Below are 922746 nucleotides of genomic sequence, written 5' to 3' on the forward strand. Positions count from 1 at the left end.
TCCATCGCCAGCAGCGGGCCTTGGCTGCACTTGCCCGATCATAAAGTGCAATTGAGCGAAGCCGACAGTGAGTTGTGGGCGCGCCTGGAGCCGAGGTTGTTGGCGGGGCAATACGACCCGCCCTGGGTCAGGACGCTGGCAAGTGAAGAGAACTGCGCCGAAGCCGATGTGCGCCTGTTGTTGCGCAAGCTTGCACGGCTGGGCCTGGTGCACCAGGTGGTGCGTGACCTGTTCTACCCGGAGTCGACACTACAGCGCATGGCAGTGTTGCTGCTGGGGCAGGGCAGTGAGACGCCGATAGTGCAGGTTGCCGCGTTTCGCGATATGTTGGGGATCGGTCGCAAGCGCAGTGTGCAGATTCTGGAATACTTCGACCGCATCGGCCTGACCCGGAGGGTGGCCGACCAGCGTCACATCCGCGCCGACAGCGCCCTGGCCCAGCAGCAGGCCAGGCACTGAGTTCAAGGAAGGCAATCGCGCCCGGTGGCGCGGCCGGGCTTCAAACCCGGTTGGGGACGGCAGCCGTTCCCGGGCAGGTTCGACTCCCGCTGCCTTCCGCCATTTTCTTTCGCCTGTTCAGGCCCGTTCGCCGCACAGGTCCAGAGCAAACCACTGCTCTGCTGCATCCAGATTCAAGCCCGCCCCCAACAGCGCAACCATCTTGCCCAGCGCTGCCTCACGGGTCATGCCGCCACCACTGACCAATCCGGCCCCGCGCAAGCGGTTGCCCGCCGCATAGGTGTCGAACACCACCGAGCCTTCAGGACACTGGCTGATAGCCGCCAGCATCACACCGCGCTGGCGCGCCGCACTCAGTACATTCAGCAATGCCTGGTCATCCGATGGCCCGGTACCGCTGCCGTAGCATTCCAGCAGCAACCCCTGCACACCACTGTCGATCAAGCCTTGCAAGTGCCCGGCCTGCAGCCCCGGGAACACCGGCACGACCGCCAGGTTGACCGGCTTGCGCGGCTGCTTGTAGCCCAGCTCGGCAGGGATCATGTCGGCATGCTCACCATCACGATGGCGCGGCAGCGCCGCAAAGGCATCGAACGCCTCGCTGCGCAGCTTCGAGGCCCGGCAGCCATGCAGCAGTTGGCCATGGAAGTAGAGCTGTACGCCATCTTCCAGGCCATGTTCGAACTGGCGCAGCGCACCACACAGGTTGGCCCATGCATCGCTGTCAGCGGCACCCGCCGGCAGCATCGAGCCGGTCAGCAGCACCGGAACCGGCAGCCCCAGCAGCAGGAACGACAATGCCGCAGCGCTGTACGCCATGCTGTCGGTGCCGTGCAGCACCAGCACGCCGTCATGGCCCGCCACATCCACCGCATCGACAATGGCATCGCGCATCGCCAGCCAGTTGTGCTGTTGCATGTTGGCGCTGTCGAGCAGCGGGTTCAGTTCCTGCAGGGTCCATTGCAGCTGGGGCGCATCGGCCATGTGCGCGAAGTGCTCGCGCATCCGTGCTTCAAAACCACCGGCTGGCGCCAGGCCTTCCGGGGTTTCGAGCATACCGATGGTGCCACCGGTATAGAGAACGAGAAGATTCTTTACGGCACGCATGGAGAACATCCGTAGCGGTGAGCGGAGAAAGAAAAGCCGCCCGCAGAAGGGGCGGCTGGGCAGGGCAGCGTATCAGCGCTGAGGCTGCGCTTGGCCGACTGTTTTGTCAGTGGCTGTTTCCGCCTGCGGATTGGCAGGCCAGGCATTGCGGTCCAGATCCAGGTCGGCGAACTTGGTCGAATCGAACACCGGCTGCTGGATACCCGCCTTGCGCTGCTCGTCGTAGTCGCGCATCACACGCAGGCCGACTTTGAACAGCAGGGCCAGGGCCACCAGGTTGACGAAGGCCAGGCAGGTCATGGTGATGTCGGCGAAGGCGAACACGGTCGACAGGTCTTGCATCGAGCCCCAGACCACCAGTGCCAGCACCAAGCCACGGAACACCATCAGTACCACGCGGTTACGGGTAAGGAACTGCAGGCTGTTCTCGCCCAGGTAGTAGTTGTAGAGGATGCAGGTGAACACGAACAGCGACAGTGCAACGCTGACGAACACACGGCCCCAGTCACCGACCACGGCGGCCAGCGAGTTCTGGGTCAGGACAATGCCGTCACCCTCGAAGCCCGGGGTATAGAAGCCCGACAGCAGGATCAGCAGCGCGGTGCAGGTGCAGATCACGAAGGTGTCGAGGAACACGCTGAAGGCCTGGACCACGCCCTGGGCGCCCGGGTGTTTCACCGCAGCCACGGCGGCGACGTTCGGCGCACTGCCAAGGCCCGCTTCGTTGGCGAACACGCCACGCTTCACGCCCATGACGATGGCGCTGCCGAGCAGGCCGCCGAAGGCTGGATCGAGGCCGAAGGCGCTCTTGAAGATGGTTTCCAGCATGGCCGGCACGTGTTCGATCTGGGTGCCGATCACGTACAGGGTCACGCCGATGTAGGCCAGGGTCTTGACCGGTACCAGCAGGTCCGACACCGCAGCGATACGCTTGATGCCGCCGATGAAGGTGATGGCCAGCAGCAGGGCCAGGACAATACCGGTTTGGCTCGGGGCAAAGTTGAAGGCGTTCTGCAGCGAGTGGGTCACGGTGTACGACTGCAGGCCGATGAAGGCGAAGCCGTAGGTGACCAGCAGCAGGATCGAGAACACGATGGCCATGCCTTTGCGCTTCAGGCCATGCTGAATGTAGTAGGCCGGGCCGCCACGGTACAGGCCGTCACCATCGGCGCGCTTGTACACCTGGGCCAGGGTACATTCGAAGAAGCTGCTGGACATGCCCACCAATGCGGTGACCCACATCCAGAACACGGCACCTGGGCCACCCAGGGTCACGGCAATACCGACACCGGCAATGTTACCGGCGCCAACGCGGCCGGCGAGGCTCAGCATCAGGGCCTGGAAGGAGCTCAGCTGGCCTGCCTGGCCACGCAGCGATTCCTTGAACACGGCGAACATGTGGCCGAAATGGCGGAACTGAACGAATCGGGAGCGGATGGTGAAGTAGCTACCCAGCCCTACGATCAGCACGATGAGGAGTTTCCCCGAGAGGAAATCGTTGAGTACTTCGAGCATTGGAGAATGACCTCGATTCTTATTCTTCGTGTGGAAAGACCAGCGGACGGCAGGCGCACCGCTATTCGTTGGGGCGCATGGTTGGCCATGACAAGAGTGGTTACAATTTCGCGGGTTGCTCTCAGTTGGCGCGACTTGATGCTACAATAGCGTCATTCGCGTCACCTGGGTCCCGCACATGAGCGATCATTTCGCTACCAACCTCAAGCTGGCTTGCAGCCACTACCGCTCTATTTCCGAAGTTTGCCGGCAGCTGTCGATCAACCGGGCACAGTTCAACAAGTACCTGAGCGGGCAGAGCCGTCCGACGGCTTACAACCTCAAGCGCATCGGCGACTTCTTCGGCGTCGAGGATTACGAGCTGAATTTGCCGGCCGAGCAGTTCGCCAGGCTTATCGGCGCACGGGTGTCGACGCTGGCCGACCAGCCCAGCGACCCGATCAGCGAACTGTTCCGTCCGCTGCACGACCACGCTGGCAACCTGTCGCGCTATTGCGGTTACTACTTCGAGTATTCCAACTGCATGTCGGTGCCGGGCACCATCCTGGTGTCGCTGGTGCACCTGTGGGAGGAGCGTGGCCGCTTCCTGTTCGAGCGCCAGGAACGCCAGGAACGCTCCAGCGCCACCGATCAGCACGCCGAGGTACGCTGCCGCTACCTGGGGGCTGCGTTCCAGTTGCAGGACCGGCTGTTCCTGATCGACTACGAGTCGCTCACGTACAACGAAATGAGCCAGACCATCCTCATCCCCAGCTTCAAAAGCCGCATCACCCGCCTGAATGGCCTGAAGGCTGGAGTGTCCAGCGGCGACCGACGCAACCCGGCCTGTACCCGGGTGGTGTGGGAGTACCTGGGGGAAGAGATCAATCGCATCAATGCCTATCGGCAGGTAAAACTGTACCGGCCGGATGATCCACGTATAGATGACGATGTACGTGAACGCTTGAGTGTGGGGCCATTGCGCAACAGTTTGTTTGAGATTGAGTAAAGTGGTGCCTGTACTGGCCTCTTCGCGGGTAAACCCGCTCCCGTTGAGGTTGTACAGGAAACTCAATAAGGCCTGCGGTTGGACTTCCCGCAGAGGAAACCGCAAAATGACCCCTTTCCTTCATCAACCTCTCCGGATCTGCTGACTCTATGCGTATGCGCCTAATGCTGTTGGGTGGTGGCAATGCCCTCGGGCAAGCGCTGATTCGTCTTGGGGCCGAGGAGGACATCGCATTCCTGGCGCCGCGCCCGCCCGAAAACGGCTGGACGCCGGCCAGCCTCACCCAGTTGCTCGACGATCACCGTCCCGACGCCGTGGTCAACCTGGCCTATTACTTCGACTGGTTCCAGGCCGAATCGGTCAGCGAACAGCGTCTGGCTCAACAGGAGCGTGCGGTAGAGCGGCTCGCAGAGCTGTGCCAGCACCACCAGATCACCCTGGTGCAGCCTTCCAGCTACCGCGTGTTCGACGGTTCGCGGGCTACGGCCTACAGCGAAAAGGACGAGCCAGTGCCGCTGGGCTTGCGTGGCCAGGCGTTGTGGCGCATCGAACAGAGTGTGCGTGCGGCCTGCCCGCAGCATGTGCTACTGCGCTTTGGCTGGTTGCTCGACGAAAGCATCGACGGGTCGCTGGGCCGCTTCCTGACCCGTGCCGAGCAACCGCAAGAGCTGCTGCTGGCCGATGACCGGCGTGGTAACCCGACACCGGTCGACGATGCTGCGCGGGTGATCCTGTCGGTGCTCAAGCAGCTCGATTGCAGTGCGCCGCTGTGGGGCACCTACCATTACGCCGGCAACGAGGCGACCACGCCGCTGGCGCTGGGCCAGGCGATCCTTGCCGAAGCAGGCCAGTACCGCCAGCTCGCGGTTCAGGCGCCAACGCCGCAGGCTCATGCCGCACGGCCTGATGCCAGCGAAGAGCCGCAGCACGCGGTACTGGCCTGCAAGAAAATCCTTCATACCTTCGGCATCAAGCCCCGCGCCTGGCGCGCCGGCCTGCCGCCTCTACTGGACCGGTTCTACCGCCATGGCTGACGCCCCCATCCTGATCACCGGCGGTGCCGGCTTCATTGGCTCCCACCTGTGCGATGCGTTGTTGGACAAAGGCTACGCTGTACGCATTCTCGATGACTTTTCCACTGGCCGACGCAGTAACCTGCAGGTCGACCACCCACGGCTGGAGCTGATCGAAGGCGATGTCGCCGATGCCGGGCTGGTCACGCAGGCCGCAGCCGGCTGCAGTGCCGTGGTGCACCTGGCGGCAGTGGCCTCGGTGCAGGCCTCGGTCGAAGACCCGGTGCGCACACACCAGAGCAACTTCATCGGCACCCTTAACGTGTGCGAAGCGATGCGCGTGCATGGTCTGCGCCGGGTGCTGTTTGCTTCCAGTGCGGCGGTGTACGGCAACAATGGCGAGGGCGAGTCGATTGCCGAAGACACGCCCAAGGCGCCGCTGACCCCCTACGCCGTGGACAAACTGGCCAGTGAGCAATACCTGGACTTCTACCGTCGTCAGCATGGCCTGGAGCCGGTGGTGTTCCGCTTCTTCAATATCTTCGGGCCACGCCAGGACCCGTCTTCGCCGTATTCCGGGGTCATCAGCATCTTCTGCGAGCGCGCGGTGCAGGGCTTGCCGATCACCATCTTCGGTGATGGCGAGCAGACCCGCGACTTCCTGTACGTGGGTGACCTGGTGCAGGTGATGGTGCAGGCGCTGGAACAGCCGCAGGTGGAGGAGGGGGCGGTGAATATCGGCCTCAACCAGGCCACTTCGCTGAACCAGTTGCTGGCGGCGCTGGAGAAGGTGGTGGGGAGCTTGCCGGCGATTAGCTATGTGGCGGCGCGTTCGGGTGACATTCGCCATTCCCGGGCGGATAACCAGCGCTTGCTAGCGCGGTTCGATTTCCCGCAGGCGACGCCGATGGTCGAAGGCCTGGCGCGGCTTCTGGGTAAAAGCTGAAAACGCTGGGGCCGCTAAGCGGCCCCAGATCACCCATGCCGCACCACTCGGCGCAGGCAATCTTCAGCCTTCAGAACTCGCCCATCCAAAGCCCTTACCTGCAATGTCTCAAGCACTTGCCCGGTAATACCCTCCACCAGCTCCGAACGTACCTCACCCGCTTCAAACAAAAACCGCTCCCCCCACTGCCTCAGGCCCACCACCACGGGAAACACCGACCGCCCCTTCTCGGTCAGCACATATTCCTTGTAGGCACTGCCATCCGAAGCTGGCTGCGTCATCAGCAACCCACTTTCCACCAGCAGCTTGAGCCGTGAGGCGAGGATGTTCTTCGCCAGCCCCAGGTTCTTCTGAAATTCGCTGAAACGCCGCAGGCCATCGAAGGCATCGCGCAGGATCATCAGCGCCCAGCGGTCACCCAATACCTCCAAGGCACGGGCTACCGGGCATTGCGCATTATTTTCATCGAGCATGTGGCAGGCCTGTCCTGATTGTCTGGTTGCAGATTAAAACTACTTTTGCTAAATAACCATAAGTGGTTTCAATTCGAAACTACATTGTCGAGGCCATCCCGATGACACGCTGGATAACCCTGCTGCTTGCCATTACCAGCGCCATGGCGGTAGCGACGGTGTACTTCGCCCAACCTTTGCTCGAGTCGATGGCCGCCGAACTGGGTGTGGCACAGCAGCAGATTGGCTGGGTAGTGGGTGCAACCCAGGCGGGCTATGCCCTCGGGCTGCTGCTGATTGTGCCGCTTGGGGACCTGATCGACCGCAAACGCCTGTTGCTCGGCCAGTTGCTGTTCTCGGCCTTGGCGCTGGTCGGCGTCGGCATGGCGCCAAACTGGGTGATGCTGCTGCTGGCACTGGCCATCACCGGGCTGATGGCCGTGATGGTGCAGGTGATGGTGGCGCATGCCGCCAGCCTGGCCTCGCCTGGTGAGCAGGGGCAAGCGGTAGGCACCGTCACGAGCGGCGTGGTGCTGGGCATTCTGTTGGCGCGCCTGGTGGCGGGTGGGGTGGCTGACCTGGCCGGCTGGCGCAGTGTTTATCTGGTGGCCGCAGTGCTGTTGCTGGCGCTGGCGATGGTGCTGTGGTGCTGTTTGCCAAGTGGACAGCCGTTGGTGCAGCGTCCCGGTTACCGAGAGCTGATCGTGTCCCAATTCCGCTTGTTTCGACACGACAGGCTGTTGCGCCAGCGCGGCGTGTTCGGCGTATTGATCTTCGCCGCGTTCAGCGTGCTGTGGAGCGCCATGGTCATGCCTCTCAGCGCTGCGCCATTGGCGTTGAGCCATACCGAAATTGGCCTGTTCGGTCTGGCAGGTGTGGCGGGCACGTTGGCGGCAGCGCGCGCTGGTCGCTTGGCCGACCTGGGGCTGGGAGAGCGCACCACCGGGCTGGCGCTGGCGTTGCTGACGCTGTCGTGGTTGCCCACGGCGTTTGTCGGGCAGTCGTTGATCGTCTTCGTGGTAGGTGTGTTGATGCTGGACTTCGCCGTGCAGGCAGTGCATGTCACCAACCAGAGCGTGTTGCTGGCAGGGCGTGGCGCGATGGCTAGCCGATTGATTGGTGCTTATATGTGCTGCTATTCGGTCGGTAGCGGCTTGGGGGCGGTGCTGGCGAGCGGGGTGTATGCCCGATGGGGGTGGCCTGCGGTGTGTGGGCTTGGCATGGCCATCAGTGCGGTCGCGCTGGGGTACTGGCTGTGGCTGCAACGAGAAAGGGCGGCCGAAGCCGCCCTGCCGTGTTCCGGTCAGAACTTGTATCCAAGGCCGACCATGTACACCCACGGGTCGACGTCTACGTCGACCTTGGTCTTGCTGTAGCCCAGTGCGGTCGGGCCGTTGACGCTGGCCTTGGTGTCGATGTCGACATACCAGACCGAGGCGTTGACCAGCAGGTTGTCGGTGAGCATGTAGTCCATGCCCAGCTGGCCGGCAATCCCTACCGAATCTTGCAGCTTGAGGTTGCTGAAGCCTTGTTGCTTACGTGCGCTGCTCAAGTCTTCGTCAAAGAACAGGGTGTAGTTGATGCCCACGCCGGCGTAAGGCTGGAAGCGCGAATTCGGCTCCATCGGGTAGTACTGCAGCGACAGGGTCGGTGGCAGTTGTTTGATGTCTGCCAGCTTGCCGTCCAGCCCGCCGCCCAGGCCTTTTACGCCCACGGTGTGCTTGAACGGGGTGGCTGCCAGGAGCTCCAGGCCGATGTGGTCGGTGAGCATGTAGGCAAAGGTCAGGCCCAGCTGGGTATCGCTGTCCAGGGTCGCCTTGGTGCCCGACACCTTGTTGCCGTCGAACTTCAGGTCGCCGCTGCTCTCGTTCGGGGCAGTGGTAATGGCACCTGCGCGCAGGATCATGTCCCCTGCCTGGTAGGCGTGGGCGGCAGGGGCGGCGAGCGCAAGGGCCACAAGCGAGGCGCCGAGCAAGGACTTGTTCATGGAAGCTCCCAAAGGACGTTATTAATCGAGTAGTCCAATGGTACGGAGCTGGTTAAACACAAAGTTTGACCCAGCTCAAAGAAGCGTCTTCATGAATTCGAAACAGTTCTCATCTCAGCTCATACGCGTAGATTTTCTCGGCCTCCATCTGGTAACCGGCATCGGCCAGTTCGCTGCTGGAGGCTTTAACCTGCATCTTTCCCTCGATCCAGTAGGGTTGGTAGAGGTCTTCGACGCGTACGCCCATTTCGCTGAAAATATGCACGATCTGGTTTGAGGGTGGCGGGGGCACGTGGATGCACGCGCCGTAGTACGGCACCAGCAGGAACTCGGTGGTGCGGCCTTCCTCGCTGACCTCAAGCGGCACGATGTAGCCGGGTAACTTGATCTGCTGGCCGTCGAGGCTTTTTACCACGGGGGCGTCGGGAGCCTGCTGGCGCGCGGGAGGGGCGGACTCGGCAGACAGGGCGTTGCTGAGCTGTGACATGTCGTGCAGCGGCGCCAGCTGCGGGGGGATGACCGGGGCGCCTTCGGGGATCAGGGCAGGCCAGTCCAGCTCTTTGGGTTCGGCGGCCCACAGAGGCATCGCTATCAGCAATAGCAGGGCCAGCAACATGAGCATTGCCGGCCTCTTCGCGGGCAAGCCCGCTCCCGCAGGTCCTATACAAGGCCTGAGGTTTGTAGAGAACCCTGTGGGAGCGGGCTTGCCCGCGAAGAAGGCAGTGAGGTTTCTGATCATTGCAGGCTCTTAAAGATGAATGGACAGGCCATCAGCCAACGACTGTCGGTAGGCCCGCCAAGCCGGCACGCTACCCATCAGCAACGCGGCCCCAAGGATGATAGCCAGCAAGGTCCATTCATGAGCACTCGGCAGGGCCAGCGGCAAGTACAAGCCATAGTTTGCCTGCACATACCCCTGCGCCAAGGCGATACCCGCATACAGCAACCCCAGCCCGGCCACGATTCCGACTGCTGCCAGTGAGAGCGCCTCCAGCACCAGCAACCCCGCGATATGCCACGGCCTGGCCCCGACCGACCGCAAGATTGCCATTTCTCGCCGGCGCTCGTTGAGGCTGGTGAGAATGGCCGTGAGCATGCCGATCAAGCCAGTCAGCACCACGAACAGCGACACCACGAACAACGCCTGTTCCGCCGTGCCCATCAGGCTCCACAACTCTTGCAGGGCCACCCCAGGCAGGATCGCCAGCAGCGGCTCGCTGCGATATTCGTTGATTTCCCGCTGTAGGCTGAACGTCGCGATCTTGTTGTTCAGGCCTAGCATGAACGCAGTGATGGCGGCAGGTTGCAGGTCCATCGTACGTGCCTGATCGGCGCTGATGCGCCCGGCGCCACGGGCCGGTACGCCGTTGTGCCAGTCGATATGGATGGCTTCCATGCCGCCCAGGCTGATGTGCAAGGTGCGGTCGACCGGTGTGCCGGTGCGCTTGAGCACGCCAACCACGGTGAACGGCTTGTCGTCATGCTTGACCAGGCTGATCGCTGCCACGCCATGGGCCAGCACCAGCTTATCACCCAGCTTGTAGTGCAACGCCTCGGCGACTTCGGCACCGAGTACCACCTCGAACGGGTCGCTGGCGAACTCACGCCCTTGGCTCAATTCCAGGTGCTGGCGGCGGCCGTACTGGTAATGATCAAAGTAATCCGTCGTGGTGCCCATCACCCTGTAGCCGCGATGCGAGTCGCCCAGCGAGATAGGGATCGCCCACTTCACCCGCGGGTCCTGCGCATAGTGCTGGAAGCTGTCCCAGCGGATGTTGTTGGTCGCGTTGCCAATGCGGAATACCGAATACAGCAGCAGGTTCACCGAGCCGGAGCGGGCGCCGACAATCAGGTCGGTACCGCTGATGGTGCTGGCGAAGCTGGCGCGGGCCTCGGTGCGAACGCGCTCCACGGCCAGCAGCAGGCACACCGACAGGGCGATGGCAAACGCGGTGAGGAAGGCGGTGAAACGGCGGTTGGCCAGGCTGGCCAGGGCAAGGCGGAGCAGGTACATCAGGCCTCCCGGGGCTTGGCGGCGCGGTTGAGGTCGGCCAGGGAAAGGTGGCGGTCGAACAGTGGCGCCAGGCTTTGGTCGTGGCTGACGAACAGCAGGCTGGCACCGGCGGCGCGGCATTCGTCGAACAGCAGGCGGATGAACGCTTCACGGGTATCGGCGTCCAGCGCCGAGGTCGGTTCGTCGGCAATCACCAACTCGGGCTGGCCGATCAGTGCGCGGGCGGCGGCCACTCGTTGCTGCTGGCCGATCGACAGGCTGTCGGCGCGGCGGGCGAGCAGGGCGGAGTCATCCAGCCCAAGGTGGGCCAGCAGCGTGCTGGCTGCCTGGTCGACACTGCCATGGCGCTGCTCGGCGCGGGCCTTGCGGCTGCGCGAAAAGCGGCAGGGCAGTTCGACGTTTTCGCGTACCGACAGGAACGGCAGCAGGTTGAACTGCTGGAAGATATAACCTGTGTGGTCGACGCGGAAGCGGTCACGCGCCCCCTGGCCCAGGCTGCCAAGGTCCTGGCCAAGCAACTGGATGCGGCCCTGAGCCGGTACGTTCACGCCGCCCAGCAGGCCCAGCAAGGTGGTCTTGCCACTGCCGCTGGGGCCCTTGAGGAACAGGGCCTCACCCGTGTCCAGGTGGAAGGCTGGAATATCCAGCAGCGGCGGCTGACCTGGCCAGGCGTATACCAGGTCGTGCAGTTCGATCAGCGACTGGCTCATTCAGAAAGCGACCGCTGCCTTGGCCGGCGTGGCTTCCACACCTTTCTGGCCATTCGGGCCGATCAGTTGCACGTTGATCTTCTGGGTGGCCGGGAAGGCCTTGAACAGCGGGGTGAGGTCCACCTGCGCCAGTTTTTCGGGGGTGGCGCAGGTCAGTTGGTAGTGGGCGCCGATGTCGCTGTGCTGGTGGCCGTGTTCATGTTCGTCGCCATCGTCGTCGGCTTTCGGGGCGTCACCGAACAGCGGGCTTTCCAGCTCTTGCTGGTCTTCTTTGCAGCCTGCGGCAGCAGAGAGGCCGAACAGCTTCAGGGGTTGTTCAAGCTGCTGGCGCACGGCGGCGACCTTGGCCTTGTCGGCATCGCTGCTGGCGGCATGTTCGAAGCCGACCAGGTTCATTGCCGGGCTGTCCAGTTCCAGCTCCAGGGTGTTGCCATCGAGCACGGCGTTGAGCTTGGCGACGCCATGCTCGTGGGCGCCGAGGGTGCCATGGGCGTGGTCGTGATCATGGTCATCGTGGGCATGGGCCACGGCCAGTGGCAGCAAGGCGAAGGGCAGGGCAAGCAGCAGGCGACGCATGGACGGCTCCGGGGCGGGCTGAATGATTGAGTTATGTTATAACAACTTTTCTGCGCGCCGCCAGCCTGCGTGGCGAAGGTTTCATGTTGCGGTAGCATGGGTGCATTGACCTGGGTTTAAGGAATGCATCATGAGAATTCGTGGACAGATTGGAGAGTGGCCAGTGGACCTGACCATCGAGCTGGCGCCTGAAGAGTGGGCGCAGCTGGGGCGGCAGGTTGAGGTGCCGGTAGCGGCGCAGGTTGCAGCAGCGGAAACCGTGGCGGCACCGCGACAGGATGACGGGCAGTGGACTGCGGCGCGTGAGGTGTTGCGCCTGGCGGGGCAGATGAGCGGGCCGGAATTGCTGGACAGGCTGGAGGGGTTGGCGGGCAGTACGGCGGGGGGCAAGCGGCTGCTGGTGCGGCTGCGACATAGCAGTGAAGTGAAAGTGGAAAGTGGCGTGGATGCGCCGGTTTATCACTGGGTGGGGTAAAAGTTTCAGAATTTTGGGGCTGCTTTGCAGCCCATCGCGACACAAGGCCGCTCCTACAAGGACCGCGTAGACATGAGCCTTGCGCGGCTCCTGTAGGCGCGGCCTTGTGTCGCGATGGGCCGCAAAGCGGCCCCCGGCATTCTCAGAACATCGCCGCCGACAGCTTGCGGCGATATACGCTAACCAGCGGGTGATCGCCACCCAGCAACTCGAACACTTGTAGCAGCGCTTTCTGCGGCAGCCCGTTCTCGTAGCCACGGTTACGCTGGAACAGCTTCAGCAACCCGTCCAGCGCCGCTTCATACTGCTGGCGCGCCAGTTGCTGGATGCTCAGCTGGTAAGCCGCTTCATCATCCTGTGGGTTCTGCGCCAAACGGCTTTTCAGGTCCGCCACTTCCGGCAGGCTGGCGGCCTGGCGCAGGAAGGTCAGCTGTGCCTTGGCACCGGCCAGCGCAGCCTTGTGCTCATCGGTCTTGACCGCATCCAGCACCACCTGGGCCTCGCCCAGCTCACCACGCTCGGCCAGGCAGCGGGCATACAGGATCAGCGCCTCGGCATTGCTGTTGTCCTCACCCAGCAGCGCCTGCAACAGCGCCTCGGCTTCGGCAAAGCGGCTTTCGGCGAACAGCGCCTTGGCCTGTTCCAGTGGCGAAGCTGCAGGTGCGGCAGGCATCTGCACATGCGGTTCGAGCATGGCGCGAATCGCCGATTCCGGCTGTGCACCGGCAAAGCCGTCCACCGGTTGGCCATCCTTGAACAGCACCACGGTCGGCAGGCTGCGGATGCCGAACTGGGCAACCACCTGTTGCTCCACGTCGCAGTTGATCTTGGCCAGCAGCAACTCGCCCTGGTAACCCTCGGCGATCTTGGCCAGCAATGGCATCAGCGCCTTGCACGGCGCACACCACTCGGCCCAGAAGTCCACCAGCACCGGCTTGTGGAAGGAGTTCTCGATCACCAGTTGCTGGAAGGTGGCATCTGTAGCGTCGAAAATGTAAGGCGTGTCTTGGGTCATCGCGACTCTCGCAAACTCGTGTATGGCACCACTATAAGGTGTCGCGGCTGGCGTGGTACAGGCTGACCCGGCGGAATTCGTGTGGCTCGGCCAGGTCTGGCAGGGTCAGCGCTTCGAGCACGCCCAACTGCTGGTACAGCGGGTGGCTGAAGTCGCGAACCCGCGAGTCGGCCACCAACGCCTGGCGGCCGCGACCGAGGAAGGCATCCAGCAGCGGCAGGTTGGCGCGGTCGTACAGCACATCGGCAACCAGGATCAGGTCGAAACGGTCTTCTTCGGCAAAGAAGTCGCTGCTGTAGTTCAGCTCAACCCCATTCAGCGCGGCGTTGGCGCGGCAGGCATCGAGGGCCAGCGGGTCGAGGTCGCAGGCCACCACTTCCCGCGCACCCGCGCGCGCGGCGGCAATGCCGGCGATTCCGGAGCCGGCGCCAAAGTCCAGCACGCGCTTGCCTGCCACCCATTCAGGGCGTTCGGCCAGGTAGCGGGCCATGGCCAGGCCGCTGGCCCAGCAAAAGCTCCAGTAGGGCGGCTCTTCAAGAATGCGCCGGGTTTCTTCGCTGCTGAAGGCGCGGTCCATGTTCTGGTCGTCGATCAGCCACAGCTTCAGGTCGCAGCCGGGCAGCTCGCTGACCACCAGGCGCGCTTCGCCGATCAGGCCACTGAGGGCCTGTTGCAGGGCCAGTGGAGCCACTTACGGCGCCTTCTCGAAACGCAGCGGGCCGGTGGCCTGGGTCTGGGCTTGGGTAATGCGCACCGGTGGCAGGTGCATGATCAGCTGGCCGGAGCTGCTGGCCCGGCCACGCAGCTCGACCCGCGCACCGGCCGGGAAGGCCTCGGGGTTGAAACGCAGGTGGTAAGGCAGGGCCTGGCCGGTACCGGTCAGGTTGCTGCTGGCCAGCAGGCGTTGCGGGCGGTCGCGTTCGTCGATGACCAGCAAGGCCAGCTCCACGTCGGCACCGGCCGGGATTTCCAGCAAGGTGCCACTCAGTTCGCGCTGGTAGGCCGGCAACGGGCCGAGTACTTCGGCCTGTTTGGCCGCGCGGGCTGGTGTGGTCGCCGCAGGCGTATCGGTTTTGGGCCTGTCGCTGCCGCAAGCGGCGAGCAGGGCGGCGCAGCACAGCACGACGAGCGCTCGGTAGTGCATGGGGTAGTCCTTCGCGGGCAGAATTCCCATGGATGTTAACCCCTTTGGCTTGTCTTGCCAGTGCAATGCGCTACCATGGCCCTCCCTTTTTTTGTTGCCTGCCACCATGCACTGTCCCTTTTGCGGTGCCAACGACACCAAGGTCATCGACTCTCGCCTCGTCGCCGAGGGCGAGCAGGTGCGCCGCCGCCGCGAATGCGTGGCCTGTGGCGAGCGTTTCACCACCTTCGAAACCGCCGAGCTGGTGCTGCCCCGGCTGATCAAGCAGGACGGCACACGCCAGCCCTTCGACGAAGACAAGCTGCGTGCCGGCATGCAACGGGCCCTGGAGAAGCGCCCGGTCAGCGTCGAGCGCCTGGAAGCGGCGCTCGCGCACATCAAGAGCCGGCTGCGCGCGACCGGCGAGCGTGAAGTGAAATCGCTGGTGGTGGGTGAAATGGTCATGGCCGAGCTGCGCAAGCTCGACGAAGTGGCCTACATCCGCTTTGCCTCGGTGTACCGGCGCTTCCAGGACCTGGACGAGTTCCGCGAAGAAATCGACCGCCTGGCCCGTGAGCCAGCTAAAGAGTGAACATGCCCAGCCAAGCCGCCATCCTTGACGCCCACTACATGGCCCGCGCGCTGGAGCTGGCGCGCAAAGGCCTGTACACCACCCACCCGAACCCGCGTGTAGGCTGCGTGATCGTGCGCGACGGCGAAGTGGTCGGCGAAGGCTGGCACGTACGCGCCGGCGAGCCGCATGCCGAAGTGCATGCCCTGCGCCAGGCCGGTGAGCGTGCCCGCGGTGCCTGCGCCTACGTCACCCTGGAGCCGTGCAGCCACCATGGCCGCACGCCGCCATGTGCCGAAGCGCTGGTCAAGGCCGGTGTGGCACGGGTGGTGGCCGCCATGCAGGACCCTAACCCGCAAGTGGCGGGGCAAGGCCTGCGGCGTCTGGCCGAGGCTGGTATCGAAGTGGCCAGCGGCGTGCTCGAAGCCGAGGCCCGCGCACTCAACCCGGGCTTTCTCAAGCGCATGGAACATGGCCTGCCGTTCGTGCGCGCCAAGCTGGCCATGAGCCTGGATGGCCGCACCGCCATGGCCAGTGGCGAAAGCCAGTGGATCACCGGCCCGGCGGCCCGCTCCGCAGTGCAGCGCCTGCGCGCCCGTTCCAGCGTAGTGCTCACCAGCGCTGCCAGCGTGCTGGCCGATAACGCCCGCATGACCGTGCGCGGTGACGAGTTGGGCCTGGACCCCGAAAGCACTGCCCTGGCGCTCAGCCGCACACCGCTGCGGGTGCTGGTCGATGGCCGCCTGCGCCTGCCACTGGATGCACCGTTCTTCCAGGCCGGCCCGGCGCTGGTGGTGACGGCTGTCGCAGATGACCCGCGCTATGCCGCTGCCGGCCACGAGTTGCTCAGCCTGCCGGGTGACAATGGCCAGGTCGATCTGCCTGCGCTGCTGCAAGCCCTGGCGGCCCGTGGCGTCAACGAAATCCTGCTGGAAGCCGGTGCGGGCCTGGTGGGTGCTTTTGCCCGGCAAGGCCTGGTCGACGAGTTCCAGCTGTTCGTCGCCGGCACTTTCCTCGGCTCCAACGCCCGCCCGTTGCTGGACTGGCCGCTGGACAAGATGAGCGAAGCACCGCGGCTGAAAATTACCGAAATGCGCGCAGTGGGCGATGACTGGCGGGTCACGGCCATCCCCCTGCCGGCAGCCGGCGTATAATGCCGGGCTTGCCCCGTGCAAACCGTTTTTGAGGAAGACCCCATGTTCACCGGCATCATCGAATCCATCGGCACCATCCGCAGCCTCACCCCCAAGGGTGGCGACGTGCGCGTCTACGTCGAAACCGGCAAGCTCGACCTGGGTGACGTCAAGCTCGGCGACAGCATCGCCGTCAACGGTGTGTGCCTGACCGCTGTCGAACTGCCGGGTGACGGCTTCTGGGCCGACGTCAGCGTCGAAACCCTCAAGCGCACCGCATTCATCGACCTCAAGAGTGGCAGCAAGGTCAACCTGGAAAAGGCCCTGACCCCCACCACCCGCCTGGGCGGGCACCTGGTCAGCGGCCACGTCGACGGGGTTGGTGAAATCATCTCGCGCAGCGATAACGCCCGCGCCATCCAGTTCCGTGTGCGTGCACCCAAGGAGCTGGCCAAGTACATCGCCCACAAGGGTTCGATCACCGTCGACGGCACCAGCCTGACGGTCAATGAGGTCAATGGCGCCGAGTTCGAGCTGACCATTGTCCCGCACACCCTGTCCGAAACCATCATGGCCGACTACCGCGCAGGGCGTCGGGTAAACCTTGAGGTCGACTTGCTGGCCCGTTACCTGGAGCGCTTGCTGCTGGGTGACAAGGCCGCTGAACCGAGCAAGGGCAGTGGCATTACCGAAAGCTTCCTGGCCGCCAACGGCTTCTTGAAATCCTGATTGAGAAGGGGGTGCCGCGTGGCGCTCAACAGCATCGAAGAACTGGTAGAAGACATCCGCCAGGGCAAAATGGTCATCCTCATGGATGACGAAGACCGCGAAAACGAAGGCGACATCATCATGGCAGCCGAGTGCTGCCTGCCCGAGCACATCAACTTCATGGCCAAGCACGCCCGTGGCCTGATCTGCATGCCGATGACCCGCGAGCGTTGCGAAACGCTGAAGCTGCCGCTGATGGCGCCGCGCAACGGCTCGGGCTTCGGCACCAAGTTCACCGTGTCGATCGAAGCCGCCGAAGGCGTCACCACCGGCATTTCCGCCGCTGACCGCGCCCGCACCGTGCAGGCTGCCGCCGCCAAGGATGCCAAGGCCGAAGACATTGTCAGCCCAGGCCACATCTTCCCGCTGATGGCCCAGCCTGGCGGTACCCTGGCCCGCGCCGGCCACACCGAAGCCGCCTGCGACCTGGCGCGCATGGCCGGTTTCGAGCCAAGCGGCGTCATCTGCGAAGTGATGAACGACGACGGCACCATGTCGCGCCGCGCGGAGCTGGAAGTGTTCGCCGCCGAGCACGGCCTGAAGATCGGCACCATCGCCGACCTCATTCACTACCGCATGATCCACGAACGCACTGTGCAGCGCGTTTCCGAGCAGCCGGTGGAAAGCGAACTGGGTGAGTTCAACCTGGTCACCTACCGCGATGCCGTGGAAGGCGACGTGCACATGGCCCTGACCCTGGGCAAGATCTGCGCTGAAGAGCCGACCCTGGTGCGCGTGCACAACATGGACCCGCTGCGCGACCTGCTGCTGGTCAAGCAGCCGGGCCGCTGGAGCCTGCGTGCGGCCATGGCTGCCGTGGCCGAGGCCGGCAGCGGCGTGGTGCTGCTGCTGGGCCACCCGCTGGACGGCGACGTGCTGCTGGCGCACATCCGCGAAAGCGCGGGCGATGCACCGGCCAAGGCACCGACCACCTACAGCACCGTGGGTGCCGGTTCGCAGATCCTGCGGGACCTCGGTGTGCGCAAGATGCGCCTGATGAGTTCGCCGATGAAGTTCAATGCGATATCCGGATTCGATCTGGAAGTTGTAGAATACGTGCCCTCCGAGTGACTTGAGGCGGCAGTGACGCCCTCCAGCTCGAGTCCATACCCCTGTCGAGGCCGCCAGCATGCGGCCTCGCTCTTGAAGATGAGAATATCGGAATGACCCTGAAGACCATCGAAGGTACCTTCATCGCCCCCAAAGGTCGCTATGCTTTGGTGGTTGGCCGCTTCAACAGCTTCGTCGTCGAAAGCCTGGTAAGCGGTGCCGTTGATGCCCTGGTACGCCACGGTGTCAGCGAAAGCGACATCACCATCATCCGTGCCCCGGGTGCATTCGAAATCCCGCTGGTGGCACAGAAGGTCGCCCAGCAAGGCGCCTACGACGCGATCATCGCCCTGGGCGCCGTGATCCGTGGTGGTACCCCGCACTTTGAATACGTGGCGGGCGAATGCACCAAGGGCCTGGCCCAGGTGTCCATGGAGTTCGGTGTTCCGGTGGCCTTCGGCGTACTGACCGTCGACTCCATCGAGCAAGCCATCGAGCGTTCCGGCACCAAGGCCGGCAACAAAGGTGCTGAAGCTGCCCTGTCCGCTCTGGAAATGGTCAGCCTGCTGGCGCAGTTGGAGGCCAAGTGATTAGCGACGAAAGCGATCGTTTCAACCCGCGCGATCCAAAACCTGCGGATGCCGGCAAGCCCTCGAAGAGCGCCAAGCGCCGCGAAGCCCGCAAGCTCGCGACCCAGGCCCTCTACCAGTGGCACATGGCCCAGCATTCGCTGAACGAGATCGAAGCGCAGTTCCGGGTGGATAACGATTTCACCGATGTCGACGGTGCCTATTTCCGCGAGATCCTGCATGGGGTCCCGGCAATCAAGGGCGAAATCGACAAAGCGCTGGTGCCTTGCATGACCATCGCACTGGAAGAGCTCGACCCGGTCGAACTGGCCGTGCTGCGTCTGTCCACCTGGGAACTGATCAAGCGCGTCGATGTGCCTTACCGCGTCGTGATCAACGAAGGTGTCGAGCTGGCGAAGGTCTTCGGTGCCACCGATGGCCACAAGTTCGTCAACGGCGTGCTGGACAAGCTCGCTCCGGCCCTGCGTGAAGCAGAAGTCAAGGCGAACAAGCGCTGATTCCGGCGCTGCCTGCCCATGGGTGAGTTCGAGCTGATCAACCATTACTTCGCCGCCGCGCCCTGTGCGCAGGGCGGCGAGGGCGTGGCACTGGGGATCGGTGACGACTGCGCCCTGCTGCAGCTTCCCCCGGGTGAGCAACTGGCGGTGTCGACCGATACCCTGGTCGCCGGGGTGCATTTTCCTGCGGTCTGCGATCCGCTTCTGCTGGGCCAGCGCTCGTTGGCCGTGGCGGCCAGTGACCTGGCGGCCATGGGCGCGACCGCAATCGGCTTCACCCTCGCCCTGACCCTGCCGGATGTTGGCCCAGACTGGCTGGCCGCCTATGCGGACGGCCTAAGCCGCATGGCCCATCGTTGCCGCATGAGCCTGATCGGGGGGGATACCACCCGGGGGCCGCTGAGCATCACCGTTACCGTGTTCGGCCGCGTGCCGGCTGGCCAGGCGTTGCGCCGCAGCGGTGCACGGCCAGGCGACTTGCTGTGCGTCGGCGGTGTGCTGGGCAAGGCCGCCGGTGCATTGCCGCTGGTACTGGGCGAGCGCGAGGCACCCGCCGAGCTGGCTGAGCCGCTGCTTGCCCATTACTGGTCGCCGATGCCGCAGCTCACCCTGGGTGCGCTGCTGCGCGGCCAGGCTACCGCTGCGCTGGACATCTCCGATGGCCTGCTCGCAGATTGTGGGCATATCGCCAAGGCGTCCGGCGTGGCGCTGGAGGTGAACCTGGATCAGGTGCCAGTGTCTCCTGCTGTAGAGGCGCTCCTCGGCCGCGAGGCGGCCGTGCAGGCTGCGCTTGCGGGTGGCGACGATTACGTGCTGGCCTTCACGCTGCCGCCTGAGGCGCTGGCGCCCTTGGCCAACCTCGGTTTCGTCGAGGTGCATACCATTGGCCGTGTGCTCGAAGGGCAGGGCGTGACCTTGCGCGACGCGCAGGGCCAGGACATCACTCCCGTTCAGCGGGGCTATCAACACTTTAGGGAGACACCGTGACCGATCACCCCAACCAGGTGCCTGCGGAGTTCGTTCCGCCTTCGGTCTGGCGCAACCCGTGGCACTTCATCGCTTTCGGCTTCGGTTCCGGCACCTTGCCCAAGGCCCCGGGCACCTGGGGCTCGCTGGTGGCCATACCGTTCATCCCGTTGTGGCAGATGCTGCCCGACTGGGGGTACTGGCTGCTGCTCGGCGTGAGCATGCTGTTTGGCTTCTGGTTGTGCGGCAAAGTCGCCAATGACTTGCGCGTACACGACCATGAAGGCATTGTCTGGGATGAGATTGTCGGCATGTGGATCACCCTCTGGCTGGTGCCGGAAGGCTGGCAGTGGCTGCTGGCAGGGTTCCTGATGTTCCGCTTCTTCGACATCCTCAAGCCGTGGCCGATCCGCTGGATCGACCGTCATGTGCACGGGGGCGTCGGCATCATGCTCGACGATATCCTGGCCGGCGTGTTCGCCTGGCTGGGCATGCAGGTTCTGGTGTGGGCGGTTGCCTGAAACAGGGAGCGCGTGAATGGCCATAAGGACTGTGCTGCTGGCAATGCTGCTGAGTGTTGCCCCGTGGGTGAACGCTGCTGACGGTGTGCCGAAGCAGATCCACCTGGTCAGCGAGGAGTGGCTTGATTACACCAACGCCGACGGTAGCGGGGTCGCCTGGGACGTGCTGCGCAAGGTGTTCGAGCCGGCCGGGGTCAAGGTGGTGACCCAGAGCGCGCCCTACAGTCGGGCGGTCGGCCTGGTCAAACGCGGCGAAGCCGATGCCTGGGTCGGCTCGTACAAGGACGAGAACGACGACAACCTGTACCCGCGCTGGCACTTCGACATGGACCATATCTACGCCCTGGGGCTGGCCAGCAAGCCTGTGCCGACTCCAGAGAACGTTGGCAAATACCGCCTGGCCTGGGTGCGAGGCTATGACTACGGCAGCTACCTGCCGGATGTGCATGAGTTTCGTGAGATTCAGCGCCGCGAAGGCATCTTGCCGATGCTCGAGCATGACCGTGTGGACTTCTACATCGATGCACAGACCGAAGTCGATTATGTGCTGAGCCAGTCTTCGCAGCCCGAGCGCTTCCGTCGTACCCATGTGGCCGAACTTCCGCTGTACCTGGCTTTTTCCCGAAGCGAGCAGGCCAAGGCCCTGCGCGACCTGTTCGACAAGCGCATGGCCGAATTGGTGCGCAGTGGTGAGCTGAAGCCGATTTTCGAACATTGGAAGCAGCCCTATCCGTTCACTACGGACAGTCGCCCGCATTGAGAGGGGGCGTTTTTCGTCCCATCATCTCTGCTAAGCATCGAACTTTTCGATCTTAACCCACCGTATTCAGCCCGCCCACAGCCTGCAACTGGCTGATACAATCGGCCCACGAGAAATTTTCAACTTATTCCAGGAGCACAACGTGCCCGTCGTCTTTGTTGCCGCCTCTAAACTCCCGACTCCCTTCGCGACCTTCACCATGCATGGCTTCCTCGACGAAGCCACTGGCCGTGAGCATGTAGTGCTCAGCCTGGGTGACATCGCGGACGGCCAGCCGGTGCTGGGGCGCCTGCACTCCGAGTGCCTGACCGGCGATGCCCTGTTCAGCCAGCGTTGCGACTGTGGTGCGCAGCTGGAAGCCGCACTGCAGGCCATCGCCCGTGAAGGCCGTGGCGTGCTGCTGTACCTGCGCCAGGAAGGCCGTGGCATTGGCCTGCTGAACAAGATCCGCGCCTACGAGCTGCAAGATGGCGGCGCCGACACCGTCGAAGCCAACGAGCGCCTGGGCTTTGCCGCCGACCAGCGCGACTACGCCATGTGCCTGCCGATGCTGGAGCACCTGGGTGTGAAGTCGCTGCGCCTGATGACCAATAACCCGCGCAAGGTCAAAGCCCTGACCGACATGAACATCGTGGTTGCCGAGCGTGTGCCGTTGCACACCGGCCACAACCCGCACAACCGCTACTACCTGGCGACCAAGGCCGGCAAGCTGGGCCACATGCTGGGCAACGAACACCAGGGCGAGGCGCCCCAGGCGTGACCCGCGCCGAGGTCAAGCGGCGCCTGGCGCTGGCCTGGTGGCAGTACCTGGCGATGGGCCTGGTGCCGCTGCCGGTGATGGCCTGGGCCTTTGGTGGCGGTGACGCACTGATTCCGGTGCTGGCCATGCCACTGTTCATTGCCGGCGCGGCGACCATGTTCCTCAGCCTGCCGCGTTTCGGGGCTTACAAGCGGGCCCTGATCGCCACCTCCAAGGCACTTGGCACCGGCGAAGAGCCCGCCGCCTGGATCGAACTGGCGCGGGTTCGGCGCATGGCCATGCTGTATGCCTGCTTCCCGGCCTGGGTTGCCGCGCTGTCGGTGCTGGTCGGTCTGGAAGCGGTGCCGCAGATCCTGCTGGCGCTGTCCACCGTGGTGGTGCTGTACCTCTATCGCATTCCGCGTCAGCTCGGTTAATGCGTCTTCTGGCTGGTCTTCTGGTGCTGGTAGCCTGCACCGCACTGGCCGCTGAACCCATGCGGGTCGTCAGTCTGGCGCCGTCGATGACCGAAATCATGCTCGAGCTGCAGGCCGATGACCTGCTGGTGGGTGTGCTCGACGGTGGCGAACGGCCGGCGGCGCTGCGCGACCTGCCCTCGGTCGGACGCCAAGGGCAACTGGACATGGAGCGCCTGCTCAGCCTGCGCCCTGACCTGTTACTGCTGTGGCCTGGCAGCGTGCCGCCCGCCCAGCGCGACCAGCTCAAGCGCCTGGGCATTGCCACTTTCAGTGCCGAACCCCATGACATCGAGCAACTGATTGAGCAGATCGAGGCCATTGCAGGGCGCGTCGGGCGTGCCGAGCAAGGCCATGCGTACGCCCAGGCCCTGCGCAAGCGGCTGCAGCAGTTGCGCCAGCAGTACCGGCGAGACGAACCCTTGCAGGTGTTCTATCAAGTGTGGGATCGGCCGTTGTACACGCTCGGTGGCCGCCAGGTGGTGAGCGACGCCCTGGCCGTGTGCGGGGCGCGCAATGTGTTCGCCGACCTCAGTCAGCCAGCGCCACAGGTGAACGTGGAGTCTGTATTGCTGCGTAATCCGCAGGTCATCCTGGCCGGCGATCAAGTACAGCTGGCGAGCTGGAAGGCCTGGCCGCAACTGCGTGCGGTTGCCGATGGCCGCTTGCTGGTGGTGCCCGACAAGGGTCTAGAGCGCCCCAGCGGGCAGATGATCGAAGCCACCGCCCGCTTGTGCGCGTTGCTCGCGGCTAAAGCGCCGGCGTCCAGGTAACGCTGAACAGCAGCGTGCGGCCTTGGTACCGCGGATGAAGATGCCTGGCAGGCTGCCACGGCCACCTGTTAGATTTTGTGCAAGACAGTTGCTCCCACAGGCGCTCCACAGACCTTGAACACTGTGTAGTCCCTGTAGGAGCGGGTTTATCGGGGCGCCGAACCGCCACGAAAGGGCCCTAGAGGCCGAGCTTGGCCATGCGGGCTTTCACCGAGGCCTCGATCCCGGCCGCATCCAGCCCACACTCAGCCAGCATTTGCGCAGGCTTGGCATGCTCGACATAGATGTCCGGCAGCCCCAGGTGCAGCAACGGCTTGACCACGCCTTCGTTGGCAAGGAACTCACCCACCGCAGCGCCCGCGCCACCCATGATGGCGTTTTCTTCGATGGTCACCAGCAATTCATGGCTGCCAGCCAGCTCCAGCACCAAGGCTTCGTCCAGCGGCTTGACGAAACGCATGTCGACCACAGTCGCGTTGATCTGCTCGGCCACTTGCATGGCCTCGGCCAGCTGAACGCCAAACACCAGCAGGGCGACTTTCTCGCCTTGGCGGCGAACCACGCCCTTGCCGATTTCCAGCGGTTCGAGGTCGCCGCTGATCAGCGCATTCGGGCCGGTGCCACGCGGGTAGCGAACAGCCGCCGGGCCGTTGTACAGGTGGCCGGTGCTGAGCATCTTGCGCAGCTCGTTCTCGTCACTCGGGGTCATCACCAGCATGCCCGGGATGCAGCGCAGGTACGACAAGTCGTAGCTGCCCGCGTGAGTCGGGCCGTCTTCGCCAACCAGGCCGGCGCGGTCGATGGCGAACAGTACGTCGAGGTTTTGCACCGCCACGTCGTGGATCAGCTGGTCGTAGGCGCGCTGCAGGAAGGTGGAGTAGATCGCCACCACCGGCTTGCTGCCCTCGCAGGCCATCCCGGCTGCCAGGGTGACGGCGTGCTGCTCGGCAATCGCTACGTCGAAGTAACGCTCCGGGTAGCGCTCGCTGAAGGCGACAAGATCCGAACCTTCCTTCATCGCCGGGGTAATGCCCACCAGGCGGTTGTCGGCGGCGGCCATGTCGCACAGCCACTGGCCGAACACGGCGGAATATTTCGGCCCGCTGGCTTTTTTCGGCGCGGCAGGCTTGTCGGCCGGCTCCAGCTTGGTGATCGCGTGGTAGCCGATCGGGTCGACCTCGGCCGGGGCGAAGCCCTTGCCCTTCTTGGTCACCACATGCAGGAACTGCGGGCCTTTCAGGTCTCGCATGTTGCGCAGGGTGGCGATCATGGTCGGCAGGTCGTGGCCGTCGATCGGGCCGATGTAGTTCCAGCCCAGCTCTTCGAACAGGGTGCCGGGGGCCAGCATGCCCTTGGCATATTCCTCGGTGCGACGGGCAATTTCCCAGGCGCCGGGCAGGCGCGACAGCACTTTCTTGCTGCCTTCGCGCATGCTCGAGTAAGTGCGGCTTGAGAGAATCTTGGCCAGGTAGTTGGACAGGCCACCGACATTGCGCGAAATCGACATGTCGTTGTCGTTGAGGATCACCAGCATGTCGGCATTGACTTCCTGGGCGTGGTTCAACGCCTCGAAGGCCATACCGGCGGTCAGCGCGCCATCACCGATTACCGCAATCGACTTGCGTGCGCTATTTTGCAGGCGGGCGGCAATGGCCATGCCCAGTGCGGCGCTGATCGAGGTGCTGGAGTGGCCGACGCCAAAGGTGTCGTACTCGCTTTCGCTGCGGCGCGGGAAGGCGGCGATACCGTCCTTCTGGCGCAGGCTGAGCATGCGGTTACGGCGCCCGGTGAGGATCTTGTGCGGGTAGGCCTGGTGGCCCACGTCCCACACCAGTCGGTCGTCCGGGGTGTCGAATACGTAGTGCAGGGCGATAGTCAGCTCGATCACGCCCAGACCGGCACCAAAATGCCCACCGGTCTGACCCACGGTGTAGAGCAGTTCCTGGCGCAGTTCGTCGGCCAGGGTCTCCAGGTCGGCTTCGGCCAGCCGGCGCAGGCCGGCAGGCGTGTCAGCGCGGTCGAGCAACGGCGTGACCGGGCGTTCGCGGGGGATCTCTTGAAACGTCGTGGGCATCAGGCGAGTCGTTATAGGTGTGTGAAGACGCGGCAGTTTACCCCATTGTAGGAAAAGCTGCCCATTCAGACGGGTGTCGCATGGGCCGCACAGCGGCCCCGAAAATCAGTTGCGGCGTTCGACGATGTAGCGCGCCAACGCCCGCAGTGGCTCGGCCTTTTCGCCGAACCCATCCAGTGCGACCAGCGCCTGGTCGCGCAGTTCGATTGCATAGGCCTTGGCCGCTTCCAGCCCCAGCAGCGCCGGGTAGGTCGGTTTGTCACGGGCTATGTCAGCGCCCTGGCGTTTGCCCAGGGTGGCGGTGTCGCTTTCCACGTCGAGGATGTCATCCTGTACCTGGAACGCCAGGCCGATGGCCTGTGCATAAGTCTGCAGGGCCTCTAGCTGCGCCTGTTCGGCACGGGCACTGGCCAATGCGCCAAGGCGCACGCTGGCTTCGATCAGTGCGCCGGTCTTGTGCCGGTGCATGAACTCCAGCGCTTGCTGGTCCAGCTTCAGGCCTACGGAACCGAGGTCGATGGCCTGGCCGCCGACCATGCCGGCTGGCCCGGCGGCCTTGGCCAGGGCCTGCACCATGGCCAGGCGAATGCTGTCGGCCTGCGGGCTCAGGCCTGGGTCGAGCAGGGCGCTGAACGCCAGGCTCTGCAAGCCGTCGCCAGCCAGGATGGCGCAGGCTTCATCGAAGGCTTTGTGAGTGGTCGGCTGGCCGCGACGCAGGTCGTCGTCGTCCATGGCCGGCAGGTCGTCATGCACCAGCGAATAAGCGTGAATCAGTTCGACCGCGCAGGCTGCGCCGTTGGCTTGTTCGGCCGGGGCACCCAGGGCTTCGCAGGCGGCGTAGGCCAGCAATGGGCGTACACGCTTGCCGCCGTTCATCACGCTGTAGCGCATGGCGGCATAAAGGCGTTCCAGCTCTTTGGTCGGGGCGACGAACAGGGGTTCGAGGGCTGCGTCGACGCGCGCCTGGCAACTGGCCTGGTAGGTGCCGATCATGCTTCTGGCTCCGCGTCGAAGGGCTGGGCAGCCAGCTCGCCATCGCGCTCCAGCAGAATTTGCACCTTCTGTTCGGCCTGGGCCAGGGCACCCTGGCAATCGCGGGTCAGGGCGATGCCTTGCTCGAAGGCGGCCAGCGACTCTTCCAGCGACAACTCGCCGTTCTCCAGGCGCTCGACCAGTGCTTGCAGGTCTGCGAGGGATTGCTCGAAATCGAGGGAGGCTTTTTTGCGGGCCATGGCGACTGTCTCGGTGGCATATCAGAACGGCGCGACACTAGCAGAGCGGGGCGGGGGGAGCAAACATGTGTGGGGAGGGTTTTAGGGAACGACGTAATTTTTGTTGCGCTCTTGAGATCGAGCGCCGCCCGCGCGGCGCATCGCGAGCAAGCTCGCTCCTACATCTGTTTCGGGCCAGTTATTCCTGTGGGGTTTGCGCGCGTACGCTTTTGCTCATGGCTCGATACCGCGTCGAACAAACAAGGCGGTCGCGTACATTGGCACAGGCGATACTGGCCCGAAACAGATGTAGGAGCGAGCTTGCTCGCGATGCGCCGCGCGGGCGGCGCTCGATCTAAGCACCGCCACCTTCCTCAAGTCAAACGCCTGGAAACCATCAGGCCGTAGCGGCTTCCCGCTCCAGCATCTCCTCCCGGTACCGCGCCAGCTCCTCGATGGTCAGCACCGGCAAGTTGTACTGCCGCGCGTACACCGCCACCTGCTCGCCACGGGCCATGCTGCCATCGGGGTTCATCAGCTCGCACAGCACGGCTGCCGGGCGCAGGCCGGCCAGGCGTGCCAGGTCCACCGAGCCTTCGGTGTGTCCACGGCGGGTCAGCACCCCGCCATTGCGGGCGCGCAGCGGGAACACATGCCCTGGGCTGACGATATGGCGCTGCTCGGCACTGGAGCGCAACGCCGCGCCAATGGTGGTGATGCGGTCCTGGGCAGAAACCCCGGTGGTGATGCCTTCTGCCGCTTCGATGGTGACGGTGAAACCGGTGCCGTGGCGGGCCTGGTTGTTCTGCACCATCGGCGCCAGTTGCAGCGCATCGACGGTGGCTTCGTCCAGGCACAGGCAGACAATGCCGCTGCAGTCGCGGATCATCATGGCCATGGTTTGCAGCGTGATGTTTTCGGCAGCCGCAATGATGTCCGCTTCGTCTTCGCGGTCGTCATCATCAAGCAGCAATACAGGGCGCCCGGCCTGGAAGGCGGCGATGGCGGCAGAAACATTGGGGAATTGCGGGTGGTGAAGGGTGGACATGAAACGCTCCTCGTGAATGATCGATGAACGTCTCGGGGCGAACAAAATGCGCGCGCAGGGGCGCCCGGATAGGCCCCTGCCTGACGCCTTCTTTCATCCGGACTATGACCGTCGGCTCTGGAGTCGCACCAGATCTGCTGACCCCCGGCATGGCCGGGGCGCTCGCGGGCTCATCTTTCGATTTACCGCCGGTGGGGACTTTCACCCCGCCCTGAAGACCGGCCAAGCATAACGCACATGGCCACCCAACTGGCAACCCAAGGCTCTACGACCTTTGGCGGAATCATGCTGTCTTCACCCGTGTTTGCGGGCAGGTTTACTGCGACATTTCCTCTATCAGCAGCTTCAGTGAAGCGGGCAGCATCGGCCCGTGCCCCATTCCCTCGAACCGCTCGAACCGTACCTGCAACCCCGGCACCTTGGCCAGCTGGGCCACCAGCGCTCGTGCGGGCTGTTCCACATCCCCTTGCACCGGCATGCGCGGGTTTGCTGGCTCCTCACTGCCGCGCATCAGCAACAATCGCGCTCGGCCGCTACCCAGGCGCTGGCCAAGCCCCTGCGCCTCGCGCAAGATCGCCCCGTCATGCCACCACAGCGATGGGCTGGCCGCCGCATAGTCACTGAACGCCCCGGGCCGGGTGAACAACGCGTGCAGCACGGCCAGGCCGCCATAGGAATGGCCCCACAACGTCTGCTGTTGCGCGTCGATGGGGGCCAGCCCGGCCACCATTGGCCGCATGCGTTCGGTCAGCAGATCAAGAAACGCATCCACGCCGCCACTGGGCTCGCCGGTCAGCGGGTCACGCTGCTCAGCCTGGCCAGGCAGCGCCGGGGTGTAGTCATACGTACGCCCGGTCCGCTCGATACGTTGTTCGGTCTGGTAACCCACGGCCACCAGCAAAGGCGCCTGGCCGGCGGCGAGCTTGTCCAGTTGCTGGCTTTGCAGCGCGCCGATCGCTGCATTGCCATCGAGCATCCACAGCACCGGGTACCCCGAGGGGGGCGCCGGGCGGTTTGGCTTGCCGACCCACAAGCGGTAATGGCGTTGGCCATCGGCCGAGTCCAGGTCGAGCTGGGTGAAGCGATAGGCCAGGTCCTGGCGCTGCAGCAGCGAGGTGTCCATCTTCTGGTTACGCTCGGGCTGCGCCAGGGCAACAGGCGCAGCAAGGGCCAGTGCCAAAGCCAGTGTCAGGGTCATCTTGCTCATCAGGCGTCTCGTCAGGGCCTGGCGAGGAACGCGAGGCTGGAGCGCCCAGATGATAATCAGTCCTGATTGAGCGTAAAGCGCATTAACTTTCTAAACAGTCGCTGGCGGCCGGCAAGGTCAAATGCAGGCACAGGCCCGGGTGGCCATTGCTGGCCCACAACCGGCCGCCTTGCAGCTCGATCGCGCGTCGGGCAATGGCCAGGCCCAGGCCGAAGCCAGCGCCACTGTCGGCAAGACGTTGGTAAGGTTTGAAGATGCGTTCGAGGTCCGCGTGCGGCACGCCGGGGCCCTGATCGCTCAGGCGCAGGTGCCAAACCTCGCCTTCGCGCCAGCCATCCAGGCTGACCCGGCCTTCGGGTGGCGAATGGCGAATGGCATTGCGCAGCAGGTTTTCCAGGGCTTGTGCAAGGCTGTCCAGATGGGCTTGTACCTGGCAGTCGATACCAAGCGAACATGGCAGGCGCGCAGGGGCCCAGCCGCTTTCGAAGCAGACGTCCTGGCACAGGGCCTCCCACACCGACACCATCAATACCGGCTCGGTCGGCAAGCTGGGTTGCTCGGTGTCCATCCAGGCCAGGTCCAGGGTGTCTTCCAGCAGCTTCTGCATGTCGGCGACTTCGCGGTCCAGACGCTCGCGCAACTGGGGCGGCGGCAAGTCGCTGTCATGGGCGATGCGTAGCCGCGCCAGCGGCGTGCGCAGTTCGTGCGACAACGTGCGCAACAGCAGGCGCTGTTGCTCCAGGCTCTGGCGCAAGCGCCCGGCCATGTGCTCGAAGGCCTGTGCCAGTTCCCCCAGCTCATCGCGACGCTCTTGCAGGGGCAGGGCGGGGCTGTCCAGGTCATCGGCACGCAGGGCGTCGGCGCGGTCGCGCAGGCGGTTCAGCGGCACTACCAAATGCCGGTACAGCGCCAGGCCCAGCAGCAGGGCGAGCAGTGCGGGGGCTACGCCGTGGGTGACCACGTGGGTCCACGGCGTAAGGCCGGTGGGTAGCAGTCGCTCAGGCAGTTGCAGCACCAGGCGGCCGTGCTCGGGGTGTCGCGGGAATTCGATGCTGACGTAGGGCAGTTCATCTTGCAGGCGACGGCTCATCGGCCAATCGAGTTTGCGCATGAAGGTCAGGTGGCTGGCCTGCTCGGCACTTAGCGGGGTGGTGCCGAGGCTTTGCAGGTGCGGCCCGATCACTGCCACCCAGGTGTCCTCGGCGTGTTCCAGTTGCCTGCGCCAGGTCTCGACGCCCACCGCACCGCCTTGGTCCCAGGCGTCTTCAGCTTGTTGCGCATAGCGCGCCAGGTAGTCCTGGTTGGCCGGGGACAGGAAATAGGTGCTGCGCTCCACCGACAGGCCCCAGGTCCAGATCAGCCAGACCAACAACAGGCAGAAGCTGACTTGCAGCACGGCCAGTTTCCACAGCAACGGATGGCGGCGCATCAGGGCTGTTCCGTGTCGACCAGGATGTAACCCTGGCCGCGCACGGCCTGGATCTGCAGGTGCTGGGCGTTGATGTCGGCCAGTTTGCGGCGCAGGTTACACACATGCACATCCAGGCCCCGGTCCAGGCGGGTATAGGCCCGGTGAAGCACGGTCTGGTACAGGAACGGCTTGCTCAGGGCTTCGCCGGGGTGGGCACGCAGCGTCACCAGCAAGCGGAATTCGGAAGCCGTGAGGCCTGCAGCGTTACCGTTGTGGATAACGTCCTGGCGGTCGTGGTCCAGCATTACCTCGCCCACGTCGGCCCGCAGCGCCGTGCCGCGATCGAACGCCACGCGCCGCAGCAGGGCATCGACCCGTGCGTCCAGCTCCGCCAGGCTGAAGGGCTTGGGCAGGTAGTCGTCCGCACCTCGGGTGAAGCCACTGATGCGGTCCTGTTCCGCCCCCAGCGCCGACATCAGCATGACCGGCACCGCCTGCTGGCGGCGCAATGCGTCGAGCAGGCTGAGGCCGTCGATGCCCGGCAGCATGATGTCCAGCAAAACCAGCTCGAATTGCGATTGCTGTATGGCATTCAGGGCCTGAGTGCCGCTGGCGCAGGCATGCACCTGGAAACCACGGTTGAGGAAATGGCGTTCCAAGTCCTGACGCAGGCGTGGGTCGTCTTCGACGAGGAGAAGTGAGGTGGGCACGGCGAGCCTTTAATGAGAACTTCTATCAGTTACGAATCATCCCATTGCTGGCAGGGGAAGGGCAACGCCCGGGAGTGTTAAGAAGGTTAATGATGCTGCACCCCCGTTTTCGCTCCGGTATCGTTCGCAAAAAGCAACTTGTTTCGTTTGCGAATTAATGTCATTTGGGTGAAGGGTGTGTCATGAACGGTTTCAAACGTGTGGGGAACTCGCGACAGGTGCGGGGCTTGTTGGTGCTGGGCTTGCTGGCGCCATTTTCGTTGTCGGCACTGGCGGAGACGGTCGCGACCCAGGCGGCGGTAGAGGACAACGCGCTCGACCTGCCGGCACTGACCATCGAAGGCAACCGCCTGTACGACATGCTGCCCTCGGAAGCAACCGGCGGCTACAGCGTCGATGCCGCGACTGTGGGCACCAAGACCCCTGCGGCGCTCAAGGACATCCCGCAATCGATCACCGTCTACACCCAGGATTACGTCAAAGACCGCCAGTTCGTGCACCTGGATGACCTGGCCAAGTACACCGCCGGCCTGCGCACCCTGACCAACGACAGCGGCCGGTCTTCGATCTACGCCCGTGGTTACGAATACAGCGAGTTCAACATCGACGGCCTGCCGGCCCCCATGGCCAGCATCTTCGGCACCGTGCCGTCGCTGGCGGCGTTCGACCGTGTCGAAATCATGCGTGGCCCGGCCGGGCTGTTCAGCAGCACCAGCGAGCTGGGCGGCATCGTCAACATGGTGCGCAAGCGCCCGACCGCCGAATTCCAGGGCCACGTCGAAGGCAGCTACGGCACCTGGGACACCAACCACGAAGAAATCGACCTGAGCGGGCCGCTGGATGATGCCGGTCGCGTGCGCGGGCGTTTCATCGCATCCCGCGACGACACCAATGGCGAAGTCGATTACAACGCCAACACCAGCAACAGCTACTACGGCGCGCTGGATGTCGACCTGGACGACGCCACCACGCTGTCGTTCGGCCTGATGCACGAAGTGAAGAACATCAGCCCGCACAACGGCTACCCGGCAACCTTGTCTGGCGATGTGCCGGACTTCAGCCACTCCCGTTTCCTGGGTGCCGACTGGAACTACTTTGACGGCAAGACCACCGACCTGGTCGCCGAGCTGACCCACCGCTTCGACAACGGCGGCTATGGCCGTGTCGCCGCCCGTGGCTCGCACCGCGACACCAACTACCTGTACGCCTTCACCGCGACCAACGCCACCACCGGTGCCAACTCCGAGCGCGCCAGCGCCCGTGACTTCACCCAGGACACCTACTCGCTGGACGCCAGCTACAGCCAGCCGTTCGAAACCCTCGGCCAGGTCAGCGAATTCGTGGTCGGTACCGACTACAAGAACTACGACACCGAGTACCTCAACGGCACCACCAACCTGGGCGCCATCAACGTCAACACTTACTCGCCGAAGCAGTTCGCCAAACCGTCGCCCAACTACAGCACCGAGACCGGCATGCAGGAAGAGGAATACGGCCTGTACTCCAAGGTCACCTTCCGCCCGATCGAGCGCCTGGCGTTGATCGCCGGTGGCCGCTTCAGCTGGTATCGCGGTGATTTCTACACCACCACCCTGAGCAGCGGTGCCACCACCAACGACAGCAAGCGCGTGGATGGCCACTTCACCCCGTATGGCGGCCTGGTCTATGACCTGACCGAAAACCACGCCCTGTACGCCAGCTACTCGCAGGTGTTCAAGCCGCAGTCCGACACCGACAGCAACGGCCGGGTGCTGAAACCGCGTGAAGGTGAGCAGTACGAGTTCGGCCTGAAGAGCAGCTACTTCGGTGGAGACCTGAACACCCGCTTCTCGGTGTTCCGCCTGACCGACAAGAACCGCGCCACCACCGAATACGACGAGGACGGCGTAGACACCAACTTCTCGGTCGCTTCCGGCAAAACCCGCGTCAAAGGCGCCGAAGTGGAAGTAAGCGGCAAGCTGACGCCAAACTGGGAGCTGCTGGCCGGCTACACCTGGATGGAAACCGAAACCCTCAAGGGCGATGCAGAAACCACCTTCTTCATCATGCCGCGCAACCAGGCTTCGCTGTGGAGCAAGTACACCATCAGCCAAGGCCCGCTGAACGGCCTGGCCATTGGTGGCGGCATTTCGGCGATGAGCAACTTCTATTCCGAGAATGGCGGCGTGCGCATCGATGCACCAGGCTATGCCACGGTGGATGCGATGCTGTCGTACCCGGTGACCTCGAAACTGACCGCCACCTTCAACGTCAACAACCTGTTCGACCGGGATTACCTGTCGCGGGTGGGGTCGACGTCGACATTCAACTTCTATGGGCCGTCGCGCAGCATGATGGTTGGGGCGCGGTATGACTTTTGATTGGTGTTGTGGCGTATAGGTGGACGCCTACGGTTTTGCAGCGTTTATGAAATCGAGCGCCGCCCGCGCGGCGCATCGCGAGCAAGCTCGCTCCTACATTTGTTTTTGGCCAGTAACGCCTGTGCCTGCGCACGCGACCGCCTGGTTTGTACGGCACGATATCGTGTCGTGCGCAGAAGGTTCGCGGGCAAATCTCCCAGGATAAATTGGCCCGAAACAGATGTAGGAGCGAGCTTGCTCGCGATGCGCCGCGCGGGCGGCGCTCGATCTACCAGGCGCTGAAACCCTGTCGGCATGTACCTGTCGGCCCAGTGCAGCATTCAAGGTGAACATTTCAAGGGCCGATTTTTCCTGACCCAATACCTGAGTGCGATGGCCAATGCGCTGATGAATGAGCCCGAGTTGGGGATGAAACAGTTAGGGCAGGGCTGCGTGAGGATTATCAAAAAAAGCCGGCTTGTGGATAAACGCAATCAGCCTCCATGACCATGCTCCTTCCCATCACGATGAACATGCGTCTTCGAATCCGGCTTCGAGTGGTGATCACTGCCGGCTTCGTCTTGCCCATGCTGGCCTTCATGGTTGTGCATGTCACTTTCACCACCGCCATGCTGGTGGCCGCCACTGCTTGCGACCATCGCCTGGTACTGCTGAGCATTCATCTGCGGTAGTTGGTCCAGAAAAGCCACCATGCCCCAGATATACGAATCATCCATGCTCTTGCCCCAAGCCGGCATTCCCGTAGCCTTGATGCCGTGCTTGATGGTCCAGAACGCAACAGCGGGGTCACCGCTGGCGCCGAGCTTGCTCAGGTCAGGGGGCGACGGGTACAGCGCTTGGCTCAGCTCGGTCTTTTCGACGCCAGGGGCCAGATGGCAACCAACGCACATGGCGTTGTAGTTACCGGCGCCGATGCGAATAAGGTTTTCATTCTTGAGGTCCGGTACCTCGATATCCCTGGCCCGTACTTCGATAGACCGATCCCGGGCCATGGCCAGAAAGGCATGCACGGCCGGGAAATGAGGGTCATCAGCCCCGACGTTCACCAGGCCAAAGTAAGCGGCGCCCAATACGCCCGCACCGGCGACGGCGCCTGCTGCAACAAGCGTTGTAATTGTTTTTTTCATGTCGGGCTCTCAAAACCACATGCGGATGCCGGCAACGAAACGCGCTTCATCCACATCACCACCCTCGTCGCGGACGAAATCAGCCGTTTTGCCGTAGGAGCGGCTCCAGGTGATGCCTATGTAAGGTGCGAACTGGCGAACGATTTCATACCGTAGCCGCAGCCCGACCTCGGTATTCGCCAGGCCAGAACCCACGCCTCGCTCAGGGTCGTTCTTGCCATAGAAATTGGCTTCGGCGGTGGGCTGAAGGATCAGGCGATTGGTCAGCAGAATGTCGTAGTCGCCTTCCAGGCGGGCGGCGGTTTGACCGTTCTCACCCAGGAACGCGGTGGCTTCGGCCTCGAAGCCGTAAAGCGCCATGCCCTGGATGCCGAACGCCGCCCAGGTCTGCGGGGATTGCGGTTTGAAATCCTGGCGCACCCCGGCAACCACATCCCACCAGGGGCTGACAGCGCGGCCATAGAGCAACTGCAACTCGGCATCTTCGGTGACGCCGTTGGTGCGTTCGCCTTCGGAGCGAATCCACAACCGGTTGATATCGCCGCCGACCCACCCGGTAGCATCCCAGGCCAGGGTGCTGCCCTCGTCTGCATCCTGATATTCAAGCTGGTCCAGCAAGAAGAAGCTATTGAGCGCGCTGTCGTGCACCTGATGCCCGCCCAGCGGGGGGAATGCGGCCTGCCGGTCTGCATCCGTCAGTTCGGGAATCGGGGTTCGGCTGGTCGTCGCAGGGGTGGCAGCACCATGGTTCATCTTCGAGTGATCCATGCCCCCATGATCCATGCCCTGCATGCTGCCATGATCCATCTGGCTAGGGTTCATGCCCGACATGGAGCCGTGCCCCATCGCCGAATGGTCCATTTCGCCAGCGGCGAAGCTGGGTGCAGTACCCAGCATGCCGAGTGAAACGGCCAGGGTCAGCAGCGAGGGTCGCGCCGGGCTATTGGCCATCTTTCCCTGCCTTGGCGTTGTCGCTGCCCTGCGATTTCATCATCTTGCTGTGATCCATACCTTCCATCGAGCCATGGTCCATGCCCTTCATGGCGCTGTGATCCATGCCCTTCATGGAACCGTGGTCCATGCCTTGAGCGCCCTTGGCTTTTGCTGCATCTGCAGCCTTCCGGGTGTGTTGCTCATGGTTGTCGCCGGCCCACGACGACGGGGCATAGACAGCCAGCAGGCCAGCCATCGCAGCAGAGAGGAAAAACGCGCTTCGTTTCATAGGTTTGTTCATCTCGGATCTCCAGTTCATTCGTCCACGCGGACTTCTCGGAACATGCCCATTTCCATGTGGAACAGCAGGTGGCAGTGATAGGCCCAGCGCCCCAAAGCATCCGCAGTCACGCGGTAACTTCGTTTCGAGCCAGGCGGCATGTCGATGGTGTGCTTGCGCACCATGAAGTTGCCGTTCTCATCCTCCAGGTCGCTCCACATGCCATGCAGGTGGATGGGGTGAGTCATCATGGTGTCGTTGACCAAGGTGATACGAAGGCGCTCCCCGTATTTGAGACGCAGCGGCTCGGCATCGGAAAACTTGACCCCGTCGAACGACCAGGCGAATTTCTCCATGTGGCCTGTGAGGTGCAACTCGATGGTGCGGCCAGGTTCTCGGCCGTCGGGATCAATGAAGGTGCTGCGCAAATCCGCATAGGTCAGCACACGGCGGCCGTTGTTACGCAGCCCGATGCCCGGGTCGCTCAGTTTCGGCGTGGGGCTCATCGTCTGCATGTCGACCAAGGGGTTGTTGGTCTCTGAGTCAGGATGGCGCTGCATGGCTCCACTCATGCCGGCCATGCTGCCGTGATCCATGCCGGCCATCTGGCTGTGGTCCATGCCGGCCATGCTGCTATGGTCCATCCCCGCCATGCCGCCGTGATCCATACCCATGTCACTCATGGAAATCAGCGGGCGTGGATCAACAGCTGGAACAGCCGCTTGCAAGCCTTCGCGGATAGCCAAGGTGCCCCTGGCATAGCCGGTGCGGTCCATGGATTGAGCAAAGAGGGTGTATGCCTGCCCATCTTCGGGCTCAACGATGACATCGTAGGTTTCAGCAACCGCGATACGGAACTCGTCGACCGCAACCGGCTTCACATACTGCCCATCCGCCGCAACCACGGTCATCTTCAGGCCGGGAATACGCACGTCGAAATACGTCATGGCAGAGCCGTTGATGAAGCGCAGGCGGATTTTTTCGCCAGGCTTGAATACCCCCGTCCAGTTGCCGCCCGGCGCCTGGCCATTCATGAGGTAGGTGTAGGTGTATCCGCTCACGTCCGCGAGATCGGTGGGGCTCATGTTCATTTCGGCCCACATCGTGCGATCAGCCACCGCAGCGGACCAGCCCATTTCGCTCACGTCGTTGACGAAATCGCCCACCGTCCGTTTGTGGAAGTTGTAGTAGTCAGACTGTTTCTTGAGCTTGGACAGTACCCGGGCAGGGTCTTCATCCGTCCAGTCGCTGAGCATCACCACGTAATCCCGGTCATAGGTGAACGGCTCGGGTTCTTTCGCATCGATGACCAGCGCGCCGTACACCCCTACCTGTTCCTGGAAGCCTGAGTGGCTGTGGTACCAGTAGGTGCCGTTCTGATGGACTTTAAACCTGTACTCATACAGGCCATCCGGGGCGATGCCATGGAAGCTCAGGCCAGGCACACCATCCATGTTGGCCGGCAGGATGATGCCGTGCCAGTGGATGGAGGTGTCCTGCTTCAAACGGTTGCGCACGCGAAGCGTAACGGTATCGCCTTCGCGCCAGCGAAGCGTTGGGCCAGGTATAGAGCCGTTGATTGCCATCGCTGTGCGCGCTGTGCCGGTGATATTGACCGGCAGTTCACCGATGTACAGGTCGAAGTCGCTGCCTGTCAGCACGTTTGGCTGGCCAGGGCTGGTCAAGGCCCACACCGGCGTGCGCCACATGCCCAACCCGCCGAGCAGTCCGGTAGCGGCCAGGCCTTTGACGAAGGTGCGTCTTGTGGTTTTGCTTTGCATGCCGTTGCGTCCAGTCGTGTGGAGTGCGGATATCCCGGCTGCTGGATGTCGCAGCCCACGACCAAACTAGCGAGTTGCCGCTGTCAGAAAACTGAGTCCGACATTACTTTTCCGTCAGCTTCTTGAAGGGGGGAGGCAGGCTGCAGAGGGCTTGGGATGGCTTTCGGTTAGGCATTAAAAAGCCGGCTTGTGGCCGGGTTTTTATTCACCTAAGGTGCTGTATTTAAAAAGTTTCAACCGTTTCTTTACAGCTGTACCCCTATTTGTTCCCCAGATGAGCGAGGCGTGGGGGATTCAAGGGAGCAAAGACTGACAGGCGTGATCAATTGTACTGGAAAGCTGGATTACGGGATTGTCTGCGATCGGCCCTCTGGTCGGGGTCGTTGTAGGTGGTTCCTGGCTGCATAAAAGGGGCAAGCGAACTTGCCCCTGTTCTTGCGCTTACCTCCGGACGATTGGGATCACGCTTCTCACGACGGTTAGTCTCTCTGTGAAGATCCTCTATGCGTAGCCCATTCGTGCTAGCAAGGGGGCTGTCATCTTTTGGGCAGGTTGAGGCGGTGGCCGCAAAGGGAGCAAACATTGTGTGCCAGGACGTGGCGATCAAGAGACTCGCCCAACCTGGCACCCAATGCACAGTCCCCAATCCCTCCAACCAGGCCACCGAGGATTGCGCCTGCCAGCGAGCCGAGGATTATCCCAATCGGACCTCCGACCATGCCAATAACGGAGCCAGCGTGCCGACTAGCAAGAGCTGTGCTGATACCGCGCGTGGCTCCTCCGAGAGTACCTATAGCTGCTCCAGCTTTCATGGCGTTATAGAAGCGATCTACTTTAGGGGAGGCACAGCGAGGGCACTGAATAGACATAAAGTGAAGCTCCAGAGTGATGGTGTCCCTTCCGTTATGTAGGGCTGAGTTTTTTTCGACCGAACCGGAGAGGGGAGCTCATGCGGGTTTCAGAGCCATTTCGTACGGCGTCTAGTCGAAAGTGACGTCGCGGTCGATGATGTCTATGCGCTATATTCTCTGCATTCGTCTGTTATGCGGGCTCACATGGGAGCGAAGGGGTAAGGGATGAGCGACGGTAGTCAGATAGATATGTTAGGGGCCGTTGGGGTCGAGAAAAGCGAAGAAGACCTAGCCCGGTTAGATCGGGAGATTTCTGAAACTGCCGAGCATCATGATTTGCAGCTACGGGAGTACCCGGTCGAGGTTTTGGTTCAGAAATACTCGGATGGGTTGGAAACAGATAGTGCTGAGATATTCATACCGGACTATCAGCGCGAATTCATTTGGCTCCCAAAGCAGCAAAGCAGATTTATCGAGTCATTGTTCATGAACCTTCCTGTGACTCCTCTGTATATGGGCGAGACAGAGGATGAAATGCACCCCGGTGCATGGGAGGTTATTGATGGTAGTCAGCGTTTGAGAACGCTTTACTACTTCATGACAGATCGGTTGGTCCTTTGTGATTTGAAAAAAATCAAGTCGTTAAATGGATTCAGATATAGCCAGCTTCCCGTCAAGTGGCAGCGTCGAATTAAAGGTAAGGTTGTCCGGATAGCTGTGCTTACAGTGCGGCTGGATGAAGGGTCGCGTCGCGAGATGTTCGATCGACTTAACTCTGGCGGCACTAAACTTCAACCAATGGAGCAGCGGCGTGGGCATAGCGATGGTCCATTCCTAACTTTGATTGAGGAGTTGGCAAAAGATCCGGTATTCAGAAGTATTTGCCCGCTTTCGGAAAAAAGGGCGAAACTTAGGGAGTATGAGGAAATGCTTCTGCGGTTCTTCGCTTATCTCGACAATGCGGAAGGTTTTGTACATGAGGTTACACCGTTCCTCACTGATTATTTGACGGAAATGAACAAAAGAGCGGAAGAGGACGGAGGCCTCATTGATCGTTGCAGGGATGAGTTTAATCGCATGATTGCATTCGTCGAACAAAACTTCCCTTATGGTTTCCGTAAAGAACCTAATCATAAGACTGTCCCACGGGTCCGCTTTGAGGCTATCGCTGTCGGCGTTGCTAGAGCTATCCGTGAAGAGCCGAAGCTTACATCATCTTCTGACGTCGCCAAATGGCTGGAGAGTAACGAGTTCAAGTTGCATACCAGGTCGGATGCCACGAACTCAAGGCCAAAGCTCCTTGATCGGCTCTATTATGTTCGCGACATGTTGCTTGGGCGGGAGCCTGAAACCATGCGGAAAAGGCCGGTTGATGATGATTGGAAAAACTTGGAGCTTTTCTGAGTATGCTAAAGGCCAGGGAAGTCTATGAAACCCGCGTCGAAGAAATCGATATATACTTCGATTTCCTCTTCAAAGTTGTAGATAGAAATGCGCAGTTGTCGCTGGCGCTACCGTTCGGTGAAGGTGCTCCTGGTGAACGTGAACTGGTGCATATAAAGTCAAGTCTCATCGATACTCTCAAGGCCAATGGTTTTTTATTGCTCTACAATATCGTAGAGGCCTCGGTGAGACAGGTTTTGCAAGCGATCAGAAATGACATGCAAAAATATGGTCATCATTTTGACGACTTGCATGATGACTTACAACATCATTTCGCTACTCTAATGAAAGATGACGATATTCGTGGGCGTATAAAGAAGCAGCGAATGGACGGGCGTCCTCCGCTAGCCGTGGCGATCATCAATGCAGGCTTCGAAGCCAACAAAATAGGTGGGAATGTTCACTACGGGGAGCTCGAAAAACTGGCAAAGAAATTCGGCTTCAACCCAGGGAAAGATCCTTACTTGAAGGAGTACAATCTGGCGCCTCTATTGGAGGTTAAGAATCGGCGAAATGATCTGGCGCATGGCAGCTTAGCATTTTTGGCGTGTGGTTCTAATGTCACGATCGATCAGATAATGGCAATAAAGGTGTCCGTGGTCGATTACCTTGGTATGCTCCTCAATAATATTGAAGTTTATCTTTCCAAAAAAGGTTATCTAGCTACGCCTCCCGGTGCAGCTTGATATTGAATTTTTCAGGAGGTGTGGTGACTGAGATTGAGTACGAGGTAAGAAGTCGTATCATGCGCTCTGTGAAAAGAGCGCATACCAAGCCGGAAATTTTTGTACGAAAGCTGATACATTCTTTGGGGCTTCGCTTTCGTGTAAATCGTCGTGATCTGCCAGGAAGCCCTGATGTCGTTCTACCTAAATACAAAACAGTTATATTAGTGCATGGTTGTTTCTGGCATAGGCACGATGGGTGTCGTTTTTCAACTACGCCTAAAACGAGAGTGGAATACTGGCTTCCTAAGTTTTCTTCGAATGTGGAGCGAGACGCCAGGAAGGAAAGAGAGCTGAGAGAGTTGGGATGGCGGGTCATGATAGTCTGGGAGTGTGAAACTCGCGACGAAATATCATTGCGGGCCCGCCTGAGACAGGAATTTAGGCTTCCTTGAATTTCTCTACATGTGCTCTGAGGCTCAAGCCGATAACTTCTCCCAGTCGCACAGGAACCGCATTTCCTATCATTCTTCCTACAGCTTTGAACGTGATGTTGTTCGCCGGCATGAACTGATAATCAAGGGGGAAAGATTGTAGCAACGCGGCCTCACGAAGTGAGATGCCTCGATTTTGCTCGGGATGTCCGAACCGACCATTTCCGAAACCATAGCAAAGCGTTGTCATAGTTGGACTCGGTTGGTCCCAGCGCATCCGGCCATAAACGCTCGGATAGCTCTTTCCACTTTCTCTCTGATGGCATTCTGCTCGGAGTTTGACCGGCCAATCTTTCCAGCTACCCCCTGGACGAGAATGGATGATCCTTTTGAGATTCAGAGGCGTCAGACGAGAGGCGCGATGCAATGGATCATTTGGATCGCACTCGCCTGAGGCGATAGGCGGAAGGTGTGCGATAGTTTCTGCAACGGTAATTGGGTGATCGTTGTGAGTCGGGCTGATCAAGGAGATAGGGCCTAGTTTCGACGCAAGCAGTACGTGGCGACGACGCTGCTGCGGAAGACCATATTCCGTGCAAGAGACACGTTCCGCCCATACGAAGTACTCCATCTTCTCCAAAGCCTTAACGAAGTCATGATAGACCTCATGCTTGGTGACGTCCGGCACGTTCTCCATGGTGACAAGCTCAGGCCGTACCTCTTCGATCAGTCGTTTGAAAGCGTACAACAATGGCCACTTTCGATCCGACTTGGTATCGCGACCCTGATTGTAGCTGGAGAACGGTTGGCAAGGAGCGCAGCCCGCTAGCAGCTTGATTGCGCCTGGACGATACCAGCCAGAAATCTCGCTTCCTGAAACGTCCTCTACGCTTTTCGTGACGAAGGTCGCTCCATTGTTCTCTTCGTAGGCGAATTTGCAGTTAGAGTCGATGTCGTAGCCTGCGCGAACGTCTACGCCCACACGACGCAAACCAGCAGTCAGGCCGCCAGCGCCACAGAACAGGTCAACAGTGTCAATCATTGCCATCAAAAAATGCCCCCAAGGAGAGAGTATTCTACATTGATGCAATCAAAAGATCGAGGTCGCCGATCGTCAGGTGTGGTCAGACCCTTCTGCCCTGGGCCTTGCGCCACTCCGTCATCTGAGGGCAGGCGGCTGAAGCTAGCAGACTGCCAGAACAACAGCAGTCATTCCTGTCGCTGCAATGGGAATGCTCAAATCGGCCTTGAGGCTTGACGTGCTCAGTCCCGTCTGCGCTGGTTCGGTGCCGCTGTCGTTTTGCTTAGTGAAACCGGCGATGGGAGCCAGGGGCGATTTCACGGCCAGCAAGCTGGAATCTGAGAGCCCAAGATTTTCACCCAGTGCTTTTCACGACGAGTCGCAGGCCTAAGTCGTCCTCATACGTATCGGGCTCTACCAGGTTCTCGACCTGCTTAGATTTTTTAGCTCTCCCATTCTGTCCTCCGAGGGATGCATATCTGTCCCCCCAGTCGTCCCCCCGCATTTGCGTCGGATGGTGCAAAACAGAGTTGGATCCCATAAGACGCATGATAGGCTGAGAGGCCCGTAGATCTTAGGGCCTGACAAAGTGGTTTGTACTGGTGGGGATTTCTTCGGACAATTAAAAAGCCGGCTTGTGGCCGGCTTCTCGGGGACGCTTCCGACTAATTTATGGTAAGCCGCAATCGCCTTAACTGAGTGGCCATCAAGGGCCTGAAAGAAATGGCAGATGCCCGTGTGGGATATCGCCAGAGCCCTCTGGACCGCGGCTTGCGCCGGTCGGGGCTGAATGTGCCGCGTAGCATACAAGGGCACGCGCAGGATGCCCAGCAAAAAATGGCACAGGGTGTTTCAGCCAGGCCGCTGTTGGCGGAAATGCGACCAGTGAAACACCCAGCCAAGAATTTCCAGGCCCTGCGCCTGGCACTGTGCGGGGGTGTAGCGTTCGACTGCGTAGTTGCGCCGGTCATGGCTGTGCAGGTACAGCGTACCGTGCTGGCCAAGGCTGAGGTTGTTCACCCTGAGCATGCCGTTGTGCAGCAGGGCATAGGTTTCGCCCTCGACCACTCGGGTCATGCCCAGGTCGATGGCCAGGCTGGCATTCAGCGGAATCAGGGGCAGCATGTTGCTGGCCGGCATCGCCAGGCAGATCGCATTGGCGGCATGCACACCCAGCCCCCTCAAGGCTTTTGCCGGCAAGCGCAGGTGTTTGCTGGCCACCGGCGACAGCTGGCCTTGTTGCAACTGGTAGTAAGGCACCTTCACTGCCCGGCCATGTTCCACCGACAGCGGAGAGGGCGGGTTGACGGGCGTCGGCCGGGGCGCGCCGCTGCGCAGGATCGGGTTGGGATGTTTGGGCCCTTCTCCGGTGCGTAGCCAACGGCGGTGCACACAGAACAAGTCGGCCAGTTCGTCCAGCCGGGCCAAAGGCACACCCCGTTTGAACCAGTTGTTGACGTGCTGCGGTGTGACGCTGCGTTGGGCGGCAAAATCGGAAGGGGTCAGGCCACATTCGTGGAGCAGGGCTTTGAGGCGGTCGCCGGAAGTGTTCATGGTGGCGAGTGTAGCGGCGGGGGTGTCAGCAAGGATATGAACCGGGTGTTGACAAGGGTTGTACGAAAAGAGGTGGTTTGTAGGGAGTTGATGTAGGACTGCGTAGGATTTATTACCAGCAACCTGAGCATCGCCCATTCAGGCATAAAAAAACCCCGCCATGGCGGGGTTCTTTCAGCAACCGGTATCAGCCCTTGTAGGCAGCAACCGATTTGGTGATCGCGGCACGGGCGGCGTCGGCGCCTTCCCAACCTTCGATCTTGACCCACTTGCCCTTCTCGAGATCTTTGTAGTTGGCAAAGAAGTGCTCGATCTGCTGGATCAGCAGGGCTGGCAGGTCGGTGTATTCCTTCACGTCAACGTACAGCTGCGACAGCTTGTCGTGAGGAACAGCGATGACCTTGGCGTCGCCGCCGCCGTCGTCGGTCATGTTCAGCACGCCAACCGGACGGGCGCGGATAACCGAGCCTGGCGCTACCGGGTAAGGGGTAACAACCAGCACGTCCAGCGGGTCACCGTCGTCAGCCAGGGTGTTCGGGATGAAGCCGTAGTTGGCTGGGTAGAACATTGGGGTAGCCATGAAACGGTCGACGAACAGGGTGTCGCTGTCCTTGTCGATCTCGTATTTGATCGGCGCGTGGTTGGCCGGGATCTCGATGGCGACGTAGATGTCGTTCGGCAGGTCTTTGCCCGCCGGAATCTTGCTGTAGCTCATTGGGCAGTGCCCCCGTGTTTGACCAAAAAAGTGGCGGCGATTATAGGCACATTCTGCCGGGGCATGCCACGCCTGGCCTGATGTGCGGCCCCGTCAGGCGTGGCTTTCGCGGTATTCGGGGTGTTCGGCCTGTAGCTGGCGCAGGCGCGCCAGCGGGTCTTGCCGGTAGAACAGCGACAACTGGCGGTAGACCAATGGATAAGCCTGCTGCAGCAGGTCGGGGGCACTAAAGAAGTATTCGCTGGTGACAGCAAAGAATTCCGCCGGGTTTTCCGCGGCATAGGGGTCGATGGCGGTTTCGGCGTCGGGGTTGGCGTCCAGCTGGCGGTTGAGGTCGTCGTAGGCCTGTTGCATGGCCGTTGCCCACTCATCCACCGGCATACCGCTGTGCAGCGGGGGCAGGCCGTTGGCATCGCCATTGAGCATGTCGAGCTTGTGCGCCAGCTCATGGATGACGAGGTTGTAGGCCTCCCAGCCGCCACTGGCCAGCACGCCGTTCCAGGCCAGGATGATCGGCCCCTGCTGCCAGGCTTCGCCGCTGTGCTCGCCGTCCCAGACGTGCTCCACGCCACTGGCATCGCGGTGGCGCTGGGGGCTTTTGAAGTCGTCGGGGTACAGGATGATTTCGTGGAAGCCCTGGTACCAGTTCAGCTCGCCCAGGTGCAGCAGTGGCAGTTGCGCCTGGGCGGCCAGCAACAGGCGCTGCTCGTCGTCCAGTTCGACGCCGGGCAGGCAGGTGAGGTGCTTGTCGAGCAGGAACAGGATGCAGGCTTCGCGCAGCCAGTGGTCTTCGGCGTCACTGATGCCATCCAGCATCGGCAGGCGCTCGCGTACGGCCTGCCATTGCTGGGCTGAGATGGGGTAGCGCGCCAGGGTGCGCTTGCGCCGCCAGGCGCTGAACGACCACATGAGTGGCGGTCAGTGAGCCTTGGCGGCCCGGCCCAGGCGGCCGCGCAGCAGGCCGAGGATCATCGGCACCAGCGACAGGATGATGATGCCCACCACCATCAGCGACAGGTGTTGCTTGATGAACGGCACGTTACCGAAGAAGTAACCCAGGGTAACCAGGCCTCCCACCCACAGCAGCGAACCGGCGATGCTGAAACCGAGGAAGCGTGGGTAATGCATGTGCGCGATGCCGGCGACGAACGGTGCAAAGGTACGCAGGATGGGCAGGAAGCGCGCCATGGTCACGGTCTTGCCGCCGTGGCGTTCGTAGAAATCGTGGGTACGCTGCAGGTAATCGCGGCGGAAGATTTTCGAGTTGGGGTTGTTGAACAACCGCTCGCCGGCCGTTCGCCCTATCACGTAGTTGGTACTGTCCCCCAGGATGGCGGCAGCCATCAGCAGGCCGGCCAGCAGCACCGGGTCCATGCCACCACCAGCGGCCACGGCGCCAGCGATGAACAGCAGCGAATCGCCTGGCAGGAAAGGCATTACCACCAGCCCTGTTTCACAGAAAATGACGGTGAACAGGATGGCGTAGATCCAGGGACCGTAATTGGTGACCAGCAGATCGAGGTAGGCATCGAGATGCAGGATAAGGTCCAGCGGGTTGAAATCCATGTACAGCACCTGTGTTCTGGGGCGTAGGCTCGGTTACCTGGGGATGGGTAAATTTTCACACATGACAGGTGGGGCATTATACGGCTAAGTCAGGATCATGCCCGGGGAGTTTGTAGCGGGGGGTTACGGCAGGGGTATTCCTGTACCGGCCTCTTCGCGGGTAAACCCGCGAAGAGGCCGGTACAGTCAATCCTGGGAGATCGGCAGGATGTAGCTCTTGAACTCCGTATCTTCACGAAACCCGATGGATTCGTAAGTCTTGTGCGCTACCTCATTGTCCGCGCTGGTCGAAACCCGCATGCGCACGGCGTTGGTCTCTTTCGCCATTTTCTTCGCCTCACGCATCAGGTGGTCAGCCACCAGCATGCGCCGCGAGTCTTCGGCCACGTAGATGTCGTTGAGTATCCATACCCGCTTCAGCGATAGCGACGAGTAGCTGGGGTACAACTGGCAGAAGCCCATCAGCTTGCTGTCGTCATCATCCGGTAGCGCCAGGTAGATCACCGATTCATCCCGTTTCAGGCGCTTTTCCAGAAAGCTGCGCGAGCTGTCGGGGTAGGGCAGCTGCCCATAGAACTCACGGTATTTGACGAACATCGGCGTGAGCAGGTCGAGGTGTTCCAGGGTTGCCTTGATGATGCGCATGTGCGGCCCTCAGAGTCCATTTAGGGAAACAGCGGAATGCCTGCAGCGTTCAAGGGCATGCTGCCCAATGCGCGTCACAAGTGCAATCCGCCTTCCGTGACATGTTTTTTACCCTTTGCCGAGCAGGAAGTTGCCTTTCTGGTTGGCGCTGTCCTCACTCTCCAGGCTATGGACCTCGGCTTCGTCCTTCAGATTCACCCCGGAAAGCTGGCGTTTGCAGGCTTCGCGCATCAAGTACAGCAAGCGGTGCGCCGCCATGCCATAGCTCAGGCCCTCCAGGCGGATGTTGGAAATGCAGTTGCGGTAGGCATCGGTCAGGCCGACCTTCGGCGCGTAGGTGAAATACAGGCCCAGGCTGTCCGGCGAGCTGAGCCCTGGGCGTTCGCCGATCAGCATCACGGTCATCCGTGCGCCCAGCAGCTCGCCGACCTCGTCTGCCACTGCCACGCGGCCCTGCTGCACCAGCACCACAGGGGCGCTGGTCCAGCCATCAGCGGCCGCTTGCTCCTCGAAACGGCTCAGGAACGGCAAGGTGTGGCGATGAACAGCCAGCGCCGACAGGCCGTCGGCAACCACGATGGCCAGGTCGACGCCGCCGGGGTTGGCCTGTGCGTGCTGGCGCAGGGTGGCAATCGAGTCTTCGTTGAGCCGCCGGCCCAGGTCCGGGCGCTGCAGGTACTGGTGGCGGTCGCTGGCGGCACTGTGCAGCACCAGGCTGTCACGGCCACGGTCACTCAGTTGGGTCGCCATGCCGGCGTGGTCGAAGGCCAGGTGCACGGCATCGCGGGCCTGGGCATGGGCGAACTGGAAGTCCAGCTGCGCCCCGGTCGGCAGGCTGGTCCCGGTGCGGCCCAGGGCGATGCGTGCCGGGGTCAGGTTGCGCAGGGCCAGCCAAGGGTTGTCGGGGGTAGGTGTGCGAGGGTCCATGGTCATCCCTATGCAAGCTGTGCCAAGGCCTGGCGGAAGGCCGGCGGCAGGTTGTCACCAAAGCGCACCCGGCCATTGGCCTGGGTGAAGATGCCGGTGCGGGCCAGCCACGCTTCGAATTCCGGCCCGGGCTTCAGGCCCAGGGTCTGGCGTGCGTACAGCGCGTCGTGGAACGAGGTGGTCTGGTAGTTGAGCATGATGTCGTCGGAACCGGGGATGCCCATGATGAAGTTGATCCCGGCCACCCCTAGCAGGGTCAGCAGGGTGTCCATGTCGTCCTGGTCGGCTTCGGCGTGGTTGGTGTAGCAGATATCGCAGCCCATCGGCACGCCCAGCAGCTTGCCGCAGAAGTGGTCTTCCAGGCCGGCGCGGATGATCTGCTTGCCGTTGTACAGGTACTCCGGGCCGATGAAACCGACCACGGTGTTGACCAGAAACGGCTTGAAGTGGCGGGCCACGGCATAGGCGCGGGTTTCGCAGGTTTGCTGGTCGACGCCGTGGTGGGCGTTGGCCGACAGCGCGCTGCCCTGGCCGGTTTCGAAGTACATCAGGTTTTGCCCGAGGGTGCCGCGCTTCAACGACAGGCCCGCTTCGTAACCTTCCTGCAACACGTTGAGGTTGATACCGAACCCGGCATTGGCCGCCTCGGTGCCGGCAATGGACTGAAATACCAGGTCCAGCGGTACGCCACGGTTGATCGCCTCGATCGACGTGGTGACGTGTGTCAGCACACAAGCCTGGGTGGGGATGTCGTAGCGCTGGATGATGGCGTCGAGCATTTCCAGCAAGGTGCAAATGGAGGCGATGCTGTCGGTGGCCGGGTTGATGCCGATCATGGCGTCGCCGTTGCCGTACAGCAGGCCGTCGAGAATACTGGCGGCGATGCCGGCCGGCTCGTCGGTCGGGTGGTTGGGTTGCAACCGGGTAGACAAGCGCCCGCGCAGGCCCATGGTGCCTCGGAACTGGGTGACTACGCGGATTTTCTGCGCCACCAGCACCAGGTCCTGCACGCGCATGATCTTCGAAACGGCTGCCGCCATTTCCGGTGTCAGCCCAGGCGCCAAGGCACGCAGGCTGTCCTCATTGGCCTCTTCGCTCAGCAGCCAGTCGCGCAGGCCGCCCACGGTCAGGTGGCTGACCGGGGCAAAGGCCTGGGCATCGTGGGTGTCGATGATCAGGCGGGTGACTTCATCCGCTTCGTAAGGGATCAGCGCTTCATTGAGAAAGTGCGTCAGCGGGATATTGGCCAACGCCATCTGCGCAGCGACACGCTCGCCGTCATTGCTGGCCGCGACGCCCGCGAGGTAGTCGCCTGAGCGTGCGGGGCTGGCTTTCGCCATCACGTCCTTGAGGCTGTCGAAGCGGTAGACCAGGTGGCCAACCGTGTGTACGAAACTTGCCATACAGAATCTCCAGAGCCGCGGGTTGCCCCGCGGCGGGTGGCGGCGATCAGTGCAGGGCCTCTTCGGCCTTCTGGATCGCGGCGAATTCCTCTTCCGGTGTGCCCGCAACCAGGTGGTGGCGGCTGTAGAAAGCAAAGTAGGCAATTAATACCGCATAGATCACTGCGGCGCCAATTACCACCCGTGGGTCGACGAGGAAGCCGGCAACCACGGCAATGCACGCCAGCACCAGGGCAACGCCCGAGGTGAAGATGCCACCGGGGGTGCGGTACGGGCGCTCCATCTTCGGCCGGCGGATGCGCAGGGTGATGTGCGCGGCCATCATCAGCACATAAGACAGGGTAGCGCCGAATACGGCCACCAGAATCAGCAGGTCACCCTGCCCGGTCAGCGACAGGGCAAAGCCGATGATGCCGGGGATGATCAAGGCCATGACCGGCGCCTTGCTTTTGTTGGTTTCCGACAGTTTGCGTGGCAGGTAGCCGGCGCGGGACAGGGCGAAAATCTGCCGGGAATAGGCGTAGATGATCGAGAAGAAGCTGGCGATCAGCCCGGCCAGGCCGACCAGGTTGACGAAGCCGCCCATCCAGGTGCTGCCGCCATAGGCTTTGGACAGTGCCTCGACCAGCGGGTTACCGGACGCTTTCAGTGCTTCGGAGCCTGCACCGCCGGGGCCGACGACCAGAATCAGCAGGGCGAAGGCCAGCAGTACCAGCATGGCACCGATCAGGCCGCGTGGCAGGTCACGCTTGGGGTTCTTGGTTTCTTCGGCGGCCAGTGGCACACCTTCGACAGCCAGGAAGAACCAGATGGCATAAGGAATGGCCGCCCACACGCCCACATAACCGAACGGCAGGAAGCTGCTGGCGCCCACCGCGTCCGTTTTGGCGATGTCGAACAGGTTGGCTGCATCAAAATGGGGCACCATGCTCACCAGGAACACCGCCAGGGCGATGGCGGCGATGGCGGTGATGATGAACATCAGCTTCAACGCTTCCCCCACACCGAAGATGTGGATGCCGATGAACACGATGTAGAACGCCAGGTAGATCATCCAGCCGCCGATGCCGAACAGTGACTGGCAGTAGGCGCCGATGAACACGGCAATGGCGGCAGGGGCGATGGCGTATTCGATGAGGATCGCCGTACCGGTCAGAAAGCCGCCCCACGGGCCGAAGGCGCTGCGGGCAAAGCCGTAGCCGCCGCCTGCGGTAGGGATCATCGACGACAGTTCGGCCAGCGAGAAGCACATGCACAGGTACATGGTGGCCATCAGCAAGGTGGCGAGGAACATGCCGCCCCAGCCGCCCTGGGCCAGGCCGAAGTTCCAGCCGGCATAGTCGCCGGAAATGACGTAGGCCACACCCAGGCCGACCAGCAGTACCCAGCCGGCGGCGCCTTTTTTCAGTTCACGTTGCTGGAAGTAGTCCGAGCCGACTTTTTCGAAGTCGACAGAAGAGCCTGCCGGCGAGCCGGCGGAATGATCGCTTGGCATAGTTTCACCTGTTCTTTTTCTTGGTGGCCGGAAGGGTTCCGGGCCGATGGTGATGGGTACTGCAGGAAGCGAGCCATGGAGCTACAAGCCGCAAGCTACAAGCCTCAAGAAAAAGCAGTTGGGTGCTGTGCCCGCTGTTTCTTGCAGCTTGCAGCTTGCAACTTGAAGCTTTTTTCTAGAAGAAGCCCAGCGGGTTAATGTCGTAGCTCACCAGCAAGTTCTTGGTTTGCTGATAGTGGTCCAGCATCATCTTGTGGGTCTCACGGCCAACACCGGACTTCTTGTAGCCGCCGAACGCCGCATGCGCCGGATACAGGTGGTAGCAGTTGGTCCACACGCGGCCAGCCTTGATCCCTCGGCCCATGCGGTAGGCACGGTTGATGTCGCGGGTCCACACGCCGGCACCCAGGCCGAACTCGGTGTCGTTGGCAATCGCCAGGGCTTCGGCTTCGTCCTTGAAGGTGGTGACGCTGACCACCGGGCCGAAGATTTCTTCCTGGAACACGCGCATCTTGTTGTTGCCCTTGAGCAGGGTCGGCTGGATGTAGTAACCGGTGGCCAGCGAGCCTTCCAGTTTTTCCACTTTGCCGCCGGTCAGCAGCTCGGCACCTTCGTCCTGGGCGATCTGCAGGTACGAGAGGATCTTCTCGAACTGCTGTTGCGAAGCCTGGGCGCCGACCATGGTGTCGGTGTCCAGCGGGTCGCCGCGTTTGATCTGCAGCACCTTCTTCATCACCACTTCCATGAACTGCGGGTAGATCGACTCCTGTACCAGTGCCCGGGATGGGCAGGTGCACACTTCGCCCTGGTTGAAGAACGCCAGCACCATGCCTTCGGCCGCCTTCTCGATGAAGCTCGGCTCGGCTTGCATGATGTCTTCGAAGTATACGTTCGGCGACTTGCCGCCCAGTTCCACGGTGGACGGAATGATGTTTTCGGCTGCGCATTTCATGATGTGCGAGCCCACCGGGGTGGAGCCGGTGAAGGCGATCTTGGCGATGCGCTTGCTGGTGGCCAGGGCTTCACCGGCTTCGCGGCCAAAGCCTTGCACCACGTTGAGTACGCCTTTGGGCAGCAGGTCGCCAATCAGTTCGACCAGCACGGTGATGCCCAGCGGGGTCTGTTCGGCAGGCTTGAGCACCACGCAGTTGCCGGCGGCCAGTGCCGGGGCAAGTTTCCAGGCGGCCATCAGGATCGGGAAGTTCCACGGGATGATCTGCCCGACCACTCCCAGCGGTTCGTGAATGTGGTAGGCCACGGTGCCTTCGTTGATTTCTGCAGCACCGCCTTCCTGGGCGCGGATGCAGCCGGCGAAGTAGCGGAAGTGGTCGACCGCCAGCGGGATGTCGGCGTTGAGGGTTTCGCGGACCGGCTTGCCGTTGTCCCAGGTTTCGGTAATCGCCAGCAGTTCGAGGTTTTGCTCGATGCGGTCGGCGATCTTCAACAGCACGTTGGAGCGGTCCTGCACGGAAGTGCGGCCCCAGGCGTCGGCAGCGGCGTGGGCGGCGTCGAGCGCCTTATCGATGTCTTCGGCAGTGGAACGGGGGAATTCGGCGATCAGCTTGCCATTCACCGGGGACGTGTTTTCAAAGTACTGCCCCTTGACCGGAGCTACGAACTCGCCACCGATGTAGTTGCCGTAGCGGCTCTTGAAGGAAACCTTCGCGCCCTCGGTACCGGGATGTGCGTAACGCATGGTGTGTCTCCTGGCTGTTATGTTTGTTGAGGAGTTGGAAAGCGTAGAGCAAAGGTTGGGCCAGCGTTTCGCACGCCAGTCAAATCAATGACTTGGGTCAGTTACCAAGGCCCTGTGATCGGCCGCTGTACCGGCCCCGGTACGCGCGGGGTGACACTTTGTGCCATTTGCGACACGTCACAGGCGGGTGCATTGCAAAGGCTTCCCGGGTGGAGGATGCTGGCGGAACGCTCTATCTGCGGAGAACTACAACAAATGCAGAGCAATCCTTTCATTCGCCATGCCCGGCAAGTGCATACCGTTGCCCATGGTGGGGCCGGGGAGGGGGGCAGTGACCCGTCCATCGCCCGTTCCTGGCTGCGCTGCCTGGAGGACTACCACCTCGACCCGTCGGTGATCGAGGCGCCCGTGGTGCTTGAGCATGGGCGTTTGCTGGAAAGCCGCGAGCGCCTGCGCCAGGTGCTGCAAATTGCCGATCATGAAATGAACAGCCTGCACCAGCAGCTTTCCGGCGCCGGCCATGCGGTACTGCTGACCGACGCCCGCGGGGTGATCCTCAACTGCGTCAGCGCGGCCACCGAGCGGCGCAGCTTCGAGCGTGCCGGGCTGTGGTTGGGCGCCGACTGGAGCGAGGCGCGCGAGGGCACCAACGGCATCGGCACCTGCCTGGTCGAGCGCCAGGCGTTGACCATTCACCAGAACGAGCACTTTCGCGGCCGCCACACTGGCCTGACCTGCTCGGCCAGCCCAGTGTTCGACCCGCATGGCGAACTGCTGGCGGTGCTGGATGTGTCATCGGCACGGCCTGACGTGTCGCGCCAGAGCCAGTTCCACACCATGGCGCTGGTGAACCTGTCGGCGAAGATGATTGAAAGCTGCTATTTCCTGCGCCACTTCGAGCAGCAGTGGCTGCTGCGTTTTCACCTGCAGGCCGAGTCGGTCGGCCTGTTCAGCGAAGGCCTGCTGGCGTTCGACGGCGATGGGCGGATTTGTGCTGCCAACCAGAGCGCGTTGAACCTGCTGGGCAGCGTGCGCGGTGGCGTGCTGGGCAAACCCGTGGAGCGCTTTTTTGCCTGCAGCCACGACGACCTGTTCAGCCGCGCCACCCCCGCTGGCAGCACGGTCTGGCCGCTGCATACGCTGGACGGTCGCCAGGTGTTTGCCAGCCTGCGCGGCAAGGCCCGTGCGCCGGTGTGGTCGGTGCCTGTTGCGCAACCCTTGCCCATGCACCCGATGGAGCCGGCCATCTGCCTGCTCGACCCGGCTCTGCAGAACGAATTCCGCCGCAGCGTACGGGTGTTCGAGCGTGACGTGCCGCTGTTGCTGCGTGGTGAAACCGGTTGTGGCAAAGAAGCGTTTGCCCAGGCCGTGCACCAGGCCAGTGGGCGACGCGGCAAGCCGTTCATCGCCATCAACTGTGCCTCGATCCCGGAGAGCCTGATCGAGAGCGAGTTGTTCGGTTACCGAGGCGGCAGTTTTACCGGCGCACGCAAAGAAGGCATGCGCGGCAAGCTGCTGCAGGCCGACGGCGGTACCTTGCTGCTGGACGAGATCGGCGACATGCCACTGGCCTTGCAAACCCGCCTGCTGCGGGTACTGGAAGAGCGCCAGGTGGTGCCCATCGGTGGCGAGCCGCAAGCGGTGGATGTACGTATTGTCAGCGCCACCCACCGCGACTTGCTGGAGCGGGTGGAGCAGGGCAGTTTCCGCGAGGACCTGTATTACCGCCTGAATGGTCTGGAGGTGGCGTTGCCGGCGGTGCGTGAGCGCAGTGACAAAACGCAGCTGCTGGACTTTTTGCTGCATCAGGAGGCGCAGGGGCAACGGGTCGACCTCGAACCCCGCGCACGGCAGGCACTGCTCGACTTTGCCTGGCCGGGAAACGTGCGGCAGATGCGCAACGTGCTGCGTACCTTGGTGGCGCTTTGCGAGGATGCCCGAATCGAGTTCTCGGATCTCCCCGCCATTGTTCGCAACAACCCCGTCCCTGTAGGAGCGGCCTTGTGTCGCGATCGGGCCGCAGAGCGGCCCCAAGGTTTCAGTGTCGGTACAAAGGCCGCTGGGGCTGCTTTGCAGCCCGATCGCGACACAAGGCCGCTCCTACAGGACGCCGAGCGGCAGGCGCTCATGGAGATGCTAGAGGCAAAACACTGGCACTTGACCCGTGTCGCCGAGCACTTGGGCATCAGCCGCAATACCTTGTATCGAAAACTGCGCAAACACGGCATCACCAGGGCCGACTGAGCGAAACAGCGGGTGCGATTTGTCGCGCCCTGGGCTACCCTGCCTCGATGTTTTGCGAGGTCGACCATGCATATTCACATTCTCGGTATTTGCGGCACTTTCATGGGCTCGCTGGCGGTGCTGGCCAAGGAACTTGGCCATCGCGTCACCGGCTCGGACGCCAACGTCTATCCCCCGATGAGCACCCAGCTCGAAGCTCAGGGCATCGAACTGACCCAAGGCTATGACCCGGCCCAGCTGGACCCGGCACCCGACCTGGTGGTCATCGGCAACGCCATGTCACGCGGCAACCCGGCAGTGGAATACGTGCTGAACAAGGGCCTGCCCTATGTTTCCGGCCCGCAGTGGCTGGCTGACCATGTGCTGCAAGGCCGCTGGGTGCTGGCCGTTGCCGGTACCCACGGCAAGACCACCACCAGCAGCATGCTGGCCTGGGTGCTGGAGCACGCCGGCATGAGCCCGGGCTTCCTGATTGGCGGTGTGCCGCAGAATTTCTCGGTATCGGCCCGCCTGGGCGACACGCCGTTCTTCGTCGTCGAAGCCGACGAGTACGACAGCGCCTTCTTCGACAAGCGCTCGAAGTTCGTGCATTACCACCCGCGTACCGCGATCCTCAATAACCTTGAGTTCGACCACGCGGACATCTTCCCGGACCTGGCCTCGATCGAGCGGCAGTTCCACCACCTGGTACGCACCATCCCGAGCGAAGGCCTGGTGATTCACCCTACCACCGAGCAAGCGCTGGAGCGGGTGATCGGCATGGGCTGCTGGACCCCGGTGCAGACCACAGGCGTTGGTGGCCAGTGGCAGGCGCGCCTGCTCAGCCCAGACGGCTCGCGTTTCGAAGTGTTGTTCGAAGGCGAAGCGCAAGGCGTGGTGGACTGGGCACTGACGGGCCAGCACAACGTTGCCAACGCGCTGGCCACCCTGGCCGCGGCCCGCCATGTTGGCGTGGTCCCGGCCATGGGCATCGAAGGCCTCAGCGCGTTCAAGAGCGTAAAACGGCGCATGGAAAAGGTGGCCGAAGTGCAGGGCGTGACCATCTACGATGATTTCGCCCACCACCCGACCGCCATCGCCACCACCCTCGATGGTCTGCGCAAGCGTGTTGGCGAGGCCCCGGTGATTGCCGTGATCGAACCACGCTCCAACTCGATGAAGCTGGGCGCCCACCGTGACGGTTTGCCAGAGAGCGTCAACGACGCCGATCAGGTTATCTGGTACGCCCCGGCCAACCTCGGCTGGGACCTGGCGGCCACCGCCGCGCAGTGCAAGGTCCCAAGCGTAGTAGCCGACAGCCTTGACGCGATCATCGAGCGGGTCAAAGGCCAGGCCCGCCCGGGTACTCATGTGGTGATCATGAGCAACGGCGGCTTCGGCGGCCTGCACGGCAAACTGGCCGAGGCGCTGAAGTGAGCGGGCCGGAACGCATCACCCTGGCCATGACGGGCGCCTCGGGCGCCCAGTATGGCCTGCGCCTGCTCGATTGCCTGGTGCGCGAAGACCGCGAAGTGCACTTCCTGATCTCCAAGGCCGCGCAACTGGTGATGGCCACCGAGACCGACGTGGTGCTGCCGGCCAAGCCCCAGGCGATGCAGGCCTTCCTTACCGAATACACCGGCGCCGCCGATGGGCAGATCCGTGTGTACGGCAAGGAAGACTGGATGTCGCCGGTGGCCTCCGGCTCCGGTGCCCCGGCGGCGATGGTGGTGGTGCCTTGTTCCACCGGCACCTTGTCGGCTATTGCCACCGGTGCCTGCAACAACCTGATCGAGCGCGCTGCCGACGTTACCCTCAAGGAACGTCGGCAACTGATCCTGGTGCCACGCGAAGCGCCGTTTTCCACCATCCACCTGGAAAACATGCTCAAGCTGTCGCAAATGGGTGCAGTCATCCTGCCGGCGGCACCCGGCTTCTACCATCAGCCGCAGACCATCGACGACCTGGTCGACTTTGTCGTCGCGCGTATTCTCAACCTGCTGAACATTCCCCAGGACATGTTGCCGCGTTGGGGTGAGCACCACTTTGGGGTGGATGATTGAAGCGAGCGTTGGTGGGGGTGCTGGCGCTGGTGATGCTAGGGGGCTGCGCCACGGTGCGCACGCTGGATGCCGCCAAGCCCGGGGCGCCGGTGGTGTATGCCGGTACCCGGCTGGATTTGTATGTGATTAACGGCGGCTGTTGCCCGCGTGATCATTACGGGGCGGATGCACCGGCATACCCTGGGCTTGACCTGCCGGGGAGCATGTTGCTCGATACCCTGTTGCTACCGTTGTCTTTGCTGACAGCGGCCGGTGTAGGCTTCCAGGCCACCGGTGGCCTGTGATGGCCCTATCGCCGGCAAGCCAGCTCCCACAGGATATGCACTGCCCTCAAGCTTAGCGCAGTACCTGTGGGAGCTGGCTTGCCGGCGATAGGGCCATCACAGGTAACGCCTATTTTTTACCCAACCTGCGCAACTCATCCGACTCCACAACCCGTATCCCGTCCTCTTCCTCTAACGCCAGCCGCCAAAGTGCCCGCGCCAGGGTGCAAGCCTCGATCCCCCGGTATTTACCCGGTATCAGCCTGGAAAACGGCGAAACCAACTGCTCACTGAGGCGTGGCTGAATGCGTTCGCCCAGCAGCAACGACGGCCGCACGATCGTCAACTGCGGCCAGTCCTGAGCCTTCAGCGCCTCTTCCATCTCACCTTTGACCCGGTTGTAGAAAATCGACGATTTCGGGTCGGCACCCAGCGCGCTGACCACCAACAGATGCCGCGCACCCATTTCCCGGGCACGTTTGCTGAACGCCACCACCATGTCCAGGTCCACCGCACGGAACGCCGATTCGGAGCCGGCCTGCTTCAGCGTGGTGCCCAGGCAGCAATAGGCGATATCGACCCGCCCGGCCAACTGAGGAAGGAATACCGCCGGGTCGCCCACCGGGTTTTCCAGGTGCGGATGCTCGGCCAGCGGCCGGCGAGTGGGCGCCAGTACGCGGGTGATGGTGGGCTCGTTGAGCAGGCGGTCGAGCAGGTGTTCACCTGTCAGACCCGTGGCACCGGCAAGCAGGACATGCTGAGGCGTCAAATACATGATGTCTCTCCCTTGTTACACACAAGTCTAGTGGTTGCCGGGCGTTTCTGCTTGTCGCCCCGCGCTGGCCTGTGTGGCGTTACGCAACGCTTCTTCGGCTTGTTGCCGGCGCAGCTGCTGCCAGTGCTCGAGCACGGCGGGCGGCGCCCACAGCTGCGGCTCGGAGGCCTCGAAGCCTTCCCTTTGTTCTCTTTCGGCAACGCTGGTACGTGCCAGTTCAAATGCCTGTTTGAGGTCGTCGGTCTGGTTCAGCGCTTCGGCGAACAGGGCATCGCCAAAGTAGGTGAAGTCGGCTTCTTCCGAGCAACCGAAAGACACGCGGTCGGCCCGGGCCGCCGTCATGATCAGCGTGCGCTCATCCTTGAGCGGGGCGATGTAGCCCCCTGAATAGCAGGCCGAGATGACGATTACCTTGTCTCGATCCTTGAGCGGCGCCAGGGCAGTGGCCAGTTCGTCGGCGGAAAGGTCAGCCAACTGCAGGCGCGGCTGGTCGAGCACCAGTTGATGGTCCTGGCTGCCATGGCTGGTAAGGTAGATGAACACCAGGTCTTCAGGGCCGCTGCGCTCGGCCAGGGTGCGGGCGGCACGGGTAAGGTTTTCGCGAGTGGCCATGGGACGGGTGGCCATGTGGTCGCGGTGGTTGACCAAGGTCACCTGGCCACGGGCGCCAAAGCGTACCTTGAGCATGTTGCTGACATAGTCGGCTTCGCGCAGGAACACGCTCTGCTGGCCATCGCCGGCCACCACCAGGCTGTACAGCTGGATCGATGGGGCTGAGCGCGGGACACGGGCCAGCGCCTCGTCCAGCAGGCGGCCCTGATTGAGCAGGGCCAGGTCCAGTGGATCGGGCAGCAACTGGCCTTTCTGGTCGCGTACCCGCACGCCATTGACCCAGACGCCGCTTTCGACCTTGCCGCTGGCCAGGATCAATCGCCCATGCCCGTGGTAGGCATCGTTCAGGAAGCCGCCGATGTACTTGCTGCCGTCGGCCAGTTGCAGGCTGCCCTGGCCCGACAGGCGCCAGTCGGCGAACTCGCCTTTGTAATGGCTGCCATCGCTGCCCAGCAGTTCGCCTTCGCCGATCAATGAGCCATCCTTGAATTCGCCAATCCACACATCGCCATCGGCGTTTTCGTAACGGCCGCGACCTTCCAGGCGATTGTCCTTGAACTCGCCGATGTACTGCTCACCGTCAACGCTGTCATAGGTGCCGCTGCCTTGCAGCTCGCCGTTGACGAAGCGGCCACTGAACTGGTTGCCGCTGGCATCGCTGCGTACGCCGGCGCCGTTGGGTTTGCCCTTGGCGAACAGGCCCTGGTAGCGGCTGCCGTCGGCCAGTTCCAGTTCGCCCGCGCCTTCGTAGAGGTCGTCCTTGAACTGGCCACGGTAGGTCTGGTCGGCTTGCTTGAGCGTGCCTTCGCCATCGCGGCGGCCATGCTTGAAGGTGCCGGCATAGTGGCTGCCCGGCGTGGTCAGGTCGCCCAGTCCCTCGAACAGCCCCCCGGCGAACTGGCCACGGTACACCTCGCCGTTCTGGCCGTGCCATTCTCCCTGGCCGTGCCACTGGCCGTCCTTGAAGCCGCCGGCGTACCAGCTGCCGTTGGGGTAGTCGATACGGCCCTCGCCCTGCAGCAGGCCATCGACCACCTGACCCCGGTAACGCCCCCCGTCAGGCAGGCGCGCGTCCGGCGGAAGCAGCGATTCGCCATCGCCACAGGCGGCGAGCAGCAAGACCAAGGTAATGGGGAGCAGTGGACGCATGGCGAGGACCGGGCAATAGGTCTGCCGAGTATGACGCAGAATGGGATCCTGAGACAGCGAGGGCAGATGCTGGCGCATCACCTGGTGTAGGAGCGGCCTTGTGTCGCGAAAGGGCCGCAACGCGGCCCCGGCAATATTACCTGTGATGCACAGATCCTGGGGGCGCTTCGCACCCCTTTCGCGACACAAGGCCGCTCCTACAGGATCTGCGCAGCCTTTGAGGGTTTAATCAGCGCACGCCAGGCGAAACGATGATCTTCACGTTCTCCTCTTTGTTGTTCACCAGCTCCTCGAAGCCCAGTTCGACAATCTGCTCCAACCCGATCCGGCCGGTCACCAGCGGGCGAATATCCAGCCTGCCATCCGCAATGAAGGCAATCACATCGGCAAACTCGCCGTTGTACGCCAACGCTCCCAGTACCTGCTTCTCGGTGGATACCAATTCGAAGAAGTTGAACTCGCTAGGCTCTTCAAAAATGCCCACCAGCACGCACTTACCCGCCTTGCGGATGGTGTCGATGGCCAGCTTGGCCGTGTGCTTGTTGCCGATGCATTCAAAGCTCACATCGGCCCCCAGCCCGGCGGTCAGTGCGCGGATTTCCGCCAGCGCGTCGCACTGGCTGGGGTCCAGCACCACGTTGGCGCCAACCTCTTTGGCCTTGGCCTTGCGCGCCGAGGACATTTCCAGCGCAATCACTTGTGCCGCGCCCGCAGCCTTGGCGCACATGATGGTGCACAGGCCGATGGTGCCGGCACCCACCACCACGACGGTTTGCCCAAGCAGGCTGCCGGCCTTTTTCACCGCGTGCATCCCCACCGCCAGCGGTTCGATCAGTGCCCCGGCCTCTGGCGGGAAGCCTTGCGGCAAGCGGTACAGCAGGTTGGCGGGTACGTTGACCAACTCGGCAAAGGCGCCATTGTTCATCAGGCCGGTGAACGCCAGGCGTTCGCAGATGTTGTACAGGCCGTGGGTGCAGTAATAGCAAGTACCACAATGCTGGCAGGCGTCCGCTGCCACCGGGTCACCTACCGCAAAACCCTCCACGCCTTCGCCAAGCTTGGCGATCTGGCCGCAGAATTCGTGGCCGAGGATGCACTGGCCCTGGATGCCGGTCAGCGGGTGCGGTGCCTCCACCGGGATGAACACCGGGCCGGCGACGTATTCGTGCAGGTCGGAGCCGCAGATACCGCACCAGTCCACCTTGATCTGCACCCAGCCGGGTGCAGGGTCGGCTGGCAGGGGTACCTGTTCGACGCGAATATCATTACGGCCATGCCAGACGGCAGCGCGCATGTGGGTGTGGCTCAGGTCATTCATTGTTGTTCTCCAGGCTCACGGGAAAGGGCTTAGTGCTTGCGCAGGAATGCGAGCACCTGCTGGTTGACCTGCTCGGCCGCCTCCATCTGCACCATATGCCCGGCCTCTGGCAGCACCAGCACTTCGGCCTCCAGGCCCTCTGCGTGGCTGGCCGGGATAATCGCGTCCTTGCCACCCCACACCACCAGTGCCGGATGCTGCCCCAGCACGCCGCGCAGGTCGTGGCGCTGCCTGTCACCGTCGGCAATGGCGATTGCCAGCTGGCGCAAGGCGTCATCGACACCTTCCAGGCGCTTGAACTTGAGCATGTCTTCCAGCATCTGCCGGGTGACCAGTGCCGGGTCGGCGAACAGCTGCACCATCTGCGGTTTGAGGGCGTTGCGGTTCGCGGCGGCAACAAAGCCTTGCAGGTACTGCCCATTGATTGCCTCACCCAGGCCGGCACTGGCGATCAGGCTCAGGCTGGCCACCCGCTGCGGCGCCAGGCGCGCCACGTTCAGGCTGACCGCGCCACCCATGGAGTGTCCGGCCAGGTGGGCCTTGGCGATGTCCAGGTGGTCGAGCAGGGCCAGCACGGTTTCGCTCAGTTCATCCAGGTCGCCTCGTTGCAGGGCCTTGGCCGACTCGCCGTGGCCCGGCAGGTCGAGGGCGATCACGCGGCGCTCGGCGGCCAGCGCCGGGTGGTTGAACAGCCAGTTGTTGAGGTCGCCGCCAAAGCCGTGCACCAGTACCAGCGGCTTACCGCCTTCGCCCAGTTCGAACCAGCGCAACAGGCGGCCGCCCACTTCAGCCTTCTGCGGGGCTGGCCCTTGGGCCTGATCGGCGCCCCCTTCGGCGACGAACTCGGCCTGGAAGCGCTGTACCACCGCATCAATTTCGGATTCCTCGGCTTCGCCTTCCACCACCACTGCCAGCAGTGCGCCGACCGGCAGGGTTTCATCCGGTTTGGCCACCTGGCGGCGCAGTACACCACTGAACGGGGCTTCGACGCTGCTGCTGATCTTGTCGGTCTCGACGTCCAGCACCTCGTCGCCCTTGTTGATTTCGTCGCCTTCCTGCTTGAGCCAGGCGTCCACCCGGCCCTCGGTCATCGAAAGGCCCCACTTGGGCATGGTCAGGGTATGGATCTGGCTCATGCGGCACTCCTTGCAGCTTCGATCACCTTGCGCACGGCAGCCTCGATCTTCGCCGCGTCAGGGATGTACAGGTCTTCCAGGGCATCGGAGAACGGCACCGGCGTGTGCGGTGCGGTGACCATTTCGATCGGGCCCTTGAGCGCGCCGAAGGCCTTCTGCGCCACCAGCGCGCTGATGTCGGTGGCCATGGAGCAACGTGGGTTGGCTTCGTCGATCACTACCAGGCGGCCGGTTTTTTCCACGCTTTCCAGAATGCTGTCTTCGTCCAGCGGGCTGGTGGTACGCAGGTCCAGCACTTCGCAGTCGATGCCCTGGCGGGCCAGGTTGTTGGCAGCCTCCAGCGCCACATGCACCATGCGCCCGTAAGTGACCAGGGTCACATCGTCACCATCGCGCAGGAAGTTGGCCTCGCCGAACGGCACGGTGTACACCTCTTCCGGCACCTCGCCCTGCATGCTGTACAGCAGCTTGTGCTCGCAGAAGATCACCGGGTCGTTGTCGCGGATCGCCTGGATCAACAGGCCTTTGGCATCGTAAGGCGAGGATGGGCACACCACTTTCAGGCCCGGGATGTGCGTCCACAGCGAGGTGAGCATCTGCGAGTGCTGGGCCGCCGCACGCAGGCCGGCGCCATACATGGTGCGCATCACCAGCGGGGTGACTGCCTTGCCGCCGAACATGTAGCGGAACTTGGCGGCCTGGTTGAGGATCTGGTCCAGGCAGCAGCCGGCGAAGTCGACGAACATCAGCTCGCACACCGGGCGCAGGCCCTGGGTGGCGGCACCGACGGCGGCGCCGACATAGCCGATTTCCGACAGCGGCGCGTCCAGCACGCGGCCGGGAAACTGGTGGTACAGGCCTTTGGTCACGCCCAGCACGCCACCCCAGGCGTCATCCTCGCCGGGGGCGCCGGCACCGCCGGCCACGTCTTCGCCAATGATGAACACGGTGTTGTCGCGGCGCATTTCCTGGGCCAGGGCTTCGTTGATGGCCTGCTGGTAGCTGATCTTTCTTGCCATGGTGGTTCTCCTGTTGTTCTTGTAATCCGCGGCTCAGGGGTAGGCGACGTAGACGTCGGTGAGCAGATCGGCGGGCTGCGGCTTGGGATCGGACTTGGCGCGGCGTACGGCGTCCTCGATCAGGTCTTCGATGCGGGCGTCGATGGCGTCCAGTTGCTCGGCAGTGAGCAGGCCGGCACGGGTGGTCTTGTTGCGGAACTGCATCAGGCAATCGCGGGATTCGCGCAGGTTCTTCACTTCATCCGGGGCGCGGTAGGTTTGTGCATCGCCTTCGAAGTGGCCGTAGTAGCGGCTGAGCTTGACCTCGATCAGCGACGGGCCTTGCCCGGAGCGTGCGCGTTCGATGGCTGCGCCAGCGGCCTCGTACACCGCAAAGAAGTCGAAGCCGTCGATGGTGACACCCGGCATGCCGAAACCGGCGGCGCGGTCGGCAATATGGTCACAGGCAACGGACCAATTGGAGGCGGTGGCTTCGGCGTAGCCGTTGTTCTCGGCCACGAAGATGCAGGGCAGGTTCATGATCGACGCCATGTTCATGGCCTCGAACACCGCACCTTCGTTGGAGGCGCCATCGCCGAAGAAGGCCACCGATACATCGTCACGGCCTTTGATCTTGGCGGCCAGCGCTGCCCCGGCTACCAGCGGGGCGCCAGCGCCGACGATGCCGTTGGCGCCGAGCATGCCTTTCTCCAGGTCGGCAATGTGCATCGAGCCGCCCTTGCCGCCACATACGCCGGTCTTCTTGCCGTAGATCTCGGCCATCATGCCGTACACGTCCACGCCCTTGGCGATGCAGTGGCCATGACCACGGTGGGTCGAGGCAATGCAGTCACTGTCGCGCAAGTGGGCCATGACCCCGGCGGCCGAGGCCTCTTCGCCAGCGTACAGGTGGACGAAGCCTGGGATCTCGCCGGTGGCGAATTCCACATGCAGGCGCTCTTCGAAGGCACGGATGGTGCGCATCACTTCATAGGCATGCAGCAGTTGTTCGGTACTCAGTTGATTGGACATCTTGTTGTTCTCCAGGGTTGTCTCAACGCGGGGATGCAGGGTGCAGCCGGTGGCCGCGCGGGACGGCCAGCAGGTGGTGGCGGGCGGCATGCGCCAGTACGGCCTCGACATCCACGCTTAGCGGGCCTTGGTGGTCGAGGGTGATGGTGGGGGTGTCGTGCTCGGCGAATTCGATCTCGCGTTCGCCGTCCAGGGCCAGGGTACCGCTGGTCAGGCTCAGGTGATGGGCAACGCCAGGTGTCAGCGGGCCGCTGGCGGTGATGCCGCAGGCTTGCAGCAGGCCGGGGGCCAGCGGCGCGAGCAATGCTTGTTCGGCGCCGGGGTTCAGGCGCACCCAGGCGCCGTGTGGGTCTTGGCGTGACACTGGGCACCACAGGCCGCACAGGGCCGACAGGCCGATGGCATGGGGTTCGGCAAAGCAGGCGAAGACTTCGCACAGGTCCTCGCTGCGGCTGAGCGCACGGGCGCCGATGAAGCGCTGTGGCGACACGGCCACTTCGACCAAGGCCCATTCGGCCAGCTGTTGCTCGGGCACTTTTACCAGCAGGCGCTTGTTACGGCGCAGGCCGATGCTGGCGGGCACCAGGCCGCTGGCGAACAGGCCACCGGCAAGGCCAGCGCTGGTGGCTTCGCGCAGTTCGGGGAACGCATTGTTGGTGCCGGTGGACAACGTCAGCAGCGGTACGTCACCGGCCTCGGCAGCGACCGCCTTGTGGGTGCCATCGCCACCGAGTACGGCGATCATCGCCACGCCGCGCTCGACCATGCACCGGGTGGCCAGGCGGGTGTCGGCAACGGTCTGGGTCAGCGGCAGGTCGAGTATTTCGAGGGCAGGCCAGTGCTGGTCACGGGCGCCCGGGCCCTGGCTGGCCTTGAGCACGGCAGCGGCGATGCCGGTCATGTCGCTGGGCAGCAGCACTTGGCCGATGCCGGTGGCACCGAAGGCCGCCAGCAGGCGCTGGATGGCCGAGGCCTTGTCGGTGCTGGAATAGAGCCCGGCGTTGGCGGTCAGGCGGCGCAGGTCGCGGCCAGAGGCAGGGTTGGCAATGATCCCGACAATCGGGGCGGGTCGCGGCATGGCGCACCTCGTATTTTTGTTTGCCAAGGCAGGAGCAAGCGCGGTGCCAGCTTTCTTTTATTTGGCTGAAGTGGCCGGGATAGAGGGCTTTGATTGCGTTCTGGCATGCCTGTGCCACGGGGCTGGCGAGACGCCGGGTGCCAGCGCCAGGCCGGCATTGCCGAGACGCTGAGACGCGGCGTCTCAAGCCAGCCGGTAATCACACAGTGCTTGTCGGGGCATGCCCAGAGGCGCTTAATGGCCGGACAACGATAAAAACAGCAACGAGAACCGGAGGGCCTGAATGCTTGCCGCGAACTCCCGAGCCCATGTCGACTGCGTCAGCAGGGTGTTGAAGAATGCCGACCGCCTGCCACAGGCGCCGGTGCCACCGCTGATCCTCGACTCCTGGCGCCGTTCCATGGAGCTGCACCGCCTCGACCCCGGGTCCCAGCAGGGGCCGCGTATCCTTTCTCAAAGCCTGCTCAACGAGTGCCGCGAACGCGCCGAGCTGTTCCTGCGCATCGCCAGCGATGCTGTGGCACGCCTGCACGAGCGGGTACGCGGTGCTGACTACTGCGTACTGCTGACCGATGCCCAGGGGCGCACCATCGATTACCGGGTCGAGTCGGCCATCCGCAACGACTGCCGCAAGGCCGGGCTGTACCTGGGCACCTGCTGGTCGGAAGGTGAGGAGGGTACCTGCGGCGTGGCGGCGGTGTTGACCGCCAAGGCCCCGGTCACCGTGCACAAGCGGGACCACTTTCGCGCAGCGTTCATCGGCCTGACTTGCACGGCGGCGCCGGTATTCGACCCGCTGGGCGAATTGTTGGGCGTGGTGGATGTGTCAGCCTTGCAGTCGCCAGATGACCGCCGTAGCCAGCATCTGATCCGCCAACTGGTGGAGCAGACCGCCCGCGAGATCGAAAACGCCTTTTTCATGCACAGTGCCCAGGGCCACTGGGTGATGCGCGCCCACGGCACGCCAGGTTATGTGGAAAGCCAGCCGGACTACCTGCTGGCCTGGGATGCCGATGGCCGCCTGCAGGCGATCAACAGCCTGGCGCGGCAACGGCTGGTGGAGCGCCTGGGGCGCTTGCCCGAGCATATCGGTGAGCTGTTCGACATCGACCAGCTACGCCGGGTGAGCGCGTCGTCGGCCCAGCGCCTGCCGGGTCTGGGGGGGCTGTATGGTCGGGTCAGCGCACCACGGCAACGCCAGCGCGCGCAGCCGTTGCGCCAGGCCCAGGACGCACGCATCGAACAGCACCTGCGCTTGGCCACGCGGGTCAAGGACTGCAATCTGGCGGTACTGGTGCAAGGGGAGACCGGGGCTGGCAAAGAAGTGTTCGCCCGCCAACTGCACCAGCAAAGCCAGCGCCGGGATGGCCCGTTCGTCACGCTGAACTGTGCGGCCATTCCGGAAAGCCTGATCGAGAGCGAGCTGTTCGGTTACGTGGCCGGGGCCTTTACTGGGGCTTCCAGCAAAGGCATGCAAGGGCTGTTGCAGCAGGCCGATGGCGGCACGCTGTTCCTCGATGAAATCGGCGACATGCCGCTGAACCTGCAAACGCGCTTGTTACGGGTGCTGGCCGAGGGTGAAGTGGCGCCGTTGGGCGCCGCGCGGCGTGAGCGTGTGGACATCCAGGTGATCTGCGCCACCCATCGCGACCTGGCCACGATGGTTGAGGACGGGCGTTTTCGTGAAGACCTGTACTTCCGCCTGGCCAATGCCCGCTTCGAGCTGCCGCCGCTGCGGGAGCGTGAGGATCGGTTGGGGTTGATTCATCAACTGCTGGCCGAGGAGGCCGATGCATGTGCTGTCGAGGTGGTGTTGGCAGATGATGCGCTGCAAGCATTGCTGGTTTACCGTTGGCCGGGAAACTTGCGCCAGCTGCGGCAGGTGTTGCGCTATGCCTGCGCGGTGAGTGAAGGCGGGCAGGTGCAATTGCAGGACTTGCCGCAAGAGGTGCGCGGTGAAGCGGTGTCTTCGCCTGAAAGCAGCGTGTCTTGCCCGGCCCGGCAGTTGTTGCTGGATGCACTGATTCGCCATCGCTGGAAACCGGCCGATGCGGCGCGGGCATTGGGGATATCGCGGGCGACGCTGTATCGGCGGGTGCATGAGCACCGCATCGAAATGCCACGCATGAAGGGGTAAGCCTTCAGGCCCTGGCAGGCATAAAAAACCCCGGCGCAAGGCCGGGGTTTTTGTACATCACACTACTCGATCACTGCTCGTTGGCCAGCTTGTGTTCGAGGTAATGAATGTTGACGCCGCCTTTGCAGAAACCTTCATCACGCACCAGGTCGCGGTGCAGCGGGATGTTGGTCTTGATGCCGTCGACGACGATCTCGTCCAGGGCATTGCGCATGCGCGCCATGGCTTCGTCGCGGTCCTTGCCGTAGGTGATCAGCTTGCCGATCAGCGAGTCGTAGTTCGGCGGAACCGAATAACCGCTGTACAGGTGCGAATCGACGCGTACGCCGTTGCCGCCTGGTGCGTGGAAGTGCTTCACCTTGCCTGGGCTCGGGATGAACTTCTTCGGGTCTTCGGCGTTGATACGGCATTCCAGCGAGTGGCCACGAATCACCACGTCTTCCTGGCGGAACGACAGCTTGTTGCCAGCGGCGATGCTCAGCATCTCCTTGACGATGTCGATACCGGTCACCATCTCGGACACCGGGTGCTCAACCTGCACGCGGGTGTTCATCTCGATGAAGTAGAAGCGGCCGTTTTCGTACAGGAACTCGAACGTACCTGCACCACGGTAGCCGATCTCGATGCACGCATCGACGCAGCGCTTGAACACTTCCTGACGGGCTTTCTCGTCGATGCCCGGGGCTGGTGCTTCTTCCAGTACCTTCTGGTGACGGCGCTGCAGCGAGCAGTCACGGTCGCCCAGGTGAATGGCGTTGCCCTGGCCGTCGGACAGTACCTGCACTTCCACGTGGCGTGGGTTGGTCAGGAACTTCTCCAGGTACACCATCGGGTTGCCGAAGGCTGCACCGGCTTCGGTACGGGTGAGCTTGGCCGAGGCAATCAGGTCCTCTTCCTTGTGCACCACGCGCATGCCGCGACCACCACCACCACCGGCGGCCTTGATGATCACCGGGTAGCCGACGTCACGGGCAATCGCCAGGGCGACTTCTTCGTCTTCCGGCAGCGGGCCATCGGAGCCCGGTACGGTCGGTACGCCCGACTTGATCATCGCGTCCTTGGCCGAAACCTTGTCGCCCATCAGGCGAATGGTGTCGGCTTTCGGGCCGATGAAGGCGAAACCGGATTTTTCAACCTGCTCGGCGAAGTCGGCGTTTTCTGCCAGGAAGCCGTAGCCCGGGTGAATCGCGGTGGCGCCGGTGACTTCGGCGGCAGCGATGATTGCCGGGATATGCAGGTAGGAATCCTTGGACGATGCAGGACCGATGCAGACCGACTCGTCTGCCAGGCCCAGGTGCATCAGTTCACGGTCGGCGGTGGAGTGCACAGCGACGGTTTTGATGCCCAGCTCTTTGCAGGCACGCAGGATCCGCAGGGCAATTTCCCCGCGGTTGGCGATCAGGACTTTTTCGAGCTTCCCAGACATCGTTGGCTCTCCGCGATTCAAACGACGGTGAACAGCGGCTGGTCGAACTCAACCGGCTGGCCGTCTTCTACCAGGATGGCGTCGATGACACCGCCAACATCGGCTTCGATGTGGTTCATCATCTTCATGGCTTCGACGATGCACAGGGTGTCGCCTTTCTTCACGGTCTGGCCCACTTCAGCGAAGTTTGGCGAGGTTGGCGAAGGCTTGCGGTAGAAGGTACCGACCATTGGCGAGCGGATTACGGTGCCTTTCAGGGCTGGTGCAGCAGCGCCAGCTTCGGCAGCCGGGGCAGCGGCAGCGGCAGCGGCGACCGGAGCAGCAACAGGTGCGGCAGCCATCGGTGCTGGTGCGTAGAACTGTTGGGCAGCCGGGGTTTTGCTGTGACGGCTGATACGGACCGACTCTTCGCCTTCCTTGATCTCCAGTTCGTCGATGCCAGACTCTTCCAGCAGCTCGATCAGTTTCTTGACTTTACGGATATCCATTAATCATCAACTCCCAAAGGTTCGGTCAGGGGGCGAAATACAAAAAAACGTAACTGAACGTTTCTCTAGAACCCTGGCCCACTGAGGCCAGGGTTTTCATCATTTGGGCTGTGCGTTGGCAGCCAGTTGTTCCAGCGCGGACTCCAGGGCCAGGCGATAACCGCTGGCGCCCAGGCCGCAGATCACTCCTACGGCAACATCGGAAAAGTAGGAGTGGTGGCGGAACGGTTCGCGTTTGTGCACGTTGGACAGGTGCACTTCGATGAATGGGATGCTCACTGCAAGCAATGCGTCACGTAATGCGACGCTTGTGTGGGTGAAAGCAGCCGGATTGATCAGGATGAAGTCCACACCCTCGTTGCGTGCGGCGTGAATACGATCGATCAGTTCGTACTCGGCATTGCTCTGCAGGTATTGCAAATGGTGGCCTGCGGCGCGGGCACGTTGCTCCAGGTCCTGGTTGATCTGGGCCAGGGTCACGGCGCCGTAGTGGCCTGGCTCGCGGGTGCCGAGCAGGTTGAGGTTGGGGCCGTGGAGCACCAGTAGCGTTGCCATCTGCGGATTCCTTGGATTTGTAGGGCAATTCGACACAGCGCGGCGAGTGTGCCGCAAAGCGACGGCAGGTGTCCAGTTCCCGGCAGTAGCCAGCACGATGTCCGAGATTCGCGCGAAGTATGTGACCAAATAATTAAATCTGGTCACCTATTTCAGGATTTTTCCCGGCACGGGGGAAGTTATAGACCGACTTTGCCGCGCACGCGTGTCAGAATTTGCGCAAATTCACCGGCGTTTATCTCGCCAATCACCCGATCGGCGGTCATTTCGCTGCCGTTCGCGGCAAAGAAGAGCAAGGCGGGGGGGCCGAACAGCTGATAGCGGTCGAGCAGCGTGCGTTGCTCGGCATTGCTCTCGGTGATGTCGAAACGCAGCAACTTGAAGCCGGTCAGCTGCGTTTGCACCTGAGGCGCGTTCAGCACTTCATGCTCGATCACCTTGCAGCTGATGCACCAGTCGGCGTACCAGTCCAGCAGCACGGGCTGGCCGGCCGCCTTGGCCTGGGCCAGAGCCGCGTCCAGTGCAGCGGGGGTGGTGATGGTTTGCCAGGCATCCGCCTTTGCCGCCGTGCTGTTGCTGCTGGCCGCCAGTGTTGCAACCGGCAGCGGGCGCAGCGGGTCGCCTTGGCCACTCAGCGCGCCATACCAGCACGCCAGGGCGTAGACCAGCAAGCCCAGGCCCAGCAGTTGGGCCAGGCGCTGGCGTGCGCTTTTTACGACGAACTCCAGGGCGCCGAGGAACAGCGCCACGCCAGCGGCGAGGAAACCGACCAGCAGCAAGGTTACCGGGCCCGGCAGCACGCGGCTGAGCAAGCCGATGGCCAGCCCCAGCAGCAGGACACCGATGGCGTTTTTCACGGTATTCATCCAAGGGCCGCTTTTTGGCAGCCAGGCTGCGCCACCGGTGGCTACCAACAGCAATGGCGCGCCCATGCCGAGGCCCAGGGCAAACAGCTTGAGCGCGCCGCCCACGGCATCCCCGCTGGCGCTGATGTACAGCAGGGCACCGGCCAAGGGGGCGGACACGCACGGCGAAACCAGCAGGCTGGAAAGCACGCCGAGCACGGCCGCGCCGAGCAGCGAGCCACCCCGGGTGTGGTTGGCGACGTTGTTCAGGCGGTTGCTCAGGGCCTGCGGCAGCTTGAGTTCGAACAGGCCGAACATGGCCAGGGCGAACACCACGAAGAACAGCGCGAACGGCACCAGCACCCAGGCCGATTGCAGACGGGCCTGCAGGTTAAGGCCGGCACCGAACAGGCCCATCAGCGCGCCGAGTACGGCGAAGCTGGCCGCCATCGGCAGCACGTAGGCCAGCGATAGTGCCAGCCCCCGCAGGCCGCCGACCTGGCCACGCAGCACCACGCCAGACAGGATCGGCAGCATCGGCAGCACGCACGGGGTGAAGGTCAGGCCGACCCCGGCAAGGAAGAACAGCAGCAGTGATTTCCAGTTCCAGGCATGTTCGGCAGCACCCGGCGTATTTGCGCCGCTTTCGCCATCGATGCTCAGGCGCTCGGTTTCCGGTGGGTAGCACAGGCCCTTGTCGGCGCAGCCTTGGTAGCCCACAAGCAGGGTGAAGGCGCGCGGGTCGGTGCGCGGCAGTTCGATGTCGACCACGCCGTGGTACACCTCGACGTCGCCGAAGAATTCATCGTGCTTGGCCTCGCCCTTGGGGATGTTGGGCGTACCCAGGGCAATGTCGGCCGGCTCGGTGCGGAACTGGAAGCGGTGGCGGTAAAGGTAGTAGCCCTCGGTGGCGACGAAGCGCAGCTTGAGGGTGTGCGCATCGGCCTGGATCAGGCTGAGCTTGAAGGCTTCATGCACCGGCAGGAAGTCGGCGTTATTGGACAGCGAAGCGGCCCCGAGGGTGGCGCTGGGGCGGTTGTCGAGCAGGCCCGTGGCGAAGGCAGGGCTGGCCAGCAGCAGGAACAGCAGGAAAAACAGGCGGCGCATGGCGGACTCGCGAGGTGGAACGTGCCGGGCATGATAGCGGAGTTGGTGGGGGATGGGGCCAGCAGTGCTAGCCATGACATTTTCAGCGCCTTTGAGACCGAGCGCCGCCCGCGCGGCGCATCGCGAGCAAGCTCGCTCCTACATTTGTTTCGGGCCAGTATCGCCTGCCCCAACGCGCGCGACCGCCTTGTTTGTACGCCGCGATATCGAGACATGCGTAAGGCGTTCGCGCGCAAATCTCACAGGAATAATTGGCCCGAAACAAATGTAGGAGCGAGCTTGCTCGCGATGCGCCGCGCGGGCGGAGCTCGATCCCACAGGCGCTGAAAGGCTCAGATCAAACCCTGAAAGCCCCCACCGCCCGGTTCAGCTCACCGCCCAGGCTCAGCAACTGCTCCCCTTGCTCACGCCCCTCGCCAATGCGCTGAAGGTTGTCCTCACCCAACTCATGAATCCGTTCGCTGTGGTCGCGAATCTCACTCACCGCGCCGCTCTGCTGCGCCGTGACATCGGCAATCCGCACGGCGGTATCCGAGATGGTGCGAATGGCACAGACAATCTCGTCCAGCGCGCCATCCGCCGCTTGGGCCTGGTTGGCTGTGGCCTCGGCATGCTCAAGCTGCGCACGCATGCCCGCCACCGAACTTCTCGCGGCTTGCTGCAGGCGGTCGATCAGGGCCTGAATCTCGCCGGTAGCCCCCGTGGTGCGTTGCGCCAGCGAGCGCACTTCGTCGGCTACCACGGCAAAACCACGGCCCATCTCACCCGCACGCGCCGCTTCGATGGCGGCGTTCAGCGCCAGCAGGTTGGTTTGCTCGGCAATCGAGCGGATCACCGTCAGCACCCCGCCGATGGTGGCCGACTCTTCCGCCAGTTGTTCGATCATGCGGGCGTTGCCTTGCACTTCATCAACCAGCTCACGCAAGCCCGACAAGCTTTGGCCAATCACCGCCTGGCCCTGTTCCACTGCACGCCCGGCATCGCGGCTGGCATCGGCGGCAGCGCTGGCATCACCTGCTACTTGCTGGATGGTCGCCTCCAGTTCGCCCAAGGCATCGCGGATCTGTCCGGTGTCGCCGGCCTGGCGTTCGGCACCGTCGTGCAGGGCAGCGCTCATGCCGGCCAGCGCGTGGCTGCTGCCCGCCACTTGCTCGGCGTTGTGGCGGATGGTGCCGACCAGTTCCACCAGGTACTGGCGCAGGCGGTTGAGCGACTCCTGGATATCGTGCAGTTCGCGGTTGGTCTTGCCCAGGCCGATTGGCTGCGCGAAGTCGCCCTCGGCCCACCGCGACAGGGCGGGTGCCAGGCCGGTGAGGGTGCGCGTCAGCCGGCGCTGCAGGGTGTCGATCAACAAGGCGATCAGCAGGATCAAGCCAATCATCAAACCCTGGATGATGCGCACCTCGGCGGCAATTTTCGCATGCTGGCCACGCACTTCGGGTTCCAATACTGCGATGGCTAGCTGCACGGCCTCCAGGCGTTGATTAGTGCTGGCGGCCAGGGCGCCGCGGCGTTCGATCTGTTCGCGGGTACGCTGCAATTCAGCCGGGTAGCGGCTCAGCAGGCTTTGCAGTTCACGCTTCAGGCCAACCGCGATGTCTTCCTGCTGGGCATTGGCCTGGGTCTCAAGGCCCATCATCGCGGCGAAGTCGTCGGCACCGGACTCGGCGGCGCGGGTTACGCCAAGCAAGGGCAAGGCATCGATGGCTTGAGCCTGGGCGCGGATCAGTTGCAGCTCGCGTTCCACCTCGTCGGCAAGCTCCGGGCGGCCGCTGTTGACCAGTTTGTCCCGGGCCAGCGAAAGGCGGCTCAGGTGCACAGTGGCATCGAGCAATGGCAACAGGTAGCGGTTGGCATCGGCGTTGCCGCTGTCGCGAGCGTAGCCGGCCAGTTGTTCGACGTTGGCTCCCAGCTCCCGCTCGGCCTGCAGCAGCAGGGCTTGTGGGTCGCCGGCCAGTTTGCCAGCGGCCAGCAGCTCATTGGCGGTGAAGGCCTGCAGGCTGTCCAGGCTTGGGCGTAATGTGTCGGCCAGCTCAACGGGCCAGTCGGCCAGGGCGGCCTGCAGCTGCTGGTTGGCCTCCATGGCGGCGGCATGGCGCAGGGCGTCGCCGTTGGCCAGGTACGCCTGGATGTTGCGTGCCGCCAGGTTCTGAAACTGCTGGGACAGGCCCAGGTAGCGCTCCATCATCTGGTAGGGGCGCTCGAGGGCGCGCTGCGACCACCACAAGGTGGCGCCCAAGGCGAGGCACACGGTCACCAGCAACAGGGTGTTGAAATTGGTCAGCCACTTCAGGCGCATAGCCGCGAACTTCCTGCGCAGGGGGGGTAGAGGTAGGCGCCTGAAGTTATTGCGATTTTGTGACCGGGTGATGACGACAAGGGGCTGGCGTCAGAAAAAAGTGGCACAGTGCCTGTACTGGTGAAACTGCTCAGGGTTCTACACGCACTACACAGTTGCGCCCGGCATGCTTGGCCCGGTACAGCGCCTCGTCCGCCGCACTGGCCATGGTCAGCGCATCGAGCCCGTCATCCAGCTGCACCACCCCTGCACTGAACGTGCACTGCAAATCCCGGGGTTGCGCCGGGTAGAGAATCTCGGCAAAGCGCCGGCGGATTTCGTCCAGCACCTTGTGTGCTGCGTCCAACGCGGTGTTGGGCATGACAATGGCGAACTCCTCGCCGCCGTAGCGACCGATGAAGTCGGTCTTGCGCAAACGCTGCTTGAGAAACAGGGCCAGGCTCTTGATCACCCGGTCGCCCATGGGGTGGCCATGGCGGTCGTTGATCTTCTTGAAATGGTCGATGTCGAGCATGGCAAAGCTCAACGGTTGCTGTTCACGGCGGGCGCGGAAGCTGCAGTCTTCCAGCAGTTGCAGGATGTGGGTGTGGTTGTACAGCCCGGTCAGGCTGTCGCGCACCATGCGCGCCTTCAGGTGCCGGGCACGGGCGGCGCGGTTGCGCACGGTGGTGATCAGGTGGCGTGAGCGAAACGGTTTGGTCAGGAAGTCATCACCGCCTTCGCTCATGGCGTCCAGCTGTTTGTCCAGGTCGTCTTCGGCAGACAGGTAGATGATCGGCACGCTCACGTAGCGGTCGCTGTGGCGAATCACCTTGGCCAGCTCCGGGCCGGTACAGGCTGGCATGTACAGGTCGAGAATGATCAGGTCGGGCTGGAAGTCGGCAAGCTCCGCCATGGTACGGATCGGGTCGGTCAGGCTGCGGGTTACCATACCGGCACCGGCCAGCACGCGCTCGGTGTACAGGGCCTGGGTGCGTGAGTCGTCGATGATCAGCACGCGCAGCGGGTCTTGCTGGGTGATGTGGGTCAGCAGTTCGACTTTTTCCAGCAGGCTGGAAGCCTCCAGGCTGCCGGTGAGAAAATCCTGGCCACCCGCGCGCACGGCGGCCAGGCGGGTCGGGGTGTCGGCTTCGTGGTGGCTGAAGAACAGCAGCGGAACAGGTTGCGCCAGCGCCTGCTGCACCTGGGCGGCCAGCAGCAAGCCTTGGCCGGCGCCGGTGAAGTCGACGTCCATGATGATGGCCGAGGGTGAGTATTCGCTGATCGAGGCGCAGAGCGCCACAGCGCTGGGCAGCGCTTGCACCACCAGGCCGAAGAATTCCAGCTGCTGGGCCAGGCGCTGGGCACGCTCGTGGTCCTGCAGCAGGATGTACACCGGCTTGCGCAGGGGCGGCAGCAGCACCTGGTCGAGCGGATCATCCTTGCGCAGGCCGCTACGCGTCAGCTGTTGGGCGGGGCACTGCGGGCTCGGCTCGACTGCTTTGCTCATGTCCTGGCTACTTATAGGTTGGGGTGTGCAGGGGCAATGATGGCTCTATGCTAGCAGCTCTTTCCGAATACGTGAGTGCCCTGCATCAACAAAGCGGCCAGAACGAATATTCAGTTGCTGACCGATTGGTCGCTTATGCGTACGGTGGTGTCTGCTTTATAGTGCTGCCACACGGGCTTGCCGTGGCACCCTGGCGCAGGCCTGTGGTCCAAGCCCCTGAACCGTCGTGACTGATTAAGGACAAAGCCATGCTGGACTGGAAAAACCGCGAGGCCAAAGCCGAGCCCCGCGAGCGTGTCGATGGCCGCGGCGCTGCTGCCCGTAGCTACCTTGGCGGCCTTTGGAGCCGTGCCCTGGGGACCCTGATCGGGTTGTACCTGCTGGTGTGTATCGGCCTGGGCTGGTACTGGAGCCAGGAGCCTGCGCTGTTCCCGGTGCAGCAGAATGCCCAGGCCGCTGCCGAGCGCACCGGCCAGCAGATGGTGGTGGGTTATACCACCCTCGAAACCCTCAAGACCGTGGCCGGCACCCTGCTGAACAAGCCGGGCGGCTACATTTCCAACGACCGCTTCCCGCCCGGGCTGTGGATGGACAACATGCCGAGCTGGGAATACGGCGTGCTGGTCCAGGTACGCGACCTGTCCCGCGCCCTGCGCAAGGACTTTGCCCGTTCGCAGTCGCAGTCCACCGAGGACGCCGACCTGGCCAAGGCCGAGCCGCGCTTCAACTTTGACAACAAGAGCTGGATCCTGCCATCGAGCGAGTCGGAGTTCGAAGAGGGCATCAAGTCGCTGGCCCGCTACCAGACCCGTCTGGCTGCCGGCGACAAGGGCGCGATCTTCTACACCCGTGCCGACAACCTGAACAACTGGCTGGGTGACGTGGCTACCCGCCTGGGCTCGCTGTCGCAGCGCCTGTCGGCCAGCGTTGGCCGGGTGAAGCTGAACACCACGCTGAAGACCGAGTCGGTGGTTGCCGGCCAGGCGCCGCAGGTGGACGAAGAGCTGGTGGAAACCCCATGGCTGCAGATCGACAACGTGTTCTACGAAGCCCGTGGCCAGGCCTGGGCGCTGTCGCACCTGCTGCGCGCCATCGAGGTGGACTTTGCCGACGTGCTGGCGAAGAAGAACGCCACGGTCAGCGTGCGTCAGATCATTCGTGAGCTGGAAGCCTCGCAAGAGCCGCTGTGGAGCCCGATGGTGCTCAACGGCAGTGGCTTCGGCATGTGGGCCAACCACTCGCTGGTCATGGCCAACTACATTTCCCGGGCTAACGCTGCGGTCATCGACCTGCGTCAGCTGCTGTCGCAGGGTTGATAATGGCCATCAGCCCAAACGAGGCCGCCCACCGGGCGGCTTCCGACCGCGAACAGGTCACCTGGGTGGACGAAGCCGACCAGGTGCTGGGGGCGTTGCCGCGTGCTGAACTGCGCGAGCGGGGTTTGATCGGGCGTTGCACGTTCATTCTGCTGTTCAACAGCGCCGGTGAGTTGTGCGTGCACCGGCGGACCTTGAGCAAAGCGCTGTACCCGGGGTACTGGGATGTGGCGGCGGGCGGCATGGTGACAGCCGGTGAGGGTTATGCCGAATCGGCGGCGCGTGAGCTGGCCGAGGAGTTGGGGATTGAAGGGGTGGAACTGCGGTTTCACGAGCGGTTCTATTTTGACCAGCCCGACAACCGGTTGTGGTGTGCGGTGTATTCAGCGGTGTCGGATGCGCCGTTGCGCTTGCAGCCGGAAGAGGTGATCGAGGCGCGCTTTGTCAGCCTTGAGTTGGCTGAAGAGGAAAGCCTGACGAAGCCTTACTGCCCGGACTCCTTGGCGGCGCTACAGCGCTACAAGGCCAGCCTGAAGTAAAGTTGGGGCTGAAAAGCAGCCCCATTGGCCGGATGGTCGCAAAACATTCGCAAAATGCCGCAATCCAGTACTTAGCAACCGCCCCATTTATCGTTAAACTGCGCGCCCTTTTCGGGCTGTCGCAGGATCTTGCGGCAGTAGCGCCGCCCCTGCCAGAGTGGGGCTTCGCGGTCGGCCTCTACCCCAAGGCACGACCAGTTTTTGTCCTCAGCACAGAGGAACAAAAGTGGCCAAGAAAGCTTCTTCCTTTTCCGCCCTTGGCGGTCTCGTGTACTCCACCGATGCCGGTCGACACTGCCCCGACTGTGGCCAGCCGGTGGACGCCTGCATCTGCAAGCAACAAATCATCCCCGAAGGCGACGGCATTGCCCGTGTGCGCCGTGAGAGCAAAGGCCGTGGCGGCAAGACCGTGACCACCGTCACCGGCGTGCCGCTGCCGCTCGACCAGCTCAAGGAGCTGGCGACCACGCTCAAGCGCCGCTGTGGTACCGGTGGCGCCCTGAAGGACGGGGTGATCGAGATCCAGGGCGACCATGTCGAGCTGTTGATCGGCGAGCTGACCAAACAGGGTTTCAAGGCGAAAAAGTCCGGCGGCTGAGGCCATCGCGCGATTTTTTGCCCAGCGCTTTCTAAACTCGTTCCCGTGGTCAAGGTCTATGCCTGAGCACGGATGAATCGTCATTTTCAGCTTTTACACTCGCTCCGCTGCCTGCGGGGCAGTGTCTTCGACTTATCTATAGGGGACTTGAATGTCCGTACGACGCACACGCAAAGACGATGGTAGCCAATGGACCGTGGCCGACAGCCGCAGTGTTTATGGCATCCGCCATTGGGGCGCTGGTTATTTCGCCATCAATGAAGCCGGGCGCGTCGAAGTGCGCCCCAACGGTCCCAAGAGCGCGCCGATCGACCTGTTCGAGCAGGTCGACGAACTGCGCCAGAGCGGCCTGTCGCTGCCACTGTTGGTACGCTTCCCCGACATTCTGCAGGACCGCGTTCGCCAGCTGACCGGCGCGTTCGACGCCAACATCGCGCGCCTGGAATACCAGAGCAAGTACACCGCGCTGTACCCGATCAAGGTCAACCAGCAAGAAGCCGTGGTGGAAAACATCATCGCCACGCAGAACGTGTCGATTGGCCTGGAAGCCGGCTCCAAGCCCGAGCTGCTGGCCGTGCTGGCGCTGGCGCCAAAGGGCGGCACCATCGTCTGCAACGGCTACAAGGACCGCGAGTTCATCCGCTTGGCACTGATGGGCCAGAAGCTGGGCCACAACGTGTTCATCGTCATCGAGAAAGAGTCGGAAGTGGCTCTGGTGATCGAAGAAGCCGCCGAGCTCAAGGTGAAACCCCAGGTCGGCCTGCGCGTGCGCCTGTCGTCGCTGGCTTCGAGCAAGTGGGCCGACACCGGTGGTGAAAAGTCCAAGTTCGGTTTGTCTGCCGCCCAGTTGCTCTCCGTGGTACAGCGCTTCCGCGATGCGGGCCTGGACCAGGGCATCCGCCTGCTGCACTTCCACATGGGCTCGCAGATCGCCAACCTGGCCGACTACCAGCACGGCTTCAAGGAAGCCATCCGTTACTACGGCGAGCTGCGTGCGCTGGGCCTGCCGGTTGACCACATCGACGTGGGCGGTGGCCTGGGCGTGGACTACGACGGTACCCACTCGCGCAATGCCAGCTCCATCAACTACGACATGGACGACTATGCCGGCGTGGTAGTGGGCATGCTCAAGGAGTTCTGCGACGCGCAGGGCCTGCCGCACCCGCACATCTTCTCCGAGAGTGGCCGTTCGTTGACTGCGCATCACGCCATGTTGGTGATTCAGGTCACCGACGTCGAGAAACACAACGACGACGTGCCGACCATCGAGAACAAGGAAGCCCTGCCCGAGACCGTGCAGTGGCTGGTCGACCTGCTGGGCCCGACCGACATCGAGATGGTGACCGAGACATACTGGCGCGCCACCCACTACATGGGTGACGTGGCGGCGCAGTATGCCGATGGCAAGATCACCCTGGGCGAGAAAGCGCTGGCCGAGCAGTGCTACTTTGCCGTGTGCCGCCGCCTGCACAACTCGCTCAAGGCCCGCCAGCGCTCGCACCGCCAGGTACTGGACGAGCTGAACGACAAGCTCGCCGACAAGTACATCTGCAACTTCTCGGTGTTCCAGAGCCTGCCGGACACTTGGGCCATCGGCCAGGTGCTGCCGATCATCCCGCTGCACCGCCTGGACGAAGAGCCGATGCGTCGCGCGGTGCTGCAGGACCTGACCTGCGACTCCGACGGCAAGATCAACCAGTACGTCGACGAGCAGAGCATCGAGACCAGCATGCCGGTGCATGCGGTGAAAGAGGGCGAGGACTACCTGCTGGGCGTGTTCCTGGTGGGTGCCTACCAGGAAATCCTGGGAGACATGCACAACCTGTTCGGTGATACCGACTCGGTGAACATCTACCAGAATGCCGACGGCAGCGTGTATCACGCCGGTATTGAAACCCACGACACCATCGAGGACATGCTGCGTTACGTGCACCTGTCGCCGGAGGAGTTGATGACCCACTACCGCGACAAGGTGGCCAGTGCCAAGATCACTGCGCGGGAGCGGACGCAGTTCCTGGATGCGTTGCGTCTTGGGCTGACCCGGTCTTCGTACTTGTCGTCCTGAGTATGTTTTGAGTGTTGTAGCGCCTGCGAGATCGAGCGCCGCCCGCGCGGCGCATCGCGAGCAAGCTCGCTCCTACATTTGTTTCGGGCCAATTTTTCCTGAGGGTTTGCGCGCGAACGCTCTAGTGCATGGCTCGATATCGCGCCGTACAAACAAGGCGGTCGCGCGCGTTGGTGCAGGCGTTACTGGCCCGAAACAGATGTAGGAGCGAGCTTGCTCGCGATGCGCCGCGCGGGCGGCGCTCGATCTCAAAGGCGCTGCAACACCCACGGCATACACTTTCAGCATCACCGAATCCACTCACCGCTCTGCTGCAGTCGCCACCCCACCCACCCCAGCGTCACCGCCCGCAACCCCATGAACCCGAGAAACGCCAACCACAACCCATGGTTGCCGAATCCGCTCATGCCTACCGCCACCGGCAGTGCAATCGCTACTGACACCAACATCGCATTACGCATCTCCCGCGCCCGGGTCGCGCCGATGAACAAACCGTCCAGCAAATAACTCCACACCGCAATCAACGGTAGTAGCGCCAGGTACGGCAGGTACGGATAAGCCGCCGCCCGCACACTGTCGATGTCGGTCTGCAAATCGATGAACAGGTGCCCACCCAGCAAGAACAGTGCGGCAAATCCCAGGCTGGTAATCAGCGACCAGCCACACGCGACAACCAGCGAGCGGCGCAGGGTATCCCGGTCGCGGGCGCCGATGGCGTGGCCGCACAAGGCTTCGACCGCATGCGCCAGGCCGTCGAGTGCATAGGCGGTCAACAGCAGGCCGTTGAGCAGCAGGGCGTTGGCCGCCACGGTGGCCTCGCCCAGGCGTGCGCCTTGTACGGTAATCAGCAGGAACACCAGTTGCAGCGCCAGGCTGCGCAGGAAGATGTCGCGGTTGACCGACAGCAGCGGTCGCCAGGCCTGCCAGCGTTTGAGCGCTGCCCACGCGATGTGCCCCGGGTAGGCCCGCAGGGCCGGACGGGTCAGGGCCAGGCCGAGCAGGGCGGCACTCCACTCGGCGATCACCGACGCCCGCGCCGAACCCAGCACCCCCCAGTCCAGCCCCAGGACGAACCACAGGTTCAGGATGATGTTCAGCAGGTTGGTGGTCAGCAGGATGGCCAGCGGTGCCCGGGCGTTCTGGGTGCCGAGGAACCAGCCGACCAGCGCGTAGCTGGCCAGTGCCGCAGGCAGGCCCAGCAGTCGGGTGTGGAAGAAGTCTTCGGTGGATTGCTGAAGGGCTGCGCTGGGTTGCATCGCATGAAGTGCAAGCTGGCTGAACGGCACGGCCAGCAAGCCGATCAGCAGAGCAAAACCGACTGCCAGTAGCAACCCTTGCACCAGCACCTGGCGCAATGCCGCGCCGTCACCACGGCCGGCGGCCTGGGCTGCGAAGCCGGTGGAGCCCATGCGCAGGAAGCCCATCAGGCCGACCATGAAGGTGAACAGCGTGGCGCCCACAGCCACGGCGCCCAACTGGTGGGCGTGGGGAAGGTGGCCGATGACTGTGCTGTCGACCAGAGCAACCAGCGGCACGGAGATGTTGGACAGTATCATCGGCGCGGCCAGCGCCCAGACCTTGCGGTGGGTGGGGCGGTGGCGCCAGTCGGTGGTTAGTGAGGTCATTCGGGGGCCTGGGTCAAATGGCCACAGTGTAACGACCAGGCAACCATTTAGCGCGACGATGGTCTCACCTGGCGCGCAACGCCGGGTGCTGCCCCCGACCTTGCGCTATAGTTGCTGCCCTCACGTACACGCTGCCAAAGAGTTCCTACTCCATGTTCAACAAAGGATTGTTGCTGGCCTGCGCGCTGGCTTTGCTCAGTGCCTGTGACTCTTCCACGCCGGACAAACCGGCGCCGGCCGAGAAACCCGTTGCCACCACGCCCGCTGAAGCCCCCGCGCCCAAGCGCGAGGACCCGGCCGTGCTCGCCAAGCGCTACGAGGGCCGCGAACTCACAGTGCTGGACGTATCCGAAGTGCAGCTCGATGGTGCGGCCACGCTGTCGATCAGCTTCTCCGCACCGCTGGATGCCAAGCAGGACTTTGCCACCAAGGTGCACCTGGTCGACACCGTCAAAGGCAAGCTCGACGGCGCCTGGGAACTCTCTGACAACCAGATGGAACTGCGCCTGCGCCACCTGGAACCACAGCGCAAGCTGGTGCTGACCGTGGATAAGGGCCTGCTCGCGGTCAACGGCAAGCAACTGGACAGCGAGTCGATCACCCAGCTGGAAACCCGCGACATGCAGCCGACCATCGGCTTTGCCAGTCGTGGTTCGCTGCTGCCCACACGCCTGGCCGAAGGGCTGCCGGTGATTGCCCTCAACGTCGACAAGGTCGATGTCGAGTTCTTCCGGGTGAAGCCGGAAATGCTCTCGACATTCCTGGCGAGCTGGGGGCGCAACAGCAGCCTGTACTACTACCAGTCCAAGGAAACCCTGGACATGGCCGAGCTGGTCTACAGCGGCCGCTTCGACCTCAACCCTGCCCGTAACACCCGCGAAACCGTGCTGCTGCCTATCGCCGGCATCAAGCCACTGCAGGACCCGGGCGTGTACCTGGCAGTGATGCGCGCCTCGGGCACCTATGACTACTCGCAGCCGGCGACTTTGTTCACCCTCAGCGACATCGGCGTGTCGGCACACCGTTACCGCGACCGCCTGGACGTGTTCGCGCAGGCGCTGGAAGGCGGCAAGGCGTTGAGCGGCGTCAATCTCGAAATCCATGACGAGAAGGGCAAGTTGCTGGCCCAGGCCAGCACCGATGGCAAAGGCCACGCCCAGCTGCCGATCACCCCCAAGGCCGATACCCTGATCGCCACCCAAGGTGTGCACACCACCCTGCTGCGCCTGAACACCGCCGCGCTGGACCTGGCCGAATTCGACATCACCGGCCCCCAGGCCAACCCGCTGCAGTTTTTCATCTTCGGCCCGCGTGATTTGTATCGCCCAGGCGAAACCGTGCTGCTCAACGGCCTGCTGCGCGACCAGGACGGCAAACCCGTCAAAGCCCAACCCGTCAGCGTGGAAGTGCGCCGCCCGGATGAGCAGGTCAGCCGCAAGTTCGTCTGGGAAGCCGACAGTAATGGCTTGTACCAATACCAGCTGCAACTGGCCACCGAAGCCCCGACCGGGCGCTGGCAGTTGCTGCTCGACCTGGGCGGCGGGCGCAAGCAGGTGTATGAGTTCCTCGTCGAAGACTTCCTGCCTGAGCGCCTGGCGCTGGAGCTGAAGGGCAGCAGCACGCCACTGTCGCCGGATGAGGATGCGCGCATCCAGGTCAATGGCCGTTACCTCTATGGCGCCCCGGCTGCCGGTAATCGCCTGAGTGGCCAGGCCTATGTGCGCCCCCTGCGCGAGGCGGTGCCCGCTCTGCCGGGCTACCAGTTCGGCTCGGTCACCGAAACCGAGCTGAACCAGGATCTGGAACTGGACGAAGTCACCCTCGACCAGGCGGGCAAGGCGGTGGTCGATATCGAAAGCCGCTGGGCCGAAGCCCGCTCGCCGCTGCAACTGACCATGCAAGCCAGCTTGCAGGAGTCGGGTGGCCGTCCGATCACCCGGCGCCTGGAGCAGCCGATCTGGCCAGCCGAGCGCTTGCCGGGCCTGCGTGGCCTGTTCGATGGCGAGGAAACCGACAGTGACGGGCCGGTGGAATTCGAGTTCCTGGTGGCCGACCGCGATGGCAACAAGCTGGCGGCCGATGACCTCAAGGTGCGGCTGATTCGTGAGCGGCGCGACTACTACTGGAACTACTCGCAGAGCGACGGCTGGAGCTACGCCTACAACGAAAAATTCCTCACTCAGAGCGAAGAGACGGTCAGCGTCAAGGCCGGCTCCACTGCCAAGCTGAGCTTCCAGGTTGAATGGGGCCCTTACCGCGTCGAGGTGGAAGACCCGCAAACTGGCTTGGTATCCAGCGAACGCTTCTGGGCCGGCTACCGCGCCCAGGACAACGCCGAAGGCGGTGCCGTACGCCCCGACCAGGTCAAGCTGGCGCTGGACAAACCGTCCTACGCCGACGGTGCCACGGCCAAGGTCACCGTCACCCCGCCTGCCGCAGGTAGCGGCTACCTGATGATCGAGTCCAGCGATGGCCCGCTGTGGTGGCAGGAAATCGACGTGCCCGCCGAGGGCAAGACGTTCGATGTGCAACTGGACAAAGCCTGGGCCCGCCACGACCTGTACATCAGCGCGCTGGTGATCCGCCCGGGTGAGCGCAAGGCCAACGCCACGCCCAAGCGTTCGGTGGGTGTACTGCACCTGCCGCTGGACCGCGCCGAGCGCAAGTTGGCGGTGAGCCTGCAGGCACCGGAGAAAATGCGCCCGAAACAGCCGCTGACCGTGAAGGTAAAGGCCGCCAATGCAGATGGCAGCGTGCCCAAGCAGGTGCATGTGCTGCTGTCGGCGGTGGACGTGGGCATCCTCAACATCACCGACTTCAAAACCCCCGACCCGTTCGCCAGCCTGTTCGGTCGCAAGGCCTACGGTGCCGACCAACTGGACATCTACGGCCAGCTGATCGAAGCCGGGCAGGGCCGCCTGGCCAGCCTGGCGTTCGGTGGTGACGCGGCCATGGCCAAAGGGGGCAAGCGCCCCAATACCACGGTGACCATCGTCGCCCGGCAGAGCCTGCCGGTGACTCTGGATGACAAGGGTGAGGGCGAGGCCACGGTCGATATCCCTGACTTCAACGGTGAGCTGCGGCTGATGGCCCAGGCCTGGACCGAAGAACACTTCGGCATGGCCGAAGGCAAGACCGTGGTTGCCGCACCGCTGATTGCCGAACTGTCGGCGCCGCGCTTCCTGGCCGGAGGCGACCGCACCAGTCTGGCGCTGGATTTGGCCAACCTGTCGGGCCGCGCTCAGCAGCTGAACGTTGAAATCACCACCGAAGGGCAACTGAACCTGGCGGCCAACGCTGTGCAAAGCGTTGCCCTGGCCGAAGGCCAGCGTTCGACACTGATGATCCCGGTGCAGGCCCAGGGCGGCCTGGGGCAAGGCAAGGTGCATGTGCGGGTCACAGGCCTGCAACTACCAAACGAGCCGACCACCGCGTTCGAACGGGAGTGGACGTTGGGCGTGCGTCCGGCCTACCCGGCGATGCTCAAGCACTACCGCGTGGCCCTGAAAGACCAGCCATGGACACTGCCCGAAGCAGACCTGGCGGCCTTCGAGCCTGCCGGCCTGGAAGCCAGCCTGGCCTTGTCGAGCCGGCCGCCGCTGAACCTGGCCGAGCAGATTCGCGCTCTGGAAGCCTACCCCTACGGTTGCCTTGAGCAGACCACCAGCGGCCTTTACCCGTCGTTGTACGCCGATGCCGAGAGCCTCAAGCGCCTGGGCATCAAGGGCGAGCCGGCGGACGTGCGCAAGCGCAAGATCGAGATGGGCATCGAGCACCTGTTGGGCATGCAGCGCTACAACGGCAGCTTTGGCCTGTGGAGTTCGGACAGCGAAGAAGAGTACTGGCTGACTGCCTACGTCACCGACTTCCTGCTGCGTGCCCGTGACCAGGGTTACGGCGTGCCGGCCGAGGCGCTGAAGAAGGCCAGCGAGCGCCTGCTGCGCTACCTGCAAGAGCGCAACCTGATCGAAGTGGACTACAGCGAAAACGCCGACCACACCCGCTTCGCCGTGCAGGCCTATGCAGCGCTGGTGCTGTCGCGCAGTCAGCAGGCGCCGTTGGGGGCCTTGCGTGGCCTGTTCGAGCGCCGTGCCGATGCGCGTTCCGGCCTGCCGCTGGTACAACTGGCAGTGGCACTGGACAAGATGGGCGACAAGCCGCGAGCCGAGCAGGCTTTGCAGGCGGGCCTGGGCATCAGCCGTGGCAAAGGCTGGATGGCGGACTACGGCAGCGCACTGCGTGATCAGGCGTTGATCCTGGCCTTGTTGCAGGAGAGCAATCTGGCCAGCAGCCAGGTCGACCAGCGGCTGTTCGCCTTGTCGGACGAACTGGCGGCCAACCGCTGGTTGTCGACCCAGGAGCGCAATGCACTGTTCCTTGCCGGCCGAGGCCTGTTGGGCAAGCCGGAAGGCAAGTGGCAGGCCCGCCTGGACAGCGCTGGCGAGGTGCGCGAGTTCAACAATGCCGAAGCCGGTATGAAGCTGGAAGGCCCGTTGCTGGCTTCGCCGCTGAGCGTGCAGAACGAAGGCAGCGAGACGCTGTACCAGCAGCTGACCTTGTCCGGTTACCCCCGTCAGGCGCCTGCGGCCGGTGGCAATGGTATGCAGATTCGCCGTGAGTACCTGGGCATGAATGGCCAGCCATTGGACCTGCATAACCTGCGCAGCGGCGACCTGGTGCTGGTGCACCTGGCGCTCAAGGCCGACGACCGAGTGCCGGATGCCTTGGTGGTGGACTTGCTGCCTGCAGGCCTGGAGCTGGAAAACCAGAACCTGGCGCAGAGTGCTGCCAGCCTGGACAACGCCAGTACCGCGGTGAAGGAATGGCGCGAGTCGATGCAGAACGCCAGTGTGGTGCACCAGGAGTACCGTGATGACCGTTATGTTGCTGCGCTCAAGCTCGACGGCTACGGCACCACCCACCTGTTGTACCTGGCGCGGGCGGTGACCCCGGGCACCTACCGCGTGCCGCCGCCGCAGGTTGAGTCGATGTACCGGCCGAACCTGCAGGCCGTGGGAGATGGGCAAGGGGAGATGACCGTAAAAGCCCGGTAATTTGGGAGCTACAAGCTACAAGCTACAAGCCGAGTGGCATACACATGCCTTCTTGCAGCTTGCAGCTTGCAGCTTGTAGCTTGCAGCTGCTCAGTGAATCACCCAGCTCATCACCCACAACCCCAGCACCAGCCAGATGATCCCGAGGATGATCGAGGCGCGCATGAACGCGCGGATGGCCGAGTACAGCAGCATCAGGCCGACGATCAGGGCCAGGATGCTGAGCAGCGAGGTGTCCATGCCCAGTGTGCGCGCCAGGCCGTCGATGAAATTGCCGCCAGCATTGGCCAGCAGGTTGAACAGCCCGCTCAATGCGTCGACGATGAAGCGGATCAACGACCCCAGTGCCTGGCCCAGCCACTCGAAAAAACCTTCTACATGCATAGTTGTTTCCTGATGAACGATTCGGCGAGGTTGCCGTTCCCAAGCCTTTGGCCATCACCTGGCCAGGTCGGTTCCCGATGCCAAGCTTAGCGCGGCCATGCACGCGTGCGGGCAAGTGGTTGCGTGCCACGGTAATCGGCTTGCTCGTGCTGTGTGGCCTGGTGTGGCTGGCTGACCGCATCTGGCCGCTGCCCATGCCGGGCGACGACCTGGCCCGGGTGGTGGTGGCCGAAGACGGCACACCGTTGTGGCGCTTTGCCGATGCCGAGGGTGTCTGGCGCTACCCGGTCAGCCCTGACGAAGTCTCTCCGTTGTACCTGCAGGCCTTGCTGACTTACGAGGACCGTTGGTTCTACCGCCATCCAGGGGTCAACCCGCTGGCCCTGGCCCGAGCCGCCTGGCTGAACCTGCGCGGCGGACGCGTGGTGTCGGGCGGCAGCACGCTGTCGATGCAGGTGGCACGGCTGCTCGACCCGCATGACCGTACCCTGGCCGGTAAACTGCGCCAACTGTGGCGTACGGCGCAGCTGGAGTGGCATCTGTCCAAGCGCGAAATCCTGCAGATCTACCTTGACCGCGCACCCTTTGGCGGCACCTTGCAGGGCGTTGCCGCAGCCAGCTGGGCGTACCTGGGCAAATCACCCATGCACCTGACCCCGGCCGAAGCAGCGCTGCTGGCAGTACTGCCACAGGCGCCCAGCCGGCTGCGGCCGGACCGCCACCCTGCGCGTGCCCAGCGTGCCCGCGACAAGGTGCTGCAGCGCCTGGCCGAATACCAGGTATGGCCTGCGCAGCAGATCCGCGAGGCAGCCGAGGAGCCGCTGGTGCTGGCGCCACGTCAGGAGCCCGCCTTGGCGCCCTTGCTGGCTCGCCGGCTGAACAGTGCCGACAGCCCACCGCTGATCCGCACCACCCTCGATGCGGCACTGCAGCGGCGCCTGGAGGACCTGCTGTTGGGCTGGCGTGCGCGCCTGCCGGAGCGCACCTCGGCAGCCATCCTGGTAGTCGAGGCGCAGACCATGGCGGTGCGTGCCTACCTGGGCTCGATCGATCTGGCCGATGAGCGCCGCTTCGGGCATGTCGACATGGTGCGTTCGCTACGTTCACCCGGTTCTACGCTCAAGCCGTTCCTGTACGGCATGGCGCTGGATGATGGCCTGATCCATTCCGAATCGCTGCTGCAGGACGTGCCACGCCGCTATGGCGACTACCGGCCCGGCAACTTCTCCATGGGCTTCAGCGGGCCGGTGTCGGCCAGTTCGGCGCTGGCCCTGTCGCTCAACTTGCCGGCAGTGCAATTACTGGAGGCCTACGGCCCGAAACGCTTTGCCGCGCAACTGCGAATGGCGGGTATGCCGCTGATACTACCGCCGCTGGCCGAGCCCAACCTGTCGTTGATCCTCGGTGGTGCCGGTAGCCGGCTGGAAGATTTGGTGGGTGGTTACGCAGCCTTCGCGCGCGGTGGCAACAGCGCGAGGGTGCGCTTGCAACCGCAGGACCCGCTGGTAGAGCGGCGTCTGCTGTCGCCGGGGGCGGCGTGGATCATCCGGCGCATTCTCAGTGGCCAGGCACGCCCCGACCGCGACCCGCATGCCGAGCTGGTGCAGCGCCCGCAACTGGCCTGGAAAACAGGCACCAGCTATGGCTTTCGCGATGCCTGGTCGATTGGCGTGGGCCCGCGCTACCTGATCGGCGTGTGGATCGGCCGCCCGGACGGCACACCGGTACCCGGCCAGTTCGGGCTGGCCTCGGCGGCGCCACTGATGCTGCAGGTGCATGACCTGTTGAGCAACCGCGACAGCCAGCGCGGCATCAGCGTGCCGGTGGAGCGGGTGCCGGCGAATATCGGGGTGGCGGCGATCTGTTGGCCGCTGGGCCAGCCGATGAGCAAACAGGACGCCAACTGCCGGCGTCAGCGTTTTGCCTGGACCCTGGATGGCACCACGCCGCCAACCCTGCAAGCTGCCGATCAGCCGCTGGGCCTGGGCCTGCGTGAGCGCGTGTGGGTCAACGAGCAGGGGCTGCGCGTGGATGGTAGCTGCCCAAGCGCCAAGGCCCGCGATATCGCGTTGTGGCCGGCCCCGCTGGAGCCCTGGCTACTCCGTGTCGAGCGGCGCGCGGCGCGCCTGCCGGCCATCGACCCGGCCTGCCCGCCGCAGGTGCCGGCCAGCGCACCGCCGCTGTCGATCGTCGGCGTGCGCCCCGGCGACAACCTGCGCCGCCCGGCCACCAGCAGCGAGCCGTTGCAACTCTATGTATCGGCCTTGGGTGGCGGCGGGCGGCGCTGGTGGTTCCTCAATGGCCAGCCCTTGGGCGAAACCCAGGGGCAGGACAGCCTGCTGGTTCGCTTGCCGCAGGCCGGACAGGCCGAGCTCAGCGCGCTGGATGAAAGCGGCGAGACGGCGCGGGTGGCGTTCCAGGTCAGCGAGTAGGCGTTCGACGGCATTCGGGCCAGCACCTACGCTTGCAGATAACGGGTGTGACCGGCTGGCGCCCCGCAAACCAAGGGAACATGGAGCGCCCTATGCGTCCTCTGGCCGTGCCCCTGCTGTTGTTGCCTTGGGCGCTTGCTGCCCACGCAGAACCGTTGCCGGGTTTTCTCGACAGCCATGAATACGAACGGCGCCTGCCTGCTGCCAACCTGCCGATAGAGGCCTACCGTCCCATCAGCCCCAACCTGAGGTTGGCCGGGCCGGTTGGCGAAAGACTTGACTGGGCACCTGCGGACACGCCCGTCGTTGTGCATAGAGTGCGCTTCGAGGGTGGCACGGTGTTCCCCTTGAGTGATCTGCGCGAGCACTACCAGCCGCTGGTCGGGCGCCAGACCACGTTGGGCGAGTTGCAGCAGTACACCCAGCAGCTAACCCAGCGCTATCGGCAGGAGGGTTACCTGCTTTCCTATGCCTACCTGCCACCGCAGGATGTGGCCGAAGGCCGGGTGAATGTGGTGCTGGTCGAGGGTTACATCCGCGATTACCACGTCGACGGTGATATCGGCCCGGCCAGCGACTATCTCCGGCAGCTATTGGCACGCCTTGAGGTTGAGCGCCCGCTGACCCGCGAAACGCTAGAGCGCTACCTGGGGCTGGCAGGGCGCCTGCCCGGCGTGTCGATAGAGGCTGAGCTGGCGATGGCCCGAACCGGTGACGGTGCGGCCCTTTTGACCGTACATGCGTGGCACAAGCCGTTCAGCGCCGCTGTTACGTTGGCAGACGCCAGTCGCGATGATGTACAGGCGCTGCTGACGGCCACCAGCAATGCCCAGACCCGCTTTGCCGAACAGTTCCAGGCCAGCCTGCTACTGCCCCCGGGCGATGACCAGGTGCATTACCAACGGCTGGATTACAACCAGTACCTGGACGAGGCCGGCAGCCAACTGTTGTTGTCGGCTTCGCGCTACCGCAGTGAGCCGGGCACGCGAATCCGCCTGGACGATGGCCACGACATCACCCGTGAGCGCGACAGCCAACGCTATGCGATAGGCCTGCGCCAACCTGTGATTGTCAGGCCGAATGAATGGCTGGCCGTGCAGGGGCACTTGTATGCGGTCAGCGAACATGTCGAAGAGCGGCAGTCTTCGTCACGGGACTACGACACTTCTGTGCGCGCGCTGTCATTCGAGGGCGACTGGCGCAAAGTGGAAGGTAGTCGCCTGCGCATTGTCAGTGCCGGGGTCTACCAAGGCCTCGACTACCTGGGCGCCCGCAGCGATGCCGACTACGACATGGACTTTTTGCGGTTCAGGTTGTCGGGGTTACAAAGTGACCCGCTGTCAGCGAGTTGGCGGGGTGTAGTGTCCGGCGCGTTGTACTGGAGTGATGACCGGCTGCCCGATAGCGAACGGGTGGGGTTTGGTGGGCAGAGCTTCGGGGGTGGCTATCCCCGTGATCAGGCCGACGGAGACAAGGGGTGGGGTGTGGCTTACGAGGTGAGCTACAGCATGCGGGGTAGCAGGTTGGCGCTGGTACAGCCCTATTTGGCAGTGGATGCGGCGCAGACCTGGCATAACCGGGGATCGGTGGAGGATGCACATCTGGCGTCGGCAGCGCTTGGAGTACGGTTGGGGGATGGGCGGCTTTTCAATGTTGCGTTGGAGGTGGCAAAACCGCTGGCGGATGTGGCCTTGGACAGTCTGGACCGTGCCCCCCGCTTGACCTTGAGTGTTGGCCTTCAACTGTAGGGGGGCGCTTTGCGCCCCTTTCGCGACACAAGGCCGCTCCTACAAGAGATCACGTCCCCGGCCTTGCGCGGTCCCCTGTAGGAGCGGCCTTGTGTCGCGATGGGCTGCAGAGCAGCCCCAAAATATCGAAACCACCCCTTCAATGGGTAGTAAACCGCTGGTGAACCGGTGACGAACTGGGCGTCAGCGCCAGTGCCAGCTGGGTGCGGTTGTGCATGTGGGTCAGGCGCAGTACCTGCGACACATACAGCTTCACCGTGTTTTCGGTAATGCCCAGCTCACAGGCAATCTGGTAGTTGGTCTTGCCCTTGCTCACCAGTCGCGCCACTTCCAGCTGGCGTGGCGACAGCTTTTCGAACGCCGCCGGTAGCTCGCTCTCACTGTCTTCCGCATCGCTGGCGCGTCGGTGGGTGCCTTGGCCGCGGGCCTTTTCCAGGTCCTGGTACAATTCGTCCACCGAGTCGGCCAGATCCTGCAACCGCTGGTTCAACCCGCCCAAGGCGCGGACGTTGCGCTGGCGCTCTTGCAGGGCCTCTTCCTGGCGGCGCACGCCTTCGAGCAGTTCATCGAGGTCCATGGGCTTCTGGTAGTAATCGGCAAAGCCTTCACGCAGGGCACGGATCACATCCTGTTTATCCGCGCGCCCAGTCAGCATGATGGCTTCGAACATGCGCTGCCCGGCGATTTCCTTGAGCGCGCGAACCAGTTCGATACCATCTCGGTCCGGCATGTGCAGGTCGCAGATGATCAGGCCAATGGCCTCGTCGGCCAGGTAGCGCTCGAGGGCTTCGTCGGTGGAATGGGCCGGCAGGCAGTGGTAACCCTGGGTTTCAAGAAACTCACACAGCTGTTCGACGATGACTGGCTGGTCATCGACCACTAAAATCTTCACATCACTGAAAGGTCTGGACACGATCAACTCCCTGTTCGTATGCGGCCCTGCTCCCGGGCCAGACGCTCTGGCAGCTTAAAAATAGCCCTACGTTGCGATTTTGTACAAGGCATGTACAAGGTATCGGACCATAGGTTGGCTTATTGGATCCATACCGCCGTTAGAAGAAAACCTGCTAGCACATAGGGTACGAAGGCCTGTTTGTCGCCCATTTCTTCAGTCAGGGTTTGCAAGCGCTTCTTCACTTTCGGGTTGAGCAGGGTCCACAGGCGCCGGCGGGTGAGCAGCCATACCAGCACACTGACGCCGGCGCCGATGAAGGTGCCGAGCACGTATTGCGGGCTGGTGGCGAGGGCCAGTGCGCCCATCAGCTTGACGTCGTCGGCACCGAAGCGGCCGAGCATATAGCCAGGCAAGGTCAGCAGCATGACGATGGCCAGCGCCCAGCCGGCATCGGTGGCCTCGGCGCCGATCCAGCTGCGGCCGGTGGCGAACAGCCAGACCAGAGCGCCCGTTGCCACGCCCAGGGTCAGCAGGTTGGAGATCTGGCGTTGACGCACATCCTGTTCGGAGCACAAGGCAAGCCACAGCAGGAGAACAATGCTTTGCATTGGCAGGTCGCCTTTCCCAAAAGTTGAACACTTCTACCCGGTCAGTCAGGTTTCCTTAAGTGAAGATAGACGGGAACCTGCGGACAAGTGGTCGGGAAGGGGAAAAAGGCGTGGTCGAAATGGATTTTGTCGTTCTTGACACCGTTCAAGTGTGGGAGCGGCCTTGTGTCGCGAAAAGGCGCTCCCACCCTTACAGGCTGAGGCTTATTTCTTGCTGCCCGGCGGGTAGTTACCCAGTACCTTGGCCACGGTGTTGTGGATGGCGCTGTTGCGTTCTTCCGGGCTTGGCGGGTAGTTGTTCATGATTTGCTCGGCACTGCCGCGCCACACCAGCTTGCCGTCACGCCCGTCGAACATGTCCACCTGAATGGTCGCGACCTTGTAGTCGACACTGCGGGTTTCGTTGTACATCGGGCCACCCCAGTAACCGCCCCAATAGCCACCCCAGCCACCGCCATAGTTGGTGGTGATCTGCTGCTGGCGCTGCTCGACGATCAGGTAGGTGCGGACCGTCAGGTCAGGCCGTGCTCCACCCTGGACGGGGCGCAGCCCACGCTGGTCGAGCTGGTCGGCCACCGCCTGGCGGATGCGCTGCTCGGTAAGGTCGCTCTTGATGCGGGGGTCGTCCGGGCGGTACTGCAGGCCCGGTTCCTGCCATGCCCAGCTTCGGTAGGCGGCAAAGTCACGGCTGGCATCGAAATCCTGCTGGACGTTGTTGCTGGAGCAGGCTGCAAGCAGTAACACGAATGACAGTAGAACGAGACGGCGCAACATGATGGTTCTCCGTTAGCGATTAACTGGGAGGATAGCCGCTGAGCGCCTTGTGCACAGAGTCGCGCAGGGCGCTTTCGCGTTCACGCGGCGAGTCCTTGTCGCTGCCGCTTTCGGCGCTGGCGCTCCATACCGGCTGACCGCTGTGGGCGTCGTACAGGTCGATGCGCACTACCATCACCTCCACTTCGTAGGTGCGCACGATGGGCACGCTGGCATAACCCCCGTAGCCATGGCGATAGCCACCATAGCCCACGCCACCGTAGGGGTAGGGGCCGTAGTACGGGTCGTAGGTGTCGTAGTCACGCACCTGGCGCAAGCGTTTTTCCAGGCGCATGTCGGCGCTTACCAGCAGATCGCCGGTGGCACCTCGGGCGGGGCGCAGGCCATGCTGGTCGAGTGCCCCGCTGACAGCATCGGCCAGTTGCGCCGGGTCGGCATTGGCCGAGCCACTGGGCAACTGGCCGTTGCGCCAGCTCCAGCTGCGGTAGTGCCCGTAATCGCGGGCAGGTGCCGGGTACGCACTGGCGTCGAAGGTGGTGGCCGCCTGGGCGGGGGCCGGAGGCAGCGGGCGGCTGCTGGCCACATACGGGTTGCTGCCCTGGCAGCCAGCCAGGGCGAATGGCAGCAGGGCCAGGCACAACAGACGGTACGGCATGAATTCCTCCGGCAGGGTGGGTTAGCGGGGGCGGCACACCCAGTGCAGGTAGCGACCAAGCCCGGCGAAGGCGGGGTGGCGGCGGTGGGCCAGTTCCATTTCCAGCAGGTCGAGCAGCTCGGCCTTGCCCTGGAACTCCTTGGGCATGTAGTCGTGGAACACCCGCACACCGCTTTCGCTTTCAACTTGCCACATAGGATCAAGTTGCGCCTTGAGCTCGCGTGGATCAAGCGGTTTCTGTGGGGTCAGGCTCTGCTTTTCACCTTCCAGCCGGTTGCTGCGCAACTTGCGGAAATGGCCCTTGAGCAGGTTGCGATAGACCAGCGCGTCGCGGTTGTAGAAGGCCAGTGACAGCCACCCGGAAGGGGCTGTGAGCTGGTGCAGCACGGGCAGGATGCTTTCCGGCTCTGCCAGCCATTCGAGCACGGCATGGCACAGCACCAGGTCGTAAGGTTCGGTGAGCTGGCCGAGCAGATCTTGCCAGGGGGCCTGGATGAACGTGGCAGTCTGGCCTGCCTCGGCAAAGCGCGCACGGGCCCCATCGAGCATGGGGGCGGCAGGCTCGGCCAGGGTCAGGTGATGACCACGCTGGGCCAGCCACAAGGCCATGTGGCCCAGCCCGGCACCGATGTCCAGAATGCGCAGCGGCCGATCGGGCAGTGCCTCGGCCAGGTCGGCTTGCAGCACGGCCAGGCGGATCGCACCCTTGGCACCGCCGTAGATCTTCTCGGCAAAGCGAGTGGCCAGCTCATCGAAGTGACGGTCATTCATCGGGCGAAGCGCCTTTCGCTGTCGGCCAGCTTGGCCCGCACCACCTGGTCCATGTCCAGGCCCAGCTCGCTGCACAGCAGCAACAGATAGAGCACCACATCACCGACCTCCTGGCCGGCATGGGCCAGTTTGTCGGCAGGCAGCTGGCGCGATTCGTCTTCGCTCAGCCACTGGAAAATTTCTACCAGCTCGGCCATTTCGACGCTGGCGGCCATGGCCAGGTTTTTCGGGCTGTGGAAGCCGCGCCAGTCGTTGTTGTCGCGGATCTGATGCAGGCGTTGGGTGAGTTCTTGCAGATTCATCGGGGTCTCCTAATGCTGCATAGCTTCTGCCCAGGCCCGATGCAAAGCAAGTGGCCTACACCCGATCCCACCGCCCGACCATATGCAGTACCTCCCCATGCCCATCCAGCCGTAGCTGACCTGCAGGGCCCGCCTCACTGGCACTGAGCACCACCTCCGACGGCAACCTTACCGGTTTGCGGAAGTCCACCTCAAAGGCATATCCACTGTGTGGCAGGTGCCCACGCAATGCCGCCAGGGCCATGGCCTTGCTCCACATGCCATGGGCAATGGCTGTAGGAAAGCCGAACAACCGGGCACTTACCGCACTGAGGTGGATAGGGTTGTAGTCCCCGCAGACCTTGGCATACCGCCGGCCGATGTCACTGTCGGCGTACCAGCGGGTGGCCTCGGGCAACGCATCAGGCTCAACGTCGGCAAGCGCGCTTGCCTCGCCTTCTAGCTTCAACCCACGTACCAGCATGCGGCTGGTCTCACGCCAGAGCAGGCCAATGCCGTCTTCGGCCTCGGTGACCAGCTCGAAGGTGCCGCCCTTTGCATGCGGTTGCAGGTTGTGCGCATACACCGCGAAGCGCAGCCCTTCGATACCGCCAAGCGGGCGCAGCACTTCGATGCGGTTGTACAGATGCACCAGGCCGAGCAGTGGGAAGGGGAAGTCTGGAGCGGTCATCAACTGCAACTGCAGGTTGAACGCCATGACATGTGGATACGTCGCCGGCAGGCGGCCATCGTCGGGAAAGTGGCAGAGCTTCCGGTAGGCGCTCAGGTTGCCCGGCTGAACCGGGATGAAGCAGCGTAGGCCATCGTCCGGCAGGTGGTCGCCGCTGATGGTGCGCTTGCTGGCTGCGCGCAGGTACAGGCTGGCGCGCGAAGCCGGGCTGTGCAGGTCATGCCAGTGTCGGCTCATGCTCAGGCCCCCATCAATGCCTGGCCGCACACCCGCAGCACCTGGCCGTTGACTGCCCCGGAGCCCGGTTGGCTGAGCCAGGCAATGGCTTCGGCGACGTCCTGCGGGCGCCCGCCCTGGCCCAACGAGCTCAGGCGCCGGCCGGCCTCGCGCAGGCCCATGGGCATGGCTGCGGTCATGTGGGTTTCGATAAAGCCGGGCGCCACGGCATTGATGCTGCTGCCACGTTCGGCGAGCCGGGGCGCCCAGGCCTGGGCCAGACCGATCAGCCCGGCCTTGCTGGCGGCGTAGTTGGCTTGCCCACGGTTGCCGGCAATGCCGCTGACCGAGGCCAGCAGGGTGATACGTGCGTTTGCCCCCAGCGCGCCACTGTCATACAGCGCCTGGGTCAGCACCTGTGGGGCCTTGAGGTTGACGGCCAGCACCGCGTCCCAGTAGTCCGGGGTCATGTTGGCCAAGGTCTTGTCACGCGTGATGCCGGCGTTGTGCACCACGATGTCGATGCCGTCGGGCAAGGCTGCCAGCAGTTGCGTTGCCGCGTCTCTGGTGCAGATGTCCAGCGCCAGCGCCTTGCCACCCAGGCGTGCAGCGAGGGCGTCGAGGTCCTGGCTGGCCTGTGGTACATCCAGCAGCAGCACGTCGGCGCCGTCCCGTGCCAGGGTTTCGGCAATGGCAGCGCCGATGCCGCGCGCTGCACCAGTGACCAGGGCACGACGGCCGGCCAGTGGGCGGGTCCAGTCCTCCACCTGGCTGATACAGGCTTCCAGGCGCAGCACCTGGCCAGAGATGAAGGCGCTCTTGGGCGAGAGGAAAAAGCGCAGGGCGCCTTCCAGCTGGTCATCGGCACCGGGGGCGACATACAGCAGCTGGGCAGTCGCGCCGTTGCGCAGCTCCTTGGCCAGCGAACGGCTGAAGCCTTCAAGTGCCCGTTGGGCAACGCTGGCCAACAGGTTGTCGAGGCTTTCCGGTGCGCGCCCCAGCACCACGATATGCGCGCAAGGCGCCAGGCTACGCAGCAGGGGCTGGAAAAATTCGCGCAACTGCTTCAAGGCATCGCTGTCGGACAGATGACGGGCATCGAATACCACGGCCTTGATTTTCGGCCCCAGGCCGGCCACCCAGGCTTCAGCCTGCAAATCGTCGGCATTGAAGCTGTAAACCTCGTCAGTCAGGCGTGGGGCGATGGCTTCGACCTGTTTCGCCATTGGCCCGCCGCCCAGCACCAGCGCCCCTTCCACCGGGCGTAGGCGGCCGGCCTGCCAGCGCTCCAGCGGGGCCGGACGTGGCAGGCCAAGGGCATCCACGAGGCGGCGGCCGAGGTTGGAGTTGGCAAAGCCGAGGTAGCGATCGCTCATGACTGGGTCTCCGCAAAGGCAAGCTTGAAAGTGTGGACCAACTTTGTGGCAAGGTCGTTCGCCCACGGTAAAAACACCTAGGCTGTACGGATCAAATTGTTTCAGGAGGAAAAAGCGCATGCGTTCACCTCGCCGGGTCGCGATCCTGGGCGGCAACCGAATTCCCTTCGCCCGCTCCAACGGCGCTTACGCCACGGCCAGCAACCAGGCGATGCTCACTGCTGCCCTTGAAGGATTGATCGAACGCTATCGCCTGCATGGGCTGCGGCTGGGGGAGGTAGTGGCTGGCGCGGTGCTCAAGCACTCGCGCGACATGAACCTGACCCGCGAATGTGTGCTGGGTTCGCGCCTTTCACCGCAGACCCCGGCCTATGACCTCCAGCAAGCGTGCGGCACCGGGCTAGAAGCGGCGTTGCTGGTGGCCAACAAGATAGCCCTGGGGCAGATCGACAGTGGTATCGCCGGCGGCGTGGATACCACCTCCGACGCACCGATTGCCGTCAACGAAGGCCTGCGCCACATCCTCCTGCAAGCCAACCGTGGAAAAAGCCTGAGCGAGCGGCTCAAGCCCTTTCTCAAGCTAAGGCCTCACCACCTGAAACCCGAACTACCACGCAATGGCGAACCACGCACCGGGCTGTCGATGGGCGAGCATTGCGAGCGTATGGCCCAGGCCTGGCGCATTGGCCGCGCTGAACAGGACGCGTTGGCGCTGCTCAGCCACCAGAAGCTGGCTGCCGCGTATGCCGAGGGTTGGCAGGATGATTTGCTGACGCCGTTTCTTACGTTGACCCGCGACAATAACCTGCGCCCCGACCTGACCCTTGAGCAGTTGGCCAAGCTGCAACCCGCCTTTGACCGCAGCGGGCAGGGCACGCTGACGGCCGGTAATGCCACACCGCTGACGGACGGCGCCTCTATGGTGTTGCTGGGCAGCGAGGAATGGGCCGCGCAGCAGGGGCTGGAGGTGCTGGCTTATCTGGTGGATGGCGAAACCGCTGCGGTGGATTTTGTGACCGGTCGCGAAGGGCTCTTGATGGCGCCGGTGTATGCCGTGCCACGCTTGCTGGCGCGCAATGGCCTGACCTTGCAAGACTTTGACTACTACGAAATCCACGAAGCCTTCGCTGCCCAGGTGCTGTGTACGCTCAAGGCCTGGGAAGATGCCGATTATTGCCGTGAGCGGTTGGGGCTGGAGGCGCCGCTTGGGGCGATTGACCGCAGCAAGCTCAATGTAAAAGGCAGTTCGCTGGCAGCGGGGCACCCGTTTGCGGCCACCGGAGGGCGCATATTGGCCAACCTGGCCAAGCTGTTGGCCACGGCAGGGAAGGGGCGGGGGTTGATATCGATTTGTGCGGCAGGTGGGCAGGGGGTGACGGTGATTGTCGAGCGCACCTGACGTGCTCTTGCGTCAGCTGTTAGGCTTGTCCCATCAGAACTACAAGAAGCCGCCATGCCGATCATCGGACACCCCCGCGCCATCCCGGCGCTGGACCACCTGCCCAGGCCCCTCTATGCCCGTGCCGAAAGCCTCGGCGCCGGCTCCTGGACCACCCGCCACCAGCACGACTGGGTGCAGTTTTCCTACGCCATCAGCGGCGTACTTGGCGTGTACACCCGCGACGGCAGTTACTTCGCGCCGCCCCAGTGGGGGGTGTGGATTCCTGCTGATGCCGAGCACGAAGTAGTGACCTCGATGCAGGCCGAAATGCGCAGCCTGTATGTACGGCGTGATGCCTGCCCGTGGGCACCGGAGCAATGCCGGGTGCTGGAAGTAACCCCGCTGGCACGCGAGCTGATCAAGCAGTTTTGCCTGTTCCCGGCGGATTACCCCGAAGATGACAGCGCCGAAGCACGCCTGGTGGCGGTGCTGCTCGACCAGTTGCGCACGTTGCCCGAGGTCGGGTTTTCGCTGCCGTTGCCACGGCACCCTGGGTTGCTGGCGCTGTGCAACGGTTTGATTGCTGCACCGGACCAGCCGCAGACATTGCAGCAGTGGGCGCGGGAGCTGGGTTGCTCGGAGAAGACGCTGATGCGGCTGTTCCAGCGGGAGACCGGGTTGAGCTTTCGCAACTGGCGGCAGCGCATGCGGCTGTTGTCGTCGCTGGCATTGCTGGAGGCGGGGGAGAATGTGACCGAGGCGGCGCTGGGGTGTGGGTATGACTCGACTTCGGCTTACATTGCGGCGTTCAAGCAGCTGTTTGGGGCGACGCCCGGAGAGCTCAAACTCTAGTGTTGCCTGACCCGGCCTCATCGCGGGCAAGCCCGCTCCTACAGGTACCGCGCTGCCTGTAGGAGCGGGCTTGCCCGCGATGAGGCCGGGTCAGGAGAACTCAGGTGCGGAACCTGCGCACCAGCGCATCCAGCTCATTGGACAACCCGGCCAGGCTCTCGGAGTCCACCCGCGCCGCCTGGGCCAGTTCCGCCACCAGCTGGGCATCACCGTGAATCTGGCTGATGTGCCGGTTGATGTCCTCGGCCACCTGGTGCTGTTCCTCGGCGGCGGTGGCGATCTGCGTGTTCATGTCGCGGATCACATCCACCGATTCCCGGATTTGCCCGAAGCTGTCGCGTGCCAGGCCAATGCGGCTCACCGATTGCTGCGATACCTCCAGGCTGGCATGCATCTGCGCGGCCACTTCGGCAGTGCGGTTGGCCAGGTTGCCCAGCAGGCCATCGATTTCGGCAGTGGAGTCGGCAGTGCGCTTGGCCAGGGCCCGTACTTCATCGGCCACCACGGCAAAGCCACGGCCTTGCTCACCGGCGCGGGCGGCTTCGATGGCGGCGTTGAGGGCTAGCAGGTTGGTCTGCTCGGCGATCGAGCGGATGGTGCCGAGGATCGACTGGATGGCATTGCTGTCTCGCTCCAGTTGCTGGATCGACTGCGCCGACTGCTCGATTTCCTGGCTCAGGCGGTCAACGCTGTGTACCGCTGCATCGATCTGCTGCTGGCCTTCGCGGGCCTGCTGCTGACCGCTGTCGGCCGACTGCGCTGCCTGGCTGCAGGAGCGCGCCACTTCGTTGGCGGTGGCGACCATTTCGTGGAACGCGGTGGAAACCATGTCCACGGCTTCGCGCTGGCGGCCTGCGGCCTCGGCCATGTCGCTGGAGACGCGGGTCGAGCTGCTGGAGGTGCTGAGGATTTTACCGGCGGCAGCGCCAATGTGCTGGATCAGGCTGCGGATGGCGCCCAGGAACTGGTTGAACCAGCTGGCCAGTTGCGCGGTTTCGTCGCGGCCACGGATTTCCAGGTTACGGGTCAGGTCACCTTCACCTTGGGCAATGTCTTCCAGGCCGTTGGTAACGCTGTTGATCGGGCGCACGATCAGCTTGGCGAAGGCCGCACCGACCACGGCGAACAGCGCGGCCAGCACCACGGCGATGGCGCCAATCAGCCAGGTCAGCCGGGTAGTGGTCTGCATCACTTCACCTTGTTCGATCAGGCCGATGAAGGTCCAGCCCAGTTGCTCGTCGGGGTAGACGTTGGCCATGTAGCGCACGCCATTGAGCTCGACTTCGACCAGGCCTTTGCCCGCCTTGGCCAGCTCGGCATAACCACCGCCAAAGCTCGCCAGTTGCTTGAAGTTGTGCCCGGCGTCGCGTGGGTCGACCATCACGTTGCCGTTGCTTTCCACCAGCATCAGGTAGCCGCTTTCGCCCAGCTTGATCTGCTTGACGATCTCGGTCAGGCCCTTGAGCGACACGTCGATGTTGACCACGCCACCGGGGTTGCCCAGCTGGTTGGCCACGGCGCGCACGGTGCTGACCAGTACCGCGTCGTCTGCAGCCCAGTAGTAGGCGCCGGTACGTACGGTTTTGCCCGGATTGGCCATGGCCAGTTGGTACCAGGGGCGAGTGCGCGGGTCGTAATTGACGAACTTCTGCCCTGCCGGCCAGCCTGTGTAGCCACCGTCGTTCACCCCGTAGGACAAGTAGGCATATGCAGGGTGTGAGTTGGCCAGGCGGGTCATGAAGTCAAGGAGCTTGCTGGCCTGCTCGCCCAGTTCGTAGGACGGCGAGGCACTCATGTACTTGTTCAGCTCGCTGCCCGTGGCAGCAACCATTGGCTGTGAAGCCATGTACTCGACGTTCTGGTTGATGCCCTGGAAGAAGATGTTCATCGCGTTGCTGACCTGGCGGATTTCCCGGCTGCTGCTGTCGAGGAATCCGTCGCGGGCTTCGCCACGCAGGTTGAGGACCACCAAGGTGGCCACGAGGACGATGGGCAAGCCGGCGATGACCGCGAATGCCCAGGTCAGTTTCTGTTTGATGCTCATCGACGCTCCCGGAATTTTTATTGTCGACACACGAGGCAGGTAGCCAGTACATCGGCAGCATCCGGGTTTTATGTAGCCAGAACGCCCGTATTTATTGGATAAAGTCGTAGTTGGTGACTATTCGGTCGCGTTTGGACGCTTTTGGCATACCAAACGCGTGTGACCGTTCAGTGGCAGCAGTTTCCGGCGGCGCCGTTGGCCAGGTCCTTGAGGATCGGGCAGTCCGGGCGGTCGTCCCCTTGGCAGTGCGAAACCAGCTCGCCAAGGGTGTCGCGCAGGCTCACCAGCTCCTCGATGCGCCGGTTAAGCTCGTCGATGTGCTGCATGGCCAGCGCTTTCACATCGGCGCTGGCACGTTGGCGGTCCTGCCACAAGGTCAGCAGCTTGCCGACCTCCTCCAGGGAAAACCCCAGGTCGCGGGAGCGCTTGATGAAGGCCAGGCTGTGCAAGTCTTCCGCCTGGTAAAGGCGGTAGCCGCTGTCGCTGCGTGTGGCTGGTTTGAGCAGGCCGATGGATTCGTAATAACGGATCATCTTGGTGCTGAGCCCGCTGCGGCGGGCGGCCTGGCCGATATTCATGGCGCCTCCTGGGTGGTGCTGGTGGGTTTCCACGCCTTGAGCCACAGTGCGTTGCTGACCACGCTCACGCTGGACAGGGCCATGGCGGCGCCGGCCAGTACCGGGTTGAGGTAACCCAGCGCGGCCAGCGGGATGCCGATCAGGTTGTAGATGAATGCCCAGAACAGGTTCTGGCGAATCTTCGCATAGGTCTTGCGGCTGATCTCCAGCGCTGCAGGCACCAGGCGAGGGTCGCCGCGCATCAGGGTGATGCCTGCGGCCTGCATGGCCACGTCGGTACCGCCACCCATGGCAATGCCGATGTCGGCGGCGGCCAGTGCCGGGGCATCGTTGATGCCATCGCCCACCATCGCGACCACCCCGTCCTGCTTCAGCGCGGCCACGGTCGCAGCCTTGTCGGCTGGCAGCACTTCGGCATGTACATCGTCGATGCCCAGGGCGTCTGCAACCACTTTGGCGCTGCCGCGGTTGTCGCCGGTCAGCAGGTGGCTGCTGATGTGTTGGGCATGCAGGGTGTCGATGGCCTGCGCGGCGCCGGGCTTGAGGCTGTCACCAAAGGCGAACAGGCCCAGCACGCGGGGTTGCGCGCCCCGTTCGATCAGCCACGACAAGGTGCGCCCCTCGGCTTCCCAGGCCTGGGCCTTCGCAGCCAGGTCGCCGGGTTGCAGCCCGCTTTCGTCCAGCAGGCGGCGGTTACCCAGGGCCAGCTCACGGCCTTCCACACTTCCTGCGATACCGCGCCCGGTCAGCGACTGGCTGTCGGTCACCACCGGCACGTCCAGCCCCTGTTCGGCACAGGCATCCAGCACTGCCTTGGCCAGTGGGTGTTCGCTGCCACGTTGCAGGGCGCCGGCCAGGCGGTGGAGGTCGGCACTGCTGCCAGCCTGCGCCTGGCTGTGGACCACCCGAGGGCTGCCGGAGGTGAGGGTGCCGGTTTTGTCGAAGACCACGCGGTTGACCGCATGGGCACGCTCCAGGGCTTCGGCGTCCTTGATCAGGATACCGTGGCGGGCAGCGACCCCGGTGCCGGCCATGATTGCCGCAGGCGTTGCCAGGCCGAGGGCGCAGGGGCAGGCGATGACCAGCACGGCGACGGCGTTGATCAGCGCGGTTTCCAGCGGTGCGCCGGCCAGCCACCAGCCGACCAGGGTGATCAGGGCCAGCACCAGCACGGCGGGGACGAACACCTGGCTGACCCGATCGACCAGCTTCTGGATCGGCGCCTTGGCGGCCTGGGCGTCTTCGACCAGGCGGATGATACGCGCCAGCACGGTTTCGGTCCCCAGCGCCTGGGTGCGCACCAGCAACCGGCCTTCGCCATTGATGGCACCGCCCGTGACGCTGTCGCCCGGCTGCTTGGGTACTGGCAGGCTCTCGCCGCTGATCAGGGCTTCGTCGGCATGGCTGCTGCCGTCCTCGACTACACCATCGACCGGGAAGCGCTCGCCGGGTTTGACCAGTACCAGGTCGCCCAGGCGCAGCTGGGCAATGGGCACGTCTTCTTCCTGGCCCTCGACGACACGCACGGCACGTTCCGGACGCAGTGCCTCAAGGGCGCGGATGGCGCTGGCGGTCTGGCGCTTGGCACGGCTTTCCAGGTACTTGCCCAGCAATACCAGGGCAATGACCACGGCCGAGGCTTCGAAGTACAAATGCGGGGCCATGCCGGCGGGGGCTTGTGCCCACTGGTAAAGGCTCAGGCCATAGCCGGCGCTGGTGCCCAGGGCCACCAGCAGGTCCATGTTGCCGGCACCGGCGCGCACGGCCTTCCAGGCGGCTACGTAGAAGCGTGCGCCGAGAATGAACTGCACCGGCGTGGCCAGCAGGAACTGTGCCCATGCTGGCAGCATCCAGTGCAGGCCGAATGGCTGCACCAGCATTGGCAGTACCAGCGGCAGGGCCAACAGCAAAGCTGCGCCGACCGCCAGGCGCTCATTGCGCAGGCGGCGCTGGGCAGCGCTTTGGTCGTCCTTGGCCGATTGCGGCAGGCCGGCGCTGTAGCCGGCCTTGTGCACAGCGTCGATCAGCAGATTGTCATCGAGGGCTGCGAGCACTTCGAGGTGAGCGCGTTCGCTGGCCAGGTTGACGCTGACGTGCTCGACCCCAGGCAGCTTGCCAAGGGCACGCTCAACGCGGCCGGCGCAACTGGCGCAGGTCATGCCGCCAATCTGCAGTTCGACAGTGCGGGTGGGTACGCCGTAGCCGGCTTCGCGCACGGCGTCGACCAGGGCGGGCAGGCTGTTGGCCGGGGCCTGGACCCGGGCCTGTTCGGTGGCGAGGTTGACGCTGACCTGTTCAGCGCCGGTGACCTTGCGCAGGGCGCGCTCGACCCTGCCGGCACAGCTGGCGCAGGTCATGCCGGAGATCGGCAGGTCGTAAGTGGTGGATGCGGGCATGGCTCTCCTCCTTGGACAGGCCTCCAGCATCAACCTTGCCATGCAGGTAAGGTCAATAGCCCAGGCCGGCTCGCTTCAACTCCAGGCCATATTGCCCCATGGCGATGCGGTATTTGTTGATCTGGCCCGCCTGCAAGTTCAAACGTGTGCTGCGCTGGTCTTCGATGCCCGGCGCGCAGCCTTGCACCTGCCCTGGCAGCAGGCGCAGGCGTACGTCCACCGGACCGGGTGGAAGGTTGAACGAGGTGGACTGTTCCTGGAACACGCGCCCGGAGAGCTGGTCGTTGAGGTAAACGCCAATTTCGCAACCGGTGGCCACTTCCAGGCGTTCCCGGGAGATGATCAGTACGCTGTAGTCCGAGTTGCCCTCGGCGCTGGCCGGTGGCACCGCAGCCAGCGCGCTCAATAGCCCGACGACGCCCAATGCTGCCCTGAACATGAATAATCTCCTGCTTGCCTGATCGTCAAAGGCGCAGCTTGGCCGACACGGGCGTAGATTTCCACCCCGGGTGTTGACCTTGCCCCGATGGCAAGCTTGAGACTCGTTGAAAACCTGAAGGAGAGACCCCCATGCAAGTGTTCAATGTACAAGGCATGACCTGTGGCCATTGTGTGAAAGCGGTGACCCGGGCCGTGCAGGAGCAGGATGCTGCGGCCAAAGTCGAGATCGACCTGGCGGCCAGACAGGTGCGGGTGCAGAGTGAGCTGGCGCCAGAGCAAATTCTCACCGCCATTCGGGACGAGGGGTATCAGGCCGAGGTGGCGTGATACGTCAGGGCTGCCTGGCGGCCTATGTGTTGCAAATGTTTTCATGCTGAAGGGGTCCACAGCAGGTAGAATCATCCACTTGCTTAGCCTGCTATGGATTCCTGATGAACCTGCGAATGGTGCTCATCCTGGGCGCACTCAGTGCGTTCGGGCCCTTGGCGATCGACTTCTACCTGCCCGCCTTCCCGGCCATGGCGCAGGCGTTCGCCACCGACGAAAAACACGTCCAGGCCACCTTGGCCGCCTACTTCCTTGGCCTGTCCATCGGCCAGCTGGCTTACGGGCCGGTTGCCGACCGCTTCGGTCGACGCATACCGCTGATGTTCGGCGTGACCCTGTTCACCCTGGCGTCACTGGCCTGTGCCTATGCCCCCAACCTCGACACCCTGGTGGTTGCGCGCTTTGTCCAGGCGCTGGGCGGTTGTGCAGGCATGGTGCTGTCGCGGGCCATCGTCAGCGACAAGTGCGACCCGGTGGCCTCGGCCAAGGTGTTCTCGCAACTGATGCTGGTCATGGGCCTTGCGCCAATCCTGGCACCGATGCTGGGCGGGGTGTTGGTGAACCTGGCGGGCTGGCAGTCGATCTTCCTGGCGTTGAGCCTGTTCAGCGCCGGTTGCCTGCTGGCGGTCAGCCTGGGCCTGCCGGAAAGCCTGCCTGCGCATATACCGCGCCAGCCGCTGTCTGGCGCATTGCGCCAATATTTGCGCCTGCTGGGTGACCGGGTGTTCCTTGGCCATGCCTTGACGGGGGGCATCGCCATTGCCGGCATGTTTGCCTACATTGCCGGTTCGCCATTCGTGTTCATCAAGCTCTATGGCGTACCGGCCGAACATTACGGCTGGCTATTCGGCACCAACGCTGCCGGCTTCATACTCGTGGCGCAGGTGAATGCCCGATTGCTGGCCAAGCGCGGGCCTGCTTTCCTGCTGGCGCGCGCCGTGTGGCTGTACCTGGTTGCGGGCCTGGTGCTGTTGGGCGTGGCGGCTTTGCGCCCCGCGCAGCTGTGGCCGCTGCTGGTGCCGTTGTTCATCTGCATTGCCAGCCTGGGCTGCATCATCCCCAATGCATCGGCGTGTGCCATGAGCGGGCAGGGCGCGCGGGCCGGAAGTGCTTCGGCATTGATGGGGTGCGTGCAGTTCAGCGTTGCTGCGGGTGCCGCTGCGCTGGTCGGGCTACTGCACGATGGCAGCGCCGTACCTATGGCGCTGGTGATCAGCTTGTGCGGGGCATTGGCGGTCAGTGTCGCGCTGCTGACCCGGCGCTTGCAGGCCAAGCCTCCCGCATGAGCGGGTGAGGTGCCTGCAGGCGGGTTTCCAGCGTTGCCACGAAGGCCCGCGCCTCGGCCTCACTGCGGAAACTGACCACGTGTTGATCGAGCTGGACCTGCCAAGGGCAGGCGGGGTTTCGGCTCGATGCACTGACGATAATTTTCATCGCGGCATACCTCCAGAATGGGGAGAGCCGCTCAAGTGTAGCGCTGGCCCTCCTGCCTGCCATGCGCTGCGTCAGTGTCCTGACTGACGGTCGAAGGGCGCAATGCCTGCAAACCTGCGAAACCTTCGCCAGCTCGCGCGTTATTTGTGGAATGTCGCTGTGGGCCGTATCTGAAATTGCTGCAAGCCTTTTTCTATCAAGATATTTCGGTGCTTCTGTCTGTGGGTATCGGCGCTTTGGCTGACCGGCTTGCGGGTCACTTTCTGGCGCCGGTTCACTGTTTGCCATGGGTAGGCATACCCAGTGGTTTTTCGTCGCCGATGTGTCTGCGCAAGGCCGTCTGAATGCGATTTTCTGCGGCTTATACTGGCGAGCCAGGCCAGTGCCAGCGAGAGGTGCTTCCCTGCCAGGGTTGGCCATCGCATCCACTCAGTGAACTTGCAGGGAGTTACAGGGACATGAACGCAGCCAGCAGCATCAGCCAGATTGCCAGCTTGATGGCCGACCCCAAACGCAGTGCCATGTTGTGGGCATTGATCGACGGTACGCCACGGCTAGCCAATGAACTTGCGATAATGACCGGCTTGACGTCCTCGTCGGCTTGCGCGCACCTTTCGTTGCTGTCATCGGCCGGTTTGCTCCGGCATGAAGCCAGGGGGCGCAAACGCTACTTCCGCCTGGCAACCCCACAGGTCGGGGCGGCGGTCGAGGCCCTGGCCAGCGTACAGCTGGAAAGCACCAGGGGAGAGCGGGCCAAGGCACCGGTATCACCGCTGCCCATGTCAATGCGCCGGGCACGCCGTTGTGGCGATCACCTGGGCGGGGAGTTGGCCAGTGAGCTGTATCACCGCCTGGTGGTGGCCGGCTGGCTGGAAGGCAGCGGAAGGCAGTTGATGGTCAGTGATGAGGGGAGGGCGCAGTTGGCCTTGGTCGGGGTGTACATCGATGCCCTGGCACCACACGAGCAACGCGGTTGCGTGATTTGCCGCTGCACCGAGTGGAATGACCAGGCCCCGCATCTGGGTGGCGTGCTGGGCCAGGCTTTGTTCAGGCTATTCCTGCAGTCTGGCTGGATGCGTGAGGCCGAAGACACGCGGGCGTTGCATATCTCTGCGCTGGGTATCCAGCAGATCAATCGCATCGCCCGCGTGGAGACATTGCAGGTCGGTTGAACGCAACGTCGTCGTTCAATCAGACCAGCCGGGCATCCAGGCTGTTCTGTGCCAGGCGACGGGCCTGGTCTTCGGTCATGCCCAGGTGGGTGTGCAGGGCGTGGAAGTTTTCCGTGACGTAGCCGCCGAAGTAGGCCGGGTCGTCCGAGTTGACCGTCACTTTCACGCCACGCTCGAGCATGTCGAGGATGTTGTGCTGGCTCATGTGGTCGAACACGCACAGTTTGGTGTTGGACAGCGGGCACACCGTGAGCGGGATCTGCTCATCGATGATGCGCTGCATCAGGCGCTCGTCCTCGATGGCGCGCACGCCATGGTCGATACGCTTGATTTGCAGCAGGTCCAGCGCTTCCCAGATGTACTCGGGCGGGCCTTCTTCGCCGGCATGGGCGACGGCGACGAAGCCTTCGCTGCGGGCGCGGTCGAACACACGCTGGAACTTGCTCGGCGGGTGGCCCATTTCCGAGCTGTCCAGGCCAACGGCGATGAATGCATCGCGGAACGGCAGGGCCTGGTCGAGGGTTTTTTGCGCTTCCTCTTCGCTCAGGTGGCGCAGGAAGCTGAGGATCAGGCCACTGCTGATGCCCAGTTGCTGGCGGCCGTCCTTCAGTGCCTGGTTGATACCGTTGAGCACCACTTCAAAGGGGATGCCACGGTCGGTGTGGGTTTGCGGGTCGAAGAACGGTTCGGTGTGAATCACGTTCTGCGCCTTGCAGCGTTGCAGGTAGGCCCAGGTCAGGTCGTAGAAGTCCTGTTCGGTACGCAGCACATCGGCGCCCTGGTAATACAGGTCGAGGAACTCCTGCAGGTTGTTGAAGGCGTAGGCGCCCCGCAAGGTCTCTACATCGGCCCAGGGCAGGGCGATCTTGTTGCGCTCGGCCAGGGCGAACAGCAGCTCGGGCTCCAGCGAGCCTTCCAGGTGCAAGTGCAGCTCGGCCTTGGGCAGGGCGTTCAACCAGTCATACATATAGGGGGATCTCGATCAGGTACGGTTGCCGCCATTCTACAGGGGCTGGCCGGGCATTGCGCCCGGCCACGCTGCGACCCGGTGAATCACCAGACCAAGGGTTCGCCCTTGTAGTTGATGAAACGCAGGCCACCCTTGCCGCTTTGCGCCTTGATCTGGTCGAGCATGCCGCGGGTGCTGGTGAATACGTCGATCTCGGCGTTTTCGCCGCCCATGTCGGTTTTTACCCAGCCTGGGTGCATGGCCAGCACGCACAGGTCGGGGCGCTGCTGCTCGATGACAAAGCTGTTGATCATCGAGTTCAACGCCGCCTTGCTGGCCTTGTAAAGGCAGATCTCACCGCCGTCGGGGATGGTCACGCTGCCCAGGATCGAGCTCATGAAGGCCAGTACGCCACTGCCCTCGCGTACCTGGCCGACGAGGCGCCGGGCCACGCGGATCGGTGCAACGGCGTTGGTCATGAACAGGTCGCCGATGTCTTTGTTGTGTACGGTCTCCAGGTCTTGTGGCAGGGGGCCCATGACACCGGCGTTGACGAATACCAGGTCGAACACCTGGCCCTGCAGGCGCTGCTTCAGGCCGTCGAGCTGGGCGGTGTCGTTCATCTCCAGCTGCTCGATGTGCACGCCGGGCACGTCCGCCAGGGCGCCAGGCTGCTGCGGGTTGCGGACTGTAGCAGTGATGTTCCAGCCATCTTCGTGCAGGCGTTGCACCAGGCCCAGGCCAAGCCCGCGCGAGGCGCCGATGATGAGGGCAGTTCTTGAATTAGCCATAGGAACATTCCTTTATCGGTGTAGGAAAAAGGAATTGAGCATACGTTACGGAAGGCGTGTGCGCTCACCGGATAAGCGGCTAAAAATTGATCAAGGTTGCCAGAGCGCTTGTAGCCGGGCGCTTCGCCTGTTGGCGCACGGGTTATCCACAGGCTGTTCCACAGTTATTGTGTGCAAGCTCTGGTGGGGGGGGTAGGTTCGTCGAGCCCTGTACTGGGGATAACTTTCACGCTTTCAGCAGTTTGCGACTGTCATCAAGCTGTGATCAAAATATGATCAAAGCCCTGCGAGCCTTGAAAACAGTAGCCTGCAAGCGACTGCCCCAAGCTTATCCACAGGCGGGCCCACAGTTGTTGTGGGCAATGTCAGCGTGCTTCCAGCAGGATGCGCCCACGGCTCAGGTCGGCCAGTTGCTGCTGCAGGGGTGCCAGGTGGGCATCACCCAGCGCAATTAGCAGGTCCACGCCGTTGGCGGTGAATTGCTCATTCAGGACGAGGCCATCAACCTCTGCCAGGCGCAGTTTCACCAGTGCCAGTTCGCTGAAACTGCAGCTGCAAGCGAATTCGCTGCGCTGCACCAGCAGCCGTTTGGGCGCCTGTTGCAGGCATTTGTTGGCGCCACCGCCATAGGCCCTGGCCAGGCCACCGGTACCCAGTTGTATGCCGCCATACCAGCGGATCACCAGCACCACGACCTGGTCGCAGTCTTGTGCTTCGATGGCTGCCAGGATCGGCCGCCCGGCAGTGCCGCCGGGTTCACCGTCATCGCTGCTGCGGTACTGGGCGCCAAGCTTCCAGGCCCAGCAGTTGTGGGTGGCGGCCAGGTCGCTGTGGCGTTCGATGAAACTCATCGCGTCCGCAGCACTGCTGATCGGCCCGGCCAGGGTGATGAAGCGGCTTTTGCGGATTTCCTCGCGGTACTCGCAGAGGTCGAGCAGGGTAGAAGGCATAAATGACGTTCAGACAGCCGGCTTGATGCCGCAGCCCTTCAGAATGATGTGGATAAGGTTGTTGCTCGCGTCTTCCATGTCCTGCTTGGTCAGGCGGCTGCGGCCGGTAACCTGGCAGATCTGGGTGGCGAAGTCGGCGTAGTGCTGGGTGCTGCCCCACAGCAGGAAGATCAAGTGCACCGGGTCGACCGGGTCCATCTTGCCGGCTGCGATCCAGGCCTGGAACACGGCGGCTCGGCCGCGGAACCACTCACGGTAGTCGGCACTGAAATATTCGGTCAGGCAGGTGCCGCCGCTGATCACTTCCATGGCGAAAATCCGCGAAGCTTGCGGGTTGCGCCTGGAAAACTCCATCTTGGTACGGATGTACTGGCTCAGGGCCTCGCCGGGGTCGTCATCGACGCTCAAGGCGTTGAAGGTGCTGTCCCACAACTCGATGATGTTGCTGAGCACGGCAATATACAGGCCCAGCTTGTTGGTGAAGTAGTAATGCAGGTTGGCCTTGGGCAAGCCCGCCTTGAGGGCGATGGTGTTCATGCTGGTGCCCTTGAAACCATGGCGGGCGAACTCGTCTTCGGCGGCCTGGATAATGGCCTGTTCGTTCTTCTGGCGGATGCGGCCCGCGGGCTTGCCCGAGGCAGAGAGGCGATGCGCAGGGACTTCTAGGGTCATGGACGATTCCGTACGGGTCAGTGGCTGCGGCTGTCGGACAAGATTACCTGCCTATGCCGAAGTGACAAGCGTTTGCGGTAGAGACTGGCATCAACGTGTCGCAGCCAGGCTGTCGAGAAAGCTTTCCAGCACCAGGTTCGGCCGCCGGCCCTTGCGCGTTACCCAGCTCAGGCTCAGGTCATAGAAGCGCTGTTGAGGCTTGAGGGCACGCAAGCGGCCCTGCTGCACCCAGAAGGTGGCGTAGTGATCGGGCAGGTAGCCGATGTAGCGCCCGGTGAGGATAAGGAACGCCATCCCTTCGCGGTCCGAAGCACTGGCCGTGCAGTTCAGCGCCTGGTAGTGCGCCTGGATGTCGGCCGGCAGGCGGAACGTCGGGGTAATGGCTTCCTGGCTGTTCAGGCGTTCGTCGTCGATCTGCTGGTCATCGGCATAGAACAGCGGGTGGCCAACGGCGCAGTAAAGCAGCGAACGTTCGCTGTACAACGGCTGGTACTCAAGGCCCGACAGTGGGCTGGTCTGGGGGACTACGCCCACATGCAGGCTGCCGTCGAGCACGCCGTGTTCAACCTGGCTGGGGGCAATCATGCGGATCTGGATGCGCACATCGGGGCCTCGGTCCTTGAGTTCGGCCAGGGCGTGGGTGATGCGCATGTGCGGCAGGGTGACCAGGTTGTCGGTCAGGCCAATGTTCAGCTCGCCACGCAAATGCTGGTGCAGGCCATTGACCTCGGTGCGAAAGCTCTCCAGCGCACTGAGCAGTTGCAGGGCCGAATGGTAGACCTCGCGGCCTTCCTCGGTCAGCGAAAAACCGGCGCGGCCACGTTGGCACAGGCGCAGGCCAAGGCGTTGCTCCAGGTCGTTCATCTGCTGGCTGATGGCCGAGCGGCCAATGCCCAGCACGTTTTCGGCGGCCGAGAAGCCGCCGCACTCGACTACGCTGCGGTAGATCTTCAGCAAGCGGATGTCGAAGTCGCTGACCTGGGCGAGTGGATCGGGGCGTCGGCTCATTAGTTTAGTCTTGGCCTGTCTGAAGATTAGAAATGTAGGCTTTTTCAGACTTTATCCGCGTGCCAATTTAGCTGCAACAACATCCATCGTTGCCTAATCGTCTTCCGAGGAACCGCCGATGAACATGCCCGAAACCGCTACCGCCGGTATCGCCAGCCAGCTCAAGCTGGATGCCCACTGGATGCCCTACACCGCCAACCGTAACTTCCAGCGCGACCCACGGCTGATCGTGGCGGCCGAAGGCAACTACCTGGTCGATGACCAAGGGCGCAAGATTTTCGATGCCTTGTCTGGCCTGTGGACCTGCGGTGCCGGGCACACCCGCAAGGAAATCACCGAGGCAGTGGCCCGCCAGATCGGTACCCTCGATTACTCACCGGCCTTCCAGTTCGGCCACCCGCTGTCGTTCCAGCTGGCCGAGAAGATCACCGAGCTGACCCCGGGTGACCTGAATCACGTCTTCTATACCAACTCCGGTTCCGAGTGCGCCGACACCGCGCTGAAAATGGTGCGTGCCTACTGGCGCCTGAAAGGCCAGGCCACCAAGACCAAGATCATCGGCCGTGCCCGTGGCTACCACGGCGTGAACATTGCCGGTACCAGCCTGGGTGGCGTCAACGGCAACCGCAAGCTGTTCGGTCAGCTGCTGGATGTCGACCACCTGCCTCACACCGTGCTGCCAGTGAACGCCTTCTCCAAGGGCATGCCGGAAGAGGGCGGTATTGCCCTGGCTGACGAAATGCTCAAGCTGATCGAGCTGCACGATGCGTCCAACATCGCTGCGGTGATCGTCGAGCCGCTGGCCGGTTCGGCTGGCGTACTGCCGCCGCCGAAGGGTTACCTGAAGCGCCTGCGTGAAATCTGCACCCAGCACAACATCCTGCTGATCTTCGACGAAGTGATCACCGGCTTCGGCCGCATGGGGGCGATGACCGGCGCTGAAGCCTTCGGCGTGACCCCGGACCTGATGTGCATCGCCAAGCAGGTCACCAACGGCGCCATCCCGATGGGTGCGGTGATTGCCAGCAGCGAGATCTACCAGACCTTCATGAACCAGCCGACCCCGGAATACGCCGTGGAATTCCCGCACGGCTACACCTACTCGGCCCACCCGGTAGCCTGTGCCGCCGGTATCGCCGCGCTGGACTTGCTGCAGAAGGAGAACCTGGTGCAGTCCGCCGCCGAGCTGGCGCCGCATTTCGAGAAGCTGCTGCACGGCGTGAAGGGCACCAAGAACGTCGTCGATATCCGTAACTACGGCCTGGCCGGCGCCATCCAGATCGCCGCCCGTGACGGTGACGCCATCGTCCGCCCTTACGAAGTGGCGATGAAGTTGTGGAAGGCAGGCTTCTATGTACGCTTCGGTGGCGACACCCTGCAGTTCGGCCCAACGTTCAACACCACGCCGCAGGAACTGGATCGCCTGTTCGACGCTGTCGGCGAAAACCTGAACCTGATCGACTGATCTATCCGATTTTGATGCCCGGCGCGTGAACGCATCACGCGCCTGCTTCTACCTTCTTTATCTGGAGTTTTGCATGAGCATTGTTCAGCACCTGATCCACGGCGAGCTGGTTACCAAGGGTGAGCGCACCGCCGATGTCTTCAACCCGTCCACTGGCCAGGCTGTACGCAAGGTCGAGCTGGCCAGCCGCGCGACCGTGCAGGAAGCGATCGACTCCGCCAAGGCAGCCTTCCCGGCCTGGCGCAACACCCCGCCGGCCAAGCGCGCCCAGGTGATGTTCCGCTTCAAGCAACTGCTGGAGCAGAACGAAGCCAAAATCTCGCAGATGATCAGCGAAGAGCACGGCAAGACCCTGGAAGACGCAGCCGGTGAACTGAAGCGCGGCATCGAGAACGTCGAGTTCGCCTGCGCGGCGCCAGAAGTGCTGAAAGGCGAGTACAGCCGCAACGTCGGCCCGAACATCGACGCCTGGTCCGACTTCCAGCCACTGGGCGTGGTCGCGGGCATTACCCCGTTCAACTTCCCGGCCATGGTGCCGCTGTGGATGTACCCGCTGGCCATCGCCTGCGGTAACGCCTTCATCCTCAAACCTTCCGAGCGTGACCCGAGCTCCACGCTGTTCATTGCCCAGCTGCTGCTGGAAGCCGGCCTGCCGAAGGGCATCCTGAACGTGGTACACGGTGACAAGGAAGCAGTGGATGCGCTGATCGAAGCGCCAGAAGTGAAAGCACTGAGCTTTGTAGGTTCGACCCCGATCGCCGAGTACATCTATGCAGAAGGCACCAAGCGCGGTAAGCGTGTGCAGGCCCTGGGTGGTGCCAAGAACCACGCGGTGCTGATGCCGGATGCCGACCTCGACAACGCCGTCAGCGCACTGATGGGCGCGGCCTACGGTTCGTGCGGCGAGCGTTGCATGGCCATTTCGGTGGCTGTGTGCGTGGGCGACCAAGTGGCCGATGCACTGATTGCCAAGCTGGAACCACAGATCAAGGCGCTGAAGATTGGTGCAGGCACCTCGTGCGGTCTGGACATGGGCCCTCTGGTGACTGCGGCTGCTCGTGACAAGGTAGTGGGTTACATCGATGACGGTGTTGCTGCTGGCGCCAAACTGGTGGTGGACGGGCGCGGCTTCCGTGTGGCCGGTAATGAAGACGGTTACTTCGTGGGCGGCACCCTGTTCGACAAGGTGACCCCGGAGATGCGCATCTATAAAGAAGAGATCTTCGGCCCGGTGTTGTGCGTGGTGCGCGTGAACAGCCTGGAGCAGGCCATGCAGCTGATCAACGATCACGAGTATGGCAACGGTACCTGCATCTTCACCCGTGACGGTGAAGCGGCGCGCCTGTTCTGCGACGAGATCGAAGTGGGCATGGTGGGGGTGAACGTACCGCTGCCGGTGCCGGTGGCTTACCACAGCTTTGGTGGCTGGAAGCGTTCGCTGTTCGGTGACCTGCATGCCTATGGCCCGGACGGGGTGCGCTTCTATACCCGTCGCAAGGCAATTACCCAGCGTTGGCCGCAGCGTGCCAGCCATGAGGCATCGCAATTCGCATTCCCTAGCCTTTAAGGCAGGTAACTGAAGCGGGGAGGCCGGTAGGCCTCCCCGCTTTGTTTTTCAGCGATATTAAAGTTTCTTGAAATTAAGGGTTGACGCGCTTTCGAATCCCCTTATAATGCGCCCCACTTCCAGCGACATCGGAACGAAAAACTCCTTGGTATTCAACGGGTTAACTAGTTAAGGTGGAGTTGAAAGGGCTACGATCGAATGATCGCAAGCGGTTGAAATGGTGGTTGACAGCGGTTTTAAACGCTGTATGATTCGCCTCCCGCTACGAGAGATCGCAGCGAGCCAAGTGTTTGAAGCTAAACGAGTTTCTCGCAAAAAAACTTCAAAATAAACGCTTGACAGGCTCTGAGGAAGGCGTAGAATGCGCGCCTCGGTTGAGACGAAAAGCTCTTAACCAAACGCTCTTTAACAAATCGAATCAAGCAATTCGTGTGGGTGCTTGTGAGTACGGACTGGTAGTCAAAAAGATTATCAGCATCACAAGTGACCATGCGAGAAATCACATAGTCATTTGAGATTGCTGAGCCAAGTTTAGGGTTTCTTAAAAACCCAAGCAGTATTGAACTGAAGAGTTTGATCATGGCTCAGATTGAACGCTGGCGGCAGGCCTAACACATGCAAGTCGAGCGGATGACGGGAGCTTGCTCCTTGATTCAGCGGCGGACGGGTGAGTAATGCCTAGGAATCTGCCTGGTAGTGGGGGACAACGTTTCGAAAGGAACGCTAATACCGCATACGTCCTACGGGAGAAAGCAGGGGACCTTCGGGCCTTGCGCTATCAGATGAGCCTAGGTCGGATTAGCTAGTTGGTGGGGTAATGGCTCACCAAGGCGACGATCCGTAACTGGTCTGAGAGGATGATCAGTCACACTGGAACTGAGACACGGTCCAGACTCCTACGGGAGGCAGCAGTGGGGAATATTGGACAATGGGCGAAAGCCTGATCCAGCCATGCCGCGTGTGTGAAGAAGGTCTTCGGATTGTAAAGCACTTTAAGTTGGGAGGAAGGGCAGTAAGCTAATACCTTGCTGTTTTGACGTTACCGACAGAATAAGCACCGGCTAACTCTGTGCCAGCAGCCGCGGTAATACAGAGGGTGCAAGCGTTAATCGGAATTACTGGGCGTAAAGCGCGCGTAGGTGGTTTGTTAAGTTGGATGTGAAAGCCCCGGGCTCAACCTGGGAACTGCATCCAAAACTGGCAAGCTAGAGTACGGTAGAGGGTGGTGGAATTTCCTGTGTAGCGGTGAAATGCGTAGATATAGGAAGGAACACCAGTGGCGAAGGCGACCACCTGGACTGATACTGACACTGAGGTGCGAAAGCGTGGGGAGCAAACAGGATTAGATACCCTGGTAGTCCACGCCGTAAACGATGTCAACTAGCCGTTGGAATCCTTGAGATTTTAGTGGCGCAGCTAACGCATTAAGTTGACCGCCTGGGGAGTACGGCCGCAAGGTTAAAACTCAAATGAATTGACGGGGGCCCGCACAAGCGGTGGAGCATGTGGTTTAATTCGAAGCAACGCGAAGAACCTTACCAGGCCTTGACATGCAGAGAACTTTCCAGAGATGGATTGGTGCCTTCGGGAACTCTGACACAGGTGCTGCATGGCTGTCGTCAGCTCGTGTCGTGAGATGTTGGGTTAAGTCCCGTAACGAGCGCAACCCTTGTCCTTAGTTACCAGCACGTTATGGTGGGCACTCTAAGGAGACTGCCGGTGACAAACCGGAGGAAGGTGGGGATGACGTCAAGTCATCATGGCCCTTACGGCCTGGGCTACACACGTGCTACAATGGTCGGTACAGAGGGTTGCCAAGCCGCGAGGTGGAGCTAATCTCACAAAACCGATCGTAGTCCGGATCGCAGTCTGCAACTCGACTGCGTGAAGTCGGAATCGCTAGTAATCGCGAATCAGAATGTCGCGGTGAATACGTTCCCGGGCCTTGTACACACCGCCCGTCACACCATGGGAGTGGGTTGCACCAGAAGTAGCTAGTCTAACCTTCGGGAGGACGGTTACCACGGTGTGATTCATGACTGGGGTGAAGTCGTAACAAGGTAGCCGTAGGGGAACCTGCGGCTGGATCACCTCCTTAATCGACGACATCAGCCTGCTGATGAGCTCCCACACGAATTGCTTGATTCATTGTAAAAGACGATGCTGTAACGCAACCCTGTTATAGGTCTGTAGCTCAGTTGGTTAGAGCGCACCCCTGATAAGGGTGAGGTCGGCAGTTCAAATCTGCCCAGACCTACCATTACATGGTAAAGCCGTAGAATACGGGGCCATAGCTCAGCTGGGAGAGCGCCTGCCTTGCACGCAGGAGGTCAGCGGTTCGATCCCGCTTGGCTCCACCACTTACGCAGTAACAGTAGCTTGTCAGAACTTAGAAATGAGCATTCAGTTTGAATGTTGATTTCTGACTTTTGTCAGATCGTTCTTTAAAAATTCGGATATGTGATAGATATAGACTGATGACCAGTTTCACTGCTGGAAATCAGGCTAAGGTAAAATTTGTGAGTTCTGCTCAGTAATGAGCGAAATGCGAATTTTCGGCGAATGTCGTCTTCACAGTATAACCAGATTGCTTGGGGTTATATGGTCAAGTGAAGAAGCGCATACGGTGGATGCCTTGGCAGTCAGAGGCGATGAAAGACGTGGTAGCCTGCGATAAGCTTTGGGGAGTCGGCAAACAGACTGTGATCCAGAGATCTCTGAATGGGGGAACCCACTCAGCATAAGCTGAGTATCTTGTACTGAATACATAGGTGCAAGAGGCGAACCAGGGGAACTGAAACATCTAAGTACCCTGAGGAAAAGAAATCAACCGAGATTCCCTTAGTAGTGGCGAGCGAACGGGGACCAGCCCTTAAGTTGATTTGAGATTAGTGGAACGCTCTGGAAAGTGCGGCCATAGTGGGTGATAGCCCCGTACACGAAAATCTCTTGTCAATGAAATCGAGTAGGACGGAGCACGAGAAACTTTGTCTGAATATGGGGGGACCATCCTCCAAGGCTAAATACTACTGACTGACCGATAGTGAACCAGTACCGTGAGGGAAAGGCGAAAAGAACCCCGGAGAGGGGAGTGAAATAGAACCTGAAACCGTATGCGTACAAGCAGTGGGAGCCTACTTGTTAGGTGACTGCGTACCTTTTGTATAATGGGTCAGCGACTTATATTCAGTGGCGAGCTTAACCGAATAGGGGAGGCGTAGCGAAAGCGAGTCTTAATAGGGCGTTTAGTCGCTGGGTATAGACCCGAAACCGGGCGATCTATCCATGGGCAGGTTGAAGGTTAGGTAACACTGACTGGAGGACCGAACCGACTACCGTTGAAAAGTTAGCGGATGACCTGTGGATCGGAGTGAAAGGCTAATCAAGCTCGGAGATAGCTGGTTCTCCTCGAAAGCTATTTAGGTAGCGCCTCATGTATCACTGTAGGGGGTAGAGCACTGTTTCGGCTAGGGGGTCATCCCGACTTACCAAACCGATGCAAACTCCGAATACCTACAAGTGCCGAGCATGGGAGACACACGGCGGGTGCTAACGTCCGTCGTGAAAAGGGAAACAACCCAGACCGTCAGCTAAGGTCCCAAAGTCATGGTTAAGTGGGAAACGATGTGGGAAGGCTTAGACAGCTAGGAGGTTGGCTTAGAAGCAGCCACCCTTTAAAGAAAGCGTAATAGCTCACTAGTCGAGTCGGCCTGCGCGGAAGATGTAACGGGGCTCAAACCATGCACCGAAGCTACGGGTATCATCTTATGATGATGCGGTAGAGGAGCGTTCTGTAAGCCTGTGAAGGTGAGTTGAGAAGCTTGCTGGAGGTATCAGAAGTGCGAATGCTGACATGAGTAACGACAATGCGAGTGAAAAACTCGCACGCCGAAAGACCAAGGTTTCCTGCGCAACGTTAATCGACGCAGGGTTAGTCGGTCCCTAAGGCGAGGCTGAAAAGCGTAGTCGATGGAAAACAGGTTAATATTCCTGTACTTCCAGTTATTGCGATGGAGGGACGGAGAAGGTTAGGCCAGCCTGGCGTTGGTTGTCCAGGTTTAAGGTGGTAGGCTGAAATCTTAGGCAAATCCGGGATTTCAAGGCCGAGAGCTGATGACGAGTTGCCTTTAGGCGACGAAGTGGTTGATACCATGCTTCCAAGAAAAGCTCCTAAGCTTCAGATAACTGGGAACCGTACCCCAAACCGACACAGGTGGTTAGGTAGAGAATACCAAGGCGCTTGAGAGAACTCGGGTGAAGGAACTAGGCAAAATGGCACCGTAACTTCGGGAGAAGGTGCGCCGGCGAGGGTGAAGGACTTGCTCCGTAAGCCCATGCCGGTCGAAGATACCAGGCCGCTGCGACTGTTTATTAAAAACACAGCACTCTGCAAACACGAAAGTGGACGTATAGGGTGTGACGCCTGCCCGGTGCCGGAAGGTTAATTGATGGGGTTAGCGCAAGCGAAGCTCTTGATCGAAGCCCCGGTAAACGGCGGCCGTAACTATAACGGTCCTAAGGTAGCGAAATTCCTTGTCGGGTAAGTTCCGACCTGCACGAATGGCGTAACGATGGCGGCGCTGTCTCCACCCGAGACTCAGTGAAATTGAAATCGCTGTGAAGATGCAGTGTATCCGCGGCTAGACGGAAAGACCCCGTGAACCTTTACTATAGCTTTGCACTGGACTTTGAATTTGCTTGTGTAGGATAGGTGGGAGGCTTTGAAGTGGGGACGCCAGTTCTCATGGAGCCATCCTTGAAATACCACCCTGGCAACTTTGAGGTTCTAACTCAGGTCCGTTATCCGGATCGAGGACAGTGTATGGTGGGTAGTTTGACTGGGGCGGTCTCCTCCCAAAGAGTAACGGAGGAGTACGAAGGTGCGCTCAGACCGGTCGGAAATCGGTCGTAGAGTATAAAGGCAAAAGCGCGCTTGACTGCGAGACAAACACGTCGAGCAGGTACGAAAGTAGGTCTTAGTGATCCGGTGGTTCTGTATGGAAGGGCCATCGCTCAACGGATAAAAGGTACTCCGGGGATAACAGGCTGATACCGCCCAAGAGTTCATATCGACGGCGGTGTTTGGCACCTCGATGTCGGCTCATCACATCCTGGGGCTGAAGCCGGTCCCAAGGGTATGGCTGTTCGCCATTTAAAGTGGTACGCGAGCTGGGTTTAGAACGTCGTGAGACAGTTCGGTCCCTATCTGCCGTGGACGTTTGAGATTTGAGAGGGGCTGCTCCTAGTACGAGAGGACCGGAGTGGACGAACCTCTGGTGTTCCGGTTGTCACGCCAGTGGCATTGCCGGGTAGCTATGTTCGGAAGAGATAACCGCTGAAAGCATCTAAGCGGGAAACTTGCCTCAAGATGAGATCTCACTGGGATCTTGAATCCCCTAAAGGGCCGTCGAAGACTACGACGTTGATAGGTTGGGTGTGTAAGCGCTGTGAGGCGTTGAGCTAACCAATACTAATTGCCCGTGAGGCTTGACCATATAACACCCAAGCAATTTGCGCGTCAGAGCCGAATTGTGGTGGTGAAGATGATACGAACCGAAAGTTCGCAACCACAAATTCACATATCCGAATTCGCTAGAGTATCCATCTGGATCTTCTGGCAACAGAATTTCTTGACGACCATAGAGCATTGGAACCACCTGATCCCATCCCGAACTCAGCAGTGAAACGATGCATCGCCGATGGTAGTGTGGGGTTTCCCCATGTGAGAGTAGGTCATCGTCAAGATTCATTTCGCAAAACCCCTATCTGCACATGCAGGTAGGGGTTTTGTCTTTATGGCCCGAAAAAGCCAAGCTCTCACGCAAGTCTCGGCCTTGCCCAGATCCCTGTAGGAGCGGCTTTAGCCGCGAACACCGGCAAAGCCGGTGCCATCCTCCGCGTCGCTTGCTTCGCGGCTAAAGCCGCTCCCACAGGTCTCCCTCCCACAATTCGAGCCAGAACACTAGAATAGGCCCACGCACCTATTCAGAAGCGCTATATGCCAAACCCTGTCGAACCTGAAACCCTGGCCCAGTTGCCGCTGGACGAGCTTGTCGCCTGTCACGAATGCGACCTGCTGCTGCGCAAGCCCGTGCTCCAGCACGACGAAAAAGCCCAATGCCCGCGCTGCGGCTACGAGCTCTACGCTCACCGGCACAATGTGGTCAACCGCAGCCTGGCCTTGGTGCTGACCGCCCTGTTGCTTTTCGTGCCAGCCAATTTCCTGCCAATCATGCAGCTGCATCTGCTTGGCCAGACTTCGGACGACACCGTCTGGAGTGGTGTGCTGGGCCTGTACAACTCAGGAATGCGCGGCGTAGCCGTGGTGGTTTTCCTGTGTAGCATGGCCATCCCCCTGGCAAAACTGCTTTGCCAGTTGGCAGTGCTGCTGAGCATTCGCCTGAATATGGGGCGTAACTTCGGCCTGCTGTTCTACCGCATCTATCACCACCTGCGTGACTGGGGCATGCTCGAGGTCTATTTCATGGGTGTGCTGGTGGCCATCGTCAAGTTGGTGGACCTGGCCGAATTGACGGTGGGCCTGGGCCTGTTCTGCTTCATCAGCCTGCTATTGATCCAGGTGTGGCTCGAAGTGGTGATGTCACCTCACCAGATCTGGAGTGCGCTATCGGGGGAGGACCTGCATGCGGGCGATTGATGCGGGCATTCTTGTCTGCAATGAATGTCACGAGCTGAACCGGCAAGCGCCCGACAGTACTTCACAGACCTGTACGCGTTGCGGCGCCATCGTGCATGCGCGCCGGCCGAACAGCATCGTGCGCACCTGGGCGCTACTGATTGCTGCATCGATCCTGTACATCCCGGCCAACATGCTGCCGATCATGACCGTGAGTACGCTCGGTCAGGGCAGCCCTGACACGATCATGTCCGGCGTCATCACGCTGCTCAAGCACGGTATGGTGCCCATCGCGGCTGTGGTGTTCATTGCCAGTATCCTGGTGCCCACATTCAAGCTGGTGGGTATTGGCTTGCTGCTGTACTCCGTTCAGCGCCGGCAACCGCTGTCTGCCCGACAACGGATTTTGATGTACCGCTTTATCGAATTCATTGGGCGCTGGTCCATGCTGGATATCTTTGTCATTGCCATTTTGGTGGCGGTGGTGAATTTCGGCCGAATAGCCAGTGTCGAAGCCAACCTGGGCGCTGTCGCCTTCGCAACTGTGGTGATCCTGACAATGCTTGCCGCTTTAACTTTCGATCCCCGACTGATTTGGGATAACACGGAGTCGGATGACGACCATGAGTGACCTGCCAACGGCTAAAACCCGCCCAGCCTCGAACTGGTCGGCCATCTGGATCCTGCCTTTGATCGCCTTGATGATCGGTGGCTGGCTCGCGTGGCAAGCCTACCGTGATGCCGGTGTGCAAATTGAAGTCCGTTTCGAGTCAGGCGAGGGCATCGTCGCCAACAAGACTGAGGTGATCTACAAGGGCATGCCGGTTGGCAAGGTGGTGAGCCTGGTGCTCGACGCCAAGGGCGACAACCAGGGCGTGATCGCTACCATCGAGATGAACAAGGCCGCCGAGCCTCACCTGACCAAAGGCACGCGCTTCTGGCTGGTGAAGCCGAGTGTCAGCCTGGCGGGTATTTCCGGTCTTGAAACATTGGTATCGGGTAACTACATCGCCGTTAGCCCGGGGGAGGGGGAGCGCACCAAGCGCTTCACCGCATTGAAGGTGGCACCACCGCTCTCGGACACGGAGCCGGGCCTGCATCTGACGCTCAAGGCCGACAGGCTGGGCTCGCTCAACCGTGACAGCCCGGTGTTCTACAAGCAGATCCAGGTTGGCCGCGTAAAAAGCTACCGCTTGTCCGAGGACCAGAGCACTGTAGAGGTCAAAGTCTTCATCGAGCCAGCCTACGCCAGCCTGGTGCGCAAGCACACGCGTTTCTGGAACGCCAGTGGCGTCAGCATCGATGCTTCGCTTTCGGGTGTTAAGGTGCGCAGCGAGTCGCTGTCGAGCATCGTGGCCGGTGGTATCGCTTTTGCCACGCCGGAGTACCGCAAGGACAGCCCGCCCACCGACCCGAGCCTGCCGTTCCGTCTGTATGAAGACTTCGATGCAGCCCAGGCCGGTATCCGCGTCAAAGTGAAGCTGAGCGACTATGAAGGCCTGCAGGCAGGTCGCACGCCGGTCATGTACAAGGGCATCCAGGTGGGCTCGCTGAAAGCCCTGAAGATGGAGGACAACCTGGCCAGTGCATCAGCGGAGCTGACGCTGGACCCGCTGACCGAGGACTACCTGGTCGAAGGCACGCAGTTCTGGGTGGTCAAACCGTCGATTTCCCTGGCGGGTATCACCGGCCTTGAGGCGTTGGTCAAAGGTAACTACATCGCCATTCGCCCGGGCGAGAAGGGCGCACGGCCCGAGCGTGAGTTCGAGGCCCGCGCCAAGGCGCCGCCGCTCGACCTCAAGGCGCCGGGCCTGCACATGGTCTTGTTCGCCGACACCCTGGGTTCGCTGGAAATCGGCAGCCCGGTAATGTACCGCCAGGTGAAGGTGGGCAGCGTGCAGAGCTACCAGTTCGCCCGTAACAGCAACCGCATCCTCATCGGGGTACACATCGAGAAGGAGTACGAGAAGCTGGTCAACGGTTCGTCGCGCTTCTGGAACGTCAGTGGTATCACCCTGACGGGCGGCCTGTCGGGCATCAAGATCAAGAGTGAGTCGCTGCAAACGCTGATGGCCGGTGGTATCGCCTTCGACACGCCGCGGCCCGATGTGGCGCTCAAGCGCCATATTCCACGTTTCCGCCTGCATGATAGCCAAGAGGCGGTAAACCGCGCGGGTACCTTGATTACCATCCGCGTTGACCGGGCAGATGGCCTGAAGCCGGGCACGGCGATCCGCTTCCGTGGCCTGGATGTGGGCAGTATCGAAAGCGTCGACCTCACCGATGACCTGCAGGCGGTGCTTCTGCGCGCTCGCATTACCGAGTCGGCCGACCGTATCGCCCGTGTCGGGACGCAGTTCTGGGTGGTCAAGCCGGCTTTGGGCCTGGTACGCACCGAAAACCTCGACACCCTCGTGGGCGGCCAGTACCTGGAAGTGCAGCCGGCGGCCAAGGACCGTGGCCCGCAGCGCGATTTCATCGCCTTGGCTGATGCGCCGCAGGTGGCGGGGCCAGAGGTCGGTTTGCCATTGACGCTCAGTGCGCCACGCCGCGGCTCGATCAAGCCCGGTGTGCCGGTGACCTACCGTGAGGTGGCGGTGGGGAAGGTGACGGGCTTTGAGCTGGGCCAGAATGCCGACCGCGTGCTGATCCATATCCTTATCGAGCCACGCTATGCGGCTTTGGTGCGCAGTGGTAGCCGCTTCTGGAACAGCAGTGGCTTCGGTTTCGACTGGGGGCTGTTCAAGGGGGCTACGGTGCGTACCGAGTCGGTGGAAACCCTGATCGACGGTGGTATCGCGTTCGCTACGCCAGATGGCGAGCAAATGGGTAACCCGGCTCGGCCACAGCAGACCTTCGCCTTGTTCGACAAGGCCGAGGATGAATGGCTGCAGTGGGCGCCGAAGATTCAGATCGCCAAGTAACCCGAGGGCAACGCCGCCCTGCTTTGTGTAGAAGCGGCCTTGTGTCGCGATCGGGCTGCGCAGCGGCCCCTCGGTATTAGCCTCTACGCTGATATTGCTGGGGCTGCTGTGCAGCCCGATCGCGACACAAGGCCGCTCCTACACAAGGCGGGTCGGCGCTGGTATACAAATCACAGGCAACAAAAAGCCGACCCTAGGGTCGGCTTTTCGACTAGCACGTCGCTTAGGCAGCTGCAGCTTCTTTCAGCGCCTTGATGTGGCCATTCAGACGGCCTTTGTGACGAGCAGCCTTGTTCTTGTGGATGATACCTTTGTCGGCCATACGGTCGATTACAGGTACAGCCAGAACGTAAGCGGCTTGCGCTTTTTCGGCGTCTTTTGCGTCGATGGCTTTAACTACATTCTTGATGTAGGTGCGGACCATGGAACGCAGGCTGGCGTTGTGGCTGCGACGCTTCTCAGCCTGTTTTGCACGTTTCTTGGCGGAAGGTGTGTTGGCCACCGTCGAGCTCCTCGAAAGACTTTAGGTAAATAGCAAACAAAATAGGCCGCGAATCATGCCGATCAGTCGACCGGATGTCAAGGCCACCTGCAAGGTTCCGCCGAGCGGTGCGCCAACAAGCGGGAAAGATTCCTTTCTGCTGCGCGACCTGTACACTCGGGAATTTTTGGCTCCCCTGCGAAGGCGCGGGAGTATCGCACATTCGGACGCTGTCTGGCAGCGTCCTCTGTCATTGGCGTGAATCTTTTCGATGAACCTGCTCAAATCCCTGGCTGCAGTAAGCTCGATCACCATGATTTCGCGGGTGCTGGGCTTTGTTCGCGACACCATCCTGGCCCGCATCTTTGGTGCTGGCGTTGCCACTGATGCCTTCTTTATCGCGTTCAAGCTGCCCAACCTGCTGCGACGCATCTTTGCCGAAGGTGCGTTCTCCCAAGCGTTCGTGCCGATTCTGGCTGAATACAAGACCCAGCAAGGCGAGGAAGCGACGCGCACCTTTATCGCTTATGTCAGCGGTCTTTTGACCTTGGTCCTGGCCTTGGTGACTGCCATCGGCATCCTCGCGGCGCCGTGGGTGGTGTGGGCGACAGCCCCGGGCTTTGTCGACAGCGCGGAAAAATACGAGCTGACCACTGCGCTGTTGCGGGTGACTTTTCCTTATATATTGCTGATCTCGCTGTCTTCACTGGCCGGGGCGATCCTCAATACCTGGAACCGTTTTTCGGTACCCGCCTTCACCCCAACCCTGCTGAACGTGGCGATGATCGCCTTCGCCGTGCTGCTGACGCCGTACTTCGACCCGCCGATCATGGCTTTGGCCTGGGGTGTGCTGGCCGGTGGCCTGGCGCAGTTGCTGTACCAGCTGCCAGCGCTGAGAAAGATCGGCATGCTCGTGCTGCCGCGCCTGAACCTCAAGGACGCGGGTGTATGGCGGGTGCTGAAGCAGATGCTGCCGGCGATTCTCGGGGTTTCGGTAAGCCAGATTTCGCTGATCATCAACACCATCTTCGCCTCCTTCCTGGTGGCCGGCTCGGTGTCGTGGATGTACTACGCCGACCGCCTCATGGAGCTGCCCTCGGGCGTGTTGGGCGTGGCCCTGGGCACCATCTTGCTGCCGACCCTGGCCAAGACCTACGCCAACAAGGACCGCGAGGAATACTCGCGGATTCTCGACTGGGGCCTTCGCCTGTGCTTCCTCCTGGTGCTGCCGTGCACCCTGGCATTGGCCATTCTTGCCGAGCCACTGACCGTTGCGCTCTTTCAATATGGCAAGTTCAGTGCGTTTGATGCGGCCATGACGCAGCGGGCGCTGATGGCGTATTCCGTAGGCTTGCTGGCGATCATTCTGGTCAAGGTACTGGCACCCGGCTTCTATGCGCAGCAGAATATCCGCACGCCAGTGAAAATCGCGATATTCACCCTGGTCTGTACCCAGTTGTTCAACCTTGCCTTGGTCGGCCCGCTTGCGCATGCCGGCCTGGCATTGGCGATCAGCCTGGGTGCCTGCCTGAATGCCGGCTTGCTGTTCTGGAAGCTGCGCAGTCAGCAGTTGTTCCAGCCGCAGCCAGGCTGGGCAGTGTTCCTGCTCAAGCTGGTTTTGGCGGTGACGCTGATGTCGGCTGTACTGCTGGCAGGCATGCACTATATGCCGGCCTGGGAGCAGGGCATCATGTTGGAGCGCTTCCTGCGGCTTGGGGCGTTGATCCTGGCAGGTGTCGTGACGTATTTCGGCTGCCTGTACCTGTGCGGCTTCCGGCCCCGGCATTTCGCCCGCAAGGCCCTGCACTGAGGCTTCGGACGGGTCAGGCGTCGGTTTTTCACATTCCACGCCGCCCTTGGGCGCTGCTGCCTGTCACCAGCGCCCGGGTGTGGTTATAATCGGCCACTTTATGAGCAAGAAGCGCGTTATGCAGCTGGTTCGAGGTCTTCACAACCTGCGCCCCGAGCACCGGGGCTGTGTCGCCACCATTGGCAACTTCGACGGGGTTCACCGCGGCCACCAGGCAATCCTGGCGCGCCTGCGCGAGCGCGGCCAGGCGTTGGGCCTGCCGACCTGTGTGGTGATCTTCGAACCGCAACCGCGCGAGTATTTTGCCCCCGATACCGCACCGGCGCGTCTGGCACGCCTGCGCGACAAGGTCGAGCTACTGGCCGCCGAGGGTATCGACCGGGTGCTGTGCCTGGCGTTCAACCAGCGGCTGAGCAAGCTCAGCGCCGATGCCTTCGTCAAGGCCATCCTGGTTGACGGCCTGGGTGTGCGTCACCTTGAAGTGGGTGACGACTTCCGCTTTGGCTGTGACCGCGCCGGTGACTTCGCCTTCCTGGTCGAGGCCGGCAAGCAGTACGGCTTCACCGTCGAGGCCGCCAATACGGTGATCCAGGACGGCCTGCGGGTCAGCAGCACCGAAGTGCGCAAAGCGCTGTCCGAGGGCAACTTCGAGCTGGCCGAGCACCTGCTGGGCCGCCCGTACAGCATCACCGGCCGCGTGCTGCATGGCCAGAAGCTGGCCCGCCAGCTTGGCACACCTACCGCCAACATCCAGCTCAAGCGCCGCCGCGTGCCGCTGTCCGGGGTCTACCTGGCCAGCATCGAGATCGACGGCAAGGCCTGGCCGGGTGTCGGCAATATCGGCGTGCGCCCAACCGTTGCCGGTGATGGGCGCCCGCACCTGGAGATTCATCTGCTGGATTATGCCGGCGACCTTTACGGCCGGCGCCTGACGGTGGAGTTCCACCACAAGCTGCGTGAAGAGCAGCGATTCGCCTCCCTGGAGGCGCTGAAGTCGGCGATCGATGCGGATATCGCCGCCGCACGTGCACATTGGCACGCTCAACCGCTAACGAAGAGCCTGAAATGACCGACTACAAAGCCACGCTTAACCTTCCGGACACCGCCTTCCCCATGAAGGCCGGCCTGCCTCAGCGCGAACCGCAGATCCTGCAGCGCTGGGACAGCATTGGCCTGTACCAGAAGCTGCGCGAAATTGGCAAGGATCGTCCCAAGTTCGTCCTGCACGACGGCCCGCCCTATGCCAACGGCAAGATTCACATCGGTCATGCGCTGAACAAGATCCTCAAGGACATGATCGTCCGTTCCAAGACCCTGGCCGGCTTCGATGCGCCGTACGTGCCGGGCTGGGACTGCCATGGTCTGCCGATCGAGCACAAGGTCGAGGTAACCCACGGCAAGCACCTGTCCGCCGACCGCACCCGCGAGCTGTGCCGCGAGTATGCTGCCGAGCAGATCGAAGGGCAGAAGACCGAGTTCATCCGCCTGGGTGTGCTGGGTGACTGGGACAACCCTTACAAGACCATGAACTTCGCCAACGAGGCCGGCGAAATCCGCGCTCTGGCCGAAATGGTCAAGCAAGGCTTCGTGTTCAAGGGCCTCAAGCCTGTGAACTGGTGCTTCGATTGCGGTTCGGCGCTGGCCGAGGCCGAGGTCGAGTACGCCGACAAGAAATCCCAGACCATCGACGTGGCCTTCCCGGTTGCCGACGAGGCCAAGCTGGCCGCTGCTTTCGGCCTGGATGCGCTGGCCAAGCCAGCCGCCATCGTGATCTGGACCACCACCCCGTGGACCATCCCGGCCAACCAGGCGCTGAACATCCACCCGGAGTTCAAATACGCCTTGGTCGATACCGGTGAGCGCCTGCTGGTGCTGGCAGAAGAGCTGGTCGAGTCGTGCCTCAAGCGCTACAACCTGGAAGGCTCGGTTATCGCTACCGCGCAAGGTTCGGCCCTGGAGCTGATCAATTTCCGCCACCCGTTCTACGACCGCCTGTCGCCGATCTACCTGGCTGACTACGTCGAGCTGGGCGCCGGTACCGGCGTGGTGCACTCGGCGCCAGCCTACGGTGAAGACGACTTCGTCACCTGCAAGCGCTACGGCATGGTCAATGACGACATCCTCACCCCGGTGCAGAGCAACGGTGTGTACGTGGACTCGCTGCCATTCTTCGGCGGCCAGTTCATCTGGAAGGCCAACCCGGCCATCGTCGAGAAGCTGAGCGAAGTCGGTGCGTTGATGCACACCGAAACCATCAGCCACAGCTACATGCACTGCTGGCGCCACAAGACCCCGCTGATCTACCGCGCCACCGCGCAGTGGTTCGTGGGCATGGACAAGCAGCCTTCCACTGGCGAGCCGCTGCGTGAGCGCGCGCTGAAGGCCATCGAAGAGACCAAGTTCGTACCGGCCTGGGGCCAGGCGCGTCTGCATTCGATGATCGCCAACCGCCCGGACTGGTGCATCTCGCGTCAGCGCAACTGGGGTGTACCGATCCCGTTCTTCCTGCACAAGCAAACCGGCGAGCTGCACCCGCGCACCGTCGAGCTGATGGAAGCGGTGGCCAAGCGCGTCGAACAGGAAGGCATCGAAGCCTGGTTCAAGCTGGACGCTGCCGAGCTGCTGGGCGCTGAAGCCGACCAGTACGACAAGATCGCCGACACCCTCGACGTGTGGTTCGACTCGGGCACCACCCACTGGCACGTACTGCGTGGCTCGCACGACATCGGCCATGCCACCGGCCCGCGCGCCGACCTGTACCTGGAAGGTTCCGACCAGCACCGTGGCTGGTTCCACTCTTCCTTGCTGACCGGTTGCGCCATCGACAACCATGCGCCTTACCGCGAGCTGCTGACCCACGGCTTCACCGTGGACGAGAACGGTCGCAAGATGTCCAAGTCGCTGGGTAACACCATCGAGCCGGAGAAGGTCAACAACACCCTGGGTGCCGACATCCTGCGTCTGTGGGTTTCCGCTACCGACTACTCCGGTGAAATGGCGGTTTCCGAGCAGATCCTGCAGCGCAGCGCCGACGCCTACCGCCGTATCCGCAATACCGCACGCTTCCTGCTGTCCAACCTGTCCGGCTTCGACCCGGCCCGCGACCTGCTGGCCCCGGAAGACATGCTGGCACTGGACCGCTGGGCCGTGGACCGCACCCTGTTGCTGCAACGCGAGCTGGAAGAACACTACAGCGAGTACCGTTTCTGGAACGTCTACTCCAAGGTGCACAACTTCTGCGTGCAGGAGCTGGGCGGCTTCTACCTCGACATCATCAAGGACCGCCAGTACACCACCGGCGCCAACAGTGTCGCCCGCCGTTCCTGCCAGACCGCGCTGTACCACATCAGCGAAGCGCTGGTGCGCTGGATCGCGCCGATCCTGGCCTTCACCGCCGATGAAATCTGGCAGTACCTGCCGGGCGAGCGCAACGAGTCGGTGATGCTCAACGGCTGGTACCAGGGCCTGAGCGAACTGCCGGAAGGCACCGAGCTGGACCGCGCCTACTGGGACCGCGTGATGGCAGTGAAGGCCTCGGTCAACAAGGAGCTGGAAAACCAGCGTACCGCCAAGGTCATCGGCGGCAACCTGCAGGCCGAAGTCACCCTGTACGCCGACGAAGGCCTGAGCGCCGACCTGGGCAAGCTGGGCGACGAACTGCGCTTCGTGCTGATCACGTCGGCCGCCAGCGTGGTGCCGTTCGTGCAGGCGCCAGCGGATGCTGTGGCCACCGAAGTCGAAGGCCTCAAGCTGAAAGTGGTCAAGTCCGGTCACGCCAAGTGCGGCCGTTGCTGGCACTTCCGCGCCGACGTCGGCAGCCACCCGGAGCACCCGGAAATCTGCAGCCGTTGCGTCGACAACCTGAGCGGTTCGGGCGAGGTGCGTCACTATGCCTAACCCGGCAGTGGGGCGCTTCGGGCGCCTTGCATGGCTTTGGCTGAGCTTGCTGGTCCTGGTCCTCGACCAGGCCACCAAGCTGTATTTCAACAATGCCTTGACCATGTACCAGCAGATTGTCGTCATCCCGGACTACTTCAGCTGGACCTTGGCCTACAACACTGGCGCCGCCTTCAGCTTCCTGGCGGAAAGCTCGGGCTGGCAGCGCTGGCTGTTCGCCCTGATCGCCGTGGTGGTCAGTGCGGTGCTGGTGGTGTGGCTCAAGCGCCTGGGGCGCAACGAGACCTGGCTGGCTGTGGCGCTGTCGCTGGTGCTAGGTGGCGCGATCGGCAACCTGTACGACCGCGTCGTGCTGGGCCATGTGGTCGACTTCATCCTGGTGCACTGGCAGAACCGCCATTACTTCCCGGCCTTCAACCTGGCCGACAGTGCCATTACCGTTGGTGCGGTGATGCTGGCGCTGGATATGTTCAAGAGCAAGAAGTCCGAGGATCCGGTCCATGACTGACACCCGTATCGGCCAGAACACCGAAGTCACCCTGCACTTCGCGCTGCACCTGGAAAACGGCGACACCGTCGACAGCACGTTCGACAAGGCCCCGGCCACCTTCAAGGTGGGCGACGGCAACCTGCTGCCAGGTTTCGAAAATGCGCTGTTCGGCTTCAAGGCCGGTGACAAGCGTACTGTGGTGGTGGCCCCGGAGAACGCCTTCGGCCAGCCCAACCCGCAAAACGTGCAAGTCATGCCGCGGTCCAACTTCGAAGGCATGGAGCTGTCCGAAGGGCTGCTGATCATCTTCAACGACGCCGCCAACACCGAGCTGCCGGGTGTGGTCAAAGCGTTCGATGACGACCAGGTGACCATCGACTTCAATCACCCACTGGCTGGCAAGACCCTGACCTTCGAGGTGGAGATCCTCGGGGTGAAGGCCCTGTAAGCCTGGAGCCGAGCATGCAAATCAAACTCGCCAACCCTCGCGGCTTCTGCGCGGGGGTCGACCGGGCGATCGAGATCGTCAACCGCGCGCTGGAAGTTTTCGGCCCGCCGATCTATGTGCGACACGAAGTGGTGCACAACAAGTTCGTGGTGGAAGACCTGCGCAACCGCGGTGCCATCTTCGTCGAAGAGCTGGACCAGGTGCCGGACGATGTCATCGTCATCTTCAGTGCCCACGGTGTTTCCCAGGCTGTGCGCCAGGAAGCGGCAGGCCGTGGCCTGAAAGTGTTCGATGCCACCTGCCCGCTGGTGACCAAGGTGCATATCGAGGTGGCCAAGTACAGCCGCGACGGCCGTGAGTGCATTCTCATCGGCCACGAAGGGCACCCGGAAGTCGAAGGCACCATGGGCCAGTACGACGCCAGCAACGGTGGCTCCATCTACCTCGTCGAAGACGAAGAGGATGTGGCCAAGTTGCAGGTGCGCGACCCGGACCACCTGGCCTTCGTGACCCAGACCACGTTGTCGATGGACGACACCAGCCGCGTCATCGACGCCCTGCGTGCACGCTTCCCGAACATCGGTGGCCCGCGCAAGGACGACATCTGCTACGCCACCCAGAACCGCCAGGATGCCGTGAAGCAACTGGCCGGTGAATGCGACGTGGTGCTGGTGGTGGGCAGCCCGAACAGCTCCAACTCCAACCGCTTGCGCGAGCTGGCCGAGCGTATGGGCACCCCGGCTTACCTGATCGACGGTGCTGAAGACCTGCAACAAGGTTGGTTCGACCAGGCCGCTCGAATCGGCATCACCGCCGGTGCTTCTGCCCCAGAAGTGCTGGTGCGTGGCGTGATCGAGCAGCTCAAGGCCTGGGGCGCTACTGGTGCTGAAGAGCTGGATGGGCGGGAAGAGAACATCACGTTCTCGATGCCAAAAGAACTGCGGGTTCGTTCGCTGATCTGATCAATGGCCTGCGCACAGGGAAACCTTTTCCGGTTCACCTGTGCGCAGTCTGATTCGCCCGGTGGAAGCCATTACCACCTGAGTTAAGCTGGTTGCGGCGCTTTTCTCGCAGAGCTCCAGCGTGCCTCCTGTCTTGCCCAGTGGGACACCCAGTGCGCCGAACCTGATCTGATCGCCTGTATTGGCCATGATCCTTATGGGCCTTGAAAGACGTTGTTCGCGCAATACCTGCTTATTGTGCTCCAGCAACACACGCCATCCTTTTCCCCAATCGCTCTCAACGCTCTGGACCAGCACGTTCTGGCCCTGCAGCAGCGCATGGCTGCGAGCACTGCGCAGTGCCTGCGCCAAATCTCGGGCAGCTGCTGCCCTGTGTAGGTCATCAGTCATTCTGGCGTAAGCCGGCATACCGAGCTGTGTCATCAAGACGGCCACGGCCAAGGCCGACAACATTTGAATCAGTGTTACGCCACGTTGCTTCACCGTGCATTCCTCCCTGGAAGTGCTTGGCTATAGCTTCAGGTTCATCGGCCAAGCCGTCTAGTCGGCCCGGTTCAGGGCTATTGCGGGAAAAGTCGCGGGAGGTGCAGGGATGCACGCAAGGCAACGGGGCATGACGCTCCTGGAAGTGTTGTTGGCAGTCGTGGTTGTGGCCGTGGGCATGTTCGCAACGGCAGCGATGCAGTTGCAGGCATTGCAGGCTGCGGACGGCGCACGTCGTGATGGGCAGGCCGCGATGGCGGTGCACAGCGAGCATGAGCGGAGGCGGCGATGAGGCGCCGCCAGATTGGGTTCGGTCTGCTTGAGATGGTGATGGCGCTGGCCATCGGATTGATGCTACTGGCAGCGGCCAGCCAGCTCTTTACCTCTGCACACCAGACCTGGCGTCTGCAAAGTACGGCAGTGCGCATGCAGGATGAGGCACGACTTGCTTTGCTGCGCATGGCGCAGGATATCCGCATGGCAGGGATGTTCGGTTGCCTGCGGATTAAACCTGACGACTTTGAGGACCCGGCTGCGCGGCAGGCTTTCGCCCGCCCCCTGGAGGTTGAAGCCACTACCCTCAGCCTGGTTGTGGCGGAGTTGTCAGGAAAAACTGGCAACGGTGACTGGGTTTTGCAGACGGACTGCATCGAAAAAGTGCGCGTGGATGAAAAAACAGTAGAGGGTTACCCACTGACGTTCCCCATCAGCCAGTACGTCTATCAGTTCCATGACAATAAGCTGAGGTTCAAGCGAAAAGGCAACTTCCAACCGCTGGTCGAGAATGTGCGAGAGGCGCGCTTCGAACGTGTGCAAACGCCGCAGGGGGAGAGGGTAGACATCACGCTGATGTTGTACGACCCCACGCTCAAATTGGAACAGCGCCATGAACTGAGCGTGGCGCTGCGCAATCGGGTGCCGGGGCCATGAAGCGTCAACGCGGTGTCGTGCTGCTGTTGGCGTTGGTACTGAGCCTGCTGCTCGGCTTGCTGACAGCCTCTGCCTTGCGTGATGCCTTGGTGGAGACGCGAATGGCCGGCTACCTGCGCGATGGCCTGCTGGCGTTCGAAGAGGCAGAGGCCACGTTGCAGGCCGGGGCAGATGAACTGCTGCGGGCATCTCCAGGCAAATGCCAGATGTGCCTGCCCCCGCCACACCCGCACGATTTGACTGGGCAGTGGCAGCGCAGCAAAAGCGGCTACTTCCAGGTCCAGCATCTAGGCATGAGCAAGCGCGTTGCGTACATGCCGGAAGGGCAGCCAGTTGCGTTGTACCGGGTAACCGCCGTCAGCCAGCAAGCACAAGCCCGGCAGGTGCTGGAAGCCGTCTACGCCGTGGCCGGCGACACAATCCAACGCATCACCTGGCGCCAAAGACTGAGAGGAGACTGACATGCAGCAAGGCTTGAGCCTGATCGAGTTGTTGATTGTGCTGGCCGTGACCGGCATTCTGGCAGCCATTGCCTACCCCAGTTACAGCGACCAGCTTCGGCGAGCCGCGCGCAGCGAAGTGGTTGGCCTGCTGCACGATGCCGCCCTGCGCCTGGAGCGTCACCGCGTGCGCACCGGCCAATACGCCGAAGGCGACCCGGCCTTGCCCGACGGCACCCGCTATTACAGCCTGCAGGCCCAGCGCGACAGCGACACCTTCACGCTGCGCGCCCGGCGGCTGCCGCATGGGCTGATGGCGCAGGATGGCTGTGGCGACTTCCAGCTTGACCAGGCCGGTGTGCAGCGCAATCCGGGTGCTGTTGAACACGGCGCGCATTGCTGGGGAAGCTGAAGATTGAATGATGCCCCGTGCATCGCGGTTTTACTTCAGGTGTTGGATCGACAGATGAGCAAGCAAGTAGTGGTGGTCGGCGGCGGGGTCATCGGCCTGCTGACGGCGTTCAACCTGGCGGCGAAGGTCGGGCAGGTGGTGGTGTGTGACCAGGGCGAGGTCGGCCGTGAGTCATCGTGGGCCGGTGGCGGCATTGTTTCGCCGCTGTACCCGTGGCGCTACAGCCCGGCGGTGACCGCCCTGGCGCACTGGTCGCAGGACTTTTATCCACAGCTGGGCGAGCGTTTGTTCGCCAGCACCGGCGTCGACCCCGAAGTGCACACCACCGGCCTGTACTGGTTGGACCTGGACGACGAGGCCGAAGCGCTGGCCTGGGCCAAGCGCGAACAGCGGCCGCTAAGTGCCGTGGATATCTCGGCGGCCTATGATGCGGTGCCGGTGCTGGGCCCGGGCTTCAAGCGCGCCATCTACATGGCGGGTGTGGCCAATGTGCGCAACCCGCGCTTGGTCAAGTCGCTGAAGGCGGCGTTGCTGGCGCTGCCGAACGTAACCCTGCGCGAACACTGTCAGATCACCGGCTTCGTTCAGCAAGACGGGCGTGTGACCGGTGTGCAGACGGCTGATGGCGTGCTGGCGGCGGATGAGGTGGTGCTCAGTGCGGGCGCCTGGAGTGGCGACCTCTTGCGTACCCTTGGCCTTGAGCTGCCGGTGGAACCGGTGAAGGGTCAGATGATTTTGTTCAAGTGTGCCGAAGACTTCCTGCCGAGCATGGTGCTGGCCAAAGGGCGCTATGCGATCCCGCGGCGGGATGGACACATTCTGGTGGGCAGTACGCTGGAACATGCCGGGTATGACAAAACCCCGACCGGGGATGCGCTGGAAAGCCTGAAGGCGTCGGCGGTGGAGTTGTTGCCAGAGCTTGAGGGGGCCACCGTGGTTGGGCATTGGGCGGGGCTGCGGCCGGGGTCGCCGGAAGGCATTCCGTATATCGGGCCGGTGCCAGGGCATGCGGGGTTGTGGCTGAACTGCGGCCATTACCGCAACGGGCTGGTGCTGGCGCCGGCTTCGTGCCAGTTGTTCACCGACCTGTTGACCGGGGCCGAGCCTATCATCGACCCGGCGCCGTATGCGCCAGAAGGGCGCTTGGGCTGCAAAGCAGCCCCAGAATGTCAACGCGGTGCCTGCAAGTGCCGGCTCGGGTAATGCTGCTCATACACCTTGCACACCCGCAGCACCTGCTCATCGGCAAAGCGCCCGGCCACCACCTGCAGCCCCACCGGCAATCCTTCGCGGGTAAACCCACAAGGCACCGAAGCCGCTGGCTGCTGGGTCAGGTTGAAGGGATAGCTGAACGGCGTCCACTCCATCCACTGCGCCATCCCCGACCCAGGCGGCACGTTGTGCCCGGCTTCGAATGCCACCAGCGGCAGCATCGGCGATACCAGCACGTCATAGCGCTGGTGGAAGGCATTCATCTGCGCAATCAGCGCCGCCCGTGCCTCCAGCGCCTGGGTGTATTCGGCAAGGCCGATCTTGGCGCCTTGCTCGGCAATCCAGCGTAGCCCGGGGTCAAGCAACGCTCGCTGTTCATCGCTCAAGGCACTGGCCAACCGCGCCGCGCCGGCAAACCACAGGGTATTGAAGGTTTCCAGCGGGGCGTTGAACCCTGGGTCCACCTCTTCCACCTGCGCGCCCAGCCGTGCCAGGCGCTGCACTGCTTGCGCCACCAGTGCCTGGATTTGCGGGTCGACCTGCACGTAACCGAAGTTGGCACTGTAAGCGATGCGCAGGCCGCTCAGGTCTTGCTGCTGGCCCATCCACGGCGCCTGCCGTGGTGCACCGGCCAGCCCGTCACGGGCATCGGGGCGGGCGACGCAGTCGAGCATCAGTACCGCGTCGTCTACGGTGCGCGTCATCGGCCCCAGGTGCGACAGCACGGTCATGGCGCTGGCCGGCCATTGCGGCACATAGCCGAAAGTCGGTTTGATGCCGAAGGTGCCGGTAAACGCGCACGGGATACGAATCGAGCCGCCGGCATCGCTACCCTGGTGCAGCACCCCGAGGTTCAGTGCAGCGGCGGCCGCAGCTCCCCCCGACGAGCCTCCGGCAGTCAGCCTTGTATCCCAGGGATTGCGGGTGATGCCGTACAGCGGGTTGTCTGTCACCCCCTTCCAGCCGAACTCTGGCGTGGTGGTCTTGCCCACCAGCACTGCACCGGCTTCACGCATGAACGCGGTGAAGGGGGCATCGACGTCCCACGGCCCTGCGCCGGAGGTGGTGCGTGACCCCTTGCGGGTGGGCATGCCACGGGTCAGGGTCAGGTCCTTGATCGAGGCGGGTACGCCATCCAGCCGGCCACAGGGCTCGCCCCGTTGCCAGCGCTGCTCGCTGGCGCGGGCGGCGGCGCGAGCACCTTCACCGTCGACATGGCAGAAGGCGTTGACCGCCGGGTTGTGCAGGTCGATGCGCGCTAACACGTCGTCGACCACCTCGACCGGCGACAGCTGACGGCGCTGGTACAGTTCGAGCAATTCGACGGCGGTGAACTCACCCAACGCGGTTTTCTGGGTCATCTCAACGGGCTCCCGGGTTGGCGGCCTGGAACATGGCACGCAGCAGGACGTCACAGCCGTCGGCCAGGTCTTGCGGCGCGGCATTTTCGATTTCGTTGTGGCTGATGCCACCCTCGCATGGCACGAAGATCATCCCGGCCGGGCCCAGCTCGGCGAGGAAGATGGCATCGTGACCGGCACCACTGACGATATCCATATGGCTCAGGCCCAGCGTGCGTGCGCCCTGGCGCACGGCGTCCACGCACTGCTCGGCGAAATACAGTGGCGGGAAGTCAGCGGTCGGGGTCAGCTGATAGCTCAGCCCGTGCCTGGCCGTGCTGCTTTCGATGGCCGTGCGTACTTCGTTCACCATGGCAGCGAGGTGCCCAGGGTCGAGGTGGCGCAAGTCGATGGTCATGTGCACCTGGCCGGGGATGACGTTGCGCGAGCCCGGGTGCAGGGTCAGGCAGCCGACTGTGCCGCAGGCATGCGGCTGGTGGGCGTGGGCCACGCGGTTGACCGCAGCCACCACCTCGGCCGCACCAACCAGGGCGTCCTTGCGCAGGTGCATCGGGGTGGGGCCGGCATGGGCCTCGACACCGGTCAGCACCAGATCGAACCATTTCTGGCCCAGGCAGCCCTGGACAACACCGATGGTGGTGCGCTGGTCCTCCAGCACCGGGCCCTGCTCGATATGTGCTTCGAAGTAGGCACCGACGGCATGTCCGGTGGGCACACGCGGGCCGGCGTAACCAATGCGCTGCAGCTCGGCGCCGACCGACAGGCCCTGGTCGTCGACCTTTTCGAGGGTTTCCTGCAGGCCGAACTTACCGGCGAACACACCCGAGCCCATCATGCAGGGCGGGAAGCGCGAGCCTTCTTCGTTGGTCCACACCACCACTTCCAAGGGCGCCTCGGTGGTCAGGTCGAGATCGTTCAGGGTGCGGATCACTTCGAGGCCAGCCATGACGCCATAGCAGCCATCGAACTTGCCGCCGGTGGGTTGGGTGTCGATGTGGCTGCCGGTCATCACGGGGGGCAGGGCAGGGTTGCGGCCGGGGCGGCGGGCGAAGATGTTGCCGATGGCGTCGATGCTGACGGTGCAGCCGGCTTCTTCGCACCAGCGCACGAACAGGTCGCGGGCCTGGCGGTCGAGGTCGGTCAGCGCCAGGCGGCATACGCCGCCCTTGGCGGTGGCGCCGAGCAGGGCCAGGTCCATCAGCGATTGCCACAGGCGCTCGCGGTTGACCTGCGAACCTTGGCCGAGCAGGTGCTGTGAGGGATCGATACGGGTGTTCATGGGCGTTCTCCTTTCAGGCGCTCAGGGCCAGGTAACGGTTCTTGATGCTCGGGTCCTCACGGAACTGCGCCGCGCTGCCCTGGTAAGCGACCCGGCCCTGCTCCAGCACGTAATGGCGGTCGGCAAGGGCATCGCAGACCATCAGGTTCTGTTCCACCAGCAGGATCGACAGGCCCTCGTCCTTGATGCGCCGCAGGATCTTCACCAGCTCGTCGACGATCACCGGGGCCAGGCCTTCGGTGGGTTCATCGAGGATCAGCAGCTTGGGGCCGTTGAGCAGGGCGCGGGCGATGGCCAGCATCTGCTGCTCGCCACCGGACAGCGCGAAACCACCATTGCGGCGCCGCTCCTTGAGCCGTGGGAACATGCTGTAGACGTCTTCCAGCTGCCAGCGGCTGGTTTTGCGCACGGCAATTTTCAGGTTCTCCTCGACGCTGAGCTGGCGGAAGATGCCGCGGTGTTCGGGCACCAGGGCAATGCCGAGCCGGGCGATATCGAAAATTTCGCGGCCCACCAGCGGCTGGCCGTTGAAGCTGATCTGCCCTTGCCGTGGGCGGACGATGCCGAGGATGCTGCGCAAGGTGGTGGTCTTACCCGCACCGTTGCGCCCAAGCAGGGTTACCAGCTCGCCGGCCTCGACCTTGAGCGAAACCCCTTCGAGCACATGGCTCTTGTCGTAGTAAGCGTGGATCGAATCGACGTTGAGCATCAGGCGGCCTCTCCAAGGTAAGCGGTGCGTACGCGCTCGTCGTTGCGCACTTGTTCAGGGGTACCCTCGACCAGAATCTGGCCGTGGCTCATCACCGTGATGCGCTGGCTGATCGACATGACGATGCTCATGTTGTGCTCGATCAGCAGCACGGTATGGTCGCGGCCAAGGTCGCTGATCAGGTCGGTCATTACCGGGATGTCGTCGATACCCATGCCCGAGGTGGGCTCGTCGAGCATCAGCAGGGTCGGCTTGGCGCAGATCGACATGCCCACTTCCAGTACCCGTTGCTGGCCGTGCGACAGCTCACCGGCCAGGGTTTCGGCGCGGGCGCTCAGTTTCAGGCGCTCCAGCACCTGGTCGGCGGTGTTCCAGTGGCTGCGCTTGTGCTCGACACTGCGCCAGAAGTTGAGCGCGCCCAGGCCATCACGGCCTTGGGCGGCCAGGCGCAGGTTTTCGCGCACGGACAGGTTCTGGAACAGGCTGGTGAGCTGGAACGAACGGGCCATGCCCAGCGCCACCCGCCCGTGGGATGGCTTGCGGATGATGTCCTGGCCGTTGAACAGGATCTTGCCAGCGGTGGCCTGGCGCTCGCCGGTCAGGCAGTGGAACAGGCTGGTCTTGCCGGCGCCGTTGGGGCCGATGATGGTGTGGATGGTGCCGGCGCGCACTTTCAGGTCAACGCCCGCAACCGCCTTGAACGGCCCGTAGGCCAGCTCTAGCTGGCGGGTTTCCAGGAGGTAGTCGCTCATCACAGGGTCTCCTTGGTCTTGGCCTGGGGTTTGTCGTTGGCGTTGCGGGTGGCCAGCAGGCGTTTGCCCAGTTCGGCCAGGCCACCCCACAGGCCGCCACGCATGAACACCACCACCAGAATCAGGATCACGCCCAGCAGCATCAGCCAGCGTGGCCACAGTTCCGACAGCACGTCGCCCAGCAGCACGATGGCGCCGGCCCCCAGCAGCGAGCCGAACAGCGAGCCGGTGCCGCCGACGATGGTCATGATCAGGATGTTCTCGCTCATCATCAGGTCGATGTTCGACAGCGGTGCAAAGTGCAGCAGCATGGCGTACAGCGCCCCGGCGATACCGGTGATGGCGCCCGACAGCATGAACACCAGAATCTTGAAGTGGCGGGTGTCGTAGCCGATGGCGGCGGCGCGGGTTTCGTTCTCGCGGATGGCCAGCAGGGTGCTGCCGAACGGCGAGCGGATGACCCGCAGGGCTGCGGCGAAGATCAACAGGAACAGCACCGCGACAAACACATAGAAGTGCCGCGGGTCGGCCAGGTCGACCAGCACATGGCCGGCGATTTCGATGTTCGGCCGGGGCACATCGAGCAGGCCGTTGTCACCGCCGGTCCAGCCACTGAGGGTGTAGGCCAGGAAGTAGGCCATCTGGCTGAAGGCCAGGGTCAGCATGACGAAGTAGATGCCGGTGCGGCGAATCGCCAGTGCGCCCACCAGCAATGCCAGAAAGGCGCCGAACACGGCAGCCCCCAGCAGTGCGGCGAACATGCCCCACTGCAGGTGGATCATCAGCAGCGCCGCGCCATAGGCACCCACGCCAAAGAAGATGCCCTGGCCGAACGACAACAGGCCGGTGTAGCCGAGCAGCAGGTTGCAGGCCAGCGCGGCCAGGGCAAAGATCAGGATCTCGGTGGCCAGGGTGGCCGACGGCAGCAACAGTGGCAGTGCCACCAGGCTCGCAACCACCAGCAACAGCAGCGCCGGGGCGCGGCCCTTGGCGACTGGCAATGGATTTTTCTCGCTCATCTCAGGCTCTCCCGAACAGGCCATAGGGACGGACCAGAATCACGGCGGCCATGGCGCCGTAGATCATCAGGCTGGCGCCTTGCGGCCAGAGGCTGGTCATCATGCTTTGCACCACACCTACCAGCAGGCCGCCAACCAGCGCACCGCCGAACGAGCCCATGCCGCCGATCACCACCACCACGAAGGCAATGCCGAGGATTTCCGGGCCGACGAAGGGTTGCGCACCCCGTAGCGGGGCGAACAGCACACCCGCCACGCCGGCCAGGCCCACGCCCAGGGCGAAGGTCAGGGAAAACAGGCGGAAAATATTGGTGCCCAGCAGCGACACGGTCTCGGTGCTTTCGCTACCGGCCCGCACCAGTGCGCCGAAGCGGGTGCGCTCCAGCAGCAGCCACAGGCCAAGGCCGATCAGCGCGGCGAAACCGATCAGGAACAGGCGGTAGTAGGGGTAGATGAAATCACCGAGGATCAGCACCCCGCGCAGCTCGGGCGGTACCGCAATGTTCTTGCCCACCGGGCCCCAGATCAGCACCGAGGCTTCCTGGATGATCAGCGCGATGCCGAGGGTGACGAGGATCTGGAAGGTGTGCGGCAGGTGGTAGATGCGCTTGATCAACAGGCGCTCGACCGCCCAGGCCAGGGCGGCTACCACCAGCGGTGCAATCAGCAGTGCCAGCCAGAAGTTGCCGGTGATGGCCACGGCGGTGTAGCACAGGTAGGCGCCCAGCAAGAAGAACGCGCCGTGGGCGAAGTTGACGAAGTTGAGCAGGCCGAAAATGATCGTCAGGCCCACGGCGATGAGGAAGTAGATCATCCCCAGGCCCAGGCCGTTGAGCAGTTGGAACAGGTACAAATCGAGCATGAGCGTGCCCTCGACAGCGCGCGGTGCGGCTGCCTGTACGAGTGTGTGTGACTAACGCCGCGGCTTCAGGCCAGGGCGCAACCGGTGTGGTCGACCTCGACGAACGAACGGCCCGAGCTGATGACTTCGGCCAGGTCGTCCTCGTCGCGCATCTGCCCTTGGGACTTGCCGCGCAGCAGGTAGTAATCCTTGAGTACCTGATGGTCGCCAGGGCGGATCAGTTCTTCGCCGGTCGGGCCCTGGAAGCGCATGCCCTGCAATGCCGCAGACACGGCGGCGCCCTCTAGGCTGCCGGCCTTGACGATGGCTTCGAGCATGACCTTGGTGCCGATATAGTCGGCAGCCAGCGGGTAGTTGGGGTTGATGCCATAGGCCTTGCGGGTGGCGGCAACCAGTTGCTTGTTCAGCGGGGTATCGACCTGGTGCCAGTACTGGGCACCCAGGTACACGCCTTCGAGCACGTCGCTGCCCAGCTCCTGGAACTGGTCGAGGCCGGCAGACCACACCATCAGCACTTTCATGCGGTCCTTGATGCCGAAGTTGACGGCCTGGCGCAGGGCATTGGAGGCCTGGCTGCCGAAGTTGAGCAGCACCAGCACATCGGGTTTGGCGGCGATGGCGTTGGTCAGGTAGCCGGAGAACTCCTGTTCCTGCAGCGAGTGGTAGCTGTTGCCGATGTGTTCCACGCCAAGCTCGGCAAACACCTTGCGGGCGTTGTCCAGCAGGGCGTCGCCGAACACGTATTGCGGGGTGATGGTATACCAGCGCTTGGCCTGGGGCAGCTGGCGGATCATGGGCACCAGGGTTTCGCGGATGGCGCCGTAGGTGGGCACCGACCAGCGAAAGGTCGAGGCGTTGCAGTCTTTACCGGTGATTTCATCGGCGCCCACAGGCGTCATGAACACGCCGCCGGCCTTGTGGATTTCCTTCGATACCGCCAGTGCCGAAGACGACAGGGTGCAGCCCTGGAAGAAGCGTGCGCCATCCTGGCCGATGGCTTCCTGTACCTTGCGCACCGCCTTGCCGGCGTTGCCTTCGGTGTCGATGACCTTGTACTTGAGCGGGTGGCCGAGCAGCTGCGGGTACTCGGCGATGGCCAGGCGCGACCCCATGTCGGCGTACTTGCCGTAGCTGGCGAAGGCGCCCGACATGGACTTGAGCCCATAGAAGGTCAGCGGTTGGTCGGCGAATGCCCGGTGCGCTCCCAAGGGGAGGCTACCTAAGGCACCCAGGGCAAGGCCTGCCTTGAGCAGGGTACGTCTTTGCATGAGTAACTCCTTGGTTGTGGTTATTAGGCAGGAGTGGCAATGACAAAGCGGGTACGGCCGGGCCTGTGTGCAGGCCTCTTACCAGGCGCATCAGTGGTGGTGGTCGAACTCCAGCAGGAAGTTGCGGGCAACCTCGCCTTCCAGCGCGGTCATGTGGTGCTCGGCGTCGCACATGTGTTCATGCATCAGCCGGCGTACAGCAGGTTCGTCGCTGGCGCGCAGGGCGGTCAGCAGTTGCTTGTGGTAGTCGATGTTGGCGGCGGCGAACTGCTGGCGCTTGGGCAGGTAGGCCTTTTTCAGCACCACCAGGTCGCGCAGCAGGTCGTTGAGGAACACCGCCATGAACCGCAGCAACGGGTTCGGGCAACGGTCGGCCAGCAGCGTGTGGAATTCCAGCTCTGCCAGGCGTTGCTCGCGCTGGCCTTCCTCGCTGTCTTCCGGTGCGCTGCAGAAGTCGATGTTGGCCTGCAACGCGGCGTAGTCGGCTTCGCTCAGCTTGCCCATCACCGACACCGCCAGCTCTACCTCGATGACTTTGCGCAGCTGGTAAACCTGCTCGCCGTCCAGGTGCTGGAAGTGCAGGTAATTGCGCAGCGCGCGGCTGGCCGGCTCGGTACCTACTTCATTGAGGTAGGCGCCGCCGGTCGGGCCGGTACGGGTACTGACCAGGCCTTCGACTTCCAGCGCCTTGAGTGCTTCGCGGGCGGTGCCCTTGGAACACTCGAAATGCTCCATCAGCTCACGCTCGGTGGGCAGGCGGTCACCGGGGTGCAGCGCTTCGGTGACGATCGAGCGCTTGACCGATTCGACGATCACATCGGACAGCTTCTGGCGCTTGCGTTTGGGTTTGAGCATTTCGCTATTTTTCATATTTATGCGGATAAATAGGATTTAGCGAGTTTTGGCGGGGTGGGTCAATGCTGGCGGCGGGGGAGGGGTCGTAATTGGTGCGAAAGGGTCGGGGAGGGATAAGTGGCAACAGGATTACACGTATCGAGTGTAGGAGCGGCCTTGTGTCGCGAAAGGGTCGCAAGGCGGCCCCGGCGATATCAGCTTTTACGCAGAATTTCTGGGGCCGCGTTGCGACCCTTTCGCGACACAAGGCCGCTCCTACAGAGGGAGCTGTGTTCAGCCTTGGCGGCCAGGGCCTTGTTGCAGGTGTGCCTGGCTGCAATACCACTCATTGCCCTGCTGCAGCGCCCGGTCGTTGGGCAAATGCACGCCACAATGGGCGCAGCGCACCATCTTCAGTGGCGCATCCAGCTTCGCCTCGGGGTGCGACTGCTGGCTGACTTTGAACTTGCGCCACAGCCAGAACGCGGCGGCGATCAGGGCGATCCAGAAAAGTAGGCGAACCATGGTGTCCAGCTTGTCGGTTGAAGAAGCCGACAGTCTAGGACGCGGCCAATAAAAAAGGGAGGCCCAAGGCCTCCCTTTCATTTACCGCTGTGTGTCAGTCAAACAGACCAAAGGTCATGTAGCTGAACCAGGAGCGGTCTTTCTCGGCTTCTTTCGGGCCTTCCGGCACGATCGGGTCGCCGTTCTCGTCCTTCGGCAGCAGCTCTTGCGGCATCTCGTCGCGCGCGTCCTGGAACTGCTTGACCACGTCCTGGTTGGCGCGGGTTTCGCCCGGCGGCAGCGGGGTGTCGGTTTCGATCAGGCCCAGGGTAGCCTTGGACAGCCAGCCACGGCCGTCAGACTCGGTCTGCTTGGGCTGGAACTCGCCATCGACCAGGCTCGGGTGGTCCGGGTAGTTGAGCTTGAGGGTTTCCAGGCTGCTGGCGGCCAGTTCGTCCAGGTGCATCTTCTGGTACGACTCGACCATCACCGCCAGGCCGTCACCGACCGAGGGGGTTTCCTGGAAGTTTTCGACCACGTAGCGGCCACGGTTAGCGGCGGCCACATAAGCCTGGCGGCTCAGGTAGTAATCGGCCACGTGGATTTCATACGAGGCCAGCAGGTTGCGCAGGTAGATCATGCGCTGCTTGGCGTCTGGCGCGTAGCGGCTGTTGGGGAAGCGGCTGGTCAGCTGGGCGAACTCGTTGTACGAGTCGCGGGCGGCACCCGGGTCACGCTTGGTCATGTCCAGCGGCAGGAAACGCGCCAGCAGGCCACGGTCCTGGTCGAACGAGGTCAGGCCCTTGAGGTAGTAGGCGTAGTCGACGTTCGGGTGCTGCGGGTGCAGGCGGATGAAGCGCTCTGCAGCCGACTTGGCAGCCTCGGGCTCGGAGTTCTTGTAGTTGGCGTAGATCAGCTCGAGCTGCGCCTGGTCGGCGTAGCGGCCGAACGGGTAGCGCGATTCCAGGGCCTTGAGCTTGTTCACGGCGCTGGTGTAGCTGGAGTTGTCCAGGTCAGCTTGCGCCTGCTGGTACAGCTCGGCTTCGCTGAGGTTCTCGTCAATGACCTCTTTATTAGAGGAACAGGCCGCGGTAAGCCCGAGGATGGCGATCAGCAGCAGGTGTTTCACTTGCATGGCGGCTTGCGTCCCTTTGACGGCCGCTGTCTTGGGCGGTGCCGTCCTGTTATGATGAGCGCCCCGGCCAACCCCGGGACAAAAGAAGCCGTATTTAACCACAAGCTCGCAGCCGAAACCAAAGGCTGTGCGCCCGCCGAATCGAGCATGTCCGAGATCATTCAACTTAGCGCAGAGGTACCGTCCGATCTGGGCGGTCAACGCCTCGACCAGGTCGCCGCCCAATTGTTCGCCGAGTACTCGCGTTCGCGGCTTACTACGTGGATCAAAGAAGGCCGCCTGACGGTCGATGGCGCCGTCGTGCGTCCTCGCGATACCGTTTATGGTGGCTCTGTGCTTGCTCTGGAGGCCGAGCAAGAGGCCCAGGGCGAGTGGATCGCAGAAGACATCGAGCTGGATATCGTCTACGAAGACGACCACATCCTGGTGATCAACAAGCCTGCGGGCCTGGTTGTACACCCGGCCGCAGGCCATGCCAGCGGTACCCTGCTCAATGCGCTGCTGCACCACGTGCCAGACATCATCAACGTGCCGCGTGCCGGTATCGTTCACCGTCTGGATAAAGACACCACGGGCCTGATGGTGGTGGCCAAGACCTTGCAGGCGCAGACCAAGCTGGTTGAGCAGATGCAAGCCCGCAAAGTCAGCCGCATCTATGAGTGCATCGTGATTGGCGTGGTGACGTCCGGTGGCAAGATCGATGCCCCGATCGGCCGCCACGGCGGTATGCGCCAGCGCATGGCCGTCACCGACGGCGGCAAGCCGGCGGTCAGCCACTACCGTGTGCTCAAGCGCTTCCGCTCGCACACCCATGTGCGGGTCAAGCTGGAAACCGGCCGTACTCACCAGATTCGCGTGCACATGGCCCATGTCGGCTTCCCGCTGGTGGGTGATCAGACGTACGGTGGGCGCTTCCGCATTCCGCCGGCTGCCAGCCCAACCATGGTCGAGGCGGTGAAAACCTTCCCGCGCCAGGCACTGCATGCGCGTTTCCTCGCCTTGGCCCACCCGATTACCGGTGAAGTCATGAAGTGGGAATCGCCACTGCCGGATGACTTCCTCTGGTTGCTGACGCTGCTGAACGAAGACCGCGAGAGCTTTATCGGATGAGTGGCCTGACGCAGTCGCTGTTGTTTCCCGACTGGCCGGCCCCGGCCTCGGTTCGCGCCTGTGTCACCACCCGTCAGGGCGGCGTCAGCCTGCCGCCCTACGAAACCTTCAACCTTGGCGACCACGTAGGGGATGACCCTGCGGCGGTCGCCGAGAACCGCCGCCGGCTGAGCGACGCGTTCGCCATCCAGCCAGCCTGGCTCAAGCAGGTGCATGGCCTGGTGGTGGCGGATGCCGACCCGGCTGTGGTGGCCGAAGCCGACGCCAGCTGGACCGACCAGCCAGGCATTGCCTGCACCGTGATGACTGCCGATTGCCTGCCTGCGCTGTTCTGCGACCGGGCGGGGACGCGCGTGGCAGCAGCGCATGCGGGCTGGCGCGGGTTGGCCGGTGGCGTGCTGGAAGCCACGCTGGACCGCCTGGCGCTGCCGCCAGAAGAGGTGCTGGTGTGGTTGGGGCCGGCCATTGGCCCGCAGGCCTTCGAAGTAGGGCTGGAAGTGCGTGATGCCTTTACGGCGGTGCATCCGGAAGCGGCCCGCGCTTTTGTCGAAGGTGAGCGGCCGGGCAAGTTGATGGCTGATATCTACGAGCTGGCGCGTATTCGCCTGGCTGCCCGTGGGGTGACCGCTGTGTATGGTGGCGGCTTGTGCACGGTCAGCGATGAGCGGTTCTTCTCCTATCGCCGTACCCCGCAGGGTGGGCGGTTTGCTTCTTTGGTGTGGTTGCAAACCCGCTGAACTCAAGAAGCTGGGGCGCACAGCGCCCCCAGCATTCCAAACGCTGACCCCGGTCAACCCCGCTACGCTTGAATCTTCCAGAATCAGCCCTATCTATAAGGTCATCTCAGGCAGGTTTCTTCATAAACAGGCGCTGTCCATCGCTCCGACCTGCCCTTTAAAGGAAGGTACACCATGCGAATAGACCGTTTGACCAGCAAGCTGCAACTTGCAATATCCGATGCCCAATCCCTGGCCGTTGGCATGGACCACCCCGCCATCGAGCCCGTGCACCTGTTGCAGGCACTGCTCGAGCAGCAGGGCGGCTCCATCAAGCCCCTGCTGATGCAGGTTGGCTTCGACATCAACAGCCTGCGCCAGGGGCTTGTGAAAGAGCTCGACCAGCTGCCGAAAATCCAGAACCCCACCGGTGACGTGAACATGTCGCAGGACCTGGCGCGCCTGCTCAACCAGGCCGACCGCCTGGCCCAGCAGAAAGGCGACCAGTTCATTTCCAGCGAGCTGGTGCTGTTGGCCGCCATGGACGAGAACAGCAAACTTGGCAAACTGCTGCTGAGTCAGGGCGTGACCAAGAAGGCCCTGGAAAATGCCATCAACAACCTGCGCGGCGGCGCGGCAGTGAACGATGCCAACGCCGAAGAGTCGCGTCAGGCGCTGGACAAGTACACCGTCGACCTGACCAAGCGTGCCGAAGAAGGCAAGCTGGACCCGGTGATTGGTCGTGACGATGAAATCCGCCGTACCGTGCAGGTGCTGCAACGCCGCACCAAGAACAACCCGGTGCTGATCGGTGAGCCTGGCGTGGGTAAAACCGCCATCGCCGAAGGCCTGGCCCAGCGCATCATCAACGGTGAAGTGCCCGACGGCCTCAAAGGCAAGCGCCTGCTGGCGCTGGACATGGGCGCGCTGATTGCCGGTGCCAAGTACCGTGGCGAGTTCGAAGAGCGTTTGAAAGGCCTGCTGAACGAGCTGTCCAAGCAGGAAGGCCAGATCATCCTGTTCATCGACGAACTGCACACCATGGTCGGCGCCGGCAAAGGCGAGGGCGCCATGGACGCCGGCAACATGCTCAAGCCAGCCTTGGCCCGTGGCGAACTGCACTGCGTTGGCGCCACCACGCTGAACGAGTACCGCCAGTTCATCGAGAAGGACGCTGCGCTGGAGCGCCGCTTCCAGAAGGTGCTGGTAGAAGAGCCGAGCGAAGAAGACACCATCGCCATTCTGCGTGGCCTGAAAGAGCGCTATGAAGTGCACCACAAGGTGGCCATCACTGACGGCGCCATTATCGCTGCGGCCAAGCTCAGCCACCGCTACATCACTGATCGCCAGCTGCCCGACAAGGCCATCGACCTGATCGACGAAGCCGCCAGCCGCATCCGCATGGAGATCGACTCCAAGCCGGAAGTGCTCGACCGCCTTGATCGCCGCCTGATCCAGTTGAAGGTGGAGTCGCAGGCACTGAAGAAAGAAGAAGACGAAGCGGCGAAAAAACGCCTGGAGAAGCTGACCGAGGAAATCGAGCGGCTGGAGCGTGAGTATTCCGACCTGGAAGAAATCTGGGCTTCGGAAAAGGCCGAAGTGCAGGGCTCGGCGCAGATCCAGCAAAAGATCGAGCAGGCCCGCCAAGAGCTGGAAACCGCCCGTCGCAAAGGTGACCTGAGCCGCATGGCCGAACTGCAGTACGGGGTAATCCCGGACTTGGAACGCAGTCTGCAAATGGTCGACCAGCACGGCAAGACCGAGAACCAGTTGCTGCGCAACAAGGTGACCGAGGAAGAAATTGCCGAAGTGGTATCGAAGTGGACCGGTATTCCGGTGGCCAAGATGCTCGAAGGCGAGCGTGAAAAGCTGCTGAAAATGGAAGAACTGCTGCACCAGCGCGTGATTGGCCAGGGCGAGGCGGTAACTGCTGTGGCCAACGCCGTGCGCCGCTCGCGTGCCGGGCTGTCCGACCCTAACCGGCCAAGTGGCTCGTTCCTGTTCCTCGGCCCGACCGGTGTGGGCAAGACCGAGCTGTGCAAGGCGCTGGCCGAGTTCCTGTTCGACACCGAAGAGGCCATGGTGCGTATCGACATGTCCGAGTTCATGGAGAAACACTCCGTGGCTCGCCTGATCGGTGCACCACCAGGCTACGTCGGCTACGAAGAGGGCGGTTACCTGACCGAAGCGGTACGGCGCAAGCCTTACGCGGTGGTGCTGCTGGATGAGGTGGAGAAAGCCCACCCGGATGTGTTCAACGTGCTGTTGCAGGTGCTGGAAGACGGCCGCCTGACCGACAGCCACGGGCGCACCGTGGACTTCCGCAACACCGTGATCGTGATGACCTCCAACCTGGGCTCGGCGCAGATCCAGGAACTGGTGGGCGACCGCGAAGCACAGCGTGCAGCGGTGATGGATGCGGTGGGTTCGCACTTCCGCCCAGAGTTCATCAACCGTATCGACGAAGTGGTGGTGTTCGAACCACTGGGCCGCGAGCAGATTGCCGGCATTACCGAAATCCAGCTGGGCCGCCTGCGCAGCCGCTTGCTGGAACGCGAACTGTCGCTGAGCCTGAGCCCGGAGGCGTTGGACAAGCTGATTGCCGTGGGTTACGACCCGGTGTACGGCGCACGGCCGCTGAAGCGTGCCATCCAGCGCTGGATCGAAAACCCGCTGGCGCAGCTGATTCTGGCGGGCAAGTTCTTGCCAGGTACGGCGATCACCGCCAAGGTGGAAGGCGACGAAATCGTCTTTGGCTGATTCTGTTGCACCATGAGCCCCGCATTTGCGGGGCTTTTTTTGGCCGTTAACCTATACCGGCCCCAGTAAAATCGGGGTTTCGCGGATATTTTGGATAACCTGCTGAAATTTTTGAAATTTTTGCTTGCATCAATTTTCGAGTGCCCCTAATATACGCCGCGTTGTCAGGCACTAAGCGAATCACCAGCAACATCGGTGACCGCAAAACAACTTACAAATCAGTAAGTTGAATGAAAAAAAGTGGTTGACAAGCAAAACGAAGAATGTAGAATAGCCGGCCTCAGCAGCGACAACGCGAAAGCGAAGAAGCCAAAGAGTCCGAAGCGAACACGGTCTTCGGAGTAGCAAATCGGTAAGTTGTACCGAAGTTCAGTTCCGCGATAGCTCAGTCGGTAGAGCAAATGACTGTTAATCATTGGGTCCCTGGTTCGAGTCCAGGTCGCGGAGCCAATCTCGGGGTGTAGCGCAGTCCGGTAGCGCGCCTGCTTTGGGAGCAGGATGTCAGGAGTTCGAATCCCCTCACCCCGACCATTTTCCGGGTCGTTAGCTCAGTTGGTAGAGCAGTTGGCTTTTAACCAATTGGTCGTAGGTTCGAATCCTACACGACCCACCATGTAAAGAAGGGCATCTCAAAGAGATGCCCTTTTTTTTGAAAGACCCGGGGTGTAGCGCAGTCCGGTAGCGCGCCTGCTTTGGGAGCAGGATGTCAGGAGTTCGAATCCCCTCACCCCGACCATTTTTGGGTCGTTAGCTCAGTTGGTAGAGCAGTTGGCTTTTAACCAATTGGTCGTAGGTTCGAATCCTACACGACCCACCATGAACAAAGGGCATCTCGAAAGAGATGCCCTTTTTCTTTGCCTTGCAAAAAGTGCTGAACCCACAGCCGGTAGAAGCGCAAAAAGAAGGGCCGCATCAGCGACCCTTGGCTTTCAATCAGTGCAGCTTCAGCCGCGGCTCGGTACCCCGGCCAATCTTGCTCCCCAGCATCATCAACGCCGTACGGAAGAACCCGTACAACGCCATCTGGTGCATGCGGTACAGCGACACGTAGAACATCCGCGCCAGCCAGCCTTCCAGCTTCACGCTGCCCATCAGGTTACCCATCAGGTTGCCTACCGCCGAGAAGCGCGACAGCGACACCAGCGAGCCGTAGTCCTTGTACTCGTAGGTCGGCAGCGGCTTGTTCTCCAGACGCGCCTTAAGGCTTTGCGCCAGCATCGAAGCCTGCTGGTGCGCCGCCTGGGCCCGTGGCGGCACATTGCGGTCGCTGCCCGGTTGCGGGCAAGCGGCACAGTCGCCGAAGGCGAAGATGTTGTCGTCGCGGGTGGTTTGCAGGGTAGGGCGCACGACCAGCTGGTTGATGCGGTTGGTTTCCAGGCCATCGATGTCTTTCAGGAAGCCCGGCGCACGGATACCTGCCGCCCACACCTTCAAGCTGGCCTGGATCACTTCGCCGTCCTTGGTCTTCAACCCGTCCTCGGTCACTTCACTGACCGCAGCGTTGGTCATCACCTTCACGCCGAGTTTTTCCAGGGTCTTGTGTACCGGCACGCTGATGCGCTCTGGCAGCGCTGGCAGTACGCGAGGGCCTGCCTCGATGATGGTGATGTGCATGTCTTTGGGCTGGATGCGGTCCAGGCCATAGGCCGCCAGTTCGTGGGCGGCGTGGTGCAGTTCGGCCGCCAGCTCCACACCGGTGGCACCCGCGCCGACGATGGCGACGCTGATTTTCTCACTGGCCACATCGCCGGCATGGGCGCGCAGGTAGTGGTTCAGCAGTTGCTGGTGGAAGCGCTCGGCCTGCTTGCGGGTGTCCAGGAACAGGCAGTGCTGCGCCGCGCCCAGGGTGCCGAAGTCGTTGGTGTTGGAACCCACAGCAATGACCAGGGTGTCGTAGCCCAGGGTACGCGCAGGCAGCAGCTCGCGGCCCTCTTCGTCGAGGGTGGCGGCCAGTTGAATCTGTTTGCCTTCACGGTCCAGGCCGCTCATGCGCCCCAGCTGGAAGTTGAAGTGGTTCCACTTGGCCTGGGCCACGTAGTTCAGTTCGTCTTCCGAGGAGTTCAGCGAGCCGGCAGCCACTTCGTGCAGCAGTGGTTTCCAGATGTGCGTGAGGTTGGCGTCGACCAAGGTAATCTCGGCCTGCTTGCGCTTGCCCAGGCTTTTACCCAGGCGGGTCGCCAGTTCCAGGCCGCCGGCGCCGCCGCCGACAATCACGATGCGATGAGTCATGGGGATATCTCATAAGGTTTACGGAATTCGTGGCCCAGAGGGCCGGCCGCAAACTGCACGAGGGGAGGGCGAGCGCGAAGCAGCTCATAGCACCAGTCCACTCAGCAGGCGGCTGATGAGACCCAACCCGATGGTCACGGCCACCACCAGCACAAGGAGCAGCCACGGCCGGAAGGGCCTGCGCTCGACTTGGTGCTGGGGGGCTCGCAGATACTCATCGACACGACGCTGATCTTCCGGATTCAGGCGGCTGGTCATGGTGGGCCTCGTCAGGTAGACGTTTGTGACTGCGCAAACGCTACAGCGTTCGCGCAAGCGCTTGAAACAAATGATAATGCTTTCTATCCCTGGCGCCGAGTGTACGCCATCGCAAACATTCGCTGCACTGGATCAAAGACTGATGCCCACGTCGAAGACGATGCTGCGGCCCAGGTTACCGCGCAGAAAGTCTGGCGCGTCTGGGTGGGCGAACAGCACCCGGGCAAAGGTCGGCCCCACCAGCGACAGTGAGCGCCAGCCCTGGCGCAGGTACTCGGTAGGCGGCGGGAAGTGGGTGTTGAGGTCGAGCACTTCGCGCTTGAGGCTGGCGAAGGCGATGATGTCCAGCTCGTTCAGCTCCAGCCCGCGCTCCCGATAGTTGTGCGCCTTTTTACGCAAGGTCGGCGCCAGGCGCCCCAGCAGCTCGGTGGCACTGATGCGCCGAGGGCGGGCTTCGCGGCGCACCAGTTGCGCCAGAGAAAATGCACTGCGCCGCCGTTGCAGCTCTTCGCGCCATTCATCGTTCAGCCGGCGGCCTTCGTCCAGCACGAAAAATACCTCGAACGCGGCATCGCGGAACAGCACGTCTGGCGGTTCCTGGCCGGCCGGGGTGAAGTCTTCGCTGCGGTAGGGAATGTTCAGCCCCTGCAACAGTCGCTGGCACACCCAACGCTCCCGCTCCCACTTGCGGGCGTTGGAGAGAAAGGCATTGGCTTGTTCGGCCTGGATGGTAAGCAGGCGCAGGTAGTCTGAGTCATCCATGCAGACAAGCTTAGCCGTTAATCGATGACGGTAAGATGCTGTTTAAGCGCGGGAATCAGCCCAGCACTGGCCACTGTTGCACCAGCCCGACCAGGTGCACCAGGCCGAAGCCCAGGCAGATCAGTGAACTGACCACGATAAAACGCTGCGAACGCCCGGTGCCCGCCAGCAATCTGGGCCCCAGCAGGCCGCGCAGCAGGTACACCAGGGTGATGAGGCAGATGGCTGGCAGCAGCAACGGCAGCCGCCCGATTGCCCCGGCAGCCGACAGCGCATAGGCCGACCAGGCCAGCAGCACGCAGGCGATGGCGGCAGTGACAAGTGCCGGGTACCAGCGGCCCTTTTCGGCGGCCACCGCCATGCGTTCACCAGCCCCGAACAAACGGTACCAGCGTGGCCCAACGGCGATCACTGCCAGGTGAAGTACGCCAATGATGGCGTTGAGTGCTGCTGCCAGCAGCAGGGTGGGGTTGATTCCTTCCGGCATGGCCAATGCTTCCTGCATCGAATGAGGGCGCCAGCCTACCGCAGCCGAAGGAAACGGAGAATGGGTGTAGACTCGGGTTTATCCACATGGCTGCAAAGGGTATTGCTCAGGTGATCAGCGCGCAGGTGTTGTCCGGTACCACCCTTACTCTTGGCTGGCTGGGTTACGTACCCTTGCTGGTGTGGGCGGTCAGCCGGGTGCGCTGGGTTGAGCTGTTCACCGACCGGCGCCGCCAGCATCTGTTGTTTGGCACCGTGTTTTGCCTGTTTGCGTTGTGGCTGGTGAGGCGTGATTTCGATACCGGGGTGTCGTACCACTTCATCGGCATGACGGCCGTTACCCTGTTGCTGGACTGGCCGCTGGCGGTGCTGGGTGGGTTCATGGCTCAGCTCGGTTTGCTGGCGCTGGGGCGTCAGGACCTGGCGGCGCTGGGGGTGAACGGCTTGTTGCTGATTGGCTTGCCGGTGCTGATTACCGAGGTGTGCGCGATCGTGGTCGAGCGCGCTCAACCGCGAAACCTGTTCGTTTATATTTTTTGTTCGGGGTTCTTTCCTGCGGCGCTCGCCGTGCTTGTTTGCGTGCCGGCGGCGCTAGGGGTGTTGTGGCTGGATGGGCGCTTTGCCATGCCGGAATGGCTTAGCGACTTTGTGGGCTACCTGTGGCTGATGATGTTCCCCGAGGCGTTCATCAACGGCATGGTGATCAGTGCGCTGGTAGTGTTTTGCCCGGAGTGGCTGGAAACCTTTAACCGCACAAGGTATTTGCAGGCGCCCTGGAAGGAGGATGAGCGGTGAGTTTGTGGTGGCCGTGCCGCCTCTTCGCGGGCACAGCCACCTTGAAATCCGCTTAGTGCCGCGGCTCCAGGTCCCCCGAATACAGCTCATCCTCAGACTCTTCAGCCCCCGGAATTTTGTGTTCCTCAGCCGCCCAGGCCCCGAGGTCGATCAGCTTGCAACGGTCCGAGCAAAACGGCCGGAACGCGCTTTTCTCGTTCCATTCCACAGGTGCGCCACAGGTCGGGCAGTCGACGGTCAATGGCTGGCTCATGGCTGGCCTCCTTTCAAAGTCAGGTAAAAGTGGTGCAGGCGGTCAATCTGCTGATGCAGCGCGGCCAGGTCGCCGTCATTGACCACAACGTCATCGGCATGGCGCAGGCGATCCTCACGGGCCAGTTGGGCCTGCAAAATGGCCTGCACCTGCTCGGCACTGGTGTTGTCCCGCGCCAGGGTGCGCGACACTTGCAGCGCCTGCGGCGCATCGATCACCAGCACGCGCTGGGTCTTATGGTATTGCCCCGACTCGATCAGCAGCGGCGACACATATACCGCATACGGCGACTGCGCCTTGGCCAGGTAGCTGAAAATCTCCTGTCCGATCAACGGGTGCAGCAGTTGCTCTAGCCATTTGCGCTGCGCCGGGTCGGCGAAGATCAGCTGGCGCAGGGCGGCGCGATCCAGCTGGCCGTCGGCCTGCAGCACACCCGGGCCGAAGCGCTCGACAATGCTGGCCAGGGCCGGGCGGCCGGGTTCGACCACCCAGCGCGCCGCCTGATCGGCATCGACCAGGTGCACGCCAAGCTCGACGAAGCGCTCGGCAGCGGCGCTCTTGCCGCTACCAATGCCGCCGGTAAGGCCGAGAATCCAGGGGGTAAAGGCTGCAGTGGCCATCAGTATCCAAGCAGTTGCATGTAAGAGGCGACTATTTCATCACCCCAGAGCACGGCAATCCACCCCGCAATCGCCAGATAAGGCCCGAACGGCATCGCCGTGCCCATGGCATGCCGGCGCAAACGCAGCAGGCACAGGCCAACCAGCGCCCCCACCACCGACGACAGCAGCAGCGTCAGCGGCAACACCTGCCAGCCACCCCAGGCCCCGATCAGCGCCATCAGCTTGAAGTCGCCATAGCCCATGCCTTCCTTTCCGGTGACCAGCTTGAACACCCAGTACACCGTCCACAGGCTGAGGTACCCGGCCACCGCGCCCCACAGCGCGTCGGTCAACGGCACATAAAGGCCGAAGGCGTTCACGATCAGCCCCAGCCACAGCATTGGCAGCACCAGCACATCCGGCAACAGCTGATGCTCGGCATCGATCAGGCTCAGCGCCAGCAGGCACCAGGTGAGCGGCAGTGCCAGCAAGGTTTCGCCAGAAGCGCCAAAGCGCCACGCCACCACCAGCGACAGCAGCGCGCTGGCGATTTCCACCACCGGGTAGCGCGGGCTGATGCGGGTTTTGCAGGATGAACAGCGCCCGCGCAATGCCAGGTAACTGATGACCGGAATGTTCTCCCACGCGCGAATCTGATGCGCGCAATGTGGGCAGCGGGAGGCGGGCAGGCACAGGTCGAACCGTTCGTGTTGCGTAACCGGCAGCCCCAACACTTCTTGTGCCTCACGCTGCCATTGCCGCTCCAGCATGATCGGTAGCCGATACACCAGCACATTGAGAAAACTGCCCACCAACAGACCGAGCAGCGTGGCCAGGGTGAGGAAGTACGCCGGCTGCTCAGCCAGCAAAGTCCATAAAGTCATGTTCAGATCAAGCTACCCAACTGGAAGATCGGCAGGTACATCGCCACCACCAGGCCACCGACCAGCAGGCCCAGGATCAGCACGATGGCCGGCTCCAGCAGGCTGGTCAACTGGTCCAGCGCCTGGCTGACCTGTTCCTCGTAATGGCTCGCGGCCTTTTCCAGCATCTGGTCCAGCGTGCCGCTGGATTCACCGATGGCCGTAAGCTGCACCAGCAACGGTGGAAACAGCGGTTCACCTGCCATCGCCTGGTTCAGCCCCTGCCCATTGGCCATGCCCTGGCGCAGCCGCAACACCGCCTGCTCGTGCAGATCGCCACCGGTTACCCGGGCCACCGTACCCAACGCGTCCAGCAACGGCACCCCGGCGCTGTAGGACGTTGCCAGGCTACGCGCAAACCGCGCCAGCGCCGCCTGCCCCAGCAATTTGCCGAACACCGGCAAACCCAGCACCTGCCGAGATATCCACAGGCGTGCTGGCGCGTGCTGCCGGTAAAGCTGACGCCCGGCAAAACCTAACACCGCAGCCATCACCAGCAACAGCGGCGCAAACCGACTCAGCCCTGTGGACAAGTCGATCACCCACTGGGTAAATGCCGGCAAAGCTGCGCCCACACCGGCAAACAGGCTCTCGAATTTCGGAATAACCTCCAGCAACAAAATCGCCGACACCCCCAGCCCGGTCAGCAACAGCAGCAGCGGGTAGATCATCGCCTTGCGCACCTTCTTGTGCAGCGCCCGCCGCTGTTCCAGCATGCCCGCCAGCTGCTCCAGCTGGCGATCGAGCGTGCCAGACTGCTCACCCACCCGCACCAGGTTGCAGTACAGCGCATCAAACCATACCGGGTGACGCTGCAACGCATCCGCCAACCCCAGGCCCGAGGCCACATCCTGTTTCAATCGCTCCAGCAACGCCGCCTGCGCCGAATTGCAGCCACTGCGCCCCATCACCTCGAACGCCTGCAACAGCGGCACGCCGGCCTTGAGCAAGGTCGCCAACTGCCGGCTGAAACCCGCCGGGTCGGCCTTCTCGCGCGGCTTCGGCAAACTGAACGTCAGCCCGCTGGCCGGCCGTAAACTGGCCACCGTGATGCCCTGGCGAATCAGCCCGGCGCGCACATAAGCCGGGCTGCGCCCGGGTGTTTGGCCACTGACCGGCGTGCCGTTGGCGTCGGTGCCATGCCAGCTGTAGAGCGGGGAAGATGAAGTCATGCAAAGGTCCTTTTTGTGCCCGTGCGACAAGCCTGGAAACAGCTTGCCGCGTCCATGCAAGGGCGCGCGTCCGTGATGCTCACTAGAGTAGTTCAGCGAAGATGACGCCCAAGCGGGCAGGGGTGACAAAAGGTGTCTGTTCAGGCCTACTGCGCCGCTGCCGGTTGGGGCGCAACCGACCTCAACGTGTAAGCGAATGAAAAAGGAAATACGTTCATGAAAGGGCAACGCGGTATCACCCTGATCGAACTGATGATCGTTGTCGCGATCATCGGCATTCTGGCGACCATCGCCTTACCGATGTACACCAACCACCAGGCACGCTCCAAGGCGGCCGCCGGGTTGCTGGAAATCAGCGCGCTGAAGACGGCGATGGACCTGCGCCTGAATGACGGGAAAGACGTGGGAGGCGTGGCCGAGCTGGGTGGTCAATCTGCCACGACACATTGTGCGATCACCGCCGGAGGCAAGGCGGCGGATGGCAGCGGGAAGATTGAATGTACGCTGGTGGATGCGCCGGCCAATGTGATGGGTAAGGCACTGACCTTGACGCGCTCGGCCAGTGGGTGGGCGTGCACTACCGACATCGAGGAAGACCTGGCGCCCAAGGGTTGCAAGGGGGCTTGAGGGTAGGGGATTAAACTAGCGGAAACAGGGGTTTGCGTTGCGGGTGTGAGCAGTGGTACGTTGCGCTACACGCCGGTGTAGCTCAGTCGGTAGAGCAGCGCACTCGTAACGCGAAGGTCGCAGGTTCGATTCCTGTCTCCGGCACCAGTTCAGCAAGTTTGATGCAGCTTTGCTTGCATGTACCCTTCCCAAAAATGCCCGCCTCGTGCGGGCACTTTTGTTTCTGTTTCATTCGCAGTGACGCCTTCCAGCCAAACCCTTTCCGTGGCCTTTTTCGACTTGGTCGTGAGCGAATTTCCACTTAGGGTTGCACGATTTTTGAGATAGTGCTTAGCTGCTAAATGCCTTTCGCCCAATAATTACGGGGTGTTTTGCAGAATTTTTAGAGATAGTGCGTTTGTCGATTAGAGATAATTTTTAGATGGCCACATTTTCTCATCACGACCTTCGACTGCTGAACCCGTCTTTCGACTCGCCTTTGGTCGATGTACTGAGCGAGCTTGAGTTCCTGCGCAGGTTGAGGCTGGAGGGTGACACGCCAGCGCCGGTTTTCTTCCAGCTCAAGGGTTTGTTCCATACCCTGGAGAGCTTGGGGTCTGCGCGAATCGAGGGTAACCACACCACCCTGGCGGACTACATCGATAGCAAGGTCGAAGGGAAGGCTGAAAGCACAGACCAGTTGCTTGAGGTGGCCAACATCGAGAAGGCGATGGACTACATCGAAGAGGTGATACAGCCAGGTGTAGATCTGACAGAGCATACGATTAGAGAGCTGCATGCCTTGACCGTACTCGGTTTGCGCCGCGAAGGGGACAAGACTCCTGGAGCCTACCGCGAAGGGCCCGTGAGGATTTCCCAATCCGATCATTCCCCACCAGACGCCCTGCTTGTGCCTCAGTACATGCAGGAGCTGGTCAGCTTCATCAACCGCGACGATTCGCCCAAGTACGCGTTGATGAAAGTCGCCTTGGCTCACCATCGTTTCGGCTGGATACACCCATTCGGGAATGGCAATGGGCGGGTGGTGAGGCTGCTCACCTATGCGCTGCTGATGAAGTACGGCTTCAACGTGAATGTGGGCGGAAGGGTACTGAACCCTACGGCGGTATTCTGTAATGATCGAGAGAATTACTACGCCATGCTCGGGGTGGCTGATACCGGCACCACAGCAGGGTTGGAAGCGTGGTGCGTGTACGTGCTGGAGGGCATTCGAGACGAGCTTGAGAAGGTGGACAAGCTCACCAACTACGCCTATCTCACGGAAAGCATTCTGTCGCCTGCGGTTGGCTTTGCGCGCAGCCGGGAATGGATTACAGAGGCTGAAGAGCAGATTTTGGCGTTGGTGATCAAATTGAAGGTTGTGAAGTCTGCCGACATTGCTGTGGCGCTGCCCAAGCTGACGGCTGGTCAGCGGACCTATCAGATCAAGAAACTGGTGGAGCAAGGCATGCTTTTGCCGGTTAGCACGGGTTCAAGGCAGTACACGATCGGCTTCTCCAGCAACTACCTGATACGCGGTGTGATCAAGGCGTTGAGAGAGCAGGGCTTCATTCCTGAGCCGCTTGATAAGCCGTAACCAGGTAAGGTCAGTCAAAGCTGTACTTGGCAAAAGTTACCGCCAAGCCTAGCCATACGTTGCCGAGCAGCGGCCGCGTTTCCTCGCTTCAACACATACCCTGTGGGAGCGGGTTCACCCGCGAAGAATATTACGCGGTACACGACACCGGCTTCGCCGGTGAACCCTGCTGCCAGTCAGTTAAGCCATTGAGACTTTGCTGCCCCTTGCCGGCAAAAAGTATGGGCTGTGCAGATCTTCAGCATTGCGCGGCCCCTGTGGGTCCGGCGATGGGCTGCGCAGCAGCCCCAAATGGCTTGATTGGCCGCCATTGAGCTTGACCCCTAACGGCCGAGGCCCGTGCCATTTCATTAGCATGCTGTTTCGCCGTGACTATGAGCGCATCTTGCATAGCCAAAATCTCAAAGCAAGGCGACGCCTATTCGGCATCACCCTGATACCTCAGCCCTTGTTCGCGTTGAGTTTGCGCAGTTCTTCATAGGTGGCCGACTGGACAAACCAGAAGCCCGAAACGATGCACCAACTCAAGCTACCTACTACGAAAATTCCCAGGGCTGGCAGGAAGCCGCTGGTGAACATGGCGATGAAAGCGAAAAGCCAGATCACGGCCAGGGAAACGTAGAGGACGGTGTTGTTGACGCTGATGACGAAGTCTTTCACAGGGCTTGTTCCTTGCTCGTGTGGGTGATTACCCCTCCTGGGGCGCTGGGAATGCTATCACATGGCCTTCATCGAGAGGCGGAGGAAGCCACCGCGCCATCAGTGGATAACTGATCCGTAAGTCTTATGAATCGTGAATTGTTGTCCCTTATCGGGGTTATCCACAGGGGCGAGTTGGCTGTGCAAGTGCTATCGGATAGAGCGCCCCAGGTGGCTCGTACCTAATAAGGATACGACGATCCCGCGGTGGTTCTCCCCAATGGCGATTCGCATCCGGCAGCTCGCCCGGTCACTACCCATGTGATGGATGCTCTTACACACATAGCGCTCGTGCGCCAGATACACCGTACTTCGCTGCCCTGCAGCAACCCATCCGCTTGGCCGACTATTGCGCCAACCTGTGCCCGTCTCTTTCTGTGGAAAGAGACGGGCACTTCTACCACTGCTGCAGCCCTGATCGCACATGGCTTTGCGGCATTCCCCTCGTGACAATCGGCGTGACAAACGCCGATGTCACCAGCAACAGGCATGTAGATGATGGTGCTGCAGACCAAGGAATGGACTGCACCTGACTGACAGTCAGGCATGCCCCGGTCATCGCATTGCTGCTTGCACATGGCTCAGGATCTTCAGGCGCTGGTCTCGTCAGCCAGTGCTGCCTCCACCCGCCCACCGGCAACGGTGCTCAGGAGGCCAGATCATGAGATGACCTTGCTCCCGGTTGTAAGGAGCCGCCAGTCCCGCGTAGTGGACATTCCCCACAGGTCGCAGGGACCTTGATCCCTGATAACACTCAGCATTCTTGGCGGGATGACGTGGGGCGAGGACTGGAGAGCTGAAGATGAGGTGGCTCATATGGCATTGGTGGGTAGACGCGATGGCCGTAATTTTGGCTACGGCAGGCAATTGAGCTATGCAGGACGGCAGGAGCTGAACGATATGTTCGGCGGTGGTCATTACGGCACGGTCAAAGCGCACTGCGATCGATGGCAGGCATTCGTGAAGTGGTGCCGCTCTATACAGGGACCTGGTATCAATGATGCGCGGCAGATTGATTACTGCGTATCTGCGCGGCGAGGTTGGGTGCGGTGACTTGGCCGTCAGCACCGCACAAAACCGGCTATCCAGCGTTAACAGGACCCTGGCGGCGTTTCGCGGATGATGTGGGGAATCTTTTGAGGGTTAGAACAGATGATATTTTTTGGCCGATGTTATTAACGTAATATAACTTGCTACGAAATGGCTAAGCTGAAACCATTTCGATGAAATCTCGTATCCGTAGCCGCCCTCAAAGGACTCCCAAGCTAGATCATGGACTGCCCAATTCCCCATAAACCTACATTCAGAGCGGCGTCAGCACCAGCGTGCCCGCCTGAACCAGAAAGCCACTCGCAAAATGTAAGTGATGATCGCAGTATTAGTATCAATATAGGTCAACTGCTTCCTGCAACTGCTAAGGCCGACGCGGCCATGCAAGCTACACTGGAAATTTCTGATAAAAAGGTCTACACCGTAAAAGTAGAGAATGATACTGATTGGCCGGCAGTAACCGCATCTCTTGTAGTAGGGCTTGCCATTGCCTGGTTTGCCAAGCAGTCGCAGCAAAGTCAGATTAAGTCTTCGGCCGCAAACTTTAGGCACGAATGGCAAAGTAGCCTCAGGGCAAAAATCGCGGAATTTTCTTCTAAAATCGTTTTGATTCACTACAAGCTTGAGAGCGATGAGGACTACTTGCTGAAAGACATTTCAGACGAAATTTTCAGCGAGTTGATCTACATTCAAAGCGTTATCGAGCTCATGTTGGATAGCAGGAAAGAGTCCTCAAAACAGCTGACGCGCACGATGGAAGAAATCGTGCGAGAACTAAAGTCCGGGCGAACTGAGCTAGGTGCTCTTATTAATAAGTTAAACTCGCAAGCTGGTGAAGTGCTTGAGTTGGCCTGGCAAGACATTCGCCGAGACTTAGGGATGAAAAAATCAAGTAATAGAAGGCGCTTCCTGTTTTGGAGGAATTGGTGATTGGCACTGAGAGATTGGCTCTGGATTTTTCAGGAATCTTACGGCTCCAGGGGATACATTCTTTTTTTTGATGTATGCCTATGAAAAATAAGTCAGTCCTCTTTTTCTCCCAAGTTAGCCTTGCGCGCAGCATCTTTGCTTCTAGAGAAGTGGGTTTTTCAGTTGGGCAATCTATCCTCTGAAATTCTCTGACATCTACACTGAGCAGCTATACTCGTAAGTATTACAAGGCCCGATAAGTAATTTGTAATCTCGCATATACAAGGAGTTCAACATGGAAAATGCCAGCGGCGACGCAAAACAAAAATTCTCAGCAAGATGCAAAGAAATACACATTGAAGGCAACGAGTGGCCCTGCAGTGAAGACAAGCTTTCAAGGCGGACGGAGATCGAGAACTTAACTCCGCTGCTAATTAATGCGCAAGCACCGCTTGTAATTTGTTTGGATGCGCCGTGGGGCGCAGGAAAAACAACGTTCCTCAAGTTGTGGTCGCAGTATTTGCGAACACTTGAAATCAAAAGCCTATACTTGAACGCTTGGGAAAATGATTTTGCAGACGATCCACTGCTTCCGCTGATATCGACATTTGATAAGTGGATAGCTGTTGAGAACGAAGAGTCTAAAGCGCAAGCAGCTTGGAAAAAGGCAAAAAAATTTGTTCCTGGTATACTTAAATCTTCTGCGGTCGCTGCTGCCAAAGCGGCATCGTTTGGCATGTTAGACATAGACAAAGAGCTAGAGAAGCTGGCCAGTGATGTAGTCGGAGGTGCGGTCGGCGATATCGTAGAAAGCTTCAATGTGAAGCAGAAGTCGTTAGAGCAATTCAAAAACCAATTGTCCTTAGCACTAGAAGCTCTGCCAGGAGACCAAAATAATCTAGTGATATTTATTGATGAGCTAGATAGGTGTCGGCCTACTTATGCAATTGAGATGCTGGAGCGAGTTAAGCACCTTTTTGATCTTGAGCGGATAATTTTTATACTTGCGATGAATAGAGATCAACTGGGTAAAAGCATCCAGGGTGTCTACGGCACATCGTTCAATGGCACTCAGTACCTTAAAAGATTCATTGACATAGATTATTTACTTCGTACGCCATCTATCAAGGAATACATTTCCGCAAGGCTGGCCGAGCCAGAGATTTCAGACTATTTTAAAGCGCGAAAAGAAGGTCGTTATGGTCTTGAACACATAACTGAACTTATGGCATATCTCGCGCTTCGATTTGACTACACTCCGCGCGACATCAACCAGCTGATTGGCAGGCTGAAGCTTATTTTTCGCAGTATTCCTCATAATCATTATCTTGACGAATCAATTATTGTGCCTTTGTTGGTGTTGAGGCAAGAGAACCCGCAGCTTTACACTCGGTATTCAAAAGATGCACTTTACGCTAATGATGTAATTGAGTTTTTGTCAGGGAACCGTATTGGTGAGGGCGAGTTGGAGCATCGCATCGCTGTAATGTTTGGTTGTCTAATAGGTGCTGCTAGAGACCCTTATTCTGAAAATAACATGGAACGGGTCCTCGCGCCATGGATGAAATGGTCAAAGCTGCTGTCGGAAACGGCTGGCGTCTCCCAACTTCGATCAGGGTTGCAAAGAGCGGTCACAGTGGTGATAGAGGTCGCTACTGAAGATCGTGAGTTTAGAAGTAGAAGAGGCCTTAATGAGCTGGCTTTTAAGCGCATTGAGCTAGCAGGAGAAATTAATTTTTCATAATTATTTCATGTGGGCAACAAGGGCGCGCCCAATCCTTAGCAACTGAGCTCTATGTGTGGTTTGTTTTAGAATTGAAGCTTGCTAAGGATGTTATTTGTACCCTAGAAGCTGCAAGTAGTACTCAGCTCCAAATATTTTATGAGTTTCCTTGAGCTCTGTACGAAACTCCAGGAAACTCAATCAGTGCCTTCGTAAGCTAAATTTTTGTAGGTTTTTTAGCCATTTATGGAAAAACTATGATGGAAAAGTGTTCCGACCTCTCGGAGGAGGCCTGGACTGTGGCCGATCTCTTCACTAAAACCATGGCCGGAGCACCCCGCCTGAGCCTCCACAATCCCCGATTCGATTCCACCGAAAGCCACAACTAGCTGATTTGTTTATAGATACCCTATGAGGTAAATCAAAAAATCTACCAAATTCCAGACCCGCGAAAACCGGCCCCTCACGCCCAAGAACCGTCTGTCTGTCTCCGCACCACACATAAAGGCTTGCAGCGATGCAAGCTTTTTTGTTGTGCGCCAGGCATGGCGCGTTGCGCTAGCGCAACCAGCTTGGCTGTGGTGGCCTCGCTGGTGACTTGGAGGTAAGAGTCCTCTACCCACGGCGTCTGCTTTACTGAATGGTGCGTTTTCAAGGTAGTTATCAAGGTTATCAATTCCAGGCTTCGTCCTCTGTGTGAGCCTAAATTGCTGTGAATGCATAATCGGCAGCGTAGTGCTGGTTTTTCCCTTGTTGACGATCTTAATCAGCATAATATTGCCGGTTTCTGCCGTGTGCACTATGCTAATCAGCATTAAACTGCTGATTAGTGGTGTGGCGATGCCGCTCAGACTCACGATCCAAGCTTTCTCAGAGGGTGCATGGCGCGATGCAGCGACGCTCACGGTTGAGAACCCCGAGCGTGTTGCTGATGGGCGGTGCCTTGTCGCATACGACAACGACTACATCATCGCGAACTTTGATCGTATGGAAGATCGATGCGAACAAGCCCTAAGCGTTAACCTTCCGTTGAACTGGGACCACCATGACGTCAAAGGGTATCCAGCATTCCTCTACGACATCATTCCCTCTGGTGCTGCCAGGGACTCTCTTGAATCCCGCTACGGGCGTCTCAAGCCCGAAGGCGTGGAAATGGAGCTGTACCTGCTAGAACGCTTCACGCCGGCCCCTATTGGGCATCTGCGTATCAAAGAGTCGGTGGAAGGCCTTCAACCGGACCGGAGTGAGGCTTTCGCGCATGCTGAGGTCGTGAACAGGACGAACGAGTTTCTTGAGTACGCCTACGAAACCGGCGCGGCATTGGGCGGCGCTACCGGTGCCAACGGGCAAGCCCCCAAGCTGGTCATGACCGAGGCCCACGACGGTGCTCTTTACGCTGATGCGATGCTTCCCGATGACCAGGCGTGCCGTCACTGGCTGATCAAGTTCGCGCGTAATCGAGGCAGCGAGCGCGACAAAGACATCCTGCGAACAGAGTTTCATTACTACAAGGCGGTTGCTGCCCTCGGCCTTGATACGGTTCCCACTGATGGTCTGGCGCTTGAAGAGGCAGTGAAGCCAAGCCTCTGGATGCCACGATTTGATCGCCAAGTAGCAGATGGCGTGGTGGAGCGGATACCGCTGGAGTCGGTGTACTCGATCTGCGGCATTACCGGCTACGCGCACCCGATGGCGCACGTCGAAGTGGTTCACCGACTGGTAAGTCTATGGGTCGATAACGGCCAGCAGGATGAGGTGGACGACCTGGTGTTCGAGTACGTGCGACGCGATCTGCTGAACCGCATTCTAGGGAACACCGATAACCACGGTCGCAACACCTCCATCATTCGTGTGGGTGGGAGGTTTCGTTTGGCCCCAATCTATGACCTCGCGCCAATGATCCTGGATGAAGAGGGTATTACGCGGACGACGAAGTGGGCTGCGGAGCGCAAGGGGTCTTCTAATTGGCGCGACAACTGTGCTGAGCTTATTGGTTACACGGATCCCGATGTTCTGCTGCAACGGTTGATGAATGCGGCTGAGGAATTCAGGGCGTTGCCCGATCTGCTGATCGATGTTCCTGAATCGATGCGCAATGCAGCCTCTCTACCCGTGAATAACCTGGACAAGCGACTCGTGGAGTGGGGACTGCGATGAAAAAACTACAGCCTGAAGAGCGCGCTCAGCTCGTAGAGGAAATCGTCAAGCGCAACGCGGCGGGGCTCGATCCAATTGGGGCATCCATTCGCCGTCTGCGGCTCGAAGTGACCGGGCTTGACCAAGAGACCTTCGCGGCCATGTGCAAGATCTCTACGAAAAGCCTGTACGAACTGGAGAGCGGGAAGTCGAATCCGAAGCTCAGCACTTTGGAGGCCGTGCTGCGTCTCTTTGGCATTCGGATGGGTATGGTGATGACTGCCAAAGATAATCCCACTGCAACGGTCGCTGGCAACAATGTCGGCCAGTTGAAGGCGGGTGGGCCAATCGCTGTGGCCGCGCGGCCGGTGGCGAATCTTTTGCAGCCGGCCAGCTCTTACGTGGTGGCCGGACCGAAACGAGGGAAAAGCCCTGCGGCAGCCAAAGCGAAGAAGGAAGTGTCGAGGCCGGCATCGCCACGCGCACGGAAAAGCACTCAGGAACAGTGAGATTGATGCTCGCACTTCACGGCATGTGATCAAGCAGCATCACCTGGCCAAGCCCGGCATTTAAGCTTCCGCCCCAACGGATATTTCTCAGCAGGAGGCCACGCATGTTCAACCACCCCGTCAAACCGGAAATCGCCGAGTGGTTCGCCACATTCGGGATCGACGCGGTATCCCACAGCGTCTGCTCCATCGACGTCACCACCGAGCCTCCCGAGCACTGGTTTTACAAGCGCAACCAGTTACGGCCGGACAGCTTGAAACTCGACCTGTCCTTGACTGCCAGCGGTAACTGGTGGGTCCACCTGTCGCGCCACGACAAGCTGTTCGACATCCAGTGGCGCGCCAACGACGACCTGCGGGTCGTATCCCAGCAACTGCGGTATCGCAAGCTGATCAAGTGGCCACGGTTGCACAGCCTCATGGATTTCCCGCTGCTGGCCGGGCAACTGGAGCAATGCCTGGATGTGCGCTTTCTGCGCCATGCCAATTTCGGCGCACGCCTGCTGGACCCCGAGGTGCTGGCGCAGAATGCCAACCTCCGCCAGTGGTTGGCGCCTTGTGCCGATACCTTCGGTAGCTACCGGAAGATGCCGCCGCAGTAACACGGCGGCCAAGCTTTTTGAGTCCGGCTCAGCTCACTGTAATCGCCGCATTCAACACCAACACCACCATCAACCCGACCAAAGCCACGATGGACTGCACCACCGAGATGGTCTTGGTAGCCTCACCCATGGTCATGCCGAACGATTCCTTCACCATCCAGAACCCTGCATGGTTGGCATAGTTGAAGAACAGCGATCCGCAGCCGATGGACAAGGCCAGCAACGGCAGGTTGAGGCTAGGGTCTGCCCCCGCAAGCGGTGCCAGCAAGCCGGCAGCCCCGACGATACCCACCGTGGCGGAACCGGTAGACACCGAGAGCAACATCGCGATCAGCCAGCCCAGGATCAAGGGCGGGAACGCCGATTGCTGGGTCAGGTGCACAATGGCATCGCCCACCTTGGCACTGGTCAGCATCTCCTGGAAGGCGCCGCCGCCGGCGATGATCATGATGATGGAGGCGATGGGCTTGAGGCTTTTGCCCAACGCATCACGCAGCTGTTCGGCGTCGCCGCCACGCGCCAGTACCAGGCTGGCGCCGGCGAACAGTACGCCCAGCAGCATGGCGATCAGCGGGTTGCCCAGGAAACTGGCCATTTCCAGCAGCGCATTGCCCTTGGGCAGCAGCATTTCGGCAACGGCATGCACCAGCATCAGGATTGCCGGCAGCAGCGCGGCCAGCATGCCGATGAATACGCCGGGGCGGGGCTGGTTGTCGGCTTTTTCCGTCAGGGTGAACTGGTCCAGCAATGCCTGATCAGGCCGCGTGCTCATACGCTTCGAGATGAACATGCCATACAGCGGGCCGCCCAGAATCATGGCCGGGATAGCCGCCAGGAAGCCATAGAGCATGGTGGGGCCAACCGAGGTCTTGAGCACGGCGATGGCGGTCAAGGGGCCAGGGTGTGGAGGTACCATGCCGTGCATGGCGGCCAACGCCGAAATCACCGGCACACCGACGTACACATACGCCGAGCCTTTGAAGCGCGCCTTGCCTTCCAGCTTGCGTGCCACGCTGAAAATCAGCGGCAGCATGATCACCAGGCCCACTTCGAAAAACATCGGGATGCCGATGACAAAGGCAACCAGCATCATGGCCCACGGAATCATGCGGTCCGGTGTGCGTTTGAGGATCACATCAGCGACCTGCTCGGTGACGCCTGCGTCAGCCAGGATTTTGCCAAGCATCGCACCAAGTGCGATCACTACGCCGACTGCGCCCAGGGTTTTTCCGGCGCCTGTGAGCAGGTGGGAGACGATGCTGCCGGGCTCCATGTGGGTAGCGAAACCCACGCCGATGGACACCACCAGCAAGGCCAGGAGGGGGTGCATCTTCAGGCGCGACACGATGAGTGCCACCAGCACCAGGACACTGACCAAGGCAGTCAGCAATAGCTGTATATCTAAAGGAGTCATGCAAGGAATCTCGGTTGGGCAGGTGCTCTGGCGGCACTCAGGATTTGAAGGCGGATGATGCGAAGTAGAGGGGGCTGGAACTTAGGCCGGCTGACGGCGGTACCGCGCAGGGCAAGTGAGCTTCGTTGGAGAGGGCATTCATGAAGTGATTCACCTTGTTATTTGGTCATCTATATGAATCTCTTCAAAGTATTCGTGCCGCAACCGGACGCTGTCAAGAGCACGCTGTCACGTTTAATTTAGTGGGTGAGTCTCTGTCAGGCCTATGCCCCATCGACACGCAGCATCACCAAGTCCCGGTGCACATCCTCGCCGCACTGGAACGTCGTTTCCCCCATCACTTCAAACCCGTTGCGGGTATAGAAGGCGATGGCCCGGCTATTGCCGTCGTTCACAGTCAAGCGCAGTGGGCCAGTGACGTTGGCAAAAATGTCAGCCACCAGGCGCTGGGACACCCCCTTGCCGTGATACTCAGGCAGCACATAGCACTTGCTCAACTCCGCGATGCCGTCGGCAGCCGCAATACCCAACGCTTCAGGCTCATGGCTGACCAGGCTGTAGCCAATCACCCGCCCGCTCAGCAAGGCGACTGTCAGCCGCTTGTTCGGCGCCAGGCTCATTCGTTCAAAGTTGGCAGGCATCAGTTGCCCGGCTATGTAGGCGTCAATTTCTGACGCGGGGGTGTCCACCGGGCAAGCCAGTGCAAAGGTGCGTGCCGCTACCTGGCTGATTGCCGTGCTGTCGTCGGGTTTTGCCCGCCGGATCGAGAGCTGCATGTGGGAAGTCCTTGTGCCAAGTCGATTCGCCCGCGATGACAGGCGTCCATCCATCGTTATGTTTTTTACTATATAACGACTGGCGCCATACAAATCGCAATCGCCCCGATTCGAACAATAAAAGGACTACCAAACGATGCTCTTGCGCCAACTCACCTACCTGGTAACGCTATCGCAACAGCGGCATTTCGGCCGTGCCGCAGAAAAATGCAACGTGTCCCAGCCCGCATTTTCCGAGGCGATCCGTACGCTGGAGCTGGACCTGGGCATCAGCGTGGTGCAGCGCAGCCGCCGGTTCGAAGGGTTTACCGCAGAGGGGGAGAGGGTGCTGTTATGGGCCCGTCGTATCCTGGCCGACTGCGGAGCTTTGCGCCAGGAGGCCGGCCATCAAGAGCTGAACCCGGCCGGTGTGTTGCGTTTGGGGGCGATTCCCACGGTGCTGTCGATGGTCCCGCTGATGACCGACTCGTGCCTGGCGACTTACCCGCGTATCACCCATGAAGTCTACACACTGGCCACATCGGACATTTTGAAAGGCATCACCCACTTCGAGCTTGATCTGGGCATGACGTATCTGGGCGACGACAGGCTGAAGGCCTTTCTCACCTACCCGTTGTTCACCGAGCGTTATGTACTGATTACCCGGGATGATGCGGGCATCCGTAACAAAACCACACTCACCTGGCAAGAAGTGTCGGCCCTGCCGCTGTGCCTGCTGACGCGCAACATGCAATGCCGCCAAGGTATCGATGAGGCCTTCGCCAAGGCTGGTGCCCAAGTGACGCCGCGGGTAGAGACAGACTCGATGATGGTGCTGTACGGCCATGTGCGCTGTTCCGGGCTTTACAGCGTCGTGCCCCACAGTGCCCTGGCACTGGCGGAAATGCGCGGGGAAATTGTGGCAATCCCTATCGTTCCGCAACTGCAGCGGGAGATCGGCTTGGTGCTGCTGCGCCGCGATCCGCAGCCATTGCTGCTGGAGTCGGTGGTGGCGCTGTTCACCTCGCTGAGCTTGCAACGCCGGGTAGACGGTTTGCTGCACTGCTGATCGGTTTGACCGATTTATAGATCGGAACAAGCGATTGGCTTGCCCACCTCAGTCTCACCGAGGATGCCTGCCAGGCAGACGACCTGCCCGGGGGCGCGACCGCCAGCGGCGCGTGCCCATTCCAATCATCAGGAGGCTCCAATGGCGAAGATTGTTTGCGTACTGTACGACGACCCTGTCACCGGCCAACCTCACACCTATGCTCGCGATGGCCTGCCCCATCTGGAAAGTTACCCGGATGGCCAGACCCTGCCTACTCCGAAAGCCATCGACTTCCAGCCAGGTACCTTGCTGGGCAGCGTTTCCGGTGAACTCGGCCTGCGCAAATACCTTGAAGCCAACGGCCACGAATTGGTGGTTACCTCCAGCAAGGACGGTGCAGGCAGCGTGCTGGACCGTGAGCTGCACGACGCCGAAATCGTTATTTCCCAGCCGTTCTGGCCGGCGTACATGACCGCCGAACGGATGGACAAGGCGCCGAAGCTTAAAATGATCGTCACTGCCGGTATCGGCTCGGACCACACCGACCTGCAAGCTGCGATGGAGCGCAACATTACCGTGGCCGAAGTCACGTACTGCAACAGTAACAGCGTGGCCGAACACGTTGTGATGACCACCCTGGCCCTGGTGCGCAACTACTTGCCTTCGCACCAGTGGGTGCTGAAAGGCGGCTGGAATATCGCTGACTGCGTGGCACGCTCCTACGATGTGGAAGGCATGCACATTGGTACGGTCGCTGCCGGGCGCATCGGCCTGCGCGTACTGCGCCTGCTGAAACCCTTCGATGTGCACCTGCATTACATGGACCGCCATCGCTTGCCGGAGGCGGTGGAGAAGGAACTCAACCTGACCTACCACAGCAGCCTTGAAAGCCTGGCCAAGGTCTGCGATGTGGTCACCCTGAACTGCCCGCTGCACCCGGAAACGGAACACATGATCAACCAGGACTCGCTCAAGCACTTCAAGCGCGGGGCGTACCTGATCAACACGGCGCGTGGCAAGTTGTGCGACCGTGATGCCATCGCCGCCGCGCTGGAAAGCGGGCAGCTGGCAGGCTATGGCGGTGATGTGTGGTTCCCTCAACCGGCGCCGGCCGATCACCCGTGGCGGCACATGCCTCACCACGGTATGACCCCTCATATCTCCGGTACCAGCCTGTCGGCTCAGGCGCGTTATGCCGCTGGTACCCGCGAGATCCTGGAGTGCTACTTCGAGAAGCGGCCGATCCGCAACGAGTACCTGATTGTGCAGGGCGGTGAGCTGGCGGGTGTGGGCGCCCATTCGTACAGTGCGGGCAACGCCACCCAAGGCTCCGAAGAAGCGGCACGCTTCAAGAAATGACGCCTCCGAGCGCAAAAACGGGCCAGGTACCTGGCCCAGTCCAGCGCATCCGTGCCCTGTCCCTGTTGTGGACCGGGCTGGGTGCCTTCGTCGGGCTCGCCACGCTGGGCGCTCTCACGATCGAGTCCGGCCAGCCCTGGCTGATCGGCTCCTTCGGGGCCAGTGGGGTGCTGCTGTTCGCTTTCCCGGACGGGCCGTTTTCGCGTGTACGCAATGTAATCGGCGGGCACTTGCTGACTTCGTTGGTGGCGCTGGCATCCTTGCAGGTGTTTGGGCCTGGCCTGTTGGCCATGGCCTTTGCTGGCGCGCTGGCGACTGTGCTCATGGTGATCACGCGCACCGTTCACCCGCCAGCCGGGGGCAACCCGGTCATCGTGTTCATGACCCAGCCTGGGTGGTCATTCTTGTTGGTGCCGATCTTGGGTGGGGCATGCCTGTTAGTAGTGGTTGCCTTGCTGTACTGGCGCATCGTGGGTTGGCTGGCGTCACGCCGTGACGAGCAGCCGGAGCGTGCAAAGGGGGCCATTTCCAGGGACTGAGTACCCTGGATGTGGCCTTTTTGCCCGAGCAGGCAATACTTTCCTCTATACGCAGGCGTGTTCCTGGTGGCGCGCGCCGCTGGGAGGTGTCTGGTGAACAAACTTTCAATCATAGGTGCCGGCCTGGTCGGCGAGGCGGCGGCGCAGATCATTGCCCGGGATGAGTTGTGCCGTGAGCTGGTGTTGATGGACGTGCAGGGTGAGCTGGCGCAGGGCAAGGCGCTGGATGTGTGGCAGGCCGCTGTGGAGTCCGGCTCCGACACCCGTGTGTACGGCGGGGCCAAGGCCGACATGCTGGAGGGCTCCGAGCTGGTGGTCATCACCGCAGGCGTGCCGCGCAAGCCCGGCCAGTCGCGCCAGGATGTGCTGAGCATCAACCTGCCGATACTGGATGGCATCATGGCGGACATCAAACAGCATGCGCCGATGGCAACGGTGCTGGTGGTGTCCAACCCGGTCGATGTGCTCACCTATCGTGCCTGGAGCCTCAGCGGCCTGGGACGCGACAAGGTGTTCGGGCAGGCGGGGGTGCTGGATACCGCGCGCATGAAGTGCTTCATTGCCGAGGCAACCGGGTTCTCTGCACGGGATATCACGGCGCTGGTGCTGGGCGGGCATGGCGACAGCATGGTGCCGCTGATGCGCTATTGCCAGATAGGCTCGGTGCCGCTGTCGCACTTCTTGTCCAATGACCAGATCGAGCAAATTGTGGAGCGCACGCGCAAAGGTGGCGGCGAGATTCTGGGCTTGAAAAAGATGGGCAGCGCCTGTGATGCACCAGGCGTGGCCATTGCGCAGATGGTGGATGCCATCGCCAATGGGCGAAACCGCATTTTGCCAGCGGTGGCGATTCTGGAAGGGGAGTACGGGCGCAAGGACATTGCCATGGGTGTGCCTTGTGTACTGGCGGACGCGGGGCTTACGCGGGTGATCGAGTTGCCGCTGGATGCGCAGGAGCAGGCGATGTTTGACCATTCTGCCGATCAGGTGGCGCGGGATATTGCTGAGATGAAGGTGTTGTGAACGAGGGTGCCTGCTGGATCATGCGCCGTGTGAACGGCGCTTGATCTCGAAACCCTCAGCGCTCCAACCACGGCAATTGCCCACCCCCATTCATCCAAGCTACCATTGCTAATAATTCCTATTAGCACAACGGCGTCCCCCATGAATGCCCCTCCCAGTGCTCCTGCCCCGGGCCTCGAACTGGAGACCCTCTACCGTGCCCACCACGGCTGGATCCGCCAGTGGCTGCAGCGCAAGCTCGGCAATGCCCATGATGCGGCAGAGCTGGCGCAGGATGTGTTCGTGCGGCTGCTCACCAAACCCCGCGCCTTCAATGACCAGGAGCACGCGCGCGCCTACCTCGGGCGTATGTCGCGCAATGCCTGTGTGGACTTCTGGCGGCGGCGGCGGGTAGAGCAGGCCTATCTGGAAGTGTTGGCCGCCCAGCCCGAGCACCTGGTGCCGTCGCTTGAGCACCAGGCGGTGATCCTCGAAACACTGGAGCAATTGCAGGCGATGTTCGAGCGCATGCCCAAGCGGGTGGCCGAAGCGTTCTTCATGGCGCAGCTACAGGGCATGAAGCAACGCGAGATCGCCGAGCAACTGGGTGTAAGCGAACGCAGCGTGAACACTTACCTGGCCCAGGCGATGTACCAGTGCCTGCTGCTGGAAGTGGACCTGGACGACGCGCTGACATGAGCCGGGCGCCACTCGACCATGCCGTGCTGCAAGCGGCTGCCGGCTGGTTCGCGCGGTTGCACGCAGCGCAGAACGACCCCGCCGCCAACGCACAATGGCATGCCTGGTTGAACGAAGATGCGCGCCATCGCCTGGCCTGGTCCTATGTGGAAAACATCAACCAGCGTTTTGGCAACCTCGACGGCCAGGCAGAGCAGGCCCGGCAGGTGTTCGACAGCGTTCGCCGTGGCCAGCAATCGCGCCGTGCCGTGCTTGGCAGCCTGTGTGTGGCGGGTGCGTCGGGGTTGTTGGGGTTGTTGGGGTGGGGCGGCTGGCAGCGGGGTTGGGTGGACTCGCCGCGCGCCTGGTTTGCTACCTACCGCACCGGCCTGGGCGAGGTGCGGCCGCTCACGTTGGCCGATGGCAGCCAGCTGTGGCTGAACGGCGGCACGGCGCTGGATGTGCAGTTCGATGAAAACGTACGGCAACTGCGCCTGTATCGCGGCGAAATCCTGATTGAAACCGGCAAAGACCCTCGTCCCCTGGCCGTCGTGACGCGGGCAGGGCGCATGCAACCGCTCGGCACGCGGTTCAGCGTTCGGGACCAAGGGCTGACAACCACCTTGAGTGTGTTCGAAGGCGCCGTGCAGGCCACCTGTTCCGACAGTGGTGTGCAAACCACGCTGGGTGCCGGGCACATGCTGGTGTTCGACGCGCAGCAGGCCGGCGCGTCGACGGCTGCACAAGCCCTGCGCCAGGACTGGAGCCGTGGCGTGCTGGTGGCGGAAGACATGCCGCTGGGCCAGGTGGTCGATGTGCTGCGCGACTACCGCCGTGGCCACCTGGGCATCGACCCTGCGCTGAACAGCTTGCGCGCCGTGGGTACCTTCCCGTTGCTGGACACCGACCGCACCCTGGCCATGCTCGAACGTGCGTTGCCCATTCGGGTAGTGCGCACCTTGCCTTGGTGGGTCTCGATCGAAGCACGCTGAAAAATTTTCAAAATTCTTTTTCTGGTTTTGAGGTGCTCATGCGCTTGGTGGGATGACGCTACTTCATCCTGCTTCCGGAAGGACCCCTTTCATGCTGCTTCGCGACTCTGCTTCCCTGCGCCGTCATCCACTGGCCCTTGCCATTTTCCTTGCCCTTGGCGGCCATGTTGCCGCTGCCCAGGCCGACAACACCGGCGCAGCGGCGCAAGGCGTGGTGTTCGACATCCCGGCCGGGCCACTGGCGCGGCAACTGAACCTGCTGGCCAGCCAGGCCGGGTTGTTGATTGGCGGTGATGCCACGCTCACGGCCAACAAGCAGAGCCAGGTGGTGCACGCCACCAGTGTGGAGCAGGCGCTGGCGCAAATGTTGGCCGGCAGCGGTGTGGAAGCCGTGCGCACGGGCGAGCGGGAGTTCCAGCTGGTGCGCCAGGCCGAAGCGGCGGCAGGCGCCGTGACCTTGGGTAGCACCACCATCTCCGGTCAGGGCCTTGGCGATGTGACGGAGGGCACGGGGGCTTACGCCACGGGCCGTTCGTCCACCGCCACCAAGCTGCCGATGAGCCTGCGCGAAACGCCGCAGTCGGTCACCGTGGTCACCCGCCAGCGCATGGATGACCAGAACATGAAAAACCTCGATGACGTGATGCGCAATGCTACCGGCATCACCATCGTCAAGAACGGTGGCGAGCGCTCGCTCTACCAGGCTCGCGGGCAGTCGGTCGACAATTTGCAGATTGACGGTGTGCCGACCAACATCGGCAATGCTTACTCGATGGACGCCATGTCCAAGCCCAACACCGACATCTACGACCGGGTGGAAGTGGTACGCGGCGCCACTGGCCTGATGGAGGGCGCGGGCAACCCTTCGGCGTCTATCAACCTGATCCGCAAGCGGCCCACTGCCGAGCGCCAGGCGCTGATTGAAACGTCGGTCGGCTCCTGGGACGATTACAAGACAATGGTCGACCTGTCTGCGCCGTTGAATGAGGCGGGTACTCTACGCGGTCGCTCGGTCATCTCATACAACAACGCCAACAGCTACCTGGATACAGCCCAGAAAGAAAACCAGCTGTTCTACGGCATCCTTGAAGCCGACCTGAACGAGTCGACCTTAGCCACCTTCGGTTTTACCTACCAGAAGGAACGCAACTCCGGTTATGACTGGTCGGGCCTGCCCAGCCAGGAGAGCGGCGCGTTTTACCCGATTTCGCGCTCCACTTCGCTGACCGGCGACTGGAACCACCTGGACAAGCGTAATACCACCCTGTTCGCCGATGTTCAGCACACCTTCGCCAACGGCTGGAAAGGCGTGGTGGCCGTGAACCAGATGTGGGCGAAGTCGGACTTTCTGGGCAACTACACTTTCCCGGGCGGCGGCACTGACCTGTTCACCCTCAACCCGCGTCACTTTCGCTACGATGACACCCAGACCAGCATCGATGGCTACTTCACCGGTCCGTTCCAGCTGCTGGGCCGCCAGCATGAGCTGATCGTGGGCGGCAACTGGAACAAGGACGACTTCGACTATCACGGCGGGCGCGATGCCACCTACCGCTACATCGTCGACATGAACAACCTAGCGGCGTTCGACCCGCCCAGGCCGACCGGTCTTAACGTCAACCAGTGGCAATACAACCGCACCCAGGAGCAGAAGGGCGTGTATGCGGCCAGCCGGTTCAGCCTCACCGACTCCACCACGTTCATCCTCGGCAGCCGCTGGAGCTGGTACAGCCACGACTCGCTGGACGACACCAACGGCGTGCGTGAACCAACAGATTATGGCCACTTTTCCAAAAGTGGCGAGGTCATCCCTTATGCGGGCCTGGTGCAGGACCTGAACGAAAACTGGTCGGCCTATGCCAGTTACACCGAAATCTTCAAGCCGCAGAGTGCGCAGGACGTGGATGGCAGAACGCTCCAGCCAATGACTGGCAGCAACTACGAAATCGGCTTGAAAGGTGAGTTCCTGGATAAGCGTCTGCAAACCTCCATCGCGCTGTTCCAGGCCGATCAGACTGGCCGTGCCGAGGAAGTGTTTTGTGAAAAGGATTGGGCCTGCTACCGCGCATCCGACAAGGTACGCAACAAAGGCATCGAGCTTGAGCTGACCGGTGAGGTACTGCCGAACTGGAACGTGTCGGCGGGGTACACCTATACCCAGTCCAAGTACATCGGCGGTGAGCAGAAAGGCGAAGACTTCAACGGTGCCTCGCCACGCCACCTGTTCAAGGTCGCGACCGATTACCGTCTGCCAGGTGCACTCAACCAGCTGCGTGTAGGCGGCAGCTTCTACGCCCAGAGCAAGATGACCCAGACCGAAGTGGACAGTGACTACAAGATTCAGCAGGACGCCTACCACCTGACCAACCTGCATGCGATCTACGAGATCAACAAGAACCTTGAAGTGCAGTACAACCTGGATAACGTGTTCGACAAGAAGTACTACCAGACCCTGGGCAACCCCAACTACTGGAACTTCTACGGCGAGCCGCGCAATTTCAACCTGGCGCTGCGGGCCAGGTTCTAAGCGGCTGACGCGGTCGGTGCAGGAGCGGCCGCGTCGCTGTTTTACACTTGCGATCAATTCTCAACAACGCTAGCATCGCCGCTCCAGCCACCCCAGCATACGCGCCAGTCCATGTCCGACGAGCAGGAAGCCCGCAGCCTGTCGCTGCTCTACCAACGGCACCGCAACGAATTGCTGGCCTTCCTCACCCGTAAGGTGCGCTGCCGCGAAACGGCCCGGGACTTGCTGCAGGACGCCTTCGTGCGCCTGCTGCACAGCGAGCACGGCCAGGTTGGCAACCTGCGCGCGTTCCTTTACCGCATCGCCACCAACCTGAGCATCGACCACGCCCGCCGTACCCAGGTGCGTGGGGTGAACGACGAGCAAGCGCTGGACCAGTTACTGACCGATACCACGCCCGAGCGCAGTGCGATGGCGGGCAACACGCTGGCGCACCTGGAGCGGTTGATCGATGGCTTGCCATCGCCCACCCGTGAGGTGTTTCTGCTGGCCCGGGTGGAGCAAATGAGCTACAAGGACATCGCCACGCGGCTTGGCGTCAATGAGCGCGCCGTCGAGCGGCATTTGAACAAAGCCCTCAGCCACTGCGCCGCCGCCGTGCTGGATGCCCGCATCAAGACTGAATCGCCATGACCGCCTCTCCCGACCACGACCCTATCGCGCACCAGCAAGCCCTGGATTGGTTTACCCGCCTGCGCGCCGAAAACCCTGGCAGCGAAGAGCATGCGGCGTTCGAGGCCTGGCGGCTGCAACCACAAAACGCACGGGCATATGCCGAGGTGGAGCAACTGTGGCAAACCCTTGAACTGCCCGCACACCGGGTGCGCAAGGCCGACCGTGCCAAGGCCAGGCGTTGGCCGCGTTACGCTGCCGCTGCCTGCCTGCTAGTGGCCGCTGGTGCGGTCTGGCTGTCGGTGCCGGCGTTGCAGGGCTTGGGCAGCGATTACGCCACGCTGGCGGGCGAGCGCCGCGAGGTGCTGCTGAACGATGGCTCCCGCCTGTGGCTGGACAGCGCCAGCGAGGTGGATGTGGACATGCAGGGCGCTACGCGCACCGTGCGGCTGCGCCAAGGGCGGTTGTTTGCCGACGTGGTGCACGACGGTCGGCCATTCGTGGTGCACGTCGACGAGGCCAAGGTCGAAGTGCTGGGCACGCGTTTTTCGGTCAGCCGCGCAGCGGCGGGTGATGAGGTGGTGTTGCTCAGCGGCCGGGTGCACGTCAGCACGCCGGCACAACAGCGATTGCTCGCTCCGGGGCAACGCCTGGAAGTTCAGGGCGAGCGGGTAAGCGCGCCGGAAACGGTTGATGCCGAGCGCCTGCTGGCCTGGCGCACCGGGCAGTTGCGGGTGCGTGAGGTGCCATTGCAACAGGTGCTGCAGCAACTGGCCGGTTACCAAGGCAAGCGCCTGGTGTTGCTGAACGAACAGGCCGGGCAGCGGCGGGTAAGCGGCAGCTTCAACCTGGACAAAGCCGACAGCGCCCTGGATGCCTTGGTCAGCAGCCAACAGCTGCAAGTCCACCCGTTGCTGGGGCACTGGTTGATCATTCGATAATTTTTTTTTACCCGCGCGGGGATTACCGATTCTGCTGCGTCACACCCCACACATAAGAAATATTTGCATTCGCATTTTTCCGGGGAGTACACATGCAGCACCCACGCGATTCTGTTTTCAGCCACCGCCCATTGGCCAGTGCCGTGCTGGCGGCCAGCTTTTTCTCTGTATTACCCGGGCTGCCAGTGCAGGCTGCCGAGGCAAACGCTGCGCAGGCGCAGAACCAGCGTTTCAGTTTCGACATTCCCGCTCAGGCACTGGCCGATGCGCTCGATGCGTTCAGCGCGCAAAGCGGCTATCAGGTGATTTACAGCGCCAGCGAAGTCACGGGCCAGTCATCCTCTGCGGTGCTGGGCCAGTTCAGCGCGGGCGATGCCATTCGCACCCTGGTGGCCGGCAGCAATGCGCAGCTCAGCCAGCCCAATGCCAGCAGCTTCGTCATCACCTTGCCAGCCCGCGCGGGTAACAGTGTGCAGCTGGAGACCTTGAGCATTTCCGGCAAGGCGCCGGGGTCGACTACCGAAGGCACCGGGCTGTACACCACGTATTCCTCCAGCAGCTCCACGCGCCTGAACCTGACGCCGAAGGAAACCCCGCAATCGCTGACGGTCATGACCCGCCAGCGCCTGGATGACCAGAAGCTCACCACCCTCAACGAGGTGCTGGAGCAGACGCCAGGCATCACCGCGTCGCATACCAGCATCGGCGCCGAGAACAACACCTACTGGTCGCGTGGCTTCCAGATCAACAACTTCGAAATCGACGGTGTGCCGACTTCGTCGCGCATCGACAACTCCACCCAGTACACCGCCATGTACGACCGGGTCGAGATCGTACGGGGCGCCACCGGGTTGATCAGCGGCACCGGCACGCCTTCGGCGACCATCAACCTGATCCGCAAACGGCCCACCTTCGAGCCGCAGTTCAGCGTCACCGCCGAGGCCGGTAGCAGGGACCGCTACGGCCTGGGCTTCGATGCTTCGGGGCCATTGACCGAAACGGGCAATGTGCGCGGGCGCCTGGTGGTGGACTACAAGGACCAGAACTACTGGGTTGACCGCATGTCGTCGGATGCCGCGCTGGTGTATGGCATTACCGAGTTCGACCTGACGGAGTCGACCTTGCTCACCCTGGGGTTCAGCTACGCCAACACCCACACCAACTCGCCGCTACGTGCGGGCTTCCCGGTGTATTTCAGCAATGGCCAGAAAACCGACTTCCCGCGCTCGACCAACAGCTCGCCTGACTGGGCCTATTACGACCGCAAGGTGACCAACCTTTTCGGCTCCATCGAGCACACGTTCGACAATGGCTGGAGCGCCAAGGTCGAGCTCAGCCACACGCAAAACTCCTTCGACCAACTGACCAACTACCTCAACGGCAGCATCGACCAGCAGACCGGCGCCGGTGCCTACATGTACCCCAACCGCTGGTCCGGCACCCCACGTCAGAACACACTGGACGCCTACGTCACCGGCCCCTTCAGCCTGTTCGGCCGCGAGCATGAGCTGATCGTTGGCACCACCCTGTCTCGTTACCGGGAGCACACCCCGGAGCGGGGCGGCTGGTACGGGCCATGGACCGGCTATGACGGCACCATCGACAACTTCTTCACCTGGGATGGCAGCGGCCCACGCCCGGATACCACCCCGGTGGGCAAAAGCCTGATCGACGAAAACCAGTACGCGGCCTACCTGACGTCGCGCTTTCATATCACCGACAACACTCACCTGATCCTCGGCAGCCGGGTGACCGACTGGAAGCGCGAGAACGAGAACATCAGCTACAGCGGCACCAGTACCAAGGACAGCCAGAACCGGCATGGCATCTTCCTGCCCTACGCCGGGCTGGTCTACGACCTGAACGACACCTGGTCGCTGTACGGCAGCTACACCAAAATCTTCAATCCGCAGCAATACGGCATGAAGGACATCAACAACAAGGCGCTGGACCCGCAGGAAGGGGTGGGCTACGAGGTAGGCGTGAAGGGCAGCTTCAACGACGACAAGCTCAACGCCAGCCTGGCGCTGTTCAAGATCGAGCAGGACAACCTGGCCGTGTACCTGCGTGACCCGGACATCTACACCCTTGAACAGGGCACTACCACCGAAGGCGTCGAGCTGTCGCTGGATGGCGAACTGGCAGAGGGTTGGCAGGCCATGGCCGGTTATGCCTACAGTGTCAGCACCGACCAGGACGACCAGCGCATCGTCACCAATATCCCGCGCCACAGCGTGAAAACCTTCACCACCTACCGCCTGCCGGGCGCCTTGGACAAGCTGACCGTGGGCGGTGGCGTGAACTGGCAGAGCAAGTATGGCCAGGACCTGCACACCTTCACCCAAGGCAGTTTCGCGGTGGTGAACCTGATGACGCGGTATGACGTTACCCGCGACCTGAGTGTGAAGCTCAACCTCAACAACGTGTTCGACAAGACGTACTACGGCTACGCCGACAGCTGGGTGGTGTATGGCGAACCGCGCAACTTCATGACCAGTGTGGAATACCGGTTCTGACAGGGGAAACGATGGGGTGCATCACGCCCCATCGCTGGCCGTGTGCCTGTCGGCTACCGCTGATAGGCCTTGCCAAAATGCCGCTCCAGCCGCGCCTGCACCAGCTCCAGCAGGATCGACAGCACCCAGTAGATAACTGCCGCCGTCGTCAGCATCTCCAGGTAGCGATAGCTCGATCGCCCATACGATTGCGCAAGGAACATCACCTCCCACACCCCCATGACCGAAATCAGCGATGAATCCTTCAACATCGAGATGAACTGGTTGGCGGTAGGCGGAATGATCACCCGCATGGCCTGGGGCAAGGTGATGTGCCAGAAGATCTGTGGCGTGCGCATGCCCAGGGCCAGTGCCGCTTCACGTTGGCCCCGCGCCACGCCCAGGATGCCGGCGCGGAAGATCTCGCTCAGGTAGGCGCCATAGTTCAGCGACAGCGCGATGATGCCGGCACTGATGGCGCCGGGTACCAGGCCAAGTTGGGGTAGCCCCAGGTAGATCAGCAAAATCTGGATAAGCAGCGGGGTGCCGCGGAAGAACGAGGTGTAGAAGCTGGCGATGCCCACCAGCACCGCGCTGTTCGACAACCGCGCCAGTGCAGCGGCAAAGCCGAACAGCACCGATACCACCATCGAGCACAGGCACAGAAACAGGGTCAGCGCTGCGCCTTGCAGAAAGCCGTTAGGCCCCAGCCGGAAGCCGGCAAGGTTCGGAAACTTCTCCAGAATGATCGAAAACTTGAGATCGAAGCTGAGGAAAAACGCAACGAACAGGCCGAACAATGCCAGCCAGGTCAGCAGTAACCGGGTGCGAAAGCCGAACAGGCCAGCGCCCGTGGGCTTGACCACGGGCTTGGGGGAGGGGGGGAAGGTGCTCATTTGCTGATATCGGCGCCAATCCATTTCTGCGAGAGCTTGGCCAGGGTGCCATCAGCCTTCAGCTCGGCAAACACCTGGCGCACTTTGGCATCCCACTCGGCGTCGCCCTTTTCGATGGCCACCGAGTTCGGCTCTTCATACAGCGGGGCGCCGGCCAGCTTGAAGCGCTTGTCCTGGTCCAGGCGCGGTTGCGCGGTTACCAGGTTGGTGAGAATGGCGTCCAGGCGCACGCCGGCGCCCAGGCCCAGGTCCTGGAAGGCGACGTTGTCGGTGTCGTATGGCGCAATCTGCACGAAGTCGAAGGGGTATTCGATCTTCTTGTCTTCGTCGCCTTCGATGACCAGGTTCTTGTTCAGGTAGCTTTCGTAGCTCGATGCGCTGGTCAGGCCCACCTTGAGGCCATCCAGGTCTTTGGCGGTGTGGATACGTTCGTCCTTGGCATTGACCACGATCACCGCAGGTGAGGCGTAGTACTCCACCGGGAAGTCGAACACTTCGCTGCGTGCCTTGCTCGGGGTCATCGAGCAGATGCAGATGTCGTAGCGCCCACTCCAGCGGCCCGCCGCGATCACGTCCCAGGAAGGGGTTTCGAGGCGCAGCTTGACGCCGAGTTTGTCTGCCACGGCCTTGGCGACGTCCACGTCAAAACCGTCCAGCTGGTTCTGGTCGTTGAGGAAGGAAAACGGCGGGTAGCTTTCCATCAGCACGTTGACCAGTTCCTTGCGCGATTCAACCCGCTCGAGCGTGGCGCCGGCAAAGGCCTGGGAAGCAGTGGCGAGCAGCACGAGGCCTGCACCGAGCACGGTAGAAAATCGCATGTACATACCTGATATGTTGGGCAAAGGAGTGATAGGGTATTTAATAGTTATAAACGTCCATGAACTAATGAATTTAATTCATAAGAACCTTCAGAGAAGTTATATGAAACAGCGAGCGATGGTGATTCTCGACGGCGGCATGGGCCGTGAGCTGCAGCGCAGTGGGGCGCCGTTTCGCCAGCCCGAATGGTCGGCACTGGCGCTGAGCGAAGCGCCCGAGGCGGTGGTTGGGGTGCACGCAGCGTTCATCGCCGCCGGTGCGCAAGTCATCACCAGCAACAGCTATGCGGTGGTGCCGTTCCACATCGGCGAAGAGCGCTTTGCCAAAGAAGGGCGGCAACTGGCCAATACCGCAGGCCAACTCGCGCGCCACGCGGCAGATGCCGGCCCGCACCCGGTCCGGGTGGCGGGGTCGCTGCCGCCGCTGTTCGGCTCCTATCGCCCAGACCTGTTCCAGCCCGAGCGCGTGGCAGAAGTGCTGTCGCCGCTGCTGCAGGGCCTGGCGCCACATGTCGACCTGTGGCTGGCAGAAACCCAGAGTTCGGTGGCCGAGGTGCAGGCCATTCACGCCCACTTGCCGGCAGACGGCAAGCCGTTCTGGGTGTCGTTCACCCTGCAGGACGAAGAGGTTGATGAAGTCCCGCGTCTGCGTTCCGGTGAGCCGGTGGCAGATGCCATTGCCGCCGTGGTTGATCTGGGCGCCGCCGCGGTGCTGTTCAACTGCAGCCAGCCCGAGGTCATTGGCGCTGCGGTCGATGTGGCGCACGCGTTGATCGAGCAACGCAACGCCGACATCGCGATCGGCGCCTATGCCAACGCCTTCCCGCCGCAGCCGAAGGAGGCCACCGCCAACGACGGCCTGGATGAGCTGCGCGAAGACCTTGACCCGCCGGGCTATCTGGCCTGGGCCAATGACTGGCGTGAACGGGGCGCCAGCATGATCGGTGGCTGCTGTGGTATCGGCCCGGAGCATATCGCCGAGCTGAAACGCAATTTGCGGTAAAGCCTGCTTAGCCACGGGTCAGCGTATGGCCCGTGGCACCGCTCTTACATAGACAAGCTCGCTCACCAACTCCATCAGTGTCTGCGTGATCACCGCCGCAGCCGCCAACCCGCGTATCGTTTCGGGCAATGCCAATGCCAGCGGCAGCACCACCAGCGAGTTTCGCGTGGCGGCGCTGAAGGTGACCGAGCGTGCTTCAGCAGCAGGCAGGCGCAGCAGCCGCGCCGAAATGAACCCGAGCACGGGCGCCAGCAACATGAAGCCGATGTACACCGGAATGACCGGTAGCAAACGGTCGAAATCTCGCAGCACCACAGCAATCTGCGAGGCGATCACAACCACCAGCACCAGGGCCATCGCCGGTACGGGCAACCAGGCCCAGGCGTTGTTCCAGGCGGAAACCGCGCCTGAGCGACGAGCGCCGGCACTGGTGAGCACGGCCAGGATCATTGGCAGCACAATCAACAGTACAAAGGCTTCCACGAACGGGGCGATGGAGATTGCCACGTTGCTGCTGTCTCCCAGCATCCAGGCCAGATACACCGGCAGTAGCACCAGTTGCAGCAACAGCAGCACAGGTGTAGCGGCCAGGGTAAGGCGCGAGTCGCCTTTGCCGATGTGGGTGAACACCACCACATAGTCGATGCACGGCGTAAGCAGCACCAGCAAGGCGCCGACGAGGATCGCCGGGTGTTCCACCAGCCCACGGGTAATGGCCCAGACCAGTAACGGCACAAGGATGAAGTTGGCGAGCAGTAGCGCGGTGATGAAGCGGCGGTTGCCCAAACCCTGACGCAGGTCGAGGAAAGGGATCTGCAGGAACATCGCATACATCAGCACGGCGATGGCGGGGGTGACCAAGGCTTCCAGCTGGCTGGCGCTGTCGCTGGCCATCAAGCCGAAGGCAACGGCCGCAAGCACGGCGGCGAAGTAGATCGGGATCTGGTGGGTTTCGAGTTGTTCCCTGGTCAAGGTGCGGCCTGTGCTCAATGAGTGAATGGGGGCACAGGGTAATACGTGATTGCAGTGGCGCAAACGAAAAAGCCCGGCACTAGGCCGGGCTTCTTCACATCAGGCAATCGCCAATCAGTTGCCGTAAACCGGCAGCTTCTTGCAGATGGCCTTGACCTTCTCACGTACAGCGTCGATGACCGCTTCGTTGTTCAGGTCAGCCAGGATGTCGCAGATCCAGCCGGCCAGCTCGCGGCACTCGGCTTCCTTGAAACCACGGGTGGTAACGGCTGGGGTGCCGAAACGCAGGCCCGAAGTGACGAACGGCGAACGTGGGTCGTTCGGTACCGAGTTCTTGTTGACGGTGATGAAGGCTTTGCCCAGGGCGGCGTCAGCGTCCTTACCGGAGATTTCCTGCTTGATCAGCGACAGCAGGAACAGGTGGTTCTGAGTACCGCCGGAAACCACGTCGAAACCACGCTCGATGAACACGCTGGCCATGGCCTGGGCGTTCTTCACCACTTGCTGCTGGTAAGCCTTGAACTCAGGCTGCAGGGCTTCCTTGAAGCAGATGGCCTTGGCGGCGATGACGTGCTCCAGCGGGCCGCCTTGGGCGCCCGGGAAGACAGCGGAGTTCAGCTTCTTCTCGATGTCGGCGTTGGCACGGGCCAGGATCAGGCCGCCGCGCGGGCCGCGCAGGGTCTTGTGCGTGGTGGTGGTGACCACGTCGGCGAACGGAACAGGGTTCGGGTACACGCCAGCGGCAACCAGGCCGGCAACGTGGGCCATGTCGACGAACAGGTAGGCACCGACCTTGTCGGCGATGGCGCGGAAGCGGGCGAAGTCCAGAACCTGCGAGTAGGCCGAGAAGCCGGCAACGATCATCTTCGGCTTGTGCTCGACAGCCAGGCGCTCGACTTCGTCGTAGTCGATCAGGCCGTTGCCGTCGATGCCGTACTGGATGGCGTTGTACAGCTTGCCCGAGGAGCTTACCGAAGCACCGTGGGTCAGGTGGCCACCGTGGGCCAGGCTCATGCCCAGGATGGTGTCACCGGCCGACAGCAGGGCCAAGTAGACGGCAGCGTTGGCCTGGGAGCCGGCGTGCGGCTGGACGTTGGCGTAGTCGGCGCCGAACAGCTCCTTGGCACGGTCGATGGCCAGTTGCTCGACGACGTCGACGTACTCGCAACCACCGTAGTAGCGCTTGCCTGGGTAGCCTTCGGCGTACTTGTTGGTCAGGACCGAGCCCTGAGCTTCCATGACGGCCGGGCTGGTGTAGTTTTCCGAAGCGATCAGCTCGATATGCTCTTCCTGGCGCAGAGCTTCTTGCTGCATGGCTTCGAAGAGCTCGGCGTCGTACTTGGCAATGGTCAAATCACGGCTGAACATGGCGGTCCTCAAGGATCGGGGTAGTTTGGGGGGGCATTCTAACCGATTGATTCGCGGCTGGCATATGAAGTGGCATCAAGTCGCGGACCAATGGGCTTCATGTTGCATCCCGCGCCGTGTCTGGGCTGCGCGGGCGCGGTAGTTGACCCGAAAGTCCGCTTTTGAGGGGGCTTTGCACCCCCTCAATGGAACATGAACAGGGTCTCGTTGGAGAACTGCGCCTCGAACTGATGCGCCGGCATTGGCCGCCCGAACAGGTAGCCCTGTACCTCGTCGCAACCATGTTCGCGCAGGAACTCCAGCTGTTCGTGGGTTTCCACACCCTCGGCGATGACCGCCAGGTTGAGGCTGTGGGCCATGGCGATGATCGCCCGGGCAATTTGCGCATCCTGCTCGCCTTCGGGCAGGCCGTCGACGAAGGTGCGGTCGATCTTCAGCACGTCGATGGGGAACTGCTTGAGGTAGTTGAGCGACGAGTAGCCGGTGCCGAAGTCGTCGACCGCAATGCTCAGGCCGAGGTTCTTCAGGCTGGCAAGAATCTGCAGCGCCTCGTTCACTTCGCGCATCAGGATACTTTCGGTCAGTTCCAGCTCCAGACACGCAGGCGGCAGGCCGCTTTCTTCAAGAATGTTGGCAATGCGCGTGCCCAACTGGCCGTCGGAGAACTGCCGCGCGGAAATGTTCACCGACACCTTGGGTACTCGCACCTTGGCCTTGTGCCAGGCCTTGAGCTGCCGGCTGGCCTCGCGCAGCACCCAGTCGCCCACGTCCACCACCAGGCCCAGCTCCTCAATCACCGGGATGAAGTCGCCCGGTGGCACCAGGCCACGGGTCGGATGGCGCCAGCGCAGCAGCGCTTCGGCACCGGTCAGGCGCTTGCCGTCGCCGCTGAACTGCGGCTGGTAGTAGAGGATGAACTCGTTCTGCTCCATGGCATGGCGCAGGTCGCTTTCCAGTTCCAGCCGTTCCAGGGCGCTGGCGTTCATTTCGGCCTGGTAGAACTGGAAGTTGTTCTTGCCGCGTTCCTTGGCGTGGTACATCGCGGTATCGGCGTTTTTCATCAACTGGCTCAGCTCGCCGCCATCCTGCGGGCTGAGGGCGATGCCGATACTGGCGGTGACGAAGAACTCGCGGTTTTCCAGCACGAATGGGCGCACCAGGCTGCCGAGGATGTTCTCGGCCACGTGGATGGCGCGGTTAAGGGCCATTTCGCGGGTGGGGCGCGGTTGCAGCAGCAGGGTGAACTCGTCGCCACCCATGCGCGCCACGGTGTCGTCGTCATCCACGCAGGCCAGCAGGCGCAGGGCCATGTCCTTGAGCATGCGGTCGCCGGCGGCATGGCCGAGGGAGTCGTTGATCGGCTTGAAACGGTCCAGGTCGAGGAACATCAGCACCACCCAGGCCTTCTGCCGCTCGGCCTGCTGCAGGGCGTTGTACAGGCGGTCCTGGAACAGTGTGCGGTTGGGCAGGTGGGTGAGGGCGTCGTAGTAGGCCAGGCGGTGGATACGCTGTTCGCTGGCCTTGCGCTCGCTGATGTCGGTGAAGAAGCACACGTAGCTGGCCAGGTCGCCCTCGTCATCGAGTACGGCGGTAATGCCGACCCACGCCGGGTAATGGTCGCCGTCGCGGCGCTTGAGCCACACCTCGCCTTCCCAGCTGCCGCGCTGGTGCAGTTGCTTGACCACATAGCGCAGGTGGCCTTCCTGCTGCTCATCGACGGTAAGCATGCCCGGCAGCTGGTCGAGCACTTCACTGACGGCATAACCGCTGACACGGCTGAACGCTTCGTTGGCCTGGACGATATAGCCGGCCGGGTCGGTGATGAGGATCGCCGACGTGGAGTGCTCGAATACCGTCGCGGCCATGCGCAGGTCTTTTTCGGCGCGGCGTTGCTGGCTGATGTCGCGGCCCACGCCAAGCACGCCTTCAAAGCGTTGGTCATCGTCCCACACCAGCACCAGGCGCAGCTCGATCGGGATCTTGCGGCCATCGGCGCGCAGGCAGTCGAACAGGAACAGCTGGGTTGGCAGCTGGCTGCGCAGCTGGGCCAGTTGTGCCGGGTCGCCCATGGCGTTGCTGACGCGCTCCATCAGGCTGTAGATGCCGGTGAGCTGGGCCGGGTTGGCGATGATCGACTGCCAGCCGTTGGCGAAAATCCAGTCTGCCTGGTAGCCCAGCACGCTCTGCACCGAGGGGCTGACATAGTTGAGCTGCAGCAGGCTGTCGGTGGAGAAGATCACGTCGCTGATGCTTTCGGCGAGCATGCGGTAGCGCTGTTCACTGTCGCGCAGCGACTGGCTGGCCTCGATCTGCACCGTCACGTCCTTGCCCACGCCGATGATGCGCGTTACCAGGCCATCGGCGTCACGGGTCAGCACCTGTTCGCGGATGTCGTAGCAGCGCCAGCCTCCATCACGGTGGCGGAAGCGCAGCTGGCAGTGCAGCGGTTGATCATGGCCGTTGTCACGCTGTTGCTGGCGCAATGCCTGGTAGTGCGCGGCATCTTCGGGGTGCAGCAGCAGCTCCCAGAAGCGGTCGCCCATCTGCGCAAGCTCGGTACGGTCATAGCCCAGGGTCTGCCCCAGGTGGCGGTTGCTGAAGATCATCCGCTGGCTGACTACGTCTTGCACGTACAGCTGATCGGGCACGGTGCGCACCACGTCCGACCAGAAACTTTCGCGCTCCAGCAACGACAGCTCGACCTGTTTGCGGCTGGTGATGTCGCTGATGCTGAGGATCACGGCCTGGTAGTCGCGGCGCTGCTGCGGCAGGCGCGCCATCAGCCACAGGTGCAACTCGCCACCCAGCGGAGCCGGCAGGCGCACTTCAAGCTCCAGCACCTGGCGTTGTTCGATCAGCGCGTCGATCAGTTGCATGCCGACGCTGTCGCGGCCATCGCCGCTGCCATCGATCAGCCGCTGCCAGGCCCCTTCGTGGCATTCGATGTTCAACAGCTGGCGCGCTACCTGGTTGACCTCGGTAATCTTCAGCTCCAGCAACAGCGAGCGGCGCAGGTTCGGGTCCAGCGCCAGGCTGTGCCTGAGTGCGGCGTGGTTGCGCAGGTGGTAGCGGTCGAGCTGACCGGGCAGGCTGGACAGGTCGAGCACGCACAGGGCCACGCCGGTGCCTTCGAAGATTTCCTGGTAGCGCCGGCGGTCTTCCTGCAGCGCGCGCTGGCGGCGGCGCATGTTGATCAGCGCCAACACCGGCAGCAGGGCACAGAACAGCACCAGCAAGCATTTGCCGATCAGCGCGGGCAGCAATTTTTGCTGGGTCAGCTTGGCGTCGAACAGGCCGCGCAGTTGCCAGGTGCTGTTGTCGATGAAGGCCAGCATCACGCTTTGCAACGGCTCATGGCTGGTGTCGGTTGGGGCGTGCTGCTGCAGCACTTCGCCGCTGCGGCTGTTTTCCAGCAGCCACAGCGGGTGGCCGCCGCCATCGAGGTGAATGGTGAGCTCGCGGTAGTAGTCCGGTGACAGGCGCAGCAGCCAGTAGCCGCGGTCCTGTTCGGCGGCCTGGCGCAGCAGCAGGTACAAGGTTCGATTGTCGGCCGAATTGGTAAAGAAGTACGGGCGCCCCTGGTTCAGCGTGAGCAACTCGTCAAGCAACTGGCGGTCTGGGCTGCCTGGCAGGCTGTCGCTGCGCAGCTGCCCGGCGCTGTCCAGCCAGGCCATGCTCTGCAGGGCGGGCAGGCGTTGGCGCAGGGTATCCAGCAGGCTGGGCAGGGCGGCAGGCGTCGGCGCATTGACGTAGGGCTGTACCACGTTCACGGCCTGCTGTGCCTTGAACGCCATGTTCAGGCTCAGGTGGTCGGCCAGCTCTGCGGTGGCGTCCAGGCTTTGTTTGCGCAGGTCGGCCTGGGTGTGGTTGAACTGGGCGAACAGCTGCCACAGCAGCAGGCCCAGCAGGATCAGGGCCAGCAGCGCCAGCGCACCCTTGATCGACCCGCGCAGGGTAGCGGCGGGCGCTTGTGGCGCGGAACGCAATGACGACGGATGAGTTAGGTTGGTCAAGCGTTGATCCTGCGATTGGGCTGGCGATGGCAGGGAAGGATCATGCACGGTGTGTGCCGGTACCTGGCTGCCGCAACGCGGTGGCGCACTATAAGGCCGGACACCTGAAACCGGCTAGCATGCCTAGGATTATGGCAAAGTGCCAGCCATGTTGACCGATGGTGCCTGCCGGGTGGTTCGGCAAGCCCCTGCAACCTGTGCGAGAATAGCGCCCGCTTCACATGACAACGCATCGGAGATGTTCGGTTTTGGTTACTCACTTTTCCTCCAATGGCCTCGATTCCGCCTGTGGGCGCAGCAGTCAGACCCTTGTCAGCACTGCCGTGACCGAGGACGTATCCTGCAAGTCTTGCCAGCGTTCGCTGAGCAAACCCGAGGCGGCCAACGCCGCCAAAAGCAAGGCCCCATCGCTGGCTGAACTGCGCAAGACCGCCAAGGCGGCAGCAGAGCCGGCAGTTGCAGTTGCTGCGGCCAACAAGCCGGCAGCCAAGGTGGTCAGCACGGCGCCTGCGGTCGCCAAACCCGCCAAGGTTGCCGAGCAGCAGCCTGCCCGCAGCGGTGGCTTCAGCGTGAAGTCTGCCTGGGCTGCGCGCCTGGCCGAGCAGGGTGACCGTTGCCGGTTGCCGCGTGGCAAGGCCAGGCAGCGTCACGTCTGAGCCATCTCGGGTGCTGTACCGGCCTCTTCGCGGGCAAGCCCGCGAAGAGGCCGGTACAGGCAATGAATTTCTCCCCGGGATCACCCTGATCCCAGCCCACCATCGCCCCCTCCTATGCAACGCCGTGCGTTGGCGTAGAATGGTCGACTTTGTTCAACGACACCCAAACACACATCTCCCTGGCCAGCGCGCCGGGGCGATCGTCGATGTCTTTACCTATCTGATTAGAGGGCTTGGTTTTGGCTCAATACGTCTACACCATGCATCGGCTGAGCAAGGTCGTGCCGCCGAAGCGGGAAATTCTCAAGAACATTTCCCTGTCGTTCTTCCCGGGCGCCAAGATTGGCGTGCTCGGCCTGAACGGCGCCGGTAAATCGACCCTGCTGCGGATCATGGCGGGCGTCGACAAGGAATTCGACGGCGAAGCCCGTCCGATGCCCGACATCAACGTAGGCTACCTGCCGCAGGAACCGCAACTGGACCCTAACAAGTCCGTTCGCGAAGTGGTCGAGGAAGCCGTCAGCGTGATCAAGGACGCCCAGGCGCGCCTGGACGAGGTTTACGCCGCCTACGCCGAACCGGATGCCGACTTCGACAAGCTGGCTGCCGAACAGGCCAAGCTGGAAGCCATTCTGCAAGCCGCCGATGGCCACAACCTGGAGCGCCAGCTGGACGTCGCCGCCGATGCCCTGCGCCTGCCAGCCTGGGATGCCCGCATCGAGCACCTGTCCGGTGGTGAGAAGCGCCGTGTGGCCCTGTGCCGCCTGCTGCTGTCGGCCCCCGACATGCTGCTGCTCGACGAACCCACCAACCACCTGGATGCCGACTCGGTCGCCTGGCTGGAGCGCTTCCTGCACGACTTCCCGGGCACCGTGGTTGCGATTACCCACGACCGTTACTTCCTCGACAACGTCGCCGGCTGGATCCTGGAACTGGACCGCGGCGCCGGTATCCCGTACGAAGGCAACTACTCGGGCTGGCTGGAAGCCAAGTCGGACCGTCTGGCGCAGGAATCCAAGCAGCAGAGCGCCCACGAGAAGGCCATGAAAGAGGAACTGGAGTGGGTGCGCAAAGGCGCCAAGGCTCGCCAGTCCAAATCCAAGGCCCGTCTGCAGCGCTTTGAAGAAATGCAGTCGCAGGAATTCCAGAAGCGCAGCGAAACCAACGAGATCTACATCCCGGCTGGCCCGCGCCTGGGCGACAAGGTCATCGAGTTCAAGAACGTCACCAAAGGCTACGGCGACCGCGTGCTGATCGACAACCTGTCGTTCGCCATGCCAAAAGGCGCCATCGTCGGCGTTATCGGTGGTAACGGTGCCGGTAAGTCGACCCTGTTCCGCATGCTGATGGGCAAGGAACAGCCGGACTCGGGCAGCATCGAGATCGGCGAAACCGTGCAACTGGCCTGCGTGGACCAGAGCCGCGAAGACCTGGACGGCGCCAAGACCGTGTTCCAGCAGATTTCCGACGGTTCCGACATGATCCGCATCGGCAACTACGAGATCCCGTCGCGTACCTACGTTGGCCGCTTCAACTTCAAGGGTGGCGACCAGCAGAAGTTCGTCAAGGACCTGTCCGGTGGTGAGCGTGGCCGCCTGCACCTGGCCCTGACCCTGAAGGAGGGCGGCAACGTCCTGCTGCTCGACGAACCGTCCAACGACCTGGACGTTGAAACCCTGCGTTCGCTGGAAGAAGCCCTGCTGGACTTCCCGGGCGCCGCGATCGTGATTTCCCACGACCGTTGGTTCCTGGACCGTGTGGCTACCCACATCCTGGCGTACGAAGACGACTCGAACGTGGTGTTCTTCGAGGGTAACTACACCGAGTACGAAGCCGACCGCAAAAAGCGCCTGGGCGATGCTGCTGCCCAGCCGCACCGTGTACGGCACAAAAAACTGGCCCAGTAAGCCGGTTTGAGTTGCACAAGAATGGGGCTCTTCGGAGCCCCATTTTTGTGCCTTGGTGAACCTTGGAAACGGCTGTTTCGGCAGGCATTTTGTATACACTTACATAAAACGCACCAAATAATTTCAAAAAAACGACATCACGCCCTATTCCAGTGCGATTGCTTCTTGGTACATTCCTGAAAAAACCAATAAGTCCAAAACCTTCGGTGAGATGTCTACCATGATCGAATCTGTCGACAATTTCCTTGCACGCCTGCAACAGCGTGACCCAGGCCAACCCGAGTTCCACCAGGCGGTGGAAGAGGTGCTGCGCACCCTGTGGCCATTCCTTGAAGCCAACCCGCATTACCTGCAATCCGGCATCCTTGAGCGTATGGTCGAGCCGGAGCGTGCTGTGCTGTTCCGCGTTTCCTGGGTCGATGACCAGGGCAAGGTGCAGGTCAACCGCGGCTACCGCATCCAGATGAGCAGCGCCATCGGCCCGTACAAGGGCGGCCTGCGCTTCCACCCGTCGGTGAACCTCAGCGTGCTGAAGTTCCTGGCCTTCGAGCAGGTGTTCAAGAACTCGCTGACCTCGCTGCCCATGGGTGGCGGCAAAGGTGGCTCGGACTTCGACCCGAAAGGCAAGAGCGACGCTGAAGTGATGCGTTTCTGCCAGGCGTTCATGAGCGAGCTGTACCGCCACATCGGTGCTGACTGCGATGTACCTGCTGGTGACATCGGCGTGGGTGCCCGCGAAATCGGCTTCATGTTTGGCCAGTACAAGCGCCTGGCCAACCAGTTCACCTCGGTGCTGACCGGCAAGGGCATGACCTACGGCGGCAGCCTGATCCGCCCTGAAGCCACCGGTTATGGCTGCGTGTACTTCGCTGAAGAAATGCTCAAGCGCCAGGACAAGCGTATCGATGGTTGCCGTGTGGCGATTTCCGGCTCGGGCAACGTGGCCCAGTATGCGGCGCGCAAAGTCATGGACCTGGGCGGCAAGGTGATCTCGCTGTCCGACTCCGAAGGCACCCTGTACGCCGAAGCTGGCCTGACCGACGCCCAGTGGGATGCGGTGATGGAACTGAAGAACGTCAAGCGTGGCCGTATCAGCGAGCTGGCCGGGCAGTTCGGCCTGGAGTTCCGCAAGGGCCAGACCCCGTGGAGCCTGCCGTGCGACATCGCCCTGCCGTGCGCCACGCAGAACGAACTGGGCGCCGAAGACGCCCGCACCCTGCTGCGCAACGGCTGCATCTGCGTGGCCGAAGGCGCCAACATGCCGACCACCCTCGAGGCTGTGGATATCTTCCTGGATGCTGGCATTCTGTACGCCCCGGGCAAGGCCTCCAACGCCGGCGGCGTGGCCGTGTCGGGCCTGGAAATGTCGCAGAACGCCATGCGCCTGCTGTGGACTGCCGGTGAAGTGGACAGCAAGCTGCACAACATCATGCAGTCGATTCACCATGCGTGTGTGCATTACGGTGAAGAGGCGGATGGCCGTATCAACTATGTCAAAGGTGCGAACATCGCGGGCTTTGTGAAAGTGGCCGATGCGATGCTGGCTCAAGGCGTGGTCTGATCTGAGATCGCCGGGGCCGCTTTGCGGCCCATTCGCGGCACAAGGCCGCTCCCACAGGGACAGCACACGCCTCGGGCCCTGTGATATCTCTGTGGGAGCGGCCTTGTGCCGCGAATGGGCTGCAAAGCAGCCCCAGGTTTCTCAACCACCAATCTCGAGAATCTCGATCATCTGGTCCCCCACCGGCCGTCGCCAGACCACCTCATCCCCAGGCCCTGCGCCCAGCAATGCCCGCCCCAACGGCGAACCCCAGTTGATCAACCCGCGCCCCGCATCGGCTTCATCCTCGCCCACTAGCTGCACCACCTGTTCCTGATCCTGCGCATCCACAAACCGCACCCGGCTACCAATCTGCACCTTGCTGCGTGAAGTCGCTGTCGGCACCACCTGGGCACTCTGCACCCGCGCACTGAAGTAACGCAGATCCCGCTCGGTCTCGGCCAGCCGCTGTTTGTCGCCACGCTCACCCTGCGCCTGCAGTTCGCTGCGCAAGGCATTCAGTTCGGCCACGCGGGCCTGCAGCTGGCACAGGCCGTTGGCAGTGACGTAGTTGGGTTGTTCGCTGACGCGCCGTTCTACCGGCTGGTCGGCCTGGGCGGCCGCCTGGTCTTCGTTGACGAATGCTCGGCTCATGCTGGGCCTCCTTGTGCTGAAGACCAGCATGGCAGGCCGACGGTTTCAAGGGATGTCCGTTTGCGACTGACTTAGTTGTGGCGATAGGCTTTTGCGGCGCCGCGATCCTTTTCCTGTTGCCACTCCCGGTCGCGCTCGTCCCAGAAGCGCTCATGGTACTCGCGCTGTTCTTCGCTGTTCTGCATGGCGTGGCACTGGCGAAAGCCGTCGTCCCAGCCGGTTTCATACTGACGCTCGTGCAGGTAGCGCGGCACGTCCTTGCGGAAGTTGCCCACCATCAGCCCGGCGGCCTGGCGGCCGCTGCTGCAGCCGTCCTGGAAGCCATCGGCATAGGCAGGCGGATAACCACGGTTGACCATCTGCTCGTGGGTGGTTTCGCAACCTGACAGCAACAACGCCATGCACACGCCGAACCAGTACCGCGACATAACCACCCAGCCCTCCAGTTGATTATGGAAAGTCTAGGTGGCGATTTGTCGGGGAGCTGTCAAAACGGTGTCAAAGAGTCGATTGGGTCACTAGTAGTGATACCACTTCAGCTCCAGCATCACCTCATTCTGCGCCGTCGCCAGGTGGCTGAACTCGCGCGATGCACTTAACCGCACGCCCAGGTTCTGGCTGATCTCCCACTGCTGGTTCAGGCTCACACTGCGCCGTACTTCACCATTGGTGAAGTAGTCGCCCTTGGCCTCCAGTGTCAGGTTGCCCAGCCCGTTGCGCCACAGCAGGCCGCCATTGAACCCAGCCGCTGGGGCAATGAATTCAGCGAAGTCGTTGTGATGCTCGACTCGCACCGTGCCCAAGGCAAAGCCCAGCAAGCCATCGGCCAACTGCCAGGTGCCACCGGCGCCACCATTCACATGACCGACCAGCACTTCGTCATCGTGCTTGCCGGGCACTCGCTCCAGACCGCCAGCCACTTGCCATGACCAGGGCTTGAGCAGCTCGTTACGCGGTGTCAACGAACGGATGGTGGCCAGGTCCAGGCGCTGCACTTGCCAGTCGTTGCCTTCGTATTGGCGCACCTTCAGTTGCAGGATCTCGATCTGCGCACCCAATGGGAAACCGTAGGCGTTGTCGTTGAGGTCGTGATAGGCCATGCGCAGGCCATACTCGGCGTAGGCGCGGTCTTCACGGGTGCCCACGCCCAGCTGCCAGGTGCGTGAATCGTGGCCATCTTCGGGCAGGCCGGGGCGCTCGATTTGCAGGGGCGGCGGCGGGTTGCCGTTGATTGCCCGCAGCAGCTCGAAGCTGCGCTTCGCCTGCCCAGGGTCGCGTTCCTGGCCGTTGGCCCGGTAACGCTCCAGGCGGTACGCGGCATCTTGCACGAGCGCTTGCCGTTCGCGGGGCAGGGCTTTGAAATCGGGGCTTTGCAATTGTGCGGTGTCGGCACTCACGGCCAGCACCTGCTGCTTTTCGCCGTGGTCCAGTGGCTCGGCGCGGGCCAGCAATTCACGTTCGCGAGAAGGGCGGTATGTCTCGCTGGCGACCAGGCCGGACTGCTTCACGGCCTTCACGGTATCGGTCGGGATGGCTGTCAGCGGGAACTGCGAGGTCAGGTCCAGGCTCGGCCGGGCCACTTGCAGCAGCTCCAGCAAGCGGTACGAGCAGTTTTCGTCGAAGAAGAAGTAGTCGAACTGGATCTGCTTCAACTCCCACACATGTTCGACCATGCGCCCGGTTTCTTCGGGGGTGAGGTCCAGCTGGTACTCCCACAGGTCGCGGTTTTCCAGGCTGCGGTATTCGGACAGTTTTTCCTGGTAGGGCATCAGCGCGAACAGCCCGGGGTAACCGCCCATCAGGCCCTTCCAGGCGTACAGGATGCTGTTGTCGCTGCCTTCGATGTAGGCACCGAAGTTGATCGCGTAGCTCAGCAGCGTGGTGTCGTCGCTGCGGGTGTTGGACTGGTCGATGCGCAGCAGGGTGTGGCCGAACATGGACGATGGGCTGTTCAGGTAGGCCGCCGGGAAAATCAACGCGGCGCTGTGCGGGTCGATCGACTGGTACCAGGTCTTGAATTCCTGGCAATCCGGTTGCGGCAGGCCTTGCAGGCCAAGCTGTTCACGTAGCCAGCGGGTGCGTGCAGGGAATACACACTGGGCATGCTTGTCGCCGAGGCTGGCCGGGGCATACAGCGCGTCGACCGTGGCTTGCAGCTCTTGGTCGGGGTGGTGCGCACCGTCCTTGGCGAGGAAGAACGCATCGTCGTCCACATAGCTGCGCCAGCCGCCGAGCTTGGCGGTTTCGTAATGGCCCAGGGCAATCCAGTAAGGGGTGTTGGCCAGTTGCTGGAGACGGCCTTGGTCCAGCACGGGCGCAGCATGAACAGGGGCGCAGGCACACAGCGCCAGGGCAGCGAGGCGTTTGAGCATATCGGGCAACTACTTCTTGACGATGCCGAAAAAGGCGAAACCCGCCCCGGGTGGGGCGGGAGCAGCAGGGCTTAGGCCTCGGTAGCGTATTTGGCCAGGCGTGGGTCGTTCTTCAGAACGGCCAGGGTGTTGCTGTGGACAGTTTCAGCAGTGACGTCGGCGCTGGTGAAAATCTGGTTGAAGTGCTGGTGGGCGACCGACTGGAAGTAGCTACGGTCTTCAGGGGCCACACCGAGGACCACGGCATAAGTGGTCAGCGCTTCACCCTGGCCCATGGCCATGTCTTCGGACAGCTCGTTCATCATGCCGTTCATGGCGAACCACGACTTGCCGCCGTAGGTCAGCGAGGCTTTGGTGGAGCAGCCGTTGGTGCCGGAGGTCATGCCGAAGGTGGCGTTACCGGAGGTGCCGTTGGTGGTGGAGGCCAGGAAGTGTGCCGGCGTGCCGCGCTGGCCTTCGAACAGCATGTTGCCCCAGCCGCAGTTCGGGCCGCCTGGCGCTTCAGCCATGGCGTTCAGCGAGACCACGGTGAACAGAGTACCCAGAAGAATCCGTTTCATAGCATTTGTTCTCTTTGTCTTAACCAAGGGTCAGGGTTTCTGGCAACTCGGTTGCCAGGTCGGGAAAGCATTTCACCCACCCGCGCAGCTTGGAGTTTAGGCACGATCTAAAGGTTGCGTTGTTGATTGCGAAAAATTTGCTGTTACATGACTTGCATGGGCTGCGACATAAAGTCCCGCAGAGCCTTGCAAGGCGCGCGCGGGCAGCGCCAGAATGCTGCGTATCTGCCCCGCCGAAGTAAGGAAACCCAATGCCCGATCCTGTCGCTGCGCGCCTGCGTCTCGCGCCTGAAGCCCTGACCCGGCGTTTCTCACCCGAGCAGTTTGCCTTTACCAATACCGACGATCTGGAGCCGTTTCGCGGAGTCCTGGGCCAGGAGCGTGCTGTCGAGGCCCTGCAGTTTGGTGTGGCCATGCCACGCCCCGGTTACAACGTGTACGTGATGGGCGAGCCGGGTACCGGCCGCTTCTCGTTCGTCAAGCGCTACCTCAAGGCCGAGGGCAAGCGCCAGCAGACCCCGGCTGACTGGGTCTACGTCAACCACTTCGACGACACCCGTGAACCGCGTGCGCTGGAATTGCCTTCCGGCAGCGCCGGGGCGTTCATCGCCGACATGGGCGGGCTGATCGACAACCTGCTGGCCACCTTCCCGGCCGTGTTCGAACACCCGTCGTACCAGCAGAAGAAGGGCGCCATCGACCGTGCCTTCAACCAGCGTTATGACCGCGCCCTGGATGTGATCGAGCGCGCCTCGCTGGAAAAGGACGTGGCCTTGTACCGCGACGCCAGCAACGTTGCCTTCACCCCGATGGCAGACGGCAAGGCGCTGGATGAAGCCGAGTTCGCCCAGTTGCCGGAAGACGTGCGTGAACAGTTCCACGAGGACATTGCCCAGCTCGAAGAGCAGTTGAACGAAGAGCTGGCCAGCCTGCCGCAATGGAAGCGTGAGTCGAACAACCAGCTGCGCCAGCTGAATGAAGAAACCATTACCCTGGCCTTGCAACCGTTGCTGGCGCCGTTGTCGGAAAAGTATGCCGAGAACGCCGCAGTGTGCGCCTACCTGCAGTCGGTGCAACTGAACCTGCTGCGCACCGTGGTCGAGCAATTGGTCGACGACAGCAAGACCGACGCTGCCGCGCGCAAGCTGCTCGAAGAGCAGTACGCGCCCAACCTGGTGGTCGGCCACCATGCCGCCGGTGGTGCGCCGGTCGTGTTCGAGCCGCACCCGACCTACGACAACCTGTTTGGCCGTATCGAATACAGCACCGACCAGGGCGCGCTGTACACCTCGTATCGCCAGCTGCGCCCGGGCGCGTTGCACCGTGCCAACGGCGGTTTCCTGATTCTCGAAGCCGAGAAGATGCTGGGCGAGCCATTCGTGTGGGATGCGCTCAAGCGTTCCCTGCAGTCGCGCAAGCTGAAGATGGAGTCACCGATCGGTGAACTGGGCCGTGTCGCCACCGTCAGCCTGCAGCCGCAGATGATTCCGCTCAACGTCAAGCTGGTGATCATCGGCTCGCGCCAGCTGTACTACGCCTTGCAGGACCACGACTCGGACTTCCAGGAGATGTTCCGGGTGTTGGTGGACTTCGACGAAGACATGCCCATGGTCGACGAGAACCTGGAGCAGTTCGCCCAGCTGTTGCGTACCCGCACCAACGAAGAGGGCATGGCGCCGTTGACCAGTGACGCGGTGGCGCGCCTGGCGACCTACAGCGCCCGCCTGGCAGAGAACCAGTCGCGCCTGTCGGCGCGCATCGGTGACCTGTTCCAGCTGGTCAGCGAAGCCGATTTCATCCGCCAGTTGGCCAGTGACGAAATGACCGACGCCGGGCACATCGAACGTGCGCTCAAGGCCAAGGCCACCCGCACCGGGCGTGTGTCGCAGCGGGTGCTGGACGACATGCTTGCCGGCATCATCCTGATCGACACCGAAGGCGCGGCCATTGGCAAGTGCAACGGCCTGACCGTGCTGGAAGTGGGCGACTCGGCGTTCGGTATGCCGGCGCGCATCTCGGCCACCGTGTACCCGGGCGGCAGCGGCATCGTCGACATCGAGCGCGAGGTCAACCTGGGCCAGCCGATTCACTCCAAGGGTGTGATGATCCTGACCGGTTACCTGGGTAGCCGCTATGCCCAGGAGTTCCCGCTGGCGATTTCCGCGAGCATCGCGCTGGAGCAGTCGTACGGCTATGTGGACGGTGACAGCGCCTCGCTGGGCGAAGCCTGTACGCTGATTTCGGCCTTGTCGCGCACGCCGCTCAAGCAGTGCTTTGCCATCACCGGTTCGATCAACCAGTTTGGTGAAGTGCAGGCAGTGGGTGGGGTGAACGAGAAGATCGAGGGCTTCTTCCGCCTGTGCGAGGCCCGTGGCCTGACCGGTGAGCAGGGGGTGATCATTCCGCGTGCCAACGTCGCCACCCTGATGCTCGACGAACGCGTGCTTCAGGCGGTGGAGAACGGTATGTTCCACGTCTACGCGGTCAGCCAGGCCGATGAGGCGCTGAGCCTGCTGGTAGGCGAGGAGGCCGGAGTGCTCGATGACAACGGCCAGTTCACCGAGGGCAGCGTCAATGCCCGGGTGGTGGAACGCCTGCGCGAAATCGCCGAAATGATCAGCGAGGAAGAAATCGAGAAGGCAGAAAAGGAACGCCTCGAAGAGGTGATTGCCCAGGCCAAACCGGCCTGAGTCAATAAACCGGCGCTAGCGGCGATGTGCTACCGTTCAGCGCCGGTTTTCCATCTTTCTGTACGGTTCTTCTATGCTGGAACTTAAGGACGGTACAGCGTTCAGGATGGAAACAGCCTGAGGTACAGGCTGAACAAGGCTCTTTGGAGGGGACGCGGCCATGCGCAACCTCAGCCTCACACGCCAGTGCCTGGGCCTGGTGACCCGCATCGAATGCAGCATCCGCCCACTGGCTGGGGACAACGGCATGTGGACGCTGCTGTTTGCCGCCGGCATGGCCGGTGAACAACCCTCTGCGATCAAGGCTCAAGGGCCTTTCCATGGGCCGCTGGTGGCCGAATCGGTGCTCAATGCCATTGTCGACAGCCTGACCTTGCACGGGTACCAGGTGGCCGAGGACCCGCAGATCTGGTGCCTGCACCTGCAGGCGCAGTTGCGCAAGATCAATGGCGAGCGGTGTCGGAACCTGGGGGATTACCAGTTTCATCCTGAAACCTGACGGATTGCCTTGGGCTTTTGCTGTAACAGGTGGCTGGCTATACTCGCGGTCGTTTTTCCAGTCACCTGACGAGTCCCAAACTTTCCATGGAACGTATTCTCGAAAATGCGATGTATGCCTCGCGCTGGCTGCTCGCACCCATCTACTTCGGCCTGTCCCTCGGCCTGCTGGCCCTGGCGCTGAAATTTTTCCAGGAAGTGGTCCACGTCCTGCCTAACGTCTTCGCCCTGAGCGAGGCCGACCTGATTCTGGTGATCCTGTCGCTGATCGACATGTCGCTGGTGGGCGGCCTGCTGGTGATGGTGATGATTTCCGGCTACGAGAACTTCGTTTCGCAACTGGATATCGACGAGAGCAAAGAGAAGCTCAACTGGCTGGGCAAGATGGACTCCTCGTCGTTGAAGATGAAGGTTGCTGCGTCGATCGTGGCGATTTCGTCCATTCACCTGCTGCGGGTGTTCATGGATGCGCAGAACATCTCCACCGATTACCTGATGTGGTACGTGATTATCCACATGACCTTCGTGGTGTCGGCGTTCTGCATGGGCTACCTGGACAAGCTGACCAAGCACTGAGCCAGATCGCTGTTGGCGCCGCCCGTCCGTTGCAAAACGGACGGGCGGTGTTGTTTCTGGCTTGTGCTTTCAGCCGGCCTGTACAAAAAATGAGCTCTCATGCGTGGTTCCCGTCGCGAGGTGCTCTCATGAACCTGCATCAGCTCAATACCGAGGCAAGGGCTGGCCATGTCGATGAACTGAACCTGATCGCCATCGAAGGCGGTGACTACCTGCTCGAGGCCCGGGTCAAAGGCCGTGCCCACCCCTTGTCCGACACCCGTGGTGAGCGCTTACGTGTGCACTCGGTGGAGGATGCGCGCAAGTTGCTGCAAACCATCCCCATGGTTTCGATGAACCTGGTGCACTGGTCGGTGCAAGATGAAATGTGCGGCATGGGCACGCACCCGGAAGAAGACCTGAAGGTGCCGATTTCCCAGCGTTCGGCCTGGTAGCTGCTCGCAGCGCCCCAGTGTGCTAGGCTGCTCGCCCTTTTCATCAAGGGCGCGGCTGCACTGCGCCCTGCAGTGGAGCACGACAATGTCCGAACTCAACCTGTCCACCGACGAAACCCGCGTCAGCTACGGCATCGGCCGTCAGCTGGGCGGCCAGCTGCGCGACAACCCGCCACCGGGTGTTAGCCTGGAAGCCATCCTGGCCGGCCTGACCGATGCCTTCAACGGCGCCGACAGCCGCGTCAGCGAAGCCGACCTGTCGGCCAGCTTCAAGGTCATCCGTGACGTGATGCAAGCCGAAGCCGCAGCCAAGGCCGAAGCCGCTGCTGCTGCTGGCAAAGAATTCCTGGTCGAGAACGCCAAGCGCGAAGGCATCACCACCCTGGCGTCGGGCCTGCAGTTCGAAGTGCTGACCGCCGGTGAAGGCGCCAAGCCGACCCGCGAAGACAACGTGCGCACGCACTACCACGGCACCCTGATCGACGGCACTGTGTTCGACAGCTCCTACGACCGTGGTCAGCCGGCTGAATTCCCGGTAGGCGGCGTGATCGCGGGCTGGACCGAAGCCCTGCAGCTGATGAACGCAGGCAGCAAATGGCGCCTGTACGTGCCGAGCGAGCTGGCTTACGGCGCCCAAGGCGTTGGCAGCATCCCGCCGCACAGCGTACTGGTGTTCGACGTCGAGCTGCTCGACGTTCTGTAATACCGCTGGGGCCGCTTTGCGGCCCATTCGCGGGCAAGCCCGCTCCCACAGGATTATCGCAGGCTCAAAGCGAGCGCTTTACTTGTGGGAGCGGGCTTGCCCGCGAATGGGCCGGCCCTGCTGGCCTCAATTCCAATCCGTTCCCGCCGGGCGCAACGCCCGCGCATAGCAGAACAGAAACAGATTCCGCACCAGCTCCTTGAGCACCCCCGGTTCACTCGAATTCAGCCCGCTCATGTCCAGGTCTCCCTGGTCACGCAGCTCGTCGAGTGCTTCTTCTTCAAGCACCGCGCACACTTCGCCGGTTTCCCGATGAAGAATGCGCAGGTAGGGGTGAGGGCGGTCCAGCCAAGCGTCGATCAGATAAGTCATGGCTATTCTCCTTGGATAGCAGCTTCAATGAGAATAATTCTTATTATCAAAATAGCAAGCGCCAATTGGCAGATTTTTGTGTAATCAGACTTTGCGCACGAACTCGGACTTCAGCTTCATGGCGCCGATGCCGTCGATTTTGCAGTCGATGTCGTGGTCGCCGTCGCACAGGCGGATGTTCTTGACCTTGGTGCCGACCTTGACCACCAGGGACGAGCCCTTGACCTTGAGGTCCTTGATCACGGTGACGGTGTCGCCGTCCTGCAGGATGTTGCCGACCGAATCCTTTTTCACCACCTCGTCGCTGGCCGCCTCGGCATCGCCGTTGGCCGACCATTCGTGGGCGCATTCAGGGCAGATCAGCTGAGCGCCATCCTCATAGGTGTATTCGGAGTTGCATTTAGGGCAGGGTGGCAGAGTGCTCACTTCGGTTCCTCAAACAAACAGACGGGCGGTTAAAGGCCTGCATTGTAAAAGGTATTTTTCCAGAAGGGATTATGTCCGGACAAAAGCATCGCGGGCAAACCCGCTCTCACAGGATCTGCGCCACCTTTGAGGCTTGCGCTATTCCTGTGGGAGCGGGCTTGCCCGCGAAGAAGGCGACTCGGTCTGTCAGTGAGTACGTGCGACCGCAAACTCGCTCAATTCAACCAGCGCATCCCGATACTCGCTGGCTGGCAGCACTTCGAGGCACTCGATGGCACGCTTCACGTAATCACGGGCCAGCTCTGCGGTGTACTTCAGCGCACCCGATTCCTCGACGGCCACGCGAATCTGCTCAAGGTCCTCCAGGCCACCCTTCTGGATCGCCTGGCGCACCAGTGCAGCCTGTTCGGCAGTGCCTTCACGCATGGTGTAGATCAGTGGCAGGGTAGGCTTGCCTTCAGCCAGGTCGTCACCCACGTTCTTGCCCAGGGTTTGCGAGTCGCCTTTATAGTCCAGCAGGTCGTCGACCAGCTGGAAGGCCACACCCAGGTGGTCGCCGAAGGTGCGCAGGGCTTCGCGTTGTTCGTCTGTCGCTTCGGCCAGCGCGGCAGCGCTGTGGGTCGAGGCTTCGAAGAGCATCGCGGTCTTGCCGCGGATGACTTCCATGTAGACTTCTTCGGTGGTGCTGGCATCGCGTACTCGCGACAGCTGCAGCACTTCACCCTCGGCAATCACGCGGGTGGCCTTGGACAGGATCTGCATGACCGGCATCGAGCCCAGCTCGACCATCATTTCGAACGAGCGCGAATAAAGGAAGTCGCCCACCAGCACGCTTGGCGCGTTACCCCACAGGGCATTGGCGGTGGAGCGGCCACGGCGCATGCCGGACATGTCGACCACGTCGTCGTGCAGCAGGGTGGCGGTGTGCAGGAATTCGATGGTGGCGGCCAGCAGGCGCAGGTCGTCGCCTTCGCGGCCCAGGGCTTTGCCGCACAGCAGCACCAGCAGGGGGCGCAGGCGCTTGCCACCGGCGGACGTGATATAGTCGCCGATCTTCGATACCAGCGGCACGCGCGAGGTCAGCTGCTTCTTGATGATCTCGTCGACGGCGCTGAAATCATCAGCCACCGCACGGTAGAAGGTTTGGGGTTGCATCGGCTGCTCCAGTGAGGTTGCGCGGCATGCTAGGTCGCAGGTCCCGGTGTGTCAAGGCGCGGTGCCCGCTGGCCGGGGGCGGCACTTGCAAGCAAAACCCGGGTTGCGTACAATCGCGCACCCTAACTTCCTGGGCAGCACCTGCCTTACGCAATTGCACCGGGCCGTTCCAGCCCCATGCAGCCATGCCAGCCAATACTCATCATATAAAGCGCTGGGTGAGCAGGATTATCGGAGAAATACCATGTCTTACGCAGTAATCGTTACCGGCGGCAAGCAGTACAAAGTCGCTGAAGGTGAATTCCTCAAGATCGAAAAACTGGAAGTCGCCACTGGCGAATCCGTGACCTTCGATCGCGTTCTGCTGGTCGCCAACGGTGAAGAAGTCACCATCGGCGCTCCAGTTGTTGCTGGCGCTAAAGTAGTGGCCGAAGTTGTTTCGCAAGGCCGCCACGACAAGGTTCGCATCATCAAGTTCCGTCGTCGTAAGCACCACATGAAGCGTATGGGCCACCGCCAGTGGTTCACCGAGATCAAAATCACCGGCATCCAGGCTTAATCCCCTAGATCCCCTGAATTTATTTGGAGAATTGAACCATGGCTCACAAGAAGGCTGGTGGTAGTACTCGTAACGGTCGCGACTCAGAATCTAAACGCCTTGGCGTGAAGATGTATGGCGGCCAGGTTATCAAGCCAGGCAACATCATCGTCCGTCAGCGCGGCACTGAATTCCACGCTGGCTACGGCGTTGGCATGGGCAAGGACCACACCTTGTTCGCCAAGATCGAAGGCGTGATCAAGTTCGAGAAAAAAGGCGAGTTCATGCGCCGTTACGTGAGCATCGTCGCCGCTTAATCGCGACGTCGCTCCAGAAGCCCCGTCATGCGACGGGGCTTTTTCGTTTGTGGTGAGCCTCTTGCAAAGCTGTTTGTCTGGGTTGCCGGCGTTGGTTTCTACGGTCGTACGGGGCCGCCGCGCTCATTTTTGCAAGAGCCTCATGTTTTTGAGTCATTCAGCTCGTCTGCCGACGAGAGGCGGTTTTAATGAAGTTTGTTGACGAAGTATCCATTCGGGTCAAGGCCGGTGACGGCGGCAACGGTTGCATGAGCTTCCGTCGCGAAAAATTCATCGAGAACGGTGGCCCCAACGGCGGTGACGGTGGCGACGGCGGCTCGGTGTACATGGTCGCCGACGAAAACCTCAACACCCTGGTCGACTATCGCTACACCCGTCACCACGAGGCCCAGCGCGGCGCCAACGGCGGCAGCACCGACTGCACCGGCAAGAAAGGCGACGACCTGTTCCTGCGTGTGCCGGTCGGCACCACCGTGATCGACGCTTCCACCCAGGAAGTGATCGGTGACCTGGTGACCCCGGGCCAGAAGCTGATGGTCGCCCAAGGCGGCTGGCACGGCCTGGGCAACACCCGCTTCAAGTCCAGCACCAACCGTGCACCGCGCCAGACCACCCCGGGTAAACCAGGTGACCAGCGCGACCTGAAGATGGAAATGAAAGTGCTGGCCGACGTGGGCCTGCTGGGCCTGCCGAACGCCGGCAAGAGCACCTTCATTCGCTCGGTTTCCGCAGCCAAGCCGAAAGTGGCCGACTACCCGTTCACCACCCTGGTACCGAACCTGGGCGTGGTCAGCGTCGACCGCTGGAAGAGCTTCGTCATCGCCGACATCCCCGGCCTGATCGAAGGTGCTTCCGACGGTGCCGGCCTGGGTATCCGCTTCCTCAAGCACCTGGCGCGTACCCGCGTGCTGCTGCACCTGGTCGACATGGCGCCGCTGGACGAAAGCAGCCCGGCCGATGCCGCCGAAGTGATCGTCAACGAGCTGACCCGCTTCAGCCCGTCGCTGGCCGAGCGTGAGCGCTGGCTGGTGCTGAACAAGGCCGACATGGTCATGGAAGACGAGCGCGACGCGCGCGTCCAGGAAGTGGTCGAGCGCCTGCAATGGGAAGGCCCGGTCTATGTGATTTCGGCTATCTCCAAGCAGGGCACCGAAAAGCTCAGCCACGACCTGATGCGCTACCTCGAAGACCGCGCCGACCGCCTGGCCAACGACCCGGCCTACGCCGAAGAACTGGCCGACCTCGACCAGCGCATCGAAGACGAAGCCCGTGCCCAGCTGCAGGCCCTGGACGACGCGCGTACCCTGCGCCGTACCGGCGTCAAGAGCGTGCACGACATCGGCGACGATGACGGTTGGGACGATGATTTCGAGGACGACGAAGACGGCCCGGAAATCATTTACGTGCGCGACTGATTGGTTGCAGTACACTAAACGCCGCTCTCTGGAGCGGCGTTTTTGTATCCACGGTATCTACAGATTCGACATAGGTTGGAAGAAGATGCGAAGCAAGGTGACGGGCGCCAAGCGCTGGGTCGTGAAGATTGGCAGTGCTCTGCTGACCGCCGATGGCAAAGGCCTCGACCGCGGTGCCATGGCCGTTTGGGTCGAGCAGATGGTCGCGCTGCGTGAGGCGGGCGTGGAGTTGGTACTGGTGTCCTCCGGGGCCGTGGCTGCCGGCATGAGCCAGCTGGGCTGGACCACGCGACCGAGCGCGATGAACGAGCTGCAGGCGGCTGCCTCGCTCGGCCAGATGCGCCTGGTGCAGGCGTGGGAGTCGAGCTTCGGCGAGCACGGCAAGCACACCGCGCAGATCCTGCTGACCCATGACGACCTGTCCGACCGCAAGCGTTACCTGAACGCCCGCAGCACCCTGCGCACGCTGGTCGACCTGGGCGTGGTGCCGGTGATCAACGAAAACGACACCGTGGTCACCGACGAGATCCGTTTCGGCGACAACGATACCCTGGCGGCGCTGGTGGCCAACCTGGTCGAGGCCGACCTGCTGGTGATCCTCACCGACCGCGATGGCATGTTCGACGCCGACCCGCGCAACAACCCCGAAGCCCAGCTGATTTACGAAGCCCGTGCCGACGACCCGTCGCTGGACGCCGTGGCTGGTGGCACCGGTGGTGCCCTGGGCCGTGGCGGCATGCAGACCAAGCTGCGCGCTGCGCGCCTGGCTGCCCGTTCCGGTGCCCACACCATCATCATCGGGGGCCGCATCGAGCGCGTGCTGGACCGCCTCAAGGCGGGCGAGCGCCTGGGGACTCTGCTGTCGCCCGAGCGCGGCATGCTCGCTGCACGCAAGCAGTGGTTGGCCGGTCACCTGCAAACCCGTGGCACCCTGGTGCTGGACGCCGGTGCCGTGCAGGCGCTGCGCCAGGCCAACAAGAGCTTGCTGCCGGTCGGCGTGAAGACCGTGCAGGGCAGTTTCCGCCGTGGCGAGATGGTGGTGTGCGTCGGCCCGGACGGTCTGGAAGTGGCGCGCGGGTTGGCCAACTACAGTGCCCTGGAAGCGCAGAAGATCATTGGCCAGCCGTCCGATGCCATCGAAAGCCTGCTGGGCTACAGCGCCGAGCCGGAGCTGGTGCACCGCGACAACCTGGTGCTGGTATGAGCCTGTTCAAGCGGGTGATCGGCGTGGCAGCGCTGGTGCTGCCCATGCTGGCCGGTGCCGAGGAAATCGGCCAGGTGTCCACCGTGTTCAAGTTCCTCGGGCCGAATGACCGCATCGTGGTCGAGGCGTTCGACGACCCCAAGGTCGAGGGCGTGACCTGCTACCTGTCGCGGGCCAAGACGGGTGGCGTGAAGGGTGGGTTGGGGCTGGCTGAGGACCGTGCGGAGGCATCGATTGCCTGCCGTCAGGTCGGGCCGATCAACTTCAAGGGTGAGTTGAAAGACGGCGAGGAGGTGTTCAAGGAGCGCACCTCGCTGGTGTTCAAGACCATGCAGGTGGTGCGCTTCCTGGACAAGAAGCGCAATACGCTGGTGTACCTGGTGTACAGCGACCGCATGATCGAAGGCAGCCCGCAGAATGCGGTGACCGCGATACCGATCTTGCCTTGGGCGCATTGATAGCCCGGTAGATCCTGGGAGGCCTTTGGCCTCCATCGCGACACAAGGCCGCTCCTACAGGGATATGCGTTCTCCTGTAGGAGCGGCCTTGTGTCGCGAAAGGGCCGCAAAGCGGCCCCGGATTCCTCAGGCCAACTCTTCGGCCTGATCCTCACGCACAACCGCCTTCACCTCATCCAGCCGGCTGATGAACTTCCAGTCCGCCTCGTCGATGTAGATGCCATTCGGCCCGCTACCGCCTTCCAGGTCGATCGCCACACGCGCCGATACCTGCGGCTTCACACTCGCCAGAATCGGCACAAAGCCCAGCTGCAGGCTGGTCTCCAGCAGTGCTGCCTGGTTGCGTTCGTCGATGTCTGCTGCCTCATCCAGGTAGTACGGCAGGCGAATGCGCCCGGCGAGGTCACGGTCCATCAAGTGCAGCAACAGGTACATGTTGGTCAGCGCCTTGATGGTCATGGTGGTGCCGTTGGACGCCGCGCCGTCGATGTCGGCGTGGATGATCGGCTGGCCGTTGACCTTGGTGATCTCGAACGCCAGCTCGAACAGGTCCTTCAGGCCCAGCTGGTTGTGGTTGGCCGCCACCAGCCGTGCCAGGTACTCCTTGGCCTCTTCGTTCTTGTTGTCCTGCTCGGCGCTTTGGGTCAGGTCGAACACCGACAGCGTTTCGCCTTCTTCGTACTGGCCGGCACTGTGGATGATCTGGTCGATGTGCTTGAGCGCTTCCTTGTTCGGTGCCAGCACCACGCGGAAGCTTTCCAGGTTGGACACCTGGCGCTTGTTGATCTCGCGGTTGAACAGGGCCAGTTGGTGCTCGAGGCTGTCGTAGTCGCTGCGGATGTTGCGCAGGGTACGGGCAATGTCGGTGACCGCAGCGCGGCGTGCCTTGGCCAGGGTCAGGGCTTCGTCGGTGCGGTGCGCGTAGGCGTTCACCAGCAGTTGCAGGCGGCGTTCCATATCGTCTTCGCTGTCAAACTTGGCCACGCCTTTCAGGCGCACCTGGGCGTACAGCGCCTCGATCTGGTTATCCACGCGCTGCAGGCCTTGCCAGCTGTCCTGGTAGTCATTGAGCAGCGGCAGCAGGTTGTCCATCGAGTCGTCGATGGCTTCCATGAACGGCGTGCCGTAGGGCAGGTCGGCCGGCAGCAGTTGACGACGGCGCAGGGCGTCTTCCAGGGTGCGTTGCTTGGACTCGAGGTCGCCGATCTGGCGGCCGACCAGCTGCAGCTTGGCCGACAGCTGCTGGACGCGCTCGGTGAAGGCGTCGCTGGAACGCTTCAATTCGTCCTGGGCAGCTTCCAGCTGCGACAGTTGCTCCAGCTTTTCCGGCTCTTCGGCGGTCAGGGTTTCGCTGCGGCGGAAGTCTTCAAGCGCCTTTTGCGCATCCAGCACTTCCTGGTACAGGGTCTCGGTTTGCGCCTTGGAGGCGGAGCGGTCGGCGGCTACGGCTTGCTGGGTCTTGAGCTGTTTCAGCTCTTTTTCCAGGCGCTCTTTCTGGTCGCGCAGGGCGGCACGGTCGGCCAAGGCCTGCAGTGCCGGCGGGTCGATGTGGGTCAGGTCGATGGCCAGGCCCGGGGCTTCGAAGCGCTCGCCCTTGAAACCGTCGAGCACCGCTTCCAGCGATTTTACCCACAGGTCGCTGTCGTCCAGCTCGATGCCACGGTCGCCCAGCGGCAGGCTGAACAGCGCGCCGTTGAACAGGCGCATCAGGCGGTCGACGTCGGCTTGCGAGAACTCTTCGCGCAGGCGGGCGTAGCTGTTGTTGTCGGCGTGGTCGAGCTGCTGCTTGACCTGCTTCAGGCGTTTTTCCAGGTCGCGTACGCGTTCGTCGAGGTCTTCGGCGCTGAACTGCCGCGACTGGGCCAGGGCGCCGGCCAGTTCGTCGTGGGCGTCCTTGGCTGCCAACAGTTGCTGTTCCAGGACCTTGACGTCATCGACCAGGGCAAAGCGGTGCTTGAGCACCGACAGCTCGCCCAGCCAGCGCTGGATGCCGGTGATTTCACGCTCCAGGCGCATCAGCTCCTGAGTGCCGCCGCGTTGGTCGTTCTGCAGGCGGTCCTGCTCGCCACGGTAGTGCTCGGACTGGATGACCAGCTCTTCCTTGCGCGCCATGGCGTATTCCTGCCAGGTGCCCAGCAGGGTGTCGAGTACGGGCGAAATGCGGTGCAGTTTGCCGCGCAGGATATCGCGCTGGGCTACACCACCGGCCAGGGCCTCGACCAGCGGGCCGGCAGCGACCAGGGCGTTGTAGTCCTGCTCCATGCGGCGCACGTCGCGGAACGCTTCTTCGCACGCGGCGATGTAGTCGACGCTGCCCGAACGCAGGCTGTGCTCGAACGCGTCGAGGAACAGTTGCTTGAGCTTGGCGGCGGTGATTTCGCGCATGTGCAGCAGGTTGATGAACAGCGCGCGGAAGGTTTTCAGGCTTTGCTCGCTGGTGGAGCGCAGCGGGATCATGGTCAGGTCCAGCGGCACCGAGGTGTGGCCGCCAACCAGCAGGCGGCGCAGTTCGTCCGGCTTCAGCTCGTAAGCCTTGATGCCTAAGCGTTCAAGGTTGGTGAACAGCTCTTTCTGGCGCAGGCAGGTGTCGTTCTTCTGGTAGTGGGCCAGGTCCAGTTCGCCCTTGTAGGCAAAGAACTGGTGGCCGAAACCGCCACCCGGGCCGCGGCCGACCACGCCGATCACGTGCGGGCCGTGCGGCAGGCTCAGTTCGCAGAGAATGTACGAGGTGTCGCTGGCGAAGTAGAAGCGGCGCGACTGCTCCAGGCTGTACTTGCCGAAGCTCATGTCCGACATGCGTGCCAGGATCGGGAACTGCAGGGCGTTGATCGACGCCGATTTACCCAGGTTGTTGGCGCCGTACACCGACAGCGGGTGCTCCAGCGGGAACAGGCCAAGGCTGTAGCCGGCGGTGTTGAGCAGTGCGAAGCGGCGGATGCCGTAGCGTTCCTGGCTCATGCGTCAATCTCCTGTTGCTCTTCGCGGATGGCCCGGGCCAGGGCTTCTTCTTCGCTTTCCTCGCCGTCGAACGGGCTGAGGTCCAGCGGGTCGTCGGTGCGGTTGAGTTCTTCGGGGCTTTCTTCCTCGACCAGTACCGGGGTCGGCAGCGGCAGGTCGCTGTGCAGGGTGGCGGCCAGGTCGCGGTCCTGCTGCACCGACAGGCACACATCGAGGAAGCGGTGCATCGGCGGCAAGAAGCGGTAGATGCCGCCTTCCTCAAAGGCGAAACCAAGCTGGGTCATGCGGCGCAGGATTTTTTCTTCCAGCTCGTCCACGGTCTGCACTTCGGCCTGCAGGAACAGGTCGCGGTACTTGTCCAGCAGCGAGGGCAGCTCGTCACGGCCAATACTGCCGCCATCGAGCACGGCCATCGGGTCGCGGCCCTGGTCGGCCAGATGCTCGACCAGGATGAAGGTGAACAGCGACAGGCGCTGCGCGGTCTTGTTCACCTGTGCGGCGGTCATGTCCGGCACGAAGTAGTAGAAACCACGGGTGTCGCACACCAGCTCGAAGCCCAGGGCCTTGAACAGGGTGCGGTACTGGTCCTGGAAGTTCGACAGCTGGGCGTACAGCTCCGGGTCGCGGCGGCTGACGTGGAAGCCTTTGAACAGCTCGCGGAAGATCGGTGCGAGCTGGGACAGTTCGGAAAGATCAAGATGCATGGGCTGGGCTCGCGTTGGGTTCGGTAGGCGCGCTGGTGGCGTCTTCGCGGCTGGAGGTCAGGGCGAACGAGCGCAGGCTGACCAAGTGTTCCTGGGTGGTGTATTCGCGGCGGTCGAGGCGTTCGCGCTTGAAGCGCTTTTCCCGCGACAGGCGCGAGAACCAGTACAGCAGCTCGTCGGTGGCGCCCTCGGGTTCCTGCTCCAGCAGCCAGACCATCAGGTCGGGCAGCGGCAGGGCCTGTTCGCAGCGTTCGGCCATCTCTTTGACCGTGCGCGGTGCACGGGGCAGGGCGCCGGACTGGGTCTTGTGGGCCTTGGGGAAGCGCGCCGGCTTGGGCTCGAAGCGGGCCAGGGCGTACACATAGGCCTCGACCTGGCTGGCGCTGCCCAGGAAGGTGCTTTGCGGGCGGGTGAACATCGGCATGGCCGCTTGCGGCACGGCATCGATGCCCTTGCGCCGGATCACCGACAGGGCCAGCGCAGCGCCACGGGTCACGGCGTTGTGCCGGCGGGCTTCTTCACGCAGCGGCAGCAGCAGTTCACGGGCATGGCGCAGGGTGAGCTGGGCGCTGGTCTGCATTTCCAGGATGCGCGCGTGGGTACGCAGCAGCATGTCGTCGTCGACCAGGTGGCCCAGGCGGGCCTGTTCGCCCAGCAGCTTCAGCAGCACGGTCTCGACCTTGCGCACGCCTTGTTCGAAGGCGCCGTCGGCATTCACCAGCTGGATCATCGGCTCGACGTATTCATCCCAGGTGGCCAGGACTTCAGCGTAACGCTGGCGCAGCGGGATCTGGCGGTTGCTGGTCTTGGCCCGTTCGGCCACGGCCACCAGCGCCTGCTCGTCGTTATCGAGCTTTTTCAGCACATCGCGCACACGCATGTCGAGCAGGCGCAGCTGGCGCGCCAGGTCGTCGCTGTCGCGGTTGTCGAAGGCGTCCTGGATGTGGCCGGCCAGGCGTTCCAGGTGGCGCAGGTAGGCTTCGATCTCCAGGCACAGGCCCAGCCGGTGTTCGCGGCGCAGGTAGGCGAGGAAGTCGTGGATCTGCGCGTTGAGCTCGAAACGGTTCGGGCTTTTGGCCACCGGGACCAGGATATCCAGGCGGATCCATACGTCGAGCAGCTGGGTGATGTCCTGCGGGGTGCTCTCGACCTGTTGACGGGCCACGTGCTGGCGCAGCTCGACCAGGCTCAGGGTGCCCTGGTCGAAACGCTCGCACAGCGGCTCGATCAGGGCCCAGTGTTCGGCTAGGGCGCGCAGGACGCGCTTGGGTTCGATCATTGGCTTCGACTCGTTGCCAAGAAAAAGGGGGCGATTGTACTGCATCCGGGGGGGAGGTTTTCACCCCTTGGTCTGTAATGAGAGATAACCTTATGGCTAATAAGTGTATGGCGTTGTTTTTGGGGTGGTTTTGAGATCGAGCGCCGCCCGCGCGGCGCATCGCGAGCAAGCTCGCTCCTACATTTGTTTCGGGCCAGTAACGCCTGTGCCAGCGCGCGCGACCGCCTTGATTGCCCGACTCGATATCGAGGTGTACATCAAAAGGCCGTGCGCCTGTGCCTCAGGAATAATTGGCCCGAAACAGATGTAGGAGCGAGCTTGCTCGCGATGCGCCGCGCGGGCGGCGCTCGGTCTGATAGGCGCTGCAAAAACCAAGGCGTACGCGTTAGAATGCCCCCCTATTTCCGCCCCTCGGACACCCGCTCTTGCTCACCGAACCCCGTCGCCGCGCCTACCTTTCCGCCATGCAAGTGGTGCACTGGCTGCCGCGCGCCGAACTGCCGTTCGCCGCACCGTCGCGGCCCGAGCTGCTGCTGCCGGTCGCACCGGTCGAGGACATCGATTTCGAGGTCAGGCCGGCACCGGCTGCAAACAATGCGCCCGCCGCCCCTCAGGCTCGCTCCGGCGAGCGGCCAAAAATCGAAATCCCGCGCCCGGGCAGTGCGCCCAAACCGGCTGCCAAGCCTGTCGAGGCCGAGGAACAGCCCGCACCGCCGCGACCGGCCCCCGTGCCGCCCCCGCGTTTCTCGCTGCAACTGCTGCGCGCCGGCAGTTGCCTGCTGCTGGTCGAACTGGCCACCGGCCAGCCGTTCCAGAGCCGCGACCCGTCCTACCTGCTGCTCAAGGACATGCTGCGCGCCGCCGGCCTGCCTGACGCCCCGCAGATCATCGGTGAACCGGTGCGCTGGCCGTTGCTGGTGCGAGGCAACATGGACCAGGGGCCGGAAGCCGCGCGTGATTTTGTCCGGGGCTTTGTCCAGGCGCGCCTCGAAGATGCCCCGAGCACTTGCCTGTGGCTGATCGGCCTGCCGGCGCTGCGCTTTGCCGCCAATGCCGACGCCGAAGCCTATTACCAAACCCTGACGCTCGACGGCCTGGGCGACGCCTGGGCACTGCCGGGCCTTGAACTGTTGATGGACGAGCCGCAGCGCAAGGCGGACGTCTGGAAAGCCATGCGCCAGCTGATGGCGCGCTGGAAGAGCGTTGAATGAGTGAATCGATCAGTTTCCGCCCGATGACCGAGGCGGATCTGGATGCCGTACTTAAGATCGAATATGCCGCGTTCAGTCATCCCTGGACCCGCGGGATCTTTCAGGATGCGCTCAAGTCGTACGAAATCTGGCTGATGTTCGACGGCCAGCAGCAGGTAGGCCATGGCGTGATCAACGTGATCATCGACGAGGCGCACCTGCTCAACATCACCGTCAAGCCGGAAAACCAGGGCCGTGGCCTGGGCCTGCGCCTGCTGGAGCACCTGATGGCCCGGGCCTACCAGCTCAATGGTCGCGAGTGCTTCCTGGAGGTGCGTGCCAGCAACCAGTCGGCCTATCGTTTGTATGAGCGCTACGGCTTCAACGAAATCGGCCGCCGCCGCGACTATTATCCGGTTGCCGGGGGGCGCGAAGACGCGCTGGTGATGGCGTGCACCCTGCTTGAGGACTGACCGAGCATAGCCGCTACCACCTTTGGCCTGGTTTTCTTTGTTCTCTATGCACGGATGGATAAAGGATGAAAAAACGGCTTCTGGTGGCGGGCCTGCTGATTGTTGGTGCAGCACACGCCGACGAACGCGACCTGTGGATGTTCGCCCAATGGGCTGGCGACCATCAAACCCGGCCTTTTCGTGAAATGCTGGTGGATGCCCGCCTTTACGGCGTAGTACCTATCCACCAGTTGCTGCGCTCGGCCTCGGACTGGAAGCTATGCCAGGCGTCTCCCTTTGCCGTGCCGCCTGCCAGCAACTGGTCGGCTGTACGTTCGACCCTCTCGCTGATCAAGACGCTTGATGATCAAGGCATCCTGCGCCAGTTTGAAGTGGTCTCTGCCTACCGTAACCCACGCCTGAATACCTGCGCGGGTGGTGCTGCCAACAGTGCCCATACCCGCGCCTTCGCCGTCGATATCCTGTTGCCGGCCTGGGCCGATCCCAACCCGCTGTGCCGCTTCTGGCAGCAGTATGGCCAGGCCTGGAACATGGGCCTGGGGCGCTACCCGTCCGGGCGTATCCATGTGGATACCGCCGGCTATCGCACCTGGGGCGTCGATGGCAGCGCCGGCTCGTCGTTCTGCATCAAGCCCAAGTGAGCCAGGCAGCGCTGGCATTCGCTTGTGACCCATTCAGCAAAACGCTGACGCTTGCCGCCGTCTTCGACCGGTTGTGGGCTGAGCAGGTGGTAGGCCGAGCCATCGCGCACAAAACCGAAGGGCGCCAGCAACTGCCCGCTGTCGAGTTCGTTGCGCACCATCAGGGCTGAGGCCATGGCCACGCCCAAGCCGGCGCTGGCGGCCTGGATCGACAGGTAGAAGTGCTCGTAGTCGCTGCGTTCGTTATGCCGCGCCTGCTGGCCGCTGAGGCGTAACCAGGTGGGCCAGGCGCCGGGGCGGGTGGTGCTGTGCAGCAAGCGCTGGCCGTTCAGCTGGTTAGGGGCGGTGGGGTGGCACACCGGGCCGATCCATTCGTCGCAGATTTTCTGGTTGTACAGCTGGTTATCCCAGTGAAAGTCGTCGCGGCGGATTGCCAGGTCGACACCGCTACGGGCGAAGTCCAGCGGCCCGCCTGCGGCTACCAGGTGCAACTGCAGGTCGGGGTGGTCGGCATGGAAGCGAGGCAGGCGCGGGATCAGCCAGCGCATGGCGATGGTCGGCTCGCAGGACAGCACCAGCACATTGTCGCGGGCCTGTTGTTGCAAGCGCTGCACGGCGCCTTCGAGCTGTTCGAAGATCGCCTGGGTAGTGCCTTGCAGGGCGCGGCCGGCTGGGGTGAGGAAAATGGCCCGGTTACGGCGTTCGAACAGGTCCACGCCGAGGTGTTCTTCAAGCAGGCGTACCTGGCGGCTGACGGCGCCGTGGGTGACGTGCAGGTGCTCGGCGGCGCGCACGAAGCTTTCGGTCTGGGCGGCGACATCGAAGTAGCGGAAGGCGTTGAGTGGCGGCAGTTTCATGGTTTTATGTTTTTAGGCCCGGCCTCTTCGTGGGCACTACACCTCTGTGAAAAAAACTATCAGATTTCCCTTACTATAAATCGATTTTTCCTCGCCATTAAGCGCTCGATAATTGCGCGGTCTGTGCATTTCCATCGCCTATCGAGAGCCACCCGCATGACCGAACTCATCGCCGTCGCCCTGTTCACCTTGCTCGCCGTCATCAGCCCTGGCGCCGATTTCGCCATGGTCACCCGCAGCAGTTATGCACAGGGTCGAAGGGCCGGGCTGGCCGCTGCGGTGGGCATTGCGCTGGGCGTGCAGGTGCATGTGCTGTACACGGTGTTGGGCATTGCAGTGCTCATCAGCCAGAGCCCGGCTTTGTTCTTCACCATGAAAGTGCTGGGTGCGGGCTACCTGATCTATCTGGGCTACCAGTCATTGACCAATACCCGGCGCATCAGCCTGGAGGGTGTAGGGCAAACCGCTGGTGGCGCGCTGCAAGCCCTGCGGACGGGCTTTCTGACCAATGCCCTCAACCCCAAGACCATGTTGTTTGTCATCAGTGCGTTCACCCAGGTCGTCCAGCCCGGCAGCCCGTTGGGGCTGGATTTCGCCTACGGCGCGTTCATGTCCTTTGCCCATTGGCTGTGGTTCAGCCTGGTGGCGGTGTTCTTCTCCAGCACGGCATTGCGCAAGGCGATGATCGATCGGCAAGTGCTGGTGGACCGAGTGATCGGGCTGGCGTTGATCGGGCTTGGTTTGGCAGTGGCGGTGACGGGTATACGTTGAGGCGGCGATTGCAAGTTGGGGTGATGGCCACTTAGAATAGAATCATTCCCATTTGCGAAGCTTCGCGATGAAACCAACCCCTCCCGCCGCCGTAGACAGCCTGGATGCCTTGTACAAGGGTTATCACAGTTGGTTGCTGGTGTGGTTGCGCCAGCGCCTGAACTGCCCGCAGCATGCCGCAGACATGGCCCAGGACACGTTCGTTCGTTTGCTCAGTGCTGGCAGTTACGTCGCCCCTCGCGAGCCCCGGGCCTTGCTGGCGACGGTGGCGCGGCGCCTGCTGATCGACCGTGGCCGTCGGCACAAGCTTGAGCAAGCCTATCGCGAAGCGTTGGCGCTGCATGTGGAACAGATGGAGCAAGCGCCTTCTCCCGAGCAGATTCACGCGGCAATACAAGCCCTGGAGCAGATCGATCGGGCCTTGTCGCGCATGCAGCCGCGGGCACGCCAGGCGTTTGTGCTGCGCCATCTCGAAGGCCTGAGCCACAGTGAAATCGCCGAGCATTTGCAGGTGTCCACCAAGAGTGTGCAAGGCTACCTGGTGCAAGCGCTGCTGGCCTGTCACGCCGCCGCAGAGGCCTGCCTGTGAGCCCGGAAGTTCTTCATGAGGCCGCCGAGTGGTTCGTGCGCCTGGACGACCAGCCCAGCGGCCGCGACCGTGAGGCATTTCGTGCCTGGCTGGAGCAGGACAGCGAGCACCTCGAAGCCTTCCAGCGCATGCAGGAAACCTTGGCCCCCTTGCAGGTGCTCAAGCAGGCGCCAGCCCGCAGCGCACTGCAGGCGTTCAAGCAACAACGGCGTTCGGCCAACGCCATGAAGGCGCTCGCGCTGGCTGTGGTGCTGGCCTTGCCGTTGGTGCTGTTCGTGCAGCAGGGGCCGGCCTACCTGCTGGCCGATATTCGCACCGGCAGCGGCGAATGGGCCACGCGGCAGTTGCCTGATGGCAGCGTGCTTCGGCTGGATGGTGGGTCTGCCGTCGACCTGGACTTCGATGACCGGACGCGGACGGTTCGCCTGCTGCGCGGGGAAATCCTGGTGGATGTGGCCAAGGATGCCGGGCGTCCGTTCAAGGTGGTGACCGAACATGGCAGTGTGCGGGCGTTGGGCACGCGTTTTGTCGTGGAGCAGTTGGCCGAAGGCTCGCGCCTGGCAATGATCGAGTCCACGACCGAAGTCGACAGCCATGGCCAGCGCCGGGTGGTATCGGCAGGCCAGGAACTGCATTTCGACGCGACGGGGCCAGGTGAAGTACAGCCTGTCGACGGCAGGAGCGTGGAGCAGGCCTGGGCCCGGCACCAGCTGGTGGTGCGCGAGCGGCCGCTGGTCGAGGTGCTCGAACAACTGAGCCGTAACCATTCGGGTTACCTGCTGTTCGATCGCAAGGCCTTGGCGAACATTCGCGTGACCGCTGTCTTGCCGGCCGACGACAGTGAGCGTGCATTGCGCCTGTTGGCACGTAGTCTGCCGCTGGGCATCGATCACTACACGCCCTGGATCACGCGGGTGCGCTACCTGCCTGAATCCGAGTTCAGATAAAAAACATTCCTGCCTGCTTCCAGTTCTCGATTTCCGTGCGTCCTTGTCGTAAGCCAACATAACGGAGTATCGGGAACATGCTTTCGAATTTGCGCGCGCGCATCCCTTTCACGCCTCGCAATGCGCTGGCCCTGGGGCTTCACCTGGGGCTGGGCAGCCTGCCGCTGCTGCTGGCGCCTGTGGCCGCAGCCCAACAGCAGGTGCAGCGCTATGACATCCCGGCAGGGCAGTTGGGGGATGTGCTCAGCAGCTTCGCTCGCCAGGCCGGCGTGGCAATTTCGTTCGACGCCAGCCAGGTGGCAGGGCGGCGTAGCACCGGCTTGCAGGGCAGTTACGGCGTGAATGAAGGGTTTGCCGTGCTGCTGGGCGGGCAGGGGCTGCAGGCGCAAGGGAGTGCCGATGGCTTTGTGCTGGTCAGCGTGCCGGGCAATGACGGGGCGCTGGAGTTGGGCGCCACCACCATCAATAGTCAGTTGCTGGGTAGCACCACCGAGGGCACGGGTTCGTACACCACGGGTATCACGAACGCCGCCACCAAGCTCAACCTCAGCCTGCGCGAGACGCCGCAGTCGGTCAGCGTGATGACCCGCCAGCGGATGGAAGACCAGAACCTGCGCAGCATCGGGCAAGTGCTTGAGCAAACGCCAGGGGTCAACGTGCAGAGCCCTGGCAGTGACCGCCTGTATGTGTTCTCTCGTGGGTTGGCGATCGACAGCTACCAATATGACGGCATGCCCACCACCACGTTCGCCTTCAGCCAGGCGCTGCCCCAGGCGCTGTCGGACATGGCCATCTACGACCGGGTCGAAGTGGTGCGGGGCGCTACCGGGTTGTTGACCGGGGCGGGCGACCCGTCCGGTACGGTAAACCTGGTGCGCAAGAAGCCAACGGACCACTTCAAGGGCTACATCAGTGGCGGCCTCGGTTCCTGGGACCTGTACCGCACCGAATTGGATGTGTCCGGCCCGCTGACCGACAACGGCGCGGTGCGCGGCCGTGCCGTGGCGGCGTACCAGCAGGCCAACCGCTTCACCGACCACCTGCAGCAGCAGAAGACCATCGTGTATGGCGTCAGCGAGATGGACCTGACGCCGGATACCCTGTTCACCCTGGGCGTGGAGTACCTGGACAGCGACCCGCGTGGCTTCTCCACCACCGGCTTGCCGGTAGTGGCCACCGACGGTTCGGGGCGTGGCTTCCAGTACCGCATGCCACGCTCATACAACGGTGCCAGCCGCGATAGCAGCAACCATCAGGAGTCGGTGAACACCTTCACCTCGCTTGAGCAGCGTTTGGGCGAGGGCTGGTCGCTCAAGCTCGCCGCCAACTATCTGTACGGCACCCGCGATTACGACTCGGTCATCGTCGGCACCACCACGGGCGTGGTCAACCCGACCACCGGCGACGGTTTGCGTTACACCGCCACCAAGGGTGACAACACGCAGAAGCAACGCGGTATCGATGTGATGCTCAGTGGCCCGTTCCAGTTGCTGGGGCGTGAACACGAGCTGGTGATGGGCTTCAATTACCAAAGCTATGAGAACCGCCGCAACGGCTTTGGCAACCTGCTGGCGAACGGCAGCAGCAACAATGGCGTCAGCAGTGTGCCGGTGAACATCTGGACCTGGGACAACCAAGGCCCGACACCGTCCTACAACTTCAACCGTGAAGACGATGATATCGACCAGCGCCAGACCGGGGCCTACCTGGCGACGCGCCTGAAGCCGACGGATGATCTGTCGGTGATCCTGGGTGCGCGGGTCAGCAATTACCAGTACGACGCCCTGTTCCATTACCACGTTGCCAGCCTGCAGCCCTATGACACCGATGACTCGGTCAAGGCCACGGGGGAGGTGACTCCCTATGCAGGCGTGGTTTACGACCTGAACGATGTGCACTCGGTCTACGCCAGCTACACCAGCATCTTCAAGCCGCAGCCGTACCGTAACCAGGCAGGAAAGCTGCTGGAGCCGCGTGAAGGGGACAACTACGAACTTGGCCTGAAGAGCGAGTATTTCGGTGGCCGCCTGAACACCGCCTTTGCGCTGTATGAAGTCAAGCTGGACAACGATGCCGTGGCCGACGGGACCGTGGCCGGCAGTGATGGCCTGATCACCGCGTATCGCGCAGAAAAGACCACCACCCGCGGTATCGACATGGAGGTCAGCGGGGAGCTGGCGCCGGGCTGGAACCTGGCAGCCAGCTATACCCATTCCAGGGTGAAGGACAATGACGGCGAGCGGGTCAAGACCACCATCCCGATGGACATGTTCAAGCTGTGGAGCACTTACCAGCTGCCTGGTGAACTGGAGCGTCTGACCGTTGGTGGTGGTGTGAACTGGCAGAGCGGCATGCACTTTACCGCCACGCCGTGGCAGGTCGGTAACCCGGTGAAGATCAAGCAGGGGGACTATGCCACGGTTGGCCTGATGGCCCGCTACCAGTTCACCCGGCAGTGGTCGGCGACTGCGACCGTGAACAACCTGTTCGATAAGCAGTACTTCAGCTCGTTCGATGACAACTTCAACAGTGCGTCGTACGGCGAGCCTCGCAACTTCATGCTGAGTTCCAAGCTGGAATTCTGAAGTTCTGGATGTCACGCGCTCCTACAGGGAGCGCGAAACGTCTGGAGTTTTTTCGCAGGCAAAGAAAAAGGGCTTACCTTGCGGTAAGCCCTTCGTCTTGTTTGGTGGCTACACAGGGACTTGAACCCCGGACCCCAGCATTATGAATGCTATGCTCTAACCAACTGAGCTATGTAGCCGATGGCGCGCATTATTCTCTTGAACGGCCCCCCTGTCAACACTCATTTCAAAAAAAATTTGCACGCTTTCAAAAACTTAGCGGCCGGGCGCGGTTTCAGCGCACCACAAGCCAGTGCCCGAGCACGCCCTGAAGCTGCAAATGCTGGGCCGCAGCCAAGGATTGCAGGCTTTCCTGTGGCCGGTCGAGGTTGAAATCACCGCTTACGCGCCGATGGGCCATTTGTTCATCCGTCATCCACAGGCGTTGCCCCTGGTACCCGGCCAAGCGCTCCAGCACCTGCCCCAAAGGCATGTCGGTGGCTTTCAGGCGGCCGTTGCGCCAGCTGTCGGCGGTTTTCAGGTCGGCTTTCTGCACCGGGTCGATACGCATGTCATCAAAGGTAACCCGCTCACCCGCCGAGACCATGCGTTGATCCCCCCCTTGGGTGACCATGGCCTTGCCACTGAGTACCACGAGTTCATCATGATCTGCATGACGGGCGACCTGCAGGCGGGTGCCGAACACCTGGATGCGTGCGCTGCCCACTTCCACTTCCATCGCCCGCCCATCGAGCACAACCTCCAGGTACACCTGGCCCTGCACCAGGTGCAGTTGACGCGTGCGGCCGCGCAGGTCGACGTTCATGGCGCTGGCGCTGTCCATGTTAAGCGTGGTGCCATCTGCCAGGCGCGTGCTGCGGCGTTCGCCCACGTCGGTGTGCAGCTCGCTGGCAAGGCGCTGCATCAGCGGCCAGTAGAGGTAGGCTGCGGCGCTTAATACGAGCAGGAACACAAGTGCCAGCCATTTACCCAGGTGACTGCGGCGCACGCTGACCTGCCGTGGGCGGGGGCGGGCGGGTGGTGGCTGCAACTGCTGCCAGAACGTTTCCAGCTCGGCATAGGCGCGAGCGTTTTCGGGTGCCTGGCACCAGGCCGCGAACGCCTGGCGCTGGGCTTCGTCACAGCCGGGTTGGCGCAATAGCGAAAACCACTCCAGCGCTTCCTGCTGTGGGTCGGGCTGCAGTTGCATGGCGGGCATCGGGCTCATGGGTAGGTCTGCTCACGATAGGGGCCGTTTCGCCCAACGATGACAGGGGTATGGGTCAAGGATGCTAATTATATTGAGAACCATTTTCAAGTACGTCGCGACAGAGGGATAAAAAAGGTAGCTATGTATCTATTTGTTTCCTGATAATCGGATCCCAAACCTGAGGACGGAGATTTAGGCAAATGGCCATCAGTAGTGCCTCCACCGCGTCCACCCACGCAACGGCAAACCAAGCCACGCCGCTGGTGATGCGCATCATTGGTTTCTGCGCCCTGGCGCACCTGATCAACGACCTGATCCAGTCGGTGCTGCCGGCGATCTACCCGATGCTCAAGGCCAACTACGACCTGAGCTTTGCCCAGATCGGCCTGATCACGCTGACGTTCCAGATCACCGCGTCGTTGCTGCAACCCTGGGTCGGCTTTTTCACCGACCGCCGGCCGACACCGAACCTGTTGCCGATGGGCACCTTGTGCACGCTGGTGGGCATCGTGATGCTTGCTTTTGTGGGCAGCTTCCCGATGATCTTGCTGGCCTCGGCGCTGGTCGGTATCGGCTCATCGACGTTCCACCCGGAAACCTCGCGTATTGCACGCTTGGCCTCTGGCGGGCGCTTCGGCCTGGCCCAATCGACCTTCCAGGTGGGCGGCAACACCGGTTCGGCCCTGGGCCCGCTGCTGGCGGCGGCCATCGTCATTCCATTCGGTCAGACCCACGTCGCCTGGTTCGGCCTGGCCGCGCTGTTCTTCTTTGGCGTCACCTTGATGCTGCGTGGCTGGTACAAGGAGCACCTCAACCAGGCCAAGGCGCGCAAGGCGGTGCAAGCCACCCACGGCATCTCGCGCAACCGGGTGATCGCGGCGCTGATCGTGCTGGGCTTGCTGGTGTTCTCCAAGTACTTCTACATGGCCAGCTTCACCAGCTACTTCACCTTCTACCTGATCGAGAAGTTCGATGTGTCGGTGGCCAGCTCGCAGCTGCACCTGTTCCTGTTCCTCGGCGCGGTGGCGGCCGGCACGTTCTTTGGCGGGCCGATCGGTGACCGCATCGGGCGCAAGGCGGTGATCTGGTTCTCGATTTTGGGCGTGACGCCGTTCACCTTGGCACTGCCGTATGCCGACCTGTTCTGGACCACGGTGTTGAGCGTGGTGATCGGCTTTATCCTGGCGTCGGCGTTTTCCGCGATCGTGGTGTATGCGCAGGAGCTGGTACCGGGCAGCGTGGGCATGATCGCCGGTATCTTCTTCGGGCTGATGTTCGGCTTTGGCGGCATCGGCGCGGCGCTGCTAGGTTATGTGGCGGACCTGCGCGGTATCGAATATGTGTACGGGGTGTGCTCGTTCCTGCCGCTGTTCGGGTTGTTGGCGGTGTTCTTGCCGAGTACCGGTAAGCGCTAACATTGCCGGGGCTGCTTTGCAGCCCATCGCCGGCAAGCCAGCTCCCACCCCGGCTGCACAGACCTTGAGCCATGTGCAAAACCTGTGGGAGCTGGCTTGCCGGCGATGGGGCGCGCAGCGGCCCTGACGATTGACGACCTGACACCCTTGGCCTAGAGTGCCGCCTCTTTTTCCAACCACCTGCGTAGTAGTCAAAGCAATGCGCCGTACCCAGTCCCTGCCACACGCCCGTCAGCCTGCCTTCCAGGCCTTGCGTCGTGCGTGGCCGAGCGACACGGTGCTCAAGCGCCGCCGCAGCGTGCTGTTTGCCTTCACCTTCTCGCCACACCTCGCCTGAACTGATCTGCGCTTTTGCGTCGCTCGCCACCCTGGCGTGCGCGCCTGTGTCTGCACGTCTTTTCGGTTTGCAAGGAGTGGTACATGAACATGCGTTTGCTGGCGGGCCTGTTGTTCGCCGTTTCGGTCGTGGGTTTCAGTTTGGGGGCCAGCTTGCCGTTGGTGTCGTTGCGCCTGCATGAAGCGGGGGCGAGCACCCTGGAAATCGGCATCATCTCGGCCATCCCTGCTGCGGGCATGATGCTCTCGGCGTTTCTGGTCGATGCCTGCTGCCGTCACCTCACCCGGCGCACCATCTACTTGCTGTGTTTCAGCCTGTGCACGGTCAGCATTGCCTTGCTCGAGTCGGCATTCGGTTCGCTGTGGCTGCTGGCGCTGCTGCGCCTGGGCCTCGGGCTGGGCATGGGGATCGCCATCATCCTCGGCGAGTCGTGGGTCAACGAGCTGTGCCCGGAGCACAACCGCGGCAAGATCATGGCCCTGTATGCCACCAGCTTCACTGGCTTTCAGGTGCTCGGCCCGGCCATGCTGGCGGTGCTGGGTGCCGATAGCCCGTGGATCACCGGGGTGGTCACTGCCTGCTATGGCCTGGCGCTGCTGTGCATCGTGCTAACCGTGCCCAATGACCATGTCGAACATGAAGAGGGCGAAAAGAGCTTTGGCCTGGCCGGGTTCTTCCGTGTGGCGCCGGCGCTGTGCGTGGCGGTGCTGTTCTTCTCGTTCTTCGATGCCGTGGTGCTGTCGCTGTTGCCGGTGTATGCCACCAGCCATGGGTTTGCCGTGGGCGTCGCAGCACTGATGGTGACCGTGGTGTTTGCTGGCGACATGCTGTTCCAGCTGCCGCTGGGCTGGCTGGCGGACCGGGTGGAGCGCACCGGGCTGCACCTGGTGTGCGGGCTGGTGGCGATGGCGATCGGCATCGGCCTGCCTTGGCTGTTGAACCTCACCTGGCTGCTGTGGCCGCTGTTGGTGGTACTGGGCGCGGTGGCAGGGGGTATCTACACCTTGGCGCTGGTGTTGATCGGGCAGCGCTTCAAAGGCCAGGACCTGGTCACTGCCAACGCCAGCGTAGGGTTGCTGTGGGGCGTGGGGAGCCTGATCGGGCCGCTGCTCAGTGGCGCGGCAATGAATGTGGCGCCACATGGCTTGCCCATGGCGCTGGCGCTGATGGCCGGGTTGTTCGTGTGTTTTGCCAGGCAGTCGTACCGGCGTGCGGGGCGCATACGCGCTGTGGCGCAGTGATGACCGTTCAGGCTGCGCCGACGTTTACCCAGAAGCGCGTCCTGTAGTCGACCCGCACAGGCAGGCTGCGAGTGAGCAGTTGCAGGACCTGCTCGGTGTCAGCCAACTGGAAGGTGCCAGACACTTTCAAGCTTGCCACTTCAGGCGCGCAGCGCAACAGGCCTGGACGGTACCGGTCGAGTTCGGCGACAAACTCGGCCAATGGCATCTGCTGCACACTGAGCACTCCGTCGGTCCAGCCCCACGGGTCGCTGTGCAGCGTCACTGCGTGGATGCTGCCATTTGCCCCGACCTGCAAGGTTTCGCCCTGCTCGATTTGCCGCGCAGAGGCGGAGGAGGGGAACAGCGTAACTTCACCACGACGCACCGACAGCAGCAGGCCCTGGCTGTTTTCGCGCAGCAACAGCTGGCTGCCGAGTGTGGTCAGCGGGCCGACACGGGTGTCGATACGGAACGGTCGGTTGTCATTCGGGTTGCTGTCCAGGCTGACCTCGCCGTGGATCAGTTCCAGCCGGCGTTGCGCTGCGCTGTAGCGCACGTCGATGGCGCTGGCGGTGTTGAGCTGGATGCGGCTGCCGTCGCTGCCTTGCCATTGGCGCCGTTCACCTGTGGCGGTGCTGCTGTCGGCCAGCAGTTGTGGCAGGCCCAACGGTTCGCGTGCGGCCCAGCCCAGGCTGCCGCCCACGGCCAGGAGCCCCAGCAACTTGAGGTGGTTCCGGCGGCTGACGCGTTGGCGCTGGCCGCCGTCCAGGGTGCGCCGGCTCAGGTCCTTGGGCAACGCGGCCATCTCGTCACTGAGGTGGCTGACACGTTGCCAGGCCAGCGGGTTATGCGGGTGGCTGGCCAGCCATTGCCGGAACTGTTGCTCGGTGCGTGGGCTGGGGCGGTCGAAGCGCAGTTTCACCAGCCAGTCGATCGCCTGGTCGACCTGTGCCTGCGCGGGTGTGCTGTCAGGTGTCGGCATAGCGCAACCGGTAGCAGACGCCCAGGGCCTTGGCCAGGTCGCGCTCGATGGTGGCGCGGGATACGTCCAGCTGCTGGGCGATCTGCACGATGCTCAAACCGTCCAGTTGGGCCAGCAGAAACGCCTGGCGTACACGCGGTTTCAACTGGTGCAGGGCACGGTCCAGGCGCTCCAGGGCATCGAGGATGACCAACCGGTCTTCCTCGCTGGGCACTTCAGCCTCGGGCAAGTGTGCGAGACTTTCCTGGTAGGCCCGCTCCAGTGCGCGGCGGCGGAACTGGTCGATCATCAAGCCACGGGCGATGCTGCTGAGGTAGGCGCGTGGCTCTTTCAGCGGCGATACCTGGCGGGCGCGCAGCAAGCGCACGAAGGTATCCTGAGCCAGGTCGGCGGCATGCTCGCCGCAACCGACCCGGCTACGCAACCAGCCGCGCAGCCAGGCATGGTGGGACTGGTACAGCAGAGCGACCTCGGCCGGTTTGAGCGTGTCGTTGATCTGCATCGTAGCGAAGGCCCGGTCCCTTGATGTGTGCGATTGTGAATTGTTCTCAATTCTATGCGGGGATGATGGCGTGGAGCAATGGTATGCCAGGAATTAGCCGCGCAAGAACCGGCGTTTGCCCGATGAACGGCTGCGCTAAGCTGGACCTGCAATCGACTTGATGGAGGTGCCATGATTCTGGCCGACCTTTCGCCGCAGGCCTTGCGCGAGGCCACCGATTACCTTGCCGCGCTCGATCCGGACTGGTCGCGGCACGTCGCGGCGACCGGGCCGTGCCTGCACCAGGCCACGCCGGGGCGCGAGCCTTATGAGGCACTGGTGCGGGCGATTGCCTACCAGCAGCTGCATGCCCGCGCCGCAGAGGCGATCCTTGGCCGGTTGCTGGCGCTGTTCCCGCAGGACGCGTTCCCGTCGCCGGAGCAGTTGTTAGCGCTTACCCCGGAAACACTGCGTGCCTGTGGTTTTTCGGCGAGCAAGATGGCCACTGTGCAGGGCATTGCTCAGGCCCGCCTGGACGGCCTGGTGCCGACCCAGGAGGAGGCATTGGCCATGGCTGATGAAGCCCTGATCGAACGCTTGGTGGCATTGCGTGGGGTAGGGCGGTGGACAGTGGAGATGCTGCTGATCTACAGCCTGGAGCGGTCGGACATTCTGCCAGTGGACGATTTTGGTGTGCGTGAGGGCTATCGACGGCTCAAGGGGCTGGAGAAGGCGCCAACGCCTGCGCAGATGCGCTCGCTGGGTGGCGGCTGGCGGCCGTACCGCACGGTGGCCGCCTGGTACCTGTGGCGGGCCTGAGGCTTTCGCACCGCCTGTGCCGGCCCTTTCGCGGGTACAAGCAACAACATACTCGGAAATCAAAGATGAACGCCTACACCACCTCTGACCAACGCTGGCAAGCCGTAGCGTCCCGCGACACCGCCGGCACCGGCCACTTCGTCTACGCCGTGCGCACCACCGGCGTCTACTGCCACCCCGGTTGCAAGTCTCGCATGGCCAAGCGCAGCAACGTCGAGTTCTACGACACCCCCGTTGCCGCCGAAGCGGCCGGTTACCGCGCCTGCAAACGCTGTATCAGCAAGGCCAGCACCTCCCGCCACAGCCTACTGGTCACCCGTGCCTGCCGCCTGATCGAAGCCAGCGACCCTGCACCCAGCCTCAACCAGCTCAGTGCGCAACTGGCCGTCAGCCCCTTCCACCTGCACCGATTGTTCAAGGCTGAAACCGGCGTCACCCCCAAGGCCTATGCCACCGCCTTTCGCGCGCGGCGTGTGCGTGCGCACCTGGAAGACGGAGAGCGTTCAGTCACTGACGCCATCTACGATGCGGGCTACAACTCCAACAGCCGCTTCTACGAAAGCGCCGGTCAGCGCCTGGGCATGCGCCCCCGGCAATTCCGCGCTGGCGGCACAGGGGCAACGATCCATTTCGCCATCGGTCAGTGTTCACTGGGCGCGATCCTGGTGGCTCAAAGCGAGAAGGGGATTTGCGCGATTCTGCTGGGCGACGATCCCGAGGCCCTGTTGCAAGACTTGCAGGACCAGTTCCCCAAAGCCCGTCTGATGGGCGGCGACAGCGCCTACGAACAGCTGGTTGCCGAAGTGGTGGGCTTCGTCGAAGCCCCGGCGCTGGGCCTGACCTTGCCGCTGGATGTGCAGGGCACGGCGTTTCAGGAGCGGGTGTGGCAGGCCCTGCGCGAGGTGCCGGCCGGCAGCCGGGTCAGCTACACTGACATCGCCGAGCGCATCGGTGCGCCCAAAGCGGTGCGTGCAGTCGCCATGGCCTGCGCGGCCAACCACATTGCCGTGGCCATCCCGTGCCACCGGGTAGTGCGTCGGGACGGTGACATCAGCGGCTACCGTTGGGGCGTCGAGCGCAAACAGCAGCTACTCAAACGAGAGACGGCACTCTCCTGATGGCTTGAAGCCGCGTAGAATCCCCCGCCAAATCGAGTTGTAAAGAGGAATATTCGATGAGGCGTGTCAGCCTTGCCCGTTATTGCGCAGGCCTTATGGTCCTGCTGTTGGCGCTTGCCAGCCCGGCGTGGTCGGCCCCGGCCACGCCATTGTCCAACCTGGCGGCAGCCGAAGCGCCAGCGCTGGATGAAAACGCCAGCATCGAGCAACTGAGCGACCGGTTGGATCAGGTCCGTCAGGGCGTCACCAGTGAGGCCAACGACGACCTGCTGTCGCAATTGCGCCTGGCCGCGATGCAGGTGCAGCGCCAGGCGGACGCCTTGAGTGCGCAGCGCACCACCGATGTGGAAAAGCTCGACGACAAGCTGAAGGTGATTGGCCCGGTCCAGCCGGACGAGGCCGTCACCCTGACTCAGCAGCGCAAAGCCCTGGAGGCCGAAAAAAAGGCGCTGGTGGCTCAGCAGGATCAGGCCACCAAGCTGACCCAGTCAGCACGTGACCTGTCCACGCAAATCGTCAACCTGCGCCGCAGTCAGTTCAACTCGCAGATCACCAGCCGTGCGGCCTCACCACTGAGCCCGGCGTTCTGGCAGAGCATCATCCGCCCCACCCAGGACGACGTGGCGCGCCTGCGTGACCTGCGCGGCGAGGCAGCCGATGCCATCAGCAGTGCCTTCAGCGCCGAAAACCGCTGGCTGTTCATTACCAGCCTGGTGGCGGCGATTCTGGTCTGGACCCTGGTGCGGCGCGTGCTTGAGCGGTTGCTGGCCAGCGCCATGGTGGGCTGGTTACCTGAGGGCCGTCTTCGCCGCAGCGCCTTGGCCCTGGGCGTCAGCCTGGCAACCCTGGGCACCATCGCCGGTTCTGTTTCGCTGCTGCGCTGGGGGCTGGAGAGCAGCGCCGAGCTGGGCAGCGATATTGCCAGCCTGACCAACCACATTCTCGCCCTGGTGGTGTTCAGTGCCTTCATCACTGGCCTGGGCCGCGCCATGCTGATGCTGCAGCGCCCGTCCTGGCGGCTGCCGCCGATCCACGACGAAGTGGCCAGTGCACTGGGCTGGTTCCCCAAGGTGCTGGCATTGGCACTGATGGTCATGATGACCATGGAGCGCATGAACAGCGTGATCGGCGCCAGCCTGGCGCTGACGGTGGCCGTCAACGGGCTGACCGCGCTGGTGGTGGCGTTCATCTTTGCCGGCGCGTTGCTGCGTTACCGCCGCACCCTGCGCAAGCATGACCTGGAGCGCCCCACGGGCCTGGCCGGGCTGATCCCGTTCGTGATGGTCATCTGGCTGTCGTTGATTCTGCTGGCGCTGCTCGCCGGTTACCTGACGCTTGCCTACTTCCTCACCGCCAAGTTGCTGTGGGTCAGCCTGGTCGTCACCTGTGCCTACTTGCTGACCACGTTCTTTGGCGACCTGTGCGAAACCCTGTTGTCGCCGCGTCAGCCCGGTGGCCTGGCGCTGGCGTCTACCCTGGGCCTGGCGCCGCGCCATCAGGCTCAGGCCAGCACCATCCTGGCCGGCATCGGCCGCACCATCGTGCTGTTCCTGGCGCTGTTGCTGGTATTGATGCCATCGGGCACCAGCCCCAGCGAACTTTTGCTGAGCCTGGGCGACTGGGACGGCACCGGCGGCAAGCTGCTCGGCAACCTGAACATCGTGCCGCAGGACATTCTGCTGGCCCTGGCGATTTTCTTCGGTGGGCTGTTCGCCATTCGCGTGGTCAAGCGCTGGCTGAGTGATCGCCTGCTGCCGGAAACCGACATGGACGCCGGCATGCGCGCCTCGCTGGTGACCCTGGTGGGTTACCTGGGCTTCCTGTTCCTGGCCATGCTGGTGATGTCGACCTTGCGCATCAACCTCACCAGCCTGACCTGGGTCGTCAGTGCCCTGTCGGTCGGTATCGGTTTCGGTTTGCAGCAAATCGTGCAGAACTTCATCTCCGGCCTGATCCTGCTGACCGAGCGCCCGGTAAAGGTGGGCGACTGGGTGAGCCTGGCAGGTGTCGAGGGTGATATCCGCCGCATCAACGTGCGCGCCACCGAGATCCAGATGTCAGACCGTTCGACGGTGATCGTGCCCAACTCGCAGTTCATTTCGCAGAACGTGCGCAACGTGACCATGGGCAATGCGCTGGGCGTGGTCGGTATTACCCTGACCTTGCCCCTGGAGACCGATGCCAACCACGTGCGTGAACTGCTGTTGGCGGCGTACCACGAGCATGAGGCGATTCTGGATGCACCGGCTACGTCGGTGTCGTTCAAGGACCTGACCAGCAGCGGAATGGTGATTGGCGTCAGTGGTTATGTAGGGAGCCCGCGACAGGTATCGGGTACCCGCAGTGACCTGCTGTTCACCATTCTCGGGCGGTTGCGCGACGAAGGCATTCCCCTGTCATCGCCACAGAGCATGGTGCTGGTGCAAGAGGGCGCTCGCCCCGCTGACGAGTCGGTGTAAAGAGCGGGGGCGCCAAGCGCCCCCGACCTCAATGCTGCTTGGCCTGCCTGATCCGCAGCAAAATCACCAGCAACACCAACAACACTGGCGGCGCCATGGCCAATAGCCCATCCCGCGCCGTCAGCCCCAACCCCAGCACATTCAGCCCGCCATACAGCAGCTTGAACAGGTTCAGCAGGTAGTAGGTGATGGCGATGATCGACAGCCCCTCCACCGCCCGCTGGATCTTTACCTGGGCATCAGCGCGGGCATTGAGGCTGTGCAGAATGCCGGCGTTCTGTTCTTCCATCTCCACTTGCACCCGCGCCTGCAGCAAGTCGCCCAGGTTCGCCACGTTCTTCGCCAATTGTTCCAGCCGCTGCTCGGTGGCCGCGCAGTAGCGCACGGTCGGTTTGAACCGACGTTCGATGAACACCCCCAAACGCTGGCAGTCACCCACATGGCTCTCCCGCAGTTCGCCCAGGCGTTCGAACACCAGTTGTGCATAGGCTTGGGTGGCGCCGAAGCGGTGGCGGGTTTTTACCGTGCGGCTTACAACCTGGCGTGACAGGTGGGCAATGGCTTCCAGCAGTCCTTTGGAGTCATGCCCTTCACCCCCGGCACTGCGCTCGGAAAGGGTGACCAGGGTTTTGTCGAAGGCATCCAGTTCCTGGCTCAGGGCCTTGGCCGTGGTCAGGGTGAGCGAGGCCATCATCCGGTACGTTTCGATCTCCAGCAGGCGGCGGATCATGCGGCCTTGGCGGTAGGCATTGAGGCGGCGGTTGATGAACAGGAAGCGGTTGGTGCCGTCCTCGGTCAGGCGGAAATCACTCCATACCACCGCATCGCCACCACCGACGCACGAGCCGCAGGGGTCTTTGAAACCGTATTGGGGCAGGTCCAGGTCTTGCTCGTCGCGTACCAGCACCTGCACGGCGTTGATCACCTGTGCCGCCTGCGGGGCGATGGCCTCGGCCAGCACGGGTGGCAGGGCTTGCCACTCGGTATCGGCAGCCGTGCAGGGCACTACCAGTGTCAGGGTGAAGAACTCGGTGTGCCGTTCCCACTTGAACGGGTGGCCGTCCAGTCGGGTGATGCCTTGGGCTGCCGTTGTGTCCAGGGCATCCGGGCAGCAGCGTTGCAGCAGGGCCGCACAGGCAGCATCACCGCCGAGCAGGGCCTGGTGGAAGACATGCGCCGGGCCGTCGAAATACAGCGACGGGCGGGCGTGCAGTTCGTTGTGCAAGGCGGTGCGTTGAGGGTGCATGGGTGGTCCGGCCTGGTGTTGTGATTGTGGGGGTACCAGGAAGTGGGACTTTGCGGGGGGAGGGGAAAGTCACGCGGGGGAGGGTTTGTATCGCGAAAAGGGCCGCAGCGCGGCCCCTGCAGTATCAGCCGAGGCACCGCGTCACATGCTTGACCGACTGGTAGGCCGACAACCCCCAAGGCCCCAACTCACGGCCGATCCCGCTGCCTTTGGTGCCGCCCCACGAGGTTTCGACGAACACGGCCTGCACCGAGTTGATCCACACATGGCCAACTTCCAGCGCATCGGCCACGCGCTCGGCACGTTCCAGGTCAGCGGAGCAGACGGTGGCTACCAGCCCGAAGCGGCTGTCGTTGGCCTCGGCAATCGCCTGTTCCTCGCTGGCAAACCGCCGTGCACACAGCACCGGCCCAAAGATCTCCTCGCTCCACAGGCGGCTGTCTTTTGGCACATCGGCATACAGCGTCGGGCTGACGAACCAGCCGTCCCGGTCCAGCGCCTTGCCACCGGCCAGGCATTGCAAACCTTCCTCGCGTGCGGTGGCAAAGTAGCTGGCCACCTTCAGCCATTGTGCCTGGCTGGTCAGCGGGCCCATGTCGACTTCTTCGGTCAACGGGTTACCCACCCGCAAGTTTTCCAGTGCCGCCTGCAGGCGCGGCAGCAGCGCATCGGCAATACCGTCCTGCACCAGCAGGCGCGAAGTAGCCGAGCACATTTGCCCGGCGTTCCAGGTGATGCCGGCGACGATCCATTCCACTGTCTGGTCCACATCGCAATCATCGAACACCACGATGGCCGACTTGCCGCCCAGCTCCAGCGTTACCGGCCGGCACTGCGCCGAAGCGCTGCGCATCACCTGGCTACCGACGCTGTTGCTGCCAGTGAACGACAGCTTGTCCAGGCCGTTGTGGTTGCTCAACGCAGCGCCAGTCTCGGCCTTGCCATTGACGATGTTCAGCACGCCAGCCGGCAGGCCCAGGGCATCGGCGATCTGGCCGTAGGCCTGCTCGATAAGAGGGGTGACTTCCGACGGCTTGAGCACGACGGTGCAGCCAGCGGCCAAGGCCGGGGCGAGCTTCCAGGCGCTGGTCACCAGCGGGAAGTTCCACGGCACGATCAGGCCGACTACACCCACCGGCTCCAGGCGGGTACGGGCAGTGAAGCCGGGTACGGCCAGTGGCACATCGCGATTTTTCGAGGGCAGCTGTTCTGCCAGTTCGGCGTAGTAGGTGAAGGTGGCGATGGCGTCGTCCAGGTCGATTTCGGCCTCATGGCGCGGCTTGCCGTTGTTGCGCATCTGCAAGGTGATCAGCGCTTCACGGCGCTGCCCGAGCTGTTCGGCAAAACCGCGCAGGAAGGCTGCACGCTCGCTGGCGCCGGTGCTTCTCCAGGCGGGCAGGGCGCTACGGGCGGCGGCCACGGCCTGGTCGACCTGGGCAACGCTGGCAGCCATGAATTCAGCGAACGGTTGCCCCAGCGCAGGGTCGTTGACGCTGATGCAGTCGCTGCCCTGGCCTTCGACCCAGCGGCCGGCGATATAGTGGGAAGTGGTCATGGTCGGTTTCCAGTCAGGCCATTTCGGCAGTGGTCACGGGCGTGTGCGTGGTGCTTTTGCAACGCACCCAACGCGGGCCTTGAGGGCCATACACGCCAGCAGGTTCAGGGAAAAGGTTGAGCAGCAGCAGGTACAGCACGCCAGCCAGGCCCAGGGTGACCGGCAGGCTCAGGTCGATGCCGCCGGCCAGGTCGCCCAGTGGGCCGACGAACTGCCCCGGCAGGTTGACGAAGCACAGGCCGACCGCCGCGCTGGGGATCCACGCCCCCATGCCGCGCCAGTTCCAGCCGTGCAGGAACCAGTAGTGGCCACCACGCTGGCCGCGGGTGAACACCTGCAGGTCATCGGCGTGGTAGAAGCCGCGGCGGGTAATCAGGCCGAGGATCATGATCACCATCCACGGGCTGGTGCAGGTGATGATGAGTACCGCAAAGGTCGACACGCTCTGCACCAGGTTGAAGGTGAAACGGCCGACGAAAATGAAGCCGATCGCCAGTACACCGATCAGCAACGTGGCGCCGGCGCGGCTGAGCAAGCGTGGGAACACGCTGGACATGTCCAGACCAGTGCCATACAGCGCCGTGGTGCCGGTGGACATGCCGCCGATCACCGCAATCAGGCACACCGGCAAGAAGAACCAGGTCGGTGCCACGGCCAGCAGGCCACCTACATAGTTGTTGGCGGCGATGTAGTCCGGTGCCTGGGTTGCAACCAGGGTGGCCGTGCACAGGCCGAACAGGAACGGAATCAGCGTGGCGCCCTGGGCGGCAATCACGGCCAGCATGATGCGCGCCTTGGGCGTCTCACGCGGGATGTAGCGTGACCAGTCGCCCAGGAAGGCGCCGAACGACACCGGGTTGCTCATGGCCAGGATCGCTGCACCGACGAAGGCTGCCCAGAAGCCCGCCTGGCCCAGGTTGACGCTGCCGGCGTAACCGGCATCGAACGGCCCGGCAAAGGCGACGATACCCAGCAGGAACAGCAGGCTCGAAGCCCACACGGCAATCTTGTTGACCCACAGCATGAAGCGGAAGCCGAAGATGCACACCACCAGCACCAGCACCGCGAACAGGCCGTAGGCCAGGCCCAGGGTAAGGTCGGTTTCCGGCAGGCCGGCCAGGCGCTTGGCCCCGCCGATCAAAGCATCGCCCGAGCTCCACACCGACAGCGAGAAGAACGCCACCGCCGTCAGCAGCGACAGGAACGAGCCGACGATACGCCCATGCACGCCAAAGTGTGCGCCAGAGGACACTGCATTATTGGTGCCGTTCAGTGCCCCGAACAGGCCCATTGGTGCAAGGATCAGCGCGCCGACGGCAACGCCGAGCAGAATCGCCCACACACCCGCCTGGAACGACAGCCCGAACAGCACCGGGAAGCTGCCCAGCACGGCGGTAGCAAAGGTATTGGCACCGCCGAAGATCAGGCGGAACAGGTCCAGCGGGGAGGCGTCGCGTTGATCGTCGGGGATCTGTTCGACGCCGTTGGTCTCGATACCGGTCGAGTGGCTCATGGTGATGCTCCAGCGCGGTTGTTGTAGCCTGCGCAGTGCGCGGGCCTTCTTGTGGGTGCGATGGCAGGGCGGCAGGGCCGCGTAAAAAGATGATCAGGCCGGCGATACGACCGACAGGTGTTCGTGGCAAGCCAGCCACTGTTCGCCGTGGCGGCGGAACACGATAGTTTCGCGCTCGCTCAACTGGTGTTCTTCACCGGCGATGCGGATATGGGTGGCCACATCGTGCATGAAGATCGCCACATCGCCTTGCAGGCTCACCTGGGCATTGCCCGACTCGCAGGCGAGCACGGCAAAACCCTCGGCCTGCCACTGGGCCCAGAGGTCTTCGTAGGCACGGCGCGACAGCAGCGGTTGCGGCAAGGTATGGAAGAGGAAGGTGGCGTCTTCGCTGAAGCAGGCGAAATAGCGGGCGGTATCGTTGCTGGCAAACGCGGCGACGAGGTCGGCGGCCGCCTGCCGTACCTGGAGAGTCTGGTCCACGGGAGTGGCCTCACGGTTTTTGTGATTATGGTGAAGCGATTCTGGTGGCGGTTGGCGAGGGGAAAAATCGCTGGCGGCAAATAATCAGTTCAGGAATTTGTGAAGTGATGGCAAAGCTTCCTTTGCCCCCGCTTAATGCGTGGATTAAGGTGTCCTCAGCCGTGGCATTCAGCAGTCGGAATGCATCCTTCCAAGGCCGGCATCGTTCTCCACTCCCTCAGGTTGCAGGCAATGAGCAATTACCAACCACCGCTAACGGTGACACCCCGCATTCTGGCCCTGGTTGCCGAAATCAGTGAGCAAGTGGGGTTATTGACTGCCTACCGCAACGCAACGCTGACGCCGCAACTGCGGCGAGGCAACCGTATTCGTACCATTCAGGCATCGCTTGCCATTGAGAACAACACCCTGAGCGTGGAGCAGGTAACCGCGTTGCTGGATGGCAAGCGGGTATTGGGGCTACCGCGTGAAATTCAGGAGGTCCGCAATGCATTCGTTACCTATGACGCGATGCCTGGCTGGAGCGCTGAGTCCCAGCGTGACCTGCTTGCCGCACACGGCATGCTGATGCATGGCCTCATAGATGACGCTGGCCGTTACAGGCGAGGTGGTGTAGGCATCTATCGAGGTGCTCGCCTGCTGCATATGGCGCCGCCTGCCAGTCGTGTGGCTACGCTGGTGGAGGACCTGCAGCATTGGCTTGTGAATAACAACTGGCACCCACTGATTACCAGTTGCGTATTCCACTACGAGTTTGAATTCATTCACCCGTTCGCCGACGGCAATGGCCGGATGGGGCGGCTGTGGCAGACGCTGCTGCTCAGTCAGTGGCGGCCGGTGCTGGCGTACTTGCCGGTCGAAACGGTTATTCGTGAGCAACAGGACGCGTACTACGCTGCGCTGGCTGCTGCCGACCAAGCTGCTGAAGCAACCCCGTTTGTCGAATACATGCTTGAAGCGCTGCTGCAGGCGCTTATTGAAGCGGAAGGGAGCGATCAGTCGACCGACCAAGTAACCGACCAAGTAACCGATCAAGTAGCTAGCCTGCTGAGCGTGCTACCTGCTGGAGTTGCCTTGAAAAGCAGTGAACTGATGCAGCGACTTGGCCTATCGCACCGGGACACGTTCCGCAAAAGCTATTTGTACCCGGCTTTGGCGGCTGGATTGATTGAAATGACAGATCCTGAATCACCTCGTAGTCCTAAGCAGCAATATCGACGAGCTCCAAAGTAGGCTGGCGCCTGCCCGTGGCAGGGCGCAACTGTCATCTGGCTGCAACGATTATTCAGCAACATTTCTGCCATCTCCCCGTGCCTCATGGCGAGTTCGAATGGGCCATCCCGCGCTGCACCTGCCACAGGACCACGACCTGTTCGGCCTGCTCTACGCCTTCGCCTTCCGCCCCGGCCAGCCCGGGCGTGAAATCGATTCGGCGCAGTTGTTGCGCACGCTCGGTCAGCCACTGGAGCCCGGCGAGTTTCTGTGGGTACACCTGAACCTGGCCCACGCCGCCTGTGAGCGCTGGTTGCGCACCCATTTGCAGTTGCCCGATGCGTTCTTTGAAACCCTGCGCGAAGGCTCCCGCTCGACCCGCATCGAACACGCCGACTCGGCACTGCTGGCCGTGGTGAACGATGTGGTGTTCAACTTCGGCCTGGTGTCGTCGGACATTTCCACCTTGTGGGCCTGCGCCAGCAGCCAACTGCTGGTGAGTGCGCGCTTGCAGCCCTTGCATTCGGTGGACAAGCTGCGCTCGTCGGTCAAGCAGGGCGAGCGTTTCCGTTCGTCCATCGAGCTGCTGGTGCACCTGCTGCGCGACCAGGGTGATGTACTGACCCAGATCGTGCGCGAAACCACCACCAGCGTCGACCGCATCGAAGACCAGTTGCTGTCCCAGCGCCTGAGCGACAACCGCGCCGAGCTGGGTAGCATGCGCCGGGTGCTGGTGCGCCTGCAGCGCCTGCTGGCGCTGGAGCCGGGGGCGCTGCTGCGCCTGCTCAACCGCCCGCCCGAGTGGTTGCAGGAACAGGACATACGCCAGCTGCGTGCGGCCACGGAAGAGTTCACCCTGGTGATCAGTGACCTCACTGCCCTGGGCGAGCGGATCAAGCTGTTGCAGGAAGAAATCGCCGCCAAGCTCAACGAACAGACCAACCGAACCCTGTTCACCCTGACCGTGGTCACCGTGCTCGCGCTGCCAATCAACATCATCGCCGGCTTCTTCGGCATGAACGTCGGCGGGGTGCCCCTGGCGGAAAACCCCCATGGCTTCTGGGTGCTGGTGGCCCTGGTGGCGACCTTTACCGTGCTGGTGGGGCGTTGGGCGTTTCGCAAGCGCCGTGAATACTAAGCCGAGCCGACTGACGGTCCCTTTCGCCCTGCATCCTTGCCTACGCTGATACTCCCAACCCGCTGAAGCAAGGAGATCCGCCATGGCCTTCCAATACAAGCGTCTGGACAAGAACAACGCTGCGGTGCTGCTGGTCGACCACCAGACCGGCCTGCTCTCGCTGGTAAGGGACATCGACCCCGACCGCTTCAAGAACAACGTGCTGGCCCTGTCCGACCTGGCCAAATACTTCAAGCTGCCGACCATTCTCACCACCAGCTTCGAGACTGGCCCCAACGGCCCGCTGGTGCCGGAGCTGAAAGAGCAGTTCCCCGACGCCCCCTACATTGCACGCCCCGGCAACATCAACGCCTGGGACAACGAAGATTTCGTCAAGGCGGTAAAAGCCACTGGCAAGAAGCAGCTGCTGATTGCCGGTGTGGTCACTGAAGTGTGCGTGGCCTTCCCGGCACTGTCGGCGCTGGAGGAGGGCTTCGAGGTGTTCGTCGTCACTGACGCCTCCGGCACCTTCAACGAACTCACCCGCGACTCCGCCTGGCGGCGCATGGAGGCTGCCGGTGCACAGTTGATGACCTGGTTCGGCGTGGCCTGTGAGCTGCATCGTGACTGGCGCAATGACATTGAAGGGCTGGGCACCCTGTTCTCCAACCATATTCCGGATTACCGCAACCTGATGACCAGCTACAACAAGTTGGCCAAGTAGGTTTTTTGGGGGCTGCACCGCAGCCCCCTCTCAACCGGCAAGCGAAGCGGCAAACCGTCATGAATCGACCATACTGACTCTTCATTCCCCTTCAGGAGAGTGTCATGTCGAAGCCGTCCAGGAAGAAACCCACCCAGGAAATGCCAGAAAAACTGGGCGGCAAGGCCTACGAAAAAGCGCTCAAACACCTGCATGTAGAGCTGGTGAAGCTACAGGAGTGGGTGGTCGCCAAGGGCCTGAAGGTGTGTATCGTCTTCGAAGGCCGTGACGGTGCCGGCAAGGGTGGCACCATCAAGGCCATCACCGAGCGCGTCAGCCCACGGGTGTTCCGCGTGGTGGCACTGCCCGCACCAACCGAGCGAGAGAAGACCCAGATGTACCTGCAGCGTTACCTGGGCCACCTGCCCGCTGCGGGCGAAGTGGTGATCTTCGACCGCAGCTGGTACAACCGCGCCGGGGTCGAGCGGGTCATGGGCTTCTGCTCTGACGAGCAAGTGGACAAGTTTCTGACCGGTGTACCCGTGTTCGAAAAGGTCATGGTCGAGTCGGGGATCATCCTCATCAAGTACTGGCTTGAAGTCAGCGCCGAAGAGCAGACCCGGCGCCTGCAGGACCGCATCAATGACGGCCGCAAGCTGTGGAAGCTGTCGCCGATGGACCTCAAGTCGTACACCCGCTGGGATGATTACACCCAGGCGCGTGACGACATGTTCCAGGCATCGGATACCGCCTGGGCACCGTGGTTCATGGCCCATTCCAACGACAAGCGGCGCGCCCGGCTGAACATCATCAGCCATCTGCTTGGCCGCATTCCCTACAAGGACATCACCCGCGACCAGCTGGTGAAGCTGCCCAAACGCGGCAAGATCGGCAAGTACAAGGCTGTGGCCTATCCGTTCAAGGTCGTCGAAGAACGCTTCTGACCCCCTCCCTGCGGGGAGCTGCGAAGGTACGAGCTCATGCCACATGACGGCAGCCTGTTGCAGGCGACGGTGGTGTTCCTGTTGGCCGTGGTGCTTCTGGTACCGCTGGCACAGCGCCTGAAAATGGGGGCGGTACCGGGTTACCTGCTGGCGGGTATCCTGATTGGTCCTTCGGTGTTCGGCCTGCTCGACAACCCGGACAACGTGGCGCGGCTGTCGGAAATGGGCGTGGTCATGCTGCTGTTCGTGATTGGCCTTGAGCTCTCACCCCGGCGTCTGTGGACCATGCGCCGGGCGCTGTTTGGCGTCGGCAGCTTGCAGGTGGGGCTGACTGCGGTGCTGCTTGGGCTGCTGGCGTACTGGCTGTTCGACCAATCGAAACCCGCTGCCATCGTGCTGGGCCTGGGCCTGGCGCTGTCGTCCACCGCCTTTGGCTTGCAGGTACTGGCCGAGCGCAAGGACCTGGGCAAGCCGCACGGTCGCCTGGCGGTGGCCATCCTGCTGTTTCAGGACATTGCCGCCATTCCCTTGATTGCCGTGGTGCCGCTGCTCGGGGGTGATGTCAGCACCGCCGACGAAGGGGCCTGGCCAGTGCTGGCCGTGGCTGTCGGCATTGGTGTGCTGATTGTCTTTGGTCGCTATCTGTTGACCCCGGTGTTCAAGTGGACGGTGGGTTCGGGCTTGCCCGAGCTGTCGACGGCCACGGCCTTGCTGGTAGTGCTGGGCACCGCCTGGCTGATGGAGCACGTGGGCGTGTCGATGGCATTGGGGGCATTTCTGGCCGGCGTGCTGATGGCCGAGTCGCCATTTCGCCACGAACTGGAAACCCAGATCGAGCCGCTCAAAGGCCTGCTGCTGGGGCTGTTCTTCGTTGGCGTGGGCATGAGTGCCGACCTGCGCCTGCTGTTTGGCATGCCACTGATGGTGTTGGGCCTGACCGTGTTGCTGGTCGCCATCAAGCTGCCCTTGCTGTATGGCCTCGGGCGTACGGTTGGCGGGCTCAACAAGGCCCAGGCGTTGTGCCTGGGCGTGGTGCTGGCCTCGGGTGGCGAGTTTGCCTTCGTGGTGTTCAAGCTGGCGCTGGAACATCAAGTGCTGACTCGGCAGGTGCACGACGTGCTGGTGCTGGCCATTACCTTGTCGATGGCGGTGGTACCGCTGGTGATGATGGCCTTGGCGCGGCAGTTACGGGACGACAGCCCCGTGCAGGCAAACCCGGAAACGAGCGACTGAACCGTGGCACATGACGAACTGAATGTTCGGAGGTGAAGCATGCAACCGGGTATCAAGCTGGACAGCGCCCTGTCGCGGGGCTTGCTCGATGTGCTGATCAAAGCCGGCCTGGTGGCTGCCTTGGTGATCTTTGCCTTTCAGGTGTTCCAGCCATTTCTGGAACTGATGCTGTGGGCGGTTATCCTCGCGGTCACCCTGTACCCGTTGCATTGTCGCCTCCAGCGCCGTACCGGCCTCAAGCAGGGGTATGCGGCGACGCTGGTGGTGGTGCTGGTACTGGTGGTGCTGCTAGTGCCGATCTACCTGGTGGTGATGTCCATCGGCGAATCGGTGGACAGCCTGGTGACGTTGCTCAAAAGCGGAGCCTGGAGCGTGCCGACCCCACCTGACGCCGTGGCGGCGTGGCCACTGATCGGGCCGAAGGTGCATGCCCTTTGGTTGGCGGCCTCCGAAAACATGGCCAGTGTGCTGAACCAGTGGATGCCCCAGCTCAAGGGCGCCGGACGCACGGTGCTGGGGGCTGCGGCCAGTGCCGGGGGGGCCTTTTTGCTGTTCATCGGTGCGATCATCATCTCCGGGGTGATCATGGCTTTTGGTGACCGTGGTGAAATCGCGGCACAGCGCATCGCCATGCGGGTGTCGGGTGAGGAGCGGGGCAAGCCATTGGCCAAGTTATGCACCGCGACCATTCGTGCGGTGGCCCAGGGTGTGATCGGCATTGCGTTCATCCAGATGCTGCTGATCGGCGTCGGCTTCGTGGTCAAAGGGGTGCCAGGGGCCGGCATGCTGGCCATCGTCATCCTCATGCTGGGGATTGCCCAGGCGCCCGCTACCCTTGTCACGGTGCCGGTGATCATCTATGTGTTCAACGTCGAAGGCTTTACTGCCGCGACCATCGTGTTTGCCATCTACACCTTCGTTGCCGGGTTGGCCGACAACGTGCTCAAGCCGCTGCTGCTGGGGCGAGGGGTGGACGTGCCGATGCCGGTGGTGCTGATCGGCGCGCTGGGCGGCATGGTGGTCAAAGGGATCATCGGCTTGTTCATCGGCCCGGTGATCCTTGGCGTCACCTACGTGTTGTTCTGGCAATGGGTTGCACTGCAGGTGCCGGAGCAACCGGCACCACCTGCTGCCTGAGCCAGGGGCTGCCATGCCCACGCACGGCTATGGTCTGGGGCTGCTGGTAGTGCTGGCCGGCTGCACCCAGGTTGGCCCGGATTTCGAAAAGCCCCAGCCCCCTTGGCTGGCCGGCTGGAGCACGCCTTTGCTGGAGCAGGCAGGGCGCAGCGCTGCGGCGCCCGACCTGCGCCGCTGGTGGACGGTGTTCGCCGACCCAATGCTGGACGCGCTGATTGCCGAGGCCGATGCCAACAACACCAACCTTCGCGTGGCGGGCCTGCGCATCGCCGAAGCCCGTGCCCAGCTGGCCATCGTGCAGACCGGGCGTTATCCACAGTTGCAACAGTTGAGCGCGCAGAGCCTGTACCTGAAGCAAGACCAGTCCGGCGCTGCAGCAGCGCGCGACTCGGTGTTCTGGCAATCCAGCGTGGGCTTCGACATCGGTTGGGAAATTGACTTCTGGGGGCGCTTCAGCCGCGCCATCGAAAGCGCAGATGCGGCCTACTTCGTTTCCCAGGCCAATTACGCCGATGCCATGCTGCTGTTGCGTGCACAAGTGGCCGACACCTACTTCGCCCTGCGTACCGCCGAGGCACGGCTGGATATCGCGCGCGAGAACGCCGAGCGCCAGGCGCGTAGCCTGGAGATCACCGAGCGGTTGTTCCGCCATGGCGAAAATGACGAACTCGACTGGCAGCAGGCGCGCACCCAATACCTGGCGACCCTGGCCACCATCCCCGAATTCGAAAACCAGCTCAACGCCCTGCGCAACGTGCTGTGCTCGCTGCTGGGCCGCCCGCCCGGGCCGCTGCCGCAGCTGGAGGCCGGCCATGGCCTGCTGCCATTGCCAGACCGCGCCGTGCTTCAGGATGTACCGGCCAACCTCTTGCAGCGCCGCCCGGACATCCGCGCCGCCGAGCAGGCGGTGGCGGCGCAGTCGGCGCTGGTCGGGGTTGCCGAGGCCGATCTTTATCCACAGCTGAGCCTGCTGGGCAGCATTGGCTGGACCTTTTTATCCGCCAGTCACCTGCCCGACACCTTCGACCTGGCTGCTGGCCCGAGCCTGATCTGGAACCCGTTCGACTATGGCCGGCGCAAGAATGCCGTGCGCGTAGAGGATGCCCGCTTGCAGCAACTGATCGAGCTGTACCAGCAAAACGTGCGCGAAGCGGCCCGCGAAGCCGACGATGCCGCCAGCGGGCTTGTCCGCTCGCTGCAGAGCGCAACCATTCGCGAGCAGGCCTCGCAGGCTGCGCAGCGTTCGCTGAACCTGGCCAGCTCGCAGTACCGCGAAGGCTTTGCCGACTTCCAGCGCGTGCTCGATGCCCAGCAACTGCTGTTGCAGCAACAGGACGGTTACCTGGTCAGCCGTGGCAACGCAGTCAGCAGCCTGGTGACCTTGTACAAGGCCTTGGGCGGTGGCTGGGATGCCCGCCGCGCACCGATCGACCCGGCCACCCGCCAGCACATGCAGCACCGCACCGACTGGGGCGAGCTGCTCGACGAGCCAGCCCCCACGGCACATGCACAAGGTGAAAACCAATGAGCGACAGCACGCCTACGCCACCTCCGTCGGCCCCTGATCGCGGCATGCGCTGGGTGCTGCTGCTGATTGCCGTGAGCCTGCTCTGGTACCTGCTGGCCGACCGCTTCACGCCGTACACCCAGCAGGCCCGCCTGCAGGCGTACGTGGTCCCGGTGGCCGCCGAAGTGGCCGGGCAGATCAAGCGTGTCGCAGTCGGCAACAACCAGGAGGTGCGCCAGGGCGATGTGCTGTTCGAGCTCGATCAGGAGCAGTACCGCATTGCCTTGGCCCGCGCCGAAGCCGACCTCGAAACCGTGCGCCGTCAGATCGGCGCCAGTACCGCCGGCATTGACTCGGCCCAGGCCGCGCTGGTGGCGGCCCAGGCCAATGCGCGCAAGGCGCAGCAGGACGCCGAACGGCTCAAGCGCCTGATCGATGAGGACCCGGGCACGGTTTCGGTGCGCCGGCTCGAAGGCGCCCAGGCTACCCGCGACCAGGCCATCAGCCAGGTGGCGGCGGCCCGTGCGGAGGTGGAACGGGCCCGTGAGCAGCAGGGCGGGGCGCAGGAGGACAACGCCCAGCTGCGCAGTGCTGCGGCCAATGTCGAAAAGGCACGGCTTGACCTGGCGCGCACGGTGGTGCGCGCTGATGCGAATGGCCTGATCACCGACCTGCGCACTGACGTTGGGCATTATGTCGGGGCTGGCAGCCCGATGATGACGCTGATCAGTATCCACGATGTGTGGATAAGTGCCGACATGACCGAGAACAACCTCGGCCGCCTGCGCCCCGACACCCCGGTGCTGGTGGTGCTCGATGCGCTGCCCGGTACCGTGTTGAAGGGGCGTGTTCGCAGCATTGGCTACGGCGTGAGCGTGGGCCAGGGCACCCCGCCGGGTACATTGCCGACCGTTCAGAACAGCCGCGAGTGGCTGCGTTCGGCACAGCGCTTCCCGGTGATTGTCGAGCTTGAGCGCGACCAGCTTCAGGACAAGACCGTGCTGCGGGTCGGCGGCCAGGCCGAGGTCATGGCCTTGCCCGGCGAAGGCAACCCGCTGAACCTGCTGGGCCGGTTGTTCATGTGGCTGATGAGCTGGCTGTCGTATGCCTATTGAGTTGCGCCGCCTGCGGGCCCTGCGCCTGGCCTGGGGCGTGGCGCTGTGCCTGGTGGTCAGCTTCGGCATCGGCCTGCCCGTGCCGATCCTGGCACCGGTGTTCGCCGTGCTGTTGCTGGCCATGCGCAGCCAGCCATTGCCGTTGCGAGCGGCACCCGCCTTGGCGGTACTGGTGCTGCTCGCGTGTGGCAGCGGGTTGTTGCTGATTCCACTGTTGCGTCACGCCCCGGTCAGCGGAGTGTTGCTGGTGGGCGTGGGCGTTTTCCTCACGTTGCGCTATGCCCTGATGGGCGGCAACGGCCTGCTGGCCAACTTGCTGATAGTCGGCCTGACGATGATTGCTGCTGCGGGTACCAGCGACTTCACCTTGGCCCTCTCGGTGGTCGACGCGCTGGCCAAAGGCATGTTGCTTGCGGTGCTGGGCACGGCCTTGGCGCATGTGCTGTTTCCCGAACCTGCCAATGCGCCGGCACAGCCGGTACCGCCGCTGCTGGGGCGCGCGCATGTCAGCTGGGTAGCGTTGCGCGCCACGTTGATTGTGATGCCGGCCTTCCTGCTGGCGCTGATTGCCCCGGACCAGTACATGCCGCTGATCATGAAGGCCGTGAGTGTGGGGCAACAGGCCGGCGAAACCCGCGCGCGGCACGCCAGCCGTGAGCTGGTTGGCTCAACATTGCTCGCCGGGTTGCTGGCGATACTGATGTGGGGAGCGTTGAGCCTGTTCGTGCACCTGTGGATGTTTTTTCTGTGGGTGCTGCTGTTCGCGCTCTGGCAGGCGCGGCGGCTGTACCAGGTGGTGCAGAACCGGCAGAGCCCGGCGTACTGGGTGAGTTGCCTGACGACCCTGTTGATCCTGCTGGGGCAGTCGGTGCAGGACAGTGCTGGCGGGCAGGATGTGTACAAGGCGTTTGCGGTGCGCATGGCACTGTTTCTGGCGGTGTCGGTGTATGCCAGTGCCATGCTGATCTGGATTGATCGGCGCCGGGTTCGGGCTGCCTAGGGTTGCCAGTCAACCCCGCTCTCATCCAGATAGGCATCCACTGCCGCGCCCACCGTTGGATGAAAGGCTTTCTCCCCCATATGCTGGAACAACCCGAACCGCCGCATCTTGTCCTTCACCGGGTCTTTCATCTCGGCAAACTGCAACTCCACCCCCCGTGCCTCCAGCGCCCGGTCCAGCTCGGCCAGCATGTCGGCCGAAGTGATGTCGACACTGGTCACTGGCTCCGCCGCGATGATCAACCGCTGCACCGGTGTAGGCGATGCGTCCATTGCCGCCATCACTGTGCTCTGGAACTGCTCGGCGTTGGCGAAGAACAGCGGCGCGTCCCAACGCAGCAGCACCAACCCTGGAATGCGTCGGGCCTGCGGATAACGCTGCACATCATGGTAGCCCCGCGTGCCATCCACCCGGCCCAGTACCGCATGGTGCGGCCGCCAACCGTCCCACAGAAACTCGACCACTGCGATGGCCACGGCGATGCAGATACCGGGAATAGCGCCAAATACGGCTACGCCGACAAAGCAGGTGAACGACAGCCAGAACTCCCACTGCTGCATGTGGAATATACGTTTGAGGTCGGTGAACTCGAACAGGCCCAGTGCGGCAGCAATCACCACGGCGGCCAAGGCACTGTTGGGCAGGTGCTGCATCAGATTGGGCGCCACCAGCAGCAACAGGGTGACCGCCAGCGCGCCGATAATGCCGGTGAGCTGGGTTTGTGAGCCGGCCGCTTCGGCCACTGGCGTGCGCGATGAACTGCTGCTGATGGGTATGCCCTGGAACAGCCCCGAGGCCAGGTTGGCCGCGCCCAGGCCGAACATTTCCTGGTTCGGGTTGACCGGCATTTTCAGGCGTGCGGCATAGGAGCGCGACAGCACACTGGTGTCGGCGAACGACACCAGCGCTACCGCGATGCCACCGAGCAGCACCTCCACCAGGTCGATGTCGCTGACCCAGGGCAAGACAAAACCGGGCAGCCCTTGGGGCAACTCGCCGAGCACCTTCACGCCTTGCTGGTCGAGCCCCAGCAGGCTCACCGCCAGCGTGGCCAGCACCACGGCAATGAGGATGCCCGGTACCCGCTTGAAGGGCTTGAGCAAAAGGATCAGCACCAGGCTGCCACCACCGACCATGAAGCTTGGCCAATGCCCTTGGCCGGCAAGCAGGGCCTGAATCAGGTTCCAGATATCTCGCAGCGGTCCTTGGCTGTCCACCGACAGGCCGAACAGCTTGGGCAGTTGGCTGATCAACACCGTGAGGGCGATACCGTTCATGTACCCATAGCGGATCGGCTTGGACAGCAACTCGGTGATGAAGCCCAGGCGCAGCAGCCCGGCAATCACACAGAACGCCCCGGCGACCAGCGCCATCATGCTGGCGATGGCGATTGCCCGCTGCGGGTCGCTGGCGGCGTACTGCACCACCACCGCCAGGATCGGCGCGGCCAGTGCCGAGTCCGGGCCCAGCACGAGGATGCGGCTGGGGCCGAACAGGGCATAGGCCAGCAGGGGAATGATGGTGGCATACAGGCCATAGATGCCGGGTACGCCGGACGCTTCGGCGTAGGCAATGCCCACGGGTACCAGCATGGTGGTGAGCACCAGGCCGGCGGCGATGTCCTTGGCCAGCCAGGCTGGCTTGTAGTGGAGCAGGGTGACCAGGCCGGGTAACCAGCGTTGCCAGTCGAAGCGAGTGGGTTCGGGCATGGTGCGGGCTCTGGGGGAGGGTGCTGATTGACAGAATAGGTGTTGGAGCCGGGTAGCGCTTCCGGCGCCCTATCTATAAGATGCGATAAATTCTCATTAACTTCTGGTCCCGCCCGTGCCCGCATCCCACACCAGCAAGCTGGGTCTGTTTTTCAGCGATCACCACCGCTGGTTACTGCGGCATGTGCATCGGCAACTGAGCAACCGCCCGGACGCCGAGGACACGGCTGCCGAAACCTTCTGCCAGCTACTTGCTGCCCGGGTCGACCCCGCGTCCATCGAGCAGCCGCGAGCCTACCTCTCGACCATTGCCCGACGGCTGATCTCCGACCGTCTCCGCCGCCGACGCCTGGAGCAGGCCTATCTGGAGCGGCTGATGCTGCTGCCGGAGGCGCTGGCGCCCTCGCCAGAGGAAACGCACCTGCTGCTGGAGGCCCTGCACGCCATCGACCGTAGCCTGGCCGGGCTACCACTGGTGGTGAAGAGGGCCTTTCTCATGAGTCAGCTCGATGGCCTGATCTACGCGGAAATCGGCCGACGTCTGGATGTATCCGAACGAACGGTCGGCCGCTACATGACACAGGCCTTGCGCCAGTGCTACCTGAGTGGGGCGCAATCATGAGCCGCCATGCACTGAGCCCGGCTGCCGAGCAGGCCATTGCCTGGATGGTGCGCCTGCGCTCCGGCCGTGACGACGCCCGGCAACAGGCACTGTTCCAGCAGTGGCTGGGGCACGACCCGGCCAACGCCCAAGCCTGGGAGCAGTTGCAACGCGGCCTGGGTGGGCACTTCGAGGTGGTGCGTCGGGCTCCCGGTACCTTGCGCGATACCTTGCTGGAACCTGAAGCAGGCCGACGCGATGTGCTACGGGCATTGGCCGGGTTTTCTCTGCTGGGTAGCAGCCTGTGGTTTGCAGTCCGTAGCGATACCGGCCAGGCATTGACTGCCGATATCCGTACCGGCACTGGCGAGCGTCGTAGCCTTACGTTGGCTGATGGCAGCCGGCTGACCCTGAATGCCGGCACGGCGGTCGACCTGGCCTTTTCCGACGGCCGTCGCCTGCTACGCCTGCACAGAGGAGGGCTGGTGGTGCAGGTTGCGGCAGACCCTGCCCGGCCGTTCATCGTGCGCAGCGACCAAGGTGATGTACGCGCTTTGGGCACGCGTTTTCTGGTCGAGCAACTGGCCGATGCCACACGTGTAGTGGTGCTGGAGCATGCCGTGCGCGCATCGCTGCCCAGTGGTACCGAACGGGATCTGCAGGAGGGCCAAGCGGCGTTGTTGCATGCTCAACGCATCGAGCCGTTGCTTACCGGCCAGGCCTACCGCGCCGATTGGGTACAGGGCCACCTCAGCGTGCTGGACGAACCCTTGGCGGCAGTGATCGACGCACTGCGCCCGTATCGCCCCGGGTTTATCCGCGTCAGCCCACAGGTGCGCAACTTGCGCGTGCAGGGCGTGTTCCCGCTGGATGACAGCGAGCGCACCTTGGCTGCCCTTGAAGAGACCATGCCGATACGGGTGGAGCGCTATGGCCCCTGGATGACCCTGATCGAAGCGCGCTGATCAGGTGTTGATGAGCGCGGAATTTGTCGCGGGGGCTGTTATTGAATGAAAATTTTTATCATTCGTGTCCGGTTTTTCTCGCTCGTCCCACCTCTCTCCTGACAACAGCAAAAATTCAGGAGTATCCACGTGTTCAAACCTTGGCCCCTAGCCCTTGCCATCACCCTGGCCGCCGTGCCAACGGCCTTCGTCTGGGCAGAAGGTTCCGCGCAGCAACAGCTGCTGCGTTTCGACTTGCCCGCCGCCAGCCTGGCGCACACCCTAAACGCCATTGCCCGCCAAGGCGGGCAGGTGATGTCGCTGGACCCCGCGTTGGTCGTCGGCAAACAGGCACCCGCCATCCAGGGTGAGATGAGTGCCCTGCAAGCCGTGCAACAGGCGCTGGCGGGCAGTGGCCTGCAACTGATCGTCACCGGCAGTGGCACCTTCAGTGTGGTGCCGGCAGTCGATGCCAAAGGTGCGCTGGAACTGGGGGCCACCAATATCAATAGCGTGGGCCTGGGCGAAACCACCGAGGGTTCAGGCTCGTACACCACGGGTGCCGTGACCATCGGCAAAACCCCTCAGTCGCTGCGGCGCACCCCCCAGTCGGTGACTGTGGTCACGCGCAAGCTGATGGACGACAAGAACCTGGTGTCACTTGACCAGGTGATGGCCCAGACCACCGGTATCACCCGCGCCAACCGTGGTTATGGTAACCACCACTTCAGTTCCCGTGGCTTCGACATCACCGACGACAGTTACATGGTCGACGGCGTGGCCGGGCAGGCCTATGCCTACACCGGCTGGATGATCCCCGACATGGCGGTGTTCGACCGTGTCGAGGTATTGCGCGGTGCTTCAGGCCTGCTGGTAGGGGCAGGTAACCCCGGGGGCGCGGTGAACCTGGTGCGCAAGCGCCCGACTGCTGAACCGCGTTTGTCCGTGACCACCCGCGCGGGCTCCTGGGACTACTACCGCCTCGACCTGGACGCCAGCGGCAGGCTGAACCCGGAAGGCTCCTTGCGTGGCCGCGTGGTGGCGTCCTACGAGGACCGTGGCTACTTCACCGATGTCAGCAAGGCCAAGCGGCCGTTGCTGTACGGCATTGTCGAAGGTGACCTGAGCGACGCCACTACCGTGGCCCTGGGCTTGCGCCGGCAAACCTCGCGCATCGATGGTTACAGTGTGCTGGGCCTGCCGAACAACCCCGACGGCAGCAACCCGCACCTCAAGCGTTCCACCTTCCTGGGCCAGGACTGGGCTACGCTGCAAACCCGTACCGATGAAGTATTTGCCGACCTGAACCACCGCTTCAACGACAACTGGACGGGCAAGCTGGCGCTGTCGCATTCCGAAAGCCGCTACAACCGCAGTGCCATCGAGTGGAGCGCAGAAGATACGCTGGAGTACGGCAGCCCCACGGGGCCGATGATCAACGACACCAGTTTTCACAAGTTCGATGTCACCGCCAACGCGGTGGACGGCCACCTGGACGGCGAATTCGAAGCCTTTGGCCTGAGCCATCAGCTGTCGCTGGGGGCCAACTGGTCCAGGCGCAAGATGAATGACAAGGACGCCACGGTAAAGCTGGACAGCCCCATCCCGCTCAATGTGTTCGACCCGGACCACAGCATTGTCCCCGAGCCTTCGCGGCAGGGCTGGGACTACAAGGAAGATACCTTCGATACCCGTTACGGCACCTATCTCAATGCCCGCCTGCACATGACCGAGGACCTGAGCCTGGTGCTGGGTGGTCGCCTGAGCTGGTACAAGACCGAGGCCTGGAGCGGCGGGCTGAAAAGCACCAACGAACAGACGCATGAGTTCACGCCTTTTGTCGGTGCCCTATACGACCTGGACAACAACTGGTCGCTGTACGCCAGTTACGCCGATATCTTCATGCCACAGGCCAGCTACCGCAGTGCCGGCGGCAAGATGCTCGACCCCGCCATCGGTTCCAACTACGAAACCGGCATCAAAGGCGAATTGTTCGACAAGCGCCTGAACCTGTCCTTTGCGTTGTTCTACATCGAGCAGAAAGACGTTGCCGCTCGTGACTACGAGAACGACGGCAACTGCCCGACCGACGTTGCCGGCCGTTGCTACGTGAACAGCGATGGCATCAGCCGCAGCAAGGGCTTCGAAGCGGAGGCCAGCGGTGAGTTGCTGCCAGGCCTGCAAGTGGCAGCTGGCTACACCTTCAACACCACGCAGTCGGAGACGGGTGGGCCGATCTCGGCGCAAACGCCCAAGCACCTGTTGCGGGTGAATACCAACTACACCCTGCCGGGTGAGTGGAACCGCCTCAGTGTCGGGGGCGGCGTGTCGGCCCAGTCCCATTACTACGATGCCTACAACGGAGTGAGCAACAGCGGCCGGGCAGTGTTCGATGCACGGGCGGCGTACAAGCTCGATAAGCACTGGACGGTGGGCGTGGACGTGGAGAACCTGTTGGACCGCAAGTACTTCGACTCGACCGGCTACTGGACGCGCGGTACCACCTACGGTATGCCGCGCAGCTACATGCTGAGCTTGCGCGGGGACTTCTAAGGCCTGGCCCCACAGTCATTCGTTGCTCTTGTGGGCACCGTCTGTCTGTGGGGGCCTCTGCCGCGTAGCGTCAAAACAGCCCTTGTTTGGACACCATCAGCCACACGATCACGAACATTCCGGCAAAACCTGCCACCCCCATCCACAGCCAGGGGCGGTAAAACCTGTGCCAGTTCGCAGGTAATGCCGTGTTGTTGGCGGCGGCGTGTTCCGCAAGGTGTTGCATGCGTTTTTGCAGGACCAGCACCGGTAGCCATAACAGGCCGACAGCGACAAAAATGATCAGTGCATCACGTAGCCAGGGCAGGGTAGGTGGCATACCCGTCAGGTGCAGCATGCCCAGGCCGCTGGCCAGCTGCAGCACACCGGCCGGGGTGGTGATCCAGGTGTCGAAACGTACCACCTGCCTGGCCACTTGGGCGATCACGGCCGGGTGGCGGGTACGTTGGGCTGCGATCAGGTACAGGTACGAGCCCATGCCGAAGCCGAACAGGAACACCGCCGCGATGATGTGCAGGTACTTGAGGTAGAAATAGCTCACGGCTGGCCCTGATGACGTATGTCCAGCTGTATGTCCTGTGGCGCGTCAATCGCGGCCAGGTACTCGTCCACGCTGATCTCGCCAACACAAGGGCGAGCCCCGGCAGCCGGGCGGTAGCCGTTCATCATCTTCAGGGCCAGGGCTACCGAGGCACAGCTGGGGATCTCCGGGCCTTTGTTGCGTCGAGCGGTAAGCTGGATGTTCAAGTGCCGGGGCTGGTCGTTGTGGTCGATACCGCTCGCCTCGATATACAGCGCGCTGAGGCCGTCACCAAAGCGCTCGCAGGCGCTGCCCAGGCGGTGCAAGCGCTTGGCCCAAGGCGTTGGGTTGCCGATCAGGCCGACGCGGCGCGCCAAGGCCAAGGCTGCATTCGCCAGTGCGCCGGGCATCAGGCCGGGGCCTGCCTTGAACACCAGGTCGGTGGCGCCGTAGCGCTCGCCGAACAGGTCCATGTCCGGTACATCGACATTGGCCAGCCAGCGCCAGCCCAGGCCCGGCAGGTTGCGCCGTTGCAGGCCGAGCCAGCCCGGCACTGCGTATGGATTGCCATTGCGCCGTTGCAGGATCGGTTTGCCGGCATAGGCCAACACGCCTTCCACCGTCGCCAGACCCGGCATTTTCGCGGAAGACGAAATGCCGTGTTCAATACGGTCAATGCGTTTGAAGGGGGCGCGGTTTTCATCGAGTAACGCTGCCGCAAGGCTGGGCACCGAGCTGCAACCGCTGAGCACCGCCACACCGGCCGCTTTGGCGGCTTGGTCGAGCACATCAATGCCGTTGACGAAGGTACGGCAGTCGGCAAGGTCGCAGTAATGCACACCCGCTGCGATGCAGTGTTCGGCAACCCGGTAAGGCTGGCCCTGGAAAGGCCCGCCCGTGTGTATCAGCAAGTCCACCTGCAGTTCTCGCAAGGTGTTGGCAAAGCCCGCACCTTGCGCATCTGTGCATACGGTTTGCAGTGGCAGATGCTCGGCTAGGGCATCAAGACGCGTGCGATCACGACCTGTAGCGATCACTTCGATACCGGCGGCCCCGGCGAGGTGCCGGCAGATGATCGAGCCAAAATTGCCGTAGCCACCGACTACCAGAACCCTGAATGACATTGCTCGTCCCTTTTCAATGAAGGGGGATTCTAGGGAGGGGCGGGCGAGCGGGGCAAGTACATACGAGGGGCGGCCGTGTTCTTGAGCGAGAGAATGCCTTAAATGACAAGATTTATTATCATTTGAGATTAGTTTTCATGTAGATTCCCGCACCAGGATTTCTACATGAGCAAGGAGCCAGCCCGCAATGCCCCCGTATATCAACCATTCCATGACCCTGACGCTTGGCCTGTGTGCCTCTGTGTTCTGCCCACTGTCACTGGCGGAAGAGGTGGAAGGCAAATCCGAAGACAGGGTACTGGAACTTGGTTCCACTGATGTGGTGGCCACAAGCTTGGGTAGTACCACTGAAAACAGTGGTTCCTACACCACCGGTAGCATGAGCGCAGCAACGCGCCTGAACCTCTCGATCAAGGAAACACCCCAATCGGTTTCGGTGCTATCCCGGCAGCAGTTGGATGACTTCCAGCTCAACACCCTGTCCGAGGCCATGGCTCATGTGACGGGCGTGACCGTCCAGCGTAACGACTCGGAGCGACCTGCCTACTATTCGCGTGGCTATGCGATCAACAACTTCCAGATCGACGGGATGCTCAATACGTTCTCGGGGCTGAAATCCGACTCAGACACCATCATCTACGATCGAATCGAGGTGGTACGTGGCGCCACGGGGCTGACCACGGGGGCAGGTGACCCATCCGGTACCATCGCGATGGTGCGCAAACGCCCTACGCATGAGTTAGCGGTTAAAAGTGGTGTAAGTGGGGGCAGCTACGACAACTATTACAGCTACCTGGATGTCGGCGGGCCATTGGGCTGGGAGGGGCGGCTGCGCGGTCGCACCGTATTGGCATATCGCGACAGTAAGTCGTTCATGAACAAATACGCCACCCAGCGAGAGGTGGCATATGGTGTTCTCGAAGCCGACCTGACCGACACCACGGTATTGGCGGTGGGATATGACTATCAGAACAAGCATGTCCAAGGTTCCTCCTGGGGCACTGTGCCTTTCTGGAATGCCGATGGCAGCAAAGCCAATCTCCCAAGGTCGACCAACCTCAGTGCCCCTTGGTCTTCCTGGCCGTTGAAAGACCAGACAGTGTTCGCCACCCTGGATCAACGGCTGGGCAATGACTGGCTGATGAAGGTGGCCTACACGCATCGGCAAACCGACAGCGACGGCAAGGTGTATTACGGGGGCAACGGCTTCCCCGAAGCCGACCGCAGCGGCATGCGCGCCTGGTACTCGCATTTCGGTGGGGAGGAGAAGATGGATGCCATCGACTTCAACCTCGCTGGCCCTTTCCAATTGCTGGGGCGCAGCCATGACTTCATGATCGGCTATGGCGAGTCCGAGCGGCGTAATAGCGAGCCTTATCGTATCGGTCTACCGGTACCCAAAGACTACGACAAGATTCCCGATTGGAAGTACATGGGCTCTACCCCCAAATTCTATGATATCGATACCGGGTTGGATGGAGGGCGTTCCTACACCCGGCAAAAAGCCGGATACATTGCCACACGCCTGAACCCGACAGACCGCCTGCACTTTGTTCTCGGCAGTCGCTATGGCAGTTGGGAAACGGAGCGTCGGGATTGGGATTATGACGACGCCCTTAATGTCATCGGGCAGTCAACGAGTAAACAGACGCAGAACGATCAATGGACGCCCTATGCCGGTGTGCTTTATGACCTCACGGAGCAGTTCACCGTGTATGTCAGCTATACAGACATTTTCAATCCGCAGACGGTGAGAGATGTCAACAAGCAGTACATTGAGCCTATCGTTGGAAAAGTCTATGAAATCGGCCTGAAGGGCAGTTTGCTGGAAGAGCGACTGAACCTGAGCACCGCAGTGTTTCGCAGTAAACAGGACAACGTGGCAGAGCAGGATGATTCCGTGCCTCCCAATGGCAACGAGATTTTCTACACAAGCGGTGGTAAAGGCATCGTCGTTGAAGGGTTCGAGGCGGAGATTGCCGGCGAGGTCATGACCGATTGGCAGATGAGCCTGGGCTACAGCTATACCCATGCCGCCACTGCTGAGAAAAAACGGAAGAACACCGAACAGCCATTGAACCTGGTTCGTTTCTCCAGCACGTATAAAATGACCCCGGCATTGACCGTGGGTGCAAGCCTGGACTGGCAGAGCGACAACTTTAGACTAGGCAACCGCCCCATTGGCCGTGAGGGTGACAGGATTCTCACCACGAAAGACAAGATCGGCCAAAAGGCGTTCTCGGTGGTTGGGTTGATGGCACGTTATCAAATAGATGAACACCTGACGGCATCCCTCAACGTGAAAAACCTCTTCGATGAGCACTATTACAACAACGTCGGGTTCTACAACGGGGTCTACCAGGGTGAGCCTCGGACAATGGCGGTAGGCCTGGAGTGGAAATTGTAAGGGTATTGTGAAAAGTCGATGTAGCCGTTATGCAGTTGCTGCATCGTATTCACAAAGCGCGCATTGCCCAAAAAACAAAACCCCTTGAGTCGCGAGCCTCAAGGGGTTTGTGGTTACAGCAGGCTAGCGCTTAGACGTTAAAGCGGAAGTGCATCACGTCGCCGTCTTTGACGATGTAATCCTTGCCTTCCAAACGCCATTTACCGGCTTCCTTGGCACCGCTCTCACCCTTGAACTGGATGAAGTCGTCATAGGCCACCACTTCAGCGCGGATGAAGCCTTTTTCGAAGTCGGTGTGGATCACGCCAGCGGCTTGTGGTGCGGTAGCACCCACGCGTACGGTCCAGGCACGTACTTCCTGCACGCCGGCAGTGAAGTAGGTTTGCAGGTTCAGCAGTTCGTAGCCGGCGCGGATCACGCGGTTCAGGCCAGGCTCTTCAAGGCCCAGGGCCTCGAGGAACATGTCCTTCTCTTCACCGTCGTCCAGCTCGGCGATTTCTGCTTCGATCTTGTTGCACACCGGCACCACCACCGCGCCTTCTTCCTCGGCAATGGCCTTGACCACGTCCAGGTGCGGGTTGTTGTCGAAGCCGTCTTCCGCCACGTTGGCGATGTACATCACCGGCTTGCTGGTCAGCAGGTGGAAGCCGCGGATGACCGCCTTGTCTTCGGCGCTCATGTTCTTCATCAGGCTGCGCGCTGGCTTGCCTTCGGTGAAGTGCGGGATCAGCTGCTCCAGGATAGCCTTCTGCGCCAGGGCTTCCTTGTCGCCGCCTTTGGCGTTGCGGGCAACCTTCTGCAGTTGCTTCTCGCAGCTGTCGAGGTCGGCGAAGATCAGTTCGAGGTCGATGATCTCGATGTCACGCTTGGGGTCGACGCTGTTGGAAACGTGGATCACGTTTTCGTCTTCGAAGCAGCGCACCACGTGGGCAATGGCGTCGGTCTCGCGGATGTTGGCGAGGAACTTGTTGCCCAGGCCTTCGCCTTTCGAAGCACCGGCAACCAGGCCGGCGATATCGACGAATTCCATGGTGGTCGGCAGGATGCGGTTTGGCTTGACGATTTCAGCCAGCGCAGCCAGACGAGCGTCGGGCATCGGCACGATGCCGCTGTTTGGCTCGATGGTACAGAAAGGGAAGTTCTCCGCCGCGATGCCAGACTTGGTCAGGGCGTTGAACAGGGTGGACTTGCCGACGTTGGGCAGGCCGACGATGCCGCAATTGAAACCCATGGGTATTCCCCTCTCTAAAGGAAATCAGGCCTTCTGGCTGTGCAGCTCGCGCATCGCCTTGGCGAAGTCGCCGGCAAGCACGTCCGGCAGCACGCCGAGGGCAAAATCGATGCTGGCGTCGAGCTTCTCCTGCTCGGCGCGCGGCGCGCGGCCCAGGACGAAGTTGGAGACCAGTTTGGCGTCGCCCGGGTGGCCGATGCCAAGCCGCAGGCGGTGGAAGTCGTTCTGGTTGCCGAGCTGCGCGATGATGTCGCGCAGGCCGTTATGCCCACCATGGCCGCCGCCGCGCTTGAGCTTGGCAACGCCCGGAGGCAGGTCGAGTTCGTCGTGCGCCACCAGGATCGCTTCCGGCTTGATGCGGAAGAAATTGGCCAAGGCCGCCACGGACTGGCCGCTACGGTTCATGTAGGTGGTGGGGATCAACAAACGAACGTCGTTGCCCTGATGGCTGAACTTAGCCGTCAGGCCGAAATATTTCTTGTCAGCGGTCAGCGAAACACGCTGTGCGCTGGCAATGCGTTCAACGAAAAGAGCCCCTGCGTTATGCCGGGTCTGTTCGTATTCGGGGCCGGGGTTACCCAGGCCGACGATCAACTGGATGGCGGTCACGTCAGGGGCTCTTCCTTGGAGTTGGTGGGTTACAGGGCGCGCGGCACTGTAACCCGATCAACGCCGGCGTGCGAGTAGATTACTCGGCAGCGCCTTCTGCTTCTGGAGCAACGCGTGGAGCGTGAACGTTGGCAACAGCTTTGTCATCACCGTGGGCCAGAGCTACGAACTCTACGCCTTTCGGAGCTTTCAGGTCCGACAGGTGGATGATGGTGCCGACTTCGGCGTTGGCCAGGTCAACTTCGATGAACTCAGGCAGGTCTTTGGCTTCGCAGGAAACTTCGATCTCGGAAACAACGTGGGAGATCTCGCCGCCTTTCTTGACCGGTGCTTCTTCGTTGATGAAGTGCACTGGAACAACAGCGGTCAGTTTCTGGCCAGCAACAACGCGAACGAAGTCGGCGTGCATGATGAACTGCTTGGCTGGGTGGCGCTGCATGGCCTTGATGATGACGTTTTGTTTAACGCCGTCAACGTTCAGCTCGATAACGTGGCTGAAGGCAGCTTCGTTTTCGAACAGCTTGGTGATTTCCTTGGCCAGGATGGTCAGGGATTGAGCTTCTTTATCGCCACCGTAGACAACGGCTGGGATGCTCAGCGAGTGACGCAGGCGGCGGCTCGCACCTTTCCCCAGGTCAGTACGCGCTTGGGCGTTCAGGATGAAATCAGTCATTTTGCTTCTCCAAAATAGCCCCCCGAGGGCGTTTGCGACCAGCGCCAACGGGGATGGCAAAAAAGCCCCGCCCCAACACATGTTGGGGCGGGGCGCTTCATATCAACACGCGTTCCGCTTAGCGGAACATCGCGCTGATCGATTCTTCGTTGCTGATGCGGCGTACCGCTTCAGCGACAACCGGTGCGATATCCAGCTGGCGGATACGGTCACAGGCTTGAGCAGCGGCGGACAGCGGAACGGTGTTGGTCACCACCAGCTCGTCCAGTACCGACTTCTCGATGTTCTCGATCGCGCGGCCCGACAGGACAGGGTGCGTGCAGTAGGCGTAAACCTTGGCAGCGCCGTGTTCTTTCAGGGCTTTGGCCGCGTGGCACAGGGTGCCGGCGGTGTCGACCATGTCGTCTACCAGGATGCAGGTGCGCCCTTCGACGTCGCCGATGATGTGCATAACCTCGGAGTGGTTAGCCTTTTCGCGGCGTTTGTCGATGATACCCAGGTCGACACCCAGGGACTTGGCGACTGCACGTGCACGCACGACACCACCGATGTCCGGGGAGACGATCATCAGGTTCTCGAAACGCTGGTCTTCGATGTCGTCGACCAGTACGGGCGAGCCGTAGATGTTGTCGACCGGGATATCGAAGAAGCCTTGGATCTGGTCAGCGTGCAGGTCGACGGTGAGAACACGGTCGATACCCACGACAGTGAGCATGTCAGCGACGACTTTGGCGCTGATGGCTACACGTGCCGAACGCGGACGGCGGTCCTGGCGGGCATATCCGAAGTAAGGAATCACGGCGGTGATTCGGGATGCTGAGGAGCGGCGGAAGGCGTCGGCCATCACTACCAGTTCCATCAGGTTATCGTTGGTCGGGGCACAGGTCGGCTGAATAATGAAAACGTCTTTACCGCGAACATTTTCATTGATCTCAGTGCTGATCTCACCGTCGGAGAATTTACCGACAGAGACGTCACCGAGAGGGATATGCAGCTGACGTACGACACGCCGAGCCAGATCGGGGTTAGCGTTCCCCGTAAAGACCATCATCTTGGACACGCGCAGTACCTGAAGGCTGAGGGTATACCTGGATGAGTATAAGGAAAATGGCAGGGGCGGCTGGATTCGAACCAACGCATGGCAGGATCAAAACCTGCTGCCTTACCGCTTGGCGACGCCCCTGTATCTGTTGCTGCGAACGCTTATGCGCTCGACTTCTTGACCAGACTTTGCAGCTTGCGATGCAACATCGAAACATTGCTTCCTTTCGCCACAAACCCTGTTTGGGTCGCTGAAAGAAGGGCCAGAACTTTATCAGCTTCGGCTTTGCTTGGGAAGGCCCCAAACACACAACTTCCAGTGCCGGTTAGTCGAGCCTCAGTGAATTTTCCCAGTAAATTCAACGCATTGCGAACTTCTGGGTAATTCTGCTCTACCACCGGTTGGCAGTCATTTCGACTGTTTCCCTTGGGAACGGGGCGCATCTTAAGGGGGAGTGAATCACGTGTCAACTGTGGATGTGAAAAAATTTCTACTGTGCTGACAGACACTTGCGGCACCAGTACGACATACCAGGGTTCTTCCGGGTCAACCGGGGTGAGTTGTTCGCCCACGCCCTGGGCGAACGCCGCATGGCCGCGCACGAATACCGGTACGTCGGCGCCCAGGCTCAGGCCCAGTGCGGCCAGACGGTCTTCGTCCCAGTCCAGCTGCCAGAGGTGGGCCAGGGCCAGCAGAGTGGTGGCGGCGTCCGAGCTGCCACCACCGATGCCGCCACCCATGGGCAGCACTTTGGTCAGCCAGATGTCGGCGCCGAGCGGGGTGCCGGATTGCTCCTGCAGCTTGCGCGCGGCGCGCACGATCAGGTTGCTGTCGTGCGGTACGGCGTTTATCTCGGTGTGCAGGCGGATTACGCCATCGTCACGCAGGGCGAAGCTCAGTTCGTCGCCATGGTCGAGAAACTGGAACACGGTTTCCAGCTCGTGATAACCATCTGGGCGGCGGCCGATGATGTGCAGCCACAGGTTGAGCTTGGCCGGGGCGGGCAGGGTGAGCGTTTGCATGTGATCAGTGCCCCAGCTGGCGTGGCTGCCAGTCCTTGACCACCAGGGTCACGTCCAGGTCCTTGCCGTGCAGTTTCAGGCGCTCGGGCAGCCAGTAGCCGTTCTGTTCGGTGTAGCTCAGGTACTGCACCTGCCAGCCGTCCTGGTCGAGGCTGGCCAGGCGGCTGTCACCGTCCAGGGTCAGCTTGCTCTTGCTGTCGGGGGCGGGCAGGCCGCGTACCCACCAGACCAGGTGCGACACCGGCAGTTGCCAGCCAAGCTGCTCTTCCAGCAGGGCTTCGGGGCTCGTGGCCTCGTAACGGCCCTGGTTGGCCACTTCCAGTACCACGCCACCCGGGCGGCCGGTCAGGCGTGCGGCACCACGGCCCAGCGGGCCGGCAAGGCGGATGTCGTAGTAGTCCTGGCGTTGCAGCCAGAACAGCGTGCCGCTGCCGGAGTCGCGCGGGGCGCGGATGCCGACCTTGCCGTTGATCTGCCAGCCATCGAGGCTGCTCAGTTGTTCTTTATGGGCGCGCCACTGTTGTGGGTTGCCGTGGCCCTGCAGGGCCTCTCGGCTACCGAAACCGGCACAACCGGCCAGCAGGGCGATCAGGGTGAAGGTGATGCAATGGCGCAGGAACATGGCGTTAAAGGGTCTCGGATCCGGTCAGGCGCAGGAGGGTCTTGCGCAGGATGGGGCTGTCGGCCTGGGCTTCGAAGCCTTTGGCCCACACCTGGCGGGCTTCGCGACGCTTGCCGTTGGCCCACAGCACTTCGCCCAGATGGGCGGCCACTTCATGGTCGGGGAAGTTGGCAAAGGCCTGGCGCAGGTAGGTTTCGGCCTCGTCGAGGTTGCCCAGGCGATAGTTGACCCAACCCAGGCTGTCGAGCACTGCGGGGTCGTCCGGGGTCAACTGGTGGGCCTTGTCGATCAGCGCCTTGGCTTCGCTGTAGCGGGTAGTGCGGTCGGCCAGGGTGTAACCCAGGGCGTTCAGGGCCATGGCATTTTCTGGCTCGCGGGTGATGATGGCGCGCAGGTCTTTTTCCATCTGTGCCAGGTCGTCGCGTTTTTCGGCCAGCATGGCGCGGGTGTACAGCAGGTTGAGGTCGTCCGGGTACCGTTGGATGGCTTGTTGAAGCACCTGGTTGGCCTGGGCGTCCTTGTTGTTGTTGCTGTAGCTTTCCGACTCGATCAGGTACAGCTGGATGGCGAGGTCCGGCTGGGCTTCTCGGGCTTCGGCGAGCAGGCGCGAGGCGTCGGTGCCTCGGCCGTTGGCAATCAGGATGTCGGCCTGGCGCAGTTGCGCTGGCAGGTAATCGGGGCCGGGGCCGACCAGCGCGTATTCGCGCAGGGCGCCTGCGGGGTCGTGGCGCTCTTCCCGGATGCGGCCCAGGTTCAGGTGCGCGGCGTCGACGTTGCTGTCACGCTCGATCAGTTCCTGCAGGTAGCCTTCGGCTTCATCCCAGTCTTTGTTCTCCAGGCACACCAGCGCCAGGGAGTAACGAAGTTCGTCATCGTCAGGGTACTGCTGGACCAGGCTGAGGAACTCGCCCTTGGCATCGGCGATGCGGTCTTGCTCGACCAGGGTGCGGGCGTAGGTCAGGCGCAGGCGCTTGTCATCCGGGTTGTCGCGGATAGCGCCGCGCAGCAGTGGCAGGGCTTCCGGGCCACGGTCCAGGGCCTGCAGCAATCGGGCGCGCAGCAGGATGGGGGCGATTTCGCCGTTTTGCGCCGGGTGCGACTCCAGCAGCTCCAGTGCCTCTTCGGCCTTGCCGTCCTGATTCAGCAGTAGCGCTTTGCCGAACACCAGCTGGCCGTTGTTCGGGTACTTCACCAGCAGGCGCTCGAAGCTTTGCAGCAGGCCATCGCGGGTGCTCTGGTCGGTTTCGGCGGCAGACAGGGCGAGGAAGTCGAAGTGGGTGTCGCCTTGGCCCTGCAGCACCTTTTCCATATAGGCCATGGCGTCGTCATAGCGGCCGGCGCGGGCCAGCTGGATGGCGGCGGCACGTTGGGCGTCGAGGTTTTGCGGGTCGTTGCGGGCCCAGACCAGGGCATTGTCCAGCGATGGCTCGTCGGCGCCGAGGTATTCGGCGATGCGATAGGCGCGCTCGGAAACCCCGGGGTCCTGGGTTTTGGCGGCCTGGTCGGTGTAGTTGGCCAGGGCGATGTCGAAGCGGTTGCGCTGGCCGGCCAGCTCTGCGACCAGCAGGCTATAGAGTGTGTCCTGCTTGAACGAGCCATACACCACGGGCTTTTGGGCCTCGCTCTTTGCGGCCTCGGCGACGGGAGGCTCGGCCTTTTGCGGGGCCAGGCTCTGGCAGCCCTGGAGCAGGGCGAAGGCAAGCAGCAATGCGTATGGTTTGTTCATAGAAGGCTTTAGAAGGACTCACCGGCGGTCGGAGCATGATGACACAAGCGCGGTGGCAAACCCACCTGCGAAGGTCGTGGTTTACAGGCTGGGTGGTGCTGAGTGGGACAGCGGGGTGGGGGAGAGGTTCGAAGGGGCTTGTGACGCAATGACCCAGCCCCTGCCTGTATTTTACGTCCCTGGAAGCAGGAAATGGGAGAGCACAAGCGCCATGAGAAGCGTAATGTGCGGAGTTAGGGGCTGTTCCCGTTTCACATGGGTAGCCAAAGAAAGGTGCAGGCCATGGCCACTACGCTTTCATAATTCCGCTTGAACTTGTCGAAGCGCGATGCGACCGCCCGGTAGTGCTTCAACCGGGCGAAGGCGTTTTCAACCAGGTGCAGCCTGAAAAACCTTGAGCCATTTACCCGCCGCGATCCTCGAATTTACCGTCAGTGTTAGTCGCACCGACAATTTTGTCGAGATCACCGGTCAGGATAGATCCGCTCGTATAGTGCCACGTCGCTGGGGCAGTCAATTTCTCCCCAAGGAGCGTGCGTCGCCACACCGGCGACTGGAAAACCTTCGCTGACTATTGCCCCTAAAAGCGATGTCATGTCAGTTTGGTCGCGTGCCTGAGGCGTGAGCCCTTGCAATTGCTTTTTCAACGCCTGCCAACCCGCTGGCGTGACTTTGAACAAGCCCATGTACTGGCCCTGAATGACTTCAAGACTGGTAGCGGTCTGTCCAATAGCGCTCACCCATCCATCGACTAAGCGGAAGTTCTCAAGGTCTGGTAGCGGATCGTTGAAGCGTTGCTGCCATAGACGCACTGCAGCGGGATCGTAGCCCAGGACAATATCGGCTGGATGGTTAATTAGCTCGGATACTAGGGTGCTGTCGTAGAAGATGTCACCGTAGCTAACAAGGCAAGGCTCTGCGCTCAACCAACCGCTGGCGCAATTTAGTGAGCTGAAAATACCGGAGCTGTGCCAGCGGTGGTTGTGAAACAAAGTGTCGGCGAATGGTGCAAGCATTTCGCTTCGATAGCCTGCAACGATGCCAACCTCGCTGACATCGCATCGACGGAGCGTTTCAATCGCGCGCCGTAGCAGTGGCACGCCGTTAAAGGGTACCAAGGCTTTGGGGCGTTCATCGGTCAGGGCTTGTAAGCGACTCCCGCGACCAGCAGCAAGAATTATGGCTTTCATGAAAAAGCTCCAAAGGCATGTCGCACGCGTTGAATATCCAATGGATCTGCAGGTTGTTCTCGCTCGGGGTGCCACATGATCCCGGTATGCCGACGGTGGTCGTCATGCACAGCCTCGATCACGCCGTCGTCGGCCAGGGCTAGTACGCGGTAGCCGTCGGGCGCCTCGCGAAAGCCGTATTCATGATAGGAATTCACTCGCCGCCGTTGTTCTTGCATGTTGATCATGTGCTCACCTACATGGCCGGCCAAGCGTTCCAACGTGCCGCCAGCTCGCGTCAACATTACCTGCATGCCGCGGCATACACCGAGCACCGGAAGCCGTAGATTTTCCGCAAGATCAAGCAAGACCCTCTCAGTGGCGTCGCGTGTGTCGGCTGTCCCACTCAGGGCCTGGCAACTCCCTCCACCAGTAAGCAGGAGGCCCTGAGGGCGCAATGATTGGACTAGCGCCATGCTGACTCTCGGATCGTTTGGAAGGTACAGCGGGGTCAGCCCACATTGGTCTAAGAATTCAACCCAGCGCTGGTCGAGCGCGTCCCGCCATTCCTGGCGTTCGGCGTTGAACTGCCTGAGCATGGTCAGCCCAACCAAAATCATGCCAGCACCTGTATACGCCGCTCGGCGCAGTCGAGCAGCAGGCTTGTCGCCGCCAGTAGGGTTTTGAATCGAGTATCGCCCACGCCGATAGCTGCGGGAATGGCGAACTCTCGGGCTCGGATCGACATATGCGAGTTCTCGCCTCCGTAGGCGGTGATGAAACCAGCAATGCGGTGGGTAAAAATCCAGTCAAAACCCGGATCAGCGTTTTCGATTAAGACAATGCAACCCTCTATGTCCGGTGCCAATTGCCCTGGAAGCACATGGGCCACCCGCGCATGAGTGGCACTTCGAGTGATGAAGTTGGGATTGCACCAGTGCACTCGATGGCCGAATAGATCTTGCGGCTGACAGATGATACTTGGCGTACGGACTAACTGCGTTTCATACCAGCGGCTGCGGTTGTGGGCAATCGCTTGGTGTAAACGTTTGCGATCGATGTCGGCGTAAACGCTGGTAAAGTCGGTGATTTGCGCAAAGCTGATTTGGTCGCGGTCAAGACCATGTACCTCACCCCAATCGCATAGTGAGCGCAAAACATCCGAAACAAACGCTGAATAGAGGTATTTGAGCTTCTCGCGCGATGCAATAGCGGCCTGAGCAAATTGGAGGAACTGCTCGGCGGAAACGTTAAGACTACACTGGTCGAAAGCTTGCTGAATGGCGTTGACCTGGGCCCGAGATACAGTTAGCCCGTTCGTAGATTTTTGGGGGCGTTGTAATGGGCGCTGCCAGTCAAAATAACTCTCCGGAGTCTCGTCGTAGCGTGCCACACGTATATCGTAGGTACCCGGCCGGACATGACCGTGTAGCTTTAGGAAATCGTCCTTATGCAACGTCTGGAAATCGCTGGCCATCTCGCGACCGATACTATTGACCCCTCCGGTCACATGATCGATGAAACCGGCAGATACTACCCCCGCTGTTTCCAGCGATTTAATTATTGCGGTACCTACGAACGCTGCACGGGCAGCGCCAGCGAATACTTCAGCGACCACGTTGGCCGCCGATAGAGCATTCCTCATACGTTGCAAGGACTCGCCCCGAGGTTGCCCCGCCATTAAACTTTGCACCTTGTCAGTAATACTCGGTAGACGTGTCAGGTCGGAGAAGAACGGGCCGCTGGGGGAAATAATGTGCTCGGTCAACTGGCGTAGCTCGTTCAAGTAGCATTCGTGCTGCTCGGTACTAAGAGTCCGGAACGCCGGCAGCGCGGCAGCGGCACCGGGGCTAGTAAGCTCTGGCGTGAAGCAAGTAGGAATGATCGCGAACTCGATCTTGTCATGCAGATGAGGATGCATGGCCAAGTACTCGCCGCACTGTTGGACTACGCGCTCGGCAACATCTTGAGGTACCGAGGCAGGGATGAATGACTCGATGCTGTGGGCAATGCAGATGTAAGGAGAGCCACCCACCTGGTACATCAGCGGTTTGCGCCGCAGATCCCGGTAGCCGTATCGGAATCTGGCAGAGGCCCAATTAAGGTCAGTGATCAGCTCCTTATATAGCGAGTAGGCTAGCGCACGCGGCTTGGTACCGATCATTTCCGCCGGGTTCCAGTCCGGCATAAGGCCAAGGAAGGCGGTCGACGTAGGACGCAGATGGTGTTGCTTGCAGATCAGCTCTTCGAGCTGGGAGACCTCGTGCTCCAAAACTTTGCGTAGTTGGGCGTCGGCAAGTGCGCTGGCATTACGGGGCCCATCCGCGGTCATGGGACGCACTTGGAATAGCAGAGGGCCATCGACAGTGATCGCGAACTCTATGTCCAAGGCATCGCGCCCGGTTAGAACTTGTACCTCTTCGAGCAACGCAAACAGCCCTGGTAATTCCGCAGGCTCGCTTGCCGCCTCGCTGCCAAGGGAGACGAAAGCGTGCACAGTCTCGTTGCCGGCAGTGACACCGTCAGTGCTGGCACCTGGTACATAGTCAACTACGTAATATGGCAAACCCGTCTCGGGATCACGGGTCATCGCCACTCCGCTGGCCAATACTCCTCTCGCCATCTGCTGCACAAGCACCTCATCGCGCTCGCGAGCTAGGCCGTAGGAGGCGATCACCGTCTTGATAGCTTCGCCGAGTGCCTGGCCGCCACGCACATCTAGAACTGACGCGTACATTCCTGCACCGGAATGGCCGTCGCGGTCTTCGGCTAGGCAGCTGGATCGTACAATCAGCGGCTCATCGCCGAAGAACGCCTGACAGTGCGCGATCACTGCCTGCCAGTCCTCCCGCCACTGTGCCACGGTGAATCGATGAAGGGGCAACACTTGCCCGGTGCTCAGAAGTGGTGCCAGTTGCTGCAGGGTATCGGCCTTGCCGGAAAAAGCGAAAACGGGAGAAGGATTTACTGAGTGCATATGTCTTCCCTAATCAGTCGAATCAGTCCGTTGCAGGGGGCTGTCAGTTCATGTCAGGTTTAAGCCAACTCGGCGCCGGTATAAGTCGCGAGCTCAAGGCCGTAAAGTGAGGACAGCTCGCGCAGGAAGCGATTGCCCTTTTTCGCAGCAGAGTGGGGGCAGTCGTCCTCAACGATGACGTGGCCAATTGTGCCGATGTTGCCTCTATAGACGTTTACCGCCTGGCCAGGCGCAACGTGGGCGGTGCAAAACCGGATGGCGTACTTGTCCAGTAATGGCTGTAGGGTGTCGGGGTCGTAGTCGTGGGCGATATGACCGCCATTGCGGGAGGCGACAGTTACGACGCTACCTGCGCGCTGAAGCACTGAGTCGTCAATTAGAATGGGCTCGCCCAGGTGCAGACGGACTAGCAGTTCGAACGGGTCGATGCCGGTCAGCATCCGGTACATCTGCGGCGCTACGCTACCCATCATGCGTGCATTGATCTCCACTAGACAGGGGCCTTTGGCATCGCGCAACAGTTCAACATGATAAAGGCCAACATCCAGCCCCAGAGCGCTGAACACCGCCTGTACATATGCTTTGATCTCGTCGCGCTGTGCTGCGTCAAGGCCTGACGGCATGGTCGCGGTCATTTCTAATATTTCGCTATAGTCGGCGCGGAAACGGATGGTGGTCGCAAAGCAGGAGACCTTGGCGTCCTGGACGATGACTTCCGCTGAATGCAATGTACCGTCGATGTATTGCTCGACCAGATAGTCGCGGCTTACCAAGTGGTCGATCATAGGATCAGCACCCTTGCGACTCTGGCGCAGCTCGGCGAGAAAGGCGTCAAAGTCGGTCTGGCTATGGCAAATGGCGGAAAACTGCTTGGCGAATCCTCGGGTCGGCTTGACAACGAATGGCAGCGACAAACTCGGAACGACCCCGTTGATCAGTTGCTCCTCGCTTAGTACTTCAAAATCAGGGGAGCGTAGTCCGTGTGCCCGCAGCGTTTCGCGCAGTCGACTCTTGTATACCGCCCCGCACAGAGCTTCGTACCTCGGGTAGAGGGTGCCGATGCGCTGGGCCTCACGCGCCACCGGTACTATGGCTGCTTCAGAGGTGGAGATCAGGGCGTCAATAGGACGCTCTGCGTGCAGGTTGGCCAACAACTGGCTGAATTCGCCGTCTTCCAGATTATCGATACGCAAATAAGCATCCACATATCGCAGGTAAGGCTCGAGACGGGAGGTGTCGTCCTTGATCGAGATCGTCAGGAACGAGGCGTCGCGCTGATGAATGAAGGTGACATGGCAGCCAAGCCGTTTGGCTGCCTCAAAAGCCAGCAGGCCGCTTACGGTGCTGTCGACGAAAACCACATGTTTCATTGGAACCTCGGATTACCAGGGATGAAAGTAAATAGTGCTGAGCCCGAACAGCATTGCGAAGCAAGCGACCGTCGAAGGTGCGCCATACTTGGGAACTCTCAAGCTGGTGACCTGGAGGATGCCGACCAGGGCCACCAGGCCGACGATCACACCGGCACCGTAATGCCCGGTCGATAGCCCCATCAGCGCCAACGCAAAGACAAATCCTGAATATGTGGTGGGTAGCCCCTGATATCCCCCGCCAGCCGATGTGCTGGGCATGCCAAACAGCGATAGCCGCAAAATGGCTGTGAAAACCAGAGTTGCTGCGACCAGCGTGGCCGAAAGAGACTGGTCGAGGATTAGGATGACAAGGGCTGGCGTGATGCTGAAATTGAGCAAGTCGGCAAAACTGTCTAGATGCTTGCCGAAGGCCCGTTGCGCGCTGTTCGCCGCCAGGTAGCGCCGGGCTATGTGGCCGTCAAGGAAGTCGAGCATCGCGGCCAGGCAAATCACCGTCGCCGCCAGAGCGAACCGTCTTTGCAACGCAAAATAAACAGTACCGAAGGCCAGGCCGATATTGAACATTGTTAATATGTTCGCCAAATCCAAAAGACGGACGAACGGAAATACACGCGCCAATGTGGGCATATTTTTCTCCTTGAAGAAATTATTTAGACAGGTTGTTTTCCCTTGATCGCAACGGTCGTTCGCAGTGCGTTGGATGCGACGAAATAGAAAGCAACGAAGATAATGCTCGTGCTGAATAGGCCAGCATACTTAACCAGCATTGAGCCGACGAAGATGGTGATTATCATACCTAAGTAGACCCCCGCATACTGGACAGATGCCATCAACGGCATGGCACTGATAGGTGTGTTCCTGACAAGATCGGCTTGCAACTTGAAAAATGCCAGTTCGAAAAAGAATATGTAGAAAAAATACGCGATGTAACTGGACTGAATATCATGGCCGAACGCTGCGAGCATCATGAACAGGCCGCTGACGACAGCCATCGGCATAGGTAGCGGTTGCACATTACACTTGCCCAAACGATAGAACAGTACTGCGCCCACCAAAGCTGCCACACTATTGACGGCCTGCAACAAACCGACATAAACCTCTCCCAAGCCCAGCACATGGGCCGGTAACAGCACCCTGGACACATTGAAGAAGCCCTGAAAAAGGCTGACGAAGACGATGAACTGATAAAGGCTGAGGCGTAGCGCGGGATACTCCTGCAAAAGCGAACCAAGGGCAGTCAATAGTCTTGGTGCGACCTGCACGGTGATCGGAGGCTTTGTTGGCGCAGGTAGTAGATAGGCCGCCAAAGCCGCGATGGAAAAAAGACTGACAGTAATGAGCAGGGCTAACCCAGGCGTCATGTTGGCTTTGAACAGTAGCAGACTGATGCCTGCCAGGCCGCCGGCAATGAATTGTGCGGTGAGTGTCAGAGGCACTGAGCTGGCGATTTGCGCACCCGGGAAATAACACTTGATGGCAACAATACGCCCTACCCGTTGCAGCGCATCCAGGGTGCCAATGACTACCGCGCCTAGCACGGCGACTTCCACATGGTGTGGCAGGATCTTGTAGGTGACCGCCGCGCAGCCCAGCGACAGCAAGTTGGCACTCCACAGCAAGGTGCGTGGCGCTAGATAGTCAGCCAGACGGTAGATTGGAGCGACAAGAATTACCGGCAGAACCATTGGTGCAAACAGCACCACTTGGGAAAGTAATAGGCTAGCAGTATGAGCATAAATATAGTAGGAGAAATAAATGTAGCTCAGCGTAGAGGCCGAAATAGCACACAAGTTAACGCCCCAAAGAAGCACTGAGTGTCTGCGAGATGCTGCAAATTCTTCCATTGCTCGCGCCTATTATATAACTTCCTGCCATGCACGAAGCATGCCCTATATGGGGAGTCGTTTTTAAGATGAGCTTAACAAAACTGAAATGTAAAAATGCTTGTTGTTGGTGTGTCACCAAGTAAGTGTGCATCATTCCAGTTTGTCATTGCCTTTGCTAATCCTCATCAACAAAGCTTCTAATCATCGGCAAAATTAATAGCTAGAAATAAACCGACTGGCTGACGGCTCAATGCTATCGCACTCGTATCGCTGTCTCGGTGAGGAATATCGATGTAGCGGCGTCAAGACTAGGTCCGGAAGGAGGGTAGGGCAACAGCTGGGCATGTATTTAGGAAATGGACTACAAAACTGTGGATAAATCTTTTGGAAATATCTCAAAAGTCTTCTCGACCCGGTCGGCGTAGTTGGATAGGGCGATGTCGAGCCGATGGCTCTGGCTTTTGCTGTTACTGTCGCCTCTAAGCGCGCGGATGATCAGGCGCTGCAGATTGCGACTTCAGGAGGCCGAGCGTAGGGCTTGCTCCCGGGAGGACCGCGCTGCAGGCCCCATCCTGGGGCACAGCGCTTGACGGGCATCCATGCCCGTCACCTCCCTGCGCAAGGCTTGCGTTCGGCCTCCTGACGTCGCGAAGATCAAGATCAGGATCAAAAGCCGGCAAGACCTGAAAACACCGCTAGGGCAGGCTACGAAAGGGCGATAGCCGCAGGACTATCAGTACAATAGCGAACGGTGGTTGTCCAAAAACCTGCGAAAGAGGACAATTATCGGCTTCCCGTCACAACCAGCGACCTTGCATGGCCTTTCTTGCACTTGGTATCAACCATAAGACTGCCTCGGTAGACGTACGCGAGCGCGTGGCGTTTACCCCAGAGCAGCTGGTAGACGCCCTGCAGCAGCTCTGCCGACTGACATCCAGCCGCGAAGCGGCGATCCTGTCGACCTGCAACCGCAGCGAGCTCTATATAGAGCAGGACCACCTGTCCGCCGACGCCGTGCTGCAATGGCTGGCCGACTATCACCGCCTCAGCCTTGACGAGCTGCGCGCCAGCGCCTACGTGCACGAAGAGCACGATGCCGTGAAGCATATGATGCGCGTGGCCTCGGGCCTGGACTCGCTGGTGCTCGGCGAGCCGCAGATTCTTGGCCAGATGAAGTCGGCCTACGCCGTGGCGCGTGAAGCAGGTACTGTCGGCCCGTTGCTCGGGCGCCTGTTCCAGGCCACCTTCAGCGCCGCCAAGCAGGTGCGTACCGACACCGCAATCGGCGAAAACCCGGTTTCGGTGGCGTTTGCCGCGGTCAGCCTGGCCAAGCAGATCTTCGCCGACCTGGGTCGCAGCCAGGCCTTGCTGATCGGTGCCGGTGAAACCATCACCCTGGTCGCCCGCCACCTGCACGAGCAGGGCGTACGTCGTATCGTCGTGGCCAACCGCACCCTGGAACGCGCCAGCACGCTGGCCGAGCAGTTCGGTGCGCATGCCGTGCTGCTGGCCGACATCCCCCAGGAGCTGGCCAACAGCGACATCGTCATCAGCTCCACCGCCAGCCAGTTGCCGATCCTGGGCAAAGGCGCGGTCGAGAGTGCGCTCAAGCAGCGCCGGCACAAGCCGATCTTCATGGTCGACATCGCCGTGCCGCGCGACATCGAACCTGAAGTCGGCGAACTGGACGATGTCTACCTGTACACTGTCGATGACCTGCACGACGTGGTGGCGGAAAACCTCAAGAGCCGCCAGGGCGCAGCCCAGGCCGCCGAAGAGCTGGTGTCGGTGGGCGCCGAAGACTTCATGCTGCGCCTGCGTGAACTGGCTGCGGTGGATGTGCTCAAGGCCTATCGCCAGCAGAGCGAGCGCTTGCGCGACGAAGAACTGCAGAAAGCCCAGCGCCTGCTGGCGAACGGCGGCAACCCCGAAGACGTGCTGGCCCAACTGGCCCGGGGCCTGACCAACAAACTCCTGCATGCGCCCAGCGTGCAGTTGAAAAAGCTCTCGGCCGAGGGCCGCCTCGATGCGCTGGCCATGGCCCAGGAACTCTTTGCCCTCAACGAGGGCTCCACGGACAAATCCCCGCAATGAAAGCGTCGCTGCTGAACAAACTGGAAATCCTCCAGGACCGCTTCGAAGAACTCACCGCCCTGCTCGGTGACGCCGAGGTCATTTCCGACCAGACACGCTTTCGCGCGTATTCCCGTGAGTACGCCGAGGTCGAGCCGGTCTACGCTGCTTATAAAGAGTGGCGCAAAGTGCAGGACGACCTCGAAGGCGCCCAGGCGCTGCTCAAGGACAGTGACCCGGACCTGCGCGAAATGGCCGTGGAAGAAGTGCGTGAAGCCAAGGAGCAACTGTTGACGCTGGAGGCGCAGCTGCAACGCATGCTGTTGCCCAAAGACCCTAACGATGGTCGCAACGTGTTCCTCGAAATCCGCGCCGGCACCGGTGGTGACGAGGCGGCGATCTTCTCTGGCGACTTGTTCCGCATGTATTCGCGCTACGCTGAAAAGCGTGGCTGGCGCCTGGAGATTCTGTCCGAGAACGAAGGCGAGCACGGCGGCTACAAGGAAATCATCGCCCGTGTCGAGGGTGAAAACGTTTACGGCAAGCTCAAGTTCGAGTCGGGCGCTCACCGCGTCCAGCGCGTGCCCGAGACCGAATCCCAGGGCCGTGTGCACACCTCCGCATGCACGGTGGCGGTGCTGCCCGAGCCGGACGAACAGGCCGCCATCGAAATCAACCCGGCCGACCTGCGCGTGGACACCTACCGCGCCTCCGGTGCCGGTGGCCAGCACGTGAACAAGACCGACTCGGCCATCCGCATCACCCACTTGCCTACCGGCATCGTGGTCGAGTGCCAGGAAGAGCGTTCGCAGCACAAGAACCGTGCCCGTGCCATGTCCTGGCTGTCGGCCAAGCTCAACGACATGCAGACCAGCGCAGCACAGAATGCCATCGCCAGCGAACGCAAGCTGCTGGTGGGCTCTGGCGACCGCTCCGAGCGCATCCGCACGTACAATTATCCACAGGGCCGAGTGACCGACCACCGCATCAACCTGACCCTGTACTCGCTGGACGACATCCTCAGTGGTGGCGTAGAGGCGGTGATCGAACCGCTACTGGCCGAATACCAGGCCGATCAACTGGCCGCCCTGGGGGACTGATGACCATCATCGCCAGCCTGCTGCGCAACGCGCAGTTGCCTGAATCGCCCACCGAACGGCTGGATGCCGAACTGCTGCTGGCAGCTGCCATTGGCAAGTCGCGCAGCTACCTGCACACCTGGCCTGAGCGTATCGTCAGCAGCGAAGATGCCGAGACTTACGCGGGTTACCTGCAGCGCCGCCGTGGCGGCGAGCCGGTCGCTTACATCCTCGGGCAGCAGGGCTTCTGGACAATCGACCTGGAAGTGGCGCCGCATACCCTGATCCCGCGGCCAGACACCGAGCTGCTGGTCGAGACGGCCCTCGAACTGCAACCCGCCTCGCCAGCCAAGGTGCTGGACCTGGGCACCGGTACGGGCGCGATTGCCCTGGCCTTGGCCAGCGATCGCCCGGCCTGGCAAGTGACTGCGGTTGACCGGGTAGAAGAAGCCGCTGCCCTGGCTGAGCGCAACCGCCAGCGCCTGGGCCTGGCTAATGCCCAGGTGCGGGTAAGCCACTGGTTCGACAGCCTGGTCGGCGAGCGTTTTGACCTGATTGTCAGTAACCCGCCCTACATCGCAGCTGCAGACCCGCACCTGGTGGCCGGTGACGTGCGCTTCGAGCCCAGCAGTGCGCTGGTCGCTGGCGTCGATGGCCTGGACGACCTGCGCGTGATCGCCGCCCAGGCCCCTGCGCACCTGTTGCCAGGGGGCTGGTTGTTGCTGGAGCATGGCTACGATCAGGCAGCAGCGGTACGCGCCTTGCTGGCGGAACACGGTTTTATCGAGGTTGCCAGCCGCACGGACCTGGGCGGCCATGAACGCATTACCCTGGGGCGCCTGCCATGCTGAGTGATGAGGAACTGTTGCGTTACAGCCGGCAGGTACTGCTGGCCCAGATCGACATCGATGGCCAGTTGCGGCTCAAGCAGAGCAAGGCGCTGATCGTCGGGCTCGGTGGCCTTGGCTCGCCGGTTGCCCTGTACCTGGCCGCCGCCGGGGTGGGTGAACTGCACCTGGCCGACTTCGACACCGTCGACCTCACCAACCTGCAACGCCAGGTCATCCACGACAGTGCCAGCGTCGGCATGAGCAAGGTTGACTCGGCCTTGCAGCGCCTGGAGGCGATCAACCCGGAAATCAGCCTGGTTGCCCACCGCCAGGCACTGGACGAGGACTCGCTCGCTGCCGCCGTGGCGGCGGTCGACCTGGTACTGGATTGCTCCGATAACTTCGGTACCCGCGAGGCGGTAAACGCCGCATGTGTCGCGGCTGGCAAGCCGCTGGTCAGCGGCGCGGCGATCCGCCTGGAAGGGCAGTTGTCGGTGTTCGACCCGCGACGTGACTACAGCCCTTGCTACCACTGCCTGTACGGGCATGGCAGCGAAGCCGAGCTGACGTGCAGCGAAGCCGGTGTGATCGGCCCACTGGTGGGGCTGGTAGGCAGCTTGCAGGCGCTGGAAGCGATGAAGCTGCTGGCCGGGTTCGGCGAGCCGCTGGTCGGCCGCCTGCTGTTGATCGATGCTCTCGGCACGCGCATCCGCGAATTGCGGGTCAAGCGCGACCCGGCCTGTGCAGTCTGCGGCAAGCGCGATGGCTGAGCGTTCGGCGCCGATCGGCGTAATGGACTCCGGGGTTGGCGGCTTGTCGGTGCTCGCCGAGATCCAGCGGCTGCTGCCCAACGAGACGCTGCTGTACGTGGGCGATTGCGGCCACATACCCTACGGCGAGAAGTCGCCAGATTATATCCGGGAGCGTCTGCGGCGCATTGCTGCGTTCTTCCATGAACAGGGCGCCAAGGCCATGGTACTGGCCTGCAATACCGCCACAGTGGCGGCGGTGGCCGACCTGCGCGAGTTGTACCCGACCTGGCCGTTGGTGGGCATGGAACCGGCGGTGAAGCCTGCTGCCGCCGCCACGCGCTCGGGCGTGGTCGGTGTGCTGGCCACTACCGGTACCCTGCAAAGCGCCAAGTTCGCCGCCTTGCTCGACCGTTTTGCCAATGACGTACAGGTCATCACCCAACCTTGCCCGGGGCTGGTCGAGTTGATCGAGGCCGGCGACCTGGCCAGCCCGGCAATGCGCCAGTTGTTGCAAGGTTATGTGCAGCCGTTGCTGGCCGCTGGCTGCGACACGCTGATCCTGGGCTGCACCCATTACCCCTTCCTGCGCCCGTTGCTGGCCGGCATGGTGCCAGCCGATGTGGCCATCATCGACACCGGCGCCGCGGTGGCGCGCCAGTTGCAGCGGCTGCTGGGCGCGAATGACCTGCTGGCCGATGGGCCGGCCCGGGATACCCGCTTCTGGACCAGTGCCGATCCGCAATCTCTCAGAAAAATCCTACCTTTGCTGTGGCATAAGTCCGGCAGTGTGCAAAGCTTTGCGTTGTGAAAAAAACGTGAAAACTAGCTGAACTATCGTTCCACTGCCGCTTTCTACCGCTTTGCCTGACATGAGGCGGACACTAATAACAGCAAAGAAGGATGTTGCTCATGAAAAAGCTGCTCGGCTTGGCGGCGACTGCTGCCTTTACCCTGGGGCAAGTACTGGCGGCGCAAGCTGCGGACGTTTCTTTTTCAGTGGGGCAGACCGGCGATTCGACCATGGTCTACCGGCTGGGGCTGCAATCGAACTGGGATGCAAGCTGGTGGCAAACCAGCGTCGGTCGCCTGACCGGCTATTGGGATGGGGCATACACCTACTGGGATGGCGACAAGACGGCAAGCAACCATAGCCTGTCGTTTGCGCCAGTGTTCGTCTATGAGTTTGCCGGGGAGTCGGTGAAGCCATACATCGAGGCGGGAATCGGTGTTGCAGCGTTCTCCAGCACCGAGCTGGAAAGCAACGAGCTGGGCTCGGCATTCCAGTTCGAAGACCGCATCGGCTTTGGCTTGCGCTTTGCCGGCGGTCATGAGATCGGCGTGCGGGCCATTCACTACTCCAACGCGGGCATCAAAGAGCCCAACGATGGAGTAGAGAGCTACAGCCTGCATTACCGTATGGCGCTGTAGGCCGCACGTTAGCCGCCTAGCTACGTGGCAGCGGCCATAGACTGCTCAGATCAAGTGTTTCCAGCACCAGCTCTGGCTCTCTCTGTGGCCACCGCCGCAGCAGTTCTTCAGCCGCACGCTGCGGCGTCCATTCCTCTGGTATGGCATGCGCCGGCGTCACGGGTGTTTTCAGCGATTGTGGGCTGACCACCGTAACGTCTATTCCTTGGCCTTTCAGCGTCTTGCGCTGTTCACGCATCCATTGCGGCATGTTGTTCCAGCCGGCGCTCACCTGGGTGGGTGCGTACAGCTGCAGCGCCGAATAACGGTTGAAAACGGCCATCACCTGCGGTGATTCACCTTTCAACAGCAAAGGCAGCGCATTGGCAAGGCTATGTTCACCCGCCACCTGGTTGCTGGTGACAATTGCCTCGAACACATCGCTGCCCGCCAGGGGGGCATCCAGGTAGTCGCTGGTGCCGGCGTTGAGGATCAGGCCATCCAGCGTGCACCAGGCATGGCATATCTGCTGGCACGCATCCGCCGCATGCCCATCGGCATGCAACTGCCAGGGCAGGCGCAAGAAGCGCCGCCCATGCTGTGCCGCCAAGGCGCTCAATTCATCGCTTTCCTTAGCACTGGCGGCAACGCGATGGCCCTGTTCGAGCAAGCGTTCCACCAAAGCCAGACCTAATCCGTTGCTGGCGCCTGTAACCCAAAAACTGCGTGAGTTAGTCAAGACGTTGTGCCCTCTAATTCTGCCGACGTGGTAGCCCCTTGAAGGCTTCCAGTGCACGCTGGCGACTGCTACTGAGATTCACCATTGGACAGTGATACAAATTATTATCAAAAAGATCCCTGAATTTCACGGGTTCATGGATAGTTTTATCGTCCAGGTCACGTAGTTCCGGCAGCCAGTGCCGAATGAACCGCCCCTGCGGGTCGAAACGTTGTGACTGCGAAATCGGGTTGAAGATACGGAAATAGGGCACTGCATCGGTGCCGGTAGACGCGCTCCACTGCCAGCCGCCGTTGTTCGCGGCCAGGTCACCGTCTATCAGGTGGCGCATGAAGTGGCGCTCGCCCTTGCGCCAGTCGATCAGCAGGTTCTTGCTGAGGAACATGGCCACCACCATGCGCAGGCGGTTATGCATCCACCCGGTGTGCAACAACTGGCGCATGGCGGCGTCGATGATCGGGAAACCCGTGCGCCCCTGTTCCCAGGCTTCCAGATCTGCCGGGGCATCGCGCCAAGGCAACGCTTCGGTTTGCGCGCGGAAGGCGCGGTGGCGCGAGACCTGTGGGTAACCGGTCAGGATGTGCTTGTAGAACTCGCGCCACAGCAGCTCGTTGATCCAGGTTTGCACGCCGGCGCTGCCGCTGTCGAGCTCGCCCCGGTTGCTGGCCAGGGCACCGTGCAGGCACTGGCGTGGCGAGATCACCCCCGCGGCCAGGTAGGCCGAAAGCTGGCTGGTGCCGGGTTTGGCTGGCAGGTCACGCAGTTGCTGGTAGTCATCAATGGTTTCATCGAGAAAGCGAGACAACCGCCCCTGCGCTTCGGCTTCACCCGCTGGCCAATGTGCTTGCAGGGCGCGCTCGGGCTTTTCAAAACCCTCTACATGCTGCGGAATCGGGTCGCTCTGGATCTGCAGGGGCGCTTGCTGTTTAACCCGGTGAGCCATGGCTGGCAGGCTGCGGTGCAGGTGCTCCAGACAGGTTTTTTTGAACTGGCTGAAAACCTGGAAGTAGTCACCGCTGCGAGTGAGGACTGTGCCCGGGCGGAAGAACAGCTGGTCGAGGTGGCTGTGTGCCTGAATGCCCGACTTTTCCAGCAGGGCTCGGGTGGCATCGTCACGGCGCTGTTCGTTGATGCCGTACTCTTCATTCCAGTGAACGCTTGCCACCTGATGCTGGCGGCATACCTCAAGCACGGCCTGTGGTGCCTGGTCCCAGGTGTCGATGTTGCGGATCAACAGGGGAATATTCAGGCCTTCCAGCGACTGGCGCACGTCGCGCAGGTTGCGCAGCCAGAAGTCGACTTTGCAGGCAGCGTCGTCGTGGGCGAGCCACTGAGCGGGGCTGACCAGCCACAGGGCGATGGTCGGGCCGAGTTCACTGGCGGCGCTGAGCGCAGTGTTGTCATCGATGCGCAGGTCACTGCGCAGCCAGGTCAAATGCATGGTGCAGGCGTCTCTTCAGGCTGGCGGTCATGGGCTTGAAGCAAGCGCAATGCCGCCTGAGGGGTGTCGAACAGGGCGAGGTCTGGCAGCTCGAGGGCACGCAGCTGCGCTTCGTGCAGTACCAACGTCGCACCACCGGCCAAGGTTTTCACGGGCAGGTTGTGCAGGGCGCGTTGCAGTGCCTTGCCATCAACGCGTGGCCCCAGGTGCAGAAGCACGGCACGCGGGGCAAGTGTGCTTACGGCACGTTGCAGGTGCGGGCCGGTGACCGGGTGCTCCAGCACTTCTACCGGGAAACCGTTGCTGGTGAACAACCAGGCGCATAGCCATAAACCGGGGCTGAAAGCACGTTCACCGTCTTCCACCAGCAATACTGCCGGGCCCTGCAGCAACTGGTTGTCGTGGTACACGCGGGCGCCGAGCTTGCTGCGTAACCAGCTGTGGAAAAACACCTGCTCCAGTTGCGCGTTGAAGTAATTGCGCCAGCGCAGGTCGAGCAGGTCGAGCAGTGGCAGCAGCAATTGTTCGCACAGGGTAACGGCGGGGTACAGCGCCATTGCCTGGTTGAGCTGGTGGTCAAGGGCACGCTGTGACAGGTTGGCGATAGCCTCGATCAGCTGGAGCTGCCGGGCCTGCCAGTCGCCTTTGGGTGCAGTGCTGGAGGGTTTGTCGAGCAGCTCGCGCACTTGCCCGACCGAAGCCCCCCGCTGCAGCCAGGCAAGGATGGCTTCGACCCGTTCGACCTGTTCCAGGGGGTACAGGCGGTGCCCTTTTGCGGTGCGCTGTGGCTTGAGCAGGCCATATCGGCGTTCCCAGGCGCGCAGGGTGACCGGGTTGACGCCGGTGCGACGGGCCAGCTCACCGATGGGCAACAAGGTTTCAGACGGCATTGCGCAAGCCCAGGTTTTCGGGGTGCGGCTGCAGGTACGCTTGCTGCTGCAGGTAGGGGTCAGGGTGATTGCGTAAATGGTGCTTGAGCAGGGTCAGTGGCACCACCAGCGGTACCACGCCTTTTTGATACTGGCCGATGACCGTCTGCAGTTCGGCTTTGTCCTGTTGCGTCAGGCTGTCCTTGAAATAGCCGCAGAGATGCTGCAGCACGTTGCTGTGGGTTCCGCGGCTGGCGCAGCGACGCAGGGCCTGCATCAGTTGGCTGAAGTAGCGCGGGCCGATGCTTTGCGGGTCGTCATCGCGGCTCATGCTACCCAGCAGGCGCCCGAGGGTGCGGTAGGCCTGGGGGTTGTTGGCCATCACCAGGTATTTGTAACGCGAATGGAAGCGCACCAGCGCGCCACGGCTAAGGCCTTCGGCCAGCAGGCGCTGCCAGTCGGCGTAGGCATACACGCGGCTGATGAAGTTCTCTCGCAGCACGGCGTCGTGCAGGCGGCCTTCTTCTTCCACGGGGAGATCCGGGCGTTTCACACAGAACGCCTGGGCGTAGACGCCGCGTCCTCCCTGGAAGGCCGGGTGGCCGTTGTCCTGATAGACCTTGACCCGTTCCAGCCCGCAAGACGGTGATTTCTGCATGAAGATGTAGCCGCAGATGTCGTCGAGCTCGTCGGCCATTTGTTCGCCATACGTGCGCAGCGGGCCGGTCAGGTCCATGCCGGGGTTGCGGGTGCCGACTACTTCGGGATGTTCGGGGTTGCCTACCAGGCGGATAGGGTCACGCGGAACGCCAAGGCCGATTGCCACTTCCGGGCACACCGGCTGCCAGTCGAAATGTTGTTCCAGCTGCGTCAGGCACAGGTCGGAGGCCTTGTGGCCGCCGTTATAGCGCACGCTTTGACCCGTCAGGCAGGCGCTGATGGCGATACGCGGCTTGCTGTGGGTGGAAGGGTCGTGCATGGCTGCCTCCGGTAAACCTGTACATGACAAAAAACTTGTACAGGTTTATTCCAGCACAGCACTGAAGTTATGCAAACCATTATTTTTGTATAGCGCTGCATCATTCCAGGTGTTCGAGCAGTCGCCGTGCCGCTTCCTGGCCGCTGAGCCAGGCGCCCTCGACGCGCCCGGAAAGGCACCAGTCGCCGCACGCGTACAAGCCCTGGTCGGCATCGGCCAGCGCGCCCCATTCGTGGTTGCTGCTGGGGCGTGCATAGAGCCAGCGGTGGGCCAGGGCGAAGGTAGGTGCCGGCACCACGCAGCCGACCAGCTCGGCGAACTCCCCCCACAGCTGTTCGATCACTTCTTCCTTGGGCAGGTCGATGTGTTGCCGGCTCCAGTCAGAGGTGGCGTGCAGCACCCAGGTGTCGAGTTGTTCGTCACGGCCGGGTTTGCTGCGGTTGCGGGCCAGCCAGTCAAGCGGGTTGTCTTGCACGAAACAGCCTTGCATCGGCGTATCCAGCGGCGCCTGGAAGGCGAGGGCGACGGCCCAGGTGGGCTCCATCTGCACGCCAGCGGCCACGGCAGCCAGTTTTGGGGTGGCAGCCAGCAGCGGCGTAGCCTGTGGTGCCGGTACCGCGATCACCACGCGGCTGTAGGGGCCATGGCTGCAGCCTTCGGTGTCCTGCAGGTGCCAGTACTGTTTGCCGCGGAACACCTCGGCGATGCGGCAGCCGAAGTTCACCGTCACATCCTTGAGCAAGCCACGGGTGATGGCACTCATGCGGGGCACGCCCACCCAGCGCGTCTGCTCGTCGGGAGAGGGGGTGAGTTCGCCGTCACGGTAGTTGTACAGCTGCGGCTTCCACTGCTCGGCCCAGCCAGCGGCGACCCACTGTTGTACCTGCTCGACGAAACGCCGGTCACGGGCAGTGAAATACTGCGCGCCGAGGTCGAGCGCGCCAGCTTCGCTGCGCTTGCTGGCCATGCGACCGCCACTGCCATGGCCTTTGTCGAACAAATGCACGGATTGCCCCGCCTTCTGCAAGGCCTGGGCAGCTGACAAGCCGGCGATACCGGCCCCGATGATGGCGATAGGTACTGTCATGATGGCCTCTTCAAACCTTGCTGTAAGCAGACTACGCTGTCAGGCAAACCTGTACAATCCAGAATTTCTGTATAAGGTTATTCCGCTTTGGCGGGCAGGTTGGCCTATGTTTATCCGAGAGCGTCGGGTCAAAAAAGTGCCTTGATGTTAAAAATAGACCACCGCCGCATTCTGCGAGGACACAGCCATGCATATATTGCTGACAGGCGGCACCGGGTTGATAGGCAGGCACCTCTGCCAGCACTGGCTTGGCCAAGGCCATCGCCTGACGGTGTGGAGCCGGCGACCTGAGCAAGTGCCGAAAATGTGTGGCAGTGGTGTGCGTGGCATTGCCCGCCTGGAGCAACTGGACGCGGACGATCACCTGGATGCGGTGGTCAACCTGGCCGGCGCGCCGATTGCCGACCGGCCTTGGACGGCAGCCCGGCGTAACCTGCTGTGGGCCAGCCGCGTTACCCTGACCGAGCAGTTGCTGAGCTGGCTGGGTACCCGCGAGCAGCGACCAGACGTGCTGATCTCCGGCTCTGCGGTCGGTTGGTACGGTGATGGTGGTGAGCGCGAGCTGACCGAGGCATCACCGCCGGTGCGTGAAGATTTCGCCAGCCAGTTATGCATTGCCTGGGAGGAAACGGCCCTGCGTTCCCAGGCACAGGGCATCCGCGTGGTGCTGGTGCGAACCGGGCTGGTGCTGGCCAGCGATGGCGGCTTTTTGTCGCGGCTGCGCGTGCCCTTCAAGCTGGGGCTGGGCGGGCCTTTGGGTGATGGTCGGCAGTGGATGCCGTGGGTCCATATAGACGACCAGGTCGCCCTGATTGATTTTCTCTTGCAGCACAAGGATGCCAGCGGTCCTTATAATGCCTGCGCCCCGGAGCCGGTGCGCAACCGCGAGTTCGCCAGGCGTCTGGGGCGCACCTTGCATCGGCCGGCGTTGCTGCCGGTGCCGGCACTGCTGCTCAAGGCTGGCCTGGGCGAGCTGTCGACCTTGCTGCTGGGTGGCCAGCGGGCACGCCCGGTACGCTTGTTGGCGGCTGGCTTCACCTTCCGCTTCAACGATCTGCAATCGGCCCTGGACAACTTGTCCAGCCGCCTCTGACATAGGACGCTGCATGACCGATCACGCCCTGCTGCTGGTCAACCTGGGTTCCCCGGCCTCCACCTCGGTGGCCGATGTACGCCGTTACCTCAACCAGTTCCTCATGGACCCGTACGTGATCGACCTGCCCTGGCCGGTGCGGCGGCTACTGGTGTCGCTGATCCTGGTCAAGCGCCCGGAGCAGTCGGCGCATGCCTATGGCTCGATCTGGTGGGAGGAGGGCTCGCCGCTGGTGGTGCTGACCCGTCGTCTGCAGGCCGCCATGCTCGAACACTGGCCCCACGGCCCGGTGGAAATTGCCATGCGCTATGGCCAGCCGGCCCTGCCTGACGTGCTGGAGCGCCTGGCGGCCCAGGGTGTACGCAAGGTGACCTTGGCACCGCTTTATCCACAGTTCGCCGACAGCACGGTGACCACTGTGGTCGAGCTGGCCAGGCAGACGGTCAACGAGCGTCAGTTACCGTTGCAGATGCGCGTGCTGCAACCGTTCTACGAGCATCCGGACTACATCGAGGCGCTGGCCGCCAGCGCGCGTCCGTACCTGGAGCAGGATTACGACCACCTGTTGCTGAGCTTCCACGGCTTGCCGGAGCGGCACCTGAAGAAGCTGGACCCGACCGGCAAACACGACTTCCAGGCTGCGGACTGCTGCAAGGATGCCAGCGCCGAGATGCGTGCGGTGTGCTACCGCGGGCAGTGCCTGGCCACGGCCAAGGCCTTTGCGCAGAAGATGGGCATTCCGGATGGCAAGTGGTCGGTGTCGTTCCAGTCGCGGCTGGGGCGGGCCAAGTGGATCGAGCCCTACACCGAAGCGCGGCTGGATGAGCTGGGCAAGGCAGGGGTGAAGAAGCTGTTGGTGATGTGCCCGGCGTTCGTGGCTGACTGCATCGAGACACTGGAAGAGATCGGCATGCGTGGCAGCGAGCAGTTTGTCGAGGCCGGCGGGCGGGAGCTGGTGCTGGTGCCGTGCCTGAATGATCACCCGGAGTGGGTGAGGGTGTTGGCGGATATGTGTGAAAAGGCCTGAGTAGCTGAGGGGCCGCTTTGCGGCCCTATCGCGACACAAGGCCGCTCCTACAAGGAAATCGCGGTCCCCTGTAGGAGCGGCCTTGTGTCGCGAAAGGGCTGCGAAGCAGCCCCAAGATCTCAGGACTGCTGATCATCCAGCTTCTTGTGCTTCCAGCCATCATTGCCCGGCAAGATCAGGTTCAGGGCAATCGCCACGATGGCGCACAGGGCGATGCCTTTCAGGCCCCAGTCATCCGGGCCGTCACCGCTGCCGATCAGCACGCCGCCAATTCCGAACACCAGGGTGACCGACACGATCACCAGGTTGCGCGCTTCGGCCAGGTCGATCTTGTGGCGGATCATGGTGTTCATGCCCACCGCCGCGATCGAGCCGAACAGCAGGCACAGAATGCCGCCCATCACCGGCACCGGGATGCTTTGCAGCAGCGCGCCGAACTTGCCGATGAACGCCAAGGTGATGGCGAAGACCGCCGCCCAGGTCATGATCTTCGGGTTGTAGTTCTTGGTCAGCATCACCGCGCCGGTCACTTCGGCATAAGTGGTGTTGGGCGGGCCGCCAAACAGACCGGCTGCCGTGGTAGCCAGGCCGTCACCTAGCAGGGTGCGGTGCAGGCCAGGCTTTTTCAGGTAGTCACGGCCGGTCACGCTGCCCACTGCGATCACCCCGCCAATGTGCTCGATCGCCGGAGCCAGGGCTACCGGAACGATGAACAGGATGGCCTGCCAGTTGAACGCCGGTGCGGTGAAGTTGGGAATCTCCAGCCACGGTGCAGCAGCGATCTTGGCGGTATCGACCACGCCAAAGGCGAACGACAGGGCAAAGCCCACCAGCACGCCGGAGATGATTGGTACCAGGCGGAAAATGCCTTTGCCGAACACGGCGACGATCAGTGTTGTCAGCAGGGCTGGCATGGAGATCATCATGGCGGTCTTGTACGGCATCAGTGCTGCGCCGTCCCCGCCTTTGCCCATTGCCATGTTGGCAGCAATCGGTGCCATGGCCAGGCCGATGGAGATGATCACCGGGCCGATCACCACCGGCGGCAGCATGCGGTCGATGAACCCGGTGCCTTTGATTTTCACCATAAGGCCCATGAAGGTGTACACGAAGCCTGCGGCCATCACGCCGCCCATGGTCTCGGCCAGGCCGAACTGGCCTTTGGCGAGGATGATCGGGGTGATGAAGGCAAAGCTGGAGGCCAGGAACACCGGTACCTGGCGGCCGGTGACCAGCTGGAACAGCAGGGTGCCGATGCCGGCGGTGAACAGCGCGACGTTCGGGTCGAGGCCGGTGATCAATGGCATCAGCACCAGCGCGCCGAATGCCACGAAGAGCATCTGCGCGCCCGAAACGACCTGGCGCCAGAGCGGGTCGTTGAAGCCGTCCTGCATGGTCAGGCGTCCTTTTGCTTGGTGCCGAAGATCTTGTCACCGGCATCGCCCAGGCCCGGCACGATGTAGCCGTGTTCGTTCAGACGCTGGTCGATGGAGGCGGTGTAGATCTGCACATCCGGGTGGGCTTTTTCCACCACTTCGATGCCTTCTGGCGCGGCAACCAGCACCATGGCGCGAATCTCTTTGCAGCCGGCCTTTTTCAGCAGGTCGATGGTGGCGACCATCGAGCCGCCGGTGGCCAGCATCGGGTCGATGATCAGGGCCAGGCGCTGGTTGATATCCGGCGCGAGTTTTTCCAGGTAGGTGTGGGCTTCCAGGGTTTCTTCGTTGCGGGCAACCCCGACGGCGCTCACCTTGGCGCCCGGGATCAGGCTGAGCACGCCGTCGAGCATGCCGATGCCGGCGCGCAGGATAGGCACCACGGTGATTTTCTTGCCGGCGATTTTTTCAACTTGAACCTTGCCACACCAGCCGTCGATCTCGTAGGTTTCGAGTGGCAGGTCCTGGGTGGCTTCGTAGGTCAGGAGCGCGCCGACTTCCTGGGCGAGTTCGCGAAAATTCTTGGTGCTGATATCGGCACGGCGCATCAGGCCGAGCTTGTGGCGGATCAGCGGATGGCGGATCTCACGAGTGGGCATAGGGGGGCTCCGAAAGGCGGGCAAAAAAACCGCGCTAGATTAATCTATTCAGCCTGTGCTGTCGTCTGGTCATTCTGGACGTTAGTCCATAAATGCTTGATCTGTGACGAGCGGATGCGTACCTTTGCCCGCTTTTCCAAAATGCACCCCCCGGAGAGCGCCATGTCCGCCGATCTCGAGCATATCCGTCAAGTCATGCGTGAAGCTGACTGCCTGTACAACGAAGCCGAAGTCGAAGCGGCCATCGCCAACGTCGGCGAGCAGATCTGTAAAGACCTGCACGACAAGAACCCGGTGGTGTTCTGCGTGATGAACGGCGGCCTGATCTTCGCCGGCAAACTGCTCACTCACCTGCAGTTCCCGCTGGAAGCGTCGTACCTGCACGCTACCCGCTACCGCAACCAGACCAGCGGCGGTGAGTTGTTCTGGAAGGCCAAACCGGAAGTGTCGTTCATCGACCGTGACGTGCTGATCGTCGATGACATCCTCGACGAAGGCCACACCCTCAGCGCCATCATCGAGTTCTGCAAGCATGCCGGCGCGCGCTCGGTGCACACTGCAGTACTGATCGACAAGGACCACGACCGCAAGGCCAGCCCGGACCTCAAGGCCAACTACGTGGGCCTGCCGTGCGTCGACCGCTACATCTTCGGCTACGGCATGGACTACAAAGGCTACTGGCGCAACGCCAACGGCATCTTCGCCGTCAAGGGGCTGTGACCATGCGCCAGCCTGCGTTCATCGACCAATCGCTGTTCGCCGGGCTGGCCGAAAAGGCTGCCGCCAACCCGCGCGGGCGGCAGCATCACAACTTCCATGAGATGGAAGAGCCTTGCCACCGCATGGCGGTGGGGCTGCAGCCGAATACCTACATTCCGCCGCACCGCCACCTGAGCGACGACAAGGCTGAAGCCCTGATCGTGCTCAAGGGCCGCCTCGGCCTGCTGATCTTCGATGAGCAGGGCGTGGTAACCGCCAAGCGGGTGCTGCAGGCGGGCGGCGACTGCCAGGGAGTGGACCTGCCACCCGGCACCTACCATGGGTTGGTGGTGCTGGAGCCAGACAGCATGCTGTTCGAATGCAAGGCCGGCCCTTATCGGCCAGTGGGCGAGGGCGAGCATGCGCACTGGGCGCCGCGTGAAGGCGAAGAGGGTGTCGCCGCGTATCAGGCCTGGATGCGCGCGCAGTTCGATTGATAGTGCCTGCACACGGCATGCTAGAGTGCTCTTTCATACAAGGAGCCTCACATGCGTGCGATTCTTCCCCTCCTGCTGGCAGTCAGCCTGCCACTCGCCGCCGCACCGCTGCACAGTCAGTTCCTGCCACCTGACGACCTGTCTTTACGCCAGGAGGCGCCGACCGGCCAGCAATTGCTGCAAGTGACCGACTACTCCGTGGTGGTGGGGGCCCAGCGCCAGTCCGATCAGCAGCCGATCCCGATCACGTCGTCGTTGCAGGTGCGCCTGAAAGGCAAGCCGCTGAGCAAGGGCGCGACCATTGCCCAGGTGCTGCTGACGTTCGACGGTGAGGCGGCCAAGAGCCTGAAGAAACCCGTGTATGACGAAAAAACCCGCACCCTGAGCCTGAATTACCCGGTCAGCGACTATCGGGTGATCATGGACCTGCTGCGCAACGAAACGCTCTACGTGCAGTTTCTGACCTATGGCAACGGCCATATCTGGGCCGACCTGCACACCGGTACCGTACGTACGCGTTGAGGCACGCGGCCTGCGGGGGGTACACTGCCGGCCTTCGAAATTCCGTGATGGTCCAGTTGGAGTCGGCAATGCGTAAAGACAAGAAACAGGTAATCGGTGACGAAATCAGCGACGACTACATCAAGTCGTTCCTTCAGTTCGAGCCGGCCGATGGCGTGACCTCGCCGTCGCTGCACAAGCTGGTCAAGGCCTACCGTGGCCTGCGCATCGATGACTTCGAGCGCTTTGTCGGCTTCTTCGTCGAAGCGGGCCTGGACCTGGATGGCAAGGACGAGCATGGCAAGACCTTCGTCGAGCAGATTGCCGACCAGCGCAATGCGCCGGAGTACATCGAGATCATCGATAACGCCCGCGGTTGATAACGGCCCAGGCACAAAAAAACGCCCCGAGGGGCGTTTTTTCGTTTCAGGCCGGCTTAAGCGTAATGCTTGGCTGCCGGGCTGCTTTCCACCAGGTCCAGCGCCACGTCGTTGTCGGCACTGATCTTGTGGTACAGCGCGGCATCGGTCGCCAGCGTCTTCTCGCGCGCCGGGAAGATTTCCTTGAGCTTGGCAGCCCAGGCACCTTTGGCCTGCTCGGGGAAGCAGCGCTCGATCAGTTCCAGCATGATCGACACGGTCACCGAAGCACCTGGCGATGCGCCGAGCAGTGCGGCCAGGCTGCCGTCCTGGGCCGAGACCAGCTCGGTACCAAACTGCAGCACGCCGCCTTTTTTCGGGTCTTTCTTGATGATCTGCACGCGCTGACCAGCCACTTCCAGGCGCCAGTCTTCGGCCTTGGCCTGCGGGTAGAAGCGACGCAGGGCTTCCAGGCGCTGCTCCATCGACTGCATCACTTCGCTGACCAGGTACTTGGTCAGGTCCATGTTGTCGCGGGCCACGGCCAGCATCGGGCCGATGTTGCCCATGCGCACCGACAGCGGCAGGTCCATCAGCGAACCGTGCTTGAGGAACTTGGTGGTGAAGCCAGCGTACGGGCCGAACAGCAGCGAAGTCTTGCCGTCCACAACGCGGGTGTCCAGGTGCGGCACCGACATCGGCGGGGCGCCTACGGCGGCCTGGCTGTAGACCTTGGCCTGGTGCTGCTTGACGATTTCCGGGTTGTCGCAACGCAGCCACTGGCCGCTGACCGGGAAGCCGCCGAAGCCTTTGCTTTCCGGGATGCCCGACAGCTGCAGCAGCGGCAGGGCCGCGCCACCGGCGCCGAGGAAGACGAAGCGGGCGTCGACTTCACGGCTGCCGCCGCTGTTGACGTCCTTGATGCTCACGGTCCAGCCGCTGCCGTTACGGCGCAGGCCGACGACCTTCTTGCTGTACTTGACCTGCGCGTCCTGCGAGTCGCCCAGCAGCTTGAGCAGCTTGTTGGTCAGGGCGCCGAAGTTGACGTCGGTGCCTTTGGCCACGCGGGTAGCGGCGATGTGCTGGTCGGCCGGGCGGCCAGGCATCATCAGCGGCATCCAGTCGTTCATCACGGCCTTGTCTTCGGTGTATTCCATGTCGGCGAAGGCATGGTGCTGCTTGAGCAGCTCGAAGCGCTTCTTGAGGAAGGAAACACCCTTGTCACCTTCGACGTAGCTCAGGTGCGGGACAGGGTTGATGAACGCACGTGCCGAGCCGAAGTTGCCCTTCTTGCTCAGGTAAGCCCAGAACTGGCGCGAAACCTCGAACTGGGTGTTGATGTGCACGGCCTTCTTGATGTCGATGCTGCCATCGGCGGCCTGGGGCGTGTAGTTAAGCTCGCACAGACCGGCGTGGCCGGTGCCTGCGTTGTTCCAGGGGTTGGAGCTTTCCGCGGCTCCGGAGTCCATCGCCTCGACGACCTCAAGCTTCAGGGTCGGGTCGAGCTCCTTGAGCAGTACGGCCAGGGTGGCACTCATGATGCCCGCGCCTACCAGTACCACATCAACCGATTCGTTCTGCGCCATTTAACGCGTCTCCACAATCTACAGCTACCTAATTGACAGCATAGGACCTGGGTTCGCCAGGGTCGCCATGTCCGACTTTTCGCAGTTCTTGCAACTTCCGCGGACACCGCCAATCAGTCTTCGGGTTCGGGTATTGAACGCCGTTTGCCACAGCTGCGGCAATTCGACTTATGGTCAAGGTGTCGTGCGTGCGTTATGGAACGGTTCAGACACTCATACGGGATGAGCGCATTTGCCGCCTGTTCAGGGCTGTTCGGGACACATCTGCCGCTTTTGCACATGCCAGACTGTTCATTTGCTCGCCACACTCTTGTGAAGTTGTGAAAACCGTTTTTTCACGCTCTTTTGGAGACGTGAACCTCAAAGGGGGACTGCGCGATGGCAACCCGCAGGTTCATGCAGTGTGAAGGGCCGGAAAAGCAGGCACGACAGCCGATGCAAGACCTGAGTGGAAGGCTCTCTGTGGGCGAAGCGGTGAAGTTGCCGGGGTCAATCGGCGAGTGCGGGGCCCGATCAGGAGACGTCCTTATAATCGGGGGGAGATTATAGCGATGTCGCGGGCAGAAATGTCGCCATTCGTGGTTTTTATTGCAGCGTTTGTCAGACCGCGAGGATGCGCTGATGCCAGCGGCGGCTTGCGCGGGCGCAAACCCGGGCGTCGGCAGGCAGTTCGCGGCCCAGCCAGGCCAGCTGGATTTCACCGATTTGGACCCAGCCGCTGCCGCTGGGTGCCTGGCTGCATTGCTTGAAGGCCACGCATTTGCCGTGGGCATCGAGGCGAGCATAGGCGTTGTGGCGCGGGCGTTGGAAGAGCAGCGTCCAGAGCGAGGCCATGGCGGGGAGTCCTTTGCGTGAGGGCTTGGCGCAAGGATAACGGCGTGGCCATGAAACGATTGTGACAAGCGGGCCGGACCGATGACTGGTCGATGCGTGCCTAGGTATACTGTGCGCCTTAGCCGCATTTTCTGGAGAAACGCGCATGTTGCAACGTCTGTTGTTCGGTTTGATCGCCGTGGCCAGCCTCAGCCTGGTCGGTTGTGCCCACAGCCCGCAACAACTCAACCCGCAACCCACGCTCAAGGCCCAGCTCACACCGGTCGGCCATGGCCAGCCGGTGGTGGTCCGGGTGGTTGACGGCCGGGCTTCGCAGTCCCTGGGTACCCGTGGTGGCATGTACCCCGAAACCAGCACCATCAGCGTCAGCGGTAACGACGTGGTGCCCAAGCTGCAAGCCCAGGCCGAAGCTGCCGTGCGCCTGCTCGGTTTCACCCCGACGCCAAATGCCTATAACGCACCGCAGCTGACCGTGACCCTGGCCGAGCTGAAATACCAGTCGCCCAAAGACAACCTGTACGTGACCGAAGCTACCATCGGCGCCACCTTCCGTGCCGACGTGCGCAACGGCGGCCGCAGCTACAGCGGCCGTTACGGTGCTTCGCTGGACCAGCGTTTCGGCATGGCGCCGAACCAGGACACCAACACCCAGTTGGTGGGCGATGTGCTGAGCGATGCCCTGACTCGTATGTTCAAGGACCCGACCATCGGGCAGGTGCTGGGGCAGTAAGCCTTCAGCAATAAAAGAAAACCCGCTGCCTGGGCTCCATGCAGCGGGTTTTTTGTTGTCTGCGCGGGCCTGTTCTGATGACGAGCTCATGGCAGATGAAATTTAATGACACTTTGTCGCCCCAATCGGGTGGCGAACAGCGACTTGGGTAGAATGCGGGCCTTTGTTGCTGCTCACATCGAGGTCGCGTGATGTCCTTGCAAGTGCTCTGGGGGTTCCTGGTCGCCCATCCCGCCAAATGGATCAACCTGCTGGCGCTATTGCTGACCTGCCCGGGCGGGTTGCTGCTGCACAGTGCACGGCGGCGTGATGCCGAGACCCGTGAATACATGGCGGTGGATGAGGGTGTGGTGGATGCATTCGACCTTCGAGTGCCGAAGTACTTCTATATCCTCGGTTTCTCGTGCCTGGCGATGGCGCTGCTGCTGTCCTGGTTCAGCACCTGGGTCTGAGAATCTGGGGCTGCCAAAGCAGCCCCGGCAATCTTTCAGGCTACAGGTGCCTGTTGCCTGACCTGGTACTGGTTACGCACCGGCGTTGCATACTGCAACACCAGGTACGGCTGCTGCTCTTCAGGGCAGGCATCCAGCCGGCGCTGCCATTCTTCCTTGGCCTTGGCCAGTTCATCGGCCGGGAACACCTTCTCGGCACTCGGCACTTGCAGGGTATCGTCCTTGCCGTCCCACATCGCATACGCCAGGTAATGCACCGGGAACAGCCGGTAGCCACCCAGGATCTGCCGGTCGATTTCCGCCGCCAGCTGCTTGGTGTCCTCGTGGTATTCGGTCACCGGTGGTGCGAAGTTGATGTGCACCCGGCCTTTGTACCCGGTAATGCCTTTGGCGATGCTGTTGTCATCCTCGCCAGGCGCCTTGGTGTAGGTACCAGTGGTGGCGCGGATGTACAGCTCGCGGGCCTTGGCCTGGTCGCACGGGTCGTATTCGTAGCTGATCGAAACGGGTATCAGGTTCAGGCTCTGGATCACCGCACCGAACGGCTCGTCCTTGCGGCTCATGTGGAACATCTTGAGGATCGCCGAGTCGGTACGGTCGTCACCGTCCTTGGCCCGCCCTTCGGCCTGGGCGATCCAGATCGAGGTGGCATCGTTGCGGATCGAGTGGTTGATGTAGGCCGAGAGTAGCTGGTAAGCCGCCAACTTCTCGCGGCGCCCGCTGATCGAACGGTGCACGATGAAGCTTTTATTCAGGCGCATCATGTCGCTGACAAAGGGCTTTTGCAGCAGGTTGTCACCAATGGCGATGCGCGGCGTGGGCAGGCCGGCGTGGTACACCGCATAGTTGACGAAGGCGGGGTCCATGACGATGTCACGGTGGTTGGCCAGGAACAGGTAGGCAGTGCCGGCCTTGAGCTGTTCCACGCCCGAATAGGTGACGCCGTCGGTGGCACGGTCGATAGTCTGGTCGACGTAGTACTCGACTTTGTCCTGCAAGGTGGAAACGCAGGTGACGCCGGCGAATTCCTTGCGCAGGCGGCGGGCAATCAGCGGTTTGAGCAACCAGCCGAGAGCACCGGCCGCACGCGGGAAGCGGAAGTGGGTGAGGATATCGAGGAATGCCGGGTCGCTGAGCAGGCGTGCCAGAACGGCAGGGACCTCAGCGTCGTCGTACGGTCGGATGGCATCGAATTCGCCCATCATGCTCTCTTGTTGGAAACGGCTAGGGTAATAAGGTAGGGGCGGGCTCCGAAAAACGGCTCGGACACACACTGGCCCTGTAAACAGACCGGCAATTATACGCATAAGTCACCCCGGAGGCCGCGATGCTGGAAACTGCGATCTACGATTGCCCTTATTGTGGCGAAGAAGTCGAAACCACGGTGGACCTGTCCGGCGGCGATCAGGAGTACTTCGAGGACTGCCAGGTATGCTGCAAGCCTATCCGCTTCGTGCTGCAGGTTCATGGCGAGGAGTGGATGCTGGATGTCTACGGTGAGAACGACTGATGCGGCGGATCTATGAACCGGAAAACCTGCTCGAAGCCGAAATGCTGATCGGGATGCTGGCCAGCGAGGGTGTCGACGTGCAACTGGTGGGCCGTGACCTGATGGGCGGTGTGGGCGAGTTGCCGATGCAAGGCTTGCTGGGGCTTGCGGTAGCGGATGAGCAGGCCGAGTACGCACGGCGGCTGATCGATGCGTACAATGATGCCCAGCCACTGGTTGGCGACGAACCGGAGAGTTTCCCCGGTACCTTGATCTGCTAGGTTCTGAATTCGCCCATGTGTGGACGTTACGCCCTGTTTCGCTGGCCCCAGGCGCTGGCCAGCCTGCCTGGTTTTCCTGAAGGCCAGCCGGCCCAATGGAACATTGCTCCCGGTGCCACGGTGCTGATCCAGCGCCAGCTCGACGGCCAGCAGCAACTGGCCAAGGCGCGCTGGGGGCTGACCCCGGCCTGGCTTACCGACCTGTCCCGCACCCCCGCCCATGCCCGCGCTGAAACGCTGGCCGAGCAACCCATGTTCCGCGAGGCGTTTCGCCAGCGCCGCTGCCTGATGCCGGCCAACGGCTTTTACGAATGGCGTGGCAGCGTGCGTAAACGCCCGTACTGGTTGACCCCGGGGGAGGGCTCGTCGCTGTACTTTGCGGCGGTGTGGGAGGCCTATCCCGTGCAGGATCAGGTGTGGCTTAGCTGTGCGGTGGTGACCCAGGCGGCCATGAACCAGCGTCGACCGCTGATACTGGATGAGGCGGGGCAGGCGGCCTGGCTCGACCCGGATACGCCGATTACCCGCCTGCACGAGTTGCTGGCCAGCCCTGCGGCACAGCTGCGCGAGCGGGCCCTGGCCAATTTCGTCAATGACCCGAAGCTGGATGCGCCGGAGTGCCTGACCCCAGCCTGATGCGCTGGTCGATAAAATCTTCCCTGCGGCTATGGCAGCCACAGGCGAGTCGGCCTAGGATACGCCGCATGTGGATAGGGAGTGTTTTCATGCGTAAGTCTTTTGTTGTCAGCCTGTTGAGTGCTGGCATCCTGCTGGCCGGCTGCCAGGCGGTGAACACCACCAGCGGCGGTGCGGTCGGCGTACAGCGCCAGCAGTACATGTTCAGCATGCTTTCGACCGATGAGGTCAACCAGATGTACGCCCAGTCGTACCAGCAGACCTTGGGCGAAGCATCGAGCAAGGGTGTGCTCGACAAGTCCAGCGCCGATGCCAAACGCGTGCAGGTCATCGCCAACCGCCTGATCGCCCAGGCGCCCAAGTTCCGCCCGGATGCCGCGCAGTGGAACTGGGAAGTCAACGTGATCAAGAGCGACGAACTGAATGCCAACTGCGGCCCGGGCGGCAAGATCATCGTCTACACCGGGCTGATCGATCAGCTCAAGCTCACCGATGCGGAAATTGCCGCCGTGGTGGGGCATGAAATTGCCCACGCCCTGCGTGAGCACAGCCGCGAGGCGATGTCCAAGGCCTATGGCGTGCAAATGGCCCGCCAGGGTGCCGGTGCCCTCTTGGGCCTGGGCGAGGGCAGCATGGCCATGGCCGATGCCGTGGTGAACTACTCCATGACCCTGCCCAACAGCCGGGCCAACGAGAACGAAGCCGACCTGATCGGCCTGGAGCTGTCGGCCCGTGCGGGTTATGACCCGAATGCCGCGATCACCTTGTGGAACAAGATGAGCAAGGCTTCCGAAGGCGCGCCGCCAGAGTTCATGAGCACTCACCCGGCTTCTGAAAGCCGTATCGCTTCGTTGCAGGCGGCGATTCCGAAAGTGATGCCGTTGTATCAGGCAGCGGCCAAGCAGTAAGGCTGCAAGGGGCCGCAGAGCGGCCCCATCAGCATTTAGCCGATCCAGCCACTGGCCTTCATCGCCGAATAGACGGCCACGATCGCCAGCACGAAGAACGCCGTGGCCGCCAGGCGACGAATCAGCGTCAGTGGCAGCTTGTCTGCCGCGAAGTTACCCGCCAGAACCACCGGCACGTTGGCAATCAGCATGCCCAGCGTGGTACCGATAATCACCATGATCAGGTGCGGATACTGCGCAGCCAGCATCACGGTTGCAACCTGGGTCTTGTCACCGATTTCGGCCAGGAAGAACGCGATCAGCGTGGTCAGGAACGGCCCGAAGCGACGTGCCGGGTTTTCGTCGTCATCCATCTTGTCCGGTACCAGTGTCCACAGCGCGGTGGCGGCAAAGCTCGCGGCCAGGATCCAGTGCAGGGCCGAGTCGCTGAAGAAGCTGCCGAACCACGCGCCCACGGCACCGGCCGCAGCATGGTTGGCCAGGGTGGCGGCGATGATGCCGGCGATGATCGGCCAAGGCTTGCGGAAGCGGGCAGCAAGAATGAGTGCGAGCAGTTGCGTCTTGTCGCCGATTTCGGCCAACGCAACGATAGCGGTGGGGACCAACAGAGATTCCAGCATCAGGATTCCTACGGGGGCGGGTCGACACGGCTATGACACGTACAGCCTCCCCGCCCCGGGTAAGGTGTGCGTGTCATAGGTCTTGTCAAACCCTGGATCCGTCTACGCGGATCTCTCCATGCAGGCTGGCATGGTGGGTCGCACGCGCCATGGTCTGTGGACCAAGTATGTTGACGCGTACCGGGCGAGCAGTGCGCTCGCGGGAGACTACTCCCCTAGGACGGTGCGGATTCTGCCTAGGCAAAACGCTTTCGGCAAGCGCTGTTTTTTATCCGTGGGTTGCCTGGTAGATACGGAAGCCGTCGGCCTCGTCGCGTACCTGGCAGTTACCCAATGCCCCTTCGATCAGCGGTTGGTAGCGAAGGAAGCTGTTGGCGACCAAGCGCATTTCGCCACCTTTTCGCAGATGAACGGCAGATTTTTTCAGCAAGTTCTCCGAGGCCTGGTAATTGGTGTGCACCCCGGTATGGAACGGCGGATTGCTCAGAATCAGGCTCAGTTCGGCAGGTGCCGCATCAATCCCATCACCGCTGATCACCTCCCCCTCCAGGCCGTTGGCAGCCAGCGTCAGACGACTGGCCTCTACCGCGAAGGCGTCCACATCCAGCAGCGTTACCCGGCTTTGTGGATAACGGCGCTTGACCGTGGCGCCCAATATCCCTGCGCCGCAGCCGAAGTCCAGCACATGGCCGCCTGGCAGGCCGTCGAGGTGCTTGAGCAGCAGGGCAGTGCCGCGGTCGAGGCGGCCGTGGCTGAATACGCCCGGCAGGCTGACCACCTGCAAGGGGCCGTCTTCCAGCGCCAGCTCGAAGTGCTCGGCCAGGCTTGCCAGCGGCTTCGCCTCGGGTGCGTGCTCGATGGTCACTTGCCACAGCTGGCAGTGGCGGGCGCTGTCGAGCTTGCGCGGTTTGCCAAAGGCTTGCAGCTGCTTGGCCGCACCTTCGATGCCGCCGCGTTTTTCGCCGACCAGGTACAGCTCACGGCCGGCCAGGCGCGATGCCAGGGCATTCAACAGGTAGGCCGCCAGCTCACGGGACTTGGGCAGGAACAGCACGGCGCTGTCGAATGCCATTTCAGGCGGCTCGACTCCGTAATGGCTGCGGCCGGCGAAGCGGCTGTCGAGCATGGCCTGGTCGCCGGCGTGCCAAGTCCAGGCCTTGGCCTGTGGCAAGTGGGCGAGCAGGCCGTCGGCGGGGGCGCCAGCGATCAGCAGCGGCCCCTGGAACAGCTCTGCCTGGCGGAGCAACACTTCACTGCGCGGGTCCATGGACGACGCCTCCTGGAAAAAAGTGGCGCAGTGTAGCAGAGGCGGGCGCCGGGCTCAGCTGACCACGCGGCGTGGCTGCCCGGCGAAGAAGGCCTGAGCGTTCTCGCTGAGCTGGCCGACGATACGCTGGCGCGACTCTACCGCACCCCAGGCGCTGTGCGGGGTGATGATCAGGCGCGGGATGCCCGGTTCGAGCAGCGGATTGCCGTTGACCGGCGGCTCCACACTCAACACATCGGTGGCCGCGCCGCCCAAGTGGCCCTTGCGCAGGGCGTCGGCCAACGCCTGTTCGTCGATCAGGCCGCCACGGGCAGTGTTGACCACCAGCGCACTGGGCTTGAGCAGGGCCAGTTCGCGGGCACCGAGCATATGCCGGGTGTGCTCGTTCAGTGGGCAATGCAGCGTCAAGGCGTCCACTTGCGGCAGTAGTTCGTCCAGTGGCAGCCGGTCGTCACGTTCCGGGCGGCCGGGAATCTGCCCGCTCAGTACCCGCATGCCAAAGGCCTCGGCCAGCCGCGCCACCGCGCCGCCGAGCTCGCCGTGACCGAGCAGGCCGAGGGTTTTGCCCTCCAGCTCGATGATGGGGAAGTCCAGCAGGCAGAACTGGCTGGCCTTGGCCCATTGGCCGTCGGCTACTGCCTGGTTGTAGTCGCACAGGCGGGTGGCCAGGGCCAGCAGCAGGGCGAGGGTGTGCTGTGCGACGGACGGCGTGCCGTAACCCTGGCAGTTGCAGACGGTAATGCCTTGGGCGCGCGCCGCTGCCAGGTCGACATTGTTGGTGCCGGTGGCGGCCACCAGAATCAGCTTGAGCTGCGGGTTGGCGGCCAGGGTGGGGGCGTCGAGCATGACCTTGTTGCTGACCACTGCGACCGCGCCTTGCAGGCGCTCTGCCACCTGGTCGGGACGGGTGGCGGCGAACAGCTCGAATTCATCGAACTGCTGCTTCAGGGGCGAGAGGTCGAGGTCGCCAAGGTCCAGGGACTGGTGATCAAGAAACACGGCGCGACGCGGGCTGGGCATGGGGGGCTCCGGTGGCAGGGCGGGGTATTGGTGTTATGGCCATTCGCGGGCACGCCCGCGTCTACAGGCGCAGTGTCTAGCCCGGGGTTACCGCCCGTCAACGCCTGCCACTCATACCTTTGGCTCGCAAATCATTCCTTCGGCTGATTTAGCCGTCACATTGCCGCACTACAGTAGTTGTCAGACTTGTCCGGCTCGCTTTTCAGAAAAGGGATACCCATGTTGCAGACCCGCATCATCAAGCCCGCCGAGGGCGCCTACGCCTACCCACTGCTGATCAAGCGCCTGCTGATGTCCGGTAGCCGCTATGAAAAGACCCGTGAAATCATCTATCGCGACCAGTTGCGGCTGACGTATCCACAGCTCAACGAACGTATCGCGCGCCTGGCCAATGTGCTGACCGAGGCCGGGGTAAAGGCCGGTGACACCGTGGCGGTAATGGATTGGGACAGCCACCGCTACCTGGAATGCATGTTCGCCATCCCGATGATCGGCGCCGTGGTGCACACCATCAACGTGCGCCTGTCGCCCGAGCAGATCCTCTACACCATGAACCACGCCGAAGACCGCGTGGTGCTGGTCAACAGTGATTTCGTCGGCCTCTACCAGGGTATTGCCGGGCAGCTGACCACCGTCGACAAGACCCTGCTGCTGACCGATGGCCCGGACAAGACCGCCGAGCTACCCAACCTGGTGGGCGAATACGAGCAATTGCTGGCCGCTGCCAGCCCGCACTACGATTTCCCCGACTTCGATGAAAATTCGGTGGCCACCACCTTCTACACCACCGGCACCACCGGCAACCCCAAGGGTGTGTATTTCACCCACCGGCAACTGGTGCTGCACACGCTGGCCGAGGCTTCGGTCACCGGCAGTATCGACAGCGTGCGCCTGCTGGGCAGCAACGATGTGTACATGCCCATTACTCCGATGTTCCATGTGCATGCCTGGGGCATCCCCTACGCCGCCACCATGCTCGGCATGAAGCAGGTGTACCCCGGGCGCTATGAGCCAGACATGCTGGTCAAGCTGTGGCGCGAGGAGAAGGTCACGTTCTCTCATTGCGTACCGACCATTCTGCAGATGCTGCTCAACTGCCCGACCTCGCAGGGCCAGGACTTCGGCGGCTGGAAGATCATCATCGGCGGCAGCGCGCTCAACCGCTCGTTGTACCAGGCAGCCCTGGCCCGGGGTATTCAGCTAACTGCAGCGTACGGCATGTCCGAGACCTGCCCGCTGATATCCGCCGCGCACCTGAACGACGAACTGCAGGCCGGTAGCGAAGACGAGCGCATCACCTACCGCATCAAGGCCGGCGTGCCGGTGCCACTGGTCGAGGCGGCGATTGTCGATGGCGACGGCAACTTCCTTCCTTCCGATGGCGAGACCCAGGGCGAGTTGGTGCTGCGTGCGCCGTGGCTGACCATGGGTTATTTCAAAGAGCCGGAAAAGAGCGAGGAGCTGTGGCAGGGCGGCTGGCTCCACACCGGTGACGTCGCCACCCTCGACGGCATGGGCTATATCGACATTCGTGATCGTATCAAGGATGTGATCAAGACCGGTGGCGAGTGGATCTCCTCACTCGATCTGGAAGACCTGATCAGCCGCCACCCAGCCGTACGTGAAGTGGCGGTGGTCGGGGTGGCCGACCCGCAGTGGGGCGAGCGCCCGTTTGCCCTGCTGGTGGTGCGCGACGGCCAGGCCATCGATGCCAAGGCGCTCAAGGAACACCTCAAGCCGTTCGTCGAGCAAGGGCACATCAACAAGTGGGCGATTCCCAGCCAGATCGCCGTTGTTACTGAAGTTCCCAAGACCAGTGTCGGCAAGCTCGACAAGAAACGCATCCGCCAGGACATCGTCCAGTGGCAAGCCAGCAACAGCGCTTTCCTTTCCACGCTGTAACCGCCGTGCGGGTCGCGAACGCCAGAACGCGACCCGCACGCTAGAGGCCTTCACGCCTTGCCAAACGGCTGAAATGCGCCATCCTTTAGCACTGCCAGCCCGCAACCGGGACAACAGTGCAGCGAGTTGGCGGCATGGAGCGCAAATCACACTTTAGAGGGATCAAGCGCCTGTGCCTTGCTGGCTATAGTCGGGGCCAGGGGATTTTCAGGAATGGGGGAGGGCGACACGCGCAAGCCGTGTCGTCGCAGGTGCAAACCTGCAAACCGGTCGCTCGGGCCGTTCTTGAAAGGACTCACTGCCATAACAAAAAAGTACATGGAGTAGCGTCGATGAAATCTGCAAACCTGTTCTGGCGCCGGGCCAAGTTGCCCCTGGCCGTCAGCCTTGCTTCCACGCTCGCAAGTCCTGCTTTCGCTGTCAGCTTCAACATTGGTGAAATCGAAGGCCAGTTCGACTCCTCGCTCTCCATCGGCGCCAGCTGGTCGACGGCCAACCCCAACAAGAACCTGATCGGTGTCAACAACGGCGGCAAGGGCCTGTCGCAGACCTCCGACGATGGCCACCTGAACTTCAAGAAGGGCGAAACCTTCTCCAAGATCTTCAAGGGCATCCATGACCTGGAGCTCAAGTACGGCGATACCGGTGTGTTCGTGCGCGGCAAGTACTGGTACGACTTCGAACTGAAGGACGAAAGCCGTGAGTTCAAGGACATCAGTGACTCCAACCGCAAGGAGGGCGCCAAGTCGTCTGGCGCCGAACTGCTCGATGCCTTTGTGTACCACAACTACTCCATCGGCGATCAGCCAGGCTCGGTGCGCCTGGGCAAGCAGGTGGTGAGTTGGGGCGAAAGTACCTTCATCGGCGGCGGCATCAACTCGATCAACCCCATCGACGTATCGGCGTTCCGGCGCCCAGGGGCCGAAATCAAGGAAGGCCTGATTCCGGTCAACATGTTCTATGTGTCGCAAAGCCTGACCGACAACCTTTCGGCCGAGGCCTTCTACCAGATCGAATGGGACCAGACGGTCGTCGACAACTGCGGCACCTTCTTCTCGCAACCGGACATCATTGCTGACGGTTGCAGTGACAACCTGCGGGTGTTGGCCAGCAGCCGGGTTCTGGGCCTCCAGCCGCCCGCAGTCCAGGGCCTGCTCGCTGCTACCGGCGTAAACTACAACGAAGAAGGCGTGCTGGTACGCCGCAGCGCAGATCGCGATGCGCGGGACAGCGGCCAGTTTGGCGTTGCGTTCCGCTATATGTTCGAGCCGCTGGACACTGAGTTCGGTGCGTACTTCATGAACTATCACAGCCGTGCACCGATCTTCAGTGCCACCGGTGCTTCGCAGGCTGTGTTCGATCGGGTCGCAGCGTTGCCGTCCGCATTGCGCCCACTTATCGTTGCGGGTAACTCGCAGTACTTCGTTGAATATCCGGAAGACATTCGCCTCTATGGCTTGAGCTTCTCTACCACGCTGCCTACCGGTACAGCTTGGAGCGGTGAGCTCAGTTATCGCCCTAATGCGCCAGTTCAACTGAACTCAACCGACATTCTGTTTGCTGGCGTCACGCCGCTGGAGGAGTACAGCAATGCCTCGGTGCTCCAGGGTACTGCTGGGCAAGACCTGCACGGCTACCGTCGCAAGGAGATCACTCAGTTCCAGACAACTTTCACCCACTTCTTCGACCAAGTGATGGGCGCCAGCCGTCTTACGGTGGTGGGCGAAGTCGGCGTCACCCACGTTGGTGGCCTGGAAAGCACCAGCAAGGCACGCTATGGCCGTGACCCGGTGTATGGCCCTGGCGAGCTGCCCGGCGACATGTGTACTGCGCTCAACCGCACCACCATCGGCGGTTCAGGCCTGGGTAGCTCCACCGCCAACCTGTCGCGCAACTGCAACAGTGACGGCTTCACCACCAGCACCTCCTGGGGCTACCGCGCCCGCGCCATCTGGGACTACAACGACGTGTTCGCCGGGGTCAACCTCAAGCCGAGCGTGGCCTGGTCCCATGACGTCTCCGGCTACTCGCCAGGCCCTGGCGGCAACTTCGAGGAGGGCCGCAAGGCGGTCAGCCTGGGCCTGGACGCCGAGTACCAGAACACCTACACGGCGAGCCTGTCGTACACCAACTTCTTCGATGGCAAGTACACCACTGTGGATGACCGTGACTTCGTCGCGCTCAGCTTCGGCGTGAACTTCTAAGCACACAGATCCAGGACGACACGACATGAACAAGACCAGAAGTCTGCTGCAAGCCGGTGTACTGGGCCTGTCCCTGCTGGCGACCAGCGTGATGGCTGCGGTATCCGCCGACGAGGCGGCCAAGCTGGGCAGTACCCTGACCCCGATGGGCGCCGAAAAAGCCGGCAACGCCGATGGTTCGATCGGCCCGTGGGAGCCGTTGTCGAAGAGCGCAGGCAGCGCTGATGCCAAGGGGTTCCTGTCCGACCCGTACGGCACTGACAAGCCGCTGTTCACCATCACCGCGCAGAACGCCGACCAGTACAAGGACAAGCTTTCGCCGGGCCAGTTGGCCATGCTCAAGCGCTACCCGGACACCTTCAAGATCCCGGTATTCAAAACCCATCGCGGCTCAACCGTCCCGGCCGATGTGTTTGCGGCCATCAAGGAAAACGCCACCAAGACCACCCTGGTGGAAGGCGGCAACGGCCTGAACAACTTCCGCACGGCTGTGCCGTTCCCGATCCCCAAAAGCGGGCTGGAAGTGATCTGGAACCACATCACCCGCTACCGGGGGGGCAGTGTCAGCCGCCTGGTAACCCAGGCCACGCCACAGCAGAACGGCTCGTTCAACCCGGTGTACTTCTCCGACCAGTTCGTCTTCCGCGACAAGATGAAGGATTACGACCCGAACAACCCGGGCAACATCCTGTTCTACTTCAAGCAGGAAGTGACCGCACCTGCGCGCCTGGCCGGTACCGTGCTGCTGGTGCATGAAACCCTCGATCAGGTGAAGGAACCGCGCAAGGCGTGGATCTACAACGCCGGCCAGCGGCGTGTGCGCCAGGCGCCGCAGGTGTCGTATGACGGCCCGGGTACCGCTGCCGATGGCTTGCGTACCTCCGACAACCTGGACATGTTCAACGGTGCGCCAGACCGCTACGACTGGAAGCTGGAAGGCAAGAAAGAGCTGTACATCGCCTCCAACGCCTTCAAGCTGGACGACCCCAAGCTGAAGTACACCGACATCATCAAGGCCGGGCACATCAACCAGGACCTTGCCCGCTACGAGCTGCGCCGCGTGTGGCATGTGGTCGCGACCCTGAAGCCAGGTCAGCGCCACATCTATGCCAAGCGTGACTTCTACATCGACGAAGACACCTGGCAAGCGGCGGTGATCGACCAGTACGACGGTCGCAACCAGCTGTGGCGCGTTTCCGAAGCTCATTCCCAGCCGTATTACAACAATGAGGTGCCTTGGTACACCCTGGAGGCCATTTACGACCTGCAGTCGGGTCGTTACCTGGCCTTGGGCATGAAGAACGAAGAGAAGCGTGCCTACGACTTTGGCTTCAGTGCCAGCAAGGCTGACTTCCAGCCAGCAGCGCTGCGTCAGTCGGGTATTCGGTAACCTGAAAGACTCCGTGTGATCCCCAGAACGCCCCGGCTTGCCGGGGCGTTTCCATTTTCCTGTCCCCGTCCTCTTCGCGGGCCATAAACCTGCTGAATACCCACCCAAACCCCCGCCCCAGCCCTTGTCCATCAGCCTTGTCGCTTTTTGTCGCAGTCTTTCCCGGGGCAAATGCGCCCATCATCTTCAAATGCGCTGCGTTACCGGCTAGTCTCGCAAGCATCCATATCGCCGTAGTCTTCCAACCAGAACGAGCCGGCCATGACAGACCTGTCCCGTACGCATGGATTCGCCAGCCAGGCCCTGGGCCTGCTGGACGGGCGTTTCTTTCGGCCCCCCCTGCCGGAGGGGCATGTGCCGCGTCCGCGCCTATGCCAGCGTCTGTACACCGGCCTCGGCGGTCGCCTGCTGCTGGTCAACGCCCCGGCGGGTTTCGGCAAAAGCTCCCTGGCCATCGAGTTTTGTGAGGCACTGCCCGAACACTGGCGCAGCCTGTGGCTTGGCCTGAGCCAGCGAGATGCAGACCCAGGCCGCTTCCTTGAGCGCCTGCTCGAAGGGCTGCAGCAATACTGCCCGGCCTTGGGTGGCCAGGCCATGGGCTTGCTGAAAATGCGCCAGCGCCATCAGCCGTTCGCCTTTGAAGAGTGGCTCGACGGCCTGCTCGACGAGCTGGCGTTGTACCTGCAAGCGGATACACCTTTGCTGCTCGTACTGGATGATTATCACCTGGCCCAAGGGCCTGTACTTGACCGTTGCCTGCAGTTTTTCCTCAACCACCTGCCGGCCGGCCTGGTGTTGCTGGTTACCAGTCGCCAGCGCCCGGACTGGCACCTGGCGCGCCTGCGGCTGTCGCGTCAGCTTGTCGAGCTGAACGAACAGGATTTGCGCCTTACCGCCGAAGAGTCGCTGGCGGTAATCGGTCGCCAGCCCACGGGCCTGCGTGGCCAGGCCCTGGACAACCTTATCCAGCGCAGTGATGGCTGGGTGGCCGGGTTGCGTTTCTGGCAGCTGGCGGCCAGCGACAGTGCCGACGAGCAGGCCTTGCCCCAGGCGCTGCATGGTGGCGAAGGGCTGATTCGCGACTACCTGCTCGAAGAAGTCATCGACATGCTGCCCGCCGATGTGCAGGCCTTCCTGTACGAAACCGCGTGCCAGGAGCGCTTCTGCGCCCAACTTTGCGATGCCGTGCGGGGCCGCCACGACAGTGCCGAGATCCTGCGTTTCCTGCAGGCGCACCAGGTGTTTCTGGTGCCGTTGGACGAGCACGGCCACTGGTTCCGTTATCACCACTTGTTCTCCGACTTGCTGCGCAGTCGCCAGGCCAACGAACCGCTGGCCGGCTTGCACTTGCGGGCGAGCCGTTGGTTCGAAGCCCAGGGCCTGCTGGACGAAGCCGTGGAGCAGGCCTTGCGTGCCGGCCACCTTGATGTTGCCGCCGACCTGGTGCAGAGCCTGTCCGAGGAGCAACTGCTGGCCGAACAGAACGTCGGCATGTTGCTGCGCTGGAAGATGGACTTGCCCGACAGCCTGCTGATCAGCACGCCAAGGCTGATCGTGCTGTACAGCTGGGCGTTGGGCCTGGCTTGCCAGCTGGACGCGGCCGAGGAGCTTGCCGGCTACCTCAGCCGCTTCCTGCCCGCACCTTCGGCGACCGCGCAAAAGTCGATGCTGGCCCAGTGGCTGGCGCTGAGTGGGGTGATTGCCCGAGGCCGGGGTGACCGTGAGCGCACGTTGGCCTATTGCGGCGAAGCGCTGCAGAGCCTGCCAGGCAAGCGCTATGGCCAGCGCCTGGTGTGCCTGTCGACGCTGTCCAACCTGGCCATCGCCGATGGTGATTTCTGGCGCGCCCGCGGCTGGAACCGAGAAGCCCTGGAGTTGGCCCAGCGAGTCGGCAACCCGTTGTTCGAGGCCTTGGCCCATTACGACCGGGCGCGTGTACTGCACGCCCGTGGCGAAGTATTGCGGGCGCTGGACGAAGTGCGCCAAGGGCTGCAACGCCTGCAAGGGCTTTCGGCACAGCGGCTGTATGCCGTGCGCGCACGCCTGACGCTTTACGAAGGCTATCTGTTGGTTTCGCGCCTGCAGCCTGCCCAGGGCCGTGCGCGGTTGCGCGCGGGGCTGGGCGAGGCGCGGGCCTGCCGGGACATCAGTGTGCTCATCGGCCATTGCGTGATCGCCACCCTCGATGGGCGGGAAGGGCACTTTGCCGAGGCCTTTGCCGAACTGGCCGAGGCTGAGCGCCTGATGCATATCTGGGACGTGCCCCCGGTCTACTACCTGGCCATGATTACCCTGGTCAAATGCGAACTCTGGCTGGCCCAGGGGCGCACCGACCTGGCCGAGTCGTGGCTGCTGCGCCTGGGCCAGACCTACGGCGGTGAGCAGCCAGCGGCAGCACCGGAGTTCCACCCACTGCTGCCGTTGCACATTGGGCTGCAGCAGGCGCTGCTCGAGCGCATCCAGTTACGTGGCGACGACGCCGTGCAACGCCTGGCCAGCCTGGTCGAGCGCGGGCAGGCCAGTGGCGGCATGATGCTTACCGTCAGCGCCCTGTGCCAATGGCTCTCCCTGCTGCTGGACGAAGGCCGCGAAGCGCAGGCCGCGCAGTTGCTGCCAGGCTTGCTTGAGGCCGCCCGTGGCGGTGTGCTGCAACCGTTCCAGCCGCTGCTGGAAAAACACCCGCAATGGCTTCACGAGCAACTGCAGGCAGGTGCCACGTGCCCGGTTCAGGCCGAACTGCTCAAGCGCCTGCCACCGCTGCCCAGCGCCAGCACGGGCAGCGGCGAGGCGTTGAGTGGCCGTGAGCTGGCTGTACTCGAACTGATCGCTCAGGGTTGCTCCAATCAGCAGATCAGCGAGCGGCTGTTCATTTCCCTGCACACGGTCAAGACCCACGCCAGCCACATCAACAGCAAGCTGGGCGTCGAGCGGCGTACGCAGGCGGTGGCCAAGGCCAAATCCCTGGGGTTGCTGGCGTGATGCTGGCCCTGCAGGTCATTGCCCGCTAAAGTGATGGCCTGAGGCCATGGTTTGTGGCCGCCAATGCTCTACCCTCATCTTTCCCGACCTGCTGCCGATACAGCGATCGGTGGCATCGCCTCGCGCGATTTTTCAATCATTCCAAGGCAGGTCGTGTTGATGCTGCAGTACGGGCAAAAAAGCTTTCTGATCGTCGACGACTTTACCGACTTTCGCACGTCGACCCGTTCAATGCTGCGCGAGTTGGGCGTGCGCGACGTGGACACCGCTGACAGCGGCGAGCAGGCGTTGCGCATGTGCGCGCAGAAGCGCTATGACTTCATCCTGCAGGATTTTCACCTGGGTGATGGCAAGAAGAACGGCCAACAGGTGCTCGAAGACCTGATCATCGACAAGCACATCAGCCATGAGTGCGTGTTCATCATGGTCACGGCCGAGAGCAGCCAGGCCATTGTCCTCAGTGCCATCGAGCACGAGCCCGATGCCTACCTGACCAAACCGTTCAACCGGGTTGGCCTGGCCCAGCGCGTCGAGAAGCTGTATCAGCGCAAGACCTTGCTCAAGCCGATTCTGCAGGCCCTGGACCGCAGTCGCCCGGCCGAAGTGTTGGCGGCTTGTGCCGAGCTGTGCAAGAAGGACCCGCGCCTGGCACCACTGTGCCTGCGCTACCGGGCCGATGCCTTGCGCAACCTCAACCGCTTCGAGGAGCTGGAAAAATTCCTCAAGGCCATCCTGGCCAGTCGCCCGCAGCCGTGGGTGTACGCCGCATTGGGCGCCTTGATGCACAAGCGTGGCCAGAATGCCCAGGCCCAGGGGGTGTACGAGCAGGCACTCAAGGCGTTCCCGATCATGCCAGGGCTTTACGACGGCATGGCCGAAGTGCTGGTGGCTCAGGGCGATACCCGACGTGCGCAAAACCTGCTGGAAGAGGCGGTACGCCTGTCGCCACTGTCGGTGCGTCGGCAGTCGACACTGGGCAAGCTGGCGCTGGAAAACGAAGACTTCGAGAGCGCGTCGAAGGCGTTCCGTCATGCGGTGAACCAAGGGCAGAGCTCGCGCTACAAGGATGCCGAAAACAACCTGGGCCTGGTGCAGGCCCTGATGAGCAAGAATGCAGGCTTCGGCCTGGACGCCCGTACCCGGGTCGAGATCAACACCACGCTCAGCGAAGTGGCCAAGGAAAACCCCGAAGACCAAGGTTTGCAGGTGCGCGCGCGGATGATGAAAGCCGCCAGCCTGCAGCAGGCGGGCGACCCGGAAACGGCGGCCAAGCTGACCGAGCAGGCGATCCAGCGCCTGGACAAGATGAACCAGTTTTTCTCGGTCGATTCGGCCCTGACCGTTGCCGCGCAGCTGCAGGCAATGGGGCAGGATGCCGCCGCCATCGGCGTGCTGAAAAGCTGTGTGGAAAGTTATGGCGATGACCCCAAGGTCATGGAGAAAGTGGGCAAGCTGACCGACGACCCTACGGTGCTCAACGCCATTACCGAAGCGGTCACCCTCAATCGCCAGGGGGTGCGCAGTTACCAGGGAGGGCAGCTTGGCGAGGCGTTGCAACTGTTCCGCAAGGCGCTGGGTATGCAGCCGAAGAACATCAGCATCGCCCTCAACACCGCCCAGGCGCTGCTGCGTATTGGCGGTGACAACCCTCAGCCCGCGATCATGCAGGAATGCCAGGACGCCTTGACCAGCGTGGCCGGTATCCCTGCCAGCGACAATCGCTATGACCGTTACCGCAAACTGCACATCCGAGTGTTCGGCGCATGAATCAAGACAATCAGGGGCTGGACTTTTCCACGGTGATCGCCTCCACCGTGCACGACCTCAAGAGTTCGTTGTCGGCGCTGATCCAGTCCCACAACCAGTGGGTAGAACGCCTGCCCGAAGAACTGCGCGGTGGTGCCGAGCAGGGCATCATGGAGCATGAGTTTCGCCATCTCAACGGCATGCTCGTGCAACTGCTGGGGCTCTATAAACTGGGTATCAACCAGCTGCCGGTGTGCCCGGACTACCATGAGCTGGACGATTTCATCGAAGCCCAGCTGGCGGCGCACCAGGAAGTGCTCAAGCACAACGACATCCTCGCCACCTGGCGCATCGACACCGACAATCCGCTAGGTTTCTTCGACCGCGAATTGGTGGCCTCGGTGATCGCCAACGTCATCACCAACGCCACCCGCTATGCCGGGCATGCTTTGCTGATCACTATCGAAGAGGCCGACAACCAGCTGGCCATCTGCGTGAACGATGACGGCCCAGGTTATCCAAAGCATATGCTCGAGCGCCAGGAGGAGTACATCCAGGGCATCGACTCGACCAGCGGCAGTACCGGACTGGGATTGTACTTTGCGGCGCGGATTGCGGCGTTGCATGAAAGCGGCGGGGTGCGTGGGCGGATCGAAATCTCCAATGGTGGGGCGCTTGGGGGCGGGCTGTTCAGGTTGTTCCTGCCTTAAGATGTGTGGCGCCTGTGAGATCGAGCGCCGCCCGCGCGGCGCATCGCGAGCAAGCTCGCTCCTACATCTGTTTCGGGCCAGTAACGCCGGCGCCAGCGCACGCGATCGCCTTGTTTATTCCACAAAATATCGAGGTGGACGCCAAGGTCCGCGCGCCTCTGCCTCAGGAATAACTGGCCCGAAACAGATGTAGGAGCGAGCTTGCTCGCGATGCGCCGCGCGGGCGGCGCTCAATCTCATAAGCGCCAAAGCTCTTAAGGCATGAACCTCGTGCACCCACCCCATTTTCCTGTCAGGCTCTGAGCAAACCTCAGTTTTGCCACCGAGAGCACTATGACCAAAGCCCCGCCTGCGATCATCCGCGAAACCTTCCCCGTAGGCCCCCTACAATGCAACTGCACGCTGATCGGCGACCCCTTGACCAAAAAGGCCATCGTCGTCGACCCGGGCGGGGACCCGGACAAGATCCTGGCGCGCCTGCAGGCACACGGCCTGACGCTGGTAAGCATCATCCACACCCACGCGCACTTCGATCACTTCCTGGCTTCGGGCAAGCTCAAGGAGCTGACCGGCGCCACCCTGCACCTGCACAAGGACGACCAGGTACTGTGGGACAACCTGGAGATGCAGTGCCAGATGTTCGGCGTGCCCTATACGCCGGTGCCGTCACCCGACCGCTGGCTGGGCGATGATGAAGAGCTGGCCTGCGGCTGTGGCGTGGCCCTGCATACGCCAGGCCATACCCCAGGCTCGATGAGCTTCTGGTTCGCCGATGCCAAGCTGTTGATTGCCGGCGATACCCTGTTCCGCCGGGGCATTGGCCGCACCGATTTGTGGGGTGGGGACCAGCGGGCAATCGTGCGTTCCATCAAGGAGCGGCTTTACCGGTTAGACGAAGAAGCCATCGTGGTCACCGGCCACGGGCCCGATACTCGGCTGGGCGATGAAATGCGCGAAAACCCCTTCGTACGTGCCTGATGGCACATGAAGGCACTTTCATGGAATTTTTCGTTGCCGATGCAATCCAAGGCTGGCATAGATCCCTTTGAGATCTGCCGCATTTATGAATTTCAGTAGGAGCTTGTCCATGTTCACCATGCGTCGTCTGATTATCGTCGCAACTGCCGCTGCCCTGATGACCGGCTGTGCCGGCCAGAACCCTTATGACAACCAGGGTCAGGCGCAGGGCTCCACGGGGATGAGCAAGACCGCCAAGTACGGCGGCCTGGGCGCGCTGGCCGGCGCCATCGCCGGTGCCGCCATCGACCACAACAACCGTGGCAAGGGTGCGCTGATCGGCGCTGCTGCGGTGGGTGCTGCCGCTGCCGGTTACGGCTACTATGCCGACAAGCAGGAAGCAGAGCTGCGTGCGCAAATGGCCAACACTGGCGTGGAAGTGCAACGTCAGGGTGACCAGATCAAGCTGATCATGCCGGGCAACATCACCTTCGCCACCGACTCGGCCAACATCGCCCCTAGCTTCTACTCGCCGCTGAACAACCTGGCCGGTTCGTTCAAGCAGTTCAACCAGAACACCATCGAAGTGGTCGGTTTCACCGACAGCACCGGCAGCCGCCAGCACAACATGGACCTGTCCCAGCGCCGTGCGCAGGCGGTCAGCACCTACCTGACCTCGCAGGGTGTGGATGCCTCGCGTATCTCGGTACGTGGCATGGGCCCGGACCAGCCGATCGCCAGCAACGCCGACGCCAATGGCCGTGCGCAGAACCGCCGGGTAGAAGTGAACCTGAAACCGATTCCGGGTCAGCAGTATGACCAGCAGCAAGGCCAGGTTCAGCAGTATCCTTGATTGATAACAGGGGCCGCAAAGCGGCCCCTGTTCTCTAGCGCGTCACGCTGGCCTGAATCGCCGTCAGGGCAATGGTATGCACGATATCGTCAACCTGAGCCCCGCGTGGCAGGTCGTTCACCGGTTTGCGCAACCCCTGTAGCATCGGCCCAAGGCTCACCCCGTCGGCACTGCGCTGCACCGCTTTGTGCGTGGTGTTGCCGGTATTCAGGTCGGGGAACACGAACACCGTCGCACGCCCCGCCACCGGGCTACCTGGCGCCAGGTCCCGAGCGATTGCCGGGTTGGCAGCTGCGTCATACTGCAGTGGCCCATCGATCAGCAACTCCTGCGCTGCATCCTGTGCCAAGCGCGTCGCTTCGCGCACTTTCTCCACTTCTTCATCACTGGCCGAATCGCTGGAATAACTGATCATCGCCACCCGTGGCGCGATGCCGAAGGCCTGCGCCGACTCGGCGCTCTGCCGGGCGATCTCTGCCAACTCGGCAGCGCTCGGGTGCGGGTTCATCACGCAGTCGCCGTACACCAGCACCTGCTCCGGGAACAGCATGAAGAACACCGACGACACCAGGCTTGAGCCAGGCGCAGTCTTGATCAGTTGCAGGGCAGGGCGAATGGTGTTGGCGGTGGAGTGCACCAGGCCCGAGACCAGGCCGTCCACTTCGTCCAGGGCCAGCATCATGGTGCCGATCACTACCGGGTCTTCCAGTTGCTGCTCGGCCATTGGCGCGTTGAGGTTCTTGCTCTTGCGCAGCTCGACCATGGGCTCTACATAGCGCCCGCGAATCAGCTCGGGATCGAGGATTTCCAGGCCTGGCGGCAGGGTAATGCCCTGGGCGCGCGCCACGGCGTCGACATCCTCGGGCTTGGCCAGCAGCACGCAGCGGGCAATGCCACGGGCCTGGCAGATGGCCGCAGCCTGCACCAGCAACGGCTCGGCGCCTTCGGGCAGGACAATACGCTTGTTGGCCTGCTGCGCCCGCTGGATCAACTGGTAGCGGAACACCGCTGGCGACAGGCGCATTTCACGCGGGGTGCCGCAGCGTTGGTGCAGCCAGGCGGCGTCGAGGTGGCTGGCGACAAAGTCTGTGATGAACTCGGCGCGCTCGCGGTCGTCCACAGGGATTTCGCGGTTTAGCGAATTGAGCTGGTTGGCGGTGTCGTACGAGCCGGTGCTGACTGACAGGATCGGCAGCCCAGCCTGCAGCGCGCCGCGGCACAGGCCGAGGATGCGCGCGTCGGGCTTGCTGTCACTGGTCAGCAGCAACCCGGCCAGTGGTACGCCATTGATCGCCGCCAGGCTGACGGCAAGGATGATGTCGTCGCGATCGCCCGGGGTGACCACCAGGGTGCCCGAGGTCAGCAGCGGCACCGTGTTGGCCACGGTACGCGCGCAAATAATGATCTTGCTCATGCGCCGCTGTTCGTAGTCGCCGGCATTGAGCACCTGGGCACCGAGCAGCTCGGCCACGTCGCGGGTGCGCGGGGCGTTCAATTCAGGCTGGTAGGGGATGCAGCCGAGCAGGCGGAAATCGTTGCCGCGCAGCAGGGGCGAGTGCTCGCGCAGGCGGGTGGCGAAGTCGGCCATGCTTTCGTCGGTGCGCACCTTGTTGAGGATGACACCGAGTACTTTCGGGTCCCGTGGGCCGCCGAACAGCTGGGCCTGCAGTTCGACCCGGCCGGACAGTTCGCTGAGCACTTCGTTTTCCGGGGCCGACACCAGGATCACCTCGGCATCCAGGCTCTTGGCCAGGTGCAGGTTGACCCGCGCCGCATAGCTGGCGTGGCGGGTGGGCACCATGCCCTCGACCACCACCACGTCATTACCGACGCAGGCTTGCTGGTAGAGGCGGATGATTTCTTCGAGCAACTCGTCCAGCTGGCCATCACCGAGCATGCGCTCGACATGGGCCAGGCTCAGGGGCACGGGGGGCTTGATGCCATGGGTGCGGGCCACCAGTTCGGTAGAGCGCTCGGGGCCGGTATCACCCGGGTGGGGCTGGGCGATCGGCTTGAAGAAGCCGACCTTCAGGCCCGCGCGCTCCAGGGTGCGCACCAGGCCCAGGCTGATGGAGGTCAGGCCGACACCGAAGTCGGTCGGCGCAATGAAAAATGTCTGCATGCGTGCTTCTCGAAATAAGCGGTGCAAGAAATTAACGGCCAAGGGTAGCGCTATCGGCCCCTTGTGCGCACCAGCCGCATGCGAAAGGCTGGCCGATGTGCTGCGCGCGCTGGGCCGGGTCGAGCACCCAGGGGCGTGCCTGCCACGGTGGCTGGTGGCGCAGGTGCTGGGTATGGCCACAGGACAGTTCGGCCACCCAGTGGCCTTCCTCGTCCTGGTGGAAGCCGGTGATCCGACTGATGGGCCGCTGCTCGTCCGCGGCACGTTCGCAATCGGACGATGGCTTCGTTACACTTGTACGCTCTACATTCTTTTGCAAAAGGTCTTGCCCCATGCTGATCGCCGCCAACAAGGCTGTCTCCATCGACTATACCCTGACCAACGACGCCGGGGAGACCATCGACAGCTCCGCCGGTGGCGCGCCGCTGGTTTACCTGCACGGTGCCGGCAACATCATCCCGGGCCTGGAAAAAGCCCTGGAAGGCAAGCAGGCCGGTGACGAACTGAACGTTTCCATCGAGCCGGAAGACGCCTACGGCGAATACCTGGCCGAACTGGTCAGCACCCTGAACCGCAGCCTGTTCGAAGGCGTCGACGAGCTGGAAGTGGGCATGCAGTTCCACGCTTCGGCGCCGGACGGCCAGATGCAGATCGTCACCATCCGCGACATCGACGGCGACGACGTCACCGTTGACGGCAACCACCCGCTGGCCGGCCAGCGCCTGACCTTCCAGGTCAAGGTTGTCAACGTGCGTGACGCCAGCGACGAAGAAATCGCTCACCGTCACATCCACGGTGAAGGTGGCCATCACCACTGATTTTCTGCGCTAAGCTCAGAAAGTCGCCAGGCGCTCGGGCAAGCCGATTTGCCTTCCTACGGGAGGTGGACGGTTTGGACGAGCGCCTTTTTAGTGGGCGGAATTTGCCTGCGCGGCAACCGGGAACCTGAGAGGGGATGTCATCATGAGTGCATTTCACGACCTGAAACTGGACGCGTTGAACGGTGGGGAGCTGCCCCTGGCCCCGTTCAAGGGCCAAGTGGTACTGGTGGTCAACGTCGCTTCCAAGTGTGGGCTCACGCCGCAATACAAGGCCCTGGAAAATCTCTACCAGGTTTACAAGGACAAGGGCTTCAACGTGCTTGGCCTGCCGTGCAACCAGTTTGCCGGGCAGGAGCCAGGCAGCGAAAAGGAAATCCAGGAATTTTGCAGCCTCAACTATGGGGTGAGCTTCCCGCTGGGGGGCAAGCTGGAGGTCAACGGGCCGCAGCGCCATTCGCTATACCGCCTGCTGGCGGGCGAAGGAGCCGAGTTTCCGGGCGACATCACCTGGAATTTCGAGAAGTTTCTGGTGGGTAAGGATGGGCGGGTGCTGGCGCGCTTTTCACCGCGTACGGCGCCGGATGATCCGGCGGTGGTGCAGGCTATCGAAAAAGCGTTGGTTTGAAGACTGCCTGCCTCGATATCTTCGGCGCCTTTGAGATCGAGCGCCGCCCGCGCGGCGCATCGCGAGCAAGCTCGCTCCTACATTTGTTTCGGGCCAGTTAGGCCTGCCATGGCTGCGCGCGACCGTCTTGTTGGTACCCTTCGATATCGAGCCATGCGCCAAGGCGGCCGCGCACATTTGGCACAGGATTGATTGGCCGGAAACAAATGTAGGAGCGAGCTTGCTCGCGATGCGCCGCGCGGGCGGCGCTCGATCTCACAGGCGCTGCACATATTGAGCAGAACGCCCAGTCGCAGTACCGGTTTGCTGGCAAGCACCATAGAGATACCCCTCAAACTGCTCGACAATCGCCGACCACCCCTGACGGCTTGCATGCTGCCGCGCATTCAGCCGTACCCGGCGCAACGTCTCCTCTTCTTCCAGCAACCAGCAGGCCGCATCGATGAACGCTGCCTGGTCCCCCGGCATCGCCAGCGCGCCGCTGTGACCATGGCGAATATGCTGCGCTGCGGCGGCCTCGTCGTAAGCGACCACAGCCAACCCCGAAGCCATGGCTTCGAGCACCACATTGCCAAAGGTTTCGGTCAGGCTCGGGAACAGAAACAGGTCACCGCTGGCATAGTGCTCGGCCAGCGCCTCACCTCGCTGTGCGCCACAGAACACCGCATCCGGCACCTGCTGTTGGAGTGCTGAACGCTGCGGGCCGTCACCCACCAGGATCAGGCGCAGGCGTTTCTGTGGATAAGTCTTCTGCAATGCCTCAAGGCACGGGCGCAGTAGCCCGAGGTTCTTTTCCACCGCTAGCCGCCCGACATGCAACACGGCGATATCGTCCGGGCCTAGCCCCCAGCTCTCACGCAACGCCTGGCTGCGCCGGGCCGGGTTGAACAGGCAGGCATCGACCCCCCGGGCCAGCAGCTCCAGGCGTTCGAAGCCGCGGCGCTCAAGCTCCAGGCGCTGGCTGAGGCTAGGTACCAAGGTGATCGCGGTACGCCGATGGAACCAGCGCAGGTAGTGGGTGAGCAGGCGCGCCAGCAAACCCAGACCATATTGGCCGGAATACTGCGGGAAGTTGGTGTGAAAGCCACTGACCACCGCCACCCCCAGGCGCCGGGCTGCGCGCAGGGCGCTGAGCCCCAGCGGCCCTTCGGTTGCGATGTACAGCACATCCGGGCGTTGCCGGCGCCAACGACGCATCAGTTTGTGCATCGACACCTCGCCCCACTGCAAGCCCGGGTAGCCGGGCAGGGCCCAGCCACGACACAACATCAGGTTTGGGTCGTTGTGCACCGGTGTTTCACCGGCCTGGCGTGGGCGTACCACCTCGACGTCGTGGCCGCGTTGGCGCAGCCCTTCGCTGAGGCGGCCAAGGGTATTGGCCACGCCGTTGATTTCGGGTGGGAAGGTTTCGCTGACCAGGGTAATGCGTAGGGCGGGTGTATTCATGACAAAAAGTTTCCGCCTGCTGGATTGCGCCAATGTGACGGCCATGTGACATGCAGATGACGCCCGACCGCCGACGCTTGCGCCTTTTTGAATATTTCCTGGTGCGGCACTCAAGAAGGTGCAGGCGGCAGCCGATGCAGATGCATTCGACTACGTGATGCGCTCCAGGAGAGCGATGATGTTCAACAACAAGCTCAAGCAAGAAATCCGGCAGCTGCGTGAAGACCTGATGTCCATCGAACAGATCAAGAGTAGCCTCGACAACGAGATGCTGGTACTTCAACTCGACCCCCAGGGACGGATCGAGATGGTCAACGGCAACTTCGAGAGCGAGATGCTCTACCGTGCCGAACAATTGCTTGGACGCAACATTGAGGACATCGTCCCCGCGCATGTGAAGTCGCTGGATTTCTACCAACGCATGAAAAGCGCGATCACCCGTGGCGAGCACCTGAACGGTGCCTTCCGCCTGCTGCGCGGCAATGGCCAGGAAGCCTGGCTGCGCTCGATCCTGCAGCCGGTCAAGAACAGCGAAGGGCGTATCAAGTACTTCACCTTGCATTCCAGCGACCTCACCCGCACCATCGAGACCTCGCGCGAGCATGAAAGCCTGATCAAGGCGTTGATGCGCTCGACCGCCGTTATCGAGTTTGACCTGGACGGCACCATCCTCACTGCCAATGACCGTTTCCTGGCCACCGTCGGCTATCGCCTGGAACAGATTCGCGGCAAGCACCACCGCATGTTCTGCGAGCCGGAAGAGGCCAACTCGGCCGGCTATCAGGCGTTCTGGGACAAGCTGCGCCGTGGCGAATACGTTGCCGAGCGCTTCAAGCGCATTGACGCCCACGGCCGGGTGATCTGGCTGGAGGCCTCGTACAACCCGATCTTCGACGCCCATGACGTGCTGTACAAAGTGGTCAAGTTCGCCACTGTGATTACCGACCAGGTCAACCAGGAGCAGGCGGTGGCCGAGGCAGCAGATGTTGCCTACAACACTTCGCTGGGTACCGATGTCAGCGCCCAGAAGGCCACCGATGTGGTTACCCAGACCGTCAGCGTGATGCGCGGCCTGGAGGCCTCGATGCAGGAGGCGGCCGAGGGCATTCAGGCGCTGGATACCCAGTCGCGGGTAATCGGTTCCATCATCAAGACCATCAGCGACATCGCCGGGCAGACCAACCTGCTGGCGCTCAATGCCGCTATCGAGGCGGCCCGTGCCGGCGAACAGGGGCGGGGTTTTGCCGTGGTTGCCGACGAAGTGCGTCAACTGGCTTCGCGCACCAGCACCGCCACCGAGGAAATTGCCCGGGTGGTGAAGCAGAACGAGCAACTGGCGCAGGCGGCGGTGGCGATCATCGACACCAGCAAGCGCCAGGCCGAGCAGGGGCTGGCACTGGCTGACGAGACGGGTAGCGTGATTGTCGAGATCCAGGACGGGGCCAAGCGTGTGGTGGATGTGGTGGGGCAGTTTTCCAGCCGGTTGGGGCAGTGAAGCCCCGGCCAGGCAAGGATTGATCTGATGGGGGCGGGGGTCAGTTGCGCTCCCGCACCCAGAACAACGTAGCCCCCGCCACCGCCGCCGGCATCATCAGCACGTTCACCCCGGGGATCATCAGCGCCAGGTAGGTAATCCCGCCAAAGCCCAGGCTCTGCCAGCGCTTGCTGCGCAGCCAGGCGAGCATGTCCTGCCAGCTCATCTTGTTGTTGTCCGCCGGGTAGTCGATGTACTGGATGGCCATCATCCATACCCCGAACATTAGCCACAGGGGTGCGGCCACCACGTTCACCACCGGGATGAACGACAGGATGAACAGGCCAATAGCCCGTGGCAGGAAGTAGCCCAGCTTGCGCATTTCGCGGCTGAAAGTGCGTGGCACCATGGCTACCAGCTCACCCCAGCTGAACGCCGGGAAATTATCCTGGCCGCGCACCACCACCTCGACCTTTTCCGCCAAAAAGCCGTTGAACGGCGCGGCAATGATGTTGGCCACCAGGGTGAAGGTGAAGAACACCATCAGTACCAGCAAGGCCACGAACAGCGGCCAGAGGATGTAGCTGAGGAAGCTCAGCCAGTCCGGCAGCGTTGGCATGAGCGCGTCCAGCCACAGGCCGAACTGGTGGCCGGCGAAGTAGATCAGGCCACCGAACAGCAGCAGGTTGACCGCCAACGGCAGCAGCACGAACAACCGCAGGTTGGGGCTCAGCACCAGTTTCAGGCCTTCGCGCAGGTATTGGGGGCCAGAGAGGACAGGGGCTTGCATCGAGGTACTCCGCAGAGAAGGAAAACGCGCTGACCTTACCGAGTTTGCCGCGCCGACGAAAGGCGGGTTGCGGGCGGGAAACGGGATGTAACAAAAGCGCCAGGGACGTGTTTATCGATGAAATCGCAGCATAGACGATGCCTATGAGGTGGATTGTCTAAGGATATTTCCTTAATCTTTGCGACCTCGCTACAGTGCGCTCAACTTTCCGCTTTTCGGGCCTGCGCGTTGTAGCCTTCCCCAAGTGCTGCGTGGGTCCGTTTTAAATTTCCAGCTGGCGCAGCCGGTACACCGATGCCGGCCCGTGCGGCCCGCTCGACAGGAGTTCGACATGTCTGAAGTACGTCATTCGCGCGTCATCATTCTCGGTTCCGGCCCTGCCGGTTACAGCGCCGCAGTCTATGCTGCCCGCGCCAACCTCAAGCCGCTGCTGATCACCGGCATGCAGGCCGGTGGCCAGCTGACCACCACCACCGAAGTCGACAACTGGCCGGGCGACCCCCACGGCCTGACCGGCCCGGCCCTGATGCAGCGCATGCAAGAGCACGCCGAGCGTTTTGAAACCGAAATCGTCTTCGACCACATCAATGCCGTCGACCTGGCCAACAAGCCGTTCACCCTGCAGGGTGACAGCGGCAAGTACACCTGCGACGCACTGATCATCGCCACCGGTGCCAGCGCCCGTTACCTGGGCCTGCCATCCGAAGAAACCTTCATGGGCAAGGGCGTGTCGGCCTGCGCTACCTGCGACGGTTTCTTCTACCGCAACAAGCCGGTCGCCGTGGTTGGCGGTGGCAACACTGCCGTGGAAGAGGCGCTGTACCTGGCCAACATCGCCAGCAAGGTGACCCTGGTACACCGTCGCGAAACCTTCCGCGCCGAGAAGATCCTGGTCGACAAGCTGAACGCTCGTGTGGCTGAAGGCAAGATCGAGCTCAAGCTCAACGCCACCCTGGACGAAGTGCTGGGTGACAACATGGGCGTGACCGGTGCGCGCCTGAAGAACAACGACGGCAGCAGCGACGAAATCAAGGTCGACGGCGTGTTCATCGCCATTGGCCACACCCCGAACACCTCGCTGTTCGAAGGCCAGCTGACCCTGAAAGACGGCTACCTGGTGGTCAACGGCGGCCGTGAAGGCAACGCTACTGCCACCAACGTTGAGGGTGTGTTCGCTGCAGGTGACGTGGCAGACCACGTTTACCGCCAGGCAATCACCTCGGCGGGTGCTGGCTGCATGGCTGCTCTGGACGTAGAGCGTTATCTGGACGGCCTGGCCAACGCCTCGTTCTGATCGGGTAACACCCCTAAAAAACCGGCTGAAAAGCCGGTTTTTTATTGCCCGCAATCAGCTTACAGGCTCAAGCGCATCGACAGGTCGACCGCCTTCACATCCTTGGTCATGGCACCAATCGAGATGTAGTCAACGCCGGTTTCGGCAATCACACGCAGGGTCGTTTCGTTGACCCCACCGCTGGCCTCCAGCTTGGCCTTGCCCGCGTTGATGCGCACTGCTTCGCGCATTTCGTCCAGGTTCAGCTCATCAAGCATGATGATGTCCGCGCCAGCGGCCAGCGCCTCGCGCAGTTCATCCAGGCTTTCCACTTCGATCTCAACCGGCTTGCCCGGCGCAATGCGGTGCGCCGCGGCTACGGCTTCGGCCACGCCGCCGCTGGCAGCGATGTGGTTTTCCTTGATCAGGAACGCGTCGTACAGGCCGATGCGGTGGTTGTCGCAGCCGCCGCAGGTTACCGCGTACTTCTGCGCCAGGCGCAGGCCCGGCAGTGTTTTGCGGGTGTCCAGCAGGCGCACCTGGGTGCCTTCCACCAGGTCGGCCAGGAAGCGCGCACGGGTGGCTACCCCGGACAGCATCTGCAGGAAGTTCAGCGCACTGCGTTCACCGCTCAGCAGCGAACGGGCCGGGCCTTCCAGGTGGAACAGCGGCTGGTTGGCGGTCGCCCGGTCACCGTCCGCCACCTGCCAGTGCACCGCCACGCGTGGGTCGAGCTGACGAAACACGGCGTCGACCCAGGCGGTGCCAGCGATCACGCAGTCTTCGCGGGTGATGATGGTCGCCTTGGCGAGGCGCTCGGCCGGGATCAGCTGCGCGGTGATATCGCCACTGCCGATGTCTTCCAACAGTGCACGGCGCACATTGGCTTCGATTTCAGCGGTCAGGTCGGCGAGGCGTAGGTTCGGCATGTTCGGCTCCACTAGCTAGATGCCCGCGATTATAGGGCAGGGGGCCGGTGTGTACAGCCGCCTTGGCGATGTCCGTTGGTCGGGCACTGTGAGCAATTCGAGCCCATTCGGGTCATTAACCGGTCGGCGAAACGGCGCTGGCAGCGATGCGATTTTTTACCGATAATAGCGCCCAGTATTTGGCGTCATAGCTTTGACGATCATCAGCCCCTTTCGGGCAAGACACCCTGCAAGGAGTCCAGGATGCAGAAAGAAGGCAAGGTGGTGCCCTTGGCGGCTGCCATCGACCGAGGGGGGCGTACGCCTCTTCCTTGCCTTCCGGTATTGCTGCTGCAGGTGCGCGACAAGGCCGCCTTGCAGTTGCGCCAAGGCTTGCAGGACTTGTTCGACAACGCCGATGACACGCTCTTCGAAATGGCTGACAAGGCCTTCGACCGTTATGACCAGCATCTGTACTTCGAAGCCATGCGTGATCTGAGGCTCAAGCGCAAAAGCATCGAACGCGGCTTTCTTGATACCTTCCATGACACTTACGCGCGCATCGGCCAGCCCGACCCGCTGGCGCACCTGGCCGAACCGGGCAGTTTGCGGAGCAAAGCCCAACGGGAACGGGCTGCGGCCATGGAAGGCATGGTTGCGCGGGTGCTGTCACGCGATGGTATTGGCCTGCAGCAACTGGGCCTGCGCTTGCAGGCGCTGCTCGATCGCCCCCTGCATGAGCAGCACAACCCGTTGGGCCCGGCCGCTTTGTGCGGGTACTTCCTGGACGCCGGGCGCAACCTGGGGGTTGGTTTACGGGTCAAGCTGGTGCTGCTCAAGCTGTTCGAACGCTATGTGCTGCGTGATGCCGACATCCTCTATGCCGACGCCAACCAGCTATTGGCCGCAGCCGGTGTACTGCCGGAGTTACAGCCGGCACCGCGCCGGCGCGCCGAAGACAGGCGCTTGCGCACACGACGAGGGCCGTTGAGCCAAGGCCAGGACGTTGGGGCAGATGCGGCAGGGCAAGCGTATTTCGCCTCATTGCAAACCTTGCTGGCCCCGCTGCGCGGGCAGTTCGCACCGCGATTGCAGGCGGTGGCTGCTGCCCAGCCGATCAGCACGGCCGACCTGATTCGTTTGCTGTCGCACTTGCAACACTATGTACCCGCAACTCACGAGGCAGATGACTTCGAGCTCGGCCAGCAGCTTGAGCAACTGCTGTTGCGGGTCAGTGTGCGCAGCGGCACGCGCCGGCGCATCGCCGTGGACGATGAGGACGTGATCAACCTGGTCGGCCTTGTGTTTGCCTTCATTCAGCGTGATGACAACCTGCCCGCCAGCCTGCGCGCACTGCTTGTGCGCCTGCATATTCCCTTGCTCAAGGTAGCCTTGCTGGACAAGGGGCTGTTCAGCCGGGCCAGCCACCCTGGGCGCCGGCTGATCAACGAGATTGCGGGCGCGGCCATTGGCTGGGAGTGCGGCAGCGCAGGCCTGCGTGACAGCCTTCACCTGCGGGTAGAAAGCACAGTCCAGCGCCTGCTCAATGATTTTGCCGAAGATGCTGGCCTGTTTGCCGAGCTTCTCGATGAGTTTCTTGCATCCAACCAGGAGGAACGGCGGCGCAACGAGCTGCTTGAACAGCGCACCCGCGACGCCGAAGAGGGGCGTGCCCGTGCCTTGCAGGCGCGGCACCAGGTGCAGCTGGTGCTCAACCATCGCCTGCGCGGTCGGGTATTGCCCCTGGTGGTGGTGCAGATGCTGGTGCAAGCCTGGAGCCAGGTACTGCAGTTGGCCTGGCTGAAGCAGGGTGAGGCCTCCCAGGGCTGGCGCGATGCCCTGCAGACTGTGGATGCGCTACTGGGCAGCATCACCCCGGGGCATGAGCCGCAAGCACTCTTGCAGCAGGTGCCGGGCCTGCTCAAGGCGCTGCGCGATGGCCTGGCCAGCGTGGCGCTGGATTCGGCAGCAACCCGAGAGTTCTTCCTGCAACTGGAGCAGTTGCACCTGCATGCCTGTGCGGGCACTGAGCTACCGGCTGGCCATGACAAGCCCTTCGCCGAAGTGCTGGTGGACGAGGGCATCGTGCTGGCGATGGCCGAAGAACCGGCCTGTGCACCGCTGCAATTTGCCGATGAGCAGGCGGCAACGCTGCAGCACGTGCAGCGCTTGCGCATCGGCAGCTGGGTTGAAGTCATGGATGACGGCGAACCGCTGCGTTGCAAACTGGTGGCGCACGTCGGCAGTAACGACAGGCTGGTATTCGCCAACCGTACCGGCATGAAAGTGCGTGAGTGGAACAGCACCGCCCTGGCCCAGGCACTGCACCGAGGGGACGTACGGATGCTGGATGACGGTTTGTTGTTCGAGCGGGCGCTGGAGGCGGTGCTCGATGGGTTGCGGCAACCTTGGGTGCAGTAGGCGGCAACATTACAATCATTCACATGCAAACGGTGTTGAGCGCAGGGCATACTGTTGACCTGTTCACGGCGTTTTCAGGATCTGCCCCATGCAATTGGACCGTGCCACTGGCTGGTTTCACGGAACCGGAATCACCCACTGCCCTTCGCCGAACTTCAATGCCCGCCCTGAAGGCGAATCGATTTCCCTGCTGGTGATTCACAACATCAGCCTGCCGCCAGCCTGTTTCGGCACCGGCAAGGTGCAGCAGTTTTTCCAGAATCGCCTGGACCCCGATGAGCATCCTTACTTCGACAGCATCAAGCACCTGACCGTGTCGGCGCACCTGTTCGTCGAGCGTGACGGGGCGGTGACCCAGTTCGTGTCCTTGCTCGATCGCGCCTGGCACGCTGGCGTTTCGCGTTTCGACGGGCGTGAAGGCTGCAACGATTTCTCCATCGGAATCGAACTGGAAGGCACTGACGACCTAGCCTACACCGATGCCCAGTACGCCGTGCTGGAACGGCTTACCCGGCACATTCGTAGCGCCTGGCCGGCCATCGACCTGGGCCGCATTCAGGGCCACAGCGACATTGCTCCACAACGCAAGACCGACCCCGGCCCGTCCTTCGATTGGCCGCGCTACCGCGAAGCGTTGTTGCACAACGAGGACAAGGCATGAGTTTTCTGGTGTTGTTGCTGGCATTGTGGGTCGAGAAGTTCTCGGCCCTGCGCCACCGTGTGCAGCGCGACGGGTTCTTCCTTGGCGAACTGGTGCGCCTGGAGCGCAGCGGCAAGGTACACCCTTGGTGGACGCTGGCCATTCTGGTGCTGGCACCGGTAATGCTGCTGGTGTTGCTGCTGCATGTGCTGGAGCCGGTGGCATATGGGTTGCTGGCCTTGCCGGTGCACCTGCTGGTGCTGGTCTATAGCCTGGGCCGTGGTGATGCCAAGGCCTCGCTTGGGCCGTTCCGCGATGCCTGGCGGCGCGGTGATGACCAGGCGGCGCTGCATGTTGCAGAGCGTGACCTGGGCCTGGCCGCCGACGAGCCGCACAGCTTGCTGGTAAGGGTGCAGGGCAACCTGCTGTGGCAGGTGTACCAGGGCTTTTTCGCGGTGATCTTCTGGTATTTCGTGCTGGGGCCTGGGGCGGCGCTGGCTTATCGCCTGCTGGCGCTGTGCGGCGAGCACAGCAAGCAGCCTGCGCTGAAGGCGCGGGCCGAACAGCTGCGGCACATCATGGACTGGCTGCCGGTGCGGGTACTGGCGTTGAGCTTTGCCCTGGTGGGTAACTTCCTCTCGGTCACCCGGGTGATGTTGCACGAGGTGCTCAACTGGCACATCAGTGCCGCGCACCTGGTGGCCCGTGTCGGGCGCATTGCCGACGATATTCCCGAGGAAGAAGACAGCCAGCGTGGGTTGGGGCGGCTGGACAGCCTGTGGGAGCTGCTGCTGCGTTGTGCGGTGTTGTGGTATGCCGGGTTTGCGCTGTGGACGGTGTTGGTTTGATCTTAAGCCAGGTGCGTACCCTGTAGGAGCGGCCTTGTGTCGCGATGGGCTGCGCAGCAGCCCCAGATTTCAGCTTCGCCGCATAAATTGCTGGGGCCGCTTTGCGGCCCGATCGCGACACAAGGCCGCTCCTACAACAACCGCGTTAGCTTGACCATCTGAATAACTCGCAGGCATTGCGGCTACTGGAGTGAGCGAGCTCCTCTACATCCAATCCCATCACCTGCGCCAGCGCCCCGGCAATCTCCGGCAGGTGTTCCGGGCTGTTCCTCACCCCCGGGTACATCACCGGCGCCATGTCTGGCGCATCGGTCTCCAGCACCACACTCTCCAGCGGCAGCCGCGCCAGGGTCTTGCGTAGCCGCAGTGCCTGTGGCCACGTCGCGGCACCGCCAAGCCCGAGCTTGAAGCCCAGCTTGATGTACTCGCGCGCCTCTTCGTAGCTGCCGGCAAACGCATGGATCACCCCCGCCCGCACCGGCTTGTAGCGCTTGAGCGTGGCAATCACCTGCGCATGGCTGCGGCGTACATGCAACAGCGCAGGCAGTTCGAAGTCGCAGGCCATCTGCAGTTGCGCTTCAAACAGGTCCTGCTGGCGGGTTTTGTCCAGGTCTTCAAGGTAGTAGTCCAGGCCAAATTCACCCACGGCGCACAGCCGCGTATCGCCGTGCAGGCGTTCCAGCCATTCGCGCAACTGAACGAGGTGCTCCGGGCGGTGCTGGTCGAGGTAGACCGGGTGCAGGCCGAGTGCCGCGAACAGGCGCTGATCGTTGCAGGCCAGGTCCCACACCCGCTGGAAATTCGCCTGGTACACCCCCAGCACCACCATACGTTCCACCCCACGCGCCGCCGCATTGGCCAGCAGGCGCGGGCGGTCGGCGTCGAAGTCGGGGAAGTCCAGGTGGGTGTGGGTGTCGATCAGGCGCATGGTCAGGCTGCAGTGATGCGCTGCTTGAAGGTACGACCAACGGCATGCACACCCGGCTCGTAGCGCTTTTCCTCGATGGCGGCCAGCGCCAGCTCCAGCGCGGTGGCGGCAATCAGGCCATGCTGCTGGGCCATGGCATTGACCGGCAGTGGCAGGAAGTCGAGCAACTGGTTGTCGCCAAAGGTGCCCAGCTGCAGCTGGCGCGAATCGGCAGGGCGCGCCTGCAGGGTATCGAACACCCCTTGCAGCAGTACGTACGAGGTGGTCACCAAGGCATCCGGCAGGCCGCCCAGGTCGTCGATCAGCTGCTGCATCAGGCGCTGGCCGCACTCGCGGCTGAACGCTTCACCCTGATAGCGGCGCACTTCACCGGCATAGCCTTGCAGGGCTTCGTCGAAGCCGCCGGCACGCGCCTGGCTGACGGACAGCTCAGGGCGGGCGCCGATCAGGGCAATGCTGCGCGGGGCGGCACTGAGCAGGCTGGCGGCCAGTTGGCGGCTGGCATCACGATCGTCGCTGATCACCGAGCAGAAGTGCGCAGGGTCCAGGCGGCGGTCGATGGCGATCACCGGCAGGCCTTTGTCCTGCAAGTCACGGTAGCTGTCGTCTTCCGGTGGCAGGCAGCTGGCGACGAACAGCGCGTCGCAGCGGCGGGCACGGAACAATTGCTGCAGCTGGCGCTCGCTGTCGGGCTGGTCGTCGCTGCTGGCGATCAGCAACTGGTAGCCACGGGCGCGGGCGCCTTGCTCCAGCTGCTTGGCAATGCGGGCGTAGCTGGGGTTCTCCAGATCCGGGAGAATGAAGCCCAGGGTGCGGGTGTGCCGGCTGCGCAGGCCAGCGGCCTGCGGGTTTGGGGTAAAGCCATGGGCTTCGACCACTGCACGCACGCGCTCGACGGTGGTGTTGCTGATGCGCTGCTGTTCAGCCTTGCCGTTGATGACATAGCTGGCTGTGGTCACGGACACACCGGCCAGGCGGGCGATATCGCTGAGTTTCACCGAATTTTCCTTGTTATTTCCGGGGCTGGCTGTAAGGCCGGACCGGGCATTTTGACCCAGCGCAGGCATCACGCGCAGACGACCATTGTCGCAATTGTCCGACAGGATGGGGCTTTTTACCGGGCAGATTATCGAGTAACGTGGCCGCCTGGTCAGATTAAACGTTTCAGCCGCCGAATTTTCTGCCTCGGCTGCCATCTGTGCAAGGCTGTTGAACTGGCCCTTCATGTGAATTTCACAACAATACTCCAGTACCCGACCGGGAACTGCAAAAGGAGAAGGTCATGCTCGAGCTCGCCAAGGAGCAGATAGCCATGGGCCAGACGGCCGCCGACAAGGCCGAGGCGTTGTGCCTGCTGGCGGACCGGCTGGTCGCTGACGGCCTGGTCGCCGAGGGTTACCTGCAAGGGCTGCAGGCCCGCGAGGCCCAAGGCTCAACGTTCCTTGGCCAGGGCATCGCCATCCCCCATGGCACGCCGCAAACCCGCGATCTGGTGCATGCCACGGGCGTGCGCCTGTTGCAGTTTCCCGAGGGCGTAGACTGGGGTGATGGGCAAAGGGTCTACCTGGCCATTGGCATTGCTGCACGCTCCGATGAACACCTGCGCCTGCTGCAGCTGCTCACCCGCGCCCTGGGTGAGACCGACCTGGCCGAAGCGCTACGCCGGGCCAGCTCTGCCGAAGCGCTGCTCAAGTTGCTGCAAGGTGCACCTCAGGAACTGGCGCTGGATGCGCAGTTGGTCGGCCTGAACGTTCCCGCTGAGGATTTCGACGAACTGGCCTGGCGGGGTGCCCGTCTGCTGCAGCGTGCCGACTGTGTCGACAGCGGTTTTGCCGCCGTGCTGCAACAGGCCGAGCCGCTGCCATTGGGCGAGGGCCTGTGGTGGCTGCACAGCGAGCGTCAGGTGCGCCAACCCGGCCTGGCCTTCATCACCCCGCAGCAGCCACTGCGTTACCGTGACCAGCCGCTCAACGGCCTGTTCTGCCTGGCCAGCCTCGGCGCGGCCCACCAGGCCTTGCTTGAGCGCCTGTGCGAAGTGCTGATCGAAGGGCGTGGGCAAATGCTCTACCAGGCCACCAGCAGCCGTGCGGTACTGGAAGTGCTGGGGGGCGAGGCGCCAGCGGATTGGCCCAGTGCGCGCATCGTGCTGGCCAACCCGCATGGCTTGCATGCGCGTCCGGCCAAGGTGCTGGCGCAACTGGCCAAAGGCTTCGAGGGCGAGATCCGCGTGCGCGTGGTCGACAGTGCGCAGCCGGCGGTGTCGGTGAAGAGCCTGAGCAAGCTGCTCAGCCTCGGCGCCCGCCGTGGCCAGACGCTGGAGTTGGTGGCCGAACCGGGCATCGCCGCCGATGCCTTGCCGGTGCTGCTGGCGGCCATCGAACAGGGCCTGGGCGAAGAGGTTGAGCCGCTGGCGCAACGTGAAGCACCCATTGCCAGCGTTGCGGCCGACGTGCTGCAAGCCCCCATGGCCGGAAGCCGTATCCAGGGCGTGGGCGCTGCCCCCGGCATTGCCAGCGGCCCGGCGCATGTGTGTGTCGAGCGTGAGTTCGATTATCCGCTACGTGGCGAATCCAGTGCTCTGGAGCGGCAAAAGCTGCGTCAGGCCATAGCGGCGGTGGACACTGACCTGCAGGCTTTGGTGACGCGCAGCGACAAAGCCATTGGCGAGATCTTCGTCACCCACCAGGAAATGCTCGCCGACCCGGCCCTGACCGACGATGTCGAACAGCGCCTTGCCCAAGGCGAAAGTGCTGCGGCAGCCTGGATGGCGGTAATCGAAGCCGCAGCCCGTCAGCAAGAGGCGCTGCACGATGCCTTGCTGGCCGAACGCGCCGCCGACCTGCGCGACATCGGCCGCCGCGTGCTGGCGCAATTGTGCGGTGTGCAGGCCCAGGTTGAGCCGGAACAACCTTACGTACTGGTGATGACCGAAGTCGGCCCGTCCGATGTGGCGCGGCTGGACCCAAGCCGGGTCGCCGGCATCGTCACCGCTCAAGGAGGCGCCACTGCCCACAGTGCCATCGTCGCCCGTGCGTTGGGCATTCCTGCAGTGGTGGGCGCGGGGGCAGCGGTCCTGCTGCTTGAGTCCGGCACGCCGCTGTTGCTCGATGGCCAGCGCGGCGTGGTCAATGTGGCGCCGCCGGAAGAAGAATTGCAACGCGCCCTGGCCGAGCGTGATGCCCGCGAGCAACGCCTGCAGGCCGCCTGGGCCAACCGCCTCGAACCCGCCGTGACCCGCGATGGCCACGCTGTCGAGGTGTTCGCCAACATCGGGGACAGCAACGGCATCGCCAAGGTGGTGGAGCAGGGCGCCGAAGGCGTCGGCCTGCTACGCACCGAACTGATTTTCATGGCACACCCCCAGGCCCCGGACGTGGCGACCCAGGAAGCCGAGTACCGCCGCGTACTCGATGGCCTGGACGGGCGCCCGCTGGTGGTGCGCACCCTCGATGTCGGCGGCGACAAGCCGCTGCCGTACTGGCCGATCGCCGCCGAAGAAAACCCTTTCCTCGGCGTGCGCGGCGTGCGCCTGACTCTGCAGCGCCCGCAGATCATGGAAGACCAGCTGCGTGCCTTGCTGCAGGCTGCCGACAATCGCCCGCTGCGTATCATGTTCCCGATGGTTGGCCAGGTACACGAGTGGCGCGAGGCGCGGGCCATGGTCGAGCGCTTGCGTGCAGAAACCCCGGTGGCCGATTTGCAACTGGGCATCATGGTCGAAGTGCCCTCGGCGGCCTTGTTGGCGCCGCAACTGGCGCGTGAAGTGGACTTCTTCAGCATCGGCACCAACGACCTGACCCAATACACCCTGGCCATCGACCGTGGCCACCCAAGCCTTTCGGCCCAGGCCGATGGCCTGCACCCGGCCGTGCTCAGCCTGATCGACATGACCGTGCGCGCCGCCCATGCCCATGGCAAGTGGGTAGGCGTGTGCGGCGAGTTGGCGGCCGACCCGCAGGCGGTGCCTGTGCTGCTGGGGCTGGACGTTGACGAGCTCAGTGTGTCTGCGCGCAGCATCGCCGAAGTCAAGGCCCTGGTTCGCCAGGCCGATCACCAGACGGCCCGCGCCCTGGCGCGCGAGGCCCTGCAACAAGACAGCGCTGCGGCGGTTCGCGCGCTGGTGGAGCGTTCCTGAATGGCCAAGATCCTCACCCTTACCCTGAACCCGGCGCTGGATATCACCATCGGCCTGGACACCCTGCGCCCGGGGCAAGTCAACCGCAGCCAGGTGCAACAGAGCCACGCAGCGGGTAAAGGGCTGAACGTTGCCCAGGTATTGGCCGACCTGGGGCACAGCGTGACCGTTGGCGGCTTTCTCGGGCAGGACAACCTGCAGCCGTTCGAAGCACTGATCCAGTGGCGCGGCTTTGCCGACTGCTTTGTTCGCGTGCCGGGCGAAACCCGCAGCAACATCAAGCTGGTCGAGGCCGATGGCCGCGTCACCGATATCAACGGCCAGGGCCCGGAGGTGGATGAGGCGGCGCGTAGCGCGTTGCTGCGCCGCCTGGAACAGGTCGCCCCAGGCCATGATGCGGTGGTGGTGGCCGGTAGCCTGCCGCGTGGCATCAGTGCCGAGTGGTTCCGCCAGTTACTCGACCAGTTGAAGGCATCGGGCCTGAAGGTCGCGCTGGACAGCAGCGGCGAAGCCTTGCGTGCGGGCCTGCAAAGCGCGCCTTGGCTGGTCAAGCCCAATACCGAAGAGTTGGGCGAGGTACTCGGCCTGGCGGTGGATAACCCGGCGCAGCAACGTGCAGCCGCCGAGCACCTGCTGGCCAGCGGCGTCGAACATGTGGTGGTGTCTGCAGGTGAGCAGGGGGTCAGCTGGTTCGCCCGCGACCTGGCCGTACACGCCAGCCCACCCAAGGTGCGGGTCGCCAGCACGGTGGGGGCGGGGGATTCGCTGGTAGCCGGCATGGTCCATGGCCTGCTGCAGGGCGAGCTGCCTGCGCAGACGTTGACCCGTGCCACCGCGATTGCCGCCCAGGCCGTCACCCAGGTTGGCTTCGGCATCCGTGACCGCGAGCAACTGGCGCGTCTGGAAGCGGCCGTGCAACTGACAGAACAACAAGAGGGTTGCCGATGAACATTGCCATTGTCACCGCCTGCCCCAACGGCCAGGTGTCGAGTGTGCTGAGCGCACGCTTGTTGTCCGCCGCTGCCCAGCGGCGTGGCTGGAGTACCAGCGTCGAAGTGCAGGAAGCCGGGCACCCCGAGCGGCAACTGAGTGCGCAGCAGATCGCCGAGGCCGACTGGGTGCTGGTAGTCAGCACTGGCGCAGTGGACCTGGCCCGCTTCGTCGGCAAGCGCGTGTACCAGAGCACACCCTCCCAGGCGCTGGCCGACCGTGAAGGCTTCCTCGATGAGGCAGCAGCCAATGCCCAGCCGTTGGTGGCGACATCAGACGCCCCAGTCGCTGTTAGCAGTGCGGTCACGCGAATCGTTGCGGTCACTGCTTGCCCGACCGGCGTCGCGCACACATTCATGGCCGCAGAAGCCTTGCAGCAAGCGGCACAACAGATGGGCTACCAACTCACAGTCGAAACCCAGGGTTCGGTCGGAGCGCGCAACCCTTTGTCTGCCGAGGCCATCGCAGAGGCGGATGTGGTGCTGCTGGCCGCTGACATCGAAGTGCCTACTGCGCGGTTCGCCGGCAAACGGATCTACCGTTGTGGCACTGGCATCGCCCTCAAGCAAGCCCGCGCCACGCTGGACAAGGCCCTGGCCGAAGCCAAAGTGGAAAGCAGCGCCGATGCCGCAGCGGCTGCCAGTACGACAAAGGGCGAGAAGACCGGTGTGTACAAGCACCTACTGACCGGTGTGTCGTTCATGCTGCCCATGGTGGTGGCCGGTGGGCTGCTGATTGCCCTGTCGTTCGTGTTCGGCATCGAGGCGTATAAAGAGCCGGGCACCTTGCCGGCGGCGTTGATGCAGATCGGCGGCGAGGCCGCGTTCAAGCTGATGGTACCGCTGCTGGCGGGCTATATCGCCTGGTCCATCGCCGACCGCCCGGGGCTTGCGCCGGGCATGATCGGTGGCCTGCTGGCCAGCACCTTGGGGGCCGGTTTCATCGGCGGCATCGTCGCGGGCTTTCTTGCCGGTTACAGTGCCAAGGCCATTGCCCGCTGGGCGCGCCTGCCCACCAGCCTGGAAGCGCTGAAGCCGATTCTGATCATTCCGCTGCTGGCCAGCCTGTTCACCGGCCTGGTGATGATCTACGTGGTGGGCCAGCCGGTGGCGGCCATGCTCGAAGGCCTTACGCACTTCCTCGACAGCATGGGCACCACCAATGCCATCCTGTTGGGGCTGTTGCTGGGAGGCATGATGTGCGTCGACCTAGGCGGGCCGATCAACAAGGCCGCCTATGCCTTCTCGGTGGGGTTGCTGGCGTCGTCGAGCTACGCACCGATGGCGGCGACCATGGCCGCCGGCATGGTGCCGCCGATCGGCCTGGGCATCGCCACCTTCCTGGCCCGGCGCAAGTTTGCCCAGAGCGAGCGCGAGGCGGGCAAGGCGGCCTTGGCGCTCGGCTTGTGCTTCATTTCCGAAGGGGCGATCCCGTTTGCTGCCAAGGACCCGCTGCGGGTGATTCCGGCCAGTGTCGTGGGTGGCGCATTGACCGGGGCGCTGTCGATGTACTTCGGTTGCAAGCTGATGGCGCCGCATGGCGGCTTGTTCGTGCTGCTGATTCCCAATGCGATCAACCACGCACTGCTTTACCTGCTGGCGATTGTGGCGGGTAGCCTGGTGACGGCGGTGGTGTATGCCGTTATCAAGAAAAGCGAGCGGGTGGAGTTGGCGGTGGCACCAGTCAAAGGTACCTGAGCTCACACCGTCCTGCAGGAGCGGCCTTGTGTCGCGATAGGGCCGCAAAGCGGCCCCAGCAATTCATGCGACGAAGCTGAAAATTTGGGGCTGCTTTGCAGCCCTATCGCGACACAAGGCCGCTCCTACAAGGATTCGCGCCAGCTGGTCAGTTGGTATCAGCGCCCGTGCTTCTGCCGCAACGGCACCAACAGATCACCCAACCCGTTGTGGTCGATCTCATGCATCAACGCCAGTAACCCACCCAGCTCCCCCGCCGGAAAGCCCTTGCGCGCAAACCACGCCAGGTAGTCCCCCGGCAGGTCGGCAATGATCCGTCCCTGATACTTGCCAAACGGCATGGTCCGGGTCACCAGCAGTTCGAGGGTTTCCGGCTTCATCTTCGATGCACCTGGCTGTGGAAAAGCGCCGACCATACTGCAATCTGCACGAGGGCCCAAGCGGCAATCATGCAGAACGCCCTCATCAACCTTCATCTTTAATTGCATAAGTTATTGAAAATAATAGATTTATTTTTTGATTAAGGCTTGGCACGAACACTGCTCCCTTACAGATGACTATCACCTGCCAAGGAGTTCGTACCATGAGCAACCCCAACAAAGACGTGATCGATGTGCTCAACGACCTGATCGAGTACAGCAAGGATGGCGAGAAAGGCTTCAAGACCTCGGCCGATGATGTGAAGAACCCAGAGTTGAAAGCGTTCTTCGTCCAGCGTGCCGGCGAGTGCGCCAATGCCGCAGGCGAACTGCAAAGCGAAGTGCGCCGTCTGGGCGGCGACCCGGAAACTTCCACCAGCATCAGCGGCGACCTGCACCGGGGCTGGGTCAACCTGAAGTCGATGGTCACCGGCAAGGATGAAGAAGCGGTGCTCAACGAGGTGGAGCGGGGCGAGGATCACGCGCTTAAAGCTTACAAGGAAGCCCGCGAAAAGCTGGTGAAACTGGGCCGCACCGCCAGTGACATGACCTACAGCCTGGTGGAAAAACAGCTGCAAGGCGTGCAGCGCAACCATGACCAGGTCAAGGCCCTGCGCAACGCTGCCCGCGCCCGTTCTTAAGCCTCAGGCCCCTCTACCCGGTTGCGGCCCATGGCCTTGGCCCGGTAGAGCGCTTCGTCCGCAGCGCCCAGCACCCTGGCCAGGTCGTGCTGGGTGCCCGACAGGCCGATACCGATGCTCACCGTTACCGCGTGGGCATCATCGGCAAACGGCGCTAGCGCCTCGACGCTGGCGCGTATCCGTTCGGCCAGTAGTCGGGCGCCGGCCAGGTCGGTTTCCGGCAGCACCACCTGAAACTCCTCCCCACCATAACGCGCAGCCAGGTCGGCCGGGCGGCGGATGCACGCCTCGATGGACTTGGCCACTTCACGCAGGGCATGGTCGCCACCGGCATGGCCATGGCGCTGGTTGAATGCCTTGAAATGGTCCACATCCACCATCAGCACGGCCAGCGGCTTGCGGTTGCGTTGTGCGCGCGCCCATTCCTGGCGCAGCACCTGGTCCAGGCGGCGACGGTTGGCCAGGCCCGTCAGGCTGTCGGTGGCAGCCAGGGTAGCCAGGCCTTGCTCGGCTTCCTGGCGGCGGCGCAGTTCGCGGCCCAGCAGCAGGGTCAGCCAGAGAATGCCCACGCAGAGCACGCCGGTCGCGACGCTGACCAGGATCGCGGTACGTCGCCACGACTGGAACACCTCGTCTGTCGGGTGAACCACCAGTACGATCAGCGGCAACTGCGCGACACGGGCAAAGGTGTAGATGCGTGAGCTGCCGTCGCTCCCGGAGCGTGCGGTGAAGTTGCCACTCTGTTCGCTGAGAATACGCTTGAAGTTGGGCCGTTCGGCATAGTTGGTGCCGATCAGTGGGTCTTGCGTGCGCGAGGGCTGGCGGGCGAGCAACTGCCCGTCGGTATTGAACAGGTTGATGCTGCTGTCGTCGCCGATGTCCAGGCGCTGGAACAGCTCGCTGAAGTACGACAGGCGCAGTGCCCCTGCCGCCAGCCCGGCGAACTCGCCATTGGGGCCAGAGATACGCCGGCTGAAACTGATACACCAGTCCAGGTCGCCCAGTTTGGCCTTGAACGGCGGGCCCACCAGCAAACCGAGGTTGGCGTTGTTCTGATGCGCCTTGAACACCCCGGTATCGCCGAAGTTGGCCTTGCGCGGCACGCTGCTGGTGGAGTCACCCACTACGTTGCCTTGTTTGTCCAGCCACAGCACATCACCGCGTTTGCGGTCGACGAAGGCTTCATTGAAAAGCAGGCGCTGGCGTAGCGGGCCAGGGATTTCCGGCAGTTCCTTGCGTCCGACAGCCCAGATCAGGCCCTGCAGGGACTGATCGTAGAGTTCGGCGTTGCGCAGGATGTCGCTTTCGATCAACTGAACGATGTTGTTGGACGAGCGAATGGCCGACAGCTCGACGCTATCGCGTTCCCGCGCCAGCAGGTAGCTGACGATGGCGACGATGGCGAGCACGGCAAGGCAACTGCCCAGATTGAGGGTCAGCTCGGGGTGCGACCTGAGGAATGCGAAACGCGGTAATCGGGTGGGCATGCTCGCTACTGCGTGGGCAGGGCCATTCGCGGCGGCGACATTCTAGGGAAGCGCGGATTGTCGGACAAGATTTGTCCGACGGAATCACGCAATGCAGTATTTCGGAGTTACGCCAGACCCTGGACTGCCCCCAAGAAGTTGGACACCAATCCAATTTCTTGGGGTGTCCACATGAGCAAGTATTCAGACCAATTCAAGCTTACTGCCGTTCAGGCTTACTTGGAGAGTGGTGAAGGCTTCCGAACAGTAGCCCGCCGATTTTCCGTGGATTTCAGCCTGCTGCGGCGCTGGGTCTCAAGCTTCCAGAAACATGGACAGTTCAGTCTGCGCAAAATAGGCCAGCGGTACAGTGCGACCTACAAGTGCTCAGTCCTTGAGTACATGCACAAGCATCAGCTTTCCTTGCGTCAGACCGCCGCCCATTTCGGTCTCGGCCAGTCCTCGCAGGTAGGCATTTGGGCGCGGCAACACTACAGTGGTGACCCTGCACTGCCTGCTCCCAAGAAAAGAAAACCTGCTGCCATGCCGAAAAAGCCTTATCCCATCAAACCTACGACTTCCGATGACACAGAGAAAAGCCGCGACCAGTTGCTGGCCGAGCTTGAGTGGCTGCGCATGGAGAACGCCTACCTAAAAAAGCTGGAAGAACTGAAGAAGCAGGAACGAAGGCAGCCCAAAAAGCCCTGATCGTCTCGGCGCTCAAGGACCGGTTTCCCTTGGCCGCCGTTCTACAGTTGGCGGATCTGCCACGCAGTACGTTTTATTACCAGCTTCAAGCGCAGGCCAAACCTGACAAGCATGCTGCTCTGAAGCAGATGATTCAGCGTGTCTATCACGAGGAAAAAGGGCTATACGGTTACCGGCGCGTTGCAATCGTGATCCGCAATGGCGGCACCTTGGTTAACAAGAAGGTGGTGGAGCGTTTGATGGTCGAGCTTGATCTTCGCTCACTAGTACGGCCAAAAAAGTACCGGTCGTACAAGGGGGTTGTCGGCACCATCGCGCCCAACCTGCTGGAGCGAAACTTCCTCGCGCAGCGCCCGAATCAGAAGTGGGTGACCGATGTTACCGAGTTCAAAGTGGCTCAGGAAAAGATCTATCTCTCCCCTGTGATGGACTTGTACAACGCCGAAATCGTGGCCTACGAAGTGGCCAGCAGGCCGTGCCTTGGGCTGGTTACCAACATGCTGGACAAGGCCTTCGAGCGCCTGGGAAACAAGCCGAAACTGGTGCTTCACTCAGATCAAGGCTGGCACTACCAACACTCGCAGTACCGCCACAAGCTGGCAGAGCAAGGGCTGAAGCAGAGCATGTCACGCAAAGGAAACTGCCTGGATAATGCGGCTATGGAGAGCTTTTTTGGTACGCTTAAGTCCGAGTTTTTCTACCCGAAGCGCTTCGAGAGCGTTGAAGAACTGAAAGCTGGTCTGGATGAGTACATCCACTACTACAACCATGACCGCATCAAGCTAAAGCTCAATGGCATGAGCCCTGTGAAATACAGGACCCATGCTGCGGCTGCTAGCTGAAACTGTCCAACTTTTCGGGGGCAGTCCACCCTGTGGGAGCGGGTTCACCCGCGAACACCGGCGAAGCCGGTGCCCAACACTGCGGTGCCTTCTTCGCGGGTAAATCCGCTCCCACAGGGGTTATGTGTGAAGCTTAAAAAACGGGATCAGAACACGTTCAGTGGGTAATCCACGATCACTCGCACTTCATCGTTGTCGCTGTTGCTGTCGATCGACGCATAACCCTGGCTACCACGGTGGGTGGCATAGCGCACCAATACCGACAGGTCTTTCAGGTCACCCTCCTGGAACACGTATTTCACGTCCAGGTCACGTTCCCAGTGCATGGCGTTCTTGCCATCTTCACGGTAGTAGTCGTAGTGCGTGGTGTCCTGCACCGCCTTGGTCAGGTCGGCTTCACCGCGTGAGTACGACAGCGAGGTGGTCAGGCCAGGTACGCCGACGCCGGCGAAGTCATAGTTGTACTGCAGCTTCCACGAGCGCTCGTTCGGCGCGTTGAAGTCCGAGTACATGCGCGAGTTGTCCAGGTACACGCTGTCGCCCAGGTTGATGTAGTCGAACGGCGTGTTGCCGTTGACTCGCTGGTAGGCGGCGGTGACGCTGTGGAACCCGGCGTTGACGGTGAAGTGAACGCTGTAGGTGTTGTTGTCGATCTTGCCCAGCAGGGCCTGGCCGGTGTCCTGGGTGTGGTAGAAGTGCACGCCCGGGTTCAGGCTGACCAGGTCGTTGACCACGTAGGTGTAGTCGAAGTCAGCGTAGTACTGGTTCCAGATGTCCTTCAGCTCGGCGGCGTACAGGTTGGCGGTGATGTTTTCGGTACCGCTCCACGACGCGCCGGCCCAGTTCAGGTGCTTGCTCTTGTCGTGTTCGTTCAGCGCGCCGTAGTAGGTGTCGATACGGCGGTGGCCGCTCTGGTTGTACGGGTGGGTGAAGCTCACCTGGCCGCCTTCGAGCAGCAGGCCGTCGATGCTGGTGTTGGTCAGGCTTACACCACGGAACGTCTGCGGCAGCATGCGGGTTTCGCCGCCAGCGATCACCGGGTTGGTGAGGAACAGGTCACCGGCTTTCAGCTCGGTGTCGAAGGCCTTCAGCTTGACCGCAGCGCCAGCCGTGGAGAACGAGTGCGGGGCAGCGCCCAGCTCGCCGTCGTCCTTGATGTGCTCGGGCAGGATGCTGGTGCCGGCATGGCCGCCACCGCCGTCGAGCTTGAGGCCCAGCATGGCATGGGCGTCCAGGCCAAAGCCGACCACTCCCGGGGTGTAGCCCGACTCGAAGCGCGCAACCGCGCCCTGGCCCCACTCGCGGGTGTCGCGCACGCCGGCGTTGTGGTTGTCGCGGTTGAAGTAGGCATTACGGAAATGCAGGTTGAAGGACGACCCTTCGATGAAGCCATCAGCCTTGTCTTCATCTGCCTGGGCGGCGAAAGGGATCGTTGCAGTCAACGCAATGAACAGCGGGGTAAAACGAAACGCGGAAGGCACCGGTACTAGCTCCTTTGGTGTGACGGTGGGGCAGTTTTTATTTTTGAATGTGCGTCTTTCTTATAAGTAGACGTTACAGCCGGGCTGAGCGTTAAAGCTGTCTAGTCCTGAAATAGGTTTACACCTGTTCAGGTAGGCCGATAGGCCTCAAAACGCCCGATGCACCGCATCGGGCGTTTTGTTTTTCAGGGCCATGTGGGGCCGCTCTGTGTTGTAGATTTGCACTGCCTCATCAACCATCTTCCTTGCCTGCTCCAGGTTTTCAGGGTTACTCAGCAGCAGTTCTGTTTTGAGGATTCCGTTAATGCGTTCGGCTAACGCGTTCTGGTAGCAGTCATATCCATCAGTCATCGAGCATTGGACTCCGTGCCGCGCATGCAGTGACTGGTACAGCGCCGAGCAATATTGGATGCCGCGGTCCGAGTGATGGACCAGTGGCTGGCGATGCCGCCGCTTGCGCAGAGCCTGTCTGAAGGCTTGCGCAACTGACTCGGCGTGCAGGCTTTCGTGTACGTGGTGACCAACAATTTTTCTGGAGTACGCATCCGTTACCAGGCTTAGGTACAACGGGCCGCTACTAGCTGGCAGGTAGGTAATGTCCGCGACCCAAACGTGCTCCGGCCCTGACGGGATAACCTGATTCGGGCCCGGTTTGAGTAGGTTCGGATGGCGGTAGAAGTGATGAAAGCTTTGTGTTGTCTTGTGATACGCCCGCTTGGGTAGCACCAGCAAGCGGCGCTCTCCCAAAACCTGAAATAGTCGGTCTCGACCAACCTGGACTCGCCTATCAGGCTGGCAATGCAGCAGATAGTGCAGCTTCCGTGTGCCTAGCCGTGGCTGACGCATCCGGATTTGTTGAACAACCTCGACAACCCGATCTGCCTGGCGATCTTTGCCATCAGCAGCTCGATTGCGCTTGTAGTAAGCCTGCCGGCTAATGCCTAGAAACTGACAAGCCCTGGCAATGCTCAGTCCTGCGACTTGACCTTGCGAGAGGACTTGCCGGATCGCTTTTTTACGACTGATACACCGTAGTCATTTTTCAGGACATCAACGACGGTCTCGAAGAACTGAGCCTTCTGGCTCATCAGCTCAAGCTGCTGCTCAAGCTCTTTGATCCGCTGCTCTGGAGTGAGCGTTTTAGGGTCGGACATCGCGCAGCTCCTCTCGGCCCGGATCGACGCCCCTTGGCTCCAATCCTGCCGACCATGCTTACGCAACCATACCAGAACCGTCGAGCGACCCTGGATGCCATACCGCACCTGAGCCTGCTTGTAGGTCAGCTCGCCTTTTTCGATCTGATCAACGACGGCCAATTTAAAAGACAGCGAGTAATCTCGCTGTGTGCGCTTTACACCTTGCTCCATCTAGCTCTCCGGAAAATCGGGATGAGAGGTGTAAACCTTATTCAGGACGGGACAAGCACATAAAAAAAGCCGCTGATCGGCAGCGGCTTTAAAAGGCTAACATATCGGCACCGGTGGTGCCCATGGCGTAGCCAAGGGAAATCGGGAGCAGCAACAGCGCTTGATCAGCTGTCGGCATTGGCATCGACAGAAACTTTGGAAGCTGTCTGTTTTGCGTCTTTGGCGGCGTCAGACTTGTTTGCAGCTACAGCGTCGCGGGCCTCTTGGTGGACGGCGGCGAGCGCTGCATTACGGGTGACGAAAGCGCTGGATTCTTCGGCCATGGCCAGGGGCGACAACAACAGGGAAGACAGGACGAAGACGCTGGCAATACCCATACTGTTGGACATTTGAAACTACCTTCTTGCGGTGCAAGTGCTAATGAGGACGGGGGTAAAGTTAGTCCTTTCAATGCACTGGAAACAGACCTGAGTGCGATAAGCACTGTTGCGCAAAAGGTAACGATCCCTGAGAAAGCAATAGTACTTTCGGCGCAAACCCGCGCGCTAGACGCGGTCCTTGTAGGAGCGGCCTTGTGTCGCGATGGGCTGCGCAGCAGCCCCGGCTATTTATGCCATTGCACAGAATTTGGGGCCGCTGCGCGCCCCATCGCGACGCAAGGCCGCTCCTACAGGGACCGCGTAGCCCTGAGGATCGGCAACTGGATACCGAAGGTATTGACCCCAGCCCCGCTGCGCACGAACACCTCCCCCCCATGCATCAGCGCAATCGCCTTGACGATGGCCAGTCCCAACCCATGGTTACCCCCTCCGCTGTTGCTGCGCGCCGCATCCACCCGGTAGAAGCGCTCGAACAGCAACGGCAGGTGCTCATCGTCAATCGCCGGCCCCGGGTTGCTCACAGCGATGCTGACCTGGTCCGGCCCGGCATCGATCTGCACCTGGATCACCTGGTGTGGCGCCGTATGTTGCACGGCGTTGTTCAGCAGGTTGATCAACGCTCGGCGCAGTTGGGCTTTTTCGATGGGGGCGTGGGCATCGCCGCTTACGCTCACGCTGACCTGCGCGTCTTCGAGGATGTAGTCCAGGTAGTCGAGCGTGGTCGCCACTTCCTCTGCCAGCGAGGCCTGGGTCAGGGCAGTGGCCTTGCTGCCCTGGTCGGCACTGGCCAGAAACAGCATGTCGTTGATGATGCTGCGCAGGCGTTCCAGCTCTTCCAGGTTGGATTGCAGCACTTCGAAATAATGCTCGGCGCTGCGGCCTCGGGTGAGTGCTACCTGGGTCTGGCCGATCAGGTTGGTGAGCGGGGAGCGCAGTTCATGGGCAACGTCAGCGTTGAAGGCTTCCAGCCGCGAGTAGGCCTGGCTCACGCGGTCGAGCGCAGCGTTGAAGGCGCCGGCAAACTGCGCCAGTTCCGGGGCCAGCGCGTGGGTCTTCAAGCGCCCGTCCAGGCGTGGCGGGGCCAGGGCCTGGGCCTCGTTGGACAACGCCAGCAACGGGCGCAGGCCAATGCGCGCCACCCAGTAGCCCAGCACTGAGGCCAGCAGTACGCCAAGCACTGCCAGCCCGACAATCGCCACCAGCAGGCTGTGCTGCGCCTGCCAGAAGGTTTCGGTGTCGATGCCGATCAGAAAGCGTAGCGGTGGCCGCTCGCCCAGCGCTGGCAGTTCGCTGACCAGCACCTTGTAAGGGTAGGGGCGGTCGGGCAGACGCAGGTCACGCATACCCTGCAGGCCTTCGGCGAAGGCCCGTACCAGCTCGCTGGGGTGGCCGTACTCGTAGGCCGGGTCGCTGCTGACCACCCAGAAGCGGATGCGTTTGTCTTCTTCGCTCAGCAGGTTGAGCTTGTTGTTGATCTTGGCCCAGTGATCGGGCGTACCGAAGCGGTTGAGGGTGGATTCGAGCACGCTGAAGCGTGCGTCCAGTTCGGCTTGCGGCAGCAAGTCCAGGCTGTGGTCGACCTGGCGGTAAAGTGCCGAGCCGATCAACACGAACACGCCCAGTGCTACCAGGATGAACAGCGCCGACAGACGCAGGGCGATGGAATTACCCCGCACGGTTTTCCAGGACATAGCCCATGCCTCGGATGGTGTGCAGCAGCTTGTTGTCGAAAGGCCCGTCCAGCTTGGCGCGCAGACGCTTGATCGCCACTTCCACAACGTTGGCATCGCTGTCGAAGTTGATGTCCCAGACCAGCTCGGCAATCGCCGTCTTCGACAGGATTTCACCCTGCCGCCGGGCCAGTACGCTCAGCAGCGAGAACTCCTTGGCCGTCAGGTCCAGGCGCTGGCCGGCGCGGGTGGCCTTGCGCGCCATCAGGTCGATCCACAGGTCTGCCACCTGCACCTGGAGCGGTTCGTGGCTGCTGCTACGGCGGGTAAGGGCCTGAAGACGGGCGACCAGTTCAAGAAACGAGAACGGCTTGCCCAGATAGTCGTCGGCACCCTCACGCAGGCCGTGGATGCGGTCTTCGACCCGCTCGCGGGCGGTCAGCATGATCACCGGCGTCTGTTTGCGCGCGCGCAAGGCGCGCAGCACGCCATAGCCGTCCAGGCCGGGTAGCATCACATCCAGCACGATCACCGCGTAATCGCCCTCCAGGGCCAGGTGCAGGCCGTCGATGCCGTCCCGCGCCAGGTCCACGGTAAAGCCCTGTTCGCTCAGGCCACGATGCAGGTAGTCGGCGGTTTTTTCTTCGTCTTCGATGATCAGCACACGCATGGTCTTGTCCTAACTGGCACTTGGCGCTGCCGCGCGGGCAGCCTGGCGGCGGTGGAACAGGCGCTCCAGGGCCAAGTATATGACCGGGGTGGTGAACAGCGTCAGGGCCTGGCTCACCAGCAGGCCGCCGACCACTGCAATGCCCAGTGGCTGACGCAACTCGGCGCCGGTGCCAAAGCCGAACATCAGCGGCACCGCGCCGAGCAAGGCTGCCAGGGTGGTCATGATGATCGGCCGGAAGCGCGTCAGGCACGCTTGATGAATCGCCTGCTCCGGCGTCAGGCCCTGATGACGTTGGGCTTCCAGGGCAAAGTCGATCAGCAGGATGCCGTTTTTCTTGACGATGCCGATCAGCAGCACCACGCCGATCAGCCCCATGATGCTGAAGTCCTGGCCCATGGCCCACAGCAATATCAACGCACCCAGGCCGGCCGAGGGCAGGGTGGAAATGATGGTCAGCGGGTGGACGAAGCTTTCGTACAGCACGCCGAGGATGATGTACACCGCCACCAGCGCGGCCAGGATCAACCACGGTTGGCTCGAAAGCGAACTCTGGAACGCCTGGGCCGCACCCTGGAAGTTGCCGCTGATGGAGTCGGGCATGCCCAGCTCGCGCTGGGTGCGGTCGAGGATGCTCACCGCATCGCCCAGGGCCACGCCGGGGGCCAGGTTGAACGACAGGTTGGCCGCCGGGAACAGGCCATCGTGGCTGATCGACAACGGCCCGGTGCTGGGCGGTGCCACGTGGGCGACTGCCGACAGTGGGACCATTTCGTTGCTCAACGGCGAGCGCAGGTAGAAGTAGTTGAGGCTCTCGGCCTTGCCACGTTGTTGCGCATCCAGTTCAAGGATCACCTTGTACTGGTTGGTGTCGGTCTGGAATTCGCTGATCTGCCGCTGGCCGAAGGCGTCGTACAGGGCCTGGTCGACATCGGTGGTGGTCAGGCCGAAGCGCGCGGCGGCCTGGCGGTCGATGTCGATGCGGGTGACGCTGGCGCCCAGCTGCAGGTCGTTGGACAGGTCGCGGAACGCCGGGTTTTCCCGCAGCCGGTCGGTCAGGCGCTGGGTCCACAGGTTCAGGGCCTCGCCGTCGTTGCTCTTGAGCACGTACTGATATTGGGTGCGGGACGGGCCTGAGCTGAGGTTGATGTCCTGGCCGGCGCGCATGTACAGGACAATGCCCGGTACCTGGGCCAGCTTGGGCCGCAGTCGGTCGATCAGTTCGCTGGCCGACACATCGCGCTCACCTCGCGGCTTGAGGGCTATCCAGAAACGGCCGTTGGCGATGGTCTGGTTGCTGCCGGTAACGCCCACCGAGTGGGAAAACGCGCGCACGGCCGGGTCTGCCCCGATGATCTTGGCCAGCGCCTGGTGCTTCTCGATCATCGACGGGTACGAGACATCCGCCGCTGCTTCGCTGGTGCCCAGAATGAAACCGGTGTCCTGCAACGGGAAGAAGCCCTTGGGGATGGCCACGTAACCGGCCACTGCCAACGCCAGGGTCACGCCGAACACACCCAGGGTCAGGCGCTGGTGCGCGAGGGCGCGGTTCAGGCCCTTTTCGTACCACTTGACCAGGCGTTCGCCAAAGCCGCCCTTGTGTTCACCGGGCGGGCGACGCATGAACAGTGCGCACAGGGTTGGCGCCAGGGTCAGCGAAACCACCACCGAAATCAGGATGGTGGCCGTGGCGGTCAGGGCAAACTCTTTGAACAGCCGCCCGACCACACCGCCCATGAACAGCAGCGGGATGAATGCGGCAATCAGCGAGAAACTGATCGACACCACGGTAAAGCCGATTTCCCCGGCACCCTTGAGCGCCGCCGTGCGGCTGTCGTCGCCGGCCTCCAGGTGGCGGTGGATGTTCTCCACCACCACGATGGCATCGTCGACCACGAAGCCCACGGAGATGACGATGGCCACCAGGGTGAGGTTGTTCAGGCTGAAACCGAGGATGTACATCAACGCGCAGCTTGCGATCAGCGACACGCCCAGCACGCTGGATACCACCATGGTCGCCGACCACTGGCGCAGGAACAGTGCCATTACCCCGATCACCAGGGCCACGGCGATCATCAAGGTCAGCTCCACTTCGTGCAGCGAGGCGCGGATGGTCTGGGTGCGGTCCTGCAGCACCGACACTTCGACCGAGGCTGGCAGCATCTCTTGCAGCCGGGGCAGGGCGGCCAGCACCCGGTCTACGGTATCGACGATGTTGGCCCCGGGCTGGCGGAAGATCACCAGGTTCAGCCCCGGCTGGTCGCCGGACCAGGCCTTGACGTAGGCGTTTTCGGCACCGTTGATCACCTTGGCCACGTCCTTGAGGTGCACCGGGGCGCCATCGCGGTACGAGACGATCAGTTGCGCGTAGTCCTCGGGGTGGAACAGCTGGTCGTTGGCGGCGATGGTCGACACACTGTGCTCGCCGTACAGCGCGCCCTTGGCCAGGTTCAGGCTGGTCTGCTGGATGGCCTGACGCAGGTCGGCCAGGGTCAGGCCGATGGCGGCCAGCTTCTCGGGCTGCGCCTGCACGCGGATTGCCGGGCGCAGCTGGCCGGTGATGTTGATCAGGCCCACCCCGTCGATCTGGCTCAGCTGGCGGGCCAGCAGGGTTTCGGTGTAGTCGCTGAGGTCGTTGCCGGGCATCTGGTCAGAGCTGACCGTCAGCACCAGCACCGGGCTGTCGGCCGGGTTGACCTTGCGCCAGGTTGGCGGGTTGGGCAGGTCTTGCGGCAGGCGCGCAGTGGCGGTGTTGATCGCCGCCTGCACTTCCTGGGCGGCGGTGTCGATGTTCTTGTCGAGGGTGAACTGCAGGATCAGGGTGGTCGAGCCCAGCGCGCTGCTGCTGGTCATCTGGGTCATGCCGGGGATGGCGCTGAACTGCACCTCCAGCGGCGTGGCCACCGACGAGGCCATGGTTTCCGGGCTGGCACCGGGCAGCTGGGCAGTCACCTGGATGGTCGGGAAGTCCGCCTCCGGCAACGGCGCCACCGGCAAGCGTGGGAAGGCGATTGCCCCCAGCAGCACCAGGGCGAAGGTCAGCAGCAGGGTGGCGATGGGGTGGTCGATGCACCAGGCAGAAACACCGTTGCGCGTGTTCATGGCTGGCTCCGGCGGTCGGCCATTTCCGACGGCGCGGGAGCATCAGGCGTGACCTCGACCCGCGCGCCCGGCTTGAGCCTTGACTGGCCATCGAGCACCAGGCGCTCGCCCGGCTTGACCCCGGCAATGGTGTTCAGCCCGCTGTCCTGGTACAGCACCTTCACCGGCACGCTGGTGACCTTGTCGCCGTCCAGGCGGTAGACGAAGTGCCCGTCGACGCCGCGCTGCACCACCGGTGGCGGCACCACCAGGGCGTTTTCTTCCACGGCGGTGCGCAGGCGAATGGTGACCAGCTGGCCCGGCCACAGGTGGCCGTCCTTGTTGTCGAACTCGGCCTTTACCCGCACGGTACCGGTGGTGCCGGAAATCTGGTTGTCGATCAGTGCCAGGTGCCCTTCGCCGAGCAGGCTGCGGTCGCCGTCGGCGTCCATGTAGGCCTGCACCAGCGCCGGAGTGGGAGCCTTGAGCAGGCTTTGCAGGGTTGGCAGCATCTGCTGCGGCAGGGCGAATTCGACGGCGATGGGGTCGATCTGGGTGACGCTGAACAGGCCTTGGGTGTCGCTGGTGCGTACCAGGTTGCCTGGGTCGACATTGCGGATGCCGACGCGCCCGGTAACCGGTGAACGGATCTGCGTGTAGGAAAGCTGCACTTCAGCGTTGGCGATGGCGGCCTGGTTGCCCTTGACGGTGGCCTGCAACTGGTTGACCAGCGCCTGTTGCTGGTCGAGGGTTTGCTTGGATACGCCGTCATCGCTGCTGAGCAGGCGGTAGCGCTTGAGGTCGACGCCAGCCACCTGGATCTGTGCCTGGCTTTGGCCGAGCTGGGCGCGGGCCTGGTCGAGGCTGGCGCGGATGCTGCGGTCGTCGAGGGTGGCGAGCAGGTCGCCTTCCTTGACCCACTGGCCTTCCTTGACCAGCACCTGGGTGAGTACCCCCTCGACTTGTGGCCGTACCTCGACGCTGTGCAGCGACTGAACTGTCCCGATGGCGCTGGCGTAGCGCGGCACGTCTTGCTGGGCGACGCTGACCACACGCACGGGGATGGCCGCCTGCGCACGGGCAGCGGGTGCAGGCTGGCGCTGGCTATACCAGCTGCCCGCTACCACCAGGACAAGAAGCGCCAGGGCGGCGAGGATGACAGAGCGGGACGGACGTCGCATCGGTGCGGGCACCTTGGCCAGAAGGGAGGGAAGGGCGGTCTGTATACAGCTTATAGCCCCCGAACCGGGTCGGCAGCGTGACCGCTGGCTGACAGCGCTGTCAGTTTCGCTCACGGCAGAATGCGATCCCGTGTAGGAGCGGCCTTGTGTCGCGATCGGGCCGCGAAACGGCCCCGGTAATCTATGTGGTAACGCTGAAATCCTGGGGCTGCTTCGCAGCCCGATCGCGACACAAGGCCGCTCCTACAAGGGGACCGCGTAGGTTTTGTCTAGAAACCAATGAAGGCGTAATACACCGGAGTTTCGCTGGTAGTGCGCAAACCAAGCCCCTGCAAGCTCGTGACCAGCGCCTCATCCTGCACATGCAAGGTCCACTGCCCCCCGTCATCCCCCTGCACCTGCGCCAGCGCAGTGGCAAACGCCCCCATGTCCGGCAGGTAAGCTGTAAAACCATTCCCCTTGAGGGCACTGGTGGTCATGCCCAGCGCCTGGCACACCGCCACCTTGGCAGCAATGTCATCCCGGTCGGCCTGCCGCGAGGCTTGCACTAGCGCCTCCAGTTCGGCGTCGACCAGTTGCGTACCGTGGATCAGTTCCGGCCCCTGCTGCCAGGCTTCTGGCGGGCAGTCCTTGTTGTCCGGGCGCAGCGGGATGTGTGGGTTGATCTCCACCGGGTAGATGCGACAGACCAGCGGGCGCTGGTCGTAGATCGTGCAAAGGTCGTTGTCGTCGAGGTTGCGGCAGCGACCGGGGTTGAAGGCGGCAAAGGTTACTGACACGCGTGCTTCGCCGTTACCGCAGTGCACGGGATGGGAGCGGCGCATGACATGCTCGCGCTGTTCAGCCGGCATGCCGGGGCCGTCGGTGATGAACGCCTCGATCAGCACCACTATCTGGCCGGCATCGTCCGCCCAGCGTCGTGCTTCATCAAGCGTCAACGGTACATGGTGGCCCGTGCAGCACTTGCCGCAACCGGTACAGCCAAATCGCAAGCTGTCGGTCACTTGGCCTCCGGGCTCCACTCGCTGACAAAGGCACGCTGGTGCTGGCGATCGTACAGGCACAACTCGGTGCCGGTGCGCTGCTGCATGTGCTTCTGTGGGTAGACGCCTTCGATCAGCAGGGCGCTCATGCCCACCTGGTCATCGAATTCGGCGGGCTTACCGCGGGCATGAGCATCCTTGAACTGGCTGGCGGCCAGGCAGGCCTTGAGCATCTGTTGGCGCTGCTCGTTCCAGGCCTGGCTGCTGGAGGCCTGTGCGATACCGCTGAAAAGGGCGCAGCTGATCAGGATGGAGCTGAAGAACTTCATACGCGGTTCCGGCAGTTTTTTCACGAGGGGCGCGAATTATGCCCGACTCACCCCCGGCGGCAAGCCGGGGAAGTTGTCGCTGAATATATCAGCGCTCGGTGAACACCACGGTACGTGCAGCCACCACCAGACAATCGGTCAGCTCCGGTGAGGAGAACTTGGTGAGGATGGCGTTGGCCCCTGCCTGGGTTGCCTTTTCGCTGCTCATGGCGCTGTCCAGCGAGGTGTGCAGCAGCACGTAAAGGTGCTGGAAATCGGGGGTTTCGCGCAGGGTGCGGGTGAAGGCGTAGCCGTCCATTTCGCTCATTTCGATGTCGGAGACGATGATGTTGATCTCCTGCGGCGTACCCTGCAGTTCCAGCAACACGTTAATGGCGTCTTTGGCGCTGCGCGCAGTGTGGCATTCGATGCCCAGGTTACGCAGGGTGTGCACCGACTGCTGCAGGGCTACCTGGCTGTCGTCCACCACCAGGATATTGGCGGCGGCCAGCAGGCTGGCGTCTTCTTCGCTCAAGGTGCCATGGGGCGGTTCGGCCACTGGTGGGGCGATGGCATGGATGACTTTTTCGATGTCCAGCACCTGTACCAGGGTGTTGTCCACCCGGGTCACACCGGTAATGAACGAGCGGTTGCCCGAACCAAAGGGGGGCGGTTTGATGTCGGTGCTCAGGCAATGCACGATGCGGCTGACCGCCTGCACATGCAGGCCTTGGCGCGACCGGCTGATCTCGGTGACGATCAGGCAGCCGCCGTCCGGGTCGGCAAGAGGCCGCTCGCCAATGGCGCGGGACAGGTCGATGACCGACAGCGAGTGGCCGCGCAGGGTCGCCACGCCTTTTACGTGGGGGTGCGCCTCGGGCAGCTTGGTCAGCGGCGGGCAGGGGATGATTTCGCTGACCTTGAGCAGGTTGATTGCCATCAGCTTGCCGCTGCGCAGGGTGAACAGCAGCAGGGACAGCGAGTCCGCGCGGGCATTTTGCGTGGCCATGGTGACCTTCGGTGGGGAACAGGGGATAACCTGTTATCGGCCCTTTGGTGGATGGCTTTAGGGGGTGATGGAAGTTGATGGGTTCGCCTTGGTTTTTTTGTTGCCGATACGACCGAGCGCCGCCCGCGCGGCGCATCGCGAGCAAGCTCGCTCCTACATTTGTTTCGGGCCAATCATTCCTGCAAGAGGTGCGCGCGATCGCCTTGTTCGTACCCTTCGATATCGAGCCATGCGCCAAGGCGGTTGCATACGGCGGCACAGGAAAACTGGCCCGAAACAAATGTAGGAGCGAGCTTGCTCGCGATGCGCCGCGCGGGCGGCGCTCGATCTCATAGGCGCTGCAAGCCTTCAGGCATGCACTACCGTTCCCTCAGCGCCTCCCTGGCCCGGTTCAGTGGCTTGATCAGGTAATCCAGAATGGTCTTCTCTCCGGTGCGGATATCCACCGTGGCAATCATCCCCGGCACGATCGCAAAGTGCTTGCCGGCCTTGTTCTGCAAGCTGTCCTGCTCGGTACGGATGAACACCCGGTAGTAGTAGATCTCGGGCTTCACTTCATCCTGCAAGGTGTCTGGCGAAATGCCCACCACCTTGCCATCCAGCCCGCCGTACACCGAATAGTCATAAGCACTGATCTTGACCTTGGCTGCCTGGTCCGGGTGAATGAAGGCAATGTCACGCGGGGCAATGCGGGTTTCGATCAGCAGGCGTTCGTCCATCGGCACGATCTTCATCACCTGGCCCCCGGGCTGCACCACGCCACCCAGGGTGTTGACCTCGATGTCCTTGACGATGCCGCGCACCGGCGAACGCAAGGTCAGGCGGGTAAGCGAGTCGCTGCGCCCGCGCACCACTTCCGACAGGCTGTCGGCCTCGGCGCTGGCCTTGGCCAGTTCTTCCCGGGCGCGCACCAGGTAATCGGAGCGGGCTTCGTTTGCCTTGAGTTCCAGCTCCGAGCGCTGGCGGTTCAGGCGGATCACCTCGACCCGGCTGGAGGCGCCCATCTTGGCCAGGTTTTCGGTGATCTTCAGTTCGCTGCGCACCAGTTGCAGTGAGTCCTGGATGCCCGCCAGGGTTTGCTCCAGGCCGCGACGGCGGGTCTGGTACAGCGCGGTTTCGGCGTCGATCAGCTCGGGCGAGTCGCGCAGGCTGTCGGGGAAGGTCAGCGGCTTGCCGGTCACCTCCGCCTGCAGGCGGGCCTGGCTGGCCTTGGCGGCGCGGTACTTGGCTTCACTTTCGCCAACGCTGGAGGCGGTTTTGGTCGGGTCCAGCTGGGCCAGCACCTGGCCGCGCTCGACCAGGTCGCCTTCGGCCACGCTCATCTGCGCCACGATGCCGCCCTCGAACGACTGGATCACCTGCTCCCGCGAGCTGGGGATCACCTTGCCGGTGCCGGTGGACACCTCGGTCACCTCGAACCAGGCGGCCCAGGCCAGGAACGCGGCCAGCATCAATGCACAAATCGTGATGATACGTCCGGCGCGGAACACCGCCTGGTCGTCCTGCCCGTCCAGGTAGGAGGCCGGGAGTTCATGGTTGCTCATGCCTGGGCTCCTTGCAGTTTGGCCAGCGCGGCATCGCGCGTGTCGTCGATGACTATGCGCCCGCCGTCGAGGACGAGGATGCGGTCGACCCGTTGCAGCACGCTCAGGCGGTGCGTGGCGATCACCAGGGTGCGGCCTTGGCAGAAGCGTTCAAGGTTATCCAGCAGCTTGCGCTCGGTCATGTCGTCCAGCGACGCAGTGGGCTCGTCCAGCAGCAGCACTTGCGGCTGGCGTACCAGCAGGCGCGATAGCACCAGGGCCTGGCGCTGGCCGCCAGACAGGCCTAGGCCACCTTCCAGGATCAGGTGGTCCATGCCCTTGGGCAGGCGGCGCACGAAGTCCAGTGCCCCCGTGGCGGCGAGTGCGGCCACCAGTTCCTGGTCGCTGGCCTGGCCGGCGCCCAGAGTGAGGTTTTCCCGCAGGGTGCCGTGGAACAGCCGGGCGTATTGCGGCAGCAGGCCGACGTCACGGCGCAGGTCGGCAGGGTCGAGGTGGGCCATCGCGATACCGTCCAGGCTGACCTCGCCTTGCACCAGGTCCATGGCCCCGCCCAGGGCTTGCAGCAGGGTCGATTTGCCGGCGCCATTGCGCCCGAGCACGGCGATGCGCTCGCCCGGTTGAATGTCCAGTTGGCCGATATTCAGTACCGGCGGCGATTCTTCGCTGTAGCGGAAGTTGGCCTGGCGCAGGCGGTACTCGCCACGAATGGCTGGCAAGTGTACGCGGGCTTCACCTTCGGGGTGGTCGACCGGTGACTGCATCAGCTTGTCCAGCCCTTGCAGGGCCACCTTGGCCTGCTGCCAGCGGGTCAGTACATGGGTCAGTTGTGCCAGCGGTGCCATCATCCGCGACGACAGCATCGACGCCGCCACCAGGCTACCGGTGGTGAGGTCGCCGGCGATCACCATGGGCGCGCCGATCACGATGACCACGGCAAACACGGCGCCCTGTACGTTCTGCGTCCAGGTCACCAGGCCATTGGTGAGGGTGCGCAGGCGCAGGTTGGTGTGGGCACAGGCCGCGTTGTACTGGTTCCATTGCCGCTCGAAGCGCGCTTCGGCTTGCAGTGCCTTGATTTCGTCCAGGCCCTGGATGCTTTCCACCAGCATGGCGTTGCGCAGCGCCGATTCGCGCATGGAGGCGTTGGCCAGCCGCGCCAGGCGCCGCTGTGCTAGCACCCCGGGCACGACCATGGCCAGCAGTGCGACCAGCGGGATGAACACCAGCACGCCGCCGATCAGCCAGAACACCAGCAGGAACAGCAGGAAGAACGGCAGGTCCGCCAATACCGTGGCCGTGCTGGAGGTGATGAGGTCGCGGATCGATTCCAGCTCGCGCAGTTGCGAGATGAACGACCCGGTGGACTTCGGCCGCACCGAGTTGCGCAGGCGCAACGCATGCCCGTAGACCAGGTCGCTCACCCGCAGGTCGGCGCGCTTGCCGAGCAGGTCGGTTACCTTTAGCCGCAGCAGGCGCATGCTGAAGTCGAACACCAGCGCCAGCACCACGCCGCCAAACAGCACGTACAGGGTGGGCAGCGATTCGGCCGGAATTACCCGGTCATACACCTGCATCGAGAACAGCACCCCGGCAAGGGCCAGCACGTTAGCCACCAGCGAGGCGACCATCACTTGCCCATACGGGCGCAGGTCCCGCAGCACGATGCGGGCGAACCAGTGGCGGTCGTAGGGCGCGGTGTAGTCGTCGGTGCGCACGTCGCGCAGCGGCCGCGCCGGGCGCAGCAGGGCGACACGGTTGATGCGGCCTTTGAGGCTGTCACGCGGCAGGCGTGAGGTCAGGCCTTGGTCGCCGGCAAACACCACCGCCAGGTCGTCCTCTTCAGTGACTGACTCGACCACGGCCAACTGGCCGTCATCCAGCTCCAGCACCAACGGGGTGCGCCATTGCCGCAGGCCTTTGGCATCAAAGCGCACGAAGCGCAGGGCCAGGCCAGCCTGGCGCGCCATGTGGCGGAGGATTTCGTCCAGCGGGCGGGCGTCCTCGACGGCGGCCAGGCGGATGCGTTGTGGCGACACGTCCAGGCGGTAGTGATGCGCTACTTGCAGCATCACCTCCAGCCATGGCCCAAGGTCTGGCCGGTGAGCCGCTTCGGGCGCAGCAGCGGGCGCCTGGTTGGGCAGGGTTACATTGATGGAATCGGTCATGGCTGGATTTCCACCCCTTGCAGATTGCGCCCCTCAAGGCCAAAGGCCGTGCGCAGGGCGCCGGTGTTGTACAGGCAGTCGACATCCAGGCGCAGCAGGTCGGAGCGGGTGCCGGCGAGTTCGAAGCGTGACTGGTAGATCTCCTGCTCGGCGTTGAGCAGGTCGAGCAGGGGCCGCGTGCCCAGGTCCAGGTACTGTCGGCCGTACAGCATGCGCGCTTCCTGGATGCTGACCTGGCGCGCCTCCAGCGACGTCAGCCGCCGGCCCAGCCCGGAGGTTTGCGCCATGGCCTCGGCCAGGCCGCGACGGGCCTGCAGGCGTGCCGCATCCTCGGCGGAGTCGGCGGCGGTCAGCGCATGGCCGGCAGCGCGGGTGCGGGCGCTGATGGCGCCGCCCTGGTAGATGGGCACTTCGACGTTCAGGTAGATACCGGCCTGGGTGCGGTCCAGGCGTGCGTTGTCGCGGTTGTAGTCGTCGTCCAGGTAGTGGTTGACCTGGGGTTGTAAAGACAGGGTCGGGTAGGCTTCGGCCTTGGCCTGGGCCAGTTCGGCCTGGCCTTGGGCGCGCTGGGCCAGGGCCATCAGCACGGCGGGCAGGCGGTCATCGCCCTGCGAGGGCCGTTTGCAGGCCTGGTTCAGCTCGGGCGGTGCTTGCTCGGTCAGCGCTGGCGGGGTAACGCGCCCCATCAGCGCCGCCAGGGTGGAACGCCAGCGTTCATACTGCGACTGGTATTCCTCCAGCGTGGCGCGGGCGCTTTCCACGCGGGACTCGGCTTGCACCACGTCGGAGCGGGTGCTGGCGCCCATGTCGCTGCGTTGACGGGCCATCCTGGCAATGTCGCCGACTCCGCGAATCTGGTCGCGGGCGATGGTCATCAGTTGTTCGTAGCGGCGGGTTTCGATCCAGGCGTAGGCCGTGTCGCGGGCCAGCTCGTCGACCACCAGCAGGATGTTGGCCTGGGCACGGGCGGCGGCGGCCTGGGCCGCGCTGACGGCACTGTCGACCTTGCCGAAGTCGTAGAGCATTTGCTTGAGCGACAGGTTCAGTGCCTGGCTGTTGCGGTCACCGCCGTAACCGGTGTCATAACCGGTGCGGATACCGCCGGAAATCTGCGGGTAATACCCCGCACGGGCGACGTTGATGCCTTCACCCTGCTTGTACAGGTTGCCGATGGCCTCGGCGATGCTGGGGTGCCATTGCGCGGCTTGCAGCACCGCGTCGGTCAGCCCCAGGCGCTCGCCACTGGCCACTGGGGCCATGCCGATAGCGGGGCGGGCGGGCACCGCTTCGGGCGCATCGCGTAACAGCGATGGCCCGATCTGGCGCAGTTGTGGGTCGATGTCGTCGGCTGCCTGGGCGGCCGGGTGGAAGTTCAGCACCAGGAGCCCGAAGGCGCCCAGCAACAGCGGTGACAGCGGACTGCTTCGCTTCACATAGTTCCCTTACTGCTGGTCGTCCATGCCGCCGGGCGTGTGCCCGGCGGGATTACAGCGGCCTCAGACCACATGGATACCGTTCTGCACCCACAGGTGATGGCTCGGATCCTCCTGGGCCGTATATTGGTTATAGTCGATGCCGTCGGCGGTTTGGTTCCCGACCAGCGTCCAGTTGTCTGTCATGTGAACCGTGTCTTTGTCGTCCCCCTTGATGATCAGTGTGTCGTTGCCGGTTTCGGTGATGGCCACCACGTCTGCCAGGTTGAGGGTAAGTGCCACCGCGCTGGTGTCGTTGAGGTCGATGACTTCGATGTCATGCACCCGGTCGGCCAGGTTGCCCAGGTCGATGCTGGCATCGCCACCGCCCCACAGCAGGGTGTCGGTACCGGTGCCGCCCTCCACGCTGGCGAAGTTCTGGTCGACCACCACCAGGGTGTCATCACCTGCGCCACCCTGCAGGGTGATAGGGCCACCCTGGCTGCCATCGAGGTGGTCATTGCCGTCGGTGCCGGCGATTACATCGATGGTGGCTGCCAGGCTGGCCAGCGCCACTGCTTCGTCGCCAGTTTCGGCCAGCAGCGATGTTGTAGTGACAAGGCCGGCGGCGTTGTCCAGGTTGATGGTGAGCGTTGCGGTGTCGGTGGTGCCGTTGGGGTGAGTCAGCTCGTAGGTGAAGGTGTCGTGCTGGCCTACCACTGTCGAGGGGAGCCCGGAGTTGAGGGTGTAGGTGTAGCTACCGTCGGCATGCACCAGCAAGGTGCCGTAAGTGCCGGCCACGCTCACCCCGTTGTAGCCTGGGATGGTGTAGGTGTTGGCCGCTGTCAGCACGCTCAGCACGGTCAGTGCGGAACCTACGTTGTCGTCGCTCAGCAGGTTGCCGGTCGCCTGTGTAGCGCTGCCTACCACGAATTGGTCCAGATGTGTGGCAGTGGCATTGACGGTGGTGGTGATCGAGCCGCCCCCGATCCCGCCTGACGTCACTTTCACGTGGTACGAGCCAGGGCCTTGGTCCTGGAAGGTATAGGCGGCCCCACCGCCCAGCAAACTGATGAGCGAGCCCCCGTTCACCGTCTGTACAGAAACGTACAGGCCGGTCGCCGGGTTGAGCTTGAGCAGCTCGATGGTGGTCCCGCTGAGCAGGCCCACGAGGTTGGTGGAGTTCACCACTACCTGCAGGTCGGTCAAGGTATTGGCGGCGACCGTGGTGGTGTAGGTGGCAGAGCGTGAACCAACCACCGGTAGGCTGAGCGGGGTAAAGGTAACAGTTGTGGTCGATTCCGGATTGATCAGGGTGATATGGCTGTTGCCTACATCATTGACCGCATCCACAACCGTGGCTGGCGCTGCATAGTTGATGTTGCTCCACACCTCCGTGGCCTGCGGGCTGTCGATACGCACATACAGGTTGGCGGAGTCGGACAGGCCGTTCGCATGCACCAGCTGGTAGCTGAACACATCGACCTTGCCGACGCTGGCCGGGCTGCCGTTTGGCGTGTAGGTGTAGCTGCCGTCCGCGCGAATCACCAGGGTGCCGTACAGGCCTTGTACCGTGGTGGCGCTGCCGGCCGCGACATAACTGCCGTCCTTGAACACCTGGAGCACGGCGGCGCTGTCCGGGCCACGTGCATCGACAGTGCCATCGGTGCCCACATCGGTGATGACGTTGCCGGTGGTGGCGGTGCCAGTCCCGGTGAACTGGGTCAGGCTGGTGGCCGTGATGTCCAGCGAAGTGGTCACGTTGGTGATCAGGCCAATGCCGCCACTGCCCACGGTCAGGCGGTAGTCACCGGCTTGCAGGGTACCGATATCGACCTGCAGGCCCAGCGGCAGCACGATCAGGTCGAGCAGGCCCTGGGTGTTGCCGGTGGCAAGCGTCACCCAGGCGCCCGTAGCGTCTTTCACTTGCAGGGTGAACGTGGAGTTGTTGAGCAGCGCCAGCACGCTGTTGGTGGTCAGTGTCAGGGTCGGGTCCACCGTGGTGCCGGCGGCTACGGTCCAGGTGTAGGTTTTGGTGAAGCCCGACAGCAGCGTGGTGAAGCTGTCGGTGTAGGTCTTGGTCGCGGTGACCGGTACCAGGTTGACCGTTGCCGTTGCCAGGTTGTCGCTGGCGACGACCGGGGCGTTGGCATCCACATCGGGCGCGGTGATGGTGACGTTGCCCGACACGTTGCCACGCGGGTCGGTGAGGCCGACCGAAAGGACCTGGCCGTTGTCCTGAGGCGGGCTCAGGGTCACGGTGAAGCTGCCGTTCGGTTGTACGGTCGCGGTTTGCAGCACGGTACCGCTGGCGCTGCGCACAGTGACGGTGGCACCTGCTTCACCGGTACCGGTGAGGGTACTGCCGTCGGCACTGATCTGCAGGTTTCCGGCCACTGCAGGCGGGGTCAGGTCCGGTGCGGTCAGTGCGGTGCCGGTAGACACGTTGCCGGCACTGTCGGTCAGGGTGACGCTGAGCGCCTGGTTGTCGATTTGTGCGGCCGTGAGGCTGACCACGAACAGGCCGTTAGTGCCCACCGTTGCGGTGCCCAGGACGGTGCCGGCACTGTTGCGCACGGTGACGGTGCTGCCGACCTGGCCAGAGCCGCTGACCGAGGTGCCGTTGGCGTTGATGGCCGCTACCGGTGCTGCGGGTGGCGTGGTGTCCGGTGCGGTCAAACTGGTGCTGGCGGACAGGTTTCCGGCGGCATCGGTCTGGCGTACCACCAGCAATTGCCCGTCGTTCTGTGGCGAGGTCAGGGTGATGCTGAAGGTGCCGTTGGCTTGCACCACGCCGGTACCCACCTGGCCACTCGGGCCTTGCACGGTGACGGTAGCGCCTGCTTCGCCGTTACCGGTCAGTACCGTGCCTGTACCGTTGATGGTCAGGTTGGTCGGCACGGCTGGCGGCTGGACATCAACGGCCGTGTAGCTGGTGCTGCCAGACGTGTTGCCTGCGGCGTCGGTCTGGCTCACGCCCAGGACCTGGCCATTGAGCTGCGCAGCGTTGAGGTTAACGGTGAACGCGCCACCGCCATTTACCAACGCCGTGCCGAGCACGTTGTTGCTGGCGTCGCGCACCGTCACTGTGGCACCGGCTTCACCGGTACCGGTAAGCACCAGGCCGTTGGTTGACAGGCTGGTCACCACCGGGTTGGCCGGTGGGGTGATGTCATTTGCCACTACGAACACAGGCTGCGAGTCACCGCCTAGCAACGTGTTCGTCACCACCCGAATTTGCTGGCCGTCAAGTTGCGCAGCGTTCAATTGCAGGGTGAACGTGCCATTGATCAGGCTGGCCACGCCACTGCCCAGCAGGTTGCCGGAGGTATCGTAGACCCGAATGCCCACACCGGTAGCAGCGTTACCGGTTAATGTCAGGCCGTCGTTGCCCAGCGTTACATTGGTAGGGGGAGCTGGCGCATTGATCAGTGGTGGGATGAGGCTGACCGGGGTCGATACGTTATCAGCAGCGTCAGCCTGTGTGACGCTTAACGGGGTCAGTATGCTGACATTCTGGGTCAGGTTTATCTGGAACGTGCCAGCGGCACTCACAATACCAGTACCGATGACGGTCGCAGTGCCTGCGTAGACGACGGTAACGGTCGCTCCCGCCTCGCCTCGCCCCGTCAGCACGGTGTAGGTGTTGTTGAGCACCAGCTCGCTGACCGGGTCAGGTGCCACGTTGTCGGTGGTCTGGTAACTGGCGGGCACCGAGGCGTTACCGGCGCTGTCCGTAGACACTACGCTCAGCAACTGGCCATTGTTCTGCGCCGGGCTGATCAGCACAGTGAATAGGCCGTTTTCACCAACCTGCACGGTGCCGACCTCGTTGTTATTCGGGTCGCGTACCGTGATGGTGGTGCCGGCTTCGGCTACCCCGGTCATTGATGTACCAGCCGGGTTGAGCAGCAGGTTGCTTGGCTGCACAGGCGGCGTCAGGTCTGGCGCGGTCATCTGCAGGGGCGCCGACGGGTTGCCGGTGGCGTCCTGGGTGATGGCGGTCAGTACCTGGCCGTTGATTTGCGGGCTGTTCAGGTCGAGGACAAAGGTGCCGTCCGGGGCGACCGTTACTTGGCCCAGCAGGTCGCCGTTGTTGTTGATCACGGTGACGAGGGTACCGGCTTCGGCGGTGCCGATCACTTGGGTACCGCTGTCGTTGATCGAGGCAACCACGGTGGCCGGTGGCGTGGTGTCCAGCGCCGTGACGGTGCTGATTGACGAGATGTTGCCGCTGCTGTCGGTCAGGGTGACCTGCAGCAGCTGCCCGTTCAGTTGCGGGGTATCCAGCCCGACCACGAAGGTGCCATTGGCAGCCACCACGGCAGTGCCGATCTGCGTGGTGCCGACATACACGCGCACGGTAGCGCCCGCTTCGCCGACACCGCCCAGTTCATCGCCTGCCACACTGAGCTGCAGCCCGGTTGCGGCGGCGGGGGGCGTATGGTCCGGTGCTTGAACGGTGACCGGCAAACTGATGTTGCCGGGTGGGTCGGCCTGCTGCACCGACAGCACCTGGTGGTTGATTTGCGCGGGCGACAGCTCGACGCGGAAGGTGCCGTCTGCCAGCACTGTGCCGGTACCCAGCACGGTGCCGGCGGCATTGCTGACGGTGACCGTCGCGCCCGCTTCGCCCAGGCCGCTGACCACACTGCCGTCGGCGTTGATCACCACGGCGGTAAGGGGAGCTGGCGGTGTGAAGTCCGGGGTTTGCAGGGTGGCCACGGCCGACACGTTGCCGGTGGCATCGGCCTGGGTGAAGCTGAGCAGCTCGGCGTTACCCAAGGCCGGGCTGAGGGTGATGGTGAAGTGGCCGCTGGCATCGACGGTGGCGCTGCCGATGGGCTGGCCTGCCGGGTTGGTGACGGTGACCAGCGCGCCCACTTCGCCGCGGCCGGTGATGGTCACGCCATCGCTGGAAATGGCAAGCTCCGATGGCGCTGCGGGAGCCGTGGTGTCCGGTGCAGTGATGGCACTGGCGGCGGACTGGTTGCCGGCGGCATCGGTCAGCACCACCTGCACCTGCTGGCCGTTGGCCTGAGGCGAGGCGAGGTTGACCTGGAAGGTGCCGTCGGCGCGCACCGTTGTGTTGCCCAGCACCGTGCCGTCGGCGGCCAGCACGCGAACAGCGGCCCCCGCTTCACCGGTACCGTTAAGCAGGCTGCCACCACCGGCGAAGGCCAGGTTGCCAGCCGCATCCGGCGCCACGCGATCCGGTGCGGTCAGGCTGACGCTGTTGGACTCGTTGCCGGCCACATCGGACTGGCTGGCGCTGAGCTGTTCACCGTTGATCTGCGCGGCGCTGAGGTTGACGCTGAAGTTGCCGCTGGCATCGACCACGGCGGTGCCTAGGTCGATACCGCCTTCGCCAATCACAGTGACGGTGGCACCCGGTTCACCGCGGCCACTGAGCACCAGGCCGTCGTTGGACAGCACCAGGTTGGTCAGTGGTAGCGGTGCCGTGGTGTCCGGCGCCTGCAGGGTCGCTGGCAGCGAGACCGCACCGTCGCTGCCGGTGGCGCTTACCTCCAGCACTTCGCCGTTGGCCTGGGCACTGCCGAGGTTGACGGTGAAGGTACCGTCGTTGGCTACCGGGCTGCTGCCCAGCAATACGCCGTTGGGGCCATACACCTTGACCGTGCTGCCCACCGTAGCGGTACCGGTCACCGACAGGCCGTCGGCAGCCAGTACCAGGTTGTCCGGCGTCGCCGGTGCCAGAAGGCCCGGCGCGGTGACGTTTTGCGCAGGGGAGACGTTCTGTGCGGCGTCGGCCTGGACCACGCTAAGGCTTTCACCGGTGATCGCGGCTGGCGACAGGGTGACGCTGAAGTGGCCGTCGGCGCCGACCGTGGCGGTGCCCAGCACGGTGTTGTCGGGTGCCCGTACGGTGACGGTTGCACCGGCTTCGCCATTGCCTGTCAGGGTGGTGCCACTGGCAGACACCGCCAGGTTGGTCACGGCCGCTGGCGGCGTGGTATCGGCTGCGGTGTAAGGCGCGGCTGGTGATACGTTGCCGGCTGCGTCGGTAGCCGTTACCTGCAGGGTCTGCCCGTTGGTCTGGGCGCTGTTCAGGGTGACCTGGAAGGTGCCGTTGCTGCCGGTTGTCGCCGTGCCCAGCACGTTGCCGCTGGCATCGCGCACGGTCACGGTGCTGCCGGCTTCGGCGTTACCGGACAGTTGCAGCCCGGTGGCGGCGAGGGCCAGTGCAGTCGGTGCAGCCGGAGGGGTGAAGTCCGGCGCGGTAACGGCCACGGCGGCAGAAGTGTTGTTGCCCGCGTCGGTCTGCGTAACGCTCAGGTGCTGGGCGTTGAGCTGGGCGCTGTTCAGGGTGAGGGTGAAGCTGCCGTTGGCGGCCACCAGGCCTGTGCCGATGATGGTGCCGTCCGGGCCGCGCACGGTGACTGTGGCGCCTGCTTCGCCAAGGCCGGTCAGGGTCAGGCCGTTGTTGTTCAGCACCACGTTGGTGAGTGGGGCAGGTGGGGTCAGGTCCGGGGTTGCCACATTGACGGCTGGCGAGGTGTTGCCGGCGGCATCCACTTGGGTCACGCCGATGGCCTGGCCGGTGGCTTGCGGGGTGTCGAAGGTCACGGTGAAGTGACCGTCGGCGCCCACCGTGGCCGTGCCCAGCAAAGTACCGGCGGCGTTGCGCACTTGCACGGTAGCCCCCACTTCGCCGCTGCCGGACAGCTGCCGGCCGTCCTGGCTCAGCACCGGGTTAGTGATGGCGGCAGGCGGCGTGCGGTCTGGCGTAGCCAGGCTGGCAGGGCCGGAAACGTTACCGGCGGCATCGCTGAGGGTGACTTGCAACGCGCTGCCGCTGGTTTGCGCGCTGGGCAGGGTGATCTGGAACTGCCCGCTCTGGTTGACGGTGCCGGTGGCCAGGATGGCGCCACTGGCATCGCGTACGGTCACGGTGGCGCCGGCTTCGCCCTGGCCGCTGAGCACGGTGGCCGCGCTGTTGAGGCTGAGGTTGCTGGCGGCCAGCGGTGCCTGCAGGTCGGGGGCTTGCAGGGTAGCCGCGAGCGAGACGTTACCCGCCGCGTCGGCCTGGGTCACGATCAGGTTCTGGCCGTTGGCGACAGCTGGCGAGAAATCGATGCTGAACAGGCCGTTGCTGCCGACGGGAGCGGTTCCCAGGAGGTTGCCCTGCGCATCGGTCACGCGCACGGTAGCACCCACTTCGCCTTGGCCGGTCAGCGTGCTGCCGGTGGCATTGAGTACGACTTGGGTCGGTGCGTTTGGCGCGGTGGTGTCGTTCGCCACAACAATGGCTGGCACCGAAGGCAGGCCATCGACGGTAGCCTTGGCGCTGACCTGCAAGATCTGGGCGTTGAGCTGGGCGCTCTGGAAGAACACACGGAAAGTGCCATCGCTGCCGACCGTGGCGGTGCCCAGGGTGGTGCCCCCGGAGGTCACGGTAATCAGCGAGCCGACCGTACCCTGGCCGGTCAGCAGGAAGCCGTCGGCACTGATGGACAGGGCCGAAGGTGTGGCCACCTCGGTGCCAGTCGGGCCGGCAAGTGGCACTTCGGGGGATTCGTTGCCGGCAGGGTCGATCACCACCACATCGACGGTTTCGCCGGTGGCCAGTGGCGGGTCGACGTCAACCACGAACGTGCCGTCTGGTCCGACGGTGATGGTTCCGCGAACCGTGCCATCGTCCTGGTTACGGACTTCCACTGTGCTGCCAGGCTCCGCAGTACCCCCAACGGTGCTGCCGTCGGGGCTCACGGTAAGCCCGGTAGCAGAATCCGGGTTGGTGGTGTCCGGGGCGTTGACGGAGACCGGAGCAGAGTCGTTACCGGCTGCATCGGTCACCACCACGGTCACAGTCTGGCCATTGGTCAGCGGGGTAGCCAGCGGTACGCTGAAACTGCCATCCGGATTGACGGCCACCACGACCACATTGCCATTGCCGTCGTTCACCGACACTGAGTTGGCGCCAGGCGCATTGCCTGTGACGGTGCTGCCGTCCGGACTGACCAGCACACCCGTGGGCGCTGCCGGTGGCGTGATGTCCGGCGCATTGATCTGGCCGGGCAGGGACACATTGCCGGCAGTATCGGTCAGGGTCACATTGAGTGACTGGCCGTCCAGTTGGGCGGGCGAGAGTGGCACTGTGAAGCTGCCACCCGCCGGCACGACAGTGGTACCCACCAGGGTGCCGTCGGTAAGCCGCACTTCCACCGTGGACCCTGCTTCACCAGTACCCTGGATGGCGTTGCCGCCTGGGGTGATGGTGAGGCCGCCCGGTGCTGTTGGCGCGCTGCTGTCATCGGCGGTGAAGCTGGCCGATGGCGAGGTATTGCCGCCGCCATCAATCAAGACCACCGACAATACTTCGCCGTTGGTCTGAGCGGGGGCGAGCAGTACTTCGAACGTGCCGTCGGGATCCACCTGAATGCTACCCAGCAGGTCGCCTGCCGCGTTGCGAACTTCTACGGTGGTGCCTGCCTCGCCTTGGCCGCTGAGTAGGGTACCGGTCGGATCCAGGCCCAGGCCTTGCGCTGGCAGCGGTGCCTCGAAGTCAGGCGCGGTCACGGTGCCGGCAGGTGAGTCGTTGCCGGCGCTGTCCGCCTGGGTCACAGATAGTGTTTGGCCATTGAGCTGGGGCGGGTTGATGCTCACCAGGAAGCTGCCGTCTGGCTGAACCGTGGCGGTGCCCAGCACGGTACCTGCTGTATTGGTAACACTCACCTGCGCACCCGGCTCGCCACTGCCGGTGATGGTCCTGCCATCGCCAGACAGGGTCAGGCCGGTCGGGGTCGCCGGCAACTCGGTGTCCGGTGCCGGCAGGTCGGCCGCCGCCGACAGGTTGCCGGTTGGGTCACGCTGCTCCACGGTCAGCGCCTGGCCGTTGGTCTGTGGCGGCGTGAGGGTGATTTCGAATGCACCGTTAGGGCCTGCCACGGCACTGCCCAGCACGCTGCCATCCGGCCCGCGCACGGTCACGGTGGCGCCAGGTTCGCCGCTACCGGTGACCGTGGTGCCTGTGCCATCGATGGTCGGGTTGGTGACCGCCTGCGGCGGCGTGGAATCGGGTGCGGTGAAACTCACCGGGCCGGCGCTGTTGCCCAGGTTGTCGGTGGCCTCGACGCTCAGGCTCTCGCCATTGCGCTGTGGCGCATTGAGGGTGACGTCGAACTGCCCGTCTGCACCCACTATGGCGGTGCCCAGCACGTTGCCGTTGGCATCGCGCACGGTGACGATGGAGCCGCTTTGGCCCAGGCCGGTCAGGTGAATGCCAGCGGTATCGATGGCCATCCCCGAGGGTTGCAGCGGGCCATCCAGATCGGGGGCAATGACGGTGGCGGTCGAGGTATTGCCGGCTGCGTCGCGCAGCACCACGTCCAGTTCCTGGCCGTCGGTTTGCGGCGGGTTGAGCACCACGCTGATCACGCCGTCAGCGCCGACCTGGGCGTTGCCCAGTACGACGCCCTGGGCGCTGATGACCTGCACGGTGGTGCCCGGCTCGCCACGGCCGGTGAGCAGGCTGCCATCGGCGCTCAGTTGCAGCTGGGTGGCTTCATTGGGTGGCGTGATGTCTGGGGCGGTGACCTGGGTCGGCAGTGACGCGTTGCCGGCACCATCCACAGCCACCACATCCAGGGTTTCGCCGTTGGCTTGTGCCGGGGTCAGGCCGATGGTGAAGCTGCCGTCCGGGCCAGCCTGCGCGCTGCCCAGCACATTGCCTTGCGCGTCACGCACCTGCACCTGCGTGCCCGTCGGTGCGGTACCGGAGACGCTGGCGCCATCTGCGCTCACCACCACGCCGCTCGGGCTTTCGGGCAGCGGTGCATCGGCAACCGTCACGCTAAGCCCTACCGAGGTATTGCCGGCGGCGTCGGTCTGCACCAGCACCAGGGTTTCGCCCGCCGCCAACGGCGTTTCGAGGTCGACCACGAAGGTGCCATTTGGCGCGACGGTGCCGGTGCCGAGCACCGTACCCAGCGCATCACGCACTTCCACCGTGGCACCGGGTTCGCCACGGCCAGACACGGCCAGGCTGCCATCGGCGGCTACCACGTCAGTGACGAGTGTCGGTGCCGTGATGTCCGGGGCCACATAGCTCAGCGGTACGGAGGTGTTACCTGTCGCATCGGTCACGGTAATGGACAGTGTTTCGCCATTGGCCTGTGGCGGGTTCAGGGTCAGGCTGAAGCTGCCATCCGGCTGGGCGATGGCGCTGCCGATCAGGTTGCCCAAGGCATCTTTCACCTCTACCCGGGCGCCGCCTTCGGCAGTACCGGCCAGGGTGTCGCCATTGGTCAACACCAGGCCCGTTGGTTGCAGGGGGGCCACAAGGTCTGGCGCAGTCAATGGGCTAGGTGTGGAGACGTTGCCGGCAGCATCGGTCAAGGTCACCTGCAGGGAGGAGCCATCCACCACTGGGGTTGGTAATTGCACGTTGAAGCTGCCGTCGGGTTGAACGGTGCCGCTCACCAGCACTTGGCCCTGGTCGTCGAGCACTTTGACGGTGGCACCCACTTCACCGCGGCCGGAAACCGTGCGGCCATCGGCGCTGATCACCAGGTTGGTGGCTGGCGCGGGCGGCGTGGTATCGCCGCCGTTGTCGATGATCGGCGCGGTAACGGTACCGGCCGTGGAGGCATTGCCTGCGGCATCGGTGGCGGTTACCTGCAACTGTTCGCCTGCCACTTGCGGCGGGGTGAGGCCAATGCTGAAGGCCCCGCTGGCGCCCACCACGACACTGCCCAGCAGGGTAGTGCCGTCGGCGGCCAGCACGCGTACGGTACTGCCGGCTTCGGCGCGCCCGGTCACTGCGCTGCCATCGGCGCTGACGGCCAGCTCACTTGGCGCGGTTGGGGCGGTGATATCCGGCGCAGTCACTTGTGCCGGCAGTGACGAGGCCCCGTTGGTGTCGATGGCGACCACATCCAGCAGTTGGCCGTTGGCCTGGGCTGGGGTGAGCACAACGGTGAAGGTGCCCCCGGCACCCACCACGATGCTGCCGACCAGGTTTCCATTGGCATCGTGCACTTCCACACGGCTGCCGACTGGCGCCGAACCGCTGATGCTGGTGCCGTCCGCCGCGAACACCAGGTCGCTCGGGGTGGCCGGCGTGGTCACCAGCGGTACGTCGAAGGTCAAGGCTTGGGAAGCGTTGCCGCTTGGGTCGGTCTGCACCAGGCTCAGGCGTTCGCCCGGCAGCGCGGCCGGGTCGAGGTCGAGCACGAAGGTGCCGTTGCCGGTCACCGTACCTGTGCCGATCAGTGTGCCATTGGTGTCCCGCACTTCAACGGTGGCACCGGCCTCACCGCGACCGCTCAGGGTCAGGCCATCGGCACCGACCACGATATTGCTGACCTGCGCAGGCGGGGTGATGTCCGGGGCGTCGAATTGCAGCGGCGTCGAGGTATTGCCGGCGGCGTCCACCAGGCGGATGTTGAGGACTTCGCCATTGGCCTGGGCGGGGGACAGGGTAACGCTGAAACTGCCGTTCGGGTTGACCACACCGGTGCCGATCACGGTGCCTGATGTGTCGCGTACCTGCACAGTGGCGCCAGGTTCACCGCTACCGGTCAAGGTAACGCCACTGGCCAGGTCGAGGCCGGTGGGCTGAGCAGGGGCCTGCAGGTCTGGGGAGGCCACCGTGCCTGGCGTGGAGGCATTGCCGGCGGCATCGGTCAGCACCACTTGCAGGGTGCTGCCATCGTTGACGGGTGGCGTCAGGGCGATCTGGAAGGTGCCGTCCGGGTTGACCGTGCCGCTGGCCAGCACGTTGCCTTGGGCATCGCGCACCTGCACGGTGGCACCCGCTTCGCCACGGCCGCTCAGCTGGCCACCGGCCAGGCCAACGACCAGGTTGGTCGGCGCCAGGGGTGGCGTGGTATCGACACCGTCGATGTCGGGTGCCGTGACGCTACTGGCGCTGGAGGCATTGCCGGCGGCGTCGGTGGCGGTGACTTGCAGCACTTCACCGTCCACTTGTGCCGGGGTGAGGGTGATGCTGAAACTACCGGTCGCACCCACCACCGCCGTGCCCAGCACCGTAGTGCCGTCGGCAGCCAGCACGCGCACGGTGCTGCCCACTTCGGCACGGCCGCTGACAACGGTGCCGTTGGCATTGATTGTGAGTTCGCTTGGCGCGGCTGGCGCGGTGATGTCTGGCGCGCTGACCTGCACCGGCAGTGACGATGCCCCCGTGCCGTCGATGGCCACTACATCCAGCAGTTCACCGTTGGCCTGGGCCGGGTTGAGGATGACGGTGAAGGTGCCATCGCCGCCCACCACCACGCTGCCAACCAGGATGCCGTTGCCATCACGCACTTCCACACGGCTGCCCACCGGGGCAGAGCCGGTGAGGCTGGTGCCATCGGCGGCAACCACCAGACCGCTTGGGCTATCGGGGGCAGTGGTCAGTGGCACTTCATACTGCAAGGCTTCGGACGCGTTGCCGCTCGGGTCGGTTTGTACCAGGCTCAGCACGGCGCCTGGCTGGGCTGCAGGGTCGAGATTAACCGTGAAGGTGCCGTTGGCGCCGACCGTGGCGGTGCCGATGACGGTACCGCCGGCATCACGCACTTCGACGGTTGCACCCGCTTCGCCGCGACCGCTGAGCACCAGGCCACTGGCACCGACCACGACATTGCTGACAGCAGCAGGCGGGGTGATGTCGGGGGCATCGAACTGCAGTGGCGCCGAGCTGTTGCCGGCGGCATCCACCACCCGCACATCCAGCGCCTCGCCATTGGCCTGGGCGGGGAACAAGTTGACGCTGAAGGTACCGTCTGCGTTGACCAGGCCGGTGCCGATCACAGTGCCGGCACTATTGCGCACCTGCACGGTGGCACCGGGTTCGCCGCGGCCGGTGAAGGTGACACCCTCGGTCAGGGCCAGGTCAGTAGGTTGCGCAGGGGCCTGCAAGTCCGGCGAAGTGACTGAACCGGGTTGCGAGACGTTGCCAGCGGCATCGGTGAGGGTGACTTGCAAGGTGCTGCCGTTGTTCACGGCAGGAGCCAAGGTCACCGTAAATGTGCCGTCGGGGCTGACCGTACCGGTTGCCAGCACAGTACCTGCGGCGTCACGCACCTGCACGGTGGTGCCGGCTTCGCCACGCCCGCTCAGCTGGCTGCCGGCCAGGCCGACCACCAGATTGGTTGGTGCGTCGGGTGGCGTGATGTCGCCACCGTCGATGTCTGGCGCGGTGACTGAACCTGCCGTCGAGGTGTTGCCTGCCGTATCGGTGGCGGTGACTTGCAGCACTTCGCCGTCCACTTGTGGTGGGCTGAGGGTGATGCTGAAGATGCCGGTAGCGCCAACCACGACGCTACCCAGCACGGTAGTACCATCGGCGGCCAGTACCCGCACGGTGCTGCCCGGTTCGGCACGGCCGGTGACGACAGTGCCATCGGCGTTGACGGCCAGTTCGCTCGGGGCGGCCGGCGCGGTAATGTCTGGCGCGGTGATTTGCGTTGGTAGTGACGATACACCCGCATCGTCGATGGCCACGACGTCCAGCAGTTCGCCATTGGCCTGGGCCGGGGCCAGAACGACGGTGAAGCTGCCATCAGGGCCTGCCACGACACTGCCGATCAGCGTGCCGTTGGCGTCGTGCACTTCCACGCGGGTGCCGGCAGGCGCCGTGCCGCTGATGCTGGTGCCGTCCTCGGCGAACACCAGGTCGCTGGGGCTGGCCGGGGCGGTGGTTACCGGGACTTCGAACTGCAGCGCTTCGGAGGCGTTGCCGCTTGGATCGGTCTGCACCAGGCTCAGTTGCTCACCGGGCTGCACGGCCGGGTCAAGGTCGATCAGGAAGGTGCCGTTGGCACCCACTACGCCTGTGCCGATTACCGTGCCGTTGGCATCACGGACTTCGACGGTGGCACCCGGTTCGCCTCGGCCGCTCAGGGCCAGGCCGCCGCTGCCGACGGCGATGTTGCTGACCGCGGCAGGAGGCGTGATATCCGGGGCATCGAACTGCAGCGGGACAGAGGTGTTGCCAGCCGCGTCCACCAGACGAACGTCCAGCGCTTCGCCATTGGCCTGGGCAGGCGAGAGGGTGACGCTGAACAAGCCATCGGCACCGACGATGCCTGTACCAATGATAGTGCCAGCGGCATTACGCACCTGCACTGTGGCGCCCGGCTCGCCGCGACCGGTGAAGGTCACGCCGTCGGCCAGGGCCAGGTCGGTGGGTTGAGCTGGAGGCAGCAGGTCGGCGGAGGTCACCGCGCCTGACGGCGACACGTTGCCGGCAGCATCGGTCAGAGTGACTTGCAGGGTGCTGCCGTCGATCACGGCAGGGCTCAAGGACACCACAAAGGTACCATCTGGCCCAACAGTGCCAGTCGCCAGCAGGTTGCCGGCGGCGTCACGGACCTGCACGGTGGTGCCCGCTTCGCCACGGCCAGTGAGCTGGCTACCGGCCACGCCGATCACCAGGTCGGTTGGTACTGCGGGTGGCGTGGTATCGACACCGTCGATATCCGGTGCGGTGACCGAGCTGGCTGTGGATATGTTGCCGGCTGCATCGGTGGCGGTGGCTTGCAGCACTTCGCCGTCTACTTGCGGCGGGTTGAGGTTGATGCTGAACACACCGGTCGGGCCGACCACGGCGGTGCCCAGTTCGGTGCCGTCAGCGGCAACGATACGCACGGTGCTGCCCGGTTCGGCCCGGCCAGTGAGCACGGTGCCGTCGGCGCTGACAGCCAGTTCGGTCGGTGCGGCGGGCGCGGTGATATCAGGGGCATCGAATTGCAGCGGTGCAGAAGTGTTGCCGGCCGCGTCCACCAGACGAACGTCCAGCGCTTCGCCGTTGGCCTGGACTGGGTTAAGGGTGACGCTGAACAGGCCGTCGGCACCTACTACACCCGTACCAATGATGGTGCCAGCGGCATCACGCACCTGCACGGTGGCGCCTGGTTCGCCGCGACCGGTGAAGGTCACGCCATCGGCCAGGGCTAGGTCGTTGGGTTGAGCCGGAGGCAGCAGGTCGGCGGAGGTCACCGCGCCCGGCTGCGACACGTTGCCGGCAGCGTCGGTCAGGGTCACTTGCAGGGTGCTGCCGTCGATCACGGCAGGGCTCAAGGACACCACAAAGGTACCATCCGGCCCAACAGTGCCAGTCGCCAGCAGATTGCCAGCAGCGTCACGGACCTGCACGGTGGTGCCCGCTTCGCCACGACCAGTGAGCTGGTTACCGGCCACGCCGATCACCAGGTCGGTTGGTACTGCGGGTGGCGTGGTATCGACACCGTCGATATCCGGTGCGGTGACCGAGCTGGCTGTGGATATGTTGCCGGCCGCATCGGTGGCGGTGGCTTGCAGCACTTCGCCGTCTACTTGCGGCGGGTTGAGGTTGATGCTGAACACGCCGGTCGGGCCGACCACGGCGGTGCCCAGTTCGGTACCGTCGGCGGCAACGATACGCACGGTGCTGCCCGGTTCGGCACGGCCAGAGAGCACGGTGCCGTCGGCGCTGACGGCCAGTTCGGTCGGTGCGGCGGGCGCGGTGATATCAGGGGCATCGAATTGCAGCGGTGCAGAAGTGTTGCCAGCCGCGTCCACCAGACGAACGTCCAGCGCTTCGCCATTGGCCTGGGCAGGCGAGAGGGTGACGCTGAACAGGCCGTCGGCACCTACTACACCCGTACCAATGATGGTGCCAGCGGCATCACGCACCTGCACGGTGGCGCCTGGTTCGCCGCGACCTGTGAAGGTCACGCCATTGGCCAAGGCCAGGTCGGTGGGTTGAGCCGGAGGCAGCAAGTCGGCGGAGGTCACCGCGCCCGGTTGCGAAACGTTGCCGGCAGCGTCGGTCAGGGTGACTTGCAGGGTGCTGCCGTCGATCACGGCAGGGCTCAAGGACACCACAAAGGTACCATCTGGCCCAACAGTGCCAGTCGCCAGCAGGTTGCCGGCGGCGTCACGGACCTGCACGGTGGTGCCGGCTTCGCCACGACCAGTGAGCTGGCTACCGGCCACGCCGATCACCAGGTCGGTTGGCGCAGCGGGTGGCGTGGTATCGACACCGTCGATATCCGGTGCGGTGACCGAGCTGGCTGTGGATATGTTGCCGGCCGCATCGGTGGCAGTGGCTTGCAATACTTCGCCATCGACCTGGGGCGGGTTGAGGTTGATGCTGAACACACCGGTCGGGCCGACCACGGCGGTGCCCAGTTCGGTGCCGTCGGCGGCAACGATGCGCACGGTGCTGCCCGGTTCTGCACGGCCGGTAAGCACGGTGCCGTCGGCGCTGACGGCCAGTTCGGTCGGTGCGGCAGGCGCAGTGATATCCGGTGCGGTGATTTGTGCCGGCAGCGAAGAGATGCCGCTGTCATCGATGGCGACGACATCCAGCAGTTCGCCGTTGGCCTGCGGCGGGCTCAGTTCGATGCTGAAAGTGCCATCGGCATTGGCGATGGCGCTTCCGATCAGCGTGCCGTTGGCATCGTGCACTTCTACGCGGGTGCCCGCCGGAGCGGTACCGGTGAGGGTAGTGCCATCGGCATCGATGGCCAGATTGCTCGGGCTGTCTGGCGCGGTAGTGAGTGGCACATCGTATTCGAGGGCAACGGAGGCGTTGCCGCTGGGGTCGGTCTGCACCAGGCTCAGCTGGTCGCCCGGTTGTACCGCAGGATCAAGGTTGATGAGGAAGGTGCCATTGGCCCCGACCACCCCGGTGCCGATCACGGTGCCGTTGGCATCGCGGACTTCGACGGTGGCACCCGGTTCGCCTCGGCCACTCAGGGCCAAGCCGCCGCTGCCGACGGCGATGTTGCTGACCGCGGCAGGAGGCGTGATATCCGGGGCATCGAATTGCAGCGGTGCAGAGGTGTTGCCAGCCGCGTCCACCAGACGAACGTCCAGCGCTTCGCCGTTGGCCTGGGCTGGGTTAAGGGTGACGCTGAACAGGCCGTCGGCACCGACGATGCCCGTACCGATGAGGTTGCCTGCAGCATCACGCACCTGCACGGTGGCGCCTGGTTCGCCGCGACCGGTGAAGGTCACGCCATCGGCCAAGGCCAGGTCGGTGGGCTGTGCTGGAGGCAGCAAGTCCGCGGAGGTCACCGCGCCCGGTTGCGAAACGTTGCCGGCAGCGTCGGTCAGGGTGACTTGCAGGGTGCTGCCGTCGATCACGGCAGGGCTCAAGGACACCACAAAGGTACCATCTGGCCCAACAGTGCCAGTCGCCAGCAGGTTGCCGGCGGCATCACGGACCTGCACGGTGGTGCCGGCTTCGCCACGGCCACTCAGTTGGCTACCGGCCAGGCCGATGAGCAGATTGGTTGGGGCATCTGGCGGCGTGGTGTCGCCGCCGTCAATGTCTGGTGCCGTGACAGAGCTGGCTGTTGAGGTATTGCCGGCCGCATCGGTGGCGGTGGCTTGCAATACTTCGCCGTCGACCTGCGGCGGGTTGAGGTTGATGCTGAACACGCCGGTCGGGCCGACCACGGCGGTGCCCAGTTCGGTGCCGTCAGCGGCAACGATGCGCACGGTGCTACCCGGTTCGGCACGGCCAGTGAGCACGGTGCCGTCGGCGCTGACGGCCAGTTCGGTCGGTGCGGCAGGCGCAGTGATATCTGGCGCGGTGATTTGTGCTGGCAGCGAAGAGATGCCACCGTCATCGATGGCGACGACATCCAGCAGTTCGCCGTTGGCCTGCGGCGGGCTCAGCTCGATGCTGAAGGTGTCATCGGCATTGGCGATGGCGCTGCCGATCAGCGTGCCGTTGGCGTCATGGACCTCTACGCGGGTACCCGCCGGGGCGGAACCGGTGAGGGTAGTGCCATCTGCATCGATGGCCAGGTTACTCGGGCTGTCTGGCGCGGTGGTGAGTGGCACATCGTATTCGAGGGCAACGGAGGCGTTGCCGCTGGGGTCGGTCTGCACCAGGCTCAGCTGGTCACCCGGTTGTACCGCAGGATCAAGGTTGATGAGGAAGGTGCCATTGGCCCCGACCACCCCGGTACCGATCACGGTACCGTTGGCATCACGAACGTCGACGGTGGCACCCGGCTCACCTCGGCCGCTCAGCACCAGGCCGCCACTGCCGACTGCAATGTTGCTGACCGCGGCTGGTGGCGTGATATCCGGGGCATCGAATTGCAGCGGTGCAGAAGTGTTGCCGGCCGCGTCCACCAGACGAACGTCCAGCGCTTCGCCGTTGGCCTGGGCAGGCGAGAGGGTGACGCTGAACAGGCCGTCGGCACCTACTACACCCGTACCAATGATGGTGCCAGCGGCATCACGCACCTGCACGGTGGCGCCTGGCTCGCCGCGACCGGTGAAGGTCACGCCATCGGCCAAGGCCAGGTCGGTGGGTTGAGCCGGAGGCAGCAGGTCGGCGGAGGTCACAGAACCCGGCTGCGAAACGTTGCCGGCAGCATCGGTCAGGGTCACTTGCAGGGTGCTGCCGTCGATCACGGCAGGGCTCAAGGACAACACAAAGGTACCATCCGGCCCAACAGTGCCAGTCGCCAGCAGGTTGCCGGCGGCGTCACGGACCTGCACGGTGGTGCCGGCTTCGCCACGACCAGTGAGCTGGCTACCGGCCACGCCGATCACCAGGTCGGTTGGCGCAGCGGGTGGCGTGGTATCGACACCGTCGATATCCGGTGCGGTGACCGAGCTGGCTGTGGATATGTTGCCGGCCGCATCGGTGGCGGTGGCTTGCAATACTTCGCCGTCGACCTGCGGCGGGTTGAGGTTGATGCTGAACACGCCGGTCGGGCCGACCACGGCGGTGCCTAGTTCGGTGCCGTCGGCGGCAACGATACGCACGGTGCTGCCCGGTTCGGCCCGGCCAGTGAGCACGGTGCCGTCGGCGCTGACGGCCAGTTCGGTCGGTGCGGCAGGCGCAGTGATATCCGGTGCGGTGATTTGTGCTGGCAGCGAAGAGACGCCGCTATCATCGATGGCGACCACATCCAGCAGTTCACCGTTGGCTTGCGGCGGGCTCAGTTCGATGCTGAAAGTGCCATCGGCAAGGGCAATGGCGCTGCCGATCAGCGTGCCGTTGGCATCGTGCACTTCTACGCGGGTACCCGCTGGGGCGGAACCGGTGAGGGTCGTGCCATCTGCATCGATGGCCAGGTTGCTCGGGCTGTCTGGCGCGGTGGTGAGTGGCACATCGTATTCGAGGGCAACGGAGGTGTTGCCGCTGGGGTCGGTCTGCACCAGGCTCAGCTGGTCACCCGGCTGTACCGCAGGATCAAGGTCAATCAGGAAGGTGCCATTGGCCCCGACCACCCCGGTACCGATCACGGTGCCGTTGGCATCGCGGACTTCGACGGTGGCCCCCGGCTCACCTCGGCCGCTCAGCGCCAGGCCGCCACCGCCGACTGCAATGTTGCTGACCGCGGCAGGTGGCGTGATATCCGGGGCATCGAATTGCAGCGGCGCAGAAGTGTTGCCGGCCGCGTCCACCAACCGAACGTCCAGCGCTTCGCCATTGGCTTGGGCTGGGTTAAGGCTGACGCTGAACAGGCCATCGGCACCTACCACGCCCAAACCAATGATGGTGCCAGCGGCATCACGCACCTGCACGGTGGCGCCCGGCTCGCCGCGACCGGTGAAGGTCACGCCATCGGCCAAGGCCAGGTCGGTGGGTTGAGCCGGAGGCAGCAGGTCGGCGGAGGTCACAGAACCCGGCTGCGAAACGTTGCCGGCAGCATCGGTCAGGGTCACTTGCAGGGTGCTGCCGTCGATCACGGCAGGGCTCAAGGACAACACAAAGGTACCATCCGGCCCAACAGTGCCAGTCGCCAGCAGGTTGCCGGCGTCATCACGGACCTGCACGGTGGTGCCCGCTTCGCCACGACCAGAGAGCTGGCTACCGGCCAGGCCGATCACCAGGTCAGTTGGTGCTGCGGGTGGCGTGGTATCGACGCCGTCGATATCCGGTGCGGTGACAGAGCTGGCTGTTGAGGTATTGCCGGCGGCATCGGTCGCGGTGGCTTGCAGCACTTCGCCGTCTATTTGCGGCGGGTTGAGGTTGATGCTGAACACACCGGTCGGGCCGACCACGGCGGTGCCCAGTTCGGTGCCGTCGGCGGCAACGATACGCACGGTGCTGCCCGGTTCGGCTCGGCCAGTGAGCACGGTGCCGTCGGCGCTGACAGCCAGTTCGGTTGGTGCGGCGGGCGCAGTGATATCCGGGGCATCGAACTGAAGCGGGGCAGAAGTGTTGCCAGCCGCGTCCACCAGACGGACGTCCAGCGCTTCGCCGTTGGCCTGGGCCGGGTTCAGGGTGACGCTGAACAGACCGTCGGTACCGACGATGCCCGTACCGATGAGGTTGCCTGCAGCATCACGCACCTGCACGGTGGCGCCTGGCTCGCCGCGACCGGTGAAGGTCACGCCATCGGCCAAGGCCAGGTCGGTGGGCTGTGCTGGAGGCAGCAAGTCCGCGGAGGTTACCGAGCTGGTCGGCGAAACGTTGCCGGCAGCGTCGGTCAGGGTGACTTGCAGGGTGCTGCCGTCGATCACGGCAGGGCTCAAGGACACCACAAAGGTACCATCTGGCCCAACAGTGCCAGTCGCCAGCAGGTTGCCGGCGGCGTCACGGACCTGCACGGTGGTGCCGGCTTCGCCACGACCAGTGAGCTGGCTACCGGCCACGCCGATCACCAGGTCGGTTGGCGCAGCGGGTGGCGTGGTATCGACACCGTCGATATCCGGTGCGGTGACCGAGCTGGCTGTGGATATGTTGCCGGCCGCATCGGTGGCAGTGGCTTGCAATACTTCGCCATCGACCTGGGGCGGGTTGAGGTTGATGCTGAACACACCGGTCGGGCCGACCACGGCGGTGCCCAGTTCGGTGCCGTCGGCGGCAACGATGCGCACGGTGCTGCCCGGTTCTGCACGGCCGGTAAGCACGGTGCCGTCGGCGCTGACGGCCAGTTCGGTCGGTGCGGCAGGCGCAGTGATATCCGGTGCGGTGATTTGTGCCGGCAGCGAAGAGATGCCGCTGTCATCGATGGCGACGACATCCAGCAGTTCGCCGTTGGCCTGCGGCGGGCTCAGTTCGATGCTGAAAGTGCCATCGGCATTGGCGATGGCGCTTCCGATCAGCGTGCCGTTGGCATCGTGCACTTCTACGCGGGTGCCCGCCGGAGCGGTACCGGTGAGGGTAGTGCCATCGGCATCGATGGCCAGATTGCTCGGGCTGTCTGGCGCGGTAGTGAGTGGCACATCGTATTCGAGGGCAACGGAGGCGTTGCCGCTGGGGTCGGTCTGCACCAGGCTCAGCTGGTCGCCCGGTTGTACCGCAGGATCAAGGTTGATGAGGAAGGTGCCATTGGCCCCGACCACCCCGGTGCCGATCACGGTGCCGTTGGCATCGCGGACTTCGACGGTGGCACCCGGTTCGCCTCGGCCACTCAGGGCCAGGCCGCCACTGCCGACCAGGATGTCGCTGACTGCACTTGGCGGGGTGATGTCGGGTGCTGTGAATTCAAGCGGGATCGAGCTGTTGCCGGCAGCATCCACCAGGCGTATGTCCAGCGCTTCGCCGTTGGCCTGGGCTGGCGAGAGGGTGATGCTGAACAGGCCATCGGCACCGACCACGCCCGTACCAATGATGGTGCCAGCGGCATCACGCACCTGCACGGTGGCGCCTGGCTCGCCGCGCCCGGTGAAGGTCACGCCATCGGCCAGGGCTAGGTCGTTGGGTTGAGCCGGAGGCAGCAGGTCGGCGGAGGTCACCGCGCCCGGCTGCGACACGTTGCCGGCAGCGTCGGTCAGGGTGACTTGCAGGGTGCTGCCGTCGATCACGGCAGGGCTCAAGGACACCACAAAGGTACCATCTGGCCCAACAGTGCCAGTCGCCAGCAGGTTGCCGGCGGCGTCACGGACCTGCACGGTGGTGCCGGCTTCGCCACGACCAGTGAGCTGGCTACCGGCCACGCCGATCACCAGGTCGGTTGGCGCAGCGGGTGGCGTGGTATCGACACCGTCGATATCCGGTGCGGTGACCGAGCTGGCTGTGGATATGTTGCCGGCCGCATCGGTGGCAGTGGCTTGCAATACTTCGCCATCGACCTGGGGCGGGTTGAGGTTGATGCTGAACACACCGGTCGGGCCGACCACGGCGGTGCCCAGTTCGGTGCCGTCGGCGGCAACGATGCGCACGGTGCTGCCCGGTTCTGCACGGCCGGTAAGCACGGTGCCGTCGGCGCTGACGGCCAGTTCGGTCGGTGCGGCAGGCGCAGTGATATCCGGTGCGGTGATTTGTGCCGGCAGCGAAGAGATGCCGCTGTCATCGATGGCCACGACATCCAGCAGTTCGCCGTTGGCCTGCGGCGGGCTCAGTTCGATGGTGAAAGTGCCATCGGCATTGGCGATGGCGCTTCCGATCAGCGTGCCGTTGGTATCGTGCACTTCTACGCGGGTGCCCGCCGGGGCGGAACCAGTAAGCGTGGTGCCGTCAGCATTGATGACCAGATTGCTCGGGCTGTCTGGCGCGGTAGTGAGTGGCACATCGTATTCGAGGGCAACGGAGGCGTTGCCGCTGGGGTCGGTCTGCACCAGGCTCAGCTGGTCGCCCGGTTGTACGGCCGGATCAAGGTTGATGAGGAAGGTGCCATTGGCCCCGACCACCCCGGTACCGATCACGGTGCCGTTGGCATCACGGACTTCGACAGTGGCACCCGGTTCGCCTCGGCCGCTCAGGGCCAGGCCGCCACTGCCGACCAGGATGTCGCTGACTGCACTTGGCGGGGTGATGTCGGGTGCTGTGAATTCAAGCGGGATCGAGCTGTTGCCGGCAGCATCCACCAGGCGTATGTCCAGCGCTTCGCCGTTGGCCTGGGCTGGCGAGAGGGTGATGCTGAACAGGCCATCGGCACCGACCACGCCCGTACCAATGATGGTGCCAGCGGCATCACGCACCTGCACGGTGGCGCCTGGCTCGCCGCGCCCGGTGAAGGTCACGCCATCGGCCAGGGCCAGGTCAGTGGGTTGAGCCGGAGGCAGCAGGTCGGCGGAGGTTACCGCGCCCGGTTGCGAAACGTTACCTGCAGCGTCGGTCAGGGTGACTTGCAGGGTGCTGCCGTCGATCACGGCAGGGCTCAAGGACACCACAAAGGTACCATCTGGCCCAACAGTGCCAGTCGCCAGCAGGTTGCCGGCGGCGTCACGGACCTGCACGGTGGTGCCCGCTTCGCCACGACCAGTGAGCTGGCTACCTGCCACGCCGATCACCAGGTCGGTTGGTGCTGCGGGTGGCGTGGTATCGACACCGTCGATATCCGGTGCGGTGACCGAGCTGGCTGTGGATATGTTGCCGGCAGCATCGGTGGCGGTGGCTTGCAGCACTTCGCCGTCTATTTGCGGCGGGTTGAGGTTGATGCTGAACACGCCGGTCGGGCCGACCACGGCGGTGCCCAGTTCGGTGCCGTCGGCGGCAACGATACGCACGGTGCTGCCCGGTTCGGCCCGGCCAGTGAGCACGGTGCCGTCGGCGCTGACGGCCAGTTCGGTCGGTGCGGCGGGCGCAGTGATATCTGGCGCGGTGATTTGTGCCGGCAGCGAAGAGACGCCACCGTCATCGATGGCGACGACATCCAGCAGTTCGCCGTTGGCCTGCGGCGGGCTCAGTTCGATGCTGAAAGTGCCATCGGCATTGGCGATGGCGCTGCCGATCAGCGTGCCGTTGGCATCGTGCACTTCTACGCGGGTACCCGCCGGAGCGGTACCGGTGAGGGTAGTGCCATCGGCATCGATGGCCAGATTGCTCGGGCTATCTGGCGCGGTGGTGAGTGGCACATCGTATTCGAGGGCAACGGAGGCGTTGCCACTGGGGTCGGTCTGCACCAGGCTCAGCTGGTCGCCCGGTTGTACCGCAGGATCAAGGTTGATGAGGAAGGTGCCATTGGCCCCGACCACCCCGGTACCGATCACGGTGCCGTTGGCATCGCGGACTTCGACGGTGGCACCCGGTTCGCCTCGGCCACTCAGGGCCAAGCCGCCGCTGCCGACTGCGATGTTGCTGACCGCGGCAGGAGGCGTGATATCCGGGGCATCGAATTGCAGCGGTGTAGAGGTGTTGCCAGCCGCGTCCACCAGACGAACGTCCAGCGCTTCGCCGTTGGCCTGAGCAGGCGAGAGGGTGACGCTGAACAGGCCATCGGCACCGACCACACCCGTACCAATGATGGTGCCAGCGGCATCACGCACCTGCACGGTGGCGCCTGGTTCGCCGCGACCGGTGAAGGTCACGCCATCGGTCAGGGCCAGGTCGGTGGGTTGAGCCGGAGGCAGCAGGTCGGCGGAGGTCACCGCGCCCGGTTGCGAAACGTTGCCGGCAGCATCGGTCAGGGTCACTTGCAGGGTGCTGCCGTCGATCACGGCAGGGGCCAGGGTGAGGGTGAAGGTGCCGTCTGCACCCACTGTGCCTGTTGCGATGACATTGCCTGCGGCATCACGGACCTGCACGGTGGTGCCCGCTTCGCCACGGCCACTCAGTTGGCTACCGGCCAGGCCGATGACCAGTTCGGTCGGGGCTTCCGGCGCGGTAATGTCTGGCGCGGTGATCTGTGCGGGCAGCGAAGAGGCGCCACTGTCATCGATGGCGACGACATCCAGCAGTTCGCCGTTGGCCTGCGGCGGGCTCAGTTCGATGCTGAAAGTGCCATCGGCATTGGCGATGGCGCTTCCGATCAGCGTGCCGTTGGCATCGTGCACTTCTACGCGGGTGCCCGCCGGAGCGGTACCGGTGAGGGTAGTGCCATCGGCATCGATGGCCAGATTGCTCGGGCTGTCTGGCGCGGTAGTGAGTGGCACATCGTATTCGAGGGCAACGGAGGCGTTGCCGCTGGGGTCGGTCTGCACCAGGCTCAGCTGGTCGCCCGGTTGTACCGCAGGATCAAGGTTGATGAGGAAGGTGCCATTGGCCCCGACCACCCCGGTACCGATCACGGTGCCGTTGGCATCACGGACTTCGACGGTGGCACCCGGTTCGCCTCGGCCGCTCAGGGCCAGGCCGCCACTGCCGACCAGGATGTCGCTGACTGCACTTGGCGGGGTGATGTCGGGTGCTGTGAATTCAAGCGGGATCGAGCTGTTGCCGGCAGCATCCAACAGGCGTATGTCCAGTGCTTCGCCGTTGGCCTGGGCGGGCGACAGGGTGATGCTGAATAGCCCGTCGGCACCGACCACGCCCGTACCGATAAGGTTGCCGGCAGCATCACGCACCTGCACGGTGGCCCCTGGTTCACCGCGGCCAGTGAGGGTTACGCCGCTGGCAAGGGCGAGGTTGGTGGGCTGGTCTGGGGCGGTCGTATCAGGTGTCTCGACGTCTGGTGCTGCAATACTGGCCGAAGGCGAGGTGTTGCCGGCTGCGTCCTTGGCGCTGACCTCCAACGCCTGGCCTTCGGTCTGTGGCGGTTGCAGGGTGATGCTGAACTGGCCGTCTGCACCGGCCACGGCTGAGCCCAGCAGCACCCCGTCGGCACCCCGCACCGAAACCGTAGAGCCTGGTTCTGCACGGCCGGTGAGGATGGTGCCCTGTTCATTGATGGCAAGGTCGGCAGGTGCCAGCGGCGCAGTCACATCCGGGGCGGTGACTGTGCCAGGCGTAGAGACGTTGCCGGCGCCATCGGTCAGGGTGACTGCAAGGTTCTCGCTGTTAATTTGCGGCGGGTTCAACGTCACGTCGAAGGTGCCGTCGGCACCCACGGTGCCGCTGCCGATCAGGTTGCCGGCAGCATCACGGATGCTCACTGTGGTGCCCGCTTCACCACGGCCGGTCAGGCGCAGGCCATCCGGCGACACCAGCAGGTCGATCGGCGTGGCCGGTGCGCTGGTATCGGGGGCCGAGCCGCCACTGCTACTGCCGCTGTTGTTGTCTGCCGCTGCTGCCGCGCCGCCGACACCGAGCAGGCTCAGCCCGGCAATCGCCCAGGTTGGCATGGCACTACCGGCGGTGCCGATACCCGCAACCAGGTCGTCCAGCGAGGTCACGTCTTCGAAGGTGAAGCCGGTGAAGGCCGTTGCATCGTATTGCGCGTGCCACAGGGTGCCGTCTTCGCCGACGAAGACAATGTCGCTACCGACCCCGGCCTGGTCCACGGCGAAGAAGTTGCCGATGGTGACCTTTTCACCCGACTTCAGGGTGATGATCAGGTCTTGCCCGCGTTGGGTAACAGTGGCCACCTTGTCGGGGGCTACCGGCATCTGCACGACGCCTGGCCCTTTGAGGTTGATATTGCCCCAGGCGCTCTGAGTGGCGACTTCGGTTTGCTTATCGGCGACGACGATGTTGTCCATGGATGCTCCCTGCTGGTATCCGGATCCCCCGGCCCGAACCGTTCGAGCCACAACCTGCGTCACAGAGCCCTTGCCGGGGCGTTACGCGCAGTCTCGACCAGGCAGTCGAAATTCGGGTGGTTAGGGAGATATAGCAGCCAGGCAGGAAGCAACCAGATGGCTTTCTGGGTTAATCCTTTTGTAGGTGAGCCTCAGCGAAGCCCCAGCCGGCGGGCCAGCCGGCTCAGGTTTGCGCGGTCCAGGCCCAGCTCGCGGGCCGCTGCCGCCCAATTATCCTGGTGCCGTTGCAGGCAGGCTTCGATCACTTGGCGCTGGTAGAGGTCGACCGCTTCGCGCAGGCCACCTTCAGGCAGTGTTGCCAGTGGGGCAGGGGCTGCGGGGGAGGGCAGGGCGTCTGGGGTTACGAGCACCGTGCGCAGGTCCAGGTCGACGGCTTCAAGCGTGAGAATGCGTGGCCGATCGGGGTGCTGGCCCAGTGCTTTTAGGGCCGAGCGGCCGATCAGGTGTTCCAGTTCGCGCACGTTGCCTGGCCACTCATAGGTCAGCAGCGCGGCCTGGGCTTCGCTACTCAGGCGCAGGCTGTTCAGGCCCAGGCGTGAACGGTTCTGTTCGAGGAAGTAGCCAGCTAATAACAACACATCTCGCCCACGTTCGCGTAAGGGCGGCACGTGCAACGGGTACACGCTGAGGCGGTGATAGAAGTCTGCGCGGAAGTTGCCATTGCGTACTTCTGCGGCCAGGTCACGGTTGGTGGCGGCGATCAGGCGCACGTCCACACGGTGCTCGCGGTCCGAGCCCAGGCGTTGCAGTTGGCCGCTTTGCAGCACACGCAACAGCTTGGCTTGCACCGTTAGCGGCAGTTCGCCCACTTCGTCGAGGAATAACGTGCCGCCGTTGGCCAGCTCGAACTTGCCCCGGCGCTCGCCGTGCGCGCCAGTGAAGGCACCGCGTACATGGCCGAAGAGTTCGCTTTCCACCAAGGTATCGGGCAGGGCGGCGCAGTTGAGGCTGACCAGTGGCTCGTCGGCCCGGTTGCTGGCCTGGTGCAGGGCCTGGGCCACCAGTTCCTTGCCAACGCCCGTTTCGCCAGTGATCAGAACAGTCAGGTCGCTGCCGCCGACCAGGCGGATTTCCTCCACCAGGCGCTTATGCGCCGGGCTCTGGCCAATCAGCGCTTTATCCTGGCCGCTGGCCTGCCGGTAGATTTCGGCCCGCAGGTGTTCGTCTTCGGCGCGCAGGGCCAGGTGCTCGATGCGTTCGGCCACGGTAACGGTAGCGGCGGCCAGGCTGGCGAAGGCTTGCAGGGCATCCAGCTCCAGGCTCTGGAACTGCCCGGGGGTGAGGGCATCGAGGGTGACCAGGCCCCAGGGGCGCTCATCAACCATCAACGGGCAACCCATGCAGTCGTGCACTTCCAGGTCGGCATCTGGGGCGTTGACCAGGCCATCGTAAGGGTCGGGCAGTTCGGAGTCGCTGGCGAAACGCGTGGGCTCCGGGCGGCTGAGCAGTATCTGGAAGCGTGGGTGCTCGCTGACCCGGAAGCGCCGGCCCAAGGTGTCAGGGCTCAGGCCATCCACCGCCAGCGGCACCAGCCATTCACCATCCAGGCGTAGCAGCGCGGCGGCATCGCACGGCAGTAGCCCGCGCATGGCTTGCAGCAAGCGGCGGTAGCGCTCCTGGTCGGGCAAGTCGCGGGAGAGGTCGCTGACCAGGGGCAGCAGGGTGGTGAGCAATGGCTTTGTGGTCATAAAGACTCCTATGGGTCGATATGACTATACGACGAGGTGGGTCGTTTTGACATGATTGGCGTCAACCCCTTGATTTTACTGGCGATAAAAGTTGGCACGATTGCTGAAATAGCCAAGGCAGTCATTTGAAGCCACAGGCTCAGGAGTTGTCGCAATGCTCAATGCCGAACAACGTGCAATCATCAAGGCCACTGTACCCCTGCTGGAAAGCGGCGGCGAAGCGCTGACCACCCACTTTTACAAGATGATGCTCAGCGAGTACCCCGAAGTACGCCCACTGTTCAACCAGGCCCACCAGGCCAGTGGCGACCAGCCTCGTGCGTTGGCCAACGGCGTGCTGATGTATGCGCGCCACATCGACCAACTGGAGCAGCTGGGGGGGCTGGTAGGGCAGATCATCAACAAGCACGTTGCCTTGCAGATTCTGCCGGAGCACTACCCGATCGTGGGCAGCTGCCTGCTGCGCGCCATCGAGGAAGTACTGGGCAAGGAAATCGCCACCCCTGCGGTGATCGAGGCCTGGGGCGCGGCCTATGGCCAGCTGGCCGACATCCTGATTGGCGCTGAAGAAAGCCTCTATAAACAGAAGGAAGAAGCCGAGGGCGGCTGGCGTGGTACCCGCGAATTCCGCCTGGTACGCCGCGAGCAGGAAAGCAGCGAGATCGTTTCGTTCTACTTTGCCCCGGTGGATGGTAAACCGGTGCTCAAAGCCGAGCCTGGCCAGTACATTGGCCTGAAGCTGGACATCGACGGTGCCGAACAGCGCCGCAACTATTCGCTGTCGGCGCTGTGCGATGGCAGGGAGTACCGTATCAGCGTCAAGCGTGAGGTGGGCGGCAAGGTGTCCAACTACCTGCACGATGAGCTGGTGGTGGGCGATACCTTGCAACTGTTCCCGCCAGCGGGCGACTTCACCCTGGCGGCCAGCGACAAGCCGCTGGTGCTGATTAGCGGGGGCGTGGGTATTACCCCGACTCTGGCTATGCTGCAAGCGGCGCTGCAAACCCGGCGCGAGGTGCATTTCATTCACTGTGCGCGTAACGGCGCGGTGCATGCCTTCCGTGAATGGGTCGATGGCCTGGCGGCGCGTCACCCGCAGCTCAAGCGCTTTTACTGCTATGCCGAGCCGGAGGGGGGCGCAGCGGCGGATGCGGTCGGCCTGCTGAGCGAGGACCTGCTGGCCGAATGGCTGCCACAGGAGCGTGACGTGGATGCCTACTTCCTTGGGCCCAAGGGGTTCATGGCGGCGGTGAAGCGCCAACTGAAGGGGCTGGGTGTGCCCGAGCAGCAGAGCCGTTACGAGTTCTTCGGGCCGGCGGCTGCCTTGGAATGATGTAGCGCCTGTACCGGCCTCTTCGCGGGCTTGCCCGCGAAGAGGCCGGTACAGGCAGTACACACCTTCTGCCTATATATAAGGAAAGATGAAACCGGGCTCGCCGCTTTCATCATTAATCCTCCGTTAATCACGGTATCCTTCACTCCCGGGTGTCGAGGGGCTTGCCCCTGCGCGGCACCCGGGCAGCCGCTTTTTTGCCGCCCGGCGTTGAACCGACGCCGTTGCGGTCGGTCTCAGCCTCACCGGATAGCCCTGCGCAGTGCTACCGCGCCGCTCCCTCGGCATGCTCACAGGCCATGCCCAGCGTGTAGACTTGCGCCCAGGCAGGCGGACCACGCTGCCACTATCCATCGAAGGAACCGGCAATGAACGAACAAACATCGCGCCTGAATCGGGAACGGCGCTTTCTGGTGCTGTTGGGGCTGATCTGCCTCTCGCTGATCGGCGGCGCCCTCTATATGCAAGTGGTACTGGGCGAGGCGCCGTGCCCGCTGTGCATCTTGCAGCGTTACGCATTGCTGTTCATTGCCGTGTTCGCGTTCATCGCTGCCGCGATGCCCGGGCGCCGTAGCCTGACCTTCTTCGAGGTGCTGGTGGTGCTCAGTGCCATTGGCGGAATCATTGCGGCGGGCAACCATGTGTATATACTCGCCAACCCCATGGTCAGTTGTGGCATCGACACCCTGCAACCGATCGTGGACGACCTGCCACTGGCCAAGCTCTGGCCACTGGCGTTCCAGGTCGACGGCTTCTGCAGCACGCCGTACCCGCCGATCCTCGGTTTGTCGTTGGCGCAATGGGCACTGGTCGCGTTCGTGCTGACCGCCATTCTGGTTCCGTTCGGTATCTACCGCAACCGACGCCAGGCTTAGACAAAAGTCCCGAATTGCATGGGGCTTTTACGCCGCATGAGATGAGGGAAAAGTTGCCCACCGCTTGACCTGGATCAATCCCGAAGCCTTGCAGAATGCGGCTTTGAGGCCTGGCAAGCGGGGTGCGACAAACTGTCGCGAAGTTGAATAATTGAGTGTTATTGTTGCGGATTCTGTAAAAGACTGTTGCTCAATAAGTCATAGTCAAGGGTTGGCGACCTCACTACAATCGCCCCCAATTTCCGTTCGGCACTGCTTGCGAGTCGCAGGATTGAAGGAAGCCCCAGCGCTCCTTTTTGCTGACTTCGTCAAGTTTCGCCCAACGGCGATACCGGGCGGACCCCCCTCCGCGTTTTCCCGCACCAAATGGACTTGGTCTGAAGTACAGGCCTGTTGCCTACGAAACCATAAGCACCGCTAACACGCTCGAAGCCAAGGTCCTGCAGTCGGACCCCAGGCAGGAGCGAGTACGGGCGCGAAATGCCTCACTTGGCAGGACGAAGTGTTGGCTACCAAAACACAAATTGCATTGAAGCAAGCTGATCTAGAGGTCGTGAGATGAGTAAAAAGCGTTACCCCAGACTGTTTGGCATATTGCCCTTTTTAGGCATGCTTTTACTCAGTGGGTGCAACTGGACCCTGCTCGACCCGAAGGGCCAGGTCGGCATTGAGCAAAAGAACCTGATCCTGATCGCTACCGGCCTGATGCTGCTGGTGGTAATCCCTGTCATCATCATGACCCTGGCGTTCGCCTGGAAGTACCGTGCTTCCAACAAGGCAGCCACCTACACCCCTGACTGGTCGCACTCGACCAAGATCGAGGCCGCGGTGTGGATCATCCCGATCCTGATCATCATCGCCCTGGGTTACGTCACCTACCACTCCACCCACAAGCTGGACCCGTACCGTCCACTGGATTCCGATGTGAAGCCGGTGCAGATCGACGTGGTCGCGCTGGACTGGAAGTGGCTGTTCATCTACCCGGAGCAGGGCATTGCCACGGTCAACAAGATCGTCTTCCCGGCTAACACCCCGGTCAACTTCCGCGTCACTTCCGACGCCGTGATGAACTCGTTCTTCATCCCGGGCCTGGGCGGCCAGATCTACGCCATGGCCGGCATGACCACCAAGCTGCACCTGATCGCCAACGAAAACGGCGAGTTCGACGGTATCAGCGCCAACTATAGCGGTGCTGGCTTCACCGGCATGAAATTCAAGGCTACTGCCACCTCCCAGGAAGACTTCGACAAGTGGGTCGCCGAGGTCAAGCAGTCGCCGAAGAAGCTGGACAAGGCCGAATACGACGCCTTGGCCAAACCAAGCGAAAACAACCCAGTCGCGCTGTACAGCGAGGCTTCGCCTGAGCAGTTCCAGCTGATCGTCGACAAGTACGAAGGCATGAACCGCGGTCGTAGCCACGAAGAAGCAGGCAGCAAAGACCTGGCCACAACCAAGGGTGTGGAATCGAGTATGCAACCAGCTGCCGGTGCAGAGGAGTAAGAGATGTTCGGTAAACTAAGCCTGGAGGCGATACCCTATCACGAGCCGATAGTCATGGTGACGCTTGCCATGATCGCGCTCGGCGGTATCGCTGTCGTCGGTCTTATCACCTATTTCCGCAAGTGGACCTACTTGTGGAGCGAGTGGCTGACTACTGTCGACCACAAAAAGATCGGCGTGATGTACATCATCGTCGCGATGATCATGCTGCTGCGCGGCTTTGCCGACGCCATCATGATGCGTACCCAGCTGGCTGCCGCAACCGGTGGCTCCGAAGGCTACCTGCCGCCTGAACACTATGACCAGATCTTCACCGCTCACGGTGTGATCATGATCATCTTCATGGCGATGCCGTTCTTCACCGGCCTGATGAACCTGGCGGTTCCTCTGCAGATCGGTGCACGTGACGTTGCCTTCCCGTTCCTGAACTCCCTGAGCTTCTACCTGCTGCTGGCAGGCGTGCTGCTGGTCAACATCTCGCTGGGCGTTGGTGAATTCGCCAAGACCGGCTGGGTTGCCTATCCGCCGCTCGCGGGCATTCAGTACAGCCCTGGGGTGGGCGTTGACTACTACATCTGGGCGCTACAGCTATCCGGATTGGGTACGACGCTTACCGGCGTGAACTTCCTCGTCACCGTGATGAAGATGCGCGCACCTGGCATGAAGCTGATGGACATGCCGATCTTCACCTGGACCTGCACCTGGGCCAACGTACTGATCGTTGCTTCGTTCCCGATTCTGACTGCTGCACTCGCTCTGCTGACTGTTGACCGTTATCTGGACTTCCACATTTTCACCAACGAACTTGGTGGGAACCCGATGATGTACGTCAACCTGTTCTGGGCGTGGGGTCACCCTGAGGTTTACATCCTGATCCTGCCGGCCTTCGGCGTGTTCTCGGAAGTTACCTCGACGTTCTCTGGCAAACGCCTGTTCGGCCACCACTCGATGATCTACGCATCGGGCGCGATCGCCATCCTGGGCTTTGCGGTATGGCTGCACCACTTCTTCACCATGGGTGCCGGCGCCAGCGTCAACACCTTCTTCGGCCTGGCGACGATGCTGATCTCCATTCCGACTGGTGTGAAGCTGTTCAACTGGCTGTTCACCATGTACCAAGGCCGTGTGCGCTTCACCGCACCGATGCTCTGGACCCTGGGCTTCATGGTCACCTTCTCCATCGGTGGCATGACCGGCGTACTGCTGGCCGTTCCAGGTGCTGACTTCGTCCTGCACAACAGCCTGTTCGTAATTGCGCACTTCCACAACGTGATCATCGGTGGCGCGGTATTCGGCTACATCGCCGGCTTCGCCTTCTGGTTCCCGAAAGCCTTCGGCTTCACCCTGAACGAGAAGTGGGGCAAAGCTGCCTTCTGGTTCTGGCTGTCGGGCTTCTACGTTGCGTTCATGCCGCTGTACGCCCTGGGCTTCATGGGCATGACCCGTCGTCTGAACCACTCCGACAACCCACTGTGGGAACCCTACCTGTACGTAGCCGTTGTCGGCGCCGTGCTGATCCTGTTCGGTATCGCTTGCCAGCTGATCCAGCTGTACGTATCGGTTCGCGACCGCAACCAGAACCTGGACGTGACCGGCGACCCATGGGGCGGCCGTACTCTGGAATGGTCCACTTCGTCGCCACCTCCGTTCTACAACTTCGCTCACATGCCTGAGCAGGTTGGTCTGGACGCATGGCACGAAACCAAGGAAAGCGGCAAGGCTTACAAGCCAGCGACCAAGTTCGACGCTATCCACATGCCGAGCAACACCTCCACCGGTTTGTTCATGGGCCTGTTCCTGACCGTCTTCGGCTTTGCCTTCATCTGGCATATCTGGTGGCTGGTTGGCGCAAGCCTGGTTGCAACCATCGCTGTCTTCGTTCGCCACGCTGCCCGTGACGACCAGGGCTACATGGTTCCAGCCGAAGAAGTGGCGCGCATCGAAGGCGAGCGTATGAAAGCGCTGGCCAAAGCAGGTGCTCTGCCTGCCGGCGCACGTGTCGAATCGTTTGAGCGGGTGTAATCAATGTCCAGTCAAGTAATGCACGGCGGCGCTGCTCATGGTCACGACCATGGGCATGACGACCACCACCACGACTCGGGCCAGATGACCGTACTGGGCTTCTGGCTGTACCTGATGACCGACTGCATCCTGTTTGCGTCGCTCTTCGCTACCTACGCGGTGCTGTCCGGCAGTTTTGCCGGCGGCCCGTCGGGTCATGACATCTTCCAGCTCGATTTCGTAGCTGTTGAAACGCTGTTCCTGCTGCTGTCTTCGATCACCTTCGGCTTCGCCATGCTGAAGATGTTCGATGGCAAGAAAGCCGGCGTACTGGGCTGGTTGGCTGTGACCTTCCTGTTCGGTGCAGGCTTCATCGCGATGGAAATCTATGAATTCCATCACCTGATCAGCGAAGGCTTCGGCCCGCAGCGCAGTGGCTTCCTGTCGGGCTTCTTCGCCCTGGTAGGTACCCACGGCCTGCACGTGACGGCTGGTCTGATCTGGATGGCAATCATGATGTACCAGATCAACAAGCACGGCATCACGCCGACCGCCAAGACCCGCATGAGCTGCCTGAGCCTGTTCTGGCACTTCCTGGACGTGGTCTGGATCTGCGTATTCACCGTCGTTTACCTGCTGGGAGTTCTGTAATGGCTAACGCACACGACACTCATCACGAAGGTAACCACGGCAGCGTCAAGTCGTACATGATCGGCTTTGTACTGTCGATCATCCTGACCGCGATCCCGTTCGGCCTGGCCATGACCGCCAGCCTGCCGAAGAACCTGACCGTTCTGATCATCGTTGCCATGGCCGTGATCCAGGTAGTTGTTCACCTGGTTTACTTCCTGCACATGGACCGCTCGAAAGAGCAACGCAACAACGTATCGACGTTCCTGTTCACCACCCTGGTGATCGCTCTGCTTGTCGGCCTGTCGCTGTGGATCATGTTCAGCATCCACTTCGAAATGTTGGCCAAGTGAGGTAAGACTGCATGTCCGTTAAGCACTTTATCCAAATCACCAAACCGGGGATCATTTTCGGTAACGTGCTTTCCGTGGCAGGCGGTTTCTTCCTTGCCTCGAAGGGCCATGTGGATTTCGCCCTGTTCCTGGCGGTGGTGATCGGTACTTCGCTGGTGGTGGCGTCCGGATGCGTGTTCAACAACTGCATCGACCGTGACATCGACCACAAGATGGAGCGCACCAAGAACCGCGTCATGGTGCAGGGCGGCATGTCGCTGCCCCTCGCGCTGATCTACGCCACCCTGCTTGGGGTGGCGGGTTTCAGCCTGCTGTATGTCCAGGCCAACCCGCTGTCGGCGTTCTGTGCGCTGATCGGCTTCATCGTCTACGTCGGTTTCTACAGCCTGTGGCTGAAGCGTAAATCGGTGCACGGCACCTTGGTCGGCAGCCTGTCTGGTGCCATGCCTCCGGTGATCGGCTACTGCGCCGTGAGCAACAGCTTCGACCTGGCTGCAGTGACCCTGCTGGTGATGTTCAGCCTGTGGCAGATGCCGCACAGCTTTGCCATCGCCATCTTCCGCTTCAAGGATTACAGCGCTGCCAACATTCCGGTCTTGCCGGTGGCACGTGGCGTCCTGGCGGCGAAGAAGCAGATCGTGCTGTACGTGCTGGCCTTCGTGCTCGCCACCTTGATGCTTACCCTCGGCGGTTACGCCGGCCTCGGCTACCTGGCCGTGGCAGCTGCCATGGGCCTTTACTGGCTGTACATGGCATGGGGCGGCTACAAGGCCGAGGACGACAGTAAGTGGGCCCGTAAAGTGTTCGGCTTCTCCATCCTCACCGTTACCGCCCTGAGCGTGATGATGGGCGTGGACAGCCAGACTGCTGCGGACGTGCTGATGACCTACGCGCGCTGATCGAGGCGAGTGCTTCACTAAAAACCCCGGCCATTGTGCCGGGGTTTTTTTATGGGTGATTTTCCTGTGCCGGCCCTTTCGCGGGTAAACCCGCGAAGAGGCCAGCCCTGAAAACATAAAAATCAAATTTTCAAAAAATATATCCGAAAAAATATAACAAAACAGGAAATTGTCCTTTACATACACCATGTTCCGGCACTATCTTCTGATCCAGGCCGCCACATCGGCCAGCGTCGCTCGGACGGTTCCGGGCGCTTACGTACTCAGAGGAAGCCATGGCCAACCCAGGTTCGCCGCGCCGCTTTGCGCGCATCGATCGTCTCCCCCCTTACGTCTTCAACATCACTGCCGAACTCAAGATGGCTGCCCGCCGCCGTGGCGAGGACATCATCGACCTGAGCATGGGCAACCCCGATGGCGCCACCCCGCCGCACATCGTCGAGAAACTGGTGCAGGTTGCCCAGCGTGAAGACACCCACGGCTACTCAACCTCTCGCGGTATCCCGCGCCTGCGCCGGGCCATTTCCAACTGGTACAAGGAACGCTACGAGGTCGACATCGATCCGGAAAGTGAAGCCATTGTCACCATCGGCTCCAAAGAGGGCCTGGCGCACCTGATGCTGGCCACCCTCGATCAGGGCGACACGGTACTGGTGCCCAACCCCAGCTACCCGATCCATATCTACGGTGCGGTCATTGCCGGTGCCCAGGTGCGTTCGGTGCCGCTGGTGCCGGGTGTGGACTTCTTCAACGAACTCGAACGGGCCATCCGCGAGTCGATCCCCAAGCCGAAGATGATGATCCTCGGCTTCCCGTCCAACCCCACTGCCCAGTGCGTGGAGCTGGACTTCTTCGAGCGCGTGGTGGCGTTGGCCAAGCAGTACAACGTGCTGGTGATCCACGACCTGGCCTACGCCGACATCGTCTACGACGGCTGGAAAGCCCCGTCGATCATGCAGGTGCCCGGTGCCAAGGACATTGCGGTGGAGTTCTTCACCCTGTCCAAAAGCTACAACATGGCGGGCTGGCGGATTGGCTTCATGGTTGGTAATCCCGAGCTGGTCAGTGCCTTGGCGCGGATCAAGAGCTATCACGACTACGGCACCTTCACCCCGCTGCAGGTCGCGGCCATCGCTGCGCTGGAAGGTGACCAGCAGTGCGTGCGCGACATCGCCGAGCAATACCGCCAGCGTCGCAACTTGCTGGTGAAGGGGCTGCACGAACTGGGCTGGATGGTCGAGAACCCCAAGGCGTCGATGTACGTGTGGGCGAAGATCCCGGAGCAATATGCGCACTTGGGGTCGCTGGAGTTTTCCAAGAAGCTGCTGGCCGAGGCCAAGGTATGCGTGTCGCCGGGGATTGGCTTTGGTGACTATGGCGATGACCATGTGCGCTTTGCCCTGATCGAGAACCAGGACCGTATTCGCCAGGCCATTCGCGGGATCCGGCAGATGTTCCGCGCTGACGGGTTGAGCAACAAGTAAGCATCAGGGGGCCGCGTTGCGGCCCCCATTGCTTCAGGTGAGCGCTTTCCGCCTGCATTCCACCGTTCTGCCTACCTATCTTCAGCACTCATTTCTCACCACAGAGATCCACAAATGAGTGTCTTCACCGCCTATTTCTGCGGCACCGGCTCCCACCGCTTCGACGACGCCAACCCCAACTTCTGGAACGGCGAACTGGTATCGACCCTGGCCAGCAACGACCAGGGCCGCGAATTCGCGCACTGGATAGCCGTCGACGGTCCCGGTAGTGGCAACCTTCAAGACGACAACCTGTTCGTCGAGCCCGGCGGCTATTTCAACTGGACCGGCCAACTGTTCGGCCGCGGCTGGGAAGAGAACGTCAACCATGTGCTGCAGGTGATCAAAGGCGAAAGCAGCTGGCAGCGCACCAAGTTGAGCGAGGACGAGTACGAGCGGCTGAAGGACGCCGGTGTACCTGTTCCGGATGCTTCTTCCACGGCCTCCTGGTTCTGGCGTACCTACGATTACGGTGACCGCCATCCGACTCCGCAGGAGCTGCAAGAGCGCATCATCAGCATGTTTCGCAAGCCACGCATTCCGACCCAGGTGAACCTGGTGGGCTGGAGCCGGGGCGGTATCAGCTGCCACATGCTGGCCAACGCCATGGCACAAGACCCGGTACTGCGGGACATACCGGTGAACATCTTTGCCATCGACCCGGTGCCTGGGGTTGGCAATGTGCAAGCCGAACGCATCACGTTGGCGGCAAACGTGCGTGAATATGTCGGCTTCTACTCGCGGGATGAGCGTTCCAAAGGCTTTGCCTGCGTGATCCCGTCAGTGGCCAGTGGCACGCAGATCTGCATTTATCCGATGCCGGGGCGCCATGCCACGCTGGTGGGCAACGCGTCGGTCGATGGTGCGAGCGGCGGCGAGGTGCTCAAGGAACCCGGGCTGGTCGTTCGTCATTTTGCCGAAGTCTGCCTTGCCCGCTGGGGTGTTGAGCTGGACAAGCGACTGGCCTTGAGCGATAGGCAGCTCATGGCGTATCACCGGGCTATGAGCGCTGCTGAAAGGCAGTACCACGCCATGCGCAGCGAGTCTTACACGGTGCTGACCGAGGGTGAGCGAGAGAATCGGTTGGTGCATTGCGGCGAGGCTTGTACGCACTTCAGCAAGGTGTGCGGTGATGACTATGACCCGACCGAGGGCCTGGCGTTGACGCGTTGGGACGCGACTACCTACAAGGCGCTGCGGTAGCGGATGCGGGCGGCCGGATCAGCGGCAAAATATTTTGCTTGGCCCCTCTATCCAGCCGCCCCGGGTTCGAATGAAAATGGCGCCACGGGCCAGCCCCGATAACAACAACCTTCCCTCCGTGACATCATGTCTGAATATAACCCTTGCCTTGACTGCGGCGCCTGCTGCGGGTACTTCCGTGTGTCCTTCTTCTGGGGCGAATGCCAGTCTGCCGGGGGCGTTGTACCAGACGACCTGGTGGTACAGATCAACCCCACCCGCGTTGCCATGATCGGCACCGATGCCAAGCCATGCCGCTGTGTCAGCCTTGAGGGCGAGATCGGTAAAGAGGTGGCTTGTACCATCTATGCCAACCGTTCCAGCCCTTGTCGCGAGTTCGAGGCGTCGTGGGAGGGGGGCGTGCACAACCCCAGCTGTGATGATGCGCGGGCGGCGTATGGGCTGCCGCCGCTGACCCCGCCCGGGGCGAACGAGCCGCATTGGCCGGATGATGGGGCTGAGGTGGCTTGAGCCATTTTCGCTAGCCTGTGCAGGCCCTATCGCCGGCAAGCCAGCTCCCACAGGTACAGTGCAAGCCTCCAGTCATGTGATGGGCTTGTGGGAGCCTGGCTTGCCGGCGATGGGCTGCAAAGCAGCCCCGGGATGCCCGAACTCTGCGCTTGACGTTAAACTGTCATCTCCCCAGCAATGGACAGGAGATCCGGCGTGACCCCACCCCGCAGTTTCCCCAGTGACCTCTGCCTCGACAGCCCGCGTCTGCACTTGCGCCCCATGCGCCATGCCGACGCCGCGCAATGGCTGGCGATCATGGCCGACCCCGAGGTCATGCGTTATTGGCACCATGCCCCCTGGCAAGACCTGGCCGAAGCCGAAAGTGCCCTGGCCGCCGACCGCGAAGCCTATGCCAATGGCGACCAGCTCAAGCTCGGCATGTACCGCCGCGACAACGGTGAGCTCATTGGCATGGTGCAGCTGTTCAACATCGACGATGTCTCCCGCCGTGGCGAGATTGGCTATTGCCTGGCCAGCGCGGTGCAGGGCAGGGGTTATATGGACGAGGCATTGACCTGCTTCATCGACTACCTGGCCCACACCCTGCACATGCGCCGCCTTGAAGGCGAAATCGACCCGCGCAACCAAGGCTCGGCACGCACACTTGAGCGCCAGGGCTTCGTGCTGGAAGGCACGCTGCGGGCACGCTGGTGCGTGGCCGGCGAGTTGTCCGACTCGGGTCTCTACGGGCTGCTGCTGGAACCACCTGTTGCATAGTCTTACGGCGAATAGATACTATTCGGGAACAATTCTCACTTGTGTCCCGGTGCCCCATGCCCGTAGCCGACTCACCGAGCCCGTACCCGCTTGAACAGCTGTACAGCGAGCACCACGGCTGGCTGTTCAGCTGGCTACGGCGCAAGTTGCGCTGCTCGCACAGCGCAGCCGACCTTGCCCAGGACACCTTCGTGCGCATCCTGGCCTCGCGTGATGCCCTGCTGGGCATCACGCGAGCCACGCGCCTACCTCAGCACCACGGCACGCCGCCTGCTGATCGACCGGGTACGTCGGCAGCAGATCGAAGAGGCCTATCTCAGCGAACTGGCGTTGGCCGCCGAGGCGCTGGAAGGGCACCAGTCTCCCGAGAGTATTCTCATCACCCTGGAAGCGCTGGAGCAAATCGCTTTCCTGCTCGAAGGCCTGCATGCAAACGCACGCGAAGCGTTCGTAGGCTACTACCTGGACGACCTGACCCAGCCGCAAATTGCCGAACGCCTGCAGATTTCCCCGCGCATGGTACGCAAGTACCTGGCCCAGGCCCTGATTCACTGCCATCGCACGCTGGACATCGCCGAGCCGTGAACCCTTCGCGAATCGAACAGGAGGCCGCCGAGTGGGCTCTGTGCCTGGGTGAAGGTGAACTGGACGCGGACGAAGCGCGCGAGTTTCAGGCCTGGCTGCAAGCCGATCCACGACATGGCGCTACCTTACGCCGCATGCAAGGGGTGATCAGCCAGATGCATGCGCTGCGCCAGCAACGCGGACCGGTGGGCGCAGGTTTGCGTGCAGGCGTGCAGCCTTCGGCGCCACGCTCGGGTGCACGGCGCACCTTGCTTGGCCTGGCAATGGCGGCGGCGTTGCTGGGTGCCTTGCCTTTTGCCGGGGTGCAACCGGGGGACTGGCTCGCCGACCTGCACACTGCGCCGGCAGAGTGGCACAGTGAAACCCTGGCTGATGGCTCGCAGCTGACCTTGGCCGGCAATTCTGCCGTGGACGTGCAGTTCAGAGCGGGCGAGCGACGCATTCGCCTGCTACACGGCCAGGTGCTTGTGGATGTGAGCCATGACCCTGCGCGGCCGTTCGTGGTGCAGACCGACGAGGGCAGCTTCAAGGCGCTGGGCACTCGCTTCGTGGTCAGCCAAGGGCACGAGCGCAGCGAGCTGACCATGCTCGAATCCCGTGTCGAGGCGCGTAGTGCAGTGTCCGGTGATCAACTGGTCGCCGGGCGCGGTGAACGCGCCTGGGTGGCACGCGGCGGGCTTGGCCCGCTGCCGGCCATTGACCCGGCTCGGGTGGACCAAGCCTGGCAACATCACCAGTTGGTGGCCGAAGGCGTACCACTCGACCAAGTGCTGGACGCATTGTCACAGCAACGGCGCGGCGTGCTGCGCTTCGACCGCCAGGCCATGCAGGCCATCAAGGTGTCGGCGGTGCTGCCGCTGGACGACAGCGAGCGTGCCTTGCGCCTGCTGGCCGAAGCGCTGCCGATCCGTATCGGTGGTTTTGGCCGCTGGTGGACCACGGTCGAACCCGCCCCGCGAGAAAATTGATTCTGGTGGTTCCGCTTCTGCGCACTGGCCCGTCAAACAAGAGGCCAACCGATCAAGAACAAGGAGCCGATCCACCATGCGCCGATTCCCTGGCCACCCCGTCCTCAGCCCGCTAGCCCTGGCCTTGCGTTTGTCCTGTGCCGGGCTGGCCCTTTCCGTTGCGGCCCTGCCGGCCGTGGCCGAGGAGGCCGCCCGCCGTAGCTTCGATGTGCCCGCCGGCAACCTGGCCGAGGCACTTGGCAGCTATGCCCAGCAGGCTGCCGTTTCGCTGGCCTTCACCCCCGAAGCGCTGGCCGGCCTGCAAAGCAATGGCCTGCACGGCCTGTATTCGGTGGACAGTGGCTTTGCCGTGCTGTTGGCCGGCAGCGGTTACCGAGTGGAGCGCAGCGACAACGGCTACCGGCTGGTGGCCGAGCCGCAGGCGGCGGTGAGCGGTGATGCGATGGAGCTGGGTGTTACCACCGTGGCCGGGCAGGGGATGGGCGAGAGTACCGAGAATACCGGCTCCTATGCGCCAGGCCTGATCAGCGTCGGCTCCAAGAGCCCGACCAGCCTGCGCCAGACGCCGCAATCGGTGTCGACCGTGACCCGCCAGTTGATCGAAGACCAGCAACTCACCGACATAAACCAGGCGATGAAAGTGACGCCGGGCATCGTCACCCAAAGCACCACCTTCCGCACTCAGGACTTCCTCTCGCGTGGCTTCAGCATCCAGAACCTGCAAATCGACGGCGCTGCACCCCAGGCCTTGGGTACCGCGATGGGCTCGTTCTATTCGTCGAACATCTTCGAGCTGGCCGAGTTCGACCACATCGAGGTGCTGCGTGGTACTGCTGCGCTGTATGGTGGCTCGGGCGACCCGGGCGGCATTATCAACATGGTGCGCAAGCGGCCCACTGCCTACAACCAGCTGAAGATGACCCTGTCGGCCGGCAGCTGGGACAACTACCGCCAGGAGTTCGACCTGTCCGGCCCGCTGGGTTGGGATGGCCGCCTGCGTGGGCGTTTGGTGATGTCCAACACCGACCGCCAGTATTTCACCGACAACCGTGCCACCGAGCGGCCGCTGGTCTATGGCGTGCTTGAAGCGGACGTTACCGACGAGACCATGCTCACCGTCGGCGCCCGTTACAACAAGTCCCACGAAACCGGCAGCAACAGCGCGGTGCCGCGCTACAGCAATGGTGCCGACCTGAACCTGCCACGGCACACCGGTCTGACCAAAAACTGGGCCTACCTCGATGCTACTGCACGCGAGTATTTCGCCAAGGTAGACCACCGCTTCAACGACGACTGGAAGCTCAACCTCAGCTACACCAACACCTGGGACCTCGGGTTGTTCAATACGGCAACCCCCCTTAACGCGGTAGACCCGGTGACCAACACCGGGGCAACCTGGTACGGCACGCAGGTTCGTCAGGAGAACGAGCAGCACCTGTATGACGCCAACGTGTCCGGGCACTTCCAGGCCTTTGGCCTGGACCATGAAGTGGTCTTCGGCGCTGACTACCAGAAGATCGACAGCCGCTGGCAAGGCACTGCGCCGTTCGCCGCATCGGGCTCGCCAGCCAATGTCTTCGACCCTGACAGTTCAACGTTCAACGACCCTGGCGATGTGCGTGACTACAAGCGCGACTACAGCCCCAACTCGCAGCGTCAGTACGGTCTGTATGGCAGCTTGCGCCTGCAATTGGCCGAGCCGCTGCACCTGATCGTCGGCGCGCGTGCCCAGCGCTTCCACTTCTGGCAAACCTACACCAACAACCTGGTTTCGCCGGCGAGCGTCAGCAGCCCCGAGCAACGCATTGGTACCAAGGTCACGCCGTTCGGCGGCCTGGTGTACGACCTGGACGATCAATGGTCGGCCTATGCCAGTTATTCGGAAATCTACAAGCCGCAATCCAGCCAGATCAGCGGCCCGGCGGAAACCGGTTCGCCGCTTGAACCCATGACCGGCAAAACCTACGAAACCGGCCTCAAGGGTGAGTTGTTCAACGGTGCGCTCAACGCCAGCGTGGCGCTGTACTACACCACTCGCGAAAACCAGGCGGTACAAGACCCGAGCTTCCCGGCGAGCTTCGCCGGCTTCTCCGGTAGCTGCTGCTATGTGTCCAACGGCAAGGTAGTGAGCAAGGGTATCGACATGGAGCTGTCCGGCGAGCTGTTGCCGGACTGGATGCTGGTAGGTGGCTACACCTTCAACCTCAACCGTAACCGCAGCGCCGACGCCCCGTTGAGCACGGTAATGCCCAAGCACCTGTTCAAGCTGTATACCACCTACCGTCTGCCAGGCATCTTCAACGACTTCAAGGTCGGTGGCGGCGTGCAGGTGCAAAGCGCCACCTATACCTCCGGCACGGTGAACCGCTACGACAGCAGTGGTTCACTGGTGGAGCGGAATGTGCCCTTTGACTTCGGCCAGGGCGGCTATGCCATCTGGAACGCCTTGGTCGAATACCGTGTCGATGACCACTGGAACGTCACGCTCAACGGCAACAACCTGTTCGACAAGAAGTACTACGAAACCGTGGGTACTTCGACCTATGGCAACTACTATGGCGAACCACGCAACTTCATGGTGACCCTGCGCGGCACCTATTGAGGGATTGGAAGCGGGGCGGGGCCTGGGTTAAGGTCGTAGCCTGTCCCGCTTCCACCAGGTAAACCCCTTGCCCGTTTTCTACCTGAGCATCAGCTTGCTGCTGTACGTGCTCGCCCTGTTTTTCGATGGTGCGCTGATGAGCGGCGAGCGCCACATGCCGGCCCTGCAGATGCTCCTGTACGGGCCATGGGGCATGCCCTTCGGCTTGTTCCAATGGTTTGCCAACCCGCTGCTTGCGCTGGCCATCCTTGCCCATCGGCGGTTCCGCAGGCTGGCTTTGCTGGCAGGGCTGGCCGCGGTGTACCTGGCCGCCAGCAGTTTCGGAATAGACCGCTTGCCGGACAACCAGAGCTACGCGTTTCATGAGCGCACCGGCTTTGGTGCCGGTTTCTACCTGTGGCTGGCTGCGATGGTGGTGTTTTGTGCGGGCCAGGCCTGGCATTGCTGGAAGGCACGCAGCGCCAACGACATGCCGGGCTGGAACTGGCTTGATGTAGCGTTGATCGCAGCGTTGGCTGTGACGCTTTACGCGGCAACGCAGATGCCATCGTTGCGCTTCGAGCCGGGCAATATACTGATGCCGCCAGAGCAGCCGCAGACGCTTTGATACCCACAAGGAGGGGTGCATGACCAAGCATTATCTGACAGGCCTGGCACTGGCTTGTGTGCTGCCACTGGCAGTGGCGGACGACTACACGCCGGCCTACGGGCAGTGCATGGACAAGGCCTCCAGCACAGTGGACATGAGCGCGTGCATCCAGGCTGAAACGCAGGTGCAGGACCAGCGTTTGAACCGGGTGTACAAGCAGTTGATGGGCAAGCTGGAGGCCGGGCAGCAGAAAAGCTTGCGCGATGTGCAGCGCAAGTGGATGGCCTACCGCGATGGCAATTGCCAGTTCCATGTGCAAGCCAGTGGCGGGACCCTGGCGCAGCTGGAAGGTGGGACGTGCGTGATGGACATGACCCGCGACCGGGCAGCGGAGCTGGAACGGGTGCTTAGCCCGGGGCAGTAAAGCCATGACAGGAATGACTGGCCCCTTGTAGGAGCGGCCTTGCGTCGCGAAAGGGCCGCAGGGCGGCCCCGGGATATCAGCTTTACGGCAGCAATTGCCGGGGCTGCTGTGCAGCCCTTTCGCGACACAAGGCCGCTCCTACAGGTACTGCACTGCCCTTGAGTGCAGCGCTAAACCTGTCAGACCTTGCCCCGAGGTTCGCGCAGCGCCCGGGCCTTGAGGTACTCGCGCACTTCCACGGCATCTCCGGAAAACTCGATACGCTCAGCCTTCGCCGCACGTTGGTAGGCATACATCGGGTCGTAATACTCGTTCAACAAGCCTTCGATCCAGCCCTGGTGCAGCTCTACCGCGCCGCTGCGCTGCTGCGCTTCCAGCGCCTGGCCCAGCAGCGCCGACAACCGCTGATAACGCTCGCCGCCCAAACGCTTGTAGATGTTGGCCATGCTTTGCAGCATACGCTCGGCAAACAACCGGCGGCCTTCTTCCTCGCCATGCACAGCGGCGAACTCGGCACTCAGGTTGACCACGTAATCACGCAGGATGCGCTCGACGCGGTTGGCAAAACTGTCCTCCAGCCACACCAGTGGGTATTGCTGCATGCCCTGGTACAGTTCAAGCGGCACGGTGCAACTGCCGACGATGCGGCCTTCATCTTCCAGTACGAACTGTTCAATGCCTCGGTCGCGTTTCTTCAGTACGTCGATGGCCAGCTGGTTTTCGAAGTCGATCTGCGCCGGTTGCGCGGTGGCGCGTTTGCCGAAGCTGGAGCCGCGATGGTTGGCATGGCCTTCCAGGTTCAGCACGTTATCCAGCTGATGCAGCACGTCGGTCTTGCCAGTACCGGTAAGGCCGCCCAGCAGCACAAAATCACACTGCGCCACCGCTTGTTGGGTGGTTTCCAGCAGGAAGGTCCGCATGGCCTTGTAGCCGCCCTTGACGCGCGGGTACTGGATGCCTGCTTCATCGCGCAACCAGCCCTGCACGATCTGCGAACGCAGGCCGCCACGGAAGCAGTACAGGTAGCCCTCCGGGTGGGCCTGGGTAAATGCCACCCAGGCGTCCAGCCGAGCCTGCTTGGTGGTGCCGCTGACCAGCTGGTGGCCCAGGGCGATGGCAGCCGTCTGGCCCTGCTGCTTGAAGCAGGTGCCGACCTTCTGCCGTTCCTGATCGTTCATCAGCGGCAGGTTGACCACGCCAGGAAAGGCGCCTTTGGCGAATTCGACGGGGGCGCGCATGTCCATCATCGGCACGTCGTCGAGGAACAGCTGGCGGAAATCGGTGCAGTCGGGGCGCATCAGATCACCTCGACCGCGTGGCTCTGTCGTTCGACCAGCTTGCCGATTGGCGACAGTTGCAGGCCCAGTTCGGCAGCGACTGCCAGGAACGCGTCTTCACCTTCAGGGCTGACCGCCACCAGCAGGCCGCCGCTGGTTTGCGGGTCACACAGCAGGTGTTTCTGCTCGTCGCTGAGTGCGCCGAGTTTGTGGCCGTAGCTTTCGAAGTTACGCAGCGTGCCGCCGGGGATGCAACCTTCGGCCAGGTAATGCTCGACGCTGGGCAGGCGCGGTACGGCGGCGTAGTCCAGGTGCGCGGTAAGGCCGCTGCCTTCAGCCAGCTCCACCAGGTGGCCGAGCAGGCCAAAGCCGGTGACGTCGGTCATGGCCTTTACACCGTCGAGTTTGCCGAAGCGGCTGCCGGGGGTGTTGAGGGTGCACATCCAGTCTCGGGCCAGGCCTTGGTCCTGTGCGCGCAGCTTGGCCTTTTTCTCGGCGGTGGTAAGGATGCCGATGCCCAACGGTTTGGTCAGGTACAGCCGGCAGCCAGCAGTGGCGGTATCGTTGCGCTTGAGATGGCGCTTGCTGACCACACCCGTGACGGCGAGGCCGAAGATTGGCTCGGGGGCGTCGATGGAGTGGCCGCCGGCCAGCGGAATGCCTGCTTCGGCGCACACCGCACGGCCCCCTCTAATCACTTCGCGGGCCACTTCCGGTGGCAGCACATTGACCGGCCAGCCCAAAATGGCGATCGCCATCAGCGGGTCGCCGCCCATGGCGTAGATGTCGCTGATGGCGTTGGTGGCGGCGATGCGGCCGAAGTCGTACGGGTCATCGACAATCGGCATGAAAAAGTCGGTGGTCGAGACCACGCCGCGCTCGTCGTCCAGCGCGTACACGGCAGCGTCGTCGCGCGAGGCGTTGCCAACCCACAGCTTCGGGTCCAGGGCCTGGGTGCCGCTTTCGGCAAGGATCACATCCAGCACCTTGGGGGAAATCTTGCAGCCACAGCCGGCACCATGGCTGTACTGGGTCAGGCGAATCGGCTCGCTCATACGCACCTCGGCAGGTCAGATTGTTGCGCGATTGTAGCAAAGCTGGCCTTTGGGCCTTGGCCTCTTATAATCCTTGGAGTCGACGGATTTGTCGGCATTTCCCCGCTATTGAACCGGAGAACACCCATGCTCAAACGCCCCTTGGCGCTCGCCGCCGGCCTTGTGCTGTCTTGCTGTGCCGTTGTCGTCCAGGCTGCTGAAGTGTTGCGGGTCAGCGCCATCCCCGACGAAGCACCAACCGAACTGCAGCGCAAGTTCAAGCCGTTGGGCGAGTACCTGGCCAAGCAACTGGGCATGGAAGTGAAGTTCGTACCGGTGGCCGATTACCCGGCTGTGGTCGAGTCGCTGGCCGCCGACCGGCTGGACCTGGCCTGGCTGGGTGGCTTCACGTTCGTTCAGGTACACCTGAAGGACCCGACCGCCACGCCACTGGTGCAGCGTGAGCAGGACGCGCAGTTCACCTCCAAATTCATCACCGCCAACCCCGACGTGAAGAGCCTGGCCGACCTCAAGGGCAAGTCGTTCGCCTTCGGCTCCATCTCGTCTACCTCGGGCAGCCTGATGCCGCGTTACTTCATGCTCAAGCAGGACAACATCAAGCCTGAAGAGTACTTCAGCCGTGTGGCCTACTCTGGCGCCCATGACGCCACCGTGGCCTGGGTGCAGGCGGGTAAGGTCGATGGCGGCGTGCTCAATGCCAGTGTGTGGCAGAAACTGGTGGATGCCGGCAAGGTCGATACCGCCAAGGTGAAAGTGTTCGCCACTACCCCGACCTACTTCGACTACAACTGGACCGTGCGCGGCAACATGGCACCGGCGCTGAAAGAAAAGATAAAAAAAGCGTTCCTCGACCTCGACCCGGCCAACCCGGAGCACAAGGCCATCCTCGACCTGCAGGCCGCCAGCCGCTTCATCGAGACCAAGCCTGAAAACTATGTAGGCACCGAGCAAGCTGCGCGTGAGGCTGGCCTGCTCAAGTGACTGCTTCGAACGTGGCAATTCACCTGCACGGTGCCGGCCTGCGCCATGGCCAGGTACGCGCGATTGACGCGATCAGCTTGCGCATCGAGCAGGGCGAGCGCGTCGCCATCATTGGGCCGTCGGGGGCGGGTAAGTCCAGCTTGCTGCACCTGATGGCTACGGCCATCCAGCCCAGCAGCGGGCGCGTGGAGTTGCTTGGTGAGCAGCCCTGGGCGTTGTCCGCCAGGGCACGCCAGCGCCTTCGGGCGCGGGTCGGCCTGGTGCATCAGGCACCGCCCTTGCCACCGCGCCAACGGGTGGTGACGGCAGTATTGGCCGGTCGACTGGGGCAGTGGGGGGTAACGCGTGGCTTGCTCAACCTGCTGTACCCCAGCGATGTGCCGGGGGCGCGCCAGGTGCTGGCAGAGCTGGGCCTGGCCGACAAGCTGTTCGTGCAGTGCGGGCAGTTGTCGGGTGGCCAGTTGCAGCGGGTGGGTATTGCCCGGGCGCTTTACCAGCGGCCACAGGTGCTGCTGACCGACGAGCCGGTGTCGGCCATGGACCCTGTGCTGGCCGACCACAGTCTGGCCTTGCTCAACCGCCATGCCCAGGCCAATGGCGTGACGCTGGTGGCGAGCCTGCATGCGGTGGAGTTGGCGCTGGCGCATTTCCCCCGGGTGGTCGGTATCCGCGAGGGCCAGGTAGTGTTTGATTGCCCGGCAGAAGCGGTCACGGAACACATGCTGGAGGCGTTGTACGCGAATGAACAACTGGCTTCGCCGCCAACCCAGGGGCCGATTCTGACGGTGCAGATCCCGCGATGCTGAGGGCCGACACCCGCGACCCGGCCCTGCTGCCGCGGCTGCTGCTGGCCTTGCTGGGCGTGGCGATACTGTGGCCGGGTATCCAGTTGAGCGAACTGAACCCCGGGGTGCTGCTGCAGGCGGAGAACCGACAGCAGATCGCCAGTTTCACCAGCGCCTTCTGGCCACCCGCGCACGATGCCGATTTTCTCGTGTTGCTGTATGAAGCCACGCTACAGACCTTGGCCGTGGCCACCGCTGGCATGGCGTTGGCGTTGCTGCTGGCCGTCCCGGCGGGGCTGATGGCCAGTCGCGCCTTGTCGTTGCGTGCCGCCTCCCGCGGTGGGCGTGCAGGGCTTTGGTCGCGCCTTCTGCGCTTGCCGGTGCGCGGGTTGCTGATCTTCCTGCGCAGTGTGCCGGAAATTGTCTGGGCGCTGTTGTTCGTGCGGGCCGTGGGGCTGGGGCCGACGGCGGGTGTATTGGCCATCGCCATTACCTACAGCGGTATGCTGGGCAAGGTCTACGCCGAAATCTTCGAATCGGTCGACCAGCGCCCGGCCCATGCCTTGTTGCAGGCGGGCAGTGGCCGGCTGACGGCGTTTCTATATGGCATTCTGCCCAATGCGGCGTCGGAGGTGGTGTCCTACACCGTGTACCGCTGGGAGTGCGCGGTGCGGGCCTCGGTGGTGATGGGGTTTGTGGGGGCGGGCGGGCTGGGGCAGCAGATTGACCTGTCGATGCGGATGTTTGCCGGGGCGGAAGTGGCCAGCATGTTGCTGACCTTCCTGCTGCTGGTGATGCTGGCCGACTTGCTCAGCCGTCTGCTGCGCTGGAGGCTGGCATGAACCGGGTCATCAACCTGTTGTTGCTGGGCGCCATCGTGTTGGCGGTGTTGGCCTCGTTCGCTTACCTGGAGCTGGACCTGCAAGCGCTGGTCGGCAACGGTGGGCTGGGGCAGATGGGCGAGTACGCCGGGCGTTTCCTGCACCCGGACCTGTCTGCCGGGCACTTGAAGGCCGTGTGGCATGGGGCGCTGGAGACGCTGGCCATGTCTGGTCTGGGCACCTTGTTGGCGATGGTCATGGGGATGTTGCTGGCACTGCCGGCTGCAGGGCGATTCGGTTGGCCATTGCAGGGCGCGGCGCGGTTGCTGCTGAATGCCCTGCGCGCCATTCCGGAACTGGTGTGGGCTGCGCTGACAGTCCTGGCGGCCGGTCTTGGGCCCAATGCCGGCACCCTCGCGTTGGCGCTGCACACCGCCGGTGTTCTGGGGCGCTTGTTTGCCGAGGCGCTGGAGAATGCACCGCCGGAGCCAGCGGCGGCGATTCACTTGCAGGGCGGCAGCCAGGTGGCCGCGTTCTGTTTTGGTACTTTGCCCAATTTGTGGCCGCAGTTGCTGGCCTACAGTTTGTACCGCTGGGAAAACAATATCCGTATGGCCAGCGTGCTGGGCTTTGTCGGGGCCGGTGGCTTGGGGCAGATGCTGTACACCACGTTGAGCCTGTTCCAGGAGGCCCAGGCCAGCACGGTGATCCTGGGCATGCTGGTGCTGGTGTTGCTGGTGGATACGTTGAGTGATGTGTTGCGCCAGCGCTATGTGCGGGCCTAAGCGAGTTCCCCACACTGCGCTTCCCGTTGCATCGACTCCAGGTTCCGCTCGATCGTCTCGCAAATGGTGTCCATCTGGATCTGGTGCTCACTGAACTTGAACGGGCTCTGCAAATCCGTGCCGATTCGCTCGATGGCCAGCAACATGAACCCCACCACTGTCGAAGCCAGCGGCGTGAACCAGCCCAGCGACTCCACCAACCCCACCGGTACGATCAGGCAGAACAGGGTGATGAACAGTCGCGGAAAATACACGTAAGGGTAGGGCAGCGGTGTATTGGCAATCCGCTCCATACCGCCTTGGGCATTGGACAGGTCCACCAGCGTCGCTTCCAGCCGCGCCAGGCGGATGCTGTCCAGCCGCCCGGCCTGGTATTCCCGCGCCAGCAAGGCCGCCGAGCCACCGAGAATGTCATTGGCAAAGTTGTTCGAGCGGTTGCGCCGTTCGAACTCAGCCGGCGGGATAAAGGCCATCAGTTCATCCGGGCAGCTCTCCCCCTTCAAGTGTGCAGCCAGGCAGTTCACATAGGCGATGTGCCGGCGCAGCAGGGTGGCCTTGACCGGGTTCAGGCCATCAGCCGGGTCATCGATCAGGTTTAGCGTCTGCCTTGCGAAGCTACGCGAACTGTTCACCAGCGCCCCCCACAACGTGCGAGCTTCCCACCAACGGTTGTAGGCGCTGCTGTTGCGAAAACTCACCAGCACTACCAGCGCCGAGCCCAGCAAGGTCAGCGGGATCAGCGGCAGGGTGAACTTGCTGTTGAAGAACAGCATGAAGTCGATGGTGACCAGCACATCCCAGATCAGCAGCCAGAACAGCGACCAGCCGATGTAGCCGATGGTCTTCACGACCAGGCGGTACTTGCGGGTGATGATGTCTTTCACGCGGGGGGACCTCGAAGCGGGGCATGCTGGATCGGACGTCGAGGGGAGAGCATGGTTCGGTGCGGTTCGTCTGGGTGTATTACCAGACGTGTTCAGTGCCAGGTTTTGTAGGAATTGGACTGCAGTGTTTTAGGACCATGCTCAATGGATTCTTCAGCGTGCACCTGTCACTCTTTGCCTCCGTCTAGGAGGGCTCAGCCGATGCAGAACTCGAAACCCTTTGAACTTATCGATTTGCTAATTAGCGAAGAGGCCATCCAGGAATACCTTTCTCAGGTAATGAGCGGCGGAGACCACAGTGAAATAGCCCGAGCCAGTATCTACGTTGAGAAAGCCCGGGCAAGAAACGAACGGGCTAATCCCACAGGCACTGCACAAGTCTCAAAACCTGCGTAGGTCCTGTGGGAGATTCTATGGTTTTCAGCAAGCTGTTTTGGCTCCTTTGGTGATGTATTCGTCCTGATTTTTCATCAGGGCGAATGCCACCCGTGCGAGCTTCCTGGCGAGGATTACCAATGCTTGGGTCGTTGCCTTTCCATTGTTCCGATGCCGCTCATAGTCCCCTTTCCAAACGGGTGACTTGCTGGCGGCCATCGCTGCGTTATGCAACAAACGACGGATTTCTGAGCAACCGCGCTTAGTGAGGCGACGTTGCCCACTTTTCTGCCCAGAGTCACTGACTCGTAGATCCATTCCCAAGAATGCGATGTACGCGTCACTGCTCTTGAACTCACCCCTCATAAAAGCCATTACCAGCGCTGTGGCGGTTAGAAAACCAATACCCTCTACTGCCTGGCAGCGAGCGACTTGCTCGTGCAATCCAGCTTCTCGCAGCACTTCCTTAATCTTCTTTTGGATCAACAGCTCCAGCCGATCTATCGATTTCACGAAGGTACTGAACGCAGCCTTCAAGAGGCCTTCATTAGCCCAGCTCTGAGTCATTGCAGTGCGAGCACTTACCAAGGCTGCTCTGCGACGAAGCAGGCTCTGAAGCTTGCCGTAGACAGCGGGAGGCGGGCTCCAGGGACGAAGATCCTCCCCTTCGTTTCTCAGAAATCGGGACAGCAACCGAGCATCGGAAGGGTCGGTTTTAACCCGTCCTCCAACACTTTTCCGGTAGTTACTCAGTTGGAAACCATCGATGACATAAACCTCGAAACCCAAGCTATGGGCCAGCTCAACCAAGTCCAGGTGATAAACATTGGTCGCCTCAACCGCGATAGCGGTGTTCAGCGGTTGCTGCTTCAACCATTTTTTGATTTCGGGTTTGGAATTTTTCAGTCTGACGATCTCATCACGGTCATCGTGATGGATAACCAGCTCAGCTTTTGCGACATCCGCACCCACAATCAGCTTGCCTACCTGCATTGCCATGGGCGACTCCTCACGCTATGGTTTTTCGGCTTGAAGGGGTTTCACCAAGAGGCGCTGGCTTGCTTCTATCGTCGCTTGTAAACGATGCATTCTTTATCGGCGCTTTGGTGGAAGGGGTGGGGCGATGTCTCCCACGGTCTGTACTGATGCGAGCAGTCAGAATCGGGCATTTAGTCCCACCACCCCTTCAAGTCTAACCATACAAGCGGGTTCACCCGCGAAGAGGCCATCAGCCTCACATCACAAGCCGCTTATCATTCGCAAACGCGCCCCGGAACCTGACTCAAGGCTTGGCAGCAACCGCCACATAGCCTTTGACCGAAGCCGGTGCCTGAGGCTTGCCCTTGTGCGCCGTCAGGTACTGAAAGCGTCGCCATTCCTTGTCGATCTCGTTGAACGACATGAACACGCTGATCCGCTCCTTGCCAGCCAGGTCCGGGCGCTTGCCGGCATCGATCTCGCGGGTGGGGATGATGGCCACGTTGATGCCGACCACCTTGCCGTCATCGGCGAACACAGGCCCGCCCGACATGCCCTTGGTGATCGGGCCGTCGTGCACCGAATAGAAGACGCTGCCTGGCGTGCCTTCAAGCCGCACCAGCGACGGGAGCGCATGGCCCTTGCCCTGCATCGGCATCATGAAACTGTTGAAACCCACCGCCGTCACGGCTTCGCCAGGCACATACTGGCGCCAATCCGGCACGTTGCTCGCCTTGTGCTTGAAGAATACCACATCACCGAGGCCCTCGTGGACCACGTTGCGCAGGAAGGGGGTGTGTTTGGCGGTTACGGCGTAATCCTCGTTCCACTGGATGGCGCTGGCCATCAGCAACATGGGCAGCGGGGCACCGGAGGTGACCACGAAAGCCTGGCTGTAGACGGGATCGGAAACGTACGAGGTTGGCACTCCATTGCACCCACTGAGCAGCATCATTGCCGCCATGCAGGGCGCGATTGTTTTCATGGGTCACACGGTGCGTGGTGAAAAGGGAGCGCAACTATGGCGAAGTGCCATTACGCTAACAATACTTTCGGAATATATCCGACGAGTGACAGGTTAAGCGCTAGCGCATATCGTGGCCAATAGGCTTCATGCATGGCTGGAGGCCTTGAAGTCATTGGGGCGGCGTCAAATTGACAAGGGGCTGTGGGCCTTCCGCGTTGTCTTTGTTTGGGGAATTGAAGGGACTCAAGAATGGTTGAATCGAATGCGCTCGTGCCTGAACTCATTGTCAGTGATATCGAACGCAGCCTTGCTTTCTACTGCGGCATAGTTGGCTTCAAGGTCGAGTACGAACGGCCTGAAGACCAATTCGCTTTCCTGTCTTTTGGCGGCAGCCAGTTGATGCTGGAACAGGACTGGCACAGCGAATCACCCTGGCGCGTTGGCCCGCTGGAGCCGCCCTATGGGCGCGGGATCAACCTGTCTATCGCATGCCCTGATGCATTGGCTTTGGTTGCAGCGTTGAACGCAGCAGGGCATGGCCTGAGAAACCCGGTTGAAGAGCGCTGGTACCGCAGCGCTCATGTATTGATTGGCCAGCGCAACTTCCTGGTGCAGGACCCTGACGGGTACCTGCTTCGGTTTGCTGAGGATCTCGGGACCAAACCCGCCTGAGGCTTTGGCCGGCACAGGAATAATTGATCTGATAATCGTTATCATCTAAGGTGCCATCCTCGCCCGGAGGGATACCCGTGATTAACGACGATCTGAGTCAGGTCTATGCCGAGCACAATGGATGGCTCAAGCAGTGGCTATACCGCCGGCTGGGCTGTTCGGCACAAGCCGCCGACCTGGCTCAGGACACCTTCTTGCGGATCCTTCAGGCCCAGCAGAAGGCGGGTGCCAGCCTGAGCCTGCAGCGCCCCCGGGCCTACCTGGCAACGGTGAGCCGGCGGCTGGTGCATGACCACTTCCGGCGCCAGTCACTGGAGCGCGCCTACCTGGACATGCTCGCGCAATTGCCGGAGTTGTTCGCGCTGTCTGCCGAAGAACAGTGGGAAATGCGCGAAACCCTGCAGCAACTGGATGCACTGCTCGACACCTTCAAACCGGTGGTGCGCTCGGTGTTCCTGCTGGTGCAGCTGGAGGGCCTGACCTACATCGAGGTGGCACGCCGCCTGGGCATTGGCGAGCGCACGGTCAAGCGGCACATGGCCAATGCGCTGCAAGCCTGCATCCTGTTCGACGAAGACTTTTGATGCCCAGCCAGCAACCCCGCATCACGCCGGAAGTGGCCCGGCAAGCCGCCAACTGGCACATGCTGATGCTCGACGAAGCCGTCAGCCCGGCCCAGCGCGCTGCCTGTAGCCGCTGGCGCGCGGCGGCGCCTGAGCATGAGCGGGCCTGGCAGAAGGCGCTTCGGGTGCAGGCCCGGTTGGGCATGCTGCCGCAGCAACTGGCCATGGGCACCTTGAACCGTGAGCGCCGGCAGGTGATGAAGCAGATGCTGGCACTGGCCATCGTCGCGCCGCTCGGTTATGTGGGTTATCGCCAGATTGTGCCGCAGGCGGCTTATGCCACGGACGTTGGCCAGCATAAACAGATGACCTTGGCTGACGGCACGTTGCTGGACATGAACACCGATACCGCCGTGGACGTGGACTTCGACGCGCATCAACGGCTGATCAGCCTGCGCCGTGGCGAGGTGCTGGTCGACAGCGGGCCGGATGCCCACAGCACTGTTTACCGGCCACTGCGTGTTACTACCGGGCAAGGCCTGATGGAGGCTCTGGGTACGCGCTTCATGGTCCGCCAGCGCGAAGGCACGACACAACTGGCCGTGTTCCAGGGGGCGGTAAGGGTGACGCCTGCCCGTGGGCCAGTGCAAATCCTTGAGGCCGGCCAGCAGCTGACCTTCGATGCCTCGGGGCAGGGTGCCTTGGTCGCAGCCCGTGAGCAGGACAGCCAGTGGACCCGTGGCCAACTGGTGGTCGAGGAGATGCCTCTGCGCGAATTCCTCAGCGAGCTGGGGCGCTACCGACCGGGCTGGCTACGCTGCCAGCCTGAAGTTGGGCATCTGTTGATCAGCGGCGCTTTCCAGCTGAAAAACACTGACGCCATTTTGGCCGCGCTGCCAGCCACATTGGCGGTGCAGGTGGATTACCGCACCCGCTACTGGGTGACTGTCAGCAAACGTTAATGAGAATTGGCCCGTTTTTGAAACTCGTCAGTCCTTATCTGTGGAACTGCCACACACAATAGGGACAACTTCTCAATGATCCGCTCTTCTTCACCGGTCGCCACGACCGGCCTCGCCATGGTTCAACCACGCGTGCCCAGCTACCGTCGGATACTCGCCCTGAGCGCCTTGGCCATCGCCCTGCAAGGTGTTGGCGTGCATGCCCTGGCTGCGCCTGTGCAGGCGCCGCAGGCCTACAGCATCGCGTCTGGCTCCCTGGCCCAGGTGCTTGCCCGGTTTGCCAGTGAAGGAGGGTTTACCCTGCAATACACCTCGGAGCTGACCCGTGGCCTCTCCAGCCCGGGGTTGCAGGGCCAGTATGGTGTCGAAGAAGGCTTGCAGCACCTGTTGGCCGGCACCGGCCTGCAGGCCGTGCGCCGGGGCAACAACGTCTATGGCTTGCAGCCCGTCCCCCTGAGTGCAGCGTCTGGCGGCGCCGCCTTGAACCTGGAGCCGCTGAACATCAATGGTGTCCAGGATGACGCAACCACCGAGGGCTCCGGCAGCTACACCGCCAACGCCGTCACCATTGGCAAGGGCACCCACCGCCTCAAGGACATTCCACAATCGGTCAGCGTGGTCACGCGCAAGGCCATGGATGACCAGCGCCTGGACACGTTGGATGAAGTGCTTGAAAAGACCACGGGCATTACCACCCTGCAAAGCCCGTCCGGCGGCAAGTACATCTACTCCCGTGGTTTCGAGGTGGAAACCATCCAGTACGACGGCGTGCCACTCGACCGCCGCTATTACGCCATCGGCAGCAGCTTCACCTCCGACACGCTGCTGTACGACCGCGTCGAAATCCTGCGCGGGGCCAACGGCCTGTTGCAAGGCAGCGGCAACCCCGGCGCAGCCATCAACCTGGTGCGCAAACGCCCGAAAGCCGAGCCGTTCTTGTCAGTGACTGCCAGCGCCGGCTCCTGGGACACCTATCGTCAGACCGTCGATGCCGGCGCCCCGCTCAATGCCGACGGCTCGCTTCGTGGCCGTGTGGTGGCCGGGCACGAAGACCAGAACTATTTCTACGATACCGCCGAAAGCCGCAAGAACGTGCTCTACGGCATCCTTGAATACGACCTCAGCGACGCGACGACGGTAGCGGCGGGCGCTAGTGTCGAAGACCTGCATTCAACGCCGTTCTTCAGCGGCCTGCCGCGTAACAAGGATGGCAGCGCCTTGAACGTCAGCCGTTCCACCTACACCGGTGCCGACTGGAACACGTGGGACAACAAGCAGACCACCTACTTTGCCGACGTCACCCACGACTTCAACGAAGACTGGCGCCTGAAGGCTTCTGGCAGCTACATGCGCGAAACCAACTACATCCTCTACAGCTTCGGCCGTGGCGCTGTGGACCCGGCCACCGGCGACGGCATGCGCTCGCGTGCCTACATGTACGACTTCGAGAACATCAACAAGGGCGCCGACATCAACCTGACCGGCAAGTGGCGTGCCTTTGGCCGAGAGCACGAGGTGGTGGTGGGCGCCAACGCCAGTGACCTGCAGACCGACGACCTGCAAGGCGGTTTCCTGAACCTGGGCCCGATGAACATCTACGACCCCGTCTCGCCACAGCGCCCGACCCAGGATCAACTGCTGGGCAACGGCACTACAAACACCTACCCCGGCACTTCCAAGGGCAAGATCCGCCAGAACGGGCTGTACGCGGTCACGCGCTACAAGCTGGCCGACCCTTTGACTCTGGTAGTGGGCGGGCGCACCAGCAACTACACCTACGACTATGAACTGCACCGCTTCAACGGCGTATCGCCAACCCCGGCCCACTCGCGCGAAAGCGGCGAGTTCACGCCTTATGGCGGCCTGATCTACGCGTTGAACGACCAGTGGTCGGCCTACGTGAGCTACGCCGACATCTTCAAGCCGCAGACCGAGCTGAGCGTGGACAACGCCCCGCTCAAACCCATCGAAGGCGCCAACTATGAGCTGGGCCTCAAAGGTGAGCTGTTCGATGGTCGCGTGAATACCAGCTTCGCGCTGTTCCAGGTTGACCAGGAGAACCGCGCCCAGGCCGCCGAGTGCGGTACTGACGGTGGCGAGAACTGCTACGTGGCCGGCGGCAAAGTGCGTACCCAGGGCTTCGACGCAGAGATCAGCGGTGAAGTGCTGGACCGCATGCAGCTGTTTGCCGGCTACACCTACACCCACACCGAGTACCGCAACGACCCGGCTGATGGCGAGTCGCAGGCCGGCGGCACCTTCAACACCTACACGCCCAAGCACCTGCTGCGCTTCTGGGCGGACTACAACCTGCCAGGCGAGCTGGACCCATGGACCGTGGGCGCTGGCGCCAACATCCAGAGCCGCAATTACCATGGCAACTTTGGTGGGACAGATGGGGTAGGGAAGATCGAGCAGGCCGGTTATGCGATCTGGAACGCTCGGGTGGCTTACCAGATCAACAAGAACTTCAGCGTGTCGCTGAACGGCAACAACCTGTTCGACAAGAAGTACTTCTCCAGCATCGGTTGGCTGTATGCGGCGAACTACTACGGGGATCCGCGTAACTACACCGTTACCCTGCGGGCGGATTTCTAAAACCGGGCACGCTCTACTGTGGGAGCGGGTTCACCCGCGAATCGGGCGCCGCGGTGGATGGCACCGGCTTTGCCGGTGTTCGCGGCTAAAGCCGCTCCTACAGTGACCGTGCAAGCTGCAATCTGTACGACAGATCAAAATGCAGGCGAAAAAAAACCGACCATAAGGTCGGTTTTTTCCGGATCTTGGTGCCCCGAGGGAGACTCGAACTCCCACTCCTTTCGAAAACGGATTTTGAATCCGCCGCGTCTACCAATTCCGCCATCAGGGCGTGTGGCGCGCAGTATAGAGAGCTGCCGCTAGTCGGTCAATCGGCTTTCATGGTCAATTTTCACACATTGGGCTAAACTTCCCGGCCCTGCCGAACCGAACATCATCATGCGCGTCGCCGATTTCTCCTTCGAACTCCCTGATTCCCTGATCGCCCGCCACCCGTTGGCCGAGCGCCATGGCAGCCGTCTGCTGGTGCTCGATGGGCCGACCGGCGCGCTGTCGCACCGGCAATTCCCCGACTTGCTCGACTACCTGCGCCCCGGCGACCTGATGGTGTTCAACAACACCCGGGTCATCCCGGCGCGGTTGTTTGGCCAGAAAGCCTCCGGCGGCAAGCTGGAAGTGCTGGTGGAGCGTGTGCTCGACAGCCACCGGGTGCTGGCCCATGTGCGTGCCAGCAAGGCGCCGAAAGAAGGCGCGGTCATCCTCATCGATGGCGGTGGCGAGGCCGAAATGGTCGCGCGCCACGACACGCTGTTCGAGCTGCGCTTCACCGAAGAGGTGCTGCCACTGCTCGACCGCGTCGGCCACATGCCGCTGCCGCCTTACATCGACCGCCCGGACGAGGGCGCCGACCGTGAGCGTTACCAGACCGTGTACGCCCAGCGTGCCGGTGCGGTTGCAGCGCCCACGGCGGGCCTGCACTTCGACGAGGCGCTGCTGGAAAAGATCGCCGCCAAGGGCGTGGAGCGGGCCTTCGTGACCCTGCACGTGGGCGCGGGCACCTTCCAGCCGGTGCGGGTCGACAAGATCGAAGACCACCACATGCATAAAGAGTGGCTCGAAGTGAGCCAGGATGTGGTCGACGCCATCGAAGCCTGCCGCGCACGCGGCGGCCGGGTGATCGCGGTTGGCACCACCAGTGTGCGCTCGCTGGAAAGCGCGGCACGTGATGGCGTGCTCAAGGCCTTCAGCGGCGACACCGACATCTTTATCTACCCTGGTCGGCCGTTCCATGTGGTCGACGCCCTGGTGACCAACTTCCACCTGCCGGAGTCCACGCTGCTGATGCTGGTCTCGGCCTTCGCCGGCTACCCCGAAACCATGGCCGCCTACGCGGCGGCGGTCGAGAACGGGTACCGCTTCTTCAGTTACGGTGATGCCATGTTCATCACCCGCAATCCGGCGCCGCGCGGCCCCGAGGATCAAGCATGAGTCGCACCTGTCGAATGTCCTTCGAACTGCTGGCCACCGACGGCAAGGCCCGTCGTGGTCGCATCACCTTCCCTCGTGGCACCGTGGAAACCCCGGCGTTCATGCCGGTGGGCACCTACGGCACGGTCAAGGGCATGCTGCCACGCGATATCGAGGCCATTGGCGCCGAGATGATCCTGGGCAACACCTTCCACCTGTGGCTGCGCCCGGGCACAGAGGTGATCAAGAAGCACAACGGCCTGCACGATTTCATGCAGTGGAAAGGCCCGATCCTCACTGACTCGGGTGGCTTCCAGGTGTTCAGCCTGGGTGCCATGCGCAAGATCAAGGAAGAGGGCGTGACCTTCGCCTCACCAGTCGATGGCTCGAAAGTGTTCATGGGCCCGGAAGAGTCGATGCAGGTGCAGCGTGACCTGGGCTCGGACGTGGTGATGATCTTCGACGAGTGCACCCCGTACCCGGCCGAGCACGACGTGGCGCGCACCTCCATGGAGCTGTCGCTGCGCTGGGCCCAGCGCTCGAAGAACGCCCACGCCGACAACACCGCGGCACTGTTCGGTATCGTTCAGGGCGGCATGTACCAGGACCTGCGCATGCGCTCGCTGGAAGGCCTGGAAAACATCGGCTTCGACGGCCTGGCCATCGGCGGCCTGTCGGTGGGCGAACCCAAGCACGAAATGATCAAGGTACTGGATTACCTGCCGGACCAGATGCCTGCTGACAAACCTCGTTACCTTATGGGGGTAGGCAAACCGGAAGATCTCGTTGAGGGTGTGCGCCGCGGCGTCGACATGTTCGACTGCGTGATGCCGACGCGTAATGCGCGCAACGGCCATCTGTTCGTCGATACAGGGGTGATCAAGATCCGCAACGCGTTCCATCGCCACGATGAATCGCCGCTGGATCCGACCTGTGACTGCTACACCTGCACCAACTTCTCCCGCGCCTATCTGCATCACCTGGACAAGTGCGGCGAAATGTTGAGCAGCATGCTGAATACCATCCACAACTTGCGCCATTACCAGCGCTTGATGGCCGGTTTACGCGAGGCTATTCAACAGGGTAAATTGGCCGCCTTTGTCGACGCCTTCTACGCCAAGCGCGGTCTTCCCGTACCGCCCCTGGACTGACTGTTCGCACACATTATTAGAAAATTACATTAGGAGTGCCCAATGAGCTTCTTGATCCCCGCCGCATACGCGGACGCAGCAGCACCTGCCGCCGGCCCAGCCGGTACCGGCTTCGAGTGGATTTTCCTGGTCGGTTTCCTGGTCATCTTCTACCTGATGATCTGGCGCCCGCAGGCCAAACGCGCCAAAGAGCAGAAGAACCTGCTGAGCAACTTGCAGAAAGGTGACGAAGTTGTCACCAACGGCGGCATCGCTGGCAAGATCGTCAAGGTTTCCGATGACTTCGTGGTACTGGAAGTGTCCGACACCGTCGAGCTGAAGTTCCAGAAGGGCGCCATCGCGGCCACCTTGCCGAAAGGTACGCTCAAGGCTATCTGAGTTACCGGTTTTATTTTCCAGTCGGGGCGCGCAACGCGCCCCGCGTCTTGAACGGGCGGCGTGATGCTGAACAAATACCCTCTGTGGAAATATGCACTGATTGTGCTGGTACTGGTGGTCGGTTTCATTTATTCCGCTCCCAACCTCTACCCGGATGACCCGGCGGTGCAGATCAGCGGTGCCAGCTCGGCGCTGCAGGTGAACCAGGCCGACCTCGATCGCGTCAGCAAGGCGCTGGTCGATGCCAAGATCGCCGTCAAGGGCGCAAGCCTGGGCGAGAAGGGCAGCGGGCTGATCCGCCTGACCAACCAGGAAGACCAGCTGCCAGCCAAGGATGTCGTGCGCAAGGCGCTGGGCGATGATTACGTCGTGGCCCTGAACCTGGCCCAGACTACCCCGCAATGGCTGCGCAACCTGGGTGCAAGCCCGATGAAGCTGGGCCTGGACCTGTCCGGTGGTGTGCACTTCCTGCTGGAAGTGGACATGGACAAGGCCATGACTGCCCGCATGAAAGTCTACGAAGGCGAGGTCAAGACCTTGCTGCGCAAAGAGCGCGTCCGCTACCGCAGCCTGCCTCAGCAGGATGGCGGCATCATGCTGGGCTTCGCTGACGATGCTACCCGCGAACAGGCACGTGCCCTGATCCGCAAGAATTTCAATGATTTCGACCTGACCACCACCGAGCGCAACGAGCTTGCGGTGCTGCGTCTGGCGCTGACCCAGGCAAAAGTTGCCGAAATCCGCGAATACTCGATCAAGCAGAACCTCACCACCGTGCGCAACCGCGTGAACGAGCTGGGCGTGGCCGAGCCGCTGGTACAGCGCCAGGGCGCCAACCGTATCGTGGTCGAGCTGCCAGGCGTGCAGGACACTGCCGAAGCCAAGCGTATCCTCGGTAAAACCGCCAACCTGGAGTTCCGCTTCGGTGCCGAGCCAGGCGCGTCCAAAGCCACTACCGAGGTGTTTGAGTTCCGCGAAGGCGGCCGCTCCGCCCCTGTAGAGCGTGGCCTGATCATCACCGGTGACCAGGTAACCGACGCCCAGGCCAGCTTCGACGAACACGGCCGCCCACAAGTGAACATCCGCCTGGATGGCCACGGTGGCGAGCTGATGAGCCGCGCAACCCGCAGCAACGTGGGTCGCAGCATGGCGGTGATCTTCATCGAGCAGAAGCCGGTCACCCGCTACGTGAAGCAGACCGTCGACGGCGTCGAGAAGGACGTTGCCGTACAAAGCTTCGTGGAAGAGAAGAAAATCATCAGCCTGGCGACCATCCAGTCGCCGCTGGGTAGCCAGTTCCGCATCACCGGCCTGAACGGCCAGGGCGAATCGTCCGAACTGGCCCTGCTGCTGCGTGCCGGTGGTCTGGCTGCGCCAATGTACTTCGCTGAAGAACGTACCATTGGCCCAAGCCTGGGTGCCGACAACATCACCAAGGGTATCGATGCATCGCTGTGGGGCATGCTGTTCGTCTCGCTGTTCATCATCGCCATCTACCGCGGCTTCGGCGTGATCGCCACCATCGCCCTGGCGGGCAACATGGTGCTGCTGCTGGCATTGATGTCGCTGCTGGGCGCCACCCTGACCCTGCCGGGTATTGCCGGTATCGTGTTGACCATGGGTATGGCGGTAGACGCCAACGTGCTGATCTTCTCGCGTATCCGCGAAGAGCTGAACGCCGGCATGTCGGTACAGCGCGCCATCCACGAAGGTTTCAACCGCGCCTACACCGCGATCATCGACGCCAACCTGACCAGCCTGCTGGTCGGCGGCATCCTGTTCGCCATGGGTACCGGCCCGGTCAAAGGCTTTGCGGTCACCATGTCCCTCGGGATTTTCACCTCGATGTTCACCGCCGTCATGGTGACCCGTGCAATGGTCAACCTGACCTGCGGCGGGCGTGACATCAAGAAGCTGTGGGTTTGAGGGAGCTGCGATGAAAACCATCAACTTCATGGGCGTGCGCAATGTCGCGTTCGCCATTACCGTGCTCCTCACCGTGCTGGCGCTGTTCAGCTGGTGGCAGAAAGGCCTGAACTTTGGTCTGGACTTCACCGGCGGTACGCTGATCGAGCTGACCTACGAGCGCCCGGCCGACCTCAAGGCGGTGCGTGCCGAGCTGGTCGACTCCGGCTTCCACGAAGCCGTGGTACAGAGTTTCGGCGCTACCACCGACCTGCTGGTGCGTATGCCGGGCGATGACCCGCAACTGGGTAACAAGGTAGCCGCTGCCCTGCAGAAGGCGGGCGGCGACAACCCGGCCACGCTCAAGCGCGTCGAGTTCGTTGGCCCGCAGGTGGGTGAAGAGCTGCGCGACCAGGGCGGCATGGGCATGCTCCTGGCCTTGGGCGGCATCCTCATCTACCTGGCCTTCCGCTTCCAGTGGAAGTTCGCCGTGGGCGCGATCGTTTCGCTGATCCACGACGTGGTGGTCACCCTGGGTATCCTGTCGTTCTTCCAGATCACCTTCGACCTGACGGTGCTGGCAGCGGTGCTGGCGATCATCGGTTACTCGCTGAACGACACCATCGTGGTATTCGACCGGGTGCGTGAGAACTTCCGCGTCATGCGCAAGGCCTCGTTGATCGAAAACATCAACGTTTCCACCACCCAGACCCTGCTGCGTACCATCGCCACCTCGGTTTCGACCTTGCTGGCCATTGCCGCGCTGCTGTTCTTCGGTGGCGATAACCTGTTCGGCTTCTCGCTGGCCCTGTTCATCGGCGTCATGGCCGGTACCTACTCGTCGATCTACATCGCCAACGTGGTGCTGATCTGGCTGAACCTGAACAGCGAAGACCTGATCCCACCGGCCAAGGCGGAAGGTGTGGACGAGCGCCCATAAAGGCTTGTCTCACGCCGTTTGGCTGCCCGAAAGGCGCGAGTATTGAACTCGCGCCTTTTTTTTTGCTCCAAGGCTGGGAGAAGGCGGGCTAACCCCCGCGGGTATGATCAGGAGGTTCATGTGAACAAATCAATGCTGGTGGGTGCGGTACTGGGTGCTGTCGGTGTAACTGCCGGAGGTGCTGTGGCGACCTACAGCTTGGTCAACAAGGGGCCTGAGTATGCGCAGGTCACCGACGTGCAACCGATCAAACAACAGGTAAAAACCCCGCGCGAGGTCTGCAAGGACGTCGCCGTGACGCGTCAGGCACCGGTCAAGGACCAGCACCAGATCGCCGGTACTGTGGTGGGTGCAATCGCCGGTGGTTTGCTGGGTAACCAGATTGGCGGCGGCACCGGCAAGAAAATCGCCACCGTGGCCGGTGCGGTCGGTGGTGGTTATGCCGGTAACAAGGTGCAGGAAGGCATGCAGGAGCGTGACACCTACACCACCACGCAAACCCGCTGCAACACGGTGAATGACATCAGTGAGAAGGTGGTGGGCTACAACGTGACCTACACCCTTGGCGATCAGGTTGGCAAGGTGAAGATGGACCGTGAGCCGGGGTCGACCATTCCAGTGGACAAGAATGGCAAGCTGATCCTGAGCGAAGCCGGGCAGTGATTGATGTTGCCTGAACTGGCCTCTTCGCGGGTAAACCCGCTCCCACAGATGTAATGCGACCCTGTGGGAGCGGGTTCACCCGCGAAAGGGCCGGCGCAGGCAGTAAAAACTGTCAGGCATAAAAAAGCACCCCGAGGGGTGCTTTTTGTTTTCAGGCGATCTGCGCTTAGCGCTTCATGCTCTCTGGCAGGTGCGGCTGGATGGCCGTCAGGACCGCTTTGAAGCACTTGATGTTGCCTGCAACGATGTGGCCCTTGTCGAGGAAGTCGTGGCCACCGTTGAAGTCGCTCACCAGGCCACCGGCTTCCTGGATCAGCAGCACGCCGGCTGCCATGTCCCACTCGGACAGGCCTGACTCCCAGAAGGCGTCGAAACGGCCAGCGGCCACGTAGGCCAGGTCCAGGCTGGCGGAACCGGCGCGGCGGATGCCGGCGGTCTGGCCAGTCAGGGCGCGGAACATGCCCAGGTAGTTGTCCATGTCAGCCATCTGGCCGTCACGGAACGGGAAGCCGGTGCCCAGCAGGGCGCCTTCCAGGCTGGTGCGCGAGCTGACGCGCAGGCGGCGGCCATTGAGTTGGGCGCCACGGCCACGGCTGGCGGTGAATTCTTCCTGGCGAACCGGGTCGACGATCACGGCGTGCTCAAGGCGGCCACGGTATTTGCAGGCGATGCTGACGGCGAAGTGCGGGATGCCACGCAGGAAGTTGGTGGTGCCGTCCAGCGGGTCGATGATCCACAGGTAATCCTTGCCTTCTTCGCCGCTACCCGCGTGCAGGCCGGTTTCCTCGCCCTGGATGGAGTGGTTCGGGTAGGCCTTGCGCAGGGCGTTGACGATGCTCTGCTCGGCGGCGCGATCAACCTCGGAAACGTAGTCCTTAGCCTCTTTCTCGTCCACCTTGATGCTATCCAGGCGTTCGATGGAGCGGAAAATCAGTTCACTGGCGCTGCGAGCGGCGCGCAGGGCGATATTCAGCATAGGCTGCATGGGCGGGTCACCTGGAGATGTTAAAGAAGAAAGCCGATCATTCTAGCAGAAAACTTTGGCGGCAGAAGTGTCACATTTGCTTTCATGGCGTTACGTCTGTCGGTTCTGTAAGATCGAAGGCCCTGATTCCTGCATCTGTGAGCACAACACCTTGCTGCAAAATATTCGTGTTGTTCTGGTCAATACCAGCCACCCCGGCAACATCGGCGGCGCTGCGCGTGCCATGAAAAACATGGGCTTGTCGCGTCTGGTGCTGGTGCAGCCGAAAGAATTTCCCGCCGAGGATGCCAGTGCCCGAGCCTCGGGCGCCGACGATGTGCTGGCCAACGCCCAGGTGGTCGACAGCCTTGAGCAGGCGCTGGTCGGTTGCAACCTGGTGATGGGCACCAGTGCCCGCGAGCGCAGCATCCCCTGGCCGTTGATCGGTCCGCGTGAGTGCGGTGCCAAGGCGGTGGAGCATGCCGGCGGTGGCGAAGAGATCGCCCTGGTGTTCGGGCGTGAGCACGCCGGGCTGACCAACGAAGAACTGCAGCGATGTCACTTCCACGTGCACATTCCCTCCAACCCCGACTTCAGCTCGCTGAACCTTGCGGCCGCTGTCCAGGTGCTCTCTTACGAAGTGCGCATGGCCTCGTTGGCCATCGGTGAGGCGCCGGAAAAAGTCGAGAAGGTTGACGCCAGCGAGCTGGCAACCATGGACGAAATGGAGCTGTTCTACGACCACCTGGAAAAAACCCTGGTGGGCATCGGCTTCCTCGACCCGGAAAAGCCCAAGCACCTGATGCCGCGCCTGCGCCGGCTGTATGGGCGGGTGGCGGTCGAGCGTTCGGAAATGAGCATTTTGCGTGGCATCCTCACCGAGACCCAGAAAGTGGTCCGGGGCGAGCCGCATAAACGGAAGGACTGACAGATGTTCGAACGCCTGCGTGAAGATATTCAAAGCGTATTCCACCGTGACCCGGCTGCGCGCAATGCCTTCGAGGTGCTCACCTGCTACCCCGGCATGCATGCCATCTGGCTGCACCGTCTGGGCAATGCCTTGTGGAAGCGTGATTTCAAGTGGCTGGCCCGGCTGGTGTCCAACTTCGGCCGCTGGCTGACCGGTATCGAGATCCACCCGGGTGCCACCATTGGCCGGCGCTTCTTCATTGACCATGGCATGGGTATCGTCATTGGCGAAACCGCCGAGATCGGCGACGACGTCACCCTTTATCAGGGCGTGACCCTGGGCGGCACCAGCTGGAACAAAGGCAAGCGCCACCCCACTCTGGAGAACGGTGTGGTGGTAGGGGCGGGGGCCAAAGTGCTGGGCCCGTTCACGGTCGGCGCGGGGGCCAAGATTGGTTCCAATGCAGTGGTGACCAAGGCGGTGCCAGCGGGCGCCACGGCGGTGGGCATTCCGGGGCGGATCATCGTCAAGAGCGAAGACAACGAAGTCGAGGCCAAGCGCAAGGCCATGGCCGAGAAGATCGGCTTCGATGCCTACGGCGTCAGTGGTGACATGCCCGACCCGGTGGCGCGTGCCATCGGCCAGATGCTCGACCACTTGCAAGCGGTCGACGAGCGGCTGGAGGGTATGTGTGGCGCCCTGACCAAGATGGGTAGCGACTACTGTGCCAAGGAGCTGCCAGCCCTGCCGGAAGACGATTTTGCCGAGGAGGCCAAGGTGGCCCAGCGCGACACTCAGTCGCATTGATTGCGCCGCACTGAAATCATAGTGACATACGGGGCGTGTGCTCACGCCCCTCGTCTGCTACACTCGCGCCCGCCTCCCCGATGCAAACCCGACTAAAGCACTAGGTCTTATAGTTGACTTAAATGCTCGGGAATCGCATACTCGCACACATCCCGAAACTCCCGTGGTACCCAATAGCCATGCGACTGACTACCAAAGGCCGATACGCCGTGACCGCCATGCTTGACCTGGCGTTGCACGCGCAGCATGGGCCGGTGTCTTTGGCCGATATTTCCGAGCGCCAGGGCATTTCCCTCTCTTATCTGGAACAGCTGTTCGCCAAGCTGCGCCGCAGCAGCCTGGTTTCCAGCGTGCGCGGTCCAGGCGGTGGCTACCAGCTGTCGCGGGGCATGGAAACAATCCAGGTGGCCCAGGTCATCGATGCGGTCAACGAATCGGTCGATGCTACCCGTTGCCAGGGCCTCGGGGACTGCCATGCCGGTGATACCTGCCTGACCCACCACCTGTGGTGCGACCTCAGCCAGCAGATCCATGAATTCCTCAGCGGCATCAGCCTGGCCGACCTCGTCATGCGCCGTGAGGTGCAGGAAGTCGCCCAGCGCCAGGACCTGCGCCGTGTCGCAGGCCGAACCGCCCAGCTGGACAAGATTGAGACGTCCGCCGTCGATTGATCCCCTTGGGACGACGAGCGACGCCGACCGCCTGATAGGAGAGACAAATGAAGTTGCCGATCTACCTCGATTACTCCGCGACCACCCCGGTCGACCCACGTGTGGCCCAGAAGATGGCCGACTGCCTGCTGGTCGACGGGAACTTCGGTAACCCAGCCTCGCGCTCCCACGTCTTCGGCTGGAAGGCCGAGGAAGCGGTCGAGAACGGCCGTCGCCAGGTTGCCGAGCTGATCAACGCCGATCCGCGCGAAATCGTCTGGACCAGCGGTGCCACCGAGTCCGACAACCTCGCGCTGAAAGGCGTCGCGCACTTCTATCAGACCAAGGGCAAGCACATCATCACCTCCAAGATCGAGCACAAGGCGGTCCTGGATACCGCTCGCCAGCTGGAGCGTGAAGGTTTCGAAGTTACCTACCTTGAGCCAGGCGAAGACGGCATCGTCACCCCGGCCATGGTAGAAGCGGTGCTGCGCGACGACACCATCCTGGTCTCGCTGATGCACGTGAACAACGAAGTCGGCTCGATCAACGACATCGCCGCCATCGGTGAACTGACCCGCTCGCGCGGCGTCCTGTTCCACGTCGATGCTGCCCAGTCGGCCGGCAAGGTCGAAATCGACCTGCAAAAACTGAAAGTCGACCTGATGTCGTTCTCGGCGCACAAGGTCTACGGCCCTAAAGGTATCGGCGCGCTGTACGTCAGCCGCAAGCCGCGTGTACGCCTGGAAGCCATCATTCACGGCGGTGGCCATGAGCGCGGCATGCGTTCGGGCACCCTGCCAACTCACCAGATTGTCGGCATGGGCGAAGCCTTCGCCATCGCCAAGCAGGAAATGGTCGCAGAGAACGCGCGCATCAAGGCCCTGAGCGACCGCTTCTTCAAGCAGGTTTCGGACCTTGAAGAACTGTACGTCAACGGCAGCCAGACTGCCCGCGTACCGCACAACCTGAACCTGAGCTTCAACTACGTCGAAGGCGAATCGCTGCTGATGTCGCTGAAGGACATCGCCGTTTCGTCCGGTTCGGCCTGCACCTCCGCGTCGCTCGAACCTTCGTACGTACTGCGCGCCCTGGGCCGCAACGACGAGCTGGCGCACAGCTCGATCCGCTTCTCCTTCGGCCGCTTCACCACTGAAGAAGAAGTCGACTACGCCGCGCAGAAAGTCTGCGAGGCCGTCAACAAACTGCGCGAGCTGTCGCCGCTGTGGGACATGTACAAAGACGGCGTTGACATCTCCAAGATCGAGTGGGCCGCCCACTAAGCAGTCGCCGGCAAGAGCGGCTCCCTGATGAGGAAGGAATTGCACCATGGCATACAGTGAAAAGGTCATCGACCACTACGAAAACCCACGCAACGTCGGCAAGATGAATGCCGAAGACCCAGACGTTGGCACCGGCATGGTCGGCGCCCCGGCGTGCGGTGACGTAATGCGTCTGCAAATCAAGGTCAACGAGCAGGGCGTTATCGAAGACGCCAAGTTCAAGACCTACGGCTGCGGTTCGGCCATCGCTTCCAGCTCCCTCGCCACCGAGTGGATGAAGGGCAAGACCCTGGACGAAGCCGAGACCATCAAGAACACCCAGCTGGCCGAAGAACTGGCGCTGCCGCCGGTCAAGATCCACTGCTCGGTACTCGCCGAAGATGCCATCAAGGCAGCGGTACGCGATTACAAGCAGAAGAAAGGCTTGATCTAAGCCGCCTGTTGCGAGGTAAGGAGTCCTGATGGCTATCAGCATGACAGAAGCCGCCGCCAACCACATTCGCCGCTCCCTCGACGGGCGCGGCAAGGGTGAGGGCATTCGCCTGGGCGTGCGCACCACCGGTTGCTCGGGCCTGGCCTACGTGCTGGAGTTCGTTGACGAGCTGGCGGACGAAGACCAGGTGTTCGAGAACCACGGCGTGAAGGTGATCATCGATCCCAAGAGCTTGGTCTACCTCGACGGCACCGAGCTGGACTTCGTCAAGGAAGGGTTGAACGAAGGCTTCAAGTTCAACAACCCCAACGTGCGCGGTGAGTGTGGCTGCGGCGAAAGCTTCAACGTTTGAGGCTGGCTGTGGGTACTCCTTGTCATTACGCATTGTTTGACCTCCAGCCAAGCTTCCGCCTGGACCTCGACAAGCTGGCCACTCGCTACCGCGAGTTGGCCCGCGAAGTCCATCCCGACCGCTTTGCCGACGCTTCCGAGCGTGAGCAGCGTGTAGCGCTGGAAAAGTCCGCAGCCCTCAACGACGCTTACCAGACACTGCGCAGTGCGCCGCGTCGCGCCCGCTACCTGCTGGCCATCAGCGGCCATGAAGTGCCCCAGGAAGTCACGGTCCACGACCCGGACTTCCTGTTGCAGCAGATGCAGTGGCGTGAAGAGCTCGAAGAGTTGCAGGACGAAGCCGACCTTGACGGCGTGGGTGTGTTCAAGCGGCGCCTGAAGGCTGCCCAGGACGCCCTGAACGAGGACTTTGCCGCCTGCTGGGATGCCCCAGGCGAGCGCGAAAAGGCCGAGCGCCTGATGCGTCGCATGCAGTTCCTCGACAAGCTCGCCCAAGAAGTGCGCCAACTGGAAGAGCGCCTCGACGATTAACCCGGTGTCGCCCGTGATGGCACCTAAGGTATTCAGATAAGCATGGCCCTACTGCAGATTGCCGAACCCGGTCAAAGCCCTCAGCCGCACCAGCGCCGCCTGGCGGTGGGGATCGACCTGGGTACCACCAACTCTCTGGTCGCCGCATTGCGCAGCGGCCGTAGCGAGCCCCTGCCTGATGCGCAGGGTAACGTCATTCTGCCGTCCGCGGTGCGCTACCTTGAAGGGCGCAACGAAGTGGGGCAGGCCGCACGTGATGCCGCTTCCAGCGACCCGCTGAACACCGTGCTGTCGGTCAAGCGCCTGATGGGGCGCGGCCTGGCCGACGTCAAGCAACTGGGTGAGCAGTTGCCATACCGCTTTGTGGGTGGCGAGTCGCACATGCCGTTCATCGACACGGTGCAGGGGCCGAAAAGCCCGGTGGAAGTGTCCGCTGATATCCTCAAAGTGCTGCGCGAGCGCGCCGAAGCGACCCTGGGTGGTGAGCTGGTAGGCGCGGTGATCACCGTGCCGGCCTATTTCGACGACGCCCAGCGCCAGGCCACCAAGGACGCTGCGCGCCTGGCAGGCCTGAACGTGCTGCGCCTGCTCAACGAGCCGACCGCGGCAGCCGTGGCCTATGGTCTGGACCAGAACGCCGAAGGCGTGGTGGCCATCTATGACCTGGGCGGCGGTACCTTCGATATCTCCATCCTGCGCCTGACCGCTGGCGTGTTCGAAGTGCTGGCCACCGGTGGCGATACCGCCCTGGGTGGTGACGATTTCGACCACGCCATTGCCGGCTGGATCATCGAGCAGGCTGGCCTGTCGTCCGACCTGGACCCGGCCACCCAGCGTGCATTGCTGCAAACCGCTTGCGCCGCCAAGGAAGCCCTGACCGACGCCGATGTGGTCAGCGTCAGCCATGGCGCCTGGCAGGGCGAACTGAGCCGCGCCGCCTTCGAAGCCATGATCGAGCCGCTGGTTGCCCGCAGCCTCAAGGCCTGCCGCCGCGCCGTGCGCGACAGTGGCGTGGAGCTGGAAGAAGTCAGTGCCGTAGTCATGGTGGGTGGCTCGACCCGCGTTCCGCGAGTGCGCGAAGCCGTGGGCGCGCTGTTCGGCCGTACCCCGCTGACCTCGATCGACCCCGACCAGGTGGTGGCCATCGGTGCCGCCATTCAGGCCGACACCCTGGCCGGCAACCGCCGCGAAGGTGGCGAACTGCTGCTGCTCGATGTCATCCCGCTGTCGCTGGGTCTTGAGACCATGGGCGGGCTGATGGAGAAGGTGATCCCGCGCAACACCACCATTCCGGTGGCGCGTGCCCAGGAGTTCACCACCTATAAAGATGGCCAGACGGCCATGATGATCCACGTCCTGCAGGGCGAGCGCGAGCTGATCAGCGACTGCCGCTCGCTGGCCCGTTTCGAGCTGCGCGGCATTCCGGCCATGGTTGCCGGTGCGGCGAAAATCCGCGTCACCTTCCAGGTGGATGCCGACGGCCTGCTCAGCGTTGCCGCCCGCGAACTGGGCTCGGGCGTGGAAGCCAGCATCCAGGTCAAACCGTCCTACGGCCTGACCGACGGCGAAATCGCCCGCATGCTGAAGGACTCCTTCGAACACGCAGGTTCCGACAAGCACGCCCGCCAGCTGCGCGAGCACCAGGTGGACGGCGAGCGCCTGCTGGAAGCGGTACAGGGCGCCCTGGACGCCGACGGTGAGCGCCTGCTCAGCAGTGACGAGCGCGAAGCCATCGAATTCCAGATGCAAGAACTACGTGATTTGCTGGCCGGCACCGATGGCGCAGCCATCGAGCAACAGACCAAGCGTCTGTCGCAGGTGACCGACGCATTTGCCGCCCGTCGCCTTGATTCGACGGTCAAAGCCGCACTGGCCGGGCGCAACCTGAATGAGATCGAGGAGTAACCGATGCCGCTGGTGACATTCCTGCCGCATGAGAAGTTCTGCCCCGAGGGGCTGACCGTGGAGGTGCCGACCGGGACCAACATCCTGGAACTGGCCCACGACCATCACATCGAGATGGAAAGTGCCTGCGGCGGCGTCAAGGCCTGTACCACTTGCCACTGCATCGTGCGCAAGGGTTTCGACTCGCTGGAAGAAGCCGACGAGCTGGAAGAAGACATGCTGGACAAGGCCTGGGGCCTGGAAGCGCAGTCGCGGCTTGGTTGCCAGGTGGTCGTCGCTGACGAAGACCTGACCATCGAGATCCCCAAGTACTCGCTCAACCACGCCGCTGAAGCGCCGCACTGAGGTTTGCACCATGAGCCTGAAATGGATTGATGTACTTGAGATCGCCATTCAGCTTGCAGAAAGCAAGCCTGAGGTCGATCCTCGTTATGTGAATTTCGTAGACCTGCACCGCTGGGTGCTGGCATTGCCAGAGTTCAGCGACGATCCGTCACGCGGCGGTGAGAAAGTGCTCGAGGCCATCCAGGCTGCCTGGATCGACGAAGCCGACTAAGCGTCACTTGCAGGTTAGGCAATCCCCCGGAACCCGCGTATAATTCGCGGGTTTAATTTTTCGTGTCACTCATATTCTGGAGTTTTCCATGGCTGTTCAACGTACTTTCTCGATCATCAAGCCTGACGCAGTTGCCAAAAACGTCATCGGCAAGATCACCACTCGCTTCGAAGAAGCCGGCCTGAAAATCGTTGCCTCGAAAATCAAGCAACTGTCCAAAGCCGAAGCCGAAGGCTTCTACGCTGAGCACAGCGCTCGCGGCTTCTTCGGTGACCTGGTTGCCTTCATGACTTCCGGCCCGGTTGTTGTTCAGGTTCTGGAAGGCGAAAACGCCATCGCTCTGAACCGTGAGCTGATGGGCGCTACCAACCCTAAAGAAGCTGCTGCCGGCACCATCCGTGCTGACTTCGCCGAGTCGATCGACGCCAACGCCGTTCACGGTTCGGACTCCGAAGCTGCTGCTGCTCGCGAAATCGCTTACTTCTTCGCTGCTACCGAGGTAACCACTCGCTAAGCGAAAGCTTACGGGTGAGGGTGAATCCATGACGACATCTACTGGCAAAATCAACCTGTTGGGTCTGACCCAGCCGGAAATGGAACAATTCTTCGACTCGATCGGGGAAAAACGCTTCCGTGCCGGCCAGGTGATGAAATGGATTCACCATTTTGGCGTGTCCGACTTTGCGGCCATGACCAACGTAGGCAAGGTCTTGCGCGAAAAGCTCGAGGCCGTTGCCGAGATTCGGCCTCCGGAAGTGGTCAGTGAAGACATTTCCGCCGACGGTACCCGCAAGTGGGTGATCCGCGTTGCCTCCGGCAGCTGCGTCGAGACCGTCTACATTCCTACCGACGACCGCGGCACCTTGTGCGTATCGTCGCAAGCCGGCTGTGCCCTGGACTGCAGTTTCTGCTCCACCGGCAAGCAAGGCTTCAACAGCAACCTCACTGCCGCCGAAGTGATCGGCCAGGTGTGGCTTGCCAACAAATCCTTCGGGACCGTCCCTGCCAAAGTCGACCGCGCGATTACCAACGTGGTGATGATGGGCATGGGCGAGCCCTTGCTGAACTTCGACAACGTCATCGCCGCCATGAAAATCATGATGGATGACCTGGGCTATGGCATTTCCAAGCGTCGCGTCACCCTGTCCACCTCGGGCGTGGTGCCGATGATCGACGAACTGGCAAAGCACATCGACGTGTCGCTGGCCCTGTCGCTGCACGCACCGAACGACGAGCTGCGCAACAAGCTGGTACCGATCAACAAGAAGTACCCGCTGAAAGTGCTGCTGGAGTCGTGCATGGGCTACATGTCCACCCTGGGTGGCAAGCGCGTGCTTACCGTCGAGTACACCCTGCTCAAGGACGTCAACGACCAGCCTGAGCATGCCGCGCAAATGATCGAGTTGCTGCGCGACGTACCGTGCAAGATCAACCTGATCCCGTTCAACCCGTTCCCGCATTCGGGCTACGAGCGGCCAAGCAACAACGCCATTCGTCGCTTCCAGGACCTGCTGCACCACGGTGGCTTCAACGTCACCACGCGCACCACTCGTGGTGACGATATCGATGCTGCCTGCGGTCAGCTGGTCGGCCAGGTCAACGACCGCACCCGCCGTAGCGAGCGCTACATTGCCGTGCGCCAGCTTTCCGCGGACGTCGAGCTGCAAGACAGCGCCGCCAGCCACTGACCGGGACTTTGCCCATGAGCCTGCGCGCCGCGCTGTCGATCCTTGCGCTCTCGCTGCTGGCCGGCTGTGTGTCGGGCGGTGCGAGCGACCCCCTGGCCAGCCGCCAGGGCAGGGCGGAGGCGGGGCGGGCTTATGTGCAACTGGGCCTTGGGTATTTGCAACAGGGTTTGACCGAGCAGGCCAAGGCGCCGCTGGGCAAGGCCCTGGCCCTCGACAGCACTGATGCCGATGCGCACGCGGCCCTGGCGCTGGTGTTCCAGGCCGAAGGTGAGCCGGCACTCGCTGAAGCCCACTTTCGCAAGGCCTTGCAAGCGCGCGCCGGCGACACGCGAATGCGCAACAATTACGGCAGTTTCCTTTATGCTCAGGGGCGATTTGCCGAGGCCGAGCAGATGTTTCGCCTGGCCAGCGCCGATACCCTGTATCCTGAGCGCTCACGCGTGTACGAGAACCTGGGCCTGACTGCCCTGAAGCTCGATCGCCGCGACCAGGCGCATGCTTATCTGCTGAAAGCGTTGCAACTCAACCAGCGGCAACCGAAAGCGTTGCTGGAAATGGCTGAGTTGTCCTACGAAAACAGGCATTATGTGCCGGCCCGGGACTACTACGATCGTTTCAGCCAGTTGAGCGACCACGATGCCCGTAGCCTGCTGCTGGGCAGCCGCCTTGCCCGGGTGTTCGACGAGCAGGGCACACTGGCCGAGATGGGCCAGCAATTACAACGACTTTATCCCGGTACGCCGGAATATCAGCAATACCTGTCGGAGCAACGATGAACGCCGCGCATCCCGAAGTAGCAGTAGCGCCTGGCCAGAACCCCGGTGAGCTTTTGCGCCTGGCCCGTGAGAAACGGGACTGGTCTCAAGCCGAGGTGGCCCGCAAGCTCAACCTCACTGTCAGTTCGTTGAACCACGTGGAAACCGGCGCCTTCGACAAGCTGCCAGGGCATACGTTTGCCCGTGGCTACATCCGCGCCTATGCCAAGCTCATGGAGCTCGACCAGGCCGCCCTGGTAGAGGCCTTCGACCGCTACACCGGCACCCACGCCAAAGGCAGCGAGGTGCACTCGCTGGGCCGTATCGAAGAGCCGGTGCGCCTGTCGCACAACATCCTGCGCGGTGTCAGCCTGCTGTTGCTGGTGGCTGTGGTCGGTGGCGGCTTCGTCTGGTGGCAGGACCAGGGCAGCCTGCGTGGCAAAGACCTGGCCAAGATTGCGTTGGAGCACGTCGAAGTCGAAAGCGCCGACGGCACCACCCAGATTCACCCGCTCGATGAGCCTGAAGACCAGGCTGTTTCCGCTGGCCAGCAACCCGAAAGCGCTCCGCTGGCGCTGGAGCAGGGCGCTGCCGAACAGCCCGCCGCCGCTGCTGAACAGGCACCGGCAAGCCCGGCGCCAACCCTTGCTGCAGTGCCTGCGCCGACACCGGCCCAGCCAGCGCCCGCGCAACCTGCACCTGCTGCAGTCGCTACCCCGGTAGCACCGGCTACCCCGGCACCGGCCGCTGCTGCACCTGCCGTTCCGGCGCCGGCCGTGGCCGCCACCGAGCCAGCCGCAGTACCGGCAGGCAGCGCCAAGGTCGCCATCCAGTTCACCGCCGATTGCTGGACCCAGGTGTCCGATGGCAACGGCAAGGTGCTGTTCAGCGCCATCAAGCGCAAGGGGGACAACCTCGAACTGACCGGCAAGCCGCCGTTCGCGGTGCGCCTGGGCTTTGCCCGTGGCGCCCAGGTCAGCTACAACGGCCAGGCCGTCGATGTTGCCCCGTTCACCAGTGGCGAGACCGCTCGCCTGAAGTTGGGACAGTAAGTCATGCACGGCGAATCTCCGATCAAACGTCGCGAATCCCGCAAAATCTGGGTCGGCAATGTGCCGGTGGGTGGTGATGCGCCCATCGCGGTGCAGAGCATGACCAACACCGACACCAACGATGTGGCCGCCACCGTGGCGCAAATCCAGCGCCTGGTCGATGCCGGCGTGGACATCGTGCGCGTTTCGGTGCCGGACATGGACGCCGCCGAGGCGTTCGGCAAGATCAAGCAGCTGGTCAGCGTGCCGCTGGTTGCCGACATCCACTTCGATTACAAGATTGCCCTGCGTGTGGCCGAACTGGGCGTGGATTGCCTGCGCATCAACCCCGGCAACATCGGCCGTGAAGACCGTGTACGCGCCGTGGTCGATGCCGCCCGCGACCGTGGCATCCCGATCCGTATCGGGGTCAACGCCGGCTCCCTGGAAAAAGACCTGCAGAAGAAGTACGGCGAGCCGACCCCGGCCGCATTGGTCGAGTCGGCCCTGCGCCACGTCGAGCACCTCGACCGCCTGGACTTCCAGGACTTCAAGGTCAGCGTCAAGGCCTCCGACGTGTTCATGGCCGTCGAAGCCTACCGCCTGCTGGCCAAGCAGATCGTGCAGCCGCTGCACCTGGGCATCACCGAAGCCGGTGGCCTGCGTTCGGGGACGGTGAAATCCGCCGTCGGCCTCGGTATGCTGCTGGCCGAAGGCATTGGCGATACCATCCGTATCTCGCTGGCGGCCGACCCGGTCGAAGAAGTGAAAGTCGGCTACGACATCCTCAAGTCGCTGCACCTGCGCTCGCGTGGCATCAACTTCATCGCCTGCCCGAGCTGCTCGCGGCAGAACTTCGATGTGGTCAAGACCATGAATGAGCTGGAAGGGCGCCTTGAAGACCTGCTGGTGCCGCTGGACGTGGCAGTGATCGGTTGCGTGGTCAACGGCCCGGGCGAAGCCAAGGAAGCCCATGTAGGGTTGACCGGCGGTACGCCGAACCTGATCTACATCGATGGCAAGCCTGCGCAGAAGCTGACCAATGACAACCTGGTCGATGAGCTGGAAAAACTCATCCGCCAGAAAGCGGCCGAAAAGGCCGAGGCTGACGCGGCGCTGATCGCCCGTGGCTGACACACAGAATTCGTAAGGACTATTCGTGAGCAAATCGCTGCAAGCCATCCGTGGCATGAACGACATCCTGCCAGAACAGTCGCCACTGTGGCGCTACTTCGAAGGCACCGTGGCCGGGCTGCTGGACACCTACGGGTACAGCCAGATCCGTACGCCGATCGTCGAGTTCACCGAGCTGTTCAAGCGCTCGATCGGTGAAGTGACCGATATCGTCGAAAAAGAGATGTACACCTTCGAGGACCGCAACGGCGATTCGCTGACCTTGCGCCCCGAAGGCACCGCCGCCTGCGTGCGTGCCGTGCTGGAGCATGGCATCACCGGCAATGGCCAGGTGCAGAAACTGTGGTACATCGGCCAGATGTTCCGCCACGAGCGCCCGCAGAAAGGCCGCTACCGCCAGTTCCACCAGATTGGCGTGGAAGTGTTCAACCTGGACGGCCCGGACATCGATGCCGAGCTGATCATGCTGACCTGGCGCCTGTGGGGCCTGCTGGGTATCCAGGACGCGGTCAAGCTGGAGCTCAACAGCCTGGGTACCAGTGAGGCCCGTGCACGCTACCGTGACGCGCTGGTCGAGTTCCTCTCGGCGCGCCTGGAGCAGCTGGACGAAGACAGCCAGCGCCGCCTGAAGAGCAACCCGCTGCGCATTCTCGACAGCAAGGACCAGAACACCCAGGCGGTACTGGTGGGTGCGCCGAAGCTGGAAGACTACCTGGACGAAGCGTCCCGCGTGCACTTCGAGGGCCTGAAGGCCCGCCTGGACGCAGCCGGCATTCCGTTCGTGATCAACACCAAGCTGGTGCGTGGCCTGGACTACTACAGCAAGACCGTGTTCGAGTGGGTTACCGACAAGCTCGGCGCCCAGGGCACCGTGTGTGCCGGCGGCCGCTACGACGGCCTGGTCGAGCAGATGGGCGGCAAGCCGACCACAGGCGTTGGTTTCGCCATGGGTATCGAGCGCCTGATCCTGCTGCTGGAAACCCTCGGCAAGGTGCCGGAGTCCATCAGCCGCCAGATCGACGTCTACCTGTGCGCCTTTGGCGAGCAGGCCGAACTGGCTGGCCTGCGCCTATCCGAAGGCCTGCGTGACCGCTTGCCGGGCCTGCGCCTGGCAGTAAACGCCGGTGGTGGCAGCTTCAAGAGCCAGTTCAAGAAAGCCGACAAGAGTGGCGCGCTGTTCGCCCTGATCCTGGGCGACGACGAGCTGGCCAAGCAAGAAATCGGCTTGAAGCCCCTGCGTGGCCAGGGCGAACAACAGAACATTGCCTGGGATGCTCTGGCAGAGCACCTGGAAACCGCGATCGCGCAGGCGTAACGCGGTTCAACAACGAATAGGCGAAAAGGAGTATTGGGGTGTCGAGTACCGATGATGATGATCTGGCAGGCGTCAAGGACTGGTGGAACCGCAACGGCAAGCCGCTGCTGACCGGCGCATTGCTGGCCGGCGTGGTGGTATTGGGCTGGAATACCTGGCACAAGTACCAGAACAACCAGTCGCAAGGTGCCTCGCAGCTGTATCAGGCGTTGCTTGAGACCAGCCTGACGCCGACTGGCCAGCCAGACGCCTCCAAGGTCGCGGAACTGGCCGGCAAGCTCAAGAGCGAGTTCGGCGGTACTGCTTACGCCCAGTACGGCAGCCTGTTCGTGGCCAAGGTGGCAGTCGAGAGCGGCAAGCTCGACGACGCCGCTGCCGAGCTGAAAAGCGTGCTGGACAAGCCGGCCGACGTGACCTTGGGCGAGATTTCGCGCCAGCGTCTGGCTCGCGTGCTGGCCGCCCAGAACAAGGCCGAAGACGCCCTCAAGCTGCTCGACGGCGACGCCGACAAAGCCTTCCTGGCCAGCCGTGAAGAATTGAAAGGTGACCTGCTGGTGCAACTGGGCCGTGCCGCCGACGCACACAGCGCTTACGAAAAAGCCAAGGCTGCGCTGTCCGATGACGCGGCAGTCGGTGGCCTGCAATTGAAGCTGGATGACCTGGCTAAAGGGGACGCGTAAGTGATCGGTTGGAAACATGCAGCAGTGCTGACCCTGGCCGTACTGGCCGCAGGTTGCAGCAGCAACAGCAAGAAGGAACTGCCTCCGGCCGAGCTGACCAAGTTCACCGAGGAAGTGGTGCTGAAGAAGCAGTGGAGCCGTTCGATCGGTGACGGCCAGGGTGAAACCTACAACACCCTGGTGCCGGCCATCGAGAACGACCGTATCTACGCCTCCGACGTCAACGGCGAAGTGTTCGCCCTGGACCGTATCACTGGCGATGTCGTGTGGAAGAAGGACCTGGAGCTGCAGGTTTCCGGCGCAGTTGGCGTGGGCTACGGCCTGGTCATGCTCGGCACCCTCAAGGGTGAAGTGATTGCCCTGGATTCCAGCACCGGTGAAGAGCGTTGGCGCTCGCGCGTGACCAGCGAAGTGCTGGCCCCGCCTGCCAACAACGGTGACGTTGTTGTGGTGCAGACCCAGGATGACCGCCTGATCGGCCTGGATGCCGCTACTGGCGACCGCCGCTGGATCTACGAAAACTCCCCGGCCGTGCTGACCCTGCGTGGCACCGGCGCGCCGATCGCCACCAACCGCCTGGCCGTCGCCGGCCTGTCCACCGGCAAGGTGGTAGCGGTGGACATCAACAACGGCGTGCCCGTGTGGGAAAGCCGTGTGGCCATCCCCAAGGGCCGCTCCGAGCTGGACCGTGTGGTTGATATCGACGGCGGCTTGCTGCTGTCTGGTGGTACCCTGTACGTCAGCACCTACCAGGGCCGTGTAGCGGGCCTGGACCTGGAAAGCGGTCGCGAGCTGTGGCAGCGCGATGCCTCCAGCTATGTGGGCGTTGCCCAGGGCTTCGGTAACGTCTACGTCAGCGAAGCATCGGGTACCGTAGAAGGCGTGGACGAGCGCTCTTCCAGTGCCCTGTGGAGCAACGACAGCATGGCTCGCCGCCAGTTGACCGCACCTGAAGTGTTCAGCAGCTACGTGGCAGTGGGTGACTTTGAAGGTTACCTGCACCTGCTGAGCCAGGTGGACGGCCGCTTTGTCGGCCGTGAGCGTATCGACAGCGATGGCCTGCGCGCCCGCCCACTTGTGGTCGGCGACACCATCTACGTCTTCGGCAACAGCGGCAAGCTCGAGGCACTGACCATCCGCTGAAGCTATGCTTGAAGCCTTGGCGGGCTTCAAGCCGCGGCGTAGGACACGCCGCCCGTACTCCGGCCGCTGCCTTGCAGCGGCCTTTGCATTTTCAAGAATTCAAGAGTGGAGAGCCGATGGTTCCCGTAATTGCCCTGGTGGGCCGCCCGAACGTCGGCAAATCCACCATGTTCAACCGCCTGACCAAAACCCGCGATGCCATCGTCGGTGACTTGTCGGGCCTGACCCGTGACCGCCAGTATGGCGATGCCAGCTGGCAGGGTCGTTCCTTCATCCTGATCGACACCGGTGGTATTACCGGTGACGAAGTGGGCATGGACGAGAAAATGGCCGAGCAGTCGCTCATGGCCATTGAAGAAGCCGACTACGTGCTGTTCCTGGTCGATGCCCGCGCCGGCATGACCGCCGCCGACCAGATGATTGCCGAGCACCTGCGCAAGCGCAACAAAGAGGCGATTCTGGTCGCCAACAAGATCGACAACATCGACGCCGACGTCGCCCGCGCCGAGTTTTCGCCGCTGGGCATGGGCAACGCCATTCCGGTGGCGGGCTCCCAGGGCCGTGGCATCAACGCGCTGATGGAGGCCGTGCTTGGCCACCTGCCGCGCGACCAGGTCGAAGAAGCCCTGGACGCCGAAGTCGCCGAAGGCGAAGAGGCCGTGCGCATCCCTGGCCCGAGCGAGAAAGATGGCATCAAGATCGCCATCATCGGCCGCCCGAACGTGGGTAAATCCACCCTGGTCAACCGCATGCTCGGTGAAGAGCGCGTGGTGGTCTATGACCAGCCGGGTACCACCCGTGACAGTATCTACATCCCGTTCGAACGCGATGACGAGAAGTACACCTTCATCGACACCGCCGGTGTGCGCAAGCGCGGCAAGATCCACGAGGAAGTCGAGAAGTTCTCGGTGGTGAAGACGCTGCAGGCGATCAAGGACGCCAACGTGGTGATCTTCGTCATGGACGCCCGCGAAGGTGTGGTGGACCACGACCTGAACCTGCTGGGCTTTGCCCTGGAAGCGGGCCGTGCCATCGTCATCGCCCTGAACAAGTGGGATGGCATGCAGCCGGGCGAACGCGACTACGTGAAGACCGAGCTGGAGCGCCGGCTGTTCTTCGTTGACTTCGCCGACATCCACTTCATCTCCGCCTTGCATGGCACTGGCGTGGGCAACCTGTACAAGTCGGTGCAGGCTGCGTTCAAGTCGGCGGTAACCCGTTGGCCGACCAGCCGCCTGACGCAGATCCTGGAAGACGCCGTGAGCGAACACCAGCCACCGCTGGTGAACGGCCGCCGCATCAAGCTGCGCTATGCCCACCTGGGGGGTGCCAACCCGCCGCTGATCGTGATTCACGGTAACCAGACCGAGAAAATTCCGAAGTCGTACTCGCGTTACCTGGAGAATACCTATCGCCGTGTGCTGAAGCTGGTCGGTACGCCGATCCGCATCGAGTACAAGGGCGGCGAGAACCCGTACGAGGGCAAGAAGAACACCCTCACCGACCGCCAGGTCAACAAGAAGCGCCGCCTGATGTCGCACCACAAGAAGGCCGAGAAGAAGCGCCGCGACAAGCGCTGATTTCGCGTCAGCCTCTTCGCGGGTAAACCCGCTCCCACAGGTACTGCACAGTTTTCGAAATCTGTGGTGTCCCTGTGGGAGCGGCTTTAGCCGCGAAGAGGCCTGTTGATCCAACGCAATGCCCCTAATGTTTCAACCTTTTTCCTGACCGCTCGATCCGCTATGCTCGGACTCCACCCCGTGCCGGATACACCCCAGGAAAGAGGGCTCCATGATCCGCAGCAAACTGCCGAATGTCGGCACGACCATCTTCACCACCATGTCCCAGCTCGCCGTGCAGACCGGTGCGCTCAACCTGTCCCAGGGTTTCCCTGATTTCAACGGCCCGCAGGCCCTGCTCGATGCAGTGGGCCGGCATGTGGCTGCCGGGCACAACCAGTATTCGCCGATGACCGGCCTGCCTGCCCTGCGCCAGCAAGTGGCAGCCAAGGTCGAGCGCCTGTATGGCGCCAAGGTGGATGCGGACCAGGAAGTCACCATCACCCCCGGTGCCACCGAGGCGATCTTCTGTGCCATTCAGGCTGTGGTCCATGCGGGTGACGAGGTCATCGTCTTCGACCCTTGCTATGACAGTTACGAGCCGTCCGTGGAGCTGGCCGGGGGCCGCTGCGTGCATGTGCAACTCAGCGACGGCGGCTTCCGCATCGACTGGCAGAAGTTCAGCGATGCCTTGAGCCCGCGTACGCGTATGGTCATCCTCAACTCGCCGCATAATCCCAGTGGCGCGTTGATTACCCGCGAAGACCTCGACCAGTTGGCGGCACTGATTGCCGACCGTGATATCTACCTAGTCAGCGACGAGGTCTACGAGCACCTGGTTTACGACGGCGTACGCCACGCCAGCGTGTTGGCCCATGAGCAGTTGTATCAGCGCGCCTTCGTGGTCAGCTCGTTCGGCAAGACCTACCACGTGACCGGCTGGAAGACCGGCTACGTGATCGCCCCTCCGGCGCTGAGCTGCGCAAGGTGCACCAGTACGTCAACTTCTGCGGCGTGACACCTTTGCAATGCGCGCTGGCCGACTTCATGGCCGAACACCCCGAGCACATCGATGAACTGCCGGCCTTCTACCAGGCCAAGCGTGACCTGTTCTGTGGTTTGCTGGACGGTTCGCGGTTCAGCTTCACCCGCACGGCGGGCACCTATTTCCAGCTGGTGGACTATTCGCAGATCCGCCCGGACCTGAACGATGTCGACATGTCGTTGTGGCTCACCCGCGAGCACGGTGTGGCGACCATTCCGGTGTCGGTGTTCTACCAGCAACCCATCCCCGAGCAACGCCTGGTCCGCCTGTGCTTTGCCAAACGAGAGGAGACGCTGCGTCAGGCAGCGGAACGACTATGCGCGATCTGAGCACACTGCCTAACCTGAAAGTCGCCCTGGTGCAAACCACCCTGGCTTGGCACGACCGCGAGGCCAACTACGCGCACTTCGAGGTGCTGCTGGAGCAGGTGGGCGAGGTGGACCTGGTAATCCTGCCGGAAATGTTCACCACCGGTTTTTCGATGCAATCGGAAAGCTTGTGCGAGCCGGAGAACGGCCCGACCTACAAGTGGCTGAAGGCCCAGGCGAAGAAATGCAACGCGGTGATTACCGGTAGCGTGATCATCCAGGCCGCTGACGGCAGCCACCGCAACCGCCTGCTGTGGGCGAGGCCGGACGGCGAAATCCTGCATTACGACAAGCGCCACCTGTTCCGCATGGCCGGTGAGCACAAGCACTACACCCCGGGCGAGCGCCAGGTCCAGTTCGAGCTCAAGGGCTGGAGAATTCGTCCATTGATCTGCTACGACCTGCGCTTCCCGGTGTGGAGCCGCGATGCCCAGGACACCGACCTGCTGCTGTACACCGCCAACTGGCCGGCTGCGCGCCGCCAGCACTGGAACCGGCTGCTGCCGGCGCGGGGGATCGAGAACCTGTGCTATGTGGCGGCGGTTAACCGGGTGGGGACGGATGGCAAGGGCTTTGCGTATTCGGGCGACAGCCAGGTGCTGGACTTCCAGGGTGAGAGCTTGCTCAGTGCCGGGGAGGCGGACGGGGTGTTTACCGCAGTGTTGAGCGCGGCGGAGTTGGCGGCTTACCGGGCCAAGTTCCCGGCCAACCTGGATGCCGATACCTTCGAACTCCATTAAACCGACACTGGCCTTTGTAGGAGCGGCCTTGTGTCGCGAAAGGGCCGCGGAGCGGCCCCAGGATTTCGGCGGTGATGCATGTATTGCTGGGGCCGCTTTGCGGCCCTTTCGCGACACAAGGCCGCTCCTACAGGTGATGCGTTGCTAGCTCAGGCCAGTATCAGTACACGTCCCGCCGATACCGCCCATCCTCGATCAGTTGCTGCACAACGGCTTCCCCAAGCATGCCGTTGAGCGCTGCATCCACCCCCGCAGCCATCCCTTGCAGGCTGCCGCAGACGTACACGCATGCGCCGTCAGCCACCCAGCGCTTGAACGCCTCGGCTTGCTGCAGCAACACATCCTGCACATACACCTTCTCGGCCTGATCCCGCGAAAACGCCAGGTCCAGCCGTGCCAGGTCGCCGCTGTCCAGCCAGCCTTGCAGCTCATCGCCACACAGCAGGTCATGCGCCCGGTTACGCTCGCCGAACAGCAGCCAGTTACGCTGCTCGCCAGCATTCACCCGTGCGCGGATCAGGCTACGCAGGCCTGCCAGTCCGGTGCCGTTGCCGATCAGAATCATCGGTGCAGTGGTTTCAGGCAGATGGAATCCGCTGTTACGCCGCAGGCGCAGGCTCAGCGTACCGTTTAGCGGCAGATACTCGGTCAGCCAGCCCGAACCCAGGCCCAGGTTGCCATCGGCGTGGCGTTCCTGGCGCACGATCAGCTCCAGCACGCCATCGCTGGCGATCGAGGCGATGGAGTATTCGCGGCTGCCGATCGGCACCAGTGCATCGATCAACGCCTGCGGCTGCAAGCCGATCAAGTGATCACGACGTGTCGGCAACTGGCGGCCAGCGAGGGCCTGGGCCAGGGTTTCGCTCAGGCCATTCACCTGCACCTTGGCGCTGGCGTCTAGCGCCAGGCCATTGAGGAAAGCGTCGACACGGGGCTGGCCATTGAGTGGCAGGATCTCCACCAAATCGCCGGCCTCCCAGCTGGCAGGCGCTTGCGGTTGCAAGCCCAGCAGGTACACCGGCTGACCCTGGCTGCCAGGGTTCAATAGCTCGCGACGCACCAGCGACCAGTTGGCAAAGCTCGGCGGCTGCCAGGCGGCCACCGGCTGGGCGCCGGTCAGTTGCGCCAGTTCTTGCTGCCACTGCTGCAGCGCTGCCTGGTCGGCATTGTCCACTTCCACCGGGCTGAACGCGCTGCTGGCGCCGCGCTCACCCAGCCATGCCTGCAAGCGGCGGGCGAAGCCGCAGAAGTGAGGATACTGGCGGTCGCCGAGGGCGAGTACAGCGTAGCTGAGGTTGTTCAGCGCCCAAGGTTGGCCAAGCACCTTGCGCTCGAAGGCACGGGCGCTGTCGGGGGCTTCGCCGTCGCCGAAGGTGCTGACCACGAACAGCGCGCGGCGGGCTTGGCGAAGGTCGTTTTCACCCAGTTCGGCCAGGGCGCGCACCTGTACCGGCATGCCCGCTGCTTGCAGCTGCCCGGCGCTCTGCCAGGCCAGTTGCTCGGCAAAGCCGCTTTGGCTGGCAAAACCGATCAGCCAGCTTTCGTCGCTGCCATTGTTGTTGGCAACGTTGCCACGCGCCTCGCGCACCTGGCGCTTCTTGCGGCGGCGGTCGAGGTACAGCAGCCAGCCGGTGACGAAGAACAGCGGCATGGTCAGGCTGGCGATGGTGACGATGATGCGGCCCGGCAGGCCGAAGTATTCGCCAACGTGCAGGGCGTAGACGCTCTGCAGCAGCTGGGCCTTGAAGGACTTGTCGGTGTAACGGTCGTGGTTTTTCACCTGGCCGGTGGCTGGGTCCAGCACCAAGGTGTTGAACGCGCGCGGGTGATCGGCGTTGTCCAGCAAGTAGAACAGGTTGGCAGGCTGGCCACCCGCCGGCGGCAGGCGCAGGTTATACATGGCCAGGCCAGGGCCGGCAGCGTTTTTGAGGTTGGCCCAGATTGCGTCGTAGTCGACCACCAGCGGCGGGGCGTTCTTGTCGACTTTCTGCGGCCCGTGGCGGCCACGGCCTTCGCCGCGTTTTTGTTGCTGACCGGCGGTCGGCGCGTCGGCCAGCAACTTGTTCAGGCCTTCGCGGTACCATTCATAGGACCAGAACAGCCCGGTCAGGGCGAACAGCAGATAGAACAGCAGGCACCAGGTACCGGCCACGGCGTGCAGGTCCCAGTTGAAGGCTCGGCCTTTCTTGGCCCAGTCGAAGGTTAGCCAGGTGCGCCAGTCCAGTGCCTTGCGCGGCCAGCGCAGGTACAGGCCGGAGAGGCAAAAGAACACCAGCATCAGGGTGCAGGCACCGGTAATCTGTCGTCCGGTGTCGCCCATGGCCAGGAAGCGGTGCAGGTTGAGCATGAGGTTGAAGAAGCCTTGCCCGGCCACTTCGCCCTTGAGTTCGCCGGTGTAAGGGTCGGCATAGCGCAGCTCGCCACGGCGTTCGCCTGGTGGCGGCATGAAGAAGATCCGCGCGGCGTTGCCTTCACGCACATCGACCCACAGCATCGACACCTTGTCGTGTTGCTGGGCCTCTACACGCTGCACCAGTTCGGCTGGCGGCAGCACGCCTTCGGCGCGCACCTCTACCTTGAGCACATCGGCATTGAATGCGCGCAACAGTTCTTCCTGGAACGAATACAAGGCCCCGGTGATGCCCATCAAGGCCAGCACCAGGCCAGCGGTGATGCCAAAGAACCAGTGCAATTGGAACAGCGTCTTCTTCACCACGTCTCTCACCTTGTGTTGCTGCCGCTACCTGCGCGGCGTGCATTATGCCTTGATACGCAAAAGCCCCGCTCACTGGAATGAACGGGGCTTTGGGTTGCTGCTTTAGAAGTGAACGCTGGTGGTCAACAGTGCAGTCCGCCCGGCCGCCTGGTTGGCGAAGTGGGTGGAGAAGGCCTTGTCGTAATACACCTCGTTGGTCAGGTTCTGCACGTTCAGCTGCAGGTCGACGTTCTTGGTCAGCTTGTAGGCCGCCATGGCGTCGTAGCGAACGTAGCTGTCGACCATCGTGGTGTTGGCCACGCTGCCGTACACGTCATCCACGTAGAACGCACCGCCACCGATGGTCAGCTTTGGCGTGATCGCGTAAGTGGTCCACAGGCTGGCGCTGTTGTTTGGCGTGTTCGGCAGTTGGTTGCCGTCGTTGGCCTTGCCCAGCGGGCCGCCGTCGATCTGGCGTGCCTGCATGTAGGTGTAGCCGGCGAACACCTGCCATTTGTCGGTCAGCTTGCCGCTGGCAGACAGTTCAATACCTTGCACGCGGGTTTCACCAACGTTCTCGTAGGTGTTGGTGTTGACCTGTACCCGGGCGTTTTCTTTCTCGGTGCGGAACAGCGCCGCAGCCAGAGACAGGCGCTCGTCAAGCAGGTTCCACTTGGTGCCGATCTCGTAGTTGGTGGTTTCTTCCGGCTCCATATCGCTGGCCAGCAGATTCCCGTTGCGGTCAGGTGTGCCACCCAGCGGGTTGCCTTCGGTACCTTCGCCGAGCATGGCGCCTGGTGGCGTAGCGGAGGTGGCGTAGGACACGTAGATGCTGCCGTTTTCGGCCGGCTTCCACACCAGACCCAGTTGGCCGGTCACGAACTCGCTGACGTCGTTGCCTTTGGCAGTGGTGGTGCCAGCGGCGTTGTAGGTTTTGTAGTCGGTGTCGAAGTGGTCGTATCGCAGGCCCATGTTGACCAGCCACTCGGGGGTCAGCTCCAGGGTGTCGAATACATAGATCGCGCGGGTCTTGCTGTTGGTGGTGGTGCCAGCGTAGTTGCGCGAGATGGTACCGTTCCACGGATCATCCGGGTTCGGATTGCTCAGCGAGGTGCAGTTGTACCCGCTGGTGGCGCCGATCATGCCCGGGGTGCAGTTGGTATTGGCGCTGCCGCCTGGGACGGTGTCGGTGTCGACGGTGTAGCTGGAGCGCTCGCTTTCTTCACGGCTCAGCTCGATACCGGTGGAGAAGCTGTTTTTCAAACCACCGACGTAGAACTCGCCGAACAGGTCGGTCTGGTTGGTGGTGGTGGCGGTGTTACCCACCCGGGTGTTGGCACGACGCCAGACGCTGCCGTTGTTGACGTTGCCCTTGCTGTCGTCAGGCTGGGTCAGGATGTAGTCCTGCATGCTGTTGCCGTGACGCAGGGTGTTCTTGATGGTCAGCGCATCGGTCAGGTCGTGCTCGATGGCGAAGGTGGCGATGTCCACGCGGGTCTTGCGGAAGTCGCGACCGGTCAGGCCGTAGAAGTTATCGCTGTCGCCGCCGTCATTCGGTTTGCTCGGGTGCGCCGAGGTGCGCCCGGCGCTGCCGTTGGTCGGGATGGTGTAAGGGATGCCCGAATCCGGCAGGTCGTCGCTTTCCAGGTGGTAGTAGTCAAGGTTGACGCGGGTTGGCGTGCCCAGGCCGAAGGCCAGCGACGGGGCGATACCCCAGCGGTCGTAGTTGACCTTGTCGCGGCCGGCGACGTTGCTTTCGTGGGTCATCAGGTTCAGGCGGCCGGCAACGGTATCGCTGAACTGGTAGTTGCCATCGAAGGTGTAGCGCTGGGTCTGGTCGCTGCCCCAGGTCCAGGCACCGTCCAGCGAGTTGCCAAGGTGCGCGCGCTTGCTCACCAGGTTGATGGTACCGCCGGCGGCACCACGGCCACCGATGGCCGAGTTAGGGCCCTTGGCCACTTCCACCGACTCGATGGCGAAGATTTCGCGGGTTTGCGCGCCAGTGTCACGCACGCCGTCCAGGTAGGTATCACCCTGGGCATCGAAGCCACGAATGAACGGACGGTCGCCTTGCGGGTTGCCGCCTTCGCCGGCACCGAAGGTAATGCCCGGCACGGTACGCAGTGCGTCCTGCAGGGTCAGGGCATTGGTGTCCTTGATCACTTGCTGCGGGATCACGGTAACCGAGCGCGGGGTGTCTACCAGCGGCGCGGTGTACTTCTGCGAGGCGGCCTTTTCGACCTTGTAATCGGTGCTGGCTTGTTCAGCCTTGCCATTGACGCTGGTGGCGTCGAGGGTAATGGCGCTGTTCGCGGCCGGGTCGGCGGCGTAGACCGACGTGGCGCTAAGGGCGACACCGATGGCAGACACGATCAGGCGTGGTGAGCTCACTGCAGATGGTACGGACTGGCGCATTGCTAAGGACCTTCCCCAAGGTGTTGAGGCGGCGGATCTTAATGTAAGCAATTGTGACTCACAATTGAGAGTCGTTACCATTCGTGAAGAATTTACAATCTTTACAATTTGCCTTTACGGTTTCACACAGCTGAAACGTCTTAAGCGGCGAATGGGGCTTGTGCAGCGCAAAAGGGAATCAATATCATTGGCGCCTTTACACTTCCTAACGGTGCTGCTGCCATGCTGCTTCACATCCCAGGCCTGTTCGACGCTGATGAGCTGGCCCGTATTCGCGAGGCGCTGGAGCAGGCCGACTGGGCTGATGGCAAGGCTACGGCTGGCTACCAGTCGGCCAAGGCCAAGCACAACCTGCAGTTGCCGGAAGGGCACCCGCTGGCCAAGGAGATTGGCAGCGCGCTGATCGACCGCCTGTGGAAAACCCCGCGCTTCATGTCGGCGGCCTTGCCACACAAGGTGTTCCCGCCGCTGATCAACTGCTACCGCGAAGGCGGCAACTTCGGTTTCCACATCGACAACGCCCTGCGCCAGCCCAAGGGCAGCCCGGAGCGGGTGCGTACCGACCTGTCTTCCACGCTGTTCCTCAGCGACCCGGACAGCTACGACGGTGGCGAGCTGGTGATCCAGGACACTTACGGCGTGCAGCAGGTCAAGTTGGCCGCCGGTGACCTGGTGCTGTACCCCGGCACCAGCCTGCACAAGGTCAACCCGGTAACCCGTGGCCAGCGTTACGCCGCATTTTTCTGGACCCAGAGCCTGGTGCGCGAGGACAGCCAGCGGGCGCTGTTGTTCGAGATGGATAACGCTATCCAGCAATTGACTGCCGATGTGCCGGACCATCCGTCGCTGCTGCAACTGACCGGCACGTACCACAACCTGCTGCGCCGCTGGGCTGAGGTCTGAGCCGTGTCCTACCAGTTGCGACGTGAGGAAGTGGTGGATGTGGCCGGTTTGCAGGCCATGCTGGAGGAAAGCCCCGGCAAGGCCGCTCAGGCGATTCTGGCGGCAGCGGGGCAGGGCGCGGTCGAGGCGCAGTTGCTGCTGGGGCAGATCCTGCTGGATGGCCGCGGTATCGAAGAAGATGCCACCGTGGCCCGGCGTTGGTTTGGCATCGCCGCACAGGGCGGCAGTGCCATGGCGCACAACATGCTCGGGCGTTGCCTGGAGCATGGTTGGGGCGGCGAGCCAAGCCTGCCGCAGGCGGCCATCCACTATGCCCGCGCGGCTGACGCCGGGCTGGATTGGGGCCTGTACAACCTGGGTAATCTGCTGGCTACCGGGCGTGGAGTGCCGGCCAATCAGGTGCAGGCACTGATGTGCTACGAGAAGGCTGCGCAGATGGGGCATGCCAAGTCGATGAACCTGTATGGGCGCTACCTGGAGCAGGGCATTGCCACGGCACCTAGCCCGGCGCGGGCAGTGCGCTGGTATCGGCGCTCGGCCGAGGCGGGGGATTTTCGCGGGATGTTCAGCCTAGCGCTGGTACTGGTCGAGCGTGGTCAGATGGCGGAGGCTGGGCAGTGGCTGGAGCAGGCGCGGGTTGAGGGGAACATGAACTTTTTGCGCGCTGCGTTGGTGACCTTGCAGGGCGCCGGGCCGGTTTTGATGGCATTTGCCGGGCGGTATGCCGAGGAAATCGAACGGCGCGGGGATTAGGTTTGCCTGTGCTGGCCCTATCGCCGGCACAGGAGAGCACAAATGAAAACGGGGCCTCGCGGCCCCGTTTTGCATTACAGGTAGTAAGCCTTCAGCGGCGGGAAGCCGTTGAATTCCACCGCGCTGTAGCTGGTGGTGTAGGCGCCGGTCGACAGCCAGTACAGGCGGTCACCGATGGCCAGGTTCAGCGGCAGGCCGTACTTGTAGTTTTCGTACATGATGTCGGCGCTGTCGCAGGTCGGGCCGGCGATGACCACTTCTTCGGCTTCGCCTTTCTTCTCGGTCCAGATCGGGAACTTGATGGCCTCGTCCATGGTTTCGATCAGGCCGGAGAACTTGCCCACGTCGGTGTAGATCCAGCGCTCGACTGCGGTACGCGACTTGCGCGCCACCAGCACCACTTCGCTGACCAGGATACCGGCGTTGGCAATCAGCGAACGGCCAGGTTCCAGGATGATTTCCGGCAGCTCGTCACCGAAGTCTTCTTTCAGGAAGCGGATGATCTCTTCAGCGTAGGTTTCCAGGCTGTTGGTACGGGTGATGTAGTTGGCCGGGAAGCCGCCACCCATGTTGATCAGCTTGAGCTCGATGCCGTCTTCTTCCTTCAGGCGCTCGAAGATCACCTTGACCTTGGCAATGGCAGCATCCCACACGCTGATGTCACGCTGCTGCGAGCCCACGTGGAAGGAGATGCCGTAAGGCACCAGGCCCAGGTCGCGGGCGAGGATCAGCAGGTCCATGGCCATGTCGGTCTGGCAGCCGAACTTGCGGGACAGCGGCCAGTCAGCCGTGGTCGAGCCTTCAGTCAGGATACGCACGTACACTTTCGAGCCCGGTGCGGCCTTGGCGATGTTGCGCAGGTCGGCTTCGGAGTCGGTGGCGTACAGGCGCACGCCCTTCTCGTAGAAGTAGCGGATGTCCTTGGACTTCTTGATGGTGTTGCCGTAGCTGATACGATCGGCGCTGACGCCACGGCCCAGCACTTTGTCCAGCTCGTAGATCGAGGCGATGTCGAAGCTCGAACCTTTCTCTTTGAGCAGGTCGATGATTTCGACGGCCGGGTTGGCCTTGACCGCGTAGTACACCTTGGCGAATTCGAAACCGGCGCGCAGGTCGTCATAGGCCTGGCTGATCATCTGGGTATCGATGAGTACGAACGGGGTTTCCTGCTTGTCGGCGAACGCCTTCATTTTCTGGAAGGTGTCACGCGCGAAATAGTCTTCGACCTGGATCGACATGCTCAGGGACTCCATGGGCAAACTGAAAGAATAAGTGGCTGCAAACTGAACGTCCTCCGTATCCCCACTTTGGTTCGCCTACTCAGTACTTGAGCCGGATGGATCGTTTCCAGCATGGACGTTCGGCGCGCACTTTAGGGCGTGAAGAATGCAGAATCAACAGGTAATCCGGGCGTGATCGGCGTGGATCGACGACCAGCCATTTGAATAACCGACCCATGTGACCGGCTGATGTTCCCCACGATGTTTCAAGCGTTAAATATTGTGGAATAGACCGTATTGGCTCCTTCGCGGGCGCGCCCGCTCCCACAGGCATCGCGCGTTTTCTGTGGGAGCGGGCGTGCCCGCGAAAGGGCCTCAGGTGTTCATATTTATGGCCACATTTTCCTGGTACCCACGTACAGGAAAACGCCCATAAATTTTTTGTTACCGACTGGCGGATTTGCTGGTTTTGATGAGAAACATTACTATTCGCACCCTTATCTGCCTCCCTGATGACCCCCGACCGTGTCCGGACACAAAGGCTTCCTCGACCATTACCATGAGCTGATCGGCACCTGGACGCGCAAACTGCGCAGTCGTCAGCAGGCCGAGGACCTCACCCACGATGCCTTTGTCCGGGTACTGGAAAACCCGCGCGAACAGGTTGAGCAGCCACGTGCCTACTTGCACCAGACCGCACGCAACATTGCCGTGGATGGCTTCCGCCGCGAAGACCGCCGCCAGGCCCTGGAGCTGGAAACCTTCGACGAGGGCAGTAGCGGCAGTGGCGACCCGGAGGCCTACGTGCAAGCCCTGGAGCTGGCCGACAGCGTCGAGCGGGCACTGGCCGAGCTGCCGCTCAACTGCCGGCAGGTGTTCATCTGGCAGAAGCTCGAAGGCCTGACCCAGGCCGAAATCGCCGAGCGCATGGGGTTGAGCAAGAACATGGTCGAAAAGTATATGATCCGCACGCTCCGGCATTTGCGTGAACATCTGGATGTGTCGGTATGAAGCGTCAGGAGACCTTTTCGATGAAACAGCACGGTACCGATACCGTCCGCGAGCAGGCGGCCGCATGGTTTGCCCGCGTGCAGGATGCGCCTCGGGATGCCGGGTTGCAGACCCAGTTGCGTGCCTGGTTGGTGAGCGACGCGCGCCACCGGGAAGAGTACGAACACCTCAACCGCGTGTGGCAGGCCGCCAGCTTCATTCCACGTCAGCGCCTTGAAGCGCTGTGCCAGCCAGACCCGGTGCAGCAACTGCCACGTCGGCGTTTCGTGCGTCAGGCCTTGGCCGCCAGTGTGGCGGTGTTGGCGTTGGGCCTGGGTTGGGGCGGCTGGCATTACCAGCAACTGAACCATCAGGGCAGCCTGCAGACTGCCTTTAACGAGCGCCGCCAGGTTGAGTTGCCGGATGGCACGTACCTGGAACTCAATGGCAACACACAGGTGCAGGTCGATTTCAGCGCCGGCCAGCGGCATATCCGCCTGAGCGCCGGCGAGGTGATGTTCAGCGTCGCCCACGACAGCGCCAGGCCGTTCGTGGTCGATACTGCCCAAGGCAGCGTGACCGTAACCGGTACCCGCTTTGATGTGCGTCTGGACCCGGCCAGCACCCGGGTAGCGGTGGAACAGGGCTCGGTGCGTGTGCAGGGCAAGGGGGCGTCGCTTGCGCAGCTCACGGCCGGGCAGGGTTCGCATATAGATGTACAAGGCGTGGTGTCCGCACCTTACGCCGTCAATGCTGCCGCCGTGACTGCCTGGCGGCAGGGTAAGCTGGTGTTCGACAATGCCACCCTGGCCGAGGTGGTGGCCGAAGCCTCGCGCTATCGCAGCCAGCCGCTACGGGTTGCCCCTGGCAAAGTCGCCCAGATGCGCCTCTCCAGCACCTTCAGCACCGACGACACCGACGCGCTGCTGCGGGCCTTGCCGAGCATCCTGCCGGTGGCCATCAAGGCCCATGAAGACGGCTCTCGCGAAATAATTGCGAAATAGATTCAGGTTTTTTTCCACTCGTTCGTCTTCCTCGCCAGCTGCAACTGCCAAGCATTTCCATTTGCACGCGGTTGGCGTTTATTCCGCATTCAGGATGTTTCGACGACGTGAACAACAACAAGCCTTTCCCACGCTTCCGCGCCCTGGCGCTGGCCCTGGCGGTCAGTGCCGTGGCCGTCAACAGCCAGGCTGCACAGGCCGGCAACACCATCCAGATCCAGGCCCAGCCGCTGGGTTCGGCGCTGAGCCAGCTTGGCCAGCAGACCAACCTGCAACTGTTCTTCAGCCCCGAGTTGGTGGCTGGCAAGCAGGCCCCGGCGGTGTCCGGCAACCTGGCGCCGGTGCAAGCGCTGCAACAGTTGCTGCAAGGCAGCGGGCTGACCTTCGAGATGTCCCAGGACACCGTTGTGGTAAAGCCGCTGCCGACTACCCTTGATTTGGGCAGTGGCAGCCTGGAACTGGCGCCCACCGACATCAAGGTAGTCGGTGACTGGCTGGGCGATGCGCAGCAGAGCGTGGTGCAGAACCACCCCGGGGCGCGCACCGTGGTGCGCCGCGAGGCGATGGTGGAAAAGGGCGCCATGAACGTGCGCGATGTGCTGCGTGGCATCCCGGGTGTGCAGGTGCAGGATTCCAACGGCACTGGCGGCAGCGACCTGTCGCTGAACGTGGGCGTGCGCGGCCTGACCTCGCGCCTGTCGCCGCGCTCCACCGTGTTGATCGACGGCATCCCGGCCGCGTTCGCGCCGTATGGCCAGCCGCAGCTGTCGATGGCGCCCATTTCCTCGGGCAACCTCGACAGCATCGACGTGGTACGTGGCGCAGGCTCGGTGCGCTATGGCCCGCAGAACGTGGGTGGGGTGATCAACTTCGTCACCCGGGCAATTCCGGAAAAGGCCTCGGCAGAGCTGTCCACCACCCTGGAAACGTCCCAGCACGGCGGCTGGAAGCACACCGAGTCGGCCTTCGTCGGCGGCACGGCAGACAACGGCATGGGTGTGGCACTGCTGTACACCGGCGTCAACGGCAACGGTTACCGTGAAAGCAACAACGGCAACGACATCGACGACGTTATCCTCAAGACCCACTGGGCGCCGACCGATGTCGACGAGTTCTGGCTCAACTTCCACTACTACGATGGCCGTGCCGACATGCCCGGTGGCCTGACCCAGGCCCAGTACGACAGCAACCCGTACCAGTCGCTGCGCGACTACGACTACTTCGCCGGTCGGCGCAAGGACGTGTCGTTCAAGTGGCAACGCCAGCTCGACGATGCTACCCAGTTCGAAGTGCTGACTTACTACACCGACAGTTTCCGTGGCAGTGCCATCGCTTCGCGTGACATGAAGACCCTGTCGTCGTACCCGCGCAACTACCACACCTTCGCCATCGAGCCGCGTGTGTCGCGTATCTTCTTTGCCGGCCCGACCACGCAGGAAGTCAGTGTGGGTTACCGCTACCTGAAGGAAGCGATGCGAGAGCAGTCGACGCGCCTGGCGCTGATCGACAACGTGCCCACCGTGACCCCGACCTCCGACGGCCATGTGTTCCAGGACCGCAGCGGTGGCACCGAAGCCAGCGCCTACTACATCGACGACAAGATCGACGTGGGCAACTGGACCATCACCCCGGGCATCCGCTTCGAGCACATCAACACCGACTGGCGCGACCGCCCGGTGCTGGATGCCAACAACCGCCCGGTAGCGGAGAAGAAACGCAGCATCACCAGCAACGAGCCGCTGCCGGCGCTGAGCGTGATGTACCACATCTCCGACGCGTGGAAAGTGTTCGCCAACTACGAAACTTCGTTCGGCAGTTTGCAGTACTTCCAGCTGGGCCAGGGCGGGACTGGCAACAGCACGGCCAATGGCCTGGAGCCGGAAAAGGCGAAGACCTACGAAATCGGCACGCGTTATGACGATGGTGGTTTTGCCGGTGAGCTGACGGCGTTCTACATCGACTTTGATGACGAACTGCAATACATCAGCAACGACGTGGGCTGGACCAACCTGGGGGCGACCAAGCACCAGGGGATCGAGGCTTCTGTGCGCTATGACCTGGCCGGGCTGGACCCGCGCCTGGATGGCTTGTCGGTGAGCGGTGGCTACACCTTTACCCGGGCAACCTATGAAGGTGAGATCCCGGGCTTCAAGGGCCGTGACTTGCCGTTCTATTCACGCCAGGTGGCCACTGCCGGTGTGCGTTACGCGGTCAACCGCTGGACCTGGAACCTGGATGCCTACGCCCAATCCAAGCAGCGTGCGCCGGGTACCGGGATCAACTCCGATGGCAGCTTCAACGGTGATTACATTACCGAGCCGAGTGCCGATGGGCAGTATGGCGACATCCCGGGTTACGTGACCTGGCATGCCCGTGGCGGGTATGAGTTCGGGCCAGAAATGTCCAACCTGAAGCTGGCGGCGGGGGTGAAGAACCTGTTCGACAAGCAGTACTTCACCCGCTCCAGCGACAACAATGCCGGCATTTATGTGGGTGAGCCGCGGACCTTCTATGTGCAGGCCCGCGTAGGGTTCTGATCTGAGATCGCCGGGGCCGCTGTGCGGCCCTTTCGCGACACAAGGCCGCTCCTACAAGAGTACGCGATCCCCTGTAGGAGCGGCCTTGTGTCGCGAATGGGGCGCAACGCGCCCCCGACTTTCTACGAAACCACCGCCTCAGCTGGCGAAACAATGCTGGTCTTCGCCCCCCGCGATCTACCCGAACTCAGGTAAGCCGCAATCGACTCCTGCGTCACCTCGCCCAAGAACACCTGCTCGGCATCCAGCACCGGCAACCAAGCCCGGTTGAACTCGTACATGCGCGACAGCAGGATGCGCAAATGCTCATCATGCGACGCCGTGGCATTGAACGGCCGCAGGAAGTCACCGCAGGTGCCTTGCTGGCGGTGCATGTCACGCCGGCGCACATACCCCAGCGCCTTGTTCTGCGCATCGGTCACCACCACATAGCGGCGGTCGTGTTCATCCAGCAGTTCCAGTGCATCGCTGACCGGCGTTTCCGGGCTCACCGACGGCGCGTTGTCCGCCGCATCCTCGGCACGTACCAGCAATAGGCGTTTGAGGGTGCTGTCCTGGCCCACGAAGTTGCTGACAAAGTCATCTGCCGGGTGCGCCAGCAGGGTGTCCGGGTGGTCCAGCTGCAGCAGTTTGCCGGCACGGAAGATGGCAATCTTGTCGCCCAGCTTGATCGCCTCGTCGATGTCGTGGCTGACCATGATCACGGTCTTGTTCAGCGCCCGCTGCATCTCGAAGAACTCGTTCTGGATCATTTCGCGGTTGATCGGGTCGACCGCGCCGAACGGCTCGTCCATCAACAGCACGGGTGCTTCCGCCGCCAACGCTCGGATCACACCGATGCGCTGCTGCTGGCCTCCGGACAGCTCACGCGGGTAGCGCTGCAGGTACTGCTTGGGCTCCAGCTTGATCATGTGCATCAGCTCGCGAGCACGCTCGTGGCATTTCTGCTTGTCCCAGCCGAGCAGGCGCGGGACCACGGTGATGTTCTCTTCGATGGTCATGTTGGGGAACAGGCCGATCTGCTGGATCACATAGCCGATGTGCCGGCGCAGGGTCACCTCGTCCAGCCCGGTGGTGTCTTCGCCGTTGATGAACACCTGTCCCGAGGTGGGCGTGATCAGGCGGTTGATCATTTTCAGCGTGGTGCTTTTGCCGCAGCCCGAGGGGCCGAGGAACACGCAGATTTCCCCTTCATTGACGGTGAGGTTTACCGCGTCGACGGCTTTCACGTCCTTGCCGTTGACGTTGAAGGTTTTGCTGAGGTTCTTCAGTTCGATCATGAGCGCAGTCCTTCTGGAGTCAGGGCACGTTGCAGGGTTTGCAGGAGCAGGTCGGCAATGATTGCCAGCAGGCTGACCAGCACGGCGCCGACCAGCAGCATCGACATGTCGCTGCGGCTGATGGAGGTGAGGATGAGTACGCCAAGGCCGCCAGCGCCGATGGTGGCGGCGATGGTCATGACGCCGATGTTCATCACCACAGCGGTGCGTACGCCGGCAAGGATCACCGGCACGGCGATGGGCAGCTCGACCATGCGCAGGCGCTGGCCGAAGGTCATGCCGATGCCGCGTGCGGCTTCACGGATGCCGGGCTCGACGTTGGTCAGGGCCAGGTAGGTGTTACGCATGATCGGCAGCAGCGAATAGAGGAACACGGCAGTGATCGCCGGGAGTGGTCCAAGGCCTTGGCCGAATTTGGAGTAGAACGGCAGCAGCAGGCCGAACAGGGCAATGGAGGGGATGGTGAGCAGCACCGTGGCGCTGGCCTGCAATGGGCCAGCGAGGGCCGGGAAGCGTGTCATCAGAATGCCCAGCGGCACCCCGACGAGGATCGCCAGGCCTACAGCGATGCCCACCAGCATGATGTGCTGCCAGGTCAGTTGCAGCACCTGGGCCCAGTCCAGGTGGCTGAAGGTATCGATCAGGTTCATGGCTGGCCCTCGCTGTTCAGTGGGTGCTCACGCAGGAAGGCGGCGGCAACGGCGGTCGGGTTCTGGTGCTCGACGTCGACCTTGGCGTTGAGCTGGCGCATGGTTTCGTCATCCAGCTGTTCGGCCAGCGGCTTGAGCAGGCCGGCCAGTTGCGGGTTGGCGTCGAGCACGGCCTTGCGCACCACCGGGGCGGCGGTGTAGTCCGGGAAGTAGTGTTTGTCGTCTTTCAGCAGCTTGAGGTCGAAGGCGTTCAGGCGGCCATCGGTGGTGTACACCAGGCCGGCGAACACCTGGTTGTTGCGCATGGCCGTGTAGACGAGGCCGCCGTCCATCTGGCGGATGTTGCGACGGTCCAGCGGCAGGCCGTACATCTCGCGCAGGCCGACCAGGCCGTCGGGGCGGTTGGCGAACTCGGTGTCTAGCGCCACCAGGTGAGTGCGCTGGCTTTCGTCACGCAGCACCTGGTTGAGGTCGCTGATGGTGTTCACCTGCGGGTAGGCTTCGGCCACCTTCCGGGGCAGGCCCAGCGCATAGGTGTTGCTGAACTTCGACGGGGTCAGCCAGATCAGGTCTTTCTTTGCGTCCAGCGCCTTTACCCTGGCGAAAGTGGCTTCGGCGTTGGGCATGCGCTCGTCGATGTGGTTATACGACACCAGCGATACGCCCGTGTATTCCCACATCAGGTCGAGCTGGCCGGTCTCCTGGGCCTGGCGTGCGATGTTGCTGCCGAGGCCGGTGGTGACGCGCACGTCGAAGCCATTGGCACGCAGGTATTGCGCGGTGATTTCGGCGAGCACGGTCTGTTCGGTGAACACCCGCGCGCCGATGCGCACCAGCGGTTTTTCCGCTGCCTGGGCAAATCCTGCGAACAGCAGGGCCGCGCCCAGCAGCAAGGCGATTCTTTTCTTCATACGTTCCCTATCCTTATTGGGCCAGGCCACGTTCCAGCCAGCGCTTGCTGGAGAAACTCACGGCTGCGTCCAGCACCAGGGCCAGCAGCGCGGTGCATGCGGCGCCCAGCAGCAGCTGTGGCTGGTTGTTCAGGGCGATGCCGGGGAAGATCAGGCTGCCCAGGCTGTTGGCACCGATCAGGAATGCCAGCGGCGCAGTGCCCACGTTCAACGCCAAGGCCACGCGCACACCACCGACGATGATCGGCACGGCGTTGGGCAGTTCCACCTGCCAGAGTTGCTGGCGCGGGGTCATGCCGATGCCGGTGGCGGCTTCCTTGAGCGAGGCGGGGACGTTTTTCAGGCCTTCGTAGGTGTTGCGCACGATGGGCAGGAGGGAGGCGAGGAACAGTGCGAAGATCGCAGGCCCGGCGCCGATGCCCAGAATACTCAGGGCGATGGCCAGAACGGCCAGGGGAGGGATGGTGTTGCCAACGTTGAAGAACTGCATGAAGCGCTCGGCTTTGTCGACCCGATGCGGTCGACTGAGCGCAATGCCAGCGGGGATGCCCACGGCCAACGCCGCCGCCATCGAAGCCAGCACCAGTACCAGGTGCGCTTGCAGGTAGAACCCAAGATCGTCGCGATAACGCGTGATCGTGTCGATGCCGATCCAGTGGATCAGCAGGGCCAGGATGACGAGCACGGTGGCGCATCCCAACAGCCCTTTTCCGTAGCGTTTAGCCACAGGCGGACTCCTTGTGTTGTCGGCGAGCACACGTCTTGGTTGCCGGCCAGTCCTGGCGGCGGATGGTGTGTTCGCGAGTAGCAGCTTGATACACGCCGAAGGCTGCGATCAGGCCATGAGCCGAACCCCGTCGGGCCCGAAAATGCTGATGAAACCAGTCCCCAACCGAAGCGGGTTGCAGGGGAGTGGACGTCTCCGTGGGTGTAAAGGTTCCCATCTGAGGCGGCATTTGGCCAGCGTTAATCACTGGGGTCTTGAATTTTTGGCGAGAAAAAACAGCAGCTTAATGCGGCACAGGCGTTGATATCACTGCGCTTTGGCCATTTGTCGTGATAAAGCGATTGCCTGATGAATATGTTGCTATTGGTCTGGCCCTATCGCCGGCAAGCCAGCTCCCACAGGTACTGCGCAAGGCGTTAATGCTGTGGAGGTCTTTGTGGGAGCTGGCTTGCCGGCGATGAGGCCGGAACAGGTGCCGCTGGTTCACTAGATTTTGGTCCCCGCCCAACTTCAGGTATGATATCGCCCCTTTTTAATCCCCCAGTCAGGCGATTTCCCATGACCAACCAGGCCGCCGAAGTCGCGAAGCGCCGCACTTTCGCAATCATTTCCCACCCCGACGCCGGTAAGACCACCATCACCGAGAAGCTGCTGCTGATGGGCAAGGCCATTGCCGTCGCCGGTACCGTGAAGTCGCGCAAGTCCGACCGCCACGCCACCTCCGACTGGATGGAAATGGAGAAGCAGCGCGGCATCTCCATCACCACCTCGGTGATGCAGTTCCCGTACCGCGAGCACATGATCAACCTGCTCGACACCCCCGGCCACGAAGACTTCTCGGAAGACACCTACCGCACCCTGACCGCCGTGGACTCGGCGCTGATGGTGCTCGACGGCGGTAAAGGGGTTGAGCCGCGTACCATCGCCCTGATGGACGTGTGCCGCCTGCGCGATACGCCGATCGTCAGCTTCATCAACAAACTCGACCGTGACATCCGCGACCCGATCGAACTGCTGGACGAGATCGAAGCCGTACTGAAGATCAAGGCCGCGCCGATCACCTGGCCGATTGGTTGCTACCGCGACTTCAAAGGCGTGTACCACCTCACCGGCGACTACATCGTGGTGTACACCCCTGGCCACGGCCATGAGCGCACCGAAGCCAAGATCATCCAGAAGCTGGACTCGGACGAAGCACGCGCACACCTGGGTGACCAGTATGACTCGTTCGTCGAGCAGCTGGAGCTGGTGCAGGGCGCCTGCCATGAGTTCAACCAGGAAGAGTTCATCAACGGTCAGCTGACCCCGGTGTTCTTCGGTACGGCACTGGGCAACTTCGGTGTGGATCACGTGCTCGACGCCGTGGTCGACTGGGCGCCGCGCCCGCTGGGCCGCGTTGCCCACGAGCGTACTGTCGAGCCTGTGGAAGAGAAGTTCACCGGCTTCGTGTTCAAGATCCAGGCGAACATGGACCCGAAACACCGCGACCGTATCGCTTTCATGCGTATCTGCTCGGGCAAGTACGAGAAGGGCATGAAGATGCGCCACGTGCGCCTGAACAAGGACCTGCGTATCGGCGATGCGCTGACCTTCTTCTCCTCCGAGCGTGAACAGCTGGAAGAGGCCTTTGCCGGTGACATCATCGGCCTGCACAACCACGGCACCATCCAGATCGGTGACACCTTCACCGAAGGCGAAGCGCTGGGCTTCACCGGTATCCCGCACTTCGCCCCGGAGCTGTTCCGTCGCGTGCGCCTCAAGGACCCATTGAAGTCCAAGCAGCTGCGCCAGGGATTGCAGCAGCTGGCTGAAGAAGGTGCCACGCAGGTGTTCTTCCCGGAGCGCAGCAACGACATCATCCTGGGTGCGGTCGGTGTGCTGCAGTTCGACGTGGTCGCCAGCCGCCTGAAGGAAGAGTACAAGGTCGAGTGCGCCTACGAGCCGATCACCGTGTGGTCGGCCCGCTGGATCAGCTGCGACGACAAGAAGAAGCTTGAGGAATTCCAGACCAAGGCCATGGAAAACCTGGCCATCGACGGTGGTGGTCACCTGACCTACCTGGCCCCGACCCGGGTCAACCTGTCGCTGATGGAAGAGCGCTGGCCGGACATCAAGTTCCGCGCTACTCGCGAGCATCACTGACCTTACAGGCCTGCATCTGACCCTGTGGGAGCGGGTTTACCCGCGAATGCGTCGGTAGATTCAACATCGCATTCGCGGGTGAACCCGCTCCTACAGTGACTGCGTTATGGCTGCATTCAGTTTCCTGCCTTTATGCTGGTCCAGATCCGTGTCCTGATACGGTCGATCTTCGCCGGCATCGCCTCCAGCGCATACAGCTTGCCCATCACATCCTCGCTTGGGTAAATCATCGTATTACCCTTCATCGCCGGGTCCACCAGCCTGTCCGCCTTCAGGTTGCCATTGGCGTACTGCACATGGTTGCTGATGTTGGCCATCACGTCCGGCTGCAGCAGGTAGTTCATGTAGGCATACCCGGCTTTTTCATCCGGAGCATCCGCCGGCATGGCCACCATGTCGAACCACATGGGCGCGCCTTCCTTGGGGATCGAGTAGCCCACCTTCACCCCGTTCTTCGCTTCTTCGGCACGGTTTTTCGCCTGCAGCACATCCCCCGAGAAACCCACCACCACGCAAATGTCGCCGTTGGCCAGGTCGCCGGTGTACTTCGATGAGTGGAAGTAGCTGATGTACGGGCGTACCTGCATCAGCAGTGCCTTGGCCTTGTCGTAGTCCGCCGGGTTCTGGCTGTGGTGTGGCAGGCCCAGGTAGTGCAAGGCAATTGGCAGCAGTTCAGGGCCGTTGTCCAGCACGGCAACGCCGCAGCTCTTCAGCTTGCTCATGTACTCGGGTTTGAAAATGAGGTCCCACGAATCAACCGGCGCATTGTCGCCGAGCACCGCCTTGACCTTGTCGATGTTGTAGCCGATGCCGGTACTGCCCCACAGGTACGGGAAGCCGTACTGGTTGCCTGGGTCGTTCACTTCCAGTGCCTTGAGCAGCACCGGGTTGAGGTTTTGCCAGTTGGGCAACTGCGACTTGTCCAGGCGCTTCAGGGCCTTGCCCTGGATTTGCCGGGCCATGAAGTGGTTGGAGGGGAACACCACATCGTAGCCGGAGTTGCCGGTCATCAGCTTGCCGTCGAGGGTTTCGTTGCTGTCGTACACGTCGTAGGTGGGCACGATGCCACTGGCCTGCTGGAAGTTTTTCAGCGTGTCAGGGGCGACGTAGCTGGACCAGTTGTAGATCTTCACGGTTTCGGCGGCGCCGGCCACGCTGGCGGCCAGCATCAGGGGTGCAAGAAGGAGCGTGCGCATGTCGGGGTTACCTTGCTTTGTCTGTTGTTATCGAAGGCAGGCGATCAGCGGATCAGAAGATAAGGACGTAGGTCTTGCGCACGGTCTCCTGGATGTCCCAGGTGCCAGTGCTGTTGGCCGGTAGCATCAATGCGTCTCCGGCTTCTATGACCAGGGGTTCGCCACCGTCGGGGGTGAAGGTGCAGCGGCCCTTGATGAAGTGGCAGAACTCCTGTTGCACGATCTGCCGGCGCCAGCGCCCGGGGGTGCATTCCCAGATGCCGGTTTCCACGCCGTCGCTGCGCTCCACGCAGGTGACCGACGTCACGGCCACGGGTTCGCCAAGCGGTACCGCGACCGGGTTGCTGCTGTCGAGCACGGCGCTGTCAGTGTTCTTGAACTGGGTGATGCTCATGACCGGTGGATCCTGTGTAGGGGAAAGGAAAGTCAGTGCATGAAGCCTTCCATGAAGTCCGCAAGCGAGCTGGCCAGGCGCCGCCTCCAGGGCGCGCTGGCGGGGTTGGCGAGGGTCCGGTCCTCGTGGACGAAGCTTTGGATGATGGCGTTGTAGCCCAGCCAGCGGCAGGGTTCGGGTGGCCAGCTGGCCAGGCTGGAAACCGGGCGGTTGTCGAGCACCCAGGGCTGCGCGGTCAGTTCGTTGTGCTGGTTGAGGATCAATGCTGCAAGCGTGCGCCCGCCCAGGTTGGTGGCGCCGACACCTTCGCCGCCGTAGCCGCCAGCCAGGGCGATACCGCGCTGGCGGTCGCACAGCATGTGCGGGCGGAAGCGTCGGGCCATGCCCAGGTTGCCACCCCAGGAGTGGGTGATGCGTACGTGTTTCAGTTGCGGGAAGAGCTCGCTGAACAGGTAACGGCGCAGTTCGATTTCATGCGCGTCGAGGTTGAAGTTTTCGCGCAGTCGGCCGCCGAAGCGATAGCCTCCGCGGGCACCGAACACCAGGCGGTTGTCGGCGGTGCGCTGGCCATAGGTGACCTGGCGGCTGCTTTCGCTGAAGGCCTGGCCTTGGCTCAGGCCGATCTGCTCCCAGGTCGAGTCCGGCAGCGGTTCGGTAGCCACCAGCAGGCTCTGTACGGGCAACTGATGTTTGCCCAGTGGTGGCAGGCTGGCAGCGTAACCTTCCACGGCGGGCACTACCCACTGGCAGCGAATCCGTGCCAGCGGCGTGCGCACCTCGCCGGGCTGCCAATCGATGGCCGGCGTGTTTTCATAGATCGGCACGCCCATCGCCTCCACTGTCCGAGCCAAGCCGCGCACGAGTCTGGCCGGTTGAATGGTCGCGGTGTGCGGGCTGTAGATGGCGCCAAAGGCATTGCTGACCCGCAGCTGGGCGTCCAGTTGCTCGGGGCGCAGCCAGCGGTAGTCGTCTTCGGTCATGCCTTGGCGATACAGATCATCCAGGTAGGCGCGCAGGCTGCGTTCCTGCTCCGGGTAGCGTGCGGCGCAGTACAGCACGCCGCCTTTGCGGTAGTCGCAGTCGATACCTTCGCGTTGCAGCACACGCTGTACTTCGTCGGGAATGCCGTGCAGCAGGTCGATGCTGGCGCGTCGCTGTTGTGGCGACAGGGTGGCCAGCAGGCGGTCTTCGCCCAGCAGGTTGCCCATCAGCCAGCCGCCGTTGCGCCCGGAGGCGCCGAAACCGGCGATGTTGGCGTCGATCACCGCAACGTTCAGCTGCGGGGTCTGGCGCTTGAGGTAGTAGGCAGTCCACAGGCCGGTGTAGCCGGCACCGATGATGCACACGTCCGCAACCAGGTCTTCACGCAGGGCCGGGCGAGCGCACAGTGGCTCGTCGAGCTGGTCCATCCACAGGCTGAGCGTGCGCAGGGGTTGCATCGGGTTGGGCTCCACATCCGTCAAGGTCTGTGGGCGATCCTAGTGGGGTGTGCGGGCGGCTGTCTTACGTGCGTGCACGCAGGGAAATTTGCTTCAGGTAGGCCTTGGGCGTGAGGCCGGTGTGTTCCCGGAAGCACTTGTAGAACGCTGACAGTGAGTTGAAGCCGGCGCTGAACGCCAACTCGTCAATCGTCGCCTCGACGCTGTCGTCGTCCAGGCTGGCCATCAGGTGTTGCAAGCGAGCCTGGTTGACGTAGCGGTAGAAGCTTTGCCCAAGCACCTGGTTGAGCAGGTAGGAAATCTGGTTGCGGCTGTAACCACTGGCGTCGGCGACCTGTTGCAGGTCCAGCTCCGGGTCCAGGTAGGGGCGCTGGCGCTGGAAGTAGTGTTCCAGGTCCTGGGCCATGGTCGACAGTTGCCGTGGTGACAACCCCAGGCGGCTGGTGGCAGGGCGCGGGCCGGTACTGGCGTGCCCGCTGCTGTTCTGGCGAACCAGCGTGGCGTATTCGTTGACCCGCCAGATCAGGCCATCCTTGACGGTGATCGCCTCGCTGGACTGGAACGCCACCAGGCCATCGCCACCCTGGACCGTGACCTGGTACTGGATGAATGCGGTGCAGCCATCGACGCGGATGCGGTCGCTGTGGACGATGTCTTCGCCGGCTTCATGGGGCAGGCAGGCGCGTACGTAGTCATGCAGCTCCCGATAACCGAGCACGCGGTTCTGGAAGAAGTCGTGGTACTGGATGTCGGGGTGGTAAAGCGCGATGACGCCGTCGAGGTCGCGGTGCTTCCAGCACAGGTGGTAGCGCAGCACGGTGTCGGCGGTGAGCGGGGTTTGCTCGGGGCCGTCGGGGAGGGTGGTGGCGGTCATGAAACTGATAGTGCATTGCAGAACACCCAGGTGCAAGGGTGTGGATCTGGCATTTTGCACGGTTTGATCAAGCGGTTCTGAGGCTAAGTTTCTGAATTATTTAAAAGTAATTTTTTGATACAGCTGGCATGGGCGCTGCACCTGTTACTTCAACAACGAAGAAGGAGAAAGGCCATGCGCTCGATACTGCTGTGGATGATTGGGGTGCCGATTCCAGTGATTATCCTGATCTGGTTCTTCATGCATTGAGAGTTTGGGGCCGCAAAGCGGCCCCGGCTATTCAAAGCTTAAAGAAACTGCTCGGCATAGTGACAAGCCACCTGGCGGGTACTCACCAGCCGCAAAGCGGGCACTTCCTTGGCACACCGCTCGGTCGCATGCGGGCAGCGCTTGTGAAATGCGCACCCATCCGGCGGGTTGAGCGGGTTGGGCAATTCCCCGGCAATGCGGATCTTCGGCTTCAGCGGGTCCGGGTGGATGGCCGGCGTCGCCGACAGCAACGCCTGGGTATAGGGGTGCAACGGTTTCTCGTAGATATCCTCTTTAGGCCCCATCTCCACCGGTCGCCCCAGGTACATCACCAGCACCTGATCGGCCACATGCCGCACCACCGCCAGGTTGTGCGAGATGAACACGTAGGCAGTGTTGAATTCCTTCTGCAAGTCCATGAACAGGTTCAGTACCTGCGCCTGGATCGACACGTCCAGTGCCGACGTTGGCTCGTCCGCCACCAGCACTTTTGGCTGCAGCATCATCGCCCGGGCCAAGGCGATACGCTGGCGCTGGCCACCCGAGAACATGTGCGGGTAGCGCTGGTAGTGCTCGGGGCGCAGGCCCACCTGCTCCATCATCTTCTGCACTTTGTCGCGCCGCTCGGCCTTGCTCAGTGACGTGTTGATCAGCAGGGGCTCGGCCAGCTGGTCGCCAATCTTCTGCCGTGGGTTGAGCGAAGCGTAGGGGCTCTGGAACACCATCTGCACGTCGCGGCGCAGTTGCTTGCGCTCAGCCTTGCTGGCGCCTTTCACCTCGGTGCCGGCGATTTGCAGCGAGCCGGAAGACGGCTCTTCGATCAAGGTCAGTGCCCGGGCCAGGGTCGATTTGCCACAGCCGGACTCGCCAACCACGGCCAGGGTCTTGCCGGCTTCCAGCTCGAACGACACACCATTCAGCGCACGGACCAACGCATGGCCTTTGAACAGCCCGCGGGAGACTTCGTAATGCCGGGTCAGCTCCCGGGCGGATAGAACGACGGTCATTACGCCACCTCCTGGTTCAGCGGGTAGAAGCAGCGCACCAGGCTGTGAACCTGGGGATCAAGGGGCGGGCGTTGGTGACGGCAGTTGTCCTGCACATAGGGGCAGCGCGGCGACAACAGGCAGCCGACAGGGCGGTCGTAACGGCCGGGGACGATGCCGGGCAGGGTGGCCAGGCGTTCGGCGCCGATGCTGTGCTCGGGGATCGCCGCCAGCAAGGCTTCGCTGTAAGGGTGGGCGGGTACGTCGAACAGCTCCGGCACCTGGCCTACCTCCACCGCCTGGCCGGCGTACATCACGCACACGCGCCTGGCCGTTTCGGCGACCACGGCGAGGTCGTGGGTGATCAGAATGAGCGCCATGTTGCGCTCCTTCTGCAGGTTGACCAGCAATTCCATGATCTGCGCCTGGATGGTTACGTCCAGTGCGGTGGTTGGTTCGTCGGCGATCAGCAGCTTGGGCTCGCCGGCAATGGCCATGGCAATCGCCACACGTTGGCTCATACCGCCGGACAGCTGGTGCGGGTAGGCATCCAGGCGGCTTTCCGCAGCCGGGATCTCGACTTTTTTCAGCAGCTCCAGGGCACGCTGGCGCGCGGCCTTGCCCTTCAGGCCCAGGTGCTGGCGCAGCACTTCCTCGATCTGGTAGCCCACGGTGTAGCTGGGGTTGAGCGCGGTCATCGGGTCCTGGAAGACCATGGCGATGTCCTTGCCTACCACCTTGCGCCGCTGGCGGCCGCTGAGCTTGAGCATGTCGGTGCCGTCGAAGGTGAGGGCGTCGGCGGTGATGCTCCCGGGGGCGTCGATCAGGCCCATCAAGGCCATCATGGTGACCGATTTACCCGAGCCGGATTCGCCGACGATCGCCAGGATTTCGCCGGCTTCTACCGTCAGGTCCAGGCCGTCGACCACCGGTACCGCCGTGGCGTCGCCGAAGCGCACGTTCAGGTTGTTGATCTGCAACAGTGACATGGCGTTCTCCTCAGGCGGCGTTCTTGAGTTTCGGGTCCAGCGCATCGCGCAGGCCGTCGCCCATCAGGTTGATTGCCAGCACACTGAGCAGAATGGTCAGGCCAGGCAGGCTCACCACCCACCAGGCGCGCTCGATGTAGTCACGGGCCGAAGCCAGCATGGTGCCCCACTCCGGGGTTGGCGGCTGTACACCGAGGCCGAGGAAACCCAGGGCGGCCGCGTCGAGGATCGCCGAGGAGAAGCTGAGGGTTGCCTGCACGATCAGCGGTGCCATGCAGTTGGGCAGCACGGTGACGAACATCAGCCGTGGTAGCCCGGCACCGGCCAGGCGTGCTGCGGTCACGTAGTCGCGGTTCAGCTCGCCCATCACGGCGGCGCGGGTCAGGCGCACGTAGGAGGGCAGGGAAACGATGGCAATGGCAATGACGGTGTTGATCAGGCCTGGGCCGAGGATGGCAACGATGGCCACCGCCAGCAGCAGCGAGGGCAGGGCCAGCATCACGTCCATCAGGCGCATGATCGACGGGCCGAGCAATTGCGGGAAAAAGCCGGCCAGCAGGCCCAGCAGGATGCCCGGGATCAGCGATATCACCACTGACGACAAGCCGATCAGTAGCGACAGCCGCGCGCCCTGGATCAAGCGCGAAAGCAGGTCGCGGCCCAGCTCGTCAGTGCCGAGGATGAATTGCCAGGTGCCGCCCTCCAGCCACACGGGCGGTGTCAGCAGGAAGTCGCGGTACTGCTCGCTGGGGTCATGCGGGGCGACCCACGGTGCAAACAGCGCACAGAACACCACCAGGCACATGAAGGCCAGGCCCATCACAGCGCCTTTGTTGCGCGCGAAGGCTTGCCAGAATTCTTTGTAGGGCGAGGGGTAGAGCAGGCTCTGGTCCACCGGGCTGGCCGGCGACACGGGTTTGGGAATCGGGCTAGTCATGGCAAGGGCCTCAGCGCTGATGACGGATGCGTGGGTTGGCCAGGCCGTAGAGAATGTCCACGACGAAGTTGACCAGGATCACCAGGCAGGCGATCAACAGGATGCCGTTCTGGACCACGGGGTAGTCACGGGCGCCGATGGCTTCGATCAGCCATTTGCCGATGCCCGGCCAGGAAAAGATGGTTTCGGTCAGCACCGCGCCGGCCAGCAATGTGCCGACCTGCAGGCCGAACACGGTCAGCACCGGGATCAAGGCATTGCGCAGGCCATGCACGAACACCACGCGCGCTGGCGACAGGCCTTTGGCGCGGGCGGTGCGGATGTAGTCTTCGCGCAATACTTCGAGCATCGACGAGCGGGTCATGCGGGCGATGACCGCCAGCGGGATGGTGCCGAGCACGATGGCTGGCAATATCAGGTGCATCACCGCGTCCTTGAACGCGCCTTCTTCGTCGCTGAGCAGCGTGTCGATAAGCATGAAGCCGGTTTTCGGCTCGATGTCGTAGAGCAGGTCGATGCGCCCGGACACCGGGGTCCAGCCCAGGCTCACCGAGAAGAACATGATCAGGATCAGGCCCCACCAGAAGATCGGCATCGAGTAGCCGGCCAGGGAAATACCCATCACCCCATGGTCGAACAGCGAACCGCGCTTGAGCGCGGCGATCACCCCGGCCAGCAGGCCGACGATGCCGGCGAACAGCAGGGCGGCGAAGGCCAGTTCCAGGGTGGCCGGGAACAAGGTGAGAAACTCGCTCCACACGCTTTCGCGGGTACGCAGCGATTCACCCAGGTCACCTTGGGCGAGCTTGCCCACGTAGTCCAGGTACTGGACCGGCAGTGGTTTGTTCAGGCCCAGGCGCTCCATGGCCTGGGCGTGCATTTCGGGGTCGACCCTGCGCTCGCCCATCATCACTTCCACCGGGTCGCCGGGGATCAGGCGTATGAGCGCGAAGGTCAGCAAGGTGATGCCGAAAAAGGTCGGTATCAACAGGCCCAGGCGCCGGGCAATAAAGCTCAACATTGTCGGGTTACCTCTTCAGACCGTGCAGCCAGTAGCACGCCACGGCAGTGCCGCCGGTCCCCGTGTGGGTTGCCGGCGGTCGTTGTTGTTCTACTTCACCTTGGTGGTGGCGAAGTTATTTTTGGTCAGAGGGCTGATCACGTAGCCCTCCACGTTGTCACGCATGGCCACGAACACCTTGGGGTGGGCCATGCTGATCCAGGGTTGGTCGTCATCGTACACCTTCAATGCCTCGCTATAGAGCCTTGCACGTTCCTCGTCATTGATCACTTCGCGGGCGCGGGTGATCAGCTCCTGGAATTTCGGGTTGCACCAGCGGGCGTAGTTTTCGCCATTCTTCGCCGCTTCGCAGCTCAGCAGCGGGGTGAGGAAGTTATCGGGGTCGCCGTTGTCGCCGGCCCAGCCGACGGACACCAGGTCGGCTTCGCCATTTTTCGCACGGCGTAGCATTTCGGCCCACTCCATCACCCGAATGTTCAGCTTCAGGCCGATCTGCTTCAGGTCGGCTTGCAGCATCTCGGCGGACAAGCGCGGATTAGGGTTGGTCATGCCGCCACCGTTGCGGGTGAACAGTGTGATGACGGTACCCTCCGGTACGCCAGCTTCCTTGAGCAGGGTGCGCGCCTTGTCGAGGTCTCGTGGCGGGTTCTTGTTGCTGGTGTTGTAACCGATGATGGTTGGTGGGTAAGGGTTCACGCCGACCAGCGCATTGCCTTTGCCAAAAAGCTGGTCAACGTGGGCCTGGCGGTCGAAGGCCATATTGATGGCTTTGCGTACGCGCACATCGCTGAGGTATTTGTGCTCGGTATTCATGGCGATGTAGCCCGTGACCAGCGCTTCGGTCTCGGCCAGTTTGAGCTTGGGGTCGGCCTTGATCGAAGGTACATCTTCCGGCTTGGGGTATAGCGCGACCTGGCATTCATTGGCGCGCAACTTCTGCAAGCGAACGTTGCTGTCGGTTGCGATGGCGAAAATCAGGGCATCGGCCGGCGGCTTGCCGCGGAAGTAGTCCGGGTTGGGTTTGAAGCGGACCTGGGCGTCCTTGTTGTAACGCTGGAAGATGAACGGGCCGGTGCCGATCGGCTTGCTGTTCAGCTCGGCGGTTTTACCAGCCTTGAGCAACTGGTCGCCGTATTCGGCGGAATAGATCGACGTGAAGCCCATGGCCATGTCGCGCAGGAACGGTGCTTCGGCCCGGGTGAGGGTGATCACCACGGTGTGGTCGTCGGTCTTGTCCACCGACTTGAGCAGGCGCTTGAAGGCCATGCTTTCGAAATACGGGTAACCGACACTGGTCTTGTCATGCCAAGGGTGCGCAGGGTCGAGCTGACGGCGCAGGCTCCATAGCACATCGTCGGCGTTGAACGTGCGCGTGGGGGTGAAGTAGTCGGTGCTGTGGAATTTGACGCCCTGACGCAAATGGAAGGTGTAGGTCAGGCCGTCTGGGGAAATGTCCCAGCGTTCGGCCAGGGCCGGCTCGATGTCGGTGGTACCTGGCTTGAAGTCGACCAGGCGGTTGAACAGCGTTTCGGCGGTGGCATCGAACGTGACGCCGGTGGTGTACTGCACAACGTCGAACCCTTCCGGGCTGGCCTCGGTGCACACCACCAGCGGTTTGGCCGCCAGCTGCGTGGCGCTGCTCAGCACCAGCGCGGCCAGGGCAAGGCGTAACGGTATCGATTTGATGAAAGCGCTCTGCATGGGTCACAGACTCCCGGCTTGCATTGATTCCAGCGTAGCTGCCACGGCCCGCAGCGAAACGGGCCGTGGCGCCAGCGGTCAGAGAATGTTGAACGGAATGGTGGTCACCACCCGGAACTCGTCGAGGCTGCCGTCACCTTGTGCCTTGCTGGCGCGGTGCGCGGTATAGGTGGCGCGGATGCTGGTGTCTTTCAGCGGCCCGCTTTGCACCGCATAGCTGGTGCCGATGCCCCACTCGTAGTGGTTTTCGCCGTCCAGGCCATTCACGTCGTAGGCCGTGCCACGGTAATGGGTACCGTCGATACCCCAGCCACGGGCGTTGTACAGGTTGAACTTCAGCCCCGGCACGCCGTAGGGCGCCATGTTCAGTACGTAGGAGATCTTCAGCGATTTTTCGTTGGGGCCGTTGAAGTCCGACAGCAGCGAGTTGGCCAGGTAGATGCCGTTGGTCTCGTGCAGGTAGTCGAAGTACTCGTTGCCGTTGACCTGCTGCCAGGAGGCACCGAGGGTGTGGGCCTGGTGGGTCAGGTCGAGCGACAGGCTGTAGACGTCGTTGTCGATCTTGCCCATTTTCTGGCTGCCGGCGTCTACGGTCTTGTAGTAGTTCAGGCCGGTGCTCAGGCTGAGTACCGCGCTGTCGCCCAGCATGTGGTTGGCGCCGAAGTAGTACTGGTTCCAGAAGTCGTCGACCTTGGTGGCGTACAGGCTGGTGCTCAGGCTCTTGAACGGCTGGTAGTTGATGCCAGCGGTACTGGCGCGGTCGGTTTCCACGCCGGTGGCGCTGTATTCGCTGCGGAATTTGCTGAGGCTTTGCTCGGTACGTGGCGAGACGCGGTCGAAGGTGCCCGCGTCGAAGCTGAGGTTGTCGAACTCGGCGCTGTGCAGGAACGCACCCTGGAAGCTCGACGGCAGGGCGCGGTTGCCGATGTAGGCGATCATCGGCGTGTCCACCGACTGACGGCCGAGGGTAAGGGTGGTGTTGGATACGCGCGCCTTGATATTGCCCAGGCCCAGCTTGCTCCACTGGCCGATGGGGTCGCCATCGCTGTGGGTGAGCGTGCGGTTGTTGGGGCCGGCGACGGCCTGGCGGCTCTGTTGCAGGGCGATGGCGTTGTAGCCGGCGGCCTCGACGGCAATGCCCACGGTGCCCTGGGTGAAGCCGGAGCTGTAGTTGAGGATGGTGCCCTGCAGCCAGTTTTCGCGGCTGTGGGTGGCGTGGCGAGTGCCATCGTTCTTGTAGTAGCGCCACAGCGGGGCGCGGGCGGCGCGCTCGCGGGCGTACCAGTTGCGGGTGGTGCCGGACAGGCTCTGGCCGTCGATGAAGCCGCTGGCTTGTGCCTGCTCGCTGCTGGCTTTGAGGGTGAGTGGAATGTATTCCTGGCTTTGCGGGTCGGCCTGGGCCACGGTGGATAAGGCACTGATGGATAAAGCCAGTGCGGTCAAGGTGAATACTCTCAAGGTTGAAGCTCCCATTCTTTTCTAGTTATTGCCGGCCTTGTGGGCCGGATGGTTGTTGCGGTGTTGCCAGGGTTGCCGCGGGATCGCCGGGCTAAAATCGGGGTGTTGTGTTGCCTGTACTGGCCCAATCGCCGGCAAGCCGGCTCCCACTGGGATCTGTGCAGATTCCTGGCTTGGGGATAACGCTGTGGGAGCGGGTTTACCCGCGAAGAGGCCCTTGAGGGCTACAAATCAGTCCACACTCACACCGGAAAAATCATTGCGCCCAAACGGGCTGACCTTGAACTGGGAAACCTTGACGCTGAGCGGTTGGTTAACCGTGGAATGCGCCACCGGGGTAATCGGCACCTGTTGCTTCAGCCGCTGCTGGGCCTGCTGGTACAGGGCGGTGCGCTGGGTGCGGTCGGTAACCTGCTTGGCTTGCTTGACCAGGCTGTCGTACTGCGGGTCGCACCACAGCGAGTAGTTGTTGCTGCCGATGGCATCGCAGCTGTAGAGGGTGCCCAGCCAGTTGTCCGGGTCGCCGTTGTCACCGGTCCAGCCGATCAGGGCGATGTCGTGCTCGCCGCTTTTCATGCGCTTGATGTACTCGCCCCATTCATAGCTGACGATGCGCACCTTGAACCCGAGCTTGCTCCAGTCGGCCTGGAGCATTTCAGCCATCAGCTTGGCGTTGGGGTTGTACGGACGCTGTACGGGCATGGCCCACAGGGTGACTTCGGTGCCAGGCTTGACCCCGGCCTGCTGGAGCAGCTGTTTGGCCTTTTCCGGGGCGTAGGGGGCGTCCTTGAGGCTTTCGTCATAGGACCACTGGGTGGGCGGCATGGCGTTGACCGCCCGTTGGCCGGAGTCCTGATACACCGCCTGGATGATGGCTGTCTTGTTCACCGCCATGTCCATCGCCTGGCGTACTTCCACGCGGTCGAATGGCGGGTGCTGGGTGTTGTAGGCGATGTAGCCGAGGTTGAAGCCTGGCTGCTGCAGCACCTGCAGCTTGCTGTCGGCCTTGAGTGCCGGCAGGTCGGCCGGGCGTGGGTGCAGGGTGACCTGGCATTCGTTGCGGCGCAGCTTCTGGATACGCACAGAGGGGTCGATGTTGATCGAGAACACCAGGTTGTCGATCTTCACTTCATTCGGTGCCCAGTAATCCTTGTTGCCCTTGAAGCGTATCTGCGAATCCTTCTGGTAACGCTGGAACACGAACGGCCCGGTGCCGATGGGCCAATGGTTGATGTCACTGGGGCGGCCGCTGGCCATTAGCTGGTTGGCGTATTCGGCAGAGAGGATGGAGGCGAAACTCATGGCCAGGTTCTGGATGAACGCGGCATCGACCGTGTTCAGGGTGAATGCCACGGTCATCGGGTCGATTTTCTCGACGCGGGCGATGTTCTTGTCCAGGCCCATGCTGATGAAATAGGGAAATTCGGCGGGGTAGGCCTTGCGGAACGGATGGCCCTTGTCGAGCATGCGATTGAACGTGAACAGCACGTCGTCGGCGTTGAAGTCACGGCTCGGGGTAAAGGCCTTGTTGCTGTGGAACTTCACCCCTTCGCGCAGGTGGAAGGTGTACTGCAGGCCATCGTCCGATACCTCCCAGCGCGTCGCCAGGGCAGGGTGTACGGCGGTGCCGCCGCGCTCGAACTCCACCAGGCGGTTGTAGATCGGTTCGGCGGCGTCGTTGTCGGTGGCGGTGGTGTACTGGGCCGTGTCGAAACCGGCAGGGCTGCCTTCGGAGCAGAACACCAGGCTGTTGGCCAGCGAGGCAGGGGATTGGCTGATCAGGCCCAGGGTCAACAGGGCTGACAGGCAGGTAGCGTGGCGCATGGCGAATCCTTTTTCGTCTGTTTGCACCGCCTCGGGTACGAATGGCGGCAACAGTTCACCCAACCCGCGGCGGGTAGCCACAGGACGACATGAAGAGGTGATGGGGGAAGGCACCCGCTATTGCGCGGGTGCCGCAGTTACCCTATTTGTCCACGCTGACGCCGTAGAAGGAGTTCAGCGCAAACGGGCTGATCTTGAAGTCCTTCACCTTGGCGCTCATGGGCTGGTACACGGTGGAGTGGGCGATCGGGGTGATCGGCACCTGCTCCTTGAGGATGTGCTGTGCCTTCTGGTACAGCTCGGTGCGCTTGGCCTGATCGGAGGTGGCCTTGGCCTGCTTGATCAGGTCGTCGTAGGGCTTGTAGCACCATTTGGAGAAGTTGTTGCCATCGACCGCATCGCAGCCGTAGAGGGTGCCCAGCCAGTTGTCCGGGTCGCCGTTGTCGCCGCTCCAGCCAATCAGCATGGCGCCCTGTTCGCCGCCTTTGGAGCGTTTGATGTATTCGCCCCATTCGTAGCTGACGATTTTCGCCTTGATACCGATCTTGGCCCAGTCGGACTGGAGCATTTCGGCCATCAGCTTGGCATTGGGGTTGTACGGGCGTTGCACGGGCATGGCCCACAGGGTGATTTCGGTGCCTTCCTTGATGCCGGCTTCCTTGAGCAACTGCTTGGCCTTCTCGGGGTCGTATGGCGCATCCTTGATGCTGTCGTCATACGACCACTGGGTTGGTGGCATGGCGTTGACGGCCAACTGGCCGGCGCCCTGATAGACCGACTCGATGATCTTCTTCTTGTCCACCGCCATGTCCAGCGCCTGGCGCACTTTCAGCTGGGCCATCGGGTTGGCCTCATTACTGCCCTTGATCTTGTCCATCACGTTGTAGGCGATGTAGCCAAGGTTGAAGCCGGCCTGCTGTGGCATCTGCAGGTTCTTGTCGGCCTTTAGCGGCTCGATGTCAGCCGGGCGGGGGAACAGGGTGACCTGGCACTCGTTCTTCTTCAGCTTCTGCATGCGCACCGAGGCATCGGTGGTGATGGCGAAGATCAGGTTGTCGATCTTCACGTCATCGGGTTGCCAGTAGTCCTTGTTGCCCTTGAAGCGGATCTGCGCGTCTTTCTGATACTTGCTGAACACGAACGGGCCGGTACCGATCGGCTTCTGGTTGATGTCGGCCGCCTTGCCGTTTTTCAGCAACTGGTCGGCGTATTCGGCGGACTGGATGGAGGCGAAGCTCATGGCCAGGTTCTGGATGAACGCGGCGTCGACTTCGTTGAGGGTGAACTTCACCGTGTGCTCGTCGAGTTTCTCCACCTTGGCGATGTTCTTGTCCATGCCCATGTCGGTGAAGTACGGAAACTCGGTGGGGTAGGCCTTGCGGAACGGGTGGTCCTTGTCGAGCATGCGGTTGAAGGTGAACAGCACGTCGTCGGCGTTGAAGGGGCGGGAGGGCTTGAAGTAGTCGGTGGTGTGGAACTTGACGCCTTCACGCAGGTGGAAGGTGTAGGTCTTGCCATCGTTCGACACTTCCCACTTGGTCGCCAGGCCCGGGATGACTGCTGTACCGCCGCGTTCGAACTGGGTCAGGCGGTTGAACATGGTCTCGGCCGAGGCGTCGAAGTCGGTCCCGGTGGTGTACTGCCCCGGGTCGAAACCGGCCGGGCTGCCTTCGGAGCAGAACACCAGGTTGGACGCGGCAAGCGCCGACGGTGCGCCGGTGAGCAAGCCTGCACCCAGCAGGAACGGAATGACTGCGTGTTTGAGCATGGTGGCCTCATTGTTGTCATTTTTCGGATGAGGTGGCCTCGTGAGCCGACCTGCGGATACTTATGCAGGGGATGTTCCCAATGCAACAGGTAGAAGGATAGTTGGCGCCAGAAAGGTGGTACGACCGTACATGTATGTCGCATCGGTATAACTTTCGGAGAAGTTAAACGTTTGCGCAGGCAAAATGATGGCATTTTGCAGGATGTTTCGAGGCGGGATTAAATGTAGGAAGCACCGTTGTAGTGCGTAGGAAAGGTCTGAAAAGCAGCTATAAGTGGCAAGCTTCAAGCTGCAAGGCAAAGCAGACGGTGTTCACGGTCCACTTGTAGCTTGCTGCTTGAAGCTTGTGGCTGTCAGGGCATCTGCACTTCGATCAGGCCATCGGCATTCATGCTCACTTCACTGGTACCCGCCTCGATATCCGGCGCTGGCGCCGCCTCGTCAGCGCCCATGGCCTTCATCGCCATCGGTGCGCTACGCAAATACGGGCGCGGGTAGCCGCTGCTGTTGAGGTTCAGGCTGACCACTTTGTAGCCCTTGCCGCCCAGCGCCTCGGTGGCCAGTTGCGCACGCGCCTTGAAGGCATCGACCGCGTCCTTGAGCAGTGCATCCTCGCTGGCCTTGCGTGTGGCCGGGGCAATGGAGAAGTCCATGCCGCCCATTTTCAGTTCTTGAAGCAGGTCGGCGGTAAGCTGGGACAGGGCCGGGAAGTTGGCGCTTTCCAGGCGCAGCTCGGCGCGCTCGCGCCAGCCGGTGATCTTCTGGCCCTTGCTGTCATAGACCGGGTAGCTGTTGCGGCTGCCCTGGCTGATCTTCACGTCCTTGACCTGGCGCGACTGCTGCACGGCCTTGTTCATGGTTTCGGTGATCTGCTTGGCGAGCTTGCCCGGGTCGGTGTTCTGCGCTTCGCTGTACAGGGTCACGACCATCAGGTCACGCGCCACTTCCTTGCTGACTTCGGCACGCAGCGATACCTGGTTGTAACGCGGTTCATCGGCAGCCAGCACCGGCAGGCTGGCGAGCAGGCCGCAAGACAGGACAAGGGCGGCGCCGCGACGAGGGATTTGCATGTGGTACTCCTTGGCAATAAAAGGCGTGGGGTCTGGTCATCCATTCCACGCATGGCCCATCTGACCGGCAACAGTGTAGTGGGTTCAAAAGTGCCATCATGAACCTGTGACAAAGTGTGGCGCTTTGCCGCATCGCTGCAGCGAGGCGCCCGGCTTCGGTATACTCCAGCCGATTTTTCTGGAGCACTCATCAGGAGAGCTCATGCTCGCCGCCGTACAACCGCTGTCTGCTACCCGCCAGAACCTCTGGCGCCTGACCGTCATTCGGGTCCTGGTCCTGGCTGCCCAGGCAGGCTCCGTGGGCGTTGCCTACTGGACCGAACTGCTGCCTTTGCCTTGGCTGTCGCTGGCTGGCACCTTGGCCTTGTCCTCGCTGCTGTGCGCCTTCACGGCCCTGCGCCTGCGACTGTCGCTGCCTGTCACCGAAATGGAATATGCCCTGCAACTGGCCTGTGACCTGCTGATCCACAGTGCCTTGCTGTATTACTCCGGTGGCTCGACCAACCCGTTCGTGTCGTATTACCTGGTACCGCTGGCGATTGCTGCGGTGACCTTGCCGTGGCTGTATTCGCTGATTCTTTCGGGCATTGCCCTGACGGCCTACAGCCTGCTGCTGGTGCAGTTCTACCCACTCGAAGGCCTGCCGATGGCGCGGGACAAGATGCAGGTGTACGGCATGTGGCTCAGTATTGCCCTGGCCGCAGCGGTGATCACCTTCTTTGCTGCGCGCATGGCCGAAGAGCTGCGCCGCCAGGAGCAGCTGCGTTCCGAGCGGCGTGAAGAAAGCCTGCGTGACGAGCAGTTGCTGGCCGTGGCCACCCAGGCCGCCGGTGCCGCACATGAGCTGGGCACGCCGCTGGCGACCATGAGCGTGCTGATAAACGAAATGCGCCAGGACCACACTGACCCACTGTTGCAGGAAGACCTGCAGATCCTTCAAGACCAGGTAAAGCTGTGCAAAGAGACGTTGCAGCAGCTGGTGCGCGCCGCCGAAGCCAACCGCCGCCTGGCGATCGTGGAGCAGGACGTGACCGCCTGGCTGGACGAGGCGCTGAACCGCTGGCACCTGATGCGCCCGGAAGCCAGTTACCGCTTCCAGCGCCTGCGCGACGGCAAAGTGCCGCGCCTGACTCCGCCACCGGACCTGACCCAGGCGTTGCTGAACCTGTTGAACAATGCCGCCGATGCCTGCCCCGATGATCTGGAGGTGCGCCTGGACTGGGACGCCCACGACATCGTCATCAGCATCCGCGACCACGGCCCGGGCGTGCCGCCGGCCATTGCCGAAGCCATCGGCAAACCCTTCATTACCACCAAAGGCAAAGGCTTCGGCCTTGGCCTGTTCTTGAGCAAGGCCAGCGTGACCCGTGCGGGCGGTTCGGTGAAACTCTATAGTCATGAACAGGGTGGCACCCTGACCGAACTGCGCCTGCCCTATGGCAAGCGAGGAGATGAATGATGAGCGAAGAAAACCAGGTCGAAAGCGAAGAGCTGCCGCACCTGCTGCTGGTGGATGACGATGCCACCTTCACCCGGGTCATGGCCCGGGCCATGAGCCGCCGCGGTTTCCGCGTGAGCACTGCCAGTTCTGCCGAGGAGGGCTTGATCCTGGCCCAGCAGGACCTGCCGGACTACGCCACGCTGGACCTGAAGATGGACGGCGACTCGGGCCTGGTGCTGCTGCCCAAGCTGCTGGAGCTGGACCCGGAAATGCGCGTGGTGATCCTGACCGGGTACTCGAGCATTGCCACGGCGGTGGAGGCGGTGAAGCGTGGCGCCTGCAACTACCTGTGCAAGCCGGCCGATGCCGATGACGTGCTGGCGGCGCTGCTGTCGGAGCACACCGACCTGGATACCCTGGTGCCGGAAAACCCGATGTCGGTCGACCGCCTGCAGTGGGAGCACATCCAGCGCGTGTTGAATGAGCACGAGGGCAACATCTCGGCCACTGCACGGGCGCTGGGCATGCACCGGCGGACCTTGCAGCGCAAACTGCAGAAGCGCCCGGTTCGGCGCTGAATCTGCGTCGGCCTCTTCGCGGGCTTGCCCCGCGAAGAGGCCGGCACTGACAGAAATTTCTCTATAACACCCCGCGATCCCCGCAAATCCCAGCCGTTGGCGTATCATTAGCCCCCTAACGGCAACCCCCTCCAGGATCGCTTGCGCATGCTCGCCCTTCTTATCCAGACGCTGAACATCACGGCACCGGTCTTCGCCATGCTGTTCATGGGCGTACTGCTCAAACGCATCCATCTGATCGATGACAACTTCAACCGCGTCGCCTCGCAACTGGTGTTCAACGTCTGCATGCCGGCGCTGCTGTTCCTCGGCATCTACCACGCCGACCTGGCCTCTGCGGTAAAACCGGGTGTCATCCTCTACTTCATCGTCGCCACCCTGGTCGGTTTCGCCATCGCCTGGGGCCTGGCCATCTGGCGCAGCCCGCTGGCAGAGCGGGGCATCTATACCCAGGGCGCGTTTCGCGGCAACAACGGCGTGATCGGCCTGGCCTTGGCCGCCAGCCTGTACGGTGACTATGGTATTTCCTTGGGGGCGGTGCTCGCCGGCCTGGTCATCCTCATGTACAACTCGCTGTCGGCAGTGGTACTGGCGGTGTACAGCCCGGACCTCAAGTCCGACCCGTGGAGCATCTGCAAGAGCATTTTCAGCAACCCGTTGATCATCAGCGTATTGGTAGCCACGCCCATGGCTTACGGTCAGGTGCCGCTGCCCAACTGGCTGTTGACCTCGGGCGACTACCTGGCGCAGATGACCCTGCCGCTGGCGCTCATCTGCATTGGCGGCACACTGTCGCTGGCGGCGTTGCGCGACAGTGGCAGGCTGGCCATCGATGCCAGCCTGGTGAAGATGGTCTGGCTGCCACTGCTCGGTACCCTCGGTGCATGGTTGTGCGGTTTCCGGGGGGCGGAGCTGGGTATCCTGTTCCTGTACATCGGCAGCCCGACCGCAGCCGCCAGCTATGTGATGGCGCGAGCGGCCAATGGTAACCATGAGCTGGCAGCGTCGATCATCGTGATTACCACGCTAATGGCGGCGATCACCACCAATATCGGCATTTTCATCTTGCAGTGGGGCGGATGGATCTAGATCCTTGACTGCAAACAACACAAAAACACAGCCTCACTGAGCTAAAGGACACTTCATGCAAGACCAGAGCACGCCCGAGCGGTTACAGCGCGGGCTGAAGAATCGCCATATCCAGTTGATCGCGCTGGGCGGGGCCATCGGCACCGGTTTGTTCCTGGGCATCGCCCAGACCATCCAGCTGGCAGGCCCTTCCGTACTGCTGGGCTATGCCATCGCTGGCCTGATGGCTTTCCTGATCATGCGCCAGTTGGGCGAAATGGTGGTGGAAGAGCCGGTCGCCGGCAGCTTCAGCCACTTCGCCCACCAGTACTGGAGCGAGTTCGCCGGCTTCGTGTCGGGCTGGAATTACTGGGTGGTGTACGTGCTGGTCGGCATGGCCGAGCTGACTGCGGTGGGTATCTACGTGCAGTACTGGTGGCCAGAGTTCCCGACCTGGGCCACGGCAGCGATCTTCTTCGTGGTGATCAACCTCATCAACCTGACCCAGGTAAAGGTCTACGGCGAGATGGAGTTCTGGTTCGCCCTGGTCAAGGTGGTCGCCATCGTCAGCATGATCGGCTTTGGCGCCTGGCTGCTGAGCAGCGGCCATGGCGGCCCGGATGCCAGCGTGGCCAACCTGTGGCAATACGGCGGCTTCTTCCCTAACGGTGTCACTGGCCTGGTGATGGCGCTGGCGGTGATCATGTTCTCGTTCGGTGGCCTGGAGCTAGTGGGTATCACCGCTGCCGAGGCTGACAACCCTCGCCAGAGCATTCCCAAGGCCACCAACCAGGTGGTTTACCGCATCCTGATCTTCTACATCGGTGCCCTGGCGGTGCTGCTGTCGCTGTACCCGTGGCAGAAGGTCGTGCAGGGCGGCAGCCCGTTCGTGATGATCTTCCACGAGCTGGACAGCGACCTGGTAGCGACCATCCTCAACATCGTGGTGCTGACGGCCGCGCTGTCGGTGTACAACAGCTGTGTGTATGCCAACAGCCGCATGCTGTTCGGCCTGGCCAGCCAGGGTGACGCGCCGCGTCAATTGCTGAAAGTGAGCCGCAGCGGCGTGCCGCTGACTGCATTGGGTGTGTCGGCCTTTGCGACCGGCTTGTGCGTGGTGATCAACTACCTGATGCCGGGTGAGGCCTTTGGCTTGCTGATGGCCCTGGCGGTGTCGGCATTGGTCATTAACTGGGCGAGCATCAGTATTACCCACCTGAAATTCCGCAAGGCCAAGCTGGCCGCCGGCATTACCCCGTTCTACAAGAGCTGGGGGCACCCGGTGACCAACTACCTGTGCCTGGCGTTCATCGTGCTGATTCTGGTGGTGATGTACCTGACGCCGCCGATCCGCATCTCGGTGATGCTGATCCCGGGGTGGATCCTGGTGCTGTGGGTGGCCTTCAAGATGAAGAAGGCTCGCCAAGCCAAGTAAGACAGTGCCGGCCTCTTGGCGGGTTTGCCCGCGAAGAGGCCGGTACAGGCAACTACTGATAGCTGTCGATCACTTCCTGTGCCGCCCTGAAGGCATCAATCGCCGCCGGTACTCCCGCATACACTGCGCAATGCAGCAATGCCTCGCGAATCTCCTCCACCGTACAGCCATTGTTCAATGCCCCGCGCACATGCCCCTTGAGCTCTTGCGGGCACTTGAGTGCCGTCAACGTGGCCAGGGTAATCAGGCTGCGGGTCTTCAGTGGTAGCCCCTCGCGGGCCCATACGCTGCCCCAGGCATGTTCATTGACAAAGTCCTGTAGCGGCTGGGTAAAGTCGGTGGCATTGCCCAGTGCGCGGTCGACGAATGCATCGCCCATTACCTGGCGGCGAATCTGTTCGCCGGTCTTGTTGCTATCAGCCATGTTGTTTTCCTTAGTGTTGGCGGCGCCAGGCGCGCACGGTGGTGAACAGCAACACCATGGCGAGCACCGGCAGTACATAGAACAGCATCAAATGCTCAAGACGACCAGCCAGCGGCATCCCCATGGTAAAGGCCGCTACGTGCAGGCCATACGCCAGGTACAGGCAAAGGAATACCAGGCCTTCGGCGCGGGTGACGCGATAGCCGGAATAAAACACCGGCAGGCTCAGTGCTGCAACGCCGAGCATCACCGGCAGGTCGAAAGACAACGCGTTGGGTGAGATCGACAGCGGCTCGGGCGTGACGAGTGCGGTCAGGCCCAATACAGCCAGCAGGTTGAACAGGTTGCTGCCGATCACCGTACCCACGGCGATTTCCCGTTCGCCGCGCAGGGCGGCAATCAGCGCGGCGGCCAGTTCAGGCAGGGAGGTGCAGATGGCGACGACGGTAAGGCCAATGATGCGCTCGGACAGGCCCAGGTCGGTGGCAACCTCCACAGCGGCCTCCAGCAGCAGGTGGCCCGCCAGGCTCAGCAAGCCAAGGCCGGCCAGCACCTGCAGCAGCGTGCCGGACCAGAAGCGCCCGGCACCGGTTTTTGCGCTGTCCGGGGCAGGGTAGGTACGGGCATAGTGGCGCGACTGGTGCCAGAGCATCGCCAGGTAACCGCTCAGGCCCAGCAGCAACAGCCCCCCTTCAACCCGGCCCAGGTGGCCGTTGGCAGACAGCGCATAGACCAGGCCGCTGGCGATGATCATCAGCGGAATGTCCAGGCGCACCAGTTGGCGCGACACGCGCAGGGGAATGATCAGCGCGGCCAGGCCAAGAATGACCAGCACGTTGAAGATATTGCTGCCGATTACGCTGCCCACCGCCACGTCCGGCGCGCCCTGGTAGGCAGCCTGCAGGCTTACGGTAAGTTGTGGCGCGGTACTGCCGAAGGCCACCAGGCTCAGGCCGATGATCAGCGGGCGTACGTGAAGGCGCTGGGCCAGGCGCAGCGCTGCGCGCACCAGCAACTCGGCGCCGCCCACCAGCAACAGCAGGGCGATGCCCAGTTGCAGGAGGCTGAAGGTGGGAAGGGTGGCCAGGTCGAAAATGGTCGGACTCCTGTCGCGTCAGTCGCTAAGCCCTTGTACTCGCACGCGCGCTGTTCCGCTACGGAGCATGCCGATTTTTTCTGCGGCGGCGCGTGACAGGTCGATCAGCCGGCCGCGGGTATGTGGGCCACGGTCGTTGATGCGTACCACCACACTGCGCTGGTTGGCCATGTTGGTCACCAGTACGCGGGTGCCGAAAGGCAGGCTGCGGTGGGCGGCGGTCAGGCCATGCTGGTTGAAGGGTTCGCCGCTGGCGGTGCGCTTGCCGTGGTGGCGTGAACCGTAATAGGAGGCGGTTCCGGTTTTGTCATAACCGCGTGGGTCGATGTCGTGGCTGGCGCAGCCGGCCAGGAAAGCGAAGAGGGCCAGGGTGCCGAGGGATCGTTTTAGCAAGTCAGGTGCTCTCCAGTGCGGCCATTCGCGGCTAAAGCCGCTCCTACAGGTACGGCGCAGCCCTTGAGAGCGGCGCCGTACCTGTAGGAGCGGCTTTAGCCGCGAACGAGGGCGAAGCCCTCGCAGCATTACAGGGGTAAAACAATCACCCTTCGAGCTTGGCCTTGAGCAATTGGTTCACCTGCCCCGGGTTGGCTTTGCCTTTGGACGCTTTCATCGCCTGGCCGACAAAGAAGCCGAACATCTTGCCACGCTTGGCTTCATCGGCCGCGCGGTACTGTTCGACCTGCTCGGCATTGGCTGCCAGCATCTCGTCGAGCATCTTGTCGATCGCACCGGTGTCGGTGACCTGCTTCAGGCCTTTGCTCTCGATGATGCTGTCGGCATCGCCTTCACCGGCAGCCATGGCCTCGAACACAGTCTTGGCAATTTTACCGCTAATGGTGTTGTCGCGGATGCGCAACAGCATGCCACCCAGCTGTGCGGCGCTGACCGGTGCCTGGTCGATTTCGACACCCAGCTTGTTCAGCAGGCTGCCCAGCTCGACCATGACCCAGTTGGCGGCCAGCTTGGCATCGCCACCGATCTTGACCACTTCTTCGAAATAGTCAGCCTGTTCGCGGCTCGACGCCAGCACGTTGGCGTCGTAGGCCGACAGGCCGTACTGGCTCTGGAAGCGCTCGACCTTCTGCGGCGGCAGCTCCGGCAGGCCGGCGCGGACGGTTTCGAGGAAGCTGTCCTCGATGACCACCGGCAGCAGGTCCGGGTCGGGGAAGTAACGGTAGTCGTTGGCTTCCTCCTTGCTGCGCATGGAGCGGGTTTCGTCCTTGTTCGGGTCGTACAGGCGGGTTTCCTGCACCACCTTGCCGCCGTCTTCGATCAGGTCGATCTGGCGCTGGATTTCGCTGTTGATCGCGCGCTCGATGAAGCGGAACGAGTTGACGTTCTTGATCTCGCAGCGGGTGCCGAATTCGGCCTGGCCTTTCGGGCGGATCGACACGTTGCAGTCGCAACGCAGCGAGCCTTCGGCCATGTTGCCGTCACAGATGCCCAGGTAGCGCACCAGTGCGTGGATAGCCTTGACGTAGGCCACGGCTTCCTTGGCGCTGCGCATGTCAGGCTCGGAGACGATTTCCAGCAGCGGTGTGCCGGCGCGGTTCAGGTCGATGCCAGTGGAGCCGCTGAAGTCTTCGTGCAGGCTCTTGCCGGCGTCTTCTTCAAGGTGCGCGCGGGTGACCCCGATGCGCTTGATGGTGCCGTCTTCCAGGGCGATGTCCAGGTGGCCCTTGCCGACGATCGGCAGGTCCATCTGGCTGATCTGGTAACCCTTGGGCAGGTCCGGGTAGAAGTAGTTCTTGCGCGCGAACACGTTGCGCTTGCCGATTTCGGCATCGATGGCCAGGCCGAACATGCACGCCATGCGCACGGCTTCCTGGTTCAGCACCGGCAGTACGCCGGGCATCCCCAAGTCAACCAGGCTGGCCTGGGTGTTCGGCTCGGAGCCAAAGGTGGTGGCGCTGCCGGAGAAGATCTTCGACTGGGTGGCGAGCTGAGTGTGGATTTCCAGCCCGATCACAACTTCCCATTGCATGTGTGAATTCCTCAGAAGCCGTTGGGGGCGCGGGTGTGCCAGTCGGTCACTTGCTGGTAGCGGTGCGCGACGTTGAGCAGGCGGCCTTCCTGGAAGTACGGCGCCAGCAGTTGCACGCCGACCGGCAGGCCATCGACGAAGCCGGCCGGCATCGACAGGCCCGGCAGGCCCGCCAGGTTGGCGGTGATGGTGTAGACGTCTTCCAGGTAGGCGGCGACCGGGTCGCTGCTCTTGGCGCCAAGCTTCCAGGCCGGGTTTGGCGTGGTCGGGCCGAGGATCAGGTCGACGTCGTTGAAGGCGGCCATGAAGTCGTTCTTGATCAGGCGGCGGATTTGCTGCGCCTTCACGTAGTAGGCGTCGTAGTAGCCGGCCGACAGGGCGTAGGTACCGACCATGATACGGCGCTGTACTTCAACGCCGAAGCCTTCGCCACGGGAGCGCTTGTACAGGTCGGTGAGGTCCTTCGGTGCTTCGCAGCGGTAGCCGAAGCGCACGCCGTCGAAGCGCGACAGGTTGGAGGAGGCTTCAGCCGGAGCGATCACGTAGTAGGCCGGGATGGCGTGCTGCATGTTCGGCAGGCTGATTTCCTTGACCACGGCGCCGAGCTTTTCCAGCTCTTTGACGCTGGCCTGGACCAGGTCGGCGATGCGCGGGTCGAGGCCGGCGCCGAAGTATTCCTTCGGCAGGCCGATGCGCAGGCCCTGCAGCGAGGCGTTGAGGTTGGCGCTGTAGTCCGGCACTGGCTCTTCGATGCTGGTGGAGTCCTTGGCGTCGAAACCGGCCATGCCTTGCAGCAGCAGGGCGCAGTCCTCGGCCGTGCGGGCCAGCGGGCCACCCTGGTCGAGGCTGGAGGCGTAGGCGATCATGCCCCAGCGCGAAACGCGACCGTACGTCGGCTTGAGGCCGGTGAGGTTGGTCAGTGCTGCCGGCTGGCGGATCGAGCCGCCGGTGTCGGTGCCGGTGGTGGCCGGCAGCAGGCGTGCAGCCACGGCAGCGGCCGAACCACCTGACGAACCGCCCGGAACGTGTTCGAGGTTCCACGGGTTCTTCACCGCGCCGTAGTGGCTGGATTCGTTGGCCGAACCCATGGCGAATTCGTCCATGTTGGTCTTGCCCAGGGTGACCATGCCGGCTTCGGCCAGCTTGGCGACCACGGTGGCGTCATACGGCGCCTTGAAGTTGTCGAGCATCTTCGAGCCGCAGCTGGTGCGTACGCCGTTGGTGCAGAACAGGTCCTTGTGGGCGATGGGTGCACCCAGCAGCGCGCCGGTTTCGCCAGCGGCGCGACGGGCGTCGGCGGCACGCGCCTGGCCCAGGGCCAGGTCTTCGGTGACGCTGATGAAGCTGTTGATCTGCGGGTCGAGCTGCTTGATGCGCGCCAGCAGGGCGCCGGTCAGCTCTTCGGAAGAAAACGACTTGTCGGCGAGTCCGCGGGCGATCTCGGCCAGGGTCAATTGATGCATGGCAGGCTCTATCCCTTACTCGATGACTTTGGGAACCAGGTACAGACCGCTTTCGGTCGATGGCGCGATTGCCTGGTAGGCATCACGCTGGTTGCTTTCGGTGACCTGGTCGGGGCGCAGGCGCTGGCTGGCCTCCAGGGGGTGGGCCAGGGGTTCGATGCCAGTGGTATCGACCGCTTGCATCTGGTCGACCAGCCCGAGAATGCTGTTCAGGGCGTCAGTAATGCGTGGCAGTTCGCCATCATTCAGGCCCAGGCGGGCCAGATGGGCGATCTTTTCCACGTCGCAGCGTTCAAGCGCCATGGGGATCTCCAGGGGAAACAAAGAACGGAATTTGGGTCCGCAGTGAGGAACATGTCAGCTTTCTGACGGTCTAACGGCCGCGAATTTCTGCTGGCGTGCTCGGAAAAACAGCCAATTTAACATATTGGCTCCTTGCCCAAAATCCCTGCCATTGTTAGAGTTTGCCGCACTTTTTTACCCACGCTTTCCCCAGGGTCACTTTCCCATGTTCAAGAAACTGCGTGGCATGTTTTCCAGCGATCTTTCCATCGACCTGGGTACTGCCAACACCCTTATTTACGTGCGTGAGCGCGGTATCGTCCTGAATGAGCCCTCGGTTGTTGCCATCCGTACCCATGGCAACCAGAAAAGCGTTGTCGCCGTCGGTACCGAAGCCAAACGCATGCTGGGCCGTACGCCTGGCAACATTGCTGCCATTCGTCCGATGAAGGACGGCGTCATCGCCGACTTCAGCGTGTGCGAAAAAATGTTGCAATATTTTATCAATAAGGTTCACGAGAACAGCTTCCTGCAGCCAAGCCCGCGTGTGCTGATCTGCGTGCCGTGCAAGTCGACCCAGGTAGAGCGCCGCGCCATTCGCGAGTCGGCCCTGGGTGCCGGTGCCCGTGAAGTGTTCCTGATCGAAGAGCCAATGGCTGCCGCCATCGGTGCCGGCCTGCCGGTTGAAGAAGCCCGCGGTTCGATGGTCGTCGATATCGGTGGTGGTACCACTGAAATCGCCCTCATCTCGCTGAACGGCGTGGTTTATGCCGAATCCGTCCGCGTTGGCGGCGACCGCTTCGACGAAGCCATCGTCACCTACGTGCGCCGCAACTACGGCAGCCTGATCGGTGAGTCCACCGCCGAGCGCATCAAGCAGGAAATCGGTACCGCCTACCCGGGCGGCGAAGTGCGCGAAGTCGACGTGCGTGGCCGTAACCTGGCCGAGGGCGTACCGCGTGCCTTCACCCTGAACTCCAACGAAGTGCTCGAAGCGCTGCAGGAATCGCTGGCGACCATCGTCCAGGCGGTCAAGAGCGCCCTGGAGCAGTCGCCGCCCGAGCTGGCTTCGGACATCGCCGAACGTGGCCTGGTGCTGACCGGTGGTGGCGCGCTGCTGCGTGACCTCGACAAGCTGCTGGCCCAGGAAACCGGCCTGCCGGTGATCGTCGCCGAAGACCCGCTGACCTGTGTTGCCCGTGGCGGCGGTCGCGCTCTGGAGATGATGGACAAGCACGCGATGGACCTGCTCTCCAGCGAGTGATCCCACTTGCTGTCCGCGAGCGCCCGGTTTACAGGTAGTACGCACAGTGCTACCTGTATGTGCTGGGCTGGCGCCCGTTCAGGGCGCCGTATCCGTCAACCCGCAACCAGGCTGGTGCGTTGTCCCATGTCCAATGACCTCCTGAGTCGTCCACGAGGAACGGCCCATTAAACCGCTTTTCTCCAAGGGCCCTTCGCTGGGCGTTCGCCTGCTCGTTCTGGTGGTGATGTCGGTCGCGTTGATGGTTGTCGACGCGCGCTTTGACGTGCTCAAACCTGTGCGCAGCCAGATGGGCGTGGTACTGATGGAGTCGTACTGGATCACCGACCTGCCGCAGCGTGCGTGGCAAGGTGTGGCCGGCCAGTTCGGCAGCCGCAACGAACTGATCGCCGAAAACGAAAAGCTCAAGACCGAGGCCCTGCTGTTGCAGGGGCGCCTGCAGAAGCTGGCGGCCCTGACCGAGCAGAACGTGCGCCTGCGCGAGTTGCTGAACTCTTCGGCGCTGGTCAACGAAAAGGTCGAAGTGGCCGAGCTGATCGGTGTCGACCCCAACCCGTTCACCCACCGCATCCTGATCAACAAGGGCGAGCGTGACGGCGTGTTCCTTGGCCAGCCGGTGCTCGATGCCCGCGGCCTGATGGGCCAGGTGGTCGAGCTGATGCCCTACACCTCACGGGTGCTGCTGCTGACCGACACTACCCACAGCATTCCGGTGCAGGTCAACCGCAACGGCCTGCGCGCCATTGCCAGCGGCACGGGCAACCCGGAGCGCCTGGAGCTGCGCCATGTGGCCGATACCGCCGACATCAAGGAAGGCGACCTGCTGGTCAGCTCCGGCATGGGTCAGCGCTTCCCGGCAGGTTACCCGGTGGCCACGGTCAACGAAGTGATTCACGATTCCGGCCAGCCGTTCGCCATCGTGCGCGCCATCCCCACCGCCGCGCTCAATCGCAGCCGCTACATGCTGCTGGTGTTCAGTGACCGGCGTACCCCGGAACAGCGTGCTACCGATGCAGCTATCGCCCAGGAAGAAGCTGACCGCAAGGGCGCCTCGGCCCCCGGCCAGCCGGTAAGCCCGGGCGAGCAGGGCGTGCCAGCCAGCACTGCGCCCGTTGTACCGGCCACGACGGCCGCACCCGCCGCACCGGCCGCTCAGCCAGCAGCTCCGGCTGCTGCCCCTGCCACGCCGGCTGCCGCGCCTGCCGCACCCGCTCACACCCGGAGGCAATGATGCCTGCATCGCGCCGCAACAACGGCTGGGTCATCTGGCTGACTTTTGCTATCGGCCTGCTGCTCAGCGTCTCGCCCATGCCGCAGTTCATGGAAGTGTTCCGGCCCATGTGGCTGGCCTTGCTGGTGTCGTTCTGGACCCTGGCCGTGCCGAACAAGGTCGGCATGACCACGGCGTTCGTGCTGGGCCTGGCCGAGGACGTGCTGTATGGAACCCTGCTGGGGCAGAACGCACTTATCCTGACCCTCATCACCTTCCTTGTGCTGTCGCTGCAACAGCGCTTGCGCATGTTCCCCATGTGGCAGCAGAGCCTGGTCATCCTTGTGATCTTCGGAATCGCCCAGTTGATCCAGCTGTGGCTCAGCGCACTGACCGGCAATCGCCTGCCTACCCTGGCGCTGGTCTGGTCAGCGGTCATCAGTGCCTTGCTCTGGCCGTGGATCAGCTTTGCCCTGCGCGACCTGCGCCGACGCTTGCATATCAACTGACGGCGACGTCGACACTGACAGGGAGATGTCTGCATGAACCCGCTATACCTGGCCTCCGGCTCGCCCCGTCGTCGTGAACTGCTGACCCAGATCGGTGTGCCGTTCAGCGTCGTCAGTGCCCCCATCGATGAAACCCCGCTGCCCGACGAAAGCGCCCCGGCCTACGTCGAACGCCTGGCCCGGGCCAAGGCTGCCGCCGGCCTGGCCCGTGTCGAGGGCCCGGCTGTCGTGCTGGGCGCAGACACCGCCGTGGTGCTCGATGGTCGAATTCTCGGCAAGCCGGAAAGCCGCGAAGATGCCTTGGCCATGCTGGCCGACCTGTCAGGCCGCGAGCATCAGGTACTGACTGCCGTCGCCCTCACCGATGGCCAGCGCGTTCAAAGCCTGTGCGTCACCAGCCAGGTGCGCTTCCGTGCGATCAGCGACGATGAAGCGCAGCGTTACTGGGCCAGCGGCGAACCGGCAGACAAGGCGGGTGGCTACGCCATCCAGGGCCTGGGCGCGGTGTTCGTCACTGGCCTGTCCGGCAGCTACTCGGCGGTGGTCGGCCTGCCCCTCAGCGAAACGGCCGATTTGCTTGGCCAGTTCGGCGTTGCCTGCTGGCAATCGCCGGCGCATACGCCAGAGGTAACAAACCTGCGGTAGCCAGCAATGCGTACGCCATCCATCATTACAAAAGACCTTTGACGAGAGCCGGCCATGAGTGAAGAGATCCTGATCAACATCACCCCGATGGAGTCACGTGTGGCGGTGGTGGAAAACGGGGTACTGCAGGAGGTGCACGTCGAGCGCACCCAGCGCCGTGGCATCGTTGGCAATATCTACAAGGGCAAGGTGGTGCGCGTGCTGCCAGGCATGCAGGCGGCCTTCGTCGACATCGGCCTGGAGCGCGCGGCGTTCATCCATGCCTCGGAAATTTCCCAGCGCGAAGGCTCGGCGGTAGAGAACATCACCGCCCTGGTCCACGAAGGCCAGGCCTTGGTGGTGCAGGTGACCAAGGACCCGATCGGCACCAAGGGCGCGCGCCTGACCACCCAGTTGTCGATCCCTTCGCGCTACCTGGTGTACATGCCTCGCAGCAGCCATGTCGGCATATCGCTGAAGATCGAAGACGAAGCCGAGCGTGATCGCCTCAAGCAGGTGGTCAGCGACTGCATGGAAAGCGAAAACATCAAGGATGCCGGTGGCTTTATCCTGCGCACCGCTGCCGAAGGCGCACGCGCTGAAGAAATCCTGCAGGATATCCGCTACCTGCGTCGCCTGTGGGAGCAGATTGGCACCCAGATCAAGACCTGCGGCGCGCCCACGGTCATCTACGAAGACCTGGGCCTGGCCCTGCGCACGCTGCGCGACCTGGTCAACCCGAAAATCGAGAAGATCCGCATCGACTCGCGGGAAACCTTCCAGAAAACCACGCAGTTCGTTGGCGAACTGATGCCGGAAATCGCCGACCGCCTCGAGCACTACCCGGGCGAGCGACCGATCTTCGACCTGTACGGCGTTGAAGACGAGATCCAGCGTGCACTGGAGCGCAAGGTGCCGCTCAAGTCGGGTGGCTACCTGGTGGTCGACCCGGCCGAAGCGATGACCACCATCGATGTGAACACCGGCGCGTTCGTCGGCCATCGCAACCTTGAAGAGACCATCTTCAAGACCAACCTGGAAGCTGCCACCGCCATCGCCCGGCAACTGCGCCTGCGCAATATCGGCGGCATCATCATCATCGACTTCATCGACATGGAAGATGAAGAGCACCAGCGCCAGGTGCTGCGCACCCTGGAAAAACAGCTGGAGCGCGATCACGCCAAGACCAACATCATCGGTATTACCGAGCTGGGCCTGGTGCAGATGACCCGTAAGCGCACCCGTGAAAGCCTGGAGCAGGTGCTGTGCGAGCCGTGCCTGGCCTGCCAGGGGCGCGGCAAGCTGAAAACCCCCGAGACCATCTGCTACGAGATCTTCCGCGAGATCCTGCGCGAAGCCCGTGCCTACCAGGCTGAGGGTTACCGTGTGCTGGCCAACCAGAAGGTGGTCGATCGTTTGCTGGATGAAGAGTCCGGTAACGTGGCGGAGCTGGAGGCTTTCATTGGTCGAACCATTCGCTTCCAGGTTGAGTCGATGTATTCGCAGGAACAATACGACGTGGTGCTGCTCTGAGGTCTTCCAGCACACGCCGCAGGATGGTCGGGCTGGCAAAACCGCCGCTACCGGCCATCATGGATAAACGACTTGGAGGGCCATGGCCATGGGACGTCTGACCCGCGTTCTTGTCGCCTTGACCCGCTGGGGGCTGGGCTTATGCGCCCTGTTGGCGGTATTGGTGGCGCTGTATGTCAGCCTCGGTCGCGAACTGGTGCCGCTGGTGGCCGAGTACCGCGCCGATGTGGAAAGCAAGGCCGAGCAGGCGCTGGGCCTGCCGGTGCATGTCGGTGCCCTTGAGGGCCGCTGGAGCGGGCTGGCTCCGGTGCTGCGGGTACGCGACCTGCAACTGGGCGAAGGCGCTACGGCGTTGCGCCTGGATGACGTGAAGGTGGTGCCTGATGTCTGGGCCAGCCTTACCGCCCGTGAAGTGCGCCTGGCGCGCATTCAGTTGGGCGGCCTGCAACTGATCTTGCGCGAGAACGAGCAGGGCGCCTGGAACCTCGAAGGCCTGCCGAAAAAAGACGACGCCCCACTCGATCCCGCCGACCTGCTGCAGCGCCTGCGTCAATTGGGCCGCGTCGATGTGTTCGACAGCCAGGTCACCTTGCACCCCTGGCAGCGTGACCCGCTCACCCTCACCTATGTCAGCGCCGGCCTGCAGGCGGGTGCATCACGGCAAGTGCTGGAGTTGCGCGCCACCCTGCCTGATGGCCAGCCTCTGTCGCTGAACCTGCAGAGCCGTGTGTCAGCCAAGGCCTGGCGTGATGGCCAGGTGGAGGCCTACCTGAGCCTGCCGCAAAGTGACTGGGCGCGCTGGTTGCCACCACGCCTGCTCGGTGAGTGGCAAGCTGACGCGTTGCGAGCGGGTGGCGAGTTCTGGGTCGATTGGCGCAAAGGGCAGTTGCAGCAGGCTGTGGTGCGGCTCAATGCGCCTGAACTGCGGGGTGCCTATACCGGCCGCAAGGCTGCCACGCTGAGCAACCTGGCCTTGGGCGCCTGGTTCCAGCGTCGGGATCAAGGCTTCGATGTGGTGGTCGACTCCCTGGCCATGGACATCGGCAAGGCCCGCTGGGAGTCGCACTTGCAGTTGCAGCAGCGCCCGGGCGAGAACGCAGCCGATGAAAACTGGCGGGTGCAGGCCGACCGGCTCGATCTCACGCCCTTGACCCCGCTGATCGATGCTTTGGCGCCATTGCCTGACAACGTCATGGCCGTGGTCGATGGGCTGAAAGTAACCGGCGCGCTGCGCAATGTGCGCCTGGAGGCCCGGCCGAAAGCCGAGGGCGACAAACGCCTGCAGTTCGAGGCCAACCTGGAAAAGGTCGGTTTCGATGCCTATCACAATGCCCCGGCTGCCGGTAACGTCAGCGGCAGCATCAGTGGCGACCTGGGCCATGGTGAGCTGCGGTTGGATACCGAGGCGTTCATGCTGCATCTGTACCCGATCTTCGCCAAGCCCTGGCACTACCAGAAGGCCAATGCACGCCTGACCTGGGCCTTGGACAAAGACGGTTTCACCCTGATTGCGCCGTACCTCAAGGTGCTGGGCGAAGAGGGCAAGATCGCCGGTGATTTCCTGATTCGCCTGTTGTTCGAGGAAGGCCGCGAGGACTACATGGACCTGCGCGTCGGTCTAACCGAAGGCGATGGCCGCTATACCGCCAAGTACTTGCCCGAGGTGCTCAGCCCAGCCCTCGACGAGTGGTTGCGCAGCGCCATCGTCAAAGGCACGGTGGATGAAGGCTACTTCCAGTACCAGGGCTCGCTGAATCATGGCGCGGCTCCTGAAGCGCGCAGTATCAGCCTGTTCTTCAAGGTGCGTGATGCCGCCCTGGACTTCCAGCCTGGCTGGCCGCAGGTGCAGCACGTGGATGGCGATGTGTTCATCGAGGACAGCGGTGTGCGCATCAAGGCCCAACGCGGCGTGCTGCTCGACACCAAGGTCAGCGATGTGACGGTCGATATCCCGCATGTCGACGGTGACCAGCACAGCCACCTGTACCTGGATGGAGACTTCGACGGCACCCTGGGTGATGGGCTGAAGATTCTCAAGGAAGCGCCAATCGGCACCGGTGAGATGTTCGCCGGCTGGGAGGGTGAAGGGCCGCTGAAGGGCAAGGTCAAGCTCGATATCCCCTTGGCCCATGGGCCGCGCCCGAAAGTACAGGTGGACTTCGCCACCAACGATGCGCGCCTGAAAGTCGCCCCGCCGAGCCTGGAGTTGAACCGCCTGAAGGGTGATTTCAGCTTTGATTTCGACAAAGGCCTGAGTGGCAAGGGCATCAGCCTGCAAGCCTTCGGCAAGCCGGTAACGGCGCAAATCACTGCTGAAGGCCAGGCCGGCCAGATGCAGACCCGCATTAATGCCAATGGCCAGGTGTCGCTCAAGGCGTTGACCGAATGGCTGCAGTTCAAGCAGGCCTTGCCGGCCTCCGGCGACTTGCCTTACCAGCTACAGGTCAACCTGGGTAGTCGGGAAAACAGCCTGAGCGTCACCTCCAACCTCAAGGGCCTGGCGATCGACCTGCCGGCACCGTTCGGCAAAGCGGTGGCGGATACCCGCGACAGCCGTTTCAGCATGAACCTGCAGGGGACGGAGCGTCGCTTCGATGCCGCCTACACCGACCTTGCCCGCTTTGCCTATGCCGCGCCGGCCGACGCACTGGCCCAGGGGCGCGGTGAGTTGCTGCTCGGCGCCGGTAACGCTCAACTGCCGGGCGGTCAAGGGCTGCGGGTACGTGGCCGTCTGGAGGCGCTGGACCTGGCACCGTGGCAAGAGCAGGCAGCGCGCCTGGCGGGCGACGACCCCGGTGGCAGCGCGCGGCAAAACCTGCAAAGCGTAGACCTGAGCATTGGTCAGTTGAAAGCCTTTGGCATGGACCTGAACCAGGCAGTGGTGAGGCTGGCACGAGGCGGCCAGGCTTGGGACCTGCGCCTTGACAGCAAGGAAGTGATAGGCAACGCACGCGTGCCGGATGCCAAAGGTTCGCCCATGGTGGTGCGCATGCAAACCTTGCGTTTGCCGGCGGCCGACCCTGCACAGGCGCAAGCCGAGGATGGCCCTGATCCGCTGGCCTCGTTCGACCCGCGCAAGGTCCCGGCGCTGGACCTGAGCATCGACAAGCTGTACCGCGGCGACGACTTGTTCGGCAGTGCCTCGGTCAAGTTGCGACCCACCGCGCGTGGTGTTAGCGCCAGTGATATCGACCTCGACTTCAAAGGCCTGCGTATCGACGGCGGCGGCGGCTGGGAAGGCGAAACCGGCAAGACCAGCAGCTGGTACAAAGGGCGCCTGGACGGCAAGAACCTGGCCGATGTACTCAAGGCCTGGGGCTTTGCCCCGACCGTGACCAGCCGCGATTTCCGCCTGGATGTGGACGGCCGCTGGCCGGGTTCGCCGGCTGCGGTGGGGCTGAAGCGCTTCTCGGGCAGCATGGACGCGGCACTGCGTACCGGCCAGTTCGTCGAGGTTGAAGGCAGCGCCCAGGCGTTGCGGGTATTCGGCCTGCTCAACTTCAACTCCATTGGCCGACGCCTGCGCCTGGACTTCTCCGACCTGTTCGACAAAGGCTTGGCCTATGACCGGGTCAAGGGCCTGCTGGTGGCCAGTGACGGGGTGTACGTAACCCGCGAGCCCATCAGCGTGACCGGCCCGTCGAGCAATTTCGAGCTGGATGGGACCCTGGACATGCTAGGCGACCGGATCGACGCCAACCTGCAGGTGAGCCTGCCGGTGACGAACAACCTGCCGCTGGCGGCACTGATTGTCGGCGCGCCGGCCGTAGGTGGTGCCTTGTTCCTGGTCGATCGGTTGATCGGTGACCGTGTTTCGCGCTTTGCCAGTGTGCACTACCGTGTCGAAGGACCGGTTAAAGAGCCTAGAATCACCTTTGTGAAACCTTTCGAGAAATCCCGCTAGGAGTGCCCATGAAGGCAGCGGTAATCCAGATGGTCAGCCAGGACGATGTGCTGGCCAACCTGCAACGTGCCGGTGCCCTGTTGGAGCAGGCCGCGTTGGGCGGCGCGCGGCTGGCGGTGCTGCCAGAAAATTTCGCTGCCATGGGCCGTAAGGATGCCGCTGCCATCGGCCGTGCCGAAGCGTTGGGCGAAGGGCCGATCCTGCCATGGTTGAAACGCACCGCCCGTGACCTCAAGTTATGGATTGTTGCCGGTACCTTGCCCTTGCCACCGGTCGGCCAGCCCGAAGCCAAGGCCCATGCCTGCTCGCTGTTGATCGATGAACACGGCGAGGTGGCGGCACGTTATGACAAGCTGCACCTGTTTGACGTGGATGTAGTCGACAACCGTGGCCGTTACCGTGAGTCGGACGACTACGCCCATGGTGCTCAGGTGGTGGTGGCTGATACGCCGGTCGGGCGGCTCGGGTTGAGCGTGTGCTACGACTTGCGCTTCCCCGAGCTGTACAGCGCACTGCGTGCTGCCGGCGCGGAGCTGATCACTGCGCCGGCTGCCTTTACGGCAGTGACAGGCGCGGCCCATTGGGAGGTGCTGGTACGCGCCCGAGCCATCGAGACCCAATGCTACCTGCTGGCTGCGGCGCAGGGAGGCACCCACCCAGGCCCACGGGAAACCCATGGGCATGCGGCGATTGTCGACCCTTGGGGGCGCATCGTTGCAGAACAGGCGCAAGGCGAAGCGGTACTGCTTGCCGAGCGCGACATTGAAGAACAAGCGTCCATTCGGGCGCGCATGCCGGTGGTATCGCACCGGCGCTTTTTCTCGCAGGGCGCGTTGCGGCCTGCGCACACCGCGGAGTGACTATGAGCCAGATGTTATCCACCGTCAGTGAGCAGCTCCTGGCCCCAGGCGGCTTGACCCTGGACAGCCTGCAGAGCGTGCTGGGTGAGTTGGCTGGCCCCGGCATCGACGCCGCCGACCTGTATTTCCAGGGCCAGATCTCGGAAACCTGGGCGCTGGAAGACGGCATCGTCAAAGAGGGCAGTTTCAACCTCGACCAGGGCGTGGGCGTGCGTGCCCAGTCCGGTGAAAAGACCGGGTTCGCCTACAGCAATGCAATCAACCTCGAGGCGCTGACCTCTGCGGCGCGCGCCGCCCGTTCCATTTCCCGTGCCGGTCAAAACGGCACGGTGCAGGCCTTCCGCAGCCAGGAAGTCACTGCCCTGTATGCGGCAGACAACCCGCTGGATGTACTGAGCCGTGCCGAAAAGGTCGAGCTGCTCAAGCGTGTCGATGCCGCCACCCGTGCCCTGGACCCGCGAATTCAGCAGGTCAGTGTGAGCATGGCCGGGGTCTGGGAGCGTATCCTGATTGCGGCGGCCGATGGCAGCCTGGCTGCCGACGTGCGTCCGCTGGTGCGCTTCAACGTCAGCGTCATCGTCGAGCAGAACGGCCGCCGCGAACGCGGCGGGCAGGGCGGTGGCGGGCGTACCGACTACCGCTTCTTCACTGAAGAGCGGGTGATGGGCTATGCCCGTGAAGCGCTGCGTCAGGCCCTGGTGAACCTGGAAGCGATTCCGGCTCCGGCCGGTACCTTGCCGGTGGTGCTGGGTTCAGGGTGGTCGGGTGTGCTGTTGCACGAGGCTGTCGGCCATGGCCTGGAAGGCGACTTCAATCGCAAGGGCAGTTCGGCTTTCAGCGGCCGTATCGGCGAGAAAGTGGCATCGAGCCTGTGCACCATCGTTGACGATGGCACGCTCGAGGGCCGCCGTGGTTCGCTGAGCGTCGACGACGAAGGTACCCCGACCGAGTGCACCACGTTGATCGAGAACGGGGTGCTCAAGGGCTACATGCAGGACAAGCTGAACGCACGCCTGATGGGCATGGCGGTGACCGGCAACGGGCGTCGCGAATCCTACGCACACCTGCCGATGCCACGTATGACCAATACCTACATGCGGGCTGGCGAAAGCGACCCGCAGGAAATCATCGCATCGGTGAAAAAAGGCATCTACTGCGCCAATCTGGGCGGCGGCCAGGTGGACATCACCAGCGGCAAGTTCGTGTTCTCGACCAGTGAGGCCTACCTGATCGAAGACGGCAAGATTACTGCACCTGTGAAAGGCGCAACCCTGATCGGCAATGGTCCAGAGGCGATGAGCCGGGTGTCGATGGTCGGTAACGACCTGGCGCTGGACAGCGGGGTGGGCACATGTGGCAAGGACGGGCAGTCGGTGCCGGTGGGGGTAGGGCAGCCTACCTTGAAGCTGGATGCGATTACCGTGGGCGGTACCGGGGCGTGATGGCTTTTGGGGGCCGCAAAGCGGCCCCCAAGGGTTCAGCGCAACCCGCGCTGCAACTCGTCGAGGTCGCGGATGTACTTGAACACCTTGCGCGCAGCGGCAGGTGGCTTGTTCCGGGCCTTTTCGTGTTGAGCATGGCGCACCAGCGAACGCATTTGCTGGCGATCGGTTTCGGGGTACTCGTTGACGAAACGCTCGAGGTCTTCGTCGTTACCGTCGATCAGCCGGTCACGCCAGCGCTCCAGGTTGTGGAAACGCTCGTTGTACTGGCGAGTCGAGCTGTCCATCTGTTCGAGCAAGGCGTGGATGGCATCCAGGTCCTGCACGCGCATCAGCTTGCCGACGAACGACATGTGGCGCTTACGGGCGCCATGCGCGGTGTGCTTGCTGGCTTCAGCCAGTGCTTTGCGCAGCTCGTCGGTCAACGGCAGGCGTGCCAGGGTATCGGCCTTGAGCGTGGTCAGGCGCTCGCCAAGTTCGACCAGCGCATGCAGTTCGCGCTTGATCTGGGTTTTGCTTTTTTCGCCGTCGAAGGCGTCGTCGTTTGAATCAACCATGGTGGCAGTCCGCTAGAAATCGCCGCCATGATAACCAGTCGGGGGCCGCTTGTCCGGCCCGGTCGTAGAATGACCCTCGCCGAACGCAGAATTTGAGTGGAGAGAACCATGAGTGCAGTCCAGAGCGTAGGTCCGAAAGACCTGCCAGCATTGCAGGAGCAGGTCGAGGCAATCATCGCCGAGGCTCGCCGCCAGGGGGCTAGTGCCTGCGAAGTGGCCGTGTCGCTGGAGCAGGGCCTGTCCACCACGGTACGCCAGCGTGAGGTCGAGACCGTCGAGTTCAATCGCGACCAGGGCTTTGGCATTACCCTCTACGTTGGCCAGCGCAAAGGTTCGGCCAGCACTTCGGCCAGTGGCCCGGACGCGATCCGCGAAACCGTCGCTGCGGCGTTGGCCATTGCCAAGCATACTTCCGAGGACGAATGCTCGGGCCTGGCGGACGCCGCGTTGATGGCCCGGGACATCCCGGACCTGGACCTGTATCACGACTGGGACATTGAACCCGAGAAGGCCATCGAGATGGCCCTGGCCTGCGAGGCTGCGGCGTTCGATGCCGACCCGCGCATCCTCAATGCCGATGGCACCACCCTCAATACCCACCAGGGCTGCCGCGTGTATGGCAACAGCCATGGCTTCATCGGTGGCTATGCTTCGACCCGGCACAGCCTGAGTTGTGTCATGATCGCCGAAGGCGACGGGCAGATGCAGCGCGACTACTGGTATGACGTGAACCGCCAGGGCAACCTGCTCGCCGATCCGCGCAGTATCGGTGTACGCGCTGCCCAGCGCGCTGCCAGCCGTCTGGGCGCGCGCCCGGTGCCCACTTGCGAGGTGCCGGTGCTGTTTTCCGCCGAGCTGGCCGGCGGCCTGTTCGGCAGCTTCCTCTCGGCCATTTCCGGCGGCAATCTTTACCGCAAATCGTCATTCCTTGAAGGGACCATTGGCCAGCGCCTGTTCCCCTCCTGGCTAACCCTCGACGAGCGCCCGCACATTCCGCGAGCGCTGGGCAGTGCCGCATTCGATGGTGACGGCCTGGCCACCTATGCCAAGCCGTTCGTCGACAAAGGCGAGCTGGTGTCGTACCTCCTGGGCACGTACTCCGGGCGCAAGCTGGGCTTGCCAAGTACCGCCAACGCCGGTGGCGTGCACAACCTGTACGTCAGCCATGGTGTCGAAGACCAGGCAGCACTGATCCGCCGCATGGGCCGTGGCCTGCTGGTCACCGAGCTGATGGGGCACGGCCTGAACATGGTGACCGGGGATTATTCCCGTGGTGCGGCAGGGTTCTGGGTTGAGAACGGCGAGATCCAGCACGCGGTGCAGGAAGTGACCATTGCCGGCAATATGAAGGACATGTTCCAGCAAATTGTCGCGATCGGGAGTGATCTCGAAACCCGTAGCAACGTTCATACGGGTTCTGTGCTGATCGAGCGAATGACTGTAGCGGGTAGCTGATTCGTTCCAGATACCTTGGCAATTCAGAAGACCCGGCCCTGCGCCGGGTTTTTTGTTTCATCACCTTTTTCTTGAAGTGATTCTGTTTATCACTTAATAATGAATATCATTATCCAGTAACCCGGCGATGATGTTCATGAAACCCGTCCTCCGCGAACTGCCCTACCTGGAAAACTGGCGCTGGCTCAGCCGGCGCATCCGCTGTGCGCTCGAACCCGACGAGCCGCGCCTGATCGAGCATTACCTGGCCGAGGGCCGCTACCTGGTGTGCTGCACCGAAACCTCGCCATGGACGGTGGCACTGACCTCCTTCCGCCTGCTACTGGATACCGCCTGCGACCGCATGCTGCCCTGGCATTGGCGCTGCCTGTGCCTGGACCAGGCCTGGCGCCCCTTGCTGGACCTGCGCAATCTCGATCGCCAGGAACAGAACCAGCGCTGGCAGCCCTACGCCCTGCAGTTGGCCAATTGCCGCCTGCTGCCGTCGATTTCTCCCGATGAACTGATGCAAGGATTTGATGATGAGTGATACCCGTATCGAGCGTGACAGCATGGGCGAACTGCAGGTGCCGGCCCAGGCCCTGTACGGTGCCCAGACCCAGCGCGCGGTCGACAACTTCCCGGTCAGTGGCCAGCGCATGCCGGCCCAGTTCATTCGCGCGCTGTTGCTGGCCAAGGCGGCTGCCGCCAAGGCCAACGTCGAGCTGGAGCAATTGTCTGCCGCGCAGGGCAATGCCATCGTCAAGGCGGTCGAGCAACTGCTGGCCGAGGATTTCATCCAGCACTTCCCGGTGGATGTGTTCCAGACCGGCTCCGGCACCAGCTCGAACATGAACGCCAACGAGGTGATCGCCACCCTGGCCAGCCGTGTACTGGGTGATGCGGTGAACGCCAACGACCACGTCAACTGTGGCCAGAGCAGCAACGACATCATCCCGACCACCATCCACGTCAGTGCTGCACTGGCCCTGCACGAACAACTGCTTCCGGCCCTGAGCCACCTGGTGCAGGTGATCGAGACCAAGTCGGTGCAGGTGCACCAGTACGTGAAAACCGGCCGTACCCACTTGATGGACGCCATGCCGGTGCGCATGAGCCAGGTGCTGGATGGCTGGGCCGCGCAGATCAACGCTGCCAAGGCGCACATCGAAGCGACCCTGCCGAGCTTGCAGGCGCTGGCCCAAGGTGGCACTGCTGTAGGTACCGGCATCAACGCCCACCCACAGTTCGCGGCCGGTTTCGCCCACCAGCTCAGTGGCCTGACCCAGGTCGAGTTCACCCCGGGCCAGAACCTGTTCGCCCTGATCGGCTCGCAAGACACTGCCGTGGCGCTGTCTGGCCAGCTCAAGACCACTGCCGTGGCACTGATGAAGATCGCCAACGACCTGCGCTGGATGAACTCCGGCCCGCTCGCCGGCCTGGGCGAAATCGAGCTGCAAGGCCTGCAACCGGGCTCTTCGATCATGCCTGGCAAGGTCAACCCGGTGATTCCTGAGGCCACTGCCATGGTTGCTGCCCAAGTGATCGGCAACGACGCCACCATCGCTGTCGCTGGCCAGTCCGGCAACTTCGAGCTGAACGTGATGCTGCCGGTGATCGCCCGCAACCTGCTGGAAAGCATCGAGCTGATGGCCAACGTCAGCCGTCTGCTGGCCGACAAGGCCATCGCCACCTTCAAGGTCAACGAGGGCAAGCTCAAGGAAGCCCTGGCCCGCAACCCGATTCTGGTCACGGCGCTGAACCCGATTATCGGTTACCTCAAGGCTGCCGAAATCGCCAAGACCGCCTACAAGCAGGGCCGCCCGATCATCGACGTGGCGCTGGAACACACCGACCTGTCGCGCGACCAGCTGGAAGCACTGCTGGACCCGGAAAAACTCACCGCTGGCGGTATCTGACACTGCGTCACCGCTCAGGAGACAACCATGCAGCACTGGAAACGCACTACGGAAACCGCCAATCGCCTGTTCGAACAAGGCGAGTTGGTCGACGCCCGGGAACACTACCTGCAAGCCCTGGCGCTGGCGCAGGTGCTGTTCGAGCGCTGGCATGACGTCGACGAAGCGGTGGCTGCATTCGTCATCGCCCATCACAACCTGGCCGACCTGCACCTGCGCCTGAACCAGCCGCATGAGAGCGCCGACTATCTGTGCTCCGCTCATCAGCGGCTGTTGCAGGCCAGCCAGGAAGCGCGCTTGCCCCAGGCGCTGCGTGACGCAGCCTTGCGCCACAGTGGGCGCACCTACACCGAGCTGCTGAGTTTCATCGCCGAGTACGGCCAGTACCCACGTACCGAACGCCTGCTCAACCGCCACAACGCCGGGTCCAGCGAACTCGCTGCCCAGCCGGAAGTGGCTCCAAGAACCCAAGCCTACGGAATTCACTGACATGCCGCATACCTTGCCTGCTTTGCCCTACGCCTACGATGCGCTGGAGCCGCACATCGACGCGCAGACCATGGAGATTCACCACACCAAGCATCACCAGACCTACGTCAACGGTCTCAATGCCGCCATTGAAGGCACTGAATGGGCCGAATGGCCGGTAGAAAAACTGGTGGGTGCGGTCAAGCAGCTGCCAGAAAACCTGCGTGGCGCAGTGACCAACCACGGTGGCGGGCATGCCAACCACAGCCTGTTCTGGACCGTCATGTCGCCAAAGGGCGGTGGTGAACCTGTGGGCCAGCTGGCGCAAGCCGTCACCGCACAATTGGGCGGTTTCGATGCCTTCAAGGATGCTTTCACCAAGGCTGCGCTGACCCGCTTCGGCAGCGGCTGGGCCTGGCTTAGCGTAACACCGCAGAAAACCCTGGTGGTCGAGAGCAGCGGTAACCAGGACAGCCCGCTGATGCACGGCAACACGCCAGTCCTCGGCCTGGACGTGTGGGAACACGCCTACTACCTGAAGTATCAGAACCGTCGTCCGGAATACATCGGAGCCTTCTACAACGTGATTGACTGGGCCGAAGTGGAACGTCGTTACCTTGAAGCCCTGAAGTGAGTTAGACCGGTATGCGCTCTGAGGTAATGTCTGTCAGCAGTGTGCGCCTGTTTCGCCAGGCGCTTGGGACTTTGCTTTTGCTGGCTGGCACCGCGCTGCTGGTGGCGCGTGGCCTTGCCTGGCTGGACCTGGAGCCACGCATGTTGCGTGCGCTGGAAGGCGGCGCATTATGCGCCCTGGGGACGGCGCTGGGCGCGGTACCGGTACTGGTCATTCGCAACATGCCGGTGGCACTGGCCGATACGCTGCTGGGCTTCGGCGCTGGCGTAATGCTGGCGGCCACCGCGTTTTCCCTGATCATTCCGGGGCTGGACGCCGCTCAATCCATCGGTTTCAGCCCTTGGGGCGCGGGTGGCCTGATCAGCTTTGGCCTGATGTTCGGTGCGCTGTGCCTGTTTCTGGTTGACCTCAAGGTGTCAGGTGCCTCACCGGAAGCACTGGTCGGCACTGGCAATCAGCCAGTGATTGCTGCGCGCATCTGGCTGTTTGTCATCGCGATCATCGCGCACAACATCCCCGAAGGCATGGCGATTGGCGTATCGGCCGGTGGTGGCATGGCCGACGCCGACAGCCTGGCCATGGGCATCGCCTTGCAGGATGTACCTGAGGGGCTGGTCATTGCGCTGGTGCTGGCAGGGGCGGGCATGCCACGCTTCAAAGCCTTCCTGATCGGTGCTGCTTCTGGGCTGGTCGAGCCGGTAGCCGCAGTGATCTGTGCCTGGTTGGTGAACATCGCCGAACTGCTGCTGCCGCTGGGCCTGGCCTGTGCGGCGGGGGCAATGCTGCTGGTGGTTACCCAGGAAATCATCCCGGAATCACGTAGCAACGGCCATCATCGCCTGGCCAGCCTGGGGTTGTGCATCGGGTTCTGCTTGATGATGGTGATGGACACGGCGATGTCCTGATTCACGATCAGGCTTGCGCGGTCCCTATAGGACCGCGCAGGTTTTTATTCGCCTTCGTCGAAGAAGTTGTTGATCAGCTCGACCAGCGCATCCATGGCGTCGTTGTCCTGCTCACCCTCGGTAAGCAGGTGAACCTGTGTGCCTTTGCCGGCCGCCAGCATCATCACCGCCATGATGCTCTTGCCATCCACCAGCTTGTCCGGTGCGCGGCCAACCCGTACCTGGCAGGGGAAGCGGCCAGCAACGCCGACGAACTTGGCTGCCGCCCGGGCATGCAGGCCCAGCTTGTTGATGATGGTGATTTCGCGGGCGGGCATCGTGGGGCGGATCCTTGGGCTTAGAGGTCGCGGTGGCGGACCTGGACGTTTTTCAGGGATTGCTGCAGCAACTGGCCAAGGCGCTCGGTGATGTACACCGAACGGTGGTGGCCGCCGGTGCAGCCGATGGCAATGGTGACGTAGGCGCGGTTGCTGGCGGCGAAGCGCGGCAACCACTTGAGCAGGTAGCTGGATATGTCGTTGAACATCTCTTCGACATCCGGCTGTACAGCCAGGTAGTCGACCACCGGTTGGTCAAGGCCTGAGTGCTCACGCAGCTCGGGCTTCCAGTAGGGGTTGGGCAAGCAGCGCACATCGAATACCAGGTCAGCATCGACTGGCATCCCGCGCTTGAAACCGAACGATTCGACCAGGAAGGCGGTGCCAGGCTCGGGTTGGTTGAGCAAGCGCAGCTTGATCGAATCACGCAACTGATACAGGTTGAGGTTGGTGGTGTCGATCTTCAGGTCGGCCAGATCGGAAATCGGCCCCAGCAGCTCGCGCTCCACATGGATCGCTTCTGCCAGCGAGCGGTTGGCATTGGTCAGCGGGTGGCGTCGGCGGGTTTCCGAGAAGCGCTTGAGCAGCGTGTCTTCGGCGGCATCCAGGTACAGTACGTCGCACTGGATATGCCTGGCACGGGCTTCTTCGAGCAGCTCGGGGAAGCGCGTGAGGTGGCTGGGCAGGTTGCGCGCGTCGATCGACACGGCGACCTTGGGTTGTAGTAATTCGGTGTTGATCAACGCATTTTCCGCCAACTGCGGCAGTAGCCCCGCGGGCAGGTTGTCAATGCAGTAGAAACCGTTGTCTTCCAGGACATCGAGGGCGGTGCTCTTGCCGGAGCCGGACCGGCCGCTGACGATGATCAGGCGCATGTTCAGTGCTCGTTCTGTACGTCCAGGACAACCTGGAACAGGGCCTCACTGCTGGTGGCCGCACGCAGGCGATCACGGACCTCCTTGCGATCGAGCATGCTGGCGATCTGGCGCAGCAGTTCCAGATGCGCATCGGTGGCGGCTTCGGGTACCAGCAGTACAAACAGCAGGTCCACGGGCGCGCCATCGATAGCGTCGTAATCAATAGGTGCTTCCAGGTGCAGCAGGGCGCTAACCGGCGCTGAGCAGCCTTCAAGGCGGCAGTGCGGAATGGCGATGCCATTGCCGAAACCGGTCGATCCGAGTTTTTCGCGGGCGACCAGCTTTTCGAAGACGTCTTGCATCTCCAGTTCTGGCACTTGGTCGGCGATGACGGTGGCGACCTTTTCCAGGGCGCGCTTCTTGCTGCCGCCCGGCACGTTCACGAGTGAACGGCCGGGGGTCAGGATGGTTTCAAGTCGGATCATGGATGAGGGGGATCAGCGGGCAGCTGCACCTTGCAGCAGGCTTTGCTGTTTTTCCTTGTGTTTTTTCAGTTGGCGGTCGAGCTTGTCGGCCAAGGCGTCGATCGCTGCATACATGTCTTCGTGTTCGGCGTTGGCTACCACTTCGCCGCCGGGAATCTGCAGGGTCGCCTCGACCTTCTGCTGCAGCTTCTCGACTTTCATGATGACCTGCACGTTGGTGATCTTGTCGAAGTGACTTTCCACGCGGGCGAGCTTTTCAAGCACGTAATCGCGCAGTGGCTGGGTGACTTCTACATGCTGTCCACTGATATTGACTTGCATACAGCTTCTCCTTTGTTGCCCGTGCATAAAGAGGCAGGTCTTGCACCTGCCCCACAAACGCTGTGGCACATCTCAGGGGCTACATCAGTCGCTTGCGTTCACTCGACGGTGCGATGCCGAGGGACTCGCGGTACTTGGCGACGGTGCGACGGGCTACCTGGATGCCTTGTGCCTCCAGTAAACCAGCGATCTTGCTGTCACTCAATGGCTTTTTCTGATTTTCCGCCGCAACCAGTTTTTTGATGATCGCGCGGATCGCCGTGGACGAGCATTCTCCGCCTTCGGAGGTGCTGACGTGGCTGGAGAAAAAGTATTTCAGTTCGTAGATGCCACGCGGTGTATGCATGTATTTCTGCGTGGTAACCCGCGAAATGGTCGATTCGTGCATGCCCACCGCTTCTGCGATGTCATGCAGCACCAGCGGCTTCATGGCTTCGTCACCATGGTCGAGGAAACCGCGCTGGTGCTCGACGATCTGTGTGGCAACCTTCATCAGGGTTTCGTTGCGGCTTTGCAGGCTCTTGATGAACCAGCGCGCTTCCTGCAACTGGTTGCGCATGAAGGTGTTGTCGGCGCTGGTATCGGCACGGCGCACGAAACCGGCGTACTGCGGGTTGACGCGCAGACGCGGAATAGCCTCCTGGTTCAGCTCCACCAGCCAGCGGTCGCTGTCTTTGCGCACGATGACGTCAGGCACCACGTACTCGGGCTCGCTGGACTCGATCTGCGAACCGGGGCGCGGGTTGAGGCTTTGTACCAGTTCGATCACCTGGCGCAGCTCGTCTTCCTTGATTTTCATACGCCGCATCAGCTGGCTGTAATCGCGGCTGCCGAGCAGGTCGATGAAATCGGTGACCAGGCGCTTGGCTTCGGTCATCCAGGGGGTGCTGGCGGGCAACTGGCGCAGTTGCAGCAGCAGGCATTCGCCCAGGTTGCGCGCGCCGACGCCGGCTGGCTCGAACTGCTGGATGCGGTGCAGCACCGCTTCGACCTCGTCCAGCTCGATATCCAGCTCCGGGTCGAAACCGGCGCAGATTTCCTCGAGGGTGTCTTCCAGGTAGCCCTGGCCATTGATGCTGTCGATCAGCGTGACGGCAATGAGGCGGTCGGTGTCGGACATCGGCGCCAGGTTCAGTTGCCACAGCAGGTGACTCTGCAGGCTCTCGCCGGCTGAGGTGCGGGTGGTGAAGTCCCACTCGTCGTCATCGTTGCTTGGCAGGCTGCTGGCGCTGGTCTGGTAGATGTCTTCCCAGGCAGTGTCGACCGGAAGCTCGTTGGGGATGCGCTCGCTCCACTCACCGTCTTCCAGGTTGTCGGCACTGACGGTGCTTTCCTGGAAGCTGTTGTCCTGGACTTCGGCGGCCGGCTTGTTCTCGGCGTTGTCCGCCATCGGGTCGCTGTTGTCGAAGTCGTCGCCGTCTTCCTGACGTTCGAGCATCGGGTTCGACTCCAGCGCTTCCTGGATTTCCTGTTGGAGGTCCAGGGTGGAAAGCTGGAGTAGGCGGATGGCCTGTTGCAACTGCGGTGTCATCGTCAGTTGCTGGCCCATTTTTAGGACGAGCGATGGTTTCATGGCTGGGGCTTAATACCTTGTTCGCCGGCGCGCATGCGCCATCCACTACACGAGGGCGCCGGGGCGCCAGATCAAGCAAGTTTTATGCCTTAAATTGTAGCGTTTGCCTAGAGCACTGTAACAACTTTCACCCCGGTTTCAGGGCGATTTGCCAGTACTCCAGGCATGTGCCGGGGTCAGAGCCGGAACTCGTGACCCAGGTAAACCTCTTTGACCAGATCGTTGGCCAGGATGGTCTCGGCATCGCCTTCGGCGATCAGGCGGCCATCGTTGACGATATAGGCGGTTTCGCAGATATCCAGGGTTTCGCGCACGTTGTGGTCGGTGATCAGTACACCGATGCCCTTGGCCTTGAGGTGGTGGATGATCTGCTTGATGTCGCCGACCGAAATCGGGTCGACGCCAGCGAACGGTTCGTCCAGCAGGATGAACTTGGGTGCGGTGGCCAGGGCGCGGGCAATCTCGACCCGGCGGCGTTCACCGCCGGACAGGCTCATGCCGAGGTTGTCGCGGATATGGCTGATGTGGAACTCCTGCAGCAGGCTTTCCAGCTCTTTGCGCCGGCCTTCCTGGTCGAGGTCCTTGCGGGTCTCGAGGATGGCCATGATGTTGTCGGCTACCGACAGCTTGCGGAAGATCGACGCCTCCTGCGGCAGGTAGCCGATACCGGCGCGAGCGCGGCCGTGCATGGGCTGGTGGCTGACATCGAGGTTGTCGATGAGCACGCGCCCCTGGTCGGCCTGGACCAGCCCGACAATCATGTAGAAACAGGTGGTCTTGCCGGCACCGTTAGGGCCTAGCAGGCCAACGATCTGGCCGCTATCGATCGACAGGCTGACGTCACGTACCACCTGACGCCCCTTGTAGCTCTTGGCCAGGTGTTGGGCTTTGAGGGTTGCCATTTACTCGGCCTTCTTCTTGGGCTGGATCACCATGTCGATACGCTGACGTGGTTGGGTCACATTTCCGCCACGCCCGGCGGTCGCCACCTGGGTCTTGGTGTTGTAGACGATTTTCTCGCCTTCGGTGGTGTTGCCCTCGTTCTCGACTTTGGCGCGATCGGTGAGAATCACGGTGTCTTTCTGGGCCTGGTACTGAATGGTCACTGCCCAGCCTTTCATCTTGTCAGGCTTGGCGGCGCTCTGTTGTTGCTCGAAGTAGGCCAGGTTGCCAACCGAGGTGACCACGTCGATGTCGCCGTTGGCGGCGCGGGTCATGGTGACGGTGTTGCCTTTGATCATCATCGAGCCTTGGGTGATGATCACGTCACCGGTGTAGGTCGCTACACCCTGCTTGTCGTCCAGGTGTGCGTTGTCGGCCTGTATGCGGATTGGCTGGTCACGGTCATTCGGCAGGGCGAAGGCGCTCGCGCTTCCCAGTGCTACGCTCAGGCTGAGCAAAAGGGGGAGGGTTTTAACGAGCCTCATACTGTCCTCTTACGTTAGAGAGCAAGTCCATCTTGCCTTCTTTCAAATACGCTTTCATGCCCTTGCCCGTGGTTGTGCCACCGGCGCCGTCGATTCTAACGGCTTGCTCGGTCTGCGCATATTGCTTCTGCGGGAATACGGTCATGCGTGAGCTGGTGATGATGGTGTCGCGTTGCTTTTCGTCGGTACGGGCAACGCGAACCTTGTTGATCAGTTCGACTTCGCTGCCGTCCGGGCTGACTTCGGCACGCTCGCTCTGTACATGCCAGGGGTACTCGGTGCCCCGGTACATGTGCAGGTCTGGCGTGGTCACGAGGGTGACTTCGGTGGCCTTCAGGTGCTCGACTTTGTCGGCAGTCATTTCGTACTGAAGCTTGCCGTCCGGCAAGAACTGCACGCTGTGCGCGTTGATCGCATAGTAGTCGATAGCGCTCTCGTCGACCTGGGCCACTGGCTGGTCGAGGAAGCTTTCCGGGCTAACATTCCAGTAGCCGATGGCGGCGAGCACAGAGGCTATCGCCGTCAGCAGCGCGATATTGCGGACTTTCTTGCTGAGCATGGGCAGCCTTACAAATAGTTGGCGTTGGCAGTGTCCAGGGTGCCCTGGGCCTGCATGATCAGTTCGCAGAATTCGCGGGCAGCGCCTTCGCCGCCGCGTGCCTCGGTCACGCCATGGGCGTGCTGGCGAACGAAGGGCGCGGCATTGGCCACTGCGATACCCAGGCCTACGCGGCGAATCACCGGCAGGTCGGGCAGGTCGTCGCCAAGATAGGCCACCTGTTCATAGCTTAGGCCGAGTTCGGCGAGCAGACCGTCCAGCACGACCAATTTATCCTCGCGGCCCTGGTAAAGGTGCGGGATACCGAGGTTTTTCGCCCGGCGCTCGACCACCGGGGTCTTGCGGCCACTGATGATCGCGGTGGTCACACCCGTGTTCATGAGCATCTTGATGCCTTGGCCGTCCAGCGTGTTGAAGGTCTTGAACTCGCTGCCGTCTTCGAGGAAGTACAGGCGCCCATCGGTCAGTACGCCATCGACATCGAAGACCGCCAGTTTGATGCTTTTGCCGCGTTGCATGAGGTTATGGTTCATTCCATCGCTCCTTACATTACACCGGCGCGCAGCAAGTCGTGCATGTTCAAGGCGCCGGTAGGGCGATCCTCCTGGTCCACGACAACCAGTGCGTTGATCTTGTGGTCTTCCATGATCTTCAAGGCCTCGGCGGCGAGCATTTCGGCGCGGGCGGTCTTGCCATGCACCGTCATCACCTGGTCGATCAGGGCGGTGCGCACATCGATATTGCGGTCCAGGCTACGCCGCAGGTCGCCGTCGGTGAAAATCCCGGCCAGCTTGCCATCCGCCTCAACGATGACGGTCATGCCCAGCCCTTTGTGAGACATTTCAAACAATGCATCTTTGAGCGATGTGCCGCGCTGGACCTTGGGCAGTTCATCACCTGCATGCATGACATTTTCGACCTTGAGCAACAGGCGCCGGCCAAGCGCACCGCCCGGGTGCGAAAAGGCAAAGTCTTCTGCGGTGAACCCGCGGGCTTCAAGCAGCGCAATGGCAAGGGCATCGCCCAATACCAGTGAGGCGGTGGTGGAGGACGTGGGCGCCAAATTCAGTGGGCAGGCCTCCTGTGCGACCCGGGCATCAAGGTTGACCTCTGCCGCCTGTGCCAGCACGGAGTTCGGGTTGCCGGTAAGGCTGATCAGCTTGATGCCCAAGCGTTTGATCAGGGGCAGCAGTGTGACAATCTCGGCCGTGCTGCCCGAATTTGACAGCGCCAGGACGATATCGTTGCGGGTGATCATGCCCATGTCGCCGTGGCTGGCTTCGGCCGGGTGGACGAAAAACGCGGGTGTGCCGGTGCTGGCCAGGGTCGCGGCGATCTTGTTGCCGATATGCCCGGACTTGCCCATGCCAAGCACCACTACCCGACCCTTGATCGCCAGGATCAGTTCGCAGGCTTTGACAAAGTTTTCGTCGACGCGCGCCAGCAGACCCTCGACGGCCTCGAGTTCCAGGCGTACGGTGCGCTGCGCGGATTGAATCAGCTCGCTGGATTGGCTCATGTCGAAACGCAATGCCTGATGAAAAGGCGGCGATTATAGCCGCAATGAAAGAAACCCTCACCCCTTCGATTACCGTAGCCAAAGTCATCGAAGCCTGTCACAGGGCTGAACGACTGCTTGCCCGGCCTTGGGGCGGTGCCCTCAGCGGTGCTATAGTTCGCCGCTATTCGGCCTGCCAGGGATGCGTGTGCCTTCCTGATGGAGGCCGGCGTCCATTAGGACGAGGCTGCACTAGCAAGGAGTCTAGATGAGTGTGGATAGCGCCTACGCGGTCGAGTTGAAGGGGGTTACCTTCAAACGCGGTTCGCGCAGCATTTTCAGCAACGTCGACATTCGCATCCCGCGCGGCAAGGTCACCGGTATCATGGGGCCATCGGGTTGCGGCAAGACCACGTTGCTCCGCCTGATGGGCGCGCAGCTGCGCCCCTCCAGCGGTGAGGTATGGGTTGCCGGGCAAAACCTGCCGACGCTGTCGCGCAGCGACCTGTTCGACGCCCGCAAGCAGATGGGTGTGCTGTTCCAGAGCGGCGCGCTGTTCACCGACCTCGATGTGTTCGAGAACGTCGCGTTCCCGCTGCGCGTGCACACCCAGCTGTCGGACGAGATGATCCGTGACATCGTGTTGATGAAGCTGCAGGCCGTGGGGCTGCGCGGTGCCATCGACCTGATGCCCGACGAACTGTCTGGTGGCATGAAGCGCCGTGTGGCGCTGGCCCGGGCCATTGCCCTGGACCCGCAGATCCTCATGTACGACGAACCGTTCGTCGGCCAGGACCCGATCGCCATGGGCGTACTGGTGCGCCTGATCCGCCTGCTCAACGATGCGTTAGGCATCACCAGCATCGTCGTGTCCCACGACCTGGCAGAAACCGCCAGCATTGCCGACTACATCTATGTGGTGGGCGACGGCCAGGTGTTGGGCCAGGGCACGCCCGATGAGCTGATGGGGTCGGACAACCCACGGATTCGCCAGTTCATGAAGGGCGACCCGGACGGCCCGGTTCCCTTCCACTTTCCTGCGCCTGATTACCGCGCCGACCTGCTGGGGGCGCGTTGATGCGCAGAAGATCCTTACTCGAACGTGTCCGCCTGCTGGGTCGCTCGGCGATCGACGTGCTGGCGGTACTGGGGCGTTCCTGCCTGTTCCTGTTCCATGCACTGATCGGCCGCGGCGGCATCGGCGGCGGTTTCCAGTTGCTGACCAAGCAGCTGTACTCGGTAGGCGTGCTGTCGCTGGCGATCATCGTCGTGTCCGGGGTGTTCATCGGCATGGTGCTGGCGCTGCAGGGCTACAGCATCCTGACCAAATACGGTTCGGAGCAGGCGGTGGGGCAGATGGTCGCCCTGACCCTGCTGCGCGAGCTTGGTCCGGTGGTGACGGCGTTGCTGTTCGCTGGCCGTGCAGGCTCCGCACTGACCGCTGAAATTGGCAACATGAAGTCCACCGAGCAGCTGTCGAGCCTGGAAATGATCGGCGTCGACCCGCTCAAGTACATCGTCGCGCCACGCCTTTGGGCCGGTTTCATCTCGCTGCCGCTGCTGGCGCTGATCTTCAGCGTGGTCGGCATCTGGGGTGGCTCGTGGGTGGCCGTGGACTGGCTGGGTGTATACGAGGGCTCGTTCTGGGCCAACATGCAGAACAGTGTTTCCTTTACCGACGACGTGCTCAACGGGTTGATCAAGAGCCTGGTGTTCGCCTTCGTCACAACCTGGATCGCCGTATTCCAGGGGTACGACTGTGAGCCCACCTCAGAAGGGATCAGCCGTGCCACCACCAAGACCGTGGTCTATGCCTCGTTGGCAGTGCTGGGTCTGGACTTTATTCTGACCGCCTTGATGTTTGGAGATTTCTGATGCAAAACCGCACCCTGGAAATCGGTGTCGGCCTGTTCCTCCTGGCCGGGATCCTGGCGCTGCTGCTGCTGGCCCTGCGTGTCAGCGGGCTGTCGGCCAGCCCGAGCAGCGATACCTATAAAGTTTATGCCTACTTCGACAATATCGCCGGTTTGACGGTCAGAGCTAAAGTGACCATGGCCGGTGTGACGATCGGCAAGGTTACCGCCATCGATCTGGACCGTGATTCCTACACCGGTCGGGTGACGCTGCAGCTGGACAAGTCGGTGGACAACCTGCCGACCGACTCCACTGCCTCGATCCTGACCGCCGGCTTGCTTGGCGAGAAGTACATCGGCATCAGCGTGGGCGGCGAAGACCAGGTGCTCAAGGACGGTGCGACCATCCACGACACCCAGTCGGCGCTGGTGCTGGAAGATCTGATTGGCAAGTTCCTGCTCAACTCCGTTGGCAAGGAACCGAAAGAAGCGCAACCGGCTAATTAAGGAGTTTCCATGATTTCGATCCTGCGACGTGGCCTGCTGGTTTTGCTGGCGGCCTTCCCTCTGATGGCACTGGCCGCGCAGTCGCCGCACGACGTGGTGCAGAGCACCACCACCGAGCTGCTGGGTGAGCTCAAGGCCAACAAGGAGCAGTACAAGACCAACCCGCAAGCGTTCTACGACACCCTTGACCGGATTCTCGCGCCGGTGGTCGATGCCGACGGTATTTCCAAAAGCATCATGACCGTCAAGTACTCGCGCAAGGCCACGCCCGAGCAGATGCAGCGCTTCCAGGAAAACTTCAAGCGCAGCCTGTTCCAGTTCTACGGTAACGCACTGCTGGAGTACAACAACCAGGGTATCGTCGTAGACCCGGCCAAGCCCGATGACGGCAAGCGCGCTTCCGTAGGCATGAAGGTCACCGGCAACAATGGCGCCGTTTACCCGGTGCAGTACACCCTGGAAAACCTGGGTGGCGAATGGAAAGTGCGTAACGTCATCGTCAACGGCATCAACATCGGCAAGCTGTTCCGCGACCAGTTCGCCGATGCCATGCAGCGCAACGGCAACGACCTGGACAAGACCATCGATGGCTGGGCCGGCGAAGTGGCCAAGGCCAAGCAGGCTGCCGACAGCTCGCCAGAGAAGACCGTCAAATGAGTGAGGCCGCTGTAAGCATGGCCGAGCCGGGCGTACTGCGCCTGGCGGGTGTGCTGGATTACCGTAGCGGCCCGGTCCTGCGCAAGCAGGGCAAGGCACTGATCGCGGCTTGCCGCGAGGCGCAGCTGGTGCTGGATTGCTCGGCGGTGCAGCACTCCACCAGCGTAGGTCTGTCGCTGTTGCTGGCATTCATGCGCGACGCCCAGGCCGCCGGCAAAGGCTGCCAGGTGCGCAGCATGCCCGACGACATGCGGGAAATTGCCGAGGTTTATGACCTCGATGAAGTGCTGGCAACCTGATGGCCCAGCGCGGATGATGGCCCCTCGGTCAGCGAAACCCTCGTTGGGCTTCGCAGGCGAGGGGCTTTTTTGTATGATGGCCGACCCGTGCGCATCGGGCGCCGATTGAGGTTGAGCATGCAGGCCGTAGAAGTTAAAAGCTTCCTTGAAGAGAAATTGCCGGGTTCCCGGGTCGAAGTTGAAGGCGAAGGCTGCAACTTCCAGTTGAACGTGATCAGCGACGAGTTGGCTGGCCTGAGCCCGGTCAAACGCCAGCAGGCGATCTATGCTCACCTGAATCCGTGGATTGCCAATGGCAGCATCCATGCGGTAACCATGAAATTTTTCAGCAGCGCAGCCTGGGCTGAGCGCACCTGAGCCAACTTGGCGGCGAGATTCCAATGGACAAACTGATTATTACTGGCGGCGCTCGCCTTGACGGCGAGATCCGCATTTCGGGCGCGAAGAACGCAGCCCTGCCAATTCTGGCGGCTACCCTGCTGGCTGACGGCCCGGTCACCGTGGGCAACCTGCCGCACCTGCACGACATCACCACCATGATCGAGCTGTTCGGCCGCATGGGCATCGAGCCTGTGATCGACGAAAAGCTGGCGGTGGAGATCGACCCACGCACCATCAAGACCCTGGTCGCGCCTTATGAGCTGGTCAAGACCATGCGCGCCTCGATCCTGGTGCTGGGCCCGATGGTTGCCCGTTTCGGCGAAGCCGAAGTGGCCCTGCCTGGCGGTTGCGCCATTGGCTCACGCCCGGTCGACCTGCACATCCGTGGCCTCGAAGCCATGGGCGCGAAAATCGAAGTGGAAGGTGGCTACATCAAGGCCAAGGCGCCTGAGGGTGGCCTGCGCGGTGCGCACTTCTTCTTCGACACCGTCAGCGTGACCGGTACCGAGAACATCATGATGGCCGCTGCCCTGGCCAAAGGCCGCAGCGTGCTGCAGAACGCCGCGCGTGAGCCGGAAGTGGTCGACCTGGCCAACTTCATCAACGCCATGGGTGGCAACGTCCAGGGTGCTGGCACCGACACCATCACCATCGATGGCGTCGAGCGCCTGCACTCGGCCAACTACCGCGTGATGCCGGACCGCATCGAGACCGGTACCTACCTGGTCGCTGCTGCCGTGACCGGCGGCCGTGTCAAGGTCAAGGACACCGACCCGACCATCCTTGAAGCCGTACTGGAAAAGCTCAAGGAAGCCGGCGCCGACATCAACACCGGCGAAGACTGGATCGAGCTGGACATGCACGGCAAGCGGCCGAAAGCCGTCAACCTGCGTACCGCTCCGTACCCGGCGTTCCCGACCGACATGCAGGCGCAGTTCATCTCGCTGAACGCCATTGCCGAAGGCACGGGCGCGGTGATCGAGACCATCTTCGAAAACCGTTTCATGCATGTTTACGAAATGCACCGCATGGGCGCGCAGATCCAGGTCGAAGGCAACACTGCCATCGTCACTGGCGTAAAAGCGCTGAAGGGTGCCCCGGTCATGGCCACCGACCTGCGTGCTTCCGCCAGCCTGGTGCTGTCGGCGCTGGTTGCCGAAGGCGATACCCTGATCGATCGCATCTACCACATCGACCGTGGTTACGAGTGCATCGAAGAGAAACTGCAGATGCTCGGCGCGAAAATCCGCCGCGTACCGGGGTAGGAGCGAGCTTGCTCGCGATGAAGCCACCGCGATGTGGCGCCGGCTCTGCCGGCGGTCGCGGTGGTTCAGCGCATTGATGAGCTGCTCCCTCAACGAATTGAATGCGGTCGGGCTTTGCGCCCGGCTCGCATTAGCTTAAGGACCGACGTTCCAATGTTGACCATCGCGCTTTCCAAAGGCCGTATTCTCGACGATACCCTGCCGTTGCTGGCCGAGGCCGGTATCGTGCCGACCGAGAACCCGGACAAGAGCCGCAAACTGATCATCCCCACCACGCAGGACGACGTGCGCCTGCTGATCGTGCGTGCTACCGACGTGCCGACCTATGTCGAGCATGGTGCCGCCGACCTGGGTGTGGCCGGCAAGGACGTGCTGATGGAGTACGGCGGCCAGGGCCTGTATGAGCCCCTGGACCTGCAGATTGCCCAGTGCAAGCTGATGACGGCTGGCGCGGTTGGCGCTCCTGAGCCCAAGGGCCGCCTGCGCGTGGCCACCAAGTTCGTCAACGTAGCCAAGCGTTACTACGCCGAACAGGGGCGTCAGGTCGACATCATCAAGCTGTACGGCTCGATGGAACTGGCACCGCTGATCAACCTCGCCGACAAGATCATCGACGTGGTCGACACCGGCAACACCCTGCGTGCCAACGGCCTGGAACCCCAGGAACTGATCGCCACGATCAGCTCGCGCCTGGTGGTCAACAAGGCCTCCATGAAAATGCAGCACGCCCGTATCCAGAGCCTGATCGACACGCTTCGTCAAGCGGTCGAATCGCGACACCGCGGCTGACTCCTGCGCGCGGCCTTCGCTGTCGCGCCCGTCTATCCGCGTCATAGCCATTTTTCTCGGGTGCCCGCGCGGATGGACTGGTAGCCTAGGGCGCCTGAGCATTCGCTAATAATCGAGGCCCTCGCCATGACCGTGTCCACTGCAATTGCCCGTCTCAACGCCGCTGATCCGGATTTCGCCCGACATCTGGATCATCTGCTGAGCTGGGAAAGTGTGTCCGATGACGCGGTCAACCAGCGCGTGCTCGACATCATCAAGGGCGTGCGCGAGCGCGGTGATGCGGCACTGGTGGAATTCACCCAGCGTTTCGACGGCGTAGATGCCAAGTCGATTGACGACCTGATCCTCAATCGTGAACGCCTGGAGCTGGCGCTGACCCGCATTACCCCGGCCCAGCGCGAAGCCCTGGAAAAGGCCGCCAACCGTGTGCGCATGTACCACGAGCGGCAGAAGCAGGATTCCTGGCAGTACACCGAGGCCGACGGCACTGTGCTTGGCCAGAAGGTCACCCCGTTGGACCGTGCGGGCCTGTATGTGCCAGGCGGCAAGGCGTCGTACCCGTCGTCGGTGCTGATGAACGCCATTCCGGCCAAGGTTGCCGGCGTTGCCGAAGTGGTGATGGTGGTGCCGACCCCGCGTGGTGAGGTCAACGAGCTGGTGCTGGCGGCCGCGTGCATTGCGGGTGTCGACCGTGTGTTCACCGTCGGTGGTGCCCAGGCTGTTGCCGCGCTGGCCTACGGCACCGAAAGCGTGCCGCAGGTGGACAAGATCGTCGGCCCAGGCAACATCTACGTTGCCACTGCCAAGCGCCATGTGTTCGGCCAGGTGGGTATCGACATGATCGCCGGCCCATCGGAAATTCTTGTGGTGTGCGATGGCCAGACCGACCCCGACTGGATTGCCATGGACCTGTTCTCCCAGGCAGAGCACGACGAAGACGCCCAGGCCATTCTGGTCAGCCCGGATGCCGCCTTCCTCGACCGCGTTGCCGCCAGCATCGACAAGCTGATGCCGACCATGGAGCGCGCCGAGATCATCGAGAAGTCGATCAACGGCCGTGGTGCGCTGATTCAGGTGCGTGACATGCAACAGGCGATGGACGTGGCCAACCGCATTGCGCCGGAACACCTGGAACTGTCGGTGGCCGACCCGCAAGCCTGGTTGCCGCACATTCGCCACGCTGGCGCGATCTTCATGGGCCGCCACACCAGCGAAGCGCTGGGCGATTACTGTGCCGGTCCCAACCACGTGTTGCCGACCTCTGGCACCGCACGTTTCTCGTCGCCGCTGGGGGTGTATGACTTCCAGAAGCGTTCGTCGATCATTTTCTGCTCCGAGCAGGGTGCGTCCGAGCTGGGCCACACCGCGTCGGTCCTGGCCCGTGGCGAGTCGCTGACCGCCCACGCCCGCAGCGCTGAATACCGTATCCTGACCCAAGAGAAGGGGAACTGAGCATGAGTCGATTCTGGAGCCCCTTCGTCAAGGACCTGGTGCCTTACGTGCCGGGCGAGCAGCCCAAGCTGGCCCGTCTGGTCAAGCTCAACACCAACGAAAACCCCTATGGCCCATCGCCCAAGGCGCTGGAGGCCATGCGCGGTGAGTTGAACGATAACCTGCGCCTTTACCCGGACCCGAACGGTGACCGCCTCAAGCAAGCGGTGGCCGACTACTACGGCGTAACCCCGGCGCAAGTGTTTGTCGGCAACGGCTCGGATGAGGTGTTGGCGCACATCTTCCACGGCCTGTTTCAGCACGATGCACCGCTGTTGTTCCCGGACATCAGCTACAGCTTCTACCCGGTCTACTGTGGCCTCTACGGTATTGCCTTCCAGCAGGTGGCGCTGGACGAGCAGTTCCAGATCCGCATCGAGGACTACAACAAGCCCAACGCCGGCATCATCTTCCCCAACCCCAACGCGCCGACGGGTTGCCTGATGCCGCTGCAGGCGGTGGAGCAGTTGCTGCAGGCCAACCGTGACTCGGTGGTGGTGGTGGATGAGGCTTACATCGATTTCGGCGGCGAGACGGCCATCAGCCTGGTGGACCGCTACGACAACCTGCTGGTTACCCAGACGCTGTCGAAGTCGCGCTCGCTGGCTGGCCTGCGGGTTGGTCTGGCGGTGGGGCATCCGGACCTGATCGAAGCACTGGAGCGGATCAAGAACAGCTTCAACTCCTACCCGCTGGACCGAGCGGCGATCGTAGGCGCAGCGGTGGCGTTCGAAGACCGAGAGTACTTCGAAGAAACCTGCCGTAAGGTGATCGACAGCCGCGAAGCGTTGGTCGGGCAGTTGCAAGCCAAGGGCTTTGAAGTGTTGCCTTCGGCTGCCAACTTCATCTTCGCCCGCCACCCGCAGCAGGATGCTGCCGAGCTGGCGGCACGCCTGCGCGAGCAGGGTGTGATCGTGCGTCACTTCAAGCAGCAACGTATTGCCCAGTTCCTGCGCATTACCATCGGCACGCCAGAGATGAACCAGGCGTTGCTTGATGCGTTGAACTGAAGCATTGTCGGGCGCGCCTCTATAAAGAGCGCGCCCGGCTTAATAACTGCTCTCTTCTATGACAAACGCTTTGCCAGCCGGTCGGTTACGCACCGCCGCTGGTGTGCCATCGAGCACTAGCACATAGTCGTTCTCCTGCCCCATGCCTTCCGGGTCGGTCCATTGCCCGTCCTTGGCCGGTACTTGCGCAACCACATGCCCGTTCTTGAGTATCGTCAGGTAGCCGCGAGCATTGCTGTTCCAGCGTAGCCGCCCTTTGGTTTCGTCGACCCGTACCTTGCGCACGCCGGTATCACCCAGCAAGGGTGTGCCATCCAGTAACCATTCCGGCAGCAGTTTCAGGCCCATGTGACGTAACACGGTAGGGGCGACCGAGGTTTGCGCGGGCAAGCTGTACAGGTGGTTCGGCCCTGGGTTTTCCGCTGGAATGCCGGGTTGCGAAAGCTCCTGGTTCAACGGCTTGTTGCTGGCAATGAAGATGGTTTTTTCCTGCTCCGAAATACCGCCATGCGCTTTGCCCCAATAATCCCGCCCATGGTCCGTGCTGACGATCACCAGCCAGTCTTCCTGTGGGTTCAGGCGCTTGCGCTCATCGACCTTGTCCAGCAAACGGCCGATCTGGCTGTCGAGCGTGCGCAACGACTGTTGATAGCGTTCGCCAAAGCCGCTGTCGTGGCCAGCCTGGTCCGCTTCATCCAGTTGGATGAAGGTGAAGTCGGCGGGTGTATTGTCCAGGATCTGCAGCGTTCGCTCGATGACTCGTGCATCTGATAAACCACTCTCACGTACATCGGCGCCATGGGCGTCTTCCAGCAGGTAGGCCGTGTTCAGCGGTGACCAGCCGACCACGCTGGACAGGTAGGCATTCGGCATGGCCAGTCGCAGCCGTTTGAACAGGCTGGGAAACGACGGGTCTACCCACAATGACTCGGCATTGTTGCTGACGCCGTGCTTGTTGCTCCAGACACCCGTCAGCAACGTGACCCATCCCGGGCCGCTCAAGGTCGGTTGCTCGCTGGCCTTGCCGTTGATGCCACCCGTATAGGCCTTGCCGTAATACAGCCGCTGGCTCAGGTTGGTCGCGTCGCCCAATTGCAGGTAGCGCTCAAGCTGCACACCGTCGAGACCGATTAACAAGGCCTTGGGGCGGCTTGGGGGCCGGGTCGGTTCGCAACCCGGGAGTATGGCCAGAAGCAGCAGTAACAGCAGGCTAGTGAGTCGCATGTCAGGACGCCCTTGAAAGTACACCGCGAGCGTTGCAACAACGGGGTTTGTTCACAACTGGCAGAAATGTCAGGTGGTTTGCGGCGTAGACCGGCCTCCAGTAAGCTTGTGCAAATTCATCGGATGATTGGTTGAGTGCAATGAATACAGAGCTGACCAAACGTTCCCTGGTTGAGCTTGCTGTGGATCGCATGCGTGAGCGCATCGTGCTGGGCGACTGGCAGGTCGGCCAGCGACTGCCTACCGAGCCGGAGTTGGCCCTGCAACTGGGCATCAGCCGCAATACCGTGCGCGAAGCCATGCGTGTGCTGGCGTTCAGTGGCCTGGTGGAAATTCGCCAAGGTGACGGTAGCTACCTGCGCACGGCCCAGGACCCGCTGCTGGCGGTGCAGGCGATGTCTCGCTGCACCGCGGAGCAGGCCCGGGAAACCCGTCACATCCTCGAAGCCGAAGCCATCGGCTTGGCGGCGCTGCGCCGTACCGATGCCGATCTGCAGGCGCTACGCGATGCGCTGGCCAGCAGCGCCGGGCACTTTCACGGGGATGTCGATGCTTATGTGGCCTGCGACCTGGTGTTCCACCAGCGGTTGGTCGATGCCGCCCACAACCCGGCGTTAAGCGAGCTGTATCGCTACTTTTCCGGGGTGGTGGCTGCCGCGCTGCAACGCAACATGGCGACTGTCCCGCGCTGCCAGGCCACGTTCGACCTGCACGGCCAGATCCTCGAAGCCATCGAACAACGCGACGCGGAGCGGGCCAAGCGCCTGAGCCGCACCCTCATCGAATCCTGACACCGAGAAGGCCATGGCTGAATCCATCACCCGCAATACCCCGCCGAACGAGCGGGACCTCGATGAGCTGCTGATCGATGCCGAGGCTGACGACGAGCAGGTGCAGCAGCAGCCTGTGGTGTTGCGGCGGCCCTGGCTGTTGCTGCTGGGCCTGGTGCTGGTGGCCTTGAACCTGCGCCCGGCGTTGTCGAGCATGGCGCCGGTGCTGGGGCTTGTGTCTGAAGGGCTGGGGCTGAGTGCCTCGCAGGCCGGCTTGCTGACCACCTTGCCGGTGCTGTGCCTGGGGCTGTTCGCCCCGCTGGCACCCGTGCTGGCGCGGCGTTTTGGCAGTGAGCGGGTGATCCTCGGCATTCTTGTCACGCTGGCGCTGGGTATCGGGGTGCGAAGCGCCTTCGGCCCCGTTGGCGTGTTCCTCGGCAGCCTGATGGCGGGGGCGAGCATTGGCATTATCGGTGTGCTGCTGCCGGGTATCGTCAAGCGCGACTTCCCGCAGCACGCTGGCACGCTGACCGGCGTGTACACCATGGCGTTGTGCCTGGGCGCCGCCATGGCGGCGGGGGCTACCGTACCGTTGGCCCAGCATTTCGGCGGTAGCTGGGCTCTTGGGCTGGGCTTCTGGGTGCTGCCGGCCTTGCTGGCCATGCTGGTGTGGCTGCCGCAGGCCCGCCAGGGGCATGGCCTGCACAAGGTGGCCTACCGGGTGCGGGGCCTGTGGCGCGATCCGCTGGCCTGGCAGGTTACCTTGTACATGGGCTTGCAGTCGTCGCTGGCTTACATCGTGTTCGGCTGGTTGCCATCGATCCTGATAGGCCGTGGCCTGAGCCCGACCGAGGCTGGGCTGGTGCTGTCGGGGTCGGTGATCGTGCAGTTGATTAGCTCGCTGAGCGCGCCCTGGCTGGCCACCCGTGGCAAGGACCAGCGCCTGGCGATCGTGCTGGTCATGTTGATTACCCTGGCGGGCCTGTTCGGTTGCCTGTATGCGCCCGTTTCGGGGCTGTGGGGATGGGCCGTGGTGCTGGGCCTGGGGCAGGGCGGTACTTTTGCCCTGGCGCTGACCCTGATTGTGCTGCGTTCGAAAGACGCCCATGTGGCAGCGAACCTGTCGAGCATGGCGCAGGGCGTGGGTTACACCCTGGCGTCGATGGGGCCGTTTGCCGTGGGGCTGGTGCATGACCTGACCGGGGGCTGGGCGGCGCTGGGCTGGATTTTTGCCGTGCTGGGGATTGGTGCCATCGTGTTCGGGTTGGGGGCTGGGCGGGCGTTGCATGTGCAGGTGACCAGCGAAAAAGTCTGAGGCTGGCGGTGGCAGAACTGGCCCTTTCGCGGGTGAACCCGCTCCCACAGAGATCGCACACATTTTGAATCTGTGGTGATCGTGTGGGAGCGGGTTTACCCGCGAAGAGGCCGGTACTGGCATAAGCCATCGGGGCAGATTATCGTGCTGGTTTCGACCCCAGGACGGACCTGCCCCATGAGCGACGCCAACCGCGACCTGATCACCCGCTTCTACCAGGCCTTCCAGCGCCTGGATGCCGAGGCCATGGTGGCCTGCTACAGCGACGATATTGTTTTCAGCGACCCGGTTTTCGGCACCTTGCGCGGCAAGGATGCAGGTGATATGTGGCGTATGCTTACCCGCCGCGCCAAGAACTTTACCCTGACGTTCGACAGCGTCCGCGCCGATGAGCGCAGTGGCGGCGCGCACTGGGTGGCCACCTACCTGTTCACCCAGACCGACCGTGTTGTGGTCAACGACATCCAGGCGCGGTTTGTCATTCGTGATGGGCTGATCTGCCAGCATGACGACACCTTCGACCTGTGGCGCTGGTCGCGGCAGGCCTTGGGTATGCCTGGCGTATTGCTGGGCTGGTCGCCGCTGGTGCAGAACAAGGTTCGCTTGCAGGCATTCAAGGGATTGCGCGCATTCCAGCAGGCCCAAGGTGAGTGAAACCGTCGAATCCGTTGTTGGCAAACCCTGGTATGTCTATCTGGTAAGGGCCGCCAACGGCTCGCTGTACTGCGGCATCAGCGATGACCCTCAGCGGCGTTTTGCGGCGCACCAGAAGGGGCAGGGCGCCCGCTACTTCAAGACCAGCCCGGCCCAGGCGCTGGTGTATGTGGAGCAATGGCCGGATAAAGGCGAGGCTTTGCGCCAGGAGCGGCTGGTAAAGCGGCTGCGCAAATCGGCAAAGGAGGCGCTGGTGGCCTCCTATACCGGCTTTGAGGGGATTAGTCCTTGCGCCGCTTCAACTGATCGACCAGCGTTGTCGGCAGCCCCTTGATGATCAGGGTACCTGCCGCCTCGTCATACTCCACTTTGTCGCCCAGCAAGTGTGCCTCGAAGCTGATCGACAGCCCCTCGGCACGCCCGGTGAAGCGGCGGAACTGGTTGAGGGTGCGCTTGTCCGCCGGGATTTCTGGCGACAGGCCATAGTCCTTGTTGCGGATGTGGTCGTAGAACGCTTTGGGCCGATCTTCGTCGATCAGGCTGGACAGCTCTTCCAGCGTTACCGGCTCGCCCAGTTTAGTCTGGGTGGTGGCGTACTCGACCAGGGTCTGGGTCTTTTCGCGGGCGGACTCTTCCGGCAGGTCTTCGCTCTCGACGAAGTCACTGAAGGCTTTGAGCAGGGTACGGGTTTCGCCTGGGCCGTCTACACCCTCCTGGCAGCCGATGAAGTCGCGGAAGTAATCCGAAACTTTCTTGCCGTTCTTGCCCTTGATGAACGAGATGTACTGCTTGGAGTTCTGGTTGTTCTTCCACTCCGACAGGTTGATGCGTGCCGCCAGGTGCAACTGGCCAAGGTCGAGGTGGCGCGAAGGCATCACGTCGAGTTCGGCGTTCACCGCTACCCCTTCGCTGTGGTGCAGCAGGGCAATGGCCAGATATTCGGTCATGCCTTGCTGGTAATGGGCGAACAGGATATGGCCGCCCGTGGACAGGTTGGACTCTTCCATCAGCTTCTGCAGGTGTTCCACGGCAGTGCGGCTGAAGGCGGTAAAGTCTTTTTCTTCGTCCAGGTACTGCTTCAGCCAGCCGCTGAGTGGGTAGGCGCCCGACTCACCGTGGAAAAAGCCCCAGGCTTTGCCTTGCTTGGCGTTATAGCTGTCATTGAGGTCGGCCAGCAGGTTCTCGATGGCATCGGAGGCGGCCAGTTCGGAGTCGCGAGCATGCAGCACCGCGGGGCTGCCATCAGGCTTTTTGTCGATCAGGTGAACGATGCAATGACGGATTGGCATGGGATTCTCGGCGAGCTGCAAAAGTTGCCAAGTTTACCCTAGACACAAGGTGATGCAGTGGCCGTATGTTGGCAGATATGTCGGTTGTTCGTTTTTTGTTCAATTTTGTGCGTTTTAAGCTAAAACCCCCGAAAAACCTGCATTAAATCGAAGTGCGCAGCGGATATTTATCTGCTCCTGTGGTAGTTTTGCGCGGTCTTGTGCCCCTCGTGTGGCGCATTGCTGGCAGCGTGCTGTCGTCGTGTCGAACCAAACGCCGATTTACGTATCTACATACGCGATTGGCGCGGCCCTCCACTTTCAGGGGCTGGCCCGATAACGTCGTAGTTCGCTGCATAACCATCGAATTTGATAGGGAAGGAACACCACCATGGCATTGACCAAAGACCAACTGATTGCCGACATCGCCGAATCGATCGCCGCGCCAAAAGCCACCGCCAAGAACGCTCTGGAGCAACTGGGCCAGATCGTTGCCGACCAACTGGAAAACGGCGCTGAAATCACCCTGCCAGGCATCGGCAAGCTGAAAGTCTCCGAGCGTCCTGCCCGTACCGGCCGCAACCCTTCGACTGGCGCTGCCATCGAAATCGCTGCCAAGAAAGTCGTCAAGTTCGTTCCAGCCAAAGTGCTGACCGACGCCATCAACAAGTAATTGTTGACGTGTTGACGAAACCGCGCCCGGCTTGCCCGGGCGCGGTTTTTTCATGCCTGTGATTTACGCTGGGCGTGCCAGGCCTGGCGCGTGGCATCGTCAAGGAAGCTCCAGGCGACCATGCGGCTCTGTTTCTGTCCCTGGCCCATTTCGGTGATGCGTAAGGCCTTGGCGCCTGCCTTCTTCAGTGCGGTCTCGATGCCCGGCAAGTTACTGGCCTTGGACACCAGGCTGGTGAACCACAGCACACGCTCGGCGTATTGCACGCTCTCGCTGACCAGTTGGGTGACAAAGCGGATTTCGCCGCCCTCGCACCACAGTTCATTGTTCTGGCCACCGAAGTTGAGCACAGGCAGCTTGCGCTTGGGGTCTTGTTTGCCCAGGTTCTTCCACTTGCGCTGGCTGCCACGGGTGGCTTCTTCGCGTGAGGCATGGAAGGGCGGGTTGCACAGGGTCAGGTCGAAGCGTTCTTCATCCTGCAGCAGGCCGCTGAGGATGTGCGTGCGGTTGGCCTGTTGGCGCAGGGTGATGGCCTTGCCCAGCCCATTGGCCTGCACGATGGCCTTGGCCGATGCCAGGGCCACGGGGTCGATGTCCGAGCCCAGGAAGCGCCAGCGGTAGTCGCTGTGCCCAAGCAGTGGGTAGATGCAGTTGGCACCCACACCGATATCCAGTGCATGCACCTTGGCACCCTTTGGCACCTCGCCGGCGTTGTCTTCGGCCAGCAGATCGGCGGCCACGTGAATGTAGTCGGCGCGGCCGGGGATGGGCGGGCACAGGTAGTCGGCAGGGATATCCCAGTGCTGGATGCCGTACTGGGCCTTGAGCAGGGCACGGTTGAACACTCGCACGGCTTCAGGGTTGGCGAAGTCGATGCTCGGTTTGCCGTGGGGATTGGTGATGGTGAAGCGGGCAAGGTCCGGGTGGGCCTTGATCAGGCTAGGGAAGTCGTAGCGGCCCTTGTGGCGGTTGCGCGGGTGCAGGGAGGGTTTCTGGATCATGGGAGGGTCCTGAAAAGCATCGCGGGCAAGCCCGCTCCTACGTTGACCTGTAGGAGCGGGCTTGCCCGCGATGAATTTACCGAGGTTTACAGCGCAGCGATGCGCGCATGCTGCTCGGTGAAGTTGGCCAGGGCCTGTTCAGACTCGGCCAGCTTGGCACGTTCCTTCTCGATCACCGCAGGCGGAGCCTTGTCGACGAAGGCGGCGTTGGACAGCTTGCCACCCACGCGTGCCACTTCGCCTTGCAGGCGCTGGATTTCCTTGTTCAGGCGCGCCAGCTCGGCATCCTTGTCGATCAGGCCGGCCATTGGCACCAGCACTTGCAGGTCACCGACCAGGGCGGTGGCCGACAGCGGCGCTTCATCGGCATCGCCCAGCACGGTGAACGACTCGACCTTGGCCAGCTTCTTCAGCAGCGCTTCGTTTTCCAGCAGGCGGCGCTGGTCGTCGGCGTTGGCGTTCTTCAGGAACAGCGGCAGCGGCTTGCCTGGGCCGATGTTCATTTCGGCGCGGATGTTGCGCAGGCCGACCATCAATTCCTTGAGCCACTCGATGTCACCTTCAGCGGCGGCATCGATGCGGGCTTCATTGGCCACCGGCCACGGCTGCAGCATGATGGTCTTGCCTTCGATACCGGCCAGCGGCGCGATGCGCTGCCAGATTTCTTCGGTAATGAACGGCATGAACGGGTGCGCCAGGCGCAGCGCCACTTCCAGCACGCGCACCAGGGTGCGGCGGGTGCCACGGGCGCGCTCGACCGGGGCGTTTTCGTCCCACAGTACCGGCTTGGACAGCTCCAGGTACCAGTCGCAGTACTGGTTCCAGATGAACTCGTACAGCGCCTGGCTAGCCAGGTCGAAGCGGAACTGCTCCAGCTGGCGGGTCACTTCGGCTTCGGTGCGCTGCAGCTGCGAGATGATCCAGCGGTCAGCCAGCGACAATTCGTAAGCTTCGCCGTTCTGGCCACAGTCCTCGCCCTTGTCCAGCACGTAGCGGGCGGCGTTCCAGATCTTGTTGCAGAAGTTGCGGTAGCCTTCGACGCGGCCCATGTCGAACTTGATGTCGCGGCCCGTAGAGGCCAGCGAGCAGAAGGTGAAACGCAGGGCGTCGGTGCCGTAGCTGGCGATACCTTCAGGGAACTCGGCCTTGGTCTGCTTGGCGATCTTCTCGGCCAGCTTGGGCTGCATCATGCCGCTGGTGCGTTTTTCCAGCAGGGCGTCGAGTGTGATGCCGTCGACGATGTCCAGCGGGTCCAGCACGTTGCCCTTGGACTTGGACATCTTCTGGCCCTGGCCGTCACGTACCAGACCGTGTACGTAAACGGTCTTGAACGGTACTTGCGGGGTGCCGTCCTCGTTCTTGATCAGGTGCATGGTCAGCATGATCATGCGCGCAACCCAGAAGAAGATGATGTCGAAGCCGGTTACCAGCACATCGGTGGAGTGGAACTTCTTGAGGAACTCGGTCTGCTCCGGCCAGCCCAGGGTGGAGAAGGTCCACAGGCCCGAGCTGAACCAGGTGTCGAGCACGTCGTCGTCCTGGCGCAGGACCACGTCGGCGCCGAGGTTGTGCTTGGCGCGCACCTCTGCCTCGTCGCGGCCAACGTAGACCTGACCGGCCTCGTTGTACCACGCCGGGATGCGGTGGCCCCACCACAGCTGGCGGCTGATGCACCAGTCCTGGATGTCACGCATCCAGGAGAAGTACATGTTTTCGTACTGCTTGGGCACGAACTGGATACGGCCATCTTCCACGGCGGCGATGGCAGGTTCTGCCAGCGGCTTGGTGGAGACGTACCACTGGTCGGTCAGCCACGGCTCGATCACGGTGCCCGAACGGTCGCCTTTCGGCACCTTCAGGGCGTGGTCGTCGATGCTCACCAGCAGGCCCTGGGCATCCAGGTCGGCAACGATCTGCTTGCGCGCGACGAAGCGGTCGAGGTTGGCGTATTGGGCTGGCAGTTTGGTATCAACCTGCTCGTTGACGCTGCCGTCGAGGTTGAAGGCCTGGGCGCTGGCCAGCACGAAGGCGTTCTTGTCGAAGATGTTCAGCAGCGGCAGGTTGTGGCGCTTGCCGACTTCGTAGTCGTTGAAGTCGTGAGCCGGGGTGATCTTCACGCAGCCGGTACCGAACGCTGGGTCGCAGTAGTCGTCGGCGATGATCGGGATGCGGCGGCCTACCAGTGGCAGTTCGACGAACTTGCCGATCAGTGCCTGGTAACGTTCGTCGTTCGGGTTAACCGCAACGGCCGCGTCACCCAGCAGGGTTTCCGGACGGGTGGTGGCAACCACCAGGTAGTCGTTGCCTTCGGCGGTCTTGGCGCCGTCGGCCAGCGGGTAGCGCAGGTTCCACAGGTGGCCTTTCTCGTCGTGGTTTTCCACTTCAAGGTCCGAGATGGCCGTGTGCAGCTTGGTATCCCAGTTGACCAGGCGCTTGCCACGGTAGATAAGGCCGTCTTCATGCAGGCGCACGAACGCTTCTTTAACGGCTTCGGAGAGGCCGTCGTCCATGGTGAAGCGCTCGCGGCTCCAGTCTACCGAAGAGCCCAGGCGGCGGATCTGGCGGCTGATGTTGCCACCGGACTGGTCCTTCCATTCCCAGACCTTTTCCAGGAACTTCTCGCGGCCCAGGTCATGACGGTTCTGGCCTTTGGCTTCGAGCTGGCGCTCGACCAGCATCTGCGTGGCGATACCGGCGTGGTCGGTGCCTGGCTGCCACAGGGTGTCGCGGCCTTGCATGCGGCGGAAACGGATCAGGGCGTCCATGATCGCGTTGTTGAACCCATGGCCCATGTGCAGGCTGCCGGTCACGTTCGGCGGCGGGATCATGATGGTGTAGGACTCGCCTGCACCTTGTGGGGCGAAATAGTTCTCGGACTCCCAGGTGTTGTACCAGGAAGTTTCGATGGCGTGCGGCTGGTAGGTCTTATCCATGCGCGGCGGGACCCTGTGCATTTATTCGGGAAAGCCGGGAAGTATAACCAAGGTGGGGGCCGCAGGCGACAAGCTGCTGCTATCTGGCAGGGCAGGAGCGGCCTCTTCGCGGGTAAACCCGCTCCCACAGGTACGGTGCAGCGCCAACAGCTTGCGCAAATCCTGTGGGAGCGGGTTTACCCGCGAAGCAGGCACCGCCGAAATTCAGGCTTACTCCGAACGCTTGATCAACCGCTCGATCCGCGCATCCAGCCGGCGCTTGATCTCGTTCTCGATGTGCGGGGTGAAGTCGTTGATCACGTCCTGCATGATCATCTGCGCCGCCGCACGCAGCTCGCTCTCCAGGTGCAGCAGGGTGTCCTGGCGGCGGGTTTGCGGGTCGTCCTCGGGTTCGGCAGCCACCGGTTCGGCAACCGGTGCCGGGTTGCCGGCAGGCTCTTCCAGCAGTAACGGAATCTGCTCCACCGTTTCGGTCAGCAGCGGCGGTTGCAGGTCGGCGTCGCCAAGCAGCTGGCGGATCGACTCGAGGTCATCGAGCAGATGGGCGGAGTCGGGCAAAGGGGAGGGCTTGTCCATCGTCGTCAAAGTCGCTGTAAGCGGTGGTCTTGCAGAGCATAGCCCTGTTCACGGTAGAAACGGAATCGCTCTCGGGCCGATTGGCGGATGCCAGGCTCCTCGACCACGATTTCGGCCACCCGCTCGAACTGGCCGACAAAGCCCGGCACGCTGGCGCCCAGGTTGATCAGCAAGTCGCGGTGCTCGCCCGCGCTGTCTGCCAAGCCCAACGCCACGCCGGCATCGGCATGCACCTCGGCCAGGTCGTGGGGCACGAACGCCTCGCCCTTGAAGCGCCACAAGCGTTGGTCCAGCTCGCTGCGCTGTTCCGCGTCCTGGCAGTGCAGGTAGACCCGGTGGCCGAGGCGCCAGGCCTTTTCGCACAGCTTGCAGGCGAAATCGAGCCGCGCCGACAGCGAGTCGGTGGGCAAGATGTAGAAGTCGACTTTGCTCATGGTGAGAATCGCCGGCCAGTGGCGCACAAGGCGCCACCGGCCTCACGGCGTCACGCGCCAGCGCGGTCCAGCAGGTACTGGGTCAGCAGAGGCACTGGGCGGCCGGTGGCGCCTTTGTCCTTGCCGCCACTGATCCAGGCGGTACCGGCGATGTCCATGTGCGCCCAGTTGTAGGCCTTGGCGAAGCGCGACAGGAAGCAACCCGCGGTGATGGTGCCGGCCTTCGGCCCACCGATGTTGCCCATGTCGGCGAACGGGCTGTCCAGCTGCTCCTGGTATTCGTCGAACAGCGGCAGCTGCCAGGCACGGTCGTCGGCGCGCTTGCCGGCGTCGAGCAACTGGCCCACCAGGTCGTCGTTGTTGCCCATCAGGCCGGAGGTGTGGCTGCCCAGGGCGACGATGCAGGCGCCAGTCAGGGTGGCGATGTCGATCACCGCCTGCGGCTTGAAGCGCTCGGCGTAGGTCAGGGTGTCGCACAGCACCAGGCGGCCTTCGGCGTCGGTGTTGAGAATTTCCACGGTCTGGCCGCTCATGGTGGTGACGATGTCACCTGGGCGGGTGGCACCGCCGCTCGGCATGTTTTCGGCGCAGGCCAGCAGGCACACGAGGTTGATTGGCAGCTGCAGTTCGAGCACGGCACGCAGGGTGCCGAACACGCTGGCGGCGCCGCACATGTCGTACTTCATTTCGTCCATGCCGGCACCTGGCTTGAGGCTGATGCCGCCGGTGTCGAAGGTGATGCCTTTACCGACCAGCACGAATGGCTTGTCGGCCTTTTTGCCGCCCTGGTAATTCAGCACGATCAGGCGTGGAGGCTGGTCGCTGCCCTGGCCCACGGCATAGAACGCACCCATGCCCAGGTCCTTGATCTTCTTCTCGTCCAGCACCTCGACCTTCAGCGCCTTGTGCGCCTTGCCCAGGTCCTTGGCCTGCTCGGCCAGGAAACTTGGGTGGCAGAGGTTAGGCGGCAGGTTGCCCAGGTCGCGGGTGAAAGCCATGCCGGTGGCGATGGCGCTGGCGTGTTTGACCGCCCGCTCGACTTCGGCCTGGCCGGCCTTGTCGGCCAACAGGGTGACCTTCTTCAGGGCGCGCGGCTCGGCCTTCTGGCTCTTGAAACGGTCGAAGACGTATTCGCCGTCGAGCAGGGTTTCGGCCAGCAGGCGGTATTTACCGTAATGGGCGTCGCGGTTGCTGACCGCCACATCGTCCAGCGCCAGCACTGCATCGGCACCGTTCAGGCCCTTGAGTACGCCGGCCACGCTGGTAACCAGCTTGCGCCAGGCGCGGTCGCCCAGGGCTTCATCCTTGCCACTGCCTACCAGCAGCACGCGCTCGGCCTTCAGGCCCGCAAGGTTCTGCAGCAGCAGGGTCTGGCCCGGCTTGCCGGCCAGGTCGCCGCGCTTGAGCACGGCGCTGATGGCACCCTCGCTGGCCAGGTCGACAGCCTTGGCCACAGCACCGAGCTTGCGGTTTTCACCTACCGGAATGACCAGTGTGGCGGTTTTTACGGATGCAGCAGCTACGCTTTTTACAACCAGTTCCATGTCAGGATCCCCGAATGATCGATACGAATGGCGCTGTGTGTGCCAGCGCTCTGGACGGGCCTGGCCGCTTAGTCGCGCGCCAGCGGAAAAGCTGCCAGTTTGAGCCTGCGGCAAGCGTGCTGACAACCCCGTTATGCGCGTTCATGCGCGGCCAAGTGACAGGGGCGGTCAATCACAGGATAATGCGCGCACTTTACATGGAGGTTCGCCTTTGGCGAACCGGCATTGGTCTTGGATGTACTAAGTCATTGTTTGGCGCCATTGCATGGCAGTCCGCCCTGACAACCCAGGAGTGTCTGGTTTGATCGTCTTTCGTTATCTGTCCCGCGAGGTCCTGGTGACCTTGAGCGCCGTCAGCGCTGTGCTGCTGGTGATCATCATGAGCGGGCGCTTCATCAAGTACCTGGCCCAGGCTGCCCAGGGCGTGCTCGACCCGGGCGTGCTGTTCCTGATCATGGGCTTCCGGTTGCCGGGTTTCCTGCAGTTGATCCTGCCGCTGGGGCTGTTCCTTGGCATTCTCCTGGCTTACGGGCGCCTGTACCTGGAAAGCGAGATGACCGTGCTGTCCGCAACCGGCATGAGCCAGCAGCGCCTGCTGGGCATGACCATGGCGCCGGCCGCCCTGGTCGCCCTGCTGGTGGCCTGGCTGAGCTTGAGCCTGGCACCGCTGGGCGTGGCCCAGGTGCAGCAGATCATCGCCCAGCAAGACGCGCTGACCGAGTTCGACACCCTGGTGCCGGGCCGCTTCCAGACGTTGCGTGACGGCTCGCGGGTAACCTACACCGAGCAGCTGTCGGATGACCGCATCAACCTGGCCGGGGTGTTCATTTCCGAGAAGCGCTTCAATCAGGACAAGACCAAGGACCGCGCCCCATCGGTGCTGGTCGCTGAAAAGGGCCATCAGGAAATCCAGGCCGACGGCAACCGCTATCTGGTGCTGGAAAACGGTTACCGCTACGACGGTAACCCGGGCCAGGCCGACTACCGCGCCATCAAGTACGACACCTATGGCGTGCTGCTGCCCAAGCCGGAAGTCAGCGAGGAGGTCACCGAACGTGAAGCCATCCCTACCTCCGAGTTGATCGGCAAGAAGGGCCTGCGTGAGCGCGCCGAACTGCAATGGCGGCTGTCGCTGCCGATCCTGGTATTCGTCGTCACACTGCTGGCGGTGCCGCTGTCCCGGGTCAACCCACGCCAGGGCCGCTTCCTCAAGCTGCTGCCGGCAATTCTTCTGTACATGGCCTACCTGACAATGCTGATTTCCGTTCGCGGCGCTCTCGAGAAGGGCAAACTTCCGATCGGCCTGGGCATGTGGTGGGTCCACGGCCTGTTCCTGCTGATCGGCCTGGGGCTGATTTACTGGGAGCCGCTGCGCCTCAAACGCGCCGCCCGTCGTGCGGAGGTGGCCCATGGCTAAGCTTGACCGCTACATCGGCCAGAGCGTGCTGCTGGCCATCCTGGCCGTGCTGGGTATCATCCTCGGCTTGGCCTCGCTGTTCGCCTTCATCGATGAGATGAGCGACCTGAGTGACACCTATACGGTGATGGAAGCGGGCAACTTCGTCCTGCTCACCGCACCGCGGCGGCTGTACGAAATGCTGCCGATGGCGGCACTGATCGGCTGCCTGATCGGCCTGGGCAGCCTGGCCAGCAGCAGCGAGCTGACCATCATGCGTGCGGCCGGTGTTTCCATCGGCCGTATCGTCTGGGCGGTGATGAAGCCGATGCTGGTGCTGATGCTGGTCGGCCTGCTGATCGGTGAATACGTGGCACCGGTGACCGAGAACAAGGCCCAGGCCGACCGCTCCCTGGCCCAGGGCGGTGGTGAGGCGCAAAGCTCCAAGCGCGGTATGTGGCACCGTCAGGGTGAAGAGTACGTGCACATCAACGCCGTGCAGCCTAACGGCTTGCTGCTGGGGGTGACCCGTTACCGCTTCGACAACGAGCGCAAGATCGTCACGTCGAGCTTCGCCCGCCGTGCCCAGTATCAGAACGACCACTGGCTGCTCGCCGACGTGCGCACCACCTATTTCCGTGGTGACCACACCGAAGTCGTCAGCGCGCCGCAAGAGCGCTGGGACGTTTCGCTCACGCCAGAACTGCTCAATACCGTGATCCTGGCGCCGGAATCGCTGTCGATTACCGGGCTGTGGGACTACATCCACTACCTGTCTGACCAAGGTTTGAACAATGCCCGCTACTGGCTGGCGTTCTGGACCAAGGTACTGCAGCCGATGGTGACTGCGGCACTGGTGCTGATGGCAATTTCCTTCATCTTCGGCCCGCTGCGCTCGGTAACCCTCGGGCAGCGCGTGTTCACCGGTGTGCTGGTGGGCTTCGTGTTCCGCATCGGTCAGGACTTGTTGGGGCCTTCTAGCCAGGTGTTCGGCTTCCCGCCGCTGCTGGCGGTGGTGATCCCGGCAGGCATCTGTGCCTTGGCCGGTGTGTGGTTGTTGCGCCGGGCGGGTTGATGGCCTGAGCTGCACAAGAAAGCCGACCTCAGGGTCGGCTTTTTCATGGGTGTTAACCTGTGCTCATTTCTTCTGCTTCGGCACCCGCACCAGCTGGCTCTCCGAATAGATGTCATGCCAGCCCCGCTTGCGCTTGTCGATCAACACCCAGAAGAAACCCAGCCCCAGGCACAGCCACGAGGCAATCGAGACCACAAAGCGCAACAGCGCCTGCCACAGGCTGATGGCCGAACCATCGGCGTTCTGCACTCGCACGCCCCATACCTGCATGCCCAGCGTCTGCCCGCCATGGGTCCAGAACTTGGCAAAGAAGCCGAACAGGGCGAACAGCAGCACTGTTGACAGCAGTGGGTCGCCATCCAGTGCCCCCGCCTCGGTCAGCTCGCGCATGCGTGCTTCGCCGATGATCGCCATCTGGATCATTTTGTAGGCGCCAGCGGTCACGATCAGCAGGGCCGTGCACAGTAAAAAGTCATAGAACATCGCCGCCAGGCGCCGGCCCAGTCCGACCGGTGGAAAATCTCCCTGAGGGGTGAGCAGAGGCTTGGACATGCAGGACGGCTCCAGAAGACGAAGCCGCTATTCTACGGGCAAAAAAAAGCCCCTGCACTTGGCAGGGGCTTTTCTCGAAGTCGGGTTCGGCTTAGCCGGCGACCTGAACTTTGTCAGCCTGCATGCCTTTCTGGCCCTGGACTGCTTCGAAGGTAACCTTCTGGCCTTCTTTCAGGCTCTTGAAGCCGTTGCCTTCGATAGCGCGGAAGTGCACGAACAGATCCGGACCGCTTTCTGGGGTGATGAAGCCGTAACCTTTTTCGTCATTGAACCACTTGACGGTACCGTTCTGACGCTCAGCCATTGTCTTATTTCCTATGAAGCTTAAATTTTGATGACAGTTTCTTTCGCACTTGTTTGTAAGCGAAAGATTACTGGGCTGGGTTGCAGGAAAGTAAGAGACGTCGAACGGGTTGTAGCAAATCTCGGCTACTGGCCCAGGTCACGAACTGTTGCGACCCATGCAAACACAGTGCAGTGACTCTACGCCAACTCCCGAGCGAAAAACAAGCCCTTGGTCGTATGGAAAATCAGCCGTTTGCCGATAACCGACCGATTTGACGGAAACGGCATGGCGCCTGGCCTGGCGCCATGTTCAAAAGTTATTGGGCAGGTTCGAAAACGAATATGTCGAGCCTGCCCGTAACCTTCACAAAGCCGTTTCAACCACGGTAGTAACGTTGCGCTACGAAAGGCATTTTGCTGACTTTCAAGGCAACCTTCTTGCCCCGCACCACGGCAAACAGCGGGGTGTCGACTGCAGCATGTTCACTATCGATATAACCCATTGCTACAGGTGCACCGAGTGTCGGGCCAAAGCCGCCGCTGCAGACTTTACCTACGGGTTTATCGTTTGCATCGACAATGTCCGCACCTTCACGAACAGGTGTACGTTCTTGCGGTAGCAGCCCGACGCGTTTGCGTGCCACGCCATCGCGCTGCTGGGCATAGATGGCCTCGGCACCCGGGAACCCGGCAGCACGTGCACCGTCGGCACGGCGCACTTTGGAAATGGCCCACAGCAGGCTGGCCTCGACCGGGGTGGTCTCGGTATTCATGTCGTGGCCATACAGGCACAGGCCGGCTTCCAGGCGAAGCGAGTCGCGAGCGCCCAGGCCAATCGGCTGTACTTCCGGCTCGGCCAGCAGACGGCGGGCGAGGGCATCTGCAGCGCTTGCCGGGACCGAGACTTCGTAGCCATCTTCGCCGGTGTAGCCCGAGCGGCTGACGAAGCAGTCTTCGCCCAGCAGCTTCACCGGGCGGAACTGCATGAAGGTCATGCCGGCCACTTCCGGGGCCAGGCGCTCCAGCACCTTGACCGCAGCCGGGCCTTGCAGGGCCAGCAGGGCACGTTGCTCGAACAGCGGCTGCACGTCGCAACGGTTGCCGATGTGTTTTTGCAGGTGGGCCAAGTCCTGGTCCTTGCAGGCGGCGTTGACCACCAGGAACAGCGTGTCGTCACCCAGGTTGGCCACCATCAGGTCGTCGAGGATGCCGCCCTGCTCGTTGGTGAACATGGCATAGCGCTGCATGCCTGCCGGGAGGTCGATGATGTCCACGGGTACCAGGCTTTCCAGGGCCTTGGCGGCATCAGCGCCGCGCAGGATGATCTGGCCCATGTGCGAAACGTCGAACAGGCCGGCCTGCTCGCGGGTGTGCAAGTGTTCCTTGAGCACGCCCAGCGGGTACTGCACCGGCATGTCGTAGCCGGCGAACGGCACCATGCGGGCACCCAGTTCCAGGTGCAGGGCGTGCAGTGGGGTCTTGAGCAGTGTTTCGGACATCGGTGACTCCTTGGTGTTGTTGTCGGGTCAACATTCGATGATGTTGACGGCCAGGCCGCCACGGGCGGTCTCTTTGTATTTGCTTTTCATGTCGGCGCCGGTCTGGCGCATCGTGCGGATGACCTTGTCGAGCGACACGTAATGTTGCCCGTCGCCGCGCAAGGCCATGCGCACCGCGTTGATTGCCTTCACCGAGCCCATGGCATTGCGCTCGATGCACGGCACCTGGACCAGCCCGCCGATCGGGTCGCAGGTCAGGCCCAGGTTATGTTCCATACCGATTTCTGCAGCGTTCTCCACCTGCTGCACGCTGCCACCCATCACCTCGCATAACGCACCGGCAGCCATCGAACAGGCCACGCCGACCTCGCCCTGGCAGCCCACTTCCGCGCCAGAGATGGAGGCGTTTTCCTTGTACAGGATGCCAATGGCCGCAGCGGTGAGCAGAAAACGCACCACCCCGTCCTCGCTGGCGCCCGGCACGAAGCGCATGTAGTAGTGCAACACTGCCGGGACGATACCTGCCGCCCCATTGGTGGGTGCGGTGACCACGCGCCCGCCGTAGGCGTTTTCTTCGTTCACGGCCAAGGCGTAGAGGTTGACCCAGTCGAGCACCGACAGGGCATCGCGCAGGCTGGCTTCCGGGTGGCGGCTCAGTTGGCGATACAACGCGGGCGCCCGCCGCTTGACCTTGAGCCCGCCCGGCAATATGCCTTCATGCTGGCAGCCTGCTTCGACGCAATCCTGCATCACCTGCCAGATGCGCAGCAGCCCGGCGCGGGTTTCTGCCTCTGGGCGCCAGGCGGCCTCGTTGGCCAGCATCACTTGGCTTATCGACAGGTTTTGCGTGGTGCAATGGCCGAGCAGCTCCTTGGCGGTCTTGAACGGGTAGGGCAGCACGGTGCTGTCCTCGACGATGCGGTCGTGGCCGGCGGCGTCCTCGTCGACCACGAAACCGCCGCCCACCGAGTAATACTCGCGGCTGCGGATTTGCAGGCCGGCGTCGTCGAACGCGCGAAAGATCATGCCGTTGGGATGGTAGTCCAGCGGCTTGCGGATCATTGCCAAATGCTGTTTTTCAATGAACGCAATGCTGTGCTCGCCCAGCAGGTTGATGTGGCCACTGTCGCGGATGGCCTGCAGGCGGGCGGGGATGCTTTCGGTGTCGATAATGTCCGGGTGTTCGCCTTCAAGGCCCAGCAGCACAGCCTTGTCACTGCCGTGGCCCTTGCCGGTGGCGCCCAGCGAGCCATACAGCTCGGCCTTGACGCTGGCCGTGCGGGCGAGCAGGCCGTCACGGCGCAGCCCTTCGGCGAACCGCGCGGCGGCGCGCATCGGGCCGACCGTGTGCGAACTGGAGGGGCCGATGCCGATCTTGAACAGGTCGAAGACGCTCAAAGACATGGTGACCTCCTGCCAGGGTTTCAGGACGGACGGTGAACCCTGTGGGAGCGGGTTTACCCGCGAATGCGGCGGTGACGCCACCATCGCGTTCGCGGGTAAACCCGCTCCCACAGAGGCCCACACCTCAACTCAGGGAGCGGGCCCGAAAGCTATCAGGCGTCCTGATAGCTCTCGATCGACGGGCAAGCGCACACCAGGTTGCGGTCGCCAAACACGTTGTCGACCCGGCCCACCGGCGGCCAGTACTTGGCTTCCACCAGGCTTGGCAGCGGGTAAACCGCCTGCTCGCGGCTGTAGCCGTGGGCCCATTCGCCAACCAGCTCGGCCGCGGTGTGCGGGGCGTTTTTCAGCGGGTTGTCGTCCTTGTCCAGGCTACCGTTTTCGACCGCACGGATTTCTTCGCGGATCTGGATCATCGCGTTGCAGAAGCGGTCCAGTTCTTCCTTGGACTCGCTTTCGGTCGGCTCGATCATCAGCGTGCCCGCCACCGGGAAGGACATGGTCGGGGCGTGGAAGCCAAAGTCGATCAGGCGCTTGGCCACGTCATCGACGCTGATGCCGCTGGTGTCCTTCAGCGGGCGCAGGTCGAGGATGCACTCGTGGGCCACCAGGCCATTGCCGCCGGTATACAGAACAGGATAGTGCTCTTCCAGGCGGCGGGCGATGTAGTTGGCGTTGAGAATTGCCATCTGCGAGGCACGCTTGAGGCCGGCACCGCCCATCATGCGGATGTACATCCAGGTGATCGGCAGGATGCTGGCGCTGCCGAACGGCGCGGCGCATACGGCCCCTTCGGTGTTTTCAAGCTGCGCGTGGCCAGGCAGGAACGGCGCCAGGTGCGACTTGACGCCAATCGGGCCAACGCCCGGGCCGCCACCGCCGTGCGGAATGCAGAAGGTCTTGTGCAGGTTCAGGTGAGACACGTCGCCGCCGAACTTGCCCGGGGCGCACAGGCCGACCATGGCGTTCATGTTGGCGCCGTCGATGTACACCTGGCCACCGTTGTCGTGGATGATCGCGCAGATTTCGCCGATCGCTTCCTCGAACACGCCGTGGGTCGACGGGTAGGTGATCATGATCGCCGCCAGGCGCTCGCGGTGCTCGATGGCCTTGGCGCGCAGGTCTTCTACGTCGACGTTGCCGCGGGCGTCACAAGCGGTAACCACCACGCGCATGCCGGCCATGTGGGCGGTCGCAGGGTTGGTGCCGTGGGCCGACGACGGGATCAGGCAGATGTCGCGGTGGCTTTCGCCACGGCTGCGGTGGTAGGCACGGATGGCCAGCAGGCCTGCGTACTCGCCTTGGGAACCTGCGTTGGGCTGCAGCGATACGGCGTCATAGCCAGTGGCGGCGCACAGCATGGCTTCCAGCTCGGTGGTCATCTGCAGGTAGCCCTGGCTCTGCTCGGCCGGGGCGAACGGGTGCAGGTTGCCGAACTCGGCCCAGGTGACCGGGATCATCTCGCTGGCAGCGTTCAGTTTCATGGTGCACGAGCCCAGCGGAATCATGCTGCGGTCCAGCGCCAGGTCCTTGTCGGCCAGGCGGCGCAGGTAGCGCATCAGCTCGGTTTCGCTGTGGTAGCGGTTGAACACCGGGTGCTCGAGGATCGCCGACTGGCGCAGCAGGGCGGTAGGCAGCAGCGAACCGGTGCTGGCGGCCAGCGCGGCGAAGTCTGGTTGAGCCTGGTCGCCAGCGAACAATTGCCACAGCGACTCGACGTCAGCCTGGCTGCTGGTTTCGTCCAGCGACAGGCCCAGGTGGGTGGCGTCGATCTGGCGCAGGTTGATGCCTTGGGCGCGGGCCTTGTCATGCAGGCTGGCGGTTGCAGTGCCGGTGGCCAGAGTCAGGGTGTCGAAGGCGCTGGTGCCCACTACCTGCACGCCCAACGCTTTCAGGCCGGCGGCCAGGATCGCGGTCAGGGCGTGGGTGCGCTCGGCAATGCGCTTGAGGCCGGCCGGGCCGTGGTACACGGCGAACATGCTGGCAATGTTGGCCAGCAGCACCTGGGCGGTGCAGATGTTGCTGGTGGCCTTTTCGCGGCGGATATGCTGCTCGCGGGTTTGCATGGCCAGGCGCAGGGCGGTCTTGCCGAAGCGGTCGATCGATACGCCGACCAGGCGGCCCGGCATGTCGCGCTTGAAGGCGTCGCGGGTGGCGAAGTAAGCCGCGTGCGGGCCACCAAAGCCCAGTGGCACGCCGAAGCGCTGAGCGCTGCCGATGGCCACGTCGGCATCGAACTCGCCCGGCGGGGTCAGCAGGGTCAGGGCCAGCAGGTCGGCGGCCACGGCAACCAAGGCGTTGGCGGCGTGGAAGCGCTGTACCACGTCACGGTAGTCGAACACGTCACCGTTGCTGGCAGGGTATTGCAGCAGGGCGCCGAAGAAGGCGCTGACATCGCCCAGTTCGCGCTCATCGCCGATCACGACCTCGATACCCAGCGGCTCGGCACGGGTGCGCAGCACGTCGAGGGTTTGCGGGTGGCAGTGCACGGAGGCGAAGAAGGCGTGGCTGGCCTTGTTCTTCGACAGGCGTTTGCAGAACGTCATGGCCTCGGCCGCCGCAGTGGCTTCGTCGAGCAGGGAGGCGTTGGCGATCGGCAGGCCGGTGAGGTCGCTGATCAGGGTCTGGAAGTTCAGCAGCGCTTCCAGGCGGCCTTGGGAAATTTCTGGCTGGTATGGGGTGTAGGCGGTGTACCAGGCCGGGTTTTCCAGCAGGTTGCGCAGGATCGGTGCCGGGGTGTGGGTGTTGTAGTAGCCCTGGCCGATGTAGCTCTTGAACAGTTGGTTCTTGCCGGCGATGGCCTTGAGTGCGGCCAGTGCATCGGCTTCGCTCTGGCCGTCGTGCGAACCGAGCACGCTGGTGCCCTTGATGCTATCGGGGATGACCGCAGCGGTCATGGCTTCCAGCGAGTCGAAGCCCAGAGCGGCGAGCATGGCCTGCTCGTCAGCGGCGCGCGGGCCGATGTGGCGGGCGATGAACTCGTTGGCGGTGCCGAGGTTGATGGTCATGGCGGGGGTCCTCAGGCGTCGTCGTTGGCTTTGAGCAGGCGGTCGTAGGCGTCCTGGTCGAGCAGGGCGGTTACGGCGCTGGCGTCGGCAGGGATGAAGCGGAAGAACCAGCCTTCGCCCATCGGGTCTTCGTTGACCAGTTCCGGGCTGTCTTCGAGCTGGCCGTTGACCTCGACCACTTCACCGGTCAGGGGCATATAGACACCGCTGGCGGCTTTTACCGACTCGACGGTGGACGCTTCGCTGCCTTTCTCATACGGCTGCAACTCTGGCAGTTGCACGAAAACCACATCGCCAAGGGCGTTCTGGGCGTAGGCGGTGATGCCCACGGTGACGCTGCCATCGGCTTCGACGCGCAGCCATTCGTGATCTTCAGTGAAACGCAACTCGCTCATGGGGAATCCTCGGGAAGCAGGGCGTTGGGCGCGGTGGCTCCGCGCTCTTGGGGTTGCTTTCCCTTAGCAATAATGCGGCCAATCAAAGAAAATCCTTTAAAAACAATGCTTTATTGATTTTTGCGGGATGGCTGCTTGTTTGTTTGGAACGAAAACGCTACAGAAGGTTGTGCATGAAAAAGGGTTTGGGGATCAAACCCTTGCGCAGCCTCAGTCGAATGCCTATGTATCGATATCGTTACGATGTATTTATATCGATACACGTCTGCCTGCGGCGGCCTCATTGCCGGCAATCTGCTGTGAAACCTAAGTGTCGGCCAGGCGGAAACGATGTAATTTGGATGTTATCTGTGGAAACACAATGCCAAATTAGTGGCATGTTGCCTTTCCTCCTTCTAAGAGATTTACCGACTCAACTAAGGAAGGGTCGGTACGATGGAGTTTTATTCTGCTAAGGGTTTTAGCGCCAACGAAGGACAGGATGATGCAGCGATTTCGAGTTTCCACAGTGCAACGTTGCGTACTTCCAGTCATCAAGGCTTTGCGGTTTGGCGGCAAACTATCGAGGTTCTGTTTGACGCCACTGCTGTTGATCGCAACGACTTTTCGGCTTCATTAGCTGTTTACCATTTCAATCGTTTTCTGTTTTGCAAGGGAGACGTGGGCGGCGCCCGCTACTGTCGCGACGGTGTCCGTTTGAAATGGTGTGACCTGGATCATTACCTGCTTCACCTTCCGTTGCACAAAGGGCTGGTTTGCGGCAATGGCTTAAGGGTGCGCCCACGGGATGTGGTGGTGCTTGATCTGTCTCAACCGGCGGGCTTTTCCATGGCGGCGGGCGAGGGCATCAGCCTGTTGATTCCGCGCACAGCACTGCCCCCCCTGTTGTACGACATGGGCCAACTGCATGGGTTGGTGTTGCGCCGGGAGAGCGCATCCGGCGTGCTGTTGGCGCAACTGTTTTCATCACTGGAGCTTGCGGTGCCCAGGCTTTCGAGGGGTGAGGCCTTCAGGCTAACCCTGCCCATACTGGGCATGGTTGCCGCCTGTCTGGGCCAGGTAGCGGCCCATGCAGCGGCTGCGTCACGCACTGGGCCTGTCGACCTTGGCCGCAGAGTACGGCTTTACATCGAACAAAATCTGCAGCGTGAAGACCTTTCGCCCGGTGTGCTTGCCAAGGAACTGGGTGTTTCACGCAGTCAACTTTATCGAGCGTTTGAAAAATTTGGCGGTGTGCGCCAATACCTTCTTCGCCGTCGCTTGCGCCGCTGCTTGTTCGCACTTTGCGACCCGGCCAACGCCGTCCGGCGAATAGCGGACCTTGCCTACGATCATGGGTTTGCCGATGAGGCACACTTCAGTCGCCTCTTTCGCCAAGCTTTCGGCTTATCGCCGCGGGCCACGAAAGCCGCACTACAGCGTGGGGAACTGTCGGGTTTTTCACACGTGACATCGAAAGCGGGTGGTGCGCCAGCGCTGGCGGATTGGGTGCGGGAATTGACCAGCAGTTAACCCTTCAGTGGTCGTTTACAGCCATTGCCGCCTTTTGGGACGGACATCCAGGTTTTTGAGACGCTGGCCCACAGACTTTGCCCTGGGCATGGGCATAACCTCGACTCGTCAATCAACCCATCAATACGTGGCGTTGCCAGGTGCAGCATCTTGCATTGGCACTGACATCTGACAAGGAGCGTTTCGTGTGGCGAACCAATCTCTGCACCTGCTAATCCAGAGTATCGCCGGGGCCGTCGCTGAAGCACAGGACAAGATCCAACGCTTCCAGGTCTCCACGGTGCGCCAGTATTTCGATGAGGATAATCGGCCAGTCAGTGTCGAGGTCCGGTTGCCCTCTACTTCCCCTGATGCAATGGAAGGGGAGGAGCGCGTGGTGTGCGTGCCGCTGCTTTCCCTTGTAGGTTCGCGGTTGCTCGCTGTAAAGGACATGGAAATATCCTTCGAAGTTGGCCTCAACGCTGATGAAAGTGGTGCATCGCTTGCGGTGCAAGGTGTGCAGCCCGACGCAGGCAGTGACAACTCCCCATGGCCGACTGAATCCAACAAGCCTTTGAGCGTCGACCTCGACGCTCGCCGTACTGGGGAAGGCGGGCCTCTTGCGCGCGTCACCCTCAGAGTCGAAACCCAACCCTCGTCTGAGGGAATGGCTCGGCTGCTTCAAAACCTGGACAAATTGATCTGAGTACAAGGAGATGACTTATGGCTAACTTCTCGATGGGTGACCAATTCCGTGGCCTTCCCATGGGCGATCTGATCGGTGGCCCGCTGACCGCCGCTTGCGATGCCCAAGTGCGCTTGGCCAATGCCACTGCGGACTTCATCAAGGTTGTCGGCTTTTTGCCGCCTGCTACCGACGACGACCCCAACGCGGTTGGTGGTGTGCGAACCGTGATGTTCCGTTTCGATCGGCCTTCACAAACCAACCCAGGTACGGGCGGAGTAAGCCCGATGGAAACGGTTGAACTGGAAGTACCGCTTCTGGCCGTGGTCAAGGTGCCGAACCTGTCCATCAACAAAGTCGACATCAGCTTTGACATGGAAGTGAAAAGCTCTGAGCAATCCCGCGAGTCCAGCGACTCCCAGGCTGCGATGTCGGCTGAGGCGAAGGTGGGATGGGGGCCGTTCAGCGCCAAGGTGAACATCTCGGGCTCGGTGTCTTCCCACAAGGAAAACACGCGATCAAGCGACCAGTCGGCCAAGTATCACGTCGAGGTACATGCCGCTGACGATGGCATGCCCGAAGGGCTGGCCCGGGTGCTCGACCTGATCGCTCAGTCCGTTGCGCCAAAGGCGATCACCCAGGCGGCGTAAGCCAGCCTCGCTAGCAGCTACAGGGGATTAACCCAGTGCTGGTTGTCAGGCTTTTCTGGAAAGGAGACCAGGATGTTCGACCTAACGGATGTGGGATATGTAAAGCGCATTGTGGTTGGCAGTACCGATCCGGAAAAGCTGACTTCCGAAGCAGTGGTGCAGGCGCAAGCTGCACTGCTTAATCGTTGCCTGACCGACACCCCCAAGGGTCGGATTGTCGGCATCGAAAAGAATTTCACGTTGCTCAACATTGGTGAGCATCAAGTTGTGTTGCAAGCGTTGATCTATCACCTGGGCTTTGCGCGTAAGCCCTATTGGCTGCCTGATGACGAAGGACAGCAGTCATGACCCGATTGGATGAGTTCGTCCGGGCGTTGGGCAATGAACTGCATAAAGCGCAGGAGGCCGCCAACCGGCTGTGGCCTGGTACGTACGTAGCAGGTATGGAGGTGGTCCTGGCCGCCACCGTGGAGCCGCTTGCATCCGGGGCGCTGGCACTGCGGATCGGCGGTGTAGCAAGGGCAGCGGCGACCGTTCACGTTCTGTGTGTCGAGGTCCCTGGCAATGGTGCCGAGGTCATCAGTGTTCGCTTGGACGGCAGTCTGCTTGGGCATTACAGAGGCCATGGTGATGAAGAAGCACACTGATCGCTCGATGTTGTTGACCCTGACGGAGCAGGAGGGGAAGACGTTGCGAGACATCATCAAGCCAGAAAATGAAGGGCCAGAACGCATGCTGTTATCAAGGCGGGTGTTTTATGGTTTGAGCGCTGTTCTATTTTTCGCTCTGGTGGTACTCGGGATGGCCAGGCTCGATGTGGCGATGGCCATTATCGAGCTGGCGAACCGCTTTCTGACGCTGTGGCTCTAGACGATTATTGGACAAGGACAGTCAAAATGAAAAATTGCGTGTCGCTGTTTGCCTGCATGTTGTTGACGGTAACCCTTTTGCCGGCTGTGGCCGATGAAAGTTTCGAGGGGACCATCCTCGACAAAAATAGGGATATCCGGGTCAAACTATCACTCCCTGACGCCACGCCGTCGAACAAACCGGGCTCGATTCGTTTCGAGGGGAGCTGGGTCTGCTCCCTCACGACCAAGTTTGTCAAGGTGCAGGCTACAAAGGAGGCGAAAGTCGTTATCTATTCGCTGCAGGGACCGCCAAAAGGGCGTTGCATCTCACTGATGGATGGTTCTTTGCGCAGAAGCAACGGGCGCGATGGCAGCGTCATCCTTGAATTGTTCAGGCCCAACGACGTGAACCCCCTCTACACCATAGACCTCGATCCTCCGGGCAATTAACGACAAGCCCGCTTCCTGAGCTAAATCCTCTGAATGAACTGATGCAGGGCACCTTTTCGGGCGTCTGACGGGATGCGTGTACCTGCTGCAAGGAGCAAACCATGTGCATCAGCAATACAGTTGGTGACGGCGGCAAGAATCTGCCAGCAGATGTACGCAGCCTTCAGTTTGTACTCAAGCTCAACAGTGGCAAACACGGCGAAGCCTGCGGCCTTGCCACCGATGGGTTGTGGGGTAGCGCTTCTCGCGGGGCCTTGAAGCACTTTCAGCAGGGTGCGGGGGTTGTACCGCGAGCGCTGGTGGCACCCGGCGACCAGACCATGGTGGCGTTGCGCAGAGGGTTGCCACCAGGGCTTACGGTGGAAAAGATGCGCATCATCATGACCACTGCCAGCGCTTCGCGGGTTGCCGAATTCTACCAGCCGATACTCGATGTACTCGCACGCTACGCGATCGATACACCACTGCGTATTGCGCATTTCCTGGCGCAGATCGCCCACGAAAGCGGGTGCCTCCTTTACACCGAGGAGCTCGCTTCAGGCGCCGCCTACGAATGGCGTACTGCCCTTGGCAACACACAAAAAGGTGACGGCGCAAGGTTCAAGGGTAGAGGCCTGATTCAACTTACAGGCCGCGCCAACTATCGCCAGTATGGGCTTGCCTGCCACCGGGACTTCGAGAGCCGTGATGCGCCCGAGCTGGTGAGTACCGACCGAGGTCTGGCCGTAGACGTCGCAGGTTGGTTCTGGAAGAAAAACAACCTGAATGATTTGGCCGATGCCGACAACGTGGAAAAGGTCACGCGAAAAATCAATGGTGGTGTCAACGGCCTTATCGAGCGTACTGCGTACCTGGAGCGGGCAAAGTGGTTACTGGTGAATTGATCATGGTTATACGTTTTTCCTGCGTAATGAGCCGCAGGAGGGCGCGGCGGTGCCAGTCCCGTCAGCGGACAATAACGTGAAAGCAACTTCCCTCAATATTCGCAACCTCATGCAAGGAGCAATACGATGAGTACAACCCTGCTTTGCTGGTGCCGTGATGACAGCCAGGTGACCGAAGCTGCGCGTAACTTTCCCGCCGACTATCGCTACAGCGGTTGCCGCCGCGCCGCTCTGCCGCAGACACTCGGGCGCCTGCGCAACGGCGACGTCCTGGTCATCACCGCGCACGGCTCCCCTCAGGCGTTCGGTGAAGAAGACGTGAACTTGACCGACTTCACTCCGCGCCAGTTCGCTGATGTGCTGCTGGCCAACCCTCCGGGCGGATGGAGCGGTAGCCTTTACTTTGACATTTGTAACGGTTACGCCTTTGCACAGAACGTTCTGCCATTAATTCGCGTCGAGCTTCCAGAGTTACGCTTGTTCGGTTGCGAAGGCGATACCGATATGGCTGTCGACCTGAGTCGCCATCGCGAGGCTACAGCGTGAGTCGGTCTCCTCTCGGAGCTGTCTGGCGTTCCTGAGCCTGCAACGGCAATGCCCATCCAACATCAATGTTGATGCGCATGTCGCCGCATCCTGCAAAGCAGCGTCTTTGCAGGATGCGACAATCTTAATCGGTAGTCCTTGCGTACAGTTATTCTCGGTCTTCTTGACTGTTCGGGCTGGCGTGAAGCGTTGTTTTTACTGAATCCAGGTACTGATGTTTCTGCAGGTGCCAAGTCTAACTTTCTGCTTCCGAATAATCCGTGTCGCCATATTAACTATTTGTGTCTCCTGGTCGATAGTTTTCAAATGGCTGAACTAAGTATTTGCCCTCAGCGATTTTTCTGGCAGCGGGGCGTCACCAGAATGGCCACCCTTTAAATTAAACCGTCAGTTGGGCGCTAAGACCGCAGCGTTGGCCAAGGCGGCTGTCGGCCAAGCATGTGCCTTGCTGCCAGGGCTCATGCAACCAGCACCGAATATCAGGAAGGGAAAGTGTCATGGGAATGACGAGGCGTAAATTTTTGATTGGCGGCGGCGTCGTGGCGATCGCAGGTGGAGCAGGGGTTCTGACCCCGTTGTTGACCCGGGAAGGCCGATTGATTCCCGGCAAACCGCGGTTTGGTTATGTCGCAGGCACCGAGGGGGCGCTTCCCAAGCAGTCAGACGTAGTGGTTGTTGGCGCTGGTATTCTGGGGCTCATGACCGCAATCAACCTTGTCGAGTGCGGCCTCTCGGTCGTTGTCGTTGAAAAAGGTGAAATTGCCGGCGAACAGTCTTGCAGGTTCTATGGCCAGGTCATGACCTACAAGATGCCTGATGCGACATTCCAGTTGCACCATCTTGCCAAGCAACGTTGGCGAGAGATGAATGCCAAAGTGGGGGCGGATACAAGTTACCGCACACAAGGTCGGGTCGAAGTACCTTTCGATGAAGAAGACCTGGAAGGCGTCAGAAAGTGGATCGATGTCAAAACTCGGGAAGTCGGCGCGGACATTCCTTTCAAGACGCGAATCATTCAAGGCAGTGAACTTGAACAGCGCCTGCGCGGTGCATCCTCACGCTGGACGGTCGCAGGTTTCGAGGAAGACTCCGGTAGCCTGGATGCCGAGCGTGCATCGTTCGTCATGGCCGAGTATGCCAAGAAAGTGGGGGTGCGGATCTACACCCACTGCGCCGCCAGGGGCCTGGAAACCCACGCAGGCGCCATCTCCGACGTGGTGACGGAAAAGGGCGCCATCAGGGCGTCTCGCGTGATCGTGGCGGGCGGTGCATGGTCCCGGTTGTTCATGCAGAACCTGGGCGTCGATGTGCCTACCTTGCCCGCCTACCAGTCCCAGCAAATCATCAGCGCGGCACCCCGTGCACCCGGGGGCAACGTTGCACTGCCGGGGAATATCTACTTCCGCGAGCAGGCTGACGGCACATACGCCACCTCGCCACGCGTCGTGGTTGCCCCGGTGGTCAAAGAGTCGTTCATGTATGGCTATAAGTACCTGCCACTGCTGGCCATCCCCGACTTCCCGGTGCACATCTCACTCAACAAGCAACTGATCGATTCGTTCATTCAGCCAACGCACTGGAAGCTGGACGAGGTTTCGCCGTTCGAGAAAAACCGGCTGATGACCGCAGCGCCGGACCTGCCGGAACTGAATGCCTCACTGGAAAAACTCAAGGTCGAGTTCCCCGCGTTCAGCGATGCGAAGCTGATCGATCAGTGGAGCGGTGCCATGGCTATCGCACCCGACGAAAACCCCATCATTTCGCAGGTCAATGAATACCCGGGGCTGGTCCTCAACACCGCAACCGGTTGGGGGATGACCGAAAGCCCGGTGTCGTCCGAACTGTCGGCGGACTTGCTGCTTGGAAAGGCGCCGGTGCTGGACCCCAAACCCTTCAGCCTGTATCGGTTCTAAGCACACCAGGCGCAATGGAATGACCCGTGCGCGCAGCAACGATGCGTGCACATTTTTGGCAATCATCAGGAGAACAGTATGAAAGTGGCTTTAACGACCGCAGCAATGGCCGTGGCACTCGCGGGTGCCGGGAGCGTTCATGCACAAGAAATCGTGCGCCATGGCGCAGGGAGTTTCCCTATCTCGTCGGCTGTAGAGGTGCCTGCCGGGAAGACGGTTGTCTACCTGAGTGGTTCTGTCCCGTCGGTTATTCACCCTGACGCACCCAAGGGTTCGCTGGAAGCATACGGTGATACCAAGGCACAAACCATCAATGTGCTTGGAAACATCCAGCAGCAGCTGAAAGAACTGGGCCTTGGTCTTGCCGATGTGGTGAAGATGCAGGTGTTCCTGGTGGGCGGCCCGGAGAACGGCGGGAAAATGGACTTCGACGGTTTCATGGCCGGTTATACCCAATTCTTCGGGCCAGCCGCCAAGCAGCCAGTCCTTCCTGCACGCTCGGCGTTCCAGATTGCCGGCCTGGCCGACCCTGCCTGGCGTGTCGAGATCGAAGTGACTGCGGTTCGTCCCTGAACCCAGGCATGCACCGGTCCCGGGCTAACCATGCCCGGGACCGGCCGGTGGGTTTAGCCAGTGATAAATGGCAATGCCAGGTACAGTTTGATCACGATCACGTTGATGATGTCGATGAAGAACGCACCCACCATCGGCACCACCAGGAAGGCGATGTGCGAGGCGCCGTAACGTTGGGTCACCGCTTGCATGTTGGCAATCGCCGTGGGTGTTGCACCCAGGCCGAAGCCACAGTGCCCCGCCGCCAGCACCGCCGCATCATAGTTGCGGCCCATGACCCGGAATGTCACGAAGATCGCAAACAGTGCCATGACCAATGTCTGTGCAGCCAGCAGTATGAAGAACGGCAAGGCCAGTGCTGCCAGGTCCCACAGTTTGAGTGACATCAAGGCAATCGCCAGGAACAGCGACAGACTGACGTTGCCCAGTACCGAGACTTCCCGTTCGAAGACATGATAAAAACCGAACGCCGAAAGGCCGTTGCGCAGCAATACGCCCACGAACAGTACGCAAACGAATGTCGGCAGTTCGAATGCCGTACCTTTCAACAGGCTGTTAAGTAATGTGCCGGCCAGTAAGCTGACGGCAATAAGTGCTAAGGTTTCGATAAAAGAAAACGATGTAATCAACCGCTCTTTGTTCGGCTGCTCAAAGCCCTTGGGTAACTGCGGCACTTCTTCTTCCACACCCGGTGTTTTGACACGCTTGATCAGCAACCGGGCGACCGGGCCACCAATCAAACCGCCCAACACCAGGCCGAACGTGGCAGAGGCCAGTGCAAGTTCCGAGGCCGAAGCCAACCCAAACTTTTCAGTGAAGGTCGCGCTCCAGGCAGCGCCAGTGCCGTGGCCACCCGACAAGGTGATCGAACCGGCCAGCAGGCCCATCAGTGGGTCGAGCCCCAATGCTGTTGCCAGCCCGATACCCATGGCGTTCTGAACCAGCAGCAAGCCCGTCACCACCAGCAGGAACACGCCAACCACGCGTCCGCCCTTCTTCAGGCTGGCAAAGTCTGCACTCAAACCGATGGTGGCGAAGAATGCCAGCATCAACGGTGCTTGCAACGAGGTATCAAACTGGACTTGTACATCGAAACTGCGCAATGCCAAGAGTGACAGCGCAACGACCAAACCACCTGCAACAGGCTCTGGAATATTGTAAGCGCGCAGAAAGCCAATACGTGCGACCAGACCGCGCCCCAGTAACAGTACCAAGGAGGCGGCTACAAGCGTCCCGTAAAAATCGAGTTCAAACATCAGGGTACTCTTCGCTCAGGGTGACATGCAAAATTACAATGTCACCATTCTACGGCGAGCACTCCAGTCAATTGCGGCTGAGCGGCTAGGAAAAATCTGAATCAACGGTAAGTTTTGACGAAAAGTGTCAGGGTTTCCCGGGTATTCCATATTTACGCAGTCGCTGGGCAATAGCGGTATGCGAAGTTTGCAAACGCCCGGCCAACTGCCGCGTCGACGGATAGCTGGCATACAACCGCTGCAACAGCTCACGCTCGAAGTCACCCACGGCCTGCTCCAGGCTGGCGACGTCGCCATCCAGCCCACGCGCCACCGAAGTACCGGCGATGTCCAGGTCGCCGATGTCCACCAGGTTGCCCTCACAGATAGCCGCTGCGCGGAAAATCACGTTCTGCAGTTGGCGTACATTGCCCGGCCAAGGGTTGGCCAGCAGCGCCGAATGGGTGGCTGGCGTCAATCGGCAGGGCGGGCGCTGGATCTGCGTGCAGGCTTGCTGCATGAAGAAGTGCGCCAGCATCAGGATATCCTGGCCCCGGTCGCGCAGTGGCGGTACCTGCAGGTTGAGCACGTTCAGGCGGTAGAACAGGTCTTCGCGGAAGCTGCCGTCGGCAACCATGCGTTCCAGGTCGCGGTGGGTGGCGCTGATGATGCGCACATCCACCTTCACTTCGCGGTCACCGCCCACCCGGCGGAAGCTGCCGTCACTGAGAAAGCGCAGCAGTTTGGCCTGCAGGTAAGGCGACATTTCGCCAATTTCATCGAGGAACACCGTGCCCTGGTTGGCCAGCTCCATCAGCCCGGGCTTGCCGCCCCGTTGCGCGCCGGTGAAGGCGCCAGGGGCGTAACCGAACAGCTCGCTTTCGGCCAGGCTCTCGGGCAGCGCGGCACAGTTAAGGGCCAGGAACGGTGCTGCGTGGCGGCTGCTGATGGCATGGCAGGCGCGGGCTACCAGTTCTTTGCCGGTACCGGTTTCGCCATGCACCAGCAATGGCGCATCGAGCGCCGCCACGCGCAGGGCGCGGGCCTTGAGGGTGCGGATGGCCGGTGACTCGCCGAGCAGGGCATCGAAACCTTCGGCGTGGTCGTGGTGCAAGGCTGACAGGCGTTCACCCATGCGTGAAGGTGGGTACAGCGTCAGCAGGCCGCCGGCATTGGTGATCGGCATGGCGTCCAGCAGCAGGCTCTGGCCGTTGAGCTGCATCTCGCGCATGGGCAGGTGGAAGTTGTTGTCCAGCAGGGCTTGCAGCAGCGCCGGGTCGCCAAACAGTTCGCCCACCGAGCGCCCGGCGGATTCGCGGCCACACAGTTCGATCAGTGCCGGGTTGGCCAGCAGCACCAGCCCTGCGCTGTCCACCGCCAGCACCGGGTCGCTCATGGCGGCCAGCAGGGCATCCAGTTGCAGGTGGCGGCGTTGGCCAGGGAGGATGTCGACCACGTCCACCGATTGCACGCCATGCACCTCGAAGAGCGCGTCGTGCAGTTCTTCAAGCACGGCGGGGCTTAGGGTGGGGGCGTCGATGTAGACGTTCGGCGGGACCATCTCCACGGCGTCCAGGTTGAGGTTGCGGGCACCGAGCAGGGCGAGGACTTCCTGGGTGATGCCGACGCGGTCGATGAAGCTGACGTGGATGCGCATGGGGAGGCGAAAGGTGGTGGCCGGGGAGGGCGGTAGTATGCCTTAACATCGCCGGGGCCGCTGTGCGGCCCTTTCGCGACACAAGGCCGCTCCTACAGGCTGCGCGCCGGTTTCAGGCTTCGCGCGGTATCTGTAGGAGCGGCCTTGTGTCGCGAAAGGGCTGCAAAGCAGCCCCACAAATTCTGAAATCACTCGAGATGTTCAGGCTTGATCGGATCGCCCGATTTCACATCGAGCTTTTCGCGAATGTCGGCGAACATGTAGTCATAGAGCTTGTGCGGCGAACTCAGGGTCTCGAATTTCTTCGGCGGCGCCAGATACGACTGGGCCTTGCGGCTCAGTTGCATGAGAAAGCTGGGCAACACCTGGTCCTTGGCGAGGAAGAACTTTTCTTCCACCGTTTTGCCTTCGATGCTGCCATGCATGTGGAACTGAATGCCTCTGCCTTCCTTGGGATCAGACACTGCCTCGTACTCGATGTTCAGGTCGTAGCTGTGGTCTGCCGCGTTCAGCGCAGTGCGCTCGATGTGTACATGACCGGGGTGGTACTGGGCCATGGCTAACTCCTCTGGAAGGTCGAAAATGGCGGGCGCCAGGCGCCCGCCCACTGCATTCAACGGTAGCTGATCCCCGGCTTCGCGGTGGAGACCCGAGTGCCGGCAGTGCCTTTGACGATGTCTTCGATGTTTTCGAGCGAACTGATCACCGCCACTTTGCCGGTATTGCGGGCGAAGTCACTGGCAGCCTGCACCTTTGGCCCCATGGAGCCGGCAGCGAAGCCAAGCCGTTCGAGTTCGTCAGGGTGTGCCTGGGCGATGGCTTTTTGCGTAGGCTTGCCCCAGTCAATGTACGCCGCATCGACGTCAGTGGCGATTATCAGAAGGTCGGCATCCAGTTGCTCGGCCAGCAAAGCCGAGCACAGGTCCTTGTCGATCACCGCCTCGATGCCCTTGAGCTTGCGGTTTTCATCGTACATGGTGGGGATGCCACCACCGCCTGCGCAAATCACGATGCTGCTCTTTTCCAGCAGCCACTTGATCGGGCGGATTTCGAAGATGCGCTTGGGTTTGGGGCTGGCCACCACGCGGCGGTACTTGTCGCCGTCGGCCTTCACCACCCAGCCCTTTTCCTTGGCCAGCCGTTCGGCTTCGTCCTTGCTGTAGACCGGGCCGATGAACTTGGTGGGGTCTTTGAAGGCGGGGTCATTGGCGTCCACTTCCACCTGGGTCAGCAGGGTGGCGAATGGCACTTCGAAGGCCAGCAGGTTGCCCAGTTCCTGCTCGATCATGTAGCCGATCATGCCCTCGGTTTCAGCGCCCAGCACGTCCAGCGGGTAGGCCTCGTCGGGTTTGTAGGACAGTGCCTGGAGTGACAGCAGGCCAACCTGCGGGCCGTTGCCGTGGGCAATGACCAGCTCGTTGCCAGGGTGGATCTTGGCGATCTGTTCGGTGGCGGTGCGGATATTGGCGCGCTGGTTCTCAGCGGTCATGGGCTCGCCGCGACGCAGCAGGGCGTTGCCGCCCAATGCAACAACGATACGCATGGGGAATGTCCTTGTTAGGGAAGCTACAAGCTACAAGCTGCAAGCTTCAAGAAGAGGCGGGTCCGCGTTATGGGCCGCTTTTTCTTGTGGCTTGGAGCTCGAAGCTTGCAGCTGTCAGCGTTTAGAGGTCAGCCAGGGTCGACACCAGGATCGCCTTGATCGTGTGCATGCGGTTTTCCGCCTGCTCGAAGGCGATGCAGGCCGGCGACTCGAACACGTCGTCAGTCACCTCGATGCCGTTGGCCAGGTCCGGGTACTGTTCGGCGATCTGCTTGCCCACCTTGGTATCAGAGTTGTGGAACGCCGGCAGGCAGTGCATGAACTTGGTCCGCGGGTTGCCAGTGGACTTCATCAGCTGCGCATTCACCTGATAAGGCTTGAGCTGCTTGATGCGCTCGCCCCACGCCTCGATCGGCTCGCCCATCGATACCCACACGTCGGTGTGCACGAAGTCCACGCCCTTGACTGCAGCTACCGGGTCTTCGGTGAGGGTGATGCGGGCACCGCTTTCCTCAGCGTATTTTTTGCAGCGCTCGACCAGGTCGTCATGTGGCCACAGTGCTTTGGGTGCGGCAATGCGCACGTCCATGCCGAGCTTGGCACCGATCAGCAGCAGTGAGTTGCCCATGTTGTTGCGGGCATCGCCCAGGTAGGCGTAGCTGATGTCGTGCAGCGGCTTGTCGCTGTGCTCACGCATGGTCAGCACGTCGGCGATCATTTGCGTCGGGTGATATTCGTCAGTCAGGCCGTTGAACACCGGCACGCCGGCAAACTTGGCCAGCTCTTCGACGATTTCCTGCTTGAAACCACGGTACTCGATGGCATCGTACATGCGCCCGAGCACGCGGGCGGTGTCTTTCATGCTCTCTTTGTGGCCAATCTGCGAGGAATTGGGGTCGATGTAGGTGACGTTGGCGCCCTGGTCATAGGCCGCCACTTCGAACGCGCAGCGGGTACGGGTGGAGGTTTTTTCGAAGATCAGGGCGATGTTGTTGCCCTTCAGGTGCTGCTGCTCGGTGCCGGTGTACTTGGCGCGCTTCAGGTCGCGGGACAGGTCCAGCAGGTAGCGCAACTCGCGCGTGGTGTGGTGTTCCAGGCTGAGCAGGTTGCGGTTGTGAATGTTGAACGCCATGACTTTTCTCCTTGAGTTTGGTGAACGCACCGGCCGCCGCTTTGTGAGGGCGGCCGGGGGTAATGGGCGTTAGTAATCGATAGGGTCGCGCACGATCGGGCAGGTCATGCAGTGGCCGCCGCCACGGCCCCGGCCCAGTTCGCCGGCGCTGATGGTGATGACCTCGATACCGGCCTTGCGCAGCAGGGTATTGGTGTAGGTGTTACGGTCGTAGCCGATGACCACACCCGGCTCGATGGCCACCACGTTGTTGCCGTCATCCCACTGTTCGCGCTCGGCGGCGAAGCTGTTGCCGCCGGTCTCGACCACGCGCAGCTTGACCCCCAGTTGCTCGCCCACCACTTCGATGAACGACTTGTTGATGCGGCGAACGTCCATGCCGTACGGCTTGCCTTCGTCCGGACGGATGATGAACGGCACGATCTCTTTCACCACTTCCGGGAAGATCGTGACCAGGTCGCGGTCGCAGAAGCTGAACACGGTGTCCAGGTGCATGGCGGCGCGGGACTTCGGCAGGCCGGCGACGATCACTTCCTTGACGGCGCCCTTGGCGAACAGGTTCTGTGCCAGCTGGCCGATGGCCTGGCGCGAGGTGCGCTCGCCCATGCCGATGAGCACGATGCCGTTGCCGATCGGCATCACGTCACCGCCTTCGAGGGTGGCATTGCCGTGGTCTTTGTCAGGGTCGCCGTACCACACCTGGAAGTCGGCGCCGGTGAACTCCTTGTGGAACTTGTAGATGGCAGTGGTCAGCAGGGTTTCCTGACGTCGCGCCGGCCAGTACATCGGGTTCAGCGTCACGCCACCGTAGATCCAGCAGGTGGTGTCGCGGGTGAACTGGGTGTTGGGCAGTGGCGGCAGGATGAAGCTGGAATGGCCCAGGTAGTCGTTGTACATCTTGACCACGTCGGCGCCTTCGCTCTGTGGCAGGTCCTGGCCCGCCACGCCACCGATCAGGAATTCGGCCAGGTGGCGAGGATCAAGGCCTTCGAGCCAGCTGCGCACTTCGTTGGTCAGGCCCACACCCACGGTGTCTGGGGTGATCTTGCGGTCGAGGATCCACTTCAGTGCTTCGGGTTGCTGGACGATGTCGGTCAGCAGGTTGTGCATTTCCAGCACATCTACGCCGCGCTCGCGCATCTTGGTGACGAAGTCGAAATGGTCACGCTTGGCCTGGTCGACCCAGATCACATCGTCGAACAGCAGTTCATCACAGTTGCTCGGCGTCAGGCGCTTGTGCGCCAGGCCCGGGGCGCAAACCATCACTTTGCGCAGTTTGCCGGCTTCGGAGTGGACACCGTACTTCTGTTTTTCAGCGGACATGGTTTCATTCCTCCAATTGAACGAAGACGTGGGTCAAAGGGTCAGGAAGCCGTCATACAGGCCAAAGGCTGCCACCAGGGCGCCGATGACCACGGCTGCGAAGATCAGTTTTTCCACGTTGGTGAAGACAGGTTGGCCTACCTCACGCTTGGCCTTGGCGAACAGGATGGCGCCAGGTGCGTAGAGCAGGGCCGAGAGCAGCAGGTATTTCACGCCGCCGGCGTACAGCAGCCAGATGGCGTACAACAGGGCGATACCGCCGATGATCAGGTCTTTCTTGCGTTCGGCCAGGGCCTGTTCGTAGGTTTCGCTGCGCAGTGCCAGCAAGAAGGCGTAGGCCGCCGACCACAGGTAAGGCACCAGGATCATCGAGGTGGCGAGGTAGATCAGCGACAGGTAGGTGCTGTTGGAGAACAGCGTGATCACCAGGAAGATCTGCACCATGGCGTTGGTCAGCCACAGGGCGTTGGCCGGCACCTGGTTGGCGTTTTCGCGGCGCAGGAACTCCGGCATGGTGTGGTCCTTGGCGGCGGCGAACATGATCTCGGCGCACAGCAGTACCCACGACAGCAGGGCCCCCAGCAGCGAGATGATCAGGCCGACGCTGATCAGCACAGCACCCCAGTGGCCGACGACATGTTCCAGCACGGCCGCCATCGACGGGTTCTGCAGCTTGGCCAGCTCTGGTTGGGTCATGATGCCCAGCGACAGCACGTTGACCAGCACCAGGAACAGCAACACGGTGACGAAGCCGATGACCGTGGCCTTGCCCACGTCAGAGCGTTTTTCCGCCCGGGACGAGAAGATGCTCGCACCCTCGATGCCGATGAACACCCACACGGTGACCAGCATCATGTTGCGCACCTGGTTCATCACGCTGCCAAGCTCTGGTGTGCCTACGGCCCAGATGTCGGCGGTGAAGATGTCGAGCCTGAAGGCGAACAGGCAGATCAGTGCGAACAGTACCAGCGGCACCACTTTGGCCACGGTGGTGACCAGGTTGATGAACGCTGCTTCCTTGATGCCGCGCAGCACCAGGAAGTGCACCGCCCACAACAGGATCGATGCGCCAATGATGGCGGCCGGCGTGTTGCCTTCACCGAAGATCGGGAAGAAGTACCCCAAGGTACTGAACAGCAACACGAAGTAGCCGACGTTGCCCAGCCAGGCACTGATCCAGTAGCCCCAGGCCGAGGAAAAGCCCATGTAGTCGCCGAAACCGGCCTTGGCGTAGGCATACACCCCGCCATCCAGGTCAGGCTTGCGGTTGGCCAGGGTCTGGAACACGAAGGCCAGGGTCAGCATGCCGACGGCGGTGATGCCCCAGCCAATCAACACCGCACCAACCCCTGCGCTGGCGGCCATGTTTTGCGGCAGCGAGAAGATCCCGCCGCCAATCATCGAACCGACGACAAGTGCAACTAACGCGCCGAGCTTTAGTTTTCCGGATGAATCAGACATTTAACAACTCCTGCCAGGAGAAAGTTGACATCAGCATAAATCTGACGCCTCTGCCGTAACCTGACTTGTGTCAGTTTAAGGCGACGCGAAGGTAGGAAATTTCCTTCACGGGTGCTCCTGGAGAGTGCCGACAGCTTAAGCTGCAGGCCTTGCGCGCTGGCACCTCCATGTCGTTCTAGAGCAAACGCTCTGTTCAGCCTGCGATGCTTGAAGCTAGCCGCTTTTGCCGCTTTCGCAAATTTTTCACAAGAATTTCGAGTTTTATCAGTTTCTTTTCTAGTTGCCGCGCAGCTGCTAGTTTTTACAGGAGAGGTGCATAGACAAAGCAGTTATTAGTGCTATAGCTTCAAGGCCATGCTTCATTATAAGTAACAGCATTTATATGGCCCGCAACGCTGTTTCAAATGCGTGACAGTGCAGGAAAAAGGGAGGCTCATGAGCGAACCGGGACAGAAGCTGCGCCTTGGCGCGCTGATCGCGCTGGTGGTCGGCTCGATGATTGGTGGCGGCATCTTTTCGCTGCCGCAGAACATGGCGGCGCGCGCCGATGTAGGGGCGGTTTTGATCGGCTGGGGCATCACGGCTGTCGGCATGCTGGCGCTGGCCTTCGTGTTCCAGACCCTGGCCAACCGCAAGCCGGAGCTCGATTCGGGGGTGTACGCCTACGCCAAGGCGGGCTTCGGTGAATACATGGGCTTCTCCTCGGCCTGGGGTTACTGGATCAGCGCCTGGCTGGGTAACGTCGGTTACTTCGTACTGCTGTTCAGCACCCTGGGCTTTTACTTTCCGGTGTTTGGCGAAGGCAACACGCCAATCGCCATCGGCTGTGCCTCGCTGCTGCTGTGGGCGGTGCATTTCCTGGTGCTGCGCGGCATCAAGGAGGCAGCGTTCATCAACCAGGTGACCACTGTGGCCAAGGTGGTGCCATTGCTGATGTTCGTGGTGATTGCCGCGTTTGCCTTCCGCGCCGATATCTTCACCCGGGATATCTGGGGCATGAGCAACCCGCAGTTCGGCAGCGTGCTGGAGCAGGTGCGCAACATGATGCTGGTGACCGTGTTCGTGTTCATCGGTATCGAGGGGGCCAGCGTGTATTCCGGGCGAGCCGAGCGCCGTTCGGACGTGGGTAAGGCTACGGTCATCGGTTTTCTCGGTGTGCTGGCGTTGCTGGTGCTGGTCAACGTGTTGTCGCTGGGGGTGATGACCCAGCCGGAACTGGCCGGGCTGCAGAACCCCTCACTGGCCTCGGTGCTGGAGCACATTGTCGGCCCTTGGGGTGCGTTGCTGATCAGCCTTGGGCTGGCGGTCTCTTTGCTCGGTGCCTTGCTGTCCTGGGCGCTGCTGTGCGCCGAGATTCTGTACGCCACGGCGCGGGACAAGACCATGCCACGCTTTCTGGCCAAGGAAAACGCCAACCATGTGCCGGCCAACGCGCTGTGGCTGACCAACTGCATGATCCAGGGCTTCCTGTTGATCACGCTGTTCTCGGCCGGTACCTACACCAGCCTGATCTACCTGGCGTCTTCGATGATCCTGGTGCCCTACCTGTGGTCGGCGGCTTATGCCGTGCTGCTGGCGGTGCGTGGGGAAACGTACGCCGCGCAACCGGGCCTGCGCCGCAAGGACCTGCTGGTGGCGTTGGTTGCCCTGCTGTATGCCGTTTGGCTGTTGTACGCGGGGGGGCTGAAGTACCTGCTACTTTCTGCGTTGTTGTACGCACCCGGTGTGATCCTGTTCGCCAGGGCCAAGCATGAGCAGGGGCAAACGTTGTTCACCACCTGGGAAAAGCTGATTTTCGCTGCCGTGCTTGTGGGCGCTGCGCTGGCGGCCTACGCCTTGTATTCAGGGCTGCTGAGCTTGTGACGGGGCAGGGCAGGCATGCTCCGGGCGCGACCAGATCCACAGGTTGCCCAGGGTCATGCCGGCGATGGCCAGGAACACCGGCCAGCGGTGTTCGAGAAAGGTCAGCATCAGGCCAGCACACAGCAGCATGCTGAGAGTCGCGCTTACCTTGGCCCGGCGCTGGATCACCTTGCCATTGCGCCAGTTGTAAAGGATTGGCCCGAACAACCGGTGGTTTTCCAGCCAGGCTGAAAGGCGCGGTGAGCTGCGCGTGGCAGCCCAGGCGGCCAGCAGGATGAACTCGGTGGTCGGCAAGCCGGGAATCACGATGGCGACCAGGCCCACGCCCAGGCTCACGTAAGCCAGTATTCCATACAGCAGGCGGGCGAGTTTGGAGCGGGCGGGTCGGGTCATGGTCTCACTGCATAAAACGGTGCGGCCACCGGAAGGGTGGCCGGCTACGGCGTATCAAACCAGCGCTGCATCTGCAGCATAGGCGTGCTTGAGCAGCTCGGTGAAGCGTTCGAAGGCGGCAACTGCGCCGCGTTCGGCAGCGGCTTCCTCTTCGGCCGACAATTCCAGGCCATCGAGGATGCGGGTGAACTGCTTCCAGCCTTCGGCACGGCCACCGGCCGGTTCGCCCAGGTGGCGGGCACCGAAGCTGTCGGACAGTTCCAGGGCCACGGCACGCTTGATCAGAAACGCAGCGCCCAGTTTGGAGCCTTCGGAGACGAAGATCCAGCCCATTGCCTCACCCAGGCTCGGTTTGCCCAGGGCACCCGGCACGGCTGCCGGTACTTCGGTGTCGAGGTCGGCGAGGTCCAGGCGGGCCTGATCGGCGCGGCAGCGCTCGGCCAGGTCGGGGACGATGGCGATCAGTTGCGGGTCGTTGTACAGGGCCTGCAATTCAGACTGGAACAGGTACTGGGCAACGACGAAGCGGGCAAAGCTTTCGCGGCTGTCGAAGGGCGCGTGGGATTTGACCAGGGCATCCAGTTCGGCGTGCGGGGCGTGGGTGATCTGGTTCAGGCGCTGGGAGCGCAGGGCTGGGCGTTCGGTCATGGGGGCAGTCCTTGGAAAAAGGGGCGTCTAGATACAAGACGAAACAGCGGGGGCGGGACAGTAAAAAAACTGGGTTTTTCTTGAGAGTTGCAGCGCCTGTGAGATCGAGCGCCGCCCGCGCGGCGCATCGCGAGCGAGCTCGCTCCTACATTTGTTTCGGGCCAGTAACGCCTGCGCCGACGCGCGCGACCGCCTTGTTGGTCCAACACGATACAGAGGTGGACGCCGAGGGGCCGAGCGCCACTGCCTCAGGTATAACTGGCCCGAAACAAATGTAGGAGCGAGCTCGCTCGCGATGCGCCGCGCGGGCGGCGCTCGATCTCACGGTCGATGCAAAACTAAAGGCATCAGATATCCCAAACCACATTGATACCGAAGTTGCGCCCCGGCATGGTCAGGCGGTCGATGTTGGCTGGCTGGGTCACAGCCGCTTCACCCTGGCCGTCGTAGCTGCGTACCGAATCCCACTGCCAGTATTTCTTGTCGGTCAGGTTGTACAGGCCGGCGTTGATGGTGACGTCGTCGGTTACCTTGTAGTAGCCGGTCAGGTCCAGTACGCCGTAGCCCGGTGTACGGAACTTCGAGGTCGAGCCGTCAGGCGAATAGAAGGTGCTGTCGTCGACGCGGGTCTTGCGCTTGACCAGTGTCCAGCTCAGCAGGCCACCGTAGTTCTGTTGCTCGTAACCCAGGCCAAACACGCCTTTCAGCGGGTTGACGCTGTTCAGCGGTTCTCCGGTGTCGTCGTTGCGGCCGTAGGTGTAGGCAATCGAGCCCTGGGTATACAGGCCTTGCGGCGCACCGAAGTGGTCGAGGTTCAGGCGGCCCTTGACCTCGGCACCCTTGATGGTGGCGTGCTTGATGTTGTTGGCCTGGAAGGTTTGTTCCAGGTTGGCGCTTTGCACGGCGTCTTCGTCGATGAAGTCGCGGTATTTGTTGTAGAACACCGCCACGTCGAAGTTGCCGGCGTCGAAGTTGCCACGCAGGCCGGTTTCGTAGCTTTTGCTCTTCTCCGGTTCGAGGTTCGGGTTGCCTTCTACACGGTAGCCTTGCTCGATGTTTTCGAAGCGACCGTACATGGCCTTGGCGGTCGGCGTGCGGAAGCCCTCGGCGTACTGGCCGTACCAGGTGTAGTTGTCGTTGAAGGCGTAGGTCAGGCCGAACTTGGGCGAGACGCGGTGCCACTTCTTGTCCGAATCGTCCTGGGATGTCGGGGCGGTACCGGTGGATGCCAGGCCACGCAGGAATTCTTCGGTGAACTTGGGCTCCATGCGCGTGTAGTCGTAGCGTGCGCCGGGCATGAAGGTCCAGTTGTTCCAGCGGATTTCGTCCTGCACGAACAGGCTGTAGGTGTTCACGGTCGGGTCCGGGAAGTCGCTGACCAGCGCCTGGCCGTCTGCCGGGCGGTCGGCGCCGATGGCGGTGCAACCGGAGCCAAGGGTCAGGCAGGTGCCGGTGCCACTGCGCGATCCGGTGACCTTCTCATGCTTGAGTGTGGTGCCGTAGGTCAGCAGGTGGTCGGTGGCGCCGATGCTGAAGGCCTTGTCGAGCTGGGCATCGAACAGCCACTGGCGGTCCTTGTAGGTGGTGTCGCGGGTACGCAGAACCTGGCGGCCAGGCGGTGCGTAGACTTCCTCGGTGTGCTGGTCGGTCTTGGCGATCTGGTAGTTCAGGCTCCATTTCACATGGTCGGCGACCAGCGAGTCCAGGCCGAATTCGTGATTGATGCCGAAACGCTCGCGGGTGATGGTGTCGTTGCCATTACGCGCCTTGTAGTAACCCATGCCGCCAAAACCGGGAATGAACGGCCCACCCACTGCGCTGAGGATGTTCTGGTCGCGGTCATCCTTGTAGCGCTCGTAGGTCACGCCCAGGCGTGCGTCGTCGGCGTAGTTCCAGCCCAGCTTGGCCAGCACGTTGGTGGTGCGGACGTCCATCGGGTTGGCTTCGGTGCGCGACAGGCCGTCACCGCTGTGGCTGCCGTGTGTTTCGGTCTCGTGGCCGTTGCGCTGGCTCAGGTGCAGCAGGCCATCGAAGTCGCCCTCGCGGCCGGCGACGGTGGCGGAGGTGAGCCAGCTTTCGTCGGCCGAGCTGTAGCCGGTCTTCAGGCGGGCGCCTACATCTTTGCCGGGCTTGATGATGTCGTCGGGGTCGAGGGTGAAGTAGCTCACCGCGCCGCCGATGGCGTTGCTGCCGTACAGGACCGAGGCCGGGCCACGCAGGATTTCCACGCGCTTGACGATTTCCGGGTCGACATAGTTACGCTGGGTCTGGGCGTAGGGGCCGTAGAAGAAGCTGTCGGGGATCGACACGCCGTCGACCTGGGTGAGGATGCGCTCGCCGTCGATACCGCGGATGTTGTAGCCGTTGAGGCCGCTGCGCTGGCCGGTACCGGCCACCGATACGCCCGGCTCGTAGCGCACCAGGTCCTGGATGTTGTTGACGTTCTGGCGGTCCAGTTGCTCGCGCGTCTGCACACTGACAGTGCTCGGCACCTGGCTGACATCCTGGGCGCTACGGGTGGCGCTGACGGTCACCTGCTGCAGGGCCACCACGTTGCCGCTGGCCTGGCGTTCAAGTACCACGTTGCCGTTGCTGATCTTGCGGAAACCCAGGCCAGTACCGTGTAGCAGGCGCTTGAGCGCTGCTTCTGGTGCCAGCGAGCCTTGTACACCCGGCGAAGCCACGCCATCGGCCAGTTCGGCGCTGAAGCCGACCTGCCAGCCGGTGACCTGGCTGAAGGCGTTGATGGCCGACACCAGCGGCTGCTGGCCGATGCTGAAGCGATAGTCACCCATGCGCGGGCTGCTGGCCTGGGCCGGTTCTGCGGCCATTGCAGGCAGGCTGCAGGCGCCGCTGGCAAGCAGGGCCAAGGTCAACAGGGACAGGCGGGGAAGGGTGGACGAGCGGGTAGGACCAGTGGACATCGGAAGCGCTCCCAGACGCGCGGGCTGTTATAGGTGATGGCTGTTCTCGTTTTCAAACAAGAATCAGTTGCATTGGCTATAACGAGACGGGCGGGGTAGCGCGATTGCGTAAAAATAATTTTCGGGTCAGTTCAGAATGACCAGCGCCGGGTACTCATGCAGCTGTGCCGAGGTGATGTGGGCCAGTGCGCGCAGGGTTTCCAGCGGCTGGTCGAGGCGGTAGTTGCCGGTGACGGCAACGTCTTCCAGCTGCGCATTGCGGTTGATGATCCAGCCGGGGTAGTAGCGCCGTACCTCGGCCAGCACTTGGCTCAACGGGCAGTTCTCGAACACCAGGCGGCCATCGACCCAGGCCAGGTCTTTTTGCATGTCGGGGCGCTGGCGTTGGCCAAAGCCCTGCGGGCCGACGCTGATGCTGTCACCGGCACTCAGGCGGATGCGCTGGTCGCGCGCGCCCTGCAGGTCGACATCGCCGCGTTGCACCCGCACTTGAGCCTCGCCGTCCAGGTAGCGCACGGCAAAGTCGGTGTCGCGCACCTGGGCACGCAACGGCCCGGCTTCTACCTCCAGCGGCAGCAGCGCATCCTCGGGTACCTGGAAGTAGGCCTCGCCTTGCAGCAGGCGGGCGACCTGGCGGCCGTCGCGGCGGTCGCTGGCAAAGGCCGAATTGGTGTTGAGCAGCACTTTTGCGCCGTCGTCCAGCTGCAGGCGCTGGCGCTCGCCCACCACGGTCAGGTGGTCAGCCTGCAGGCGCATGGGCAGGTTACCGACGGTGAACAGCCCGACCAGCAGCACAGCCGCAGTGGCCAGGGGTTTCCAGTGGCTGCGCAGGCGCCCGCGCCATGAGCGGCGCTGCTGCTGGTGCATCTGCGCGGCTGCATGGTGCAGTGGGGCACCGTTCCACAGCGCTTCTGCCTCGACATAGGCCTCGGCGTTTTCGGGAGCCGCGCTCAGCCAGGCTTCGAAAGCCTGGGTATCTGCGGCATCGGCACATTGCAGGCGCACCAGCCAGTCCAGCGCCTCGTCCATGGCACGAGCACGGGCGCTGGGCCCGGCGGGTGACGGGCGAGGGGCGGGGCTGTCGGTCACGGGAAATCCTTGAATGGTTTTTCGCGAATGATCAAGGCTAAGGCGGGGTGTGGCAAGGGCTTTGCGTAACCGCCGGGCAGCGGTCGGCTCACTTGAGGCGGTCGGCGACACCCATGCAGATCGCCATGATCAGTTTCAGCTCCTTCTGCACCGTGCTGGGCGACACATTCAGCTGTTCGGCGATTTCCAGGTAGGTGGCGCCATGCAGCCGGCTGAGAATGAAGATGCGCTGCTGGCGCTCGCTCAACTGGTTGAGGCTGATGCTGAGTTGCTTGAGCAGTTGCTCGGCATGGGCGGCGTCCTCGCTGCTGGTGGCGGGGGCAGCCACACTGTGCAGAACCTCGTCGGGCACGTCGTCGACCAGCATCCGTGCCTGCACCCGGCGTGCGCGCAGATGGTCCAGTGCCAGGTTGCGCGCGGTCTGGAACACGAACGGCTCGATATGCTCGATGGGCCGCTCGCCCAAGGCGCGGGACACCCGCAGGTAGGTTTCCTGCAGCAGGTCTTCGGCCGTGCTGGGGTTGCCGACCATGCGTTGCAGGGTGCGCAGCAGGGTAAGGCGCTGGACGAGGAAGACGGAGTTGAACCGGGACTGACTCACGGGGGGACCTGGTCGACGAAAGGTTAATGATAATGCTTATCATCTATGCCGAAGGTCAAGTGTGGAAGTGTTAGGAAAAGGTAAAGATTGTGAGTGGGTGGGCGGGATGTTTGTGCTTGCCGCAGCAATTTTAGCGCCTGTGAGATCGAGCGCCGCCCGCGCGGCGCATCGCGAGCAAGCTCGCTCCTACATTTGTTCCGGGCCAGTAAAGCCTGTGCCAGCGCGCGCGACCGCCTTGTTTGTACGACGCGATGTCGAGCCATGCGCCAAGGCGTTCGCGCGCAAATCCCACAGGAGACACTGGCCCGAAACAAATGTAGGAGCGAGCTTGCTCGCGATGCGCCGCGCGGGCGGCGCTCGATCTAACAGGCGCTGCAAACGCCGTGGCATGCTCAACGGGCCCGGCACAACGCCAGGCAGTTATCCAGCATCCGGTTGCTGAACCCCCACTCATTGTCATACCACGCCAGCACCTTGAGCATGCGCCCGTTGGCACGGGTATGGTTGGCATCGAAAATGGACGACAGCGGGTTGTGGTTGAAATCGCAGGAAACCAACGGCAAGGCGTTGTAGCCCAATACCCTGGAATGCTTGCTGGCTTCAAGGAACAGCTGGTTGACCTGCTCGGCCGTGGCCTCGCGTTTGAGGTTGACGGTGAGGTCCACCAGCGACACGTTGATCACCGGCACCCGCACCGCCATGCCGGTCAGCTTGCCGGCCAGCTCCGGCAGTACCAGGCCCACGGCTTCGGCGGCGCCGGTCTTGCTCGGGATCATCGACTGGGTGGCCGAGCGGGCGCGGTACGGGTCGCTGTGGTACACGTCGGTCAGCACCTGGTCGTTGGTGTAGGCGTGAATCGTGGTCATCAGGCCTTGCTCGATGCCGAACTCGCGGTGCAGCACCTGGGCAATCGGCGCCAGGCAGTTTGTGGTGCAGGAGGCGTTGGAAATGACCTGGTGCGAAGCACGCAGGATGTCATGGTTGACCCCGTACACCACGGTGGCATCGGCACCCTTGGCCGGCGCCGAAACAATCACCTTGCCAGCCCCTGCGGCCAGGTGTGCAGCGGCCTTGGCACGGTCGGTGAACAGCCCGGTGCATTCGAACACCACGTCGATCGCCTCGGCCTTCCAGGGCAGTTCGGCCGGGTTGCGGATGGCACTGACCGCGATACGGTCACCATTGACCGTGAGGCTTTCATGGTCGGCCTCGACGGTGGCGTCGAAGGTGCCGTGCACGCTGTCGTACTTGAGCAGGTGGGCATTCATGGCGCTGTCGCCCAGGTCGTTGATGGCGACGACCTGCAGGTCCTGGCGGTAGCCTTGGGTATACAGTGCGCGCAGGACGTTGCGCCCGATGCGGCCGAATCCATTGATGGCGATGCGTAGGGTCATGGCAGTACCTCTGGCAGTCCGAGTGAAACCTGTGGCAAAAAGGAGCTTCACTGAAACGGTTTTGTTGTTGGAATTACAAGATTATTCACTGGCCGATAGAAAACAAGCCTTTTTAGTGGCAGTATTTTGTTTAAACATACAACGAGTGGTCGGGCGATGTGCCTCCACCGATGCAGCGGGCTCCTTACCTTGAGCCTAGGCCGCAATCGTTTGGAGGGGAAATGCCTGGTAAACCGCCCTTACAATTAGCCTGGAGTCCAGTACATGCATCCGCGCATCCTTGAGGTCACCCAACGGCTGGTCGAACGCAGCCGTGCCACCCGCGAACGCTACCTGCAGCTGATTCGCGGTGCGGCCAGTGAAGGCCCCATGCGCGCCAGCCTGCAGTGCGCGAACTTCGCCCACGGCGTGGCCGGTTGCGGCAGTGAGGACAAACAGACCCTGCGCCTGATGAACGCGGCCAACGTGGCCATCGTCTCGGCCTACAACGACATGTTGTCCGCCCACCAGCCGTACCTGCACTTCCCTGAGCAAATCAAGCAGGCCCTGCGCGAGGTTGGCTCGGTCGGCCAGTTTGCCGGTGGCGTGCCGGCCATGTGCGACGGCGTGACCCAGGGCGAGCCAGGCATGGAGCTGGCCATCGCCAGCCGCGAAGTCATCGCCATGTCCACTGCGGTAGCGCTGTCGCACAACATGTTCGACGCCGCGCTCATGCTGGGCATCTGCGACAAGATCGTCCCCGGCCTGATGATGGGGGCGCTGCGCTTCGGCCACCTGCCGACCATCTTCGTCCCTGGCGGGCCGATGGTGTCCGGCATCTCCAACAAGCAGAAGGCCGACGTGCGTCAGCGCTATGCCGAAGGCAAGGCCAGCCGCGAAGAGCTGCTGGAGTCGGAGATGAACTCCTACCACAGCCCTGGCACCTGCACGTTCTACGGCACCGCCAACACCAACCAGCTGGTGATGGAGGTGATGGGCCTGCACCTGCCGGGTGCTTCGTTCGTCAACCCGTACACGCCGCTGCGCGATGCCCTTACCGCCGAGGCCGCGCAGCAGGTCACGCGCATGACCAAGGCCAGCGGCAGCTTCATGCCGCTGGGCGAAATCGTCGACGAGAAGGCGCTGGTCAACTCCATCGTTGCCCTGCACGCCACGGGCGGCTCGACCAACCACACCCTGCACATCCCGGCGATTGCCCAGGCGGCAGGCATCCAGCTGACCTGGCAGGACATGGCCGATCTCTCCGAAGTGGTGCCGACCCTGTCGCACGTCTACCCCAACGGCAAGGCCGACATCAACCACTTCCAGGCCGCTGGCGGTATGGCCTTCCTGATCCGCGAGCTGCTCGATGCCGGGCTGCTGCACGAGGACGTCAACACCGTGGCCGGCCATGGCCTGCGCCGCTACACCCAGGAGCCGTTCCTCGACAATGGCAAGCTGGTGTGGCGCGAAGGGCCACAGCAGAGCCTGGACGAAACCATCCTGCGCCCGGTGGCGCGGCCGTTCTCGGCCGAAGGTGGCCTGCGGGTGATGGAAGGCAACCTGGGCCGTGGTGTGATGAAGGTGTCTGCCGTGGCACCTGAGCACCAGGTGGTCGAGGCGCCGGCGCGGGTGTTCCACGATCAACAGTCGCTGGCCGACGCGTTCAAGGCCGGTGAGCTGGAGCGTGACTTTGTAGCGGTGGTGCGTTTCCAGGGCCCGCGTTGCAACGGCATGCCAGAACTGCACAAGCTCACGCCGTTCCTCGGTGTGTTGCAGGACCGTGGCTTCAAGGTGGCGCTGGTCACCGACGGGCGCATGTCCGGTGCCTCGGGCAAGATCCCGGCGGCGATCCACGTATGCCCCGAAGCCTATGATGGCGGCCCGCTGGCGCGGGTGCGCGATGGTGATATCGTGCGGGTCGACGGTGTCGAAGGCACGTTGCGGGTGATGGTATCGGCCGAAGAACTGGCCAGCCGCGACCTGCCGCCAGCGCCTCAGGGCAACGACCTGGGTTGCGGGCGTGAGCTGTTCGGCTTCATGCGCATGGCGTTCAGCCCGGCAGAGCAGGGCGCAAGCGCCTTCACCTCGGCCCTGGAGAACCTCAAATGAAGGACCTGCTGGTTGGCGACATCGGCGGCACCAATGCCCGTTTTGCATTGTGGCGTGACAACCAGCTGCATGAAGTGAAGGTGTTTGCCACGGCGGACTACACCAGCCCGGAGCAGGCCATCGAAGCCTACCTGCAAGGCCAGGGCATCGCCCGCGGCGGCCTGGCGGCGGTGTGCCTGGCCGTGGCCGGGCCGGTCGATGGCGACGAATTTCGCTTCACCAACAACCACTGGCGCCTGAGCCGCGCGGCCTTCTGCAAGACCTTGCAGGTCGAGCGGCTGTTGCTGATCAACGATTTCACGGCCATGGCGCTGGGCATGACCCGCCTGCGCGAGGGCGAGTTCCGCGAAGTGTGCCCAGGCCAGGCGGACCCGTCGCGGCCGGCGCTGGTGATCGGGCCGGGCACAGGCCTGGGCGTGGGGTCGCTGCTGCGCCTTGGCGAACAGCACTGGCAGGCCTTGCCGGGGGAGGGTGGGCATGTCGACCTGCCGGTTGGCAATGCCCGTGAAGCGGCGATCCATCAGCAAATCCATGGCCAGATTGGTCATGTCAGCGCTGAAACCGTACTCAGTGGTGGCGGCCTGGTGCGCCTGTATCAGGCAATCTGCGCGCTGGACGGCGACACACCCAGGCACACAACCCCCGCGCAGGTCACCGATGCCGCGCTGGGCGGTGAACCGCAGGGGCTGGCGGTGGTCGAGCAATTTTGCAGGTTTCTTGGGCGTGTGGCGGGTAACAATGTGCTGACGCTGGGTGCGCGGGGTGGGGTTTATATTGTTGGCGGTGTGATCCCGCGCTTTGCCGAGTTGTTTTTGCGCAGTGGGTTTGCGGCGAGTTTTGCCGACAAGGGTTGCATGAGTGGCTACTTTGCCGGGGTCCCGGTGTGGCTGGTGACAGCGGAGTTTTCCGGGTTGCTGGGGGCCGGGGTGGCCTTGCAGCAAGCGCTGGATCACTGACAGGGGCCGCAAAGCGGCCCCTGTAAAAACAGGCAACAAAGACCTGTAACCAACAAGAGGAAGGACCACCTTGAGCACTGCCGGCAAATCGATCCTGATGGTCGACGACGACCAGGAAATCCGTGAATTGCTGCAAACCTACCTGAGCCGTTCAGGCTTCCAGGTGCATGCCGAAGCCGACGGCAAGGGCTTTCGCCATGCGTTGGAAACCACGCCCTGCGATCTGGTCATCCTCGACGTCATGCTCCCTGACGAAGACGGCTTCAGCCTGTGCCGCTGGGTACGCCAGCACCCGCGTCAGGCGCGGGTGCCGATCATCATGCTGACGGCCAGCTCCGATGAAACCGACCGGGTCATTGGCCTGGAGCTGGGCGCCGACGACTACCTGGGCAAACCCTTCAGCCCTCGCGAACTGCAAGCGCGAATCAAGGCCCTGCTGCGCCGCGCCGAATTCGGCACGGCGGCACCCGGCAATGCCGTGCTGGCCTTCGATGACTGGCGCCTGGACACGGTCAGCCACCGGCTGTTCCATCGCGACGGCGAAGAGGTGATTCTGTCGGGCGCCGACTTTGCCCTGCTCAAGCTGTTCCTCGACCACCCGCAGCAGATTCTCGACCGCGACACCATCGGCAATGCCACCCGTGGCCGCGAGCCCATGCCGCTGGACCGCATTGTCGACATGGCGGTCAGCCGCCTGCGTCAGCGCCTGCGCGATACCGAAAAACCACCCCGGCTGATCCGCACGGTGCGCGGCAGCGGCTACCTGCTGGCGACGCATGTCTGCAATGCGCCCTGAGCGGCGCTGGCGCTTGCTGCCGCGTTCGCTGCTGGGGCGCATGCTGCTGCTGACCCTGTTGGTGGTGCTGCTGGCCCAGGGCCTGTCGAGCATCATCTGGGTGGCCCAGCTGCGTGCCAGCCAGTTGCAGGGCCTGCGTGCCAGCGCCAGCAGCCTGGCCCACTCGATGAGCGCCAGTGTCAGTTACTTCCGCTCGCTGCCGGTGGCCTACCGGCCCATGGTGCTCGACCAGTTGCGCAGCATGGGGGGGACGCGCTTTTTCGTGTCACTCAACGCCAAACCCCTGGATATGCCGGTGCTGCCCGTTACCCCGCGCAAGCAGGCGGTGATCGATGTGTTCCAGCAGGTGCTGCATGAGCGCCTGGGTTCGCAGATGGACATTTCCGTGGAATTCGTCGGGCCCGATGACCTGCGCATCTTCAACAGCGGCCTGAAGCTCGACGAGCTGCCACGTTCCTGGGCGCATTACTCGTTGACCCTGGAACCGCTCAACCCGCCGGTGCTGGTAACGCAGATCCGCCTGGGCGAGGGCGAGTGGCTGTACATCGCCTCGCTGCTGCCCGAACCCTACACCAGCCTTGAGGCCGAACGCCTGCCTCGCCAGCAGATCGGCTTCATCGTGCTCACCACGGCCTTGCTGTTGCTGTTCATCGGCTTGCTGGTGCACTGGCAAAGCTGGCCGCTCAAGCGCCTGGCGCGGGCCGCGCGGGAGATGTCGCTGGGCGCCGATGTGGCGCCGGTGGCTGAAGGCGGTGGCAGCGAGGTGGTCGAGGTGGGCCGGGCGTTCAACAGCATGCGCGAGCGCATCAGCCGCTACCTGACGGAGCGCAGCCAGCTGTTCAGCGCCATTTCCCATGACCTGCGCACCCCGATTACGCGCCTGCGCCTGCGCGTCGAACTGCTGGAGGACGAACACTTGCAGGCCAAGTTCAGCCAGGACCTGGATGAACTGGAACTGCTGGTCAAAGGCGCCTTGCAGTGCGTGAAAGACACCGACATCCACGAAAACATCGAGCCGGTGGACCTCAACCAGGTGCTGGAAATCCTGGCCGAGCCCTACCTGCGCGATGGCCGTATCACGGTTGAAGGCCGCGCGCTGGCACCATACCCCGGCAAGCCGCTGGCGCTGCGCCGCTGCATCGGCAACCTGATCGACAACGCCATCAAGTACGGCGAGCGGGCACAGTTGCGTATCATCGACAGTGCCGAGGGGTTTGTGCTGCAGGTGGACGATCAGGGGCCGGGGGTGCCGCAGCAGCAGCTGGAGCAGGTGTTCGAGCCGCATTTCCGTCTGGCCGCGCAGCAGCAGGGTTATGGGCTGGGGCTGGGGATTGCCCGCAACATCGCCCACAGCCATGGGGGTGAGGTGAGCCTGCTGAACCTGAGGGAGGGTGGTTTGCGGGTGACCTTGTATCTGCCGCGTGGCATGGAGTGAGTCTGTGTGTGGCGTGTGCCGGCAATGTAACCAAACGATGACATTCACGCATCGCTTCGTTACCTGGCGAAGTGGGCAGTCTGTTTAGACTTCAAGCAACGCAAGCGCTCGACTTGCACGGCATAACAACAAGAAAGGTGCTTCGATGAATTCCACGCTCCGGCTCGCTGCCGCAATCTCCCTGGCTTCCCTACTCCCGCTCAGTGCCCAGGCTGCCGAACCCAAAGGCAGTGTCGAGGTCGTGCATTGGTGGACTTCGGGTGGTGAAAAAGCCGCTGCCGATGTGCTCAAGGCCCAGGTCGAAAAAGACGGCTTTACGTGGAAAGATGGCGCCGTCGCGGGTGGTGGCGGTGCCACGGCCATGACTGTGCTCAAGAGCCGCGCCGTGGCCGGCAACCCACCAGGCGTGGCACAGATCAAAGGGCCTGACATCCAGGACTGGGCGGCCACCGGCTTGCTCGATGGCGATGTGCTCAAGGATGTGGCCAAGGCCGAACAGTGGGACACACTGCTCGACAAGAAAGTCGCCGACACCGTGAAGTACGACGGTGACTACGTCGCCGTACCGGTAAACATCCACCGTACCAACTGGCTGTGGATCAACCCGGAAGTCTTCAAGAAAGCCGGTATCGACAAGGCGCCCACCACCCTCGACGAATTCTACGCCACCGCCGACAAACTCAAGGCTGCCGGCTTCATCCCGCTCGCCCATGGCGGCCAGCCGTGGCAGGACAGCACCGTGTTCGAAAGCGTGGTGCTGTCGGTAATGGGTACCGAAGGCTACAAGAAGGCCATGGTCGACCTCGACAGCGCCGCGCTGACCGGCCCGGACATGGTCAAGGCGCTGACCGAGCTGAAAAAGGTCGCCACCTACATGGACCCGGACGGCAAAGGCCAGGACTGGAACCTGGAAGCGGCCAAGGTCATCAACGGCAAGGCCGGCATGCAGATCATGGGTGACTGGGCCAAGAGCGAGTGGACCCTGGCGAAGAAAACCGCCGGCAAGGATTACCAGTGCGTGCCGTTCCCCGGCACCGAAAAGGCCTTCCTCTACAACATCGATTCGCTGGTGGTGTTCAAGCAGAACAACCCCGGCACGGCTGCCGGCCAGCAGGACATTGCCCGCAAGGTGCTGGGCGAGGACTTCCAGAAGGTCTTCAGCACCAACAAAGGGTCGATCCCGGTGCGCAACGACATGCTGGCCGACATGGGCAAATATGGCTTTGATGCCTGCGCGCAGGCGTCTGCCAAAGACTTCCTGGCGGATGCCAAAACCGGCGGCCTGCAGCCAAGCATGGCGCACAACATGGCCACCACGCTGGCCGTGCAGGGTGCGTTCTTCGATGTGGTGACCAACTACATCAACGACCCCAAGGCCGACCCGGCCGATGCGGCGAAGAAACTGGCGGCGGCGATCAAGGCTGCCCAATAAAGGCTGATGCGATCTTCGTTGTAGGAGCGGCCTTGTGTCGCGATGGGCTGCGTAGCAGCCCCAAAACCTGCGCACTCGATCTTTCAGGTAGGTGTTGACCTTGGGTCCGTTGGGGCTGCTGCGCAGCCCATCGCGACACAAGGCCGCTCCTACAGAATGCGTGCGCCAGTGCCCTTCAGGTGACCTATGACCACAACTACCGCCCGACTGCGGGCCTCGCCCCTGGACGCGCTTCAGCGCTGGCTGCCCAAACTGGTATTGGCACCCAGCATGTTCATCGTCCTGGTGGGCTTCTACGGCTATATCCTCTGGACCTTCGTGCTGTCCTTCACCACCTCGACCTTCCTGCCCACCTACAAATGGGCCGGCCTGGCGCAATACGCCCGGCTGTTCGACAACGACCGCTGGTGGGTAGCCAGCAAGAACCTGCTGCTGTTCGGTGGCCTGTTCATCGCCATCAGCCTGGCCATCGGTGTGTTGCTGGCAGTGCTGCTGGACCAGCGCATTCGCCGCGAAGGCTTCATCCGCACCATTTACCTCTACCCCATGGCGCTGTCGATGATCGTCACCGGCACCGCCTGGAAGTGGCTGCTCAACCCCGGCATGGGCCTGGACAAGCTGCTGCGCGACTGGGGCTGGGAGGGCTTCCGACTGGACTGGCTGATCGACCCCGACCGGGTCGTGTACTGCCTGGTGATCGCGGCCGTGTGGCAGGCCTCGGGCTTCATCATGGCGATGTTCCTGGCCGGCCTGCGCGGTGTCGACCCTTCGATCATCCGCGCGGCGCAAATGGATGGCGCCAGCATGCCGCGCATCTACTGGACCGTGGTGCTGCCCAGCCTGCGCCCGGTGTTTTTCAGTGCGCTGATGATCCTTTCGCACATTGCCATCAAAAGCTTCGACCTGGTGGCGGCGATGACCGCTGGCGGCCCGGGTTACTCATCCGACCTGCCTGCGATGTTCATGTACGCGTTCACCTTCAGCCGCGGCCAGATGGGCATGGGCTCGGCCAGTGCCATTCTCATGCTCGGGGCGATCCTGGCGATCCTCGTGCCTTACCTGTACTCGGAGCTGCGGAGCAAACGCCATGCATAGCTCTGTCGAAAAGCCCGTGCTCAGCATGAGCCGTATCGCCATCCATGCGGTGCTGCTGCTGGCCGTGGCGCTGTACCTGGTGCCGCTGGTGGTGATGCTGCTGACCAGCTTCAAGACCCCGGAAGACATCAGCACCGGCAACTTGCTGAGTTGGCCGCAGGTGATGACCGGCATTGGCTGGGTCAAGGCCTGGGGCACGGTCAGCGGTTACTTCTGGAACTCGATCATGATCACTGTGCCCGCAGTGCTGATTTCCACCACCATCGGCGCGCTGAACGGCTATGTGCTGTCGATGTGGCGCTTTCGCGGCTCGCAGCTGTTCTTCGGCCTGCTGCTGTTCGGCTGCTTCCTGCCGTTCCAGACCGTGCTGCTGCCGGCCTCGTTCACCCTCGGCAAGCTCGGCCTGGCCAGCACTACCGGCGGCCTGGTGCTGGTGCATGTGGTCTATGGCCTGGCCTTCACCACGCTGTTCTTCCGCAACTTCTACGTGAGCATTCCCGATGCGCTGGTCAAGGCAGCACGCCTGGACGGTGCCGGCTTCTTCACCATTTTCCGCCGCATCATCCTGCCGATGTCCACGCCCATCATCATGGTCTGCCTGATCTGGCAGTTCACCCAGATCTGGAATGACTTCCTGTTCGGTGTGGTGTTCTCCAGTGGCGACTCGCAACCGATCACCGTGGCCCTGAACAACCTGGTCAACACCAGCACCGGGGCCAAGGAATACAACGTCGACATGGCGGCGGCGATGATCGCCGGCCTGCCAACCCTGCTGGTCTATGTGGTGGCAGGCAAATATTTCGTGCGCGGGCTGACGGCCGGCGCGGTCAAGGGGTAAGCCATGGCAACGCTCGAACTTCGCAATGTGAACAAGACCTACGGCAGTGGCCTGCCGGACACCCTCAAGGACATCCAGCTGTCGATCAGAGATGGCGAGTTCCTGATCCTGGTCGGCCCCTCGGGCTGCGGCAAGTCAACCTTGATGAACTGCATTGCCGGCCTGGAGCAGATCACTGCCGGTGCGATTCTCATCGACGAGCAGGACGTCAGCGGCATGAGCCCCAAGGACCGCGACATCGCCATGGTGTTCCAGTCCTACGCGTTGTACCCGACCATGAGCGTGCGCGAGAACATCGAGTTTGGCCTGAAAATCCGCAAGCTGCCCCAGGCCGCCATCGACGAAGAGGTGGCGCGGGTGGCCAAGCTGCTGCAGATCGAGCACCTGCTGGCGCGCAAGCCGGCGCAGCTGTCCGGTGGCCAGCAGCAACGGGTAGCCATGGGGCGGGCGCTGGCGCGGCGGCCGAAGATCTACCTGTTCGACGAACCGCTGTCCAACCTCGATGCCAAGCTGCGGGTCGAGATGCGCACCGAAATGAAGCTGATGCACCAGCGCCTGAAAACCACCACCGTGTACGTCACCCATGACCAGATCGAGGCCATGACCCTGGGCGACAAGGTGGCGGTGATGAAGGACGGCATCATCCAGCAGTTCGGCACCCCGCAGCAGATCTACAACGACCCGGCCAACCAGTTTGTCGCCAGTTTCATCGGTTCGCCGCCAATGAACTTCATTCCGGTGCGCCTCACGCAGCAGGAGGGGCGCTTGTTGGCCGTGCTCGACAGCGGCCAGGCACGCTGCGAGCTGCCCTTGGGCGTAGCCGGTGACGAACTGGAGGGCCGCGAGATCATCCTCGGCGTCCGCCCCGAGCAGATTGCCTTGGGCACGGTCGAGGGCAACGGCCTGCCGGGCATTCGTGCCGAGGTGCAGGTAACCGAGCCCACCGGGCCGGACCTGCTGGTGTTCGTCACCCTCAACCAGACCAAGGTGTGCTGCCGCCTGGCGCCCGATGTGGCGTGCCGGGTGGGGGACACCCTCAACCTGCAATTCGACCCGGCCCGGGTGCTGCTGTTCGATGCCGGCACGGGCGCGCGCCTGCACCCGGCCAGCCCAGGCGCAGCGGTAAAGGACAACGTGGCTCACTTCAAAGGCCGTTGACTCGTCTACACCATCAATAAGAAAAAAGAGGACGCAAAGGGATGGAACAGCGCAAACGCATCAGGACATTGGGCTCGCTGGCTTTGCTCGCCGTTGTCGGCAGCAGCGGCGCGCAGGCTGCCGAGGCCTTTTCCAGCGAATCGAAATGGATGACCGGCGACTGGGGCGGCACCCGCACCGAGCTGCTGGAGAAGGGCTACGACTTCACCCTCGACTACGTCGGCGAGGTGGCCGGCAACCTGAATGGCGGCTACAACGACGACAAGACGGCCCGCTACAGCGACCAGTTTGCCCTTGGCGCACACCTGGACTTGCAAAAGATCCTTGGCTGGCACGATGCCGAGTTCAAGCTGGCGATCACCGAGCGCAGTGGCCGTAACCTGTCCAACGACCGCATCAGCGACCCGCGCGCCGGGCAGTTCAGTTCGGTGCAAGAGGTGTGGGGCCGTGGCCAGACCTGGCGCCTGACCCAGATGTGGATCAAGCAGAAGTACTTCGACGGCGCCCTGGATGTGAAATTCGGCCGCTTCGGGGAGGGCGAGGACTTCAACAGCTTCCCCTGCGACTTCCAGAACCTGGCCTTCTGCGGCTCGCAGGTGGGCAACTGGGTGGGCGGCATCTGGTACAACTGGCCGGTCAGCCAGTGGGCGCTGCGGGTGAAATACAACATCACCCCGGAATTTTTCGTGCAGGTCGGCGCCTTCGAGCAGAACCCCTCCAACCTGGAAACCGGCAACGGCTTCAAGCTCAGCGGCAGCGGTACCAAGGGCGCGATCCTGCCGGTAGAGGCGGTGTGGTCACCCAAGGTCAACGGCCTGCCGGGCGAGTACCGCCTGGGGTACTACTACAGCACGGCCAAGGCCGACGATGTGTTCGACGACGTCAACGGCAACCCGCAGGCGTTGAGCGGCGAGGCCTTCAAGTCGCACTCCAGCAAGCATGGCTGGTGGGTGGTGGCGCAGCAGCAGGTCACTGCACAGGCGGGTGACGTCAACCGTGGCCTTAGCCTGTTCGCCAACTTCACCGTGCACGACAAGGCCACCAACGTGGTCGACAACTACCAGCAGGTGGGGCTGGTCTACAAAGGCGCCTTCGATGCCCGGCCCAAGGATGACATCGGCTTCGGCGTGGCGCGTATTCATGTGAATGACGACGTGAAGAAGCGTGCCGAACTGCTCAATGCCCAGAGCGGTATCAGCGATTACGACAACCCAGGCTTCGTGCCGGTGCAGCGCACCGAGTACAACGCCGAGCTCTATTACGGCTTCCACGTCACCAACTGGCTGACCGTGCGGCCCAACCTGCAGTACATCAAGAGCCCTGGCGGGGTGGACGAGGTGGACAACGCGCTGGTCGCAGGTTTGAAGATTCAGTCGTCATTCTGAGGGCAATTGTTGTAAATTTACGCCAATCCCTTTTCGGTTCCCGGCACCCACTGGCCTGTAGTGGGTGTCGGGGATAGGCCGAGACAGCGCTATCTCAAACAACAAGAGCTCTGAACCATGCCCGAACATCCGCTCCATCGCTTCTTTTCCTCGCAGCGGCCCAGGCCGACATTCGAGTGGGAGCGTTACCAGCAGCGCGATGTGCTGATCATCGATCACCCCCGTTGCCAGGCGGTATTCAGTCGCCAGGGCGCGCAACTGCTGCACTTTCAGCCAGCGGGTGAACGCCCTTGGCTGTGGTGCGCCGAGCAGTGGCCGCAGGTGGGGGCGATCCGTGGTGGCGTGCCGGTGTGCTGGCCGTGGTATGGCCGCCACCCCAGCGAGGACTTGTGGCCAGCCCATGGCTGGGCACGGTTGCTGGACTGGAAGCTGGTGGACAGCCGCGAGGACGAGGAGGGCGTGACCCTGAAGTGGCGGCTGGACCTGTGTGACTGGCAGGTAGACCTGCATGCCCGGCTGGGTAACCGCATGGAACTGAGCCTGAGCACCGAGCATCAGGACAGCGAACCCTGCCAGTTGAGCCATGCGCTGCTGGCCTACTGGCGCATCAGCGACGTGTCCGAGATAGCGCTATCCGGGCTTGAGGACATCGAAGGTTACGACCGCTTGAACCGCCAGGCCTGCCGAGAAGATGGCGCGCTGAAGCTCAAGGGGGGCTGCCAGAAGGTCTACCCCGGCACACCGCGTGTGCAGCTGCAGGACCCGGCCTGGCAGCGTGAGCTATGCATCGATACGGGTGACAGCGACGACACCGTGGTCTGGCACCCGGGCAACCGCCCGTTGATGGGCGTGACCGGTCGCGAGACTCAGCATTTTGTTTGCGTCGAGGCGGCCAGCGGCAGTGGCGAGGGCCTGAGCCTGGCGCCGGGGCAGCGTGCCCACCTGCGCTTGCAGGCGCACCGGCTCAGTTGAGTTCGTCGTCCTCGATCGGGTAGCGGCTGGCGTTCAGGCTTTCCTTGATCTTGCGCAGGTGTGGCTGGAAGTCCACGCCGCGGCGCAAGGTCATGCCGGTGGCCAGCACATCGAGCACCGTCAGCTGGATGATTCGCGAAGTCATCGGCATGTAGATGTCGGTGTCTTCCGGCAGCGGAATGTGCAGGCTCAGGCTGCAGGCGTTGGCCAGTGGCGAGCCGGCAGCGGTCAGGCCCAGTACCGAGGCGCCGTTTTCACGGGCCAGGCGGGCCACTTCGACCAGTTCGCGGGTGCGCCCGGTGTAGGAAATGATCACGAACAGGTCGCCGGTGTGCGCCACCGAGGCCAGCATGCGCTGCATCAGCACGTCAGCATGGGCCGACACGGCCAGGTTGAAGCGGAAGAACTTGTGCTGCGCATCCAGGGCTACCGGCGCCGAGGCGCCCAGGCCGAAGAAGTGGATCTGCCGGGCCTGGATCATCATGTCCACGGCGCGGCTGACCTGTTGCGGGTCCAGTTGCTGGCAGGCGCTGTCGAGCGAGGCGATGGCACTGGCGAAGATCTTCTGGGTGTAGGCGGCCGGGTCATCGTCGGCCTCTACTGCGCGGCTGACATAGGCGGCGCCGCTGGCCAGGCTCTGCGCCAGTTGCAGCTTCAGTTCAGGGTAGCCGCTGACACCGAACGAGCGGCAAAAGCGGTTGACGGTCGGTTCGCTGACCTTGGCCGCCTGGGCCAGCGCAGCAATGCTGAAGCGGGTGGCTTGTTGCGGGTTGAGCAGGATGACTTCGGCGACTTTGCGTTCGGCCTTGTTCAGCTCGTCGAGGCGTCCCTGGATCTGCTCCAGGAGGTTTCGCACGCGGTCCATGGGTGTGTCCTTGGGTCGGGAAGACAGCCGGCTGTGGAAGCAGCAGGCTTTTTGCACGGTCGTCTATCGTACTGTCGGCGCGGTTGGCGTACCACTTGTCTGTAACACTTGTGTGTAATGTTGTGGTTTTTACTACATTATCCCTTGAAAACCGCATGTGAAAGCGGTATTCCTAGACCAACTTTAGGAAAGAACCAACATCATGGCTGCGATCAGTGTCGAACCTTGCACCTTTGCCCTGTTTGGCGCCCTCGGCGACCTGGCATTGCGCAAGCTGTTTCCTGCGCTTTACCAGCTTGACCGGGCCAACCTGTTGCACCCGGACACCCGCTTGTTGGCGTTGGCCCGCGAAGCCGGCAGCGCGCAGGAGCACCTGAACAGCATCGAGGCGCACCTGCGCCGGCATGTGCCCGAGGCGGATATCGAGCCAGCAGCGCTGGGGCGCTTTCTCGCCAGGCTGAAGTACCAGCACCTGGATTTCCTTCAGCCCGAGGGCTATCAGGCCCTGGCCGAGCAATTGCCAGGCGAACTGCCGCTGATCGCTTACTTCGCCACGGCGGCAGCGGTGTACGGGGCAATCTGCGAAAACCTCGACAAGGCTGGGCTGGCCCCGCGCACCCGTGTGGTGCTGGAAAAGCCTATCGGCCACGACCTGGAGTCGTCACGCCGAGTCAACGATGCCGTAGCACGGTTCTTCCCCGAAAGCCGGGTTTACCGTATCGATCATTACCTGGGCAAGGAGACGGTGCAAAACCTCATTGCCTTGCGCTTCGCCAACAGCCTGTTCGAAACCCAGTGGAACCAGAACTCCATCTCCCACGTGGAGATCACCGTTGCCGAAAAAGTCGGTATCGAAGGCCGCTGGGGCTATTTCGACAAGGCTGGCCAACTGCGTGACATGATCCAGAACCACCTGCTGCAGCTGCTGTGCCTGATCGCCATGGACCCGCCCAGCGAACTGTCGGCCGATGCCATTCGCGACGAGAAGGTAAAAGTGCTCAAGGCCCTGGCACCGATCACCGGCGACGGGCTAAGCACCCGTGTGGTGCGTGGCCAGTACATTGCCGGCTACAGCGAAGGCCAACCGGTACCCGGCTACCTGGAAGAAGACAACGCCAATGCCCAGAGCGACACCGAAACGTTCGTTGCCCTGCGTGCCGACATTCGCAACTGGCGCTGGTCGGGCGTGCCGTTCTACCTGCGTACCGGCAAGCGCATGCCGCAGAAACTGTCGCAGATCGTTATCCACTTCAAGGAAACGCCGCACTACATCTTCGCCCCGGAACAGCGTTTGCAGATCGGTAACAAGCTGATCATCCGCCTGCAACCGGACGAAGGCATTTCTTTACGGGTAATGACCAAGGAGCAGGGGCTGGACAAGGGCATGCAGCTGCGCAGCGGCCCGTTGCAGCTGAATTTTTCCGACACCTGGCGCAGCGCGCGGATTCCGGATGCCTACGAGCGCTTGCTGCTCGAAGTGATGCGTGGCAACCAGAACCTGTTCGTGCGCAAGGATGAAATCGAGTATGCCTGGAAGTGGTGCGACCAGTTGATCGCCGGCTGGCGTAATGCGGGCGATGCGCCCAAGCCTTACGCGGCGGGCTCCTGGGGGCCGATGAGCTCGATTGCACTGATCACACGCGATGGGAGGGCGTGGTATGGGGATATCTGAACTGAAATTGCCAGCGGCTGTGAAGGTACACGCGCTGGCAGATGCCAAGGCGCTGGCCGCCACTCAAGCCCACGACGTGGCCGAGCGCCTGCGTGCGGCGATTGCTGCCAAGGGCCAGGCCTGCCTGGTGCTGTCCGGCGGCCGCAGCCCGGTGCCGTTCCTGGAGAAGCTGGCCAGCGAAAACCTGGACTGGTCCAAGGTCACCGTCAGCCTGGCCGACGAGCGCTGGGTGCCCGTGGAGCACGCCGACAGCAACGCTGGCCTGCTGGCCCGCCACCTGCTGAAGGGGGCAGCGGCCAAGGCCCGCTTTGTTGGCCTGTACCAGCAGGCGGAGAACCTCGATGCCGCCGCGCTCAAGGCCGACCAGGCCTTGGCCGGGCTGCCACTTATCGATGTGCTGGTGCTGGGCATGGGCGACGATGGCCATACCGCCTCGCTGTTCCCGGCCAGCCCCAACCTGGAAGCAGGCCTGGACCTGTCCAGCCCGCGCCGCTGCCTGCCATTGCTGGCACCGAGCGTGCCGCACCAGCGCCTGTCGATGACCCGCTCGCTGCTGGCCAGCGCTGCCTTTACTGCGCTGTCCGTGCAAGGCCAGGGCAAACTCGCTACCCTGCGCGCCGCGCTGGCTGGCAACGACCTCACTGAAATGCCGATTCGCGCTTTTCTTCACGACCCCCTGGACATCTACTGGTGCCCATGAGCCAAGGATCCACAGTCATGACCACCCTTGAACGCCCACAGCCCAAGCTCTCGATGGCCGATAAAGCCGCGCGGATCGATGCCATTTGCGAAAAGGCACGCATCCTGCCGGTGATCACCATCGCCCGTGAGGAAGACATTCTGCCACTGGCTGATGCCCTGGCCGCCGGCGGCATCCGTACCCTGGAAGTGACCCTGCGTTCGCAGCATGGCCTGAAGGCCATTCAGGTGCTGCGCGAGCAGCGCCCGGAACTGTGCGTCGGCGCCGGTACAGTGCTTGATCGCGGCATGTTCGCTGCTGTCGAAGCGGCCGGTGCGCAGTTCGTCGTTACCCCGGGCATAACCCAGGACATTCTGGAAGCCGGTGTGGACAGTGAAATCCCGTTGCTGCCAGGCATCAGCACACCGTCCGAAATCATGATGGGCTATGCCCTGGGTTACCGCCGCTTCAAGCTGTTCCCGGCGGAAATCAGCGGCGGTGTTGCAGCGATCAAGGCCTTTGGCGGGCCGTTCGGTGATATCCGCTTCTGCCCAACCGGTGGCGTCAACCCGGCCAACGTGCGCAATTACATGGCCTTGCCTAATGTGATGTGCGTGGGCGGGACCTGGATGCTCGACAGCAGCTGGATCAAGAACGGCGACTGGGCGCGGATTGAAGCGTGCAGTGCCGAGGCGATGGCGTTGCTGGACGCCAACTGAATTTGTTGTGTGCTTTACGGCTTGTGGGGCGCTTGGTCGGCGCCCCTTTTTTTGCCTGGAATTCTTGCAGCGCCAGTACCCGCGAAAAGGCCGGCACAGGCAAACGAAAAAGCCCGCATCAAACGATGCGGGCTTTCTCATTCATCGCGGCAAGGCTCAGGCCGCTTTGGCTTCCTGCTGGCTCAGAGAGCGGTTCAGTGCGCTGAACAGCGCCTTGAAGCTGGCGGTGGTGATGTTTTCATCGATACCCACACCATGCACCGGACGGCCACCGGCCACGCGCAATTCAATGTAGGCAGCAGCCTTGGCATTGGTGCCTGCGCCAATGGCATGCTCGTTGTAGTCCATGATCTCCACCGAGATCGGCAGGCCGGCTACCAAGGCTTCCAGGGCGCCATTGCCCTTGCCGCGCCAGTGCAGGGTGGTTTCGCCTTCGCCGGCGACTTCCACTTCCACGGCGCTGTGGCCGTTTTCTTCCTGCAGGCGGTGGCTGACCAGCGCGTACGGCGCGTTGGCCTGGAGGTATTCCTTGTGCAGCAGGCTGTAGATCTGCTGGGCGGTCATTTCCAGGCCCAGGCGGTCGGTTTCACCCTGGACGACCTGGCTGAATTCGATCTGCATGCGGCGTGGCAGGCTGATGCCGTATTCCTGCTCGAGCAGGTAGGTGATGCCGCCTTTGCCTGACTGGCTGTTGACGCGGATGACCGCCTCGTAGCTGCGGCCGATGTCGGCCGGGTCGATCGGCAAGTAAGGCACTTCCCACAGTTCGCCTTCCTGCTGCTTGGCGAAGCCTTTGCGGATGGCGTCCTGGTGCGAGCCGGAGAACGCGGTGTGGACCAGATCGCCCACATACGGGTGACGTGGGTGCACCGGCAGCTGGTTGCACTCTTCGACCACTTTGCGCACGCCGTCGATGTCGGAGAAGTCCAGCAACGGGTCGATGCCCTGGGTGTAGAGGTTCAGTGCCAAGGTCACCAGGTCGACGTTACCGGTACGCTCGCCGTTGCCGAACAGGCAGCCTTCGGCGCGGTCGGCACCCGCCATCAGGCCCAGTTCGGTGGCGGCGATGCCGGTGCCACGGTCGTTGTGGCAGTGCAGGCTGATGATCACGCTGTCGCGACGGCTGACGTTACGGCAGAACCACTCGATCTGGTCGGCATAGATGTTCGGCGTGGACACTTCCACGGTGGCCGGCAGGTTGAGGATGATCTTGTGCTCAGGCGTCGGGTTCCACACCTCGATGACTGCGTCACAGACTTCCTTGGCGAACTCCATTTCGGTGGCGCTGAAGGTTTCTGGCGAGTACTGGAAGGTCCACTGGGTTTCCGGTTGCTGGGCAGCGTACTTGACGAACAGCTTGGCCGCGTTCACCGCGATGTCCTTCACGCCTTGCTTGTCCTGGTTGAAGACGATGCGGCGGAACGACGGGCTGGTGGCGTTGTACAGGTGGACGATGGCTTTCTTGGCACCGCGCAGCGACTCGAAGGTACGGGCGATCAGGTCTTCACGGGCCTGGGTGAGCACCTGAATGGTGGTGTCGTCCGGGATGTGGCCTTCTTCGATCAGCATGCGCACGAAGTCGAAGTCAGTCTGCGAAGCGGACGGGAACGAGGCTTCGATTTCCTTCACACCCACCTGCACCAGCGTCTTCCAGAAGCGCAGTTTCTTCTCCGAATCCATCGGCTCGATCAGCGACTGGTTGCCATCACGCAGGTCGGAGCTGCACCAGATCGGCGCGGCAGTGATGGTCTTCGACGGCCAGGTGCGGTCAGGCAGGTCGATGGTCGGGAAAGCGCGGTACTTCTTCGAAGGGTCTTTGAGCATGGTCATGGAAGCAATCCTTTTGTGTGCGGCCGAGATCGGGCCTGCCGAGCGATAACGAGATGAAGAGGCGAGGCGACGCGATTCAGCCTGGTAGTCGGGCGCTGACCAGGCAGAGGCTGCGATGTTGTCGGAGCAGGATGAGGGTGCTGAAGGTTTTCATGCCTTCAAACTTAACCAGTGAGATGGGGGATGGCAAGCGTTCGGGGAAAATTGAGAGGAATGCTTAAAAAAAGCTTATGGGCGAGATTTTGTGGCTGTCTTTCTAAAAAGGCTTATTTGTTCTTGCGCGGTATTTTTCGATGGCGCAACACGATGGAATTGATGTTGGCAGTGCTGGCCTCCTCGCGGGTAAACCCGCTCCTACAAGGTACCGCGCACCCTTCAGATGCGGCGCGCCCCTTGTAGGAGCGGGTTTACCCGCGAAGAGGCCAGCACCGGCGGTACAGGTCTCAGGGCTGAAACGCGCCAATGAAAATGGCCGGGTCCACCCGCGCATCATTCAAGCTGACATTCCAGTGCATGTGCGGCCCGGTCGCCCGCCCGGTGGAGCCCACACGCCCGACCACCTCGCCGCGGCGCAGTTGCTGCCCCTCCTGCACGTCGATCTTCGACATATGGCAGAACATGCTGATAAACCCCTGCCCATGGTCGACAAACACTGTACGGCCATTGAAGAAGTAGTCCCCCACCAGAATCACCTTGCCATTGGCGGGGGTCTTGATTGGCGTGCCCGCCGGCACCGCGAAGTCCAGCCCGGCATGCGGGTTGCGTTCTTCGCCATTGAAGAAGCGGCGTACGCCAAACTTGCTCGACAGCGGGCCGTTGACCGGCTTGTCGAGGATCAGGTTGCTCGGCAGGCTCGGGCTGAAGCTGCGGTAGGCCTTGATCTGCTCGGCCAGTTCGCGGTCGATGCGCTTGAGGTCGGCCGGGTTCGGGTTGACCTGGCGGGTGTTCTTCAGGGTGATGCGCTGCTCGGGGTATTTCTTGCTCCCCACGCTGAAGGGCAGCGTGCGACCACCCTGGCTCAGCGTGGCGGTGCCGGGCTTCTGGGTCAGCGGGATGCCGACGATGGCCAGCCAGGTATCCTGCTCCTTCACCACCAGCACCGGCTTGCCGTCGAAGCGGGCACTGGGCGCGCTGGCGGCGGGGCCCAGGTCGACCACCGCCACGCCGCCGGGCACCGGCTTGTTCAGCGTACGGGTGATGTAGCTGGCCTGAGCGCCGCCGGCCAGCAGCAACAGGGAAAGGGCAAGCAGGGGCGCAAGCAGGCGGGGCATGTGTCAGTCCAGTAGTGAGAGGGTGACCGGGGTCAGGTGGTTGTCTTCGACCCGCACCAGCAGCTCGCCTTCGTTCAGGCGAGCGGTCAGGCGCTGGCCGTTGCGGGTCTGTTCGGCGCTGCGGATGGCCTGGCCTTGTTCATCCAGCAAAATGCTGTAGCCGCGGGCGAGGGTGGCCAGCGGGCTGACCACCTGCAGGGTTTGCAACTGAGCCTGGAAGCGTTGGCGGCGATCTTTGAGCACGTCGCGCATGGCCCGTGGCAGGCGCTCGGCCAGGCTGTCCAGGCGCTGGCTCAGCAGTTTCAGGTTACGCCCCGGGTGCTGTGCGGCCAAGCGCGTATCCAGGCGTGCCAGGCGCTCGCGGCGCTGGTTGAGGCTGAGCATGAAGGCGCGGCGCAGGCGCATGTCCAGGTCGTCCAGGCGCTGGGCTTGCTGGCGCAAACGCTCGCCCGGGTGACGCAGGCGCCGGGCCAGGGATTCCAGGCGCAGGCGGTCGTGGGTCAGGCGGTTCTGCATGCGCAGCAGCAGGCGCCGTTGCAGGCCATCCAGGCGTTGCTGCAGGCCACTGTTGTCGGGGGCCAGCAGTTCGGCGGCAGCAGACGGCGTGGGCGCGCGCACGTCAGCGACAAAGTCGCTGATCGACACATCGGTTTCATGGCCCACGGCGCTGACAATCGGCGTGACGCAAGCGGCAACCGCACGCGCCACGGCTTCTTCGTTGAAACACCACAGGTCTTCCAGCGAGCCGCCTCCGCGGGCCAGGATCAGCGCATCGAAACCGAGGCTGTCGGCGAGGCGGATCGCACGCACGATCTGCGCGATGGCTTCGCGGCCCTGTACCGCTGTCGGGATCAGGTTCAGCTCTACCTGGGGGGCACGGCGGCCGAACACACTGATGATGTCGCGGATCACTGCACCGGTGGGTGACGTGATGATGCCGATGCGCTGTGGGTGGGCCGGTAGCGGCTTCTTGCGTTCGGCGCTGAACAGCCCCTCGGCACCGAGCTTTTCCTTCAGGGCTTCGAACGCCAGGCGTAGCGCGCCATCGCCGGCCGGCTCGACGGTGTCGAGAATCAGCTGGTAGTCGCCACGCCCCTCGAACAGTGAAACCTTGCCGCGCACACGAACTGCAAGGCCGTCTCGCAGGGCCTGGCGTACGCGGGTGGCATTCTGCCGGAACAACGCACAGCGCACCTGGGCGCCGCTGTCCTTGAGGGTGAAGTACATGTGGCCGGACGCCGGGCGGGCGAGGTTGGAAATCTCGCCTTCCACCCACACGCTGCGGAACACGTCTTCCAGCAGCACGCGGGCGCGGCCGTTGAGTTGGCTGACGGTAAGGACCTCACGGTCCAGGCCGAGTCGTTCGAAGGGGTCTTTGATCATGGCGGGCATCATAAAGGACATCGGCCCCGGTTGTCTGTCCCGGCCCTATCGCCTTCACGAACTGGCGCACCATCTGCCCTGCATCACGTCGGCAAGCCAGCGCTACGGTGCTCTCGCAGCCCCCTTCCAGCGCCACGAAACTGACCGAAGCCGGCGCAATTTCACGCATGCACGCTGGCAGTAGCGCCACCCCGAACCCCGCCTGAATCAGCTGCAATTGCGTAGTTTTGCGCGACAGCACCTGCGCCGCGCGCGGAAAGAAGCCGGCCGCCATGCACAACGAAGCCGACAGGTAACTCAGCCCGCCACGGTCCCGGTGCGGGATGGAAATAAAACATTCTTCCCTCAATTGCCCCAGTTGAACGTGCTGCGCGTTGGCCAGCGGGTGCTCAGCGGCGACCGCCAGCAATAGCGGTTCGCTGAACAGTTCATGCAGCACCACGCCTTCGTGCTGGCGCAGCACTGGCAAGCGCAGCAGGCCAATATCCAGCCGCCCGGCCGCAATATCTTCCAGCTGGGCCTCCGACGACTGCTGCGCGATCTCCAGCGAAACCCCCGGGTTTTCCCGCAGATAGCTCCCCAGGCGAGCCAGCAACGGGCCGATCAGCGGCACGGTACTGGAATGGTTCAGGCGCAGGCTGCCCTGCAACCCCTCGCCAATGTCGCGCGTTACGCGCTCTGCTTGCGCCAGGTCGGCCAGCAAGCGGCGTGCCCGTTCGAGAAAGGCCTGCCCGGCCAACGTCAGGCGCGGCAGGCGTGCCGTGCGTTCGAACAGCGGCGTGCCCAGATGCTGCTCCAGCTCCTTGATTTGCCGGCTCAGCGCCGACTGGGCGATGTACAGCCGTTCGGCGGCGCCGCTGAAGCTGCCACACTCGGCAATTTCCACGAAGTAACGCAACTGGCGGATCGACGTCATGTCATGCCTTTTCAAGATAGCTATGGCGATAAAGGCATATTAGTCGGCATGGCTCATGGCTGGCTAACCTTGGCCTGTCTTTTCAGGAACTGCTGCCATGTTTGCCCAACTGTCGTTTTCCGGCCTTGACTGGCTGCCCATCCTGTTCGGTGTCGGTGCCGCCTACATCGTTTTTGGCATCGCCGGTTTCGGCACGGCGCTGGTGGCCGGCCCTGTGCTGATCCACTTCATGCCGTTGTCACGCATCATCCCGCTGTTGGTGTTGCTGGACTTCGTTGCTGCGTTCGGCAACCTGCTGCCATCGCGCCGGGATGTGGTGCGCAGCGAGTTGTTGCGGCTGCTGCCGTTCATGGCGCTGGGCTGCACGCTGGGCGTGGTATTTCTTCTGCAACTGAAATCCGACCTTTTGCTGCTGCTGATGGGCTTGTTCGTCACGGCCTACGCGCTGTACGGGTTGGCGGTGAAGGTGCGGCCGGCCCGGTTGTCTGGCGTGTGGGCGGTGCCGATGGGTACGGCAGGTGGTTTGTTCGGTGCGCTATTTGGCAGCGGCGGTTTCTTGTACGCCCTTTACCTGAGCGCACGGCTGGAGGTAAAGGAGCAGGTACGTGCCACCCAGAGCGCGCTGATCAGTTGCAGCACGGTGGTGCGCCTGACGCTGTTCCTGGTCGCCGGTGTCTATGCCGACCAAAGCTTGCTGCTGCTTGCCGCCTGCTTGCTGCCGGTCATGTTCGTCGGCCTTTGGCTGGGGCGCAGGCTGACCCACCGGCTGTCCCGTGAGGCATTTGTACGCCTGGTTACCTGGCTGGTGCTGGCCAGCGGGCTGGCGTTGATTGGTCGCTACCTGAGCGCCTGAGCGGTAGAATTGCGTCATTACCGCAGTTTTTCAGGCTTTTCCCGTTCATGAACACCCAGAGCATCATCGTTCCCAAGCTGTCCACCGTCCCGGTGCATGAAGCCCGCGCCCGCGCCATCCTGCGCTGGCTGGTGCGCGAAAAGGTCGTCGAGGAGCAACTGACCACCTGTGGCCGCACCGGCAACCGCATGGGGCATGCCTTGGCTGCAGGCGCGCGCAAAGTGGCCCTGCACCCGGAAAAACTGCCCTTCGGCCAGCAGGTCAATGGCCTGGAAGTGATGCTCAAGCGCTGCATCTATACCCCGACCGATGGCTTCCTTGAAGAAGCCGGTTGCCCGGAATGCCGGCGCGAAGTGGGCGAGCCGCTGTTCGAAAGCCTGGAAGAGTGGATGCCGGGGGTAAGTGACAACTTCACCTGCCCGCTGTGCGGCTTCGAAGATGACATCAATGGCTTCATTTATCTGCAGCCATGTGCCTTTTCCAACCTGGGGTTCATCTTCAACAACTGGGGCGAGGCCGGGTTCACCCAGGCCTTTCTCGACAGCTTCGCCGACTGGCTCGACCAGCCGGTGGCCGTGGTGCAGGTAAAACTGCCACAAGGCTGACCGAAGGCCCTTATTTTGCATTGAGCGGCGCGCCGTGCATGAGTATAATGGCGCGCTTCCATTTTTCCCGCCCGGGAGCCCCCGCGATGCTGCGTATCAGCCAAGAAGCCCTGACCTTCGACGATATCCTCCTTGTACCTGGTTATTCCGAGGTACTGCCCAATGAAGTCAGTCTCAAGACCCGTTTGACCCGTGGCATCGAGCTGAACATTCCGCTGGTTTCCGCCGCCATGGATACCGTGACCGAAGCGCGCCTGGCCATTGCCATGGCCCAGGAAGGCGGTATCGGCATCATCCACAAGAACATGACCATCGAACAGCAGGCCGGCGAAGTGCGCAAGGTCAAGAAGTTCGAGGCTGGCGTGGTCAAGGACCCGATCACCATCGAGGCCGACGCCACCGTACGCGACCTGTTCGACCTGACCCGCCTGAACAACATCTCCGGCGTACCGGTGCTGGCGAACGGCGACCTGGTCGGCATCGTCACTTCCCGTGACGTGCGCTTCGAAACCCGCCTGGACGCCAAGGTCCGCGACGTGATGACGCCAAAAGAGCGTCTGGTCACCGTCCGTGAAGGCGCTGACAAGAACGAAGTGCGCGAGCTGCTGCACAAGCACCGCCTGGAAAAGGTCCTGATCGTTGACGACAAGTTCAACCTCAAGGGCATGATGACCGTCAAGGACATCGAAAAAGCCAAGGCCTACCCGCTGGCCAGCAAGGACGACCAAGGTCGTCTGCGCGTTGGCGCTGCGGTCGGCACCGGCAAGGACACCGGCGAGCGCGTTGCTGCCCTGGTAGCCGCTGGCGTTGACGTGGTGGTTGTCGACACCGCCCACGGCCACTCCAAAGGCGTGATCGACCGCGTTCGCTGGGTAAAAGAAACCTACCCGCAAGTGCAGGTCATCGGCGGCAACATCGCCACCGGCGCTGCTGCCAAGGCCCTGGCCGAAGCAGGCGCTGACGCCGTCAAGGTCGGTATCGGCCCAGGCTCCATCTGCACCACCCGTATCGTTGCCGGTGTCGGCGTGCCGCAAATCAGCGCCATCGCCAACGTTGCCGCCGCACTGGAAGGCACTGGCGTGCCACTGATCGCCGACGGCGGTATCCGCTTCTCCGGTGACCTGTCCAAGGCCATCGTTGCCGGTGCTTCCTGCGTGATGATGGGTTCGATGTTCGCCGGTACCGAAGAGGCTCCGGGTGAAGTCGAGCTGTTCCAGGGCCGTTCCTACAAGGCCTACCGTGGCATGGGCTCGCTGGGTGCCATGGCACAGGCGCAAGGCTCGTCCGACCGTTACTTCCAGGACTCCTCGGCCGGCGCCGAGAAGCTGGTACCGGAAGGCATCGAAGGCCGTGTCCCTTACAAAGGCGCCCTGGCCGCGATCATCCACCAGCTGATGGGCGGCCTGCGTTCGTCCATGGGCTACACCGGCAGCGCAACCATCGAAGAGATGCGCACCAAGCCGGAATTCGTGCGCATCACCGGTGCCGGCATGGCCGAGTCCCACGTGCATGACGTGCAGATCACCAAAGAAGCCCCTAACTACCGCGTAGGCTGAGGCTTCCAGCAATATCAGCATGCGGGGCTGTCACGACAGCCCCGCGTCGTTTCCGATTTCCACTGACGAGATTGAGTCATGGCCCTCGACATTCACGCTCACCGCATCCTGATCCTCGATTTCGGTTCCCAGTACACCCAGCTGATTGCCCGCCGCGTGCGCGAAATCGGCGTGTACTGCGAACTGCACCCGTTCGACATGGACGATGAAGCGATCCGCGAATTCAACCCGCGCGGCATCATCCTCGCCGGCGGCCCCGAGTCGGTCCACGAAGCCAACAGCCCACGCGCTCCGCAGGCCGTGTTCGACCTGAACGTACCGGTGCTGGGCATCTGCTACGGCATGCAGACCATGGCCGAGCAGATGGGCGGCAAGGTAGAAGGTTCCGACCTGCGTGAATTCGGTTATGCCCGCGTAGACGTGGTCGGCAAGAGCCGCCTGCTCGACGGCATCGAAGACCACGTTGACGACGACGGCGTACTGGGCCTGGACGTGTGGATGAGCCACGGCGACAAGGTTACCCAGATGCCGGGCAACTTCCACGTGCTGGCCAGCACCCCAAGCTGCCCGATCGCTGGCATGTTCGACGATTCCCGTGGCTACTACGGCGTGCAGTTCCACCCGGAAGTGACCCACACCAAGCAAGGCGGTCGCATCCTGTCCCGCTTCGTGCAGGACATCTGCGGTTGTGAAGCCCTGTGGACGCCTTCCAACATTGTTGAAGACGCCATCGCCCAGGTGCGTGAGCAAGTCGGTTCGGCCAACGTCCTGCTGGGCCTGTCTGGCGGCGTTGACAGCTCGGTGGTTGCCGCGCTGCTGCACCGCGCCATCGGCGACCAGCTGACCTGCGTATTCGTCGACAACGGCCTGCTGCGCCTGCACGAAGGCGACCAGGTAATGGCCATGTTCAAAGAGAACATGGGCGTCAAAGTGATCCGCGCCGATGCTGAAAAGCAGTTCCTCGACAACCTGGAAGGCGAAGCCGACCCGGAGAAGAAGCGCAAGATCATCGGCCGTACCTTCATCGACATCTTCGATGCCGAAGCCAGCAAGCTGGAAAACATTCAGTTCCTCGCTCAGGGCACCATCTACCCGGACGTGATCGAGTCGGCTGGCGCCAAGAGCGGCAAGGCCCACGTGATCAAGTCGCACCACAACGTGGGTGGCCTGCCGGAAGAGATGAACCTCAAGCTGGTCGAGCCGCTGCGTGAGCTGTTCAAGGACGAAGTACGCAAGATCGGCCTGGAACTGGGCCTGCCGTACGACATGGTCTACCGCCACCCGTTCCCGGGCCCGGGCCTGGGCGTGCGCATCCTGGGTGAAGTGAAGAAGGAATACGCCGACATCCTGCGTCGCGCCGACCACATCTTCATCGAAGAACTGCGCAAGGCCGACTGGTACCACAAGACCAGCCAGGCGTTCGTGGTGTTCCAGCCGGTCAAGTCGGTTGGCGTCGTTGGCGACGGCCGTCGCTACGCCTGGGTCGTGGCCCTGCGTGCCGTCGAGACCGTGGACTTCATGACCGCGCGCTGGGCACACCTGCCGTACGAACTGCTGGAAACCGTCAGCGGCCGTATCATCAACGAAATCGACGGTATCTCCCGCGTTACCTACGACGTGTCGAGCAAGCCGCCGGCGACTATCGAGTGGGAATGATCCCGCGCCAATAGCCGGAAACACCCAAAAGCCCGCTTGAATGCGGGCTTTTGCATTTTTTAGCGCTACATCGAACCGAGCTGCAGGATCTCGTCTCCCGCTTCATCCTGCTCACCTGTCGGTTTCCAGCCCAGATGACGATAGAAGCCATATGAGCGTACGTTCGGGTCGCTGGAGCAAGCCAGGAAGGGGTGTTCGAACCCCAGCTCCCGCAGCTGATCGACAACCATCTGAAGCAAACGCTTACCGGTTCCCTGGCCTTCGTATGCGGGTAACAGGGCAAGTACGGTGACCTCGCCGCTGTCCTTGTCGGCGAAGCAGTAGCCGACTATCTCATCAGCATTGCAAGCCACGAACCCAGGGGAGCACCCGTCGCGAATGCCGCTGCTCCAGGTGTCGACGGTGATGCCCAGGGCGCGCAGGTCCTCTTCCGTGAATGCGTTCTCCCTGGTCAGGGCCCGGATGGCTATACAGGTTGCGGCGTCTTCGGGTACTGCAGGGCGAAAGGTAATGGCTGCCATGATGTCGGCCTTGCTGAATAAAAAAACCATTGTGCGTGTACAGCGGTTTGCGAATCTGTAAACAAGCGTAAACACCAGGGAAAGGGTGGCTTAGGCCATTGAAACAACACTTCACTTAATCTTTCCTATTTGCAGGTGTATCGTATTCGCCCTTCATCGCCAGCCGCTGCTGGCAGCTTGATTGCGCAGAACACGAGGTACCCGCACCAATGTCCTTCACCCGTCGACAAATGCTCAAAGGCCTCACCGGCCTGGTTGTGGTTGGCCTGGGCGCCGGTGGCGCGGCGCGTTACTGGCTGGGCAAGGTCGAAGACGACAATGCCGGGCATGATTACGAGCTGATCGCCGCGCCGCTGGATGTCGAGCTGGTGCCGGGCTTCAAGACCGAGGCCTGGGCTTTCGGCCCTTCGGCACCAGGCACCGAGCTTCGCGTGCGCCAGGGCACCTGGCTGCGGGTACGCTTCATCAACCACCTGCCGGTGGAAACCACCATTCACTGGCACGGCATTCGCCTGCCGCTGGAAATGGACGGTGTGCCCTACGTCTCGCAACTGCCGGTCAAGCCTGGCGAGTATTTTGACTACAAGTTCCGCGTACCGGATGCCGGCAGCTACTGGTATCACCCGCATGTCAGCAGCTCCGAAGAGCTGGGGCGCGGTCTGGTTGGCCCGCTGATCGTCGAGGAGCGCGAGCCGACCGGCTTCCAGCATGAGCGCACCCTGAGCCTTAAGAACTGGCACGTGGACGAGCAGGGCGCCTGGCTGCCCTTCAGCATCCCGCGTGAGGCCGCGCGCAACGGCACCGCCGGGCGCTTGATCACCATCAATGGCCAGGCAGGCTCGGTCACCGAGCTGCCGGCCGGCCAAGTGGTGCGGGTGCGTCTGCTGAACCTGGACAACACCTGGACCTACCGCCTCAACCTCAAGGGCAATTGCGAGGCAAAAATCTATGCCCTCGACGGCAACCCGGTGACCCCGCGCCCATTGGAAGACGAGTACTGGCTCGGCCCGGGTATGCGCATCTGCCTGGCCATCCGTATTCCCGAGGCGGGTGAGGAGATTTCCCTGCGTGACGGTTTCGTGCGCCTGGGCACCCTGCGTTCGGTGGCCAGCAATGACGCGCCAAGTGACTGGCCGCCAGCGCTGCCGCCCAACCCGATCGCCGAGCCGGACCTGGAGAATGCCGAAAAGCTCAACTTCAATTTCGAGTGGGCGGCCAACGTCACCGTCACCCCTGACCCGGACAAACCATCGAGCATGTGGCAGATCAACGGCCAGGCCTGGGACATCACCGACAAGACCTGCGCCGACCGCCCCATCGCCACGTTGAAGAAGGGCAAGAGCTACATCTTCGAGCTGAAGAACATGACCCAGTACCAGCACCCGATCCACTTGCACGGCATGAGCTTCAAGGTGATCGGCTCCAACCGCCACGACATCAAGGAGCCGTGGTTCACCGATACCTACCTGCTGGGCAAGAACGAACGCGCCCAGGTAGCCCTGGTGGCGGATAACCCGGGCACCTGGATGTTCCACTGCCACGTCATTGACCACATGGAAACCGGCCTGATGGCCGCGATTGCGGTGGTTTGATGCGCCCGCAGATCATCGACCGCAGCCGCGATCAGGAATTCATGCGCCTGGCACTGACATTGGCTGCGCAAGGCGCAACCATGGGGGAAGTGCCGGTGGGGGCAGTGCTGGTGCAGCATGGCCAGGTGATCGGCCAGGGCTTCAACCGGCCGATCATCGACAGCGACCCCAGTGCGCATGCCGAGATGGTGGCCATCCGCGCAGCGGCGAAGTCTGCCAGTAATTACCGGCTGCCCGGCAGCACCCTTTACGTGACCCTGGAGCCGTGCAGCATGTGTGCGGGGCTGATCGTGCATTCGCGGGTGATGCGCGTGGTGTTTGGGGCGCTGGAGCCCAAGGCAGGGATTGTGCAGAGCCAGGGGCAGTTCTTCGGGCAAGGGTTCCTGAACCATCGGGTGATGGTGGAGGGCGGGGTGCTGGCTGAAGAGTGCGGGCAGATCCTCAGTGATTTCTTCAAGGCTCGCCGGGCTAAAGGATAGCCTGTTCCGGCCTCTTCGCGGGTAAACCCGCTCTCACAGGTCATGTGCAAAACTCAAAGGGAGCGCTGTACCTGTGGGAGCGGGTTTACCCGCGAAGAGGCCCTGACAGGCTTACATCGGCGGCGACTGATCCGCCGGCTTGTCCTTGTTCACCCCGGGCACATGCAGGTTGCCCTCGGCCACCTGGCCTTCTAGCTGCGGCTGGGTCACCCAGGTGAGGATGTCGTAGTAGCGGCGGATGTTGGCCACGAAGTGCACAGGCTCGCCGCCACGGGCGTAGCCGTACTTGGTCTGGCGATACCACTGCTTCTGCGACAGGCGCGGCAGCATCTTCTTCACGTCCAGCCACTTGTTCGGGTTGAGCTTCTCGCGCTTGGCCAGGGTACGGGCGTCTTCCAGGTGGCCGCTGCCGACGTTATAGGCAGCCAGTGCGAACCAGGTGCGGTCCGGCTCCTGAATGCTGTCGTCCAGCTCTTCCTTGATCTTCATGAAGTATTTGGCGCCGCCCTGAATGCTCTGTTTCGGGTCCAGGCGGTTGGATACGCCCATGGCCTGGGCGGTGCGCTGGGTCAGCATCATCAAGCCGCGCACGCCGGTCTTGGAGGTGACCTCCGGCTGCCACATCGATTCCTGATAGCCGATAGCGGCCAGCAGGCGCCAGTCCACCTGCTCGACCTTGGCGTAGCTCTTGAAGTGCTTCTCGTACTTGGGCAGGCGTTGCTGCAGGTGCTGGGCGAAGGTGTAGGCGCCCACATAGCCCAACACGTCGACGTGGCCGTAATAACGGTCTTTCAGGCGCTGCAGGGTGCCGTTCTTCTGCGCTTTGTCGAGAAATTCGTTGATCTCGTTGAGCAGGCTGTTGTCTTCGCCCGCAGCCACTGCCCAGCGCTGGTCACGGGTATCGCCCAGGTCGAAGGCAACCCGCACGTTGGGGAAGTACACCTGGTTCATCGCCAGCTCGTTGGAGTCGACCAGGGTCAGGTCGATCTGCCCTTCGTCGACCATGCGCAACAGGTCGACCACCTCGACGGCGTCTGACTCTTCGTATTGCAGGCCTGGGTACTGCTTCTTCAGCTCGGCCAGCTGGTCGGCATGGCTGCTGCCCTTGAGTACCATGATCTTCTTGCCGACCAGGCCCTTGGCGTCTGTGGGGCGCGGGCGGCCGTTGCGATAGATGACCTGCGGGGTCACCTCTAGGTACGGGTGAGAGTATCTGACCTGGGCCTTGCGCCGCTCACTGCTGACCAGGCCGGCAGCGGCCAGCACCGGGCCGGAGGGCTTGCCGAGGGCGTCGTACAGCTCGTCGAGGTTGTCGGCGGTCTCGATTTGCAGCTTCACGCCGAGATCTTCGGCGAAATGCTGGACCAGCTCGTATTCGAAGCCGGTTTCGCCGTTGCGGTCCTGGAAGTAGGTGGCCGGGCTGTTGCGGGTGATGACGCGCAGCACGCCATCCTCCTTCACGCGCTCGAGGGTGCTGGGTTTTTCAACGCAGGCACCGAGCAGCAGAAAGAGTCCGGTTGCGAGAAGCCATTTGGCGCAACGCTGGCGCAAAGCAGTGTGGGCGAACATAGGTTGCAGTATACGCAAAGGACCGGCCCAACCATATCTCGACAACTGTTAGCTTGTCTGGTAGCACATTTTGTGCTGCAAGCTACAAGCTTCAAGCCACAAGAAAAAGCGGGTGTAGTACTGCCCGCTCTTGCTTGTGGCTTGAAGCTTGCCTCTTGCCACTTTTTTCTGACCCGAAAGTCCGGTTCCACCGCCCGGCAGCCGTGGCGTAGAGCGGGTGCCGAAAGCCATCGAATTAGGCTAGAATGCACGGCCTCTAAGCACACCCCTTCCTGAGGCTGTCCCGACGATGTTGATCCTGCGCGGCGCTCCTGCCCTTTCTGCCTTTCGCCACGGTAAATTACTCGAGCAACTGAGCCAGAAAGTCCCCGCTGTTACTGGTTTGTATGCCGAATTTGCCCACTTCGCCGATGTTGACGGCGAGCTGACCGCCGACCAGCAGCAGGTGCTGGGCCGTCTGCTCAAGTACGGCCCGAGCGTGCCGGTACAGGAGCCGACCGGCCGCCTGTTCCTGGTCGTACCGCGCCTGGGCACCATTTCGCCTTGGGCCAGCAAGGCCAGCGACATCGCCCACAACTGCGGCCTGCAGTCGATCCAGCGCCTGGAGCGCGGCATCGCCTACTACGTCGCCGGCACCCTGAGCGACGCTGACGCTGCCTTGGTCGCCGCCGAACTGCACGACCGCATGACCCAGCGTGTGCTGGCTCAGCTGGAGCAGGCGGCCGACATGTTCAGCCATGCCCAGCCAAAGCCGATGACCTCGGTCGACATCCTGGCCGGTGGCCGTGACGCCCTGGCCAAGGCCAACATCGACCTGGGCCTGGCCCTGGCCGAAGACGAGATCGACTACCTGGTCAACGCCTTCCAGGGCCTCAAGCGCAACCCGAACGACATCGAACTGATGATGTTCGCCCAGGCCAACTCCGAGCACTGCCGCCACAAGATCTTCAACGCCAGTTGGGACATCGACGGCCAGGCTCAGGAAAAAAGCCTGTTCGGCATGATCAAGAACACCTACCAGATGCACAACGAAGGCGTGCTGTCCGCATACAAGGACAACGCCTCGGTCATCGTCGGTAACGTGGCCGGCCGCTTCTTCCCGAACCCTGAAACCCGCCAGTACGGCGCGGTGCAGGAGCCGGTGCACATCCTGATGAAGGTGGAAACCCACAACCACCCGACCGCCATCGCCCCGTTCTCTGGCGCCTCTACCGGCTCCGGCGGCGAAATCCGCGACGAAGGTGCTACCGGCCGTGGCGCCAAGCCCAAGGCTGGCCTCACCGGCTTCACCGTGTCCAACCTGCGCATCCCGGGCTTCGAGCAGCCATGGGAGCAGGCTTACGGCAAGCCTGAGCGCATCGTCGACGCCCTCGACATCATGATCGAAGGCCCTCTGGGTGGCGCGGCGTTCAACAACGAATTCGGTCGCCCGGCCCTGACCGGTTACTTCCGTACCTTCGAGCAGGCCATCAACACCCCGCACGGCGAAGAAGTGCGCGGTTACCACAAGCCGATCATGCTGGCCGGTGGTATGGGCAACATCCGTGAAGACCACGTGCAGAAGGGCGAGATCACCGTCGGCGCCAAGCTGATCGTGCTCGGTGGCCCGGCCATGCTAATCGGCCTGGGCGGCGGCGCCGCTTCGTCGGTGGCGACCGGTGCCAGCTCGGCAGACCTGGACTTCGCCTCGGTACAGCGTGAAAACCCGGAAATGGAGCGCCGTTGCCAGGAGGTCATCGACCGCTGCTGGCAACTGGGCGACGCCAACCCGATCGCCTTCATCCACGACGTTGGCGCCGGCGGTATCTCCAACGCCTTCCCTGAGCTGGTCAACGACGGTGGCCGTGGTGGCCGCTTCGAACTGCGTAACGTGCCCAACGACGAGCCGGGCATGGCCCCGCACGAAATCTGGAGCAACGAATCGCAAGAGCGTTACGTGCTGGCCGTCAGCGCCGTTGATTTCGAGCGCTTCCAGGCCATCTGCGAGCGTGAGCGTTGCCCGTTTGCCGTAGTCGGTGAAGCGACTGAAGAGCCGCACCTGACTGTAAGCGACAGCCACTTCGGCAACACGCCTGTGGACATGCCGCTGGACGTGCTGCTAGGCAAACCGCCACGCATGCACCGTTCGGTTACCCGTGAAGCCGAGCTGGGCGATGACTTCGACCCGAGCAAGCTGGACCTGGACAACGCCGTCCAGCGCGTTCTTAGCCACCCGGCCGTGGCCAGCAAGAGCTTCCTGATCACCATCGGCGACCGCACCATCACCGGCCTGGTTGCCCGCGACCAGATGGTCGGCCCGTGGCAGGTACCGGTTGCCGACTGCGCCGTTACCGCCACCAGCTTCGACGTCTACACCGGTGAAGCCATGGCCATGGGCGAGCGTACCCCGCTGGCACTGCTGGATGCCCCGGCTTCCGGCCGCATGGCAATTGGCGAAACCCTGACCAACCTGGCCGCTTCGCGTATCGAGAAGCTGTCCGACATCAAACTGTCGGCCAACTGGATGTCCGCCGCTGGCCACCCGGGTGAAGACGCCCGCCTGTACGACACCGTCAAGGCTGTCGGCATGGAGCTGTGCCCGGAGCTGGGCATTACCATTCCGGTCGGCAAAGACTCGATGTCGATGAAGACCAAGTGGAGCGATGAGGGCGTCGAGAAGAGCGTCACCTCGCCAATGTCGCTGATCATCACCGGCTTCGCCCCGGTCACCGACATTCGCAAGACCCTGACCCCAGAACTGCGCATGGACAAGGGCGAAACCGACCTGATCCTGATCGACCTGGGCCGTGGCAAGAACCGCATGGGCGCCTCGATCCTGGCCCAGACCTACGGCAAGATCGCTGCCCAGGCACCGGACGTCGACGACGCTGAAGACCTCAAGGCCTTCTTCGCCGTGATCCAGGGCCTGAACGCCGACGGCCACCTGCTGGCCTACCACGACCGTTCCGACGGCGGCCTGGTCACCACCGTGCTGGAAATGGCCTTCGCCGGCCACTGCGGCCTCGACCTGCACCTCGACCCGCTGACCGACAGCAAGGGCGACGTGCCGGCCATCCTCTTCAACGAAGAGCTGGGCGCAGTCATCCAGGTTCGCCAGGATGCCACTCCGGACGTACTGGCACAGTTCAGCGCTGCTGGTCTGGGCGAAGGTTGCGTCGCGGTGATCGGCAAGCCGGTCAACAACGGTGAAGTGTCCATCAGCCTGAACGGCGAAGTGCTGTTCGACGACGACCGCCGCATGCTGCAGCGTCAGTGGGCTGAAACCAGCTACCAGATCCAGCGCCTGCGTGACAACGCCGACTGCGCCGACCAGGAATTCGACCTGCTGCTCGAGGAAGACAACCCGGGCCTGTCGGTGAAGCTGGGCTTCGACGTCAACGACGACATCGCCGCACCGTACATCAAGAAGGGCGTACGCCCGCAAGTGGCCATCCTGCGTGAGCAGGGCGTCAACGGCCAGGTCGAAATGGCTGCTGCCTTCGACCGCGCCGGCTTCGCCGCCATCGACGTGCACATGAGCGACATCCTCGCTGGCCGTGTCGACTTCGAAGCCTTCAAGGGCCTGGTCGCCTGCGGTGGCTTCTCGTACGGTGACGTACTGGGTGCCGGCGAAGGCTGGGCCAAGTCGGCGCTGTTCAACGCCCGTGCCCGTGACGCCTTCCAGGCCTTCTTCGAGCGTACCGACAGCTTCGCCCTGGGCGTGTGCAACGGTTGCCAGATGATGTCCAACCTGCACGAGCTGATCCCGGGCACCGAGTACTGGCCGCACTTCGTGCGTAACCGCTCGGAGCAGTTCGAAGCCCGTGTGGCCATGGTCGAGGTGCAGAAGTCCAACTCGATCTTCCTGCAGGGCATGGCCGGTTCGCGCATGCCGATCGCCATCGCCCACGGCGAAGGCCACGCCGAGTTCGCCAACGAAGCGGCACTGCTGGAAGCCGACGTGTCCGGTTGCGTGGCCCTGCGCTACGTCGACAACCACGGCAAGGTCACCGAAGCCTACCCGGCCAACCCGAACGGCTCGCCGCGTGGTATCACCGGCCTCACCAGCCGCGACGGCCGCGTGACCATCATGATGCCGCACCCGGAGCGTATGTTCCGCGCCGTGCAGAACTCCTGGCGCCCGGACGAGTGGCAGGAAGATGCCGCGCTGATGCGTATGTTCCGCAACGCACGGGTGTGGGTGAACTAAGGCGTGTACAAGCTCGCCTTCTTCGTCCCTGCCAGCCATGTCGAAGTGGTCAAGGCCGCCGTGTTCGCCGCCGGTGGCGGGCGCATCGGTGACTATGACCACTGCGCCTGGCAAACCCTGGGCCAGGGCCAGTTTCGCCCGCTGGACGGCAGCCAGCCGTTCCTCGGGCAAGCCGGCCAGGTTGAGGTGGTAGAGGAATGGAAGGTGGAGTTGGTGGTGGCTGACGACCTGATTGCCCAGGTCGTCGCTGCGCTCAAGCAGAGCCACCCGTACGAGACGCCAGCCTATGAAGTCTGGCCGTTGGCCGACTTGTAGACCGCGTCGCCTGTATCGCGAGCAAGCTCGCTCCTACAGGTTCTTCACCTTCCTTGAAATCGGTGAGGTACTTGTAGGAGCGAGCTTGCTCGCGATAGGGCCCTGTCAATCAACAGCAATCTCCCGCCCAACCCCAGGCCGCTTCAACCAGCCACACGCCAGCAACCCCACCTCGAACAACACCCACATCGGCACCGCCAGCATCGTCTGCGAAAACACATCCGGCGGCGTCAATATCATCCCCACCACAAAGCACCCGACAATCACGTAGGGCCTGCTGCGCCGCAACGTGGCCACATCGGCCAACCCCACCCAGACCACGATGAACGTCGCCACCGGGATCTCGAACGCCAGCCCGAACGCCAGGAACAGCGCCAGGATAAAGTCCAGGTACTGGCTGATGTCGGTCATCATCGCCACGCCGTCCGGCGTCACGCTGGCAAAAAAGCCAAACATCATCGGGAACACCAAAAAGAACGCGAAGGCCATGCCGGCATAGAACAGCACAATGCTCGACACCAGCAGCGGCAGGGCAATGCGCCGTTCACGGCGGTACAGCCCCGGCGCCAGAAAGCCCCAGGCCTGGTGCAGCAGCAGCGGCATGGCCACGAACAGCGCACACATCGCGGTCAGCTTGAACGGTGTCAGAAACGGCGAGGTGACGCTGGTCGCGATCATGCTCGCGCCTTCTGGCAAAAAGCGCCGCAGCGGTTCGGAAATGAGCGTGTACAGCGTTTGCGCAAAGGGGAACAGGCCGGCGAACACCAGCGCCACCAACGCCAGGCAACGCACCAGGCGTTTGCGCAGGTCGCGCAGGTGTTCGGTCAACGGCATGCTGGCCGCCGGGTCCATGGCAATACTCATGAGGCGTTTTCCTTGGGCTGGGCGACCGTGGCTGCATCATTGGCCGGCTCCGCGTTCAGGCTTATGCCTTGGCGGATCTCCTGCTCCAGGCGCTGTAATGGGGCGCTGTCGAGGTTTGGCATGTCGATTTCGCGTTCTACCTGCGTGCGTAAGGCGTGCATGGCCCGGCGCGCCTGGCCCAGTCCGCGCCCCAGGGTACGCGCCGCTACCGGCAGGCGTTCCGGGCCCAGCACCAGCAACGCGACGATGCCGACCAACAGCAACTCGCTGAAGCCTACCTCGAACATCAGGCCTGACGATCCGCTTGAGGCTGCTGAGTGGCCTGGCCGTTCAGCGGCGCCTGCTGCTGTACCTGTGCCTGGCCAGCGGCATTGACATCGTTGTCACCGCCCATGGATTTGCGAAAACCCTGGATCGCCTCACCCACATCGCTGCCCAGGCCCTTGAGGCGCTTGGTGCCAAACAGCAGGAATACGATCAGCAGTACGATCACCAGTTGCCAGATTCCAATGCCACCCATTGCGACCACTCCTGTAAGGTCATGAAAAGGAAGGCTAATCCTGCCTCGTGTAGATGACGTACACATGACGGACGGGCATTGCCATCTACCTGCAACACACCGCGTGTTGACTGGCGTCTTTATTCTGCGAGCGAGGCACGCACGGATGGGTGGCAGGCAACAGCGGGGGGCGGCCCTGTTGATGGTGATGGTGGTGCTTGCGATGCTGGCGGCGGGCATGGCCTGGCTGGTGGAAGACGGCCGGCGCCAAGTGGATGAGGTGCGCCTGCTGCATCAGCGGGTGCAGGCGCGGGCCATGGAGCAGGCCGGCCTGGCCTACGCCGAGCAAGCCCTGCGCGACCCCGCCTGGCGGCTCAGCCCATTGTTCTGGCAGGCCTTGCGTGGGCAGCCGTTGAACTATGACTTTGGCGCAGGCCAGGCACAGTTGCGGGTGCGTGATCAGCACACCTGTTTTAACGTCAATGCGCTGCTCGGTGCTGATGGCGAGCGAGCCGAGCGTCAGTTGCGCTATTTGCTAGGCGACGACATGGCGGCTGAGCGGCTGGTCGATGCGCTGGCCGACTGGCTTGACGCCGACAGCGATACCCGTCTGCAAGGCGCCGAAAGCGCCCAGTACCTGCGTCAGCAGCCGGCTCGGTTGGCGGCCAACCAGCCGATGCTCGACACCAGCGAACTGAACCTTCTGCTGGAGCCTGACGCCAGCCGGCAGGCCCGCTACCCGATGCTATGTGCCTTGCCGCAGGTGACCGGCTGGCGGCTGAACGCCAATGCGCTTGGGCTTGAGCATCTGCCGCTGCTGGAGGCGTTGTACGAAGGGCGCTATTCGCGCTCGTTGCTCAGCCGCATCATCAGCGGGCGGCCGGCGTCGGGGTATGTGGATGCTGGGGCTTTGCGTCAGGCGCTGGGGGCGGTGGATGATGAAACGTTCGAACGGCTGAGCGAAGGGTTGCTGCTGAACAGCGGGTATTTCCTGTTGCAGTTGTCGTTCGAGGAAGAAGGGCGGGTGATACGCAGCGAGTTCCAGGTGGAGGCACTGGGGGTGGTGCAATGGCATGCCCGGGTGCCGGCGCAGCAGGTGCGGGTGCGCAGCCGCGAGCCGATGGCCTGGTAAGGATTGAAATTGTCGGGGCTGCTTTGCAGCCCAATCGCCGGCAAGCCAGCTCCCACAGGAGTACCACAGCATTCAGAGGCTGCGGTATCCCTGTGGGAGCTGGCTTGCCGGCGATTGGGCCGCAAAGCGGCCCCCGTGCGCAGATCTATCAGGCAGTCCCGATCTCCCCGCCATCATTACGCTGAATCACCACCGTCGAAGCCCGCGGCCGTACCGTAGCCCCCGCCGGCGTAGCATCGGTCGCCTTGTCGGTATACGGCCAGTTCCCCGGGTGCTGAATGTTCACGAACATTGTCTTGTTGTCCGGGGTAAAGGTAATCCCGGTCACCTCACACTCATTCGGCCCAACGAAGAAGCGGCGCAGGTTCACCTGATTCTGCGCGTTCACCGGCACCTGCTTGCCACTGGCATCCACCAGGTCAGAAGGAATCACTGCCAGCAGCTGGTCGTTGGTGTAATCAGTGAGGGTGCTTTCACCGTTGTCAGTCTCGAACCACAGCACGCCACGGCTATCGAAGCTCATGCCGTCGGGGCTGGCGAACTGGTTCAGTTCGGTCAGGCCGGAACGGTTGATATCGGCAGTACCGGCCGCGTTGGCGCCGAATACGAAGATGTCCCAAGTGAAGCTCAGCTGGTCGTCGCTGTCGTGCCAGCGAATGATGTGGCCATGGCGGTTCGGGCCGCGCGGGTTGGCCGCATCGACCTTTTCCGGGGTGCGCGCGCTGTTGTTGGTCAGGGTCAGGTATACATCGCCGTTCAGCGGGTTGACCGTGGTCCATTCCGGGCGGTCCATCGGCGTTGCGCCCACGGCATCGCCGGCGCCACGGGTGTTGAGGATGATGCCTGGCAAGTCACCATACAGCGCACCCAGGGTGCTGCCGTTAGTGGTAGCGGTGTTCACATCCAGCAGCAGCCATACGCCGGTGCCGTCGGCATTGAAGCGGGCCACGTAGAGCTTGCCCTGGTCAAGGTACTTGGCACCGGTGGCCAGGCGGTCGGCGGGGGTGGCGTCGGCGGCGTCCCACACGGCGGTGGACACCCACTTGTACAGGTACTCGTTGTTCGAGTCGTCACCCATGTACCACACCAGCGGCTTGCCGGCGACCGGCAGGCCTGGGGCGCAGCCCTCGTGGCGGAAGCGGCCCAGTGCGGTGCGCTTGGTGGCCAGGGTGCTGCTGTTGTACGGGTCGATTTCGACGATGTAGCCGTAGGTGCTGGCTTCGTTGCGGTAGTCATCGGTGGCGCTGGCGCCTTTGACGGTAACGTCGAAACGGGCGAATTCGTCGGCCACCTCGGTGCTGTCACCGGCAGCGGTTTCCCACTTGTACTGGCCGCTGGAGGTGCCCACGCCAATGCGGCGCTGGTCTTCGGGGCGGGTACCCTTGTTGACGAAGATACCCGGCCAGTTCTCTTCACAGGTCAGGTAGGTGCCCCACGGGGTGTAGCCGTTGCCGCAGTTGTTGTTGGTGCCACGGCAATGGGTGCCGGCGGTGGAGTACTTGGTCTTGACGTGGTCGGTGCCACGCAGCGGCCCGGTGATTTCCATGCGCGAGGCGGTGGTGAAGCGGCGGTTCAGCGGGTCGTTGTCGACCACCTGCCAGCGGCCGCTGATTTTCTGCAGGCGCACCACACCAGCCCCGTGGGCGTTGATTTCCTTGCGCACTTCCTCGACCGGGCGCTTGCCGTTCACATCGGTGGTGGGGCCGGCCGGGTGCAGGGCGGCGGTGTCGATGTATTCGAAGTTGATCGCCAGCAAGCCGTCTTCCGAGCTGCCGTTGATGGGGAAGAAGTGCATGCCGTCATGGTGCATGCCCATGGCATTGGCCTGGTCGGTCGAGGTGTTGCTGCCGTCCGACTTCCACGGGTTGCCATTGCTGTTGATGGGCGTACCCCACGGCGCCAGCACATAGGCGCTGTAGCCGGCGGCCACCACGCAGGCGTCGGTGCGCGAGCCCGGGATGGACTGGAAGCCCAGCGCCAGTTTCGGTACCTCTGGTTCGGTAACAGGCGGCTCGGTCACCGGTGGCTCGGTGACCGGATCATCGTGATCGGAACCACCACCGTCGAAGCAGCCTGTCAGGCCGGTACCGGCGATCATGGCGATGGCGGCGCCCAGGCTGCCGCGCATCACACTGCGGCGGCTGAGGTAGGCGTCCATGACGTTGGCCATCGGCAGGTTGCCGCTTTGGTTCCGGTCCAGGTTGTCGCCGGTATCTCGACTCATCAGGGTGTCCTTATGTTGGCTGAGTTAGAGGAAACCGCGACTTTAGTGCGCAAATATGATGATTCATTGGCAGAAATGTTAACGGGGTTTTAAAACGGCCCGCTCTTAGAACATTCGCTGACAGATCGATTTGGAATGACTGTCGGAATTCTGCCATCAAACTGTAATGCCAACGCCGCAACATCCGGAGCCCTGAATGAACATGGATAAGGATGGCGGGTTCGATGGCAAGCAGCATGCACAGGCGCGAAGTGATCAGCTGGATGGGTGTCGGGGCCATGGCCCCGCTGCTCGGCGCCTGTTCTGCTTTCCCGGCACAGCAGGGCGGTAGCGCCCACCTCGACCTGCTGTACGTGGCCGATACCCTCGATGCCCGCCAACCCGGTCAGGCGGTGGTGCCGGCGACTCGCCTGGGGCCGGTCAGCCACCTGGGCCGCGCGCCTTGGATGACCGGCAGCAGCGCCAGCCTGGCCTACCCGCAACTGGCGCCGTTGCTCGATGCCAGCCAGGCAAGTGCAGCCCAGCTGGGCGGTTTTGCCGTGCTGGCGGCGCTGCTGGAGCAACTGCGGGGGGAGGCCGGTGCAGGTAATAGCCTGACCCTGGAAAACGGCCAGGGCTGGAATGGCAGTGGCCTGGCCTACCTGACTCAAGGTGAGAGCGGCGTTCAAGGCAGCCAGCTGCTGGGCAGTGAGGTGCGTGTCAGCAGCGATGAACGCGTGCTGTGGCCGCAGCGTAGCCATGGGCTGTATCGCCAGGCTAGCGCCATTACCTTGGGCGCCGGGCTGGCGGAAGCGCAACGTCAGGCACTGGGGCTGGAGGCCTTGCACGTCTTCGAGCGCGGCGGTGCCCGCATTGCCGTGGTCGGCGTGACCGACCCTTATGCCCAGGACCAGAAAGCCTCCCTGAAACTGTGGTACCAATCATTACAACCCGTGTTCGAGCAAGCCCGGCGCGAAGCCGACCTGGTGGTGGCCATGGCCGACGTCGGCACAGGCCCTGGCTTGTGGCTGGCCGAGCGGGTGCCGCAAATCGACGTGTTGTTGTGCGCCCGTGGCCAGGACCTGTGGCCGGCGCCGGTCGAGGTCACCCAGGCCAGTGGCCGGCGCGTGCCGGTGCTGTTCGCCGGTTGCCGGGGCAGCGGTGCCTTCCGCCTGCGTTGTCAGCGAGTGGCTGGCGCATGGCAATTCGATGGGCGTTTCTTCCCGGCCTTCGAACAGCAACTGTCACCCGCCGCGCAACTGCGGGTGGGGCAACTGCAGGCTACCTTGCGCCAGCAACGCGCCGGCCATGCGGCCTGGCTCGACCAACCGCTGGCCCGTGCGCCACAGGCTTTGTGGCGCCGCGACACCCGTGGCGGCAGCTGGGACCGCTTGCTGCATCAAGCGTTGGCCGATGACAGCAGCATGCCCGTGCTGCTGCCGGGCCTGCGCTATGACTACCCGCTGCCCGCAGGTGCCCCCATCACCCGCGAACACCTGATCAGCCTGACCGGTGGCTACCCGGCCCCGGTGGTCGAAGCGCCGGCCCGGCAGGTGGAGCAAGTACTGGAGAACGCCGCAGAGCAACTGTTCGGCGACCCGCTACTGCTGGACAACAGCCAAGACCTGCCACGCTGGCAGAGCCAGGCCTGGGGGGTCAGCTACAGCCCGCAAGGCAAGCGCATCACCGGGCTGGAGCCGGTGCAGGGCTTGTGCCGCACCTTTGGCCTGCAGTTTGAAAGCCAGGCGGGTGAGCCCCTGTGGCAGCGGGTTGAAGCCTGGCTCGCCCGTCAGGCACCCGGCTGGCAACTGGTGCCGTTGCAATGGCCAGACGTGCGCTATGTGCAGGGGCACCCGGGCTGGCACCCACGGCAGTTGGCTTCGTGACGTTCGCTTCGCGCCTGCTCTCGGGCGCAGGCCTGACCTTGGCAGGCTGGCTGGCTGCCCAGTGCGTGCTGCAACTGAGCCGCCAGCCACAACCGGCGACAGCACCTGCAGTGGCTGTCGGTCCGTTGCCTGGGCTGATGGTCGGTCACTGGCAGGCGCCCACCGACGACGGTGCAATCGCCATTACCCGCCTGCCACTGCAATACCTCGGGGGCCTGAAGGCTGAGCCACTGGCCTCCAGCGTGGTGGTGCTGCGCTACGGCGAGCAAGTACGCACGCTGGCGCGTGGCCAACGCCTGGCGCCGGGGATCGTGCTGCAGGACATCGACAGTGATGGCCTGATTTTCAACAACCAGGGGCGGCGCGAACGCCTGCCCTGGCCGCCACGCCCCGCCGTGACCGGCTTCAAGCGGCAAGGATGAACGATGCCTGTTAGATACTGCGTGGCTGCTGCGCTGAGCCTGGTGCTGTCCCTGGCCTGCGCCGAAGAGCCGGTGTTCGATGACAACGGTACGCCAATGTACGAGGTGAACTTCGTCGACACCGAACTGGGCGAGTTTATCGACAGCGTGTCGCGTATCACCGGTACCACGTTCATCGTCGACCCCCGGGTAAAGGGCAAGGTCACTGTGCGCACCGTCGACCTGCACGACGCCGATGCCATCTACGACATCTTCCTCGCGCAGTTGCGCGCCCAGGGCTATGCCACCGTCGACCTGCCCAACGGCAGCGTGAAGATCGTCCCCGACCAGGCCGCGCGCCTGGAACCGGTGCCGGTGGAGGCGGGCGGGCAGCAAGGCGAAGGCAGCGACAGCGTGGCTACCCGCGTATTCAATGTGCGCAACGCCGCCAACGAACAGGTGCTGGGTATCCTCAAACCCCTGATCGACCCACGCGTTGGGGTGATCACCCCGTACCCGGCAGCGCACCAGTTGGTGGTTACCGACTGGCGCAGCAACCTCGACCGCATCGGTAGCCTGCTGCGCCAGCTCGACCGCCCGCAAGAGGCGCCAAGCAATGGCAGCACCCAGGTGATCTACCTGCGCCATGCCAATGCCGGTGAAGTGGTCAAGGTACTGCGCGGGCTCAGCCAGGAAGGTGCGGTGCCGGCAGAAGGTGCGGGCGAAGGTGAGGGCAAGGACAGGCCCGTGATGGCCGCTGCCGCAAGCCCGGGTATTCGCCTGGAGTATGAAGAAGGCACCAACGCCGTGGTGATGGTTGGCCCAGACAGCGAGCTGGCCGCCTACCGCGCCATTGTGGAGCAGCTGGACATTCGCCGGGCCCAGGTGGTGGTAGAGGCGATCATCGCTGAGGTGTCCGATAGCAGCGCCCAGGAACTGGGCGTGCAATGGCTGTTTGCCGACGAAAAGTTCGGTGCCGGCATCGTCAACTTCGGCAGCAACGGGGTGAACATCGCCAACATCGCCGGGGCGGCTGCCAGTGGCGACAACGAGGCGCTTGGCGACCTGCTTTCCGCCACCACCGGCGCCACAGCGGGCATTGGCCATTTCGGCGGCGGGTTCAACTTCGCCATGCTGGTCAATGCGCTAAAGGGCAAGAGTGGTTTCAACCTGCTGTCTACACCTACTTTGCTGACCCTGGACAACGCCGAGGCCTCCATCCTGGTCGGCCAGGAGGTGCCCTTTGTCACCGGTTCGGTCACACAGAACAACGCCAACCCGTACCAGACCATCGAACGTAAAGAGGTCGGGGTGAAGCTGCGCATCAAGCCGCAGATCAACGTCGACAACAGCGTGCGCCTGGACATTGTCCAAGAGGTGTCATCGATCGCCGAGTCCAGCGCGGCCAGCGATGTGATCACCAACAAGCGTGAGATCAAGACCAAAGTCATGGTCGAGGACAACGGCCTGGTGATCCTCGGCGGCCTGATCAGCGACGAACTGAGCACCAGCAACCAGCGCGTGCCGCTGCTCGGTGACATCCCCTACCTGGGCCGGCTGTTCCGTTCCGACGCCACCAAGAACACCAAGCAGAACCTGATGGTGTTCATCCGCCCGCGCATCTTGCGGGACGGGCCAAGCCTGGCCGGGCTTAGCGAAGACAAGTACCGCACCTTGCAGCAGACCACGCCGCTGCAACTGCCGGACCTGGCCGAGGGCACCCCTTTGTTGCAGGTATTCCCCGCCAGCCGCGCGCGCCTGGAAGGCGGTGACTGGTGATGCTGCCTTATCGCCTGGCGCGGCAAAGCGGGGTGGCCATGGCCCCGGCGGCTGAGGGCTGGCAGCTGTGGCTACGGCGCGATGCCGACAGCGCCCAGTTGCAGGAGCTGCTGCGTGTACATGGCCAGCCCAGTGCGCTGGAATATCTGGAACCAGCCGTGTTCGACGAGCGCCTGGGCCAGTTGTATGCGGTGGGTGATGCCGCCACTGAAGCGCTGATCGAAGGCATTGGTGACCAGGTCGACCTGGACAGCCTGATGAGCGAGATGCCGCGCATCGAAGACCTGCTGGAAAGCGATGACGAAGCCCCGGTAATCCGCCTTATCAATGGCCTGTTTGGCCAGGCCCTGCGCCTGCGCGCCTCGGACATCCATATCGAAACCTTCGAGCAGAGCCTGGTGGTGCGCCTGCGGGTCGATGGGCACCTGCGCGAAGTGTTGCGCCCACCGCGAGCGCTGTCGGCCATGCTGGTGTCGCGGATCAAGGTCATGGCGCGCCTGGACATCGCCGAGAAGCGCCAGCCCCAGGACGGCCGTATCACCTTGCGTGCAGCAGGCCGTGAAGTGGATGTGCGGGTTTCGACCTTGCCCGGCATTCATGGCGAGCGGGTAGTCATGCGCGTGCTCGACAAGCAGGCCAGCCTGCTGGCGCTGGATAACCTGGGCATGCCGCCCGCCGTGTTACAGGGCCTGCGCAGTTGCCTGGCGCGCCCCAACGGCATCGTGCTGTCCACTGGCCCGACCGGCTCGGGCAAGACCACCACCCTGTACGCCAGCCTCAATAGCCTCAACGACGGCAGCCGCAATATCCTCACGGTCGAGGACCCCGTCGAATATGCCATCGCCGGCATTGGCCAGACTGCCATCAACCCGCGTGCCGGGCTGACGTTTGCCAGTGGCCTGCGCGCCATCCTGCGCCAGGACCCGGACGTGATCATGCTCGGTGAAATCCGCGACCAGGAAACCGCGCAGATCGCGGTACAGGCCAGCCTCACCGGCCATCTGGTGCTGTCCACCCTGCACACCAACAGCGCCGTGGGGGCGGTAACCCGTCTGCGCGACATGGGCATCGAGCCGTTCCTGATCGCCTCGTGCCTGCGTGGTGTGCTGGCCCAGCGCCTGGTACGGCGCTTGTGCCGTTGCGCCGTGTCGTACCCGCTGCAACCTGCCGAGCGTGAGCTGTGGCCAGAGCTGGCAGCACTGGGCAGCAGCTACCACGCAGTGGGCTGCGAACAGTGCCAGGGCAGCGGCTATGTCGGGCGCCTGGGCCTGTACGAATTCATCGAGCTGGATGCCGGTTTGATTGGTCTGCTCTACGACGGCGCCAGTGAACTGGCCATGCAGGATTACCTGGCCGAGCGCCGCCAGAGCCTGGTGGCGATGGCCAGTGATTGCCTGGCGCGTGGCGAGACCAGCCTGGCCGAAGTGCTGCGTGTGGTGCAGGGCTAAGGCATGCCGACGTATCGCTACCAGGCCGTCGACCTCGCCGGCAAAGCGCACAAGGCCAGCCTGCAAGCCGACAGCGAGCGCCATGCACGCCAGTTGTTGCGCGAGCAGGGCCTGTTCGCCCGCCAGTTGCAGCGCCAGGAAGCCGGAGCCCGGCAAACCAGGCGCCAGCGTTTAAGCCGCGCCCAGCTCTGTGAACTGACCCGCCAGCTGGCGACCCTTATCGGGGCTGGCATCCCCTTGGTCGATGCGCTGGCGACCCTTGAACGCCAACTGCGCCAGCCTGCCCTGCACAGTGTGCTGGTGGCCCTGCGTGGATCGCTCGCCGAAGGCCTGGGCCTGGCCCGCAGCCTGGCGCGCCAGGGGGCGCCGTTCACGGGTTTGTATTGCGCACTGGTCGAGGCCGGCGAGCGTTCCGGGCGCCTGGCACAGGTGCTGACACGTTTGGCCGACCACCTGGAGCAGGTACAGCGCCAGCAGCACAAAGCCCGTACTGCGCTGATCTACCCCACCGTATTGATGGGCGTGTCACTCGCCGTGGTCGTCGGCCTGATGACCTTCGTCGTGCCCAAACTCACCGAACAATTCGCCCACGCAGGGCAAAGCCTGCCGCTGATCACCTCGCTGCTGATTGGCCTGAGCCAGGGGCTGGTACACGCCGGGCCGTGGTTGTTGGGGGGGGCGTTGGTGCTTGGCGTGCTCGGCGGCTGGTTGCTGCGCAAGCCGCACTGGTGCTTGCGCCGCGACCAGTTGCTGCTGCGCCTGCCGCGCATCGGCAGCCTGCTGCAGGTGCTGGAAAGCGCCCGCCTGGCGCGCAGCCTGGCGATTCTCAGTGGCAGTGGCGTGGCCCTGCTCGAGGCCTTGCAAGTGGCCACCGAAACCGTCGGCAACCGGCGCATCCGGCTGGCCATGGAGCAGGTGCGCCAGCAAGTGCAGGGCGGCACCAGCCTGCACCGAGCGCTGGATGCCAGCCAGCAATTCCCGCCGCTACTGGTGAACATGGTGGGTAGCGGCGAGGCCAGCGGCACCCTGGCCGACATGCTCGAACGCGTGGCCGACGACCAGGAGCGCGGCTTTGCCCGCCAGGTGGATACCGCCATGGCGCTGTTCGAACCCCTGATGATCCTGGTGATGGGCGCCGTGGTGCTGTTCATCGTGCTGGCGGTGCTACTGCCGATCATGCAACTCAACCAGGGCCTGCAATTGTGACGACAAGGAGTTTTGCCATGCTGCATCGACGCAACCGCCAGCGCGGTTTCACCCTCATGGAAATCATGGTGGTGATCTTCATCATCGGCCTGCTCATCGCCGTGGTCGCGCCCAGCGTGCTGGGTAACCAGGACAAGGCCATGAAACAGAAGGTGATGGCCGACCTGGCCACCCTGGAGCAGGCGCTGGACATGTACCGGCTGGACAACCTGCGTTTCCCCAGCAGCGAGCAGGGCCTGGCCGCCCTGGTGAAAAAACCGAGCCAGGAACCGCTGCCACGGGCCTGGCGCAGCGACGGTTATGTGCGCCGCCTGCCGGAAGACCCGTGGGGCACTCCGTACCAGTACCGCATGCCCGGTGAGCATGGTCGGGTGGATGTTTACTCGCTGGGCGCGGACGGCCTGCCGGGGGGGGAAGGCCAGGATGCCGACCTGGGTAACTGGGAACTGTAAAGGTGCGCCGTCAGCGGGGCTTCAGCCTGATCGAATTGCTGGTGGTGCTGGCCATCGCCGGCCTGATGACGGGCCTGGCGGTGGCCGGGCTTGGCAGCGGTCAAGCCAATGTCGACCAGGCGTTGCGGCGCCTGGCGGCCGAAACCCGAGCGCAGGCCGCGTTGGCCCGACATGCCGGGCAACTGCGCGGGCTGCGCTGGAATGGCCAGCATCCGGAGTTTGTGCGGCGCGAGGGGAATGCCTGGGTCGTCGAAGCCGTTGCGGTGGGCGACTGGCCCAAGGGCCTGCACCCGGACTGGCCCGCCAGCCCGCAGCCGCGCCTGATGTTCACGCCGCATGGCTGGGCACAGCCGGGCAGCGTGATCTGGCGCTGGGCCGATGGCAGCCAGCAATGGGCCTGGGGCCGCGATGGTCGCTTGCAGGTGGCGCCATGAAGCAACGTCAGCGTGGCTTCACCTTGCTGGAGGTGACCGTAGCCTTGGCGATCGCTGCTGTTCTGGCGGTGATCACCAGCCAGGTCCTGCGTCAGCGCCTGGCCGTGCAGGACAACCTGCAGCAGCATCGCCTTGGCCTGCTGTGCGCGCGTGAGCTGCAAACCCGCTTCGCCGTCGAGCAGTTCTGGCCTGCCGCCAATCAGGCTAACGGCGAGCTGAGCCAGGGCGGCCAGCCGTGCCATTGGCAACTGCAACTGCGCCGCACCGGCGTGCGCGACCTGCGCCGGGGCGAGCTGCAACTGTTCGCCGACCGTGACCAGCGCCTGCCGCTGGGCCAGTACACCGTGTTTCTGGAGCGCCCATGACGAGCAGACGTCTTGCAGCCTGCGCGGTCCCTGTGGGAGCGGGTTTACCCGCGAACACCGGCAAAGCCGGTGCCATCCACCGCGGTGTTTTCTTCGCGGGTGAACCCGCTCCCACAGGGGGCCAGTGTTCCCAGCAGCACATAATCCGGCCCATGAAAAGCCGCCAGGCCGGCCTGACCCTGATCGAGCTGATGGTCGCCCTGGCCCTGACAGCCTTGCTCGGCATCATGCTCGCCGCGTTGGTTAACGGCTGGCTCAAGGTCCGCGAACGCCTTCAGGTGACCACCCAACAAACCTCTGTGCTGGACTTCTGCCTGGCCTTGGAGCGCCGCTTCGACAGCCCGGTGCTGCGCCGGCTCTATGACCAGCGCCTGCCCTTGGCCAGCCGCTGGCTGGACTGGCAACCGGCAAGCCACCAATTGCAATGGGTCGCCGCCACCGGCCTGCCAGAGGCCGAGGGCGGCTCGCGCCTGCAGCGCCAACGCTTGCGCTTCGAGGCCCGCGATCAACGCCTGCTGCTGGAAAGCTCGGCCGACCTGTACGCGGCCACCGCCCCGCGCTGGATACAACGCGAGCACCTCGACCGGGTCAGCGTGATGAACGTTCTTTATTACCAGGGCGGCCGCTGGCTGGCCTGGCCTTCCGACCAGCCCGCGCATCCCGGCCGTGGTGTGCGCCTGGAATTGCAGCGTGATGGAGCACCCTATGTCTGCACGTTCGCCCTCCCGTGGGGGCGCTCATGAAATTTGAATGGCGGCGACGAACGCCGGCTCAGCCGTGGTTGCTGCTGCGCCCCGGCGCTGTCTGGCACTGGGCACTGACCGAGGGCGGCGTCGTGCAGCGCCAAGGGCAGGGCGAGCCACCGGCAAACCTGCAAGCCCGGGTTGCACTGATTCTACCGGCCGAGGCGTGCAGCTGCTTCCGCGTACCGGCTCCACCGGGGCTCAAGCGTGAAGAGTGGTCGTTGCTGCTTGAGGACTGCTTGCTGCAGCCGCCCGACGAAGTGGCCTGTGCCTGCCTGGCCCGAGAACCCGGGCACCTTCGTCTGCTGGTGGTGGCACGCCAGAAACTGGAGGGCTGGCGCGGGCAGTGTGCCGCATGGGGCCTGCAAGTGGCGCGTTGCTGGGCAGAGCCGCAGTTGCTACCAGCGGTAGAAGCAGGCACTGCCTGGCACTGGCAGCGCCCACCCGGCGTGTCCTTGTACAAAGGGTTGGGCGAAGACGAACAGGAACACTGGCTGGCGTGGCCGGACGCACTGGGAGAAATACCGCAGCAACCTTGGGCACACCTGCAAAAGGTGTCACTGAGTGGCGACTGGCCAAGCGCGCTGGCGCCCCTCGATTCGCTGCCTGGCTTGTTCGAGCGTGGCCGCAAGGCACCTTCATTGCCTGTCGTTTCGCGTCCGCAGCAACGGCTGTTGACGGCTTGCCTGGTACTGGCGGCTGTATGGGGCAGCCTGTGGTTGAGCCAGCAATGGCGCCAGGCGCAACTCTGGCGCGCCCAGGTCATTGCCGTGACAGGCGAGCAGGCCAGCCCTCGGTACGCCGCTCAGGCCCTCAAGCGCCTGCGTGAAAGTGGGTTGCAACAGCAAGTGCGCACACGCCAGCTCGAAGACCTGCAGGCAACGTTGCAGGCGTGGCTGCGGGATCACCCCGGCTGGCGCCTGCAAGCCGTGCGCTTCGATGGCCAGCGCTGGCACGTGCGGTTGGCGGGCGAGGGGGCCGCGCCACCTTGGCAAGACATGGCCAACGCAGCTGGCGCCGCCGTGCAGGTGCTAAGTGGCGAAGTGATCTTCGACTTGGGAGCAGCCGTATGAACCGCGACTGGATGCAGCGTCATCGGTTGACGTTCGCCTGGCTGCTGATTGCCGTGTTGCTGGCCTTCCTCGCCCTGCGCGGTGGCTTGGCACAATGGCGCGAACTCAACCAGTGGCAGGGGCTGGCTGAACAAGCCGCCAGTTTGCAGGGTGGCCCTGGCTTGAGCATGGAGCGTTTGAAGCAGTCGGCCGAGGCGCGGCGGGTGGCGCTGGCCGAGGTCGATGAGCAAGACAAAACCTGGCACCTGCGCGGGCAGGTGGCCGATGAGCGGGCGTTGCAAGACTGGTTGCAGGCCCTGCGCACCGAAGGCGTGCAGCCGCTGCAATGGGGGCTGGAGCAGGAAGGCAAGGTGTTGCGCTTCGATCTGGTGGTGCAGCCATGAGCCGTAAAGCTGCGGCGTGGGTGCTACTCGTGTTCGCCGTGACACTGTTGATGGAGCTACCTGCTAGCTGGGTGGCGCGCGGGCTCGGCCTGCCAATGCAGGATGCCCGTGGCAGCCTGTGGCAAGGTCACGCACAACGGTTGGGGCCAGTCGGGCCATTGCGTTGGTCGGTGGAGCCTTGGCGCATGCAGGCCACTGCGCAGCTGGGGTTCCAAGGGCAAGCCTGGCAGCTGCGTGCCGAAGGCTGGCCTTGGCGTTGGCGGCTGGAAGCAGCGGCCATGGGGCCCCAGGCTACGGTGGCGGCTGATTACCGCTTGGCTGGGCAGTGGCAGGGCGCAGTGCACCTGAACGGGGTAGGGCGCCAGTGCCTGACCAGCGAGGGCCGCGTAACAGTGAGTGATCTGGCACTGAGCGAACCCTGGTCGCTGGGCCTGGGGCAGGGCTGGCTGGAAATGGACTGCCGCAGTGGCTGGCGCTTGCATGGCCAACTGGCGCAGCAGGGGCAGCATCAGTTGGCCGTGGATGCTGACCTGCCAAGGCGTCGGGCGCAGCTGGTATTCGAGTTGCAACCGGAGGCTGCTTTGACGCCCTTGTTGCGCGGCGCGCAGTGGCTGGGGCCGCAGGCGCTGGCAGGGCAACGCGACTTGCAGTGGTAGCAGCCCATGCCTGGCGTGCAGCGCTCGGCTCCAGAGGTGCTACAAGGCGCCATCCTGAGCTGTAAGTAACCTCCTACGCTTCACGTGTAATGAGTGAACGCATGGTTCATTTAAAAAAATCCCCTCCCTGCTTAGTCTTCGAGCAGTCCTCACTTTTCGCCCCGCAGGCGGGTTCAAAGGCGGGCGACTCGTGGATTGCAGCGCTACGCCGTTGTGGTCTGCCATTGCTGCCATTCATAGATGTGGGAAGAAAAGGCAATGTACAGGCAGTCGGACTTGAGCTTCAGTTTTCAGCCCCTTGCCAGCAAGGTCGGGTTTGAGGTGGTCTCCTTCACCCTCGACGAAGCTGTCAGCACACCCTTCCAGTTGAGCCTGGAACTGGTCAGCTATGAAGACACCGTCGATTTCGGCCACGTCCTGGACAAGCCTGCGCTTTTTACCATCTGGGGTCGCGAGCGCCCGCTGCGCCATGTGCATGGGCTGGTCAGTACATTCACCCAAGGTGAAACGGGGTTTTGCCGCACGCGTTATCGTGCCGTGGTCGAGCCGCTGCTGGCCCGCGCCAACCTGCGCTCGAACTGGCGTATTTTTCAGCAGAAATCCGTCCCGCAAATACTAGAGCTGATGCTCAAGCGCCAGGGCATTACCCAGTACGAACTGCGCGCCAGCAAGGATCATCAGGTCCGCGAGTTCTGTGTGCAGGCGGGTGAGACAGACCTTGCGTTCATCGCACGGCTGGCGGCAGAGGAAGGCTTCGTCTATCGCTTCGCACACAGTGAAAAGCTGCACAAGCTGATCATTACCGACCGGCTGCAATCATTGGGGTTGATCAGCCATGGGGCCATCAAGGCCGAGGATGAAGACGAGGGCTTCGACAAAGGCGACACCCCTTTGACCCCTGACACCGTGCTGTACCAGTCCGACAGTGGGGGCGACCAGCCAATTCCCTGCCTGCGCCGCTTGCACTACAGCGAGCAGGTACGCACCGCGCGCCAGGTACAGCGTGACTACACCTTCACCAACCCGGCCTACCGCCAGGAACACAGAGCGTCCGGCCCCTTCCTGGAACACCAGTCTGGCGAGTACGAACGCTTCGATTACCCAGGCCGCTACAAACGTGACGTGGCAGGTAAGCCATTCACCGAAAACCGCATTACCGCCCTGCGCCATGATGTTCGAATCGCCGAAGTACAAGGTGACGATGTGCGCTTGCAGCCGGGACTCAGTTTCACCCTGGCAGGTCACCCGCGCGACGACCTCAACGCGCATTGGCGGGTTAACACTGTCACCCATGAAGGCAGCCAGTTCACCAGCCTGCAAGAAGAAGCCGCCGGTGCCGACCAGGGCACGCGGTACGTGCAAACCGCACAACTCGTGCCCGGCAGAACCGAGTGGCGCCCAGCCCCGCTGAAGCGGCCTCGGGTCGATGGGCCGCACATGGCGACCGTGGTCGGCCCGCCCGGTGAAGAGATCTATTGCGATGAGTGGGGGCGGGTCAAAGTAAGTTTCCCTTGGGACCGTGAGAGCCAGGACAACGAGTTCAGTTCTTGCTGGGTGCGAGTGTCCCAAGGTTGGGCCGGCGGCAGCTGGGGCTCGATGGCCATCCCGCGCATCGGCCAGGACGTGATCATCCAGTACGTCAACGGCGACCCGGACCAGCCGATGATTACCGGGCGTACCTATTGCGGCAACCAGTTGCCGCCCTATGACCTACCCGACCACAAGACTCGCATGACCATCAAGAGCCAGACCCACAAGGGCGATGGCTTCAATGAACTGCGCTTCGAGGATGAGTTGGGTAAACAAGAGGTTTTCATTCATGCTGAAAAGGACCAGAACAATGTGGTCAAGCATGATGAAACAACCCGCGTTGGGCATGACCGTTGCGAATGGGTGGGGAATGACGAGCGTGTTGAAGTCGGGCATGACCGCTCGAAACAGGTGAAGAATGACGAGCTCACGGTCGTTGGGCGCGACCAGCGAATAGAAGTTACCCAGGACCGTATCCAAGTGACCGGGCGTAATCAGGAAACGATCACCAGGCAGCACTCAACCAGCCATGTGGGCGGCGATCGTCATGAAAAGACGGTTGGGCATCATGTGTGTTCGACCGAGGGTAATTCAAGCCATGAGGTAGCAGGGCGCTTTAAGTTGACCGTTGAAGAGTCCATCGAGTCGCGCTCAACCGAAATAACCGTCCGTGCAGGCCAACGACTGTCGTTGGTAGGGCCAACGGGGCGAATTCTGATTGATGAAAATGGCGTAACGATAGAGGCAACGGCAATCAACCTGAAAGGCAGGGTCAATGTTCAATCACAGCCTGTCGGTAACGCTCACTGGGTAGGAGAAGGTGTATCACCGTCCGGGCCCCTTCAGGAATTTTTCCGATTTATTAGTCCCGATACCGGGCTACCTATGGCCGGTCACCCCTATGAAGTCAAACGGGCTAACGGGAAAATATTTCGAGCGATGACGGATGAGTCAGGAAGAACGCTAACTTTCAACTCGAGCTTCAATGAAGTGTTTGAGGTTTCTCCATTATCTAATACGTCTAATTCGCTAACGTTGCAAGCCAGTTATTGGGATGACGATGTAGAGGGGCTGGAAATCGATTTCAAACGCTGAATCAAGGTGAGTGTAGAGATGGAAGAACGGAATGAAAGGAAGATGGCAGGCCGCCCTAGAAACGGCCGGGCGTTGACCACTGCAAAACCCACTGCTGTTGGTGTGATCGTCCCCGTCACCGACCCGCCAGACCTGTGGTACCTGTGCGAGAAAGCCCGCTATGCACGACGCTTTCCTTATATTCGGAGTGATGGCGAACGTGCCATGTATCAGCGTCGCGTTTCAACCTGGGTTCGCCTTGATAATGAGAATTTCGCCTACCGTTTTCCCTATTGCGGGGAAGTCGGATTCAATATGAGCCACAGGCCGCCAAGCCCGGTCATGAGCAAGGACGAACCTTTTCGGCCAAGTACATTTCCGCTATCGAAATACAGTTTGATGAAGAACCGGCTTCTGGACGGTCTATCAGCATTGTTGGTGGAAGTTGATTTGCTTGACAAGGTAGAGTTGGAAAATGTCCTGTCGTGGACCCTGGAGGAAGATGGCAAGAAAGTTGAAGTTGACCCACGAATTGTGAGGATCCTTAAGGGTGGCAAGGTCAAGGGGCTTTTGCGAATTCCCGATGTGCTGCGTTTGAAGGTTTATGACAACCCTGGTGAGGCTCAGTACAGCCAGGCGAATTTAAAGTCTGTCATTGAAATGAAATTCCCGGGTGACGTGTTGTCTCCTGCTCAGCAGGAAGCTTACGAAATCATTGCAGGGCCTGCTGGCTTGCGCGTGCTGTATACCGAGACCTGTGACTGTGCAGACAGGGAGCAGTGGCGTGAGTGGGTAAAAGGCAGCGAGAAAGACCCGGTGTACAAGCCTGTTCAGCAAGTGACCAGCCTGGCTTCTCGAATGAGCATCGAAAAAAACAAGCTGCTGGTTGGGCGCATTGATGAAGAACATGAAAAAGCGCGTCGGCTTCTGGGCGGCCAGTTACCGCACGTTGAAGGCCCGCAATGGGAGGCTGCACCCGACCCCAGGCTGATCGAGGCCCAGAATCGCCGCGCGATAGCTGGCCTTGAAATAGTTTTAGCCGCTCCTTTTGTTGCTGCAGCGGCAGGCGCTGCTGCCAACGTTGTGGTACCCGCCAGAGTCGTGGCTACAGGAACAGTTGTAGCGAAAAGTGCAGGTCAAAGCGTTCCCTATCGCGCTGTTATAGAAGCAGTTGCGAGAAAGGTTCTACCCGCTTCAGCAGCTGTGTCTGCACCTGCTTTCGCCGATCCACCCGATGAGGCTACGCAGCCGCAGAAGTACCCTGCGATTGACTGGAACGTGTATCAGATGCCCGCTTCTGCACAGAATTATGTCATTTGGGAAAATGCTTCGGTGAATACCAATGAGTGAAGATGAGTTCAACAAAGCGTTCGCTTCCCATCGTAATGACTTCGTCTATTACGATGAACTGGATGGGGAGTCTGTAGTCATCAATGTGGGTCTGGTTGCATCCTTTCAGATAACTAAATCCTACACACCCGAAGGGCGGCAGCGCATCGTTGATGCCGTGGAAATATTCTGCCGTTACCACGGTGACAAACTGAAGTGGGGATACAGGGGCGCAGAGGACATGCTGGCGCATGACTACTCCCCAGCCAGCGTGAAAGCAACGCTGGCTTACTTGGCGGGTGACGGATTCGCCGAGCCGCTGGCTTTTCGCTGGGCGTCTGTAGAGGGCTATGGCAACGTGCCGGATTACATGATCGACGGCTATTCGCCTGCCGGTTGGATGGAGGAAGTTCATGGCACCTTTACTACCCTCCGTTTCTATTTGCCTGTCGCGGAGATTCTGCAAGGCAGAAAGGAACGATTTGAAGCGTTACTGCATGAAATGTGCTGCGCGCTTGAACCCCTGCATGCCGCTGCGGGGCTGGGGGTGCAACATACTTATCAGTGGGAGGATTTCCAACACGTTGAATATGAAGTGGCTATGACCTACCAAGGCCTGGATCTCGCACGGCCTCGGGGCAACCCAAGTTGGCGGTCAGGTTATAGCAACCTGAATTGGTACACCTACATCAACAGCGCCTGGATGAGCAAGCTGGGTACTCAGGACGCGTTATTGGCGAAGCTGGATGACATCAGGATAGGCGTTCAGTATTTGCCTAAGGGCACTTTGCTGCGTGCCGGGGACTGGCCTGCACTCTGGAAGGTTGGCTTTGATGAGAAACCTGAACACTATGTCAGGGTCAATGAACTGATCAAAAGCCTGCGAGTGGAAGATATAGGCGCGTTGCATTACGGCTCCATCGCGGGAGAAACGCGCATGACCCAGCTCATCAGCAATGCCTGGCTCAGAAGGTTTGATCTGCCTCCGGGGAAAGCGCTGCCCACAGCGCCTCTGCGCTATCGGTATGTTTCCGCAGCCGAAAGAGAACAAGTGGCCAATCGCAAGCGCATTCTTGATGACTTTCTGGCAACTTCAAACGCTAAGCTGCCAGGCAGTTAGCAAGCACCGTTGTCTGAAAAAGCTGTTGTTGGCCTCAAGGCCGAATCTCGATCAACGTCCCATCCCGCACCAGGTCCCACACTTCCTGCATGTCACGGTTACGCATGGCAATGCAGCCATCGGTCCAGTCCAGGGTATGGAAGTACCATTCCGGGTATTCGTCGTTGATCGGCGTGCCGTGGATCATGATCATGCTGCCGGCACTCACCCCTTCGCGGGTGGCACGGGCGGCGTCGCTGATGTTCGGGTAATTGATGTGCATGGCCAGGTTGAAACGGTCGCTTTGCTTGCGCCAGTCCAGCCAGTACAGGCCTTCGGGGGTTTTCTTGTCGCCTTCGCGCTCTTTGGCGCCCTTGGGCTGCTTGCCCAGGGAAATGCGGTAGGTTTTCAGCGGCTCGCCACGGCTGATCAGCTGCAGGCGGCGCTCGGACTTGATCACCAGCACCTTGTCGATCAGCGGTTGCATGGCCTGCTGCGAAGGCGAAGGCGTTTGCGCTGCCGGTACGGGCTTGCGGATGATGGTCTCGGTGAAGGCCGCCTGGGACACCGAGGTAACGCAAAGGCAGAAAAGGGCAAGCAACCAACGCATGTAACGGTATCCCTGAAGGCTTTTCTATGTAGAGGTCGTGGTCGAGACGTTCATCGGCGGCAGGTACTCATGGCCAATGGGGTAGTGCTGCCCGATGCGGTCGCGATAGTAGCATTCTAGTGTGCGCGTGACGGTGCGGAAAGCCAGCTCGCCCCACGGTATCTCATGTTGTTCGAACAAGCGCACCTCCAGGCTTTCGACACCCACATCAAAGGCAAGGTCCGCCAGCTCGGCGCGGAAGAACACATGCACCTGGTTGATGTGCGGCAAATCGAACAGTTGGTACAGGCTCATCGACCCGACCCGGGCGCAGGCTTCCTCGACAGTTTCGCGACGGGCGGCCTGGTCGAGGGTTTCGCCGTTCTCCATGAAGCCGGCGGGCAACGTCCAGTAACCCCGGCGTGGCTCGATGGCGCGCCGGCATAGCAGCACCTGGCTGCCCCAGGTTGGCAACACGCCAGCAACGATGTTGGGGTTCTGGTAGTGGATGGTCTGGCAAGACTCGCAGACATACCGCAGGCGGCTGTCGCCTTCGGGGATCCGCTGTATGACTGGCTGGCCGCACGCGCTGCAGAATTTCATGTGGAGGTCCTTATGCTTGGGGCTATCTTGGCGCGCCGGCAAGGCCGCCGCAAGCGCAGGGGCTTGGGTGCTTCGCGGCTTTGGTGCATCATGCAAGGCAGGCCTTGGATACGAGTGTGCGCAATGCTGGACGAGCTACTTCGCCGAATGAGCAACCACCAACCCGCATCATTGGAAACCGACCGGCGGTTCCCTGAAGCGGCGGTTCTTTTGCCCATTACCCGCAGCGAAGCGCCCGAACTGGTCCTTACCTTGCGCGCCAAGGGCCTGTCCACACATGGTGGCGAAGTGGCCTTTCCCGGTGGCCGTCGCGACCCGGAAGACCCGGACCTGGTGTTCACCGCGCTCCGTGAAGCCGAAGAAGAAATCGGCCTGCCGCCGGGGCTGGTGGAAGTGATCGGCCCGCTCAGCCCGCTGATTTCGCTGCATGGCCTTAAAGTGACGCCATTCGTCGGGGTTATTCCCGACTTCGTCGAATACCGCGCCAACGACGCCGAAATCGCGGCAGTATTCACCGTGCCGCTGGAATTCTTCCGCCAGGACCCGCGCGACCATACCCACCGTATCGATTACCAGGGGCGCAGCTGGTACGTGCCCAGCTACCGCTATGGCGAATACAAGATCTGGGGGTTGTCGGCGATCATGATCGTGGAACTGGTCAACGTGTTGTTCGATGCCGGCATCAGCCTGCACCAGCCCCCTGAGCGTTACATCGAAAACTGAGCGGGGCCAACCCCGCCGTCTGCGTTCCAGCCTGAGGAGCAAGCATGAAATACCGCCTGGGCGACCTGCGGGTCGAGAGCCACCCCACCAGTTGGGCCGCACCCAACGCCACGCTGATTGGCAACGTGTGCCTGCAGGCCGATGCCAGCGTATGGTTTGGCGCGGTACTGCGCGGGGATAACGAGCGGATCGACATTGGCGAGGGCAGCAACGTGCAGGATGGCACGGTGATGCACACCGACATGGGCTCGCCGCTGACCTTGGGCAAGGGCGTGACCGTTGGCCACAACGCCATGCTGCATGGCTGCACGGTGGGCGACTACAGCCTGGTCGGTATCAATGCGGTGATTCTCAACGGCGCGCGCATCGGCAAGCACTGCATCATCGGCGCCAATGCACTGATCGCCGAGGGCAAGGAAATCCCCGATGGGTCGCTGGTGATGGGCTCGCCGGGCAAGGTGGTACGTGAATTGACCGAGCAACAGAAGCGCATGCTCGAAGCCAGCGCCGCGCACTATGTGCATAATGCCCGGCGTTATGCGCAGGAACTGGTGGTTGATGATGAGTGATGTTGCAGAGCGGCCGGTAGCCTCGCCGTGCGTGAGCATTTGTGCGCTCGACGAGCAGGATATCTGCACCGGATGCCAGCGTACCGTGGCGGAGATTGGCCGCTGGGGGCGGATGGACAATGACGAGCGGCGGGCGGTGTTGAAGCTTTGCCATGAACGGGCAGTAGCCGCCGGCCTCATCCTGTAGGTTGATGCAGAACCCTGTAGGAGCGGCCTTGTGTCGCGATGGGCTGCGAAGCGGCCCCCTGCAATTTGTGCATCTGCGCTGAAATCTTGGGGCTGCTTCGCAGCCCATCGCGACACAAGGCCGCTCCTACAGGGAGTGCCGTTGCCTGTCGAAGAAGCCAGCGGTAATCTGTAGGGCTTGCCCACAGACGACTCGCCATGTTCTATCTGATTGCCTACATAAGCAGCGTAGTGCTGATCAACTACGCCTTCTCTAGCGCCCCGCACCTGGACATCATCTGGTCCGCCTGGGGCGGCCTGGTGTTCATCCTGCGCGACATGGTGCAGACCCGCTTCGGCCACGGCGCCCTGGTGGCCATGCTGGTGGCCTTGGTGCTGTCCTACGTCACCTCGGAGCCGGCCATCGCCTTGGCCAGCGCCACCGCGTTCTTCATTTCCGAGCTGATCGACTGGCTGGTGTTCAGCATCACCCGCCGGCCGCTGCGCGACCGCCTGTGGCTGAGCTCGGCATTGAGCATTCCGGTGGATACCTTCATCTTCTTCGGCATGATCGGCGCCCTGACGCCTGCGATAGTCGGCACCGCCATGGCCTCGAAGTTTGCCGGTGTCACCGCCGTGTGGCTGGCCATGGCATTTCGCGCCCGGCGGGCCGCCGTTGCCGGTTGATGGTGTAGAATAGCGGTCCTTTTTCAGCGGGCCGTACCAAGCCTGGTACGGCCCCGGATGCCTTCGAGGACCTGAAATGACCCGTATCGGAACCCCCTTGTCGCCCACCGCGACCCGTGTACTGCTGTGCGGCTGTGGCGAGCTGGGCAAGGAAGTGGTGATCGAGCTGCAGCGCCTGGGCGTCGAGGTGATCGCCGTCGACCGCTACGCCAATGCCCCGGCCATGCAGGTGGCGCACCGCAGCCACGTGGTCAACATGCTCGATGGCGTGGCCCTGCGGGCCGTGATCGAAGCCGAAAAGCCGCACTACATCGTTCCGGAAATCGAAGCCATCGCCACCGCCACCCTGGTCGAGCTGGAGAACGAAGGCTTCAACGTGGTGCCGACTGCCCGTGCCACCCAGCTCACCATGAACCGCGAAGGCATTCGTCGCCTCGCCGCCGAAGAGCTGGAGCTGCCAACGTCGCCCTACCACTTCGCCGACACCTATGAAGACTTCGCCAAGGGCGTGGCCGATGTCGGCTACCCGTGCGTGGTCAAGCCAGTAATGAGCTCGTCGGGCAAGGGCCAGAGCCTGCTGCGCAGCGATGCCGATTTGCAGAAGGCGTGGGACTACGCCCAGGAAGGCGGCCGCGCTGGCAAGGGCCGGGTGATCGTCGAGGGCTTTATCGACTTCGAATACGAAATCACCCTGCTGACCGTGCGCCATGTGGGGGGTACCACCTTCCTGGAGCCGGTTGGTCATCGCCAGGAGAAGGGCGATTATCAGGAATCGTGGCAGCCGCAGGCCATGAGCCCGAAAGCGCTGGCCGAATCCCAACGCGTGGCCAAGGCGGTCACCGATGCGTTGGGTGGTCGTGGCCTGTTTGGCGTGGAACTGTTCGTGAAGGGCGACCAGGTGTGGTTCAGCGAAGTCTCGCCACGCCCGCATGACACGGGCCTGGTCACCCTGATTTCCCAGGACCTGTCGCAGTTCGCCCTGCATGCCCGTGCCATTCTCGGCCTGCCGATTCCGGTGGTGCGCCAGTTTGGTCCGTCGGCCTCGGCGGTGATCCTGCCGGAAGGGCAGTCGCAGCAGACCAGCTTCGCCAACCTGGGCGCAGCGCTGAGCGAGCCGGATACCGCCATTCGCCTGTTCGGCAAGCCGGAAATCAACGGCACCCGCCGCATGGGCGTGTGCCTGGCGCGTGACGAGTCGGTCGAGCTGGCGCGGGCCAAGGCGACCCGCGCTTCGCAGGCGGTCAAGGTCGAGTTTTAAGCTGCAAGCTGCAAGCTGCAAGCTGCAAGCTGCAAGAGGGCGCGTATCTCTTGCAGCTTGCAGCTAGAGGCTTACAGCTCGGTATTGCGGGTTTCTTTCAGGCACAGCACAGCAATCAGGCTGATCACCGCCGCCGCCGACACATACCCTCCCACCCAGCTCAACCCACCCATGCTCACCAGCTTCTGGGCAAAGAACGGTGCCGCCGAAGCCCCGACAATCCCGCCCAGGTTATACGCCGCCGAAGCGCCGGTATAACGCACGTGGGTCGGGAACAGTTCAGGCAGCAGTGCCCCCATCGGCGCAAAGGTCACGCCCATCAGGAACAGCTCGATGGCCAGGAACAGCGCCACACCGGTGGTCGAGCCCGAGGTCAGCAGCGGTTCCATGGTAAAGCCCGAAGCCACCGCCAGCAGGCCACCGACGATCAGCACCGGCTTGCGCCCGTAACGATCGCTGAGCCAGGCCGACAGCGGCGTGGCCAAGGCCATGAACACCACCGCGAAGCACAGCAGGCCGAGGAACGTCTCGCGGCTGTAGCCCAGTGCGGTCACGCCATAGCTCAGTGAGAACACTGTAGAGATGTAGAACAGCGCGTAGCACACCACCATGGCCGCAGCGCCCAGCAGGGTTGGCACCCAGTACTTGGAAAACAGGTCGACCACCGGCATTTTCACCCGCTCGTGGCGGGCAACGGCCTTGGCGAATACCGGGCTTTCTTCAAGCTTCAGGCGCACATAGAGCCCCACCAGCACCAGCGCGGCGCTGAGCAGGAACGGAATACGCCAGCCCCACTCACGGAACTGCTCGTCGCTGAGCACCAGGGCCAGGGTCAGGAACAGGCCGTTGGCAGCCAGAAAGCCGATCGACGGCCCAAGTTGCGGGAACATGCCGAACCAGGCGCGTTTGCCTTCCGGGGCGTTCTCGGTGGCCAGCAGCGCCGCGCCACCCCATTCACCGCCCAGGCCCAGGCCTTGGCCAAAGCGCAGCAGGCAGAGGATGATCGGCGCCCACACGCCAATGCTGTCATAGCCTGGCAGCACGCCAATGGCCGTGGTGGACACACCCATCAGCAGCAGCGAGGCGACCAAGGTTGATTTACGGCCGATGCGGTCGCCAAAGTGGCCGAACAGCGCCGAGCCCAATGGGCGGGCAAGGAAGGCAATACCAAAGGTAAGGAACGCCGCCAGCATCTGCGCAGTGCCCGACCCCGACGGGAAGAACACCGGGCCGATCACCAGGGCAGCGGCGGTGGCGTAAACGTAAAAGTCGTAGAACTCGATGGCGGTGCCGATAAAGCTGGCTGTGGCCACCCGTGCCGGCGAGTTGACCGGCGCGGCAGGCGCTTCGGCATAGGTGCTGCTGGTTGTCATTAAGTAGGTCCCTAACAGTCTGGTCCGGCTCCATGGGCTTTGCCCGCGACGATGTGCAATGCAAAAGGGCAGGCACAGATGCGCGGACGCCGGAGCGTTTTGTTGTTGTGTGCGCCCGACTGACGATAGCCCAAGGGGGATAGGGGCGGGGCGGGCTCTGTTCGGGGTGTTGAAGCAGGACCGCAGGGCGTGTCAGTGGAGCGGACTGGCCGTGTAGCGCCGGGTGCGGGTAGCAGGCGGGACGGCGGGGCTGGGTAAGCGTGACCCGAGTATAGCTATCGGGTCACGGTCCACACCAGTACCTTGCTGGCACAATTGTCCTCTGTTTCGAGGATTTCCAGGCGATAGCGGCCGATCTTCAGGCAAACGGCGCTTTCCGGGATGCTCTCCAGCGCTTCGGTCACCAGCCCGTTGAGGGTTTTCGGCCCGCCGTCGCAGGGCAGGTGCCAGCCCAGGGTACGGTTGATTTCGCGTAGCGAAGCGGTGCCATCGATGACGAACGTGCCATCGGGCTGTGGGTGTACATGGGGGTTGTCCAGGCTTTGCTCGTCCTCGAACTCGCCGACGATCTCTTCGAGGATGTCTTCCAGGGTGACAATGCCCAGCACCTCGCCGTACTCATCCACCACCACACCCAGCCGGCGCTGTTGCTTGTGAAAATTCAGCAGCTGCATTTGCAGCGGCGTGCTTTCCGGCACGAAATAGGGTTCGTAGCAGGCGCTGTGCAGCGCCTCCAGGGTCAGTTCGGCCTTGGGCAGCAGGTGGCTGATCAGCTTGGTGTTGAGGATCGCCTCAACCTGGTTGATGTCGTTGTGGTACACCGGCAGGCGGGTGTGGCGGCTGACGATCAGCTGTTCGATGATGCGCTCGATCGGCTCGTCGAGGTTGATGCCGTCCACTTCATTACGCGGTACCAGGATGTCGTTGACGGTGATCTTGTCCAGCGATTGCAGGCCGTCGAGCAGCCCGTGGCGGGGTGTTTCGTGTTCTTCGTCTTCGTCGAAGTCATCGACTTCCTGCGGGTGCAAGGCCACTGCGGTTGGTTGCACGCGGAACGGGCGCAGCAGCAGTTTGGCGAAGCCGTCCAGCAGGCAGGCCAGCGGCTGCAGCAGGGCGAGGGGCACTTTCAGCAGGCTGGCACCCAGGCTGACGAACGCCTGTGGGTTGCGCCGGGCCAGGCGCCGTGGCAGGTACTCGGCAAATACCAGCAAGGCGAAGGTAGCGGCCAACCCCGCCAGCCAGAAGCCGTGCTCGCCGCTATGACGCTGACCCAGCAGGCAGGCCAGGCCCAGCACCAGCAGCTTGCCAAGGCTGGCACACAGCACCAGGGCCTGGGCCGGCAGGGCGAGCGTGCCGTCTTCGTGGGTGCGCAGCGAGCCATTGAGCTGCAGGCGGGCGGCATCCACGGCAGTGAACAGCGCTGACCACAACAGGGCCAGTGCGAGGGTGCCGAATAGCGGTGCGTACGGCAGGGTGTCCATGGGCGGCCGTCAGATATGCAGGATGAATTCGCGAACCAGCTTGCTGCCGAAGTAGGCCAGCATCAGCAGGCAGAAACCGGCCAGCGTCCAGCGGATAGCCTTGTGGCCGCGCCAGCCGAGGCGGGTGCGGCCCCACAGCAGTACGCTGAACACCACCCAGGCGACACAGGCCAGCAAGGTCTTGTGCACCAGGTGCTGGGCGAACAGGTTGTCGAGGAACAGCCAGCCAGAGATCAGCGACAGCGACAACAGGCACCAGCCGGCCCAGAGGAAGCCGAACAACAGGCTTTCCATGGTTTGCAGGGGCGGGAAGTTGCGGATCAGCCCGGACGGGTGCTTGTTCTTCAGCTGGCGGTCCTGCAGCAGCAACAGCAGTGACTGGAATACTGCAATGGTGAACAGCCCGTAGGCCAGGATCGACAGCAGGATGTGCGCGAGGATGCCGGGTTCTTCGTTGATCAGCGGCACCGTGCCGGGTGGCGCGAACTGGGCCAGCAGCGCGGTTACCGCACCCAGCGGGAACAGTAGCACCAGCAGGTTTTCCACCGGTATGCGCAGGCAGGCCAGCAGGGTCAGGGCAATGACGGCCACGGCGATCAGGCTGGCGGCACTGAAGAAGTCCAGGCTCAGGCCCAGCGGGGTGATCAGCTGGAAGAACAGTGCGCCGGCCTGGGCCAGCACCGCGAAGGCACCCAGCAGGCCAAGCAGACGCTTGTCGGCCTTGCGGCCCTGGGCGAGGTGCGTGCCCTGGTAGATGGCCGCTGCTATATAGAGGCCGGCGGCGATCAGGTTGGGGATGAGGCTGGGTGAGGAGACCATAAGTCCTGGTTGGCGAGCCTTAAAGAGACGGAGTTTGGCATAGTGAGCTGCAAGCTGGAAGCCGCTAGCTCTAAGCTGCAAGCTTTAAGCTGCAAGCTTCAAGAAAAAGCAGCCATCACGCGCATCAGCTCTTGCTTGTGGCTTGTGGCTTAGAGCTTGCCGCTCGGAAGCCAAGGTGTGCGCCGCCGCCGCACTTCGCTATAATCGCCGCCTTGCTGTGCCCGGCGGGTGTGTATTTCCCCCTGGGCGCCTGACAAACCTCGGCTTTTACTGGGCCTGAAAGGATCACCATGTTCGAAAACCTGACCGACCGCCTGTCACAGACGCTGCGCCATGTCACCGGCAAGGCCAAGCTGACCGAAGACAACATCAAGGACACGCTGCGCGAAGTGCGCATGGCCCTGCTCGAGGCCGACGTTGCCCTGCCGGTGGTCAAGGATTTCGTCAACAGCGTCAAGGAACGTGCGGTCGGCACCGAAGTGTCGCGCAGCCTCACCCCGGGCCAGGCGTTCGTGAAGATCGTCCAGGCCGAGCTGGAAAGCCTGATGGGCGCGGCCAACGAAGACCTCGCGCTGAACGCCGCCCCGCCAGCCGTCGTGCTCATGGCCGGCCTGCAGGGCGCGGGTAAGACCACCACCGCCGGCAAGCTGGCGCGCTTCCTTAAAGAGCGCAAGAAAAAGAGCGTGATGGTGGTGTCCGCCGACGTTTACCGCCCGGCGGCGATCAAACAGCTGGAAACCCTGGCCAACGACATCGGTGTCACCTTCTTCCCGTCCGACATCAGCCAGAAGCCGGTGGCCATTGCCGAAGCGGCCATCCGCGAAGCCAAGCTGAAGTTCATCGACGTGGTCATCGTCGACACCGCCGGCCGTCTGCACATCGACGCCGACATGATGGACGAGATCAAGGCGCTGCACGCTGCGGTCAAGCCGATCGAGACCCTGTTCGTGGTCGACGCCATGACCGGCCAGGACGCCGCCAACACCGCCAAGGCGTTTGGCGAGGCGCTGCCGCTGACCGGCGTGGTGCTGACCAAGGTCGACGGTGATGCCCGTGGCGGTGCTGCGCTGTCGGTGCGTGCCATCACCGGCAAGCCGATCAAGTTCATCGGTATGGGTGAGAAGACCGAGGCCCTTGAGCCGTTCCACCCCGACCGCGTCGCTTCGCGCATCCTCGGCATGGGCGACGTGCTCAGCCTGATCGAGCAGGCCGAGCAGACCATCGACAAGGCCAAGGCCGACAAGCTGGCCAAGAAGCTGAAGAAAGGCAAGGGCTTCGACCTCGAAGACTTCCGTGACCAGCTGCAACAAATGAAGAACATGGGCGGCCTGGGCGGCCTGATGGACAAGCTGCCGAGCATCGGTGGGGTCAACCTGTCGCAGATGGGCAACGCACAAGGCGCCGCCGAGAAGCAGTTCAAGCAGATGGAAGCGATCATCAACTCCATGACCCCGGCCGAGCGCCGCGACCCTGACCTGATCAGCGGTTCGCGCAAGCGCCGTATCGCCCTGGGTTCCGGCACTCAGGTGCAGGACATCGGCCGGCTGATCAAGCAGCACAAGCAGATGCAGAAGATGATGAAGAAATTCTCTGCCAAAGGCGGCATGGCCAAAATGATGCGCGGCCTGGGCGGCATGCTGCCTGGCGGCGGTATGCCGAAGCTGTAAACCTCTATTCCGGGCGCCTGCCTTTTGTCGGGCAGGTGCCCAGAACCCCCGCCTTGGCGGGGCAACGGCCGCGGATTTCGCGGCGCAACCGGCAAATCTGGACGGTGGGGCAGGGCCTTGCCGAAAAAGTCATTTGCAAATGTCCGTGTATTCCCCGAGAATATGCGGCCTTTTGGGCACCCGTGTGCCTATTTGGCATTCAGATTTGCAGTACAAACTGCAACACCGACTATAGGAACGATGTTCACATGGTAACCATTCGTCTGGCCCGTGGCGGCTCGAAAAAGCGCCCATTCTACCACCTGACCGTGACCAACTCGCGTAACGCCCGTGACGGCCGTTTCGTTGAGCGCGTTGGCTTCTTCAACCCGATCGCATCGGGCGCCGAAGTCAAGCTGTCGGTCAACCAAGAGCGCGTCACCTACTGGCTGAGCCAGGGCGCACAGCCGTCTGAGCGCGTTGCTCAGCTGCTGAAGGACGCTGCCAAGGCCGCTGCCTGAACAGTATGAACGCGACGCCAGAAAAGGCTGATGACCTCATCGTCGTCGGCAAGATTTTTTCGGTTCACGGCGTTCGCGGCGAGGTGAAGGTGTATTCCTTTACCGATCCGATTGAAAACCTGTTGGATTATCCGCGCTGGACGCTTCGGCACGAAGGCAAGGTAAAGCAGGTCGAGCTGGTCAGCGGTCGTGGCTCCCAAAAGGGCCTGGTCGTGAAGCTGAAAGGCCTCGAGGATCGCGATGAAGCCCGTCTTCTGAGCGGTTATGAAATCTGCATTTCGCGGAGCCTTTTGCCCAACCTGGCGGCCGACGAGTACTACTGGTACCAGTTGGAAGGCCTGAAGGTCATCAACCAGGACGAACAACTGTTCGGCAAGGTCGATCACCTGTTGGAGACCGGTGCGAACGATGTAATGGTGGTCAAGCCCTGCGCAGGCAGCCTGGATGATCGCGAGCGTCTGTTGCCCTATACGGCGCAATGCGTGCTCAACATCGACCTGGAAGCAGGCGTGATGCGGGTTGAATGGGACGCGGACTTCTAAACGATGGGTAACCTTCGCGTAGACGTCATCACGTTGTTCCCCGAGATGTTCTCGGCCATCACGGAGTACGGCATTACCAGCCGCGCGGTGAAACAGGGGTTGCTTCAGGTGACTTGCTGGAACCCGCGGGACTACACCACAGATCGTCACCACACGGTAGATGATCGGCCGTTTGGCGGTGGTCCGGGCATGGTGATGAAAATCAAGCCTCTGGAAGATGCCCTGGTTAGCGCCAGGCAAGCGACCGGAGCAACGGCAAAGGTGATCTACCTTTCGCCACAAGGCCGCAAGCTGACTCAGCAGGCGGTCAAAGGCCTGGCCGAACAGGAATCGTTGATCCTGATCGCCGGTCGTTATGAAGGCATCGACGAGCGCTTTATCGAGGCTCATGTCGATGAGGAGTGGTCGATTGGCGACTATGTGCTTTCCGGTGGCGAGCTGCCGGCCATGGTACTGATCGATGCGGTTACACGGCTGCTGCCCGGAGCTTTAGGGCATGTGGACTCGGCGGAAGAAGATTCCTTCACCGACGGTCTGCTGGATTGCCCGCACTACACCCGACCTGAGGTGTATGCGGATCAGCGTGTTCCCGACGTGTTGCTAAGTGGCAACCATGCACATATCCGGCGTTGGAGGATGAAGCAGTCCCTTGGTAGGACCTTCGAACGACGCGCCGATCTTCTGGAAAGTCGCTCGCTTTCTGGAGAAGAGAAGAAGCTGCTCGAGGAATACCTCCGCGAGCGGGACGATAGTTAAACGTATCGATGGTGGATCGCGTATCCATCTTAGGAGCACAGCATGACCAACAAGATCATCCAGCAGCTCGAAGCCGAGCAGATGAGCAAGGAAATCCCGACCTTCGCACCAGGCGACACCGTTGTCGTTCAGGTTAAAGTGAAGGAAGGTGAGCGTTCCCGTCTGCAGGCGTTCGAAGGCGTTGTTATCGCCAAGCGTAACCGCGGTCTGAACAGCGCTTTCACCGTGCGCAAGATCTCCAGCGGCGTTGGCGTAGAGCGTACCTTCCAGACCTACAGCCCGCAAATCGACAGCCTGGCCGTGAAACGTCGTGGTGACGTGCGTAAAGCCAAGCTGTACTACCTGCGCGACCTGTCCGGCAAAGCCGCTCGCATCAAGGAAAAACTGTCCTGAGTACAGTTTGCCCGGTGGCCGAGGCCGCCTAGCGAGAAAAAAGCAGCCTTCGGGCTGCTTTTTTGCGTTTTGAAACCCCGAAAATGTGAATGCCATGACTACCCGAGACCAGGAAATCCAGCGCCGCACCGAATTGTCGGTGACTCGCGTGACCAAGGCGGTGTTCCCCAACACCACCAACCACCACAACACCCTGTTCGGCGGCACCGCCCTGGCCTGGATGGACGAAGTGTCGTTCATTGCCGCCACGCGCTTCTGCCGCTTGCCGCTGGTGACCGTGTCCACCGATCGCATCGACTTCAAGCACCCGATTCCGGCGGGCTCGATCGTCGAACTGGTAGGCACGGTAATCAAGGTCGGCAATACCAGCTTGCAGGTGCAGGTGGACGTGTTTGTCGAGAACATGTACCTGGACGGCCGCGAACGGGCCATTCACGGTGTGTTCAGCTTTGTCGCCATTGACGAGGACAAGCGCCCGGTGCCAGTGCTCCCGGGCGCTTGAGTGTCAGGGCTCCGGGGCAGGCTCAATCAACGCCACCAGGGTCCATCCCGGTTGTGGCTGTAGCGGGTTGTCGGGGCTGGCGACATGCACCCAGCCATGCCCGTCGCGCGCGAACAGCAAGTGTGCACGCTCGCCATGCAGAGCCTGGTAGGCATCCCAGCCAAAGCCTTCGGTCAGGTTGGTGCTGTACAGTTCGGCGCCCTGATGCAGGCGGTTGGCCAGTTGCAGATAGGTCATCGGGCTGGCCCCCAGTAGATGCCCCCGATGCTCTTCGGTAGCTCGGTGCTTGTCGCTGCGTTGCTTCTCCAGGCCGCTGGCCAGCACGAACAGCCGGCCGTTACCGAAGTCATGGCGAAACCTTGCGCAGGCCAGGGCGTTGATTTCGCCAGCGGGAGACAGCCCCAGCAAGTGCCCGAGTCCGACCAGGTCCAGGTGCGCGTCGGCATGTTGCGAGGCGGGGTTGCCAAAGTAGGTCGGTAGCCCGTCCATGCGCGCGGCGCGAATGTTTTCCCAGCTGGAGTCTGTCAGCAAAACCCGACAGCCCAATTGCTGCAGGGCTTTGGCGATGGCCCGGGCCGGCTCGTTGGCACCGACCACCAGAAAACCACTGGGCGCCGGTTCGGCGACCTTGAGCAGGCGTGCCAGCGGCCTGGCCGTGGCGCTTTGCAGTACCACCGTGCCGATGATCACGGCGAAGGTCAGCGGCACCAGCAGCAAGGCGTCCGGGTGCCCGGCCTGATGAAGGCGGATGGCGAAAATCGCTGAAACGGCGGCGGCAACGATACCGCGCGGGGCAATCCAGGCCAGCAGTGCCCGTTCCCGCCAACTGAGCGGCGAGCCCAGTGTGGCCAGCCACACGTTCAGCGGGCGTGCCAGCAGCTGGATCACCAGCAACAACGCCAGTACCGCCGGGCCTAGGCCCAGCAGGGCATGCAGGTCAAGGCGCGCAGCCAGCAGGATGAACAGGCCGGAAATCAGCAGTACGCTGAGGTTCTCCTTGAAGTGCAGGATCTGCCGCACATCCACCCCGCGCATGTTGGCCAGCCACATGCCCATCACGGTCACTGCCAGTAACCCGGACTCGTGCACGATCTGGTTGGCGGCGATGAAAATACCCAGCACCGCCGCCAGTGATGCGAGGTTGTGCAGGTATTCCGGCAGCCATTGCTCGCGCATGATCTGCCCCAGCAGCCAACCCCCGGCCGCACCCAGGGCGGTACCGCAGAAAATGACCCCCGCAAAGGTGGTGAGGCTCTGGAACAGGCCATTGCCGTCTGCACTGGCGATGATGAAGCTGTACACCACCACGGCCAGCAGCGCACCGATGGGGTCGATCATGATCCCTTCCCAGCGCAGGATGTTGGCGATGGTCGACTTTGGCCGCACCACGCGCAGCATCGGCACGATCACAGTGGGGCCAGTCACAAGGGTCAAGGTGCCGAACAGAATCGCCAGCGGCCAGTCGAACCCCAGCAGCCAGTGGGTCGCCAGGGCGATGACCAGCCAGGTGACCAGCGCGCCCACGGTGACCAGGCGATGCACCACGCTGCCGATTTCGCGCCACTGCGACAGGTGCAGGGTGAGGCTGCCTTCGAACAGGATCAGCGCCACTGCCAGCGACACCAGCGGCATCAGCAGCGGGCCGAACAACGCCTCGGGGTCGAGCCAGCCCAGTGCCGGGCCGGCAATGATCCCGGTCAGCAGCAGAAACAGAATCGCCGGTAGCTTCAGGCGCCAGGCCAGCCACTGGCAGGCCAGTGCAGCGGCGCCGATGCCGCCGACGCTAAGTAGTATCTGCTCTTCGCTCATGTGGGCTCCCTATGCCTGCGCTGTTATGAAAGACTAAGCATCAATCCGCCGTTTGCCACCGAGTTTTCATGTCCGCCCTCGACCATCCCCTGATCGACCAGTTTCTTGACGCCCTGTGGCTCGAAAAAGGCCTGTCCGACAACACCCGCGTGTCCTACCGCAGCGACCTGGCCCTGTTCAACGGCTGGCTGCAGGCGCACTCGGTTTCCTTGCCTGATGCTGGCCGTGACCTGATCCTCGACCACCTGGCCTGGCGCCTCGACCAGGGCTACAAGCCACGCTCCACGGCACGCTTTCTTTCCGGCCTGCGCGGCTTCTTCCGCTACCTGCTGCGGGAAAAGCTGGTGGCCATCGACCCAACCCTGCAGGTCGAGATGCCGCAGTTGGGCAAGCCGCTGCCCAAGTCGCTCTCCGAAGCCGACGTCGAGGCCTTGCTGCAAGCCCCGGACCTGGGCGAAGCCATTGGCCAGCGCGACCGCGCCATGCTCGAAGTGCTGTATGCCTGCGGCCTGCGCGTCACCGAACTGGTCAGCCTGACCCTCGACCAGGTCAATCTGCGCCAAGGTGTACTGCGTGTGATGGGCAAGGGCAGCAAGGAGCGCCTGGTGCCGATGGGGGAAGAGGCGGTCGTGTGGCTGGAGCGCTATCAACGTGACGGTCGTGCCGAACTGCTCAATGGTCGCCCCAGCGACGTGCTGTTCCCCAGCCTGCGTGGCGAGCAGATGACCCGGCAGACCTTCTGGCACCGCATCAAGCACCATGCCCGGGTTGCCGGCATCGACAAGCCGCTGTCGCCGCATACCCTGCGCCACGCCTTCGCCACCCACCTGCTCAACCATGGCGCCGACCTGCGCGTGGTGCAGATGCTGCTTGGCCACAGCGACCTGTCCACCACGCAGATCTACACCCACGTCGCCAAGGCCCGTCTGCAGCAGTTGCACGCCCAGCACCACCCGCGTGGATGAATGTTTTTCATGTTCCGCCGACTGGTCCTTGCAAGGCCCTTCACCGGCGGTGTGATGTGGTAGGCTTGGGCGGTTTGCACCAAGGGCCGCACGGCCACCGCGTATTTTCCGCAGGTGGCGCCCTCCGGCCCCTGTCCGCCTTCAGGAGTTCCCATGCGCGTGACCCAGTTTTTCGCCGCCGCCGCGTTGGCGCTGGCCAGTACGTTTGCCGTAGCTGCGGCAACCGATAGCAATGCCGGTGCCGAGCAGGCCATCCGTAAATCGTTGCAAAACCTCGAGCTGGAAGTGCCCGTGGAAAGCGTGGCCAGCAGCCCGCTCAACGGCCTCTATGAAGTGAAGCTACAGGGTGGCCGCGTGCTGTACGCCAGCGCCGACGGCCAGTTCGTGATGCAGGGCTACCTGTTCCAGATCCAGGACGGCAAGCCGGTCAACCTCACCGAAAAAACCGAGCGCCAAGGCATCGCCAAGCTCATCAACGGCATTCCAGCCGCCGAGATGGTGGTTTATCCTGCCAAGGGTGAGACCAAGTCGCACATTACCGTATTCACCGACACCACCTGCCCGTACTGCCACAAGCTGCACGCTGAAGTGCCCGAGCTGAACCGCCGCGGTATCGAAGTGCGCTACGTCGCCTTCCCGCGTCAGGGCCTCGGCTCGCCGGGTGACCAGCAGTTGCAGGCGGTGTGGTGCTCCAGCGACCGCCGTGGGGCGATGGACAAGATGGTCGAAGGCGAAGAAATCAAGGCTGCCAAGTGCACCAACCCGGTCAGCAAGCAGTTCCAGCTGGGCCAGTCGATCGGCGTCAACGGCACGCCGGCCATCGTGCTTGAAAGCGGCCAGGTCATTCCGGGCTACCAGCCGGCACCGCAGGTCGCCAAGCTGGCACTGGCCAAGTAATCCAATTCAGTACGCCGTCGTCATGGGGTGACGGCATGTTTCACGGTCGGCAAACGTGCCGGCCGTTCAATGGGGAGTTCACAGTGAAACCGGTCAAAGTAGGCATCTGTGGGTTGGGGACCGTCGGTGGCGGAACCTTCAATGTACTTCAGCGCAACGCCGAGGAGATTGCCCGCCGTGCCGGGCGCGGTATTGAAGTGGCACAGATCGCCATGCGCTCGCAGAACCCGAACTGCCAGATTACCGGTACCCCCATTACCGCTGACGTGTTCGAAGTTGCGAGCAACCCGGAGATCGACATTGTCATCGAGCTGATCGGTGGCTACACCATCGCCCGCGACCTGGTACTCAAGGCTATTGAGAACGGCAAGCACGTGGTCACCGCCAACAAGGCGCTGATTGCCGTGCACGGCAACGAAATCTTCGCCAAGGCCCGCGAGAAGGGCGTCATCGTCGCCTTCGAAGCGGCCGTGGCTGGCGGCATCCCGGTGATCAAGGCCATCCGCGAGGGCCTGTCGGCCAACCGCATCAACTGGCTGGCCGGTATCATCAACGGCACCGGCAACTTCATCCTCACCGAAATGCGCGAGAAGGGCCGTGCCTTCCCGGACGTGCTGGCCGAAGCCCAGGCGCTGGGTTACGCCGAAGCCGACCCGACCTTCGACGTCGAGGGCATCGACGCCGCGCACAAGCTGACCATCCTGGCGTCCATCGCCTTCGGCATCCCGCTGCAGTTCGACAAGGCCTACACCGAAGGCATCACCCAGCTGACCACCGCTGACGTGAACTATGCCGAGGCCCTGGGCTACCGCATCAAGCACCTGGGTGTGGCGCGTCGTACTGCCGAAGGCATCGAGCTGCGCGTACACCCCACGCTGATCCCGGCTGACCGCCTGATCGCCAACGTCAACGGCGTGATGAACGCCGTGATGGTCAACGGTGACGCCGCCGGTTCCACCCTGTACTACGGCGCGGGCGCCGGCATGGAGCCTACCGCTTCGTCGGTGGTCGGTGACCTGGTGGATGTGGTGCGTGCCATGACCTCCGACCCGGAAAACCGCGTGCCGCACCTGGCCTTCCAGCCAGACGCGCTGTCGGCCCACCCGATCCTGCCGATCGAAGCCTGCGAGAGTGCCTACTACCTGCGCATCCAGGCCAAGGATCACCCGGGCGTACTGGCCCAGGTGGCCAGCATCCTGTCGGAGCGTGGCATCAACATCGAGTCGATCATGCAGAAGGAAGCCGAGGAGCAGGACGGCCTGGTGCCGATGATCCTGCTGACCCACGGCGTGGTCGAGCAGCGTATCAACGACGCCATCGTCGCCCTGGAAGCCCTGCAGGACGTGGTCGGCAAGGTCGTGCGCATCCGCGTCGAACAGCTCAATTAAGTGGCAAGCTTCAAGCTGCAAGCTGCAAGTAAAGGCAGTTCGGTGTTGAAGCTTCGAAGAGAGTAAATTTGCGGCAAGGATGAGACGCAGAGCACGAGAGCAATGCCAATCGGCTTTTTCTTGTAGCTTGCAACTTATAGCTTGCCGCTCAAACCAAAGGTTTGCACCCATGCGCTATATCAGTACCCGCGGCCAGGCACCGGCCCTGAATTTCGAAGACGTGCTGCTGGCTGGCCTGGCCAGTGACGGCGGCCTGTACGTACCCGAGAACCTGCCACGCTTCACCCAGGAAGAAATCGCCTCGTGGGCCGGCCTGCCGTACCACGAACTGGCCTTCCGTGTGATGCGTCCGTTCGTCGAAGGCAGCATCGCCGACGCCGACTTCAAGAAAATCCTTGAAGAAACCTACGGCGAGTTCGCCCACGCCGCCGTCGCCCCGCTGCGTCAGCTGAACAGCAACGAGTGGGTGCTGGAGCTGTTCCACGGCCCGACCCTGGCGTTCAAGGACTTTGCCCTGCAACTGCTCGGCCGCCTGCTCGACCACGTGCTGGCCAAGCGCAACGAGCGCGTGGTGATCATCGGCGCCACCAGCGGTGACACCGGTTCCGCCGCCATCGAAGGCTGCCGCCGTTGCGACAACGTCGACATCTTCATCCTGCACCCGCACCAGCGCGTGTCGGAAGTGCAGCGCCGCCAGATGACTACCATCTTCGGCGACAACATCCACAACATCGCCATCGAAGGCAACTTCGACGACTGCCAGGAAATGGTCAAGGCCAGCTTCGCTGACCAGTCGTTCCTCAAGGGCACCCGCCTGGTAGCGGTCAACTCGATCAACTGGGCGCGGATCATGGCCCAGATCGTCTACTACTTCCATGCAGCCCTGCAGTTGGGTAGCCCGGCGCGTTCGGTCGCGTTCTCGGTACCTACCGGCAACTTTGGCGACATCTTCGCCGGTTACCTGGCCCGCAACATGGGTCTGCCGGTCAGCCAGCTGATCGTCGCCACCAACCGCAACGACATCCTGCACCGCTTCATGAGCGGCAACCAGTATGTGAAGGAAACCCTGCACGCGACCCTGTCGCCGTCGATGGACATCATGGTTTCGTCCAACTTCGAACGCCTGCTGTTCGACCTGCACGGCCGCAATGGTGGCGCCATCGCCGAACTGATGGCCAACTTCAAGCAGGGCGGTGGTTTCAGCGTCGAGCAAGACCGCTGGACCGAAGCGCGCAAGCTGTTCGACTCGCTGGCCGTCAGCGACGAGCAAACCTGCGAGACCATTGCCGAGGTGTTCGCCGCCACGGGTGAAGTGCTCGACCCGCATACCGCAATTGGCGTCAAAGCCGCGCGCGAGTGCCGTCGCAGCCTGGACACGCCGATGGTGGTGCTGGGTACCGCCCACCCGGTCAAGTTCCCGGAAGCGGTGGAGAAGGCAGGTGTTGGCAAGGCGCTGGAGCTGCCAGCACACCTCACTGACCTGTTCAGCCGTGAAGAGCGTTGCACGGTACTGGCCAATGACCTGAAAGCTGTTCAGGGCTTTGTCAGCCAGCACGGCAACCGCGGCAAACCGCTGTAACAGCCAGGGCCGCGTTGCGGCCCATCGCCGGCAAGCCAGCTCCCACCTTGATCGCGTAGATCCAAGGTCATGTGCACTACATGTGGGAGCTGGCTTGCCGGCGATGGGCTGCAAAGCAGCCCCAAAATCTCGGATTTTTCTTGGGCTGCGCAGGAAAAATCTCATTCTTCCATGCCAAGCGCAAAGCTAACTTAGCCGGTCCTCCCACCAGGAGCGGCTCATGCACCAGCCCTACGTGTTGATTCACCAGGCTCGCCCATCCCACCAGATCCTTCTGCACCAGGCCCTCAACGCCCAAGGCCTGTTCAACGTGCGCATCAGCGCAAACACCAATGACCTGGACGCCTGCCTGAACGCTGAGCGTCGCCCCGACCTGCTGATTCTCGACCATGCCATGCCAACTCGCTCAGGCCTCGCCTTGCTCGCCCAGCAGCACCGGGCGCGTGCGCTGTTGTTCGTCGGTCAGCCCACCCCCAAGCGCCATAACCTTGCCCAGGCAGCCAGAAGCCGGGGGCTGTGGGTGCTCGCCGAGCTGCCCTGGCCGCTGTCGATGCCGCGCCTGCAGCATGCCCTGCAAACACTGCAGGCCCGCCCGGGGCAGCGTATTCAAACTGTCATCTCAGCCCCGCATGCTCACTGACGCGGGCGCGGTTTGACGAACTTTCTGCGGCGCCTGCTGGTCAGTTCCTTTAGATCCCACCACGCAGCGAGTGATCCGGATGGAAAGAATCTGCAGCCTGCTCAACGACGCCCTGACCCCCTATCAGACCCACCTCGGCATCACCGATGCCAATGGCAATCGCCAACTGACCGTTCACGACCGCCTCGCCGGCATCACCCTGCGGCGTACGGTCAGCGAGCGCCAGTTGCAGGAGCAACGCCTGTTGATCGATCTGGTGGATGGCCTGCACCGTGACCTGCAGATTGCCGAAGGGCGCTTGCAGCCCTGTGTGATCGCGGCATTGCAGCAGCGTCAACAACCGCAGGGAACCTTTGCCTGAGTGGTTTATCAGACACTGTAGGGGCAGCCAGCCAGTGCTTTGCTCCGGCGCTGGCAAGGCTGTCACGGGAAGTCCCCAAGGACTTTCGCTTGGCCCCGGGCGTCTTCCCCAGCGTCCGGGGTTTCTTTTTTCAGGTGATCAAGGGGCTTCGAAGAAGCGCTTGCTGTCTTCCAGGTAGTCTTCCTGCAACGACGGGTCCAGCCAGTGCGCATACAAGCCAGGCAGCACGTCCCGGCGCAAAGCAGGCAATAGCTGGTTGATATGCGCTACCGCTTTGCGGCCCGACGGATTGTCAGAGCAGGCGACATGGAGAAACTGGTAGTGCTCCACCCCCTGGACAGGATGAAACTGATAGTCGGCCAGTGAGCCGCCTTGCTGCTGAAGCAAGTAACGAACTTCGTGCCAGTAGCCGAGCACCAAGCGTAGGCGCCCCAGTTTTTGCATTTGCAGCAGGTTGGCTGTGGCGTCGTTGCCATAGTGCCGGCTAAGCGCAGTATCAGGTAGCTGCTGCAGAATGGCGTCGATCTGCGTGCCATAGCTACGTTCGGCAACAATGCCCAGTTTCACCGGGGCGTTGCTCAGCAGGCCATGCAGGTCCACTTCCTGGCTGTCGAGGTAGGGCGCCACCAGGGCCTGGTTTTCCTTGCGCAGCACCAGGCCACCACTGAGCACACCCAGCGTTGGCATGGAAAAAAGCGCATATTTGGCCCGTTCCGGGGTCCATAGCAGGGTCGGGTCGCAGGTGAATGTGTTGCGGTCTTGCAGCATCTGGATGCCGCGTGCACGGTTGACCCGCACGATGGTGTGGTCGTACTCGGGCATCTGCCTGGTCAGCAGCGGCAATAGCTGGTCGATCACCCCTTGGCCTTTTTCCGGTCCTTCGAAAATGGTGAAGGGTGGCAGGTCGCGCACCAGCCAGAAGATGCGCTCCTTGGCGCTGGCAGGTTGCATGAGCAATGCGGGCAGCAGCCCGCACAGCAGGATCAGGTGGCGTAGCCAGTAGGCAGCGCGCATCGGCAAGGGCAGCGGCAGGCGTCAGACCGCGCCGGCCTGGCGCAGGCCGGCAATGGCCGCTGCGTCATAGCCCAGGCGGGTGAGCAGTGCCTCGGTGTGTTCGCCCAGCGCCGGGCCGACCCACTCGGTGGAGCCAGGTGTATCCGACAGCTTGGGCACGATGCCTGGCATGCGGAACGGCTTGCCATCCGGCAACTTGGCCTGCAGGAACATCTCTCGTGCCAGGTATTGCGGGTCGTTGAACATGTCCTCGGCCGAGTAGATGCGGCTGGCAGGTACCTCTGCCGTGGTCAGCACCTGCATCAGTTGCTCCAGTGGCAGGCTGTTGGCCCAGCGGTCAATCACCCCGTAGAGTTCGTCACGGCGCAGGTCGCGGCCATCATTGGTGGCCAGGGTAGGGTCATCCGCCAGGTCGGTGCGGCCAATCGCCAGCATGAAACGTTTGAAGATGGCATCGCCGTTGGCGCCAATTTGCACATGCTTGCCGTCGGCGCTGGTATGGATGGAGGAGGGTGTGATGCCCGGCATGATGTTGCCGGTGCGCTCGCGGATAAACCCGAACACATCGAATTCCGGCACCATGCTTTCCATCATGGCGAAGATCGCTTCATACAGCGCCACGTCCACAACCTGGCCCTGGCCGCCATTGACCTCACGGTGGCGCAGCGCCATTAACGCGCCAATCACCCCCCAAAGGGCAGCAATCGAGTCACCGATGGAAATGCCCGTGCGCACCGGTGGGCGGTCGTCGAAGCCGGTAATGTAGCGCAGGCCACCCATCGACTCGCCCACCGCGCCGAAGCCGGGCTGGTCTTTCATCGGCCCGGTCTGGCCAAAGCCCGACAGGCGCACCATGACCAGGCGCGGGTTAAGGGCATGCAGCACATCCCAGCCCAGGCCGAGCTTTTCGAGCACGCCCGGGCGGAAGTTTTCGATCAGAATGTCGGCTTCGGCCAGCAGCTTTTTCAGCACCTCGCGGCCTTCGGGGTGCTTGAGGTTAAGCGTGAGCGACTGCTTGTTGCGCGCCTGCACGAACCACCACAGCGAAGTGCCCTCATACAGCTTGCGCCACTTGCGCAGCGGGTCGCCGCCATCCGGAGACTCGACCTTGATCACTTCGGCACCGAATTCGGCACAGATGCGCGAGGCGAACGGCCCGGCAATCAGCGTGCCGAGTTCCACAACTTTAAGGCCGGCGAGGGGTTTGCTGGGCGTCGACATGGGGCATCCGTGGCAGCTGGGCAGAGCCGTGGTTTTATCACACGTCGGTTTCGCCGGGTACTGCTGCGGCGCATGGACGGTGCGGATGGGTTAGACTGTGCCACTTTTCTTTTGCACGAAGCCCCTCGACCATGGCCCAGCCGTCCACCACCTACAAGTTCGAATTGAATCTCACCGACCTTGATCGCAACGTCTACGAAAGCGTCAAGCAGACCATCGCTCGTCACCCGTCGGAAACCGAAGAGCGCATGGCAGTTCGTTTGTTGGCGTACGCGCTTTGGTACAACGAGAACTTGTCGTTTGGCCGTGGCCTGTCGGATGTCGATGAGCCGGCGCTGTGGGAAAAGAGCCTGGACGACCGCGTGCTGCACTGGATCGAAGTCGGCCAACCCGATGCCGACCGCCTGACCTGGTGCTCGCGCCGTACCGAGCGCACCAGCCTGCTGGCCTACGGCAGCCTGCGCGTGTGGGAAGGTAAAGTGGTGAGCGCGGTCAAGAACCTGAAGAACCTGAGCATTGCCGCCGTGCCACAGGAAGTGCTGGAAACCCTGGCCACCGACATGCCGCGCAGCATCAAGTGGGACGTGATGATCAGCGAAGGCACGGTGTTCGTGACTGACGACCGAGGCCAGCATGAAGTGCAACTGCAGTGGCTGCTCGGTGAGCGTGGCTGAAGCAACCCATGCGTATCGAACCTCGCCCCCTGCCGCCGACCCTGCCATTCCTGGGTAACCTGCCTCCCTTGCTGACCCGCCTGTACGCCGCGCGTGGCGTGCAAAGCGAGGCCGAGCTGGACAAAAGCCTGGCGCGTCTGCTGCCGTATCAGCAGCTCAAGGGCATCGAGGCCGGTGTTGACCTGCTGGTCGAGGCCCTCGACCAGCACCAGCGTATCCTGATTGTGGGTGACTTCGATGCCGATGGCGCCACCGCCAGCACTGTCGGGGTGCTGGGCCTGCGCCTGCTGGGCGCGGCCCATGTCGATTACCTGGTGCCCAACCGGTTCGAGTACGGCTACGGCCTGACCCCGGAAATCGTCGAGGTGGCGCTGCAGCGTCAGCCGCAATTGCTGATTACCGTGGACAACGGCATTTCCAGCGTCGAGGGTGTGGCCGCTGCCAAGGCTACCGGGCTCAAGGTACTGGTCACCGACCACCACCTGCCGGGTCAGCAACTGCCTGACGCCGATGCCATCATCAACCCCAACCAGCCGGGCTGTACGTTCCCGAGCAAGGCGCTGGCCGGGGTCGGGGTGATCTTCTATGTGCTGATGGCCCTGCGCGCCCGCTTGCGCAGCCTGGGGCGCTACGAGACGCAACCGCAGCCGAACATCGGCGAACTGCTCGACCTGGTCGCGCTGGGCAGCGTCGCCGACGTGGTGCCGCTGGATGCCAACAACCGCATCCTGGTGCATCAGGGCCTCGAGCGTATTCGTGCCGGCCGTGCCCGGCCAGGGCTGAAAGCCATTCTGGAAGTGGCCCGCCGTGACCACCGGCGCATCACCTCGACCGACCTGGGTTTCATCCTTGGCCCTCGGTTGAACGCTGCCGGGCGCCTGGACGACATGAGCCTGGGCATCGAGTGCCTGCTGTGCGAAGACGCGGCCCTGGCCCAGGACATGGCTCAGCAGCTGGACGACCTGAACCAGGACCGCAAGTCCATCGAGCAGGGCATGCAGCGCGAAGCCCTGGCCCAGCTCAAGGACCTGCCGGTCGAGTCCATGCCTTATGGCCTGTGCCTGTTCGATGCAGATTGGCACCAAGGCGTGATCGGTATTCTGGCTTCGCGCCTGAAAGAACGTTATCACCGGCCGACTATCGCTTTTGCCGATGCCGGCGAGGGCATGCTCAAAGGTTCGGCGCGCTCGGTGCCGGGGTTCCACATCCGTGACGCGCTGGATGCCGTAGCGGCCCGCCACCCAGAGCTGATCAGCAAGTTCGGCGGCCACGCCATGGCAGCGGGGCTGTCGTTGCCCGAGGGTAATTTCCCCGCATTTGCCGAAGCATTCGATGAAGAAGTGCGGCGCCAGTTGCGTGAGGAAGACCTCACCGGCCGGTTGCTGTCCGATGGCAGCCTGGCCGTGGAAGAGTTCCACCTCGACCTGGCCAAGGCCCTGCGCCATGCCGGCCCTTGGGGCCAGCACTTCCCCGAGCCGCTGTTCCATGGCGTGTTCCAGCTGGTGGAGCAGCGTGTGGTGGGCGAACGGCACCTGAAGGTGGTGCTCAAGAGCGAGTGCGGTTCGGTGCGGCTGGACGGTATTGCCTTCGGCATCGACCGCGAAGTGTGGCCGAACCCGACCGTGCGCTGGGTCGAGCTGGCCTACAAGCTGGATGTGAACGAGTTTCGTGGCAACGAAAGTGTGCAGCTGATGATTGCCCACATGGAGCCGCGCTGACAGCTTCAAGGGGCTTGCCTTGATTTTTGTGGTGTGGCGGAAATCGAGCGCCGCCCGCGCGGCGCATCGCGAGCAAGCTCGCTCCTACATTTGTTCCGGGCCAGTAATGCCTGTGCCATCGCACGCGACCGCCTTGTTTGTACGACGCGATATCGAGCCATGCGCCGAGGCGTTCGCGCGCAAATCCCGCAGGAAACTCTGGCCCGAAACAAATGTAGGAGCGAGCTTGCTCGCGATGCGCCGCGCGGGCGGCGCTCGATCTCACAGTCGCCACATCTCTCAAGCCAAGCACCTCGCATCCCACCGAAACCCCATGGAACCTACCCCCCACCCATTCTGGTCTAGTCTGAAGTTATGACCGGACCTGGGCCAGGGACGTGCAATTGAGTGTCCGGGCCGGACCACCATTGGAGTCCTTGGGAGGTGCCCTCATGAGCCTGCTGCTCGAGCCTTACACCCTGCGTCAGCTGACCCTGCCCAACCGCATCGCTGTGTCACCGATGTGCCAGTATTCCGCCGTCGATGGCCTGGCCAACGACTGGCACCTTGTTCATTTGGGCAGCCGCGCCGTGGGTGGTGCGGGCCTGGTTATCACTGAAGCCGTGGCGGTAACCGCCGATGGCCGCATCACCGCTGAAGACCTTGGCCTGTGGGACGACGCACAGATCGCCCCGTTGCAACGTATTACCCGCTTCATCACCGCACAAGGTGCCGTGCCTGGCATCCAGCTGGCCCACGCCGGGCGCAAGGCCAGTACCTATCGCCCATGGCTGGGCAAGCAGGGCAGTGTGAAGCTCGAAGACGGTGGCTGGCAGCCAGTTGGGCCATCGAAGATCGCGTTCGACCCACAACACACGCCGCCGCATGAATTGAATCACGAAGAGATCCAGGGTGTGATCGCTGCCTTCGTCGCCTCGACCCAGCGCGCCCTGGCGGCCGGTTTCAAGGTGGTCGAAATCCACGCCGCCCATGGCTACCTGTTGCATCAGTTCCTGTCCCCGTTGAGTAACCAGCGCCGCGACGAGTACGGCAGCTGCTTTGAGAACCGCATCCGCCTGACCCTGCAGGTGGTCGAGGCCGTGCGCAAGATCTGGCCGGCCGAATTGCCGCTGTTGGTGCGGGTATCGGCAACCGATTGGGTCGAAGACGGCTGGAACCCCGATGAAACCGTCGAACTGGCCCGCCGACTGCGCGGCTTGGGGGTCGACCTGATCGACGTATCTTCCGGCGGCACCTCGGTAAACGCCGAGATCCCCACCGGCCCCGGCTACCAGACGCGCTTCGCCGAACGCGTGCGCAAGGAATCGGAAATCGCCACCGGCACTGTGGGCATGATCACCGAACCGGCCCAGGCCGAGCACATTTTGCGGACCGGCCAGGCCGACATCATCTTCCTCGCCCGCGAACTGCTGCGCGACCCGTACTGGCCGCTGCATGCCGATGATGACCTGGGCGGTAACAAAGCTACCTGGCCCGCGCAGTACCAACGTGCGACCAGCCGGGCCAACCCGATTCACGAGTCTGATCTGCGGGATTAGGTTTTCGCAGTACCGGCCTCTTCGCGGGCAAGCCCGCGAAGAGGCCGGTAGATTCAATACTGGGCTAGTGCTTGATCATCACATGCCGCACACAGGTGTAATCCTCCAGTCCATACATCGACATGTCCTTCCCGTACCCCGAATGCTTCTGCCCGCCATGGGGCATTTCGCTCACCAGCATGAAGTGGGTGTTCACCCAGGTGCAGCCATACTGCAAGCGCGCTGCCAGGCGGTGGGCGCGGCCGGTGTCGCGGGTCCATACCGATGAGGCCAGGCCGTAGTTGGAGTCGTTGGCCCATGCCAGCGCCTGCGCTTCGTCGGAGAAGCGCGTGACCGAAACCACCGGGCCGAACACTTCATTGCGCACGATCTCGTCATCCTGCTGGGCATCGGCCAGCACCGTCGGCTCGAAGAAGAAACCCTCGCCATCGATCACCTTGCCCCCCGTCACCAGGCGAATGTGCGGCTGGGCGATGGCGCGCTGTACCAGGCCGGCTACCTTGTCGCGGTGCTGGGCACTGATCAGTGGCCCCAGCTCGGTGTCCTCGGCCTCTTGCAGGCCAGGTTTGAGGCTCGCGACGGCTTCACCCAGGCGCTCGACAAAGCGCTCGTAGATCCCGTCCTGCACATACAGGCGGCAGGCGGCGGTGCAGTCCTGGCCGGCGTTGTAGAAGCCAAAGGTGCGGATGCCATCGACGGCAGCGTCGATGTCGGCATCGTCGAACACCAGCACCGGGGCCTTGCCACCCAGTTCCATGTGCATGCGTTTCACGCTGTCGGCGGTGGCGCTGATGATGTGCGCGCCAGTAGGGATCGAGCCGGTCAGTGACACCATGCGCACCTTGGGGTGATTGACCAGCGGGTTGCCCACCGTCTGGCCGCGGCCGAACAGGATGTTCAGTACGCCCGGTGGCAGCAGGTCCTGAGACAGTTCACCCAGGCGCAGGGCGGTTAGTGGGGTCAATTCGGATGGCTTGATCACCACGGTGTTGCCAGCGGCCAGAGCGGGGGCGATCTTCCAGGCCAGCATCATCAACGGGTAGTTCCACGGGGCAATCGAAGCCACCACGCCCAGCGGGTCGCGGCGGATCATCGAGGTGTGGCCCGGCAGGTACTCGCCGGCCGCCGAACCGCCCAGGCAGCGCGCTGCCCCGGCAAAATAGCGGAACACGTCGGCAATGGCCGGGATTTCATCATTCAACGCGGCACTCAGCGGCTTGCCGCAGTTCTGCGATTCCAGCCGGGCCAGTTCATCGCCATGGGCCTCGATGGCATCTGCCAGCGCCAGCAAGGCTTGCGAGCGGTCCTTGGGGCTGGTTTGCGACCAGCTGTCGAAGGCCTGGTCGGCGGCGCGCACGGCGCTGTCCACCTGGGCTTCGGTGGCTTCGTTGATCTGCGCCAGGGCAGTGCCCAGCGCCGGGTTCAGTACGGTCCAGGCCGGGCCTTCGCCAGCGACCAGCCGGCCATTGATCAGCATCTGCGTTTGCATCGGGGACTCCTCCAGGGTCATTTGCCACTGCCCGCAACGCTTTCGCCGCCACGGGTCAGGTAATAGGCGCCAAGGATCGGCAGCATGGTCACCAGCATCACCAGCATGGCGACCACGTTGGTCACCGGCACGTCGCGCGGGCGGCTGAGCTGGTTGAGCAACCAGATCGGCAGCGTGCGCTCGTGGCCGGCGGTGAAGGTGGTGACGATGATTTCATCGAACGACAGGGCAAAGGCCAGCATGCCACCGGCCAGCAGCGCCGAGCCGAGGTTGGGCAGGATGATGTAGCGGAAGGTTTGCCAGCCATCGGCGCCCAGGTCCATCGAGGCTTCGATCAGGCTTTGCGAGGTGCGCCGCAGGCGGGCGATCACGTTGTTGTAGACGATGACCACGCAGAACGTGGCATGGCCGACCACGATGGTGAATACACCGGGCTCTATGCCCAGTGTCTTGAACGCCGAGAGCAGGGCGATGCCGGTGATGATGCCGGGCAGGGCGATGGGCAGGATGAGCATCAGCGAAATGCTTTCCTTGCCGAAAAAGCTGCGCCGGTACAGCGCCGCCGAGGCCAAGGTGCCGAGAACCAGGGCGATCAGCGTGGCCAGGCAGGCCACCTGCAGCGACAGCTTGATCGCCTCCAGCACATCGGGCCGGGCGAAGGCCACGGCGAACCACTTCAGGGTAAAGCCCTTGGGCGGGAAGCTGAATGCCGCGTCTTCGGTGTTGAACGCGTACAGGAAGATGATCAGGATCGGAAAATGCAAAAACAGCAACCCGCCCCAGGCCGCCAGGCGCAGCCCCGTTGATGCTTTTTCAGAGTGCATCGAAGGCCCCCAGGCGCTTGACGATGGACAGGTACACCGCAATCAGCACGATCGGCACCAGGGTGAACGCGGCGGCCATCGGCATGTTGCCGATCGCCCCTTGCTGGGCATAGACCATGCTGCCGATGAAATAGCCAGGCGGGCCGACCAGTTGCGGCACGATGAAGTCGCCCAGGGTGAGCGAGAACGTGAAGATCGAGCCGGCCGCAATGCCCGGAATCGACAGCGGCAAGATCACCTGGACGAAGGTTTGCCCAGGCCGTGCGCCGAGGTCTGCCGAGGCTTGCAGCAGTGAAGGCGGCAGGCGCTCAAGCGAGGCCTGGATCGGCAGGATCATGAACGGCAGCCAGATGTACACGAACACCATGAAGCGCCCCAGGTGCGACGTCGACAGCGTGCTGCCACCCACACCCGGCACGGTCAGCACCGCTTGCAGCAGCCCGTCCAGGTGTAGCTGCTGGACAAACCACTGCGCCACGCCGCCCTTGGCCAGCAGCAGGGTCCAGGCATAGGTCTTGACGATGTAGCTGGCCCACATCGGCATCATCACCGCGATATAGAAAAACGCCTTGGTCTTGCCGTTGGTGTAGCGCGCCATGTAGTAGGCGATGGGGAAGGCCAGCACCGCGCTGGCCAGCGACACGGCCACGGCCATGCCCAGGGTGCGCAGGATGATGTCGAAGTTCGACGGGTTGAACAGCGCGGCGAAGTTGCCCAGGGTGAGGTCCGGCGTCACCGCCATGGTGAAGTCGTCGAAGGTATAGAAACCTTGCCACAGCAGGTTCAGCAACGAGCCCAGGTAAATCGCGCCGAACCAGGTCAGCGGCGGGATCAACAGCAATGCCAGGTACAGGTTGGGGCGCCGGTACAGCAGGTTGGAGAGGCTGCGCAATGTGCTCATGTCAGCGGGCCTCGGTTTCCTGCAGCACCGTCATGGCTTCGCGGGGCCAGTGTGCCAGCACCTGTTGTCCAGGCTGCCAGGCCTGTGCTTGTGCTTGCCAGCGGTCGTTGGCCTGGCTTACCGCCAGCAGTTGGCCGTTGTCCAGTTGCAGCTCATAGCGGGTGGCGCTGCCCTGGTACTGCACATCGCGTAGTACGCCGCTCACTTGCACCTCATGGCTGGTTACCACCGGGTCGCCCAGGCGGATGTGCTCGGGGCGGATGGAGAAGGGCGCCGAGCTGCCATTGAGTGCCACGGCCAGTTCGCCACGCACCACGTTGGAGGTGCCAACGAACTCGGCAACGAAGGTGGTAGCAGGTTTCATGTACAGGTTGCGCGGCGTGTCGACCTGCTCGATGCGGCCGCGGTTGAACACCGCAACCCGGTCGGACATCGACAGCGCCTCGGTCTGGTCGTGGGTGACGAAGATGAAAGTGATGCCCAATTGGCGCTGCAGCTTTTTCAGCTCGCCCTGCATCTGCTCGCGCAACTTGAGGTCCAGCGCGCCCAGCGGCTCGTCCAGTAGCAGCACCCGCGGCCGGTTGACCAGTGCCCGGGCCAAAGCCACGCGCTGGCGCTGGCCGCCGGACAGCTGCGCCGGCTTGCGTGCGCCGTAACCGGCCAGGGCCACCATGGCCAGGGCCTCTTCGGCGCGGCTGTGACGTTCGGCCTTGGCCACGCCTTTTACCTTCAGGCCATAGGCGATGTTGTCCAGTACGTTCATGTGCGGGAACAGGGCGTAGTCCTGGAACACGGTGTTGACGTCACGCTGGTAGGGCGGCACACCAGCGGCCTCGACACCGTGGATACGGATCGAGCCGCTGGTGGGTTGTTCAAAACCGGCGATCAGGCGCAGGCAGGTGGTCTTGCCCGAGCCGGAAGGGCCGAGCATGGAGAAGAACTCGCCATCGATGATGTCGATGCTGACCTGGTCGACGGCCTTGACCTCGCCGAAGGTACGGGAAACCTGGGTGAACTGGACGGCTAAGGCCATTGATTACTCCAAGGTAAAGCTGGGGGCGCTCTGCGCCCCTTTCGCGACACAAGGCCGCTCCTACAGAGGGACGCGTGCTCCTGTAGGAGCGGCCTTGTGTCGCGAAAGGGCTGCGTAGCAGCCCCAGATCAGGCAATGCATCTGTTACTGGAATGCACTAGCGCCCACCCATGATCGCAATGTAATCCTGCGTCCAGCGGCTATAAGGCACGAACTTGCCCCCTTGGGCCTGCGGGGTTTTCCAGAAGGCGATCTTGTCGAAGTTGTCGAACCCGTTGGTCTTGCACCCCTCGGCGCCCAGCAGCTCGCTACCGGTACACGCTGCCGGCACCGCCGGCAACGAGCCGAACCAGGCCGCCACGTCACCCTGCACCTTCGGCTGCAGCGACCAGTCCATCCATTTGTAGGCGCAGTTGGGGTGCTTGGCCTCGCTGTGCAGCATGGTGGTGTCGGCCCAGCCGGTCGCACCTTCCTTGGGAATGGTCGAGGCCACTGGCTGGTTCTCGGCCTTCAGGCCATTGACCATGTAGCCCCAGGAGCTGGAGGCGACCACGCCTTCGTTCTTCACATCGCTCATCTGTACCGTGGCGTCATGCCAGTAACGGTGGATCAGCGGTTGCTGCTGGCGCAGCAGCTCCAGCACGGCTTTGTACTGTGCCTCGTTCAGCTCGTACGGGTCCTTGATGCCCAGCTCCGGCTTGGCCGATTTCAGGTACAGCGCCGCGTCGGCGATGTAGATCGGCCCGTCGTAGGCTTGCACGCGGCCTTTGTTCGGCTTGCCGTCGGGCAGGTTCTGCGGCTCGAACACCACGCCCCAGCTGGTGGGGGGCTGCTTGAAGGTATTGGTGTTGTACAGCAGCACGTTCGGCCCCCACTGGTACGGGGTGCCATAAACCTGCTTGTCGACCACGTACCAGCCACCGTTCTGCAAGCGAGGGTCGAGGTTTTTCCAGTTGGGGATCAGTGCGGTGTTGATCGGTTGCACGCGCTTGCCCACGATCAGCCGCAGCGAAGCATCGCCCGAGGCAGTGACCAGGTCGTAACCGCCCTTGGTCATCAGGCTGACCATCTCGTCCGAGGTGGCAGCGGTCTTGACGCTGACCTTGCAGCCGGTTTCCTTCTCGAAACCGGTCACCCAGTCGTAGGCTTTGTCGCTTTCACCGCGCTCGATGTAGCCGGGCCAGGCGACGATATCCAGGCGCCCCTCGCCAGGCCCCAGGGCCTTGGGCGGTTCGGCAGCCTGCAGGCTGGCGCTGGCCAGCACGGCGCCCGTCATGGCGCCGAGCAATGCGGTCTTGTGCACTGACATGGTGTTCCCTCTTCTTGGAGATCTTGGTCGGGGCAGTCATCAAGCAAGCCGTGAAGCAATTGTTATAAGCGTAGTGCGGTTGCGCGAGGTATTGGCGATATCGAGTCTAGTTGGCTTTTTGCCAGCCAATGCAACATCCCGAAGCAAATCCACGATGGCGTGTACTGCGCCAAGCCTTACTCTGGCGATTGAATTTTCTTACGTGGAGACACGCGAATGAACACCCGGGGCTTGCTTGATCAACTCCTCAAATCCGGCCAGCAACTGCTCGAAAAGCAAGGGGGCGCCAGCAAGGCTGGGGGCGCTGCCGGTGGGCTTGGCGGGCTGTTGTCCGGTGCGGGTGGCGGCCTGTTGGGTGGCGGGGCACTGGGCCTGTTGCTGGGTAGCAAGAAGGCCCGCAAGTACGGCGGCAAGGCCCTGACCTACGGTGGCCTGGCCGCGCTGGGTGTGCTGGCCTATAAAGCCTACGGCAACTGGCAGGCCAACCAGCGGGTGGCCGCAGCCGAACCGCAAACCGTCGACCGCCTGCCGCCCGCCCAGGCCGAGCAGCACAGCCAGGCGGTGCTGCGGGCGCTGGTGGCGGCGGCCAAGTCCGATGGCCACATCGACGAGCGTGAGCGGGCGCTGATCGAAGGTGAATTCACCCGTCTGGACAGCGACCGCGAGCTGCAGCACTGGCTGCATGCCGAACTGAACAAGCCGCTGGACCCGGCCGAAGTGGCCCGCGCTGCGCAAACACCAGAGATGGCGGCCGAGATGTACCTGGCCAGCGTGTTGATGGTCGACCAGGAAAACTTCATGGAGCGTGCCTACCTGGATGAACTGGCCCGCCAACTGCGCCTGGACCCGGCGCTGCGCCAGGAGTTGGAGAGCCAGGCCCGTCTCGCCGCCGGCCAATAGTCGGCGCCGAACGTGTGTAGGAGCGGCCTTGTGTCGCGATCGGGCCGCAAAGCGGCCCCGGCGATTTCAATGGCGAAGCTGATAATGTGGGGCCGCGTTGCGGCCCGATCGCGACACAAGGCCGCTCCTACAAAAACTTCGACTGCTGTGCGTTAGGCCTCACTTCACCCGCAAATCTGTAAGGCCTCTGGGCTATACTTCGGCGATTTTCCCGCTCGTTGTGAATTCCTGAGGGCTGAATGTGAAGAACTGGACCTTGCGCCAACGGATCCTGGCAAGTTTCGCCGTGATCATCGCCATCATGTTGTTGATGATCGTGGCCGCCTACTCGCGGTTGGTGACCATCGAAACCGCCGAAGAGGCGGTGGGGACCGACAGCATTCCCGGGGTCTACTACAGCTCGATGATCCGCAGTGCCTGGGTCGACAGCTATGTTACCAGCCAGCAACTGGTGGGCCTGTCCAACCACCGCGAAATCACTTCGGCCGACATGGAGCTGTTCAAGAGCTTTGAAGACAGGCTCAAGCAACACATGGCCAGCTACCAGGCCACCATTCAGGACAAAGACGACCAGACCCGCTTCGACGCCTTCGTTCAGCTCGAAGAAAACTACATGAAGCTGATAGGCCAGGTACTGGATGCTTATCGCCAGCACAATTACGACGAAGCCCAGCGACTGATTACCGATGTACTTACCCCTGCCTGGGTGGACGGGCGCAAGCACCTGAATGAAGTGATCGAGAACAACCGGGCTTCTGCCGACGCGGCCACCAACGAAATCGTCAGTGCCGTGAGCACGGCCAAAGGCAGCATGGTGGTTTCGCTGCTGCTGGCAGTAGTCGCCGCTGGCATTTGCGGCCTGTTGCTGATGCGTGCCATCACCGCCCCCATGCAGCGCATCGTCCATGCCCTCGACAAGCTGCGCTCCGGCGACCTGAGCATGCGCCTGAGCCTGGACCGCAAAGACGAGTTCGGCGCCATCGAAAGCGGTTTCAACGAAATGGCCGAGGCACTGGCCAACCTGGTGGCCCAGGCCCAGCGCTCGTCGGTGCAGGTAACCACTTCGGTCACTGAAATCGCCGCTACATCCAAACAACAGCAGGCCACCGCTACCGAGACGGCCGCCACCACCACGGAAATTGGCGCTACCTCGCGGGAAATTGCCGCCACCTCGCGTGACCTGGTGCGCACCATGACCGAAGTCACCTCGGCCGCCGACCAGGCCTCCAGCCTTGCAGGCTCCGGCCAGCAGGGCCTGGCGCGCATGGAAGAGACCATGCACCAGGTGATGGGCGCTGCCGACCTGGTCAATGCCAAGCTCGGCATCCTCAATGAAAAGGCCAGCAACATCACCCAGATGGTGGTGACCATCGTCAAGGTCGCCGACCAGACCAACCTGCTGTCGCTCAACGCTGCCATCGAAGCGGAAAAAGCCGGCGAGTACGGCCGTGGCTTTGCCGTGGTGGCCACTGAAGTGCGCCGCCTGGCCGACCAGACCGCCGTGGCCACCTACGACATCGAGCAGATGGTGCGCGAGATCCAGTCGGCGGTATCGGCCGGGGTCATGGGCATGGACAAGTTCTCCGAAGAGGTGCGCCGCGGCATGTTCGAGGTGCAACAGGTGGGCGAGCAGCTCAGTCAGATCATTCACCAGGTGCAGGCCTTGGCGCCGCGTGTGCTGATGGTCAACGAAGGCATGCAGGCCCAGGCCACCGGTGCCGAGCAGATCAACCAGGCGCTGGCCCAGCTCAGCGATGCCAGCACCCAGACTGTCGAGTCGCTGCGCCAGGCCAGTTTTGCCATCGATGAGCTGAGCCAGGTGGCCGCCGGCCTGCGTGGCGGCGTGTCGCGCTTCAAAGTCTGACCGCGATGAACGACTTGCAACCGCACGCCGCACGGGCGGAAAACGCCAAAGGGGCGCTGTACCTGCAGTTTCGTATCGGGGAACAGCGTTTTGCCCTGAGCGTGCACGAGGTCATCGAGGTGTTGCCGCGCCAGCCGCTCAAACCGATAGCCCAGGCGCCAGGCTGGGTCGCGGGCATCCTTTCCCATCGTGGGCAACTGGTACCGGTGATCGACCTTGCTGCGCTGAGTTTTGGCCAGCCAGCGGCACACCGCACCAGTACCCGTCTGGTGTTGGTGCATTATCGGGGTGGCCTGCAACTGGGTCTGATCCTGGAGCAGGCCACCGAGACGTTGCGCTGCCGCCCCGACGAGTTCCAGCCTTATGGTGTGGACAGCGGCGAAGCGCCGTACCTGGGGCCTGTACGCCAGGATGACCAAGGCCTGCTGCAACGCATCGAAGTCAACGATCTGTTGCCTGATGCCGTGCACCAACTGCTGTACACGGTCGAGCCGACAGGGATGCCGACATGAACGAACGTTTCTTCCGCTTCTTGCGCGAGCGCATTGGCCTGGACGTCGAATCGGTGGGTGCGCCCATGGTCGAGCGCGCGCTGCGCCAGCGTTGCGTGGCCATGAACGCCATCGACCTGGATGATTACTGGCTGCGCCTGCAGCAGTCGGCCGATGAGCAACAGGCGTTGATCGAAGCGGTGATCGTCCCGGAAACCTGGTTCTTCCGCTACCCGGAATCCTTCACAGCCCTGGCCAGCCTGGCACACAAGCGCCTGGCCGAGTTGGCCGGGGCACGGCCACTGCGCCTGCTCAGCCTGCCATGCTCGACGGGCGAGGAGCCCTATTCGCTGGCCATGGCCCTGCTCGACGCCGGCATCGCGCCGGGGGCGTTCCTGATCGATGGCATGGACATCAGCCCCAATTCGGTGGCCAAGGCCGGGCAGGCCGTATACGGGCGCAACGCCTTCCGGGGCAGCGACCTGGGCTTTCGCGAGCGCTACTTCGATGCCCTCGACGAAGGCCATCGCCTGCACGAGCGGGTGCAGCAGCAAGTGAGCCTGCAAGTGGGCAATGTGCTCGACCCGGCGTTGGCCACCCGCGATGGCCTGTACGACTTCGTGTTCTGCCGCAACCTGTTGATCTACTTTGACGTGGCGACCCAGCAGCGTGTGTTCGAAGTGCTCAAGCGTCTGCTGCATCCCCAGGGTGTGTTGTTCATCGGCCCGGCCGAAGGCAGCTTGCTGGCGCGGATGGGGATGCGCCCGCTGGGCATTGCCCAATCGTTCGCCTACGTACGCCAAGAAGGCAGTAGCGCCCCACAGGCCTTGGCCCCGGCACAACCTGCACGGCGTACCGTGCTACCGCACGCCCCGGTGGGTTATCCACCCCCCGCCGCGCCATTGCCGCGTCCGTTACGGGCAGTACCGGTAGTCGCTAGACCCGCGCCGGCCCGCGAACCCAAACGCGAGGACGCAAACGAACTGCTGGCCAGTATCGCCCGGCTTGCCAATGCTGGCGCCAGCGAACAGGCGCGTGCCGAATGCCAGCACTACCTGGGCCAGTACGCGCCGTCGGCACAGGTTTACTACTGGCTGGGGTTGCTCAGTGATACCGACGGCGATGCGCAACAGGCACTGACCCACTACCGCAAGGCGCTGTACCTTGAGCCGCAACACCCTGAGGCGCTGGTGCACCTGGCGGCCTTGCTGGCGGCCCAGGGCGACCAGGCCGGTGCCCGACGCCTGCAGGAGCGTGCAGCGCGGGTTGGCCGGGAGCCTGAACGATGAAGGGTGACACTGCGATGCAGCTACTCGCCGAAGACGACGCGCACATCGACGATTGCTGGAACCGTATTGGTGTGCACGGCGACAAGCAATGCCCATTGTTGGAGCGTCATGTTCACTGTCGCAATTGCGACGTGTATGCGGCAGCGGCCACACGCCTGCTTGACCGCTACGCACTGATGCAGGACCACCAGGCCGCGGCGGCGCAGCCGGTCGAGGAAAACACCGGCCGTTCCATGCTGTTGTTCCGCCTGGGCGAAGAGTGGTTGGCGCTGGCCACCGCCAGCCTGGCCGAAATCGCCCCGTTGCAGGCTGTGCATTCGCTGCCGCACCAGCGCTCGCGGGTGTTGCAGGGGGTTGCCAATGTTCGCGGTGCCCTGGTGCCGTGCCTGTCACTGGCCGATTTGCTGGGCGTACAAGCCGGCACCGCCGAGCAACGTAGCGGCAGGGCGATGCCACGCATGCTGATTCTGGCTGCCGAAGGTGGCCCTGTGGTAATGGCCGTAGAGGAAATCGACGGTATTCACCGGCTCGACCCGCTGCTGCTGGGCAGTGGCCAGGACGCCACGCGCTTCACTGCCGCAGTGCTGCAGTGGCGTGGGCGTAGCGTGCGAGTGCTGGACGATCAACACTTACTGTCTGCCGTGCAGCGGAGCCTGTCATGACCCCAGAGCAAATGCGCGATGCATCGTTGCTCGAACTGTTCAGCCTGGAGGCCGAGGCGCAAACCCAGGTGCTCAGCGCCGGCCTGATGGCGCTGGAGCGCAACCCCACCCAGGCCGACCAGCTTGAGGCCTGCATGCGCGCCGCCCATTCGTTGAAGGGGGCCGCGCGTATCGTCGGGGTGGATGCCGGCGTGAGTGTCGCCCACGTTATGGAAGATTGCCTGGTAGCAGCCCAGGAGGGCCGCTTGCGGTTGAGCGCCGAGCATATCGACGCGCTGTTGCAGGGGACCGACTTGCTGATGCGCATCGCCACACCAGGCGATGCCGTGGCGCAGGCGACCTTGCCGGTATTTCTTGCGCAAATGGCCAGCTTGCTCGACCCAGGCGCTGCGACCGTGCCGGCGGTGCCGCTGGCGGCCCCCCTGCAAGTGGAACCGCAGGTGGCAACCTTACCGTCTGAACCGCTGGTGTTGCCAGTCGACCCGGCTGAACCCGAGCCGGAGCCCGAGCCCGTCCTGAGGCGCAAGGCCGGCAAGCGCGTTGGCGAAGGTGCCGAGCGGGTGCTGCGCGTCACCGCCGACCGTCTTAACAGCCTGCTCGACCTGTCCAGCAAGTCGCTCGTGGAAACCCAGCGGCTCAAGCCGTACCTGGCCACCTTGCAGCGCCTCAAGCGCATGCACGGCCAGGGCATGCAGGCGCTCGACGGCCTGCGCATGCAACTGGAGGACAGTGGCCAAAGCAACGAGGTGCTCGAAGCCCTGGCGCAAACCCAGCGCCTGCTGGCGGAAACCCAGCAGATCCTGCAGCAGCAGGCGGCCGACCTGGACGAGTTCGGCTGGCAGGCCAGCCAGCGTGCGCAGTTGCTCTACGACACCGCCCTGGCCTGCCGGATGCGCCCGTTCGCCGACGTGTTGACCGGGCAAAGCCGTATGGTGCGCGACCTTGGGCGCTCGCTGGGTAAACCGGTGCGACTGGTGGTGGACGGCGAGAAGACCCAGGTCGACCGCGATGTGCTGGAAAAGCTCGAAGCGCCCCTGACCCACCTGTTACGCAATGCCGTCGACCACGGTATCGAACTGCCAGAAAGGCGGCTGCTGGCGGGCAAGCCAGACGAGGGCGTGATCCGCCTGCGCGCTTCTCACCAGGCCGGCATGCTCAGCCTGGAGTTGATCGACGATGGTGCCGGCATCGACCTGGAGCGCCTGCGCAGCAGCATCGTCGAGCGCGCCCTGTCACCTGCCGACACGGTGGCGCGGATGAGCGATGCGGAGCTGCTGACGTTCCTGTTCCTGCCCGGTTTCAGCTTGCGTGACAAGGTCACCGAAGTGTCCGGGCGCGGCGTGGGGCTGGATGCGGTACAGCACATGGTTCGCGAACTGCGCGGCTCGATCGAGCTGACGCAGGTGGCGGGGCAGGGCTGTCGCTTCCACTTGCAGGTGCCACTGACCCTGTCGGTGGTGCGTAGCCTGGTGGTCGAGGTGGGCGGTGAAGCCTACGCCTTCCCGCTGGCCCATATCGAACGCACGCTGGAAGTGACCGCTGAACAGATCGTTCAGATCGAAGGCCGTCAGCACTTCTGGCACGAAGGCCGGCACATTGGCCTGGTGGCGGCCAGCCAGTTGCTCAACCGCCCAGCCGGGCAAAGTGACGATACCAGCCTGCGGGTGGTGGTAATCCGTGAGCGCGAGCAACTGTACGGCGTGGCCGTGGAGCGGCTGGTGGGCGAGCGTGTGCTGGTGGTGATGCCGCTCGACCCACGGTTGGGCAAGGTGCAGGACATTTCCTCCGGCGCCTTGCTGGATGATGGCTCGGTGGTACTGATCGTCGATGTCGAAGACTTGCTGCGCTCGGTGGAAAAACTGCTCAGCACCGGCAGCCTGGAACGCATCGAGCGCGGCAGCAGTGGCGTTCGTGGCGTGACCCGCAAGCGGGTGCTGGTAGTCGATGACTCGCTGACCGTGCGCGAACTGCAGCGCAAGCTGCTGGGCAACCGTGGCTACGACGTGGCGGTGGCGGTAGATGGCATGGACGGCTGGAACGCCCTGCGCGGCGAGGACTTCGACCTGCTGATCACCGACATCGATATGCCGCGCATGGACGGTATCGAACTGGTGACCCTGGTGCGCCGCGATCAGCGCCTGCAATCGTTGCCCGTGATGGTGGTGTCCTACAAAGACCGTGAGGAAGACCGACGGCGTGGCCTGGATGCCGGCGCCGACTACTATTTGGCAAAGGCCAGTTTCCACGACGATGCGTTGCTGGATGCTGTGGTGGAGCTGATCGGAGGTGCTCAGGGATGAAGATCGCCATCGTCAATGACATGCCCATGGCCGTCGAGGCACTGCGTCGCGCGGTCGCCTTCGAGCCCGCGCACCAGGTGGTGTGGGTAGCCAGCAATGGCGCCGAAGCGGTGCAACGCTGCGCCGAGCAACTGCCGGACCTGATCCTCATGGACCTGATCATGCCGGTGATGGACGGCGTGGAGGCCACTCGACGGATCATGGCCGAAACCCCGTGTGCCATCGTCATCGTTACGGTCGACCGCAAACAGAACGTGCATCGGGTGTTCGAGGCCATGGGCCATGGCGCCCTCGACGTGGTCGATACGCCGGCGCTGGGGGCGGGTGATGCCCGTGAAGCGGCTGCACCCCTGCTGCGCAAGATTCTCAATATCGGCTGGCTGGTCGGCCAGCAGCGAGCCCCGACAGCAAGGCCGGTGGCTACACCGCTGCGCGAGGCTTCCCAACGTCGCGGGCTGGTGGCGATCGGCTCGTCGGCGGGCGGCCCGGCAGCGCTTGAAGTATTGCTCAAGGGCTTGCCGGCCGCGTTTCCGGCGGCCATCGTGCTGGTCCAACATGTGGACCAGGTGTTTGCCGCCGGCATGGCCGAATGGCTCAGCAGCGCAGCAGGCCTGCCGGTGCGCCTGGCCCGTGAAGGCGAACCGCCGCAGCCCGGGCAGGTGTTGCTGGCCGGTACCAACCACCACATTCGGCTGCTACAGAACGGCCAACTGGCCTACACTGCCGAACCTGTCAATGAAATCTACCGGCCCTCGATCGATGTGTTCTTCGAGAGCGTGGCACGTTACTGGAATGGCGATGCGGTGGGTGTGCTGCTTACCGGCATGGGGCGCGACGGCGCCCAAGGCCTGAAACTGATGCGTCAGCAGGGTTTTCTGACCATTGCCCAGGACCAGGCCAGCAGTGCGGTGTACGGCATGCCCAAGGCCGCTGCGGCCATCGATGCCGCCGTGGAAATCCGCCCGCTGGAACGCATCGCCGGGCGCTTGATGGAATTTTTCGCAAAATGACGAAATGTATTGAATCACGCCGCCAGACCGGTCGTGATCGGGTGAACAGGTATGAATGATTTACCGATCGAAGGTTTCGCGACCCCCAACGAAAACTCGGCGATGGTGCTGCTGGTCGATGACCAGGCCATGATCGGCGAAGCGGTGCGGCGTGGCCTGGCCAATGAAGACAACATCGACTTCCACTTCTGCGCCGACCCGCACCAGGCGGTGGCCCAGGCCATGCGCATCAAGCCCACGGTTATCCTCCAGGACCTGATCATGCCTGGCCTGGACGGCTTGACCCTGGTGCGCGAGTACCGTAACAACCCGGCGACCCAGGACATCCCGATCATCGTTCTGTCGACCAAGGAAGACCCGCTGGTCAAGAGCGCGGCCTTTGCCGCCGGTGCCAACGATTACCTGGTCAAGTTGCCCGACACCATCGAGCTGGTGGCGCGTATCCGCTACCACTCGCGCTCGTACCTCACCCTGCTGCAGCGCGACGAGGCCTACCGTGCCCTGCGCGTCAGCCAGCAGCAGTTGCTCGATTCCAACCTGATGCTGCAGCGTCTGATGAACTCCGATGGCCTGACCGGGCTGTCCAACCGCCGCCACTTCGACGAGTACCTGGAGCTGGAATGGCGCCGGGCGATGCGTGAACAACAGCAGTTGTCGTTGCTGATGATCGACGTCGACTACTTCAAGGCCTATAACGACAGCTTTGGTCACCTGGCCGGCGACGAGGCGTTGCGCCAGGTCGCCGAAGCCATTCGGGCTTCGTGTTCGCGGCCCACCGACCTGCCGGCACGTTACGGCGGCGAGGAGTTTGCCCTGGTGTTGCCCAACACCTCGCCTGGCGGGGCACGCCTGGTGGCCGAGAAGCTGCGCCAGACCGTATTGGGGCTGGGCATCCCGCATACCGCGCCAGTGGCCGACTCGTACCTGACCGTGAGCATTGGCCTGGCCACCCAGACCCCGGCCGTCGGCAGCCATTGCCGGCAGTTGATTTCTGCGGCGGACAAAGGCCTGTACCTGGCCAAGAATGGCGGCCGTAACCAGGTCGGCATCGCCTGACATGGGTTTTTTGTTGGTTTTTTCGCGGCTGTTGACTGCCCGGCGGGTCTGCCGCCGTGCGGCGGACTCGGTTATACTCGCGGGCTTTTCACCGAATTCGCACGAGTAGCCAGCCCATGGAAATCCAACCGATCCTGAACACCATCAAGGACCTCACCGAGCGTTCCCAGTCAATTCGGGGGTATCTTTGACTACGATCACAAGCATGACCGCCTGATCGAAGTCAACCGCGAGCTGGAAGACCCCAACGTCTGGAACAAGCCCGAGTACGCCCAGGCCCTGGGCCGTGAGCGTGCCATGCTGGCCCAGGTCGTCGAGACCCTGGACAAGCTGTCCAACGGCCTGGGCGACTGCCAGGACCTGCTCGACATGGCCGTCGAGGAAAATGACGAAGGCGCCGTCAGCGACGTCGTGACCGAGCTGGAAGGCCTGGAAGAAAACCTGGCCCAGCTTGAGTTCCGTCGCATGTTCAGCGGCGAGATGGACATGAACAACGCCTACCTGGACATCCAGGCCGGTTCCGGTGGTACCGAAGCGCAGGACTGGGCCAACATCCTGCTGCGCATGTACCTGCGCTGGGCTGACAAGCGTGGTTTCGACGCCACCATCATCGAGCTGTCCGAAGGCGAAGTGGCCGGCATCAAGGGCGCCACTGTGCACATCAAGGGTGAATACGCCTTCGGCTGGCTGCGTACCGAGATTGGCGTGCACCGCCTGGTGCGCAAGAGCCCGTTCGACTCCGGTGCCCGTCGTCACACCTCGTTCTCGGCAGTGTTCGTGTCGCCCGAAATCGACGACAAGGTCGAGATCGAGATCAACCCGTCCGACCTGCGCATCGACACCTACCGCTCCTCCGGTGCCGGTGGTCAGCACGTGAACACCACCGACTCGGCCGTCCGTATCACCCACGTGCCGACCAACACCGTGGTGGCCTGCCAGAACGAACGTTCCCAGCACGCCAACAAGGACACCGCCATGAAAATGCTGCGGGCCAAGTTGTACGAGCTGGAAATGCAGAAGCGCAACGCCGCCTCGCAGGCGCTGGAAGACAGCAAGTCGGACATCGGCTGGGGCCACCAGATCCGCTCGTACGTGCTGGATGACTCGCGCATCAAGGACTTGCGTACCGGCGTCGAGCGCAGCGATTGCCAGAAGGTGCTGGACGGCGACCTCGACCAGTACCTGGAAGCGAGCCTCAAGCAAGGGCTGTAAGCCGCACACCACTGCCGCGATACCTGGCTACCCGCCGGTATCGCGTGCCCTGCCCGAAAAGGGCAACGAATACCTGATGGAAAGAATGACGACATGAGCGACCTCAAGACCGAATCGCAAGACCTGCAACAGGAAGAAAACGCCCTGATCGCCCTGCGCAAGGAAAAACTTGCCGCCGAGCGTGCCAAGGGCAACGCCTTCCCCAACGACTTCCGTCGCGACAGCTACTGCAACGACCTGCAGAAGCAGTACGCGGACAAGACCAAGGAAGAGCTGGAAGCAGCCGCGATCCCGGTCAAGGTAGCCGGCCGTATCATGCTCAACCGTGGCTCGTTCATGGTGATCCAGGACATGACCGGTCGTATCCAGGTCTACGTCAACCGCAAAACCCTGCCAGAAGAAACCCTGGCCGCCGTCAAAACCTGGGACCTGGGCGACATCATCAGCGCCGAAGGCACCCTGGCCCGCTCCGGCAAGGGCGACCTGTACGTCGAAATGACCAACGTGCGCCTGCTGACCAAGTCGCTGCGCCCGCTGCCCGACAAGCACCACGGCCTGACCGACACCGAACAGCGCTACCGCCAGCGTTACGTCGACCTGATGGTCAACGAAGAAACCCGCCACACCTTCCGTGTGCGTTCGCAGGTGATCTCGCACATCCGCAAGTTCCTCATCGAGCGTGACTTCCTCGAAGTGGAAACGCCGATGCTGCAGACCATCCCGGGTGGTGCCGCGGCCAAGCCGTTCGAAACCCACCACAACGCCCTGGACATGGCCATGTTCCTGCGTATCGCGCCGGAGCTGTACCTCAAGCGCCTGGTCGTGGGTGGCTTCGAGAAGGTGTTCGAGATCAACCGCAACTTCCGTAACGAAGGCGTCTCGACCCGTCACAACCCAGAATTCACCATGCTCGAGTTCTACCAGGCCTACGCTGACTACCGCGACAACATGGACCTCACCGAGGAACTGTTCCGCGAGCTGGCGCTGCTGGTGCTGGGCAGCACCGACGTGCCGTACGGCGACAAGGTGTTCCACTTCGGCGAACCGTTCGCCCGCCTGTCGGTGTTCGACTCGATCCTCAAGTACAACCCGGAGCTGACCGCTGCCGACCTGCAGGACGTCGACCGCGCCCGCGACATCGCCAAGAAGGCCGGTGCCAAGGTGCTGGGCCACGAAGGCCTGGGCAAGCTGCAGGTGATGATTTTCGAAGAGCTGGTCGAGCACAAGCTGGAGCAGCCGCACTTCATTACCGAGTACCCGTTCGAAGTGTCGCCGCTGGCCCGCCGTAACGACGACAACCCGGCCGTTACCGACCGCTTCGAGCTGTTCATCGGTGGCCGCGAAATCGCCAACGCCTACTCCGAGCTCAACGATGCCGAAGACCAGGCCGAGCGCTTCCTGGCCCAGGTGGCCGAGAAGGACGCCGGTGACGACGAAGCCATGCACTACGACGCCGACTTCGTGCGTGCCCTGGAGTACGGCATGCCGCCGACCGCCGGTGAAGGCATCGGCATCGACCGCCTGGTGATGCTGCTGACCAACTCGCCGTCGATCCGCGACGTGATCCTGTTCCCGCACATGCGTCCGCAGGCCTGAGTGATGTGAACGAGCCGCCTTTCGAGGCGGCTTTTCTTTGCGAGCGGCAAGCTGCAAGCGGCAAGCTACAAGAAAGGGCAGACCGCGCTCCGCTTTTTCTTGTAGCTTGCCGCTTGCCACTTGCCGCTCTTCATATTTGAGGTACCCCCGTGACACCCGCCATGCCTGACCAGGGCGCCGCCGGCATTGCCACCGCCGTCGCCGAAAGCGTGCAATACCAAGGCCGCAAGACTGCCCGCCAAGGCAGCGAGCAGCGCCGCCAGCTGATCCTCGACGCCGCCATGCGCATCGTCGTGCGCGATGGTGTGCGCGGTGTGCGCCACCGTGCCGTGGCCGCTGAGGCCGGTGTGCCGCTGTCGGCCACCACCTACTACTTCAAGGACATCGAAGACCTGCTCACCGACACCTTCGCCCAGTACGTCGAGCGCAGCGCGGCCTACATGGCCAAGCTGTGGGCCAACACCGAGGTCGTGTTGCGCCAGTTGCTGGCCCAGGGTGACGGCAGCCCGCAGGCACGGGCGCGGCTGGCTGACGATGTGGCCCGCATGACGGCCGACTATGTACAGCGGCAACTGTTGACCCGGCGCGACTTCCTGATGGCCGAACAGGCCTTCCGTCAGGAGGCATTGCTGTGCCCACGCCTGGCCGAGCTGGTGCGTGCCCATGAGCAGATCCTGTTGCACGGTACCCGGCAATTGCTGCAAGTGGTGGGTTCGCGGCAACCGGAACAGGACGCCCAAATGTTGACGGCGATTATCGAGCAGATGGAATATCAGGGCCTGCTCAAGGATGCGAATGCGCAAGCCGATGGGCAGATGCTCGCTATGCTTACCCGATACCTGCAGCTGGTGCTGGCATCGGCCTGAGCCGAGACCGACTTTTCAAGGAGAACCTGATGAAAGCCTGGCGTGTGGTGCTGTTGACTTTGTCATTCCTGCTGCTGGGCGGTTGTCTGGTGACCTTCCATGAGCCGTTGCCGAGTAACCAGGCGGCGCCCAAGGCCCTGTTGGGCAAGTGGAGCAGCAAGGACGCCTGGGGCGAGCCGTTGAAGCTGACCATCAGCCGCAGCGGTGCAGATGCCTACAAGGCAGTGGCCACGGCCAAGGGCAAGAAGCCCGAGGAATATGTATTCACCGTCTCCCGCCACGGCAACCGCTGGTACCTGTCGGCCGGCGTGCCCAAGCGCCTGGGTGGCAATTTCCTGATTGGCGGTTTCGATATCGTCGATGGCAAGGAACTGGTGGTGTACAACCTGGACGTCGAGCAGGTGCAGCAGGCGGTGGACAAGAAGGAACTGACCGGGCGTGGCACCGAGGTGCCGGAAGACAACGGCGACGGCGTGCTGATCGACAGCCCGGCTGCGCGGGTGCTGGCCTATCTGGATGACCCGGCCAACTCCGACCTGTTCGTTGAAGTGGCGCGGTTCCAGCGTTCCGGCAAGTAGTTACCTGTACCGGCCCTTTGTTTCAGTAAGGAGTCCCTAGTGGACGAATACCAGCAAACCATCCGCGCCTTGTCCGACCGCATCGTTGCGGCCCAGACCCCGATCCGGGTACTGGACGCGGTGAAGTGGGACGACAACATTCGCCAAGGCTTCCTCAAGGCCAAGGGCAAGGAGCCGCCGGCCGTCGACCGCGCTTATTACCAGTCGCGCCCGCTGGCGTTCGACTCCGGCGCGGTCAAGGCCGAGTTCCAGGCCATCGAGCGCGACATCATCCGCCAGCTTGGCCAGTTCAACCCGGTCGGGCAGATCATGAAGCGCATGTGCCGCGAATACCGCATGGTGGTGCGCATGCTCGAAGCGCGTGGCACCGAGGACTTCGGCCTCATCTCTCAGGAACTGTACGGCGCCGCCTCCGATGCCTTCCACGCCGGTGACCCGACCTTGGCCGACCTCGGCCTCATGCTCTCGGATTACCTGAACAACATCGATGGCCGTGGCGATCTCAAGGACGAACCGAAAAACCTCACCGCCAAGGAGGCCGTAGATATCCTCCAGCGCCGGCTGAACAAGGTGTTCGGTGAAGCCGAGGAGACCATTCGGGTATTCGAATCTGACGGGATCGTGGCCGATGCCGCCGCTGGCGCCGACTACATCAAGGTGCGCGCCGATGCCATGTTCAACAGCCGCGATGTACGTGCCCTGGAAGTGCACGAAGGGCTGGTCCATGTGGGCACCACGCTCAACGGCCTGAACCAGCCGATCTGCACCTTCCTGGCCAAGGGCCCGCCCTCGTCGACGGTAACCCAGGAAGGCCTGGCGATTCTCATGGAGGTCATCGCCTTCGCTTCCTACCCCAGCCGCCTGCGCAAGCTCACCAACCGCACCCGCGCTATTCACATGGTCGAGGAGGGTGCCGATTTCCTTCAGGTGTTCAATTTCTTCCGCGAGCAAGGCTTCGAGATGGCGCAGAGCTACAGCAACGCCAGCCGGGTGTTCCGCGGCTCGGTGCCCAATGGCCTGCCATTCACCAAGGACTTGTCCTACCTCAAGGGCTTCATCATGGTTTACAACTACATTCAGTTGGCCGTGAAGAAGGGCAAGCTCGAACAGATCCCGTTGCTGTTCTGTGGCAAGACCACGCTGGAGGACATGCGTACCTTGCGCCAGCTGGTGGAGGAGGGGCTGGTCGAGCCGCCCAAGTACCTGCCCGAACAGTTCCGCGACCTTAACGCACTGTCGGCCTGGATGTGCTTCTCCAACTTCCTCAACCACCTGAGCCTGGACCGTATTGAAGCCGACTACGCGAACATTCTCTGAGTGCTGCCGCCTGCTGGTGCTTGGCCTGGTCCTGCTGGGCCTTGGCGGCTGCAGCAGCCTGCTGTTCTATCCCGAGCGTGGCCAGGCATTCACCCCCGAACGGGCCAAACTCGACTACCGCGATGTCACCCTTGTCACGTCGGACGGCCTGCGCCTGCACGGCTGGTGGTTGCCGGCCAAGGCGGGTGTCGAGGTGAAGGGGACGGTACTGCATTTGCACGGCAACGGCGGCAACCTGCCCGGGCACCTGGGGGGGAGCTATTGGCTGCCGGAGCAAGGCTACCAGGTGCTGATGATCGATTACCGCGGCTATGGCCTGTCGCAGGGCACGCCGACCCTGCCTGAGGTGTATGAAGACATCGCGGCGGCCATGGCCTGGCTGGACCAGGCACCCGAGGTCAAGGGCAAGCCGTTGGTGCTGCTGGGGCAAAGCCTTGGCGGCGCCATGGCAATCCACTACCTGGCGGCCCACCCCGAGCAGCGCCAGCGCTTCAGCGCCCTGGTTTTCGATGGCGTACCGGCCAGTTACCGTGGGGTAGGGCGCTATGCCCTCAGCACGTCATGGATGACCTGGCCGTTGCAGGTGCCGCTGTCGTGGCTGGTGCCGGACGGTGACAGTGCAATCCGTTCGATCGAGCAGTTGAGCAGCCCGCCCAAGCTGTTCTTCCACAGCATCGACGACAACCTGGTGCCGATGGACAACGGCATTCGCCTGTACCAGCACGCGCCGCCCCCACGGGTACTGCAACTGACCCGAGGCGGCCATGTGCAGACCTTCGCCGACCCTACCTGGCGCCAGGTGATGCTGCGTTTCCTCGAAGACCCCAGCCATTTCAACGGCCTTCGGCGCTTGGCCGAAGTGCCCAATTACCCTGACGAGAAGAACAAGCAATGAGTGAAGAACGCAATGCCATCCCGCTGATCCTGACCGGCGTCGGCAGCATCATCGTGACGGTGGGGGCCTTGTGGTACTACGGTTACCTGCATTTCGCCAAACCCGAGGATGCCCTGTTGTTGCAGGACTTCACCATGCTCAAGACCATCCCGGGCGAGGACTACAAGGTTTCGCTGGACCCGGCGCCGCAAGTGGCCCAGTGCGTCGATGGCGTGCTGGTGCTGTTCGACACCCAGCAGAAAGGCCTGACCGGCGTGCTGGTGGACAACCGCAAGCGTGCCGTGCGCTGCATGGGCGAGGAAACCCCGCAGCAGGTGCAGTAATCCGGCCTCTTTACAGCCTGTGCCGGCCCTTTCGCGGGCAAGCCCGCTCCCACAGGGATTGCGCAAAGCTCGAAACTGGCTCCGTACCTGTGGGAGATTCTATGGTTTTCAGCAAGCTGTTTTGGCTCCTTTGGTGATGTATTCGTCCTGATTTTTCATCAGGGCGAATGCCACCCGTGCGAGCTTCCTGGCGAGGATTACCAATGCTTGGGTCGTTGCCTTTCCATTGTTCCGATGCCGCTCATAGTCCCCTTTCCAAACGGGTGACTTGCTGGCGGCCATCGCTGCGTTATGCAACAAACGACGGATTTCTGAGCAACCGCGCTTAGTGAGGCGACGTTGCCCACTTTTCTGCCCAGAGTCACTGACTCGTAGATCCATTCCCAAGAATGCGATGTACGCGTCACTGCTCTTGAACTCACCCCTCATAAAAGCCATTACCAGCGCTGTGGCGGTTAGAAAACCAATACCCTCTACTGCCTGGCAGCGAGCGACTTGCTCGTGCAATCCAGCTTCTCGCAGCACTTCCTTAATCTTCTTTTGGATCAACAGCTCCAGCCGATCTATCGATTTCACGAAGGTACTGAACGCAGCCTTCAAGAGGCCTTCATTAGCCCAGCTCTGAGTCATTGCAGTGCGAGCACTTACCAAGGCTGCTCTGCGACGAAGCAGGCTCTGAAGCTTGCCGTAGACAGCGGGAGGCGGGCTCCAGGGACGAAGATCCTCCCCTTCGTTTCTCAGAAATCGGGACAGCAACCGAGCATCGGAAGGGTCGGTTTTAACCCGTCCTCCAACACTTTTCCGGTAGTTACTCAGTTGGAAACCATCGATGACATAAACCTCGAAACCCAAGCTATGGGCCAGCTCAACCAAGTCCAGGTGATAAACATTGGTCGCCTCAACCGCGATAGCGGTGTTCAGCGGTTGCTGCTTCAACCATTTTTTGATTTCGGGTTTGGAATTTTTCAGTCTGACGATCTCATCACGGTCATCGTGATGGATAACCAGCTCAGCTTTTGCGACATCCGCACCCACAATCAGCTTGCCTACCTGCATTGCCATGGGCGACTCCTCACGCTATGGTTTTTCGGCTTGAAGGGGTTTCACCAAGAGGCGCTGGCTTGCTTCTATCGTCGCTTGTAAACGATGCATTCTTTATCGGCGCTTTGGTGGAAGGGGTGGGGCGATGTCTCCCACGGTCTGTACTGATGCGAGCAGTCAGAATCGGGCATTTAGTCCCACCACCCCTTCAAGTCTAACCATACAAGCGGGCTTGCCCGCGAAAGGGCCAGTACAGGTAATCAAACTGGGTCTGCCATATACCATCGAGCTTTTGAAATTCCTTCCTTGCCCGCACATCAAATTCAAGGTCGGAGCTTTTTGCTTCCTTCGGCTTCGGCGATGAGTTCATCGATATCCACTCTGACAGTGGGCCCACCACGCCGCTGGCGAACAAGTTCAGCCAGCTGCAAGTCGTCGATCAGCTCCATCATTGCTTCGTAGCGTTCGGGCGGAACTGCATAGAATGCGGGCTCGTTCCGATTGAGGATGACCACCGTTTCACCAGCAGCTTCGCGGATAGTGCCCATGGGGTCTTTCTTCAGGTCTGTGATGGATGCTGCCAGATCGGCAAGAACAGGGTAGGTCATAGTTGTATCAACCCATGAGTGTGGTTGGCGATGCTGGAAATTCTAGTGCTTCATAAAGTGCTTTTAAAGGTGCTTTTGTCGATTGAAAAGATAAAAAAACCCCGCCACGAGGGCGGGGTCGGGGTTGGCCAGCCTTACTGCTGAACCTGGCTCACCGTACGCGGTGCCACCGGCTGGTTGTCGTTGGAGATGGTCACCTCCACCCGGCGGTTCTGCGCCCGGCCCGAGTTGCTGCCGTTGTCCGCTACCGGGTACTCCTTACCGTAACCCTGGGCGACGATGCGCGCAGGGTCTACGCCGGCACGCACCAGCGCCATGCGCACGGAACCCGCGCGGCGTTCGGACAGGCTCTGGTTGTAGTTGGCCGAGCCGACGCTGTCGGTGTAGCCCTCGACAATCACCTTGCGCTCAGGGTTTTCCTGAAGGAACTGGGCCAGCTTGGTGATGTTCGGGTAGGCGTTGCTCTTGAGTTCGGCCTTGTTGAAGTCGAACAGCACGTCACCGAAGGTGACCAGCGTACCGCGGTCGGTCTGCTTGGCGTTGAGGCTGTCCTGCAGCTTGGCGATCTGTGCGTCGCGGGCGTCCAGCTTGGCCTGGGCGCGTTGCGCAGCGGCGTTTTTCAGCTCGCCTTCGGCGGTACGCAGGGCGATGGTCTGCTTGGCTACTTCGACACGCTGGTTGGTCAGGTAGGCGAGCTGGTCGACCTTCTTCTGGTCTTCCCGGTCCATGTAGGCCTTGTCGGCCTTGTTCAGCCAGTCCTGGGCGTCCTTGGTCTCCAGCGCCGCCACCTTGCTCGATTGCGGGTCGCTCTGCAGCGAGGAGAAGTTGGTGCGGGCCGCTTCCAGGTTGGCGTTAGGGTCGTGCGAGCAGGCAGCAAGGCCGACGCTCAGGGCCAGCAGGGCGGGAATCATGACGTAATTGCGCATAGTGTTCATCCTTTGATCGTGTGCGAAGGCTAAGGTTGGCGGGGCAGGGCTCACTGAGCGCTGCGCAGGCCTTCCTCACGTACGTCCTGGACACCCTGGCGGGCGTCCTGCACGGCCTTCTGGGCCTTGGCCGCCTGGGCCTTGCGTTCGGCGAGGCGTGCGTCCCACTCGGCTTGCTGGGCCAGCAGTTTGGCTTCGTCATACTTTTTGTCGTGCATGGCGATTTCGGCCTGCTTGAACTTGTCCTGGGCCGCTTTCATCTCAACGGCGGCGAACTCGGTACCGCCAGCGCTGACGGCGGCGTTCACGGCGGACTGGGTAACGGCATACTGCTCGGTAGGCGGGTTGCCCGCACAGCCGGCCAGGACCAGGCTACTGCCCAGGGCCAGCGCGGCCAGCTTGAACCCGCGCACGTGAGTGGATGACAGTTTGCTAGTGCGGGTTTTCATGGTGGTCAGCTCCATTGGATCACTCCTGATTACGACGATGTCCGTAGCAGTCCATCGCTCATTCCCTGACAAATCCCTGCGCTTCAGCTGAACGGTGCACAAGGGCAGGTGTGCAGGGTTTTAGCGTGATGGCTATTGGCTCCGACTCGATCGTTTTTCGAATGGTTCAGAAAAAAGTGATCCGCACGAGCAATTATTTCTGACTGACTGGTCAGTGAGGATTTTCTTGAGCTTTCGCGGGCGGGAGCGGTATTCCGGGCCTCGAGCAGGCCCGGAACGGTGGCGCGGGGGTTATTTGTCGCTGTCGGCAGCGGTGTTGCTCAGGCTGTGCAGGTGCTGGCGCGAGAGCGACAGAAAGCGTGGGGTAGGCCCTACATCTTCGTACAGCGGGTCGCCTTCTTCATCGGTGGCGATGACCTGACGGCCCTGCACATAGGGGAAGCTGGCCTCCACCTCTTCAAGGGCGGCGGCTACCAGTTCGCCGAGCAATTCCTCGGCGGTACGCTTGGGGTACATGTCGATCAGCGCGGCCAGACGCGCCTCTGACTCCAGGTCAAGGTGCAGGACATGGCCCGTGCGGCTGAGGGTGCCGGCGGCATTCTGTTCCCAGTGCTGGGCGAGTTCACGGATTTTCATGATGACCTCTGGTTACGCCTGCTAAGGCTGCATGGCATGGGAGTGCTATGCCTTTACTTTAGTTTGCTTTGTCCGATCACGGCTTGCCATTGCCGCCAGCCTGGGGGCACTCTTCGGGAGAGCTGTGTACAGGAGTGCGCCAGAGCCGCGCCAAAGAGAGGGCCAATGACCGATATCGATGTGCGTTTGCGTGAAGATGTCCATGTGTTGGGTGAGCTGCTCGGCGAAACCATTCGCCAGCAGCATGGCGATGCGTTCCTGCAGAAGATCGAGGACATCCGCCACAGTGCCAAGGCCGACCGGCGTGGCCCCGGCGAGCAACTGAGCTCGACCCTGGCGGACCTGGCCGAAGAAGACCTGCTGCCCGTGGCCAGGGCCTTCAATCAGTTCCTCAACCTGGCCAACATGGCCGAGCAGTACCAGTTGATCCGCCGTCGCGACGCCGACCAGCCCGAACCCTTCGAGGCCCGTGTGCTGCCCGAGTTGCTGGCACGCCTGAAGCAGGCCGGGCACAGCAACGATGCCCTGGCCCGGCAACTGGCCAAGCTCGACATCCAGCTGGTGCTCACCGCGCACCCCACCGAAGTGGCCCGCCGCACCCTGATTCAGAAGTACGACGCCATCGCCGGCCAGCTGGCTGCCCAGGACCACCGCGACCTGACCCCGGCCGAACGCCAGCAGGTACGCGAACGCCTGCGCCGGCTGATTGCCGAGGCCTGGCACACCGAAGAAATCCGCCGCACCCGCCCCACACCGGTAGACGAAGCCAAGTGGGGCTTTGCAGTGATCGAGCATTCGCTCTGGCACGCCATCCCCAGCCACCTGCGCAAGGTCGACAAGGCGCTGCTGGAGGCCACCGGCCTGCGCCTGCCGCTTGAAGCCGCGCCAATCCGCTTTGCCTCGTGGATGGGCGGCGACCGTGACGGCAACCCCAACGTGACTGCCGCCGTCACCCGCGAAGTGTTGCTGCTGGCCCGCTGGATGGCCGCCGACCTGTTCCTGCGTGACATCGATGCACTGGCTGCGGAGCTGTCCATGCAGCAGGCCAACGAGGCCCTGCGCGAACGGGTTGGCGACAGTGTCGAGCCCTACCGCGCCGTGCTCAAACAGTTGCGCGACCGGCTGCGGGCGACGCGTGCCTGGGCGCAGTCGGCATTGACCAGCAGCCAACCGGCCAGCGCCGACGTGCTGGTGGATAACCGCGACCTGATCGCACCGCTGGAGCTGTGCTACCAGTCGCTGCACGAATGCGGCATGGGCGTGATCGCCGAAGGCCCGCTGCTGGACTGCCTGCGCCGCGCCGTCACCTTTGGCCTGTTCCTGGGCCGCCTGGATGTGCGCCAGGACGCTGCCCGCCACCGCGACGCACTGACCGAGATTACCGACTACCTGGGCCTGGGGCGCTATGCCGACTGGGATGAAGAGCAGCGCATCGAATTCCTCCAGGCCGAGCTGAGGAACCGTCGGCCCCTGCTACCTGCGCATTTCAAGCCGCAAGCGGATACCGCCGAAGTGCTGGCAACCTGCCGCGAAGTGGCCGCCGCGCCGGCTGCCTCCCTGGGCTCCTACGTCATTTCCATGGCCGGTGCCGCTTCGGATGTGCTGGCGGTGCAACTGCTGCTCAAGGAAGCCGGCCTTACCCGCCCCATGCGCGTGGTACCGCTGTTCGAAACCCTGGCCGACCTGGACAACGCTGGCCCCGTGATGCAGCGACTGCTCGGCCTGCCAGGCTACCGCGCCGGGCTGCGCGGCCCGCAGGAAGTGATGATTGGCTACTCCGACTCGGCCAAGGACGCCGGCACCACGGCGGCGGCCTGGGCGCAGTACCGGGCTCAGGAAAACCTGGTGCGTATTTGTGCCGAACATCAGGTTGAACTGCTGCTGTTCCACGGCCGTGGCGGCACGGTAGGGCGCGGCGGTGGCCCCGCCCACGCGGCGATTCTGTCGCAACCGCCGGGATCGGTGGCGGGGCGTTTCCGCACCACCGAACAGGGCGAAATGATCCGCTTCAAGTTCGGCTTGCCGGGTATTGCCGAGCAAAACCTCAACCTGTACCTGGCTGCCGTGCTCGAAGCCACGCTGTTGCCACCACCGCCCCCGCAGCCGGCCTGGCGTGAGGTGATGGACCAGTTGGCTGCCGATGGCGTCAAGGCCTACCGCAGCGTGGTGCGGGACAACCCCGATTTTGTCGAATACTTCCGTCAGTCGACACCGGAACAGGAGTTGGGGCGCCTGCCACTGGGCAGCCGCCCGGCCAAGCGCCGTGCTGGAGGCATCGAAAGCCTGCGGGCCATCCCGTGGATTTTCGGCTGGACCCAGACGCGCCTGATGCTGCCGGCCTGGCTGGGCTGGGAAACGGCGCTGAGCAACGCACTGGCCCGTGGCCAGGGCGAGCTGCTGGCGCAGATGCGTGAACAGTGGCCGTTCTTCCGCACCCGTATCGACATGCTGGAGATGGTGCTGGCCAAGGCCGATGCGCAAATTGCCGAGGCCTACGACGAACGTCTAGTGCAACCGCACTTGCTTCCTTTAGGTGCACACCTGCGCGACCTATTGTCGCAGTCCTGCCAAGTGGTACTGGGCCTGACCGGGCAGCCGGTGCTACTGGCGCACAGCCCCGAAACGCTGGAATTCATCAGCCTGCGCAACACCTACCTGGACCCGCTGCACCGCCTGCAGGCCGAGTTGCTGGCCCGCTCGCGCAGCCGCGAAGCCGCTCTGGACAGCCCGTTGGAGCAGGCCTTGCTGGTGACCGTGGCGGGTATTGCCGCCGGGCTGCGCAACACCGGCTGAGGGCGCGTGCGGGCTGCCCTGAATGTGTGCCGTGCAGACCCTGCATGGGTAAGGGGAGGGTGGTTGCGCCGGGCGCAACCACCTGCCAGGTCAGCCGCAAGTGGCGCATTCCTGCAACTTTGGGACGCTTGTCTGGCTGCCGGGCGCTGTGTATCTTGAGCAGCCTTCTGACCGATTTTGGGTCATACCCGATTTTCCGGACTTGGCCCTGGTTGCCGAATCCATTGAATTTCATAAAAAAATTTGAGGAGCACAAGATGCGCGTAATTCTGCTGGGAGCTCCCGGGGCCGGTAAAGGTACTCAGGCAAAGTTCATCACCGAAAAGTTCGGTATTCCACAGATCTCCACCGGTGACATGCTGCGTGCCGCTGTCAAGGCCGGCACCCCGCTGGGCCTGGAGCTGAAGAAAGTCATGGATGCCGGCCAGCTGGTCTCCGACGAGCTGATCATCAGCCTGGTCAAGGAGCGCATCGCTCAGCCTGATTGCGCCAACGGCTGCCTGTTCGACGGCTTCCCACGCACCATCCCGCAAGCCGAAGCCATGGTCGCTGCCGGTGTCGACATCGACGCCGTGGTCGAAATTGCCGTGGACGACGAAGAAATCGTTGGCCGCATGGCGGGCCGCCGTGTGCACTTGGCCTCGGGCCGCACCTACCACATTCAGTACAACCCGCCGAAAGTGGAAGGCAAGGACGACGAGACTGGCGAAGACCTGATCCAGCGCGACGACGACAAGGAAGAAACCGTTCGCCATCGCCTGTCGGTCTACCACAGCCAGACCAAGCCGCTGGTGGACTTCTACCAGAAGCTGTCGGCCGCCAACGCCGGCAAGCCGAAGTACAGCCACATCGAAGGTGTCGGCTCGGTTGAAGCCATCACCGCCAAGGTCCTGGCAGCCCTGAGCTGATCCAGCGCCTGACACCCATCGACAACGGCCCGCTAGCGGGCCGTTGTCGTTTATACTGCCGCTCTTTTCCCTGCTCCTGGATACCCGTTCGATGACCACCCTGCTGGCCCTGGATACCGCCACCGAAGCCTGTTCCGTCGCGCTGCTGCATGATGGCAAGGTAACCAGCCATTACGAGGTGATCCCACGTCAGCACGCGCAGAAGCTGCTGCCGATGATCAAGCAGCTGCTGGCCGAGTCGGGCGTTGCGCTGAATCAACTGGATGCCATCGCCTTTGGCCGCGGCCCGGGCGCCTTCACCGGCGTGCGCATTGCCATTGGCGTGGTGCAGGGCCTGGCCTTCGCCCTGGAGCGCCCGGTGCTGCCGGTTTCCAACCTGGCCGCGCTGGCCCAGGGCGCATTGCGCGAGCAGGGCGTGCAACAGGTGGCAGCCGCCATCGATGCACGCATGGAGGAAGTGTACTGGGGTTGTTACCAGGCCACAGCCGGCGAAATGCGCCTGGTCGGCCGTGAGGCAGTATTGCCGCCCGAGCAGGTGGCACTGCCCGAAGGGAGTCATGGCGAGTGGTATGGCGCCGGCACCGGTTGGGGCTATGCCGAGCGCCTGGCGGTGCAGGTGGCTGCCAGCAATGCCAGTGCCTTGCCCAACGCTCTGGACGTGCTCAGCCTGGCCAGCTTCGCCTGGGCCCGTGGCGAAGCGATCGGCGCCGAGCAGGCGCAACCGGTTTACCTGCGCGATAATGTAGCTACGCCAAAGAAGCACTGAATGCTGTTCGTCGGTAATCGACGGTAACCCCCAAACCTTCTGCGCGATCTGTGGTCCAGTTATCACTTAAGCATTAGCGACGGAACACTGATGCTGCTAAATTGCCATCATTGGTCCTGAGTATTCATGCCATGCGTATCGACGGTTTCTCATCGCAGTCCTACCCGATCAAGCGCGCGCCGCGCAAGGCAGCGGTGCGTGACGAGGCCATCGATGACGCCGAGGTGATCGAAGAGAACACCGCGGCGCCGCAGGAAACCACCGCCCGCCGCCGCAGCGGTGGCTTGCCCGCCCGCCAGCAGGACATGATCTTCCCCCGCGCCCGTGACCGCCGCACAGCCACCGCACTGGCCAGTTACCTGAATACTGCCGGTTTCACCGATTGGGACATGGAAGTACTGGGGCTCGACCTGTACATTTGATGGATGAGTCCATCACCACTGCCTTATTTTCTCGGTTGCCCGTCGTGGAGTGAAAACGCCTGGCGTGACTACCTGTACCCCGCCGACGCCAACAGCAATGAAATGCTTGGCCTTTACAGCCAGGTGTTCAACGCCGTCGAGGGCAACACCACCTTCTACGCACGCCCCGCCCCCGGCACCATTGCCCGCTGGGCGCAGGTGATGCCTGAGCACTTTCGTTTCACCGCCAAGTTTCCTCGTGACATCAGCCACGAGGGTGACCTGCGTGATCAGCTTGAGCCTGCCTTCGATTTCACACGCCTGATGGCCCCGCTGGGCCAGCGCGTATCGCCGTACTGGTTGCAATTACCAGCTCTGTTCGGCCCGGCACGGCTGGGCGAGCTTTGCCACTTCCTTGATGAAATCGGCGTGCCGGTGGCGGTGGAGGTGCGCAACCAGGCCTTTTTTGCCAAGGGTGACGAAGAGCGCCTGCTCAACCGCCTGCTGCACGAGCGCGGTGTGGAGCGTATCTGCCTCGACCCGCGTGCGTTGTTCAGTTGCACTTCACGCGATGCTGCCGTGCTGCACGCGCAGTCCAAGAAGCCCAAGGTGCCACCACGCCCTGCAGCCTTCAGCCAGCACCCGCAGGTGCGCTTCATTGGCCACCCGGAGCTGGAGGCTAATGAGGCCTTCCTTACCCCCTGGGTAGAAAAGGTCGCCGCCTGGATCGAAGAGGGCCGCAGCCCTTACATTTTCCTTCACACTTCGGACAATCGTCTGGCCGCAGCCCTGGCCCAGCGGTTCCATCAACGCCTGATGGCACGCCTGCCGGGCCTCGCTTCTTTGCCTGAATTGCCGCGCGCGCCCGAGGTCGAACAACTGGGACTACTCTGACCTTTCCCTCACTGCCGGAGGTTGATTCATGGATGTGCAAACCCTGCGAGCCGAAGCCTTCAAGGCACTGCATGAACGAAATGGCGCGTTCGTCATCCCCAACCCGTGGGATGCCGGCTCCGCCAAGTTGTTGGCCAGCCTGGGCTTCGAGGCGCTGGCCACGACCAGTGCCGGCCTGGCCTTCAGCCTGGGCCGCCCGGATGCCGAAGGTGCCTTGAACCTGGAGGACACCCTGGACAATGCCGGGGAGATTGTCGATGCGACCCCCTTGCCAGTAGCTGCCGACCTGGAAAACGGCTTTGGTGACCTGCCCGAGGATTGCGCCAGTACCATCCTGCGTGCCGCTGAAGCGGGCTTGGTGGGCGGCTCCATCGAGGATGCCAGTGGCCGCAGCGAATTGCCCATCTATGACATTGGCCTGGCGGTGGAGCGCGTTCGCGCCGCGGTGCAGGCTGCCCGTAGCCTGCCGTTCCCGTTCACCCTGTGCGCCCGGGCAGAAAACCTGCTGCACGGGCGCATGGACCTGGACGACACCATCAAGCGCTTGCAGGCCTACGCCGAAGCCGGCGCCGATGTGCTTTACGCCCCGGGCCTGCGTACCGTCGAGGAAATTCGTGCTGTGGTGCAGGCCGTGGCGCCGCGCCCGGTGAACGTGTTGATGGGCATGGCAGGCGTGCCGCTGAGCGTGAACCAGTTGCAGGACCTGGGCGTGCGCCGCATCAGTGTCGGCTCGTCGCTGGCTCGCGCCGCCTTGGGGGCGTTCCACCGGGCAGCGCTGGAAATTCGCGATGAGGGTACATTCGGCTATGGGGAGCAGGCACTGCCGTTCGCCCAGCTGAACGACCTGTTCCGCCGCTGACTTCAGGCGTGAACGCGCACGTTGTTCAGCACCACCGGGCGCGCCCAGTGGATGTCGAACTCCAGGTCGTTCTGCTGCTTGGCCAGGGTTGTGTCATCAAACGGTTCGGGCGCCGGGTCCAGCAGGTCGGTTTCGAATTCGGCGATGGGCAGGAACAATGAGCGCGGGGTAGGGCCTGGGCCCGGTTCGGCAATCGGCTGGCCCTGGCTCATCACCACGGGGCGCATCCAGCTGTTGCTGATATCGAGCTGACGCTGCTGCTCGATCAGTTCCAGGGCACTGAACGGCTCGGGAGCTGGGGGCAGCAGCTTGGCTTCAAGCTCCGCCTTGGGCAGGAACAGCGGCTCGGGCGGTGCAACCTCGGTGTCTTGTACCGGGCACGCGCGCTGGGCGTCGATCAGCGCCAGTGCCCGGGCGCCGCCGATGGGTTCGCCGCTGTCCTGGTCATACTGCACGAACGACTGGCTGACGCTGTCTACGGGCTCTTCCTGCTGCTCGGCCATGGCCCGGGCAAAAAAGTCCTGCCACAGGTGGCTGACGCCCCCGAGTGCCTGGGTATTGTGCTGACTGTAGTTGCCGACAGGCGACAAGTAGGTCAAGCCGATGGGAAGAGTATCTGACATGGCAGTCGCGCGCGTTGTGCTCTGGCAGAATAGCGGGATATTGCCTGTATCGGCCGTGGCTGCCGATTCATTAAGGCTTGGTTTGATTTTTTAGGTGTGGACGATGGAAGAGCAAGGCACGGGTATCAGGGTCGAGGCGATGTCGACTGAGTATGCGGAACAGGCCAAGGCGTGGGCCGAGCGTCTAAGCCTGCCGCTACAGGACGATAGCGCCGGCTTCGCCGTGCAGGTGGGCGCCGAGGGTTTGCAGATTCAGCAACTGGGCCCGCAGGCACCGGGGCCGGTTCGGGTGGACTTCGTCGAAGGCCAGGCGGCACACCGGCGCCAGTTTGGCGGTGGCAACGGGCAGATGATCGCCAAGGCCGTGGGCATTGCCCAGGGCGTGCGGCCGCAGGTGCTGGATGCCACGGCAGGCTTGGGCAAAGACGCGTTCGTGCTGGCCAGCCTGGGCTGCCAGATGACCCTGATCGAGCGCCAGCCGCTGATTGCCGCATTGCTGGAGGATGGCCTTGCGCGGGCGCGTGTGGATGAAGAAGTGGGGCCGATTGTCGGGCGCATGCGCTTGCTGACCGGCAACGCCATCGAGCGCATGCGCAGCTGGGAAGGGGAGGCGCCGCAGGTGATCTACCTCGACCCGATGTTCCCGCACCGGGACAAGAGCGCCTTGGTGAAAAAGGAAATGCGCGTGTTCCGGCCTTTGGTGGGGGATGACCTGGACGCCCCGGCCCTGCTCGAAGCCGCTCTGGCGCTGGCCAGCCACCGGGTGGTGGTGAAGCGGCCGCGCAAGGCGCCGATCATTGACGGGCCGAAGCCGAGCCATAGCCTGGAGGGTAAGTCGAGCCGGTATGACATTTACCCGAAGAAGGCGCTGAAGGCCTGAGTTGTCCCAATTTGGTCGGCGAGCACAGTCATTGTAGGAGCGGCCTTGTGTCGCGAAAGGGCTGCAAAGCAGCCCCAGGATTTCGGCGTCTACGCAAAAAATGTCGGGGCCGCTTTGCGGCCCTTTCGCGACACAAGGCCGCTCCTACAAAGGGGCGCGTATGCCCTTTCAGGGTTTGAACGCCCGCACAAACACCCCCACCACCTCCCGCACATGCGCCTCGGCCTCATCCCCTTCCAGTGGCCCCGCGCACCCCAGCAGCAGTCGATAATCCGGCGCGCCTTTCACCAGGCAGAAGAAGTGCTCTGCCGCTCGCAGCGGGTCGTCAATGCGCAGCAGCCCGCGTTCATCCGCCCCGCGCAGCAGCGATTCCATCCCCGCCAGCACACGCTTGGGCCCGGCCTCGTAGAAATACTCGCCAAAGCTCGGGTCCAGGCTGCCCTGGGCCATGATCAGGCGGCTGAGCTTGACCGCTTCGTCACTGCTGATCAGTGCCTGGAAACCACGGGCAATCGTCAGCAGCACCTCCTCCACCGGTACACCCTCGGGGTACTCGAACAGCAGGTCAGGCAGCTGGATCTGGCAGGTGGCCATGACCGCCGAGCAAAACAAGGTCTGCTTGTCGGTGAAGTGGCTGTACACGGTGAGCTTTGAAACACCTGCCGCCGCAGCGACCGCATCCATGCTGGTGTTGGCATAGCCAAGGCTGAGAAACAGCGCCTTGGCCGCTTCGAGAATCGCTTCGCGCTTGGCCAGGTCCTTTGGCCGGCCTGGGCCGATGGGTGCGTCGTTGGGCATTGTGGTCTGCATCTGGTTGAAGAGTCGTTCATCTTAACGGGTCAGGCGCCATCCGGCTAAAACCAACCCGCAAAACCTGCTGTTCGCCCGTAGACAGTTGATCGACACTGGTGTCGTCACGCAGGCATCGGATGTGTTGCTTTGTTTTGTAAGATGATGATTTATAACGATTAATTTGTTGGCATGAATCGTGTTGATAGAGCAGTAAGGGCACCTTGCAAGGGTGCCGAGCCTATCGAACAGGAGTCCCCATGCCACGTGAAATTCGTTTGAACGCTTTCGAAATGAACTGTGTCGGCCACCAGTCGCCCGGCCTGTGGCGTCACCCCAAGGACCGCGCCTGGCAGTACAAGGACCTGGACTACTGGACCGACCTGGCCAAGCTGCTGGAGCGCGGCAAGTTCGACGGCATCTTCATCGCCGACGTGATCGGCATCTACGATGTGCTGGGCGGTAATGGCGACGCGGCCATCCGCCAGGCGGCCCAGGTGCCGGTGAATGACCCGCTGGCACTGATCACACCCATGGCGCTGGTCACCGAGCACCTCGGTTTCGGCCTGACGGCCTCGCTCACCTTCGAGCACCCGTACCCGTTCGCCCGTCGGCTATCGACCCTCGACCACCTGACCAAGGGCCGCATCGGCTGGAACATCGTCACCTCTTACCTCGACAGCGGTGCGCGCAACCTGGGGCAGAAGGCGCTGAGCGACCATGACGCCCGCTACGACTACGCCGACGAGTACCTGGAGGTGCTGTACAAGCTGTTCGAAGGCAGCTGGGAAGACGGCGCGGTGGTGCGCGACCGCGAAACCGGCCTGTTCACCGACCCGCGTAAAGTCCACGAGATCCGCCACCACGGCAAACACTTCCAGGTCCCGGGCATCCATCTGTGCGAGCCGTCGCCGCAACGTACACCGGTGCTGTACCAGGCCGGTGCGTCCAGCCGCGGCAAAAATTTCGCTGCCGGCCACGCCGAATGCGTGTTCGTCGCCGCGCCGTCCAAGGTCATCCTGAAAAAGACCGTGGCCGACATTCGCCGCCGCGCCGCCGAGGCCGGGCGCGACCCGCGCAAGGTGCTGATCTTCAACCTGCAGACAGTGATCGTCGACGAGACCGACGCCAAGGCCCAGGCCAAATGGCAGGAGCTGAAAAGCTACGCCAGCTACGAAGGCGCCCTTGCGCTGATTTCCGGCTGGACCGGCATCGACTTCAGCCAGTACCAACCCGACCAGGTGCTGGAGCATATCCACACCAATGCTATCCAGTCGGCTGTGGAGGCGTTTTCCACCGCTGACCCGAACAAGCGCTGGACCGTGCAGGAACTGGCCGACTGGGTCGGCATCGGCGGCTTTGGCCCGCTGATCGTCGGCAGTGCGCAAACCGTAGCGGACGAGTTGCAGGACTGGGTTGAAGAAACCGATGTCGACGGCTTCAACCTGGCCTACGCACTGGCCCACGAAACCTTCCGCGATGTGGTCGAGCTGCTGGTGCCCGAACTGCAGCAACGGGGGGCCTACAAGACCGAATACCGCCCCGGCACCCTGCGCGAGAAGCTGTTCGGTGACGGCCCACGGCTGCCGGCCACGCACCCGGCTGCCGGTTACCGCGACCTGAGCCGCCAACCCACCCCGGCCAGCATTACCGAGCCGGCCTGAGCCGCCAGGGAGCCACGCGATGAATGTGCATGAATTTACCCCGCCGCAGGCTGATGCCGTGGCCGACAGCCACTTGCAGGCCCTGCAGCGCTGGGCCCGGGAGCGCCCAACCCGGGTCGCCCTGCGCCATCGGCGCCTGGGCGTGTGGAAGGCCTGGCGCTGGATCGACGTACAGCGAGAGGTCGAACGCCTGGCCGATGGCTTGAGCCAGCAGGGCTTCGTGGCAGGCGCGCGGCTTGCCTTGAGCGGCGCCTACGAGCCCAGCCTGGTGTTGCTTGCGTTGGCCGCACGGCGCCTGAATGGCCATACCCTGCTGATCCCCGCCAACAGCCGTGGCGAAGACTTGCAACGCCAGCTGCGCCTGGCCCACCCGGGGTTCGCCTTTGTCCAGCGCCGCGAGCAGGTGGCGCAATGGCTGCAAACGGGTTTGCACGCCCAATGGCCGCTGCGCTTGTTCACGCCGCAAGCCGACGCTGTGCTCACAGGCCAATGGCAGGTTCAGCCACTGTCGGCGCTGTTTGTCGGTGCGGCACCCGCAGCGCAGCGTTTGGGTTGGGCACAGGTCACCCGGGACGAGGTGCTCTGGGTCGATGAAGGCAGCGAGTGGCGCGAAGGCCTGACGCATCTGCTCGACCGCTGGCTGGAGCGGGGCGAAGGCCTGGCGTTTCCGGAAACGGCCGAGTCGGCCAGCCGCGATCGTCGCGAAATCGCCCCGACGGCGTTGCTGCTCTCTGCTGAGCGGGTGCAGGTACTGGCCGATGAAATAGAGGCACGGCTGCCGCCTGCTGGCAGTTGGCAACGGCGGCTGTGCGACTGGGTGCAGCAAGATCCGCAACGTGGCCTGCGGCGCTGGCTGAAAACCCGCGTGCGGCAATTGCTCGGCTTCCAGCGCCTGCAACGCATCGATGTGCCCAGCGCCCCTGTTGCCTCGGGCACGGCGCGGCCGGCCTGGCTGCGTGATTACCTGGAGCGTGCGGCATGAGCGCCTTGCTGGAGGTGCGCAATGTGTCGCTGTCGTTCAAGGGCGTCAAGGCGATATCAGACCTGTCATTCAGCGTAAGACGCGGGGAGATCTGCGCCCTGATCGGGCCCAATGGCGCCGGTAAAAGCTCACTGCTGAACATCCTCAACGGCGTCTATCGCGCCGATGCCGGCCAGCTGTTTTTCGCCGAACAGCCGCTGCGCCGCCCGCACCCGCTGACCGCCGCACGGCTGGGTATTGGCCGCACGTTCCAGAACAACGCGTTGTTCAAGAAGATGAGCGTGCTCGACAACCTGCTGACCGGGCTGTCGCGCTTTCAGCGCAGTTTCTTCCTGGAGCAGGCGCTGGGGTTGCCGCGTGCCCGCCGCGAGGCGCGGGCGTTTGCCGAACGCGCCGAGCAGGTGCTGGAGTTTCTGGAATTGCAGGCCTGGCGCGAGGTGGCCGTTGGCAGCCTGCCATACGGCCTGCAGAAACGCGTGGAGTTGGGCCGTGCGCTGATCGCCCATCCGACGCTGTTGCTGCTCGACGAACCGATGGCCGGCATGAACGCCGAGGAGAAGCAGGAAATGAGCCGCTTCATCGCCGATATCAATCGTGACCTTGGCACCACGGTGATCCTGATCGAGCACGACATTCAAGTGGTGATGGGCCTGTCCAGCCATGTTGTGGTGCTGGACTACGGGCGCAAGGTGGGGGATGGCTCGCCCGCCGAAGTGCAGGCCAATCCCGAAGTGATAGCTGCGTACCTGGGGGCGCCGCACGGATGAACTTCTTTTTCGAAACCCTGATCGGCGGCCTGCTCGCCGGCACCATGTATTCGCTGGTGGCGATCGGCTTCGTGCTGATTTACAAGGCCAGCGGCGTGTTCAACTTTGCCCAGGGCGCCATGCTGCTGTTTGCTGCGCTGACCTTCGTCAGCCTGCACCAGCAAGGCCTGCCGTTTGCCGTGGCGCTGGCCATTACCGTGGTGGTGATGATCATCGGCGCGTTGCTGATCGAACGGCTGGTGCTGCGGCCACTGGTCAACCGCTCGCAGATCACCTTGTTCATGGCCACGCTGGGCCTGTCGTTCATCATCGAAGGGCTGGCCCAAGGGCTGATGGGGGCTCAGGTGCGTGCGCTGGACCTGGGCATCGAAGACGTGCCGCTGTTCGTCGGCGACATCATGATCAGCCAGTTCGACCTGGTGGCCGCTGGTGTTTCCGCCGCACTGGTGGCGCTGCTGGCCCTGCTGTTCAACCGTACCCGCATCGGCCTGGCTTTGCGCGCGGTGGCCGACGATACCCGCGCGGCGTTATCGCTGGGCATCAACCTCAACCGCATCTGGCAGGTGGTGTGGGCCGTGGCGGGCGTGGTCGGGCTGGTGGCCGGGCTGCTGTGGGGCGCACGCCAGGGTGTGCAGTTCTCGTTGTCGCTGGTGGTGCTCAAGGCGCTGCCGGTGCTGATCATCGGTGGGTTCACCTCGATTGGCGGGGCGATTGTCGGCGGCCTGATCGTGGGTGCCGCAGAGAACCTGGCCGAGGCTTACATCGGGCCGTTGATCGGCGGTGGCATTACTCCTTGGTTCGCCTACTTCCTGGCGTTGATCTTCCTTTACATCCGCCCGGCCGGCCTGTTCGGCGACCGTGCCATCGAACGGGTATGACCGCATGACCACGACTGCCGCGCGCCTGACAGCGCGTTTCGACGACGCACCGCTGACCCTGGTGGCACGCCACCGCCCGTTGGGCCTGGCCCTGTTGCTGCTGGTGGCCTTTGTCGTATTGCCCTGGCTGGGTAGCGATTATTGGCTCAATGCAATCCTTATCCCGTTCCTGGTGCTGTCACTGGCCGGCCTTGGCCTGAACCTGCTGACCGGCTACACCGGGCAGACCTCGGTGGGTGCGGCGGGCTTCATGGCGGTAGGGGCCTTTGCCACCTACGGCTTGCTGCTGCGCGTGCCGGGGCTGCCATTGCCGCTGGCGCTGCTGGGCGGTGGCCTGATCGCCGGGGTGGTAGGGCTGGTGTTCGGCCTGCCCAGTTCGCGCATCAAGGGTTTCTACCTGATGGTCACCACCCTGGCCGCGCAGTTCTTCCTGGAGTGGGTGTTCGCCAAGTTCCCGTGGTTCTACAACTACGCCTCGTCCGGCACCATCAGCGCGCCGCGCCTGGAACTGTTCGGGCATAACCTGGCCACGCCAGTAGGGCGTTACCTGCTGACCCTCAGTTGCGTGGTGGTACTGACCTGGGTGGCGGTCAACCTGGTGCGTAGCCAGGTGGGCCGTAACTGGATGGCGATCCGCGACATGGACACCGCCGCCGCTGTCATCGGCATCCAGGTGGAGCGCTACAAGCGCCTGGCCTTTGCCGTCAGCGCGTTCTACCTGGGCATTGCCGGGGCGCTGTGGGCTTTTGCCTACCTGGGCACGGCCAGCGCCGGCAGTTTCGACATCAACCGCTCATTCCAGATCCTGTTCATCATCATTATCGGCGGCATGGGCAGCATTGCCGGCAACTTCATTGGCGCGGCCTTCATCAGCCTTACGCCGATTTTGCTCAGCCATGCCGGGCAGTGGCTGTTCAACGGCCATGTCGATGCCGGGCAATTGCAGAACCTGCAGAAGATCCTGTTCGGCAGCCTGATCATCTGGTTCCTGATCAAGGAACCCGAGGGCCTGGTGCGCCTGCTGGGCAATCTGCGTGAACGCATTCGCGTCTGGCCGCTGCGCTTCTGAGCGATCCCACACCCATCAACAGCACCTTGACCCGGCCACGGGAAAGGAGGTTTCCAACCCTTCACTCAAAAGAACCGAACATGCGTAAAACCTTACGTCGCCACCTGCTCGCCAGCCTGTTCCTGCTGGGCGCGCCTACCTTGCTGCCGGCTGTTGCCGCAGCTGCCGGCAACCAGCAATTCGTGCCCATGGCCACTTACCGGGTCGGCGCCTATGCCTCCAGCGGGATCCCGTGGTGGGCCGGCGAAATCGACTACTTCCGCTACATCAACGAGGTGGAGGGCGGCATCAACGGCGTCAAACTCACCTGGCAGGAATGCGAGACCGAGTGGAACGTCGACCGCATCGTCGAATGCTACGAGCGCTACAAGAACGGCCAGGACGGGGCGCCCACGGCGTTCTTCTTCACTCACAGCACGCCGGGTTCGTACGCGTTGATGGAGAAGGGCGCAGCCGACCGCATTCCGTTGATCGACGGTGCCGGTGGGCGTACCGAGTCCACCGATGGCAGCGTGTTCCCCTATGCCTTCCCGCTGTTGCTGAACTACTACGGCCAGGCTTCGGTGGGCATCAACTACATCGCTGAACGCGAAGGTGGTTTCGACAAGCTCAAGGGCAAGAAGATCGTCACCGTCTACCACGACTCGGCGTATGGCCGCGAAACCCAGGCGCCGATGCAATTGCTGGCGCAGAAGTATGGCTTCGAAAACATCCAGATCCCGGTGGCCGACCCGGGCAATGAGCAGTCGGCGCAGTGGCGCCAGGTACGCCAGTTGAAACCGGACTGGGTGTTCCTGCGCACCTGGGGCGTGTCGACCCCGGTCGGCATCAAGACGGCGGCACGTTTCGGCATCCCGGTCGATCACATCATCGGTGACGTCTGGGCCGGCTCCGAGGCCGATGTAATCCCGGCCGGCACTGCGGCCAAGGGCTATCAGGCGCTGGCGCCGTTCCCGGGCGGCAGCGACTTTGCCATCCACCAGCGTCTGCGCCAGCACATCCTCGATACCGGCAAGAGCGACCTCAAGGACCCGAGCTACTTCGGCAAGGTGTACTACAACATCGGCCTGATCAACGCCGCCATTGCCGTCGAGGCGTTGCGCACGGCTCAGGCCAAGTTCGGCAACCGCCCGCTCAACGGCGAAGAGGCGCGCTGGGGCTTCGAGCACCTGAACATCGACGCGGCACGGCTCAAGGCCATTGGCTTTGAAGGCTTGCTGCCGCCACTGAAGCTTTCCTGCTCCGACCACGAAGGCGGCGGCGCGGCACGCGTGCAGCAGTGGGACGGCGAGAAATGGGTACTGGTGACCGACTGGGTGCAGGCCGACCGCGCCACCTTGCGCCCGTTGATCGAGGCCAAATCGGCCGCCTACGCCAAGGAAAAAGGCATCACGCCGCGCGATTGCTCCAGCGAGCAGTGAACACTCAACAACAGATCAGGGAAATCACCATGTACGTACCTTTCAAACGCTACGGCGCCGCCCTCGGCCTGGCACTGGGCCTTGCCTCGGCCTGGCAGCCGGTGGCCCAGGCCGCCAGCAACGAACAGTTCTTCCCGTTGGCCACCTACCGGGTTGGCGCTTACGCCTCCAGTGGCATTCCGGTATGGGCCGGGATGATCGACTACCTGCGCTACATCAACGAGGTCGAAGGCGGCATCAATGGCGTCAAGCTGGTCTGGCAGGAATGCGAAACCGAATGGACGGCCGAGAAGGGCATCGAATGCTATGAGCGCTTCAAGAATGGCCTGAACGGTGCGCCGGTGGCGTTGTATCAGCCTAACGGCGCACCGGCGGCCTACGCCCTGGCGGAAAAGGCCGAGGCCGACAAGATCCCGCTGATTACCCTGGGCTATGGCCGCACCGAAGCCACCGATGGCCGGGTGTTCCCCTACAACTTCCCGGTGATGCTGACCTTCTACAGCGAGGCCTCGGCGTTCATCAACTACGTGGCCGAGCGCGAGGGCGGGCTGGACAAGCTCAAGGGCAAAAAGATTGCCACCGTCTACCACGACTCCGCCTATGGCCGCGAAACCCAAGGGCCAATGGCGCTGCTGGCGCAGAAATACGGCTTCGAGAATATCCAGATACCGGTGGCCGACCCGGGCAATGAACAGGCCGGCCAATGGCGCCAGGTGCGCCAGCAGAAGCCGGACTGGGTGTTCTTGCGTACCTGGGGGGTGTCCACGCCGGTAGCGATCAAGACGGCGGCACGTTTCGGCTTCCCGGTAGACCGCATCGTCGGCGACATCTGGGCCAGCTCCAACGAAGACGTGCTGCCGGCGGGCGAGGCCGGCAAGGGGTATCTGGCATTGACGCCCTATCCCGGCGGCGCCGATTTCGACATTCACCAGCGCATCCGCAAGTACATCGTCGACACCGGCAAGAGCGACCTCAAAGACCCGAAAAGCTTCGGCAGCGTGTACTACAACTCTGGCCTGGTGAACGCGGCCATCGCCGTCGAGGCCATCCGCGCCGGGCAGAAGAAGTTCGGCAACCGCCCACTGACTGGCGAGGAAGGGCGCTGGGGCCTGGAGCACCTGGACCTGGGCGATGCCCGTCTGAAGGAAATCGGCTTCCTTGGCCTGATGCAGCCGCTGAAGCTGTCGTGCAGCGACCATGAAGGGGGTGGCGCGGCCAAGGTGCAGCAGTGGGATGGCCAGAAGTGGACGCTGGTGACCGACTGGGTACAGGCCGACCGCGCCACCCTGCGCCCGCTGATCGATGCCAAGGCAGGCGAGTTTGCCCGTGAGAAAGGTGTTACCCCCCGCGAATGCGCCAAAGACGAGGCCGCCCCATGACCCACAGCCCGCTTGCTGCCGAGCGTGCCCACGCGCTATTGGGCGTGCAGGATATCGAAGTGATCTACGACGGCGCGATCCTGGCCGTGGCCGGGGTTTCCCTGCGGGTCGGGCAGGGCGACATCGTCGCCTTGCTGGGCGCCAACGGGGCTGGCAAAAGCACCACGCTAAAGGCCATTTCCGGGTTGTTGCAGGCTGACCGCGCGCGGGTCAGCCGTGGGCACATCCACTTCCAGGGCCAGGACACCGCCGGCATTGCTGCCAACCGCCTGGCGGCCCAAGGCATTGTGCATGTGCTGGAGGGGCGGCACGTGTTCGCCCACCTCACGATCGAGGAAAACCTGCGTACCGGGGGCTTTCTGCGCAAGCCGGCACGGCGCGAACTGGAGCAGGCGCTGGAGCGCATCTACGCCTGGTTCCCGCGTTTGAAAACCAAGCGCAAGACCCAGGCCGGGCTGACCTCGGGTGGCGAGCAGCAGATGCTGGCCATCGGCCGTGCGCTGATGACCCAGCCACGGCTGGTGCTGCTGGACGAGCCGTCCATGGGGCTGGCGCCGATCATCGTCGAAGAAATCTTCGACATCGTCGCCCAGCTCAATGCCAAGGAAGGCATGAGTTTTCTGGTGGCCGAGCAGAACATCAACGTCGCCCTGCGCCATGCCGACTATGCCTACATCCTGGAGAACGGGCGAGTGGCGGGTGAGGGGGCTGCTGCGGAGTTGGCTGCGCGCGAAGACCTGCAACATTTCTACCTGGGAGGGAAGGCTGGCTAAACACTCTGCTGCTGAGCACGATCTTTTGTAGGAGCGGCCTTGTGTCGCGAAAGGGCCGCAACACGGCCCCAGCCATTTCTGCCGTGACGCTGAAATCTGGGGGCCGCTTTGCGGCCCTTTCGCGACACAAGGCCGCTCCTACACGCGTCTTCTGCAACCTTCTGTATGAAGTGCAACAGCAACTGAACAATTTGCCTGCAAAACACATTTTTCCGAGCCGGAAAATATTCGTAACTATCTGAAAAATATAGATTTTACGTATGGCACAGTTATTGGAATAGCAGAGCGTCCCCGCCCCGGCGGGGTTATCCAACTCATAAGGACGTTCTGCCATGCGCTCGCGCAACTACCCACCCGTCACCCTCGCCCTGGCCATCGGCCTGACCACGCCGGCATTCGCCGAAGACGAAGGTTTTCTCGACGGCACTCAACTACAAATCATCAACCGCAACTATTACTTCAGCCAGGACTACCGCAACGGCGATTTCACCCGTAACCCCAACACCGGCGACCGCCAGAGCCAGCACCGCGAATGGGGCCACGGCATCATCGCCAACCTGCAGTCGGGGTTCACCCAGGGCACGGTCGGTCTTGGCCTGGACGTGCAAGGCCTGGTCGGGCTGAAGCTGGACGGTGGCAATGGCACGGTGGGCAATGGTGTAGGGGTGCCGGGCATCGTTTCGCGCTCGGGTAGCAACTTCGATGGCGAGCCCAAGGATGCCTACGGCAAGGTCGGCGTAGCGCTGAAAGCGCGCGTGCGGGACACCGAACTGCGCTACGGCGATGTCAGCCCGACCAGCCCGGTGCTGCATGCCAGTGACATCCGCCTGCTGCCGCAGACCCTGCGCGGTTTCATGTTCAACGACCACTCACTGCAAGGCCTGAGCCTGCAGGGCGGCAAGCTGGAGTCCAGCAGTGACCGCAACGCCAGCAACCACCGTGGCGACCTTGGCACCGTGTACGCCGGGCGACTGAAGGGCGCCAATGACGTGGTGTACCTGGGTGGCGACTACCGCTTCAACGACCAGCTGAACCTGCGCCTGCACGCCAGCCGGCTGGAAGATGTATGGAACCAGCAGTTCTTCAACGTCGACTATGTACAGCCGCTGGGCGACAGCCTGACCCTGAAAACAGGCCTGGATTACTACCGCACCCGCGACAGCGGCCAGGCGCTGGCCGGCAAGATCGACAACGATTCATGGAGCGTGCATGCCGGGGTCAACGCAGGCGGGCATGGCCTCAAGCTGTCGTATACGCGCATCGATGGTGACACGCCGTTCGACTATGTATGGAACACCTACGACATCCAGCTGGACGCGGCATCGCAGGTATCCGACTTCAACAACCCCAACGAACGGGCCTGGGAAGCGCGCTACGACTACAACTTCGCTGTGCTCGGCCTGCCTGGCCTGTCGCTTACCGCCCGCTATGTGCGCGGCAGCGATATCGATGGCACCCGCGCGGGCGGCGCCTACAGCTACTACAGCGGCATCGAGGATGGCCGCCACTGGGAGCGCAACCTGTGGGTGCGCTACGTGGTGCAGGGCGGGCCGGCCAAGAATCTGTCGTTCAACGTGATGCAAGCCACCCACCGGGTAGGCGGCGGCCATACCGCCGAGGCCAACGTCGACGAGTTGCGGGTGATTGTCGAGTACCCGCTGGACATCAGCCTTTGAGTGGCCCCGGCGAACTGTTCGCGGGGCAACAGACAATCTGCAGTTTGTCGGCCTAGGGGCTTTTCGAGTGCCTGGATAATTAGCCTAACTATATGAATTAAAAGGTTTTTTAAGGTTGGCACAGGTTCTGCTCAACAGCTGTGGAACCTGTTACGCATGGAGCAGCACATGACGACCCTTTCACCCGCATCCAGCCTGCCTGCGCAGGCCCGTTCGGCGCCACGGCGCGCCGCCCATGTCATCCGCAGCGATGCCGAAGCCATCGAAGTCGCGCAGCGCCTGGCCGAGGAATTTGCCCAGGAGGCTGCCCTTCGTGACCGTGAGCGGCGCTTGCCGTGGGATGAGCTTGATCGCTTTTCCGACAGCGGCCTTTGGGCAATCACCGTGCCCAAGGAGTACGGTGGCGCGGGCGTGTCCTACGCCACGCTCAGCGAAGTGATTGCAACCATTTCGGCGGCCGATTCGTCCCTCGGCCAGCTGCCGCAAAACCACTTTGGTGTACTCAGCAACCTGCGCCTGACCGGCAGCGAAACGCAGAAGCGTGACTACTTCGCCAAGGTGCTGCAGGGCTACCGCTTCGGCAATGCGTTTTCCGAGTCGCGTGGCCAGTACGTGACCACCTTCCAGACGCAAATCCGCTTCAACGGTGACAGCGCCGTGGTCGACGGCGAGAAGGCGTACTGCACCGGCGCCTTGTTTGCCCATATCGTTCCTGTTGCTGGCGTTGATGAAGAAGGGCGACCGCATATCGCCTTTGTCCCGCGTGATGCCGCAGGCCTCACCGTGATCGACAGTTGGGACGGCTTTGGCCAGCGCATCACCGCCAGTGGCCAGGTGCGCCTCGACGGCGTGCGGGTTCCGGCGGGCGATGTGATACCGGCCTGGAAGGCCTACGACCAGCCCACCGCCGATGGCCCGATCTCGCAGATAATCCAGGCTGCGGTGGACACCGGTATCGCCCGTGGCGCTTTCGCCGCGACCTTGCAAGTGGCCCGCCAGGCAAGGCCGTGGGCCGACAGTGGCCTGCAGCATGGCTGGCAGGACCCGTTGAGCCATGCGCTGATCGGCGAACTGGCCTGGCGCCTGCAGGCAGCCGAAGCCATTTTGCGTCGTGCGGCGCAGGCCGTGGACCTGGCGGTTGCCCAGCCTGACGAAGAGCGCGTGGCACAAGCCTCGGTGGTGGTCGGCCAGGCCAAGGTGCTGTCCACGGCGATTTCGCTGGAGGCTTCCAGCCGCCTGCTGGAACTGGGCGGTACGCGCAGTGTCTCGGCCAGCCGGGGGCTGGACCGCTTCTGGCGCAATGCCCGCACCCACACCCTGCATGACCCGGTGCGCTGGAAGTACCACCTGGTCGGTAACCAGTTGCTTAACGGCATCAAGCCGCAACGTCACGCCTGGAACTGAGGAGGCGCACATGTCCAATACCCATTCCCACGGCCGGAACGACCTGGCCTATGCCCGTCAGGTGGAAGCGGCCCTGCTTGAGTTCTTGCGTGACCGCAATGCCCGCCACGAAACCCTGGTGATTGCCACGGCGGGTGAGGTGCGCATCGCCATTGATGCGGCCGATGCATTGCTGGAGCGGGCCGATGATTCGCAGGCGGCGGCGATTGCTTTTCGTTTGGCGGCTGCTGAAGGGGCTCGGCTAGCTGGCGAGGCTTACTTCGAGTTGGCCGGTCGTAGCCTGGTGCGGCCTGAGGTGAGTGGTGGTGAGCCTGTGCTGGCAACCCAACGGCGGTTGTTGGGGGATCACTACCTCAATGGTGCGGCGTTGGCCGACGGCTTGGGTTAGCTGCTGATAGTGCCGGGGCCGCTTTGCGGCCCATCGCCGGCAAGCCAGCTCCCACAGGGGATGTGCAGGTCTTCAGTATTGTGCAGCCCCTGTGGGAGCTGGCTTGCCGGCGATGGGCTGCGCAGCAGCCCCAATGCGGTTACTCAGGACTGCTTGGCCCCCCCACCAATCTGCCACACATACGGTGGCTCGGTCCCGTTCACATGCCAGTCGCCGACAATGCGCTCCTTGTAGATCACCGGGTTGTGCGAAGCCGCCGTGCGGGCGTTGCGCCAGTGGCGGTCGAGTTGACGGCTGGTGCTGGTGGTGGAAGCACCCAGGGCATTGAACAGGTCGCTGGTGGCACGCAGCACCAGGTCGATGGCCGCCACTTGGGCTTGAGCCGACTCCAGTTCGGCCAGCACATTGGCCTGCTGCTCTGCGGCGGGGTCATTGGCAAAGCGTGCCAGGTAAGCCTGTTGGCTAGCCTCGGCAGCGCGCAGGGTCGCGGCTTCGGCGGCATACACCTGGCCCGAGGCCTTGCCGATCACTTGCAATACCTGTGGGTCCTCGCTGACTGCCGCGCCGTTGCCGTGGCTGAACACCCGGGCGCGCTTACGGGTCTCGTGGCTGAAATCCCGCACGGCGGCACGCCCGGAACCGGTAATCACGGCCAGCAGCACCAGTTGGTAGAACGCGGTCTGGTATTTGAAGCGGGTGGCGAAGTCGATGATGTTCTCTTCCTCGACCACGGCATTTTCGAACACCGAGGTACCGCTGCCGGTGGTGCGCTGTCCGAATCCGTCCCAATCGTCGCTCTGGCGGATGCCGGGTTGTTGGGTGCGGATGGCTGCGATCACGTCGGCCCCGGTGTCGTCGCGGCGGGCGAACAGGTCGATCCAGTCGGAGAACAGGCTGCCGGTGCTGTAGTACTTGGTGCCGTTGACCACCCACTGTTCACCCTGACGTGAGACGCGGGTGATGACATCGCCAATCTTCACCGCGCCGATCTCGGTCCAGGCGCAGCCCACCAGGTCACCCGCAACGAAGCGTTTGAACCACACATCCTGTGGCGCGCTGGCATGGGCGTTGAGGCGGTCCTCGACGAAGGCGAAATGGCCGCGCAGGGCCTGGGGCACATTGGAGTCGGCTTCGGCCAGTTCGATCAACAACTGGAACAGCTGCGGCAACGAAGCGCCGCCACCGCCGTGCTCGACCGGTACGCGCACGGCACCAAAGCCGGCCTCCTTCAGCCAGCGGATCGGTTCGTGGGGCAGGGTGCGGTTGCGTTCGCGTTCCACGCTGCTTTCGGCAATGCGCGTGAAGACGGGCCTGAAGCGTGCGGCGAGCGTGGCGTAGTCGGCACCGTTGGCGGGGACGGGCAGGTGTTGTTCGAGGGCAGTCATCGGAATACTCCAGGTACATGAAGGAGGGGTGTACCGGTGATTGCACAGGTCGTGCCGGTTGGTGGAACGACCGTGATACGGGGCTTGCGGCGTATACAAAGGATTTCTGGCTGTGGCGGGGTGGGGCAAGTTGTTGATTGGCTGTGGGCTGTGCAACAGCTGGCGGCTGTTGAAAAACCGTCTGGATTTCTTTGTAACGCCAGCTTCCCGGCACCGATTGCCTGATTTAATATACTTGCCAGTATAAATATTCGATGTGCACCTCTGCGAAAGGATTCATCATGTTGCGCCATGCCTTGTCCATCGCTCTGCCCGCCGCTGCCGTGCTGTTACTGGCGGCGTGCGGTCAGGAAGCCACACCACCCGCAGCGCCGCGCCCGGCGCTGGTGGTGCAGCCGCAGCCGGCTGAAGCCGCTGCCGACAGTTACCCCGGTGAAGTGCGTGCGCGCTTCGAGCCGGAGCTGGCTTTCCGCATTGGCGGCAAGGTCAGCAAACGCCTGGTCGAGGAGGGGCAGCGGGTCAAGGCCGATCAGCCGCTGGCTGAACTGGACCCGCAGGACGTGCGCCTGCAACTGGAAGCCAACCGCGCCCAACTGACAGCCGCCGAGGCCAACCTGGCACTGGTGCGCGCCGAGCGCGACCGCTACCAGAAACTGCTGGACCGGCAGATGGTCAGCCATTCCCAGTTCGATAACGCCGAAAACCTCTACCGTGCCGGCCTCGCCCGCGTGAAGCAGGCCAAGGCCGAATTCGACGTGGCCGGCAACCAGGCCGAATATGCCGTGCTGCGTGCCCCACAGGCCGGGGTGATCGCCAAGCGCCAGGTTGAAGTGGGCCAGGTGGTCGCCGCCGGGCAGACCGTGTTCACCCTGGCCGCCGATGGCGAACGGGAAGTGGCCATCGGCCTGCCGGAGCAGCAGTTCGCCCGCTTTGCCGTGGGCCAGCCGGTCAGCGTGGAGCTGTGGTCGCACCCGCAGGAACGCTTCCAGGGGCGTATCCGCGAATTGTCACCTGCGGCCGACCCACGCTCGCGCACCTTCGCTGCGCGTATCGCCTTTACCTCAGCCGCTGCTCCGGCGGAGCTGGGCCAGAGCGCCCGGGTGTTCATTGCCCATGAGGGGCTGATCCCGCTGTCGGTACCGCTGTCGGCGGTTACCGCAGAAAACGGTCAGGCGTATGTATGGCGGGTCAACAAGGACAGCCATCTGGAGCGGGCCGTGGTGCGCCTTGGCGCCTATGGCAGCGACAGCGTGCCAGTGCTCGAAGGCCTTGCCCCGGGCGACTGGGTGGTCGCCGCCGGCGGTCATGTGCTGCGCAAGGGCCAGGAGGTTCGCCCTGTGGACCGCAGCAACCGTGTAGTGAACCTGACGGCCAAGGAGTAAGTCCCGATGGTTTTCAACCTTTCTGCCTGGGCGCTGCGCAACCGCCAGATCGTCCTGTTCCTGATGATCCTGCTGGCGGCCATTGGCGCCATGTCCTACACCAAGCTGGGCCAGAGCGAAGACCCGCCGTTCACCTTCAAGGCCATGGTCATCCGTACCCTGTGGCCTGGTGCCAGCGCCGAGGAAGTGTCGCGCCAGGTTACCGAGCGCATCGAGAAGAAGCTGATGGAAACCGGCGAGTACGAGAAGATCGTCTCGTTCTCACGCCCCGGCGAATCGCAGGTCACCTTCATGGCCCGCGACTCGCTGCATTCCAAGGACATCCCCGAGCTGTGGTACCAGATCCGCAAGAAGGTCGCGGACATCCGTCACACCTTGCCACCGGAAATCCAGGGCCCGTTCTTCAACGACGAGTTCGGCACCACCTTCGGTAATATCTATGCGCTGACCGGTGAGGGCTTCGACTACGCGGTGCTCAAGGATTACGCCGATCGCATCCAGATCCAGCTGCAGCGGGTCAAGGATGTGGGCAAGGTCGAGCTGGTCGGCCTGCAGGACGAGAAAATCTGGATCGAGCTGTCCAACCTCAAGCTGGCCACCCTTGGCGTGCCACTGCAGGCGGTGCAACAGGCCCTGCAGGAGCAGAACGCGGTGAGCACCGCCGGCTTCTTCGAAACACCCAGCGAGCGCCTGCAACTGCGGGTGAGCGGGCGCTTCGACAGTGTCGAGCAGATTCGCCAGTTCCCCATCCGCGTGGGTGACCGCACCTTCCGCATCGGCGATGTCGCCGAGGTGCACCGTGGCTTCAACGACCCGCCCGCGCCGCGCATGCGCTTCATGGGTGAGGATGCCATTGGCCTGGCCGTGTCGATGAAGGACGGTGGCGATATTCTGGTGTTGGGCAAGGCCTTGGAAGGCGAATTCGAGCGCCTGGCGCGCAGCCTGCCGGCCGGCATGGAGCTGCGCAAGGTGTCGGACCAGCCAGCGGCGGTCAAGGCCGGCGTGGGTGAGTTCGTGCAGGTGCTGGTCGAGGCCCTGGTCATCGTGCTGCTGGTGAGCTTCTTCTCGCTGGGCCTGCGCACCGGCCTGGTGGTGGCGCTGGCCATCCCGCTGGTGCTGGCCATGACCTTCGCCGCCATGCATTACTTCGGCATCGGCTTGCACAAGATCTCCCTCGGCGCGTTGGTGCTGGCGCTGGGCTTGCTGGTGGACGACGCGATCATTGCCGTGGAGATGATGGCGATCAAGATGGAGCAGGGCTACGACCGCCTCAAGGCGGCCAGCTATGCCTGGAGCAGCACGGCCTTCCCGATGCTCACCGGTACATTGATCACCGCAGCGGGCTTCTTGCCCATCGCCACGGCTGCCTCCAGCACCGGCGAATACACCCGCTCGATCTTCCAGGTGGTGACCATCGCGTTGCTGACTTCATGGGTGGCGGCGGTGGTGTTCGTGCCTTACCTGGGCGAGCGCCTGCTGCCAGATCTGGCCAAGTTGCATGCCGCACGCCACGGCAAGGACGGCCACGCGCCAGACCCTTACGCCACACCGTTCTACCAGCGTGTGCGGCGAGTAGTGGAGTGGTGCGTGCGGCGGCGCAAGACCGTGATCCTGCTGACCATCGCTGCCTTTGTCGGCAGCATCCTGCTGTTCCGTTTCGTGCCCCAGCAGTTCTTCCCGGCCTCCGGGCGCCCGGAGCTGATGGTTGACCTGAAGCTGGCTGAAGGGGTTTCGCTGGCCAATACCGTCGAGCGGGTCAAACAGTTGGAGGCGCTGCTCAAGCAGCAGGACGGTATCGACAACTACGTGGCCTATGTAGGCACTGGCTCGCCACGCTTCTACCTGCCGCTGGACCAGCAGCTGCCGGCCGCCAGCTTTGCCCAGTTCGTGGTGCTGGCCAAGTCGATGGAGGACCGCGAGCGCCTGCGCAGCTGGCTGATCAGCACCGTGGACCAGCAATTCCCCGACCTGCGCGCCCGCGTTACGCGCCTGGAAAACGGCCCGCCCGTGGGCTACCCGGTGCAGTTCCGGGTGACCGGCGAACACATCGAGAAGGCCCGTGCGCTGGCGCGTGAAGTGGCTGACAAGGTGCGGGAGAACCCGCATGTGGTCAACGTGCACCTGGACTGGGAAGAACCGAGCAAGGCGGTGTTCCTGGAGATTGACCAGGACCGCGCCCGTGCCCTGGGCGTGAGTACCGCGCACTTGTCCAGCTTCCTGCAAAGCTCGCTAACCGGTACTACGGTCAGCCAGTACCGCGAAGACAACGAGCTGATCGAGATTCTGCTGCGCGGCACACAGCAGGAACGCGGCGAACTGGGCAACCTCGGTAGCCTGGCATTGCCCACCGATAACGGCCAGAGCGTGGCGCTGTCGCAGGTAGCCACCCTGGAATACGGCTTCGAGGAGGGCATTATCTGGCACCGCAACCGCTTGCCGACCGTGACCGTGCGTGCCGATATCTACGACAAGGAGCAACCGGCCACGCTGGTGAAGCAGATCGAGCCAACCCTGCGTGACATCCGCGCCAAGCTGCCGGATGGCTACCTGCTGGAGGTCGGCGGTACGGTCGAGGACTCCGAGCGCGGTCAGAAGTCGGTCAACGCCGGCATGCCGTTGTTCGTGGTGGTGGTGCTGAGCTTGCTGATGATCCAGCTGCGCAGCTTCTCGCGCACGGTGATGGTGTTCCTCACCGCACCGCTTGGGCTGATTGGCGTCACCCTGTTCCTGCTGGTGTTCCGCCAGCCGTTCGGCTTTGTCGCCATGCTCGGCACCATTGCCCTGGCGGGGATGATCATGCGCAACTCGGTGATTCTGGTGGACCAGATCGAGCAGGACATCGCGGCGGGCATGGAGCGCTGGCAGGCAATCATCGAAGCCACGGTGCGGCGCTTCCGCCCGATTGTGCTGACCGCGCTGGCGGCGGTGCTGGCGATGATTCCGTTGTCACGTAGCGTGTTCTACGGGCCGATGGCGGTGGCGATCATGGGTGGGTTGATCGTGGCCACGGTGTTGACCCTGTTGTTCCTGCCGGCGTTGTATGCGGCGTGGTTCAGGGTGAAGAAAACCTGAAGACCGCAGGGGAGGGCTTTGCCCTCCTTTCGCGACACAAGGCCGCTCCTACAGACGATCGCATACCCATGAAGTATCGCGTTCCGGTGTAGGAGCGGCCTTGCGTCGCGAAAGGGCTGCAAAGCAGCCCCCGGGGCTATCACAGGGCGCCGAATACCTTCTTGGCCAGGCTGGTAGCTGCCTGGGCCGGGTTCTGGCGAATGCTCTGCTCCTGCTTGCCAATCATCTCGAACAGGCCATCCAGCGCTTTCTCGGTCACGTAGTTCTCGATGTTGGCGTCATCTTTGACCAGCCCAAGGCCTTTGGCCTGTGCGGCAAAGGCATTGTACTGCTGCGCCACGCCAACCTTGTCGGTAGCTTGCTTCACAATCGGCAGGAACTTGGCGCGGATCTGCTCGCGGCTGCTCTTGTTCAGGTACTGGGTGGCCGAGTCGTCACCGCCGCTGAGGATGCCTTTGGCATCGGTCACGCTCATGTTCTTCACGGCATCCACCAGAATTGCCTGGGCCTGCGGCACGGCAGCTTCGGCAGCCTTGTTCATGCTGGTTTCCAGGGCTTCGACCTGTTCACCTTTGCCGAACATCTTCATCGCCTTGGCGGCTTTGCCCAGGTTGCCCGGCAATTCGATGCGCACGTCCGGGTTGTTGCTGAAACCGCCCGGGGTGCTCAGTTGCTTGACGGCCAGTTGCGCGCCTTGGGTCAGGGCATCTTTCAGGCCGCCGGTGGCGTCTTTCTGGGTCAGGTCACCCAGCGACAGGGCCAGGGCACTGGCCGACAGCAGCAGGCCGGCGCACAGGGTGGTGAAACGCAGGGAGGTGCGGATCATGAAGCTTTCCTTGTAAACAGATAGAGGCGGGTATCAGCGAACCTGGTCGACCTTGATGCGTACAGATTTCGGGTCGCTGCCGTCGAGCATCACACCATGGTGCTCGGTACTGATAAACAGCAGTTTGCCATCCAGCTCGATGCGCGCACTCACCGAATAGCGGTGGCCGGGCTTGACCTGTGCAGGGTCGTAGGTGAGGTGGAACGGCAGCGGCACGTTGCCTTTGACCGGGCCGGCCTGGCGGGCCAGGGTCACGGCAGGGGCGTCCATCAGCGAAACATCCTGCAGTTCCACGCTTAAGGTAGCGGCAGGCGGCAGGGCAATACGCTGCAGGTAGAAGACTTCACCGTCCAGGCTGGCCTGGGTGGATGGGGTTTGGCTGGAACAGGCTGCGAGCAGGGATGCGCAACACAGCATAAAGAGTTTTTTCATGGAGTCTCCGGTGTCCTTGGCGTTGGCTTGTGGCCAACCCCAGGGACTTTAGCGGATTTTCCCGGCAGATAAAGCGTTAGATGGTCGAAGTTTCCAGGCCATCGTCACGGTGCAGGGCCACTTGGCGGATCGACAGGCGTAGCTCCGCCGACAACACACGCTTGGCCACGCCCTCGGCCAGTTCGCCGAGCTTGTCGTGGTAACCCAGCTTGCCTTGAGCGTCGGCATGCAGCACGCCTTGCTCAAGCAGGGTCTGGATGAAGTGGCGGAACAGCGTTTTGTCGAAGAACTCCGGGGCATTCAGGCCATGCAGGATCGACAGGCGTTGGGCCATCATCACGCACAGGTCTTCCAGCGCCTCGGCGCTGAGGCTGTTCTGCCCGTTGTTGAGCAGCAGCGAAGTGGCCATGTAGAACCGCTGCAGGGTCTGGGTAATGGTGCGGGCGAGCAGGGTCAGCAACACGAACTGCCGCGAGCTGGGCGCCGGGCGTACATAAACATCGCCGTCCAGGCGCAGCAGGCCTTGCTCCACCAGCGCGGCCAGCCATTGGTCGATCACTTCGTCCAGCTGCTCTGGCGTCCAGCGCAAGAACAGTTCGGCCTGCAGGTACGGGTACAACGCATGCACATATTGGCCCAGCAATTCGCGGCTCATGCGCGAGCTGCTGAGGAAGAAGCTGGCCAGCAGCGCCGGCAGGGCGAAGATGTGCAGCACGTTGTTGCGGTAGTAGGTCATCAGGACCGCATTGCCTTCATCCAGGTACAGGATGCGGCCTAGGGCGTCCTTCTGTTCGGCCACCAGGTTCATGCTGCGCACATGCTCGATCAGCGCCTGGCCGTCGCCGTCGGGCAGGGTGGTATGGGGCGAGTAGGGCACTTGGCGCAGCAGGGCCAGGTACAGGTCCAGTACGCGGGTCAGGGCGCGTTCGTCCAGGGCCAGGCGGCTGGTGGACAGCAGCGCCAGGGCCACCAGGTTGACCGGGTTGATGGCAGCCGCTTCGTTCAGATGACGGGCCACGGTTTCACCCAGGCGGGTGGTGGTAGCGCTGAGCCATTCCGGGCGGTACTGCGGGCCATGGTCTTGCTCACGCCAGCCGGGCTGCTGTTCGTCGAGGAAGCCGGCCAGACGGATCGGCTCGCCGAAGTTGACGTAAACCTGGCCAAAGCGCTGCTTGAGCGCGCCAAACACCTTGAAGATGTCGAACACCGACTCCTTCTTCTTGCTGGCGCCGCGCAGTTCGCCCAGGTAGGTGCGGCCTTCGAGTACGCGCTCGTAGCCGATGTACACCGGCACGAACACGATCGGCGTGCGCGACGAGCGCAGGAAACTGCGCAGGGTAATGGCCAGCATCCCGGTACGTGGTTGCAGCATGCGCCCGGTACGCGAGCGGCCGCCTTCAACGAAGTACTCGACCGGGAAGCCCTTGGTGTACAGGGTGTGCAGGTACTCGTTGAACACGGCGGTGTACAACGGGTTGCCCTTGAACGTGCGGCGCATGAAGAACGCACCGCCACGGCGCAGCAGGTTGCCCACTACCGGCATGTTGAGGTTGATGCCCGCAGCCACGTGCGGCGGGGTGAGGCCGTTGCGGAACAGCAGATACGACAGCAGCAGGTAGTCGATGTGGCTGCGGTGGCACGGCACGTAGATCACTTCGTGGCCGGGGGCGATGCCCTGCACGTGCTCGATGTGGTTGACCTTGATGCCGTCGTAGATCTTGTTCCAGAACCAGCTCAGCACCACTTCGAGGAAGCGGATGGCGGTGTAGGTGTAGTCCGAGGCGATCTCGTTGCCATAGCGCAGCGCCTGGGCTTCGGCCTTGGCCAGCGGCAGGTTTTCGCGCTGTGCCTCGTCGACGATGGCCTGGCGCACTTGCGGTGCGTGCACCAGGCCTTTGACCAGGTTGCGCCGGTGCGAGATGTCCGGGCCGATGACCGCCGTCTTGAGGTTGCGAAAATGCACGCGCATCAGGCGTTGGGCCATGCGCACGGTGCGCTCGTGCCCCTTGTTGTGCTGCACCAGTTCGCGCAGGTGGATAGGCGCGGAGAACTGCACCCGGGTCTTGCGCCCCAGAATCAATACGGTCAGCAGCCGGCGCAGGCGCCCGGTAACCGCCCAGCTGTCGGCGAACAACAGCTTCCACGGGCTGGATTCACTGGCCGGGGTCTGGCCCCAGAACACGCTGACGGGAATGATCTGCGCATCTTCCTCGGCATGCTGGGTGACGGCAGCGACCAGGCGTTCAAGCGTTGGTGGCGCGCCGCGTTTGTCCTGGCGGCCCAGCCAGTCCGGGTCGGGGGTGAGGTAGAAGAACCCGGCCGGCTCCTGCAGTGGGCCCACGGCTACCGGCAATACCGGGCGCGGCAGCCCCGCTTTGGTGCATTCGTGGTCGAGCACGGCCAGGTCGGTGAGCGCGGGCGACGGCAGCGCATAGAACACCGGGCGGCTGCGGTCGAGGTTGAGGGACATGGACGACTGGTTGATGGTCTCGGAGCGCACCCACAGGTACAACAGGCGACGCAGGCCGCCGAAGATCAGGCGGTGCAGGGGGGAACGGGTCATGGGGTGTGTGCCCTGGGTGTGATGTTCAGGTGAGTATCCAGCTAATTAGTCTGCCGTATCGGCGTAAGTTCAGCAAAAATCGGCCAACTGCGGGACCGTCATCAATTTTTTTTGTTCTGTGTCATATACTCGGCCTGCCACTTGCAGGATATTTCAGCAAGCGGCGTTGGCACGGGGCCGTGAGCTCATGCCTACAAGGCGATCTTCACAATAAAAATCCGGAGTAGTTCAGATGTCGTCTCGTGAGACTGGGAATGTAAAGTGGTTCAACGATGCCAAGGGTTATGGCTTCATTCAGCGCGAAGGTGGTGCGGATGTATTCGTCCACTATCGGGCGATCCGCGGTGAGGGGCATCGTACCCTGGTCGAAGGGCAGCGCGTGGAATACGCCTGCGTGCAGGGCCAGAAAGGCCTGCAAGCCGAAGACGTAGTAGGGCTCTGAGCCTCAAGCTGTAAGCCTCAAGCTGCAAGTGACCGTGTACTTGCAGCCTGATGCGATCCCTCTTGAAGCTTGCAGCTTAAAGCTTGCTGCTCAAGAAGTACGCCAGGTGATTTCCTCTTCACCGTCGGCGCTGATGCGGACCCAGCGGTCGGCATCTTCTTCCCCGTCTTCCTCTACCCAGCCACCCGGCGCGCAGCGCACTTCCACACCCAGTGCGGCGAAGGCGGCGCGGGCGCAGGCGACATCATCAGCCCATGGCGTCTGGTCGCTTTCCAGGTACAGGCTGTTCCATTTCCCTACAGCCTTGGGTAACCAGGTGACCGGAATGTTACCGGCCTGGCATTTGAAGGTATGACCTTTCTGCTTCCATTCGCTGCACGGGCCGATTGCCTGGGCGAGCCACTCGGCAATCTGCTTGTGGTCGACGTCGGCGTCCTTCAGGTAGATCTCGATATCAGGTTGGCGCATAAGGGCTCCGGGTGTGCTCAGTCTTGGCGCACGAAATAGTCATAACGCATGGAAACCGTAACCTCGAACGGCTCGGCCTGGTCGATGACCAGCGCGCGTTTTTCGGCGCTGGCGCGCCAGCCGTGCGGGGTCATGGCCAGCAGGTCGGCGCGGGCCTTGGGTTCGGCCAGGCTCAGGCGGAACTCGAGGGTTTCGCTGTGGGCATGGGCCATGCCGTCGGGGACCAGGGCCAGGTGTTTGTCGTCGGCGTAAGGGCGTACTTCATCGTAGAGCACTTCGCGCAGTTCCATCAGGTGGCCGCTGGTAGGGCCGACCCGCATCAGGCCGCCGCCGGGGCTGAGCAGGCGCTTGGCCTCGGCCCAGTCCAGCGGGCTGAATACGCTGGCGATGAACTGGCAACTGGCGTCGGCCAAGGGCACGCGGGCCATGCTGGCAACCATCCAGGTGACCTCCGGTGCACGACGGCAGGCACGCTTGACCGCCTCGCGGGAAATGTCCAGCGCGTAACCGTCGGCGGCCGGCAGGGCCTGGGCGATCTGCGCGGTGTAGTAACCCTCGCCGCAGCCGATGTCCAGCCAGGCGCCGGGCTGGCGCTCGGCGGCAAGCTCGGCCAGGCGGCTGGCCACCGGGGCATAGTGCCCGGCATCGAGGAAGTCGCGACGGGCTTCGACCATGGCCTGGTTGTCACCCGGGTCGCGGCTGTTCTTGTGCTGTACCGGCAGCAGGTTCAGGTAACCCTGGCGGGCGCGGTCGAAGCGGTGGCCGGCCGGGCACACCACACCGTTGTCGAGCCGGCTCAGCGGCGCCTGGCAAAGGGGGCAGGCGAGCATCAGGCGAGCAACCGGACCAGGGTCTGGTAGTAGATTTCGGTCAGCAGGTCGAGGTCGCTGGCCAGAATCCGCTCGTCCACCTGGTGAATGGTGGCGTTGACCGGGCCCAGCTCGACCACCTGCGTACCCATGGTGGCGATGAAGCGGCCATCGGAGGTACCGCCGCTGGTGGACGGCTGGGTGTCGCGGCCGGTGACGCCCTTGATGCTGGCCGCCACAGCGTCCAGCAGTTCGCCCGGTTCGGTGAGGAATGGCAGGCCAGACAGCGCCCAGTCGATCGACCAGTCCAGTTCATGCTTGTCGAGAATCGCCGAGACGCGCGCCTGCAGGCCTTCGACGGTGGACTCGGTAGAGAAGCGGAAGTTGAACAGGGCAGTCAGCTCGCCCGGGACCACGTTGGTGGCGCCGGTGCCGGAATTGAGGTTGGAGATCTGGAAGCTGGTCGGCGGGAAGAACGCGTTGCCTTCGTCCCAGTGCTCGGCTGCCAGTTCCGCCAGGGCCGGGGCGGCCAGGTGGATCGGGTTGCGCGCCAGGTGCGGGTAGGCCACGTGGCCTTGCTTGCCGCGCACGGTCAGTTTGGCACCCAGCGAACCGCGACGGCCGTTCTTGACCACGTCACCCAGCAGGGTGGTGCTGGAGGGTTCGCCGACGATGCACCAGTCCAGGCGTTCGTTGCGCGCTTTCAGGCGTTCGACCACCGCCTTGGTGCCGTGGTGAGCCGGGCCTTCCTCGTCGCTGGTGATCAGGAAGGCGACCTTGCCACGGTGGTTCGGGTAGTCGTGCACGAAGCGCTCGCTGGCGATCACCATGGAGGCCAGGCTGCCCTTCATGTCGGCAGCGCCACGGCCGCAGAGCATGCCGTCGGCGTCGATCAGTGCTTCGAACGGTTCATGCTGCCATTGCTGCACCGGGCCGGTGGGCACCACGTCGGTGTGGCCGGCAAAGCACAGCACCGGGCCCTCCTGGGTGCCATGGGCGGCCCAGAAATTGTCGACGTCTTCAATGCGCATCGGCTCCAGCTGGAAGCCCACGGCGCCCAGGCGGTTCATCATCTGCGCCTGGCAATCGGCGTCGACGGGGGTGACCGAGGGGCGACGGATCAGGTCGCAGGCCAGTTGAAGGGTAGGCGAGAGCTCGGCAGGGGCCGTCATGGGGGACTCCGGGGCAAGGCAAGGCGGGGAAATCTGAGGGGCGTTATCTTATATCAAACTGAGGGGGCGGTGGGGCCGCGTTGCGGCCCCACAAGTCTCAAGCCTGTTGCGGTTCTGCGGCCTTTTCTGCCGGTTTGGGCAGCGAAGACAGCAAGGCCATCACCAACGCCGCTACATACGGCAACGACTGCACCAGCAGCATCGCCACCCAGAAGCGCATATCTGAGCTCGGCAGCCCCTGCACCAGGTAGATGCCCAACGCCGCGCCCCACAGCAGCAACATGATGAACAGCTCTTCGCGTGCTTCGGAAAGTGCCACCAGCAACCCATGGCTGTCGGCATTCTTCGGTGTGCGGAAGAACGGCATGCTGCTGGTGAAGAACCCGTACAGCACCGCCTTGGCGATGGTGTGCGACAGCGCCAGGCCGGCCAGCGCAGCGGCAAAGGCGTCCTTGAGGTTAACCCCCACCGCACGGCGATACAGGAAGATGATCTTGCCCACCTTGAAGAAGAACAGCGCCAGCGGCGGGATGGCGAAGATCATCAGCGGCGGGTCCACGCGGTGCGGGACGATGATCATCGCCGCCGACCACAGCAGCGCGCCAATGGTGAAGAAGATGTTCATGCCATCGGCAATCCAGGGCAACCAGCCGGCCAGGAAGTGATAACGCTGGCCGCGGGTCAGCTCGCTGTCCTTGCCACGCAGCAGGGCGCTGGCGTGGTGCTTGATGATCTGGATGGCGCCATAGGCCCAGCGGAAGCGCTGCTTCTTGAAGTCGATGAAGGTGTCAGGCATCAGGCCCTTGCCGTAGCTGTTGTGGGCGTAGGCCGCCGACAGGCCTTTTTCGAATACGCGCAGGCCCAGTTCGGCGTCTTCGCAGATGCACCATTCGGCCCAGCCCAGCTCTTCCAGCACCGTGCGCCGGGTCATGGTCATGGTGCCGTGCTGGATGATCGCGTCACGGTCGTTGCGGGTGACCATGCCAATGTGGAAAAAGCCTTTGTATTCGCTGTAGCACAGCTTCTTGAACGCGCTTTCGTGCTGGTCGCGGTAGTCCTGCGGCGACTGCACCACGGCAATTTTCGGGTCGGCGAAGTGCGGCACCATGTGCTTGAGCCAGTTGCGGTCGACGCAGTAGTCCGAGTCGATCACCGCGATCACTTCGGCGTCCTTGGCGGTGTGCGGGATCAGGTAGTTCAGCGCGCCCCCCTTGAAACCGGCCAGGGGCGCGACGTGGAAGAACTTGAAACGCTCGCCGAGCTTCTCGCAGTGGGCCTTTAGCGGCTCCCACACGGCAGGGTCCTTGGTGTTGTTATCGATCACCAGCACTTCGTAGTCGGGGTAGTCCAGTGCGGCCAAGGCATCGAGGGTCTGCTTAACCATCTCGGGCGGCTCGTTGTAGCACGGCACATGCACCGACACCTTGGGCCGGTAAGCGCTGTCGGCCTGCACCGGCAGGAACTCGCGGCGGCGCTTGTGTATCCATACCGCCTCGGCCAGCTCGTGGGCTTCGGTCAGCAGCACGATGAAAACGCCCAGCGCGCCAAGGGCCAGCAGCACGCCCACGGTCAGGCTGAACCAGGTGCTGTATTGCTGGCTGTAGTCGTAGGCGATCCACACCAGCACCGACCCGCACAGGAAGGTGATGAAAGTAAGGAAGGTGCGGCCGCGCTGGCGCAGGGCCGAGCCGTCGATGAACAGCACCATCAGGGCGATCATGGCCAGCACGACCGACGCCACGGCCAAAGCACGCCACTGCGGGATCGCCACCACCGGGCCGTCGAAGTTGAACTTTTGCTGGCGCTCGGCGTTGTACACGCCCCAGTAGGCGCCTACCGAGCCTTCATCGCTGGCCTTCCACGGCTGGTCATAGGCTTCGATGACGAAGTAGTTGTAGCCACGGCGGTTGAGGGTGTTGACCAGGGTACGCAGGTAGATGGCCTGGTCGGCCTGGGTGGCATCGGCACCCCCGCGCATGCGGCCGTTGCTCGGCCAGCCGACCTCTGACAGCAGCAGGGGTTTACGCGGGAACTGGTGCCGCAGTTCACGGGCACGGTCGAGCACGAACTCGACCGAATCCTTCATCGGCACGAACTCCCAGTAGGGCAGGATGTGCGCAGCAATCAGGTCGACGTGCTTGGCAATTTCCGGGTTTTCCTTCCAGATGTGCCATTGCTCACTGGTGGTCACGGGCACCTTCACAGCTGCACGCACGCGGTCCAGGTACTTGATCAGGTTTTCCGGGGTAACCTCTTCACGGAACAGCGCCTCGTTGCCGACCACGACCCGCACGACGCTGCGCGAGGTGTTGGCCAACTGGATGGCGGTGGCGATTTCGCGCTCGTTGCGCTCCAGGTCCGGGCTGATCCAGATGCCCAGCGTTACCCGCAGGCCGAATTCCTCGGCCAGGCGCGGGATGTCGGCCTGGGTGCCTTCTACGGTGTAGATGCGGATGCTGTCGGTCAGTTTGCTCAACTGCTCCAGGTCCTGGCGCATCTCGTCGTCAGTGGGGTACTGGCCTTTTTGCGGGCTTTCACCCAGGCGGAACGGCGAATACGAAAAGCCAGAGATCTGCTCTGGCCAGGCGGGTGCGGAAACCGGGCGGTTGATCAGTGCCCAGAACCCGGTGAACAACGCGGCGATGGCCAGGACCACGACCAGGTTCAGGCCGAATTTACGTGAAGACATTGTCGTCCATTTGTGTCGAAGTGATAGGACATTAAAGCAGGGTTGGCAGTGTCTTTCCTAACGATGCAGGCCATGGGCCGGCTGGCATATAATGCGCGCCGGTTTTTTGGGGTATGAAGATGAGCACAGAAGATCCACGCTTCGCCGGCGTTGCCCGGTTATACGGCGACCAAGGGCTGCAGCGCCTGGGCCAGGCCCATGTGGCTGTGGTCGGGATTGGCGGGGTAGGCTCGTGGGTGGCTGAAGCGCTGGCCCGTAGCGGCGTGGGCGAAATCACCCTGTTCGACCTGGACGATGTGTGCGTCAGCAACACCAACCGCCAGGCCCATGCCCTGGAAGGCCAGGTGGGGCGGCCCAAGGTCGAGGTCATGGCCGAGCGCCTGCGGGCGATCAACCCGGCGTGCACGGTGCATGCGGTGGCCGACTTCGTTACCCGCGAGACCATGGTCGAGTACATTACCGAAAACCTCGACTGCGTGATCGACTGCATCGACAGCGTCATGGCCAAGGCGGCGCTGATCGCCTGGTGCCGTCGGCGCAAGATCGCCATCGTCACCACCGGTGGTGCCGGTGGGCAGATCGACCCCACGCAAATCCAGATTGCCGACCTGAACAAGACCTTCAACGACCCGCTGGCTTCGCGGGTGCGTTCCACCTTGCGTCGCGATTACAACTTCTCGCGCAATGTCAGCCGCAACTATGGCGTGCCGTGCGTGTTCTCCAGCGAGCAGCTGCGCTACCCCAAGGGTGATGGCAGTGTTTGCTTGCAGAAGAGTTTCGTGGGGGAGGGGGTGCGGCTGGATTGCTCGGGAGGTTTTGGCGCGGTGATGATGGTGACCGCGACCTTTGGCATGGTGGCGGCGAGCAAGGCGATCGAGAAGCTGGTGGCCGGCGCGCGGCGGCCTTCGGAGCGGGTCAAACCTGAGTAAATACTTTCAAGCCGACTCGCTCCTACAGGGTGCAGCGTATGCCTTGGATTTAGCGGTTGGAGGCCAACTCTGCCATCCGCTGTAACACAGCATGCAGCCCATTACTGCGCGATGGCGACAGCTGACGCTCCAGCCCCAGCTGCGTAAACCACTCACGCAGGTCCAGCCCGGCCAGTTCTTCACTGGCCAAACCCTGAACCCTCACCAGCAACAAGGCCAGCAGCCCACGCAACAAGCGTGCATCGCTGGTGGCCTTGAACCGCCAAAGCCCGTCAACGTGCTCGGCCACCAGCCAAACCAGGCTTTCGCAGCCATGCACCCGGTTGGCGTCGGTCTTCTCGGCATCATCCAGCGGTTCCAGCCGCTCTCCCCACTGCATCAGCAGCCGCGCCCGCTGTTCCCAACCCTTGCCCTGTTCAAAAGCCTCCAGCGCCTGAAGTGCTTGCTCCGGCATGCTCATCGCAGCAGCTCCAGGCCCTGATCGAGCGCAGCGAAGAAGCGCTGAAGGTCATCGCTGTCGTTGTACAAGCCCAGCGACACTCGAATTGCGCCTTCAAGGCCCAAGCCTTTCAGCAGTGGCATGGCGCAATGGTGCCCGGCTCGTACGGCAATGCCTTGCTCGGTGAGCAGGTGGGCGATATCGGCATTGTGCACCCCCTCGATGACGAAGCTGGCCAAGGCCGCCTGTGGCGCACCGAGCACCCGCACGCCCTCGCGGTCGGCCAGCCCACGGAGCAGGTGCTGGTGCAGGCTGGTTTCATGGGCTTCGAGCGCCTGGGCGTCGAGGCTGGCCAGGTAGTCCAGGGTTGCGCCCAGGCCGATCACCCCGGCGATTGGCGGCGTTCCCGCCTCGAACCCCAGCGGGGCCGGGCGGAAGCTGGCGCTCTGGTACTCGGCCAGTTGCACCATCTCGCCCCCGAACTGCCAGTGGCGCAACAGTTCCAGCGCGTGAGGGCGGCCATACAGCACGCCAACCCCGTCCGGGCCATACAGCTTGTGGCTGGAGAACACATAGAAGTCGCAACCCAGGTGCTGCACATCATGGCGACCATGCACCACGCCCTGGGCACCGTCGACCACGGTCAGTGTGCCCTGGGCGCGGGCATGGGCCAGTAGCGCCGGCAGCGGCTGCCAGGTGCCCAGCACGTTGGACAGCTGGCTGACCGCCAGCACCCGGGTGCGGGGGCCGATCAGTTGCAGCGCCTGGTCCAGGTCGATGCGGCCGTGGGCATCCAGCGGCAGCACCACCAGGCGCAGGTTGCGCCGGTGCGCCAGCTGTTGCCAGGGCAGCAGGTTGGCATGGTGCTCCAGCGCGCTGACGGCGATTTCGTCACCGGCTTCGAAGCGGTGTTCCAGGCCGTAGGCCAGAAGGTTCAGCGCCGAGGTGGCGCCGTGGGTGAACACGATGTGCCGGGAGTCTGCGGCATTCAGCCAGGCGGCGACCTTGTCGCGGCTGGTCTCGAACGCCTGGGTTGCCAGTGCGCCGGGCAAGTGCTGGGCACGGTGCACGTTCGCCGCGCCATGGCCGTAATAATGGCTCAGGGCGTCAAGCAGGGCTTGCGGCTTCTGGGTGGTGGCGGCACTGTCCAGGTAGGTCTGGTGCTGCCGTTGCAGGGCGGCGATGGCGGGGAAGTCGGCACGCCAGGGGGAGGGCTGGAACATGTTCACGGGGCCTGGAATGAAAATCGGGTCTGGCGCGGTGGCGCCAGACCCGATCTTAACACCTCAAACCCGGGAAGGTTCTCAGTTGTGGGCGTGCAGCGCTTCGTTCAGCTCGATGGCCGACTTGTGGGTCTTGCACTCCACGGCGCCGTTCAGCGAGTTGCGGCGGAACAGCAGGTCGGTCTGGCCAGCCAGGTCGCGGGCCTTGACCACTTTGACCAGCTCGTTGTTCTCGTCCAGCAGGTTCACCTTGGTGCCCGCAGTGATGTAAAGGCCGGCTTCGACGGTGTTGCGGTCGCCCAGCGGAATGCCGATACCGGCGTTGGCGCCGATCAGGCAGCCTTCACCCACCTTGATGACGATGTTGCCGCCACCGGACAGGGTGCCCATGGTCGAGCAGCCGCCACCCAGGTCCGAGCCCTTGCCAACGAATACGCCAGCGGATACGCGGCCTTCGATCATGCCAGGGCCTTCGGTGCCAGCGTTAAAGTTGACGAAGCCTTCGTGCATGATGGTGGTGCCTTCGCCGATGTAGGCGCCCAGGCGCACACGGGCGGTGTCGGCGATACGCACGCCGGCAGGGACCACGTAGTCGGTCATTTTCGGGAACTTGTCCACCGAGAACACTTCCAGCAGCTCGCCCTTCAGGCGCGCTTCCAGTTGCAGCTCGGCCAGTTCGGCCAGATCGACCGCGCCCTGGTTGGTCCAGGCCACGTTCGGCAGCAGCGGGAAGATACCGGCCAGGCTTACACCGTGCGGCTTGACCAGGCGGTGCGACAGCAGGTGCAGCTTCAGGTAGGCCTCTGGGGTGGAGGTCAGGGCAGCGTCTTCGGCCAGCAGGGTGGCGACCAGCGGTTTGTGGCTCTCGGCCAGGCGGGTCAGCAGGGCGGCCTGGGCCGCGTCAACGCCTTTCAGGGCTTCGGCCAGTTGCGCGGCCTGGGCGTTGCTGAAAGCGATGGCCTGGTTGCCACCTTCATAGCCCAGCACCGGGGCTACAGCAGCGACCAGTTCGGCGCTCGGGTTGAGCAGGGGTTGTGCGTAGAACACTTCAAGCCAGGCGCCCTGGCGGTTCTGGGAGCCGACACCGAAGGCCAGGCTGAACAGGGTATTGGACATGTGATTACCTCGTACGAAATAGGGTAGGGGCTCAGGCCAGGGCAGCGGCGTAGAGGTCGGGCTTGAAACCGACCAGGGTACGCGCGCCAAGGTCCAGCACCGGGCGTTTGATCATCGACGGCTGGGCCAGCATCAGCTCGACGGCCTTGGCCTGGTCGAGGTCGGCCTTGCTGGTGTCGTCCAGCTTGCGGAAGGTGGTGCCAGCACGGTTGAGGATGACTTCCCAGCCGTGTTCGTCGCACCAGCGGTTCAGGCTGTCACGGTCGATGCCTTGGGTCTTGTAGTCGTGGAATTCGTAGGCGATGGCCTTGTCTTCGAGCCAGGTACGCGCCTTTTTCATGGTGTCACAAGCTTTGATGCCGTAGAGCGTGTAGGTCATTGTGTGCATTGGGGTTACAGGTTGCCCCAATCTCTCCGTTTTCCGAATGTCAGTCGCGGGATTATGCGGGAACGAACCTGTGAGCGCTACGTTTGCGGTCAGTTGGAGTGCCGACAGAGGATCGACAGCGCAGCTTGAAAAATATATGCAACTTGCTTATGGTTTGTGCATGGAAGCCATTTTTTTCGAGACATCCTTCTTCACCGCTACCGTGTCGGATTACCTGAGCGATGATGAATACAAAGCCCTGCAGCAGGAATTGCTGAGGAACCCTGAATGCGGTGATGTGATGCCGCGCACGGGTGGTTTCAGGAAGCTTCGCTGGGGAGACAGGCGCCGTGGCAAGGGAAAGCGTGGCGGTCTGCGAGTCATCTACTACTGGTTGTCCAGTGATGGGCAGATGTGGATGTTCGCGATTTATGACAAGGATGAACTTGAGAATCTCACCTGCGATCAGGAGAGGGCTTTGAAACAGGCCATCACTGTGGAAGTCGAGGCGCGTAAAGCGAAGCGATCGGTCAAGCAGAGGAGTAGTGAATGAAAAAGCGTGATTTGTTTGCCGAGATGATGAACGGCATCGAAGAGATGAAAGCGCAGCGCGAAGGGAAGATTACCCTGCGCCAGCATCATGCAAAGGTATTGGATGCGCCGAAGGTGACCCCTCAAGAAATTGTCGCCATACGTGAAGGTCTTCGCATGTCGCAGGAGGTGTTTGCCAGGTGCATCAGAACAAAGGCGGCAACGCTCAGGAACTGGGAGCAAGACAAAGCCAGCCCTAACCCTCAGGCGGCAATGTTGCTCAAGCTGGTGGAAAAATACCCGGATATGCTGGAGCGGCTAGAAGCCGTGTGAACATTTGAATTTCCCTGGACCCGCTTCGGCGGGTCTTGTTTTTTCATCTGAAGACTCATCATGTTACATATTCGTAGTTTCCTTGCGACTTTCGTGCAGCGGTCTCAAGCCGCCCGTCGCCGCTAACATATTGTTTCAATGGCGATGTTTCGCCCTGCTATCGTTTCTGGTTCACAAAGGAAGCTTTCCCGGATGCAGTCCGCCTACACCGTCCTCATCCTGCTGACGCTGGTCAGCCTGTCGAAGCTGGTTGGCCGCATGGTGCCGCTGCCCTTGCCGTTGGTGCAGATTGCCGCCGGTGCCTTGCTGGCCTGGCCGACATTGGGCCTGCATGTGGCCCTGGACCCCGAATTGTTCCTGTTCCTGTTCTTGCCGCCGCTGCTGTTTGCCGACGGCTGGCGCATCCCCAAGCGTGAGTTGTGGCGAATCCGCGGGCCGGTGGTGGCATTGGCTGTAGGGTTGGTGCTGTTCACCGTGGTCGGAGCCGGTTACTTCATTCACTGGCTGTTGCCGAGCATCCCGCTGCCGGTGGCCTTTGCCCTGGCGGCGGTACTGTCACCCACTGATGCGGTGGCAGTGTCGGCCATCACCCAGGACCGTCTGCCCACTCCGCTGATGCACATGCTGCAAGGCGAGGCGCTGATGAACGATGCGTCTGGCCTGGTGACCTTCAAGTTTGCCCTGGTGGCGGCAATCACCGGGGTGTTCTCGCTGGCTGATGCGAGCTTCACCTTCGCTCTGGTGGCGTTGGGCGGCCTGGCGGTGGGTGTCGCCCTGAGCTGGCTGATCGGCCGGCTACGAGCGTGGATGATCGCCCGCGGCTGGGATGACCCGGCCACCCACGTCGTGTTCATGTTGCTGCTGCCGTTCGCCGCCTATGTATTGGCTGAGCGCCTAGGCGTATCGGGCATCCTTTCGGCGGTGGCGGCCGGCATGATGCAAAGCTGGCTCGACCTGTTGCCACGGCAGACCAGCACGCGGCTGCTCAACCGCAGTGTGTGGTCACTGCTGGAGTTTGCTTTCAATGGGCTGATCTTCCTGCTGCTGGGCCTGCAATTGCCGGACATCATCAAGGCCGTGGTCAGCCACGAACCCACTGTTTGGCCGACCCTGGCCTACCGTTGCCTGGACGTAGTGGCGATCTTTGCTGCGCTGATCTTGCTGCGGTTCATCTGGGTACAGAGCATCTGGCGGTCGATCGGCGTGGTCCGCCGCTGGCGCGGCAAGCCCGCGCTGGTGCTGATGCCCACGGCGCGCTCCTGCTGGTTGCTGACGCTGGGTGGCGTTCGCGGTGCTGTTACCTTGGCCGGTGTGATGTCTATTCCGTTGTTGATTGGGGCAGGCAAGGCTTTCCCGGAACGTGACTTGCTGATCTTCATTGCCGCAGGGGTGATCCTGTTGTCGCTGATAAGCGCCTGCATTGCGCTGCCGTTCTTGTTGCGCGGGGTAACCAAGAGCGCAGACGAGCGCTTGCACCAGGAGGTGCAGGAGGCCTGGCGGCGTACGGCCGAGGCGGCGATCCACGCCCTGGAGGCTGAGGAGGTCATTGACAGCAATGCCCCGCAGGACGCCGCGCAGGCGACCCTGGCGACCGAGCTGAAGGCGCGGTTGATGGCGGAATACCGGGATGAGCTGGACAGCTATAACGACAGTGCCGAGGCCAAGGCGCTGGCCGAACAGATGGACTTGCTGGAGCGGCGTTTGCGCTTGCGTGCGCTGAGGGCGCAGCGGCTGGAGCTGTATAACCTGCATCGCCAGCATGAGGTGGGGGATGAGGTGGTGCGTCAGGTGCTGGGGGAGCTGGATATGAGCGAGGCGAACCTGGGGCAAGTCAGATAGACCGCAGGGGGCCGCTTTGCGGCCCTTTCGCGACACAAGGCCGCTCCTACAGGAGCGCGCGTTCCCCTGTAGGAGCGGCCTTGTGTCGCGAAAGGGGCGCGAAGCGCCCCCAGTCCAATCAGCGGCTTTGCAGGAAAGCGCGAATCCGCTCCGCCGCCTCGATACATTCAGCCAGCGGCGCAACCAGCGCCATACGCACGCGCCCCGCACCCGGATTCACGCCGTCTACTTCACGCGACAGGTACGACCCCGGCACCACCGTCACATGTTGGGCTTCGAACAGATCGCGGGTGAATTCGGCATCGTCACCCGGCACCTTGGCCCACAGGTAGAAGCTGCCGTCCGGGCGCTGCACGTCCAGCACCGGCTGCAGAATGTCCAGCACGGCATCGTACTTGGCGCGGTACTGGTCGCGGTTCTCGCGCACATGCGCCTCGTCCTGCCAGGCGGCAATGCTGGCCAGCTGGGTTTGCAACGGCATGGCGCAGCCGTGGTAGGTGCGGTACAGCAGGAACGGCTTGATGATCTCGGCGTCGCCCGCCACGAAGCCCGAACGCAGGCCCGGCAGGTTGGAGCGCTTGGACAGGCTGTGGAACACCACGCAACGTTTGAAATCACTGCGGCCCAGTTCGGCGCAGGCGGTCAGCAGGCCTGGAGGCGGCGCGTCTTCGTCGAAGTACAGCTCGCTGTAGCATTCGTCGGCAGCGATCACGAAGTCGTGCTCGTCAGCCAGGGCGATCAGCTTCTTCAAGGTATCCATCGGCACCAGCGCGCCAGTGGGGTTGCCTGGCGAGCACAGGAACAGGATCTGGCAACGTTTCCACACTTCGGCCGGCACCGCGTCGAAGTCGGGGTTGAAGCCGTTGCTTTCCAGGCACGGCAGGTAGTGCGGGGTGGCCCCGGCCAGCAGCGCTGCGCCTTCGTAGATCTGGTAGAACGGGTTGGGGCTGACCACCAGGCCATCATCGGCGCGGTTGACCACGGCCTGGGTGAAGGCGAACAGCGCTTCGCGGGTACCGTTGACCGGCAGGATGTGGCGGTCGGCGTCCAGCCAGCCGGCGGGCACGCCAAAGCGCCGTTCGCACCATTGGCCAATCGCCTGGCGCAGTGCCGGCAGGCCGATGGTGCTAGGGTATACCGCCAGCTTGTCGAGGTTGTCGGCCATGGCCTGGGCGACGAACGCCGGCGATTCGTGCTTCGGCTCACCGATCGACAGGGCGATGGCGCGTTTGTCCGCCGCAGGCTTCACGCTGCCCAGCAGGGCGCGGAGCTTTTCGAAGGGGTAGGGCTGAAGCTGGGTCAAGGCATGGTTCATCGGCGCAAGGTCTCGTCAATCGTCTAATCGTTAAAAGGTCACGCGGGTCGGGCTGGCGTCGCTACCTTGGCCGGCCTGCAGTTGCTGCACGATGGCTTCCTGCAGGCGGCTGCACAGCTGCGGGTCGGACAGCGGCTGGTTGTCGGCATCGGTGATGAAGAACACGTCTTCCACCCGTTCGCCGAGGGTGGCGATCTTGGCGTTCTGCAGCGACAGGTCGAACTCCAGGAAAATCCGCCCAAGCCGGGCCAGTAGCCCCGGGCGATCGGGCGCCGTGATTTCGAGGATGGTCACCGGGCGCTGGGCATCGTTGAGGATGGTCACCTGCGGCGGGAAGTCGAAGTGCTTGAGCTGGCGCGGTACCCGGCGCTGGATGATGGTCGGGTAGTCCTCGGGGTTGCGCAGTGCTTCGGTCAGGCCGTCGCGAATCTGTTTGACCCGCTGCGGGTTGTCGCCGATCGAGCCGCCGTCGTTATCCAGCACAATGTAGGTGTCGAGGGTGAACTGGCTGCTCGACGTGATGATCCGCGCGTCATGAATGTTCAGGTTCAGCTGCGACATGGCGGCCACCGTCACGGCGAAGAAATCATGCTGGTCGGGGGCATAGATGAAGATCTGCGTGCCGCCCTCGAACTCGCGCTGGGTGGTTTCCTTGATCAGCACCAGCGGCCCGCCATCGGCGGGTTGCTGCAGAATCGCGTCACTGTGCCAGGCCACGTCGGCGGCGTTGTGCTTGAGGAAGTAGTCATCGCCCAGTTGCGACCACAGCTGCTCGACGTCGTCCGGGTCGGTGCCTTCGCGCACCAGGATATCCAGCGCTGCAGATTGTGTCTGGCGAATTTGCTCTTCGCGGTCCAGCGGGTTTTCCAGGCCCCGGCGCAGGGCGCGCTTGGTCTCGGTATACAGCTGGCGCAGCAGGCTGGCCCGCCAGGAGTTCCACAGGCTGGGGTTGGTGGCGTTGATGTCGGCCACGGTCAGCACATAGAGGTAGTCCAGGCGTGTCTCGTCACCCACGTGCAGGGCAAAGTCGTTGATCACCTGCGGGTCGGACAGGTCCTTGCGCTGGGCAGTGGTCGACATGACCAGGTGGTTCTGCACCAGCCAGACGATCAGGCGGCTGTCCCAGGCCGGCAACTGGTGGCGCTCGCAGAACTTCTTCGCATCCACTGCGCCGAGGTCGGAGTGGTCGCCTTGGCGGCCCTTGCCGATGTCGTGGTACAGGCCAGCCAGGTAGATCAGCTCGGGTTTGGGCAGGCGGCCCATGAGCTTGCTGGCCAGCGGGAATTTCTCGGACACCGGCGTGTATTGCAGCTTGCGCAGGTGCTTGATGAGGTTGAGGGTGTGCGCATCGACCGTATAGATGTGGAACAGGTCATGCTGCATCTGCCCGACAATCAGCCCGAATTCTGGCAGGTAGCGGCCAAGGATGCCGTAGCGGTTCATCCGTCGCAGGTTGCGGTGGATACCGATTTCGCACTTGAACAGCTCGATGAACAGGCTGGTGTTGCGGATGTCGGTGCGGAACGTGTCATCGATCAGGTGCCGGTGCTCGCGCAGCAGGCGCACGGTATCGGCACGCACGCCTTTGATTTCCGGGTGCTGGGCCATCAGCACGAAGATTTCCAGCATGGCGAACGGCGTGCGCTTGAACACGTTCGCGTGGGTGGCCTCGATATAGCCATCATGCAGGCGGAACCGCGCATTCAGCGGCTGGGTGGTGCCGCTGTCGTCGTCGGCGAGGATCACTTCCTCGAAATGCTGGATGATCAGGTCGCACAGCTGGCTGATGCTCATCACCACCCGGTAGTACTGCTGCATGAACTGCTCGATTGCCCGCTTGGGGTTTTCGTCGCTGTATCCCAGCAGTGCGGCCAGGCTGCGCTGATGATCGAACAGCAGCCGGTCCTCGGCGCGCCCGGCCAGCATGTGCAGGGCGTAGCGCACCTTCCACAGAAAGTCCTGGGAGGAGGCCAGCAGCTCGTTCTCGCTTTCCAGCAAAAAGCCTTCGCCAGCCAGTGCATGCAGGTTCAGGGTGCCGTACTGGCGGCGCGCCACCCACAGTACTGTCTGGATGTCGCGCAGGCCGCCTGGTGAGCCCTTGACGTTGGGTTCGAGGTTGTACTCGGTGTCGTTGTACTTGTGGTGGCGGGCCTTGAGTTCGGCGCGCTTGGCGAGGAAAAATTCCTTGCTCGGCCACATGTGCGCGGTGCTGGTTACCTCCAGCATGCGCTGGCGTAAGGCCTCGGGGCCGGCAATGGTGCGGCTTTCCATCAGGTTGGTGATGACCGTCAGGTCGGCGCGGGCCTGCTCGGCACACTCGTCGACGGTGCGCACGCTCTGGCCCACTTCCAGGCCGATGTCCCACAGCAAAGTGAGAAAACGTTCGATGGCATCGCGGTACTGCTCGTGCTCGGCGGCGCCCAGCAAGATCAGCAGGTCGATGTCCGAATGCGGGTGCAGTTCACCGCGCCCGTAGCCGCCCACCGCAACCAGGGCGATGCCGCTGTGGTCGCCCCAGTCGAACTGGTTCCACGCCTGTTGCAGGATATTGTCCACGAGCCAGGCGCGGGCTTCGATCAGTGGGCGGATTTCGCCGCCCGCGCGAAAACGCTTGTCGAGCACCTCGCCGGCCAGGCGGATGGCTTTCTTGAAGGCGGCGATAGGGCTCGCCTTGAGGGCCAGTTCCGCCTGGAACTGGCCGCGGTCGAACAGCTCGGGATCCACCTGGGGCATCGCGTCACGTTCCTGTCGTGGGGTGGCCTGTCGGAGTACGGTCAGGCCGAGGTGCGCGGGATGGTGTCGTCCTTGCGCAGGGTGAAGATCTCGTAGCCGGTCGCGGTCACCACCAGGGTGTGTTCCCATTGGGCCGAGAGCTTGCGGTCCTTGGTGATGGCGGTCCAGCCATCGCCCAGTACCTTGGTGTCGGCCTTGCCCTGGTTGATCATCGGCTCGATGGTGAAGGTCATGCCTTCTTTCAGTTCCATGCCGGTGCCCGCACGGCCGTAGTGCAGGATCTGCGGCTCTTCGTGGAACACCTTGCCGATGCCGTGACCGCAAAACTCGCGCACCACCGAGAAGCCGTTCTTTTCCGCGTGCTTCTGGATCACTTCACCGATGTCGCCCAGGCGGCAGCCCGGCTTGACCAGCTCGATGGCCTTGTACATGCACTCCTGGGTCACCTTGGACAGGCGTTCGGCCCATACCGGCACGGTGCCGACGTGGAACATGCGGCTGGTGTCGCCGTGGTAGCCGTCCTTGATCACGGTGACGTCGATGTTCAGCGTGTCACCGTCCTTGAGCGGCTTGTCGTTGGGGATGCCGTGGCAGACCACATGGTTGATCGAGGTGCAGATCGACTTCGGGTAGCCCTTGTAGTTGAGCGGTGCCGGGATGGCCTGCTGGACGTTGACGATATAGTCGTGGCACAGGCGGTCAAGTTCTTCGGTGGTGATACCAGGCTTGACGTGTTCTTCGATCATTTCCAGCACGTCGGCGGCCAGGCGGCCAGCGATGCGCATCTTTTCGATGTCTTCTGCGGTCTTGATGGTGACGGTCATTACAGGCTCTCTACGGCGCCGTATACGGCGCGAACAAACGGGAAAGGCCGGATTCTAGCAGAGCAAGGCGCCGATCGGTCGGGATAAAGGCGGCCAGGCTGCTGTCTATAGCTGGCATTCTGGCGCGAAAGCGCAGGTGCTGCAAAAGCCGCTGACGGACGCAACAGTATCCGGGTTCCGTTCGGCCGCGGTCTGTGGTATAAAATGCGCCGCTTTCGGGGACGACCCCGTCAGCACTTAAACCCACACACGTGTCGACACGATGACCTGGGTGCCCCGAGTTGCGAAATTCGCGGGTTGGTCATTGGGATACGTGGAGGCCCAACCCGACTTATCAAGGAACTATCATGTCCCAAGTCAACATGCGCGATATGCTGAAGGCCGGTGTGCACTTCGGCCACCAGACCCGTTACTGGAACCCGAAAATGGGCAAGTACATTTTCGGCGCGCGTAACAAGATCCACATCGTCAACCTGGAAAAAACCCTGCCAATGTTCAACGACGCTCTGTCGTTCGTTGAGCGCCTGGCCCAGGGCAAGAACAAGATCCTGTTCGTCGGCACCAAGCGTTCCGCCGGCAAGATCGTCGCCGAGCAAGCTGCTCGTTGCGGTTCGCCATACGTTGACCACCGTTGGTTGGGCGGCATGCTGACCAACTACAAGACCATCCGCGCTTCGATCAAGCGTCTGCGCGACCTGGAAACCCAGGCCGAAGACGGCACTTTCGCCAAGCTGACCAAGAAAGAAGCCCTGATGCGCTCCCGCGACCTGGAAAAACTGGATCGCAGCCTGGGCGGCATCAAGGATATGGGCGGTCTGCCAGACGCTCTGTTCGTTATCGACGTTGATCACGAGCGCATCGCGATCACCGAAGCCAACAAGCTGGGCATCCCGGTTATCGGCGTTGTCGATACCAACAGCAGCCCTGAAGGTGTTGACTACATCATCCCGGGTAACGATGACGCCATCCGCGCTATCGAGCTGTACATGACTTCGATGGCTGACGCAGTCATCCGCGGCCGCAACAACGTTGCCGGTGGCACCGAAGTTTACGCTGAAGAAGCGGCTGCACCTGCTGCTGAGTAATAGGCGCTAGCGTCTACTTGGCACGCAAAAAGGGGGCTCTGCCCCCTTTTTGCCACCTTGAAATCCTGCTGTCAGCATCGGCCCCGCATCATGGGCTTGCTGAAATGAAAACAGCGGATTAGCAGAATTGAACGCCCGTGACGAGCGGGTGGAATGGTTGAAAAACTTTCCAAGAGGATTTTGAAATGGCAGCAATTACTGCAGCGCTGGTAAAAGAACTGCGCGAGCGTACCGGCGAAGGCATGATGGATTGCAAAAAGGCCCTGGAAAAGGCCGGCGGCGACATCGAGAAAGCCATTGACGACATGCGTGCCTCGGGCGCCATCAAGGCCGCCAAAAAGGCTGGCAACGTTGCAGCTGAAGGCGCTATCGCGGTCAAGACCGACGGTAAATCCGCCGTCCTGCTGGAAGTGAACTCGCAGACCGACTTCCTGGCCCTGCAAGACGACTTCAAGAACTTCGTAGCCGAAAGCCTCGAGCAAGCCTTCGCCGAGAAGCTGACCGACGCTGCTCCGCTGATCGCTTCGCGTGAAGCTGCTCGTGAAGCCCTGGTTGCCAAGTGCGGCGAGAACGTCAACATCCGTCGCCTGGTGCGCGTTGAGGGTGACGTTGTCGGTGCCTACCTGCACGGCAACAAGATCGGTGCTGTCGTTGTCCTGAAAGGCGGCGACGTCGAGCTGGCCAAGAACATCGCCATGCACGTTGCAGCTTCGAACCCTGAGTTCCTGGATTCGTCGGAAATCTCCGCCGAGGCCATCGAGCGCGAGAAGGGTGTCTTCCTGCAGCTGAACGCCGACAAGATCGCCGGCAAGCCGGAAAACATCGTTGAGAACATGATCAACGGCCGTATCACCAAGTTCAAAGCCGAAGCCTCGCTGAAAGAGCAAGCTTTCGTCATGAACCCGGAAGTCAAGGTTGGCGAACTGGCCAAGAAAGCCGGCGCTGAAATCGTTTCCTTCACCTACTTCAAAGTAGGCGAAGGCATCGAGAAGCCAGTCGACGACTTCGCTGCTGAAGTTGCCGCTCAGGTAGCTGCTGCCAAGCAGTAAGACAGCCCCGTCTGTCGCCCAAAAGAGGCTGCCCGCTCACGCGCGCAGCCTCTTTGTCAAAACGGCGAAGGGTTTATAAAACTCGCCGCCGCTGGCACCAAAACGGTGCCACGCTACAGTTAGCAGGCTGCAAACAGCCCGCACGAATTTTCTAAAAGTACGCCGCAGGAGAGACTCGCAATGGCTCAGCAGGTGAGTGGTCGCCAACCTCGCTATAAACGCATTTTGCTCAAACTTAGCGGCGAGGCCCTGATGGGCTCGGAAGACTTCGGGATCGACCCGAAAGTGCTGGATCGCATGGCCCTTGAAGTTGGCCAGCTGGTAGGGATCGGTGTCCAGGTCGGCCTGGTGATCGGTGGTGGCAACCTGTTCCGCGGCGCCGCGCTCAGCGCAGCCGGCATGGACCGCGTCACCGGTGACCACATGGGCATGCTGGCCACCGTGATGAACGGCCTGGCCATGCGCGATGCGCTGGAGCGCTCGAACATCCCGGCCCTGGTCATGTCGGCCATTTCCATGGTCGGTGTCACCGATCATTACGATCGTCGCAAAGCTATTCGCCACCTCAACTCCGGGGATGTGGTAATTTTCTCCGCCGGTACCGGCAACCCGTTCTTCACCACCGACTCCGCGGCCTGCCTGCGCGCCATCGAAATCGATGCCGACGTGGTGCTGAAGGCGACCAAGGTCGATGGTGTGTACACTGCCGATCCATTCAAGGACCCACACGCCGAGAAGTTCGATCACCTGACCTACGATGAGGTCCTGGATCGCAAGCTGGGTGTGATGGACCTGACCGCAATCTGCCTGTGCCGTGACCACAAGATGCCATTGCGGGTATTCAACATGAACAAGCCTGGCGCCCTGCTGAACATCGTGGTGGGTGGCGCTGAAGGTACTCTGATCGAGGAAGGCCAAGCATGATCAACGACATCAAGAAAGACGCGCAGGAGCGCATGGGCAAGTCCATCGAAGCCCTGGCTCGCAACCTCGCGGCAATCCGCACCGGTCGCGCCCACCCAAGCATCCTGGACAGCGTCAAGGTCACTGCCTGGGGTAGCGAGATGCCGCTGAACCAGGTGGCCGCGATCACCGTCGAAGATGCCCGCACCCTGAAGATTGTCGCGCACGACAAGAACCTCAGCGCTGCCATCGAAAAGGCCATCCTCACCTCCGACCTGGGCCTGAACCCGTCCAGCGCCGGTACCACCATTCGTGTGCCGATGCCGGCCCTGACCGAGGAAACCCGCAAGGGTTACACCAAGCAGGCCAGCGGTGTGGCCGAGGATGCCAAGGTCGCTGTGCGCAATGTGCGCCGCGATGCCCTGGGCGACCTGAAGAAGCTGACCAAGGACAAGGAAATCAGCGAAGACGAAGAACGTCGCGCGGCGGACGAGATCCAGAAGCTGACCGACAAGTTCATTGCTGAAGTCGATGCTGCTTACAAAGCCAAGGAAAAGGACCTGATGGCCGTCTAAGGCCGGGGTTTTTTAATGGAAAAGTCCAAGTTGGCGGCACCGTCCTCGGTGCCGCGTCATGTCGCGATCATCATGGATGGCAACAACCGCTGGGCGAAAAAGCGCCTGCTGCCCGGCGTTGCCGGGCACAAGGCGGGTGTCGACGCCGTTCGCGCTGTCATCGAAGTCTGTGCCAAGTCCGGGGTCGAGGTACTGACCCTGTTCGCCTTCTCCAGTGAAAACTGGCAGCGCCCGGCCGAAGAGGTTGGTGCGTTGATGGAGCTGTTCTTCTCGGCCCTGCGCCGTGAGGCCAAGCGCCTCAACGAGAACAACATCAGCCTGCGCATCATCGGTGACCGTTCGCGTTTCCACCCTGAGTTGCAGGCCGCCATGCGCGAAGCCGAGGCGCTGACCGCCGGCAACAATCGCTTCATCCTGCAGATCGCAGCCAACTACGGTGGCCAGTGGGATATCGCCCAGGCCGCCCAGCGGCTGGCGCGGGAAGTGCAAGCCGGGCACCTGCGCCCGGAAGACATCACTCCGGGTCTGCTGCAGACATGCCTGGCAACCGGCGAGCTGCCGCTGCCGGACCTGTGCATCCGCACCGGTGGCGAGCACCGCATCAGCAATTTCCTGTTGTGGCAACTGGCCTATGCCGAGTTGTACTTCTCCGACCTGTACTGGCCGGACTTCAAACACGAGGCCATGCGCAATGCCCTGGCCGATTTCGCTTCGCGCCAGCGCCGCTTCGGTAAGACCAGCGAGCAGGTCGAGGCTGGAGCTCGTGCTTAATGCTTAAACAACGCATCATTACCGCGCTGATCCTGCTGCCGATCGCGCTGGGCGGTTTTTTCCTGCTCAACGGTGGGGACTTTGCCCTGTTCATCGGCTTCGTGGTGACCCTTGGCGCCTGGGAGTGGGCGCGCCTGGCCGGGCTCATGGCCCAGCCGCTGCGCATTGCCTATGCCTTGGTGGTCGCCGGGGCGCTGATGCTGCTGTACATCCTCCCGGAGCTGGCGCCCTGGGTGTTGGGCGCTGCGGTGATCTGGTGGGGGCTGGCCACTTGGCTGGTGCTTACTTATCCGCGCAGCAGCGAGCTGTGGGCCAGTGCCGCCTGTCGGTTGCTGATTGGCCTGCTGGTGTTGCTGCCAGCCTGGCAGGGGTTGGTACTGCTCAAGCACTGGCCGCTGGGCAACTGGCTGATTCTCTCGGTCATGGTGCTGGTCTGGGCTGCCGACATCGGCGCGTACTTCTCTGGCCGGGCGTTTGGCAAGCGCAAGCTTGCCCCGCAGGTCAGCCCTGGCAAGAGCTGGGAAGGTGTGTATGGCGGCCTGGCCGTCAGCCTGTTGATTACCCTGGGTGTCGGCATCAGCCGCGACTGGGGCTTTGGCCAGCTCTTGCTGGGCCTGCTGGGCGCTGCGTTGCTGGTGATGGCCTCGGTGGTCGGTGACCTGACCGAGAGCATGTTCAAGCGCCGCTCCGGCATCAAGGACAGCAGCAACCTGCTGCCTGGCCATGGTGGTGTGCTGGACCGCATCGACAGCCTGACCGCAGCGATCCCGATCTTCGCTGTGCTGCTGTGGGCTGCCGAATGGGGTGTGATGTGAGTCGCCCGCAGCGTATTACCGTGCTCGGGGCCACTGGCTCCATCGGCCTGAGCACGCTGGATGTGATTGCGCGGCACCCCGACCGCTACCAGGTGTTTGCCCTCAGCGGCTATTCGCGTATCGATGAATTGCTGGCCCTGTGCGTGCGCCATCGTCCGGCGTTCGCCGTGGTGCCGAGCGCTGAGGCTGCTGTGCGGCTGCGCGAAGGCCTGGCTGCGGTCGGTTGCGCTACCGAAGTGCTGGAGGGGGAGGCCGGGCTTTGCCAGGTGGCCTCGGCAGCGGAAGTGGACGCCGTGATGGCAGCCATTGTCGGTGCGGCCGGCCTGCGTCCTACCTTGGCGGCCGTCGAGGCGGGCAAGAAGGTGTTGCTGGCCAATAAGGAAGCCCTGGTGATGTCTGGCGCGCTGTTCATGGAGGCGGTACGGCGCAGTGGTGCCGTGCTGTTGCCAATCGACAGCGAGCACAACGCGATTTTCCAGTGCATGCCCGGCGATTATGCGCGCGGCCTGAGCGCGGTCGGCGTACGCCGGATCCTGCTCACGGCGTCCGGCGGCCCGTTCCGTGAAACACCGGTCGAGGCACTGCTGGACGTGACCCCGGAACAAGCCTGCGCGCACCCTAACTGGTCGATGGGGCGCAAGATTTCCGTCGACTCGGCCAGCATGATGAACAAGGGGCTCGAGCTGATCGAAGCCTGCTGGCTGTTCGATGCCGCGCCGGCCAAGGTCGAGGTGGTGGTGCACCCGCAGAGCGTGATCCACTCCCTGGTCGACTATGTGGACGGTTCGGTGCTGGCGCAGCTGGGTAACCCGGACATGCGCACGCCGATCGCCAATGCCCTGGCGTGGCCCGAGCGGATCGACTCCGGAGTGGCACCGCTGGACCTGTTCGCCATCGCCCGTCTGGATTTTCAGGCGCCCGACGAACAGCGCTTCCCTTGCCTGCGCCTGGCGCGGCAGGCTGCCGAGGCCGGCAACAGTGCACCCGCTGTGCTCAACGCAGCCAACGAGGTGGCAGTCGAGGCATTTCTTGGGCGGCGTATCCGCTTCCCGGAGATCGCGGGTATGATCGAACAGGTGCTCGACCAAGAGCCCGTCGTGCCGCTGCCATCGCTGGATGCGGTGTTTGCCGCCGACCAGCGTGCCCGGGAGCTTTCCCGTGAGTGGCTGAGGCGTCACGGTCGCTGAAGCCGGCCTGCTGAACATCATTCGGAGATGGACATGACAGCGCTCTACATGATTATCGGCACCCTCGTGGCCTTGGGTGTGCTGGTCACCTTCCACGAATTCGGCCACTTCTGGGTGGCGCGCCGCTGCGGCGTCAAGGTGCTGCGCTTCTCGGTGGGCTTCGGCACGCCGTTGCTGCGCTGGCATGGCCGCCACGGTACCGAGTTCGTGGTCGCGGCGATTCCGCTGGGTGGCTACGTGAAGATGCTCGATGAGCGCGAGGGCGATGTGCCGCCTGCGCTGGCCGGGCAGTCGTTCAACCGCAAGTCGGTTCGCCAGCGTATCGCGATCGTCGCGGCAGGCCCGATTGCCAACTTCCTGCTGGCCATCCTGTTCTTCTGGGTGCTGGCAATGCTCGGTACCCAGCAGGTCCGTCCGGTGATCGGTGCGGTCGACAGTGGCAGCCTGGCTGCGTCGGCTGGCCTGACCGCAGGTCAGGAAATCGTTTCCATTGACGGCAAGCCGACCAACGGTTGGTCAGCGGTCAATCTGCAGCTGGTTCGCCGTCTGGGCGAGAGCGGCACTTTGCAGGTTGGCGTGCTCGACGAAGGCGCCACTGCCGAGCGCCAGTTGCAGGTCAAACTGGACAGCTGGCTCAAGGGCGCCGACGAGCCGGACCCGATCCAGTCGCTTGGTCTGCACCCTTGGCGCCCGGCGATCGTGCCCGTACTCGCCGAGATCGATCCGAAGGGGCCAGCTGCCGTTGCGGGCCTGAAAACCGGTGACAAACTGCTGGCCGTCGATGGCGTGGCCGTGAGCGAATGGCAACAGGTTGTCGACAGTGTGCGTGCGCGCCCGGATGCCAAAGTCGTGGTGCGCGTGGAGCGTGATGGCGCGGCCCTGGACGTTCCGGTGACCTTGGCCCGCAAAGGCGAGGGCAAAGCAGTCGGTGGCTATCTGGGTGCCGGGGTAAAAGGTGGCGAATGGCCTGCCAGCATGCTCCGCGAAGTCAGCTACGGCCCGCTGGAAGCGGTGGGTGAGGGCTTGTCGCGCACCTGGAACATGAGCGTCCTGACCCTCGAGTCGCTGAAGAAAATGCTGTTCGGAGAGCTCTCGGTAAAAAACTTGAGTGGACCGATAACCATTGCTAAAGTGGCGGGCGCTTCGGCCCAGTCCGGCGTGGGGGATTTCCTGAATTTCCTGGCCTACCTGAGCATAAGCCTGGGGGTTCTTAACCTGTTGCCCATCCCGGTACTGGATGGGGGGCATTTGCTGTTTTACCTGGTCGAGTGGGCGCGCGGTCGTCCGCTGTCGGATCGGGTGCAAGGTTGGGGGGTCCAGATCGGTATCAGTTTGGTCATAGGGGTGATGTTGCTCGCCCTGATCAACGATCTGGGTCGACTATAAAGCTTCGCTCAATTGCGAACCTGCCGTGTTGTCGCGGCGGGTTGTTTATTGCCAGTTGGAATAAAAGGACTTCATGAAACGTCTGCTGCTAACTGCGGTCATGTCCGCACTGATGATCGCTGAAGTTCACGCCGAGTCCTTCACCATCTCCGATATTCGCGTCAACGGCCTGCAGCGGGTTTCCGCTGGCAGTGTGTTCGGTGCCCTGCCGCTGAACGTCGGCGACCAGGCCGACGACCGCCGCCTGGTGGACTCGACCCGTTCCCTGTTCAAGACTGGGTTCTTCCAGGACATTCAGCTGAACCGCGATGGCAATGTGCTGATCATCAACGTGGTCGAGCGCCCGTCGGTGTCGAGCATCGAGATCGAAGGCAACAAGGCGATCAGCACCGAAGACCTGATGAAGGGCCTGAAGCAATCGGGCCTGGCCGAAGGCGAGATCTTCCAGCGTGCCACCCTCGAAGGCGTGCGTAACGAACTGCAGCGCCAGTACGTGGCCCAGGGCCGCTATTCGGCCGAGGTCGACGCCGAAGTGGTGCCGCAACCGCGCAACCGCGTCGCGCTGAAGATCAAGATCAACGAAGGCACCGTCGCTGCCATCCAGCACATCAACATCGTTGGCAACAACGTGTTCGACGATGAAACCCTGGGGCAGCTGTTCGAGCTGAAGACCACCAACTGGCTGTCGTTCTTCAAGAACGACGACAAGTACGCCCGCGAAAAACTGTCCGGCGACCTGGAGCGTCTGCGCTCCTACTACCTGGACCGCGGCTACATCAACATGGACATCGCCTCCACCCAGGTGTCCATCACGCCAGACAAGAAACACGTCTACATCACCGTCAACATCAACGAAGGCGAGAAGTACACCGTTCGCGACGTGAAGCTGTCCGGTGACCTGAAAGTGCCGGAAGACCAGGTCAAGTCGCTGCTGCTGGTGCAGCCGGGCCAGGTGTTCTCGCGCAAGGTGATGACCACTACCTCCGAGCTGATCACCCGCCGCCTGGGTAACGAAGGCTATACCTTCGCCAACGTCAACGGCGTGCCTCAGCCGAACGACCAGGAGCACACGGTCGACATCATGTTCGTGGTCGACCCGGGCAAGCGTGCCTACGTCAACCGCATCAACTACCGCGGCAACACCAAGACCGAAGACGAAGTGCTGCGTCGCGAAATGCGCCAGATGGAAGGCGGCTGGGCTTCGACCTACCTGATCGACCAGTCCAAGACCCGTCTGGAGCGCCTGGGCTTCTTCAAGGAAGTCAACGTAGAGACCCCGCCGGTGCCGGGCACCGACGACCAGGTCGACGTCAACTACAGCGTCGAAGAGCAGGCCTCCGGTTCGATCACCGCCAGCGTCGGTTTCGCTCAGAGCGCCGGCCTGATCCTCGGTGGTTCGATCAGCCAGAGCAACTTCCTGGGTACCGGTAACAAGGTATCCGTCGGCCTGACCCGTTCGGAATACCAGACCCGCTACAACTTCGGCTTCGTGGACCCCTACTTCACGGCCGACGGCGTCAGCCTGGGCTACAACGCCTTCTACCGCAGCACCGACTACGACGACCTCGATGTCGACGTGGCCAGCTATGCGGTGGACAGCTACGGTGCCGGCGTGAGCCTGGGCTACCCGATCAGCGAAACTTCGCGCCTGACCTATGGCCTGAGCGTGCAGCAGGACAAGATCAAGACCGGTAAGTACACCGTTGACGAGATCTTCGATTTCCTCGAGCAGGAAGGCGACAACTTCCTGAACTTCAAGGCCTCGATCGGCTGGTCCGAGTCGACCTTGAACAAAGGTGTGCTGGCTACCCGTGGTCACTCGCAAAGCCTGACTCTGGAATCCACCATTCCGGGTAGCGACCTGTCGTTCTTCAAGCTCGACTACCGCGGCCAGCTGTTCAAGCCGATCACCAATGACTACACCCTGCGCCTGCACACCGAGCTGGGCTATGGTGACGGTTACGGCAGCACCTCCGGCCTGCCGTTCTACGAGAACTACTTCGCGGGTGGCTTCAACTCCGTCCGTGGCTTCAAGGACAGCAGCCTGGGCCCACGCAGTACGCCTAGCCGCGGCGAGGCCGACGGTGGCAAGCCGGGTACCATCCGCGACCCGGATCAGGATCCGTTGCCGTTCGGTGGTAACGTGCTGGTGCAAGGTGGTGCCGAGTTGCTGTTCCCGCTGCCGTTCGTCAAGGACCAGCGTTCGCTGCGCACCTCCGTGTTCTGGGACGTCGGTAACGTGTTCGACACCAATTGCGGCAACAAGCCTGATTGCGAGAAAGTCGGTTTCTCGGGCATGGCCAGCTCGGTTGGTCTTGGTGTGACCTGGATTACCGCACTGGGCCCGCTGAGCTTCAGCTTGGCAATGCCGGTGAAGAAGCCGGACGATGCCGATACCCAGGTGTTCCAATTCTCTCTGGGCCAGACCTTCTAAGGTCGGCCCCTGCTTAATGACAACGGTTTATCCAGGAGTGCATCGTGCGTAAATTGGCTCAACTGGCCGTAGTGGCCGCGGCGCTGGTCGCCACCCCGGCATTCGCCGAAATGAAGGTTGCCGTGCTGAACTATCAGATGGCCCTGCTGGAATCGGATGCTGCCAAGAAGTACGCAGTTGATGCCGAGAAGAAGTTCGGCCCGCAACTGACCAAGCTGAAAAGCCTGGAAAGCAGCGCCAAGGGCATCCAGGACCGCCTGATCAAGGGCGGCGACAAGATGCAGCAGCAGGAGCGTGAGCGCCTGGAGCTCGAGTTCAAGCAAAAGGCCCGTGACTTCCAGTTCCAGTCCAAGGAACTGAACGAAGCCAAAGCCGTTGCCGATCGCGATATGCTCAAGCAACTGAAGCCGAAGCTGGATGGTGCTGTCGAGGAAGTGATCAAGAAGGGCGGTTTCGACCTGGTCCTCGAGCGTGGTGCGGTCATCGATGTCAAGCCTCAGTACGACATCACCCGCCAAGTCATCGAGCGCATGAACCAAGCCCGTTGATATGAGTGTGACCATGACGCTAGGCCAGCTGGCCGAGGCCCTCGGTGCCACCCTCAAGGGGCCCGAGGGGTTGCAGATTACCGGGCTGGCCACCTTGCAGGAGGCAGGCCCCGGTCAATTGAGCTTCCTCGCCAACCCGCAGTACCGCAAGTACCTGGATAACTGCCAGGCGGGTGCGGTATTGCTCAAGGCTGCGGATGCCGAAAGTTTCGCTGGCAATGCCCTGATCGTGGCCGACCCGTACCAGGCGTATGCGCGTATTTCCCACCTGTTCGACCCCAAACCCAAGGCTGTGGCGGGAATCCATCCCAGCGCCGTGGTGGCTGAGGATGCACAGGTGGACGCCAGCGCCAGCATCGGGCCGTTCGCGGTTATCGAAAGCGGTGCGCGCATCGGGGCTGATGTCAGCATCGGCGCACATTGCTTCATCGGTGCGCGTTGCGTTGTAGGTGAAGGCGGCTGGCTGGCGCCGCGGGTGACGTTGTATCACGACGTAACCATCGGCAAGCGAGTGGTCATCCAGTCGGGTGCCGTGATCGGCGGCGAAGGCTTCGGCTTTGCCAATGAGAAAGGCATCTGGCGCAAGATCGCCCAGATTGGCGGCGTCACCATTGGTGATGACGTTGAAATCGGCGTCAATACTGCCGTCGACCGTGGTGCGCTGTCCGACACGCGGATCGGCGACGGGGTAAAGCTCGACAACCAGATCCAGATCGCCCACAACGTGCAGATCGGTGACCACACGGCCATGGCCGCTTGCGTGGGCATTTCCGGCAGTACGCGCATCGGCAAGCATTGCATGCTGGCCGGCGGCGTGGGCCTGGTAGGGCACATTGATATTTGCGATAACGTATTTGTTTCCGGGATGACAATGGTAACCCGTTCGATCACCGAACCCGGTTCCTATTCATCCGGCACAGCCATGCAGCCTTTGGCTGACTGGCGCAAGAGCGCTGCGCGTATCCGTCAGCTCGATGACATGGCCAAGCGCCTTCAGCAGCTGGAAAAACGCGTCGATACCGTGACCTCAGGTGGCCTGCCGACATCAGAAGGCTGATACCATTCCCTGAGCAAGAGTGAACAGTCGCTAGCTGGCTCCTCTTTGGATTGCAAAAGGAGCGTGTGGTCAGCACCTGCGCTCCCTATTCTTATTACAGGCTTCCCCCCCGAAATGATGGACATCAACGAGATTCGCGAATACCTGCCTCACCGTTACCCGTTCCTGCTGGTGGACCGAGTGACGGATCTGGACTTCGAGGCCCAGAGCATTCGTGCCTACAAGAATGTCAGCATCAACGAGCCGTTCTTCAATGGCCACTTCCCGGCGCACCCGATCATGCCGGGTGTCCTGATCATCGAAGCCATGGCCCAGGCGGCCGGCATCCTTGGCTTCAAGATGCTCGATGCCAAGCCGGCCGACGGCACCCTGTACTACTTCGTCGGCTCCGACAAGCTGCGTTTCCGTCAACCGGTACTGCCGGGTGACCAGTTGGTGCTGGAAGCCAAGTTCCTCAGCCGCAAGAGCATGATCTGGAAATTCGAGTGCCGTGCTTTGGTCGACGGCAAGCCGGTTTGCTCGGCAGAGATCACCTGCGCGGAACGCTCCCTATGAATTCGATTGATCCTCGGGCCATTATCGACCCGTCGGCCAAACTGGCCGATGGCGTCGAGGTCGGCCCTTGGTCGATCGTTGGCCCCGATGTGGAAATCGGGGAGGGCACCGTTATCGGCCCGCATGTTGTGCTCAAAGGCCCGACCCGCATCGGCAAGCACAACCGTATCTTTCAGTTTTCCTCGATCGGTGAAGACACCCCGGACCTCAAGTACAAGGGTGAACCGACGCGCCTGGTGATCGGTGACCACAATGTGATCCGTGAAGGTGTGACCATTCACCGTGGTACCGTTCAGGACCGCGCCGAAACCACCGTGGGTGACCACAACCTGATCATGGCCTATGCCCACATCGGCCACGACAGCGTCATTGGCAACCACTGCATCCTGGTCAACAACACGGCCCTGGCCGGCCATGTGCATGTGGGGGACTGGGCGATCCTGTCCGGCTACACTCTGGTGCACCAGTACTGCCATATCGGCGCCCACGCGTTTTCCGGCATGGGTACCGCGATTGGCAAGGACGTTCCGGCCTTTGTTACCGTGTTTGGCAGCCCGGCCGAAGCCCGTAGCATGAACTTCGAGGGCATGCGCCGTCGCGGTTTCAGCGACGAGGTGATCCATGTGCTGCGCCGTTGCTACAAGATTGTCTACCGCCAGGGCCTGACCGTCGAAGACGCGCTCAAGGAGTTGGCGGAAATGGCCGCGCAACACCCTGAGGTCGAACTGTTCCGCCAGTCGATCGTGAACTCCGCCCGCGGCATCACCCGCTGACATGGCCCCGCTTTGCGTAGCCTTGGTCGCAGGTGAGGCCAGCGGCGATATTCTGGGTTCCGGCCTGATGCGTGCCCTCAAGGCGCGCCACCCGGATGTGCGTTTCATTGGCGTTGGCGGCCCGTTGATGGAAGCCGAAGGCCTGCAATCGTACTTCCCCATGGAGCGCCTGGCTGTCATGGGCCTGGTCGAAGTGCTGGGGCGCCTGCGCGAGTTGCTCAAGCGCCGCAAGCTGCTGATCCAGACGCTGATCGACGAAAAGCCGGATGTATTCATCGGCATCGACGCCCCTGACTTCACCCTCAACATCGAGCTGAAACTGCGTCAGGCCGGGATCAAGACTGTGCATTACGTCAGCCCGTCGGTCTGGGCGTGGCGGCAGAAGCGTGTGCTGAAGATTCGCGAAGGCTGCGACCTGATGCTGACGCTGTTGCCGTTCGAGGCGCGGTTCTATGAAGAGCAGGGTGTGCCGGTGCGCTTTGTCGGTCACCCGCTGGCCGACACCATACCGCTTGAGGCAGACCGCCCGGCCGCGCGCGCTGCGCTGGGCTTGGGCGAGGGGCCGGTAGTTGCCCTGATGCCGGGCAGCCGGGGTGGCGAAGTAGGGCGCCTGGGGGCGTTGTTCCTTGATGCCGCCGAGCATCTGCGCCAGCAGGTGCCGGGCGTGCGCTTCGTACTGCCTTGCGCCAACGCCGCGCGGCGCGCCCAGGTCGAGCAGATGCTCGAAGGGCGTCAATTGCCACTGACCCTGCTTGATGGCCAGTCGCACCAAGCCTTGGCGGCCTGTGACGCGGTACTGATCGCCTCGGGCACTGCCACCCTGGAAGCGTTGTTGTACAAGCGCCCAATGGTGGTGGCCTACCGCCTTGCACCATTGACCTACTGGATCCTCAAGCGCCTGGTGAAGAGCCCTTACGTGTCCTTGCCTAACCTGCTTGCCCAGCGCGAACTGGTGCCCGAGCTGCTGCAAGACGCTGCGACCAGCGAAGCGTTGGCCAATACCCTTGCGCCGCTGGTGCGCGATGGCAGCCGGCAGACCGAGCGTTTCGACGAAATTCACCGCACCCTGCGCCGTGACGCCTCCAATCAGGCGGCCGAGGCGGTACTGGCCCTGCTCAAGGACCGCTGACATGCAAATTGGACTGGACTTCAACCTGGTCGAGGACCTGGTCGCCGGCGTTGACGAAGTGGGCCGTGGCCCACTGTGTGGCGCGGTGGTAACGGCGGCGGTGATCCTCGATCCTGCGCGCCCGATTCTTGGCCTGAACGATTCGAAGAAGCTCACCGAAGCCAAGCGCGAGGCGTTGTTCGACGAAATCCGTGAAAAGGCGCTGAGCTTCTGTATCGCCCGTGCCGAGGTCGAGGAAATCGACCGCCTGAACATCCTGCAGGCCACCATGCTGGCCATGCAGCGTGCGGTGGAAGGCCTGCACATCACGCCGAAACTGGCCCTGATCGATGGCAACCGCTGCCCGAAGCTGGCCGTACCGGCCTCGCCTGTGGTCAAGGGCGATAGCCAGGTGCCGGCAATCGCGGCGGCTTCGATCCTGGCCAAGGTGACCCGAGACCGGGAGATGAGTGCCTTCGAGCAGATTTACCCAGGGTATGGCATTGGTGGGCACAAGGGTTACCCCACGCCGGTGCACCTCGAGGCCCTGGCTCGGTTGGGGCCTACGCCCATTCATCGGCGTTCCTTTGCCCCTGTGCGGGCGGCCTGGGAAGCACGTGAAGGCGTTACCGATTCCCTGATCTGACACCCCGAGGCGTTCCTGCAGGCATTACGCGATTTCCTGTAGGAGCGGCTTTAGCCGCGAACACCGGCGTAGCCGGTGCCATCCATCGAGGTGCCTGCTTCGCGGGTAAACCCGCTCCTACACGCAGCCCCAAATCCCATCCCCATTTAAGCTACAATCCCGCCCTTGTCGTTCAGCACTGCTACAGGATCTTCCATGTCGGTTCCCTTCGTTCACCTGCGCGTCCATTCCGAATTCTCGCTGGTCGACGGCCTGGTGCGGGTCAAACCGCTGGCCAAGGCGCTGGCGGGGATGAACATGCCGGCGGTGGCGATCACCGACCAGAGCAACATGTGCTCGCTGGTGAAGTTCTACAAGACCGCCATGGGTGCCGGCATCAAGCCGATCTGCGGCGCCGACCTGTGGCTGGCCGGTGCCGACCCGGAAGCGCCGCTGTCGCGCATCTGCTTCCTGGCCATGGACCCCAAGGGCTACCGCAACCTCACCGAGTTGATCTCGCGTGGCTGGACCGACGGCCAGCGCAATGGCCTGGTCATCCTGCAGCGTGAATGGATCGCCCATGCCAGTGAAGGCCTGATTGCCCTGTCTGCGGGCAAGGAAGGCGACATTGGCATGGCCTTGCTGGCCGGCCGGGACGACGAAGCCCAGGCCCTGCTGCAAGACTGGATGGGCATGTTTCCCGATCGTTTCTACGTTGAAGTGCAGCGCACCAACCGCGCCCGTGACGAAGAGTACGTGCACGCTGCGGTAGCGCTGGCAGACAAGCTCGGCGCCCCGCTGGTGGCCACCAACGACGTGCGCTTCCTCAAGCAAGCCGACTTCGATGCCCATGAAACCCGCGTGTGCATTGGTGAGGGCTGGACCCTCGACGACCCGCGCCGCCCGCGTGGCTACAGCGATCAGCAATACCTGAAGTCGGCCGAGGAAATGGCCGAGCTGTTCAGCGACCTGCCTGATGCCATCGCCAACACGGTCGAAATCGCCAAGCGCTGCAATATCCAGGTTCAGCTGGGCAAGTACTTCCTGCCCGACTTCCCCACGCCCAATGGCATGGGTATCGACGATTACTTGCGGCATGTGTCCCACGAAGGCCTGGAGGAGCGCCTGGCGGTGCTGTGGCCGAAAGAGACCACGCCCAATTACGAAGAAAAGCGCCAGGTGTACCTCGACCGCCTGAAGTTCGAGCTGGATATCATCATCCAGATGGGCTTCCCCGGTTACTTCCTGATCGTTATGGACTTCATCAAGTGGGCCAAGAACAACGACGTGCCGGTAGGCCCGGGCCGTGGTTCGGGTGCTGGCTCGCTGGTGGCCTACGTACTCAAGATCACCGACCTCGACCCGCTGGCCTACGACCTGCTGTTCGAGCGCTTCCTCAACCCTGAACGTATTTCCATGCCCGACTTCGACGTCGACTTCTGCATGGACGGCCGTGACCGGGTGATCGACTATGTGGCCGAGGCTTACGGCCGCAATGCAGTGAGCCAGATCATCACCTTCGGTACCATGGCCGCCAAGGCGGTGGTGCGTGACGTGGCGCGGGTGCAGGGCAAGTCCTACGGCCTGGCCGACCGCCTGTCGAAGATGATCCCGTTCGAAGTGGGCATGACCCTGGAGAAGGCCTACGAGCAGGAAGAGATCCTGCGCGACTTCCTCAAAGGCGACGAAGACGCCCGCGAAATCTGGGACATGGCCCTGAAGCTGGAAGGTGTGACCCGGGGTACCGGCAAGCACGCCGGTGGTGTGGTTATCGCGCCGACCAAGCTCACCGACTTTTCGCCGATTGCCTGTGATGAAGAGGGCGGCGGGCTGGTAACCCAGTTCGACAAGGATGATGTCGAGGCTGCGGGCCTGGTGAAGTTCGACTTCCTCGGCCTGCGTACGCTCACCATCATCAAGTGGGCGATGGAGATCATCAACCGCGAGCAGACCAAGAAGAACCTGCCGGATCTCAACATCGACTTCATCCCGCTGGACGACCGCAAGACCTACGAGTTGCTGCAAAAGGCCGAAACCACGGCGGTGTTCCAGCTCGAATCGCGCGGCATGAAGGAGCTGATCAAGAAGCTCAAGCCTGACTGCCTGGAAGACCTGATCGCACTGGTGGCATTGTTCCGCCCGGGCCCGCTGCAATCGGGCATGGTGGACGACTTCATCAACCGCAAGCACGGCCGTGCCGAACTGGCCTACCCGCACTCCGACTATCAGTACGAAGGCCTCAAGCCGGTACTGGCACCGACCTACGGCATCATCCTGTATCAGGAACAGGTGATGCAGATTGCCCAGGTGATGGCGGGCTATACCCTGGGCGGCGCGGACATGTTGCGCCGGGCGATGGGTAAGAAAAAGCCCGAGGAAATGGCCAAGCAGCGCGGTGGTTTCATCGAAGGCTGCGTGGCCAACAATATCGATGCGGACCTTGCCGGTAACATCTTCGACCTGGTAGAGAAGTTCGCCGGTTACGGGTTCAACAAATCCCACTCCGCGGCTTATGGCCTGGTGTCGTACCAGACCGCCTGGCTGAAAACCCACTACCCGGCCCCGTTCATGGCCGCGGTACTGTCGGCGGACATGCACAACACCGACAAGGTGGTGGTGCTGGTCGAGGAAGTGCGCAGCATGAAGCTGCGCCTCGACGCGCCGGATGTGAACTTCTCCGACTTCAAGTTCACCGTCAACAACGACGGCCGCATCGTCTATGGCCTGGGTGCCATCAAGGGCGTGGGTGAAGGCCCGGTGGAGGCAATTGTAGAAGCCCGTGCCCAGGGCGGCCCGTTCAAGGACCTGTTCGACTTCTGTGAACGTATCGACCTCAAGCGGGTCAACAAGCGTACCCTGGATGCGTTGATCCGAAGTGGTGCGCTGGACCGCCTGGGGCCGCATTTCCATGACGAGATCAAGGCCTATCACGCCAACATCGACATCAACCGTGCAACCTTGATCTCCGCGTTGGGTGAGGCCATCAAGGCTGCCGAGCAGGCGGCCCATACCGCTGACAGCGGCCATGTCGACCTGTTCGGCAGCATGTTCGACGAGGCGGATGTCGATGTTTATGCCAACCACCGCAAGGTGCGCGAGCTCACCCTCAAGGAGCGCCTGAAGGGCGAGAAGGACACCCTTGGCCTGTACCTAACCGGCCATCCGATCGACGAGTACGAGGCCGAAATCCGCCGCTTTGCCCGCCAGCGCATCGTCGACCTGAAGCCGTCGCGTGAAACCCAGACTATAGCCGGCATGATCATTGCCCTGCGGGTGATGAAGAACAAGAAGGGCGACAAGATGGGCTTTGTCACGCTGGATGACCGCTCCGGGCGCATCGAGGCATCGTTGTTCGCCGATGCGTTCATGGCGGCACAGTCCTTGCTGCACAACGATGCCATGGTGGTGGTGGAGGGTGAGGTCAGCAACGACGACTTCTCCGGTGGCTTGCGCCTGCGGGTCAAGCAGGTGATGACCATGGAAGATGCGCGCACCAAGCTGGCCGAAAGCCTGCGCCTGAAGGTGGCGCACGACGCATTGAAGGGCGACCGCCTGAAGTGGCTGGGCGAGCTGATTACCCGCCATCGCGGTGCCTGCCCGATTACCCTGGAATACACCGGCAGCGATGCCAAGGCCATGCTGCAGTTCGGCGACCAGTGGGCAATCGACCCGGCCGATGGGTTGATTCAGGCGCTGCGTGACCAGTTCGGGCGTGAGAACGTCTTCCTGCAATATCGTTGAACCGAAAAAAATTTAATCTCGACCTGAATGCGCCTGATCCCTTAAGGTAGGGCGCCAAACGGATCAACCGGCCGGCCGCCTGGCCGTAGACCCAAGACGGATGACTATGAACCCGAATTTTCTCGATTTCGAACAGCCGATTGCCGACCTGCAAGCCAAGATCGAAGGCCTGCGCCTGGTAGGCAACGACAACTCGCTGAACATCAGCGATGAAATTGCCCGTCTGCAAGACAAGAGCAGCACCCTGACCGAAAGCATCTTCGGCAACCTGACCAGCTGGCAGATCGCCCGTCTGGCCCGTCATCCGCGTCGTCCTTACACCCTGGACTACCTGGAACACATCTTCACCGAGTTCGAAGAGCTGCACGGTGACCGCCACTTCTCCGACGACGCCGCCATTGTGGGTGGTACCGCACGCCTGGACGGCAAGCCGGTCATGGTCATCGGCCACCAGAAGGGCCGTGAAGTACGCGAGAAGGTGCGCCGCAACTTCGGCATGCCGCGCCCGGAAGGCTACCGCAAGGCGTGCCGCCTGATGGAAATGGCCGAGCGCTTCAAGATGCCGATCCTGACCTTCATCGACACGCCGGGTGCCTACCCGGGCATCGACGCCGAAGAGCGCAACCAGAGCGAGGCAATCGCCTGGAACCTGCGTGTGATGGCTCGCCTGAAAACCCCGATCATCGCGACCGTGATTGGCGAGGGTGGTTCTGGTGGTGCACTGGCCATCGGTGTGTGTGACCAGCTCAACATGCTGCAATATTCCACCTACTCGGTGATCTCGCCGGAAGGTTGTGCTTCGATCCTGTGGAAGACTGCCGACAAGGCGGCTGATGCGGCCGAGGCCATGGGTATTACTGCTGAGCGCCTGAAAAGCCTGAACATCGTCGACAAGGTGATCCAGGAACCGTTGGGCGGCGCCCACCGCGACCCGGTCAAGATGTCGGAAAGCATCCGCGCCGACCTGGTGCAGCAGCTGGACATGCTCAGCAAGTTCGACAACGACGCGCTGCTGGCCCGCCGTTACGAGCGCCTGATGAGCTACGGTCTCTGATTCACTGATTTAGCCCAGGGGCCGCTTTGCGGCCCTTTCGCGACACAAGGCCGCTCCTACAGGCGACCGCATTTCCTTGTAGGAGCGGCCTTGTGTCGCGAAAGGGGTGCAAAGCACCCCCGGCAATCTCAAGCCAAGTGAGGAACAGATGATCAACCTCACCCCTTGGCTCAACGCCCCAGCCTGGTACATCGCCTTCTCCGGCGGCCTCGACTCCACCGTCCTCCTGCACCTGCTGGCCGACTACGCCCGCCACCATACATCCCCCCCGCTGCGTGCGATCCACATCCATCACGGCCTGCAAACCGCCGCCGACGCTTGGTCCGCACACTGCCAAGCCATCTGCGACAATCTCGGCATCGAACTCCAGGTCATTCACGTCCAGGTCGCCCCCGGCGCCAGCCTCGAACAGGCCGCTCGCGACGCCCGCTATGCCGCGTTCAAGCAAGCCCTGAGCCCCGGCGACATCTTGTTCACCGGCCAGCACCGTGACGACCAGGCCGAAACCCTGCTGTTTCGTCTGTTGCGCGGCGCGGGCCTGCGTGGCCTGGCTGCAATGCCAGTGCAGCGGGCGCTAGGGCAGGGCAGTCTGGTCAGGCCTTTGCTGGCTCGTTCTCGGCAGCAGCTGCAAGACTATGCCCGAATGAAAGGGCTGGCCTGGATCGAAGACCCGTCAAACGCCGACACACATTTCGCCCGCAACTTCCTGCGTGGCGAGGTGCTCCCGCATTTGCAGCAACGTTGGCCGCAAACCACCCAGAACCTCGCCCGCGCCGCAGAGCACCTAGGCGAAGCCTTGGGGCTGCTGGACGAGCTCGCCCAAGGTGACCTTGCGTGCGCAGAAAGGGGGGCGCCGAAGGCCTGGGCTGGGCTGGACTCGCTCGATCTGGCATCCCTGGTCGCGTTGTCGCCCGCCCGTCAACGCAATGCCCTGCAGTATTGGTTGAGCCTTCGCACCCGTTTGCCAGACACCCGGCACTGGGCTGGCTGGGCGGACCTGCGTGATGCAGCCGGGGATGCCCAGCCCGTCTGGCGGCTCGCCGACGGGCAACTGCTGCGCAGCCATGGGCGCATCTGGTGGCTGAGTGGTGACTGGCTACAACTGCCCGTCGGCGAGCTGGCCTGGGTGAACCCCACCGGGCCGCTGTTGCTGCCAGGTAACGGCAGCGTGCGTCTTGCGGTCGCACAGCCGCTCGGTGACCTGCGCATCGCCTATCGCCAGGGCGGCGAAATGCTGGACATCCCCGGCCGTGGGCGGCGCGACCTCAAGCGCCTGCTTAACGAGCTGCAGGTGCCGCATTTCCTGCGCCCACGCTTGCCGCTGCTGTATCAGGGCGAGTGTTTGCTGGCGGTGGCCAACCTGCCGGGGTTGGTGCAGGCGGATTGCCAGCTGCACTGGCAGTTACCGACGAACGCGCAAGGTTTGAGCTGAAGGGTACATTCGGGTAGACTACCCTCCCTTCTTGATACAGCTTCTGTGGGTTCCGCGAAAACACAGGAGTTGCCGATTACCAAGCAGTTTTTTGCTGGGCTGATTCTGGAAATGACGAGCGAGCTCCATGCCGGGGATACCCCTGGTCTGTACAGACGCGGCAGTTTTTCGAGATGCACTGTGATTGACGCAGGTGATCGGGGGCTTCGGCCTTCCTTCGCTTTCTCCGGCGGCGCTGGCCGCCTTAACGCAGACTTCTAGGGTTTTTCATGACGCGCTACATATTCGTCACGGGCGGTGTTGTTTCTTCATTGGGGAAAGGCATTGCCTCGGCTTCCCTGGCGGCCATCCTGGAAGCGCGGGGCCTGAAGGTCACCATGCTCAAGCTGGATCCGTACATCAACGTCGATCCGGGCACCATGAGCCCGTTCCAGCACGGTGAAGTATTCGTCACCCACGATGGCGCCGAGACCGACCTCGACCTGGGCCACTACGAGCGGTTCATCCGCACCACCATGACCCAGAACAACAACTTCACCACCGGCCGCATTTACGAGCACGTGCTGCGTAAAGAACGTCGTGGTGATTACCTGGGCGCGACCATCCAGGTCATCCCGCACATCACCGACGAGATCAAGCGTCGCATCATCAAGGGTGCCGGCGATGCCGACGTGGCCCTGGTGGAAATCGGCGGTACCGTGGGTGACATCGAGTCGCAGCCGTTCCTCGAGGCCATCCGCCAGCTGCGCGTCGAAGTGGGCTCCAAGCGCGCCATGCTGATGCACCTGACCCTGGTCCCGTACATCGCCACCGCTGGCGAAACCAAGACCAAGCCGACCCAGCACTCGGTCAAGGAGCTGCGCTCCATCGGCCTGCAGCCTGACGTGCTGATCTGCCGCTCCGACCACCCGGTCGATGCCTCGTCGCGTCGCAAGATCGCGCTGTTCACCAACGTTGAAGAGCGTGCGGTGATTTCGCTGGAAGACGTCGACACCATCTACAAGATCCCGGGCGTACTGCACGCACAGGGCCTGGACGACTTCGTCGTCGAGCGTTTCGGCCTGCAGTGCAGTGGCGCCGACCTGTCCGAGTGGGACAAGGTGGTCGATGCCAAGCTCAACCCTGAGCAGGAAGTGACCATCGCCATGGTCGGCAAGTACATGGAGCTGCTGGACGCGTACAAGTCGCTGATCGAAGCGATGAGCCACGCCGGCATCACCAACCGTACCAAGGTCAACCTGCGCTACATCGATTCGGAAGACATCGAGAATCAGGGCACCAGCCTGCTCGAAGGCGCCGATGCCATTCTGGTACCGGGCGGTTTCGGCCTGCGCGGTGTGGAAGGCAAGATCACTGCGGTGCAATACGCCCGTGAAAACAAAGTGCCGTACCTGGGTATCTGCCTGGGCATGCAGGTGGCCGTGATCGAATTCGCCCGTAACGTCATGGGCTGGAAAGACGCCAACTCCACCGAGTTCGACCGCAACAGCGGCCACCCTGTGGTCGGCCTGATCACCGAGTGGGCCGATGCCACCGGTGCCGTCGAAACCCGCAACGAGGCTTCCGACCTGGGCGGCACCATGCGCCTGGGCGCGCAGGACTGCCAGCTGGCTGCCGGTTCCAAGGTACACGATTGCTACGGCAAGGACGTGATCACCGAGCGTCACCGCCACCGCTACGAAGTGAACAACAACCTGCTGCCGCAACTGGTCGACGCAGGCCTGGTGGTTTCTGGTCGTTCCGAAGACGGCGCGCTGGTGGAAGTGGTCGAGTCCAAGGACCACCCATGGTTCGTCGCCTGCCAGTTCCACCCGGAGTTCACCTCCACCCCACGTGACGGCCATCCGCTGTTCAGCGGTTTCGTCAAAGCGGCCCTGGCCCAGAAGAGCAAAGCCTGATTTAAGGGCTTTGATGAGTTTTCCGACGGTTATAACCGCGCAAGGCTCATTTCTCGGGTAAAGTACGCCCCCGATCTACCCCTGACCGCTCGGTCAGGGGTTGCTTATGCCAGGCCTGCCTGCTGCATCCGCGCCTGGTGCAAGGCAAGAATTCCCTAAAGCTGCGTTGTTTTCGTCAATTCTGGAGTGCTTACAACAATGGCAAAAATCGTCGACATCAAAGGTCGTGAAGTTCTCGATTCACGTGGCAACCCCACCGTGGAAGCCGATGTACTGCTCGACAACGGCATCATCGGCAGCGCCTGCGCGCCGTCCGGTGCTTCCACTGGCTCGCGCGAAGCGCTGGAGCTGCGTGATGGCGACAAGAGCCGTTACCTGGGCAAGGGCGTGCTGAAGGCTGTCGCCAACATCAACGGCCCGATCCGTGACCTGCTGCTGGGCAAGGACCCTTCCGACCAGAAGGCCCTGGACCACGCCATGATCGAACTGGACGGTACCGAGAACAAGGCCAAGCTGGGCGCCAACGCCATCCTGGCTGTTTCCCTGGCTGCCGCCAAGGCCGCTGCCCAGGACCAGGACCTGCCGCTGTACGCGCACATCGCCAACCTGAACGGCACCCCGGGCCAGTACTCGATGCCGGTTCCGATGATGAACATCATCAACGGTGGCGAGCACGCCGACAACAACGTCGACATCCAGGAGTTCATGGTTCAGCCGGTAGGCGCCAAGACCTTCTCCGACGGCCTGCGCATGGGCACCGAAATCTTCCACCACCTCAAAGCCGTGCTGAAGGCCCGTGGCCTGAACACCGCCGTGGGTGACGAAGGTGGCTTCGCTCCTAACCTGGCTTCCAACGAAGACGCCCTGGGCGCCATCGCCGAAGCGGTCGAAAAAGCGGGTTACAAGCTGGGCACCGACGTGACCCTGGCCCTGGACTGCGCGGCTTCCGAATTCTACGAAGACGGCAAGTACAACCTGTCCGGCGAAGGCAAGTCGTTCGACGCCGAAGGTTTCGCCGAGTACCTGAAAGGCCTGACCGAGCGCTTCCCGATCATCTCGATCGAAGACGGCCTGGACGAGTCCGACTGGGCTGGCTGGAAGATCCTCACCGACAAGATTGGTGAAAAGGTACAGCTGGTTGGCGACGACCTGTTCGTGACCAACACCAAGATCCTGAAGGAAGGCATCGAGAAGGGCATCGGTAACTCGATCCTGATCAAGTTCAACCAGATCGGCTCGCTGACCGAAACCCTGGAAGCCATCCAGATGGCCAAGGCTGCCGGTTACACCGCAGTGATCTCGCACCGCTCCGGTGAAACCGAAGACTCGACCATTGCCGACCTGGCCGTGGGTACCGCTGCTGGCCAGATCAAGACCGGCTCGCTGTGCCGTTCTGACCGCGTTTCCAAGTACAACCAGCTGCTGCGCATCGAAGAGCAACTGGGTGCCAAAGCGGTTTACCGTGGTCGTGCCGAGTTTCGCGGCTAAGCAAGAGATGGTAAAAAGACAGCAGCCGGAGTTGTAGGAACGTTCGTACTGATCTTTCCTACATCCCAACGGGTTTCTGTCAACGAAGCCTGGCCTCGGCCAGGCTTCGTGCTATTCGAGGCCCCGAAGTAACAAGTACGCGGCAGCCTTTTTAACCTGGATAACGTGATGCGCAGTCCCTATTGGGTGTTCCTCGTTCTGCTCCTGCTGCTGGGTGGCCTGCAGTACCGCCTGTGGGTGGGTAACGGCAGCCTGGCGCAAGTGACCGAACTGAAGCAGCAGATTGACGAGCAGCATGCCGAGAACGAGCGCTTGCTTGAGCGCAACCGCGTGCTCGATGCCGAAGTGCTGGAGCTGAAAAAAGGCATGGAGACCGTTGAAGAACGGGCTCGCCACGAATTGGGAATGGTCAAAGAGGGCGAAACCCTCTTCCAGTTGCCACAGAAATGATCGATACCTTACCGGCCTTCTGGGCCGTGATTCCTGCTGCGGGCGTAGGTGCCCGCATGGCTGCCGACCGCCCCAAGCAATACCTGGAGCTGGCTGGGCAGACCATCCTCGAGCACAGCCTCGACTGTTTTCTTGGCCACCCGGCGCTCAAAGGCGTGGTGGTCAGCATTGCTGAAGATGACCCGTACTGGCCGGCCCTGCGTTGCGCCAGCGACCCGCGCATCCAGCGCGCAGCGGGTGGGCGCGAGCGTGCCGATTCGGTGCTCAATGCCTTGCTGTTGCTGCATGCGCAAGGCGCCTCGGACAGCGACTGGGTGCTGGTGCATGATGCTGCGCGGCCGAATTTGGCGCGCAGTGACCTGGACAAGCTGCTGTCGGAGCTGGCGGACGACCCGGTGGGTGGCCTGCTGGCGGTACCGGCGCGCGATACCCTCAAGCGTGCCGATGGCCGCGGCCGGGTAAGTGCTACCGTGGACCGTAGCACCATCTGGCAGGCCTATACACCGCAGATGTTCCGCCTTGGCGCGTTGCACCGGGCGCTGGCTGAGTGCCTGGTGTCGGATGTGGTAGTGACGGATGAAGCTTCGGCCATCGAATGGTCCGGCCAGGCGCCGCGCTTGGTGGAAGGGCGTAGTGACAACATCAAGGTGACCCGACCGGAAGACTTGGAATGGTTACGCCAGCGCTGGGCGGGTAGGCGCTGAGATTGTCGGGACCGCTGCGCGGTCCTTTCGCGACACAAGGCCGCGAAGCGGACCCAGCGAGCTGTCAGGTCACTCGGTATTCAGGCAACCCCGCCAACCCCTCCTTCAGGTAATCCACCAGCCGCCGCACCTTCGGCGACAGGTGCCGCTGTTGCGGATACAGCGCCCACACTGCCGTATTTGGCGGCTGGTGCGCCTCCAGCAACGACACCAGAGCCCCCGTATGCAAGTGCTCCAGCACGTAATAATCCGGCAACTGGCACAACCCCATCCCCTGCAACGCCGCATCCAGCACCGCCTGCCCACTGTTGCAGCGCCAGTTCCCTTGCACCCGCTGGCTGATCTCGCGGCCATCCTGCTGCAACGCCCATAAGTCCGAACTGCCCACCAGGCAATTGTGCCGCGCCAACTCTGACAGGCTGTGGGGTCGACCGTAACGTTCCAGATAAGCCGGCGAGGCACACAGGTACATGCGCCGGGGTGCGAGGCGGGCGGCCACCAACCGAGAATCGGCCAGCCGCCCCAAACGGATGGCCAGGTCCATGCCTTCGTGCAGCAGGTCGAGGGTGTGGTTGCTCAACTCCACCTCCACGCGCAACTGCGGGTACAGCGCCATGAACCGTGTCACGAGCGGCACGATGAAGCGCTCGCCGTACGCTACCGCGCAAGTCATGCGCAGCAATCCCTTTGGCTCGCTGGCCAGGTCGCCCATGGCGCGCAGGGCTTCCTCGCGGCCATCCTGCAGGCGCTGGCAATGCTGCAGAAAGGTCTGCCCGGCCTCGCTCAAGGTCACCCGACGGGTACTGCGGTAGAGCAGGCGCGTTTGCAGGCGCTCCTCCAGGCGGGCGATCTGGCGACTGATGTGCGACGAGGAAACCCCCAGGCGTTCGGCGGCCGCCGTGAACTGGCCCGATTCGGCCACGGCGACGAATTCGTCGATACCTTCCCAGCGGCTGCTCATTGATTATCCCTGCATGGCAATAATGTTTTGTCTTTGCCTGGATTATTCATCAAAAGGCGGTGAATTACACTGCAAGCCTGAATCGACACTCTGTCTGGAGACCTTTGATGATCAAGTCCCGTGCCGCCGTAGCCTTCGAAGCCAAGAAACCCCTGGAAATCGTCGAAGTCGACGTGGCCATGCCCAAGGCCGGTGAAGTGCTGCTGCGCGTGGTCGCCAGCGGTGTCTGCCACACCGACGCCTACACCCTGTCCGGCGCCGACCCGGAAGGCATCTTCCCGTCGATCCTCGGCCACGAAGGTGGCGCGATCGTTGAAGCGGTAGGCGAGGGCGTGACCTCGGTGGCCGTTGGCGATCATGTGATTCCGCTCTACACCCCGGAATGCGGCAAGTGCAAGTTCTGCCTCTCGGGCAAGACCAACCTGTGCCAGGCCATCCGTGCGACCCAAGGCAAGGGCCTGATGCCCGACGGCACCACGCGCTTCTCCTACAAAGGCCAGCAGCTGTTCCACTACATGGGGACCTCGACCTTCTCCGAGTACACCGTGCTGCCGGAAATCTCCGTGGCCAAAATCCAGAAAGAAGCACCACTGGAAAAGGTGTGCCTGCTGGGCTGCGGCGTCACCACCGGTATCGGCGCGGTGCTCAACACCGCCAAGGTCAAGCCGGGTGATACCGTGGCCATCTTCGGCCTGGGCGGCATCGGCCTGTCGGCGGTGATCGGTGCGGTCAAGGCCAAGGCCTCGCGCATCATCGCCATCGACATCAACCCGGCCAAGTTCGAGATCGCCCGCCAGTTGGGCGCCACCGACTGCATCAACCCGAAAGACTACGACCGCCCGATCCAGGAAGTGATCGTCGACCTCACCGACGGTGGCGTGGACTTCTCCTTCGAGTGCATCGGCAACGTGCAACTGATGCGTGCGGCGCTGGAGTGCTGCCACAAGGGCTGGGGCGAGTCGGTGATCATCGGCGTGGCCGGTGCCGGCCAGGAAATCGCCACCCGTCCGTTCCAGCTGGTGACCGGCCGGGTATGGCGCGGTTCGGCGTTCGGTGGCGTGCGTGGCCGCAGCGAGCTGCCAAGCTACGTGGAAATGTCCGAGAAGGGCGAGATCCCGCTGGATACCTTCATCACCCACACCATGGGCCTGGAGGATATCAACAAAGCCTTCGACCTGATGCATGAAGGCAAGAGCATCCGCAGCGTGATCCACTTCTGAGGTACGCCATGAGCCTGGATAACATCTCCTGCCAGAAAAGCTTCGGCGGTTGGCACAAGCGTTACCGGCATCACTCCAAGGTGCTGGGCTGCGACATGGTATTTGCCGTGTACTTGCCGCCGCAGGCCGAACAGGGTGAAAAGCTGCCGGTGCTGTACTGGCTCAGCGGCCTCACCTGCACCGACGAAAACTTCATGCAGAAGGCCGGCGCCCAGCGCCTGGCCGCCGAGCTTGGGCTGATCATCGTCGCCCCCGACACCAGCCCGCGTGGCGAGCAGGTGCCGGGCGACCCGGACGGCGCCTGGGACTTCGGCCTGGGGGCGGGCTTCTACCTCAATGCCACCCAGCAGCCCTGGGCCAAGCATTACCACATGCACGACTATGTGGTGGAGGAGTTGCCCGCGCTGATCGAGGCGCACTTCCCGGCATCGGGCGAGCGCAGTATCAGTGGTCACTCCATGGGCGGGCACGGCGCGCTGGTGTGCGCCTTGCGCAACCCGGGGCGTTACCGTTCGGTGTCGGCGTTCTCGCCGATCAGCAACCCGATGGACTGCCCATGGGGCGAAAAGGCCTTCAGCCGTTACCTGGGTGACGACCGTGCGCGCTGGCGTGAGTGGGATGCCAGTGTGCTGTTGGCCGAAACGCCGGCCGGCGAGTGCCCGCCGTTGCTGGTGGACCAGGGCGACCGTGACGATTTTCTCGAAAAGCAGCTCAAGCCTGAAGCGCTGGAGCAGGCAGCACGCAAAGGGGGGCATGAACTGACCCTGCGCCTGCAGCCGGGTTATGACCACAGCTACTACTTCATTGCCAGCTTCATCGAGGAACACCTGCGCCATCATGCGGTGGCACTGGGGCGGGTGTAACAGCCCGGTCCAAAAGCCGCCAAACCCGCTGCAAAGCAGGTAGAATCACGCCCTGACTCATTCAGGGCGTTTTCTTATGCGTATTGGCCACGGCTACGATGTGCACCGTTTCTGCGACGGTGATTTCATTACCCTGGGCGGGGTGCGTATCCCCCACAAATACGGCCTGCTGGCCCACTCCGACGGCGACGTGCTGCTGCACGCCCTGAGCGATGCCTTGCTGGGTGCTGCGGCGCTGGGCGACATCGGCAAGCACTTCCCCGACACCGACCCACAGTTCAAGGGTGCCGACAGCCGCGTGCTGCTGCGCCATGTGGTCGGCATTGTCAAGGCCAAGGGCTGGAAGGTCGGCAACGTCGACGCCACCATCGTCGCCCAGGCGCCGAAGATGGCCCCGCACATCGAGACCATGCGCCAGCTGATCGCCGAGGACCTGCAGGTCGAGCTCGACCAGGTCAACGTCAAGGCCACCACCACTGAAAAGCTGGGCTTCACCGGCCGCGAGGAGGGTATTGCCGTGCATTCGGTCGCCCTGCTGCTGCCAGCATGACCGAACTGGAACTGCTGGGCCCGCGCGCATCGGGTGAACCACTGGGCACCGCCGTCCTCAAGGCGGTGGCCGAAGACTTCCAGGTCGACGAAGTGCTGGATATTCCACTGTCCGGCCAGGGCGAGCACTTGTGGCTATGGGTCGAGAAGCGTGACCTGAACACCGAAGAGGCCGCTCGCCGCCTGGCGCGCGCCGCCGGTGTGCCGGTGCGCACCATCAGCTATGCCGGGCTCAAGGACCGTCAGGCCCTGACCCGTCAGTGGTTCAGCCTGCACCTGCCAGGCAAGGCCGACCCGGACCTGTCGCGTGCCGAGGATGCCAGCCTGCGCGTGCTCAAGCAGGTGCGTCACCAGCGCAAGCTGCAGCGTGGCGCGCATTCGGCCAACGGCTTCACCCTGCGCCTGACGGCCCTGGCGGCGGATCACCAGGCGCTGGACGCGCGCCTGGAACAGCTGAAGCAGCACGGTGTACCCAACTATTTCGGCACCCAGCGCTTCGGTCACGGCGGCGGCAACGTCCATGACGCCCTCGACTGGGCGGCGCGCAAAGCCTTGCCCGAGCAGCGCAACGTGCGTTCGCGGCTGCTTTCGGCCGGGCGCAGCTACCTGTTCAATCAGGTGCTGGCTGCGCGTGTCGCCGAAGGTAGCTGGGCGCGGGCGCAGGTCGGCGACCTGCTGGCATTCACTGACAGCCGTAGCTTTTTCCCGGCGGGAGAGGCGGAATGTGCCGACCCGCGTCTGGCGATTCTCGATCTGCACCCGACCGGCCCGATGTGGGGCGAGGGCGCTTCGCCTGCGGACGGGGCCACTGCCCGCCTGGAAAACGCCGTCGGTGCAGACCAACCGGCACTTTGCCAGTGGTTGGCCCAGGCGGGCATGGATCACGAACGGCGCATTTTGCGGCTCCCTATTGGCGGCCTGACATGGCATTATCCCGAGCCTGATATCCTGCAACTGGAATTCGTCCTGCCGGCCGGATGCTTCGCCACCGTGGTGGTGCGTGAAGTCGTGGATCTGGTGTCGGCAGGGCAGACGGACAGCCCATGCGTATTCTGATTTCGAACGACGACGGTGTTACTGCGCCCGGCATCGCCGCGCTGCACGCTGCGCTGGCGGATTACGCCGAGTGCTCGGTGATCGCCCCGGAGCAAGACAAGAGCGGCGCCAGCAGTTCGCTGACGCTGGACCGGCCACTGCACCCGCAAACCCTGGCCAACGGTTTCATCAGCCTCAACGGCACGCCGACCGACTGTGTGCACCTGGGGCTCAATGGGCTGTTGCCGCACACGCCGGACATGGTCGTGTCGGGGATCAACCTCGGTGCCAACCTGGGCGATGACGTGCTGTATTCGGGCACGGTCGCCGCAGCGTTGGAAGGCCGCTTCCTGGGTGGCACGTCGCTGGCGTTTTCGCTGTTGTCGCGCCAGCCGGACAACCTGCCGGCCGCGGCCCATATCGCCCGCCGCCTGGTCGAGGCCCAGTCGCGCCTGACGCTGCCACCCCGCACCGTGCTCAACGTAAACATTCCCAACCTGCCGCTGGAGCACATTCGTGGCATCCGGCTCACCCGCCTCGGTCACCGGGCGCGGGCGGCGGCACCGACCAAGGTGGTCAACCCGCGCGGCAAGGAAGGTTACTGGATCGCCGTGGCCGGCGATGCCGAGGACGGTGGCCCGGGTACCGACTTCCACGCGGTGATGCAGGGCTATGTATCGATCACCCCGTTGCAACTCGACCGCACCTTCAATGATGCCTTCGAGCAGCTCGACGGTTGGCTGGAGGGCCTGCTCTGATGCGCGAGGACGATATGCTGCGCCGCGGCATCGGCATGACCTCCCAGCGTACCCGGGAACGGCTGATCCAGCGTCTGTGCGAAGAGGGCGTTTCGAACACCAAGGTGCTCGACGTGATTCGTCGCACCCCGCGCCACCTGTTCGTCGACGAGGCACTGGCGCATCGTGCCTACGAAGACACCGCATTGCCCATTGGCCACAACCAGACCATCTCGCAACCGTTCATGGTTGCCCACATGAGCGAGCTGCTGCTCGAGGCCGGTCCGCTGGACAAGGTGCTGGAGATTGGTACCGGCTCAGGCTACCAGACGGCGATCCTGGCCCAGCTGGTGGAGCGGGTGTTTTCGGTGGAGCGTATCAAGGTGCTGCAGGACCGGGCCAAAGAGCGCCTGGTGGAGCTGAACCTGCGCAACGTGGTATTCCGCTGGGGCGATGGCTGCGAAGGCTGGCCGGCGCTGGCGCCGTACAACGGCATCATCGTCACGGCGGTGGCGCCAGAAGTGCCGCAGGCATTGCTTGATCAGCTTGCACCCGGGGGGCGCATGGTGATCCCGGTGGGGGCGACCGGCGAAGCGCAGCAACTGATGCTGATCGTGCGCGAGGAGCATGGATTCTCCCGGCGCGTGCTGGGGGCCGTGCGCTTCGTTCCGCTACTCAATGGTCCGCTGGCCTGAGGCTTGCGGGTATGAGCCGCGCGGTATTTTTGCGCCAGCGGCGAATTCTTGCCGCTTCGCCCTGTCTATCTGGCGGTAGAAAGCGCTAGCTCGCACCGGGGTATTGCAACAGCCTTTTGCACCCGCCTGCCATTACTGGCCGGCTTGGTTATAATTGCAACAATATTGCATTTCTTGTCTTCATATCGTTTTTCGGCACCATGAGGGGAGCGCGGGTGGGTCACACAGTCATTCGGCAGCGCAAGGACGGGTCGGGTTTCAAGCTTCTGGTGATTGCACTGGCCATGGGCACGCTACTGGTGGGTTGCTCGAGCACCAGCAGCAACAGCAGTGCGCGGGTGGTCGACCGCAATAACACCGCGCCCAAGCGCCCGGCGGTGACGTCCGGGCAGTACGTCGTCAAGCCGGGTGACACGCTGTTCTCCATTGCCTTCCGCTACGGCTGGGACTACAAGGAGCTGGCCGCACGCAACGGCATCGCGGCGCCTTATACCATTCGCCCGGGGCAAGCGATTCGTTTCAGCAGCGGTTCCAGCAGCAGTACCACGGTGGTGTCCAGCCCCTCTTCATCGAGCCGCACCACGGTCACCCGCAGGCCCGTGGGCACGACTGCCGTGACGCCTGCCAACACCAGCAAACCGGCAACGCCGGCAGCCTCCACCAGTACGCCGGTTGCCACCACCGTGCCTGCGGCAGAGCGCGCCGTAGGCGGCTGGACCTGGCCTGCCAACGGCGTGCTGATTGGAAAATTCGCTTCAAACGGTAGTTTGAATAAAGGCATTGATATCGCCGGTGATTTGGGACAGCCTGTTTTTGCTGCGTCTGATGGTGCGGTGGTTTACGCCGGGAGTGGTTTAAGGGGCTACGGCGAGCTGATTATCATCAAGCACAGTGATACCTACGTCAGTGCCTACGGTCATAACCGCAGGCTGTTGGTTCGGGAGGGGCAGCAGGTCAAGGCAGGGCAGTCGATTGCTGAAATGGGGTCTACGGGCACAGATCGGGTGAAGCTGCATTTCGAGATTCGCCGCCAGGGCAAACCCGTCGATCCACTCCAGTTCCTGCCACGCCGTTGATCGTTGTACCCGGCCTGTTCCTGTGATGTAGAGGGGACAGGCTCAAGCGCTGCCAGGGATAAAGGTGCCGCTCGAGTCTGAGTTCGAACTCAGCAAAGGACTATAACAATGGCTCTCAGTAAAGAAGTGCCGGAGTTTGACATCGACGATGACGTCCTCCTGATGGAGACGGGTATCGTTTTGGAAACGGATGTGGTGTCAGACGAACCTGCTGTATCTTCGGTTCGGACGAGGGCCAAGTCGGGCTCTTCGCTCAAGCAACACAAGTACATCGATTACAGCCGGGCGCTCGATGCCACCCAGCTGTATCTCAACGAAATCGGCTTCTCGCCGCTGCTTTCGCCGGAAGAGGAGGTGCATTTTGCGCGTTTGTCGCAAAAGGGTGACCCTGCTGGCCGTAAGCGCATGATCGAAAGCAACCTGCGCCTGGTTGTTAAAATTGCCCGTCGTTACGTGAACCGTGGCCTGTCGCTGCTCGACCTGATCGAGGAGGGCAACCTGGGGCTGATCCGTGCGGTCGAGAAGTTCGACCCGGAGCGTGGTTTCCGTTTCTCGACCTATGCGACCTGGTGGATTCGCCAGACCATCGAGCGGGCGATCATGAACCAGACCCGCACCATTCGCTTGCCGATCCATGTGGTCAAAGAGCTGAACGTCTACCTGCGCGCGGCGCGCGAGCTGACCCAAAAGCTGGACCACGAACCCTCCCCGGAAGAAATCGCCACGTTGCTGGAGAAGCCCGTCGCCGAGGTCAAGCGCATGCTCGGCCTGAACGAACGGGTGTCTTCGGTGGATGTGTCGCTTGGCCCGGATTCGGACAAGACCCTGCTCGACACCCTGACCGACGACCGCCCGACAGACCCGTGCGAGCTGCTACAGGATGACGACCTGTCGCAGAGCATCGACCAGTGGCTGGGGGAGTTGACCGACAAGCAGCGTGAAGTGGTGGTACGCCGTTTTGGCCTGCGCGGGCATGAAAGCAGCACCCTGGAGGATGTTGGCCTGGAGATTGGCCTGACCCGGGAACGGGTGCGGCAGATCCAGGTAGAAGGGCTCAAGCGCCTGCGTGAGATCCTGGAGAAGAACGGCCTGTCCAGCGAGTCGTTGTTCCAGTAGCGAAAGCCTGTAAATCAAAAGCGCCCCGATGACCTCGGGGCGTTTTTGTGTGTGGTGAAAACAGGTCTTTCGTTTGCGTCTGTCGGGGGGCAACAAAGCAGTCCCGTGATGTATGGCGCCACCTCGGTAACATTGCATGTAAGCCTTTTCTTACTTGTTTTGTAAGCTATCTATGCAAGTCTCAGTAAATCATTGTCGTTTTCAGCCCCGGTATTTTTCCAACTTATTGAAAATCATGCGTTATTCGCCTGTGTGGAAATGTGTCCCGTGTAATACCTTGTGAGGTTTCGCGCTTGCCCGCTCAGCTGAAGCCGCTAGTATTCGAACTGTGCACACGGACATGCACAGGCTTCCAGGGAGGAGGCCAAGGACATCGCAAGACGCGATTTCATCAGGATGATGTTTGGGACAAGCAGGGACTACGGAAAAAATGTGGGCGGGTCAAACCGCCCCTTTTTTTTGCCCGCAGAAAAACAAAAAAGGCCCCGAGGGGCCTTTTTCGTGTCCGGGCGCTATTAGCGCTCCAGGTCTGCAATCTTGCCAGTCTTGCCGTCCCACTCTTCAGCGTCCGGCAGGGCGTCCTTACGTTCGGTGATGTTCGGCCAGACTTCCGCCAGTTCGGCGTTCAGCTCGATGAAGTTCTCCATCCCGGCAGGGATTTCGTCTTCCGAGAAGATGGCTTGTGCTGGGCACTCCGGTTCGCACAGGGCGCAGTCGATGCACTCGTCCGGGTGGATGACCAGGAAGTTCGGGCCTTCGTAGAAGCAGTCCACCGGACAGACTTCCACGCAGTCGGTGTATTTGCATTTGATGCAGTTGTCGGTGACGACGAAGGTCATTTCTAGTTCTCTCCTCAGGCGACGGCGGCGGCCCTTCCTCTCAGGGCCGCGCGGTTTACAGGTATGTGGCTGCAGGCCAGGCTAATAACCTGCAGCACCAGCAAACCGCGGCGGATTCTACCAGCTTGTAGTGGCTGCCGTTATAACAGGTTCTTTAGTTGATATAGCATTTCGATAGCTTGACGCGGGGTCATGTCGTCCAGCTGCAGCTTGCCCAGCTTCTCGATGGCCGGGTGTGGCAGGCTGGCGAACAGGTCGCTCTGGTGCGGCACTTGTGGCGTGTCCTTGGCTTTCTGGGCCGGGGCCGGCTCATGCGGCAGGCTGGTGGTTTCCAGGCGCCCCAGGTGTTCGCGGGCGCGCTGGATGACCGCCGTCGGCACACCGGCCAGTTGCGCCACGGCCAGGCCGTAGCTTTGGCTGGCAGGGCCAGGCAGGACGTGGTGCAGGAACACGATACGTTCGTTGTGCTCGGTGGCATTGAGGTGCACGTTGGCCACCAGCGGCTCGCTCTCCGGCAGTACGGTGAGCTCGAAGTAGTGGGTGGCGAACAAGGTGTAGGCACGCAATTGCGCCAGGCGCTCGGCGGCGGCCCAGGCCAGCGACAGGCCGTCGAAGGTGCTGGTGCCACGGCCTACTTCATCCATCAGCACCAGGCTGCGGTCGGTGGCGTTGTGCAGAATGTTGGCGGTTTCGCTCATCTCGACCATGAAGGTCGAGCGCCCGCCAGCCAGGTCGTCACTGGAGCCGATGCGGGTAAAGATGCGGTCGACCAGTGACAGCTCGCAGCTGGCTGCCGGTACGAAGCTGCCGATGTGCGCCAGCAGCACGATCAGGGCCGTCTGGCGCATGTAGGTGGACTTACCGCCCATGTTCGGGCCGGTGATGATCAGCATGCGCGTGCTGTTGTCCAGGCCCAGGTCGTTGGCCACGAATGGTGTGGTCAGCACCTGTTCCACCACCGGGTGGCGGCCCTGCTCGATGCGCAGGCACGGCTCGTCAACGAAGCGCGGGCAGTTGAGGTCGAGGTTCAGCGCACGTTCGGCCAGGTTGCTGAGTACATCCAGTTCGGCCAAGGCGGCGGCGCTGTCCTGCAGCGGCGCCAGGTGGCTGATCAGGGTTTCCAGCAGGGCGTCGTAGAGCATCTTCTCGCGGGCCAGGGCACGGCTTTTGGCCGACAGTGCCTTGTCCTCGAACGCTTTCAGCTCGGGGGTGATGAAGCGCTCGGCACCCTTGAGCGTCTGGCGGCGAATGTAGTCGCCCGGTGCCTGTTCGGCCTGCTTGGTCGGCAGCTCGATGAAGTAGCCATGCACGCGGTTGTAGCCGACCTTGAGGTTGGCCAGGCCGGTGCGGGCCTTTTCCCGGGCTTCCAGGTCGATCAGGAACTGGCCGGCGTTTTCGCTGATGGCCAGCAGCTCGTCCAGCTCGCTGTCATAGCCGGCCTTGAGCACGCCGCCGTCGCGGATCACCGCCGGCGGGTTGTCGATGATTGCACGCTCCAGCAGGCTGGCCAGCTCCGGGTAGGTGCCGGTAATGGCTGCCAGGCGCGCCAGGTGCGGCGCCTCAAGCTCGGTCATGGCGTTTTGCAGCTCGGGCAACGCGCCCAAGGCATCGCGCAGGCGCGCCAGGTCACGAGGGCGGGCATTGCGCAGGCCGATACGGGCGAGGATGCGCTCGATATCGCCAATTTCCTTCAGCTGTGGCTGCAGCTTCTCGAAGCGGTAGCTGTCGAGCAGGCAACGGATCGAGTCCTGACGTGCCTGCAGTACTTTGAGGTCGCGCAACGGGCGGTTCAGCCAACGGCTCAGCAGGCGGCTGGCCATGGCGGTCTGGCAACGATCGACCACCGATTGCAGGGTGTTGTCACGCCCACCCGCCAGGTTGACGTCCAGCTCCAGGTTGCGCCGGCTGGCGCCATCGAGGATGACCGTGTCGTCCAGGCGCTCGTGGCGCAAGCTGCGCAGGTGCGGCAGGGCGGTGCGCTGGGTTTCCTTGGCGTAGGTCAGCAGGCAACCGGCGGCGCCAATGGCCAGGGTCAGCTTGTCGCAGCCAAAGCCTTTGAGGTCCTTGGTTGCGAACTGCTGGCACAGCGCTTTGCGCGCCGAGTCGCGATCGAAGTCCCACGGGGCGCGGCGGCGGGCGCCCGGGCGCTTCTCGGCAGGCAGGTCGCGTGGCCAGTCGTCGGGGATCAACAGCTCGACCGGGTTCAGGCGCTCGAGTTCGGCCAGCAGGTTTTCCCAGCCCTTGATCTCCTGCACGCTGAAGTTGCCGCTGGTGATGTCCAGCACGGCCAGGCCGAACAGGCGTTCGTCACCGAGCAGCGCGGCAATCAGGTTGTCGCGGCGCTCGTCGAGCAGGGCTTCGTCGCTGACCGTGCCGGGGGTGATGATGCGCACCACCTGGCGTTCGACCGGGCCCTTGCTGGTGGCCGGGTCGCCGATCTGTTCGCAGATCACCACCGATTCGCCCAGCTTGACCAGCTTGGCCAGGTAGCCTTCCAGCGAATGGAACGGAATCCCGCACATGGGGATGGACTGGCCAGCAGACTGACCGCGCGCGGTCAGGGTGATGTCCAGCAGTTTTGCGGCCTTCTTGGCATCTTCGTAGAAGATCTCGTAGAAGTCGCCCATGCGGTAGAACATCAGCTGGTCCGGGTGCTGGTTTTTCAGCTTCCAGTACTGCTGCATCATCGGGGTGTGTGCGGAAAGATCTGACATTCAGGGCCTTACAGCGGGTGATCTGGTTGGCGATGGTAAACCCGCAATGGTACAGGCTTTTTCGTCACGATGCAGGCGCAGGCTGCGGGCATCTGGGTGCAGCTTGGCGGGCAATGGTGGAGCTGAGCCGCATTAGCCTCTAGAATGCGCGGCCCTCGACAAATGCCACCAGCCGTGACCTGCACGATGAATGTGTCCAGCCCTGTCCCTCATGTAAAACAACAGCTGATCTACCTCCTGTATGGCGAGCGCCGGATCTATCAGCTGGAGGCCAAGCTCAGCATCCTCACCGCATTGGCGCGTTGCAAGCCGGCAGAGCTGCCGGTAATTCGCGTACTTACCGATCAGCCACAAGCCTTCGTCGGCTGGCCGGTGGAAGTGATCGCCCTGGATGAGCAGACCCTGCAGGCCTGGACTGGCGACGGTGGCTACACCCATCGGCGCAAGGCTTGCGCCATTGCCCAGGCCGGGCAGTGGGCGGACAAGACCGTGTTCATCGATACCGATACGGTGTTCCTGCAGTCGCCGCACAAGCTTTTCAGCCAGGTCGATGCAGGGCAGTTTCTGGTCGACGAGGTGGAAATGAGCTGGGCCGAGGCCTCGCGTTGCCACGACTACCGTAACTTCAGCGCCGGGCTTGTCGAGGCCGGGAATGCACCTGCCGATGATTTACGGCTGTGCAACAGCGGTGTCATGGGCTTTGCCCGCTGCAATGTCGGCATTGCCGAGCGTGCCATACCGCGCATCGACGCCTGGACACCTTATGCCGCTGATTTGCACACCATCGAGCAGATCGCCTTTTCCTTCGAGCTGCACGGCGCACAGGTCAATGAGGCGCGTGGCGTGATCAGCCATTACTTCGCGATGAAGCAGTACGTGCATGCCATCCTGGAAATTTTCTTTGCCAGGCATGGCGAAGGCTTCAATTCACGGATGCCAGGCCTGGCCCTCAAAGTGCCGGCGCATCGCCCTGTACCTTCTTGGCAGGCGCGGCTTTCGGTGAAGTGGAGCCTCAAGCGGGTGCCTCGCGAGCTGAGGGGTATTGGCCGCAAGCTGCTGTACGGCAGTGTGATGAACGGTGACGACTACCAGCGCGCGTGTAAGGAGATCTGGTGGCGTTCGGCAATCGAAGACATGCGCAAGCTGGACGGCTTCGACTGGGGCGAGGGCTGGCCTGAAGGGCTGCCGCGGCTGGGGCGCCGTGACGAGCATGCGTTCGGCGAAATTGCCCGGCAAAACCTGCAGGTTTCCTGAGCCAGGGGTCGGGGCAGGGTGATAGGGTAGAGGGCAGCCTTTTAAGGAGCCCTGTATGGACCCGATCACCACGCTTGCCACCCGCCTGGGTGAACACCTGCGCCGCTTCAGTGCGCAGGTAACCACCGCTGAATCCTGCACCGGCGGCGGCATTGCCGAAGCCATTACCCGCGTACCCGGTAGTTCGGCCTGGTTCGAGGCCGGCTATGTGACGTATTCCAATGCCCAGAAAGCCCGCCAGTTGGGCGTGCCAGAGGCGCTGTTCGGCCAAGTGGGTGCGGTTAGCCAGGAAGTGGTCGAAGCCATGGTTCGTGGTGCCCAGGCCGCCAGTGGCGCGCGCTTTGCCGTGGCGGTAAGCGGGGTGGCCGGGCCGGACGGTGGCTCGCCCGCCAAGCCGGTGGGTACCGTGTGGCTGGCCTGGGGCGATGGCAGCCGGGTCTTCAGCGAGCGCCGGCAGTTCGACGGTGACCGCGAGGCGGTGCGCCGACAGACGGTGATCGCCGCGTTAGACGGCTTGTTACAGCTTGGTGCCGAGTAAATCGACGACAGGGGTTTGCGTGAGCGCCGGCCTGTGGAATAATACTGGCTACTTATACAGGTATTCCGGCCGTCAGGGCCACGTCGAACACGTGAGGATTTCAATGGACGACAACAAGAAGCGCGCCTTGGCTGCGGCCCTGGGTCAGATCGAACGCCAATTCGGTAAAGGCGCAGTCATGCGCATGGGCGACCACGAGCGCCAGGCTATCCCGGCCATCTCCACCGGCTCGCTGGGCCTGGACATCGCACTGGGCATTGGCGGCCTGCCAAAAGGCCGTATCGTCGAGATCTACGGCCCGGAATCGTCGGGTAAAACCACGCTGACCCTGTCGGTCATCGCCGAAGCCCAGAAAAACGGCGCCACCTGCGCCTTCGTCGACGCCGAGCACGCCCTCGACCCTGAATACGCGGGCAAGCTGGGCGTCAACGTCGACGACCTGCTGGTTTCGCAGCCGGACACCGGCGAACAGGCCCTGGAAATCACCGACATGCTGGTGCGTTCCAACGCTGTTGACGTGATCATCGTCGACTCCGTGGCTGCCCTGGTGCCGAAGGCCGAAATCGAAGGCGAAATGGGTGACATGCACGTGGGCCTGCAGGCTCGCCTGATGTCCCAGGCGCTGCGCAAAATCACCGGTAACATCAAGAACGCCAACTGCCTGGTCATCTTCATCAACCAGATCCGTATGAAGATCGGCGTAATGTTCGGCAGCCCGGAAACCACCACCGGTGGTAACGCCCTGAAGTTCTACGCCTCGGTGCGCCTGGACATCCGTCGTACGGGTGCGGTCAAGGAAGGCGACGAGGTGGTCGGCAGCGAAACCCGCGTCAAGATCGTCAAGAACAAGGTTTCGCCACCGTTCCGTCAGGCCGAGTTCCAGATCCTCTACGGCAAGGGTATCTACCGCAACGGCGAAATCATCGACCTGGGTGTTTCCCAAGGTCTGGTCGAGAAGTCCGGTGCCTGGTATGCCTACCAGGGCAACAAGATCGGTCAAGGTAAAGCCAACGCCGCCAAGTACCTGGCTGAGAACCCGGCGATTGGTGCCGAGATCGAGAAGCAGATTCGCGACAAGTTGCTGACTTCTGGCGCTGTCGCTGCTGCTGGCAAAGCTGCGGCTGCCGAAGCTGATGCCGATGACATGGCCGACGCTGACGCCGGTTATTGATTGCGCGGTAGATAGCTGAACATGTCCGCCGTACTCGACACCCCCGTCGCCATTCGGCGGACAGCCATGGACCTGCTCGCGCGACGTGAGCACGGTCGCGTCGAGCTGACGCGCAAGCTGCGTCAGCGCGGCGCTTCGGATGAGTTGATCGAGCCTGAGCTCGATCGGCTTGCCGAAGAAGGGCTGCTGAGTGAAGCCCGCTACCTTGAAAGCTTTATCCGCTACCGTTCCGGCTCTGGCTATGGCCCTGCGCGTATTCGCGAAGAGCTTGGGCAGCGTGGTTTGGCGCGTGCTGATATCGAGCAGGCGCTACGCGAGAGCGAGGTGGATTGGGCAGAGCGCATGCGTGATGTGTGGCAGCGCAAGTTCGCCGGGCAGCGCCCGCAAGACCCGCGTAGCCGTGCCCAGCAGACCCGGTTTCTCGCTTACCGGGGCTTCCCCATGGATTTGATCGGTCGCCTGCTCAGTGGGCGGGATCTGGATGATTACTGATCATTGCTGAAGTGCCGGGGCCGCGCTGCGGCCCCAAAGCAGGCGACACTCAAGAGCTGACCTTCAACGCCTCCCTGGCCCGCTGCGTGGTATGCATCGGCTGCGGCTTGGCCCAGTTTTCCGGCAGGTTGATGAAGTCCACCAGCTCGCGCAGCCGGCCCTGATCCCGGCCATTGAAGGCGAACGACAAGCGGGTCAGGTGGCTGAAATTACCCACCTCATGCTCGGCGCCACTGTCTGGCTGCTGGTGATACTTGCCACTCAGGCGCAAGTCGGCAAAACCCTCCTGGATGTCATACAGCGCTGCTTCGCTGAGCGGGTGGTGCATGCGGATTACGAACTGGCTCTTCAACCAGCGGCTGGAGTGGTAGTTGCTGTAGAACTGGTTGATTTCCTCCACCGCCTCGTCGGCACTGTGCACCAGGCGCACCAGCTTCAGATCGCTGGGCAGGATGTAGCGGTTTTCTTCCAGTTGGCGGCTGATGAAGTCCAGGCAGTCTCGCCAGAAGCTGCCGCCAGGCGAGTCCAGCAGCACCACCGGCACCAATGGGCTTTTGCCGGTCTGGATCAGGGTCAGAACCTCCAGCGCTTCGTCCAGGGTGCCGAAACCGCCTGGGCACAGCACCAGGGCATCAGCCTCTTTGACAAAAAACAGCTTGCGGATGAAGAAAAAGTGGAACGGCAACAGCTTGTCGGTACCGCCTACCGTGGGGTTGGCATGTTGTTCGAAGGGCAGGGTGATGTTGAACCCCAGGCTGTGCTCGCTGCCGGCGCCTTCGTGGGCGGCCGCCATGATGCCGCCACCCGCTCCGGTAATGACCATCAGATCGGAGCGTGCCAAGGTGGCGCCCAGTTCGCGGGCCAAGGCATACATCGGGTGTTCCAGCGGGGTACGTGCCGAACCGAACACGGTCACCTTGCGCCGACCTTTGTAGCGCTGCAGGGTGCGGAACGACTGGTCCAGTTCGCGCAGGGCTTGCAAGGTGATCTTGGCGCTCCAGCGGTCGCTGTCGTCATGGGCCATGCGCAGGATGGTCAGCATCATGTCGCGGTACAGCGGCAAGTTGGGGCTGTCAGGTGCTACCAGCTGCAGTTGTGCGTCGATGTTGCTCAGGTCGATGTTGTTGTCGCGGAAGTGGCTGAACAGCAGTTCATTCGATTGGTAAGGCATGCAACGTCTCCTTCTGCACCAATGCCTATGACCTCAATCTAGACCGTCGCGCCCGATCGTGCCGGGTTGTTTGGCAGCGCCGCCTGTCGGCATGCACCCATTGGCGGCACGGGTTTGGTTAACTGGTAAAGCGAAACGTGTCGATGCAGGAGGTGGCGGTATGCATCGCTTGATCATCGAAGTGGACGGGCAGCTCTACCGGCTGCTGGAGAGCGCGGCCCAGGTGCATCACCTGAGCCTTGAGGCCGAGTGCCGCCGCAGGCTGGAGGGGCTGGAGTGCCAGTCGCGGTACCTGCAGGCGTTGTTGGCCGAAATGCGCGCCGATGCCGCCGAAGGGCGCTGGTGCGCCCGCGAGAAGGAGCAGGTGTAGCGTGATACGCGGCTGTTACTTCTTCTTGTTGCCGGCCACGCAGCTGGCACTGTCGAAGGCCTGATCCATGATTGGCTGGTTGGTCTTGTAGACCGTGAAACGGTAGACCATGACCGCACCCTTGGACATCAGGTTACGGAACCCGCTGTTGCGGCAAACGCTGTCGCCCAGCTGGCTGCGTACCTGCTCGGGGTTGGCCTGCATGCGCTCGGCGTGGCTCTGGCGCACGCTCAGGTGGTTGATCAGCGCCTTGCCCTCTACGGTGTAACCCTGGTCGAGGATGTCCTCGTTGATGGCGCGCGGGGTGCCGACGCTGCTTTCTTTGGCAACCTTCTGCAGCATCTTGTTAAGGTCGTAGTCCTGCTTGGATGCCGCCTGTGCTGCCAAAGGCAGGGCGAGCAACAGGCTCAGGGCGGGGGCGATAAGGCGCAGCATGAATCTCTCCTGGTTCGATGACTGGCGCTTTGACATGCGCGGGTCGACGGTGTTCCGTGAAATCGCGCAAGGCAAGGTCCGGGCACGGTAAAGGCCCGATTATAAAGACCGCCTTGCAGCCTGCACAGCAATTGCCCCCTGTTCTGGTAGACTGGCGCCCTTGTGTTCTCCGAGTCATCCTTGTGCCCATTTCCAAATCGACCAGAGGCCTGCTGGCATGAGCCATGCGGTAGCGAGCTTGCGCGCCGAACGCCTGGCCCGCAGCAACAAGCCATTCATCGCCCGTGGTTCGCGTGCAGAGCGTTGCCCGGATTGCCGGGTGATTGCCACCCATTGCCTGTGTGCCTGGAAACCCCGTGTACAGGCTGACTCCGGCGTGTGCCTGCTGATGCACGACACCGAGCCGTTGAAGCCTACCAACACCGGCTGGCTGATTGCCGACCTGATCGAAGACACTTCCGCTTTTGGCTGGCTGCGCACCTCGGTCGACGAGCGTTTGCTGGCCCTGCTCGACGACCCGCGCTGGCAGCCCTACATCGTCTTCCCGGGCGAGTTCGTGGCTGAGCAGCGGGTGGTCAGCGAGGTGGTGCGTGAGCCGGGCAAGCGCCCGTTGTTCATCCTGCTGGATGCCACCTGGACCGAGGCGCGCAAAATGTTCCGCAAAAGCCCGTACCTGGACCGCTTCCCGGTGTTGAGCCTGCAGGCCGAGCAGATGTCGCGTTACCGCCTGCGGCGTTCCAAGCGTGACGATCACTTCTGCACGGCAGAAGTGGCCGCCATGTGCCTGGACCTGGCCGGCGACAGCCAGGCCTCGCAGGCATTGGATGCCTACCTGGATGTTTTCAGCCTGCATTACCTGAGCGGCAAGCGGCGCCTGCCACTGGACGAGCAGGACGACACCCACCAGCGTTTGCATACCTTCCTATAGTCCAAGGGGCACAACCCCTGCTTTGGTTCATAATGACGGAGCTGGCAGCCAGGGTGGGCGAGACGGCAGGGCGATCGGCTTGACCACCCTTGACCGTGCTCGGCATCCTTGGCGCCGATTCCCCGCCGGACGCTTCCCTTACCCTCGAGCGCCTGGCACAGAACAGGATCCTTAGATCGATGGCCACTTACGAAATCCTGATTGCCGATGACCACCCACTGTTCCGTGGCGCCCTGCGCCAGGCCGTTACCCTCGGCCTGGGCCCGGATGTACGCCTGGTCGAAGTCGCGAGCATTGCCGAACTGGAAACCCGTCTGAGCGAAAAAGCCGACTGGGACCTGGTGCTGCTGGACCTGAACATGCCGGGTGCCTACGGTTTTTCCGGGCTGGTGCTGCTGCGCGGGCAATACCCGCAGATCCCCGTGGTGATGGTGTCGGCGCAGGAAGAGGCCGCCGTGGTGGTCAAGTCCCGTGAGTTTGGCGCCAGTGGCTTCATTCCGAAGTCCAGCACCCTGGAAGTGATTCAGGATGCGGTGCGCAAGGTGCTCGATGGCGAGGTCTGGTGGCCGCCACAGGCGTTCGAAAAGGTGGATGTGTCGGCCGAGGCCAAGGCCGCCAGCGAAGGCCTGGCCAGCCTCACGCCGCAGCAGTTCCGCGTATTGACCATGGTTTGCGAAGGCCTGCTGAACAAGCAGATCGCCTATGAACTGAGCGTGTCGGAAGCAACCATCAAAGCCCATGTGACCGCGATCTTCCGCAAGCTGGGCGTGCGTACCCGCACCCAGGCTGCGCTGCTGCTGCAACAACTTGAATCGGTTGCCAGCAACTGACTGCGCGTGGCTTCACGCTTTTTTGACCCGTGCCGGTCTAGTCTGCTGGCCTTTCCGTTGTGAAGTGACTCACATGACATCGCCATTCAAGGGCCAGACCGGCCTCAAACGCATCTTCAACGCCGCCGGCTACTCGCTGGATGGCCTGCGCGCCGCCTTCAAGGGCGAGGCCGCGTTCCGTCAGCTGGTGCTGCTCAACGTGCTGCTGATCCCGATCGCCTTCTGGTTACCGGTCAGCCGTGCGGAACGGGCGATCATGATCGCGGTGTGCTTGCTGGGCCTGATCGTCGAGTTGTTCAACTCGGCGGTGGAAGCGGCCATCGACCGCATCTCGCTGGAGCGTCACCCCCTGTCGAAAAACGCCAAGGACATGGGCAGCGCCGCGCAACTGGTGGCACTGACCATGGTCGCGCTGGTGTGGGGCGTGATCCTGCTTTAAGCGATTGGTGGCAACACGATTTCATCACTGCGGGTAAAGCCCGCAGTGAAGCTGCGGCACAGCTCCAGAAACTCTCGCATGGCCGACGTCTGGTATTTCTGTTTGTGCCAGATGAAGTAGAACTGGCGCATCAGGTCCAGCTCGGGGGTTTCCACTGCCACCAGGCTGCCACGGCGGAAGGCGTCACGCAGCGCCAAGCGTGAAATGCAGCCGATGCCCAAGCCTGACTCCACCGCGCGCTTGATGGCTTCGGTGTGCTCCAGCTCCAGGCGGATGTTGAGGTTGGCGCGGTGATGGCGCATGGCTTGGTCGAAGGTCAGGCGCGTGCCCGAACCTTGCTCGCGCAAGATCCACGCCTCTTGCGACAAGCTTTCGATATCGGCGCGGCCCAGCCTGGCCAGTGGATGCTGCGGCGCGCAGAACACCACCAGTTCGTCTTCGACCCACGGCTGTACTTCCAGGTCCGGGTGGTTGCAGTCACCTTCGATTAGACCCAGATCAATTTCGTAATGCGCCACCTGTTGCACGATATGTGCAGTGTTCTGTACATGCAGCTTTACCTGGCTTTCCGGGTGGGTCTGCATGAAGCTGCCGATCAGCAGGGTGGCCAGGTAGTTGCCGATGGTCAGCGTGGCGCCGACCGCAAGCGAGCCGAAACCGGACTTGCCATTGAGCAGGTCTTCGATTTCCTTGGCCTGATCGAGCAGGGCCACCGCCTGTGGCAGCAGTTGATGGCCCAGGGCGTTGAGGGCCAGGCGCTTGCCGGCGCGGTCGAACAACTGGCAGCTCGATTGCCGCTCAAGCTCGGTGATGGAGGTGCTGGCGGCCGACTGCGACAACGCCAGCAGGCTGGCGGCCCGAGAGACGCTTTGATGCTGGGCGACGGCGACGAAGACTTGCAGTTGACGAAGTGTGAATCGCATATCGATATAACCGATAACACATATCTTGATAATCCAGTTAACAGATATTGTCGCTGCCCCTAAACTATCGCGCAACTGCGCGTTTTGCGCGCTGCGTTTTTCTTCAGGAGCCCCATCGATGAGCAACATGAACCACGAACGTGTCCTCAGTGTGCACCACTGGAATGACACCCTGTTCAGCTTCAAGTGCACCCGCGACCCGGGCCTGCGCTTCGAGAACGGTCAGTTCGTGATGATCGGCTTGCAGCAGGAAAGCGGCCGTCCGCTCATGCGTGCCTATTCCATCGCTTCGCCGAACTGGGAAGAGCACCTGGAGTTCTTCAGCATCAAGGTGCCGGACGGCCCGCTGACCTCGCAGCTGCAGCACCTGAAGGAAGGCGATGAGATCATCATCAGCAAGAAGCCTACCGGTACCCTGGTACTCGATGACCTGAACCCGGGCAAGCACCTGTATCTGCTGAGCACCGGCACTGGCCTGGCGCCGTTCATGAGCGTCATCCAGGACCCGGAAACCTACGAGCGCTTCGAAAAAGTGATCCTGGTGCATGGCGTGCGTTACGTGAACGAAGTGGCCTACCGCGAGTTCATCACCGAGCACCTGCCGCAGAACGAGTTCTTCGGTGAGTCGGTTCGCGACAAGCTGATCTACTACCCGACCGTGACCCGTGAGCCGTTCGAGAACCAGGGCCGCCTGACCGACCTGATGCGCAGCGGCAAGCTGTTCAGCGACATCGGCCTGCCACCGATCAACCCGCAGGACGACCGTGCGATGATCTGCGGCAGCCCGAGCATGCTCGACGAGACCAGCGAAGTGCTGGACAGCTTCGGCCTGAAAGTTTCCGCCCGCATGCGCGAGCCGGGTGACTATCTGATCGAGCGTGCCTTCGTCGAGAAGTAAGGGGCAGGCTGGTACAAGAAGGCGACCCTTGGGTCGCCTTCTTCGTTTTGAGGCCTATTCGACCCGCGTCTCGCCGCTGTACACCAAAATTTCCCGGCAGCGCTTGCACAGGTACCGCCGCCCCTGGCGCACCAACTTGTGCCGCTGTGCGGTAAACGGGAAATCACCCTGTGGGCACGGGCAACGGTAGATGTAGCGGGTGACCGCGCGCCGTTGCACTTCGTAGTTGTGGCACCGGTTGGGCGGCAGCTCGTACACCCCGCGCATGATCAGCTGCCATTCCTCGCCATGGGCCTGGATGCGGTCGCCGAACAGCTGGTGGGCCACCAGGTGTGCCACCTCGTGGGCCACGGTCTGGCGCAGGAAGTCTTCCTGGTTTTCGCGGTAGAGCTGCAGGTTGAAACGCAGCAGGTTCTCGTGCAGGTGGGCAACCCCGGCTTTTTGCCCGCGCAGCTTGAAGCTGACTTCCGGGCGCGGGAAGGGGCGTTTGAAGAAGGTTTCGGCTTGCTGGTAACAGGTTTCGACGCGTTGTCTGAGCAGCTCGGGCATGGCGGGGTGGTTCTCCTGACCGGGCATTATGCCGCAACTGCAGCGGGGGTGCCGAGCCATCGGTCAGCGCACAGCCAGAGGCCGCCTTGCGGCGGCCCCTGGTTGATGCCCCAGTGTTGGTTGAATCTGTTCTAGTTGGTGTAGACGGGCCCCACGCCCAATCCCCAGATAATCACCGTGGCGGCCATGATCGCCACCAGTACCACAAGGCCCACCGCCAGCACGGAGCTTGAGAACAGGAAGCCTTCGTCGGACGGTATGTTCATGAACGTCGGTAAGCCGACATACAGCAGGTACACCGTGTAGCAGATGGCGGCCGTGCCGATCAGCATGCCCAGCCACAAGTGCGGGTAAAGCGCTGCCAGGCCGCCGATGAACAAAGGGGTGGCGGTGTAGGTGGCAAAGGCGATGCACTGCGCCATGGACGGGTTAGCATCGTAGGTGCGGGCCATCCAGTGGATGAATGCGCCCATTACCGCCACCCCGGCGAGCATTGCCAGGTACGACATGATGCTCATCCAGATGGCGCTTTCCATGGTCAGCATCACGGCTGGCCGGTCGCCGATCACCCAGCCGACCTGGGTGGTGCCGATGAACGCCGAAACGGCGGGAATCGCCGCCAGGATAAGGGTGTGCGTCAGGTACATGTGGCTGATGGTTTCTTCTTCGCCACGGATTTCCCGCCATTCCTGGTCGGGATGGGTAAACAGCCCCACAACGTGATGAATCATGCCGGTCACTCCTCTCAATGTTGCCAAACGCCCCCCAGATGGAGCGCAAGCGGCCCGAGGCCCGAACACCGAAGCAAGCGGTAATGTGGCCTTATGTCGCAGTATAGGAAGCTGTTGCCGGCATAAACCGTGCTTTTTAGAGCAAATTGCGCTGTCAGGCGTACTGTTGATTACATTGAAGTCTTTATCGGAATGCCTACAGCGGCGCTGCGTTTGTGCGTAAAATAGCCGCCTTTTGTCACACCTCGCGGATTCAAGCGCTATGGGCACCCTCTCGGTCAACCAGAACAAACTGCAAAAACGCCTGCGTCGTCTCGCCGGCGAAGCCATCACCGACTACAACATGATCGAGGATGGCGACAAGGTCATGGTCTGCCTGTCTGGCGGCAAGGACAGCTACACCATGCTCGACGTTCTGTTGCACCTGCAGAAGGTGGCACCGATCAAGTTCGAGATCGTTGCGGTGAACATGGACCAGAAGCAACCGGGCTTCCCCGAGCACGTGCTGCCGGCCTACCTCAAGGAGCTGGGCGTCGAGTACCACATCGTCGAGAAAGACACCTACTCGGTGGTCAAGGAACTGGTACCCGAAGGCAAGACCACCTGCTCGCTGTGCTCGCGCTTGCGCCGTGGCACCTTGTACACCTTCGCCGACGAAATCGGCGCGACCAAGATGGCCCTGGGGCACCACCGCGACGATATCGTCGAAACCTTCTTCCTCAACATGTTCTTCAACGGTGCGCTCAAGGGCATGCCGCCGAAGCTGCGCGCCGATGATGGCCGCAACGTGGTGATCCGCCCGTTGGCCTACTGCAGCGAGAAGGACATCCAGGCCTACTCGGACATGAAGGAATTCCCGATCATCCCGTGCAACCTGTGCGGCTCGCAGGAAAACCTGCAGCGCCAGGTGGTCAAGGACATGCTGGTGGAGTGGGAGCGCAAGCACCCGGGCCGTACCGAGAGCATTTTCCGCGCCCTGCAGAACGTGGCGCCGTCGCAACTGGCCGACCGCAACCTGTTCGACTTCACCAGCCTGAAGATCGACGAAAACGCTACCCCGCGCTTCCTCGACGTGGTGAACATCTGAGCCTATGCGCGACTACCAGTGGCTGCATGAGTACTGCCTGAACCGCTTTGGCTCGGCCCAGGCGCTGGAGGCATTCCTGCCGCAGCCGCGCACGCCGGCGCAGTTGCGTGGCATCAGTGATGACCGCTACCTGTCGACCTTGGCCTTGCGTGTGTTCCGCGCCGGGCTCAAGCACAGCCTGGTGGATGCCAAGTGGCCGGCGTTCGAGCAGGTGTTCTTCGGTTTCGACCCGGAGAAGGTGGTGCTGATGGGCGCCGAGCACCTGGAGCGGCTGATGCAGGATGAGCGCATCATCCGTCATATGGGCAAGCTCAAGAGCGTGCCGCGCAATGCGCAGATGGTGCTTGATATCGCCAAAGAGAACGGCAGCTTCGGCGCGTTCATCGCTGACTGGCCGGTGACCGACATTGTCGGGTTATGGAAGTACCTGGCCAAGCATGGCAACCAGTTGGGCGGGTTGTCGGCGCCACGCTTTTTGCGCATGGTCGGCAAGGATACGTTCATTCCCACCGATGACATGGCGGCGGCGTTGATTGCGCAGAAAGTGATCGACAAGCAGCCGACCAGCCAGCGTGACCTGGCCCTGGTGCAACAGGCGTTCAACCAGTGGCATGCCGAGAGCGGACGGCCGCTGTGCCAGTTGTCGGTGATGCTGGCGCATACCGTCAACCATTGAGATTTTGGGGCCGCAAAGCGGCCCCAGATGTTAATTACCTTCGCCCGCCAGGCGCCGCTCATGCTGGAACTTCCAGCGCACATACAGCAGCCCGGCAATGAACAACCCCAGGCTCACCAGCACTTCAACCCAGCCGAACACCGCCCGCGCCGGGTCGAATGCCGCCAGCACGCCCTTGATGAAGTAGATGTTCACCACGAAGCAGGTCCAGGCATGTGCCCGGGCGCTGCCTGTCAGCATGCCCGGCAGCAGCAACAGCAGCGGCACCAGTTCGATCGCCAGGATCACCTCGACCCGTGCCCCGTGCAGGTTGGCAAACCACAGGTTGTTGACCACCAGCAAAGCGATCAGGCCGAAGAAAAACGCCAGGCTCAACGCTCGCGTCAGGCGCAGGCGCGGTGCCAGCCATTCCAGTGGCGGCAACACCTTGGGCTTTTTAGCCACGCGCGGCCTCCAGGGCCTTGGCGGTGGTCGCCAGGCGTTGGCCAAGGGCGCGGCACAGGGTGATCTCGTGTTGGTCGAGCTCGCGCTTGCCATCGGCACCGGCATGGTGGCTGGCGCCGTAAGGGGTGCCGCCGCCGCGGGTTTCCAGCAAGGCCGACTCACTGTAGGGGAGGCCCATCACCAGCATGCCGTGGTGCATCAACGGCAGCATCATCGACAGCAGGGTGGTTTCCTGGCCGCCGTGCAGGCTGGCGGTGGAGGTGAACACGCCAGCCGGCTTGCCGACCAGTTCGCCACCCAGCCACAGGCTGCTGGTGCCGTCCAGGAAGTACTTCAGCGGCGCTGCCATGTTGCCGAAACGGGTCGGGCTGCCCAGCACCAGGCCGGCGCAGTGGCGCAGGTCGTCCAGGGTGGCGTACAGCGCGCCACTGGCCGGAATATCCGGCGCGACGGCTTCGCATTCGGTGGAGATCGCAGGCACCGTGCGCAGGCGCGCCTCCATGCCGGCCAGCTCGATGCCGCGCGCGATATGCCGGGCCATTTCGCTGGTCGAACCATGGCGGCTGTAATACAGCACCAGGATGTACGGGGCGCTCACGGCAGGATCTCCAGCACTTTTTCCGGTGGGCGACCGACCACGGCCTTGTCACCGGCGACCAGGATCGGGCGTTCGATCAGCTTGGGGTGCTGGGTCATGGCGTCGATCAGTTGTGCATCGGTCAAAGCCGGGTCAGCCAGGTTCAGGTCCTGGTACGCGTCTTCACCTGTGCGCAGCAGTTGGCGTGGTGTGATGCCCAGTTTGGCGAGCAGGGCCTTGAGGGTCGCGGCGTCGGGCGGGGTTTCCAGGTAGCGCACGATGGTTGGCGCCAGGCCGCGGGCTTCGAGCAGTTCCAGCGCGCCGCGGGATTTCGAGCAGCGCGGGTTATGATAGAGCGTGAGGTCGGTCATGTCGGGTCGCATCCAGCAGGGTGTGGCGGCTATTCTAACCGCAGCGACTGACCAATTTGCTTTAAAACTCGAGAAGGATTGACCCATGGCAAGGCGTCTGGCAGCAGTACTGGCCATCACCGCGAGCCTGTTGCTCGGTGGTTGCGGTGCCGATTATGGCGTGGACCAACACGGTAATACGGTTAAGGCCGAACAGATCGACGGGCACTGGCTGGTGCTCAACTACTGGGCTGAATGGTGCGGGCCGTGCCGTACCGAGATCCCGGAACTGAACGCGGCGGCCAAGCAGTGGGCGGCCGATGGCATCAAGGTGGTGGGGGTGAATTTCGATGGCTTGCAGGGTCAGGACCTGAAACAGGCCGCTGAAACCCTGGGCATCGGTTTTACCGTGCTGGCCCAGGACCCGGCCGAGCGCTACGACCTGCCACGCAGCGAGGCGCTGCCGGTGACCTACATCATCGATGACAAGGGCAAGGTGCGTGAGCAGCTGTTGGGCGAGCAGACCCTGGAAGGGTTGCAGGCCAAGATCAAGGCCCTCAAACAAGGGTGAGTTGCAAGCTGCAAGCTGCAAGGAAAGGCAGATCGGTGCTCACTCTGCTTTTTCTTGTGGCTTGAAGCTCGCAGCTTGTAGCTGTTTTCAGCCTTCTTCAGGCCAGAACCGCAGCGGTTTACCCTGGGCTGGCCAGAAGCGCATCTGCTCCACCGGCGACACATCCCAGCGCTGTACCGTTTCCAGTGCCTGCAAGAAGCGCTTTTCCTGCTCCATCAACGCTGGCGCGCACAGCTTGCGGGTCTTGCCGACCTTGCCGAAGCTCAGGTGCTCACCGTCCAGCGTGTACGGCGCAAACCAGTGGTTGCAACCGCCATTGCCGTAGGCGCGGCCGTCGCTGGCCAGGGTCAGGGTGAGGTGGCTGTAGTCGATCAGCGGGCGTTCGCCAATCCATTCCAGCACATAGCTGCGTTCCTGCTGCAGCTTCGAAGGTTCTGCGGCGCAGCCGAGCAGGCCGGTGGCAATCAGCACGCCGGTCAGCAGATTTTTCACTCGGCGCTCTCCTGGCAACGCGGGCACAGGTGTTTGTCGCCACGGCTGGCCCAACCCAGTTCGGCAATGCGCGCGCTGGCGGCGGGTTGGCGGGCTTGTTTGCCCAGCTTGGCGTCCACGGCAAACTCGAAGTCCAGCACGGCATCGCAGCTGTCGCACTCGACCTGCCAGGTGAGGATTTCCAGTTCGTTGAACACCGGGCCGCTGGCCACGGCAACCCACTGGCCGCGCGGATTGATCAGGTGACGCACGCTTTCCACGGTCAGGCGCATGGACAGGTCCTTGCTGCCTTTGAGGGTGACCAGCAGGGTGTCGCCTTTGTGCATCGAGCCGCCGTTGCCAGTGACCTGGTAGCGGCCTGGCACCAGTGCGCGGCACTCGATCAGGGTGTGTTGCGGGTTGAAAAGGGTGTAGCGGAAATCGTGCTCGACCATGGGTCCTCCAGAAATGCCGCGTATCCTAGCATTAACCCATCACCAGATTCTGTGGATTGCCAGCCGCCCAGCGGTTGATGTTGTCCAGCGTGGTCGCAGCGATGGCATCCAGCGCCTCGCGGGTGAGGAAGGCCTGGTGAGCCGTGATGATCACGTTGGGGAAGGTCAGCAGGCGCGCCAGCACATCGTCCTGCAGGGGCAGGTCGGAGCGGTCTTCGAAGAACAGCTGGGCTTCTTCTTCGTAGACATCCAGGCCCAGGTAGCCGAGTTGGCCGCTTTTCAGCGCATCGATCAGTGCCGGGGTGTCGACCAGCGCGCCACGGCCCGTGTTTATGAGCATGGCTCCGGGTTGGAGGTGGGCCAGGCTTTGTGCATTGATCAAGTGACGGGTGTGCTCGGTCAGCGGGCAGTGCAGGCTGATGATGCGGGCTTCGCGCAGCAACTCGGGCATGGTCAGGTAGCGTGCACCGAGGGCCAGCAGTTCCGGGTTGGGGTAGGGGTCGTAGGCCAGCAGTTGGCAGCCGAAACCGGCCATGATGCGGGCAAAGGCCGCGCCGATCTGGCCGGTGCCGACCACGCCGACGGTTTTGCCGTGCAGGTCGAAACCGGTGAGCCCGTGCAGGGTGAAATCACCTTCGCGGGTACGGTTATAGGCCCGGTGCAGGCGCCGGTTGAGGGCCAGGATCAACGCCACGGCGTGCTCGGCCACGGCGTGTGGCGAGTAGGCCGGCACGCGAACCACCGCAAGGCCCAGCCGCTGGGCCGCCGCGAGGTCGACGTGGTTGTAGCCGGCCGAACGCAGGGCGATCAGGCGTGTGCCACCGGCGGCCAGGCGCTGCAGCACCGGGGCGTCGAGTTCGTCATTGATGAAGGCACAGACGACTTCGTAGCCGCTGGCCAGGGCGGCGGTGTCGAGGGTCAGACGGGCAGGCTGGAAATGCAGCTCCAGGGTGCTGCCACTGGCGGCCCGGGTGAAGCTTTCCTGGTCGTAGTGCTGGCTGCTGAACAACAGGGCGCGCATGGTGGGGCTCCTTTGAGGTGCATGTCTTGGGTGGGGCGCTGCTTGTGAGATCGAGCGCCGCCCGCGCGGCGCTTCGCGGGGCAAGCTCGCTCCTACATCTGTTTCGGGCCAATTGCTCCTGTGGGATCAACGCGCGATCGCCTTGGCGTATGGCTCGATATCGCGTCGTACAAACAAGGCGGTCGCGCGCACTGGCGCAGGCGACACTGGCCCGAAACAGATGTAGGAGCGAGCTTGCTCGCGATGCGCCGCGCGGGCGGCGCTCGATCTCACAGGCGCCGAATCAATCAAGTCAGGCGCTCAATCTGGCCTGCGCCGCCAGCCGGCTGATCGCACCGTCCAGCTCATCCAGCGCCTGCTGTGCCTGCGGATTTTCCTGTTTGAGCAAGGTCTCGCTGCGCTGGCAGGCCGCGCGCAACTGCGGCACACCGCAATAGCGCGAGGCGCCGTTCAGGCGGTGTACCTGCTCGATCAGGCCATTGCGGTCGTCTGCCTCGCGGGCTGCACGAATGGCTTCGCGGTCTGCCTCCAGCGAAGCCAGCAGCATGCTCAGCATGTCGGCTGCCAGGTCCGCCTTGCCAGCCGCCAGGCGCAAGCCTTCTTCGGGGTCGAGTACCTTGAGCTCGTCGCTGTTGGCCAACAGCTCGGTTTGCGCCTGCTGCGGTGTGCCCAGGCTCAGGCCCGTCCATTTCATCACCACCTGGGCCAGTTGCCGTTCGCTGATAGGCTTGGTCAGGTAGTCGTCCATGCCGCCGTGCAGCAATGCGCGTTTTTCATTGGCCATGGCGTGGGCGGTAAGGGCAACGATCGGCAGCGGGTTGCCACTTTGGGTATTTTCCCAAAGCCGAATCTGCTCTGTGCAGGCGCGGCCATCCATGCCGGGCATCTGCACGTCCATCAGTATCAGGTCGAACGGTTCGTCCTGTACGGCCTTTACCGCGGCATAACCGTTGTCTACGGCCAGCACCTCGGCGCCCAGGTCTTCAAGCAGGGTCTGCACCAACAGCAAGTTGGCGGCATTGTCGTCGACGCACAGGATTTTCGGCTGCCGCTGGCCGTTGATGCTGTTCGCTTCGCCCAGCGGGCGGCGTGGCTGCACCAGCTCCAGCAGCAGACGACGCAGTTTGCGGGTGCAGGTCGGCTTGGACAGCAACTGGCCATGACCATTGGGCAGGAACGGGTGGTAAAGGGCTTGCTCGGTGGTCGGGCACAGCACCACGCATTGGCAGTGGTAGCGCTCAAGCTGCTGGTGGTAGTGGCCCAGTTGCTCGGGCGACAGGTTGCTCAGGTTGGCCCCGAGCACGGCGAACTCGAACGGCTGGCCGGCCTGGCTGGCAGCTTGCACCGCCTGCAGCAACTGGTCGTAGGAGGTGAACAGGCTGACACTGAGGCCGCAGTCTTCCAGTTGGTGTTCCAGCGCCTGACGGGCCAGCTCGTGGCCGTCGACGATGGCGGCGCGGCGGCCCAGCAGCGGCTGTAGCGCAAACGCCTCGACATCGTCGTGGGCTTTGGGCAGGTTGAGGCTGATCCAGAACTGCGACCCTTCGCCCGGGGTGCTGTCGACGCCGATTTCGCCGCCCATCTGCTCGATCAGGCGTTTGGAAATCACCAGCCCCAGGCCGGTGCCGCCGGGCTGGCGGGCCAGCGAGTTGTCGGCCTGGCTGAAGGCCTGGAACAGTGTACGTACATCCTGCGGCGACAGGCCGATACCGGTGTCCTGCACACTGATGCGCAGCTGTGCGCTGTCTTCGTGCTCGTCTTCGAGCATGGCGCGTACGACGATGGTGCCTTCGCGGGTGAACTTGATGGCGTTGCTGACCAGGTTGGTCAGGATCTGCTTGAGCCGCAGCGGGTCGCCGATCAACGAAGCGGGCGTGTCGCGATAGATCAGGCTGAGCAATTCCAGCTGCTTGGCGTGGGCGGCCGGCGCCAGGATGGTCAGCGTGTCCTGAACCAGGTCACGCAGGTTGAACGGGATGCTGTCGAGCACCAGTTTGCCGGCCTCGATCTTGGAGAAATCGAGGATCTCGTTGATGATCCCGAGCAAATTGTCGGCGGATTTCTCGATGGTGCTCAGGTAGTCCAGCTGGCGCGGCGTCATTTCGCTTTTTTGCAGCAGGTGGGTAAACCCCAGAATGCCATTGAGCGGGGTGCGGATCTCGTGGCTCATGTTGGCCAGGAACTCCGACTTGATGCGGCTGGCCTCAAGCGCCTCCTTGCGCGCCATGTCCAGCTCGATGTTCTGGATCTCGATGGTTTCGAGGTTCTGGCGCACATCCTCGGTGGCCTGGTCGATGCTGTGCTGCAGTTCTTCATGGGCATTTTGCAGGGTTTCGGCCATGCGGTTGATACCGCGTGCCAGTTCGTCCAGCTCATGGCTGCCCATGGTTGGCAGGCGTTCTTCCAGGTGGCCGTCCTTGAGCTGGTTGACCGCGTGCTTGATGCGCTCGATGGGGCCGTTGATGGTGCGGCTCATGCGCAGTGCCAGCAGGCCGCTGAGGGCCAGGCAGGCGAGGATCAGCAACAGGCTGGTGAACAGGTTGCGGTAACCGCGCAGGAGCGTGCCGTCGTGCGACAGCTCGATCTCGACCCATCCCAGCAGGCGCTCGGCCTCGGCCGGTACGGCATCGGTGGCCAGATCACGGTGGTGGCCGAACACTGGCATCAGGTAGCGGGTGGCGTCGTTGCCGCTGCGTTGCAGCAGCTGGGTGCCTGTGCCGCCGCTGGGCGGCTGGTTGAGCATGCTCGGGCCGGCGTGGGCCAGGCGTGTGCGGTCCGGGGCCAGGAAGGCGACGGCCCGTACATCGGACTGCTCCAGGGTTTGCGCGGCGATACGCTCCAGTTGCGCTGGCGCGAGCCGGGCCATGGCGGGGGCGGCCAGTGGCGCCAGTTGTTCGGCAATCATCTTGCCACGCTGCAACAGCTGGGTGCGCAGGTCGTTCTGTTGCAGCCAGGTGAAGTAACTGCCCAGCACCAGGGCCATCAGGCCGGCCGGCAGCAGTGCCAGCAGCAGGACCCGGCTGCGGATTCCCAAGCGATCGAGCACACTCGCCTCCTGTGATGTGCCTGGATGCCGTCAAGTGGTGACGGCCAAGCCGCGAAGTTACTCCGCCTGCGGCACCATTGCACCTCTTTAGTACGTGTTTTGCGCCATTGCCGGTGCATTGGTCGCAGGGCGGTTGCCTGGCAGGCAGTGGATGCTCAATAATTGCGCAATTGAGAATGCATGGCAGTTGCCAATGAATCCTGTAGCTATTCACAACTCCAATATCCTCGCCATCGAGGATGATCCGGTGCTCGGTGCCTACCTGCACGAAGAACTGCAACGCGGCGGCTTTCAGGTGACCTGGTGCCGCAATGGCCTGGAGGGCCTGGAGACGGCAGGGCGTCAGGTGTTCGATGTGGTGCTGATGGACATCCTGTTGCCCGGGCTCAATGGCCTCGAGGCGCTGGCACAGTTACGCAAGCGCAGCGCCACGCCAGTGATCCTGATGTCGGCGCTGGGTGCCGAGGCCGACCGTATCAGTGGTTTCCAGCGTGGGGCCGATGACTACCTGCCCAAGCCGTTCAGCATGGCCGAGTTGCAGGTGCGCATCGAGGCCATCCTGCGTCGGGTGGCCCTTGAGCGGCGTCATCAGGCGCCGCAGGAACAGGCCGGCGGCGGTGAGTTGCAGTTCGACGAGGGGCTGTGCGATGTGCGGCTCGATGGCCGCCTGGCAGGCCTTACACCCAGCGAATTCCGCCTGCTCGACATCCTCAACCGTAACCTCGATGACGTTCTGAGCAAGCCATTCCTTTACCAGCAGGTGTTGCAACGCGGCTATTCGCGGCATGACCGCAGCCTGGACATGCATGTCAGCCAGATCCGCCGCAAGCTCAAGGGCATCGGCTATGACGAGCGGCAGATCCGCACCGTGTGGGGCAAGGGCTATGTGCTCAGCGCCACCGAGGCGGAGTAAACCATGCTCGACCGCCATTCGTTGTTCTGGAAGCTGGCCATCTTGCTGGTGGGCTTCTGCCTGCTGATGATTGGCCTCAGTTATACCTGGGGCCGGCACATGGAAATCCAGAACGCTTTCCTCTCTGAGCCGGCGCGGCAAACGCTGCGTGGCTATGCCACCGAGGCCGAGCAGGCCTGGCGTAGCGGTGGGCGGGCGGGGCTGGACCAGTGGGTGGCGGCGATGCACCAGCGTGAACGGGGCTGGGTGGGTGTGCTGGATATCAACCTGCGGCCTCTCGACAGTGCCACCCTCAACCCGCAGATCATGCAGCGGCTGACGCGCCTGCGCGGGGTCGATTGGCCTATGAGCCGTCGCAGCGTCGACCAGCCTTGGGTGCGTGTACCGTTCCCGTCGGCGCCGGAGCAGGGCATGCTGGTGATCGAACTGCCGCAGCGGTTCAATCCGGACCAGTACCGCTTGCTGTGGCGCATCGTCACCAACGGCATCATCCCCGGCCTGTTCACCTTGCTGCTGTGCGTGGGCCTGTACCGCATGTTGATCGTGCCCCTGAACCAGCTCCGCGAACAGGCCAATGCCTGGCGTGCCGACCAGCTGTCGGCACGCCTGGACTCGCGCACCATCGCCCGGCATGACGAGTTGGGCGAGCTGGCCCGTGCCTTCGACCAGATGGCCGAGCGGCTGCAAGGCACGGTGGCCATGCAGCAGCAGTTGTTGCGCGACTTGTCGCATGAAATGCGCACGCCGCTGAGCCGGCTGCGGGTAGCCTGTGACGGTGAAACCGACTTGCAACGCCTGCGCGAGCGCCTGACCCGTGAAGTGGACGGCATGCAGCAACTGGTAGAAGACACCCTGCAGTTGGCCTGGCAGGACGCCGAACGTGCGCCGATGAACCTGGAGCCGATCGAAGTCCACGCGTTGTGGGAACTGCTGGCCGAGAATGCCAGCTACGAGAGCGGTTGGTCGCTTGAACGCTTGCGCTGTGAAGTGCCGGCCGACTGCTGGGTGCAAGGCAACCTCAACCACTTGGCCCAGGCACTGGAAAACATGTTGCGCAATGCCATTCGTCACTCGCCGGCCGAGGGTGTGGTGCGCCTGGGTGGGCAGCGCGAAGGCAGTTACTGGTGGTTGTGGCTGGAAGATGAAGGCGGCGGTGTGGCCGAAGAGGACCTGGAACGGATCTTTGCGCCGTTCTCGCGGCTGGACGGTTCGCGGCCGGGGGATGGTGGTTTTGGCTTGGGGCTGAGCATCGCCCGCAGTGCCATCCAGCGCCAGGGCGGCACTTTGTGGGCGCAGAATGGCAAGCGTGGGCTGCGGTTGTGGATGAGGTTGCCGATACATGTTGCAGCTCTGAAGTCTGCGCTGTCCGTGTAGGAGCGGCCTTGTGTCGCGATGGGGCGCGTAGCGGCCCCAGATTTCAGCTTCGCCGCCTATATTGCTGGGGCCGCTGTGCGGCCCATCGCGACACAAGGCCGCTCCTACAAAGGGCAAGCATGCAGGCTTGGGTTTATATATAGCTTGTAGCTATATCGACCACAGATTGCGTGATATGGCCGCGAAGGGTTTGCCGGTATGATAGGCGCCCCTGCCGTCCGGATTGTGAAATACGCCATGACCTTGCAGTACCCAACCATCGCCGATTGCGTCGGCAATACGCCACTGGTTCGCCTGCAGCGCATTGCTGGCGAAACCAGCAACACCCTCCTGCTCAAGCTCGAAGGTAACAATCCTGCCGGCTCGGTGAAGGACCGCCCTGCGCTGTCGATGATCACCCGCGCCGAGCTGCGTGGCCAGATCAAGCCCGGCGACACCTTGATCGAAGCCACCTCCGGCAACACAGGCATCGCCCTGGCGATGGCGGCGGCAATCAAGGGTTACAAGATGATCCTGATCATGCCCGACAATTCCACCGCCGAGCGTAAGGCCGCGATGACCGCCTACGGCGCCGAGCTGATTCTGGTGACCAAGGAAGAGGGCATGGAAGGTGCTCGCGACCTGGCCGAGAAGCTGCAGGCCGAAGGCCGCGGCCTGGTGCTCGACCAGTTCGCCAATGGCGACAACCCGATCGCCCACTACAACAGCACTGGCCCGGAAATCTGGCAGCAGACCCAAGGCACCATTACCCATTTCGTCAGCTCCATGGGCACCACCGGCACCATCATGGGCTGCTCGCAGTACCTCAAGGAGCAGAATCCGGCGGTGCAGATCATCGGCCTGCAGCCCATGGAAGGCTCGGCCATTCCAGGCATTCGCCGCTGGCCCGAGGAATACCTGCCGAAAATTTTCGACGCCACCCGCGTAGACCGCGTGGTCGACATGTCGCAGCAGGAAGCCGAAGACACCACCCGCCGCCTTGCCCGTGAAGAGGGCATTTTCTGCGGCGTGTCTTCCGGTGGTGCGGTTGCAGCCATGCTGCGCCTGTCCCGCGAGGTGGAAAATGCCGTGATGGTCGCGATCATCTGCGACCGCGGCGACCGTTACCTGTCCACCGGCCTGTTCGACCCGAGCTAAATGTCCAAGAAAAAAAGCAACAGCGGCCTGCGCTTTCAGCCGGCCGGCGGCAACCGTAGCCCCCAGGTCCCCGTGGGCAAGAAGCAGCGCCTGGATATCGAGCGCCTGGCCGGTGACGGCCGTGGCATTGCCTTCCTTGACGGGCGCACCTGGTTCGTCAGTGGCGCCCTGGCCGGTGAGGCCGTGGAGGCGCGCGTGCTCAATGCCCGTGGCAAAGTGGTCGAGGCCCGCCTGGAGCGTCTGCTACAGGCCAGCCCCGAGCGCCGCGAGGCGCCGTGCCGCTATTACGACCGCTGCGGAGGCTGCAACCTGCAGCACCTGCCGCACGAAGCGCAGCTGGCGCTCAAGCAGCGCACGCTGGCCGAACAGCTGCAGCGAGTGGCTGGCGTGCAACCCGAGGAATGGGCCGCACCGCTGAGCGGGCCGGAATTTGGCTACCGACGCCGTGCCCGCGTGGCCGTGCGCTGGGACGTCAAGGCGCGTCAGCTGGAGGTCGGCTTCCGTGCCGAAGCCAGCCAGGCCATCATCGCCATCGACGATTGCGCGGTGCTGGTACAGCCTTTGCAGTCGATTCTGCGCCACTTGCCGACGGTGCTGCGTTCGTTGAGCAAACCGCAGGCGCTGGGCCACGTGGAGCTGTTCAGTGGTACCGCCGAGGCGGTGCTGGTGCGGCATGTCGCGCCGCTGCCGGCAGAAGACCTGGCGAAACTGCAGGCGTTTTGCGAGCAGGCCAATGCCCAGCTGTGGTTGCAGGGTGAAGGTGAACCCGCGCCGGTGGACGCTACCGCACAACTGGGCTTTGCCCTGGCACCGTGGCAGCTGGAACTGGCCTGGCGCCCGGGCGACTTCGTACAGGTGAATGCCCAGGTCAACACGGCGATGATCGAGCAGGCCCTGGCCTGGCTCGCACCGCAGGCCGACGAACGTGTGCTGGACCTGTTCTGCGGCTTGGGCAACTTCGCCCTGCCGCTGGCCCGCCAGGCGCGCGAAGTGGTGGCTGTGGAAGGTGTACAGGCCATGGTCGATCGGGCCGCGGCCAATGCCCGAAACAACAATGTGCATAACGCACGGTTTTTTCAGGCCGATTTATCGCAGCCTTTGGCAGGCGCCGGATGGGCCGCCGAGGGCTTTTCTGCGGTACTCTTGGATCCACCGCGCGACGGTGCTTTCGAGGTGGTGCAAGGCATCGCACGCCTCCAGGCCAAACGGCTGGTCTACGTATCGTGCAACCCGGCCACGCTGGCGCGAGACGCCCAGGTGCTGGTCGGCCAGGGGTACCGGTTAAAAAGGGCCGGGATTCTCGACATGTTTCCTCAAACGGCGCATGTCGAGGCCATGGCGTTATTCGAAGCGGGCTAGCAGACTGGCCCCTTGGTGCGGCTTCCATGGAATGGCAGCCGCACGGTGATCGCCAGCGCACCCGCGTGGTGCGCTGTATGGAAAGGTAAAACAAAGATGGTACAGGTGAGAGTGCACCAGCCGGTCAACACCGACGGCAGTATCAATCTCGAAGCATGGTTGGACCATGTGGTAAGCGTCGATTCGGCACTGGATCGCGCAGCGCTGAAAGAGGCCTGCGAGTTTGCCCATGAGGTCGAGAAAAAGGGCAACCCGGCCAAGCATTCCTGGGCGGACGGTACGTCCAGCTTCCAGGCGGGTCTGGAGATCGCCGAAATCCTCGCCGACCTCAAGCTCGACCAGGACTCCCTGGTGGCAGCGGTCATTTACCGCTCGGTGCGCGAAGGCAAGGTCACCCTGGCTGAAGTCAGCCAACGTTTTGGCCCGGTGGTGTCGAAGCTGATCGACGGCGTGCTGCGCATGGCCGCCATCAGTGCCAGCCTCAGCCCACGGCAGTCGCTGGTGCTGGGCTCGCAGGCGCAGGTCGAGAACCTGCGCAAGATGCTCGTGGCCATGGTCGACGACGTGCGCGTGGCGCTGATCAAGCTGGCCGAGCGCACCTGCGCGATCCGTGCCGTCAAGGCTGCTGACGACGAGAAACGCCTGCGTGTCGCGCGCGAGGTGTTCGACATCTATGCGCCGCTGGCGCACCGCCTGGGTATCGGCCACATCAAGTGGGAGCTGGAAGACCTGTCTTTCCGCTACCTCGAACCCGACCAGTACAAGCAGATCGCCAAACTGCTGCACGAGCGCCGGCTGGACCGCGAGCGCTTCATCAGCGACGTGATGAACCAGTTGCAGAACGAGTTGCTGGCCACGGGCGTGAAGGCCGATATCAGCGGTCGGGCGAAACACATCTATTCGATCTGGCGCAAGATGCAACGCAAAGGCCTGGAATTCAGCCAGATCTACGACGTGCGTGCGGTGCGCGTGCTGGTGCCGGAAATCCGTGACTGCTACACCGCGTTGGGCATTGTGCACACGCTGTGGCGGCACATTCCCAAGGAGTTCGACGACTACATCGCCAACCCCAAGGAGAACGGCTATCGCTCGCTGCACACGGCAGTGATCGGCCCCGAGGGCAAGGTGCTGGAAGTGCAGATCCGTACCCACGGCATGCACGAAGAAGCCGAGCTCGGCGTATGCGCCCACTGGCGCTACAAGGGCACCGACGTCAAGCCGAGCTCCAACCACTACGAAGAGAAGATCTCCTGGCTGCGCCAGGTGCTGGAGTGGCACGAAGAGCTGGGTGACATCGGTGGCCTGGCCGAGCAGCTGCGCGTCGATATCGAGCCGGACCGGGTTTACGTGTTCACCCCGGACGGCCATGCCATCGACCTGCCCAAGGGTGCCACGCCGCTGGACTTCGCCTACCGCGTGCACACCGAAATCGGCCATAACTGCCGTGGCGCCAAGATCAACGGCCGTATCGTGCCGCTGAACTACAGCCTGCAGACCGGCGAGCAGGTCGAGATCATCACCAGCAAGCACGGTAACCCCAGCCGCGACTGGTTGAACTCCAACCTGGGCTATGTCACCACCTCGCGGGCGCGGGCCAAGATCGTGCACTGGTTCAAGCTGCAGGCGCGCGACCAGAACGTCGCCGCTGGCAAGACCTTGCTCGAACGTGAACTCAGCCGCCTGGGCCTGCCGCAGGTCGACTTCGAGCGCCTGGCCGAGAAAACCAACGTCAAGACCGCCGAGGACATGTTCGCCTCGCTGGGGGCGGGCGACCTGCGCCTGGCCCATCTGGTCAATGCTGCCCAGCAGTTGCTGGAACCCGAGCGTATCGAGCAGATCGAGCTGGTGCCGCGCAAGCCTACCGGCCCGCGTACTGGCAAGCGTGGCGATATCCAGATCCAGGGGGTCGGCAACCTGCTGACGCAGATGGCTGGCTGCTGCCAGCCGCTGCCGGGCGATGCCATTGTCGGCTACATCACCCAGGGCCGTGGCGTGAGCATCCACCGCCAGGACTGCGCCTCGGTGCTGCAACTGGCGGGCAAGGAGCCGGAGCGCATGATCCAGGTGAGCTGGGGGCCGATCCCGGTGCAGACCTACCCGGTCGACATCGTCATTCGTGCCTACGACCGCCCGGGCCTGCTGCGCGATGTTTCGCAGGTGCTGCTGAACGAGAAAATCAACGTGCTGGCGGTGAACACCCGCTCGAACAAGGAAGACAACACCGCGCTGATGTCGCTGACCATCGAGATTCCGGGCCTGGACGCGCTGGGGCGCCTGCTGGGGCGGATCTCGCAGTTGCCGAACATCATCGAGACGCGGCGTAATCGTACCCCTTGAGACCGCGGCGCCTGCTTCGCGGGTAAACCCGCTCCCACAGGTAACGTACAGATTTCAAAACCTGTATCCATCCTGTGGGAGCGGTTTTACCCGCGAAGAGGCCACCGCCGAAGGACCTGCCTACATGACCTACACCCTCGAAGACCTGCTGCACCTCATGGCCCGCCTGCGCGACCCGCAGTATGGTTGCCCATGGGACCTCAAGCAGAACTACGCGAGCATCGTCCCCCACACCCTCGAAGAGGCCTACGAAGTCGCCGACACCATCGAGCGCGGTGATTTCGAGCACCTGCAAGGTGAGCTGGGCGACTTGCTGTTCCAGGTGGTCTACTACAGCCAGCTGGCCCGGGAGGAGGGGCGTTTCGAGTTCGATGGCGTGGTCGACAGCATCACCCGCAAGCTGATTCGTCGCCACCCGCATGTATTCCCTACCGGCGAGCTTTATGCGCCGCTGGATACCCCCAGCCTGAGCGAGGCCCAGGTCAAGTCCCGTTGGGAGGAGATCAAGGCCGAGGAGCGGGCCGAGAAAAGCACGCCCGAGCAACTGTCGCTGCTCGATGACGTGCCGTCAGCCTTGCCGGCCCTGTCACGGGCAGCCAAACTGCAAAAGCGCGCGGCCACGGTCGGTTTCGACTGGCCGTCGGCATTGCCGGTGCTGGACAAGGTGCGCGAAGAACTGGACGAGGTGTTGCAGGCCATGGCCGACGGCGATGCCGATGCCCTGGAAGATGAAGTGGGCGACCTGCTGTTCGCCACCGTCAACCTGGCCCGCCACCTCAAGCATGACCCGGAAAACGCCCTGCGCCGCGCCAACCGCAAGTTCGAGCGACGTTTCCGTTTTATCGAACAGGCATTGCGCGACAGTGGTCGCCCCATTGAAGATTGTAACCTTGACGAACTGGACGCCCTTTGGGGTGAGGCCAAGCGTCAGGAAAAGAACCTGCCCAGCTGCGGCTGAGCTGTTGCATAAGTGAGTGAACATTCATGAGCCTTTCCCTTCGCGACCAATTGCTCAAAGCCGGTCTGGTCAACCAGAAACAGGTCTCGCAGACCAACAAAGCTGAAAAGAAACAGAAGCGCATGGAGCACAAAGGCCAGGTCGAAGTCGACGACAGCCAGCAGCGCATGGCCAAGGAAGCCATGGCCGAAAAGGTCAAGCGTGACCAGGAGCTGAATCGCCAGCAGCAGGAAAAGGCCGAGCAGAAGGCCCGTGCCGCCCAGATCAAGCAACTGATCGAAGCCACGCGCCTGCCCAAACTGAGCACCGAGGATTACTACAACTTCGTCGATGACAAGAAGGTCAAGCGCATTGCCGTCAATGCCTTGATGCGTACCAAGCTGAGTAACGGCGCGTTGGCCGTGGTGTCGCATGCCGGTGGCTACGAGGTCATCCCTCGCGAAGCGGCGGTGAAAATCCAGGAGCGCGACCCTGGCCGTATCCTGCTGCTCAATACCCATGTCGAGGAAACGGACGAAGATGACCCGTACGCCGCCTACAAGATCCCTGATGATCTGATGTGGTAAACACGAAAAACCCCGCCTTGGCGGGGTTTTTTATTTGAAGGCTGGGTCATTGCGTGGTGCGCTGGTTTTCCAGGTCTTCCAGCTCTACGCGGTACTGGTGCGCTTCGTGTTCGTTGTGGAACATCCCCACCAGTTGACCTTGTTGGTGCACATCCCAGATCCGCATGCCGGCGGCCAGGCTTTCGTGGGACATTTTCGATTCGTCGCGTTCGGTTACTTGGACAGTCATCGGTAAACTCCACTTCTTCAGTTGGCTGCGACAGTGTGTCGCACACCCTCTTTATAGAGTTTGTTAGCAGGCTAAGTAAATAAAACGGGCATGAAACAAGTTTCATGAAGGCCTGTGCCTTTGCACAAGGGCATAAAAAACCCCGCACTGGGCGGGGCTTCGGTTACTGCTTGCAGCGCTGGATCAGTTGCCTTTCACCGGCTTGCCATCGACCGTGCCATCTTGCAGCACGATCACGTACTCCTTGCCATCGGTCTCTACCTGGCGCAGTTGCACCAGCAGGTAGTCCCAGTTCTTGGCGAACCACAGCTCGGTGATGCGCTTGCTCTGGCTTGGATCGCGCACGCGCTCAACCTTCACCGCATCGACCTGGCCGGTCTTGGTGGTGACTTTTTCGGTGCCCAGCACGCGGAAGTCGTAGGTGTCGATCTCGTCACCATCAACCACCTGGTAGGTCATGCTTTTCTTGCCGGCGGCCACGTCATGCTGCAGGGCCAACTGGTAGGACGACTTGTCCAGCACGCCACGGTTCAGCGGCAGGCTGACGGCATCGCCACGGTCGCTGCCGGTGACTTTCTTGCCAGTCCAGTCGAAGTTCAGGTCGACCTTCTTGGCCTTGCCCAGGCCGCCGCGCTCGAAGTGGTACTTCTGCGGCAGCAGGGTGTCGTTTTCCATGCGCAGGGTGCTTTGCTCGGTCAGGCTGGCGATCATCATGGAGGCCTTGAAGTTAAGGTCCCAGGTACCATTGGCATTCTTGACCAGGCTGCGCTCGGCGGTGCCGCTCATGGGCAGCTGCTTCCAGTCGGCGGTGTAGCTGGCCGAGAAAGGCTTCAGATCAGCTGCCTGGAGGGGCAGGGCGAGCACGGCGAGAGCCAAAAGCAGGGCGCGACGCATAAATTCTCCTAGGATCGAATCAAGTGACCGCTGGCCGCCAGGGGCTGGCCATCCAGTAATGCACCCTGTTCGCCAAGGCGCAAGCGCTCTTCAGCGAACCAGCGCACCGCCAGCGGGTAGATCAGGTGTTCCTGACGGTGTACCCGTTGGGCCAGGCTTTCGACGGTGTCGTCAGACGCCACCGGTACCACAGCCTGTACGACCAGTGGGCCGCCATCGAGTTCCTCAGTCACGAAGTGTACGCTGCAGCCGTGCTCGGCGTCGCCTGCCTCCAGTGCCCGGCGGTGGGTATGCAGGCCCTTGTACTTGGGCAGCAGAGACGGGTGGATGTTAAGCAGACGGCCCTGGTAGTGGCGCACGAAGTCGCCACTGAGGATGCGCATGAAGCCGGCCAGCACCACCAGGTCTGGCGCAAAACCGTCGATGCGCGCAACCAGTGCGGCATCGAAGGCTTCACGGCCGTCGAACTGGGTGTGGTCGAGTACCACGCTGTCGATACCGGCCGCCGCGGCACGTTGCAGGCCGTAGGCATCGGCGCGGTTGGAAACCACCGCACGGATGCGCACCGGGCTGTCCTGGCCTTGGCAGCTGTCGATCAGGGCTTGCAGGTTGCTGCCGGAGCCCGACAGCAGTACCACTACATTGCAGGTCTTGCTCGGCATCAGTGTGCCTTGAGGTTCTGCAGCTCGACCTGGGCGGCGCCTTCGGCGGCTTCGGCGATGTGGCCGATGACCCACGGCTGCTCACCGGCGGCGCGCAGTTCGTTCAGCGCAGCTTCAACCTGGTCCTGGGCCACGCAGATGACCATGCCCACGCCGCAGTTCAGTACACGGTGCATTTCGTGCTCGTCGACGTTGCCTTTTTCCTGCAGGAAGTCGAACACCGCCGGACGCTGCCAGCTGGCCACGTCAACCACGGCCTGGGCGTTTTTCGGCAGTACGCGCGGGATGTTGTCCAGCAGGCCGCCACCGGTGATGTGGGCCATGGCCTTGACGGCGCCGGTGTTCTTGATCAGTTGCAGCAGCGGCTTGACGTAGATGCGGGTCGGCGCCATCAGCAGGTCGGTCAGCGGCTTGCCGTCCAGCTGGGTGTTCTCGATGTCGGTAGCGGACACTTCGAGGATTTTGCGGATCAGCGAGTAGCCGTTGGAGTGCGGGCCCGAGGATGGCAGGGCGATCAGGGCATCGCCAGTGGCAACCTTGGAGCCGTCGATGATCTCGGCCTTTTCCACCACGCCGACGCAGAAGCCGGCCAGGTCGTAGTCTTCGCCTTCGTACATGCCAGGCATTTCGGCGGTTTCACCACCGACCAGCGAGCAACCGGCCAGTTCGCAACCGGCGCCAATGCCGGTGACCACGGTGGCGGCCACGTCAACGTTCAGCTTGCCGGTGGCGTAGTAGTCGAGGAAGAACAACGGCTCGGCGCCGCACACCACCAGGTCGTTGACACACATGGCGACCAGGTCCTGGCCGATGCTGTCGTGCTTGTTCAGGTTCAGCGCCAGGCGCAGCTTGGTGCCGACGCCGTCGGTGCCGGAGACCAGCACCGGCTGCTTGTAGCCGGCCGGGATCTCGCAGAGGGCGCCGAAGCCACCCAGGCCACCCATGACTTCAGGGCGTGCGGTGCGTTTTGCCACGCCCTTGATGCGTTCGACCAGTGCTTCGCCGGCGTCGATGTCTACACCGGCGTCCTTGTAGCTCAGGGAGGGTTGCTTGCTCATTGATCCAGGCCTTTAGGAGGGAGGGATTCTTAAAAACGACCAAGACGGCCAAGGCCGGCGGGTAGGCGGCGGCTGCCTGAAACGTCAGTGGTCTGTGAAGGCGCGCGATTTTATCAGGGTTGCCGGGCAGCGGCCATCCTCAGGCCGACGGGCAGGGCGGTAAATTGTTGAAAAAGGGCTGAGGGTGGTTGATGCGGTTGCTTGTGTATAAGCTGCAAGTAGCGAGCTTCAAGCTGCAAGATAGTGCGGCTTCGCGCTCGGCCTGCTTTTTCTTGCGGCTTGAAGCTTGGTGCTTGAAGCTCGACTGGACAGGAATCCTCCATGCGTTTGTTCAATATTCTGGCGGTCGGCGGCCTGGCCCTGATATCGGTTGCAGCCCAGGCTGAAAATGTCGCCGGCCTGTATCAGGTGCGCGAGCCAATGGCCGGGCAGGGCGCCGAAGCCCGTACTGCCGCCACTGCCAAAGCCCTCGACACCTTGGTGCTGCGCCTGACCGGCGACCCCAAGGCAGTGCAAAGCCCGGCACTTGCCGAGTTGCGCAAAGACCCGCAGCAAATCATCAACCAGGTTGGCAGCGAGGCTGGCCCACCCGAGTCGGTGGTGGTCGAGTTCGACCCCGGTAGCACCGAGCGGGCCTTGCGCAAGGCCGGCCTGGCGCTGTGGGGCAGCAATCGGCCTTCGATTCTTGGCTGGTGGCTGAATGACAGTACCGAGGGCAGCAGCCTGGTCGGCGACGGCCAGGCCAGCGCCCAGCCCCTGCGCCGTGCCGCCCAGCACCGTGGCCTGCCGTTGCGCTTGCCGCTGGCCGACTTGCAGGAGCAACTGGTAGCCAATGCCAAGCAGATCGAAGCCAGCGACCCGGCACCTTTGCGTGAGGCCGCCGAGCGTTATGGCGCCGATGCCTTGCTGGCGGTGCATGCACAGGAAGCCGACGGCAAATGGCAGGGCAAGTGGCAGTTGTGGCTGGGCGACCAGCGTGAGCAAGGCACGGCCGAAGGGGGCGACCCGGCTGCCTTGGCTGACGCGGTCATGTTGGCGGTCAGCAGTCGCCTGGCGCCGCGTTATGTCACCCGTCCGGGTGCCAGTAGCCAGATGCAGGTACAGGTGCAGGGGATGAACCTGCAGCGCTATGCCGAGCTTGCCCGTGTGCTCGAACCCTATGGCCCACGCCTGCAAATGGCTGAAGGTACCACCCTGACCTATGGCGTGACCGGCAACCGCGAACAGCTGCGTGCCCAACTCGGCCTGGCCAAGTTGCAGGAGCTGCCCGCAGAACAGGTGCCGGTAGCGCCCGCCACGCCAGCACCGGCAGCCGGTGAGCAACCTGCGCCGGCCCAACCTGCACCCAAGCCGTTCGACGGCTTGCGTTTTCGCTGGTAAGGGGAGCATGCCGTGACTGACGTTCGTCGCTGGATCTGGCTGGGCGCTGCCCTGCTGGTCGCTGTGCTGCTTTATAGCTTGCACAACATTCTTACCCCGTTTCTGGTCGGCATCCTGCTGGCCTACCTGGCCGACCCGCTGGTTGACCGCCTGGAGCGTCTGGGGCTGTCGCGCACCTGGGGCGTTGTGGTGGTGTTCGGCCTGTTCACCCTGCTGTTGCTGGCCCTGCTGCTGGTGCTGGTGCCGATGCTTGCCAAGCAGCTGGTGCGCTTGTACGAGCTGGCGCCACAAATGCTCGACTGGCTTGAGCATGTTGCGTTGCCTTGGGTGCAGAGCCGCTTGGGCCTGGCTGATGGCTTCTGGAAGTTCGACAAGATCAAGGCTGCCATCGCTGGCCACATGGGCCAGACCACCGACATCGTCGGCATGCTGCTGTCGCATGCCACGGCCTCGAGCCTGGCGCTGATGGCCTGGCTGGCCAACATGGTGCTGATTCCGGTGGTGGGCTTTTACCTGCTGCGTGACTGGGACCTGATGATGGCCAAGCTGCGCAGCCTGCTGCCACGCCAGCGTGAGCCGCAGGTGGTCGGGTTGGCGGGCGAATGCCACGAAGTGCTAGGGGCATTCGTGCGTGGGCAACTGATGGTGATGCTGGCCTTGGGCGTCATCTATTCGGCCGGGCTGATGCTGGTCGGACTGGAACTGGGCCTGCTCATCGGTATGCTCGCAGGGTTGGCCGCCATCGTGCCCTACATGGGCTTCATCATAGGTATCGGTGCGGCCTTGGTGGCGGGGTTGTTCCAGTTTGGGGGCGACCTGTATCCGATGCTGGGCATCGTCGCGGTATTCATGGTCGGGCAGGCGCTCGAAGGCATGGTGTTGACGCCGCTGCTGGTAGGGGACCGAATCGGCCTGCACCCGGTAGCGGTGATCTTTGCCATCCTGGCCGGTGGCGAACTGTTCGGCTTTACCGGGGTGCTGCTGGCGCTGCCGGTGGCGGCCGTGATCATGGTGCTGCTGCGGCATGTGCATGACATGTACAAGGAATCGGACATGTATGCCGGGGATATCGACCCGCAGTTGTGATGTTGGGGTTGCGATGCAGCCCCGACTTAGCGCAACTTGTTGATTTTGCTTGTGCTATCTGTTGCTGTGATTGTGCGGCCCGCCTTGCGGGTATAGACTTTGCAACATTGTTCACCAAAGGCCCCCTGCGGTCCTGCTGACCGCCCGCGAGCATGAAACCACCGATCCAGTTGCCCCTGGGTGTGCGCCTGCGCGATGACGCCACCTTCATCAACTACTATCCGGGCGCCAATGCTGCGGCATTGGGCTACGTCGAGCGGCTATGCGAAGCCGACGCCGGCTGGACCGAGAGCCTTATCTACCTGTGGGGCAAGCAGGGTGTTGGCCGTAGCCACCTGCTGCAGGCTGCCACCCACCGCTTCCAGCAACGCGGCGAACCTGCTGTCTATCTGCCATTGGCGCAGCTGCTCGATCGCGGCGTAGAACTGCTTGACTACCTGGCCCAGTACGAACTGGTATGCATCGACGACTTGCACGTGATTGCCGGCAAGGCGGACTGGGAAGAGGCCATGTTCCACTTGTTCAACCGCCTGCGTGACAGTGGCCGGCGCTTGCTGCTGGCCGCCTCGGCATCCCCGCGCGAATTGCCGATCAAGTTGCCGGACTTGAAGTCGCGGCTGACCCTGGCCCTGGTGTTCCAGATGCGTGGTTTGTCTGACGAAGACAAGCTGCGAGCCCTGCAACTGCGTGCTTCGCGCCGCGGCCTGCACCTCACCGACGAAGTCGGCCACTTCATCCTCACCCGCGGTGCGCGCAGCATGAGCGCGCTGTTCGACCTGCTGGAGCGCCTCGACCAGGCCTCGCTGCAGGCACAACGCAAGCTCACCATTCCGTTCCTCAAGGAAACCCTCGGCTGGTAACCCCCTGAAAACGCTGGGCCAGAGCGGCAAAACAAAAAAGTCACATCTTTTTCGATAAAATTTGCAAATGGCCATGATAGAGGGCATAGTTTCACCCTTCTAAAGGATTACAGACACGGTCGTGCCCATGCTAAAGCGCTTCGCACCCCTCGTGCCACTCGCACTCGTGACCCTGCTTTTTGGCTGCGCGGCCCAAGGCCCGGCTTCTCAGCCTCAGGATCACACCCCGGTCGCCGCACAATCGGTGATCAAGGCTAAAGCTTCGTCCTCGTCGGTGTTCGGCGAACCGGAAGAGCTGGCCACTGAAGATGACCTGGAGGCCTTCTCCAGCAACAGCAAGCCCTACCAGCTGCCAGTGCTGGCGGACAGTATTCTCGAACGCGGCATGTCGTTGATCGGCACTCGCTACCGCTTCGGTGGTACCTCGGAAAAGTCCGGTTTCGACTGTAGCGGTTTCATCGGCTATCTGTTCCGCGAAGAGGCGGGCATGACCCTGCCACGTTCTACGCGTGAAATGATCAACGTCGATGCCCCGAAAGTGGCGCGCAACAAGCTCAAGCCGGGTGACCTGCTGTTCTTCAGCACCAACGGTCGCGGCCGTGTCAGCCATGCCGGCATCTACTTGGGTGACAACCAGTTCATCCACTCCAGCAGCCGCCGCAGCGGTGGCGTGCGCATCGACAGCCTCGGTGACCGCTATTGGAGCAAGACCTTCATCGAAGCCAAGCGTGCCTTGGCCATGGCGCCGACCAACATCGCGCGCAACTGATGGCAAAATGCTGTACCCTGCCACGGCGGCGATGCTTTGAAAAAAGCTCGCCGCCGTGCGTATTTACAGAAAGCGTCTAATCTAAATTCTCAACTCTTTTTGGCTGCGGCGCAGCAATCTCAGACAGGATGTTCTGGCCATGGTAAAGATGGCGCGCTTCGCATTTCTCTCCCTGGCAGCCTTGCTGGCTGCCTGCTCCAGTCGCGCTCCAGCGCCGGCCCCTGTGGTTCAGCCGCAGGTTTCCTACAGCCAGCCAAGCCCTTCGCCGATTGCCGATGACGTATTGATCCGTGCCATTGGCCTGGTGGGTACGCCCTACCGTTGGGGTGGCAATACGCCGGACTCCGGCTTCGACTGCAGTGGCCTGATCAAGTATGTATACCGTGATGCTGCCGGCATCAGCCTGCCGCGTTCGACGCGGGAGATGATCGTCATGCGCGCACCTACGGTGGATGCCAGGTCGCTGCAGTCCGGTGACCTGGTGTTCTTTGCTACCAGTGGTGGCTCGCAGGTCAGCCATGCCGGTATCTATGTTGGCGAAGGGCGCTTTGTGCATGCACCCTCGACAGGCGGAACGGTGCGCCTGGACTACCTTTCCAACAGCTATTGGGCCAAGGCGTACTTGCAGGCCAAGCGGGTGATTCCGCAAGGGCACCTGGCGCAGAACCCCTGATGTAGCGCACAACGTCAGTAGCGATGGTGGCGCTGCTGCACGGTCATTTTTGCCCCTGCTACGGCCGGTGGCATACATCTACCACTCCAGGCTGCCTTGGGTGCGCAAGCATGCTCGCCCGATTGCCAAGGCTTGGAGTGGTGCATGAACACCATCAAAGAAAGAGTACTTCACGGGCTGGAGGCGGTTGACGCTGGCCGTCCTCTGGTTGGCCTGATAGACCAGATTCTGGGCGATTACCCAGACCTTTACTCGCTGGCGAGCCAGCATGCTGCACAGATCGTGCGCAAGCACACCGGCAAATCGATGGATCCCCGGTTTGTCTGGTGGCATCAGTTCAATACGTCAAGTTCCAGCCCCCGGACATTCACCGGGTGGCAGCACAGTGGGCCGCCGCAGAAGTCGATGGTGTTGACGGAGCTGGTGCTTGAGCGCTTTGACCTGTATTTCCAGGACGCCAGTGACGAGCTCGACCAGCGCGGTGGCTTCTATCTGCAAGGGCCCCATGCCATGGCCTTTGACGAACGCAATGAAGTGCGGATGCTGGGTAGCGAGGTGCAGAAGGATTTATGGGCGCTGGATTTCGCAGTGCTGTACCGCGAACAGGTCGAGCGCTTCTGGTTGGCCAACGGCGAGCATTTTTCTGCGCTGGCCAAAATCAACGTATTAGGGCAGGGCGCGGCGGCACGGCGTGATGGCCGGATCACCGCACTGGATTGGCAGCGCCTGCACCCGCTGATCTCTGCAACCCTGACGGTGGGGCAATTGCCGACGCTTGACCAGTTGCAGCAAACCGGCAACAGCACGCTGACGGCGAACCGCTACGCATTTGTCGAGGGTGATCGGGGCTGCCTTTATAGCCTGCACGCACCTGATGGTCGGGTAATGGCGTACATGCCGTGGGCTGAAGAGTCGCTCAGGGGGTTTGATTCGGAACTGGCAATGGCCAGCTGGGTGCGGGCGCAGTTGCAGGTACCGAACAAGCTGGAGGCATTTGTAGTTAGCGCGCACAGCAACCCCCGGGATCGCTCGGTCAACCAGTTGGTCAGGGTGCATCTGCAGGGCATTGCCGACAGCCGGTCAGATCAGGCCGGGCTGCTTGCCCTGTCGTTGTTCAAGCGCCCGCTCAATGGCGATCTGTTTGCCTGGCTGGCCAGCCAGGCCGCTGCGGAAATGCGCCGTAACGGGCAATTGCTGCAGGACAACGCCAGTTTGCGCAAGGCGATGTGCAACGGCTACCTGTCGGCGTTTCTGAGCGTGTTTGGCGGGCTTGCGCCATTGGGTTGGCCTATCTCCTTGATCCTGCTCGGCGCTAGCCTCGGCAAGGTAGCGCTCGATGTGGATGATGCCCTTCACGCCTCCACTGAGCAGGAGCGCAAGGCCGCGCTGCGCGCCGCGATGATCGAGAGCGTGTTCGCGACCTTCAACCTGGTGGATATTGCATTTGCGACCAGCTTTGCCTCGCTGGCGTATGAGGTACCGCCTCACGAGAGCAGCGCCAAACTCGTGGATTGGCATCCGGTGCAGACGCCTACCTTGGCTGTGGAGGGGCAGGAAAGCAATGTGTTGCTCGCGGGCGAGATAGTGCAGAGTGGGCGTTTGCGTGGCATACAGGTCAACCCGGATGGCAGTTGCTGGATCAACCTCAATGGCCTTGTCTACCGGGTGCGTTATAGCCACGGGCTGGGCGTGTGGCTGGTGGTGCCGGCTGACAATATCTTTGCCTTTGGCCCGCTGCAGCCAGTACGGCTGAATGCGGCAGGCGAATGGGAGCTGTTGGCGCCTCCCCGTTTGCTCGGTGGTAGGCCATTGGCCACGGAGGGTGTGCCCAGCACACCTTCACCGTTCTGGGACGCCTATACGTCCATCGATGAAGGCCAAAGCACGCGGCTGGCCGAGGTTGCCCTGGCGCGCCAGAAGGCGTTGCTGGAGAAATGGCCGGTAGCCGAGTTGCCGCGCGGGCAGGCGCCGGGTGTGGACGAGCGAGGGCTGGACTGCGTGATGGTGGGGGGGCGGCCCTACTACTCCTACCGCTATGGCCATGAATACTTCAATGCGCTGATCGAGTGGTACACCAGCAACGAGTCGACTGTGAACGATGTCTTCCGTGCCGGGCGATATCAGTACGGCGACGAAGACAGCTACATCAACGACCTGGCCGATAGCCTGGGGCAGCTGCCCAAAAGTAATGCGGCCACCTTGTACCGTGGTGGGCATCGCTCGCGCGGCACCAGTGGTGAACACTTTCGCAATGGCCACTTGCGAGTGGGGGACGTACTGGTCAACACCGACCTGACTTCATTTACCGAGAACCCCTACAAAGTCACAGAGTTTGCCTGCCTTCCGTTTGCCCAGGCGCCGGGTGGATTGCCAGGTCTGTTCGATGGCAGTTCGGTGATCTTTGAGTTGCCGGCGGGGCGATATCGTGGGGCGGTGCCGATCAGTGCGTTTTCCATTTACTGGAAGGAGGGCGAAACGTTGTTTCTGCCGGGTAACTATTTCCGCATCGAGGTGTTGGAGCAGGTGTATGGCGAGCATTACCGCTTTATCAAGGTGACGCTGGGGCAGACCAGCAAGCCCGCTTCGGGGCAGGTATACGACCTGCGCACGGGGCTGCCGTTTGATGAGCCTGCCTATCGGGCGCAGTTCCATACCCCGACATTGGCGCAGCGCTTCTTCCCGGGCTGATACACGCCTTCAGGCTTGCTTGATGAGCAGTGCTACACCGGGGAAATACTGCCCCAGCTCGTTGTGCAACTTTCGGTAGGCGTAGGGGAAATACCAGGCGATGGCGCAAGCAGTGTGCTTTTGCAGGTCGTCGACCAGGTCCTGAAGCTCTTCCGGGCTGGCGTGTTGGCCGGCCTTCCACGGGCTGACAAACAATGCCCCGGCCTTCAGTTGGCTAGGGTAGGCAACCTGGCGGGCGAGGGTGGCGGTTTGCTGCAAGGCGGCTGCCATGTCAAGGCGGGCGAACTTTGGCCAGCGCTGGCTGACACTGAGGTACAGCGCCTCGGTGGCACTGCTGATCGAAAGGTCGCAGCGCCCTTCGTTTTCGCCGTCGTCTCGCTGCTTCTTGCCGGCAAACTGCTGCAGCGCCGCCAGTTCCGCTTGCCAGGCCGCCGCTGCCAGCAGCCCGGCGTTGGCTCCCGCACCGTGCCAGTATGGGGCTTCGGCATCGCCGGCAAACCGGTGGAAGCGGTCGATACAGTCGACCCAGCGTTCCAGCACGGGCCTGATGAACTCAAGGTTTTCGTTGTTGATGATCTGGCCTCGCATGCTGCGCTCTCCTGTTGTAATTGTGGTCGCGTACAGTTGTGAGTGATGGCTATGTGATATCAGTGTGGCACAGGCTGGCGAATTGGCCATGCATTACAGTCCTGCCCGTTCCTCCTGTGGCGCCCGCTTCGATTGACGCTCCGGGTACAACCCTCTAACCTTCGCGCGTGTTTCAGGTGCCCTGCCAGCCTCGACTGGGCAGGGTGAAACTGGGAAGCCGGTGGGCGCCAGCATGGCGCGATTCCGGCGCTGCCCCCGCAACGGTAGGTGAGTCGCGGCCGCGCAGGGCCACTGGGTACAGGTACCCGGGAAGGCGCGCAGGCCCGGGCCAAAGCCCGCTCACAAGCCCGGAGACCGGCCTGTTACTGCCAACGGCATCACGGAGGGTGATGCGCGGTGCACCGTGGCGCCCTGCCATGGCCCCTGCGCGTACTCCGTTTGCCTGCCTATTACCTGTCACCGTGCGTTGCCACGGTGCCAGCCAGCGGAGAACCCTGATGAGCGAATCCACCGAACGTGACGAACGCCACCTGGCGCGCATGCAGCGCAAGAAGGCGGTCATCGACGAACGTATCGCCAATTCCCCCAACGAATGCGGCCTGTTGCTGGTGCTGACCGGCAATGGCAAGGGCAAGAGCAGCTCGGCCTTCGGCATGCTCGCGCGCGCGCTGGGCCATGGCATGCAGTGCGGTGTTGTGCAGTTCATCAAGGGCCGCAACAGCACCGGGGAAGAGCTGTTCTTCCGCCGCTTTCCTGAGCAGGTGCGTTACCACGTGATGGGCGAGGGCTTCACCTGGGAAACCCAGGACCGCCAGCGTGACATCGCCGCCGCCGAGGCCGCCTGGGCGGTGTCGCGCCAGCTGCTGCAAGACCCGAGTGTGCAGTTTGTGGTGCTGGATGAGCTGAACATCGCCCTCAAGCACGGCTACCTCGACCTGGACCAGGTGCTTTCCGACATCCAGGCCCGCCCGCCGATGCAGCATGTGATCGTCACTGGCCGTGCGGCCAAGCCTGAAATGATCGAGCTGGCCGATACCGTGACCGAGATGGGTATGCTCAAGCACGCCTTCCAGGCCGGCATTCGCGCACAGAAGGGCGTTGAACTGTGAGTCAATCGCGCCATTGCCCCGCCGTGTTGATCGCGGCACCGGCCTCTGGCCAGGGCAAGACTACCGTCACCGCCGCGCTGGCCCGCTTGCACCGTAACCTCGGGCGCAAGGTGCGCGTGTTCAAGTGTGGCCCGGATTTTCTTGACCCGATGATCCTGGAGCGCGCCAGTGGCGCGCCGGTGTACCAGCTGGACCTGTGGATGATCGGTGCCGAAGAAAGCCGTCGCCTGCTGTGGGACGCCGCGGGCGAGGCTGACCTGATCCTGATCGAAGGGGTGATGGGGCTGTTTGATGGCACCCCGTCCAGCGCCGACCTGGCGCGCCACTTCGGCGTGCCGGTGCTGGCGGTGATCGACGGCACGGCCATGGCCCAGACGTTCGGCGCATTGGCCCTGGGCCTGGCGCGCTACCAGGCCGACTTGCCGTTTGCCGGGGTGTTGGCCAACCGGGTGGGCAGCCTGCGCCATGCGCAACTGCTGGAAGGCAGCCTGACCCAGGGCTTGCGCTGGTACGGCGGCTTGTCGCGCGAGCGCGGCATCGAGCTGCCCAGCCGTCATCTCGGGCTGGTTCAGGCCAGCGAGCTGAACGACCTGGATGCCCGCCTGGATGCAGCCGCCGAGGCGCTGGGCGCCAGCTGCGACGCAGCCTTGCCACCGCCGGTGAGCTTTGCCGAGCCCGAAACACAAGCGTGTGCCGCTTCGCTGGCAGGGGTGCGTATCGGCGTGGCACGCGACGAAGCGTTTGCCTTTACCTACGGGGCCAACCTCGACCTGCTGCGCAACCTCGGGGCGCAGCTGGAATTCTTCTCGCCGCTGCACGATCGCGAGCTGCCGGCAGTAGATAGCCTGTACCTGCCGGGCGGCTACCCCGAGCTGCATCACCATGCCCTGGCCGCCAATGCGCCGATGTGCGAGGCAATCCGCGCCCATCATGCGCAGGGCAAACCCTTGCTGGCCGAGTGCGGCGGCATGCTGTACCTGCTCGATGCCTTGACCGACGTGGCCGGCGAGCGTGCCGAACTGCTGGGCCTGCTGCGGGGCGAGGCGACCATGCAGAAGCGCCTGGCGGCCCTGGCGCTGCAGGCGGTAGAGCTGCCGGAAGGCACCTTGCGTGGCCATACCTACCATCACTCGCTGACCAGCACCGAGCTGGAACCGATCGCTCGTGGCCTTAGCCCTAATGGCGGGCGTGGTAACGAAGCGGTGTATCGCTTGGGCCGGTTGACGGCCTCTTACGTGCATTTCTACTTCCCCTCCAACCCGGATGCGGCGGCGGCGCTGTTGCGGCCATGAGCGAACATGCCTTCAGCGACGTCGAGCGCGCCGCGATCTACCGGGCCATTGGCGAGCGTCGCGACATGCGCCATTTTGCCGGTGGCCAGGTGGCGCCAGAGCTGCTTGCCCGTTTGCTGGCCGCCGCGCATCAGGCGCCCAGTGTCGGGCTGATGCAGCCGTGGCGTTTTATCCGCATTACCCGGCGTGACCTGCGTGGGCGCATCCAGGCCTTGGTGGAGGCGGAGCGGGTGCGCACCGCCGAGGCATTGGGCGAGCGCTCCGATGCCTTCATGAAGCTGAAGGTTGAAGGCATCAACGACTGCGCCGAGCTGCTGGTGGCGGCCTTGATGGATAACCGGGAACCGCACATCTTCGGCCGCCGCACGCTGCCGGAAATGGACCTGGCCTCGCTGGCCTGTGCCATCCAGAACCTGTGGCTGGCTGCGCGTGGCGAAGGGCTCGGCATGGGCTGGGTGTCGCTGTTCGAGCCGCAGGCTTTGGCCGCTTTGCTGGGCATGCCAGCGGGCGCCAAACCGGTGGCGGTGCTGTGCCTGGGGCCGGTCACCGAGTTCTACCCGGTGCCGATGCTGGTGCAGGAAAACTGGGCCGAAGCGCGGCCCTTGAGCGAAATGCTTTACGAAAACCAATGGGGAGAGCGTCAATGAGCGTGGCCTTGCTGACCGTGGCCGGGGTAGCCCTGGACGCTTTGCTGGGCGAGCCGCAGCGGCGCCACCCGTTGGTGGCTTTTGGCAATATGGCCAGTAACCTTGAGCGCCGCCTGAATGCCGGCGGGCGCGGCTGGCGCAGCCATGGCGTGAGCGCGTGGTTTCTGGCGGTGGTGCCGCTGACCCTGGTGGCGCTGGTCCTGTCGTGGCTGCCTTACATCGGCTGGCTGGTGGATGTGCTGGCGCTGTACTGCGCCGTGGGGCTGCGCAGCCTGGGCGAGCATGTGCTGCCGGTGGCCAACGCGTTGCGCCAAGGCAACCTGGAAGAGGCGCGTCGGCGCGTCGGCTACCTGGTCAGCCGCGAAACCCGCGAACTGGACGAGCCGGCAGTGGCCCGGGCGGCCACCGAGTCGGTGCTGGAGAACGGCAGCGATGCGGTGTTCGCCGCGCTGTTCTGGTTTGTGGTAGCTGGCGCGCCGGGTGTGGTGCTGTACCGCCTGAGCAACACGCTGGATGCCATGTGGGGCTACCGTAACGAGCGCTTCGAACGTTTCGGCTGGTGCGCGGCGCGTATCGACGACGTGCTCAACTACCTTCCCGCGAGGCTGGTGGCGCTGACGTATGCGCTGCTGGGCAAGACCCGCCTGGCCCTGACCTGCTGGCGCAAGCAGGGCCCCCTGTGGGACAGCCCGAACGCCGGCCCGGTGATGGCTGCAGGTGCCGGGGCGCTGGGCGTGGAGCTCGGTGGCCCGGCGGTGTACCACGGCGAGCTTCATGAGCGGCCGCGCCTGGGCGAGGGGCCAGTGGCCGATGCCGACGCGATCGAGCGCGGTTGGGCCCTGGTGCAGCGGGGTGTGTGGTTGTGGCTGTTGTTGATCTGCCTGGGGGCTTACATCAATGCTTGAACACGGTGGCCGCCTGCTGCGCGCAGTGCAGCAGTACGGCATTCCTCGCGAGCAGTGGCTCGACCTGTCCAGCGGCATCGCGCCCTGGCCATTCCCGATCCCGCCGATTCCTGCAGAGGCGTGGGCGCGTCTACCGGAGGTCGAGGACGGCCTGGAAGACGCTGCACGCGCGTACTACGGTGCCAGCCAGCTGCTGCCGGTAGCGGGCTCTCAGGCCGCGATCCAGGCTTTGCCGCTGCTGCGCGCCGCAGGCCGGACAGGGGTGCTGACGCCATGTTATGCCGAACACCCGTACGCCTGGCAGCGGGCGGGGCATCAGTTGGTCGAGCTGGACGAGGCACAGGTTGACGCAGCGCTCGATAGCCTCGACGTGCTGGTGCTGGTCAACCCCAACAACCCGACCGGGCGGCGTGTGCCGCGTGAGACGCTGTTGGCTTGGCATGCGCGCCTGGCTGCGCGCGGTGGCTGGCTGCTGGTCGATGAAGCGTTCATGGACAACACCCCGGCAGACAGCGTGGTGGACTGCGCGGGTCGCGAGGGCCTGATCGTGCTGCGCTCTTTCGGCAAATTCTTCGGTTTGGCCGGGGTGCGGCTGGGCTTCGTCGCCGCTGAGCGCAGCCTGCTGTTGCGCCTGGCCGAGTTGCTTGGCCCTTGGACCGTCAACGGCCCGACCCGGGTGCTGGCCCAGGCAAGCCTGGCCGACGAAGCTGCGCAGCGCGTGCAGACTGAACGTTGCGCTGCTGCCAGCCAGCGCCTTGCCACCTTGTTGGCGAGCACTGGCCTGGCGCGAAGCGGCGGTTGTGACCTGTTCCAGTACGTGCGCAGCGAGCGTGCCGCGCCGTTGCATGACTTTCTCGCCCGTCGCGGCATCCTGGTGCGCCTGTTCGAACACCCGCCGGCCGTGCGCCTGGGGCTGCCCGCGTGTGCGGCCGACGAGCAGCGCCTGGCCCAGGCGCTGGCCGACTATCAAAAGGAATCGGCATGACCACCCTCATGGTGCAAGGCACCACCTCCGACGCTGGCAAGAGCACGCTGGTGACCGCACTGTGCCGCTGGTTGTTGCGCCAAGGCGTCGCTGTGGTGCCGTTCAAACCGCAGAACATGGCGCTGAACAGCGCGGTAACCGCCGACGGCGGCGAAATCGGCCGGGCCCAGGCGGTGCAGGCCCAGGCGTGCCGGCTGGCGCCGCATACCGACATGAACCCGGTACTGCTCAAGCCCAACAGCGACACCGGTGCCCAGGTGATCATTCATGGCCGTGCGGTCACCAGCATGAATGCGGTGGCCTACCACGACTACAAGGCCATCGCCATGCAGGCGGTGCTGGCCTCGCACCAGCGGCTGAGTGCCGCCTGGCCGGTGGTCATGGTCGAAGGCGCCGGGTCACCGGCAGAGATCAACCTGCGGGCCGGCGACATCGCCAACATGGGCTTTGCCGAAGCCGTCGATTGCCCGGTGATCCTGGTCGCCGACATCAACCGTGGCGGCGTGTTCGCGCACCTTGTCGGCACGCTGGAACTGCTTTCGCCCAGTGAGCAGGCGCGGGTCAAGGGCTTTGTCATCAACCGTTTCCGTGGCGATATTGCCCTGTTGCAGCCGGGGCTGGACTGGCTGGAGCAACGCACCGGCAAGCCGGTGCTGGGCGTGTTGCCTTATGTCACCGATTTGCACCTGGAAGCCGAAGACGGCATCGATGTGCGCCAGGGCGCCAAAAGCGAGCGTGTGCTCAAGGTGATCGTGCCGGTATTGCCGCGCATCAGTAACCACACCGACTTCGACCCGCTGCGCCTGCACCCGCAGGTGGACCTGCAGTTCATTGGCCCGGGCCAGCCGATTCCGCCTGCCGACCTGATCATCCTGCCGGGCTCCAAGAGCGTGCGTGGCGACCTGGCGCAACTGCGCGAGCGCGGTTGGGACAAAGCGATCGAGCGGCACCTGCGCTACGGGGGCAAGGTGATAGGCATTTGTGGTGGCCTGCAGATGCTGGGCCGTGAAGTGCATGATCCGCTAGGCCTCGAGGGCCCTGCCGGGTCGAGCCCGGGGCTTGGCCTGCTGGATTACGCCACGGTGCTTGAGGCCGAGAAGCAGTTGCGCAACGTTGCCGGGGTGCTGAACCTTGAAGCGGCGCCGGTTGCCGGTTATGAGATTCACGCCGGCGTCACCACCGGCCCTGCGCTGGAACAGCCTGCCGTGCAACTGGCCGATGGTCGTTGTGATGGTGCGGTGAGCGATGATGGGCAGATCCTTGCCACCTACCTGCACGGCCTGTTCGAGGGCAGCCACTCGTGCGCCGCGCTGCTGCGCTGGGCCGGCCTGGAAGATGCCCAGACCATCGATTACGAAGCCCTGCGCGAGCGCGACATCGAGCGCCTGGCCGACCTGGTGGAAAAACACCTGGACACCGCGCGCTTGCGCCAACTCTGTGGGGTGGCCTGACATGCGCAGTCTGATCCTCGGTGGCGCCCGCTCCGGCAAGAGCCGCCTCGCCGAACAGTTGGCCAGTGCCAGTGGCCTGCCGGTGACCTACATTGCCACCAGCCAGCCGCTGGACGGTGAAATGAACGAACGTGTGTTGCTGCACCGCCAGCGCCGCCCGGACGACTGGAGGCTGATCGAAGAGCCCTTGGCCTTGGCCGCAGTACTGCGCGCTGAAGCAGGCGAAGGGCGCTGCCTGCTGGTGGACTGCCTGACCCTGTGGTTGACCAACCTGCTGATGCTTGAAGATGACCAGCGCCTGGCCGAGGAACGAGATGCCCTGCTGGCCTGCCTTGAGCAGTTGCCTGGCACCCTGATCCTGGTCAGTAACGAAACCGGCCTGGGCGTCGTGCCCATGGGCGAGCTGACCCGGCGTTATGTCGACCTGGCTGGCTGGCTTCACCAGGCTGTGGCCGAACGTTGTCAGCGTGTGGTGCTGACCGTGGCCGGCCTGCCCTTAATGCTTAAAGGACCTGCACTATGACTCAAGCCTGGTGGCGTGATGCCTGCCAACCCCTCGACAACGCCGCCATGGACCAGGCCCGCGCCCGTCAGCAGCAGCTGACCAAGCCCGCCGGTTCGCTTGGCCAGCTTGAAGGCCTGGCCATTCAGCTGGCCGGCCTGCAAGGGCGTGAAAGGCCGGTGCTGGATCAGGCCGCCATCACTGTTTTTGCCGGTGACCACGGTGTGGTCGAGGAGGGTATCTCCGCTTACCCGCAGGCGGTGACCGGGCAGATGCTGCGCAACTTCGTAGGGGGTGGTGCGGCGATCAGCGTGCTGGCGCGCGAGCTGCAGGCTAGCCTCGAAGTGGTCGACCTGGGCACCATCGACCCTGATCTGGCGTTGCCGGGCGTGCACCACTTGCGCCTTGGCGCCGGTACGGCCAACTTCGCTCGCCAGCCGGCAATGACCGAAGGCCAACTGCAAGCGGCTTTGCAGGCGGGCCGCGACAGCGCGCTGCGTGCTGCCGAACGGGGTGCGCAGCTGTTCATCGGTGGCGAGATGGGGATAGGCAACACCACAGCCGCCGCCGCCTTGGCCAGCGTGCTGCTGGGCTGCCCGCCTGCTGAGCTGAGCGGCCCGGGCACGGGCCTGGACAGCGCGGGTGTGCGGCACAAGGCCGAAGTCATCGAGCACGCCCTGCGCTTGCACAAGTTGCAGGCTGCGGACCCGCTGCAAGCCTTGGGTTGCGTCGGTGGCTTTGAGATCGCTGCATTGGCGGGCGCCTACATCGGTTGTGCGCAGGCGGGTATCGCCGTACTGGTGGACGGCTTCATCTGCAGCGTTGCCGCGCTGGCGGCGGTGCGCCTTAATCCGCAGTGCCGCGCGTGGTTGCTGTTCGCTCACCAAGGGGCGGAACCCGGGCACAAAGCATTGCTCGAGGCCTTGCAGGCCGAACCGCTACTGGCGCTGGGCCTTCGTTTGGGCGAGGGCAGTGGTGCTGCGCTGGCCCTGCCGCTGCTGCGCCTCGCCTGCGCGCTGCACGGGCAGATGGCAACGTTCGCCGAAGCTGCGGTGGCGGACCGCCCGGCATGATCCTCGACTTGTTGCGCCATGGCGAAACCGAACAGGGCGGCCTGCGCGGCAGCCTTGACGATGCGTTGACTGACAAGGGCTGGGCGCAGATGCGTGGTGCTGTGGCCGAGGCAGGGCCCTGGGAGGTGCTGGTCAGCTCGCCGCTGCAGCGCTGCGCCCGCTTTGCCGATGACCTGGGGGCGCAGTTGAATCTGCCGGTGCAACGAGAACCCGGCCTTCAGGAGCTGCATTTTGGCGACTGGGAGGGCCGAAGCGCCGCGCAGATCATGGAAGACCAGGCGGATGCTCTGGGTCGGTTCTGGGAGAACCCTTACGCCTTTACGCCGCCCAATGGCGAGCCAGTCGAGGCGTTTGCCGAGCGTGTGCTGGCTGCAGTCGAGCGGCTGAGCCGTCAGCATGCTGGCAAGCGTGTGCTGCTGGTCACCCATGGCGGTGTGATGCGGCTATTGCTGGCCCGAGCCCGTGGCTTGCCGAGGGCGCAGCTGCTGCAGGTTGAGGTGGGGCATGGTGCGCTGGTGCGGCTGGTACCGGGTGTCGATGGCCAGTGGGTCGAGGCGTGCTGAGATGTTGCCATTCTGGATTGCCTTGCAGTTTCTCAGCAGCCTGCCCGTAAGCCTGCCAGGCATGCCGGCACCGCGTGAAATGGGGCGTTCGCTGCTGTTCTACCCGCTGGTCGGGTTGTTGTTCGGCATACTGCTGTGGCTGGCCAGCCATCTGCTGCAAGGTACGCCAGCACCGCTGCATGCCGCTTTGTTACTGACGTTGTGGGTGTTGCTCAGTGGTGCCTTGCACCTGGATGGCCTGGCTGACAGTGCTGACGCCTGGCTGGGTGGTTTCGGCGACCGTGAACGCACCTTGCAGATCATGAAAGACCCGCGCAGCGGGCCGATTGCCGTGGTCACCCTGGTATTGGTGCTGTTGCTGAAGTTCTGCGCCTTGTGGGTGCTGGTAGAGCAGGGCATCGGAGTGCAATTGCTGCTGGCGCCCTTGATTGGTCGAGCGGCAATGTTGGGCCTGTTCCTGGGTACCCCCTACGTGCGCTCGAGTGGCCTGGGCCAAGCCCTGGCCGATCATCTGCCGCGCCGTGAGGCCTATTGGGCTTTGCTGGGCAGTACGGTCATGTGCCTGGTCGCAGGTGGCTGGAGCGCGTGCGGGATACTGGTGCTGGCACTCGCTGTGTTTGCAGGGCTGCGGCAACTGATGTGCCGGCGCCTTGGCGGAACCACCGGGGATACCGCTGGCGCGACGGTGGAGTTGCTTGAACTGGCCGTGGTGTTGGGGTTGGCGATGGGCCTTTGAGCGCTCGGTCGCTGTCATCTCGGGGATGAAATTTCTTGCAACACCTATGACGCGGGTATATACACGTATCCATGCTGACCAGTGAATGCATCTGTACCCATCTGCGTCGCGCCGCCCGTGGGGTGAGCCGGCATTACGACGAAGCGCTTGCCGGCTTCGGGGTGAATGTCGCCCAGTTTTCCCTGCTGCGTCATCTGCAGCGGCTTGATCGCCCCAGTATCACAAGCCTGGCCGAAGCCATGGGCCTGGAGCGCAGCACCCTGGGCCGCAACCTGCGGGTGCTTGAGGCCGAGGGGCTGCTGGCCCTGGTGGATGGCGATGACCAGCGCAATCGCGTGGTGCTGCTGACCGAAGCGGGTAAGCAGCTACTGCGTGATGCTCATCCGGCCTGGGAACAGGCTCAGACCGAGCTGGTGGAGCGACTGGGGGCAGAGCAGCGGGATGAACTGGTGCGTTTGCTGGGCCAACTGGCCTGAATTGATACGACTATAAGCGGGTATATACCCGCAACAACCTTGCGATGTGCTGGAGATAACGACAATGACTTCGGTGTGGCGAACCAGCGGGTGGGTATTGGTGGGGGCGGCGTTGATCCTGGCGCTTTCCTTGGGTGTGCGACATGGCTTTGGCCTGTTCCTGGCGCCGATGAGCGCTGACTTTGGCTGGGGGCGTGAGGTGTTCGCCTTTGCCATTGCCTTGCAGAACCTGATCTGGGGGTTGGCGCAGCCGTTCGCCGGTGCCTTGGCCGACCGCCTGGGTGCCGCGCGGGTGGTGATCATCGGCGGCATTCTCTATGCCGTCGGTTTGATCCTGATGGGCATGGCCGATTCGGCCTGGTCGTTGTCGCTCAGCGCCGGCTTGCTGATCGGCATCGGCCTGTCCGGCACGTCGTTCTCGGTCATCCTTGGCGTGGTCGGGCGTGCTGTGCCTGCCGAGAAGCGCAGTATGGCGATGGGGATTGCGAGCGCTGCCGGTTCGTTTGGCCAGTTCGCCATGCTGCCCGGTACCTTGGGCCTGATCCAGTGGTTGGGGTGGTCGGCGGCGTTGCTGGTGTTGGGCCTGATGGTGGCGTTTATCGTGCCCTTCGTCGGCCTGCTGCGCGACCGCCCGCTGCCCAGCCATGGCGCCGAACAGACCCTGGGCCAGGCACTGCGCGAGGCGTGCTCGCATTCCGGCTTCTGGTTGCTGGCGCTGGGCTTTTTCGTCTGTGGCTTCCAGGTGGTGTTCATTGGTGTGCACCTGCCGGCCTATCTGGTAGACCAGCACCTGGCTGCGACCACCGGTACCACGGTGCTGGCGTTGGTTGGCCTGTTCAATATCGTGGGTACGTTCACTGCTGGCTGGCTGGGTGGTCGCATGTCCAAGCCGCGCCTGCTGACCGGGCTGTACTTGCTACGTGCGGTGGTAATCCTGCTGTTCCTGTGGGCGCCGGTGAGCGAGTTCAGTGCTTACCTGTTCGGTATTGCCATGGGCCTGCTGTGGCTGTCTACAGTGCCGTTGACCAATGGCACCGTGGCAACGGTGTTCGGGGTGCGCAACCTGTCCATGCTCGGCGGTATCGTCTTCCTGTTCCACCAGTTGGGCGCCTTCCTGGGTGGCTGGTTGGGTGGGGTGGTGTATGACCGCACTGGCAGCTATGACCTGGTCTGGCAGATTTCCATCCTGCTCAGCGTGCTGGCCGCCGCGCTCAACTGGCCCGTGCGCGAACGCCCGGTCGCCCGTTTGCAGGCCCAGGCCGCATGAACCGCTACCTGGCGCGTGCGCTGCTGGCCCTTGCTGCTCTGGCGCTGTTGGCGCTGGTGTGGTGGGGCTGGCATCAGGGTGGGATGGCGTTGATGCAACTGGGCATGGGTGTTTGTTAGGCGAGGCGGGCGCCAATGCATCGGGCAAAAATGGCTGTAAGAGGCTGAAGATTGCAGTGGTATGCAGCAATGTTTGCTTCTACCCACTCGCGTGGCTCAGCTGCCCACCAGCTGATGTCATAGCCGGCGTTGTAGACAATATGCTCGAACAGTATGCGCTGAGCCCGGCCATTCCCGTCCCGAAATGGGTGAACAACATTGAGTTCGGAATATTCATCTGCGATCGACACAACCAGTTGGTCACGCGGCATTTGTTCGTACCAATCCGCGGCTACCATCCGCTTGAACACCTGAGCCGCCTGCCTTTCCATGAACTCGGGTTGGCAGAAGCGCGTGTCCTGCTTGGAAATGGCTACCGTCCTGAGCTGCCCAGCCCAGTCATAAAGATCGGAAAACAACGTGGCGTGGATTCTGCGCAGGTAATTCAAGTCGTAGGGAGGTAGTTCGAACTCTATCTGCTCTGCTGCAATTGCAGAAAGTAAGCGTTCTGCTTGATCTAGCTCGGTATCGTCCAGTATGCCTAACTTATTGCGCAGGGTGCTGCTGCCGGGGTAGCAGTAGGGGTCTTGCTCTATGCCGTATTTATCGCGCATCAGCGGCTACGTTTGAGAAACGCCTTAAGCACATCCTCTTTGGCTGGCAGTGGCTTGTCGGCATCTTCGGCAGAGGTTGCGAACCCTTCGAGGCGTAAGCTGGCCGCGTAGTTGGAGCGGCGCTTGCTGGCGGCATGGGCCTTCTTGGTTTGCAGGCTGATCGGTGCCATGTTTGACTCGCTCGGTGTTGAACTGCAGGAATTATAACGCAAAGCGGTGGCAAGAGGATTGCGACGCCGGGTGGGCATGGGTGCCTGTCTGGCGCTACCCTGCAAGCTCAAGGATCGTCATGCGGGAGAAACGAATCATGCGTGCACATCGGTTGACGGTGCCGGTGCTGGCCCTGCTTGCCAGCGCGTCGAGCTGGGCTGCGGACTGCCCGGCGTTGTTGCAGGGGAGCCTGCCGGAGTTGCGGGGCAAGGGGCAGGTCGAACTGTGCGAGCGCTTCGCCGGCAAGCCGCTGGTGGTGGTCAACACCGCCAGCTATTGCGGTTTTGCACCGCAGTTCGAGGGGCTTGAGGCGACTTACAAGGAGTATCACGAGCAAGGTCTTGAAATGCTGGGTGTGCCGTCCAATGACTTCAAGCAGGAGGACGCCGACAGTGAGAAGACCGCCAAGGTTTGCTATGCCAACTACGGTGTCACCTTCACCATGACCAAGACTCAGGCGGTACGGGGTAAGGATGCGATACCACTGTTCGCTGAATTGGCCAGCCAGAGCAGTGCGCCGAAGTGGAATTTCTACAAGTACGTGGTGGACCGTAAGGGTGAGGTGATTGGCAGTTTCTCCAGTCTGACCAAACCGGATGACCCGGCGTTCAGGGCTGCTATCGAAAAGGCCATCGCTTCGCAGCAGTGATGCGGGTTGACGCCTGAAAGCGAAAAGCGAGACAGCGCTGGTTTTGATTTCGCGCATAGTCCATTTGCTATGGCGACGCTGACTCACCTTTTCGCCCTTACGGCGAGTCACTTTTTGTCAAACGCGACAAAAAGTAACCAAAAAACGCTGCGCTCCCATCATCCGGCCCCTACGCTGCGCTCCGGGGTTCCCTCACTCCGGCCTTGCTCCCGGGAGGACCGCGCTGCAGGCCCCATCCTGGGGCCCAGCGCTTGACGGGCATCCATGCCCGTCACCTCCCTCCGCAAGGCCTGCGTTCGGCCTCCTGAAGTCGCGAAGATCAAGATCAAGATCAAGATCAAGATCAAGGTCAAGGTCAAGAGCGGGGAGTGCGTCTGGTTTTCGGGCTACTTCAATTCGCATGCACCGTAATCGCCACCAGCCTTACCACCACCGGCCTCACCATCAATACACATACAAACGCCGCCGGCATTGCCAATTGATAGGCCTTCAGCACATTGCTCAGGTACTCCGGGTTAACCCCGGCATTGGCCGCTGTGATCACGAAGCACATCAGCAGTGCCATGATCGACGACATGTAAAAAGCGAAAACGTAAGGCGTGGCGCCCGGGTGTAATTTGCGTCGGCTGCGCGACTGGGACAGGTTGCTCATGCGAACTCCTGAAAGGTGAGTGGAGGCGCAGGTTAGCAACGCATCCTCCTGCACCTGTAGACCCGCAGGATTGAGTTCTTTATAAAGAGATTCTTACGAATCCAAGGGCTCAAATGGACCTGCTCAACGCCATCCGCAGTTTCATCAAGGTTGTCGAAGCCGGCAGCATTGCCGCTGGCGCCCGCAATCTGGGGCTCAGCCCGGCAGCTGTCAGCCAGAACCTGGCTCGGCTAGAGGGCCACTTGCAGGTGCGACTGCTCAGCCGTACCACACGCAGCATGGCTGTGACACCCGCTGGCGCCCAGTATTACGCGCGCGTGAAGCACATCGAGCGTGACCTGGCGCTGGCCGAACAGGCGGTCACCACCCCGGACAGCGAGCCCCAAGGGCGGCTGTGCATTGCCTCGACTTCCGCCTTCGGTCGCCACGTCCTGGCGCCGCTGATACCCGCCTTCAGTGCCCGCTACCCATTGCTTTCGATAGAGTTGGTAACGACTGATCGCCGGGTGAACCATGCCCGTGAAGACGTCGACGTGAGCCTGCGGATTGCCCCTCAGCTGGAAGACCAGCTAATGGCCCGGCACATTGCCCGTATCCCGTTCATCTGCTGCGCCTCACCTGGTTACCTGCAAAGCGCCGGCGTGCCCGCCACGCCTGAGGCCCTGCGCGAGCACCGCTGCCTGGTGTTTCGCTATCCGGTGGACGGGCGCTTTTTGCGTTGGGGCTTCATGCGCGACGGCCTGCGCTTCGAGGCGGAGTTCGGCAGCGTATTGATCAGCGATGACATCGATGCCCTGACCCAGATGGCCCTGCACGATGGTGGCATCACCCGCCTGGCCGAGTTCATCGTGCGGCCACATCTGGCCTCCGGCGCGCTGGTGCCCTTGTTCGAATACAGCGACAGCGGGCAAGCGTACGCCCAGACCGAGCCGATGGATATCTACCTGTGCCTGGCCGACCGTTTTGCCATGACCACCAAGGTACGCGTGTTCATGGATTATCTGCGCGAGTGCCTGGGTGACAGTTGGCAGGTGCAGGCATGAAAAAACCGCCACGAGGGCGGTTTTTGTGTGGCGGGTACGAATCAGAAGCGGTAGGTGAGCGAAGCACCGATACCGTGGGCGCTGTTCTCGTACTTGGCCTGGTAGCTGCCCTTGGTTGCACTCGCCAGATTGACCTTGGTGTCTTCTTCCCACAGGTAGGAATAGGCCACGTCGATGGTCATGTCGTCGTTCGGGCTCCAGCCGGCACCCAGGCTGAACACTTTGCGGTCGCCGGTCGGGATGCGTGGCGAGCGGTCGTGGTTGTTGGTCGGCGACTGGTCGACGGTGAAGCCGGTACGCAGTACCCACTCCTTGTTGACCTTGTACGAAGCACCAATGGCGTGGGCCCAGGTGTCATGCCAGTTCTGCTCCTCGGTGATGGTGCCAAATAGCGCACCAGCTGCACCACCGGACAGTTGGGCAGGCAGATCGTTGTTTACAGTGATGTCTTTCAGCCTGCTCCAACGTGTCCAAGTACTACCGGCGTACAAAGTCCACTGATCATCAAGTTCATGCGTGACCGAAAGGTCGACAGATTCAGGGGTCTTGATTTTCAGCGATGCATCGAATTTGCTGCCGCTGAAAGACTGTAGCAGCGGCGTACTTACCCGGGTTTTACCCTCAAGTTTGTAGTCAACCATCGAGTGATAGGTCAAGCCGATACGGGTCCGGTCGGTGGCCTGTACCAAAACACCGATGTTATAGCCTACGGCGGTATCGTCGCCTTTGATCTTAACTTCCCCATCTCTACCGCCTAGTGCGGCTGGGGTTGCCAGGTTAGAGCCCAGCTCACCCTTGATGCGGTTGATGGTAGGTCCGAAGCCGATCGAGACCTTGTCGTTGAAGGCATAGCTGACAGTCGGCTGGAAGGTGACAACCTCGACGTGGCTTTTCTTGCCCCAGTAACGGGCGGCGTCATCGCTGCCGTAGTCGGTTACCAGGCCGAACGGTACGTAAACACCGAAACCGACGCTCCAGTGGTCGTCGATCGGCTTGACGTAGTAACCCATCGGTACGCCAACCAAAGGCACCATGTCACCATCGGTTTCCCCCCCGAAGTTGCTGCCCGGGCCCGAGATGTCGGACTTGGCGATGACGGCAGCGCCGCCCACGGTGAATTGTTCGCGTTTGAGGCGGGACATGCCTGCCGGGTTGCCAAACACGGTGCTGGCATCTTCGGCAGAAGAAGAACGTCCCGCGAAACCTGTCCCCATGCTGCTGATGCTCTGTTCGTTGAGCGCGAAGCCGCTGGCGAGCAGTTGGCTGGAAGCAAGAGCAACGGCTACGCCGAGGGAGGTTTTGAGCATTACTTTTTTCATTATTAGAAAACTCCTTGGGATCTCCGGGGCGAAAAGCTACCAACAAATCACGCGCCGCGCCATAGCCTCAATCGCAGAAGATAGAGCGGTTTTGTAGGACAATCCGACCAAAATTCCCTTTTTTCCGGTAATGTTGTAGGACGTGTCTTAAGATGCCTGTGGCAATCTCTGATCTATGCAGGTGTGCCAGGCTGAGGTGAAGTCGCGCAGGCGACCTTGGGGGTTGAATACCTGTCGCCAGATTCGTGCCAGCGCCAACAGGTCATCTGCGGCGGGCAGCGTTGTGGCCTGCTCTTCGACGAGCATCCAGGCAATGGCGGTGGAGTAGCGCAGGTTGACGGTGAGCTCCAGGTGCGGCCCGCCAAGGAAGGCGTGCTGGCTGGCCAGGCCGCGGACCAGGCTGGCCAGGTCGGGATCACGGGCCAGGTAGTCGTCCCAGAGCGCCTGATGGCGGTGTTCGCCAATGCGGTAAAGGCCGTGCCCACGTCGGTCGTGCAAAGCGGACCCGAGTGCCGATTGGCTGGCGGCGATGCCCAGCAACAAGGCCTCGGCGCTGGCGCAGTGACGGTTCAGGTAGACCAGGGTGGGTCGGATCACATACTGACACAATTCATTCGCCGCGATACCCATGATGCCCTCGAGCAGATAAGGGCCGGACGGGCGCTGGAGCTTGGCAGCTGGTGAATGATCAGGCCCGCCGGAAGCGGTAAGGACCGCTCGAGTTGAAGTGTAGTGTGATAATCGTGGTGTAAAGAGCTGTTTTTAAATCGTTTGCTGCCTGACGTACCGGGCTATATGCCCTAAGGCAATTACGCCGGGAACGTTCAGGCAGACTGGCGATGGGGTGATTCAGCGCTTGAATACCGCAGTATTCGCGGCTCACGCGGTAAGCGATTGGCGAGTACGGGCAATGACCGCCTGCAGCGGCTCGCTACGGCTGTACTGTTCAGGGTACAGGCGCTCGGTGTGGCAGGCGACGCCGTGTTCGTCTACCAGGGTGAAGCTGAAGCTGCCCTTGCGTGGGGCAACGATAAGGCACTTCAACGGCGAGAAGGCCTGGGAGAGGGTGCCAATGGCAGCCTGAATTTGATGATGAGTATGCATATTGTTGGAGGTTCCTGCTTTAAACACGGGGGTTATGATCCGTGCATGATAGAAACGTTCCAGTGACGCCTTTATTAAGGGACGAACGAACCTGACTGGAACAGGGCAGCCAGAGGGAGCGCAATCAAAGGTGGGCGCTTGGGCTGACTGGTAGGTACTTCGGAAGGCAGGCAGCACGCCGGGGCCAAGGTTCTAGGCCGTCGGGGTGGAATCCTGATCAATCTGTCACGTGATTCGTGCTTGAGCAGCCTGAGGCTGGCGAGGGAATCATCGATTGGGCCGGTCCTGCTTTCAGCAGCGCCACTCTTGGGAGGAGGGGGTTGCAAGGACGCTTGTGGCCAGAATTGACTTTCAGCTTGGTACTAACGAGGCGCACCTTACTGGAAATGCAGGCGCTTGGCAAGCACTACGTTCGTTCAGGTTAGCCGCGCAGTATGGCGCGTATTTGCGTTGCTGTGAAGAGGGGGCAAATGGCCCGTATCCAGGCCGATGTGCCCGTTTCGTGCACTCGAATGGAGGTTTATGGTGCACTTGTTCACATTCGGGGCAGCGGTTGTAACAGCCCGGCAACACGCATCGACAGCCTCGCCAATGCCTTGACTGCGCGGTTAAGTCAATGAAAAAAAACACTATTTTTAGCTGGTGAAAAAATCGTCAGTTTGACACAAAGCCCCAATTCACGGGGCTTTGCGGGGTGTGCAAGGGGGTTGTCCACCGAGTTATCCACAGGAACTGTGGATTGTCCCGAGCGCTTGCTCTAGGACGGGCGTGCTAGCAAAGGCGTGAACTGTCCGACAATCGACATGCCTCGACAGACTGCTTGGTCATCCCCTCGAAAACGTCAAGAAAAGATCATTTAAATTTTTTTCAATTCTCCAGAAATCGACAGGCCGGGGCGGAAAAAAAAGAGTAGAGTGGCGCGCCTTTCGAGTTGCCAAACCTGTTACTCATGAAGTTCCGCAGCAAACACCTCGCCAGCCCCGCGGCATCGACGCCTCCCCCCAAACGCTTTTCACTGAAAGTTGCCTTGTGGTTGCTCGACAGCCCGCGCCTGGGTGACAAACCCCAGGTCAAGCACTTGGCTGGGCGCCTGCTGAAACAGCCGGCGCGCCAGGGCGTTGTGGTCGCACAAAGCCGCCTGGGGCAGATGCTGTGCCGTGATTGCGGCAATGCCCGTGACCGGCGGATTGGCCATGAACTGCTGCGTCAGGCCGCCCGCGCCGGTGATCGGCGGGCGCAACTGGAATATGCGCGGTTGTGCCAGCACACCGAGCCTGAGCAGGCGCGGTACTGGCTGGAGCTGGCGGCGGGGCAGGGGTCGCAGGAAGCGCGGCGGTTGCTGCGCCAGTGGTTCTCGGGCTGAGCAGTCGGGCTGCAACAGGCAACACGCCCGCCGGGCTGATAAGCTGCGCATCAATCATCCAGGATCGTTCGGGGTAAGCATGACAGTGGATCTGGCCAGCATTCTGCTGGGCTTGGTAGCAGGCGCGTTACCCTGCCTGGGGTGGGTCATGCAGGTGCAGCGCCGCCAGGGCGCGCGGCAAGGTGAGCAGGCGTTGCTTGAAGAACGCCTCAACGCTGCCCAGCTGGCCCAGGCTGGCCTGCAAGCGCAGTTGGAGGCGAGCCGCGACGAAGTCAGCGATCTCAGCGAAGCCAACACCGTCAAACAGACCCAGTTGGCCGCCCAGGGCCGTGAGCTGGAACTGTTGCAAGTCGACCGCGACAATGCCCGCGATGCCGCCCACGCCTGGAGCCTGGAGCGCGCCAACCGGGAGGCCGAACTGCGCCGCCTGGAGGCCCAGACCGCACGCCTGGAGGCCGAGCTGCGCGAGCAGCAGGAAAGCCATCAGCAACGCCTCGAAGACCTGCAGGAAGCTCGCGATACCCTGCGCGCCCAGTTCGCCGACATGGCCACCAAGATCTTCGACGAGCGCGAGCAGCGCTTCGCCCAGACCAGCCAGCAGCATCTGGGCCAGTTGCTCGACCCGCTCAAGGAGCGTATTCATGCCTTCGAAAAGCGCGTGGAAGAAAGCTACCAGCAAGAGGCCCGCGAGCGCTTCTCGCTAGGCAAGGAGCTGGAGCGCCTGCAACAGCTCAACCTGCGCTTGTCGGACGAGGCCACCAACCTCACTCAGGCCTTGAAGGGCCAGAAAACCCAAGGCAACTGGGGTGAGCTGATTCTTGAGCGGGTGCTGGAGCATGCGGGCCTGGAAAAGGGCCGCGAGTACCAGACCCAGGTCAGCCTGAAAAGTGCCGACGGCGAGCGTTTCCAGCCCGATGTGCTGATCATGCTGCCCGGCGACAAGCAGGTGGTGGTGGACGCCAAAGTCAGCCTCACGGCGTACCAGCAGTTCGTCGCCGGCAACGACGAGGCCGCGCTCAAGCAGCACGTGCAGTCGCTGCGCAGCCACGTCAAAGGCCTGTCGAGCAAGGATTACAATCGCCTCGAAGGCCTGCACAGCCTGGATTTCGTGCTGCTGTTCGTGCCCATCGAGGCAGCCTTCTCGGCAGCCTTGCAGGCTGAGCCCAACCTGTTCCAGGAAGCATTCGACCGGCAGATCGTGATTGTCAGCCCCACCACCTTGCTGGCGACCCTACGGGTGATCGACAGCCTGTGGAAACAGGAGCGCCAAGGCCAGAACGCCCGCGAAATTGCCGAGCGCGCCGGTTGGCTGTACGACAAGTTCGTGTTGTTCATCCAGGACCTGGACGAGCTGGGCAGCCGCCTGCAGCAGGTGGACAAGGCCTATGCCGCTGCCCGCAACAAATTGTGCGAAGGGCGCGGCAACCTGGTCAGCCGCAGCGAACAGCTGAAACTGCTGGGCGCCCGTGCCAGCAAGAGCCTGCCGGCAGACTTGCTGGAACGGGCGCTGTCCGACGAGGTGCCGGATGCAGCGGTTACTGAACCAGGCTCAGATGGCGGTTGAGCATGGCGCGCAGGGCCGCCGGCTTGACCGGCTTGGCCAGGTAGTCCAGGCCTGAAGCATGCACCATGGCGATGGTTTCCTTGCTGCCGTCGGCACTGATCACCACCCCCGGTACCGGTTCACCCAGGCGCGCGCGTAGCCAGCCCATCAGCCCGATGCCGGTCTCGCCGTCATCCAGGTGGTAGTCCACCAATGCCAGGTGCGGGCGCATGCCCTTGGCCAGCAGGGCCTCGCATTCGGCCTGGTTACGCGCGGTCCATACCTGGCAACCCCATCGGCTGAGCAGGCTGTTCATGCCGATCAGGATGCTGTCTTCGTTGTCCACGCACAGCACCTGCAGCCCGGCCAGCGGTTGGCCACCCTGTTCCACCGGGGCGCTCGGCGCCGGTGCGGGCTGGCGGGCAATCGGCACGCAGACCCGGAACACCGTGCCTTTGCCCGGCCATGAGCGTACTTCCAGCGGGTGCCCCAGCACCCGGCACAGGCCGTCGGCAATCGCCAGGCCCAGGCCCAGGCCTTTTTCGGCGCGGGTCTGGTGGCTGTCCAGGCGTTTGAACTCCTGGAAGATCACCTGCAGCTTGTCGTCGGCAATGCCCGGCCCCCGGTCCCACACTTCCAGCCACAGGCGTTCGCCCTGGCGGCGCGCACCCAGCAGGATCGGGCTCTTGCCATAGCGCAGGGCATTGGTGAGGAAGTTCTGCAGTACCCGGCGCAGCAGCTTCATGTCGCTGTCCACCCGCAGGCGGCTGCCACGCAGGCGGAACTCCAGGCCTTTCTCGGCCGCCAGTACCTTGAATTCTGCCCCCAGGGTGTCGAACAGTTCGTTGAGGGCAAAGGGCTTGGCGTCCGGGGTGATCTTGCCGTTTTCCAGGCGTGAGATGTCCAGCAGGTCGCTGATCAGCTCTTCGGCCGAGCGCAGCGAGCTGTCCATGTGCTGCACCAGCTGCTGGGCCTCTTCGTTCATGCCCTCGGCCTGCTGCGACAAGGCGGCGGAGAACAGCCGGGCGGCGTTCAGCGGCTGCATCAGGTCATGGCTGACCGCCGCCAGGAAGCGGGTCTTGGACTGGCTCACCGCTTCGGCATGGCTCTTGGCTTCCGAGAGCGCCTGGTTGAGCTGCGACAGCTCTTGGGTGCGCTCTGCCACCCGTTGCTCCAGGCCTTCGTTGGCGTCGCGCAGGGCCTGCTCGGCCTCGCGGAACGGGGTGATGTCGGTGAAACTCATGACGAAACCGCCGCCTGGCATCGGGTTGCCGATCAGCTCGATCACCCGGCCATTGGGGAACAGCCGTTCGGAGGAATGCGCGCGGCCCTGGCGCATCCAGTGCAGGCGCCGCGCCACATGCACCTGTGCTTCGCCCGGGCCGCACAGACCGCGCTCGGCGTTGTAGCGGATGATGTCGGCAATGGGCCGGCCCACGCTGATCAGGCCGTCGGGGTAGTTGAACAGCTCCAGGTAGCGCCGGTTCCAGGCCACCAGGTGCAGGTTCTGGTCGACCACGCTGATGCCCTGGTTGATGTTCTCGATGGCGCCTTGCAGCAGGGCGCGGTTGAACTGCAGCACTTCGCTGGCTTCGTCGGCGATGCGCACCACATCTTCCAGCTGCATGTCGCGGCCTTCGATGGCGGCCTTGACCACGGCGCGGGTCGACGAGGTGCCCAGTACCCCGGCCAGCAGGCGTTCGGTGTGCTCGATCCAGTCGCCGTCGGCGTTCTGGTTGGGGTTGAAGCCCTTGCCCTGGCGGTAGGCGAAGCGGATGAAGCTCTGGCGCGCACGCTCCTCACCCACAAAGCGCGAGGCGAGGGTCAGCAGGTCGTCGATCTGCACCGCCAGCAGCGGTTTGCTGCTGGGCCGCGCGGTTTGCTGGCCAATGAAGCGGCCGGCCTGCCAGTGCTCGGACACCCGCGTGCGCGAAAGCACCGAGACCCAGGCAAACAGGGTGAAGTTGCCCGCCAGTGACAACACCACGCCCTGAGTCAGCGGGCTGATTGGCAGGTCCAGCGGGTTGCCGTGCAGCCACGCCAGCCCCGGGAACAGTTGCAGCGACCAGCCGAGGCTGTGCGCCGTGATCGGCAGCACCAGGGTGTAGAACCACAGGAAGATACCCGCGGCCAGGCCGGCGAACACGCCGCGGCGGTTGGCCTGCTTCCAGTACAGCGCGCCAAGCATGGCCGGGGTGAGCTGGGTCACGGCGGCGAAGGCGATCTGGCCGATGGTCGCAAGGCTCGCGGTGGACCCCAGCAAGCGGTAGCTGACGTAGGCCAGCAACAGGATCACCACGATGGTTACCCGGCGCACTGAGAGCATCCAGTGGCGGAACGCTTCGAACGGCCGCTCGGCGTTGTTGCGGCGCAGCAGCCAGGGCAGCAGCATGTCGTTGGACACCATGGTCGACAGTGCCACGGCTTCGACGATGACCATGCCGGTGGCCGCCGAGGCGCCGCCAATGAACGCCAACAGGGCCAGGCTCGGGTGCGCCTCGGCCAGTGGCAGGCTGATGACGAACGAGTCGGAAATCACCGTGCCCGGCAGCAGCATCTGCCCGGCAAGGGCAATCGGCACCACGAACAGCGCGGCCAGCGCCAGGTACATCGGGAATACCCAGCGGGCCAGGCGCATGTCCTGGGGCTCGATGTTCTCTACCACGGTGACATGGAACTGCCGCGGCAGGCAGATGATCGCCATCATCGCCACGGCGGTTTGCACCACCATTGACGGCCAGTTGATGGTTTCTTGCCAATAGTCCTGCAAGTGGATCGACTGGCGGGCCTGGCTGAACAGGTCGTCGAAACCGTCATACAAGTTGAAGACGACGAAAATGCCCACCGCGAGGAAGGCCAGCAGCTTGATCAGTGACTCGAAGGCAATCGCCAGCACCATGCCACGGTGGTGCTCGGTCACGTCCAGGCTGCGGGTACCGAACACGATGGCGAACAGCGCCAGCACCAGCGACACCACCAGTGCGGTGTCCTGCACGCGGGTGCCGGTGGCATCGGCGTTGGCGCCGATCAGCAGGTTCACACCCAGCACGATGCCTTTGAGCTGCAAGGCGATGTACGGCAGCACACCGACCAGGCAGATCAGCGCCACCACGACCGCCAGCGTCTGCGACTTGCCATAGCGGGCGGCGATGAAGTCGGCGATCGAGGTGATGTTCTGCTGCTTGCTGATCAGCACCATCTTTTGCAGTACCCAGGGCGCGAAGATCAGCAGCAGCACCGGACCCAGGTAGATCGGCAGGAACGCCCAGAGCTGTTCGGCGGCCTGGCCGACCGCACCGAAGAAGGTCCAGCTGGTGCAATACACGGCCAGCGACAGGCTGTACACCCAGGCACGCAGTTTCGGCGGCAACGGCGTGCTGCGGCGGTCGCCATAGAAGGCGATGGCGAACATGACGGCCATATAGGCCAGGGCGACCACGGCGATCAGCCCGCTGGACAACGACATGAAGACTCCGAAGCAAAAAAGATAACGCGGTCCCGATCAATCAGTCTGGCACGCAGGTGCCGCTTCGTCAGCGCAGACGATGGTTGTAGGCGTGAGCTTGCTCGCGATTGACCTGAAACAACACATCAATCTTTTCGGGTACCCAACCCGTAAAACACCCCCGCCAGTATCACCGACAATACCAACAGGTAGAAGATCGCCCCTGGCCACAGGTGTACCAGGGCAAACCCCACCATCACCGGCCCCAGTGCTGCGCCAAGGTTGGACAGGTTCTGCGCGCCGTAATACACCCCGCGCAAGTGCTCCGGCGCAATCAGGTCGATGAACATGTACTCGGCGGGGATCACGATGATTTCGCCCAGGGTGAACACCAGCATCGCCAGGCACCAGGCCAGCACCGAGCCTGCCGACGCAAAGCCCAGCAGCCCGGCGATGAACAGGGCCATGCCGGCCAGCAACCAGGGCATCAGGCGCTGGCGGCTGATACGCCGGCCAATCAGGTACTGCAGGGCAATCACCGTTACGGCGTTGGTGGTCACCAGATAGCCCACCAGGCGCGCCGCCTCGGTCGGGCTGCTGGTGACGACCAGGTACTGCGACAGGTAGGCCGTGAACTGGCCAAACACCACCGCACTCAACACCCCGCCCAACGTGAAGCACACCAGCCGGCGGTCACGCGCCAGCCCCAGCGCCACTTGGCCGAAACCCGCCGCAGGCTTGTCTGCACTTGCCTGCAGGCTGCGGTCGCCCAGGCGCCAATAGGCCAGGCACATGGCCAAGCCAAGCAGGGCAGAGGCGATGAATGGCATGTGGTCGTTCAGTTCCAGCATGGCCACGCCCAGTAAAGGGCCGGCAGCGTAACCAACGTTGCTCAGGGTGTACTTGATGGCGAACACCTCGGCCCGTTCTTCTACCGGCAGCAGGGCGCAAAAGCCGGCCTTGGCGGCGATGTCGACCACCGCGAGGGCCAGGTTGATCAGTACCAGGCACAGGAAGAACAGCAACGCTGAACGGCTGGCGACCGCGCCGACAAAGGCCAGGGCGAACAACAGGGTGCTGGCGCTGACCAGGGTGTGGTTGCGCAAGGTGTCGACCAAGTGGCCGCCATACAGGCTCAGCAGCGAGGCGATGATCAGCGCGCCACCGATCAGCAAGCCGATCTGGCTTATCGGCAACTGGAAGTTGTCGGCGAGGTACACCACCAGGTAGGGCAGGGTGAGGGCACGGGCGACGGTGAGGGTGAAGGTGGTCAACAGCAACAGGCGTACGGTGTGCGGGTAGCGTTTGATGGCGGCGAGCATTGCCACGTCCTTGTTGTTCTGGTTTTCCCGGCCACAAGCATAAGCCAGGCACTGTGTCTGGCGACAGGCGGAGGATTGACAGCCCAGCAACCACGGCTAATACTCTCGCAAAATTCATATATATGTTTAGATAACAAGACGAGAGCGAGACCCATGCACCCATTGACCGGTGATGCTCGACTGCCCCGCTACCAACAATTGCGCGACCACATGGTCGAGCAGATTGCCAATAACCGCTGGCGCCCAGGCGAGGCGATCCCGACCGAAGCGGCCCTGGCCACCGAATTCGACATGTCGGTCGGCACAGTGCGCAAGGCCGTCGATGTGCTGGTCGCCGAAGGCGTGCTGGAACGCCAGCAGGGTCGCGGCACCTTCATCCGCCGCCCGCAGTTCCAGTCTTCGCTGTTCCGCTTCTTCCGTTTCGAGGCTGCCAATGGCGAGCGTGTGGTGCCAGAAAGCCGCATCCTGTCCATCGAGCCGCTCGCAGCGCCATCGGCGGTGGCCGAGGCCTTGGGCCTGGCGGTGGGTGCCGAGGTGATCCGTATCATTCGTACCCGTCTGCTGGGTGCCCAGCCCGTCCTGGCCGAAGAAATCTGGCTGCCGCGCCAGACCTTCCAGCCATTGCTGGACGTGGAGCTGAACAGCAAGGGGCCGCTGCTGTACCCGATCTATGAAGCACTGTGCGGCCAGGTGGTCGCCTACGCCGAAGAGACCCTGACCGCCGAAGCGGTCGACGCAGTGCATGGCCGCTTGCTGCAACTGCCGGCCGACAGCCCGGTGGTGGTGATCGAGCGTCTGGCCCGTGACTACGCCGGCAAGCCCCTGGAATGGCGCCGCTCGCGCGGCCATGCGCAGCACTTCCGCTACCGCATCGATATCCGCTAAGCCGGCCGCTTCACCCGTTTTACCCGTCTGCGCCGTGCTGCCACGGCGCAGTGGCTTCGCCTGCCCGTAACACACACGACCAAGAAGGATAACAATCATGTTCAGCTGGTATCGCCAGATCACCTCACGGGAACGCAAGACGTTCTGGGCCTGCTTCGGCGGTTGGTCGCTCGATGCGCTGGAAGTGCAGATGTTCGGCCTGGCCATCCCCGCGCTGATCGCTGCCTTCTCCCTGACCAAGGGCGATGCCGGCCTGATCAGCGGCCTGACCCTGGTGACCTCGGCGATTGGCGGCTGGCTGGGTGGCACTTTGTCCGACCGTTACGGCCGCGTGCGTACCTTGCAATGGATGATTCTCTGGTTCTCCTTCTTCACCTTCCTTTCGGCGTTTGTCACCGGCTTCTACCCGCTGCTGTTCGTCAAGGCCATGCAAGGTTTCGGCATTGGCGGTGAATGGGCGGCTGGCGCGGTGCTGATGGCCGAAACCATCAACCCGAAATACCGTGGCAAGGTCATGGGCACGGTGCAAAGCGCCTGGGCCGTGGGTTGGGGCCTGGCGGTGGCGCTGTTCACGCTGATCTACTCGCTGGTGCCGCAGGAATTCGCCTGGCGGGTGATGTTCTTCGTCGGCCTGTTGCCATCGCTGCTGATCATCTGGGTACGCCGTAACGTGCCAGAGCCGGACAGCTTCCAGCGCCTGCAAAAAGAAAAGGCCATCCCCGCCAGCTTCCTGCAATCGATGGCTGGCATCTTCCGCCCGGAACTGCTGCGTGTGACCCTGCTCGGCGGTTTGCTCGGCCTGGGTGCCCACGGTGGCTACCACGCAGTGATGACCTGGCTGCCGACCTTCCTCAAGACTGAGCGCAACCTCTCGGTACTGAACTCGGGCGGCTATCTGGCGGTGATCATCCTGGCGTTCTGGTGCGGTTGCGTGGTCAGTGGCCTGTTGATCGACCGCATCGGTCGGCGCAAGAACATTCTGCTGTTTGCCCTGTGCTGTGTGCTGACCGTACAGGCTTATGTGTTCTTCCCGCTGACCAACACGCAAATGCTGTTCCTCGGCTTCCCGCTGGGCTTCTTCGCCGCCGGTATCCCGGCCAGCCTGGGCGCGTTCTTCAATGAACTGTACCCGGCCGATGTGCGCGGCGCCGGAGTGGGCTTCTGCTACAACTTCGGCCGCGTGTTGTCGGCGGTGTTTCCGTTCCTGGTCGGCCACATGAGTGAGTCGATGTCGCTGGGCAGTGCCATCGGCATCGACGCCGGTATTGCCTATGGCGTGGCGGTGATCGCCGCCCTCTGCCTGCCGGAAACCCGTGGTCGCAACCTTGAATCTGCACCTGCGCCGGAAATGGCCGGCGCTGTCACCAAGTAACTTCACCTTGTTTGTATGAGAACCATGCCCGACGCTCCTGCTTTACACCTGACCGCCATCGACACCCACGCCCACGTATTCAGCCGCGGGCTGAACCTGGCCAGCGAGCGGCGTTACGCGCCCAGCTACGATGCGCCGCTGGGCGACTACCTGGGCCAACTGCTGGCCCATGGTTTCAGCCACGGCGTGCTGGTTCAGCCCAGTTTTCTGGGGACCGACAACCGCTACCTGCTCAGCGCCCTGCAAACGGTGCCGGGGCAACTGCGCGGGGTGGTGATGCTGGAGCAGGACGTCGAGCGTGAGACGCTGGATGGGATGGCCCGGCTCGGCGTGAGGGGCGTGCGCCTGAACCTCATGGGCCAGGCGTTGCCCGACCTCACGGGTGCCGAGTGGCGGCCCTTGCTGGAACGCATTGGCGAGCAGGGCTGGCACCTGGAGCTGCATCGCCACGTGGCGGACATTCCGGCACTGGTGCGGGCGCTTGAGCCGTATGGGCTGGACATCGTGGTCGATCATTTCGGCCGGCCTGATGCCCGCCGTGGCCTGGGCCAACCAGGGTTTGCCGAGTTACTGACCCTGGGTGGGCGGGGCAAGGTATGGGTGAAGGTATCGGGTATTTATCGGTTGGAAGGCTCGCCGGAACAGAACCTTGCCTTCGCCCGGCAGGCGCTGTGCGCACTGGAAGCGCATTACGGCGCCGAGCGGCTGATGTGGGGCAGTGACTGGCCGCATACCCAGCATGAGTCGGCGGTGGGTTTCAGCACGGCTTTGGAACAGTTTGAGGCCTTGGGGTGTTCGGCGGAGTTGCGTCGGGCGCTGTTGGTTGATACGGCGCGAGCGTTGTTCGGTTTCGAATGATGGGCTGTTTCTGAGGCGACCTGGTCATTGTGGGCGTGAAGGTGCTTGCCAGTGCACGCATTTCCCATGCAGATTTGTGGCCTGACGCGCCCGGCGCGCCTCCAATTGAAAAGCCCTCAGGACCAAGGACGATGAGTCACTCCTCGCAATTCACCTTGCTCGGCAAGCGGCGTTTCCTGCCGTTTTTCATCACTCAGTCACTGGGTGCCTTCAACGACAACCTGTTCAAGCAGTCGCTGATCCTGGCGATCCTGTTCAAGCTCAGCCTGGGCGACGGTGACCGTTCGATCTGGGTCAACCTGTGCGCCTTGCTGTTCATCCTGCCGTTCTTCCTGTTCTCGGCACTGGGTGGGCAGTTTGGTGAGAAGTTCGCCAAGGACGCGTTGATCCGTGCGATCAAGCTGGCCGAGATCGTGATCATGGCGATCGGTGCGCTGGGCTTTATCACCAACCACCTGACGCTGATGCTGGTGGCCCTGTTTGGCATGGGCACTCACTCGGCGCTGTTCGGCCCGGTGAAGTACTCGATCCTGCCGCAGGCCCTGCGCGAAGAAGAGCTGGTGGGCGGCAACGGGCTGGTGGAAACCGGCACCTTTCTGGCCATTCTCGCCGGCACTATCGGCGCCGGGGTGATGATGTCGGCCGACAGCTATGCCACGGTGGTGGCGGGTGGCGTGGTCGGCACCGCTGTGCTCGGCTACCTGGCCAGCCGCTGGATCCCGCGGGCCGCTGCCGCTTCGCCGAACATGCCGCTGGACTGGAACATCTTCAAGCAGTCGTGGGCGATCCTGCGCATGGGCCTGGGCCAGCCGCCGGCCGTGTCGCGTTCGATCGTCGGCAACTCGTGGTTCTGGTTCGTCGGGGCCATCTACCTCACGCAGATCCCGGCCTACGCCAAGGACTGGCTGCACGGTGACGGCACGGTGGTCACTCTGGTGCTGACACTGTTCTCGGTGGGCATTGCCCTCGGTTCGCTGCTGTGTGAGCGGCTGAGCGGGCGCAAAGTGGAAATCGGCCTGGTGCCGTTCGGCTCGTTCGGCCTGACCCTGTTCGGCCTGCTGTGGTGGTGGCACTCCGGCGATGTGCCGGCTGCAGCGGTCCCGCACGACTGGCTGACGCTGCTGGGCATGGGGCAGGCCTGGTGGATCCTGCTGTCGATCGTTGGCCTGGGCGTGTTCGGCGGCTTCTACATCGTGCCGCTGTATGCGCTGATCCAGGCCCGCACGGCCGAGGACCAGCGCGCGCGAGTGATCGCGGCCAACAACATCCTCAATGCTTTGTTCATGGTGGTGTCGGCGGTGCTCACCATCATCCTGCTGGGCCTGGCGGGTTTCACCATCCCGCAGCTGTTCCTGGTGGTGTCGCTGCTCAACATCGCGGTCAACGCCTACATCTTCAGGATCGTGCCCGAGTTCACCATGCGTTTCCTGATCTGGCTGCTCAGCCATTCGATGTACCGCGTGCAGCATCGCGACCTGGAGCGCATTCCCGATGAAGGTGCGGCGCTGCTGGTGTGCAACCACGTGTCGTTCGTCGATGCGCTGCTGTTGGGCGGGGCGATCCGCCGGCCGATCCGCTTTGTCATGTACTACAAGATCTACAACCTGCCGGTGCTCAACTTCGTGTTCCGCACCGCGGGCGCCATCCCGATTGCCGGGCGTAACGAAGACCTGGCCACCTATGAGCGGGCCTTCGCGCGCATTGCCGAGTACCTGGCCGACGGCGAGCTGGTGTGTATTTTCCCGGAAGGCAAGCTGACCGGCGATGGCGAGATCGATGTGTTCAAGGGCGGTGTCAATCGCATCCTCGAGGAAACGCCGGTGCCGGTGATTCCGCTGGCCTTGCAGGGGCTGTGGGGCAGCTTCTTCAGCCGCGACCCGGCCAAGGGCTTTTTCAAGCGCCTGTGGTCGCGGGTGACCATCGTGGCTGGCGCCGCCATCCCGGTGGAGGCAGCGCAGCCAGAAGCATTGCGCGAGCAGGTCAGCCGCTTGCGCGGCAACCTGCGTTAGGGGGAGGGTTAGCTGGCGCTGACTTTGAGGCCGACCAGGCCGCAGACGATCAGCGCCACGCTGACCAGCCGTACCAGGGCCATGGATTCGCCGAACAGGATGATGCCGGCGATCACCGTGCCAACGGCACCCACGCCGGTCCAGATGGCATAGGCGGTGCCAAGCGGCAGCTCTTTCATGGCCAGGCCCAGCAGGCCCAGGCTGATGACCATGGCGCCAACGGTAAGCACGGTGGGAATCGGCTTGCTGAAGCCGTCGGTGTATTTCAGGCCAACGGCCCAGCCGACCTCGAACAGGCCGGCGAAGAACAGGATAATCCAGGACATAGGTGTGTCTCCATCGTTTGAATGATGGGGCCGTCCCCGGAATGGTCACGCGGTGCGTCGTGAGGTCGTCCTCACAGTGGGCAATATAGTGCACATGTGTGGCCTTCCAGGCAACATCAATGCCTGGCGGGCTCCACTTCTTCAGCTTCTACCGCAGGCTCACCCATCCGCCGGAACCAGGTCGATAGCAACGCCCCTGAAATGTTATGCCACACGCTAAACAACGCACTCGGCACTGCCGCCAACGGCGAGAAGTGCGCCGCTGCCAATGCAGCCCCCAGCCCGGAGTTCTGCATGCCTACCTCCAGCGCCAGCGACTTGCGCTGGGCCAGCGGCAGCTTGCACAGCTTGCCGGTCAGGTACCCCAACAAATAGCCGAAGCTGTTGTGCAGCATCACCACGGCCATGATCAGCAGCCCGGATTCGGCGATTTTCGCCTGGCTGGCCGCTACCACGGCGCACACGATCATCACGATGCTCACCACCGATACCAGCGGCAATACTTGCACCGCTGCCTGCACCCGCGCGCCGAGCAAGCGCTGAGCCAGCACGCCGAGCACGATTGGCAGCATGACCAGCTGCAGGATCGACCAGAACATGTCCATGAAGGACACCGGCAACCAGGCCGAGGCCAGGAACCAGATCAGCGCCGGCGTCAGTAACGGGGCCAGCAGCGTGGTCACAGCAGCAATCGCCACCGCCAGCGCCAGGTCCCCACGGGACAGCCACACCATCACGTTCGACGCCGTACCACTCGGGCAGCAGCCGACCAGAATCACGCCCACGGCAATTTCCGGTGGCAGGTGGAACAGCTGACACAGCAGCCAGGCCATGCCCGGCATGATCACGAAGTGCGCGACCACCCCCAGCATCACCCGCCAAGGCTGGCGGGCGAGGGCGGCGAAGTCGTCGAGCTTGAGGGTGAGCCCCATGCCGAACATCACCAGGCCCAGCAGCGGCACGATAGCGACCTTGAGGGCGATGAACCATTGCGGTTGCAGGAAGGCCAGCACGGCAAACACCAGCACCCACAGGGCGAAGGTATTGCCGACGAAGCGGCTGAGGGCGGCGAGGGCACGCATGGGAAACCTCCGGTTTCAGCTTCAAGTAGCAAGCTTCAAGCTGCAAGTGAAAGCAGTACGGTGCCGCGTCTGGCACCGCACTACTGCTTTTGATTGTTCTTATGGCTTGCTGCTAGAAGCTTGCAGCTGCCTTTAGACCCCTTGCGGAATCTCCTCCCCACCCAGCGCTTCGAACAGCACCGGCAGGAACTCGGCAAAGGTCATCATCATCAGCTGGAAGCTGGCATCGAACTGCTGCGCCGCCTCATCACCACCATCCTGCTCGGCCTGCTCCTGCAGCAGCTCTTCGAACTTCAGGCGCTTGATCACCATCTTGTCGTCCAGGATGAACGACAGCTTGTCCTGCCAGGCCAGGGCCAGCTGGGTCACCACTTTGCCGGTGCTCAGGTGCAGCTGGATTTCCTCGCCGGTCAGGTCCTGGCGTTTGCAGCGCACGATGCCGCCGTCTTCGGCGGTGTCGCGCAGCTCGCACTCGTCCAGCACATAGAAGCCTTCGGCGGCCTGTTGCGACTTGACCCAGTCGGTCATGGTGGCAACCGGTGCAATTTTCACCGTGGCCGGGCGCACCGGCAGCGAGCCCATCACTTCACGCAGGGTCGACAGCAGGTCTTCGGCACGCTTGGCGCTGGCCGAGTTCACCAGGATGACGCCCTGGCGCGGGGCAATGGCAGCGAAGATCATCGAGCGGCGGATGAACGCGCGCGGCAGGAAGGCCTGGATGATCTCGTCCTTGATCTGGTCGCGCTCCTTTTTATAGACCTTGCGCATCTGCTCGGTCTCGATCTCTTCGACCTTTTCCTTGACCGCGTCGTTGACCACGCTGCTCGGCAGGATGCGTTCTTCCTTGCGCGCGGCAATCAGCAGGTACTCGCCGCTGACATGCACCAGGGGAGCGTCTTCGCCTTTGCCGAACGGCGCGACGAAACCATAGGTGGTCAGCTCCTGGCTGGCGCAGGGGCGGGCCGGCTTGCTGGCCAGGGCGGCTTCCAGCGCTTCAGGCTCGAACGGGACTTCCTGGGTCAGGCGGTAGGTCAGCAGGTTCTTGAACCACATGAGGGGCAACTCTCCTTAATGCATAAGGCGGGCATTATTCTCCGTGTGGTGATCTGAGACCAGCCCTGTCACAGGGCCAGCAGCGGCTTCTGCCTCAAAGAAACACCCGGCAACGCTAGGTCTTTGAAAGGCATGAAGTTTTTTTTGAAAAAAGTTTAAAAAGTGCTTGCCAGGGTGCAGGGTCGTCCGTAGAATGCGCGCCACACCGAGACGAAGGGTGATTAGCTCAGCCGGGAGAGCATCTGCCTTACAAGCAGAGGGTCGGCGGTTCGATCCCGTCATCACCCACCACTCGATGTATAGCGCAGCGGTAGTTCAGTCGGTTAGAATACCGGCCTGTCACGCCGGGGGTCGCGGGTTCGAGTCCCGTCCGCTGCGCCATATTCCACTTCCAGGGCCCACTGAACACCCGGAAGTAACAAAGAAAGCGACCTTAGGGTCGCTTTTTTTGTGCCTGAATTTCAGGTGTCAGTGTTCTTCTTCCCGCAGCGTCAGCACCTCAACCCCTTCTTCAGTCACCGCTACCGTATGCTCCCACTGCGCCGACAGGGTGTGGTCACGCGTAATCACCGTCCAGCCATCCTTCAGCGCTCGTGTGCCACGGCCACCCTGGTTGATCATCGGCTCGATGGTAAACACCATTCCCGGCTTGAGCTTCATACCCATGCCACGCTGGCCGATGTGCAGCACTTCCGGTGCTTCATGCATCTGCTGGCCAATGCCGTGCCCGCAATATTCGCGCACCACGCTGTAGCCCGCTGCTTCGGCATGGGCCTGGATGGCATGGCCGATATCGCCGAGCGTGGCCCCGGGGCGGACCTGTTCGATGCCTTTCCACAGCGCATCGTAGGTCGTATCGACCAGGCGCCGGGCTTCATCGCTGATTTTCCCGATGCAGTACATCTTCGACGAGTCGGCGATGTAGCCGCCTTGCTCCAGGGTGATGTCGACGTTGATGATCGAGCCTTCCTTCAACACTTCATCGACCTTGGGTATGCCGTGGCACACCACATGGTCCACCGAGGTATTCAGCGAATAGGGGAAGCCGTACTGGCCCTTGCTCGCAGGCCGGGCTTTGAGTGTGCCGACAATGAATGCCTCGGCGCGGTCGTTGATTTGCATCGTCGTGATGCCGGGGCGGATGAAACTGTCGAGTTCGGCGAACACTTGGGCCAGCAGTTGGCCGGCGCGGCGCATCAGGTCGAGTTGGGCGGGGGTCTTGAGGATCACTTGGGACATGGGGAGAGGGCGGTTGCTCATGCTGGAATGTGCCCCAGCATAGCGCCAGGTGTCCTCGGGTTGCCACCGCGTGGTGCGAAACCTGTGTCGGCCTCTTCGCGGGCACGCCCGCTCCCACAGGTACGGCACCGCCCCCAGGCCTTGTGATATCCCTGTGGGAGCGGGCGTGCCCGCGAAAGGGCCGGTACAGCTGGCCCATTAATTGCTGACTTACTCCTCATCCAGGGCCATCAACGTCGACCGCCCACAAAACCTCACGACAAAGGCGCCGTGTTGCCCCTCGCTTGCATCAGCAAGCCGGGGCAGCCGGCGCCTTTTTGCGTTCCCCACAGGAGCCCGCCCATGGCCAAGAGCGAAGTACGCAGCGTTTGCCCCTATTGTGGCGTCGGCTGCGGCATCGTCATGAGCGTTGCCGACGGCAAGGTCAGCAAGGTCAGCGGCGACAAGCAACACCCCAGCAACTTCGGCCGCCTGTGCACCAAGGGCCTCACTGCGCACCTGCCGCTGACCGCTGCCGGGCGCATGGAAGACGCCTATGTACGGCAGCAGCGAAACCAGCAACCGGTGCGCACCGGCATTGACCAGGCCATCGCCGAAACAGCTGCACGCCTGCGCGGCATCATCGATCAGCATGGCAACGACGCCGTGGCGCTGTACGTGTCCGGGCAGATGTCGCTGGAAGCCCAGTACCTGGCCAACAAACTGGCCAAGGGCTTTATCCGCACCCGCCACATCGAGTCCAATTCGCGCCTGTGCATGGCCAGCGCCGGCAGTGGCTACAAGCTGTCGCTTGGTGCCGATGGCCCACCCGGCAGCTACCAGGATTTCGAACACGCCGACGTGTTCCTGGTGATTGGCGCCAACATGGCCGACTGCCACCCGATCCTGTTTCTGCGCATGCTCGACCGGGTCAAGGCCGGTGCGAAGCTGATTGTGGTCGACCCACGGCGCAGCGCCACCGCCGACAAGGCCGACCTGTTCCTGCAGGTACGCCCCGGCAGCGACATGGCCTTGCTCAACGGCTTGCTGCACCTGCTACATCGCAACGGCCATACCAACCCTGACTTCATTGCCTGCCACACCGAAGGCTGGGATGAACTGCCAGCCTTCCTCGACGACTACAGCCCCGAGCGCGTGGCTGCCATCACCGGGCTGGCCGAGGCCGACATCATCAAGGCCGCCGAATGGATCGGCGGTGCCAGCAACTGGATGAGCTGCTGGACCATGGGCTTGAACCAGAGCATCCATGGCACCTGGCACACCAATGCGATCTGTAACCTGCACCTGGCCACCGGCGCCATCTGCCGCCCCGGCAGCGGGCCGTTCTCGCTGACCGGTCAGCCCAACGCCATGGGCGGCCGTGAGATGGGCTACATGGGGCCCGGCTTGCCAGGCCAGCGCTCGGCGCTGGTGGAAGCCGACCGTGCCTTTGTCGAACAGCAATGGCAACTGGCACCTGGCAGCCTGCGCCGCGAAGGCGGCGAGGGCACGGTGGCACTGTTCGAACAGATGAAGGCCGGTGAAGTGAAGGCTTGCTGGATCATCTGCAGCAACCCGGTGGCCAGTGTCGCCAACCGCCAGCAAGTGATCGACGGCCTGCATCAGGCTGAGCTGGTGATTACTCAGGACGCTTTCCTCGACACCGAAACCAATCGCTACGCCGACATTCTGCTACCGGCCGCGCTGTGGGCCGAAGGCGAGGGCGTGATGATCAACAGCGAGCGCAACCTTACCCTGATGCCGCGCGCCGTCGAGCCGCCAGGGCAGAGCCTGCCGGACTGGCAGATCATTGCCCGCGTGGCGTGCGCCATGGGTTATGCCGACGCCTTCGATTACGCCGATGCCGAAGCGGTGTACGAGGAAGTCCGTCGCTTCCATAACCCTGCCACCGGGTACGACCTGCGCGGCATCGGTTATGCCGAACTGCGTGAGCAACCGCGCCAGTGGCCTTGCGCGCCTGGCCGTGACAGCGACCGCAGCCCGTTGCGCTACCTGAATGACGGCAGCAGCCAGGTGCTGCTGCACGATGCCCAGGGCCAGCGCTCGGCGTTGGCCTTCCCCACCGCCAGTGGCAAAGCCCGTTTCTTCGCCCGGCCTTGGTTGCCGGCACCGGAGTTGCCGAATGACGACTACCCCATGGTGCTGAATACCGGCCGTGTGCAGCACCAGTGGCACACCCTGACCAAGACCGGCAAGGTGCCGGCATTGAACAAGCTGGAGCCCGGCCCTTTCGTCGAAATTCACCCCGAAGACGCCGCCAGGCTGGGCGTTGCCGAGAAAGACCAGGTGGCCATTCGGTCGCGCCGTGGCCAGGCCGTGCTACCCGCACGCATCAGCGACCGGGTCATGCCAGGCAACTGCTTCGCACCCTTCCATTGGAACGATGTGGTCGGCGAGCAACTGGCAATCAATGCCGTCACCTGCGATGCGGTTGACCCGCTGTCGCTGCAACCCGCGTTCAAACACTGCGCCGTGGCCCTGGAGCGGGTCGCAGGTGAACGCATCGATACCCTTGAGCTGAACACTGCCAACCCGGAGCCTGCTCGTATGCCGACCGCCACCCTGTCTCGCCTGCTTGGCCTGGACACCTTGCCGGCCCCGGTGCTGGCCGAAGAAGAACGCCATTACCTGCAAGGTTTCCTGCTGGGCCTGGACCAAAGCCGTGCCGAAGGCGTGCCCGGTTTGCCGGCCAATGCACCGCTGGCGGCCAACCGGCGGCTGTTCGTCGACGGCCTGTTGGCCGGGCTGTTCGCCCAGCCCGCAGCACTGCCTGTTGTAGCGTTGGCGGCGCCACGGCACCAGGTGCTGTGGGCCTCGCAGACTGGCAATGGTGAGCTGCTTGCCGAGCGCTGTGCCGAACGCCTGCGCGGTGCCGGCCTGGACGTGCAGCTCAGTTGCATGGAAGCGGTCAGCCCACGGCAGTTGCAGGGCGCCGCCAGTGTACTGCTGATCGCCAGCACCTTTGGCGATGGTGAGGCGCCAGACAGCGCTGGGGCATTCTGGCGGGACTTGCAGGGCGAGGAGGGCGCCTGTTGTGCCGAGCTGCCCTATGCCGTGCTGGCCCTGGGTGACTCCAGCTATGACCAGTTCTGCGGGTTCGGCCGCAAGCTCGACCAGCGCCTGGCGGAACTGGGCGGGCGGCGCCTGCTGCAACGGGTGGACTGCGAGCCGGACTTTGATGAAACCTTCGCGGGCTGGCTCGACGCGTTGCTCCCCACCCTGGGCAGCGCCCCCGCACCGCAACCAGGAGGCGAGCCCGCACCCGTGGCGGCCTACAGCAAGCAGCAACCCTGGGCTGCTACGTTGCTGGAAAACCGCCTGCTCAACGGCCCCGGTGCCAGCAAGGAAACCCGTCAGCTGGTCTTCGACTTGAGCGGCAGCGGCTTCAGCTATGCAGCCGGTGATGCCCTGGGCGTGTGGCCGCGCAATTGCCCCGCGCTGGTCGATGAGTTGCTGGCGTTGATGCAGCTCGATGGCCAGACCAAGGTCGAGCTCAAAGGCCATCCCGTGATGTCACTGGCCGAAGCCCTGCAAGCACACCTGGAAATCGCCAAGGTCACTGCGCAGCAACTCCAGGCCTTCGCGGGTGCTGCCCCGGACCTGCAGCGCCTGCTGCAGCCCGAATGCAAAGCCGAGCTGCAGGACTGGCTGTGGGGCCGGCAGTTGGTCGATGTGTTGCGCGCCTTCCCCCAGCAACTGCCGCTGGCCCGTTGGCTCGACTTGCTCAAACCGTTGCAGCCACGGCTCTACTCGATCAGCTCCAGCCCGCTGGCACACCCGGGCCAGGTGCACCTGACCGTTTCCACCGTGCGCTATGGCGAGCGTAAAGGTGTGTGTTCCAGCTTTCTGGCCGACCGTGCCCAGGCGCTGAACGTGGCCATCTTCCCGCAGGTGTCGAAGCACTTCCGGCTGCCCGAGGATGACAGTGTGCCGGTGATCATGGTTGGCCCTGGGACTGGCATTGCACCGTTTCGTGCGTTTCTGGAGGAGCGAGAAGCGCGGGGCGCGAAAGGGGGCAACTGGCTGTTCTTTGGCGAGCAGTACGCGGCTACCGATTTCTACTACCAGGAGCAGTTGCAGGCTTGGCAGGCAAGCGGCCATCTGCGGCTGGATACCGCGTTTTCCCGTGACCAGGCCGAGAAGATCTATGTGCAGCAGCGCATGCTCGAACAGGGTGCGCAACTGTGGCAGTGGCTGGAGGCGGGGGCGTACTTCTACGTGTGTGGTGATGCCCAGCGCATGGCCAAGGATGTGGATGCGGCGTTGCGTGAAATCATTGCCGAGCATGGGGGCGTGGATGCGGATGCCTACATGGAGGCCTTGAGCAAGGCCAAGCGGTATCGGCGGGATGTGTATTGAATGTGCCCCAAGTTGGGGAGTATGCACTTGGAATGTGCATTTGTTGTGCTGGCCCTATCGCCGGCAAGCCAGCTCCCACAGGTTCTTCACTGCCCTCTAAATCTGTGGAGGGCTTTGTGGGAGCTGGCTTGCCGGCGATAGGGCCAGTGCAGGAAACCGCGTTGGCACACTCCCTGCTTTACCCAAGCTACAACAAAGCCCACTGATCAACGGCGATCAACCCGGGCCACCTACCGTGATGAATACAGGCAAAGGCGCCTGGAGCTTCGGCTCCAGGCGCTTTTTTTTGATCGAGGATCGGCTTATGAAGGCAACAGCGAGCAGCGGGCAACGAGAGCGACTGGTCATCGTCGGCAATGGCATGGTCGGCCACCATTGTGTCGAGCAACTGGTCAGCCGCGGCGCCCACGAGCGCTTCGAACTGCATGTGTTCGGCGAAGAGCGCCAACGCGCCTACGACCGTGTACACCTGTCCGAATACTTCGGCGGCAGCTGTGCCGAAACCCTGGCCCTGTGCGAGCACGATTTCTACACCGCCAACGGCGTGCACCTGCACCTTGGCGAATGCGTGCTGGAAATCGACCGCGAGCGCTGCGAAGTGGTTACCGCCGAAGGCCGGTACGGCTACGACCAACTGGTGCTGGCCACCGGTTCATACCCCTTCGTACCGCCGATCGAAGGCTCCAGCGGCAACGCCCGCCTGGTCTACCGCACCCTCGACGACCTCGATGGCATCCGGGCTGCCGCCGCCAGTGCCCGCCGTGGCGTGGTGGTTGGTGGTGGCCTGCTTGGCCTGGAAGCCGCCAACGCACTCAAATCGTTGGGCCTGGAAGCCCACGTGGTCGAGTTTGCGCCACGCTTGATGCCGGTGCAGCTGGACGGCGAGGGCGGTGCCGCGCTCAAGGCACAGATCGAAGCGCTGGGCGTGGGCGTGCACCTGTCACGCGCCACCCAGTCGATCAGCGAAGGCGAAGCCTACCGCTACCGCATGAACTTCGAGGGCGGCGAGCATCTGGAAACCGACCTGATCGTGTTCTCTGCCGGTATTCGTCCGCAGGATGCCCTGGGCCGTGCCAGTGGGCTGGACATCGCCGCGCGTGGCGGGGTGGTGATCGACAACCACTGCCGCAGCAGCGACCCGCGCATCTTTGCCATTGGTGAGTGCGCCTCGTGGAACGGCAGCGTGTTCGGCCTGGTTGCCCCGGGCTACAGCATGGCGCGTAACCTGGCGGCGTTGCTGACGGGGGAGGCGGCGGTCGCGTTCACCGGTGCCGACATGTCGACCAAGCTCAAGTTGCTGGGCGTGGATGTCGGCTCGATCGGTGATGCTCACGGTGCTACACCAGGGGCACGCAGCTACCGCTTCATCGACGAAGCCAACAGTGCCTACCGCCGGCTGGTGGTGGATGCCAGCGGCAAGCGCGTGCTCGGCGCGGTGCTGGTGGGTGACAACAGTTACTACGACACCCTGCTGCAATACGCACAGAACGGCATCGCCCTGCCGGCCGACCCGGCCGCGCTGATTCTGCCGCAAGGCGGTGGCGCGCCGGCCTTGGGCGCCGATGCACTGCCGGACAGCGCGACCATTTGCTCTTGCCACAACGTCAGCAAGGGTGCGGTGTGCGCCGCCATCGACAGCGGCTGCAGCGACCTTGCCGCAGTCAAGGGGTGCACCAAGGCTGCCACGGGCTGCGGGGGTTGTGCAGCCTTGCTCAAGCAGGTGTTCGAGCATGAACTGACGGCCCGTGGCGTCGCGGTGGACAAGAGCCTGTGCGAGCACTTCGCCTACACCCGGCAGGAGCTGTACGGGCTGGTGCGCGTGGAAGGCATCCGCACGTTCAGCGAACTGCTCGAACGCCATGGCAAGGGCCACGTGGGGTGCGACATCTGCAAGCCGGCAGTGGGCAACATCCTCGCTTCGTGCTGGAACCAGCCGATCATGGACCCGGCACTGGTGCCACTGCAGGACACCAACGACACCTTCATGGCCAACATGCAGAAGAACGGCACCTACTCGGTGGTGCCGCGCATCCCCGGCGGTGAAATTACCCCTGACAAGCTCATCGTCATTGGCCAGGTGGCCAAGAAGTACGACCTGTACACCAAGATCACCGGCGGCCAGCGCATCGACCTGTTCGGCGCCCAGCTGCACGAACTGCCGCTGATCTGGGGGGAGCTGATCGAGGCCGGCTTCGAAACCGGCCACGCCTATGGCAAGTCGACCCGCACGGTGAAGTCGTGCGTCGGCAGCACCTGGTGCCGCTACGGTGTGCAGGACAGTGTCGGCATGGCCCTGCGCCTGGAAGACCGCTACAAGGGTTTGCGCAGCCCGCACAAGCTCAAGTTCGCGGTATCGGGCTGCACCCGCGAATGCGCCGAGGCGCAAAGCAAGGACATCGGCGTGATTGCCACCGACAAAGGCTGGAACCTGTACGTGTGCGGCAACGGCGGCATGCGCCCACGGCATGCCGAGCTGTTCGCCACCGACCTGGACGACGAAACCCTCGTACGCCTGATCGACCGCGTGCTGATGTTCTACATCCGCACGGCCGACAAACTGCAGCGCACTTCGGTGTGGCGCGAGAACCTGGAGGGCGGGCTGGATTACCTGAAACAGGTGATCCTCGATGACAGCCTGGGCCTGGCCGGCGAGCTTGAAGCGCAGATGCAGCATGTGGTGGACCAGTACGAATGCGAATGGGCCAACGCCCTCAACGATCCGGAAAAGCTCAAGCGCTTCCGCACCTTCGTCAACGACCGGCGCGCCGATCCGGACGTGCACTTCGTGCGTGAACGCGAACAACGCCGGCCCGCTGCGCCGCTGCACCTGATCCCCACTGTCGAGGAGGCTGTCTGATGAACCTGTCCAATGCTGTTGTGCAAACCCGGGAGAACTGGCAAGCAGTGTGCCACGCGCAAGACCTGGTAGCTGACTCCGGGGTGGTGGTATGGCTCGACGGGGCCCAGGTGGCGCTGTTTTACCTGCCGGGGCAGGCCCAGCCGCTGTACGCGGTGGACAACCGCGACCCGCGTTCCGGCGCCAATATCATTGGCCGTGGGCTGGTGGGCAGTGTGCAGGGCGAGCTGGTGGTGGCGGCGCCGCTGTACAAACAGCATTTCAGCCTGAAGAGCGGGGTGTGCCTGGAGGACGCCGGGCAACAGCTGCGGGTGTGGCCGGTGCGTTTGAATGGTGAGGCTGTGGAATTGGCTGTGGCCTGATGTTCATCGGCCGGCACAGGTTATCTGCATGCGGCAATGCGTTAAGCTTGCCGCATGAACCTCGACACCCGCATCAAATACCGCCACCTGCTGTGCTTTCTGGAGATTGCCCGGCAGGGCAGCCTAGCCAGGGCTGCCGACGTGCTCGCCATCAGCCAGCCGGCCATTTCCAAAACCCTCAAGGAACTTGAAGACCTGCTGGAAACGCGCCTGTTTGCGCGCAGCCGACAGGGTGTCGAACTGACCCCGGCCGGCACGCGCTTCATGCGTTATGCCGGGCCCAGTGTGCAGGCCCTGCGCGATGGCGTCAGCAGCCTGCGTGGTGAGGCGCGGGCGCCGTCGCAGGTGCGCATCGGCGTGCTGTCGACGGTCGAGGGCCTGCTTATGCCCGAAGTGCTGTGCCGCCTGCACCAGCGCCATGAAGCGCTGGTGATCAGTGTGGTCACCGGGGTCAGCGCGCAGCTGCTTGGCCAACTGCGGCTGGGCGAGCTGGAGCTGGTGGTCGGGCGCATGACCGACAGCCCGCAGATCCAGGGCCTGTCGTTCGAGCACCTGTACAGCGAGTCGATGAGTCTGGTGGTACGCCCGGGCCACCCGCTGCTGGCTGGCACACCCGTCGAGCGGGCCCAGGTGGGGCGTTATCCGCTGGTGTTGCCGCCAGCGGGCACCACCATCCGCCAGCATGCCGACAGCCTGTTCGTACAATGCGGCATCCAGATGCCGGCGCAGCGCCTGGAAACCCTGTCGCTGGCGCTGAGCCGGCGCTACCTGCTGGGCAGCGATGGGCTGTGGGTGGCGCCACGCGATGCGGTGCTGCTCGACCTGCGCCGTGGCGAGCTGGTCGAGCTAGACCTGGGCGTGCGTGAACCGGGTGGCTCGGTGGGCATTTGTCGCAATGCCGCCTTGCCGCAGAGCCTGCCGGGGCAGTGGGTGTGCGAGGTGCTGCGTGAAGTCGCGGGGCAATACCGCGAAGGTCACTACCCTTGAGTGCAGGCCACTGCGCATTCAACGAAATAAATCCCCTGCCGAACCGGGCAAAACCGACACAACCGGGCAATACTGGCCAGTGGCTGCAAACGCATTGATGAATAAGCGTTTAACTACTGAACTTCCTTACCAAAACCCGCTCCTATGCCGGTAGCCATTGGTCATGGCCGCCTGCTAAGCTCGCGGCTTTACCCTGATTGCCCTTATGGCGCATGAACAAGGAAATAGCATGAAACAGCATCGTTTGGCGGCTGCGGTTGCCCTGGTAGGCTTGGTACTGGCTGGCTGCGACCAACAAGCTAGCAGCCCCGAGCTGAAGACTCCGGCAGAGAAAGCCTCCTACGGTATCGGCCTGAACATGGGCAAGAGCCTGGCTCAGGAAGGCATGGAAGACCTTGATTCGAAAGCAGTGGCACTCGGTATCGAAGACGCCGTTGGCAAGAAAGAACAGCGCATCAAGGATGAAGAGCTGGTAGAAGCCTTCACCGCGCTGCAGAAGCGCGCCGAAGAGCGCCTGGCCAAGGCCAGCGAAGAAGCGGCCTCTGCTGGCAAGAAGTTCCTCGAAGAAAACGCCAAGAAACCAGGCGTGGTCACTACCGCCTCGGGCCTGCAGTACGAAGTGGTCAAGAAGGCCGATGGCCCGCAGCCCAAGCCTACTGACGTGGTTACCGTCCACTACGAAGGCAAGCTGATCGATGGCAAGGTGTTCGACAGCTCCGTCGAGCGCGGCAGCCCGATCGACCTGCCCGTCAGCGGCGTGATCCCGGGTTGGGTCGAAGGCCTGCAACTGATGCACGTTGGCGAGAAGTACAAGCTGTTCATCCCGGCTGAACTGGCCTACGGTGCACAAAGCCCAAGCCCGCTGATCCCGGCCAACTCGGTACTGGTGTTCGATCTGGAACTGATCGCCATCAAAGACCCGGCCCAGCTGCAAGGCGCCGAGCCGGAAGCCGAGGCCCCGGCCGAAGCTCCTGCAGAAGCGCCCGCTGAAGCACCCGCCAAGTAATACTGGCAGGTTCTTGCAAAACGCCCCGTCCTGACGGGGCGTTTTCGTTTACGACGATTGGACGAACCTGTAACTGCTGATACTGTCCGAGGAAATGCAGCTTGTTGCTGTAGGATGTTTCTGGCGCAAATCGTTTGCGGCCAGCTACCCACGTATTGAAACGGCTGTGTAAAAAACGCCCGATCTGACCGGGGCCCTTGCCTGGCAGGCACCCGGGGTCAGAAACGTGGCCCTGTTCACAAGGTTATCCACAATAAATGTGGATAACCTGTTCCGCGTGGAGGCTCCATGAGCGCACCTTGGAATTTCGCCCGTTTCCTGCCCCTGGCCGAGCGCCTGCTCAGCCGTGGCCGGTTGCCGGCCCTGCTGTTCGCCGTGGCCCGCAAAGGCCCGCGCATCGGCCAATTGCGCGAGGACGTGAAACTGCTTCAGTCGCTGTGCCTGGCATGGTGGCGCGGCGAATACCGTGCCATCAGTCCCAAGGCCCTGGTCACCATCGTGGCCGGCCTGCTGTATTTCGTCAGCCCTATCGATGCCATCCCCGACTGGCTGCTGGGCGTGGGCTTGCTCGATGACATTGCAGTGCTGGGCTGGGTATTGAAGACCGTGGCCGATGAGCTGGCGCGCTTCCGGGCCTGGCGCGACAGCCAGGCACCCGAGCGGCTGCGTGTGGTCGAGCGCCTGCCCGCAAGCCCCGAAGCGCTGCGCCTGGAGCGCAATACGCAGTGAAAACCGCCTGAACTGCACCTCAACCGGACAGACCCCGGAGTTGGTAATATAATTGGCATAAGGGTTATGCCTACGGATTACATGCTGTAATCCTTTTTAAAGGGGTTTGTAATGGGTATTCAGGTCATCAGCCGGGACGGTCAGCCCGAGTACGCCGTGGTTCCCTGGGAGCAGTACCAGGCGCTGCTCAAGGCAGCAGGGCAGGCACCTGCCGAGGCAGTTGTCAGCGAACAGGCCGCCGCCGCCGTTGCGCCGTTGCCGGCGTTCAGTGAAGTTGCACAGATTCGCCAGGCCAAGGGCATCGCCCCTGAGCAGCTGGCGCGCAATGTCGGGGTAAGCCCGGCCTACCTGGCCATGATCGAATCGGGCGAACGCCAGCCGGATGCAGCCATCCGCCGCGCCTTGGCCTGGCACCTGGGGGTGGCTGGCTGGAGCGAGCCGTCATGAGCCAGGTCAGGATCAGCCGTCAGCACTGGGACAACCTGCTGGGCGAGCTTGACCTGGCCCGCCGTCAACGTCACTTGCTGACCTACCGAGCGCTGATCGAGCGCTTGCAACTGCCCAGCCCGGCCATGCAGACGCTGACCGCCGCGCTGGAATACCTGGCGGTGCTGGATGCCCGCGCCGAGCAGCCGCTGCGCAGCTCGCTGGTGATCAGCCAAGGCGCCAGCCGCTTGCCGCGTACCGGCTTTTTTGAATGTGTCGAACGGCTAGGGCGGTTTGCCGGGCCGGTGGATGGCATGGAGGCGGCGTCGTGGCATGCTTCCGAGGTGGTTCGGGTGTTTGAGTACAGCTACCCCGAAACTGCCTGATTGTTAGTAGCAGCGCTGTCCTTTGTAGGAGCGGCCTTGTGTCGCGATCGGGCTGCGCAGCAGCCCCAGGATTTAAGCGTCAAGGCATGGATTGCCGGGGCCGCTGTGCGGCCCGATCGCGACACAAGGCCGCTCCTACAGGTACTGCACCGCTGTAGGGGGGAGCGCATGCCGGTGGATCAATCCACAACCCTTGCCATCGGCATCAACCACCTCCAATACATCCAGATGCTGATGCCGCCCAAACAGCTCCAGCAGCTGCCCAATGGTGGCATTCAACCGCACTGTCGGTTGCTCGGCCTGCGGCATGCTCGTCAGCACCGGTAGCTCGCGCACCCCCAACTCCTGCGGCCGCCCCAGCAGGTACCCCTGCACAAGGTCGACGCCCATCTCCCTCAGCACCGCCAGTTCCTCCGCAAGCTCGATCCCTTCGGCAATCACCTGCGCCTTCGACGCCCGGGCAATCTGCAGGATCGAGCCAACGAACTCGCGCTTGAGCGGGTCGCGGTGGATGCCGTCGATGAAGTGCCGGTCGATCTTCACGTACTCAGGGCGCAGCTCCGACCACAGCCGCAGGCTGGAATAGCCCGCCCCCAGGTCGTCGATGGCAATCGAAAAGCCCATGTCCCGGTAGTGGTGCAGGGCATTGGACAAGAGCTGGAAGTCGTCGGTGGGGGTGTGCTCGGTCAGCTCGATCACTACCCGGCTGGGCGGCAGGCCGACCTGCTCCAGCAGTTTCAGGGTCAGGCCGGACGGGTAGTGTGGCTCCAGCAGCGATTCTGGCGAGATGTTGAGAAACAGCTTGCCCTGCAATTGCTGCTCGCTGAAGTGACGGCAGGCGCTTTCCCGGCAGACGGCTTCCAGTTCGGTCAGGCGGCCAGCCTGGCGGGCGATGGTAAACAGGTTCAACGGCGCGTGCAGCGGGCTGTTGGACGGGCCACGGCTCAGCGCTTCATGGCCGAACACCCGCTGTTCGCTCAGGCACATGATCGGCTGGAACAGGCTGTGAATACTGCGTTGAGCCAGGATGGCACTCAAGGCACTGAGCTGTTCGGCAACGGTCATGACGTATTCCTGAAAATGAAAGGGCCGGGCATCTGCATGCCCGGCCCCCGTATTTCACGACAGCGCGATGACTGTTTGATGACAGGTCACATTATTCTGCCATCATCGTTGCAGCGCCTTACTTCTTGGCCACCTTGGTGCTGGCACTGAGATAGTCGATCAGGATGCGACCGGTTTCCGACAGGTAGGCGTCGTCTTCCGGCTTGGTGTTTTCGTCCTCGGTCGGCAGCGCGTCCTCGTCTTCTTTCTTCAGCTCTTTCAGCGGCTCTTCACCCTTGGCCTTGCGGCGGATGTTTTCCAGTGCCAGCTGCTTGGCTTCGATGTCATCGTGGCGCGCACGGCGCTCCTGCTCGTTGAGGCTGACGGTTTTTTCGTTCATCAGCTTCTGGGTCAGGGCCAGGCGGTCGCGAATGTAGGTGAACTCGGCATCCTTGTCGCTGCGCGCTTCATGCTGTGCCTTGAGCTGGGCCAGGAACGGCTTGAACGGGTCCGCCGCAGGCTTCACCACCGGGCGGATGGTGTCCCATGGCATCGCCTCGGGCAGGGCGCTCTCGCCGATTTCCTTGGTGTCGATGATCGACGGGTAGTCGATGTCCGGCAGCACGCCCTGGTGCTGGGTGCTCTGCCCGGAAACCCGGTAGAACTTGGCCAGGGTCAGCTTCAGCTCGCCATGGTTGAGCGGCTGGATGGTCTGCACGGTGCCTTTGCCGAAGGTCTGGCCGCCGATGATCAGTGCGCGGTGGTAGTCCTGCATGGCACCGGCGAAAATCTCCGAAGCCGAGGCCGACAGGCGGTTCACCAGCAACGCCAGCGGGCCTTTGTAGAAGGCGCCCGGGTTTTCATCTTCCAGCACGTCGACGCGGCCGTCGCTGTTGCGCACCAGCACGGTCGGGCCTTTTTCGATGAACAGGCTGGTCAGCTCGGTGGCTTCCTGTAGCGAGCCGCCACCGTTGTTGCGCAGGTCGATGACCACGCCGTCGACTTTCTCTTTCTGCAGTTCGGTGAGCAGCTTCTTCACGTCACGCGTGGTGCTCTTGTACTCAGGGTCACCGGCGCGGTAGGCCTTGAAGTCCAGGTAGAAGGCCGGGATCTCGATGATGCCCAGCTTGTAGTCACGCCCGTCCTGCTTCAGCTTGAGCACCGACTTCTTGGCCGCCTGCTCTTCAAGCTTCACGGCTTCACGGGTGATCGACACGATCTTGCTGGTCTGGTCGCTAGGTGCATTGCTGGCCGGGATGATCTCCAGGCGCACCACCGAGCCTTTCGGGCCGCGGATCAGCTTGACCACTTCGTCCAGGCGCCAGCCGACCACGTCGACCATTTCCTTGTTGCCCTGGGCCACGCCGATGATCTTGTCGGCCGGGGCCACTTGCTTGGTCTTGGCTGCCGGGCCTGCCGGTACCAGGCGCACGATCTTGACCTGGTCATTGTCGCTTTGCAGCACCGCACCGATGCCTTCGAGCGACAGGCTCATGTTGATGTCGAAGTTTTCGGCGTTGTCCGGCGACAGGTAGTTGGTGTGCGGGTCGTAGGACTGGGCGAAGGTGTTGATGTAGGCCTGGAAGATATCCTCGGCACGGGTCTGGTCCAGGCGCGCCAGCTGGTTCTTGTAGCGCTTGGTCAGGGTTTCCTGGATCTGCTTGGGTTCCTTGCCGGCGATCTTCTGGCGCAGCACTTCGTCTTTCACGCGCTTGCGCCACAGGTCGTCGAGCTCGGCCTGGTCCTTCATCCACGGTGCGTCCTTGCGGTCGATCAGCAAGGTTTCCTTGGTGGTGAAGTCGATCTTGTCCACGCCCTTGTTCAGCTCGGCCAGGGCGAAGTCCAGGCGTTGCTTGACGCGGTCGAGGTAGCGTTTGTAGATGGTGAAGCCCGGGTCCAGGTTACCGCTCTTGAGGAAATCGTCGAATTGCGTTTTCCACTTGTCGAACTCGGCAATGTCGGCGGCGGTGAAGTAGCTGCGTGCCGGGTCCAGCAGCTTGATGTAGCTGTCGTAGATGATGACCGAACGCGCATCGTCCAGCGGCGGCTTGCTGTAGTGGTGGCGTTTGAGCAATTCCACCACGTTGAGGCTGGCGACGATCTCGTCGCGGTCCGGCTGCAGGCTGTCCCATTTGTTGGCGGCCGCCGCATTGCCGCCGAGCGTGAGGCTGCCAAGGCCGATCATGACGGCGAGGGCGGTGCTTGGTAGGAAATGCTTCATGCTGATTCGACGTGGAGGCAATTGATCACGCATAGTAGGCCGTCTTTTCCGTTGCCGGTTCCATGGAGCCGGGCAAATACTGCAAAAAGCCTGAGGTAAGCATCCCCAGGCCCAGTCATGATTCAACTATGGAGGCACTGTGAAGGCATTGCAAGGCGTTGACGGACATGTGGAGTGGGTCGAGGCCGAACGCCCGGCCTGTGACGCGGGCCAAGTGCGCATTCGCGTGGCTGCTGCGGGCCTGAACCGCGCCGATCTGCTGCAGATGAAAGGTTTGTACCCGCCACCGCCAGGCGCCAGCCCGTACATGGGCCTGGAGTGTGCCGGGGTGGTTGAGGAAGTGGGCGCCGGTGCCGACTGGCGCGTGGGCGACCGTGTGTGCGCGCTGTTGGCCAGTGGCGCCATGGCCGAGGAAGTGGTGGTCGATGCGCGTCACGTGCTGCCCGTGCCCGAGGGCCTGAGCCTGCATGAAGCCGCGGCGTTGCCAGAGGTGTATGCCACCGCCTGGTTGAACATCTTCCAGCTCGGTGCTGTGAAGGCTGGCGAGAAGGTGCTGGTGCATGCTGGCGCCAGTGGTGTGGGCTCGGCCGCCATCCAGCTGTGCAAGGCGTTTGGCAGCCCGGTGTGGGTCAGTGTCGGCTCACCGGATCGCCTGGCCTACTGTGAAGCGCTGGGCGCGACAGGGGGCGTGGTACGTAACGAAAACCTGGACGCGCTGGAAGGCTTCGGCCCGTTCGACGTGATTCTCGACCCGGTGGGCGCCAGCTACGGCGAGCTCAACCTCAAGCTGCTGGCCCGCGACGGGCGCTGGGTGATCATTGGCCTGATGGGGGGGCGCAAGTTCGAGCTGGACCTGGCGCTGGTGCTGGGCAAGCGCCTGGAGATTACCGGCTCCACGCTGCGCAACCGCGATGACGGCTTCAAGGCCGAGCTGCTGCGCGAACTGCAACAGCAGGTGTGGCCGCTGTTTGCCGAAGGGCGCTTGTCGCCGCAACTGGTTGATACCTACCCGGTGGAGTTTGCCCAGGCGGCGTATGCGGAGCTTGAGAGCAATCAGGTGTCGGGCAAGTTGGTGATGATCATAGACCCTGGCTTGACTTGACATTGCCGGGGCTGCTTTGCAGCCCATCGCGACACAAGGCCGCTCCTACAAGGGAATGCGATCTCCTGTAGGAGCGGCCTTGTGTCGCGAAAGGGGCGCAAAGCGCCCCCATGGCCATCAGCTCCAGCTCAAGACCGGCCAGCCATTTTTCTCGGCATGCTCCCTGAGTACCGCATCCGGGTTCACCACATGCGGATGATCCACCTTCAACAACAACGGCAAATCATTCCGTGAATCGGAATAGAAACTCGCCCCCTCCAGATTCTCCTGTTCCTGATCCAGCCACTCCAGCAGCCGCGTAATCTTGCCTTCGCGATACGTCAGCACCCCATGGGTCTTGCCGGTATACACCCCGTTCACCGCCTCCAGCTCGATCGCCAGGTATTCGTCCACCCCCAGGCGTGCCGCAATCGGCCCGACCAGGTGCGTACCCGAAGCGGAAATGATCAGGATACGGTCCCCGCGCTTGCGGTGTTCGGCAATGCAGCGGCAGGCGTCGCCATAGATGATCGGCTCGATCACCTCTTCAACCCACGGCTCAACCAGATGCTCGACTTCTTCCAGGGTGCGCCCGGCCATCGGCTCCAGGCTGAAGGCCATGTAGTCCTCCATCTGCAGGTGGCCCTTGCCGTAGGCTTCCATCAGTTCACGGTCGCGGCGCAGGAAGTCCTTGCCGTCGACCCAGCCCAGCCGGGCCATCTGCTCGCTCCACAGCGACGCGCAGTCGCCGTGGATCAGGGTTTCGTCCAGATCGAAAATTGCCAGTGCCATCGTGTTGAATCTCCTTAGGCCACTTCCCGCAGCGCCGTGGGGTCGATCGACAAGCTTACCCGTTTTCCGTCCGCGTGCAGGTCGGCCGGCGAGCGGTTGAGCACGTCGACCACCAGCTCCACGTCGCGCACTTGCACGCGGTAGCGGATCACGTTGCCCAGCAAGCTGTGGCTGCGTACCTGGGCGTCCAGTTCGCCGTGTATGCCCAGTGTGATCGACTCCGGGCGGATCGCCAGGCGGCTGGCCACCGGGCGTTGCAGCAGGCGGCTGGCGCTGTCGGCATCGAGCAGGTTGTAGTTGCCGATAAAGCCGGCGGCAAACAGGTCCACCGGCGCGGTATAGAGGGTTTCGGCATCGCCGCTCTGGACGATGCGCCCCTGGTTCATCAGGAAGATGCGGTCGGACATCGTCAGCGCTTCTTCCTGGTCGTGGGTGACGAAGATGGTGGTCAGCCCCAGCTCGCGCTGGATGGCCCGGATCTGCTCACGCAGGTGCTTGCGAATACGCGCATCCAGTGCCGACAGCGGCTCGTCGAGCAGCAGCAGGCGAGGGCGGGTGACCAGCGAACGGGCCAGGGCCACGCGCTGGCATTGGCCGCCAGACAACTGGTGCGGGTAACGCCCGGCGAAGCTGCCCAGCTCCACCAGGTCCAGTGCCTCGCGCACCCGTACCTGGCTCTCATCGGCCTTGACCTTCTGCATGCGCAGGCCAAAGGCCACGTTCTGCTCCACGGTCATGTTGGGGAACAGCGCATAGCTCTGGAACACCATGCCGATGCCACGCTTTTGCGGGCTCACGGGCACGATGTCGTGGCCGTCCAGCAGGATCTGCCCGCTGTCCACCGGGGTCAGCCCGGCGATGCAGCGCAGCAAGGTGGACTTGCCGCAACCGGACGGGCCCAGCAGGGTGACGAACTCGCCGCGTTCGATGTGGCAGTCGATGTTCTCGAACACCGGGCTGCCGGCGTAGCTTTTTTGCAGTTTCTGTACGCTGACGAAGCTCATGTCAGGTCTTGTCCTTGTTCAGGCGGTTGGCGACCCAGGTCAGTACCAGCACGAAGGCGAAATAGGAGATCACCAGCGCACTGTTGAAGTGGCCGCTGCTGTTGCGCATGTTGTTCAGGTACACCTGCAGGGTCTCGTAACGGGTGCCGACCAGCAGGTTGGCGAACACGAACTCGCCAAACAGGAACGAAAACGACAGCAGCAACGCCACCATCAGGCCCTTGCGCAGGTTCGGCAGCACTACCAGCAGCGCGGCCTGCCAGGTGCTGGCGCCCAGCAGTTGGGCAGCGTCCATCAGGTCGCGCAGGTTGATGGCTTGCAGGTTGTTGGTGATGGCCCGGTACATGAACGGCAGGGCGATGGTGAAGTAGCAGCCGATCAGGATCCACGGCGTGCCGACCATGGCCATCGGCCCGCTGCCGTACAGCTGCAACAGCCCCACCGACGACACCACCGGCGGCACCGCGAAGGGCAGCAGGATGAGAATGTTCATCAGCGCGTCCAGCCTGGGAAAGTGGTAATGCACCACGAACAGCAGCGGCAGAATCAGCACCACCGACAGCAGCAGTGCGCCCACGCACACCAGCAACGACTGGCCGAAAGCGGCCAGGAAGCGTGGCTCGCTCCACAGCGCCACATACCATTTCAGGGTCAGGCCGCTGGGCAGCAGGCTGGCAGACCAGCTGGTGGCCAGCGAGTAGAGCAGGGTGCCGGCCAGTGGCAGCAGCAGGATCAGGAACAGCAGGTAGACCACGGCGCGGTGGTACCAGCCGCCGGAACGGGCGTCAGCGCGCATGGTAGCTCCTCTTCAACAGCCATTGGTGCACCACCGTGACCAGCGTCATCAGCCCCACCAGCACCATCGCAAGGGCGCTGGCCAGGTTCGGGTCGAGGCTGATGTCGCCGGCCACCAGGCCAGCGATACGGATCGGCAGTACGTTGAAATTGCCGGTGGTCAGCGCGTACACGGTGGCATAGGCACCGAGCGCGTTGGCCAGCAGGATGACGAAGGTGCCCAGCAGTGCCGGGGTGAGTACCGGCAGGCCGATGTGCCGCCAGTATTGCCAGTGGCTGGCGCCCAGCAGCGCGGCCGACTCGCGCCAGTCTTCACGCAGGGCGTCGAAGGCGGGGTACAGCAGCAACACACCCAGCGGAATCTGGAAGTAGGTGTACACCAGGATCAGGCCGCTCTTGGAATAGATGCTGAAGTCTTCCAGCAGGCCGATCTGCTTCAGCAGCAGGGTCAGTGCACCGTTGAAACCGAGCAGGATGATGAAGGCGAACGCCAGCGGCACCCCGGCAAAGTTGCTGGTCATGTTGGCGAAGGCGCTGACGAAATCGCGCAGTTTCGAGTCCACCTGGCGCAGCGAGTAGGCGCCGAGGGTGGCGATGACGATGCCGAACAGGCTCGACCAGAAGCTGATCTCCAGGCTGCGTTGCAGCGCTTGCAAATAGAACTTCGAGGTGAACACCTTGCTGAAGTTGTCCACGCCCCAGCCCGCCTCCGATTGCAGGCTGTTGATCGCCACCCAGGCCAGCGGGGCGACCTGGAAGATGACGAAGAACACGGCGAACGGCAGCAGGCAGAGCAGGGCCAGATAGCGACCACGGTTCACTTGAGCAACTCCCGGCACACCGTCTTGTCGTGCGCGGCGCCCAGCAGTTCACAGATGGTCCCGCACAGCTCGGTCTGCAGCGGCTTGGCCGCCGGGTCCAGGCTGAAGGCGTCGCCAAAGACGAACAGCGGCACTTCGCGCTCTTCGGTCAGCAGCCCATTGTGCGAGCGATCGTTGTTCATGCCGTGGTCGGCGGTGACCAGCACCTGGTAACCCTCTTCCAGCCAGCCTGGCAGGTAGTCGGCCAGCAGGATGTCGGCGCTGCGTGCGGCGTTGCGGTACTGGCTGCTGTCCAGGCCGTGGCGGTGGCCGACGTCGTCGATGCTCATCGGGTGCACCAACAGGAAGTTGGGTGCGTGGCGGCGGCGCAGGTACTCACCGTCGGCCAGCAGGTGCGAGTCGGGGTAGCGGTCGTCCCAGTAGAACAACCCATGCTGGATCGGCAGCTTCGGCGCGTGGGTGTGGCGGTCGCGCTGCGGGTCGAAGGGTGAGCGGTTATACAGCTCGCTCATCCAGTGATAGGCCGCTGCTGCGGTGCCCAGGTTGGCCTCGCGGGCGTAGTGGAACACGCTGCGCTGGTTGGACAGGCGGTTGACGTTGTTGTGCACGATGCCGCTGTCGATGGGGGGCACGCCGGTGAGGATGCACTCGTACAGCGGCCGCGACAGCGACGGCAGTTCGCATTCCACGCGGTACAGCGCGGCACGGTCGGCCTCGACGTAGGCGTGCAGGTGGCCCATGGCGTGGTGGGCGACCTGGTAGTTGAGACCGTCCAGCAGGACCAGGATGACGTTGTGTTGCATGGTGGCTCCAGTTGGTCAAGCGACAAGCTGCAAGCCTCAAGCTGCAAGTAAAAGCAGATCCGCTTCTACTTGCAGCTCGAAGCTAGCAGCTTACAGCTGCTTCATTCCATCTCGATGATCACTTGCTCTTGCCACATCTGCGGCAGTTTCTTCGAGGTGGCTTCCCAGGCTTCGGCATTCTTGATCGGCTGCGCCGCCTTGTACTGCTCGTTCGGCAGCAACTTGGCCTGCACGTCCGCCGGCAGCGTCAGGTGCTCGGCACGGATCGGCCGGGCATGCCCCTTGGCCAGGTTGATCTGCCCGGCATCGCTGAAGATGTATTCACGCGTCAGCTTGGCCGCATTGGGGTGCTTGGCGTACTTGTTGATGATGGTGGTATAGCCGGAGATCACCGTACCGTCCGACGGGATCAGCACTTCAAAGCGCTTGGGGTCGATCTGCTCGCGGTAGCTCAGGCCGTTGAAGTCCCACACCACGCCGACTTCCACCTCGCCCTTTTCCAGGGTCTGGATGGTCGGGTTGGCCAGCGACAGGCGCTTCTGTTGGGCCAGCTTGGTGAACAGCTGTAAGCCCGGCGCCACGTTGCTTTCGTCACCTTTGTAGGCAATGGCTGCAGCCAGCACGCCGTTGGCCGCCTGGGCGGCGGTACCGACGTCGCCGATGGCGACTTTGTACTTGCCTTTTTCCAGGTCATGCCAGGAAGCCGGGCGGTCGCCTTCCTTCACCAGGTCCTTGTTGATGATGAAGGCAATGGTGCCGGTATAGGCCAGCGCCCAGTGGCCGTCCTTGTCCTTGGCCCAGTCCGGCACCTGGTCCCAGGTGCTCGGCTTGTACGGCTGGCTCACGCCCTTGGTCACGGCGATGGGGCCGAAGGCGGCACCCACGTCGCCGATGTCGGCGCTGGCGTTGTCCTTCTCGGCTTCGAACTTGGCAATTTCCTGGGCCGAGCTCATGTCGGTGTCGCTGTGCTTGAGGCCGTACTTGCTGGCCAGGTCTTCCCAGGTGCCTTTCCAGTTGGCCCAGGCATCGGGCATGCCCACGCTGTTGACGGTGCCTTCCTTGCGGGCGGCGTCTTCCAGGGCCTTGAGGTCCGCGGCCATGGCCGAGGTGCAGAACGCGATAGCCGAACCGAGCAGTGACGCCATGAACAACTTTTTCATCCGTAGCTCCTTGGGTGGGTGCCTTTTTACGATCGTTGTTATGAGTGAAGCCGTTGCCTGGAACCTTTGGTCTAGGTCAGCAAACCTTGAGCCAAGGTAGGCCGCTTGCGTGACAGTTTGATGTAGGGAAGGGCGCGCTCAGCGTGTCAAAGGCCCTTGGCTCTACAGCGTAGACCATGGTGAACCCCCGGTTTTGCTGGGCTGGCCCGATTCTGGCAACGGCACGGTTGCAGCGTTGTCACGGGATGTTCATCAGCCCTGCCTAGGCTTGCACTATTCTCCAGGTGCCCTGTTATGGGGCTGGACTAGTCCAGATAGGTAACCTTTGATGCAGTCGATGCCACCGCGTGCGGTAACAGCCATCTGCCATGCCCTGCAGGAGCAGATCGAGCACGGCCTGCTGGCCCCGGGGGGCAAGCTGCCGGCCGAGCGCAAACTCAGTGAGGTGTTCGACACGACGCGCATCACCCTGCGTGAGGCGCTGGCGCAGCTGGAGGCCCAGGGCCTGATCTACCGTGAAGAACGCCGCGGCTGGTTCGTTGCGCCCGAGCGGCTGACCTACGACCTGATCGAACGCAGTCACTTCCATGCCATGGTGCGCGACCAAGGGCGGGTGGCCAGTACCGAGCTGCTGTCGGCGCGCTTGCAGCCAGCCTCGGCGGCCATCTGCGCACGCTTGCAGCTTCCGGCCTTGTCCAGTGTGGTGCGTATCTGCCGGTTACGGCGGATCGATGGGCGGGCGGTGCTGTATGCCGAGCATTACCTCAACCCCCGGTACTTTCCGGGGATTCTCGAACAGGACCTGGCGCAATCGCTTACCGAGATTTATGGGCGGGTGTATGGCATCCGGTACGGGCAGGTGTGCTTCGAGATCCTGCCGACGGCGTTGCCGGTAGAGGCGGCGGGGGCGTTGAAGGTGTCGGCGGGCAGCCCGGGGCTGCACATCACCCGGGTCAACAGTGATCAGCACGGGCACCTGATCGACTGTGACCTGGAGTATTGGCGGCATGATGCCATTCGTATTCGTGCCGTGGCGGGTTAGGGCCTAGCTGGAGGCGCCGGATTGCGCCATTCCACCGCCACCCGCAGTCACCACCTGCACCGACAACCGTGGTGTCGCCAAGTCCAGCCCTGCCTCATCCAGCTGCCGCTTCAGCGCCAGGTTGAAGGCCCGCGACACTTCCCACTGCTTGATCGGCGCCGTCTTGAACCGCGCCCGCAAAATCGCCGACCCCGACTCGAAACTCTCCACCCCTTGCAGTTCCAGTGGCGACCAGATGTTGCGGCGCATCAGCGGGTCATTGCGCAGCTTTTGCCCCACCTCGCGAATCAGCGTGATCGCCTGGTCGATGTTCATGCTGTGCGGAATCGCCACACGGAAAATCGCATAGCCAAACTCCCGCGAGTAGTTCTTGATGCTCTTGATCTCGCTGAACGGGATGGTATGCACGATGCCGTCAATGTCCCGCAGGCGCACGGTACGAATGGTCAGCCCCTCCACCGTGCCCAGGTGCCCACCCACGTCCACGTAGTCGTCGATGGCCAGCGAGTCCTCGATGATGATGAACAGCCCGGTGATCAGGTCCGCCACCAGCGACTGCGCGCCAAAGCCGATGGCCAGGCCGATCACACCGGCACCGGCCAGCAGCGGGGTGACGTTCATGCCCATGTTGGCCAGGGCGACGATCACCGCGATGATGAAGATGACCACGAACATCACGTTGCGGATCAACGGCATCATGGTTTGCGCACGGGCGTTGGCCAGGCCCCGGCGCGAGCGCACCAGGGCATGGTGCACGGCGGTGTCGGCAAGGATCCACACCAGCCAGGCGACGATCAGTGTGCCGGCAAGGCCCAGCAGGCGCAGGCTGATGTCGTGGCCGTCGCCCTCTGCGAAGCTGATCATCGACAGGCCCCACACGCGCAGGCCCAGCTCGATGAATACCAGCCAGATGAACAGGTGTACCAGCAGGTAGCCGAAGTTGCGCAGGCGCTCGGCATACACGGCCTGGCGCTTGTTGGCGCGTTTGGGGTTGGCAGCATGGCGGCGTACCAGGCCGTTCAGCACCATGCACACCACCACCAGCACCGTGCACATCAGTGATTGGCGCAGGGCGGTGCTGGTGTCGCCCGCCGAGACGAAGGTGGCGAACAGCGAGACGGCCACCAGAATCAGTGCCGGAATGAACCAGAAGCTGCCGAGAATTTCGATGGTGTCGCTCAGGGTGCGCCGGGTCAGGCGCCGCGACAGCGGCTGGTTGCGGATCAGGTGGGCGATGGGGCGGCGAAAGCGCAGGATGAACAGCCCGGTGCACAGCGCGGCGATGACGTTGGCCAGGGTGGCCAAGGCATGGGCCAGGTGGGTACCCAGTGCAACCAGCATGCGCGGGTCGCTCATGGCCTCGCCAAACGCAGCGAAGCTGCCGATCAGCCACAACGGGCGGAATGCCTGGCGCCGCAGGATGTGCAGGGCGCGGTGGCGGTGCGGGCCGTCCAGCAGCGAGAAGGCGATGACGCAGATGGCCGAGAAGCAAGTGCCCACGACCAGTGCGTAGGCCAGCACCATGGCCAGCGATTTGCCCAGCGACGGCGGCAGCACGAAGCTCAGGTAAACGGTGAATACCAGCGCCACCAGCCATGGGCCGAGCTTGCGCAAGGCAAAGCGCACCAGGTCCCAGGTGCGCGGGTGTTGCGGCAGTTCTTCGCTCAGGCCAAAGCGCAGGCGTATCCGGTGGCCGACCCAGTTGAAGGCATAGGCCAGCACACTCCATACGGCAATGACGGCGGCAAAGCCGAACAGGATGGCTGGCCACTGGTGCACCGGCACCATCAGTTCGGTCAGTTCCGCCTGGGCCTGTTCGATTTCCGCCGCCCAGCGATGGAACGGGCTGGCATCACCGCTGAACTGTTTTTCGAAGTCATGCAGGGCGCCGCCGATCAGCCCGAGCACGCCCTGTTCGACGCTGGGTTGCGACTGCCTGGTCGCGTCGCGCAGCTTTTTCAGGTCGGCCAGCAGCTTGGCCCGCTGTTGGTCGTTTTCGAGGTTCTTGATCACCTCGTCCAGCGACTTGCCCAGCGGCTCGGTGGCCTCCGGTTGCGCAGGCGCACTGCCACCCAGCAGGCCAGGCAGGCCCGCCGCCTGTACCGGGGTGATGAACAGCAACAGCAGCAGGAACAGGTAACGCAGGAGGGCAGGCACTGGCAAATCTACCTCAGGTCAAACGATTGACCGAGTGTAGAGGTTTATGACGGCAGTTTCTCAAGGATCTTCCAGCAGGTGAGGCCGAAGATACCCAAGGTGCCGATCCACATCATCAGTACACCGATATTGCGTTCGCGCATGCTGAAGCCGATGGTCAGCAGCATCAGGAACAGGAACACCGGCACGAACAGGGACAGAAACGGGGACATGGACAGCAATCCTTTTGCAGTGGGGCCATGTATCAAGCATAGCGCTTGGCAAGCGAGGCGGGATTGACCTTGAGCAGGTCCGACCCTTTCGCGGATAAACCCGCGATAGGGCCGGACCTCTCTACATCAAGGCAACTCGCGGCTACGGTAGAAGGCAGTCAGCACCTTCACCAGGTGCGCCAGGTCATGGCTGCCGCACAGTTCACGAATCGAATGCATGGCAAAGGTCGGCAGCCCGATGTCCACCGTGCGCACACCCAGGTGGCTGGCGGTGATCGGCCCGATGGTCGAACCACAGCCCATGTCGCTGCGCACCACAAAGCTCTGCACCGGCACTTCCTCGGCCATGCACAGGTGGCGGAAGAACCCGGCGGTTTCGCTGTTGGTGGCGTAGCGCTGGTTGTTGTTCACCTTGATCACCGGCCCGGCATTCAGTTTCGGCCCGTGGTTGCCGTCGTGCTTGTCGGCGTAGTTGGGGTGCACGCCGTGGGCGTTGTCCGCCGACACCATCAGCGAGCGCTGAATGGTGCGCACGTAGGCGTCGCCATCCGGCAGCAGGCGCTGCAGGGTCTGCTCCAGCATCGGGCCATCGGCGCCGCAGGCCGAGCAGCTGCCGACTTCTTCGTGGTCGTTGCACACCAGCACGCAGGTTTCATCACTGTCGGCGGCCAGCAAGGCTTGCAGGCCGGCGTAGCACGACAGCAGGTTGTCCAGGCGGGCGCCGGCGATGAAGTCGCCGTTCAGGCCGACCAGTGCGGCGTCCTGGGTGTCGTAGAAGCTCAGCTCGTAATCCAGCACCACGTCGGCGATCAGCTCGTGCTCGCGGGCCAGTTGCTCGGTGAGCAGGGCGCGGAAGTCGATGCGCTCGTCTCCGGCCACTTGGGCGAGGATGGGCGGTAGCTCGTTCTGCGGGTTGATCGCCCAGCCTTCATTGGCGGTGCGGTTCAGGTGAATGGCCAGGTTGGGGATGATCGCGATCGGCAGCTTGAAGTCGATCAGCTGGCTTTCAACCTTGCCGTCACGGCGGTAGGTAACGCGCCCGGCCAGCGACAGGTCGCGGTCGAACCATGGCGCCAGCAGGGCACCGCCATACACCTCGACACCCAGTTGCAGGAAGCCCTGGCGCTGCAGCTCGGGCTGCGGTTTCACCCGCAGGCACGGGCTGTCGGTGTGGGCGCCGACCATGCGGATGCCGTTCAGCAGGGGGGCTTGCTTGCCCAGCTTGATGGCAATGATCGAGGAGTCGTTACGGGTGACGTAATAGCGGCCGCCAGGCACGGTGGCCCAGCTGTCACGCTCGTCCAGGCGCTGGTAGCCGGCCGCTTCCAGGCGCTGGGCCAGGCTGGCGGTGGCGTGGAAGGGCGTGGGGGAGGCCTTGAGGAAGTCGATAAGGCCAGAATTCAGTGCGTCGCGCATAGCTCACTCCAGACAGCAGTGGCGCGAGTTTAGCGTATTAAGTCGACAAATTGTGTCTGCCTCTTCGCGGCTAAAGCCGCGAAGAGGCCTGTGCAGACACTAAACATTCAGAAGGGTGCTGGGCACTCGAACTTCAACCGTTCCCCGGACACCGGGTGGGTAAAGCTCAGCATGGATGCATGCAGGCACAGCCGCTCATGTGCCGCCAGTGCTTCGGGGTTGGCATACAGCCGGTCACCCAGCAGCGGATGCCCGATCGACAGCATGTGCACGCGCAACTGGTGCGAACGCCCGGTAATCGGCGTCAATTCCACTCGGCAGTAGTCACCGCAACGTTCGACGATGCGCCAGAAGGTCAGCGCATGCTTGCCCTGCTCGTGGTCCACCACATGCCGTGGCTTGGTTGGCGGGTCGTAGCGCAGTGGCAGGTCGATGCTGCCGCTGTCCAGCGCCGGTTGGCCCCAGCACAATGCGGTGTAGGCCTTTTCGGTTTCGCGGTCGTGAAACTGGCGGGACAGCTCGCGGTGGCTGTCGGCATCGCGGGCCAGCAGGATGATGCCGGAGGTTTCCCAGTCCAGGCGGTGCACGATCAGCGCATCGGGGTAGCCGTTTTCCTGCAGGCGGGTGATCAGGCAGTCCTTGTTGTCTTCGGCGCGGCCAGGCACCGACAGCAGCAGGGTCGGTTTGTTGATCACCAGGATGGCGGCGTCTTCGTGCAGGATCTGGATGTTGGACAGCGGCATTGCGTGGTCTCTGTTAAATCGGGGAAAGCTATTGGGGCCGCTTTGCGGCCCATCGCGACACAAGGCCGCTCCTACAGGGGAGTGCATTCCCTTGTAGGAGCGGCCTTGTGTCGCGATGGGCTGCATAGCAGCCCCAAATTCCCGGTAGCGCGGATCAGCGATCCGGCAGGGTAATGTTCAGCTCCAGAATCGAGCAGCTGCCCTGGTTTTCCAGCTCGATATGCACATCATCGTTGCCGATGTTCACATACTTGCGGATGACTTCCAGCAGTTCTTTCTGCAGCGCCGGCAGGTAGTCCGGTTCGCTGCGTTGGCCGCGCTCGTGCGCCACGATGATCTGTAGACGCTCTTTCGCTACCGACGCGCTGGTCTGTTTTTGTCTGCCACGAAAGAAGTCAAAAAGGTTCATGGTTTACTTGCCTCCAAACAGGCGCGCGAAGAATCCTTGCTTCGGCACTTCGATGAACCGCAGGGGCTTCTCTTTGCCCAGCAGACGGTCGACGGTGTCGCTGTAGGCCTGGCCGGCATCGCTCTGGTCGTCGAGGATGACCGGGATACCCTGGTTGGAAGCCTTCAGCACGGCCTGGGACTCGGGGATCACGCCCTTGAGCTTGATCGCCAGGATTTCTTCGACGTCGGCGATGCTCAGCATTTCGCCCTTTTCCACGCGCTCGGGGTGGTAGCGGGTGATCAGCAGGTGTTCCTTGATCGGCTCTTCGCCGTTTTCGGAGCGGCGCGACTTGCTCGACAGGATGCCCAGCATGCGGTCGGAGTCACGTACCGAGGACACTTCCGGGTTGGTGACCACGATGGCTTCGTCGGCGAAGTACATGGCCAGGTGCGCGCCTTTCTCGATACCGGCTGGCGAGTCGCAGATGACGAAGTCGAAGTCTTTCTTCAGCTCCATCAGCACCTTTTCAACGCCTTCCTGGGTCAGCGCGTCTTTGTCACGGGTCTGGCTGGCGGCCAGCACGTACAGGTTCTCGAGGCGCTTGTCCTTGATCAGGGCCTGTTGCAGGTTGGCTTCGCCGTTGACCACGTTGACGAAGTCGTACACCACGCGGCGTTCGCAGCCCATGATCAGGTCGAGGTTACGCAGGCCCACGTCGAAGTCGACGATGACGGTCTTGTGGCCGCGCAGTGCGAGGCCGGTACCAATGGCGGCGCTGGTGGTGGTCTTGCCCACACCCCCCTTGCCGGAAGTAACCACGAGAATCTTGGCCAAGGTGTTTCACCCCTAAAATAGTCGGGACACGGGTCCCTGCAAATAACTGAAATAGCTTAAATAACGGCAACGGTAAAAAAGTTGCTCTAAAAATGCTGGCAAGTATCCGTTAAAGACGGGTGATGTTCAACACGTCACCAGACAGGCTGACTTGCACGCCGGTGCCCCACAGCGGGTCGCGGCGCAGGTCTTCGCAGACCTTGTACTGGCCGGCGATGGAGACCATTTCGGCGGTCATCTGCTGGCAGAAGATACGCGCCTTGGTGTTACCTTTGATGCCGGCCAGGGCACGGCCGCGCATGGCGCCGTACACATGGATGTTGCCATCGGCCAGAAGTTCCGCACCCGGGCTGACCGAAGCGGTAACGATCAGGTCGCCACCTTGGGCGTAGATCTGCTGGCCGCCGCGTACCGGCGAGGTGATGATGCGGGTCGGGCGCACTTCGGGTTCCGGGGCCGGTGGTGGTGCCGGGGCCGGCTCGGGCTTCCTGACCACCTCGGGCTCGGGCTCCAGTGGCCGCTCGCGGGCGCCGGAAGGTGGCAGTACCGGCAGGTCGATGGCGATGGCGGCAGCGATGTCCTCGATGCGATTGGCGCGGATGGCCAGGGTACGCAGGCCGTGGTGGCGGCAGATCCGCATCAAGCCGGGCAGGTCAATTGCCCCTTCGTCGGCTGGCAGTTTGTCCAGCGCCAGCACCAGCGGCGTATTGCTGAAGAAGTTCGGTGCCTGGGCGACTTTGGCCGCCAGCTGGCGGTCGAGGGCTTCAAGGTCATTGCGCGCCAGTTCCAGTACGGTAATGGCGAGCATGCTGCCCTTGAGCTGGAACACGGAGGCGGTGTCGGGTGTGTGGTTTGGGCTCATGGTCTGCATAGACGGCTTGTTGCGAAAAAAGTGCCCTGACTTATAACGAGAACACCGGTTGCCCGCAACATGCACTGATCCGTTGTAGAATGCGCGGCCTTTGTCTTTCCGGATGCTTCAATGGAACGCCCGCGTTTTCGTCCCTATTACCTTCACCCCAAGTTCTGGGGCCTGTGGCTGGGCCTGGGCCTGCTGTGGCTGGTGGTCCAGTTGCCGTACCGGGTGCTGTTGAAAATCGGTGCCGGGTTGGGTGCCGTGATGTATCACTTTGCCGGTGAGCGTCGGCGCATTGCCGCACGCAACCTGGAGCTGTGTTTCCCGGAGCTGTCGGTCGACGAACGGCAGCGTTTGCTCAAGGCCAATTTTGCGTCCACCGGTATCGCCTTCTTCGAAATGGCCATGAGCTGGTGGTGGCCCAAGGCCAGGCTGGCGCGCCTGGCCCATGTCGAAGGGCTGGAGCATCTGCAGGCTGCCCAACAGGCAGGGCAGGGCGCCATCCTGATGGCGGTGCACTTCACCACGCTGGAAATCGGCGCGGCGCTGCTGGGCCAGCAGCACACCATCGACGGTATGTACCGCGAGCATGGCAATGCGTTGTTCGACTTCATCCAGCGCAGTGGGCGTGAGCGGCATAACCTCGACTCGCTGGCGGTGGAGCGCGAAGACGTGCGCGGCATGCTCAAGCTGCTGCGTTCGGGGCGTGCGATCTGGTACGCACCGGACCAGGACTACGGCGCCAAGCAGAGCATTTTCGTGCCGCTGTTCGGTATCCCGGCAGCGACGGTAACCGCCACTACCAAGTTTGCCCGGCTGGGCAAGGCGCAGGTGATCCCGTTCACCCAGAAGCGCCTGGAGGATGGCAGCGGCTATCGTCTGGTGATCCACCCGCCGCTGCAAGACTTCCCGGGGGAGAGTGAAGAGGCTGATTGCCTGCGCATCAACCAGTGGGTTGAAAGTGTGTTGCGCGAGTGCCCTGAGCAATACTTGTGGGCGCACCGCCGGTTCAAGTCGCGGCCTGAGGGTGCACCGCGGCTGTATGACAAGAAAAAGCGCTGAAAGCAGCTGAACCAGGAAGGATGCCATGGCCCCACCTCCGGTAACCGGTCTTATCCTTTCTGGCGGTGGCGCCCGCGCCGCCTATCAGGTCGGCGTACTGGCCGGCATCGCCGAGCTGCTGCCCGCCGGGGCGCACAACCCCTTTCCGGTCATTGTCGGCACGTCTGCCGGGGCCATCAACGCGGTCACCCTGGCCAGCGGTGCCACCCATTTCAACGAGGCCGTGCAACGGCTTACCACCTTCTGGCAGAACTTTCGCAGCCACCTGGTCATCCGCAGCGACTGGCCCGGCGTGGTGCGCCAGGCCAGTCGCTTCGTTGGCCACAACCTGTTAGGTATTGGTGGCCCGGCACCCGTGGCATTGCTGGACAGCAGTCCATTGCGAGGCTTGCTGGAGGCACACCTGAACCTGGACGGCATCGGCCATTCCCTGGCCGCCGAGCAGTTGCGCGCCGTGGCAATCACGGCCTTTGGCTACGAGTCTGGCCAGGCGGTGACCTTCTACCAGGGTCGTGGCAGCATCGAGGCCTGGCTGCGCCATCGCCGCATCGGCGTACCCACGCCGCTGACCATCGACCACCTGCTGGCCAGTGCGGCAATTCCGCTGCTGTTCGCCCCGGTGCAACTGGGCGACGAGTATTACGGCGACGGCGCAGTACGCCAGTCGGCGCCCATCAGCCCGGCCTTGCACCTGGGCGCCAGCCGGGTGCTGGTGGTCGGGGTCAGCGGCAACCCGCAGCGGCCAGCGCCGCCGTTGCCGACCCAGCGTGTGTTCAGCGGGCAGCAGCCGAGCCTGGCACAGATTGGCGGGCACATGCTCAACAGCACGTTCATTGACAGCCTGGAAGACGATATCGAACTGCTGCAGCGGCTCAACCACCTGAGCCGGCTGTTGCCGGCGCACCTGGACGCCCGTCGCCTGGGGCTGGCGCCGATCGACGTACTGGTGGTGGCGCCCAGCCAGCCGCTGGACGAGATCGCTGCGCGGCATCGGCGTGAGTTGCCGGCAGCGTTGCGCGTGTTCCTGCGGGGGCCGGGGGCGACGCGGACCAGTGGGGCGGGGGTAATGAGCTATTTGCTGTTCGAGGCGAGTTATTGCAGTGAGCTGATCGAACTGGGGCGGCGGGATGCCTTGGCGAAGAAGCGGGAGCTGTGTCAGTTCCTGGGGATTTGATGTTGCCTGTGCCGGCCTCTTCGCGGGTAAACCCGCTCCTACAACGATTTGGGCTATGCCACAGATCAGTGTAGGAGCGGGTTTACCCGCGAAGAGGCCAGGCCTGCTTACTCGGCTATCTGCAACTTGCGCGCCTGGGTATACACATACCGCACCTTTTCATACTCGAACGGCGAGTTCAGCTGCCCATAGCGGAATTTGGTGGTGTAGCGCTTGTCCACCACCTGCAAGGCAAAGATTTCCGGGTGGTCGGTGCTGGCTTCGGCCACGTTCAGGTAGTTGATGGCCTGCTCGCCCGCATAGTCGACCACCAGCCCGGTGGTATCGCGCAGGTTCGATGGCCCCAGCACAGGCAGCATCAGGTACGGCCCGTCCGGTACGCCGTAGAAGCCCAGGGTCTGGCCAAAGTCTTCGCTCTGACGCGGCAGGCCCATGCTGGTCGCCGGGTCCCATAGCCCACCCACACCGATGATGGTGTTGAACATCAGCCGCGCCGTGATCTCCGCCGAACGCTTGGCTTTCAGCTGCAGCACGCTGTTGAACAGGTTCGGCACATCGCCGATGTTGTTGAAGAAATTGCTCACCCCGGTACGCACGAAGCGCGGGGTGACGTACTGGTAGCCACTCACCAGCGGCAGCAGCACCCATTGGTCCAGGCGGTAGTTGAAGTGGTAGATGCGCCGGTTGATCGACTCCAGCGGGTCGTACACGTTCAGCGCCTCCAGGGTAGAGCGCTCGAACTCGCGCTGGTCCAGACCGGGGTTGAATTTCAACTCGCGCAGCGGGTCGAGAAAGCCGTCTGCTTCGGGCGCCAGCGGTGCGGCAGTCACCTGAGGGTCGGCTTCGACCACGCTGGCCCGTGGGGCGGTTTCGGCGGCCAGCGCGTGGCCGGCGGCAAGCAGGGCAGTGGCGAAGAGGAGTTTGTTAACCACGGAAGAACTCCAGCATGGCGTCACTGTTGACGCGGTAATTGAGGTTGCCGCAATGGCCGCCATGGGGGTAAAGGGTCAGCCGGTCACCGAACACCTTGCGCAGGAAGCCGATATCGCCGGGGCCAAGGATGACGTCGTCAGCGTTGTGCATCACGGCAATCTTGTCGCTGCTGCGCAGGTAGTCTTCCAGGGCATACAGGCTCACCTGGTTGACCAGTTGCAGGATGCTGTTGCCGTCGGTGCGGGCGCGCCACATGGGGATCACCTGCTCGGTCATGTAGCAGTCGAAGTCGCACTGCAGGGCACGTTTGAAGAACGGCGTGAGGCTACTGCCCTCGGTGATCGGGAACTTCGGCGGAATGATCAGGCCACGGCGGTTGATCAGGTCGGAGGTAAAGGCAATGTCGGCCGCCGAGAAGCGGAACGAGGTGCCGATCAGCATGGCCATCTGTTCGTTGGACAAGTGCTGGCGCGACTGCTGGAAGTCGTACAGCAGGGCGTCATTGAGGTCGATGTAGCCCTTGTCCTGGAAGTAGCGCGTGAGCTTTTGCAACATCAGCTCGTAGAAGGTGGTGCTGCGGTCGATGCCCTTGACCTGGGTTTGCACCAGCTTGTCCAGGTTGTTGATCGAGGTGTACAGGTTGACCGGCGGGTTCAGCAGCAGCACGCGCTTGAAGTTGAAGCTGCGGCGGGTTTCGTCCAGGTGGCTGACGAAGGCGGCATCCAGTGCACCCAGGCTGTAGCCGGTGAGGTAGAAGTCACTGACTGGCAGGCGCGGGTGCTGGGCGCGCACGGCCTGCATCACCCGGTACATGTCTTCGGCGTCATCCTTGCTGACACCGGGGGTGGCAAAGCGCGAAGCGGCGCTCATGAAGTCGTAGCTGGTGGGCGACGACAATTGCACTACGTGGAAACCGGCCTGGTAGAACAGCTTTTTCAGGTATTCGTTGATGCTGCTGGTGTACGGTGCGCCGGTACCCGCAATGATGAAGATCAGCGGCGCCTCGCGGTCCTGGCGGGCCAGGCGGTACTTGAGTTTTTTCACTGCCCAGAAGTTGTCGGGCAGGGTGAACTCACGCTCCGGGCGCAGGTTGAGGCTGTAGTCGGACTGGGTGATTTCGTCGTCGCTGGGCAGGGTAGGGCGCTGGTCCGGCGGCGTGGTGGCGATGGTGGCCTCGAACGGGTTGGTCAAGGGGTAGCCATAGCTCGCGGCGTCGATGTCCCGCGCCGAAGCGGCCACAGCCATGAGCAGGCTGCCGAGCAGGGCAGCGAGGCGCAAAGATCGAAGCATGTAGTCCCCCAAAAGAACGCAAGGTCGAGCGGTGTGCAGGCTAGGACCACATCAACGCGGGCAAAGTTGCCTGGCGCGGTGGCCTTTGGTGTGCTGGTTATCTGCAACATAGCTGCAGGGTTGTGATTTTGCCTTACATCGGGGCATAAGCGATCATGGATGCTTTCGATTACCGCTATTGGAGAATGGGATGTCTCGTACGCTGCCGGCTGCGCTGCTTGTGCTGTTTCTGGGGCTGTGGCTTGCGGCCAGTTATGGCGTGCGTTACGGCTTGATGGAGGACGGGCAGTGGGTGGGGTTGTGCACGACACCCGCGGCGTACTGGCAGTGCGAGGTGCGGTCGTTGTTGGGGTTGGGCATTCACCATCAGGTGATGGCCTGGTCCGGGCTGGGCCTTGCGCTGTTGGCGCAGGTGGTGACCGGCCGCACCGGCTGGTGGCTGGCGGTGCTGGCCCTGGTCTTTGCGGTGCCCGCGCTGGTGCTGTATACCGCCAGCATTGCGGTGTTTGCGCTGGTACTGGCGGGGTTGCGGTTGGTCAGGTAACCGCAGGGGGGCTGACAGGCGCATGCCTTGGTTGTTGTGGTGTGGCGCAAATCGAGCGCCGCCCGCGCGGCGCATCGCGAGCAAGCTCGCTCCTACATTTGTTTCGGGCCAGTTATTCCTATGGGTTTTGCGCGCGAAAGCCTTGGCGCATGGCTCGATATTGCGTCGTACAAACAAGGCGGTCGCGCGCGTTGGCGCAGGCGATACTGGCCCGAAACAAATGTAGGAGCGAGCTTGCTCGCGATGCGCCGCGCGGGCGGCGCTCGATTTCCCATCCACCATAGCAATCAAGCCTGGCGCAACCTCAAGCTCCGGCACAAGGCCGCCGTCATCAGCACACTCACCACCGCCCAGCCCCCGGCCTGCTGGTTGTGGAGCCCTTCCACAAACAACTGTGGCGCCACGCCGGCCCCGACAATGAACGCCAGCAGCGCCACCTCGGCCCGCCGCGCCCGTACCGGCCACAGCACATAGACCAGCGTCGGCAACGCCAGCGCCGCGCTGGGGAAGCTGCGGTAGCGAGGGTCGAACACCATCGCCAGCATGCTCACCGCTGCGGCAAAGCCCGCCGCCAGCAACAGCCAGCCTGCCCGTGCCTGCAGCCAGGCGAACAACCGCTCGCGCCAGCCGGCCCGCTGCGCCAGGGCCAGCAGCGCGTGGGCCAGCACCAGCAGGTTCAACCCGGCCAGCGCCACCGCCCATACCCACTCCCCGGCAAAGCGCGCATGGGTGCGCATCAGCTCACCCCACAACCCCAGGCAACCCGCCCCGAACGCCGCCAGCAATGGCAGCAGCAAGGCTGCCTGAACCGTTGCGGGGCGCCCGGCGAGTAACAGCATGGCCAGCATCAACAATGCACTGGCCAGCAACCACTGCGGCCAGTAATGCAGGTTGCTCACCGGCCCCTCCAGCACGCCCTTGTCTTGCCGGTTGGCATCGTAAAGCCCCCAGTAACCGCCGACGGCCCCCTCGTTGGCACGTTTCCAGGGTTGGTCGAATGCTTCGATCAGGTTGTAGCGCCAGCCGTTGCTCTCAGCCATGGCCACAAAGCCGCGAATGAAACGCGCCTCGTTGACCCGGCTGGGCACTGCGGTCTCGCGCTGGCGGCCTTCGCTGGGCCAGCCGGTTTCGCCAATCAGGATGTCTTTGGGTGCGAAGCGTGTGCCGAACACCCTGCGCACATCGGCCACATGGGCCAAGGCTTCGTCGATACCGCGTGGGTCGTCTTCCCAGTAGGGCAGCAAGTGGATGGTCAGGAAGTCCACTGCCGGCGCCACCTGCGGGTGCTGCAGCCAGAACTCCCACACATCCGCGTAGGTCACCGGCACCTTCACCTGGCTTTTCACACGGGCGATCAGCTTGGCCAGGTGTGCGCCGGTCACCTCTTTGCGCAGCAAGGTTTCGTTGCCGACGATCACCGCGCTGACCACATCCGGGTTGGCGTTGGCGGTGGCAATCAGCAGGTCGATTTCCCTGTCGGTATCGGCCGGGTGGGCGTTGACCCAGGCCCCCAGCATCACTTTCAGGCCATGTTTGCGCGCCAGCGCGGGGATTGCCTCAAGACCGGTCATGGAATAGGTACGGATGCACTGGAATCGCTCAGCCAGCAACGCAAGGTCGGCGTCCATCCGCGCCGGGCGCAGGCGAAACGGCTGGTCGTAGGGCGATTGGTCCTTGTCGAACGGCGTGTAGGAGGCGCACTGCAACTTGTGCGTCGGGCTAGCCGCATCCGGCAGGTGCACCGGCTTGCCAAGCCCGTACCAGAGCCCTGCAAGCCCCAGCAGGGCCAACAGGCAGGCAAGCAGGTACAACGGCAACAGCAGGCGGGCAGAGCTGGGCATCGGGCGGTCCATCGTCAGGCGCAAAAGGGTAGATAGTAGCCCGGCGCCAAAGCTTTGGCATGCAAGGATCGCGCAGGCCGGCGTAAGCCGATGGCGCTAATGGCACAGTGCTGTCGCATATGGGGCGGCTACAGGTCGCAGCTGGATCAGGTCGCCCTGTGTTGCAGGCAGATGATGCAATCTCCTAGACCTGACGAGGGGATGCTTTGATGGCTGCTATGAAAAGAATGCGACGTTTCCTGGGTGTGGGCACCGCCCTGGTAATGGCCATGAGCGCTGCACAGGCAATGGCCAAAGAAGTAAGCATCGGTTACGTGGATGGGTGGGCCGACAGTGTGGCCACCACCAACGTGGCTGCAGAAGTGATCAAGCAGAAACTCGGCTACGACGTGAAGTTGCAGGCCGTGGCCACGGGCATCATGTGGCAGGGTGTGGCAACCGGCAAGCTCGATGCCATGTTGTCGGCCTGGTTGCCCGTCACCCATGGCGAGTACTGGACCAAGAACAAGGACAACGTGGTCGACTACGGCCCCAACTTCAAGGACGCCAAGATCGGCCTGATCGTGCCCGAGTACGTCAAGGCGGTGAGCATCGCCGACCTCAAGACCGACAGCAGCTTCAAGCAGAAGATTGTCGGCATCGACGCCGGCTCCGGCGTGATGCTCAAGACCGACCAGGCCATCAAGGACTACGACCTGACTGGCTACAAGCTGCAGGCAAGCTCCGGTGCGGCCATGACCGCAGAGCTGGGCCGTGCCTATGCCAAGCAGCAGTCGATTGCGGTCACTGGCTGGGTACCGCACTGGATGTTCGCCAAGTGGAAGCTGAAGTTCCTCGAAGACCCGAAAGGCGTGTATGGCGCGGCGGAAACCGTGAACAGCATCGGCAGCAAGGAACTGGCGACCAAGGCGCCGGAAGTGGCGGAGTTCCTGAAGAAGTTCAACTGGCAGTCCAAAGACGAGATTGGCGAGGTGATGCTGGCGATTCAGGAAGGGGCCAAGCCTGAAGCGGCGGCCAAGGATTGGGTGGCCAAGCACCCTGATCGTGTGAAGGAGTGGACTGGCAAGTAAATGCGCTTGGCGTTGTACTTTCAGCGCCTATGAGATCGAGCGCCGCCCGCGCGGCGCATCGCGAGCAAGCTCGCTCCTACGTTTGTTTTCGGCCAGTAACGCCTGTGGCAGGCGCGCGCGACCGCTTGGTTTGTACGACGTAATGTCCAGCCATGCGCCACGGCGTTCGCGCGCAAATCCCACAGGCATAATTGGCCCGAAACAAATGTAGGAGCGAGCTTGCTCGCGATGCGCCGCGCGGGCGGCGCTCGATTTTCGCCCAACTGCACAACCCAAGGCATGCACCTTTCAGCCCTGACCCATTCCACTCTTTGTTACGCAATCGGTAAAACACCGTTGCATCTAAGACTAAGGTCGTCTGGTTGCCGTCCAACAGCCGCATAAAGTAAGGGCGTGGGTTTCATCCCCTACCTGTGCTGCTAGGACAAAAACAATGAACGACAGCATTTACCTCTCGATACAAAACAGCCCCCGCTTCAAGGAGCTGGTCACCAAACGCGAACGGTTCGCCTGGATTCTCTCGGCGATCATGCTCGGCCTGTACTGCGCCTTCATCCTCCTGATTGCCTACGGTCCTCAAGTACTGGGCGCCAAGCTCAGCCCTGAGTCGTCGATTACCTGGGGTATTCCCCTGGGCGTCGGCCTGATCGTTTCGGCATTTGTCCTGACCGCCATCTACGTGCGCCGCGCCAACGGCGAATTCGATGAGCTGAACAAGGCCATCCTGAAGGAGGCGCAACAATGATTCGCCACGCCAAAACCCTGGCCGTACTGGCCTGCGGAGCCTTCGCACCCGCCGTGTGGGCTGCCGATGCCCTGACCGGCGAGGTGCAGAAACAACCGCTGAACGTTTCCGCCATCGCCATGTTCGTGGCCTTCGTCGCCTTCACCCTCGGCATCACCTACTGGGCTTCCAAGCGCAACAAGTCGGCGTCGGACTACTACGCTGCCGGCGGCAAGATCACCGGCTTCCAGAACGGCCTGGCAATCGCCGGCGACTACATGTCGGCCGCCTCGTTCCTGGGTATTTCCGCGCTGGTGTTCACCTCTGGCTACGATGGCCTGATCTACTCCATCGGCTTCCTCGTCGGCTGGCCGATCATCCTCTTCCTGATTGCCGAACGCCTGCGCAACCTGGGCAAATACACCTTCGCCGACGTGGCCTCGTACCGCCTCGGGCAGAAGGAAATCCGCACCCTGTCGGCGTCCGGTTCGCTGGTGGTGGTGGCGTTCTACCTGATCGCCCAGATGGTCGGTGCCGGCAAGCTGATCGAGCTGCTGTTCGGCCTGGACTACCACGTTGCGGTGATTCTGGTGGGTATCCTGATGTGCCTGTACGTGCTGTTCGGCGGCATGCTGGCCACCACCTGGGTACAGATCATCAAGGCCGTGCTGCTGCTGTCCGGTGCCAGCTTCATGGCGCTGATGGTGATGAAGCACGTGGGCTTCGACTTCAACACCTTGTTCTCCGAGGCCATCAAGGTACACGCCAAGGGCGAAGCGATCATGAGCCCGGGTGGCCTGGTCAAAGACCCGATCTCGGCGTTCTCGCTGGGCCTGGCGCTGATGTTCGGTACCGCAGGCCTGCCGCACATCCTGATGCGCTTCTTCACCGTCAGTGACGCCAAGGAAGCGCGCAAGAGCGTGCTGTACGCCACCGGCTTCATCGGCTACTTCTACATCCTCACCTTCATCATCGGCTTTGGCGCCATCCTGCTGGTCAGCACCAACCCGGACTTCAAGGACGCCGCTGGCGCCCTGCTGGGTGGTAACAACATGGCGGCGGTGCACCTGGCCAATGCCGTGGGTGGCAGCGTGTTCCTGGGCTTCATCTCGGCGGTCGCCTTCGCCACCATCCTGGCGGTGGTTGCCGGCCTGACCCTGGCCGGTGCCTCGGCGGTGTCCCACGACCTGTACGCCAGCGTATGGCGCAAGGGCAAGGCCAACGACAAGGACGAGATCCGCGTATCGAAGATCACCACCGTCGCCCTGGGCGTACTGGCGATCGGCCTGGGTATCCTGTTCGAGAAGCAGAACATCGCCTTCATGGTGGGCCTGGCCTTCTCCATCGCGGCCAGCTGCAACTTCCCGGTGCTGCTGCTTTCGATGTACTGGAAAAAGCTGACCACCCGCGGCGCGATGATTGGTGGCTGGCTGGGCCTGGTAAGTGCGGTGACGCTGATGATCCTCGGCCCGACCATCTGGGTGCAGATCCTCGGCCACGAGAAGCCGATCTATCCGTACGAGTACCCGGCGCTGTTCTCGATGGCCATTGCCTTCGTCAGCATCTGGTTCTTCTCGGTCACTGACAAGTCCAAGGCGGCTGACGACGAACGTGCGCTGTTCTACCCGCAGTTCGTGCGTTCGCAGACTGGCTTGGGTGCCAGCGGGGCGGTATCCCACTGATCATGCACTGACGCTTTGGCACAACGCCCCGCTTGCCGGGGCGTTTTGCTGTCTGGTGTACATCCGACTACTTGTCTTTAGGAAATTTCAACAACTCGCTCAGATGGTTCTGATATTTACAGTGTGGGTAACTGCGGATACTCCTGCCTGTCAACGGCGCTTAGCCTGATTGACCCTCAATCAAAGCTTATGTCTACAGGTTCCCAGGAGATCTATTCGTGAAAGCCCTCATGCTGGCACTTCCCTTCGCTGCACTTGTCGCCGGCCCCGCCATGGCCGCCGACCCGATCGACAAACAGGTACTGATTACCGCCACCGTTCCCACCGCCAACTTCTATGTTGATCCGGTTGGTGGCAACTGGATGAACGACCCGCAAGACATGGCCTGGAACGCGTTTCAAGGCAGCCTGACGCCAATTCGCAAGCAGCTGCAAGCCAAGAGCACCGTTGGCCCCATCACTGCCCACCTGCTGTCGCCAGCGGTGGTGACCAGTGGCGTGGACGCTATCGGCCTGGACGTCAAGATCAGTGACACCGTGCTGACCACCAGCCCTACCGAGATCCTCACCGCAGCACAAGCCGCCCCTGGCGTAACCGTCGACTTCGAGGTTGCCGCGCAAGAACCGGCGGGTGGCTACAAGCCAGGCAATTACCAAGGTCTGGTCAGCATGATGTTCGAAACCGCCGTGCCTTGATCAGGCTGCAAGCCTTCCTTTTCATCCTTTGGTGTCCACCTTTACCTCCAGGCAAGGCCTGGGGGTGAGGGCGGGTATTGCTTGCAGGCACGGTTATGGCTTTTTCTGCATCTACAAATACGTTGCTGCTCGCAGCCAGTCTGGTGGCGCTACCGGCTGCTGCCGACCTTGCAGCCAACTCCATGGACGTTGTCAGCCAGACTCAGGGCCTGCCGCGTGAATTCGAAGCGCATTTTTTCGATGTGCCGCTGGCGGTGCGGGTGGATCTCGATGGCCGCTACCTTGGCGACGCAATGGTCGTGCTCAGCCGCGACGGGCGTGTGCAATTGCTGGAGTTCACTGATACCTACGACAGCCGGGAACCGGCACAGTTGCGCGCGCGTTGGCAAGAGCGGCTGGCCGCCGGCCGGTCACTGGGGCAGTGCACCAACCACTGCCCTGACGGTTTGCAGGCCATTCACTACAGTCTGGTCAACTCGCAACTGTCCTTGCTCACCCGTAATGTCGAAGAGCAAGCAGGGCTGCAGCGTTATCATGCACTTCCCGAAGACGGCAGTACCGGTTTGTTGCTTCGCAACCAGCTCAACCTGGTGCGCGATGGTAGCGGTACCGCTGGCCGTTACGCCGTGCAGGGGCAGGGCAGCGTGGGAAACTGGACGACCCTGGCCGATGCGAATTTTGACCGTGGCAGCGATTATCAGGCCGGTACCCGACACCGGTTGGGCCAGTTTTATGCAGAGCGGTTGTTCGACGAGCACTTCTTCCGCCTGGGTTACTTCACCCCCAGCGCCCAAGGGCTGACGCGTCAGCCGCGCTTGCTCGGCAGCAGCCCGGACACCACGCTCGGCCTGATGTTCGGCAGCAGTGACAGCCTGCGGGTGGACAACGGCCTGCCCAGCGCCACCCCCATCTACGTCACCCCTAACCGGCCAGGTATCGTCGAGATCCTGCGCAATGGTGTGCTGATCAACAGCCAGGCAGTGGAGCCAGGCTTGCAGGCACTGGACACCCGGGTTTTACCGGGGGGCATTTATGAGGTCGAGGTGCGCCTGATAGAAGACGGGCAAGAAACCTCGCGCAGCGAGTCGTTCGTCTACAAACCGAACAACTGGAGTAACCCGGACAGCCGATGGCGCTACAACCTGTATGCCGGGCAACAGACCAGCCTGCTGAGCAACTGGGACGACCCGTACAAGGACAGCCTGGGTGCTGGTGTGCTGGCCAACTACCTGCTGCACCCGCGGGCCGTGCTTGGCCTCTCGGCGCAGCACGTCGACGACGCGATGCAGTATGGCTCGTCGCTGGACTGGGATGTACTGGACCGGTTCAAGGTTTACGGCAGCGTGTTCAGTACCGACGGTAAAGGCAACGGCTACGACCTGCAGGTCATCAGTAACCAGGCACTTGGCTCGTTGGTGCTCGGCCATGGCCGAACCTGGATCGACACCGCTGAATCGACGGGTTCCGGGCAGGTGGGGCAGGTCACCCAGAGTTCATTGTCCTGGTCGCAGCGGATGAATAGAAAAAGCACGGCAACCCTACGCTTGTCGCATAACTCAGGCGCTGTCGACGGCCTTGGCATCGACCTCGGCTGGAACTACTACGGCAAACTCGGCGGATCAGACGCCAACTGGCGCCTGTCGCTGTTCGATCGCCCCGCCAGCCGCAGCACGGGCGACGCGCGCAACCGAGGGGTCAACCTGAGCCTGAGCATGAGCCTGAGCCTGGGAGGGCCCGGTCAGCGTGTGGCTGCCAGCCTGGGTAGCCGCACTGCGCGTGACGGTGGCCGCGACCAGAATGCCTCGTTGAAATATCAGCAAGATGTTGACATGGGGGCGATTCGTAGCTTAGGAGCCACTGTCAATGTTGACCACTATGGTGTGGGTGTTGGCGGTGACACGCAGTTCAGTAATGAAGCCCTTTTTGGTGATGCTTACGCGCAAACGTCTTCTTACAACGGTGAGTTGAGCGGCGGCCTCAACCTGCAGAGTACCTTGGCCGTTGGAGGGGGCAAGGTAGCCATGAGTGGCCAATACCTACCCCATGACGCCGGCCTGGTCATCGATGTGTCGAGTGACATTGAGCACCTGAAACTACGCGCCGACGATGTGCTCGGCATGAGCGCCACCCTGCATCCCGGACGCAACGTCATCCCGGTGACAGCCCTGCGTTCTGGCAGCGTGCAGTTCGATTTTGCCGACGCCGAGGACCCGGCTGCGGTCATCCAGCCCGCCAGCCTGGACTATCACCTCAACCGAGGCGGTGTCGAATACCGGCAGTTGAGCGTGATGCGCACCGTCACGGTGCTCGGGCGACTGCTTGACGCGCAGGGCCGTCCCCTGCGGGGTGCGCTGGTCATCAACCATGCGAGCCGGAGCGTCACCGAGGACAGTGGATTCTTCAGTGTGGAAATGAGCGAGTCGACACCCACCCTTGAGATTCGGCGTGACGGAAAAGTCGCCTGCCTATTGACGTTGGACCCTCAGCAGCTGGAGCGCGAGGCAAGTGTCTTGTTGGCCGGTGATCAAATGTGCCCGGCGCTGGAGGTGGTGGAAGAGTCCAGTGATGGGGTGAGGAGTAACACATGATGAACCATCTGAATCGTAAGCGGATTTGCTGTTTTCCCATCCTGCTGCTGTTGGCCTGGCTGCCGTATGTCAATGCGGCGCAAGTGGACATCAGCGCACGCTACCGTGGGCAGACAGATGGGCATTTCGAGAACACCACACCACTGCCGGCCTTTTGTCGTAACTGGCCGGGCATCTGCGAAAACATGGACGCAGTAGCGGTTCCGCTTACCTTCAACAAAACAGTGATCAATCAGGCGCCCAATCCTCGTGATCTTTTCCTGATCAAGCTGCCTGGGCAGCGCAGAGTGACGCTGATACACGAGTCTACGGGGGACAGCTATGACGCAAACTTCGAGTTCATTGCCGTCAGCCAGCAGACCAAGTCCCATCACCAAACTGTCAACCCTATGGGTGTCAACATTCAGGGTGGATGCAGCTTCATCGACGGTGAAATTGAGTCAGCTGATTACCCCGAAAGCTATTTTGTCTGGTCCGTTACCAATCCGATTAACCCGCCTGCCTGTTACGATCGTAGCAATTGGGGGAGTCAGGTCGGGGAGCGCGGCGACTTGGACGTTTATGGAATGGCGGTTGGTTATCGCCTTTATCTACCGCCAGCGCAGCGTATGACCCAAGGCATTTACCGGGGCAGCGTGCAATACCATGTCGGCCCCGGTGCTGACTTCGATTTTGGTGATAGTGCTAGCAACCTGAGCAGCAACGTGGTCAACGTCGACTTTGAAGTCGATGTACAACATGCCTTCAACCTCGAGTTTCCGGCCAACTCCAACATTGCCGTTCTAGAGCCGCCAGGGGGCTGGGGGGCGTGGTTAGGTGGCCGGGGAGCCCCGTCTCGGCTGTACCGTGACTTGCCGATGCGCATCTGGTCGACCGGGCCGTTCAAGGTCTATAAACGTTGCCAGTACGACCTTGGCGATGGCTGCGCAATTCGGACGCCGAAAGGGGACCAGGTGCCGGTGACGGTTGCCCTGAGCCTGCCTGGCGGGATTGTGCACGGCGGTGCGCCCGTCAGCAGGCTGGCTTTGCCCAGCGGTGAGTCTGCCGCGCTGCGTTTCGAACACCTGACAGTGGTCAGTAACCGCCGTGGCCATTTGCATTTCGATGTGGCGGGCAGCGATGTGCAGAAGATGTTGACCAACCCTGGTACGCAGTATGCCGGCGAGGTCACTGTAGTGTTCGACGCAGAGCTTTGATGCCTGCCTTCCATCGTCAGAAATGGCGCCTGGCCGGTGGCCCTGACCATTCACTTTCAACGATTGGCACAGGTTATCAATGCACTGTGCAAGATAGGAGGCTGAACATGCAAACCTGGATTCACTGCCTGGCACTGGTAATGTGCCTGGCATCGTGGCCGTTGCAAGCGGCACCAGAGCTCAACGTCGGTGGGCTCTATGATTACTTGGCGGGTGATCGCAGTACGTTGCTCAAGCGGGTTCGCAACGGCGGTGAGAGCACGGCTTTTGTAAAGGTGAGCGTCGCCGAACTGGTGTATGACGAGAAGGGGAAGGGACGGGAAATCGACCTGGACGGCCTGCCAATGGACCAGCGCGGCCTGGTTGTCAGCCCGGCACGCCTGATCGTGCCCGCCCGAGGTATGCAGGCGGTGCGCTTGTTGTACCGCGGTGAGCGTGACAAGGAACGTTACTTCCGCCTGCGTTTCATTCCGGTATTACCCGAAACCGGCGATGGTTTTGCCGTGAACGAACAGGAAGCGGAGGCTTACCGCGACAGCCTCAAGGCGGGCGTTAACCTGCTAGCGGGTTACGGCACGCTGCTGTTTGTGCACCCGGCCAACACCCGCTACCAGACCCCGGTCACCCGCAAGGCCGGTGCATTGACCGTGAGTAACCAGGGCAATGCTACCGTAGTGCTTGACCATTTCCGTCAGTGCCAGACTCACGACCAGGTGTGTGAACCGGCTACCAAGCACCACTTGCTGCCCGGGCGTACCCGGGAGTTCGAGGGGCAGGCCAACAATGTGCATCAGTTCGAGCTGCATGAGGGTGCCGAGCGCAAAGTCATGGCGCTCGAAGGATGACTTGCACGCACACAGCCCTGGTGGTCGATGACCACCCCTTCATCCGCGCTACCGTCTGCATGCTGTTGCGCCAGCAGCGTGTGCAGGTGGTTGGCCAGGCGGACAATGGCATAGACGCCGTGCGCCTGGTGCGCGAACTGGTGCCGGACCTGGTGATTCTCGACATTGCGATGCCAGGCCTGGACGGGTTGGAAGTGATCGCCCGGATCAAGGCCTGCGGTCTTTCGAGCAAAGTCGTGGTGCTGACTTCGCAACTGGCCGAGGCGTATTCACTGCGTTGCCTGCAGGCCGGTGCCGCAGGTTATGTGGCCAAGACCGATGACCTGGACGAACTGGGCAAGGCCGTCGCAGCCGTGTTGTCGGGCTTCACCTACTACCCCGAAGTTGCGATGAGCTCGGTGTGCAGGCACGACCTGCGCACCAGCGAAGCCCAGTGCATTGCCAGCCTCACCGACCGCGAATTGACCGTGCTGCTGTACCTGGCCCGTGGCTATGGCAACAAGGCTATCGGTGAAGCCATGCTGTTGAGCAACAAGACCATCAGCACCTACAAAACGCGCCTGCTGGAAAAGCTCAGGCTCACTTCGGTCGTTGACCTGGCGGATTTCGCACGCCGTAATCAACTGATCTGAACGTGCTTTTGCGTGACGCTGAAGCCATGTCGTTGGCGTTGATCCATGTCGTTGCGTGTACTGGTGGTAGATGATGCGCCAATCAACCGCTTGTTGCTGTCACAACAGCTCGATCATCTCGGGCATCAGGTTCAACTGGCCGAAGACGGCGCACAGGCGCTACGCCTGTGGCTGGGTGGTCATTTTGATGGGGTGATCACTGACTGCAACATGCCCCGGCTCGATGGGTATGCCCTGGCGCGCGCCATCCGTGAGCACGAGCGGCGCAGTGGCCGGCCACAGTGCCGGGTTGTCGGCATGACAGCTACGGTTACAGCCGCTGTTTGGGCGCGTTGCCGGGCAGCTGGGATGGATGACTGCCTATTGAAGCCGCTGAGCCTGAAGCGCCTGGTGCAAACGTTGGCCCCGATCAGCCCAGCAGTGCTCGACATTGAACATGTGCAGCGCCTTGTGGGTTACGACAAGGCAGCATTGCACGCGTTACTGGAAGCGTTGCGCACCAGCAACGTTCAAGACCTTCAGCAGCTGAGCAAGTTACAGGAGAACGTTGAAGCCTTGGGCGTGCTCGCCCATCGCATCAAAGGGGCTGCACGCATCGCCCGCGCCAGGGAGGTGGTTTACCAATGCGAGCGTCTGGAACGCCAATGTACCGACAACACGCTCGCACCCGTCGACCTGAAAAGGGACGTGGAGGCACTTCGCCAAGCGATGCTGTACCTCGAACGCCAGCTTGCCTCACACGCCCTGCGGTCAAATCATGCCGAGTAACAGGAGCACCAGCAGAATCACCAGTACCACGCCCACGATGCCCGAAGGGCCGTAGCCCCAGCTGCGCGAGTGTGGGAAGACCGGTAAGCCACCAATCAGCAGAAGGATCAGGATGATGATGAGAATCGTGGTCATGACGGAATCCTTGCATGGTTGAGGGTCAAGGGCCTCTGACTGCTGGCCTCTTGTAAGTAAGGACCGGCGCCGTGCGGGAAAGATTCCATTTGTGTGCAGCCAGGGGGCGGAACTGACCATGCAGTCATGCCCACCCATTCACTACCCTGATGAACCCTGCCTGCCCGCCTGGTCTTGATTAGACTCGCTGCACAACCACTTGGAACAAGGCCAGCCACCATGCAAAACCGCATCATGATCACCGGCGCCGGGTCCGGCCTCGGCCGCGAGATCGCCCTGCGCTGGGCGCGTGAGGGCTGGCGCCTGGCGCTGGCTGATGTCAATGAAACCGGCCTGCGCGAAACCCTGGCGCTGGCCCGCGAAGCAGGCGGCGATGGCTTCGTTCAGCGCTGTGACGTGCGTGACTATAGCCAGCTGACAGCCTTGGCCCAGGCCTGCACCGAGCAGTTCGGCGGTATCGACGTGATCGTCAACAATGCCGGTGTTGCCTCGGGCGGGTTCTTCGCCGAATTGTCGCTGGAAGACTGGGACTGGCAGATCGCGGTCAACCTGATGGGTGTGGTCAAGGGCTGCAAGGCCTTTTTGCCGCTACTGGAGCGCAGCAAGGGCCGCATCATCAACGTTGCCTCCATGGCCGCGCTGATGCAGGGGCCGGGCATGAGCAACTACAACGTGGCCAAGGCGGGTGTGTTGGCCCTGTCGGAAAGCCTGCTGGTGGAACTGCGCCAGCTGGAGGTGGCGGTGCATGTGGTGTGCCCGTCGTTCTTCCAGACCAACCTGCTGGACTCGTTCCGTGGGCCGAACCCGGCGATGAAGGCGCAGGTTGGCAAGTTGCTGGAGGGCTCGCCGATCAGCGCGGCGGACATTGCCGACTACATCCATCAACAGGTCGCCGCTGGCGAGTTTCTCATCCTGCCGCACGAGGCCGGGCGACAGGCCTGGCAACTGAAACGCCAGGCCCCTGAGCGCCTGTATGACGAAATGGCCGAAATGGCCGTGAAAATGCGCGCAAAAGCCCAATCGCGATGAATGGTCTGTAGGAGAAGTTACCCGGCAATGTAGGGCACTTCTGAATAGTGATGGAGCTATTGAGTAGCCGAATGCTTACGCGTCAGGCTCCGTTTTTCCCTTTCGCTGGAGGAACGGAACATGCTGGTCATTGGGCGCGAAGTCGGTGAGATCATCATGATTGGCGATGATATCCGCATCATGGTGGTGGACGCGCGAGACGGGGTGGTGCGCTTTGGCGTCGATGCCCCGCGTGAGGTGCCGGTGCATCGGGCAGAGGTGTACAAGCGCATCAAGGAGGAGGGGCAGTGCAAGCCCGGCCGGCCCAGTCGCAGGTTTGCCCGCGAAGGCGGCTGACCTGCTAGTCGAGCAATTCGCGGGGCACATCATGCCTGGCCAACAACTGGCACTGCTGGCTTTCAGGGTCGAACAGGATGAACGCCTGCCCCTTGGCCAATGCCTGGCGTACCCGCAGCACGCGGGTTTCCAGCGGGGTATCGTCGCCGTTGTCGGTGCCGTCGCGGGTGACGAAGTCTTCGATCAGGCGGGTCAGGGTTTCGGCTTGCAGTTGGTCGTAGGGGATCAGCATGGTAAGCGTTGTCTGAAGTAGGTGTGGGCATGCTACGCGAAACATCCGGCATTTTGGGGCTGCAATGCAGCCCCAGACCCCTCAGCCTTTATTGCCAACCAGGCTGTCCACCGCTGGCACCCGCGTGTCGCTCTCCATTTGCGCATCATGCTCCAGCTGGTGGCTGAAGCGCTCGAGCGAAGCATTGGCCGGCTGCGAATCGCTGGCGAACACCGGTGGGCTCAGCAGGTAAGCCGACAACAACCGGCTGAGTGCCGCCAGGCTGTCGATATGGGTGCGCTCGTAGCCATGGGTGGCATCGCAACCGAACGCCACCAGCGCGGTGCGAATATCGTGCCCTGCGGTCACCGCCGAATGAGCGTCGCTGAAGTAGTAGCGGAACAGGTCGCGTCGCACCGGCAGGTCGTGGTCGCCGGCCAGTTTCAGCAGGTGCCGGGACAGGTGGTAGTCGTAAGGCCCCGACGAATCCTGCATGGCCACGCTCACCGCATGTTCGCTGGACGCTTGGCCGGGCGCTACCGGGGCAATGTCGATGCCGACGAACTCGCTGACATCCCAGGGCAGGGCGCCCGCCGCTCCCGAGCCGGTTTCTTCGGTGATGGTGAACAGTGGGTGGCAGTCGATCAGTGGTTGCTGACCGCTTTCAACCACGGCTTTCAGTGCCGCCAGCAGCGCGGCCACGCCGGCCTTGTCGTCCAGGTGGCGGGCGCTGATGTGACCGCTTTCGGTGAACTCGGGCAATGGGTCGAAGGCCACGAAATCACCAATGCTCACGCCCAGCGCCTCGCAGTCGGCACGGGTGGCGCAATAGGCATCCAGGCGCACTTCCACATGGTCCCAGCTGACCGGCATCTGGTCGATGGCGGTGTTGAAGGCATGCCCGCTGGCCATCAGCGGCAGCACGCTGCCACGGTAGACGCCAGTATCGGTGAATACGCTGACGCGACTGCCTTCGGCGAAGCGGCTGGACCAGCAGCCCACCGGTGCCAGGGCCAGGCGGCCGTTGTCCTGCAGCTGGCGCACGCTGGCACCGATGGTGTCCAGGTGGGCGGATACGGCACGGTCGGGCGAGGTTTGCCGGCCCTTGAGCGTGGCGCGGATGGTGCCGCGCCGGGTCAGCTCGAAGGGGATGCCCAGCTCGTCCAGGCGTTCGGCCACGTAGCGCACGATGGTGTCGGTGAAACCGGTGGGGCTGGGGATGGCGAGCATTTCCAGCAGCACGCGTTTGAGGTAGTCGAGATCGGGTTCGGGATGTCGGTCGGACATATTCAGGCCTCCGGTCGGGTTGATATACCAGGCTGTAGCGCGGTCTTTGTAGGAGCGGCCTTGTGTCGCGAAAGGGGTGCGAAGCGCCCCCAGGATTTCAGCTTCGCTGCTTAGATTGCTGGGGCCGCTTTGCGGCCCTTTCGCGACACAAGGCCGCTCCTACAAAAAGCCGAGCGGCTGTCAGGCCAAAGGCCGGCTATGCGGAAACAGCAAATCGATAAAACGCTCGGCTGTGGGCTGCGGTTCATGGTTGGCCAGCCCGGCACGCTCGTTGGCCTCGATGATCACGTACTCTGGCTGCCCGGCATCGCGCACCATGAAGTCCAGCCCCACCACCGGTATCTCCAGTGCCCGCGCAGCGCGCACGGCAGCGTCGGCCAATATCGGGTGCAGGCGTTCGGTCACATCTTCCAGGGTGCCACCGGTGTGCAGGTTGGCGGTGCGCCGCACGGCCAGGCGCTGGTCGGCGGGCAATACGTCGTCATAGCCAAAGCCTGCCGCCCGTAACGTGCGCTGGGTTTCATCGTCCAGCGGAATGCGGCTTTCACCACCGGTCGCCGCCTGGCGACGGCGGCTCTGGGCATCGATCAACTGGCGGATGCTATGCCTGCCGTCGCCCAGTACCTGGGCCGGGTGGCGGATGGCAGCGGCCACCACTTCGTAGCCGATCACCACGATGCGCAGGTCGAACCCGGCATGAAAGCTCTCCAGCAGCACGCGGCTGTCGAACTGGCGGGCGTGCGCCACGGCGCGGGTGATGTCGTCGATGCAGGTCAGGTTTACCGCCACGCCCTGGCCTTGCTCGCCATCCACCGGCTTGACCACCACTGCGCCATGCTCGTCGAGAAACGCCAGGTTGTCGTCGGCATTACCCGCCAGCTGCTGCGCCGGCACCTGCAGCCCGGCGTTGTGCAGCGCGTGCCGGGTCAGGCGTTTGTCCTGGCACAGGGTCATGGTCACGGCGCTGGTCAGGTCACTGAGCGATTCGCGGCAGCGAATGCGCCGCCCGCCCAGGCTCAGGGTGAACAGGCCGCCAGCGGCGTCGTCTACCTGCACGTCGATACCCCGGCGCAGGGCCTCGTCAACGATGATGCGGGCGTAGGGGTTCAGCTCGGCTTCAGGGCCAGGGCCCAAAAACAGCTGCTGATTGATGCCGTTCTTGCGCTTGACCGCGAAGGTGGGCAGGTTGCGAAACCCCAGTTTCTGGTACAGGCGTTTGGCCTGGCGGTTGTCGTGCAGCACCGACAGGTCGAGGTAGGCCAGGCCCCGGCTCATGAAGTGCTCGATCAGGTGGCGCACCAGCACTTCACCCACGCCGGGGCGGGTGCACTGCGGGTCCACCGCCAGGCACCACAGGCTGCTGCCGTGCTCCGGGTCGTCGAAGGCCTTGGCGTGGTTCAGGCCCATGACGCTGCCGATCACCGCGCCGCTGTCTTCGTCTTCGGCTAGCCAGAACACCGGGCCGCCCAGGTGTCGAGGGGTGAGCAGCGCGGCGTCTACCGGCAACATGCCGCGTGCTTGATACAGGGTGTTGATGGCCTGCCAGTCGGCCGGGTTCTGTGCCCGGCGTACGCGAAAGCCGCGGAACACTCGCTGCGCCGGACGGTAGTCGGTGAACCACAGGCGTAAGGTGTCGGACGGGTCGAGAAACAGCTGCTGCGGCGCCTGGGCCAGCAACTGTTGTGGCGCGGCCACGTACAGGGCGATATCGCGTTCGCCGGGGCGTTCGTCCAGCAGGTCATTCGCCAGGCTGACCGGGTTGGGATAGGTGTGGCCGATCAGCAGCCGTCCCCAGCCACAATGCACGGCACGTGGCTGGTCGTGGGGCTGGCTGCCGTCGCCGGCCAGGCGTGCCTGCAGGCGCTCGTAGGACGGCGCCTGGCCACGCAGCAGGCGCTGACCGTAAGCGATTTCATGGGCTTTCATCGGTCAGATTCCTTGTTCGCTCAGCCACAGGTTAAGCGCCGCCAGTTGCCACAGCTTGGAGCCGCGCAGCGGGGTAAGCTGGCCATGCGGGTTGCTGAGCAGGCGGTCGAGCATGGCCGGGTTGAACAGCCCACGGTCCTGGCTGGGGTCGGTCAGCAGCTCGCGCACCCAACCCAGGGTGGCGCCTTCCAGGTGCTTCAGGCCCGGGACCGGGAAGTAGCCCTTCTTGCGGTCGATCACCTCATGCGGGATCACCCGTCGCGCTGCCTGCTTGAGCACCTGCTTGCCGCCATCGGGCAATTTGAAACGCGCCGGAATGCGCGCCGACAGTTCCACCAGGCGGTAGTCGAGGAACGGTGTGCGTGCCTCCAGGCCCCAGGCCATGGTCATGTTGTCCACGCGCTTGACCGGGTCGTCCACCAGCATCACCGTGCTGTCCAGGCGCAGGGCCTTGTCCACCGCGTCACGGGCGCCGGGGCGGGCGAAGTGTTCGCGTACGAAGTCGCCGGCAGCGTCGGTTTCCAGCAGCCAGGGCGCCTGCACGGTGTCGCGGTACTCGGCGTGGCTGCGGTCGAAGAACGCGTCGCGGTAGGCGGCATAGGCGTCGTCGGCGCCGTCCACCTGCGGGTACCAGTGGTAACCGGCGAACAGCTCGTCCGCGCCCTGGCCGCTTTGCACGCCCTTGCAATGCTTGGCCACTTCTCGTGACAGCAGGTAGAAGGCGATGCAGTCGTGGCTGACCATCGGCTCGCTCATGGCACGGAACGCGGCCGGCAATTGGTCGATGATCTCGTGTTCGGCAATGCGCAGTTGGTGGTGGCGTGTGCCGTAGTGTTTGGCGATCAGGTCGGAATACTGGAACTCATCGCCACGTTCGCCGCCAGCGTCTTCAAAGCCGATGGAGAACGTTGACAGGTCATCCACGCCCACTTCGCGCAGCAGGCCGACCAGCAGGCTGGAGTCGACACCGCCGGACAGCAGCACACCCACGTCCACTGCAGCACGTTGGCGGATGGCCACGGCGTCGCGGGTGGCGTCGAGCACGCGGGTGGTCCAGCCTTCCAGGTCCAGCTCGCGCTCGTCCGGGTTGGCGCCGTATTTCAGTTGCCACCAGGTCTGGCGTTCCACTTCGCCATGGCAGTCGATGCGCATCCAGGTGCCGGGCTCCAGCTTTTGCACATTGGCCAGCAAGGTGCGCGGTGCCGGTACCACGGCGTGGAAGTTCAGGTAATGGTTGAGCGCCACCGGGTCGAGCACCGGGTCGATGTCGCCACCCTTGAGCAGGGCCGGCAGGGTCGAGGCGAAGCGCAGGCGCTCGCCGTTGCGCGACAGGTACAGCGGTTTGACGCCCAGGCGGTCGCGGGCCAGGAACAGGCGCTGGTTATCGCGCTCCCAGATGGCCAGCGCGAACATGCCGTTAAGCTTGGGCAGCAACGCCGCGCCCCAGGCGTGGTAGCCCTTGAGCAGCACCTCGGTATCGCCGTCGGACCAGAAGGTATAGCCCAGGTCCTGCAGCTCCTGGCGCAGTTCGGGGAAGTTGTAGATGGCACCGTTGAAGGCCAGTGACAGGCCCAAGGTGTTGTCGACCATCGGCTGCGCCGAACCGTCGGACAAGTCCATGATTTTCAGGCGCCGGTGGCCCAGGGCGATCGGGCCCTGGCTATGGAAGCCCCAGGCATCCGGGCCACGCGGGGCCAGGTGATGGGTAATACGCTCTACCGCAGCCAGGTCGGCTGGGCGAGGGGCTTGGTCGAGGGGGGTGAAACGTAACTCTCCTGCTAATCCGCACATAGGTCCTTACCGGTTTTTCCGTTGGGGAGGGGGTGCCCCGGATCAGGGCACCTTCAGGAACTGACCTGTGTGGTTTTTGAGAGTTTTAGAACGATTTGTTATATGTGGTTGGGCTGGTGGGTGTTTGTCTTGGGTTTTTTAGTGGTGCACAAATCGAGCGCCGCGCGGGCGGCGCTCGATCTGGCAGGCGCAGCAAATCAAAAGGCATGCACCCCGATGCAATCACTTCCCCCGAATCAACCGCCGCAACGCAAACCGGTTCGGGTGGCAGGCCTCCGCCACCGCCCGTGGCAACGGCAGGGGTTCCCCACACACCCAGGCCGCCACCAACTCACCACTCAATGGCGCCGTGATCAACCCGCGTGAGCCATGCCCGCTGTTTACGTACAACCCGCTCAGCCAAGGGCAGTCCACATCCGGCACTTGCCGCGCATCGCGGGCCAGCACCGCATAGGCCTCGGCAAACCCTTGCGCATCAGCCACCGGCCCCACGATCGGCAGGTAATCCGGGCTGGTGCAGCGGAACGCCGCGCGTCCCTGCAACTGCTCAGCGTTCAGCTCGGCCACACCCAACCGCAGCGCCAGGTCGACGGAAATCTCGTCCAGCATCGCCAGGTTGCCCTGGTGTTCGGCAACCGTCGGCGCCAGGTCTTCGCTGTGGAAGTCGAAGCTTGCGCCCAAGGTATGCTCGTCCCCGCGGGGTGGCGCGACATAGCCCTCTGCGCATACCACGGTGCTGAGCATGCGGCTGCTGGCGGTGGCCGGCAGCCGGGTAATCTGCCCGCGAATGCGCTTGAGCGGCAACTGTGCACAAGGCTCGAAACGCCGAACGTCGGCGGCACCGGCCAGGATCACCACAGGCGCACTGGCCAGCAGGCGCTCACCCGCCCAGGCTTGCCACTGGCCACCCACCTTGCGCAGCTCAAGCACTTCCTGGTGTGTCACCAGCTGAATCCCCGGGTGCTGCAACTGCTGCTGACACAGGGCTGGCGGGTGCACCCAACCGCCTTCGGGGTAGAACAGGCCGCCGGCCGGCAGGGCCACACCGGCAATGGCTTCGGCCTCGGTGCGTGCCAGGGTGTGCAGCAAGGCGTGGTCGAAAGCGGCAGCCAGCTTGCCTTGGCGTTCGGCCTCTTTGCTGTCGAAGGCCAGTTGCAGCACCCCGCAGGCATCCCAGTCACGGCCACGCTGCAAGCGCTCGAGCTGGCGACGGGTGTAGCCGAAGCCGGACAGGATCATTTGCGACAGCGCGGTGCCATGCGCAGACAGCTTGAGGTACAGCACCCCCTGCGGGTTGCCCGAGGCTTCCCGGGCCGGCGCATCGTGGCGTTCCAGCACGGTCACCTGCCAGCCACGCCGGGCCAGGCTCGCAGCGGTTGTGCTGCCAGCGAGCCCGGCTCCGATCACGAGCGCTTCACACGGCCCTGGAATGGCCGGCGGGCGCGCATACCAGGGCGCATTGGGGCCGGGCCGGGGGCCGACGTAAGCGCCGCTCATCACTTCCCACTTCTTGCCGATGCCCGGCACCTTCTTCATGGCGAAGCCGGCTTCGACCAGGCTGCGGCGTACCCAACCCGTGGTGGTGAAGGTGCCCAGCACGGTGTCTGCGTGCGACAGCCGCGCCAGTTGCGCAAACAGCTCCGGGGTCCACATGTCGGGGTTCTTCGCCGGGGCGAAACCATCGAGGAACCATACATCGATCTGCGCATCGAGCTGCGGCAGCTGTTCCAGTACATCACCGACCAGCAGCGTGAGGGTGACCCTGCCATCGGCGAAGGTGAATTGCTGGAAGCCCTGGTGCACCGCCACGTATTGCGCCAGCAGCGGTTCGGTGTAGGCGGCAAGCTCTGGCCACAGGTGTACGGCGCGGGCCATGTCGGCCAGGCTGAGTGGGTATTTTTCGACGCTGACGAAGTGCAGGCGCGCGTTGCTGTGCGCGTGTTCATCAAACAGTTGCCAGGCGCAGAAAAAGTTCATGCCAGTGCCAAAGCCGGTTTCGCCGATCACCAGGCAGGCGTGCGGGGCCAGGTTGGCAAAACGCTCGGCCAGGCGGGTCTGGCCGAGGAACACATGCTTGGTTTCTTCGATGCCTTCGTTGACCGCGAAGTAGACGTCGTCGTATTGCCGCGAGTGGGGGCGGCCCTGGTCGTCCCAGTCGATCTGGGCGTGCTGGAGGAGGGTGGACATGGTTGGCTCGGTTGCAGCAGATGGGCGGGATTTTATGCCATCTGGTGATTTTGCACAGGCACAGGCAGCCCACAAATCCGCTAGTCTTGCTTATCCATTGAAGGAGCCAGTGCATGTTCGAATCCGCCGAAATCGGCCACAGCATCGACAAGGAGGCTTACGACGCCGAGGTACCCGCTTTACGCGAGGCCCTGCTCGAAGCCCAGTACGAACTCAAGCAGCAGGCGCGCTTCCCGGTGATCGTGCTGATCAACGGCATCGAAGGTGCCGGCAAGGGTGAGACGGTAAAACTGCTCAACGAGTGGATGGACCCGCGCATGATCGATGTGCTCACCTTCGACCAGCAGACTGACGAAGAGCTGGCTCGCCCGCCGGCCTGGCGCTATTGGCGGGCCTTGCCCCCCAAGGGGCGGATGGGCGTGTTCTTCGGCAACTGGTACAGCCAGATGCTGCAGGGGCGGGTGCACGGGGTATTCAAGGATGCAGTGCTCGACCAGGCCATCATGGGCGCCGAGCGGCTGGAGCAGATGCTGTGCGATGAAGGTGCGCTGATCATCAAGTTCTGGTTCCACCTGTCCAAGAAGCAAATGAAGGCGCGGCTGAAATCGCTCAAGGACGACCCGCTGCACAGCTGGAAGATCAGCCCGCTGGACTGGCAGCAGTCCGAAACCTACGACCGTTTCGTGCGCTTTGGCGAGCGCGTGCTGCGCCGCACCAGCCGCGACTATGCGCCGTGGCACATCATCGAAGGCGTCGACCCGAACTACCGCAGCCTGGCGGTCGGGCGCATCCTGCTGGAAAGCCTGCAAGCTGCACTGGCCAACAACCCCAAGGGCAAGCACCAGGGCAACGTCGCCCCGCTGGGCCGTAGCATCGACCAGCGCAGCCTGCTCGGTGCCCTGGACATGACCGTGCGGCTGGACAAATCCGACTACCAGGAACAGCTGGTCACCGAGCAGGCCCGCCTGGCCGGCCTGCTGCGCGACAAGCACATGCGCAGGCACGCGTTGGTGGCGGTGTTCGAAGGCAACGACGCCGCCGGCAAGGGCGGCGCCATCCGCCGTGTGGCAGCGGCGCTGGACCCACGCCAGTACCGTATCGTGCCGATTGCCGCACCCACCGAAGAAGAACGCGCGCAGCCTTACCTGTGGCGGTTCTGGCGGCATATCCCGGCACGCGGCAAGTTCACCATTTTCGACCGATCCTGGTATGGCCGGGTGCTGGTCGAGCGGGTGGAGGGCTTCTGCAGCCCGGCCGACTGGATGCGCGCCTACAGCGAGATCAACGACTTTGAAGAGCAGTTGGTGAATGCCGGCGTGGTGGTGGTCAAGTTCTGGCTGGCGATTGATCAGCAGACCCAGCTGGAGCGTTTCGAGGAGCGTGAGCAGATCCCGTTCAAGCGTTACAAGATCACCGAGGACGACTGGCGCAACCGCGACAAGTGGGACGACTACGTCCAGGCCGTAGGCGACATGGTCGACCGCACCAGTAGCGAGATCGCGCCGTGGACGTTGGTGGAGGCCAACGACAAGCGCTGGGCGCGGGTGAAGGTGTTGCGCACCATCAACCAGGCGCTTGAGGCGGCGTTTGCCAAGGACAAGAAGTAATCCCTGCAGGCTTGCGCGATCTTTGTAGGAGCGGCCTTGTGTCGCGATAGGGCCGCAAGGCGGCCCCGGCAATATCAGCTGCGAAGCTGAAAATCTGGGGCCGCTTTGCGGCCCTATCGCGACACAAGGCCGCTCCTACACTGACGGTGTTCACAGCTAAGTGGGCGCCCGCTGCAATGCCTCAGGGGAATGACCTGATGAATTATTTTCTCGGCATCCGCCCACGCCTCAGTCCTCCAACCCCGTAGAATTCAACCACCCCCACCACGGGCTTGATCGAGGACTTTATGCACACCACTTCCGGCCGCTGGGGCTATGGCCTGTTCCTGGCACTTCTGACGGCGCTGCTCTGGGGTATTTTGCCGATCAAGCTCAAGCAGGTGCTGCAAGTGGTCGACCCGATCACCGTCACCTGGTACCGCCTGCTGGTCTCCGGTGGCTTGCTGTTCGCCTGGCTTGCGGCTCAGCGGCGTTTGCCGTCCGTGCGCAAACTGGCCCCTAAGGGCAAGGCCCTGGTAGCCGTTGCCGTGTTTGGCCTGATGGGTAACTACGTGCTTTACCTGATCGGCCTCAACCTGTTGAGCCCCGGCACTGCGCAACTGGTGGTGCAGATCGGCCCCGTGTTGTTGCTGGTGGCCAGCGTGTTCGTGTTCCGCGAGCGCTTCAGCCTGGGGCAGGGCGTGGGCTTGCTGATTCTGTTGGCGGGTTTCGGGCTGTTCTTCAACCAGCGCCTGGAAGAGCTGCTGACGTCGCTGGGCACCTACACCACCGGCGTGCTGACCATCTTGCTGGCCACCAGCATCTGGGTGTTCTACGCACTGAGCCAGAAGCAGTTGCTGACGGTGTGGCATTCACAGCAGGTGATGATGGTGATCTACCTCAGTTGCGCCGCGCTGCTGACGCCTTGGGTGCACCCGCTGGAGGCGTTGCAACTGACTCCGGTGCAGGGTTGGTTGCTGCTGGCTTGCTGCCTGAATACGCTGGTGGCCTATGGCGCGTTTGCCGAAGCGCTGGCGCATTGGGAGGCATCACGGGTGAGTGCCACGCTGGCGTTGACGCCGTTGGTGACCTTTGTGGCGGTGGCCGTGGCGGCCTTGGTATGGCCTGAGTATGTGCAGGCTGAGGACATTAACGCCCTGGGGTATGTGGGGGCGGTGACTGTAGTTTTCGGCTCGGCGCTGGTGGCGCTGGGGCCGTCGCTCGTAGCCGGGTGGCGGGCTCGCAAGGCGCGGTTGGCTCAGGTTCATTGATAGCCTGTACGGGCCTCTTCGCGGGTAAACCCGCGAAGAGGCCCGTACAGGCTATTTAAGACTTAGCCCTTACCACCCGGTGCCAGCATGTTCTCCGGCCTTACCCACTGGTCGAACTGCTCATTGGTCAGGTACTTCAACTCCAGCGCTGCCTCGCGCAAGGTCTTGCCCTCGCTATAAGCCTTCTTGGCAATCTCCGCCGCCTTGTCATAGCCAATATGCGGGTTAAGTGCCGTTACCAGCATCAACCCGCGCTCCAGGTGCTCAGCCATCTGCCCTGCATCCGGCTCGATGCCCGCCACGCAGTGCAGCTGGAAGTTGTGGCAACCATCTGCCAGCAACTCGATCGATTGCAGCAGGTTATGGATGATCACCGGCTTGAACACGTTCAGTTGCAAGTGCCCCTGGCTGGCGGCAAAGCCGATGGCCGCGTCGTTGCCCAATACCTGGCAGGCCAGCATCGACAGCGCCTCGCACTGGGTAGGGTTGACCTTGCCCGGCATGATCGAGCTGCCGGGTTCGTTGGCTGGCAGACGCACCTCGGCCAGCCCTGCGCGCGGGCCGGAGCCGAGCAGGCGCAGGTCGTTGGCAATTTTCATCAGGGCCACGGCCAGGGTCTTCAACGCGCCCGCCAGGCTGGTCAGCGGTTCGTGGCCGGCGAGGGCGGCAAACTTGTTTGGCGCAGTGACGAACGGCAGGCCGGACTCCGCCGCCAGCTCGGCAGCGATGGCCTCGGCAAAGCCATGCGGGGCATTAAGGCCGGTACCCACGGCGGTGCCGCCCTGGGCCAGCTCACAGACTGCCGGCAGGGTGGCGCGGATGGCTCGTTGGGCGTAATCGAGCTGGGCAACGAAGGCCGAGACCTCCTGGCCGAAGGTGATTGGCGTGGCATCCATCATGTGCGTGCGGCCGGTCTTCACCAGCTTTTGGTGGCGCGCCGACAACTCGGCCAGGCCCGACGACAGTTCGGCGATGGCCGGCAGCAGCTTGTCGTGCACCGCTTGGGCTGCAGCAATGTGCATGGCGGTGGGGAAGCAGTCGTTGGAGCTTTGCGAGCGGTTGACGTGGTCGTTGGGGTGCACCGGCGCCTTGCCGCCACGGCCCTTGCCGGCCAGTTCGTTGGCGCGCCCGGCAATCACTTCGTTGACGTTCATGTTGCTCTGGGTGCCGCTGCCGGTTTGCCAGACGACCAACGGAAACTGGTCGTCATGCTGGCCGTCCAGCACCTCGTCGGCTGCCTGTTCGATCAGCCGGGCGATGTCGGCCGGCAGGTCGCCATTGCGGTCGTTGACGCGTGCAGCGGCCTTCTTGATCAGCGCCAGGGCGTGCAGCACCGCGAGGGGCATGCGTTCCTTGCCAATGGCGAAGTTGATCAGCGAACGCTGGGTTTGCGCACCCCAATAGGCGTCCTCCGGAACTTCGACCGGGCCCAGGCTGTCTGTCTCGATACGGCTCATTCTGTACTCACTCCTGTGTAGTTCGAATTCGCAGTTTAGGCCCTGAATCGACAGAGCGGTTCCGTCGCTCGTCGTGCCACTTGAGCACATCGCCACCACGGCGCAGAATGCTCTACTCTGAGGTACCCGCCTCCCTCTCTTTGAAGGAAATGCAATGACCCGTCTCCGTGTCCTTTGTGCCGCCGTTGCCCTGGTTTGCGCCAGCGGCCAGGTGCTCGCTGCCACCGCCAGCCATAACGCTGCTGCCGAGAAGTTCCTGACCCTGGCCAACGCCGACAAGCTGGGCACCCCGGTGTACATGCAAGTGCAGCAGATGTTCGCCCAGCGCTTCGCCCAGACCAAGGCCCCGGCCGCCAAGCAGCCGGTGCTGGAAAGCTACCAGGCCAAGGCCAACGCCGCACTGGACAACGCCATCGGCTGGAACAAGCTGAAGCCGAAGATGGTCGACCTGTACACCCAGACGTTCACCGAGCAGGAACTGAAAGACCTGGTCAAGTTCTACGAATCGCCGCTGGGCAAGAAAGTGCTGCGTGAAATGCCCAAGGTCACCCAGCAGTCGGCCCAGCTGACCCAGCAGAGCCTGGAGCCAGCAGTACCGGTGGTGAACAAGCTGCTGGAAGACATGACCAAAGAGCTGGACCCGAACGCTGGCAAGGCCGCCGCTCCGGCGAAGAAGTGAGTACGCCGCAATGACCATGCAGCAGCGCATTGAACAGCAACTGGCGGCCCTGGCGCCGGAACACCTGCAAGTGCTCAACGAAAGCCACATGCACAGTCGTGGTCAGGAGACCCACTACAAGGCAGTGATCGTCAGCGAGCAGTTTGCCGGGTTGAACAGCGTCAAGCGCCACCAGAAGGTGTACGCCACCATGGGTGAGCTGATGGGCGAAATTCACGCCCTGGCCATCCACACCTACACCGCCGAAGAGTGGGCCAAGGTCGGCGTTGCACCGGCCTCGCCGGTGTGTGCGGGCGGCGGGCACTGAAACCTTTCTGTCGTTCTGGTAGAATTCGCAACGCGCCGCTTGTCGGCGCGTTTTTATTTGTCAATCCGGTCCGCCCCTTACGAGGGCAACCACCTGGAGAACCTGCTTCATGTCCCAAGCCATCGTCGTCGCGGCGCTGTACAAATTCGTCACCCTGGAAGACTACGTCGAGCTGCGTGAGCCGCTGCTCAAGGCCATGCTCGACAACAACGTCAAAGGCACCCTGCTGCTGGCCCACGAGGGCATCAACGGCACCGTGTCGGCCACCCGCGAAGGCATCGATGGCCTGCTGGCCTGGCTGCGCAACGACCCGCGTCTGGTCGATGTCGACCACAAAGAGTCGTACTGCGACGAACAGCCGTTCTACCGCACCAAGGTCAAGCTCAAGAAAGAAATCGTCACCCTCGGCGTGCCAGGCGTAGACCCCAACCAGGCGGTCGGCACCTATGTCGAGCCCAAGGACTGGAACGCCCTGATCAGCGACCCGGAAGTGCTGCTGATCGACACCCGCAACGACTACGAAGTGGCCATTGGTACCTTCAAAGGTGCCATCGACCCCAAGACCGAGACCTTCCGTGAGTTTCCGGAGTACATCAAGGCCAACTTCGACCCGAGCAAGCACAAGAAGGTCGCCATGTTCTGCACCGGCGGCATCCGTTGCGAAAAAGCCTCCAGCTACATGCTCGGTGAAGGCTTCGAGGCGGTCTATCATCTTAAAGGCGGCATCCTGAAATACTTCGAGGAAGTGCCTCAGGAAGAAAGCCTGTGGGACGGCGACTGCTTCGTCTTCGACAACCGCGTCACGGTGCGCCATGACCTGAGCGAAGGCGAGTACGACCAGTGCCACGCCTGCCGCCACCCGATCAATGCAGAGGAGCGCGCGTCCGAGCACTATTCGCCAGGGGTCAGCTGCCCGCATTGCTGGAACACCTTGAGCGAAAAGACCCGGCGCAGTGCCATCGACCGGCAGAAGCAGATCGAGCTGGCCAAGGCCCGCAACCTGCCGCACCCTATCGGTTACAACTACAAAGCCGAGGCTTGATGCATGTCTGCACGCCTGATCTATGTGATGGACCCGATGTGCTCCTGGTGCTGGGGTTTCGCGCCAGTGGCGGCGGCCCTGATCGCCCAGGCGCGTGAGGCCGGTATCGCCACCCGTCTGGTGGTGGGCGGGCTGCGCACGGGTGGCAGTGCGCTGGACAGCTCTACCCGCAAGTACATCCTCGAACACTGGCAGGCGGTGGCCGACGCCACCGGCCAGCCGTTCCGCTTCGAGGGGGCCATGCCCGACGGCTTCGTCTACGACACCGAACCGGCCTGCCGTTCCCTGGTCACGGCCCGCGAGCTGGACGCCGAGCGCGTCTGGCCGCTGCTGGCGCTGATTCAGCGTTCGTTCTACGAGCAGGGCGTGGATGTGACCACTGCGCCTCAGCTGGTCGAGCTGGCCGAACAGGCAGGCTTCGACCGTGCCGTGTTCGCCGAAACCTTCGCCCGTGCCGATACCCGTGCGGCCACTGCGGCCGACTTCAGCTGGGCACAGGACTTGGGTATCGCCGGTTTCCCGACCTTGCTGGCCGAGCGCAACGGCCAACTGGCCCTGCTGACCAACGGCTACCAGCCGCTGGAGCGCCTGCAACCCTTGCTCGGCCGTTGGCTGCAGCAGGCCGCCTGTGCTTGATGTGCCTGGGTCACCCGACCCGGTACCGGGCAAGCCATACACTGCGGCCGATCGACTGAGCTGGGCGGAAATCCGCCGCCTGGCCCTGCACCACAAGCAAAACCTCTGGTCCGCCAACCTCATCGCTGTGCTGGCGGCGTGTTGCAGTGTGCCCATTCCGCTGCTGCTGCCGCTGCTGGTGGATGAAGTGCTGCTGGGCCACGGCGATGCCGCGCTGAAGTGGATGAACCACCTGCTGCCGTCCAGCTGGCAGGTGGCAGGCGGTTACATCGGCCTGATGCTGGTGCTCACCCTGTGCCTGCGCCTGGCGGCGCTGGCGTTCAACGTGATCCAGGCCAAGCTGTTTGCCGGCTTGGCCAAGGACATCGTCTACCGCCTGCGAATTCGCCTTATAGAGCGGCTCAAGCGCATTTCGCTGAAGGAATACGAAAGCCTGGGCAGCGGCACGGTAACCACTCACCTGGTCACCGACCTGGACACCCTCGACAAGTTCGTGGGCGAAACCCTCAGCCGTTTCCTAGTGGCCATGCTGACGTTGACCGGCACGGCGGCAATCCTGATCTGGATGCACTGGCAGCTGGCGTTGCTGATCTTGCTGTTCAACCCGCTGGTGATCTACTTCACCGTGCAGCTGGGCAAGCGCGTCAAACACCTGAAAAAGCTCGAAAACGACAGCACCGCGCGTTTTACCCAGGCGCTGGCGGAAACGCTCGATGCCATCCAGGAAATCCGTGCCGGCAACCGACAGGGCTACTTCCTGGGCCGCCTTGGCCTGCGTGCCCGCGAAGTGCGCGACTATGCCGTGGATTCGCAGTGGAAAAGCGATGCCAGTGGCCGTGCCAGTGGCCTGCTGTTCCAGTTCGGCATCGACATTTTCCGTGCAGCAGCCATGCTCACCGTGCTGTTCTCCGACCTGTCGATCGGCCAGATGCTGGCGGTGTTCAGCTACCTGTGGTTCATGATCGGCCCGGTGGAACAGCTGCTCAACCTGCAATACGCCTACTACGCCGCTGGCGGTGCGCTGAGCCGCCTCAACGAGCTGCTGGCGCGTGCTGACGAGCCGCAATACCCGGCCGCCTGCGATCCGTTCGCCGGGCGCGACACGGTGGGTATCGAGGTGCGCGACTTGCGTTTTGCCTATGCCGACGAGCCCGTGCTGGATAACCTGGACCTGTCCATCGCCCCGGGTGAAAAGGTGGCGATTGTCGGTGCCAGTGGTGGTGGCAAAAGCACCTTGGTGCAACTGTTGCTGGGCCTCTATAGCGCCCAGGCCGGTACCATCCGCTTTGGCGGTGCCAGCCTGCAGGAAATCGGCCTGGAAACCCTGCGTGAAAACGTGGCGGTGGTGTTGCAGCACCCGTCACTGTTCAACGACACCGTGCGCGCCAACCTGACCATGGGCCGCGACTGCAGTGACGACGCTTGCTGGCAAGCGCTGCGCATCGCTCAGCTGGATGCCACCATTGCGGCCTTGCCGCAGGGCCTGGACAGTGTGGTGGGGCGTTCCGGCGTGCGCTTGTCCGGCGGCCAGCGTCAGCGCCTGGCCATCGCCCGCATGGTGTTGGCCGAGCCCAAGGTGGTGATTCTCGACGAGGCCACCTCGGCGCTGGATGCGGCTACCGAGTACAACCTGCATCAGGCATTGGCGCGCTTCCTCAGCGGCCGTACCACGCTGATCATCGCCCACCGCCTGTCGGCCGTGAAACAGGCCGACCGGGTGCTGGTATTCGATGGTGGGCATGTGGCCGAAGAGGGTGGCCACCAGCAGCTGATTGCCGAGGGTGGGTTATACGCCAAGCTTTATGGGCACCTGCAGCAAAGCTGAACATCAGCTACAAGCCATAAGCTGCAAGCTTCAAGCAGAAATCCGCCATCCCGCCTCGCTTCTTTTCTTGTGGCTTGCAGCTGACAGCTTGCGGCTTCAAATTTCCCTCCACAACGATGGCAAATGGCCTACGCTGTGCTTGTCTGGGTTGATTTGCGCCTTATCTGCTCTGTGACAGGGAATCCATGAAGGGACATCGCACTCTAGAAGCGCCTAAGTTGCTCGGCATCACCTGGCCCTTCATCGCCGTTGTGGTCTTCCAGGTAGCGTTGGGCAGCCTCAGCCTTTATACGCTGTCGGCCGTGCGCGCCTATGTCGCGGGCGAAAGCCTGTGGTCCAAGGCGCAGAAAGACGCCATCTACTACCTTAACCTGTACGCCGAAACCCGCGACGACAGCACCTATCAGCGCTATCGCCAAGCCATTACCGTGCCGCAGGGTGACCACCAGTTGCGCGAGGTGCTCGACCAGCCCAACCCTGATCTGGATGCGGCGCGCCGGGCGGTGCTGCAGGGTGGCAACCACCCCGACGATGTCGAGCGGATCATCTGGTTCTACCGCAATTTCCGCAACATCAGCTATATGCAGACAGCCATCGACTACTGGGACATTGGCGACGATTACCTGGCCAAGCTCGATGTGCTGGCTGGCGAGATGCGCCAGAGCTTTGCCACTGGCGCTGTAGACGCCCAGGCAGTGAGTGCCTGGAAGGCCCGTATCGTCACCATCAACGAGGGTGTCACACCCGCCGCCAAGGCGTTCAGTGATGCGCTGGGTGAAGGCTCGCGCATGCTGTTGCGGGTGCTGCTGATCACCAACCTGCTGACGGCCATGTTCCTGATTACCATCGCCTGGCGCCGCTCCAGCAAGCTGCTGGCCCAGCGCCAAGCCTTCGCCAGCGCCCTGCAGGAGGAAAAGGAGCGGGCACAGATCACCCTGCAGGCCATTGGTGATGCGGTGATCACCACCGATGTGGAGGGCAGCATCGGCTACATGAACCCGGCCGCCGAGCAACTGACCCACTGGCAGTCTGGTCAGGCCCAGGGCCTGCCGCTGTCAGCGCTGTTCAGCCTGGTGGACGAGCAGGCTGAAGAAGATGGCAGCAGCCTGGTCGAGCAGGTGCTTAGCGGTAGCCTCAAGGGCGGCGCGGAGCATGCCCGGCTGATTCAGCGCCTGGATGGCAGTACCGTGTCGATCAATCTGGTGGGTTCGCCCATCGTCAGCGATGGCCAGGTCAGCGGCATCGTACTGGTACTGCATGACATGACCCAGGAACGCCAGTACATCGCCAACCTGTCCTGGCAGGCCACTCACGATGCCCTGACCGGCCTGGCCAACCGCCGCGAGTTCGAGTACCGCCTGGAGCAGGCGCTCAATGGCCTGGCGCGCCAGGCTGGGCGGCATTCGCTGATGTTCCTTGACCTCGACCAGTTCAAGCTGGTGAACGACACCTGTGGCCACGCCGCCGGTGACGAGCTGCTGCGGCACATCTGCGCCGTGCTGCAATCCGGCCTGCGTGAAGGCGATACCCTGGCGCGGCTGGGGGGTGACGAATTTGGCGTGCTGCTGGAAAACTGCCCGCCCGACCAGGCCGAGCGCATTGCCGAACAGTTACGCCAGATGGTGCAGAGCCTGCACTTCGTGTGGAAGGGGCGGCCGTTCGTCACCACGGTCAGTGTTGGCCTGGTGCACATGGCCCAGGCCCCCGGTACCCTCGAAACCTCGCTGCGCGCCGCCGACATGGCCTGCTACATGGCCAAGGAAAAGGGGCGCAACCGCGTGCAGGTGTACCACGCCGATGACAGCGAGCTGTCCATGCGCTTTGGTGAAATGGCCTGGATCCAGCGCTTGCATGTGGCCCTGGAAGAAAACCGCTTCTGTCTGTACGCCCAGGAAATTGCCCCGCTGAAAACGTTCGAAGGCCCGGGCCATATCGAAATCCTGCTGCGCCTGCACGACGAAAGTGGCCGTACCATTCTGCCCAGCAGCTTCATTCCTGCAGCCGAGCGCTATGGCCTGATGACCGCGCTGGACCGCTGGGTGGTGCGCAATGTGTTCCAGGTCATCCGCCAATGCCTGGACGAAGGGCGTGAAGGGCCGCTGTCGATCTGCGCGATCAACCTGTCAGGGTCGAGCATCGGCGATGACAAGTTTCTCGAGTACCTGCAGCGGCTGTTTGTCGAATACGCCATCCCGCCCCGCATGATCTGTTTCGAAATCACCGAAACCAGCGCCATTGCCAACCTGGGTAGCGCCATTCGCTTCATCAACGAGTTGAAGGGGCTGGGCTGCCGCTTCTCGCTCGATGATTTTTGCGCAGGCATGTCTTCGTTCGCCTACCTCAAGCATTTGCCCGTGGATTTCCTGAAAATTGACGGCAGTTTCGTCAAGGACATGCTCGACGACCCGGTCAACCGGGCCATGGTCGAGGTCATCAACCATATCGGCCATGTCATGGGGAAACGCACCATCGCCGAGTTCGTCGAAACACCCTTGATCGAGCAGGCCCTACAGGAAATAGGCGTGGATTACGCCCAGGGTTACCTGATCGAACGCCCCCAGGTGTTCACCTGTGACAGTCTGCAGCGCCAACGGATCGCCGCCCGGCCTCTGTTGCAGCGCGCACCTGGCACGTTTCGCTAGCTAGAAATCACAAGGATCAAGGAGCTGAAAGTGATTGATGCATTCGTTCGTATCGGGCCTTTGATGGACCCCGCCAGCTACCCCCAGTGGGCCCAGCAACTGATTGAAGACTGTCGCGAAAGCAAGCGCCGGGTGGTCGAGCATGAGTTCTATGCGCGCCTGCGCGATGGCCAGCTCAAGCAGTCGACCATTCGCCAGTACCTGATCGGTGGCTGGCCGGTGGTGGAGCAGTTTTCGCTGTACATGGCCCACAACCTGACCAAGACCCGTTATGGGCGGCACCAGGGCGAAGACATGGCGCGGCGCTGGTTGATGCGCAATATCCGGGTTGAGCTGAACCACGCCGACTACTGGGTGAACTGGTGTCAGGCGCATGGCGTACACCTGCATGAGTTGCAGGCCCAGGAAGTGCCGCCCGAGCTGAACGGGTTGAACGACTGGTGCTGGCGCGTGTGCGCTACCGAGAACCTGGCCATTTCCATGGCGGCGACCAACTACGCCATCGAAGGGGCTACCGGGGAGTGGTCGGCGGTGGTGTGCTCGACCGACACCTATGCACTGGGTTTCCCGGAGGACCAGCGCAAGCGGGCGATGAAGTGGCTGAAGATGCATGCCCAGTATGACGACGCGCACCCGTGGGAGGCGCTGGAGATCATCTGTACCCTGGCGGGCGAGAACCCGACGCTGGGGCTGCGCACCGAGCTGCGCAGGGCGATTTGCAAGAGTTACGACTGCATGTTCCTGTTTTTGGAGCGGTGCATGCAGCTGGAAGGGCGCCAGCAAGGTCGCCTGCGCCCGGCGTTGGCAGCGGGCTAAGGCCCTGGGGTCGCTTCGCGACCCATCGCGACACAAGGCCGCTCCTACAGGGGATCGCGTACCCTTGTAGGAGCGGCCTTGCGTCGCGATGGGCTGCACAGCAGCCCCGGCAACCTCAAGTCTTACTGAGCGTTGAACGCCTGCCCATTCACCCCGGTGCTGTCCGGCCCCATCAGGTACAGGTACACCGGCATGATTTCTTCGGGCAGCGGGTTGTTCTGCGGGTTCTCGCTGGGGTAGGCCTGGGCGCGCATCGCCGTGCGCGTGGCGCCCGGGTTGATGCTGTTGGAGCGCACCGGTGCCACGCCTTCCAGCTCGTCGGCCAAGGTCTGCATCAGGCCCTCTGTGGCGAACTTCGACACGCCATAGGCACCCCAGTAGGCCCGGCCCTTGCGCCCGACGCTGCTGCTGGTGAACACCACCGAGGCGTCTTGCGACAGTTTCAACAGCGGCAGCAGGGTGCTGGTGAGCATGAAGGTGGCATCGACGTTGATGTGCATCACGCGCATGAAGTTGTCGCCCGACAACTGCTCCAGCGGCGTGCGTGGGCCAATGATCGAGGCGTTGTTCAGCAGGCCGTCCAGGCGGCCGAACTGATCCTCGATCATCACCGCCAGCTCGTCGTACTGATGGGGCAGGGCGGTTTCCAGGTTGAACGGGATGACCACCGGTTGCGGATGCCCGGCGGCTTCGATCTGGTCGTAGACCTCGTTCAGGTTGGCCTCGGTCTTGCCCAGCAGCAGCACGGTGGCGCCCAGCGCGGCGTAGGCCTTGGCAGCAGCGGCACCGATGCCGCGGCCGGCACCGGTAACCAGGATGACCCGGCCTTGCAGTAGGTCGGGGCGGGCGGTGTAGTCGAACATGGTAGGTCCTTCGTGTTCGTTGGCGGGGTTCAGCAGCCGCACAGCGCGCTGTCGATCACTTTGCGCAGTTCCAGCGGGTGGTCCACCACCACGTCGGCACCCCAGTTGTTAGGGTTGTCCTCTGGATGAATATAGCCGTAACGCACCGCCGCCGTGCGGGTGCCGGCGTCGCGGCCAGACTCGATGTCGCGCAGGTCGTCGCCGACGAACAGCACGCTGGCCGGGTCCAGGTCCAGGGTTTTGCAGGCCAGGATCAGCGGCTCGGGGTCGGGCTTGCTGTTTTTCACATGGTCCGGGCAGATCAGCAATGCCGAACGCTCGGCCAGGCCCAGTTGCTGCATGATCGGCTCGGCGAAACGCACCGGCTTGTTGGTGACCACGCCCCACACCAGGTTGCCTTTCTCGATGTCGGCCAGCAACTCGGCCATGCCGTCGAACAGCTTGCTGTGCACCGCGCAGTCGCGCTGGTAGCGCTCCAGGAACTCCAGGCGCAGGGCCTCGAAGCCTTCGGCTTCCGGGTCCATGGCAAACGTGGCAGCTACCATGGCGCGGGCGCCGCCCGAAATCACGCCACGGATCAGGTTGTCGTCAACGGCCGGCAGGCCGCGCTCGGCGAGCATGGCCTGGCAGATGGCGATGAAGTCTGGCGCCGTGTCCAGCAAGGTGCCGTCCATGTCGAAGAGTACTGCTCGCAAACGCATGCTCATTCCTCGCGCAGGGTCTGGATCATGTAGTTGACGTCGACGTCGCTGTTGAGCTTGTAGTGCTTGGTCAGCGGGTTGTAGGTCAGGCCGATGATGTCTTTGACTTCAAGGCCGGCAGCGCGGCTCCAGGCGCCCAGTTCGGATGGGCGGATGAACTTCTTGAAGTCGTGGGTGCCGCGCGGCAGCATCTTCAGGATGTACTCGGCGCCGACGATGGCCAGCAGGTAGGCCTTGGGGTTGCGGTTGATGGTGGAGAAGAACACCTGGCCGCCCGGCTTGACCATGCGGTAGCAGGCGCGAATCACCGAAGACGGGTCGGGCACGTGCTCGAGCATTTCCAGGCAGGTGACCACGTCGAACTGTTCAGGCATTTCTTCGGCCAGGGCTTCGGCGGTGATCTGCCGGTATTCCACCTGCACGCCGGACTCCAGCTGGTGCAGTTGGGCCACGGCCAAGGGGGCTTCGCCCATGTCGATACCGGTCACCGTGGCGCCACGCAGGGCCATGGCTTCGCTGAGGATGCCGCCGCCGCAGCCGACGTCCAGCACCTTCTTGCCGGCCAGGCTGGCGCGTTCGTCGATCCAGTTGACGCGCAGCGGGTTGATTTCGTGCAGCGGCTTGAACTCGCTTTCGCGGTCCCACCAGCGGTGGGCCAGCGCTTCGAACTTGGCGATTTCGGCGCGGTCGACGTTGCTCATTGAACAGTCCTCTGAAACTTCGCAAAATTGCGCCGGAGTATACCCGAGCGCTTGGCCCCGAGGGTCGCTATAATCGCCGGCTTTTGATATCCGAACGACGGGGAGAGGCGATGCGCGAGCGACTTTTGGCGGCGGAGAAGGTGACCGGGATCCGCTGGCAGGGCGGCGTCTTGCACCTGCTCGACCAGCGCCTGCTGCCCTCCGATGAACGCTGGCTGGCCTGCGACAATGTCGCGCAGGTGGCGGCGGCGATCCGTGACATGGCGGTGCGCGGCGCCTCGGCCATCGGCATTGCCGCCGCTTACGGCCTGGTGCTGGCCCTTGAAGAACGGCTGGCCGAAGGTGGCGATTGGGAAATGGACCTTGAAGAGGACTTCCTCTGCCTTGCCGAAGCGCGTCCCACCGCAGCCAACCTGTTCTGGGCGCTGAACCGCATGCGCGAGCGCCTGCAGCGCCTGCGTCCGGATGAAGACGTGCTGGCAGCGCTGGAGGCCGAAGCCGTGGCCATCCATGAAAGCGACCGTGAAGCCAACCTGACCATGGCTCAGCAAGGCATCGAGCTGATTCGTCGTCACCAGGGCAATGCCCAGACCCTGCTCACCTACGGCAATGCCGGTGCGCTCGCCAGCGGCGGCTTTGGTACCGCGTTGGGGGTGATCCGCGCCGGCTACCTCGAAGGCATGGTCGAGCGGGTGTATGCCGGCGAAACCCGCCCCTGGCTGCAAGGCTCGCGCCTGACCGCCTGGGAGCTGGCCAACGAAGGCATCCCGGTCACCCTGTGCGCCGACTCGGCGCTCGCCCACCTGATGAAGACCAAAGGCATCACCTGGGTGGTGGTGGGCGCGGACTGCATCGCTGCCAATGGCGACGTGGCCAGCAAGATCGGCACCTATCAGCTGGCGGTCAGCGCCATGCACCACGGTGTGCGCTTCATGGTGGTGGCGCCGAGCACCAGCATCGACCTGAACCTGGCCACTGGCGAGGATATTCCGCTGGAAGAGCGCGCGGCCGACGAACTGCTGGACATTGCCGGTACCCGGGTGGCGCCGGATGTGGAGGTGTTCAACCCGGTGTTCGACGTGACCCCGGCCGACCTGATCGACGTGATCGTGACCGAGCGAGGCATTGTCGAACGCCCGGATACCGCCAAACTGGCGCAGTTGATGTGCCGCAAGCGGTTGCACTGAGGGCGTAGGGCGGCACAAGATTCACGGCAAGCACCCCCGTGCCACATCTCCCCACCGCCCCGCCTTTGTGATAACATCCGGCAGTTTCCAAGACCGCCCATCACGGCGGCCTTCATTGCGCAGATCCATGGCACAACTCATTGATTTGTCGTAAGTCGTCGCACCCTTATGCGCTGCGGCGGCGAGCTTCGTTCGGCCCTTGATGGAGCTGCGAAGTTTCACCAGAAAAAGGAATCAGGCTTCTCATGGGCGAACTGGCCAAAGAAATCCTCCCGGTCAATATCGAAGACGAACTGAGACAGTCTTACCTCGACTACGCGATGAGCGTGATTGTCGGGCGAGCGCTGCCCGATGCGCGTGACGGCTTGAAGCCCGTGCATCGTCGCGTTCTCTATGCGATGAGCGAACTGGGCAACGACTGGAACAAGCCGTACAAGAAATCCGCCCGTGTGGTCGGTGACGTGATCGGTAAGTACCACCCGCACGGCGACACTGCGGTCTACGACACCATCGTGCGTATGGCTCAGCCGTTCTCGCTGCGCTACCTGCTGGTCGATGGCCAGGGCAACTTCGGTTCGGTGGACGGCGACAACGCCGCAGCCATGCGATACACCGAAGTGCGCATGGCCAAGCTGGCCCACGAGCTGCTGGCCGACCTGCACAAAGAAACCGTCGACTGGGTGCCCAACTACGACGGCACCGAGCAGATCCCGGCGGTCATGCCGACCCGTATTCCCAACCTGCTGGTCAACGGTTCCAGCGGTATCGCCGTGGGCATGGCGACCAACATCCCGCCGCACAACCTCGGTGAAGTCATCGACGGCTGCCTGGCGCTGATCGACAACCCGGAAGTCACCGTCGATGAACTGATGCAGTTCATCCCGGGCCCGGACTTCCCGACTGCCGGCATCATCAACGGCCGCCAAGGCATCATCGAGGCCTATCGTACCGGCCGTGGCCGCATCTACATGCGTGCCCGTTCCGAAATCGAAGACATCGACAAGGCCGGCGGCCGCCAGCAGATCGTCGTGACCGAGTTGCCGTACCAGCTGAACAAGGCGCGCCTGATCGAAAAGATCGCCGAGCTGGTAAAAGAGAAGAAGATCGAAGGCATCACCGAACTGCGCGACGAGTCCGACAAGGACGGCATGCGCATCGTCATCGAGCTGCGTCGCGGCGAGGTGCCGGAGGTGGTGCTCAACAACCTCTATCAGCAAACCCAGCTGCAGAGTGTGTTCGGTATCAACGTGGTGGCCCTGGTCGACGGCCGTCCGCGCCTGCTCAACCTCAAGGACCTGCTCGAAGCGTTCGTCCGTCACCGCCGTGAAGTGGTGACCCGCCGTACCGTGTTCGAGCTGCGCAAGGCCCGCGAACGCGGCCACATCCTTGAAGGCCAGGCGGTCGCGCTGTCCAACATCGACCCGGTCATCGCCCTGATCAAGGCCTCGCCGACGCCATCCGAAGCCAAGGAAGCCCTGGTTTCCACGCCGTGGGAATCCAGTGCCGTGCAGGTCATGGTCGAGCGCGCCGGCGCCGATTCCTGCCGCCCTGAAGACCTGCCAGAGCAGTACGGCCTGCATGACGGCAAGTACTTCCTGTCGCCGGAGCAGGCCCAGGCCATTCTCGACCTGCGCCTGCACCGCCTGACCGGCCTGGAGCACGAGAAGCTGCTGGCCGAGTACCAGGAAATCCTCGAGCAGATCGGCGAGCTGATCCGCATTCTCAGCAGCGCCGAGCGCCTGATGGAAGTGATCCGCGAAGAGCTGGAAGCCATCCGCGCCGAATACGGCGATGCCCGTCGTACCGAAATCCTCAATGCCAGCCACGACCTCAACTACGGTGACATGATCCCGGAAGAAGAGCGCGTGGTCACCATCTCCCACGGTGGTTATGCCAAGACCCAGCCATTGTCGGCCTACCAGGCCCAGCGCCGTGGCGGTAAAGGCAAGTCGGCTACCGGCGTGAAGGACGAGGACTACATCGAGCACCTGCTGGTCGCCAACAGCCACGCCACCCTGTTGCTGTTCTCCAGCAAGGGCAAGGTGTACTGGAAGAAGACCTACGAAATTCCCGAAGCATCGCGCGCTGCCCGTGGCCGCCCGCTGGTCAACCTGCTGCCGCTGGAGGAGGGTGAGCGCATCACCGCCATGCTGCAGATCGACCTCGAAGCGCTGCAGCAGAACGCTGACCTCGACGAAGAGCTGGAAGAGGCTGAGGACGCCGTGCTCGAGGGTGAGCTGGTAGAGGCCGAGGAAGTCGACGAAGAAGACGGCGACACGCCGGAGTGGGTTGCAGAGCCGACTGGCGCGTACATCTTCATGGCCACCGCTTCCGGTACCGTCAAGAAGACCCCGCTGGTGCAGTTCGCCCGTCCGCGCTCCAACGGCCTGATCGCCTTGAAGCTGAAAGAAGGCGACACCCTGATTGCGGCGGCCATCACCGACGGCGCCAAAGAAGTCATGATGTTCTCTGACGCCGGCAAGGTCATCCGCTTCGCTGAAAGCGTAGTGCGTGAAATGGGTCGTACTGCCCGTGGTGTGCGCGGCATGAAGCTGGGCAAAGGCCAGCAGATCATCTCGATGCTGATCCCGGAGTCCGGCTCGCAAATCCTCACCGCTTCCGAGCGTGGCTTCGGCAAGCGCACTCCGCTGTCCAAGTTCCCGCGCCGCGGCCGTGGTGGCCAGGGCGTGATCGCCATGGGTACCAAAGGGCGCAACGGCCTGCTGATCGGCGCTATCCAGGTGCAGGAAGGCGAGGAGATCATGCTGATCTCCGACCAGGGCACGCTGGTGCGTACCCGGGTTGGTGAGGTTTCAAGCTTGAGCCGTAACACCCAGGGCGTTACGTTGATCAAGCTGGCGGCTGACGAGACACTGGTGGGCCTGGAGCGTATCCAGGAGCCTTCCGAGGACGAACTCGATGATGTGATCGAGACGGACGCGGAAGGCGTAGAGGCTGAAGCACCAGACAATGAAGAAGCTGCTGGTGCCGAAGAGGCCCCGCAGGAGTAAGCAAGCGTAAACCCGAGCGGGGCGACCAAGGTCGCCCCGTTTGACTGTGTAGGCGCGGGCTTGCCTGTGATCCTGCATGGATAGTGGTCACCGAATTACGAATTTGTACTATTTGGCAGAGCGAGAGTGGATGTGAGCAAACGAGCCTTTAACTTCTGCGCAGGCCCTGCCGCGCTTCCTGACGCTGTCCTGCAGCGCGCCCAGGCCGAAATGCTGGACTGGAACGGCAAGGGCTTGTCGGTGATGGAAATGAGCCATCGCAGCGACGACTACGTGGCCATCGCCGAAAAGGCCGAGCAGGACCTGCGTGACCTGCTGTCCGTCCCCTCCAACTACAAGGTGCTGTTCCTGCAGGGTGGTGCCAGCCAGCAGTTCGCTGAAATCCCGCTGAACCTGTTGCCGGAAAACGGCACTGCCGACTACATCGAAACCGGCATCTGGTCGAAAAAAGCCATCGAGGAAGCGCGCCGCTTCGGCAACATCAATGTCGCTGCCAGCGCCAAGCCATATGACTACCTGGCGATCCCGGGCCAGAACGAGTGGAACCTGACCAAGAACGCCGCCTACGTGCACTATGCATCCAACGAGACCATCGGTGGCCTGCAGTTTGACTGGGTGCCAGAAACCGGTGACGTCCCGCTGGTGGTCGACATGTCGTCCGACATCCTCTCGCGCCCCATCGACGTGTCGCAGTACGGCCTGATCTACGCCGGTGCGCAGAAGAACATCGGCCCGAGTGGCCTGGTGGTGGTGATCGTGCGTGAAGACCTGCTGGGCCATGCCCGCAGCAGCTGCCCGACCATGCTCGACTACAAGGTTTCAGCTGACAACGGCTCGATGTACAACACCCCGGCCACCTACTCCTGGTACCTCTCGGGCCTGGTCTTCGAGTGGCTGAAAGAGCAGGGTGGCGTCGACGCCATGGAGCAGCGCAACCGCGCCAAGAAAGAGCGTCTGTACGGCTTCATCGACAACAGCGACTTCTACACCAACCCGATCAGCCACAACGCCCGTTCGTGGATGAACGTGCCGTTCCGCCTGGCTGACGAGCGCCTGGACAAGGCCTTCCTCGCCGGTGCCGATGCCCGTGGCCTGCTCAACCTCAAGGGCCACCGTTCGGTGGGCGGTATGCGCGCTTCCATCTACAACGCCCTGGGCCTGGAAGCGGTGGAAGCGCTGGTGGGCTACATGGCTGAATTCGAGAAGGAGCACGGCTGATGTCCGAACAGGAGCTCAAGGCGCTGCGCGTACGCATCGACAGCCTCGACGAGAAAATCCTCGAGCTGATCAGCGACCGCGCCCGTTGCGCCGAAGAAGTGGCCCGGGTCAAGACCGCCTCGCTGAAAGAAGGCGAGAAGCCGGTGTTCTACCGCCCTGAGCGTGAGGCAGCGGTGCTCAAGCGCGTGATGGAGCGCAACAAAGGCCCGCTGGGCAATGAAGAGATGGCGCGGCTGTTCCGCGAAATCATGTCCTCGTGCCTGGCCCTGGAAGAGCCGCTGAAAATCGCCTATCTCGGCCCTGAGGGTACTTTCACCCAGGCGGCGGCCATGAAACACTTTGGTCACGCGGTGATCAGCCGCCCGATGGCAGCCATCGACGAAGTGTTCCGTGAAGTGGCGGCCGGTGCTGTCAACTTTGGCGTGGTGCCGGTGGAAAACTCCACCGAAGGCGCTGTCAGCCATACCCTGGACAGCTTCCTTGAGCACGACATGGTGATTTGCGGCGAGGTCGAGCTGCGTATCCACCACCACCTGCTGGTGGGCGAAAATACCAAGACCGACAGCATCACCCGTATCTACTCCCACGCTCAGTCGCTGGCCCAGTGCCGCAAGTGGCTGGACGCGCACTATCCGAACGTGGAGCGCGTCGCTGTATCGAGCAATGCCGAGGCCGCCAAGCGCGTCAAGGGTGAGTGGAACTCTGCGGCGATCGCCGGTGATATGGCAGCCAACCTGTATGGGCTGACACGCCTGGCCGAGAAGATCGAAGACCGTCCGGACAACTCCACGCGCTTCCTGATGATCGGCAACCAGGAAGTGCCGCCGACCGGCGACGACAAGACTTCGATCATCGTTTCGATGAGCAACAAGCCCGGTGCCTTGCACGAGCTGCTGGTGCCGTTCCACCAGAACGGCATCGACCTGACTCGCATCGAGACCCGCCCGTCGCGCAGCGGCAAGTGGACCTACGTGTTCTTCATCGACTTCGTTGGCCACCACCGCGACCCGCTGATCAAGGCGGTGCTGGAGCAGATCAGTCAGGAGGCTGTGGCGCTGAAGGTGCTGGGCTCTTATCCGAAGGCGGTGCTTTGATTTGAGATGGTTGGGGCCGCTTCGCGCCCCATCGCGACACAAGGCCGCTCCTACAGGAGTACGCAATCCCTTGTAGGAGCGGCCTTGTGTCGCGATGGGCTGCAAAGCAGCCCCAATGGCCCTCACAGGCTATCTAGATTTCTGAACAGGGTTCGCACCAGTGGTAAATGCAGCAAAAACCAAACCCGCACCAATCATCAACCGCCTGGTCGTGGTCGGTCTCGGCCTGATCGGCGGCTCTTTCGCCAAAGGCCTGCGTGAAAGCGGCTTGTGCCGCGAAGTGGTCGGTGTCGACCTGGACGCCCCCTCGCGCAAGCAAGCCGTGGCCCTGGGTGTGGTCGATCGCTGCGAAGAGGACCTCGCTGCCGCGTGCGTGGGGGCTGATGTCATCCAGCTGGCCGTGCCGATCCTGGCCATGGAAAAAGTCCTGGCCCGCCTGGCCCAACTCGACCTGGGTGACGCGATCATCACCGACGTCGGTAGCGCCAAGGGCAACGTCGTCCGTGAAGCGCGTGCCGTCTTCGGTGAGCGTCTGCCGCGCTTCGTCCCCGGCCACCCCATCGCCGGTTCCGAACAGAGCGGGGTAGAGGCCTCCAACGCCACCCTGTTCCGCCGCCACAAGGTCATCCTCACGCCGCTGGCTGAAACCGACCCGGCCGCGCTGGCCTTGGTGGATCGCCTGTGGCGTGCGCTGGATGCCGATGTGGAGCACATGTCGGTCGAGCGCCATGATGAAGTGCTGGCAGCCACCAGTCACTTGCCGCACTTGCTGGCCTTTGGCTTGGTCGACTCGTTGGCCAAACGCAATGAAAACCTCGAGATCTTCCGGTACGCTGCGGGAGGTTTCCGCGATTTCACAAGAATCGCTGGCAGCGACCCGACCATGTGGCACGACATCTTCCTCGCCAACCGCGACGCTGTCCTGCGCACGCTAGATACATATCGCAGCGATCTCGACGCCTTGCGCGACGCGATCGCTGAAGGGGACGGGCACCAGCTGCTGGGTGTATTCACCCGCGCACGGGTTGCCCGCGAGCATTTCAGTAAAATCCTGGCCCGCCGGGCCTATGTGGACGCTATGAACGCCAACGATCTGATTTTCCTGGCCCAACCGGGTGGCCGCCTGAACGGGCGTATTCGTGTACCGGGCGACAAGTCGATTTCCCATCGCTCGATCATGCTCGGCTCGCTGGCCGAAGGCACCACCGAAGTCGAAGGCTTCCTCGAAGGTGAAGACGCGCTGGCGACCCTGCAGGCATTCCGTGACATGGGTGTGGTCATCGAGGGCCCCAACCACGGTCGCGTGACCATTCACGGCGTTGGCCTGCACGGCCTCAAGCCACCACCCGGGCCACTGTATGTAGGTAACTCCGGCACCTCGATGCGCCTGCTGTCGGGCCTGCTGGCCGGCCAGCCGTTCGACGTCACCATGACAGGCGACGCTTCGCTGTCCAAGCGCCCGATGAACCGTGTGGCCAACCCGCTGCGCGAAATGGGCGCCGTGGTCGAGACCGGTCCGGAAGGCCGCCCACCGCTGACCATTCGCGGTGGTAGCAAGCTCAAGGCATTGACCTACACGCTGCCGATGGCCAGCGCTCAGGTCAAATCGTGCCTGTTGCTGGCCGGCCTGTACGCCGAGGGCAAGACCACCGTCACCGAGCCTGCGCCAACCCGTGACCACACTGAGCGCATGCTGCGCGGCTTTGGCTATGCGGTCGAGTCGAACGGCCCGGTTGCCTCGCTGCAGTCCGGTGGCAAGCTCACCGCTACCCGCATCGAAGTGCCGGCCGATATTTCTTCGGCAGCGTTCTTCCTGGTGGCAGCTTCGATCGCTGAAGGCTCCGAGCTGGTGCTGGAGCACGTAGGCATCAACCCGACCCGTACCGGCGTGATCGACATCCTGCGCCTGATGGGCGGCGACATTACCCTGGAAAACCAGCGTGAAGTCGGCGGCGAGCCGGTGGCTGATCTGCGTGTGCGTGGCGCCAAACTCAAGGGCATTGATATCCCGGAAGAGCTGGTACCGCTGGCCATCGACGAGTTCCCGGTGCTGTTCGTGGCCGCCGCCTGCGCCGAAGGGCGTACCGTGCTGCGTGGTGCCGAAGAGCTGCGGGTGAAGGAATCCGACCGTATCCAGGTGATGGCAGACGGCCTGATCACCCTGGGCATCAAGTGTGAACCGACCCCGGACGGCATCATCATCGACGGTGGCCAGTTGGGCGGTGGCGAAGTGCATGGTCACGGTGACCACCGCATTGCCATGGCTTTCAGCGTGGCCTCGCTGCGCGCCAGCGCGCCCATCCGCATCCATGACTGTGCCAACGTCGCCACCTCGTTCCCCAACTTCCTGGCACTGTGTGCAGAGGTCGGTATTCGCGTGGCAGAAGAGGGCAAGTCGTGAGTTCGCAAGCACCCATTATCACTATCGACGGGCCAAGTGGCTCGGGCAAAGGCACGGTTGCCGGGCTGCTGGCTCGCGAGCTGGGCTGGAAGCTGCTGGACTCCGGCGCGCTGTACCGTTTGCTGGCGTTCAATGCCAGTAACCACGGTGTCGACCTAACCAACGAAGAGTTGCTGACCAAGCTTGCCGCCCATCTGGATGTGCAGTTCATCGCTGCCGAGCCCGGTAAGCTTCAGCAAACCATCCTTGAAGGCGAGGATGTCAGCCAGGTCATTCGCACCGAGACCGTGGGTGCCGGTGCCTCAATGGTGGCCTCGTTGCCAGCGGTGCGTGAGGCGTTGCTGCAGCGCCAGCGTGCCTTCCAGGAAATGCCTGGGCTGATAGCTGACGGCCGCGACATGGGAACCGTTGTGTTCCCGGATGCGCCATTGAAAGTGTTCCTTACCGCCAGCGCGGAGGAGCGGGCACGTCGTCGCTACCTGCAGTTGAAGGGCAAGGGTGAAGATGTTAGTCTGTCGAGTCTGCTGGATGAGATTCGTGCGCGTGATGAGCGCGACACCCAACGTGCAGTGGCCCCGCTGAAGCCAGCGGTCGATGCCATTCAGTTGGACTCTACCGAGTTGTCCATCGAGCAGGTGTTGCAACGTATCAGAAGCGAGATCGCCCAACGCGACCTTGCCTGATAACCAGGAGAGCAGGCAGGGGCACCAGTCAACGTCCTGTCGGCTTTCCTTTACTTAAAACAGACCCACATTGTCTGGAATGTGGCGAGGGGCGTTTGTTTCGCCCGAATTTACAGGAATTAAAATGAGCGAAAGCTTTGCAGAACTCTTTGAAGAAAGCCTGAAAACCCTCAATCTTCAGCCGGGTGCGATCATCACCGGTATCGTTGTCGACATCGACGGCGACTGGGTTACCGTACACGCTGGCCTGAAGTCCGAGGGCGTCATCCCGCTCGAGCAGTTCTACAACGAAGCTGGCGAGCTGACCATCAAGGTCGGTGACGAAGTGCACGTTGCGCTGGACGCGGTCGAAGACGGCTTTGGCGAAACCAAACTGTCCCGTGAAAAAGCCAAGCGCGCCGAGTGCTGGATTGTTCTGGAAGCAGCTTTCGCCGCCGAAGAAGTGGTCAAGGGCGTTATCAACGGTAAGGTTAAGGGCGGCTTCACTGTCGACGTTAACGGCATCCGTGCGTTCCTGCCGGGCTCCCTGGTTGATGTCCGCCCAGTGCGCGACACCACCCACCTGGAAGGCAAAGAGCTGGAATTCAAGGTCATCAAGCTGGACCAGAAGCGCAACAACGTTGTCGTTTCCCGTCGCAGTGTGCTGGAAGCCGAGAACTCCGCCGAGCGCGAAGCCCTGCTGGAAACCCTGCAGGAAGGCCAGCAAGTCAAAGGTATCGTCAAGAACCTCACCGACTACGGCGCATTCGTGGACCTGGGCGGTATCGACGGCCTGCTGCACATCACCGACATGGCCTGGAAGCGCATCAAGCACCCATCGGAAATCGTTAACGTTGGCGACGAAGTCGACGTACGCGTTCTGAAGTTCGACCGCGAGCGCAACCGCGTTTCGCTGGGTCTGAAGCAAATGGGCGAAGATCCGTGGGTAGCTATCACTGCCCGTTACCCAGAAGGTACTCGCGTACAAGCTCGCGTTACCAACCTGACCGACTACGGCTGCTTCGCTGAGCTGGAAGAAGGCGTTGAAGGTCTGGTACACGTTTCCGAAATGGACTGGACCAACAAGAACATCCACCCGTCGAAAGTCGTTCAGGTTGGCGACGAAGTGGAAGTCATGGTTCTGGACATCGACGAAGAGCGTCGTCGTATCTCCCTGGGCATCAAGCAGTGCAAGTCCAACCCATGGGAAGACTTCTCCGGCCAGTTCAACAAGGGTGACAAGATCACCGGTACCATCAAGTCGATCACCGACTTCGGTATCTTCATTGGTCTGGACGGCGGCATCGACGGCCTGGTTCACCTGTCCGACATCTCCTGGAACGAAACCGGCGAAGAAGCCGTACGTCGTTTCAAGAAGGGCGACGAGCTGGAAACCGTCATCCTGTCGGTCGACCCAGAGCGCGAGCGCATCTCCCTGGGCATCAAGCAGCTGGAAGACGATCCGTTCTCCAACTTCGTTGCTGTCAATGACAAGGGCGCTATCGTCAAGGGCATCGTGAAAGAAGTTGACGCCAAAGGCGCCATCGTCACCCTGGCCGACGACATCGAAGCCACTCTGAAAGCTTCCGAAATCAGCCGTGACCGCGTTGAAGACGCGCGTAACGTTCTGAAGGAAGGCGAAGAGATCGAAGCCAAGATCATCAGCGTTGACCGCAAGTCCCGCGTTATCAGCCTGTCGATCAAATCGAAAGACGACGCTGAAGAGCGCGAAGCCATCCAGAGCCTGAAAAACGCTCCGGAAGCGGCTGCCGACACCACCATGGCTGCGCTGCTGCGCGAAGCAATGGCCAAGCAGAACTGAGTTCTGTTTGATCGGTAAAAAAGGGCGACCCTCGGGTCGCCCTTTTTTTGTGCTTGTTTTTGATTTAGAACTTTCAAAAGGTAGTATTGGTATCAGGATTATTGAATGGGCGCACCATGTGAGCGCCCCTCTCAAACGGCCAGCATATGACTGCGAAATGATATTCATAAATGGCGGCAGTACTGACAACACCCAGAAAATCATCAAGAGCCTTGCACGAGAAGATCCGCGAGTTAGCGGTATCTCATTGTCCCGTAATTTTGGCAAAGAAGCGGCCATGACGGCTGGGCTTGATTATGCCAAAGGCGACGCGGTTGCGGTTTTCGATGTCGACTTGCAAGATCAGCCATCACTGCTTATCAGTTTTGTTGAAGAGTGGGAGAAGGGCTTTGATGTTGTATATGCCAAACGAACCCATCGAGACGGGGAGAGCTGGCTAAAAAAGGTCACTGCTTCGTTGTTTGGCGGTCGGCCGCTTTACGACCAACAAAAAAGTGGCGCTGCTGGCATCGCTGATTTTTGTCGTGAATCCCCTGGTCATAATGTCGGCGGGCTGGTCTGCAGCGCTGATGGATCGGTGGTATGTATTGTTCGGGCTCTCCACCTTTCTGGTGGCGGAAAGATACATAAGTCAATCAAAGAGCTCGCCGTTGCTACTCGTGTTGGTCTTGTTGTTTTCGATATCGGCTATACTTTCCAAAGAAACGGCAATGATTTTGCCAGGGCTTCTGCTTCTACTTGTCTTCTGTGACGTGTGCGTACTCAAGATCAAGCGGTTTTGGATCGCCGGGTTTACCTGGGCCTTGCCGATTGTTGCTTTTCTTGGCTACCGGCTTACGGCGATTATCGGGTCTTTTGGAAAACCGCAGGTTTCTGATTATAAAGCCTCAGTCGTCAATATTCCGGAAAGCCAGCTTGTTTACAGTGCCTACCCTTTTTCCTATGGATTGAATGAAGCCAATGGTTGGGTTTTCCTCAGTGTAGTCGCGATCGGGTTTGCGCTTGCTATTCATGCGTTGCTGGTTGCTTTCCTTGGGGCTGCATATGGTTTTAAATCGATAATTGCATATGTGGCGATGTATTTTCTATTTTTGGCGCCTGTTATTCTGATTCCCATCAACAGCGCTCATTATATGTATGGCTCTGCACTGGCGCTGAGTGTCGCGTTGGCGGCCATCTTCTATAGCAAAGCCAATACTCGCTTTTTGGGTAGGGCATTTGTTTTTTGCGCGCTGGCCGTTCTTCTGGTCCATTCGTTCAATGTCCAAAAATTTGTTTACGATCAAGGCCGGTGCATGAGCAGAGCCATGACTTCTACTGAGGCGCTTTATCTGTCGAATGGCAAGCCTGCCGCCGTTGATTTTCAAGCTGAGCCAGGGGCGCCCGGTTATGTGTTGAACAAAATCAATACTGGTCGTGAGCAGATTGCTGAATGGGCGCCAGTAAAGTTGACCGTATTCAATTGGGGCGATACCCCTGCAGAAGGAACGTTATCGCTGGCCATGACATCAACGTGCCTGGTCTATAAAAAGTGAGGGTGTGCAGAGGTGGTTGAGCACCGTCGGGCCGGTTCATCGCTGGCAAAGTACAAGCATTGAGCCGGCCGCTGTGGCCGCGGATTGACCAGATGCGTGATTACCGTGATGAAGCAGGTTAGCGGGTGTTCGTGGTCGCTGCATGTGAGGCAGCCAGGTTCTGGTAACCGCTGTGAGCAAAGATGAAGGGTTAGTCTGCCTGTGGGGACTGATTGCGCGAGAACGACAGGTAACGGCTAACGGCCTCACGTGAGCGTGTGATCAGCTCTAGATACTCCAGCGGAGCAGGTTGGTCGGCCACTAGCGGCTTGTCCATAAGGTACATACGAACTGCGCTGTATGTGATCAAGCACTCTTGCGAGAGCTGCTGGGAACGTTCAAAAAAATCAGCTTCCATTACGCCCGCCTCCATGGCCGGCCCCGTGCCGGATATCCTGATTACACTGTGGGTAAAAATATTTCAAGAGGTTGCTAAGGTCGGCATTTCGAGAGCAGCACATCCAGTGGCCCGAGGAGTGTGCGACCTGACAGGCGGTCGCTTGGCGCGGCATGCCGCTTGTAACTTTTTCAACACATTGATCTTGAATTTTTTATCAAGTCAAGAACTGCCCTGTTCAAATCACTCCGAGCGTGCTACAACCTGATTAAGCAATGATCTAGCTGCTTGATAACGAAGGGAAAATCATGACGAAGTCGGAGCTGATCGAACGTATTGTCACCCATCAGGGTTTGCTCTCGTCCAAAGACGTCGAGTTGGCCATCAAGACCATGCTTGAACAGATGTCCCAGTGCCTGGCCACAGGCGATCGCATCGAAATTCGTGGTTTCGGCAGTTTTTCCTTGCACTATCGGGCGCCGCGAGTCGGACGCAATCCCAAGACCGGACAGTCTGTTGAGCTCGAAGGAAAATTCGTGCCTCATTTCAAGCCGGGCAAAGAGTTGCGTGATCGTGTCAATGAAGAGGATATGGCTCACCCTTGAGCGATGAAGGAGCATTTTGATGCATAATTTCAAGCGCGCACTGGCCACGTTGCTCGTGCTGGTGTTGGCTGCTTTAGTACTGTTTTTTGTGCTGGAAAACCAGCAGGCGGTACAATTGATGCTATTTGGCTGGTCGGCTCCCGCCATGCCCGTAGCGGTTCCGGTGTTGGCTGCTCTCGTGGCGGGGCTGGCAGTTGGTCCTTTGTTGGGGGCCTATAGTGTTCAGCGCAGCAAGCGCAATATTCGTGCGTCGGCGCGTGATGCTGCCTTGAACGATCAAAAATAAGGAACTTTCCTACATGTAGCTGAGAAATTCGGGCCTGTGCTTTTGTCGGCTGAAATGGAGAAATACGCGTTTCAACGTTCGACCAATGCGAGGATGCGCGGTATGAGTTTTCTCAGGCTCTCCCATCATGGTGGCACTCAAGATGTCACCGGTTCCTGCCACCAGTTGCATCTTGGGCCGGCGATCAGTGTGCTGGTCGATTGCGGGCTTGAGCAGGGTGACAAAGTTTCCTCGGGTTCAGCGTTCGCTCCATTAGGGTTCGATGTCAGCGGTATTCAGGCGTTGGTCGTAACCCATGTCCATCTCGATCATGTTGGCCGGATCCCTGCGCTTTTGGCCGCAGGATACCGAGGGCCAATCCTTTGCAGCGAGCCATCTGCCGCGCTCTTGCCTCTGGTCCTGGAGGATGCCTACAAGCTTGCCTTCAGTGCGGACAGCGCCCAGGTCGACCGCTACCTAGCGTTGCTGCAGCGTCTGATTAAGCCGCTGCCGTTCGAGCATTGGTATCAGTTGGTCGAAACTGAAACACTGACCTGTTCCATTCGCCTGCAGCGCGCTGGTCACCTGTTGGGTTCCGCTTATGTGGAGTGCGGCATCCGCTCCTCGGATACGAGCGCGGATACCCGCATCGTGTTTTCTGGCGATCTTGGTGCGCGCGGCAATCCGATTTTGCGGGATGTCTTGCCCCCCGAGCGGGCCGACATATTGGTACTGGAGAGTACCTATGGTGATCGATTGCATGCTGACCGTAGTGAGCGGCAGTCGCGATTGGCGTCAGCCATCGATCACGCATTGCTTGATCGAGGGACCGTCCTGATACCTGCATTCAGCCTGGGGCGAACGCAGGAGTTGTTGTACGAGCTCGAGGATATTCTTCATCGCAAGCGGTTGCTCAGTGAGGACCAAGGGGGGCGGCAGGGGGAGTTGCTGCATAGTATTGACTGGTCGAATTTACCGATAATTCTTGATTCGCCGCTCGCCCAACGTATTACCCAAGCCTATCTGAACCTGCACGAGTTCTGGAATGCTGAAGCCAGGCAACGACTGATCGCCGGAAGGGCTCCGCTTGGGTTCAGGCAGCTGATTTGTGTGGAAAGCCACACTGACCACCAAAGAGTTGTCAATTACCTAAAGAGTACGAAACGACCGGCAATTGTTATAGCAGGTAATGGGATGTGTTCTGGCGGGCGCATTGTAAATTACTTGAAGGCGATGCTGGGAGATACACGCCACGAAGTCGTATTTACCGGGTATCAGGCAAAAGGTACTCCGGGAGCTGTCATACAGGCCAGCGAAGGCGCTGAAGGGTTTGTGCAGATAGATCTAGATGGAGAAATGTACGATATACGCGCGAAAATCATTACTTTGGAAGGCTACTCGGCGCATGCGGATCAGGAAGGGCTCTTACAATTTGCGGCTGGTGGCTTGACGGTATCTCAGGAAATTGTTCTTGTGCATGGCGAGCCTAGGGCAAAAAGCAGGCTGGCAGAAAAGCTGCGCGAGCGCTACATCGAAAAGAACCGAGAAATCCACGTGAGCATTCCTGGGTGATGGGCCGCTACGGTACTGCAATTGATCGTCTATTTCGGAAGCACCGGAAACCAGGCGGCTGATGGGCCCCGCCCTTAGCTGGATACTCGTGTTAGAATTCTTCGGCTGGCTGAAGTCATCGTTGAGAATTCACTTTTCGCGGGGCCACCTGGGGCTTTCAAATTTTCTTTTTTCGATCGGGTGTTTGGTTTAATGAAAGTTATTCGTACTGATTTACCTGAAGTGCTGATTTTGGAGCCGAATGTATTCGAAGACGAACGGGGTTGGTTTGTCGAAAGCTTTAACGAGCGGGTGTTTGAACGTGCGCTGAAAGCGTTGGGGGTGCCGGTGCCACGGCTGGTACAGGATAATAGGTCGCATTCGAAAAAGGGAGTTCTGCGTGGGCTCCATTACCAGCGAGCCCCGCACCCTCAAGATAAACTGGTAAGTGTCACTAAAGGTGCCATCTTTGATGTGGCTGTGGATGTCAGAAAGGAATCTGCCACATTTGGAAAATGGGTCGGTGTTGAACTCACCGCTGATAATCACCGGATGCTATGGGTTCCAGATGGTTTCGCTCATGGCTTTCTGGCGCTGGAAGAAGGAACTCAGGTGCATTACAAGGTCAGTGACTATTATGCCAAGGACTGTGAATGCAGCGTGCACTGGGCAGACCCGACAATAGCCGTAGAGTGGCCGCGTGACGGGATGAACTTAATCATAAGTGAGAAAGATAAAGCAGCGCCTTTTTTGCTTGATGCACTAAGCTGACCTGTAGCTATTTACCCTGTGCAAGGGGTGGTAGGCTCATGAAGCTGAATGCTTTTTTGTCGCCCTGCCACTTATTCAACCTTTTAGTTGATTGCTGGTTATGCAAACAGATACCTCGGAAAACAGACCAAAGTTTGCAGTTCTGATGGCTGCGTTCAATGGGGTTGATTGGCTGTCTGAACAAGTCCAATCAATTTTGCAGCAGGAGAGTGTCAGCGTTACTATTTATGTTAGCGTTGATCGTTCGGAGGATGGTACGGAGGAGTGGTTCAAGGCCTGTGAGAAGCAGAACCCAGCTGTGCATACCTTGCCTGTTGGCGTTTTTGGTGGGGCGGCGAAAAATTTCTTCCGACTGGTGCGAGACGTCGATTTTTCAGGTTATGACTACGTGGCATTGTCTGACCAGGATGATATATGGGATTCGAAAAAGTTGATATCGGCCCACGAGGTCATCAGCAACGGTGGCGTCGATGCATATTCGGCTAACGTTACTGCGTTCTGGCCTGACGGTCGTAAACAACTGATCGATAAGGCGTCGGATCAAAAGCGATATGACCATTTTTTTGAGGCGGCTGGACCGGGTTGCACCTATGTCCTGCGCTGTGGTGTAGCTCAGAACTTTAAAATGTTCTTGATGGAGCATTGGCAGTCGGCCAATGCGGTAGCGTTGCATGATTGGCTGATTTATGCGTGGGCGCGAGATGCTGGCTGCACATGGTTTATCGACAAGCGCTCGATGCTGAGTTATCGGCAGCACGCTACCAATCAGATGGGCGCCAACAGTGGTGTGTTACAAATGCTGCGGCGGTTTAAACTGGTGCGTCAAGGCTGGTACAGAGGTGAAGTCGAAAAAATTGCTGCGTTGCTGGCGATTGGGGGGGGCACTTCAACTGGCGATGCGCGGCCAGATGTTTCAAGTCGCTGGTTTCTGCTGAAGAATATTTCTCAGATTCGGCGCGATGCCAAGGACCGCCTCCTCCTCTTGGCATTGCTGCTTTTGAATATATATTGATGACTTGCGTTTCTGCTTTCTATAGCAGGGAGGCGTTGTCGAAGCGCGTTACCCAGTTGTTTTCCAGCTTGAATGACTCAATGAAGGGGCGTGAAGCTGTGTAGCTCAGTGCTTGAGCGACAACGGAGTCCATATTGTCGTTTGTGTCGCAGATGTACACGCCCTTTTCGTTACGTCTGTAATGCATCTCACCAAAGCTACTGGTGAGAACGGGTAGACCAGAGGCAATGTATTCATAGTATTTGATAGGATCAACGCTCGCCGTGAGCGAAGTTTTCTGAAACGGGATCAGTGCGACGTTAAATGTGCGCATGAGCTCGAGTGCTTCGCGGTGGCTGCACGGCGGACGAATGACTATATTGGCGGGTAACGTGCCTGCGTAGCGATTACTGATAGGGCCTACGATAAGTAATGTGTCGAGTGGGCGAGCATGAGCCAATCGAATAACCCAGTCCCAATCGAACCAGGCGCCGACGGTGCCAACGTAGCCAAATACGATGTTCTCTTTGTGAGATTGTTTTTCGGTCCATGCGGGTATTAGTTGCGTATCGAGTGCGTTGGCAACGAAGCGAACATCCGCGTGCTGCGGTGTCCATTTCTCTACCAGTTTCGTCGACGACGTCAGCACCGTGCGACAAAGCGAGGCCAGCCTTTGTTCGCGTCGTTGCATCGCTTGGCGTGAAAAGCCTGAAAAAAACGCAGGAAAGTCATCCATCGCATCGTAAATGGCTGGAGATTCAGGCAATAACTGAATCATTCTGATCGCGAGTTCAGAGGGTTTGCCGGCGACAATCATGGTTGGCTCGGCTTTCGCAAAACGCTGGGCTGAGCTAATGATCGATGTCCAGAACAAGAGACTATTAACGGTTCCAGAAAAAGGCAGTGGTTCAACCGGTAGCGAACGGGGTTGTATTACCGTCACCCAAGGCTGCTTAACCTCAATGCCTCTGTCGCACCCGCGCGAATGGGTCAAGTCACTCAAGCGTGGTAATCGGGTGGGGTAGGGGTCCACCCACAATACCTTTCCTTGGGTTGTGTCATTGAACCAACTTGCAAATTTTTGCGGTCGTTGAGCAAAACTGCTCCAAGGTACAGGGGAGAGGTAGATTAACTGCATTTAGCAAAGTGTTCCTTCAATACGGCAACAATACGGATCGCGCCTTTTCCGTCGCCATAAGGGGAAACGCCTCGCGCCATGGCCTTGTAAGCGTTGGCGTCGTCGAGCAGATTCTGCGCTTCGTTGAGTATCCGTTCGCGGCTCTGACCGACCAGCTTCACTACGCCCATTTCAACGGCCTCTGGTCGCTCGGTTTCTTCGCGCAGTACCAGGACTGGAATACCCAATGCCGGTGCTTCCTCTTGAACGCCGCCGGAATCACTGATGATCAGACATGCACGCTTCATGGCTGCAATGAAGGGTGCGTAATCGAGAGGTTTGCAAAGGATGATGTTGTCGATGCCGGCGAGCATAGCGTGGGCCACGTCATGCACATTGGGATTGGGATGGACAGGGTAAAGGATTTGAATATCAGTATTACGTTCGGCAAGCGTTTTCAAGGCACTGCAGATATTGCGGATGGGTTCGCCAAAGTTCTCTCGGCGATGTGAGGTAACCAGTACAAGGCGTTTGCTTTCGTCGATGTCTACTCCGATTTCGAGGTCTTTTTCTGCAGTCATCAGCAGTGCATCAATCACGGTATTGCCGGTGACGGTGATATCCGCAGCCGCAATACCCTCTCGCAACAGATTGTCTTTCGAACTTTCCGTGGGGGCAAAATGCCAACGGGTGAGGCGTCCAGCCAGAACCCGATTTGCCTCCTCGGGGAATGGGTTTTGAATATCCCATGTGCGCAAGCCCGCTTCAACATGGCCGAAAGGAATGCGTCGGTAAAAACAAGCCAGTGCCATGGCAAACACGGTTGTCGTATCACCTTGAGCCAGTACTACATCAGGTTGTTCCTCAATCAGTACTTTGTCGAGCTCGACCAGCAGACGCGCAGTCAGTTCGGTGAGGTTCTGGTTAGGCTTCATGATGTTTAAGTCGATATCGGGAACGATATCGAAGAATGCCATCACTTGGTCGAGCATCTCACGGTGCTGAGCGGTAGCAAGAACGCGTACTTGTGCCCACGGCTGTTTCTTCAGTTCAAGAATAACGGGAGCCATCTTGATGGCTTCTGGCCTGGTGCCTACCGTGCAGATTACTTTCATGAGTTCACCTATTTTACTTGTGTCTGAGGGCACCAGAGAGCCCAGTGCGCCAACAGGAAGGCTAGAGGCCTGAAATGTTCATATCATTCGACAGCCCCGTTGCTCTGGTGTGTACAAGTCATCAGCAGCAACGGGGGCACGCAGTTACTTCCTTTCTGTCCGATAACCATGGGGGATCCATGGCCCCCATTTAGCCTCGTAAAGCGCTTTGTTTTGTTCGAACAGTGCTTGTCGATCGGCACTACGCAGTTTGTTGAACGAGGCAGACAGATGGTGATGGATGAATACGTCTTCGGCGCAGGCTACCGAGCGCCCTAGCTGTTGGATGCGCCGGCAGTAATCATCATCCTCGAAGAAGCCGCGTCCGAAGGCCTCATCCAGTGGGCCAACCGCTTCATAGATCGCGCGTGGGAACATCACGCAGAAGAACGCCGCTGTATGCAGCTTGTGCGTCTTTCCGATATTGGCGCGTGTATATTGACTCGACGCAGCCAGCATCTCTTCCATGCTGGAGTAGTGAATCTGGATCTTGGCTTCGTTGCCAATGTTGTTGGTAACGGGGCCGATGATGCCGAGTGTCGGGTCACGTTCCAGGTGGCGGTAGAGCGTGCTCAGCCAGCCCGGGGTGACATAGGTATCATTGTTAAGCAGGACCAGATAGTCGCCGTCGGCAACGGCCAGGCCCACATTGTTACCGGCAGCGAAGCCTAGGTTGTCTTCGTTCAGAATCAGGCGGCGGTTACCGCCTTCGCTGGCCCACTCGCGCAGGTAGTCTGGCGAGCCGTCGGCAGAGGCATTGTCTACGACAATGATCTCGAAGTTATTGTAGTCGGTGTATTCATCCAGGCTGCTCAGGCATGCCTTGGTAAGTTCCAGGTTGTTGTATGTGACGACCACTACACTGATGCGCGGGCCATACTGTTCGGGGTTCTCGACAACTTCCGTGAGTTGCCCGGCGCGGTGCAACCATGTCTGGTTGCTGGCAAAGGACTGCCGAAGCTGAACATCATGCTCGCTGCTGGGGTGAGTCAATACCTGATCGACAGCATCAAGGAAGGCTTGGTGATCCGGCGCCGTGTGCACCAGGTTCTCAAACTGGCGAATTTCCGGTAGGTCTACCGAAACCACCGGTTTGCCGGCGCTCAGGTACTCATACACTTTCACAGGGTTGGTCGCCAGCGTAAGCGGGATCACTTTGAATGGCAGCAGGCACACATCAAAAGCGTGCAGGTAGCCAGGGAGCTCGGAATAAGGTTTCTCGCCAGTAAACACTACGTTGTCGTACCTGGAGAGGCGGGCTGCTGCGTTCACCGTGTCTGCGCCAATCAGCAGGATGAGGTGTTGAGAAAAGCGCGCTGCGATGGCTTCTAGCAGATCGACATCGAACCACTCTGCAATGGCGCCATAATAGCCAATGATCCGCCGCCCTTCCTGGGCCTTGAAGACCTCTGTAGGGCGACGGGCGAAGTGCCCGTACTCACCTGCGTTGCGAATGAGCGCACGTCGCGAGGTGCTTTTGCCCACCAGCTCATCGAGCCAGGACGAGGTAGTGATGGTCAGGTCCGAGTTGGACACCAATGCTTTTTCAATGGCGAGCATCTCTTCGGAAACATTGCCAAAGCCTTCATGGTGGTCCATGCAGTCGTACACGACCTTGCTGTTTGGCAACACCGTTGCAGTCTCGTACCAGAAGGCGTGCTGCACCACAGATACCAGCGCTCGCGAGTTGGCCCAGCTGAGCACGCTGCCTATCGAGTTGCGCAACTGATTGGTAGTGTCCACACCTGCTGGGTTGTAATAGATGACAGGTGCACCTTTGGCATAAAGGTTGATCTGGAACAAGCGCCCATCGCTGTCCAGTTGCTCGACATTGAAACCTTCATCTGGGCAGTCGACCAGGTTGACAGAAACATAGAATACCCTGCGGCCAGCCTTGGCCAATGCCTGCGCAAGCTGTTGCGGGCGTTGATGGCGGAAGTGCCAGTCGATGACGCCCCAGAAAATATAGTCGGGCAACCCGGGGGTTTGTGCTGCTGGCTTGATGGTTGGCAAGGCAAATTTGCCCCGTGCCACAGGCAGCGGCGTGTTGATCACCGACTGCCCCTTGGATTTTCGATACAGCTCAAGCGCTTGATGCTTTAGCTTGGCGGGTAGTGGCAGACGATGGAAACTGCTTTTACAGAGCTGCTTCAGCGTTTGCTTGTCTTGCGCGATCAGGCCGTGTTTAGCCAGCCGCATGGCAAAGCGAAGCGGCGAGGTGAGTTTCCACGAGTGGCTGTTCAACAACCGCGCATGGTCGCTGCTGAGCCTGGCATGGGATAGGTGTGCGTCAGTGAGGCGGCTCTGCAGATTTGCCTCACGCTCGGCTGCTTCGCTGAGCGCCTTGGTGGCGTCGGCTAGGTCCCGGCGGGCGTGGTTAAGCTCGTCCAGTGCCTGGCGAGTCTGCTTGTGAATCTCGAGCTCATGGGGCATCAGCTTACCCACTGTGGTTTCAATTTCCATAGAGTCCAGGGTCGGACCGACCTGTGTGAGCAGGTTATGGCTGACATACACTAGCAGTATCTGCTCGCCCGGCCAGTAGCTGGGTGCCCGGTCGCCCGTTGTAGTTGAGCGAGAGTGGACGAGCGTCCATTCGTTCATGTTGAACGGAATGTTGGTGTAGTCGAACGTGTAGAAATGCTCTTTGATACGTTCGTGCTCGCGGAATGGCAGTAGCAGAACGACAAAGTCGTTGGCGTGCGCCGCGACCTTTTTCAGTACTTCCCACGGCTGGTCGAAGTGTTCCAGGGTGTTCGAGGAGAACAGGACGTCCCAGCGATGTGAGCTATTTTCGCCTAGGAAATCAACACATAGAAAATCTTGGGATTTGTATTGTTCAACTGCCTTTTCAATGGCCTCTGGCGAAAAGTCGACACCCGTCACTTTTTTCAGACCTAGCAGTTCAGCCAGGATTGCCGTACCGTCGCCTTGGGCACAACCCCAGTCGCACAGGGTAAGGTCGTTGGCTCGCCAATAATCGATGAGCCATTCGGGCATCAGTTCCATGGCGACTTCGCTAAAGAAGCGACTCTGCTCACGCCCCAGGTTTTGCTCCCAGTCGGTTGAGAAGCGGTGATCCCAGTAAGTCAGAGAATTGACATCGCCTGGCGCATTGTCTTGGGTGTTCGGGTCACAAGGCTGCTTCATCGGGTGAGTCATCCTTAAATCGAGGTATTAGCGTTGATCGCCGTCATGGATACGGACATGCGCGGCATGAACTGTCCAAACGGGTTGCTCACAAAAGAAGAGGAGAAATACTGCGCACCTTCCACATATTCGTAATAGTGGATGCTGGCCGATGAGCGATTTTCAACAGCGGCGACCAGCAGGTACTCGCCGGTTATCAACGGGTTTTCAAACACGAACGACACTTCGTCCTGAGTGGAATTGTCATCGAAGAAGTGATCATGGTTCCACGTGCTGCCGACTACCAGATCGGTACCTGCTAGGTTCTTCAGCGAAAACGAAACTGACAGCCCATCTGTGCTTTTCAGCATGTGTGGGCGGAAGCGAATTTTTACCGTGATGGGCTCGTAGTCGACAAACAGGCTTTTTTGTTCGCCTTGGCTGTTGTACAGCCCGGCACTGACGATCAGGCCCACATGTGAGCCCCAGTGATTTATTGGCCGGTGTTGCAGTGGCGTTGCCGCCGCCGTTTCGACTTGGGGAGTATCAGCTGGCTCTGCGTCGGGCTTGCTGCCGTTGAACAGATGCTCGGTATACAGTGCGGTAATCATGAAGACGTCGCCAATGCCGCGTACGAGGCCTTTATCGAGCCAGATGGCTCGATCACACAGACTGCGCACGGCACCCACATCGTGCGAGACGAACAGGATGCTCACGCCAGACTTTTTCATTTGTTTGATGCGATCCAGGCATTTGGCCTGGAATCGGGCGTCACCGACAGAAAGTGCCTCGTCTACGACCAGGATGCTCGGGTTGGTGTGGATGGCCACGGAAAAGGCCAGGCGTACGTACATGCCAGAGGAGTAGGTTTTGACCGGCTGGTCGATGAAACTGGCAATTTCGGCAAACTCTTCGATGGCAGCGAACTGCTGATCGATCTGCTCTCTGTTCAAGCCGAGTATCGCGGCATTGAGGTAAACGTTTTCCCGGCCGGTAAACTCTGGATTGAACCCGGCACCTAGCTCCAGCAGTGCAGCGATACGGCCTTTTACCGTGATGTCGCCGGCGCTGGTGTTGAGTGTGCCGCAAAGCATTTGCAGGAGGGTGGACTTGCCCGAGCCATTGCTGCCGATGATGCCAACGGTTTCACCCGCCTTGATTTCGAACGAGACGTTCCTGACAGCCCAAAATTCCTGGCAATAGTTGCGCCGGCCGCGACTGAGCATCTGCAAGAGCCTGTGGTGAGGCTTCTCATAGATTTCATAGCACTTGGATACATCGGTCACTGTTATGACGTTGTCAGAGCACATCTGCAAATCCTTTGCGAGTTTTCTGGAACCAGGCGAAGCCGCAGATCGCGGCCAGGAGGCCCAGCGCATAGAGGTACGCAAGTGCGGTCAGGTCTGGAGGGTTGCCAAAAATCAGCACGTTGCGGCTTTGCTCGATAATGGTCGCTAGAGGATTCAGCCGCAGCCACTCGTGGTAGGCGACCGGCAGGGCTGTGATGGGGAAGAATACTCCGGACATGAAAAGCAGGATGGTCGTGATCATGTTGGTGACTTGGCTAACGTCGCGTAGGTAGACGCCGAGCGATGCGATGAACCAGCTGAAGCCGAGCGTGCCGAGAATGAGCGGCACAATGACGAACGGGAACAGCAGGGCGGTGCTGGGTACCGAATGGTTGAGCAAGAGTATCGCAAGTAACAGAACGATAAAGTTGACAAGCGAATGAAAAAGTGAAGAAAGCAGTGCCGCCCAAGGAAGGATCTCCAATGGGAAAACTACTTTCTTAACGTAACTGACGTTGGACGTTATGAGGTTGGGCGAGCGATTGATACATTCGGCGAAAAGACCGTGCAGGATCAGGCCAATATACAGGATAACGGCAAAGTCTGACTTGCTTTCTTCGAGGTTGCCGCCCCAGCGTGCCTTGAACACGACAGAGAAGACAAAGGTATAAATGATTAACATCAGAACAGGGTTGAAGAAAGACCACGACAGGCCAAGAATTGATCCCCGGTAACGATCAAGGACTTCTCGCTTGCTCAACTGCACAATCAAAAGCTTGTTGCGCCAAAGGCTTTTGGCCATCTCCATCGGCGACACTGAATAATTTTGCATTAAGCACGCTCATTTCCATTAACCAAATAGGGAGTTTGCATGCTCCCGGTTGTACAGCCGCTTCATCCTGGCAGGCCTTTCCCAACCATTCACCAAGAGGATCGGCGGCAAGACGCCTCCTGGGGACGATTTCAGATCACATCCTACTGGTCTGAGTGAGCCTTTGCTAGGGGGAGTGCAGCGGCGCTGGGAGGAGCCTTGGCTGCAGGTGGTAGGCGGCTAGCTGTATATGCTGCATATATAGAGAAGGCGCTTTGCGATGGCTGTTCCAGGTGGGGGCGTGGCGGTAAAAAACGTACGAGACCTTCGGAAAAGAGCTACGCAGTTTGGTGAAATTTCCTGTGCAGTATTGGATTTTCAGTCGCCGATGAAAATGGCAATATACTGGCTCTTGAATGCCGATGCTTTCAGGCTAAGCCTGTATAGCAGCTGTGGAGCCTGAGTATCGTTTTGGTTTTGACAACGTCTTTTTTGTTGTGTATGTGTCGTGTTGCTGCCAGGGCAATGGCTGCATTTAAGATTTGCTTGCCGATACAGCCTTGACGATGGGCGGATCGCATTGCGTCAACCCAAATGGGTGGCGGTCGATATGGACTTTTCTGGATCTGATGTATGGATCAAGCTGCTACCGGCCAATCAAACTTCATGCCTACGCTTCCAATTCCTCGCTTCAGCCTGTGCCGGGCGCATTTGTTGCGGCGCCCCCGCCACGCATTCTTGCAGTAACGGTTTACCCGTCCAGGATGCGCCACAGGGGCGATTTTCGGTAGCTTTTGCGAGTCATTTTCCATGGATAGATCAACAATACTTGTTACAGGAGCCAGTGGGTTCGTAGGCGGTGCACTGTGTCGCAAACTGGTCGAGCTGGGCAGGTACGCCCCCCGAGCGGCATTGCGTAAGGCCGGCGTTAGCCTGCCTTCAGGCGTGCTGCCGGTAGCCGTGGGCGAGCTGACGTGTTCCACCGATTGGGCATCTGCCCTCGTCGGGGTAGACGTGGTAATCCACGCAGCCGCTCGCGTGCATGTGATGAAGGAAACAGCCTGCGACAGCCTGGCCGAGTTCCGCAAGGTCAATGTAGATGGCACCTTGCGCCTGGCCCGGCAAGCCGCTGCAGCCGGTGTGCGGCGCTTTATCTTTATAAGTTCGATCAAGGTCAATGGCGAAAGCACTCCCTCTGGGCAACCCTTTCACGCGGACCAAGAGCCTGCTCCGCAAGACGCCTACGG

The 922746-nt window shown here is 62.5% G+C and carries 821 protein-coding genes, 14 tRNA genes, 3 rRNA genes, 10 pseudogenes and 3 riboswitches (2 of these 851 cut by a window edge); of the genes and pseudogenes, 497 read left to right on the plus strand and 351 right to left on the minus strand.

Annotated features, from left to right (window positions below; genetic code table 11):
* A protein-coding gene (gene selB, locus QQ992_RS02785) for a selenocysteine-specific translation elongation factor (RefSeq protein WP_286112153.1) crosses the window boundary here: on the plus strand, positions 1–459 show its 3' portion. 1464 nt of this gene lie to the left of the window's left edge; only the last 459 of its 1923 coding nucleotides appear in the window; its start codon lies beyond the left edge, outside the window; its stop codon occupies positions 457–459.
* A gap of 6 nt (positions 460–465) precedes the next feature.
* Positions 466–561: transfer RNA gene (locus QQ992_RS02790), tRNA-Sec, on the plus strand.
* Between the two features lie 15 nt (positions 562–576).
* Here QQ992_RS02790 and QQ992_RS02795 read toward each other — a convergent pair.
* A complete protein-coding gene (locus tag QQ992_RS02795; RefSeq protein WP_286112154.1) occupies positions 577–1575 on the minus strand; it encodes an asparaginase in 999 nt (332 codons plus the stop codon).
* Positions 1576–1638: 63 nt separating this feature from the next.
* Positions 1639–3081, minus strand: a complete 1443-nt coding sequence (locus QQ992_RS02800) for an alanine/glycine:cation symporter family protein (RefSeq protein ID WP_286112155.1) — start codon at positions 3079–3081, stop codon at positions 1639–1641.
* A 178-nt stretch (positions 3082–3259) separates the two neighbouring features.
* Here QQ992_RS02800 and QQ992_RS02805 point away from each other — a divergent pair, with 178 nt between their 5' ends.
* The 3 genes from QQ992_RS02805 (at position 3260) to QQ992_RS02815 (ending at position 6028) form a co-directional block, all read left to right on the plus strand.
* Positions 3260–4069 (plus strand): helix-turn-helix domain-containing protein, encoded by an 810-nt coding sequence (locus QQ992_RS02805; protein WP_110741782.1) that lies wholly within the window; start codon positions 3260–3262, stop codon positions 4067–4069.
* 149 nt (positions 4070–4218) lie between these two features.
* Entirely contained in the window at positions 4219–5103 is an 885-nt protein-coding gene (locus QQ992_RS02810; protein ID WP_019096681.1) for a sugar nucleotide-binding protein, read from the plus strand.
* Entirely contained in the window at positions 5096–6028 is a 933-nt protein-coding gene (locus QQ992_RS02815; RefSeq protein ID WP_286112156.1) for an NAD-dependent epimerase/dehydratase family protein, read from the plus strand. Before QQ992_RS02810 ends, QQ992_RS02815 begins: the two co-directional genes overlap by 8 nt.
* A 29-nt stretch (positions 6029–6057) precedes the next feature.
* Here the strand turns inward: QQ992_RS02815 and QQ992_RS02820 are convergent, their stop codons facing one another.
* Positions 6058–6501, minus strand: a complete 444-nt coding sequence (locus QQ992_RS02820; protein ID WP_286112157.1) for a winged helix-turn-helix transcriptional regulator — start codon at positions 6499–6501, stop codon at positions 6058–6060.
* A gap of 101 nt (positions 6502–6602) precedes the next feature.
* Between QQ992_RS02820 and QQ992_RS02825 the strand changes: the two are divergent.
* Positions 6603–7793, plus strand: a pseudogene (locus tag QQ992_RS02825) (MFS transporter); the annotation flags it as partial.
* On the opposite strand, the gene QQ992_RS02830 reads toward QQ992_RS02825, so the two are convergent.
* From QQ992_RS02830 to QQ992_RS02850, 5 genes are all read right to left on the minus strand, one after another.
* The gene (locus QQ992_RS02830) at positions 7784–8467 is read right to left on the minus strand and encodes an OmpW/AlkL family protein (protein ID WP_014589498.1); all 684 of its coding nucleotides are present in this window, start codon (positions 8465–8467) and stop codon (positions 7784–7786) included. The pseudogene QQ992_RS02825 and the gene QQ992_RS02830 overlap by 10 nt on opposite strands.
* A gap of 109 nt (positions 8468–8576) precedes the next feature.
* The gene (locus tag QQ992_RS02835; protein ID WP_119368678.1) at positions 8577–9089 is read right to left on the minus strand and encodes a DUF3299 domain-containing protein; all 513 of its coding nucleotides are present in this window, start codon (positions 9087–9089) and stop codon (positions 8577–8579) included.
* 126 nt (positions 9090–9215) lie between these two features.
* Positions 9216–10481: an ABC transporter permease gene (locus QQ992_RS02840; RefSeq protein ID WP_060499551.1), complete on the minus strand. Its 1266-nt coding sequence runs from the start codon at positions 10479–10481 to the stop codon at positions 9216–9218.
* Positions 10481–11191, minus strand: a complete 711-nt coding sequence (locus tag QQ992_RS02845; RefSeq protein ID WP_286112158.1) for an ABC transporter ATP-binding protein — start codon at positions 11189–11191, stop codon at positions 10481–10483. The genes QQ992_RS02840 and QQ992_RS02845 overlap by 1 nt, the downstream gene beginning before the upstream one ends.
* Complete coding sequence (locus QQ992_RS02850) at positions 11192–11767, minus strand: DUF2796 domain-containing protein (RefSeq protein WP_286112159.1); 576 nt, start codon at positions 11765–11767, stop codon at positions 11192–11194.
* A gap of 130 nt (positions 11768–11897) precedes the next feature.
* Here QQ992_RS02850 and QQ992_RS02855 point away from each other — a divergent pair, with 130 nt between their 5' ends.
* The gene (locus QQ992_RS02855) at positions 11898–12242 is read left to right on the plus strand and encodes a hypothetical protein (RefSeq protein ID WP_286112160.1); all 345 of its coding nucleotides are present in this window, start codon (positions 11898–11900) and stop codon (positions 12240–12242) included.
* Between the two features lie 142 nt (positions 12243–12384).
* Here QQ992_RS02855 and trxA read toward each other — a convergent pair whose 3' ends face one another.
* From trxA to QQ992_RS02870, 3 genes are read right to left on the minus strand one after another with little or no spacing between them, the layout of a single operon-like run.
* Entirely contained in the window at positions 12385–13257 is an 873-nt protein-coding gene (trxA, locus tag QQ992_RS02860; protein WP_286112161.1) for a thioredoxin, read from the minus strand.
* A gap of 31 nt (positions 13258–13288) precedes the next feature.
* Entirely contained in the window at positions 13289–13948 is a 660-nt protein-coding gene (locus tag QQ992_RS02865) for a class I SAM-dependent methyltransferase (protein ID WP_119368683.1), read from the minus strand.
* Positions 13949–14401 (minus strand): YbaY family lipoprotein, encoded by a 453-nt coding sequence (locus QQ992_RS02870; RefSeq protein ID WP_286112162.1) that lies wholly within the window; start codon positions 14399–14401, stop codon positions 13949–13951.
* A gap of 106 nt (positions 14402–14507) precedes the next feature.
* On the opposite strand from QQ992_RS02870, the gene nrdR reads away from it, so the two are divergent.
* From nrdR to QQ992_RS02930, 12 genes are all read left to right on the plus strand, one after another.
* Complete coding sequence (gene nrdR / locus QQ992_RS02875) at positions 14508–14972, plus strand: transcriptional regulator NrdR (protein ID WP_009685710.1); 465 nt, start codon at positions 14508–14510, stop codon at positions 14970–14972.
* A gap of 2 nt (positions 14973–14974) precedes the next feature.
* On the plus strand, positions 14975–16105 hold the full coding sequence (ribD, locus tag QQ992_RS02880; protein WP_286112163.1) for a bifunctional diaminohydroxyphosphoribosylaminopyrimidine deaminase/5-amino-6-(5-phosphoribosylamino)uracil reductase RibD: 1131 nt from the start codon (positions 14975–14977) through the stop codon (positions 16103–16105).
* A gap of 42 nt (positions 16106–16147) precedes the next feature.
* Positions 16148–16813 carry a riboflavin synthase gene (locus QQ992_RS02885; RefSeq protein ID WP_003255399.1) on the plus strand — a complete coding sequence of 222 codons (666 nt, stop codon included), beginning with the start codon at positions 16148–16150 and terminating at the stop codon, positions 16811–16813.
* Positions 16814–16831: 18 nt separating this feature from the next.
* Complete coding sequence (gene ribBA, locus QQ992_RS02890; RefSeq protein ID WP_016484697.1) at positions 16832–17923, plus strand: bifunctional 3,4-dihydroxy-2-butanone-4-phosphate synthase/GTP cyclohydrolase II; 1092 nt, start codon at positions 16832–16834, stop codon at positions 17921–17923.
* Positions 17924–18015: 92 nt separating this feature from the next.
* Positions 18016–18492, plus strand: a complete 477-nt coding sequence (ribH, locus tag QQ992_RS02895) for a 6,7-dimethyl-8-ribityllumazine synthase (protein ID WP_003255395.1) — start codon at positions 18016–18018, stop codon at positions 18490–18492.
* Positions 18489–18989 (plus strand): transcription antitermination factor NusB, encoded by a 501-nt coding sequence (gene nusB, locus QQ992_RS02900; RefSeq protein WP_003255393.1) that lies wholly within the window; start codon positions 18489–18491, stop codon positions 18987–18989. The genes ribH and nusB overlap by 4 nt, the downstream gene beginning before the upstream one ends.
* Before the next feature lie 18 nt (positions 18990–19007).
* Positions 19008–19976 (plus strand): thiamine-phosphate kinase, encoded by a 969-nt coding sequence (thiL, locus tag QQ992_RS02905; protein WP_286112164.1) that lies wholly within the window; start codon positions 19008–19010, stop codon positions 19974–19976.
* Entirely contained in the window at positions 19973–20476 is a 504-nt protein-coding gene (locus tag QQ992_RS02910; RefSeq protein WP_003255391.1) for a phosphatidylglycerophosphatase A family protein, read from the plus strand. The genes thiL and QQ992_RS02910 overlap by 4 nt, the downstream gene beginning before the upstream one ends.
* A 16-nt stretch (positions 20477–20492) precedes the next feature.
* Positions 20493–21236 carry a substrate-binding periplasmic protein gene (locus QQ992_RS02915; RefSeq protein ID WP_286112165.1) on the plus strand — a complete coding sequence of 248 codons (744 nt, stop codon included), beginning with the start codon at positions 20493–20495 and terminating at the stop codon, positions 21234–21236.
* A gap of 142 nt (positions 21237–21378) precedes the next feature.
* Positions 21379–21996 carry a GTP cyclohydrolase II gene (ribA, locus tag QQ992_RS02920; protein WP_286112166.1) on the plus strand — a complete coding sequence of 206 codons (618 nt, stop codon included), beginning with the start codon at positions 21379–21381 and terminating at the stop codon, positions 21994–21996.
* Positions 21993–22412, plus strand: a complete 420-nt coding sequence (locus tag QQ992_RS02925) for an MFS transporter (RefSeq protein ID WP_286112167.1) — start codon at positions 21993–21995, stop codon at positions 22410–22412. Before ribA ends, QQ992_RS02925 begins: the two co-directional genes overlap by 4 nt.
* A complete protein-coding gene (locus tag QQ992_RS02930; RefSeq protein WP_286112168.1) occupies positions 22412–23224 on the plus strand; it encodes a cobalamin-binding protein in 813 nt (270 codons plus the stop codon). The genes QQ992_RS02925 and QQ992_RS02930 overlap by 1 nt, the downstream gene beginning before the upstream one ends.
* 178 nt (positions 23225–23402) lie before the next feature.
* Here the strand turns inward: QQ992_RS02930 and dxs are convergent, their stop codons facing one another.
* The 7 genes from dxs to QQ992_RS02965 all read right to left on the minus strand — a co-directional run bounded on the left by dxs (position 23403) and on the right by QQ992_RS02965 (position 30885).
* Positions 23403–25298, minus strand: coding sequence for a 1-deoxy-D-xylulose-5-phosphate synthase (gene dxs, locus QQ992_RS02935; protein ID WP_286112169.1), 1896 nt, complete (start codon positions 25296–25298; stop codon positions 23403–23405).
* Between the two features lie 105 nt (positions 25299–25403).
* Positions 25404–26291 carry a (2E,6E)-farnesyl diphosphate synthase gene (gene ispA, locus QQ992_RS02940; RefSeq protein WP_286112170.1) on the minus strand — a complete coding sequence of 296 codons (888 nt, stop codon included), beginning with the start codon at positions 26289–26291 and terminating at the stop codon, positions 25404–25406.
* Positions 26288–26530, minus strand: coding sequence for an exodeoxyribonuclease VII small subunit (locus QQ992_RS02945; RefSeq protein WP_003255380.1), 243 nt, complete (start codon positions 26528–26530; stop codon positions 26288–26290). The genes ispA and QQ992_RS02945 overlap by 4 nt, the downstream gene beginning before the upstream one ends.
* Before the next feature lie 376 nt (positions 26531–26906).
* Positions 26907–27557 (minus strand): 3,4-dihydroxy-2-butanone-4-phosphate synthase, encoded by a 651-nt coding sequence (gene ribB, locus QQ992_RS02950; RefSeq protein WP_286112171.1) that lies wholly within the window; start codon positions 27555–27557, stop codon positions 26907–26909.
* 81 nt (positions 27558–27638) lie between these two features.
* Positions 27639–27780: riboswitch (FMN riboswitch) on the minus strand.
* Positions 27781–27873: 93 nt separating this feature from the next.
* Entirely contained in the window at positions 27874–28764 is an 891-nt protein-coding gene (locus tag QQ992_RS02955; protein ID WP_286112172.1) for an alpha/beta hydrolase, read from the minus strand.
* An 82-nt stretch (positions 28765–28846) separates the two neighbouring features.
* Complete coding sequence (locus QQ992_RS02960; RefSeq protein WP_286112173.1) at positions 28847–30193, minus strand: HAMP domain-containing sensor histidine kinase; 1347 nt, start codon at positions 30191–30193, stop codon at positions 28847–28849.
* Positions 30193–30885, minus strand: coding sequence for a response regulator transcription factor (locus QQ992_RS02965; RefSeq protein WP_119368694.1), 693 nt, complete (start codon positions 30883–30885; stop codon positions 30193–30195). Before QQ992_RS02965 ends, QQ992_RS02960 begins: the two co-directional genes overlap by 1 nt.
* A 182-nt stretch (positions 30886–31067) precedes the next feature.
* On the opposite strand from QQ992_RS02965, the gene QQ992_RS02970 reads away from it, so the two are divergent.
* Complete coding sequence (locus QQ992_RS02970) at positions 31068–33245, plus strand: TonB-dependent siderophore receptor (protein WP_286112174.1); 2178 nt, start codon at positions 31068–31070, stop codon at positions 33243–33245.
* A 294-nt stretch (positions 33246–33539) separates the two neighbouring features.
* Positions 33540–33731 (plus strand): hypothetical protein, encoded by a 192-nt coding sequence (locus QQ992_RS02975; protein ID WP_286112175.1) that lies wholly within the window; start codon positions 33540–33542, stop codon positions 33729–33731.
* On the opposite strand, the gene QQ992_RS02980 is transcribed toward QQ992_RS02975, so the two are convergent.
* From QQ992_RS02980 to QQ992_RS03000, 5 genes are all read right to left on the minus strand, one after another.
* A complete protein-coding gene (locus tag QQ992_RS02980; RefSeq protein WP_286112176.1) occupies positions 33719–34372 on the minus strand; it encodes a c-type cytochrome in 654 nt (217 codons plus the stop codon). The genes QQ992_RS02975 and QQ992_RS02980 overlap by 13 nt on opposite strands.
* A gap of 9 nt (positions 34373–34381) precedes the next feature.
* Entirely contained in the window at positions 34382–35323 is a 942-nt protein-coding gene (locus tag QQ992_RS02985; RefSeq protein ID WP_286112177.1) for a copper resistance protein B, read from the minus strand.
* On the minus strand, positions 35313–35606 hold the full coding sequence (locus tag QQ992_RS02990) for a hypothetical protein (RefSeq protein ID WP_286112178.1): 294 nt from the start codon (positions 35604–35606) through the stop codon (positions 35313–35315). The genes QQ992_RS02985 and QQ992_RS02990 overlap by 11 nt, the downstream gene beginning before the upstream one ends.
* Positions 35607–35620: 14 nt before the next feature.
* Complete coding sequence (locus QQ992_RS02995; protein WP_286112179.1) at positions 35621–37366, minus strand: copper resistance system multicopper oxidase; 1746 nt, start codon at positions 37364–37366, stop codon at positions 35621–35623.
* Positions 37367–37902: 536 nt separating this feature from the next.
* Entirely contained in the window at positions 37903–38235 is a 333-nt protein-coding gene (locus QQ992_RS03000; protein ID WP_286112180.1) for a hypothetical protein, read from the minus strand.
* A gap of 207 nt (positions 38236–38442) precedes the next feature.
* Here QQ992_RS03000 and QQ992_RS03005 point away from each other — a divergent pair, with 207 nt between their 5' ends.
* The 3 genes from QQ992_RS03005 to QQ992_RS03015 are packed head-to-tail and all read left to right on the plus strand — an operon-like array spanning position 38443 to position 40780.
* Positions 38443–39621 (plus strand): DUF262 domain-containing protein, encoded by a 1179-nt coding sequence (locus QQ992_RS03005; protein WP_286112181.1) that lies wholly within the window; start codon positions 38443–38445, stop codon positions 39619–39621.
* Positions 39597–40346 carry an MAE_28990/MAE_18760 family HEPN-like nuclease gene (locus QQ992_RS03010; RefSeq protein WP_286112182.1) on the plus strand — a complete coding sequence of 250 codons (750 nt, stop codon included), beginning with the start codon at positions 39597–39599 and terminating at the stop codon, positions 40344–40346. Before QQ992_RS03005 ends, QQ992_RS03010 begins: the two co-directional genes overlap by 25 nt.
* Positions 40347–40405: 59 nt before the next feature.
* Positions 40406–40780, plus strand: coding sequence for a very short patch repair endonuclease (locus tag QQ992_RS03015; RefSeq protein ID WP_433963114.1), 375 nt, complete (start codon positions 40406–40408; stop codon positions 40778–40780).
* Here the strand turns inward: QQ992_RS03015 and QQ992_RS03020 are convergent.
* The 11 genes and pseudogenes from QQ992_RS03020 to exaC all read right to left on the minus strand — a co-directional run bounded on the left by QQ992_RS03020 (position 40767) and on the right by exaC (position 51781).
* A complete protein-coding gene (locus QQ992_RS03020) occupies positions 40767–41807 on the minus strand; it encodes a DNA cytosine methyltransferase (RefSeq protein WP_286112183.1) in 1041 nt (346 codons plus the stop codon). The genes QQ992_RS03015 and QQ992_RS03020 overlap by 14 nt on opposite strands.
* Before the next feature lie 331 nt (positions 41808–42138).
* Positions 42139–42321: pseudogene (locus tag QQ992_RS28025) on the minus strand (integrase); the annotation flags it as partial.
* 311 nt (positions 42322–42632) lie between these two features.
* Positions 42633–43334 carry a LexA family transcriptional regulator gene (locus QQ992_RS03025; protein ID WP_016715373.1) on the minus strand — a complete coding sequence of 234 codons (702 nt, stop codon included), beginning with the start codon at positions 43332–43334 and terminating at the stop codon, positions 42633–42635.
* 187 nt (positions 43335–43521) lie between these two features.
* A complete protein-coding gene (gene ppa / locus QQ992_RS03030) occupies positions 43522–44049 on the minus strand; it encodes an inorganic diphosphatase (protein WP_003255365.1) in 528 nt (175 codons plus the stop codon).
* 93 nt (positions 44050–44142) lie between these two features.
* Entirely contained in the window at positions 44143–44958 is an 816-nt protein-coding gene (locus QQ992_RS03035; RefSeq protein WP_286112184.1) for a M90 family metallopeptidase, read from the minus strand.
* A 9-nt stretch (positions 44959–44967) separates the two neighbouring features.
* On the minus strand, positions 44968–45615 hold the full coding sequence (locus QQ992_RS03040) for a DedA family protein (protein ID WP_016715375.1): 648 nt from the start codon (positions 45613–45615) through the stop codon (positions 44968–44970).
* Between the two features lie 186 nt (positions 45616–45801).
* Positions 45802–46260 (minus strand): GNAT family N-acetyltransferase, encoded by a 459-nt coding sequence (locus QQ992_RS03045; protein ID WP_286112185.1) that lies wholly within the window; start codon positions 46258–46260, stop codon positions 45802–45804.
* A 108-nt stretch (positions 46261–46368) separates the two neighbouring features.
* On the minus strand, positions 46369–47187 hold the full coding sequence (gene eutC, locus QQ992_RS03050) for an ethanolamine ammonia-lyase subunit EutC (protein WP_286112186.1): 819 nt from the start codon (positions 47185–47187) through the stop codon (positions 46369–46371).
* Between the two features lie 8 nt (positions 47188–47195).
* Positions 47196–48590 (minus strand): ethanolamine ammonia-lyase subunit EutB, encoded by a 1395-nt coding sequence (locus tag QQ992_RS03055; protein ID WP_286112187.1) that lies wholly within the window; start codon positions 48588–48590, stop codon positions 47196–47198.
* A gap of 46 nt (positions 48591–48636) precedes the next feature.
* Positions 48637–50085: an ethanolamine permease gene (gene eat / locus QQ992_RS03060; RefSeq protein WP_119368703.1), complete on the minus strand. Its 1449-nt coding sequence runs from the start codon at positions 50083–50085 to the stop codon at positions 48637–48639.
* Between the two features lie 175 nt (positions 50086–50260).
* A complete protein-coding gene (gene exaC / locus QQ992_RS03065; RefSeq protein WP_016715380.1) occupies positions 50261–51781 on the minus strand; it encodes an acetaldehyde dehydrogenase ExaC in 1521 nt (506 codons plus the stop codon).
* A 255-nt stretch (positions 51782–52036) separates the two neighbouring features.
* Here exaC and QQ992_RS03070 point away from each other — a divergent pair, with 255 nt between their 5' ends.
* From QQ992_RS03070 to QQ992_RS03085, 4 genes are all read left to right on the plus strand, one after another.
* On the plus strand, positions 52037–54025 hold the full coding sequence (locus QQ992_RS03070) for a sigma-54-dependent Fis family transcriptional regulator (RefSeq protein WP_286112188.1): 1989 nt from the start codon (positions 52037–52039) through the stop codon (positions 54023–54025).
* 66 nt (positions 54026–54091) lie between these two features.
* Entirely contained in the window at positions 54092–55441 is a 1350-nt protein-coding gene (mpl, locus tag QQ992_RS03075) for a UDP-N-acetylmuramate:L-alanyl-gamma-D-glutamyl-meso-diaminopimelate ligase (protein ID WP_104833529.1), read from the plus strand.
* On the plus strand, positions 55438–56067 hold the full coding sequence (ubiX, locus tag QQ992_RS03080) for a flavin prenyltransferase UbiX (RefSeq protein ID WP_013970698.1): 630 nt from the start codon (positions 55438–55440) through the stop codon (positions 56065–56067). Before mpl ends, ubiX begins: the two co-directional genes overlap by 4 nt.
* A complete protein-coding gene (locus tag QQ992_RS03085) occupies positions 56064–56351 on the plus strand; it encodes a YceK/YidQ family lipoprotein (RefSeq protein ID WP_016715384.1) in 288 nt (95 codons plus the stop codon). The genes ubiX and QQ992_RS03085 overlap by 4 nt, the downstream gene beginning before the upstream one ends.
* A gap of 109 nt (positions 56352–56460) precedes the next feature.
* On the opposite strand, the gene QQ992_RS03090 is transcribed toward QQ992_RS03085, so the two are convergent.
* The 7 genes from QQ992_RS03090 to QQ992_RS03120 form a co-directional block, all read right to left on the minus strand.
* Positions 56461–57105 (minus strand): oxidoreductase, encoded by a 645-nt coding sequence (locus tag QQ992_RS03090; RefSeq protein ID WP_105948270.1) that lies wholly within the window; start codon positions 57103–57105, stop codon positions 56461–56463.
* Between the two features lie 27 nt (positions 57106–57132).
* Positions 57133–58866 carry a C13 family peptidase gene (locus tag QQ992_RS03095; protein ID WP_286112189.1) on the minus strand — a complete coding sequence of 578 codons (1734 nt, stop codon included), beginning with the start codon at positions 58864–58866 and terminating at the stop codon, positions 57133–57135.
* A 229-nt stretch (positions 58867–59095) separates the two neighbouring features.
* Entirely contained in the window at positions 59096–60160 is a 1065-nt protein-coding gene (locus QQ992_RS03100; RefSeq protein WP_223625067.1) for a 2,3-butanediol dehydrogenase, read from the minus strand.
* Between the two features lie 53 nt (positions 60161–60213).
* Complete coding sequence (locus QQ992_RS03105; protein WP_286112190.1) at positions 60214–61320, minus strand: acetoin dehydrogenase dihydrolipoyllysine-residue acetyltransferase subunit; 1107 nt, start codon at positions 61318–61320, stop codon at positions 60214–60216.
* On the minus strand, positions 61317–62339 hold the full coding sequence (locus tag QQ992_RS03110; RefSeq protein ID WP_013970705.1) for an alpha-ketoacid dehydrogenase subunit beta: 1023 nt from the start codon (positions 62337–62339) through the stop codon (positions 61317–61319). Before QQ992_RS03110 ends, QQ992_RS03105 begins: the two co-directional genes overlap by 4 nt.
* Positions 62340–62372: 33 nt before the next feature.
* Positions 62373–63350, minus strand: coding sequence for a thiamine pyrophosphate-dependent dehydrogenase E1 component subunit alpha (locus tag QQ992_RS03115; RefSeq protein WP_016715388.1), 978 nt, complete (start codon positions 63348–63350; stop codon positions 62373–62375).
* A 22-nt stretch (positions 63351–63372) separates the two neighbouring features.
* Positions 63373–64428, minus strand: a complete 1056-nt coding sequence (locus tag QQ992_RS03120; protein WP_286112191.1) for an ATP-NAD kinase family protein — start codon at positions 64426–64428, stop codon at positions 63373–63375.
* A gap of 283 nt (positions 64429–64711) precedes the next feature.
* Between QQ992_RS03120 and QQ992_RS03125 the strand changes: the two genes are divergently transcribed.
* Positions 64712–66565: a sigma-54-dependent Fis family transcriptional regulator gene (locus QQ992_RS03125; RefSeq protein ID WP_286112192.1), complete on the plus strand. Its 1854-nt coding sequence runs from the start codon at positions 64712–64714 to the stop codon at positions 66563–66565.
* A gap of 70 nt (positions 66566–66635) precedes the next feature.
* Here the strand turns inward: QQ992_RS03125 and accC are convergent, their stop codons facing one another.
* The 6 genes from accC to QQ992_RS03155 all read right to left on the minus strand — a co-directional run bounded on the left by accC (position 66636) and on the right by QQ992_RS03155 (position 74774).
* Positions 66636–67991, minus strand: a complete 1356-nt coding sequence (gene accC / locus QQ992_RS03130) for an acetyl-CoA carboxylase biotin carboxylase subunit (RefSeq protein ID WP_105948276.1) — start codon at positions 67989–67991, stop codon at positions 66636–66638.
* Positions 67992–68008: 17 nt separating this feature from the next.
* Positions 68009–68479 carry an acetyl-CoA carboxylase biotin carboxyl carrier protein gene (gene accB / locus QQ992_RS03135; protein WP_286112193.1) on the minus strand — a complete coding sequence of 157 codons (471 nt, stop codon included), beginning with the start codon at positions 68477–68479 and terminating at the stop codon, positions 68009–68011.
* 99 nt (positions 68480–68578) lie between these two features.
* Entirely contained in the window at positions 68579–69034 is a 456-nt protein-coding gene (gene aroQ / locus QQ992_RS03140) for a type II 3-dehydroquinate dehydratase (RefSeq protein ID WP_003255330.1), read from the minus strand.
* A gap of 179 nt (positions 69035–69213) precedes the next feature.
* Entirely contained in the window at positions 69214–70986 is a 1773-nt protein-coding gene (locus QQ992_RS03145; protein ID WP_286112194.1) for a protein-disulfide reductase DsbD, read from the minus strand.
* 337 nt (positions 70987–71323) lie between these two features.
* Positions 71324–73285 (minus strand): methyl-accepting chemotaxis protein, encoded by a 1962-nt coding sequence (locus tag QQ992_RS03150; protein ID WP_286112195.1) that lies wholly within the window; start codon positions 73283–73285, stop codon positions 71324–71326.
* Between the two features lie 130 nt (positions 73286–73415).
* A complete protein-coding gene (locus QQ992_RS03155) occupies positions 73416–74774 on the minus strand; it encodes a diguanylate cyclase (RefSeq protein WP_286112196.1) in 1359 nt (452 codons plus the stop codon).
* Between the two features lie 248 nt (positions 74775–75022).
* Here QQ992_RS03155 and QQ992_RS03160 point away from each other — a divergent pair, with 248 nt between their 5' ends.
* The 4 genes from QQ992_RS03160 to speA all read left to right on the plus strand — a co-directional run bounded on the left by QQ992_RS03160 (position 75023) and on the right by speA (position 79292).
* Positions 75023–76090, plus strand: a complete 1068-nt coding sequence (locus QQ992_RS03160; protein ID WP_286112197.1) for a DUF2333 family protein — start codon at positions 75023–75025, stop codon at positions 76088–76090.
* Positions 76091–76092: 2 nt separating this feature from the next.
* On the plus strand, positions 76093–76629 hold the full coding sequence (locus tag QQ992_RS03165; RefSeq protein WP_119368717.1) for an NUDIX hydrolase: 537 nt from the start codon (positions 76093–76095) through the stop codon (positions 76627–76629).
* 226 nt (positions 76630–76855) lie between these two features.
* Entirely contained in the window at positions 76856–77227 is a 372-nt protein-coding gene (locus QQ992_RS03170; protein WP_025754639.1) for a translation initiation factor Sui1, read from the plus strand.
* A 151-nt stretch (positions 77228–77378) separates the two neighbouring features.
* Positions 77379–79292: an arginine decarboxylase gene (speA, locus tag QQ992_RS03175; RefSeq protein ID WP_016715402.1), complete on the plus strand. Its 1914-nt coding sequence runs from the start codon at positions 77379–77381 to the stop codon at positions 79290–79292.
* A 287-nt stretch (positions 79293–79579) separates the two neighbouring features.
* On the opposite strand, the gene QQ992_RS03180 is transcribed toward speA, so the two are convergent.
* A complete protein-coding gene (locus tag QQ992_RS03180; protein ID WP_286112198.1) occupies positions 79580–80917 on the minus strand; it encodes an MATE family efflux transporter in 1338 nt (445 codons plus the stop codon).
* 152 nt (positions 80918–81069) lie between these two features.
* Between QQ992_RS03180 and QQ992_RS03185 the strand changes: the two genes are divergently transcribed.
* Positions 81070–85971 (plus strand): alpha-2-macroglobulin family protein, encoded by a 4902-nt coding sequence (locus QQ992_RS03185; RefSeq protein ID WP_286112199.1) that lies wholly within the window; start codon positions 81070–81072, stop codon positions 85969–85971.
* A gap of 90 nt (positions 85972–86061) precedes the next feature.
* Here QQ992_RS03185 and QQ992_RS03190 read toward each other — a convergent pair whose 3' ends face one another.
* Positions 86062–86355, minus strand: coding sequence for a hypothetical protein (locus QQ992_RS03190; RefSeq protein WP_016715405.1), 294 nt, complete (start codon positions 86353–86355; stop codon positions 86062–86064).
* Positions 86356–86432: 77 nt separating this feature from the next.
* Between QQ992_RS03190 and pbpC the strand changes: the two genes are divergently transcribed.
* Positions 86433–88787: a peptidoglycan glycosyltransferase PbpC gene (pbpC, locus tag QQ992_RS03195; protein WP_286112200.1), complete on the plus strand. Its 2355-nt coding sequence runs from the start codon at positions 86433–86435 to the stop codon at positions 88785–88787.
* Positions 88788–88879: 92 nt separating this feature from the next.
* On the plus strand, positions 88880–90535 hold the full coding sequence (locus QQ992_RS03200) for a ShlB/FhaC/HecB family hemolysin secretion/activation protein (RefSeq protein ID WP_286112201.1): 1656 nt from the start codon (positions 88880–88882) through the stop codon (positions 90533–90535).
* Between the two features lie 139 nt (positions 90536–90674).
* Here QQ992_RS03200 and QQ992_RS03205 read toward each other — a convergent pair whose 3' ends face one another.
* From QQ992_RS03205 to QQ992_RS03240, 8 genes are all read right to left on the minus strand, one after another.
* Positions 90675–91448, minus strand: a complete 774-nt coding sequence (locus QQ992_RS03205) for a response regulator transcription factor (RefSeq protein ID WP_286112202.1) — start codon at positions 91446–91448, stop codon at positions 90675–90677.
* Between the two features lie 119 nt (positions 91449–91567).
* Complete coding sequence (locus QQ992_RS03210) at positions 91568–92038, minus strand: A24 family peptidase (RefSeq protein ID WP_105948290.1); 471 nt, start codon at positions 92036–92038, stop codon at positions 91568–91570.
* 204 nt (positions 92039–92242) lie between these two features.
* Positions 92243–92812: a DUF4136 domain-containing protein gene (locus QQ992_RS03215; protein WP_105948291.1), complete on the minus strand. Its 570-nt coding sequence runs from the start codon at positions 92810–92812 to the stop codon at positions 92243–92245.
* 19 nt (positions 92813–92831) lie between these two features.
* A complete protein-coding gene (locus QQ992_RS03220; RefSeq protein ID WP_286112203.1) occupies positions 92832–93467 on the minus strand; it encodes a DUF4136 domain-containing protein in 636 nt (211 codons plus the stop codon).
* A gap of 21 nt (positions 93468–93488) precedes the next feature.
* Complete coding sequence (locus tag QQ992_RS03225; RefSeq protein ID WP_105948293.1) at positions 93489–94238, minus strand: methyltransferase; 750 nt, start codon at positions 94236–94238, stop codon at positions 93489–93491.
* Entirely contained in the window at positions 94235–94540 is a 306-nt protein-coding gene (locus QQ992_RS03230) for a MazG-like family protein (protein ID WP_009685784.1), read from the minus strand. The genes QQ992_RS03225 and QQ992_RS03230 overlap by 4 nt, the downstream gene beginning before the upstream one ends.
* A gap of 55 nt (positions 94541–94595) precedes the next feature.
* A complete protein-coding gene (locus QQ992_RS03235; RefSeq protein ID WP_286112204.1) occupies positions 94596–95447 on the minus strand; it encodes a MaoC family dehydratase in 852 nt (283 codons plus the stop codon).
* 2 nt (positions 95448–95449) lie between these two features.
* Positions 95450–96802: a 3-oxoacyl-ACP reductase gene (locus tag QQ992_RS03240; protein ID WP_286112205.1), complete on the minus strand. Its 1353-nt coding sequence runs from the start codon at positions 96800–96802 to the stop codon at positions 95450–95452.
* 118 nt (positions 96803–96920) lie between these two features.
* On the opposite strand from QQ992_RS03240, the gene QQ992_RS03245 reads away from it, so the two are divergent.
* Together QQ992_RS03245 and QQ992_RS03250 are read left to right on the plus strand one after the other, a co-directional pair.
* Positions 96921–98201, plus strand: coding sequence for an acetyl-CoA C-acetyltransferase (locus tag QQ992_RS03245; protein WP_286112206.1), 1281 nt, complete (start codon positions 96921–96923; stop codon positions 98199–98201).
* A gap of 54 nt (positions 98202–98255) precedes the next feature.
* The gene (locus QQ992_RS03250; RefSeq protein ID WP_019099766.1) at positions 98256–99035 is read left to right on the plus strand and encodes an AraC family transcriptional regulator; all 780 of its coding nucleotides are present in this window, start codon (positions 98256–98258) and stop codon (positions 99033–99035) included.
* Between the two features lie 100 nt (positions 99036–99135).
* Here the strand turns inward: QQ992_RS03250 and QQ992_RS28030 are convergent, their stop codons facing one another.
* From QQ992_RS28030 to QQ992_RS03270, 5 genes and pseudogenes are all read right to left on the minus strand, one after another.
* Positions 99136–99903, minus strand: a complete 768-nt coding sequence (locus QQ992_RS28030) for a methyl-accepting chemotaxis protein (protein ID WP_371058977.1) — start codon at positions 99901–99903, stop codon at positions 99136–99138.
* A gap of 138 nt (positions 99904–100041) precedes the next feature.
* A pseudogene (locus QQ992_RS28035) lies at positions 100042–101079 on the minus strand (cache domain-containing protein); the annotation flags it as partial.
* 167 nt (positions 101080–101246) lie between these two features.
* Positions 101247–101657: a Cu(I)-responsive transcriptional regulator gene (cueR, locus tag QQ992_RS03260; RefSeq protein WP_019099768.1), complete on the minus strand. Its 411-nt coding sequence runs from the start codon at positions 101655–101657 to the stop codon at positions 101247–101249.
* A complete protein-coding gene (locus QQ992_RS03265) occupies positions 101654–104053 on the minus strand; it encodes a heavy metal translocating P-type ATPase (RefSeq protein ID WP_286112208.1) in 2400 nt (799 codons plus the stop codon). Before QQ992_RS03265 ends, cueR begins: the two co-directional genes overlap by 4 nt.
* Before the next feature lie 52 nt (positions 104054–104105).
* The gene (locus QQ992_RS03270) at positions 104106–104492 is read right to left on the minus strand and encodes a hypothetical protein (RefSeq protein WP_016715419.1); all 387 of its coding nucleotides are present in this window, start codon (positions 104490–104492) and stop codon (positions 104106–104108) included.
* Between the two features lie 131 nt (positions 104493–104623).
* On the opposite strand from QQ992_RS03270, the gene QQ992_RS03275 reads away from it, so the two are divergent.
* Complete coding sequence (locus tag QQ992_RS03275; RefSeq protein ID WP_060499493.1) at positions 104624–104821, plus strand: heavy-metal-associated domain-containing protein; 198 nt, start codon at positions 104624–104626, stop codon at positions 104819–104821.
* A 104-nt stretch (positions 104822–104925) separates the two neighbouring features.
* Positions 104926–106107 (plus strand): multidrug effflux MFS transporter, encoded by a 1182-nt coding sequence (locus QQ992_RS03280; protein WP_286112209.1) that lies wholly within the window; start codon positions 104926–104928, stop codon positions 106105–106107.
* On the opposite strand, the gene QQ992_RS03285 is transcribed toward QQ992_RS03280, so the two are convergent.
* A complete protein-coding gene (locus tag QQ992_RS03285; RefSeq protein ID WP_082426406.1) occupies positions 106058–106255 on the minus strand; it encodes a hypothetical protein in 198 nt (65 codons plus the stop codon). The genes QQ992_RS03280 and QQ992_RS03285 overlap by 50 nt on opposite strands.
* 458 nt (positions 106256–106713) lie before the next feature.
* Between QQ992_RS03285 and QQ992_RS03290 the strand changes: the two genes are divergently transcribed.
* Positions 106714–107427 carry an ArsR/SmtB family transcription factor gene (locus QQ992_RS03290; RefSeq protein WP_286112210.1) on the plus strand — a complete coding sequence of 238 codons (714 nt, stop codon included), beginning with the start codon at positions 106714–106716 and terminating at the stop codon, positions 107425–107427.
* Between the two features lie 19 nt (positions 107428–107446).
* On the opposite strand, the gene QQ992_RS03295 is transcribed toward QQ992_RS03290, so the two are convergent.
* The 5 genes from QQ992_RS03295 to QQ992_RS03315 form a co-directional block, all read right to left on the minus strand.
* Entirely contained in the window at positions 107447–108394 is a 948-nt protein-coding gene (locus QQ992_RS03295; RefSeq protein WP_060499490.1) for an adenosine deaminase, read from the minus strand.
* A gap of 86 nt (positions 108395–108480) precedes the next feature.
* Positions 108481–109167 (minus strand): SDR family oxidoreductase, encoded by a 687-nt coding sequence (locus QQ992_RS03300; RefSeq protein WP_286112211.1) that lies wholly within the window; start codon positions 109165–109167, stop codon positions 108481–108483.
* A gap of 365 nt (positions 109168–109532) precedes the next feature.
* The gene (locus tag QQ992_RS03305; protein ID WP_286112212.1) at positions 109533–110117 is read right to left on the minus strand and encodes an IMPACT family protein; all 585 of its coding nucleotides are present in this window, start codon (positions 110115–110117) and stop codon (positions 109533–109535) included.
* Positions 110118–110126: 9 nt separating this feature from the next.
* A complete protein-coding gene (locus QQ992_RS03310; RefSeq protein ID WP_286112213.1) occupies positions 110127–110789 on the minus strand; it encodes a TetR/AcrR family transcriptional regulator in 663 nt (220 codons plus the stop codon).
* Between the two features lie 90 nt (positions 110790–110879).
* A complete protein-coding gene (locus tag QQ992_RS03315) occupies positions 110880–111797 on the minus strand; it encodes a LysR family transcriptional regulator (RefSeq protein ID WP_016715426.1) in 918 nt (305 codons plus the stop codon).
* A gap of 118 nt (positions 111798–111915) precedes the next feature.
* Between QQ992_RS03315 and aptA the strand changes: the two genes are divergently transcribed.
* From aptA to QQ992_RS03365, 10 genes are all read left to right on the plus strand, one after another.
* Positions 111916–113262, plus strand: coding sequence for an omega-aminotransferase AptA (gene aptA, locus QQ992_RS03320; protein WP_286112214.1), 1347 nt, complete (start codon positions 111916–111918; stop codon positions 113260–113262).
* Between the two features lie 73 nt (positions 113263–113335).
* Complete coding sequence (locus QQ992_RS03325; protein ID WP_014861053.1) at positions 113336–114829, plus strand: CoA-acylating methylmalonate-semialdehyde dehydrogenase; 1494 nt, start codon at positions 113336–113338, stop codon at positions 114827–114829.
* Between the two features lie 561 nt (positions 114830–115390).
* Positions 115391–116927: ribosomal RNA gene (locus QQ992_RS03330) — 16S ribosomal RNA — on the plus strand.
* Between the two features lie 85 nt (positions 116928–117012).
* Positions 117013–117089 (plus strand) — tRNA-Ile (locus tag QQ992_RS03335).
* Positions 117090–117113: 24 nt separating this feature from the next.
* Positions 117114–117189, plus strand: a tRNA-Ala gene (locus tag QQ992_RS03340).
* 243 nt (positions 117190–117432) lie between these two features.
* A 23S ribosomal RNA gene (locus tag QQ992_RS03345) occupies positions 117433–120324 on the plus strand.
* A gap of 134 nt (positions 120325–120458) precedes the next feature.
* Positions 120459–120574 (plus strand): 5S ribosomal RNA (gene rrf, locus QQ992_RS03350).
* Together the 16S, 23S and 5S rRNA genes with 2 tRNA genes alongside form the textbook arrangement of a ribosomal RNA operon.
* A gap of 253 nt (positions 120575–120827) precedes the next feature.
* On the plus strand, positions 120828–121487 hold the full coding sequence (locus tag QQ992_RS03355) for a paraquat-inducible protein A (RefSeq protein WP_060501360.1): 660 nt from the start codon (positions 120828–120830) through the stop codon (positions 121485–121487).
* A complete protein-coding gene (locus QQ992_RS03360; RefSeq protein ID WP_119368743.1) occupies positions 121474–122097 on the plus strand; it encodes a paraquat-inducible protein A in 624 nt (207 codons plus the stop codon). The genes QQ992_RS03355 and QQ992_RS03360 overlap by 14 nt, the downstream gene beginning before the upstream one ends.
* Complete coding sequence (locus QQ992_RS03365) at positions 122090–124390, plus strand: PqiB family protein (protein ID WP_025754944.1); 2301 nt, start codon at positions 122090–122092, stop codon at positions 124388–124390. The genes QQ992_RS03360 and QQ992_RS03365 overlap by 8 nt, the downstream gene beginning before the upstream one ends.
* 223 nt (positions 124391–124613) lie before the next feature.
* On the opposite strand, the gene rpsT is transcribed toward QQ992_RS03365, so the two are convergent.
* Entirely contained in the window at positions 124614–124892 is a 279-nt protein-coding gene (gene rpsT, locus QQ992_RS03370) for a 30S ribosomal protein S20 (RefSeq protein ID WP_003247625.1), read from the minus strand.
* 250 nt (positions 124893–125142) lie between these two features.
* On the opposite strand from rpsT, the gene murJ reads away from it, so the two are divergent.
* From murJ to ispH, 6 genes are all read left to right on the plus strand, one after another.
* Entirely contained in the window at positions 125143–126681 is a 1539-nt protein-coding gene (gene murJ, locus QQ992_RS03375) for a murein biosynthesis integral membrane protein MurJ (RefSeq protein ID WP_286112215.1), read from the plus strand.
* A 118-nt stretch (positions 126682–126799) separates the two neighbouring features.
* Complete coding sequence (gene ribF, locus QQ992_RS03380) at positions 126800–127750, plus strand: bifunctional riboflavin kinase/FAD synthetase (RefSeq protein WP_060501367.1); 951 nt, start codon at positions 126800–126802, stop codon at positions 127748–127750.
* Positions 127747–130578 carry an isoleucine--tRNA ligase gene (gene ileS / locus QQ992_RS03385; protein ID WP_286112216.1) on the plus strand — a complete coding sequence of 944 codons (2832 nt, stop codon included), beginning with the start codon at positions 127747–127749 and terminating at the stop codon, positions 130576–130578. Before ribF ends, ileS begins: the two co-directional genes overlap by 4 nt.
* Positions 130571–131086, plus strand: coding sequence for a signal peptidase II (gene lspA, locus QQ992_RS03390; RefSeq protein ID WP_027615833.1), 516 nt, complete (start codon positions 130571–130573; stop codon positions 131084–131086). Before ileS ends, lspA begins: the two co-directional genes overlap by 8 nt.
* Positions 131079–131516, plus strand: coding sequence for an FKBP-type peptidyl-prolyl cis-trans isomerase (gene fkpB / locus QQ992_RS03395; RefSeq protein ID WP_016713411.1), 438 nt, complete (start codon positions 131079–131081; stop codon positions 131514–131516). The genes lspA and fkpB overlap by 8 nt, the downstream gene beginning before the upstream one ends.
* Positions 131517–131530: 14 nt before the next feature.
* The gene (gene ispH, locus QQ992_RS03400) at positions 131531–132478 is read left to right on the plus strand and encodes a 4-hydroxy-3-methylbut-2-enyl diphosphate reductase (RefSeq protein ID WP_016713410.1); all 948 of its coding nucleotides are present in this window, start codon (positions 131531–131533) and stop codon (positions 132476–132478) included.
* Here the strand turns inward: ispH and QQ992_RS03405 are convergent, their stop codons facing one another.
* A complete protein-coding gene (locus QQ992_RS03405; RefSeq protein ID WP_286112217.1) occupies positions 132479–132961 on the minus strand; it encodes a GspH/FimT family pseudopilin in 483 nt (160 codons plus the stop codon).
* 109 nt (positions 132962–133070) lie between these two features.
* Here QQ992_RS03405 and QQ992_RS03410 point away from each other — a divergent pair, with 109 nt between their 5' ends.
* The 5 genes from QQ992_RS03410 to thiO are packed head-to-tail and all read left to right on the plus strand — an operon-like array spanning position 133071 to position 135946.
* The gene (locus QQ992_RS03410; RefSeq protein WP_025754948.1) at positions 133071–133253 is read left to right on the plus strand and encodes a prepilin-type N-terminal cleavage/methylation domain-containing protein; all 183 of its coding nucleotides are present in this window, start codon (positions 133071–133073) and stop codon (positions 133251–133253) included.
* Positions 133250–133891 (plus strand): PilW family protein, encoded by a 642-nt coding sequence (locus QQ992_RS03415; protein WP_286112218.1) that lies wholly within the window; start codon positions 133250–133252, stop codon positions 133889–133891. Before QQ992_RS03410 ends, QQ992_RS03415 begins: the two co-directional genes overlap by 4 nt.
* Positions 133888–134352 (plus strand): hypothetical protein, encoded by a 465-nt coding sequence (locus QQ992_RS03420; RefSeq protein WP_286112219.1) that lies wholly within the window; start codon positions 133888–133890, stop codon positions 134350–134352. Before QQ992_RS03415 ends, QQ992_RS03420 begins: the two co-directional genes overlap by 4 nt.
* Position 134353: 1 nt before the next feature.
* Positions 134354–134743, plus strand: a complete 390-nt coding sequence (locus tag QQ992_RS03425) for a type IV pilin protein (RefSeq protein ID WP_019099324.1) — start codon at positions 134354–134356, stop codon at positions 134741–134743.
* 54 nt (positions 134744–134797) lie between these two features.
* Positions 134798–135946, plus strand: coding sequence for a glycine oxidase ThiO (gene thiO, locus QQ992_RS03430; RefSeq protein WP_286112220.1), 1149 nt, complete (start codon positions 134798–134800; stop codon positions 135944–135946).
* Here thiO and QQ992_RS03435 read toward each other — a convergent pair.
* From QQ992_RS03435 to QQ992_RS03480, 10 genes are all read right to left on the minus strand, one after another.
* A complete protein-coding gene (locus QQ992_RS03435; RefSeq protein ID WP_286112221.1) occupies positions 135913–137316 on the minus strand; it encodes an amidase in 1404 nt (467 codons plus the stop codon). The genes thiO and QQ992_RS03435 overlap by 34 nt on opposite strands.
* Position 137317: 1 nt before the next feature.
* On the minus strand, positions 137318–138595 hold the full coding sequence (locus QQ992_RS03440) for a Zn-dependent hydrolase (protein ID WP_286112222.1): 1278 nt from the start codon (positions 138593–138595) through the stop codon (positions 137318–137320).
* A gap of 13 nt (positions 138596–138608) precedes the next feature.
* Complete coding sequence (locus QQ992_RS03445) at positions 138609–139304, minus strand: ABC transporter ATP-binding protein (RefSeq protein WP_016713401.1); 696 nt, start codon at positions 139302–139304, stop codon at positions 138609–138611.
* Entirely contained in the window at positions 139304–140056 is a 753-nt protein-coding gene (locus QQ992_RS03450) for an ABC transporter ATP-binding protein (protein WP_012051121.1), read from the minus strand. The genes QQ992_RS03445 and QQ992_RS03450 overlap by 1 nt, the downstream gene beginning before the upstream one ends.
* A complete protein-coding gene (locus QQ992_RS03455; RefSeq protein WP_025754951.1) occupies positions 140056–141075 on the minus strand; it encodes a branched-chain amino acid ABC transporter permease in 1020 nt (339 codons plus the stop codon). The genes QQ992_RS03450 and QQ992_RS03455 overlap by 1 nt, the downstream gene beginning before the upstream one ends.
* Before the next feature lies 1 nt (position 141076).
* Complete coding sequence (locus QQ992_RS03460; protein WP_016713397.1) at positions 141077–141937, minus strand: branched-chain amino acid ABC transporter permease; 861 nt, start codon at positions 141935–141937, stop codon at positions 141077–141079.
* A 65-nt stretch (positions 141938–142002) separates the two neighbouring features.
* On the minus strand, positions 142003–143205 hold the full coding sequence (locus QQ992_RS03465) for an ABC transporter substrate-binding protein (RefSeq protein ID WP_286112223.1): 1203 nt from the start codon (positions 143203–143205) through the stop codon (positions 142003–142005).
* A gap of 90 nt (positions 143206–143295) precedes the next feature.
* Positions 143296–144060 carry a FadR/GntR family transcriptional regulator gene (locus tag QQ992_RS03470; RefSeq protein WP_003247561.1) on the minus strand — a complete coding sequence of 255 codons (765 nt, stop codon included), beginning with the start codon at positions 144058–144060 and terminating at the stop codon, positions 143296–143298.
* Between the two features lie 273 nt (positions 144061–144333).
* On the minus strand, positions 144334–144564 hold the full coding sequence (locus QQ992_RS03475) for a PP0621 family protein (RefSeq protein ID WP_016713394.1): 231 nt from the start codon (positions 144562–144564) through the stop codon (positions 144334–144336).
* A 94-nt stretch (positions 144565–144658) separates the two neighbouring features.
* Positions 144659–145678 (minus strand): outer membrane protein assembly factor BamD, encoded by a 1020-nt coding sequence (locus tag QQ992_RS03480; RefSeq protein ID WP_016713393.1) that lies wholly within the window; start codon positions 145676–145678, stop codon positions 144659–144661.
* A 147-nt stretch (positions 145679–145825) separates the two neighbouring features.
* Between QQ992_RS03480 and rluD the strand changes: the two genes are divergently transcribed.
* The 8 genes from rluD to QQ992_RS03520 all read left to right on the plus strand — a co-directional run bounded on the left by rluD (position 145826) and on the right by QQ992_RS03520 (position 151081).
* Positions 145826–146788, plus strand: a complete 963-nt coding sequence (rluD, locus tag QQ992_RS03485) for a 23S rRNA pseudouridine(1911/1915/1917) synthase RluD (protein WP_026020366.1) — start codon at positions 145826–145828, stop codon at positions 146786–146788.
* Positions 146785–147525 carry a peptidoglycan editing factor PgeF gene (pgeF, locus tag QQ992_RS03490; RefSeq protein ID WP_119368760.1) on the plus strand — a complete coding sequence of 247 codons (741 nt, stop codon included), beginning with the start codon at positions 146785–146787 and terminating at the stop codon, positions 147523–147525. The genes rluD and pgeF overlap by 4 nt, the downstream gene beginning before the upstream one ends.
* Before the next feature lie 174 nt (positions 147526–147699).
* Positions 147700–150264 carry an ATP-dependent chaperone ClpB gene (clpB, locus tag QQ992_RS03495; RefSeq protein ID WP_286112224.1) on the plus strand — a complete coding sequence of 855 codons (2565 nt, stop codon included), beginning with the start codon at positions 147700–147702 and terminating at the stop codon, positions 150262–150264.
* A 374-nt stretch (positions 150265–150638) separates the two neighbouring features.
* Positions 150639–150714, plus strand: a tRNA-Asn gene (locus tag QQ992_RS03500).
* Between the two features lie 4 nt (positions 150715–150718).
* Positions 150719–150795, plus strand: a tRNA-Pro gene (locus QQ992_RS03505).
* A gap of 6 nt (positions 150796–150801) precedes the next feature.
* Positions 150802–150877: transfer RNA gene (locus QQ992_RS03510), tRNA-Lys, on the plus strand.
* A 46-nt stretch (positions 150878–150923) separates the two neighbouring features.
* Positions 150924–151000 (plus strand) — tRNA-Pro (locus tag QQ992_RS03515).
* 5 nt (positions 151001–151005) lie between these two features.
* A tRNA-Lys gene (locus QQ992_RS03520) sits at positions 151006–151081 on the plus strand.
* Between the two features lie 116 nt (positions 151082–151197).
* Here the strand turns inward: QQ992_RS03520 and QQ992_RS03525 are convergent.
* From QQ992_RS03525 to QQ992_RS03540, 4 genes are all read right to left on the minus strand, one after another.
* Positions 151198–152493 (minus strand): NAD(P)/FAD-dependent oxidoreductase, encoded by a 1296-nt coding sequence (locus QQ992_RS03525; protein ID WP_063911149.1) that lies wholly within the window; start codon positions 152491–152493, stop codon positions 151198–151200.
* Between the two features lie 84 nt (positions 152494–152577).
* Positions 152578–152751, minus strand: coding sequence for a DUF3094 family protein (locus QQ992_RS03530; RefSeq protein WP_013970765.1), 174 nt, complete (start codon positions 152749–152751; stop codon positions 152578–152580).
* A 132-nt stretch (positions 152752–152883) separates the two neighbouring features.
* Entirely contained in the window at positions 152884–153513 is a 630-nt protein-coding gene (locus QQ992_RS03535) for a DUF1780 domain-containing protein (RefSeq protein ID WP_013970766.1), read from the minus strand.
* Between the two features lie 55 nt (positions 153514–153568).
* Complete coding sequence (locus QQ992_RS03540; RefSeq protein ID WP_025754726.1) at positions 153569–154000, minus strand: hypothetical protein; 432 nt, start codon at positions 153998–154000, stop codon at positions 153569–153571.
* A gap of 86 nt (positions 154001–154086) precedes the next feature.
* Here QQ992_RS03540 and QQ992_RS03545 point away from each other — a divergent pair, with 86 nt between their 5' ends.
* Positions 154087–154794 (plus strand): energy-coupling factor ABC transporter permease, encoded by a 708-nt coding sequence (locus tag QQ992_RS03545; RefSeq protein ID WP_286112225.1) that lies wholly within the window; start codon positions 154087–154089, stop codon positions 154792–154794.
* A gap of 52 nt (positions 154795–154846) precedes the next feature.
* Here QQ992_RS03545 and yacG read toward each other — a convergent pair whose 3' ends face one another.
* Genes yacG through QQ992_RS03565 form a run of 4 tightly spaced genes read right to left on the minus strand, consistent with a single transcriptional unit; the run spans position 154847 to position 157744 of the window.
* Complete coding sequence (gene yacG / locus QQ992_RS03550) at positions 154847–155047, minus strand: DNA gyrase inhibitor YacG (RefSeq protein WP_016484797.1); 201 nt, start codon at positions 155045–155047, stop codon at positions 154847–154849.
* Entirely contained in the window at positions 155044–155667 is a 624-nt protein-coding gene (coaE, locus tag QQ992_RS03555) for a dephospho-CoA kinase (RefSeq protein WP_286112226.1), read from the minus strand. The genes yacG and coaE overlap by 4 nt, the downstream gene beginning before the upstream one ends.
* On the minus strand, positions 155667–156533 hold the full coding sequence (locus QQ992_RS03560; protein WP_286112227.1) for a prepilin peptidase: 867 nt from the start codon (positions 156531–156533) through the stop codon (positions 155667–155669). Before QQ992_RS03560 ends, coaE begins: the two co-directional genes overlap by 1 nt.
* 2 nt (positions 156534–156535) lie before the next feature.
* Positions 156536–157744 (minus strand): type II secretion system F family protein, encoded by a 1209-nt coding sequence (locus QQ992_RS03565; RefSeq protein ID WP_286112228.1) that lies wholly within the window; start codon positions 157742–157744, stop codon positions 156536–156538.
* A 216-nt stretch (positions 157745–157960) separates the two neighbouring features.
* On the opposite strand from QQ992_RS03565, the gene QQ992_RS03570 reads away from it, so the two are divergent.
* The 3 genes from QQ992_RS03570 (at position 157961) to QQ992_RS03580 (ending at position 159947) form a co-directional block, all read left to right on the plus strand.
* Positions 157961–158371: a pilin gene (locus QQ992_RS03570; protein WP_286112229.1), complete on the plus strand. Its 411-nt coding sequence runs from the start codon at positions 157961–157963 to the stop codon at positions 158369–158371.
* A 71-nt stretch (positions 158372–158442) separates the two neighbouring features.
* Positions 158443–158518, plus strand: a tRNA-Thr gene (locus QQ992_RS03575).
* A gap of 274 nt (positions 158519–158792) precedes the next feature.
* Positions 158793–159947: a Fic family protein gene (locus QQ992_RS03580; RefSeq protein WP_286112230.1), complete on the plus strand. Its 1155-nt coding sequence runs from the start codon at positions 158793–158795 to the stop codon at positions 159945–159947.
* 441 nt (positions 159948–160388) lie between these two features.
* On the opposite strand, the gene QQ992_RS03585 is transcribed toward QQ992_RS03580, so the two are convergent.
* Positions 160389–160607 (minus strand): hypothetical protein, encoded by a 219-nt coding sequence (locus tag QQ992_RS03585; protein WP_286112231.1) that lies wholly within the window; start codon positions 160605–160607, stop codon positions 160389–160391.
* Positions 160608–161462: 855 nt separating this feature from the next.
* Between QQ992_RS03585 and QQ992_RS03590 the strand changes: the two are divergent.
* The 6 genes and pseudogenes from QQ992_RS03590 to QQ992_RS03615 all read left to right on the plus strand — a co-directional run.
* Positions 161463–161766, plus strand: a pseudogene (locus QQ992_RS03590) (integrase domain-containing protein); the annotation flags it as partial.
* Between the two features lie 311 nt (positions 161767–162077).
* Positions 162078–162626 (plus strand): hypothetical protein, encoded by a 549-nt coding sequence (locus QQ992_RS03595; protein WP_286112232.1) that lies wholly within the window; start codon positions 162078–162080, stop codon positions 162624–162626.
* A gap of 274 nt (positions 162627–162900) precedes the next feature.
* Positions 162901–164349: a KAP family P-loop NTPase fold protein gene (locus QQ992_RS03600; RefSeq protein WP_286112233.1), complete on the plus strand. Its 1449-nt coding sequence runs from the start codon at positions 162901–162903 to the stop codon at positions 164347–164349.
* A gap of 780 nt (positions 164350–165129) precedes the next feature.
* Positions 165130–166485, plus strand: coding sequence for a type II toxin-antitoxin system HipA family toxin (locus QQ992_RS03605; RefSeq protein WP_286112234.1), 1356 nt, complete (start codon positions 165130–165132; stop codon positions 166483–166485).
* Positions 166482–166973 carry a helix-turn-helix domain-containing protein gene (locus tag QQ992_RS03610; RefSeq protein ID WP_286112235.1) on the plus strand — a complete coding sequence of 164 codons (492 nt, stop codon included), beginning with the start codon at positions 166482–166484 and terminating at the stop codon, positions 166971–166973. Before QQ992_RS03605 ends, QQ992_RS03610 begins: the two co-directional genes overlap by 4 nt.
* A gap of 104 nt (positions 166974–167077) precedes the next feature.
* A complete protein-coding gene (locus QQ992_RS03615; RefSeq protein WP_286112236.1) occupies positions 167078–167575 on the plus strand; it encodes a hypothetical protein in 498 nt (165 codons plus the stop codon).
* A 28-nt stretch (positions 167576–167603) separates the two neighbouring features.
* On the opposite strand, the gene QQ992_RS03620 is transcribed toward QQ992_RS03615, so the two are convergent.
* Complete coding sequence (locus QQ992_RS03620; RefSeq protein WP_105945567.1) at positions 167604–168989, minus strand: GntP family permease; 1386 nt, start codon at positions 168987–168989, stop codon at positions 167604–167606.
* 263 nt (positions 168990–169252) lie between these two features.
* A complete protein-coding gene (locus QQ992_RS03625; RefSeq protein WP_286112237.1) occupies positions 169253–169765 on the minus strand; it encodes a GNAT family N-acetyltransferase in 513 nt (170 codons plus the stop codon).
* A 136-nt stretch (positions 169766–169901) separates the two neighbouring features.
* Here QQ992_RS03625 and QQ992_RS03630 point away from each other — a divergent pair, with 136 nt between their 5' ends.
* The 10 genes from QQ992_RS03630 (at position 169902) to QQ992_RS03675 (ending at position 181961) form a co-directional block, all read left to right on the plus strand.
* Positions 169902–170813 carry a LysR family transcriptional regulator gene (locus tag QQ992_RS03630; RefSeq protein WP_286112238.1) on the plus strand — a complete coding sequence of 304 codons (912 nt, stop codon included), beginning with the start codon at positions 169902–169904 and terminating at the stop codon, positions 170811–170813.
* 141 nt (positions 170814–170954) lie between these two features.
* Complete coding sequence (locus QQ992_RS03635) at positions 170955–172154, plus strand: NAD-dependent formate dehydrogenase (protein ID WP_286112239.1); 1200 nt, start codon at positions 170955–170957, stop codon at positions 172152–172154.
* A complete protein-coding gene (locus QQ992_RS03640) occupies positions 172151–172693 on the plus strand; it encodes an HPP family protein (RefSeq protein ID WP_286112240.1) in 543 nt (180 codons plus the stop codon). The genes QQ992_RS03635 and QQ992_RS03640 overlap by 4 nt, the downstream gene beginning before the upstream one ends.
* A gap of 93 nt (positions 172694–172786) precedes the next feature.
* Positions 172787–173716, plus strand: coding sequence for a malate dehydrogenase (locus tag QQ992_RS03645; protein WP_286112241.1), 930 nt, complete (start codon positions 172787–172789; stop codon positions 173714–173716).
* Between the two features lie 141 nt (positions 173717–173857).
* A complete protein-coding gene (locus QQ992_RS03650; RefSeq protein WP_104833497.1) occupies positions 173858–174394 on the plus strand; it encodes a sigma-70 family RNA polymerase sigma factor in 537 nt (178 codons plus the stop codon).
* Positions 174391–175365, plus strand: a complete 975-nt coding sequence (locus QQ992_RS03655) for a FecR domain-containing protein (RefSeq protein ID WP_286112242.1) — start codon at positions 174391–174393, stop codon at positions 175363–175365. Before QQ992_RS03650 ends, QQ992_RS03655 begins: the two co-directional genes overlap by 4 nt.
* Positions 175366–175456: 91 nt before the next feature.
* Positions 175457–177892, plus strand: a complete 2436-nt coding sequence (locus QQ992_RS03660) for a TonB-dependent siderophore receptor (RefSeq protein ID WP_286112243.1) — start codon at positions 175457–175459, stop codon at positions 177890–177892.
* A 111-nt stretch (positions 177893–178003) separates the two neighbouring features.
* Positions 178004–178525 (plus strand): RNA polymerase sigma factor, encoded by a 522-nt coding sequence (locus QQ992_RS03665; RefSeq protein WP_286112244.1) that lies wholly within the window; start codon positions 178004–178006, stop codon positions 178523–178525.
* A complete protein-coding gene (locus QQ992_RS03670) occupies positions 178522–179445 on the plus strand; it encodes a FecR family protein (protein WP_286112245.1) in 924 nt (307 codons plus the stop codon). The genes QQ992_RS03665 and QQ992_RS03670 overlap by 4 nt, the downstream gene beginning before the upstream one ends.
* A gap of 92 nt (positions 179446–179537) precedes the next feature.
* Complete coding sequence (locus QQ992_RS03675; protein WP_286112246.1) at positions 179538–181961, plus strand: TonB-dependent siderophore receptor; 2424 nt, start codon at positions 179538–179540, stop codon at positions 181959–181961.
* Between the two features lie 53 nt (positions 181962–182014).
* Here QQ992_RS03675 and QQ992_RS03680 read toward each other — a convergent pair whose 3' ends face one another.
* Together QQ992_RS03680 and QQ992_RS03685 are read right to left on the minus strand one after the other, a co-directional pair.
* Positions 182015–182836, minus strand: a complete 822-nt coding sequence (locus tag QQ992_RS03680; protein WP_060500277.1) for an amino acid ABC transporter permease — start codon at positions 182834–182836, stop codon at positions 182015–182017.
* Complete coding sequence (locus QQ992_RS03685) at positions 182833–183654, minus strand: ABC transporter substrate-binding protein (RefSeq protein WP_286112247.1); 822 nt, start codon at positions 183652–183654, stop codon at positions 182833–182835. The genes QQ992_RS03680 and QQ992_RS03685 overlap by 4 nt, the downstream gene beginning before the upstream one ends.
* A gap of 118 nt (positions 183655–183772) precedes the next feature.
* Between QQ992_RS03685 and QQ992_RS03690 the strand changes: the two genes are divergently transcribed.
* Entirely contained in the window at positions 183773–184657 is an 885-nt protein-coding gene (locus QQ992_RS03690) for a homocysteine S-methyltransferase family protein (RefSeq protein WP_286113895.1), read from the plus strand.
* Positions 184658–184675: 18 nt separating this feature from the next.
* Here the strand turns inward: QQ992_RS03690 and QQ992_RS03695 are convergent, their stop codons facing one another.
* The 3 genes from QQ992_RS03695 to QQ992_RS03705 all read right to left on the minus strand — a co-directional run bounded on the left by QQ992_RS03695 (position 184676) and on the right by QQ992_RS03705 (position 191010).
* Positions 184676–185629: an arsenic resistance protein gene (locus QQ992_RS03695; RefSeq protein WP_286112248.1), complete on the minus strand. Its 954-nt coding sequence runs from the start codon at positions 185627–185629 to the stop codon at positions 184676–184678.
* 114 nt (positions 185630–185743) lie between these two features.
* Positions 185744–186997: a serine hydroxymethyltransferase gene (gene glyA / locus QQ992_RS03700; RefSeq protein WP_016713363.1), complete on the minus strand. Its 1254-nt coding sequence runs from the start codon at positions 186995–186997 to the stop codon at positions 185744–185746.
* A gap of 182 nt (positions 186998–187179) precedes the next feature.
* Positions 187180–191010 (minus strand): sensor domain-containing protein, encoded by a 3831-nt coding sequence (locus QQ992_RS03705; protein WP_286112249.1) that lies wholly within the window; start codon positions 191008–191010, stop codon positions 187180–187182.
* A 248-nt stretch (positions 191011–191258) separates the two neighbouring features.
* Between QQ992_RS03705 and QQ992_RS03710 the strand changes: the two genes are divergently transcribed.
* The 3 genes from QQ992_RS03710 to gdhA all read left to right on the plus strand — a co-directional run bounded on the left by QQ992_RS03710 (position 191259) and on the right by gdhA (position 195134).
* Positions 191259–191666 (plus strand): hypothetical protein, encoded by a 408-nt coding sequence (locus QQ992_RS03710; protein ID WP_286112250.1) that lies wholly within the window; start codon positions 191259–191261, stop codon positions 191664–191666.
* A gap of 239 nt (positions 191667–191905) precedes the next feature.
* Positions 191906–193573, plus strand: a complete 1668-nt coding sequence (gene ettA / locus QQ992_RS03715; protein ID WP_025754696.1) for an energy-dependent translational throttle protein EttA — start codon at positions 191906–191908, stop codon at positions 193571–193573.
* Between the two features lie 220 nt (positions 193574–193793).
* Positions 193794–195134, plus strand: a complete 1341-nt coding sequence (gene gdhA, locus QQ992_RS03720; RefSeq protein WP_027609768.1) for an NADP-specific glutamate dehydrogenase — start codon at positions 193794–193796, stop codon at positions 195132–195134.
* Positions 195135–195275: 141 nt separating this feature from the next.
* Here gdhA and QQ992_RS03725 read toward each other — a convergent pair whose 3' ends face one another.
* The 4 genes from QQ992_RS03725 to QQ992_RS03740 form a co-directional block, all read right to left on the minus strand.
* On the minus strand, positions 195276–195767 hold the full coding sequence (locus QQ992_RS03725) for a GreA/GreB family elongation factor (protein ID WP_286112251.1): 492 nt from the start codon (positions 195765–195767) through the stop codon (positions 195276–195278).
* 71 nt (positions 195768–195838) lie between these two features.
* Entirely contained in the window at positions 195839–196195 is a 357-nt protein-coding gene (locus tag QQ992_RS03730) for a hypothetical protein (RefSeq protein WP_119368793.1), read from the minus strand.
* Between the two features lie 90 nt (positions 196196–196285).
* Positions 196286–198139, minus strand: a complete 1854-nt coding sequence (locus QQ992_RS03735) for an Lnb N-terminal periplasmic domain-containing protein (protein WP_286112252.1) — start codon at positions 198137–198139, stop codon at positions 196286–196288.
* Positions 198140–198210: 71 nt separating this feature from the next.
* Positions 198211–198699, minus strand: coding sequence for a DUF3015 domain-containing protein (locus tag QQ992_RS03740; RefSeq protein ID WP_016713355.1), 489 nt, complete (start codon positions 198697–198699; stop codon positions 198211–198213).
* A 251-nt stretch (positions 198700–198950) separates the two neighbouring features.
* Between QQ992_RS03740 and QQ992_RS03745 the strand changes: the two genes are divergently transcribed.
* From QQ992_RS03745 to bamJ (QQ992_RS03765), 5 genes are all read left to right on the plus strand, one after another.
* Positions 198951–201389: a Lon protease family protein gene (locus QQ992_RS03745; RefSeq protein ID WP_019099374.1), complete on the plus strand. Its 2439-nt coding sequence runs from the start codon at positions 198951–198953 to the stop codon at positions 201387–201389.
* Positions 201390–201549: 160 nt separating this feature from the next.
* The gene (locus tag QQ992_RS03750; protein ID WP_084297418.1) at positions 201550–201888 is read left to right on the plus strand and encodes a PA4575 family protein; all 339 of its coding nucleotides are present in this window, start codon (positions 201550–201552) and stop codon (positions 201886–201888) included.
* Positions 201889–201974: 86 nt separating this feature from the next.
* Entirely contained in the window at positions 201975–202463 is a 489-nt protein-coding gene (locus QQ992_RS03755) for a TIGR00645 family protein (RefSeq protein WP_003247486.1), read from the plus strand.
* 128 nt (positions 202464–202591) lie between these two features.
* Positions 202592–202897 (plus strand): DUF6482 family protein, encoded by a 306-nt coding sequence (locus QQ992_RS03760; protein WP_016713352.1) that lies wholly within the window; start codon positions 202592–202594, stop codon positions 202895–202897.
* Positions 202898–202982: 85 nt separating this feature from the next.
* Positions 202983–203600, plus strand: coding sequence for a BamJ family beta-barrel-assembly machinery protein (gene bamJ, locus QQ992_RS03765; protein WP_016713351.1), 618 nt, complete (start codon positions 202983–202985; stop codon positions 203598–203600).
* Positions 203601–203726: 126 nt separating this feature from the next.
* On the opposite strand, the gene QQ992_RS03770 is transcribed toward bamJ (QQ992_RS03765), so the two are convergent.
* The 3 genes from QQ992_RS03770 to QQ992_RS03780 form a co-directional block, all read right to left on the minus strand.
* On the minus strand, positions 203727–203972 hold the full coding sequence (locus QQ992_RS03770; RefSeq protein WP_016713350.1) for a PA4570 family protein: 246 nt from the start codon (positions 203970–203972) through the stop codon (positions 203727–203729).
* An 84-nt stretch (positions 203973–204056) separates the two neighbouring features.
* Entirely contained in the window at positions 204057–204398 is a 342-nt protein-coding gene (locus tag QQ992_RS03775) for a zinc ribbon domain-containing protein YjdM (RefSeq protein WP_119368795.1), read from the minus strand.
* Between the two features lie 186 nt (positions 204399–204584).
* Entirely contained in the window at positions 204585–205553 is a 969-nt protein-coding gene (locus QQ992_RS03780) for a polyprenyl synthetase family protein (protein WP_016713348.1), read from the minus strand.
* Between the two features lie 244 nt (positions 205554–205797).
* Here QQ992_RS03780 and rplU point away from each other — a divergent pair, with 244 nt between their 5' ends.
* From rplU to QQ992_RS03805, 5 genes are all read left to right on the plus strand, one after another.
* Positions 205798–206112, plus strand: a complete 315-nt coding sequence (gene rplU, locus QQ992_RS03785; protein WP_003247466.1) for a 50S ribosomal protein L21 — start codon at positions 205798–205800, stop codon at positions 206110–206112.
* 38 nt (positions 206113–206150) lie between these two features.
* Positions 206151–206408, plus strand: coding sequence for a 50S ribosomal protein L27 (rpmA, locus tag QQ992_RS03790; RefSeq protein WP_003247464.1), 258 nt, complete (start codon positions 206151–206153; stop codon positions 206406–206408).
* A gap of 188 nt (positions 206409–206596) precedes the next feature.
* Positions 206597–207823: an Obg family GTPase CgtA gene (cgtA, locus tag QQ992_RS03795; RefSeq protein WP_060500244.1), complete on the plus strand. Its 1227-nt coding sequence runs from the start codon at positions 206597–206599 to the stop codon at positions 207821–207823.
* 85 nt (positions 207824–207908) lie between these two features.
* Positions 207909–209027: a glutamate 5-kinase gene (gene proB / locus QQ992_RS03800; protein ID WP_025754691.1), complete on the plus strand. Its 1119-nt coding sequence runs from the start codon at positions 207909–207911 to the stop codon at positions 209025–209027.
* Positions 209024–209485 carry a CreA family protein gene (locus tag QQ992_RS03805; protein ID WP_019096697.1) on the plus strand — a complete coding sequence of 154 codons (462 nt, stop codon included), beginning with the start codon at positions 209024–209026 and terminating at the stop codon, positions 209483–209485. Before proB ends, QQ992_RS03805 begins: the two co-directional genes overlap by 4 nt.
* Positions 209486–209611: 126 nt before the next feature.
* On the opposite strand, the gene mksF is transcribed toward QQ992_RS03805, so the two are convergent.
* The 3 genes from mksF to mksB are packed head-to-tail and all read right to left on the minus strand — an operon-like array spanning position 209612 to position 214426.
* Positions 209612–212443: an Mks condensin complex protein MksF gene (mksF, locus tag QQ992_RS03810; RefSeq protein ID WP_286112253.1), complete on the minus strand. Its 2832-nt coding sequence runs from the start codon at positions 212441–212443 to the stop codon at positions 209612–209614.
* Positions 212440–213147 (minus strand): Mks condensin complex protein MksE, encoded by a 708-nt coding sequence (gene mksE, locus QQ992_RS03815; protein WP_104833488.1) that lies wholly within the window; start codon positions 213145–213147, stop codon positions 212440–212442. The genes mksF and mksE overlap by 4 nt, the downstream gene beginning before the upstream one ends.
* Positions 213137–214426, minus strand: coding sequence for an Mks condensin complex protein MksB (gene mksB / locus QQ992_RS03820; RefSeq protein ID WP_016713342.1), 1290 nt, complete (start codon positions 214424–214426; stop codon positions 213137–213139). Before mksB ends, mksE begins: the two co-directional genes overlap by 11 nt.
* Positions 214427–214851: 425 nt before the next feature.
* On the opposite strand from mksB, the gene QQ992_RS03825 reads away from it, so the two are divergent.
* The 3 genes from QQ992_RS03825 to QQ992_RS03835 all read left to right on the plus strand — a co-directional run bounded on the left by QQ992_RS03825 (position 214852) and on the right by QQ992_RS03835 (position 216730).
* Positions 214852–215637 (plus strand): energy transducer TonB, encoded by a 786-nt coding sequence (locus QQ992_RS03825; RefSeq protein ID WP_119368799.1) that lies wholly within the window; start codon positions 214852–214854, stop codon positions 215635–215637.
* Positions 215634–216089 (plus strand): ribosomal protein S18-alanine N-acetyltransferase, encoded by a 456-nt coding sequence (gene rimI, locus QQ992_RS03830; RefSeq protein WP_016713340.1) that lies wholly within the window; start codon positions 215634–215636, stop codon positions 216087–216089. Before QQ992_RS03825 ends, rimI begins: the two co-directional genes overlap by 4 nt.
* Positions 216090–216154: 65 nt before the next feature.
* Complete coding sequence (locus tag QQ992_RS03835) at positions 216155–216730, plus strand: D-Ala-D-Ala carboxypeptidase family metallohydrolase (protein ID WP_286112254.1); 576 nt, start codon at positions 216155–216157, stop codon at positions 216728–216730.
* Here the strand turns inward: QQ992_RS03835 and QQ992_RS03840 are convergent.
* Positions 216670–217587, minus strand: a complete 918-nt coding sequence (locus QQ992_RS03840; RefSeq protein ID WP_286112255.1) for a LysR substrate-binding domain-containing protein — start codon at positions 217585–217587, stop codon at positions 216670–216672. The two genes, QQ992_RS03835 and QQ992_RS03840, sit on opposite strands and share 61 nt — an antisense overlap.
* 156 nt (positions 217588–217743) lie before the next feature.
* On the opposite strand from QQ992_RS03840, the gene QQ992_RS03845 reads away from it, so the two are divergent.
* The 4 genes from QQ992_RS03845 (at position 217744) to QQ992_RS03860 (ending at position 222479) form a co-directional block, all read left to right on the plus strand.
* Positions 217744–218358, plus strand: coding sequence for a LysE family translocator (locus tag QQ992_RS03845; RefSeq protein WP_286112256.1), 615 nt, complete (start codon positions 217744–217746; stop codon positions 218356–218358).
* A 67-nt stretch (positions 218359–218425) separates the two neighbouring features.
* A complete protein-coding gene (locus QQ992_RS03850; protein WP_286112257.1) occupies positions 218426–218947 on the plus strand; it encodes a sigma-70 family RNA polymerase sigma factor in 522 nt (173 codons plus the stop codon).
* Positions 218944–219894: a FecR family protein gene (locus tag QQ992_RS03855; RefSeq protein WP_286112258.1), complete on the plus strand. Its 951-nt coding sequence runs from the start codon at positions 218944–218946 to the stop codon at positions 219892–219894. Before QQ992_RS03850 ends, QQ992_RS03855 begins: the two co-directional genes overlap by 4 nt.
* Positions 219895–219971: 77 nt before the next feature.
* Complete coding sequence (locus tag QQ992_RS03860; RefSeq protein ID WP_286112259.1) at positions 219972–222479, plus strand: TonB-dependent siderophore receptor; 2508 nt, start codon at positions 219972–219974, stop codon at positions 222477–222479.
* A 102-nt stretch (positions 222480–222581) separates the two neighbouring features.
* Here the strand turns inward: QQ992_RS03860 and QQ992_RS03865 are convergent.
* A tRNA-Met gene (locus QQ992_RS03865) sits at positions 222582–222658 on the minus strand.
* A 95-nt stretch (positions 222659–222753) separates the two neighbouring features.
* Positions 222754–223677, minus strand: a complete 924-nt coding sequence (locus tag QQ992_RS03870; RefSeq protein WP_286113897.1) for a FecR family protein — start codon at positions 223675–223677, stop codon at positions 222754–222756.
* A 191-nt stretch (positions 223678–223868) separates the two neighbouring features.
* Here QQ992_RS03870 and QQ992_RS03875 point away from each other — a divergent pair, with 191 nt between their 5' ends.
* The 3 genes from QQ992_RS03875 (at position 223869) to QQ992_RS03885 (ending at position 226661) form a co-directional block, all read left to right on the plus strand.
* Positions 223869–225083 (plus strand): MFS transporter, encoded by a 1215-nt coding sequence (locus tag QQ992_RS03875; RefSeq protein ID WP_060500226.1) that lies wholly within the window; start codon positions 223869–223871, stop codon positions 225081–225083.
* Positions 225084–225282: 199 nt separating this feature from the next.
* Positions 225283–225420 (plus strand): hypothetical protein, encoded by a 138-nt coding sequence (locus tag QQ992_RS03880; protein ID WP_003247435.1) that lies wholly within the window; start codon positions 225283–225285, stop codon positions 225418–225420.
* Between the two features lie 83 nt (positions 225421–225503).
* Positions 225504–226661, plus strand: a complete 1158-nt coding sequence (locus QQ992_RS03885) for an MFS transporter (RefSeq protein WP_060500224.1) — start codon at positions 225504–225506, stop codon at positions 226659–226661.
* 7 nt (positions 226662–226668) lie between these two features.
* Here QQ992_RS03885 and QQ992_RS03890 read toward each other — a convergent pair whose 3' ends face one another.
* Together QQ992_RS03890 and QQ992_RS03895 are read right to left on the minus strand one after the other, a co-directional pair.
* Entirely contained in the window at positions 226669–227625 is a 957-nt protein-coding gene (locus QQ992_RS03890; protein WP_286112260.1) for a FecR domain-containing protein, read from the minus strand.
* On the minus strand, positions 227612–228127 hold the full coding sequence (locus QQ992_RS03895; RefSeq protein WP_060709595.1) for a sigma-70 family RNA polymerase sigma factor: 516 nt from the start codon (positions 228125–228127) through the stop codon (positions 227612–227614). Before QQ992_RS03895 ends, QQ992_RS03890 begins: the two co-directional genes overlap by 14 nt.
* A gap of 171 nt (positions 228128–228298) precedes the next feature.
* On the opposite strand from QQ992_RS03895, the gene QQ992_RS03900 reads away from it, so the two are divergent.
* The 3 genes from QQ992_RS03900 to QQ992_RS03910 all read left to right on the plus strand — a co-directional run bounded on the left by QQ992_RS03900 (position 228299) and on the right by QQ992_RS03910 (position 232502).
* Positions 228299–228925: a DNA-3-methyladenine glycosylase family protein gene (locus tag QQ992_RS03900; protein WP_286112261.1), complete on the plus strand. Its 627-nt coding sequence runs from the start codon at positions 228299–228301 to the stop codon at positions 228923–228925.
* Positions 228926–228990: 65 nt separating this feature from the next.
* Positions 228991–230043 carry a bifunctional DNA-binding transcriptional regulator/O6-methylguanine-DNA methyltransferase Ada gene (ada, locus tag QQ992_RS03905; RefSeq protein ID WP_286112262.1) on the plus strand — a complete coding sequence of 351 codons (1053 nt, stop codon included), beginning with the start codon at positions 228991–228993 and terminating at the stop codon, positions 230041–230043.
* 56 nt (positions 230044–230099) lie between these two features.
* Entirely contained in the window at positions 230100–232502 is a 2403-nt protein-coding gene (locus tag QQ992_RS03910) for a DUF3772 domain-containing protein (protein ID WP_286112263.1), read from the plus strand.
* Between the two features lie 28 nt (positions 232503–232530).
* Here QQ992_RS03910 and QQ992_RS03915 read toward each other — a convergent pair whose 3' ends face one another.
* The 4 genes from QQ992_RS03915 to QQ992_RS03930 form a co-directional block, all read right to left on the minus strand.
* On the minus strand, positions 232531–233748 hold the full coding sequence (locus tag QQ992_RS03915; RefSeq protein ID WP_286112265.1) for a DUF3422 domain-containing protein: 1218 nt from the start codon (positions 233746–233748) through the stop codon (positions 232531–232533).
* Positions 233749–233872: 124 nt separating this feature from the next.
* A complete protein-coding gene (locus tag QQ992_RS03920; protein WP_286112267.1) occupies positions 233873–235303 on the minus strand; it encodes an aldehyde dehydrogenase family protein in 1431 nt (476 codons plus the stop codon).
* A 13-nt stretch (positions 235304–235316) separates the two neighbouring features.
* Positions 235317–236816 (minus strand): purine-cytosine permease family protein, encoded by a 1500-nt coding sequence (locus QQ992_RS03925; RefSeq protein ID WP_105945602.1) that lies wholly within the window; start codon positions 236814–236816, stop codon positions 235317–235319.
* Positions 236817–236909: 93 nt separating this feature from the next.
* The gene (locus QQ992_RS03930; RefSeq protein WP_198748916.1) at positions 236910–237299 is read right to left on the minus strand and encodes a YybH family protein; all 390 of its coding nucleotides are present in this window, start codon (positions 237297–237299) and stop codon (positions 236910–236912) included.
* A gap of 231 nt (positions 237300–237530) precedes the next feature.
* On the opposite strand from QQ992_RS03930, the gene QQ992_RS03935 reads away from it, so the two are divergent.
* From QQ992_RS03935 to QQ992_RS03975, 9 genes are all read left to right on the plus strand, one after another.
* On the plus strand, positions 237531–238532 hold the full coding sequence (locus QQ992_RS03935; protein WP_119368813.1) for a Fic family protein: 1002 nt from the start codon (positions 237531–237533) through the stop codon (positions 238530–238532).
* Positions 238533–238629: 97 nt separating this feature from the next.
* Positions 238630–239649 carry a transporter gene (locus QQ992_RS03940; protein ID WP_286112269.1) on the plus strand — a complete coding sequence of 340 codons (1020 nt, stop codon included), beginning with the start codon at positions 238630–238632 and terminating at the stop codon, positions 239647–239649.
* An 82-nt stretch (positions 239650–239731) separates the two neighbouring features.
* Positions 239732–240352 (plus strand): isochorismate family cysteine hydrolase YcaC, encoded by a 621-nt coding sequence (gene ycaC / locus QQ992_RS03945; protein ID WP_010951959.1) that lies wholly within the window; start codon positions 239732–239734, stop codon positions 240350–240352.
* A gap of 104 nt (positions 240353–240456) precedes the next feature.
* Positions 240457–241275, plus strand: a complete 819-nt coding sequence (gene ppk2 / locus QQ992_RS03950; protein WP_119368814.1) for a polyphosphate kinase 2 — start codon at positions 240457–240459, stop codon at positions 241273–241275.
* Positions 241276–241311: 36 nt separating this feature from the next.
* Positions 241312–242508, plus strand: a complete 1197-nt coding sequence (locus tag QQ992_RS03955; protein WP_119368815.1) for a monovalent cation:proton antiporter-2 (CPA2) family protein — start codon at positions 241312–241314, stop codon at positions 242506–242508.
* Between the two features lie 39 nt (positions 242509–242547).
* Complete coding sequence (locus QQ992_RS03960; protein ID WP_019098863.1) at positions 242548–243645, plus strand: AI-2E family transporter; 1098 nt, start codon at positions 242548–242550, stop codon at positions 243643–243645.
* 13 nt (positions 243646–243658) lie between these two features.
* Positions 243659–245173 (plus strand): efflux transporter outer membrane subunit, encoded by a 1515-nt coding sequence (locus QQ992_RS03965; protein WP_286112272.1) that lies wholly within the window; start codon positions 243659–243661, stop codon positions 245171–245173.
* The gene (locus QQ992_RS03970; protein ID WP_286112273.1) at positions 245170–246267 is read left to right on the plus strand and encodes an HlyD family secretion protein; all 1098 of its coding nucleotides are present in this window, start codon (positions 245170–245172) and stop codon (positions 246265–246267) included. Before QQ992_RS03965 ends, QQ992_RS03970 begins: the two co-directional genes overlap by 4 nt.
* Positions 246257–247267, plus strand: coding sequence for a DUF2955 domain-containing protein (locus QQ992_RS03975; RefSeq protein WP_286112274.1), 1011 nt, complete (start codon positions 246257–246259; stop codon positions 247265–247267). The genes QQ992_RS03970 and QQ992_RS03975 overlap by 11 nt, the downstream gene beginning before the upstream one ends.
* On the opposite strand, the gene QQ992_RS03980 is transcribed toward QQ992_RS03975, so the two are convergent.
* Positions 247264–248976 carry a SulP family inorganic anion transporter gene (locus tag QQ992_RS03980; RefSeq protein WP_286112275.1) on the minus strand — a complete coding sequence of 571 codons (1713 nt, stop codon included), beginning with the start codon at positions 248974–248976 and terminating at the stop codon, positions 247264–247266. The two genes, QQ992_RS03975 and QQ992_RS03980, sit on opposite strands and share 4 nt — an antisense overlap.
* Before the next feature lie 115 nt (positions 248977–249091).
* Here QQ992_RS03980 and QQ992_RS03985 point away from each other — a divergent pair, with 115 nt between their 5' ends.
* The 3 genes from QQ992_RS03985 to QQ992_RS03995 all read left to right on the plus strand — a co-directional run bounded on the left by QQ992_RS03985 (position 249092) and on the right by QQ992_RS03995 (position 253074).
* Complete coding sequence (locus QQ992_RS03985) at positions 249092–249598, plus strand: sigma-70 family RNA polymerase sigma factor (RefSeq protein ID WP_286112276.1); 507 nt, start codon at positions 249092–249094, stop codon at positions 249596–249598.
* Positions 249595–250542 (plus strand): FecR domain-containing protein, encoded by a 948-nt coding sequence (locus tag QQ992_RS03990; RefSeq protein ID WP_286112277.1) that lies wholly within the window; start codon positions 249595–249597, stop codon positions 250540–250542. Before QQ992_RS03985 ends, QQ992_RS03990 begins: the two co-directional genes overlap by 4 nt.
* A gap of 129 nt (positions 250543–250671) precedes the next feature.
* Complete coding sequence (locus QQ992_RS03995; protein ID WP_286112278.1) at positions 250672–253074, plus strand: TonB-dependent siderophore receptor; 2403 nt, start codon at positions 250672–250674, stop codon at positions 253072–253074.
* Between the two features lie 70 nt (positions 253075–253144).
* On the opposite strand, the gene QQ992_RS04000 is transcribed toward QQ992_RS03995, so the two are convergent.
* Together QQ992_RS04000 and QQ992_RS04005 are read right to left on the minus strand one after the other, a co-directional pair.
* Complete coding sequence (locus QQ992_RS04000) at positions 253145–253615, minus strand: DUF2269 family protein (RefSeq protein WP_286112279.1); 471 nt, start codon at positions 253613–253615, stop codon at positions 253145–253147.
* On the minus strand, positions 253612–254718 hold the full coding sequence (locus QQ992_RS04005) for a saccharopine dehydrogenase family protein (RefSeq protein ID WP_286112280.1): 1107 nt from the start codon (positions 254716–254718) through the stop codon (positions 253612–253614). Before QQ992_RS04005 ends, QQ992_RS04000 begins: the two co-directional genes overlap by 4 nt.
* A 187-nt stretch (positions 254719–254905) precedes the next feature.
* On the opposite strand from QQ992_RS04005, the gene QQ992_RS04010 reads away from it, so the two are divergent.
* Positions 254906–257125: a TonB-dependent siderophore receptor gene (locus QQ992_RS04010; protein ID WP_286112282.1), complete on the plus strand. Its 2220-nt coding sequence runs from the start codon at positions 254906–254908 to the stop codon at positions 257123–257125.
* Between the two features lie 130 nt (positions 257126–257255).
* Here the strand turns inward: QQ992_RS04010 and ychF are convergent, their stop codons facing one another.
* The 15 genes and pseudogenes from ychF to QQ992_RS04085 form a co-directional block, all read right to left on the minus strand.
* On the minus strand, positions 257256–258356 hold the full coding sequence (gene ychF / locus QQ992_RS04015; RefSeq protein WP_064314338.1) for a redox-regulated ATPase YchF: 1101 nt from the start codon (positions 258354–258356) through the stop codon (positions 257256–257258).
* Positions 258357–258380: 24 nt separating this feature from the next.
* The gene (gene pth, locus QQ992_RS04020) at positions 258381–258965 is read right to left on the minus strand and encodes an aminoacyl-tRNA hydrolase (RefSeq protein ID WP_012270476.1); all 585 of its coding nucleotides are present in this window, start codon (positions 258963–258965) and stop codon (positions 258381–258383) included.
* Between the two features lie 79 nt (positions 258966–259044).
* Complete coding sequence (locus tag QQ992_RS04025; protein ID WP_016713313.1) at positions 259045–259638, minus strand: 50S ribosomal protein L25/general stress protein Ctc; 594 nt, start codon at positions 259636–259638, stop codon at positions 259045–259047.
* A gap of 118 nt (positions 259639–259756) precedes the next feature.
* Entirely contained in the window at positions 259757–260698 is a 942-nt protein-coding gene (locus tag QQ992_RS04030; RefSeq protein WP_003247410.1) for a ribose-phosphate pyrophosphokinase, read from the minus strand.
* Positions 260699–260746: 48 nt separating this feature from the next.
* A tRNA-Gln gene (locus QQ992_RS04035) sits at positions 260747–260821 on the minus strand.
* A 20-nt stretch (positions 260822–260841) separates the two neighbouring features.
* A complete protein-coding gene (gene ispE, locus QQ992_RS04040) occupies positions 260842–261702 on the minus strand; it encodes a 4-(cytidine 5'-diphospho)-2-C-methyl-D-erythritol kinase (RefSeq protein WP_286112284.1) in 861 nt (286 codons plus the stop codon).
* Positions 261703–261706: 4 nt separating this feature from the next.
* Positions 261707–262324, minus strand: a complete 618-nt coding sequence (gene lolB / locus QQ992_RS04045; protein WP_016713311.1) for a lipoprotein insertase outer membrane protein LolB — start codon at positions 262322–262324, stop codon at positions 261707–261709.
* A gap of 4 nt (positions 262325–262328) precedes the next feature.
* Positions 262329–264050, minus strand: coding sequence for a tetratricopeptide repeat protein (locus tag QQ992_RS04050; protein WP_119368825.1), 1722 nt, complete (start codon positions 264048–264050; stop codon positions 262329–262331).
* Between the two features lie 251 nt (positions 264051–264301).
* A pseudogene (locus QQ992_RS04055) lies at positions 264302–264430 on the minus strand (IS5/IS1182 family transposase); the annotation flags it as partial.
* Positions 264431–264514: 84 nt separating this feature from the next.
* Complete coding sequence (locus tag QQ992_RS04060; protein ID WP_286112287.1) at positions 264515–265240, minus strand: phosphocholine cytidylyltransferase family protein; 726 nt, start codon at positions 265238–265240, stop codon at positions 264515–264517.
* Positions 265237–265839 carry a type 1 glutamine amidotransferase gene (locus tag QQ992_RS04065; protein ID WP_286112289.1) on the minus strand — a complete coding sequence of 201 codons (603 nt, stop codon included), beginning with the start codon at positions 265837–265839 and terminating at the stop codon, positions 265237–265239. Before QQ992_RS04065 ends, QQ992_RS04060 begins: the two co-directional genes overlap by 4 nt.
* Positions 265836–268196, minus strand: a complete 2361-nt coding sequence (locus QQ992_RS04070; RefSeq protein ID WP_286112291.1) for a PEP/pyruvate-binding domain-containing protein — start codon at positions 268194–268196, stop codon at positions 265836–265838. The genes QQ992_RS04065 and QQ992_RS04070 overlap by 4 nt, the downstream gene beginning before the upstream one ends.
* 59 nt (positions 268197–268255) lie before the next feature.
* Positions 268256–269566, minus strand: a complete 1311-nt coding sequence (locus QQ992_RS04075) for an ATP-grasp domain-containing protein (protein WP_286112293.1) — start codon at positions 269564–269566, stop codon at positions 268256–268258.
* Positions 269567–269578: 12 nt separating this feature from the next.
* On the minus strand, positions 269579–270196 hold the full coding sequence (locus QQ992_RS04080; protein ID WP_286112294.1) for a CDP-alcohol phosphatidyltransferase family protein: 618 nt from the start codon (positions 270194–270196) through the stop codon (positions 269579–269581).
* A gap of 23 nt (positions 270197–270219) precedes the next feature.
* On the minus strand, positions 270220–271413 hold the full coding sequence (locus tag QQ992_RS04085) for an MFS transporter (protein ID WP_286112295.1): 1194 nt from the start codon (positions 271411–271413) through the stop codon (positions 270220–270222).
* A gap of 798 nt (positions 271414–272211) precedes the next feature.
* On the opposite strand from QQ992_RS04085, the gene hemA reads away from it, so the two are divergent.
* The 6 genes from hemA (at position 272212) to QQ992_RS04115 (ending at position 277557) form a co-directional block, all read left to right on the plus strand.
* Positions 272212–273489 (plus strand): glutamyl-tRNA reductase, encoded by a 1278-nt coding sequence (gene hemA / locus QQ992_RS04090; protein ID WP_105945622.1) that lies wholly within the window; start codon positions 272212–272214, stop codon positions 273487–273489.
* The gene (gene prfA / locus QQ992_RS04095) at positions 273486–274568 is read left to right on the plus strand and encodes a peptide chain release factor 1 (RefSeq protein ID WP_016713307.1); all 1083 of its coding nucleotides are present in this window, start codon (positions 273486–273488) and stop codon (positions 274566–274568) included. The genes hemA and prfA overlap by 4 nt, the downstream gene beginning before the upstream one ends.
* Positions 274568–275398 carry a peptide chain release factor N(5)-glutamine methyltransferase gene (prmC, locus tag QQ992_RS04100; RefSeq protein ID WP_019099809.1) on the plus strand — a complete coding sequence of 277 codons (831 nt, stop codon included), beginning with the start codon at positions 274568–274570 and terminating at the stop codon, positions 275396–275398. The genes prfA and prmC overlap by 1 nt, the downstream gene beginning before the upstream one ends.
* A complete protein-coding gene (locus QQ992_RS04105) occupies positions 275392–276147 on the plus strand; it encodes a molybdopterin-synthase adenylyltransferase MoeB (protein ID WP_016713305.1) in 756 nt (251 codons plus the stop codon). Before prmC ends, QQ992_RS04105 begins: the two co-directional genes overlap by 7 nt.
* Complete coding sequence (gene murI, locus QQ992_RS04110) at positions 276140–276937, plus strand: glutamate racemase (RefSeq protein WP_105945624.1); 798 nt, start codon at positions 276140–276142, stop codon at positions 276935–276937. The genes QQ992_RS04105 and murI overlap by 8 nt, the downstream gene beginning before the upstream one ends.
* A gap of 101 nt (positions 276938–277038) precedes the next feature.
* Complete coding sequence (locus tag QQ992_RS04115) at positions 277039–277557, plus strand: acyloxyacyl hydrolase (RefSeq protein WP_286112297.1); 519 nt, start codon at positions 277039–277041, stop codon at positions 277555–277557.
* 16 nt (positions 277558–277573) lie between these two features.
* Here QQ992_RS04115 and QQ992_RS04120 read toward each other — a convergent pair whose 3' ends face one another.
* From QQ992_RS04120 to QQ992_RS04140, 5 genes are all read right to left on the minus strand, one after another.
* A complete protein-coding gene (locus tag QQ992_RS04120; RefSeq protein WP_286112298.1) occupies positions 277574–278275 on the minus strand; it encodes an SDR family oxidoreductase in 702 nt (233 codons plus the stop codon).
* Positions 278276–278288: 13 nt separating this feature from the next.
* Positions 278289–279716, minus strand: a complete 1428-nt coding sequence (phrB, locus tag QQ992_RS04125; protein ID WP_286112300.1) for a deoxyribodipyrimidine photo-lyase — start codon at positions 279714–279716, stop codon at positions 278289–278291.
* Complete coding sequence (locus tag QQ992_RS04130) at positions 279707–280606, minus strand: MerR family transcriptional regulator (protein ID WP_286112301.1); 900 nt, start codon at positions 280604–280606, stop codon at positions 279707–279709. The genes phrB and QQ992_RS04130 overlap by 10 nt, the downstream gene beginning before the upstream one ends.
* Positions 280596–281564, minus strand: a complete 969-nt coding sequence (locus tag QQ992_RS04135) for a YbgA family protein (RefSeq protein WP_119368833.1) — start codon at positions 281562–281564, stop codon at positions 280596–280598. Before QQ992_RS04135 ends, QQ992_RS04130 begins: the two co-directional genes overlap by 11 nt.
* A 100-nt stretch (positions 281565–281664) precedes the next feature.
* Positions 281665–282651: an NAD(P)/FAD-dependent oxidoreductase gene (locus tag QQ992_RS04140; RefSeq protein WP_060500133.1), complete on the minus strand. Its 987-nt coding sequence runs from the start codon at positions 282649–282651 to the stop codon at positions 281665–281667.
* 187 nt (positions 282652–282838) lie between these two features.
* Here QQ992_RS04140 and QQ992_RS04145 point away from each other — a divergent pair, with 187 nt between their 5' ends.
* Together QQ992_RS04145 and hemH are read left to right on the plus strand one after the other, a co-directional pair.
* A complete protein-coding gene (locus QQ992_RS04145) occupies positions 282839–283744 on the plus strand; it encodes a TIGR01777 family oxidoreductase (protein WP_286112302.1) in 906 nt (301 codons plus the stop codon).
* A 13-nt stretch (positions 283745–283757) separates the two neighbouring features.
* Positions 283758–284771 carry a ferrochelatase gene (gene hemH, locus QQ992_RS04150; protein ID WP_286112304.1) on the plus strand — a complete coding sequence of 338 codons (1014 nt, stop codon included), beginning with the start codon at positions 283758–283760 and terminating at the stop codon, positions 284769–284771.
* Between the two features lie 119 nt (positions 284772–284890).
* Here the strand turns inward: hemH and QQ992_RS04155 are convergent, their stop codons facing one another.
* Together QQ992_RS04155 and upp are read right to left on the minus strand one after the other, a co-directional pair.
* Positions 284891–286165 (minus strand): uracil-xanthine permease family protein, encoded by a 1275-nt coding sequence (locus QQ992_RS04155; RefSeq protein WP_286112305.1) that lies wholly within the window; start codon positions 286163–286165, stop codon positions 284891–284893.
* A 2-nt stretch (positions 286166–286167) separates the two neighbouring features.
* On the minus strand, positions 286168–286806 hold the full coding sequence (upp, locus tag QQ992_RS04160; RefSeq protein ID WP_011532223.1) for a uracil phosphoribosyltransferase: 639 nt from the start codon (positions 286804–286806) through the stop codon (positions 286168–286170).
* Between the two features lie 162 nt (positions 286807–286968).
* On the opposite strand from upp, the gene QQ992_RS04165 reads away from it, so the two are divergent.
* From QQ992_RS04165 to QQ992_RS04180, 4 genes are all read left to right on the plus strand, one after another.
* Entirely contained in the window at positions 286969–287526 is a 558-nt protein-coding gene (locus tag QQ992_RS04165) for a hypoxanthine-guanine phosphoribosyltransferase (protein WP_019099801.1), read from the plus strand.
* Positions 287527–287528: 2 nt separating this feature from the next.
* Positions 287529–288002, plus strand: a complete 474-nt coding sequence (locus tag QQ992_RS04170; protein WP_286112307.1) for a WbuC family cupin fold metalloprotein — start codon at positions 287529–287531, stop codon at positions 288000–288002.
* Positions 288003–288053: 51 nt separating this feature from the next.
* The gene (locus tag QQ992_RS04175; protein WP_105945638.1) at positions 288054–288524 is read left to right on the plus strand and encodes a hypothetical protein; all 471 of its coding nucleotides are present in this window, start codon (positions 288054–288056) and stop codon (positions 288522–288524) included.
* Between the two features lie 68 nt (positions 288525–288592).
* On the plus strand, positions 288593–288883 hold the full coding sequence (locus QQ992_RS04180; RefSeq protein WP_286112308.1) for a PA4642 family protein: 291 nt from the start codon (positions 288593–288595) through the stop codon (positions 288881–288883).
* 56 nt (positions 288884–288939) lie between these two features.
* Here QQ992_RS04180 and mqo read toward each other — a convergent pair whose 3' ends face one another.
* Complete coding sequence (mqo, locus tag QQ992_RS04185) at positions 288940–290448, minus strand: malate dehydrogenase (quinone) (protein ID WP_105945639.1); 1509 nt, start codon at positions 290446–290448, stop codon at positions 288940–288942.
* Positions 290449–291048: 600 nt separating this feature from the next.
* Positions 291049–291282: a hypothetical protein gene (locus tag QQ992_RS04190; protein ID WP_286112310.1), complete on the minus strand. Its 234-nt coding sequence runs from the start codon at positions 291280–291282 to the stop codon at positions 291049–291051.
* 145 nt (positions 291283–291427) lie between these two features.
* Between QQ992_RS04190 and QQ992_RS04195 the strand changes: the two genes are divergently transcribed.
* Both QQ992_RS04195 and QQ992_RS04200 read left to right on the plus strand, forming a co-directional pair.
* Entirely contained in the window at positions 291428–292012 is a 585-nt protein-coding gene (locus QQ992_RS04195; protein WP_016713289.1) for a YajG family lipoprotein, read from the plus strand.
* 191 nt (positions 292013–292203) lie between these two features.
* Positions 292204–292464 carry a hypothetical protein gene (locus QQ992_RS04200; RefSeq protein ID WP_286112312.1) on the plus strand — a complete coding sequence of 87 codons (261 nt, stop codon included), beginning with the start codon at positions 292204–292206 and terminating at the stop codon, positions 292462–292464.
* Between the two features lie 35 nt (positions 292465–292499).
* Here the strand turns inward: QQ992_RS04200 and QQ992_RS04205 are convergent, their stop codons facing one another.
* Positions 292500–293669 (minus strand): 1-acyl-sn-glycerol-3-phosphate acyltransferase, encoded by a 1170-nt coding sequence (locus QQ992_RS04205; RefSeq protein WP_286112314.1) that lies wholly within the window; start codon positions 293667–293669, stop codon positions 292500–292502.
* Positions 293670–293791: 122 nt separating this feature from the next.
* Between QQ992_RS04205 and QQ992_RS04210 the strand changes: the two genes are divergently transcribed.
* The 4 genes from QQ992_RS04210 to QQ992_RS04225 all read left to right on the plus strand — a co-directional run bounded on the left by QQ992_RS04210 (position 293792) and on the right by QQ992_RS04225 (position 295778).
* Complete coding sequence (locus QQ992_RS04210; RefSeq protein ID WP_286112316.1) at positions 293792–293974, plus strand: CPXCG motif-containing cysteine-rich protein; 183 nt, start codon at positions 293792–293794, stop codon at positions 293972–293974.
* Positions 293974–294234, plus strand: coding sequence for a putative signal transducing protein (locus tag QQ992_RS04215; protein WP_110740557.1), 261 nt, complete (start codon positions 293974–293976; stop codon positions 294232–294234). Before QQ992_RS04210 ends, QQ992_RS04215 begins: the two co-directional genes overlap by 1 nt.
* A 15-nt stretch (positions 294235–294249) precedes the next feature.
* Positions 294250–294870, plus strand: coding sequence for an SOS response-associated peptidase (locus tag QQ992_RS04220; protein ID WP_286112318.1), 621 nt, complete (start codon positions 294250–294252; stop codon positions 294868–294870).
* 89 nt (positions 294871–294959) lie between these two features.
* Positions 294960–295778: a M48 family metallopeptidase gene (locus tag QQ992_RS04225; protein ID WP_019099796.1), complete on the plus strand. Its 819-nt coding sequence runs from the start codon at positions 294960–294962 to the stop codon at positions 295776–295778.
* A gap of 35 nt (positions 295779–295813) precedes the next feature.
* On the opposite strand, the gene QQ992_RS04230 is transcribed toward QQ992_RS04225, so the two are convergent.
* From QQ992_RS04230 to QQ992_RS04240, 3 genes are all read right to left on the minus strand, one after another.
* Entirely contained in the window at positions 295814–296398 is a 585-nt protein-coding gene (locus QQ992_RS04230) for a TMEM165/GDT1 family protein (protein ID WP_286112319.1), read from the minus strand.
* 87 nt (positions 296399–296485) lie between these two features.
* A riboswitch (yybP-ykoY riboswitch) is annotated at positions 296486–296626 on the minus strand.
* A 40-nt stretch (positions 296627–296666) separates the two neighbouring features.
* Positions 296667–297665, minus strand: a complete 999-nt coding sequence (locus QQ992_RS04235; protein WP_286112320.1) for a methyltransferase — start codon at positions 297663–297665, stop codon at positions 296667–296669.
* A 54-nt stretch (positions 297666–297719) separates the two neighbouring features.
* Positions 297720–298685, minus strand: a complete 966-nt coding sequence (locus QQ992_RS04240) for a 2-hydroxyacid dehydrogenase (RefSeq protein WP_286112322.1) — start codon at positions 298683–298685, stop codon at positions 297720–297722.
* Positions 298686–298904: 219 nt separating this feature from the next.
* Here QQ992_RS04240 and QQ992_RS04245 point away from each other — a divergent pair, with 219 nt between their 5' ends.
* The 8 genes from QQ992_RS04245 to QQ992_RS04280 all read left to right on the plus strand — a co-directional run bounded on the left by QQ992_RS04245 (position 298905) and on the right by QQ992_RS04280 (position 311426).
* On the plus strand, positions 298905–300587 hold the full coding sequence (locus tag QQ992_RS04245; protein ID WP_286112323.1) for a fatty acid--CoA ligase: 1683 nt from the start codon (positions 298905–298907) through the stop codon (positions 300585–300587).
* A 332-nt stretch (positions 300588–300919) separates the two neighbouring features.
* The gene (locus QQ992_RS04250) at positions 300920–302791 is read left to right on the plus strand and encodes a DUF1302 domain-containing protein (protein ID WP_286112325.1); all 1872 of its coding nucleotides are present in this window, start codon (positions 300920–300922) and stop codon (positions 302789–302791) included.
* A 25-nt stretch (positions 302792–302816) separates the two neighbouring features.
* Positions 302817–304181: a DUF1329 domain-containing protein gene (locus tag QQ992_RS04255; protein WP_286112327.1), complete on the plus strand. Its 1365-nt coding sequence runs from the start codon at positions 302817–302819 to the stop codon at positions 304179–304181.
* 261 nt (positions 304182–304442) lie between these two features.
* Positions 304443–307160, plus strand: a complete 2718-nt coding sequence (locus QQ992_RS04260; protein ID WP_286112328.1) for a winged helix-turn-helix domain-containing protein — start codon at positions 304443–304445, stop codon at positions 307158–307160.
* Positions 307161–307319: 159 nt separating this feature from the next.
* Positions 307320–308927 carry a tetratricopeptide repeat-containing response regulator gene (locus QQ992_RS04265; RefSeq protein ID WP_286112330.1) on the plus strand — a complete coding sequence of 536 codons (1608 nt, stop codon included), beginning with the start codon at positions 307320–307322 and terminating at the stop codon, positions 308925–308927.
* Positions 308924–309616, plus strand: a complete 693-nt coding sequence (locus QQ992_RS04270) for a sensor histidine kinase (RefSeq protein ID WP_016713275.1) — start codon at positions 308924–308926, stop codon at positions 309614–309616. Before QQ992_RS04265 ends, QQ992_RS04270 begins: the two co-directional genes overlap by 4 nt.
* A 333-nt stretch (positions 309617–309949) precedes the next feature.
* Positions 309950–310594: an MBL fold metallo-hydrolase gene (locus tag QQ992_RS04275; RefSeq protein ID WP_286112331.1), complete on the plus strand. Its 645-nt coding sequence runs from the start codon at positions 309950–309952 to the stop codon at positions 310592–310594.
* A gap of 109 nt (positions 310595–310703) precedes the next feature.
* Positions 310704–311426 carry a YiaD family glycine zipper/OmpA-like lipoprotein gene (locus QQ992_RS04280; protein ID WP_016501466.1) on the plus strand — a complete coding sequence of 241 codons (723 nt, stop codon included), beginning with the start codon at positions 310704–310706 and terminating at the stop codon, positions 311424–311426.
* A gap of 34 nt (positions 311427–311460) precedes the next feature.
* Here QQ992_RS04280 and pta read toward each other — a convergent pair whose 3' ends face one another.
* Both pta and QQ992_RS04290 read right to left on the minus strand, forming a co-directional pair.
* Positions 311461–313548 (minus strand): phosphate acetyltransferase, encoded by a 2088-nt coding sequence (pta, locus tag QQ992_RS04285; RefSeq protein WP_119368846.1) that lies wholly within the window; start codon positions 313546–313548, stop codon positions 311461–311463.
* A gap of 31 nt (positions 313549–313579) precedes the next feature.
* A complete protein-coding gene (locus QQ992_RS04290; RefSeq protein WP_025754816.1) occupies positions 313580–313882 on the minus strand; it encodes a DUF3565 domain-containing protein in 303 nt (100 codons plus the stop codon).
* On the opposite strand from QQ992_RS04290, the gene QQ992_RS04295 reads away from it, so the two are divergent.
* Entirely contained in the window at positions 313881–314366 is a 486-nt protein-coding gene (locus QQ992_RS04295) for an FKBP-type peptidyl-prolyl cis-trans isomerase (protein WP_003259610.1), read from the plus strand. The genes QQ992_RS04290 and QQ992_RS04295 overlap by 2 nt on opposite strands.
* A 145-nt stretch (positions 314367–314511) precedes the next feature.
* The gene (locus QQ992_RS04300; protein ID WP_105945654.1) at positions 314512–314994 is read left to right on the plus strand and encodes a glutathione peroxidase; all 483 of its coding nucleotides are present in this window, start codon (positions 314512–314514) and stop codon (positions 314992–314994) included.
* Positions 314995–315249: 255 nt separating this feature from the next.
* On the opposite strand, the gene QQ992_RS04305 is transcribed toward QQ992_RS04300, so the two are convergent.
* Complete coding sequence (locus QQ992_RS04305; protein ID WP_286112334.1) at positions 315250–316440, minus strand: glycosyltransferase family 4 protein; 1191 nt, start codon at positions 316438–316440, stop codon at positions 315250–315252.
* Between the two features lie 307 nt (positions 316441–316747).
* Here QQ992_RS04305 and QQ992_RS28040 point away from each other — a divergent pair.
* Positions 316748–317347: pseudogene (locus QQ992_RS28040) on the plus strand (PAS domain-containing protein); the annotation flags it as partial.
* 171 nt (positions 317348–317518) lie between these two features.
* Positions 317519–317935, plus strand: a pseudogene (locus QQ992_RS28045) (methyl-accepting chemotaxis protein); the annotation flags it as partial.
* 40 nt (positions 317936–317975) lie between these two features.
* On the opposite strand, the gene cysZ reads toward QQ992_RS28045, so the two are convergent.
* A complete protein-coding gene (gene cysZ, locus QQ992_RS04315) occupies positions 317976–318704 on the minus strand; it encodes a sulfate transporter CysZ (protein ID WP_286112337.1) in 729 nt (242 codons plus the stop codon).
* 331 nt (positions 318705–319035) lie between these two features.
* Between cysZ and trxB the strand changes: the two genes are divergently transcribed.
* Positions 319036–319998: a thioredoxin-disulfide reductase gene (gene trxB / locus QQ992_RS04320; RefSeq protein ID WP_003247318.1), complete on the plus strand. Its 963-nt coding sequence runs from the start codon at positions 319036–319038 to the stop codon at positions 319996–319998.
* 59 nt (positions 319999–320057) lie between these two features.
* Here the strand turns inward: trxB and nadC are convergent, their stop codons facing one another.
* The gene (nadC, locus tag QQ992_RS04325) at positions 320058–320906 is read right to left on the minus strand and encodes a carboxylating nicotinate-nucleotide diphosphorylase (protein ID WP_286112338.1); all 849 of its coding nucleotides are present in this window, start codon (positions 320904–320906) and stop codon (positions 320058–320060) included.
* Between the two features lie 243 nt (positions 320907–321149).
* Here nadC and QQ992_RS04330 point away from each other — a divergent pair, with 243 nt between their 5' ends.
* The 3 genes from QQ992_RS04330 (at position 321150) to ampE (ending at position 324794) form a co-directional block, all read left to right on the plus strand.
* The gene (locus tag QQ992_RS04330; protein ID WP_286112339.1) at positions 321150–323306 is read left to right on the plus strand and encodes a DUF1631 domain-containing protein; all 2157 of its coding nucleotides are present in this window, start codon (positions 321150–321152) and stop codon (positions 323304–323306) included.
* Between the two features lie 88 nt (positions 323307–323394).
* Positions 323395–323967 (plus strand): 1,6-anhydro-N-acetylmuramyl-L-alanine amidase AmpD, encoded by a 573-nt coding sequence (gene ampD / locus QQ992_RS04335; RefSeq protein WP_286112340.1) that lies wholly within the window; start codon positions 323395–323397, stop codon positions 323965–323967.
* The gene (gene ampE / locus QQ992_RS04340) at positions 323964–324794 is read left to right on the plus strand and encodes a regulatory signaling modulator protein AmpE (protein ID WP_198748874.1); all 831 of its coding nucleotides are present in this window, start codon (positions 323964–323966) and stop codon (positions 324792–324794) included. The genes ampD and ampE overlap by 4 nt, the downstream gene beginning before the upstream one ends.
* 145 nt (positions 324795–324939) lie before the next feature.
* Here ampE and QQ992_RS04345 read toward each other — a convergent pair whose 3' ends face one another.
* Together QQ992_RS04345 and cra are read right to left on the minus strand one after the other, a co-directional pair.
* Positions 324940–325722 carry a TatD family hydrolase gene (locus tag QQ992_RS04345; RefSeq protein WP_286112341.1) on the minus strand — a complete coding sequence of 261 codons (783 nt, stop codon included), beginning with the start codon at positions 325720–325722 and terminating at the stop codon, positions 324940–324942.
* Between the two features lie 2 nt (positions 325723–325724).
* Complete coding sequence (cra, locus tag QQ992_RS04350; RefSeq protein ID WP_028699510.1) at positions 325725–326720, minus strand: catabolite repressor/activator; 996 nt, start codon at positions 326718–326720, stop codon at positions 325725–325727.
* Between the two features lie 284 nt (positions 326721–327004).
* Between cra and ptsP the strand changes: the two genes are divergently transcribed.
* The 3 genes from ptsP to QQ992_RS04365 are packed head-to-tail and all read left to right on the plus strand — an operon-like array spanning position 327005 to position 332544.
* A complete protein-coding gene (ptsP, locus tag QQ992_RS04355; protein WP_286112344.1) occupies positions 327005–329857 on the plus strand; it encodes a phosphoenolpyruvate--protein phosphotransferase in 2853 nt (950 codons plus the stop codon).
* Positions 329858–330805 carry a 1-phosphofructokinase gene (gene pfkB, locus QQ992_RS04360; RefSeq protein WP_286112346.1) on the plus strand — a complete coding sequence of 316 codons (948 nt, stop codon included), beginning with the start codon at positions 329858–329860 and terminating at the stop codon, positions 330803–330805.
* Positions 330802–332544, plus strand: a complete 1743-nt coding sequence (locus QQ992_RS04365) for a PTS fructose-like transporter subunit IIB (protein ID WP_286112348.1) — start codon at positions 330802–330804, stop codon at positions 332542–332544. The genes pfkB and QQ992_RS04365 overlap by 4 nt, the downstream gene beginning before the upstream one ends.
* Before the next feature lie 158 nt (positions 332545–332702).
* Here QQ992_RS04365 and QQ992_RS04370 read toward each other — a convergent pair whose 3' ends face one another.
* Positions 332703–332924 carry a DUF3820 family protein gene (locus QQ992_RS04370; RefSeq protein WP_015268980.1) on the minus strand — a complete coding sequence of 74 codons (222 nt, stop codon included), beginning with the start codon at positions 332922–332924 and terminating at the stop codon, positions 332703–332705.
* A gap of 203 nt (positions 332925–333127) precedes the next feature.
* Between QQ992_RS04370 and QQ992_RS04375 the strand changes: the two genes are divergently transcribed.
* The gene (locus QQ992_RS04375; RefSeq protein WP_019099750.1) at positions 333128–333604 is read left to right on the plus strand and encodes a ferritin-like domain-containing protein; all 477 of its coding nucleotides are present in this window, start codon (positions 333128–333130) and stop codon (positions 333602–333604) included.
* Here QQ992_RS04375 and QQ992_RS04380 read toward each other — a convergent pair.
* Positions 333601–335091 (minus strand): sensor domain-containing diguanylate cyclase, encoded by a 1491-nt coding sequence (locus tag QQ992_RS04380; protein WP_286112350.1) that lies wholly within the window; start codon positions 335089–335091, stop codon positions 333601–333603. The genes QQ992_RS04375 and QQ992_RS04380 overlap by 4 nt on opposite strands.
* A gap of 171 nt (positions 335092–335262) precedes the next feature.
* Between QQ992_RS04380 and QQ992_RS04385 the strand changes: the two genes are divergently transcribed.
* Positions 335263–336620, plus strand: a protein-coding gene (locus tag QQ992_RS04385) for an IS3 family transposase (RefSeq protein WP_286110417.1) whose coding sequence is annotated in 2 segments (ribosomal slippage) — positions 335263–335731 and positions 335731–336620 — 1359 coding nt in all. Because the reading frame shifts where the segments join, the coding sequence is not laid out codon by codon here.
* Positions 336621–336766: 146 nt separating this feature from the next.
* Here QQ992_RS04385 and QQ992_RS04390 read toward each other — a convergent pair.
* The 15 genes from QQ992_RS04390 to norR all read right to left on the minus strand — a co-directional run bounded on the left by QQ992_RS04390 (position 336767) and on the right by norR (position 381854).
* The gene (locus tag QQ992_RS04390) at positions 336767–338101 is read right to left on the minus strand and encodes an OprD family porin (protein ID WP_286112351.1); all 1335 of its coding nucleotides are present in this window, start codon (positions 338099–338101) and stop codon (positions 336767–336769) included.
* A gap of 147 nt (positions 338102–338248) precedes the next feature.
* Positions 338249–339468, minus strand: a protein-coding gene (locus QQ992_RS04395) for an IS3 family transposase (RefSeq protein ID WP_286110958.1) whose coding sequence is annotated in 2 segments (ribosomal slippage) — positions 338249–339120 and positions 339120–339468 — 1221 coding nt in all. Because the reading frame shifts where the segments join, the coding sequence is not laid out codon by codon here.
* A 164-nt stretch (positions 339469–339632) separates the two neighbouring features.
* On the minus strand, positions 339633–339857 hold the full coding sequence (locus tag QQ992_RS04400) for a hypothetical protein (RefSeq protein WP_019099753.1): 225 nt from the start codon (positions 339855–339857) through the stop codon (positions 339633–339635).
* A 278-nt stretch (positions 339858–340135) separates the two neighbouring features.
* Positions 340136–341539, minus strand: a complete 1404-nt coding sequence (locus tag QQ992_RS04405; protein ID WP_286112352.1) for a heavy metal sensor histidine kinase — start codon at positions 341537–341539, stop codon at positions 340136–340138.
* Positions 341514–342188 (minus strand): heavy metal response regulator transcription factor, encoded by a 675-nt coding sequence (locus tag QQ992_RS04410; protein ID WP_012270545.1) that lies wholly within the window; start codon positions 342186–342188, stop codon positions 341514–341516. The genes QQ992_RS04405 and QQ992_RS04410 overlap by 26 nt, the downstream gene beginning before the upstream one ends.
* A gap of 9 nt (positions 342189–342197) precedes the next feature.
* A complete protein-coding gene (locus QQ992_RS04415) occupies positions 342198–345290 on the minus strand; it encodes a multidrug efflux RND transporter permease subunit (RefSeq protein ID WP_286112353.1) in 3093 nt (1030 codons plus the stop codon).
* Positions 345287–346450 (minus strand): efflux RND transporter periplasmic adaptor subunit, encoded by a 1164-nt coding sequence (locus tag QQ992_RS04420; protein ID WP_286112355.1) that lies wholly within the window; start codon positions 346448–346450, stop codon positions 345287–345289. Before QQ992_RS04420 ends, QQ992_RS04415 begins: the two co-directional genes overlap by 4 nt.
* Positions 346451–346719: 269 nt before the next feature.
* Positions 346720–347454 carry a YkgJ family cysteine cluster protein gene (locus QQ992_RS04425; protein ID WP_286112356.1) on the minus strand — a complete coding sequence of 245 codons (735 nt, stop codon included), beginning with the start codon at positions 347452–347454 and terminating at the stop codon, positions 346720–346722.
* On the minus strand, positions 347451–347762 hold the full coding sequence (locus tag QQ992_RS04430; RefSeq protein WP_105945672.1) for a hypothetical protein: 312 nt from the start codon (positions 347760–347762) through the stop codon (positions 347451–347453). The genes QQ992_RS04425 and QQ992_RS04430 overlap by 4 nt, the downstream gene beginning before the upstream one ends.
* 88 nt (positions 347763–347850) lie before the next feature.
* Entirely contained in the window at positions 347851–348750 is a 900-nt protein-coding gene (locus QQ992_RS04435; protein ID WP_105945673.1) for a chemotaxis protein, read from the minus strand.
* A gap of 359 nt (positions 348751–349109) precedes the next feature.
* Positions 349110–350294 (minus strand): HlyD family type I secretion periplasmic adaptor subunit, encoded by a 1185-nt coding sequence (locus QQ992_RS04440; RefSeq protein ID WP_286112357.1) that lies wholly within the window; start codon positions 350292–350294, stop codon positions 349110–349112.
* Positions 350291–352459 carry a type I secretion system permease/ATPase gene (locus QQ992_RS04445; RefSeq protein ID WP_104833402.1) on the minus strand — a complete coding sequence of 723 codons (2169 nt, stop codon included), beginning with the start codon at positions 352457–352459 and terminating at the stop codon, positions 350291–350293. The genes QQ992_RS04440 and QQ992_RS04445 overlap by 4 nt, the downstream gene beginning before the upstream one ends.
* Positions 352456–353892: a TolC family outer membrane protein gene (locus QQ992_RS04450; RefSeq protein WP_286112359.1), complete on the minus strand. Its 1437-nt coding sequence runs from the start codon at positions 353890–353892 to the stop codon at positions 352456–352458. Before QQ992_RS04450 ends, QQ992_RS04445 begins: the two co-directional genes overlap by 4 nt.
* A 63-nt stretch (positions 353893–353955) precedes the next feature.
* Complete coding sequence (locus QQ992_RS04455) at positions 353956–380106, minus strand: BapA/Bap/LapF family large adhesin (protein WP_286112360.1); 26151 nt, start codon at positions 380104–380106, stop codon at positions 353956–353958.
* Between the two features lie 191 nt (positions 380107–380297).
* Positions 380298–381854, minus strand: a complete 1557-nt coding sequence (norR, locus tag QQ992_RS04460) for a nitric oxide reductase transcriptional regulator NorR (RefSeq protein ID WP_286112362.1) — start codon at positions 381852–381854, stop codon at positions 380298–380300.
* A gap of 154 nt (positions 381855–382008) precedes the next feature.
* Here norR and hmpA point away from each other — a divergent pair, with 154 nt between their 5' ends.
* The 16 genes and pseudogenes from hmpA to QQ992_RS04540 all read left to right on the plus strand — a co-directional run bounded on the left by hmpA (position 382009) and on the right by QQ992_RS04540 (position 398608).
* Positions 382009–383187: an NO-inducible flavohemoprotein gene (gene hmpA / locus QQ992_RS04465; RefSeq protein ID WP_274080645.1), complete on the plus strand. Its 1179-nt coding sequence runs from the start codon at positions 382009–382011 to the stop codon at positions 383185–383187.
* Between the two features lie 368 nt (positions 383188–383555).
* Entirely contained in the window at positions 383556–384062 is a 507-nt protein-coding gene (locus QQ992_RS04470) for a disulfide bond formation protein B (RefSeq protein ID WP_119368873.1), read from the plus strand.
* A 558-nt stretch (positions 384063–384620) separates the two neighbouring features.
* Positions 384621–385562, plus strand: coding sequence for a ubiquinol oxidase subunit II (gene cyoA, locus QQ992_RS04475; protein WP_012270558.1), 942 nt, complete (start codon positions 384621–384623; stop codon positions 385560–385562).
* Between the two features lie 3 nt (positions 385563–385565).
* The gene (gene cyoB, locus QQ992_RS04480) at positions 385566–387584 is read left to right on the plus strand and encodes a cytochrome o ubiquinol oxidase subunit I (protein WP_016713238.1); all 2019 of its coding nucleotides are present in this window, start codon (positions 385566–385568) and stop codon (positions 387582–387584) included.
* A gap of 3 nt (positions 387585–387587) precedes the next feature.
* Complete coding sequence (gene cyoC / locus QQ992_RS04485; protein ID WP_012051225.1) at positions 387588–388214, plus strand: cytochrome o ubiquinol oxidase subunit III; 627 nt, start codon at positions 387588–387590, stop codon at positions 388212–388214.
* Positions 388214–388546 carry a cytochrome o ubiquinol oxidase subunit IV gene (gene cyoD, locus QQ992_RS04490; protein WP_003248599.1) on the plus strand — a complete coding sequence of 111 codons (333 nt, stop codon included), beginning with the start codon at positions 388214–388216 and terminating at the stop codon, positions 388544–388546. Before cyoC ends, cyoD begins: the two co-directional genes overlap by 1 nt.
* 11 nt (positions 388547–388557) lie before the next feature.
* Entirely contained in the window at positions 388558–389445 is an 888-nt protein-coding gene (gene cyoE, locus QQ992_RS04495; protein ID WP_012270561.1) for a heme o synthase, read from the plus strand.
* A 275-nt stretch (positions 389446–389720) separates the two neighbouring features.
* Positions 389721–390929, plus strand: a complete 1209-nt coding sequence (gene alaC, locus QQ992_RS04500) for an alanine transaminase (protein ID WP_119368881.1) — start codon at positions 389721–389723, stop codon at positions 390927–390929.
* 114 nt (positions 390930–391043) lie between these two features.
* Complete coding sequence (locus QQ992_RS04505; protein WP_286112368.1) at positions 391044–392171, plus strand: PH domain-containing protein; 1128 nt, start codon at positions 391044–391046, stop codon at positions 392169–392171.
* A 126-nt stretch (positions 392172–392297) separates the two neighbouring features.
* Positions 392298–392681 carry a YkgJ family cysteine cluster protein gene (locus QQ992_RS04510; RefSeq protein ID WP_016501425.1) on the plus strand — a complete coding sequence of 128 codons (384 nt, stop codon included), beginning with the start codon at positions 392298–392300 and terminating at the stop codon, positions 392679–392681.
* A 195-nt stretch (positions 392682–392876) separates the two neighbouring features.
* Positions 392877–393440: a GNAT family N-acetyltransferase gene (locus QQ992_RS04515; protein ID WP_016713234.1), complete on the plus strand. Its 564-nt coding sequence runs from the start codon at positions 392877–392879 to the stop codon at positions 393438–393440.
* 56 nt (positions 393441–393496) lie between these two features.
* Positions 393497–394025 (plus strand): annotated as a pseudogene (locus tag QQ992_RS04520) (sigma-70 family RNA polymerase sigma factor).
* Positions 394022–394993 carry a FecR domain-containing protein gene (locus QQ992_RS04525; RefSeq protein WP_286112371.1) on the plus strand — a complete coding sequence of 324 codons (972 nt, stop codon included), beginning with the start codon at positions 394022–394024 and terminating at the stop codon, positions 394991–394993. Before QQ992_RS04520 ends, QQ992_RS04525 begins: the two are co-directional and overlap by 4 nt.
* A gap of 76 nt (positions 394994–395069) precedes the next feature.
* A complete protein-coding gene (locus QQ992_RS04530) occupies positions 395070–397595 on the plus strand; it encodes a TonB-dependent siderophore receptor (protein WP_286112372.1) in 2526 nt (841 codons plus the stop codon).
* A gap of 67 nt (positions 397596–397662) precedes the next feature.
* On the plus strand, positions 397663–398202 hold the full coding sequence (locus QQ992_RS04535) for a hypothetical protein (RefSeq protein ID WP_286112373.1): 540 nt from the start codon (positions 397663–397665) through the stop codon (positions 398200–398202).
* 19 nt (positions 398203–398221) lie between these two features.
* Positions 398222–398608 carry a lysozyme inhibitor LprI family protein gene (locus QQ992_RS04540; RefSeq protein WP_286112375.1) on the plus strand — a complete coding sequence of 129 codons (387 nt, stop codon included), beginning with the start codon at positions 398222–398224 and terminating at the stop codon, positions 398606–398608.
* Positions 398609–398787: 179 nt separating this feature from the next.
* On the opposite strand, the gene mnmH is transcribed toward QQ992_RS04540, so the two are convergent.
* Together mnmH and selD are read right to left on the minus strand one after the other, a co-directional pair.
* Entirely contained in the window at positions 398788–399906 is a 1119-nt protein-coding gene (mnmH, locus tag QQ992_RS04545) for a tRNA 2-selenouridine(34) synthase MnmH (RefSeq protein ID WP_286112379.1), read from the minus strand.
* A complete protein-coding gene (gene selD, locus QQ992_RS04550) occupies positions 399906–400940 on the minus strand; it encodes a selenide, water dikinase SelD (RefSeq protein WP_016713230.1) in 1035 nt (344 codons plus the stop codon). The genes mnmH and selD overlap by 1 nt, the downstream gene beginning before the upstream one ends.
* A gap of 126 nt (positions 400941–401066) precedes the next feature.
* Between selD and QQ992_RS04555 the strand changes: the two genes are divergently transcribed.
* From QQ992_RS04555 to phnE, 4 genes are read left to right on the plus strand one after another with little or no spacing between them, the layout of a single operon-like run.
* Positions 401067–401921 carry a putative selenate ABC transporter substrate-binding protein gene (locus QQ992_RS04555; protein WP_198750232.1) on the plus strand — a complete coding sequence of 285 codons (855 nt, stop codon included), beginning with the start codon at positions 401067–401069 and terminating at the stop codon, positions 401919–401921.
* Positions 401918–402727, plus strand: coding sequence for a phosphonate ABC transporter ATP-binding protein (locus QQ992_RS04560; RefSeq protein ID WP_286112380.1), 810 nt, complete (start codon positions 401918–401920; stop codon positions 402725–402727). The genes QQ992_RS04555 and QQ992_RS04560 overlap by 4 nt, the downstream gene beginning before the upstream one ends.
* Positions 402721–403548, plus strand: coding sequence for a PhnE/PtxC family ABC transporter permease (locus tag QQ992_RS04565; protein ID WP_084297239.1), 828 nt, complete (start codon positions 402721–402723; stop codon positions 403546–403548). The genes QQ992_RS04560 and QQ992_RS04565 overlap by 7 nt, the downstream gene beginning before the upstream one ends.
* On the plus strand, positions 403545–404312 hold the full coding sequence (gene phnE, locus QQ992_RS04570; protein WP_286112382.1) for a phosphonate ABC transporter, permease protein PhnE: 768 nt from the start codon (positions 403545–403547) through the stop codon (positions 404310–404312). The genes QQ992_RS04565 and phnE overlap by 4 nt, the downstream gene beginning before the upstream one ends.
* Here phnE and QQ992_RS04575 read toward each other — a convergent pair.
* Complete coding sequence (locus QQ992_RS04575; protein WP_119368891.1) at positions 404309–405196, minus strand: bestrophin family protein; 888 nt, start codon at positions 405194–405196, stop codon at positions 404309–404311. The two genes, phnE and QQ992_RS04575, sit on opposite strands and share 4 nt — an antisense overlap.
* 201 nt (positions 405197–405397) lie before the next feature.
* Here QQ992_RS04575 and QQ992_RS27960 point away from each other — a divergent pair, with 201 nt between their 5' ends.
* Entirely contained in the window at positions 405398–405592 is a 195-nt protein-coding gene (locus QQ992_RS27960) for a helix-turn-helix domain-containing protein (RefSeq protein ID WP_350157047.1), read from the plus strand.
* 24 nt (positions 405593–405616) lie between these two features.
* Here the strand turns inward: QQ992_RS27960 and QQ992_RS04580 are convergent, their stop codons facing one another.
* Together QQ992_RS04580 and QQ992_RS04585 are read right to left on the minus strand one after the other, a co-directional pair.
* Positions 405617–406570, minus strand: a complete 954-nt coding sequence (locus QQ992_RS04580; protein WP_119372048.1) for an IS110 family RNA-guided transposase — start codon at positions 406568–406570, stop codon at positions 405617–405619.
* A 283-nt stretch (positions 406571–406853) separates the two neighbouring features.
* Positions 406854–407501, minus strand: coding sequence for a trypsin-like peptidase domain-containing protein (locus QQ992_RS04585; protein WP_286113898.1), 648 nt, complete (start codon positions 407499–407501; stop codon positions 406854–406856).
* A gap of 264 nt (positions 407502–407765) precedes the next feature.
* Here QQ992_RS04585 and QQ992_RS04590 point away from each other — a divergent pair, with 264 nt between their 5' ends.
* The 4 genes from QQ992_RS04590 to QQ992_RS04605 all read left to right on the plus strand — a co-directional run bounded on the left by QQ992_RS04590 (position 407766) and on the right by QQ992_RS04605 (position 412311).
* Entirely contained in the window at positions 407766–408188 is a 423-nt protein-coding gene (locus tag QQ992_RS04590; RefSeq protein ID WP_286112384.1) for a bleomycin resistance protein, read from the plus strand.
* Between the two features lie 77 nt (positions 408189–408265).
* Positions 408266–408772, plus strand: a complete 507-nt coding sequence (locus QQ992_RS04595) for a sigma-70 family RNA polymerase sigma factor (RefSeq protein ID WP_060499947.1) — start codon at positions 408266–408268, stop codon at positions 408770–408772.
* The gene (locus QQ992_RS04600) at positions 408772–409713 is read left to right on the plus strand and encodes a FecR domain-containing protein (RefSeq protein WP_286112385.1); all 942 of its coding nucleotides are present in this window, start codon (positions 408772–408774) and stop codon (positions 409711–409713) included. Before QQ992_RS04595 ends, QQ992_RS04600 begins: the two co-directional genes overlap by 1 nt.
* Before the next feature lie 117 nt (positions 409714–409830).
* Positions 409831–412311: a TonB-dependent siderophore receptor gene (locus QQ992_RS04605; RefSeq protein ID WP_286112387.1), complete on the plus strand. Its 2481-nt coding sequence runs from the start codon at positions 409831–409833 to the stop codon at positions 412309–412311.
* A gap of 186 nt (positions 412312–412497) precedes the next feature.
* On the opposite strand, the gene QQ992_RS04610 is transcribed toward QQ992_RS04605, so the two are convergent.
* Positions 412498–412582 (minus strand) — tRNA-Leu (locus QQ992_RS04610).
* Between the two features lie 107 nt (positions 412583–412689).
* Here QQ992_RS04610 and queA point away from each other — a divergent pair.
* From queA to QQ992_RS04640, 6 genes are all read left to right on the plus strand, one after another.
* On the plus strand, positions 412690–413739 hold the full coding sequence (gene queA / locus QQ992_RS04615) for a tRNA preQ1(34) S-adenosylmethionine ribosyltransferase-isomerase QueA (protein WP_016713217.1): 1050 nt from the start codon (positions 412690–412692) through the stop codon (positions 413737–413739).
* 14 nt (positions 413740–413753) lie between these two features.
* Complete coding sequence (gene tgt, locus QQ992_RS04620) at positions 413754–414869, plus strand: tRNA guanosine(34) transglycosylase Tgt (RefSeq protein WP_003248558.1); 1116 nt, start codon at positions 413754–413756, stop codon at positions 414867–414869.
* 42 nt (positions 414870–414911) lie between these two features.
* The gene (yajC, locus tag QQ992_RS04625; protein ID WP_008092587.1) at positions 414912–415247 is read left to right on the plus strand and encodes a preprotein translocase subunit YajC; all 336 of its coding nucleotides are present in this window, start codon (positions 414912–414914) and stop codon (positions 415245–415247) included.
* A gap of 63 nt (positions 415248–415310) precedes the next feature.
* Positions 415311–417173, plus strand: a complete 1863-nt coding sequence (gene secD, locus QQ992_RS04630) for a protein translocase subunit SecD (RefSeq protein WP_016713215.1) — start codon at positions 415311–415313, stop codon at positions 417171–417173.
* A gap of 10 nt (positions 417174–417183) precedes the next feature.
* Positions 417184–418092: a protein translocase subunit SecF gene (gene secF, locus QQ992_RS04635; protein ID WP_016713214.1), complete on the plus strand. Its 909-nt coding sequence runs from the start codon at positions 417184–417186 to the stop codon at positions 418090–418092.
* 120 nt (positions 418093–418212) lie between these two features.
* On the plus strand, positions 418213–418755 hold the full coding sequence (locus QQ992_RS04640) for a glycine zipper 2TM domain-containing protein (protein WP_025753813.1): 543 nt from the start codon (positions 418213–418215) through the stop codon (positions 418753–418755).
* 166 nt (positions 418756–418921) lie between these two features.
* Here QQ992_RS04640 and suhB read toward each other — a convergent pair whose 3' ends face one another.
* Positions 418922–419740, minus strand: coding sequence for a type III secretion system regulator SuhB (suhB, locus tag QQ992_RS04645; RefSeq protein WP_003248548.1), 819 nt, complete (start codon positions 419738–419740; stop codon positions 418922–418924).
* A gap of 151 nt (positions 419741–419891) precedes the next feature.
* Here suhB and trmJ point away from each other — a divergent pair, with 151 nt between their 5' ends.
* The 21 genes and pseudogenes from trmJ (at position 419892) to QQ992_RS04750 (ending at position 438603) form a co-directional block, all read left to right on the plus strand.
* Complete coding sequence (gene trmJ / locus QQ992_RS04650; RefSeq protein WP_286112391.1) at positions 419892–420647, plus strand: tRNA (cytosine(32)/uridine(32)-2'-O)-methyltransferase TrmJ; 756 nt, start codon at positions 419892–419894, stop codon at positions 420645–420647.
* A gap of 3 nt (positions 420648–420650) precedes the next feature.
* On the plus strand, positions 420651–421436 hold the full coding sequence (gene cysE / locus QQ992_RS04655; protein WP_016713210.1) for a serine O-acetyltransferase: 786 nt from the start codon (positions 420651–420653) through the stop codon (positions 421434–421436).
* Between the two features lie 179 nt (positions 421437–421615).
* A complete protein-coding gene (gene iscR / locus QQ992_RS04660) occupies positions 421616–422107 on the plus strand; it encodes a Fe-S cluster assembly transcriptional regulator IscR (RefSeq protein WP_008092572.1) in 492 nt (163 codons plus the stop codon).
* A 47-nt stretch (positions 422108–422154) separates the two neighbouring features.
* Positions 422155–423369 carry an IscS subfamily cysteine desulfurase gene (locus QQ992_RS04665; RefSeq protein WP_012270592.1) on the plus strand — a complete coding sequence of 405 codons (1215 nt, stop codon included), beginning with the start codon at positions 422155–422157 and terminating at the stop codon, positions 423367–423369.
* A 46-nt stretch (positions 423370–423415) separates the two neighbouring features.
* Positions 423416–423802: a Fe-S cluster assembly scaffold IscU gene (gene iscU / locus QQ992_RS04670; RefSeq protein WP_003248539.1), complete on the plus strand. Its 387-nt coding sequence runs from the start codon at positions 423416–423418 to the stop codon at positions 423800–423802.
* A gap of 28 nt (positions 423803–423830) precedes the next feature.
* Positions 423831–424154, plus strand: a complete 324-nt coding sequence (iscA, locus tag QQ992_RS04675) for an iron-sulfur cluster assembly protein IscA (protein ID WP_003248536.1) — start codon at positions 423831–423833, stop codon at positions 424152–424154.
* An 8-nt stretch (positions 424155–424162) separates the two neighbouring features.
* Positions 424163–424684, plus strand: coding sequence for a co-chaperone HscB (gene hscB, locus QQ992_RS04680; protein WP_286112393.1), 522 nt, complete (start codon positions 424163–424165; stop codon positions 424682–424684).
* 42 nt (positions 424685–424726) lie between these two features.
* Positions 424727–426589: a Fe-S protein assembly chaperone HscA gene (hscA, locus tag QQ992_RS04685; RefSeq protein ID WP_104834021.1), complete on the plus strand. Its 1863-nt coding sequence runs from the start codon at positions 424727–424729 to the stop codon at positions 426587–426589.
* Positions 426590–426592: 3 nt separating this feature from the next.
* The gene (gene fdx, locus QQ992_RS04690) at positions 426593–426934 is read left to right on the plus strand and encodes an ISC system 2Fe-2S type ferredoxin (protein WP_012270595.1); all 342 of its coding nucleotides are present in this window, start codon (positions 426593–426595) and stop codon (positions 426932–426934) included.
* Positions 426935–426944: 10 nt separating this feature from the next.
* Entirely contained in the window at positions 426945–427145 is a 201-nt protein-coding gene (gene iscX, locus QQ992_RS04695; RefSeq protein WP_016713204.1) for a Fe-S cluster assembly protein IscX, read from the plus strand.
* 88 nt (positions 427146–427233) lie between these two features.
* The gene (gene ndk, locus QQ992_RS04700) at positions 427234–427659 is read left to right on the plus strand and encodes a nucleoside-diphosphate kinase (protein WP_008092560.1); all 426 of its coding nucleotides are present in this window, start codon (positions 427234–427236) and stop codon (positions 427657–427659) included.
* Between the two features lie 28 nt (positions 427660–427687).
* On the plus strand, positions 427688–428833 hold the full coding sequence (rlmN, locus tag QQ992_RS04705) for a dual-specificity RNA methyltransferase RlmN (RefSeq protein WP_012270596.1): 1146 nt from the start codon (positions 427688–427690) through the stop codon (positions 428831–428833).
* A gap of 14 nt (positions 428834–428847) precedes the next feature.
* Positions 428848–429609, plus strand: coding sequence for a type IV pilus biogenesis/stability protein PilW (gene pilW, locus QQ992_RS04710; protein ID WP_105946970.1), 762 nt, complete (start codon positions 428848–428850; stop codon positions 429607–429609).
* Entirely contained in the window at positions 429606–430640 is a 1035-nt protein-coding gene (locus QQ992_RS04715; RefSeq protein WP_286112396.1) for a RodZ domain-containing protein, read from the plus strand. The genes pilW and QQ992_RS04715 overlap by 4 nt, the downstream gene beginning before the upstream one ends.
* A gap of 3 nt (positions 430641–430643) precedes the next feature.
* Complete coding sequence (gene ispG, locus QQ992_RS04720; RefSeq protein WP_016713199.1) at positions 430644–431753, plus strand: flavodoxin-dependent (E)-4-hydroxy-3-methylbut-2-enyl-diphosphate synthase; 1110 nt, start codon at positions 430644–430646, stop codon at positions 431751–431753.
* Between the two features lie 25 nt (positions 431754–431778).
* Positions 431779–433068, plus strand: a complete 1290-nt coding sequence (gene hisS, locus QQ992_RS04725; protein ID WP_016713198.1) for a histidine--tRNA ligase — start codon at positions 431779–431781, stop codon at positions 433066–433068.
* A 38-nt stretch (positions 433069–433106) separates the two neighbouring features.
* Positions 433107–433748 (plus strand): tetratricopeptide repeat protein, encoded by a 642-nt coding sequence (locus tag QQ992_RS04730; protein ID WP_060501832.1) that lies wholly within the window; start codon positions 433107–433109, stop codon positions 433746–433748.
* Positions 433749–434891 (plus strand): outer membrane protein assembly factor BamB, encoded by a 1143-nt coding sequence (gene bamB / locus QQ992_RS04735; RefSeq protein WP_003248513.1) that lies wholly within the window; start codon positions 433749–433751, stop codon positions 434889–434891.
* Positions 434892–435007: 116 nt separating this feature from the next.
* Entirely contained in the window at positions 435008–436471 is a 1464-nt protein-coding gene (der, locus tag QQ992_RS04740) for a ribosome biogenesis GTPase Der (RefSeq protein WP_105946966.1), read from the plus strand.
* A 211-nt stretch (positions 436472–436682) separates the two neighbouring features.
* A pseudogene (locus tag QQ992_RS04745) lies at positions 436683–437824 on the plus strand (pyridoxal phosphate-dependent aminotransferase).
* Positions 437812–438603: an amidohydrolase gene (locus QQ992_RS04750; protein ID WP_105946964.1), complete on the plus strand. Its 792-nt coding sequence runs from the start codon at positions 437812–437814 to the stop codon at positions 438601–438603. Before QQ992_RS04745 ends, QQ992_RS04750 begins: the two are co-directional and overlap by 13 nt.
* Positions 438604–438763: 160 nt before the next feature.
* Here the strand turns inward: QQ992_RS04750 and QQ992_RS04755 are convergent, their stop codons facing one another.
* Together QQ992_RS04755 and QQ992_RS04760 are read right to left on the minus strand one after the other, a co-directional pair.
* Positions 438764–441319 (minus strand): PepSY domain-containing protein, encoded by a 2556-nt coding sequence (locus QQ992_RS04755; RefSeq protein WP_286112399.1) that lies wholly within the window; start codon positions 441317–441319, stop codon positions 438764–438766.
* 102 nt (positions 441320–441421) lie between these two features.
* Complete coding sequence (locus tag QQ992_RS04760; protein WP_286112400.1) at positions 441422–443713, minus strand: TonB-dependent receptor; 2292 nt, start codon at positions 443711–443713, stop codon at positions 441422–441424.
* 222 nt (positions 443714–443935) lie between these two features.
* On the opposite strand from QQ992_RS04760, the gene QQ992_RS04765 reads away from it, so the two are divergent.
* Together QQ992_RS04765 and QQ992_RS04770 are read left to right on the plus strand one after the other, a co-directional pair.
* Positions 443936–444616 carry a Fe2+-dependent dioxygenase gene (locus QQ992_RS04765; protein WP_119368904.1) on the plus strand — a complete coding sequence of 227 codons (681 nt, stop codon included), beginning with the start codon at positions 443936–443938 and terminating at the stop codon, positions 444614–444616.
* A 3-nt stretch (positions 444617–444619) separates the two neighbouring features.
* Positions 444620–445369: a tetratricopeptide repeat protein gene (locus tag QQ992_RS04770; protein WP_286112402.1), complete on the plus strand. Its 750-nt coding sequence runs from the start codon at positions 444620–444622 to the stop codon at positions 445367–445369.
* Positions 445370–445443: 74 nt separating this feature from the next.
* Here QQ992_RS04770 and QQ992_RS04775 read toward each other — a convergent pair whose 3' ends face one another.
* Positions 445444–446607 carry a type III PLP-dependent enzyme gene (locus tag QQ992_RS04775; protein WP_016713187.1) on the minus strand — a complete coding sequence of 388 codons (1164 nt, stop codon included), beginning with the start codon at positions 446605–446607 and terminating at the stop codon, positions 445444–445446.
* A gap of 507 nt (positions 446608–447114) precedes the next feature.
* On the opposite strand from QQ992_RS04775, the gene QQ992_RS04780 reads away from it, so the two are divergent.
* The 3 genes from QQ992_RS04780 to QQ992_RS04790 all read left to right on the plus strand — a co-directional run bounded on the left by QQ992_RS04780 (position 447115) and on the right by QQ992_RS04790 (position 451120).
* Positions 447115–447600, plus strand: coding sequence for a sigma-70 family RNA polymerase sigma factor (locus tag QQ992_RS04780; protein WP_286112404.1), 486 nt, complete (start codon positions 447115–447117; stop codon positions 447598–447600).
* A 20-nt stretch (positions 447601–447620) separates the two neighbouring features.
* Positions 447621–448583 carry a FecR family protein gene (locus tag QQ992_RS04785; protein ID WP_286112406.1) on the plus strand — a complete coding sequence of 321 codons (963 nt, stop codon included), beginning with the start codon at positions 447621–447623 and terminating at the stop codon, positions 448581–448583.
* Between the two features lie 107 nt (positions 448584–448690).
* Positions 448691–451120: a TonB-dependent siderophore receptor gene (locus tag QQ992_RS04790; RefSeq protein WP_286112408.1), complete on the plus strand. Its 2430-nt coding sequence runs from the start codon at positions 448691–448693 to the stop codon at positions 451118–451120.
* 122 nt (positions 451121–451242) lie between these two features.
* Here QQ992_RS04790 and QQ992_RS04795 read toward each other — a convergent pair whose 3' ends face one another.
* From QQ992_RS04795 to QQ992_RS04810, 4 genes are read right to left on the minus strand one after another with little or no spacing between them, the layout of a single operon-like run.
* On the minus strand, positions 451243–452400 hold the full coding sequence (locus QQ992_RS04795) for an osmoprotectant ABC transporter ATP-binding protein OsmV (protein ID WP_198750421.1): 1158 nt from the start codon (positions 452398–452400) through the stop codon (positions 451243–451245).
* Positions 452397–453050 carry an ABC transporter permease gene (locus QQ992_RS04800; protein ID WP_016713182.1) on the minus strand — a complete coding sequence of 218 codons (654 nt, stop codon included), beginning with the start codon at positions 453048–453050 and terminating at the stop codon, positions 452397–452399. Before QQ992_RS04800 ends, QQ992_RS04795 begins: the two co-directional genes overlap by 4 nt.
* The gene (locus QQ992_RS04805; protein WP_286112412.1) at positions 453047–453961 is read right to left on the minus strand and encodes a glycine betaine ABC transporter substrate-binding protein; all 915 of its coding nucleotides are present in this window, start codon (positions 453959–453961) and stop codon (positions 453047–453049) included. Before QQ992_RS04805 ends, QQ992_RS04800 begins: the two co-directional genes overlap by 4 nt.
* A gap of 13 nt (positions 453962–453974) precedes the next feature.
* Positions 453975–454688, minus strand: coding sequence for an ABC transporter permease (locus QQ992_RS04810; protein WP_028698933.1), 714 nt, complete (start codon positions 454686–454688; stop codon positions 453975–453977).
* 558 nt (positions 454689–455246) lie between these two features.
* On the opposite strand from QQ992_RS04810, the gene QQ992_RS04815 reads away from it, so the two are divergent.
* A complete protein-coding gene (locus QQ992_RS04815; RefSeq protein WP_016713179.1) occupies positions 455247–456830 on the plus strand; it encodes a peptide chain release factor 3 in 1584 nt (527 codons plus the stop codon).
* A 116-nt stretch (positions 456831–456946) separates the two neighbouring features.
* Here the strand turns inward: QQ992_RS04815 and QQ992_RS04820 are convergent, their stop codons facing one another.
* The 13 genes from QQ992_RS04820 to QQ992_RS04880 form a co-directional block, all read right to left on the minus strand.
* On the minus strand, positions 456947–458026 hold the full coding sequence (locus QQ992_RS04820; protein ID WP_286112414.1) for a polyamine ABC transporter substrate-binding protein: 1080 nt from the start codon (positions 458024–458026) through the stop codon (positions 456947–456949).
* 52 nt (positions 458027–458078) lie between these two features.
* Positions 458079–458420: a cupin domain-containing protein gene (locus tag QQ992_RS04825; protein WP_016501370.1), complete on the minus strand. Its 342-nt coding sequence runs from the start codon at positions 458418–458420 to the stop codon at positions 458079–458081.
* Between the two features lie 32 nt (positions 458421–458452).
* On the minus strand, positions 458453–459859 hold the full coding sequence (locus tag QQ992_RS04830) for an NAD(P)/FAD-dependent oxidoreductase (RefSeq protein ID WP_286112416.1): 1407 nt from the start codon (positions 459857–459859) through the stop codon (positions 458453–458455).
* Between the two features lie 64 nt (positions 459860–459923).
* Positions 459924–460733: an AraC family transcriptional regulator gene (locus QQ992_RS04835; RefSeq protein ID WP_286112418.1), complete on the minus strand. Its 810-nt coding sequence runs from the start codon at positions 460731–460733 to the stop codon at positions 459924–459926.
* 287 nt (positions 460734–461020) lie between these two features.
* On the minus strand, positions 461021–461989 hold the full coding sequence (locus QQ992_RS04840; RefSeq protein WP_105946952.1) for a peptide ABC transporter ATP-binding protein: 969 nt from the start codon (positions 461987–461989) through the stop codon (positions 461021–461023).
* Positions 461989–462957 (minus strand): ABC transporter ATP-binding protein, encoded by a 969-nt coding sequence (locus QQ992_RS04845; RefSeq protein ID WP_286112420.1) that lies wholly within the window; start codon positions 462955–462957, stop codon positions 461989–461991. Before QQ992_RS04845 ends, QQ992_RS04840 begins: the two co-directional genes overlap by 1 nt.
* 10 nt (positions 462958–462967) lie before the next feature.
* A complete protein-coding gene (locus tag QQ992_RS04850; protein WP_019098681.1) occupies positions 462968–463894 on the minus strand; it encodes an ABC transporter permease subunit in 927 nt (308 codons plus the stop codon).
* 10 nt (positions 463895–463904) lie between these two features.
* Positions 463905–464915 carry an ABC transporter permease subunit gene (locus tag QQ992_RS04855; protein WP_012316108.1) on the minus strand — a complete coding sequence of 337 codons (1011 nt, stop codon included), beginning with the start codon at positions 464913–464915 and terminating at the stop codon, positions 463905–463907.
* Positions 464916–465005: 90 nt separating this feature from the next.
* Complete coding sequence (locus tag QQ992_RS04860) at positions 465006–466616, minus strand: ABC transporter substrate-binding protein (RefSeq protein ID WP_286112424.1); 1611 nt, start codon at positions 466614–466616, stop codon at positions 465006–465008.
* Between the two features lie 78 nt (positions 466617–466694).
* Positions 466695–468074, minus strand: a complete 1380-nt coding sequence (locus QQ992_RS04865; RefSeq protein WP_286112425.1) for an OprD family porin — start codon at positions 468072–468074, stop codon at positions 466695–466697.
* Between the two features lie 231 nt (positions 468075–468305).
* Positions 468306–469898, minus strand: coding sequence for an ABC transporter substrate-binding protein (locus QQ992_RS04870; protein WP_286112426.1), 1593 nt, complete (start codon positions 469896–469898; stop codon positions 468306–468308).
* A gap of 142 nt (positions 469899–470040) precedes the next feature.
* Positions 470041–471666 carry an ABC transporter substrate-binding protein gene (locus QQ992_RS04875; RefSeq protein ID WP_286112427.1) on the minus strand — a complete coding sequence of 542 codons (1626 nt, stop codon included), beginning with the start codon at positions 471664–471666 and terminating at the stop codon, positions 470041–470043.
* A gap of 353 nt (positions 471667–472019) precedes the next feature.
* Entirely contained in the window at positions 472020–472736 is a 717-nt protein-coding gene (locus QQ992_RS04880; RefSeq protein WP_016713165.1) for an SIMPL domain-containing protein, read from the minus strand.
* Positions 472737–472938: 202 nt separating this feature from the next.
* On the opposite strand from QQ992_RS04880, the gene QQ992_RS04885 reads away from it, so the two are divergent.
* The 4 genes from QQ992_RS04885 to QQ992_RS04900 all read left to right on the plus strand — a co-directional run bounded on the left by QQ992_RS04885 (position 472939) and on the right by QQ992_RS04900 (position 477258).
* Positions 472939–474195, plus strand: coding sequence for an ATP-binding protein (locus QQ992_RS04885; protein WP_105946944.1), 1257 nt, complete (start codon positions 472939–472941; stop codon positions 474193–474195).
* Positions 474195–474755: a response regulator transcription factor gene (locus QQ992_RS04890; protein ID WP_003255244.1), complete on the plus strand. Its 561-nt coding sequence runs from the start codon at positions 474195–474197 to the stop codon at positions 474753–474755. Before QQ992_RS04885 ends, QQ992_RS04890 begins: the two co-directional genes overlap by 1 nt.
* 147 nt (positions 474756–474902) lie before the next feature.
* Positions 474903–475844: an AEC family transporter gene (locus QQ992_RS04895; RefSeq protein ID WP_025753795.1), complete on the plus strand. Its 942-nt coding sequence runs from the start codon at positions 474903–474905 to the stop codon at positions 475842–475844.
* 55 nt (positions 475845–475899) lie between these two features.
* Positions 475900–477258 carry an amino acid permease gene (locus tag QQ992_RS04900; RefSeq protein ID WP_286112431.1) on the plus strand — a complete coding sequence of 453 codons (1359 nt, stop codon included), beginning with the start codon at positions 475900–475902 and terminating at the stop codon, positions 477256–477258.
* Positions 477259–477310: 52 nt separating this feature from the next.
* On the opposite strand, the gene QQ992_RS04905 is transcribed toward QQ992_RS04900, so the two are convergent.
* The 6 genes from QQ992_RS04905 to gatC all read right to left on the minus strand — a co-directional run bounded on the left by QQ992_RS04905 (position 477311) and on the right by gatC (position 482528).
* On the minus strand, positions 477311–477682 hold the full coding sequence (locus QQ992_RS04905) for a carboxymuconolactone decarboxylase family protein (RefSeq protein WP_016713161.1): 372 nt from the start codon (positions 477680–477682) through the stop codon (positions 477311–477313).
* Between the two features lie 10 nt (positions 477683–477692).
* Entirely contained in the window at positions 477693–478736 is a 1044-nt protein-coding gene (locus tag QQ992_RS04910) for a calcium/sodium antiporter (protein ID WP_286113899.1), read from the minus strand.
* A 60-nt stretch (positions 478737–478796) separates the two neighbouring features.
* Positions 478797–479171, minus strand: a complete 375-nt coding sequence (locus QQ992_RS04915) for a septal ring lytic transglycosylase RlpA family protein (protein WP_286112434.1) — start codon at positions 479169–479171, stop codon at positions 478797–478799.
* Positions 479172–479316: 145 nt separating this feature from the next.
* Positions 479317–480762, minus strand: a complete 1446-nt coding sequence (gene gatB, locus QQ992_RS04920; protein ID WP_016713158.1) for an Asp-tRNA(Asn)/Glu-tRNA(Gln) amidotransferase subunit GatB — start codon at positions 480760–480762, stop codon at positions 479317–479319.
* Between the two features lie 11 nt (positions 480763–480773).
* The gene (gatA, locus tag QQ992_RS04925; protein ID WP_025753792.1) at positions 480774–482225 is read right to left on the minus strand and encodes an Asp-tRNA(Asn)/Glu-tRNA(Gln) amidotransferase subunit GatA; all 1452 of its coding nucleotides are present in this window, start codon (positions 482223–482225) and stop codon (positions 480774–480776) included.
* Positions 482226–482240: 15 nt separating this feature from the next.
* Positions 482241–482528, minus strand: a complete 288-nt coding sequence (gene gatC / locus QQ992_RS04930; protein ID WP_003255165.1) for an Asp-tRNA(Asn)/Glu-tRNA(Gln) amidotransferase subunit GatC — start codon at positions 482526–482528, stop codon at positions 482241–482243.
* Between the two features lie 205 nt (positions 482529–482733).
* On the opposite strand from gatC, the gene mreB reads away from it, so the two are divergent.
* From mreB to tldD, 8 genes are all read left to right on the plus strand, one after another.
* A complete protein-coding gene (gene mreB / locus QQ992_RS04935) occupies positions 482734–483771 on the plus strand; it encodes a rod shape-determining protein MreB (RefSeq protein WP_003255163.1) in 1038 nt (345 codons plus the stop codon).
* 226 nt (positions 483772–483997) lie between these two features.
* On the plus strand, positions 483998–485002 hold the full coding sequence (gene mreC, locus QQ992_RS04940; RefSeq protein ID WP_233444406.1) for a rod shape-determining protein MreC: 1005 nt from the start codon (positions 483998–484000) through the stop codon (positions 485000–485002).
* Entirely contained in the window at positions 485002–485490 is a 489-nt protein-coding gene (gene mreD, locus QQ992_RS04945) for a rod shape-determining protein MreD (RefSeq protein WP_016713154.1), read from the plus strand. Before mreC ends, mreD begins: the two co-directional genes overlap by 1 nt.
* Before the next feature lie 33 nt (positions 485491–485523).
* Entirely contained in the window at positions 485524–486135 is a 612-nt protein-coding gene (locus QQ992_RS04950; protein ID WP_286112435.1) for a Maf family protein, read from the plus strand.
* A gap of 54 nt (positions 486136–486189) precedes the next feature.
* Positions 486190–487647 (plus strand): ribonuclease G, encoded by a 1458-nt coding sequence (gene rng, locus QQ992_RS04955; protein ID WP_105946939.1) that lies wholly within the window; start codon positions 486190–486192, stop codon positions 487645–487647.
* Positions 487648–487729: 82 nt separating this feature from the next.
* Positions 487730–491551: a YhdP family protein gene (locus QQ992_RS04960; protein ID WP_286112437.1), complete on the plus strand. Its 3822-nt coding sequence runs from the start codon at positions 487730–487732 to the stop codon at positions 491549–491551.
* An 8-nt stretch (positions 491552–491559) separates the two neighbouring features.
* Entirely contained in the window at positions 491560–492411 is an 852-nt protein-coding gene (locus QQ992_RS04965; RefSeq protein WP_286112439.1) for a carbon-nitrogen hydrolase family protein, read from the plus strand.
* A gap of 2 nt (positions 492412–492413) precedes the next feature.
* A complete protein-coding gene (gene tldD / locus QQ992_RS04970; RefSeq protein ID WP_012270646.1) occupies positions 492414–493853 on the plus strand; it encodes a metalloprotease TldD in 1440 nt (479 codons plus the stop codon).
* A gap of 35 nt (positions 493854–493888) precedes the next feature.
* Here tldD and yjgA read toward each other — a convergent pair whose 3' ends face one another.
* A complete protein-coding gene (gene yjgA, locus QQ992_RS04975; protein WP_016713148.1) occupies positions 493889–494410 on the minus strand; it encodes a ribosome biogenesis factor YjgA in 522 nt (173 codons plus the stop codon).
* Positions 494411–494518: 108 nt separating this feature from the next.
* Between yjgA and pmbA the strand changes: the two genes are divergently transcribed.
* The 6 genes from pmbA (at position 494519) to QQ992_RS05005 (ending at position 499770) form a co-directional block, all read left to right on the plus strand.
* Complete coding sequence (gene pmbA / locus QQ992_RS04980) at positions 494519–495865, plus strand: metalloprotease PmbA (RefSeq protein ID WP_286112442.1); 1347 nt, start codon at positions 494519–494521, stop codon at positions 495863–495865.
* A gap of 127 nt (positions 495866–495992) precedes the next feature.
* Positions 495993–496394 carry a hypothetical protein gene (locus tag QQ992_RS04985; protein ID WP_051096590.1) on the plus strand — a complete coding sequence of 134 codons (402 nt, stop codon included), beginning with the start codon at positions 495993–495995 and terminating at the stop codon, positions 496392–496394.
* Positions 496387–497763, plus strand: coding sequence for a class II fumarate hydratase (locus QQ992_RS04990; RefSeq protein ID WP_286112443.1), 1377 nt, complete (start codon positions 496387–496389; stop codon positions 497761–497763). Before QQ992_RS04985 ends, QQ992_RS04990 begins: the two co-directional genes overlap by 8 nt.
* 27 nt (positions 497764–497790) lie before the next feature.
* Positions 497791–498252: a DUF2753 family protein gene (locus QQ992_RS04995; protein ID WP_286112444.1), complete on the plus strand. Its 462-nt coding sequence runs from the start codon at positions 497791–497793 to the stop codon at positions 498250–498252.
* Position 498253: 1 nt separating this feature from the next.
* On the plus strand, positions 498254–498865 hold the full coding sequence (locus tag QQ992_RS05000; RefSeq protein WP_286112445.1) for a superoxide dismutase: 612 nt from the start codon (positions 498254–498256) through the stop codon (positions 498863–498865).
* 11 nt (positions 498866–498876) lie between these two features.
* The gene (locus tag QQ992_RS05005) at positions 498877–499770 is read left to right on the plus strand and encodes a ZIP family metal transporter (protein ID WP_119371215.1); all 894 of its coding nucleotides are present in this window, start codon (positions 498877–498879) and stop codon (positions 499768–499770) included.
* A gap of 44 nt (positions 499771–499814) precedes the next feature.
* Here the strand turns inward: QQ992_RS05005 and QQ992_RS05010 are convergent, their stop codons facing one another.
* The 10 genes from QQ992_RS05010 to QQ992_RS05055 all read right to left on the minus strand — a co-directional run bounded on the left by QQ992_RS05010 (position 499815) and on the right by QQ992_RS05055 (position 506828).
* Positions 499815–500087, minus strand: a complete 273-nt coding sequence (locus QQ992_RS05010; protein ID WP_016713141.1) for an HPr family phosphocarrier protein — start codon at positions 500085–500087, stop codon at positions 499815–499817.
* A 20-nt stretch (positions 500088–500107) separates the two neighbouring features.
* Positions 500108–500962, minus strand: a complete 855-nt coding sequence (gene rapZ, locus QQ992_RS05015) for an RNase adapter RapZ (RefSeq protein ID WP_286112447.1) — start codon at positions 500960–500962, stop codon at positions 500108–500110.
* Between the two features lie 2 nt (positions 500963–500964).
* Complete coding sequence (gene ptsN, locus QQ992_RS05020; protein ID WP_016713139.1) at positions 500965–501429, minus strand: PTS IIA-like nitrogen regulatory protein PtsN; 465 nt, start codon at positions 501427–501429, stop codon at positions 500965–500967.
* Between the two features lie 12 nt (positions 501430–501441).
* Positions 501442–501750, minus strand: coding sequence for a ribosome hibernation-promoting factor, HPF/YfiA family (gene hpf, locus QQ992_RS05025; protein ID WP_003255135.1), 309 nt, complete (start codon positions 501748–501750; stop codon positions 501442–501444).
* A gap of 79 nt (positions 501751–501829) precedes the next feature.
* Entirely contained in the window at positions 501830–503323 is a 1494-nt protein-coding gene (locus QQ992_RS05030; protein ID WP_028698947.1) for an RNA polymerase factor sigma-54, read from the minus strand.
* A 176-nt stretch (positions 503324–503499) separates the two neighbouring features.
* On the minus strand, positions 503500–504225 hold the full coding sequence (gene lptB, locus QQ992_RS05035; RefSeq protein ID WP_119371211.1) for an LPS export ABC transporter ATP-binding protein: 726 nt from the start codon (positions 504223–504225) through the stop codon (positions 503500–503502).
* Complete coding sequence (gene lptA, locus QQ992_RS05040; RefSeq protein ID WP_119371210.1) at positions 504226–504750, minus strand: lipopolysaccharide transport periplasmic protein LptA; 525 nt, start codon at positions 504748–504750, stop codon at positions 504226–504228. It abuts the gene before it with no gap.
* The gene (gene lptC / locus QQ992_RS05045; protein WP_119371209.1) at positions 504737–505309 is read right to left on the minus strand and encodes an LPS export ABC transporter periplasmic protein LptC; all 573 of its coding nucleotides are present in this window, start codon (positions 505307–505309) and stop codon (positions 504737–504739) included. The genes lptA and lptC overlap by 14 nt, the downstream gene beginning before the upstream one ends.
* Before the next feature lie 8 nt (positions 505310–505317).
* Positions 505318–505842 (minus strand): KdsC family phosphatase, encoded by a 525-nt coding sequence (locus QQ992_RS05050; RefSeq protein ID WP_119371208.1) that lies wholly within the window; start codon positions 505840–505842, stop codon positions 505318–505320.
* An 11-nt stretch (positions 505843–505853) separates the two neighbouring features.
* A complete protein-coding gene (locus tag QQ992_RS05055; RefSeq protein WP_119371207.1) occupies positions 505854–506828 on the minus strand; it encodes a KpsF/GutQ family sugar-phosphate isomerase in 975 nt (324 codons plus the stop codon).
* A 247-nt stretch (positions 506829–507075) separates the two neighbouring features.
* Here QQ992_RS05055 and QQ992_RS05060 point away from each other — a divergent pair, with 247 nt between their 5' ends.
* The 10 genes from QQ992_RS05060 (at position 507076) to hisC (ending at position 515059) form a co-directional block, all read left to right on the plus strand.
* On the plus strand, positions 507076–507885 hold the full coding sequence (locus QQ992_RS05060) for an ATP-binding cassette domain-containing protein (RefSeq protein WP_012270662.1): 810 nt from the start codon (positions 507076–507078) through the stop codon (positions 507883–507885).
* The gene (gene mlaE, locus QQ992_RS05065) at positions 507885–508682 is read left to right on the plus strand and encodes a lipid asymmetry maintenance ABC transporter permease subunit MlaE (protein WP_016713133.1); all 798 of its coding nucleotides are present in this window, start codon (positions 507885–507887) and stop codon (positions 508680–508682) included. The genes QQ992_RS05060 and mlaE overlap by 1 nt, the downstream gene beginning before the upstream one ends.
* Positions 508682–509167, plus strand: a complete 486-nt coding sequence (gene mlaD, locus QQ992_RS05070) for an outer membrane lipid asymmetry maintenance protein MlaD (protein ID WP_016485045.1) — start codon at positions 508682–508684, stop codon at positions 509165–509167. The genes mlaE and mlaD overlap by 1 nt, the downstream gene beginning before the upstream one ends.
* A 9-nt stretch (positions 509168–509176) precedes the next feature.
* Complete coding sequence (locus QQ992_RS05075; protein ID WP_286112452.1) at positions 509177–509824, plus strand: MlaC/ttg2D family ABC transporter substrate-binding protein; 648 nt, start codon at positions 509177–509179, stop codon at positions 509822–509824.
* On the plus strand, positions 509821–510123 hold the full coding sequence (locus tag QQ992_RS05080) for an STAS domain-containing protein (RefSeq protein WP_286112453.1): 303 nt from the start codon (positions 509821–509823) through the stop codon (positions 510121–510123). The genes QQ992_RS05075 and QQ992_RS05080 overlap by 4 nt, the downstream gene beginning before the upstream one ends.
* Before the next feature lie 117 nt (positions 510124–510240).
* Entirely contained in the window at positions 510241–510480 is a 240-nt protein-coding gene (locus tag QQ992_RS05085; RefSeq protein ID WP_003255121.1) for a BolA family protein, read from the plus strand.
* A 23-nt stretch (positions 510481–510503) separates the two neighbouring features.
* Positions 510504–511769 carry a UDP-N-acetylglucosamine 1-carboxyvinyltransferase gene (gene murA / locus QQ992_RS05090; protein ID WP_016713130.1) on the plus strand — a complete coding sequence of 422 codons (1266 nt, stop codon included), beginning with the start codon at positions 510504–510506 and terminating at the stop codon, positions 511767–511769.
* A gap of 153 nt (positions 511770–511922) precedes the next feature.
* Entirely contained in the window at positions 511923–512558 is a 636-nt protein-coding gene (gene hisG / locus QQ992_RS05095) for an ATP phosphoribosyltransferase (RefSeq protein WP_016713129.1), read from the plus strand.
* A gap of 126 nt (positions 512559–512684) precedes the next feature.
* Positions 512685–514010: a histidinol dehydrogenase gene (gene hisD / locus QQ992_RS05100; RefSeq protein ID WP_284354927.1), complete on the plus strand. Its 1326-nt coding sequence runs from the start codon at positions 512685–512687 to the stop codon at positions 514008–514010.
* Positions 514011–514012: 2 nt separating this feature from the next.
* Positions 514013–515059 (plus strand): histidinol-phosphate transaminase, encoded by a 1047-nt coding sequence (gene hisC, locus QQ992_RS05105; protein WP_286112457.1) that lies wholly within the window; start codon positions 514013–514015, stop codon positions 515057–515059.
* Between the two features lie 39 nt (positions 515060–515098).
* Here the strand turns inward: hisC and QQ992_RS05110 are convergent, their stop codons facing one another.
* Entirely contained in the window at positions 515099–516283 is a 1185-nt protein-coding gene (locus tag QQ992_RS05110; protein WP_286112458.1) for an alkaline phosphatase family protein, read from the minus strand.
* A 140-nt stretch (positions 516284–516423) separates the two neighbouring features.
* On the opposite strand from QQ992_RS05110, the gene QQ992_RS05115 reads away from it, so the two are divergent.
* From QQ992_RS05115 to QQ992_RS05130, 4 genes are all read left to right on the plus strand, one after another.
* Entirely contained in the window at positions 516424–517074 is a 651-nt protein-coding gene (locus QQ992_RS05115) for a FadR/GntR family transcriptional regulator (protein WP_286112460.1), read from the plus strand.
* 13 nt (positions 517075–517087) lie between these two features.
* On the plus strand, positions 517088–518368 hold the full coding sequence (locus QQ992_RS05120; RefSeq protein WP_286112462.1) for a CynX/NimT family MFS transporter: 1281 nt from the start codon (positions 517088–517090) through the stop codon (positions 518366–518368).
* A gap of 177 nt (positions 518369–518545) precedes the next feature.
* A complete protein-coding gene (locus QQ992_RS05125) occupies positions 518546–519022 on the plus strand; it encodes a nuclear transport factor 2 family protein (RefSeq protein WP_016713123.1) in 477 nt (158 codons plus the stop codon).
* Entirely contained in the window at positions 519015–519356 is a 342-nt protein-coding gene (locus tag QQ992_RS05130; protein WP_286112463.1) for a GIY-YIG nuclease family protein, read from the plus strand. The genes QQ992_RS05125 and QQ992_RS05130 overlap by 8 nt, the downstream gene beginning before the upstream one ends.
* Here QQ992_RS05130 and yejK read toward each other — a convergent pair.
* A complete protein-coding gene (gene yejK / locus QQ992_RS05135) occupies positions 519304–520311 on the minus strand; it encodes a nucleoid-associated protein YejK (protein ID WP_286112464.1) in 1008 nt (335 codons plus the stop codon). The two genes, QQ992_RS05130 and yejK, sit on opposite strands and share 53 nt — an antisense overlap.
* Positions 520312–520681: 370 nt before the next feature.
* On the opposite strand from yejK, the gene QQ992_RS05140 reads away from it, so the two are divergent.
* The gene (locus tag QQ992_RS05140; protein ID WP_003255106.1) at positions 520682–520963 is read left to right on the plus strand and encodes an HU family DNA-binding protein; all 282 of its coding nucleotides are present in this window, start codon (positions 520682–520684) and stop codon (positions 520961–520963) included.
* A 50-nt stretch (positions 520964–521013) separates the two neighbouring features.
* On the opposite strand, the gene rlmF is transcribed toward QQ992_RS05140, so the two are convergent.
* The 5 genes from rlmF to QQ992_RS05165 form a co-directional block, all read right to left on the minus strand.
* Positions 521014–521964 (minus strand): 23S rRNA (adenine(1618)-N(6))-methyltransferase RlmF, encoded by a 951-nt coding sequence (gene rlmF / locus QQ992_RS05145; RefSeq protein ID WP_286112466.1) that lies wholly within the window; start codon positions 521962–521964, stop codon positions 521014–521016.
* An 86-nt stretch (positions 521965–522050) separates the two neighbouring features.
* A complete protein-coding gene (locus tag QQ992_RS05150; protein ID WP_286112467.1) occupies positions 522051–524897 on the minus strand; it encodes a valine--tRNA ligase in 2847 nt (948 codons plus the stop codon).
* A 210-nt stretch (positions 524898–525107) separates the two neighbouring features.
* A complete protein-coding gene (locus QQ992_RS05155) occupies positions 525108–525473 on the minus strand; it encodes a DNA polymerase III subunit chi (RefSeq protein WP_105946916.1) in 366 nt (121 codons plus the stop codon).
* A gap of 5 nt (positions 525474–525478) precedes the next feature.
* Entirely contained in the window at positions 525479–525907 is a 429-nt protein-coding gene (locus tag QQ992_RS05160; RefSeq protein ID WP_019098191.1) for a DNA polymerase III subunit chi, read from the minus strand.
* 50 nt (positions 525908–525957) lie between these two features.
* Positions 525958–527451: a leucyl aminopeptidase gene (locus QQ992_RS05165; protein WP_286112468.1), complete on the minus strand. Its 1494-nt coding sequence runs from the start codon at positions 527449–527451 to the stop codon at positions 525958–525960.
* 301 nt (positions 527452–527752) lie between these two features.
* Here QQ992_RS05165 and lptF (QQ992_RS05170) point away from each other — a divergent pair, with 301 nt between their 5' ends.
* Together lptF (QQ992_RS05170) and lptG are read left to right on the plus strand one after the other, a co-directional pair.
* Positions 527753–528868 (plus strand): LPS export ABC transporter permease LptF, encoded by a 1116-nt coding sequence (lptF, locus tag QQ992_RS05170; RefSeq protein WP_286112469.1) that lies wholly within the window; start codon positions 527753–527755, stop codon positions 528866–528868.
* Positions 528861–529922: an LPS export ABC transporter permease LptG gene (gene lptG, locus QQ992_RS05175; RefSeq protein ID WP_016713114.1), complete on the plus strand. Its 1062-nt coding sequence runs from the start codon at positions 528861–528863 to the stop codon at positions 529920–529922. Before lptF (QQ992_RS05170) ends, lptG begins: the two co-directional genes overlap by 8 nt.
* Before the next feature lie 63 nt (positions 529923–529985).
* Here the strand turns inward: lptG and QQ992_RS05180 are convergent, their stop codons facing one another.
* From QQ992_RS05180 to gcvH, 6 genes are all read right to left on the minus strand, one after another.
* Positions 529986–530474, minus strand: coding sequence for an RDD family protein (locus tag QQ992_RS05180; RefSeq protein ID WP_009687037.1), 489 nt, complete (start codon positions 530472–530474; stop codon positions 529986–529988).
* Positions 530475–530565: 91 nt separating this feature from the next.
* Positions 530566–530778, minus strand: coding sequence for a cold-shock protein (locus QQ992_RS05185; RefSeq protein WP_003257941.1), 213 nt, complete (start codon positions 530776–530778; stop codon positions 530566–530568).
* 358 nt (positions 530779–531136) lie between these two features.
* Positions 531137–532258: a glycine cleavage system aminomethyltransferase GcvT gene (gene gcvT / locus QQ992_RS05190; RefSeq protein ID WP_286112471.1), complete on the minus strand. Its 1122-nt coding sequence runs from the start codon at positions 532256–532258 to the stop codon at positions 531137–531139.
* A gap of 27 nt (positions 532259–532285) precedes the next feature.
* Entirely contained in the window at positions 532286–533662 is a 1377-nt protein-coding gene (locus QQ992_RS05195; protein ID WP_286112472.1) for an L-serine ammonia-lyase, read from the minus strand.
* A gap of 152 nt (positions 533663–533814) precedes the next feature.
* Positions 533815–536670 (minus strand): aminomethyl-transferring glycine dehydrogenase, encoded by a 2856-nt coding sequence (gene gcvP, locus QQ992_RS05200; protein ID WP_286112473.1) that lies wholly within the window; start codon positions 536668–536670, stop codon positions 533815–533817.
* 11 nt (positions 536671–536681) lie between these two features.
* Positions 536682–537065, minus strand: coding sequence for a glycine cleavage system protein GcvH (gene gcvH, locus QQ992_RS05205; protein WP_016713109.1), 384 nt, complete (start codon positions 537063–537065; stop codon positions 536682–536684).
* 435 nt (positions 537066–537500) lie between these two features.
* Between gcvH and QQ992_RS05210 the strand changes: the two genes are divergently transcribed.
* The 11 genes from QQ992_RS05210 (at position 537501) to QQ992_RS05260 (ending at position 545108) form a co-directional block, all read left to right on the plus strand.
* The gene (locus QQ992_RS05210) at positions 537501–538577 is read left to right on the plus strand and encodes a helix-turn-helix domain-containing protein (RefSeq protein ID WP_286112474.1); all 1077 of its coding nucleotides are present in this window, start codon (positions 537501–537503) and stop codon (positions 538575–538577) included.
* A 187-nt stretch (positions 538578–538764) separates the two neighbouring features.
* The gene (locus QQ992_RS05215) at positions 538765–539262 is read left to right on the plus strand and encodes a DUF2589 domain-containing protein (RefSeq protein ID WP_286112475.1); all 498 of its coding nucleotides are present in this window, start codon (positions 538765–538767) and stop codon (positions 539260–539262) included.
* A gap of 17 nt (positions 539263–539279) precedes the next feature.
* Positions 539280–539891 (plus strand): DUF2589 domain-containing protein, encoded by a 612-nt coding sequence (locus QQ992_RS05220; protein WP_286112476.1) that lies wholly within the window; start codon positions 539280–539282, stop codon positions 539889–539891.
* A gap of 72 nt (positions 539892–539963) precedes the next feature.
* Positions 539964–540239 (plus strand): hypothetical protein, encoded by a 276-nt coding sequence (locus tag QQ992_RS05225; protein ID WP_286112478.1) that lies wholly within the window; start codon positions 539964–539966, stop codon positions 540237–540239.
* Positions 540236–540538 carry a hypothetical protein gene (locus tag QQ992_RS05230; RefSeq protein ID WP_286112480.1) on the plus strand — a complete coding sequence of 101 codons (303 nt, stop codon included), beginning with the start codon at positions 540236–540238 and terminating at the stop codon, positions 540536–540538. Before QQ992_RS05225 ends, QQ992_RS05230 begins: the two co-directional genes overlap by 4 nt.
* Positions 540522–540761, plus strand: a complete 240-nt coding sequence (locus QQ992_RS05235; protein ID WP_286112481.1) for a hypothetical protein — start codon at positions 540522–540524, stop codon at positions 540759–540761. Before QQ992_RS05230 ends, QQ992_RS05235 begins: the two co-directional genes overlap by 17 nt.
* A gap of 26 nt (positions 540762–540787) precedes the next feature.
* Positions 540788–541192, plus strand: coding sequence for a hypothetical protein (locus QQ992_RS05240; RefSeq protein ID WP_286112483.1), 405 nt, complete (start codon positions 540788–540790; stop codon positions 541190–541192).
* A gap of 101 nt (positions 541193–541293) precedes the next feature.
* Positions 541294–542076: a glycoside hydrolase family 19 protein gene (locus tag QQ992_RS05245; protein ID WP_286112484.1), complete on the plus strand. Its 783-nt coding sequence runs from the start codon at positions 541294–541296 to the stop codon at positions 542074–542076.
* A gap of 126 nt (positions 542077–542202) precedes the next feature.
* Complete coding sequence (locus QQ992_RS05250) at positions 542203–542622, plus strand: hypothetical protein (protein ID WP_286112485.1); 420 nt, start codon at positions 542203–542205, stop codon at positions 542620–542622.
* 497 nt (positions 542623–543119) lie between these two features.
* Positions 543120–544535: an NAD(P)/FAD-dependent oxidoreductase gene (locus QQ992_RS05255; protein WP_286112486.1), complete on the plus strand. Its 1416-nt coding sequence runs from the start codon at positions 543120–543122 to the stop codon at positions 544533–544535.
* A 78-nt stretch (positions 544536–544613) separates the two neighbouring features.
* A complete protein-coding gene (locus tag QQ992_RS05260) occupies positions 544614–545108 on the plus strand; it encodes a RidA family protein (RefSeq protein ID WP_060497447.1) in 495 nt (164 codons plus the stop codon).
* Between the two features lie 53 nt (positions 545109–545161).
* Here QQ992_RS05260 and gltS read toward each other — a convergent pair whose 3' ends face one another.
* The 7 genes from gltS to arcD (QQ992_RS05295) form a co-directional block, all read right to left on the minus strand.
* On the minus strand, positions 545162–546364 hold the full coding sequence (gltS, locus tag QQ992_RS05265; protein ID WP_198750486.1) for a sodium/glutamate symporter: 1203 nt from the start codon (positions 546362–546364) through the stop codon (positions 545162–545164).
* A gap of 127 nt (positions 546365–546491) precedes the next feature.
* Positions 546492–548000 (minus strand): transcriptional regulator GcsR, encoded by a 1509-nt coding sequence (gene gcsR, locus QQ992_RS05270; RefSeq protein ID WP_286112487.1) that lies wholly within the window; start codon positions 547998–548000, stop codon positions 546492–546494.
* A gap of 188 nt (positions 548001–548188) precedes the next feature.
* Positions 548189–548557 carry a DUF5064 family protein gene (locus tag QQ992_RS05275; RefSeq protein WP_105946908.1) on the minus strand — a complete coding sequence of 123 codons (369 nt, stop codon included), beginning with the start codon at positions 548555–548557 and terminating at the stop codon, positions 548189–548191.
* 56 nt (positions 548558–548613) lie between these two features.
* A complete protein-coding gene (gene arcC / locus QQ992_RS05280; protein WP_016713103.1) occupies positions 548614–549543 on the minus strand; it encodes a carbamate kinase in 930 nt (309 codons plus the stop codon).
* A gap of 121 nt (positions 549544–549664) precedes the next feature.
* Positions 549665–550675, minus strand: a complete 1011-nt coding sequence (locus tag QQ992_RS05285) for an ornithine carbamoyltransferase (protein WP_286112489.1) — start codon at positions 550673–550675, stop codon at positions 549665–549667.
* Positions 550676–550744: 69 nt separating this feature from the next.
* Complete coding sequence (gene arcA, locus QQ992_RS05290) at positions 550745–551998, minus strand: arginine deiminase (RefSeq protein WP_286112490.1); 1254 nt, start codon at positions 551996–551998, stop codon at positions 550745–550747.
* Between the two features lie 33 nt (positions 551999–552031).
* Positions 552032–553459, minus strand: a complete 1428-nt coding sequence (gene arcD / locus QQ992_RS05295; RefSeq protein WP_105946906.1) for an arginine-ornithine antiporter — start codon at positions 553457–553459, stop codon at positions 552032–552034.
* Positions 553460–553894: 435 nt separating this feature from the next.
* On the opposite strand from arcD (QQ992_RS05295), the gene arcD (QQ992_RS05300) reads away from it, so the two are divergent.
* A complete protein-coding gene (arcD, locus tag QQ992_RS05300; RefSeq protein ID WP_286112491.1) occupies positions 553895–555322 on the plus strand; it encodes an arginine-ornithine antiporter in 1428 nt (475 codons plus the stop codon).
* On the opposite strand, the gene QQ992_RS05305 is transcribed toward arcD (QQ992_RS05300), so the two are convergent.
* The 6 genes from QQ992_RS05305 to gap form a co-directional block, all read right to left on the minus strand.
* Complete coding sequence (locus QQ992_RS05305; protein ID WP_105946904.1) at positions 555302–555715, minus strand: YbaN family protein; 414 nt, start codon at positions 555713–555715, stop codon at positions 555302–555304. The genes arcD (QQ992_RS05300) and QQ992_RS05305 overlap by 21 nt on opposite strands.
* 54 nt (positions 555716–555769) lie before the next feature.
* Positions 555770–556363 carry a biliverdin-producing heme oxygenase gene (locus QQ992_RS05310; protein ID WP_105946903.1) on the minus strand — a complete coding sequence of 198 codons (594 nt, stop codon included), beginning with the start codon at positions 556361–556363 and terminating at the stop codon, positions 555770–555772.
* A gap of 347 nt (positions 556364–556710) precedes the next feature.
* Positions 556711–559287: a TonB-dependent receptor gene (locus tag QQ992_RS05315; protein WP_286112493.1), complete on the minus strand. Its 2577-nt coding sequence runs from the start codon at positions 559285–559287 to the stop codon at positions 556711–556713.
* 126 nt (positions 559288–559413) lie between these two features.
* Complete coding sequence (locus QQ992_RS05320; RefSeq protein WP_286112494.1) at positions 559414–560376, minus strand: FecR family protein; 963 nt, start codon at positions 560374–560376, stop codon at positions 559414–559416.
* Between the two features lie 88 nt (positions 560377–560464).
* Positions 560465–560977: an RNA polymerase sigma factor gene (locus tag QQ992_RS05325; protein WP_105946900.1), complete on the minus strand. Its 513-nt coding sequence runs from the start codon at positions 560975–560977 to the stop codon at positions 560465–560467.
* Between the two features lie 392 nt (positions 560978–561369).
* Positions 561370–562371: a type I glyceraldehyde-3-phosphate dehydrogenase gene (gene gap / locus QQ992_RS05330; protein ID WP_016713093.1), complete on the minus strand. Its 1002-nt coding sequence runs from the start codon at positions 562369–562371 to the stop codon at positions 561370–561372.
* Positions 562372–562635: 264 nt separating this feature from the next.
* On the opposite strand from gap, the gene edd reads away from it, so the two are divergent.
* The 10 genes from edd to QQ992_RS05380 all read left to right on the plus strand — a co-directional run bounded on the left by edd (position 562636) and on the right by QQ992_RS05380 (position 574529).
* Complete coding sequence (gene edd / locus QQ992_RS05335) at positions 562636–564462, plus strand: phosphogluconate dehydratase (protein ID WP_016713092.1); 1827 nt, start codon at positions 562636–562638, stop codon at positions 564460–564462.
* Positions 564459–565418 (plus strand): glucokinase, encoded by a 960-nt coding sequence (locus QQ992_RS05340; protein ID WP_286112498.1) that lies wholly within the window; start codon positions 564459–564461, stop codon positions 565416–565418. The genes edd and QQ992_RS05340 overlap by 4 nt, the downstream gene beginning before the upstream one ends.
* Before the next feature lie 70 nt (positions 565419–565488).
* Entirely contained in the window at positions 565489–566214 is a 726-nt protein-coding gene (gene gltR / locus QQ992_RS05345; protein WP_119371179.1) for a two-component system response regulator GltR, read from the plus strand.
* On the plus strand, positions 566195–567649 hold the full coding sequence (locus tag QQ992_RS05350; RefSeq protein WP_286112500.1) for an ATP-binding protein: 1455 nt from the start codon (positions 566195–566197) through the stop codon (positions 567647–567649). Before gltR ends, QQ992_RS05350 begins: the two co-directional genes overlap by 20 nt.
* Positions 567650–567794: 145 nt before the next feature.
* Positions 567795–569081 carry an ABC transporter substrate-binding protein gene (locus QQ992_RS05355; protein ID WP_286112501.1) on the plus strand — a complete coding sequence of 429 codons (1287 nt, stop codon included), beginning with the start codon at positions 567795–567797 and terminating at the stop codon, positions 569079–569081.
* A gap of 186 nt (positions 569082–569267) precedes the next feature.
* The gene (locus QQ992_RS05360; RefSeq protein ID WP_119371177.1) at positions 569268–570176 is read left to right on the plus strand and encodes a carbohydrate ABC transporter permease; all 909 of its coding nucleotides are present in this window, start codon (positions 569268–569270) and stop codon (positions 570174–570176) included.
* Positions 570169–571014, plus strand: coding sequence for a carbohydrate ABC transporter permease (locus QQ992_RS05365; protein WP_286112502.1), 846 nt, complete (start codon positions 570169–570171; stop codon positions 571012–571014). The genes QQ992_RS05360 and QQ992_RS05365 overlap by 8 nt, the downstream gene beginning before the upstream one ends.
* Positions 571015–571017: 3 nt before the next feature.
* Complete coding sequence (locus QQ992_RS05370) at positions 571018–572172, plus strand: ABC transporter ATP-binding protein (protein WP_286112504.1); 1155 nt, start codon at positions 571018–571020, stop codon at positions 572170–572172.
* 41 nt (positions 572173–572213) lie between these two features.
* Complete coding sequence (locus QQ992_RS05375) at positions 572214–573557, plus strand: carbohydrate porin (protein WP_286112505.1); 1344 nt, start codon at positions 572214–572216, stop codon at positions 573555–573557.
* 117 nt (positions 573558–573674) lie between these two features.
* Positions 573675–574529: a D-hexose-6-phosphate mutarotase gene (locus QQ992_RS05380; protein ID WP_286112506.1), complete on the plus strand. Its 855-nt coding sequence runs from the start codon at positions 573675–573677 to the stop codon at positions 574527–574529.
* Here QQ992_RS05380 and hexR read toward each other — a convergent pair.
* Complete coding sequence (gene hexR, locus QQ992_RS05385) at positions 574522–575385, minus strand: DNA-binding transcriptional regulator HexR (RefSeq protein ID WP_169774905.1); 864 nt, start codon at positions 575383–575385, stop codon at positions 574522–574524. The two genes, QQ992_RS05380 and hexR, sit on opposite strands and share 8 nt — an antisense overlap.
* A gap of 211 nt (positions 575386–575596) precedes the next feature.
* On the opposite strand from hexR, the gene zwf reads away from it, so the two are divergent.
* The 3 genes from zwf to QQ992_RS05400 are packed head-to-tail and all read left to right on the plus strand — an operon-like array spanning position 575597 to position 578464.
* Positions 575597–577066: a glucose-6-phosphate dehydrogenase gene (gene zwf / locus QQ992_RS05390; protein WP_286112507.1), complete on the plus strand. Its 1470-nt coding sequence runs from the start codon at positions 575597–575599 to the stop codon at positions 577064–577066.
* A complete protein-coding gene (gene pgl, locus QQ992_RS05395; protein WP_105946890.1) occupies positions 577053–577766 on the plus strand; it encodes a 6-phosphogluconolactonase in 714 nt (237 codons plus the stop codon). Before zwf ends, pgl begins: the two co-directional genes overlap by 14 nt.
* A gap of 17 nt (positions 577767–577783) precedes the next feature.
* Positions 577784–578464 carry a bifunctional 4-hydroxy-2-oxoglutarate aldolase/2-dehydro-3-deoxy-phosphogluconate aldolase gene (locus tag QQ992_RS05400; protein ID WP_112250863.1) on the plus strand — a complete coding sequence of 227 codons (681 nt, stop codon included), beginning with the start codon at positions 577784–577786 and terminating at the stop codon, positions 578462–578464.
* A gap of 156 nt (positions 578465–578620) precedes the next feature.
* Here the strand turns inward: QQ992_RS05400 and leuA are convergent, their stop codons facing one another.
* The 4 genes from leuA to QQ992_RS05420 all read right to left on the minus strand — a co-directional run bounded on the left by leuA (position 578621) and on the right by QQ992_RS05420 (position 583864).
* The gene (gene leuA / locus QQ992_RS05405; RefSeq protein ID WP_016713080.1) at positions 578621–580294 is read right to left on the minus strand and encodes a 2-isopropylmalate synthase; all 1674 of its coding nucleotides are present in this window, start codon (positions 580292–580294) and stop codon (positions 578621–578623) included.
* A gap of 443 nt (positions 580295–580737) precedes the next feature.
* On the minus strand, positions 580738–581565 hold the full coding sequence (locus QQ992_RS05410) for a M23 family metallopeptidase (protein WP_286112509.1): 828 nt from the start codon (positions 581563–581565) through the stop codon (positions 580738–580740).
* 3 nt (positions 581566–581568) lie between these two features.
* Complete coding sequence (gene xseA / locus QQ992_RS05415) at positions 581569–582948, minus strand: exodeoxyribonuclease VII large subunit (RefSeq protein ID WP_026020419.1); 1380 nt, start codon at positions 582946–582948, stop codon at positions 581569–581571.
* Positions 582908–583864 carry a LysR family transcriptional regulator gene (locus QQ992_RS05420; protein ID WP_433963103.1) on the minus strand — a complete coding sequence of 319 codons (957 nt, stop codon included), beginning with the start codon at positions 583862–583864 and terminating at the stop codon, positions 582908–582910. Before QQ992_RS05420 ends, xseA begins: the two co-directional genes overlap by 41 nt.
* A 97-nt stretch (positions 583865–583961) precedes the next feature.
* On the opposite strand from QQ992_RS05420, the gene QQ992_RS05425 reads away from it, so the two are divergent.
* The 4 genes from QQ992_RS05425 to guaA all read left to right on the plus strand — a co-directional run bounded on the left by QQ992_RS05425 (position 583962) and on the right by guaA (position 588534).
* The gene (locus tag QQ992_RS05425) at positions 583962–584717 is read left to right on the plus strand and encodes a sulfite exporter TauE/SafE family protein (RefSeq protein WP_286112510.1); all 756 of its coding nucleotides are present in this window, start codon (positions 583962–583964) and stop codon (positions 584715–584717) included.
* Between the two features lie 47 nt (positions 584718–584764).
* Positions 584765–585322 (plus strand): hypothetical protein, encoded by a 558-nt coding sequence (locus tag QQ992_RS05430; RefSeq protein WP_028698964.1) that lies wholly within the window; start codon positions 584765–584767, stop codon positions 585320–585322.
* Between the two features lie 86 nt (positions 585323–585408).
* Positions 585409–586878 carry an IMP dehydrogenase gene (guaB, locus tag QQ992_RS05435; protein WP_012270723.1) on the plus strand — a complete coding sequence of 490 codons (1470 nt, stop codon included), beginning with the start codon at positions 585409–585411 and terminating at the stop codon, positions 586876–586878.
* Between the two features lie 78 nt (positions 586879–586956).
* Positions 586957–588534: a glutamine-hydrolyzing GMP synthase gene (gene guaA / locus QQ992_RS05440; protein WP_105946886.1), complete on the plus strand. Its 1578-nt coding sequence runs from the start codon at positions 586957–586959 to the stop codon at positions 588532–588534.
* Between the two features lie 65 nt (positions 588535–588599).
* On the opposite strand, the gene QQ992_RS05445 is transcribed toward guaA, so the two are convergent.
* Entirely contained in the window at positions 588600–589055 is a 456-nt protein-coding gene (locus QQ992_RS05445; protein ID WP_286112511.1) for a GNAT family N-acetyltransferase, read from the minus strand.
* A gap of 209 nt (positions 589056–589264) precedes the next feature.
* Between QQ992_RS05445 and QQ992_RS05450 the strand changes: the two genes are divergently transcribed.
* Together QQ992_RS05450 and tadA are read left to right on the plus strand one after the other, a co-directional pair.
* Positions 589265–590647 carry a multicopper oxidase family protein gene (locus tag QQ992_RS05450; RefSeq protein WP_286112512.1) on the plus strand — a complete coding sequence of 461 codons (1383 nt, stop codon included), beginning with the start codon at positions 589265–589267 and terminating at the stop codon, positions 590645–590647.
* Positions 590647–591126 (plus strand): tRNA adenosine(34) deaminase TadA, encoded by a 480-nt coding sequence (gene tadA / locus QQ992_RS05455; protein WP_286112514.1) that lies wholly within the window; start codon positions 590647–590649, stop codon positions 591124–591126. The genes QQ992_RS05450 and tadA overlap by 1 nt, the downstream gene beginning before the upstream one ends.
* A gap of 111 nt (positions 591127–591237) precedes the next feature.
* Here tadA and mltF read toward each other — a convergent pair whose 3' ends face one another.
* Positions 591238–592695, minus strand: a complete 1458-nt coding sequence (gene mltF, locus QQ992_RS05460; RefSeq protein WP_019098095.1) for a membrane-bound lytic murein transglycosylase MltF — start codon at positions 592693–592695, stop codon at positions 591238–591240.
* A gap of 289 nt (positions 592696–592984) precedes the next feature.
* Here mltF and purL point away from each other — a divergent pair, with 289 nt between their 5' ends.
* Positions 592985–596884, plus strand: a complete 3900-nt coding sequence (purL, locus tag QQ992_RS05465; RefSeq protein WP_286112515.1) for a phosphoribosylformylglycinamidine synthase — start codon at positions 592985–592987, stop codon at positions 596882–596884.
* Positions 596885–596887: 3 nt separating this feature from the next.
* The gene (locus tag QQ992_RS05470) at positions 596888–597199 is read left to right on the plus strand and encodes a YqfO family protein (RefSeq protein ID WP_286112516.1); all 312 of its coding nucleotides are present in this window, start codon (positions 596888–596890) and stop codon (positions 597197–597199) included.
* A 105-nt stretch (positions 597200–597304) separates the two neighbouring features.
* Here the strand turns inward: QQ992_RS05470 and tatC are convergent, their stop codons facing one another.
* From tatC to tatA, 3 genes are read right to left on the minus strand one after another with little or no spacing between them, the layout of a single operon-like run.
* Entirely contained in the window at positions 597305–598063 is a 759-nt protein-coding gene (gene tatC / locus QQ992_RS05475) for a twin-arginine translocase subunit TatC (RefSeq protein ID WP_286112517.1), read from the minus strand.
* Complete coding sequence (tatB, locus tag QQ992_RS05480; RefSeq protein ID WP_025753758.1) at positions 598060–598350, minus strand: Sec-independent protein translocase protein TatB; 291 nt, start codon at positions 598348–598350, stop codon at positions 598060–598062. The genes tatC and tatB overlap by 4 nt, the downstream gene beginning before the upstream one ends.
* Complete coding sequence (gene tatA / locus QQ992_RS05485; RefSeq protein ID WP_025753757.1) at positions 598350–598583, minus strand: twin-arginine translocase TatA/TatE family subunit; 234 nt, start codon at positions 598581–598583, stop codon at positions 598350–598352. Before tatA ends, tatB begins: the two co-directional genes overlap by 1 nt.
* Positions 598584–598728: 145 nt before the next feature.
* On the opposite strand from tatA, the gene gspK reads away from it, so the two are divergent.
* The gene (gspK, locus tag QQ992_RS05490; protein WP_286112518.1) at positions 598729–599694 is read left to right on the plus strand and encodes a type II secretion system minor pseudopilin GspK; all 966 of its coding nucleotides are present in this window, start codon (positions 598729–598731) and stop codon (positions 599692–599694) included.
* A gap of 148 nt (positions 599695–599842) precedes the next feature.
* Here the strand turns inward: gspK and QQ992_RS05495 are convergent, their stop codons facing one another.
* A complete protein-coding gene (locus QQ992_RS05495; protein ID WP_286112519.1) occupies positions 599843–601918 on the minus strand; it encodes a PhoX family protein in 2076 nt (691 codons plus the stop codon).
* 224 nt (positions 601919–602142) lie between these two features.
* Here QQ992_RS05495 and QQ992_RS05500 point away from each other — a divergent pair, with 224 nt between their 5' ends.
* From QQ992_RS05500 to QQ992_RS05570, 15 genes and pseudogenes are all read left to right on the plus strand, one after another.
* Positions 602143–603783 carry a bifunctional UDP-sugar hydrolase/5'-nucleotidase gene (locus QQ992_RS05500; protein WP_286112521.1) on the plus strand — a complete coding sequence of 547 codons (1641 nt, stop codon included), beginning with the start codon at positions 602143–602145 and terminating at the stop codon, positions 603781–603783.
* The gene (locus tag QQ992_RS05505) at positions 603780–604205 is read left to right on the plus strand and encodes a pilus assembly protein PilZ (protein WP_286112522.1); all 426 of its coding nucleotides are present in this window, start codon (positions 603780–603782) and stop codon (positions 604203–604205) included. Before QQ992_RS05500 ends, QQ992_RS05505 begins: the two co-directional genes overlap by 4 nt.
* 3 nt (positions 604206–604208) lie before the next feature.
* Positions 604209–605963, plus strand: a complete 1755-nt coding sequence (gspD, locus tag QQ992_RS05510) for a type II secretion system secretin GspD (RefSeq protein ID WP_286112523.1) — start codon at positions 604209–604211, stop codon at positions 605961–605963.
* Positions 605963–607411, plus strand: coding sequence for a GspE/PulE family protein (locus QQ992_RS05515; protein WP_286113900.1), 1449 nt, complete (start codon positions 605963–605965; stop codon positions 607409–607411). The genes gspD and QQ992_RS05515 overlap by 1 nt, the downstream gene beginning before the upstream one ends.
* A 3-nt stretch (positions 607412–607414) precedes the next feature.
* Positions 607415–608617 (plus strand): type II secretion system inner membrane protein GspF, encoded by a 1203-nt coding sequence (gspF, locus tag QQ992_RS05520; RefSeq protein ID WP_286112524.1) that lies wholly within the window; start codon positions 607415–607417, stop codon positions 608615–608617.
* 17 nt (positions 608618–608634) lie between these two features.
* Entirely contained in the window at positions 608635–609069 is a 435-nt protein-coding gene (gspG, locus tag QQ992_RS05525; RefSeq protein ID WP_016713017.1) for a type II secretion system major pseudopilin GspG, read from the plus strand.
* 2 nt (positions 609070–609071) lie between these two features.
* Complete coding sequence (gene gspH, locus QQ992_RS05530; protein WP_286112526.1) at positions 609072–609503, plus strand: type II secretion system minor pseudopilin GspH; 432 nt, start codon at positions 609072–609074, stop codon at positions 609501–609503.
* A complete protein-coding gene (locus tag QQ992_RS05535) occupies positions 609500–609868 on the plus strand; it encodes a type II secretion system protein GspI (RefSeq protein ID WP_016713015.1) in 369 nt (122 codons plus the stop codon). The genes gspH and QQ992_RS05535 overlap by 4 nt, the downstream gene beginning before the upstream one ends.
* Positions 609869–610020: 152 nt before the next feature.
* The gene (locus QQ992_RS05540; protein WP_286112527.1) at positions 610021–610611 is read left to right on the plus strand and encodes a prepilin-type N-terminal cleavage/methylation domain-containing protein; all 591 of its coding nucleotides are present in this window, start codon (positions 610021–610023) and stop codon (positions 610609–610611) included.
* On the plus strand, positions 610608–611684 hold the full coding sequence (locus QQ992_RS05545; protein ID WP_286112528.1) for a GspL/Epsl periplasmic domain-containing protein: 1077 nt from the start codon (positions 610608–610610) through the stop codon (positions 611682–611684). The genes QQ992_RS05540 and QQ992_RS05545 overlap by 4 nt, the downstream gene beginning before the upstream one ends.
* A complete protein-coding gene (gene gspM, locus QQ992_RS05550; RefSeq protein ID WP_286112529.1) occupies positions 611681–612067 on the plus strand; it encodes a type II secretion system protein GspM in 387 nt (128 codons plus the stop codon). Before QQ992_RS05545 ends, gspM begins: the two co-directional genes overlap by 4 nt.
* Positions 612064–612723 carry a general secretion pathway protein GspN gene (locus tag QQ992_RS05555; protein ID WP_286112530.1) on the plus strand — a complete coding sequence of 220 codons (660 nt, stop codon included), beginning with the start codon at positions 612064–612066 and terminating at the stop codon, positions 612721–612723. The genes gspM and QQ992_RS05555 overlap by 4 nt, the downstream gene beginning before the upstream one ends.
* Positions 612724–612981: 258 nt before the next feature.
* A pseudogene (locus QQ992_RS05560) lies at positions 612982–614694 on the plus strand (type VI secretion system Vgr family protein); the annotation flags it as partial.
* Between the two features lie 672 nt (positions 614695–615366).
* Positions 615367–616677 carry a VRR-NUC domain-containing protein gene (locus QQ992_RS05565; protein WP_286112533.1) on the plus strand — a complete coding sequence of 437 codons (1311 nt, stop codon included), beginning with the start codon at positions 615367–615369 and terminating at the stop codon, positions 616675–616677.
* Positions 616670–617776: a type VI immunity family protein gene (locus QQ992_RS05570; protein ID WP_286112535.1), complete on the plus strand. Its 1107-nt coding sequence runs from the start codon at positions 616670–616672 to the stop codon at positions 617774–617776. The genes QQ992_RS05565 and QQ992_RS05570 overlap by 8 nt, the downstream gene beginning before the upstream one ends.
* Before the next feature lie 34 nt (positions 617777–617810).
* Here QQ992_RS05570 and QQ992_RS05575 read toward each other — a convergent pair whose 3' ends face one another.
* Both QQ992_RS05575 and QQ992_RS05580 read right to left on the minus strand, forming a co-directional pair.
* The gene (locus tag QQ992_RS05575; protein WP_105946866.1) at positions 617811–618365 is read right to left on the minus strand and encodes a L,D-transpeptidase family protein; all 555 of its coding nucleotides are present in this window, start codon (positions 618363–618365) and stop codon (positions 617811–617813) included.
* A 24-nt stretch (positions 618366–618389) separates the two neighbouring features.
* Complete coding sequence (locus QQ992_RS05580; protein WP_286112537.1) at positions 618390–618947, minus strand: NUDIX hydrolase; 558 nt, start codon at positions 618945–618947, stop codon at positions 618390–618392.
* Positions 618948–619070: 123 nt separating this feature from the next.
* Here QQ992_RS05580 and QQ992_RS05585 point away from each other — a divergent pair, with 123 nt between their 5' ends.
* The 5 genes from QQ992_RS05585 to purT all read left to right on the plus strand — a co-directional run bounded on the left by QQ992_RS05585 (position 619071) and on the right by purT (position 622349).
* Positions 619071–619670, plus strand: coding sequence for a CoA pyrophosphatase (locus QQ992_RS05585; protein WP_105946864.1), 600 nt, complete (start codon positions 619071–619073; stop codon positions 619668–619670).
* A gap of 44 nt (positions 619671–619714) precedes the next feature.
* On the plus strand, positions 619715–620239 hold the full coding sequence (locus QQ992_RS05590; RefSeq protein WP_286112539.1) for a gamma carbonic anhydrase family protein: 525 nt from the start codon (positions 619715–619717) through the stop codon (positions 620237–620239).
* Positions 620229–620426 carry a DUF1289 domain-containing protein gene (locus QQ992_RS05595; RefSeq protein WP_016713006.1) on the plus strand — a complete coding sequence of 66 codons (198 nt, stop codon included), beginning with the start codon at positions 620229–620231 and terminating at the stop codon, positions 620424–620426. Before QQ992_RS05590 ends, QQ992_RS05595 begins: the two co-directional genes overlap by 11 nt.
* 197 nt (positions 620427–620623) lie before the next feature.
* The gene (locus tag QQ992_RS05600) at positions 620624–621091 is read left to right on the plus strand and encodes a 7-cyano-7-deazaguanine/7-aminomethyl-7-deazaguanine transporter (protein WP_060497399.1); all 468 of its coding nucleotides are present in this window, start codon (positions 620624–620626) and stop codon (positions 621089–621091) included.
* A 76-nt stretch (positions 621092–621167) separates the two neighbouring features.
* Positions 621168–622349 carry a formate-dependent phosphoribosylglycinamide formyltransferase gene (gene purT, locus QQ992_RS05605; protein WP_198752067.1) on the plus strand — a complete coding sequence of 394 codons (1182 nt, stop codon included), beginning with the start codon at positions 621168–621170 and terminating at the stop codon, positions 622347–622349.
* Positions 622350–622420: 71 nt separating this feature from the next.
* Here purT and QQ992_RS05610 read toward each other — a convergent pair whose 3' ends face one another.
* The 3 genes from QQ992_RS05610 to QQ992_RS05620 form a co-directional block, all read right to left on the minus strand.
* Positions 622421–623722 carry an MFS transporter gene (locus tag QQ992_RS05610; RefSeq protein WP_286112540.1) on the minus strand — a complete coding sequence of 434 codons (1302 nt, stop codon included), beginning with the start codon at positions 623720–623722 and terminating at the stop codon, positions 622421–622423.
* 275 nt (positions 623723–623997) lie between these two features.
* Complete coding sequence (locus QQ992_RS05615; RefSeq protein ID WP_286112542.1) at positions 623998–625203, minus strand: transporter associated domain-containing protein; 1206 nt, start codon at positions 625201–625203, stop codon at positions 623998–624000.
* 9 nt (positions 625204–625212) lie between these two features.
* Positions 625213–626022 carry a cytochrome C assembly family protein gene (locus tag QQ992_RS05620; protein WP_110742207.1) on the minus strand — a complete coding sequence of 270 codons (810 nt, stop codon included), beginning with the start codon at positions 626020–626022 and terminating at the stop codon, positions 625213–625215.
* A 290-nt stretch (positions 626023–626312) separates the two neighbouring features.
* On the opposite strand from QQ992_RS05620, the gene ffh reads away from it, so the two are divergent.
* The 6 genes from ffh to QQ992_RS05650 all read left to right on the plus strand — a co-directional run bounded on the left by ffh (position 626313) and on the right by QQ992_RS05650 (position 630382).
* On the plus strand, positions 626313–627689 hold the full coding sequence (ffh, locus tag QQ992_RS05625) for a signal recognition particle protein (RefSeq protein WP_012270758.1): 1377 nt from the start codon (positions 626313–626315) through the stop codon (positions 627687–627689).
* A gap of 248 nt (positions 627690–627937) precedes the next feature.
* Positions 627938–628189 carry a 30S ribosomal protein S16 gene (gene rpsP / locus QQ992_RS05630; RefSeq protein WP_008094480.1) on the plus strand — a complete coding sequence of 84 codons (252 nt, stop codon included), beginning with the start codon at positions 627938–627940 and terminating at the stop codon, positions 628187–628189.
* 5 nt (positions 628190–628194) lie between these two features.
* On the plus strand, positions 628195–628731 hold the full coding sequence (gene rimM, locus QQ992_RS05635) for a ribosome maturation factor RimM (RefSeq protein WP_016712999.1): 537 nt from the start codon (positions 628195–628197) through the stop codon (positions 628729–628731).
* A 3-nt stretch (positions 628732–628734) separates the two neighbouring features.
* Positions 628735–629487 carry a tRNA (guanosine(37)-N1)-methyltransferase TrmD gene (trmD, locus tag QQ992_RS05640; protein ID WP_087502637.1) on the plus strand — a complete coding sequence of 251 codons (753 nt, stop codon included), beginning with the start codon at positions 628735–628737 and terminating at the stop codon, positions 629485–629487.
* A 42-nt stretch (positions 629488–629529) separates the two neighbouring features.
* Entirely contained in the window at positions 629530–629880 is a 351-nt protein-coding gene (rplS, locus tag QQ992_RS05645) for a 50S ribosomal protein L19 (RefSeq protein WP_003252148.1), read from the plus strand.
* Positions 629881–629974: 94 nt separating this feature from the next.
* Positions 629975–630382, plus strand: a complete 408-nt coding sequence (locus QQ992_RS05650) for an acyl-CoA thioesterase (RefSeq protein ID WP_010952562.1) — start codon at positions 629975–629977, stop codon at positions 630380–630382.
* Between the two features lie 3 nt (positions 630383–630385).
* Here QQ992_RS05650 and QQ992_RS05655 read toward each other — a convergent pair whose 3' ends face one another.
* Positions 630386–632191, minus strand: a complete 1806-nt coding sequence (locus QQ992_RS05655; RefSeq protein ID WP_286112544.1) for a cation:proton antiporter — start codon at positions 632189–632191, stop codon at positions 630386–630388.
* A 68-nt stretch (positions 632192–632259) separates the two neighbouring features.
* Here QQ992_RS05655 and xerD point away from each other — a divergent pair, with 68 nt between their 5' ends.
* The 6 genes from xerD to QQ992_RS05685 all read left to right on the plus strand — a co-directional run bounded on the left by xerD (position 632260) and on the right by QQ992_RS05685 (position 638021).
* Positions 632260–633156, plus strand: coding sequence for a site-specific tyrosine recombinase XerD (gene xerD, locus QQ992_RS05660; RefSeq protein ID WP_060497391.1), 897 nt, complete (start codon positions 632260–632262; stop codon positions 633154–633156).
* 153 nt (positions 633157–633309) lie between these two features.
* On the plus strand, positions 633310–634053 hold the full coding sequence (locus tag QQ992_RS05665) for a thioredoxin fold domain-containing protein (protein WP_012270764.1): 744 nt from the start codon (positions 633310–633312) through the stop codon (positions 634051–634053).
* An 83-nt stretch (positions 634054–634136) separates the two neighbouring features.
* The gene (locus QQ992_RS05670; protein WP_016712995.1) at positions 634137–635441 is read left to right on the plus strand and encodes a homoserine dehydrogenase; all 1305 of its coding nucleotides are present in this window, start codon (positions 634137–634139) and stop codon (positions 635439–635441) included.
* A 169-nt stretch (positions 635442–635610) separates the two neighbouring features.
* Positions 635611–637020: a threonine synthase gene (gene thrC / locus QQ992_RS05675; RefSeq protein ID WP_286112545.1), complete on the plus strand. Its 1410-nt coding sequence runs from the start codon at positions 635611–635613 to the stop codon at positions 637018–637020.
* A 220-nt stretch (positions 637021–637240) separates the two neighbouring features.
* Positions 637241–637660 carry an ANTAR domain-containing protein gene (locus QQ992_RS05680; protein ID WP_286112546.1) on the plus strand — a complete coding sequence of 140 codons (420 nt, stop codon included), beginning with the start codon at positions 637241–637243 and terminating at the stop codon, positions 637658–637660.
* A gap of 79 nt (positions 637661–637739) precedes the next feature.
* Positions 637740–638021: a DUF3509 domain-containing protein gene (locus tag QQ992_RS05685; protein ID WP_105946854.1), complete on the plus strand. Its 282-nt coding sequence runs from the start codon at positions 637740–637742 to the stop codon at positions 638019–638021.
* 138 nt (positions 638022–638159) lie between these two features.
* Here QQ992_RS05685 and QQ992_RS05690 read toward each other — a convergent pair whose 3' ends face one another.
* Positions 638160–639035, minus strand: a complete 876-nt coding sequence (locus tag QQ992_RS05690; RefSeq protein WP_286112547.1) for a TIGR02285 family protein — start codon at positions 639033–639035, stop codon at positions 638160–638162.
* Positions 639036–639056: 21 nt separating this feature from the next.
* On the minus strand, positions 639057–640256 hold the full coding sequence (locus tag QQ992_RS05695) for a CaiB/BaiF CoA transferase family protein (protein ID WP_286112548.1): 1200 nt from the start codon (positions 640254–640256) through the stop codon (positions 639057–639059).
* A gap of 131 nt (positions 640257–640387) precedes the next feature.
* On the opposite strand from QQ992_RS05695, the gene QQ992_RS05700 reads away from it, so the two are divergent.
* The 3 genes from QQ992_RS05700 to QQ992_RS05710 all read left to right on the plus strand — a co-directional run bounded on the left by QQ992_RS05700 (position 640388) and on the right by QQ992_RS05710 (position 644186).
* Positions 640388–640930 (plus strand): YaeQ family protein, encoded by a 543-nt coding sequence (locus QQ992_RS05700; protein ID WP_003252169.1) that lies wholly within the window; start codon positions 640388–640390, stop codon positions 640928–640930.
* Positions 640931–640938: 8 nt separating this feature from the next.
* Entirely contained in the window at positions 640939–642648 is a 1710-nt protein-coding gene (gene recJ, locus QQ992_RS05705) for a single-stranded-DNA-specific exonuclease RecJ (protein ID WP_286112549.1), read from the plus strand.
* Between the two features lie 431 nt (positions 642649–643079).
* Positions 643080–644186: an NADH:flavin oxidoreductase/NADH oxidase gene (locus QQ992_RS05710; protein WP_286112550.1), complete on the plus strand. Its 1107-nt coding sequence runs from the start codon at positions 643080–643082 to the stop codon at positions 644184–644186.
* Between the two features lie 64 nt (positions 644187–644250).
* Here the strand turns inward: QQ992_RS05710 and QQ992_RS05715 are convergent, their stop codons facing one another.
* The 5 genes from QQ992_RS05715 to ydcS form a co-directional block, all read right to left on the minus strand.
* Positions 644251–645675, minus strand: coding sequence for a gamma-aminobutyraldehyde dehydrogenase (locus QQ992_RS05715; RefSeq protein WP_286112551.1), 1425 nt, complete (start codon positions 645673–645675; stop codon positions 644251–644253).
* A 17-nt stretch (positions 645676–645692) separates the two neighbouring features.
* Positions 645693–646499 (minus strand): ABC transporter permease, encoded by an 807-nt coding sequence (locus tag QQ992_RS05720; RefSeq protein WP_025337926.1) that lies wholly within the window; start codon positions 646497–646499, stop codon positions 645693–645695.
* The gene (locus QQ992_RS05725) at positions 646489–647400 is read right to left on the minus strand and encodes an ABC transporter permease (RefSeq protein WP_286112553.1); all 912 of its coding nucleotides are present in this window, start codon (positions 647398–647400) and stop codon (positions 646489–646491) included. The genes QQ992_RS05720 and QQ992_RS05725 overlap by 11 nt, the downstream gene beginning before the upstream one ends.
* A 1-nt stretch (position 647401) precedes the next feature.
* On the minus strand, positions 647402–648433 hold the full coding sequence (locus QQ992_RS05730) for an ABC transporter ATP-binding protein (RefSeq protein ID WP_286112554.1): 1032 nt from the start codon (positions 648431–648433) through the stop codon (positions 647402–647404).
* 157 nt (positions 648434–648590) lie between these two features.
* A complete protein-coding gene (gene ydcS, locus QQ992_RS05735) occupies positions 648591–649742 on the minus strand; it encodes a putative ABC transporter substrate-binding protein YdcS (protein ID WP_016712983.1) in 1152 nt (383 codons plus the stop codon).
* A 216-nt stretch (positions 649743–649958) separates the two neighbouring features.
* On the opposite strand from ydcS, the gene QQ992_RS05740 reads away from it, so the two are divergent.
* The 15 genes from QQ992_RS05740 to QQ992_RS05810 all read left to right on the plus strand — a co-directional run bounded on the left by QQ992_RS05740 (position 649959) and on the right by QQ992_RS05810 (position 666101).
* Positions 649959–650642, plus strand: coding sequence for a tellurite resistance TerB family protein (locus QQ992_RS05740; protein ID WP_286112556.1), 684 nt, complete (start codon positions 649959–649961; stop codon positions 650640–650642).
* Positions 650643–650883: 241 nt separating this feature from the next.
* Positions 650884–652506: a methyl-accepting chemotaxis protein gene (locus tag QQ992_RS05745; protein WP_286112558.1), complete on the plus strand. Its 1623-nt coding sequence runs from the start codon at positions 650884–650886 to the stop codon at positions 652504–652506.
* A gap of 5 nt (positions 652507–652511) precedes the next feature.
* Positions 652512–653018 carry a chemotaxis protein CheW gene (locus QQ992_RS05750; RefSeq protein WP_286112559.1) on the plus strand — a complete coding sequence of 169 codons (507 nt, stop codon included), beginning with the start codon at positions 652512–652514 and terminating at the stop codon, positions 653016–653018.
* Complete coding sequence (locus QQ992_RS05755) at positions 653015–654286, plus strand: CheR family methyltransferase (RefSeq protein WP_286112560.1); 1272 nt, start codon at positions 653015–653017, stop codon at positions 654284–654286. The genes QQ992_RS05750 and QQ992_RS05755 overlap by 4 nt, the downstream gene beginning before the upstream one ends.
* Positions 654283–654948: a chemotaxis protein CheW gene (locus QQ992_RS05760; protein ID WP_286112561.1), complete on the plus strand. Its 666-nt coding sequence runs from the start codon at positions 654283–654285 to the stop codon at positions 654946–654948. The genes QQ992_RS05755 and QQ992_RS05760 overlap by 4 nt, the downstream gene beginning before the upstream one ends.
* Positions 654945–657248: a hybrid sensor histidine kinase/response regulator gene (locus QQ992_RS05765; protein ID WP_286112562.1), complete on the plus strand. Its 2304-nt coding sequence runs from the start codon at positions 654945–654947 to the stop codon at positions 657246–657248. Before QQ992_RS05760 ends, QQ992_RS05765 begins: the two co-directional genes overlap by 4 nt.
* The gene (gene wspF, locus QQ992_RS05770; protein WP_286112563.1) at positions 657245–658258 is read left to right on the plus strand and encodes a Wsp signal transduction system protein-glutamate methylesterase WspF; all 1014 of its coding nucleotides are present in this window, start codon (positions 657245–657247) and stop codon (positions 658256–658258) included. The genes QQ992_RS05765 and wspF overlap by 4 nt, the downstream gene beginning before the upstream one ends.
* A gap of 51 nt (positions 658259–658309) precedes the next feature.
* Positions 658310–659314 carry a Wsp signal transduction system regulator diguanylate cyclase WspR gene (wspR, locus tag QQ992_RS05775; RefSeq protein ID WP_198752044.1) on the plus strand — a complete coding sequence of 335 codons (1005 nt, stop codon included), beginning with the start codon at positions 658310–658312 and terminating at the stop codon, positions 659312–659314.
* 116 nt (positions 659315–659430) lie between these two features.
* Positions 659431–660526, plus strand: a protein-coding gene (gene prfB, locus QQ992_RS05780) for a peptide chain release factor 2 (RefSeq protein ID WP_097083287.1) whose coding sequence is annotated in 2 segments (ribosomal slippage) — positions 659431–659502 and positions 659504–660526 — 1095 coding nt in all. Because the reading frame shifts where the segments join, the coding sequence is not laid out codon by codon here.
* 93 nt (positions 660527–660619) lie between these two features.
* Positions 660620–662122, plus strand: coding sequence for a lysine--tRNA ligase (gene lysS, locus QQ992_RS05785; RefSeq protein WP_016712972.1), 1503 nt, complete (start codon positions 660620–660622; stop codon positions 662120–662122).
* 161 nt (positions 662123–662283) lie between these two features.
* On the plus strand, positions 662284–662988 hold the full coding sequence (locus QQ992_RS05790; RefSeq protein ID WP_016712971.1) for a TetR/AcrR family transcriptional regulator: 705 nt from the start codon (positions 662284–662286) through the stop codon (positions 662986–662988).
* Positions 662989–663017: 29 nt separating this feature from the next.
* Positions 663018–663566, plus strand: coding sequence for a hypothetical protein (locus QQ992_RS05795; protein WP_016712970.1), 549 nt, complete (start codon positions 663018–663020; stop codon positions 663564–663566).
* A gap of 39 nt (positions 663567–663605) precedes the next feature.
* The gene (locus QQ992_RS05800; protein ID WP_028698981.1) at positions 663606–664883 is read left to right on the plus strand and encodes a flavohemoglobin expression-modulating QEGLA motif protein; all 1278 of its coding nucleotides are present in this window, start codon (positions 663606–663608) and stop codon (positions 664881–664883) included.
* Positions 664855–665778, plus strand: coding sequence for an alpha/beta hydrolase (locus tag QQ992_RS05805; protein ID WP_286112564.1), 924 nt, complete (start codon positions 664855–664857; stop codon positions 665776–665778). The genes QQ992_RS05800 and QQ992_RS05805 overlap by 29 nt, the downstream gene beginning before the upstream one ends.
* The gene (locus QQ992_RS05810) at positions 665775–666101 is read left to right on the plus strand and encodes a PA3694 family proteiin (protein ID WP_003252219.1); all 327 of its coding nucleotides are present in this window, start codon (positions 665775–665777) and stop codon (positions 666099–666101) included. The genes QQ992_RS05805 and QQ992_RS05810 overlap by 4 nt, the downstream gene beginning before the upstream one ends.
* A gap of 108 nt (positions 666102–666209) precedes the next feature.
* Here QQ992_RS05810 and QQ992_RS05815 read toward each other — a convergent pair whose 3' ends face one another.
* From QQ992_RS05815 to QQ992_RS05835, 5 genes are all read right to left on the minus strand, one after another.
* Positions 666210–667163 carry an IS110 family RNA-guided transposase gene (locus QQ992_RS05815; protein WP_119372048.1) on the minus strand — a complete coding sequence of 318 codons (954 nt, stop codon included), beginning with the start codon at positions 667161–667163 and terminating at the stop codon, positions 666210–666212.
* A 302-nt stretch (positions 667164–667465) separates the two neighbouring features.
* A complete protein-coding gene (locus QQ992_RS05820) occupies positions 667466–667750 on the minus strand; it encodes a type II toxin-antitoxin system Phd/YefM family antitoxin (RefSeq protein WP_286112566.1) in 285 nt (94 codons plus the stop codon).
* A 134-nt stretch (positions 667751–667884) separates the two neighbouring features.
* Entirely contained in the window at positions 667885–668676 is a 792-nt protein-coding gene (gene lptF / locus QQ992_RS05825) for a lipotoxin F family OmpA-related lipoprotein LptF (protein WP_286112567.1), read from the minus strand.
* 50 nt (positions 668677–668726) lie between these two features.
* On the minus strand, positions 668727–669140 hold the full coding sequence (locus QQ992_RS05830) for a DUF4398 domain-containing protein (RefSeq protein WP_016712966.1): 414 nt from the start codon (positions 669138–669140) through the stop codon (positions 668727–668729).
* A gap of 276 nt (positions 669141–669416) precedes the next feature.
* Positions 669417–669761 carry a pilin assembly protein gene (locus QQ992_RS05835; protein ID WP_105946832.1) on the minus strand — a complete coding sequence of 115 codons (345 nt, stop codon included), beginning with the start codon at positions 669759–669761 and terminating at the stop codon, positions 669417–669419.
* Between the two features lie 165 nt (positions 669762–669926).
* Here QQ992_RS05835 and ppc point away from each other — a divergent pair, with 165 nt between their 5' ends.
* The 6 genes from ppc to QQ992_RS05865 all read left to right on the plus strand — a co-directional run bounded on the left by ppc (position 669927) and on the right by QQ992_RS05865 (position 676382).
* On the plus strand, positions 669927–672554 hold the full coding sequence (gene ppc, locus QQ992_RS05840) for a phosphoenolpyruvate carboxylase (RefSeq protein WP_286112568.1): 2628 nt from the start codon (positions 669927–669929) through the stop codon (positions 672552–672554).
* Between the two features lie 257 nt (positions 672555–672811).
* The gene (gene adk, locus QQ992_RS05845) at positions 672812–673462 is read left to right on the plus strand and encodes an adenylate kinase (RefSeq protein WP_016712963.1); all 651 of its coding nucleotides are present in this window, start codon (positions 672812–672814) and stop codon (positions 673460–673462) included.
* Positions 673463–673553: 91 nt separating this feature from the next.
* On the plus strand, positions 673554–674228 hold the full coding sequence (tsaB, locus tag QQ992_RS05850) for a tRNA (adenosine(37)-N6)-threonylcarbamoyltransferase complex dimerization subunit type 1 TsaB (RefSeq protein WP_286112569.1): 675 nt from the start codon (positions 673554–673556) through the stop codon (positions 674226–674228).
* 131 nt (positions 674229–674359) lie between these two features.
* Entirely contained in the window at positions 674360–674650 is a 291-nt protein-coding gene (locus QQ992_RS05855) for a hypothetical protein (RefSeq protein ID WP_110742231.1), read from the plus strand.
* Between the two features lie 3 nt (positions 674651–674653).
* Positions 674654–675523: a DUF72 domain-containing protein gene (locus QQ992_RS05860; RefSeq protein ID WP_286112571.1), complete on the plus strand. Its 870-nt coding sequence runs from the start codon at positions 674654–674656 to the stop codon at positions 675521–675523.
* Positions 675524–675551: 28 nt separating this feature from the next.
* Complete coding sequence (locus QQ992_RS05865) at positions 675552–676382, plus strand: isocitrate lyase/PEP mutase family protein (RefSeq protein WP_286112573.1); 831 nt, start codon at positions 675552–675554, stop codon at positions 676380–676382.
* A gap of 2 nt (positions 676383–676384) precedes the next feature.
* Here QQ992_RS05865 and QQ992_RS05870 read toward each other — a convergent pair whose 3' ends face one another.
* Positions 676385–677005 carry an energy transducer TonB gene (locus QQ992_RS05870; protein ID WP_119371120.1) on the minus strand — a complete coding sequence of 207 codons (621 nt, stop codon included), beginning with the start codon at positions 677003–677005 and terminating at the stop codon, positions 676385–676387.
* Positions 677006–677108: 103 nt separating this feature from the next.
* On the opposite strand from QQ992_RS05870, the gene QQ992_RS05875 reads away from it, so the two are divergent.
* On the plus strand, positions 677109–677885 hold the full coding sequence (locus QQ992_RS05875) for a class I SAM-dependent methyltransferase (RefSeq protein WP_060497356.1): 777 nt from the start codon (positions 677109–677111) through the stop codon (positions 677883–677885).
* A gap of 168 nt (positions 677886–678053) precedes the next feature.
* Here QQ992_RS05875 and QQ992_RS05880 read toward each other — a convergent pair whose 3' ends face one another.
* Positions 678054–678695, minus strand: a complete 642-nt coding sequence (locus QQ992_RS05880) for a TetR/AcrR family transcriptional regulator (protein ID WP_286112575.1) — start codon at positions 678693–678695, stop codon at positions 678054–678056.
* Positions 678696–678934: 239 nt separating this feature from the next.
* Between QQ992_RS05880 and QQ992_RS05885 the strand changes: the two genes are divergently transcribed.
* The 11 genes from QQ992_RS05885 (at position 678935) to QQ992_RS05935 (ending at position 691075) form a co-directional block, all read left to right on the plus strand.
* Positions 678935–680338 (plus strand): LLM class flavin-dependent oxidoreductase, encoded by a 1404-nt coding sequence (locus QQ992_RS05885; RefSeq protein WP_286112576.1) that lies wholly within the window; start codon positions 678935–678937, stop codon positions 680336–680338.
* A gap of 19 nt (positions 680339–680357) precedes the next feature.
* Positions 680358–681320 (plus strand): AMP-binding protein, encoded by a 963-nt coding sequence (locus tag QQ992_RS05890; protein ID WP_286112577.1) that lies wholly within the window; start codon positions 680358–680360, stop codon positions 681318–681320.
* A complete protein-coding gene (locus QQ992_RS05895) occupies positions 681317–682087 on the plus strand; it encodes an ABC transporter ATP-binding protein (protein WP_286112578.1) in 771 nt (256 codons plus the stop codon). The genes QQ992_RS05890 and QQ992_RS05895 overlap by 4 nt, the downstream gene beginning before the upstream one ends.
* Positions 682084–682965: a branched-chain amino acid ABC transporter permease gene (locus tag QQ992_RS05900; RefSeq protein ID WP_286112579.1), complete on the plus strand. Its 882-nt coding sequence runs from the start codon at positions 682084–682086 to the stop codon at positions 682963–682965. The genes QQ992_RS05895 and QQ992_RS05900 overlap by 4 nt, the downstream gene beginning before the upstream one ends.
* 4 nt (positions 682966–682969) lie before the next feature.
* Positions 682970–684034: a branched-chain amino acid ABC transporter permease gene (locus QQ992_RS05905; RefSeq protein WP_025753727.1), complete on the plus strand. Its 1065-nt coding sequence runs from the start codon at positions 682970–682972 to the stop codon at positions 684032–684034.
* A gap of 80 nt (positions 684035–684114) precedes the next feature.
* Complete coding sequence (locus QQ992_RS05910; protein ID WP_286112581.1) at positions 684115–685455, plus strand: ABC transporter substrate-binding protein; 1341 nt, start codon at positions 684115–684117, stop codon at positions 685453–685455.
* 29 nt (positions 685456–685484) lie between these two features.
* Entirely contained in the window at positions 685485–686834 is a 1350-nt protein-coding gene (locus tag QQ992_RS05915) for an ABC transporter substrate-binding protein (protein ID WP_286112583.1), read from the plus strand.
* Positions 686831–687607 carry an ABC transporter ATP-binding protein gene (locus QQ992_RS05920; protein WP_286112585.1) on the plus strand — a complete coding sequence of 259 codons (777 nt, stop codon included), beginning with the start codon at positions 686831–686833 and terminating at the stop codon, positions 687605–687607. The genes QQ992_RS05915 and QQ992_RS05920 overlap by 4 nt, the downstream gene beginning before the upstream one ends.
* A gap of 332 nt (positions 687608–687939) precedes the next feature.
* Positions 687940–689283 carry an OprD family porin gene (locus QQ992_RS05925; RefSeq protein ID WP_286112586.1) on the plus strand — a complete coding sequence of 448 codons (1344 nt, stop codon included), beginning with the start codon at positions 687940–687942 and terminating at the stop codon, positions 689281–689283.
* A gap of 168 nt (positions 689284–689451) precedes the next feature.
* Positions 689452–690687, plus strand: coding sequence for an SfnB family sulfur acquisition oxidoreductase (locus QQ992_RS05930; protein ID WP_286112588.1), 1236 nt, complete (start codon positions 689452–689454; stop codon positions 690685–690687).
* A 10-nt stretch (positions 690688–690697) separates the two neighbouring features.
* Positions 690698–691075, plus strand: a complete 378-nt coding sequence (locus QQ992_RS05935) for a hypothetical protein (RefSeq protein ID WP_286112589.1) — start codon at positions 690698–690700, stop codon at positions 691073–691075.
* 143 nt (positions 691076–691218) lie between these two features.
* Here the strand turns inward: QQ992_RS05935 and QQ992_RS05940 are convergent, their stop codons facing one another.
* A complete protein-coding gene (locus QQ992_RS05940; protein WP_286112590.1) occupies positions 691219–692460 on the minus strand; it encodes an acyl-CoA dehydrogenase family protein in 1242 nt (413 codons plus the stop codon).
* Between the two features lie 281 nt (positions 692461–692741).
* Between QQ992_RS05940 and QQ992_RS05945 the strand changes: the two genes are divergently transcribed.
* The gene (locus QQ992_RS05945; protein WP_286112592.1) at positions 692742–693842 is read left to right on the plus strand and encodes an efflux RND transporter periplasmic adaptor subunit; all 1101 of its coding nucleotides are present in this window, start codon (positions 692742–692744) and stop codon (positions 693840–693842) included.
* A 6-nt stretch (positions 693843–693848) separates the two neighbouring features.
* A complete protein-coding gene (locus tag QQ992_RS05950; RefSeq protein WP_286112594.1) occupies positions 693849–696914 on the plus strand; it encodes an efflux RND transporter permease subunit in 3066 nt (1021 codons plus the stop codon).
* A gap of 139 nt (positions 696915–697053) precedes the next feature.
* Here the strand turns inward: QQ992_RS05950 and QQ992_RS05955 are convergent, their stop codons facing one another.
* From QQ992_RS05955 to plsB, 3 genes are all read right to left on the minus strand, one after another.
* The gene (locus QQ992_RS05955) at positions 697054–697740 is read right to left on the minus strand and encodes a DUF4197 domain-containing protein (RefSeq protein ID WP_060497341.1); all 687 of its coding nucleotides are present in this window, start codon (positions 697738–697740) and stop codon (positions 697054–697056) included.
* Positions 697741–697773: 33 nt separating this feature from the next.
* Entirely contained in the window at positions 697774–698172 is a 399-nt protein-coding gene (locus tag QQ992_RS05960) for a YbaY family lipoprotein (RefSeq protein ID WP_105946813.1), read from the minus strand.
* Positions 698173–698248: 76 nt separating this feature from the next.
* Entirely contained in the window at positions 698249–700735 is a 2487-nt protein-coding gene (gene plsB / locus QQ992_RS05965; RefSeq protein WP_286112597.1) for a glycerol-3-phosphate 1-O-acyltransferase PlsB, read from the minus strand.
* 232 nt (positions 700736–700967) lie between these two features.
* Here plsB and QQ992_RS05970 point away from each other — a divergent pair, with 232 nt between their 5' ends.
* Entirely contained in the window at positions 700968–701177 is a 210-nt protein-coding gene (locus tag QQ992_RS05970; protein ID WP_003252255.1) for a cold-shock protein, read from the plus strand.
* A 90-nt stretch (positions 701178–701267) separates the two neighbouring features.
* On the opposite strand, the gene QQ992_RS05975 is transcribed toward QQ992_RS05970, so the two are convergent.
* The 4 genes from QQ992_RS05975 to QQ992_RS05990 all read right to left on the minus strand — a co-directional run bounded on the left by QQ992_RS05975 (position 701268) and on the right by QQ992_RS05990 (position 706315).
* Positions 701268–701645: a hypothetical protein gene (locus QQ992_RS05975; RefSeq protein WP_016712948.1), complete on the minus strand. Its 378-nt coding sequence runs from the start codon at positions 701643–701645 to the stop codon at positions 701268–701270.
* Between the two features lie 17 nt (positions 701646–701662).
* Positions 701663–702475 carry a putative RNA methyltransferase gene (locus tag QQ992_RS05980; protein WP_286112598.1) on the minus strand — a complete coding sequence of 271 codons (813 nt, stop codon included), beginning with the start codon at positions 702473–702475 and terminating at the stop codon, positions 701663–701665.
* On the minus strand, positions 702475–703626 hold the full coding sequence (dapE, locus tag QQ992_RS05985; protein WP_286112599.1) for a succinyl-diaminopimelate desuccinylase: 1152 nt from the start codon (positions 703624–703626) through the stop codon (positions 702475–702477). The genes QQ992_RS05980 and dapE overlap by 1 nt, the downstream gene beginning before the upstream one ends.
* 97 nt (positions 703627–703723) lie before the next feature.
* Positions 703724–706315, minus strand: coding sequence for a glycosyltransferase (locus QQ992_RS05990; RefSeq protein WP_286112601.1), 2592 nt, complete (start codon positions 706313–706315; stop codon positions 703724–703726).
* 119 nt (positions 706316–706434) lie between these two features.
* Between QQ992_RS05990 and tcdA the strand changes: the two genes are divergently transcribed.
* Complete coding sequence (gene tcdA / locus QQ992_RS05995; RefSeq protein ID WP_177410277.1) at positions 706435–707244, plus strand: tRNA cyclic N6-threonylcarbamoyladenosine(37) synthase TcdA; 810 nt, start codon at positions 706435–706437, stop codon at positions 707242–707244.
* Between the two features lie 49 nt (positions 707245–707293).
* Here the strand turns inward: tcdA and QQ992_RS06000 are convergent, their stop codons facing one another.
* The 4 genes from QQ992_RS06000 to QQ992_RS06015 form a co-directional block, all read right to left on the minus strand.
* Positions 707294–707704, minus strand: a complete 411-nt coding sequence (locus QQ992_RS06000) for a SufE family protein (RefSeq protein ID WP_286112603.1) — start codon at positions 707702–707704, stop codon at positions 707294–707296.
* A complete protein-coding gene (locus QQ992_RS06005) occupies positions 707701–708906 on the minus strand; it encodes a cysteine desulfurase (RefSeq protein ID WP_286112605.1) in 1206 nt (401 codons plus the stop codon). The genes QQ992_RS06000 and QQ992_RS06005 overlap by 4 nt, the downstream gene beginning before the upstream one ends.
* A gap of 81 nt (positions 708907–708987) precedes the next feature.
* On the minus strand, positions 708988–710022 hold the full coding sequence (gene dapD, locus QQ992_RS06010; protein WP_060497332.1) for a 2,3,4,5-tetrahydropyridine-2,6-dicarboxylate N-succinyltransferase: 1035 nt from the start codon (positions 710020–710022) through the stop codon (positions 708988–708990).
* Between the two features lie 31 nt (positions 710023–710053).
* A complete protein-coding gene (locus QQ992_RS06015; RefSeq protein ID WP_028699979.1) occupies positions 710054–710401 on the minus strand; it encodes an ArsC family reductase in 348 nt (115 codons plus the stop codon).
* A gap of 169 nt (positions 710402–710570) precedes the next feature.
* Between QQ992_RS06015 and QQ992_RS06020 the strand changes: the two genes are divergently transcribed.
* From QQ992_RS06020 to QQ992_RS06030, 3 genes are all read left to right on the plus strand, one after another.
* Positions 710571–710942, plus strand: coding sequence for a toxin (locus QQ992_RS06020; RefSeq protein WP_119371266.1), 372 nt, complete (start codon positions 710571–710573; stop codon positions 710940–710942).
* The gene (locus tag QQ992_RS06025; RefSeq protein WP_119371100.1) at positions 710939–711253 is read left to right on the plus strand and encodes a helix-turn-helix domain-containing protein; all 315 of its coding nucleotides are present in this window, start codon (positions 710939–710941) and stop codon (positions 711251–711253) included. The genes QQ992_RS06020 and QQ992_RS06025 overlap by 4 nt, the downstream gene beginning before the upstream one ends.
* 192 nt (positions 711254–711445) lie before the next feature.
* Positions 711446–713092, plus strand: coding sequence for a Na+/H+ antiporter (locus tag QQ992_RS06030; protein ID WP_286112607.1), 1647 nt, complete (start codon positions 711446–711448; stop codon positions 713090–713092).
* 118 nt (positions 713093–713210) lie between these two features.
* Here the strand turns inward: QQ992_RS06030 and dapC are convergent, their stop codons facing one another.
* From dapC to map (QQ992_RS06045), 3 genes are read right to left on the minus strand one after another with little or no spacing between them, the layout of a single operon-like run.
* Entirely contained in the window at positions 713211–714407 is a 1197-nt protein-coding gene (dapC, locus tag QQ992_RS06035) for a succinyldiaminopimelate transaminase (RefSeq protein ID WP_286112608.1), read from the minus strand.
* Positions 714408–714437: 30 nt separating this feature from the next.
* Complete coding sequence (locus QQ992_RS06040) at positions 714438–717140, minus strand: [protein-PII] uridylyltransferase (protein ID WP_286112610.1); 2703 nt, start codon at positions 717138–717140, stop codon at positions 714438–714440.
* A 41-nt stretch (positions 717141–717181) separates the two neighbouring features.
* Positions 717182–717964, minus strand: a complete 783-nt coding sequence (map, locus tag QQ992_RS06045) for a type I methionyl aminopeptidase (protein ID WP_152959005.1) — start codon at positions 717962–717964, stop codon at positions 717182–717184.
* Positions 717965–718311: 347 nt separating this feature from the next.
* Between map (QQ992_RS06045) and rpsB the strand changes: the two genes are divergently transcribed.
* The 22 genes from rpsB (at position 718312) to ispD (ending at position 743602) form a co-directional block, all read left to right on the plus strand.
* Complete coding sequence (gene rpsB, locus QQ992_RS06050; RefSeq protein ID WP_003252287.1) at positions 718312–719049, plus strand: 30S ribosomal protein S2; 738 nt, start codon at positions 718312–718314, stop codon at positions 719047–719049.
* Positions 719050–719234: 185 nt separating this feature from the next.
* Positions 719235–720098 (plus strand): translation elongation factor Ts, encoded by an 864-nt coding sequence (gene tsf, locus QQ992_RS06055; RefSeq protein WP_105946802.1) that lies wholly within the window; start codon positions 719235–719237, stop codon positions 720096–720098.
* A gap of 180 nt (positions 720099–720278) precedes the next feature.
* Positions 720279–721022: a UMP kinase gene (gene pyrH / locus QQ992_RS06060; protein ID WP_003252294.1), complete on the plus strand. Its 744-nt coding sequence runs from the start codon at positions 720279–720281 to the stop codon at positions 721020–721022.
* Positions 721019–721576 (plus strand): ribosome recycling factor, encoded by a 558-nt coding sequence (frr, locus tag QQ992_RS06065; RefSeq protein WP_016712934.1) that lies wholly within the window; start codon positions 721019–721021, stop codon positions 721574–721576. The genes pyrH and frr overlap by 4 nt, the downstream gene beginning before the upstream one ends.
* Before the next feature lie 15 nt (positions 721577–721591).
* On the plus strand, positions 721592–722347 hold the full coding sequence (gene uppS / locus QQ992_RS06070; RefSeq protein ID WP_016712933.1) for a polyprenyl diphosphate synthase: 756 nt from the start codon (positions 721592–721594) through the stop codon (positions 722345–722347).
* Complete coding sequence (locus QQ992_RS06075; RefSeq protein WP_286112613.1) at positions 722347–723162, plus strand: phosphatidate cytidylyltransferase; 816 nt, start codon at positions 722347–722349, stop codon at positions 723160–723162. Before uppS ends, QQ992_RS06075 begins: the two co-directional genes overlap by 1 nt.
* Positions 723159–724349 carry a 1-deoxy-D-xylulose-5-phosphate reductoisomerase gene (gene ispC, locus QQ992_RS06080; RefSeq protein WP_105946801.1) on the plus strand — a complete coding sequence of 397 codons (1191 nt, stop codon included), beginning with the start codon at positions 723159–723161 and terminating at the stop codon, positions 724347–724349. The genes QQ992_RS06075 and ispC overlap by 4 nt, the downstream gene beginning before the upstream one ends.
* Positions 724350–724382: 33 nt before the next feature.
* The gene (gene rseP, locus QQ992_RS06085; RefSeq protein WP_286112614.1) at positions 724383–725735 is read left to right on the plus strand and encodes an RIP metalloprotease RseP; all 1353 of its coding nucleotides are present in this window, start codon (positions 724383–724385) and stop codon (positions 725733–725735) included.
* A 73-nt stretch (positions 725736–725808) separates the two neighbouring features.
* The gene (gene bamA / locus QQ992_RS06090) at positions 725809–728169 is read left to right on the plus strand and encodes an outer membrane protein assembly factor BamA (RefSeq protein ID WP_286112615.1); all 2361 of its coding nucleotides are present in this window, start codon (positions 725809–725811) and stop codon (positions 728167–728169) included.
* Positions 728170–728213: 44 nt separating this feature from the next.
* The gene (locus tag QQ992_RS06095; protein ID WP_012270843.1) at positions 728214–728717 is read left to right on the plus strand and encodes an OmpH/Skp family outer membrane protein; all 504 of its coding nucleotides are present in this window, start codon (positions 728214–728216) and stop codon (positions 728715–728717) included.
* 1 nt (position 728718) lies between these two features.
* A complete protein-coding gene (gene lpxD / locus QQ992_RS06100; RefSeq protein ID WP_286112616.1) occupies positions 728719–729774 on the plus strand; it encodes a UDP-3-O-(3-hydroxymyristoyl)glucosamine N-acyltransferase in 1056 nt (351 codons plus the stop codon).
* 114 nt (positions 729775–729888) lie between these two features.
* Positions 729889–730329, plus strand: coding sequence for a 3-hydroxyacyl-ACP dehydratase FabZ (gene fabZ, locus QQ992_RS06105; RefSeq protein WP_003252314.1), 441 nt, complete (start codon positions 729889–729891; stop codon positions 730327–730329).
* Positions 730326–731102 (plus strand): acyl-ACP--UDP-N-acetylglucosamine O-acyltransferase, encoded by a 777-nt coding sequence (gene lpxA, locus QQ992_RS06110; RefSeq protein ID WP_016712927.1) that lies wholly within the window; start codon positions 730326–730328, stop codon positions 731100–731102. Before fabZ ends, lpxA begins: the two co-directional genes overlap by 4 nt.
* Position 731103: 1 nt before the next feature.
* The gene (lpxB, locus tag QQ992_RS06115; RefSeq protein WP_286112617.1) at positions 731104–732231 is read left to right on the plus strand and encodes a lipid-A-disaccharide synthase; all 1128 of its coding nucleotides are present in this window, start codon (positions 731104–731106) and stop codon (positions 732229–732231) included.
* A 1-nt stretch (position 732232) separates the two neighbouring features.
* Positions 732233–732856: a ribonuclease HII gene (rnhB, locus tag QQ992_RS06120; protein ID WP_286112618.1), complete on the plus strand. Its 624-nt coding sequence runs from the start codon at positions 732233–732235 to the stop codon at positions 732854–732856.
* Positions 732857–733051: 195 nt separating this feature from the next.
* Positions 733052–736576 carry a DNA polymerase III subunit alpha gene (dnaE, locus tag QQ992_RS06125; protein WP_286112619.1) on the plus strand — a complete coding sequence of 1175 codons (3525 nt, stop codon included), beginning with the start codon at positions 733052–733054 and terminating at the stop codon, positions 736574–736576.
* A gap of 106 nt (positions 736577–736682) precedes the next feature.
* A complete protein-coding gene (locus QQ992_RS06130; protein ID WP_025755052.1) occupies positions 736683–737630 on the plus strand; it encodes an acetyl-CoA carboxylase carboxyltransferase subunit alpha in 948 nt (315 codons plus the stop codon).
* Between the two features lie 148 nt (positions 737631–737778).
* Positions 737779–739062, plus strand: coding sequence for a tRNA lysidine(34) synthetase TilS (gene tilS / locus QQ992_RS06135; RefSeq protein WP_286112621.1), 1284 nt, complete (start codon positions 737779–737781; stop codon positions 739060–739062).
* 269 nt (positions 739063–739331) lie between these two features.
* Positions 739332–740960 (plus strand): CTP synthase, encoded by a 1629-nt coding sequence (gene pyrG / locus QQ992_RS06140; protein WP_119371087.1) that lies wholly within the window; start codon positions 739332–739334, stop codon positions 740958–740960.
* 198 nt (positions 740961–741158) lie between these two features.
* A complete protein-coding gene (gene eno / locus QQ992_RS06145) occupies positions 741159–742448 on the plus strand; it encodes a phosphopyruvate hydratase (RefSeq protein WP_060497315.1) in 1290 nt (429 codons plus the stop codon).
* 168 nt (positions 742449–742616) lie between these two features.
* The gene (ftsB, locus tag QQ992_RS06150) at positions 742617–742898 is read left to right on the plus strand and encodes a cell division protein FtsB (RefSeq protein WP_016712918.1); all 282 of its coding nucleotides are present in this window, start codon (positions 742617–742619) and stop codon (positions 742896–742898) included.
* Positions 742895–743602, plus strand: coding sequence for a 2-C-methyl-D-erythritol 4-phosphate cytidylyltransferase (ispD, locus tag QQ992_RS06155; protein ID WP_274082472.1), 708 nt, complete (start codon positions 742895–742897; stop codon positions 743600–743602). Before ftsB ends, ispD begins: the two co-directional genes overlap by 4 nt.
* 64 nt (positions 743603–743666) lie before the next feature.
* Here ispD and QQ992_RS06160 read toward each other — a convergent pair whose 3' ends face one another.
* Complete coding sequence (locus QQ992_RS06160) at positions 743667–744563, minus strand: LysR substrate-binding domain-containing protein (protein WP_286112623.1); 897 nt, start codon at positions 744561–744563, stop codon at positions 743667–743669.
* 107 nt (positions 744564–744670) lie between these two features.
* On the opposite strand from QQ992_RS06160, the gene QQ992_RS06165 reads away from it, so the two are divergent.
* The 8 genes from QQ992_RS06165 to rpoS all read left to right on the plus strand — a co-directional run bounded on the left by QQ992_RS06165 (position 744671) and on the right by rpoS (position 751854).
* Entirely contained in the window at positions 744671–745783 is a 1113-nt protein-coding gene (locus tag QQ992_RS06165; protein WP_016712915.1) for an S-(hydroxymethyl)glutathione dehydrogenase/class III alcohol dehydrogenase, read from the plus strand.
* 8 nt (positions 745784–745791) lie between these two features.
* Positions 745792–746646, plus strand: a complete 855-nt coding sequence (fghA, locus tag QQ992_RS06170; protein ID WP_119371085.1) for an S-formylglutathione hydrolase — start codon at positions 745792–745794, stop codon at positions 746644–746646.
* A gap of 76 nt (positions 746647–746722) precedes the next feature.
* The gene (gene ispF / locus QQ992_RS06175; protein ID WP_016501146.1) at positions 746723–747196 is read left to right on the plus strand and encodes a 2-C-methyl-D-erythritol 2,4-cyclodiphosphate synthase; all 474 of its coding nucleotides are present in this window, start codon (positions 746723–746725) and stop codon (positions 747194–747196) included.
* Positions 747193–748251: a tRNA pseudouridine(13) synthase TruD gene (gene truD, locus QQ992_RS06180; protein WP_016712912.1), complete on the plus strand. Its 1059-nt coding sequence runs from the start codon at positions 747193–747195 to the stop codon at positions 748249–748251. The genes ispF and truD overlap by 4 nt, the downstream gene beginning before the upstream one ends.
* On the plus strand, positions 748239–748988 hold the full coding sequence (surE, locus tag QQ992_RS06185) for a 5'/3'-nucleotidase SurE (RefSeq protein WP_119371083.1): 750 nt from the start codon (positions 748239–748241) through the stop codon (positions 748986–748988). The genes truD and surE overlap by 13 nt, the downstream gene beginning before the upstream one ends.
* A gap of 35 nt (positions 748989–749023) precedes the next feature.
* Positions 749024–749662 (plus strand): protein-L-isoaspartate(D-aspartate) O-methyltransferase, encoded by a 639-nt coding sequence (locus QQ992_RS06190; protein WP_164525271.1) that lies wholly within the window; start codon positions 749024–749026, stop codon positions 749660–749662.
* 215 nt (positions 749663–749877) lie between these two features.
* Positions 749878–750738, plus strand: a complete 861-nt coding sequence (locus tag QQ992_RS06195) for a peptidoglycan DD-metalloendopeptidase family protein (RefSeq protein WP_286112625.1) — start codon at positions 749878–749880, stop codon at positions 750736–750738.
* 108 nt (positions 750739–750846) lie between these two features.
* Positions 750847–751854, plus strand: a complete 1008-nt coding sequence (rpoS, locus tag QQ992_RS06200; protein WP_003252351.1) for an RNA polymerase sigma factor RpoS — start codon at positions 750847–750849, stop codon at positions 751852–751854.
* A gap of 515 nt (positions 751855–752369) precedes the next feature.
* Here rpoS and fdxA read toward each other — a convergent pair.
* Both fdxA and mutS read right to left on the minus strand, forming a co-directional pair.
* Positions 752370–752693, minus strand: coding sequence for a ferredoxin FdxA (fdxA, locus tag QQ992_RS06205; RefSeq protein ID WP_012270863.1), 324 nt, complete (start codon positions 752691–752693; stop codon positions 752370–752372).
* Positions 752694–752833: 140 nt separating this feature from the next.
* Positions 752834–755407, minus strand: a complete 2574-nt coding sequence (gene mutS / locus QQ992_RS06210) for a DNA mismatch repair protein MutS (protein WP_286112627.1) — start codon at positions 755405–755407, stop codon at positions 752834–752836.
* Between the two features lie 186 nt (positions 755408–755593).
* On the opposite strand from mutS, the gene QQ992_RS06215 reads away from it, so the two are divergent.
* From QQ992_RS06215 to recX, 4 genes are all read left to right on the plus strand, one after another.
* The gene (locus tag QQ992_RS06215) at positions 755594–756661 is read left to right on the plus strand and encodes a hypothetical protein (protein WP_286112628.1); all 1068 of its coding nucleotides are present in this window, start codon (positions 755594–755596) and stop codon (positions 756659–756661) included.
* A gap of 55 nt (positions 756662–756716) precedes the next feature.
* Complete coding sequence (locus QQ992_RS06220; RefSeq protein ID WP_286112629.1) at positions 756717–757199, plus strand: CinA family protein; 483 nt, start codon at positions 756717–756719, stop codon at positions 757197–757199.
* A gap of 103 nt (positions 757200–757302) precedes the next feature.
* The gene (gene recA / locus QQ992_RS06225; RefSeq protein ID WP_105945906.1) at positions 757303–758370 is read left to right on the plus strand and encodes a recombinase RecA; all 1068 of its coding nucleotides are present in this window, start codon (positions 757303–757305) and stop codon (positions 758368–758370) included.
* A 21-nt stretch (positions 758371–758391) separates the two neighbouring features.
* Positions 758392–758862 carry a recombination regulator RecX gene (gene recX, locus QQ992_RS06230; protein WP_016715436.1) on the plus strand — a complete coding sequence of 157 codons (471 nt, stop codon included), beginning with the start codon at positions 758392–758394 and terminating at the stop codon, positions 758860–758862.
* A 49-nt stretch (positions 758863–758911) separates the two neighbouring features.
* On the opposite strand, the gene QQ992_RS06235 is transcribed toward recX, so the two are convergent.
* Positions 758912–760033, minus strand: coding sequence for an LOG family protein (locus QQ992_RS06235; protein WP_019099313.1), 1122 nt, complete (start codon positions 760031–760033; stop codon positions 758912–758914).
* Between the two features lie 160 nt (positions 760034–760193).
* On the opposite strand from QQ992_RS06235, the gene QQ992_RS06240 reads away from it, so the two are divergent.
* Positions 760194–760403, plus strand: coding sequence for a hypothetical protein (locus QQ992_RS06240; protein ID WP_198752368.1), 210 nt, complete (start codon positions 760194–760196; stop codon positions 760401–760403).
* Positions 760404–760418: 15 nt separating this feature from the next.
* On the opposite strand, the gene QQ992_RS06245 is transcribed toward QQ992_RS06240, so the two are convergent.
* Positions 760419–760838, minus strand: coding sequence for a quorum-sensing-regulated virulence factor family protein (locus QQ992_RS06245; protein WP_286112631.1), 420 nt, complete (start codon positions 760836–760838; stop codon positions 760419–760421).
* Positions 760839–761055: 217 nt separating this feature from the next.
* Between QQ992_RS06245 and QQ992_RS06250 the strand changes: the two genes are divergently transcribed.
* From QQ992_RS06250 to QQ992_RS06260, 3 genes are all read left to right on the plus strand, one after another.
* Positions 761056–761766 carry a tRNA-uridine aminocarboxypropyltransferase gene (locus QQ992_RS06250; protein ID WP_286112632.1) on the plus strand — a complete coding sequence of 237 codons (711 nt, stop codon included), beginning with the start codon at positions 761056–761058 and terminating at the stop codon, positions 761764–761766.
* Positions 761767–761945: 179 nt separating this feature from the next.
* Entirely contained in the window at positions 761946–762596 is a 651-nt protein-coding gene (gene erdR, locus QQ992_RS06255) for a response regulator transcription factor ErdR (RefSeq protein ID WP_003252375.1), read from the plus strand.
* 73 nt (positions 762597–762669) lie between these two features.
* Entirely contained in the window at positions 762670–763035 is a 366-nt protein-coding gene (locus QQ992_RS06260; protein ID WP_010952700.1) for a diacylglycerol kinase, read from the plus strand.
* On the opposite strand, the gene finR is transcribed toward QQ992_RS06260, so the two are convergent.
* The gene (gene finR, locus QQ992_RS06265; protein ID WP_286112633.1) at positions 763032–763958 is read right to left on the minus strand and encodes a LysR family transcriptional regulator FinR; all 927 of its coding nucleotides are present in this window, start codon (positions 763956–763958) and stop codon (positions 763032–763034) included. The genes QQ992_RS06260 and finR overlap by 4 nt on opposite strands.
* Before the next feature lie 118 nt (positions 763959–764076).
* Between finR and fpr the strand changes: the two genes are divergently transcribed.
* Positions 764077–764856, plus strand: a complete 780-nt coding sequence (fpr, locus tag QQ992_RS06270) for a ferredoxin-NADP reductase (protein ID WP_016501130.1) — start codon at positions 764077–764079, stop codon at positions 764854–764856.
* A gap of 54 nt (positions 764857–764910) precedes the next feature.
* Here fpr and QQ992_RS06275 read toward each other — a convergent pair whose 3' ends face one another.
* Together QQ992_RS06275 and QQ992_RS06280 are read right to left on the minus strand one after the other, a co-directional pair.
* The gene (locus QQ992_RS06275; protein ID WP_286112634.1) at positions 764911–765405 is read right to left on the minus strand and encodes a SprT family zinc-dependent metalloprotease; all 495 of its coding nucleotides are present in this window, start codon (positions 765403–765405) and stop codon (positions 764911–764913) included.
* 131 nt (positions 765406–765536) lie between these two features.
* Entirely contained in the window at positions 765537–766136 is a 600-nt protein-coding gene (locus tag QQ992_RS06280) for a Yip1 family protein (RefSeq protein ID WP_003252385.1), read from the minus strand.
* 262 nt (positions 766137–766398) lie between these two features.
* Between QQ992_RS06280 and ttcA the strand changes: the two genes are divergently transcribed.
* Both ttcA and QQ992_RS06290 read left to right on the plus strand, forming a co-directional pair.
* Complete coding sequence (ttcA, locus tag QQ992_RS06285) at positions 766399–767223, plus strand: tRNA 2-thiocytidine(32) synthetase TtcA (protein WP_016715445.1); 825 nt, start codon at positions 766399–766401, stop codon at positions 767221–767223.
* Between the two features lie 4 nt (positions 767224–767227).
* Positions 767228–767899 carry a DNA-3-methyladenine glycosylase I gene (locus QQ992_RS06290; RefSeq protein WP_119371074.1) on the plus strand — a complete coding sequence of 224 codons (672 nt, stop codon included), beginning with the start codon at positions 767228–767230 and terminating at the stop codon, positions 767897–767899.
* Between the two features lie 30 nt (positions 767900–767929).
* Here the strand turns inward: QQ992_RS06290 and QQ992_RS06295 are convergent, their stop codons facing one another.
* From QQ992_RS06295 to arsC, 3 genes are read right to left on the minus strand one after another with little or no spacing between them, the layout of a single operon-like run.
* A complete protein-coding gene (locus QQ992_RS06295; protein ID WP_016715447.1) occupies positions 767930–768343 on the minus strand; it encodes a DUF2069 domain-containing protein in 414 nt (137 codons plus the stop codon).
* Positions 768336–768941 carry an NAD(P)H:quinone oxidoreductase gene (gene wrbA, locus QQ992_RS06300; RefSeq protein WP_051097458.1) on the minus strand — a complete coding sequence of 202 codons (606 nt, stop codon included), beginning with the start codon at positions 768939–768941 and terminating at the stop codon, positions 768336–768338. Before wrbA ends, QQ992_RS06295 begins: the two co-directional genes overlap by 8 nt.
* Entirely contained in the window at positions 768938–769291 is a 354-nt protein-coding gene (gene arsC / locus QQ992_RS06305; protein WP_105945912.1) for an arsenate reductase (glutaredoxin), read from the minus strand. The genes wrbA and arsC overlap by 4 nt, the downstream gene beginning before the upstream one ends.
* Positions 769292–769376: 85 nt before the next feature.
* On the opposite strand from arsC, the gene QQ992_RS06310 reads away from it, so the two are divergent.
* Positions 769377–769841: a TlpA disulfide reductase family protein gene (locus tag QQ992_RS06310; RefSeq protein ID WP_060501875.1), complete on the plus strand. Its 465-nt coding sequence runs from the start codon at positions 769377–769379 to the stop codon at positions 769839–769841.
* Positions 769842–769928: 87 nt separating this feature from the next.
* On the opposite strand, the gene QQ992_RS06315 is transcribed toward QQ992_RS06310, so the two are convergent.
* The 4 genes from QQ992_RS06315 to QQ992_RS06330 all read right to left on the minus strand — a co-directional run bounded on the left by QQ992_RS06315 (position 769929) and on the right by QQ992_RS06330 (position 774834).
* Positions 769929–770333, minus strand: coding sequence for an META domain-containing protein (locus QQ992_RS06315; protein WP_016715450.1), 405 nt, complete (start codon positions 770331–770333; stop codon positions 769929–769931).
* Positions 770330–770767: a hypothetical protein gene (locus QQ992_RS06320; RefSeq protein WP_060501873.1), complete on the minus strand. Its 438-nt coding sequence runs from the start codon at positions 770765–770767 to the stop codon at positions 770330–770332. Before QQ992_RS06320 ends, QQ992_RS06315 begins: the two co-directional genes overlap by 4 nt.
* A 31-nt stretch (positions 770768–770798) precedes the next feature.
* Positions 770799–771788 carry a 2-hydroxyacid dehydrogenase gene (locus QQ992_RS06325; RefSeq protein ID WP_274082466.1) on the minus strand — a complete coding sequence of 330 codons (990 nt, stop codon included), beginning with the start codon at positions 771786–771788 and terminating at the stop codon, positions 770799–770801.
* 292 nt (positions 771789–772080) lie between these two features.
* Complete coding sequence (locus QQ992_RS06330) at positions 772081–774834, minus strand: response regulator (RefSeq protein ID WP_286112639.1); 2754 nt, start codon at positions 774832–774834, stop codon at positions 772081–772083.
* Between the two features lie 193 nt (positions 774835–775027).
* On the opposite strand from QQ992_RS06330, the gene QQ992_RS06335 reads away from it, so the two are divergent.
* From QQ992_RS06335 to QQ992_RS06365, 7 genes are all read left to right on the plus strand, one after another.
* Positions 775028–775747 (plus strand): response regulator transcription factor, encoded by a 720-nt coding sequence (locus QQ992_RS06335; protein ID WP_060501868.1) that lies wholly within the window; start codon positions 775028–775030, stop codon positions 775745–775747.
* A 3-nt stretch (positions 775748–775750) separates the two neighbouring features.
* Positions 775751–777121, plus strand: coding sequence for a sensor histidine kinase (locus tag QQ992_RS06340; RefSeq protein ID WP_286112641.1), 1371 nt, complete (start codon positions 775751–775753; stop codon positions 777119–777121).
* A gap of 237 nt (positions 777122–777358) precedes the next feature.
* Positions 777359–778258, plus strand: a complete 900-nt coding sequence (gene cysM / locus QQ992_RS06345) for a cysteine synthase CysM (protein WP_025754883.1) — start codon at positions 777359–777361, stop codon at positions 778256–778258.
* Positions 778259–779617 carry a 23S rRNA (uracil(1939)-C(5))-methyltransferase RlmD gene (gene rlmD / locus QQ992_RS06350; protein ID WP_286112642.1) on the plus strand — a complete coding sequence of 453 codons (1359 nt, stop codon included), beginning with the start codon at positions 778259–778261 and terminating at the stop codon, positions 779615–779617.
* A gap of 96 nt (positions 779618–779713) precedes the next feature.
* Positions 779714–781954: a GTP diphosphokinase gene (gene relA, locus QQ992_RS06355; RefSeq protein WP_016715458.1), complete on the plus strand. Its 2241-nt coding sequence runs from the start codon at positions 779714–779716 to the stop codon at positions 781952–781954.
* Between the two features lie 124 nt (positions 781955–782078).
* Positions 782079–782912, plus strand: coding sequence for a nucleoside triphosphate pyrophosphohydrolase (mazG, locus tag QQ992_RS06360; RefSeq protein ID WP_060501859.1), 834 nt, complete (start codon positions 782079–782081; stop codon positions 782910–782912).
* A gap of 26 nt (positions 782913–782938) precedes the next feature.
* A complete protein-coding gene (locus QQ992_RS06365) occupies positions 782939–783478 on the plus strand; it encodes a DUF2058 domain-containing protein (protein ID WP_286112644.1) in 540 nt (179 codons plus the stop codon).
* 46 nt (positions 783479–783524) lie between these two features.
* On the opposite strand, the gene QQ992_RS06370 is transcribed toward QQ992_RS06365, so the two are convergent.
* The 4 genes from QQ992_RS06370 to purM all read right to left on the minus strand — a co-directional run bounded on the left by QQ992_RS06370 (position 783525) and on the right by purM (position 786321).
* Positions 783525–783707 carry a hypothetical protein gene (locus QQ992_RS06370; RefSeq protein WP_016715461.1) on the minus strand — a complete coding sequence of 61 codons (183 nt, stop codon included), beginning with the start codon at positions 783705–783707 and terminating at the stop codon, positions 783525–783527.
* 183 nt (positions 783708–783890) lie between these two features.
* Positions 783891–784601: a DUF3108 domain-containing protein gene (locus QQ992_RS06375; RefSeq protein WP_016715462.1), complete on the minus strand. Its 711-nt coding sequence runs from the start codon at positions 784599–784601 to the stop codon at positions 783891–783893.
* Positions 784602–784609: 8 nt separating this feature from the next.
* Positions 784610–785263 carry a phosphoribosylglycinamide formyltransferase gene (purN, locus tag QQ992_RS06380; RefSeq protein WP_286112645.1) on the minus strand — a complete coding sequence of 218 codons (654 nt, stop codon included), beginning with the start codon at positions 785261–785263 and terminating at the stop codon, positions 784610–784612.
* Positions 785263–786321 carry a phosphoribosylformylglycinamidine cyclo-ligase gene (purM, locus tag QQ992_RS06385; protein WP_003252437.1) on the minus strand — a complete coding sequence of 353 codons (1059 nt, stop codon included), beginning with the start codon at positions 786319–786321 and terminating at the stop codon, positions 785263–785265. The genes purN and purM overlap by 1 nt, the downstream gene beginning before the upstream one ends.
* Before the next feature lie 321 nt (positions 786322–786642).
* Here purM and QQ992_RS06390 point away from each other — a divergent pair, with 321 nt between their 5' ends.
* The 6 genes from QQ992_RS06390 (at position 786643) to QQ992_RS06415 (ending at position 793777) form a co-directional block, all read left to right on the plus strand.
* Positions 786643–787701: a DUF2066 domain-containing protein gene (locus QQ992_RS06390; protein WP_286112647.1), complete on the plus strand. Its 1059-nt coding sequence runs from the start codon at positions 786643–786645 to the stop codon at positions 787699–787701.
* A gap of 12 nt (positions 787702–787713) precedes the next feature.
* The gene (locus QQ992_RS06395; protein ID WP_019099297.1) at positions 787714–788787 is read left to right on the plus strand and encodes an AI-2E family transporter; all 1074 of its coding nucleotides are present in this window, start codon (positions 787714–787716) and stop codon (positions 788785–788787) included.
* 152 nt (positions 788788–788939) lie between these two features.
* Positions 788940–789647: a DnaA regulatory inactivator Hda gene (gene hda, locus QQ992_RS06400; protein WP_003252443.1), complete on the plus strand. Its 708-nt coding sequence runs from the start codon at positions 788940–788942 to the stop codon at positions 789645–789647.
* A 127-nt stretch (positions 789648–789774) separates the two neighbouring features.
* Positions 789775–790416: a C40 family peptidase gene (locus QQ992_RS06405; protein WP_286112648.1), complete on the plus strand. Its 642-nt coding sequence runs from the start codon at positions 789775–789777 to the stop codon at positions 790414–790416.
* A 139-nt stretch (positions 790417–790555) separates the two neighbouring features.
* Positions 790556–791089, plus strand: coding sequence for a C40 family peptidase (locus QQ992_RS06410; RefSeq protein ID WP_119371059.1), 534 nt, complete (start codon positions 790556–790558; stop codon positions 791087–791089).
* Between the two features lie 144 nt (positions 791090–791233).
* The gene (locus QQ992_RS06415; RefSeq protein WP_286112649.1) at positions 791234–793777 is read left to right on the plus strand and encodes a dermonecrotic toxin domain-containing protein; all 2544 of its coding nucleotides are present in this window, start codon (positions 791234–791236) and stop codon (positions 793775–793777) included.
* 9 nt (positions 793778–793786) lie between these two features.
* Here the strand turns inward: QQ992_RS06415 and QQ992_RS06420 are convergent, their stop codons facing one another.
* Complete coding sequence (locus QQ992_RS06420; RefSeq protein ID WP_286112650.1) at positions 793787–794365, minus strand: hypothetical protein; 579 nt, start codon at positions 794363–794365, stop codon at positions 793787–793789.
* Positions 794366–794522: 157 nt separating this feature from the next.
* Positions 794523–794742, plus strand: a riboswitch (cobalamin riboswitch).
* Positions 794743–794862: 120 nt separating this feature from the next.
* On the opposite strand from QQ992_RS06420, the gene cobO reads away from it, so the two are divergent.
* From cobO to QQ992_RS06485, 13 genes are all read left to right on the plus strand, one after another.
* Positions 794863–795474 carry a cob(I)yrinic acid a,c-diamide adenosyltransferase gene (gene cobO, locus QQ992_RS06425; RefSeq protein WP_152954129.1) on the plus strand — a complete coding sequence of 204 codons (612 nt, stop codon included), beginning with the start codon at positions 794863–794865 and terminating at the stop codon, positions 795472–795474.
* The gene (locus QQ992_RS06430) at positions 795471–796766 is read left to right on the plus strand and encodes a cobyrinic acid a,c-diamide synthase CobB (RefSeq protein ID WP_286112653.1); all 1296 of its coding nucleotides are present in this window, start codon (positions 795471–795473) and stop codon (positions 796764–796766) included. Before cobO ends, QQ992_RS06430 begins: the two co-directional genes overlap by 4 nt.
* Complete coding sequence (gene bluB, locus QQ992_RS06435) at positions 796763–797413, plus strand: 5,6-dimethylbenzimidazole synthase (RefSeq protein WP_274082456.1); 651 nt, start codon at positions 796763–796765, stop codon at positions 797411–797413. The genes QQ992_RS06430 and bluB overlap by 4 nt, the downstream gene beginning before the upstream one ends.
* Entirely contained in the window at positions 797410–798318 is a 909-nt protein-coding gene (gene cbiB / locus QQ992_RS06440) for an adenosylcobinamide-phosphate synthase CbiB (protein ID WP_286112655.1), read from the plus strand. Before bluB ends, cbiB begins: the two co-directional genes overlap by 4 nt.
* The gene (cobD, locus tag QQ992_RS06445; RefSeq protein WP_286112656.1) at positions 798311–799303 is read left to right on the plus strand and encodes a threonine-phosphate decarboxylase CobD; all 993 of its coding nucleotides are present in this window, start codon (positions 798311–798313) and stop codon (positions 799301–799303) included. The genes cbiB and cobD overlap by 8 nt, the downstream gene beginning before the upstream one ends.
* Positions 799300–800754, plus strand: coding sequence for a cobyric acid synthase (locus QQ992_RS06450; RefSeq protein WP_286112658.1), 1455 nt, complete (start codon positions 799300–799302; stop codon positions 800752–800754). The genes cobD and QQ992_RS06450 overlap by 4 nt, the downstream gene beginning before the upstream one ends.
* 1 nt (position 800755) lies before the next feature.
* Positions 800756–801277: a bifunctional adenosylcobinamide kinase/adenosylcobinamide-phosphate guanylyltransferase gene (gene cobU, locus QQ992_RS06455; RefSeq protein ID WP_286112660.1), complete on the plus strand. Its 522-nt coding sequence runs from the start codon at positions 800756–800758 to the stop codon at positions 801275–801277.
* Positions 801274–802329 carry a nicotinate-nucleotide--dimethylbenzimidazole phosphoribosyltransferase gene (gene cobT / locus QQ992_RS06460; RefSeq protein ID WP_286112661.1) on the plus strand — a complete coding sequence of 352 codons (1056 nt, stop codon included), beginning with the start codon at positions 801274–801276 and terminating at the stop codon, positions 802327–802329. Before cobU ends, cobT begins: the two co-directional genes overlap by 4 nt.
* Positions 802326–802892, plus strand: coding sequence for a histidine phosphatase family protein (locus tag QQ992_RS06465; RefSeq protein WP_286112662.1), 567 nt, complete (start codon positions 802326–802328; stop codon positions 802890–802892). Before cobT ends, QQ992_RS06465 begins: the two co-directional genes overlap by 4 nt.
* A gap of 1 nt (position 802893) precedes the next feature.
* Positions 802894–803628, plus strand: a complete 735-nt coding sequence (locus tag QQ992_RS06470) for an adenosylcobinamide-GDP ribazoletransferase (RefSeq protein WP_286112664.1) — start codon at positions 802894–802896, stop codon at positions 803626–803628.
* Between the two features lie 71 nt (positions 803629–803699).
* Positions 803700–804104, plus strand: a complete 405-nt coding sequence (locus QQ992_RS06475) for a MarR family winged helix-turn-helix transcriptional regulator (RefSeq protein WP_119371048.1) — start codon at positions 803700–803702, stop codon at positions 804102–804104.
* A 64-nt stretch (positions 804105–804168) separates the two neighbouring features.
* On the plus strand, positions 804169–805371 hold the full coding sequence (locus QQ992_RS06480; protein ID WP_401345935.1) for an MFS transporter: 1203 nt from the start codon (positions 804169–804171) through the stop codon (positions 805369–805371).
* Positions 805368–805490, plus strand: a complete 123-nt coding sequence (locus QQ992_RS06485; RefSeq protein ID WP_286112666.1) for a hypothetical protein — start codon at positions 805368–805370, stop codon at positions 805488–805490. Before QQ992_RS06480 ends, QQ992_RS06485 begins: the two co-directional genes overlap by 4 nt.
* Here the strand turns inward: QQ992_RS06485 and QQ992_RS06490 are convergent.
* Both QQ992_RS06490 and QQ992_RS06495 read right to left on the minus strand, forming a co-directional pair.
* Positions 805487–806083, minus strand: coding sequence for a Fic/DOC family protein (locus tag QQ992_RS06490; protein ID WP_286112667.1), 597 nt, complete (start codon positions 806081–806083; stop codon positions 805487–805489). The two genes, QQ992_RS06485 and QQ992_RS06490, sit on opposite strands and share 4 nt — an antisense overlap.
* A complete protein-coding gene (locus tag QQ992_RS06495; protein ID WP_286112668.1) occupies positions 806083–806253 on the minus strand; it encodes a YhfG family protein in 171 nt (56 codons plus the stop codon). The genes QQ992_RS06490 and QQ992_RS06495 overlap by 1 nt, the downstream gene beginning before the upstream one ends.
* Positions 806254–806390: 137 nt before the next feature.
* Here QQ992_RS06495 and QQ992_RS06500 point away from each other — a divergent pair, with 137 nt between their 5' ends.
* A complete protein-coding gene (locus tag QQ992_RS06500; RefSeq protein WP_286112670.1) occupies positions 806391–806942 on the plus strand; it encodes a glutathione peroxidase in 552 nt (183 codons plus the stop codon).
* 391 nt (positions 806943–807333) lie between these two features.
* Here the strand turns inward: QQ992_RS06500 and QQ992_RS06505 are convergent, their stop codons facing one another.
* The gene (locus tag QQ992_RS06505; RefSeq protein ID WP_286112671.1) at positions 807334–807594 is read right to left on the minus strand and encodes a DUF2798 domain-containing protein; all 261 of its coding nucleotides are present in this window, start codon (positions 807592–807594) and stop codon (positions 807334–807336) included.
* 113 nt (positions 807595–807707) lie between these two features.
* On the opposite strand from QQ992_RS06505, the gene QQ992_RS06510 reads away from it, so the two are divergent.
* Positions 807708–808637 carry a LysR family transcriptional regulator gene (locus QQ992_RS06510; protein WP_286112672.1) on the plus strand — a complete coding sequence of 310 codons (930 nt, stop codon included), beginning with the start codon at positions 807708–807710 and terminating at the stop codon, positions 808635–808637.
* A 41-nt stretch (positions 808638–808678) separates the two neighbouring features.
* Here the strand turns inward: QQ992_RS06510 and QQ992_RS06515 are convergent, their stop codons facing one another.
* The 3 genes from QQ992_RS06515 to QQ992_RS06525 all read right to left on the minus strand — a co-directional run bounded on the left by QQ992_RS06515 (position 808679) and on the right by QQ992_RS06525 (position 811060).
* Positions 808679–809956, minus strand: coding sequence for an OmpP1/FadL family transporter (locus tag QQ992_RS06515; RefSeq protein WP_286112674.1), 1278 nt, complete (start codon positions 809954–809956; stop codon positions 808679–808681).
* A 147-nt stretch (positions 809957–810103) separates the two neighbouring features.
* Positions 810104–810586, minus strand: coding sequence for a hypothetical protein (locus QQ992_RS06520; RefSeq protein ID WP_060500756.1), 483 nt, complete (start codon positions 810584–810586; stop codon positions 810104–810106).
* A 249-nt stretch (positions 810587–810835) separates the two neighbouring features.
* Positions 810836–811060: a hypothetical protein gene (locus QQ992_RS06525; RefSeq protein WP_016715487.1), complete on the minus strand. Its 225-nt coding sequence runs from the start codon at positions 811058–811060 to the stop codon at positions 810836–810838.
* A 949-nt stretch (positions 811061–812009) separates the two neighbouring features.
* Here QQ992_RS06525 and QQ992_RS06530 point away from each other — a divergent pair.
* Both QQ992_RS06530 and QQ992_RS06535 read left to right on the plus strand, forming a co-directional pair.
* The gene (locus QQ992_RS06530; protein WP_159266000.1) at positions 812010–812423 is read left to right on the plus strand and encodes a tetratricopeptide repeat protein; all 414 of its coding nucleotides are present in this window, start codon (positions 812010–812012) and stop codon (positions 812421–812423) included.
* 193 nt (positions 812424–812616) lie between these two features.
* Positions 812617–813987, plus strand: coding sequence for a DNA recombination protein RmuC (locus QQ992_RS06535; protein ID WP_164525269.1), 1371 nt, complete (start codon positions 812617–812619; stop codon positions 813985–813987).
* On the opposite strand, the gene QQ992_RS06540 is transcribed toward QQ992_RS06535, so the two are convergent.
* Together QQ992_RS06540 and QQ992_RS06545 are read right to left on the minus strand one after the other, a co-directional pair.
* Entirely contained in the window at positions 813959–817432 is a 3474-nt protein-coding gene (locus QQ992_RS06540; protein WP_286112676.1) for a PAS domain-containing hybrid sensor histidine kinase/response regulator, read from the minus strand. The genes QQ992_RS06535 and QQ992_RS06540 overlap by 29 nt on opposite strands.
* 125 nt (positions 817433–817557) lie before the next feature.
* The gene (locus tag QQ992_RS06545; protein ID WP_105945934.1) at positions 817558–818733 is read right to left on the minus strand and encodes an MFS transporter; all 1176 of its coding nucleotides are present in this window, start codon (positions 818731–818733) and stop codon (positions 817558–817560) included.
* A 153-nt stretch (positions 818734–818886) separates the two neighbouring features.
* Here QQ992_RS06545 and QQ992_RS06550 point away from each other — a divergent pair, with 153 nt between their 5' ends.
* The 4 genes from QQ992_RS06550 to QQ992_RS06565 all read left to right on the plus strand — a co-directional run bounded on the left by QQ992_RS06550 (position 818887) and on the right by QQ992_RS06565 (position 823857).
* Entirely contained in the window at positions 818887–819618 is a 732-nt protein-coding gene (locus tag QQ992_RS06550) for a GntR family transcriptional regulator (protein WP_028698690.1), read from the plus strand.
* Positions 819619–819715: 97 nt separating this feature from the next.
* Positions 819716–820990, plus strand: a complete 1275-nt coding sequence (locus QQ992_RS06555) for an MFS transporter (RefSeq protein ID WP_105945936.1) — start codon at positions 819716–819718, stop codon at positions 820988–820990.
* 24 nt (positions 820991–821014) lie between these two features.
* Complete coding sequence (locus tag QQ992_RS06560) at positions 821015–821848, plus strand: amidohydrolase family protein (protein WP_286112677.1); 834 nt, start codon at positions 821015–821017, stop codon at positions 821846–821848.
* A gap of 131 nt (positions 821849–821979) precedes the next feature.
* Positions 821980–823857 carry a 1-acyl-sn-glycerol-3-phosphate acyltransferase gene (locus QQ992_RS06565; RefSeq protein ID WP_119371030.1) on the plus strand — a complete coding sequence of 626 codons (1878 nt, stop codon included), beginning with the start codon at positions 821980–821982 and terminating at the stop codon, positions 823855–823857.
* 8 nt (positions 823858–823865) lie between these two features.
* Here QQ992_RS06565 and sugE read toward each other — a convergent pair whose 3' ends face one another.
* The 3 genes from sugE to rdgC all read right to left on the minus strand — a co-directional run bounded on the left by sugE (position 823866) and on the right by rdgC (position 826318).
* The gene (sugE, locus tag QQ992_RS06570; RefSeq protein ID WP_012270979.1) at positions 823866–824183 is read right to left on the minus strand and encodes a quaternary ammonium compound efflux SMR transporter SugE; all 318 of its coding nucleotides are present in this window, start codon (positions 824181–824183) and stop codon (positions 823866–823868) included.
* Positions 824184–824299: 116 nt separating this feature from the next.
* Entirely contained in the window at positions 824300–825265 is a 966-nt protein-coding gene (locus tag QQ992_RS06575) for a bile acid:sodium symporter family protein (RefSeq protein WP_286112678.1), read from the minus strand.
* A gap of 132 nt (positions 825266–825397) precedes the next feature.
* On the minus strand, positions 825398–826318 hold the full coding sequence (gene rdgC, locus QQ992_RS06580; RefSeq protein ID WP_016715497.1) for a recombination-associated protein RdgC: 921 nt from the start codon (positions 826316–826318) through the stop codon (positions 825398–825400).
* Positions 826319–826533: 215 nt separating this feature from the next.
* Between rdgC and QQ992_RS06585 the strand changes: the two genes are divergently transcribed.
* Positions 826534–826609: transfer RNA gene (locus QQ992_RS06585), tRNA-Val, on the plus strand.
* A 13-nt stretch (positions 826610–826622) separates the two neighbouring features.
* Positions 826623–826699 (plus strand) — tRNA-Asp (locus QQ992_RS06590).
* An 87-nt stretch (positions 826700–826786) separates the two neighbouring features.
* Here QQ992_RS06590 and map (QQ992_RS06595) read toward each other — a convergent pair.
* Positions 826787–827578 carry a type I methionyl aminopeptidase gene (map, locus tag QQ992_RS06595; protein WP_286112680.1) on the minus strand — a complete coding sequence of 264 codons (792 nt, stop codon included), beginning with the start codon at positions 827576–827578 and terminating at the stop codon, positions 826787–826789.
* A 321-nt stretch (positions 827579–827899) separates the two neighbouring features.
* Between map (QQ992_RS06595) and QQ992_RS06600 the strand changes: the two genes are divergently transcribed.
* The 8 genes from QQ992_RS06600 to QQ992_RS06635 all read left to right on the plus strand — a co-directional run bounded on the left by QQ992_RS06600 (position 827900) and on the right by QQ992_RS06635 (position 838669).
* Positions 827900–831916, plus strand: a complete 4017-nt coding sequence (locus tag QQ992_RS06600; protein ID WP_286112681.1) for a bifunctional nitrate reductase/sulfite reductase flavoprotein subunit alpha — start codon at positions 827900–827902, stop codon at positions 831914–831916.
* 304 nt (positions 831917–832220) lie between these two features.
* A complete protein-coding gene (gene nirB, locus QQ992_RS06605; protein WP_286112682.1) occupies positions 832221–834773 on the plus strand; it encodes a nitrite reductase large subunit NirB in 2553 nt (850 codons plus the stop codon).
* On the plus strand, positions 834773–835135 hold the full coding sequence (nirD, locus tag QQ992_RS06610; RefSeq protein WP_286112684.1) for a nitrite reductase small subunit NirD: 363 nt from the start codon (positions 834773–834775) through the stop codon (positions 835133–835135). The genes nirB and nirD overlap by 1 nt, the downstream gene beginning before the upstream one ends.
* Before the next feature lie 54 nt (positions 835136–835189).
* Entirely contained in the window at positions 835190–836122 is a 933-nt protein-coding gene (pcaQ, locus tag QQ992_RS06615) for a pca operon transcription factor PcaQ (protein ID WP_060497591.1), read from the plus strand.
* Between the two features lie 229 nt (positions 836123–836351).
* Positions 836352–837128, plus strand: coding sequence for a BamJ family beta-barrel-assembly machinery protein (gene bamJ, locus QQ992_RS06620; protein ID WP_019097094.1), 777 nt, complete (start codon positions 836352–836354; stop codon positions 837126–837128).
* A 288-nt stretch (positions 837129–837416) separates the two neighbouring features.
* On the plus strand, positions 837417–837857 hold the full coding sequence (locus tag QQ992_RS06625) for a YkvA family protein (RefSeq protein ID WP_016715511.1): 441 nt from the start codon (positions 837417–837419) through the stop codon (positions 837855–837857).
* A 111-nt stretch (positions 837858–837968) separates the two neighbouring features.
* Positions 837969–838304, plus strand: a complete 336-nt coding sequence (locus QQ992_RS06630) for a helix-turn-helix domain-containing protein (RefSeq protein WP_119371017.1) — start codon at positions 837969–837971, stop codon at positions 838302–838304.
* Entirely contained in the window at positions 838301–838669 is a 369-nt protein-coding gene (locus QQ992_RS06635) for a hypothetical protein (protein ID WP_016501064.1), read from the plus strand. The genes QQ992_RS06630 and QQ992_RS06635 overlap by 4 nt, the downstream gene beginning before the upstream one ends.
* A 135-nt stretch (positions 838670–838804) precedes the next feature.
* Here QQ992_RS06635 and QQ992_RS06640 read toward each other — a convergent pair whose 3' ends face one another.
* Positions 838805–839734, minus strand: coding sequence for an EAL domain-containing protein (locus QQ992_RS06640; RefSeq protein ID WP_286112687.1), 930 nt, complete (start codon positions 839732–839734; stop codon positions 838805–838807).
* 118 nt (positions 839735–839852) lie between these two features.
* Positions 839853–841934, minus strand: a complete 2082-nt coding sequence (locus QQ992_RS06645) for a carboxy terminal-processing peptidase (protein ID WP_177410256.1) — start codon at positions 841932–841934, stop codon at positions 839853–839855.
* A gap of 139 nt (positions 841935–842073) precedes the next feature.
* Here QQ992_RS06645 and QQ992_RS06650 point away from each other — a divergent pair, with 139 nt between their 5' ends.
* Positions 842074–843036: an NAD(P)H-quinone oxidoreductase gene (locus QQ992_RS06650; RefSeq protein ID WP_286112689.1), complete on the plus strand. Its 963-nt coding sequence runs from the start codon at positions 842074–842076 to the stop codon at positions 843034–843036.
* Between the two features lie 117 nt (positions 843037–843153).
* Here the strand turns inward: QQ992_RS06650 and QQ992_RS06655 are convergent, their stop codons facing one another.
* The 6 genes from QQ992_RS06655 to QQ992_RS06680 all read right to left on the minus strand — a co-directional run bounded on the left by QQ992_RS06655 (position 843154) and on the right by QQ992_RS06680 (position 848390).
* Complete coding sequence (locus QQ992_RS06655; protein WP_286112690.1) at positions 843154–843807, minus strand: HAD family hydrolase; 654 nt, start codon at positions 843805–843807, stop codon at positions 843154–843156.
* A gap of 14 nt (positions 843808–843821) precedes the next feature.
* Positions 843822–844811 (minus strand): ABC transporter ATP-binding protein, encoded by a 990-nt coding sequence (locus tag QQ992_RS06660; protein ID WP_016715517.1) that lies wholly within the window; start codon positions 844809–844811, stop codon positions 843822–843824.
* A 1-nt stretch (position 844812) separates the two neighbouring features.
* The gene (locus QQ992_RS06665; RefSeq protein ID WP_119371011.1) at positions 844813–845607 is read right to left on the minus strand and encodes an ABC transporter permease; all 795 of its coding nucleotides are present in this window, start codon (positions 845605–845607) and stop codon (positions 844813–844815) included.
* Positions 845597–846427: an ABC transporter permease gene (locus QQ992_RS06670; RefSeq protein ID WP_119371010.1), complete on the minus strand. Its 831-nt coding sequence runs from the start codon at positions 846425–846427 to the stop codon at positions 845597–845599. Before QQ992_RS06670 ends, QQ992_RS06665 begins: the two co-directional genes overlap by 11 nt.
* Complete coding sequence (locus tag QQ992_RS06675) at positions 846424–847230, minus strand: alkaline phosphatase family protein (RefSeq protein ID WP_027609476.1); 807 nt, start codon at positions 847228–847230, stop codon at positions 846424–846426. The genes QQ992_RS06670 and QQ992_RS06675 overlap by 4 nt, the downstream gene beginning before the upstream one ends.
* 101 nt (positions 847231–847331) lie before the next feature.
* Entirely contained in the window at positions 847332–848390 is a 1059-nt protein-coding gene (locus QQ992_RS06680; protein WP_286112691.1) for an ABC transporter substrate-binding protein, read from the minus strand.
* Positions 848391–848718: 328 nt separating this feature from the next.
* Between QQ992_RS06680 and QQ992_RS06685 the strand changes: the two genes are divergently transcribed.
* On the plus strand, positions 848719–849432 hold the full coding sequence (locus tag QQ992_RS06685; RefSeq protein ID WP_105945952.1) for a UTRA domain-containing protein: 714 nt from the start codon (positions 848719–848721) through the stop codon (positions 849430–849432).
* Positions 849433–849435: 3 nt separating this feature from the next.
* Here QQ992_RS06685 and QQ992_RS06690 read toward each other — a convergent pair whose 3' ends face one another.
* The 7 genes from QQ992_RS06690 to minC form a co-directional block, all read right to left on the minus strand.
* On the minus strand, positions 849436–851589 hold the full coding sequence (locus QQ992_RS06690; protein WP_286112693.1) for a mechanosensitive ion channel family protein: 2154 nt from the start codon (positions 851587–851589) through the stop codon (positions 849436–849438).
* Positions 851590–851633: 44 nt separating this feature from the next.
* Complete coding sequence (locus QQ992_RS06695) at positions 851634–851801, minus strand: hypothetical protein (protein WP_016715524.1); 168 nt, start codon at positions 851799–851801, stop codon at positions 851634–851636.
* Positions 851802–851927: 126 nt separating this feature from the next.
* Positions 851928–853217, minus strand: coding sequence for a M18 family aminopeptidase (locus tag QQ992_RS06700; protein ID WP_016715525.1), 1290 nt, complete (start codon positions 853215–853217; stop codon positions 851928–851930).
* Between the two features lie 107 nt (positions 853218–853324).
* Positions 853325–853960: an RluA family pseudouridine synthase gene (locus QQ992_RS06705; protein WP_011532730.1), complete on the minus strand. Its 636-nt coding sequence runs from the start codon at positions 853958–853960 to the stop codon at positions 853325–853327.
* Positions 853961–854114: 154 nt separating this feature from the next.
* Positions 854115–854369, minus strand: a complete 255-nt coding sequence (gene minE / locus QQ992_RS06710) for a cell division topological specificity factor MinE (protein WP_003252572.1) — start codon at positions 854367–854369, stop codon at positions 854115–854117.
* Between the two features lie 3 nt (positions 854370–854372).
* Positions 854373–855185, minus strand: coding sequence for a septum site-determining protein MinD (gene minD / locus QQ992_RS06715; RefSeq protein WP_016715526.1), 813 nt, complete (start codon positions 855183–855185; stop codon positions 854373–854375).
* A gap of 109 nt (positions 855186–855294) precedes the next feature.
* Positions 855295–856056 (minus strand): septum site-determining protein MinC, encoded by a 762-nt coding sequence (minC, locus tag QQ992_RS06720; RefSeq protein ID WP_019097103.1) that lies wholly within the window; start codon positions 856054–856056, stop codon positions 855295–855297.
* Positions 856057–856167: 111 nt separating this feature from the next.
* Here minC and QQ992_RS06725 point away from each other — a divergent pair, with 111 nt between their 5' ends.
* Together QQ992_RS06725 and QQ992_RS06730 are read left to right on the plus strand one after the other, a co-directional pair.
* Positions 856168–857103 (plus strand): lipid A biosynthesis lauroyl acyltransferase, encoded by a 936-nt coding sequence (locus QQ992_RS06725; protein ID WP_104834137.1) that lies wholly within the window; start codon positions 856168–856170, stop codon positions 857101–857103.
* 25 nt (positions 857104–857128) lie between these two features.
* Positions 857129–858277 carry a patatin-like phospholipase family protein gene (locus QQ992_RS06730; RefSeq protein ID WP_286112694.1) on the plus strand — a complete coding sequence of 383 codons (1149 nt, stop codon included), beginning with the start codon at positions 857129–857131 and terminating at the stop codon, positions 858275–858277.
* Between the two features lie 107 nt (positions 858278–858384).
* Here the strand turns inward: QQ992_RS06730 and QQ992_RS06735 are convergent, their stop codons facing one another.
* Positions 858385–859209: an MlaA family lipoprotein gene (locus QQ992_RS06735; RefSeq protein WP_016715530.1), complete on the minus strand. Its 825-nt coding sequence runs from the start codon at positions 859207–859209 to the stop codon at positions 858385–858387.
* Positions 859202–860500 (minus strand): serine/threonine protein kinase, encoded by a 1299-nt coding sequence (locus tag QQ992_RS06740; RefSeq protein WP_119371006.1) that lies wholly within the window; start codon positions 860498–860500, stop codon positions 859202–859204. The genes QQ992_RS06735 and QQ992_RS06740 overlap by 8 nt, the downstream gene beginning before the upstream one ends.
* A 190-nt stretch (positions 860501–860690) precedes the next feature.
* Here QQ992_RS06740 and QQ992_RS06745 point away from each other — a divergent pair, with 190 nt between their 5' ends.
* Positions 860691–861044: a hypothetical protein gene (locus tag QQ992_RS06745; RefSeq protein WP_119371005.1), complete on the plus strand. Its 354-nt coding sequence runs from the start codon at positions 860691–860693 to the stop codon at positions 861042–861044.
* A 287-nt stretch (positions 861045–861331) separates the two neighbouring features.
* Here the strand turns inward: QQ992_RS06745 and QQ992_RS06750 are convergent, their stop codons facing one another.
* Positions 861332–862897, minus strand: a complete 1566-nt coding sequence (locus tag QQ992_RS06750; RefSeq protein WP_286112697.1) for a glycoside hydrolase family 17 protein — start codon at positions 862895–862897, stop codon at positions 861332–861334.
* Between the two features lie 197 nt (positions 862898–863094).
* Between QQ992_RS06750 and QQ992_RS06755 the strand changes: the two genes are divergently transcribed.
* The 9 genes from QQ992_RS06755 (at position 863095) to QQ992_RS06795 (ending at position 873085) form a co-directional block, all read left to right on the plus strand.
* The gene (locus QQ992_RS06755) at positions 863095–863955 is read left to right on the plus strand and encodes a glycine betaine ABC transporter substrate-binding protein (protein ID WP_016715534.1); all 861 of its coding nucleotides are present in this window, start codon (positions 863095–863097) and stop codon (positions 863953–863955) included.
* A gap of 433 nt (positions 863956–864388) precedes the next feature.
* Positions 864389–864700 carry a DUF485 domain-containing protein gene (locus QQ992_RS06760; protein WP_016715535.1) on the plus strand — a complete coding sequence of 104 codons (312 nt, stop codon included), beginning with the start codon at positions 864389–864391 and terminating at the stop codon, positions 864698–864700.
* Positions 864697–866361 (plus strand): cation acetate symporter, encoded by a 1665-nt coding sequence (locus tag QQ992_RS06765; protein WP_105945961.1) that lies wholly within the window; start codon positions 864697–864699, stop codon positions 866359–866361. Before QQ992_RS06760 ends, QQ992_RS06765 begins: the two co-directional genes overlap by 4 nt.
* Before the next feature lie 218 nt (positions 866362–866579).
* Entirely contained in the window at positions 866580–867056 is a 477-nt protein-coding gene (locus QQ992_RS06770; RefSeq protein WP_286112701.1) for a CS1 type fimbrial major subunit, read from the plus strand.
* A gap of 95 nt (positions 867057–867151) precedes the next feature.
* Complete coding sequence (locus QQ992_RS06775; RefSeq protein WP_286112702.1) at positions 867152–869644, plus strand: TcfC E-set like domain-containing protein; 2493 nt, start codon at positions 867152–867154, stop codon at positions 869642–869644.
* Positions 869641–870840, plus strand: a complete 1200-nt coding sequence (locus QQ992_RS06780) for a hypothetical protein (protein ID WP_286112703.1) — start codon at positions 869641–869643, stop codon at positions 870838–870840. The genes QQ992_RS06775 and QQ992_RS06780 overlap by 4 nt, the downstream gene beginning before the upstream one ends.
* A gap of 107 nt (positions 870841–870947) precedes the next feature.
* A complete protein-coding gene (locus QQ992_RS06785; RefSeq protein WP_286112704.1) occupies positions 870948–871685 on the plus strand; it encodes a fimbrial biogenesis chaperone in 738 nt (245 codons plus the stop codon).
* Positions 871682–872317 carry a response regulator transcription factor gene (locus QQ992_RS06790; RefSeq protein ID WP_286112705.1) on the plus strand — a complete coding sequence of 212 codons (636 nt, stop codon included), beginning with the start codon at positions 871682–871684 and terminating at the stop codon, positions 872315–872317. The genes QQ992_RS06785 and QQ992_RS06790 overlap by 4 nt, the downstream gene beginning before the upstream one ends.
* Before the next feature lie 45 nt (positions 872318–872362).
* Complete coding sequence (locus tag QQ992_RS06795; RefSeq protein ID WP_286112706.1) at positions 872363–873085, plus strand: response regulator; 723 nt, start codon at positions 872363–872365, stop codon at positions 873083–873085.
* Here QQ992_RS06795 and QQ992_RS06800 read toward each other — a convergent pair.
* On the minus strand, positions 873068–873220 hold the full coding sequence (locus tag QQ992_RS06800) for a DUF3309 family protein (protein ID WP_012271016.1): 153 nt from the start codon (positions 873218–873220) through the stop codon (positions 873068–873070). The two genes, QQ992_RS06795 and QQ992_RS06800, sit on opposite strands and share 18 nt — an antisense overlap.
* A 219-nt stretch (positions 873221–873439) precedes the next feature.
* Here QQ992_RS06800 and QQ992_RS06805 point away from each other — a divergent pair, with 219 nt between their 5' ends.
* Together QQ992_RS06805 and csrA are read left to right on the plus strand one after the other, a co-directional pair.
* Positions 873440–874249: an SDR family oxidoreductase gene (locus QQ992_RS06805; RefSeq protein WP_019096991.1), complete on the plus strand. Its 810-nt coding sequence runs from the start codon at positions 873440–873442 to the stop codon at positions 874247–874249.
* 120 nt (positions 874250–874369) lie between these two features.
* Positions 874370–874585, plus strand: a complete 216-nt coding sequence (gene csrA / locus QQ992_RS06810; RefSeq protein ID WP_286112707.1) for a carbon storage regulator CsrA — start codon at positions 874370–874372, stop codon at positions 874583–874585.
* A gap of 4 nt (positions 874586–874589) precedes the next feature.
* On the opposite strand, the gene QQ992_RS06815 is transcribed toward csrA, so the two are convergent.
* The 5 genes from QQ992_RS06815 to mnmC all read right to left on the minus strand — a co-directional run bounded on the left by QQ992_RS06815 (position 874590) and on the right by mnmC (position 881987).
* The gene (locus QQ992_RS06815) at positions 874590–874817 is read right to left on the minus strand and encodes a YheU family protein (protein WP_051099660.1); all 228 of its coding nucleotides are present in this window, start codon (positions 874815–874817) and stop codon (positions 874590–874592) included.
* 81 nt (positions 874818–874898) lie between these two features.
* Complete coding sequence (locus QQ992_RS06820; protein ID WP_016715546.1) at positions 874899–876083, minus strand: osmoprotectant NAGGN system M42 family peptidase; 1185 nt, start codon at positions 876081–876083, stop codon at positions 874899–874901.
* Positions 876084–876263: 180 nt separating this feature from the next.
* Positions 876264–878009 carry an N-acetylglutaminylglutamine synthetase gene (ngg, locus tag QQ992_RS06825; protein WP_286112709.1) on the minus strand — a complete coding sequence of 582 codons (1746 nt, stop codon included), beginning with the start codon at positions 878007–878009 and terminating at the stop codon, positions 876264–876266.
* Between the two features lie 3 nt (positions 878010–878012).
* Complete coding sequence (locus QQ992_RS06830) at positions 878013–879800, minus strand: N-acetylglutaminylglutamine amidotransferase (RefSeq protein ID WP_119370991.1); 1788 nt, start codon at positions 879798–879800, stop codon at positions 878013–878015.
* Between the two features lie 222 nt (positions 879801–880022).
* Positions 880023–881987 (minus strand): bifunctional tRNA (5-methylaminomethyl-2-thiouridine)(34)-methyltransferase MnmC2/FAD-dependent 5-carboxymethylaminomethyl-2-thiouridine(34) oxidoreductase MnmC1, encoded by a 1965-nt coding sequence (mnmC, locus tag QQ992_RS06835; protein ID WP_286112711.1) that lies wholly within the window; start codon positions 881985–881987, stop codon positions 880023–880025.
* 113 nt (positions 881988–882100) lie between these two features.
* On the opposite strand from mnmC, the gene pap reads away from it, so the two are divergent.
* Together pap and QQ992_RS06845 are read left to right on the plus strand one after the other, a co-directional pair.
* Positions 882101–883594 (plus strand): polyphosphate:AMP phosphotransferase, encoded by a 1494-nt coding sequence (gene pap / locus QQ992_RS06840; protein ID WP_060497562.1) that lies wholly within the window; start codon positions 882101–882103, stop codon positions 883592–883594.
* A 287-nt stretch (positions 883595–883881) separates the two neighbouring features.
* Positions 883882–884844, plus strand: coding sequence for a DMT family transporter (locus QQ992_RS06845; RefSeq protein WP_286112713.1), 963 nt, complete (start codon positions 883882–883884; stop codon positions 884842–884844).
* 62 nt (positions 884845–884906) lie between these two features.
* Here the strand turns inward: QQ992_RS06845 and QQ992_RS06850 are convergent, their stop codons facing one another.
* On the minus strand, positions 884907–886301 hold the full coding sequence (locus QQ992_RS06850) for a class II fumarate hydratase (protein ID WP_286112715.1): 1395 nt from the start codon (positions 886299–886301) through the stop codon (positions 884907–884909).
* A 154-nt stretch (positions 886302–886455) separates the two neighbouring features.
* Here QQ992_RS06850 and QQ992_RS06855 point away from each other — a divergent pair, with 154 nt between their 5' ends.
* From QQ992_RS06855 to QQ992_RS06885, 7 genes are all read left to right on the plus strand, one after another.
* Complete coding sequence (locus tag QQ992_RS06855) at positions 886456–886980, plus strand: DUF2059 domain-containing protein (RefSeq protein ID WP_003252642.1); 525 nt, start codon at positions 886456–886458, stop codon at positions 886978–886980.
* A gap of 10 nt (positions 886981–886990) precedes the next feature.
* A complete protein-coding gene (locus tag QQ992_RS06860; protein WP_016715010.1) occupies positions 886991–887287 on the plus strand; it encodes a BolA family protein in 297 nt (98 codons plus the stop codon).
* Between the two features lie 109 nt (positions 887288–887396).
* Complete coding sequence (trhO, locus tag QQ992_RS06865) at positions 887397–888329, plus strand: oxygen-dependent tRNA uridine(34) hydroxylase TrhO (protein ID WP_119370981.1); 933 nt, start codon at positions 887397–887399, stop codon at positions 888327–888329.
* A 3-nt stretch (positions 888330–888332) separates the two neighbouring features.
* Positions 888333–888965: a DsbA family protein gene (locus QQ992_RS06870; RefSeq protein ID WP_286112716.1), complete on the plus strand. Its 633-nt coding sequence runs from the start codon at positions 888333–888335 to the stop codon at positions 888963–888965.
* Positions 888958–890790, plus strand: a complete 1833-nt coding sequence (locus tag QQ992_RS06875; RefSeq protein WP_286112717.1) for an ABC transporter ATP-binding protein — start codon at positions 888958–888960, stop codon at positions 890788–890790. The genes QQ992_RS06870 and QQ992_RS06875 overlap by 8 nt, the downstream gene beginning before the upstream one ends.
* A 185-nt stretch (positions 890791–890975) precedes the next feature.
* A complete protein-coding gene (locus tag QQ992_RS06880) occupies positions 890976–893432 on the plus strand; it encodes an EAL domain-containing protein (protein WP_286112718.1) in 2457 nt (818 codons plus the stop codon).
* A 30-nt stretch (positions 893433–893462) separates the two neighbouring features.
* Entirely contained in the window at positions 893463–894248 is a 786-nt protein-coding gene (locus tag QQ992_RS06885; protein ID WP_016715014.1) for an iron-containing redox enzyme family protein, read from the plus strand.
* Positions 894249–894370: 122 nt separating this feature from the next.
* On the opposite strand, the gene QQ992_RS06890 is transcribed toward QQ992_RS06885, so the two are convergent.
* From QQ992_RS06890 to ubiG, 3 genes are read right to left on the minus strand one after another with little or no spacing between them, the layout of a single operon-like run.
* A complete protein-coding gene (locus QQ992_RS06890; RefSeq protein WP_020371284.1) occupies positions 894371–895111 on the minus strand; it encodes a YciK family oxidoreductase in 741 nt (246 codons plus the stop codon).
* 29 nt (positions 895112–895140) lie between these two features.
* Positions 895141–895812 (minus strand): N-acetylmuramic acid 6-phosphate phosphatase MupP, encoded by a 672-nt coding sequence (gene mupP / locus QQ992_RS06895; protein ID WP_016715016.1) that lies wholly within the window; start codon positions 895810–895812, stop codon positions 895141–895143.
* A 2-nt stretch (positions 895813–895814) separates the two neighbouring features.
* On the minus strand, positions 895815–896513 hold the full coding sequence (ubiG, locus tag QQ992_RS06900; RefSeq protein ID WP_016715017.1) for a bifunctional 2-polyprenyl-6-hydroxyphenol methylase/3-demethylubiquinol 3-O-methyltransferase UbiG: 699 nt from the start codon (positions 896511–896513) through the stop codon (positions 895815–895817).
* Between the two features lie 110 nt (positions 896514–896623).
* Here ubiG and mtnA point away from each other — a divergent pair, with 110 nt between their 5' ends.
* The 14 genes from mtnA to QQ992_RS06970 all read left to right on the plus strand — a co-directional run bounded on the left by mtnA (position 896624) and on the right by QQ992_RS06970 (position 914023).
* On the plus strand, positions 896624–897700 hold the full coding sequence (gene mtnA / locus QQ992_RS06905; protein WP_119370977.1) for an S-methyl-5-thioribose-1-phosphate isomerase: 1077 nt from the start codon (positions 896624–896626) through the stop codon (positions 897698–897700).
* 245 nt (positions 897701–897945) lie between these two features.
* The gene (gene gyrA, locus QQ992_RS06910; protein ID WP_286112719.1) at positions 897946–900711 is read left to right on the plus strand and encodes a DNA gyrase subunit A; all 2766 of its coding nucleotides are present in this window, start codon (positions 897946–897948) and stop codon (positions 900709–900711) included.
* Between the two features lie 132 nt (positions 900712–900843).
* Positions 900844–901929 carry a 3-phosphoserine/phosphohydroxythreonine transaminase gene (gene serC, locus QQ992_RS06915; protein ID WP_286112720.1) on the plus strand — a complete coding sequence of 362 codons (1086 nt, stop codon included), beginning with the start codon at positions 900844–900846 and terminating at the stop codon, positions 901927–901929.
* Positions 901929–903023, plus strand: coding sequence for a prephenate dehydratase (gene pheA / locus QQ992_RS06920; protein WP_016715021.1), 1095 nt, complete (start codon positions 901929–901931; stop codon positions 903021–903023). Before serC ends, pheA begins: the two co-directional genes overlap by 1 nt.
* 193 nt (positions 903024–903216) lie before the next feature.
* Complete coding sequence (locus tag QQ992_RS06925) at positions 903217–905424, plus strand: bifunctional prephenate dehydrogenase/3-phosphoshikimate 1-carboxyvinyltransferase (RefSeq protein WP_286113904.1); 2208 nt, start codon at positions 903217–903219, stop codon at positions 905422–905424.
* Positions 905421–906107: a (d)CMP kinase gene (cmk, locus tag QQ992_RS06930; protein ID WP_286112721.1), complete on the plus strand. Its 687-nt coding sequence runs from the start codon at positions 905421–905423 to the stop codon at positions 906105–906107. The genes QQ992_RS06925 and cmk overlap by 4 nt, the downstream gene beginning before the upstream one ends.
* A 124-nt stretch (positions 906108–906231) precedes the next feature.
* Complete coding sequence (gene rpsA, locus QQ992_RS06935) at positions 906232–907908, plus strand: 30S ribosomal protein S1 (protein WP_003252673.1); 1677 nt, start codon at positions 906232–906234, stop codon at positions 907906–907908.
* 7 nt (positions 907909–907915) lie between these two features.
* Positions 907916–908659: a glycosyltransferase family 2 protein gene (locus tag QQ992_RS06940; RefSeq protein ID WP_286112722.1), complete on the plus strand. Its 744-nt coding sequence runs from the start codon at positions 907916–907918 to the stop codon at positions 908657–908659.
* Positions 908619–909443 carry a hypothetical protein gene (locus QQ992_RS06945; protein ID WP_286112724.1) on the plus strand — a complete coding sequence of 275 codons (825 nt, stop codon included), beginning with the start codon at positions 908619–908621 and terminating at the stop codon, positions 909441–909443. Before QQ992_RS06940 ends, QQ992_RS06945 begins: the two co-directional genes overlap by 41 nt.
* A gap of 684 nt (positions 909444–910127) precedes the next feature.
* Positions 910128–910424, plus strand: a complete 297-nt coding sequence (ihfB, locus tag QQ992_RS06950; protein WP_286112726.1) for an integration host factor subunit beta — start codon at positions 910128–910130, stop codon at positions 910422–910424.
* Positions 910425–910443: 19 nt separating this feature from the next.
* The gene (locus tag QQ992_RS06955; RefSeq protein ID WP_286112727.1) at positions 910444–910710 is read left to right on the plus strand and encodes a lipopolysaccharide assembly protein LapA domain-containing protein; all 267 of its coding nucleotides are present in this window, start codon (positions 910444–910446) and stop codon (positions 910708–910710) included.
* Positions 910711–910812: 102 nt separating this feature from the next.
* On the plus strand, positions 910813–912261 hold the full coding sequence (locus QQ992_RS06960; RefSeq protein WP_286112729.1) for an MBL fold metallo-hydrolase RNA specificity domain-containing protein: 1449 nt from the start codon (positions 910813–910815) through the stop codon (positions 912259–912261).
* A gap of 192 nt (positions 912262–912453) precedes the next feature.
* Entirely contained in the window at positions 912454–913011 is a 558-nt protein-coding gene (gene rfbC / locus QQ992_RS06965) for a dTDP-4-dehydrorhamnose 3,5-epimerase (protein ID WP_286112731.1), read from the plus strand.
* Between the two features lie 100 nt (positions 913012–913111).
* A complete protein-coding gene (locus tag QQ992_RS06970; RefSeq protein ID WP_286112732.1) occupies positions 913112–914023 on the plus strand; it encodes a glycosyltransferase in 912 nt (303 codons plus the stop codon).
* A gap of 19 nt (positions 914024–914042) precedes the next feature.
* On the opposite strand, the gene QQ992_RS06975 is transcribed toward QQ992_RS06970, so the two are convergent.
* The 5 genes from QQ992_RS06975 to QQ992_RS06995 all read right to left on the minus strand — a co-directional run bounded on the left by QQ992_RS06975 (position 914043) and on the right by QQ992_RS06995 (position 921520).
* On the minus strand, positions 914043–915140 hold the full coding sequence (locus QQ992_RS06975) for a glycosyltransferase family protein (RefSeq protein ID WP_286112734.1): 1098 nt from the start codon (positions 915138–915140) through the stop codon (positions 914043–914045).
* Positions 915131–916234 (minus strand): non-hydrolyzing UDP-N-acetylglucosamine 2-epimerase, encoded by a 1104-nt coding sequence (wecB, locus tag QQ992_RS06980; RefSeq protein WP_286112736.1) that lies wholly within the window; start codon positions 916232–916234, stop codon positions 915131–915133. Before wecB ends, QQ992_RS06975 begins: the two co-directional genes overlap by 10 nt.
* A gap of 144 nt (positions 916235–916378) precedes the next feature.
* Positions 916379–919420 (minus strand): glycosyltransferase, encoded by a 3042-nt coding sequence (locus tag QQ992_RS06985; RefSeq protein ID WP_286112737.1) that lies wholly within the window; start codon positions 919418–919420, stop codon positions 916379–916381.
* Positions 919421–919434: 14 nt separating this feature from the next.
* Positions 919435–920709 carry an ABC transporter ATP-binding protein gene (locus QQ992_RS06990; protein ID WP_286112738.1) on the minus strand — a complete coding sequence of 425 codons (1275 nt, stop codon included), beginning with the start codon at positions 920707–920709 and terminating at the stop codon, positions 919435–919437.
* Positions 920699–921520: an ABC transporter permease gene (locus tag QQ992_RS06995; protein WP_286112739.1), complete on the minus strand. Its 822-nt coding sequence runs from the start codon at positions 921518–921520 to the stop codon at positions 920699–920701. Before QQ992_RS06995 ends, QQ992_RS06990 begins: the two co-directional genes overlap by 11 nt.
* Positions 921521–922309: 789 nt before the next feature.
* Here QQ992_RS06995 and QQ992_RS07000 point away from each other — a divergent pair.
* A protein-coding gene (locus QQ992_RS07000) for a UDP-glucose 4-epimerase family protein (protein ID WP_286112741.1) crosses the window boundary here: on the plus strand, positions 922310–922746 show its 5' portion. It continues 535 nt past the right edge of the window; the window shows 437 of its 972 coding nt (coding positions 1–437); its start codon is at positions 922310–922312; its stop codon lies beyond the right edge, outside the window.

The sequence above is a fragment of the Pseudomonas kurunegalensis genome (genome assembly GCF_030291635.1).
GTDB lineage: Bacteria > Pseudomonadota > Gammaproteobacteria > Pseudomonadales > Pseudomonadaceae > Aquipseudomonas > Aquipseudomonas monteilii.

Coding starts and splice junctions, on each gene's coding strand:
- ychF (WP_064314338.1), bottom strand. CDS start 258,356: ATGGGTTTCAATTGCGGCATCGTCGGCCTGCCCAACGTCGGCAAGTCC.
- QQ992_RS05310 (WP_105946903.1), bottom strand. CDS start 556,363: ATGACCGAACGCCCAGCCCTGCGCTCCCAGCGCCTGAACCAGATCACC.
- hpf (WP_003255135.1), bottom strand. CDS start 501,750: ATGCAAGTCAATATCAGTGGACAGCATGTAGAAGTCACCCAGCCACTG.
- QQ992_RS04835 (WP_286112418.1), bottom strand. CDS start 460,733: ATGACCGCCACCACCCTCCCCGACGGCCCCGAGCAAACCCCGCTCACC.
- QQ992_RS05870 (WP_119371120.1), bottom strand. CDS start 677,005: ATGTCAGATACTCTTCCCATCGGCTTGACCTACTTGTCGCCTGTCGGC.
- ampD (WP_286112340.1), top strand. CDS start 323,395: ATGCAATTGGACCGTGCCACTGGCTGGTTTCACGGAACCGGAATCACC.
- QQ992_RS05720 (WP_025337926.1), bottom strand. CDS start 646,499: ATGCACTCTGAAAAAGCATCAACGGGGCTGCGCCTGGCGGCCTGGGGC.
- QQ992_RS06685 (WP_105945952.1), top strand. CDS start 848,719: ATGCAGTCGATGCCACCGCGTGCGGTAACAGCCATCTGCCATGCCCTG.
- QQ992_RS06160 (WP_286112623.1), bottom strand. CDS start 744,563: ATGAGCAGCCGCTGGGAAGGTATCGACGAATTCGTCGCCGTGGCCGAA.
- dapD (WP_060497332.1), bottom strand. CDS start 710,022: ATGTCCAATACCCTGTTCAGCCTGGCCTTCGGTGTCGGCTCCCAGAAC.
- QQ992_RS06655 (WP_286112690.1), bottom strand. CDS start 843,807: ATGGCACTGGCAATTTTCGATCTGGACGAAACCCTGATCCACGGCGAC.
- QQ992_RS03870 (WP_286113897.1), bottom strand. CDS start 223,677: ATGCCCGCCATGCAACTGCAGCCCGACCCACAGCAGGAAGCGCTGGAG.
- gspK (WP_286112518.1), top strand. CDS start 598,729: ATGGGTGGCAGGCAACAGCGGGGGGCGGCCCTGTTGATGGTGATGGTG.
- rimM (WP_016712999.1), top strand. CDS start 628,195: ATGAACGCGACGCCAGAAAAGGCTGATGACCTCATCGTCGTCGGCAAG.
- ribH (WP_003255395.1), top strand. CDS start 18,016: ATGACCCTGAAGACCATCGAAGGTACCTTCATCGCCCCCAAAGGTCGC.
- QQ992_RS06025 (WP_119371100.1), top strand. CDS start 710,939: ATGAAAAAGCGTGATTTGTTTGCCGAGATGATGAACGGCATCGAAGAG.
- selD (WP_016713230.1), bottom strand. CDS start 400,940: ATGAGCGAGCCGATTCGCCTGACCCAGTACAGCCATGGTGCCGGCTGT.
- QQ992_RS02960 (WP_286112173.1), bottom strand. CDS start 30,193: ATGCGCCGCCATCCGTTGCTGTGGAAACTGGCCGTGCTGCAAGTCAGC.
- QQ992_RS05855 (WP_110742231.1), top strand. CDS start 674,360: ATGCGTATCGACGGTTTCTCATCGCAGTCCTACCCGATCAAGCGCGCG.
- QQ992_RS04195 (WP_016713289.1), top strand. CDS start 291,428: ATGTTGCAACGTCTGTTGTTCGGTTTGATCGCCGTGGCCAGCCTCAGC.
- QQ992_RS03660 (WP_286112243.1), top strand. CDS start 175,457: ATGCTGCTTCGCGACTCTGCTTCCCTGCGCCGTCATCCACTGGCCCTT.
- QQ992_RS04565 (WP_084297239.1), top strand. CDS start 402,721: ATGCTGAGGGCCGACACCCGCGACCCGGCCCTGCTGCCGCGGCTGCTG.
- QQ992_RS03300 (WP_286112211.1), bottom strand. CDS start 109,167: ATGGCTAATTCAAGAACTGCCCTCATCATCGGCGCCTCGCGCGGGCTT.
- QQ992_RS03110 (WP_013970705.1), bottom strand. CDS start 62,339: ATGGCAAGAAAGATCAGCTACCAGCAGGCCATCAACGAAGCCCTGGCC.
- QQ992_RS06630 (WP_119371017.1), top strand. CDS start 837,969: ATGGGTATTCAGGTCATCAGCCGGGACGGTCAGCCCGAGTACGCCGTG.
- QQ992_RS02990 (WP_286112178.1), bottom strand. CDS start 35,606: ATGAACAAACCTATGAAACGAAGCGCGTTTTTCCTCTCTGCTGCGATG.
- yajC (WP_008092587.1), top strand. CDS start 414,912: ATGAGCTTCTTGATCCCCGCCGCATACGCGGACGCAGCAGCACCTGCC.
- QQ992_RS05425 (WP_286112510.1), top strand. CDS start 583,962: ATGTTTGCCCAACTGTCGTTTTCCGGCCTTGACTGGCTGCCCATCCTG.
- surE (WP_119371083.1), top strand. CDS start 748,239: ATGCGTATTCTGATTTCGAACGACGACGGTGTTACTGCGCCCGGCATC.
- cgtA (WP_060500244.1), top strand. CDS start 206,597: ATGAAGTTTGTTGACGAAGTATCCATTCGGGTCAAGGCCGGTGACGGC.
- QQ992_RS02840 (WP_060499551.1), bottom strand. CDS start 10,481: ATGTACCTGCTCCGCCTTGCCCTGGCCAGCCTGGCCAACCGCCGTTTC.
- mksB (WP_016713342.1), bottom strand. CDS start 214,426: ATGATCGAACCCAAGCGCGTCCTGCGCGCCCTAGCCGAACACTGGGCC.
- QQ992_RS05275 (WP_105946908.1), bottom strand. CDS start 548,557: ATGGCCCAGTACCACCCCGGTCATGTACACATCGAGCGCACTGCGCTG.
- pbpC (WP_286112200.1), top strand. CDS start 86,433: ATGCCAAGCTTAGCGCGGCCATGCACGCGTGCGGGCAAGTGGTTGCGT.
- QQ992_RS03915 (WP_286112265.1), bottom strand. CDS start 233,748: ATGCACCCTCAACGCACCGCCTTGCACAACGAACTGCACGCCCGCCCG.
- QQ992_RS05230 (WP_286112480.1), top strand. CDS start 540,236: ATGACCCGATTGGATGAGTTCGTCCGGGCGTTGGGCAATGAACTGCAT.
- ptsN (WP_016713139.1), bottom strand. CDS start 501,429: ATGATCCGACTTGAAACCATCCTGACCCCCGGCCGTTCACTCGTGAAC.
- pmbA (WP_286112442.1), top strand. CDS start 494,519: ATGAGTGCAGTCCAGAGCGTAGGTCCGAAAGACCTGCCAGCATTGCAG.
- QQ992_RS05450 (WP_286112512.1), top strand. CDS start 589,265: ATGTCCTTCACCCGTCGACAAATGCTCAAAGGCCTCACCGGCCTGGTT.
- QQ992_RS05990 (WP_286112601.1), bottom strand. CDS start 706,315: ATGTCTTCACGTAAATTCGGCCTGAACCTGGTCGTGGTCCTGGCCATC.
- QQ992_RS04665 (WP_012270592.1), top strand. CDS start 422,155: ATGAAGTTGCCGATCTACCTCGATTACTCCGCGACCACCCCGGTCGAC.
- QQ992_RS06475 (WP_119371048.1), top strand. CDS start 803,700: ATGCTGACCAGTGAATGCATCTGTACCCATCTGCGTCGCGCCGCCCGT.
- QQ992_RS04455 (WP_286112360.1), bottom strand. CDS start 380,106: ATGGACAACATCGTCGTCGCCGATAAGCAAACCGAAGTCGCCACTCAG.
- ppk2 (WP_119368814.1), top strand. CDS start 240,457: ATGTCGAAGCCGTCCAGGAAGAAACCCACCCAGGAAATGCCAGAAAAA.
- lptF (WP_286112567.1), bottom strand. CDS start 668,676: ATGCGCAATTACGTCATGATTCCCGCCCTGCTGGCCCTGAGCGTCGGC.
- QQ992_RS04070 (WP_286112291.1), bottom strand. CDS start 268,196: ATGCACTCAGTAAATCCTTCTCCCGTTTTCGCTTTTTCCGGCAAGGCC.
- ispH (WP_016713410.1), top strand. CDS start 131,531: ATGCAAATCAAACTCGCCAACCCTCGCGGCTTCTGCGCGGGGGTCGAC.
- QQ992_RS04140 (WP_060500133.1), bottom strand. CDS start 282,651: ATGACAGTACCTATCGCCATCATCGGGGCCGGTATCGCCGGCTTGTCA.
- gcvP (WP_286112473.1), bottom strand. CDS start 536,670: ATGACCATCAACCTCGGCACCGCCAACGAGTTCATCGCCCGCCACATC.
- cbiB (WP_286112655.1), top strand. CDS start 797,410: ATGAGCGTGGCCTTGCTGACCGTGGCCGGGGTAGCCCTGGACGCTTTG.
- QQ992_RS04590 (WP_286112384.1), top strand. CDS start 407,766: ATGGTTGAATCGAATGCGCTCGTGCCTGAACTCATTGTCAGTGATATC.
- QQ992_RS05125 (WP_016713123.1), top strand. CDS start 518,546: ATGAGCGACGCCAACCGCGACCTGATCACCCGCTTCTACCAGGCCTTC.
- QQ992_RS03235 (WP_286112204.1), bottom strand. CDS start 95,447: ATGAGCCGACACTGGCATGACCTGCACAGCCCGGCTTCGCGCGCCAGC.
- QQ992_RS04405 (WP_286112352.1), bottom strand. CDS start 341,539: ATGTCCTGGAAAACCGTGCGGGGTAATTCCATCGCCCTGCGTCTGTCG.
- QQ992_RS06830 (WP_119370991.1), bottom strand. CDS start 879,800: ATGTGCGGATTAGCAGGAGAGTTACGTTTCACCCCCCTCGACCAAGCC.
- QQ992_RS04840 (WP_105946952.1), bottom strand. CDS start 461,989: ATGACCGTCGTTCTATCCGCCCGGGAGCTGACCCGGCATTACGAAGTC.
- QQ992_RS05925 (WP_286112586.1), top strand. CDS start 687,940: ATGCGCTCGCGCAACTACCCACCCGTCACCCTCGCCCTGGCCATCGGC.
- QQ992_RS05340 (WP_286112498.1), top strand. CDS start 564,459: ATGAAGGACCTGCTGGTTGGCGACATCGGCGGCACCAATGCCCGTTTT.
- QQ992_RS05245 (WP_286112484.1), top strand. CDS start 541,294: ATGTGCATCAGCAATACAGTTGGTGACGGCGGCAAGAATCTGCCAGCA.
- yejK (WP_286112464.1), bottom strand. CDS start 520,311: ATGCCAATCCGTCATTGCATCGTTCACCTGATCGACAAAAAGCCTGAT.
- QQ992_RS03740 (WP_016713355.1), bottom strand. CDS start 198,699: ATGAAACGGATTCTTCTGGGTACTCTGTTCACCGTGGTCTCGCTGAAC.
- QQ992_RS03270 (WP_016715419.1), bottom strand. CDS start 104,492: ATGTTCAGGGCAGCATTGGGCGTCGTCGGGCTATTGAGCGCGCTGGCT.
- QQ992_RS05950 (WP_286112594.1), top strand. CDS start 693,849: ATGGTTTTCAACCTTTCTGCCTGGGCGCTGCGCAACCGCCAGATCGTC.
- QQ992_RS03565 (WP_286112228.1), bottom strand. CDS start 157,744: ATGACTTCATCTTCCCCGCTCTACAGCTGGCATGGCACCGACGCCAAC.
- thiO (WP_286112220.1), top strand. CDS start 134,798: ATGAGCAAGCAAGTAGTGGTGGTCGGCGGCGGGGTCATCGGCCTGCTG.
- bamJ (WP_019097094.1), top strand. CDS start 836,352: ATGAAACAGCATCGTTTGGCGGCTGCGGTTGCCCTGGTAGGCTTGGTA.
- QQ992_RS05860 (WP_286112571.1), top strand. CDS start 674,654: ATGAGTCCATCACCACTGCCTTATTTTCTCGGTTGCCCGTCGTGGAGT.
- rplS (WP_003252148.1), top strand. CDS start 629,530: ATGACCAACAAGATCATCCAGCAGCTCGAAGCCGAGCAGATGAGCAAG.
- gap (WP_016713093.1), bottom strand. CDS start 562,371: ATGACCCTACGCATCGCCATCAATGGATTCGGCCGCATCGGGCGCAAC.
- QQ992_RS05535 (WP_016713015.1), top strand. CDS start 609,500: ATGAAGCAACGTCAGCGTGGCTTCACCTTGCTGGAGGTGACCGTAGCC.
- QQ992_RS03600 (WP_286112233.1), top strand. CDS start 162,901: ATGGAAAATGCCAGCGGCGACGCAAAACAAAAATTCTCAGCAAGATGC.
- bamJ (WP_016713351.1), top strand. CDS start 202,983: ATGTCCGAACTCAACCTGTCCACCGACGAAACCCGCGTCAGCTACGGC.
- QQ992_RS06740 (WP_119371006.1), bottom strand. CDS start 860,500: ATGCTTCGATCTTTGCGCCTCGCTGCCCTGCTCGGCAGCCTGCTCATG.
- lolB (WP_016713311.1), bottom strand. CDS start 262,324: ATGTTCCTGCGCCATTGCATCACCTTCACCCTGATCGCCCTGCTGGCC.
- QQ992_RS04215 (WP_110740557.1), top strand. CDS start 293,974: ATGCGGCGGATCTATGAACCGGAAAACCTGCTCGAAGCCGAAATGCTG.
- QQ992_RS05585 (WP_105946864.1), top strand. CDS start 619,071: ATGCTGGACGAGCTACTTCGCCGAATGAGCAACCACCAACCCGCATCA.
- murJ (WP_286112215.1), top strand. CDS start 125,143: ATGAACCTGCTCAAATCCCTGGCTGCAGTAAGCTCGATCACCATGATT.
- QQ992_RS06790 (WP_286112705.1), top strand. CDS start 871,682: ATGACTTGCACGCACACAGCCCTGGTGGTCGATGACCACCCCTTCATC.
- QQ992_RS03975 (WP_286112274.1), top strand. CDS start 246,257: ATGCCTATTGAGTTGCGCCGCCTGCGGGCCCTGCGCCTGGCCTGGGGC.
- QQ992_RS06785 (WP_286112704.1), top strand. CDS start 870,948: ATGCAAACCTGGATTCACTGCCTGGCACTGGTAATGTGCCTGGCATCG.
- mupP (WP_016715016.1), bottom strand. CDS start 895,812: ATGCGTTTGCGAGCAGTACTCTTCGACATGGACGGCACCTTGCTGGAC.
- QQ992_RS04900 (WP_286112431.1), top strand. CDS start 475,900: ATGCAAGACCAGAGCACGCCCGAGCGGTTACAGCGCGGGCTGAAGAAT.
- QQ992_RS06985 (WP_286112737.1), bottom strand. CDS start 919,420: ATGAAGCAGCCTTGTGACCCGAACACCCAAGACAATGCGCCAGGCGAT.
- QQ992_RS03005 (WP_286112181.1), top strand. CDS start 38,443: ATGAGCGACGGTAGTCAGATAGATATGTTAGGGGCCGTTGGGGTCGAG.
- tsaB (WP_286112569.1), top strand. CDS start 673,554: ATGACCACCCTGCTGGCCCTGGATACCGCCACCGAAGCCTGTTCCGTC.
- QQ992_RS06960 (WP_286112729.1), top strand. CDS start 910,813: ATGAGTTTTCTCAGGCTCTCCCATCATGGTGGCACTCAAGATGTCACC.
- phnE (WP_286112382.1), top strand. CDS start 403,545: ATGAACCGGGTCATCAACCTGTTGTTGCTGGGCGCCATCGTGTTGGCG.
- QQ992_RS06860 (WP_016715010.1), top strand. CDS start 886,991: ATGACCATGCAGCAGCGCATTGAACAGCAACTGGCGGCCCTGGCGCCG.
- QQ992_RS05920 (WP_286112585.1), top strand. CDS start 686,831: ATGACCCACAGCCCGCTTGCTGCCGAGCGTGCCCACGCGCTATTGGGC.
- iscX (WP_016713204.1), top strand. CDS start 426,945: ATGAGCCTGAAATGGATTGATGTACTTGAGATCGCCATTCAGCTTGCA.
- QQ992_RS03845 (WP_286112256.1), top strand. CDS start 217,744: ATGACCGAACTCATCGCCGTCGCCCTGTTCACCTTGCTCGCCGTCATC.
- QQ992_RS04290 (WP_025754816.1), bottom strand. CDS start 313,882: ATGGGGCAAGACCTTTTGCAAAAGAATGTAGAGCGTACAAGTGTAACG.
- QQ992_RS04775 (WP_016713187.1), bottom strand. CDS start 446,607: ATGTCGATCCAGGTCGAAGACTATTTCGCGCGTGACACCTTCCAGAAA.
- QQ992_RS05185 (WP_003257941.1), bottom strand. CDS start 530,778: ATGGCTGAGCGTCAGAACGGTACCGTCAAGTGGTTCAATGACGAAAAA.
- pilW (WP_105946970.1), top strand. CDS start 428,848: ATGAGCCTGCGCGCCGCGCTGTCGATCCTTGCGCTCTCGCTGCTGGCC.
- nirB (WP_286112682.1), top strand. CDS start 832,221: ATGAAGGCAACAGCGAGCAGCGGGCAACGAGAGCGACTGGTCATCGTC.
- mreD (WP_016713154.1), top strand. CDS start 485,002: ATGCCTGCATCGCGCCGCAACAACGGCTGGGTCATCTGGCTGACTTTT.
- arcD (WP_105946906.1), bottom strand. CDS start 553,459: ATGTCTGATTCATCCGGAAAACTAAAGCTCGGCGCGTTAGTTGCACTT.
- QQ992_RS04605 (WP_286112387.1), top strand. CDS start 409,831: ATGGTTCAACCACGCGTGCCCAGCTACCGTCGGATACTCGCCCTGAGC.
- QQ992_RS05700 (WP_003252169.1), top strand. CDS start 640,388: ATGGCCCAGCCGTCCACCACCTACAAGTTCGAATTGAATCTCACCGAC.
- QQ992_RS06845 (WP_286112713.1), top strand. CDS start 883,882: ATGCACACCACTTCCGGCCGCTGGGGCTATGGCCTGTTCCTGGCACTT.
- QQ992_RS04795 (WP_198750421.1), bottom strand. CDS start 452,400: ATGATCGAACTGAAGAACCTCAGCAAAACCTTCAACGTCAACGGCAAG.
- QQ992_RS03310 (WP_286112213.1), bottom strand. CDS start 110,789: ATGACCCTAGAAGTCCCTGCGCATCGCCTCTCTGCCTCGGGCAAGCCC.
- QQ992_RS05955 (WP_060497341.1), bottom strand. CDS start 697,740: ATGATCCGCACCTCCCTGCGTTTCACCACCCTGTGCGCCGGCCTGCTG.
- fabZ (WP_003252314.1), top strand. CDS start 729,889: ATGATGGACATCAACGAGATTCGCGAATACCTGCCTCACCGTTACCCG.
- ada (WP_286112262.1), top strand. CDS start 228,991: ATGAACGCCTACACCACCTCTGACCAACGCTGGCAAGCCGTAGCGTCC.
- QQ992_RS03210 (WP_105948290.1), bottom strand. CDS start 92,038: ATGCAAAGCATTGTTCTCCTGCTGTGGCTTGCCTTGTGCTCCGAACAG.
- truD (WP_016712912.1), top strand. CDS start 747,193: ATGACCGAACTGGAACTGCTGGGCCCGCGCGCATCGGGTGAACCACTG.
- QQ992_RS06015 (WP_028699979.1), bottom strand. CDS start 710,401: ATGACCTACACGCTCTACGGCATCAAAGCTTGTGACACCATGAAAAAG.
- QQ992_RS03305 (WP_286112212.1), bottom strand. CDS start 110,117: ATGCCTTCTACCCTGCTCGACCTCTGCGAGTACCGCGAGGAAATCCGC.
- QQ992_RS02795 (WP_286112154.1), bottom strand. CDS start 1,575: ATGTTCTCCATGCGTGCCGTAAAGAATCTTCTCGTTCTCTATACCGGT.
- gdhA (WP_027609768.1), top strand. CDS start 193,794: ATGATCGAATCTGTCGACAATTTCCTTGCACGCCTGCAACAGCGTGAC.
- QQ992_RS05885 (WP_286112576.1), top strand. CDS start 678,935: ATGCCACGTGAAATTCGTTTGAACGCTTTCGAAATGAACTGTGTCGGC.
- rnhB (WP_286112618.1), top strand. CDS start 732,233: ATGCAAATTGGACTGGACTTCAACCTGGTCGAGGACCTGGTCGCCGGC.
- QQ992_RS03630 (WP_286112238.1), top strand. CDS start 169,902: ATGCTCTTGCGCCAACTCACCTACCTGGTAACGCTATCGCAACAGCGG.
- rdgC (WP_016715497.1), bottom strand. CDS start 826,318: ATGTGGTTCAAGAACCTGCTGACCTACCGCCTGACCCAGGAAGTCCCG.
- QQ992_RS05410 (WP_286112509.1), bottom strand. CDS start 581,565: ATGCCCCGCCTGCTTGCGCCCCTGCTTGCCCTTTCCCTGTTGCTGCTG.
- QQ992_RS03900 (WP_286112261.1), top strand. CDS start 228,299: ATGATTCTGGCCGACCTTTCGCCGCAGGCCTTGCGCGAGGCCACCGAT.
- QQ992_RS02830 (WP_014589498.1), bottom strand. CDS start 8,467: ATGAACAAGTCCTTGCTCGGCGCCTCGCTTGTGGCCCTTGCGCTCGCC.
- QQ992_RS03325 (WP_014861053.1), top strand. CDS start 113,336: ATGAGCATTGTTCAGCACCTGATCCACGGCGAGCTGGTTACCAAGGGT.
- QQ992_RS06880 (WP_286112718.1), top strand. CDS start 890,976: ATGAAGGGACATCGCACTCTAGAAGCGCCTAAGTTGCTCGGCATCACC.
- QQ992_RS05555 (WP_286112530.1), top strand. CDS start 612,064: ATGAGCCGTAAAGCTGCGGCGTGGGTGCTACTCGTGTTCGCCGTGACA.
- QQ992_RS03265 (WP_286112208.1), bottom strand. CDS start 104,053: ATGCCCGCATCCACCACTTACGACCTGCCGATCTCCGGCATGACCTGC.
- QQ992_RS03450 (WP_012051121.1), bottom strand. CDS start 140,056: ATGAGCGACTACCTCCTGGAAACCCGCCAGCTAGAGCTGGCCTACGGG.
- QQ992_RS02800 (WP_286112155.1), bottom strand. CDS start 3,081: ATGCTCGAAGTACTCAACGATTTCCTCTCGGGGAAACTCCTCATCGTG.
- QQ992_RS04115 (WP_286112297.1), top strand. CDS start 277,039: ATGAAAAAGCTGCTCGGCTTGGCGGCGACTGCTGCCTTTACCCTGGGG.
- QQ992_RS05835 (WP_105946832.1), bottom strand. CDS start 669,761: ATGAAAATCCGTGAACTCGCCCAGCACTGGGAACAGAATGCCGCCGGC.
- QQ992_RS05180 (WP_009687037.1), bottom strand. CDS start 530,474: ATGTCCAAGCCTCTGCTCACCCCTCAGGGAGATTTTCCACCGGTCGGA.
- QQ992_RS03225 (WP_105948293.1), bottom strand. CDS start 94,238: ATGAATGACCGTCACTTCGATGAGCTGGCCACTCGCTTTGCCGAGAAG.
- QQ992_RS06705 (WP_011532730.1), bottom strand. CDS start 853,960: ATGCCGCTGTCCAACATCCAGATCCTGCACGAAGACGCCGCCATCCTG.
- QQ992_RS06645 (WP_177410256.1), bottom strand. CDS start 841,934: ATGAAGCATTTCCTACCAAGCACCGCCCTCGCCGTCATGATCGGCCTT.
- iscR (WP_008092572.1), top strand. CDS start 421,616: ATGCGACTGACTACCAAAGGCCGATACGCCGTGACCGCCATGCTTGAC.
- bamA (WP_286112615.1), top strand. CDS start 725,809: ATGAAACGTCTGCTGCTAACTGCGGTCATGTCCGCACTGATGATCGCT.
- hisC (WP_286112457.1), top strand. CDS start 514,013: ATGAGTCGATTCTGGAGCCCCTTCGTCAAGGACCTGGTGCCTTACGTG.
- QQ992_RS04065 (WP_286112289.1), bottom strand. CDS start 265,839: ATGATTTTGGTTGGGCTGACCATGCTCAGGCAGTTCAACGCCGAACGC.
- tatB (WP_025753758.1), bottom strand. CDS start 598,350: ATGTTCGAGGTAGGCTTCAGCGAGTTGCTGTTGGTCGGCATCGTCGCG.
- tadA (WP_286112514.1), top strand. CDS start 590,647: ATGCGCCCGCAGATCATCGACCGCAGCCGCGATCAGGAATTCATGCGC.
- QQ992_RS04080 (WP_286112294.1), bottom strand. CDS start 270,196: ATGCCCACATTGGCGCGTGTATTTCCGTTCGTCCGTCTTTTGGATTTG.
- ileS (WP_286112216.1), top strand. CDS start 127,747: ATGACCGACTACAAAGCCACGCTTAACCTTCCGGACACCGCCTTCCCC.
- mreC (WP_233444406.1), top strand. CDS start 483,998: ATGTCGGTCGCGTTGATGGTTGTCGACGCGCGCTTTGACGTGCTCAAA.
- der (WP_105946966.1), top strand. CDS start 435,008: ATGGTTCCCGTAATTGCCCTGGTGGGCCGCCCGAACGTCGGCAAATCC.
- QQ992_RS02945 (WP_003255380.1), bottom strand. CDS start 26,530: ATGGCCCGCAAAAAAGCCTCCCTCGATTTCGAGCAATCCCTCGCAGAC.
- QQ992_RS03730 (WP_119368793.1), bottom strand. CDS start 196,195: ATGTCGCGGTACTGGTTCGGCGTGTGCATGGCGTTGTTGCTGTCAGGT.
- QQ992_RS06890 (WP_020371284.1), bottom strand. CDS start 895,111: ATGTTCGACTACACCGCCCGCCCCGACCTACTGCAAGGCCGGGTCATC.
- QQ992_RS04270 (WP_016713275.1), top strand. CDS start 308,924: ATGAATCAAGACAATCAGGGGCTGGACTTTTCCACGGTGATCGCCTCC.
- ispG (WP_016713199.1), top strand. CDS start 430,644: ATGCACGGCGAATCTCCGATCAAACGTCGCGAATCCCGCAAAATCTGG.
- QQ992_RS06000 (WP_286112603.1), bottom strand. CDS start 707,704: ATGAGCATGCCGGAGCAAGCACTTCAGGCGCTGGAGGCTTTTGAACAG.
- QQ992_RS03920 (WP_286112267.1), bottom strand. CDS start 235,303: ATGACCACTTCCCACTATATCGCCGGCCGCTGGGTCGAAGGCCAGGGC.
- QQ992_RS06750 (WP_286112697.1), bottom strand. CDS start 862,897: ATGGACCGCCCGATGCCCAGCTCTGCCCGCCTGCTGTTGCCGTTGTAC.
- QQ992_RS04415 (WP_286112353.1), bottom strand. CDS start 345,290: ATGAACACGCGCAACGGTGTTTCTGCCTGGTGCATCGACCACCCCATC.
- QQ992_RS02870 (WP_286112162.1), bottom strand. CDS start 14,401: ATGCACTACCGAGCGCTCGTCGTGCTGTGCTGCGCCGCCCTGCTCGCC.
- QQ992_RS03770 (WP_016713350.1), bottom strand. CDS start 203,972: ATGACTTATCTGATCGACGCTTGGCTGGACCGCCCTCACCCCTACCTG.
- QQ992_RS03470 (WP_003247561.1), bottom strand. CDS start 144,060: ATGCTCAAACCCAAACGCAAGCGCCAGAAGCTGTCCGATGTGATCGTC.
- QQ992_RS06765 (WP_105945961.1), top strand. CDS start 864,697: ATGATTCGCCACGCCAAAACCCTGGCCGTACTGGCCTGCGGAGCCTTC.
- QQ992_RS03465 (WP_286112223.1), bottom strand. CDS start 143,205: ATGCAAAGACGTACCCTGCTCAAGGCAGGCCTTGCCCTGGGTGCCTTA.
- QQ992_RS06260 (WP_010952700.1), top strand. CDS start 762,670: ATGACATCGCCATTCAAGGGCCAGACCGGCCTCAAACGCATCTTCAAC.
- QQ992_RS03980 (WP_286112275.1), bottom strand. CDS start 248,976: ATGCCCGAACCCACTCGCTTCGACTGGCAACGCTGGTTACCCGGCCTG.
- QQ992_RS06695 (WP_016715524.1), bottom strand. CDS start 851,801: ATGTCCCCGTTTCTGTCCCTGTTCGTGCCGGTGTTCCTGTTCCTGATG.
- ribB (WP_286112171.1), bottom strand. CDS start 27,557: ATGTCCACCCTTCACCACCCGCAATTCCCCAATGTTTCTGCCGCCATC.
- QQ992_RS05595 (WP_016713006.1), top strand. CDS start 620,229: ATGATGAGTGATGTTGCAGAGCGGCCGGTAGCCTCGCCGTGCGTGAGC.
- QQ992_RS05120 (WP_286112462.1), top strand. CDS start 517,088: ATGGCTGAATCCATCACCCGCAATACCCCGCCGAACGAGCGGGACCTC.
- QQ992_RS02885 (WP_003255399.1), top strand. CDS start 16,148: ATGTTCACCGGCATCATCGAATCCATCGGCACCATCCGCAGCCTCACC.
- cyoE (WP_012270561.1), top strand. CDS start 388,558: ATGTCCGTTAAGCACTTTATCCAAATCACCAAACCGGGGATCATTTTC.
- purL (WP_286112515.1), top strand. CDS start 592,985: ATGTTGATCCTGCGCGGCGCTCCTGCCCTTTCTGCCTTTCGCCACGGT.
- QQ992_RS05685 (WP_105946854.1), top strand. CDS start 637,740: ATGGAAAGAATCTGCAGCCTGCTCAACGACGCCCTGACCCCCTATCAG.
- QQ992_RS06500 (WP_286112670.1), top strand. CDS start 806,391: ATGCGTGCACATCGGTTGACGGTGCCGGTGCTGGCCCTGCTTGCCAGC.
- QQ992_RS05615 (WP_286112542.1), bottom strand. CDS start 625,203: ATGGACACCCTGCCGTACGCACCGCTATTCGGCACCCTCGCACTGGCC.
- QQ992_RS05005 (WP_119371215.1), top strand. CDS start 498,877: ATGCGCTCTGAGGTAATGTCTGTCAGCAGTGTGCGCCTGTTTCGCCAG.
- QQ992_RS06030 (WP_286112607.1), top strand. CDS start 711,446: ATGCAGTCCGCCTACACCGTCCTCATCCTGCTGACGCTGGTCAGCCTG.
- QQ992_RS06375 (WP_016715462.1), bottom strand. CDS start 784,601: ATGCGTCGCGCCCTGCTTTTGGCTCTCGCCGTGCTCGCCCTGCCCCTC.
- QQ992_RS06280 (WP_003252385.1), bottom strand. CDS start 766,136: ATGATTCATCACGTTGTGGGGCTGTTTACCCATCCCGACCAGGAATGG.
- QQ992_RS02930 (WP_286112168.1), top strand. CDS start 22,412: ATGCGTCTTCTGGCTGGTCTTCTGGTGCTGGTAGCCTGCACCGCACTG.
- QQ992_RS03125 (WP_286112192.1), top strand. CDS start 64,712: ATGCTTGCCGCGAACTCCCGAGCCCATGTCGACTGCGTCAGCAGGGTG.
- QQ992_RS05725 (WP_286112553.1), bottom strand. CDS start 647,400: ATGAGCACATTGCGCAGCCTCTCCAACCTGCTGTACCGGCGCCCCAAC.
- QQ992_RS05750 (WP_286112559.1), top strand. CDS start 652,512: ATGAACGACTTGCAACCGCACGCCGCACGGGCGGAAAACGCCAAAGGG.
- QQ992_RS28030 (WP_371058977.1), bottom strand. CDS start 99,903: ATGGCCGAGGCCGCAGGCCGCCAGCGCGAAGCCGTGGACATGGTTTCC.
- QQ992_RS05140 (WP_003255106.1), top strand. CDS start 520,682: ATGGCATTGACCAAAGACCAACTGATTGCCGACATCGCCGAATCGATC.
- eno (WP_060497315.1), top strand. CDS start 741,159: ATGGCAAAAATCGTCGACATCAAAGGTCGTGAAGTTCTCGATTCACGT.
- QQ992_RS04170 (WP_286112307.1), top strand. CDS start 287,529: ATGCGCCAGCCTGCGTTCATCGACCAATCGCTGTTCGCCGGGCTGGCC.
- QQ992_RS04280 (WP_016501466.1), top strand. CDS start 310,704: ATGTTCACCATGCGTCGTCTGATTATCGTCGCAACTGCCGCTGCCCTG.
- QQ992_RS06550 (WP_028698690.1), top strand. CDS start 818,887: ATGCACCCATTGACCGGTGATGCTCGACTGCCCCGCTACCAACAATTG.
- cobT (WP_286112661.1), top strand. CDS start 801,274: ATGACTCAAGCCTGGTGGCGTGATGCCTGCCAACCCCTCGACAACGCC.
- QQ992_RS05980 (WP_286112598.1), bottom strand. CDS start 702,475: ATGCTCGCCTGCCCCCTTTGCCAGGCGCCGCTGAGCCGGCTCGACAAC.
- QQ992_RS06625 (WP_016715511.1), top strand. CDS start 837,417: ATGAGCGCACCTTGGAATTTCGCCCGTTTCCTGCCCCTGGCCGAGCGC.
- mksE (WP_104833488.1), bottom strand. CDS start 213,147: ATGCATCTTGATCTTTCCGAACTGTCCCAGCTCGCACCGATCTTCCGC.
- mqo (WP_105945639.1), bottom strand. CDS start 290,448: ATGGCGCAGAACGAATCGGTTGATGTGGTACTGGTAGGCGCGGGCATC.
- ycaC (WP_010951959.1), top strand. CDS start 239,732: ATGGCCTTCCAATACAAGCGTCTGGACAAGAACAACGCTGCGGTGCTG.
- QQ992_RS04540 (WP_286112375.1), top strand. CDS start 398,222: ATGACCAAGCATTATCTGACAGGCCTGGCACTGGCTTGTGTGCTGCCA.
- QQ992_RS06560 (WP_286112677.1), top strand. CDS start 821,015: ATGCCCGACGCTCCTGCTTTACACCTGACCGCCATCGACACCCACGCC.
- QQ992_RS05365 (WP_286112502.1), top strand. CDS start 570,169: ATGCATAGCTCTGTCGAAAAGCCCGTGCTCAGCATGAGCCGTATCGCC.
- QQ992_RS04295 (WP_003259610.1), top strand. CDS start 313,881: ATGCTGATCGCCGCCAACAAGGCTGTCTCCATCGACTATACCCTGACC.
- QQ992_RS05305 (WP_105946904.1), bottom strand. CDS start 555,715: ATGACCCGACCCGCCCGCTCCAAACTCGCCCGCCTGCTGTATGGAATA.
- QQ992_RS03860 (WP_286112259.1), top strand. CDS start 219,972: ATGCTTTCGAATTTGCGCGCGCGCATCCCTTTCACGCCTCGCAATGCG.
- QQ992_RS05080 (WP_286112453.1), top strand. CDS start 509,821: ATGAGTGAGGCCGCTGTAAGCATGGCCGAGCCGGGCGTACTGCGCCTG.
- QQ992_RS02970 (WP_286112174.1), top strand. CDS start 31,068: ATGAACGGTTTCAAACGTGTGGGGAACTCGCGACAGGTGCGGGGCTTG.
- QQ992_RS05890 (WP_286112577.1), top strand. CDS start 680,358: ATGAATGTGCATGAATTTACCCCGCCGCAGGCTGATGCCGTGGCCGAC.
- QQ992_RS04825 (WP_016501370.1), bottom strand. CDS start 458,420: ATGAGCATCACCCAGTTCAAGAACACTGACAGCGCCGTGCTCGACAGC.
- gcvH (WP_016713109.1), bottom strand. CDS start 537,065: ATGAGCGAGTTGCGTTTCACTGAAGATCACGAATGGCTGCGCGTCGAA.
- cobD (WP_286112656.1), top strand. CDS start 798,311: ATGCTTGAACACGGTGGCCGCCTGCTGCGCGCAGTGCAGCAGTACGGC.
- QQ992_RS03315 (WP_016715426.1), bottom strand. CDS start 111,797: ATGAGCCGACGCCCCGATCCACTCGCCCAGGTCAGCGACTTCGACATC.
- QQ992_RS03445 (WP_016713401.1), bottom strand. CDS start 139,304: ATGCTCAACGTCGATTCGATCCACGCTTACTACGACAAGAGCCATGTG.
- QQ992_RS04585 (WP_286113898.1), bottom strand. CDS start 407,501: ATGCTGCTCAGTGGGTGCAATGGAGTGCCAACCTCGTACGTTTCCGAT.
- nirD (WP_286112684.1), top strand. CDS start 834,773: ATGAACCTGTCCAATGCTGTTGTGCAAACCCGGGAGAACTGGCAAGCA.
- recX (WP_016715436.1), top strand. CDS start 758,392: ATGTCCGCCGTACTCGACACCCCCGTCGCCATTCGGCGGACAGCCATG.
- ngg (WP_286112709.1), bottom strand. CDS start 878,009: ATGAAAGCCCATGAAATCGCTTACGGTCAGCGCCTGCTGCGTGGCCAG.
- iscA (WP_003248536.1), top strand. CDS start 423,831: ATGGCTATCAGCATGACAGAAGCCGCCGCCAACCACATTCGCCGCTCC.
- cysE (WP_016713210.1), top strand. CDS start 420,651: ATGTTCGAACGCCTGCGTGAAGATATTCAAAGCGTATTCCACCGTGAC.
- glyA (WP_016713363.1), bottom strand. CDS start 186,997: ATGTTCAGCCGTGATTTGACCATTGCCAAGTACGACGCCGAGCTCTTC.
- QQ992_RS06465 (WP_286112662.1), top strand. CDS start 802,326: ATGATCCTCGACTTGTTGCGCCATGGCGAAACCGAACAGGGCGGCCTG.
- QQ992_RS06665 (WP_119371011.1), bottom strand. CDS start 845,607: ATGCGCGCTGACGCCCGTTCCGGCGGCTGGTACCACCGCGCCGTGGTC.
- nrdR (WP_009685710.1), top strand. CDS start 14,508: ATGCACTGTCCCTTTTGCGGTGCCAACGACACCAAGGTCATCGACTCT.
- QQ992_RS03835 (WP_286112254.1), top strand. CDS start 216,155: ATGAAAAAACGGCTTCTGGTGGCGGGCCTGCTGATTGTTGGTGCAGCA.
- QQ992_RS04860 (WP_286112424.1), bottom strand. CDS start 466,616: ATGCAGAGCGCTTTCATCAAATCGATACCGTTACGCCTTGCCCTGGCC.
- QQ992_RS06540 (WP_286112676.1), bottom strand. CDS start 817,432: ATGTCGTTGTCCAGCGGGCTGATCGCCGTGGTCGCCCTGGCCTATATG.
- QQ992_RS04410 (WP_012270545.1), bottom strand. CDS start 342,188: ATGCGTGTGCTGATCATCGAAGACGAAGAAAAAACCGCCGACTACCTG.
- QQ992_RS03745 (WP_019099374.1), top strand. CDS start 198,951: ATGCCCGATCCTGTCGCTGCGCGCCTGCGTCTCGCGCCTGAAGCCCTG.
- gspF (WP_286112524.1), top strand. CDS start 607,415: ATGCCGACGTATCGCTACCAGGCCGTCGACCTCGCCGGCAAAGCGCAC.
- phrB (WP_286112300.1), bottom strand. CDS start 279,716: ATGCATTTGACCTGGCTGCGCAGTGACCTGCGCATCGATGACAACACT.
- QQ992_RS04440 (WP_286112357.1), bottom strand. CDS start 350,294: ATGAGCAACCATGAACTCCCGGCCTCCTACCTGGACGGGCAGGACGAC.
- mnmH (WP_286112379.1), bottom strand. CDS start 399,906: ATGCGCCCCGACTGCACCGATTTCCGCCAGCTGTTCCTCGACGACGTG.
- QQ992_RS03105 (WP_286112190.1), bottom strand. CDS start 61,320: ATGAGCCAGATCCATACCCTGACCATGCCCAAGTGGGGCCTTTCGATG.
- QQ992_RS06525 (WP_016715487.1), bottom strand. CDS start 811,060: ATGCATACTCATCATCAAATTCAGGCTGCCATTGGCACCCTCTCCCAG.
- QQ992_RS03595 (WP_286112232.1), top strand. CDS start 162,078: ATGCAAGCTACACTGGAAATTTCTGATAAAAAGGTCTACACCGTAAAA.
- QQ992_RS05250 (WP_286112485.1), top strand. CDS start 542,203: ATGAGTACAACCCTGCTTTGCTGGTGCCGTGATGACAGCCAGGTGACC.
- QQ992_RS06190 (WP_164525271.1), top strand. CDS start 749,024: ATGACCTCCCAGCGTACCCGGGAACGGCTGATCCAGCGTCTGTGCGAA.
- yjgA (WP_016713148.1), bottom strand. CDS start 494,410: ATGGTTGATTCAAACGACGACGCCTTCGACGGCGAAAAAAGCAAAACC.
- QQ992_RS05500 (WP_286112521.1), top strand. CDS start 602,143: ATGGCAAGCAGCATGCACAGGCGCGAAGTGATCAGCTGGATGGGTGTC.
- tsf (WP_105946802.1), top strand. CDS start 719,235: ATGGCAGCAATTACTGCAGCGCTGGTAAAAGAACTGCGCGAGCGTACC.
- cobU (WP_286112660.1), top strand. CDS start 800,756: ATGCGCAGTCTGATCCTCGGTGGCGCCCGCTCCGGCAAGAGCCGCCTC.
- trmD (WP_087502637.1), top strand. CDS start 628,735: ATGGGTAACCTTCGCGTAGACGTCATCACGTTGTTCCCCGAGATGTTC.
- murI (WP_105945624.1), top strand. CDS start 276,140: ATGGCTGAGCGTTCGGCGCCGATCGGCGTAATGGACTCCGGGGTTGGC.
- QQ992_RS04010 (WP_286112282.1), top strand. CDS start 254,906: ATGCCCCCGTATATCAACCATTCCATGACCCTGACGCTTGGCCTGTGT.
- frr (WP_016712934.1), top strand. CDS start 721,019: ATGATCAACGACATCAAGAAAGACGCGCAGGAGCGCATGGGCAAGTCC.
- QQ992_RS06660 (WP_016715517.1), bottom strand. CDS start 844,811: ATGAGCTTCGTCAGCGTACAGAAACTGCAAAAAAGCTACGCCGGCAGC.
- QQ992_RS03965 (WP_286112272.1), top strand. CDS start 243,659: ATGCCCACGCACGGCTATGGTCTGGGGCTGCTGGTAGTGCTGGCCGGC.
- QQ992_RS05195 (WP_286112472.1), bottom strand. CDS start 533,662: ATGTCTTTGAGCGTCTTCGACCTGTTCAAGATCGGCATCGGCCCCTCC.
- gspM (WP_286112529.1), top strand. CDS start 611,681: ATGAACCGCGACTGGATGCAGCGTCATCGGTTGACGTTCGCCTGGCTG.
- QQ992_RS04815 (WP_016713179.1), top strand. CDS start 455,247: ATGACCAACCAGGCCGCCGAAGTCGCGAAGCGCCGCACTTTCGCAATC.
- QQ992_RS03615 (WP_286112236.1), top strand. CDS start 167,078: ATGTTCAACCACCCCGTCAAACCGGAAATCGCCGAGTGGTTCGCCACA.
- QQ992_RS03540 (WP_025754726.1), bottom strand. CDS start 154,000: ATGCCGGAAGGAATCAACCCCACCCTGCTGCTGGCAGCAGCACTCAAC.
- mnmC (WP_286112711.1), bottom strand. CDS start 881,987: ATGTCCACCCTCCTCCAGCACGCCCAGATCGACTGGGACGACCAGGGC.
- QQ992_RS04300 (WP_105945654.1), top strand. CDS start 314,512: ATGAGTGCATTTCACGACCTGAAACTGGACGCGTTGAACGGTGGGGAG.
- QQ992_RS06745 (WP_119371005.1), top strand. CDS start 860,691: ATGTCTCGTACGCTGCCGGCTGCGCTGCTTGTGCTGTTTCTGGGGCTG.
- QQ992_RS05545 (WP_286112528.1), top strand. CDS start 610,608: ATGAAATTTGAATGGCGGCGACGAACGCCGGCTCAGCCGTGGTTGCTG.
- QQ992_RS06275 (WP_286112634.1), bottom strand. CDS start 765,405: ATGCCCGAGCTGCTCAGACAACGCGTCGAAACCTGTTACCAGCAAGCC.
- QQ992_RS03215 (WP_105948291.1), bottom strand. CDS start 92,812: ATGTTGCGCCGTCTCGTTCTACTGTCATTCGTGTTACTGCTTGCAGCC.
- QQ992_RS04250 (WP_286112325.1), top strand. CDS start 300,920: ATGAAATCTGCAAACCTGTTCTGGCGCCGGGCCAAGTTGCCCCTGGCC.
- QQ992_RS04400 (WP_019099753.1), bottom strand. CDS start 339,857: ATGTCCAACAGTATGGGTATTGCCAGCGTCTTCGTCCTGTCTTCCCTG.
- QQ992_RS05680 (WP_286112546.1), top strand. CDS start 637,241: ATGCACCAGCCCTACGTGTTGATTCACCAGGCTCGCCCATCCCACCAG.
- QQ992_RS06975 (WP_286112734.1), bottom strand. CDS start 915,140: ATGCAGTTAATCTACCTCTCCCCTGTACCTTGGAGCAGTTTTGCTCAA.
- QQ992_RS03545 (WP_286112225.1), top strand. CDS start 154,087: ATGGCTGCAAAGGGTATTGCTCAGGTGATCAGCGCGCAGGTGTTGTCC.
- rpsB (WP_003252287.1), top strand. CDS start 718,312: ATGTCCCAAGTCAACATGCGCGATATGCTGAAGGCCGGTGTGCACTTC.
- QQ992_RS06365 (WP_286112644.1), top strand. CDS start 782,939: ATGAGCCTTTCCCTTCGCGACCAATTGCTCAAAGCCGGTCTGGTCAAC.
- prfA (WP_016713307.1), top strand. CDS start 273,486: ATGAAAGCGTCGCTGCTGAACAAACTGGAAATCCTCCAGGACCGCTTC.
- QQ992_RS05055 (WP_119371207.1), bottom strand. CDS start 506,828: ATGAGCCAATCCAGCGAGCTGATTCAATCCGCGCAGCGCACCGTACGC.
- QQ992_RS03150 (WP_286112195.1), bottom strand. CDS start 73,285: ATGCGCCTGAAGTGGCTGACCAATTTCAACACCCTGTTGCTGGTGACC.
- QQ992_RS03605 (WP_286112234.1), top strand. CDS start 165,130: ATGCTAATCAGCATTAAACTGCTGATTAGTGGTGTGGCGATGCCGCTC.
- gatB (WP_016713158.1), bottom strand. CDS start 480,762: ATGCAATGGGAAGTTGTGATCGGGCTGGAAATCCACACTCAGCTCGCC.
- QQ992_RS04155 (WP_286112305.1), bottom strand. CDS start 286,165: ATGCAGGACGGCTTCAACGACCCGCTCTGGCGCCAGGTCGTTTCGGGC.
- QQ992_RS03290 (WP_286112210.1), top strand. CDS start 106,714: ATGAACGCAGCCAGCAGCATCAGCCAGATTGCCAGCTTGATGGCCGAC.
- QQ992_RS05220 (WP_286112476.1), top strand. CDS start 539,280: ATGGCTAACTTCTCGATGGGTGACCAATTCCGTGGCCTTCCCATGGGC.
- QQ992_RS03805 (WP_019096697.1), top strand. CDS start 209,024: ATGAGCCTGTTCAAGCGGGTGATCGGCGTGGCAGCGCTGGTGCTGCCC.
- QQ992_RS03680 (WP_060500277.1), bottom strand. CDS start 182,836: ATGAGCACCTTCCCCCCCTCCCCCAAGCCCGTGGTCAAGCCCACGGGC.
- QQ992_RS06635 (WP_016501064.1), top strand. CDS start 838,301: ATGAGCCAGGTCAGGATCAGCCGTCAGCACTGGGACAACCTGCTGGGC.
- QQ992_RS03045 (WP_286112185.1), bottom strand. CDS start 46,260: ATGCGCATCATCAAGGCAACCCTGGAACACCTCGACCTGCTCACGCCG.
- pgeF (WP_119368760.1), top strand. CDS start 146,785: ATGAGTGGCCTGACGCAGTCGCTGTTGTTTCCCGACTGGCCGGCCCCG.
- QQ992_RS05110 (WP_286112458.1), bottom strand. CDS start 516,283: ATGCGACTCACTAGCCTGCTGTTACTGCTGCTTCTGGCCATACTCCCG.
- mlaD (WP_016485045.1), top strand. CDS start 508,682: ATGCAAAACCGCACCCTGGAAATCGGTGTCGGCCTGTTCCTCCTGGCC.
- QQ992_RS04850 (WP_019098681.1), bottom strand. CDS start 463,894: ATGACTAGCCCGATTCCCAAACCCGTGTCGCCGGCCAGCCCGGTGGAC.
- QQ992_RS05820 (WP_286112566.1), bottom strand. CDS start 667,750: ATGACCTACCCTGTTCTTGCCGATCTGGCAGCATCCATCACAGACCTG.
- QQ992_RS06325 (WP_274082466.1), bottom strand. CDS start 771,788: ATGCGCGCCCTGTTGTTCAGCAGCCAGCACTACGACCAGGAAAGCTTC.
- QQ992_RS05540 (WP_286112527.1), top strand. CDS start 610,021: ATGAAAAGCCGCCAGGCCGGCCTGACCCTGATCGAGCTGATGGTCGCC.
- QQ992_RS03895 (WP_060709595.1), bottom strand. CDS start 228,127: ATGCAGATCAACGACACGCTCAAACCGGCCGAGGTCGCTCTGCTGTAC.
- ubiG (WP_016715017.1), bottom strand. CDS start 896,513: ATGAGCAACGTCGACCGCGCCGAAATCGCCAAGTTCGAAGCGCTGGCC.
- QQ992_RS06485 (WP_286112666.1), top strand. CDS start 805,368: ATGAACCGCTACCTGGCGCGTGCGCTGCTGGCCCTTGCTGCTCTGGCG.
- QQ992_RS04965 (WP_286112439.1), top strand. CDS start 491,560: ATGAAGGCAGCGGTAATCCAGATGGTCAGCCAGGACGATGTGCTGGCC.
- QQ992_RS06850 (WP_286112715.1), bottom strand. CDS start 886,301: ATGAGCCGTATCGAGACAGACAGCCTGGGCCCGGTCGAAGTTCCGGAG.
- QQ992_RS03120 (WP_286112191.1), bottom strand. CDS start 64,428: ATGCCGCGACCCGCCCCGATTGTCGGGATCATTGCCAACCCTGCCTCT.
- QQ992_RS05790 (WP_016712971.1), top strand. CDS start 662,284: ATGCCTGACCAGGGCGCCGCCGGCATTGCCACCGCCGTCGCCGAAAGC.
- arcC (WP_016713103.1), bottom strand. CDS start 549,543: ATGCGTATCGTTGTTGCATTGGGCGGCAACGCCCTGCTGCGTCGCGGC.
- lysS (WP_016712972.1), top strand. CDS start 660,620: ATGAGCGACCTCAAGACCGAATCGCAAGACCTGCAACAGGAAGAAAAC.
- QQ992_RS05760 (WP_286112561.1), top strand. CDS start 654,283: ATGAAGGGTGACACTGCGATGCAGCTACTCGCCGAAGACGACGCGCAC.
- tatC (WP_286112517.1), bottom strand. CDS start 598,063: ATGAGTATTGCCATGGACCCGGCGGCCAGCATGCCGTTGACCGAACAC.
- QQ992_RS06805 (WP_019096991.1), top strand. CDS start 873,440: ATGCAAAACCGCATCATGATCACCGGCGCCGGGTCCGGCCTCGGCCGC.
- cyoD (WP_003248599.1), top strand. CDS start 388,214: ATGGCTAACGCACACGACACTCATCACGAAGGTAACCACGGCAGCGTC.
- erdR (WP_003252375.1), top strand. CDS start 761,946: ATGGCCACTTACGAAATCCTGATTGCCGATGACCACCCACTGTTCCGT.
- QQ992_RS06165 (WP_016712915.1), top strand. CDS start 744,671: ATGATCAAGTCCCGTGCCGCCGTAGCCTTCGAAGCCAAGAAACCCCTG.
- hisG (WP_016713129.1), top strand. CDS start 511,923: ATGTTGACCATCGCGCTTTCCAAAGGCCGTATTCTCGACGATACCCTG.
- QQ992_RS06130 (WP_025755052.1), top strand. CDS start 736,683: ATGAACCCGAATTTTCTCGATTTCGAACAGCCGATTGCCGACCTGCAA.
- QQ992_RS05030 (WP_028698947.1), bottom strand. CDS start 503,323: ATGAAACCATCGCTCGTCCTAAAAATGGGCCAGCAACTGACGATGACA.
- QQ992_RS04530 (WP_286112372.1), top strand. CDS start 395,070: ATGCGCCGATTCCCTGGCCACCCCGTCCTCAGCCCGCTAGCCCTGGCC.
- QQ992_RS03535 (WP_013970766.1), bottom strand. CDS start 153,513: ATGGATGACTCAGACTACCTGCGCCTGCTTACCATCCAGGCCGAACAA.
- QQ992_RS05905 (WP_025753727.1), top strand. CDS start 682,970: ATGACCACGACTGCCGCGCGCCTGACAGCGCGTTTCGACGACGCACCG.
- QQ992_RS03355 (WP_060501360.1), top strand. CDS start 120,828: ATGCCAAACCCTGTCGAACCTGAAACCCTGGCCCAGTTGCCGCTGGAC.
- rimI (WP_016713340.1), top strand. CDS start 215,634: ATGAGTGAATCGATCAGTTTCCGCCCGATGACCGAGGCGGATCTGGAT.
- gspG (WP_016713017.1), top strand. CDS start 608,635: ATGCTGCATCGACGCAACCGCCAGCGCGGTTTCACCCTCATGGAAATC.
- rseP (WP_286112614.1), top strand. CDS start 724,383: ATGACAGCGCTCTACATGATTATCGGCACCCTCGTGGCCTTGGGTGTG.
- QQ992_RS03670 (WP_286112245.1), top strand. CDS start 178,522: ATGACCGCCTCTCCCGACCACGACCCTATCGCGCACCAGCAAGCCCTG.
- fdxA (WP_012270863.1), bottom strand. CDS start 752,693: ATGACCTTCGTCGTCACCGACAACTGCATCAAATGCAAATACACCGAC.
- accB (WP_286112193.1), bottom strand. CDS start 68,479: ATGGATATCCGTAAAGTCAAGAAACTGATCGAGCTGCTGGAAGAGTCT.
- QQ992_RS03910 (WP_286112263.1), top strand. CDS start 230,100: ATGAGGCGTGTCAGCCTTGCCCGTTATTGCGCAGGCCTTATGGTCCTG.
- QQ992_RS03155 (WP_286112196.1), bottom strand. CDS start 74,774: ATGAGCAAAGCAGTCGAGCCGAGCCCGCAGTGCCCCGCCCAACAGCTG.
- QQ992_RS03250 (WP_019099766.1), top strand. CDS start 98,256: ATGCCGATCATCGGACACCCCCGCGCCATCCCGGCGCTGGACCACCTG.
- iscU (WP_003248539.1), top strand. CDS start 423,416: ATGGCATACAGTGAAAAGGTCATCGACCACTACGAAAACCCACGCAAC.
- QQ992_RS03675 (WP_286112246.1), top strand. CDS start 179,538: ATGCAGCACCCACGCGATTCTGTTTTCAGCCACCGCCCATTGGCCAGT.
- QQ992_RS02975 (WP_286112175.1), top strand. CDS start 33,540: ATGTACCTGTCGGCCCAGTGCAGCATTCAAGGTGAACATTTCAAGGGC.
- QQ992_RS06780 (WP_286112703.1), top strand. CDS start 869,641: ATGATGAACCATCTGAATCGTAAGCGGATTTGCTGTTTTCCCATCCTG.
- guaA (WP_105946886.1), top strand. CDS start 586,957: ATGGCCCTCGACATTCACGCTCACCGCATCCTGATCCTCGATTTCGGT.
- mlaE (WP_016713133.1), top strand. CDS start 507,885: ATGCGCAGAAGATCCTTACTCGAACGTGTCCGCCTGCTGGGTCGCTCG.
- QQ992_RS06730 (WP_286112694.1), top strand. CDS start 857,129: ATGGCCCCACCTCCGGTAACCGGTCTTATCCTTTCTGGCGGTGGCGCC.
- QQ992_RS06480 (WP_401345935.1), top strand. CDS start 804,169: ATGACTTCGGTGTGGCGAACCAGCGGGTGGGTATTGGTGGGGGCGGCG.
- QQ992_RS05765 (WP_286112562.1), top strand. CDS start 654,945: ATGACCCCAGAGCAAATGCGCGATGCATCGTTGCTCGAACTGTTCAGC.
- QQ992_RS05575 (WP_105946866.1), bottom strand. CDS start 618,365: ATGCGTTGGTTGCTTGCCCTTTTCTGCCTTTGCGTTACCTCGGTGTCC.
- QQ992_RS05570 (WP_286112535.1), top strand. CDS start 616,670: ATGAGTGAAGATGAGTTCAACAAAGCGTTCGCTTCCCATCGTAATGAC.
- QQ992_RS04760 (WP_286112400.1), bottom strand. CDS start 443,713: ATGCGCCAGTCCGTACCATCTGCAGTGAGCTCACCACGCCTGATCGTG.
- QQ992_RS04870 (WP_286112426.1), bottom strand. CDS start 469,898: ATGCGCCACGCTACCTGCCTGTCAGCCCTGTTGACCCTGGGCCTGATC.
- ihfB (WP_286112726.1), top strand. CDS start 910,128: ATGACGAAGTCGGAGCTGATCGAACGTATTGTCACCCATCAGGGTTTG.
- QQ992_RS05580 (WP_286112537.1), bottom strand. CDS start 618,947: ATGAAATTCTGCAGCGCGTGCGGCCAGCCAGTCATACAGCGGATCCCC.
- ndk (WP_008092560.1), top strand. CDS start 427,234: ATGGCTGTTCAACGTACTTTCTCGATCATCAAGCCTGACGCAGTTGCC.
- QQ992_RS03190 (WP_016715405.1), bottom strand. CDS start 86,355: ATGCATGTAGAAGGTTTTTTCGAGTGGCTGGGCCAGGCACTGGGGTCG.
- rfbC (WP_286112731.1), top strand. CDS start 912,454: ATGAAAGTTATTCGTACTGATTTACCTGAAGTGCTGATTTTGGAGCCG.
- QQ992_RS04205 (WP_286112314.1), bottom strand. CDS start 293,669: ATGATGGGCGAATTCGATGCCATCCGACCGTACGACGACGCTGAGGTC.
- QQ992_RS04375 (WP_019099750.1), top strand. CDS start 333,128: ATGAGCAACCCCAACAAAGACGTGATCGATGTGCTCAACGACCTGATC.
- purN (WP_286112645.1), bottom strand. CDS start 785,263: ATGCCGAGCAAGACCTGCAATGTAGTGGTACTGCTGTCGGGCTCCGGC.
- QQ992_RS06490 (WP_286112667.1), bottom strand. CDS start 806,083: ATGCGCGATAAATACGGCATAGAGCAAGACCCCTACTGCTACCCCGGC.
- QQ992_RS04785 (WP_286112406.1), top strand. CDS start 447,621: ATGAAACAGCACGGTACCGATACCGTCCGCGAGCAGGCGGCCGCATGG.
- QQ992_RS03015 (WP_433963114.1), top strand. CDS start 40,406: ATGCGCTCTGTGAAAAGAGCGCATACCAAGCCGGAAATTTTTGTACGA.
- map (WP_286112680.1), bottom strand. CDS start 827,578: ATGAGCAACCGCCCTCTCCCCATGTCCCAAGTGATCCTCAAGACCCCC.
- gatC (WP_003255165.1), bottom strand. CDS start 482,528: ATGGCGCTTGAACGCTGCGACGTGGAAAAGATCGCCCATCTGGCCCGC.
- QQ992_RS05160 (WP_019098191.1), bottom strand. CDS start 525,907: ATGAGCAAAGTCGACTTCTACATCTTGCCCACCGACTCGCTGTCGGCG.
- QQ992_RS05650 (WP_010952562.1), top strand. CDS start 629,975: ATGACTACCCGAGACCAGGAAATCCAGCGCCGCACCGAATTGTCGGTG.
- QQ992_RS04180 (WP_286112308.1), top strand. CDS start 288,593: ATGCGTAAAGACAAGAAACAGGTAATCGGTGACGAAATCAGCGACGAC.
- QQ992_RS02835 (WP_119368678.1), bottom strand. CDS start 9,089: ATGCTCATGTTGCTGGCCCTGCTATTGCTGATAGCGATGCCTCTGTGG.
- QQ992_RS04750 (WP_105946964.1), top strand. CDS start 437,812: ATGCGCGATCTGAGCACACTGCCTAACCTGAAAGTCGCCCTGGTGCAA.
- QQ992_RS03735 (WP_286112252.1), bottom strand. CDS start 198,139: ATGCTCAAACGCCTCGCTGCCCTGGCGCTGTGTGCCTGCGCCCCTGTT.
- QQ992_RS03620 (WP_105945567.1), bottom strand. CDS start 168,989: ATGACTCCTTTAGATATACAGCTATTGCTGACTGCCTTGGTCAGTGTC.
- csrA (WP_286112707.1), top strand. CDS start 874,370: ATGCTGGTCATTGGGCGCGAAGTCGGTGAGATCATCATGATTGGCGAT.
- QQ992_RS06020 (WP_119371266.1), top strand. CDS start 710,571: ATGGAAGCCATTTTTTTCGAGACATCCTTCTTCACCGCTACCGTGTCG.
- QQ992_RS03070 (WP_286112188.1), top strand. CDS start 52,037: ATGCAGAGCAATCCTTTCATTCGCCATGCCCGGCAAGTGCATACCGTT.
- QQ992_RS03095 (WP_286112189.1), bottom strand. CDS start 58,866: ATGCGTCCACTGCTCCCCATTACCTTGGTCTTGCTGCTCGCCGCCTGT.
- QQ992_RS03780 (WP_016713348.1), bottom strand. CDS start 205,553: ATGCAACCCCAAACCTTCTACCGTGCGGTGGCTGATGATTTCAGCGCC.
- QQ992_RS06775 (WP_286112702.1), top strand. CDS start 867,152: ATGGCTTTTTCTGCATCTACAAATACGTTGCTGCTCGCAGCCAGTCTG.
- QQ992_RS04365 (WP_286112348.1), top strand. CDS start 330,802: ATGAACATTGCCATTGTCACCGCCTGCCCCAACGGCCAGGTGTCGAGT.
- gltS (WP_198750486.1), bottom strand. CDS start 546,364: ATGTTTGAACTCGATTTTTACGGGACGCTTGTAGCCGCCTCCTTGGTA.
- QQ992_RS05010 (WP_016713141.1), bottom strand. CDS start 500,087: ATGCCCGCCCGCGAAATCACCATCATCAACAAGCTGGGCCTGCATGCC.
- purT (WP_198752067.1), top strand. CDS start 621,168: ATGACCCGTATCGGAACCCCCTTGTCGCCCACCGCGACCCGTGTACTG.
- QQ992_RS05715 (WP_286112551.1), bottom strand. CDS start 645,675: ATGCAAACGCAGATGCTGATCAATGGCCGGCTGGTCGCTGGCGAAGGC.
- rlmF (WP_286112466.1), bottom strand. CDS start 521,964: ATGATCCAGAAACCCTCCCTGCACCCGCGCAACCGCCACAAGGGCCGC.
- QQ992_RS03415 (WP_286112218.1), top strand. CDS start 133,250: ATGAGGCGCCGCCAGATTGGGTTCGGTCTGCTTGAGATGGTGATGGCG.
- QQ992_RS06800 (WP_012271016.1), bottom strand. CDS start 873,220: ATGACCACGATTCTCATCATCATCCTGATCCTTCTGCTGATTGGTGGC.
- QQ992_RS03090 (WP_105948270.1), bottom strand. CDS start 57,105: ATGTATTTGACGCCTCAGCATGTCCTGCTTGCCGGTGCCACGGGTCTG.
- secF (WP_016713214.1), top strand. CDS start 417,184: ATGAAAACCATCAACTTCATGGGCGTGCGCAATGTCGCGTTCGCCATT.
- QQ992_RS04305 (WP_286112334.1), bottom strand. CDS start 316,440: ATGAATACACCCGCCCTACGCATTACCCTGGTCAGCGAAACCTTCCCA.
- cueR (WP_019099768.1), bottom strand. CDS start 101,657: ATGAATATCGGCCAGGCCGCCCGCCGCAGCGGGCTCAGCACCAAGATG.
- QQ992_RS03180 (WP_286112198.1), bottom strand. CDS start 80,917: ATGACCTCACTAACCACCGACTGGCGCCACCGCCCCACCCACCGCAAG.
- relA (WP_016715458.1), top strand. CDS start 779,714: ATGGTACAGGTGAGAGTGCACCAGCCGGTCAACACCGACGGCAGTATC.
- wecB (WP_286112736.1), bottom strand. CDS start 916,234: ATGAAAGTAATCTGCACGGTAGGCACCAGGCCAGAAGCCATCAAGATG.
- rplU (WP_003247466.1), top strand. CDS start 205,798: ATGTCTTACGCAGTAATCGTTACCGGCGGCAAGCAGTACAAAGTCGCT.
- QQ992_RS04175 (WP_105945638.1), top strand. CDS start 288,054: ATGCGTGCGATTCTTCCCCTCCTGCTGGCAGTCAGCCTGCCACTCGCC.
- QQ992_RS04275 (WP_286112331.1), top strand. CDS start 309,950: ATGACCAAAGCCCCGCCTGCGATCATCCGCGAAACCTTCCCCGTAGGC.
- QQ992_RS05690 (WP_286112547.1), bottom strand. CDS start 639,035: ATGCGCGCTGCCTACTGGCTACGCCACCTGATCCTGCTGTGCGGGCTG.
- QQ992_RS03935 (WP_119368813.1), top strand. CDS start 237,531: ATGAGCAATTACCAACCACCGCTAACGGTGACACCCCGCATTCTGGCC.
- QQ992_RS05600 (WP_060497399.1), top strand. CDS start 620,624: ATGTTCTATCTGATTGCCTACATAAGCAGCGTAGTGCTGATCAACTAC.
- QQ992_RS06760 (WP_016715535.1), top strand. CDS start 864,389: ATGAACGACAGCATTTACCTCTCGATACAAAACAGCCCCCGCTTCAAG.
- rluD (WP_026020366.1), top strand. CDS start 145,826: ATGTCCGAGATCATTCAACTTAGCGCAGAGGTACCGTCCGATCTGGGC.
- QQ992_RS03165 (WP_119368717.1), top strand. CDS start 76,093: ATGGCCATCAGCCCAAACGAGGCCGCCCACCGGGCGGCTTCCGACCGC.
- QQ992_RS03020 (WP_286112183.1), bottom strand. CDS start 41,807: ATGGCAATGATTGACACTGTTGACCTGTTCTGTGGCGCTGGCGGCCTG.
- QQ992_RS03850 (WP_286112257.1), top strand. CDS start 218,426: ATGAAACCAACCCCTCCCGCCGCCGTAGACAGCCTGGATGCCTTGTAC.
- ispE (WP_286112284.1), bottom strand. CDS start 261,702: ATGCAAACGCTCACCCTGCCCGCCCCGGCCAAGCTCAACCTGTGGCTG.
- QQ992_RS06245 (WP_286112631.1), bottom strand. CDS start 760,838: ATGCTGCGCCTTATCGCCCCCGCCCTGAGCCTGTTGCTCGCCCTGCCT.
- QQ992_RS04855 (WP_012316108.1), bottom strand. CDS start 464,915: ATGTTGAGCTTTATTGCCCGGCGCCTGGGCCTGTTGATACCGACCTTT.
- fkpB (WP_016713411.1), top strand. CDS start 131,079: ATGACTGACACCCGTATCGGCCAGAACACCGAAGTCACCCTGCACTTC.
- rpoS (WP_003252351.1), top strand. CDS start 750,847: ATGGCTCTCAGTAAAGAAGTGCCGGAGTTTGACATCGACGATGACGTC.
- hemA (WP_105945622.1), top strand. CDS start 272,212: ATGGCCTTTCTTGCACTTGGTATCAACCATAAGACTGCCTCGGTAGAC.
- QQ992_RS03275 (WP_060499493.1), top strand. CDS start 104,624: ATGCAAGTGTTCAATGTACAAGGCATGACCTGTGGCCATTGTGTGAAA.
- QQ992_RS04960 (WP_286112437.1), top strand. CDS start 487,730: ATGGCCATGGGACGTCTGACCCGCGTTCTTGTCGCCTTGACCCGCTGG.
- QQ992_RS06495 (WP_286112668.1), bottom strand. CDS start 806,253: ATGGCACCGATCAGCCTGCAAACCAAGAAGGCCCATGCCGCCAGCAAG.
- QQ992_RS05960 (WP_105946813.1), bottom strand. CDS start 698,172: ATGAAAAAACTCTTTATGCTGTGTTGCGCATCCCTGCTCGCAGCCTGT.
- map (WP_152959005.1), bottom strand. CDS start 717,964: ATGACCGTCACCATCAAGACCGCAGAAGACATCGAAAAGATGCGCATC.
- ispA (WP_286112170.1), bottom strand. CDS start 26,291: ATGATCGGCACCTACCAGGCCAGTTGCCAGGCGCGCGTCGACGCAGCC.
- hda (WP_003252443.1), top strand. CDS start 788,940: ATGAAACCACCGATCCAGTTGCCCCTGGGTGTGCGCCTGCGCGATGAC.
- QQ992_RS05210 (WP_286112474.1), top strand. CDS start 537,501: ATGGAGTTTTATTCTGCTAAGGGTTTTAGCGCCAACGAAGGACAGGAT.
- speA (WP_016715402.1), top strand. CDS start 77,379: ATGTCCGTACGACGCACACGCAAAGACGATGGTAGCCAATGGACCGTG.
- QQ992_RS04240 (WP_286112322.1), bottom strand. CDS start 298,685: ATGCCCAGCCCGCGTCGCGCCGTGTTTCTTGATCACCAGTCCCTGGAC.
- tatA (WP_025753757.1), bottom strand. CDS start 598,583: ATGGGTGGCATTGGAATCTGGCAACTGGTGATCGTACTGCTGATCGTA.
- QQ992_RS04580 (WP_119372048.1), bottom strand. CDS start 406,570: ATGGCAATGCAGGTAGGCAAGCTGATTGTGGGTGCGGATGTCGCAAAA.
- adk (WP_016712963.1), top strand. CDS start 672,812: ATGCGCGTAATTCTGCTGGGAGCTCCCGGGGCCGGTAAAGGTACTCAG.
- QQ992_RS04050 (WP_119368825.1), bottom strand. CDS start 264,050: ATGAACAAACCATACGCATTGCTGCTTGCCTTCGCCCTGCTCCAGGGC.
- mksF (WP_286112253.1), bottom strand. CDS start 212,443: ATGAGCCAGGAACGCTACGGCATCCGCCGCTTCGCACTGCTCAACACC.
- QQ992_RS05235 (WP_286112481.1), top strand. CDS start 540,522: ATGAAGAAGCACACTGATCGCTCGATGTTGTTGACCCTGACGGAGCAG.
- dapC (WP_286112608.1), bottom strand. CDS start 714,407: ATGAACCATGCCTTGACCCAGCTTCAGCCCTACCCCTTCGAAAAGCTC.
- QQ992_RS04510 (WP_016501425.1), top strand. CDS start 392,298: ATGTCTGAATATAACCCTTGCCTTGACTGCGGCGCCTGCTGCGGGTAC.
- norR (WP_286112362.1), bottom strand. CDS start 381,854: ATGACCACAAAGCCATTGCTCACCACCCTGCTGCCCCTGGTCAGCGAC.
- QQ992_RS03480 (WP_016713393.1), bottom strand. CDS start 145,678: ATGCAAGTGAAACACCTGCTGCTGATCGCCATCCTCGGGCTTACCGCG.
- QQ992_RS05915 (WP_286112583.1), top strand. CDS start 685,485: ATGTACGTACCTTTCAAACGCTACGGCGCCGCCCTCGGCCTGGCACTG.
- QQ992_RS05565 (WP_286112533.1), top strand. CDS start 615,367: ATGGAAGAACGGAATGAAAGGAAGATGGCAGGCCGCCCTAGAAACGGC.
- QQ992_RS03760 (WP_016713352.1), top strand. CDS start 202,592: ATGAACCTGCATCAGCTCAATACCGAGGCAAGGGCTGGCCATGTCGAT.
- QQ992_RS03115 (WP_016715388.1), bottom strand. CDS start 63,350: ATGTCCAATCAACTGAGTACCGAACAACTGCTGCATGCCTATGAAGTG.
- pheA (WP_016715021.1), top strand. CDS start 901,929: ATGTCCGAACAGGAGCTCAAGGCGCTGCGCGTACGCATCGACAGCCTC.
- pap (WP_060497562.1), top strand. CDS start 882,101: ATGTTCGAATCCGCCGAAATCGGCCACAGCATCGACAAGGAGGCTTAC.
- QQ992_RS04330 (WP_286112339.1), top strand. CDS start 321,150: ATGCAGAAAGAAGGCAAGGTGGTGCCCTTGGCGGCTGCCATCGACCGA.
- QQ992_RS02915 (WP_286112165.1), top strand. CDS start 20,493: ATGGCCATAAGGACTGTGCTGCTGGCAATGCTGCTGAGTGTTGCCCCG.
- QQ992_RS06575 (WP_286112678.1), bottom strand. CDS start 825,265: ATGCGTGCCCTCGCCGCCCTCAGCCGCTTCGTCGGCAATACCTTCGCC.
- QQ992_RS06815 (WP_051099660.1), bottom strand. CDS start 874,817: ATGCTGATCCCCTACGACCAACTGCAAGCCGAAACCCTGACCCGCCTG.
- QQ992_RS02985 (WP_286112177.1), bottom strand. CDS start 35,323: ATGGCCAATAGCCCGGCGCGACCCTCGCTGCTGACCCTGGCCGTTTCA.
- edd (WP_016713092.1), top strand. CDS start 562,636: ATGCATCCGCGCATCCTTGAGGTCACCCAACGGCTGGTCGAACGCAGC.
- coaE (WP_286112226.1), bottom strand. CDS start 155,667: ATGGCCACTGCAGCCTTTACCCCCTGGATTCTCGGCCTTACCGGCGGC.
- hscA (WP_104834021.1), top strand. CDS start 424,727: ATGGCCCTACTGCAGATTGCCGAACCCGGTCAAAGCCCTCAGCCGCAC.
- QQ992_RS05935 (WP_286112589.1), top strand. CDS start 690,698: ATGTCCAATACCCATTCCCACGGCCGGAACGACCTGGCCTATGCCCGT.
- ispF (WP_016501146.1), top strand. CDS start 746,723: ATGCGTATTGGCCACGGCTACGATGTGCACCGTTTCTGCGACGGTGAT.
- QQ992_RS03960 (WP_019098863.1), top strand. CDS start 242,548: ATGCAACCGGGTATCAAGCTGGACAGCGCCCTGTCGCGGGGCTTGCTC.
- aroQ (WP_003255330.1), bottom strand. CDS start 69,034: ATGGCAACGCTACTGGTGCTCCACGGCCCCAACCTCAACCTGCTCGGC.
- mltF (WP_019098095.1), bottom strand. CDS start 592,695: ATGTTCGCCCACACTGCTTTGCGCCAGCGTTGCGCCAAATGGCTTCTC.
- QQ992_RS04995 (WP_286112444.1), top strand. CDS start 497,791: ATGCAGCACTGGAAACGCACTACGGAAACCGCCAATCGCCTGTTCGAA.
- QQ992_RS03055 (WP_286112187.1), bottom strand. CDS start 48,590: ATGGCAAGTTTCGTACACACGGTTGGCCACCTGGTCTACCGCTTCGAC.
- QQ992_RS04950 (WP_286112435.1), top strand. CDS start 485,524: ATGAACCCGCTATACCTGGCCTCCGGCTCGCCCCGTCGTCGTGAACTG.
- hmpA (WP_274080645.1), top strand. CDS start 382,009: ATGCTCAATGCCGAACAACGTGCAATCATCAAGGCCACTGTACCCCTG.
- QQ992_RS05375 (WP_286112505.1), top strand. CDS start 572,214: ATGGAACAGCGCAAACGCATCAGGACATTGGGCTCGCTGGCTTTGCTC.
- gyrA (WP_286112719.1), top strand. CDS start 897,946: ATGGGCGAACTGGCCAAAGAAATCCTCCCGGTCAATATCGAAGACGAA.
- QQ992_RS02815 (WP_286112156.1), top strand. CDS start 5,096: ATGGCTGACGCCCCCATCCTGATCACCGGCGGTGCCGGCTTCATTGGC.
- fghA (WP_119371085.1), top strand. CDS start 745,792: ATGAGCCTGGATAACATCTCCTGCCAGAAAAGCTTCGGCGGTTGGCAC.
- QQ992_RS04805 (WP_286112412.1), bottom strand. CDS start 453,961: ATGAAGAAAAGAATCGCCTTGCTGCTGGGCGCGGCCCTGCTGTTCGCA.
- QQ992_RS06505 (WP_286112671.1), bottom strand. CDS start 807,594: ATGAGCAACCTGTCCCAGTCGCGCAGCCGACGCAAATTACACCCGGGC.
- QQ992_RS05380 (WP_286112506.1), top strand. CDS start 573,675: ATGCCCGAACATCCGCTCCATCGCTTCTTTTCCTCGCAGCGGCCCAGG.
- recJ (WP_286112549.1), top strand. CDS start 640,939: ATGCGTATCGAACCTCGCCCCCTGCCGCCGACCCTGCCATTCCTGGGT.
- QQ992_RS06945 (WP_286112724.1), top strand. CDS start 908,619: ATGATTTTGCCAGGGCTTCTGCTTCTACTTGTCTTCTGTGACGTGTGC.
- QQ992_RS03990 (WP_286112277.1), top strand. CDS start 249,595: ATGAGCCGCCATGCACTGAGCCCGGCTGCCGAGCAGGCCATTGCCTGG.
- arcD (WP_286112491.1), top strand. CDS start 553,895: ATGAGCGAACCGGGACAGAAGCTGCGCCTTGGCGCGCTGATCGCGCTG.
- QQ992_RS06005 (WP_286112605.1), bottom strand. CDS start 708,906: ATGTTCCAGCCCTCCCCCTGGCGTGCCGACTTCCCCGCCATCGCCGCC.
- lptA (WP_119371210.1), bottom strand. CDS start 504,750: ATGAGGCTCGTTAAAACCCTCCCCCTTTTGCTCAGCCTGAGCGTAGCA.
- hisD (WP_284354927.1), top strand. CDS start 512,685: ATGACCGTGTCCACTGCAATTGCCCGTCTCAACGCCGCTGATCCGGAT.
- QQ992_RS03160 (WP_286112197.1), top strand. CDS start 75,023: ATGCTGGACTGGAAAAACCGCGAGGCCAAAGCCGAGCCCCGCGAGCGT.
- QQ992_RS06335 (WP_060501868.1), top strand. CDS start 775,028: ATGAATCCTGTAGCTATTCACAACTCCAATATCCTCGCCATCGAGGAT.
- dapE (WP_286112599.1), bottom strand. CDS start 703,626: ATGACGGCCCCTGCCGAGCTCTCGCCTACCCTTCAACTGGCCTGCGAC.
- QQ992_RS05060 (WP_012270662.1), top strand. CDS start 507,076: ATGAGTGTGGATAGCGCCTACGCGGTCGAGTTGAAGGGGGTTACCTTC.
- QQ992_RS06520 (WP_060500756.1), bottom strand. CDS start 810,586: ATGGGTATCGCGGCGAATGAATTGTGTCAGTATGTGATCCGACCCACC.
- QQ992_RS06970 (WP_286112732.1), top strand. CDS start 913,112: ATGCAAACAGATACCTCGGAAAACAGACCAAAGTTTGCAGTTCTGATG.
- hemH (WP_286112304.1), top strand. CDS start 283,758: ATGACCGATCACGCCCTGCTGCTGGTCAACCTGGGTTCCCCGGCCTCC.
- QQ992_RS04190 (WP_286112310.1), bottom strand. CDS start 291,282: ATGGCCTCGCTCTGGACGCTGCTCTTCCAACGCCCGCGCCACAACGCC.
- cyoA (WP_012270558.1), top strand. CDS start 384,621: ATGAGTAAAAAGCGTTACCCCAGACTGTTTGGCATATTGCCCTTTTTA.
- trxB (WP_003247318.1), top strand. CDS start 319,036: ATGTCTGAAGTACGTCATTCGCGCGTCATCATTCTCGGTTCCGGCCCT.
- QQ992_RS03610 (WP_286112235.1), top strand. CDS start 166,482: ATGAAAAAACTACAGCCTGAAGAGCGCGCTCAGCTCGTAGAGGAAATC.
- ffh (WP_012270758.1), top strand. CDS start 626,313: ATGTTCGAAAACCTGACCGACCGCCTGTCACAGACGCTGCGCCATGTC.
- QQ992_RS06235 (WP_019099313.1), bottom strand. CDS start 760,033: ATGCCTTACCAATCGAATGAACTGCTGTTCAGCCACTTCCGCGACAAC.
- trhO (WP_119370981.1), top strand. CDS start 887,397: ATGTCCCAAGCCATCGTCGTCGCGGCGCTGTACAAATTCGTCACCCTG.
- QQ992_RS06990 (WP_286112738.1), bottom strand. CDS start 920,709: ATGTGCTCTGACAACGTCATAACAGTGACCGATGTATCCAAGTGCTAT.
- QQ992_RS04260 (WP_286112328.1), top strand. CDS start 304,443: ATGACAGACCTGTCCCGTACGCATGGATTCGCCAGCCAGGCCCTGGGC.
- QQ992_RS05900 (WP_286112579.1), top strand. CDS start 682,084: ATGAACTTCTTTTTCGAAACCCTGATCGGCGGCCTGCTCGCCGGCACC.
- lptG (WP_016713114.1), top strand. CDS start 528,861: ATGGCTAAGCTTGACCGCTACATCGGCCAGAGCGTGCTGCTGGCCATC.
- rpsA (WP_003252673.1), top strand. CDS start 906,232: ATGAGCGAAAGCTTTGCAGAACTCTTTGAAGAAAGCCTGAAAACCCTC.
- QQ992_RS03690 (WP_286113895.1), top strand. CDS start 183,773: ATGGTGATTCTCGACGGCGGCATGGGCCGTGAGCTGCAGCGCAGTGGG.
- QQ992_RS05240 (WP_286112483.1), top strand. CDS start 540,788: ATGAAAAATTGCGTGTCGCTGTTTGCCTGCATGTTGTTGACGGTAACC.
- mpl (WP_104833529.1), top strand. CDS start 54,092: ATGCATATTCACATTCTCGGTATTTGCGGCACTTTCATGGGCTCGCTG.
- recA (WP_105945906.1), top strand. CDS start 757,303: ATGGACGACAACAAGAAGCGCGCCTTGGCTGCGGCCCTGGGTCAGATC.
- QQ992_RS06565 (WP_119371030.1), top strand. CDS start 821,980: ATGAGTCACTCCTCGCAATTCACCTTGCTCGGCAAGCGGCGTTTCCTG.
- QQ992_RS06075 (WP_286112613.1), top strand. CDS start 722,347: ATGCTTAAACAACGCATCATTACCGCGCTGATCCTGCTGCCGATCGCG.
- rlmN (WP_012270596.1), top strand. CDS start 427,688: ATGACGACATCTACTGGCAAAATCAACCTGTTGGGTCTGACCCAGCCG.
- leuA (WP_016713080.1), bottom strand. CDS start 580,294: ATGACCATGCTCAAAGACCCTTCGAAGAAGTACCGCGCTTTCCCGACC.
- mreB (WP_003255163.1), top strand. CDS start 482,734: ATGTTCAAGAAACTGCGTGGCATGTTTTCCAGCGATCTTTCCATCGAC.
- QQ992_RS05360 (WP_119371177.1), top strand. CDS start 569,268: ATGACCACAACTACCGCCCGACTGCGGGCCTCGCCCCTGGACGCGCTT.
- QQ992_RS05940 (WP_286112590.1), bottom strand. CDS start 692,460: ATGACTGCCCTCGAACAACACCTGCCCGTCCCCGCCAACGGTGCCGAC.
- QQ992_RS05075 (WP_286112452.1), top strand. CDS start 509,177: ATGATTTCGATCCTGCGACGTGGCCTGCTGGTTTTGCTGGCGGCCTTC.
- dxs (WP_286112169.1), bottom strand. CDS start 25,298: ATGCCCACGACGTTTCAAGAGATCCCCCGCGAACGCCCGGTCACGCCG.
- trxA (WP_286112161.1), bottom strand. CDS start 13,257: ATGACCCAAGACACGCCTTACATTTTCGACGCTACAGATGCCACCTTC.
- QQ992_RS03280 (WP_286112209.1), top strand. CDS start 104,926: ATGAACCTGCGAATGGTGCTCATCCTGGGCGCACTCAGTGCGTTCGGG.
- QQ992_RS06995 (WP_286112739.1), bottom strand. CDS start 921,520: ATGCAAAATTATTCAGTGTCGCCGATGGAGATGGCCAAAAGCCTTTGG.
- QQ992_RS05155 (WP_105946916.1), bottom strand. CDS start 525,473: ATGGACAAGCCCTCCCCTTTGCCCGACTCCGCCCATCTGCTCGATGAC.
- QQ992_RS02820 (WP_286112157.1), bottom strand. CDS start 6,501: ATGCTCGATGAAAATAATGCGCAATGCCCGGTAGCCCGTGCCTTGGAG.
- QQ992_RS05730 (WP_286112554.1), bottom strand. CDS start 648,433: ATGGCCTTAGCCGTCCAGTTCACCCAGGTTTCCCGTACCTTCGGCGAG.
- QQ992_RS04905 (WP_016713161.1), bottom strand. CDS start 477,682: ATGGCTGATAGCAACAAGACCGGCGAACAGATTCGCCGCCAGGTAATG.
- lptB (WP_119371211.1), bottom strand. CDS start 504,225: ATGGCAACCCTCAAAGCCCAACACCTGGCCAAGAGCTACAAGGGGCGT.
- QQ992_RS03460 (WP_016713397.1), bottom strand. CDS start 141,937: ATGCTCGATTTGTACCTGTTCCAACTGCTCAACGGCCTGGGCCTGGGG.
- QQ992_RS03840 (WP_286112255.1), bottom strand. CDS start 217,587: ATGAAACTGCCGCCACTCAACGCCTTCCGCTACTTCGATGTCGCCGCC.
- QQ992_RS05260 (WP_060497447.1), top strand. CDS start 544,614: ATGAAAGTGGCTTTAACGACCGCAGCAATGGCCGTGGCACTCGCGGGT.
- QQ992_RS06390 (WP_286112647.1), top strand. CDS start 786,643: ATGCGTTTGTTCAATATTCTGGCGGTCGGCGGCCTGGCCCTGATATCG.
- QQ992_RS05285 (WP_286112489.1), bottom strand. CDS start 550,675: ATGGCGTTCAACATTCACAACCGCAACCTGCTCAGCCTGGAACACCAC.
- QQ992_RS03530 (WP_013970765.1), bottom strand. CDS start 152,751: ATGACCAGCCGCCTGAATCCGGAAGATCAGCGTCGTGTCGATGAGTAT.
- QQ992_RS04145 (WP_286112302.1), top strand. CDS start 282,839: ATGCATATATTGCTGACAGGCGGCACCGGGTTGATAGGCAGGCACCTC.
- QQ992_RS06220 (WP_286112629.1), top strand. CDS start 756,717: ATGGACCCGATCACCACGCTTGCCACCCGCCTGGGTGAACACCTGCGC.
- QQ992_RS04200 (WP_286112312.1), top strand. CDS start 292,204: ATGTCCTTGCAAGTGCTCTGGGGGTTCCTGGTCGCCCATCCCGCCAAA.
- QQ992_RS03880 (WP_003247435.1), top strand. CDS start 225,283: ATGCGCCGTACCCAGTCCCTGCCACACGCCCGTCAGCCTGCCTTCCAG.
- QQ992_RS04380 (WP_286112350.1), bottom strand. CDS start 335,091: ATGCCCACCCGATTACCGCGTTTCGCATTCCTCAGGTCGCACCCCGAG.
- thrC (WP_286112545.1), top strand. CDS start 635,611: ATGCGCTATATCAGTACCCGCGGCCAGGCACCGGCCCTGAATTTCGAA.
- QQ992_RS06420 (WP_286112650.1), bottom strand. CDS start 794,365: ATGCGAGGCCAGATCATCAACAACGAAAACCTTGAGTTCATCAGGCCC.
- QQ992_RS05880 (WP_286112575.1), bottom strand. CDS start 678,695: ATGCAGACCACAATGCCCAACGACGCACCCATCGGCCCAGGCCGGCCA.
- plsB (WP_286112597.1), bottom strand. CDS start 700,735: ATGACCCGTTCCCCCCTGCACCGCCTGATCTTCGGCGGCCTGCGTCGC.
- minC (WP_019097103.1), bottom strand. CDS start 856,056: ATGCAGACCATGAGCCCAAACCACACACCCGACACCGCCTCCGTGTTC.
- lspA (WP_027615833.1), top strand. CDS start 130,571: ATGCCTAACCCGGCAGTGGGGCGCTTCGGGCGCCTTGCATGGCTTTGG.
- QQ992_RS04265 (WP_286112330.1), top strand. CDS start 307,320: ATGCTGCAGTACGGGCAAAAAAGCTTTCTGATCGTCGACGACTTTACC.
- yacG (WP_016484797.1), bottom strand. CDS start 155,047: ATGAGCCAGCCATTGACCGTCGACTGCCCGACCTGTGGCGCACCTGTG.
- cyoB (WP_016713238.1), top strand. CDS start 385,566: ATGTTCGGTAAACTAAGCCTGGAGGCGATACCCTATCACGAGCCGATA.
- QQ992_RS04765 (WP_119368904.1), top strand. CDS start 443,936: ATGCTGCTTCACATCCCAGGCCTGTTCGACGCTGATGAGCTGGCCCGT.
- QQ992_RS03570 (WP_286112229.1), top strand. CDS start 157,961: ATGAAAGGGCAACGCGGTATCACCCTGATCGAACTGATGATCGTTGTC.
- QQ992_RS06755 (WP_016715534.1), top strand. CDS start 863,095: ATGGCTGCTATGAAAAGAATGCGACGTTTCCTGGGTGTGGGCACCGCC.
- QQ992_RS27960 (WP_350157047.1), top strand. CDS start 405,398: ATGCAGAACTCGAAACCCTTTGAACTTATCGATTTGCTAATTAGCGAA.
- rpsP (WP_008094480.1), top strand. CDS start 627,938: ATGGTAACCATTCGTCTGGCCCGTGGCGGCTCGAAAAAGCGCCCATTC.
- QQ992_RS04165 (WP_019099801.1), top strand. CDS start 286,969: ATGTCCGCCGATCTCGAGCATATCCGTCAAGTCATGCGTGAAGCTGAC.
- queA (WP_016713217.1), top strand. CDS start 412,690: ATGCGCGTCGCCGATTTCTCCTTCGAACTCCCTGATTCCCTGATCGCC.
- QQ992_RS04245 (WP_286112323.1), top strand. CDS start 298,905: ATGTTGCAGACCCGCATCATCAAGCCCGCCGAGGGCGCCTACGCCTAC.
- QQ992_RS05355 (WP_286112501.1), top strand. CDS start 567,795: ATGAATTCCACGCTCCGGCTCGCTGCCGCAATCTCCCTGGCTTCCCTA.
- QQ992_RS04845 (WP_286112420.1), bottom strand. CDS start 462,957: ATGTCACTGTTGCAGATCAACAACCTGAACGTGCGCTTCGGCGACGCC.
- pyrG (WP_119371087.1), top strand. CDS start 739,332: ATGACGCGCTACATATTCGTCACGGGCGGTGTTGTTTCTTCATTGGGG.
- mtnA (WP_119370977.1), top strand. CDS start 896,624: ATGCGCGAGCGACTTTTGGCGGCGGAGAAGGTGACCGGGATCCGCTGG.
- QQ992_RS05620 (WP_110742207.1), bottom strand. CDS start 626,022: ATGGTCTCCTCACCCAGCCTCATCCCCAACCTGATCGCCGCCGGCCTC.
- wspR (WP_198752044.1), top strand. CDS start 658,310: ATGAATGATTTACCGATCGAAGGTTTCGCGACCCCCAACGAAAACTCG.
- QQ992_RS02995 (WP_286112179.1), bottom strand. CDS start 37,366: ATGCAAAGCAAAACCACAAGACGCACCTTCGTCAAAGGCCTGGCCGCT.
- QQ992_RS03285 (WP_082426406.1), bottom strand. CDS start 106,255: ATGAAAATTATCGTCAGTGCATCGAGCCGAAACCCCGCCTGCCCTTGG.
- QQ992_RS03365 (WP_025754944.1), top strand. CDS start 122,090: ATGAGTGACCTGCCAACGGCTAAAACCCGCCCAGCCTCGAACTGGTCG.
- QQ992_RS06700 (WP_016715525.1), bottom strand. CDS start 853,217: ATGCGCGACGCACTGAATTCTGGCCTTATCGACTTCCTCAAGGCCTCC.
- QQ992_RS06545 (WP_105945934.1), bottom strand. CDS start 818,733: ATGCTCGCCGCCATCAAACGCTACCCGCACACCGTACGCCTGTTGCTG.
- QQ992_RS03755 (WP_003247486.1), top strand. CDS start 201,975: ATGGAACGTATTCTCGAAAATGCGATGTATGCCTCGCGCTGGCTGCTC.
- QQ992_RS03685 (WP_286112247.1), bottom strand. CDS start 183,654: ATGCGATTTTCTACCGTGCTCGGTGCAGGCCTCGTGCTGCTCGCCACT.
- QQ992_RS04225 (WP_019099796.1), top strand. CDS start 294,960: ATGCGTAAGTCTTTTGTTGTCAGCCTGTTGAGTGCTGGCATCCTGCTG.
- QQ992_RS04895 (WP_025753795.1), top strand. CDS start 474,903: ATGCTCGCCCTTCTTATCCAGACGCTGAACATCACGGCACCGGTCTTC.
- QQ992_RS03200 (WP_286112201.1), top strand. CDS start 88,880: ATGCGTCCTCTGGCCGTGCCCCTGCTGTTGTTGCCTTGGGCGCTTGCT.
- QQ992_RS04130 (WP_286112301.1), bottom strand. CDS start 280,606: ATGCCGTCTGAAACCTTGTTGCCCATCGGTGAGCTGGCCCGTCGCACC.
- QQ992_RS04435 (WP_105945673.1), bottom strand. CDS start 348,750: ATGGCCACGCAAAATGCCCGCGCGGACTCGCTGTCCCTGCTGCTGTTC.
- QQ992_RS05740 (WP_286112556.1), top strand. CDS start 649,959: ATGAACACCCGGGGCTTGCTTGATCAACTCCTCAAATCCGGCCAGCAA.
- QQ992_RS05610 (WP_286112540.1), bottom strand. CDS start 623,722: ATGACAACCAGCAGCACCTATGCCGAAGCGCCTGCCGCGCCGGTCAAC.
- QQ992_RS06450 (WP_286112658.1), top strand. CDS start 799,300: ATGACCACCCTCATGGTGCAAGGCACCACCTCCGACGCTGGCAAGAGC.
- guaB (WP_012270723.1), top strand. CDS start 585,409: ATGCTGCGTATCAGCCAAGAAGCCCTGACCTTCGACGATATCCTCCTT.
- QQ992_RS06640 (WP_286112687.1), bottom strand. CDS start 839,734: ATGACCGTTGCCGAACAGCTCAGTGCCTTGAGTGCCATCCTGGCTCAA.
- QQ992_RS03440 (WP_286112222.1), bottom strand. CDS start 138,595: ATGAACACCCGTATCGATCCCTCACAGCACCTGCTCGGCCAAGGTTCG.
- QQ992_RS05830 (WP_016712966.1), bottom strand. CDS start 669,140: ATGGAGCTGACCACCATGAAAACCCGCACTAGCAAACTGTCATCCACT.
- QQ992_RS05930 (WP_286112588.1), top strand. CDS start 689,452: ATGACGACCCTTTCACCCGCATCCAGCCTGCCTGCGCAGGCCCGTTCG.
- ydcS (WP_016712983.1), bottom strand. CDS start 649,742: ATGTCAGTGCACAAGACCGCATTGCTCGGCGCCATGACGGGCGCCGTG.
- nadC (WP_286112338.1), bottom strand. CDS start 320,906: ATGCCGAACCTACGCCTCGCCGACCTGACCGCTGAAATCGAAGCCAAT.
- QQ992_RS05115 (WP_286112460.1), top strand. CDS start 516,424: ATGAATACAGAGCTGACCAAACGTTCCCTGGTTGAGCTTGCTGTGGAT.
- QQ992_RS03940 (WP_286112269.1), top strand. CDS start 238,630: ATGGGCCATCCCGCGCTGCACCTGCCACAGGACCACGACCTGTTCGGC.
- QQ992_RS06405 (WP_286112648.1), top strand. CDS start 789,775: ATGCTAAAGCGCTTCGCACCCCTCGTGCCACTCGCACTCGTGACCCTG.
- clpB (WP_286112224.1), top strand. CDS start 147,700: ATGCGAATAGACCGTTTGACCAGCAAGCTGCAACTTGCAATATCCGAT.
- QQ992_RS05895 (WP_286112578.1), top strand. CDS start 681,317: ATGAGCGCCTTGCTGGAGGTGCGCAATGTGTCGCTGTCGTTCAAGGGC.
- QQ992_RS03145 (WP_286112194.1), bottom strand. CDS start 70,986: ATGCGCCGCCTGTTTTTCCTGCTGTTCCTGCTGCTGGCCAGCCCTGCC.
- QQ992_RS04880 (WP_016713165.1), bottom strand. CDS start 472,736: ATGCAAATCCCTCGTCGCGGCGCCGCCCTTGTCCTGTCTTGCGGCCTG.
- QQ992_RS06415 (WP_286112649.1), top strand. CDS start 791,234: ATGAACACCATCAAAGAAAGAGTACTTCACGGGCTGGAGGCGGTTGAC.
- exaC (WP_016715380.1), bottom strand. CDS start 51,781: ATGCGTTACGCACATCCCGGTACCGAGGGCGCGAAGGTTTCCTTCAAG.
- QQ992_RS05165 (WP_286112468.1), bottom strand. CDS start 527,451: ATGGAACTGGTTGTAAAAAGCGTAGCTGCTGCATCCGTAAAAACCGCC.
- QQ992_RS06725 (WP_104834137.1), top strand. CDS start 856,168: ATGGAACGCCCGCGTTTTCGTCCCTATTACCTTCACCCCAAGTTCTGG.
- QQ992_RS04345 (WP_286112341.1), bottom strand. CDS start 325,722: ATGCGCCTGATCGACACCCACACCCACCTGGACTTCCCCGACTTCGAC.
- xseA (WP_026020419.1), bottom strand. CDS start 582,948: ATGATCAAAGACCCCTTCGAACGACTCGGCCTGGACCGTGAGGTCCTT.
- QQ992_RS05495 (WP_286112519.1), bottom strand. CDS start 601,918: ATGAGTCGAGATACCGGCGACAACCTGGACCGGAACCAAAGCGGCAAC.
- QQ992_RS03435 (WP_286112221.1), bottom strand. CDS start 137,316: ATGACCCAGAAAACCGCGTTGGGTGAGTTCACCGCCGTCGAATTGCTC.
- QQ992_RS03360 (WP_119368743.1), top strand. CDS start 121,474: ATGCGGGCGATTGATGCGGGCATTCTTGTCTGCAATGAATGTCACGAG.
- QQ992_RS06470 (WP_286112664.1), top strand. CDS start 802,894: ATGTTGCCATTCTGGATTGCCTTGCAGTTTCTCAGCAGCCTGCCCGTA.
- lptC (WP_119371209.1), bottom strand. CDS start 505,309: ATGCTCAGCAAGAAAGTCCGCAATATCGCGCTGCTGACGGCGATAGCC.
- QQ992_RS03560 (WP_286112227.1), bottom strand. CDS start 156,533: ATGACTTTATGGACTTTGCTGGCTGAGCAGCCGGCGTACTTCCTCACC.
- rpmA (WP_003247464.1), top strand. CDS start 206,151: ATGGCTCACAAGAAGGCTGGTGGTAGTACTCGTAACGGTCGCGACTCA.
- QQ992_RS05085 (WP_003255121.1), top strand. CDS start 510,241: ATGCAGGCCGTAGAAGTTAAAAGCTTCCTTGAAGAGAAATTGCCGGGT.
- QQ992_RS02980 (WP_286112176.1), bottom strand. CDS start 34,372: ATGAAAAAAACAATTACAACGCTTGTTGCAGCAGGCGCCGTCGCCGGT.
- QQ992_RS04075 (WP_286112293.1), bottom strand. CDS start 269,566: ATGAAACATGTGGTTTTCGTCGACAGCACCGTAAGCGGCCTGCTGGCT.
- QQ992_RS04800 (WP_016713182.1), bottom strand. CDS start 453,050: ATGAACCTGATCGATACCTTCAGCCACCTGGACTGGGCCCAGGTGCTG.
- purM (WP_003252437.1), bottom strand. CDS start 786,321: ATGAGCAAGCAACCCTCCCTGAGCTACAAGGACGCCGGTGTAGACATC.
- cysM (WP_025754883.1), top strand. CDS start 777,359: ATGACCTTGCAGTACCCAACCATCGCCGATTGCGTCGGCAATACGCCA.
- QQ992_RS03220 (WP_286112203.1), bottom strand. CDS start 93,467: ATGCCGTACCGTCTGTTGTGCCTGGCCCTGCTGCCATTCGCCCTGGCT.
- QQ992_RS04990 (WP_286112443.1), top strand. CDS start 496,387: ATGAGTGATACCCGTATCGAGCGTGACAGCATGGGCGAACTGCAGGTG.
- QQ992_RS06340 (WP_286112641.1), top strand. CDS start 775,751: ATGCTCGACCGCCATTCGTTGTTCTGGAAGCTGGCCATCTTGCTGGTG.
- QQ992_RS02850 (WP_286112159.1), bottom strand. CDS start 11,767: ATGCGTCGCCTGCTGCTTGCCCTGCCCTTCGCCTTGCTGCCACTGGCC.
- QQ992_RS03185 (WP_286112199.1), top strand. CDS start 81,070: ATGTTCAACAAAGGATTGTTGCTGGCCTGCGCGCTGGCTTTGCTCAGT.
- ampE (WP_198748874.1), top strand. CDS start 323,964: ATGAGTTTTCTGGTGTTGTTGCTGGCATTGTGGGTCGAGAAGTTCTCG.
- arsC (WP_105945912.1), bottom strand. CDS start 769,291: ATGACCGACCTCACGCTCTATCATAACCCGCGCTGCTCGAAATCCCGC.
- QQ992_RS05225 (WP_286112478.1), top strand. CDS start 539,964: ATGTTCGACCTAACGGATGTGGGATATGTAAAGCGCATTGTGGTTGGC.
- eat (WP_119368703.1), bottom strand. CDS start 50,085: ATGCCAAGCGATCATTCCGCCGGCTCGCCGGCAGGCTCTTCTGTCGAC.
- QQ992_RS06515 (WP_286112674.1), bottom strand. CDS start 809,956: ATGAAAAAAGTAATGCTCAAAACCTCCCTCGGCGTAGCCGTTGCTCTT.
- QQ992_RS05350 (WP_286112500.1), top strand. CDS start 566,195: ATGTCTGCAATGCGCCCTGAGCGGCGCTGGCGCTTGCTGCCGCGTTCG.
- QQ992_RS06290 (WP_119371074.1), top strand. CDS start 767,228: ATGCGCGACTACCAGTGGCTGCATGAGTACTGCCTGAACCGCTTTGGC.
- QQ992_RS03925 (WP_105945602.1), bottom strand. CDS start 236,816: ATGAGCCACTCGACCGGTATCGAGACCAACGGCGTCGAACAGATCCCC.
- fpr (WP_016501130.1), top strand. CDS start 764,077: ATGAGCAACATGAACCACGAACGTGTCCTCAGTGTGCACCACTGGAAT.
- rlmD (WP_286112642.1), top strand. CDS start 778,259: ATGTCCAAGAAAAAAAGCAACAGCGGCCTGCGCTTTCAGCCGGCCGGC.
- QQ992_RS04210 (WP_286112316.1), top strand. CDS start 293,792: ATGCTGGAAACTGCGATCTACGATTGCCCTTATTGTGGCGAAGAAGTC.
- gatA (WP_025753792.1), bottom strand. CDS start 482,225: ATGCATCAATTGACCCTGGCCGAGATCGCCCGCGGACTCGCCGACAAG.
- QQ992_RS05970 (WP_003252255.1), top strand. CDS start 700,968: ATGTCGTCTCGTGAGACTGGGAATGTAAAGTGGTTCAACGATGCCAAG.
- QQ992_RS06040 (WP_286112610.1), bottom strand. CDS start 717,140: ATGCCCCAGGTGGATCCCGAGCTGTTCGACCGCGGCCAGTTCCAGGCG.
- QQ992_RS05710 (WP_286112550.1), top strand. CDS start 643,080: ATGAGCCTGCTGCTCGAGCCTTACACCCTGCGTCAGCTGACCCTGCCC.
- ispD (WP_274082472.1), top strand. CDS start 742,895: ATGATCGATACCTTACCGGCCTTCTGGGCCGTGATTCCTGCTGCGGGC.
- QQ992_RS02855 (WP_286112160.1), top strand. CDS start 11,898: ATGAGAATTCGTGGACAGATTGGAGAGTGGCCAGTGGACCTGACCATC.
- QQ992_RS05655 (WP_286112544.1), bottom strand. CDS start 632,191: ATGAGCGAAGAGCAGATACTACTTAGCGTCGGCGGCATCGGCGCCGCT.
- QQ992_RS04830 (WP_286112416.1), bottom strand. CDS start 459,859: ATGCAACCCCTGCGCACGCTCAGCCTGTGGATGGACCAGCTCGACGAG.
- QQ992_RS05975 (WP_016712948.1), bottom strand. CDS start 701,645: ATGCGCCAACCTGATATCGAGATCTACCTGAAGGACGCCGACGTCGAC.
- tilS (WP_286112621.1), top strand. CDS start 737,779: ATGATCAACCTCACCCCTTGGCTCAACGCCCCAGCCTGGTACATCGCC.
- minE (WP_003252572.1), bottom strand. CDS start 854,369: ATGAACCTTTTTGACTTCTTTCGTGGCAGACAAAAACAGACCAGCGCG.
- QQ992_RS05430 (WP_028698964.1), top strand. CDS start 584,765: ATGAACACCCAGAGCATCATCGTTCCCAAGCTGTCCACCGTCCCGGTG.
- QQ992_RS03970 (WP_286112273.1), top strand. CDS start 245,170: ATGAGCGACAGCACGCCTACGCCACCTCCGTCGGCCCCTGATCGCGGC.
- QQ992_RS03230 (WP_009685784.1), bottom strand. CDS start 94,540: ATGAATCTGCAAGAACTCACCCAACGCCTGCATCAGATCCGCGACAAC.
- eutC (WP_286112186.1), bottom strand. CDS start 47,187: ATGGACCCTCGCACACCTACCCCCGACAACCCTTGGCTGGCCCTGCGC.
- cobO (WP_152954129.1), top strand. CDS start 794,863: ATGAGCGAATCCACCGAACGTGACGAACGCCACCTGGCGCGCATGCAG.
- QQ992_RS04555 (WP_198750232.1), top strand. CDS start 401,067: ATGCTCAAACGCCCCTTGGCGCTCGCCGCCGGCCTTGTGCTGTCTTGC.
- QQ992_RS03525 (WP_063911149.1), bottom strand. CDS start 152,493: ATGACTCATCGCATCGTGATTGTCGGCGGCGGCGCCGGCGGCCTGGAA.
- QQ992_RS04505 (WP_286112368.1), top strand. CDS start 391,044: ATGAGTGTCTTCACCGCCTATTTCTGCGGCACCGGCTCCCACCGCTTC.
- aptA (WP_286112214.1), top strand. CDS start 111,916: ATGAACATGCCCGAAACCGCTACCGCCGGTATCGCCAGCCAGCTCAAG.
- ribF (WP_060501367.1), top strand. CDS start 126,800: ATGCAGCTGGTTCGAGGTCTTCACAACCTGCGCCCCGAGCACCGGGGC.
- QQ992_RS04470 (WP_119368873.1), top strand. CDS start 383,556: ATGAACGAACAAACATCGCGCCTGAATCGGGAACGGCGCTTTCTGGTG.
- tgt (WP_003248558.1), top strand. CDS start 413,754: ATGTCCTTCGAACTGCTGGCCACCGACGGCAAGGCCCGTCGTGGTCGC.
- finR (WP_286112633.1), bottom strand. CDS start 763,958: ATGCGATTCACACTTCGTCAACTGCAAGTCTTCGTCGCCGTCGCCCAG.
- QQ992_RS03240 (WP_286112205.1), bottom strand. CDS start 96,802: ATGAGCGATCGCTACCTCGGCTTTGCCAACTCCAACCTCGGCCGCCGC.
- QQ992_RS05945 (WP_286112592.1), top strand. CDS start 692,742: ATGTTGCGCCATGCCTTGTCCATCGCTCTGCCCGCCGCTGCCGTGCTG.
- zwf (WP_286112507.1), top strand. CDS start 575,597: ATGGCTGCGATCAGTGTCGAACCTTGCACCTTTGCCCTGTTTGGCGCC.
- QQ992_RS03475 (WP_016713394.1), bottom strand. CDS start 144,564: ATGGTTCGCCTACTTTTCTGGATCGCCCTGATCGCCGCCGCGTTCTGG.
- QQ992_RS05420 (WP_433963103.1), bottom strand. CDS start 583,864: ATGACGTCGATCCGCCAGTTGCGTTACTTCGTGGAAATTGCCGAGTGT.
- QQ992_RS06955 (WP_286112727.1), top strand. CDS start 910,444: ATGCATAATTTCAAGCGCGCACTGGCCACGTTGCTCGTGCTGGTGTTG.
- QQ992_RS02955 (WP_286112172.1), bottom strand. CDS start 28,764: ATGAGCAAGATGACCCTGACACTGGCTTTGGCACTGGCCCTTGCTGCG.
- QQ992_RS05515 (WP_286113900.1), top strand. CDS start 605,963: ATGCTGCCTTATCGCCTGGCGCGGCAAAGCGGGGTGGCCATGGCCCCG.
- QQ992_RS03635 (WP_286112239.1), top strand. CDS start 170,955: ATGGCGAAGATTGTTTGCGTACTGTACGACGACCCTGTCACCGGCCAA.
- QQ992_RS03035 (WP_286112184.1), bottom strand. CDS start 44,958: ATGTGGTCGTTCAGCGCCTGGCGGCGCAAGCGCACCCTGGCGCGCTAC.
- QQ992_RS03725 (WP_286112251.1), bottom strand. CDS start 195,767: ATGAGCCGAGCATTCGTCAACGAAGACCAGGCGGCCGCCCAGGCCGAC.
- fdx (WP_012270595.1), top strand. CDS start 426,593: ATGCCGCTGGTGACATTCCTGCCGCATGAGAAGTTCTGCCCCGAGGGG.
- QQ992_RS03580 (WP_286112230.1), top strand. CDS start 158,793: ATGGCCACATTTTCTCATCACGACCTTCGACTGCTGAACCCGTCTTTC.
- QQ992_RS04135 (WP_119368833.1), bottom strand. CDS start 281,564: ATGCACGACCCTTCCACCCACAGCAAGCCGCGTATCGCCATCAGCGCC.
- ribD (WP_286112163.1), top strand. CDS start 14,975: ATGCCCAGCCAAGCCGCCATCCTTGACGCCCACTACATGGCCCGCGCG.
- lpxB (WP_286112617.1), top strand. CDS start 731,104: ATGGCCCCGCTTTGCGTAGCCTTGGTCGCAGGTGAGGCCAGCGGCGAT.
- pgl (WP_105946890.1), top strand. CDS start 577,053: ATGGGGATATCTGAACTGAAATTGCCAGCGGCTGTGAAGGTACACGCG.
- QQ992_RS04230 (WP_286112319.1), bottom strand. CDS start 296,398: ATGCTGGAATCTCTGTTGGTCCCCACCGCTATCGTTGCGTTGGCCGAA.
- QQ992_RS04025 (WP_016713313.1), bottom strand. CDS start 259,638: ATGACTGATTTCATCCTGAACGCCCAAGCGCGTACTGACCTGGGGAAA.
- QQ992_RS04085 (WP_286112295.1), bottom strand. CDS start 271,413: ATGGAAGAATTTGCAGCATCTCGCAGACACTCAGTGCTTCTTTGGGGC.
- ptsP (WP_286112344.1), top strand. CDS start 327,005: ATGCTCGAGCTCGCCAAGGAGCAGATAGCCATGGGCCAGACGGCCGCC.
- QQ992_RS05050 (WP_119371208.1), bottom strand. CDS start 505,842: ATGAACCATAACCTCATGCAACGCGGCAAAAGCATCAAACTGGCGGTC.
- alaC (WP_119368881.1), top strand. CDS start 389,721: ATGGCCAACCCAGGTTCGCCGCGCCGCTTTGCGCGCATCGATCGTCTC.
- QQ992_RS06510 (WP_286112672.1), top strand. CDS start 807,708: ATGGACCTGCTCAACGCCATCCGCAGTTTCATCAAGGTTGTCGAAGCC.
- thiL (WP_286112164.1), top strand. CDS start 19,008: ATGGGTGAGTTCGAGCTGATCAACCATTACTTCGCCGCCGCGCCCTGT.
- QQ992_RS04370 (WP_015268980.1), bottom strand. CDS start 332,924: ATGAAGCCGGAAACCCTCGAACTGCTGGTGACCCGGACCATGCCGTTT.
- QQ992_RS06555 (WP_105945936.1), top strand. CDS start 819,716: ATGTTCAGCTGGTATCGCCAGATCACCTCACGGGAACGCAAGACGTTC.
- QQ992_RS05865 (WP_286112573.1), top strand. CDS start 675,552: ATGGATGTGCAAACCCTGCGAGCCGAAGCCTTCAAGGCACTGCATGAA.
- QQ992_RS06250 (WP_286112632.1), top strand. CDS start 761,056: ATGAGCCATGCGGTAGCGAGCTTGCGCGCCGAACGCCTGGCCCGCAGC.
- QQ992_RS05590 (WP_286112539.1), top strand. CDS start 619,715: ATGAAATACCGCCTGGGCGACCTGCGGGTCGAGAGCCACCCCACCAGT.
- QQ992_RS03040 (WP_016715375.1), bottom strand. CDS start 45,615: ATGGATTTCAACCCGCTGGACCTTATCCTGCATCTCGATGCCTACCTC.
- QQ992_RS03245 (WP_286112206.1), top strand. CDS start 96,921: ATGCGTTCACCTCGCCGGGTCGCGATCCTGGGCGGCAACCGAATTCCC.
- QQ992_RS03885 (WP_060500224.1), top strand. CDS start 225,504: ATGAACATGCGTTTGCTGGCGGGCCTGTTGTTCGCCGTTTCGGTCGTG.
- xerD (WP_060497391.1), top strand. CDS start 632,260: ATGTCCGCCCTCGACCATCCCCTGATCGACCAGTTTCTTGACGCCCTG.
- QQ992_RS03410 (WP_025754948.1), top strand. CDS start 133,071: ATGCACGCAAGGCAACGGGGCATGACGCTCCTGGAAGTGTTGTTGGCA.
- QQ992_RS06310 (WP_060501875.1), top strand. CDS start 769,377: ATGGCAAGGCGTCTGGCAGCAGTACTGGCCATCACCGCGAGCCTGTTG.
- QQ992_RS03875 (WP_060500226.1), top strand. CDS start 223,869: ATGGCCATCAGTAGTGCCTCCACCGCGTCCACCCACGCAACGGCAAAC.
- bluB (WP_274082456.1), top strand. CDS start 796,763: ATGAGCGAACATGCCTTCAGCGACGTCGAGCGCGCCGCGATCTACCGG.
- tcdA (WP_177410277.1), top strand. CDS start 706,435: ATGAGCACAGAAGATCCACGCTTCGCCGGCGTTGCCCGGTTATACGGC.
- uppS (WP_016712933.1), top strand. CDS start 721,592: ATGGAAAAGTCCAAGTTGGCGGCACCGTCCTCGGTGCCGCGTCATGTC.
- QQ992_RS02810 (WP_019096681.1), top strand. CDS start 4,219: ATGCGTATGCGCCTAATGCTGTTGGGTGGTGGCAATGCCCTCGGGCAA.
- QQ992_RS04820 (WP_286112414.1), bottom strand. CDS start 458,026: ATGCGCACGCTCCTTCTTGCACCCCTGATGCTGGCCGCCAGCGTGGCC.
- QQ992_RS04890 (WP_003255244.1), top strand. CDS start 474,195: ATGAGCGAAGAAAACCAGGTCGAAAGCGAAGAGCTGCCGCACCTGCTG.
- rng (WP_105946939.1), top strand. CDS start 486,190: ATGAGTGAAGAGATCCTGATCAACATCACCCCGATGGAGTCACGTGTG.
- dnaE (WP_286112619.1), top strand. CDS start 733,052: ATGTCGGTTCCCTTCGTTCACCTGCGCGTCCATTCCGAATTCTCGCTG.
- gspD (WP_286112523.1), top strand. CDS start 604,209: ATGCCTGTTAGATACTGCGTGGCTGCTGCGCTGAGCCTGGTGCTGTCC.
- QQ992_RS03425 (WP_019099324.1), top strand. CDS start 134,354: ATGCAGCAAGGCTTGAGCCTGATCGAGTTGTTGATTGTGCTGGCCGTG.
- pta (WP_119368846.1), bottom strand. CDS start 313,548: ATGCAGACATTTTTCATTGCGCCGACCGACTTCGGTGTCGGCCTGACC.
- QQ992_RS04255 (WP_286112327.1), top strand. CDS start 302,817: ATGAACAAGACCAGAAGTCTGCTGCAAGCCGGTGTACTGGGCCTGTCC.
- QQ992_RS04430 (WP_105945672.1), bottom strand. CDS start 347,762: ATGAAGTTCTTCAGCTCCATCCTGATCAGCTGCGCCCTTTTCAGCGGT.
- QQ992_RS03750 (WP_084297418.1), top strand. CDS start 201,550: ATGCGCAACCTCAGCCTCACACGCCAGTGCCTGGGCCTGGTGACCCGC.
- lpxA (WP_016712927.1), top strand. CDS start 730,326: ATGAATTCGATTGATCCTCGGGCCATTATCGACCCGTCGGCCAAACTG.
- QQ992_RS03625 (WP_286112237.1), bottom strand. CDS start 169,765: ATGCAGCTCTCGATCCGGCGGGCAAAACCCGACGACAGCACGGCAATC.
- QQ992_RS06320 (WP_060501873.1), bottom strand. CDS start 770,767: ATGGTCGAGCACGATTTCCGCTACACCCTTTTCAACCCGCAACACACC.
- pcaQ (WP_060497591.1), top strand. CDS start 835,190: ATGAACCTCGACACCCGCATCAAATACCGCCACCTGCTGTGCTTTCTG.
- secD (WP_016713215.1), top strand. CDS start 415,311: ATGCTGAACAAATACCCTCTGTGGAAATATGCACTGATTGTGCTGGTA.
- QQ992_RS04220 (WP_286112318.1), top strand. CDS start 294,250: ATGTGTGGACGTTACGCCCTGTTTCGCTGGCCCCAGGCGCTGGCCAGC.
- pyrH (WP_003252294.1), top strand. CDS start 720,279: ATGGCTCAGCAGGTGAGTGGTCGCCAACCTCGCTATAAACGCATTTTG.
- QQ992_RS05665 (WP_012270764.1), top strand. CDS start 633,310: ATGCGCGTGACCCAGTTTTTCGCCGCCGCCGCGTTGGCGCTGGCCAGT.
- QQ992_RS03890 (WP_286112260.1), bottom strand. CDS start 227,625: ATGCCGACACCTGACAGCACACCCGCGCAGGCACAGGTCGACCAGGCG.
- QQ992_RS05150 (WP_286112467.1), bottom strand. CDS start 524,897: ATGGATAAGACCTACCAGCCGCACGCCATCGAAACTTCCTGGTACAAC.
- QQ992_RS05445 (WP_286112511.1), bottom strand. CDS start 589,055: ATGGCAGCCATTACCTTTCGCCCTGCAGTACCCGAAGACGCCGCAACC.
- QQ992_RS03100 (WP_223625067.1), bottom strand. CDS start 60,160: ATGCGCGCTGCCGTCTGGCATGGCCGTAATGATATTCGCGTCGAACAG.
- ppc (WP_286112568.1), top strand. CDS start 669,927: ATGACCGATATCGATGTGCGTTTGCGTGAAGATGTCCATGTGTTGGGT.
- QQ992_RS04875 (WP_286112427.1), bottom strand. CDS start 471,666: ATGCTCAAACACGCAGTCATTCCGTTCCTGCTGGGTGCAGGCTTGCTC.
- QQ992_RS06675 (WP_027609476.1), bottom strand. CDS start 847,230: ATGCAACACAACGTCATCCTGGTCCTGCTGGACGGTCTCAACTACCAG.
- proB (WP_025754691.1), top strand. CDS start 207,909: ATGCGAAGCAAGGTGACGGGCGCCAAGCGCTGGGTCGTGAAGATTGGC.
- QQ992_RS06215 (WP_286112628.1), top strand. CDS start 755,594: ATGAATGTGTCCAGCCCTGTCCCTCATGTAAAACAACAGCTGATCTAC.
- QQ992_RS02805 (WP_110741782.1), top strand. CDS start 3,260: ATGAGCGATCATTTCGCTACCAACCTCAAGCTGGCTTGCAGCCACTAC.
- QQ992_RS05000 (WP_286112445.1), top strand. CDS start 498,254: ATGCCGCATACCTTGCCTGCTTTGCCCTACGCCTACGATGCGCTGGAG.
- QQ992_RS04985 (WP_051096590.1), top strand. CDS start 495,993: ATGATGTTCATGAAACCCGTCCTCCGCGAACTGCCCTACCTGGAAAAC.
- QQ992_RS03025 (WP_016715373.1), bottom strand. CDS start 43,334: ATGAACACTTCCGGCGACCGCCTCAAAGCCCTGCTCCACGAATGTGGC.
- ftsB (WP_016712918.1), top strand. CDS start 742,617: ATGCGCAGTCCCTATTGGGTGTTCCTCGTTCTGCTCCTGCTGCTGGGT.
- gcsR (WP_286112487.1), bottom strand. CDS start 548,000: ATGCGCATCCACGTCAGCTTCATCGACCGCGTCGGCATCACCCAGGAA.
- cyoC (WP_012051225.1), top strand. CDS start 387,588: ATGTCCAGTCAAGTAATGCACGGCGGCGCTGCTCATGGTCACGACCAT.
- QQ992_RS06870 (WP_286112716.1), top strand. CDS start 888,333: ATGTCTGCACGCCTGATCTATGTGATGGACCCGATGTGCTCCTGGTGC.
- QQ992_RS06855 (WP_003252642.1), top strand. CDS start 886,456: ATGACCCGTCTCCGTGTCCTTTGTGCCGCCGTTGCCCTGGTTTGCGCC.
- QQ992_RS06370 (WP_016715461.1), bottom strand. CDS start 783,707: ATGACTGTCCAAGTAACCGAACGCGACGAATCGAAAATGTCCCACGAA.
- QQ992_RS05755 (WP_286112560.1), top strand. CDS start 653,015: ATGAACGAACGTTTCTTCCGCTTCTTGCGCGAGCGCATTGGCCTGGAC.
- prmC (WP_019099809.1), top strand. CDS start 274,568: ATGACCATCATCGCCAGCCTGCTGCGCAACGCGCAGTTGCCTGAATCG.
- pfkB (WP_286112346.1), top strand. CDS start 329,858: ATGGCCAAGATCCTCACCCTTACCCTGAACCCGGCGCTGGATATCACC.
- sugE (WP_012270979.1), bottom strand. CDS start 824,183: ATGTCCTGGATTATCCTGTTCTTCGCCGGCCTGTTCGAGGTCGGCTGG.
- cysZ (WP_286112337.1), bottom strand. CDS start 318,704: ATGCAAGCCCCTGTCCTCTCTGGCCCCCAATACCTGCGCGAAGGCCTG.
- QQ992_RS05910 (WP_286112581.1), top strand. CDS start 684,115: ATGCGTAAAACCTTACGTCGCCACCTGCTCGCCAGCCTGTTCCTGCTG.
- QQ992_RS05695 (WP_286112548.1), bottom strand. CDS start 640,256: ATGTCGACGCCCAGCAAACCCCTCGCCGGCCTTAAAGTTGTGGAACTC.
- QQ992_RS05815 (WP_119372048.1), bottom strand. CDS start 667,163: ATGGCAATGCAGGTAGGCAAGCTGATTGTGGGTGCGGATGTCGCAAAA.
- QQ992_RS05795 (WP_016712970.1), top strand. CDS start 663,018: ATGAAAGCCTGGCGTGTGGTGCTGTTGACTTTGTCATTCCTGCTGCTG.
- QQ992_RS03655 (WP_286112242.1), top strand. CDS start 174,391: ATGAGCCGGGCGCCACTCGACCATGCCGTGCTGCAAGCGGCTGCCGGC.
- QQ992_RS03295 (WP_060499490.1), bottom strand. CDS start 108,394: ATGTATGACTGGTTGAACGCCCTGCCCAAGGCCGAGCTGCACTTGCAC.
- wspF (WP_286112563.1), top strand. CDS start 657,245: ATGAAGATCGCCATCGTCAATGACATGCCCATGGCCGTCGAGGCACTG.
- QQ992_RS06600 (WP_286112681.1), top strand. CDS start 827,900: ATGGCCAAGAGCGAAGTACGCAGCGTTTGCCCCTATTGTGGCGTCGGC.
- gcvT (WP_286112471.1), bottom strand. CDS start 532,258: ATGTCCGAAACACTGCTCAAGACCCCACTGCACGCCCTGCACCTGGAA.
- QQ992_RS04235 (WP_286112320.1), bottom strand. CDS start 297,665: ATGGACCCGCGCAGTGAAGTGTTGCTCCGCCAGGCAGAGCTGTTCCAG.
- QQ992_RS05400 (WP_112250863.1), top strand. CDS start 577,784: ATGACCACCCTTGAACGCCCACAGCCCAAGCTCTCGATGGCCGATAAA.
- upp (WP_011532223.1), bottom strand. CDS start 286,806: ATGCCCACTCGTGAGATCCGCCATCCGCTGATCCGCCACAAGCTCGGC.
- suhB (WP_003248548.1), bottom strand. CDS start 419,740: ATGCAGCCTATGCTGAATATCGCCCTGCGCGCCGCTCGCAGCGCCAGT.
- QQ992_RS03455 (WP_025754951.1), bottom strand. CDS start 141,075: ATGAGCGAGAAAAATCCATTGCCAGTCGCCAAGGGCCGCGCCCCGGCG.
- QQ992_RS04445 (WP_104833402.1), bottom strand. CDS start 352,459: ATGACCGATTCCATCAATGTAACCCTGCCCAACCAGGCGCCCGCTGCT.
- murA (WP_016713130.1), top strand. CDS start 510,504: ATGGACAAACTGATTATTACTGGCGGCGCTCGCCTTGACGGCGAGATC.
- QQ992_RS03650 (WP_104833497.1), top strand. CDS start 173,858: ATGAATGCCCCTCCCAGTGCTCCTGCCCCGGGCCTCGAACTGGAGACC.
- QQ992_RS06530 (WP_159266000.1), top strand. CDS start 812,010: ATGAAGTTCCGCAGCAAACACCTCGCCAGCCCCGCGGCATCGACGCCT.
- QQ992_RS06680 (WP_286112691.1), bottom strand. CDS start 848,390: ATGAAAAAGTTGTTCATGGCGTCACTGCTCGGTTCGGCTATCGCGTTC.
- QQ992_RS04885 (WP_105946944.1), top strand. CDS start 472,939: ATGCTCGCCGCCGTACAACCGCTGTCTGCTACCCGCCAGAACCTCTGG.
- tldD (WP_012270646.1), top strand. CDS start 492,414: ATGAGCCAGATGTTATCCACCGTCAGTGAGCAGCTCCTGGCCCCAGGC.
- QQ992_RS06820 (WP_016715546.1), bottom strand. CDS start 876,083: ATGTCCGACCGACATCCCGAACCCGATCTCGACTACCTCAAACGCGTG.
- QQ992_RS06240 (WP_198752368.1), top strand. CDS start 760,194: ATGCATCGCTTGATCATCGAAGTGGACGGGCAGCTCTACCGGCTGCTG.
- QQ992_RS03420 (WP_286112219.1), top strand. CDS start 133,888: ATGAAGCGTCAACGCGGTGTCGTGCTGCTGTTGGCGTTGGTACTGAGC.
- QQ992_RS02845 (WP_286112158.1), bottom strand. CDS start 11,191: ATGAGCCAGTCGCTGATCGAACTGCACGACCTGGTATACGCCTGGCCA.
- ppa (WP_003255365.1), bottom strand. CDS start 44,049: ATGAGCTACAGCAAGATTCCGGCGGGCAAAGACCTGCCGAACGACATC.
- QQ992_RS05255 (WP_286112486.1), top strand. CDS start 543,120: ATGGGAATGACGAGGCGTAAATTTTTGATTGGCGGCGGCGTCGTGGCG.
- arcA (WP_286112490.1), bottom strand. CDS start 551,998: ATGTCCGCTGAAAAACAGAAGTACGGTGTCCACTCCGAAGCCGGCAAA.
- QQ992_RS05315 (WP_286112493.1), bottom strand. CDS start 559,287: ATGTCCACTGGTCCTACCCGCTCGTCCACCCTTCCCCGCCTGTCCCTG.
- QQ992_RS05810 (WP_003252219.1), top strand. CDS start 665,775: ATGAGTGAAGAACGCAATGCCATCCCGCTGATCCTGACCGGCGTCGGC.
- mazG (WP_060501859.1), top strand. CDS start 782,079: ATGACCTACACCCTCGAAGACCTGCTGCACCTCATGGCCCGCCTGCGC.
- accC (WP_105948276.1), bottom strand. CDS start 67,991: ATGTCTGGGAAGCTCGAAAAAGTCCTGATCGCCAACCGCGGGGAAATT.
- rapZ (WP_286112447.1), bottom strand. CDS start 500,962: ATGCGCCTGATCATCGTCAGCGGCCGGTCCGGCTCCGGCAAGAGCACC.
- QQ992_RS04420 (WP_286112355.1), bottom strand. CDS start 346,450: ATGCGACGTCCGTCCCGCTCTGTCATCCTCGCCGCCCTGGCGCTTCTT.
- QQ992_RS04105 (WP_016713305.1), top strand. CDS start 275,392: ATGCTGAGTGATGAGGAACTGTTGCGTTACAGCCGGCAGGTACTGCTG.
- QQ992_RS03665 (WP_286112244.1), top strand. CDS start 178,004: ATGTCCGACGAGCAGGAAGCCCGCAGCCTGTCGCTGCTCTACCAACGG.
- mutS (WP_286112627.1), bottom strand. CDS start 755,407: ATGTCAGATCTTTCCGCACACACCCCGATGATGCAGCAGTACTGGAAG.
- QQ992_RS04005 (WP_286112280.1), bottom strand. CDS start 254,718: ATGTCATTCAGGGTTCTGGTAGTCGGTGGCTACGGCAATTTTGGCTCG.
- QQ992_RS04060 (WP_286112287.1), bottom strand. CDS start 265,240: ATGAAAGCCATAATTCTTGCTGCTGGTCGCGGGAGTCGCTTACAAGCC.
- ttcA (WP_016715445.1), top strand. CDS start 766,399: ATGGGCACCCTCTCGGTCAACCAGAACAAACTGCAAAAACGCCTGCGT.
- QQ992_RS03955 (WP_119368815.1), top strand. CDS start 241,312: ATGCCACATGACGGCAGCCTGTTGCAGGCGACGGTGGTGTTCCTGTTG.
- QQ992_RS06795 (WP_286112706.1), top strand. CDS start 872,363: ATGTCGTTGCGTGTACTGGTGGTAGATGATGCGCCAATCAACCGCTTG.
- QQ992_RS06410 (WP_119371059.1), top strand. CDS start 790,556: ATGGTAAAGATGGCGCGCTTCGCATTTCTCTCCCTGGCAGCCTTGCTG.
- QQ992_RS04600 (WP_286112385.1), top strand. CDS start 408,772: ATGCCCAGCCAGCAACCCCGCATCACGCCGGAAGTGGCCCGGCAAGCC.
- QQ992_RS03640 (WP_286112240.1), top strand. CDS start 172,151: ATGACGCCTCCGAGCGCAAAAACGGGCCAGGTACCTGGCCCAGTCCAG.
- QQ992_RS03000 (WP_286112180.1), bottom strand. CDS start 38,235: ATGTCTATTCAGTGCCCTCGCTGTGCCTCCCCTAAAGTAGATCGCTTC.
- QQ992_RS05370 (WP_286112504.1), top strand. CDS start 571,018: ATGGCAACGCTCGAACTTCGCAATGTGAACAAGACCTACGGCAGTGGC.
- QQ992_RS04715 (WP_286112396.1), top strand. CDS start 429,606: ATGAACGCCGCGCATCCCGAAGTAGCAGTAGCGCCTGGCCAGAACCCC.
- lpxD (WP_286112616.1), top strand. CDS start 728,719: ATGAGTGTGACCATGACGCTAGGCCAGCTGGCCGAGGCCCTCGGTGCC.
- QQ992_RS05875 (WP_060497356.1), top strand. CDS start 677,109: ATGGAAGAGCAAGGCACGGGTATCAGGGTCGAGGCGATGTCGACTGAG.